The 922,746-nt window shown below is 39.2% G+C and carries 866 protein-coding genes, 13 tRNA genes, 26 pseudogenes, 2 CRISPR repeat arrays, 1 riboswitch and 1 other annotated feature (2 of these 909 cut by a window edge); of the genes and pseudogenes, 355 read left to right on the forward strand and 550 right to left on the reverse strand.

Annotation, left to right across the window (positions count from 1 at the left end; translation table 11 throughout):
- Positions 1-588, forward strand: partial view of a bile acid:sodium symporter family protein gene (locus tag P3L44_RS09890; RefSeq protein WP_112307120.1) — the 3' portion only. The gene continues 390 nt to the left of window position 1, outside the view; the window shows 588 of its 978 coding nt (coding positions 391-978); its start codon lies beyond the left edge, outside the window; the stop codon is at positions 586-588.
- A gap of 157 nt (positions 589-745) precedes the next feature.
- Here the strand turns inward: P3L44_RS09890 and P3L44_RS09895 are convergent.
- A pseudogene (locus P3L44_RS09895) lies at positions 746-1,039 on the reverse strand (Tn3 family transposase); the annotation flags it as partial.
- 145 nt (positions 1,040-1,184) lie between these two features.
- On the opposite strand from P3L44_RS09895, the gene P3L44_RS09900 reads away from it, so the two are divergent.
- From P3L44_RS09900 to P3L44_RS09920, 5 genes and pseudogenes are all read left to right on the forward strand, one after another.
- Positions 1,185-2,411: a DegT/DnrJ/EryC1/StrS family aminotransferase gene (locus P3L44_RS09900; protein WP_410480032.1), complete on the forward strand. Its 1,227-nt coding sequence runs from the start codon at positions 1,185-1,187 to the stop codon at positions 2,409-2,411.
- Positions 2,395-3,228 carry an HAD-IIB family hydrolase gene (locus tag P3L44_RS09905; RefSeq protein ID WP_272662342.1) on the forward strand — a complete coding sequence of 278 codons (834 nt, stop codon included), beginning with the start codon at positions 2,395-2,397 and terminating at the stop codon, positions 3,226-3,228. Before P3L44_RS09900 ends, P3L44_RS09905 begins: the two co-directional genes overlap by 17 nt.
- A pseudogene (locus P3L44_RS09910) lies at positions 3,225-4,241 on the forward strand (Gfo/Idh/MocA family protein). Before P3L44_RS09905 ends, P3L44_RS09910 begins: the two are co-directional and overlap by 4 nt.
- A gap of 1 nt (position 4,242) precedes the next feature.
- The gene (locus P3L44_RS09915) at positions 4,243-4,512 is read left to right on the forward strand and encodes a SemiSWEET transporter (protein WP_080078632.1); all 270 of its coding nucleotides are present in this window, start codon (positions 4,243-4,245) and stop codon (positions 4,510-4,512) included.
- Entirely contained in the window at positions 4,509-6,041 is a 1,533-nt protein-coding gene (locus tag P3L44_RS09920) for a flavin-containing monooxygenase (protein WP_272662346.1), read from the forward strand. The genes P3L44_RS09915 and P3L44_RS09920 overlap by 4 nt, the downstream gene beginning before the upstream one ends.
- A 31-nt stretch (positions 6,042-6,072) precedes the next feature.
- On the opposite strand, the gene P3L44_RS09925 is transcribed toward P3L44_RS09920, so the two are convergent.
- Positions 6,073-6,525 (reverse strand): acyltransferase, encoded by a 453-nt coding sequence (locus tag P3L44_RS09925; protein WP_057393711.1) that lies wholly within the window; start codon positions 6,523-6,525, stop codon positions 6,073-6,075.
- A gap of 48 nt (positions 6,526-6,573) precedes the next feature.
- Here P3L44_RS09925 and P3L44_RS09930 point away from each other — a divergent pair.
- Positions 6,574-6,651: pseudogene (locus P3L44_RS09930) on the forward strand (IS1 family transposase); the annotation flags it as partial.
- Here the strand turns inward: P3L44_RS09930 and P3L44_RS09935 are convergent.
- Positions 6,645-7,217, reverse strand: a complete 573-nt coding sequence (locus P3L44_RS09935) for a recombinase family protein (RefSeq protein ID WP_057393714.1) — start codon at positions 7,215-7,217, stop codon at positions 6,645-6,647. The pseudogene P3L44_RS09930 and the gene P3L44_RS09935 overlap by 7 nt on opposite strands.
- 163 nt (positions 7,218-7,380) lie before the next feature.
- Between P3L44_RS09935 and P3L44_RS09940 the strand changes: the two are divergent.
- Positions 7,381-10,390: pseudogene (locus P3L44_RS09940) on the forward strand (Tn3 family transposase).
- A 169-nt stretch (positions 10,391-10,559) separates the two neighbouring features.
- On the opposite strand, the gene add (P3L44_RS09945) reads toward P3L44_RS09940, so the two are convergent.
- The 3 genes from add (P3L44_RS09945) to manA all read right to left on the reverse strand — a co-directional run bounded on the left by add (P3L44_RS09945) (position 10,560) and on the right by manA (position 14,700).
- Positions 10,560-11,561 carry an adenosine deaminase gene (add, locus tag P3L44_RS09945; RefSeq protein ID WP_140172181.1) on the reverse strand — a complete coding sequence of 334 codons (1,002 nt, stop codon included), beginning with the start codon at positions 11,559-11,561 and terminating at the stop codon, positions 10,560-10,562.
- Between the two features lie 210 nt (positions 11,562-11,771).
- Positions 11,772-13,418: a YdgA family protein gene (locus tag P3L44_RS09950; protein ID WP_227528754.1), complete on the reverse strand. Its 1,647-nt coding sequence runs from the start codon at positions 13,416-13,418 to the stop codon at positions 11,772-11,774.
- Positions 13,419-13,524: 106 nt separating this feature from the next.
- Positions 13,525-14,700, reverse strand: coding sequence for a mannose-6-phosphate isomerase (gene manA / locus P3L44_RS09955; RefSeq protein WP_272662348.1), 1,176 nt, complete (start codon positions 14,698-14,700; stop codon positions 13,525-13,527).
- Between the two features lie 179 nt (positions 14,701-14,879).
- Here manA and fumC point away from each other — a divergent pair, with 179 nt between their 5' ends.
- Positions 14,880-16,277: a class II fumarate hydratase gene (gene fumC / locus P3L44_RS09960; protein WP_036957725.1), complete on the forward strand. Its 1,398-nt coding sequence runs from the start codon at positions 14,880-14,882 to the stop codon at positions 16,275-16,277.
- Positions 16,278-16,335: 58 nt separating this feature from the next.
- Here the strand turns inward: fumC and tus are convergent, their stop codons facing one another.
- The 3 genes from tus to P3L44_RS09975 form a co-directional block, all read right to left on the reverse strand.
- A complete protein-coding gene (tus, locus tag P3L44_RS09965) occupies positions 16,336-17,250 on the reverse strand; it encodes a DNA replication terminus site-binding protein (RefSeq protein WP_272662349.1) in 915 nt (304 codons plus the stop codon).
- Positions 17,251-17,392: 142 nt separating this feature from the next.
- Positions 17,393-17,971: a lytic polysaccharide monooxygenase gene (locus P3L44_RS09970; protein WP_227528755.1), complete on the reverse strand. Its 579-nt coding sequence runs from the start codon at positions 17,969-17,971 to the stop codon at positions 17,393-17,395.
- Between the two features lie 84 nt (positions 17,972-18,055).
- The gene (locus tag P3L44_RS09975) at positions 18,056-19,327 is read right to left on the reverse strand and encodes an MFS transporter (RefSeq protein WP_140172177.1); all 1,272 of its coding nucleotides are present in this window, start codon (positions 19,325-19,327) and stop codon (positions 18,056-18,058) included.
- Positions 19,328-19,452: 125 nt separating this feature from the next.
- Here P3L44_RS09975 and P3L44_RS09980 point away from each other — a divergent pair, with 125 nt between their 5' ends.
- The 3 genes from P3L44_RS09980 to bioD all read left to right on the forward strand — a co-directional run bounded on the left by P3L44_RS09980 (position 19,453) and on the right by bioD (position 22,484).
- A complete protein-coding gene (locus P3L44_RS09980) occupies positions 19,453-20,364 on the forward strand; it encodes a LysR family transcriptional regulator (protein ID WP_272662351.1) in 912 nt (303 codons plus the stop codon).
- A 91-nt stretch (positions 20,365-20,455) separates the two neighbouring features.
- Entirely contained in the window at positions 20,456-21,667 is a 1,212-nt protein-coding gene (locus tag P3L44_RS09985; protein WP_110591740.1) for an ROK family protein, read from the forward strand.
- A 142-nt stretch (positions 21,668-21,809) separates the two neighbouring features.
- On the forward strand, positions 21,810-22,484 hold the full coding sequence (gene bioD / locus P3L44_RS09990) for a dethiobiotin synthase (protein ID WP_004254308.1): 675 nt from the start codon (positions 21,810-21,812) through the stop codon (positions 22,482-22,484).
- A gap of 71 nt (positions 22,485-22,555) precedes the next feature.
- Here bioD and P3L44_RS09995 read toward each other — a convergent pair whose 3' ends face one another.
- The 8 genes from P3L44_RS09995 to P3L44_RS10030 all read right to left on the reverse strand — a co-directional run bounded on the left by P3L44_RS09995 (position 22,556) and on the right by P3L44_RS10030 (position 26,716).
- On the reverse strand, positions 22,556-22,789 hold the full coding sequence (locus P3L44_RS09995; protein WP_036957728.1) for a DUF1161 domain-containing protein: 234 nt from the start codon (positions 22,787-22,789) through the stop codon (positions 22,556-22,558).
- A gap of 45 nt (positions 22,790-22,834) precedes the next feature.
- Complete coding sequence (locus P3L44_RS10000; RefSeq protein ID WP_036957730.1) at positions 22,835-23,206, reverse strand: DUF1283 family protein; 372 nt, start codon at positions 23,204-23,206, stop codon at positions 22,835-22,837.
- 82 nt (positions 23,207-23,288) lie between these two features.
- On the reverse strand, positions 23,289-24,038 hold the full coding sequence (gene ydfG, locus P3L44_RS10005; RefSeq protein WP_140172176.1) for a bifunctional NADP-dependent 3-hydroxy acid dehydrogenase/3-hydroxypropionate dehydrogenase YdfG: 750 nt from the start codon (positions 24,036-24,038) through the stop codon (positions 23,289-23,291).
- A 455-nt stretch (positions 24,039-24,493) separates the two neighbouring features.
- A complete protein-coding gene (locus P3L44_RS10010) occupies positions 24,494-24,700 on the reverse strand; it encodes a hypothetical protein (RefSeq protein WP_140172175.1) in 207 nt (68 codons plus the stop codon).
- A gap of 375 nt (positions 24,701-25,075) precedes the next feature.
- Positions 25,076-25,300 (reverse strand): hypothetical protein, encoded by a 225-nt coding sequence (locus P3L44_RS10015; RefSeq protein WP_316928229.1) that lies wholly within the window; start codon positions 25,298-25,300, stop codon positions 25,076-25,078.
- 441 nt (positions 25,301-25,741) lie between these two features.
- Positions 25,742-26,017, reverse strand: a complete 276-nt coding sequence (locus P3L44_RS10020) for a hypothetical protein (RefSeq protein ID WP_316928230.1) — start codon at positions 26,015-26,017, stop codon at positions 25,742-25,744.
- Between the two features lie 29 nt (positions 26,018-26,046).
- Positions 26,047-26,388, reverse strand: coding sequence for a hypothetical protein (locus P3L44_RS10025; RefSeq protein ID WP_272662354.1), 342 nt, complete (start codon positions 26,386-26,388; stop codon positions 26,047-26,049).
- A gap of 136 nt (positions 26,389-26,524) precedes the next feature.
- A complete protein-coding gene (locus P3L44_RS10030; protein ID WP_272662356.1) occupies positions 26,525-26,716 on the reverse strand; it encodes a hypothetical protein in 192 nt (63 codons plus the stop codon).
- 141 nt (positions 26,717-26,857) lie between these two features.
- On the opposite strand from P3L44_RS10030, the gene P3L44_RS10035 reads away from it, so the two are divergent.
- From P3L44_RS10035 to P3L44_RS10070, 8 genes are all read left to right on the forward strand, one after another.
- A complete protein-coding gene (locus tag P3L44_RS10035) occupies positions 26,858-27,973 on the forward strand; it encodes a phage/plasmid replication protein (protein ID WP_272662358.1) in 1,116 nt (371 codons plus the stop codon).
- A gap of 50 nt (positions 27,974-28,023) precedes the next feature.
- A complete protein-coding gene (locus tag P3L44_RS10040; protein WP_272662359.1) occupies positions 28,024-28,293 on the forward strand; it encodes a single-stranded DNA-binding protein in 270 nt (89 codons plus the stop codon).
- A gap of 249 nt (positions 28,294-28,542) precedes the next feature.
- Complete coding sequence (locus P3L44_RS10045) at positions 28,543-28,773, forward strand: major coat protein (RefSeq protein WP_272662360.1); 231 nt, start codon at positions 28,543-28,545, stop codon at positions 28,771-28,773.
- Between the two features lie 46 nt (positions 28,774-28,819).
- Entirely contained in the window at positions 28,820-30,484 is a 1,665-nt protein-coding gene (locus P3L44_RS10050; protein ID WP_272662361.1) for a hypothetical protein, read from the forward strand.
- A gap of 12 nt (positions 30,485-30,496) precedes the next feature.
- Positions 30,497-30,835 carry a hypothetical protein gene (locus P3L44_RS10055; protein WP_272662363.1) on the forward strand — a complete coding sequence of 113 codons (339 nt, stop codon included), beginning with the start codon at positions 30,497-30,499 and terminating at the stop codon, positions 30,833-30,835.
- A 210-nt stretch (positions 30,836-31,045) separates the two neighbouring features.
- On the forward strand, positions 31,046-32,077 hold the full coding sequence (locus P3L44_RS10060; RefSeq protein ID WP_272662364.1) for a zonular occludens toxin domain-containing protein: 1,032 nt from the start codon (positions 31,046-31,048) through the stop codon (positions 32,075-32,077).
- Positions 32,058-32,366 carry a hypothetical protein gene (locus P3L44_RS10065; RefSeq protein ID WP_316928231.1) on the forward strand — a complete coding sequence of 103 codons (309 nt, stop codon included), beginning with the start codon at positions 32,058-32,060 and terminating at the stop codon, positions 32,364-32,366. Before P3L44_RS10060 ends, P3L44_RS10065 begins: the two co-directional genes overlap by 20 nt.
- Complete coding sequence (locus tag P3L44_RS10070) at positions 32,350-33,381, forward strand: secretin N-terminal domain-containing protein (protein ID WP_316928232.1); 1,032 nt, start codon at positions 32,350-32,352, stop codon at positions 33,379-33,381. The genes P3L44_RS10065 and P3L44_RS10070 overlap by 17 nt, the downstream gene beginning before the upstream one ends.
- A gap of 363 nt (positions 33,382-33,744) precedes the next feature.
- Here P3L44_RS10070 and P3L44_RS10075 read toward each other — a convergent pair whose 3' ends face one another.
- On the reverse strand, positions 33,745-33,978 hold the full coding sequence (locus tag P3L44_RS10075) for a HigA family addiction module antitoxin (protein ID WP_272662366.1): 234 nt from the start codon (positions 33,976-33,978) through the stop codon (positions 33,745-33,747).
- Between the two features lie 43 nt (positions 33,979-34,021).
- Here P3L44_RS10075 and P3L44_RS10080 point away from each other — a divergent pair, with 43 nt between their 5' ends.
- Positions 34,022-34,213 (forward strand): hypothetical protein, encoded by a 192-nt coding sequence (locus tag P3L44_RS10080; RefSeq protein WP_272662367.1) that lies wholly within the window; start codon positions 34,022-34,024, stop codon positions 34,211-34,213.
- Positions 34,214-34,679: 466 nt separating this feature from the next.
- Here P3L44_RS10080 and P3L44_RS10085 read toward each other — a convergent pair whose 3' ends face one another.
- The 3 genes from P3L44_RS10085 to P3L44_RS10095 all read right to left on the reverse strand — a co-directional run bounded on the left by P3L44_RS10085 (position 34,680) and on the right by P3L44_RS10095 (position 35,854).
- Positions 34,680-34,970, reverse strand: a complete 291-nt coding sequence (locus P3L44_RS10085) for a hypothetical protein (protein WP_316928233.1) — start codon at positions 34,968-34,970, stop codon at positions 34,680-34,682.
- A 126-nt stretch (positions 34,971-35,096) separates the two neighbouring features.
- Positions 35,097-35,483, reverse strand: coding sequence for a hypothetical protein (locus P3L44_RS10090; protein ID WP_272662353.1), 387 nt, complete (start codon positions 35,481-35,483; stop codon positions 35,097-35,099).
- 29 nt (positions 35,484-35,512) lie between these two features.
- Positions 35,513-35,854 (reverse strand): hypothetical protein, encoded by a 342-nt coding sequence (locus P3L44_RS10095; protein WP_272662354.1) that lies wholly within the window; start codon positions 35,852-35,854, stop codon positions 35,513-35,515.
- 528 nt (positions 35,855-36,382) lie between these two features.
- Here P3L44_RS10095 and P3L44_RS10100 point away from each other — a divergent pair.
- The 8 genes and pseudogenes from P3L44_RS10100 to P3L44_RS10135 all read left to right on the forward strand — a co-directional run bounded on the left by P3L44_RS10100 (position 36,383) and on the right by P3L44_RS10135 (position 42,820).
- Positions 36,383-37,048, forward strand: coding sequence for a phage/plasmid replication protein (locus tag P3L44_RS10100; RefSeq protein WP_316928281.1), 666 nt, complete (start codon positions 36,383-36,385; stop codon positions 37,046-37,048).
- An 86-nt stretch (positions 37,049-37,134) separates the two neighbouring features.
- Complete coding sequence (locus P3L44_RS10105; protein ID WP_316928234.1) at positions 37,135-37,434, forward strand: phage/plasmid replication protein; 300 nt, start codon at positions 37,135-37,137, stop codon at positions 37,432-37,434.
- Positions 37,435-37,484: 50 nt separating this feature from the next.
- Positions 37,485-37,753, forward strand: a pseudogene (locus tag P3L44_RS10110) (single-stranded DNA-binding protein).
- Between the two features lie 249 nt (positions 37,754-38,002).
- On the forward strand, positions 38,003-38,233 hold the full coding sequence (locus P3L44_RS10115) for a major coat protein (RefSeq protein WP_272662360.1): 231 nt from the start codon (positions 38,003-38,005) through the stop codon (positions 38,231-38,233).
- Positions 38,234-38,481: 248 nt separating this feature from the next.
- Positions 38,482-38,931 (forward strand): hypothetical protein, encoded by a 450-nt coding sequence (locus tag P3L44_RS10120; RefSeq protein ID WP_316928235.1) that lies wholly within the window; start codon positions 38,482-38,484, stop codon positions 38,929-38,931.
- A 1,682-nt stretch (positions 38,932-40,613) separates the two neighbouring features.
- A complete protein-coding gene (locus tag P3L44_RS10125; RefSeq protein ID WP_316928236.1) occupies positions 40,614-40,859 on the forward strand; it encodes a zonular occludens toxin domain-containing protein in 246 nt (81 codons plus the stop codon).
- A gap of 67 nt (positions 40,860-40,926) precedes the next feature.
- On the forward strand, positions 40,927-41,520 hold the full coding sequence (locus tag P3L44_RS10130; protein WP_316928237.1) for a hypothetical protein: 594 nt from the start codon (positions 40,927-40,929) through the stop codon (positions 41,518-41,520).
- On the forward strand, positions 41,501-42,820 hold the full coding sequence (locus P3L44_RS10135; RefSeq protein WP_272662365.1) for a secretin N-terminal domain-containing protein: 1,320 nt from the start codon (positions 41,501-41,503) through the stop codon (positions 42,818-42,820). The genes P3L44_RS10130 and P3L44_RS10135 overlap by 20 nt, the downstream gene beginning before the upstream one ends.
- Positions 42,821-43,181: 361 nt before the next feature.
- Here P3L44_RS10135 and P3L44_RS10140 read toward each other — a convergent pair whose 3' ends face one another.
- Positions 43,182-43,415 (reverse strand): HigA family addiction module antitoxin, encoded by a 234-nt coding sequence (locus tag P3L44_RS10140; protein WP_272662366.1) that lies wholly within the window; start codon positions 43,413-43,415, stop codon positions 43,182-43,184.
- 43 nt (positions 43,416-43,458) lie between these two features.
- On the opposite strand from P3L44_RS10140, the gene P3L44_RS10145 reads away from it, so the two are divergent.
- Positions 43,459-43,650 carry a hypothetical protein gene (locus P3L44_RS10145; RefSeq protein ID WP_272662367.1) on the forward strand — a complete coding sequence of 64 codons (192 nt, stop codon included), beginning with the start codon at positions 43,459-43,461 and terminating at the stop codon, positions 43,648-43,650.
- A 328-nt stretch (positions 43,651-43,978) separates the two neighbouring features.
- On the opposite strand, the gene P3L44_RS10150 is transcribed toward P3L44_RS10145, so the two are convergent.
- From P3L44_RS10150 to P3L44_RS10165, 4 genes are all read right to left on the reverse strand, one after another.
- Positions 43,979-44,410: a hypothetical protein gene (locus P3L44_RS10150; protein WP_272662352.1), complete on the reverse strand. Its 432-nt coding sequence runs from the start codon at positions 44,408-44,410 to the stop codon at positions 43,979-43,981.
- 126 nt (positions 44,411-44,536) lie between these two features.
- A complete protein-coding gene (locus P3L44_RS10155) occupies positions 44,537-44,923 on the reverse strand; it encodes a hypothetical protein (RefSeq protein ID WP_272662353.1) in 387 nt (128 codons plus the stop codon).
- Positions 44,924-44,952: 29 nt separating this feature from the next.
- Positions 44,953-45,294, reverse strand: a complete 342-nt coding sequence (locus P3L44_RS10160; RefSeq protein ID WP_272662354.1) for a hypothetical protein — start codon at positions 45,292-45,294, stop codon at positions 44,953-44,955.
- Positions 45,295-45,381: 87 nt separating this feature from the next.
- Entirely contained in the window at positions 45,382-45,621 is a 240-nt protein-coding gene (locus P3L44_RS10165) for a hypothetical protein (protein WP_316928238.1), read from the reverse strand.
- A 141-nt stretch (positions 45,622-45,762) separates the two neighbouring features.
- Here P3L44_RS10165 and P3L44_RS10170 point away from each other — a divergent pair, with 141 nt between their 5' ends.
- The 7 genes and pseudogenes from P3L44_RS10170 to P3L44_RS10200 all read left to right on the forward strand — a co-directional run bounded on the left by P3L44_RS10170 (position 45,763) and on the right by P3L44_RS10200 (position 52,280).
- Entirely contained in the window at positions 45,763-46,878 is a 1,116-nt protein-coding gene (locus P3L44_RS10170) for a phage/plasmid replication protein (RefSeq protein ID WP_272662358.1), read from the forward strand.
- Between the two features lie 50 nt (positions 46,879-46,928).
- A pseudogene (locus P3L44_RS10175) lies at positions 46,929-47,197 on the forward strand (single-stranded DNA-binding protein).
- Between the two features lie 248 nt (positions 47,198-47,445).
- Positions 47,446-47,676 carry a major coat protein gene (locus P3L44_RS10180; protein WP_272662360.1) on the forward strand — a complete coding sequence of 77 codons (231 nt, stop codon included), beginning with the start codon at positions 47,446-47,448 and terminating at the stop codon, positions 47,674-47,676.
- A gap of 46 nt (positions 47,677-47,722) precedes the next feature.
- Positions 47,723-49,387, forward strand: coding sequence for a hypothetical protein (locus P3L44_RS10185; protein ID WP_272662361.1), 1,665 nt, complete (start codon positions 47,723-47,725; stop codon positions 49,385-49,387).
- 12 nt (positions 49,388-49,399) lie between these two features.
- Positions 49,400-49,738, forward strand: a complete 339-nt coding sequence (locus P3L44_RS10190) for a hypothetical protein (protein WP_272662363.1) — start codon at positions 49,400-49,402, stop codon at positions 49,736-49,738.
- Positions 49,739-49,948: 210 nt separating this feature from the next.
- The gene (locus tag P3L44_RS10195; RefSeq protein WP_272662364.1) at positions 49,949-50,980 is read left to right on the forward strand and encodes a zonular occludens toxin domain-containing protein; all 1,032 of its coding nucleotides are present in this window, start codon (positions 49,949-49,951) and stop codon (positions 50,978-50,980) included.
- Positions 50,961-52,280 carry a secretin N-terminal domain-containing protein gene (locus P3L44_RS10200; protein ID WP_272662365.1) on the forward strand — a complete coding sequence of 440 codons (1,320 nt, stop codon included), beginning with the start codon at positions 50,961-50,963 and terminating at the stop codon, positions 52,278-52,280. The genes P3L44_RS10195 and P3L44_RS10200 overlap by 20 nt, the downstream gene beginning before the upstream one ends.
- 362 nt (positions 52,281-52,642) lie before the next feature.
- Here P3L44_RS10200 and P3L44_RS10205 read toward each other — a convergent pair whose 3' ends face one another.
- The gene (locus P3L44_RS10205; RefSeq protein ID WP_272662366.1) at positions 52,643-52,876 is read right to left on the reverse strand and encodes a HigA family addiction module antitoxin; all 234 of its coding nucleotides are present in this window, start codon (positions 52,874-52,876) and stop codon (positions 52,643-52,645) included.
- A gap of 43 nt (positions 52,877-52,919) precedes the next feature.
- On the opposite strand from P3L44_RS10205, the gene P3L44_RS10210 reads away from it, so the two are divergent.
- Positions 52,920-53,111 carry a hypothetical protein gene (locus P3L44_RS10210; RefSeq protein WP_272662367.1) on the forward strand — a complete coding sequence of 64 codons (192 nt, stop codon included), beginning with the start codon at positions 52,920-52,922 and terminating at the stop codon, positions 53,109-53,111.
- A 286-nt stretch (positions 53,112-53,397) separates the two neighbouring features.
- Here the strand turns inward: P3L44_RS10210 and P3L44_RS10215 are convergent, their stop codons facing one another.
- Positions 53,398-53,661, reverse strand: coding sequence for a DUF3811 domain-containing protein (locus P3L44_RS10215; protein WP_094960556.1), 264 nt, complete (start codon positions 53,659-53,661; stop codon positions 53,398-53,400).
- 156 nt (positions 53,662-53,817) lie between these two features.
- Between P3L44_RS10215 and mnmH the strand changes: the two genes are divergently transcribed.
- Positions 53,818-54,909, forward strand: coding sequence for a tRNA 2-selenouridine(34) synthase MnmH (mnmH, locus tag P3L44_RS10220; RefSeq protein ID WP_272662368.1), 1,092 nt, complete (start codon positions 53,818-53,820; stop codon positions 54,907-54,909).
- A gap of 85 nt (positions 54,910-54,994) precedes the next feature.
- On the opposite strand, the pseudogene P3L44_RS10225 reads toward mnmH, so the two are convergent.
- From P3L44_RS10225 to P3L44_RS10240, 4 genes and pseudogenes are all read right to left on the reverse strand, one after another.
- Positions 54,995-55,648, reverse strand: a pseudogene (locus P3L44_RS10225) (LysE family transporter).
- A gap of 105 nt (positions 55,649-55,753) precedes the next feature.
- Positions 55,754-56,218 carry a YaiI/YqxD family protein gene (locus P3L44_RS10230; protein WP_004254330.1) on the reverse strand — a complete coding sequence of 155 codons (465 nt, stop codon included), beginning with the start codon at positions 56,216-56,218 and terminating at the stop codon, positions 55,754-55,756.
- Positions 56,219-56,296: 78 nt separating this feature from the next.
- Complete coding sequence (locus tag P3L44_RS10235; protein ID WP_272662370.1) at positions 56,297-56,788, reverse strand: GNAT family N-acetyltransferase; 492 nt, start codon at positions 56,786-56,788, stop codon at positions 56,297-56,299.
- A gap of 64 nt (positions 56,789-56,852) precedes the next feature.
- The gene (locus P3L44_RS10240) at positions 56,853-58,070 is read right to left on the reverse strand and encodes an MFS transporter (RefSeq protein ID WP_272662371.1); all 1,218 of its coding nucleotides are present in this window, start codon (positions 58,068-58,070) and stop codon (positions 56,853-56,855) included.
- A gap of 111 nt (positions 58,071-58,181) precedes the next feature.
- Here P3L44_RS10240 and P3L44_RS10245 point away from each other — a divergent pair, with 111 nt between their 5' ends.
- Complete coding sequence (locus P3L44_RS10245; protein ID WP_110591728.1) at positions 58,182-58,769, forward strand: TetR/AcrR family transcriptional regulator; 588 nt, start codon at positions 58,182-58,184, stop codon at positions 58,767-58,769.
- Here P3L44_RS10245 and P3L44_RS10250 read toward each other — a convergent pair.
- The 4 genes from P3L44_RS10250 to P3L44_RS10265 all read right to left on the reverse strand — a co-directional run bounded on the left by P3L44_RS10250 (position 58,766) and on the right by P3L44_RS10265 (position 62,468).
- Positions 58,766-59,521, reverse strand: coding sequence for a DUF4184 family protein (locus tag P3L44_RS10250; RefSeq protein ID WP_272662373.1), 756 nt, complete (start codon positions 59,519-59,521; stop codon positions 58,766-58,768). The genes P3L44_RS10245 and P3L44_RS10250 overlap by 4 nt on opposite strands.
- A 102-nt stretch (positions 59,522-59,623) precedes the next feature.
- Positions 59,624-60,649 (reverse strand): threonine aldolase family protein, encoded by a 1,026-nt coding sequence (locus P3L44_RS10255; RefSeq protein ID WP_140172169.1) that lies wholly within the window; start codon positions 60,647-60,649, stop codon positions 59,624-59,626.
- 194 nt (positions 60,650-60,843) lie between these two features.
- Entirely contained in the window at positions 60,844-61,479 is a 636-nt protein-coding gene (gene alkB / locus P3L44_RS10260) for a DNA oxidative demethylase AlkB (RefSeq protein WP_140172168.1), read from the reverse strand.
- Between the two features lie 116 nt (positions 61,480-61,595).
- A complete protein-coding gene (locus tag P3L44_RS10265) occupies positions 61,596-62,468 on the reverse strand; it encodes an EamA family transporter (RefSeq protein WP_140172167.1) in 873 nt (290 codons plus the stop codon).
- Positions 62,469-62,552: 84 nt separating this feature from the next.
- On the opposite strand from P3L44_RS10265, the gene P3L44_RS10270 reads away from it, so the two are divergent.
- On the forward strand, positions 62,553-63,047 hold the full coding sequence (locus tag P3L44_RS10270) for a MarR family winged helix-turn-helix transcriptional regulator (protein WP_272662375.1): 495 nt from the start codon (positions 62,553-62,555) through the stop codon (positions 63,045-63,047).
- 46 nt (positions 63,048-63,093) lie between these two features.
- Here the strand turns inward: P3L44_RS10270 and P3L44_RS10275 are convergent, their stop codons facing one another.
- The 5 genes from P3L44_RS10275 to P3L44_RS10295 form a co-directional block, all read right to left on the reverse strand.
- Positions 63,094-65,142, reverse strand: coding sequence for an SWIM zinc finger domain-containing protein (locus P3L44_RS10275; protein ID WP_272662377.1), 2,049 nt, complete (start codon positions 65,140-65,142; stop codon positions 63,094-63,096).
- Entirely contained in the window at positions 65,139-66,293 is a 1,155-nt protein-coding gene (locus tag P3L44_RS10280) for a VWA domain-containing protein (RefSeq protein ID WP_272662378.1), read from the reverse strand. Before P3L44_RS10280 ends, P3L44_RS10275 begins: the two co-directional genes overlap by 4 nt.
- The gene (locus P3L44_RS10285) at positions 66,293-68,839 is read right to left on the reverse strand and encodes a DUF5682 family protein (RefSeq protein ID WP_272662379.1); all 2,547 of its coding nucleotides are present in this window, start codon (positions 68,837-68,839) and stop codon (positions 66,293-66,295) included. The genes P3L44_RS10280 and P3L44_RS10285 overlap by 1 nt, the downstream gene beginning before the upstream one ends.
- A 105-nt stretch (positions 68,840-68,944) precedes the next feature.
- Entirely contained in the window at positions 68,945-70,054 is a 1,110-nt protein-coding gene (locus P3L44_RS10290) for an ATP-binding protein (RefSeq protein WP_272662380.1), read from the reverse strand.
- Between the two features lie 24 nt (positions 70,055-70,078).
- Positions 70,079-72,898: a DUF4132 domain-containing protein gene (locus P3L44_RS10295; protein WP_272662382.1), complete on the reverse strand. Its 2,820-nt coding sequence runs from the start codon at positions 72,896-72,898 to the stop codon at positions 70,079-70,081.
- 361 nt (positions 72,899-73,259) lie between these two features.
- Here P3L44_RS10295 and P3L44_RS10300 point away from each other — a divergent pair, with 361 nt between their 5' ends.
- The 3 genes from P3L44_RS10300 to P3L44_RS10310 all read left to right on the forward strand — a co-directional run bounded on the left by P3L44_RS10300 (position 73,260) and on the right by P3L44_RS10310 (position 75,389).
- Positions 73,260-73,649, forward strand: a complete 390-nt coding sequence (locus P3L44_RS10300) for a RidA family protein (RefSeq protein ID WP_180359529.1) — start codon at positions 73,260-73,262, stop codon at positions 73,647-73,649.
- A 26-nt stretch (positions 73,650-73,675) separates the two neighbouring features.
- Positions 73,676-74,641 (forward strand): threo-3-hydroxy-L-aspartate ammonia-lyase, encoded by a 966-nt coding sequence (locus tag P3L44_RS10305; RefSeq protein WP_112307104.1) that lies wholly within the window; start codon positions 73,676-73,678, stop codon positions 74,639-74,641.
- A 118-nt stretch (positions 74,642-74,759) separates the two neighbouring features.
- A complete protein-coding gene (locus tag P3L44_RS10310) occupies positions 74,760-75,389 on the forward strand; it encodes a transcriptional regulator (RefSeq protein ID WP_140172158.1) in 630 nt (209 codons plus the stop codon).
- On the opposite strand, the gene P3L44_RS10315 is transcribed toward P3L44_RS10310, so the two are convergent.
- The gene (locus P3L44_RS10315; RefSeq protein ID WP_140172157.1) at positions 75,386-75,922 is read right to left on the reverse strand and encodes a metallophosphoesterase; all 537 of its coding nucleotides are present in this window, start codon (positions 75,920-75,922) and stop codon (positions 75,386-75,388) included. The genes P3L44_RS10310 and P3L44_RS10315 overlap by 4 nt on opposite strands.
- 242 nt (positions 75,923-76,164) lie before the next feature.
- Between P3L44_RS10315 and P3L44_RS10320 the strand changes: the two genes are divergently transcribed.
- Positions 76,165-77,046, forward strand: a complete 882-nt coding sequence (locus P3L44_RS10320; protein WP_196724914.1) for an alpha/beta fold hydrolase — start codon at positions 76,165-76,167, stop codon at positions 77,044-77,046.
- A 40-nt stretch (positions 77,047-77,086) separates the two neighbouring features.
- On the opposite strand, the gene P3L44_RS10325 is transcribed toward P3L44_RS10320, so the two are convergent.
- From P3L44_RS10325 to P3L44_RS10335, 3 genes are all read right to left on the reverse strand, one after another.
- Positions 77,087-77,971 carry a DUF362 domain-containing protein gene (locus tag P3L44_RS10325; protein WP_140172155.1) on the reverse strand — a complete coding sequence of 295 codons (885 nt, stop codon included), beginning with the start codon at positions 77,969-77,971 and terminating at the stop codon, positions 77,087-77,089.
- Positions 77,972-78,162: 191 nt separating this feature from the next.
- Positions 78,163-80,634 carry a calcium-binding protein gene (locus P3L44_RS10330; protein WP_272662384.1) on the reverse strand — a complete coding sequence of 824 codons (2,472 nt, stop codon included), beginning with the start codon at positions 80,632-80,634 and terminating at the stop codon, positions 78,163-78,165.
- A gap of 279 nt (positions 80,635-80,913) precedes the next feature.
- Positions 80,914-85,482, reverse strand: coding sequence for a C80 family cysteine peptidase (locus tag P3L44_RS10335; RefSeq protein ID WP_272662386.1), 4,569 nt, complete (start codon positions 85,480-85,482; stop codon positions 80,914-80,916).
- Positions 85,483-85,732: 250 nt separating this feature from the next.
- On the opposite strand from P3L44_RS10335, the gene P3L44_RS10340 reads away from it, so the two are divergent.
- Positions 85,733-86,890 (forward strand): iron-containing alcohol dehydrogenase, encoded by a 1,158-nt coding sequence (locus P3L44_RS10340; protein ID WP_272662387.1) that lies wholly within the window; start codon positions 85,733-85,735, stop codon positions 86,888-86,890.
- A 303-nt stretch (positions 86,891-87,193) separates the two neighbouring features.
- Positions 87,194-88,384, forward strand: a complete 1,191-nt coding sequence (gene ydeE, locus P3L44_RS10345; protein WP_140172487.1) for an efflux MFS transporter YdeE — start codon at positions 87,194-87,196, stop codon at positions 88,382-88,384.
- A gap of 48 nt (positions 88,385-88,432) precedes the next feature.
- On the opposite strand, the gene P3L44_RS10350 is transcribed toward ydeE, so the two are convergent.
- A complete protein-coding gene (locus P3L44_RS10350; RefSeq protein WP_140172486.1) occupies positions 88,433-89,584 on the reverse strand; it encodes an MFS transporter in 1,152 nt (383 codons plus the stop codon).
- Positions 89,585-90,111: 527 nt separating this feature from the next.
- Here P3L44_RS10350 and P3L44_RS10355 point away from each other — a divergent pair.
- Positions 90,112-91,359, forward strand: coding sequence for an MFS transporter (locus P3L44_RS10355; protein ID WP_272662388.1), 1,248 nt, complete (start codon positions 90,112-90,114; stop codon positions 91,357-91,359).
- 112 nt (positions 91,360-91,471) lie between these two features.
- Here the strand turns inward: P3L44_RS10355 and ada are convergent, their stop codons facing one another.
- Together ada and P3L44_RS10365 are read right to left on the reverse strand one after the other, a co-directional pair.
- Positions 91,472-92,548, reverse strand: coding sequence for a bifunctional DNA-binding transcriptional regulator/O6-methylguanine-DNA methyltransferase Ada (ada, locus tag P3L44_RS10360; protein WP_200129123.1), 1,077 nt, complete (start codon positions 92,546-92,548; stop codon positions 91,472-91,474).
- A gap of 177 nt (positions 92,549-92,725) precedes the next feature.
- Positions 92,726-93,580: a helix-turn-helix domain-containing protein gene (locus P3L44_RS10365; RefSeq protein ID WP_272662389.1), complete on the reverse strand. Its 855-nt coding sequence runs from the start codon at positions 93,578-93,580 to the stop codon at positions 92,726-92,728.
- 154 nt (positions 93,581-93,734) lie between these two features.
- Here P3L44_RS10365 and P3L44_RS10370 point away from each other — a divergent pair, with 154 nt between their 5' ends.
- The 5 genes and pseudogenes from P3L44_RS10370 (at position 93,735) to P3L44_RS10390 (ending at position 98,432) form a co-directional block, all read left to right on the forward strand.
- The gene (locus tag P3L44_RS10370) at positions 93,735-94,277 is read left to right on the forward strand and encodes a GNAT family N-acetyltransferase (RefSeq protein WP_140172483.1); all 543 of its coding nucleotides are present in this window, start codon (positions 93,735-93,737) and stop codon (positions 94,275-94,277) included.
- 175 nt (positions 94,278-94,452) lie between these two features.
- Positions 94,453-95,880, forward strand: a complete 1,428-nt coding sequence (locus tag P3L44_RS10375; RefSeq protein ID WP_140172482.1) for a Na+/H+ antiporter NhaC family protein — start codon at positions 94,453-94,455, stop codon at positions 95,878-95,880.
- Positions 95,881-95,895: 15 nt separating this feature from the next.
- Positions 95,896-96,885: a D-cysteine desulfhydrase gene (locus tag P3L44_RS10380; protein ID WP_140172481.1), complete on the forward strand. Its 990-nt coding sequence runs from the start codon at positions 95,896-95,898 to the stop codon at positions 96,883-96,885.
- Positions 96,886-97,144: 259 nt separating this feature from the next.
- Positions 97,145-97,537 (forward strand): annotated as a pseudogene (locus P3L44_RS10385) (GNAT family N-acetyltransferase); the annotation flags it as partial.
- Between the two features lie 28 nt (positions 97,538-97,565).
- Positions 97,566-98,432: an SDR family oxidoreductase gene (locus P3L44_RS10390; RefSeq protein WP_272662391.1), complete on the forward strand. Its 867-nt coding sequence runs from the start codon at positions 97,566-97,568 to the stop codon at positions 98,430-98,432.
- A 2-nt stretch (positions 98,433-98,434) separates the two neighbouring features.
- On the opposite strand, the gene P3L44_RS10395 is transcribed toward P3L44_RS10390, so the two are convergent.
- Both P3L44_RS10395 and yqfB read right to left on the reverse strand, forming a co-directional pair.
- Positions 98,435-98,617, reverse strand: a complete 183-nt coding sequence (locus P3L44_RS10395; protein ID WP_094960585.1) for a hypothetical protein — start codon at positions 98,615-98,617, stop codon at positions 98,435-98,437.
- 122 nt (positions 98,618-98,739) lie between these two features.
- Positions 98,740-99,069: a N(4)-acetylcytidine aminohydrolase gene (gene yqfB, locus P3L44_RS10400; RefSeq protein WP_140172480.1), complete on the reverse strand. Its 330-nt coding sequence runs from the start codon at positions 99,067-99,069 to the stop codon at positions 98,740-98,742.
- Positions 99,070-99,253: 184 nt separating this feature from the next.
- Between yqfB and P3L44_RS10405 the strand changes: the two genes are divergently transcribed.
- Entirely contained in the window at positions 99,254-100,036 is a 783-nt protein-coding gene (locus P3L44_RS10405; RefSeq protein WP_140172479.1) for a GNAT family N-acetyltransferase, read from the forward strand.
- Between the two features lie 137 nt (positions 100,037-100,173).
- On the opposite strand, the gene P3L44_RS10410 is transcribed toward P3L44_RS10405, so the two are convergent.
- Positions 100,174-101,094 (reverse strand): alpha/beta hydrolase family protein, encoded by a 921-nt coding sequence (locus P3L44_RS10410; RefSeq protein WP_272662392.1) that lies wholly within the window; start codon positions 101,092-101,094, stop codon positions 100,174-100,176.
- 145 nt (positions 101,095-101,239) lie between these two features.
- Here P3L44_RS10410 and P3L44_RS10415 point away from each other — a divergent pair.
- From P3L44_RS10415 to P3L44_RS10435, 5 genes and pseudogenes are all read left to right on the forward strand, one after another.
- A pseudogene (locus tag P3L44_RS10415) lies at positions 101,240-101,506 on the forward strand (inositol monophosphatase family protein); the annotation flags it as partial.
- 12 nt (positions 101,507-101,518) lie between these two features.
- Positions 101,519-102,679, forward strand: a complete 1,161-nt coding sequence (locus tag P3L44_RS10420; RefSeq protein WP_272662393.1) for an MFS transporter — start codon at positions 101,519-101,521, stop codon at positions 102,677-102,679.
- A 186-nt stretch (positions 102,680-102,865) separates the two neighbouring features.
- Positions 102,866-103,054, forward strand: a complete 189-nt coding sequence (locus P3L44_RS10425; protein WP_109912282.1) for an FAD-binding oxidoreductase — start codon at positions 102,866-102,868, stop codon at positions 103,052-103,054.
- Between the two features lie 3 nt (positions 103,055-103,057).
- Positions 103,058-103,831 carry a GNAT family N-acetyltransferase gene (locus P3L44_RS10430; RefSeq protein WP_112307091.1) on the forward strand — a complete coding sequence of 258 codons (774 nt, stop codon included), beginning with the start codon at positions 103,058-103,060 and terminating at the stop codon, positions 103,829-103,831.
- Between the two features lie 117 nt (positions 103,832-103,948).
- Entirely contained in the window at positions 103,949-104,500 is a 552-nt protein-coding gene (locus P3L44_RS10435) for a hypothetical protein (RefSeq protein WP_004254476.1), read from the forward strand.
- A gap of 47 nt (positions 104,501-104,547) precedes the next feature.
- Here the strand turns inward: P3L44_RS10435 and ddlA are convergent, their stop codons facing one another.
- A complete protein-coding gene (ddlA, locus tag P3L44_RS10440) occupies positions 104,548-105,651 on the reverse strand; it encodes a D-alanine--D-alanine ligase (RefSeq protein WP_036957745.1) in 1,104 nt (367 codons plus the stop codon).
- Between the two features lie 133 nt (positions 105,652-105,784).
- Positions 105,785-106,669 carry a LysR substrate-binding domain-containing protein gene (locus P3L44_RS10445; RefSeq protein WP_140172476.1) on the reverse strand — a complete coding sequence of 295 codons (885 nt, stop codon included), beginning with the start codon at positions 106,667-106,669 and terminating at the stop codon, positions 105,785-105,787.
- 149 nt (positions 106,670-106,818) lie between these two features.
- Here P3L44_RS10445 and P3L44_RS10450 point away from each other — a divergent pair, with 149 nt between their 5' ends.
- A complete protein-coding gene (locus tag P3L44_RS10450; protein ID WP_004254484.1) occupies positions 106,819-107,433 on the forward strand; it encodes a LysE family translocator in 615 nt (204 codons plus the stop codon).
- A gap of 23 nt (positions 107,434-107,456) precedes the next feature.
- On the opposite strand, the gene P3L44_RS10455 is transcribed toward P3L44_RS10450, so the two are convergent.
- Positions 107,457-107,930, reverse strand: coding sequence for an NUDIX hydrolase (locus P3L44_RS10455; RefSeq protein WP_096863737.1), 474 nt, complete (start codon positions 107,928-107,930; stop codon positions 107,457-107,459).
- A 350-nt stretch (positions 107,931-108,280) separates the two neighbouring features.
- Positions 108,281-108,922, reverse strand: a complete 642-nt coding sequence (leuE, locus tag P3L44_RS10460; RefSeq protein ID WP_272662394.1) for a leucine efflux protein LeuE — start codon at positions 108,920-108,922, stop codon at positions 108,281-108,283.
- A gap of 473 nt (positions 108,923-109,395) precedes the next feature.
- Between leuE and P3L44_RS10465 the strand changes: the two genes are divergently transcribed.
- The 5 genes from P3L44_RS10465 to P3L44_RS10485 all read left to right on the forward strand — a co-directional run bounded on the left by P3L44_RS10465 (position 109,396) and on the right by P3L44_RS10485 (position 112,068).
- The gene (locus P3L44_RS10465; RefSeq protein WP_272662395.1) at positions 109,396-110,097 is read left to right on the forward strand and encodes an AzlC family ABC transporter permease; all 702 of its coding nucleotides are present in this window, start codon (positions 109,396-109,398) and stop codon (positions 110,095-110,097) included.
- Complete coding sequence (locus P3L44_RS10470; protein WP_004254498.1) at positions 110,094-110,408, forward strand: AzlD domain-containing protein; 315 nt, start codon at positions 110,094-110,096, stop codon at positions 110,406-110,408. The genes P3L44_RS10465 and P3L44_RS10470 overlap by 4 nt, the downstream gene beginning before the upstream one ends.
- Before the next feature lie 187 nt (positions 110,409-110,595).
- Positions 110,596-111,063: a DUF1456 family protein gene (locus tag P3L44_RS10475; RefSeq protein ID WP_036957750.1), complete on the forward strand. Its 468-nt coding sequence runs from the start codon at positions 110,596-110,598 to the stop codon at positions 111,061-111,063.
- 88 nt (positions 111,064-111,151) lie between these two features.
- Positions 111,152-111,613: an antitoxin Xre-like helix-turn-helix domain-containing protein gene (locus P3L44_RS10480; protein WP_004254502.1), complete on the forward strand. Its 462-nt coding sequence runs from the start codon at positions 111,152-111,154 to the stop codon at positions 111,611-111,613.
- On the forward strand, positions 111,610-112,068 hold the full coding sequence (locus P3L44_RS10485; protein ID WP_140172470.1) for an RES family NAD+ phosphorylase: 459 nt from the start codon (positions 111,610-111,612) through the stop codon (positions 112,066-112,068). The genes P3L44_RS10480 and P3L44_RS10485 overlap by 4 nt, the downstream gene beginning before the upstream one ends.
- Here P3L44_RS10485 and P3L44_RS10490 read toward each other — a convergent pair whose 3' ends face one another.
- From P3L44_RS10490 to P3L44_RS10515, 6 genes are all read right to left on the reverse strand, one after another.
- Positions 112,069-112,959: a LysR family transcriptional regulator gene (locus P3L44_RS10490; protein ID WP_094960598.1), complete on the reverse strand. Its 891-nt coding sequence runs from the start codon at positions 112,957-112,959 to the stop codon at positions 112,069-112,071.
- Positions 112,960-113,004: 45 nt separating this feature from the next.
- Complete coding sequence (gene accA / locus P3L44_RS10495) at positions 113,005-113,964, reverse strand: acetyl-CoA carboxylase carboxyl transferase subunit alpha (protein WP_140172469.1); 960 nt, start codon at positions 113,962-113,964, stop codon at positions 113,005-113,007.
- 105 nt (positions 113,965-114,069) lie between these two features.
- Entirely contained in the window at positions 114,070-114,492 is a 423-nt protein-coding gene (locus tag P3L44_RS10500; protein WP_272662396.1) for a helix-turn-helix domain-containing protein, read from the reverse strand.
- A 30-nt stretch (positions 114,493-114,522) separates the two neighbouring features.
- A complete protein-coding gene (locus tag P3L44_RS10505; protein WP_272662397.1) occupies positions 114,523-115,050 on the reverse strand; it encodes a GNAT family N-acetyltransferase in 528 nt (175 codons plus the stop codon).
- Between the two features lie 16 nt (positions 115,051-115,066).
- Positions 115,067-116,533: an AMP nucleosidase gene (locus tag P3L44_RS10510; protein WP_272662398.1), complete on the reverse strand. Its 1,467-nt coding sequence runs from the start codon at positions 116,531-116,533 to the stop codon at positions 115,067-115,069.
- 98 nt (positions 116,534-116,631) lie between these two features.
- A complete protein-coding gene (locus P3L44_RS10515) occupies positions 116,632-117,540 on the reverse strand; it encodes an AEC family transporter (RefSeq protein WP_094960602.1) in 909 nt (302 codons plus the stop codon).
- A 298-nt stretch (positions 117,541-117,838) separates the two neighbouring features.
- Here P3L44_RS10515 and P3L44_RS10520 point away from each other — a divergent pair, with 298 nt between their 5' ends.
- The 4 genes from P3L44_RS10520 to P3L44_RS10535 all read left to right on the forward strand — a co-directional run bounded on the left by P3L44_RS10520 (position 117,839) and on the right by P3L44_RS10535 (position 120,784).
- Entirely contained in the window at positions 117,839-118,606 is a 768-nt protein-coding gene (locus P3L44_RS10520; RefSeq protein WP_004254527.1) for a basic amino acid ABC transporter substrate-binding protein, read from the forward strand.
- 65 nt (positions 118,607-118,671) lie between these two features.
- Positions 118,672-119,436, forward strand: a complete 765-nt coding sequence (locus P3L44_RS10525) for an amino acid ABC transporter permease (RefSeq protein WP_004254530.1) — start codon at positions 118,672-118,674, stop codon at positions 119,434-119,436.
- Positions 119,423-120,145, forward strand: coding sequence for an amino acid ABC transporter ATP-binding protein (locus P3L44_RS10530; RefSeq protein ID WP_272662399.1), 723 nt, complete (start codon positions 119,423-119,425; stop codon positions 120,143-120,145). The genes P3L44_RS10525 and P3L44_RS10530 overlap by 14 nt, the downstream gene beginning before the upstream one ends.
- 99 nt (positions 120,146-120,244) lie before the next feature.
- On the forward strand, positions 120,245-120,784 hold the full coding sequence (locus P3L44_RS10535) for an NADAR family protein (RefSeq protein WP_172767194.1): 540 nt from the start codon (positions 120,245-120,247) through the stop codon (positions 120,782-120,784).
- A 105-nt stretch (positions 120,785-120,889) separates the two neighbouring features.
- Here P3L44_RS10535 and P3L44_RS10540 read toward each other — a convergent pair whose 3' ends face one another.
- Positions 120,890-121,348, reverse strand: a complete 459-nt coding sequence (locus P3L44_RS10540; protein WP_036957755.1) for a GNAT family N-acetyltransferase — start codon at positions 121,346-121,348, stop codon at positions 120,890-120,892.
- A gap of 103 nt (positions 121,349-121,451) precedes the next feature.
- Here P3L44_RS10540 and P3L44_RS10545 point away from each other — a divergent pair, with 103 nt between their 5' ends.
- Together P3L44_RS10545 and P3L44_RS10550 are read left to right on the forward strand one after the other, a co-directional pair.
- The gene (locus P3L44_RS10545; RefSeq protein ID WP_272662401.1) at positions 121,452-122,939 is read left to right on the forward strand and encodes a PLP-dependent aminotransferase family protein; all 1,488 of its coding nucleotides are present in this window, start codon (positions 121,452-121,454) and stop codon (positions 122,937-122,939) included.
- A gap of 93 nt (positions 122,940-123,032) precedes the next feature.
- On the forward strand, positions 123,033-123,614 hold the full coding sequence (locus P3L44_RS10550) for a YebB family permuted papain-like enzyme (protein ID WP_004910807.1): 582 nt from the start codon (positions 123,033-123,035) through the stop codon (positions 123,612-123,614).
- Between the two features lie 79 nt (positions 123,615-123,693).
- Here the strand turns inward: P3L44_RS10550 and yajD are convergent, their stop codons facing one another.
- From yajD to P3L44_RS10595, 9 genes are all read right to left on the reverse strand, one after another.
- On the reverse strand, positions 123,694-124,041 hold the full coding sequence (gene yajD / locus P3L44_RS10555) for an HNH nuclease YajD (RefSeq protein ID WP_004910806.1): 348 nt from the start codon (positions 124,039-124,041) through the stop codon (positions 123,694-123,696).
- A gap of 171 nt (positions 124,042-124,212) precedes the next feature.
- Positions 124,213-125,244, reverse strand: a complete 1,032-nt coding sequence (locus tag P3L44_RS10560) for a methionine synthase (protein ID WP_004254558.1) — start codon at positions 125,242-125,244, stop codon at positions 124,213-124,215.
- A 29-nt stretch (positions 125,245-125,273) separates the two neighbouring features.
- Positions 125,274-126,251, reverse strand: coding sequence for a DUF1852 domain-containing protein (locus P3L44_RS10565; RefSeq protein WP_004254561.1), 978 nt, complete (start codon positions 126,249-126,251; stop codon positions 125,274-125,276).
- A 503-nt stretch (positions 126,252-126,754) separates the two neighbouring features.
- Positions 126,755-128,329, reverse strand: coding sequence for an alkyl hydroperoxide reductase subunit F (gene ahpF, locus P3L44_RS10570; RefSeq protein WP_096863713.1), 1,575 nt, complete (start codon positions 128,327-128,329; stop codon positions 126,755-126,757).
- A gap of 117 nt (positions 128,330-128,446) precedes the next feature.
- Positions 128,447-129,010 (reverse strand): alkyl hydroperoxide reductase subunit C, encoded by a 564-nt coding sequence (ahpC, locus tag P3L44_RS10575; RefSeq protein ID WP_004254784.1) that lies wholly within the window; start codon positions 129,008-129,010, stop codon positions 128,447-128,449.
- Positions 129,011-129,199: 189 nt separating this feature from the next.
- Positions 129,200-130,324, reverse strand: coding sequence for an ABC transporter permease (locus P3L44_RS10580; protein WP_272662406.1), 1,125 nt, complete (start codon positions 130,322-130,324; stop codon positions 129,200-129,202).
- Positions 130,325-130,329: 5 nt separating this feature from the next.
- A complete protein-coding gene (gene rbbA / locus P3L44_RS10585) occupies positions 130,330-133,086 on the reverse strand; it encodes a ribosome-associated ATPase/putative transporter RbbA (protein ID WP_272662402.1) in 2,757 nt (918 codons plus the stop codon).
- Positions 133,083-134,153: an HlyD family secretion protein gene (locus P3L44_RS10590; protein ID WP_272662403.1), complete on the reverse strand. Its 1,071-nt coding sequence runs from the start codon at positions 134,151-134,153 to the stop codon at positions 133,083-133,085. The genes rbbA and P3L44_RS10590 overlap by 4 nt, the downstream gene beginning before the upstream one ends.
- 370 nt (positions 134,154-134,523) lie before the next feature.
- Entirely contained in the window at positions 134,524-135,000 is a 477-nt protein-coding gene (locus P3L44_RS10595) for a GNAT family N-acetyltransferase (RefSeq protein WP_036957770.1), read from the reverse strand.
- Positions 135,001-135,413: 413 nt separating this feature from the next.
- On the opposite strand from P3L44_RS10595, the gene P3L44_RS10600 reads away from it, so the two are divergent.
- Positions 135,414-137,159, forward strand: coding sequence for an ABC-F family ATP-binding cassette domain-containing protein (locus tag P3L44_RS10600; protein WP_272662404.1), 1,746 nt, complete (start codon positions 135,414-135,416; stop codon positions 137,157-137,159).
- Between the two features lie 207 nt (positions 137,160-137,366).
- On the opposite strand, the gene P3L44_RS10605 is transcribed toward P3L44_RS10600, so the two are convergent.
- The 6 genes from P3L44_RS10605 to P3L44_RS10630 form a co-directional block, all read right to left on the reverse strand.
- Positions 137,367-138,575: an IS256 family transposase gene (locus P3L44_RS10605; RefSeq protein ID WP_193834265.1), complete on the reverse strand. Its 1,209-nt coding sequence runs from the start codon at positions 138,573-138,575 to the stop codon at positions 137,367-137,369.
- 129 nt (positions 138,576-138,704) lie between these two features.
- A complete protein-coding gene (locus P3L44_RS10610; protein WP_004254804.1) occupies positions 138,705-138,908 on the reverse strand; it encodes a hypothetical protein in 204 nt (67 codons plus the stop codon).
- A complete protein-coding gene (locus P3L44_RS10615; RefSeq protein ID WP_004254808.1) occupies positions 138,901-139,452 on the reverse strand; it encodes a PadR family transcriptional regulator in 552 nt (183 codons plus the stop codon). Before P3L44_RS10615 ends, P3L44_RS10610 begins: the two co-directional genes overlap by 8 nt.
- 279 nt (positions 139,453-139,731) lie before the next feature.
- A complete protein-coding gene (tyrP, locus tag P3L44_RS10620) occupies positions 139,732-140,940 on the reverse strand; it encodes a tyrosine transporter TyrP (RefSeq protein WP_140172456.1) in 1,209 nt (402 codons plus the stop codon).
- Between the two features lie 20 nt (positions 140,941-140,960).
- A complete protein-coding gene (locus P3L44_RS10625) occupies positions 140,961-142,901 on the reverse strand; it encodes a pyridoxal phosphate-dependent decarboxylase family protein (protein ID WP_272662335.1) in 1,941 nt (646 codons plus the stop codon).
- Between the two features lie 404 nt (positions 142,902-143,305).
- A complete protein-coding gene (locus tag P3L44_RS10630) occupies positions 143,306-144,316 on the reverse strand; it encodes an NAD(P)H-quinone oxidoreductase (protein WP_140172455.1) in 1,011 nt (336 codons plus the stop codon).
- A 364-nt stretch (positions 144,317-144,680) separates the two neighbouring features.
- On the opposite strand from P3L44_RS10630, the gene P3L44_RS10635 reads away from it, so the two are divergent.
- Both P3L44_RS10635 and uspE read left to right on the forward strand, forming a co-directional pair.
- Positions 144,681-145,436 (forward strand): FNR family transcription factor, encoded by a 756-nt coding sequence (locus P3L44_RS10635; protein WP_004254821.1) that lies wholly within the window; start codon positions 144,681-144,683, stop codon positions 145,434-145,436.
- A gap of 125 nt (positions 145,437-145,561) precedes the next feature.
- On the forward strand, positions 145,562-146,509 hold the full coding sequence (gene uspE, locus P3L44_RS10640) for a universal stress protein UspE (RefSeq protein WP_140172454.1): 948 nt from the start codon (positions 145,562-145,564) through the stop codon (positions 146,507-146,509).
- Between the two features lie 70 nt (positions 146,510-146,579).
- Here the strand turns inward: uspE and P3L44_RS10645 are convergent, their stop codons facing one another.
- Positions 146,580-147,203 carry a TetR/AcrR family transcriptional regulator gene (locus P3L44_RS10645; protein WP_140172453.1) on the reverse strand — a complete coding sequence of 208 codons (624 nt, stop codon included), beginning with the start codon at positions 147,201-147,203 and terminating at the stop codon, positions 146,580-146,582.
- Positions 147,204-147,372: 169 nt separating this feature from the next.
- On the opposite strand from P3L44_RS10645, the gene P3L44_RS10650 reads away from it, so the two are divergent.
- The gene (locus P3L44_RS10650) at positions 147,373-148,569 is read left to right on the forward strand and encodes an MFS transporter (RefSeq protein ID WP_140172452.1); all 1,197 of its coding nucleotides are present in this window, start codon (positions 147,373-147,375) and stop codon (positions 148,567-148,569) included.
- Positions 148,570-148,700: 131 nt separating this feature from the next.
- On the opposite strand, the gene pntB is transcribed toward P3L44_RS10650, so the two are convergent.
- Positions 148,701-150,089 carry a Re/Si-specific NAD(P)(+) transhydrogenase subunit beta gene (gene pntB / locus P3L44_RS10655; RefSeq protein WP_094960629.1) on the reverse strand — a complete coding sequence of 463 codons (1,389 nt, stop codon included), beginning with the start codon at positions 150,087-150,089 and terminating at the stop codon, positions 148,701-148,703.
- Positions 150,090-150,102: 13 nt separating this feature from the next.
- On the reverse strand, positions 150,103-151,632 hold the full coding sequence (pntA, locus tag P3L44_RS10660; RefSeq protein ID WP_200129127.1) for a Re/Si-specific NAD(P)(+) transhydrogenase subunit alpha: 1,530 nt from the start codon (positions 151,630-151,632) through the stop codon (positions 150,103-150,105).
- Between the two features lie 385 nt (positions 151,633-152,017).
- Here pntA and ydgH point away from each other — a divergent pair, with 385 nt between their 5' ends.
- Together ydgH and P3L44_RS10670 are read left to right on the forward strand one after the other, a co-directional pair.
- A complete protein-coding gene (ydgH, locus tag P3L44_RS10665; RefSeq protein ID WP_140172450.1) occupies positions 152,018-152,968 on the forward strand; it encodes a DUF1471 family protein YdgH in 951 nt (316 codons plus the stop codon).
- A 353-nt stretch (positions 152,969-153,321) separates the two neighbouring features.
- A complete protein-coding gene (locus P3L44_RS10670) occupies positions 153,322-154,662 on the forward strand; it encodes a basic amino acid/polyamine antiporter (RefSeq protein ID WP_004254844.1) in 1,341 nt (446 codons plus the stop codon).
- Positions 154,663-154,959: 297 nt separating this feature from the next.
- Here P3L44_RS10670 and hrpA read toward each other — a convergent pair whose 3' ends face one another.
- Positions 154,960-158,859, reverse strand: coding sequence for an ATP-dependent RNA helicase HrpA (gene hrpA / locus P3L44_RS10675; RefSeq protein WP_272662333.1), 3,900 nt, complete (start codon positions 158,857-158,859; stop codon positions 154,960-154,962).
- 215 nt (positions 158,860-159,074) lie between these two features.
- Here hrpA and P3L44_RS10680 point away from each other — a divergent pair, with 215 nt between their 5' ends.
- Complete coding sequence (locus tag P3L44_RS10680; protein ID WP_140172448.1) at positions 159,075-159,674, forward strand: FMN-dependent NADH-azoreductase; 600 nt, start codon at positions 159,075-159,077, stop codon at positions 159,672-159,674.
- 79 nt (positions 159,675-159,753) lie between these two features.
- Here P3L44_RS10680 and P3L44_RS10685 read toward each other — a convergent pair whose 3' ends face one another.
- From P3L44_RS10685 to P3L44_RS10695, 3 genes are read right to left on the reverse strand one after another with little or no spacing between them, the layout of a single operon-like run.
- Positions 159,754-160,083: a YdbL family protein gene (locus tag P3L44_RS10685; protein WP_153673452.1), complete on the reverse strand. Its 330-nt coding sequence runs from the start codon at positions 160,081-160,083 to the stop codon at positions 159,754-159,756.
- A complete protein-coding gene (locus tag P3L44_RS10690; protein WP_050763751.1) occupies positions 160,080-160,292 on the reverse strand; it encodes a YnbE family lipoprotein in 213 nt (70 codons plus the stop codon). The genes P3L44_RS10685 and P3L44_RS10690 overlap by 4 nt, the downstream gene beginning before the upstream one ends.
- A gap of 11 nt (positions 160,293-160,303) precedes the next feature.
- Positions 160,304-162,901, reverse strand: coding sequence for a YdbH family protein (locus P3L44_RS10695; RefSeq protein WP_272662330.1), 2,598 nt, complete (start codon positions 162,899-162,901; stop codon positions 160,304-160,306).
- A 234-nt stretch (positions 162,902-163,135) separates the two neighbouring features.
- Here P3L44_RS10695 and P3L44_RS10700 point away from each other — a divergent pair, with 234 nt between their 5' ends.
- Together P3L44_RS10700 and P3L44_RS10705 are read left to right on the forward strand one after the other, a co-directional pair.
- Positions 163,136-164,134 (forward strand): 2-hydroxyacid dehydrogenase, encoded by a 999-nt coding sequence (locus P3L44_RS10700; protein WP_140172492.1) that lies wholly within the window; start codon positions 163,136-163,138, stop codon positions 164,132-164,134.
- 14 nt (positions 164,135-164,148) lie between these two features.
- Positions 164,149-164,586 (forward strand): META domain-containing protein, encoded by a 438-nt coding sequence (locus P3L44_RS10705; protein WP_140172446.1) that lies wholly within the window; start codon positions 164,149-164,151, stop codon positions 164,584-164,586.
- Between the two features lie 77 nt (positions 164,587-164,663).
- Here the strand turns inward: P3L44_RS10705 and grxB are convergent, their stop codons facing one another.
- On the reverse strand, positions 164,664-165,302 hold the full coding sequence (grxB, locus tag P3L44_RS10710; protein WP_272662328.1) for a glutaredoxin 2: 639 nt from the start codon (positions 165,300-165,302) through the stop codon (positions 164,664-164,666).
- A 200-nt stretch (positions 165,303-165,502) separates the two neighbouring features.
- Here grxB and P3L44_RS10715 point away from each other — a divergent pair, with 200 nt between their 5' ends.
- From P3L44_RS10715 to P3L44_RS10720, 3 genes are all read left to right on the forward strand, one after another.
- A complete protein-coding gene (locus P3L44_RS10715; protein WP_272662326.1) occupies positions 165,503-165,700 on the forward strand; it encodes a hypothetical protein in 198 nt (65 codons plus the stop codon).
- On the forward strand, positions 165,697-166,104 hold the full coding sequence (locus tag P3L44_RS22125; RefSeq protein ID WP_410480057.1) for a DJ-1/PfpI family protein: 408 nt from the start codon (positions 165,697-165,699) through the stop codon (positions 166,102-166,104). The genes P3L44_RS10715 and P3L44_RS22125 overlap by 4 nt, the downstream gene beginning before the upstream one ends.
- A gap of 474 nt (positions 166,105-166,578) precedes the next feature.
- On the forward strand, positions 166,579-166,881 hold the full coding sequence (locus tag P3L44_RS10720; protein ID WP_272662325.1) for a helix-turn-helix domain-containing protein: 303 nt from the start codon (positions 166,579-166,581) through the stop codon (positions 166,879-166,881).
- A gap of 101 nt (positions 166,882-166,982) precedes the next feature.
- Here P3L44_RS10720 and P3L44_RS10725 read toward each other — a convergent pair whose 3' ends face one another.
- The 4 genes from P3L44_RS10725 to P3L44_RS10740 all read right to left on the reverse strand — a co-directional run bounded on the left by P3L44_RS10725 (position 166,983) and on the right by P3L44_RS10740 (position 171,890).
- Positions 166,983-168,014 carry a fimbrial protein gene (locus P3L44_RS10725; protein ID WP_140172443.1) on the reverse strand — a complete coding sequence of 344 codons (1,032 nt, stop codon included), beginning with the start codon at positions 168,012-168,014 and terminating at the stop codon, positions 166,983-166,985.
- Complete coding sequence (locus tag P3L44_RS10730) at positions 168,005-170,485, reverse strand: fimbria/pilus outer membrane usher protein (protein WP_272662323.1); 2,481 nt, start codon at positions 170,483-170,485, stop codon at positions 168,005-168,007. Before P3L44_RS10730 ends, P3L44_RS10725 begins: the two co-directional genes overlap by 10 nt.
- 9 nt (positions 170,486-170,494) lie before the next feature.
- Positions 170,495-171,196: a molecular chaperone gene (locus P3L44_RS10735; RefSeq protein ID WP_102140365.1), complete on the reverse strand. Its 702-nt coding sequence runs from the start codon at positions 171,194-171,196 to the stop codon at positions 170,495-170,497.
- Positions 171,197-171,305: 109 nt separating this feature from the next.
- Positions 171,306-171,890, reverse strand: a complete 585-nt coding sequence (locus tag P3L44_RS10740) for a fimbrial protein (RefSeq protein WP_125894808.1) — start codon at positions 171,888-171,890, stop codon at positions 171,306-171,308.
- 797 nt (positions 171,891-172,687) lie between these two features.
- Here P3L44_RS10740 and P3L44_RS10745 point away from each other — a divergent pair.
- Positions 172,688-172,825 carry a hypothetical protein gene (locus P3L44_RS10745; RefSeq protein WP_164561036.1) on the forward strand — a complete coding sequence of 46 codons (138 nt, stop codon included), beginning with the start codon at positions 172,688-172,690 and terminating at the stop codon, positions 172,823-172,825.
- 670 nt (positions 172,826-173,495) lie between these two features.
- On the opposite strand, the gene P3L44_RS10750 is transcribed toward P3L44_RS10745, so the two are convergent.
- The 6 genes from P3L44_RS10750 to P3L44_RS10775 form a co-directional block, all read right to left on the reverse strand.
- Positions 173,496-173,729 carry a DUF333 domain-containing protein gene (locus P3L44_RS10750; protein ID WP_109913289.1) on the reverse strand — a complete coding sequence of 78 codons (234 nt, stop codon included), beginning with the start codon at positions 173,727-173,729 and terminating at the stop codon, positions 173,496-173,498.
- A gap of 91 nt (positions 173,730-173,820) precedes the next feature.
- Positions 173,821-174,030, reverse strand: coding sequence for a hypothetical protein (locus P3L44_RS10755; protein ID WP_004910742.1), 210 nt, complete (start codon positions 174,028-174,030; stop codon positions 173,821-173,823).
- Positions 174,031-174,487: 457 nt separating this feature from the next.
- Positions 174,488-174,928: a YcgN family cysteine cluster protein gene (locus P3L44_RS10760; protein ID WP_272662321.1), complete on the reverse strand. Its 441-nt coding sequence runs from the start codon at positions 174,926-174,928 to the stop codon at positions 174,488-174,490.
- A gap of 20 nt (positions 174,929-174,948) precedes the next feature.
- A complete protein-coding gene (locus tag P3L44_RS10765; RefSeq protein ID WP_094963081.1) occupies positions 174,949-175,605 on the reverse strand; it encodes a fumarylacetoacetate hydrolase family protein in 657 nt (218 codons plus the stop codon).
- A 19-nt stretch (positions 175,606-175,624) separates the two neighbouring features.
- On the reverse strand, positions 175,625-176,713 hold the full coding sequence (locus tag P3L44_RS10770) for a lytic transglycosylase domain-containing protein (protein ID WP_094963082.1): 1,089 nt from the start codon (positions 176,711-176,713) through the stop codon (positions 175,625-175,627).
- 48 nt (positions 176,714-176,761) lie between these two features.
- Positions 176,762-177,031 carry a YcgL domain-containing protein gene (locus tag P3L44_RS10775; RefSeq protein ID WP_140172439.1) on the reverse strand — a complete coding sequence of 90 codons (270 nt, stop codon included), beginning with the start codon at positions 177,029-177,031 and terminating at the stop codon, positions 176,762-176,764.
- Between the two features lie 129 nt (positions 177,032-177,160).
- Between P3L44_RS10775 and minC the strand changes: the two genes are divergently transcribed.
- The 3 genes from minC to minE are packed head-to-tail and all read left to right on the forward strand — an operon-like array spanning position 177,161 to position 178,989.
- Positions 177,161-177,862, forward strand: coding sequence for a septum site-determining protein MinC (minC, locus tag P3L44_RS10780; RefSeq protein ID WP_272662319.1), 702 nt, complete (start codon positions 177,161-177,163; stop codon positions 177,860-177,862).
- 23 nt (positions 177,863-177,885) lie between these two features.
- On the forward strand, positions 177,886-178,701 hold the full coding sequence (minD, locus tag P3L44_RS10785; protein WP_004254944.1) for a septum site-determining protein MinD: 816 nt from the start codon (positions 177,886-177,888) through the stop codon (positions 178,699-178,701).
- Between the two features lie 3 nt (positions 178,702-178,704).
- A complete protein-coding gene (minE, locus tag P3L44_RS10790; RefSeq protein ID WP_125894820.1) occupies positions 178,705-178,989 on the forward strand; it encodes a cell division topological specificity factor MinE in 285 nt (94 codons plus the stop codon).
- A gap of 87 nt (positions 178,990-179,076) precedes the next feature.
- On the opposite strand, the gene P3L44_RS10795 is transcribed toward minE, so the two are convergent.
- From P3L44_RS10795 to P3L44_RS10835, 9 genes are all read right to left on the reverse strand, one after another.
- Positions 179,077-179,841, reverse strand: a complete 765-nt coding sequence (locus P3L44_RS10795; protein ID WP_140172437.1) for a TonB family protein — start codon at positions 179,839-179,841, stop codon at positions 179,077-179,079.
- A gap of 65 nt (positions 179,842-179,906) precedes the next feature.
- Positions 179,907-182,906, reverse strand: coding sequence for a TonB-dependent receptor domain-containing protein (locus P3L44_RS10800; RefSeq protein ID WP_272662317.1), 3,000 nt, complete (start codon positions 182,904-182,906; stop codon positions 179,907-179,909).
- An 18-nt stretch (positions 182,907-182,924) separates the two neighbouring features.
- Positions 182,925-184,337, reverse strand: coding sequence for a surface lipoprotein assembly modifier (locus P3L44_RS10805; RefSeq protein ID WP_272662315.1), 1,413 nt, complete (start codon positions 184,335-184,337; stop codon positions 182,925-182,927).
- 87 nt (positions 184,338-184,424) lie between these two features.
- Entirely contained in the window at positions 184,425-185,168 is a 744-nt protein-coding gene (locus P3L44_RS10810) for a Slam-dependent surface lipoprotein (protein WP_272662313.1), read from the reverse strand.
- Between the two features lie 427 nt (positions 185,169-185,595).
- Positions 185,596-186,717 (reverse strand): ribonuclease D, encoded by a 1,122-nt coding sequence (gene rnd / locus P3L44_RS10815; RefSeq protein WP_272662311.1) that lies wholly within the window; start codon positions 186,715-186,717, stop codon positions 185,596-185,598.
- Positions 186,718-186,801: 84 nt separating this feature from the next.
- Positions 186,802-188,490, reverse strand: coding sequence for a long-chain-fatty-acid--CoA ligase FadD (gene fadD, locus P3L44_RS10820; protein ID WP_272662309.1), 1,689 nt, complete (start codon positions 188,488-188,490; stop codon positions 186,802-186,804).
- Positions 188,491-188,934: 444 nt separating this feature from the next.
- Positions 188,935-189,537 carry a Slp family lipoprotein gene (locus tag P3L44_RS10825; RefSeq protein ID WP_140172432.1) on the reverse strand — a complete coding sequence of 201 codons (603 nt, stop codon included), beginning with the start codon at positions 189,535-189,537 and terminating at the stop codon, positions 188,935-188,937.
- Between the two features lie 234 nt (positions 189,538-189,771).
- A complete protein-coding gene (tsaB, locus tag P3L44_RS10830) occupies positions 189,772-190,470 on the reverse strand; it encodes a tRNA (adenosine(37)-N6)-threonylcarbamoyltransferase complex dimerization subunit type 1 TsaB (protein WP_272662306.1) in 699 nt (232 codons plus the stop codon).
- A 94-nt stretch (positions 190,471-190,564) separates the two neighbouring features.
- Positions 190,565-192,490 carry an ATP-dependent DNA helicase gene (locus P3L44_RS10835; RefSeq protein ID WP_140172430.1) on the reverse strand — a complete coding sequence of 642 codons (1,926 nt, stop codon included), beginning with the start codon at positions 192,488-192,490 and terminating at the stop codon, positions 190,565-190,567.
- 149 nt (positions 192,491-192,639) lie between these two features.
- Between P3L44_RS10835 and P3L44_RS10840 the strand changes: the two genes are divergently transcribed.
- Complete coding sequence (locus P3L44_RS10840; RefSeq protein ID WP_110591678.1) at positions 192,640-192,987, forward strand: RidA family protein; 348 nt, start codon at positions 192,640-192,642, stop codon at positions 192,985-192,987.
- Positions 192,988-193,396: 409 nt separating this feature from the next.
- Here the strand turns inward: P3L44_RS10840 and mdtI are convergent, their stop codons facing one another.
- Both mdtI and mdtJ read right to left on the reverse strand, forming a co-directional pair.
- Entirely contained in the window at positions 193,397-193,729 is a 333-nt protein-coding gene (gene mdtI / locus P3L44_RS10845) for a multidrug/spermidine efflux SMR transporter subunit MdtI (RefSeq protein ID WP_004254980.1), read from the reverse strand.
- Position 193,730: 1 nt separating this feature from the next.
- The gene (mdtJ, locus tag P3L44_RS10850; protein ID WP_004254982.1) at positions 193,731-194,159 is read right to left on the reverse strand and encodes a multidrug/spermidine efflux SMR transporter subunit MdtJ; all 429 of its coding nucleotides are present in this window, start codon (positions 194,157-194,159) and stop codon (positions 193,731-193,733) included.
- 634 nt (positions 194,160-194,793) lie between these two features.
- On the opposite strand from mdtJ, the gene pdxK reads away from it, so the two are divergent.
- Positions 194,794-195,642 (forward strand): pyridoxine/pyridoxal/pyridoxamine kinase, encoded by an 849-nt coding sequence (gene pdxK / locus P3L44_RS10855; RefSeq protein WP_140172429.1) that lies wholly within the window; start codon positions 194,794-194,796, stop codon positions 195,640-195,642.
- Positions 195,643-195,747: 105 nt separating this feature from the next.
- Here the strand turns inward: pdxK and zwf are convergent, their stop codons facing one another.
- Positions 195,748-197,223 (reverse strand): glucose-6-phosphate dehydrogenase, encoded by a 1,476-nt coding sequence (gene zwf, locus P3L44_RS10860; RefSeq protein ID WP_004254987.1) that lies wholly within the window; start codon positions 197,221-197,223, stop codon positions 195,748-195,750.
- Between the two features lie 472 nt (positions 197,224-197,695).
- Between zwf and P3L44_RS10865 the strand changes: the two genes are divergently transcribed.
- Positions 197,696-198,541 carry a MurR/RpiR family transcriptional regulator gene (locus P3L44_RS10865; RefSeq protein ID WP_140172428.1) on the forward strand — a complete coding sequence of 282 codons (846 nt, stop codon included), beginning with the start codon at positions 197,696-197,698 and terminating at the stop codon, positions 198,539-198,541.
- A 200-nt stretch (positions 198,542-198,741) separates the two neighbouring features.
- The gene (gene pyk, locus P3L44_RS10870) at positions 198,742-200,184 is read left to right on the forward strand and encodes a pyruvate kinase (protein ID WP_094962974.1); all 1,443 of its coding nucleotides are present in this window, start codon (positions 198,742-198,744) and stop codon (positions 200,182-200,184) included.
- A 128-nt stretch (positions 200,185-200,312) separates the two neighbouring features.
- Here pyk and P3L44_RS10875 read toward each other — a convergent pair whose 3' ends face one another.
- The 10 genes and pseudogenes from P3L44_RS10875 to znuA all read right to left on the reverse strand — a co-directional run bounded on the left by P3L44_RS10875 (position 200,313) and on the right by znuA (position 210,641).
- Positions 200,313-201,329: a fimbrial protein gene (locus P3L44_RS10875; protein WP_272662302.1), complete on the reverse strand. Its 1,017-nt coding sequence runs from the start codon at positions 201,327-201,329 to the stop codon at positions 200,313-200,315.
- Positions 201,330-201,337: 8 nt separating this feature from the next.
- Positions 201,338-203,824: a fimbria/pilus outer membrane usher protein gene (locus tag P3L44_RS10880; RefSeq protein ID WP_272662300.1), complete on the reverse strand. Its 2,487-nt coding sequence runs from the start codon at positions 203,822-203,824 to the stop codon at positions 201,338-201,340.
- Position 203,825: 1 nt separating this feature from the next.
- Positions 203,826-204,029, reverse strand: a complete 204-nt coding sequence (locus tag P3L44_RS10885; RefSeq protein WP_272662298.1) for a hypothetical protein — start codon at positions 204,027-204,029, stop codon at positions 203,826-203,828.
- Positions 204,030-204,098: 69 nt separating this feature from the next.
- A pseudogene (locus P3L44_RS10890) lies at positions 204,099-204,428 on the reverse strand (molecular chaperone); the annotation flags it as partial.
- Between the two features lie 126 nt (positions 204,429-204,554).
- Positions 204,555-205,049, reverse strand: coding sequence for a fimbrial protein (locus P3L44_RS10895; protein WP_316928282.1), 495 nt, complete (start codon positions 205,047-205,049; stop codon positions 204,555-204,557).
- 213 nt (positions 205,050-205,262) lie between these two features.
- Positions 205,263-206,120: a LysR family transcriptional regulator gene (locus tag P3L44_RS10900; protein WP_272662297.1), complete on the reverse strand. Its 858-nt coding sequence runs from the start codon at positions 206,118-206,120 to the stop codon at positions 205,263-205,265.
- A gap of 449 nt (positions 206,121-206,569) precedes the next feature.
- On the reverse strand, positions 206,570-207,028 hold the full coding sequence (tnpA, locus tag P3L44_RS10905) for an IS200/IS605 family transposase (protein WP_272574914.1): 459 nt from the start codon (positions 207,026-207,028) through the stop codon (positions 206,570-206,572).
- Positions 207,029-207,228: 200 nt separating this feature from the next.
- Positions 207,229-208,203 carry a lauroyl-Kdo(2)-lipid IV(A) myristoyltransferase gene (lpxM, locus tag P3L44_RS10910; RefSeq protein WP_140172423.1) on the reverse strand — a complete coding sequence of 325 codons (975 nt, stop codon included), beginning with the start codon at positions 208,201-208,203 and terminating at the stop codon, positions 207,229-207,231.
- 117 nt (positions 208,204-208,320) lie between these two features.
- A complete protein-coding gene (mepM, locus tag P3L44_RS10915; RefSeq protein WP_140172422.1) occupies positions 208,321-209,661 on the reverse strand; it encodes a murein DD-endopeptidase MepM in 1,341 nt (446 codons plus the stop codon).
- Positions 209,662-209,681: 20 nt separating this feature from the next.
- Positions 209,682-210,641, reverse strand: a complete 960-nt coding sequence (znuA, locus tag P3L44_RS10920; RefSeq protein WP_140172421.1) for a zinc ABC transporter substrate-binding protein ZnuA — start codon at positions 210,639-210,641, stop codon at positions 209,682-209,684.
- A gap of 76 nt (positions 210,642-210,717) precedes the next feature.
- On the opposite strand from znuA, the gene znuC reads away from it, so the two are divergent.
- Positions 210,718-211,485, forward strand: coding sequence for a zinc ABC transporter ATP-binding protein ZnuC (gene znuC / locus P3L44_RS10925; protein WP_004255015.1), 768 nt, complete (start codon positions 210,718-210,720; stop codon positions 211,483-211,485).
- Entirely contained in the window at positions 211,478-212,263 is a 786-nt protein-coding gene (gene znuB / locus P3L44_RS10930; protein ID WP_140172420.1) for a zinc ABC transporter permease subunit ZnuB, read from the forward strand. The genes znuC and znuB overlap by 8 nt, the downstream gene beginning before the upstream one ends.
- 105 nt (positions 212,264-212,368) lie before the next feature.
- Here the strand turns inward: znuB and ruvB are convergent, their stop codons facing one another.
- The 6 genes from ruvB to aspS form a co-directional block, all read right to left on the reverse strand.
- Positions 212,369-213,379, reverse strand: a complete 1,011-nt coding sequence (gene ruvB, locus P3L44_RS10935; protein ID WP_004255021.1) for a Holliday junction branch migration DNA helicase RuvB — start codon at positions 213,377-213,379, stop codon at positions 212,369-212,371.
- A gap of 16 nt (positions 213,380-213,395) precedes the next feature.
- Positions 213,396-214,013, reverse strand: a complete 618-nt coding sequence (ruvA, locus tag P3L44_RS10940) for a Holliday junction branch migration protein RuvA (protein ID WP_210835616.1) — start codon at positions 214,011-214,013, stop codon at positions 213,396-213,398.
- A 162-nt stretch (positions 214,014-214,175) separates the two neighbouring features.
- Positions 214,176-214,697 carry a crossover junction endodeoxyribonuclease RuvC gene (gene ruvC / locus P3L44_RS10945; protein WP_140172418.1) on the reverse strand — a complete coding sequence of 174 codons (522 nt, stop codon included), beginning with the start codon at positions 214,695-214,697 and terminating at the stop codon, positions 214,176-214,178.
- A 268-nt stretch (positions 214,698-214,965) separates the two neighbouring features.
- Positions 214,966-215,709, reverse strand: coding sequence for a YebC/PmpR family DNA-binding transcriptional regulator (locus P3L44_RS10950; RefSeq protein ID WP_004255032.1), 744 nt, complete (start codon positions 215,707-215,709; stop codon positions 214,966-214,968).
- 30 nt (positions 215,710-215,739) lie between these two features.
- Positions 215,740-216,171: a dihydroneopterin triphosphate diphosphatase gene (gene nudB / locus P3L44_RS10955; RefSeq protein ID WP_140172417.1), complete on the reverse strand. Its 432-nt coding sequence runs from the start codon at positions 216,169-216,171 to the stop codon at positions 215,740-215,742.
- 5 nt (positions 216,172-216,176) lie between these two features.
- Positions 216,177-217,946: an aspartate--tRNA ligase gene (gene aspS, locus P3L44_RS10960; protein WP_004255040.1), complete on the reverse strand. Its 1,770-nt coding sequence runs from the start codon at positions 217,944-217,946 to the stop codon at positions 216,177-216,179.
- Positions 217,947-218,456: 510 nt separating this feature from the next.
- Between aspS and P3L44_RS10965 the strand changes: the two genes are divergently transcribed.
- The 5 genes from P3L44_RS10965 to cmoB all read left to right on the forward strand — a co-directional run bounded on the left by P3L44_RS10965 (position 218,457) and on the right by cmoB (position 221,696).
- On the forward strand, positions 218,457-218,780 hold the full coding sequence (locus tag P3L44_RS10965) for a DUF4377 domain-containing protein (protein ID WP_272662295.1): 324 nt from the start codon (positions 218,457-218,459) through the stop codon (positions 218,778-218,780).
- 107 nt (positions 218,781-218,887) lie between these two features.
- Entirely contained in the window at positions 218,888-219,292 is a 405-nt protein-coding gene (locus P3L44_RS10970; protein WP_004255045.1) for an NUDIX hydrolase, read from the forward strand.
- A gap of 150 nt (positions 219,293-219,442) precedes the next feature.
- Positions 219,443-219,841: an MAPEG family protein gene (locus P3L44_RS10975; RefSeq protein ID WP_140172416.1), complete on the forward strand. Its 399-nt coding sequence runs from the start codon at positions 219,443-219,445 to the stop codon at positions 219,839-219,841.
- A gap of 131 nt (positions 219,842-219,972) precedes the next feature.
- A complete protein-coding gene (cmoA, locus tag P3L44_RS10980; RefSeq protein ID WP_272662294.1) occupies positions 219,973-220,722 on the forward strand; it encodes a carboxy-S-adenosyl-L-methionine synthase CmoA in 750 nt (249 codons plus the stop codon).
- A 2-nt stretch (positions 220,723-220,724) separates the two neighbouring features.
- Positions 220,725-221,696, forward strand: a complete 972-nt coding sequence (gene cmoB / locus P3L44_RS10985; protein ID WP_096864852.1) for a tRNA 5-methoxyuridine(34)/uridine 5-oxyacetic acid(34) synthase CmoB — start codon at positions 220,725-220,727, stop codon at positions 221,694-221,696.
- Between the two features lie 55 nt (positions 221,697-221,751).
- Here the strand turns inward: cmoB and P3L44_RS10990 are convergent, their stop codons facing one another.
- The 5 genes from P3L44_RS10990 to P3L44_RS11010 form a co-directional block, all read right to left on the reverse strand.
- A complete protein-coding gene (locus tag P3L44_RS10990; protein WP_140172415.1) occupies positions 221,752-222,528 on the reverse strand; it encodes a dimethyl sulfoxide reductase anchor subunit family protein in 777 nt (258 codons plus the stop codon).
- A gap of 1 nt (position 222,529) precedes the next feature.
- Positions 222,530-223,147, reverse strand: a complete 618-nt coding sequence (locus P3L44_RS10995; RefSeq protein WP_140172414.1) for a DMSO/selenate family reductase complex B subunit — start codon at positions 223,145-223,147, stop codon at positions 222,530-222,532.
- 10 nt (positions 223,148-223,157) lie between these two features.
- Complete coding sequence (locus tag P3L44_RS11000; RefSeq protein WP_272662293.1) at positions 223,158-225,581, reverse strand: DMSO/selenate family reductase complex A subunit; 2,424 nt, start codon at positions 225,579-225,581, stop codon at positions 223,158-223,160.
- Between the two features lie 313 nt (positions 225,582-225,894).
- Positions 225,895-226,656 carry a copper homeostasis protein CutC gene (cutC, locus tag P3L44_RS11005; protein ID WP_272662292.1) on the reverse strand — a complete coding sequence of 254 codons (762 nt, stop codon included), beginning with the start codon at positions 226,654-226,656 and terminating at the stop codon, positions 225,895-225,897.
- A 181-nt stretch (positions 226,657-226,837) separates the two neighbouring features.
- Positions 226,838-227,392: a VOC family protein gene (locus tag P3L44_RS11010; protein WP_140172412.1), complete on the reverse strand. Its 555-nt coding sequence runs from the start codon at positions 227,390-227,392 to the stop codon at positions 226,838-226,840.
- A gap of 165 nt (positions 227,393-227,557) precedes the next feature.
- On the opposite strand from P3L44_RS11010, the gene argS reads away from it, so the two are divergent.
- Positions 227,558-229,288, forward strand: coding sequence for an arginine--tRNA ligase (gene argS, locus P3L44_RS11015; protein WP_004255076.1), 1,731 nt, complete (start codon positions 227,558-227,560; stop codon positions 229,286-229,288).
- Positions 229,289-229,309: 21 nt separating this feature from the next.
- Here the strand turns inward: argS and P3L44_RS11020 are convergent, their stop codons facing one another.
- From P3L44_RS11020 to rimJ, 4 genes are all read right to left on the reverse strand, one after another.
- The gene (locus P3L44_RS11020) at positions 229,310-229,882 is read right to left on the reverse strand and encodes a helix-turn-helix transcriptional regulator (RefSeq protein WP_004255079.1); all 573 of its coding nucleotides are present in this window, start codon (positions 229,880-229,882) and stop codon (positions 229,310-229,312) included.
- Between the two features lie 43 nt (positions 229,883-229,925).
- Positions 229,926-230,162, reverse strand: coding sequence for a hypothetical protein (locus P3L44_RS11025; protein ID WP_140172409.1), 237 nt, complete (start codon positions 230,160-230,162; stop codon positions 229,926-229,928).
- 360 nt (positions 230,163-230,522) lie between these two features.
- Positions 230,523-232,061, reverse strand: a complete 1,539-nt coding sequence (murJ, locus tag P3L44_RS11030) for a murein biosynthesis integral membrane protein MurJ (RefSeq protein ID WP_140172408.1) — start codon at positions 232,059-232,061, stop codon at positions 230,523-230,525.
- An 83-nt stretch (positions 232,062-232,144) separates the two neighbouring features.
- Positions 232,145-232,732 (reverse strand): ribosomal protein S5-alanine N-acetyltransferase, encoded by a 588-nt coding sequence (rimJ, locus tag P3L44_RS11035; RefSeq protein WP_094962953.1) that lies wholly within the window; start codon positions 232,730-232,732, stop codon positions 232,145-232,147.
- A gap of 829 nt (positions 232,733-233,561) precedes the next feature.
- On the opposite strand from rimJ, the gene mdtH reads away from it, so the two are divergent.
- Positions 233,562-234,767: a multidrug efflux MFS transporter MdtH gene (mdtH, locus tag P3L44_RS11040; RefSeq protein WP_272662291.1), complete on the forward strand. Its 1,206-nt coding sequence runs from the start codon at positions 233,562-233,564 to the stop codon at positions 234,765-234,767.
- A gap of 38 nt (positions 234,768-234,805) precedes the next feature.
- A complete protein-coding gene (locus P3L44_RS11045) occupies positions 234,806-235,366 on the forward strand; it encodes a lipoprotein (RefSeq protein WP_094962528.1) in 561 nt (186 codons plus the stop codon).
- A 154-nt stretch (positions 235,367-235,520) separates the two neighbouring features.
- Here the strand turns inward: P3L44_RS11045 and P3L44_RS11050 are convergent, their stop codons facing one another.
- Both P3L44_RS11050 and ghrA read right to left on the reverse strand, forming a co-directional pair.
- Entirely contained in the window at positions 235,521-236,072 is a 552-nt protein-coding gene (locus tag P3L44_RS11050; protein ID WP_140172406.1) for a molecular chaperone, read from the reverse strand.
- A 137-nt stretch (positions 236,073-236,209) separates the two neighbouring features.
- Positions 236,210-237,151 (reverse strand): glyoxylate/hydroxypyruvate reductase GhrA, encoded by a 942-nt coding sequence (ghrA, locus tag P3L44_RS11055; RefSeq protein ID WP_272662288.1) that lies wholly within the window; start codon positions 237,149-237,151, stop codon positions 236,210-236,212.
- Positions 237,152-237,488: 337 nt separating this feature from the next.
- On the opposite strand from ghrA, the gene P3L44_RS11060 reads away from it, so the two are divergent.
- A tRNA-Ser gene (locus tag P3L44_RS11060) sits at positions 237,489-237,576 on the forward strand.
- Between the two features lie 8 nt (positions 237,577-237,584).
- Here the strand turns inward: P3L44_RS11060 and P3L44_RS11065 are convergent.
- From P3L44_RS11065 to P3L44_RS11085, 5 genes are all read right to left on the reverse strand, one after another.
- Positions 237,585-239,105, reverse strand: coding sequence for an alanine/glycine:cation symporter family protein (locus P3L44_RS11065; protein WP_164560992.1), 1,521 nt, complete (start codon positions 239,103-239,105; stop codon positions 237,585-237,587).
- Between the two features lie 87 nt (positions 239,106-239,192).
- Positions 239,193-240,677, reverse strand: coding sequence for an aldehyde dehydrogenase (locus P3L44_RS11070; protein ID WP_272662285.1), 1,485 nt, complete (start codon positions 240,675-240,677; stop codon positions 239,193-239,195).
- A gap of 8 nt (positions 240,678-240,685) precedes the next feature.
- Entirely contained in the window at positions 240,686-241,552 is an 867-nt protein-coding gene (gene dapA, locus P3L44_RS11075; RefSeq protein WP_140172403.1) for a 4-hydroxy-tetrahydrodipicolinate synthase, read from the reverse strand.
- 17 nt (positions 241,553-241,569) lie between these two features.
- Entirely contained in the window at positions 241,570-242,817 is a 1,248-nt protein-coding gene (locus P3L44_RS11080) for an NAD(P)/FAD-dependent oxidoreductase (protein WP_272662283.1), read from the reverse strand.
- Between the two features lie 9 nt (positions 242,818-242,826).
- Entirely contained in the window at positions 242,827-243,777 is a 951-nt protein-coding gene (locus tag P3L44_RS11085) for a 4-hydroxyproline epimerase (protein ID WP_094962523.1), read from the reverse strand.
- 153 nt (positions 243,778-243,930) lie between these two features.
- On the opposite strand from P3L44_RS11085, the gene P3L44_RS11090 reads away from it, so the two are divergent.
- From P3L44_RS11090 to dauA, 6 genes are all read left to right on the forward strand, one after another.
- On the forward strand, positions 243,931-244,734 hold the full coding sequence (locus P3L44_RS11090; protein WP_140172401.1) for a helix-turn-helix domain-containing protein: 804 nt from the start codon (positions 243,931-243,933) through the stop codon (positions 244,732-244,734).
- A 239-nt stretch (positions 244,735-244,973) separates the two neighbouring features.
- Entirely contained in the window at positions 244,974-245,597 is a 624-nt protein-coding gene (locus P3L44_RS11095; protein WP_140172400.1) for a CDP-alcohol phosphatidyltransferase family protein, read from the forward strand.
- A gap of 9 nt (positions 245,598-245,606) precedes the next feature.
- Positions 245,607-247,373, forward strand: a complete 1,767-nt coding sequence (locus P3L44_RS11100; protein WP_272662281.1) for a bifunctional alpha/beta hydrolase/class I SAM-dependent methyltransferase — start codon at positions 245,607-245,609, stop codon at positions 247,371-247,373.
- A 180-nt stretch (positions 247,374-247,553) separates the two neighbouring features.
- On the forward strand, positions 247,554-248,897 hold the full coding sequence (locus P3L44_RS11105) for a phosphatase PAP2/dual specificity phosphatase family protein (protein WP_272662279.1): 1,344 nt from the start codon (positions 247,554-247,556) through the stop codon (positions 248,895-248,897).
- Between the two features lie 8 nt (positions 248,898-248,905).
- Positions 248,906-249,295, forward strand: coding sequence for a hypothetical protein (locus P3L44_RS11110; RefSeq protein ID WP_272662277.1), 390 nt, complete (start codon positions 248,906-248,908; stop codon positions 249,293-249,295).
- Positions 249,296-249,585: 290 nt separating this feature from the next.
- Positions 249,586-251,319, forward strand: a complete 1,734-nt coding sequence (dauA, locus tag P3L44_RS11115) for a C4-dicarboxylic acid transporter DauA (protein WP_004255130.1) — start codon at positions 249,586-249,588, stop codon at positions 251,317-251,319.
- Positions 251,320-251,369: 50 nt separating this feature from the next.
- Here the strand turns inward: dauA and P3L44_RS11120 are convergent, their stop codons facing one another.
- From P3L44_RS11120 to P3L44_RS11175, 12 genes are all read right to left on the reverse strand, one after another.
- Positions 251,370-252,104, reverse strand: a complete 735-nt coding sequence (locus P3L44_RS11120; RefSeq protein WP_140172396.1) for a tetratricopeptide repeat protein — start codon at positions 252,102-252,104, stop codon at positions 251,370-251,372.
- Between the two features lie 20 nt (positions 252,105-252,124).
- On the reverse strand, positions 252,125-253,027 hold the full coding sequence (locus P3L44_RS11125) for a TIGR01212 family radical SAM protein (RefSeq protein WP_140172395.1): 903 nt from the start codon (positions 253,025-253,027) through the stop codon (positions 252,125-252,127).
- A 12-nt stretch (positions 253,028-253,039) separates the two neighbouring features.
- Complete coding sequence (kdsA, locus tag P3L44_RS11130; RefSeq protein WP_004255137.1) at positions 253,040-253,894, reverse strand: 3-deoxy-8-phosphooctulonate synthase; 855 nt, start codon at positions 253,892-253,894, stop codon at positions 253,040-253,042.
- A gap of 365 nt (positions 253,895-254,259) precedes the next feature.
- Positions 254,260-255,081, reverse strand: a complete 822-nt coding sequence (locus tag P3L44_RS11135; RefSeq protein WP_165880140.1) for a GIY-YIG nuclease family protein — start codon at positions 255,079-255,081, stop codon at positions 254,260-254,262.
- A 94-nt stretch (positions 255,082-255,175) separates the two neighbouring features.
- Positions 255,176-255,382 (reverse strand): hypothetical protein, encoded by a 207-nt coding sequence (locus tag P3L44_RS11140; protein ID WP_154632348.1) that lies wholly within the window; start codon positions 255,380-255,382, stop codon positions 255,176-255,178.
- 28 nt (positions 255,383-255,410) lie between these two features.
- Positions 255,411-255,698, reverse strand: coding sequence for a hypothetical protein (locus P3L44_RS11145; protein WP_196731536.1), 288 nt, complete (start codon positions 255,696-255,698; stop codon positions 255,411-255,413).
- Between the two features lie 621 nt (positions 255,699-256,319).
- Positions 256,320-256,892, reverse strand: coding sequence for a cytochrome b/b6 domain-containing protein (locus P3L44_RS11150; protein WP_187710248.1), 573 nt, complete (start codon positions 256,890-256,892; stop codon positions 256,320-256,322).
- A gap of 345 nt (positions 256,893-257,237) precedes the next feature.
- Positions 257,238-257,426, reverse strand: coding sequence for a hypothetical protein (locus P3L44_RS11155; protein ID WP_036960459.1), 189 nt, complete (start codon positions 257,424-257,426; stop codon positions 257,238-257,240).
- A gap of 203 nt (positions 257,427-257,629) precedes the next feature.
- Positions 257,630-257,905, reverse strand: a complete 276-nt coding sequence (locus P3L44_RS11160) for a hypothetical protein (protein WP_196731537.1) — start codon at positions 257,903-257,905, stop codon at positions 257,630-257,632.
- Complete coding sequence (locus P3L44_RS11165) at positions 257,889-258,110, reverse strand: hypothetical protein (RefSeq protein WP_105880968.1); 222 nt, start codon at positions 258,108-258,110, stop codon at positions 257,889-257,891. The genes P3L44_RS11160 and P3L44_RS11165 overlap by 17 nt, the downstream gene beginning before the upstream one ends.
- Positions 258,097-258,516 (reverse strand): DUF5681 domain-containing protein, encoded by a 420-nt coding sequence (locus P3L44_RS11170; RefSeq protein WP_004266228.1) that lies wholly within the window; start codon positions 258,514-258,516, stop codon positions 258,097-258,099. Before P3L44_RS11170 ends, P3L44_RS11165 begins: the two co-directional genes overlap by 14 nt.
- A 37-nt stretch (positions 258,517-258,553) precedes the next feature.
- A complete protein-coding gene (locus tag P3L44_RS11175) occupies positions 258,554-258,742 on the reverse strand; it encodes a hypothetical protein (protein WP_004266229.1) in 189 nt (62 codons plus the stop codon).
- A 647-nt stretch (positions 258,743-259,389) separates the two neighbouring features.
- Here P3L44_RS11175 and P3L44_RS11180 point away from each other — a divergent pair.
- Positions 259,390-259,821: a hypothetical protein gene (locus P3L44_RS11180; RefSeq protein ID WP_196731538.1), complete on the forward strand. Its 432-nt coding sequence runs from the start codon at positions 259,390-259,392 to the stop codon at positions 259,819-259,821.
- A gap of 105 nt (positions 259,822-259,926) precedes the next feature.
- Positions 259,927-260,442, forward strand: a complete 516-nt coding sequence (locus tag P3L44_RS11185) for a helix-turn-helix domain-containing protein (RefSeq protein WP_196731539.1) — start codon at positions 259,927-259,929, stop codon at positions 260,440-260,442.
- Positions 260,443-260,626: 184 nt separating this feature from the next.
- On the opposite strand, the gene P3L44_RS11190 is transcribed toward P3L44_RS11185, so the two are convergent.
- The 20 genes and pseudogenes from P3L44_RS11190 to P3L44_RS11285 all read right to left on the reverse strand — a co-directional run bounded on the left by P3L44_RS11190 (position 260,627) and on the right by P3L44_RS11285 (position 275,012).
- On the reverse strand, positions 260,627-261,199 hold the full coding sequence (locus P3L44_RS11190; RefSeq protein ID WP_272662270.1) for a hypothetical protein: 573 nt from the start codon (positions 261,197-261,199) through the stop codon (positions 260,627-260,629).
- 311 nt (positions 261,200-261,510) lie between these two features.
- Positions 261,511-261,876: an HK97 gp10 family phage protein gene (locus tag P3L44_RS11195; protein ID WP_166185453.1), complete on the reverse strand. Its 366-nt coding sequence runs from the start codon at positions 261,874-261,876 to the stop codon at positions 261,511-261,513.
- 46 nt (positions 261,877-261,922) lie between these two features.
- Positions 261,923-265,255 (reverse strand): hypothetical protein, encoded by a 3,333-nt coding sequence (locus P3L44_RS11200; RefSeq protein WP_272662268.1) that lies wholly within the window; start codon positions 265,253-265,255, stop codon positions 261,923-261,925.
- Positions 265,256-265,268: 13 nt separating this feature from the next.
- Positions 265,269-265,607, reverse strand: coding sequence for a hypothetical protein (locus tag P3L44_RS11205; protein WP_102139348.1), 339 nt, complete (start codon positions 265,605-265,607; stop codon positions 265,269-265,271).
- Positions 265,607-265,780, reverse strand: coding sequence for a 3-hydroxybutyryl-CoA dehydrogenase (locus P3L44_RS11210; RefSeq protein ID WP_102139349.1), 174 nt, complete (start codon positions 265,778-265,780; stop codon positions 265,607-265,609). The genes P3L44_RS11205 and P3L44_RS11210 overlap by 1 nt, the downstream gene beginning before the upstream one ends.
- 180 nt (positions 265,781-265,960) lie before the next feature.
- Positions 265,961-266,470: a hypothetical protein gene (locus P3L44_RS11215; protein ID WP_102139350.1), complete on the reverse strand. Its 510-nt coding sequence runs from the start codon at positions 266,468-266,470 to the stop codon at positions 265,961-265,963.
- A gap of 74 nt (positions 266,471-266,544) precedes the next feature.
- Positions 266,545-266,943 (reverse strand): ProQ/FINO family protein, encoded by a 399-nt coding sequence (locus P3L44_RS11220; protein WP_272662267.1) that lies wholly within the window; start codon positions 266,941-266,943, stop codon positions 266,545-266,547.
- 460 nt (positions 266,944-267,403) lie between these two features.
- Complete coding sequence (locus P3L44_RS11225; RefSeq protein WP_272662265.1) at positions 267,404-269,806, reverse strand: primase-helicase zinc-binding domain-containing protein; 2,403 nt, start codon at positions 269,804-269,806, stop codon at positions 267,404-267,406.
- Positions 269,793-270,167 (reverse strand): hypothetical protein, encoded by a 375-nt coding sequence (locus tag P3L44_RS11230; protein ID WP_272662263.1) that lies wholly within the window; start codon positions 270,165-270,167, stop codon positions 269,793-269,795. The genes P3L44_RS11225 and P3L44_RS11230 overlap by 14 nt, the downstream gene beginning before the upstream one ends.
- Before the next feature lie 59 nt (positions 270,168-270,226).
- Positions 270,227-270,841: a hypothetical protein gene (locus P3L44_RS11235; RefSeq protein WP_272662261.1), complete on the reverse strand. Its 615-nt coding sequence runs from the start codon at positions 270,839-270,841 to the stop codon at positions 270,227-270,229.
- Positions 270,841-271,026 (reverse strand): hypothetical protein, encoded by a 186-nt coding sequence (locus P3L44_RS11240; protein WP_144140322.1) that lies wholly within the window; start codon positions 271,024-271,026, stop codon positions 270,841-270,843. Before P3L44_RS11240 ends, P3L44_RS11235 begins: the two co-directional genes overlap by 1 nt.
- Entirely contained in the window at positions 271,026-271,199 is a 174-nt protein-coding gene (locus tag P3L44_RS11245) for a hypothetical protein (protein WP_004255426.1), read from the reverse strand. Before P3L44_RS11245 ends, P3L44_RS11240 begins: the two co-directional genes overlap by 1 nt.
- Entirely contained in the window at positions 271,196-271,780 is a 585-nt protein-coding gene (locus P3L44_RS11250) for an ORF6N domain-containing protein (RefSeq protein ID WP_272662259.1), read from the reverse strand. Before P3L44_RS11250 ends, P3L44_RS11245 begins: the two co-directional genes overlap by 4 nt.
- On the reverse strand, positions 271,777-271,986 hold the full coding sequence (locus P3L44_RS11255; protein ID WP_272662258.1) for a hypothetical protein: 210 nt from the start codon (positions 271,984-271,986) through the stop codon (positions 271,777-271,779). The genes P3L44_RS11250 and P3L44_RS11255 overlap by 4 nt, the downstream gene beginning before the upstream one ends.
- Positions 271,983-272,162 carry a hypothetical protein gene (locus tag P3L44_RS11260; RefSeq protein ID WP_004255431.1) on the reverse strand — a complete coding sequence of 60 codons (180 nt, stop codon included), beginning with the start codon at positions 272,160-272,162 and terminating at the stop codon, positions 271,983-271,985. Before P3L44_RS11260 ends, P3L44_RS11255 begins: the two co-directional genes overlap by 4 nt.
- Entirely contained in the window at positions 272,159-272,320 is a 162-nt protein-coding gene (locus P3L44_RS11265) for a hypothetical protein (protein ID WP_004255433.1), read from the reverse strand. The genes P3L44_RS11260 and P3L44_RS11265 overlap by 4 nt, the downstream gene beginning before the upstream one ends.
- Before the next feature lie 245 nt (positions 272,321-272,565).
- Positions 272,566-273,342: an IS21-like element helper ATPase IstB gene (gene istB / locus P3L44_RS11270; protein ID WP_040133147.1), complete on the reverse strand. Its 777-nt coding sequence runs from the start codon at positions 273,340-273,342 to the stop codon at positions 272,566-272,568.
- Positions 273,339-274,366 (reverse strand): annotated as a pseudogene (istA, locus tag P3L44_RS11275) (IS21 family transposase). Before istA ends, istB begins: the two are co-directional and overlap by 4 nt.
- A 111-nt stretch (positions 274,367-274,477) precedes the next feature.
- Positions 274,478-274,651, reverse strand: a complete 174-nt coding sequence (locus tag P3L44_RS11280) for a DUF4222 domain-containing protein (protein ID WP_004265088.1) — start codon at positions 274,649-274,651, stop codon at positions 274,478-274,480.
- Complete coding sequence (locus tag P3L44_RS11285; protein ID WP_316928239.1) at positions 274,644-275,012, reverse strand: host cell division inhibitor Icd-like protein; 369 nt, start codon at positions 275,010-275,012, stop codon at positions 274,644-274,646. Before P3L44_RS11285 ends, P3L44_RS11280 begins: the two co-directional genes overlap by 8 nt.
- Here P3L44_RS11285 and P3L44_RS11290 point away from each other — a divergent pair.
- Positions 275,011-275,202 (forward strand): toxin-antitoxin system HicB family antitoxin, encoded by a 192-nt coding sequence (locus P3L44_RS11290; RefSeq protein WP_196731548.1) that lies wholly within the window; start codon positions 275,011-275,013, stop codon positions 275,200-275,202. The genes P3L44_RS11285 and P3L44_RS11290 overlap by 2 nt on opposite strands.
- A 634-nt stretch (positions 275,203-275,836) precedes the next feature.
- On the opposite strand, the gene P3L44_RS11295 is transcribed toward P3L44_RS11290, so the two are convergent.
- From P3L44_RS11295 to hemA, 9 genes are all read right to left on the reverse strand, one after another.
- Positions 275,837-276,628: an antA/AntB antirepressor family protein gene (locus tag P3L44_RS11295; protein ID WP_196731549.1), complete on the reverse strand. Its 792-nt coding sequence runs from the start codon at positions 276,626-276,628 to the stop codon at positions 275,837-275,839.
- Between the two features lie 15 nt (positions 276,629-276,643).
- Positions 276,644-277,051 (reverse strand): hypothetical protein, encoded by a 408-nt coding sequence (locus P3L44_RS11300; RefSeq protein ID WP_004265094.1) that lies wholly within the window; start codon positions 277,049-277,051, stop codon positions 276,644-276,646.
- Entirely contained in the window at positions 277,051-277,296 is a 246-nt protein-coding gene (locus P3L44_RS11305) for a helix-turn-helix transcriptional regulator (protein WP_140172376.1), read from the reverse strand. Before P3L44_RS11305 ends, P3L44_RS11300 begins: the two co-directional genes overlap by 1 nt.
- 94 nt (positions 277,297-277,390) lie before the next feature.
- Positions 277,391-278,281, reverse strand: coding sequence for a hypothetical protein (locus tag P3L44_RS11310; RefSeq protein WP_196731550.1), 891 nt, complete (start codon positions 278,279-278,281; stop codon positions 277,391-277,393).
- A 93-nt stretch (positions 278,282-278,374) separates the two neighbouring features.
- Positions 278,375-279,634, reverse strand: a complete 1,260-nt coding sequence (locus P3L44_RS11315) for a tyrosine-type recombinase/integrase (protein ID WP_196731551.1) — start codon at positions 279,632-279,634, stop codon at positions 278,375-278,377.
- Positions 279,635-279,901: 267 nt separating this feature from the next.
- Complete coding sequence (gene sirB1, locus P3L44_RS11320; RefSeq protein ID WP_036958727.1) at positions 279,902-280,711, reverse strand: invasion regulator SirB1; 810 nt, start codon at positions 280,709-280,711, stop codon at positions 279,902-279,904.
- Between the two features lie 22 nt (positions 280,712-280,733).
- Positions 280,734-281,567, reverse strand: a complete 834-nt coding sequence (prmC, locus tag P3L44_RS11325; protein WP_094962514.1) for a peptide chain release factor N(5)-glutamine methyltransferase — start codon at positions 281,565-281,567, stop codon at positions 280,734-280,736.
- Complete coding sequence (gene prfA / locus P3L44_RS11330; protein WP_272662757.1) at positions 281,567-282,649, reverse strand: peptide chain release factor 1; 1,083 nt, start codon at positions 282,647-282,649, stop codon at positions 281,567-281,569. The genes prmC and prfA overlap by 1 nt, the downstream gene beginning before the upstream one ends.
- Before the next feature lie 31 nt (positions 282,650-282,680).
- A complete protein-coding gene (gene hemA, locus P3L44_RS11335) occupies positions 282,681-283,943 on the reverse strand; it encodes a glutamyl-tRNA reductase (protein ID WP_272662758.1) in 1,263 nt (420 codons plus the stop codon).
- A 622-nt stretch (positions 283,944-284,565) separates the two neighbouring features.
- Here hemA and lolB point away from each other — a divergent pair.
- From lolB to prs, 3 genes are read left to right on the forward strand one after another with little or no spacing between them, the layout of a single operon-like run.
- A complete protein-coding gene (gene lolB, locus P3L44_RS11340) occupies positions 284,566-285,222 on the forward strand; it encodes a lipoprotein insertase outer membrane protein LolB (RefSeq protein ID WP_004264131.1) in 657 nt (218 codons plus the stop codon).
- A complete protein-coding gene (gene ispE, locus P3L44_RS11345; RefSeq protein WP_140172373.1) occupies positions 285,219-286,094 on the forward strand; it encodes a 4-(cytidine 5'-diphospho)-2-C-methyl-D-erythritol kinase in 876 nt (291 codons plus the stop codon). Before lolB ends, ispE begins: the two co-directional genes overlap by 4 nt.
- A gap of 56 nt (positions 286,095-286,150) precedes the next feature.
- On the forward strand, positions 286,151-287,098 hold the full coding sequence (prs, locus tag P3L44_RS11350) for a ribose-phosphate diphosphokinase (RefSeq protein ID WP_004910604.1): 948 nt from the start codon (positions 286,151-286,153) through the stop codon (positions 287,096-287,098).
- Positions 287,099-287,400: 302 nt separating this feature from the next.
- Here the strand turns inward: prs and ychH are convergent, their stop codons facing one another.
- Complete coding sequence (ychH, locus tag P3L44_RS11355; protein ID WP_004910602.1) at positions 287,401-287,673, reverse strand: stress-induced protein YchH; 273 nt, start codon at positions 287,671-287,673, stop codon at positions 287,401-287,403.
- A 299-nt stretch (positions 287,674-287,972) separates the two neighbouring features.
- Between ychH and pth the strand changes: the two genes are divergently transcribed.
- From pth to P3L44_RS11375, 4 genes are all read left to right on the forward strand, one after another.
- Positions 287,973-288,563 carry an aminoacyl-tRNA hydrolase gene (gene pth / locus P3L44_RS11360; RefSeq protein ID WP_272662759.1) on the forward strand — a complete coding sequence of 197 codons (591 nt, stop codon included), beginning with the start codon at positions 287,973-287,975 and terminating at the stop codon, positions 288,561-288,563.
- Positions 288,564-288,665: 102 nt separating this feature from the next.
- On the forward strand, positions 288,666-289,757 hold the full coding sequence (gene ychF, locus P3L44_RS11365) for a redox-regulated ATPase YchF (RefSeq protein ID WP_094962511.1): 1,092 nt from the start codon (positions 288,666-288,668) through the stop codon (positions 289,755-289,757).
- Positions 289,758-289,972: 215 nt separating this feature from the next.
- Complete coding sequence (locus P3L44_RS11370; protein WP_272662760.1) at positions 289,973-291,163, forward strand: tyrosine-type recombinase/integrase; 1,191 nt, start codon at positions 289,973-289,975, stop codon at positions 291,161-291,163.
- Positions 291,164-291,335: 172 nt separating this feature from the next.
- A complete protein-coding gene (locus tag P3L44_RS11375; RefSeq protein WP_121874807.1) occupies positions 291,336-291,953 on the forward strand; it encodes a Fic/DOC family protein in 618 nt (205 codons plus the stop codon).
- On the opposite strand, the gene P3L44_RS11380 is transcribed toward P3L44_RS11375, so the two are convergent.
- The 6 genes from P3L44_RS11380 to P3L44_RS22130 all read right to left on the reverse strand — a co-directional run bounded on the left by P3L44_RS11380 (position 291,950) and on the right by P3L44_RS22130 (position 302,430).
- The gene (locus P3L44_RS11380) at positions 291,950-292,114 is read right to left on the reverse strand and encodes a hypothetical protein (protein WP_171883385.1); all 165 of its coding nucleotides are present in this window, start codon (positions 292,112-292,114) and stop codon (positions 291,950-291,952) included. The genes P3L44_RS11375 and P3L44_RS11380 overlap by 4 nt on opposite strands.
- A 529-nt stretch (positions 292,115-292,643) precedes the next feature.
- The gene (locus P3L44_RS11385) at positions 292,644-297,761 is read right to left on the reverse strand and encodes a hypothetical protein (RefSeq protein ID WP_272662761.1); all 5,118 of its coding nucleotides are present in this window, start codon (positions 297,759-297,761) and stop codon (positions 292,644-292,646) included.
- A gap of 254 nt (positions 297,762-298,015) precedes the next feature.
- Positions 298,016-298,821, reverse strand: a protein-coding gene (locus P3L44_RS11390; RefSeq protein WP_272662762.1) for an IS5 family transposase whose coding sequence is annotated in 2 segments (ribosomal slippage) — positions 298,016-298,468 and positions 298,471-298,821 — 804 coding nt in all. Because the reading frame shifts where the segments join, the coding sequence is not laid out codon by codon here.
- A 380-nt stretch (positions 298,822-299,201) separates the two neighbouring features.
- Positions 299,202-300,704 (reverse strand): hypothetical protein, encoded by a 1,503-nt coding sequence (locus tag P3L44_RS11395; protein WP_259465991.1) that lies wholly within the window; start codon positions 300,702-300,704, stop codon positions 299,202-299,204.
- A gap of 368 nt (positions 300,705-301,072) precedes the next feature.
- Positions 301,073-302,143, reverse strand: coding sequence for a hypothetical protein (locus P3L44_RS11400; protein ID WP_272662763.1), 1,071 nt, complete (start codon positions 302,141-302,143; stop codon positions 301,073-301,075).
- A 95-nt stretch (positions 302,144-302,238) separates the two neighbouring features.
- Positions 302,239-302,430: a helix-turn-helix transcriptional regulator gene (locus tag P3L44_RS22130; protein ID WP_048607098.1), complete on the reverse strand. Its 192-nt coding sequence runs from the start codon at positions 302,428-302,430 to the stop codon at positions 302,239-302,241.
- A gap of 262 nt (positions 302,431-302,692) precedes the next feature.
- On the opposite strand from P3L44_RS22130, the gene P3L44_RS11405 reads away from it, so the two are divergent.
- Positions 302,693-303,187 carry a hypothetical protein gene (locus P3L44_RS11405; RefSeq protein ID WP_140171330.1) on the forward strand — a complete coding sequence of 165 codons (495 nt, stop codon included), beginning with the start codon at positions 302,693-302,695 and terminating at the stop codon, positions 303,185-303,187.
- 69 nt (positions 303,188-303,256) lie between these two features.
- Here the strand turns inward: P3L44_RS11405 and P3L44_RS11410 are convergent, their stop codons facing one another.
- Both P3L44_RS11410 and P3L44_RS11415 read right to left on the reverse strand, forming a co-directional pair.
- Entirely contained in the window at positions 303,257-303,778 is a 522-nt protein-coding gene (locus P3L44_RS11410) for a hypothetical protein (RefSeq protein ID WP_187710317.1), read from the reverse strand.
- Between the two features lie 70 nt (positions 303,779-303,848).
- Positions 303,849-304,283 carry a DUF2787 family protein gene (locus P3L44_RS11415; protein WP_048608175.1) on the reverse strand — a complete coding sequence of 145 codons (435 nt, stop codon included), beginning with the start codon at positions 304,281-304,283 and terminating at the stop codon, positions 303,849-303,851.
- Between the two features lie 641 nt (positions 304,284-304,924).
- Between P3L44_RS11415 and P3L44_RS11420 the strand changes: the two genes are divergently transcribed.
- Positions 304,925-307,183: an autotransporter outer membrane beta-barrel domain-containing protein gene (locus tag P3L44_RS11420; RefSeq protein WP_272662767.1), complete on the forward strand. Its 2,259-nt coding sequence runs from the start codon at positions 304,925-304,927 to the stop codon at positions 307,181-307,183.
- Between the two features lie 231 nt (positions 307,184-307,414).
- Here the strand turns inward: P3L44_RS11420 and P3L44_RS11425 are convergent, their stop codons facing one another.
- The 3 genes from P3L44_RS11425 to P3L44_RS11435 form a co-directional block, all read right to left on the reverse strand.
- On the reverse strand, positions 307,415-307,726 hold the full coding sequence (locus P3L44_RS11425; protein ID WP_272662768.1) for a hypothetical protein: 312 nt from the start codon (positions 307,724-307,726) through the stop codon (positions 307,415-307,417).
- Between the two features lie 15 nt (positions 307,727-307,741).
- Positions 307,742-308,083, reverse strand: a complete 342-nt coding sequence (locus P3L44_RS11430; RefSeq protein WP_048608177.1) for a hypothetical protein — start codon at positions 308,081-308,083, stop codon at positions 307,742-307,744.
- A 99-nt stretch (positions 308,084-308,182) separates the two neighbouring features.
- Entirely contained in the window at positions 308,183-308,467 is a 285-nt protein-coding gene (locus P3L44_RS11435) for a transcriptional regulator (protein WP_272662769.1), read from the reverse strand.
- A 137-nt stretch (positions 308,468-308,604) separates the two neighbouring features.
- On the opposite strand from P3L44_RS11435, the gene P3L44_RS11440 reads away from it, so the two are divergent.
- The 3 genes from P3L44_RS11440 to P3L44_RS11450 all read left to right on the forward strand — a co-directional run bounded on the left by P3L44_RS11440 (position 308,605) and on the right by P3L44_RS11450 (position 311,723).
- The gene (locus tag P3L44_RS11440; RefSeq protein ID WP_070929666.1) at positions 308,605-309,021 is read left to right on the forward strand and encodes a hypothetical protein; all 417 of its coding nucleotides are present in this window, start codon (positions 308,605-308,607) and stop codon (positions 309,019-309,021) included.
- A gap of 61 nt (positions 309,022-309,082) precedes the next feature.
- The gene (locus tag P3L44_RS11445) at positions 309,083-309,877 is read left to right on the forward strand and encodes a DNA translocase FtsK (protein WP_272662770.1); all 795 of its coding nucleotides are present in this window, start codon (positions 309,083-309,085) and stop codon (positions 309,875-309,877) included.
- Positions 309,878-310,058: 181 nt separating this feature from the next.
- The gene (locus P3L44_RS11450) at positions 310,059-311,723 is read left to right on the forward strand and encodes a hypothetical protein (RefSeq protein WP_272662771.1); all 1,665 of its coding nucleotides are present in this window, start codon (positions 310,059-310,061) and stop codon (positions 311,721-311,723) included.
- Between the two features lie 138 nt (positions 311,724-311,861).
- Here P3L44_RS11450 and P3L44_RS11455 read toward each other — a convergent pair whose 3' ends face one another.
- Together P3L44_RS11455 and P3L44_RS11460 are read right to left on the reverse strand one after the other, a co-directional pair.
- Positions 311,862-313,196: a hypothetical protein gene (locus tag P3L44_RS11455; RefSeq protein ID WP_272662772.1), complete on the reverse strand. Its 1,335-nt coding sequence runs from the start codon at positions 313,194-313,196 to the stop codon at positions 311,862-311,864.
- A gap of 245 nt (positions 313,197-313,441) precedes the next feature.
- A pseudogene (locus P3L44_RS11460) lies at positions 313,442-313,888 on the reverse strand (tyrosine-type recombinase/integrase); the annotation flags it as partial.
- A 1,226-nt stretch (positions 313,889-315,114) separates the two neighbouring features.
- Between P3L44_RS11460 and P3L44_RS11465 the strand changes: the two are divergent.
- From P3L44_RS11465 to P3L44_RS11495, 7 genes are all read left to right on the forward strand, one after another.
- Complete coding sequence (locus P3L44_RS11465; protein WP_272662773.1) at positions 315,115-315,453, forward strand: helix-turn-helix domain-containing protein; 339 nt, start codon at positions 315,115-315,117, stop codon at positions 315,451-315,453.
- An 89-nt stretch (positions 315,454-315,542) separates the two neighbouring features.
- Positions 315,543-316,076 (forward strand): fimbrial protein, encoded by a 534-nt coding sequence (locus P3L44_RS11470; protein WP_272662774.1) that lies wholly within the window; start codon positions 315,543-315,545, stop codon positions 316,074-316,076.
- Between the two features lie 72 nt (positions 316,077-316,148).
- A complete protein-coding gene (locus P3L44_RS11475; RefSeq protein ID WP_136135201.1) occupies positions 316,149-316,679 on the forward strand; it encodes a fimbrial protein in 531 nt (176 codons plus the stop codon).
- A gap of 38 nt (positions 316,680-316,717) precedes the next feature.
- On the forward strand, positions 316,718-319,219 hold the full coding sequence (locus P3L44_RS11480; protein WP_272662775.1) for an outer membrane usher protein: 2,502 nt from the start codon (positions 316,718-316,720) through the stop codon (positions 319,217-319,219).
- Positions 319,220-319,289: 70 nt separating this feature from the next.
- Entirely contained in the window at positions 319,290-320,021 is a 732-nt protein-coding gene (locus tag P3L44_RS11485) for a fimbria/pilus periplasmic chaperone (protein WP_272662776.1), read from the forward strand.
- A gap of 45 nt (positions 320,022-320,066) precedes the next feature.
- Positions 320,067-320,690, forward strand: a complete 624-nt coding sequence (locus tag P3L44_RS11490) for a fimbrial protein (RefSeq protein ID WP_125891037.1) — start codon at positions 320,067-320,069, stop codon at positions 320,688-320,690.
- Positions 320,691-320,740: 50 nt separating this feature from the next.
- On the forward strand, positions 320,741-321,070 hold the full coding sequence (locus P3L44_RS11495) for a hypothetical protein (protein ID WP_316928240.1): 330 nt from the start codon (positions 320,741-320,743) through the stop codon (positions 321,068-321,070).
- Between the two features lie 4 nt (positions 321,071-321,074).
- Here the strand turns inward: P3L44_RS11495 and tnpC are convergent, their stop codons facing one another.
- The 3 genes from tnpC to tnpA (P3L44_RS11510) all read right to left on the reverse strand — a co-directional run bounded on the left by tnpC (position 321,075) and on the right by tnpA (P3L44_RS11510) (position 323,320).
- Complete coding sequence (gene tnpC, locus P3L44_RS11500) at positions 321,075-322,598, reverse strand: IS66 family transposase (protein WP_163762158.1); 1,524 nt, start codon at positions 322,596-322,598, stop codon at positions 321,075-321,077.
- 84 nt (positions 322,599-322,682) lie between these two features.
- Entirely contained in the window at positions 322,683-323,027 is a 345-nt protein-coding gene (gene tnpB / locus P3L44_RS11505; RefSeq protein WP_034167512.1) for an IS66 family insertion sequence element accessory protein TnpB, read from the reverse strand.
- Positions 323,024-323,320, reverse strand: coding sequence for an IS66 family insertion sequence element accessory protein TnpA (tnpA, locus tag P3L44_RS11510; protein WP_094961085.1), 297 nt, complete (start codon positions 323,318-323,320; stop codon positions 323,024-323,026). Before tnpA (P3L44_RS11510) ends, tnpB begins: the two co-directional genes overlap by 4 nt.
- Positions 323,321-323,532: 212 nt before the next feature.
- Between tnpA (P3L44_RS11510) and P3L44_RS11515 the strand changes: the two genes are divergently transcribed.
- Both P3L44_RS11515 and P3L44_RS11520 read left to right on the forward strand, forming a co-directional pair.
- Positions 323,533-323,994 carry a hypothetical protein gene (locus tag P3L44_RS11515; RefSeq protein WP_316928241.1) on the forward strand — a complete coding sequence of 154 codons (462 nt, stop codon included), beginning with the start codon at positions 323,533-323,535 and terminating at the stop codon, positions 323,992-323,994.
- Positions 323,995-324,149: 155 nt separating this feature from the next.
- Positions 324,150-324,587 (forward strand): fimbrial protein, encoded by a 438-nt coding sequence (locus P3L44_RS11520; protein WP_272662540.1) that lies wholly within the window; start codon positions 324,150-324,152, stop codon positions 324,585-324,587.
- 217 nt (positions 324,588-324,804) lie between these two features.
- Here P3L44_RS11520 and P3L44_RS11525 read toward each other — a convergent pair whose 3' ends face one another.
- Positions 324,805-326,418, reverse strand: coding sequence for a GMC family oxidoreductase (locus P3L44_RS11525; RefSeq protein WP_272662539.1), 1,614 nt, complete (start codon positions 326,416-326,418; stop codon positions 324,805-324,807).
- A gap of 266 nt (positions 326,419-326,684) precedes the next feature.
- Positions 326,685-327,581, reverse strand: coding sequence for a LysR family transcriptional regulator (locus P3L44_RS11530; protein ID WP_140170526.1), 897 nt, complete (start codon positions 327,579-327,581; stop codon positions 326,685-326,687).
- A 124-nt stretch (positions 327,582-327,705) separates the two neighbouring features.
- Here P3L44_RS11530 and P3L44_RS11535 point away from each other — a divergent pair, with 124 nt between their 5' ends.
- The gene (locus P3L44_RS11535) at positions 327,706-329,355 is read left to right on the forward strand and encodes an alpha-keto acid decarboxylase family protein (RefSeq protein ID WP_272662546.1); all 1,650 of its coding nucleotides are present in this window, start codon (positions 327,706-327,708) and stop codon (positions 329,353-329,355) included.
- Positions 329,356-329,393: 38 nt separating this feature from the next.
- On the opposite strand, the gene P3L44_RS11540 is transcribed toward P3L44_RS11535, so the two are convergent.
- Positions 329,394-330,374: a Gfo/Idh/MocA family protein gene (locus P3L44_RS11540; protein WP_272662538.1), complete on the reverse strand. Its 981-nt coding sequence runs from the start codon at positions 330,372-330,374 to the stop codon at positions 329,394-329,396.
- A 465-nt stretch (positions 330,375-330,839) separates the two neighbouring features.
- Between P3L44_RS11540 and P3L44_RS11545 the strand changes: the two genes are divergently transcribed.
- Genes P3L44_RS11545 through P3L44_RS11555 form a run of 3 tightly spaced genes read left to right on the forward strand, consistent with a single transcriptional unit; the run spans position 330,840 to position 334,828 of the window.
- A complete protein-coding gene (locus P3L44_RS11545) occupies positions 330,840-331,562 on the forward strand; it encodes an IclR family transcriptional regulator (protein WP_140170528.1) in 723 nt (240 codons plus the stop codon).
- 25 nt (positions 331,563-331,587) lie between these two features.
- Positions 331,588-333,003, forward strand: a complete 1,416-nt coding sequence (locus P3L44_RS11550; protein ID WP_050763789.1) for a YfcC family protein — start codon at positions 331,588-331,590, stop codon at positions 333,001-333,003.
- Positions 333,004-333,007: 4 nt separating this feature from the next.
- On the forward strand, positions 333,008-334,828 hold the full coding sequence (locus P3L44_RS11555; RefSeq protein WP_180359454.1) for a CocE/NonD family hydrolase: 1,821 nt from the start codon (positions 333,008-333,010) through the stop codon (positions 334,826-334,828).
- 75 nt (positions 334,829-334,903) lie between these two features.
- Here P3L44_RS11555 and P3L44_RS11560 read toward each other — a convergent pair whose 3' ends face one another.
- The 8 genes from P3L44_RS11560 to P3L44_RS11595 form a co-directional block, all read right to left on the reverse strand.
- The gene (locus P3L44_RS11560; protein WP_272662545.1) at positions 334,904-336,046 is read right to left on the reverse strand and encodes an ABC transporter substrate-binding protein; all 1,143 of its coding nucleotides are present in this window, start codon (positions 336,044-336,046) and stop codon (positions 334,904-334,906) included.
- A 21-nt stretch (positions 336,047-336,067) separates the two neighbouring features.
- Positions 336,068-338,191 carry a TonB-dependent receptor family protein gene (locus tag P3L44_RS11565; RefSeq protein WP_272662537.1) on the reverse strand — a complete coding sequence of 708 codons (2,124 nt, stop codon included), beginning with the start codon at positions 338,189-338,191 and terminating at the stop codon, positions 336,068-336,070.
- A 233-nt stretch (positions 338,192-338,424) separates the two neighbouring features.
- Positions 338,425-339,279 (reverse strand): dimethyl sulfoxide reductase anchor subunit family protein, encoded by an 855-nt coding sequence (locus P3L44_RS11570; protein WP_140170531.1) that lies wholly within the window; start codon positions 339,277-339,279, stop codon positions 338,425-338,427.
- Between the two features lie 11 nt (positions 339,280-339,290).
- On the reverse strand, positions 339,291-339,833 hold the full coding sequence (locus P3L44_RS11575; protein WP_140170532.1) for a DMSO/selenate family reductase complex B subunit: 543 nt from the start codon (positions 339,831-339,833) through the stop codon (positions 339,291-339,293).
- 13 nt (positions 339,834-339,846) lie between these two features.
- On the reverse strand, positions 339,847-342,429 hold the full coding sequence (locus P3L44_RS11580; protein WP_272662536.1) for a molybdopterin-dependent oxidoreductase: 2,583 nt from the start codon (positions 342,427-342,429) through the stop codon (positions 339,847-339,849).
- Positions 342,430-342,458: 29 nt separating this feature from the next.
- Entirely contained in the window at positions 342,459-343,148 is a 690-nt protein-coding gene (locus P3L44_RS11585; protein WP_125891025.1) for a molecular chaperone, read from the reverse strand.
- Positions 343,138-344,502 (reverse strand): radical SAM protein, encoded by a 1,365-nt coding sequence (locus P3L44_RS11590; RefSeq protein ID WP_272662535.1) that lies wholly within the window; start codon positions 344,500-344,502, stop codon positions 343,138-343,140. Before P3L44_RS11590 ends, P3L44_RS11585 begins: the two co-directional genes overlap by 11 nt.
- Positions 344,503-345,268: 766 nt before the next feature.
- Positions 345,269-345,748 (reverse strand): Lrp/AsnC family transcriptional regulator, encoded by a 480-nt coding sequence (locus P3L44_RS11595; protein ID WP_004264035.1) that lies wholly within the window; start codon positions 345,746-345,748, stop codon positions 345,269-345,271.
- A 155-nt stretch (positions 345,749-345,903) separates the two neighbouring features.
- Between P3L44_RS11595 and P3L44_RS11600 the strand changes: the two genes are divergently transcribed.
- Entirely contained in the window at positions 345,904-346,515 is a 612-nt protein-coding gene (locus P3L44_RS11600) for a LysE family translocator (RefSeq protein WP_140170536.1), read from the forward strand.
- Here the strand turns inward: P3L44_RS11600 and P3L44_RS11605 are convergent.
- Positions 346,512-347,078: a HutD family protein gene (locus P3L44_RS11605; protein ID WP_226616984.1), complete on the reverse strand. Its 567-nt coding sequence runs from the start codon at positions 347,076-347,078 to the stop codon at positions 346,512-346,514. The two genes, P3L44_RS11600 and P3L44_RS11605, sit on opposite strands and share 4 nt — an antisense overlap.
- 95 nt (positions 347,079-347,173) lie before the next feature.
- Positions 347,174-348,598, reverse strand: coding sequence for a PLP-dependent aminotransferase family protein (locus P3L44_RS11610; protein ID WP_004264022.1), 1,425 nt, complete (start codon positions 348,596-348,598; stop codon positions 347,174-347,176).
- 247 nt (positions 348,599-348,845) lie between these two features.
- On the opposite strand from P3L44_RS11610, the gene P3L44_RS11615 reads away from it, so the two are divergent.
- The 5 genes from P3L44_RS11615 (at position 348,846) to zinT (ending at position 353,234) form a co-directional block, all read left to right on the forward strand.
- Positions 348,846-350,183: a cytochrome ubiquinol oxidase subunit I gene (locus P3L44_RS11615; RefSeq protein WP_140170537.1), complete on the forward strand. Its 1,338-nt coding sequence runs from the start codon at positions 348,846-348,848 to the stop codon at positions 350,181-350,183.
- Positions 350,173-351,183, forward strand: a complete 1,011-nt coding sequence (gene cydB / locus P3L44_RS11620; RefSeq protein ID WP_004264011.1) for a cytochrome d ubiquinol oxidase subunit II — start codon at positions 350,173-350,175, stop codon at positions 351,181-351,183. The genes P3L44_RS11615 and cydB overlap by 11 nt, the downstream gene beginning before the upstream one ends.
- Positions 351,140-351,319 carry a DUF2474 domain-containing protein gene (locus P3L44_RS11625; RefSeq protein WP_272662534.1) on the forward strand — a complete coding sequence of 60 codons (180 nt, stop codon included), beginning with the start codon at positions 351,140-351,142 and terminating at the stop codon, positions 351,317-351,319. Before cydB ends, P3L44_RS11625 begins: the two co-directional genes overlap by 44 nt.
- 214 nt (positions 351,320-351,533) lie before the next feature.
- Entirely contained in the window at positions 351,534-352,373 is an 840-nt protein-coding gene (locus P3L44_RS11630) for a siderophore-interacting protein (protein ID WP_094962487.1), read from the forward strand.
- 216 nt (positions 352,374-352,589) lie between these two features.
- On the forward strand, positions 352,590-353,234 hold the full coding sequence (gene zinT / locus P3L44_RS11635; protein ID WP_110592581.1) for a metal-binding protein ZinT: 645 nt from the start codon (positions 352,590-352,592) through the stop codon (positions 353,232-353,234).
- 74 nt (positions 353,235-353,308) lie between these two features.
- Here the strand turns inward: zinT and phoH are convergent, their stop codons facing one another.
- The 4 genes from phoH to P3L44_RS11655 form a co-directional block, all read right to left on the reverse strand.
- A complete protein-coding gene (phoH, locus tag P3L44_RS11640) occupies positions 353,309-354,094 on the reverse strand; it encodes a phosphate starvation-inducible protein PhoH (protein ID WP_094962486.1) in 786 nt (261 codons plus the stop codon).
- 496 nt (positions 354,095-354,590) lie between these two features.
- Positions 354,591-355,544: an endonuclease gene (locus tag P3L44_RS11645; RefSeq protein WP_272662543.1), complete on the reverse strand. Its 954-nt coding sequence runs from the start codon at positions 355,542-355,544 to the stop codon at positions 354,591-354,593.
- A 298-nt stretch (positions 355,545-355,842) separates the two neighbouring features.
- Positions 355,843-356,313 (reverse strand): threonine/serine exporter, encoded by a 471-nt coding sequence (locus P3L44_RS11650; RefSeq protein ID WP_140170541.1) that lies wholly within the window; start codon positions 356,311-356,313, stop codon positions 355,843-355,845.
- Complete coding sequence (locus P3L44_RS11655) at positions 356,304-357,116, reverse strand: threonine/serine exporter ThrE family protein (protein WP_140170542.1); 813 nt, start codon at positions 357,114-357,116, stop codon at positions 356,304-356,306. The genes P3L44_RS11650 and P3L44_RS11655 overlap by 10 nt, the downstream gene beginning before the upstream one ends.
- A gap of 199 nt (positions 357,117-357,315) precedes the next feature.
- On the opposite strand from P3L44_RS11655, the gene P3L44_RS11660 reads away from it, so the two are divergent.
- Positions 357,316-357,957 carry a TetR/AcrR family transcriptional regulator gene (locus P3L44_RS11660; RefSeq protein ID WP_140170543.1) on the forward strand — a complete coding sequence of 214 codons (642 nt, stop codon included), beginning with the start codon at positions 357,316-357,318 and terminating at the stop codon, positions 357,955-357,957.
- Here the strand turns inward: P3L44_RS11660 and P3L44_RS11665 are convergent.
- A complete protein-coding gene (locus P3L44_RS11665; RefSeq protein WP_227528772.1) occupies positions 357,954-358,355 on the reverse strand; it encodes a hypothetical protein in 402 nt (133 codons plus the stop codon). The two genes, P3L44_RS11660 and P3L44_RS11665, sit on opposite strands and share 4 nt — an antisense overlap.
- 243 nt (positions 358,356-358,598) lie before the next feature.
- Here P3L44_RS11665 and P3L44_RS11670 point away from each other — a divergent pair, with 243 nt between their 5' ends.
- Positions 358,599-358,892 (forward strand): DUF5339 family protein, encoded by a 294-nt coding sequence (locus tag P3L44_RS11670; protein WP_036958707.1) that lies wholly within the window; start codon positions 358,599-358,601, stop codon positions 358,890-358,892.
- 53 nt (positions 358,893-358,945) lie between these two features.
- Here the strand turns inward: P3L44_RS11670 and P3L44_RS11675 are convergent, their stop codons facing one another.
- The 8 genes from P3L44_RS11675 to P3L44_RS11710 all read right to left on the reverse strand — a co-directional run bounded on the left by P3L44_RS11675 (position 358,946) and on the right by P3L44_RS11710 (position 364,121).
- The gene (locus tag P3L44_RS11675) at positions 358,946-359,383 is read right to left on the reverse strand and encodes a universal stress protein (RefSeq protein ID WP_004263984.1); all 438 of its coding nucleotides are present in this window, start codon (positions 359,381-359,383) and stop codon (positions 358,946-358,948) included.
- A gap of 168 nt (positions 359,384-359,551) precedes the next feature.
- On the reverse strand, positions 359,552-359,887 hold the full coding sequence (locus P3L44_RS11680; protein WP_004263981.1) for a hypothetical protein: 336 nt from the start codon (positions 359,885-359,887) through the stop codon (positions 359,552-359,554).
- Between the two features lie 125 nt (positions 359,888-360,012).
- Positions 360,013-360,441 (reverse strand): universal stress protein, encoded by a 429-nt coding sequence (locus tag P3L44_RS11685; protein ID WP_004263978.1) that lies wholly within the window; start codon positions 360,439-360,441, stop codon positions 360,013-360,015.
- 114 nt (positions 360,442-360,555) lie between these two features.
- Positions 360,556-360,993 (reverse strand): glyoxalase, encoded by a 438-nt coding sequence (locus P3L44_RS11690; protein ID WP_272662533.1) that lies wholly within the window; start codon positions 360,991-360,993, stop codon positions 360,556-360,558.
- 80 nt (positions 360,994-361,073) lie between these two features.
- Entirely contained in the window at positions 361,074-362,003 is a 930-nt protein-coding gene (locus P3L44_RS11695; protein ID WP_140170545.1) for a Gfo/Idh/MocA family protein, read from the reverse strand.
- 330 nt (positions 362,004-362,333) lie between these two features.
- Positions 362,334-363,113 (reverse strand): YaeF family permuted papain-like enzyme, encoded by a 780-nt coding sequence (locus tag P3L44_RS11700; protein WP_272662531.1) that lies wholly within the window; start codon positions 363,111-363,113, stop codon positions 362,334-362,336.
- 223 nt (positions 363,114-363,336) lie between these two features.
- A complete protein-coding gene (gene sra / locus P3L44_RS11705) occupies positions 363,337-363,525 on the reverse strand; it encodes a stationary-phase-induced ribosome-associated protein (protein WP_004263968.1) in 189 nt (62 codons plus the stop codon).
- A 254-nt stretch (positions 363,526-363,779) separates the two neighbouring features.
- A complete protein-coding gene (locus tag P3L44_RS11710; RefSeq protein ID WP_180359456.1) occupies positions 363,780-364,121 on the reverse strand; it encodes a hypothetical protein in 342 nt (113 codons plus the stop codon).
- Positions 364,122-364,477: 356 nt separating this feature from the next.
- Between P3L44_RS11710 and P3L44_RS11715 the strand changes: the two genes are divergently transcribed.
- The 3 genes from P3L44_RS11715 (at position 364,478) to catA (ending at position 366,572) form a co-directional block, all read left to right on the forward strand.
- Positions 364,478-365,173 (forward strand): aspartate/glutamate racemase family protein, encoded by a 696-nt coding sequence (locus P3L44_RS11715; RefSeq protein WP_272662530.1) that lies wholly within the window; start codon positions 364,478-364,480, stop codon positions 365,171-365,173.
- Positions 365,174-365,497: 324 nt separating this feature from the next.
- Complete coding sequence (locus tag P3L44_RS11720; protein ID WP_140170548.1) at positions 365,498-365,740, forward strand: helix-turn-helix domain-containing protein; 243 nt, start codon at positions 365,498-365,500, stop codon at positions 365,738-365,740.
- Between the two features lie 190 nt (positions 365,741-365,930).
- A complete protein-coding gene (catA, locus tag P3L44_RS11725; protein ID WP_004263956.1) occupies positions 365,931-366,572 on the forward strand; it encodes a type A chloramphenicol O-acetyltransferase in 642 nt (213 codons plus the stop codon).
- A gap of 85 nt (positions 366,573-366,657) precedes the next feature.
- Here the strand turns inward: catA and P3L44_RS11730 are convergent, their stop codons facing one another.
- The 3 genes from P3L44_RS11730 to P3L44_RS11740 all read right to left on the reverse strand — a co-directional run bounded on the left by P3L44_RS11730 (position 366,658) and on the right by P3L44_RS11740 (position 369,020).
- The gene (locus P3L44_RS11730) at positions 366,658-366,798 is read right to left on the reverse strand and encodes a hypothetical protein (RefSeq protein WP_004263953.1); all 141 of its coding nucleotides are present in this window, start codon (positions 366,796-366,798) and stop codon (positions 366,658-366,660) included.
- A gap of 228 nt (positions 366,799-367,026) precedes the next feature.
- On the reverse strand, positions 367,027-367,950 hold the full coding sequence (locus tag P3L44_RS11735) for a nucleoside hydrolase (RefSeq protein WP_004263951.1): 924 nt from the start codon (positions 367,948-367,950) through the stop codon (positions 367,027-367,029).
- 23 nt (positions 367,951-367,973) lie between these two features.
- Positions 367,974-369,020, reverse strand: a complete 1,047-nt coding sequence (locus tag P3L44_RS11740) for a nucleoside transporter C-terminal domain-containing protein (protein ID WP_272662529.1) — start codon at positions 369,018-369,020, stop codon at positions 367,974-367,976.
- Between the two features lie 1,371 nt (positions 369,021-370,391).
- Between P3L44_RS11740 and ttcA the strand changes: the two genes are divergently transcribed.
- Positions 370,392-371,306 carry a tRNA 2-thiocytidine(32) synthetase TtcA gene (gene ttcA, locus P3L44_RS11745; RefSeq protein WP_140170551.1) on the forward strand — a complete coding sequence of 305 codons (915 nt, stop codon included), beginning with the start codon at positions 370,392-370,394 and terminating at the stop codon, positions 371,304-371,306.
- 260 nt (positions 371,307-371,566) lie between these two features.
- Here ttcA and zntB read toward each other — a convergent pair whose 3' ends face one another.
- Together zntB and P3L44_RS11755 are read right to left on the reverse strand one after the other, a co-directional pair.
- Positions 371,567-372,550, reverse strand: coding sequence for a zinc transporter ZntB (gene zntB / locus P3L44_RS11750; RefSeq protein WP_004263941.1), 984 nt, complete (start codon positions 372,548-372,550; stop codon positions 371,567-371,569).
- Positions 372,551-372,896: 346 nt separating this feature from the next.
- Positions 372,897-374,519 carry an ABC transporter substrate-binding protein gene (locus P3L44_RS11755; protein ID WP_272662528.1) on the reverse strand — a complete coding sequence of 541 codons (1,623 nt, stop codon included), beginning with the start codon at positions 374,517-374,519 and terminating at the stop codon, positions 372,897-372,899.
- Between the two features lie 720 nt (positions 374,520-375,239).
- On the opposite strand from P3L44_RS11755, the gene tpx reads away from it, so the two are divergent.
- Positions 375,240-375,743, forward strand: a complete 504-nt coding sequence (gene tpx, locus P3L44_RS11760) for a thiol peroxidase (protein WP_004263934.1) — start codon at positions 375,240-375,242, stop codon at positions 375,741-375,743.
- Between the two features lie 79 nt (positions 375,744-375,822).
- Here the strand turns inward: tpx and P3L44_RS11765 are convergent, their stop codons facing one another.
- The 8 genes from P3L44_RS11765 to pspA form a co-directional block, all read right to left on the reverse strand.
- Positions 375,823-376,197 carry an ATP-binding protein gene (locus P3L44_RS11765; RefSeq protein WP_094961776.1) on the reverse strand — a complete coding sequence of 125 codons (375 nt, stop codon included), beginning with the start codon at positions 376,195-376,197 and terminating at the stop codon, positions 375,823-375,825.
- A gap of 325 nt (positions 376,198-376,522) precedes the next feature.
- Positions 376,523-378,082 carry a transcriptional regulator TyrR gene (gene tyrR, locus P3L44_RS11770; protein WP_272662527.1) on the reverse strand — a complete coding sequence of 520 codons (1,560 nt, stop codon included), beginning with the start codon at positions 378,080-378,082 and terminating at the stop codon, positions 376,523-376,525.
- 238 nt (positions 378,083-378,320) lie between these two features.
- Entirely contained in the window at positions 378,321-379,376 is a 1,056-nt protein-coding gene (locus tag P3L44_RS11775) for a YcjF family protein (protein ID WP_272662526.1), read from the reverse strand.
- Positions 379,373-380,770, reverse strand: a complete 1,398-nt coding sequence (locus P3L44_RS11780) for a YcjX family protein (protein WP_272662525.1) — start codon at positions 380,768-380,770, stop codon at positions 379,373-379,375. Before P3L44_RS11780 ends, P3L44_RS11775 begins: the two co-directional genes overlap by 4 nt.
- A gap of 82 nt (positions 380,771-380,852) precedes the next feature.
- Positions 380,853-381,032 (reverse strand): hypothetical protein, encoded by a 180-nt coding sequence (locus tag P3L44_RS11785; protein WP_115167360.1) that lies wholly within the window; start codon positions 381,030-381,032, stop codon positions 380,853-380,855.
- Between the two features lie 82 nt (positions 381,033-381,114).
- Positions 381,115-381,471 (reverse strand): envelope stress response membrane protein PspC, encoded by a 357-nt coding sequence (gene pspC, locus P3L44_RS11790; RefSeq protein WP_272662524.1) that lies wholly within the window; start codon positions 381,469-381,471, stop codon positions 381,115-381,117.
- On the reverse strand, positions 381,471-381,701 hold the full coding sequence (gene pspB / locus P3L44_RS11795; protein ID WP_004263897.1) for an envelope stress response membrane protein PspB: 231 nt from the start codon (positions 381,699-381,701) through the stop codon (positions 381,471-381,473). The genes pspC and pspB overlap by 1 nt, the downstream gene beginning before the upstream one ends.
- 83 nt (positions 381,702-381,784) lie before the next feature.
- Positions 381,785-382,447, reverse strand: coding sequence for a phage shock protein PspA (gene pspA, locus P3L44_RS11800; protein ID WP_272662523.1), 663 nt, complete (start codon positions 382,445-382,447; stop codon positions 381,785-381,787).
- Between the two features lie 278 nt (positions 382,448-382,725).
- On the opposite strand from pspA, the gene pspF reads away from it, so the two are divergent.
- The 7 genes from pspF (at position 382,726) to sapF (ending at position 390,526) form a co-directional block, all read left to right on the forward strand.
- On the forward strand, positions 382,726-383,742 hold the full coding sequence (gene pspF / locus P3L44_RS11805) for a phage shock protein operon transcriptional activator (protein ID WP_004263890.1): 1,017 nt from the start codon (positions 382,726-382,728) through the stop codon (positions 383,740-383,742).
- Positions 383,743-384,230: 488 nt separating this feature from the next.
- Positions 384,231-384,836, forward strand: a complete 606-nt coding sequence (locus tag P3L44_RS11810; RefSeq protein WP_153673489.1) for a hypothetical protein — start codon at positions 384,231-384,233, stop codon at positions 384,834-384,836.
- A 366-nt stretch (positions 384,837-385,202) separates the two neighbouring features.
- A complete protein-coding gene (gene sapA, locus P3L44_RS11815; RefSeq protein ID WP_094961772.1) occupies positions 385,203-386,888 on the forward strand; it encodes an ABC transporter substrate-binding protein SapA in 1,686 nt (561 codons plus the stop codon).
- On the forward strand, positions 386,885-387,850 hold the full coding sequence (gene sapB / locus P3L44_RS11820; RefSeq protein WP_094961771.1) for a putrescine export ABC transporter permease SapB: 966 nt from the start codon (positions 386,885-386,887) through the stop codon (positions 387,848-387,850). The genes sapA and sapB overlap by 4 nt, the downstream gene beginning before the upstream one ends.
- Positions 387,837-388,727 (forward strand): putrescine export ABC transporter permease SapC, encoded by an 891-nt coding sequence (gene sapC / locus P3L44_RS11825; protein WP_140170558.1) that lies wholly within the window; start codon positions 387,837-387,839, stop codon positions 388,725-388,727. The genes sapB and sapC overlap by 14 nt, the downstream gene beginning before the upstream one ends.
- Positions 388,727-389,722 carry a putrescine export ABC transporter ATP-binding protein SapD gene (gene sapD / locus P3L44_RS11830; protein ID WP_094961769.1) on the forward strand — a complete coding sequence of 332 codons (996 nt, stop codon included), beginning with the start codon at positions 388,727-388,729 and terminating at the stop codon, positions 389,720-389,722. The genes sapC and sapD overlap by 1 nt, the downstream gene beginning before the upstream one ends.
- Positions 389,723-390,526, forward strand: coding sequence for a putrescine export ABC transporter ATP-binding protein SapF (gene sapF, locus P3L44_RS11835; protein WP_004263864.1), 804 nt, complete (start codon positions 389,723-389,725; stop codon positions 390,524-390,526).
- A gap of 155 nt (positions 390,527-390,681) precedes the next feature.
- On the opposite strand, the pseudogene P3L44_RS22135 reads toward sapF, so the two are convergent.
- The 3 genes and pseudogenes from P3L44_RS22135 to iolE all read right to left on the reverse strand — a co-directional run.
- Positions 390,682-390,864, reverse strand: a pseudogene (locus P3L44_RS22135) (KR domain-containing protein); the annotation flags it as partial.
- 102 nt (positions 390,865-390,966) lie between these two features.
- Positions 390,967-392,136: a Gfo/Idh/MocA family protein gene (locus P3L44_RS11840; RefSeq protein WP_125890986.1), complete on the reverse strand. Its 1,170-nt coding sequence runs from the start codon at positions 392,134-392,136 to the stop codon at positions 390,967-390,969.
- A 9-nt stretch (positions 392,137-392,145) separates the two neighbouring features.
- The gene (gene iolE / locus P3L44_RS11845) at positions 392,146-393,066 is read right to left on the reverse strand and encodes a myo-inosose-2 dehydratase (RefSeq protein WP_125890985.1); all 921 of its coding nucleotides are present in this window, start codon (positions 393,064-393,066) and stop codon (positions 392,146-392,148) included.
- Positions 393,067-393,186: 120 nt separating this feature from the next.
- Between iolE and P3L44_RS11850 the strand changes: the two genes are divergently transcribed.
- Positions 393,187-394,212 (forward strand): LacI family DNA-binding transcriptional regulator, encoded by a 1,026-nt coding sequence (locus P3L44_RS11850; RefSeq protein ID WP_140170559.1) that lies wholly within the window; start codon positions 393,187-393,189, stop codon positions 394,210-394,212.
- Here the strand turns inward: P3L44_RS11850 and P3L44_RS11855 are convergent.
- Positions 394,209-395,075 carry a DUF817 domain-containing protein gene (locus tag P3L44_RS11855; protein WP_272662520.1) on the reverse strand — a complete coding sequence of 289 codons (867 nt, stop codon included), beginning with the start codon at positions 395,073-395,075 and terminating at the stop codon, positions 394,209-394,211. The two genes, P3L44_RS11850 and P3L44_RS11855, sit on opposite strands and share 4 nt — an antisense overlap.
- 306 nt (positions 395,076-395,381) lie before the next feature.
- On the opposite strand from P3L44_RS11855, the gene gstA reads away from it, so the two are divergent.
- Entirely contained in the window at positions 395,382-395,987 is a 606-nt protein-coding gene (gene gstA / locus P3L44_RS11860; RefSeq protein ID WP_272662542.1) for a glutathione transferase GstA, read from the forward strand.
- A 54-nt stretch (positions 395,988-396,041) separates the two neighbouring features.
- Here the strand turns inward: gstA and pdxY are convergent, their stop codons facing one another.
- The 4 genes from pdxY to anmK all read right to left on the reverse strand — a co-directional run bounded on the left by pdxY (position 396,042) and on the right by anmK (position 400,370).
- A complete protein-coding gene (gene pdxY / locus P3L44_RS11865) occupies positions 396,042-396,905 on the reverse strand; it encodes a pyridoxal kinase PdxY (protein ID WP_004910455.1) in 864 nt (287 codons plus the stop codon).
- 233 nt (positions 396,906-397,138) lie between these two features.
- Positions 397,139-398,413 (reverse strand): tyrosine--tRNA ligase, encoded by a 1,275-nt coding sequence (tyrS, locus tag P3L44_RS11870; RefSeq protein WP_004910453.1) that lies wholly within the window; start codon positions 398,411-398,413, stop codon positions 397,139-397,141.
- A gap of 161 nt (positions 398,414-398,574) precedes the next feature.
- Positions 398,575-399,228: a pyridoxamine 5'-phosphate oxidase gene (gene pdxH, locus P3L44_RS11875; RefSeq protein WP_036958675.1), complete on the reverse strand. Its 654-nt coding sequence runs from the start codon at positions 399,226-399,228 to the stop codon at positions 398,575-398,577.
- 20 nt (positions 399,229-399,248) lie between these two features.
- Complete coding sequence (gene anmK, locus P3L44_RS11880) at positions 399,249-400,370, reverse strand: anhydro-N-acetylmuramic acid kinase (protein ID WP_272662518.1); 1,122 nt, start codon at positions 400,368-400,370, stop codon at positions 399,249-399,251.
- 530 nt (positions 400,371-400,900) lie between these two features.
- Here anmK and P3L44_RS11885 point away from each other — a divergent pair.
- Positions 400,901-401,368, forward strand: a complete 468-nt coding sequence (locus P3L44_RS11885; RefSeq protein WP_036958672.1) for a glycine zipper 2TM domain-containing protein — start codon at positions 400,901-400,903, stop codon at positions 401,366-401,368.
- A 436-nt stretch (positions 401,369-401,804) separates the two neighbouring features.
- On the opposite strand, the gene slyA is transcribed toward P3L44_RS11885, so the two are convergent.
- Together slyA and P3L44_RS11895 are read right to left on the reverse strand one after the other, a co-directional pair.
- Positions 401,805-402,239 (reverse strand): transcriptional regulator SlyA, encoded by a 435-nt coding sequence (gene slyA / locus P3L44_RS11890; RefSeq protein ID WP_094961765.1) that lies wholly within the window; start codon positions 402,237-402,239, stop codon positions 401,805-401,807.
- 535 nt (positions 402,240-402,774) lie between these two features.
- Positions 402,775-403,014 (reverse strand): DUF1289 domain-containing protein, encoded by a 240-nt coding sequence (locus P3L44_RS11895; RefSeq protein WP_004263835.1) that lies wholly within the window; start codon positions 403,012-403,014, stop codon positions 402,775-402,777.
- A gap of 168 nt (positions 403,015-403,182) precedes the next feature.
- Between P3L44_RS11895 and gloA the strand changes: the two genes are divergently transcribed.
- Positions 403,183-403,590 (forward strand): lactoylglutathione lyase, encoded by a 408-nt coding sequence (gene gloA / locus P3L44_RS11900; RefSeq protein ID WP_036958666.1) that lies wholly within the window; start codon positions 403,183-403,185, stop codon positions 403,588-403,590.
- Positions 403,591-403,734: 144 nt separating this feature from the next.
- A complete protein-coding gene (gene rnt / locus P3L44_RS11905) occupies positions 403,735-404,370 on the forward strand; it encodes a ribonuclease T (protein WP_272662517.1) in 636 nt (211 codons plus the stop codon).
- A gap of 113 nt (positions 404,371-404,483) precedes the next feature.
- Here the strand turns inward: rnt and P3L44_RS11910 are convergent, their stop codons facing one another.
- A complete protein-coding gene (locus P3L44_RS11910; protein WP_004263827.1) occupies positions 404,484-404,831 on the reverse strand; it encodes a Grx4 family monothiol glutaredoxin in 348 nt (115 codons plus the stop codon).
- Positions 404,832-405,311: 480 nt separating this feature from the next.
- Here P3L44_RS11910 and sodB point away from each other — a divergent pair, with 480 nt between their 5' ends.
- Together sodB and purR are read left to right on the forward strand one after the other, a co-directional pair.
- Complete coding sequence (gene sodB / locus P3L44_RS11915; RefSeq protein ID WP_004263823.1) at positions 405,312-405,890, forward strand: superoxide dismutase [Fe]; 579 nt, start codon at positions 405,312-405,314, stop codon at positions 405,888-405,890.
- A gap of 441 nt (positions 405,891-406,331) precedes the next feature.
- Positions 406,332-407,357 (forward strand): HTH-type transcriptional repressor PurR, encoded by a 1,026-nt coding sequence (gene purR / locus P3L44_RS11920; RefSeq protein WP_110591620.1) that lies wholly within the window; start codon positions 406,332-406,334, stop codon positions 407,355-407,357.
- 9 nt (positions 407,358-407,366) lie between these two features.
- On the opposite strand, the gene punR is transcribed toward purR, so the two are convergent.
- On the reverse strand, positions 407,367-408,272 hold the full coding sequence (gene punR, locus P3L44_RS11925) for a DNA-binding transcriptional activator PunR (RefSeq protein ID WP_272662516.1): 906 nt from the start codon (positions 408,270-408,272) through the stop codon (positions 407,367-407,369).
- A 122-nt stretch (positions 408,273-408,394) separates the two neighbouring features.
- Between punR and punC the strand changes: the two genes are divergently transcribed.
- From punC to P3L44_RS11945, 4 genes are all read left to right on the forward strand, one after another.
- Positions 408,395-409,621 carry a purine nucleoside transporter PunC gene (punC, locus tag P3L44_RS11930; RefSeq protein WP_140170563.1) on the forward strand — a complete coding sequence of 409 codons (1,227 nt, stop codon included), beginning with the start codon at positions 408,395-408,397 and terminating at the stop codon, positions 409,619-409,621.
- A 316-nt stretch (positions 409,622-409,937) separates the two neighbouring features.
- Positions 409,938-410,696, forward strand: a complete 759-nt coding sequence (locus tag P3L44_RS11935) for a helix-turn-helix transcriptional regulator (protein ID WP_272662514.1) — start codon at positions 409,938-409,940, stop codon at positions 410,694-410,696.
- A gap of 24 nt (positions 410,697-410,720) precedes the next feature.
- The gene (locus P3L44_RS11940; RefSeq protein WP_004263806.1) at positions 410,721-410,993 is read left to right on the forward strand and encodes a putative quinol monooxygenase; all 273 of its coding nucleotides are present in this window, start codon (positions 410,721-410,723) and stop codon (positions 410,991-410,993) included.
- Positions 410,994-411,309: 316 nt separating this feature from the next.
- Positions 411,310-412,518 carry an IS256 family transposase gene (locus P3L44_RS11945; protein ID WP_193834265.1) on the forward strand — a complete coding sequence of 403 codons (1,209 nt, stop codon included), beginning with the start codon at positions 411,310-411,312 and terminating at the stop codon, positions 412,516-412,518.
- A 24-nt stretch (positions 412,519-412,542) separates the two neighbouring features.
- Here the strand turns inward: P3L44_RS11945 and P3L44_RS11950 are convergent, their stop codons facing one another.
- The gene (locus tag P3L44_RS11950) at positions 412,543-413,193 is read right to left on the reverse strand and encodes a riboflavin synthase subunit alpha (RefSeq protein ID WP_316928242.1); all 651 of its coding nucleotides are present in this window, start codon (positions 413,191-413,193) and stop codon (positions 412,543-412,545) included.
- 274 nt (positions 413,194-413,467) lie between these two features.
- Between P3L44_RS11950 and P3L44_RS11955 the strand changes: the two genes are divergently transcribed.
- The 6 genes from P3L44_RS11955 to P3L44_RS11980 all read left to right on the forward strand — a co-directional run bounded on the left by P3L44_RS11955 (position 413,468) and on the right by P3L44_RS11980 (position 417,839).
- On the forward strand, positions 413,468-414,841 hold the full coding sequence (locus P3L44_RS11955) for an MATE family efflux transporter (protein WP_094961762.1): 1,374 nt from the start codon (positions 413,468-413,470) through the stop codon (positions 414,839-414,841).
- A 158-nt stretch (positions 414,842-414,999) separates the two neighbouring features.
- A tRNA-Val gene (locus P3L44_RS11960) sits at positions 415,000-415,076 on the forward strand.
- A gap of 30 nt (positions 415,077-415,106) precedes the next feature.
- A tRNA-Val gene (locus P3L44_RS11965) sits at positions 415,107-415,183 on the forward strand.
- Between the two features lie 30 nt (positions 415,184-415,213).
- Positions 415,214-415,290, forward strand: a tRNA-Val gene (locus tag P3L44_RS11970).
- Positions 415,291-415,708: 418 nt separating this feature from the next.
- On the forward strand, positions 415,709-417,121 hold the full coding sequence (gene pykF / locus P3L44_RS11975; protein ID WP_140170565.1) for a pyruvate kinase PykF: 1,413 nt from the start codon (positions 415,709-415,711) through the stop codon (positions 417,119-417,121).
- 481 nt (positions 417,122-417,602) lie between these two features.
- The gene (locus P3L44_RS11980) at positions 417,603-417,839 is read left to right on the forward strand and encodes a major outer membrane lipoprotein (RefSeq protein WP_004263789.1); all 237 of its coding nucleotides are present in this window, start codon (positions 417,603-417,605) and stop codon (positions 417,837-417,839) included.
- Between the two features lie 96 nt (positions 417,840-417,935).
- Here P3L44_RS11980 and P3L44_RS11985 read toward each other — a convergent pair whose 3' ends face one another.
- The 9 genes from P3L44_RS11985 to P3L44_RS12025 all read right to left on the reverse strand — a co-directional run bounded on the left by P3L44_RS11985 (position 417,936) and on the right by P3L44_RS12025 (position 428,922).
- Positions 417,936-419,000 (reverse strand): L,D-transpeptidase family protein, encoded by a 1,065-nt coding sequence (locus tag P3L44_RS11985; protein ID WP_004263785.1) that lies wholly within the window; start codon positions 418,998-419,000, stop codon positions 417,936-417,938.
- A gap of 389 nt (positions 419,001-419,389) precedes the next feature.
- A complete protein-coding gene (gene sufE, locus P3L44_RS11990; RefSeq protein ID WP_140170566.1) occupies positions 419,390-419,806 on the reverse strand; it encodes a cysteine desulfuration protein SufE in 417 nt (138 codons plus the stop codon).
- A 33-nt stretch (positions 419,807-419,839) separates the two neighbouring features.
- Positions 419,840-421,078: a cysteine desulfurase SufS gene (sufS, locus tag P3L44_RS11995; RefSeq protein ID WP_140170567.1), complete on the reverse strand. Its 1,239-nt coding sequence runs from the start codon at positions 421,076-421,078 to the stop codon at positions 419,840-419,842.
- A gap of 5 nt (positions 421,079-421,083) precedes the next feature.
- Positions 421,084-422,391 (reverse strand): Fe-S cluster assembly protein SufD, encoded by a 1,308-nt coding sequence (gene sufD, locus P3L44_RS12000; RefSeq protein WP_110591616.1) that lies wholly within the window; start codon positions 422,389-422,391, stop codon positions 421,084-421,086.
- Positions 422,366-423,112 (reverse strand): Fe-S cluster assembly ATPase SufC, encoded by a 747-nt coding sequence (gene sufC, locus P3L44_RS12005; protein ID WP_004263776.1) that lies wholly within the window; start codon positions 423,110-423,112, stop codon positions 422,366-422,368. Before sufC ends, sufD begins: the two co-directional genes overlap by 26 nt.
- A gap of 45 nt (positions 423,113-423,157) precedes the next feature.
- A complete protein-coding gene (gene sufB / locus P3L44_RS12010) occupies positions 423,158-424,657 on the reverse strand; it encodes a Fe-S cluster assembly protein SufB (RefSeq protein ID WP_272661556.1) in 1,500 nt (499 codons plus the stop codon).
- A 16-nt stretch (positions 424,658-424,673) separates the two neighbouring features.
- Positions 424,674-425,042, reverse strand: coding sequence for a Fe-S cluster assembly scaffold SufA (gene sufA, locus P3L44_RS12015; protein ID WP_004263773.1), 369 nt, complete (start codon positions 425,040-425,042; stop codon positions 424,674-424,676).
- Positions 425,043-425,452: 410 nt separating this feature from the next.
- Positions 425,453-425,869 (reverse strand): 1,4-dihydroxy-2-naphthoyl-CoA hydrolase, encoded by a 417-nt coding sequence (gene menI, locus P3L44_RS12020; RefSeq protein WP_272661555.1) that lies wholly within the window; start codon positions 425,867-425,869, stop codon positions 425,453-425,455.
- Entirely contained in the window at positions 425,869-428,922 is a 3,054-nt protein-coding gene (locus P3L44_RS12025; RefSeq protein ID WP_272661554.1) for an FAD-binding and (Fe-S)-binding domain-containing protein, read from the reverse strand. The genes menI and P3L44_RS12025 overlap by 1 nt, the downstream gene beginning before the upstream one ends.
- Positions 428,923-429,178: 256 nt before the next feature.
- Between P3L44_RS12025 and ydiK the strand changes: the two genes are divergently transcribed.
- On the forward strand, positions 429,179-430,294 hold the full coding sequence (ydiK, locus tag P3L44_RS12030) for an AI-2E family transporter YdiK (protein ID WP_004263767.1): 1,116 nt from the start codon (positions 429,179-429,181) through the stop codon (positions 430,292-430,294).
- Positions 430,295-431,001: 707 nt separating this feature from the next.
- Here ydiK and ppsA read toward each other — a convergent pair.
- The gene (gene ppsA, locus P3L44_RS12035; protein WP_140170571.1) at positions 431,002-433,380 is read right to left on the reverse strand and encodes a phosphoenolpyruvate synthase; all 2,379 of its coding nucleotides are present in this window, start codon (positions 433,378-433,380) and stop codon (positions 431,002-431,004) included.
- A gap of 261 nt (positions 433,381-433,641) precedes the next feature.
- Here ppsA and P3L44_RS12040 point away from each other — a divergent pair, with 261 nt between their 5' ends.
- The 5 genes from P3L44_RS12040 to P3L44_RS12060 all read left to right on the forward strand — a co-directional run bounded on the left by P3L44_RS12040 (position 433,642) and on the right by P3L44_RS12060 (position 440,357).
- Positions 433,642-434,505 (forward strand): pyruvate, water dikinase regulatory protein, encoded by an 864-nt coding sequence (locus P3L44_RS12040; protein WP_004263762.1) that lies wholly within the window; start codon positions 433,642-433,644, stop codon positions 434,503-434,505.
- 123 nt (positions 434,506-434,628) lie between these two features.
- Complete coding sequence (locus tag P3L44_RS12045; RefSeq protein WP_004263759.1) at positions 434,629-435,678, forward strand: 3-deoxy-7-phosphoheptulonate synthase; 1,050 nt, start codon at positions 434,629-434,631, stop codon at positions 435,676-435,678.
- A gap of 367 nt (positions 435,679-436,045) precedes the next feature.
- Positions 436,046-438,190, forward strand: coding sequence for a TonB-dependent receptor domain-containing protein (locus P3L44_RS12050; protein ID WP_272661553.1), 2,145 nt, complete (start codon positions 436,046-436,048; stop codon positions 438,188-438,190).
- Positions 438,191-438,305: 115 nt separating this feature from the next.
- A complete protein-coding gene (locus P3L44_RS12055; RefSeq protein WP_096863962.1) occupies positions 438,306-439,355 on the forward strand; it encodes a hemin-degrading factor in 1,050 nt (349 codons plus the stop codon).
- Positions 439,356-439,985: 630 nt separating this feature from the next.
- Positions 439,986-440,357 (forward strand): helix-turn-helix domain-containing protein, encoded by a 372-nt coding sequence (locus P3L44_RS12060; RefSeq protein WP_004910390.1) that lies wholly within the window; start codon positions 439,986-439,988, stop codon positions 440,355-440,357.
- 78 nt (positions 440,358-440,435) lie between these two features.
- Here P3L44_RS12060 and P3L44_RS12065 read toward each other — a convergent pair whose 3' ends face one another.
- The 11 genes from P3L44_RS12065 to btuC form a co-directional block, all read right to left on the reverse strand.
- A complete protein-coding gene (locus P3L44_RS12065; RefSeq protein WP_004263748.1) occupies positions 440,436-441,452 on the reverse strand; it encodes a lipoate--protein ligase A in 1,017 nt (338 codons plus the stop codon).
- 63 nt (positions 441,453-441,515) lie between these two features.
- On the reverse strand, positions 441,516-442,001 hold the full coding sequence (locus P3L44_RS12070; RefSeq protein ID WP_036958662.1) for a C40 family peptidase: 486 nt from the start codon (positions 441,999-442,001) through the stop codon (positions 441,516-441,518).
- A gap of 82 nt (positions 442,002-442,083) precedes the next feature.
- Positions 442,084-442,491, reverse strand: a complete 408-nt coding sequence (gene arnF / locus P3L44_RS12075; protein WP_004263744.1) for a 4-amino-4-deoxy-L-arabinose-phosphoundecaprenol flippase subunit ArnF — start codon at positions 442,489-442,491, stop codon at positions 442,084-442,086.
- Positions 442,488-442,835 carry a 4-amino-4-deoxy-L-arabinose-phosphoundecaprenol flippase subunit ArnE gene (gene arnE / locus P3L44_RS12080; RefSeq protein WP_272661552.1) on the reverse strand — a complete coding sequence of 116 codons (348 nt, stop codon included), beginning with the start codon at positions 442,833-442,835 and terminating at the stop codon, positions 442,488-442,490. Before arnE ends, arnF begins: the two co-directional genes overlap by 4 nt.
- Positions 442,832-444,490 (reverse strand): lipid IV(A) 4-amino-4-deoxy-L-arabinosyltransferase, encoded by a 1,659-nt coding sequence (gene arnT, locus P3L44_RS12085; RefSeq protein WP_140170574.1) that lies wholly within the window; start codon positions 444,488-444,490, stop codon positions 442,832-442,834. The genes arnE and arnT overlap by 4 nt, the downstream gene beginning before the upstream one ends.
- Positions 444,491-444,497: 7 nt before the next feature.
- On the reverse strand, positions 444,498-445,391 hold the full coding sequence (gene arnD, locus P3L44_RS12090) for a 4-deoxy-4-formamido-L-arabinose-phosphoundecaprenol deformylase (protein WP_272661551.1): 894 nt from the start codon (positions 445,389-445,391) through the stop codon (positions 444,498-444,500).
- Positions 445,391-447,376, reverse strand: coding sequence for a bifunctional UDP-4-amino-4-deoxy-L-arabinose formyltransferase/UDP-glucuronic acid oxidase ArnA (gene arnA, locus P3L44_RS12095; protein WP_140170576.1), 1,986 nt, complete (start codon positions 447,374-447,376; stop codon positions 445,391-445,393). Before arnA ends, arnD begins: the two co-directional genes overlap by 1 nt.
- Positions 447,376-448,368, reverse strand: coding sequence for an undecaprenyl-phosphate 4-deoxy-4-formamido-L-arabinose transferase (gene arnC, locus P3L44_RS12100; RefSeq protein ID WP_004263733.1), 993 nt, complete (start codon positions 448,366-448,368; stop codon positions 447,376-447,378). The genes arnA and arnC overlap by 1 nt, the downstream gene beginning before the upstream one ends.
- Positions 448,368-449,513 carry a UDP-4-amino-4-deoxy-L-arabinose aminotransferase gene (arnB, locus tag P3L44_RS12105; protein WP_140170577.1) on the reverse strand — a complete coding sequence of 382 codons (1,146 nt, stop codon included), beginning with the start codon at positions 449,511-449,513 and terminating at the stop codon, positions 448,368-448,370. The genes arnC and arnB overlap by 1 nt, the downstream gene beginning before the upstream one ends.
- A gap of 119 nt (positions 449,514-449,632) precedes the next feature.
- Positions 449,633-450,409, reverse strand: a complete 777-nt coding sequence (locus tag P3L44_RS12110) for an ATP-binding cassette domain-containing protein (RefSeq protein WP_272661550.1) — start codon at positions 450,407-450,409, stop codon at positions 449,633-449,635.
- Positions 450,410-450,411: 2 nt separating this feature from the next.
- Positions 450,412-451,413: a vitamin B12 ABC transporter permease BtuC gene (gene btuC / locus P3L44_RS12115; RefSeq protein WP_272661549.1), complete on the reverse strand. Its 1,002-nt coding sequence runs from the start codon at positions 451,411-451,413 to the stop codon at positions 450,412-450,414.
- Positions 451,414-451,528: 115 nt separating this feature from the next.
- Between btuC and P3L44_RS12120 the strand changes: the two genes are divergently transcribed.
- Entirely contained in the window at positions 451,529-452,467 is a 939-nt protein-coding gene (locus P3L44_RS12120) for a RhoGAP domain-containing protein (RefSeq protein WP_140170580.1), read from the forward strand.
- Between the two features lie 77 nt (positions 452,468-452,544).
- On the opposite strand, the gene ihfA is transcribed toward P3L44_RS12120, so the two are convergent.
- The 13 genes from ihfA to fos all read right to left on the reverse strand — a co-directional run bounded on the left by ihfA (position 452,545) and on the right by fos (position 463,025).
- Positions 452,545-452,841: an integration host factor subunit alpha gene (gene ihfA / locus P3L44_RS12125; protein ID WP_004263721.1), complete on the reverse strand. Its 297-nt coding sequence runs from the start codon at positions 452,839-452,841 to the stop codon at positions 452,545-452,547.
- Positions 452,842-452,845: 4 nt separating this feature from the next.
- On the reverse strand, positions 452,846-455,233 hold the full coding sequence (gene pheT, locus P3L44_RS12130) for a phenylalanine--tRNA ligase subunit beta (protein WP_140170581.1): 2,388 nt from the start codon (positions 455,231-455,233) through the stop codon (positions 452,846-452,848).
- A gap of 14 nt (positions 455,234-455,247) precedes the next feature.
- Positions 455,248-456,231 carry a phenylalanine--tRNA ligase subunit alpha gene (pheS, locus tag P3L44_RS12135; RefSeq protein ID WP_004263717.1) on the reverse strand — a complete coding sequence of 328 codons (984 nt, stop codon included), beginning with the start codon at positions 456,229-456,231 and terminating at the stop codon, positions 455,248-455,250.
- A 123-nt stretch (positions 456,232-456,354) separates the two neighbouring features.
- Positions 456,355-456,484: a sequence feature (Phe leader region), on the reverse strand.
- Positions 456,434-456,478: a pheST operon leader peptide PheM gene (pheM, locus tag P3L44_RS22140; RefSeq protein ID WP_136134757.1), complete on the reverse strand. Its 45-nt coding sequence runs from the start codon at positions 456,476-456,478 to the stop codon at positions 456,434-456,436. (Overlaps the previous feature by 45 nt.)
- Before the next feature lie 89 nt (positions 456,485-456,573).
- The gene (rplT, locus tag P3L44_RS12140) at positions 456,574-456,930 is read right to left on the reverse strand and encodes a 50S ribosomal protein L20 (RefSeq protein ID WP_004263714.1); all 357 of its coding nucleotides are present in this window, start codon (positions 456,928-456,930) and stop codon (positions 456,574-456,576) included.
- A gap of 46 nt (positions 456,931-456,976) precedes the next feature.
- A complete protein-coding gene (gene rpmI / locus P3L44_RS12145; RefSeq protein ID WP_004263702.1) occupies positions 456,977-457,174 on the reverse strand; it encodes a 50S ribosomal protein L35 in 198 nt (65 codons plus the stop codon).
- 95 nt (positions 457,175-457,269) lie between these two features.
- Entirely contained in the window at positions 457,270-457,809 is a 540-nt protein-coding gene (infC, locus tag P3L44_RS12150; RefSeq protein WP_140170582.1) for a translation initiation factor IF-3, read from the reverse strand.
- Positions 457,810-458,155: 346 nt separating this feature from the next.
- Positions 458,156-458,695, reverse strand: a complete 540-nt coding sequence (gene infC, locus P3L44_RS12155) for a translation initiation factor IF-3 (RefSeq protein WP_071524538.1) — start codon at positions 458,693-458,695, stop codon at positions 458,156-458,158.
- Positions 458,696-458,698: 3 nt separating this feature from the next.
- The gene (gene thrS, locus P3L44_RS12160; protein ID WP_272661548.1) at positions 458,699-460,627 is read right to left on the reverse strand and encodes a threonine--tRNA ligase; all 1,929 of its coding nucleotides are present in this window, start codon (positions 460,625-460,627) and stop codon (positions 458,699-458,701) included.
- A gap of 256 nt (positions 460,628-460,883) precedes the next feature.
- Positions 460,884-461,471 (reverse strand): hypothetical protein, encoded by a 588-nt coding sequence (locus P3L44_RS12165; protein ID WP_140170584.1) that lies wholly within the window; start codon positions 461,469-461,471, stop codon positions 460,884-460,886.
- Between the two features lie 85 nt (positions 461,472-461,556).
- On the reverse strand, positions 461,557-462,006 hold the full coding sequence (locus tag P3L44_RS12170) for a methyltransferase family protein (RefSeq protein WP_140170585.1): 450 nt from the start codon (positions 462,004-462,006) through the stop codon (positions 461,557-461,559).
- Positions 462,007-462,109: 103 nt separating this feature from the next.
- The gene (locus P3L44_RS12175; protein WP_094961745.1) at positions 462,110-462,508 is read right to left on the reverse strand and encodes a hypothetical protein; all 399 of its coding nucleotides are present in this window, start codon (positions 462,506-462,508) and stop codon (positions 462,110-462,112) included.
- Between the two features lie 103 nt (positions 462,509-462,611).
- The gene (gene fos / locus P3L44_RS12180) at positions 462,612-463,025 is read right to left on the reverse strand and encodes a fosfomycin resistance glutathione transferase (protein WP_004263671.1); all 414 of its coding nucleotides are present in this window, start codon (positions 463,023-463,025) and stop codon (positions 462,612-462,614) included.
- 467 nt (positions 463,026-463,492) lie between these two features.
- On the opposite strand from fos, the gene P3L44_RS12185 reads away from it, so the two are divergent.
- On the forward strand, positions 463,493-464,197 hold the full coding sequence (locus P3L44_RS12185) for a MarC family NAAT transporter (protein WP_004263665.1): 705 nt from the start codon (positions 463,493-463,495) through the stop codon (positions 464,195-464,197).
- On the opposite strand, the gene P3L44_RS12190 is transcribed toward P3L44_RS12185, so the two are convergent.
- Positions 464,191-464,817 (reverse strand): transglycosylase SLT domain-containing protein, encoded by a 627-nt coding sequence (locus P3L44_RS12190; protein ID WP_233618327.1) that lies wholly within the window; start codon positions 464,815-464,817, stop codon positions 464,191-464,193. The genes P3L44_RS12185 and P3L44_RS12190 overlap by 7 nt on opposite strands.
- A gap of 310 nt (positions 464,818-465,127) precedes the next feature.
- Between P3L44_RS12190 and P3L44_RS12195 the strand changes: the two genes are divergently transcribed.
- From P3L44_RS12195 to P3L44_RS12210, 4 genes are read left to right on the forward strand one after another with little or no spacing between them, the layout of a single operon-like run.
- Complete coding sequence (locus tag P3L44_RS12195) at positions 465,128-466,039, forward strand: metal ABC transporter substrate-binding protein (protein ID WP_036958656.1); 912 nt, start codon at positions 465,128-465,130, stop codon at positions 466,037-466,039.
- Position 466,040: 1 nt separating this feature from the next.
- Positions 466,041-466,931, forward strand: coding sequence for a manganese/iron ABC transporter ATP-binding protein (locus P3L44_RS12200; RefSeq protein WP_109911242.1), 891 nt, complete (start codon positions 466,041-466,043; stop codon positions 466,929-466,931).
- Positions 466,928-467,818, forward strand: coding sequence for a metal ABC transporter permease (locus P3L44_RS12205; RefSeq protein WP_140170589.1), 891 nt, complete (start codon positions 466,928-466,930; stop codon positions 467,816-467,818). Before P3L44_RS12200 ends, P3L44_RS12205 begins: the two co-directional genes overlap by 4 nt.
- The gene (locus P3L44_RS12210) at positions 467,811-468,677 is read left to right on the forward strand and encodes a metal ABC transporter permease (protein WP_140170590.1); all 867 of its coding nucleotides are present in this window, start codon (positions 467,811-467,813) and stop codon (positions 468,675-468,677) included. The genes P3L44_RS12205 and P3L44_RS12210 overlap by 8 nt, the downstream gene beginning before the upstream one ends.
- 103 nt (positions 468,678-468,780) lie before the next feature.
- Here the strand turns inward: P3L44_RS12210 and P3L44_RS12215 are convergent, their stop codons facing one another.
- From P3L44_RS12215 to P3L44_RS12230, 4 genes are read right to left on the reverse strand one after another with little or no spacing between them, the layout of a single operon-like run.
- On the reverse strand, positions 468,781-470,133 hold the full coding sequence (locus P3L44_RS12215; RefSeq protein ID WP_272661547.1) for a hypothetical protein: 1,353 nt from the start codon (positions 470,131-470,133) through the stop codon (positions 468,781-468,783).
- A complete protein-coding gene (locus tag P3L44_RS12220; protein WP_272661546.1) occupies positions 470,130-476,438 on the reverse strand; it encodes a protein kinase domain-containing protein in 6,309 nt (2,102 codons plus the stop codon). Before P3L44_RS12220 ends, P3L44_RS12215 begins: the two co-directional genes overlap by 4 nt.
- Before the next feature lie 16 nt (positions 476,439-476,454).
- Entirely contained in the window at positions 476,455-477,087 is a 633-nt protein-coding gene (locus P3L44_RS12225; protein WP_197701515.1) for a 4Fe-4S single cluster domain-containing protein, read from the reverse strand.
- 1 nt (position 477,088) lies between these two features.
- A complete protein-coding gene (locus P3L44_RS12230) occupies positions 477,089-478,921 on the reverse strand; it encodes an AAA family ATPase (RefSeq protein WP_272661545.1) in 1,833 nt (610 codons plus the stop codon).
- Between the two features lie 277 nt (positions 478,922-479,198).
- Here P3L44_RS12230 and P3L44_RS12235 point away from each other — a divergent pair, with 277 nt between their 5' ends.
- Complete coding sequence (locus P3L44_RS12235) at positions 479,199-480,068, forward strand: fructosamine kinase family protein (protein WP_004263637.1); 870 nt, start codon at positions 479,199-479,201, stop codon at positions 480,066-480,068.
- A gap of 297 nt (positions 480,069-480,365) precedes the next feature.
- Here P3L44_RS12235 and P3L44_RS12240 read toward each other — a convergent pair whose 3' ends face one another.
- Positions 480,366-480,905, reverse strand: coding sequence for a YniB family protein (locus P3L44_RS12240; protein WP_004263634.1), 540 nt, complete (start codon positions 480,903-480,905; stop codon positions 480,366-480,368).
- Positions 480,906-481,200: 295 nt separating this feature from the next.
- Here P3L44_RS12240 and hxpB point away from each other — a divergent pair, with 295 nt between their 5' ends.
- From hxpB to P3L44_RS12260, 4 genes and pseudogenes are all read left to right on the forward strand, one after another.
- Entirely contained in the window at positions 481,201-481,866 is a 666-nt protein-coding gene (gene hxpB, locus P3L44_RS12245; RefSeq protein ID WP_004263628.1) for a hexitol phosphatase HxpB, read from the forward strand.
- Between the two features lie 192 nt (positions 481,867-482,058).
- Positions 482,059-482,634 carry a metal-dependent hydrolase gene (locus P3L44_RS12250; RefSeq protein WP_140170595.1) on the forward strand — a complete coding sequence of 192 codons (576 nt, stop codon included), beginning with the start codon at positions 482,059-482,061 and terminating at the stop codon, positions 482,632-482,634.
- Between the two features lie 181 nt (positions 482,635-482,815).
- Positions 482,816-484,214: pseudogene (locus P3L44_RS12255) on the forward strand (L-cystine transporter).
- Between the two features lie 246 nt (positions 484,215-484,460).
- On the forward strand, positions 484,461-484,850 hold the full coding sequence (locus tag P3L44_RS12260) for a YkgJ family cysteine cluster protein (protein ID WP_094961737.1): 390 nt from the start codon (positions 484,461-484,463) through the stop codon (positions 484,848-484,850).
- A gap of 95 nt (positions 484,851-484,945) precedes the next feature.
- Here P3L44_RS12260 and P3L44_RS12265 read toward each other — a convergent pair whose 3' ends face one another.
- Complete coding sequence (locus P3L44_RS12265) at positions 484,946-485,950, reverse strand: luciferase-like monooxygenase (RefSeq protein ID WP_140170596.1); 1,005 nt, start codon at positions 485,948-485,950, stop codon at positions 484,946-484,948.
- A 178-nt stretch (positions 485,951-486,128) separates the two neighbouring features.
- Here P3L44_RS12265 and P3L44_RS12270 point away from each other — a divergent pair, with 178 nt between their 5' ends.
- Positions 486,129-486,527, forward strand: a complete 399-nt coding sequence (locus P3L44_RS12270; RefSeq protein ID WP_140170597.1) for a hypothetical protein — start codon at positions 486,129-486,131, stop codon at positions 486,525-486,527.
- A 526-nt stretch (positions 486,528-487,053) separates the two neighbouring features.
- Positions 487,054-487,332 (forward strand): DinI-like family protein, encoded by a 279-nt coding sequence (locus tag P3L44_RS12275; protein WP_094961735.1) that lies wholly within the window; start codon positions 487,054-487,056, stop codon positions 487,330-487,332.
- Positions 487,333-487,369: 37 nt separating this feature from the next.
- On the opposite strand, the gene P3L44_RS12280 is transcribed toward P3L44_RS12275, so the two are convergent.
- From P3L44_RS12280 to P3L44_RS12420, 29 genes and pseudogenes are all read right to left on the reverse strand, one after another.
- The gene (locus P3L44_RS12280; protein ID WP_094961734.1) at positions 487,370-487,792 is read right to left on the reverse strand and encodes a hypothetical protein; all 423 of its coding nucleotides are present in this window, start codon (positions 487,790-487,792) and stop codon (positions 487,370-487,372) included.
- Positions 487,793-488,542 carry a hypothetical protein gene (locus P3L44_RS12285; RefSeq protein ID WP_094961733.1) on the reverse strand — a complete coding sequence of 250 codons (750 nt, stop codon included), beginning with the start codon at positions 488,540-488,542 and terminating at the stop codon, positions 487,793-487,795.
- A gap of 144 nt (positions 488,543-488,686) precedes the next feature.
- Entirely contained in the window at positions 488,687-490,171 is a 1,485-nt protein-coding gene (locus P3L44_RS12290; protein ID WP_272661544.1) for a hypothetical protein, read from the reverse strand.
- Between the two features lie 766 nt (positions 490,172-490,937).
- Positions 490,938-495,008 (reverse strand): annotated as a pseudogene (locus tag P3L44_RS12295) (DUF1983 domain-containing protein); the annotation flags it as partial.
- Positions 495,009-495,061: 53 nt separating this feature from the next.
- A complete protein-coding gene (locus tag P3L44_RS12300) occupies positions 495,062-495,670 on the reverse strand; it encodes a tail assembly protein (protein ID WP_272661542.1) in 609 nt (202 codons plus the stop codon).
- Complete coding sequence (locus P3L44_RS12305) at positions 495,667-496,377, reverse strand: C40 family peptidase (RefSeq protein WP_272661541.1); 711 nt, start codon at positions 496,375-496,377, stop codon at positions 495,667-495,669. The genes P3L44_RS12300 and P3L44_RS12305 overlap by 4 nt, the downstream gene beginning before the upstream one ends.
- Complete coding sequence (locus tag P3L44_RS12310) at positions 496,374-497,117, reverse strand: phage minor tail protein L (protein ID WP_272661540.1); 744 nt, start codon at positions 497,115-497,117, stop codon at positions 496,374-496,376. Before P3L44_RS12310 ends, P3L44_RS12305 begins: the two co-directional genes overlap by 4 nt.
- Entirely contained in the window at positions 497,114-497,449 is a 336-nt protein-coding gene (locus P3L44_RS12315) for a phage tail protein (RefSeq protein ID WP_239407360.1), read from the reverse strand. Before P3L44_RS12315 ends, P3L44_RS12310 begins: the two co-directional genes overlap by 4 nt.
- A gap of 5 nt (positions 497,450-497,454) precedes the next feature.
- Complete coding sequence (locus tag P3L44_RS12320; RefSeq protein WP_272661539.1) at positions 497,455-500,766, reverse strand: phage tail tape measure protein; 3,312 nt, start codon at positions 500,764-500,766, stop codon at positions 497,455-497,457.
- Positions 500,767-500,830: 64 nt separating this feature from the next.
- Positions 500,831-501,187 (reverse strand): hypothetical protein, encoded by a 357-nt coding sequence (locus P3L44_RS12325; RefSeq protein WP_272661538.1) that lies wholly within the window; start codon positions 501,185-501,187, stop codon positions 500,831-500,833.
- A 39-nt stretch (positions 501,188-501,226) separates the two neighbouring features.
- The gene (locus tag P3L44_RS12330; protein ID WP_210846978.1) at positions 501,227-501,514 is read right to left on the reverse strand and encodes a DUF4035 domain-containing protein; all 288 of its coding nucleotides are present in this window, start codon (positions 501,512-501,514) and stop codon (positions 501,227-501,229) included.
- 23 nt (positions 501,515-501,537) lie between these two features.
- On the reverse strand, positions 501,538-501,918 hold the full coding sequence (locus P3L44_RS12335) for a phage tail assembly chaperone (RefSeq protein WP_140183005.1): 381 nt from the start codon (positions 501,916-501,918) through the stop codon (positions 501,538-501,540).
- Positions 501,918-502,406 carry a phage tail tube protein gene (locus P3L44_RS12340; protein ID WP_272661537.1) on the reverse strand — a complete coding sequence of 163 codons (489 nt, stop codon included), beginning with the start codon at positions 502,404-502,406 and terminating at the stop codon, positions 501,918-501,920. Before P3L44_RS12340 ends, P3L44_RS12335 begins: the two co-directional genes overlap by 1 nt.
- 60 nt (positions 502,407-502,466) lie before the next feature.
- Complete coding sequence (locus P3L44_RS12345) at positions 502,467-502,802, reverse strand: hypothetical protein (RefSeq protein WP_272661536.1); 336 nt, start codon at positions 502,800-502,802, stop codon at positions 502,467-502,469.
- A complete protein-coding gene (locus P3L44_RS12350) occupies positions 502,799-503,248 on the reverse strand; it encodes an HK97-gp10 family putative phage morphogenesis protein (RefSeq protein WP_272661535.1) in 450 nt (149 codons plus the stop codon). The genes P3L44_RS12345 and P3L44_RS12350 overlap by 4 nt, the downstream gene beginning before the upstream one ends.
- Positions 503,241-503,567, reverse strand: a complete 327-nt coding sequence (locus tag P3L44_RS12355) for a phage head closure protein (RefSeq protein WP_272661534.1) — start codon at positions 503,565-503,567, stop codon at positions 503,241-503,243. Before P3L44_RS12355 ends, P3L44_RS12350 begins: the two co-directional genes overlap by 8 nt.
- A 9-nt stretch (positions 503,568-503,576) precedes the next feature.
- Positions 503,577-503,903 carry a head-tail connector protein gene (locus tag P3L44_RS12360; protein ID WP_272661533.1) on the reverse strand — a complete coding sequence of 109 codons (327 nt, stop codon included), beginning with the start codon at positions 503,901-503,903 and terminating at the stop codon, positions 503,577-503,579.
- On the reverse strand, positions 503,903-504,142 hold the full coding sequence (locus P3L44_RS12365) for a hypothetical protein (RefSeq protein WP_272661532.1): 240 nt from the start codon (positions 504,140-504,142) through the stop codon (positions 503,903-503,905). The genes P3L44_RS12360 and P3L44_RS12365 overlap by 1 nt, the downstream gene beginning before the upstream one ends.
- 46 nt (positions 504,143-504,188) lie before the next feature.
- The gene (locus P3L44_RS12370; RefSeq protein ID WP_272661531.1) at positions 504,189-505,403 is read right to left on the reverse strand and encodes a phage major capsid protein; all 1,215 of its coding nucleotides are present in this window, start codon (positions 505,401-505,403) and stop codon (positions 504,189-504,191) included.
- Between the two features lie 11 nt (positions 505,404-505,414).
- Positions 505,415-506,269 (reverse strand): head maturation protease, ClpP-related, encoded by an 855-nt coding sequence (locus P3L44_RS12375; protein ID WP_272661530.1) that lies wholly within the window; start codon positions 506,267-506,269, stop codon positions 505,415-505,417.
- Positions 506,270-506,274: 5 nt separating this feature from the next.
- Positions 506,275-507,612 (reverse strand): phage portal protein, encoded by a 1,338-nt coding sequence (locus tag P3L44_RS12380; RefSeq protein WP_272661529.1) that lies wholly within the window; start codon positions 507,610-507,612, stop codon positions 506,275-506,277.
- Positions 507,612-509,354, reverse strand: a complete 1,743-nt coding sequence (locus P3L44_RS12385) for a terminase large subunit (protein ID WP_247047111.1) — start codon at positions 509,352-509,354, stop codon at positions 507,612-507,614. Before P3L44_RS12385 ends, P3L44_RS12380 begins: the two co-directional genes overlap by 1 nt.
- A complete protein-coding gene (locus P3L44_RS12390) occupies positions 509,308-509,775 on the reverse strand; it encodes a phage terminase small subunit P27 family (RefSeq protein WP_071548472.1) in 468 nt (155 codons plus the stop codon). Before P3L44_RS12390 ends, P3L44_RS12385 begins: the two co-directional genes overlap by 47 nt.
- A gap of 123 nt (positions 509,776-509,898) precedes the next feature.
- Positions 509,899-510,102: a hypothetical protein gene (locus tag P3L44_RS12395; RefSeq protein ID WP_272661528.1), complete on the reverse strand. Its 204-nt coding sequence runs from the start codon at positions 510,100-510,102 to the stop codon at positions 509,899-509,901.
- Position 510,103: 1 nt separating this feature from the next.
- Complete coding sequence (locus P3L44_RS12400) at positions 510,104-510,442, reverse strand: HNH endonuclease signature motif containing protein (protein ID WP_272661527.1); 339 nt, start codon at positions 510,440-510,442, stop codon at positions 510,104-510,106.
- Positions 510,442-510,609, reverse strand: a complete 168-nt coding sequence (locus P3L44_RS12405; RefSeq protein WP_272661526.1) for a hypothetical protein — start codon at positions 510,607-510,609, stop codon at positions 510,442-510,444. The genes P3L44_RS12400 and P3L44_RS12405 overlap by 1 nt, the downstream gene beginning before the upstream one ends.
- A 347-nt stretch (positions 510,610-510,956) precedes the next feature.
- The gene (locus tag P3L44_RS12410; protein ID WP_272661525.1) at positions 510,957-511,475 is read right to left on the reverse strand and encodes a hypothetical protein; all 519 of its coding nucleotides are present in this window, start codon (positions 511,473-511,475) and stop codon (positions 510,957-510,959) included.
- Between the two features lie 52 nt (positions 511,476-511,527).
- A complete protein-coding gene (locus P3L44_RS12415; protein WP_112308322.1) occupies positions 511,528-512,103 on the reverse strand; it encodes a lysozyme in 576 nt (191 codons plus the stop codon).
- Positions 512,084-512,284, reverse strand: a complete 201-nt coding sequence (locus P3L44_RS12420; RefSeq protein ID WP_109913315.1) for a phage holin family protein — start codon at positions 512,282-512,284, stop codon at positions 512,084-512,086. The genes P3L44_RS12415 and P3L44_RS12420 overlap by 20 nt, the downstream gene beginning before the upstream one ends.
- 165 nt (positions 512,285-512,449) lie before the next feature.
- Between P3L44_RS12420 and P3L44_RS12425 the strand changes: the two genes are divergently transcribed.
- Complete coding sequence (locus tag P3L44_RS12425) at positions 512,450-512,671, forward strand: hypothetical protein (protein ID WP_272661524.1); 222 nt, start codon at positions 512,450-512,452, stop codon at positions 512,669-512,671.
- On the opposite strand, the gene P3L44_RS12430 is transcribed toward P3L44_RS12425, so the two are convergent.
- The 3 genes from P3L44_RS12430 to P3L44_RS12440 all read right to left on the reverse strand — a co-directional run bounded on the left by P3L44_RS12430 (position 512,658) and on the right by P3L44_RS12440 (position 513,388).
- Complete coding sequence (locus P3L44_RS12430; RefSeq protein ID WP_272661523.1) at positions 512,658-512,825, reverse strand: hypothetical protein; 168 nt, start codon at positions 512,823-512,825, stop codon at positions 512,658-512,660. The two genes, P3L44_RS12425 and P3L44_RS12430, sit on opposite strands and share 14 nt — an antisense overlap.
- A 75-nt stretch (positions 512,826-512,900) precedes the next feature.
- Complete coding sequence (locus P3L44_RS12435) at positions 512,901-513,116, reverse strand: hypothetical protein (RefSeq protein ID WP_166685803.1); 216 nt, start codon at positions 513,114-513,116, stop codon at positions 512,901-512,903.
- A 53-nt stretch (positions 513,117-513,169) separates the two neighbouring features.
- On the reverse strand, positions 513,170-513,388 hold the full coding sequence (locus P3L44_RS12440) for a hypothetical protein (protein WP_272661522.1): 219 nt from the start codon (positions 513,386-513,388) through the stop codon (positions 513,170-513,172).
- Positions 513,389-513,671: 283 nt separating this feature from the next.
- Between P3L44_RS12440 and P3L44_RS12445 the strand changes: the two genes are divergently transcribed.
- Positions 513,672-513,935 (forward strand): hypothetical protein, encoded by a 264-nt coding sequence (locus P3L44_RS12445; RefSeq protein WP_222960250.1) that lies wholly within the window; start codon positions 513,672-513,674, stop codon positions 513,933-513,935.
- 123 nt (positions 513,936-514,058) lie between these two features.
- On the opposite strand, the gene P3L44_RS12450 is transcribed toward P3L44_RS12445, so the two are convergent.
- The 14 genes from P3L44_RS12450 to P3L44_RS12515 form a co-directional block, all read right to left on the reverse strand.
- Positions 514,059-514,487 (reverse strand): hypothetical protein, encoded by a 429-nt coding sequence (locus tag P3L44_RS12450; protein ID WP_272661521.1) that lies wholly within the window; start codon positions 514,485-514,487, stop codon positions 514,059-514,061.
- Between the two features lie 169 nt (positions 514,488-514,656).
- A complete protein-coding gene (locus tag P3L44_RS12455) occupies positions 514,657-515,436 on the reverse strand; it encodes an antitermination protein (protein WP_272661520.1) in 780 nt (259 codons plus the stop codon).
- A 14-nt stretch (positions 515,437-515,450) separates the two neighbouring features.
- The gene (locus tag P3L44_RS22145; RefSeq protein ID WP_272661519.1) at positions 515,451-515,990 is read right to left on the reverse strand and encodes a DUF968 domain-containing protein; all 540 of its coding nucleotides are present in this window, start codon (positions 515,988-515,990) and stop codon (positions 515,451-515,453) included.
- The gene (locus P3L44_RS12465; protein ID WP_227528794.1) at positions 515,987-516,814 is read right to left on the reverse strand and encodes a KilA-N domain-containing protein; all 828 of its coding nucleotides are present in this window, start codon (positions 516,812-516,814) and stop codon (positions 515,987-515,989) included. Before P3L44_RS12465 ends, P3L44_RS22145 begins: the two co-directional genes overlap by 4 nt.
- A 171-nt stretch (positions 516,815-516,985) precedes the next feature.
- Positions 516,986-517,351, reverse strand: a complete 366-nt coding sequence (locus tag P3L44_RS12470) for a RusA family crossover junction endodeoxyribonuclease (protein ID WP_272661518.1) — start codon at positions 517,349-517,351, stop codon at positions 516,986-516,988.
- Positions 517,348-517,833, reverse strand: coding sequence for a hypothetical protein (locus P3L44_RS12475; protein ID WP_094961271.1), 486 nt, complete (start codon positions 517,831-517,833; stop codon positions 517,348-517,350). The genes P3L44_RS12470 and P3L44_RS12475 overlap by 4 nt, the downstream gene beginning before the upstream one ends.
- Complete coding sequence (locus P3L44_RS12480) at positions 517,824-518,003, reverse strand: hypothetical protein (protein ID WP_094961270.1); 180 nt, start codon at positions 518,001-518,003, stop codon at positions 517,824-517,826. Before P3L44_RS12480 ends, P3L44_RS12475 begins: the two co-directional genes overlap by 10 nt.
- Positions 518,003-518,347: a hypothetical protein gene (locus P3L44_RS12485; RefSeq protein WP_140170624.1), complete on the reverse strand. Its 345-nt coding sequence runs from the start codon at positions 518,345-518,347 to the stop codon at positions 518,003-518,005. The genes P3L44_RS12480 and P3L44_RS12485 overlap by 1 nt, the downstream gene beginning before the upstream one ends.
- Positions 518,344-518,877, reverse strand: coding sequence for a phage N-6-adenine-methyltransferase (locus P3L44_RS12490; protein WP_272540132.1), 534 nt, complete (start codon positions 518,875-518,877; stop codon positions 518,344-518,346). The genes P3L44_RS12485 and P3L44_RS12490 overlap by 4 nt, the downstream gene beginning before the upstream one ends.
- The gene (locus P3L44_RS12495) at positions 518,877-519,125 is read right to left on the reverse strand and encodes a hypothetical protein (RefSeq protein WP_272661517.1); all 249 of its coding nucleotides are present in this window, start codon (positions 519,123-519,125) and stop codon (positions 518,877-518,879) included. Before P3L44_RS12495 ends, P3L44_RS12490 begins: the two co-directional genes overlap by 1 nt.
- Positions 519,122-520,183 (reverse strand): conserved phage C-terminal domain-containing protein, encoded by a 1,062-nt coding sequence (locus tag P3L44_RS12500; protein ID WP_272661516.1) that lies wholly within the window; start codon positions 520,181-520,183, stop codon positions 519,122-519,124. Before P3L44_RS12500 ends, P3L44_RS12495 begins: the two co-directional genes overlap by 4 nt.
- 9 nt (positions 520,184-520,192) lie before the next feature.
- On the reverse strand, positions 520,193-520,372 hold the full coding sequence (locus tag P3L44_RS12505; protein WP_071548505.1) for a DUF4222 domain-containing protein: 180 nt from the start codon (positions 520,370-520,372) through the stop codon (positions 520,193-520,195).
- A 282-nt stretch (positions 520,373-520,654) separates the two neighbouring features.
- The gene (locus tag P3L44_RS12510; RefSeq protein ID WP_272661515.1) at positions 520,655-521,113 is read right to left on the reverse strand and encodes a YmfL family putative regulatory protein; all 459 of its coding nucleotides are present in this window, start codon (positions 521,111-521,113) and stop codon (positions 520,655-520,657) included.
- A gap of 56 nt (positions 521,114-521,169) precedes the next feature.
- Complete coding sequence (locus P3L44_RS12515) at positions 521,170-521,355, reverse strand: Cro/CI family transcriptional regulator (protein ID WP_071548508.1); 186 nt, start codon at positions 521,353-521,355, stop codon at positions 521,170-521,172.
- 102 nt (positions 521,356-521,457) lie between these two features.
- Here P3L44_RS12515 and P3L44_RS12520 point away from each other — a divergent pair, with 102 nt between their 5' ends.
- From P3L44_RS12520 to P3L44_RS12565, 10 genes are all read left to right on the forward strand, one after another.
- Positions 521,458-522,090, forward strand: coding sequence for a LexA family protein (locus P3L44_RS12520; protein ID WP_272661514.1), 633 nt, complete (start codon positions 521,458-521,460; stop codon positions 522,088-522,090).
- Positions 522,091-522,188: 98 nt separating this feature from the next.
- The gene (locus P3L44_RS12525; RefSeq protein ID WP_094962334.1) at positions 522,189-522,398 is read left to right on the forward strand and encodes a hypothetical protein; all 210 of its coding nucleotides are present in this window, start codon (positions 522,189-522,191) and stop codon (positions 522,396-522,398) included.
- A gap of 34 nt (positions 522,399-522,432) precedes the next feature.
- A complete protein-coding gene (csrA, locus tag P3L44_RS12530) occupies positions 522,433-522,621 on the forward strand; it encodes a carbon storage regulator CsrA (protein ID WP_071548870.1) in 189 nt (62 codons plus the stop codon).
- Positions 522,622-522,767: 146 nt separating this feature from the next.
- Complete coding sequence (rdgC, locus tag P3L44_RS12535) at positions 522,768-523,682, forward strand: recombination-associated protein RdgC (RefSeq protein WP_272661513.1); 915 nt, start codon at positions 522,768-522,770, stop codon at positions 523,680-523,682.
- A gap of 84 nt (positions 523,683-523,766) precedes the next feature.
- Positions 523,767-524,579 (forward strand): hypothetical protein, encoded by an 813-nt coding sequence (locus P3L44_RS12540; protein ID WP_272661512.1) that lies wholly within the window; start codon positions 523,767-523,769, stop codon positions 524,577-524,579.
- A gap of 14 nt (positions 524,580-524,593) precedes the next feature.
- Positions 524,594-525,070 carry a hypothetical protein gene (locus tag P3L44_RS12545; protein WP_272661511.1) on the forward strand — a complete coding sequence of 159 codons (477 nt, stop codon included), beginning with the start codon at positions 524,594-524,596 and terminating at the stop codon, positions 525,068-525,070.
- 591 nt (positions 525,071-525,661) lie between these two features.
- Positions 525,662-525,835: a hypothetical protein gene (locus tag P3L44_RS12550; protein ID WP_232062890.1), complete on the forward strand. Its 174-nt coding sequence runs from the start codon at positions 525,662-525,664 to the stop codon at positions 525,833-525,835.
- 9 nt (positions 525,836-525,844) lie between these two features.
- Positions 525,845-526,045 (forward strand): hypothetical protein, encoded by a 201-nt coding sequence (locus tag P3L44_RS12555; RefSeq protein WP_096864895.1) that lies wholly within the window; start codon positions 525,845-525,847, stop codon positions 526,043-526,045.
- A complete protein-coding gene (locus P3L44_RS12560) occupies positions 526,045-526,413 on the forward strand; it encodes a hypothetical protein (protein WP_096864894.1) in 369 nt (122 codons plus the stop codon). The genes P3L44_RS12555 and P3L44_RS12560 overlap by 1 nt, the downstream gene beginning before the upstream one ends.
- 299 nt (positions 526,414-526,712) lie before the next feature.
- Positions 526,713-526,928: a hypothetical protein gene (locus P3L44_RS12565; RefSeq protein WP_272661510.1), complete on the forward strand. Its 216-nt coding sequence runs from the start codon at positions 526,713-526,715 to the stop codon at positions 526,926-526,928.
- Here the strand turns inward: P3L44_RS12565 and P3L44_RS12570 are convergent.
- Positions 526,897-528,105, reverse strand: a complete 1,209-nt coding sequence (locus P3L44_RS12570) for a tyrosine-type recombinase/integrase (RefSeq protein ID WP_272661509.1) — start codon at positions 528,103-528,105, stop codon at positions 526,897-526,899. The genes P3L44_RS12565 and P3L44_RS12570 overlap by 32 nt on opposite strands.
- Positions 528,106-528,287: 182 nt before the next feature.
- On the opposite strand from P3L44_RS12570, the gene P3L44_RS12575 reads away from it, so the two are divergent.
- On the forward strand, positions 528,288-528,476 hold the full coding sequence (locus tag P3L44_RS12575; RefSeq protein ID WP_094961253.1) for a YegP family protein: 189 nt from the start codon (positions 528,288-528,290) through the stop codon (positions 528,474-528,476).
- A gap of 176 nt (positions 528,477-528,652) precedes the next feature.
- Here the strand turns inward: P3L44_RS12575 and P3L44_RS12580 are convergent, their stop codons facing one another.
- On the reverse strand, positions 528,653-528,970 hold the full coding sequence (locus tag P3L44_RS12580; protein WP_410480058.1) for an AzlD domain-containing protein: 318 nt from the start codon (positions 528,968-528,970) through the stop codon (positions 528,653-528,655).
- Positions 528,971-528,973: 3 nt separating this feature from the next.
- Positions 528,974-529,639, reverse strand: coding sequence for an AzlC family ABC transporter permease (locus P3L44_RS12585; RefSeq protein WP_140170642.1), 666 nt, complete (start codon positions 529,637-529,639; stop codon positions 528,974-528,976).
- Positions 529,640-529,720: 81 nt separating this feature from the next.
- Between P3L44_RS12585 and P3L44_RS12590 the strand changes: the two genes are divergently transcribed.
- Together P3L44_RS12590 and P3L44_RS12595 are read left to right on the forward strand one after the other, a co-directional pair.
- The gene (locus P3L44_RS12590) at positions 529,721-530,281 is read left to right on the forward strand and encodes a helix-turn-helix domain-containing protein (RefSeq protein WP_140170643.1); all 561 of its coding nucleotides are present in this window, start codon (positions 529,721-529,723) and stop codon (positions 530,279-530,281) included.
- A gap of 67 nt (positions 530,282-530,348) precedes the next feature.
- Positions 530,349-530,522: a DUF2526 family protein gene (locus P3L44_RS12595; protein ID WP_125890922.1), complete on the forward strand. Its 174-nt coding sequence runs from the start codon at positions 530,349-530,351 to the stop codon at positions 530,520-530,522.
- Positions 530,523-530,652: 130 nt separating this feature from the next.
- Here the strand turns inward: P3L44_RS12595 and P3L44_RS12600 are convergent, their stop codons facing one another.
- The 6 genes from P3L44_RS12600 to dalD form a co-directional block, all read right to left on the reverse strand.
- The gene (locus tag P3L44_RS12600) at positions 530,653-531,837 is read right to left on the reverse strand and encodes an amidohydrolase (protein ID WP_140170644.1); all 1,185 of its coding nucleotides are present in this window, start codon (positions 531,835-531,837) and stop codon (positions 530,653-530,655) included.
- 52 nt (positions 531,838-531,889) lie between these two features.
- Entirely contained in the window at positions 531,890-533,125 is a 1,236-nt protein-coding gene (locus P3L44_RS12605; RefSeq protein ID WP_140170645.1) for a Zn-dependent hydrolase, read from the reverse strand.
- 6 nt (positions 533,126-533,131) lie between these two features.
- Positions 533,132-534,355, reverse strand: a complete 1,224-nt coding sequence (locus P3L44_RS12610; RefSeq protein WP_140170646.1) for a hypothetical protein — start codon at positions 534,353-534,355, stop codon at positions 533,132-533,134.
- A 640-nt stretch (positions 534,356-534,995) separates the two neighbouring features.
- Positions 534,996-536,285 (reverse strand): MFS transporter, encoded by a 1,290-nt coding sequence (locus P3L44_RS12615; protein WP_272661507.1) that lies wholly within the window; start codon positions 536,283-536,285, stop codon positions 534,996-534,998.
- Between the two features lie 90 nt (positions 536,286-536,375).
- A complete protein-coding gene (gene xylB / locus P3L44_RS12620) occupies positions 536,376-537,845 on the reverse strand; it encodes a xylulokinase (RefSeq protein WP_272661506.1) in 1,470 nt (489 codons plus the stop codon).
- A gap of 11 nt (positions 537,846-537,856) precedes the next feature.
- The gene (dalD, locus tag P3L44_RS12625) at positions 537,857-539,245 is read right to left on the reverse strand and encodes a D-arabinitol 4-dehydrogenase (protein WP_094961246.1); all 1,389 of its coding nucleotides are present in this window, start codon (positions 539,243-539,245) and stop codon (positions 537,857-537,859) included.
- A 177-nt stretch (positions 539,246-539,422) separates the two neighbouring features.
- On the opposite strand from dalD, the gene P3L44_RS12630 reads away from it, so the two are divergent.
- Positions 539,423-540,373, forward strand: a complete 951-nt coding sequence (locus P3L44_RS12630; protein ID WP_094961245.1) for a sugar-binding transcriptional regulator — start codon at positions 539,423-539,425, stop codon at positions 540,371-540,373.
- A 1-nt stretch (position 540,374) separates the two neighbouring features.
- On the opposite strand, the gene crcB is transcribed toward P3L44_RS12630, so the two are convergent.
- The 6 genes from crcB to P3L44_RS12660 form a co-directional block, all read right to left on the reverse strand.
- Positions 540,375-540,755 (reverse strand): fluoride efflux transporter CrcB, encoded by a 381-nt coding sequence (gene crcB, locus P3L44_RS12635; RefSeq protein ID WP_004263566.1) that lies wholly within the window; start codon positions 540,753-540,755, stop codon positions 540,375-540,377.
- A 236-nt stretch (positions 540,756-540,991) separates the two neighbouring features.
- Positions 540,992-541,061, reverse strand: a riboswitch (Fluoride riboswitch).
- A 264-nt stretch (positions 541,062-541,325) separates the two neighbouring features.
- Entirely contained in the window at positions 541,326-542,288 is a 963-nt protein-coding gene (locus P3L44_RS12640; protein WP_004910275.1) for a sugar-binding transcriptional regulator, read from the reverse strand.
- A 159-nt stretch (positions 542,289-542,447) separates the two neighbouring features.
- Positions 542,448-543,101 (reverse strand): dihydroxyacetone kinase subunit DhaL, encoded by a 654-nt coding sequence (gene dhaL / locus P3L44_RS12645; protein ID WP_110591588.1) that lies wholly within the window; start codon positions 543,099-543,101, stop codon positions 542,448-542,450.
- Between the two features lie 10 nt (positions 543,102-543,111).
- Positions 543,112-544,113 carry a dihydroxyacetone kinase subunit DhaK gene (locus tag P3L44_RS12650; protein WP_140170651.1) on the reverse strand — a complete coding sequence of 334 codons (1,002 nt, stop codon included), beginning with the start codon at positions 544,111-544,113 and terminating at the stop codon, positions 543,112-543,114.
- 11 nt (positions 544,114-544,124) lie between these two features.
- Positions 544,125-545,396, reverse strand: a complete 1,272-nt coding sequence (locus P3L44_RS12655; RefSeq protein ID WP_004263544.1) for an MFS transporter — start codon at positions 545,394-545,396, stop codon at positions 544,125-544,127.
- 129 nt (positions 545,397-545,525) lie between these two features.
- Positions 545,526-546,638 (reverse strand): MDR/zinc-dependent alcohol dehydrogenase-like family protein, encoded by a 1,113-nt coding sequence (locus P3L44_RS12660; protein ID WP_004910265.1) that lies wholly within the window; start codon positions 546,636-546,638, stop codon positions 545,526-545,528.
- Between the two features lie 323 nt (positions 546,639-546,961).
- Between P3L44_RS12660 and rpiB the strand changes: the two genes are divergently transcribed.
- Together rpiB and tkt are read left to right on the forward strand one after the other, a co-directional pair.
- Complete coding sequence (gene rpiB, locus P3L44_RS12665; protein ID WP_102139242.1) at positions 546,962-547,414, forward strand: ribose 5-phosphate isomerase B; 453 nt, start codon at positions 546,962-546,964, stop codon at positions 547,412-547,414.
- Positions 547,415-547,450: 36 nt separating this feature from the next.
- Positions 547,451-549,460 carry a transketolase gene (tkt, locus tag P3L44_RS12670; RefSeq protein ID WP_272661505.1) on the forward strand — a complete coding sequence of 670 codons (2,010 nt, stop codon included), beginning with the start codon at positions 547,451-547,453 and terminating at the stop codon, positions 549,458-549,460.
- 153 nt (positions 549,461-549,613) lie between these two features.
- Here the strand turns inward: tkt and P3L44_RS12675 are convergent, their stop codons facing one another.
- Positions 549,614-550,375, reverse strand: a complete 762-nt coding sequence (locus tag P3L44_RS12675; RefSeq protein ID WP_140170653.1) for an SDR family oxidoreductase — start codon at positions 550,373-550,375, stop codon at positions 549,614-549,616.
- A gap of 466 nt (positions 550,376-550,841) precedes the next feature.
- Between P3L44_RS12675 and fetA the strand changes: the two genes are divergently transcribed.
- Positions 550,842-551,495 carry an iron efflux ABC transporter ATP-binding subunit FetA gene (fetA, locus tag P3L44_RS12680; protein WP_140170654.1) on the forward strand — a complete coding sequence of 218 codons (654 nt, stop codon included), beginning with the start codon at positions 550,842-550,844 and terminating at the stop codon, positions 551,493-551,495.
- A gap of 9 nt (positions 551,496-551,504) precedes the next feature.
- Complete coding sequence (gene fetB / locus P3L44_RS12685; RefSeq protein WP_094961238.1) at positions 551,505-552,284, forward strand: iron efflux ABC transporter permease subunit FetB; 780 nt, start codon at positions 551,505-551,507, stop codon at positions 552,282-552,284.
- Positions 552,285-552,332: 48 nt separating this feature from the next.
- Here fetB and P3L44_RS12690 read toward each other — a convergent pair whose 3' ends face one another.
- On the reverse strand, positions 552,333-553,367 hold the full coding sequence (locus P3L44_RS12690) for a substrate-binding domain-containing protein (RefSeq protein ID WP_112307457.1): 1,035 nt from the start codon (positions 553,365-553,367) through the stop codon (positions 552,333-552,335).
- Positions 553,368-553,601: 234 nt separating this feature from the next.
- On the opposite strand from P3L44_RS12690, the gene P3L44_RS12695 reads away from it, so the two are divergent.
- The gene (locus P3L44_RS12695) at positions 553,602-554,330 is read left to right on the forward strand and encodes an SDR family oxidoreductase (RefSeq protein ID WP_014657463.1); all 729 of its coding nucleotides are present in this window, start codon (positions 553,602-553,604) and stop codon (positions 554,328-554,330) included.
- Between the two features lie 44 nt (positions 554,331-554,374).
- Positions 554,375-556,003, forward strand: a complete 1,629-nt coding sequence (locus P3L44_RS12700; protein ID WP_140170656.1) for an FGGY-family carbohydrate kinase — start codon at positions 554,375-554,377, stop codon at positions 556,001-556,003.
- 124 nt (positions 556,004-556,127) lie between these two features.
- Here P3L44_RS12700 and P3L44_RS12705 read toward each other — a convergent pair whose 3' ends face one another.
- Entirely contained in the window at positions 556,128-556,517 is a 390-nt protein-coding gene (locus P3L44_RS12705; RefSeq protein WP_004263505.1) for a hypothetical protein, read from the reverse strand.
- 1,057 nt (positions 556,518-557,574) lie between these two features.
- On the opposite strand from P3L44_RS12705, the gene P3L44_RS12710 reads away from it, so the two are divergent.
- The gene (locus tag P3L44_RS12710) at positions 557,575-557,862 is read left to right on the forward strand and encodes a hypothetical protein (protein ID WP_140170657.1); all 288 of its coding nucleotides are present in this window, start codon (positions 557,575-557,577) and stop codon (positions 557,860-557,862) included.
- Between the two features lie 69 nt (positions 557,863-557,931).
- Here the strand turns inward: P3L44_RS12710 and P3L44_RS12715 are convergent, their stop codons facing one another.
- Together P3L44_RS12715 and P3L44_RS12720 are read right to left on the reverse strand one after the other, a co-directional pair.
- Positions 557,932-558,825 carry an endonuclease/exonuclease/phosphatase family protein gene (locus P3L44_RS12715; protein ID WP_094961234.1) on the reverse strand — a complete coding sequence of 298 codons (894 nt, stop codon included), beginning with the start codon at positions 558,823-558,825 and terminating at the stop codon, positions 557,932-557,934.
- A 260-nt stretch (positions 558,826-559,085) separates the two neighbouring features.
- Complete coding sequence (locus P3L44_RS12720; RefSeq protein ID WP_004263493.1) at positions 559,086-560,120, reverse strand: LacI family DNA-binding transcriptional regulator; 1,035 nt, start codon at positions 560,118-560,120, stop codon at positions 559,086-559,088.
- 371 nt (positions 560,121-560,491) lie between these two features.
- Here P3L44_RS12720 and P3L44_RS12725 point away from each other — a divergent pair, with 371 nt between their 5' ends.
- Genes P3L44_RS12725 through P3L44_RS12735 form a run of 3 tightly spaced genes read left to right on the forward strand, consistent with a single transcriptional unit; the run spans position 560,492 to position 562,516 of the window.
- Positions 560,492-560,938 (forward strand): PTS sugar transporter subunit IIA, encoded by a 447-nt coding sequence (locus P3L44_RS12725; RefSeq protein WP_004263485.1) that lies wholly within the window; start codon positions 560,492-560,494, stop codon positions 560,936-560,938.
- Between the two features lie 22 nt (positions 560,939-560,960).
- Positions 560,961-561,248 carry a PTS sugar transporter subunit IIB gene (locus P3L44_RS12730; protein ID WP_004263481.1) on the forward strand — a complete coding sequence of 96 codons (288 nt, stop codon included), beginning with the start codon at positions 560,961-560,963 and terminating at the stop codon, positions 561,246-561,248.
- 11 nt (positions 561,249-561,259) lie between these two features.
- Positions 561,260-562,516, forward strand: coding sequence for a PTS ascorbate transporter subunit IIC (locus tag P3L44_RS12735; protein ID WP_036958647.1), 1,257 nt, complete (start codon positions 561,260-561,262; stop codon positions 562,514-562,516).
- Between the two features lie 52 nt (positions 562,517-562,568).
- On the opposite strand, the gene P3L44_RS12740 is transcribed toward P3L44_RS12735, so the two are convergent.
- Both P3L44_RS12740 and P3L44_RS12745 read right to left on the reverse strand, forming a co-directional pair.
- Positions 562,569-563,375, reverse strand: coding sequence for a DUF4239 domain-containing protein (locus tag P3L44_RS12740; protein WP_004263474.1), 807 nt, complete (start codon positions 563,373-563,375; stop codon positions 562,569-562,571).
- A gap of 356 nt (positions 563,376-563,731) precedes the next feature.
- A complete protein-coding gene (locus tag P3L44_RS12745) occupies positions 563,732-564,676 on the reverse strand; it encodes an SPFH domain-containing protein (protein ID WP_004263460.1) in 945 nt (314 codons plus the stop codon).
- 428 nt (positions 564,677-565,104) lie between these two features.
- On the opposite strand from P3L44_RS12745, the gene P3L44_RS12750 reads away from it, so the two are divergent.
- The 5 genes from P3L44_RS12750 to P3L44_RS12770 all read left to right on the forward strand — a co-directional run bounded on the left by P3L44_RS12750 (position 565,105) and on the right by P3L44_RS12770 (position 569,633).
- Positions 565,105-566,058, forward strand: coding sequence for a 2-keto-3-deoxygluconate permease 1 (locus P3L44_RS12750; RefSeq protein WP_096863928.1), 954 nt, complete (start codon positions 565,105-565,107; stop codon positions 566,056-566,058).
- A 10-nt stretch (positions 566,059-566,068) separates the two neighbouring features.
- Positions 566,069-567,343 (forward strand): D-threonate kinase, encoded by a 1,275-nt coding sequence (dtnK, locus tag P3L44_RS12755; protein WP_272661504.1) that lies wholly within the window; start codon positions 566,069-566,071, stop codon positions 567,341-567,343.
- Positions 567,344-567,359: 16 nt separating this feature from the next.
- The gene (locus P3L44_RS12760; protein ID WP_410480059.1) at positions 567,360-568,316 is read left to right on the forward strand and encodes a D-threonate 4-phosphate dehydrogenase; all 957 of its coding nucleotides are present in this window, start codon (positions 567,360-567,362) and stop codon (positions 568,314-568,316) included.
- Positions 568,317-568,319: 3 nt separating this feature from the next.
- On the forward strand, positions 568,320-569,096 hold the full coding sequence (locus tag P3L44_RS12765) for a DeoR/GlpR family DNA-binding transcription regulator (protein ID WP_410480033.1): 777 nt from the start codon (positions 568,320-568,322) through the stop codon (positions 569,094-569,096).
- Positions 569,097-569,201: 105 nt separating this feature from the next.
- Positions 569,202-569,633 carry a carboxymuconolactone decarboxylase family protein gene (locus tag P3L44_RS12770; protein WP_272661501.1) on the forward strand — a complete coding sequence of 144 codons (432 nt, stop codon included), beginning with the start codon at positions 569,202-569,204 and terminating at the stop codon, positions 569,631-569,633.
- Between the two features lie 66 nt (positions 569,634-569,699).
- Here P3L44_RS12770 and map read toward each other — a convergent pair whose 3' ends face one another.
- Both map and P3L44_RS12780 read right to left on the reverse strand, forming a co-directional pair.
- A complete protein-coding gene (gene map / locus P3L44_RS12775) occupies positions 569,700-570,470 on the reverse strand; it encodes a type I methionyl aminopeptidase (protein ID WP_004263445.1) in 771 nt (256 codons plus the stop codon).
- Entirely contained in the window at positions 570,463-570,669 is a 207-nt protein-coding gene (locus P3L44_RS12780) for a ParD-like family protein (protein ID WP_036958645.1), read from the reverse strand. The genes map and P3L44_RS12780 overlap by 8 nt, the downstream gene beginning before the upstream one ends.
- 325 nt (positions 570,670-570,994) lie before the next feature.
- Here P3L44_RS12780 and P3L44_RS12785 point away from each other — a divergent pair, with 325 nt between their 5' ends.
- Both P3L44_RS12785 and P3L44_RS12790 read left to right on the forward strand, forming a co-directional pair.
- Positions 570,995-571,420 (forward strand): universal stress protein, encoded by a 426-nt coding sequence (locus P3L44_RS12785; protein WP_096863927.1) that lies wholly within the window; start codon positions 570,995-570,997, stop codon positions 571,418-571,420.
- A gap of 132 nt (positions 571,421-571,552) precedes the next feature.
- Entirely contained in the window at positions 571,553-571,984 is a 432-nt protein-coding gene (locus tag P3L44_RS12790) for a hypothetical protein (RefSeq protein WP_140170662.1), read from the forward strand.
- Positions 571,985-571,989: 5 nt separating this feature from the next.
- Here P3L44_RS12790 and P3L44_RS12795 read toward each other — a convergent pair whose 3' ends face one another.
- Both P3L44_RS12795 and P3L44_RS12800 read right to left on the reverse strand, forming a co-directional pair.
- Positions 571,990-572,763, reverse strand: a complete 774-nt coding sequence (locus P3L44_RS12795; protein WP_272661500.1) for a nucleotidyltransferase domain-containing protein — start codon at positions 572,761-572,763, stop codon at positions 571,990-571,992.
- A 6-nt stretch (positions 572,764-572,769) separates the two neighbouring features.
- Complete coding sequence (locus P3L44_RS12800) at positions 572,770-573,975, reverse strand: nicotinamide mononucleotide deamidase-related protein YfaY (protein ID WP_272661499.1); 1,206 nt, start codon at positions 573,973-573,975, stop codon at positions 572,770-572,772.
- 177 nt (positions 573,976-574,152) lie between these two features.
- Here P3L44_RS12800 and P3L44_RS12805 point away from each other — a divergent pair, with 177 nt between their 5' ends.
- Positions 574,153-574,755, forward strand: coding sequence for a toxin-antitoxin system YwqK family antitoxin (locus tag P3L44_RS12805; RefSeq protein WP_272661498.1), 603 nt, complete (start codon positions 574,153-574,155; stop codon positions 574,753-574,755).
- Positions 574,756-574,861: 106 nt separating this feature from the next.
- Here P3L44_RS12805 and fabV read toward each other — a convergent pair whose 3' ends face one another.
- The 17 genes from fabV to P3L44_RS12890 form a co-directional block, all read right to left on the reverse strand.
- The gene (gene fabV, locus P3L44_RS12810; RefSeq protein ID WP_272661497.1) at positions 574,862-576,061 is read right to left on the reverse strand and encodes an enoyl-ACP reductase FabV; all 1,200 of its coding nucleotides are present in this window, start codon (positions 576,059-576,061) and stop codon (positions 574,862-574,864) included.
- A gap of 319 nt (positions 576,062-576,380) precedes the next feature.
- Positions 576,381-576,941, reverse strand: a complete 561-nt coding sequence (locus P3L44_RS12815; protein WP_140170666.1) for a hypothetical protein — start codon at positions 576,939-576,941, stop codon at positions 576,381-576,383.
- 114 nt (positions 576,942-577,055) lie between these two features.
- Positions 577,056-577,211: an MbeCy gene (locus P3L44_RS12820; protein ID WP_125890884.1), complete on the reverse strand. Its 156-nt coding sequence runs from the start codon at positions 577,209-577,211 to the stop codon at positions 577,056-577,058.
- A 267-nt stretch (positions 577,212-577,478) separates the two neighbouring features.
- A tRNA-Leu gene (locus P3L44_RS12825) sits at positions 577,479-577,565 on the reverse strand.
- 119 nt (positions 577,566-577,684) lie between these two features.
- A tRNA-Leu gene (locus P3L44_RS12830) sits at positions 577,685-577,771 on the reverse strand.
- A gap of 6 nt (positions 577,772-577,777) precedes the next feature.
- Positions 577,778-577,851 (reverse strand) — tRNA-Cys (locus P3L44_RS12835).
- 23 nt (positions 577,852-577,874) lie between these two features.
- Positions 577,875-577,950: transfer RNA gene (locus P3L44_RS12840), tRNA-Gly, on the reverse strand.
- 165 nt (positions 577,951-578,115) lie between these two features.
- Complete coding sequence (gene pgsA / locus P3L44_RS12845; protein ID WP_125890883.1) at positions 578,116-578,664, reverse strand: CDP-diacylglycerol--glycerol-3-phosphate 3-phosphatidyltransferase; 549 nt, start codon at positions 578,662-578,664, stop codon at positions 578,116-578,118.
- Between the two features lie 57 nt (positions 578,665-578,721).
- Positions 578,722-580,554: an excinuclease ABC subunit UvrC gene (gene uvrC / locus P3L44_RS12850; RefSeq protein ID WP_272661496.1), complete on the reverse strand. Its 1,833-nt coding sequence runs from the start codon at positions 580,552-580,554 to the stop codon at positions 578,722-578,724.
- Positions 580,521-581,207, reverse strand: a complete 687-nt coding sequence (locus P3L44_RS12855) for a LuxR C-terminal-related transcriptional regulator (RefSeq protein WP_140170668.1) — start codon at positions 581,205-581,207, stop codon at positions 580,521-580,523. Before P3L44_RS12855 ends, uvrC begins: the two co-directional genes overlap by 34 nt.
- Before the next feature lie 196 nt (positions 581,208-581,403).
- Positions 581,404-582,636, reverse strand: a complete 1,233-nt coding sequence (gene pepT / locus P3L44_RS12860; RefSeq protein ID WP_140170669.1) for a peptidase T — start codon at positions 582,634-582,636, stop codon at positions 581,404-581,406.
- A gap of 63 nt (positions 582,637-582,699) precedes the next feature.
- Positions 582,700-584,253 (reverse strand): AbgT family transporter, encoded by a 1,554-nt coding sequence (locus P3L44_RS12865; RefSeq protein ID WP_004263378.1) that lies wholly within the window; start codon positions 584,251-584,253, stop codon positions 582,700-582,702.
- 294 nt (positions 584,254-584,547) lie between these two features.
- On the reverse strand, positions 584,548-584,955 hold the full coding sequence (gene psiE, locus P3L44_RS12870; protein ID WP_172412229.1) for a phosphate-starvation-inducible protein PsiE: 408 nt from the start codon (positions 584,953-584,955) through the stop codon (positions 584,548-584,550).
- Between the two features lie 183 nt (positions 584,956-585,138).
- On the reverse strand, positions 585,139-585,552 hold the full coding sequence (locus P3L44_RS12875; protein WP_094961219.1) for a GFA family protein: 414 nt from the start codon (positions 585,550-585,552) through the stop codon (positions 585,139-585,141).
- A 74-nt stretch (positions 585,553-585,626) separates the two neighbouring features.
- The gene (locus P3L44_RS12880) at positions 585,627-585,896 is read right to left on the reverse strand and encodes a hypothetical protein (RefSeq protein ID WP_094961218.1); all 270 of its coding nucleotides are present in this window, start codon (positions 585,894-585,896) and stop codon (positions 585,627-585,629) included.
- 167 nt (positions 585,897-586,063) lie between these two features.
- Positions 586,064-587,551, reverse strand: coding sequence for a DUF3999 family protein (locus P3L44_RS12885; RefSeq protein WP_272660596.1), 1,488 nt, complete (start codon positions 587,549-587,551; stop codon positions 586,064-586,066).
- Positions 587,548-590,421 (reverse strand): DUF2339 domain-containing protein, encoded by a 2,874-nt coding sequence (locus tag P3L44_RS12890; RefSeq protein ID WP_272661495.1) that lies wholly within the window; start codon positions 590,419-590,421, stop codon positions 587,548-587,550. The genes P3L44_RS12885 and P3L44_RS12890 overlap by 4 nt, the downstream gene beginning before the upstream one ends.
- Before the next feature lie 591 nt (positions 590,422-591,012).
- Between P3L44_RS12890 and P3L44_RS12895 the strand changes: the two genes are divergently transcribed.
- Both P3L44_RS12895 and glpX read left to right on the forward strand, forming a co-directional pair.
- A complete protein-coding gene (locus P3L44_RS12895; protein ID WP_004910140.1) occupies positions 591,013-591,936 on the forward strand; it encodes an AEC family transporter in 924 nt (307 codons plus the stop codon).
- A 162-nt stretch (positions 591,937-592,098) separates the two neighbouring features.
- Positions 592,099-593,076, forward strand: a complete 978-nt coding sequence (gene glpX, locus P3L44_RS12900) for a class II fructose-bisphosphatase (protein WP_410480060.1) — start codon at positions 592,099-592,101, stop codon at positions 593,074-593,076.
- A gap of 75 nt (positions 593,077-593,151) precedes the next feature.
- Here glpX and dtpA read toward each other — a convergent pair whose 3' ends face one another.
- Positions 593,152-594,618 (reverse strand): dipeptide/tripeptide permease DtpA, encoded by a 1,467-nt coding sequence (gene dtpA / locus P3L44_RS12905; protein ID WP_200129145.1) that lies wholly within the window; start codon positions 594,616-594,618, stop codon positions 593,152-593,154.
- 957 nt (positions 594,619-595,575) lie between these two features.
- Between dtpA and P3L44_RS12910 the strand changes: the two genes are divergently transcribed.
- Positions 595,576-596,604: a tetratricopeptide repeat protein gene (locus P3L44_RS12910; RefSeq protein ID WP_272661493.1), complete on the forward strand. Its 1,029-nt coding sequence runs from the start codon at positions 595,576-595,578 to the stop codon at positions 596,602-596,604.
- A gap of 113 nt (positions 596,605-596,717) precedes the next feature.
- Here P3L44_RS12910 and dpiA read toward each other — a convergent pair whose 3' ends face one another.
- Together dpiA and dpiB are read right to left on the reverse strand one after the other, a co-directional pair.
- Positions 596,718-597,398 carry a two-component response regulator DpiA gene (gene dpiA, locus P3L44_RS12915; RefSeq protein WP_004263346.1) on the reverse strand — a complete coding sequence of 227 codons (681 nt, stop codon included), beginning with the start codon at positions 597,396-597,398 and terminating at the stop codon, positions 596,718-596,720.
- A 1-nt stretch (position 597,399) separates the two neighbouring features.
- The gene (gene dpiB / locus P3L44_RS12920; protein ID WP_272661492.1) at positions 597,400-599,028 is read right to left on the reverse strand and encodes a sensor histidine kinase DpiB; all 1,629 of its coding nucleotides are present in this window, start codon (positions 599,026-599,028) and stop codon (positions 597,400-597,402) included.
- 367 nt (positions 599,029-599,395) lie between these two features.
- On the opposite strand from dpiB, the gene citC reads away from it, so the two are divergent.
- From citC to P3L44_RS12960, 8 genes are all read left to right on the forward strand, one after another.
- Entirely contained in the window at positions 599,396-600,472 is a 1,077-nt protein-coding gene (citC, locus tag P3L44_RS12925) for a [citrate (pro-3S)-lyase] ligase (protein ID WP_272661491.1), read from the forward strand.
- Complete coding sequence (gene citD / locus P3L44_RS12930) at positions 600,469-600,765, forward strand: citrate lyase acyl carrier protein (protein WP_004255457.1); 297 nt, start codon at positions 600,469-600,471, stop codon at positions 600,763-600,765. Before citC ends, citD begins: the two co-directional genes overlap by 4 nt.
- Entirely contained in the window at positions 600,765-601,661 is an 897-nt protein-coding gene (citE, locus tag P3L44_RS12935) for a citrate (pro-3S)-lyase subunit beta (RefSeq protein WP_272661490.1), read from the forward strand. Before citD ends, citE begins: the two co-directional genes overlap by 1 nt.
- A 10-nt stretch (positions 601,662-601,671) precedes the next feature.
- Positions 601,672-603,198, forward strand: a complete 1,527-nt coding sequence (gene citF / locus P3L44_RS12940) for a citrate lyase subunit alpha (protein ID WP_272661489.1) — start codon at positions 601,672-601,674, stop codon at positions 603,196-603,198.
- Positions 603,199-603,201: 3 nt separating this feature from the next.
- Positions 603,202-603,741, forward strand: coding sequence for a citrate lyase holo-[acyl-carrier protein] synthase (gene citX, locus P3L44_RS12945; protein ID WP_140170677.1), 540 nt, complete (start codon positions 603,202-603,204; stop codon positions 603,739-603,741).
- Entirely contained in the window at positions 603,728-604,618 is an 891-nt protein-coding gene (citG, locus tag P3L44_RS12950) for a triphosphoribosyl-dephospho-CoA synthase CitG (protein ID WP_140170678.1), read from the forward strand. The genes citX and citG overlap by 14 nt, the downstream gene beginning before the upstream one ends.
- Before the next feature lie 249 nt (positions 604,619-604,867).
- Positions 604,868-606,301, forward strand: coding sequence for an anion permease (locus P3L44_RS12955; RefSeq protein WP_125890862.1), 1,434 nt, complete (start codon positions 604,868-604,870; stop codon positions 606,299-606,301).
- Between the two features lie 961 nt (positions 606,302-607,262).
- The gene (locus tag P3L44_RS12960; protein WP_140170679.1) at positions 607,263-608,315 is read left to right on the forward strand and encodes a 4-oxalomesaconate tautomerase; all 1,053 of its coding nucleotides are present in this window, start codon (positions 607,263-607,265) and stop codon (positions 608,313-608,315) included.
- 46 nt (positions 608,316-608,361) lie between these two features.
- Here the strand turns inward: P3L44_RS12960 and P3L44_RS12965 are convergent, their stop codons facing one another.
- The gene (locus tag P3L44_RS12965; protein ID WP_140170680.1) at positions 608,362-609,501 is read right to left on the reverse strand and encodes an AAA family ATPase; all 1,140 of its coding nucleotides are present in this window, start codon (positions 609,499-609,501) and stop codon (positions 608,362-608,364) included.
- On the reverse strand, positions 609,498-610,208 hold the full coding sequence (locus tag P3L44_RS12970; RefSeq protein WP_272661488.1) for an RNA ligase family protein: 711 nt from the start codon (positions 610,206-610,208) through the stop codon (positions 609,498-609,500). The genes P3L44_RS12965 and P3L44_RS12970 overlap by 4 nt, the downstream gene beginning before the upstream one ends.
- 347 nt (positions 610,209-610,555) lie before the next feature.
- Between P3L44_RS12970 and P3L44_RS12975 the strand changes: the two genes are divergently transcribed.
- Positions 610,556-611,335, forward strand: coding sequence for an LEM-3-like GIY-YIG domain-containing protein (locus P3L44_RS12975; RefSeq protein WP_272661483.1), 780 nt, complete (start codon positions 610,556-610,558; stop codon positions 611,333-611,335).
- A 100-nt stretch (positions 611,336-611,435) separates the two neighbouring features.
- Here P3L44_RS12975 and P3L44_RS12980 read toward each other — a convergent pair whose 3' ends face one another.
- Complete coding sequence (locus tag P3L44_RS12980; protein ID WP_125890860.1) at positions 611,436-612,752, reverse strand: CitMHS family transporter; 1,317 nt, start codon at positions 612,750-612,752, stop codon at positions 611,436-611,438.
- A 540-nt stretch (positions 612,753-613,292) separates the two neighbouring features.
- On the opposite strand from P3L44_RS12980, the gene P3L44_RS12985 reads away from it, so the two are divergent.
- Positions 613,293-614,384 carry an NADH:flavin oxidoreductase/NADH oxidase gene (locus tag P3L44_RS12985; RefSeq protein WP_140170682.1) on the forward strand — a complete coding sequence of 364 codons (1,092 nt, stop codon included), beginning with the start codon at positions 613,293-613,295 and terminating at the stop codon, positions 614,382-614,384.
- Between the two features lie 58 nt (positions 614,385-614,442).
- On the opposite strand, the gene P3L44_RS12990 is transcribed toward P3L44_RS12985, so the two are convergent.
- The 3 genes from P3L44_RS12990 to P3L44_RS13000 form a co-directional block, all read right to left on the reverse strand.
- Positions 614,443-614,763 carry a hypothetical protein gene (locus P3L44_RS12990; protein ID WP_004910043.1) on the reverse strand — a complete coding sequence of 107 codons (321 nt, stop codon included), beginning with the start codon at positions 614,761-614,763 and terminating at the stop codon, positions 614,443-614,445.
- Positions 614,764-614,993: 230 nt separating this feature from the next.
- Complete coding sequence (locus P3L44_RS12995) at positions 614,994-615,866, reverse strand: DMT family transporter (RefSeq protein WP_272661482.1); 873 nt, start codon at positions 615,864-615,866, stop codon at positions 614,994-614,996.
- Positions 615,867-616,491: 625 nt separating this feature from the next.
- On the reverse strand, positions 616,492-617,964 hold the full coding sequence (locus tag P3L44_RS13000) for an anion permease (RefSeq protein ID WP_036957836.1): 1,473 nt from the start codon (positions 617,962-617,964) through the stop codon (positions 616,492-616,494).
- Between the two features lie 635 nt (positions 617,965-618,599).
- Between P3L44_RS13000 and cutA the strand changes: the two genes are divergently transcribed.
- Complete coding sequence (gene cutA / locus P3L44_RS13005) at positions 618,600-618,947, forward strand: divalent-cation tolerance protein CutA (RefSeq protein WP_094961204.1); 348 nt, start codon at positions 618,600-618,602, stop codon at positions 618,945-618,947.
- Between the two features lie 337 nt (positions 618,948-619,284).
- On the opposite strand, the gene betA is transcribed toward cutA, so the two are convergent.
- From betA to betI, 3 genes are read right to left on the reverse strand one after another with little or no spacing between them, the layout of a single operon-like run.
- Positions 619,285-620,964 (reverse strand): choline dehydrogenase, encoded by a 1,680-nt coding sequence (gene betA / locus P3L44_RS13010; RefSeq protein ID WP_272661481.1) that lies wholly within the window; start codon positions 620,962-620,964, stop codon positions 619,285-619,287.
- Between the two features lie 39 nt (positions 620,965-621,003).
- On the reverse strand, positions 621,004-622,482 hold the full coding sequence (gene betB, locus P3L44_RS13015; protein ID WP_164565350.1) for a betaine-aldehyde dehydrogenase: 1,479 nt from the start codon (positions 622,480-622,482) through the stop codon (positions 621,004-621,006).
- Positions 622,483-622,504: 22 nt separating this feature from the next.
- Entirely contained in the window at positions 622,505-623,107 is a 603-nt protein-coding gene (betI, locus tag P3L44_RS13020) for a transcriptional regulator BetI (RefSeq protein ID WP_272661480.1), read from the reverse strand.
- A gap of 209 nt (positions 623,108-623,316) precedes the next feature.
- On the opposite strand from betI, the gene P3L44_RS13025 reads away from it, so the two are divergent.
- Entirely contained in the window at positions 623,317-625,359 is a 2,043-nt protein-coding gene (locus P3L44_RS13025; protein WP_198633436.1) for a choline transporter, read from the forward strand.
- A 52-nt stretch (positions 625,360-625,411) separates the two neighbouring features.
- Here the strand turns inward: P3L44_RS13025 and P3L44_RS13030 are convergent, their stop codons facing one another.
- Together P3L44_RS13030 and kdgR are read right to left on the reverse strand one after the other, a co-directional pair.
- Positions 625,412-625,771 carry a hypothetical protein gene (locus P3L44_RS13030; protein ID WP_272661479.1) on the reverse strand — a complete coding sequence of 120 codons (360 nt, stop codon included), beginning with the start codon at positions 625,769-625,771 and terminating at the stop codon, positions 625,412-625,414.
- 176 nt (positions 625,772-625,947) lie between these two features.
- Entirely contained in the window at positions 625,948-626,730 is a 783-nt protein-coding gene (gene kdgR / locus P3L44_RS13035) for a DNA-binding transcriptional regulator KdgR (RefSeq protein WP_196725445.1), read from the reverse strand.
- 202 nt (positions 626,731-626,932) lie between these two features.
- Here kdgR and P3L44_RS13040 point away from each other — a divergent pair, with 202 nt between their 5' ends.
- Both P3L44_RS13040 and P3L44_RS13045 read left to right on the forward strand, forming a co-directional pair.
- Positions 626,933-627,892 carry a sugar kinase gene (locus tag P3L44_RS13040; protein ID WP_187710226.1) on the forward strand — a complete coding sequence of 320 codons (960 nt, stop codon included), beginning with the start codon at positions 626,933-626,935 and terminating at the stop codon, positions 627,890-627,892.
- A 12-nt stretch (positions 627,893-627,904) separates the two neighbouring features.
- A complete protein-coding gene (locus P3L44_RS13045) occupies positions 627,905-628,522 on the forward strand; it encodes a bifunctional 4-hydroxy-2-oxoglutarate aldolase/2-dehydro-3-deoxy-phosphogluconate aldolase (RefSeq protein ID WP_272661478.1) in 618 nt (205 codons plus the stop codon).
- Between the two features lie 298 nt (positions 628,523-628,820).
- Here the strand turns inward: P3L44_RS13045 and P3L44_RS13050 are convergent, their stop codons facing one another.
- From P3L44_RS13050 to cbpA, 9 genes are all read right to left on the reverse strand, one after another.
- Positions 628,821-629,324 (reverse strand): contact-dependent growth inhibition system immunity protein, encoded by a 504-nt coding sequence (locus P3L44_RS13050; protein WP_140170690.1) that lies wholly within the window; start codon positions 629,322-629,324, stop codon positions 628,821-628,823.
- Positions 629,325-629,332: 8 nt separating this feature from the next.
- The gene (locus P3L44_RS13055) at positions 629,333-629,767 is read right to left on the reverse strand and encodes a hypothetical protein (RefSeq protein WP_272661477.1); all 435 of its coding nucleotides are present in this window, start codon (positions 629,765-629,767) and stop codon (positions 629,333-629,335) included.
- Positions 629,746-630,255, reverse strand: a complete 510-nt coding sequence (locus tag P3L44_RS13060; RefSeq protein WP_272661476.1) for a contact-dependent growth inhibition system immunity protein — start codon at positions 630,253-630,255, stop codon at positions 629,746-629,748. The genes P3L44_RS13055 and P3L44_RS13060 overlap by 22 nt, the downstream gene beginning before the upstream one ends.
- The gene (locus P3L44_RS13065; RefSeq protein ID WP_272661475.1) at positions 630,256-630,696 is read right to left on the reverse strand and encodes a hypothetical protein; all 441 of its coding nucleotides are present in this window, start codon (positions 630,694-630,696) and stop codon (positions 630,256-630,258) included.
- Positions 630,675-631,181 carry a contact-dependent growth inhibition system immunity protein gene (locus P3L44_RS13070; protein WP_096865237.1) on the reverse strand — a complete coding sequence of 169 codons (507 nt, stop codon included), beginning with the start codon at positions 631,179-631,181 and terminating at the stop codon, positions 630,675-630,677. Before P3L44_RS13070 ends, P3L44_RS13065 begins: the two co-directional genes overlap by 22 nt.
- 10 nt (positions 631,182-631,191) lie before the next feature.
- On the reverse strand, positions 631,192-633,507 hold the full coding sequence (locus P3L44_RS13075; RefSeq protein WP_272661474.1) for a DUF637 domain-containing protein: 2,316 nt from the start codon (positions 633,505-633,507) through the stop codon (positions 631,192-631,194).
- Entirely contained in the window at positions 633,504-636,842 is a 3,339-nt protein-coding gene (locus P3L44_RS13080) for a filamentous hemagglutinin N-terminal domain-containing protein (protein WP_272661473.1), read from the reverse strand. The genes P3L44_RS13075 and P3L44_RS13080 overlap by 4 nt, the downstream gene beginning before the upstream one ends.
- Positions 636,843-637,396: 554 nt before the next feature.
- Complete coding sequence (locus P3L44_RS13085) at positions 637,397-637,690, reverse strand: chaperone modulator CbpM (protein ID WP_272661472.1); 294 nt, start codon at positions 637,688-637,690, stop codon at positions 637,397-637,399.
- Positions 637,690-638,628 carry a curved DNA-binding protein gene (gene cbpA / locus P3L44_RS13090; protein ID WP_272661487.1) on the reverse strand — a complete coding sequence of 313 codons (939 nt, stop codon included), beginning with the start codon at positions 638,626-638,628 and terminating at the stop codon, positions 637,690-637,692. The genes P3L44_RS13085 and cbpA overlap by 1 nt, the downstream gene beginning before the upstream one ends.
- A 209-nt stretch (positions 638,629-638,837) precedes the next feature.
- On the opposite strand from cbpA, the gene P3L44_RS13095 reads away from it, so the two are divergent.
- On the forward strand, positions 638,838-639,287 hold the full coding sequence (locus P3L44_RS13095) for a GNAT family N-acetyltransferase (protein ID WP_140170695.1): 450 nt from the start codon (positions 638,838-638,840) through the stop codon (positions 639,285-639,287).
- A 338-nt stretch (positions 639,288-639,625) separates the two neighbouring features.
- Here P3L44_RS13095 and P3L44_RS13100 read toward each other — a convergent pair whose 3' ends face one another.
- Positions 639,626-640,339, reverse strand: coding sequence for an RNA polymerase sigma factor FliA (locus P3L44_RS13100; RefSeq protein WP_140170696.1), 714 nt, complete (start codon positions 640,337-640,339; stop codon positions 639,626-639,628).
- A 618-nt stretch (positions 640,340-640,957) separates the two neighbouring features.
- On the opposite strand from P3L44_RS13100, the gene P3L44_RS13105 reads away from it, so the two are divergent.
- Positions 640,958-642,136, forward strand: a complete 1,179-nt coding sequence (locus P3L44_RS13105; protein ID WP_272661471.1) for an MFS transporter — start codon at positions 640,958-640,960, stop codon at positions 642,134-642,136.
- 184 nt (positions 642,137-642,320) lie between these two features.
- On the opposite strand, the gene P3L44_RS13110 is transcribed toward P3L44_RS13105, so the two are convergent.
- Positions 642,321-643,490, reverse strand: a complete 1,170-nt coding sequence (locus tag P3L44_RS13110; protein ID WP_140170698.1) for a FliC/FljB family flagellin — start codon at positions 643,488-643,490, stop codon at positions 642,321-642,323.
- 491 nt (positions 643,491-643,981) lie between these two features.
- Between P3L44_RS13110 and fliD the strand changes: the two genes are divergently transcribed.
- Genes fliD through fliT form a run of 3 tightly spaced genes read left to right on the forward strand, consistent with a single transcriptional unit; the run spans position 643,982 to position 646,214 of the window.
- The gene (fliD, locus tag P3L44_RS13115; protein WP_272661470.1) at positions 643,982-645,418 is read left to right on the forward strand and encodes a flagellar filament capping protein FliD; all 1,437 of its coding nucleotides are present in this window, start codon (positions 643,982-643,984) and stop codon (positions 645,416-645,418) included.
- An 18-nt stretch (positions 645,419-645,436) separates the two neighbouring features.
- Positions 645,437-645,835 carry a flagellar export chaperone FliS gene (gene fliS, locus P3L44_RS13120; RefSeq protein ID WP_004909969.1) on the forward strand — a complete coding sequence of 133 codons (399 nt, stop codon included), beginning with the start codon at positions 645,437-645,439 and terminating at the stop codon, positions 645,833-645,835.
- On the forward strand, positions 645,825-646,214 hold the full coding sequence (gene fliT / locus P3L44_RS13125; protein ID WP_094961189.1) for a flagellar protein FliT: 390 nt from the start codon (positions 645,825-645,827) through the stop codon (positions 646,212-646,214). Before fliS ends, fliT begins: the two co-directional genes overlap by 11 nt.
- A 53-nt stretch (positions 646,215-646,267) precedes the next feature.
- Here fliT and def read toward each other — a convergent pair whose 3' ends face one another.
- Positions 646,268-646,777 carry a peptide deformylase gene (gene def / locus P3L44_RS13130; protein WP_272661469.1) on the reverse strand — a complete coding sequence of 170 codons (510 nt, stop codon included), beginning with the start codon at positions 646,775-646,777 and terminating at the stop codon, positions 646,268-646,270.
- A 711-nt stretch (positions 646,778-647,488) separates the two neighbouring features.
- On the opposite strand from def, the gene P3L44_RS13135 reads away from it, so the two are divergent.
- Positions 647,489-648,424, forward strand: a complete 936-nt coding sequence (locus P3L44_RS13135) for a YadA C-terminal domain-containing protein (RefSeq protein WP_272661468.1) — start codon at positions 647,489-647,491, stop codon at positions 648,422-648,424.
- A 135-nt stretch (positions 648,425-648,559) separates the two neighbouring features.
- Here P3L44_RS13135 and P3L44_RS13140 read toward each other — a convergent pair whose 3' ends face one another.
- The gene (locus tag P3L44_RS13140; protein WP_136135513.1) at positions 648,560-649,060 is read right to left on the reverse strand and encodes a hypothetical protein; all 501 of its coding nucleotides are present in this window, start codon (positions 649,058-649,060) and stop codon (positions 648,560-648,562) included.
- A gap of 466 nt (positions 649,061-649,526) precedes the next feature.
- On the opposite strand from P3L44_RS13140, the gene P3L44_RS13145 reads away from it, so the two are divergent.
- From P3L44_RS13145 to aes, 3 genes are all read left to right on the forward strand, one after another.
- Positions 649,527-649,994, forward strand: coding sequence for a DUF1097 domain-containing protein (locus tag P3L44_RS13145; RefSeq protein ID WP_140170700.1), 468 nt, complete (start codon positions 649,527-649,529; stop codon positions 649,992-649,994).
- Between the two features lie 551 nt (positions 649,995-650,545).
- Positions 650,546-650,677, forward strand: a complete 132-nt coding sequence (locus P3L44_RS13150; protein ID WP_140170701.1) for an entericidin A/B family lipoprotein — start codon at positions 650,546-650,548, stop codon at positions 650,675-650,677.
- 219 nt (positions 650,678-650,896) lie between these two features.
- Positions 650,897-651,862, forward strand: a complete 966-nt coding sequence (aes, locus tag P3L44_RS13155; protein ID WP_136135206.1) for an acetyl esterase — start codon at positions 650,897-650,899, stop codon at positions 651,860-651,862.
- A gap of 93 nt (positions 651,863-651,955) precedes the next feature.
- Here the strand turns inward: aes and cspA are convergent, their stop codons facing one another.
- From cspA to fliE, 3 genes are all read right to left on the reverse strand, one after another.
- Positions 651,956-652,168, reverse strand: coding sequence for an RNA chaperone/antiterminator CspA (gene cspA, locus P3L44_RS13160; RefSeq protein ID WP_036957846.1), 213 nt, complete (start codon positions 652,166-652,168; stop codon positions 651,956-651,958).
- A 283-nt stretch (positions 652,169-652,451) separates the two neighbouring features.
- Positions 652,452-652,664: an AAA family ATPase gene (locus tag P3L44_RS13165; RefSeq protein WP_180359460.1), complete on the reverse strand. Its 213-nt coding sequence runs from the start codon at positions 652,662-652,664 to the stop codon at positions 652,452-652,454.
- A 455-nt stretch (positions 652,665-653,119) separates the two neighbouring features.
- Positions 653,120-653,431, reverse strand: a complete 312-nt coding sequence (gene fliE, locus P3L44_RS13170; protein WP_272661467.1) for a flagellar hook-basal body complex protein FliE — start codon at positions 653,429-653,431, stop codon at positions 653,120-653,122.
- A 247-nt stretch (positions 653,432-653,678) separates the two neighbouring features.
- Between fliE and fliF the strand changes: the two genes are divergently transcribed.
- The 13 genes and pseudogenes from fliF (at position 653,679) to fliR (ending at position 664,634) form a co-directional block, all read left to right on the forward strand.
- Positions 653,679-655,364: a flagellar basal-body MS-ring/collar protein FliF gene (gene fliF / locus P3L44_RS13175; protein ID WP_272661466.1), complete on the forward strand. Its 1,686-nt coding sequence runs from the start codon at positions 653,679-653,681 to the stop codon at positions 655,362-655,364.
- Positions 655,361-656,354 (forward strand): annotated as a pseudogene (gene fliG, locus P3L44_RS13180) (flagellar motor switch protein FliG). The gene fliF and the pseudogene fliG overlap by 4 nt, the downstream one beginning before the upstream one ends.
- Complete coding sequence (gene fliH / locus P3L44_RS13185) at positions 656,347-657,075, forward strand: flagellar assembly protein FliH (RefSeq protein ID WP_136135208.1); 729 nt, start codon at positions 656,347-656,349, stop codon at positions 657,073-657,075. Before fliG ends, fliH begins: the two are co-directional and overlap by 8 nt.
- Positions 657,072-658,436: a flagellar protein export ATPase FliI gene (gene fliI / locus P3L44_RS13190; protein WP_272661465.1), complete on the forward strand. Its 1,365-nt coding sequence runs from the start codon at positions 657,072-657,074 to the stop codon at positions 658,434-658,436. The genes fliH and fliI overlap by 4 nt, the downstream gene beginning before the upstream one ends.
- Positions 658,437-658,447: 11 nt before the next feature.
- Positions 658,448-658,891: a flagellar export protein FliJ gene (gene fliJ, locus P3L44_RS13195; protein WP_094961182.1), complete on the forward strand. Its 444-nt coding sequence runs from the start codon at positions 658,448-658,450 to the stop codon at positions 658,889-658,891.
- A complete protein-coding gene (locus P3L44_RS13200; RefSeq protein WP_272661464.1) occupies positions 658,892-660,259 on the forward strand; it encodes a flagellar hook-length control protein FliK in 1,368 nt (455 codons plus the stop codon).
- A gap of 162 nt (positions 660,260-660,421) precedes the next feature.
- Entirely contained in the window at positions 660,422-660,901 is a 480-nt protein-coding gene (gene fliL / locus P3L44_RS13205; protein ID WP_140170707.1) for a flagellar basal body-associated protein FliL, read from the forward strand.
- 5 nt (positions 660,902-660,906) lie between these two features.
- Entirely contained in the window at positions 660,907-661,914 is a 1,008-nt protein-coding gene (gene fliM, locus P3L44_RS13210; RefSeq protein WP_094961179.1) for a flagellar motor switch protein FliM, read from the forward strand.
- Positions 661,907-662,323 carry a flagellar motor switch protein FliN gene (gene fliN / locus P3L44_RS13215; protein WP_004255621.1) on the forward strand — a complete coding sequence of 139 codons (417 nt, stop codon included), beginning with the start codon at positions 661,907-661,909 and terminating at the stop codon, positions 662,321-662,323. The genes fliM and fliN overlap by 8 nt, the downstream gene beginning before the upstream one ends.
- Before the next feature lie 22 nt (positions 662,324-662,345).
- A complete protein-coding gene (gene fliO, locus P3L44_RS13220; protein ID WP_180359461.1) occupies positions 662,346-662,804 on the forward strand; it encodes a flagellar biosynthetic protein FliO in 459 nt (152 codons plus the stop codon).
- A 12-nt stretch (positions 662,805-662,816) separates the two neighbouring features.
- A complete protein-coding gene (gene fliP, locus P3L44_RS13225) occupies positions 662,817-663,560 on the forward strand; it encodes a flagellar type III secretion system pore protein FliP (RefSeq protein WP_094961178.1) in 744 nt (247 codons plus the stop codon).
- Positions 663,561-663,582: 22 nt separating this feature from the next.
- Entirely contained in the window at positions 663,583-663,852 is a 270-nt protein-coding gene (gene fliQ / locus P3L44_RS13230; protein WP_004255630.1) for a flagellar biosynthesis protein FliQ, read from the forward strand.
- Positions 663,853-663,854: 2 nt separating this feature from the next.
- On the forward strand, positions 663,855-664,634 hold the full coding sequence (gene fliR / locus P3L44_RS13235; RefSeq protein ID WP_140170708.1) for a flagellar biosynthetic protein FliR: 780 nt from the start codon (positions 663,855-663,857) through the stop codon (positions 664,632-664,634).
- Positions 664,635-665,060: 426 nt separating this feature from the next.
- On the opposite strand, the gene P3L44_RS13240 is transcribed toward fliR, so the two are convergent.
- From P3L44_RS13240 to flgB, 19 genes are all read right to left on the reverse strand, one after another.
- On the reverse strand, positions 665,061-665,333 hold the full coding sequence (locus P3L44_RS13240) for a helix-turn-helix domain-containing protein (RefSeq protein ID WP_140170709.1): 273 nt from the start codon (positions 665,331-665,333) through the stop codon (positions 665,061-665,063).
- On the reverse strand, positions 665,320-665,646 hold the full coding sequence (locus tag P3L44_RS13245) for a type II toxin-antitoxin system RelE/ParE family toxin (RefSeq protein WP_272661463.1): 327 nt from the start codon (positions 665,644-665,646) through the stop codon (positions 665,320-665,322). Before P3L44_RS13245 ends, P3L44_RS13240 begins: the two co-directional genes overlap by 14 nt.
- 165 nt (positions 665,647-665,811) lie before the next feature.
- Positions 665,812-666,259: a CRISPR direct-repeat array (repeat unit 28 nt; unit sequence TTTCTAAGCCGCCTGTGTGGCGGTGAAC).
- Positions 666,260-666,388: 129 nt separating this feature from the next.
- Positions 666,389-667,024 (reverse strand): type I-F CRISPR-associated endoribonuclease Cas6/Csy4, encoded by a 636-nt coding sequence (gene cas6f, locus P3L44_RS13250; protein ID WP_140170711.1) that lies wholly within the window; start codon positions 667,022-667,024, stop codon positions 666,389-666,391.
- Between the two features lie 8 nt (positions 667,025-667,032).
- A complete protein-coding gene (gene csy3 / locus P3L44_RS13255; RefSeq protein ID WP_272661462.1) occupies positions 667,033-668,055 on the reverse strand; it encodes a type I-F CRISPR-associated protein Csy3 in 1,023 nt (340 codons plus the stop codon).
- A gap of 3 nt (positions 668,056-668,058) precedes the next feature.
- Entirely contained in the window at positions 668,059-669,003 is a 945-nt protein-coding gene (gene csy2 / locus P3L44_RS13260; RefSeq protein ID WP_140170713.1) for a type I-F CRISPR-associated protein Csy2, read from the reverse strand.
- The gene (gene csy1, locus P3L44_RS13265; protein ID WP_153673536.1) at positions 669,000-670,268 is read right to left on the reverse strand and encodes a type I-F CRISPR-associated protein Csy1; all 1,269 of its coding nucleotides are present in this window, start codon (positions 670,266-670,268) and stop codon (positions 669,000-669,002) included. Before csy1 ends, csy2 begins: the two co-directional genes overlap by 4 nt.
- Positions 670,269-670,295: 27 nt before the next feature.
- Positions 670,296-673,760 (reverse strand): type I-F CRISPR-associated helicase Cas3f, encoded by a 3,465-nt coding sequence (gene cas3f / locus P3L44_RS13270; protein WP_272661461.1) that lies wholly within the window; start codon positions 673,758-673,760, stop codon positions 670,296-670,298.
- On the reverse strand, positions 673,757-674,731 hold the full coding sequence (gene cas1f, locus P3L44_RS13275) for a type I-F CRISPR-associated endonuclease Cas1f (RefSeq protein ID WP_196725233.1): 975 nt from the start codon (positions 674,729-674,731) through the stop codon (positions 673,757-673,759). Before cas1f ends, cas3f begins: the two co-directional genes overlap by 4 nt.
- 211 nt (positions 674,732-674,942) lie before the next feature.
- Positions 674,943-677,852: direct repeats of the CRISPR family, unit length 28 nt; unit sequence TTTCTAAGCTGCCTATACGGCAGTGAAC.
- A 284-nt stretch (positions 677,853-678,136) separates the two neighbouring features.
- On the reverse strand, positions 678,137-679,072 hold the full coding sequence (gene flgL / locus P3L44_RS13280) for a flagellar hook-associated protein FlgL (RefSeq protein WP_140170717.1): 936 nt from the start codon (positions 679,070-679,072) through the stop codon (positions 678,137-678,139).
- Between the two features lie 28 nt (positions 679,073-679,100).
- On the reverse strand, positions 679,101-680,744 hold the full coding sequence (gene flgK, locus P3L44_RS13285) for a flagellar hook-associated protein FlgK (RefSeq protein WP_094961176.1): 1,644 nt from the start codon (positions 680,742-680,744) through the stop codon (positions 679,101-679,103).
- 141 nt (positions 680,745-680,885) lie between these two features.
- Complete coding sequence (flgJ, locus tag P3L44_RS13290; RefSeq protein ID WP_272661460.1) at positions 680,886-681,866, reverse strand: flagellar assembly peptidoglycan hydrolase FlgJ; 981 nt, start codon at positions 681,864-681,866, stop codon at positions 680,886-680,888.
- A complete protein-coding gene (locus P3L44_RS13295) occupies positions 681,866-682,969 on the reverse strand; it encodes a flagellar basal body P-ring protein FlgI (protein ID WP_004255651.1) in 1,104 nt (367 codons plus the stop codon). The genes flgJ and P3L44_RS13295 overlap by 1 nt, the downstream gene beginning before the upstream one ends.
- A gap of 35 nt (positions 682,970-683,004) precedes the next feature.
- On the reverse strand, positions 683,005-683,787 hold the full coding sequence (locus tag P3L44_RS13300) for a flagellar basal body L-ring protein FlgH (protein WP_410480061.1): 783 nt from the start codon (positions 683,785-683,787) through the stop codon (positions 683,005-683,007).
- 70 nt (positions 683,788-683,857) lie between these two features.
- Entirely contained in the window at positions 683,858-684,640 is a 783-nt protein-coding gene (flgG, locus tag P3L44_RS13305) for a flagellar basal-body rod protein FlgG (RefSeq protein WP_140170719.1), read from the reverse strand.
- Between the two features lie 18 nt (positions 684,641-684,658).
- Positions 684,659-685,414 carry a flagellar basal body rod protein FlgF gene (locus tag P3L44_RS13310; RefSeq protein ID WP_272661459.1) on the reverse strand — a complete coding sequence of 252 codons (756 nt, stop codon included), beginning with the start codon at positions 685,412-685,414 and terminating at the stop codon, positions 684,659-684,661.
- Between the two features lie 15 nt (positions 685,415-685,429).
- Entirely contained in the window at positions 685,430-686,650 is a 1,221-nt protein-coding gene (flgE, locus tag P3L44_RS13315; RefSeq protein ID WP_272661458.1) for a flagellar hook protein FlgE, read from the reverse strand.
- A gap of 27 nt (positions 686,651-686,677) precedes the next feature.
- Positions 686,678-687,535 carry a flagellar hook assembly protein FlgD gene (locus P3L44_RS13320; protein WP_094961172.1) on the reverse strand — a complete coding sequence of 286 codons (858 nt, stop codon included), beginning with the start codon at positions 687,533-687,535 and terminating at the stop codon, positions 686,678-686,680.
- Between the two features lie 12 nt (positions 687,536-687,547).
- Positions 687,548-687,952 carry a flagellar basal body rod protein FlgC gene (gene flgC / locus P3L44_RS13325; protein WP_004909868.1) on the reverse strand — a complete coding sequence of 135 codons (405 nt, stop codon included), beginning with the start codon at positions 687,950-687,952 and terminating at the stop codon, positions 687,548-687,550.
- A 5-nt stretch (positions 687,953-687,957) separates the two neighbouring features.
- Complete coding sequence (flgB, locus tag P3L44_RS13330; protein ID WP_004255669.1) at positions 687,958-688,371, reverse strand: flagellar basal body rod protein FlgB; 414 nt, start codon at positions 688,369-688,371, stop codon at positions 687,958-687,960.
- A gap of 237 nt (positions 688,372-688,608) precedes the next feature.
- Between flgB and flgA the strand changes: the two genes are divergently transcribed.
- The 4 genes from flgA (at position 688,609) to P3L44_RS13350 (ending at position 691,099) form a co-directional block, all read left to right on the forward strand.
- The gene (gene flgA / locus P3L44_RS13335) at positions 688,609-689,247 is read left to right on the forward strand and encodes a flagellar basal body P-ring formation chaperone FlgA (protein WP_272661486.1); all 639 of its coding nucleotides are present in this window, start codon (positions 688,609-688,611) and stop codon (positions 689,245-689,247) included.
- Positions 689,248-689,728: 481 nt separating this feature from the next.
- Positions 689,729-690,031: a flagellar biosynthesis anti-sigma factor FlgM gene (flgM, locus tag P3L44_RS13340; RefSeq protein WP_110591517.1), complete on the forward strand. Its 303-nt coding sequence runs from the start codon at positions 689,729-689,731 to the stop codon at positions 690,029-690,031.
- Between the two features lie 9 nt (positions 690,032-690,040).
- Positions 690,041-690,481: a flagella synthesis protein FlgN gene (locus tag P3L44_RS13345; RefSeq protein WP_272661457.1), complete on the forward strand. Its 441-nt coding sequence runs from the start codon at positions 690,041-690,043 to the stop codon at positions 690,479-690,481.
- Positions 690,482-690,667: 186 nt separating this feature from the next.
- Positions 690,668-691,099 carry a hypothetical protein gene (locus P3L44_RS13350; protein WP_272661456.1) on the forward strand — a complete coding sequence of 144 codons (432 nt, stop codon included), beginning with the start codon at positions 690,668-690,670 and terminating at the stop codon, positions 691,097-691,099.
- 152 nt (positions 691,100-691,251) lie between these two features.
- Here the strand turns inward: P3L44_RS13350 and flhA are convergent, their stop codons facing one another.
- Positions 691,252-693,351 (reverse strand): flagellar biosynthesis protein FlhA, encoded by a 2,100-nt coding sequence (flhA, locus tag P3L44_RS13355; RefSeq protein WP_004255687.1) that lies wholly within the window; start codon positions 693,349-693,351, stop codon positions 691,252-691,254.
- Positions 693,344-694,495: a flagellar biosynthesis protein FlhB gene (flhB, locus tag P3L44_RS13360; protein WP_272661455.1), complete on the reverse strand. Its 1,152-nt coding sequence runs from the start codon at positions 694,493-694,495 to the stop codon at positions 693,344-693,346. Before flhB ends, flhA begins: the two co-directional genes overlap by 8 nt.
- A 263-nt stretch (positions 694,496-694,758) precedes the next feature.
- Between flhB and P3L44_RS13365 the strand changes: the two genes are divergently transcribed.
- The 3 genes from P3L44_RS13365 to P3L44_RS13375 are packed head-to-tail and all read left to right on the forward strand — an operon-like array spanning position 694,759 to position 695,867.
- Positions 694,759-694,986 carry a type II toxin-antitoxin system CcdA family antitoxin gene (locus P3L44_RS13365; protein WP_140170722.1) on the forward strand — a complete coding sequence of 76 codons (228 nt, stop codon included), beginning with the start codon at positions 694,759-694,761 and terminating at the stop codon, positions 694,984-694,986.
- Positions 694,986-695,294, forward strand: a complete 309-nt coding sequence (locus tag P3L44_RS13370) for a CcdB family protein (protein WP_140170723.1) — start codon at positions 694,986-694,988, stop codon at positions 695,292-695,294. Before P3L44_RS13365 ends, P3L44_RS13370 begins: the two co-directional genes overlap by 1 nt.
- Positions 695,295-695,309: 15 nt before the next feature.
- Complete coding sequence (locus tag P3L44_RS13375) at positions 695,310-695,867, forward strand: hypothetical protein (RefSeq protein ID WP_112308175.1); 558 nt, start codon at positions 695,310-695,312, stop codon at positions 695,865-695,867.
- Between the two features lie 42 nt (positions 695,868-695,909).
- Here the strand turns inward: P3L44_RS13375 and P3L44_RS13380 are convergent, their stop codons facing one another.
- From P3L44_RS13380 to flhD, 13 genes are all read right to left on the reverse strand, one after another.
- Positions 695,910-696,227, reverse strand: coding sequence for a helix-turn-helix transcriptional regulator (locus tag P3L44_RS13380; protein WP_004255698.1), 318 nt, complete (start codon positions 696,225-696,227; stop codon positions 695,910-695,912).
- A gap of 86 nt (positions 696,228-696,313) precedes the next feature.
- Positions 696,314-696,952, reverse strand: a complete 639-nt coding sequence (locus P3L44_RS13385; protein WP_094961165.1) for a protein phosphatase CheZ — start codon at positions 696,950-696,952, stop codon at positions 696,314-696,316.
- A 24-nt stretch (positions 696,953-696,976) separates the two neighbouring features.
- Positions 696,977-697,369 carry a chemotaxis response regulator CheY gene (gene cheY, locus P3L44_RS13390; protein WP_272661454.1) on the reverse strand — a complete coding sequence of 131 codons (393 nt, stop codon included), beginning with the start codon at positions 697,367-697,369 and terminating at the stop codon, positions 696,977-696,979.
- A gap of 41 nt (positions 697,370-697,410) precedes the next feature.
- A complete protein-coding gene (locus tag P3L44_RS13395) occupies positions 697,411-698,478 on the reverse strand; it encodes a chemotaxis response regulator protein-glutamate methylesterase (RefSeq protein ID WP_094961164.1) in 1,068 nt (355 codons plus the stop codon).
- Positions 698,478-699,314: a chemotaxis protein-glutamate O-methyltransferase gene (locus P3L44_RS13400; RefSeq protein ID WP_004255713.1), complete on the reverse strand. Its 837-nt coding sequence runs from the start codon at positions 699,312-699,314 to the stop codon at positions 698,478-698,480. The genes P3L44_RS13395 and P3L44_RS13400 overlap by 1 nt, the downstream gene beginning before the upstream one ends.
- Positions 699,315-699,447: 133 nt before the next feature.
- Positions 699,448-701,016 carry a methyl-accepting chemotaxis protein gene (locus P3L44_RS13405; RefSeq protein WP_094961162.1) on the reverse strand — a complete coding sequence of 523 codons (1,569 nt, stop codon included), beginning with the start codon at positions 701,014-701,016 and terminating at the stop codon, positions 699,448-699,450.
- Between the two features lie 116 nt (positions 701,017-701,132).
- Positions 701,133-702,818: a methyl-accepting chemotaxis protein gene (locus P3L44_RS13410; RefSeq protein WP_140170726.1), complete on the reverse strand. Its 1,686-nt coding sequence runs from the start codon at positions 702,816-702,818 to the stop codon at positions 701,133-701,135.
- Between the two features lie 104 nt (positions 702,819-702,922).
- Positions 702,923-703,420 carry a chemotaxis protein CheW gene (gene cheW / locus P3L44_RS13415; protein WP_004909833.1) on the reverse strand — a complete coding sequence of 166 codons (498 nt, stop codon included), beginning with the start codon at positions 703,418-703,420 and terminating at the stop codon, positions 702,923-702,925.
- Positions 703,421-703,436: 16 nt separating this feature from the next.
- Positions 703,437-705,494 carry a chemotaxis protein CheA gene (gene cheA, locus P3L44_RS13420; protein ID WP_272661453.1) on the reverse strand — a complete coding sequence of 686 codons (2,058 nt, stop codon included), beginning with the start codon at positions 705,492-705,494 and terminating at the stop codon, positions 703,437-703,439.
- Positions 705,495-705,597: 103 nt separating this feature from the next.
- Complete coding sequence (gene motB / locus P3L44_RS13425) at positions 705,598-706,515, reverse strand: flagellar motor protein MotB (RefSeq protein WP_272661452.1); 918 nt, start codon at positions 706,513-706,515, stop codon at positions 705,598-705,600.
- Positions 706,516-706,522: 7 nt separating this feature from the next.
- Entirely contained in the window at positions 706,523-707,410 is an 888-nt protein-coding gene (gene motA, locus P3L44_RS13430) for a flagellar motor stator protein MotA (RefSeq protein WP_036957858.1), read from the reverse strand.
- A gap of 97 nt (positions 707,411-707,507) precedes the next feature.
- Positions 707,508-708,098, reverse strand: coding sequence for a flagellar transcriptional regulator FlhC (flhC, locus tag P3L44_RS13435; protein ID WP_004255732.1), 591 nt, complete (start codon positions 708,096-708,098; stop codon positions 707,508-707,510).
- Positions 708,095-708,445, reverse strand: coding sequence for a flagellar transcriptional regulator FlhD (gene flhD, locus P3L44_RS13440; protein WP_036957860.1), 351 nt, complete (start codon positions 708,443-708,445; stop codon positions 708,095-708,097). The genes flhC and flhD overlap by 4 nt, the downstream gene beginning before the upstream one ends.
- A 1,647-nt stretch (positions 708,446-710,092) precedes the next feature.
- Between flhD and P3L44_RS13445 the strand changes: the two genes are divergently transcribed.
- Both P3L44_RS13445 and P3L44_RS13450 read left to right on the forward strand, forming a co-directional pair.
- The gene (locus tag P3L44_RS13445) at positions 710,093-710,545 is read left to right on the forward strand and encodes a hypothetical protein (RefSeq protein ID WP_094961159.1); all 453 of its coding nucleotides are present in this window, start codon (positions 710,093-710,095) and stop codon (positions 710,543-710,545) included.
- A 536-nt stretch (positions 710,546-711,081) separates the two neighbouring features.
- Complete coding sequence (locus tag P3L44_RS13450; protein WP_272661451.1) at positions 711,082-712,077, forward strand: acetyltransferase; 996 nt, start codon at positions 711,082-711,084, stop codon at positions 712,075-712,077.
- A gap of 198 nt (positions 712,078-712,275) precedes the next feature.
- Here the strand turns inward: P3L44_RS13450 and P3L44_RS13455 are convergent.
- Positions 712,276-712,351 (reverse strand) — tRNA-Lys (locus P3L44_RS13455).
- 255 nt (positions 712,352-712,606) lie between these two features.
- On the opposite strand from P3L44_RS13455, the gene cycA reads away from it, so the two are divergent.
- The gene (gene cycA, locus P3L44_RS13460; protein WP_096864671.1) at positions 712,607-714,007 is read left to right on the forward strand and encodes a D-serine/D-alanine/glycine transporter; all 1,401 of its coding nucleotides are present in this window, start codon (positions 712,607-712,609) and stop codon (positions 714,005-714,007) included.
- Between the two features lie 75 nt (positions 714,008-714,082).
- Here cycA and putP read toward each other — a convergent pair whose 3' ends face one another.
- Entirely contained in the window at positions 714,083-715,567 is a 1,485-nt protein-coding gene (putP, locus tag P3L44_RS13465) for a sodium/proline symporter PutP (RefSeq protein ID WP_094961158.1), read from the reverse strand.
- 499 nt (positions 715,568-716,066) lie between these two features.
- Here putP and putA point away from each other — a divergent pair, with 499 nt between their 5' ends.
- The gene (gene putA / locus P3L44_RS13470) at positions 716,067-720,050 is read left to right on the forward strand and encodes a trifunctional transcriptional regulator/proline dehydrogenase/L-glutamate gamma-semialdehyde dehydrogenase (protein ID WP_272661450.1); all 3,984 of its coding nucleotides are present in this window, start codon (positions 716,067-716,069) and stop codon (positions 720,048-720,050) included.
- A 220-nt stretch (positions 720,051-720,270) separates the two neighbouring features.
- Here the strand turns inward: putA and fliZ are convergent, their stop codons facing one another.
- Positions 720,271-720,789, reverse strand: a complete 519-nt coding sequence (fliZ, locus tag P3L44_RS13475) for a flagella biosynthesis regulatory protein FliZ (RefSeq protein ID WP_004255757.1) — start codon at positions 720,787-720,789, stop codon at positions 720,271-720,273.
- Positions 720,790-721,836: 1,047 nt separating this feature from the next.
- Here fliZ and P3L44_RS13480 point away from each other — a divergent pair.
- Entirely contained in the window at positions 721,837-722,148 is a 312-nt protein-coding gene (locus P3L44_RS13480; protein WP_004255760.1) for a DUF5339 domain-containing protein, read from the forward strand.
- Positions 722,149-722,307: 159 nt separating this feature from the next.
- Here P3L44_RS13480 and mgtA read toward each other — a convergent pair whose 3' ends face one another.
- From mgtA to cspE, 4 genes are all read right to left on the reverse strand, one after another.
- A complete protein-coding gene (mgtA, locus tag P3L44_RS13485) occupies positions 722,308-725,010 on the reverse strand; it encodes a magnesium-translocating P-type ATPase (RefSeq protein WP_272661449.1) in 2,703 nt (900 codons plus the stop codon).
- A gap of 149 nt (positions 725,011-725,159) precedes the next feature.
- Positions 725,160-725,858, reverse strand: coding sequence for an MgtC family protein (locus tag P3L44_RS13490; RefSeq protein WP_004255789.1), 699 nt, complete (start codon positions 725,856-725,858; stop codon positions 725,160-725,162).
- Positions 725,859-726,251: 393 nt separating this feature from the next.
- The gene (dsrB, locus tag P3L44_RS13495) at positions 726,252-726,443 is read right to left on the reverse strand and encodes a protein DsrB (protein ID WP_004255792.1); all 192 of its coding nucleotides are present in this window, start codon (positions 726,441-726,443) and stop codon (positions 726,252-726,254) included.
- Positions 726,444-726,545: 102 nt separating this feature from the next.
- Positions 726,546-726,758 (reverse strand): transcription antiterminator/RNA stability regulator CspE, encoded by a 213-nt coding sequence (cspE, locus tag P3L44_RS13500; RefSeq protein ID WP_004909801.1) that lies wholly within the window; start codon positions 726,756-726,758, stop codon positions 726,546-726,548.
- A gap of 479 nt (positions 726,759-727,237) precedes the next feature.
- Between cspE and P3L44_RS13505 the strand changes: the two genes are divergently transcribed.
- The 9 genes from P3L44_RS13505 to P3L44_RS13545 all read left to right on the forward strand — a co-directional run bounded on the left by P3L44_RS13505 (position 727,238) and on the right by P3L44_RS13545 (position 732,143).
- A complete protein-coding gene (locus P3L44_RS13505; RefSeq protein WP_140170730.1) occupies positions 727,238-727,741 on the forward strand; it encodes a YlaC family protein in 504 nt (167 codons plus the stop codon).
- 135 nt (positions 727,742-727,876) lie between these two features.
- Positions 727,877-727,952, forward strand: a tRNA-Asn gene (locus tag P3L44_RS13510).
- 255 nt (positions 727,953-728,207) lie between these two features.
- Positions 728,208-728,283, forward strand: a tRNA-Asn gene (locus tag P3L44_RS13515).
- A gap of 223 nt (positions 728,284-728,506) precedes the next feature.
- The gene (locus P3L44_RS13520) at positions 728,507-728,794 is read left to right on the forward strand and encodes a transposase (protein ID WP_272661448.1); all 288 of its coding nucleotides are present in this window, start codon (positions 728,507-728,509) and stop codon (positions 728,792-728,794) included.
- A 59-nt stretch (positions 728,795-728,853) separates the two neighbouring features.
- On the forward strand, positions 728,854-729,294 hold the full coding sequence (locus tag P3L44_RS13525; RefSeq protein WP_272661447.1) for an IS3 family transposase: 441 nt from the start codon (positions 728,854-728,856) through the stop codon (positions 729,292-729,294).
- 233 nt (positions 729,295-729,527) lie between these two features.
- Positions 729,528-729,603 (forward strand) — tRNA-Asn (locus P3L44_RS13530).
- Between the two features lie 212 nt (positions 729,604-729,815).
- Complete coding sequence (gene pyrC, locus P3L44_RS13535) at positions 729,816-730,865, forward strand: dihydroorotase (RefSeq protein ID WP_112308178.1); 1,050 nt, start codon at positions 729,816-729,818, stop codon at positions 730,863-730,865.
- Between the two features lie 220 nt (positions 730,866-731,085).
- Positions 731,086-731,340, forward strand: coding sequence for a biofilm formation regulator BssS (bssS, locus tag P3L44_RS13540; RefSeq protein ID WP_004255804.1), 255 nt, complete (start codon positions 731,086-731,088; stop codon positions 731,338-731,340).
- Positions 731,341-731,549: 209 nt separating this feature from the next.
- Entirely contained in the window at positions 731,550-732,143 is a 594-nt protein-coding gene (locus tag P3L44_RS13545) for a LuxR C-terminal-related transcriptional regulator (RefSeq protein WP_153673605.1), read from the forward strand.
- A 147-nt stretch (positions 732,144-732,290) separates the two neighbouring features.
- Here P3L44_RS13545 and P3L44_RS13550 read toward each other — a convergent pair whose 3' ends face one another.
- Together P3L44_RS13550 and P3L44_RS13555 are read right to left on the reverse strand one after the other, a co-directional pair.
- Positions 732,291-732,749, reverse strand: coding sequence for an Hsp20 family protein (locus tag P3L44_RS13550; protein ID WP_036957864.1), 459 nt, complete (start codon positions 732,747-732,749; stop codon positions 732,291-732,293).
- Positions 732,750-733,077: 328 nt separating this feature from the next.
- Positions 733,078-734,124 carry a rhodanese-related sulfurtransferase gene (locus P3L44_RS13555; protein WP_140170731.1) on the reverse strand — a complete coding sequence of 349 codons (1,047 nt, stop codon included), beginning with the start codon at positions 734,122-734,124 and terminating at the stop codon, positions 733,078-733,080.
- 254 nt (positions 734,125-734,378) lie between these two features.
- Between P3L44_RS13555 and P3L44_RS13560 the strand changes: the two genes are divergently transcribed.
- On the forward strand, positions 734,379-735,014 hold the full coding sequence (locus tag P3L44_RS13560; RefSeq protein WP_272661446.1) for a DUF1007 family protein: 636 nt from the start codon (positions 734,379-734,381) through the stop codon (positions 735,012-735,014).
- On the forward strand, positions 735,005-736,012 hold the full coding sequence (locus P3L44_RS13565) for a nickel/cobalt transporter (protein WP_272661445.1): 1,008 nt from the start codon (positions 735,005-735,007) through the stop codon (positions 736,010-736,012). The genes P3L44_RS13560 and P3L44_RS13565 overlap by 10 nt, the downstream gene beginning before the upstream one ends.
- Positions 736,013-736,198: 186 nt before the next feature.
- On the opposite strand, the gene ttrA is transcribed toward P3L44_RS13565, so the two are convergent.
- Genes ttrA through ttrB form a run of 3 tightly spaced genes read right to left on the reverse strand, consistent with a single transcriptional unit; the run spans position 736,199 to position 741,031 of the window.
- On the reverse strand, positions 736,199-739,273 hold the full coding sequence (ttrA, locus tag P3L44_RS13570) for a tetrathionate reductase subunit TtrA (RefSeq protein ID WP_140170733.1): 3,075 nt from the start codon (positions 739,271-739,273) through the stop codon (positions 736,199-736,201).
- Positions 739,266-740,312, reverse strand: a complete 1,047-nt coding sequence (gene ttrC, locus P3L44_RS13575) for a tetrathionate reductase subunit TtrC (RefSeq protein WP_410480034.1) — start codon at positions 740,310-740,312, stop codon at positions 739,266-739,268. The genes ttrA and ttrC overlap by 8 nt, the downstream gene beginning before the upstream one ends.
- Positions 740,294-741,031 (reverse strand): tetrathionate reductase subunit TtrB, encoded by a 738-nt coding sequence (gene ttrB, locus P3L44_RS13580; protein ID WP_036957869.1) that lies wholly within the window; start codon positions 741,029-741,031, stop codon positions 740,294-740,296. Before ttrB ends, ttrC begins: the two co-directional genes overlap by 19 nt.
- A 254-nt stretch (positions 741,032-741,285) precedes the next feature.
- Here ttrB and ttrS point away from each other — a divergent pair, with 254 nt between their 5' ends.
- The 11 genes from ttrS (at position 741,286) to P3L44_RS13635 (ending at position 753,608) form a co-directional block, all read left to right on the forward strand.
- Positions 741,286-743,043, forward strand: a complete 1,758-nt coding sequence (gene ttrS / locus P3L44_RS13585) for a tetrathionate respiration histidine kinase TtrS (RefSeq protein WP_272661444.1) — start codon at positions 741,286-741,288, stop codon at positions 743,041-743,043.
- Between the two features lie 125 nt (positions 743,044-743,168).
- Complete coding sequence (gene ttrR / locus P3L44_RS13590) at positions 743,169-743,765, forward strand: tetrathionate respiration response regulator TtrR (RefSeq protein ID WP_272661443.1); 597 nt, start codon at positions 743,169-743,171, stop codon at positions 743,763-743,765.
- Between the two features lie 58 nt (positions 743,766-743,823).
- A complete protein-coding gene (locus tag P3L44_RS13595) occupies positions 743,824-744,768 on the forward strand; it encodes a Kdo(2)-lipid IV(A) acyltransferase (protein ID WP_096864193.1) in 945 nt (314 codons plus the stop codon).
- Between the two features lie 264 nt (positions 744,769-745,032).
- Positions 745,033-746,259: a multidrug efflux MFS transporter MdtG gene (gene mdtG / locus P3L44_RS13600; RefSeq protein WP_140170737.1), complete on the forward strand. Its 1,227-nt coding sequence runs from the start codon at positions 745,033-745,035 to the stop codon at positions 746,257-746,259.
- 383 nt (positions 746,260-746,642) lie between these two features.
- Complete coding sequence (locus P3L44_RS13605; RefSeq protein ID WP_272661442.1) at positions 746,643-748,172, forward strand: peptide MFS transporter; 1,530 nt, start codon at positions 746,643-746,645, stop codon at positions 748,170-748,172.
- Positions 748,173-748,325: 153 nt separating this feature from the next.
- Positions 748,326-749,114: a PhzF family phenazine biosynthesis protein gene (locus tag P3L44_RS13610; protein ID WP_036957873.1), complete on the forward strand. Its 789-nt coding sequence runs from the start codon at positions 748,326-748,328 to the stop codon at positions 749,112-749,114.
- A 273-nt stretch (positions 749,115-749,387) separates the two neighbouring features.
- Positions 749,388-750,806 carry an NAD(P)/FAD-dependent oxidoreductase gene (locus P3L44_RS13615; RefSeq protein WP_004255876.1) on the forward strand — a complete coding sequence of 473 codons (1,419 nt, stop codon included), beginning with the start codon at positions 749,388-749,390 and terminating at the stop codon, positions 750,804-750,806.
- A gap of 110 nt (positions 750,807-750,916) precedes the next feature.
- On the forward strand, positions 750,917-751,273 hold the full coding sequence (locus P3L44_RS13620; RefSeq protein ID WP_004255879.1) for a hypothetical protein: 357 nt from the start codon (positions 750,917-750,919) through the stop codon (positions 751,271-751,273).
- 207 nt (positions 751,274-751,480) lie between these two features.
- Complete coding sequence (locus tag P3L44_RS13625; protein WP_140170739.1) at positions 751,481-751,888, forward strand: acyl-CoA thioesterase; 408 nt, start codon at positions 751,481-751,483, stop codon at positions 751,886-751,888.
- Positions 751,889-752,402: 514 nt separating this feature from the next.
- Positions 752,403-752,972, forward strand: coding sequence for a tetratricopeptide repeat protein (locus P3L44_RS13630; protein ID WP_004255883.1), 570 nt, complete (start codon positions 752,403-752,405; stop codon positions 752,970-752,972).
- A 198-nt stretch (positions 752,973-753,170) separates the two neighbouring features.
- Positions 753,171-753,608 (forward strand): universal stress protein, encoded by a 438-nt coding sequence (locus P3L44_RS13635; protein ID WP_004255887.1) that lies wholly within the window; start codon positions 753,171-753,173, stop codon positions 753,606-753,608.
- Positions 753,609-753,802: 194 nt separating this feature from the next.
- On the opposite strand, the gene P3L44_RS13640 is transcribed toward P3L44_RS13635, so the two are convergent.
- Positions 753,803-754,297 (reverse strand): GNAT family N-acetyltransferase, encoded by a 495-nt coding sequence (locus P3L44_RS13640; RefSeq protein WP_226617109.1) that lies wholly within the window; start codon positions 754,295-754,297, stop codon positions 753,803-753,805.
- A gap of 90 nt (positions 754,298-754,387) precedes the next feature.
- Positions 754,388-755,641, reverse strand: a complete 1,254-nt coding sequence (gene agp, locus P3L44_RS13645) for a bifunctional glucose-1-phosphatase/inositol phosphatase (RefSeq protein WP_272661441.1) — start codon at positions 755,639-755,641, stop codon at positions 754,388-754,390.
- A gap of 221 nt (positions 755,642-755,862) precedes the next feature.
- On the opposite strand from agp, the gene P3L44_RS13650 reads away from it, so the two are divergent.
- Both P3L44_RS13650 and P3L44_RS13655 read left to right on the forward strand, forming a co-directional pair.
- Positions 755,863-756,309 (forward strand): GNAT family N-acetyltransferase, encoded by a 447-nt coding sequence (locus P3L44_RS13650; protein ID WP_140170740.1) that lies wholly within the window; start codon positions 755,863-755,865, stop codon positions 756,307-756,309.
- Entirely contained in the window at positions 756,306-756,872 is a 567-nt protein-coding gene (locus P3L44_RS13655; protein WP_140170741.1) for a GNAT family N-acetyltransferase, read from the forward strand. The genes P3L44_RS13650 and P3L44_RS13655 overlap by 4 nt, the downstream gene beginning before the upstream one ends.
- Before the next feature lie 79 nt (positions 756,873-756,951).
- On the opposite strand, the gene fdnI is transcribed toward P3L44_RS13655, so the two are convergent.
- The 7 genes from fdnI to add (P3L44_RS13690) all read right to left on the reverse strand — a co-directional run bounded on the left by fdnI (position 756,952) and on the right by add (P3L44_RS13690) (position 764,412).
- Positions 756,952-757,608, reverse strand: coding sequence for a formate dehydrogenase-N subunit gamma (fdnI, locus tag P3L44_RS13660; RefSeq protein ID WP_004255903.1), 657 nt, complete (start codon positions 757,606-757,608; stop codon positions 756,952-756,954).
- Positions 757,601-758,488, reverse strand: coding sequence for a formate dehydrogenase subunit beta (gene fdxH, locus P3L44_RS13665; RefSeq protein WP_004909723.1), 888 nt, complete (start codon positions 758,486-758,488; stop codon positions 757,601-757,603). Before fdxH ends, fdnI begins: the two co-directional genes overlap by 8 nt.
- A 10-nt stretch (positions 758,489-758,498) precedes the next feature.
- Entirely contained in the window at positions 758,499-761,546 is a 3,048-nt protein-coding gene (gene fdnG, locus P3L44_RS13670; RefSeq protein WP_117162065.1) for a formate dehydrogenase-N subunit alpha, read from the reverse strand.
- A 404-nt stretch (positions 761,547-761,950) separates the two neighbouring features.
- Positions 761,951-762,274: a YnfA family protein gene (locus P3L44_RS13675; RefSeq protein ID WP_272661440.1), complete on the reverse strand. Its 324-nt coding sequence runs from the start codon at positions 762,272-762,274 to the stop codon at positions 761,951-761,953.
- 63 nt (positions 762,275-762,337) lie between these two features.
- Positions 762,338-762,604: a DUF2798 domain-containing protein gene (locus P3L44_RS13680; RefSeq protein ID WP_094960756.1), complete on the reverse strand. Its 267-nt coding sequence runs from the start codon at positions 762,602-762,604 to the stop codon at positions 762,338-762,340.
- A 249-nt stretch (positions 762,605-762,853) separates the two neighbouring features.
- On the reverse strand, positions 762,854-763,072 hold the full coding sequence (locus tag P3L44_RS13685) for a putative quinol monooxygenase (RefSeq protein WP_272661439.1): 219 nt from the start codon (positions 763,070-763,072) through the stop codon (positions 762,854-762,856).
- A gap of 311 nt (positions 763,073-763,383) precedes the next feature.
- Positions 763,384-764,412 (reverse strand): adenosine deaminase, encoded by a 1,029-nt coding sequence (gene add / locus P3L44_RS13690; RefSeq protein WP_272661438.1) that lies wholly within the window; start codon positions 764,410-764,412, stop codon positions 763,384-763,386.
- A 135-nt stretch (positions 764,413-764,547) separates the two neighbouring features.
- Between add (P3L44_RS13690) and P3L44_RS13695 the strand changes: the two genes are divergently transcribed.
- Complete coding sequence (locus tag P3L44_RS13695) at positions 764,548-765,216, forward strand: Crp/Fnr family transcriptional regulator (protein WP_140170745.1); 669 nt, start codon at positions 764,548-764,550, stop codon at positions 765,214-765,216.
- Between the two features lie 50 nt (positions 765,217-765,266).
- Here the strand turns inward: P3L44_RS13695 and P3L44_RS13700 are convergent, their stop codons facing one another.
- From P3L44_RS13700 to P3L44_RS13720, 5 genes are all read right to left on the reverse strand, one after another.
- The gene (locus P3L44_RS13700; RefSeq protein WP_004255976.1) at positions 765,267-765,695 is read right to left on the reverse strand and encodes a molybdopterin-binding protein; all 429 of its coding nucleotides are present in this window, start codon (positions 765,693-765,695) and stop codon (positions 765,267-765,269) included.
- A 16-nt stretch (positions 765,696-765,711) separates the two neighbouring features.
- Complete coding sequence (locus P3L44_RS13705) at positions 765,712-766,470, reverse strand: YnfC family lipoprotein (protein WP_272661437.1); 759 nt, start codon at positions 766,468-766,470, stop codon at positions 765,712-765,714.
- Between the two features lie 190 nt (positions 766,471-766,660).
- Complete coding sequence (locus tag P3L44_RS13710) at positions 766,661-767,554, reverse strand: pirin family protein (RefSeq protein ID WP_004255980.1); 894 nt, start codon at positions 767,552-767,554, stop codon at positions 766,661-766,663.
- Positions 767,555-767,581: 27 nt separating this feature from the next.
- A complete protein-coding gene (locus P3L44_RS13715; protein ID WP_272661484.1) occupies positions 767,582-767,857 on the reverse strand; it encodes a GNAT family N-acetyltransferase in 276 nt (91 codons plus the stop codon).
- Positions 767,858-768,064: 207 nt separating this feature from the next.
- Positions 768,065-768,748: a hypothetical protein gene (locus P3L44_RS13720; protein WP_227528817.1), complete on the reverse strand. Its 684-nt coding sequence runs from the start codon at positions 768,746-768,748 to the stop codon at positions 768,065-768,067.
- A 1,045-nt stretch (positions 768,749-769,793) separates the two neighbouring features.
- On the opposite strand from P3L44_RS13720, the gene tssB reads away from it, so the two are divergent.
- From tssB to P3L44_RS13800, 16 genes are read left to right on the forward strand one after another with little or no spacing between them, the layout of a single operon-like run.
- Positions 769,794-770,294: a type VI secretion system contractile sheath small subunit gene (gene tssB, locus P3L44_RS13725; RefSeq protein ID WP_004255987.1), complete on the forward strand. Its 501-nt coding sequence runs from the start codon at positions 769,794-769,796 to the stop codon at positions 770,292-770,294.
- A 20-nt stretch (positions 770,295-770,314) separates the two neighbouring features.
- The gene (gene tssC / locus P3L44_RS13730) at positions 770,315-771,793 is read left to right on the forward strand and encodes a type VI secretion system contractile sheath large subunit (RefSeq protein WP_036957880.1); all 1,479 of its coding nucleotides are present in this window, start codon (positions 770,315-770,317) and stop codon (positions 771,791-771,793) included.
- A 5-nt stretch (positions 771,794-771,798) separates the two neighbouring features.
- Entirely contained in the window at positions 771,799-772,230 is a 432-nt protein-coding gene (tssE, locus tag P3L44_RS13735; RefSeq protein ID WP_272661436.1) for a type VI secretion system baseplate subunit TssE, read from the forward strand.
- 7 nt (positions 772,231-772,237) lie between these two features.
- Positions 772,238-774,013, forward strand: coding sequence for a type VI secretion system baseplate subunit TssF (gene tssF / locus P3L44_RS13740; RefSeq protein ID WP_140170749.1), 1,776 nt, complete (start codon positions 772,238-772,240; stop codon positions 774,011-774,013).
- On the forward strand, positions 773,977-775,014 hold the full coding sequence (tssG, locus tag P3L44_RS13745) for a type VI secretion system baseplate subunit TssG (protein ID WP_140170750.1): 1,038 nt from the start codon (positions 773,977-773,979) through the stop codon (positions 775,012-775,014). Before tssF ends, tssG begins: the two co-directional genes overlap by 37 nt.
- A gap of 5 nt (positions 775,015-775,019) precedes the next feature.
- On the forward strand, positions 775,020-776,285 hold the full coding sequence (gene tagH / locus P3L44_RS13750) for a type VI secretion system-associated FHA domain protein TagH (RefSeq protein ID WP_004908049.1): 1,266 nt from the start codon (positions 775,020-775,022) through the stop codon (positions 776,283-776,285).
- 1 nt (position 776,286) lies between these two features.
- Positions 776,287-776,838 (forward strand): type VI secretion system lipoprotein TssJ, encoded by a 552-nt coding sequence (gene tssJ / locus P3L44_RS13755; protein ID WP_004908047.1) that lies wholly within the window; start codon positions 776,287-776,289, stop codon positions 776,836-776,838.
- A gap of 1 nt (position 776,839) precedes the next feature.
- On the forward strand, positions 776,840-778,198 hold the full coding sequence (tssK, locus tag P3L44_RS13760; protein ID WP_180359464.1) for a type VI secretion system baseplate subunit TssK: 1,359 nt from the start codon (positions 776,840-776,842) through the stop codon (positions 778,196-778,198).
- Positions 778,191-778,946: a type IVB secretion system protein IcmH/DotU gene (icmH, locus tag P3L44_RS13765; RefSeq protein ID WP_272661435.1), complete on the forward strand. Its 756-nt coding sequence runs from the start codon at positions 778,191-778,193 to the stop codon at positions 778,944-778,946. The genes tssK and icmH overlap by 8 nt, the downstream gene beginning before the upstream one ends.
- Before the next feature lie 8 nt (positions 778,947-778,954).
- A complete protein-coding gene (gene tssH, locus P3L44_RS13770; RefSeq protein WP_272661434.1) occupies positions 778,955-781,576 on the forward strand; it encodes a type VI secretion system ATPase TssH in 2,622 nt (873 codons plus the stop codon).
- Positions 781,573-782,361 (forward strand): helix-turn-helix domain-containing protein, encoded by a 789-nt coding sequence (locus tag P3L44_RS13775; protein WP_272661433.1) that lies wholly within the window; start codon positions 781,573-781,575, stop codon positions 782,359-782,361. The genes tssH and P3L44_RS13775 overlap by 4 nt, the downstream gene beginning before the upstream one ends.
- Before the next feature lies 1 nt (position 782,362).
- A complete protein-coding gene (gene vasI / locus P3L44_RS13780) occupies positions 782,363-783,013 on the forward strand; it encodes a type VI secretion system-associated protein VasI (RefSeq protein ID WP_004256010.1) in 651 nt (216 codons plus the stop codon).
- A 5-nt stretch (positions 783,014-783,018) separates the two neighbouring features.
- Positions 783,019-784,467 (forward strand): type VI secretion system protein TssA, encoded by a 1,449-nt coding sequence (gene tssA, locus P3L44_RS13785; protein WP_272661432.1) that lies wholly within the window; start codon positions 783,019-783,021, stop codon positions 784,465-784,467.
- Positions 784,467-788,015 carry a type VI secretion system membrane subunit TssM gene (gene tssM, locus P3L44_RS13790; protein ID WP_272661431.1) on the forward strand — a complete coding sequence of 1,183 codons (3,549 nt, stop codon included), beginning with the start codon at positions 784,467-784,469 and terminating at the stop codon, positions 788,013-788,015. The genes tssA and tssM overlap by 1 nt, the downstream gene beginning before the upstream one ends.
- A 45-nt stretch (positions 788,016-788,060) precedes the next feature.
- Positions 788,061-789,404 (forward strand): VasL domain-containing protein, encoded by a 1,344-nt coding sequence (locus tag P3L44_RS13795; protein WP_272661430.1) that lies wholly within the window; start codon positions 788,061-788,063, stop codon positions 789,402-789,404.
- Positions 789,397-791,133 carry a type VI secretion system baseplate subunit TssF gene (locus tag P3L44_RS13800; RefSeq protein ID WP_272661429.1) on the forward strand — a complete coding sequence of 579 codons (1,737 nt, stop codon included), beginning with the start codon at positions 789,397-789,399 and terminating at the stop codon, positions 791,131-791,133. The genes P3L44_RS13795 and P3L44_RS13800 overlap by 8 nt, the downstream gene beginning before the upstream one ends.
- A 346-nt stretch (positions 791,134-791,479) precedes the next feature.
- On the opposite strand, the gene P3L44_RS13805 is transcribed toward P3L44_RS13800, so the two are convergent.
- The 14 genes from P3L44_RS13805 to P3L44_RS13870 all read right to left on the reverse strand — a co-directional run bounded on the left by P3L44_RS13805 (position 791,480) and on the right by P3L44_RS13870 (position 804,073).
- Positions 791,480-791,812: a GAD-like domain-containing protein gene (locus P3L44_RS13805; protein ID WP_272661428.1), complete on the reverse strand. Its 333-nt coding sequence runs from the start codon at positions 791,810-791,812 to the stop codon at positions 791,480-791,482.
- 18 nt (positions 791,813-791,830) lie between these two features.
- Complete coding sequence (locus tag P3L44_RS13810) at positions 791,831-792,460, reverse strand: GAD-like domain-containing protein (protein ID WP_272661427.1); 630 nt, start codon at positions 792,458-792,460, stop codon at positions 791,831-791,833.
- 94 nt (positions 792,461-792,554) lie between these two features.
- On the reverse strand, positions 792,555-792,947 hold the full coding sequence (locus P3L44_RS13815) for a thioredoxin family protein (RefSeq protein ID WP_094960742.1): 393 nt from the start codon (positions 792,945-792,947) through the stop codon (positions 792,555-792,557).
- A complete protein-coding gene (locus P3L44_RS13820; RefSeq protein WP_272661426.1) occupies positions 792,940-794,229 on the reverse strand; it encodes a HEAT repeat domain-containing protein in 1,290 nt (429 codons plus the stop codon). Before P3L44_RS13820 ends, P3L44_RS13815 begins: the two co-directional genes overlap by 8 nt.
- Positions 794,230-794,254: 25 nt before the next feature.
- Positions 794,255-795,217: a hypothetical protein gene (locus tag P3L44_RS13825; RefSeq protein WP_094960741.1), complete on the reverse strand. Its 963-nt coding sequence runs from the start codon at positions 795,215-795,217 to the stop codon at positions 794,255-794,257.
- Positions 795,217-796,800: a PAAR-like domain-containing protein gene (locus P3L44_RS13830; protein ID WP_272661425.1), complete on the reverse strand. Its 1,584-nt coding sequence runs from the start codon at positions 796,798-796,800 to the stop codon at positions 795,217-795,219. The genes P3L44_RS13825 and P3L44_RS13830 overlap by 1 nt, the downstream gene beginning before the upstream one ends.
- Positions 796,801-797,820 carry a 3-oxoacyl-ACP synthase gene (locus P3L44_RS13835; RefSeq protein ID WP_272661424.1) on the reverse strand — a complete coding sequence of 340 codons (1,020 nt, stop codon included), beginning with the start codon at positions 797,818-797,820 and terminating at the stop codon, positions 796,801-796,803.
- A gap of 1 nt (position 797,821) precedes the next feature.
- Positions 797,822-798,874, reverse strand: a complete 1,053-nt coding sequence (locus tag P3L44_RS13840) for a DUF2169 domain-containing protein (RefSeq protein WP_094960738.1) — start codon at positions 798,872-798,874, stop codon at positions 797,822-797,824.
- Between the two features lie 14 nt (positions 798,875-798,888).
- Positions 798,889-799,419, reverse strand: a complete 531-nt coding sequence (locus P3L44_RS13845; RefSeq protein WP_094960737.1) for a DUF6484 domain-containing protein — start codon at positions 799,417-799,419, stop codon at positions 798,889-798,891.
- Between the two features lie 2 nt (positions 799,420-799,421).
- Positions 799,422-801,611, reverse strand: a complete 2,190-nt coding sequence (locus P3L44_RS13850; RefSeq protein ID WP_140170763.1) for a type VI secretion system Vgr family protein — start codon at positions 801,609-801,611, stop codon at positions 799,422-799,424.
- 84 nt (positions 801,612-801,695) lie between these two features.
- Positions 801,696-802,214 carry an Hcp family type VI secretion system effector gene (locus P3L44_RS13855; protein ID WP_004250011.1) on the reverse strand — a complete coding sequence of 173 codons (519 nt, stop codon included), beginning with the start codon at positions 802,212-802,214 and terminating at the stop codon, positions 801,696-801,698.
- A gap of 614 nt (positions 802,215-802,828) precedes the next feature.
- The gene (locus tag P3L44_RS13860; RefSeq protein WP_227528986.1) at positions 802,829-803,029 is read right to left on the reverse strand and encodes a YcxB family protein; all 201 of its coding nucleotides are present in this window, start codon (positions 803,027-803,029) and stop codon (positions 802,829-802,831) included.
- Positions 802,975-803,403, reverse strand: a complete 429-nt coding sequence (locus P3L44_RS13865; protein WP_227528819.1) for a hypothetical protein — start codon at positions 803,401-803,403, stop codon at positions 802,975-802,977. The genes P3L44_RS13860 and P3L44_RS13865 overlap by 55 nt, the downstream gene beginning before the upstream one ends.
- A gap of 205 nt (positions 803,404-803,608) precedes the next feature.
- A complete protein-coding gene (locus P3L44_RS13870) occupies positions 803,609-804,073 on the reverse strand; it encodes a hypothetical protein (RefSeq protein WP_272661423.1) in 465 nt (154 codons plus the stop codon).
- Positions 804,074-804,372: 299 nt separating this feature from the next.
- Here P3L44_RS13870 and P3L44_RS13875 point away from each other — a divergent pair, with 299 nt between their 5' ends.
- On the forward strand, positions 804,373-804,492 hold the full coding sequence (locus P3L44_RS13875) for a DUF3944 domain-containing protein (RefSeq protein WP_377145485.1): 120 nt from the start codon (positions 804,373-804,375) through the stop codon (positions 804,490-804,492).
- A 76-nt stretch (positions 804,493-804,568) separates the two neighbouring features.
- On the opposite strand, the pseudogene P3L44_RS13880 reads toward P3L44_RS13875, so the two are convergent.
- Positions 804,569-804,745, reverse strand: a pseudogene (locus P3L44_RS13880) (Arm DNA-binding domain-containing protein); the annotation flags it as partial.
- Between the two features lie 358 nt (positions 804,746-805,103).
- On the opposite strand from P3L44_RS13880, the gene P3L44_RS13885 reads away from it, so the two are divergent.
- The gene (locus tag P3L44_RS13885) at positions 805,104-806,297 is read left to right on the forward strand and encodes a tyrosine-type recombinase/integrase (protein ID WP_115113542.1); all 1,194 of its coding nucleotides are present in this window, start codon (positions 805,104-805,106) and stop codon (positions 806,295-806,297) included.
- Positions 806,298-806,599: 302 nt separating this feature from the next.
- Here P3L44_RS13885 and P3L44_RS13890 read toward each other — a convergent pair whose 3' ends face one another.
- Positions 806,600-806,752, reverse strand: a complete 153-nt coding sequence (locus P3L44_RS13890) for a hypothetical protein (protein ID WP_272661422.1) — start codon at positions 806,750-806,752, stop codon at positions 806,600-806,602.
- 4 nt (positions 806,753-806,756) lie between these two features.
- Complete coding sequence (locus P3L44_RS22150) at positions 806,757-806,975, reverse strand: DUF1524 domain-containing protein (RefSeq protein ID WP_410480035.1); 219 nt, start codon at positions 806,973-806,975, stop codon at positions 806,757-806,759.
- A 46-nt stretch (positions 806,976-807,021) separates the two neighbouring features.
- Between P3L44_RS22150 and P3L44_RS13895 the strand changes: the two are divergent.
- A pseudogene (locus P3L44_RS13895) lies at positions 807,022-807,279 on the forward strand (transposase); the annotation flags it as partial.
- 12 nt (positions 807,280-807,291) lie between these two features.
- Here the strand turns inward: P3L44_RS13895 and P3L44_RS13900 are convergent.
- Positions 807,292-808,443, reverse strand: coding sequence for an IS30-like element IS30 family transposase (locus tag P3L44_RS13900; RefSeq protein ID WP_052907081.1), 1,152 nt, complete (start codon positions 808,441-808,443; stop codon positions 807,292-807,294).
- A 61-nt stretch (positions 808,444-808,504) separates the two neighbouring features.
- Here P3L44_RS13900 and P3L44_RS13905 point away from each other — a divergent pair.
- The 3 genes and pseudogenes from P3L44_RS13905 to P3L44_RS13915 form a co-directional block, all read left to right on the forward strand.
- A pseudogene (locus P3L44_RS13905) lies at positions 808,505-809,386 on the forward strand (IS3 family transposase); the annotation flags it as partial.
- A 69-nt stretch (positions 809,387-809,455) separates the two neighbouring features.
- A pseudogene (locus P3L44_RS13910) lies at positions 809,456-809,536 on the forward strand (hypothetical protein); the annotation flags it as partial.
- Positions 809,533-810,684 (forward strand): IS30-like element IS30 family transposase, encoded by a 1,152-nt coding sequence (locus tag P3L44_RS13915; RefSeq protein ID WP_248423987.1) that lies wholly within the window; start codon positions 809,533-809,535, stop codon positions 810,682-810,684. The pseudogene P3L44_RS13910 and the gene P3L44_RS13915, both read left to right, overlap by 4 nt.
- Here P3L44_RS13915 and P3L44_RS13920 read toward each other — a convergent pair.
- Positions 810,604-810,951, reverse strand: a complete 348-nt coding sequence (locus P3L44_RS13920) for a transposase (protein ID WP_272663585.1) — start codon at positions 810,949-810,951, stop codon at positions 810,604-810,606. The two genes, P3L44_RS13915 and P3L44_RS13920, sit on opposite strands and share 81 nt — an antisense overlap.
- 556 nt (positions 810,952-811,507) lie before the next feature.
- On the opposite strand from P3L44_RS13920, the gene P3L44_RS13925 reads away from it, so the two are divergent.
- Positions 811,508-812,155, forward strand: coding sequence for an SLATT domain-containing protein (locus P3L44_RS13925; RefSeq protein WP_272570979.1), 648 nt, complete (start codon positions 811,508-811,510; stop codon positions 812,153-812,155).
- 4 nt (positions 812,156-812,159) lie between these two features.
- Entirely contained in the window at positions 812,160-813,491 is a 1,332-nt protein-coding gene (locus P3L44_RS13930) for a reverse transcriptase domain-containing protein (protein ID WP_154632373.1), read from the forward strand.
- Between the two features lie 465 nt (positions 813,492-813,956).
- Here the strand turns inward: P3L44_RS13930 and P3L44_RS13935 are convergent, their stop codons facing one another.
- The 3 genes from P3L44_RS13935 to P3L44_RS13945 form a co-directional block, all read right to left on the reverse strand.
- Complete coding sequence (locus P3L44_RS13935; RefSeq protein ID WP_272661795.1) at positions 813,957-814,628, reverse strand: inovirus Gp2 family protein; 672 nt, start codon at positions 814,626-814,628, stop codon at positions 813,957-813,959.
- Between the two features lie 304 nt (positions 814,629-814,932).
- A complete protein-coding gene (locus P3L44_RS13940; RefSeq protein ID WP_272661794.1) occupies positions 814,933-816,426 on the reverse strand; it encodes a YfjI family protein in 1,494 nt (497 codons plus the stop codon).
- A gap of 17 nt (positions 816,427-816,443) precedes the next feature.
- On the reverse strand, positions 816,444-816,674 hold the full coding sequence (locus P3L44_RS13945) for a helix-turn-helix transcriptional regulator (protein ID WP_272661793.1): 231 nt from the start codon (positions 816,672-816,674) through the stop codon (positions 816,444-816,446).
- Between the two features lie 98 nt (positions 816,675-816,772).
- Between P3L44_RS13945 and P3L44_RS13950 the strand changes: the two genes are divergently transcribed.
- On the forward strand, positions 816,773-818,785 hold the full coding sequence (locus tag P3L44_RS13950; RefSeq protein WP_272661792.1) for a hypothetical protein: 2,013 nt from the start codon (positions 816,773-816,775) through the stop codon (positions 818,783-818,785).
- A gap of 159 nt (positions 818,786-818,944) precedes the next feature.
- On the opposite strand, the gene P3L44_RS13955 is transcribed toward P3L44_RS13950, so the two are convergent.
- The 7 genes and pseudogenes from P3L44_RS13955 to P3L44_RS13985 all read right to left on the reverse strand — a co-directional run bounded on the left by P3L44_RS13955 (position 818,945) and on the right by P3L44_RS13985 (position 825,417).
- Positions 818,945-819,127 (reverse strand): lysis system i-spanin subunit Rz, encoded by a 183-nt coding sequence (locus P3L44_RS13955; protein WP_316928243.1) that lies wholly within the window; start codon positions 819,125-819,127, stop codon positions 818,945-818,947.
- An 85-nt stretch (positions 819,128-819,212) separates the two neighbouring features.
- Positions 819,213-819,640 (reverse strand): annotated as a pseudogene (locus P3L44_RS13960) (TraI domain-containing protein); the annotation flags it as partial.
- Positions 819,641-819,757: 117 nt separating this feature from the next.
- Complete coding sequence (locus tag P3L44_RS13965) at positions 819,758-821,497, reverse strand: ATP-binding protein (RefSeq protein ID WP_272661791.1); 1,740 nt, start codon at positions 821,495-821,497, stop codon at positions 819,758-819,760.
- 12 nt (positions 821,498-821,509) lie between these two features.
- On the reverse strand, positions 821,510-822,775 hold the full coding sequence (locus P3L44_RS13970) for an SIR2 family protein (RefSeq protein WP_272661790.1): 1,266 nt from the start codon (positions 822,773-822,775) through the stop codon (positions 821,510-821,512).
- Positions 822,776-822,878: 103 nt separating this feature from the next.
- A pseudogene (locus P3L44_RS13975) lies at positions 822,879-823,565 on the reverse strand (type I restriction endonuclease subunit R, EcoR124 family); the annotation flags it as partial.
- A gap of 5 nt (positions 823,566-823,570) precedes the next feature.
- A pseudogene (locus P3L44_RS13980) lies at positions 823,571-824,422 on the reverse strand (type I restriction-modification system subunit M); the annotation flags it as partial.
- Between the two features lie 71 nt (positions 824,423-824,493).
- Positions 824,494-825,417 carry a WYL domain-containing protein gene (locus P3L44_RS13985; RefSeq protein ID WP_272661789.1) on the reverse strand — a complete coding sequence of 308 codons (924 nt, stop codon included), beginning with the start codon at positions 825,415-825,417 and terminating at the stop codon, positions 824,494-824,496.
- Between the two features lie 293 nt (positions 825,418-825,710).
- Here P3L44_RS13985 and P3L44_RS13990 point away from each other — a divergent pair.
- Positions 825,711-826,514, forward strand: a pseudogene (locus P3L44_RS13990) (IS5 family transposase).
- Between the two features lie 133 nt (positions 826,515-826,647).
- On the opposite strand, the gene P3L44_RS13995 reads toward P3L44_RS13990, so the two are convergent.
- The 16 genes and pseudogenes from P3L44_RS13995 to P3L44_RS14075 form a co-directional block, all read right to left on the reverse strand.
- Positions 826,648-827,589: a hypothetical protein gene (locus P3L44_RS13995; RefSeq protein ID WP_272661788.1), complete on the reverse strand. Its 942-nt coding sequence runs from the start codon at positions 827,587-827,589 to the stop codon at positions 826,648-826,650.
- 63 nt (positions 827,590-827,652) lie between these two features.
- Positions 827,653-828,195: a fimbrial protein gene (locus P3L44_RS14000; RefSeq protein ID WP_272661787.1), complete on the reverse strand. Its 543-nt coding sequence runs from the start codon at positions 828,193-828,195 to the stop codon at positions 827,653-827,655.
- Between the two features lie 23 nt (positions 828,196-828,218).
- Positions 828,219-828,677, reverse strand: a complete 459-nt coding sequence (locus P3L44_RS14005; RefSeq protein WP_316928244.1) for a fimbrial protein — start codon at positions 828,675-828,677, stop codon at positions 828,219-828,221.
- A 62-nt stretch (positions 828,678-828,739) separates the two neighbouring features.
- Complete coding sequence (locus P3L44_RS14010; RefSeq protein WP_272661785.1) at positions 828,740-829,237, reverse strand: fimbrial protein; 498 nt, start codon at positions 829,235-829,237, stop codon at positions 828,740-828,742.
- Positions 829,238-829,247: 10 nt separating this feature from the next.
- Positions 829,248-829,745, reverse strand: coding sequence for a fimbrial protein (locus P3L44_RS14015; RefSeq protein ID WP_110592986.1), 498 nt, complete (start codon positions 829,743-829,745; stop codon positions 829,248-829,250).
- A 15-nt stretch (positions 829,746-829,760) separates the two neighbouring features.
- Positions 829,761-830,297: a fimbrial protein gene (locus tag P3L44_RS14020; protein WP_110592985.1), complete on the reverse strand. Its 537-nt coding sequence runs from the start codon at positions 830,295-830,297 to the stop codon at positions 829,761-829,763.
- 9 nt (positions 830,298-830,306) lie between these two features.
- Positions 830,307-830,915 carry a fimbrial protein gene (locus P3L44_RS14025; RefSeq protein WP_014657446.1) on the reverse strand — a complete coding sequence of 203 codons (609 nt, stop codon included), beginning with the start codon at positions 830,913-830,915 and terminating at the stop codon, positions 830,307-830,309.
- A gap of 47 nt (positions 830,916-830,962) precedes the next feature.
- Positions 830,963-831,739, reverse strand: a complete 777-nt coding sequence (locus P3L44_RS14030; RefSeq protein WP_198634036.1) for a fimbria/pilus periplasmic chaperone — start codon at positions 831,737-831,739, stop codon at positions 830,963-830,965.
- Positions 831,740-831,791: 52 nt separating this feature from the next.
- On the reverse strand, positions 831,792-834,461 hold the full coding sequence (locus P3L44_RS14035; RefSeq protein ID WP_272661784.1) for an outer membrane usher protein: 2,670 nt from the start codon (positions 834,459-834,461) through the stop codon (positions 831,792-831,794).
- A gap of 100 nt (positions 834,462-834,561) precedes the next feature.
- Complete coding sequence (locus tag P3L44_RS14040; protein WP_272661783.1) at positions 834,562-835,098, reverse strand: fimbrial protein; 537 nt, start codon at positions 835,096-835,098, stop codon at positions 834,562-834,564.
- Between the two features lie 76 nt (positions 835,099-835,174).
- Complete coding sequence (locus P3L44_RS14045) at positions 835,175-835,708, reverse strand: fimbrial protein (RefSeq protein WP_272661782.1); 534 nt, start codon at positions 835,706-835,708, stop codon at positions 835,175-835,177.
- Between the two features lie 107 nt (positions 835,709-835,815).
- The gene (locus P3L44_RS14050) at positions 835,816-836,157 is read right to left on the reverse strand and encodes a helix-turn-helix domain-containing protein (RefSeq protein ID WP_272661781.1); all 342 of its coding nucleotides are present in this window, start codon (positions 836,155-836,157) and stop codon (positions 835,816-835,818) included.
- A gap of 742 nt (positions 836,158-836,899) precedes the next feature.
- Positions 836,900-837,073: pseudogene (locus P3L44_RS14060) on the reverse strand (integrase core domain-containing protein); the annotation flags it as partial.
- Between the two features lie 17 nt (positions 837,074-837,090).
- Positions 837,091-838,239: pseudogene (locus P3L44_RS14065) on the reverse strand (IS3 family transposase).
- Positions 838,240-838,602: 363 nt separating this feature from the next.
- Positions 838,603-838,812, reverse strand: a complete 210-nt coding sequence (locus P3L44_RS14070) for a helix-turn-helix transcriptional regulator (RefSeq protein ID WP_014657430.1) — start codon at positions 838,810-838,812, stop codon at positions 838,603-838,605.
- Between the two features lie 97 nt (positions 838,813-838,909).
- On the reverse strand, positions 838,910-839,497 hold the full coding sequence (locus P3L44_RS14075) for an inovirus Gp2 family protein (protein WP_272661780.1): 588 nt from the start codon (positions 839,495-839,497) through the stop codon (positions 838,910-838,912).
- A gap of 434 nt (positions 839,498-839,931) precedes the next feature.
- Between P3L44_RS14075 and P3L44_RS14080 the strand changes: the two genes are divergently transcribed.
- The 8 genes from P3L44_RS14080 (at position 839,932) to P3L44_RS14115 (ending at position 846,325) form a co-directional block, all read left to right on the forward strand.
- The gene (locus P3L44_RS14080; RefSeq protein ID WP_272661779.1) at positions 839,932-840,870 is read left to right on the forward strand and encodes a hypothetical protein; all 939 of its coding nucleotides are present in this window, start codon (positions 839,932-839,934) and stop codon (positions 840,868-840,870) included.
- Between the two features lie 56 nt (positions 840,871-840,926).
- Positions 840,927-841,799 (forward strand): GTPase family protein, encoded by an 873-nt coding sequence (locus tag P3L44_RS14085; protein WP_272661778.1) that lies wholly within the window; start codon positions 840,927-840,929, stop codon positions 841,797-841,799.
- A gap of 91 nt (positions 841,800-841,890) precedes the next feature.
- The gene (locus P3L44_RS14090; protein ID WP_272661777.1) at positions 841,891-842,316 is read left to right on the forward strand and encodes an antirestriction protein; all 426 of its coding nucleotides are present in this window, start codon (positions 841,891-841,893) and stop codon (positions 842,314-842,316) included.
- Positions 842,317-842,375: 59 nt separating this feature from the next.
- A complete protein-coding gene (locus tag P3L44_RS14095; RefSeq protein ID WP_272661776.1) occupies positions 842,376-843,212 on the forward strand; it encodes a DUF932 domain-containing protein in 837 nt (278 codons plus the stop codon).
- 627 nt (positions 843,213-843,839) lie between these two features.
- On the forward strand, positions 843,840-844,574 hold the full coding sequence (locus P3L44_RS14100) for an outer membrane protein (RefSeq protein ID WP_272661775.1): 735 nt from the start codon (positions 843,840-843,842) through the stop codon (positions 844,572-844,574).
- A gap of 143 nt (positions 844,575-844,717) precedes the next feature.
- Positions 844,718-845,581, forward strand: coding sequence for a hypothetical protein (locus P3L44_RS14105; protein ID WP_161680411.1), 864 nt, complete (start codon positions 844,718-844,720; stop codon positions 845,579-845,581).
- Positions 845,574-845,966, forward strand: coding sequence for a hypothetical protein (locus P3L44_RS14110; RefSeq protein ID WP_036967295.1), 393 nt, complete (start codon positions 845,574-845,576; stop codon positions 845,964-845,966). Before P3L44_RS14105 ends, P3L44_RS14110 begins: the two co-directional genes overlap by 8 nt.
- Entirely contained in the window at positions 845,963-846,325 is a 363-nt protein-coding gene (locus tag P3L44_RS14115; protein ID WP_272661774.1) for a hypothetical protein, read from the forward strand. Before P3L44_RS14110 ends, P3L44_RS14115 begins: the two co-directional genes overlap by 4 nt.
- 218 nt (positions 846,326-846,543) lie before the next feature.
- Here P3L44_RS14115 and P3L44_RS14120 read toward each other — a convergent pair.
- Positions 846,544-846,631 (reverse strand) — tRNA-Ser (locus tag P3L44_RS14120).
- Between the two features lie 182 nt (positions 846,632-846,813).
- Here P3L44_RS14120 and P3L44_RS14125 point away from each other — a divergent pair.
- Positions 846,814-847,143: a TusE/DsrC/DsvC family sulfur relay protein gene (locus P3L44_RS14125; protein ID WP_004256090.1), complete on the forward strand. Its 330-nt coding sequence runs from the start codon at positions 846,814-846,816 to the stop codon at positions 847,141-847,143.
- Positions 847,144-847,150: 7 nt separating this feature from the next.
- Here P3L44_RS14125 and P3L44_RS14130 read toward each other — a convergent pair whose 3' ends face one another.
- The gene (locus P3L44_RS14130) at positions 847,151-847,429 is read right to left on the reverse strand and encodes an acylphosphatase (RefSeq protein ID WP_004256093.1); all 279 of its coding nucleotides are present in this window, start codon (positions 847,427-847,429) and stop codon (positions 847,151-847,153) included.
- Positions 847,430-847,649: 220 nt separating this feature from the next.
- Here P3L44_RS14130 and hspQ point away from each other — a divergent pair, with 220 nt between their 5' ends.
- Entirely contained in the window at positions 847,650-847,970 is a 321-nt protein-coding gene (gene hspQ, locus P3L44_RS14135; RefSeq protein WP_004256095.1) for a heat shock protein HspQ, read from the forward strand.
- Positions 847,971-848,053: 83 nt separating this feature from the next.
- On the opposite strand, the gene P3L44_RS14140 is transcribed toward hspQ, so the two are convergent.
- The gene (locus tag P3L44_RS14140) at positions 848,054-848,467 is read right to left on the reverse strand and encodes a CoA-binding protein (RefSeq protein WP_140170765.1); all 414 of its coding nucleotides are present in this window, start codon (positions 848,465-848,467) and stop codon (positions 848,054-848,056) included.
- A 114-nt stretch (positions 848,468-848,581) separates the two neighbouring features.
- Between P3L44_RS14140 and P3L44_RS14145 the strand changes: the two genes are divergently transcribed.
- Entirely contained in the window at positions 848,582-849,040 is a 459-nt protein-coding gene (locus tag P3L44_RS14145) for a methylglyoxal synthase (protein ID WP_140170766.1), read from the forward strand.
- Between the two features lie 55 nt (positions 849,041-849,095).
- Here P3L44_RS14145 and helD read toward each other — a convergent pair whose 3' ends face one another.
- On the reverse strand, positions 849,096-851,147 hold the full coding sequence (gene helD / locus P3L44_RS14150) for a DNA helicase IV (protein ID WP_272661773.1): 2,052 nt from the start codon (positions 851,145-851,147) through the stop codon (positions 849,096-849,098).
- Positions 851,148-851,270: 123 nt separating this feature from the next.
- Between helD and yccS the strand changes: the two genes are divergently transcribed.
- On the forward strand, positions 851,271-853,421 hold the full coding sequence (gene yccS, locus P3L44_RS14155) for a YccS family putative transporter (RefSeq protein ID WP_272661772.1): 2,151 nt from the start codon (positions 851,271-851,273) through the stop codon (positions 853,419-853,421).
- Positions 853,422-853,516: 95 nt separating this feature from the next.
- Here the strand turns inward: yccS and P3L44_RS14160 are convergent, their stop codons facing one another.
- On the reverse strand, positions 853,517-854,131 hold the full coding sequence (locus P3L44_RS14160) for a TfoX/Sxy family DNA transformation protein (RefSeq protein ID WP_004256109.1): 615 nt from the start codon (positions 854,129-854,131) through the stop codon (positions 853,517-853,519).
- A gap of 231 nt (positions 854,132-854,362) precedes the next feature.
- Here P3L44_RS14160 and sulA point away from each other — a divergent pair, with 231 nt between their 5' ends.
- On the forward strand, positions 854,363-854,884 hold the full coding sequence (sulA, locus tag P3L44_RS14165) for an SOS-induced cell division inhibitor SulA (protein ID WP_140170770.1): 522 nt from the start codon (positions 854,363-854,365) through the stop codon (positions 854,882-854,884).
- A gap of 355 nt (positions 854,885-855,239) precedes the next feature.
- Positions 855,240-856,310, forward strand: a complete 1,071-nt coding sequence (ompA, locus tag P3L44_RS14170) for a porin OmpA (RefSeq protein WP_140170771.1) — start codon at positions 855,240-855,242, stop codon at positions 856,308-856,310.
- Positions 856,311-856,479: 169 nt separating this feature from the next.
- On the opposite strand, the gene matP is transcribed toward ompA, so the two are convergent.
- On the reverse strand, positions 856,480-856,947 hold the full coding sequence (gene matP, locus P3L44_RS14175; protein WP_140170772.1) for a macrodomain Ter protein MatP: 468 nt from the start codon (positions 856,945-856,947) through the stop codon (positions 856,480-856,482).
- A 173-nt stretch (positions 856,948-857,120) separates the two neighbouring features.
- Here matP and P3L44_RS14180 point away from each other — a divergent pair, with 173 nt between their 5' ends.
- From P3L44_RS14180 to fabA, 3 genes are all read left to right on the forward strand, one after another.
- Complete coding sequence (locus P3L44_RS14180; protein ID WP_071585857.1) at positions 857,121-857,297, forward strand: GhoT/OrtT family toxin; 177 nt, start codon at positions 857,121-857,123, stop codon at positions 857,295-857,297.
- 208 nt (positions 857,298-857,505) lie between these two features.
- A complete protein-coding gene (locus P3L44_RS14185; RefSeq protein WP_140170773.1) occupies positions 857,506-859,242 on the forward strand; it encodes a Lon protease family protein in 1,737 nt (578 codons plus the stop codon).
- A 96-nt stretch (positions 859,243-859,338) separates the two neighbouring features.
- Positions 859,339-859,857: a bifunctional 3-hydroxydecanoyl-ACP dehydratase/trans-2-decenoyl-ACP isomerase gene (fabA, locus tag P3L44_RS14190; RefSeq protein ID WP_004909641.1), complete on the forward strand. Its 519-nt coding sequence runs from the start codon at positions 859,339-859,341 to the stop codon at positions 859,855-859,857.
- A gap of 130 nt (positions 859,858-859,987) precedes the next feature.
- On the opposite strand, the gene rmf is transcribed toward fabA, so the two are convergent.
- The 6 genes from rmf to rlmKL form a co-directional block, all read right to left on the reverse strand.
- A complete protein-coding gene (gene rmf, locus P3L44_RS14195) occupies positions 859,988-860,158 on the reverse strand; it encodes a ribosome modulation factor (RefSeq protein WP_004256131.1) in 171 nt (56 codons plus the stop codon).
- A gap of 356 nt (positions 860,159-860,514) precedes the next feature.
- Positions 860,515-861,069, reverse strand: coding sequence for a membrane integrity-associated transporter subunit PqiC (gene pqiC, locus P3L44_RS14200; RefSeq protein ID WP_272661771.1), 555 nt, complete (start codon positions 861,067-861,069; stop codon positions 860,515-860,517).
- The gene (pqiB, locus tag P3L44_RS14205; RefSeq protein ID WP_125892669.1) at positions 861,069-862,718 is read right to left on the reverse strand and encodes an intermembrane transport protein PqiB; all 1,650 of its coding nucleotides are present in this window, start codon (positions 862,716-862,718) and stop codon (positions 861,069-861,071) included. Before pqiB ends, pqiC begins: the two co-directional genes overlap by 1 nt.
- Positions 862,715-863,989: a membrane integrity-associated transporter subunit PqiA gene (gene pqiA / locus P3L44_RS14210; RefSeq protein WP_272661770.1), complete on the reverse strand. Its 1,275-nt coding sequence runs from the start codon at positions 863,987-863,989 to the stop codon at positions 862,715-862,717. Before pqiA ends, pqiB begins: the two co-directional genes overlap by 4 nt.
- Before the next feature lie 27 nt (positions 863,990-864,016).
- Positions 864,017-865,927 (reverse strand): ABC transporter ATP-binding protein, encoded by a 1,911-nt coding sequence (locus P3L44_RS14215; RefSeq protein WP_140170775.1) that lies wholly within the window; start codon positions 865,925-865,927, stop codon positions 864,017-864,019.
- Between the two features lie 11 nt (positions 865,928-865,938).
- Positions 865,939-868,047 carry a bifunctional 23S rRNA (guanine(2069)-N(7))-methyltransferase RlmK/23S rRNA (guanine(2445)-N(2))-methyltransferase RlmL gene (rlmKL, locus tag P3L44_RS14220; RefSeq protein ID WP_140170776.1) on the reverse strand — a complete coding sequence of 703 codons (2,109 nt, stop codon included), beginning with the start codon at positions 868,045-868,047 and terminating at the stop codon, positions 865,939-865,941.
- Between the two features lie 98 nt (positions 868,048-868,145).
- On the opposite strand from rlmKL, the gene P3L44_RS14225 reads away from it, so the two are divergent.
- Positions 868,146-869,261 (forward strand): YcbX family protein, encoded by a 1,116-nt coding sequence (locus tag P3L44_RS14225; protein WP_272661769.1) that lies wholly within the window; start codon positions 868,146-868,148, stop codon positions 869,259-869,261.
- 129 nt (positions 869,262-869,390) lie between these two features.
- Here the strand turns inward: P3L44_RS14225 and P3L44_RS14230 are convergent, their stop codons facing one another.
- From P3L44_RS14230 to pepN, 3 genes are all read right to left on the reverse strand, one after another.
- On the reverse strand, positions 869,391-869,936 hold the full coding sequence (locus P3L44_RS14230; protein WP_004909622.1) for a cell division protein ZapC: 546 nt from the start codon (positions 869,934-869,936) through the stop codon (positions 869,391-869,393).
- A gap of 269 nt (positions 869,937-870,205) precedes the next feature.
- The gene (gene pyrD / locus P3L44_RS14235; protein ID WP_272661799.1) at positions 870,206-871,216 is read right to left on the reverse strand and encodes a quinone-dependent dihydroorotate dehydrogenase; all 1,011 of its coding nucleotides are present in this window, start codon (positions 871,214-871,216) and stop codon (positions 870,206-870,208) included.
- Positions 871,217-871,541: 325 nt separating this feature from the next.
- A complete protein-coding gene (gene pepN, locus P3L44_RS14240; RefSeq protein ID WP_272661768.1) occupies positions 871,542-874,160 on the reverse strand; it encodes an aminopeptidase N in 2,619 nt (872 codons plus the stop codon).
- 573 nt (positions 874,161-874,733) lie between these two features.
- Here pepN and pncB point away from each other — a divergent pair.
- The 4 genes from pncB (at position 874,734) to P3L44_RS14260 (ending at position 881,123) form a co-directional block, all read left to right on the forward strand.
- A complete protein-coding gene (gene pncB, locus P3L44_RS14245) occupies positions 874,734-875,948 on the forward strand; it encodes a nicotinate phosphoribosyltransferase (RefSeq protein ID WP_272661767.1) in 1,215 nt (404 codons plus the stop codon).
- Between the two features lie 490 nt (positions 875,949-876,438).
- A complete protein-coding gene (gene asnS, locus P3L44_RS14250) occupies positions 876,439-877,839 on the forward strand; it encodes an asparagine--tRNA ligase (protein WP_272661766.1) in 1,401 nt (466 codons plus the stop codon).
- Positions 877,840-878,407: 568 nt separating this feature from the next.
- On the forward strand, positions 878,408-879,523 hold the full coding sequence (locus tag P3L44_RS14255) for a porin (protein ID WP_272661765.1): 1,116 nt from the start codon (positions 878,408-878,410) through the stop codon (positions 879,521-879,523).
- A 409-nt stretch (positions 879,524-879,932) separates the two neighbouring features.
- Positions 879,933-881,123 (forward strand): amino acid aminotransferase, encoded by a 1,191-nt coding sequence (locus P3L44_RS14260; protein WP_272661764.1) that lies wholly within the window; start codon positions 879,933-879,935, stop codon positions 881,121-881,123.
- 101 nt (positions 881,124-881,224) lie between these two features.
- On the opposite strand, the gene P3L44_RS14265 is transcribed toward P3L44_RS14260, so the two are convergent.
- The 8 genes from P3L44_RS14265 to cmoM form a co-directional block, all read right to left on the reverse strand.
- Positions 881,225-888,457, reverse strand: a complete 7,233-nt coding sequence (locus P3L44_RS14265; protein WP_272661763.1) for an anthrax toxin-like adenylyl cyclase domain-containing protein — start codon at positions 888,455-888,457, stop codon at positions 881,225-881,227.
- A 234-nt stretch (positions 888,458-888,691) separates the two neighbouring features.
- Entirely contained in the window at positions 888,692-889,339 is a 648-nt protein-coding gene (locus tag P3L44_RS14270; protein ID WP_272661762.1) for an MBL fold metallo-hydrolase, read from the reverse strand.
- 39 nt (positions 889,340-889,378) lie between these two features.
- A complete protein-coding gene (locus P3L44_RS14275; RefSeq protein ID WP_004256173.1) occupies positions 889,379-889,927 on the reverse strand; it encodes a YcbK family protein in 549 nt (182 codons plus the stop codon).
- Between the two features lie 389 nt (positions 889,928-890,316).
- Positions 890,317-892,059, reverse strand: coding sequence for a L,D-transpeptidase (gene ldtD / locus P3L44_RS14280; protein ID WP_140170783.1), 1,743 nt, complete (start codon positions 892,057-892,059; stop codon positions 890,317-890,319).
- Positions 892,060-892,472: 413 nt separating this feature from the next.
- Positions 892,473-896,915, reverse strand: coding sequence for a chromosome partition protein MukB (gene mukB / locus P3L44_RS14285; protein ID WP_140170784.1), 4,443 nt, complete (start codon positions 896,913-896,915; stop codon positions 892,473-892,475).
- Positions 896,915-897,640 (reverse strand): chromosome partition protein MukE, encoded by a 726-nt coding sequence (gene mukE / locus P3L44_RS14290; RefSeq protein WP_004256187.1) that lies wholly within the window; start codon positions 897,638-897,640, stop codon positions 896,915-896,917. The genes mukB and mukE overlap by 1 nt, the downstream gene beginning before the upstream one ends.
- Positions 897,621-898,946 (reverse strand): chromosome partition protein MukF, encoded by a 1,326-nt coding sequence (gene mukF, locus P3L44_RS14295; protein WP_140170785.1) that lies wholly within the window; start codon positions 898,944-898,946, stop codon positions 897,621-897,623. The genes mukE and mukF overlap by 20 nt, the downstream gene beginning before the upstream one ends.
- Complete coding sequence (gene cmoM, locus P3L44_RS14300; protein ID WP_272661761.1) at positions 898,943-899,731, reverse strand: tRNA uridine 5-oxyacetic acid(34) methyltransferase CmoM; 789 nt, start codon at positions 899,729-899,731, stop codon at positions 898,943-898,945. Before cmoM ends, mukF begins: the two co-directional genes overlap by 4 nt.
- Before the next feature lie 354 nt (positions 899,732-900,085).
- Here cmoM and elyC point away from each other — a divergent pair, with 354 nt between their 5' ends.
- Positions 900,086-900,913, forward strand: coding sequence for an envelope biogenesis factor ElyC (gene elyC / locus P3L44_RS14305; protein WP_272661760.1), 828 nt, complete (start codon positions 900,086-900,088; stop codon positions 900,911-900,913).
- Positions 900,914-901,000: 87 nt separating this feature from the next.
- On the opposite strand, the gene kdsB is transcribed toward elyC, so the two are convergent.
- The 13 genes from kdsB to seqA all read right to left on the reverse strand — a co-directional run bounded on the left by kdsB (position 901,001) and on the right by seqA (position 916,399).
- A complete protein-coding gene (kdsB, locus tag P3L44_RS14310; RefSeq protein ID WP_096864230.1) occupies positions 901,001-901,747 on the reverse strand; it encodes a 3-deoxy-manno-octulosonate cytidylyltransferase in 747 nt (248 codons plus the stop codon).
- Positions 901,748-901,752: 5 nt separating this feature from the next.
- A complete protein-coding gene (locus tag P3L44_RS14315) occupies positions 901,753-901,932 on the reverse strand; it encodes a Trm112 family protein (protein WP_004256203.1) in 180 nt (59 codons plus the stop codon).
- A 139-nt stretch (positions 901,933-902,071) separates the two neighbouring features.
- Complete coding sequence (locus P3L44_RS14320; RefSeq protein ID WP_004256206.1) at positions 902,072-902,287, reverse strand: cold-shock protein; 216 nt, start codon at positions 902,285-902,287, stop codon at positions 902,072-902,074.
- 402 nt (positions 902,288-902,689) lie between these two features.
- Positions 902,690-903,688, reverse strand: a complete 999-nt coding sequence (gene lpxK, locus P3L44_RS14325) for a tetraacyldisaccharide 4'-kinase (protein WP_272661759.1) — start codon at positions 903,686-903,688, stop codon at positions 902,690-902,692.
- Positions 903,685-905,430: a lipid A ABC transporter ATP-binding protein/permease MsbA gene (gene msbA / locus P3L44_RS14330; RefSeq protein WP_272661758.1), complete on the reverse strand. Its 1,746-nt coding sequence runs from the start codon at positions 905,428-905,430 to the stop codon at positions 903,685-903,687. Before msbA ends, lpxK begins: the two co-directional genes overlap by 4 nt.
- A 36-nt stretch (positions 905,431-905,466) precedes the next feature.
- Positions 905,467-907,860, reverse strand: coding sequence for a DNA internalization-related competence protein ComEC/Rec2 (locus P3L44_RS14335; protein WP_272661757.1), 2,394 nt, complete (start codon positions 907,858-907,860; stop codon positions 905,467-905,469).
- A gap of 462 nt (positions 907,861-908,322) precedes the next feature.
- Positions 908,323-908,610: an integration host factor subunit beta gene (gene ihfB, locus P3L44_RS14340; protein ID WP_004256221.1), complete on the reverse strand. Its 288-nt coding sequence runs from the start codon at positions 908,608-908,610 to the stop codon at positions 908,323-908,325.
- Positions 908,611-908,666: 56 nt separating this feature from the next.
- Complete coding sequence (gene rpsA / locus P3L44_RS14345) at positions 908,667-910,340, reverse strand: 30S ribosomal protein S1 (RefSeq protein ID WP_004909559.1); 1,674 nt, start codon at positions 910,338-910,340, stop codon at positions 908,667-908,669.
- 173 nt (positions 910,341-910,513) lie between these two features.
- On the reverse strand, positions 910,514-911,197 hold the full coding sequence (cmk, locus tag P3L44_RS14350; RefSeq protein ID WP_094960688.1) for a (d)CMP kinase: 684 nt from the start codon (positions 911,195-911,197) through the stop codon (positions 910,514-910,516).
- A 187-nt stretch (positions 911,198-911,384) separates the two neighbouring features.
- On the reverse strand, positions 911,385-912,662 hold the full coding sequence (gene aroA, locus P3L44_RS14355) for a 3-phosphoshikimate 1-carboxyvinyltransferase (RefSeq protein WP_140170790.1): 1,278 nt from the start codon (positions 912,660-912,662) through the stop codon (positions 911,385-911,387).
- 121 nt (positions 912,663-912,783) lie between these two features.
- Positions 912,784-913,875: a 3-phosphoserine/phosphohydroxythreonine transaminase gene (gene serC / locus P3L44_RS14360; protein ID WP_272661755.1), complete on the reverse strand. Its 1,092-nt coding sequence runs from the start codon at positions 913,873-913,875 to the stop codon at positions 912,784-912,786.
- A 287-nt stretch (positions 913,876-914,162) separates the two neighbouring features.
- Complete coding sequence (gene pgm / locus P3L44_RS14365; RefSeq protein ID WP_094960685.1) at positions 914,163-915,797, reverse strand: phosphoglucomutase (alpha-D-glucose-1,6-bisphosphate-dependent); 1,635 nt, start codon at positions 915,795-915,797, stop codon at positions 914,163-914,165.
- Positions 915,798-915,853: 56 nt separating this feature from the next.
- Complete coding sequence (gene seqA / locus P3L44_RS14370) at positions 915,854-916,399, reverse strand: replication initiation negative regulator SeqA (protein WP_004256238.1); 546 nt, start codon at positions 916,397-916,399, stop codon at positions 915,854-915,856.
- 325 nt (positions 916,400-916,724) lie between these two features.
- Between seqA and ybfF the strand changes: the two genes are divergently transcribed.
- The 4 genes from ybfF to P3L44_RS14390 form a co-directional block, all read left to right on the forward strand.
- Positions 916,725-917,501, forward strand: coding sequence for an esterase (ybfF, locus tag P3L44_RS14375; RefSeq protein WP_004256243.1), 777 nt, complete (start codon positions 916,725-916,727; stop codon positions 917,499-917,501).
- Positions 917,502-917,743: 242 nt separating this feature from the next.
- A complete protein-coding gene (locus tag P3L44_RS14380) occupies positions 917,744-919,849 on the forward strand; it encodes a peptidase domain-containing ABC transporter (RefSeq protein WP_094960684.1) in 2,106 nt (701 codons plus the stop codon).
- Complete coding sequence (locus P3L44_RS14385; protein ID WP_272661754.1) at positions 919,846-921,174, forward strand: HlyD family type I secretion periplasmic adaptor subunit; 1,329 nt, start codon at positions 919,846-919,848, stop codon at positions 921,172-921,174. The genes P3L44_RS14380 and P3L44_RS14385 overlap by 4 nt, the downstream gene beginning before the upstream one ends.
- A 3-nt stretch (positions 921,175-921,177) precedes the next feature.
- Positions 921,178-922,746: the 5' portion of a type I secretion system permease/ATPase gene (locus P3L44_RS14390; protein ID WP_140170793.1), read on the forward strand. It continues 531 nt past the right edge of the window; only the first 1,569 of its 2,100 coding nucleotides appear in the window; it begins with the start codon at positions 921,178-921,180; its stop codon lies beyond the right edge, outside the window.

A 922,746-nucleotide genomic window follows, 5' to 3' on the forward strand; every position in this document is an offset into this window, starting at 1 on the left:
GCTATTTGTAGTGCATCAGCGTCAAGCATTCTTGGGGTTTTTCTTTCACCAATCTTAGTTGGTTTATTGATGGATGCTGATGGCAGCCAAGCCATGGATACGCTCAATGCAATAGGGTCTATTTTAATGCAATTGATGCTGCCATTTGTTGTGGGGCATTTGTCTCGACCATTGATTGCCAATTGGATAAACCGGAATAGAAAATTAGTTAATATGACTGACCGGTCTTCGATATTATTGGTTGTTTATGTGGCATTTAGTGAAGCGGTTGTCGAGGGGATTTGGCAGAAAATAGACGCATTATCACTCTTTATGATTGTGGTTGTCACTTGCGTTATTTTATTTATTATCATTGTATTCAATACATTGGCTGCACGGTTGCTAGGTTTTAGCAAAGAAGATGAGATTACTATCGTGTTTTGTGGCTCGAAAAAGAGTCTAGCTAACGGAGTCCCAATGGCGAACGTCTTGTTTCCTGCTGCGACAGTAGGGGTCATCTTATTGCCACTGATGATTTTCCATCAAATACAACTTATGGTCAGTGCTGTACTTGCACAGCGTTATGCTAAACGATTATCGACCAAATAAGCACAAATATTGAGGGGATTAGTAACAACCCCTCATGTTTTTTGCTGTTTATTTATAAGGGGACTTATTTAGTTACAACATACAATAGAGCTTTATAATTGATACATTAACAACAGTGTTTATAGGGGTTTGAGGGCCAATGGAACGAAAACGTACGTTAAGGAGATAATTCATTGTTTAAATTGAAATTTAATGTTCTCAGTTCCCCCTTCAAAATATCCTCCGGTAGCGTGAACGTATAATGCCCCAGCATATTGATATGCCCGTGCATCAGTGGGGATAACCGGGTGATATCTTCACCACCGGTTTCTTCTCCATTACTGCGCATCCAGCTCAGGGCTTCCTGCATATAAAGTGTGTTCCACAGTACCACTGCGTTAGTGACCAGGCCCAGAGCACCAAGCTGATCTTCCTGACCTTCACGATAGCGCTTTCTAATCTCCCCACTCTGATACAGTTTCTGCATATTGCTAAGGCGGTAAGTAGCCCCATCAATTATGTAACATAATTGTGATCATCTTCGCTTATTTGTGACTCCGGCGTGAAAATATCGATTTTCTATGTTTTATTTTCTCTGACATTAAATGGAGGTATTTATGGAAGATGTCAGCGTTTTGAATGAAACGATTTTCAGTGTATCAACGGAAAATGAACTGCAGGAACGATTTAAAGATATATACCAAAGTATTAATAATGAAAGTGAATATGATGATTCAGGTTCAGTCTCATTTTTGCCACTTTCAAGGCTGAACTCCCGTTCTGAACGGGCAGAAGCAAAGGACATCATTTCAGTTGTGATTGAAAGCGGATGTTTTACCAGTGGCCCCTATATCGGAGAAGTAGAAGAAACATTAAGAATATTTTATGGTGCTCATACCTGTATTGCCACCAGTAGCGGCACCGATGCGTTAAAAATAGCCCTTAAATCTGTTGGTGTAGGACCCGGTGATGAGGTCATTGTTCCTCTGAACTCCTTTGCTGCTACGGAAAATGCAGTGATGGCCGTGGGGGCCGTTCCGGTCTTCGCTAATATCGACAGTTCTTTCAATATGCTTCCGGATGAAGTGGAGCGCCTCAGAACTACAAGAACTAAGGCTGTGTTACCGGTCTGTCTTTATGGCTCATGCATGTATATTGATGCCATTCACCGAATTGCCCGCAAAGCCGACATTCCTGTTATCGTGGATGCAGCCCAGTGCTTTGGTATCAGGTCACTCATCGGTCACTGTGATCTGCTGACGTTGAGTTTTAATCCGTTCAAGAATATTGGTTCTTTTGGTAAGTCCGGTGCAGTGCTGACCCGCTCTCCTGAGCTGGCACGTCTGGCGAGGCAATATTCCTATCACGGATTTGCTGAAGGTAAAAAGAATATTAAAGCTCAGGACTGGGGATTAAACAGCCGTATGGATAACCTGCAGGCTGCCACGCTTAGTGTCAAACTTCGCCACTTTGAGAATAATGCCAGAAAACGCTGCCTGCTTGCAGCTCGTTACCATCTGTTACTGGCAGACCTGTCACATAAAATGACACTTCCGTCAGATATCCTTCAGAATACATGGCATCTTTTCCCGGTTCTGCTCTGCCAGGGCGAGCGTGATTCTCTCTTCGCCTTTGCGCGTGAAAGGGGTGTGGAGTTAGATATTTATTATCCCGTCCTTTCACATCGCGGAGAACATCCGCTGGCTACCGGATATTCCCGTCGGGAGCAGTTTAGTGCTTCTGAAAGAATACATTCTGCATTATTCCATCTGCCACTGCATAACCATATGTCGTTCCAGGAGCAGAACATTATTACCGGGGTATTGCATGACTATTTTAAATAAAGACTGGCCGGTTGAATTTCCGCTCCCGACAGTAATTCGCACGATAGTGTGCTGTGACCTTGATGAAACTTATATTCCTTCGGACACCGAAAAAAAGGCACTGGGAGGGGTTGAACTGCTGGAGTCCTATATTACATCCCATGCAGAAGAAAAGGGCATTCTCGCTGGCTGGATCACAGGCACAAATCTGGATTCGGCCTGGCGAAAATCCAGGGACTATATTTCGCGAAGCCCTCACTTTATCTGCTGCAGTCTCGGCACCGAATTTTACTGGATCAAAAATGGCAGGCTTAAACCCTCAGAAACCTGGGCAGAGCGGATACGCCGTTCAGGCTACAGCCTTCAGAACGTCAACATCCTGGTCAGGATCCTGATGGGAAAAGGGATGCCACTGCAGAGACAACCGGAGGATTATCAGGGCCCCTTTAAAGTGAGCTATTACTACCCTGAGGGAGCTTCGATGGCCGTCGATTTTGCCACCATCCAGGCTCTGGCTGACGAACGAGGAATTCGTGTCGTTTTTACCCGCTGTAACCCGGCGGCAGGAGATCCCCCTGGCTGTTATGACGTTGAATTTATCCCCCTCTGTTGTGGTAAGGATCAGGCAGTGTCTTTTCTGATGGAGGAAACCGCGCTGCCGAAAGAAGCCATTATTGCCTTTGGTGACAGTGCGAATGATTTTGCCATGTTTGCACAGGCCGGAAGAGGCTATCTGGTGGGGAATGCGGACCCGTTCGCGATCAGACAGTATGGCAGCAGCCTGAACGCTGCTTACTGCCACGGGATACTTAACGTACTTAAGGAGCTACAGGGATGATCATCGGAATTGTAGGCTGTGGGGGGATTGCCCGCGCCCATGTCAGTGCACTTTGTCTGAATCCGCTGGTCACCGGACTGGCCCTGTACGATGTGAGTGCAGATAACGTGCAGCTGCTCAGCGAAATCAGCACCGTGCCGGTGATATGCTGCCAGGATCTGAAGCAGCTTGCCGGAGTCAGTGAGGGTTTCGTTATTTGCACACCAAACCATCTCCACGTCAGCGTGGCAGAGGAAGTACTTCGGTACAAACAGCTCCCTTTTGTGTGTGAAAAGCCCCTCTCAACGGATCTGAACTCAGCATAGTATCTTCAGGAAATTGCCCCACAAGGCAGTATCGTGTCTTTTAACTACCGGTATAACCGTGTGATCGACACGATGATGCGTCTTAGAAATAAGAGGGATTTAGGTGAACTGCATTTCTTCTCAGCAGAGTTTAATAAAAATTCTGCACTGACCCGCCATCACCTGACCTGGCGTGACTCTGCACGGCAGAGCAAAAGCAGCGGAGCACTGGGCGACTTATCCTGTCATCTGCTTGATTTATTTTGTTTTATAGGGGAAAGCCCGGTTGTGGTTGATGGGATCAGGACGGTGAAGGGTACGCGCGTGGGTGCAAAATCAGATGGCCGGGTTGAAGTGGATGATAACGGCTATGTGATGGGCAGCTCAGAGAAAGGGGCTTATTTCAGAATTCATGCCAGTAAATCGGAAACAGGGCAGGATCTGGGGCTGCATATGCAGCTCGTGTTTGAAAAGGGTGAAATCAGATATTCAACTCATCATGAAAACAGTCTGCTCCTGGTCCTGTTTAATGAGACGGACGCGGAAACCGTGGGCTTCGACGGCCAAAAGCGTTTACCCGATCCACCACGGGAGCTTCCGTTCTGGTCTGATTCGTTTATTCACCTTCATGACGACTGGTGTGCCCTTATTAAATATGGCCACGCAGCCCCGAAGCTGGCGGATCTGTCATCCGGCCTTCATATACAGGAAATAATTGAGGCATTCTGATATGGACACCATTCTTTTAACTGGGCTGTTTGCCGCATTTTTCACGACGTTTGCGTTCGCTCCCCAGAGCATCAAAACTCTCCGGACACGCAACACCGAAGGTATCTCCGTTGTTATGTATATCATGTTCCTGACAGGTGTAATTGCATGGATAGCATATGGCATTCTGCGATCTGATTTTGCCGTACTGGCCGCAAATATTGTCACACTGTTTCTGGCTGCACCGGTGCTGGTAATGACACTTCTCAACCGCAGGAAAAAACACGTATGAATATTGCGATCATCGGCGCAGGACCTGCCGGCATCATTTCTGCCCGTAATGCGATTAAGGCGGGGCACTCCGTGGTTCTGTTTGAGAAAAATGCCCATATTGGGGGGATCTGGAACCCCTGGAGTGGTGGAGCTTACCGTAATGCCTGTATGCAAAACTCCCGTTATGCATTCCATTATACTGACTTTCCACCGGGCAATATTGATGAATTTCCGGGTGTGGCGCAGGTCTTCGCATATCTTTCGGCGGTGACCGGAGAGGATGCCCTCCGTGCGTCTACCCGGCTTAATACTGAAGTGGTTGCACTCAGAAAAGACTCCAGGCACTGGGTTATTCGCAGCACCTCTGCAGGAAATGATCGGGAAGAGATTTTTGACCGGGTCATCATTGCAACAGGGGAACTTTGGCAACCTCGCCGGCCTACCCTGCCGGGTGCGGAACACTTCTCCGGCACGCTGATCACATCCAAGGATTATCAGGAGCCGGAGGTATTTAAAGGGAAAAATATCCTCATCATAGGCGGTGGTGTCAGCGGGGCGGATATTGCCTCAGACCTTGTTCCCTTTGCCAGAAGCGTGAGTCTGTCCGTTAAAAAGATGGGGCTGTATCTGCCAAGACAATTCCGGACGGGTCCGAACGACATGATGCATTCCTATCTGGGCCGGTGTCTGCTGAGTCGCTTGAGTTATGCAGATTTTGTCAGTTATCTCGATACCACGATGCCTGACTACATGCAGACCTACCGGGAATCCGGTTTGTTGCCCGACATGGCGAACAATAACGCGGTGCATGTTAACGAAAAAATCATACCGAATGTGGCCTCCGGTCTGATAAAAGTTAAACCCCAGGCAGAGCGTTTCACCGGAGAAGGGGAGATTGAGTTCGTCGACGCAACGCAGGAAAAATATGATGTCATCATTACCTGCACCGGCTATGAAATGCCTGATTATTCGTTCATTCCGGGGTTTGACAGGGCACAGCTGTATGAACACTTTTTCTGGACGGAAGATCCTTCGCTGGCCGTCATAAATCCGCCGGTAGATACTGCCGGTTTCGGGGCCGCGTTCCCCTATTTTGACATCATCAGCCAGTGGGTCATCAACGTATTCTCCCGAGAGTCGCCTCTTCCGGAAAAAGAAGCCATGCGCAAATGGTGCGCTGAGCACATGGCTTCACTTCATGTTAAGCGCTTTTATGACAGCTGGCTGGAAACCATCCGGATTGGACTGCTGGCGGGCCTTCTCCCGGATCCAGCCCGCGACTTTTCCCGATACTGGAACATTATCAGCAGTGTGGTCAAACCTGCCTATCTGGCCAGTCCTCCCGCAGCTCCGGAGCCGGGTATGATGGACAGCCTGTTTGATTTCCGGGCCGCCAGAATACGCATACTGTCAGGACTGGGAAACGATGCACTCGGTTATTTGCTGAAAAAAGGTGATATCACTGACGCTGAATACCAGGCGGCGCTGGAAACCGATCCCCGGCAGTCGCTTTCTGTACATCTGCCGTATTCGCAGACCTACCTCTGATAAAAAGGGCCTTTACCGGCCCTTTTCTTTTTCATAATGATCTAATCAGCCTCGCCGGGTTTCCTGCATAAATACCTTTGATTTCTATCGGTTTAACCACAACAGCACCCGCGCCAATGACGGTCCCGCTGCAGATATATGGTGACAGAATGGTGGCTCCGCTGCCTATAGTAACCGAATCCCCCAGGGAAATGGTGATCCAGTTATCCGGTGACGGGTCCGGCGCTCCAGACCTGAAAAGATCGTTGGCGAACGTCACGTTATGGCCAATGAAACAGTTCTCACCCAGTGTTACGTTTTCACAGATAAACGTGTGCGACTGGATCCGGCTTCCACTGCCAATGAGACAGCCTTTCTGTATCTCAACGAAGGGGCCGACAAACACGTTATCCCGGAGTTCACATTCATAAATGTTGGCCGGTTTGACAATACGGACATTGGTTCCGTAAATCACATCCCGAACAGCACATTCCATAAATTTCATATAAACACTTCCTTCAAATACTGATCACCCATACTGGAATTGTTGTGGTCAGTGTCGTTCTCAAAATCGGTGGAACTGCATGACAAAGCCATTGGGCATTATCTGAACACAAAACATTATCAGTAAGTTGAAGTCACAACCCGATTCTGCTCTTCGAGAATTTTATAGACAGTGGAACGTGCAATGCTGAGTTGATGAGAAATATTAGTTGCACCAATACCTTTCTGATGGAGTTCCAGAACGGCATCCCTGTCTACACTTCGCTTGCGTCCGAATTTGATGCCTTTAAGTTTCGCCTCCTGCCTGCCTTCATTAGTGCGCTCAAGAATTCTTTGGCGTTCGGCCTGTGCTACAGCTGAAAGAATAGTGATCACCATTTGTCCCATTGGTCCGTCGGTGCTAATCCCGTCATCAATGAACCGGACTGCAACGCCTTGAGTATCGAATGCTTTTATCAGGTGAATCATATCAGCAGTGTCGCGGCCAAGACGGTCGAGTTTTTTCACCAATATGACGTCGCCTTCCTCCACCTTCATTCGCAGCATGTCCAGACCGTCTCTGTCGGTAGAGATGCCTGATGCTTTATCTGTAAATATACGATTGGCTTTCACCCCAGCGTCTCTGAGCACCCCGATCTGAATATCGAGAGACTGCTGACTGGTAGAGACCCGCGCATAACCAAAAAGTCGCATATAAATGTACCTTAAATCGAATATCAGACACCTTGTGTCTATTATGTCAAAAATACGATTTAATAGACAGCCCATGCCTTCCGTTTTATGTTGTCTGATAATTTATAATATTTCGGACGGTTGCGGGATTGTTAATAAATGACCGTCAGGCAGGGAGGCCGATATGCCCGTCGATTTTCTGACCACTGAGCAGGAGCTGAATTATGGTCGCTATGTTGCAGAACCTAATGACGTGCAGTTGGCGCGCTATTTTCATCTTGATGAACGGGATCTTGCTTTCATTAACCAGCGGCGGGGAAGGCATAACCGGCTGGGAATAGCGCTTCAGCTTACCAGTGTCCGTTTTCTGGGCACATTTCTGACAGATTTAACACGGGTTCTGCCGGGTGTTCAGCAATTCGTCTCAGTGCAGCTTAATATCCGCCGTCCGGAAGTTCTCTCCCGCTACGCAGAGCGGGATACCACCCTGCGAGAACATACTGCGCTGATTAAGGAATATTACGGTTACCATGAATTTGGCGATTTTCCATGGTCTTTCCGCCTGAAGCGCCTGCTATACACCCGGGCATGGCTCAGTAATGAGCGACCCGGGCTGATGTTCGATTTTGCCACCGCGTGGCTGCTTCAGAATAAGGTTCTGCTGCCCGGCGCAACCACACTTGTACGTCTCGTCAGTGAAATACGCGAACGGGCAAATCAGCGGCTGTGGAAAAAACTAGCCGCGTTGCCGGACAGTTGGCAGACCGCCCGCGTGACGGAACTGCTGGACATTCCTGAGGGGCAGCGAATTTCACCGCTGGAGCAACTGAAAAAGGGACCAGTCACCGTCAGTGGCCCGGCATTTATCGAAGCGCTTGAGCGGTATATCCAGCTGCGAAACCTTGAGTTTTCCCGGCTGAACTTTACCGGCCTGCCCGCGATACAGCTGCGTAATCTGGCGCGTTACGCAGGCATGGCATCGGTAAAATATATCGCACGCATGCCAGAGAAAAGAAAACTGGCCATACTCACCGCATTCGTTAAAGCGCAGGAAATAGCCGCGCTGGATGAGGCTGTTGACGTGCTCGATATGCTGATACTGAACATCAGCCGTGAGGCGAAGAAGACCGGACAGAAAAAACGGCTCAGGACGCTGAAAGATCTTGATCGGGCAGCGCTGTTACTGGCGCGGGCATGTTCGCTGTTGCTGGATGATGATGCAGATGATCCAGACCTGAGGCAGGCCATATTCAGCTGCATACCGAAGAACAGACTGGCAGAATCCGTCAGCAAGGTTAATGAGCTTGCCCGCCCTCAGGACAATAATTTCCATGACGAAATGGTGGAGCAGTATGGTCGGGTTAAACGTTTCCTTCCGGCAATATTGCGTGATCTTCATTTCCGCGCTGTGCCAGCCGGAGAGCATACACTGGCCGCCATTCATTATCTGGCCGAACTGAACGGCTCAAAAAAACGCCTTCTCGATGATGCACCTGAACATATCATCACCGGCCCCTGGAAACGGCTCGTATACGATGCGGATGGCCGCATACAACGCGCCGGTTATTCACTGTGTCTACTGGAGCGCCTTCAGGATGCACTGCGTCGCCGGGATATCTGGATCGAAAACAGCGACCGCTGGGGGGATCCCCGCGAGAAGCTGTTGCAGGGTGAAGAGTGGCAGGCTCAGCGTATTCCCGTCTGTCGTGCACTGGGACATCCCACCGATGGGCATAAAGGCGTGCAACAACTGGCCGTTCAGTTGGATGAGACCTGGAAAGCAGTGGCATCCCGGTTTAACGGGAATGCGGAAGTCCATATCTGCAATGACGGTAAATATCCTTCCCTGACCATCAGTAGTCTGGAGAAACTGGAGGAGCCCCCATCGCTGTTACGCCTCAGCAGCCGGGTCAGACAGTTGCTTCCTCCGGTTGATTTGACGGAATTACTGCTTGAAATAGACGCCAGAACAGGATTCACACGGGAATTTATGCATGTTAGTGAGTCCGGAGCACGAGCGCAGGATCTGCACGTCAGCCTGTGTGCGGTTCTGATGGCTGAAGCCTGCAATATCGGACTTGAACCGCTGATAAAGCACAATATACCGGCACTGACCCGTCACCGGCTCAGTTGGGTGAAACAAAATTACCTTCGTGCAGAAACGCTGGTCAGCGCCAATGCCCGGCTGGTAGATTTTCAGTCCACGCTGGAGCTTGCCGGTCGCTGGGGCGGTGGCGAAGTGGCGTCAGCTGACGGCATGCGCTTTGTCACGTCGGTGAAAACCATCAACTCCGGTCCTAACAGAAAATATTTTGGTTCCGGACGTGGTATCACCTGGTACAACTTCGTCTCAGATCAGTACTCTGGATTTCACGGCATTGTGGTGCCCGGCACATTGCGGGATTCCATTTTTGTGCTGGAAGGCCTTCTGGAGCAGCAGACAGGGCTGAATCCGGTTGAGATCATGACAGACACAGCCGGAACCAGCGACATTATTTTTGGCCTCTTCTGGCTGCTGGGATACCAGTTTTCCCCCCCGGCTTGCCGATGCCGGTGAAGCGGTATTCTGGCGGGTGGATAAATCGGCAAATTACGGTGCACTGGACGAACTGGCACGTGGTTGTGCCGATCTGTCGAAAGCCGAGGATCAGTGGGATGAGATGATGCGAACCGCCGGTTCGCTGAAACTGGGCACCATTCATGCTTCAGAACTCATTCGCTCTTTGCTGAAAAGCTCGCGCCCATCAGGGCTGGCACAGGCGATCATGGAAGTGGGGCGCGTCAACAAGACGCTGTACCTTCTAAATTATATTGATGATGAAGATTATCGTCGGCGGATCCTGACGCAGCTCAACCGGGGAGAAGGCCGCCATGCTGTGGCGAGGGCGATCTGCTACGGGCAGCGCGGTGAGATCAGAAAGCGCTATCGTGAAGGTCAGGAAGATCAGCTTGGTGCTCTGGGCCTGGTCACTAACGCAGTGGTACTGTGGAATACACTTTATATGCAGGAAGCCCTGAGCTGGATGCGCAGTAATGGAGAAGAAACCGGTGGTGAAGATATCACCCGGTTATCCCCACTGATGCACGGGCATATCAATATGCTGGGGCATTATACGTTCACGCTACCGGAGGATATTTTGAAGGGGGAACTGAGAACATTAAATTTCAATTTAAACAATGAATTATCTCCTTAACGTACGTTTTCGTTCCATTGGCCCTCAAACCCCTTATACGTTAAGTATAAAAAAGCTAACTAGAGGGGGAAGTGATTGGTTAATGATGACGGTCTATTGGTGTGTAAAGAGATGTGAAATGTTTGAGAGAGTTATCAGGGTTATAATAAATACCCTGATAACATTTAAATTAACGGGTAGCGGCTTTATGTAAGAGCGCTTTTTTCTCACTTTCAGATAAAAATGCCATACTTAGGCCATTACGTTGCACTTGTTCTATTTCTGCTGAAGTTAAACCTGCTTGCGGGGCTGCAACTTCATACTCATAGCGTAACTCAATACCTTGAACTGCTGGGTCATCTGTATTAATTGAAGCCAATACACCTTGTTGCAAAAAGGTTTTTAATGGGTGTTGAGCAAGGGATGGCACAGTGCTTGTTTGAATATTTGATGTTAAACAGCTTTCCATACCAATTTGATGTTTTACTAAATATTCAATTAAAGCAGGGTCTTCTATTGCCTTTACACCATGGCCAATTCGTTGTGCACCTAATACATTGATAGCATGCCAAATACTGTTCGCTCCAGCCGCTTCACCTGCATGAACAGTGATATTTAACCCCGTATCTCTAGCTTTGATAAAGTGTGACTCAAATAACTCTCCAGGGAAACCTAGTTCATCTCCAGCTAAATCTAAAGCACATAAGTGATGACGATGAGCTAATAGTCCTTGTAATTCAGTTGTACAGGCTTGTTGGCCAAAAGTACGGCTCAAAATTCCAATTAAATTAATTTTAATGTCGAATTGTTGGCACCCAGCACGCACGCCATCAATAATAGCTTCAACGACACCTTCTACAGGTAGCTGGTGTTTCATGGCCATATAGTATGGAGAGAAGCGTAGCTCTGCGTAATCGATACCAGCATTAAAAGCATCTTCGACATTTTCAAATGCCACACGGCGGCATGCTTCTAAATCTGCTAAAACAGCGACTCCCCAATCGAGTTTTGCTAAGAAACCGACTAAATCAGCTTCTTGTCCTATAATTTGGACGTGAGGGCGCAAAGCTTCAAGTTCTGTCGCTGGTAATTGAATGTGATGCTGTTCTGCTAAGGAAAGAATCGTTTCTGGGCGGATATTGCCATCAAGGTGGCGGTGTAAATCGGTTAAAGGTAAATGTGTTTTAATCACGGAATGATCCTTTATCTATTTTCTATCCTCATTTTGGCTTTTATTTTTTCAAATGCAATTACAAATCACGAAAAATGTGAAACGTGATTGATGATTACATTCTAATTGTGATTCATATCACACTTGAGTGGTGTCAAATAAAAAAGCCAGCTATATGGGTTCACTTCATATTAACTGGCTTTTGTGACTAAATTGTATCGATTAGATTAATTAGTTAGCTGGCGCTGCATCTTGTGGTGCTAATTCAGGCTCAACTTCCATTTCTGGTGCTGGTTCTGCATCTGGAGCAGGTACAGCTTCATATTCTAATGCATCTTCTGGGTTAGACATCACTTTCATCTTAGTGAGGAACTCAGCTAAGGTATATTTGTCATTATTGAATGTCAGGTCATTACCTGCAAATTTGATAGTCATAGTTAAATCATTTTCGCTATCAATCATCCAAGGTGATTTTTTCTGTTTAGCTTTTTCAGCACGTTCTTCATCTGTCATAAACATTTCTTCAAATGGAGAAGAGAACATATCTGAAGTCAGCATTTGCTGAACACCTTCAAATTCAGAAGTAACCATACCTTTCATTTCTTTCTTAGTTTCAGCATTAACTGGAACACCTTGATCTAAAATCATTGCTTGAGTCATTGATTCGATCATCATTGGTTTGTTCAGTTTTAAATTGAAATCAAAAGAAGTAATGAGTTGCTTGATAGCTTCATCAACTTTGTTAGACATTGCTAACGCAGTAATTTCATCTTGGTTCCATTTATTAAATGTGATGTTTAGGTCAACTGAACTTTGGCCAGCTTCATTTTTCCAGTAGAAGGGGCTAACAGTGAATACAGGCTTGCTTTTCATTAGCTCTGGCAATGTTGTAGACATCATTTCCATCGCTAAACGCTCTGTTGCTTCAGTTGGGTCACCATTAGCTAAGCCTTGAGCTAATGCTTCATTATATTGTTCAACGAATTTACCTAATGCTTTAGCATCTAATTTTTCAATAGCAACAGTCAGTTCGCCAGAACCTAAGTTTTGCTCTAACGCCTTTAAGTCAGAGATGCTATAAGAAATATTCCCTTTCACATCTTCGCCAGTAATAGAGGTGTCGCTTGAAATTTTGAAATCTTTAAAAGAAAATTTAGTTTCAGGAATGTTGAAATCTGTATCAGCAATAACAAATGACTGGGTTCCAGTGTAGAAGCCATATTGTGATTTTGTTACATTAGAGACTAATTTTAAGCCTTTTAATGTCATAGATTCAGAGTTATCTTTTTTACCAATAACTAAATTATCAGTGACTAAAGTTGCATCAACGGCAGCAAGATCAGAAGTTGTTGATACATCAAACTTAGAACCACTGAAAGATAATGAAACGTCATCTTTCTTATACTCGACAGGGATCAGCTCTAAATTGGTATCAATACTTTTGCTATAGCCAATGACAGCAGAACCATGAATAAATGGTTTACCTTGGGTCGCTTCGAATAATTCTTTTGTCGTCGCGTTGTTAGCTAACTCAATTTGCGTCGCTGCTAATTTTGGTAATAAATTAAACTTAGCGACTTGTGATAATGGGAATGGACCGTGGTCAATATTCGTTTTGAATACAATTGAGTCTTCTGGTGATACTGAATCCGCAGAGGTGATTACGATATCCGCTGTAGATGAAAAAACACCTTTTTCATAATTTTCTACTTTAAAGTTCAAACCTGACTCAGGTACATTTACAGCAAAAAAATCGTTGGTTTTGAGAATTACTTTATCAAGTTCATCTTTTACTTTAGAACCTGTATACCATGAAGCTCCGGTCCATACTGCACCCAGAGCAACAATAACACCAACCGCGACTAATGACTTTTTCATTATAAACATCCATCCTTTCAGTACGTTATTGTCGTACTTATTAATTTAAAAAAGTTTTAAATAACCGTCTTCATACAATGAAAACGGTTAAATACAGAATATGACACTATTTGTTAAACACTCGGGCTAGTTTGCCACTGCCATTAATGGTTATGCTTTTCTCATAAGCAGGTAAGAAAACAGATTCACCTGAATTAATGCATATTTCATCATTTCTTGAATGTAAAACTAACTGGCCTTCAATACAGAACAAAATTGAGGCACTATTGTTAGATAGCGCAACTTCCGAGTGGGTTATAGAATATATATTAAATGCAAAATCTTCTACTGGAATATTATATTTCCAGATATTTCCAGATTTTTCGGGAATACTTAATAAATCCTTTGCAAACGTAGGCTTAAAGTCAATGTTAGCAATCAGCTCTGGGATATCTATGTGCTTATTTGTTAACCCAGCACGCAGTACATTATCTGAGTTTGCCATCACCTCTAACCCAACACCTTCTAGATATGCATGTGGCGTTCTGGCATATAAAAACATCGCTTCACCAGGTTCTAATTCAACGATGTTAAGAAGGAGAGGGGTAAATAGCCCATTATCTTCAGGATATAGGCTAACCATTTGCTTTATTGAGTTCCATGGCTCGCCTTGTCGGCTATTTAAAGCGGCTTTCAATACGCCAAGTGCTAAATCTTTTTGTTCACCTGTTAAATTAAGAATTTGTGCAAATAAACGAGATAACTTTTCTTTTGTTGGGTCTTGAACAAATAATTGGATATCAGGATGTGCAGCTGAAACAAAATCCAGTAATTGCGCGATTTCATTCAGTGGGCGAAACGCGTTCATTGCCTTAAAAGGTGTTAACGCAAAGATTAATTCAGGCTTATGGTTGTCATCTTTATAATTGCGTATTGGGGAATCTAGTGGGATACCAGCCGAATTTTCTTTAGCAAAACCAACTTCAGCATAAGTTTTGTTTGGATGTACTTGAACAGACAACGGTTGAGCAGCACATAACACTTTAAATAAATAAGGTAAACGATGATAAGTTTGTGCGACATGCTGACCTAAGTAGGCTTCAGGATCACTTTCAATTAAGGCGTTAAGTGTAATACTTTGATTTTTTTCCGCATCGAGAACTTCGGAGCTTGCTTTTGGATGAGCACCCATCCAAAGTTCAGCCATAGGTAAGCTATCAGGGTTTGAAATCCCATATAACTTAGTCAGGGCCGTTTTACTGCCCCAGTCATAGTTTTGGACTTTGTTTATCATTTTAAGCATAGCAAAATTCTCTTTTTCATAAAAATCAACTGATTTCCTTTTCACTACAATACAATAAGCTCGACCAAGTCTCATAAATGAAATTCAATTTGTGGCATTATACTGCTCGGTTATTTGCTTACCTGCAAGCAGATGATTCTAAAATCAATTATTCTGTGTATGTACCTAAGGAGATAGTAATGGCAGCCACTCGCATTGAAAAAGACTCAATGGGACCAATTGAAGTACCTGCTGACCAATTGTGGGGCGCGCAAACGCAGCGTTCTTTAGAACATTTCCGTATATCTGTAGAAAAAATGCCTGTTGCGTTAATTCACGCACTCGCTATCACTAAAAAAGCCGCTGCTAGTGTTAATATGGATCTTGGATTATTAGCTAAAGAGCGCGGCGATGCAATCATTGCTGCTGCTGACGAAGTTTTAGCTGGTAAACATCCAACGGAATTTCCTCTAGCTATTTGGCAAACCGGTTCTGGTACGCAAAGTAACATGAACATGAACGAGGTTTTAGCTAACCGTGGTAGCGAAATTCTCGGTGGTCAACGTGGTAATGATCGTCTTATTCACCCTAATGATGATGTGAATAAAAGTCAAAGTTCAAATGATGTTTTCCCAACGGCAATGCACGTTGCTGCGGTCGTCGCAATCCGCGAACATCTTCTCCCTGAACTGAAAATTTTGCATCAAACATTAGATGCAAAAGCGAAAGAATTTAAAGATATTGTAAAAATCGGTCGTACTCACTTGCAAGATGCAACCCCGTTGACGCTAGGCCAAGAAATTTCAGGTTGGGCTGCAATGTTAGCGCATAATGAAAAACACATTGAAAATTCTGTTCCTCATGTGTGTGAATTAGCGCTAGGTGGTACAGCAGTAGGGACTGGTTTAAATACGCATCCTGAATATGCGGTACGTGTTGCGAAAAAAATCGCAGAATTAACTGGCCAACCATTTGTTACGGCACCTAATAAATTTGAAGCATTAGCAACTTGCGATAGCCTTGTACATGCACATGGTGCTTTAAAGGGCTTAGCTGCCTCTTTAATGAAAATTGCCAATGATGTTAGGTGGTTAGCATCTGGTCCTCGCTGCGGTATTGGTGAAATATCTATCCCAGAAAATGAGCCAGGCAGTTCAATCATGCCAGGTAAAGTAAACCCTACACAGTGTGAAGCACTGACTATGTTATGTGCACAAGTTATGGGGAATGATGTTGCTGTTAACATTGGTGGGGCATCCGGTAATTTTGAGCTGAATGTATTCCGCCCAATGCTAATTGATAATTTCTTACAGTCTGTTCGCTTATTAGCTGATGGTATGCGTAGCTTTAATGAGCATTGTGCGATTGGAATTGAACCAAATCGTGAGCGTATTGAAAAATTACTTCATGAATCGCTAATGTTAGTGACAGCTTTAAATACTCACATTGGGTACGATAAAGCCGCAGAAATTGCTAAAAAAGCACACAAAGAAGGGCTGACGCTGAAAGAATCTGCACTGAAACTAAACTATTTAACTGAAGAACAGTTCAATGATTGGGTTCGTCCAGAAGATATGGTTGGCAGCATGAAATCTTAAGCTAGCTTATTAAACTGGCTTTATATAACACCCATACTGTTTGACAGATGGGTGTTTTTTAGCGTTCTATATACAAATTTAAACGTGGTATTAATAGTTCAACTGCTTTTGCTCTGGGCCGATTACGGATTGCAATGTTATTGGCATGGTAATCGGGAAGTTCACCGACTTTAATTTCTGCCACCGTTTTTTCAAGCGCAAAAACAAATAAAGGCGTTGCACAAGCAAACTGGGTTTGTTTCTGTTGTTCTTTATCCCACACACGAGCGATTGGCTGAACTTTGACTGGCCGTTGAGTTTTTAAAACCGCATTGTAAGGTAGGGCGTCAATTAAGCGAATTTCATTTTCCAATTGTAAGCGCCAGTGCTCTTTTGGTAAATGAAGAGGGCAGCGGCCACTTTCTAAGCTTGCTTGTAAGCGGTCTAGCATTGCTTCTTTTGTGACTTTATTGATAACTTTTTTATTCGCCCAGCCAAAATTAATCGTATCGACATCAATCAATGAAGAGAGGGTTCGGTAGGTATTCAATGTTAGTAGGCCATGTAAACTATCACGGATAAATTCGAATCGATGAGGTTCGTCAACTTGTGTGACAATGGCTTTTATATGCATTTTTAACTCATTGATCTTTAAAATTAATGAATTAAAGTTACGATAAGTTTGCAAATTAGTTTGTACACATATAACCCCCGGTAAACGGATAGCTGCTTTGTTGCTGACCTCGTCTGGTTTGTTTTGTAAAAACAATAAATTAACTAACTTTACTGTTTCACGTATCGCATCATGACCAATTAATGTTTGTACTGAGATTTGTTCTATCTCATTATTCTCTTCACCTTTAATTACTGAAGGTAACTGGAAGACATGAGCTGTAAATGGAACTTGTTTTGATTGTTCCAATAACAACAGGCTAAATTGGTTTATTTGTGATTCCAATTCATTGAACGTATTAATTAAATCTTGTTTTTTCATAGTTTAGTTACAACATTCAAATAGGTGATAAACAATAAATAACATAAACTCTCGTGTTTATCTATAAGAAAATCAGAGTCAAAAAGGGCAAGTGGGGGTATTTTAACACTTGCCCCTTTCTTATATAAGCTTTCCTTTGACGTTAATTTATTTCTGTATCAATAACTTGATAAAACGCATTTTGCGTATCATCTATCGTCCAAATGGCTAAAATGACATGGTAACCTTTTTGATTTTTTGGCAATACACACTTGTGCTCAACAGTCTCTTCTGGAAACTCTACGCCTTCAAATTTACAAAATGGCGTTAGTGTAAATTGATTACGAGATAGCAAGGCGTTTGGCTGCCAGTCTGGCTTAGTTATGAAATATTCCCATTTTGTCGTTTTATGTTTTGCCGTGATGCGCCATTTAAACCTAACATCAGGTGAATTTAAGATAACCCGTTGCCATCGATTCGCAGTTTGTATGTCTAAGGGAGAAAAAGCAGCAATACCGGCGCTAGCAATTTTTCCATCAACTGGACCATATTGAGGAAAACCTTTTTGGCCTTCAATAGATTGCGGTTCATATTGCACAGCTCCGCAGTGGGTATTTACCCCTTGCTTGCAGTAATATGAACGACTTTCAGGGGATTCGACATAGCCATGGGACCAAACAAAAGAACTACAGCATAGGAGTAATGGGGCAATTAAAAATGGTTTTATAGAGAATGGTTTCATTGGGTTTCCTCGTAATTAATAGACTTTTTTATCATCTACTAATCACGAGAAGGTATGGTAGTTTAACCTTTATTAGTTTCTAATCTACTGGTTAGAACAAATTGATTTCAAACGGTAAGCAATGACTATGCCGATAAATAATATTCCAGCAATAAATAGCGCAACGCCATTCCAGCCAAAGTGTTGCCAAAATAAGCCACCAACCGTACCTGCAATACTTGATCCAGCGTAATAACTAAATAAATACAGAGAAGACGCTTGTCCACGTGCTCGTTTAGCTCTGCGTCCCACCCAGCTACTCGCTACAGAGTGCGCTGCAAAAAAGCCCGTTGTTAGTATTGTCATTCCTAGCAGCACTAACCAAACATTTGAATATAGTGTGATTAAAATACCAACTAACATCATAGTAATAGACGCTATGAGCACTCGTCCAAGTCCATACTTGTGAATTAAACTTCCCGTTTTAGTCGCACTGTAAGTCCCTGTTAAATAAATAACGGATAACAAGCCAACAGTAGACTGAGAAAAAGAGTAAGGCGCTTCAAGTAAACGATATCCAATGTAGTTGTACATTGTGACAAAACCCCCCATCAAAACAAAGCCTTCAATAAATAGAAAAGGTAAGCCTTTGTCTCTAAAGTGTAGATGCAAATTAACCCATAGATTCTTAGGTTTTAAAGAACTCGCACGAAAATGCTGAGAAGGGGGCAATAAGCGCCAAAAACCAATAGCCGCGATCAAAGCTAACGAACCTAAAATCACAACGGCAACACGCCATGAATAAAAATCAGCAATCACTCCCGTCACCAAACGGCCGCTCATTCCACCCAATGAATTACCACTAATATATAACCCCATGGATAACGCAACATAACTTGGATGGATCTCTTCACTCAAATAAGTCATAGCGACAGCAGCAACGCCACTTAGCGATAAACCGACTAATGCCCTCGCAATTAAGATCCCTTGCCAACTCTGCATGACTGAACTGAGCAGAGTAAATAGTGCAGCACAAGCCAATGCAATAACCATCACATTTTTGCGACCTATTGCATCTGAAATTGGCCCGGTAATCAGTAAACCTAATGCCATCAAGCCAGTACTCAGTGATAATGATAAGCTTGCAGTTGCAGGGGAAATATTAAAATCCTCTGACAGCATAGGTAATATTGGTTGAACAAAATATAGCAAAGCGAATGTGGCAAAGCCCACCGTAAAAAAAGATAAGGTTACACGTAAGTACAGCGCATCATCTCTTTGTATATAATGTTTTTTGGGTGTGGTATTTCCCTGCAAGGGTGTTCTTATTCCTTCATTAGGCCGCTCAGATGTGAGGCTATTTTGTGAGTGTTCCATGTTTATTCCTTGTCATACCAACACGTTTGATTTCGATCAAAGAATAGAAACTTTCTAGTTTTTTGTCTAATATATTAATTATTAATAATAATACTTTAAACATATTAATGGGTATTAACCAAAAGATGAGTATAGAACTTAGACATCTTCGATACTTTATTGCTGTCGCTGAAGAGCTTCATTTTGGCAAGGCAGCTGAACGTCTGCATATTTCACAGCCCCCTTTAAGCCAGCAAATACAAATGCTTGAAGAGAAAGTTAATGCAAAATTGTTAGAAAGGAATAATCGAAACGTTGCGTTAACGCCCGCGGGGGCAATGTTCTTAAAAGAGGCATATCAAATTTTAGCTCAAGTCGATGCGGCTGCGACAAAAGCAGCTCGCATGGAAAAAGGCGAACTTGGGGAGTTATCTATTGGATTTACGTCAACTACACCATTTATGCACAAAGTTACCATGAGTTTACGGCAGTATCGGGAAGCTTACCCTGAAGTTTCTATTCATATGCATCAGATGAATACCAAACAACAGATAGCGCCATTAATTACGGGGCGAATTGATATTGGTATTATGAGAAATACGGTGTTACCAGAACAATTGGATTACCAACTATTATTTAAAGAGCCATTTATGGTTGCCGTCTATGAAGGCCATCCATTATTAGAATTTATTGATGTTGGTGTTGATATTCAACAACTTGCTGATTATCCATTCATTTTCTTTGAACGTGATGTTGGTACCGCACTATATGATGAAATAAATCAATTGTTAACATCTGCGGGAGTGGTACCCACCATTTCTCAAGAAGCGGGGGAAGCCATGACCATTTTAGGATTAGTTTCCGCGGGAATGGGAATTTCTGTGATTACAGAATCATTCACACGAATGAAAATTGATGGTGTAAAATACTTAAAACTCACTAATATTAATGCTTCATCTGAAGTTTGGTTAGTCTACAATACTCGTAGAACGTTACCTGCCGTAGCCAAAAAATTAACAAATCTTTTGATGGCCAACATTGCTGGCAACCAAGAGTGAGCTAGTTCACATTTTCAATGTAAACGAAATCATTCATACACAGATTAAGGCATAATAACTCATTGCTTTATAAAGGAATTGAATTATTACCATGGTGAATCAAACTGGTCACATTGACCAAATCAAACAGTTAAATACGGGTATTGTATATCGTATCATTGATCAACATGGTCCAATTTCGCGTATTGCCTTGTCAAAACAGGCTCAGCTTGCGCCTGCCAGTATCACTAAAATTACACGTGAACTTATGGATGCTCACTTAATCAAAGAGTTAGAGTTTCCAGTGCTTGGTTTACGTGGGCGTCCAGCTGTAGGGCTGGTAATTGAAAGTGAAGGGTGGCAATTTCTAGCGATCCGTATTGAAGGCCAGAAACTGATTATTTCCTTGAAAGAAATTAACGCAGTTACCTTGGCTCAAACAGAATATCCATTCACACCGCTAGGCAATAGTGAATTCATGGATTCGCTTACTGAATTAATCAGTCAATTTTTTGCTAGCCATCAAAAAATATTAGAAAGAGTCACTGCAATTAGCATTCTTATTGATGGTATATTAGATCCTCATACAGGTGTTATTTATCAGCATCCATCTTTTAAAATCCACCAACTGGCCATAGCGGAATCTCTTACCAAGCAAACCGGTTTACCTGTTTATTTACACCCTCCTGTGGATGCTTTAGCGTTAATGGATCATTTCTCTCATCAAGAGAAAAGAAAAGAAAAAAATATTATTTACTTACAGCTACAAGATGTTGTTAATGTCATGGTGCTAAGCCATGGAACAACATTAGATACAAATACCCATCGGCCTATTTTATTCGGCCATACCCAATGTGAACCCTGTAACCATAACTTTTGCTATTGTGGTAGCGATGGTTGCTTAGAAACCCAAACTTCTATTCCTGCAATATTACACCAAGCTGAAAGTTTGCTAATAAACTACCCTGATTCGCATTTACATCAGAAAAATATCTCAATTGATAACATTTGCTCTGGAGCAATATCAAACGATAGCCTTTGTGTTTATCTTATTAATCAGGTTGCTCAACGGTTGGCAAAACCATTAGGATTGATGGTGAATTTATTGGGGAGCGAGCTAATTTTGGTAAACTCCCCATTGAATCAAGATTCTAAGTTATTTTTAGAATGTTTACATAATCATATAAACAAACATACGATCCCTCTATATTCATCTAATTTAGTAATAGAAAAATCCATATTTACCGTTAAGGATAGTGAAACGTCATTAATACAGAGAGCGTTATATGATGGTTCTCTACTACTACAACTATTACAAGGCTAAAACAATTCGATAATATTTATACTATCGTACACAAAATTGAGCTAACGCAAACTTCTCACTTACCCATTCCAATAAACTGAATCCATATCATTTTTGCAGCTTATTGCTGTATAAGTCTGTCACTTCAGGATAGAAAAAGACCATGATCAATCTATTTGTTACCGGGACAGATACAGATGTCGGGAAGACAGTATCGACGCTTGCCATCCTGCAAGCACTAAATAGCCAAGGAATCAAAGCCGTGGGCTATAAACCTATTGCGGATCAATGCATTGATACCCCTGAAGGAATCAGAAATAAAGATGCATTGCTAATCCACAGTGTTTCTCAAGACCTTGTTTCCTATGATGAAGTTAATCCTGTGCGTATCACAGATAATTACAGTCATGAAAATAGCATTGATTTTAATAAAATAAAGCATGGGTTAGACCATTTACATCATCAATGCGATATGGTTGTAATCGAAGGTAATGGGGGATGGCGCTATCTACTTGATGATAATACTTTTTATGCAGACTGGTTAAAAGATCAGCCGGTCGGTGTTATCTTAGTCGTCGGTATTCAACATGGCTGTGTTAATCATGCATTATTAACCGCTGATGCAATTCGAGCCGATGGGTTACCATTAATAGGTTGGATGGCAAACCGCATCAACCCAGGGTTGGCACACTACGCCCAAATAATTGACCGGTTGCAACATCATATTAAGGCTCCATTAATTGGAGAAATTCCATATTTATTGCGCCCTGAAGAAAAAGAGTTAGGGCATTACCTCAATACAGATAAACTGCAAGAACTTATCGCTATTCCTAACTAATTGCTTAATAAGCAATAAAGAAAAAGGGCGCCATCATCAAATAGCGCCCTTGATTCTATCTAAATTGTAACCTAGTGACGAGTATAAATGATTTTATAAGAATCATTTTGGCAGTGCCCGACAACTTGGCCTTTAGACGAGTCAACTTCATCATTAGGCACTGCAACCAAACTAAAGTTATCAGCAGGAACGCCATTATTGATAATCTTTTGTTTGATTTCCTCAATCACACTTTCACATGAAGCTTGGGCAAAAACTGGCACTAGCACCAATGCAAATAAGGGTAACAACAATTTCTTTTTCATCTTCTCTCCTTGATCAACAGCTCCATAAGACAACCTATTATAAGGTTATGGATTATTAATTGGACGGCCATTACTTACATCAAGGCAACGTTTAGTGCTCGGTTCCCAGTAAGCATTTAGATTGAGGCTTTTTTCGCATTTATCTTTTGCATCAAAAGCCTGATCAACTTTATCAAACTCTTTTTCGGTACGAGTATTAACCTTTTTGCGCAACATACGGGTATCATCCCATTGTTCCTTTTCTTGACGCGCTTGCTCTTTATTAAGAGAGTCATCGCCTTTGCCCACAGAAACGCAAGTACTGCCTGCAGTGCATGATGTCGTGGATTGTGCCGCAGAAGACGATGTAGCCCAAAGTAAAGGGAGACATAAACAAATCGCAGTTAAGCCAGTTTTCAACATTTTGTGTGAACTCATGTAAATTCCTTACTAAACAGGACCGATAACCTGAGTATAGCTAAAAAAGTGTCAGTGCGTCTGTATAGAATAGTACTAAAAATTAAATCTGTTTATGTACTGTTAAACCTGCAAAAGTTTGGCAAACAGGCATCAATTCTAATGTATTTACATTCATGTGTGCAGGTAATGTGGCAACCCAGTATACCGTTTCCGCGATATCTTCAGGGGTTAGAGCGTCAGCGCCTTGATAAGTACTAGCCGCTTTATCATCATCTCCTTTAAAGCGAATATTTGAGAATTCTGTTCCACCGACTAGGCCTGGTTCAATATCAGTCACTCGGATTTTTTTCCCCTGTAAATCAGCACGCAAACCAAGTGAAAACTGTTTAACAAAGGCTTTGGTTGCACCGTAAACATTGCCACCTTTGTAAGGCCAGCTCGCCGCCGTAGAGCCAATATTAATAATATGGCCATGATTTTCGGCTACCATGTTTTGCAGCACTTCATAAGTCATATTCACTAAACCTTTAGTATTTGTATTAATCATAACGTCCCAATCATCAGGATTGGCGTCAAATGCAGGTTCTAAACCTAATGCTAAACCTGCATTATTTACTAAAACATCGATTTTTTTGAGATGTGCAGGTAAATTTGCAATCGAATCATGGATGGCTTTTCTATCTTGGATATCTAAAGTTAACGGATAAAATTTATCACCTAACTCTTTATGGAGGGCTTCTAAACGCTCTGTTCTACGTCCTGTACCAATAACAGTGTAATTATGTTTGATAAATCGACGGGCAATTGATTCACCAAAACCAGAAGAAGCACCCGTTACTAAAATAATCATTGAAAACCTCATAGTTGTTATTGTCGTGCTAGCGTGATTTCATTTTAACGCTATCTATTGGGAACCACAAAAATTGTTACAACCCCAATATTTGTTTGTCTTTTGGGTAGCTCAATGTATAACTGAATGAGATTTGCTTTTCTTCATTAGGTTCTAAGGTGATATCCCATGTTATTTCACCGGTGCTTTTGTTGGTGACCGCATTTTATCCTCTATTGCAGACACTTTTATATCGCTATCCTCACTTACTCGTGCTTTTTAGTGAGTAAGGTAGGGCGATTTGGTAATTTAAATTGATACCGTTATTAGACGTTGTAACAAAGTCTGCTATACCTGAATTGATTGTCTTCTTCTTTTCACTAACTTAATTTCGTTTGGAATGCATCTAAAGCCACCTGCAATATAGTCAGAGATTATGTTTTTGTACTTGTCGTACGTTTTCGTACGGTTGGGTTTCAGGCTCCTTTTTTAATGTCATTTTCGATATCTCTATGTAAGACATTTTCAACTGGATAAAGATCAAAGATATAAGTTCTTATTTCTTTAAGCCACGACACGATATCTTCATTTTTAAGATGCTCATTTTTATCAATAACAGACATAAAATTTTCATACTGTTGATAGAGATGTTTATATGTGGATGATGCTTGAGAGTTGTCCATAAAATATCCTTTATTTGATTAACACGATTAACCAGCCAGAACGCTGGATTTCTTCATTTCATACCTAAGTTCGCATAATAGATATGTCGCTATGTTAAAAAGGGTTCTGAGCGATTGCGGTAGAATGGGGTTGGGGTTTACCGCAATCGGGAAGGTTCGTCTTTAGACATAGAGCGCATTATGCGAACCCATTTTATTTCTTATATATTCCCAAATAAGCACATACAATAATTAGTCCGAAAATTAATAAAATTCCTTTACTTAGTTCCATTTTATTTCTCCAATTAATATAAATAATTTATTTCATTGCAAAACCATTAGTTTATGATATAAAAAACCACATTTACATTAAATTAATAGTTCATTACAAAAATGTCATGTTAATTTTTCTTGTAGCGCTTCAATTCTTTCTAATTGGTTTATTTGTTTTGTTATCATGGCAATAGCCAAATTACCAACCTTATTATCTGTTATGTCGTTGATTTCCTTTAATTCACTTGAGTCTACTATTACCCCTAATATTGTTCCAATAACTGGTATGAAACATAATGAATATAATTCATCATCTTTTTTTTCTATATCTAATTCTATAATATCCATAACTCCATCACATATCTCCTCAGTTATATAGGCTTTATTTAGGTCATTAGTGTACTTTACATCCTCTTCACAAGTTATCATATACTCTATTGATATATGATTTTAATTTAAGGTTAAATAGCGCATAGTGCGTTGAATTTTCTGGTATTTTTATCCTTACGTCTTTCAGTATGTTCTTTTCTTTTTTTATTTTTCTATTACTCATTTCTTATCCTTTATATTTTTCATTTCAATAGTTTTAATTTTATGGGTTAATAACCTCTTGTCAGCTTTTATTATTTTGAAATAAAAATTTAAATATTTAATGTAATGATTTTCAGCACACTTATTTTTAAACTAAATTTAAATTGTCTACCATTTTTCCTTTTATCACACCATCCTTTGAAATATAATTTTCAGATACTAACCATTTCTGCAGCTCAATGACGTCTGAAACTAAGTCTAATATATCTTTTCATTTTGAAAAAAATCTATTTCTCTTTGAGTATACATATAAACTAATGCGTCCCAATCATCTGTGGGCATTTCAGTTACACCGTGGTATTTGTATGTTTCATTATCTATTTTTTCTAAGTAAGAATCACTATTGAAATATCTCTTAATGAAGATATTAATTGCATCAATAGCTGAGAAATCAGTTGGGTGTGGCATTTTATCAACATAATATGATTTAATAATTCCGTACACCCTATTAACGTCAAATTCATTATTTTTCATATCTGATTATTTCCATTTTAATCAATTAGTTATGGTTTATATAGTGATGTTGAGTTAACCAATAATTTAGTAGCAACCCCACCTCTAATATAACCTTCCTCGAGTAGCCAATGATTAAAGGCATTACTATCCTCTGCAATTGTGGCTAAAAATTCAGGGTCATTAAAATATGCATTTATCCAGTGGCGTTCTTTTTCTATAAAGACTAACTTTCCATCTTCATCGTGTAATATTCCGCTACATTTTTCGCTACGCAATAAAAAATTCAGAAAAAATATACACTTGTATTCTCTCGCATGCGGGAAGGAATCCATGTAAAAAGCTCGTAGGTGTTCATATAAACCATTAGCACTATAGAATGAATTAAGCATTTTATACTCCTTTTTTGATGTTAATGTATACCGCAAAGCGGTTCGGGGTTCAGTGACACCCGAACTTTAGTATGGTTTCCCGTACTTTTATGTTTTGCTTAGGGTGATTTTTATCTCTACTACTACTTTCAGTTTATCAATTTCTTTTTTTCGCAATTTCATTTTCAATGAAATCTTCTGATAATTCTTTTGAATGATTATCAATTATATATGTTAGAAGCTCCGTCCATGTGACTGTTCTTTCAAGCTTTACACTAGCATTTATTGCCAGCCTTTCTAGCTTGATTTTCCTACTCTCTGTTACGTTATAAGTGGCTCTTTTAGACATGACATGACCTCATTACCTTATTAAGTTTTTCATTATATACCTCATGAACTCATTTCATTAATGAGGTATTGAACTCATGAGTTAAATAGTGTTATATTATTTTCACTGTGTTCATGAGTTCATTAGTTCAAAAGGTGCTTTATGTTCTTTGATTGGTTAACAATAGAGCAAGATTTCGGCATTCAATTGCCGATTCTTAGTGATGTTGCTTATCAAAGAATTCATATTGATAGTGGGGAAGCATCATCTTTGAGCCAACCTACATTTTCACATAAAGGATCTTTTTGTGACCAATTATCGATCTCTATAAGAGGTTCATTATTAAAAGTATCCGGCAACCCATCAAAATGGGGAAGGTTAGATAATTTATTTGGATTAGAAACGATCGATTCTTGCGTTACTGTTTATAATCATGTTCTTACCAGCTTAGGATTACCAGTTTTTACTAAATGTACTCGTCGATTTCACTTGCAAACTAAAGACAATGAAAAGGTTAGAGTTATTTCTGATGGTGCAATAATTAAAGAATTGCATATAACATCAAATCGTTCTGTTGGTGAAGATAATGAAGACCATTATATTTCAGGGTTATCTACTCTTTCTTATCGTAATAGCTTGCCTAGATTACATAGTAATGGAAAGTCAGTAGATTGGCTCTCAAAACAAGGAAATGCACATTTAATTTATCCAACTGTTTACAATAAGGGAAATGAACTAATTCTTCATTCTTTATCTAAGATAAAAAACAAATTTGGTGAAAACTCACAAGAATTAAATTATTTAAATAAAGTTATAGATTATTGTAAAAAAAATGGCGTGGTTAGATTTGAACAAAAGTTGAAATCCCGATTTTTGCAAAAGAAAAAATTAAACTACTGGGGATTAAGTGACTATAGTGTATTAAAAACACTTCATAATGAATTTATTAATTTAGATAATAAACTGTCGGTGACTGCTATGGATTTTGACACTATTAGTGAGCATCTTGTTAATGAAGGGGTTGTAGAAACCACTCGCTCTGCAAATACCACTGCAATGTATGCAATTCAATGGATGCACGGTCATTCATTTGACTTCAATAAATCTCAAGTTAAAACACATAGAGCTAGACTCCGAAAAATTGGAATTGATATTGCACAGCGTTGTGACATTTCAAAATTTAGCCCTGTTTTTGTTAAAAATAGAAGAGAAGTTTTAATATCTGACTGTATCGTTCCTGATTGGTATTATAAGCCAAGATTCCTTTACGCTGCATAATTAGTATGTTGTCAATATAATGTTTTTTTTAAAATTAATAGGATTGTATAATGATAAAAATTGAAATAAAACCTAACCAAGCAATTGTAGATAGCCGCTCTGGAGTATCCAAGCGTGATGGTAAACCATTTACAATAAATGAGCAGTCTGCATATATTTTTCTTGGTGGCGATTATCCACAGTTATTTAAATTCAATTTAGACTCAGGTCAATCACCTTATCCTGCTGGATTATATGAATTACATGAATCTAGTTTATATGTAGGTGATTTTCAAAAAATTAGAGTTGGTAAAATCATATTGATACCTATTAATAAATGATTTCTCTATTTTAAGGAGAGAGTGATGCTTGAACAACAGTTCATTATTGAATTAATAGATTTTATTTACGTTTCACTCTCTTTTGTTCTTTTTTTATTGTCATTTATTGCTGGTCGCTTAACTGCTCCGAGGTAATTATGGTTGAATTAATTTCTTTATGTTCGGTTTTGGTTACTTCAGGTTTTGCTTCTGGTTTTCTATTCGGTTATTTCGACCGATTAACTCGTGAAATTGTATAAGGTAATTTTTATGTTAAAAAAACTGAAGTACTCTTTAATAACTCTTTCTGTTCTTTCATTATCTCCTTCTGTTTTTGCTGCTGATGGTGATTCGGCTATTCCTCAAGCGGCAAAAGATGCAATTACTGGCATCGGTTCAACTGCCACAGAAATGCTTAATCTTCTTTGGCCTGTTATTGCTTTAGTTGCAACTGGTTGGATTGCAGTTAAGTTATTTAAAAAAGGCACATCAAAAGTTTAATTTTTTATTGTGGGGCTCTTGCCCCACTTCTATTTTAGAGGTTTTCATGAAATTTAAATATTTACTTTATTTTCTTTTACTTACCTCTTTTTCTTCTCTTTCGGTTATAAAAGAATATAACGTAACTTGGGGCACAACATCCGAAGCTGTTAATTACTCTGTTTCTCCTTTTGATCCAGATACTGGTTATTGGTCTATGACTATGTCAGTTGATTATCCACAGGAATCTTATAGAGCCTCTCAATGTTATGATGGGACATCTTTTAATAGCATTAGTACTCGCAAGCGTACAGAGGATTTAATTACTTTACCTACTAGGATTCCTGGTTCTATTCCTCCTGCTTTATCTGTTAAATATGACAATAAATTTAAATGTATTGTTGATTGGGTCGAGGATAAGAGTGAATACACTTATAAAGACAAAGTTAATTCAGTTAAATTTATTGTTACTTATCGTGCTTTTTTTTGTCCTCAAGAAAAAGTTTATTCACGTAATAATTTAGATAAAACTTCTGGTTGCCCATCTATAGAGGGCGGTTCTATGGATAAGTACTGTGAAAGCCAGCCGACTCTTTATAATACTTCTGTTGCATTTCCTTCTTTTGATGGTAAAAATTATTTCTTTCAGAATGCTGATAATGGCTGTGAGTATACCGATGTTGGTGATTCAATTTTTAAATTTGAAAATCCTTATCGTGTTTTAGCTGACTGGGCTCCTATCGGTGCTGCTGATTTATCTTCAAGTGATAGTTATATTTATGGTCAAGGTGAGGGAGGTTGTACTGACCCTAATGGCTGTGAAGGCGGCGGTAATGAAGGCGGCGGTAATGAAAGTGGCGGCAATGAAGGTGGCGGCAATGAAGGTGGCGGCAATGAAGGTGGCGGTAACGGTGAGTATTCCGGTGTTTTAAAGAATATTTTATCCGAAAATAAATCTATCAATCAAAATACTAATAATATTTCTAAGAATAGTAATGTTATTAGTAATAATACAACTAATATTTCAAAGAACACTAGCAATATATCTTCTAATACTTATAGTATTTCTTCTGACACTTCTTCTATTAAAGATTCAGCTACATCTATGGATAGAAGATTGCAGAATATTGATGGTAACATTGCGAAAATTGAACGTTATTTGAGACCTGAAGAAAAAACACATCAAGAATGGATTGGTTCTTTTGATTCTATTTTTGGTTCTACTTTTTCTCCTGTATTAGATAATAAGTCTGCTTTTTCTTCTGAAATGGGCTATAGAAATACTCATGAGTATTCGTTATATTCTTCAATAGCATCTTCTTCTGCTAATTCTAATTTTGTTAATTCTTTTTCTAATACATATTCTGAACAGTTATCAGGATTTACTTCTGGTTTGCCATCTGATTTACAGCTTTCTAACATTGCTAACAAAATTGATGGCGGTGTAAATTCATCTGAAATTAATTTTGGTGGTGACTTTAAATCTTATGGTACTTTCACAAGTTTATTCGGTATCGATAGGTTTTCAAATTCTATTTTTGACATTCTTCCTAAATATAAGGTTTGTGAACCTATTTATATATTCGAGGGTTTTCCTTATGAAATGGTCATTGATTGTGTTGTTATTGAAAAAATAAGGATGGTTTTTTATTATGTTTTGTTTTTTTATACGGTTTGGTTTTCTTTTACCAGTACCATTAATGCATTAAAACCAGAACCTTCAAAAAATTAATCGGTAAATATCATGCCTTTACTTTTAGCTTGGATTCCCGCAATTATCACATGGCTTTTTAATGCTTGGCGTATATTTGTTGCTGCTTCATTTCTTTTCAAAATCATAAAATATATTGCTGGTTTTGTTATTACTTATGCTGTTGTCAAATATACTTTTGGTGGTTTTATATCTAATCTTGTTGATTGGATTTATACCTCTATATCTTATATATCACCTTTTATTAATACTTTATCTGTTTTTATCCCTGAGAATTTCGAAACATGTATTTATATTATTGTTTCTAATTACGTTCTTTCACTTGTTCTTTCTTGGAAACATCGTTTAGCTATGGCTTTAGGAGCATTTTAATTATGGTCAGTGAAATTTTTATTAAATTAATCCAATCATCTTTTTTTCTTCTTATTTTATCTATCTTTTTTAAAGGCTTGTCTTTAATCGACTCTGAATTTTCCACAATAGCCGCTGCCGTTTTTAAAGCTGTGATTTTATTATTTATTTTTGTTAGCTCTATTCTTTCTGTTTATTTTTATTTTATGTTTGTTTATTAGTGGGGGGTATATGGCTGTTTATTTTGTGACAGGTAAATTAGGTTCAGGAAAAACTTTATCTGCTGTTTATAAGATAAAAGATTACCTTATGAAAGGTAGAAAGGTTGCTACAAATCTTAATATTTCACTTACTGGCATGTTTGGTTATTATGCTAAAAATGTAAATTTAATTCGTGTTCCTGATAAGCCATCTTCTTTTGATTTAGAATGCATTGGTCGTGGTAATTCTACTTATGATGAATCTTTAAATGGTCTTCTCGTTCTTGATGAGTGTGGAACGTGGTTTAACTCTAGGTCATGGGCTGATAAAAATAGACAGGATTTAATTAATTGGATAGCTCATGCTAGAAAATTAGGATGGGATGTTATTTTTCTTGTTCAAAATCTACATGTTGTTGATAAACAATCTCGTTTGATGTTTGCGGAGCATGTTGTTTATTGCCGTAGGTTGGATAGATTAAGACTTCCCTTTATACATGGCATTCTTAAACTTATTACCTTTGGCGCTTTTTCTTTACCAAAAATACACGTATCGATTGTTAAATATGGTGATTCTCCTACTTCTCTAACTGTTGATAAGTGGATTTATCAGGGGTCTCCTTTGTATGCGGCTTATGATACTAAACAGCAATTTTCTGATTTTTATAATCATGGGGCTTATTCTCTTCTTCCGCCTAGTTATTATTCAGGATCTAAGGTTAAATTTGGATTATCTTTTATTATGAGATTAACAAAAATATATTTTAAGCGTTCAAAAAGGCTTTATCTTATTCTTTTAGGTATTGCTATCTGTTTAGTTTCTCAATATTTTTATAGTAAATACTTTAGTCAAAAAGATACTAATCTTCAAAATAGCTTAAGTAATTTAAAAATAGAATCATATTTTAAACATGGGAATAATTACCGCTATACATTTTCATCTGATAATAAATTATTTTCAAGTTCCGATTTACAAAAATCAGGTATTGAAATCTCGTCTGTCTCGCCATGTAAGGCTAGTTTGATAGAAAAGGGGGTTATTTATGAAATCACTTGCAAATAAAATCATCATCTCTTTTACTTTGTTATTTAGCTCGTTATCTTTATCTCAAACCATTGAGATGAGCAATGCCCCTATTGCAGACTTCGTAAACTGGTATGCTCAATTATCTGGAAAAGGCGTTATTTTACCTGCTAAATTTGATGACCGAATCACAATATATAATTCAGATATCGACGCTTCAAATTTGGACTCCTTTTTTCTTTCAGTAATGGCTTCAAGAGGTTATGAAGTAATCAGTGGTAATCCATTAATAATAAAACCCAATCCATCAATTGATTTATCTAACTAAGCTATCTAACGATTCTGAAATCGTTCAAGATGAATGGAATCAGAATAATCAACATGATGGGTCATCTTTTGATACTTTACTTGATTACCCAATAGCAGCTACACCCAAACTGTTAGAATTAGACACTAAGTTGTTTAAATTTAATAAAATCACAGCAAAATCAGCATTGCCAGTAGTTGATATTTTTTTGAAATCATTACCAACGTCAGGTTCTTCCGTTGTATTGGATACTGCATCAAATTCGCTAATAGTGACATCAGTAAAAGGAAACTTTGATAATATTGAGTCGTTTATTCATGATATTGATGTTAGAAACAGCCAAGTTCTTATCGAGGCGATAATGTTTGAAGTTGGCAAGGGAAGTTCTTTTGATTTTTCATTTGCGGCTGGCAAACGTACTGATTCAAAAATAGCAGGGGGTATAAACACCTCTTCATTAACCGACACGCTAACTTCAAAAGGTGGGGCGTTTGGCATTTTTTCTGGTAATATTCTTTCGCTTGCATTAACTGCCGTTGAAGGTGAGCAAGATTCTAAAATTCTTTCTGTTCCTCGAATTCTTACGTTATCTGGTTCTGAAGGATATATCTCTTCAGGACAGAACGTTCCTATTGTTACAGGTAAGTTGGTAGGACAGGGCGTTGATGCTAAAAATCCTTTTCAAACAATTTCTAGGCGTGATGTTGGCGTTAATTTAAAAGTGACTCCTGTCGTTCTTGGTGATGGCTCAATCATGCTTGATATTTCGTCTAATTCAGGGTCTATTTCAAATATTACATCAGCATCAGATATCATATTGAATGAGAGGACAATAAAAACAACTGTGCAGTTAAAAGATGGAGATACTTTATTAATTGGTGGGTTAATTCAGCATAACGCTATAAATCAAAAAGATTCCACACCTGGAGCTTCTTCTATACCTCTTATTGGTTGGATGTTTGATTCTACCTCTGAATCAGAAACAGAAAATACGATGTATATACTTATTCGCGCCCGAGTGATTTCATCTATTTGAAATATATAAGATTAAAATTATTTATCTTATATTGTTAATTGTCGTTTTAAAGGTGGCGTGCTGTCTGCGTGAGCGGACGGTATGCTACCTTTAAAACGAATTGACCATATTAATACTATATTTCATCTTGAATGTTATCAATTTTGATGCCCTTTAGGGCATGTAAGGCGACACTCATTAGCATCATGTTATGCAATCTTTTATTCGCCGATAAAACGAGGGGACTTATCAAGTAGCTAGGAACCGCGCTTGCGCCTCCTGTTAGACCATTTTTTGATATAACTTTCAACAATAAAATTGTTTGATGGTCGAAGACAAAAGAAAGTTATAGCAACTTATTCAAGCTTCCCCCAAAAGACAGAATTAAAAGTCGTTGTAATTACTTTGAATATTCAACCAAAATTTTGTTGAGCTTCCAAGTATTGATGATAGTTTTTCAGCCAGTTCGATATTAATTTTTATTTGACCATTAACGAGTTGTTGAGTAAAAGACAGTTCAGCATTCAACATGTTGGCAAATGTGGCGAGGTCAATATTAGATTCCATTAAGGCTTCATTGATGAGTTCGCCAACGTGTGGCGGGTTATGCATTTGCATTGTGTAGCTCTCCATTTGATAGGCATAATAACAGGATTGGGAAATGAAAAGAAAACGCATAAAACATAATAAGTTATTTTTATCTACATTGCTGGTTAGTGCAAAGTTAAACGACTTGCCGTTATCTAGGGAGGCAGCGTTAGCGAATCAAAAATCTGAGTTAGATATGATTTTACGTAAAAAAGCACGTCGGAAACCAGACGATAAGCCAACACGATTCCACTCAGTACACTAGAATGCCTCATTTTACGTTTAGGTTCGCATAATAGATATGTCGCTATGTTAAAAAGGGTTCTGAGCGATTGCGGTAGAATGGGGTTGGGGTTTACCGCAATCGGGAAGGTTCGTCTTTAGACATAGAGCGCATTATGCGAACCCATTTTATTTCTTATATATTCCCAAATAAGCACATACAATAATTAGTCCGAAAATTAATAAAATTCCTTTACTTAGTTCCATTTTATTTCTCCAATTAATATAAATAATTTATTTCATTGCAAAACCATTAGTTTATGATAAAAAACCACATTTACATTAAATTAATAGTTCATTACAAAAATGTCATGTTAATTTTTCTTGTAGCGCTTCAATTCTTTCTAATTGGTTTATTTGTTTTGTTATCATGGCAATAGCCAAATTACCAACCTTATTATCTGTTATGTCGTTGATTTCCTTTAATTCACTTGAGTCTACTATTACCCCTAATATTGTTCCAATAACTGGTTGAAACATAATGAATATAATTCATCATCTTTTTTTTCTATATCTAATTCTATAATATCCATAACTCCATCACATATCTCCTCAGTTATATAGGCTTTATTTAGGTCATTAGTGTACTTTACATCCTCTTCACAAGTTATCATATACTCTATTGATATATATGATTTTAATTTAAGGTTAAATAGCGCATAGTGCGTTGAATTTTCTGGTATTTTTATCCTTACGTCTTTCAGTATGTTCTTTTCTTTTTTTATTTTTCTATTACTCATTTCTTATCCTTTATATTTTTCATTTCAATAGTTTTAATTTTATGGGTTAATAACCTCTTGTCAGCTTTTATTATTTTGAAATAAAAATTTAAATATTTAATGTAATGATTTTCAGCACACTTATTTTTAAACTAAATTTAAATTGTCTACCATTTTTCCTTTTATCACACCATCCTTTGAAATATAATTTTCAGATACTAACCATTTCTGCAGCTCAATGACGTCTGAAACTAAGTCTAATATATTCTTTTCATTTTGAAAAAAATCTATTTCTCTTTGAGTATACATATAAACTAATGCGTCCCAATCATCTGTGGGCATTTCAGTTACACCGTGGTATTTGTATGTTTCATTATCTATTTTTTCTAAGTAAGAATCACTATTGAAATATCTCTTAATGAAGATATTAATTGCATCAATAGCTGAGAAATCAGTTGGGTGTGGCATTTTATCAACATAATATGATTTAATAATTCCGTACACCCTATTAACGTCAAATTCATTATTTTTCATATCTGATTATTTCCATTTTAATCAATTAGTTATGGTTTATATAGTGATGTTGAGTTAACCAATAATTTAGTAGCAACCCCACCTCTAATATAACCTTCCTCGAGTAGCCAATGATTAAAGGCATTACTATCCTCTGCAATTGTGGCTAAAAATTCAGGGTCATTAAAATATGCATTTATCCAGTGGCGTTCTTTTTCTATAAAGACTAACTTTCCATCTTCATCGTGTAATATTCCGCTACATTTTTCGCTACGCAATAAAAAATTCAGAAAAAATATACACTTGTATTCTCTCGCATGCGGGAAGGAATCCATGTAAAAAGCTCGTAGGTGTTCATATAAACCATTAGCACTATAGAATGAATTAAGCATTTTATACTCCTTTTTTGATGTTAATGTATACCGCAAAGCGGTTCGGGGTTCAGTGACACCCGAACTTTAGTATGGTTTCCCGTACTTTTATGTTTTGCTTAGGGTGATTTTTATCTCTACTACTACTTTAGTTTATCAATTTCTTTTTTTCGCAATTTCATTTTCAATGAAATCTTCTGATAATTCTTTTGAATGATTATCAATTTATATGTTAGAAGCTCCGTCCATGTGACTGTTCTTTCAAGCTTTACACTAGCATTTATTGCCAGCCTTTCTAGCTTGATTTTCCTACTCTCTGTTACGTTATAAGTGGCTCTTTTAGACATGACATGACCTCATTACCTTATTAAGTTTTTCATTATATACCTCATGAACTCATTTCATTAATGAGGTATTGAACTCATGAGTTAAATAGTGTTATATTATTTTCACTGTGTTCATGAGTTCATTAGTTCAAAAGGTGCTTTATGTTCTTTGATTGGTTAACAATAGAGCAAGATTTCGGCATTCAATTGCCGATTCTTAGTGATGTTGCTTATCAAAGAATTCATTGATAGTGGGGAAGCATCATCTTTGAGCCAACCTACATTTTCACATAAAGGATCTTTTTGTGACCAATTATCGATCTCTATAAGAGGTTCATTATTAAAAGTATCCGGCAACCCATCAAAATGGGGAAGGTTAGATAATTTATTTGGATTAGAAACGATCGATTCTTGCGTTACTGTTTATAATCATGTTCTTACCAGCTTAGGATTACCAGTTTTTACTAAATGTACTCGTCGATTTCACTTGCAAACTAAAGACAATGAAAAGGTTAGAGTTATTTCTGATGGTGCAATAATTAAAGAATTGCATATAACATCAAATCGTTCTGTTGGTGAAGATAATGAAGACCATTATATTTCAGGGTTATCTACTCTTTCTTATCGTAATAGCTTGCCTAGATTACATAGTAATGGAAAGTCAGTAGATTGGCTCTCAAAACAAGGAAATGCACATTTAATTTATCCAACTGTTTACAATAAGGGAAATGAACTAATTCTTCATTCTTTATCTAAGATAAAAAACAAATTTGGTGAAAACTCACAAGAATTAAATTATTTAAATAAAGTTATAGATTATTGTAAAAAAAATGGCGTGGTTAGATTTGAACAAAAGTTGAAATCCCGATTTTTGCAAAAAAAAAATTAAACTACTGGGGATTAAGTGACTATAGTGTATTAAAAACACTTCATAATGAATTTATTAATTTAGATAATAAACTGTCGGTGACTGCTATGGATTTTGACACTATTAGTGAGCATCTTGTTAATGAAGGGGTTGTAGAAACCACTCGCTCTGCAAATACCACTGCAATGTATGCAATTCAATGGATGCACGGTCATTCATTTGACTTCAATAAATCTCAAGTTAAAACACATAGAGCTAGACTCCGAAAAATTGGAATTGATATTGCACAGCGTTGTGACATTTCAAAATTTAGCCCTGTTTTTGTTAAAAATAGAAGAGAAGTTTTAATATCTGACTGTATCGTTCCTGATTGGTATTATAAGCCAAGATTCCTTTACGCTGCATAATTAGTATGTTGTCAATATAATGTTTTTTTTAAAATTAATAGGATTGTATAATGATAAAAATTGAAATAAAACCTAACCAAGCAATTGTAGATAGCCGCTCTGGAGTATCCAAGCGTGATGGTAAACCATTTACAATAAATGAGCAGTCTGCATTATTTTTCTTGGTGGCGATTATCCACAGTTATTTAAATTCAATTTAGACTCAGGTCAATCACCTTATCCTGCTGGATTATATGAATTACATGAATCTAGTTTATATGTAGGTGATTTTCAAAAAATTAGAGTTGGTAAAATCATATTGATACCTATTAATAAATGATTTCTCTATTTTAAGGAGAGAGTGATGCTTGAACAACAGTTCATTATTGAATTAATAGATTTTATTTACGTTTCACTCTCTTTTGTTCTTTTTTTATTGTCATTTATTGCTGGTCGCTTAACTGCTCCGAGGTAATTATGGTTGAATTAATTTCTTTATGTTCGGTTTTGGTTACTTCAGGTTTTGCTTCTGGTTTTCTATTCGGTTATTTCGACCGATTAACTCGTGAAATTGTATAAGGTAATTTTTATGTTAAAAAAACTGAAGTACTCTTTAATAACTCTTTCTGTTCTTTCATTATCTCCTTCTGTTTTTGCTGCTGATGGTGATTCGGCTATTCCTCAAGCGGCAAAAGATGCAATTACTGGCATCGGTTCAACTGCCACAGAAATGCTTAATCTTCTTTGGCCTGTTATTGCTTTAGTTGCAACTGGTTGGATTGCAGTTAAGTTATTTAAAAAAGGCACATCAAAAGTTTAATTTTTTATTGTGGGGCTCTTGCCCCACTTCTATTTTAGAGGTTTTCATGAAATTTAAATATTTACTTTATTTTCTTTTACTTACCTCCTTTTTCTTCTCTTTCGGTTATAAAAGAATATAACGTAACTTGGGGCACAACATCCGAAGCTGTTAATTACTCTGTTTCTCCTTTTGATCCAGATATGGTTATTGGTCTATGACTATGTCAGTTGATTATCCACAGGAATCTTATAGAGCCTCTCAATGTTATGATGGGACTTTTTAATAGCATTAGTACTCGCAAGCGTACAGAGGATTTAATTACTTTACCTACTAGGATTCCTGGTTCTATTCCTCCTGCTTTATCTGTTAAATATGACAATAAATTTAAATGTATTGTTGATTGGGTCGAGGATAAGAGTGAATACACTTATAAAGACAAAGTTAATTCAGTTAAATTTATTGTTACTTATCGTGCTTTTTTTTGTCCTCAAGAAAAAGTTTATTCACGTAATAATTTAGATAAAACTTCTGGTTGCCCCTCTATAGAGGGCGGTTCTATGGATAAGTACTGTGAAAGCCAGCCGACTCTTTATAATACTTCTGCATTTCCTTCTTTTGATGGTAAAATTATTTCTTTCAGAATGCTGATAATGGCTGTGAGTATACCGATGTTGGTGATTCAATTTTTAAATTTGAAAATCCTTATCGTGTTTTAGCTGACTGGGCTCCTATCGGTGCTGCTGATTTATCTTCAAGTGATAGTTATATTTATGGTCAAGGTGGGGAGGTTGTACTGACCCTAATGGCTGTGAAGGCGGCGGTAATGAGGCGGCGGTAATGAAAGTGGCGGCAATGAAGGTGGCGGCAATGAAGGTGGCGGCAATGAAGGTGGCGGTAACGGTGAGTATTCCGGTGTTTAAAGAATATTTTATCCGAAAATAAATCTATCAATCAAAATACTAATAATATTTCTAAGAATAGTAATGTTATTAGTAATAATTACAACTAATATTTCAAAGAACACTAGCAATATATCTTCTAATACTTATAGTATTTCTTCTGACACTTCTTCTATTAAAGATTCAGCTACATCTATGGATAGAAGATTGCAGAATATTGATGGTAACATTGCGAAAATTGAACGTTATTTGAGACCTGAAGAAAAAACACATCAAGAATGGATTGGTTCTTTTGATTCTATTTTGGTTCTACTTTTTCTCCTGTATTAGATAATAAGTCTGCTTTTTCTTCTGAAATGGGCTATAGAAATACTCATGAGTATTCGTTATATCTTCAATAATCTTCTTCTGCTAATTCTAATTTTGTTAATTCTTTTTCTAATACATATTCTGAACAGTTATCAGGATTTACTTCTGGTTTGCCATCTGATTTACGCTTTCTAACATTGCTAACAAAATTGATGGCGGTGTAAATTCATCTGAAATTAATTTTGGTGGTGACTTTAAATCTTATGGTACTTTCACAAGTTTATTCGGTATCGATAGGTTTTCAAATTCTATTTTTGACATTCTTCCTAATATAAGGTTTGTGAACCTATTTATATATTCGAGGGTTTTCCTTATGAAATGGTCATTGATTGTGTTGTTATTGAAAAATAAGGATGGTTTTTTATTATGTTTTTGTTTTTTTTATACGGTTTGGTTTTCTTTTACCAGTACCATTAATGCATTAAAACCAGAACCTTCAAAAAATTAATCGGTAAATATCATGCCTTTACTTTAGCTTGGATTCCCGCAATTATCACATGGCTTTTTAATGCTTGGCGTATATTTGTTGCTGCTTCATTTCTTTTCAAAATCATAAAAATATTGCTGGTTTTTGTTATTACTTATGCTGTTGTCAAATATACTTTTGGTGGTTTTATATCTAATCTTGTTGATTGGATTTATACCTCTATATCTTTATATCCCTTTTATTAATACTTTATCTGTTTTTATCCCTGAGAATTTCGAAACATGTATTTATATTATTGTTTCTAATTACGTTCTTTCACTTGTTCTTTCTTGGAAAACATCGTTTAGCTATGGCTTTAGGAGCATTTTAATTATGGTCAGTGAAATTTTTATTAAATTAATCCAATCATCTTTTTTTCTTCTTTTTTATCTATCTTTTTTAAAGGCTTGTCTTTAATCGACTCTGAATTTTCCACAATAGCCGCTGCCGTTTTTAAAGCTGTGATTTTATTATTTATTTTTGTTAGCTCTATTCTTTCTGTTTATTTTTATTTTATGTTTGTTTATTAGTGGGGGGGTATATGGCTGTTTATTTTGTGACAGGTAAATTAGGTTCAGGAAAACTTTATCTGCTGTTTATAAGATAAAAGATTACTTATGAAAGGTAGAAAGGTTGCTACAAATCTTAATATTCACTTACTGGCATGTTTGGTTATTATGCTAAAAATGTAAATTTAATTCGTGTTCCTGATAAGCCATCTTCTTTTGATTTAGAATGCATTGGTCGTGGTAATTCTACTTATGATGAATCTTTAAATGGTCTTCTCGTTCTTGATGAGTGTGGAACGTGGTTTAACTCTAGGTCATGGGCTGATAAAAATAGACAGGATTTAATTAATTGGATAGCTCATGCTAGAAAATTAGGATGGATGTTTATTTTTCTTGTCTAAATCTACATGTTGTTGATAAACAATCTCGTTTGATGTTTGCGGAGCATGTTGTTTATTGCCGTATAGGTTGGATAGATTAAGACTTCCCTTTATACATGGCATTCTTAAACTTATTACCTTTGGCGCTTTTTCTTTACCAAAAATACACGTATCGATTGTTAAATATGGTGATTCTCCTACTTCTCTAACTGTTGATAAGTGGATTTATCAGGGGTCTCCTTTGTATGCGGCTTATGATACTAAACAGCAATTTTCTGATTTTTATAATCATGGGGCTTATTCTCTTCTTCCGCCTAGTTATTATTCAGGATCTAAGGTTAAATTTGGATTATCTTTTATTATGAGATTAACAAAAATATATTTTAAGCGTTCAAAAAGGCTTTATCTTATTCTTTTAGGTATTGCTATCTGTTTAGTTTCTCAATATTTTTATAGTAAATACTTTAGTCAAAAAGATACTAATCTTCAAAATAGCTTAAGTAATTTAAAAATAGAATCATATTTTAAACATGGGAATAATTACCGCTATACATTTTCATCTGATAATAAATTATTTTCAAGTTCCGATTTACAAAAATCAGGTATTGAAATCTCGTCTGTCTCGCCATGTAAGGCTAGTTTGATAGAAAAGGGGGTTATTTATGAAATCACTTGCAAATAAAATCATCATCTCTTTTACTTTGTTATTTAGCTCGTTATCTTTATCTCAAACCATTGAGATGAGCAATGCCCCTATTGCAGACTTCGTAAACTGGTATGCTCAATTATCTGGAAAAGGCGTTATTTTACCTGCTAAATTTGATGACCGAATCACAATATATAATTCAGATATCGACGCTTCAAATTTGGACTCCTTTTTTCTTTCAGTAATGGCTTCAAGAGGTTATGAAGTAATCAGTGGTAATCCATTAATAATAAAACCCAATCCATCAATTGATTTATCTAAGCTATCTAACGATTCTGAAATCGTTCAAGATGAATGGAATCAGAATAATCAACATGATGGGTCATCTTTTGATACTTTACTTGATTACCCAATAGCAGCTACACCCAAACTGTTAGAATTAGACACTAAGTTGTTTAAATTTAATAAAATCACAGCAAAATCAGCATTGCCAGTAGTTGATATTTTTTTGAAATCATTACCAACGTCAGGTTCTTCCGTTGTATTGGATACTGCATCAAATTCGCTAATAGTGACATCAGTAAAAGGAAACTTTGATAATATTGAGTCGTTTATTCATGATATTGATGTTAGAAACAGCCAAGTTCTTATCGAGGCGATAATGTTTGAAGTTGGCAAGGGAAGTTCTTTTGATTTTTCATTTGCGGCTGGCAAACGTACTGATTCAAAAATAGCAGGGGGTATAAACACCTCTTCATTAACCGACACGCTAACTTCAAAAGGTGGGGCGTTTGGCATTTTTTCTGGTAATATTCTTTCGCTTGCATTAACTGCCGTTGAAGGTGAGCAAGATTCTAAAATTCTTTCTGTTCCTCGAATTCTTACGTTATCTGGTTCTGAAGGATATATCTCTTCAGGACAGAACGTTCCTATTGTTACAGGTAAGTTGGTAGGACAGGGCGTTGATGCTAAAAATCCTTTTCAAACAATTTCTAGGCGTGATGTTGGCGTTAATTTAAAAGTGACTCCTGTCGTTCTTGGTGATGGCTCAATCATGCTTGATATTTCGTCTAATTCAGGGTCTATTTCAAATATTACATCAGCATCAGATATCATATTGAATGAGAGGACAATAAAAACAACTGTGCAGTTAAAAGATGGAGATACTTTATTAATTGGTGGGTTAATTCAGCATAACGCTATAAATCAAAAAGATTCCACACCTGGAGCTTCTTCTATACCTCTTATTGGTTGGATGTTTGATTCTACCTCTGAATCAGAAACAGAAAATACGATGTATATACTTATTCGCGCCCGAGTGATTTCATCTATTTGAAATATATAAGATTAAAATTATTTATCTTATATTGTTAATTGTCGTTTTAAAGGTGGCGTGCTGTCTGCGTGAGCGGACGGTATGCTACCTTTAAAACGAATTGACCATATTAATACTATTTCATCTTGAATGTTATCAATTTTGATGCCCTTTAGGGCATGTAAGGCGACACTCATTAGCATCATGTTATGCAATCTTTTATTCGCCGATAAAACGAGGGGACTTATCAAGTAGCTAGGAACCGCGCTTGCGCCTCCTGTTAGACCATTTTTTGATATAACTTTCAACAATAAAATTGTTTGATGGTCGAAGACAAAAGAAAGTTATAGCAACTTATTCAAGCTTCCCCCAAAAGACAGAATTAAAAGTCGTTGTAATTACTTTGAATATTCAACCAAAATTTTGTTGAGCTTCCAAGTATTGATGATAGTTTTTCAGCCAGTTCGATATTAATTTTTATTTGACCATTAACGAGTTGTTGAGTAAAAGACAGTTCAGCATTCAACATGTTGGCAAATGTGGCGAGGTCAATATTAGATTCCATTAAGGCTTCATTGATGAGTTCGCCAACGTGTGGCGGGTTATGCATTTGCATTGTGTAGCTCTCCATTTGATAGGCATAATAACAGGATTGGGAAATGAAAAGAAAACGCATAAAACATAATAAGTTATTTTTATCTACATTGCTGGTTAGTGCAAAGTTAAACGACTTGCCGTTATCTAGGGAGGCAGCGTTAGCGAATCAAAAATCTGAGTTAGATATGATTTTACGTAAAAAAGCACGTCGGAAACCAGACGATAAGCCAACACGATTCCACTCAGTACACTAGAATGCCTCATTTTACGTTTAGGTTCGCATAATAGATATGTCGCTATGTTAAAAAGGGTTCTGAGCGATTGCGGTAGAATGGGGTTGGGGTTTACCGCAATCGGGAAGGTTCGTCTTTAGACATAGAGCGCATTATGCGAACCCATTTTATTTCTTATATATTCCCAAATAAGCACATACAATAATTAGTCCGAAAATTAATAAAATTCCTTTACTTAGTTCCATTTTATTTCTCCAATTAATATAAATAATTTATTTCATTGCAAAACCATTAGTTTATGATATAAAAAACCACATTTACATTAAATTAATAGTTCATTACAAAAATGTCATGTTAATTTTTCTTGTAGCGCTTCAATTCTTTCTAATTGGTTTATTTGTTTTGTTATCATGGCAATAGCCAAATTACCAACCTTATTATCTGTTATGTCGTTGATTTCCTTTAATTCACTTGAGTCTACTATTACCCCTAATATTGTTCCAATAACTGGTATGAAACATAATGAATATAATTCATCATCTTTTTTTTCTATATCTAATTCTATAATATCCATAACTCCATCACATATCTCCTCAGTTATATAGGCTTTATTTAGGTCATTAGTGTACTTTACATCCTCTTCACAAGTTATCATATACTCTATTGATATATATGATTTTAATTTAAGGTTAAATAGCGCATAGTGCGTTGAATTTTCTGGTATTTTTATCCTTACGTCTTTCAGTATGTTCTTTTCTTTTTTTATTTTTCTATTACTCATTTCTTATCCTTTATATTTTTCATTTCAATAGTTTTAATTTTATGGGTTAATAACCTCTTGTCAGCTTTTATTATTTTGAAATAAAAATTTAAATATTTAATGTAATGATTTTCAGCACACTTATTTTTAAACTAAATTTAAATTGTCTACCATTTTTCCTTTTATCACACCATCCTTTGAAATATAATTTTCAGATACTAACCATTTCTGCAGCTCAATGACGTCTGAAACTAAGTCTAATATATTCTTTTCATTTTGAAAAAAATCTATTTCTCTTTGAGTATACATATAAACTAATGCGTCCCAATCATCTGTGGGCATTTCAGTTACACCGTGGTATTTGTATGTTTCATTATCTATTTTTTCTAAGTAAGAATCACTATTGAAATATCTCTTAATGAAGATATTAATTGCATCAATAGCTGAGAAATCAGTTGGGTGTGGCATTTTATCAACATAATATGATTTAATAATTCCGTACACCCTATTAACGTCAAATTCATTATTTTTCATATCTGATTATTTCCATTTTAATCAATTAGTTATGGTTTATATAGTGATGTTGAGTTAACCAATAATTTAGTAGCAACCCCACCTCTAATATAACCTTCCTCGAGTAGCCAATGATTAAAGGCATTACTATCCTCTGCAATTGTGGCTAAAAATTCAGGGTCATTAAAATATGCATTTATCCAGTGGCGTTCTTTTTCTATAAAGACTAACTTTCCATCTTCATCGTGTAATATTCCGCTACATTTTTCGCTACGCAATAAAAAATTCAGAAAAAATATACACTTGTATTCTCTCGCATGCGGGAAGGAATCCATGTAAAAAGCTCGTAGGTGTTCATATAAACCATTAGCACTATAGAATGAATTAAGCATTTTATACTCCTTTTTTGATGTTAATGTATACCGCAAAGCGGTTCGGGGTTCAGTGACACCCGAACTTTAGTATGGTTTCCCGTACTTTTATGTTTTGCTTAGGGTGATTTTTATCTCTACTACTACTTTCAGTTTATCAATTTCTTTTTTTCGCAATTTCATTTTCAATGAAATCTTCTGATAATTCTTTTGAATGATTATCAATTTATATGTTAGAAGCTCCGTCCATGTGACTGTTCTTTCAAGCTTTACACTAGCATTTATTGCCAGCCTTTCTAGCTTGATTTTCCTACTCTCTGTTACGTTATAAGTGGCTCTTTTAGACATGACATGACCTCATTACCTTATTAAGTTTTTCATTATATACCTCATGAACTCATTTCATTAATGAGGTATTGAACTCATGAGTTAAATAGTGTTATATTATTTTCACTGTGTTCATGAGTTCATTAGTTCAAAAGGTGCTTTATGTTCTTTGATTGGTTAACAATAGAGCAAGATTTCGGCATTCAATTGCCGATTCTTAGTGATGTTGCTTATCAAAGAATTCATATTGATAGTGGGGAAGCATCATCTTTGAGCCAACCTACATTTTCACATAAAGGATCTTTTTGTGACCAATTATCGATCTCTATAAGAGGTTCATTATTAAAAGTATCCGGCAACCCATCAAAATGGGGAAGGTTAGATAATTTATTTGGATTAGAAACGATCGATTCTTGCGTTACTGTTTATAATCATGTTCTTACCAGCTTAGGATTACCAGTTTTTACTAAATGTACTCGTCGATTTCACTTGCAAACTAAAGACAATGAAAAGGTTAGAGTTATTTCTGATGGTGCAATAATTAAAGAATTGCATATAACATCAAATCGTTCTGTTGGTGAAGATAATGAAGACCATTATATTTCAGGGTTATCTACTCTTTCTTATCGTAATAGCTTGCCTAGATTACATAGTAATGGAAAGTCAGTAGATTGGCTCTCAAAACAAGGAAATGCACATTTAATTTATCCAACTGTTTACAATAAGGGAAATGAACTAATTCTTCATTCTTTATCTAAGATAAAAAACAAATTTGGTGAAAACTCACAAGAATTAAATTATTTAAATAAAGTTATAGATTATTGTAAAAAAAATGGCGTGGTTAGATTTGAACAAAAGTTGAAATCCCGATTTTTGCAAAAGAAAAAATTAAACTACTGGGGATTAAGTGACTATAGTGTATTAAAAACACTTCATAATGAATTTATTAATTTAGATAATAAACTGTCGGTGACTGCTATGGATTTTGACACTATTAGTGAGCATCTTGTTAATGAAGGGGTTGTAGAAACCACTCGCTCTGCAAATACCACTGCAATGTATGCAATTCAATGGATGCACGGTCATTCATTTGACTTCAATAAATCTCAAGTTAAAACACATAGAGCTAGACTCCGAAAAATTGGAATTGATATTGCACAGCGTTGTGACATTTCAAAATTTAGCCCTGTTTTTGTTAAAAATAGAAGAGAAGTTTTAATATCTGACTGTATCGTTCCTGATTGGTATTATAAGCCAAGATTCCTTTACGCTGCATAATTAGTATGTTGTCAATATAATGTTTTTTTTAAAATTAATAGGATTGTATAATGATAAAAATTGAAATAAAACCTAACCAAGCAATTGTAGATAGCCGCTCTGGAGTATCCAAGCGTGATGGTAAACCATTTACAATAAATGAGCAGTCTGCATATTTTTTCTTGGTGGCGATTATCCACAGTTATTTAAATTCAATTTAGACTCAGGTCAATCACCTTATCCTGCTGGATTATATGAATTACATGAATCTAGTTTATATGTAGGTGATTTTCAAAAAATTAGAGTTGGTAAAATCATATTGATACCTATTAATAAATGATTTCTCTATTTTAGGAGAGAGTGATGCTTGAACAACAGTTCATTATTGAATTAATAGATTTTATTTACGTTTCACTCTCTTTTGTTCTTTTTTTATTGTCATTTATTGCTGGTCGCTTAACTGCTCCGAGGTAATTATGGTTGAATTAATTTCTTTATGTTCGGTTTTGGTTACTTCAGGTTTTGCTTCTGGTTTTCTATTCGGTTATTTCGACCGATTAACTCGTGAAATTGTATAAGGTAATTTTTATGTTAAAAAAACTGAAGTACTCTTTAATAACTCTTTCTGTTCTTTCATTATCTCCTTCTGTTTTTGCTGCTGATGGTGATTCGGCTATTCCTCAAGCGGCAAAAGATGCAATTACTGGCATCGGTTCAACTGCCACAGAAATGCTTAATCTTCTTTGGCCTGTTATTGCTTTAGTTGCAACTGGTTGGATTGCAGTTAAGTTATTTAAAAAAGGCACATCAAAAGTTTAATTTTTTATTGTGGGGCTCTTGCCCCACTTCTATTTTAGAGGTTTTCATGAAATTTAAATATTTACTTTATTTTCTTTTACTTACCTCTTTTTCTTCTCTTTCGGTTATAAAAGAATATAACGTAACTTGGGGCACAACATCCGAAGCTGTTAATTACTCTGTTTCTCCTTTTGATCCAGATACTGGTTATTGGTCTATGACTATGTCAGTTGATTATCCACAGGAATCTTATAGAGCCTCTCAATGTTATGATGGGACATCTTTTAATAGCATTAGTACTCGCAAGCGTACAGAGGATTTAATTACTTTACCTACTAGGATTCCTGGTTCTATTCCTCCTGCTTTATCTGTTAAATATGACAATAAATTTAAATGTATTGTTGATTGGGTCGAGGATAAGAGTGAATACACTTATAAAGACAAAGTTAATTCAGTTAAATTTATTGTTACTTATCGTGCTTTTTTTTGTCCTCAAGAAAAAGTTTATTCACGTAATAATTTAGATAAAACTTCTGGTTGCCCATCTATAGAGGGCGGTTCTATGGATAAGTACTGTGAAAGCCAGCCGACTCTTTATAATACTTCTGTTGCATTTCCTTCTTTTGATGGTAAAAATTATTTCTTTCAGAATGCTGATAATGGCTGTGAGTATACCGATGTTGGTGATTCAATTTTTAAATTTGAAAATCCTTATCGTGTTTTAGCTGACTGGGCTCCTATCGGTGCTGCTGATTTATCTTCAAGTGATAGTTATATTTATGGTCAAGGTGAGGGAGGTTGTACTGACCCTAATGGCTGTGAAGGCGGCGGTAATGAAGGCGGCGGTAATGAAAGTGGCGGCAATGAAGGTGGCGGCAATGAAGGTGGCGGCAATGAAGGTGGCGGTAACGGTGAGTATTCCGGTGTTTTAAAGAATATTTTATCCGAAAATAAATCTATCAATCAAAATACTAATAATATTTCTAAGAATAGTAATGTTATTAGTAATAATACAACTAATATTTCAAAGAACACTAGCAATATATCTTCTAATACTTATAGTATTTCTTCTGACACTTCTTCTATTAAAGATTCAGCTACATCTATGGATAGAAGATTGCAGAATATTGATGGTAACATTGCGAAAATTGAACGTTATTTGAGACCTGAAGAAAAAACACATCAAGAATGGATTGGTTCTTTTGATTCTATTTTTGGTTCTACTTTTTCTCCTGTATTAGATAATAAGTCTGCTTTTTCTTCTGAAATGGGCTATAGAAATACTCATGAGTATTCGTTATATTCTTCAATAGCATCTTCTTCTGCTAATTCTAATTTTGTTAATTCTTTTTCTAATACATATTCTGAACAGTTATCAGGATTTACTTCTGGTTTGCCATCTGATTTACAGCTTTCTAACATTGCTAACAAAATTGATGGCGGTGTAAATTCATCTGAAATTAATTTTGGTGGTGACTTTAAATCTTATGGTACTTTCACAAGTTTATTCGGTATCGATAGGTTTTCAAATTCTATTTTTGACATTCTTCCTAAATATAAGGTTTGTGAACCTATTTATATATTCGAGGGTTTTCCTTATGAAATGGTCATTGATTGTGTTGTTATTGAAAAAATAAGGATGGTTTTTTATTATGTTTTGTTTTTTTATACGGTTTGGTTTTCTTTTACCAGTACCATTAATGCATTAAAACCAGAACCTTCAAAAAATTAATCGGTAAATATCATGCCTTTACTTTTAGCTTGGATTCCCGCAATTATCACATGGCTTTTTAATGCTTGGCGTATATTTGTTGCTGCTTCATTTCTTTTCAAAATCATAAAATATATTGCTGGTTTTGTTATTACTTATGCTGTTGTCAAATATACTTTTGGTGGTTTTATATCTAATCTTGTTGATTGGATTTATACCTCTATATCTTATATATCACCTTTTATTAATACTTTATCTGTTTTTATCCCTGAGAATTTCGAAACATGTATTTATATTATTGTTTCTAATTACGTTCTTTCACTTGTTCTTTCTTGGAAACATCGTTTAGCTATGGCTTTAGGAGCATTTTAATTATGGTCAGTGAAATTTTTATTAAATTAATCCAATCATCTTTTTTTCTTCTTATTTTATCTATCTTTTTTAAAGGCTTGTCTTTAATCGACTCTGAATTTTCCACAATAGCCGCTGCCGTTTTTAAAGCTGTGATTTTATTATTTATTTTTGTTAGCTCTATTCTTTCTGTTTATTTTTATTTTATGTTTGTTTATTAGTGGGGGGTATATGGCTGTTTATTTTGTGACAGGTAAATTAGGTTCAGGAAAAACTTTATCTGCTGTTTATAAGATAAAAGATTACCTTATGAAAGGTAGAAAGGTTGCTACAAATCTTAATATTTCACTTACTGGCATGTTTGGTTATTATGCTAAAAATGTAAATTTAATTCGTGTTCCTGATAAGCCATCTTCTTTTGATTTAGAATGCATTGGTCGTGGTAATTCTACTTATGATGAATCTTTAAATGGTCTTCTCGTTCTTGATGAGTGTGGAACGTGGTTTAACTCTAGGTCATGGGCTGATAAAAATAGACAGGATTTAATTAATTGGATAGCTCATGCTAGAAAATTAGGATGGGATGTTATTTTTCTTGTTCAAAATCTACATGTTGTTGATAAACAATCTCGTTTGATGTTTGCGGAGCATGTTGTTTATTGCCGTAGGTTGGATAGATTAAGACTTCCCTTTATACATGGCATTCTTAAACTTATTACCTTTGGCGCTTTTTCTTTACCAAAAATACACGTATCGATTGTTAAATATGGTGATTCTCCTACTTCTCTAACTGTTGATAAGTGGATTTATCAGGGGTCTCCTTTGTATGCGGCTTATGATACTAAACAGCAATTTTCTGATTTTTATAATCATGGGGCTTATTCTCTTCTTCCGCCTAGTTATTATTCAGGATCTAAGGTTAAATTTGGATTATCTTTTATTATGAGATTAACAAAAATATATTTTAAGCGTTCAAAAAGGCTTTATCTTATTCTTTTAGGTATTGCTATCTGTTTAGTTTCTCAATATTTTTATAGTAAATACTTTAGTCAAAAAGATACTAATCTTCAAAATAGCTTAAGTAATTTAAAAATAGAATCATATTTTAAACATGGGAATAATTACCGCTATACATTTTCATCTGATAATAAATTATTTTCAAGTTCCGATTTACAAAAATCAGGTATTGAAATCTCGTCTGTCTCGCCATGTAAGGCTAGTTTGATAGAAAAGGGGGTTATTTATGAAATCACTTGCAAATAAAATCATCATCTCTTTTACTTTGTTATTTAGCTCGTTATCTTTATCTCAAACCATTGAGATGAGCAATGCCCCTATTGCAGACTTCGTAAACTGGTATGCTCAATTATCTGGAAAAGGCGTTATTTTACCTGCTAAATTTGATGACCGAATCACAATATATAATTCAGATATCGACGCTTCAAATTTGGACTCCTTTTTTCTTTCAGTAATGGCTTCAAGAGGTTATGAAGTAATCAGTGGTAATCCATTAATAATAAAACCCAATCCATCAATTGATTTATCTAAGCTATCTAACGATTCTGAAATCGTTCAAGATGAATGGAATCAGAATAATCAACATGATGGGTCATCTTTTGATACTTTACTTGATTACCCAATAGCAGCTACACCCAAACTGTTAGAATTAGACACTAAGTTGTTTAAATTTAATAAAATCACAGCAAAATCAGCATTGCCAGTAGTTGATATTTTTTTGAAATCATTACCAACGTCAGGTTCTTCCGTTGTATTGGATACTGCATCAAATTCGCTAATAGTGACATCAGTAAAAGGAAACTTTGATAATATTGAGTCGTTTATTCATGATATTGATGTTAGAAACAGCCAAGTTCTTATCGAGGCGATAATGTTTGAAGTTGGCAAGGGAAGTTCTTTTGATTTTTCATTTGCGGCTGGCAAACGTACTGATTCAAAAATAGCAGGGGGTATAAACACCTCTTCATTAACCGACACGCTAACTTCAAAAGGTGGGGCGTTTGGCATTTTTTCTGGTAATATTCTTTCGCTTGCATTAACTGCCGTTGAAGGTGAGCAAGATTCTAAAATTCTTTCTGTTCCTCGAATTCTTACGTTATCTGGTTCTGAAGGATATATCTCTTCAGGACAGAACGTTCCTATTGTTACAGGTAAGTTGGTAGGACAGGGCGTTGATGCTAAAAATCCTTTTCAAACAATTTCTAGGCGTGATGTTGGCGTTAATTTAAAAGTGACTCCTGTCGTTCTTGGTGATGGCTCAATCATGCTTGATATTTCGTCTAATTCAGGGTCTATTTCAAATATTACATCAGCATCAGATATCATATTGAATGAGAGGACAATAAAAACAACTGTGCAGTTAAAAGATGGAGATACTTTATTAATTGGTGGGTTAATTCAGCATAACGCTATAAATCAAAAAGATTCCACACCTGGAGCTTCTTCTATACCTCTTATTGGTTGGATGTTTGATTCTACCTCTGAATCAGAAACAGAAAATACGATGTATATACTTATTCGCGCCCGAGTGATTTCATCTATTTGAAATAATAAGATTAAAATTATTTATCTTATATTGTTAATTGTCGTTTTAAAGGTGGCGTGCTGTCTGCGTGAGCGGACGGTATGCTACCTTTAAAACGAATTGACCATATTAATACTATATTTCATCTTGAATGTTATCAATTTTGATGCCCTTTAGGGCATGTAAGGCGACACTCATTAGCATCATGTTATGCAATCTTTTATTCGCCGATAAAACGAGGGGACTTATCAAGTAGCTAGGAACCGCGCTTGCGCCTCCTGTTAGACCATTTTTTGATATAACTTTCAACAATAAAATTGTTTGATGGTCGAAGACAAAAGAAAGTTATAGCAACTTATTCAAGCTTCCCCCAAAAGACAGAATTAAAAGTCGTTGTAATTACTTTGAATATTCAACCAAAATTTTGTTGAGCTTCCAAGTATTGATGATAGTTTTTCAGCCAGTTCGATATTAATTTTTATTTGACCATTAACGAGTTGTTGAGTAAAAGACAGTTCAGCATTCAACATGTTGGCAAATGTGGCGAGGTCAATATTAGATTCCATTAAGGCTTCATTGATGAGTTCGCCAACGTGTGGCGGGTTATGCATTTGCATTGTGTAGCTCTCCATTTGATAGGCATAATAACAGGATTGGGAAATGAAAAGAAAACGCATAAAACATAATAAGTTATTTTTATCTACATTGCTGGTTAGTGCAAAGTTAAACGACTTGCCGTTATCTAGGGAGGCAGCGTTAGCGAATCAAAAATCTGAGTTAGATATGATTTTACGTAAAAAAGCACGTCGGAAACCAGACGATAAGCCAACACGATTCCACTCAGTACACTAGAATGCCTCATTTTACGTTTAGGTTCGCATAATGCATATTATGTTAAATAGAATATAGTGACTCAATAAATGCCATAACATGGCTTACTCCAAGTACACATCTTCATCCCTATCGGTCCGATAGCCTATTTTAAAAATTGAATAACTTAATCTTCACAAATGTATCCTTGGCATCTAAAACCTTTCCATCTTTACTGGTAATATCAATCCAATTTCTGAATGCGTCTCCTTATCTACTAATATGGAACGTGGCTTATTAGACTCAAAAATAGATATCTGATTAAAAATTAGCGATACCCTCTTTTATGATTTTGAGAAGACCAACTGTAACTTGTATCGCTGGGAACTAACTTATCTTTTTTCTTTTCTGCGCGTAATTTTTTCGCTTGTTTTTCGACTTCTTGAGATATTTCGGTAATGATTTGTTTTCTTACTTTGCTCTGCTCGGAATTTGTTAATTCACGGCCAAGTTTTTTCCTTTCTTGAGCAAGCCTTGTACGCACTTGGATTTTTTGAGTTTCGGTCATTTCTTGAATCGTTAACATCTTCATTGTATTACCCCTTACTCATATTAAAATACCTAACAACAATATATCATTATTAGGCAATAAAACACTAACCATTGTTTTAAGCCTAACATTAATGCCAAGCAATAGGATTAAGAGTATAGTAACCTCATTGCAACTTTAAAGAATCTCGCTGTTATTATGGAATTAACCTCGTCTTCGCAAAATATTCGCCAAATCTTAACTACTGACACACCACTCATCGATGTCAGAGCTCCTATCGAATTTCAACAAGGGTCGATGCCTAATGCAATTAACCTTCCGTTGATGAATGATGATGAACGTGCTGCCGTTGGTACATGCTATAAACAACAAGGTTCTACTAAAGCCGTTGAGTTAGGCCACCAACTTGTCAGTGGTGATATTAAAATTGCGCGGATCACAGCGTGGAAAGAAGCCTGCCAACAAAATACCCATGGTTATATTTGCTGTGCGCGTGGTGGAATGCGCTCCCATATCGTGCAATCGTGGCTAAAAGAGGTGGGAATTGAATACCCTCTTATTAACGGTGGTTATAAAGCATTGCGACAAACTGCAATTGATGCCGTCAATGAGCTGGTTCAGCGGCCTATCGTTTTAGTGGGCGGCTGTACCGGTAATGGTAAAACCACTTTAGTCCATCAACTCGCGAATGGAATTGATTTAGAAGGTCTCGCACATCACCGAGGTTCTTCTTTTGGCCGTACATTACAACAACAACACTCCCAAGCCACGTTTGAAAATTACTTAGCGGTCGCTTTATTGAAGAAAGCCCAATACTGTCAACATTGGGTACTGGAAGATGAGGGACGTGCCATTGGTGCAAATAGCCTACCTCTTGAACTACGCACACAAATGGAAAAAGCGCCAATCGCTATTATTGAAGACCCCTTTGAGCTACGTCTTGAGCGTTTAAAATATGAATATTTTGATCGTATGACGCAAGATTTTTTAGCAACTTTTGGTTTTGAGCGAGGCTGGCAGGAATATAGTGACTATCTGCACCATGGCCTATTAGCCATTCGCAAACGTTTAGGCTCACAGCGGACAATCGAATTAACCCATTTACTTGATCTTGCTTTAGCAGACCAAAAAACAACCGGTGATACCCAAACACATTTTTCGTGGTTAATTACATTGTTGAATGAATACTATGACCCAATGTATTGCTATCAATTAAGTAAAAAGCAGCATCGCATCATTTTCCGTGGTAATTATAAAGAAGTTGAACATTGGCTAACTAATCAACAATGATGCATTTTCTTTCACCACAAATAGCCTCATCGTATGGAGTCTGAGGCTATTTTATATCGTAATGGCTTGAACATGATCATAAAACCTAGAATGGTGATTTTTTTACTACCAGCTCGCTAACCCCTTGGTAAATCAACCTTGTAGCCAATCCTCCAAGAATTAGCCCGACGCCTTTGCCGACAACTTTATGAACGCGTGAATAAGTTCTACGCACAGAGGTTAAAGAGAATGTTTGGCATAAAATTATCCGCCAAATTAGTGATGCAATAACAATTCCCATCCAAATAACTAACTTAGTCCATAATGGTGTTGATGGGGAAATAGTCGTTGAAAAAATACTCATAAAAAATAAAACGGTTTGTGGGTTTGATAAATCAGAAATCAAACCCCGCCTAAAGTAGACACCTGATGGAAAACTTTCCATGGTATTTTCGGTGGACAGATTGAGTTGTGTTTTGTTATTGAAAACACTCACTGCGTAATAAAGTAAATATAAACCACCCAGAATCTTAATGAGTGAGAATAATGAGCCGAACTCCGCCATTTATGTGACTAAACCAAATAAACCGAGACCTGAATAAATGGCATTGCCTAATACCACGCCATAGCCACAGGTTAACCCCGCTTTTTTACCTGAGCTTAATGTGGTTTGCACCACAATAAACAAATTTGCCCCAGGATTAAAAAAGGTCAGTATAAATAAGAATAGCGTGATGATAATGCTGTGTAATGGATCCATTATTTTTCTTCAAAAATTTAAGGTTAACCATTATAGTCACGGCATAGAGAGTAATTCTGTTTTACTATGCACATTTTCTGAGCTTAAATCAGAAAATGTGCTGGCTTATGATGACGCTAATGATTTTTTACGTTGCAACAACCATTTATCTAATTCATTAGCAAATTGCTGCCTGTCTTTCTGGTTTAAACTTGCAGGCCCACCCGTTTGGATACCACTGGCTCTCATCGTATCCATAAAGTCACGAATATTAAGACGCTCACGAATGGTAGCTTCGCTATAGCGTTCTCCTCGAGGGTTTAATGCATTTGCGCCCTTTTCTATAACCTCTGCGGCCAATGGGATATCTGCGGTGATCACTAAATCATCTTTTTGGGCTCGCAACACAATTTCATTATCAGCTACATCAAACCCTGCAGGTACCTGTAAGGTTTTTAAAAAAGGTGACGGAGGTACCGTTAAACGCTGGTTTGCAACAAATGTTATTTGCACTTTTTCTCTATCTGCTGCACGGTATAAAACCTCTTTAATTACTTTTGGACATGCATCCGCATCTACCCAAATTATCATTATGATTTCCCAAATAGTGATTATATATAATGAGATATGATACCAGACAACAAAATCACAGGCTTAAGAAAATACATTTTACAATTTCATCACCATTTCATGCCACGTCATTCCACCATGATCGGATTCTGACGGTTTAACATATTGGTAGCCAAAATGCTTATACAGGTCAATATGGCGTTCTTTGCACATAAGATGAATTGTTTCTTTACTCTTCTCCTTCATGGAGTTAATAAATGTTTTCATCAGTAAAGACGAATAACCTTTACCTTGATATTTGGGATGCACGACCACTGACATAATAACGACATTCGGTGCTTTTGGGTCATGTCCAATGAGTTCTTTAAATTCCTCATCAGACATCACAACATCCCATGCACAACCCGCATTAATAAAACCAACTACTTCTCCAGCTAATTCCATACATAAAAAACCGTCTGGATATTGTTGGATACGCGTGGCTATTTTTTCTCTTGTCGCCGCTTCATCCCCTTCATAGGATTCGACTTCAATCGCATAACAGGAGTCAACATCACCGAGTGTGACCGCTCGAAATACTGGAGAGTGCATTAGGTTACCTCATTAAATTATTTTTTATGATTTTATCACTACATGGTTTATTTTTTCGTTGTTTTTAATGGCCATTTTCGCATTCAACTGCTACTTTTTGTTGGGTTTTATCGCGTAAGTAACTCAACCATGTTGAAATTAAAACGAAAATACCACCAGATATCGCAACAGCATAACCGGCATAAGGGCCATAAGTATCCACCATTTTACCCGTTAACATCGCGCCAATAGCAACGCCAATATTTAACCCTGCGAGTAACCAGGTCATTCCTTCTGTCAATTTATTTTGTGGAACAATTTTCTCAACTAATGTCATAGCAATGATCATCGTCGGTGCAAAGAACAACCCGGAAATAAACACCACCACAGATAGAGAATAAACCCCGACGACCCACCACATTGGCACAATAGAAAGAAATGTCATCAGGCCACTAAGAAATAATAAGCGTGATAATGGTGTGTTAAAAGTTAGCCCGCCAAAGACGATCCCCATTGCACATGAACCGACTGCGTAGGCCGACAGCACTAAACTGGCCATCGCGGGTTGCTGTTGTAATTGAGCTAAAGTAACACTCAAAATATCCACACTCCCGACAATCACACCTAGAGCAATCATCAACACAGTCAATAACTGCAATCCAACCATTGAAATAATTGATTTATTCGGCATTACAAGATGATCAGATACAACTACTTTAGGCTCAGTGCTGCGTTGTGAAATAAACAATGCCATCCCCACAGCGAGTAGAATCGCTGCAACCAGTAAACCCGCTTGAGGAAATAAAGCAACACTGATCCCGACAGATAACGGTGGGCCAACAATAAAAGTGGTATCATCAAATACGGTTTCTAATGAATACGCCGTTTGTAATATGGGCTGATCTTTATACTGTGCTGTCCACCTTGCCCTTACCATGGCAGACATACTTGGCATTGCTCCCGTTAACAGTGCCCCGATAAATAAGCCGATATCGGGTAATGATAACCACGTAGTGATGATGATAATAAAAACACCGAGTACACTGACAGCAGTTACCACCGGCAAGACGCGAAATTGACCAAATTTATCCACTAAGCGGGAGACTTGCGGAGATAGCAACGCATAAGTTAATACAAAGGTGGCAGAAACAAGCCCTGCCAAGGTATAGCTTCCTTTCAATTGTGCTAACAGGGTAATGATCCCGATCCCCATCATTGGTAACGCTAAACGTGCCAATAACCCTGCTATCACAAAGTGCTGGTTTTCTTTTGCCTGAAATAACTGCTGATAGCGACCTATCATATGAACTCCAAAATGAAATTTAATTATACATACGATACGTATGTATAATTATGATATAATCATACACATTGAATGTAAATAATTATACGCCATGTATGTAAGAGGTTTTTAATGGCAAGAAGAACACAAGCGCAAATGGCGGAAACACGTGCAAATTTGCTAACTACAGCACGAGAGCACTTTAGCCGACTTGGTTATGCAGAAACTTCAATGGATGAAATTGCAGCAAGCGTTAATCTCACACGCGGTGCCCTTTACCACCACTTTGGCGACAAACAAGGCTTATTTACTGCCGTTGTTGAGCAAATCGACTCACAAATGAACGCACGGTTACAAGGAATTACTCGCCATACTGAAGACTTATGGAACAGTTTCTGTCAACGCTGTCATGCTTACTTAGAAATGGCATTAGAGCCCGAATACCAACAAATTATTTTGCGTGACGCGAAAGCTGTATTAGGCGATTTTTTAGCTAAATCAAACTTACAGTGTACCGAACAGATTGAACGCTTACTTTATGATCTTGCCAAAAAAGGCATTATTAAAGATATTGATACCCATGCATTGGCTTTTTTAATTAATGGCGGTCTCGCAGAAGCCGCATATTGGATTTCACAAGGTGATAGTCAACAGCGATTAAAGAAAAGTATCGCTGCCATCGATATTATGCTATCAGGGTTATTACTCACAAAAGGCTAACTTTGCGTGGCCTTTCGCTGGCGCTGATATTTTATCAGTGCAAACAATATACTTGCTGTAAAAAAAACAGGAACTAGCAGTGTTAGCTCTAAATATACAAAGCGATTGAAACTAAGCACATCCCCTTTCATGGCTAATTTATAGGCAAATGGTAAGGAAATACATCCTGAAACAATGGCAATCTTGAGTAATACCATTAACTTTTTCGCATACTCTTGCTGCTGAATTGCAGATTGCCGACGGTAGTACTGCGTGTATTTTATCAACAAGTACAACGCTCCCAATAAAGAGCCAAGGTGTTGCAGTAATTTATAAATAGCAATTTCTTGGCTATCCGTCATGTTAAATACGACAAGCTGCAAAAACTCAGCGTGCCGAACAAAAGCCCCTGACTGATGAGTAAAAGCATCCCAGATAATATGACTTGCCGCACCGATATAAAAGGAAAGCACGACAATACAAAATTGTCGAAATGAACCTACGCTCCTGTTTTTCAAGGGAAATGGCACAGCATAGTGGAGATAAAAAACACTTTTTTGTACAGAAATAGTGATGAGTAAACATAATGGTAAGCCAGTATATAACCAGCCTATCAAGTCATGAGCCGTAGTGGCTGCCGAGTACCACATCATTGAATAAAATAGATCTGGGCTTAGGCTACCTAAAATTAAGGCAGGTAAGCTTAAAAAATGCCCAAATCGACTTTGTTTTATCGGAAAAACGACTGCAGGATGGGAAAAAGTCCAAGGCATGCCAAATTGCTCATTAATGTCATCAATATGCCACCATCATGATAAATAAAACCCAATAAATATAGGCGAAATATCGGAAATATTTATTGGGATGATAATTACCTAAAATAAAGCTTGGAAAGTCTGCTTTAATTTGTCTACATCTTGCTGAGTTGTTGACCATGAGGTACAAAAGCGAATGCAGGTGGTTTCCGGTGTCGGCTGACAAATTAAGCTTAACTGGTAGTGCGTTAATAATTTATTCGCCAATGCATTGGGGAAAATAACAAAAACTTGGTTTGATTCTACGGGCGCAAGAAACTGGAATCCCTTTTCGGCAAAAAATGAAGCTAATTGTGATGCCATCTCATTAAGATGACTTCCCAATTTAAAATACAAATCATCATTAAACAGTGGTTCGAACTGGGCCGCGAGTAGCCAACCTTTTGCTTGTAGCCCTCCTTTTTGCTTAATACTAAAACGGAAATCTGATTGCAATGCAGGGTTTACAATCACTAAGATCTCCCCAGTTAATGCGCCTATTTTCGTTCCACCGATATAAAAAATATCAGTTAACTGCGCAACATCTTCAATGGTTAAATCACTATATTTCGACATTAAACCAGAAGACAAGCGAGCACCATCCATAAATAATAACAAGTTATGGGCATCACAAATCTCGCGTAGCGCAACTAGCTCTTGTTTACGGTAAACAGTGCCAATTTCGGTTGAATTACTGATATAAACAAGCTTAGGCTGGACAGTATGTTCATCACCGTGCTCAGATAACACTTTAGTAATATGTGCGGGGGTTAATTTACCTGATGGAGAATTAATGGTAATGACTTTATGGCCTGTCGCTTCAATTGCCCCCGTTTCGTGGACTGCGATATGGCCACTCTCCACGGTGATCACCGCTTGGTGAGGTCGCAATACATGAGAAATCGTTGTCAGGTTAGTAATTGTACCGCCATTAAAGAAATGAACATCCGCACTAGGTTGGCCAATTCTTAATCTAATTTGAGCCGCGACCCTGCTACAAACCTCATCAGTGCCATAACCTTTAAAACGTTTCCCTGATAAATCATTTAAAGTCTGCATAACTGCAGGGTGAGCTATCTCATTATAATCATTTAAAAAGCTATACATTTACTTACCTACCAATACCTAGTTACATTAATTTATAATCATCATTTATAGGTGTATCCAATTTATTATTCAATGATATTTTTTCTATATAAATACCAAATTTAACGATTAATATTTTTTAATCTACTGAGATGAAATATTAAGTCATTCATGGTCTATTTAATTGATAAGTTGGTATATTGTAAAAGACGAATTTAGGGTTGAGAACGCCTAAACGTCAAGTTGTAGCGGTAAGGCCCTAACAATGGGTGTACACCTGATTTAACACGACGTACTCCATGATAATTTAACCGCGACTGACCTCCCCATACCAAGACATCCCCATGTTCTAAATAAACTGCAATTTTTGGCGCTTCTCGCGTTACCCCACCAAAATCAAACATGGCTGATAATCCTAAAGAAAAAGAGGCAATTGGCTGAGTGAAGTCTGATTCGTTTTTGTCTTGGTGCAATGACATTGCAGCGCCAACTGCATAGCGGTTAATCAAACAGGCATCTGGGATAAAATGGTCAAAGCCAGCAGCGCTCGCTGCGGAAATAGCCAATTGAACAAATGGAATAGGCATAGGTTGCCATAGTTCATTAGTGACAGGGTCACGTTTACTATAGCGATATCCCTTCTCATCGCTTACCCAACCCCACTCACCGCAGTTAGTCATTGCTGCCGACATTTGATAACCATTAGGTGTTGCCATATGCCTTAATGGGTTAGCAGCAATAACGTTGCTTAATAGCTGCAATAATGCATCACTTTGCCCCAGTAAAAAACCTTTGAGTAAAAAAGCCTCTGGTGCAATTTGTACGATATTATCTTCATCAGGAAATAACATATTAGACACTCATTTATAGGCCGCGCGAATGTTCTAATGGATATTAACACAGGAAAAAGTTGTTCATTACATTCAATGAACAACTTACCAGTAATGAGCAGCCTATAGGGTTGACTTTAACGTTTATAAGCTAAAGTCACTTTTCGTGTTTCCGCTCGCTGACTCGCCCACACACTGAGCAAAATGACGACCATGCCAACGAATTGCAAGATACTCAGTTGTTGGTTGAGATAAAGCCACCCTAGAACCACCGCACTGACGGGGCTTAAAAAACCAAGCGAAGCAACGGAACTTGGGCCTAATATGGCAAGTCCACGGAACCATAAGGCATAAGTTAATGCCCCACCAATCAGTGTTAGATACCCTAACCCAATTAAATTCAATGAACTCAATGTTGGTAACGCTGGCTCAAAGATAATGGCAAACGGTAATAATACTAGCCCACCCGCGGTTAATTGCCATGATGTAAAGGTTAATGCACTGACAGGTGGCTGCCACCGGCGACTCAATACGGTTCCTGCAGCCATTGATAATGCACCAGCTAACCCCGCAATAATGCCTAGCGGATCTAAAGCGGCATTCGGTGTTAAGAGTAATATCGCCACCCCGAAGACCCCTGCAATTGATGCCATAATGGATACCGATGATAAACGGTTATTTAACAACCAACGACTTAAAAATAAAACAATTAATGGCTGTACAGCACCAACCGTTGCAGCCACACCACCGGGTAAGCGATATGCAGCAATAAACAATAACCACCAAAACAACGAAAAATTTAAAACTCCCAATATCATCACACGTAACCACCAAATACCTTCAGGAAGCTTTCGTAAAATGAATATCAGTAGCAAGCCTGCTGGTAATGCGCGCAACACCGCCAATGTTAATGGTATCCCTGCGGGTAACATTTCTGTTGTCACTAAGTATGTGCTCCCCCACACGATCGGTGCTAATGCGGTCAGCCCTAAAACCGTTATACGATTCATATTTTTACTCTCTTAATTTATCTTGACATCAAGATATGTGGACTTTACCTTGACGTCAAGATAAATAAGCGCCATTATTTGCCTATGGATAGAATAGATAAAATCACTCAACAGTGGGAAAGAGAACGCCCTGACCTCGATATTAGCCCAATGGGGTTAATTGGTCGGTTGGGTAACATCGCGTTTCACTTAACTCGTGAAATGGAAAAGGTTTTCACACAATTTGGCCTTAACCGCTCAAGCTTTGATGTGCTTGCGACATTGCGCCGAGCAGGGTCCCCTTATACGCTGAGCCCGGGGGAAATGCTATCGACATTGATGGTCACATCGGGGACCATGACTAATCGAATAGACCAATTGGAAAAAGCCGGCTTAGTCATCCGCCATGCCAATCCTGATGATGGTCGCGGTTTTTTGGTTTCGTTAACAACCGAAGGGTTAACATTAATCAACCAACTTATTGAAGTACATACACAAAACCAAGCCCGTCTCGTCGCTAAATTATCGCAACAAGAGCAACAAGCATTAGATCAGTTACTGCGGACATTCTTAGCGTCATTTGAGTCTAATGAGAAATAACACGCTGTTGATGCATAATGAGGGAGTGATCTTACTCCCTCTTATGTTATTGATTAAATTGAAAAGGCAATGGCATTTGCAGCCTCTCAAAACGGTCACATAAATAGACTAACTGTAATAGTACTTGGGGCTGTAAGTCACTGGAGGCAATCAATGGTTTGAATTGATTAGCCAACCAAAGAGCCCCCAAATCCTCAAGTGTTTTAATGACATACGCAATTTCATTTTGTTGATTGTGGGATAAGCACTCTCTTCCTGTACACGCTTGCGTTTCTAATACTGAAAGTATTGGCCGAACAAGTTGGCTCGCCAACGTTAGTTCAGGCACAAAAACTTGGCTTTTTTGCTGTTTTTTTGCCATATATTCGATAATTTTATTAAAAAAGCCTGAACGTTGTTTCTTACGTGGTGTACTTTCAAAGTCTAAGTAGAACAGCTCAACGCCCTGTTCATTTTTTAACCATAGCGTCTTGGGCACCAACTGGATCGCCTCTTGCGAATGACTTACCTGCACCGTCACAGCACAAATTGGCCATTTCTGTTTCGTCATAAACCGCAACTCTTCAATTTTATGGTCATCACTCCCTTGCCAATTTAGACGTAAGAATGCCCGATTTTGTTGTGCGTCAGTCACCGTCCACAAGACACATTGTTCTGTTTCATCCCAATAGAGCGGCTCATAATTAGTAATATGCAATAAAACGGGAGAAAACCGATTGTCCTGTGTGAGTGTAGGTAACTCGTTAGCCACTAACTGCCAATCGGTATAACCGAATTCAGCTTTAATGTTAAGGTAATCATTGGTTGTTATCCTATTTTCTTGACTGCTAACGGCATAGCTTTCGCCACTGGCTGATAATTTCCCCTCCTCTGATACCCGTGGTGAATGCAATTTAAAGGGAGTTTTCATCAAACTCTCGGCGGTATGTTTCCATAACGCCAGTGTTTGCCAAACATTTTGTCGATTAAACGTTGGGTCAAGGCTATTACTACGACCTTGCGTGCATTGAATGATTTTTTTATTTTGTCGATCCCAAAAGCTCAATGTAGCACCAATCGCACCACTTTCGGTTTTCCACCAATTTGCATCGATAGGCAATAAATCAAATTCCATGGGGTGATTGCTATACTGGCGTCTTTGCAACCCTTTGAGCTCAATAAGCTGATGTTCATTTGCTACTGATAATTGATGCAAATAAGCTGATATTTCAGCTATCAACCGTAAAACTTGCCCTTCATCCATTGTAAAGTGCTTATCAGCTAACCGCCTGACTTGCTGGCTAAGGCGTCTCATATAATTGGCTAAGCGAGGCAATCCTTCAGCACGCGCTGACATATTCAGTAATTGCAACTGGCTAGCACTACTTTGGCTAATATGCGACAGCCCTTGCCGTAACATATCCTGAATAAATTGTTCGATTGAATCCATCACCACTTTATCGTCTTGGCTAAGTCCCTGTTGCTGAACTTGACCTGCGGTGAGTTCTTCTGGCCAATGCCAATCTTGGCCATGCTGAAGCTTCAGTTTTGCAATAATAGCGAGGTGAATCGCCTTTTTTTGTTTTTCGGGTAGAGATGAAATCATGCCCTGCAAGCCACTATTACGCATATAAATAATGGGCTCATCATATTCTGGCAGACTTATTTTTAACTGGTTGGATTGCGCGTCATAAACCAGTTCGTTGTCTTGCCACTGTGCGACAAATTTCAACGCTAAACGAAGTTCAGGCTTAGTGGCTTGTGTGATTAGGCTCTCTGGTTGCAGTGCCAATAATTCGCTTAGTACTGTGTCACTTTCACTGGTAATCGACTCTTCGAGATCACTTTCTTCGATTGTATTCGACTGCACCCACAAAACTGCTGCCAAAATGTGTTTACAACACCCTATTGCAGGGCAATCACAAGTGGCCTTTTGAATCCCTTGCGCATCTAAAGAAACGCTCTGCCCATCACTCGTGAATGTGCCAGCTCCTAAGTCTGTTGGAATAACCTTTTGGTTTTCAACATCTTTGCGGGCACGTCTAAGTAACCCCACATTCGCAAATACAGTTAAAGCATCGTCGTCATACTGTAAATAACTGTTTTTCCAACTCATTGCATGACCTCTGCTAACCATTGGGCAAAATGTTCCGGGGTTAATGCAGCAACATGCATCCCTCTATCTGCGAGTTTTTGGGCAATTTCAGGATCATAAACGGGAAGTGCTTCATCATCCAACGCCGCTAGACCCAATAACTTCACTTGTTGGCTATGCAAACGTTGTGTGCAATTGAGTAAATGATTCAGCGCGCCACCCTCTTCAAAATCACTGATTAAGCTAATCACCGTGCGCTTTGGGTTACGTATCAAACTTTCACAATATTGCATCGCTTTAGCGATATCCGTTCCTCCACCCAATTGCACAGTCATTAACACTTCAACAGGGTCGTGTGCAAGGTGGCTTAAATCAACAACTTGAGTATCAAAAACGACCAAAGATACGCGTACAGTCGGTAATGCCGCTAAGATACTCGCGCACACGGCCGCATACATAATAGAGCTCGCCATTGAGCCACTCTGGTCCACACACAGGATCACATCCCACGGTAAGTGTTGTTGTTGACGAGAATTAAAATGAGGCGTTTTTATCACTAACCGTTGATTTTGTTTATCATAATTCTTTAAGTTGGCAGCAATAGTTCCTCGCCAATCAAAATTACGGCTGTTTGGGACCAGTGAGCGTCGAAAACGATTACGCCGCCCTGTTAATGCATGACGAAATTGGTTACGCATTTGACTCAAAATATCATTCACCACTTTGCGTATAATATTTTTGACAGCATCACGGGTTTCTTCGTTCATCTTCCCGCGTAGGCTTAACAACGCTTTTGCGAGAGATTTTGTTGGCTCCATGGCATTTAGCGCTTGTGGGTCCTTTAATAAGCTACTGATCTCATAACGTTCTAATGCTTGGGATTGCATTCGCTCAAAGGTACTATTGGGGAACAATTTACGCGCTTGGTTTAACCAATTAACCGCCGTTAATTGAGAAGCGTCTAAGGAACCATGGCGCCCAGCTTCTTGCTTTAAACCTCGGCGTTGGTATTCCCGACGATATAAAAAGTCCAAAGAGCATTCTATTTTTAACTCTTCAGCACTAAAGACGGCCTGACCAAGTGCATTATCGGCATATTGCCCAAGTATTAAACGCCAGCGCTTAGCCAATTTAAGCTGTTCAGGGGTTAATATGACATTTTTCTGACTCATTATTTGCCTTCCTGAGTGCTAATAAGCCAATTTTGCAACCCCAGTTCAAGCAGCTGGCCTTGTAACTGTTGTTCGAGTTGAATCACTTGCATCATTTGTTGTTCATTAAATTCTGTTTGGTGCGGTGTGAGTTCTTTTGCCTCAATCGCTAAGTCTTGTGCCACATATTGTGCCATTTGTGCATTTTGTTTAGGAGTTAACTGACTAAATGCAAACCGTAAATCAGGTAAAACCTGAATAAAACGCCCTTCATCCCATTCACTAAGTAACTGATTTAACATATCAATGAGTAATGGCATGCGTAAGACTAACTCGGGTGCAGTTCGCATCACACCAATAAAATAGCCAATTGCCATTTCGGGATCACTACCAGCGCTGAACGCGCGCTTAATTTCCTCTATCAGGATGGTTTCATCAATTTTCGCCCCAAGGTAACGCAAAGCATCAACGGCACCTTTTAAAAGAGGCGCATGGTTTAACAGCCCTTCACACCGGTCTAATTCATGATAAAAATCGATGCTATAATCATGATTTTTATTAATTTCAGGCATAAAAGTGATTAATTCTCGGCAAGCAAGTAATGCTGAAAAATGGTGTTCCTGCTGCTGTTCATCCCCTTGTGTAATTTGTGCAAAACAATAAAACGCTTGTTGCAACAGGGCATCTAAACGTGCTTCGATAGCAAAACCATCTTCAATATCAAAGAATTGGCGCCCTCGCCACAGATGAACAAGCTTATGACCACAAGCTATCAAGGATTCAAACTTTGCATCCTGTTGAATATAGCCATCCAACAAAGAAAACAATGCAGGCATTCGTTGATGCAGCCCAATTAATGCAGCTTGCATAAGTAGTGCGACCGCACTTTGGCTTGAACGACTAACGCCTTGCTGTTCTAGGTTTCTTTCCATTTCAAACAAACGGGTTAGCGCGATAGCTTTTAATTGTGTTCCTTGTTCCGATAAAGCAATCAATTCCCCTTCAACATTGGGCGTCCACGCGTATTGCCACTCTTCAAACAATAAATCCATTTGGTTACCAGACAAAAAGTTTGGCCCAGACAGATGCTTAGCAAAATGGATATCAAGAAATGCTAATAAATGTAGGAATCGGCTACGCGCACGATGTTGTTGATTACGATAGACATCTAAGCGACTCACCTTACTTAAGGTGTCATCAAGCTTGAAACGAAAACTTTTTGCTATTTCATAAGTTTCAGTGACCAACGGAGGCGTTGCTGTCCCTTTGGGGATTTTCCCGAGTAAAAAGCCTGAGAAACAGGTTTTTATTTCCTGCAAAAGCTCAATTTGGCTTTCATCTAAGCTACCTTTGATAAAAACACTTTGTAACCCATCTAACAGATCATATCGCCCAGGTCCGGCATGCCCACGAAAGGCAGCAAGACGAATGCTTTGCTCTGCGGCCAGTTTAACCGATAAAAAACCAGGAGCAGCTTCAAATTGCTTTTCACGTAAAACATGCGCAACTTTAGAAAGATAGGCAACACCTAGACGATTTCGATAAGCTTGCGTAGGCTGGTTATCTCCCGCCATCTGCGCTTGGCGTTGTTGTAACAATGACAACCATGATTGTTGGTAAAATGCAGGGGACGGCATTCCTGATGCATAGCCATTTAATGCATCGAGTTTGTCATAGCTATAGCGAATGAACCAAGCCTTGTCTTGTTCACCCAGTTTTTGCTGTTGGATAAACGTTTTTTGTTGTGCCGCAGAAAGCTTAAATTGTTGTTTGTGAGCCACTTCCAACCCTTCAAGAAGAGCAAGGGTATGGAAGCCCCCCGTTACCACCACAATTTTAGCCTGTGGATGTTGGGCTTTAATGGTTTGGATATGTGCTTGCATATATTGCTCACGCTGTATAGAACCTTCTGACTCAAGGACTTGGGGTTCATAATCAAGTCGTGCCAATGCACACCATATAAAGCTGTCCATAAAAAATGCAGGCCAATCTGCCAGTTGTTCAATCGTTCTTAATTCAAAAATTTGTTCCCATAATTCATCATGGTCACGGCAACCACTTTTCTTCGCAAGCTGGCTAATAAATAAGCTATGCACTAAGTAACGCTCTTTCTGCAAACTTTGAGATTGCATATCATTAGCTTCGTCTTCATTAACTTGCGCTGTCCATGGTAAGTCAATAAAACGTAGCTGGGCTTGGTATTGCTGACCTATTTGTAAAGCCTGCCATTCAGGGGAATACTCACAGAATGGGAAATAGGCAGAGCGAGTGACAGCGTCACTTTTATCATCTGTTTGTGTCGGTTTTAATTCTGTTTGTGCCATAATGGCGACGGGTGGCTGGGTATCATGATGTAATAAGCTCGTCAGTAGCTCATTAAAACTATCGGGTCCCTCGATTAAAACATAGTCAGGTTTGATTTGTTCAATCAAAGACAACGTGCTGTATGCACATGCGGGACTATGATGCCGAATAGGTGCAAAGTAGATACCGGCTGATTCAAGTTGTTGCCTGTCGTGTAATGCATTTTCAATGCGTTCTGGTAAAGGTATAGATAGCAAGCTCACCGCTGATTTCCCTAAGGGTTATTCGCCTTGAATGGCCTTTGCTGATTTAATCATCGTGACAATAAGTGGGTAGAACCATAACGGCTCTACCCTTGTTATGAAAACTTATTGCCAAAATGCCCTCGATGCATCAAAAAAAGCTTTCCAGTCTTGGCTATGTTTTGCCCTTTCTCTCGCGACATTATCAATGTAATAACGCATCCGTTTAATATCATCAGGGTTATCTTTTAAAACCACACCGATGAGCTGCCGTGCAACTGCTCCTGCATTGAGCGTACCATCGCCTAAGTAATGAGCTTCAAGCGCGCATGCATAAGCAATATTAACGGCCTCGGCTGTCGACATAACCGCGTCTGGCGTTTTAATATTGCCTCCATCTTTAGTATTTCCTGAGCGCAATTCTTGAAATGTCGTAACCAACAGCTCGATCACGTTGCTTGGGATTGTCACTTGGCCGTTCAGGTCAGCTAACTCTGTGGTTAATTGCTTATTAATCAGTTCAATTTCAAATGCAGGGTCTTGGATTGGCCGCACGGTTTCAAAATTAAATCGGCGTTTTAGTGCTGATGACATCTCATGAACACCGCGATCACGCAAGTTTGCTGTACCAATTAAATTAAAGCCTTGTTTCGCGCTGATCCGTGCATTGTCTTTCATTTCAGGGATCATCATTTGCTTTTCTGACATCAAGCTCACCAGCACATCTTGTATTTCAGGGGGGCAGCGTGTGATCTCTTCAAAACGCACAATTTTACCTTCTTGCATACCTTGGTATAACGGCGAACTAACCAGTGCTTTCTCCGTCGGGCCTTCCGCCAATAGCAATGCATAATTCCATGAGTACTTAATGTGATCTTCTGTTGTGCCCGCGGTTCCTTGAATGGTTAAACCTGAATCACCACTAATTGCAGCAGCTAATAATTCAGATAACATGGATTTTGCCGTCCCGGGTTCCCCTACTAGCATTAGTCCTTGCTTACCTAATAACGTCACAATTGCACGGTCAACCAAAGCATCATCACCGAAAAACTTTGCAGAAATATTGAGTGATTCATCACCTAAAATAAATTGCCTAACGGCACGAGGTGAACGCAGCCACCCTTGTGGTTTCGGGTTTTGTTTATCCGCTTCGGTTAAACGTGCCAATTCATCGGCAAAACGAATTTCTGCGCTTTCACGCAGAACATTCCCTTGTGTTGTTTTATTTTTAGTCATTCCAAAATCCTACGTTAAACCCGCTTACCAAGGTGTTTTCTTTTCCCACTCAGGGTCAAAACCTGCACACGCATCCGCAACTTTTAAATAATCCGCATAGCTTTCAGCTAATAAAATAGGCGGGATATCTTTTAACTCGATATAGCTGCGGTTCCATGAGCTTTGTTGTGATTTTTCAAAGCTTAGTGAAAATAAGACGGCTGGGATATTTTCCTCTGGCACATAGCTACCACTAAACTCGATATAGACATAAAAACCTAAACTAGCGAAATGTTTTGCATAATGGGTAAAGCTTCCACCATCTTCCGCTTGCCCACGTTGGTAACCCATTTTCGTCAAGACGCCACGCAAGGTATAGGTGTCGGTTAACCACCCTTTACGGTCTTCAATTTCAGTTAATTTCAGATCCAGATCAGGGACTTTATGTTCCATTTGTGAAAATAAAAATTTCACTTTGTAATCTGTAAAGTGCGTTATCCACGCTTTTCGCTCATCTTCACTGACCAATGCAGCATGGGCTAATTTGATATAAGAATCAGTGGATAACGTGATTTCATCGTCATCTAAATTTAATAAACTGCCATCGTCTGATGGACGAAATACATTTAGAATGTTGTTGTCTTTCGTTTCTATCCAAACTAATTTTTCGATAAGCCCACGCATCACTGGGTGTGCTTGAATATATTCCTGCCAGTCTGCCGTTGTCCAAAGGCGCTCTGCACACATCGCTTCGTACAAACGTGCAGTTTGTAGTTCAATCACTTGCTTGAGCTCTTTTTTACTCGCAGTAAATAGTTTTTTAGATTCTTTAGCTAATTCTTCATTGTCTGTTTTGCGTGCAGCAGGTAATGCTTTGATTTCTTTACCTTCAGGATTAAACAAAACGAGTTTTTGCTGTGCGTCCAGTTTCGCGGTAAACGTGCGGTCACCGTATTCAAGTGCCAAGATACCTGTTTCATCCATTCCGGCTGTCGGTATCGTTCTATCTGCGAGTTCATCTGCGCTCCAACCATTACGTTCAGCAATTTGAGCAACAAGCCCGCGTGCTTTTTCCTGAACTGACGCGGTACGATAACGACGAGAAAGAGACAATAATAGTTGGATAATCAGTGGGTCATTACTCGTTGCAACCGCATCAATCATGGCTTCAATTTGTGCACGGCGCTGGTAGTGATCACGCATATAGTTACGCAATGTGGTCACGGCAAGATGCCCTTCAATGCCACAGATCAGGGCTAACATTCCTTTATCACTAATAGCGGAACCTAAATAACGGCGCAGAACTTCATTTTTTATCTCATTAAATGTCTGTTCTAAAGTATAGTTTTCATACTGACTATAATATTCAGGCCAGCGTTTCACCCAATCTTGATAATTAGCTAAGCGTTTTGGCGCATCACGTTCTGCTTCCGCCATTGCCATTTCTAATGACGGCCCAGCAATATCTTGGCCGATAAAGCTATTTAAAATAAAACTGCCTAGTTTCTTTTGGCTCTCCACCGAAAGCAAACCAATATAACGTTGTAGCAGCCCATTCCCTGCTGGCATTTTTAATTTAACCGCTAGGATCACCCACCAGCGAATAATATCTGCTTCTACGGGTTTATTATTTTGCCAAGTTAATACCGGCAAAGAATCTAGGTTAAACCATGCCATACTGGCAGGCGCTTTCGCTTTTAGCCCTTTTTGCGCTTCAGCTAATAACACTTTAGGTGCAAGGTAACCAGAAATATCTTCCCCAAATTGTTCCAAAGCGGTTAATAAGGCCGCCCGCACAACTTCCCGTTTTTCTTTCTTTAATAAGGCGTAGAGTGGTTTTAATGAATCTGGATTATTCAAACGTGCCAGCCATTCAATGGCAGTGACACGAATTTCTTGTTTGCCTGATTCTAACCCTTCTGCTGCATTAAGATGAATATTCGGTAATGTCTCTAGTAGTTTCTGCGCACTCAGACGATGGGTTTTATTTTCCCCTAGGGCCAACTCCATAATACGTGGAATAAATCGCGCAGGAATGGTCGGCAACATTGCAAGCACATCAATTCCACTCGCCGCATCATATTCTTGGTAATAGCACTGAGTTTCTTGTTGAGGGATTAAACCCAATGCTTCTGCAATAAAATCTGGATGTTGAATGAAAAACGGCCAAACTTGTGCTGGCTGGTTAAAAATGGCTAACCCATTGGCATATGAGCGTAAGCAAAGGTCTGCAATCAACCGTGTTGCGTTTTTAAAATGACATTGTGTTAACGTTTTTTCTAATTGGCGCAATTCTATTTGCCCAAGAATTCTTGGTGTTTCTTTTGCGATGATTTCCGTTAATAGGTCAAAATGCCAATGTTTTCGATGTTCTAACTTAGTATCTCGCGAATTATCATAGGTTTTTGCAAAAGCATCGCCCATTAAATAACTCATCCATGACGGTAATTCAGGTGTTAATACTTTGATATTGATATCTTGGCATGCCGCCGCTAACACTTTAGCAAAACGGGCTATCTGTGATGCAGTAATGCCATCACCCACTTTTGAATATAATTTATGCCTTGCGTTTGCCCCTTGGCGAATTAATTTATTATATTGGCTCGAGTTAAAGTTATTTCCCCCCCACCACCAATCTACGGTGCCAGGTTTATCGAGTAAAATAACCGCTTTTTCGTTATCTAATTGGCTTAGTTGAACCAATACTTCTGGCGATTTTCCATCTAGCACATACTCTAAAACAGTTTTAGGCAATGCTTCATCTAATACTGACAAAGGCAAAAGCGCTTCTTGTAAATATTGTTCTGCAACAGGTGATTCTTTTTTCCCAAAAATTGAAAGAAGATTAAATGTGAACTTCGCCATGTGATATCCCTAAAAGTATTTATATAACAACTTCTTATCATTTTAATGATATCGTCACAATTTGATTATTCTTAATCATTTTTAATTAAGATATATCGCTCAATCTGCCCTGCCAATTTAAATTCTGCCTATAGGAATATCCCAGTAGATTTACTCTTGATAATTAACTTTTGCCCAGTAAATAATTTAATTAACTGTCTTATATCTCTATTTTTCTTTTTATTATGTTGATGGCAATTTTGATAACAGTTTGTTGTTATTTACATCAAATTTATTTCGCGAAGAAAAGCGTTGACTAAACACATAATCTAATATTAGACTAAAAATCCAATCAAGGTATTTTATGCATAATGAGGTAAATATGAGTCAACGGATTGAGTGTGTGAATGCACCGACACTCATTGCCCCCAAAGGGCATTATTCACACTGTGTTACTGCCAATGGTTTGTTTTTTATCTCAGGACAATTACCCGTTGATAAGCTCGGCAATGCGGTGATTGACGTGTCATTCCAAGAGCAAGCCTTGCTTGTGCTTGATAATTTACAAGCATGTTTAGATGCCGTTAACTGTAGTAAAGCACAGTTGGTTCAAGTCCGAGTTTATATCGCAGATATGGAAAATTGGCCGTTATTTAACCAAGTTTATGCTAATTGGATAGGTGACCATCGCCCAGCCCGTGCTGTCGCAGGTGTTGCTGAACTGCATTTTGGTGCAGCCTTAGAAATTGAAGCCGTTGCAGTGTCTGCTTAATTAATTATTATTCATTGGGGTTATATATGTCAGAATTAATATTACCGACTTATCAAGATGTGGAAGCAGCTGCACGACGCATTGCGGGTTTTGCGCATAAAACCCCTGTTCTCACATCAACCACCGCAAATAAAGAATTTGGGGGTGAACTGTTTTTTAAATGCGAAAACTTCCAGCGTATGGGGGCTTTTAAATTTCGTGGAGCCTTTAATGCCTTGAGCTTGTTAAGTCCCGAGCAGAAAAAAGCAGGCGTTATTGCATTTTCTTCTGGTAACCATGCGCAAGGTATCGCTTTAGCCGCGCAACTTTTGCGCATTCCAGCCACCATTCTGATGCCCAATGATGCACCTGCCGTTAAAGTTGCAGCTACGCAAGGTTACGGGGCCACCGTTATCCGCTTTGATCGTTATAAAGAAGATAGAGAAATACTTTGCCAGCAACTCGCAGCCCAACAGGGGTTAACCATTATTCCACCTTATGATCACCCTGATATCATCTCTGGCCAAGGCACAGCAGCCAAAGAACTGATTGAAGAAGTGGGTGAATTAGATGCCCTATTTGTTTGCTTAGGTGGAGGAGGTTTACTCTCAGGGTGTGCCATTGCAACCAGAGAATTATCGCCTAATTGCCAAATTTATGGGGTTGAACCTTTAGCGGGCAATGATGCACAACAATCATTTCGTCGAGGGGAAATTGTACATATAGACACGCCAAAAACTATCGCAGACGGTGCCCAAACCCAACATCTAGGTAACTACACCTTTGCAGTAATCAAAAATAAGGTTGATGATATTTTCACTGTAACCGATGAACAGCTAATTGACCGCATGAAATTTTATGCAGAGCGCATGAAAATTATCGTTGAGCCGACAGGTTGCTTGTCCTATGCTGCTGCCCTTGCCCACAAAGAACAGTTCCAAGGTAAGCGCGTGGGGATCATTGTCAGCGGTGGCAATGTTGATATTCAGCACTTTGCACAATTAGTTTCATAAGTAGCTAACTAGTTTTATAAAGAATTAGTTTCATAATGATCGCCACCCTTCATCTATTAGCAATACGAAAAATAGGTTAAAATTAGGGATTAACGCTTGATAGATGAAGGGAAATTGCATGTCAGAACAAAAAAATAATTCATTACTGGCTCAAGTTGAAATTATTGCAAAAGGTCTTAGTGAAACATTCGCCCCTTTTTGTGAGGTTGTTGTACACGACCTTAAAAATCCAGAGCACTCAATCCTGTCGATTCATAATAACTTATCTGGTCGCCAAGTTGGTGAGCCGACTACCGAACTCGGCCATGCAAGAATTGAATCTGAAGATTTTCCGAACATCATAGCCAATTATACCAACCAATTTTCCGATGGGCGCCCAGTAAAAAGTACTTCGATTGGTATTAAAGATGAGTCAGGGAAATATATCGCAGCATTATGCTTAAATCTGGATATGACGTTATTTAGAAGTATGCAAAGTATGTTATCGCAATTTATTGACGTGGGAAATAGCCCAATAAAAGAGCATATTGAGCCTAATGGGACCGAAGCGATTCGCATACGTATTGACCAATATGCAGCAGCCTTAGCAGCAACCCCACGCACATTGAAAGCGGACGAAAGAAAAAACTTAATTGAAGTGCTACGCAATGAAGGCCTGTTAGATGTGAAAAAATCCATGGAAACGGTGGCACAGCACTTAGGAATATCAAGGGCTTCAGTTTATTTGTATGCCAAAAAAGAAAGTTAACTATTTGCCTTTCTTAATATCTGTTTAATACTGATAGGGAAAAAATCATTCACATCTACGCCGACATTAATGGCTCGGGGCCCTAATACCGCTAAACGCTTAAACTGCTCAGGGTCTTTACCTGAATTATGAACATGTCCATATAAATGAATCGCATCACGGAAGAAGCCTTGCCATTCTAATATTGGGTAATGGAATAACACTAATTTCTGTTTTTGATATTCCAACTCATAATAGCTTTTAACCCATTCAAACAACGATTGGTCGAATTCAGGGTCGTCTAAAAATTTATCATGATTGCCGCGGATCAAATATTTTTTCCCCGCTAAACGGCGTAATATTTTATTGGCATCCGCACCACTACCCTTGTATAAAAAATCACCTAGTATGTAAATCTCATCATGATCAGTAACATACGCATTCCAGTTATGAATTAATGTATCATTCATGTGACTGGTGCTTTTAAACGGGCGATCACATAGGTTAATAATGTTCGAATGGCAAAAATGGGTATCTGAAATAAAGTAAATCATATAAAACCTAAAAATATATTAATAATTATTCTACTCAAGCAAACGATTTGCTTGCTAGCTATCATATCTCAATGATTTTTAATTGCTTTACAGAATTGACTGAAAAACAGATTTATATTGCATTGCCATGGTATATTTCAATTATATCATAGGTAATCATTGCCATTTTTTATGGCTCGCAATTACAACGAAACTACGGCATATAAATAGTTCTATTTATTAATAACAATTCCGGAAGAAAAATGACCGAAACCAATTCAGTTCCACTTTTTTACGATTCATTTGGTACACCAGATAATCCCACCATTGTTCTGATCCCTGGCTTAGGTGGCCATAACATTAGTTGGACGTCAGACTTTTGTCAGGAGATTGCAGATGCCGGTTTTTATCTCTTACGTATAGATAACCGTGATGCGGGTTTATCTCATCATATCAATGAGTTCCCACCTATTGATTTAGGGGTATTGATTGAAAAAATGCAAAAAGGTGAACCTTTCCCTATTCCTTATACTTTATTCGATACGGCTGAGGATATTATCCACCTCTTGGATACATTATCTATTGATAAAGCCCACGTTATCGGCCGTTCCATGGGCGGAATGATAGCACAAATAGTGGCTGCAAAGTTTCCTGAGCGTACACTCTCTCTTTGCGCGATCATGTCATCAACAGGGAACCCAGCACTGCCACAAAGCGCTCCCGATGTTATGCAAATGCTGATGAGCCCAAGTGCTAACCCAAAAGAAGATTTAGAAGGGTATTTATCAGGACAGCTTGCGTTTTATCGCCGGATCAGCTCAACGTTTGGCCCATTTGATGAAAATTATTATCGTGAATATATACTGCAGTCACTCACACGCAATCATTCACCGGAAGGAACAAAACGCCAAATTGTTGCTGTTGCCGTCACCGGAGATCTGCGTCCTTATATTCAGCAAATCAACGTCCCTGCATTGGTTATTCACGGTTCAATTGATCCGCTCTTTCCTTTAGCTGCAGGAAAAGACATTGCTGACAATATTCCTAATGCAAAATTGGAGATTATTGACGGTATGGGCCATGAAACGCCACCAATGATTAATCCACTAATCGCTAAATTGATAATTAATCACTTAAATCAATAAATTAACATACTAAGGCTCTAAAAATGAGCCTTAGTCATCCTTATAACCAACCTTGTTTCTTATGCTGTGCACAAATTGGACAAATATGGGTATTTTCTTCCCAAGAAGAAAAAGGTAAATGGCAGGTATGACACTGCGCATCATAATAATGGAAGATTTTCGGCACGTTATTTTTAGCTGTATAGCTTTGTACATGAATAGATTTAGGAAAACAAACGACTTGGCAACTCATACAACCAGTACAACGTTTTTCATCTATCAAAAATTGGTTATTTTCAATTTCTATCGCATGCTCATCACACATCTTGGCACAAGCGCCACAAAGAATGCATTTTTCCGTGTCTAGTTCGACCTTAAACCAGCTATCTTCAGGGTAAAATTGTTTTCTTGCATTTAATCCTGTTTTCACCTGCCCCTTATCTAACGGCTTTGAATCCAATTTTTGACGAAATAGCATCATCCGACGACCGCTATCGACTTGTTCAGGCTGAACAATACGTAATTGCCAAATAGGTTCTTGTAATGTTTTGAGTTTTAAATTTAATGCCGCAATCGTTGGCAACCATTTATCAACCCAGGGTTCAGCGATTTGCATACCTCGAATGCCATATTGCCGGTGCCAAACAATCAGTTCGTCCGCATTAGCAATCGGCTCATCATGGTTTACTATCAAAAATTCCCCTTGATAACTACGTTCATGGGGTTTGATATTTTCGATGGCATCGACAGGGCAAGCAAATAAACAATTACCACATTGAAAACATAATTCATTATTAATTTCTGCATCCATATGGCTAAACGATACCGCACCCACAGGACAGCTGGTGGCACAATTATCACAGATGCTATTTTTCAGGCGTTTTCTTACGCACTGACCGTTGATTATGGGTTCAGGAGGCAGCTCTAAACTAATAAAACGTCTCATTGCTCTACACTCTCCCGTTACAACAAAAATAACTTATTTAAAAATTGTTATATTTAATAGTTAAATTCTAGCATTAATTTTTACACTATTTTAGTGCAACACTCTGTAGATAAAGATGATTTGGGCTAAATAATTACTTAAAAACCACAAAACTCTCTGTATTTTGGAGCCTTGTGGTTTACGCATCCTTTCTAACTCGCTTTTTTCATATAATTATCAACAAGGTTGGTGGGCTCCCAATTCTTCTGTAAATATTCAATATCCTGAATACCAATACAGTTTTCTTCGTCTTGTAGGCGTAGTGTCGCTAACGTCTCCACTAAATGATTCAATTTTTGTTGGGTAGAATGCTCATTTTGCCCCTCTAAAGACCGCACATGAACTACTGTGGGAGCTATCGTATTCGGATACTGGAATATTTTCACACTACGTCCCTGCTCTGAAGTATAAATATATCGAGTTGCATTACTTCGGTGGTCAGGCTCTTCTCGAATAACGTCCTTATTAAAATTAATGAGGTAAATCGTGTTTTCACCGCCAAGGCTATATAGTGAATTCCAGCCTACAATTTCGCCATTAATAATAAAACTATTTTTTCCGCTAGCGTCTGTTAACAACCCATTTGAACCATTAGAGATGAAGACATCATTCCCTTCACCACCATATAAATTGGTATCACTTGTTGATGCATAAAGAACATTATTTCCGTAAATACCATCTGGAATTGAAATGGCTCCAGTTACCGCTTGCGCTTTAAATACCCGCCCGACCCCACTTCTATCCCAAACTTTTTGTTCTGGTCCCCTTGTCCGAATAAACAAGCGCCTAAATGGTGTATTTTCACTAATATGTATATTTTTTGTCTTTGTATCAAGAATTGATGAAAAGCTTAACTCGTTAGAAAAATTTTTAAACTCATCCATAGGGTGCCAAATCTGTTCTGGCGCTAATTCTCTTTTATATTGGCGCTGTTCAGCAAGGTAGCGAACTAAATGTGCCATACCATCATTATGAATATGGACTGGCATATGGGAGGGTAACCGCTGATGATGATAAACTTGATTATTGCTATTTTTATTATTTTGGGGCATTTTTACTTTGACTGTGCGCAAATTAGATTGCGATGTGTAAAAATGATAAGTCTCTCCCCGTTCGTCTATGACCTCATACTGTGCTTTAAAATTAAATAAATGAATGTTATTAAATCCAACTTGATCTAATATTTCTGTATTACCGCCCCCTTTACTTCCATCAATTAAATAGTGGTCATCCCCTCCTTGTCCATCAAGTTTGTCATTACCCAAGTCAGATAGAATTAAATCACTATTTTCACCACCATATACATAATCATCACCGTTACCTCCATACAAAACATTCACTCCTCCATTTGAAATAATAATATCATTACCTTCCCCTGAATTTATGATATTTCCTATCATGCTGTTGTCTTCAATTAGGTCATCACCATTGTTTGTATCTAGAATAGGATAACGAAAATTATATCCCTTAGGAATTTTTATGTAATCATCATTTACTGTTGGTAATTCCAAACACTCAATTGGTTCAATGTTATGAGAATCCTGTCCCATTTTTATCCTAAACAAATTCGCATGGCCGTCTTTAATATAAATTTCTTTACTTATTGGATATGATAAATTAATGAAGCTAATTTCAATTTTTTTATTACTGAATTTATCATATAAAAACATTGATGTTCCCAGTGTCTTGATATCAAACCCATTCTCATAAGGTAATAAAATGGTCATATCAAACTCATCTTCCATTTCTGGTTTAATATTTGAAAAATCAAAAATTATTTTACCTTGAAAAATCTGATCTGGGTTAACTTGATAAACATCTCTTCCTTTAGTAACCATGATATGACTGTTTCTACTGACCATTAAAAGGTGGTCATCATTACTCTCTCCTTTATATTCTAACTTACTCGCTAACCCATGAAATTTAAAATCTCCCCATAAAGGTTTATCATATATTTCATTATCAACTGAAATTGTTTTTTCACTCTTATCAATAATCATTGTAGAGCTAGCGCTACCCTGATAAGTAATATTGAAAATATTTTCACTTATAATGTGTGAAGCGCTTGAATCCAAATTATTTAGCTTAGTATTTAATACAAATCCGTCCCTTGTATATAATTGATACCTGTGAAATATTCCCCTACCGTTACTATCGATTCTATACGTGTTTTTTAAAGTAATATTCAGTGTTAAATTTTTCGTTTCTGGCTCGTCCGATTTCATTTCAATAGTTAATATAAGATCATTACCAGAAATACTGACATCCTTTATTTCGCTTAACATATACCCTAAATTTACTCGGCTTTGGCCTTGTGTATTTTCAATAATTACAGCTGATAATTCTAATAAATTATCATTTAATTCATCTTGATTATTGTGCCAATCAACACGACGTAGAAAATAGTTATCATCGCCTTCTCCACCATTGACTATCCCTGATTCAAATATTAAATGGTCATCCCCCTCCATACCTTGAATAAATGCAGTCATTGCCCCTGCATCTAATGTGTTGGATTCTTTATTACCTAATAATTCTGCTGTCGTAGAGATATCTCCAATTAGCATCACATCATTAACATTGCGCAAATGAATCGTCTTAACTTTATGATTAATGAAGGCCACCTCTGACTTTCCCTTGTTCAAATCGATATCTATTTTACTGTTGGATGGAATGTCTTTAATGATTATACTATTATTCCCTCCATTACCATCAAAATAAATTTCGTTAATTTCTTCAATGTTATTATCAAATAATAATGATAAATTTGTAATATCATCTTTTTCGCCGCCTACGAGAAACTTACTCCCTGCATTGATGTTAAATAAATTTTTTGAATTTTTTTTCCCAACGATAATATCTATTCCATTCCCTGGGTTAAAACTAATGTTTTTTTGCTTTGCTTAATTTTCATATCGGTAACCAATATTTTGCATGCCTTCATAAATAACCCTAGGCTTCTCACTTAATAATTCTCTTGCAATATCAATAGGCTGGTTTAAAAATTCATTCCCTAGTCTATTCACTCTGATATCATTATTTATATCAGGGTGAATCGTATTGGTATAATTATTTCTGGCCTGGAATAGCCGTAACTCTGATGCTGATAATGAACTTAGTTGTGTAGCAACCGACTGTTTTTTCTTTATGTTATAAAAAGTAGTTAGTTCATTTTTATGTAAAAATTGTTTTAGTAATAAGCTATCATACTCAGGATTAAGTACAATAATGTCATTGGCAACCTCCTCGCCAATATTTTTATAAGCGATAGGAGCCGTTTTATTCACTAGTCTAAAACGATAATTAAAGTTCAGTTCATTGACCCTTTGTGTTTGAAAGCTTTTTACCCAACGATTATCTTGAGAGTCATAATGATAATTTTCCCGAATAAAATTAATTTGCTCGATGGTATAGTAAGGCCCTATTTCATCACTATCAATATGACTAAGGGGTCCACGGTTATCCACACCAAAAAACTCTGCACTACTAATTATTTTTGAGTTATTTCTATAATAAATATAATGTTTGATATGTTCAACAAGGATCGGTTTACCAACCAATTGTAAGTGTTCATCAAAACCTTGATATAAGAATGACGACTTGAACGTATCTAAGTCTTGTTGCCAATTTATATTTTTGAAGTGTGTTAAATGCTGTTTATAACTAAATCGATTTAATATGTTGTCTGATGGAGGAAAACCAAGTGCAGCACGAATACCTTCTCTGGCTTTTTCATCCCAGTCTAGAGATTCACCGAGCTCATCTTCAATTTTTTCTACTGCGCGAATACCTGTATATACCATCCCTCCAATTAATAAGGAACCTGCAACAATTAAACCAACGACAGGTATTACCGATGAGCCAATGATTATACCAATTATAGTTACACCACCCACAATAATGTTAGCAATTGACAAAGAACCATTCACAATTAAGTCTTGGCGCTCTTTATCATTTGTAACCCTGTCTAGTTGTTCAAATGCTTCACAAGCTTGATAAATATCTAATCCCATTCCAATTAAATTAAATATAATTGTAATACGAGCTATAATTTTTGATGATACATTAAATGACCCGGCTTGTTTGTAAGCCAGCTTAAGTAAAATGGGCTGCAAGACCATGTCCCCATAATTAAAAAATGCATTTGCACAGGCCAAATCAAGGTTTTTCTGTATTTCTCGTCTTTCTTGTTCTGATAGATTCGGATTATCTAATTCATCGATCAACTGGTAAACAGAGTTGATTGTTAGAAATATCCCTGTAGAACCAACTCCTTGTCCAAAATAATTAGCTATTTTGGCATAGGCTGGTAATTTAATACCAATGCGCCGTAAATCCCCCACCGTTTTATCTACACCAGCTTGACTATCAAGTTGTGATCCCTGAATAATTTGCAATTGTTCATGTAGTACTGCCCGTGGTTGGATCTCTGAGTTAACATCAATGCGTCGTGTTATTTGGTCATTTTGCAAACTCTTATTAAGCATTTTAATGAGATTAGTATCTTTTAGATCCTCAGTTAAAAAGGTTAGTTGGAACGCTAATTTATCAGGGTTAAATTTAACATCCCCCTCCCAGTTAGGTACCTGAATATGTTTAAAATCTAGTGGCTCACCATTTATTGTTGCCCCAATATCTCTAAGTTTATTTAATGATGTTACCTGCTCGCCAAAAGTAACTTCCGTATCATCAATCACTGATATTGCTGATGACTTAAAAAAAATATCTAGCTCACTCATTATGCTTTGCCGCATCCTGAGGTATGCTTCACTCTCTGTATTTATGATTTGCACTTCACCAAACAAGGCTTCACCCACTTTGTGCTTAAATCCCGCAATATTTCCTCTGGTTGATACTGAGCCATCCTCTTGCGTTATTTCTTGGTTAATATAATCATTAAAAACATTAGATAAGTGTTTCTTTGCCTGATTAAATTCTGAATGGCCAATAACAAGTTCGACACCTGTCGTATCAGATAAAGTCAAAAAATACTTATCATTACGTGAATAACTTGTAATTGTATATATTTCCTTATCACTTTGAAAAGTGATAATCTGATTATTTTCCATATTATCAAATAATAATATATGAGATTGCTCATTTATTTCATTAGAAACAGCTCCTAATAAATCAAAATTCGATTGATATATTTCATCAAATCTATTGAGCACTTCCTGCTCTTTATTGGTAATATTAGTTAATTCTTTTTTCCGTGTCAGCTTGGTTAAAACTTCAAATTTTCTCTTAATTTGCAAACTTTGTTCGTCAGTTAAATTGCTATGCTGTAAAAGGCGTAAAAAGCAGATATTCTCAAATGAATGTATTTCAACTGGCAATTTATTTACTGTAACATTGAACCCCACTTTATATGATAACTGAGATAATGCTGCATAATTAGATTTTCGTTTCTCATGTAAATCTAAAGTTAATCTAAATTCTTTTTTTAATGACTTTGCGTTTCCAAATGGGGTTTCAATATCTATATAGAGGATTAAAAAATCATCCATATATTGATTATATTCTCTTAATTTCATTGGATCTTGGACTAGTTTTAAAACTTCTGCATGATTAAAGCCTTGCCCACTAGGGAATAGCTCACTCAAACGGTTTATAGACTGCTTACTTAAGTAGTTTATTTTTTCAGGTTGGAGGCTCAAAAACTCTAAAATATTTTTTACTTCAATAGCTTGCTGTTTAATCCTAGTGGTGTCATCATCAATAAATATTGAATTCCACATATGAGAGAAATCATTTTCATTCTCAGCGTCACAAATTTTATTAATTTTTTTACTGATAATGGGGTCATATGCTGCAATATTTAATTTGTTCTTATCGACACTTCCATCTTGGAATGTAAAATACCCTTTTAAATAAAGGTGTTTATTAATATCAATATGCTCTGCTAGTAAATTACCTATACTAATATCTTCAAGTAATGCTTTTATTTTATGTCTTGGTTCAAAATTATTTTCTAAAAAAATTTTAGTATATATCCCATTTATTTTTAGCTTACTCGTCAACTCCTCGCCAAAAATCGCCTTTTCTTCTTTTGTCAAAAGTGCCTTTTTATCGGTTAAATATAGAATAATATTTCCTGGCATTTTAAAAGCATACCTTGTTTTTAATACATTCAATGAGTTAGCATAGTTTTGAATAAAACCAGGTTCAGAATGAAGATTATCTATTAATATCCACTGTTGTTTAGATGCTTTTAGTAAATGTTCTATATCTCCATACTCTGAAAAAAATTCCATCGAATTCGGGTTTACCTGAAACACTAATGTATTATCGGGGGAATATTTTACTAGTTCTTCTGCATATTTTTTGCCTATAGAGCCTCTCCCTGAACGAATAATAATTTTGACAGTATCATTAAATTTCTGTGGATTAGCATTGACATCGTTTTTATTAATCATTAACCATAATGGTGTTTCTAATATTCCAACATTTTCATATTCACGAATTAGTTCACTTCTAAAATCACTATTAAATTGAGTATCTTTCGCATTTAACTTCTGTTTAAAAATAGCGTATGCATCATGATTAAAAGCCGCTTTTTTAATCAAATCAATATCGATTTTATACTCATTATTTGGATCCCTAAAAATATCCATAGTAGTAGAATGGTCATCTTTGATTAATTGCCAAACTTCTAACTCACCACTTCTTAGCTCATCGATAAAATATAAACTGGCATGCTTTCCATTAATATAGCTCTGTTGGTTAGTTTGGTTAACATTAATTTCCAACCTCCAATTCTTAGTAGACTGTTTTTCCCCTGCTAAATTATATGGCCAAGTTATTTTTTTACTGTCACTCGTGACACCGATAGGTCGATTATAACCTACTACTGGAAGATATATTCCATGCTTAGCTAATTCGATACTTGCCCTAAAAACAAAGTTTTCATTTACCCCCCCGCGTCCTAATTGGCAGCCTGCCAAAACAATCTTATTAGGTGGATATACCTTCAGTACATCATTTTTAAGATACTTCAACCCTGTAATAAGTTGGTAAGCTTGGTACCCTTCAAAGTGGCTTTGCTGGTTACGTCCAGTATATTGACCATGGCCAATAACCGCCCAACGTATTTTCCCGTTAACTTGAGTTTGTAAATCACCATGTAGTACTTTCCACTGTTCATTTTTAATATCAAACTGTATAACAAGCGAATTACTAGGAAATTTTGCTAATAATCTCCCCGTTGATTTAGCTGCTGTGTCATCACCTCCTATTTGGATTAAAACATGATAATTATATGTCGAGTCACTTGTAGGCCGACTCATTAAATGATGAAAAATTGTAAGCCTTGTGAATTCATCTATAGGATTAAACCAATTAGATATATTTTTAAGTTCGGAAGACTGCTCCCCTACTAATGGACTGCCATCTATGTGTTCCGTTAAAAATATCAAATCATCATCTTTATTAATTATTTTATCATTAGTTTTCTTATCATTTACATTTATCATCTGAGTTTTCTTTCCATGTCAAATTAAAGCCCACCTTCAACTTAACAAGATTGCCACATCAGTAAAATATATAAAAAAACAATTAAGATTAACTACAATTAACAACGCTCAAGATAATTTCACTATTAAAATATAAACCATCAAATCGATATTATACACAATCATTTTAAGATTATATTATGTTTACTTGTAATTATATTATATGCATGTAATTATTTGGATTCATTTCTACTTTCTACGAAGGCCATATATGAACAATTTCGAATTTTATAACCCCACTCGTATCATGTTTGGTGAAGGTAAAATCAGTGAACTTGACCGAGTTGTCCCTAAAAATGCTAAGGTTCTTATTTTATTTGGCGGTGAAAGTGCAAGAAAAACAGGAACCTTAAATGAAGTTGAGCAAGCTTTAGGATCTCGAACATTCGATCATTTTGGTGGAATTGAGGCCAATCCTCGCTATGAAACATTGATAAAAGCTGTCGATAAAATTGAAAAAGAAGGTTTCGATTTCTTGCTGGCGGTGGGTGGTGGCTCCGTCATTGATGGTGTTAAATTTATCGCAGCCGCGGTAAATTACCCAGGCGATAAATGGGAGGTGGTCACAAATAGAGGCTCGACTATAAAAACTGCGCTGCCCTTCGGTACAGTGTTAACATTACCTGCTACTGGTTCCGAAATGAACAAGGGTTCTGTAATTACTCGTGAAGAACTGCATTCTAAACTTGCTTTTATGAGCGACCATGTATTTCCTCAATTCTCTATTCTTGACCCAGTAAAAACCTATACTTTACCGACTCGCCAAATAAGTAATGGTGTTGTTGACGCTTTCGTTCATGTTATTGAACAATATTTGACTTACCCAGTGAATGCTTACGTACAAGATGCATTCGCAGAAGGCTTATTGAAAACATTAATAGAGATTGGACCTAAAGCGCTTGAGACTCCAAAAGATTATGATATTAGAGCCAATTTAATGTGGACAGCCACCTTGGCTTTAAATGGTTTAATTGGTGTTGGGGTACCACAAGACTGGTCTACTCACATGTTAGGCCATGAAATCACTGTGCTGTATGGTTTGGATCATGCACAAACACTCGCTATTGTTCTACCATCCATGCTGACGGAAAAATTAGCCCAAAAACAGGCCAAATTAGTGCAATATGCAGAACGAGTTTGGGGAATTACGTCAGGTCCTGACCAAGAGAAAGCATTAAAAGCCATTGAGTTAACTCGAGAGTTTTTTGAAAAAATGCAAGTGGGCACTCGTTTTAGTGACTACCAATTGACCCAAGAAATTATTGAACCATTAGTTAATAGTTTAGCTGCACATAATATGGTGAAATTAGGTGAGCACCAAGATATTAGCTTAGATATTAGTCGTCGAGTTTATACGGCCGCTTTATAATCTCCACCTCTCTCGAAAAGGTGCATACATGCACCTTTTTCTTTTTTATCACCCAAAGTCCTTTTCCTTATAACTCATTTAAATTTATCGGTTATTATAACAGCATATAACGTTTAATTGGCTAGATTGTATTTCATATTGCCAGATTTTTAATTGAGAATGGCACATTAGCATCAGCAAAATATTGTTTTCAATTTTGAGCATTAATCACCATATCTCACCACTGTAAATTTAGGTATTTTATAGCTTACAGATAGTCCGAAACAAATATATAACAACAATTAATAAGTTAGGTTGTGAGCCATGTTATCTAGATTTAATATATCAAACAGTGCATTACTTGCATCGTCTCTGCTCTTAACGATTGGGCGTGGTGCAACATTGCCCTTCATGGCTATTTACCTAACCCGTGAATATGAAATGGCTATTGATATTGTCGGTGTTGCAATGTCAATGGCTATGGTGGTTGGTGTTTTATTTAGTATGGGCTTTGGTATGTTAGCAGACCGCGTTGATAAAAAACGCTGTATGCTATTCGCAGTTATCGCCTTTATTTGTGGGTTTATTGCGATACCTATCGTGAATAATGCTATTTTAGTCATTATTTTCTTTTCGTTAATAAATTGCTCTTATTCCGTATTCTCAACGGTACTAAAAGCCTATTTTGCAGATACCCTTACGGTTGCATTAAAAGCAAAAATATTTTCCTTAAATTATACCTTCATTAATATAGGCTGGACTATTGGTCCTCCCATTGGCACCTGGTTATTAATGTATAGTATTAGCTTACCATTCTATTTAGCTGCAATTTCAGCCGCTTTTCCAATCTTTTTTATACAACGGTTTGTACAGAGCATAAAACCGATACCATTAGAAGAAGGCCAGACCCGCAAATGGAACCCTGTCTCTATGCTACGAGACCAAGTGCTGGCATGGTTTATTTTATCAACTTTCTTAGGTTCATTAGTTTTTGGAACTTTTACCACTTGGATATCCCAATATGCCATCACCGTTGCTAACAGTGATTTTGCCCAAGTGGTTATCGGTGTTATTTTGCCCGTAAATGCTATTGTCGTAGTGACGTTACAATATACAGTCGGCAAACGTATCACTCCAGATAACTTAAGAAAATTGATGACATTAGGTAGTCTATTTTTTATTTTAGGGTTGGCAACCTTTATGTATGCCCATGAAAACTTATACCTATGGGCTCTTGGCGCCTTTATTTTCACTTTAGGTGAGTTAATCTACGCCCCTGGCGAATACATGTTAATTGATAGTATTGCTCCAGACGGAATGAAGGCCAGTTATTTTTCGGCTCAATCTTTAGGGCTACTTGGCGGTGCATTTAATCCGATGTTAACAGGAGTTGTATTAACTGAACTTCCCCCCTATTTTATTTTCATTATTCTTATGTTTATTACATTTTTAGCCTGGCTATCAATGCTAAATGGAATGCGTCTAAGAAAAAAACAATTATTAGTTACCCAATAGCATTTTTTTTCCACTGAAAAACATTTTCGGTGGAGAAAAATGACCAATCTACTGCCTTTTTATTCTCTGTCTTATCGGTAAAACTAAACAAATAGCTGAACTCAATAATACAATAGTCATGATTATAGAAACCTTAAGATAATTTTTCGAAATGAGTAAAGAAAATATTGGTAATGCAGATAATAAAATCAAGTTGTTAACACTCTCGGATATAGACAAGACAAAACCTTTATTCTCTGCACTTTGCCTTGCTAACATTGCGGTGCTTATCGGAGAGGCCAATCCTAACATCCCACCAATAGCAGTTAAGCATAATCCATGACCAATTAACGAAAGCCATCCACTAAGAAATAAGATAATCGTTACTATGATTATTAAAATAATGACCACGAGTTTTGTATTATTTGATACTTTAATTTTTTCAATTTTTGCAACTAAGCCATTACCAAATAATAATCCCATCCCAAATAATCCCATTAAGCTACCAACCTCCGCACTTTCTAAGTGGGATCGTTGCCTTAATATTTCACCTGCAAGCAAGAATATACAAACTGATACCCCATTCCATAAACCTTTCGCTAATATGAGTCTGGTAATACCTACATGTTTAATCACTTTAAAAGATAATTTTTTTCCGACAGTTTTTTGAGAGTGCGGCAGTGTAAATAGCCCTATAATGAATACGACTAAGCACCCTATCGCGGTATAAATAAAAGGGGCGTACCAAGCAAAATACTGGACTAATATCCCTGCAATGATTGGCCCCGTAATAATACCGACAGTCATTCCCACCATAATACTCCCCATTGCTGTAGCTTGTTTACTTTCACTAATTACATCAGCAATAAGTGCGAAGATAACGGGAACAAGTGCAGCAGAAGCCAATCCTCCGAAGCCCCTTAAAACAAGTGCAGTCAATAGATTAGGTGAAAAAATAATGACTAAACTATCGAGTGATAATAGCAAAAGAGCCATAAGCACAATTTTTCGTCTATCAATTCTATCTGATAAAAAACCAATAATAGGAGCTGCCAAGGTATAGGCCAACGCATAAGCCGATACCAACCACGTAATTTGGTCAGCTTGAACATGAAATACCGTTGCTAACGGCGATAAAATAGCCGACAACATAAATTCTGCGGTACCAACAAGGTATACCGCTACTGCCGACAAAAGCAGTAAGTAATGAGTAGAAGTCATAGTTTTCTCGTTTTGATATATATTGCATTATCCAATCAGTGCTTATGATTGGTATCGATATGGTTTTATTTAAAAAAAATTAGGGGAGTTTTTTGGCAGTGAGTAGCTAGTTGTAAGTAACGTTTAAATACTGGAAGTATTGAGATGATTAATTAAGGTAACAAACTGAAAGATAAGAGCGAATAGAGGTCTATTAAATCTTAAACTTTAATTAAATTCAAGAGATTCCTGCAAAGTTAAATATATATTAACAAATATTCCATCTTCTTAAATTTAGCAAAAATAATTACTATCTGATTTCCTTGTTCCTATGCATTTAATACGTAATATTACCCATTCAAATACACTAATTCCTGCGATTAATCGACTATTAGCCATTTCTATGTCAAAAAAAACTCTCATTATCTATTTTATAATGTACAAACAATAACATGATAGTTGCTTCCATATTTGGTTATTAAATCAATAGAATAGTTTATTTAATAATCACATTAAAGCATGTTTAGGCTAACGGAAGGTATATAAACATGAATATTATCACTCGGCTTAAATTCGTTTCATTTCTACAATTTTTTATCTGGGGACCATGGCTAGTTACTTTTGCATCTTACCTATTCAATACATTACATTTCAAAGGCGGTGAAATCGGCTTAATTTTTAGTACATTAGGTATCTCAGCCTTATGCTCACCGATTATCATCGGATTTATTGCAGATAAAATTGATAACAGAAAACTTGTATACACTACATCACATATCATTTCTGCTGTATTTCTAATCGTAATGGCTCATAGTGATTCAATAACCCTACTATTTATTGTGACATTAGTTCATCTAATGTTTTATATGCCGACTATTTCTGTTTGTAATAGTATTGTTTTTGAAATGTTGAGCGCTGAAAAGCTCGATTCTGATGTTTATTTTCCTAAAATACGCGTTTACGGTACCTTAGGCTTTATTGTCGCTATGTGGACAATTAGCTTATTAAAATTGGAAATGAGTTTTTATCAATTATATATTGGTGCTATTGCATCGATTGTACTCAGTATTTTTTCTATTTTCTTTATTTCAACACAGAGCTGTAAAATTGAGAGAAAAGAAGAAAAACCCAGTTTTAGTTGTCAAAATATTATTTTTCTCTTTAAAAAAGGACGAGTTGCAGTATTTCTATTCTTTGCCATGTTATTAGGCTCTGTTTTACAAATTACCAATACCTTTGGTGTTCCCTTTTTACAAGATATGGCATTAATGCCTGAAGCTAGAGGCTCGGTTTTTTCTGAATATCCCACAATCTTTTTATCAATATCGCAATTTTCAGAAATTATATTTATTTTGCTTTTACCGCTATTACTCAAAAAATTCAAAATTGAAGCTATCCTATTTATGAGTATGATCGCGTGGATTTTACGATTAGGTTTATTTGCTTACGGTGATTTCACTGTGATTGGTACTATCGCTTTATTTTTATCCATGGTTGTATACGGCTGTGCATTTGATTTCTTTAATATCGCGGGAGCACTATTCTTAGAAAAAGAAATTGCCCCCGAATTTCGTTCAACAGCACAAGGTGTATTCACCACATTAGTGAACGGTTTTGGCACATTTTTAGGCGCTGTATTATGTGGATGGGTTATCGAACTTAATACGGTCAATGGTGTGGTGGATTGGAAAACTTTCTGGATGATATTTACCGGCTACACTGCGAGTTTTACACTTCTCTATGTCATTTACTTGTTCTATCCTAAAAATAGTCAACCGAAAACTGCCATTCAATGACTCGTATTCCCCTTATTCATGAGCCATATATACAGAATAAGGGGGTTATATTATTTCAAATGTGTGATTTTGAAATAGTCATATTAGGGTTACTCTTCATTTTTAGTGCAATTTAATTATTATCTGCCTTATACTTCGCCTCTTTTAGCAATAACGCTTGTTTTCGGTCAATACCCCAACGGTAACCAGAAAGATCACCATTACTCCTAACAACACGGTGGCACGGTATTGCTACCGCTAACATATTTGCACCACAGGCATTAGCTACCGCTCTGACTGCACTAGGCTGGCCAATTTTTTCTGCAATATCACTGTAACTCTTTGTTTCCCCAACTGGGATATTACGTAAAGCTTGCCAGACGCGTTGTTGAAATGCAGTACCTTGAATGTCTAATGGTAAATTTAAACCAATTTCAGGCGCCTCAATAAAACCCACCACTTGAGCGACTAGTTGTTCAAAGTCGTCATTTCCTCCAATGAGCTCTGCGTTCGGGAATTTATCCTGTAAATTATTCAATAACTGCTCAGGGTCATCCCCTAACAAAATGGCGCAAACCCCTATCGGACTTTGTGCAACTAATAATGTTCCCAACGAGCAAACCGCAAGAGCAAAATAAATTTTACTGCCTCTTCCTCCTGATTTCCATTCACTCGGCGTCATGCCTAGTCGTTGAGATGAGGCTTCATAAAAGCGACTATTTGATTGATAACCTGCATCATAAATAGCATCCGTAATTCGTTTTTTTTCTTGAAGCTGTTGCTGCAATGTTTTATGGCGAAATGCATCCGCATATGCCTTTGGTGTTAACCCTGTCTGTGCTTTAAATAAACGATGTAAATGATAGCGACTCATACCAATATAATCAGCTAACTCTGCCAAGCTCACCGTTTGTTCCTGCTGCTCAATATAACGACAAGCCTTTTCAATTTGTTCTTGATAAAATTGGGTTAATTGTGACGTTTCTGTCCGAAAGCGTTTTCCAGCACAGTAGCCTTGTCCAATAGCTTGCTGTTCATTATCGAAAAACTCAACATTATCTCTATTTGGTAAACGCCCCGCCGCAGATGGATGGCAATAAATAGCAGAGGTTCTTACACCGTAAACAAAATGACCATCTGCGGATTTATTCCTTTCAACCACCGCTTGCCACCTCTGTTCTGGCGTTTTCCACAAATTTTTAGTTATCATCATGTCGCCCTTCGCTGGTTAATTACATTAATTATGACAAACTTCAGTCCTAAAAAACTCCGAACATTGCTTTTTAATTCTAGCTTTATCCGTCCAGCACAATGCCATAATTACATGAATTCCAATGTGTTATTGCGTTTATAAAAAGTACTCAACAAAAATTGAACCGCATTAGTATTATTTGTTTTTCAGCTCTTTTTGTGCAATGCATTTTTTAAATCCTGTTAACGTCATTCCTGTATGCCGTTTAAAGTAACGGCATAAATAAGATGTATCTTCAAAATTTAATTCATCAGCAATTTGCTTAATGGATAAATTACCAATTTCTAATAATGCTTTTATTTCTAAAATAACTTGCCTATCTATTAATACTTTTGGTGGGTCATTAAAAAAATTTTGACTAATTTTGGACAAGTAGAATGGTGTAATAGACAATTGTTCAGCATAAAATTTCACTTCTTTATGCTGCTTACAGTGAGTTGTAATTAAGTCCCAAAAACGCCAACAAAGCTGCTCTTGGCGGCTTTTATTTTCTGGTTTTATAGAAATGTGTTGTGCATGATTACTGATTTCTAAAAATAAATTTTGTAAATGGTTTTTTAATTGTAATACCCCATATTTACCCCAATTAGACACTATAGCTAAAAGAATGTAGCTCCAGCTTTCAAACAGTGCAACTTTTTCTAATGGAATTGAAATAACAGGAAAATCATAAAAAAAAGCAAATAATTGATTTGGTAATACATAGGCAATTTCTGTTGCTAGATTTTTATCAATCAACCAATATTCCAAACGAAATTTACGTGATTTGGCTTGCAGCATTGCAAAAGAATCATCGTATAAAATGATAATATCGTTTTTGCGTATCAGATGCCGTTTGAAATTAATATTGAAGACTCCATATCCTTGCTTGCATACACAAACCGCCACATAAGATGTTTTAATCGGTTTAAATTGCATCTCTTCCATATTACTTTCACCAATCCGTATGGCTTCAGGTAAATCAATTTGATAATTTTTTAAATGCTGCATGATTGTTGTGTTTTGATTTGCTTCATATAACGCATATCATAACAAAAAAGTTGTCATAAGTACCCATAATGTACAAGTTATGCCCTTATTTTATTTCCATAAATACCTAAAATAGCTTTCAAGTTAGGAGATGCCATAATGAGGAGATGATAAAATGGTACTTACAACAAATAGGTTAGTATTGCGTCCTTGGCAAGAAACAGATGCCGCTGATTTATATTTCTATGCAAAAGATGAAAGAATTGGCCCAATCGCAGGTTGGCCTGCACACAAAAGCGAAGAAGAGAGTCTTTCTATCATCAAGAATATTTTTATGCGTGATGAAATTTACGCTGTAACGTTAAAAAATGAGAACCAAGCTATTGGCTTGATTGGTTTATCATTCAGCCATGAAAGTAATTTTTCTATTGGTGAAAATGATGCAGAAGTTAGCTATTGGATAGGTGTACCGTTCTGGGGAAAAGGCCTTATACCAGAGTCAATTGACGCCATCATGCACCATGCATTCACTAATTTGAAATTAGATAATTTATGGTGTGGTTACTTTCAAGGTAACGAACAATCTAAAATTGCCCAAGAAAAATGCGGCTTCAAATACTATGCAACTCTTGAACCACAATTTATTGAATTAATTGGTGAAACTAAGACAGAAGATATTAGTAAAATAACGGCTAAAGAGTGGCAAGCTCGACAGTAATATTTGATTCTACCTATACATATGGCCAACATTTATCTGTTTGGCCTTTTTCTTATTAATTTATTGTCACAACCCATTTCAAACTACATAAAATTATTCTACCGTGTTCCTATTAATGCTATGATTTTTCAATAATTATAAAATTCATATTTTCTCTCAGATCACAGGTAAACACATGCAGGACTATGGTATTTGGACCGTTATCACTCCCATTGTGACTATAATATTGGCGATATTAACTCGCCAAGTCATGCTTTCATTAATGTTAGGAATACTCGTTGGTTTTACTGTCATTCATGACCACAACGTATTATTAGGTGTTCAAGGTACCGTTGATGGTATTATTGATACGTTTTCATCTGCAGGGAATACGCGAACAATTGTCTTTATGGTTATGATCGGTGGGATCATGAGGCTTGTTGTGGTTACCGGTGGTGTTCGTGCGTTAGTTCAGTTACTTACCAATAAGACAAAATTAATTAAAAACCGTAAATCTACCCAGTTGCTTGCTATTATCATTACTTCTCTTATTTTTATTGAAAGCTCAATTAACCAATTAGTCGCCGGCGCCTCAACTAAAAATCTAGCACGGCAATATGGTGTTGCCCCTGAAAAAATGTCCTATATTATCCAAACAGCGTGTGTTTCTGTTTGTTCCTCCGCCATCATCAATGGTTGGGGAGCGGTAATAATGGGGTTAATTGGGGTACAAATATCCCAAGGACTGATTCAAGGCGAGCCTTTTGATATTTTAATTACGTCGATTGGCTACAATTTAATGGCATGGCTATCCATTATAACTATCCTATTCTATGTATTTACTAACATTTCATGGGGTCCCATGAAAAAAGCAGAAGATACATACCGACAAAATTTTATTGCTGGGAATATTTCTCAATTACAAAGCCAAGAGAACGAAGACGAGATTATTGATCACCCTAATGCTCATTCTTCATTAAACTTCTTTATACCTATTTTATCTACGGTATTAATGGTCCCTATCGCACTATACATCACAGGTGACGGTGACTTTAGCAAAGGAAGCGGTTCGACCTCCGTATATTGGGGAGTCATGTTTGGTACCGTGGTATCTTTCTGTTGGTTTATCGGTCGACGGCTACTAAATATTGATGCGTTCTTTAAAGAGTTATTTATCGGCTACGCCAATATGCTAAAAATTAGCTCCATTATGATTTTAGCATTCTTAATGGGTAATGTTTCTGCTGAGTTAAACACAGGCGCTTATATTGCTGAAGTCACTCAAGGCGTTATGGCTCCAGGTTTTTCTATTGGTTTTATCTTTATAATTAGCGCCATTATGTCTTTAGCAACAGGTACCTCTTGGGGAACTTTCGCAATAATGATCCCTATCGGAGTTCAATTAGGTTTATCTGTAGGAATGCCTGTGGAATATATGATTGGTGCAGCAATTTCTGGCTCAATATTTGGCGATATGACCTCCCCAATTTCTGCGGATGCTATTGTTGCTTCAATGGCGACAGACTGCGAACATATTGAGCATATTCGTACTCAAATGCCTTATGCGTTAGTAACTGCCAGTATTGTTCTTGCTATTTACCTTTACCTTGGTTTTTCTTATTAATTATTGGGAGTTTAGATGTCTATCCAACAACAACTAACACAGTACGCAAAAATAGATTTACTTAACTCGTCGACTCCACTTAATCGATTGAATAATTTATCGCATAAGTTTGGTCGTGAGATTTATATAAAACGTGATGATATGACTCCCCTTGCTATGGGGGGAAATAAACTGCGTAAACTAGAATTTTTAATGGCTGATGCATTAGCCAAAAAAGCAAAAATTATTGTTACCGCGGGGGCAATTCAATCAAACCATGTCCGCCAAACTGCAGCTGTTGCTGCCATGTATGGGCTTGAATGCGTTGCGTTATTAGAAAATCCAATTAAAAGTGATAACCCTAACTTTCTGCATAATGGTAATAAATTATTAACTGACTTATTTTCCACCCGTTGTGTGATGTGTGATGAATTAACCGACCCACAATCCCAAATGGAAGCGCTAATTAAAACACTTTCTCTTAAAGATGCCTATATTGTCCCTGTGGGTGGGTCAAATACATTAGGTGCTTTAGGCTATGTCCAATGCGCTATTGAGATAGCTCAACAGAAGCCAGAACATATTGAATTTGATAAAATTATTGTTGCTTCAGGAAGTGCTGGAACCCATGCAGGGCTTGCTATTGGTTTACAGGAATTACTACCACAGAGCCAAGTAATTGGCGTGACAGTGTCACGAAAGCAACAAGACCAAGCCCCTAAAGTTGAAAAATTGCAATCCGAACTGGCTCAATGGTTGGGTCTAGCTAAAACACCTGAAGTACAATTATGGGATAACTTTTTTGCTCCCATGTATGGAATGCCAAACCAAAAAGGCCTCGCCGCAATCAACTTATTAGCGCGGCAAGAAGGTATTTTATTAGACCCAGTTTATACCGGTAAAGCCATGGCTGGGTTAATTGACTACTTGGAAAGATCTGAAGAAAAAACTCCCGTTCTGTTTATTCATACGGGTGGAGCCCAAGCATTATTTGCTTACTCAGATATTAGCCAAACAATTAAATAATCATCATCAGATAAAAGGGCTAAATAGTCCTTTTATCTTCTCTCTAATACCAAAAATGCTCTACTTTTCCTCTTCTATAACATTTATCAATTGATTGCTATACACTGATAAAGCACAGGAGAAAACATTTATGAACCAAGTTCCCCATATACTAAGAAAAGCAACGAAACACGACGCGTTATTGCTACATGAAATAGGTACGGAAAGTTATTTGCATCATTTTGCTACATTATGAAATAGCCAAAATGAACTTAACACATATTTAAATCAAGAATACAGCACAACTAAAATCACTGAGGACCTTAATCAACAGCATATTGATTGGTATATTATTGAAAATACGAGCCCAATCGGTTTAGTAAAACTAACCTATCACTCCTGTATACCTGAAACTAATTTAGTTGGTACTTTGTTAAATAAGCTTTACTTTTCTCCTAGCGCTACAGGTAAAGGTTATGGAAAAACCGTATTTAAATTTATTGAAGCGCTCGCAAAACAACAAGATGACTCTTTGCTATGGCTAAATGTTCTCGCAAGTAACACTCGAGCAATGGCATTTTATCAGTCAAACGGTATGCATATTCTAAAAGAAATGTTATTTACAAGCGAAACTCAGCAATCTCTTGAATATATTATGAGCAAAACACTTTAACTGAATATATTGTCACTATAGGATATTCATGAAAAATACAATTCTTATTACTGGTGCGACGGGCCAGGTTGGTCATTACCTTATCCAATCATTACAGAACAAAGGCTATCATGATATTGTTTTAGCGGTTAGAGATCCTGCTAAGTTGAAAAACACACCTTATCGAACTGTTGTTATGGATTATGATAAGCCAGATACTATTGAAACCGCTTTACAGGGTATAGATTCCGTTTTCATGATGACGGGCTATGCCATTGATATGCTTGTACAAAGTAAGATTTTCGTTGATATTGCAAAAAAATCGGCCGTGAAATATATCGTGCACTTAGGTGCCTGTGGGGACGATAGCGCTCAAGTGGCCCATTGGGCATGGCACCAGCTTATTGAACGCTATATTGAATGGTCAGGAATACAATTTACTCACCTTCGCCCCGAATCTTATATGCAAAACTTACTGGGTTATCAAGGGGATGAAAACTTACAAAAAGGAGTCTTGCGCTCTTATTTTGGCAATGCGGTACTCAGTTGGGTAGACTGTGCCGATGTTGCTGAACTAGCGGCTTATTGCTTACTTAATCCGCAACAACATGCAGACCAAATTTATCGTCTTGGTTATGAAAACAAAAACTACACACAAATAGCTGAATTATTAACAGAACAATTGGGGATCCCTTTCAGCTATCAGGCAGAAAATCCCAATCAGTTTTGGCAACATGCCGTTAAAAATAATTTAGAACTCGCTTATATGAAAAGTATCTATGACCATTATGTCGCTTTTACCAATGGGGAATTAGACCGTTCAGGAATAATTTTTGATAATTTTCAAACTATAACGGGTAAAGCGCCAACATCACTAAAAGAATTTATTTTAAAACATCAAGAAAAATTCAAATAAACTTAAAATAGGCCTCTAATTTGGCCTATTTTTATATTATTTTTTATTCGCAATAAGTATTCCCAAAAAATTAATATTCCGCCAATAAAGGTCACTGTACTGAGTTGCTCATTAAGAAATAGAGTTCCCACAATAACCGCACTCAGCGGATTTAGTGCAATAAATACCCCTGCACCCGCAGCCACTAATGGTGAACCCCCTTAGCCCACCAGTTAAGCGTAGTATTGCTTTTGCTGTTATTAACGAGAACCAAGCATCACCGGCAACAAAGGCATTTTTACAAATTACCAAAAAACTATATTCGTGATCAGTCAGTGCTATTCAGCAATTGGTAAGTGATCACGTATAAATATTGCTCGTTTGGGTAAATCTCTTTGATAAGTGCTTTCAACGTCTCTAGACTCATGGCTTCTTGCTTAGCGTGGTATTCAGAAATGTCATCATAAGAAATGGGCTCTACCGACAATATTTTAATATCAGTATAATATTTCCCTGTTTCTAACGCATATACCTTCACAATACTCCCAGGAACATAATCGCTCTCGCTTTTATCACGAATAGTGATAATTTTTTTACCGGAAACCACCAATGGAAGTAAACGCTCAAAAAAGGTTATCGTGTCTGGTGCGTTATTCATAATAATTCTCTTATTTTTATACAATCTCTTTTCTAGGAAGACCTATTTTCTTATAAATCCAATAAATTGCAATAAAATGGTTCTTTTTGTGCTTTCAATTATACGAACACTATAGCGATCATTCCGTTTTATATACAATCAGGCCATAAAAAGATTATCTACGTCTATAAACTGAGTACACATAATGGATAACAATGAAAATTTGTTCTATCAACAAGAATACTATTTTTGGTCTGCAATAAGTGCAAATACGGTGAAAATTAGCAACCAAACTAGTGCTTATTTTTCTGAGCTACCATTGCCTATATTTAATTATATTTACCTCCACCAAGGCGCACTCATTTCAGATTACGAGAAGGCCGAAGCGCTATTCAAACAACAAGCTAAGCCTTATGCACTGGTTGTTCATGACCAAATACTTTCACTATTTGAGTCAGAAATAATAACACGGAGATTAGTCTTTGATGGTGAATCAACCGCAATGATTTTGCCACAAGGGGCTCTGTCTCAATACAATTCACCACCACCGCTTAATACTGATTTTCAGATAATACAGAGTAATGATCGACTCGAAGATTGGGCTCAGCCGTTAATTACAGCATTCCCTGTCGATTCTGATACAGATGAAAGTGACTCAACTGTTACTGACGAGTATATTCGTTATCACCAAAGAGCACTTGATAAACAAACTAATATGGTGCATTTAGTCTTATTTGCTGATCAGCAACCAGTCTCAACCTTAACTATGACATTTAATAATGAAACAGCTCGACTTGATGATATTGGTACTGATATTCAATACCAAGGTAAAGGGCTCGCGACTTCACTTATTAAACATGCGCTATACCTTTGCCATCAACAAGGGATTAAACAGTGTGTATTGGAGTCATCCAGTGAAGGGTTATCTATCTACAAAAAACTGGGTTTTGAACCTATTTTTAATTACTACAGCTATATTTCGGAGTGATTTTATTGAATGCATCTTAATAATCAAGATGCATTTTACTTTACCTAAAAAAATAAGGTTTAATGTAATCACTAATCGCAAAACTACACCTAGTGACACAATCATGGGGATTAATATAATGATAACTCCCAGTATATTTATTTTGTCACCGTTTGGTACCAATGCTGAATATCTGTCACAATTTGTTCAGTGTGCAACTGCCCATCTTTATCTTTGAAATAATGGTCTAAATCTTCATAAGAACGGTAACTAACATGGGTATTACGAACTTGTTTCATCATATTATCTGTACCATGAGCATCCACGTTGGTATCCGCTATCGTTTGTATCACCAAATGTGGGGTTTTAACTGACTGGATAAGTTTTAAATTGTCAATGGTGAGCATCTCATACCACCATTTCGAGCCATGGCCGCTGACAAATTGGTCGTTATTTAATTGCTTTTGTTTTAGCGCTTCTGCAAATTGTTTAAAACCTTCCTTTGAGTTAGCAATTTCTTCTTTAGGTGTATTATTTTCAATACTATATAGAACATCATTAATGAAGTATTGGCCGCCAACATTCAATGCAACGGATGCGGTAATAAAGTTTTCTTGTGCAACAATTAAATTAGTTACCAGCGCACCTTCACTTCCGCCTAATAGCACTATGTGTTGGTAATCATTTTTTAATTGCTTTAATACTGCTACATAATTATTGGCGCGTTCTAATGGCGAGTCTTTCGACATGTAGTCAACAGGACATTCTTCTTCTGAAGCTTCTTCGCCATTAACCCCCACTTGGCTGTTTAATCCTGTTTTTTCAACTAATAAAATATCATTATGAGGAAATACAGCCCCGAAATTTTTCAACATATTGGGGTTATTAATGACGCTTTTACAATCTGAGCCTTGTAATAAAACTAATAAATCCTTTGATTTTTTGGCTTGTTTTTGGATTAAATAATAATTTATATCTTTGCCTGCAAAGTGCATAGTTTGCATACTCACAGGTAAATTCTGTGCAAATACACTTAATGGATAAATTGAAAACAACAAAGGCGTAATTTTTAGTTTCATTGCACACTCATCATGTTCTATAAGGACCTTTCGACGATATTATATTGAGTTTTTTATAACAAATAGCGCCTAAAATGCCCTCGTAAAACAAGATTAAATATAGATATACGGTTTAGACCTGTACAATTTTTTTATGGCGCTTGAGAAACAAGTATTAATGACTCGCTATGGGGGAGAATGCTATGCAATGGCAATGTTAGCAGCGGGTAAAATCGATATTTGTGTCGAATTCGCACTGGAACCTTATGATATTGTTCCATTAATCCCTATTATAGAACGTGCTATTGGCAAAGTGACTACATTAGATGGTTGCTGAGCTGAAATTGGTGGTACGGTTGTAGCAACAGGCTACCCAAACCTTCATGAACAAATTCTGGCTATCTTAATACAGGTAGTTAATTTTATCTTTTAAGAAGTATTATAAATGCAATCTACTCAACAAGTTAATAGTCATGTTTCCTTTATGCCTGCGAAAAAGGAACAAGTTTCTACTCGAATTATTTTTTTTATTGCCGGTTTTGTTACCGCGGCCTGGGCAGCCATTGTTCCTTATGTCAAACTTAACACAGGGGCAAATGATGCCACCCTTGGCATGCTACTATTATGTTTCGGTGGAGGGGCACTTATTGCTATGCCAGTAACTGGTGCATTAGCTGCCAAATTTGGTTGCCGCCGTTTAATGGTGTTTTCTACCATCGCCTTTAGTTTGTTATTCCCCATTTTATCCTCTTTATCGCAAATTAACTTTATTATCATTGCCTTATTATTATTTGGAATTTTCATTGGCTTAACAGATTGTGCGATGAATGTTCAAGCGGTGATTGTTGAAAAATCATCTGATAAGCCAATTATGTCCGGCTTTCATGGTTTTTATAGTGTCGGGGGGATAGCTGGTGCAGGTACCATGAGTTTGATCTTGTTACTTGGTGTTTCCGCGACAATGGCATCAATCATCGTTTCAGTTATTGCCGTAGTTTTATTAGCTATTTGCTATAACGGTTTAATCCCTTACGCTAACGCCCCAACAGGCCCTCTTATCGCTATACCGAAAGGCATTGTTTTGGTTATTGGGGTTGTTTGTTTTGCCGTTTTTCTTGCTGAAGGTGCAGTTCTTGACTGGGGAGCTGTATTTTTAATTGAACACCATGGATTAGAAGAAACTTTAGGCGGCTTAGGGTTTGCTGCTTTTGCCACAACTATGACGATTGGCCGATTACTGGGCGACAAAATTGTTATGCGAGTCGGTTCCTCTCGCGTCGTATTTTTAGGTGCTTTACTCGCTTGCCTCGGTTTTGTTATTGCTGTTTTATCTCCTCATCTTATATTTGCCATCATGGGTTTTGCATTAGTCGGTGCAGGTTCATCTAATATAGTACCGGTGATGTTTTCTGCTGTAGGGAAGCAAAAAACGATGCCAGAGGCTCTTGCCGTACCTGCAATTTCAACTTTAGGCTATTTAGGTATTTTGGCAGGACCTGCAGCTATTGGTTTTGTTGCTTTTCAACTGTCCCTGGCAACTGCATTATTATTAATTTCTGCATTATTAGTTATTATTGCTTTTGTGACTCGTTTTATCCGTGTGTGATTTTTTGAATCTCATAAGGCTGCCCTTGCAGGTTCAGGTAAAATACTCTGCGCTGAAGATTATATTGATGATAAACCTGAACACAACGCGTTAGCTATCGCACAAAACGCCCTTACAACAATTAAAAATTCATTTATAGGTAGTAACACGCTAAATCTTGAAAACGCTTTCACAGGAATGCGACCTATGCCTAAAGATGAGATGCCAATTGTCGGAAAAGTTGCTGATTTCGAAGGTTTATATATTATCAGTATGCACGCTGCGATCACGCTAGCGCCTTTGATATGCCAATTGGCTCAAGATGAAATCTTGCATGGGATAGAACAAGCCGCATTAGGCCCATATCGATTAACTCGTTTTGTATCAGGTAACTGACAAATGAATATTCCGTTGTACTATTTAAGACATTATCAATCGATTGAAAAAACATTTTGGACATCTATTTGTGAACATAGTATCCAGATTGCACAACACACAATTTGCTATTTAACGCCCCTTAATTCGCCAGCGTTTAACTTCATTTATTTGCAGCCTGACTCAACCAGTCACGCCTTTATGCAGGCTCACAACCTGTTTGTTTCACAGAAGAAAAACCATACCTTAGTGATCCCCGAAGAGATGCTCCAGCAGGTGGTAACTGAGGCTGAGTCATTAGGGTACAAACGTGACAGCGTCACGACTGCAATGGCACTGACCTTAGTAAAGCAAAATGAAGTTGAACTGCCTGATAACCAAGTCGATATCGTCTTAGCCAATCACGATTTGTCTTTGTGGGCAAAGCCACTGGTTTCTGCGTTTTACCTGTCTGAAGAGCACGATCAGGTTATTCAGGAATATGTGCGTTATCATGAGGATGCATTACAACAAGGCGCCCCGCAGTTTCACCTTGTGTTACTCGTTAATGGTGAACCAGCGACCTCCATGACGGTGACGATCGAAGGTACGTTAGCGCGTTTTGATGATATTGGTACCGAGCCAAGTCATCAAGGTAATGGTTATGCTTCACAACTTATTGATTATGCGTTAGCATTTTGCCGCCAACAAGGTGTAGAACACTGTTTCCTAGATGCATCTGAAGCGGGATTTGATTTGTATAAAAAATTTGGATTTGAACCTCTCTTTCGCTATATCAATTATGTTTGGTGCAAATAATTTATAACCATAATGTTATTTGTAGAACTATCTGAAGTGGGATCATTGTTCACACGATGGTTCCAAGCTCAGTCATTCCAGATTAATCATAATGACAAAATTATCTAATATTTACATATGAAAATTAATATTATTGGCACTAGTGGTAGCGGTAAAAGTACCCTTTGCCAACAACTTTCGCTGTTGTTAAACGTCCCTTCTATCGAATTGGATAGCTTATATTGGTTAGCGAATTGGCAAGGTTCTTCGGATGATGCGCTTAACCAGAAACTCACCGCTGCATTAGATAAAGCGGTATCTGGATGGGTTCTTGATGGAAACTATACGCGAACCCAACCCATTAAATGGAAAGAGGTTGATATGGTGGTATGGCTGGATTACTCCTTACCAAGAACGCTTTATCAGTCGATTACGCGCACATTGTCGCGCATTCGTTCAGGACAAGAGTTGTGGGCAAATACAGGTAATAAAGAACGTTGGAAAAATGCTTTTTTCAGCCGTGATTCGATAATTCTGTGGCTATTAAAGACTTACTATCCAAATAAGAAAAGAAATCTAAGTCATATGGCAAATATCAACTTACGCCATATTCAGTTTGTTCGACTCACCTCACCAAAAGAAACAAACTTATTTTTACAACAAATGAAAGCTCAAGTTCAGGGTAAATAAACATCTCGGTAGCCATAAAAACTACCGAGATAGTATTTTTTCAGCAATTAAAGCTCATCACATGCCGTTTTCAACATCGCAGTTTGTTGGAATTTTTCAATTCCTAACTCAATCAAGCGGCTGATTAATTGCGGGTATGTCATACCCGCTTGTTGCCACAATTTGGGGTACATACTGATGTTCGTAAAGCCAGGCAATGTGTTGATTTCATTGATGACCACGTCGTTGTTTTCCGTTAAAAAAACATCCACACGGGACATTCCACTGCAATTTAATGCGCGATACGCGGATAAGGCAATCTCGCGTATTTTATCACTCACCGCAGCATCTAACTGTGCAGGAGCCACGACAGAGGCGCCATTTTCATCAATATACTTAGTGTGGTACGCATAGAAACTATCGTGTAATACGATTTCACCACAAGGGCTGGCAAGAGGTTCTTCATTACCCAGTACGGCGCATTCAATCTCACGCCCTTTTACTGCACTTTCAATAAGGACTTTCATATCAAATAAGAAAGCAAAGTCCAGTGCTGCGTAAAATTCTGATTCAGTGCTGACTTTACTGATCCCGACAGATGAACCTTGATTTGCTGGTTTAATAAAAAGTGGTAAACCTAATTGCGCCACGGTCGCTTCATATTCAGTTGTTGCGCGCTCATTTTTGAGCACTGTTATAAACGGAGCAATATTTAAGCCTGCATCTCTAAGTAATCTTTTGGTAACGTCTTTATCCATACAGGCAGAGGAACCTAAAACCCCCGGACCGACAAATGGTAAATTCGCCATGCGCAATAAACCTTGTAACGAGCCGTCTTCACCTAAGTTACCGTGAACAATAGGGAAAATAACATCGATTTGTGGCAATGGCTTAGCATCTTCTAACGAAATAAACTGTTCGCTTGTTTTACCTGGAACAAGTGCGATAGCTCGCTTAGGCGTATTCAACGCAATACGAGAGGGGTCATCACCATGCAATAAAAAATCAGATTCGTTATATTCATGCCATTGCCCTTCTTTATTAATCCCTAAAAGGCATACATCAAATTTATTGCGATCTAACCCATTGATAATATTTTTAGCAGACTGTAGTGAAACTTCATGTTCTGTTGATCGGCCACCAAAAATAACACCGACTCGTATTTTGCTCATTATTTGCTCCGACATAAAACACCAAACCTAGCCGAGAAATATAGCACGCAAAGAAAAGGTTATGGCATAAATTATTTATTTTTCATTAAGATTAGCTGGCTTTATGACCAAACCTTCTTTTTTTGATAGCTAATTATCTTTTATCTATCAGAGTTTCAATACTGATATTCACCTGTTCAATTAGCCACTGCGTAAAAATAGCCGCTGCACTGCCTTGCTCTACAGGTTTAGATGACAATAAATAATATGCTGAATTATCTTCAATAAAGTCATATGGCGCGGTTAATTGTTTCGATTTTACTTCATCTGCAACCATCAAAAATGACGCAAGCGCCGCCCCTTGCCCAGCCAAAGCCGCTTGTATACACAAATAAAAGTGTTCATATGTAATAGTTTTATTATTTTGAAGCGCTATTTCTTTTATATTTTGCCAAGTTTCCCATGCAGTTGGCCTAGATAGAGTTGACAGTAGCGTTATATGACTAAAGTTTTCTTTAAAATCAAGTTCAGGCCGAACCACGACGCCCATACATTCTGAGCACACTTTCACCGCGCAAAGGTTGTCATTCCATTTGAAATCATTACGCCTCAATGCTAAATCAACATTCGTTTTTGTGAAATCGATAACACCACCTGCCGCCACTAAATGCACTGTAATATGGGGATATTGTTGATAAAAATGTGTAAGCCGAGGAATTAACCACTTCATTGCGATTGTAGGTTCACAAGACAAACTAACAACATCAGGAAAGGTATTGTTTTTTATCTTTTCAACCCCCTCCTTAAGCTGTTCAAATATTGCACTAGTTGTTTGTAACAATATTCGTCCATTAGCCGTTAAAAAAACAGCACGGTTCCTTCGTTCGAATAGCTCAACACCAAGGTATTCTTCTAATAAACGAATTTGTCGGCTAATCGCACTATGAGTCACATTCAGCTCTTGAGCCGCTTGCACAAAGCTACCTGCTTTCGCAGCAGTGTCAAAAAAACGTAATGATGTTAACGGTGGTAGTTTCATATATAGGTAATAAAAACTGACAGATTTATGTCAGGATAAATCGCTTTTTAGTTTTATTCAATCTATTGATAATAAAAGCAATAAATGAACAAACAGTTTCAGAATAAATCTGTTTTTAGTCTGTTTTTATTACCTTTTAGGAAATTAATATGAATGAAATTATTGCAGTTGCAACTATTACCATTTTAGCCGTCATTAGTCCGGGGCCAGACTTTGCTATGGTAACTCGTAATAGTTATACCTATGGCATTAAAACAGGCTTACTGTGTGCGCTAGGTATTGCTATTGGTGTGCAGGTTCATGTGTTTTATACCATTTTTGGCATCACTTTGGTCATTATGAGTTCACCCGCATTATTCTTAATCGTTAAACTTATTGGGGTGTTTTACTTGGTATACATCGGATTTAAATCATTGACCAATAAAGTAAAAATATCCTCAGATAAAGCAGTATCAAAGCCATTATCGGCCCTAAACGCGTTTAAAAATGGTTTTCTGACAAATGCATTAAACCCAAAAACCATGTTTTTTGTGGTTTCTGTGTATAGCCAAGTTATCAGTACACAGAACTCAATTTGGCTAAATTTGAGTTATGGCCTATTTATTTCTTTCACTCATTGGCTTTGGTTTAGTCTAATTGCTATTTTCTTTGCAACGCCGGCAGTCAGAAACAAAATTCTTAACTACCAATTTATTATGGACCGAACGATTGGAATCCTACTGATTTTATTGGGATTATCTCTACTATTCTTTAATATAAACTAACCCCACATTCACATTCATGGTAGTTATTTACCCTGCAACCGATAATATTCATTGACCACTTTCGCCAACTCAACAACATCGGTTGGAATATTAAGTTTGGCGAGTTGGTCAAATGGCACCCATTCAAATGGGGCAAAAGGCGGTTGTGATGAGGGCAATAACTCACATAAGTAAATCATATCAATATGCCAATGGTTCCCTTTCTTTTTATCCGCAATAAATTCTTTCAAGATAGCGATGGGCAACGGTAATACTTGTGTATGGGATGAATCCTGCACTTGCGATACAAAGGGGAAACCGCAACTGACCACTTGGCACTCTAATCCAGTTTCTTCAAGAACCTCTCGGAAAACAGCATGTTGTGGTTCTTCGTTTGCTTCAATATGGCCACCTGGCGGTAACCAAAAACCAAGTTTTTGATGTTCGTGTAATAAAAACTCACCATGCTCATTACGGATCATTGCTGTTGCCGTAAAATGTTTAACTTCCTCTCTCATCTCACCACATCCTTTTTTTATTTTGTTATTCTTACATTGAGTTTCTGGTGGTGAACCTAACACCTTGTTGCCTTCCAGTCACGGTAACCATTTCAACTTACATGAGGCATTCAAAGCGCAGTCAGCGGAAAGAAATTATCATATGCTTAGCTGATGGCGATTGATTATTAACTCGGGGTGGTTAAATTGAAAAAAGAATTTGATTTTTATAAGCAACAAGCTATGAACTTTTAGAATGGGAAAAAATAAAAACCCATGAGATTTGTTATTGTTCATCATAAAGATGCGCAATAAATTGAACAAATTAGAGGAATAGCCAGCACATAGACCGGCTATTTCTGATAAAACCATTAAGCTGTTAGTGCCAGTTTTGCTCCAAACATCAAGAATACAGTACCAATACAGCTATTAGAGAACTTCGAAAGCTTTTTATTATGTTTAACCATATTCGTTACGGCAACAGCACCAAAAATCAGCAGTGATAAATAAATCATGCTACAAATTTCTAAAATTAGGCCAAGTATGAAAAATGGCACACCTGCACTTGGGTAAGCTGGGTCAATAAATTGGATAAAAAATGAAACATAGAAAATAATCATCTTAGGATTTAGTAAACTTAAAAAAACGGCTTTTTTATAGGTGCCCTTGGTTTCTAAGATAATTGAATCAACATCACCTGTATTTTCTTTCTTATGCAATACGCTATACAGGGTTTTAATCCCTAAATAAAATAAATAAGCCGCTCCTGCGTATTTTATAACACTAAAAAAGATAGGTGATGTTTTTACTAAAGATGCAACGCCTAAAAATGATAGAAAAATGAGCACAGCATCTCCTGTAAAGACACCTAATGCGGCTTTATAACCATTTTTCACACCATATTTTGCACTGCTAGTTAAAACAAATAAAGAATTAGGGCCTGGTACCAATGTAATAAAAATAACACCGATAAGATAAGTCCATAAGTTTGTAATACCGAGATTTTCAAGCATAGGAAACCCGCTAACTCAATAAAAGTTATAACAAAAAATTCACATCATTTATTTATGACTATATGATACAGGCTTTACATTACTTATAAAAGATATCACCACATAATAATGTCAATATAAAATATAAATCCAAATAATATTGAAACGCTAGATAAACAACAATGAATGAAGATCAAAAAACAGAATAATAACCCAAAACAAGAACCTTAGTTAGAAGCTAACTATAAATAGCCAATCAAGTAGTTGCAAATGCTAGAATAGATAATTAAATTAGCATTTAATTTTACAGAATAAATAAAAGTAGTAGTAGTGATTTGATTAAGGTTTCGCGTTATAACATAAAAGTTCGTGCTATTTAAAAGTAAAATTGGATCAAGCCAGTATAAAACTAAAATAGCCCATTACTAATATTTCATCTCTTTAAAATTAATCAAGTTATATAAGTGTTCAAAATTACAATAAGGTTAGCTTAAATGGTGTCACAACAAAGTAATCAATGGCAAAAAGCAATAATGGCAGGCGCTGTTCATACCGCTCCTCTTAATCTTGCTGTTATTCCTTGGGGAGTTTTAGCAGGTTCAATGGCGGTCGAAACTGGTCTCGATTTCTGGCAAAGCGTAGCGATGTCCGCGATGGTATTTGCAGGTGCGGCACAATTAGTCACTCTTGGGTTGCTTAACTCGGGTGCTGGCTATATCACGATTGTTATTTCTGTTTTTTTTATCACTTCCCAGCATTTACTTTATGGACTGACATTACGCCCCCAAGTTAAAGACTTTACAACTCCTCAGCGCCTTAGTATCGGTTTCTTATTAACAGATGAATTATTTGCGATTAGCGCTGCTAAACGTCAGAGTTTAAGCTTTCCTTATTTGTTTGGTGCGGGGTTTAGTTTTTATCTCGTTTGGTTAATTACTAGTCTTTGTGGGATTGCAATGGCCAATATTGTAGGCGATTTGAGCCGCTTACATCTCGACTTTTCTGTCGTGGCAACTTTGCTTGCAATCGTCGTTCCATTAACAAAAAAAATAAGTACGTTGTGTGGCGTGATCTTTTCACTCGTCGTCGCTATCGTACTTTCAATGTACTCCTTCAGTAGTGCTATTGTTATCGCAGGTGTGGGTGGGATGTTTGTTTCGGTAGCCGTTTCACGTTTATTGAAGGAGGAAAAATGATTTGGCTTTTAATTATTACCTTAACAGCGGTTGTTTTTACTCTACGTTATATTTTTCTAATACCACAGTTGCCAATACGCCTTCCTCTTGTGGTTCGTCAAGCACTAGGGTATTCAGCACCTTGTTTATTAACCGCAATTTGTGCCCCTGTTATCCTATTAGAAAACCATGAATTGCGATCCTTCCCTGATAATCCTTATTTATGGGGGGCGCTATTCTGTGTCATCGTGGCTTCTGTATTAAAAAACATGCTGCTAACTGTCGGCCTTACCTTAGTATTTTTCTATTCTCTTATTTATTTTATCGGTTAACTTATTATTTAAGATAAAGCATCGTTCAGCGCTTTGCTTTATCTTGGTTAATCCCTCATAATATATCCCTCTCAAAATACATTCCTTTTCAATTTCACCCTGTCATTGATTGTCATAGTGAATACTTTATTGGCCTTACTCAATAAATAGCCAATTAACCTTTATAGATAATGGATAATACAATACCATGCTTAATAATTATGTTTTACGCAGCGTTCGCTATATGTTGGACTTAAGCGACGCCCAAATGGTTAAAATCGTAAAACTCGCAGATTTGGCTGTCACAAAAGAAGAAATGGTGGCTTGGTTAAAAAAAGATAATGAACCTGAATATGTTGAATGTAACGATAATGTAATGGGTCATTTTCTAAATGGCTTAATCTATCACCGCCGTGGTAAAGATGAAAACCACCCCGCTCCCGAAGTCGATAGCCGACTTAATAACAATATTATGCTCAAAAAATTACGCGTGGCTTTTGAATTAAAAGATACGGATATGATTGAAATTTATCAGCTTGTTGATTTTCGTGTATCCAAGCCTGAGCTTAACGCAGTTTTCCGTAAACCTGGGCATAAAAACTATCGCGAATGTGGAGACCAATTACTGCGTTACTTCCTAAAAGGCCTGACAATTCGCCTACGTGGTGATAAATAACCGTTATTTTTGTTTGTTTTTTATTCATTAATTTTGCATTCTCCTGACATTTGTCTATAATAGAAGTGACAAATGTCAGGAGGTTCAAATGAGAAACTATATCCCCACAACCCCACTTCAACCGACTGCTTCATCCTTTAAACCATTGTGGCGCCATGTAGGGTTACCCGCAGAACGTGGTATTGAGTTAACTCATTTCTTGCGTCAAGGCCTATCTGTCTCTGTCTTAGACAATATCCAAGAATGGTCAGGAATGAGCAAAACTGAATTATTGCGAATATCCGGCATTAATGAGCGCAATATTGCTCGACGTAAAAATGCTGGCCAGCCCCTTAATGCTGATGAAAGTGAGAGAATTGCTCGTCTAGTGCGGGTATTCGATGCTGCGGTGCGTTTATTTAATGGAGATAAGCACGCGGCAAGTGATTGGCTTAACCACCCAGTTAAAGGGTTAGGACATTTACGCCCTATTGAGCTTATTGCGACAGAAAGCGGAGCCATTGAAGTGATTGATTTGATTGGCCGTATTGAACATGGCGTATTCTCATGATTTTATATCGATTGGTTAAATCCAATTTTGCGCATGATGCATGGTCGGGCCAAGGAGCGATGCTCTACGGCGGGCGTTGGAATCATAAAGGGACTCCTGCTGTTTATACTTCAACGAGTATTTCATTAGCGACCCTTGAAATACTCGTTCACATCAATCAAGACAGACTATTGAGCCAGTTCAGCTTACTATCCATAGATATCAATGATAAGTACGTGATGAAATTGTCGTTAGATCACCTTCCGACAGATTGGCAACAAGACCCCGCACCAACCTCCACCATGGATATTGGCACTATATGGCTTAATAACCAAGATAGTCTAGCATTATTAATTCCCTCTTGTATTGTTCCCTATGAATACAACGCAATTATTAACCCGTTACATCCGCAATTTCAAAAAGTTTTACATACCGTTAAACCACTAGATTTTAGTGTTGACCCGCGCTTAGCATAATTAGATATTTGCTAATAAATACTGTAAAAAAGCATCTATTTTCGGTGATAATGCACTACGGCTCGCATAAACCGCGCGAAGTTCTATAGGCGCTGGCGATACTTCATCGAATGCTATCCGCACTAATTTCTTCTGTTTAATCTGTTCTTCGCATGCATCTAACGCCAAAATAGCATAACCTACCCCATTCACTGCAGCAGCATGAGCCAAAATACCACTATTCACTCGGTAACTGCTGTCAATTATCACTTTTTTCTGTAAGCCAGATGAATCAATAAATATCCACGGTTGCCCCTGTAATGCACTCAAGCTCGAAATGCACGGCATATTGGCTAAGTCAGAGTATGAACACGGTTTTCCTACTTTTTCAATTAATTGGGGTGATGCAACCACAACGCTTTGCCATGATTTGATCAGACGTGAGTGATAGCTACTGTCTTCAAGATGACCACGATGAAAAGTGAGTAACAAATCAATATCATCACTAATAACATCTTGAGGTATTAATTGTGTATCACAGTGAATATTCAATTGTGGGTGAGATAATGCAAACTTCGCTAATAAATCTGCTAATAATAAACTACCGGATTCACTGGGAATAGTTAGCCTTAACGTGCCTGTAATTTGTTGTGGATGACATATTTGCACTACAACTTGCTCTAATTCACTGACTAGTTTTTGGCTTTGTTCAAATAAAATATTTCCTGTTTCCGTTAGCCGCATTTGCCGGGTTGTACGTTCAATTAACTGGCTGTTAAGTTGTTGTTCCAACTGTTTAATATAACGACTCACATTCGATGTTGGCATTGAAAGTAACTTTGCCGCATTGACAAAATTTCCTTGTGTCGCGACGGCAATAAACACTTTCAATAAATTCAGGTCAACAGCCATTTCTAATTCCTATAGTTCACGCGCTATTAACTTGCACTAATAGCATTAGCAGTAACCAAAATCCATTATTTTTTGATACCGCTGTGCCAGTAATACGTCTATGTCTAATTGAGTTAGCTCATTTAAATCAGTGAGTAACTGTTGTTTTAATTGTTGTGCAGCTAACTGATAGTCGCAGTGAGCCCCACCCAAAGGCTCAGAAATAATGGTATCGATAATACCTAACTCTTTTAACCGTGGAGCGGTCATTCCCATTACTTCCGCTGCAATTTGTGCCTTCTGGGAATCTTTCCATAAAATAGAGGCACAACCTTCTGGAGATATCGCCGCATAAGTACTGTATTCCAACATATTAATACGATCCCCCACACCAATCCCTAATGCACCACCAGAACAACCTTCACCTGTAATGACACAAATAATAGGGGCTTTTAAATGAGACATTTCTATAATATTGCGTGCAATAGCTTCTGCTTGCCCGCGCTCTTCAGCACCAACACCGGGGTAAGCCCCAGCAGAATCAATAAATACCATCACTGGTAAGTGGAAACGTTCCGCCATTTTCATTAAACGAAGTGCTTTACGGTAGCCTTCTGGCGATGGCATCCCAAAATTACGCATAACTTTCTCTTTTGTTGTCCGCCCTTTTTGTTGCCCAAGCACCATAACCGGCCTACCATCTAAACGAGCAAGGCCTCCCACCAGCGCTTTGTCATCAGCAAAAGCTCTGTCACCCGCTAATTCCTGAAACTCAGTAAATATTAATGGAATATAATCAAGGGGATAAGGCCTTAATGGGTGTCTCGCTAATTGGACAATCTCCCATGCCCCAAGCGATGCAAATATGGTTTTCGTAAGCGAATGACTCTTTTTTCTCAAGAGCTGGATTTCTTCTTCTAATTTAATCTCTGATGGATGTCCTTTTTGCTTGAAGGCAATAAGCGCTTCAATTTTGTCATTGAGTTCAACGATAGGTTTCTCAAATGCAAGAAAATGATTAGTCATAACGTTCCTAAAATGGTAACAGCAATCTTAGGAGTGTAATCAGAGAATCAATCCCATTCTATGCTTAAAAATAGGATTGATTGTTATCAATAATGGGATAATGTTTTAACGCTGACTTTTCTTTAGCGAATTTGATTTTAAGCTGTTTTCCATAATCTTTTGAAAATTAGGGCATAAAAAGTGATTTTCTTCAGGACAATTCGCAATATGCAAAATACCCTTTTTTAAGGCTAGTAACCCCTGTATGGTTTGCTCAATTTCTTCTGCTTTTTCAAGTAGGCTCGCACGTTCAATATTAGGGCCATCCTTATGGTTGAGCATGCTAGCAATTTCATCGAGTGAAAATTTAGCTTCTTGCCCCAATGCAATTAAAGACAAACGGGTTATTACGTCTTTCCCGTGATAAACCCGTTTTAACCCTTTACGCCCTATCGGCTTAATCAGCCCTCTCTCTTCATAATAACGTAGGGTTGATGCTGCTAAACATGATAATTGGCTAACTTGAGAAATATCTAACTCATCAGACATGAAATACTAACCCGCTATAATACTCGCTAATCAGGCTAATTGTTGGCGCAGTAACACCGTAATCGTGCCATTCATAAAAATTTCACGGTCAACAACGTAACCTAACTTTTCAGCCACACGTAAAGAAGCTAAGTTCCTCGGTTCAATAAAACAAATAGATTGCCGATACTTATTTTCTTTCGTCAACCAAGACAATGCAGCCTGCATAGCCTCTGTTGCATAGCCTTTTCCTTGATATTCAGGTACAATGACCCAACCCGCTTCTGGAATGCCTTTAACATGGGGTTCGACCATACGATGAAAATCTGCGAACCCTAAATCACCAATATATTGACCACTCGCTTTTTCACGGACAGCCCAATAGCCAAAGCCTAATAATGGCCATAACCCACCATAAGCTAATATTCTCATCCATGATTCGCGCTCACTAGAAGGAATCCCCCCAATGTAACGAACCATCGACTCAGTCGCCCATAGCTTCGCAAGTGCAGGGAAATCACTTACTTGGTGTTTATTTAATATCAGTCTATCTGTTTCAAGTTCAGGTATTACAGCCATTGATTGCTTCTCCTTGCTATCTAAATGGGGGTTCATCGAACGTTCTTAATTTCCTTGAATGCAATTTATCCCCTTCTTTCCTCAATAAATCAATAGCACGAATACCTATTTGCAAATGTTCTGAGATTGCACCTTCATAAAAACTGTTTGCTTGACCGGGCAATTTAATTTCACCATGCAGAGGCTTATCAGAAACACATAACAGCGTGCCATAAGGAACCCTGAAGCGATACCCCTGAGCTGCAATTGTGGCACTTTCCATATCCACGGCAACTGCACGGCTTAAACTGAAACGGCGAGCTGTTGCAAAAAAACGTAATTCCCAATTTCTGTCATCTGTTGTAACAACGGTTCCAGTTCGTAGACGTTGTTTTACCAATTCCCCAGGCATATTGCTAACTTGTTTTGTAGCGTCATATAGCGCACGCTGGACTTCCGCAATACTTGGAATAGGAATATCTGGCGGTAATACATCATCAAGAATATGGTCATCACGCAAATAAGCATGGGCCAAAACATAATCGCCAATTTTTTGGCTTTCTCTTAACCCACCACAATGGCCAATCATCAACCAAGCATGTGGTCGTAAAACGGCTAAATGATCGCAAATATTCTTTGCATTTGAAGGCCCAACACCGATATTCACTAAAGTAATTCCTGCTCCATCTCTAGCGATTAGATGATATGCAGGCATTTGAAATTTTTTCCATGTTAAATCAGAAGTCGCAATTTGTGGATCTGCATTCTCAGCGGTTAAATAATTATGCCCAACACAAGATAATGCAATATAACGACTTTCAGGATCACGTACCTGTTCACATGCCCAATTCACAAATTCATCGACATAACGGTTATAATTAGTGAAAAGAATGTACGGTTGAACATGTTCAGGTGGGGTTCCTGTATAATGCTTTAATCGCGCTAATGAAAAATCCACACGTAATGCATCAAAATGAGACAGCGGCATTTCATCCGTAGCAGTGTTCAAACCATCTGTAATATCATCACTGATATGAGATAAATCGGTTATCGGAAAATGTGCAGCTAAATTACTGCTCATACTCCTATCTAATGCTAAATCTGAACCATCAATGACAAAAGGATAAGGAATTTCAATTTTTGAAGGGCGAACGGAAAAAGTGACATCATAATCCTGTTGTAGGATAGATAATTGCTCAACTAAATAAGCACGGAATAGTTCTGGCTGAGTCACCGTAATGGTGTAATCACCTCGTTTAACAAAACGTGCATAAGCACGGGTTTTTTCACAATGATCAACTTTGCCTTCCCATGTAACACACAGTTCGGGATAAGCAAATAACCCATTTTCCCTTTCTGTAATATCGGGTATGCGGTCTTCTTTTACATAAATAGCGATAGCATCTCTTAATGAATCAATCGCATTGCTATATAACAACGAAAGTTTATCTAAAACATCTTCAATAGATAAGTTTTCATATTTCTGGCATTTTTCCAAAGACACACACAACTCCTTATCATCAGATAAAATCATCTCCGATAACATAGAGTATCAATGTGACAGTTGCAAAACATATCGCGATTAACGTACTTATATCACAGTTAATGTACTACAAAGGATAAAACAATTGGTAATGTGAATACCGCAGCCACGGTTTGTAATGTAATTATACCTGCCATTAGTTGGCTGTCCCCATTTAACTGACGCGTTAAAATATAAGCGGTTGGCGCAGTAGGAATAGCAAAAAATAGTACTAATAGAATTGTTTCAAGGTTTGGCAAAGAAAATAAGCCCGCCACTGTTAATGCTAAAATAGGCATAAGAAGTAAACGTAACAATGTTGACGCCATAATAGGCTTAAATTCATTTCTTAGTGTTGAGGTTTGTAATGCGGCTCCAATACAGATTAAGCCTAATGGTAAGCTGGCAGCTGCGAGTAGTTTTAAAAATTGGTCCGAGCCAAAGGGTAATCCCACTGGGGATATATTCAATAACACGCCAACGACACAGGAAATGATCAATGGGTTTTTTATGATTGGTAATAAAATTTGCTTAGCTGAAACCTTTTGTCCTGAAGATAACGAAAGCACAGCAATGACATTACAGCTTGGTACTAAAACAGCCATAATTACCGCAGCAATAGCGATCCCTTCTTTGCCAAATAAATCAGCAACAATAGCCAACCCTAAATAAGTATTAAAACGCGTGATTCCTTGGATATGCGCGCCAAATCTCGGGATAGGTATTTTGAATAAATATTTACAACCTAGAACTAGCACAGAACTAATTGCTAAAACACAAAGGATGGCGCTCGCTAAATAGGGTAATTTAGGGTTGTCCAAAGGTGCAGTTGCGAGACTGTTAATTAATAATGCAGGAAACAAAATAAAATAGTTTAATTTTTCAGCACTCGGCCAAAAATCAGTGGTGAATATTGTCGAGCGACGCAATACAAATCCCATTGCAATCAGAGCAAATAATGGCCACAAAACTAATAGAATCTTATCCATGAGAACGTAATCTGTTTTTATTTGAGCACTAAGTGAGTTTGTTAATCAGTCTATCGTTAAATTTTTGTAGCTGATAGGTAAAAAAAGCGCTATTCCTATGTTTTGCTTTTCTTAGCTTATTTTCGATTAAATCGAGATTGCATCGACTTTCTCTTATTTATATTTAAATAATATATTTTTCCGCCCTTAAAACACAAGCTCCTAAACTTATCTCACTTCGACATATAAAAATCATTTGCTTAGGAGTTCAATATTATGTATTTTTATTCATTATAAATGCATAATTAAAGAGGTTGGTATGTTTAAAAAATTAGTTTTTGCTGGCTGTATGTCATTGGCAGCCTTCGCGGGGAATGTTTACGCAAAAGAAAGCTATACCGTTGGTGCTGGTGGGACTTACCGTCCGTTTGAATATGAAAATAGCCAAAAACAGCTCGAAGGCTTTGATATTGACATCATTAAAGCAATTGCAGAAGCAGAAGGTTTTGACGTTAAACTTGTTAATACCCCTTGGGAAGGGATTTTTGCGACCTTATCGTCTGGTGATAGAGATATTTTAATTTCGGGGATCACAATTACAGATAAACGCAAAAATATGGTTGATTTCTCTAACCCCTATTTCCCGGCTGAGCAAGCGATCGTCATCAGTGAAACATCTGATGTTAAAGACTTAAATAGCTTAAAAGACCTGAATGTAGGTGTTGTGAACTCCAGCACTGGTGATATTGTTGTTTCGGATGTAATAGGTAAAAACAGTACAGCAATCAAACGTTTTGACAATACTCCTCTTTTATTACAAGAACTATTCGAAGATGGCATTGACGCTGCAGTTGGTGATGTCGGCGTAATTAAATATTATATAAAAACGCACCCTGAGAAAAAATTTAAACTGATTTACGATAACCATTTCGAAAAACAATATTTTGGTATTGCTGTCGCTAAAGGGAATAGTGAATTACAGCAAAAAATAAATAATGGCTTAGATAAGATTATTGCAGACGGTACATACAATAAAATTTACCAAAAATGGTTTGATGAAAATGTTCCTCAATTACCAAAACAATAGTTAAATTTAACTTAAAGCCATCTATGGATGGCTTTTTCACGTTTTAAATCAGGGTGAAAATTAAGATGTCTGCGTTTCGTTGGGAAATAATTGAAGAGTATGCTCCATTATTTGCTGAAGGCGCAATGATGACGATAAAAGCAACCATCATTTGCGTTATTTTAGGCTCACTATGGGGATTAACCCTCGGTTTAGGCAGAACGGCCAAAGCTGAACAAGGGATTTGGAAACCTATTTTACACTATTTTGTACAGTGGCCAGTTCGCTTCTATGTCAGTGCTTTTCGTGGTACTCCACTATTTGTTCAAATAATGGTTGTTCACTTTGCCTTAGTGCCACTGTTTATTAACCCTCGTGATGGCTTATTTGTTACATCAGGGTTAATGTCTGTTGATACCGCTAAAATGCTCCGCTCCGATTACGGTGCATTTCTATCTTGCGTCATTGCAATTACTTTAAACTCAGGAGCTTATGTCTCTGAAATATTCCGTGCGGGTATTCAATCCATTGATAAAGGGCAAATGGAAGCTTCGCGTGCGCTTGGTATGAGTTGGGCAAAAACAATGCGCAAGGTGATTCTTCCGCAAGCTTTTCGGCGCATTCTTCCCCCACTGGGAAATAATGCCATCGCAATTGTCAAGGACTCATCCCTCGCTTCCGCAATCGGTTTGGCCGATCTCGCCTATGCTGCAAGAACGGTCTCCGGAGCTTACGCAACTTACTGGGAACCCTACTTAACAATATCTGTGATTTATTGGATGCTGACATTTATACTTGCTCAGTTGGTGCAATATATGGAAAGAAGGTTGGGCAGAAGTGATTTACGTTAATAATTTACAAAAAAAATTTGGTGATGCTCATGTACTTAAAGGTATTTCTTGTGAAGTTAAACCTCAAGAAGTTATTTGTGTCATTGGCCCTTCTGGTTCAGGAAAAAGTACCTTTTTACGCTGTTTGAATGCGCTAGAACGCCCTGACGGGGGAGAAATTCAAGTCAATGGTTTTAACGTTCATGATCCTAAAACTGATTTAAATAAAATGAGAGAAAATGTGGGGATGGTGTTTCAGCGTTTTAACCTATTCCCCCATATGACCGTGTTAGAAAACTTGATGATGGCGCCAACCTTAGTGAAAGGAATAAAAAAGGAATTGGCACTTAAACAAGCAGAACAACTTCTGATCAAGGTAGGGTTGTTAGATAAAATTGATGCATGGCCAGCCAGTTTATCCGGTGGGCAGCAACAACGAGTCGCTATTGCTAGAGCGTTAGCCATGCAACCATCCATTTTGTTATTTGATGAGCCGACATCTGCACTTGACCCCGAATTAGTTGGTGAGGTTCTTTCAGTGATGAAAACCCTTGCAAATGAAGGTATGACAATGGTTATCGTCACCCATGAAATGGGGTTTGCACGTGAAGTTGCCGACCGAGTCTTGTTTATTGACCAAGGTATTATTCAAGAAGAAGGCACGCCAGAACAACTCTTTACTGCACCTAAAAACCCACGGACTGCGGAGTTTCTAAGTAAAGTACTTTAATTTTATAGCCTGCTTAGTATGCTAAGCAGGTTTTTCTGATAGGCAGGTCTTTTTATTATCGATACGCTAAGAATATTCGCTCTTAATAAAGATTAATTTATGGATATCAAAAGCCTCTGCAAACAATACCGCTCAGGGAAAAAATTTAAATATGTTTTCTTCTGGGGCCACCAAACCAAACAAAATCAAATTACAAAAAGCTGCTTCAGCCAATGGTACCCTTCCCCATTTATTGTTAATAACCACCGCTTTGCCAGTGCAGAACATTTCATGATGGCCGAAAAAGCACGCTTATTTGGTGATTTAGAAACATTGGATAAAATCATTCATGCACCAAATCCCGGAGCGGCTAAAGCATTTGGTCGTGAAGTTCGTGGGTTTAAGCAAGATGTTTGGGATGAAAACCGTTTTGCTATTGTTGTCAGCGCTAATATGGCAAAATTCTCTCAACATGAAGAATTAAAACAGTTTTTACTCTCCACAAACGAACGTGTTCTAGTTGAAGCTAGCCCCGTCGATAAAATTTGGGGAATAGGCCTTGCCGAAGATAGTGAAAATATTGAAAACCCATTAACATGGAAAGGGTTAAACCTTCTCGGTTTCGCATTAATGGATGTTAGAAGTCAGCTAGCCAATTAACTCTCTAATTTTTGCTTATTTTCTGATAAAATGAAAAACCCGTTGTTATTAAACAGCGGGCCCGTCATTATTTTATCAAAATATAGAATATACTACTGAGCTTTATTATAAAGGCATTCTGTATTCAATTACCCCTGGCTTTTCTGCCACCCAGTTATACAATTTTTGGCCTCGCAAATTGGTTTCTTGTGTATGCCAATATAGACGGCCACATTGTTTCTCTTGCGCTTGTGCGTGTACAAATTCAATTAATTGTTTTCCTACATGACGTCCTCTCATTTCTGGCGTCACATATAAATCTTCAAGGTAACAAAAATCATTTTCAGCCCATGTTGAGCGGTGAAATAAATAATTCACAAAACCAACAACTTTTCCATTTTCCAACGCAACAGCACAGTACATCGGCTCACTCTCATCAAAAAAGCGCTCCCATGCTTTTAAGGTAATTTCTTCACTTAAATCTACCTTATAAAATTTCTGATACTCTAACCAATACACTAACCACTCTGGGTAATGTTCCGGCGCAACAAATTCCACTGTAACTGGTAATGATGTTTTACTCATAATAACCCTTCCATTTGTAGACATATTACATAATGGCGCTATAGTACCTAGCAATCTGGCTCTATATAAGAGACACTTTTGTTATTTATTTAGGATCCACTTTATGCGACGCCAACAGCATGCCCAATTCCCATTACTATTACTTGAAAAAGGTTACATTAAAGAAAATGTTTATCACACAATACGTAATGCCATCTTAGATGGACGTATTGCTGCTGGAATTAAACTTCCTTCCTCTAGAGCATTAGCAGAAATGATGGCGATCTCACGAAATTCGGTAATTGCTGGGTTTGAACGACTAATTGATGAAGGATACCTTTATTCCCCAAAAGGCTCAGGGACTTATGTTTCCCCCCATATTCCTGATGAATTAATTGGTGCCATAAGTAGCACTAAACAGGGTGACCAATCTGGATATCCTGCATTAAATCTGAATCCTAGAGTTTCCACTTTATCGAATTTATGGGAAAAATCGCGTCCAAATACCAACAAACACCAAATGTTTAATATCGGTATTGGTTGTGTGGACCAATTCCCGCATGAATTATGGGGAAGATTATTGGGTCGAGTTTGGCGTAAGTCCAAACAAATTATTACGCATTTTAATCACCCTGATGGGTATGCACCACTAAAAGATTTATTGGTAGATTACGTCCGTTCGACTCGTGGGGTTCATTGTAAACAGCAACAAATTATTATTGTTAATGGAACACAGCAAGCCATTAATTTAGCGGCAAAAGTCTTATTACAGCAAGGGGATAAAGTATGGTTAGATGACCCTGGCTATGATAGTGCGAGAGCTATTTTAACCGCTGCTGGTGCTGATATTGACGCTATTCCATCAGACAAAGAAGGAATGGATATTATATATGGTGCGAAACACCATAAAACAGCAAAATTAATTTATACCACGCCTTCTCACCAGTTCCCTCTGGGCACAACTCTCAGCTTACCTCGGCGTTTAGCATTATTGGATTGGGCACAACAAAACAACGCATGGATTTTTGAGGATGACTACAATAGTGAATTTCGCTTTTTATCAAAGCCAATTCAAGCATTGCAAGGCTTAGATAATCATCAACGTGTTATTTATGCAGGGACATTTTCTAAAATGATGTACCCCGGCTTTCGTTTAGGTTTTTTAATAGTGCCAGAAATTCTGAGTGAGGCATTCACCATGATGAAATATTATAGTGATAGCCACTGTGGTTATTTAGAACAGGCCGCTTTAGCTCAGTTTATCCAAGAAGGCCACTATGCACGCCATGTCAGAAAAATACGGAAGATATGTTACGAGAGGCAAAATACTTTTATCAATGCCATCAATCACTATCTCCCTCACCTATTTAATGTACAGATGACAGATTCAGGCATTCATACTGTTTGTTGGGTGAAAGACGGTTATGATATTAACGTGATCCTTAACCAATGCCGTCTCTTGGGCTTTGGCGCACAACCGCTATCACGCTACTGTATTCAAAGTACTCACCAAAATGCAATTCTATTTGGCTATGCAGCCCATTGTGAAAACGAGATAATTAGCAATATAAAATTACTCAGTGAACAATTGAGTAATATATACCCTAGTTAAACAAAAATGATTTTCAGCGTTTATCCGATAGCGCGAATTCTTCTAATCTTTATAACTATACCTTAATAGCATTGTTTATATTGAGGTACTTTTATGACAAAAATAAATTATCCCCATGAGTACGAAGTTGGCGATGTTGTCTTTACCAGTATTGGGACCGAATTATTTCGCCAAATAGCCTCAGCATCTTTATGTTGGAGTAACCATGTTGGCATGATTGTCGGCCATAATGGCGAAGACTATTTGATTGCAGAAAGTCGTGTTCCGCTTTCAACAACCACAACCTTATCTCGCTTTATTTCCCGTTCATCTGGTAATCGTTACAGTGTACGTCGATTTGCTCATACACTAACCCATGAACAAAAATCAGCATTAGTCGCTGAAGTTCCTGCTCGCTTAAACAAATTTTACCACACCGGGTTTAATTACAATTCACCTAGGCAGTTTTGCTCTAAGTTTGTTTTTGATATTTACCAATCTGCGTTATCAATCCAAATTGGCGAAATTGAAACCTTTGAAGAATTATTAACTAAAAATCCGAGTGCAAAATTAAATTTCTGGAAACTTTGGTTTATTGGTCATATCCCATGGAAACGCACTACAGTGACGCCCGCAAGCCTATGGAATCACCCTGAACTATCACTCGTATATCGTAGTCATGAGGATATTCATTAATAACCAATATGGATTTAAATACGTAAAAAGCACTCGATAGAGTGCCTTTAAATACAACAGCCTGAGTCTGCAATGATACTTATTTTTTCTTATTCATCATTGATTTTAAATCAGCAAATGGGTTATAGGTTGCTGCTTCAACATCATTTTGCGCATCTTCCCCTGCAACAACATTAGTGCCATACATCTCAGCCTCTGTGTACTTCGAATGCTCATGATCATGGCAAAATAGGCATAATAGTTCCCAATTGCTGCCATCTTCGGGGTTATTAGTATGATCATGGTCGATATGGTGAACGGTTAATTCACGCAAATTTGAATACACAAACTCGCGGGTACAGCGCCCACAAACCCATGGATAAATCTTAAGTGCTTTTTCACGATAGCCACTTTCCAATCGCGCATAGTTTTTAGGGATCAAAGCCATTGCCAATATTCCTATTGAAGATCGTAATTTTGAAATAATACGCCTAATATACCTCAAGTCAGAACAAAAAAAGAAACTCAATGCAACAAAAAACCCAGATATCATGAAGTCCCAATTTTATAGGGCACCTCATCAATTCTGGGTCCTTTTATCCGTTAATTTATACTTAGATTACTTATTCAACAATTCTCTGCGGATAATCTCAGCACCCGCACTTAATGCATTGAGTTTACCGGTTGCGACACGACGAGATAACGGCGCCATCCCACAGTTTGTTGATGGATAAAGTTTATCTGCATCCACAAATTGCAGTGCTTTACGTAGCGTATTGGCGACTTCTTCAGGTGTTTCGATAATATTACTGGCTACATCAATCGCCCCCACCATCACTTTTTTACCGCGAATAAGCTCAATCAAATCCATTGGAACATGGGAGTTATGGCATTCCAAAGAGATAATATCGATATTCGAGGTTTGTAGTTTTGGGAAAGCCTCTTCATATTGTCGCCACTCGGAGCCCAACGTCTTCTTCCAATCAGTATTAGCTTTGATGCCGTATCCATAACAGATATGAACCGCAGTTTCGCATTTCAGCCCTTCAATGGCTCTTTCTAACGCGGCTACGCCCCAATCATTCACTTCATCAAAAAACACATTAAAAGCTGGCTCATCAAACTGAATAATATCAACGCCCGCGGCTTCAAGCTCTTTTGCTTCTTGATTCAATATTTTAGCGAACTCCCATGCCAGTTTTTCACGACTTTTATAATGGTTATCATACAGTGTATCAATCATCGTCATCGGCCCAGGAAGCGCCCATTTAATCGGCTGTTTTGTTAGCTTACGTAAAAATTTAGCATCTTCCACAAAAACAGGTTTTTGGCGTTCAACCGCCCCAACCACCGTCGGCACGCTCGCATCATAACGATCACGAATTTTAACCACTTCACGCTTTGCAAAATCAACACCACTGAGGTGTTCAATAAATGTCGTCACAAAATGCTGGCGTGTTTGCTCGCCATCGCTAACAATATCAATCCCAGCACGTAGTTGATCTTCAAGGGATAAGCGCAATGCGTCTTGTTTTCCCTCGATGAGTTCTTCATTTTGCAACTTCCAAGGAGACCAAAGCGTCTCAGGTTCAGCAAGCCAAGAAGGTTTTGGTAAGCTGCCCGCGGTAGATGTTGGTAATAATGTTTTCATAATAATTGACCTTAAATTTTTATAATTAATCAAAGCGCGTAGTTAGCAGACCATTGCTCTAGAATATGCTTATAGGGTTCAATAAAGTGTTCTTCCGTATATTTCCCTTGCTCAATAGCCAATCGGCTACGTTCTTCGCGGTCATAAACAATTTTTGTTAATGAATAATCTTGGTTCGTCAAACTCGGTTGATAGCATTGCCCCGCAACGGAGTTCGCATTGTAAATCTCTGGCCGATAAATCTTCTGGAATGTTTCCATCGTGCTAATCGTACTAATTAATTCAATATTGCTGTAATCGCTCAGCAGATCTCCCGTAAAATAAAATGCCAGCGGTGCAACACTATTTTGAGGCATGAAATAACGAACCTGTAATCCCATCTTTTTAAAATATTGATCTGTTAATGAAGCCCCATTTTGCTGATATTCAATCCCCAATATAGGATGTTGATTCCCAGTTCTATGGTAGATATCTTTATTTGAGACACTTAGACATATCACTGGCGCCTTACTAAAATGCGCTTTATATTCACTAGAATTTACAAAATATTTAAAGATATTCCCATGCAAGTCACCAAAGTTTTCTGGAATACTAAAGCTTGCTTGGTCCTTATTGTGGTCTAACAATAAAACACTAAAATCATAATCACGCACATAAGATGAAAAGTTATTTCCGACAATACCCTCAGTTCGTTCACCTGTTTTATGATCAATAATATTAGTTTTTAATATTTCAATCACAGGGAACCTATTACTATTTTCCTCAACACTCATCTCGACAGAAATAATTTCCAACTCGATTGAATAACGGTCGCTTTTAGGGTTATCCCAATAGGCTAATGTATTGAAACGGTTGTTCATCATGACAAGCGTGTTACGCAAATTTTCTTGGCGATTTTCCCCTCTGGCTAAATTAGCAAAGTTAGTTGTAATACGTGTATTTTCAGAAGGATTATAATTTTCATCAAAAAGACTACTTTTAATCGTAAATGTAAAATTTTTGTTCATCGTCTCGTCACACCCTAAATTCCAAGATGGAAACTCAATTGACTTCTTGATTTTTTTAGAAGTTTTAGTTGTCCATTCATCAATCTTTATGTTGTAGATAAGTTAATTTTCCTCGTTAGCTAATTTATGCCAGAGCTGTTGATTGAGTGAAAGCGACTTAATTTCATTTCGAACATGAACGATTTTCATGATCATCTATTTCACTTATTTTAATTATGTGACGAAGAACTAAGAAATATTATTTTTCATTATAATTCATGATGTTAAGTATATTATATGGACAATTTCCTAGAGGGGATGAATATTCGACTCGAAGACTTAAACATTGGTTAGTGAAATAAATTTATTTAGTGCATTTAGAAAACACTTAGGTCATACAGTCTAAGTTACTAACTAAAATTAACTACAATAATAAAAGGTGGCACAGTATTATGCACAAAAAAAAGGCACTCGCCCCCGAGTGCCTTTTGACTACAACTCACTGAATATAAAGTAAATTACACCTATTCAGCGGTTCTGGTACTTGTGCGGATTAGGTAATCAAATGCGCTAAGTGCGGCTTTTGCCCCTTCTCCAGCTGAAATAATAATTTGCTTATAAGGGACTGTAGTACAGTCACCGGCAGCAAAAATACCTTTAATACTGGTTTCGTTACGTGCATCGATCTCGATTTCGCCCATACGGTTTCTAGCAACTGTGTCGCCTAGCCAATTAGTATTAGGCAATAAACCTATTTGCACGAATGCTCCCGCCACTTCTAATAAATGTACGCTATCATCAGTACGGTCTTTATATTCGAGACCCGTCATTTTACTGCCATCACCTTTTACTTCTAAGGTTTGTGCATTGACGATAATATCGACATTTTTCAGGCTACGTGCTTTTTGCTGTAATACAGAATCTGCTTTCAGTTCCGGAGCAAACTCCAGTACGGTCACATGCTCAACGACACCGGCTAAGTCAATAGCCGCTTCAATACCTGAGTTACCGCCACCAATAACGGCAACACGTTTACCTTTAAATAACGGACCATCACAGTGTGGGCAGAATGTTACACCCTTAGTACGGTATTCTTGTTCCCCCGGAACACCCATATTTCTCCAGCGAGCACCTGTTGAAATAATAATACTGCGTGATTTTAAGATCCCACCCGATGCAGTTTCGATTTGGTGTAATCCACCTTCTTCTGCCGCAGGGATCAGTTTTGCAACTGATTGGCCATCAATGACATCAACATCATAGCTGTCCACGTGGTTCTTCAATGCACCTGCAAAAATAGCGCCTTCCGTTTTGATAACTGAAATATAGTTTTCAATATCAACCGTATCCATAACTTGGCCACCAAAACGCTCGCCAATTACGCCAGTACGGATCCCTTTACGTGCGGTATAGATTGCCGCTGAAGCCCCTGCTGGGCCACTACCAATAACAAGGACTTCAAAAGGCTCACGCTCTGTGAGTGATTTCGCTGCACGCGCATCTGCGTTGGTATCAACTTTGCTAACAATTTCACTTAACGTCATACGCCCTTGGCCAAACTCTTTTCCATTCAGGAAAACCGCAGGAACGCCCATCACATTACGTTCATCAATCTCATTTTGGAAAAGTGCACCATCAATAGCCGTATGGCTAATATTTGGATTTAAAACTGCCATTAAGTTCAACGCCTGAACAACATCTGGGCAGTTATGGCAAGATAAAGAGTAATAAGTCTCAAAGTGGAATTCGCCTTCAAGGCCTTTAACCTGCTCTAATAACTCTTGCGCTTCTTTAGATGGATGACCACCGATTTGCAATAATGCCAGCACAAGAGAGGTAAATTCATGCCCCAAAGGTGAGCCTGCAAAACGCAAACCACTATCTGTACCTGGGTTAGTAATTAAAAAAGACGGTGTTCTTAGTGCGCTATTGCGCTCTTCACGTACAGTGACTTTATCTGACAGAGATGCAATTTGTTCTAACAGCTGCTTGATTTCATTTGATTTTTCGCTGTCATCTATATTAGCAACTAATTCAACGGGTTTAGTTAAACGTTCTAAGTAGGCTTTCAACTGTGCCTGTAAATTATTGTCGAGCATGTAATCCCCTTTAATTTTTATCATAAAATCGGGTACATATACCCGTCGTGATCCAAGTTGCAGGCCTAAACACCTGCAACCTGAATTATTCAGTATTAATCAATTGAGTTAGATTAATTAGATTTTGCCGACTAAGTCCAAAGATGGAGACAGTGTTGCATCACCTTCTTTCCATTTAGCTGGGCAAACTTCACCTGGGTGGCTTGCAACATATTGTGCTGCTTTAACTTTACGTAACAGGTCAGCTGCATCACGACCGATACCTTCAGCAGTAATTTCGATTGCCTGAATGATACCTTGTGGGTCAACAACGAAAGTGCCGCGGTCTGCTAAGCCTTCGTTTTCACGCATATTTTCAAAGTTACGTGTTAATGCGCCAGTTGGGTCACCGATCATGGCATATTTGATTTTACCGATAGTTTCTGAACTTGCATGCCATGCTTTATGGGTAAAATGTGTGTCAGTAGAAACAGAGAAAATTTCAACACCTAATTTTTGGAATTCTTCATAATGGTCAGCAATATCACCCAGTTCAGTTGGGCAAACAAAGGTAAAGTCAGCTGGATAGAAGAAGAAAACGCTCCATTTACCTGCAACATCTTTTTCAGAAACTTCGATGAACTGGCCATCTTTAAATGCTTGGTTAGTAAATGGTTTGATTTGAGTATTAATTAATGACATATGATGTTCTCCTGTTTGGTTGCCTATTAAGTTACTGTTTTACAGCAGCTTTATCCAATCATTACCCACTATCGATTTGATAGGCGAAACCTAATCATGTACCAATAATTAATAGGTGAAGCATTGGAACGCTTACTGAAAAATTCAGCAAGCGTTTTATGCATTAATGGATGTTTTATGTACAGTAGGTTATGCCATGGTGGCAATCGTTTTGCGAAAACGAATGAGTGCGAGAGAAAAGAATACAGCACCAATAACAACAAGAACCGCAAATTGAGGCCAAACAATTTGGAAGCCAGCTCCGCGATATAAAATCGCTTGAGCAAGGCTAACAAAGTGCGTTGTCGGCATGGTTAACATAATGTCTTGAACAAGCTGAGGCATACTTTCTCGTGCTGTCATTCCGCCAGAAAGCATATTTAATGGCAATAACACTAAGATCATCAACAAACCAAACTGAGGCATGGAGCGTGCAATCGTCCCCATAAAAATACCAATCGACGTTGTCGCAAATAAACTCAAAGCCACCCCACACATAAACAATAAGATAGAGCCTTCGATTGGTACTTGTAGCAATGTTTTTACGACCAAAATTAAGGAAACACCAGATGCAATCAATACCACCATCCCCATTGACCATATTTTCGACATCATAATTTCAAATGGCGTTAGTGGCATGACCATCAAATGTTCGACTGTACCGTGTTCCCGTTCGCGGATTAGTGCAGCGCCCGTTAAAACAATCGATAACATCGTAATATTATTAATGATTGCCATAACAGAACCAAACCATGATTGTGTCAAGTTAGGGTTAAAGCGCATCCTCACTTCCAAATCAACAGGTAAACTTACATTACTACGGTATTTTGCTAAAAATTCATTCACTTCCCCTAAGGTAATATTTTGAATATAACTATTTCCTAAGAAGGCTTGGCTCATCCTTGTTGCATCAATATTTACCTGAATTTCAGGATGCCGTCCTGCAAGCACATCACGTTGAAAATTAGGCGGAATATCTAGCGCAAAAGTATATGAACCACGATTTAACAAACCATCAATTTGATCTGGCGTGATATCCGCGGGTGGTAAGAAATAAGGCGCATAAAAGCTATTGATTATCCGATTTGATAACTGTGACTTATCTTGGTCAGCAATCGCAATGGGCGCATTATGTAAAGAGCCAGGAGTTACCGTTGCGGACGAATAGATCGATACCGTAAAAGCAAAGACAATCAACGCTAGCATTGCTTTATCGCGGCCTAAACTGCGTAACTCTTTGACTCCTAGGTTAAAAATATTCTGAATTTTACGGATCATCGCTATGCCTCCTGCTTTTTCAGGAATAGAACACTTAGCCCAATAACCAAAGGTATGGTGATCAGTAATGGGATAAATGATGACTGTAAATCGAATAAATTTAATCCCTTAGAGAAAGTTCCTCGTGTGATAGTCAAAAAATGTGATGTTGGATAGACCATCCCAACCCAGCGGCCAATACCTTCCAATGATGAGACAGGGTCAATCATTCCTGAAAATTGAGTTGCGGGTATCAATGTAATGATAGAAGTACCAAAAATTGCCGCAATTTGGCTTTTCATAAAGCATGAAATTAATAACCCCATGCCTGTTGCAATACTGATATACAAAAATGCAGCCAACGTTAACGTCAGAAAACTGCCTTTAAATTCAACACCAAATATATATACCGATAATATACAAAGTAGCACAAAGTTAAACATACCCAATAAAATATAAGGGAGCTGTTTTCCAAGTAAAAACTCTAATTTGGTGATCGGAGTAACATAAAGGTTGATAATTGAACCGAGCTCTTTTTCCCGAACAACACTCAACGCGCTCAGCATAGCTGGGATCATCATTAATAATAATGGAATAACCGCGGGAACAATTGCCGGCAAGCTACGAACATCTGGGTTATAACGATATCGAGTCTCAATGTCGATAGCCGGTATCCCTGCAACGCCAGCTGGTTGGCGCGCAGCCATCGTGCTCAGCCATGCTAAATGCATCGCTTGTACATAACCACGCACAGTTTCAGCGCGGTTTGGCATCGCACCATCAATCCACACGCCAATTTTAACGTTATTGCCGCGTGCAACGTCCCTTGCGAAGTTAGGCGGAATTTCAATCGCAACGGTAATCTTACCGCTACGCATACCAGCCTCTAAATCATCATAATCCTTGATTGGAGGCTGTTCGATAAAGTAACGTGAACCTGCTAAGTTCAGCGTATATCCTTGACTTAACCCCGTTTGGTCGCGATCTAGTACGGAAAAACGTAAATTTTCGACATCCATGCTAATACCGTAACCCATGATAAACATAAGAATTACCGTTCCTAATAATGCCAGTGTTGAACGTACAGGGTCACGACGTAACTCCATGCCTTCCCGTATGGAATAGCTAAATAACCGACGCAAACTAAAACGTTTTTTCAATGCTTCAGTCGCTTGTTCTTTTAGTTCAGGGTCAACGTGGAACTCTGGCGCGGTCTCTTGTCCTTGTCCTGCATCCCCCACAGCATCCTGTAAATAGGCGATAAAGGTTTCTTCAAGCGTGCCAAGCCCTCTTTTCTTGGTCAAGTTAACAGGGGTATCACAATCTAAGACTTTACCTGCATGCATGAGTGAAATGCGGTCACAGCGCTCTGCTTCATTCATAAAGTGCGTAGAAATAAAAATTGTGACACCGTCACGTCTTGATAGATCGACCATCAAATTCCAGAACATATCTCTGGCAACGGGGTCTACTCCCGAAGTTGGCTCATCGAGGATTAACATTTCAGGTTCATGAATAACGGCGACAGCTAAAGATAATCTTTGCCGGATCCCCAAAGGTAAATCGTCAGGCATTACGTCTCGCACATCATCAAGTTCAAAACGCTGGCACATTTCGTCAACTCGCTGAGGGATTTTATCCTCAGATATATGAAAAAGCTTGGCATGAAGCACAAGGTTCTGCTCAACACTCAATTCACTATATAGTGAAAATGCTTGTGACATATAGCCGACACGCTTACGTGTTTCGATATCTTTCGGATCTATTTCTTGACCAAATAGCCATGCTTGCCCTTCACTGGCTTGTAATAAACCCGTCAACATTTTCATAGTGGTTGATTTACCACAGCCATTAGACCCTAAGAAACCAAAAATCTCTCCTTTTGGGATCTTAAAATTCACATGGTCAACAGCGACGAAGTTACCAAAACGCATAGTTAGGTCTTGGGCTTCAATAGCAATAATATTGTCTTCTGTGGTATCACGTGGAGGGATCACGACTTTTTTGTGGCCGCTGCGTTTTTCTTCAGGTAGTAATTCAATAAACGCAGCTTCAAGATCATCACATTGAGTTTGGGCTTTTAATTCAGATGCATGACCTGTAGCGAGCACCTTGCCATCATCCATTGCCACTAACCAATCAAAGCGTTCGGCCTCTTCCATATAAGCCGTTGCGACCAAAACGCTCATATTGGTTTGTCGCAAACGAATGCGGTCAATTAAATCCCAAAATTGCGCACGAGATAACGGGTCAACCCCTGTAGTAGGTTCATCCAAAATTAATAAATCGGGATCATGAATTAGCGCACAGCATAACCCAAGCTTTTGTTTCATCCCTCCTGATAACTTGCCTGCTGGACGGTCTTTAAATGGCGCAAGCCCTGTACTTTCAAGCAAATCCTGAATCCGATATTCACGCTCAGCTTTTGATTGGCCAAATAAGCGGCCAAAAAAGTCGACGTTTTCATAAACAGATAACGTATGGTAGAGGTTCTTCCCTAAACCTTGCGGCATGTAGGCGATGCGAGGGCAAACAGCTCTACGATGCTCAATATCACTCATATCACCATCAAGTACCGTTATTTGGCCTTGTTGAATCACTCTTGCCCCTGCAATCAGGGAGATCAGGCTTGATTTTCCTACACCATCAGGGCCAATCAACCCAACCATTTTTCTTGCTGGGATGGAAAGTACAATGTCATCCAACGCACAATTGTCACCATAATGTTGGCTGACATGTTGTATATCGATAATCACATCATCCATCAGTTTATTGGTCATTGTGGTAATCTCACCTCTAATTCAGCAGGCCAAGATTCATTAGGGTCTAAACGCACATAAGCTTTTCCGGGCAGCCCTGTTTTCACATATTCTAGATGTTGCTCTAATAATTCAGGCGAAATTCGTGCACGCACTCTGAACATTAATTTTAGGCGTTCATTTTGTGTTTCTACGGTTTTCGGTGTGAATTGAGCAACACTCGCCACGAAAGTGGTTTTGGCTGGGATCACGATATTTGGTGCAGCGTCAAGTATAATGTGAACATCACTGTCTAAGGCAACTTTTCCTGCATCTTCAGTCGGTAAGAAAAATGTCATATACACATCACTTAAATCGACCATGTTCAAGACTCGTCCGCCAGCGCCAAGTACCTCTCCAGGCTCAGCAACACGATATTGAATACGCCCGTTTCTTGGCGCTTTTAGAATACTGTCATCTAAGTCCGCAATAATACGGCGTTCCGTTGCTGTCGCTGCATCAACACGGTTTTTCGCTTGGACTATACCAGCGCTTGCAGAATCAATGGCTGATGTCGCGGCGGCAACTTGAGCTTTTGACGCTTCCAGTGCTGCACGAGAGCCTTGCATCTGTGCTGTATCATCATCGACTTGTTGCTGAGATACGGCGTTGGTTCTCACCAAAGCTCTAGAACGATTTAACCGTTTTTGCGCTGCGTCTAACTCCGCTTCACGTTGACGAACAACAGCCTGGGCTGCAACTTTTTCGCTTTTACGTTGCGCTAAAGCAGACTCGGCAGTGGTCACTGCACTGATGGCTTGGCGTAATTGTGCCTGTACTTCATGGAGTTGCTCTTGGAGTGCTCGCGTATCCATGCGAGCAAGTTCTTGCCCTTCTTTAACAAAATCCCCTTCTTTTACATTAATCGTTTCAATACGTCCTGCCGTCTTAGTGGCAATATCAATTTCTGTTGCTTCTATACGGCCGTTACTTTGAGCGAATCCAGCGGGTAGACCACCTGAATTAACATTCCAGTAATAGAAACCACCCGCAACAATAATTAATATTAAAATGATGTAAAAAGATACTTTTTGTTTATTTATTTTCATACCATCCCTTTCCATTAAATGAGAAAACAAGGAACAACAATTATTTTGATTATTAACCTGGTGATTATTAATAAAATGACATAACTGTCTCTATACGAAATAAATACCCTTAAAACTAAAAATATTATTTTTATTTAAAACTTGGCCAAGTAAGTGTTAGCACTACCATTAAATTGGCTATCTATTTAATTTAATGGCATTTTATCAACATTTGGTTTAAGTTTAGTTGCCTTATGTCACAAAAAAACAGAATAAACTCACAAAAATCAGGATAAGGCATTAATTGTACATATTTAATTCAAAATAAAAAAATAAAGCCAGTAACTTAATTTACTGGCTTTATTCAACGATGTTTGAATATGAATAAATATTAGCTTGCGAATGCAGCAATCACTTTTTCATCCATTCGGTAACGAACCCATTCATCTTGCGGTTCTGCGCCAATACTTTTATAAAAATCAATTGCTGGCTGGTTCCAATCTAAAACACTCCATTCCAGCCGTTGGCACTTTCGTTCTACGGCTAACACTGCAATATGCTTGAGTAACTTCTTTCCTGCACCCGCGCCACGAAAATCTGGGGAGACATACAAATCTTCTAAATAAATACCATTATTCCCTAACCATGTTGAATAACTCGTAAAAAATACGGCATACCCTGCTGGCTGACCATCCACATAACAGATTAAGGCTTCTGTGCTTGAATTCGCTCCAAATAAGGAATTTTCAATATCAGCTACCGTGGCTTTAACTTCGTGACGTGCTTTTTCATAATCTGCCAATTCAATGATCATATCTAAGATCAAAGCAGCGTCATCACATGTTGCGGGTTTTATTTCTACGTTCATTTGGGGCTCTCTTGTTTTTTGAATCATGATTTTAAACGCTACATAGCAAGAACCCAATTCACAGCAATATTATTCATTTCTTCGCGCATGATATAAGTAACATTTATACCTGTATATGCTTTTTCCCATAATAATCAGAGAGCGCATTTTCGGACCTTGTTGGTTAAATAACATATTAGCTATAATTCTCTCATCGATTAACTAAATGAATATTAAGGAGGCTAATTTATGTTGTTGTGTGATCTTATTGAATATTCACACTTCTTTGGTAATCGCCAGAGCTCAGGCTTTCACAGTTTTATACTGCGATAACCCTGCCTGAGCGAAGCCACTAAAGAAAATCTTCCCTCAGCTTACTGGGTTGTCGTGACGACTATGCCCTGGCATTTTTATGCCTAAAATTTGAGTAAGCTATGAGCACTTTATTAACTGTAAAATCATTAAATTACGATACTTCAACCTCTACCTTATTAAGCGATATTTCTTTTACCATTCAACAAGGTGACCGCATTGGTTTAATTGGCCATAACGGGAGTGGAAAAAGTACATTATTGAAGCTAATAACCCAACAACTGTTTCCTAATAGTGGCAGTATTACCTATGCAAATCATTGTGTTACTGCTTATATTGAACAACATTTACCCGATAAAATCGCTTGTTTGACTCTGATTGATGCACTTGTTCAAAAACTCCCTGAACAAGATAAAGCCACTGAGCGCTGGCGGGCTGAAGTTTTATTATCAGAATTAGGTTTTACACCTGAACAATGGGAACAAAAAGCGAATGCAATCAGTGGAGGACAACATACACGTTTGCTGCTGGGGCGTGCTTTAATTGAACAACCCGATTTACTGTTACTCGATGAACCTAGTAATCATTTAGATTTGCCCACACTTATTTGGTTAGGTAATTTCTTACAGTCATGGAAAGGGAGTTTTGTGCTAATTTCCCATGACCAATCGTTATTAGATAAAGTCAGTAACTGTACTTGGATTTTACGAGATAAATCATTACATTTTTATCGGTTACCTTGCAGTGCAGCACGGCAAGCATTAAGTGAAAAAGACATCACTGATGCACGCCGTAATCAAGCAGAGCAAAAAGAAATTGACCGTATTGCATCAAGTGCCAAGCGTTTAGCGATTTGGGGGCATGTGTATGACAATGAAGCCTTATCACGCAAAGCTAAACAGATGGAAAAACATATTGACCGTCTTAAAGATGCCCAAACTGAGCTAACTGAAGGCTATCAATGGAAGCTTGCTTTAAATGGCAAAGCTATTCCTGCAGATAGAGTTTTAGAGTTGGAAAACACCGTTGTTTCAACACCGAATGGAAATCAGTTATTTAAAACGGCATTTCATCAAGTGAAAAGTGGTGATCGTATCGCTATCATGGGAGCCAATGGCTGTGGTAAATCAACACTATTACGTCTACTTTGGCAACATTATCAACAAAATTTACGCTATAGCTCACAATTGAAGTTTCATCCAGCAATTCGTGCTGGTTATTATGACCAACAATTAGAGCAGTTAAATGATAATGATAGCCTATTAGATGCACTACGTCATTTTTCACCTTTAACCGATGAACAACGAAAAATGGCATTGATTGGAGCGGGGTTTGCCTATAATCGTCACCAACAGAAAGTGGCAACACTGAGCGGTGGTGAACGCTCTAGATTATTGTTTATTGGTTTAAGTTTAGCTCAGTATGAGTTGATTTTATTGGACGAACCTACCAATCACCTTGATCTAGAAGGCAAGGAAGCGCTTTGTGAGCAAATTAGCTTATTTTCTGGGGCATTATTGGTTGTAAGCCATGATAAATGGCTCATTGAAAATAGCTGCCAACGCTTCTGGTTTATCGATGATAATCGGCTAGAGGAATACCTTAATGCTGATGATATTTATCATAAAATCGAGCAGCAATCCCAGCAAGTGTTAACGTCTACGCTTGGGGAAAATGGCCCTTCTAAATCAACGATTGAAATTCTCAGTAAGGAAACTACTTATGAAGATGAGTTGTTAGAAACATTGCTGATATTGGAGCAAAAGCTACTTGCGGATCAAAAACGCAAATTAAGCCACCAAAAACCGCAATTACAGCAGCAGTGGATCAACGAAATAGCCCAAATACACGCTAAATTGGGCTTGTAACCGATACCCCTGGTTACGTTAAGTGATCAGGGGATTTTTTATGAAGTTATATATTGATATAGGATCATAGCTAAAGTTTACAAAATAATTATATGCACCCTAAAATTTACCTTATTGATGGAATAATAGAAGACTGAGTCGCGTTGTTCATCAATAAGAAAATAAATAAGGTTGACCCTGTAAATAATTCTGTGTATTTGCCTTTCATTAAATGTGACCGTCTAGGCGGTCACCAAACTCAATAATAAAACGACTCATCGCCTGTTTCCAGTTTTGAATTGGCATACTCCATTTTTTAGAGGCTGATTCGATGGCGAGATAAACCACTTTTCTGACCGAATCATCAGTTGGGAATACTTTTCGCTTCTTAATGGCATGACGAATAACACTATTGAGTGATTCAATCGCATTTGTCGTGTAAATCGCTTTGCGGATATCATCGGGGTAAGCAAAAAACGTATTTAAATTCTCCCAATGCGCATACCAACTTTTACTGATTTGTGGGTATTTTTCATCCCAAATAAGGGCGAACTTTTCAAGTGCTATCAGGGCGGAGGCCTCTGTGGCGGCACGATACACCGTTTTTAGCCCAGCGGTGACTGCCTTGTAATCCTTCCATGACACATATTTCAGGCTATTTCGTACCATGTGTATGATACATAACTGGATTTGAGTTTGCGGATATACACTATTGATGGCGTCTGGAAAGCCTTTTAAGCCATCAACACACGCAATCAGGATATCTTGAACACCTCGATTTTTCAGCTCCGTTAAAACCGATAACCAAAATTTAGCGCCCTCATTTTCAGCCATCCACATCCCTAAGAGTTCTTTATGTCCTTCGGTGTTGATGGCTAAAGCAAGAAAAACCGATTTATTGATGACGCTGCCATCGTGACGCACCTTAACGACAATACAATCAAGGTAAACAATAGGATAGAGTGATTCTAAGGGCCGATTTTGCCACTCCTGAACTTGCTCTTTAACCGCATCAGTGACTTTTGAAATCAATGTGGGTGAGACATCCGCATCGTACATTTCTTTGAATGTGGCTACGATTTCACGGGTTGTCATGCCCTTGGCGTAAAGAGAGAGGATTTGACTATCCATTTGAGTGATACGTGTTTGATTTTTCTTGATTAGCTGGGGCTCAAAGCTGCCTTCACGGTCGCGTGGTGTGTTTAACTCAAATTCACCATCATCGGTTAACAGTGTTTTAGATGAGTAGCCATTTCGTGAGTTAGAGCCTGATTTAGGCGCATTTTTCTCATGTCCTAAATGCTCAGTTAGCTCCGCATTTAACGCGGTTTCAACGGTGAGTTTAGTGAGCATCCGAGTGAACTGATTGAGATCAGCTTCGGTTTTAATTCCTTTTGCGAACTCAGCCGCAAGTGCTTTAAGTTTTTTCTCGTCCATAATCTGCCTACTTTTTAGTTGGAGTTAACATATCAAAAGTAGGCAAATACACAATTTAAATTACAGTCTCATAAGGTTTATTCTTTATGTCTTTTAAGTGAATAAAGATTTTGTAAACTATCTAATTGGTTATTTTATTTTTTGTTTCTTTGCTCGCTTAAAATATGAAGTTGGCACATTAGGGCATACAACCTCTTTAAATTTAACGTCTTTATTCGTCTTCACAGACGGTTCATTTTCAGATGAAACCGGGGCGTTGCTCTGTGGTATTTTGCTTGTCTCTTTCATATATAAACGCTCTTTTGCTTGTATAATATCATTCGTTTTAGCCATTTGATTTTCCCTCTGCCACTAACACTGCATTGACTTGCTCAATACGTTCCACTGCTCGGTTAATGATCTCAACGACTCTTGTTGTCTCTTCTTTCGTCAACTGTTGTATCACGATTTGGTGTCTCAACAATGACTTAAATTTATCTACAGCGCATTCAATTTCATTAGCGAATTGATTACCTGCTTTTAATTCCTGAGCATATTTTAATTTTAGTTGAACTTCTGCCAATATTTCAGCTTTGAGTAATAAAAAACAGCGACCTTCTGGCGTTATGACATAACACTTACGCCCTTTTCCATTATCTTTACCCGCCGAAATAAACCCTAACTCCTCTAATAACGTCAAAGTTGGATATATCACACCTGGGCTTGGGCAATAAAAACCTGCCGTTTCTTCTGCAATTTTTTTTATTAACTCATAACCGTAATTAATTCCCCCTGTCAGTAAATGTAGGATATAAATCCTTAACTGTTTAGGGTTAAACATACGACTGACACTTTTACCGTTGCACAAACACGGCTCGAGTTGTTGTTCATTTGCCATTAAAATTCTCAGTGGTTATTTATATAAAAACCGATATATCTAATATGATAGTTACTTTTACAGAAAATGCCAGCTTTAGATATATCTATTTTTGTGCATAACGTGCTAATGATAATCATTCTTATATGGATTATACCGACTAAATGTCGACACAACAGTAAAAAATGTGCGGTAAATTGTCTAACTGAGTAAAGTTGGCAATAGATATGAAATTAACCTATTTTTGAAGTGATAAAGCCAGCCGTCGGTATGTTGGCTGGCTATAGAAGCGAAGTGCAATTACCCAATATTAGGTAATATGTTGAAAACAATCCCTAACTGAACACCAATGACTATAATTCCACAAATAAATACTAATGAAAGACCTAATCCACCGCCTAACACTTGATATTTCCGTTGGTTTAATGTTCTTGATTTAAATGCCATAGCACTAGGTAATAATAAAGCCAGTATTGAAAGTGCGATTGCGGCATACCCTAACGCCATCACAAACCCTTTAGGATAAAATAAAGCAAAAACTAGCGGTGGTCCAAAGGTGAGCAAACCTGTTTGTAGACGCCCTGAAGCATTATCTTGACGTTTAAATAAGTCTGCTAAAAAGTCAAATAACCCTAAAGCAACCCCAAGGAAAGATGTCGCTAGAGCCAAGCTCATGAACATTTGTGCAATTAACTCTGTTTTTCCTGATTGAGCCACATCCTTAATTGCATCTAATAGTCCATTAAGCCCTGCGTTTTCAGCCAAAATACCAACGAACGTGGTTGTACCAATACTCCCTAAGGTTGCGATTTGCCATAAAATATAAGCAATCAATGGGATAGCACTTCCGATGATAAAAATAACCCGCAATTTTTTGACATCCCCTCCCATGTATTTAACGATACTTGGGACGCTACCATGAAAACCAAATGAGGTAAAAAATACCGGTATCGCAGATAAAATGAGAATTTTTTCAGTTGGCGCAGCCAATAAATTTTGTTGCTCAACATGCGGTATCATTAATGCCAATATAATGACTAGGAAAACAATTTTTGCAGCAAATAAAATACGGTTGATAAAATCTACGGATGAAGTCCCGAAACATACAACGCCACCGCCAATGACGGTAAATACAACAATTCCCATCCAATCGGCCATTTCAATGGCAAAACTACTTTTTAAATTTGAAGTAATGATTTCCCCTGCACCACTGACATAAGCCGCTGTCAGTGCATACATAAGGAACATCATACTGAAACCCGTAATAAATTTGCCACTAGACCCTAAATACCGCTGCGCAACACTACCAATCCCCGTTTCGTGGGATTCATGTTGATAAACCTCGACCAAAAGCAATGCTGTGTAACACATCAATGCCCATAACACTAATAACATAGCCAAGCTAACTAAAAACCCATTACCCGCAGCCGCGATAGGCATAGCTAACATACCTGCGCCAATCGTAGTACCTGCAACAATAAATACACTACCAAGTGTGCGATTTTTCATATTGAGATCCTAACAATCAATTAAATATTAATTTTATAATTGGAATGATTTGACTTATTTTCTTCATTAATGAGTTGTTGCAGTTTATCTTCAAATATATTTTTTAACTCCGCCCAATAGGTTTCAAAATGTGCCCTATCACGCAAGCAATGCGTCATGATCGCTGCCCGTAGTACATAAATTGACCGCACTTTATGCCATTCGTTATCAGAGAACTGTGCATCTCGACATAAATTCAATGGATTATCACCATATTCGTCATAAGTTAGCGAAGTTGATGAGGTGAGAAAATCATTAGAATAACTCCGACCAGCTGCATAAGAGCATAATTCATATAGCCGCTTATTGAGCTGATTTTGCTTTTCTAAAGAGGTGTTTCCGATTTCACGAAACATAAAGTTAATCATGTGAAAATCAGGCGTAGGCATCGCTATAATTGAAAATTGACGCTCATCAATAATGAAAGGCTCACATTGATTAATTTTGTCAATCATCCAATTAGCGGTGATGATCCCTGCGGCAATCACTTTTCCATACCCTAAAACATTTAATGGGACTAAGCGGTGTGCAGCCCATACCGCTGCGGCGGTTGCGCCCGCTTTTGACCCTTCCATGATGGAAGAGCCAAGTAATACATTTTGCGTTTTTTCTGCTTTACGCTGTTTTTCTTGCACTTCTTCAAATACATAAGCGGCATGGTAAGAAACCAAATCTACAATCCGCTTATCTTTCATACAAATTGCCCCCGCCGCATACGAAATAAACCCCACTTTATGAGGGTCAACGGTAATAGAATCAGCTTGGCTTAATGCTTTAAAACTTTCATACACATCGCGTTTTGGCCACACCATATTTTCAGGGAAAATTCCTTCACTATGATACCGTTGGATTAAATTCTCATACTCCATAAATTGATTTTCTTCATCACGAAACATCGCACAAGCGTATCCCGCATAAGCAGCATCGATATGCACATAAAAAGAAACACCAAAACGTTGCTCACATTCACGTCGTAGCTCAATGACTTCTTTGACATTGTCAATTGCGCCAGTTTCTGTGGTTCCCATAACGGCAACGACTGCTAAAATAGGCTCTTCTTGCTCAATCAATGCAAATACGGTTTCACGCATTTTACACACATCCGTTCGATAACTTGCATCAACGGGTAGTTGCACAATATTCTGTTGGCCTAAACCAAGGATATCCATCGCTTTCATCCATGAATAATGTTTAGACTGGGGAACCAATAACTTACCAAGTTTTCCTTGCTCTACTCCAACTCCACGGCAGGTTAAATCACGAATTTCCTCAAAAATTTGCTGTTTCTTTAATTCGTCAATTAAGTCTAGAACTGTAGATACTGAAAGATTGAGCAACTCTTTTTCGGTTTTCCCCTTTAGCAAGTATTGGGATTTTGGGTGCTGCATAACCGCCAACGGTAGTGTTTTAATATTTCTAGCCACCCATAATCCTTCATAGTTAGCTACTGTCCCACCTGATGTAATATGCCCCCAAGCATGTTGTACGTCATAACCAAACATGGCACATAAATCTAATCCGGCCTCTATTTCTAAAACGGTTGTCGTCGGAGAAGATTCTTGTGCACAATTATTAGGGTTGTACATCATCGCCATAACATAAGCTAAATTAGAAATCATCAGCGTATCTGCATTCATATGGCCCATATAACGTGGAGAGAACCATGGAACTGATGTTGTTTTTAATTTTGAAGAGAGTTGATTAAGAATACCTTCTGTACGATATAACGTATCTCGGTATTCAGGGGCATAGCGGTCAACGGTAGAGATAAGATCAGGGTCTTCTGGATTATAGCTAGAGCGCCAATGCATGTGTTCACTCACTGAATATTCCATCATTTCTTTAAAAAAGACAGCATTTTCAGATTTAGGGCCTAAAAACAATGCATCTACATTCATCTTTGCATTTTTAAAATTATTCATCATTACTACACCTTCAAACTGCAATTAGCAGCCGCTAGTTGCATTTAAGTCACTTAACTTAATATCATTGGAAAGTGCATAACGGGCTGTGTTTATATAAAAAATATCAATATATTAATGATATACATTTAAAAATATCATTTAAGGATTACTTATTGATAAACAAACCGTTAATGGCCAACTTGTTTATAGATATAATCTATTTTTATTAAATTATTAACAAACCAATTGGAATTTCATTCTAATTTGTGGACGAGCACAAAAAATCAAAATTTAGTTAACTGTAAAGAGATATTTACGCTAAAAAGACTTGATTATGTGAATTATTTGTTATAAATAGACTGGTTTTTACTATTATAAATATATCGTAATACAACAATAAAAACCAGATTAAAAAATTATAGTCAATTGTTTATTAGGATAATTTTACCAGTAAGGTCACCTGATTCCATATACTCATGAGCGTCTTTTACTTGGGCTAAAGGGTAGATCTTGTTAACAATAGGTTTAATTTCACCTTTTTGTAACATTCCCCAAACTTGTTCTTTGAGCTCTTGTGCGATCAAAACTTTTTCTTCAATAGTTCGAGAACGCATTGTTGATCCCGTATGAGTTAATCTTTTTACCATTAAAGGCATCATATTTAACTCTTTAGGGTTACCTTTCATCATACCAATTTGAATTATTCGTCCAAATTTAGCAGCAACTTGATAATTTTTCGCAACATAATCACCACCGATAATATCTACGACCATATCAACACCTCGAGAAGAGGTATAATTGAGTGTTGCTTCAACAAAATCATCGTTTCTGTAGTTAATAACACAATTTGCGCCTAACGATTTTGCAACTTGAACTTTGTCTTCTGAACCAACAGTAGTAATCACTGTTGCGCCAAAGGCTTTTGCTAACATAATCGCCACGCTACCAATTCCCGATGTTCCACCGTGAATAAGTACCGTTTCGTCTTTTTTAAGTTTGCCTATTTGAAAAACATTTGCCCAAACAGTGAAAAAGTTTTCAGGTATCGCTGCACCCTCGATAAAAGATAAATTCCCTAACGGTAAGGCTATGTTTTTATGCACTAAACAATATTCTGCATAACCTCCCCCGGCAACCAGTCCACAAACTTTGTCTCCGAGCTGCCATTCCTCTACATCATCCGCCTTGGCAACTATAGTTCCTGCAATTTCAAGCCCCATAATCGGAGAAGCATCTGCCGGTGGAGGATAAGACCCCTTACGCTGAAAAATATCAGGGCGATTAACCCCCGCAGCTTCCACCTTAACGAGCAAATACCCTGCAGAAATTCTAGGTAACGGTATATCAATTAATCGCAGCTTTTCTGGTCCACCAGGTTCTATAATGTCTACAACTGTCATCGAGGTGGGTAAAGACTGTTGGATAAGTGCCATTATATTCTCCTTTTTGAGGTTAATTTGAAAAATTGATATTCCTAAATTTATTTTTGTGTTAAATTAATGCTAATTAGTTTAATATTTCGTGCTTAATTACGACAGTTTAGAGTAGTAACTACTATGATGATGTAAGTCATCTTTTTATCGTTTAGAGGCTAAAATTTAATCTATATCAAATTATATACTTAGTAATCTTCTTTAATTTAGCATGAATATCTAAATTCACTAATTTCTCACATGCCTTCTGATTGGCTTTTTTGTTTATTAAGTCGATTCTGTCATACATTACTACTTACTAGTTGCATTATCTTATGTTAAAATTGACTCATATCAATAATTTTAACTTGATTGAGCCTTAAATATGATCCCAGAAAAAAGAGTTGTTCGTCGCATCCAGTCTGGTGGTTGTGCTATTCATTGCCAGGACTGCAGTATTAGCCAACTTTGCATTCCTTTTACGCTGAATGAACATGAACTGGATCAACTTGATAATATTATCGAACGCAAGAAACCAATTCAAAAAGGCCAAGCTTTATTTAAAGCAGGCGATGAATTGCGTTCATTATATGCCATCCGCTCAGGTACAATAAAAAGCTATACAATAACCGAAGAAGGCGATGAGCAAATTACTGGTTTTCACTTAGCAGGAGACCTTGTTGGCTTTGATGCTATCATTCATACACAGCACCCAAGTTTTGCACAAGCACTTGAAACTTCAATGGTTTGTGAAATACCTTTTGAAACCTTAGACGACTTATCAGGCAAAATGCCTAATTTACGTCAGCAAATTATGCGTTTAATGAGCGGTGAAATTAAAGGTGATCAAGAAATGATCCTTTTATTATCTAAGAAAAATGCGGAAGAGCGTTTAGCTGCATTTATTCTTAACCTCTCTCACCGCTTTGCGGAACGTGGTTTTTCACCAAGAGAATTTAGATTAACCATGACTCGTGGAGATATCGGTAATTATCTTGGCTTAACAGTTGAAACCATTAGTCGCCTTTTAGGACGTTTCCAGAAAAGTGGCATGCTAAGTGTTAAAGGTAAGTACATCACTATCGAGGATATGGCTAAACTGACTGATATCGCTGGTAAAGTTTCAGCAATTACATGCTAATATCCCTAAACGGATCACGTTATCAGTGATCCGTTTTCATTTTTTCCTCCAGATTTCTTGCCTATTTAATCTCAATATCATAGTTTATCTATATGGAAATATCCGTGTATCGAGAGGATTTCAATATGGCAAACTATAAAAACCTGCTAGTTGCAATTGACCCAAATCAGGATGATCAACCTGCATTAAGACGTGCTGTCTACATCGTGCAGCGTAATGGTGGACGGATAAAAGCGTTTTTGCCTATCTACGACCTTTCCTATGACATGACAACATTACTGTCCCCTGAAGAGCGTAATGCCATGCGTAAAGGTGTAATAAGCCAAAAAGCAGCGTGGATCAAACAACAAGCTCATTTCTATCTTGAAGCAGGCATTGATATTGAAATTAAAGTTATTTGGCACAACAAGCCATATGAGGCCATTATTCAGGAGGTTATCAGTGGTGAACATGACTTATTACTGAAAATGGCACATCAAACCGATAATTTCGAGTCAATTATTTTTACCCCGTTAGACTGGCACTTACTCCGAAAATGTCCTGCTCCCGTCTGGATGGTGAAAGATAAAGTATGGCCAGACCACGGTTCAGTGGTTGTTGCCGTTAATTTATCAAATGAGGAATCTTATCACGATGACCTCAATATCAAATTGGTCGAAAAAACAAAAGACTTAGCAACACGCATTATTAAAGAACAGGAAATTCATTTAGTAAGCGCATATCCTGTTGCCCCAATGAATATTGCCATAGAGTTGCCCGATTTCGACCCGAGCTTATATAACAACGCACTACGTGGCCAACATTTAATTGCGATGAAAGAGCTACGGCAAAAATTTGGGATTGATGAAAAGTACACCCATGTCCGTGAAGGTCTACCTGAGAAAATTATTCCTGACATGTGTGAAGAATTACATGCGGGGGTTGTGGTGCTGGGTATTTTAGGCCGTACAGGCATTTCAGCGGCTTTTTTGGGGAATACCGCGGAGCATGTCATCGATAAGCTAAAATGTGATTTATTAGCGATTAAACCTGACGGTTTTGTTTGTCCTATCAACCCTGCTGATGATGATTAACTAATCATCTAAAACCTATTAATCCCCAATAATATTTATGTTATTGGGGCTTAATTTAATCATGGCTAAGTTATTGCTGAACTGAACTTTGACTAAGTATCGGCCAAGCTTGCATCGCATTAAAAATGACTTGATTAAGTCTTTCAAGATCAATTCCATCACAAGCTTGTATGGTAAAACCATCAATTACCGTTATATAAAAATCAACGATAGCTTCAATCGGCGCATCTGGAGCAACATCACCATCATCAATGCCTTTACGCATACGTGCCAGTAGAATTTCCTGATAACTTTTCCGTTTTTCTTGGACGTTTAATTGCACATCTTCGATTTGCTTTGACCCATTCATTGTCGCTGTAATCAGCATACAACCCGCGGGCTTGTTTGGCTGAATTAGCCTTTTAGCGCTTTCATACATCAGTAATTCAATTGCAATTTTCGCTGTTTTAGCTTGCTTTACAATAGACAAAATAGGACAAGCTTCATTCATCAAATAATAATCAATACATTGATTAAACAACGATGCTTTATCACCAAAAGCACAGTAAAGGCTAGGCGCTGTGATACCTAGCTCTTGAGTTAAATCGCTAATTGAGGTTGCAACATAGCCATTTCGCCAAAACAATAGCATGGCTTTAGCTAGTGCTGCTTGTTGGTCAAAGCCTTTAGGCCGCCCGCGTTTTATTTGATTCATATTCTCACTTTACTCGCAGTCAATTCACTATACCACAACTATTTTATAGTGATCATTATAAAAATAATTGACAACGTCTAAATTCACATAAACAATAGCGCCATGATTTTATAGCGGTCACTATAAAATCATTCTTTTTTGTAAACTACTTAATTTTCATGGAAAGCGCATGACAACAACTCATATTTCTTCGCACAATGGTAACTGGCTTTCACTATTATCTGCAACTTTTGCTTGCTTCATTATTGTTACTGGTGAGTTTTTAGCCATTAGTGTGCTAAATAACATCGCTTATGATTTTCAAATATCAACAGGTACCGCAGGGCTTACAGTCACTGTCACATCTATCGCAGGTATGGCATCCTCCCTATTCGTCCCCATTTATGCCAAAAATATCGATAGACGCCAAGTCTTACTTTTCTTAGTTGCTCTCATGATATTAGCTAATGCAATTACGGCTTTCGCGTCTAATTTTAGCTTAGTTTTATTAGGTCGATTCGCATTAGGAATTGCACTAGGGGGTTTTTGGGGAGTTGCAGCAGGCTTAGTGATACGTCTAGCACCTAAAAATATGTCAATTACCACATCCGTAACAATATTCTTTTCAGCTGTCACATTAGTCACCGTGCTCGGAGTACCTCTAGGCGCTTGGTTATCCGATAACTATGGTTGGAGAATGCCTTATATTGCGCTGGTTATTGCAGGTGCTGTCGCGTTTTTAATGCAGTATTTCTCTTTACCATCATTAAAACCTTCTTCGTCTATGCAATGGAAGGAATTGTTATTGATGCCTTCGCACCCTATTGCGCGTAAAGGGTTAATTATATTCACACTGATTTTTTTAGCACATTTCTCTGCGTATAATTATTTTACGGTGTTCTTTAAACAAACTGCAGGTTTTATCGAAGGACAAATTTCAGCATTATTGCTCTTTTTTGGAGTGGCCAGCGTAGTTGGCAATATACTGGCGGGTTATGTTGGAAAATATAATGTTCGTTATAATTTCGCGATTAGTGCACTTTTATTAGCCTTAGCTTTTCTCGCATTATCTGTTTTAGATTTTAATTGGGCGACCAGTATCATATTTGTTTTTTCATGGGGGATCGCTGCGGGTATGGTTCCTGCAACAATCAATATGTGGATGCACGTTCATGTTCCGGAATTAACCGAGAAAGGTTCCGCCCTTATTACCTTTATGTTTTTAATTCTAATTACTATTGGCAGTCTAGTAGGAGGATACGTCATGGACCATTTCAATGGCGGAGTTCTCATGATGAGCATGCTGACTATATCTACATTTGCGTTTTTATTAGTGTTTACTTTTGCTCGAGGGTTAACCAATTGTGCTCGATTTTGCCTCAAATGATGCGTTTATAAGACTGCATCACATACACTGATTTAGCTTTCAAATATCAAGAAGGGGTGACTGGAATTAACCAATCACCCCTTCTTATTTACTTTACTAATTATTTTGAAATGAATTAGTGACTCATTAAATTACAATGCACGTAAGATTGCATCAACGCTATCTTTCGCATCACCAAACAACATCTGTGTATTTTCTTTGAAGAATAATGGGTTTTGTACCCCAGCATAGCCAGTATTCATCGAACGTTTAAATACAATAACATTGCTTGCTTTCCAAACTTCAAGAACTGGCATACCTGCAATTGGGCTGTTTGGATCTTCTTGAGCCGCTGGGTTAACCGTATCGTTAGCACCAATAACAAGAACGGTATCGGTATCAGAGAAATCATCATTAATTTCATCCATTTCCAATACGATATCATAAGGTACTTTAGCTTCGGCTAATAATACGTTCATATGGCCAGGTAAACGCCCAGCTACAGGGTGAATACCAAAACGCACATTAATACCACGTTCACGTAATTTAGTGGTGATATCCGCAACAGGGTATTGTGCTTGTGCTACCGCCATACCATAACCCGGAGTGATAATTACTGATGTTGAGTTTTTCAACATTTCAGCGACTTCCTCTGCGGTGCTTTCGCGATACTCACCCATTTCTTCTTCTGTGCCTGTTGAAGAGCCATCTGTACCGAAGCCTCCTGCAATAACACTGATAAACGAACGGTTCATCGCCTTACACATAATATAGGACAGAATCGCACCTGAAGAACCGACCAATGCCCCTGTGACAATCAGCAAGTCATTACTTAACATAAAACCTGCCGCTGCTGCAGCCCAACCTGAATACGAATTCAGCATTGAAACCACCACTGGCATGTCCGCGCCACCAATTGAAGCGACTAAATGCCAGCCAAAAGCTAAAGCTATGGCGGTCATAATTAGCATCAAGAAAACTTGCAAGCCGACACTTTCTGTTTTAACAAAAATCACTAACAGAATAAATGAAACCACTAACGCCGCTAAATTCAGTTTATGGCGATTAGGTAACATCATCGGTTTTGATGACATTTTCCCTGATAATTTACCATAAGCGACTACTGAACCAGTGAAGGTAACTGCACCAATGAAGATCCCTAAGAAAACTTCAGTTAAGTGAATGTTTTCCATCACAACATCAGCATGCCCTTCACTGGCGATAAAGCTGTTAAAACCAACCAGCACTGCAGCTAAACCGACGAAACTATGTAAAATAGCCACCAGCTCAGGCATTTCTGTCATTTCAACTTTTTTCGCTAAGCGAATACCAATGACAGCACCAATGACCATCGCAACGATCATCCAGCCCACATTAGCACTGTGAGGACCTAAAATAGTGGCTATCAAGGCGATAGCCATCCCGATAATGCCATAAGTATTCCCACGTTGGGAACTTTCATGACGGGATAGCCCCGCAAGGCTGAAAATAAATAGGATAGCAGCAACTATGTAAGCTGCTGTCACAATTCCACTCGACAACATAAGTTACCCCTTACCCTTTACGAAACATTTTTAACATGCGTTGAGTTACAGTGAACCCACCGAAAATATTGATACTCGCGATCAATATGGCGATAAAGGATAAGAAGCTTACCCAGCCACCGCTGCCAATCTGGAGCAAGGCGCCCACGACGATGATCCCTGAAATAGCGTTAGTGACTGACATTAACGGTGTATGCAATGCATGAGTCACATTCCACACCACGTAATAACCAACCACACAAGCTAATGCAAATACCGTAAAGTGCGATAAAAACTCTTTTGGTGCTGAATTAGCAAACCAACCAAACAAGATGATAGCTAATGCCATCAAGCCATATTTTACCGTCGGTGACATCTTTTTCTCAGGCGCTTTAACTTTTTCCACCGCTTTTGGTTTCGCCTGCGGCTGAGCAGATACCTGAATTGGGGGCGCTGGCCAAGTGATTTCACCTTGTTTAATCACAGTGACCCCACGAATTACCAGATCTTCAAAATCAATGTCTATTTCACCATTTTTCTCTTTGCACAATAACTTCATCAAGTTAACGAGGTTTGTTCCATATAACTGTGATGACTGTGTTGGTAAACGGCTTGGTAAGTCGGTATAACCAATGATTTTTACACCATTATCAGTCACAACCAGCTTGTCAGCTTGGGTTAACTCACAGTTCCCTCCGGTTTGCGCCGCTAAGTCTACAATCACACTCCCCGGCTTCATTGATTCAACCATTTCCTTGGTAATCAATTTAGGTGCAGGCTTACCTGGAATCAGTGCCGTAGTTACAATGATATCGACTTCTTTCGCTTGTGCAGCGAACAGTTCCATCTCAGCTTTAATAAATGCTTCTGACATTACTTTGGCGTAGCCATCGCCACTACCAGCCTCTTCTTTGAAATCTAATTCAAGGAATTCAGCACCCATACTCTGAACTTGCTCTTTCACCTCAGGACGAGTGTCAAAGGCACGCACAATGGCACCTAAACTACCAGCAGCGCCAATCGCAGCAAGGCCTGCAACCCCTGCCCCGATGATCATGACTTTCGCTGGAGGAACTTTACCTGCGGCCGTAATTTGCCCCGTAAAGAAACGGCCAAATTCGTGAGCAGCTTCAACAATTGCACGGTAGCCAGCAATATTCGCCATTGAGCTAAGCGCATCAAGTGATTGAGCACGTGAAATGCGTGGTACCGCATCCATCGCCATCACGTTAACTTTCCTAGCTTTTAAAGCTTCCATTAGCTCAGCATTTTGTGCCGGCCAAATGAAACTCACCAGTGTTGCCCCTCCTTTTAACAGAGGAATTTCATCATCCAGTGGCGCGTTGACTTTAAAAACGATATCCGCAGCAAATGCAGTATCACGATCAACGATTTCTGCCCCCGCTTGTTCGTATGCTACATCATCAAAACTGGCTAAATGACCCGCATTTTGTTCTACACAGACAGAAAAACCTAACTTAAGAAGTTGAGTTACTGTAGATGGTGTAGCCGCAACACGCGCTTCATTGGCAAGTCGTTCTCTTGGTATACCAATACGCATAATGTTCCCTTTTTAATGCCTAACGTAATGTTGTTAATAGAGTGTTTGCTAAAATAATGACTGTCATCACAGAGAAAAGTCTTATTTTGTGCTTAAACAGATTTTTAATGTTCTAATAACCTACTGAAAATAAGCTTCTTGATCCATAATTGATCACGATTCTTAGACAGTAAATGGAATTCGCAGTGAAAATCTTAGTTTTAGGTCAATAAAATACTGGATACTTTAAAAAATCTGGTAAATTTAACTAGTCAATAATTATTTATTTCTCATAAAAATAAAATCATGAGACAACAGGTTCCGTTACGTGTAATAATCACGTACATGTGATACAACTAAGATTCAGCATGTTTATAATAAATTGCGCAAGGCGGAAGGATTTTGTATGAAGCTGAAAACTACGGTCATCGCAGCCGCGGTGTTATCATTAACTAGTATAACTGCTACTCAGGCGGCTGTTGAATTGACGCCAAAACAGGCTACTGAATTAAAACCTTATGAGCGTATAACAGTCACCGGGCGCTTTAATGCTATTTATGAAGCATCCGATGCAGTCTCCCGTAGGGCTGATAAAATGGGGGCATATGCCTTTTACATTCAAAGCCTTGATGATGTAGGTGATAGCGGCAACATGCGTGTTGTTGCTGATGTCTACGCAAAAGATGCACCACAAGTTGATACACCAAAACGTCGTGTATTCGGTGGTGTTGAGGAAATGTCAAAAACTGACGCAACAGAATATGAGCCTTTTGATACTGTTACTGTAAGCGGTTTTTACCCTTCTCAACCAGACCTATATGAGGCTATTGCAAAAAAAGCACTTGAGAAAAATGCTGCCTCGTTCTATGTGGTTCGTAATATCGCAATGAATGATGGTGGAAATACATTAGCAACTGCTTATATCTATAAAAAAGATGCACCGAAACGACAAGTTCTTAATGAAGAGGCAGTAGTTCCTGCCGATTCTGACGCTGGTCGTGCTCTGTTAGCAGAAGGCGGTGAAGCGGCTAAAAAGGTTCGCATTCCTGGCGTTGCATCTTCTGAAGAACCAACAACCGCAGTCGGACGCTTCTTTGAAACCTCTAGCAGTCAACCGGGTCGTACTAGTGTGACTCTGCCAAGTGGTTATGTTATCGAAGAGGTCAACAAAACAGCAGCTGCACAAATGGTTCCATTTGACTCTATTACATTCTCTGGATATTACACCAATACGCCTGAAGTACGTTACCAAATAGCAAAACGTGCGGAAGCGAAAGGGGCTAAATATTTTCATATTACAAGAGAATGGCAATCTAATGGTGGCAGTGTCACTATCAGTGCAGACTTGTTTAAATAGTCCTAATTTATGTGATATTAAAACCAGCCTACTCGGCTGGTTTTTTTGTTTTTATACTTTCTCTTTACGTTATTTATTTTCTTTGGCTCTATTCACTTCCATTCTTTTAAAAAAATGCATAAAACATCTTTAAAAATGCATACATTGCCATTGCATATCTGTCATTTCGTTCGTAGAATCCACACCTATGAAAACATGTAGTCATTCTATCTGCTTTTTTAATGGCTACTAGTTAAACTCATTATTGTAATGGCACTTTAACGTCATTTTAACTTTTGATTTCTGAACGTTCAGGATTTACTTTGAAAAATACTTTGAGTCTTACCGCACTAACTGCGCTAGTTCTTAGCTCAATGGTTGGCGCCGGTGTTTTTAGTCTCCCTCAAAATATGGCGGAAGTTGCCAGCCCACTCGCATTAATAATTGGTTGGTCAATTACAGGTGTGGGTATCCTCTTTTTAGCATTTGCCCTATTGTTGCTTTCCCGCATACGTCCTGACCTTGACGGTGGAATATTTACTTACGCAAAAGTCGGCTTCGGGGAATTAATTGGTTTTTGCTCGGCGTGGGGTTATTGGCTATGTGCGGTAGTTGCCAATGTGTCTTATCTTGTTATCGTATTCGCAGCAATCAGTTTTTTTACTGATACTCCTGACAACATTATTTTTGGTGATGGAAATACATGGCAAGCCCTAGTCGGAGAATCAATACTCCTTTGGTTTGTTCACTATTTAGTTCTTCGTGGAGTACAAACAGCCGCTGGAATTAATAAACTTGCTACAATGGCCAAACTGGTTCCTCTTGGCTTATTTATTGTATTGGCTTTTTTTGCGTTTAAACTTGATATTTTCAATGCAGATTTTAGTGGTATCGAATTTGGTGTTCCAGTTTGGGAACAAGTCAAAGATACCATGCTGATTACACTATGGGTATTTATTGGTATCGAAGGTGCCGTTGTCGTCTCTGCACGAGCGAAAAACCGCCGCGATGTTGGCTTAGCAACTATTTTCGCTGTGAGTTCTGCTTTAATTATCTATATTCTAGTAACCTTACTTTCTTTAGGTATTATGCCTAGAGCTGAACTTGCAGAAATAAAAAATCCATCCATGGCCCCACTCATGATAAGTTTAATTGGTTCAAGTGGTGATATTATTATTGCAGCGGGCCTAATTATTTCTGTTTGTGGGGCATATCTAAGTTGGACGATTATGGCCGCTGAAGTACCTTATATTGCAGCCCAATACCAATCATTTCCTAAAATATTTAATAAATTAAATAAGAATGATGCTCCATCATCTTCTTTATGGCTCACTAATGGTGCAGTACAGCTATCTTTGGTTCTTATTTGGCTTAGTGGGAGTAATTACAATACATTGCTTACCATTGCCTCTGAAATGATTTTAGTCCCCTATTTCCTTGTTGGTGCATTTTTAGTAAAAGTAGCTTTTGAACGTCATAATAAAGCATTACTTGCCGTTGGAGCTATTGCCAGCCTTTATGGTCTATGGTTGCTTTATGCATCAGGGTTAATCAATTTACTATTATCCGTCGTTTTATATGCCCCTGGTATTTTGGTATTTTTCTATGCTCGCCAGCAGCAAACCAACCAAATGCCATTAAAAGCGATTGAAAAAATCATGGCATATGCCATTGCTATCGGCGCTATCCCAGCGCTCTATTATTTGGTTGCCTAGTTTTAGAAACGAGGGCTTAATTTTAACCCATAAATTTAAGCCTTCATTTACTGCAACATCCTGTTTTTTTGATTACTAAATCACTCCATAATTTTCTAGTCGTAATTTCCTTCACAATTTTCGCCCTCCTTTACAATTTCCCCTCTCCTTTGCTGGTTAAAATTTCTGTTGTATGAGCTTCGATGCTTATATTTTTATCATTCATTAGTATGTTGTAACTAAATGATTAAGGCCAACTAAAAATGAAAAGCGCTTCACATACAGAATACGTGAAGCGCTAATTAGTCAAAATAAGGCTTACAGTTGTTGAGATAACTGTTCCATCGCCTGCATAATTCGCTTATCCGAAATTGGATATGGCGTTCCAAGCTGCTGGGCAAACAGACTGACTCTCAGTTCTTCAATCATCCAGCGAATTTCTTGGACTTCTGGCATATTTCTCTGAACTGGAGATAATTTTACTAACCATTGCTGCCACATATTCTGAACATGCTCTACTTTACTCAGTTGTGCACGATCTCGGTTAGGATCAATAGCTAGTTTTTCTAATCGCCGCTCTATTCCATTTAAATAACGAAGAATATCAGGTAAGCGTTTCCAACCATGAGTAGTCACAAAACCTTTAAACACTAAGTTCGACATTTGTGTTTTTATATCCGATAACGCTATTGCCATCGAAAAATCAACCCGCCCTTTTAGACGTTTATTGATTGCAAACACCGCCGTTAATATTTGTTCAACTTGCTTAGCAATATTAACAACCACATCATTTAATTCTGCCCGTGCAAGCTCTTTCAGTTTTTCAAACTGTTCTTCATTCCATACCGCGCCACCAAAATCAGAGATTATTTGGTCGACACCACAAGCAATACAATCATCTATTAACTCCAATACCTTGCCATAGGGGTTAAAGTACAAACCCAATTTTGATTTATTGGGTAGTTTTTCATGTAAATACTTAATTGGCGATGGAATATTTAACAGTAATAATCGACGCACCCCAGCCCACATTGCTTGCTGCTGTTCTAATTCTGTTTCAAACACCTTGATACCAACACTATTTCTTTCATCGACTAATGCAGGATAAGCTTTAACGGAATATCCGCCTCTCTTTTGCTCATAGCGTTGAGGTAATTCACCAAAACTCCAAATATGTAACCCATGTTGCTCAATACCGTCATCTACAACTTCAGACAACGTTTCTTGCACTTTTTCTTTTAGGCTATTTTTTAGCTCATCAAGATTTTGCCCTTCCGCAACGGTTTTATTTTTGTCGCCTACAACACGATATGTCATTTTTAAATGAGCGGGAAGTTGCTCTAATTGCCATGATTCACGTTCAACAGTGACACCTGTCATACGGCGTAATTCACGTTCAAGTTTATCCAATACACTCCCCTCAGGCTCAGGGACTCGTTCTAAAAATGCAGAAGCATAGTTAGGTGCAGGAACAAAATTTCGCCTAATTGGTTTAGGTAATGATTTAATTAAAGCAACGATTAACTCATGACGCAGTCCCGGAACTTGCCAATCAAAGCCAATATTCTGAACCTGATTCAATATCGCAAGTGGTACATGGACAGTCACTCCATCTGCATCAGTTCCTGGCTCAAATTGATAACTCAACCGAAATTTCAAATCCCCTTGATACCAATAGTTTGGGTAATCAAGAGCCGAAACATTACTCGCATCCTCCTTGATCAGCATACTTTTTTCAAAGCTTAACAAGTCAGATTGTTGCTTAGATGCCTTTTTCCACCAATTATCAAAATGACGAGAGGAAATCACATCATTCGGGATCCGTTGGTCATAAAATGCAAATAACGTTTCATCATCAACTAAAATGTCACGCCGACGTGATTTATGCTCCAAATCTTCGACTTCAGATAATAATTTCAGATTTTCTTTAAAGAATGCGTGGCGTGTGACCCAATCCCCTTCAACCAATGCATGACGAATAAATAATTCACGGCATAATAACGGGTCAATATTCCCATAATTAACCTGCCTTGATGCAACAATGGGTAGCCCATATAAAGTCACTTTTTCTGACGCCATTACCGCGCCTTCAGATTTAGACCAATGAGGCTCACTATAACTATGTTTAGTTAAATGTTCTGCTAAGGGTTCAACCCACTCAACATCGATTGATGCGGCAATTCTTCCCCATAATTTCGACGTTTCAACAAGTTCCGCAACCATTGCCCATTTCGGTGGTTTTTTAAATAAACCCGACCCAGGAAAAATAGTAAAACGTGCATTTCTAGCCCCAGTAAACTCGTGTTTATCTGCATCTTTTTGTCCAATATGTGAAAGCAGCCCAGCCAATAACGAAACGTGAATGCTCCGAAAATCAGCCTCCGCACTATTAATGGCAAAACCTTGCTCTTTTACCACTTGCCTCAATTGGGTATACAAATCTTGCCATTCCCGAATACGCAAATAATTAAGAAAATCTTGGCGACACATTTTTCTAAATTGAGCGTTAGAAAGCTGTGTTTGTTGTTCTTTTAAGTAATCCCAAAGATTTAAAAAAGCTAAGAAATCTGATTGCTTATCATGGAAACGACGATGTTTTTCATCGGCAGCTTGCTGTTTGTCTAACGGTCTCTCCCTAGGGTCTTGAATTGATAATGCAGAAACAATCACCATTGTTTCACGTACTGCCCCGTGTTTACGTGCTTCAATCACCATACGAGCAAGTCTTGGGTCAACAGGAAGCTGGGCTAACTGCCTGCCTATATCCGTTAGTTGATACCCTTTATCCGCCTGTTTATGGGACTTAATGGCACCTAGCTCCTCCAGTAATTTCACACCATCTTGGATATTACGTTTATCTGGAGCCTCCACAAATGGAAATGCAGAAATATCACCAAGACCAATAGAAGTCATTTGTAATATAACTGACGCTAAATTCGTCCGTAAAATTTCAGGGTCCGTGAACTCTGGGCGTGATAAGAAGTCATCTTCTGAGTATAAACGAATACAAATCCCGTCAGAAACACGGCCACAGCGCCCCTTACGTTGGTTAGCTGAAGCTTGAGAAATGGCTTCAACAGGAAGACGTTGTACTTTGGTACGGTAACTATAACGACTGATTCGTGCATAACCGGTATCAATGACATATTTGATACCAGGTACAGTTAATGATGTTTCTGCTACGTTTGTTGCAAGAATGATCCGACGTCCTCCATGAGGATGAAAGATGCGATTTTGCTCACTATTAGAAAGCCTTGCGAATAATGGTAAGATTTCAGTATGACGTAAAGAAAGTTTTGATAACGCATCTGCGGTATCACGAATTTCCCGCTCACCACTCATAAAAATCAATATATCGCCATTACCTTCAACAGATAGCTCATTTACTGCATCTATAATCCCATCTATTTGGTCACGGTCGCTATCGTTCTGATCTCCCATAATAGGACGATAACGGACTTCAACCGGATAGGTACGGCCAGACACTTCAACAATCGGAGCATGATTAAAGTGTTTCGAAAAACGTTCTGGGTCAATAGTTGCTGATGTAATAATAACTTTTAAATCAGGGCGTCTTGGTAATAATTGACGTAAATAACCTAAAATAAAGTCGATATTGAGGCTTCTTTCGTGAGCCTCATCGATAATAATTGTGTCATATTGCAGCAGCAGTTTGTCATTTTGTAGTTCTGCAAGCAAGATACCATCAGTCATCAATTTGACTTGCGTTGTTTCACTCACTTGGTCACTAAAGCGTACTTTATAACCAACATTTGTACCTAATTCACATTCAAGTTCTTGAGCTAAGCGTGACGCAACTGAGCGCGCGGCTAAACGTCTTGGTTGAGTGTGACCAATAAATCCTAGAACCCCTCTGCCAAGTTCAAGGCAAATTTTGGGGATTTGCGTTGTTTTACCTGACCCAGTTTCACCAGCAATAATAACAACTTGATGTTTTTTAATGGCATCTAAAATGACATCTTTCTTCTGGCTAACCGGTAAATTATCCGGATACACAATTTTAGGCACATTTAATCTTTTAATTTCAACCTTTTGCTTTGCCTTTTCAATATCTATTTTGATAGCATCAAGTACCGCAGAGCGCGATTTTTCGTTCTGGATCTTTGCAATACCTTGCACTCTTTTTTTCAGTAACCATTGGTCACGTAATGAAGTTTGTCCAATATCAGCGGTTAATGCTGTCAGTATGGATTTCACCTGTTGAATCCTTATCTTTAATAAATTTCAATACACGATAGCCAATCAGCTTCGCAATTTGTGAGGGCTAAATTTCGCTTTTATTTTTAATTGTTGTTATCACATAAAAATACCATCAATTTTTTTGAAGAAAGCTATCTAATATTTTTCCTATCAATCAGTTACACATCACGTATTATTACCAATAAAGTTTTACCTAAAAAATAGAGGAACACATGAGTAAAGTATTACTATTGAAATCAAGTATTCTGGCTGACTATTCACAAAGCAATAAAATGGCAGATTACTTTATTCAACAATGGCAGGAAAAACACTCAGCAGATACAGTAACTGTACGAGATTTAGTCAAAGAGCCAATTCCAGCGATTGACGGTGAAATTTTAGCAGCTTTTGGTCCAAGTGACACGAAAACAGAACAACAACAAGCACATTTGGACCTGTCAAATGCATTGATTGAGGAAATTAAAGCTCACGATGTGATTGTTATTGCAGCTCCGATGTATAACTTTACGATTTCTTCTCATTTAAAACACTATTTCGACTTTATCGCTCGCTCAGGGCACACGTTTAAATATACAGAACAAGGTTCTGTTGGCTTATTAAAAGACAAGCGTGCCTATGTATTAACGAGTCGAGGCGGTATTTATAAAGACACACCAACAGATACCATGGTGCCTTATTTAACACTATTTCTAAATTTCATTGGTATTACCGACGTTGAGTTCGTTTTTGCTGAAGGCACGTCGTTAGGCCAAGAGTCAGTCGAACGAGCACATCAACAAGCACAAAGCCATATAAATACCATTATTGCTTAAAATATATCCTTTTAAGCATGGTATTGTTAAAACCCAAAGCTACCATTGCTATATCTTGCGCACTTTCTGAGTGCGCTTTTTATTTCTTTTGTAACCATTGACCATTAATTCCGCGCACAAACTCCCCAGGATTAGCCCGTTCTACAAGTTTTTGTCCTGCTATCCTTGCGACATCATTTGTTTTTAGATTATTTTTTGCAGCAATTTCGCTGTACCTTTTTTCCCGTTCTTGGTTAATTTGTGCCGCTAGTTTAGTAGCCTCTGGATTACTCGTATTAATTGGAGCTAAATACCCCGATAACGTTTCCCCTAATAGACCTGTTTCTTTGGCCTCATCAACCGTTATTGCTATAGCCTGAAAGGTAGTCAATAACGAACACAGGGCAAATACTTTGATTATTCGATTCATTTTGGGTTTACCTCACCGAACAAATCACTATTTTCTTTCAATAATTCTTCTACTTGCCTATCCGCTTTTATTTGGATTTCATGTTCAATTTTTACATTCATATTAATATTGATGGGTTTATCCGGTGTTGCGACCTCAACTCGCAAACAAGCTGATAACAACAACACAATCGATATAGCTGTAGTGAATTTTAATATTTTCACGTTCATTCTTATGCTCATTATAAATTTTTTTCCAACCACTCTTCTAAAGAGCTACCAAATCGTAAACTACGCCATAATTGAAAGATATTTTCTTCATGTTGATAATGCAAATGAACTTCACGTTTTTTCTTTTCTTGCGTGTTATACCCTTCAAGGATTGTTGTCATCTTTAACATCCCTAAATTTGTAACATTAACATCTGTACGGCTGCGTTTTATTTCCAAATATTGTAACCACCCCATTGCGGAACCTGCAGATATATTATCTTCTCGGATAGAATCAACAAATTGGGGATCTAATCGTAATGTTAATGGCCCACTATTTTCTAACCATCCATCTTTAACTATCCATTCTGGGTTATTTAAATAAAAAGGTAATTCACCATTAACTTTACCGGAAACAGCAAATTGCGACACTCTTAGTATGGTAAATAACTGGCTAAGTTCAATCTGCCTTAATTTTATCGTAGCGGCTTGAGTTTGTGGCCAACGCAGTAAATCCATCGATATTTCACCCCCTAATGTTTTAAAGCCTACATTAGTCAGTTTTAATGGCGAATTTTCCGTTGGCGGATAAGAACCAGAGAGATCTGCTTTAATATCAGTTAATTCGAATAAATTATTGAGCTGCTTAATACGCAACTCAACAGGTGCTTTAGCGCCCAAAGTCCAAGTACTTTGTTTTAAACGCCACGGTAAAACAAAATCTAATCCTGATAATTCGCCATCTTTTAACCAAAGACTAGTATTCTCTACGCGCCAGTGTCCTCCTGCAATAAAACCATCTTCCGGCGTTATTGAAAAAGCGGCTTGAGAAAATAATTTTCCTTGTTTTAATTCAATACCAAGGTCAGCAGGAATTAACGTTTGAAAAGCCGTGACCGACTGTTCAGGCCAACGAGCTTCCCCTCTTAATCTTTCACCGTCCCAGCGCCCAAAAATGACTATTGGCCCCACATCTTTAGTACTTAAATCGCCTTTAAGTTGAAATTCAGCAGGAGATTTTCCACTAAGATCTGCGTTTAATGTGATCCTTGGCAGATAACTTTCAGTACCGAATTGCATCCGTTCACTGGTAAGCTGTAATTTTCCATTAAAATTGGCTTTATTCTGATCACGTTGCCAAACCAATGACTTACTTAGCTGTAAGCGTGGAGCCCTCATCGATAAAAGCCCATATTGTATTTGGTCAAACCCTGTATTTAAGCTATTTAATGTGATTAAAGTGTCCTGCCAACTCCCATTACCCTTAATATCCCAATTAGCTGATAATGAAGGCAAATTGGCATTTCCCCAATAATTCCAAAACCATTTTCCCTTATCTAAAGCAAACTTATTGGCTTTACCATCCAAATGAATATCAAAACTCCCCCAATATTGCTCTTTAATTTTTAGAATAGCTTGTAAACGTCCTGAAATACCCTCTTCACCTAACGATGTTCCTGCAAGTGGTAATCTAGCTTCATTAAGAACCAGTGTTTCCGAAAGACGGCCATAAGCTCTTAATAATGAACTGGATAAAAAAGAAATTTTGGGGGCAGCTAACTGGCCTGAAACCTTTGCAGGCAAATTAATATCCAGCACCATATCATCATATTTAACTTGGCCATGTAACCTAAAATTAATATCAGCATTGAGTAAATTTATCTGAGTAGATGGCACAGCTAAGACAATATTGGCTTTCCCTTTCTTTGCTTGTGTGAGCATATTAATACGCCCAGAAAATACCATTTCACTTAATGTATTATCCCAGTTATCAACTTGAAAGCTGATACCGCCTTGTAAAGGGATATCTGCTTCTTTCCATTGCCACTTACCTTGCGCTATTTGTATTCGAGAAGGCGATAGTGACCATGGTAAATAAAGCAATTCTTCCTTTGTGCCTGTATCCATGACGCTAAAGACACCTTGGTCATTCAACCAACTGAATTTAGCTTGTAAGAATTTTTCTGGGTTGATTAACTTAAAATAAGCATTCAACTCCCCTTTTTCTGGAAGCTGATTTGCCATTAAGGGGAGCTGCACATCACCAAATAATTCTATTGTTTGCTTTTGTTCTGGTAGAAATGCTAAAAAATTTTGAATGACTAATTGGTGTTCCGTATTAATTAAAGATGACAACCTTAAATTGTCGCCCCTAAAATCAAACTCTAGAGGGTTAACCTGATTTTTACGCAACCAAATACTGCCTTGGTAATCACTCCATGGCTGTATGTTGGTATTATTGATAACTAATGAAAAAACCGGAATATTATCGATAAGTTCTGCAATATTAATCGGCTCATTATCCATTTCATTCGTTGGCTCAAGAGCACTCAAACATTCAGTTTTAACATCAAGGTCATCCACAATAGCGTGTAAGGGAAAGATAGAAAGTCTTGTGCTATTCAACTGAACTAATGTGCAATTATTTGCTGTTATACTGATATTTGCTATATCCAACTGGCCATGACTAATTCTTGGTTCTGAAAACGACAGTTTAAATGGCTTAGGAAGATAGTGTGATGCAACAACTGGAGCCCAATGGGATATCGTTATCCATAAAAGTATTAAGAGAGCAATGCTTCCACCCAAAAAGCAGAGTAATATTCTGAATGCTCTTTTCATTAACTGCATTACTACATCCCTTGTTTGAATTGTTCTATAGCGCAAGTGATAAATTTCAACAAAATTTCCTCATTAAACACGATACTAACAAAGATAAACCATATTCAATCGTAAACAGATACCTATTTTCTTAATTTATAGGTGATTTACAAACTTAATTGTCTTATTCTGAGTTTATATTTTGTAGGTACACCTTTTTACCTACTCTTTTCTAATTGGTTCCTAAAAATTGGAGTCTTCATGATGAAAATTGTTTCTTATAGTACCAAACAGTATGACCGCAAGCACATGGAACAAGTTAATCAAAATTCTGGATTTAATTTTAGTATTGAATATTTTGATTTTCCATTGACCGTTCAGACAGCTAAAAATGCTGTTGGTGCAGATGCTATCTGTATTTTTGTTAACGATGAAGCTAATCGTGCTGTTTTAGAAGAACTTGCCGCACTCAATATTCGAATTTTAGCTTTACGTTGCGCTGGTTTTAACAATGTTGATTTACAAGCTGCTAAAGAATTAGGTATTCAAGTTGTCCGTGTTCCTGCTTATTCTCCTGAAGCCGTTGCCGAACATACTGTTGGTATGATGCTCTGCCTTAACCGTAGGATCCACCGAGCATACCAACGTACTCGAGATGCAAATTTTTCTCTCGAAGGGTTAACAGGTTTTAATATGCATAACCGCACTGCTGGAATTATTGGTACCGGAAAAATTGGCCAAGCGACGCTACGTATTTTAAAGGGATTTGGAATGCGCCTACTCGCACACGACCCATACCCGAACCAAGCTGTTTTAGATATGGGCGCTGAATACGTTGACTTGGATACTTTATATGAACAATCAGATATTATTTCCCTTCATTGCCCATTAACACCTGAGAATCATCACCTACTCGATGAAAATGCATTCAAAAAGATGAAAAATGGGGTCATGATCATCAATACAAGCCGAGGCGCGTTAGTCGATTCTGTTGCAGCAATCAATGCACTAAAATTACAGAAAATTGGCGCTTTAGGTATGGATGTATATGAAAATGAACGTGATTTATTTTTCGAAGATAAATCTAATGATGTAATTCAAGATGATGTTTTTCGTCGTCTTTCTTCTTGTCACAATGTGTTATTTACCGGGCATCAAGCGTTTTTAACGGAAGAAGCATTAACAAGTATCAGTCAAACTACGCTTAATAATATCCGTCAAATTAGTCATGGGGAAATTTGCCCTAATATTGTTAACGCATAGTTGGATCGGGAACTATGAAACGCCTAATTCCACTTACTATTTTGGGTTTATTGCTAGCAGCATGCCAAACTCATCAAGTCAATGCGCGTAATGATGACCAAGCACTTGAAAATAAGTTGATGCATCATCGTTTTATTTTAACTGAAGTGAATGGTAAGACGATTAGTAGCAAGCAAACTGTACCTTCCCTTGCTTTTGGCGAGAAAATGTTTGTTTCTGCATCAATGTGTAATGATTTTAACGGATTTGGCAATATCAAAAACGCAAAAATTACCGTAAAAAACTTAAGTAAAACTGAACTCGAATGTGTTGATGAAGATTTATCTAAATGGGATTCAATAATAAATCGAGTACTGTCTGATGGCGCAGTTATTTCATTAAACAACAACCAGCTAGTATTAATTCAAGGTCATTACAAATTAGTTTATACACTACGTGACTACGTCCATTAATGAATTATCCTGTACAACCGCCTCTTTTAGAGGCGGTATACGTTTGCCATAACCCACTGAACTGGCAGCCAAATAGGCTATTTCGCCTGATCAAATAGCAAATTAATATTCGAGTTTTTTGCAATTCGCTCCATATAATTCCGAATATTTGTGCTAAACGATAAGTGCTCAACTATGCTCAAACTACGTAAGGTTGGAAAAATAATAAAATCATTAATATCAATGTCTTCACCACGTGTTTCTAACCACGCATCTAATAAAGACAATTGGGGCTCTAATTCAACTAGCAACGTATGAGTTTCTTTTTTAAACTCGTTTAAGTCACCATAAGATTTTGATGTTCTAGCGATATATGCCGCCCTCGCTTCTGCTGTACTAATTTCAGGGAAATCAGTTTGTGTAAAACGTGGTGTCACAAGCTTATATACCACAGCAGAAACCGCTTTAGACCAAGCCTCTACTTCAGGGGTTATGTTTCCTCCTGCATATTTAGGTTCATTAATGCTATCTACATAATGAACAATATCTAAGCTTTCAGGTAAATAACTTCCATCGTCTTTTTGTAAGATAGGTAACATTTTTCGACCTATCATTTTTGTTGGCGTTTCTATGTCATCATCGAATAAAACGATTTGCTCTACTGCTAACTTTTTTAAACCAAAAATCATTCTAGCTCTAACACAAAATGGGCAGTGGTCATAAATATACAATTTCATTGTGGACCTCACTAATTTGGTAATGAAAGTGCCAATAGGTTTTATACAGTATACTTCAGTGCCCATATTTATGCTTTATCACGCTTATGAAATTTTGTTTATCACTAAGTAATATAAGTATATTAGAGTGCACAAAATCCCAATCATAAAATATATAACGTGGCACAATATACTCAACAATGACAACATCTGAGAAAAATATGTCGCTAAATTCTATCGCAATTATCCTTTTTGATAATTTTGAAACCCTTGATGTCATGGGGCCTGTTGAAGTATTTGGTAGCTTAAAAGATTGCCAAATTGTATTTATCTCACCTTCAGGAGAGCCCATGGCAGTTCTCAGGGAGTTACACTTAATACCTTACCTATTCAGACCCCTTGCTATCAATGTATTTTGATACCTGGAGGGCAAGGTACTCGCTCATTATCGAAAAATGATCAGTATATTCAGTGGGTAAAAAAACAAGCCGAGTTTGCAGAGACTGTCATTTCCGTTTGTACTGGCTCCGCACTTCTTGCTCAAACGTCTCTTTTAAATGGCTTTAAAGTTACGACAAATAAGCTATCTTATCAGTGGGTAACTTCTCTTAATAACCAAGTGTTATGGCAACCGAAAGCTAGATGGTTCATGATAATAAGTTTTATACTTCATCAGGCATTAGTGCAGGTATTGATATGTCATTACAGATTATTTGCGATTTTTATGACCAAAGTATTGCAAGTAATATCGCACTTAAAATGGAATACATATGGAATCAAAATGCTAAACATGATCCATTCTCTAAGTAATCATTTAAGATGATTTAAGGTTGTATTTAATATCAATTAAATTGGTATATGATTAATATTATTGATCTGTACCTTTATTTTTAAAAAACGATTATTTAGATTAAATCGGCCAAAACAAAAAATTAACATTTTAAAACGATTCATTAACTTTACCACTATAACACCAGAGTTATAATAGAAATTATAACTAGCTGATTTTAAATCAAAAATTTAACAAAATTGAGAGGCAGAAATAAGATATTAAAAATTAAATTTAAAGACCTCACCGTGGGGAATAATAAATATAGATATTTTTACTTATGTAATTATAATAACCACACCATAAATAATGTTATTATACTGCAAATGAACAAGTTATAAATAGAGATTTTCATCATAATTATGTTCATAAAAACTTTTAAATTCATTTGTTTTTTAATATACTATCGAGCGTAATTTAAATTAAGTGCATTGAATAATAATCTTTCCTATAAATTGAGGATGTCATATGGACATTTATACTATAATTGGTATTAAAATAAAAAACCGGAGAAAAGAACTCGGTCTATCAGGCGCTAATTTAGCTGAGAAATTAAATTTAAGCCAACAACAAATATCACGTTATGAAAATGGTATTAACAAAATTCCAATTAATCATTTAGTTGATATCGCTGAAGCATTAAATTGCCCGATTGAATGGTTTTTTCAAGGTTATACAAGCGGACTAAAAATTGAAAAAAATGATGAATTTGAACAATCAAATAAAGAGCGACAGTATACTGCAGAAAGCATAATCGTTGATTTAAAATGATTTTCCTATAATAATTACGTATTATCATTTTGAATGACAGAATAAAGGTTGAGTCTAAATATGAAATCAACCTTTATTATTGAATAAGATATTTTTAATAATTAATCATATGTAATATCAAAGCGCATTTGAGCATAAACCTCTCCCGGTGTAGTTCTATCTTCATATTGAAAATAACGAGCAGTAAGTTCTATATCGATATCTTTAGTATCATTATTATTTAATGATGCTACATGATATGGACGGCCAAAATTGATTGGGCTTTTATCTTTTCGCTGTATAACTTGAACACCAATTCCTTTTGCTGGGCTATATGTGCTTTGGTTTGCTAAAACACCATTGACTTGAGTACCCGTTGCTTTAATTCCGCTAAAAGTCACATCAATATTAGTTTTTCCTGTAAAACTAGTACCACCACTACATTTCAATTTTATTGTAAAATCTTTTTCACCTGCAGGTTGGTCTCGCGCTGTTAATTGAACTCGTTTTATAGGGTCTAACATTACATTTTGATTTTCACCACTTGTCACTTGGCAGGATGGCGAAACGATAGTAATAGCATTTGCATCTAAATAACTAACTAAGATTGGACTGTTATTAGGTTTATATCCATAAGTAGTATAGATACCACTTGCGAGTGTTCCGGTTCCTGTATATTTAGCCGTTTTTATTATACTTAACGTAAAAGTAGAATCATTTAATAACATTGGGGTACTATAATATCCCACATCTATAGGAAAAGTACTTGGGTAAGTCATAGAATGCTGCCGACCCGATGAGCGGTGGAATTTTAAACCAATACCTTCAACATTCGTTTGATACACTTTTCCACCAATATCACGTAGGTCAGGCATCACGACTTCAGCCTCAATATTCACCTTTCCACGGCACCAGAGGTAAGTTTGATTGGTATTCATTGTATAATCTTGCGTTTTAATTACACTACCAACCGGAAGGTTAGGATCAACAACTATTTTTCCTAGCCTCATATCTACTCTATATGCAGGCTGGTTCGTTCTTTCGCAGCTATGCCTATTGACACGTTCTGTCCACCAATTATTTGCAGATACTCCATTTGCGGTAAATAGTAACCCTACCCCAATATACCAAAACCATTGATTTTTTATTGACATAGAACTTCCTTACTATTTCCTGCAGCTAATGAGAATGTACATTGACCTTTATCCCACGTAATAATGGCATTAGTTGCAATTTCACTGCTAATGAACACCATACCACCTTGCCCAACAATACCGATTGACTCACCTTTTTGGTCTGTCACATTAGCGCCAAATGGTAGGGGTTTGTTATTAGGTCTTTTAACGTTATAAACCACATTTTTTTCAATCTTAGTACCAAATTTAACCTTAACAACACTCCCTTCATAAGGAACTATTTGTGATGACATATTTTCAAAAACAATATCTTCAGAACTGCCTTTCGGGTCAATTTCGATTTTATTAGTGCGATAAGCCCTTACATAAGGTGCAATAGCGTAACCATGACTATCAATTGTCGTCCCCATCGCCCCTACCACTGATGCACCTTCTGCGCCTTTCGCCTCAATCAATGCAATTGTGGTTGCATTATTCGGCGTTAGCGTTATTCCACCAGAGTGCAAAACTAATGACCCATTTGCGCCTACACCATATTGGCGATAACCTTCACCTTGGCTGTAATTCGCATTTGTATTGGCTGACGATGTACGGTAACTAGTATTAAGACCGATATTTTTCGCACCACCATTTGCAACTGAGGTATTGATACCGTATGTCCAATTGTTATCACGGTCAAACGTACCACTGGTTCCTATTTGGCTACTTCCGAACTTTTCATTATTAAATGTAGTATTTGACGTTAAGGTAGATACCTGATTTTCTCCCCAATAAAGAGGAATACTCAAGTTCACACCGATCCTGTCATCTTTTTTATCATGACTATTTTGTGTATACACCCTCATAAATGACAAACCATATGAAAGGCGATTGATGCTATTGTTGTAACTTAGTTGATATTGTTTTTCTGTTCCTGACTTATCCCAATAACTTGAAATACGCCCCATGAAATAAATTCCACCATAACCTTCAGGTAAATTTTGGTTAATAGTGTAACTGAAACCATTTTTTTCACGCCCTAATGTATCGACAACGCCACGTTTATCGTTATCAATGGCATAAAGTGCATTATTAATATTGTAATAATCTTTCGTAGAATATCGATATGCTGCTAACACAAGGTTTGTGTCTGTTTCAGTGAATAACTTATTAAATGTAAAACGATAACTTTGCCCATAATCTGTACGATGATTAAATACAATACGAGATTGCGTTACATCAATTGCAACCGCACCAATCCCAGTATTAATACCGCTTCCTAACAAATAAGCTTGGTAATCATCAAAAGCAGTGACCCCACCATAAAGAGTAAATGTATTATTAATCCCATGCTGAAGAGTCGCTTGCATAACAAAAGGACGATTTCTTAAATTTTCAGAATCAGATTTACCACCCGCTATTTGGTAACGCGTAAACCCTGGACGTAATAATTGTGCTAACGAAGAATATGGCACACTAAAATTAGTCTCACTACCATCAGCCTCTTTTACTGTAACATTCAAATCATTACCATAGCCGGATGGATAAACATCATTCAAACTAAATGGCCCAGGAGACACGGTTGTTTGATAAATAATATTGCCATTTTGCCGAATCGTCACCAAGGCATTACTTTGAGCGATCCCTCGAATTTCGGGCGCATAAGTTGTCATCCCATCTGGATACATATTGTCATCAGTTGTTAGCTTTACACCTCTCAAGCCAAAACTATCAAATAGGTTACCATCCGTATAAAACTGCCCAACCGTCGCTTTTGATTTTAATGCAGCAATGGGTCGCTGAAGATAGGTTTGATTACTGTTCCAGTCCGACCCCGCAGAGCGCTGCCAACTCAAATTTCCTATATGTTTCAGTAGCCAACCATCATAGCTCAAGCCAGCATTAACGCCTAAATAAGCGCTAGAGCTGTCTGAGCCTTGGTTTCCACTGATATGGCTATCATAGTAATTAGCCATATAACCAATATTTAACGCAGGAATTCCTGTTTCCCAAAATTGGGGAGAGACATAACCACGAGAAATTTTTTGTTCATATATTTGCGGTACAGAAATATCTAAACGAAGTGTCGACGTATGAAATATATCTTTAACTTCTTTGTCACTGTTCCACTCATCCAATGGCAGGCAAGTGTCACTATTTGTATCAATTGATGAATTAAATTTTTCAGTATCAATACCTAAGTTTGAAAGTAACTCTGGGGTGTAACAAACCCCTAATTGTTTATTTTTTTGTTCTTCAAAATTAAGTTCGTAACGCCCTTTCCAATCATTATTCGTGTATACATCAACTGAATACTTTCCTGGGCTAATCCCTGTGGCATTAAAGCGATCTAAGTCAACATTGTCTTTACTTCCCATGATAAAGCCACTGTTGAATTCATAGGTTTCCTCTTCCGCTGATGCATAGAATATGGGAACAATCCATGACGTAATAAAGCAGACTACAGAGAGTGTATTGCTATATTTATTGTTTAACTCTCGCTGTTTCATTATATATTCCTATTTTGCAGTTAGAGTCACCGCAACATCTGAACCATAGTCATTAATATTGTTAACAACAACCTTACTACCTGACTTAATTGCCTGCTTTAATTCAACTAATGTCTGATTTTTGGGTTCTATCAAAACAGTCTTATCTGTGAGGCCTACTTTCCCATCGGTGGATATTTTTGTAACCGTAATATAAAAAGGTGTTGGATTTTCAATAACAATATTCTTACCATTTGTTTTGATAACTAACTGTTCAGGTGCTAATTCTCTGCTACCTAGCCCAACAGGTCGGTAAAAGAACTTAAAACGAGAGCGAATTGCTAGTTGTAAAACATTCTGCATTTCTCCATCTTTGCCTTTTACGGTAGGCGGAATATCGAGAATATTAAGCCACCATAAGCTTTCCCTATCTTGAGGAATTTGCCCTTTATCCATCAACTTTATGCGTAAATTTTGACCGCCCTTTGCTTCTACTCGAGAAACAGGAGGGGTAATTTGAAATGGGGTTTTTATCGTATCAGGTGTTTCTGATGCATTACCTGTATCAAGCCAAGCTTGAGCAACCGCTGGACGTTCTGCCGTATTTGAAAGTTGTACTGTGATCTCTTTCTCATCTCCAGGGTAAATAAACCTCGTACCATTAACAATTATATTGTTAGCAAACGAATTAATACTGAAGATAAAGCAACATGCTAATACGATAGCTTTCATTTAAACCTCAAAACATAAAAGCGGCAGTGTTCTACCGCTTATTGCAATAATATCGATTAGTGTTTCACTACAACGTTAATAACACTAATTTAAAACAACCAACTTATTCTTATTGGTAAGTGATTTCGTAAGTTGCGTAGCTTTTTACTTCACCCGCAGTAACTTCTGTTGGCTTGTCAGTGATGTAACCTACGTAATATTGGAAACGCGAACCTTGGTCAATTTTAGTAATAAGCTCGGATGGCTGTTGCTCACCGGCCGCAGTACCTGGAACGATGAATTTTTTCGCATCATCAGCAGATAGAACGAATTGAATGTTTTTTGCACCATTAATATCAGTATTTGCTAAATAACCTGATTTTTCACTACCACTTAATAAATTACCGCCAGTCCACACCACACCAATCGTTTTAGCGTTGCTGCCAACTGAAGTTGCAGAACAGTTAGTCACATCAATTGCAAATGTTTTTGGTTTTAATAATGTACCTTTACCACCTGCTTGAACTTCTTCTAATGAAATTGGTGCTAAGTATACGCTTGCATCGCTACCTTGACCGTCAACAGAAACAGTACAAGAAACATCAGTTACTTTACCGTTAAAGTTAACTTGGCCACCGCCAACTTTATTTGCTGCATTAGCTGTTGATAAGCCGATGATTGTTGTAGCAACAGCGGTCAGTAGTACTTTCTTCATTTTCATTTCCTAATATGAGATTTTTATTCTTACATTTAAAGAACTTATTAAGTTTTTATTTAATTTATTGGTAAATAAAGAAAAATAAAAACTCCACCGCATATTGAATACAGTTAGTCATTTATGTTTCATTTTTAAACCATTTTTACTAATGCAAATAAATATCTTTCTTAATTAGTCCTATTTAGAATTTATAATCATATGCTCTATATGATTTCGAAGAGTGGATACATAATAACTTAAGTTTTATCAAATCGTTTTTTCCATCACTTATTTATTTTTTGATAGGTACAAGCTATCAAAAGCGATCTATTGATTGAGTTGCCTGATGTTTAGATTTAACTAACTTACTCGCATTAAGATTAATATTTAGATTTTAATGTATTGAAATTGGCCATTGCATAACATTAAAAACTAACAAAATAGAAATTATAGATTATTAGAAATAACAAAAATCATTATATTTACATTGAATATATAATTTCATTCATACTTTGATACTTTTTGTTGCAGAATGACCATGAAATTCATCAATTACTGAACATCAACTCAAGAGACTAACATTAATTAAATTAATGATTTATTCTTAATAAGAGTATGACATATCTAAAAATGACAAATATTGAATTCCGAATTATTATGCTTGAACATCAATTTCACTCATTATGAGTGTATAGATATTCTTTTATATCAACAATCAACTTTAGTCATTATTATAATTTTAAAATATGTTTTTAAGCGAGGTAAATATCGATTTTAATCTAAATTAAAAAATAAATGGAGTGATGGGAATAAATATGAAAGAAGAAATAGTAATAAAATCGCAATATAATCCTTTATTCATTCAACTTCTTATTGAAGTAAAAAATAGAATGTCAAATCATTTAGTCGAACCTATGTTAAAAAAAATTATCATTATTTTTGATATAGAATAAGAAAACATGATTAACTGTACAAACTATAGCCTGTGTTATGTCAATTTTCTCATTTTCTAACCATATGAAAATAAGAGTGTTTTCTTAAAACGAACACCCCATGGAAATGTGATCTATGCATCAATTTTTAACATTAAGAATATTCCTAAATAACTCATTGCGTGTGTTAAAGTGTGATCAAATCCAAAAAGCCATCGCTAAAAGATGATGTTTTACTCTATTACTTATCCACTAGCAGACAGTTTAACGTCTTTTTGGTAAATCAATCACTCTAATAAGACTAATTTATTTAGCAATTACATAACATAAGGTAGCTGTTTCTATTTTAGTACAACAAATTACCGGTTATGAGACATTAGTGGATAAAAATATTTTATATCAATAATTTGCCATAAACAGATGAGGTCATCCTTACTAAATCTATATGAAGCTATCAAAATATTGCCTCCCCCCTTATGATGAGCTTAATAAGTATTAGTCCTGTTATTACATCGCTATTTAGTTGATCAAATGACAAAAATACGCTGACAACTAGTAGTAATATCGGCTAATTTCAAGAAATAATTAATGCAAAATAGAAATATTATTGGATTGGAACTGTTAGATTGGAACTACAGCAAAATCTTCACTAAGTTTTCGCTGTAGCAGTAATCAAGAAGTGAATAATTGGTTAATGTTCGTTCTGACGGTATAGAGCCCACTCTTCTATTTTCTCACCTGAGGGCAAGATACAGTACCCGAGTTGCCCTTGCTCTGTTCTCTTAATTTCTAATTTCCCACCAATTTGTTCACAATACACCGAAGCAGGGTTGGCCATGCCTACCGCTTTTGACTCAATTGCGGTTGTATTGGAAACACATCCGGAAATAGCAGCAAAACTCACTAACATAAGTGTTTTCTTCATAAGAAATATTCTTTAGTTAATTTGGAACGTTCATTTATTATTATGGAATGAGACGAATATAAACTGATTTTATTAATAAATAAAAGCCATTTTACTTACGCCTTTTGTTGTCAAAAAGGACAATCAAAATGCCAAAAAAGGCAATTAGCAAACTGCCAATAATATAATTCTGCCTATCAAATGCCAGCCCTGAATCCTTCACACTCTCACCATAAACGATAGGAATACTTACATCCATATTGTAAGAAATAATCGCGGTAATGAGACCTATAATTGTGAGTACCACACCAAATGTTTTCATTTCCATCCTCCATGTTACTCTTACAAGAAATAGATTAGCTAAGTATCTTGAGAAAAGCAAAATGAGAGGTCACAAATCATCATTTTTCCTCAAATAAAAATATTATGGTTTTAAGATATAACATAAAAAATTGTGAGAGGTTGGTTTTAAAGATAGATTTTCATGCAGTTAAAATTTTAAGACTGATAAGGCTAATAACTAGAAGGCAATATTGAATATTTATTGAAAACTTCTATAACTAATAGAATAAATAATCACACCTTGTAGTAGTGTGATTATTATTTAACACACTATAATGCACCAATTAAAATGAATAAATCATCATCGATGCAACTTGGCTAAATTTTTCAAAAAAAGAAATTATTGCCGGTAAAATAGCAATATTTAGAATGGCAAATAAGCCTACAGTTGAAAGTGATATTTCCATAATAACTTACTGTATCATAGAGGGTTACTACTACCCCCTACCCATCGGCCTATTCATAATGTGTTCTTCCCAATCCACCACATCAATTTCTCTGACCGCGATATGGCGAACAGACACGCCTTCATTATGCATTGCCGCTTTGGACCCTGTTTTTAATGGATGCCAAGCTGGGAGAGTTTTCCCTTCTAATAACAAACGGTAAGCACAAGTACTTGGCAACCATCCAAACGTTTCTAAGTTATAGCGATTAAGCTTTATGCAATCCGCTTCATAACTGAAGCGATCTTCATAATGCTTACACTGGCAAGTTTTTAGATTTAGCTGATTACAAGCGACATTAGTGAAATAGATTTCATCAGTATCTTCATCCATTAACTTGTGCAAACAGCACTGCCCACAACCATCACAAAGAGATTCCCACTCTTCATCTGTCATTTCATCTAAAGTTTTAACTTGCCAGAACTGCGACATAATACTTATTAATCCTATACTTAAATAACCCGAGTAGTCAGCGAGTGATCATTAATTGATAATTTTAGCATATCACCAGAAGCTAATGGGCCAACACCTTCAGGTGTTCCCGTTAAAATAACGTCCCCTGCACGCAATGTGAAAAAACGGGACATATAGCTAATCAGTGGTAAAATTGGGGTGATCATATCACGCGTCGAGCCCTCTTGGCGAACTTCACCATTAATTTCTAAAGAAAGCTGAACATTTTGTAAATCATTCGGGCTACTGACAGGAATAAAACCCGAAATTGGGCATGACCCGTCAAATGATTTGCTTTTTTCCCATGGCTGACCAGCTTTCTTAAATTTAGCTTGTAAATCACGTAAGGTTAAATCCAATGCAACTGCATAACCTGCGATAGAGCGTGATACACGGTCTTCATCCGCATTTTTTAATGGCATACCAATTAAAATTGCCATCTCAATTTCATGATGAACAGAACCAAAGTCTTTTGGAATAACAATTGATTGAGTAATGTCACACAAAGCAGTTTCTGGTTTAATAAAAATAACGGGCTCTTCCGGTGTAGCAGACCCCATTTCTTTTATATGCTTTGCATAATTACTACCAACACAAACAACTTTATTTGCAGGAAAATCAAGTAACGCACCTTGCCAGTCACGATGTTGATACATAATAGTACTCCTATTATCGTTATTTTATTTTATTAGCGATACCATCTGCCATCATGCATACGCTCAATGCAAAATAATATGAGCGGTTCCAATGCATAATGGTACGGAAATTTTCAGTCACTAAAAATGCCCTGCCTTCAGGGTCATCAGGGATAACCACCCACGTTTTTACGTCTGAAGGTAACTGAGCAAATGCAGGTAATGCCACGCCTAGTTCCTGCCATTCACTGACAGATTTCCCTTGTTCCGCTTTTACGCCTTCCAACGTTTTATTAAAATCTGCAGGTAAATTAACTTGGTAACCCCATGGCAATTGTGCTTGCCAACCTTCTGTTGACAAATAATTAGCGATGGATGCAAATACATCAGATTTATTATTCCAGATGTCCATTTTTCCATCACCATCACCGTCCGCTGCGTAGGACAAATAGGAGGTTGGCATAAATTGACTTTGGCCCATAGCACCAGCCCATGAACCTTTAAGTTGTTGATCTTCTGGAATATAGCCTTTATCCATTATCTCAAGCGCAGCTAAAAGTTGTTTGCTAAAAAGCGCTTCTCTTCGCCCCTCAAAAGATAATGTCGCAAGTGCTGAAACCACATCCTCTTTACCCTGTGAACGTCCAAAACCACTTTCTAATCCCCATAACGAAACAATGAACTGAGGTGGAACGCCATATTTATCACTGATAGCATCTAGAATGGATTTGTTTTCTAAATATTTGTCATAGCCCGCATTGATACGTGATTGTGGGAGTACATTTTTTAAATAGCTTGCTAATGTAACCGTCGCCCTTTTCTCTGGTTGGCCTTTATCTGCTTTCACAACACGCTCAATAAAATGAACATTAGCAAAAGCACGTTCAATGGTGTCTGGCTTAATCCCCTGAGTAATAGCATGTTCTTTCAGTAATTCCACATAAGCAGGAAACTGTGACGGCTCACGTTGTTCAATAGGGAATGCTTTGTCTAAAGCAACGACTTCTTGGGCTATAGCCGCATTTTGTTCTACTGTAATCGGTTGAGTAACAACTGATTCGTTCTGCGTTGCAGAACAACTTGTTAAAAACAAACCAGCGACTAATGTATATAATAACGTTGGTTTCATTCGTCTCCTCCAGAGTGTTATTGCTTTTCAGGATTTTCTTAATTTGCTCTAGTTATTCAGTTCTTTGTGTTCTGAAAGCAAATTTTCCACCGGAGGTGGGAATTGTAGGTAATAACCAACCTCTATGAGATCAGATTTAACCTTTGCCAAGTCAGCATTGGCAAGCTTTTCACGCTTATCTAATGAGACGAGCATAGCAAATTGAGGTGTTCCAAATTGGACTAATAATTCCTCAGGAACACGTGAAAAATCATCTTTCTTCTCAATATAAAGATAAGTTTGGTCACGCTTAGGGCTTCTATAAATTGCACAAATCATTATATTTAACTCTTTTTCTTAGTTCATTAGCTTGCTTGAAGTATGCAGTAACTATAACATGCTATTGTTTTACAGAATATCTTCACCCGAGGATTGTTTCGGAAATTTTAATTTGCTGAGTCTGGATAGATGCCACAATCGCCAATAGAACTTAAAGGCAGCAGTTTTACTCTTTCAGTTATTCACTTATACAGTGAAGAGCCTAAACTCATCAAAAAATCGCTGCAAGATAAAGTAAATCAGGCTCCTGATTTCTTTAAAAATGCTCCTGTCGTGATTAACATCGCTGAATTATCCCCAAATGCAGATTTACAGAGTATTCATAAATCTGTTATTTCTGCGGGATTACGTATTGTTGGTATCAGTGGGTGCACTGACCCACAAATGCGACAAAAAGCAAACGATGCGGGTTTACCAATATTAAGCGAAGGTAAAAGCCAAAAACCTGTTGAAATTCAGCCTGAACCCCCGGTTGCTGTAGTTCAAGCTGAACCTTTATATCGTAAAACTCGTATTATCAATGCCCCTGTTCGTTCTGGACAACGTATTTATGCACCAAATAGTGATCTGATCGTCACAAGCAATGTTAGTGCAGGTGCAGAACTATTAGCAGATGGTAATATCCATATTTATGGCGTGATGCGAGGCCGTGCTTTAGCTGGAGCCTCTGGTGATATTGAAAGTCAGATTTATTGTACTCATTTGCAAGCTGAGCTGGTTTCAATTGCAGGTGAATATTGGCTGAGCGATCAAATCCCTGCTGAATTTCTCGCCAAAGCAGCTAAACTTTGTTTAGTTGATAACAAACTTAACATCGAATATTTAAATTAGACCTTATTTACAAGGAATTATTCATGGCACGCATAATTGTAGTGACTTCAGGTAAAGGTGGCGTTGGTAAAACCACTTCAAGCGCGGCCATAGCTACTGGCCTGGCACAAAAAGGGAACAAAACTGTAGTGATCGATTTTGATATCGGCCTACGTAACCTTGACCTTATCATGGGGTGTGAACGTCGAGTAGTCTATGACTTCGTAAACGTTATCCAAGGTGATGCAACCCTTAATCAGGCTTTAATCAAAGATAAGCGCACCGAGAATTTATTTATTTTACCTGCTTCGCAAACACGCGATAAAGACGCATTAACTCGTGAAGGCGTTGGCAAAATTCTTGACGAATTAAGTGACGATCTTGGTTTTGATTTTATTGTTTGTGATTCCCCCGCAGGTATTGAAAGTGGCGCCTTAATGGCACTCTATTTTGCTGACGAAGCTATTATTACTACCAACCCAGAAGTTTCTTCTGTTCGCGACTCAGACCGTATTTTGGGTATTTTAGCGTCAAAATCACGCCGCGCAGAAAAAGGCGAAGCACCAATTAAAGAACACCTATTGCTAACACGCTATAACCCAGGCCGTGTAACGCGTGGTGATATGCTAAGCATGGAAGATGTTCTGGAAATTCTGCGTATTCCTTTGATCGGTGTTATTCCTGAAGACCAATCTGTACTGCGCTCTTCCAACCAAGGCGAACCCGTTATTCTGGATACAGAGTCTGATGCAGGCCAAGCCTATGATGATTGTGTTGCACGTATTTTAGGTGAAGATCGCCCTATCCGTTTCATTGAAGAAGAGAAAAAAGGTTTCTTAAAACGCCTATTTGGGGGGTAAATAATGGCTTTATTGGATTTCTTTCTGTCGAGAAAAAAAACGACAGCGAATATCGCAAAAGAGCGATTACAGATCATCGTTGCAGAACGTCGCCGTGGTGATAGTGAGCCCCCATATCTTGCTGATATGAAACGCGATATTTTGCAAGTTATCTGTAAATATGTACAAATTGACCCTGAAATGTTGTCATTGCAATTTGAACAAAAAGACGATGATATTTCTGTTTTGGAATTAAATGTCACACTTCCTGAAGGTGATGAAATTAAAACCACGACAGCAGAAAAATAATTCGCAAAGAAGCCGCTATACATTATGGCGGCTTGCTTTTTACTACGTAATTTACCCTGATTAATCAGAGTTATGTTTTTAATCTCTTTATAGCTCAAATTTAATTTCCAACGTGTGCTGTTTTCTTAGACCTTCCGGTGGCACTCCCACAGAGCGGCTCTTTAGTGTTGCAGCTAACGCGGCTTCGTCCAGTTGAACATGCATAGAAGACTTTGCAATACTCACCTTTGTGATCTCCCCCAATGGCGTAAGCGTAAAATTCACCAGAACCGTTCCTTGAACATTGGTATTTCTCGCTTTTCTTGGGTAACGTTTATGTCGTTCAATTTCACTACGTAATTTGTCAATATAACTTTGGTAGTTTGAATCTGTTGCGTTTCCTACCGAGGCCGTTCTTTGTGCTCCCGCTTGGCCTGCTGCATAAGATTGGCTATCGTTTTTACCTACACGCTGTTCTTGTTTTACATCATCACTTTTTTGTTCCTGTTCTTTCTGCTTAATCACTTTTTTATTTGGTTGTTTTTGTTCTTTTTTCTCGATAATTTTTTTTTGTTTTTCTGACACTTTATTTTCATCACTACGCGTATTTTTTTTATTAGCAACTTTAATTACAGCATTTTCATTTTGTTGTGACTCTGCAAGTAAGCCTCCCGCTAGCTTATTATCTAATATGACGTCATTTGTTTGTTTTTCAATTACATTTTGTGTCAATGCAACAGAGACGATAGCCGCATATATTGGTGTGTAAATTTGTGCAGAACGTGTTTTCTCTATATTTAAACAATAAAAAACGATGCCGAAATGAAATAATAAAGAAACCATCACAGCAAGATTAAAACGTAGAGTAATCATTTTAATATCCCTAACAACCCTTCGCCAATACCGAAATACAGCGGCATCAGCGAAGGGGATCCCTTTTAGAAGCGACTTGTTACATTGAAACGTATAGTCCTACCCGGTGCAGGCATCATACTGCGGGTTAATGGGTCTATATAATATTCATCAAATAAATTGGTGGCTAATAATTCAAATGATAGGTCTTTATTAAACTGATAATTAACATAAGCATCACCGGTAAACACGGCATTCCAACTCATCGGGTCATTGTTTAATGGCGCATACTGGTACGGGTATTTGTCCATCATTTCCGCCTCATCTTCATTTTTTGCCTTGCTGTGATAACGCAAACGACTCCCCACTTCTAAACGTTCATCTAAGAAGCGCAAACCTAGGTTGGCATGGATGCTGTACTTAGGTTGCAATTGAGTCCGCAAATAGCCGCCAGGGAAGCCTGCTGTTGTACACTCTGAGCCACCAAATTTGTTATAGGGATCCATTACCATCAATGACACTTCATCACAAACTTCATTTTTTAAACGGTAATCTACCCCTAAGTCACCAAATACCCAGCCATTATCATAACGTGCCAATAGCTCCAAACCGGCCGTGTTATGTTTATCAACCTGCGTAAAGACTAACCTATCGTTCCTATCAAAGGCATTTGTGACTACTGTGTTGTAGTAATTTATGCGTAAGTCAGCATGATTTTCTGCCGCAACGAGATCTTGGAAATTACGCACATATCCCAGTTCTATCGTGTGGCTGCGTTCTGGCAAATAAACCGGTGGTGTGTAATTCGGCTCTCTTCCCCCCGAAAAACCAATAGTGTCTTCAAAGATACTTGGCATCCTAACGGTTTCTAAATAACGCCCAAATATTCGATCGTTCTCTGTTAAATAAATTGTTGCCCCTAATGCCGGAGCCCAAGCTGATTCTTCATTTCTTTTCGGTGCTTTAAATTTTTGTTTATTGGAATACTTCACTTCATCTTGACTGTTATTAATATCGCGGTCAACGAGATATTTTTTGGCTTTTAAACCGGTGACGGGGTCTATTTTTTCTTCTTTTAAATCAACCTCCCCATTATAAAATGGGTTATTTTTAGCTACAAATCGGTTATTTTCATCCACTTTCCATTTCACTACATGGTTAACTTCTGTGATTCTAAATTCTAATTTTTTCCCTATTAATCCAACATCACATAACGAATTCTTTTTCATGTTTAATGCTTGCTCGATAAAAATTCTTCTCTCATAACTTTTTCCTTTTATATCATTATATGTATTCCCTTTATCATCAATATACTGTTTTATTGTTTGGTATTCTTCCGCACTTAATAAACGGGATAATAGGAAATTTCTCGCCGTTATATGGCTATAAGGTGCATAATTTATATCTTTAGCCGCAATGCGTCTCTCTTTTAATAAATCCCTTGACCAGTAGCTAATATATTGAGCCCCCGCATTCAGACTTAACCATTCGGTAGGCTGCCAATCAAAGCGAATAGTCCCATTATATTCCCGACGTTTACCTTCCCTAGGGATAGCTCGGAACATGTTACCCTTTGGGGTCGAATCCGAATTAAAGATATCTTCACGACTACCAATGGTTTCATCAATTAAGCTTCCCATTAAAGTCACTTTAAATTCAGGTGTAATTTGAAATTTATTGGATAATGAAACACCATAGCGATCGTTAAGTTGGTTTAATTTAATCCCATCAACTAAGGTGCCATTGATAGCAGGATTTTTAGCTACATTTTTATCTCGACCAAATTCATAATTCCAATCCCTTTCCACTGGTTCCCTAGGTTGGCCACCTGCGGTATTTGAGTTTAAATTAGTTTTTGTCAACCAATAGCCTAATCGAAAGTCAATCCAACCAATGGATTCGGGTTTGAACGAATAATTGGCGTAAAAAGTATTTAACGCCAAGTTAGCTAAAGGCCATTGTGGAATTTTTCCCTCTAAATCATGATAACGAATTTGCGATGGCATGATTTCGCCATAATGACTTGATGTATGCATATAACCAAGGGATAAGTCCTGTGAATTAGGTAGCATTAAATTTAATTTAGCTAACCATGTCGACATTTCATTTGATGTATTCGCCACCTCTTTATTTGGCCCATAAATCCTAGCTACGAAGGGCATATATGGGTCTATCGCTTTATTTGAGTTATTAGGGTCATAAGTAATGATGTCGTCATAAAATTTACCCGCCCCTCGGCGCCCAGCAAAATAATTACCTTGGTTGCGATAGCTGTATGCTAGCATCAAATCAAACTTTTCTTGCCGTGTCCCAACGGCAATACGCGCTGCGTTATCTTGCAGATTAAAGAAATTAGCGTTACCTTTACTGCGAGGATCAACAAGCATTTCGTGATCTTTAAAATAAATCCCACGAAACTTCTGCATGTCTAACGTATTCAATAGCCGCTTATCATCACGGTAATCTATACCGTGGCTTAATTGATTAACCCTCGGTTTTGTCGAGTTACTCGATGTTTCTAATTTAATATCAAAACCAAACTTGTCGTATTTATCCACAACGTCATCAATGCCTAGCGTTGTTATAGCAACTCCTCCCCCCGTCGATGTACGCACATTGCGGTCTAGCGTTGCACTTTTCATTACCTTAATGCTACTAATCATATTCGGGTCGATATAGTTACGATTATTCGCCCCATTATAACCACGCCAAACAGTGATAGCTTGCTCTGTACCGTCTACAGTCACCGGGACACGCCCTTGCCCCTGTATACCCCGAACATTGGGGTCTATTGCCCCGCTATTACGGGCATCTCCACTATATACCCCTACCGCATGGTTAATAGTGTCTGCGGGGTTAGTACCTTTATAACGATCAATTTCTTCTTTACTAATGTAAATATTTGATTCGTCTTTATCATATTGGTCATCCGCCCCTTTTCTATCACGCTCTTTGATTGTGGCCGCTTTATCATTTACCACAATAGAACCGATGTTTTCACTTTGTTGTGCATAGACTAAGTTTGTAATATTGCCAATAGATAACCCTGTTGCGATATTAATGGCTATCACTGTTTTGATTTTCATTATCTGTTCCGGTGAAAATTAAAATTTCTTGGTGAAATTGACACCGACTTCACTTTGCTTAAAAGAATAAATAATATCTGCCGTACTCTTATTCACTTGGCTATTAAAATAAATAGAAGGTGTAAAAGTTAATATTTTATTTTTATCAAACGTTAATTGGCTATTTAAATACCCATTATCATCTTTTCTTTTTACATTCAAAAATGCATCAAACCGTTTAAAGTTTGTTTGCTTATAACCTATTGCAATAAGTAGGTCACACAGTTCGGTTACTTTTAAAAAACCAGCTCTAACCCCATACTGTACATAGCTATCACTATCGTATTGTTTTTTCCTGTTGGCTCCATAAAAACTGCCAAAAACCATTAATCGAGGGTTTATTAAATAGGTACCAGTAACTGAATAAACCCATTTATCGCCGTTATTAAAACTATACTTATAAGGGTAAGTTTTATTTTTATATTCAATATTACCTAACAAGGTTACCCGATGATTTAACGTGTATTCTGTCGCTATTTTTCCTCCTAGGCTTAAATTATAGTATAGGTTATCGTGCCACTTAGCCTCAAGGGTGGGCTGTATATGGAACGTTGTATTCGCATTATCGAATTGATACCCCCCAGTAACATATATATTTGTTTTTCTGACCGTGACTGTTTTCATTGGCTCCACCCCAACCATACCTAACGACAGTACTGCTGAGTGGTTTCCTACTAGAGGAAAACGCTTTGATAAGCTAGTATAATAATGCCACTTTCCACCAGCGATAGACTGGTTACTACTATTCATACATTTACTTCGAAAACAGTACATCTCACGGTTATTTGATGCTTCATTTAAATTAAAATCATAACTTGAACCTAGCTTAATTGTACCTTGCCAATGATTTTTATTTTCTAAATCTATTATTTTACTTTTAATAAATTCAGTTAATCGAATTGATATTCTTCCTTTATATCTTGTTTTTATACTTTGATATATTGACAATGCTGATTCATAATGCTTAACATAAATCAGTGCTTGTGCAAGTTTTAACTCAACCAACAACATATTAGGCTTGTGAATCAAAATTTCATTATATAGGCTAATTGCTAAATCATACTGTTTATTTAACATTGCCTTCTCAGAATGAATGTATTTAACCAATCCTTTATCGTGGTCTTTATGGTCAACGTAATTACCAATAATTTCATTTATTTTGTCAAAATCTTGTCTCTGAATGAGATCATAAAGAATAAAACCAAGTTCGTCGATATTTTTTTCACTATATTTAACATTATTTATTTCTGATTGATGTTTTTTGTTACTATAATCTTTTAAATTACCGATAACTCCTCCTTTTAGCTCTTGAGCTGACAATACCGAAGGGAGAGAAAAAAGTAATAATAAACTCAAATATATTAAATGTGTTTTTTTATTAAAAAATAACATGATTAGGCTACCATTTTAATGACAAAAATAAAAAAGTAGACAAAATCACTTTTGCCTACTTTTTTTAGCTAATTATATGTTCAGTAATTATTCGTCTTTCTGGCCACCAAATGCCGTGTCTAACTCACGGTTATTCTCATAAGAGAGAATACCTGCCACTTGTTCTGCATTATCACCAAAGAGTTGCCCCATACTATCACCTTGGTGTATTCCATTGGCAATGGCAGTACCACTAAATTTACCGTCTTCTTCAATAGCCCCTGCCATGGAGTGGCTATTCGTTCCTTCTAATGAACCTGTATATGATTTATCTGTAAAATCAGCATTAAACCAACCCGTCTGTTTTGCTTCACCTGCAAATTGGTTAATACCCGCTATAGTATAAGTCGCTTGGCCACTGGTTGGCACTTCTGTCGTTGCATTCTCACCGGAGAAATAAACCGTGTGCATTGCGTCATCGGCTTCCCCAGTTTGTGACCAATCACCGAAATATACCTCGGCATCTGCAACCTGACTAAATTGGAACTTACCCATTCCGCCGTGCGGGCTACCGCCACTTTCCAAAACATACACGTTGTCAGGCTTTTGCGTGACTAAGTTTTTTAAACCAGAGAACGAAATTGTCTTTCCATTTCTCATAAAGCGAGAACCGATACCCGGTGCGCCAATACTACCACCGTGTGGCCCCATGGTTGATTGGGTTTTACCAACAATAATGTTTGTTAGGCCAAGATCATATTTTAAGCTTTGCGCTGATTCCGTTTCTGCCATAACACCAACAGAAAATATAGACAAAGATACTGCGACTGTAATTAGTGATAATTTTTTCATTTATTCATCCTCTTAAATAGAAGTTTGAATTAGGTTGGTTTATTAAAGAAACACATTAAATAAAAGATTATTCTTTCCTTTAATGTTCGATATTGAGTATATGCAAATGATTTTTATTTACAAATGAGAGAAATATAATTCAATTTTTTATTATTAGACCATAAAAATAAAATAACCTTTTATTTTTTAATTGGTTAATTAAAAACCCTGTAATAAGTGATTTTATTTATTACTTTTTATATTAAGAATTAGTTTAATTTTTAAGACTAATTACAGCTTTTAATTAAAAACAAATAAACATATTTAAAAACAAATAAGATATATATTTTTATAAGTTTATTGAATGAATAATGGAGATAAAGATAAATAAAATAGACTCAGGTATTTAAATTAGGTACAAGAAGCACTCTTCTTGTACCTGAATACATTATATGCTCGCTAATAACTTTGTGATGGGCTCTGCAAGTAACCGCCCTCTCCAGCCCGCCAATAGCTCAGGTGGCGTTGTAGACGATTTTAGCCCCCAATGAATAGACAATAACTGATTGATTTGCCGCCTAGAAGCCAATAGTTCTGCATTAAATTTTTCATTTTCAGCAATATCTTTGACCACCGCTTTAATTTCTTTAAATAAGCTTTTGTATTGGCTCTGTTCCGTAATATTCGCTACAGGTGTTGGGTATTCACTTTCTTCAAGTTGCTTTGCTTGCTCGACAATGGCTAACAAGCGCTTGCCATGGCAACGAATTTCCTGCCCAGTTAAGCCAAGTGCATCAAGTTCACCCAGAGAGCTCGGTAAATAACGAGCCACTTTCCATAGATGCTCTTCTTTTACTACAAAGTTAACTGCCATATCGCGGGCTTTAGCTTGGTTTAAACGCCATTCGGCTAATAATTGCAAACAAGCGAGCTGTTCATCACGTAGCTGCCATGCATTATGGATATTCATGTAGGCTTTTTCTGGCTTTAAGGCTTTTTGCCGACGAGCCACAACACGTTGACACTCATCTTTGGCATCTTCCAAGTAGCCCGCTTCAGTCACTTTTTCCATTAGAATTTCAGCTAATGGCAGCAAATACAGCACATCTGCGGCTGCATAATCGCATTGTTTTTCGCTCAGAGGACGCGCAAGCCAGTCTGTCCGTGATTCACTTTTGTCGAGCTCAATACCTAAATGTTCAGCAACCAATGATGCAAAACCACAAGAAATTGGATAACCTAAAAATGCCGCCACAACTTGTGTGTCGATCATCGGCTCAGGGACACAATCAAAATCATGCATAAACACTTCTAAGTCTTCACTACCTGCATGTAAAAATTTAAGTTGCTCAGGATTCGTTAAAAGTGCTTTGAACGGGCTAAAATCCGTCATTAATAATGGGTCAATTAACGAAACTTGCTTTCCATCATATAGCTGTAGCAACCCTAGTTGTGGGTAATATGTTCGGGTACGAACAAACTCGGTATCCAAAGCGAGCCATGGTGCATTACTCGCCTCTTGGCATACTTGGGCTAATTCGCTATCTGTAGTTACTAAACGATAATTCAAAACAAGTTTCTCTTTGTTATTTTCATCACAATGACGCCGGCTAAAACCGGCGTCATCTATTTATAATTTACGACTAAACCACAATCATACTTGTGATTTTTCTCTTTGCAATTTTTCTTCATCACGTAGGTCTTTACGTAAAATTTTACCCACGTTAGATTTTGGTAATTCATCACGAAATTCAAATATCTTAGGGACTTTATACGCGGTTAATGAACGGCGGCAAAAGGTTTTTAACTCATCACCGGTTAAATTCGCATTTTTCGTTACAACAAAGACTTTAACAGCTTCGCCGGTACTTTCACTTGGTACGCCAATTGCAGCACACTCTATAACATCAGGATGTGCAGAAATAACATCTTCGATTTCATTGGGATAGACGTTAAAGCCCGAAACGATAATCATATCTTTTTTACGATCAACAATGCGGATATACCCTTCGCTATCTATTTCAGCGATATCCCCTGTCGCTAACCAACCATCCACTATCGTATCAGCGGTGGAATCAGGCCGGTTCCAATACCCTTTCATGACTTGAGGGCCCTTGACCCACATTTCACCGGGCTCACCAATAGCGACTTCGTTGCCTTCATCATCAAGAAATTTAACATCTGTAGACGGAACAGGTAAACCAATGCTTCCACTATAACTGGTTAAAGTATAAGGATTACCTGTTACTAGTGGTGCACATTCCGTTAACCCATACCCTTCGAGTAAATGTTTCCCAGTGAGCTTCTGCCATTTTTCTGCAACGGCTTTTTGCACAGGCATACCGCCGCCAACGGAAAGGCGTAAACGTGAAAAATCCAGTTTTTTAAACTCTTCGTTGTGCAACCATGCATTAAATAAGGTATTAACCCCGGTAATTGACGTAACCGGATAACGTCCTAATTGTTTTACGGTGTCCGGTACATCTCCAGGGTTAGTAATCAATAAGTTAACGCCCCCTACAGTGATAAACAGTAAGCAGTTTACTGTCAATGCAAAAACATGGTACAGCGGTAAAGCGGTGACAACAAATTCAGCACCAAATTTCAGTACAGGCCCGTAAGCTGCCCTTGCCTGCTCAATATTTGCTAACATATTGCGATGAGTTAACATCGCCCCTTTAGCAACACCGGTGGTTCCACCTGTATATTGCAAAAAGGCCAAGTCATCACCAGCAATGTTAGGTTTAATATATTGCATACGATAGCCATAATGCATGGCACGGCGAAAGGAGATGGCGTCTGGTAAGTTATATTTAGGGACTAAACGTTTTACATATTTGACAACAAAATCAACAATCGTGGCTTTAGGACGTGAAAGCTGGTCACCCATACGAGTTAAAATGACGTGTTTCACTTTGGTATTGAAAACAATTTTTTCCAGTGTATGTGCAAAATTCGACACAATTACAATTGCGGTTGCACCGCTATCATTCAATTGGTGCTCTAGTTCTCTCGGGGTATAAAGTGGGTTGACGTTGACTACCACCATACCTGCTCGCAATATCCCAAACAGGGCAATCGGATACTGTAATAGGTTTGGCATCATTAATGCGACACGATCCCCTTTTTTAAGACCAAGTCCATTTTGTAAGTAGGCGGCAAAAGCGCGACTTCTCTCTTCAAGTTTCCGATAAGTCATCACTGCTCCCATATTAATGAATGCAGGTTGGTCGGCAAATTGAGAGACCGCATCTTCAAGTAACTCTGCTAGAGAAGCGAAGCTATCAGGATTGATTTCTTCCGGCACATCAGCAGGGTAATTTTTTAGCCAGATTTTTTCCAAAATGTTACTCCTGAATTTAGTGAAGTTATTATACTCAACATCTCTTTTAACAAATTATTAACTCAGCGTACCAGTTTGAAAAACAGACAATGTCAAGGTTGAGAGGTCTATCACTAAATAAATTTTGTTCCTTCAAGAAAAAACTAGGCGGACTAAGCCGCCTAGTTTGTCTTAAATTCGTTAAACAGATGTAAATCTGTACAAGATTGCCTGATTATACATGATTTTACGCTATTTTTGGAAAGGTTATCTCGCACTTAAGAAGGGATTTAATCTATTACATTAACCGAAGTCACTTTTGCTGGGATTAAATTTTAGCTAATACTTTTATTAAACACTCTTATTTATTAGCTCTTATTTATTAGCTCTTATTTAGATAATCTTTTTATGGAAAACAAAAAGGCCCCGCAATAATCGGGGCCTTTAAATAAAGAAAAATAATCGTTATTCTGTTAGATAAGTTTGTACGGGTACTGGGCCTCCTGGATAACCGTACCCATAACCATAACCCCATGGGTGGTTATAAAAATACGGGTCGCCATAATAACCATAACCCCAAGGGCCAGACGGCGGGATCATAACACTTTGTGCGACATTCCAGCGTTGGAAACCTGTTACATCTAACGTGACATACTTATAAGGAACTTGCCCTACTTTCCCTTGCTGCTCCCCCGTGATTTTCCCCACCACAGTGATATAACGGTTAGTAAAATCACTTGGCTCACGAAAACCATTTAAGTACGCATAAATGCGGCCAATTGAAGGGGAATTAAGCTCTGGTGCTGCATCATATTTATTCAATGCCATCACCGCAATTTCTAAACGTGTTCTTGTAGTTTCATTTTCAACGGCAAGGACTTTCCCACCAAAACGCGCTTCCTGACCTATATACATTTCAGGTGCATTTTGTACAGATGCTAAGTTGTCTGTTGGGTTTGGAACCGAACCTTGAATTGAAGCTGGTATAGAAACACACCCTGTTAGTGCTAATACGCTTGCAACAAAAAGGCCTTTAAGTGCATTACGGCAGTTTAATTCAATATTCATAGACCACCTCCGATTAGCTATATTATAAATTCAGGTAATACAGATTTAAATAACATTTAGCAAACAAAAACACGATATGTTAAAAATCGCCATAATAGTTCTATTACTACCTAATAATACCTGAAATTATTAAATGATTCGATTTGTATTTTTATTAATCAATATTTGATGAGTTTAATATGAATTATTGGTTATATCACATGATATAACCAATTCAACTTCACTTTCTGTGTTTTATTCACGGCCAGGCAATTTTTTCCATGTCACCTCATTACGTAAATAAGTCGGTTCGACATTTTCAACGGCAACCACTTTTCCCAGCTTCCACAATTGGGCAGCAATAGGTAACATATCTTGTGCATCTGGCAGCGTAATATGACTGTTAGCTAATGTAATTGATGCATTCAACAATGAGGGATATGCCTCCCACCCAGTACCTGCATAACCCCACAGCCCTGAAAGCCCTGTCACTTTGCTCTTAAAATCGTCGGGAAGTAGAACTGCTTCAGTTTCTTCACCTAACCATTGGCCTGCGGATGTTCGCTGATATTGGGCACAATAGATTTCTGACATCCGTGCATCAATAGCCACTAATACCTGATGATGCCCCATTATCCGAAAGGCGCCTTCAGCAAGTGTCATTAAAGAGGAAACGCCAATCATGGGCAAATTAGCCCCTAGTGCTAACCCTTGTGCAATACCAACACCAATACGAACCCCCGTAAAACTACCAGGACCACGCCCGAAAGCCAATGCATCTAACTGGTTCAACCCCATCCCAGCTTCTGCAAGAACTTCCTCAACCATCGGTAAAATTTTTTGTGTGTGCTCTCGAGGAGAAATCGCGAAACGCGAAATAATGTCACCTTCACACCAAAGTGCGACTGAACAGGCTTCTGTTGCTGTATCAACAGCAAGAATACGACTCGACATGCCTAAACTCCGGCAAATTAATAGTTTCTGATTAAAAGATGCCGATTATATTAACATAAACGGCCGTAGGAATAGCAGAAAAACAAGATGGGATTTACCTCACTCTATTAACTTCTTGCCTTTTCTCTTCAAGAAATGCAATTGCTTTTTGTATACTTCTTGTTCGTGGTGATGGCGGAAGGCTACGTAAAAAAACCTCACCATAAGGGCGAGTTACTAAACGGTTATCACAAATAACGATGACACCATAATCACTAGTGTCTCGAATTAGCCGCCCTACACCTTGCTTTAAAGTAATAACTGCATCTGGTAATTGGACATCCGAGAATGGATCTCCACCCCGTAATTCACAATCTTCGATGCGCGCTCTTAATAGCGGGTCATCAGGGGCAGTAAATGGGAGTTTATCGATAATGACACAAGTTAATTCATCACCTCGCACATCAACCCCCTCCCAAAAGCTACTAGTGGCAACTAAAACAGCATTCCCCGCAGCAATAAACTGAGATAACAGTTTGTTTTTACTGCTTTCCCCTTGCATTAGAACTGGTAATGTCAATGAAGATTTAAATTCCTCGGCCAATTCACGCATCATCAGGTGTGATGTACATAAAAAGAAGCAACGTCCCTGATTTTTTTCAATCATAGGTCGTAGCATTGTTGCCAATTTTTGTGCTAAACCTCGTTGATTGGGTTCGGGTAAAAAACGGGGAACGCATAATAAAGTTTGGCTTTGATAATCAAATGGACTGGCTAATAATAACGTTTTTGCAGTAACTAAACCTAAACGGTCAGTGAAATGGCTTAGTTTCTCATTTACTGACAACGTCGCTGATGTAAATACCCAACTGGCCGGCGTACTTGCAATCATTTCACTGAATTTATCTGCAACCGTTAAGGGGGTTAGTGCCAATAAAAAATGGCGACCATAACTTTCAAACCAATAGCTGTAACCCGCAATTGTCACATCTTTTAAACGGTTTAAACGATTTCGGTATATTGTGACGCGCTCAAAAATAGAGTCTAAGCTCTGTGAGCGACCTAACGTGGTTTTGATCACTTCGTAACAAAGTTCAAGAGAATCATCAAGGAGCGTCAACGCCCTTTGTACTTCAGGACGTTTCAGTAAGTCACGTAGATTGCCACGAAAACTGTTTTCACCCAAATTGAGCCGAAAGTCTAACGTGCTTTGCGTGAGTCTATCAGCACTTTTTTGCAGCTGAACTTGGTCTTTTAGCTCTGTTCGATAGGTCATAATCATATCGCGCGCTAGATCCAACAATTGGCGACTACTCAGTTGCTGGCCAAAATATTGGCTGGCTATATCCGGGATTTGGTGCGCTTCATCAAAAATCATGACTTCTGCTTGGGGGATTAGCTCACCAAAACCCGTATCTTTCACCACTCTATCAGCCATAAATAAATGGTGATTTACAACAACAATATCCGCTTCTAAAGCTTTGCGTCGTGCTTTTAAAACAAAACAATCTTGATAACGCGGGCAATCACTGCCAAGACAATTGTCATTGGTGCTAGTTACCAACGGCCAAACCGGGCTATCTTCAGCGATATCATGGCAAGTACTTGTATCACCTAGCTCAGATTCAATGGACCAACTGCGTAGCCTCACAACCGCTGACAATATCTCAGGTTCAAGACTACCACCACCGAGGGATTGTTGGTCTAATCGCTCTAAACATAAATAATTCGAACGCCCTTTTAGTAACGCGGTCCGTCCAGTGTAATTCATCGCATCAATAATTGTCGGTAAGTCTCGGTGATACAGTTGATCTTGTAAGGCTTTTGATCCCGTTGAAACAATGACTTTTTTTCCACTACGCAATGCAGGAACTAAATAAGCATATGTTTTTCCTGTTCCAGTACCCGCTTCCGCCACCAGCACATGCTGCTGCTCAATCGACTCGGTTACTGCATTCGACATCGTAACTTGTGCTTCTCGAGGCTGAAAACCAGGAATTGTTCTGGCTAAAAAGCCATCCGCAGAAAAATCGTCGTGCACTACATGACCTATTTATTAGGAATAATGAGGGCACACTTTACCATGAGTTTCTTAACCCTGCTTAGGTAATTATTACTTCGTTGAACAACTGATTTTCATCCAGCCTGCAAACTGTTATTCTTGAGCCACATGTATAATAAGGAATAATTATGACTATCAAACGTATTGACCCTGATAATCGTTGGTCTGAAGCTGTTATTCACAATAATGTCATTTACTACACCAGTGTGCCTGAAAACCTTGACGCTGATATTGTTGCTCAAACAGCAAACACGCTCGCGGCAATTGATGTGATGCTTGAACGTGTTGGTTCAGACAAAAGTAAAATTCTTGATGCCACCATTTTTCTTGCTGATAAAGCCGATTTTGCTGGTATGAACCAAGCATGGGATGCATGGGTTGTTGCTGGAAGTGCGCCTGTCCGTTGTACTGTCCAAGCATTACTGATGAAACCTGAATATAAAGTTGAAATTAAGGTTGTTGCTGCAATTGATTAACTAGGCACATTTTAACTTAATGAAAATGGGCGCCAGTTATGAGCGCCCATTTTATTTTGAATAGCTATAATTTGAGAATATAACCAATTACATAAATATGTGACTAGGGTTAACAAATGCAGCCAACAACGCGACAGTGCAAAATAGGTTTCCCATTCATGCTCTAAATAGTTTGCAATGTCGCTAGGCGGCAAGTGAGTTAATCCCTTGGAGCATACACTAGTATGTGACTAGGGTTAACGAATGCAGCCAACAACGCGACAGTGCAAAATAGGTTTCCCATTCATGCTCTAAATAGTTTGCAATGTCGCTAGGCGGCAAGTGAGTTAATCCCTTGGAGCATACACTAGTATGTGACTAGGGTTAACGAATGCAGCCAACAACGCGACAGTGCAAAATATGACGAGCATTACGACATCTTGATGAGAACCATGCCTAGTAGCAATAACACAATTCCTCCCCAACCTTTATAATTTAACCGTTGATTAAAAAGTATCCAACCTGCTGCTACTGTCGCGATAATCCCGAATGCTCCCCATAATGCATAGGCAATTGAAAGTTCGATTCCTTTTACTGCTTGCGCTAATGCACTGAAAGCTCCGAGTACCGCAATTAGAGAAAGAATACCTATCCAGTATCGTTTAAACCCATTCGACATTTTTAACAAAATGTTGGCTGCGATTTCTAATATGACTGCTAGGATCAAAAACGCAGCATGCCACCATTCAAAATGACTGGCCATATTACGCCTCCGACTTAGCTTCGCGTCCAACTAAAGCATTTGTTTTGGCTGCATTGACCGCGTTTTGTGTAACTTGTTTTACTTTTTGTGCAGATTGACGAACGGTGGTTTTCTTGGTGCCTGATTTAATCAGTCCAATACCGGTGATAAGTAATACTAACCCCCCAATTTTCATCGGTGATAGCGTTTCTCCAAACCACATGACACTAAATGTTGTGATAAAAAGGATACCGATACCTTCCCATAGTGCATAGGCGACACCTAATGCCACTTTTTTAACTGCAACAGCAAGTAAAATGTATGATGTTGCTATCATCACATACATCACGACCATACCAGTAAAATCACCACTGACGCTGGCATGTTTCATTGATAGTGTACCGATAACTTCAGTTACGATAGCTAATACTAAAAATATCCAGTAAATCATTATAATATCTCTCTATATACAGCCACGTAATAGCCTATTTTTTGTACAGATAAAAAATACAGATTACTATTGCGTAGTTGTTGAAAATTCAAATAAATAACAACGTGTTGCTGAGTTTATTCAGCGAAATGAATAATCGAGAGAGACGCTATAATGCACCACACCAGTAGTGTTCACTGGAAAGGATAGCTGAAAGGAAAAGCCTGTGTGTCGTTCTTTTTTGGGACTTGCTGATCTTGCCGCTAGTTGAGCTAAGCATGATATCTTATTCTTTTCATCAGGTAGACATCTACCCAATTTACTCCGAACCCTCATGTTGATAGTTAATTTCAGTTCACTTTTAACATGCCAAATTTATTAAGTCAATGAATATAAACATTTTTTGTATTGAATAAAAATATGCATAACTATTCATTAATATGCTAATCAACCCTTGAGCTATCAACTATTGCGCGAATAAACAAGCGATGATGATAAATTTTTCACTGGAATTATTTTATAAAAAAATCTCTTTTTTCCACTTTTTATACTCTCATCACGCCTTAATTAAGCTATTCGATTTTTAGCATTGACAACCTGATTGAACAAGCTTCTTATAGTAGCTATATGATTGTAATATGCCGAAGAGAGAGCCATGAACGCCTTTAGCCTTACCTCCAATAGTTTCCAAAATTCCACTGATGCAACACCATTACCTTATGATGTTGTTTCAATTCAGTCGCAAGTTATTTATGGCAGTGTTGGAAATAGTATTGCCGTTCCAGCCCTGACAAAACAAGGTTTACGTGTTGCGGCAGTACCTACTGTAGTACTCAGTAATACGCCTCATTATACAACTTGCTATGGTGGTGAGTTGCCTGGTGAGTGGTTTCGTGGTTATTTAAACGGTTTTGTTGAGCGGGGTAGCTTAAATTCTGTAAGAGCTATTTTGACTGGTTATCTAGGTTCCCCAGAAAAAGCCCAAGACTTAGCAAACTGGTTAACTCTAGTTCGTAAAGAAAGAACGGCACTACCGGTTATTGTTGACCCAGTCATGGGAGATGAAGACAGCGGTTTTTATATTCCACCCGAAATTGCCGAGGTATACCGCAATAAAGTCATTCCTTTAGCTACAGGTATTATTCCAAACAAATTCGAGCTCATGACGTTAAGTGGCAAACAAGTCCATAACTTGGATGATGCTACGGCTGCAGCCCGTAGCTTATTAAAGGGAAATACACAGTGGGTAATCATCACAAGTGCTTTCCAGCCTGATGACGACAACATTGAAGTCGTTTGTGTTACCCAAGATAACGTGGCCGTAATCCGCCACAAACGTTACCCTGTCACACCAAAAGGAACGGGGGATTTATTTGGCGCTGAACTCACCGCTCAGTTATTAGCGGGACTATCCGTTCCTGATGCCGCTAAAATGGCATGTTTACGCATCGAGCAAGCGATTATTCATATGGCAGCGACAGGACGTAGCGAATTAATCCTTTAATATCCTATGTAGCCATACCTAACAACATGATAAACATAGATAAATGGCGGGATCACCCCGCCATTTTAGTCAATATACCACCTAATATTTCAAATATTGATAATATTATTCAAACTCATTCCATGAACGGCCATCGCGTGCGATCATCGCAACAGATGCAATCGGCCCCCAAGTCCCTGCTTGATATGGCTTAGGCGCTTCATTGTCCATTGCCCATGCATCTATAATAGAATCAACAAATTTCCATGCTTCTTCTACTTCATCACGGCGAACAAACAGTGCTTGAATGCCGCGCATTGCTTCAAGCAATAAACGTTCATAGGCGTCAGCAAGGTGAGTTTGGTTGAAAGTTTCGGAGAAACTTAAATCCAATTTAGTGGTTTGTAAACGGTGTTTATGATCAAGGCCTGGTGCCTTATTCATAATTTCAATATCAATCCCTTCGTCTGGCTGCAAACGGATAGTTAATTTATTCTGAGGTAGATCTTGATAACTTTCCGAGAAAATATTTAACGCGGGCTTTTTAAAATAAACCACAACTTCTGAACATTTAGCCGGTAGGCGTTTCCCTGTACGTAAATAGAAAGGCACGCCCGCCCAACGCCAGTCATCAATATCAACACGCAAAGCAACGAATGACTCAGTCATACTTTGCTTATTCGCCCCCTCTTCCTCTAGATATCCAGGGACTTTTTTGCCCTGAACAAAACCAGAGGTATATTGCCCACGTACAGCCTTTTCACGCACATTTGTATGGTCGATACGACGTAAAGAACGTAAGACTTTCACTTTTTCATCACGAATACGGTCAGTGGTTAAATCTGCCGGTGGTGACATGGCAATCATCGTTAAGATTTGCAATAAGTGGTTTTGTACCATATCACGCATTTGGCCTGCTTGGTCGAAATATCCCCAACGACCTTCGATTCCTACTTCTTCTGCAACCGTGATTTGGACATGATCAATAGTGCGGTTGTCCCAGTTATTGATAAATAACGAGTTTGCAAAACGCAATGCGAGTAAGTTTAAAACGGTTTCTTTACCAAGATAGTGGTCAATACGATAGACTTGGCTTTCATCAAAATACTTAGCCACTTCATTATTAATTTCTTGTGACGACGCTAAATCCGTTCCCAGTGGTTTTTCCATGACAACGCGATTTGGCTTTTTATTTAATTTAGCATGACCCAACCCTTGACACATAGCACCAAAAGTACTCGGTGGCATAGCAAAGTAATGGATAGCGGGTTGTGCATCTTGTTTTAACATTTCAGCTAAACGCACAAAACTTTCAGTCTGGTTAACGTCTAAGTTACAAAAATCCAAGCGAGCGCTTAGTTTTTCCCACAATGCTGAATCGAGATCTTCTTTTAAGAACTTATCTAACGCTTCTTTGACAAAGTGGACATAATCATCTTGACTCCATTCAGCACGACCAACACCTATAATGCGCGTGTCTGGATGAATGTAACCTGCTTTTTCTAACTGATAAAGCGATGGCAGCAGCTTACGACGAGCGAGGTCTCCCTTGGTGCCAAAAATAATTAAGTCACAAGCTTGAGCAGCATTATGTACCGCCATATTGGTTCTCCTCAATTTGCGGAATGTAAGACCTAACTAGGATAGGCCTTATTGTAATTTTGTTAAAATTAGCCCTAATTCCGCTAATGTACCCTGTTGCTAGTGCCCAGTAAATGTTCATGATACCGATCACAGTTTTTATGATGAAAAAAACAACATATTGTCTGTTTAATCTTATGTTACACACTGAATAATTTTTAGTGTATTAAAAAGATGCGATTTAACTGAATGGAGACAGCTTTCGTAAAAAAATAACAAAATAAGTAGGATGTTTACTAATCTGAAAATTAGATACGGGTCAAAGTTTCACAAAAAGCTGCTAGTTATCACCTGCATTCAGATAGCTTACATATCTTACATAGTATATTTTCACTCTCTATTACAGCATCACGACAAGAAATTAAAAATCAACAATAGGATAACGTGATGACTCACAAATTTCTCCTTTCGATGAAATAGGCGCTTTTGCTATATGAATATTTTAGAACAAATGAAGACAAGTCTCGATTTTTTAAGTAAATCAGAAAAAAAGGTGGCTGAGGTTATTCTAGGTATGCCACAAAATGCCATTCATCTCAGTATCGCCACACTCGCGCAATTAGCTGATGTTAGCGAGCCAACAGTAAACCGATTTTGTCGAAAAATGGATACGAAAGGATTCCCTGATTTTAAATTACGATTAGCACAAAACTTAGCCAACGGCACCCCCTATATTAACCGCCATATAGAAGAAACCGATACAGTAAATACCTATACTCATAAGATTTTTGAATCTGCTATGGCTGGATTAGATAATGTAAAACACACATTAGATATCAGTGCAATTAATCGTGCTGTTGATTTATTAACTCAAGCTCGGAAAATCAGTTTTTTTGGCTTTGGCGCCTCTGCAGCTGTCGCGCACGACGCAATGAATAAGTTTTTCCGCTTTAATATTCCTGTCATATACTTCGATGATATTGTCATGCAACGTATGAGCTGTATCAATAGTAATGAAGGAGATGTTATTGTGCTCATTTCCCATACAGGAAGAACCAAAGCATTAGTTGATATGGCACGTTTAGCACGGGAAAACGATGCCACCGTCATAGCAATTACCTCAGAAAACTCTCCGCTATCCCAAGCCGCTACCCTACCTATCATTATTGATGTGCCTGAAGATACAGATATCTACATGCCGATGGTATCAAGAATGGCTCAGCTCGCAGTCATTGACGTATTAACAACGGGTTTTACGTTAAGAAGAGGTGAAAAATTTAGAGATAACTTGAAGCGCGTCAAAGAAGCATTACGTGATTCGCGGTTTGATAGCATCTAAAGGCAATAAATTGGCTGTATAAATGCTTTTCTTTGCTTTTCAGGCTTTAATAGTTTTACAGACCTGATAGCATTAAGAAATTGGCTGTATATAATAGCTGTGCTCGTGTCAGCATCCCTATTTGCAGTAAACAGGTTTCGAAATGGAGTGAAATGGTTTCACTCTTTTATCAACACCATTACAGGTCAACGGAGTAATACATGTCTAGACGGCTTAGAAGAACTAAAATTGTTACAACTCTTGGTCCAGCTACAGATCGCGATAATAACCTTGAAAAAATTATCAACGCTGGCGCCAACGTTGTTCGCCTTAACTTCTCCCACGGAACTCCAGAAGACCATCTATTACGTGCGAACAAAGTACGTGAGATTGCCGCTCGTTTAGGACGTCACGTTGCGATCCTCGGTGATTTGCAAGGTCCTAAAATTCGTGTTTCCACTTTTAAAGATGGTAAAGTTTTCCTAAATATTGGCGATAAATTCATTCTTGATGCCAATTTAGGTAAAGGTGAAGGCTGCCAAGAGAAAGTAGGTATCGACTATAAAGGCTTACCTGCCGATGTCGTTCCAGGTGATATTTTGCTTCTTGATGATGGTCGAGTACAATTGAAAGTCCTTGAAGTCAAAGGGTTACAGGTATTTACAGAAGTTACTGTTGGTGGCCAACTATCTAACAATAAAGGTATTAATAAACTCGGTGGCGGTCTTTCAGCTGAAGCATTAACAGAAAAAGACAAAGAAGATATAAAAACTGCTGCAAAAATTAATGTTGATTACTTAGCTGTTTCATTCCCTCGCTCAGGTGAAGATTTAGATTATGCACGCCGATTAGCTCGTGATGCGGGCTGTGAATGCCAAATTGTTGCTAAAGTAGAACGTGCAGAAGCCGTTGCCAATGATGAAGTGATGGATGAAGTTATTCTCGCTTCTGATGTCGTTATGGTTGCTCGTGGTGACCTCGGAGTGGAAATTGGCGACCCTGAATTAGTCGCTGTCCAGAAAAAATTGATCCGCCGCTCTCGCCAATTAAACCGTGTTGTTATAACCGCAACACAAATGATGGAATCGATGATCACTAACCCTATGCCAACGCGAGCCGAAGTCATGGACGTTGCGAATGCGGTGTTGGATGGTACTGATGCCGTTATGCTTTCTGCTGAAACTGCTGCAGGCCAGTACCCAGCAGAAACGGTAGCCGCGATGGCGCAGGTTTGTTTTGGCGCAGAAAAAATGCCGGGCCTAAATGTGTCTAAACACCGTTTAGATGCGGAGTTTAATAGCCCTGAAGAAGCAATTGCAATGTCAACAATGTATGCTGCTAACCATCTTAAAGGGGTTAAAGCTATCATAGCAATGACTGAGTCTGGCCGTACTGCTCGTATGATGTCTCGGATCAGCTCTGGTTTACCTATTTTTGCCATGTCTCGTCATGAAAAAACCCTTAATCAATGTTCTCTCTATCGTGGTGTTACACCTGTTTTCTGTAGCACCCATACAGATGGTATTGCGGCTGCCAATGAAGCTGTCACGCGTTTACGTGATAACGGCTATTTAATGAGTGGTGACGTGGTTCTTGTCACCCAAGGTGACTTAATGGGCACTGTAGGTAGCACGAATACTTGTCGTATTCTAGAAGTTGAATAATCTTTTAGCCCTCGCCTATGGGTGGGGGCTTTCCTTTATATTGAAACGCTATCTAACTTAAAAAAGAATTAACACAAGAAAGTATAGCTCTGCATCACTTGCGTAAAATAATAAAGAGAAAATAGCATTTAATGATATTGTAGGTTAAATTGTAGCGTACCATTCGCTTTCCCAGCTGTCGTTGCAGATTGAGTTTGGATATACGCGGCTTCCAACGGAATGTTGTATTGCCCTATGTCATTTTTATTGGCGAGCGGTATTAATTGATTAAGCTTAATGGGTATACCGTTGTGCTTTACTTGGATGGCATAACCTTTCGCTGTATTTTCATCGGCTAAATTATTAAGTGCGATTGCCCCTGGTGTTTGACTTGAATCTTGAGTTCCAATAAACGTAATTTTTATCGGAGATATAGGGTCACAATCTAATTCAATTTGAAAATTTTGCTTGCTCTCAGAACTCGTTGAACCAACACCTGTAAAGGACAATTTACTAACGTTACCGAATGGTACGTCTATTGATTTATTTTTGACTTCACAACCACTCGAAATAACATTGATTGGCCCCATATTTACTTTGGGTTCGAACCTCCCATATAAATCTGTAGTAATGAAACCATTGTGGAATAAAATCAACATCGCAGCATTAGATATTGGTAAAGTTTGGCTTTTAACATTATTACCAACTTTATAAAAATCTGCCCTTAATTTTACAGTATACGTTGCTGAAGATGCATTAGAGCCACATATAAATCTATTATTATTATTTCCATCTTTCGTATTTACCCCATCAACATATGCAAAACCAGAGCAAGGGCTCATTACTGTACCATGCAAAGTATAACCAACGCCTGAACTATTAATTTCTCTAACATAACCTATACTCGGAATATACCTTGAATTTCCTGGTTCGATTGGTATATAAATTCCAACTTCTGTATTACCCGTCACATTCCACCACGTCCATGGAGAGTGGGTTCCTAAATCAATAGAACCAATAAAAGTACCTACTGGTAAAGTTCGTGATACATAAAGTGTTTTATTCGGATTAACTAATTGGCTGGTAAATTCAGCCCTAAATTCAGCAGCCCCGAATTGTGAATATAAAAGGAACGAAATACCTATTTTTAGACCTAAATTTTTCATGATAACTCCTATTCACAAACTCGTTCTATAAACTGAATTTTTTCATTCTCTAATGATAATAAAAGTGGAACTGTACATTGTTGATTATTACCGTTGCCCCATTTCACTATTATCTTGCTTTGCTCTGGAACGCCACTTAAATAAACTTCCCCATCATTTGCAACAATACCGCCTGTAACTTGTTCCTCACTTTCCATAACAGAAACTTGTGTACCAAATGCAATTGCTTTTCCCGCATACTTGAGTTTTAATAAAACTCTAGCACCCCGTTTTGCTTGGAAATTAGCTAATACAATCGCACCTTGAGTAGGAACGACTGTCGTTGTATTAATCGCAACATCATTATTGCCACTTAATGTTGCAGTATCGACACTAATTTTATTTCGTTCATAACGAGTCACTGTGGGAATTACTGCATAACCTGACGAATTAGTGTAAAGTGATTGCGCGTTATTTACTTTTAAATTGTCTATATCTTCTGCTTTAACGAGCACTGCAGAATCATAGATAGTACGAGAGGTCGTTAACCCGCCAGAATGCAATAATAGTGCTCCCGTTGCACTGAAATCGATAGCATGATATTTAGGGTCATAGTTATAACCCAAACTGTATTCTCCTGATGAAACTATATAGTTTGCACTAACGGAACTGCTAAATTCATTACGGCTATGGTTATGTCTTTGCGTAAGGTTATACTGCAAATTATTATCTACTAATTGCATACCATTAAAACTTAATGAGCTAATCGAATCTCCATTTTTGCTGGTACTATAGCTATAGTTAGCCCAATTATTTTTTCGACCCAAATCAAAAGGAATACTCAAATTGAATGACAGCATTTGGTCATTTGTTTTTGAATAGTCTTGTTTAATATAAGAATAAGCAACGCTGTAATTCAATGAATTATAATTAGAGCTAAAACTCATTGTTAAACTTTTATCAGAACCACTTTTGTCCCAATAATATTGCTGGTAACCATTCACCGATAAATAACCGATTTCGTCAAGTGACTGAGAGACTGATGCTTGAAACTGTTGTTTTTTTCGCCCCATATTATAAAGATAATTATTCAAATCAGAAAAATCATAATAGTTTTTTGTTGAGTAACGATATGACGCCAAAGAAAAAGAAGTGCCTGTATTTGGAATGTATTTCGAATATTGAATTCGATACGCTTGCCCTTTCGCACTCTTTTTATCAATCAATTGTACCGATGCTTCTGTAATATCTGTTGATATCGCGCCAATATTGCCTAAATTTACTCCAGCACCTATTGTGTAGGCTTGATAGTCTTGAGAAACTAAGAAACCTCCATAAACGGATAAGTTATATGGCAAGCCGTAAATTGCTGATGCTTGCGCAAAATTAGGTTTACGTCGTGCACCATCAACATTATATTTACCAATATCTACGCTATATTTTAATGTGCCGGCTCTTTGCATCATTGGCACTGCAGAGAAAGGCTGAACAAAAGACCTTACCGTGCCATTAGCTTCTTCAATTGTGACCTCAAGATCACCACTATATGACGTTGGATACAAATCATTAATCGCAAACCTACCCGGCGGCACGGTGGTTTGATAAATCACGTTGCCATTTTGGCTGATAGTAACAATCGCGTTTGATTGTACAAGACCAGTCACTGTAGGTGCAAAACCCCTTTCACTTTGAGGTAACATACTTTCATCAGATACTAGCTTCACTCCAAGATAAGGGGTGCTCTCTATTACGCCATTATCAGAGGATATTTCACCAATCGTTAAGCGGCTTTTTAAGCTACGAATATCACGTTCTACATAAGTTTGTAGATTATTCCAATTCGTTTCATATGTCGTTTTACTGTAGGTACTATGATTACGGAAACGCCAAGCGCCCATATTAATACCACTTCTTAAACCTAAGAACGAATTATCGCTATTATTCTTATTTTGGTACCAATGTTTATTAAACCGAACTGTGTAGTTAACAAATGTAGCGGTGATTCCATCGTCCCATTCCTTTGGTTCAATATAGCCTCTACTCGTATTTTCTAATCCAATTTGTGGGATACTAATTTGTAATTGTTGGGTTTCAAATCTGTATTGATAATTAGCACCAGGAATAATTTTACTAATGTCATTCAAATATTCGTCCTCTCCACTTGCTGAAAACTTTTCACTTGCTGAGTTTTTCACACCCCAGTTTAGCAGCATTTTTTTTGTTATTTCAGGAGATAATTTTTTAGCTTTATCATCAAATAAAAACCTTATATTCTTGTTATCAACCAATTTATCATTTATATAGATATCAACAAAATAATCTCCTGGCAATTGCCCTCCCGCAGATGATAGGTAGCCTAAACTATTTATATCTGCGACTTGGTTTTCCATTCCGGAATTAATTGCATTAATATCAAAAATATCTTTAGCAATTGTATTATTGATATAAAATATTAAGCTAATCGCAGTAAAAACATTAGAATACATAAGCGTATTTTTTTTACAAAAAACTGGCATCTTAGAGACTCTTATTTGGTTTTTTCTCTATAATAGCGCCATAGTCATTGATAAATTGAACAACTATTGAGTCACCATTATTTATTTTTTTCTTAATGATATAGTCATTTTTGAATGGATATATTAAACTAGCACCGTCAATAACCCTGCCATTTTCAAGGATATTTTTGATTGATAAGTGATATGGAGTTTGGTTATCAATCATAATCCCATCTGGTTTCTCAACTAAAAAAATTTTTTTAAAGTCGAATGGCTCTATATCTTTCGACCTTAAAAATAATTTAAACTGTGAATTTATGATTATCTGTAGTTCATTCTCAATACTATTATTTTTTGGTGGTATTGATTTGATATTAAGCAAATAAATTTGTTCAGTATTTGAACCGATAGACTCACCTATATAAGAAATTCTAGCTGAACCATTTGTATCTGGCTCAATACGAAATAATGGTGGTATGGCAATAAATGGTGCTTTCCCCTCTCCGCCAAATGGTGATACCCAGCTTTGAATTAAAAAAGGTTTTTCTTTATCACTATTGAAAATAGGAATATCAATTTCACGTTTATTTTCTTCATAGACAAAACGTGTTCCACCTACACTAATCCCTTAGGCTTGAGAGGTGCTAGTTATAGAAAAAAAACATATACAGATTGAAAAAAATATTTTTTTCATAAAACAACCATTATATTGAAATAAGAAGGAGAGTAACCATTGTCACTCTCCAATTAGTTAATGATATTGAATACTGTATACTGCACTGCTATTAGCAGGCCCTGCAGTTACTACACCAGTCGCTTTATAACGAGCAACATAGTCTAAGTCTACTGTTGTACCATCGAATTCAATTTGTTTTGAATCTTCAAACAACTTAATTTGCGTTATTGCATCTTTTTCAAATAAAGCAACACCGACATTATTTGCAACGCCTACAGCTTGGTTAATTGCAAGAATATCGTTGTCTGCGGTATCACGTGTGCCACCGAAGCGCACAGTTACTTTGGAGTTTGTTGGACAATCAACAAGTTTAATAGTAAAGTTTTTTAAACCCGCCACTTCTCCTTGTACGGCTAAACTTTTAGCTGATACCTTTCCAAGGTCAACATTTAAATTTTTTGAGTTGCTATCAACTGTACAAGCTATATCAGTTATTTCCCCAGTAAAGTTAATTGTACCTGAAGCAAAAACAGTTGGCGTAGATGTTACAGCTAAAGTAACCCCTATTATAGTTAGGGATTTTTTTTAAAATACTCATAATAGTTCCTATAATATAGATTTTTAATTATTAATTACTACATAAACAAATAAATCACTCATATTTGTAGTTCAGAAGAAATATATCATCTACCTTTAGTTAAGTTAACCAATGGATACATTGAATTTTTTAAAATTGCATCTAAAATATTAATGCTTTTTTTTATCATTTATGAACTGGCTATTTTATTTAGATTTTTTATTAGCAATCAGATAGTTTTTTAAAATTTCATTTGCCATTGAGATTTTATTAATATACATATAAAAATTATAGAACGACTTTTTATTTACTATTTCAAGCTCTTTTAATGAATTATTATTTAATTCTTTCTGGATTAAATTTTTCGGCAACCATAAATAACCAACCGAATTTTCGGCTAATTTAATTGCTAATTCCACATTAGAAATATGGATAGTTTGGATGCTTTTGATCCCATTCATACCTGTAAGCTTCAAAGAAATTGAGGCTGTTTTTTCCATTATTTTCAGTATATTGTCAACTGAACAATGTTGCAGCTTATGATTTGGGTTGGTTACAAGCACCGCTTCAACCTGTTCAAGAAATATGGGATTTAACGACTCAATGTAATGATGAGTAATTAGTAAATCATAATTTTTAATTGTAAAAACATCTGATTTTCTTAGTGAAATCTTCTTAAGATCAATATCATAATCCTTTCTAGAGCAGCTTAGCTCTCCAATTTTTTTAAGTATTTCATCACTTTGATATAGCGAATCTATAACTATATTAATTTTATTATTTCCCTCATAATTTAATGATTTGGCAACCTCTTCTAATGAAATCGCTTTACTTGTTACTTCTCTTGATAACGCTAATAACTGTTCCCCTTGTTTAGTTAATACTGCACGACGTTTTTCTAAAGAAAATATTTCAATTTCTAACGTTTGCTCTAATTTACTGATAGTATAACTAATTGATGATTGTGTTCTATGCAAGATTTCAGCTGCTTGAGCAAAACCACCGTAGTCAACCACCGCTTGTAGGGTTATCCATTGGTCTAACGTAGTTCGGGTTTTAACCATAGAGTCTCCAAATTATTAACCTGGGAGATATATTTTATTTATCGTTAATAAATACTTTTACATACCATTCCTTATTTACTCATATATTTAAAAATTTTTAAGTTATTTATTTTGATATATCGATAATCATTTTTAATAGGGGATATTTTTTATGTAAAGCTATCAGTTCTCTTATACTCTCGAAAAGATCAATACAAGTAACTAAAAACAGCCTAATAATAAAACCAAGAAATATAAAAATAAATTAAATAACTATACACCATTAATAATGGTACCCAGCTTTTCAAAATTATGAGGATTAAGTGTATATTTCTATGATGAGCACACTTTTAGACAAAAAAATAAATATCCTCCGGCATAGCCGGAGGTTTTTAATATGCGCCTATAAGGCTTTGTTACCAGCCGCGCCCTAACAGGCGCATAACGGCCCTGACATTTGCATCTATGGATTACTTACGGCCCGTAAACGGGCTGCCCGGATAGGGGATCGACAATTGCTCTCCCAATTTATCCTGTTCTAACTGATGTTTTATACATTCTTGTATTCGTTTCGTATTCTTTCCTACCGTATCAACATAGTACCCTCTGCACCAAAACTCTCTATTTCGATATTTAAACTTTAAATCCCCAAATTGCTCATAAAGCATTAGGCTACTTTTTCCTTTTAAATACCCCATAAAGCTCGAAACACTCATCTTGGGTGGGATTTCTAGAAGCATGTGTATGTGGTCAACACAACATTCTGCCTCCACTATCCTGACATTTTTCCACTCACACAATTTCCTTAAAATACTACCTATCGCCCTACGTTTTTCACCGTAGAAAACTTGCCTTCTATACTTTGGGGCAAAAACAATGTGATATTTACAATTCCATCGTGTATGCGCTAAGCTCTTTTCGTCCCCCATTGGGACCCCCCTTTTGATTTTTTGTTTGACTCTTGCAGTTGCCAGACCGCAAGGTGTTTTAACAAATCAAAAGGGGTTTTAATATCTTATTCAAAGCTGAAAGCTTTACGGAACCCCCAGCCTAGCTGGGGGTTTTCTATGCACAAAAAAGCCATTACTCAAAAGGTAATGGCTTAAAAATTATTCTGTACATCTGGACACTAACGGTAAAGATCTTTTCGCTGATAAGGTTCTATTTCTCCCTCTTTTCGCGTTTTTAATAGCTTTAGTATCCATGTGTATTGTTCTAAGTTCGGGGAAACCAGATATTCCAGCTCCTCATTCATTCTTCGTGCAATATACTTATCGTCCTTACCATCGATATCATCCATTGGTTCACGGATAAAAATATGCAATTGATGCGTTTTATGGTCATAAACGGGAAATAGTGGCACAACTTTCGCTTTACAAACTTTCATTAACCTACCGATTGCAGGTAATGTTGCCTTATATGTACCAAAAAAATCAACAAATTCGCTATGCTCCTCACCATGATCTTGGTCTGGAAGATAAAACCCCCAATATCCTTGTCTAACAGAAGCAATAAAAGGCTTAATACCCGCTTCTCTTGAATGCAAGCGCCCCCCGAAATGGTATCTCGCTTTATTCCATAAATAATCTGCAACTGGGTTCTTTTGGTGATGAAACATTGCAGCCATTTTCTGGCCTTTTGCTGCTAATAACATCGCTGGTGCATCAACGGCCCAGCCATGAGGAACCATAAAAATAACATTGCTTTGCTGCTGTTTTAAGCGCTCTATAATTTCTTGATTATGCCAATGCGTTCTAGCTAGCGTTTTACTTGCACCACGAAGACATAGCTCTGCCAACATAACAAAAGACTGTGGTGCGGTTTCAAACATACGATCAACTAATTCTTCTCGTTGTTGTTCTGTCAATTTAGGAAAACAATAAAGTAAGTTAATTTTGGCACGACGACGGCCACTTTTAGCCAATCGCCCAACCCATTTTCCTATTTTAGCGAGTAAAGGGTCACGGATTTTAACCGGAATGAAAGCCAATCCTGCCAAAATACCCGCTCCTAACCATACCCCCCAATATTTAGGTAATAGATAAGAACGGTGAAAAGTTGGCATATAGCCTTTTTTACTATCAGTGTCTTGATCTCTATTCATGCTGTACTCAAGTGAATATTAGCTATCTCTCTATAGCTTATAATAATAGTTTGCGGGAGCATTACAAAGAAAACTGGCAGATACAAGTACCTGCCAGCGATAAAATAGAAACTTACGTTACTGTAGTTTAAGTTGTGGTTTCGTTTCTTTTACTAGCGCTAAATATTCTTTACGTTCTTTTCCTGTTAAGCCACCAGAACTTGGTAATTTCGCAGTAAGTGGATTTACTGCTTGTTGATTCACCCACATTTCAAAATGTAGATGAGGCCCGGTCGAACGCCCAGTATTACCTGATAGCGCAATTCTATCACCACGCTTAACTTTTTGCCCAGGCTTAACTAACAATTGGCGTAAGTGCATGTAACGAGTGGTGTATTGACGCCCATGACGGATAGCAATAAAGTTGCCTGCAGCGCCGCTGTATTTTGAAACAATCACTTCACCATCACCAACAGCAAGTACTGGCGTGCCAACAGGCATTGCGAAATCCACACCTTTATGCGGTGCTACACGCCCAGTAACTGGGTTAACTCGCCGAGGATTGAATTGTGAAGACACTCTAAACTGTTTAGCGGTTGGAAAACGTAAGAAACCGCGTTCTAAGCCATTCCCTTCGCTATCATAATAGCGCCCATCTTCAGCACGAAAAGCATAATAGCTTTTTCCATTAGTTTGCAGACGAACACCAATGAGTTGGCTCTGCTCACTGCGCCCGTTAAGCATTTCTCTGCTCATTAACACACTGAATTTATCGCCTTTTTTCAATTTTTTGAAATCAACCTGCCATTGTAAAGCTTTAATCACCTCACGGCCTTCATTACGTGTTAAGCCCGCTTTGCTTGTACTTTGTGCAAACGAACCGTCAACCGTACCTTTTAAAACACTGTTAGTCCATTCACCTTCGCGAATTTGCTTAGTTTCTTCAAATTTATTTGTCGTTCCTACGCGGGTAAAAATACGGGTCTCACGGCGAGAAACATCCCAAGTCAATGATTCTAACTCACCCTGTTCTGTTAAAGACCAATTTAAGGATTGGCCTATTTTAAGGTTTCTCAATGACTTATGTTGGTTAGATAGCGTTGCAACATCCCCAGCTTCAATACCGAATTGAGTTAAAATAGTCGTTAAGTTATCACCACTTGCAACAACATATTCATGGGGGAGAGGCGCAGCTTCTCCCCCTGTCTCTATTGCTTCAGCTTCGGTATCAGCAAGGCCTTCATCAGGTAGCTGTTCACTACTGTCTTGAATTATATCGTCGGTAGCATCACTTGCAGGTAATAATGAGAGCGGTATGATGGTATCCGGTGTGCCATCATTTTCAGTTGTCGTTGGTACATGAACTGGCCGCCAAATTGCGACGGCCATAGTCGCTACAGTGAGCGTACTTAATACAATCTTATGTGTTCTAGACAGGCTACCATATACCTGAACCAGACTCTTGGCCATTTGCTGCACTTAAACAATTCCTTCTATTTTTAATCCAGGCAGCTGGCGTATTGCTCTGATAATTGAGTCAAAAACTTCATGTAGCTATCCGGCCCTATAGCCAGCCCAATCCCTAATGGGTCGAGAGTTCCCATTTTCACCCCCGTATTACGTGCTACACTTTCAATCACAGCAGGCCTGAATTGTGGCTCAGCAAAAACACATTGCGCTTTATGCTCAACCAATTGTGTTCGTATTTGATGTAATTTTTGCGCGCCTGGCTGTATTTCTGGGTTTATCGTAAAATGCCCTAAAGGAGCGAGTTGATAGTGTTTTTCAAAGTAGCCATAAGCATCGTGAAAAACGAAATAACCCTTGTTTCTAGCTGGCTGCAAAATCTTAGCAATTTTCTGATCATTTTGCGCCATATTTTCTTTGAATTTACGAAGGTTTACGTCTAGCTTATCTTTTTGGTCAGGATAAAGCTCTACTAAGCGTCCATAAATGTCTTGCGCAGCAAAATTTGCGATCTCTGGTGATAACCAAACGTGCATATTATACTCACCATGATGATGATGTTCGTGATCCCTGTCATGGTTAGCTTCATCTCCATGTTCATGGTCGTGTTCATCTTCATGTGACTCCGCCATAAGTAGTGGCTTAATGTTTTTCTGCTCAGCCAATGCTAGGCGTTTATTCTGTGGTAATGTATTGATTGGCTTCTGTAAAAACATTTCCATATCAGGTCCAACCCATACGAATAGATCAGCCTGTTTAATTTTTTTCAAATCAGAGGGTTTAAGTGCATAATCATGAGGTGAAGCACCATCTGGTAATAAAACTTGTGTCTCAGTGACACCGTCTGCAATCCCTGCGGCAATAAAGGCCAGAGGGCGAATTGACGTTACAACATCAGCATTAGCAGTTGATACCATAGTTGCACTTAATATGGAGGTCGCCACCGCCCCGAAAAGAAATTTGCAGGCAATGTTTTTCGATTTATGTATCATAGCAGTCTTTTTCCGTGATTTTGATTTTGAAATGTTATAATATAACACAAAATGAATTCTGCAAGATGTTTTTCATATGCAACCATTACTGACTTTAAATAAAATTTCTGTTTCATTTGGTGAAAAACAGGTCCTTAACGATGTTACCTTTGAACTGAATAAAGGTGATATCGTAACCCTTTTAGGCCCAAATGGCGCTGGAAAATCAACTATTGTACGTGTTGTACTCGGGTTACTTGCCCCTACATCAGGTACCATTACGCGTCCCTCTTCTCTTGCTATTGGCTATGTTCCACAAAAACTTCATCTGGATACCACGCTACCTCTTACTGTTAAACGTTTTATGTTATTAAAGCTCGGTGCTCGTAAAGAGCATTTGTTACCTGCACTCGAAAGAGTCAAAGCAACGCATTTACTCGAGCAACCGATGCAAAAATTATCAGGCGGTGAAACTCAACGTGTTTTACTGGCTCGCGCCCTACTCAATAAACCTGACCTGTTAGTGCTCGATGAACCCGCTCAAGGTGTTGATATTACAGGCCAAGTTGCACTATATGATTTAATTAATCAATTAAGAACTGAGCTTAATTGTGCTGTATTAATGGTTTCCCATGACTTACATCTCGTGATGGCAAAAACAGATAAAGTACTTTGCATTAACGGCCATATTTGCTGTTCTGGCGCGCCAGACGTTGTTTCAAACCACCCTGAGTTTGTGGCAATGTTTGGTTATCGGGGTGCTCAACAACTCGGTGTATACCGTCATCAACATAATCATCAACATGATTTAGAAGGCAATATTATTGTTGGTCACCAACACAGCAAGGACTGCAAACATGATTGAGTTACTATTACCCGGCTGGGTAGCAGGCATGCTACTTGCCATTGCGGCAGGTCCTTTAGGCTCTTTTGTTGTGTGGCGCCGAATGTCCTATTTTGGCGATACACTAGCTCATGCTTCATTGCTAGGCGTCGCATTTGGGCTTCTATTAAATATCAACCCATTCTATGCTGTTATTGCTGTCACTTTGTTATTGGCCTTAATTTTAGTTTGGCTAGAAAAGCGGCCACAACTTGCTGTTGATACTCTACTGGGTATTATGGCGCACAGTTCACTGTCTTTAGGTTTAGTCGTTGTTAGCTTGATGGCTAATGTCCGTGTTGACCTAATGGCTTACTTATTTGGTGACTTACTCTCAGTAAGCTATGAAGATATTATAACGATTTTTATTGGTGTTATTGTCGTTTGCGGGTTGCTTTTTTATCGTTGGCGGGCACTTTTGTCGATAACAGTTAGCCCTGAACTTGCTTTTGTTGATGGGATTAATATTCAAAGACTGCGTTTATTACTAATGTTAGTTACCGCACTAACAATTGGTATCGCTATGAAATTTGTTGGGGCGTTAATTATTACGTCTTTATTGATTATACCTGCAGCAACGGCTCGGCGTTTTGCTCGAACACCTGAGCAAATGGCTTTCATCGCTGTCTTAATTGGTATGATTGCTGTAACCGGGGGGCTAACTTTCTCTGCTTTCTACGATACTCCTGCTGGGCCGTCAGTTGTGTTGGTGTCGGCTATACTATTTGTACTTAGCTTAGTAATAAAAGCGAAAAATTAATTTAAGCTTTAAGCTACATAATTTCAGTCATTACATACTATTTTTAATGTAAATGACCCCAACATTGAAAACAATGTTGGGGCCATATTTATTCATTTAATATAATTAAATTTCTTTAGGCGTTAAGCCAAAGTGGTTATACGCATGAACCGTCGCCATTCGACCTCTAGGGGTACGCTGAATAAAACCTTGCTGGATAAGATAAGGCTCTAAAACATCCTCTATGGTTTCACGCTCCTCCCCAATGGCTGCTGCGAGGTTATCAACACCAACAGGACCACCCATAAATTTATCAATGATAGCAACTAGAAGCTTTCTATCTAAATAATCAAAACCTGCAGCATCGACATTTAACATGTCCAAAGCTTGGTTAGCAATTAGCCCATCAATCGAACCATCACCTTTCACCTGAGCAAAATCCCGCACACGACGTAACAAACGGTTAGTGATACGTGGAGTTCCCCTTGAACGCATCGCAACTTGTAGCGCACCTTCTTCGGTGATATCTAACCCCATATATTGGGCACTACGTTTGACAATATGTTGTAAATCATCAACTTGATAAAATTCTAGCCGTTGCACAATACCAAAGCGATCACGTAATGGTGATGTGAGCGACCCTGCCCGAGTCGTTGCACCAATTAATGTGAAAGGCGGGAGATCAATTTTAATCGAGCGCGCTGCAGGCCCTTCACCTATCATGATATCGAGTTGGTAATCTTCCATTGCGGGATAAAGTATTTCCTCAACAACTGGGGATAATCGATGGATTTCATCAATAAATAGGACATCATGGGGCTCTAAATTAGTTAGCATGGCAGCTAAATCGCCTGCTTTTTCTAATACGGGCCCTGAAGTTGTACGCAGATTAACACCGAGTTCATTTGCAACAATCCCTGCTAGAGTTGTTTTTCCTAACCCTGGAGGGCCAAAGATGAGCAGGTGGTCAAGCGCATCGCCTCGCATTTTCGCTGCTTGAATAAATATTTCCATTTGGTCTTTAACCTGAGGCTGACCAATATACTCATTCAATAGCTTTGGCCTGATCGCACGGTCAATAGCTTCTTCATCTGACTGTAATACTTCAGCAGTTATTAGGCGATCAGCTTCAATCATATTAAAATTCTCTCAATCAAAGTGCGGCACGAAGGGCATCACGGATCAATGTTTCAGAATCGCTATCCGGTTTTGCAACTTTACTCACCATTCGACTTGCTTCTTGTGGTTTATACCCTAAAGCAATCAATGCGGCGGCAGCTTCTGCTTCGATATCCGCCATATTGGGAACTTTACTGTTTACATTTGGCAGATTAATGTCGCTATTTGGATTAAATAAATCCCCATTGAGGCCTTTGAAGCGGTCTTTCATTTCGACCACTAAACGTTCTGCGGTTTTCTTACCAATTCCAGGTAATTTAACCAGTGATGCAATAGCTTCTTGTTCGATAGCGGAAACAAATTGTTGAGCAGACATACCGGATAAAATCGCGAGGGCTAATTTGGGGCCAACACCATTTACTTTGATCAGCTCTTTAAATAATGCCCTTTCTTGCTTATCATTAAACCCATATAGTAATTGAGCATCTTCACGAACAACAAAGTGAGTGAACACAATCGCTTCTTGACCAATTTCGGGCAACTCATAGAAACAAGTCATTGGCATATGGACTTCATAACCAACACCTTGTAGTTCTAATAATACGATTGGAGGTTGCTTTTCTAAAACAATACCACGTAAACGACCTATCACATTGAAGCCCTCTATTGCTATCTAAACCCTGAACATACTATCTAAACCCTGAACAGGTTGATTTATTATCATTAATACTGTTGTTTATACCATAAAAAATGCTGGATGCATATCCAGCTACGAGCTATTTATTAATAAGCAATTCTGTTTAAGATAAACTCGCTATCTTAAACGACCTCGAGTTAAAACTAACCGTGGGTCGCCAACTTTTAAAAGGTTTTGATTGAAATGGCAATGTGTTATCGCAATTGCCAAAGCATCTGCCGCATCAGATTGTGGACTCGCTGACAACTTCAGAATCGATTTAACCATATGTTGTACTTGGCTTTTTTCTGCGGCTCCTGTGCCTACAACTGTTTGTTTAACCTGACGAGCCGCATATTCAAATACGGGTATATTCATGTTTGCAGCGGCGACAATCGCAACCCCCCGAGCTTGCCCAAGTTTTAATGCTGAATCCGCATTCTTCGCCATAAAAACTTGTTCAATGGATAATACATCCGGTTGATATTGAGTGATAATTTCCGAGACGCCCGCGTAAATTCGTTGCAGACGGCTTGGTAAATCATCAACTTGTGTACGAATACACCCACTACCTAAATACAGTAGTTGCCGGCCTTGTTGGCGAATAACACCGTACCCCGTAATACGAGAGCCAGGATCAATACCTAAAATAATCGCCATATAAATTTACTTATGCCTCTTTATATTAATCATGTTGTTCTAATAAGCTTCATAATACTATCAATTTCAATCAAATAGCTATTTGAATATCAAATCCAACATTCAGAATAGTGATAATAAAGGCGAGTTATGGCACTGATACTTAGCCAAGTATAGCGAATAAAAGGAAGGAAAGCATCGAAGGCGTTAGAGAAAACAGGCTGCATCAGCCCGCTTTCTCTACGCGGATTATGCTAAATGACTAGGCCGCCATTTAGTGCCTCACAACTTACAGTGTGGCAGCGACTTCGTCAGAAATATCACCATTGTGGTAAACTTCCTGAACGTCGTCTGAATCTTCTAACATATCGATAAGACGTAACAATTTAGGCGCTGTTTCTGCATCTAACTCGGCTTTAGTTGATGGGATCATTGAGACTTCTGCAGCTTCACTGGTGAAACCCGCAGCATCTAATGCATCTTTCACTTCACCAAAAGTTTCTGGCGTTGTGTAAACATCGATTGCGCCATCATCATAAGTTTCAACATCATCAGCACCCGCTTCTAATGCCGCTTCCATGATCGCATCTTCATCAACACCAGGCGCATAGGTGATTACGCCGCGTTTAGTAAATAAGTAAGAAACAGAGCCGTCTGTCCCCAAGTTACCACCCGTTTTAGTAAATGCATGACGCACTTCAGAAACAGTACGGTTACGGTTATCACTTAAACATTCAACCATAACAGCCGTTCCGCCTGGGCCATAACCTTCATAAATGATGGTTTCCATATTATCGTTATCATCATTACCAACACCACGAGCGATAGCACGGTTTAAGGTGTCACGAGTCATGTTGTTAGATAATGCTTTATCTACCGCTGCACGTAAACGTGGGTTTGTTGCGGGATCACCACCACCTAAACGCGCTGCAGTCACTAATTCACGGATAATTTTAGTGAAAATTTTACCGCGCTTAGCATCTTGTGCCGCTTTACGGTGTTTGGTGTTGGCCCATTTACTATGACCTGCCATGAAATATCTCCAAAAAACGTCAATAAATAATTAAACAGCAAATTCTAAAATAGCCTGACTGTTGCTCCAGGATTTCGTTAAGCTCGCCGCTTCATCTGGTGCTAGCCAACGATATTCGCTGTGTTCCGTCAGTAATGGCATTTTTTCTTCACTTTGCACCATTTTAAACCAATGTTCTTTGCAATGCGTAACATCGGGTGCATAACGATGCCTGAAATGTGGGAAAATTTCAAAGATGATACTGTGCGACAAATCTTGCAGCTGGTTTTGTTCAACCTCAAAACCTGTTTCTTCTTTAATTTCACGACACGCCGTTTCATACGGTTTTTCATCAGGCTCCAAACTTCCGGTCACTGATTGCCAAAAGCCTGGGTCGTCTTTACGTCGTAACATAAGCACCCGTCCACTATTTTGAGCCACAATAATGACTAATACTGATTCTGGGTGCTTATATTTTTTCATTGAACTTACTCTTCGTCTTTCGCAACCACAGCGATAGCAAGTTCCGTTAATGCATCCGGGTTAGCATGGCTCGGTGCATTCGTCATTAGACACGCGGCCGCTGTTGTTTTCGGGAAAGCAATAACATCACGAATATTATCCGTTCCTGTTAACAGCATCACTAAACGGTCAAGACCAAATGCTAAGCCTGCATGTGGTGGTGTACCATATTTCAATGCATCTAATAAGAAACCGAATTTTTCGCGTTGGTCTTCTTCATTAATACCTAAAATACTAAATACCGTTTGTTGCATTTCGTTGCGGTGAATACGGACTGAACCACCGCCAACTTCGTAACCATTGATGACCATATCATACGCATTAGCAACGGCCTCTTCAGGTTTACTCGCCAGTTCTTCAGGTGAGAAATCTTTAGGAGACGTAAATGGATGGTGCATCGCAGTTAACCCGCCTTCACCATTATCTTCAAACATTGGGAAATCAATCACCCACAGTGGCTGCCAGCTATTTAAATCGGTTAATTCAAAGTCACGACCGACTTTCAAGCGTAGCGCACCCATTGAATCGGTCACCACATTTTTCGCGCCCGCGCCGAATAACAAGATATCGCCATCAACGGCACCAGTACGGTCTAATAACTGGTTAATCACGTCTTCACTCAAGAATTTTGCAACTGGACTTTGAATACCGTCAAGGCCTTTAGCTCGCTCGTTGACTTTCATCCAAGCCAAGCCTTTCGCACCATAAATACCAACGAATTGACCATATTCGTCGATTTGTTTACGGGTCATAGCTGCGCCACCGGGGACTTTCAGGGCCGCAACACGACCTTTCGGGTCGTTTGCTGGGCCTGAGAACACCGCAAATTCAACATCTTTTACGATATCCGCAACATCCACCAGCTCCATTGGGTTACGTAAGTCTGGTTTATCTGAACCATAACGACGCATAGCTTCCGCAAAAGTCATGATTGGGAAGTTGCCTAAATCAACCCCTTTTACCTCTAACCATAAATTACGGATCATACGTTCCATAATTTCACGCACTTGCTCTGCGGTCATGAACGAGGTTTCAACATCGATTTGGGTGAATTCAGGTTGACGGTCCGCACGTAGGTCTTCATCACGGAAGCATTTTACGATTTGATAATAACGGTCAAAACCTGACATCATCAGCAATTGTTTAAATAATTGTGGTGATTGCGGTAATGCGTAAAATTTACCTTTATGAACACGGCTTGGTACTAAATAGTCACGAGCACCTTCTGGCGTTGCTTTGGTTAGCATTGGCGTTTCAACGTCCAAGAACCCTTCTTTATCCATAAAGTTACGAACAAAGCTGGTGATTTTAGCACGCGTACGCAGACGGTCAGACATCTCTGGGCGACGTAAATCTAAATAACGATATTTTAAACGACGCTCTTCTGTATTTGTTTGGTTGCTATCTAACGGCAGTGGCTCTGACTTATTAAAAACATTCAGTTCTTCAGCAAAAACTTCAATTTCGCCCGTTGCCATGTCTTTATTTTTTTGGCTATCTGGACGTGCGCGTACTGTCCCTGTGATTTGGATACAGAACTCATTACGCAGCTCTGACGCTTTTTCAAATATGTCTTTACGATCGGGATCGAAGAAAACTTGCACGATACCTTCACGGTCACGCATATCGATAAAAATCAAACCACCTAAATCGCGGCGGCGGTTTACCCATCCACTAAGAGTGACCTTTTGGCCTTCGTGAGCGATGTTTAACTGCCCACAATAATTAGTACGCATACAATATCCTTTTACTCAGCTGTTGTGCTTTTGCTTGCTGCGGGATTTTGGCATTTTGCTGAACCCTATTTATTTGCGAAACACGGGCTGAAAATTCAGAATGTCAAAAAGGCAGACATTATACAGGAAATTCTGTTAGACAAATAGTTACGTATTCTACATAACGCGTAAACCATTTTGTTTTTAATCATATTTTCATCAATTATTGTTTTACTAATCAACAATAATAAAATTGAATAGCGAGATAGACGTCTATCACGATGATCCTATCGATTTTAAGGGACTATCCGCACCATGTACATATTGCAGCAAAGGTTTATTTCATCAGCTCGAAGCCTTTTTGAGCAAAAAATCATCACTTAATGCATTCCAATTCAATTATTGATTAATAAATACCTCTTTAATCATTAATCTTTCTATTTCAGAATCGTTACCTTTTTCAGTTTGCTATAATCAAAATATATAGATATAACGCTGAATTAATCATCATCTGCAGTTTAAGGATTGCCCATGAAAAAATTTTTACTTGCCACTTCCATGTTCGTACTACTCGCTGGATGCCAAAACATGAAACCCGCAGAGACTGATAATACAAAAACTTTTTATATTGATTCTTCACTTGCTGATTGTATGGGCGTTGCCCCAATGAAGTGTATGAAAGTGAAAGAAAACCCTAGTGATGACTGGCAACTTTTTTATAGCTCAATTCAAGGCTTCGAATATCAACCAGGCTTCACTTATACTGTACAAGTGAAGCAATTCGATGTACCTAACCCACCGGCTGATGCCCCAAGTATTCGTTATGAATTGATAAAAATCGTTGAAAAGAAATAGCATTTAAAAATTTAATTTAAGTCATTAAGTAATTTTATCAGTTTACTTAATGACTCACTTATAACCATAATTATTTTATCATCAGTAAATAATAGAGTGACCCTATTATGAGTGTTAAAATCATCGATAAGCTTGGGTTAATCACCCTATCAGATCACAAAATTGCGATGGTGCGTTCCCATAATAAAAGTTTGTTTTATATACCCGGTGGAAAACGCGAACAAGGTGAGACGGATGTACAAGCACTCTGCCGTGAGATTGCCGAAGAATTAAAACTCGACTTAGTTATCAGTTCTATCCGGTTTTATGGCGAGTTTATTGGCCCTGCTGATGGAAAATCAGATGGAACGCAAGTCCGTATTCGTTGCTACTTTGCGGACTATAGAGGCGAACCCCATCCTGCTGCTGAGATTGCCGAATTGGATTGGTTTAGCATTAACGATTTACCTCGCTGCTCAAGTACTGCGGTGACCATTCTGTCACAATTAAAAAAAGACGGATTAATTCAATAAAGCCTATGTGATTACTTAAAAAAGTTGTGATTTCATTTGTCGAACGGCTTTTTAGGATTTACAATTCACCAAATATTGTTAATACCCATTACTATAACTTATATTTTTAGGTGTTTTCATAGTTTGATTCGTTTTATGGTGGAGTAAAAAATGGTCAGCTCTTTGTACGCTGTACTGGGTGCCTTACTGCTTCTTAGATTATCCTTAAATGTTGTGAAGCTGCGTAATCAATACCGTATAGCTTATGGTGATGGCGGTTTTTATGAGTTGCAAACCGCAATCCGCGTTCATGGTAATGCCATCGAATACATTCCCATCTCTTTAATTTTATTGCTTTTAATGGAAATGAATGGCGCACAAGTGTGGATGATTCATATTTGTGGCTTGATCTTAATTGCAGGGCGAATACTGCACTCTTATGGTTTAAAAAATCACGATTACTCATATCGCCGTTCAGGCATGGCAGCAACTTACCTTGCTATGGCGCTGATGGTTATCGCCAATACTTATTACCTACCTTGGCTACAAATCGTTTCATTTAATCTTTAGTTTTTATTCTCTGTAACGGCACGAATTATTAATGTGCCGCTCATTATTTCATTGCTTATGGATTGATTTTCAGTAGACTGCCTTTCTGATACAATCCTTCCCTACTTTTGTTTTTGATTAATACAGAACTTATGTCAAACTCGGATCCAACCTCAAAAGACCGCCTTTTCTCTGCGCCTATCGCTAACCTTGGTGACTGGCAATTCGATGAAAAAGTGGCTGAAGTATTCCCTGATATGATCCAACGCTCCGTGCCAGGGTACTCTAATATTATTACGATGATTGGCATGCTAGCGGATCGCTTTGTCAAACCCAACAGCCATGTTTACGATTTAGGCTGCTCTTTAGGTGCAGCAACCTTATCGATAAGGCGTAATATTACAGTAGAAAAAAGCAAAATTATTGCTGTTGATAACTCCCCTGCAATGGTTGAACGTTGCCGCCGCCATATTGATGCCTATCGTGCTGACACACCGGTTGAAGTTATAGAAGGTGATATTCGTGATGTAAATATTGAAAACGCCTCTATGGTTGTGCTCAATTTTACTTTGCAGTTTCTCAACCCAGAAGATCGCCAATTATTACTCAGTAAAATTTATCAAGGGCTACAACCCGGCGGTATTTTAGTCCTTTCTGAGAAATTTAACTTCGAAGATAATGAAATCGGTGAGTTATTATTCAATATGCATCACGACTTCAAACGGGCGAATGGCTATAGCGAATTAGAAATCAGCCAAAAACGTAGCATGTTAGAAAACGTGATGCTCACAGATTCTGTTGAAGCACATAAAGCGCGTTTAAAAAATGCAGGTTTTACTCACTGTGAAGTTTGGTTCCAGTGTTTTAATTTTGGTTCACTGTTAGCGGTTAAAGAGGCCTAAGCATGATTGATTTTGGTCGTTTTTACCAACAAATTGCGGTTGGCCCCCTAAGTCATTGGCTTGAAACGCTTCCGGCACAACTTTCAGCATGGAAAAAACAAGGGTTACACGGTGGTTTTTCTTCATGGGAAAAAATGCTAGATAACCTGCCAGTAATGGTCCCTACTGATTTGGATTTACGCAACAGCGTGACTGCTACACGTGAACCCGAGCTCACAGCCGGTGAAACTCGGCGCCTGAATAATATTCTTGAACAATTAATGCCATGGCGTAAAGGCCCTTTTTCTCTCTATGGTGTGAATATTGATACCGAATGGCGCTCTGACTGGAAATGGGATCGCGTATTACCCCATATTTCATCACTAAAGGACCGTTATGTCTTAGATGTCGGTTGCGGCAGTGGCTATCACATGTGGCGTATGTTAGGGCAAGATGCCAAATTTGTTGTCGGTATCGACCCAACTGAATTATTTTTATGCCAATTTGAGGCGGTGAGAAAATTATTGGGCGATGACCAACGTGCGCACTTATTGCCTTTAGGTATCGAACAACTGCCAGAGTTAAAGGCATTTGATACTGTGTTTTCAATGGGTGTACTTTATCACCGCCGTTCACCTCTTGACCATTTGTGGCAACTTAAGAACCAATTAGTGAGCGAAGGTGAATTGGTTTTAGAGAGTCTAGTTATTGAGGGGGATGAATTTCAGTGTTTGATCCCCGGTGACCGTTATGCTCAAATGCGTAATGTCTATTTTATTCCCTCCGCTAAAATGCTCAAAGTTTGGTTAGAAAAATGTGGTTTTGTTGATGTCCGGATTGTTGACCAAGAAGTGACCTCTTTGGAAGAGCAACGCCGCACACAATGGATGAAAACAGATTCATTGGCTGAATTTTTAGACCCTAATGATAAAACCAAAACTATCGAGGGCTACCCTGCACCATTACGCGCTATTTTAGTTGCTCGTAAACCATAAAAAAATGCCTATGGCAATTACGTCGTAGGCATTTTATTTCTTTTTTATCAAGATATTACATTGTTATTTGCCATAAATTATAGAAGGCAATTCGGCCAACTAACTCCGCTAAAATAACGGCTAGCGCACATAAGCCTAATATTACAGATGAGTTTCTTCCGCGATATAATAGAGCCGGATAAACGAACAGCATCACCGCTAATACGACTAACTGGAAGCTCCAAAAACCAGCTTGTTCAGCGCTAATCTCTGGTCCTGTTTCGCCTAAAAATGACACATAAGCGGCACGAGTGGCAAAAATAATAATTGAACCAATCAAAAATGCCATCGCCCCTAACCGCTGAGCACCGAATAGAATAGCCAATGCGCCACCAGCAACTAACAGAGTCATCCACATTTGTACGGTTGTGAAAACAGTAAACCAATTGGCTACCGTCGCAATATTATACACTTGAGGAATTGACCAGACGAATGCCAAACCAAAAATAACCGTGGCAACATTGCACAGTTCACTTAGCGCTTTATTTTTAATAAACAAGGTGAATAATAAAGTTGCAGCCCCAAAAGCAACAAAAATACCACTAAGCAAAGCTTCATTACTCATTGGTGAACGGCCTACACCTAAAAGCATATTAAAGAAGCGCAGAGGCTGCCCAACGTGTAGCCCACCGATGGCTAGCGCAATGATCATAATGACAAATGCCGCTATATTGGCATGACGCAATTGGGTTTCGCCCAACATGCCCAGTTTTCGGCTCGCATATACCAATAAATATAAACCTGCTGCCGACTGCCCCAATACGGTGAAAAAAACGAGTGGAAGTTCGTGCATGTTATACCTCTGCTGGGTTTTGTAATTTACCGCTCTTGTCACCGCAAGGTTTAGCATCCTTGTGCGGCTTAATGACAATATTAGGATTAGTAAGAGCTGGGTTTGGCATGGGGGCAATCCCACTAATATTGCCATGGCGCTCGCGAAGAATGTTGATATCGTCAAAGTCCAATGCGCGTTGTGGACAAGATTCAACACAAACAGGATTCATCCCTTTTTCGACCCGCTCATAGCACCCATCGCATTTACTCATCAATTTTTTCTTTTCGTCATACTGTGGTGCGCCGTATGGACAACGTAGTTCGCAGTAACGGCACCCGACACAAATGGTTTGGTCTACTACTACTAACCCATCTTGTTCACGTTTATGCATTGCACCGGTTGGGCAACCTGCAACACAGGTAGGGTTAGAACAATGATTACAAGAAATTGATAGATAGTAACTATAAACATTCTGTTGCCATATCCCCTCTTGCTGTTGCCAACTTCCACCACCAAACTCGTATACCCGACGGAATTTAGGCCCTAAATCAAGGTCCTTTTCATCCTTACAACTCACCTGACACGTTTTACAACCTGTGCATTTTGTTGAGTCAAAATAAAAACCATACTGTTTCATTCGTCACTCCTTATGCACGTTTCACGTCAACTAAGTTAGTATGTTGCGGATTTCCTTTAACGAGAGCGGAAGGCTGCTGTGTGGTGAGTGTATTAATACAGCCACCAATATCGACCCCCTCTTCATTGACTTCTCGCCAAGCACCTTGCGGAACTGCAATCACACCGGGTAATACGCGTTCTGTCACTTTTGCTTTAATATGCATACATCCACGGTCATTGAAAATTTCAGTCACATCACCATCTTGAATACCACGAGCAGACGCATCAATTGGGTTAATCCAATACTGGTGCGGAACGGCTTCGCGTAGCATCGCAATATTAAAATATGAAGAATGCGCATGGCCTTTATCGTGATAGCCAGTCATTTGCAGCGGGTATTTTTGTTTAGCTTGCTTATTTTCAACGCCTTCAGTATTCACACAATATTCAGGCACAGCAGGTATTCGCTGGTCAGCAGGGTAATCCCACTCTTTCGCTATCTTAGCGAGCCTTTCTGAATAAATTTCAATTTTACCCGATGGTGTTGGTAATGGTGAGGTTTCAGGTGAATCTCTGAATGGTTTTAAAGCAATATAATCTGCACTATTCGCCAATTTTCTATCAACAATTCCCATGTCATTCGTTTCTTCGAACGTTGGCAAATGTGGATTTTTTTCTCGCATCAAGTTATAGCAATGTTCTATCCACTGCTCATGTGTACGGCCTTCGGTAAATTGGTCTTTAATACCCAGTTTTTCAGCGATATCAGTTAAAACATCATAAGATTGGCGACATTCCCATAATGGCGTAATCGCATTTTGTAGGCGGATAGCATAATGGTAAGCACCACTGGCATACGAGTTATTAATTAAATCATTCGATTCAACACTGGTCACATCAGGTAAAATTAAATCCGCATATTTAGTCGATGGCGTCATATGCGTATCCCAAACCAAAATAAATTCACATAGGGACTCATCCGTTAGAATTTTGTGGGTTTTATTTAAGTCAGAATGTTGGTTACCCGTGACATTACTCGCATAGTGCCATAAAAATTTCACATTGGTTTCAAGTCGTTCTTTACCGAGCAGTGTCGAGTTTGTCGCGGTCATTTCGGTACCGCGCGCTATCGCATCTGTCCACATAAAACACGGAATTTTGGTTTTAACTGGGTTTGGAATAGCAAAACCTGGCACAGAATACGCTACGTTTCCTCCCCATCCTCCCGCATTCGTTCCTGGGCGTCCAATATGCCCCGTAACAATGGGTAACATCATCACAGCCCGTGCAGCTTGTTCACCTGATGCCGTTCTTTGTAACCCCCAACCTTGAGAAATCCACGCGGCTTTTGCATTACCCAGCTCACGAGCCAGTTGAATAATACGAGCTGGTGAGACGCCTGTAATTTGGCTAGCCCACTGCGGCGTTTTTTCAATACCATCATCACTGAGCCCTAAAATATAATCCTTATAGGAACCATTTTTTGGTGCAGACTCAGGGAGTGTCTGACTATCCCAACCCACACAGTATTGAGCTAAAAAGGCTTCATCCGTTAATTGTTCTTTAATTAATGTATGGATAATCGCAGCGACAAGCGCACCGTCAGTGCCCGGATAAATCGGGATCCATTCAGCACCTAGTGTTGTCACGCTATCAGTACGACGTGGGTCAATAATAATGACTTTAGCTTGGCTTTTTTCCAACGCTTTTAAGGTTTCGTAGAATTGCCCACCACCGGACATCCGTGTTTCCGCGATATTATGGCCAAACATGACGACTAAATCGCTATTGGCTATTTCAGATAACAGCGAATCATCCAACTTGCCATAAACATACGGAATAACACCGTTTATTTGTGCGGTTGAGTAGGTTCCATGTTGGTCAAGAAACCCACCTAATTGGCTTAATAACCGCTTGCAAGCATTACGTCCTTGTAAATTAGCACCGGTAGATCCTGAACCATACTGATAGTAAATCGCTTCATTGCCATATGTATCAATAGTTGAGCGCAATTTTTGTGCCACTATCGTCGTCGCTTCATCCCAACTGATCCGTTTAAACTTGCCTTCTCCCCGTTTACCTGTACGTAATAATGGGTCTTTCAAGCGGTCTGGGTTATAGGTTTTCCAGCGAACAGAGCGCCCTCTCAAACAAGGACGTATTTGATGTAAACCAAACTGAGTGTCGTCATACATGGTTTCATTCGATATACGAGTAATGACGTCATCTTTCACATGTACTTTAAGTGGGCAACGACTGCCACAATTAACTAAGCATGCGCTGTATTTGATTTTTTCACTGACTTCATCTGGTTGAATTGTGATGGTTGGTGTTGCTTGAGCGGAAAAAGGTAGTGAGATGGAGCTGGCGATAGCCGTTGTTGTAGCGATAGAGGCAGAAGTTTGGATAAACTGTCGCCTACTCAGCGCTTTTTCCCTGATTTTATTGATCATTACATTGCTACCTTATTAATTATTATAAATTGAATTACCTTAGTATTCTTATAGTAATTAGATAGTAGCCTTATAAAAAAAGTGGTTAATTGACATGCATCAACACAAGCAATAATTAAGCTATTAATGATAAATAAATCATATTATTAGTATTTCTATCGACTATTTTAGCAATAATTAACTGCATGGTAGCTAATAAACACTAAGAAAAACCAACTAATTGATTTTCCTTAGTGAATAACAATCTATTTAAAATTTCCATATCAAAGCCGTGCAGGTAAATAGTAAAGCTGCGTATTATGGCTAGCGGCAATTAAACGGAAACTTTTTCTGTAATAGAAATAAAGTCCTTCATCGCTTCTACTGTAGGGCCGTCCACACAATAGTGAGTAAATTCATCGGTTTCGCTATTAGAAGCCATTGTAACGCCTACTTTGCGGTAACTCATTGTTGATGGTACCGTTTTCCCTGCGGAACTGTGTACCTCAGATAAACCGATTTCCATGAATTTACTGAGGTTAGCTAAACGTACGCCCGCACCCGCCATAATTTGTGGGCCATTGATTTGCTGGCTTTTTTCATGTAACTCTTTCAAGAGAGGTAAGCCCAACTCCGCGCTTTGTTGCTGCCCAGAAGTTAAAATGCGAGCCACGCCGAGTTCCTTTAATTGTTCTAAAGCTAACGATGGGTTAATACACATATCAAATGCGCGGTGGAAAGTAATATTCATCCCTTGAGCTATTTCCATCAACGTTTGCATCCTGTTGATATCAATACGCCCTTCGCTATCCAATATACCGACAACGGCGCCTGAAAAGCCCATTTCCTTAATCATGATTAAATCTTCACGGATCACATCAAACTCACTGATGTTATAGCAAAAATCGCCACCACGAGGACGAATAATAGGATGAACTGGAATATGTAGTTTCTCTTTCGCTAATTTCAGGTAACCATAACTGGGTGTCAGACCACCATCAGCGGCGCCAGAGCACAGTTCGATACGATCTGCACCATATTCTTGAGCCACTTGGGCACATTCAATTCCGAAACAACAGATTTCCAGTTTTGCCATGACAACCTCCGAAATAGAGCAATAAAACACTGGCTTTATGTGCCCAAAAAATAATGAAAGATTTAATGTTAAACGTTAACAATTCGCCTAATAATGCCATTTATCAAAAAATGTTATCGGATAGATATCACACCGCCAAAAGTTAACAGGTACTATTGATCAATAACGTTAATTACATCACTTATTTTTCACTTTCAATTATCTTTTTTAGCGGGAATGGATGGTATTTAACTGTTATCTCACCATTTGATACTGCTAATGTTGGATTTGGCAACCTTTCTTGCTGCCCTTTGGGTTGGCTCATTTTAATGCTATACCCTTGGGGTAAAGGTTCAGGTAATAACTGCAATGCCGCGGTTTCTAGCTGATTCGGCTCAACATCTATTACCATTTCGATGTGTTCCCAACTTTCTTTCGAGTAAATTTTGTCCTTTGGAAAAGGCAACTCAATGATAAATACATCTTGACCCGCGATATTTAATGGCTCACTTAGCTCATATAAACGAATCGGTCGGCCATTAATTATATTATCAGATAAAAGTTGGGCACATTGTATTAACCCTTGGTGCCAACGTTCTGCAGTTGCAATATGATGACAACGCACTGAAATATGGTCAATCGGAAAGGATGACAATAATACGTTTATCTCTTGCGCCATCTGTTGTAATTTACCTATGAATATAGGTAGGTCATCCCATAAATCTTGTAATTGCGAAATTTTGCTAAACTGTGGCACTTAACGCCCTCTTTACAAAAACTTATCTGCTAAACAGTGGCGCAGACTGTAGCATGAGAGCCCCAAAATGTGGTATAAAACCTGCCGATTTTTCTCTTCCACCTTTTAGTTATGCGCATGTGATGGCACAATGCGGTAACTATGTTCGTAATTTAAGGTAATTCGGTGAATATTCAGGCGATTCTTTCAGATAAAATTAGTGCTGCGATGTTAGCAGCGGGTGCTCCAGAAGACAGTGATGCACTTGTGCGTCAATCCGCTAAAGCTCAGTTTGGTGATTACCAAGCCAATGGAGTGATGGGCGCTGCTAAAAAGATGGGGATAGCTCCGCGACAACTGGCTGAACAGCTTGTTAATCACTTAGATTTGGAAGGGATTGCCAGCAAAGTTGAAATTGCAGGCCCCGGCTTTATTAATATTTTCCTTGAGCCAGCTTGGGTTGAAAAGCATGTTGAAGAGGCATTGGCTTCCCAGCGCTTAGGCATCGCGCCCGTCAAGCCTGAAACGATTGTCATTGACTATTCTGCGCCTAATGTCGCGAAACAAATGCACGTAGGCCACTTACGCTCCACCATTATTGGTGATGCTGCGGCACGCACTCAAGAATTTATTGGTCATAAAGTCATCCGTGCCAACCACGTCGGTGATTGGGGTACGCAATTTGGTATGTTAATTGCCTATCTTGAGAAAGTTCAAAATGAAGATGCCACCGATATGGCACTTGCCGACCTCGAAGAATTTTATCGCGAAGCCAAAAAACACTACGACGAAGATGAAGAATTCGCAGTCCGCGCTCGTGGCTACGTTGTGAAACTGCAATCCGGTGATGAATATTGTCGTCAAATGTGGCGCAAATTAGTGGATATCACTATGCAGCAAAACCAAGAAACCTATCGCCGTTTAAATGTCACTTTAACCGAAGATGACGTGATGGGCGAAAGCTTATATAACAGTATGCTACCCGGTATTGTTGCAGACTTAAAAGCCAAAGGTTTAGCTGTCGAGAGTGAAGGCGCGACGGTTGTTTTTCTCGACGAATTTAAAAATAAAGAAGGCGAACCAATGGGCGTGATCGTCCAGAAAAAAGATGGTGGCTTCTTGTACACAACAACTGATATTGCCTGTGCGAAATACCGTTATGAAACCCTTCATGCTGACCGCTCACTTTACTATATTGACTCTCGCCAACATCAACATTTAATGCAAGCATGGACCATCGTCCGTAAAGCAGGTTATATCCCTGAATCAATGGCACTTGAGCACCACATGTTCGGTATGATGCTAGGTAAAGATGGCAAACCATTTAAGACTCGTACAGGTGGTACCGTTCGTTTATCAGACTTACTGGATGAAGCGGTTGAACGTGCTCAAGCGCTGATCCGTGAGAAAAACCCAGATATGCCTGAAGATGAATTGCTCAATGTCGCAAATGTTGTCGGTATTGGCGCCGTTAAATACGCTGACTTGTCCAAAAACAGAACGACAGATTATATTTTCGATTGGGACAACATGTTAGCTTTCGAAGGAAATACCGCTCCGTATATGCAGTATGCGTATACTCGAGTGGCTTCTATTTTCAAGAAAGCCAATTTAACCCATGCAGACTTAACTCTGCCTATTTCATTACAAGACCCACGTGAAATTGCGCTTGCGACACGTTTGTTACAGTTTGAAGAAACCATTCTAACTGTCGCTCGTGATGGTACACCTCATGTGATGTGTGCTTATTTATATGAACTAGCTGGTTTATTCTCAGGCTTTTATGAGCACTGCCCTATCTTGTCAGCCGATGACGAAGCCCAGCGCCAAAGCCGCTTGAAATTGGCTGCATTAACTCAAAAAACTCTAAAAACGGGCTTAGATACTCTGGGCATTGAAACCGTTGAAAGAATGTAATTCAAATCAATAAATAGTCTATTAACGGTTCACTTTGGTGAGCCGTTTTTGTTTGCGCTGTTTCGCTAACTTTGTTGTTCGTTTTTGTAATTCATCGATATATTCATTTGCGCAATTACGGAGTACTAAGTTCCATTTACAAAGTATTTTTGCTTGTTCATAAAGTTCAGGGTTATTCGACAAACGGTTATTCTGTTGTAGCCAATCAGCAACACTCGCCCAGTCCCATAACGGGGATGTCCCTTTCAAACGTTGTACGGGTGTAGGGAAATGGCCTTTACCTCGAGCCCCATCTTTCAGCAAAGCCACTGCTTGACGGGTTAGCCCTGTCAATTCTGCAATATCACTTAACCCAACCAAAGCGGAATCAATAGATTCCACTTTTATATTCAGCGATGTACTTTCAACATCTGTAATCGCAGTTTCAATTGCAAGATCAAAAGATTCCGCTTCCCTATCAAATTCTAAATAAACCGATTTACCATAAAAGCACACCAATGCATCGCAACAGCCTGCGGCGAATAAGGTATCAACTAAGCCTTCCGTATCAGCAGTCACACCCGATAGTGTTAATGTGAAAGTAAATAGCGCCATAATTTCCCCATCTTACATAAATAAGCGGCCTAAACCGCTTGGATTAACCTAAAAGAGCAATGCAGTGATTCACTTTACGTATTATCTGTTTAGCATGCACTTCCATAACTTTTGGCGTTGACCAGACTCTCATCATATGTGTTTTGTGTTCACCCACTGCGTTACCACAGCGTAACTTGCAGAAAGTATGTGATGAGTTTCCTGCTGTAACCCAGACCCAGCCATTTTCTATCGCATATTCAATAGCTGCCTGAACATGCTTATTTGGGTGTTTTTTCATCGACCTCCTTGATACATAACATAGCCATTCCGTTGACATCGGTCAACAAATAATATTCAATAAATTGAATACTCCCCTGAAATTAATTGCTGTCACAACAACCCAGTAAATATACCCCAGAAATAGAGCTGGATATTATTTTTATCAATTAAAACAATTAATTGAAATTTCATGAAATAATTTTGAAATTAATAATTCAGTTATAAAGAGAATAAATTTGAGTAGATAATTAGAAATTGAAGGGAAAGAATTTATGCCTGTTGGCACCTTAACTACGTAGATTACATAGATAAAAAAGCCCAATTTTATGAGCTCTCCTCATTAACATTGGGCTTTTAAGGTCATTGACATACTTATTAATTAGGCAATACTGCGTTTCATAAAATCACGAGGGCGGAACCCGAGCACGTATAAAGCAACAAAATAACTTCCCGCACCAACAATCACGACGCCTATCAAACGTAGCATACGCATCAGCATATTACCTTCTTGCCAAGACGGCATAAAATGTAAGACACCAAATAGCACGGCACCCATTACAATTAACGCTATCAATAGTTTAACGATAAACCCTTTCCAGCCCGCTAAAGGCTGAAAAATATCTTGCTTGCGCAATTGCCAATAGAGAACTCCCGCATTAAAACAGGCAGCTAACCCAATGGATAAAGCTAAACCTGCATGTTGTAATGGCCCAATAAAGGCTAAATTCATCAGTTGCGTTAAGATTAACGTGACAATCGCAATTTTCACTGGGGTACGAATATCTTGGCGTGAATAAAAACCTGGTGCCAAAATTTTCACCAAAATCATCCCAGTTAACCCGACACAATAGGCAATTAAGGCATATTGTGTCATAAGTGAGTCATGCGCCGTAAAATTACCGTATTGGAATAAAGATACGGTTAATGCTTCAGAGAGTATCGCCAACCCTAACGCACAAGGTAGTGCCAGTAGCAGACAAAGGCGTAACCCCCAATCCATCAAGTGACGATATTCGTTTTGGTTGCCACTCGTAAAGCTTTTCGCAAGTGATGGCAATAAAATCGTTCCAAGAGCTACTCCAAGTACCCCTGATGGTAACTCCATTAGCCTATCGGCGTAGTACATCCATGATACTGAACCAGATTGTAAAAAAGAGGCAAATATCGTATTGATAATCAAAGAAATTTGCGCGACAGAAACCCCGATAATAGCGGGACCCATCATTTTCATTACACGCCAAACCCCACTATCACGAAATGATAAGCGCGGTAGCACTAACATGCCCACCTTTTTAAGGTGTGGTAGCTGATAGACCAGTTGCAAAACACCGCCAACCAGCACTGCCCATGCTAATGACATTATGGGTGGGTTAAAGTATGGGGCTGCAAAAGCAGCAAAAATGATCATACTGACATTGAGCAATGTTGGCGCGAATGCAGGGACTGAGAAACGGTTCCAAGTATTCAGGATAGCCCCAGCGAGAGAGGCCAGAGAGATCAGAAAAATATAAGGGAATGTGACTCGTAAAAGATCTGTCGTCAGCGCAAATTTGTCAGCATCGTCAGTAAATCCAGGTGCAGTAACATAAATGATCCAAGGGGCGGTAATCATACCAAGGATAGTTACGATCGCTAAAGCGAGGGTTAGCATCCCAGCAATATAAGCGACGAATGTACGAGTGGCCTCTTCTCCCTGCTGATTTTTGTATTCCGCCAGTATTGGGACAAAAGCTTGTGAAAATGCACCTTCGGCAAAAATTCGACGTAAAAGATTCGGTAGCTTAAATGCGACAAAAAAGGCGTCCGCCGCGGCTCCTGCACCAAAAACTCGAGCGATAATGGCGTCGCGAATAAACCCAAGCACACGAGACATCATGGTCATGGAGCTTACTGCCGCCAACGATTTTAATAAATTCATGATTGATAGACTAAAAGAATACAATCGCATCAGTTTAACAGCGAGCGCTGCAACTGACTACGATTGAAAAGTAAATTAGGAATTTAGGCTTTATTCAGCGCCCAAGTGTTATCTGTCAATGCCGTCAATACATGGTCACGCCACTCACCATTAATTTGTAAGTATTGCTTTGCATAGCCTTCACGTTCAAAGCCAAGCTTAGTCAATAAATGACCACTACGCATATTATGAGGCATATAATTTGCCATAATTCGGTGCATTTTTTGGTGTTGTTGCATATAACGAATCGCTTGGGTTAGCGCTTCATACATTAGACCTTGTCCTTGCCATTTTTCACCTAGTGAATAACCTAAATAACAGGCATAAAATGAGCCGCGCAATACATTACTAAAGTTCGCTACCCCCATAACTTCGTTTTCTTCTTTATCTAATAGTAAGAAATGGAAAGCACTTCCTTCTCGATGCATTTCATTCATGACTTGTAACCGATTATGCCAGCCAGCGGGCTGGTAATGAGAGTTGTCCCTGATGGGTTCCCACGGAATTAAAAAGTCTTTGTTCAGACTGTAATAATCAGCTAGTCGATAATTATCACGTTCGTAAGTCAAACGAATAACCATTCTATCAGTGACAAGACGCACTTTCGGTACATTTGAACGATAACCAAACATCGTTAACCCTTAATTAATAAAAAGCCAGATATTTTCTTTAGTTCCAAGCCAATAACTTAGAACGTTAAAGTGTAGCTTACAATTCATTCACGAAAAATATGTTACGTAAATTAAAATATGAATACATCACTAGATGCCTTCATTGTGAAGCATACTCAAGTATGTGACCCAAGGAGCCGAACGCAGTCAACACCGTCACAGAGTGAAGTATGGCCCTATCAATATTCTAAATAATTCGCTCTGTGACTAGGCGACCAGAGAGGATAGCTTGGGGAGCATACACTAGTATGTGACCCAAGGAGCCGAACGCAGTCAACACCATCACAGAGTGAAGTATGGCCCTATCAATATTCTAAATAATTCGCTCTGTGACTAGGCGACCAGAGAGGATAGCTTGGGGAGCATACACTAGTATGTGACCCAAGGAGCCGAACGCAGCCAACACCGTCACAGAGTGAAGTATGGCCCTATCAATATTCTAAATAATTCGCTCTGTGACTAGGCGACCAGAGAGGATAGCTTGGGGAGCATACACTAGTATGTGACCCAAGGAGCCGAACGCAGTCAACACCGTCACCGAGTGAAGTATGGCCCTATCAATATTCTAAATAATTCGCTCTGTGACTAGGCGACCAGAGAGGATAGCTTGGGGAGCATACACTAGTATGTGACCCAAGGAGCCGAACGCAGTCAACACCATCACAGAGTGAAGTATGACGAATATTTATCGATAAAAAAATATCATCTATTGAACCCTATTATACTGATATTATTGGTAACTGATTTTAAGAAACTTTCCCCCTTTGCTATTTTTCTAATGGTGTCTCTCATGGCGCAAGTGTCACGGGCAAGAAGCCTTGGCAAGTATTTCCTTTTGTTTGACAACATGTTGGTTGTCCTAGGCTTTTTTGTCGTTTTTCCGCTTATTTCTATTCGTTTTGTTGATCAACTGGGCTGGGCCGCCGTGGTGGTTGGTTTTGCCTTAGGGCTTCGTCAGTTTGTTCAACAAGGTTTAGGTATCTTTGGCGGTGCTATCGCTGACCGGTTTGGCGCGAAGCCCATGATTGTCATTGGAATGCTATTACGTGCCAGTGGTTTTGCAGTCATGGCGGTGGCCCATGACCCTTGGGTTTTATGGCTATCTTGCGTACTTTCTGCTCTGGGTGGAACCTTGTTTGATCCCCCACGAACCGCATTAGTTATTAAATTAACTCGCCCATATGAACGTGGCCGTTTTTATTCTTTGCTGTTAATGCAGGACAGTGCTGGTGCAGTTATCGGTGCTTTGATTGGTAGTTGGCTACTACAGTATGACTTCCATTATGTCTGCTGGGTTGGCGCTGCTGTGTTTATTATTGCTGCTATCTGCAATGCTTGGTTATTACCTGCTTATCGAATCTCAACTGTCAGAACCCCCATTAAAGAAGGCATGGGACGCGTACTGAAAGATAAACGCTTTGTAACTTATGTGGTCACATTGGCAGGCTATTTTATGTTGTCAGTACAAGTGATGCTTATGTTTCCTATTGTTGTCAATGAGTTAGCAGGGACGCCAACTGCCGTCAAATGGATGTATGCGATTGAAGCAGCGATATCCTTAACATTGCTTTACCCTATTGCTCGTTGGAGCGAAAAACATTTTCGCCTTGAGCAACGGCTCATGGCCGGGCTATTTTTAATGAGTCTCAGCATGTTTCCAATTGGCATGACAACCTCACTCAACACGCTATTTGCCCTTATTTGCCTATTTTATTTAGGTACTGTGACTGCCGACCCCGCTAGAGAAACACTAAGCGCATCACTTGCTGACCCAAGAGCCAGAGGGAGCTATATGGGCTTTAGCCGCTTAGGCCTTGCTTTAGGCGGAGCTGTCGGTTACACCGGTGGCGGCTGGATGTACGATATTGGCCACCAATGGAATATGCCACAATTACCTTGGTTCTTATTAGGGATCATCGGTTTTATCACTTTATGGGCACTGCATAAGCAATTTAACCGTAAAAAAATTGAAACCGTCATGTTGAGTGGGCAGTAATGCGCTAAACTAGCGGTATTACTGTAAAAGGAGTCTTTATGAAGAAGTTTATAATCGCCGCTATGGTGGGCTTTCTCACTCTCTTATCGGGTTGTAGTCAATTATCTGAGTTTAGTATTAGTGAATCACAAATTAATGATTATCTTGCTAATAAAGTAAAATATGACCACAAGGTCGGCATTACTGGCTTTGCTGATGCGGATATTCAACTCGCTAATTTAAAATCAGAAATCGGCCGCAGTGAGCCTGGAAAAGTCGCGTTGACAGGGGATGCAAGCGTTAAATTAGACTCGCTGATTGGTAAAGCAGAAGCACAAATTAACCTGACCCTCACTGCTCGTCCTTATTTTGACGCCAAAACCGGCTCAATTTACTTAAAAGAGTTAAATATTAGCAGTTACAAGGTAACACCCGAAAATATGGATACGGCTATGTCAGCTGTTATTCCTTACTTAAATAGTTCCCTTGAAACTTTCTTTGAAACTCAGCCTGTTTATGTGTTAAATCCAGATAATGGTGCTGCTGAAGCAACCGCAAAGAAATTGGCTAAAGGGCTTGAAATCAAACCGGGCAAACTTGTCATTCCATTAGTTGATTAATTTTAACCATAAATTATTTCGATTGATAAAAGCATGAAAGGCAACAAAAAATCTGTTGCCTTTCTGACTTATTCAATCCTCAAACAAAATTATTAATCAATACCGCTGACTAAAACATAAGTAACATCATCATAAAAAAGTGACGGCGTCACAACTATTCGGTTTCTGAGTCAAGCTCATCACGCAGAGCAATAACTGCATCACGCGTAATTTGGGCTAAAGTACGATAAAACGTGGTTGTAGCATGCGCTTCAACTTTACCTAAAAAGCTGCCATACCAGCTAAGAATATAGCTATCAAATAATTCTTCTTGGGCGGCTGTTTCATCTTCTGCCGCTTGGTCTTCCAACCAAGAAGCCGCGAGTAGTAACGCACCAAAAGCATCCGCAGGTGCATTCGTCAGGGACATTCCTCTCACAGTTAAAAATTCGCGAACTTCTGCTTCTGTAATTTCAGAATCGTAATCATTCGCTAGCATTGAAACTGCTGGGGATTCACCTACAAACAGGGCTTGGTAATCCGCATTAACCGCATTGATATCGAGATCTTTTGCCATGCGCAACCATAATTCATCTTGCTCCAATGGCCATGATGCTTTTAATTTATCTTGAGCAATCATATCAATAAGCGGCTTTACGAGGCTATCAGAGGGACTACGTTGAAATAGTGTCCCCAAAATACGGCAGACGATTGAAAATTCGTTCATATATTATCCTATTTTTCAGATTCAGTAGTCACACCTCGTGACCGAAGCAGTTATTTTCAGTATATCGAAAAAATAGGAAAGATATTAGGGGTGATGATTGCGAGTGTTCATAAAGACCACTCGCAACAAAGAAGTGACTAATAACCGCGTTGCATATCAACCACACCAATAGGAGCTTGGCCAGCTTCGATGCGCTGGATATTACTGACAATCATATCCATGGCTTCTTTCGGTTTTGTAAAGGCGGCAACATGGGGCGTGATAGCGATGCGTGGATGCGTCCAGAACGGGTGCATTTGCGATAACGGTTCACTCGCAAAAACATCAAGCGCAGCACCTGCAACTTGCCCTGATTCAAGCGCTAAAAGCAAATCTTGCTCAATCAGATGAGCACCACGTGCAAGGTTGATAACATATGCCCCTTGATCTAATTGGCTAAATAGTTGCTGGTTTAAAATTCCCACCGTTTCTGGCGTGCTTGGCAGAAGATTAATAATCACACGGGTTCCAGAAAGAAAGCTAGCTAATTGGTCATTACCAAAATAGCTTTTTACGTTATCAAGTTGTTTTTCAGAGCGACTCCATGTTCTTACATGAAAACCAAAGCTGACTAAGCGTTTTGCAACCGCTTGCCCTAATGCCCCTGCTCCCATAACACCAATGACAAAATCTTCGTGTTGGTAGGCTGGTAATTGCTTCCATTGTCGCTGTGATTGTAATTGGCGGTACTCATCCATACGACGAAAGTAGCTTAACACTTTTGCACAAGCGTATTCTTCCATTTGAATCGCCATTCCAGTGTCTTCCAAACGCATTACAGGAACGCCTGCCGGTAAGGTCCCAGGTTTGTCTTGCTCTTGCTTTAAAATAGCATCCACACCCGCACCTAACGCGAAAATACCTTTTAAATCACTGCGACCAGCGAGACATTCATAAGGCGGTAACCAAACCATAGCGTAATCTGCACTTTGGTTATCCCCTTTTTCCCATTGGCGAATATTCACTTGGGGTAATCGCGCTTTCATGCCCTCAATCCACTGTTTTGAATCAAAAAATGGATGGTAAAATAAAATATTCATGGCAACTCCTCTTTAGTTTCTAACAGAGTGTGCCGAATGGCATTTCTTTTCAAGTTAATCAAGCCGATACACTGTATTCAATCAGAATTTTGTTAACTAGCTAACGCTTTTTATCTTCACGACTTGCCGTTTCAAATTAACATTAAACGTATTATTTACCTTAGCTGATAACATTTAAGATTAGATAATAATCAAATTGTTTTTTATTTAGCTAAACAGCAACAAAAGTCGGAAAAAGGATAAATAGGGAGTTGACGTTAGACGCTATTTTCCCTATAGTAGCGCCCCGTTGCAGAGCAGGTTTTTATTCCCTACTCCACAACAGATTTAGAAAAACGGTGAGGTGTCCGAGAGGCTGAAGGAGCACGCCTGGAAAGTGTGTATACGGCAACGTATCGAGGGTTCGAATCCCTCCCTCACCGCCATTTTTCTTCTAGTTTTTCCTCTCTTCTTCTTGATATGCCATCCCTTGATTTTTTTTCTCTTTCGGTTCTATACCAATTCCTTGTTCGTGATATTCGCGGCTTATATCTTCCCAGAGTTCTGCATTTTCTATCCCAGCGACTTTCGGGTCAAACACCGGATCAACGCCTAGTTTTTCCTGCCGCTCAAAGTCACGCAGTGCTCGTAATGCAGGTTTTGACAGGAAAACGATGGCAATAAGATTAAGGTAACTCATACTACCGAACCCAATATCGCCAAGGCTCCACATTAAGCTAACTGACTGGACGCTTCCCATAAAAACAATAATCAGAAATACAAACTTAAGTATCAATTTCAAAATGGGGTAACGCAATTTTCTATCGAGATAAACAATCGTGGTTTCTGCAATATAGTAATAGGCCATCAAGGTTGTGAAAGCGAATAAAAATACGGCGATTGAGACAAATCCCGACCCTGCAGAAGTAAAGACTGTTGATACCGCCATTTGTGTCCATGCGGTCCCCGCGGCAACCCCGGGAACATATTCGACTAAGGCAGTCGCCGAACCATCTGGAAAAACGTTATACATATTGGTGACAAGGATCATCAAACCTGATGCTGTACACACAACGACAGTATCGATATAAATAGAAAACGCTTGAATTAACCCTTGTTTTACAGGGTGGCTTACCTCGGCCGCCGCAGAACTAAATGTGGCTTCACCCGCCCCTGCCACGTTGGAAAAAACGGCACGGCGCACACCCCATGAGACAGCCGTACCAACAATACCACCGAATACAGCGTCCATTCCCATCGCACTACGGAAAATTAAACTGAACATACCCGGCACTTGTTCGTAATGGCTACCCAAGATGATCACCATCATGACGATATATGCCAATGCCATAATTGGCACGATCTTGTCTGCTGCACTCGCAATACGTTTTACACCACCAAAGATTAACCATGCCATCAGCACTGTCACAATGCCGCCTGTCGCAATTGGGGGTAAGTTAAATGCAGTTTGAAAGGAATCAGCAATGGTATTGGCTTGAATACCCGGAACCAGTACTCCATAAGAAAGGCAAATAACCGCAGCCACTATAATAGCAAATGGCTTCAGTTTTAACCCTTTCTCGATATAGTAAGGGGAACCACCGCGATATTGGCCATCAGAGCGTTGCTTGTATATTTGCGCGAGTGTGGATTCGATAAATGCACTAGCTCCCCCCAATAGCCCCATGACAACCATCCAGAAGATTGCACCGGGGCCGCCTGCGGCAATGGCTGTCGCCACACCCGCAATATTACCTACCCCGACACGCCCTGACAATGCTAAACAGAATGCTTGGAAGGAGGAAATTCCTTCTTTTGACGCTTTATTTTCCTTTAACAAACATACCATTTTAATGAGATAGCGAAACTGTACACCGCGAGTCGCTAATGTAAAATAGAGCCCAACACCTAGCGATAACACCACTAATGCATTACCCCAGATGTAACCAACGATTGTATTAACGATGGCTTCCATTTTGTACTCCTTCGTTATTGTAATTGTTTATTTGTATTTGCAGGGTAAAAAAAAACCTGAGTCCACTAGGGGGCTCAGGCCAACGTTTTACTGATGGATAAACCAGATAACCTTCGTTTGAGTATATTGTTCAAATGCCTCTAACCCGTTGTCTTTACCGCCAAAACCTGATTGACGAAAACCACCAAACGGCGTTGTAATATTGCCCTCACTAAAGCCATTGACTGAAACAGTACCCGCATTAATACGCTGTGCAATTTGCATGGCTCGGTGAATATTTTGGCTATAAAATGAAGCCGCTAAGCCATATTGAGTGTCATTAGCTAAAGCAACAGCTTCATCATCAGTTTTAAACGATGTGACGGCTAAAATAGGGCCAAAAACTTCATGCTTAAATAGCGACATTTCAGGCGTGACTTCATCAAAAATTGTCGGTTCGATATACCATCCCGCCCCCAATTCATGATGAATTTTTCCACCCGCAACTAATTTTCCTCCCTCTTTTAACGTGATATCTAAAAAGGATTTTACTTTCTCAAAATGAGCCTGTTCGACCATTGGCCCAATTGAAATATCCTCATGCCTTGGGTCGCCGACTTGCCATTCTTTAACGGCGGCGGCAAGCTTCTCTAATAGTGTTTTTTTGATGCTTTCGTGCACAATTAAGCGAGAGCCACAGCTACAGTTTTCACTCATATTCCAAAAGGCAGCCGCCATAATATGCGGAATTGCCGCCTCAATATTGGCATCTTCAAACACCACTTGAGGGCTTTTTCCCCCACATTCGAGTACAATTTCTTTTAAGTTACTTTCTGCTGAATATTTTAAGAATAAACGCCCTACCTCTGTTGAACCGGTGAATGACACAACATCCACATCATGATGGCGGCCAAGAGCTTCCCCGACTTTTTCACCTAACCCACAAACTAAACTTAATGCGCCTTTAGGGACCCCTGCCTCATAGGCCAGTTCCACCATACGATAAGCACTTAATGAGGTTAATTCAGCAGGTTTCACAATCACCGAGTTGCCTACCGCGAGAGCAGGTGCCACTTTCCATGCAAACATCTGAGCAGGGAAATTCCACGGCAACACTGCACCAACCACGCCAATAGGCTCATGCACTATCAACCCCAATTCTTGATGGCTTGTTGGTGCAATTTTACCAAACAGTTTGTCAATCGCTTCGGCATACCAATAAAAGGTGTCAATCGTTGCGGGTAAATCCGTATTTAAGCATTCAGTGATAGGCTTACCTGCATCAATACAATCTAGCGCTGCAAGTTCTTCACTGTGTTTTTCAATGAGATTAGCCCATTTAAGCATGATAACTTTACGTTCTTGAGGCGATAATCCGCGCCATTCACCTTGATTAAATGTGTTACGCGCTACCTGTACCGCGGCATTAATATCGTTCGCATCACCGTCAGCAATAAAACCAATAACGCTATTATCGATTGGGGTACGGTTTTCTAATTTATTTTGCTGTTCTGGGTGCCCTGCAATTAAATTGCCCGCCCACAGTTTCCCTTGTTTTGCACATTCAAACACCTGCTGTTGGGTCATCGTCATATTTCCCCCTAGCGTTTAATTAATTTAATAAATTCATCACGTTCTTGAGACGCTAGATTTGACAGAGGCAAACGAACCGGGCCAACATTGAACGTTCCATTCAAGCAACCCGCCTTGGCTTTTTGGTTATAGTTCCCTGACTCCATTGAGTAAATTGCAGGATAGATTTCAGTCATAATTTGCTTCGCTTGTTGCCAGTCACCCGCCTGCGCTGCATTAAAAATAGCAACTTGCTCTGCGGGGAATACGTTCCCCGCACCCGCTATCCAACTTTTCGAACCCCAAAAGAAGAAATCCACAGGTTGGTCATCACAGCCACAAATAACCTCGAAATTTTTGAATGGTGTTTGTAATAGATGCAATGCTCGGCTAAAGCTACCGCTGCTTTCTTTGATGGCGACAATATTGTCAATTTCAGCTAACTTAATGACCGTTTCAATGTCGATTTCAATACCAATCCGAGCGGGAAAATTGTACATAATAATGGGTAATGGTGTTGATTTTGCGACTTTTTCATAGTGGGCATACACCCCTTGCTGGTCCGGCAGACTATACGGCGGAGGCGATAACATTAACCCTTCATAACCGAGCTCTTGAGCTTGTTTCGCGCGTGCGATTGCCCCCTCGGTTGATAAGTCGTTAATGCCCGCAATTAATGTCACTCGCCCTTTTGCAATCTTGCAAACGGTAGATAACACGGTTTTACGTTCATCTTCATTTAATGCGTAATATTCCCCTGTTGTCCCACAAACCACTAAACCGGTAACACCTCGCTCAATAAGTTTTTCAGTTAATTCAGCAAGTGCACTGATATTTAGTGTTAAATCATCATGAAACGGGGTCACTAAAGGAACAAGAATGCCATGGAAATTCATTTGAATTCTCCTCAAAATTAAAGAAATCGTTCAATGGAAAAAGGGGTACAGTCGATGCTTGTCGGCTGCTGATGAATAAAACTATTCACAATATCTGCGGTGATCGCCGCTTGGGTTAACCCCAAGTGTTGGTGACCAAATGCAAAAATATAGGGACCTTTGTGGTCTAAAACTGGCAATGAGTCTGATGTGGATGGGCGAAACCCCATCCATGATGTCGATTGTTGGCTGTTTAATGTTTCCTTGAGCATTGGTTGTGCTAACGGAAGAAAATGTTGAGCACGCTGCATATTTGCGGGGCGCTTTAGCCCTGCGTATTCCACGGTTCCTGCAAGGCGTAACCCTTGAGACATTGGCGTCATAATAAAACGCCTATCCATACTTGATACTGGTATTGATAAACGGCCTAATTCATTCGGCAACATCAAGTGATAACCACGCTCTGTTTCAAGTGGCACTTTGATGCGGCTGACCATTTTGACTAACGATTTAGAGAATGCGCCACCCGCAATAACAATTTTTTGTCCTGTGAACTGCCCTTGGGTCGTTGTCAATACTACTTGTTGATTCGATGTTGATGTAATTTCTGTTACTTCACAGTGGGTTAATACTTGCCCACCCGCTTGTAAAAACGCCTCGGTCAACTTTTGGTGTAATGCACATAAATCCACAACATGGCCTGTATCTGGATAAAAAATGCCCCCGATTTGGCTTTCAGATAAAGCAGGTTCGCGTGTGAGTAGCGCATTTTGACCAATCAATTGATTTGTCACACCAATACTTTGTAGGTACTCACTGTGATGACTTAACTTATCGAGAGTTTCTTTTTTCTCAGCCACCAACAGTGACCCCTTCATTTTGACAAGGTCACTTAATTGCCATTTTTGAATAAATGCTTGCCATGAATCAAAAGCGGCACTATTTAATGTCGTCAAAGTGTGATGAATATGGGTAAAAGGCTTATGGCGCATATTACCCAATAATTTTATTAACCAAGGGGTTAAGGGTAATAGATAACGCCAATCCAAGCGCAAAGGCCCTAATGGGTCAAGTAGCATTTTTGGAAGTGATTTTAAGACACTCGGGTCAGCAATCGGAAAAACTTGTTCTGTCGCAATATGCCCTGCGTTGCCAAATGAGGCGCCTTGGCCAATTTCATGTTTATCAAGCAACAATACGTTTGACCCATTAGCTTGAACTGTCAGCGCAATACTCAGGCCAATAATACCGCCACCCACTACAATCACTGGATATTTGCGTTCCATTTCATTCCCCTATGCCACCGAAATTCCAAACCTAAATGGGTCTTGTTCATCTATCAATAAGGTATTTTTCCCACTGATATAGGCATGTCCGCGAATAGTAGGAATAATGCCGTTTTCATCTGCCTGCTGAAAACTGGCTTGAAATTGGCTACCAATAACACTGGCTTGATGCCAAATTTCACCAGCTGCCAGCTTTTTATCTGCCGCTAAGCAGGCAAGTTTGGCGCTAGTCCCTGTTCCACAAGGCGAGCGGTCATAAGCGCCACCAGGGCACAAAACAAAACTTTGGCTATTAGCATTGGGGTGTGAACCGAATAATTCGATATGGTCAATTTCTTGGTCATCTTTACCGTAGATACCTTGATCAGCTAAGGCTTGTTTAATCTTTAAGCTGACTTCTGTCAGTAATTTAATATTTTGGTAATCAATGGCGACTGGTGACTGTTCAACAAGAAAAAACCAATTTCCGCCCCAAGCAATATCCCCAGTAATGGGGCCGAGGTCTGGAACATTAACTTGTACCGCTTTGCGATAACGATATGAATAAACATTCTGAATGCTCACGCTACCATCTTGGTGTAGTTGCGCCGTCACATCTCCTACCGGAGTTTCAATAAGATGTTTGCCATAAGTGATATGACCGAGAAAATGCAACGAAGCCACTAAACCGATAGTGCCGTGGCCACACATTCCCAGATAACCTTGATTGTTAAAAAAAATCACACCTGCTGTTGCCGCTGGGTTTTGTGGTTTGCAGAGTAATGCGCCAACAAGAATGTCATTGCCACGTGGCTCTAAAATGGTGGTTTTACGCCATACATCATGTTGCTTGCGTAATTGCTCCAATCTCGATGCCATGCTTTGTTGCCCTAAATCAGGGAATCCATCAATGACTAGCCGAGTTGGCTCGCCTGCGGTATGGGAATCGATAACTTCAATTTTGGTATATTGAGATTGCATCAGCTAGCATCCTATTTATTATCATTGTTAATAGAATGCTTGATTTTTGTTAACAACTCTTGATATCTTTCTAACAAACTTATGCGGTTTTCTGCACAATCTCAAAATATTTAACAGAATTAGTAAGATTAATTTAATATTTCGGAGCGCAGCATGATCAATCTAAATAAATTGCTATTGATTAGTCAGGAAAATATGCTGTTTCCCGTTGATAATATTGACGTTTTATTAAATCATTTAGGTTTAATTATGCCTCTAATTAATACCTTGCCTAATGTGACTTTTTTTATAAAAGACCATAATGCAAAGTATTTATTGGCTAATGATAATCTAGCTACTCGTTGTAAAATCGACAGTGTTAATCATCTCGTTGGTAAAGGCGCTGAGGATATTTTTCATTCGGAACTCGGCCAAACTTATAGTTCTCAGGACTATTTAGTGATGGAAAAGAAAATTAGCGTCATTAATAAACTAGAGCTTCACCTGTATAAAGCGGGTTTGTTGGGATGGTGCTTAACGACTAAGGTTCCTATTTTTAATACACGTAACCAGGTTATTGGGGTTGCAGGAATTTCAGTGGATTTACAAGATGTAAAATCTGTCAGTCCTAAGCTGAACAACCAGCTTAGCCGTGTTGAACGCCATATTAGTGAACATTTTGATACCGCTATAAAAATGACAACTCTTGCTGAAATATCTGGCCTCTCCCTTTCCCAATTAAACCGCCAGTTTAAAGCTATTTTTTTGATAACCCCTCAGCAATATATTCAAAAAATGCGGCTTGAACATGCTATTGAACTGCTCGAAGATGATTTTTCAATCACTGAGATTTCCAGTAAATGTGCCTACGCTGATCACAGCGCTTTTTGCCGTAAATTCAAAGAAATGACCACAATGACACCCAGCCAATTTAAACGAATGCGTTCAAGAATCGATAAACAAAAGATATTGACGTGATCGGGTATCATATTGCTAATCTGTTTTCCTCAACGTGAATAAATCCATTCCATTTAATTTCATTAAATGTTTTTAGTTAATTATTCAAATTGTTAGAATAATTTTTTTACTAAAATAACACGGCTATATTCCTTGGTTATTTTCTAACTTAAGATAGCTCTTATTGCAGACATCAATCAATCGGGTATTGATATATCCCAAAGCTGCATCATTGTGCAGTGACGAGAAAGGAACACTCAATGACCATTTACGATCTGAAACCTAAATTTCAAGATCTGCTTCGTCCAATTGTTCATAAGTTATTTAGTGTGGGAGTTACCGCCAACCAAGTCACCTTGGCGGCTTTACTTTTATCCGTGATCAGCGGAATGCTATTACTGTTCATTCCAAATCCGCACCTGTTTATTTTATTACCTTTCGTTCTGTTTATTCGTATGGCACTCAATGCGATTGATGGCATGTTAGCAAGAGAACACAACCAGAAAAGCCATCTGGGTGCAATATTAAATGAGCTTGGTGATGTCATTTCAGATGTCGCACTCTACTCACCATTTGCCGTTATTTTCCCTCAAGCATTTTGGCTTATTTTATTAATTCTATTTCTTGCGCTACTCACTGAGTTTATTGGCGTTATCGCTCAATCAATTGGTGCATCTCGGCGCTATGACGGCCCTATTGGTAAAAGTGATCGAGCCTTTATTTTTGGTACGCTAGGACTGCTCGTTAGCATTTTTCCACAGATTATCTTTTCTAGTTGGGTAAATTATCTGTTTATCCTTTTAACTTTGTTGCTGTTTTATACTTGCTATAACCGTATTCGCCGTGCTCTTTGTGAATTATCTACATCGGCGAATAATAATTAAGGAAGAATTATGAACGTTCAGACAGATTATCTGACGCAACGTCCCGTTATTGAGTCCCAATTTACCACCAGTGACCATACTTCTCTTTTTTATCGACATTGGCCAACAGAAACGCCGACCAACAAAGCGATTATTTTATTTCATCGAGGCCATGAACATTCCGGCCGAGTCGCCCATTTAGTCGATGAACTCAATTTACCTGACTATGCTATGTTTGCATGGGATGCCCGTGGCCATGGTAGAAATGATGGCCCTCGAGGTTATAGCCCTTCACTAAGCACATCCATCAATGATGTCGATGAGTTTGTGCGTTACATTTCCGCTGAATATAATATTCCGTTAGAAAATATCATTGTCATTGGGCAAAGTGTTGGTGCCGTTCTTGTCTCCGCTTGGGTTCATGACTACGCCCCCAAAATTCGAGGGATGGTACTCGCCTCCCCTGCATTTAAAGTTAAATTGTATGTTCCATTTGCCCGAACAGGGCTTGCTTTAATGCAAAAGGCTCGAGGCTTGTTCTATGTAAATTCGTATGTTAAAGCTAAATTTCTCACTCACGATGCACAACGAATTGATTCGTTTAATCGCGACCCATTGATCACTCGCCCTATTGCCGTCAATATTTTACTTGAGCTGTATAAAACGGCTGATCGCATCGTTGCTGATGCGGGTGCAATTACTTTGCCCACTCAACTATTTATTTCGGGTAGCGACCACGTTGTTCACCACCAGCCTCAACATCAGTTTTTTGAAAAATTAAACACCCCAATAAAAGAAAAGCATATATTACCCGGTTTTTATCATGACACTTTAGGTGAAAAAGAACGCCATATCCCACTTGAGAAAATCCGTGAGTTTATTGGCAAATTATTCGCCTTACCGTGCTACCAACATAATTATCAATATGAAGATACGTGGAGTGTCAGCGCTGAAAAATATCGTTCACTCATGACACCATTACCTAAATGGTGTCCCAAAAATCTTGCTTATAAAATTATGAGCAAATCAATGAGCACACTTGGCAAAGCTTCTGAAGGTATTCGTATTGGTTATGATAAAGGGTTTGATTCAGGTTCGACCCTTGATTACGTATACCGCGATAAAGCGCAGGGGAAAGGCTTGTTTGGCCGTGTGATTGATAGGCAATATCTCAACAGTATTGGCTGGCAAGGAATACGCCAACGCAAAGTGAATATTGAAAATATTATTCGGCAGGCTATTCGTGACCTAACAGAGAAAGGGACGCCCGTGCGAATTATGGATATTGCCGCAGGCCAAGCTCGTTATATTTTTGATGCGATTAATGACTATGGAAAAGTCGAGTCCGTCCTGCTAAGAGACTATAGCCCTATCAATGTTGAGCAAGGGCGATTACATATAAAAGAACGTTACCTTGAAGACAAAATCCAATTTACTGAAGGTAATGCTTTTGATGCCGATGATCTAGCTGCGGTTTCACCATCACCAACAATTGGCATCGTCAGTGGTTTGTATGAGCTGTTCCCCAATAATGAAATGATAAAGGCTTCATTAAATGGGCTTTCTCGGGCAATTCCATCTGGCGGGCTATTAATTTATACCTGTCAACCATGGCACCCTCAAGTTGAAATGATTGCCCGGGTACTCCCAAGCCACCAAGGTGGGCAAGCATGGGTTATGCGTTGCCGTAGCCAAGGCGAAATGGATGCTTTAGTTGAAGAAGCGGGCTTTGAAAAACTAAACCAATCAATTGATAACTGGGGCATATTCAGCGTATCTATAGCTAGACGGCGTTAATCTAGTTATCCTCCAGAGTGATTGGTGACACATTATTGCCATCAATCACTTACTTCAACTTTAGATGATAGCCGTTGTTTATTGTTAGCAAAGCACCTATGCTGCTTAGCGTTATTTGTTTTCCCAATCATTTACTAATATCACCACCAGTTCGTTGACATTTAAGGAATAGGATAAAGGATGATAACTGCAACCCGCGAACCTCAACAGGTTGTACCTCGACGCAAAATAATACTTTCTGGTTTGCTATGGTTAGTTTTTCTAGCACCTTTTTTCTTCTTAACTTATGGCCAAGTCAATACCTATACCGCAACGTTAGACCAGGTTCCCTCTCTCGTTTTTTCTTGGGAAACACATATCCCATTTCTTCCTTGGACTATCATTCCCTATTGGAGCATTGACTTATTCTATGGGTTATCATTATTTATTTGCACGACCCGTAAAGAACAAACCATTCACGGCTTACGGCTGATCACGGCTTCTCTTGTTGCTTGTATTGGTTTTTTGCTATTTCCACTAAAGTTTAGTTTCCCTCGACCAAGCACTGATGGCCTATTTGGCTGGATGTTTAACAACCTAGAGCTATTTGATCTCCCCTTTAACCAAGCCCCTTCATTACATATTATTTTATTGTGGATCCTATGGTTACGTTTTCGAGCACATACACCAACAAAATGGCGCTGGTTGCTTCATAGTTGGTCTGTTTTAATTTTAATTTCAGTTCTAACCACATGGCAACACCACTTTATTGATGTCATCACTGGCTTTGTCGTTGGCCTATTAATTAGCTATTTACTTCCTATACAAACCCATTGGCAATGGCATTACACAGGTTCTCCTCGCAGTTTTAAAATGAGTAAAAACTATGGAACCAGTTCTCTTGCTTGTTTAATTCTTGCTTTTACCTTCCAAGGGTTCGCTTGGTTACTATTATGGCCTGCTATTGCCCTCTTTTTTATTACCCTTGGCTACTTAGGAGCCGGAGCCAGCGTTTTCCAAAAAACACCGGAAGGTAATATTTCCCCTTCAGCTGCTATTTTATTACTGCCATACCGGCTGATTGCTTGGGGAACCTATCATTACTTCGCTAAGCACTGCGCACAACCCAGTATTGTCAGTAAACATATTGTTTTGGGAGGGCGCCCGCTTTACGCTTTGCAAACTCAAGCTGTTCTAGATATGACTTGCGAATGGCCTCGCAATTCTTACAGTAAAGGGCTGAAATATTGTAGCCAACCGCAAATTGATTTGTTACCTCTAAGCGCGGAAGATATCGAAAAGTCAATCCATACTATGGATGAGTTGGTAAAACACGGTGCGGTATATATTCATTGCAAATTAGGTTACTCACGAAGTGCGACTGTGGCTGTTGCATGGCTGGTACATCATGGTGATGCTAAAAATATAGAAAGGGCCGTAGTATTAGTTGAGCAAACTCGCCCACAAGTGATTTTAAATACAGCAACGATAGAGCAGCTGAATTATTGGTATACCCATTACCACCTAAACCGAGTGAAAAAATGAATACATTGATGAATAAACAACAAGGTGAAGTCATCACTATTTTGACTCATAGTTGGCGTTATTTCGCTGTAGGGTCTGTATTAGCATTATTTTGCCAATTAAGTTTATTTTTGGATTCTAATTACCCTAAATATATTTTATTCGTCAATGTAATTATATATATAATTTGCCAATATTATATATATCGCCTATGGCTAGATAACCATTTCTTTAAAATTATCTACACACATAATGAAACAGAACATTTTGATAACGCTTTAAATTTTTTATTTCCAAGCAAAATCAAACATCATACGATGCAGCAAAGGTGGTCTGGGACTAAACGTCTTTTCATACGTGCTATTGGGCTAGTACTACTGCAATGGATAGGATTATTGGTAGCAATCATAACAATTTAGCCATTATACGTGTTGACTAATTATTTATTTATAATGATTTATAATTACTACTTAAAAAATAAAATTACGCTTACATCATTCACATATATAGTCTAAAAAAGAAAAATAGCCATATAAAATGTACTCTAACTATTTTTCTTTATAATATAACGGTTTTTTACTTTTGTTACTGAAAACGTTATGATAATTGCAGATTCATTGATACATAACAGATTTTTTTTAGATTGCTAAGCGTATCCTTATAGGTACATCTTTCGTTTATTTTTCACCCTGTTATTTGGTAGGGTATAATGAGTACAAAAAAAATTAATAGGTTGCGCCCTTTTAGTGCGCTAATAGATTCTTGTTGGAAAGAAAAATATACGGCTACCCGCTTTATTAAGGATTTAATCGCGGGTATTACCGTGGGTATTATCGCTATCCCCCTCGCAATGGCTTTGGCTATCGCTAGCGGTGTTCCGCCTCAATATGGGCTTTATACTGCCGCGATTGCTGGGATCGTCATCGCGGTAACTGGTGGGTCACGCTATAGCGTTTCAGGCCCCACAGCGGCTTTTGTGGTGATCCTCTATCCTGTCTCTCAACAATTTGGGTTAAGTGGGTTATTAGTCGCCACATTGATGTCAGGTGTTATACTTCTTGCGATGGGGTTTGCTCGCTTTGGTAAGTTTATTGAATACATACCCGTTTCTGTCACCTTAGGCTTTACTTCGGGAATTGCTATCACCATTGCTACCATGCAAATTAAAGATTTCTTTGGCTTGCAAATGGCGCATGTCCCAGAAAACTATGTTGATAAGCTCATTGCTATTGGCAATACCTTCCCCACTTTTCAGTACAGTGACACACTAATTGGTCTTTCAACCCTTTTGGTGCTTATCTTCTGGCCTAAACTAAAATTAAAACTTCCCGGCCATTTGCCAGCCCTTATTGTCGGGACTTTCGTCATGTGGGTACTTTCATTATTTGGTATGGAAGTCGCGACTATCGGTTCTGAATTTAGCTATTTATTGCCTGATGGTACTGAAGGTAATGGTATTCCCCCTATCCTACCGCAGTTTATTTTGCCATGGGAACTCCCCGGAAGTGCGCCAATCAACTGGGCGATGATCACCGCATTAATGCCTGCAGCATTTTCTATGGCGGTACTTGGCGCAATTGAGTCACTGTTATGTGCTGTAGTATTGGACAACATGACAGGAACCAAGCACCATTCCAATAGTGAACTTATTGGCCAAGGTGTGGGGAACATTGCGGCGCCTTTTTTTGGTGGGATCACAGCAACCGCTGCAATAGCACGCTCTGCAGCTAACGTCCGTGCAGGTGCTACATCCCCCATTTCTGCGATTATTCACTCAATACTGGTGATACTTACATTATTAGTTCTTGCACCAATGCTCTCTTATCTGCCATTAGCCGCAATGTCTGCATTACTATTGATTGTGGCTTGGAACATGAGTGCTGCGGGCAAAGTCGTTTACCTGATTAAACGTGCGCCAAAAGATGACATTATTGTATTAGTACTATGTATGTCTCTAACTGTTCTATTTGATATGGTTATTGCTATCACTGTCGGGATTGTTCTCGCGTCGTTATTGTTCATGCGGCGTATTGCCAATATGACCCGTTCAACACAACTCGCGGAAACAGACGAAGAGCGAAGCCGCTTAGTCGTAAGAATAAATGGCCCATTATTTTTCGCAGCTGCTGAACGTATTTTTGATGAATTGCGCGTCAAAAGCGCAGGTTATGAAACCATTATTATGCAATGGGACGCAGTGCCGGTTTTAGATGCAGGTGGTTTAGAAGCTTTCGAAAAATTCATAGATGCCGTACGCAAAGATACCCATGTCTTAGTTTGTGACATTCCGTTCCAGCCATTAAAAACTTTGGCAAGAGCGAAAGTGACACCTATTGAAGGCGTATTGAGCTTTTATAATTCAATGGATCATGCACTTGAAGCCGTTAAAGCTATCGAACAGGCAGGTTCTATCGACACAGAAAAACCAACAACAACGCCTTAACTTAGGTATCAAAGCAAACCGCCATGCTATTTCACATGGCGGTTTAGCTATCACTCACTAAAACAAAACATCTCATTCCCTGTATTTTTTCCTTTTTCGCAGGCTATTTCCCTTAATTTTTTTGCTTTAACTTGGTCGATGGTCACCGTTCCTGTGTTATCTTCAGAAAATCTAAACGCAGCCATCCACTCTGCATAGCCTGGATAAGTCATCTCATTTGCTTTATCAAACCATTGCTGTGCTTGCTTTTCGTCTTTTGCAACGCCTTTGCCATCTAAATAAATAACACCAAGCAAAATTGGAGCAATAAAATAATCCGGGTTATTTAACGCATTAACTTCATTAAGAAGTTCTATAGATTGTTGATAATCCGTTTTGCCTGCAATTGGGTTTATCAATGACTCTGCCAAACTGATTTTTCCTCGCGTACTGCCCATTTCAACCGCTTTTGTCGCGTATTTACGGGCATCAGCCAATTCCTGCGAAAAGTAACTATCACTTAATAGATTGATATCCGCCAATAATGCATAACCATCCGCATTACCGTTTTTTGCCGCTTCATTTGCCCATAAACGCGCACTATTAAAATTTTGTAGGACACCTAAACCGGAAAAATACATTTGAGCAAGTTGGTACTGAGCAAGGGCATCTTTCTTGACTGCTTTTTGGTGAGTTTGTACAAATTTTTGTTTATCTCCAGGAGTAATATCAAGTTGAGCGGCAGCTTGAAAAGAAAACGTAATTAAAGATGAAACGATAATAGCTTTATAAAAATTTGATTTCATAGTTGTTCTCATTAAAGAAGTCAAAGCGCGGAGCCTTGCCCTCCCCATTTTAAGAAATATTGATATAAATTATTCATTCCCACCCAATGATTTTCACACCAGTTCGGGGCGAGCAAAGTTGGCTTTCTTGCACTTGCACTGATACGGTGGTAGACAATGTCAGTTGGAGTATGGCGTACCATTTCACCAGCAGTTTGGGTATATTCATCAAGAGAAAGCGTTGCCAAGCGCCCTGTTCGCCAACTTTTGGCCATCACACTGCCTTCAACAATATGTAACGGATGTAATTTGATACCATCCGTTCCGCATTCAAGCACTTTATCAAGTGTTTCCATGTTCATTTGGCCATTTTCCCCGGGTAATCCACAAATCAAATGCGTACAAACTTTTAATCCAAGGCTACGGGCTTTTTGCGTTGTCTGTCGGTATGCATCAAAACCATGTCCACGATTAATACGATGTAGCGTTTTATCATGAGCACTTTGTAAACCTAGCTCAAGCCATATTTCATAGCCTTTCTGTTGATACTGGCCTAACAAAGACAAAACGGATTCAGGGGCACAGTCAGGGCGAGTTCCTACGCATAAACCAACAATATCGGCTTGCAGTAAGGCTTCTTCATAAAGTTGTTTTAATAGGCTCACTTCGGCATAAGTGCTGGTATAGGCTTGAAAATAAGCTAAATAACGTTTTGCGCGGGAAATTCGGGTGATCTGTTGGTGAATTTGTTCACTAATAGTTTGAGATGACTGACTTTCATCAGCAAAAGAGGCCACATTACAAAAAGTGCAGCCTCCTCGCCCAAGGGTGCCATCACGGTTCGGGCAATTAAAGCCACCATGTAAGGTGATTTTATAGATTTTTTCACCATATCGGCGCTGTAAATCAGCGCCGAACATAGAAACGACTTCAGTGAGTTGCATAAACCGCCTAACTTAGCGACTTGTATCTAACTCTGGGAAGCTTTTTACAACTTCGTCAATTGCTTTCATTTGTTTCAGGAATGGCTCCAGCTTATCTAATGGCAGTGCTGATGGGCCATCGCAACGTGCGTTGTCTGGGTCTGGATGCGCTTCAAGGAATAAACCTGCTATTCCAACCGCCATTCCAGCTCTTGCCAACTCAGCAACTTGGCCACGACGGCCACCAGATGCTGCACCGAACGGGTCGCGGCATTGCAGTGCATGGGTTACGTCGAAAATGACAGGACAGCCTTTTGATGCTTGGACCATGACATTAAAGCCAAGCATATCAACCACTAGATTGTCATAACCAAAGTTCGCACCGCGGTCGCAAAGAATAATTTTATCATTACCGCCTTCGATAAATTTCTCGACGATATTCCCCATTTGCCCTGGGCTGATAAACTGTGGTTTTTTAATATTAATTACTGCATCTGTTTTAGCCATTGCCGCAACTAAATCTGTTTGGCGTGCTAAGAACGCAGGTAATTGGATAACATCAACGACTTCAGCAACAGGGGCGGCCTGTGCTGGCTCATGAACATCAGTAATGATTTTTACGCCAAATGTTTGTTTCAACTCTTGGAATATTTTCATTCCTTCTTCAAGACCAGGGCCACGATAAGAGTGGATTGATGAGCGATTTGCTTTATCAAATGACGCTTTAAAAACATAAGGAATTCCCAGCTTTTGTGTCACCGTGACATAATGCTCACACACTTTCATCGCCATATCGCGGGATTCTAATACATTCATTCCACCAAATAACACAAACGGCAAGTCGTTCGCGACATTGATATCACCAATATTGACTACTTTCTGTTGCATACTCTTACCTTAAATATGTAATTATATCTTAAGTCATTGTTTTAAATGAACTGCAATCATAACACTTTTAAATTAGGTACAATTTAGGTACAAGAAAAACGAAACCGTTAAAATCGATGTTTCTATTCTAAGCCGTGCATGCCAAGTTAGTACATTGCTATATTTGGGATGGTAAGTCCAATCATTGCAGATAATGAAACACCAACCAGAAATAACCCTGCCCGTCTTTTCAGGACTCCGTTTCAAACGGATCAATAGCAACCGAAAAATATTTTTATAGGTTGCTATCTTTAAGGTATGTGGTTAATTAGAGAACAGAGATAAATATACGCCAACAAATGAGAATTGCTTATTTTTAATACTATCTAGTTCAGATTATATCCAGTAATACGAGAAGCTAATATTTCTTTCCAATATGATTCCCTTTCATATACATCTTCTTCACTAGAATTAATATCTAGAACTTCAAGTATTGCAAATTTTATATCATTTAATCTTTCTTCATTTGTAATGTTAAACTCTTCTTTCAGCCCCTTATTGCCTCCATGACCATTATCATAATATTGACACCAGCGCCCCCAAATTCCACTTTGCCCATCAGCTTTACCAACATACAAACGCCCCGTCTTGGTATCAGTTAAGACATAAATACCTTTCACAGATTTTAAAGCAAATTTCCAAGAACTTAAGTCATTTTCAATTATCTTACCTAGTTCGTTTCGCGTTAGGTTGATTGTCTTATAACTTTGAAATTTCTTAAATCCTATTTTTTGCGGTGTTATCTCATGTATGGCTAAATCTTCTGATAATGTTTTTGCTTCAGGATAAGAATTTCTAGCCTTGTATGCCGAATAAACATATAAACGCCCTTCATACTCACTTGTGGAGCTGACTTTCACCAAGTTATATTTATACTTTGTTTTTCCATTCTTTTCGTACGAATTACATCCATCGCTAATATACAAACCAGCAAAAAGCCACCTTCCAGAACGTCCTGCTTGTATAAGAGATATAACAAATTTACGTTCAAAATTTTTTCTCGTTTGGTATGACTGCCATTCGTCAAACTTAGATTCTATATATTGATCTAAAGGGTTATCTTTGCCATTCCATCTAGCTAAATGAACCTTTGTTTTACTTACTTCAAATTCAGGGTATAGCAGTTTTACATACTGAAATAATTGCATATTATAACCTTATGTCTAGTTACGAAATTAGCAACTTACTTTATACAAGAAAGTGATTTGTTAATATTTATAAAACGCAATATCTAGTATTGTTCTATAATTTAGACCAAACATCCCATTGATAATGCTCTATATCAATATTGCTGTCTTTTGTAGCTACTCCATTTTGCATCAGTGGGGGATTTTCTTTAATGCTTTTTAATGACTCTCCTTTATCTAGCCTTTCCCATATCTGAAATCTCGCCGATTTTCTTACCGTAGGGGATTTAATGCTCCCTCTAATCACTCCAGTTTTAAACATATTTTCTCCAAAAGTAACCAGTACAAACCTAATAATTAACTATCTGCGCCCCTGTTAGCTGATAACCATTAAACCATTCATAGCGACCTGTCGCGGTTACTTTATTTCCTTTCTGGCAGGTCATTAGCTCCAGCGCGTTAATATCGAATGCTACTATCTTTAATGGGTACGAGCTACGCTTGTCGCTCTCGGCCTGAATAGTCATTGTGGCCATAACTTTACCTGTGGCTGTTTTAACTCGCTCAGGGGCTTTGATTACCATTCCTGACGTGGTGATCCTGATTGATTTTGCTTTTCTCATTTCTGGTTTATTCATCTTGATACCATCACAATATAAGCTAGTGGTTAAAATATAATGCTAGTAGGACTCTGGAAGATCGGATAATAATTCTAATTTCTAGGGGTGATCTAAACGTTAATTTATCCATGATGATACGGGATTATCCCGTATGTATCTATAAGCTATTGATTATGCTTAATTCCGTTAAATCGACGGAATCAAAATATAACTGATTGATAACGTTTAATTCTGTCACAAAACCAGATTAACGCTCATTGGTCATCGTTTCAGTGACCAATGGTAAGAGGTGGCAACGCATTGTTTGCATTACGAGAGGTCACAGCGACCACTTGAAACATTAGGGTAACATCAGGGTTAACACCTCACCGTAATCTCACCGTTATTGGCTTAATCCTCCCCGTAACATCCCCGTTTAACCTTGCCGTAATCTTGCCGTTCAATCGCGTTATACGGACCGTAATAGGACCGTTATTTTAGCTTTAGTCATTCATGTTCAGAGTAGATAAACTATTGATTTACTAAGTAACACATATTTGCGTCACGGTAACTTATTAGCATCTACAGATTGCAACAAAATATCATTTAATGAATATGGGCGACTAATCACCCATATTGCCAATGAGGTATCAAGTAAACCTATTTATTTTTACTTTTTTTCCAAATTATAAAATGAATAATCCCTAAACCACCGTGACCATAAATATAAATCTCAATTAAAATTGTGAGTGATTTATGAATACTTCTAGCCTCTAAAGCAAGTGGAGACTGCTGTAACCATAGAACAAACCATGCAATACCAGACAAAATAACAATTGATAAAGCACCTAACCCTAACCCTTGAACTGTAGCGGCAAGCCCTTTCGGTGAGCTGTCTGGTAGCTTTTTAGCTAAAAGAGAGTTTATATCTTCTTTGATTTGCTTAAAATCCCCCCAAAGATAGGGATAAAAATATCTAAACCCTCTCTGGTGAAAACATAACACGACTAAAAAGAACGTTAAGAAAAAAAGCACAAAGCCTGAAACGATATGAATCCAAGTGAATAAATAAGTCTCTTCAAAAAACGGAATAACTACTGACTTAGTACCCGTCATCCAATTACTCACAATGATTTGCGATATCACTAAAAGTAGAATTAACACATGTAAAATTCTTATTTTTTTAGTCTGATAAAGCCCAAAAAAATCCCAAATCGATTTTAATATGCTCACAATGCTTCACCTTTTTTATAATATTTCTCACAGACACAATTTAATAGCTTATAACACTCTTGTTTATGGCTTTAAGTCCTAAGCGTAGAATATTTTATATGAAATATAGTTCACATCTACCAATTAATTACGACCGTCCTTTTAAGATGAATACATTTATCGTTATGAGATGTTTTTATTATCAGTATGAAATTAATATTCAAAGGACAAAATTGTCCTGTGGGTATCGCAATGCTTATTTGCATTGTGGTTACTTTTATCTCATGGCCATGATTAGAATATTGCCAGCCAGTGACGAGCCTCCAATTTCAGATCCTCATGTCTCCTTGATTTTAAGGCAACCTATTATCGTTTCGGTGCTGGCTTAGTCCATTGGTAGGTAGGTGCTGTCATTCTCCGTCTGTGACGCTCTTTAGCCTGTATCGTCTGCGCTACACCTGTTCTAATGGCTAACCTATCGCGTCCGTTGAGTGATTGTCCTTGCTGGTGGGCTAACTCCATCATAACGGCTTCTATTGCTTCACGTTGTAACATGGCTATACATCAAAGGTGTTGTGATTATCGCTATACCTTGATTGTGCTGAATTGGAATAACCCAAAGTGACAGTCTCGACAAAATCAAATAGTTACCGATACGAATAATATCATTTCGCTGCGTACCTACTGCGTACCATTTAATTTTTTACGGGGTTTAGAAATTTATTCGACGTGATGTCAGGTTTTGTCAGGTTCTAATGTCAACTTTTGACAATAATTTCGGCTGTATTATCGCCCTGTTCTTTCGTGCTATCAGGACGCGATGAAAAGAGTTGCTTTAGTTCTTCGCTTGCTGGGAAAGTATAGCCAGTGCGCTTATGTAGTTGCTCCGCTATTTTATCGGCTGTACCATCTGGTTTAGTTCCAGCTATCTCATCCATAATCGCCTTAATCACCATAGAATCGGCATTTTCGCCCGTAACGCCATATTGCTTAATCATCGTTTTAATCTGTTTAATTCTAACCTTTGTGCTCATAAGTTCGCCTCTCGTCATTATCTGAGTATATTTCTGTTACTGATTCCCTTGTTTTAATGTCATAAAGCGTATGGCCTGAATAGAACAACTCTCCCGTATCTTGATTTTTTTCAACCGCCATTAGCTTAATTGCTGTAATTCTATCGTCAGGCTTAATAACTGATATTTGCTCTCGAATCTGCTTTAACGTATTACGAATTGTCATTTTTGATTTCTTCCATAGCTTCTTTCAATGCCTCAACTTCACGCTGTAAGCTCTCAACCTCGATAATCTTAGAAGCATCAGCAATACCTTTTAAAATCACGGTTCCCACATCTGGCGGGACTAGCCCCTGACTGATAGCCGATACAACGCTCAAAGCTGCGCTTGATAAGTCTGTAGTGTCACAAAGGAATTCGACAGGCTGAATAGTGGATTTTGAAACGGGGTCGCAACGGTCAGCCCATATCTTTAGGCAAGTAGCATCACCGCTTTCAATGCCAGCAAGAATTGATTTAATCGCTTGCGGGGTCATATCCATGAGGTTACGCCTTATTTCTGCGCCTTTGCCCGGTCTACCTGATGGATTGCCAGATTGTCCTTTTTGCCACCTTGTAGGGTGCTTACTCATTTACTTACCTCTTACGATAAGCCATCCAGAAAGTAACTCACCGAACGGCATTAACTTGTTTTTCCATTTGATTGAGTGCGGTATCTACTAAACTTCTGGCGATCGCGTTAATTGTTGGGGCTAGATTCAGTGGTGACTTATCTTTCTCGGCATCCTGAATAGCTCGGATTCTCTCCATCTGCGCCATCGTTAACATTACAGGTTTAAAGTTAGGGTTATAGGCCATAAAGATTACCTCTCATTTAATATTTCAGTATTTGCAATAATTATATTTATTATCCCTATTATAGCAACACAATGAGAAGTAAACGTTTGAGGGTTGTTCTCTCTTTAGATATATCACCGTGGTTTATGTTAGTACCATTTCGGTACGTTATTACCGCGATTCTTTTTGATATCAAAATAACTACACCGTGTTTTTGAGTGGTTAGCTGTACTGGCTAATATTTAGCTACTTTGGCTAAAGGCACTAATTTGTGGTTTTGATATGAGAGCTTCATTTCAAGCCGTCCTCAGTATCAAGGGTAGAATTTCAACTGTCACCCTTTCCGACTATGGCCATAATCACAATCGTTAACCCTCCTCAATTTCGAGGGCACTGTTTTTATTGATAAATACAGGCTCAAAAATGAGCCGATTGATTCTATTGGTAAAATTAGGCTGTGCTCAAATTTGAGCTTTGCCATATATTCAGTTAGTTACAAGGCGCAATAATACGCTTTGCTTGTTTTACAGTAAATTACCCTGACTTTGTTATATTAAGTTATACAATTACTCGTTAAATCCACCAGCAATTTTACATTTCCTAATCTGTATAACATCGTTATACGCTGATATAATAAGCACTCATTGAGCTAATAACGGACTATTATCATGAGTAAATCTAATCTTATTGCCTTTCGTCTACCTGCTGAACTTCAAGCCTTGTTTAATGATGCTGTATCGAACTCTGGTACCGATAAAACAGCGTGGATAGTCTCCGCTATCAAAGAGAAGCTAAACCGCCCAGACAGTAATCCTGATGCTCGTATACTGTCGCTGGTGGAACGCCTAGAATCGTCTGTGGCGTCTTTGATTGCTGGTAAGGCTGATATTCCACCGTATACCTATAATGAGTCTGCTGTCGTTTCTGTTGTTAATTTGGTGCTATCAGAGGGTATAGATAACGGGCGTATTATCGCTGAACGAATTAACGAGGCTGGCTATCAAACTAAAGGCGGTAAAGCGTGGGATAAGGATATTTATTCAGCGTGGAAGCGTCACAAGGATATTATTGGTAAAATTAATTCTAATCTTAATGTTTAAAATACCTATCGCTGCGAACTCGGCCTAATACAACAATCTCCTTGCAAGACACAAGATTTCCTGAGATTATACATGTAGGAAATTTAATTGCCCGAGGAAATAAAGATGATAAATGAATCTCCAAAACAAACTAATTTTACAACTATTTTGCTCCTACCCACAAAGGAGTTAAGGCTTGAAAGAGGCATTCACCAAGCTCAATTAGCTGAACGTATTGGAAAAAGCCCAAGCTCCTTAGCGAAAATCGAGGCTGGGAAGAGCCCGTTAACAATGGATGTTTTTCTTGCTTACTGTGGAGCGTTAATGGTTTCTCCATCGGCAGTCATGGCTACAGCAGAACGCTACGCAGCATTATTAAGCAGTAAAGGTTGGTGTATATTGCAATCGTCTTTAGAAGATAAAGATGACGACCTACTAAAAGCATCTCAAGAATATTACTCATCACCCGGTTATAAACGTAGGGTTAATATGAATAATATAATGCCGTCTGCATTAAATGGGCCAATTTTTTATCAAAATGGAAATGTTGATGGCTTAACTGTTTTTATGTTTGCTCTGTTTCCTAAATGCAAGCAGCAGCAGCTTGAGGTCATTGATCAGTTTCCATTTCAAATCAATTAGCTAGTTTCAGATAATCTTAAAACCAAATACGCTTAATTAATGTGTAATAGAGCAGAGTTAACAGGTTGCTATCCTATTATCTTTGCTCTACCCAATAGCTCTAGCTATAAATCCTTTCCCCACCTAAACCTTTAACGTTAGGATTAATGCGTGAGGTTTCGTGAGGTGGTACTGCGTGAAAATATTAGGTTATCGTTATCTTAATACCTGACGTTAATTTATCGACAAATGGTATAAATGCCTGCCAGTAATATTCTTCCAATCTTGCCTGTTCTGCTACTAACTTATCGAATGTAGCCCACCTCATGCCTTTGGGTTTTCTAAAGTTATAAACATATTTAGTTAAATCGCTAACATTTGAACTATAGCCCCAAATAGCAAAGCGACCTACTCGCACCTTGCGCCTTAATCGGTCAAGCTTGTTTTCACTCTGGCTGGCATAGTGGAAATTCCAACACGCTCTACAGGCTAAATCTTTACGACTAAAATAAAGCTCTGCTCTACGTTTACGGCAATAGGGGCATGAATACCAATAGCGAACGCCATAACCTGCTTGAGTAGTGACTAGTGATAGAGAGAATCGCTTATCGCCTATAACAACCAAGTAATTATCACCATTTTTACCAATGATTAATTTACCTGCGCTAGTATCCCACTGTAGCCCTTCACCATTATTTTTAAACTTTCTGATAGCAGCTATAGTGCCATGCCCGATAGTTGGTAATGCGTCCGTATAGTGCCTTGATTGTGGTCTCATAATGCCTCGCCATTTTCAATCCGAAATAATATAAGTTTTTTATAAATTGTCATTCTCATTACTTCGTTAATCCCTGTGATACCAATAGATACAAGCCTATTTCAAGGTGAGATTAATATTCTCTTTTTATAGACTCCGAAAACTCTTGCTACGATGTCCGAAAACTAGCCGCTAACGTGTCCGATAATTCTGTTTAGCGTGTGTAAAAACTCCCGTTCTACGATGTGTAAAAACTCTCTAACTACCATCCGCAACGTGCCCGAAAAGTCATATTTCCCCCTCGCGCGCGTACTGGTCACGAAAGTACCAAGTTAACGCTTCAATTCTTCCTGAATATACTTAGCTAAATTGGGTAATGTTTCCTCAACACCTTTTTTCAGGAACTCTTTTTTAGCCGTTGGGCGTTTAAACTTCTGCTTAACTTTCGGGTCATGCACATACGCGGCATAGCTGGCGGAATAACCAATACGCCCCGTTACTCGTGTGCCGTTAACTGTAACTGTACGAAATTGGCTATTAATCAAAGTTGAAGTATCGATAGGCGTATAGACTGCGGCTTGTGCTCCAGCGTCGATAAGAAACCGCTGCATAGCTAAAGACACTCTTTGCTGAACATGGCTAACATAGCGGTCAAAGCTACCATTTCCTTTTTTACTGACAACTTTTACTTTTATCATTGCTGTACTCCAATAAAACTAAAGGGCAGAAATCTGCCCATACTTATTATATTTTGGGGCCTGCTGTTGTGTTGTTGATTACTGAACGGTGTATGGGCCCTTTCTCATTCATATCAGTGATAATGATCCTTGCCACATCTTCACCAGTAAGCCCTTTTTCCATTCTTGGTTCGATGGCGGCATTTGCCACATGGTTTTCAATTACCACACTGAAATTAACACTACTGCCACGTCCGCCCTGTAAATCTTTGTTTGATATAACTCGCCCATTGTCACCAGGGATCATGTATTGCTTGCCCGTACTCGCTTGGAATATCTCAGGCTTACCATTTTCACCGACACGATAATATTTACTCGCATCAACTACCCCGCCATTCTTACGCCCTCCGCCAAAGCCAATCATTGACATCGATGTAGCTTTCCCTGCGGCCTGTGCGGTTGTATACGCTGATAATCCCGTTCCTGATGCCGCCCCACCTGTTGCGATAGATGCCGCGATTGCCGCTGGTGTCCAAGCCGCTAATGCTGCCGCGCCTCCTGCTGTTGCTGCCGCTGCGTTCGCTGCCTGTGAAGCAACGCCAATTGTTTTGGTCAGGATGAAGTTTTTAAGCATCTCCACGCCAACCTGAGCAATGGAATTTACAACACTGTTTAGCATCGTATTACCTAACGAACGCAACGCCTCGGACGCATCCATTGAGCCAGTGATTAACCCTGTCATGACGTTTGAAACATTACCCGCCAGAGAATCAACCGCCGAGGCTAACATCTCATAGCCTAGGTTCTGCTGTCTCATTAACTCCCATTGTGCCGCTAACTGCTGCTGTTGATACTCTTTCTCTGCTGCGGTTCTGAGTAGCTGGTATTGCGCATCGGTTGCCGCTTTGGATGCGGTGAACTGATCATGGCTAATTTGTTGTTTTGCATAGGCTTCATTGAGTATTTGTAACTCTTGCGCCTTGTATTCTTTCATCATGGCCAACTTCTGAGTATGCTCATTAGCCAATGCCTGAATTGGGTCAAATTTAGCGCGGTTCTCCTCAATATAATTGACTGAGGCGTTGATTTTGATATCGGTCATTCCCTGATTAAATGACACCATCGCCTCACGCCCCATGCGCTCAAAATCTTCCTTGTTGATGAATCCCTCATCTAACAAACGCTTGAGGGTTTTCACTTCCTCACCAAAGGTATGCGCCAGTTTTAATTCTGGGGTGATTTCCTGAGCCGCAATGAAATCATTCACGCGCTGATTGAGGTCAAACAGTTCCGCAGCCTCTTTTGAGATAGCCGCTTTTTGTTTCTCTGTTGCCTGTGCTCCAAGTCGCTGAACAGCTTCATAGATTGCCATTTCGCGGTTAACATCGGCTGCGCCACTTTCCAGTAATCTATAGCGTTTTTTCAGTGTGGCCAATTGCTCACTCTGACGTTTTATCGCTTCATTCGCTTGGTTGGCGGCTTTAGCTGACTTGTTGCCTTTTGATTTACTGCTTAGTGCGGCTTCTTGGGCTTCACGTAACTTACGTATGGCTTCAATGGCTTTCGGGAGTTCGGTATTGTAGGCCGCTGAACCTTGTTGTAATCCCATTTGCATAAGGAGCAACGAGGCGTTGTATTCATCCAGTGCCGGCTTACCGTCTTTCATGCCAATAGTGAGGGCTTGGGTGCGCTGCTCAATCTCAGTAAGCGAGTTAGCAAGGTTCAAGCTGACCGTTTTATCAAACTCATCCGTTAATTCTTGGATTTTCTGTTTAAATATTTCAGAGTCTTTAACAAAGCCGTCAGCAATTAACGCCTTTTCTAGCTCTTTGATAGCCTGCTCTTTCTTAACTGCTGCCTCGCTGCCTAATTCCAGTGATCGGGCTACTTGTTGATTAGCATCAATCACGCCTTTAGCTTGGCGTTGATAAATTAAATCGGCTCTGGTCAGTTCATCCGTTTGTTGCGCTCTAACCTTAGCAATATCAGCGGCTTTGCCTTGTGATACCGTCCAGCGACGAATATTTTGCTCGCCTTCTGAAATAAGTAGCTCATATTGCTGCTGTTTCTTGGTGAGTTTTTCAATTTCCTTAACGAAATCATCTAACGAGTATGATGGGCTAACTTCTCCATCTTGCTTTTTAAGATCCTGAATTCCTTTTTCAATTCTGCCAAGTTCTTCTCTATGATTTCGTAGCTTTTCGTTTACGGCTTCAAGACTTTTTTTCTGTCCATCTAGCTCTGTGGTTGTTTCCGCTATCTTCTCGCCTAAGCGGTTAGCGACAACACGCGCCTGTTTTGCCGACAGTTCGTCAATTTTATCAATCCACTGATCTACCCTGTCATTAAACTCTTTAGTGGCGGTGTCATCGTTCATGGCGTTATACAATGCGTAAACACCTGCGGCAGCTAAAAAGAATACGCCAGTAGGACCACCTAATAACCCAACCGCGCCCCGTAACCCTTGCATAGCCATAGACTGAGTTTTAGCGGCTTGGGCTGCGCGGTTATTGGCTGCGGTCATTGCGTCCGTTGTGGTCGCTAGTGTGGTTTTCGCTTTTTGCTCTAATGCTAATGCCACATTTAATTTATGGGTTGCGTTGGCTTCAACTTCTTTCGCTTTAGCGACTTGAGCCTCAACACGCGCAATTTCTTTCCCTGTTGTGGCTAAATGCGTTTTGATTTTGGTTTCTGTGGCATGTAGGGCGTTGCTGGCTTTGGTGACGCGTTGTAGATTTTCCTCACTCGCTGCCATTTGGTAGGTTATTTCGGCATCCTTGAGCTGTGCCGCCTGTCGTGCTCTCAGTGACTCTAAATCACGTTGCTTGGCATCGTTAGCCGCTTCTAGTGAATAAACGTGCTCTAACGCTGCCTGAGCCGCTTTTAACTCGGCTTGTGCTGATACCGTCAGATTTCTAGCGTTAATGACTTCTTGGGAGGCCGCGGCTTGTAATGCCTGTGCTTTCATTTGAATAGCGCGAGTATGTGAAACCTCGGCTTGTGTGGCGTTAATTGCCCCTTGAGTGTGCTGTAAGAGTGAGGAGGTCGCACTACCAATATTAGAAATATACCCCGCACCTAATAACCCAGAGACATTACTAATTATCCCTGTAAAACGCGCATTCGCGTTAGTTGCTCTATCTGTTGCGGCTGACGCTGCGCCAATTTGCCCCGTTAACTCGCTCATTTGACGTGATAATCGGTTAATTTCAGGCATTTTTAACGCACTGGAAACCGCGATTGCTGTTTTATCAAATCGGTAAAAGGCTTTTGACGTATCATCGGCCTGTTTACCCATTTCAGCCATTTTCCGTTTTGTTTCTCTAACCGCTTTCCCCGCCTCAAGAACGCCCTCGGTATCAGCTTTAATGATGATTTCAACCCCATCAATCTCAAACATAATGACCTCTCTTTTAATGTTTCGCTGATAACCCGCTGACATTACCGTCACGTAATGCAAAGCGTGTCATTTCGCCAATCACATAAATACACTGATCTGTGATGGAATATGGCTTAGTGAATACATTCAAATACGGACGCAATAAATCACAGGCCTTACTCTCAACGTCGAACGACTCACCGCGAGACTTAACAATTGATACCGCATTATCAAATAGCCCTGCCGCCAGCAATTCAGGGATCACCTCGCCTGTAATGCCGTTATAAGTCACTAATGTTGTTCCAGTTTCCGCTTTTAGCCCATCAACATAAATCTGAGCTATGGTACTTGCTAACTGCTGTAACTTTTCCATTAGAACCCCTCACGCTGTAAGGCATCACTTAATAGCCCTTGAATCAATTGGCTAATAGGCGCTCGTTGAATGAAAACATCTTTTTCACCCTGTTTTTCTTTAAATTTTTTAACGCGATCTACTATGTCGCTTTCAATTGACACTGCTTTGAAGGTTCTTTTTGGCTTATCCATGATTATTTATCCACCCTGTTGTTATATACACTACAATTATAATCCAGAGCAAAAAATAAACAATAATATATTGCTATAAATAATTATGAATGTAGAAATATTTTCTACTTATTTTGACTTTTATGAAATTAAGACAACAAAAAACCGACTCAAGGTCGGCTTTTCTTATAGGTAAGAGTTCTAGTTTTTGGGTTTTAGATAATTGGTAAGAATAGCTAATTTTTTATCTTTATTTCTTATCCCAACAGATACAGATGCTTTATAACCGTTATTATCATATTCTGCAGATATATCACTACATCCAATTTTATCTAAACAATCAAAGAAATTATTTTCATCATCAACTCTGGCTGTCTCAGCAGTAGGCTCACCATATATCAACTTTAAGTTATTAGTGACTTTAGTAAACTTATCAATCACATCTTTTTTATCGGTTCTTTCCAGTTCCTCAGAATGTAAGATTTGCACCAGTCCAGCATCAGGTGCAAATATTAAAAATGTAATTCCATCAGTGTTATCTGGCGTATTTTCTAACGTACAAGTAGCTAAACTACATCCTTCACCATCTAAGTTTAACTTTTGGATATCCTCCACCGATTGCCCCCACTTAAAGCCGTAGGGTGCTGGTGGACTGTTATCACATCCCGATAGAAACAAAGCCAATAAAGCCGTTATCATGATTTTTTTCATTTGGTTATCCTTTTAGTTGATAAGGCCAATTATACATAACCGCCTCGGCTTATGCTTTGGCGGTTGTTACCTTGCTATTTTTTAGCCCATTCCGCCAGCGTTTTCTCTGCTATGGCTTGCTGTTCGGGTGTGATTTCTCCGTTAGGTTGCCCGTACATATCAAACCGATTGCCGCCCAGAGTAAGAGCTTTCAAATATGCCTTGCGGCTGATGTATGACCGTAACCCCTGTTTAATGTGGCTCTCTGGGATATCCAGCCCTTTATCTTTAACCTCAGCAATCATAGCTTCCTTGATACCAATCATTAGCGGCTTGGCTTCTGGTTCACTGAATAGAGTCCAGTGCTTCGCTATACGGTCGATACGGTGTTGTTTCTTCTTCGCGTGAACATCTGCCTTGTTTTTCTTCTTCGGTTGCTGTGGGGCTTCCTGTGTCGTTTTACGCTTTAGCGTTAATGTTGCTCTCTGATCCATGATTACAGCCTCTCTGATACTGTCGATTCTAAGCGTTCTAGTTCAGTGGCTACACTTCGCAGCTCTCGAATAAGCAAAAAAGCGATTGCCTCCTCGCTGCTGAGGCCTTCGGCTTTCAAGCCAGCCAGTGAAGTAATGTAATTTTGTTTCGCTATTTCCGATTGATTTGTCATTTTTTATGCTCTTAATTATTTTTCGTTGCAAGGTGTGAAAAGTTTTATGAGCTAACTGTTCATGTGTTCATAAAAAGTTATTTCCCATATATAACAATTAATTAAATATGAACACTTCAATGAACACCTATGAAGACTTATGCAGAGTCTACATATCAACAATGAACACTCATGAACACTTAATGAATACTTAAATTTCAAGTGTTCATAAATTACTTATTGATATTTATACCTATTTTTCACTTATGAACACTATGAACAGTTTTACTTAAAACTTTACTTTTACGTTATTTTGTCGGTACTCGTGGTAGCCAGTCCTCGGCTTCCAATTCGTTTAATTCGAGGTTTGTTCTGACCCCCTGAGTAAAGCGATCTTTAATGTATTTTTTTCCTAACTCTTTGAGCGCACCGTCGATAGAACGCCCAAAGGTTGTGAGTGTTAATGGGTTCCTGTTGCCGTTCCCTTGCATATAGGCCATATAAGCATGATAAAGGTACTTTCTCGGTGCGGGTGGTGAGATATTGGCATTCCCCATAAACATACCCTCAACCCTTTCGAGTGCGACAAGGTAGGCACAAAAATCGATTAATGAGTCAGTTTCACGCTTCACATCAACCGCTTCACCAGAGCCTCTTTGTTCAATCAGTAATTTGTTGGCCGTCTCAGGGTTTGGAAACTCGCGCAGCAAGTCACGGATAATGACAGGAATTTCAGCCTGTATCTTTTCTGGCAGGTTCTTATCTTTTTTATCCTCGCTCACCGTTTCATTGAAATGAAAAATAACCCGTCGACGCCCAACGCCATTACTACGCTCAGTAAATTGCATAGGTCTATTGCCCGTCATGAATACAACGGATTTCATCACCATAGAAAATTGCTTTTCGTATTTGGGGTCAATACCAACTGGATCACCGCCCGTAATCGCCTTTAACCCTGCGCCATCACCAACATATTTAGGTTGGTCAGGGAGTAAAATCAGTTTTTTACCCACAAATTGCGCTCTGCCTCTCGCGTCGTCCAAGGCCTTTAAATCACCGCTTGATGTGTTGTGTTTCCCTGCTAACAACTCAGCGATATGTGCGAATACGCTTTTACCACTGCCGCCTACGCCTGTTGCCTCGATAAACAATTGCCAGTCATGACGATTAGCAAACACCATATACAATCCAGCCTTGATACGTCTTGCTTTTGCCTCATCTCCTCCCGATACATGAGATAACCATGCGGTAAAGTTTGGCGCGTTATCTTTCAGGTTTTCACCTGCTGCGGGTTCGGTATAGGTGATCCCATTTTGATGTAATAACCAATCGTTAGCGTTGTGAGGTCTAAATTCATGGGTTTTCGTATTCAATACGCCATTAGTGAAACCGATTAAATCAATGTCAGACTCGCCCATGGGTTCAGCAATGACTTTCAATACATCAATGACACCAGTGATCCGCCTCATACTAAAGTGGGTTTCATTCTCAATAAAAAAGTCAGCCATTTCGCGAGAAAGCTCACTATCTTTAATTGGCTCCCACATCACCCCGCTATAGGTGTATACCGTCAATGACTCTGTATTAACGGCTAATTGTCCGTATCGCTCAATCAGCAACATAGCCAATTGATTCGGGGCTAATTTGGCAATATCGGTATCAGTATCAATACCGCGCTTTTTCTTTTTCGCCTTAGTGGTATTAATGATAACTGTGTTTGCTTCCTGCATGGTGTTAATCCCCTCATTAAATGCCTGTATTGCTGCCTCAATGCCGTGTGATAGGCGGTAATCATCCCAATCAGCTTTATCCTCGGTAGGCGGTAAAACCGTAATACCATTGACTGCCTTAGCTGCCTTTTCTGCCGCCAGCTTTCCTGTGTTTGATTGGTCGGGTTTAATATCGTTGTCACCTGCAATGATAATCTGGCTCTCTGGGTACTTCGTCCGTATCACCTTAGCCACATGAATTAAGTTACCCGCATCAATTGCCGCTACTGTGTGCGCTTCTGGTTGGATTAACTGGCACGTCATGGCGGTTGCCAATCCCTCGGCGATAATCACCGTAGACACGTTTACAGGCTCATTGATAGGGTAATAGCTGCCATTCTTCGCACTATCGAGTAATAGCCGTTTATCGCCATTAGGTTTAATGGTTTGTGCTGCTGTGATTGTGCCGTCAGTGTCTATCAATGGAATAATCAGCGAACCATCGGCTAACAGGGTCACGGTGGTACTATCAAATCCTTTCGCCTTGAGGTAATCGGACTCGCCCTGTTTAGCATTGGCAATAGTGCGGTTGTATCGCGCTGTAAAACGTTTATGCTTCTCTATCTGCTCGTTAGCTTGGCTCTGGTCTTGCTGCGCTTTCAATACGTCCTGTTGCGCTTTTACCTCATGGCTATGGTAGGCTGGTGGATTATCTGAACGGGTATCAATTCCAATCATGCCAGCCACCTCATAAGCGGCTTCTGTCACGCTACCACCCAGAACACGCTGAACTAAGTCCAACCCATCGCCCGAGCCGCACTGGCTACAAATAAATGTGCCGTTGCCGTCTTTGTCGTCAAATCTAAAACGGTCTTTACCACCACAATGAGGACAAGCCGTGTGAGTGTTTAGGGGCACTTCTGCCCCGAGGTTAGATAATATATTTTGCCATTGGCCATTCGCTTTCAGCTTCACCTCACGGATAACATCAATCGGTTTCATCCTCTGCGCCTCCTGCTGGTTCAGCCATTTCATGCGACACACTTAAAATAGACTGATATAACGCTTCACCCTCCAGAGTGAGACGCCCACAATCTACCGCTTTGGTTAATGCTTCCAGTGCGGCCGTTTCGTATTCTTCAAACTGGTCTATTAACGGCTCAATAAAACAAACCTCAGTTAAGAAACAAAGGTACTCAATCGGTGAAATTTGTTGCTTGTTAGTACGGCCTTGGCATGTTTCCGTGTAGGTGTAACATTCCTCAAAGTCATTAGGGCGGCTTTTAAATACAGCAAAGGCAAAGGCTTTTAGCGCATCATCAAGCGAGTTCGCTTGGGTTTTGAATGGAATAATGTTGCTCATTGAAATGCTCCTTTGTTCGCCAGTAAATGGTTTAAATTGTTAATCATGATCCCCCCCTATCAGTGAAACACTGGCATAGTGCAAACTTCACTAGAACGAGCGATTTTCATAAGGCCATCATGCAAAATGGTTAGCCCCTTTCGCCCTTTTTCAGAGAGACGATTTCCCACTTCTGGCTGCATATTGATAAAGTCCATGTAAGCCCTGATAACTAACTGCCGCCCCATTTCCTGCCCGTATTGCTCACAAACAAAGTCCTCCATATGCGTAGTTAACAACGCTCGTTCGCCCGATGGATAAACCGATATCCCCGAACCGTTATCGCTGTAATACAGCGTGGCAATGTCTTTGCCGCCTAGCTCATTGTCGAGTTCAATAACGCCATGTTTATCTCTTAACTCTTGAACAAATGACGCTGCTACTACCCAACGGCATAAAATCAACGTTTGCTCTAATGTTGGGTTAAACAAGCGTTCTCGTTCACCTTTTGAGATTGCCAATACAAGCTCAAACCCCATAAGCAAATCCGTGTCAAAATCACCAGCATCAAGGGATTTAAGCGCATCGTCGTAGCTAATTACCTCGTTAAGCTGACCATTCTCACGATAAACAACCAATACACCTGTGGCACCATAACCAAAGCTGGCAACGTTACGTTTGATAAACAAGCTCATTATTTGCCCTCCATAGCAGAATCAATAGCCTTAACAGCATCACTCACCATAGAGAAAACAACATCTATCATGTGGGCGGTCTCCTCGTCCTGATTCGCCTCTTGCCAAACGCTTAACAGTGTCAACACTCGGTTTACTTTCATGCGTGGCACTTCCAGTGATAAAACCATCTCTTTGTTAGCCATCACTTCACCTCACGCACATAGTTAATTCGTATATCGGTTAAACCGTCACGTTGGGCTTCTCGCATCACTTGCGATTGAGCGTCTTTCTGGGTGGCTGATATCACACGTTTGCTAATACCTAGCGTTAACCCTTTCGGAGTCGTGCCATACCCTGCAATTTGAAACGTTCTCATGAGCGATAATCCCCCATATCCTGAATGTGTAGCTGTGAGGCTTGTTCAATAGCCATTACCATTGGTTTTAGTGCTTTCTTCTCCTTACGACGTAAGTTCATGGCATAACTGCCGCGCCTGCCGTGACCTTGATAAGAGTCAGCTTCTAAACTGCTAATCAAGTTCTGAGCCTCACCAATTGGCATGGCTTCAAGTTCCGCCAGCGTGGGGATTTGAATATGTTTAATTTCGGGAAATTCAGACAAACGAAAGTAGCTGTTAACCATTGAGCGTTGAACCTGCCACGACAAATCATCAGTAAATGGCTTGGCAACCATCAAATAACCCGACTCAGTGATAAGCATTAGCTCTTTTGCTTTTCCGCCTATTTCCAGTTCGGGCAACTCGGTACGTATTACGTACTTAGTGATCAAAAAGTAATCTACCCCATCAATGAAGTGTTTTTTGTGCGTGTTAAATGTGCGCTTTGCTGTACCTTTCGGGCGTTGGTGTACCTCGTCAATCATGGCAAAGGTAACTACTCGCTTACCTTGATACATAAATGGGCTTAGGCTGGTGGCATTGATAGTGACCTGTCTCATTTAATCACCTCTTCAAACCGTGCTATTTCTCGCCATTGCTCATGTATAAGGCGCTTTAACGCTCTTGCCATGTAATAAGTGTCGGTTTCTGCTTCATTCTCAACCGCTGTAATTAATGGAAATAAAATTGATTGGATTTCGTTATTAATATCTTTCACAGCATCGAACGCCGCCACATCACCAGATTTCAACTTAATCGTTTTCATTTGGTCGCCTCCTCGAGGGATTCGCATATTTCTGCGTTGAAGTCATACGCAATAGAAACGAGGTCGATTAACTCACGCGAACAATCGCTACTTACTTGCTCCAAGATAACGGCAAGCAATGAATTGTTTTGTTGCGCCTTATATGCGGCTCTGTCTAATGGAATTGGCTTGCTCATGCTTCCCCCTCAGATACGGCTTCTTCTGCTGTTTTGCTGATAATTTCAATTAACTGAATTTTGAGTTCTGCTTCATCACGTTGATTTGATAAAGACAAAGCGGCTTCTGCTAGGCGTTGGATTTTGTTCAATGCGTCAGATAGGCGTGAAATACTCATGCTTTCGCCTCCTGTGCCACAATTTCCTCTTGAAGAAATACACAAACATCACCTGATAACTTCGCCATAAGAGAAGCCAAAGTGGATATTTCACTGTCTTGTAACTGGTGAGGGTGTGATTCAATGAGTAGGTTAATTAACTCAACCTGATGCGCCTTTTCAGCCGCTTGATGAATGTTGTCAATGGCAGTTTAATTTTGACCCCTTTAAGGCTCCAGTTGGCAATTTACAATTGACCCCATTGACTACACTTCAGACACGATTGGCGCAATGCCTATTTTACGCTTATCCTTTAAACGATAACTTTCACCGCTAATTTGAATCACATGACAGTGATGCAATAATCTATCTAACATCGCAGCTGTCAATGTTGTATCATGGGCAAATGCGCTTGCCCATTGACTGAAGGGCAAATTACTAGTTAATAACGTACTTCCTTTTTCGTACCGCTTGGCTATTACGTTGAAAAAGAGATTCGCTTCTTCTCGCCCAAAAGGTAAATAACCAATTTCATCAATAATTAGGAGCTTGGGACTTATCACAACCCGTTGTAAGTAGGATTTTAATTTACCTTGATTATGTGCGGTTCCCAGTTGTAACATTAAATCTGCTGCGGTAATAAATCGCGTTTTTATATTCGACATAATCGCTTTATAGCCGAGAGCTATCGCTAAATGGGTTTTTCCAACACCGCTCGGACCCAGCATAACAACGTTCTCATGACGTTCAATAAAACTGAGACCTGATAATTCAATTAGTTGGGATTTAGGAACACCGCTAGCAAAGTTAAAGTCATATTCCTCAAGCGTTTTGATGTTAGGTAACCCTGCAAACTGCAAGAGTGTCGCCTTAGTACGCTGCATCTTAGCATTGATTTCCTCAATCAGAAGTTTTTCAATAAAGTCAGCATACGACCCTTCTTGTTCAAGGTGTTTTTCAGCAATCCTAGGCCAGCTTTCAGGTAATGCGTAGAGTCCTAGTTGGCGACAAGCATCAGCAATACGTTCAGATTGTAAATTCATAATGTTCCCTGCAACAGTTGATCATAGACGCTAAGCGGATGCTGTAGGCTTTCAAATGGCATCGGTGTCATCTTTATCTTCTGATAGCTATCAATATTGCCAAACTTTATCGGCAATGGCAGTAAGGCATTCTGCTCTGTGATTAAGCGTTGGTTCGGTATTTCACCTGTCGTACCGTGGACTCTTGCATTGGCAACTTGAGTTAACCAGTAACCGACATAACCATTTGCAGTTTGGACATCCAGTTGTAACTCTGACATCCTTAATGTTGCTTGTAATGGCACAACAAAGCTTGATTTTAGGTAACGGTTAAAACGTTAACTTCAACTTTCCCCTTTGTTTTGGCTCGATAAGGGCGACAAACGGTCAGGTTAAAACCATAATCCTGAGCAAGAGATAAAAGCTTAGGATTCCAACGATGCTCTCCTACTCGGTAAGCATCACGCTCAAGGATGATCGCCTTTGCGTTATCAAAAAGAATCTCATGAGGAACACCGCCAAAAAAATCGAAGCTACGGACTAATCCATCAACCCATGCATCGGTTCGTTCATTGTCATAAAAATGAACATAACTGGCTCGAGAGTAACCTAGCGTTGCAACAAACGCCTTTAATGCCTGTTTACCTCGCCGAATAATGGTAAAATCAACTTGCAACTGCTTTCCTGGCTTTGTTTCAAATCGTACAAGAGGTTCTGGCAATGCTTTAGGTTTTAAAGTCGCTAGATATCCACTTAATATTCGACGTTTTCCTTGATATCCCAAAGCAAGAATTTCTTCATAAAGAACGGATGCCGGTATCCAATCAGGATGAGCCGCATCAATCCGAGACTGAATATAGTCTTTAAATGGTTCTAGTTTGCTTGGACGATGAGTTTTACGCTGATAAACAGGTTTAGTATCAGTACGTTGCAAATACTTTTTAATCGTATTACGCGCTAGACCTGTTTCACGAGCAATCCTTTTGATCGACTTCCCCTGTTGTTTGAGAACTTTTATTGTCACAACCTTCTCCTGAGTTAACATTGAAAAGCGGCCTCACAAGTAAAACCGCAATATTACGTCAGGGGTCAAAATTCAATTGCCAATATGGGGTCATTTTTACACTGCCAGTAACAATGTTGATATCTGCCATAATTAAGCCCTCCCTGCATAGGTGTATTCGTTGCTGAACTGGCTTAATGGAACAATGACAGGACTATCAAAGCCGTCTCGCTGAAAAGTCACACGATTGAATTGAACCGATAAAACTTTGACGGTTTCACCATTATTTTTGTGAGTGTAGAAATCATTAGGTTGAGGGTTACGCATGATGTTTACCTCCAATAGCAGGTAAGCGACCAGCGAATATCAGCATGTAATCACGTACAAGCATCAGTCTTGCACTGTTCTCGTTCGATGCTGTAACAACAATACGGCAAGGTTTAGCGGTGTAATCGCTACGGTTTAACGCGAGGAATAACCATCTGTACGATTGGTTAGGGGTGAGACTAGTCCGCCCTGTGACGGGTGTGTTAATATCTTGCATAGCTACCTCGATAGTATCAGTATCGTTGGTGGTCAGCCCTTGAGTGATACTGGTAATATCATTCGAGGGCGTTTTATTTTGCACACACTTCATGTTAGAGTACGTACATAACAAATAACATACTAAGGGATTACATACGTACATGTCAACGCCAAAAAGAGACAAAACAGAAAAAGGAAAGGGATTATCTCCAACATTCCAAATCAGGATCACGCCAGAACTTAAGGCGCAATTTGAATCTGCGGCATCTGAAGCTGGAATGAGTTTAGGTAACTGGCTTAAAACTCTTGGGCGAAAAGAGTTAGAGCGATTAGGCGTTGAGCCTAAAAACTGATATTTGCCATACCAGAGAAGTAAGCTAATATTAATATTCTCACTTGCTCGGTATTTAATATCGACGTTTCCAAGGGTAGCCGATTGGCTGCCCTTTTTTATGGACTGTAAAAACTCAATTCTGCCTTGTGTAGTGACCCCGATTAAACCTTGCCAATGAGGATAATTAGCCTCTTTAGAAAGATGAGAAAAGTCACCTTTCGCAAATGGTGTAAATTCTCCACGTTTTAGGTTCTCGCTGTTATCCCATCCTCCAACGGTGGTTAGGATTAATTGATTGGCAAAATGTTTTGCTGATTGACCTGAGAAATATTCCCCAGATTGATTTCCCGTAAATTTGGGTGATTGATTGGCGTAAATTTTCGCTGATACATCGGCTAAAGTTTTAGCCAGTTGCTGAGCCAAAATATTGACCGAGTAACCAGACGAAAGTTTGTCTGATTGATTGCCAGTAATACCGTAGTTTAAAGCTACAGTATTATTAAGGGTGTAAGTTGAACTTACGTTATTACCTGCCAGTAGGGAATCATTCACTTGGTAGGCAATATTCCCCAACTCTGGGGATAATTGATTAATATTTGAACTTTGATACACCGCTTTGGGTGTACTAACCATTTGTAAGTTAATAGCCGTCATTAGTTAGCCTCCAAACGCTGAACTAACCAACGTTGCGCCAACTCAGTTAATTGCGCCTTTCTCTGCGCTGTAGGTGTATCTAAGTCAAGGAAAGCACAATTACGAGCCTCTAAGTAGGCCAATAGTTTTAACTGCTCTGTGCTCATGTTATCCCTGACTTCTTTAGATTTGATCCCTTTGTTTTTAGCCCACTTTATCGGGTCAATGCCTAACACCAGCTTATTGATAAAGCGCGATTCATTGCTATATGCAAAGCCTTTCTGGCTATCACCTGTGCGCTCAATATAGCCTTTCATAGCCTCAGCCATGCTTTTATGGTCTTCACAAGCTGCGACGCGGTTTTTACGCCAGTTCTGTATAGCGGCTTTATGTTCTTCAGGGGCGATCCTGCGTAATCGTTCCTCGCATTCAATGAAATAATGACGGGCTAACTTTCCTTGGTCATTGCGCTCAACCATTGATAACTCTTTACCCATGTTGAGGCTGACAATGTAATCATGTTCAAGTTGCTGTCTAAATTTTGCGCTCCCCCGTTTTGGTGAGCTCAAATTTTCTACAACGATATAATCAATATTCTCAACAAAGCCATATTGTTTAATTCGTCCTTTAATCCAACTCGTATAATCACGGCCAACTTTCAGGAATGAGTGTAATTTACGGCTACTTACTGTTTGAATTTCTTTACCGTTAATATTGTTATTAATAACAGGAATTAAATTATCAAAAGTATTAGCCACTTGGTTTTCAGGGTGAGCGAATCCCTGACCCATTACGGTCATTTTATTTTTCATATTGTTATTTCCTTATTATTCGGTAGGGTACTGCGACAAAATTAATTCAGATTGTGATTTCGATATACCTTCATATCCGCCAGCATTGGCGCGTTGGTTGATGAGGTTAATTACCTTCTGTGCGTCTTTCTGACTGCGAATACGATAACGGTAATGTGATCCAATACCGTCTGGGTTCGGTTCGTCGATACGTTCTAAGTTAATATTTAATTTGCGCTCCAGTTCTGAGCAGTAATTACGGAATGAAGATAAGCGACAATATTTCAGGCCGTCATTTTCTGTAATTCCGTTTGCACCAGAACCAACAATATAAATAAATCCACGCTGTTTTTTTGGTGTGCGTTTGGTTATAATGGCGGGGCAATTTCCAATATCATTACTGATATCAAAGCCGCCTCCGCAAGGGCGGTTTTTCTTTTCCATTATGCTACCCCGCTTTGTGATTTCTTAGCTTCAGCCCATGCGCGAATTTCTTTCGCATCATAGACAAAAAAGCCTTTCTCAATCTCAAATGACTTAGGTAATTTACCGTCACGCTCCCAGCGATAACGAGTAGCATCAGAAATGCCTAGAAAGTCGGCTGTATGACGTAGACGGGCGTAACCGTCCATAGGGTATGGTGTACTGATTTTAGCGCGAGGCTTGCGCTTAGGTGATTTCTTTTCCATGTGTATGACTCCTTGTGAATGTCATACACATTAAAGATAAATTATGATTTTATTGTTAGTCAGTTATGAAAAACTTATTGAAGTTATAGATAACTTATTTTAAATATAGCTGTTCAATTTCTCTTGCTCTGGATAGCCACTCTTTCATCGTATTTTCAGAAATAATTGGCATTTCTATCCCAGCATCAATAGCCTTTTTGCTAATCGAGCTTATTAATGTTTGTGGTGATTGTTTTAATTCTGAATCATTAAATCCATTCAATAATAGTAAAAACTTTATATACGTTGCTTGGTTTGCTGTTGTCCTGAATTTAGATATGTACTCCGCAATATCATCTTCATAAATTGCCGATGCGCTACTAATATCTTGCCTTGCAGTAAATTTCTTTTCATAGATGGCGTTTATATCATTTTTTGTGATGTATAGGCTGCTTTCTTTAATATTTGGATTGTTTTCTTGAGAAGTGATTGGTAAGCAAAATACTGGCGTTATCGACTCATCACCACCGCCTAACGGTATATCAATGAAAGATTTCACCATCAAAAAACCATATTCACCTTTGAATTCATATAAAGATTCATTGAAAAAACCAACATTGTCAAAGGTTGGAATTAGTCTCCACAGACCATTAATATATGCGTGTAAATAAAAATCAGAATCTGCAGCTTTATCACTATCCTTGAAATCTATCTCTGCGATATTGCCCAGCTTTATCTTTTTTCTTTTACGTAGAGGGGAGTCAACTGGCGTTGCTGGCGGATAATTTGAACTGTCAGTAAGAATATTCGTAGCTGATGCTGGAACCATACTCATTACTTTAATTTTAGGCAACCTGACACCAATAGAAATCAAATCTTGCTCAGCGAGTGTATAGATATCTTCTTTTGAGCATTTAAGTAATTCGGCTGCTCTTTCTATTCGGCAATATTCTAGCTCTGGAATACCATTAGAGTCCCATACGTTTTTAAATCGTTTGCTGCTCATCACGTCACCTTTAACGTGCCTTAAAGAATACCGTATCAGATAGGTAAGGTTTCCCACTTTTCGCCCCGTCGAGCTAGATACGGTTTAAACTCGTTATGCTTTCTTGCTCATTGGTACAACATTATAGTCGGATCCACTTTCTAATGCTGTAAGCAAATCAGCCCATTGTGATAATGCGGCTTTTCGTTCATCAAAGTAATCATGGCGGTTATACACTCCTTCAATACCCTTTACCCTGTGATTTAAGCACCTTTCTGCTATCTGTGGCTCAATACCTAATGCTGATAGGTGAGTTCGCATTGTCCTTCGTAGGTCATGGATGCTGAACGCAGTAAATGATTCAGGTAGTAACTCTCGTATTACTGTAAGGCCATAATTCAAAGTGCCATTACTAATATGTGGCAATCGATTAGAACCTCTACCCCTAGCAGGTAAAACATACTCACTTCCGCAAGCCATTTCTTTAAGTTGAGCAAGCCAATTAGTGACAGGGTCACTTAGTGGGATATCTACAGCATCACCTGTTTTGCTTCTTTCGGCTGGAAAATGCCATACCGCATTATCTAGGTCTATTTCATTCCACTTAGCCGCGCATAGTTCCATCTTACGCAATCCCGTTGCTAGAATAAGTTTAAAGGTAATTTTATTTTGTGCTGGGAGGTCAGATTTGTTCAGGGCGTGAAAGAATACTAATAATTCGTCACGAGACAGCCATCTATCACGTTTATTTTCTCGTCCGCCAGCATCACTTATATTAAATGCTGAGGCTGGATTACTTTCTATTAACTGCCTACGAACAGCATAATCAAATATTCGCTTTAAGTTACGCAAGGCATCATTGGCTACGGTAGGTGCGCCCCTATCAGTAATTGACTGAATAAGGCTATCAATATCTTTCGGTTTTACTTCTTCTATTTTTTTATGGCCAAGAATTGGGATTATATTGGTATCAATGGCCCATTTTATTTTTTCTGGGTTCTTACGTTTTGGTTTTATCTGTCTTTCATAGAATTCATCAATTAAAGCCTTAACTCTAATCGCGCTTTCTTCTTGCTGTATTAACTCCAACGCTTCAGCTTTCTTCCGCTTTATCTCCCCTGCCACGTCATAGCCAAGCGTTACCTTTGCAGATAGTTCTCTAGCAACTTCACGAGCTTTCATTAGGGTAATGTTAGGGTAGCTACCAATAGAGACAATTCTAGCCTTTTTATTGAAGCTGTATCTAAATCGCCAACTTGGATTTTTATCATTCTTTGAATATCGAAGATATAAACCGTTGCCATCGGCCTTACCTTCAAATCGTTCATTTGAATTTATCCAAGCTCTAATTTGTTTATCGTTGAGCTTTGCCATTTTGTGCAATTTCCAATCACTGAATAACCCTATCAAGCTATTGAAGTCCGCAACCTAAATAGCCGTATATTTTATAATCTTTTTTAGGTACAAGCTCAGGTACAAGCAAAACATGACGTAAAGTGATTGCTTGTGATTTGCTGTGAACTTGTAACTTATTGTTTATAAAAGAATTATCTTTTTTATTGCACGGTTGTGAATGACTCTGAAACGCAATTAGATCTTCTTACCTTAAATATTAAAACAGGGGATAGGCCTGTATGTTAATTAATGTAATACGACCGGATGGTTATCCAGCGAATAAATTTGTATTTTAATCATTTCAGAAACAGGGTCTTCTGGGCAATGCTCAATAAAATAATTGAGATCGCTCAATGCCACATGATTACAGTCTAAATGTGCCAGAATTAACCCTCGGTCACGAATTTCGTAAGGGTCTTCAGGGTCAAGAGTCAGAAGCGTTTCACAAACCCGCAACGCTAATTCCATCTTTTTCTCTTCCATTAATGACGCTTTTAATGTGTCAAAAATTTTACGAATGACAACGCTGTTTTCTGCTACATCCAGTTGGTCATGGTAAAATTCAGAAAAAGGATCAACTGTTCCTTTGAGCCATAAATTTAATGTGTGTAATGATAAAGATTCGCCATTAACAGGGTTAATTACCCATTGGCTACCATCATTTCTTTCACTGATAAATAATAATTGCGTAGGAAAAATAGCGGGATAAATCGCAATACCAAGGCGTTCGGCAACATACAAGAAGATAGCACCGAGTGTCACTGGCGTACCTTGCTTAGATGACAATACTTTATCTAACCACAGCATATCCGATAACAAATAAATTCCTTCAGCTGGACCAAACGACCATTCTTGGTAGAAAAGTGAAGTCAATTGCTGAATTTTTGTTTCATTATCAGCAGTTAAATCGATACAAGACTTGGCTGATGATACTAAGCTATCTAACTGAGCTTGCACTTTCATCAGCGGGAAATCATGACGGATACATTGTGACACAGTCATGATCCCTTCACTTAAAGGGAGTTGATTAAACTCTATATTCGCTATGGTTTTCATTACATTCCCACTGCTACGCCACTTAACCATTCCATTGACCGAGTGAAATTCGCTCTCTTCCACCATAATCAAGACAAGTCTCAATTTTGGTGTACCCATGTACTTTAAATAAATCACGCACCGCAAGACCTTGTGTCCAGCCATGCTCAAGAAGCAACCACCCTTGATTTTTAAGATACTTTTTAGATTCTTTAATGATATGCATTAAATCAGCTAAGCCTTCATCCTTCGCCACAAGAGCGGTTAACGGCTCAAATCGCACATCACCTTCACTGAGGTGCATATCATTTTCATCAATATAGGGTGGATTACTGATAATCATATCAAATTGTTGAATTGATAGTGAAGAAAACCAATTACTTTGTATAAATTTGACATTTGAAATATTCAAACGCTGCTGATTTCGTTGTGCTAAAGCAACTGCATCAGGGTTAAAATCAACACCAATAACCTGACTTTGTTGCATCTCTGACGCCAAAGCCAATGCAATCGCCCCTGTCCCAGTGCCTAAATCTAAAATTTGATTTTTTTGCTCTGTTAGCCTAGATAATGCTTGTTCAATAATGCATTCAGTATCTGGCCTAGGTATTAGTGTTGCAGGAGAGACATAAAGAGGAAGAGACCAGAACTCACGTTCACCGATAATATAGGCGATAGGCTCACCTTTCTCACGGCGTTGTAAAAGTAATTCAGCTTGTTGGAATTCTTCGGCTTTGAGTTCTGTTTCACCAAAAGCAAAAAGATAGGTACGACTGCGGCCTGTGACATGTTCCAGTAAAATTTCAGCGTCTCGCTTTGCACTGTCACTTGCAGACAGCCGATTCGCTGCCTGCTTGACCCATTCGATATATTGCATTATTCCTGCTCAGACAACGCAGAAAGTTGGTCTGCCTGGTATTCATTGATGATAGGTTGGATAAGTGAATCCAGTTTTCCTTCCATCACTTCATCCAAACGGTATAACGTTAAGTTGATACGGTGGTCAGTCACTCGGCCTTGAGGGAAATTATAGGTACGAATACGGTCAGAACGGTCACCAGAACCCAACAGGTTACGACGTTCAGAAGCTTCCGCGGCTTGGCGTTTATCCATTTCTGCTTGGCGAATACGTGCACCTAACACAGACATCGCTTTCGCTTTGTTTTTATGTTGTGAACGTTCATCTTGGCACTCAACAACGATACCTGTTGGAATATGGGTAATACGAATTGCAGAATCTGTGGTGTTAACGTGCTGACCACCCGCTCCTGATGAACGGAAGGTATCAATACGTAAGTCCGCAGGGCTGATTTCAGGTAACTCAGCTTCTGGCAGTTCAGGTAAAATAGCCACAGTACAAGCAGAAGTGTGGATACGGCCTTGAGATTCAGTTTCAGGGACACGTTGAACACGATGACCGCCTGACTCAAACTTTAAGCGACCATAAACGCTATCACCGGAAATTTTCGCGATAACTTCTTTAAAACCGCCATGTTCACCATCACTCGTGCTCATTAATTCAACGCGCCAGCGGTTGTTTTCTGCATAGCGGCTATACATACGGAATAAATCACCCGCAAAAATTGCCGCTTCGTCTCCCCCTGCTCCCGCACGGATTTCAACGAAGCAGTTATATTCATCATCAGGATCTTTCGGAAGCAATAACAATTGTAATTGCTGTTCGAGCTCTTCATTGCGCGCTTTGGCTTCTTTAAGCTCTTCTTGAGCCATTTCTTTCATTTCAGGATCGTCTAACAACATTTCAGCTGTTTCGATGTCATCCTGTACTGTGCACCATGCGCTAAAGCATTTAGCGACATCAGACAATTGAGCATATTCTTTTGATAAAGCACGAAAACGGTCTTGATCGGCAATTACACCTGCATCAGCAAGGTGCGCTTCAATTTCTTCGTAGCGTTCTTGTAATGCTTCTAGTTTTGCGACAATAGAAGGCTTCATTCGTTATATAAGACCTATGATTAAAATGTGGTTATTGATGGTCCAGCCCTAAGCTGTCCCTAAGTAGATTTAGACGCTCTACATCCCCATTTCCTGCAGCTTGCTGCAAAGATTTGGTTGGAGCGTGAATAAGGCGGTTGGTTAATTGTTGCGATAATTGCATGATCACTTGCTCAGGGTCTTCACCTTGACGGATAGCCGTCAACGCTTTTTCAGTCATATTTGCCCGAATGGCCTCAGCTTGTTCTCTGTAATCGCGAATTGTAGACACTGCCGCTTGTGAGCGCAACCAATCCATAAAGTGGCTACTTTCTTGCTCAACAATGTATTCAGCTTCAACGGCTGCGGCTTTTCGCTGAGCAAGGTTCTGTGCAATGATAGATTCCAAATCATCCACAGTATAGAGATAAACATCTCTTAATTTTTCAACATCTTGTTCGATATCACGAGGAACGGCAATATCAATTAATAACATCGGCTTACTACGACGTATTTTCATAGCACGCTCGACCATCCCTTTCCCTATAATGGGTAAAGGACTCGCCGTTGAACTAATGACAATATCCGCTTCAGCTAAACGGTTATCAATATCCGATAACGAAATAACTTGTGCATTCACCTCATTGGCCAATAGCTCCGCACGTTCACGTGTTCGGTTAGCTATCATCATTTTTTGTACGCCGTGTTCGCGCAAATGACGAGCCACAAGTTCAATAGTTTCCCCTGCGCCAACTAACAAAATATTTAAATGCTTAAGTGATTCAAATATTTGACGAGCAAGTGTACAAGCAGCAAATGCCACAGAAACTGCATTCGCTCCAATATCGGTTTCTGTACGCACACGTTTTGCAACAGAAAATGATTTTTGGAAAAGACGCTCAAGTTCGCTTGATAACGAATGGTTACCTTGCGAAAGTGCAAACGCCTTTTTTACTTGCCCTAATATTTGTGGCTCTCCCAAAACTAATGAATCCAAGCCACTCGCCACACGCATTAGGTGGCTCACCGCTCGGTCGTCTTGGTGCCAATATAAACTTGGCTGTAAATCTTTTTGGGTTATACCATGAAAATCACACAACCATTTTACTAGCTGTTCTTGAGCTCGTTCTTGTGATTCAAGGCTCAAGTAAAGCTCAGTTCTATTACAGGTAGACAGCACAACGCCACCATTCACTTGAGGCTGTTTGAGAAGTTCCTCAAGTGCATGGTCAATTTTTTCAGGACCAAATGTCACCCGCTCACGCAGGGCTACTGGTGCTGTTTTATGGTTGATGCCTAAGGCTAATAAGGTCATTGTGCTTTACGACTTACTCACATTGCTTACAGTGCTAATTATTTTCAGTAATGCTCGATGGGTATTCCCCACCAATTTAGCAATACTGTTATTTATATTGTTCTATTGTAGATGATCCGCGTCTCTCTTTCTACGGTTTACATAAGCCTATCCTTCAGAAAGATGACCCACGCCAAAAAATAAACCGAAAAAACAGACGTAATGGTTATTTTACCAATCACAACTGATCGTAATTTTATCGTTTATTTATGCTATATGAAACTGATTATCAGCCATATCATTATTTACAATGATAAATTAACTACAATAAGATGCATAGAGAATGCAATTATTTCGCACAGAAAGCAAATGGTGACTGGTGAGGTTTATCCTGATAACTTAACGCCACATGAACCCAAACTGGATTGGCCTAATAACATTTTTAAGGAACCATTTTCCCTGCCAATACACTATGTTATTTGTATACAAACGGTAAATCACTTACAGGTTTTTATCCGCAAGGTATATCATCTAGTGTAATAGATGACTCTGATGGCCTTAACGCGCTAAACTGAACTTCTTTAAATGCAAGTAACTCAATTAGAGACTGCTATCAGCGCCCAATACAACTTTGAGATTTGATATGCAATTAACTCAAACTTTGCCCTTTATGCACATAAATAAGCATTTTTTTCGCCTATTGCCACTTTCATGCGTCTTGCTAACCGCATGCGTGACAACGTCACAAACGACCACAAAAGGAACCAGCTCCGCATCCGATGCGAAATGGAAAGCACATCAACAGGAATTAAGTCAGTTACGTGACTACCAAACCCGTGGATCATTTGCCTATAACGGCGGAGAAACAAAAACGTATGCTAAGTTTTTCTGGCAACAATATACACCTGAAAAGTACCGTTTGTTGCTGACCAACCCATTAGGTAGCCGCGAACTTGAGCTTACCGTTGAACCTGATTTAGCTCGGTTAACCACTAAAGATGGCCAAACCCATATGAGTGACGTTCCAAGCGAGCTTATCTATCAACTTACTGGTATGGAAATTCCAATTGATGACCTAACTGCATGGTTAACAGGCTCACCGGGACGTGCAACAGACTTTACCTTAGATGAAAACCACCTGCTGAAAAGTGTCACGTTTAAAAGCAATGGTGAAACTTGGCAGCTCAACTACATTTCGTATGACAGCAAAACGGTACCTATGCTGCCAAACTACCTAGAGCTACGCCAAGGGGACAGGCTTATCAAATTAAAAATGGATAGTTGGACACTGAAGAAATGACGTTAACATGGCCATCTCCGGCAAAATTAAATCTTTTTTTGTACATCACAGGCCAACGCTCTGATGGCTACCATGAATTACAAACTCTATTTCAATTTGTTGATTATGGCGATGAAATCACCATTACAGCACGTGATGACGACCAACTGAATTTATTGACTGACATGCAAGGGGTTCCCCCCGAAAAAAACCTAATTTTACGGGCAGCTAAATTATTACAATCCTATTGCCGCGATACCTTACAGCACTATGGCCCATTAGGGGCTGATATTTGTATTCATAAAGTATTGCCCATGGGCGGTGGTATTGGTGGGGGCTCATCAAACGCAGCAACAACCTTAATTGCGCTTAACGAACATTGGAAAACACAGGTTTCTGATGAAGTCCTTGCAGAATTAGGTGCATCATTAGGTGCTGATGTTCCAGTGTTTGTTCGTGGACATGCCGCTTTCGCTGAAGGGATTGGTGATATTTTAACCAAAGCTTCCCCTGAAGAGAAATGGTATCTCGTCGCTCATCCTGGAATTGAAATATCAACCCCGATGATCTTCACAGATCCACAATTAAATCGAAATTCTCCAAAACGCTCCCTAGCCGCATTATTACTGGCTCCGTACGCAAATGACTGTGAACCAATCGCAAGAAAACGTTTTCGTGAGGTTGAACAGCTTGTTTCTTGGCTGTTAGAATATGCTCCGTCTCGCCTTACAGGAACAGGCGCATGTGTTTTTTCTGAATTTGAAACACAAGCGGATGCCCTGCAGGTGTTAAATAAAGCCCCATCGTGGGTGCAAGGGTTCGTCGCTCAAGGCGTTAACGTTTCCCCACTGCACAAGTTCCGCGCTGGGATAACCCGTGTATTGCACCAATAAGCCTTGTCGCTATTGGTCAACAATATCTCTCTGGACGCAAGCCTGAGGTTTTTCTCGTGCCCGATATGAAGCTTTTTGCTGGTAACGCTACACCGGAACTAGCACAACGTGTTGCTAACCGCCTTTACACTAATCTTGGAGACGCGGCTGTTGGTCGTTTTAGCGACGGCGAAGTCAGTGTTCAAATTAATGAAAATGTTCGCGGTGGTGATATTTTTATCATCCAGTCAACTTGTGCACCAACCAATGATAACCTGATGGAACTGGTTGTTATGGTCGATGCGCTACGCCGTGCATCTGCTGGTCGTATTACCGCTGTTATCCCTTACTTCGGTTATGCAAGACAGGATCGTCGCGTACGTTCTGCCCGTGTACCAATCACCGCTAAAGTTGTTGCCGATTTTCTGTCAAGTGTAGGTGTAGACCGTGTGCTCACTGTCGATTTACACGCAGAGCAGATCCAGGGCTTCTTTGATGTTCCTGTGGATAATGTATTTGGTAGCCCTATTCTTCTGGAAGATATGTTACAGAAGAATTTGGAAAACCCAATCGTTGTATCTCCAGACATCGGCGGCGTGGTACGTGCTAGAGCTATCGCAAAACTCCTGAATGACACTGATATGGCCATTATTGACAAACGCCGCCCACGTGCGAACGTTTCTCAAGTTATGCATATCATTGGTGATGTTTCAGGTCGTGATTGCATCTTAGTGGACGATATGATTGATACCGGTGGTACTCTGTGTAAAGCAGCTGAAGCACTGAAAGAACGTGGTGCTAAACGTGTATTTGCATACGCAACACACCCGATTTTCTCAGGTAATGCTGTAGACAACATCAAAAATTCAGTCATTGATGAAGTCATTGTTTGTGACACTATACCTCTTTCTCCTGAAATCAAGGCGCTGAGCAATGTTCGCACCTTAACGCTTTCAGGTATGTTAGCTGAAGCTATCCGTCGTATCAGCAACGAAGAGTCAATTTCAGCAATGTTTGAGCACTAATTCTCCAATATTGGGTTTTAGCGTTCAACCATAATGAAAAAGTCACAATAAAAAATATAAGCCCCTGCAATGTAATTTGCAGGGGCTTTATGATTTTGCAGGAAAGAAACCATCGATGCCTATGTTTATATTCTATCGCCAATCATAGTGGTGATTTCACGTAATAAAACGATAAAAATAGACATCTAAAATAACTCACAATCTTCACGACAAAAGAGCAAAATTCTTTGGAATTTCACTCTTCTTAATGCCTAATTATCAAACTTATTCACCATTATCAGCAATTAATTGCTCTAGGCTATTTATGGATAGCGGTGATTATCTCTGCGTGAATGATATTGTTGTTTTAACTGCCAGTAACGGTCTGCAACTTTTTCACGGCCGCCGATCCTTGCACCGACTAACCATACCATCGCACCGATAAAAATGCCGAATAAGGAACCATTGGTAATAAGTTCTGAAAGGCCTAAGTTAACAATATGAGAGAATAAGTTGACACCAATACTCCCGATCATCAACACCATTCCGATTCCCATGAAGACATTACCAAGAAGATGAGCGCTTTTCCGTTTCATATATACCTCCAGTACCAGTAAACTGATAAGCAAGCATGTGTAAATAAATTCGGTCATACTTTATATTTATGTAATGATTATAGTGCATTAAGTAAAATTTTTTGCGATAGACATCACAAGGAAGGAAGTTAGCAAGAATATCTGTACAAAAAGTGCTTTTTATCAAAAACCCAGAAAATCCGAATAGTTTATTCGCAATTATAATCATAGTGACTTTTATCTATCACAATTTTGTACATCCTGTATTTCACAAGGTAAACTAAGGCATTATTTTCATAACTGATAGTGAAATCATCGCCGTGAGCAAAATTAAGTTAATTGTTGGACTTGCCAATCCAGGTGCTGAATATGCACAAACGCGCCATAATGCAGGTGCATGGTATGTTGATTTACTGGCTGAGCGCCATAATCAGCCATTGAAAGAAGAAGCTAAATTTTTTGGTTATACCGCTCGCATTAATATGAACGGTAACGATATCCGTCTGCTGGTTCCAACCACATTTATGAATCTAAGTGGTAAATCTGTTGCCGCTATAGCTAATTTTTATCGCATCAATCTCGATGAGATCTTAGTCGCCCATGATGAGCTCGATTTACCACCAGGTGTGGCTAAAATGAAGTTAGGAGGCAGTAATGGCGGGCACAATGGGTTGAAAGATATTCAAAGCAAATTCGCCAATAACCCGAATTTTTATCGTTTACGCATTGGTATTGGTCATCCGGGTGATAAAAATAAAGTTGTTGGTTTTGTTTTGGGCAAACCGCCTTTACCTGAACAAAAGCTCATTGATGATGCGATTGATGAAGCAGCTAGGTGCACAGATATTCTCCTGGCTGATGGGATGGACAAAGCCATCAATCGTTTACATGGTTTTAAAGCAACCGCATAAGAGTTCATTTCATCCGAATCAACTTTTTGTGTATAATCAGCGCCAATTTCTAAACATCGGGTGCAGCGTGAGGCTGCCCCTTGCTATTAAGGTGAGAAACATATGGGTTTTAAATGCGGTATCGTTGGTCTGCCTAACGTGGGTAAATCCACCCTATTTAATGCATTGACCAAAGCCGGCATCGAAGCAGCCAACTTCCCTTTCTGTACAATTGAACCAAACACGGGTGTTGTGCCAATGCCAGACCCACGTCTTGATCAATTAGCTGAAATTGTGAAGCCACAGCGTATATTACCAACGACTATGGAATTCGTTGATATCGCGGGCTTAGTGAAAGGTGCATCCAAAGGTGAAGGCCTAGGTAACCAATTTTTAACGAATATCCGTGAAACCGAAGCCATTGGCCATGTTGTTCGTTGTTTTGAAAACGACAATATCATTCACGTTGCAGGCCAAGTTGACCCTGCCGCAGATATTGAAGTCATTAATACTGAATTAGCACTTGCTGACCTTGATACTTGTGAGCGCGCTATTCACCGTGTCCAAAAACGTGCAAAAGGCGGCGATAAAGACGCAAAAGCGGAATTAGAAGCATTAGAGAAATGTTTGCCGCACTTAGAGCAAGCAGGCATGTTACGCACATTAGATTTATCTAATGAAGATAAAGCGGCTATCCGCTACTTGAGCTTTTTAACATTAAAGCCAACCATGTACATTGCTAACGTTAATGAAGATGGTTTTGAAAATAACCCGTTCTTAGATGTGGTGTATAAAATCGCAGAAGCCGAAGGCTCTGTAGTTGTTCCTGTCTGCGCAGCGATTGAGTCTGATATCGCAGAACTTGAAGACGAAGAACGCGATGAATTTATGGCGGATTTAGGTATTGAAGAGCCGGGTCTTAACCGTGTTATTCGTGCTGGATATCAGTTATTAAACCTGCAAACCTATTTTACTGCCGGTGTTAAAGAAGTGCGTGCGTGGACTATCCCTGTTGGTGCAACTGCGCCACAAGCTGCGGGTAAAATCCATACTGACTTCGAAAAAGGTTTTATTCGCGCGCAAACTATCGCATTTGATGACTTTATCCAATACCGTGGCGAGCAAGGTGCTAAAGAAGCAGGTAAAATGCGCGCAGAAGGAAAAGATTACATCGTGAAAGACGGCGATGTACTCAACTTTTTGTTTAATGTGTAAACTTACACTTTAGTCTCACACTGTTTCATAAAGTATCACTTAATAAGAAAATAGCATAAAATTCATGATATTAACTGGGTTTTATGCTTTTTTATGTCTCATTAAGTTTCATAAAAGCTCGCGATTAAATGAGTACGTAACTGAGTACAATTTATTTATCTTCCCTTTTTAAGTGAGTATAATAATATCAACTTACATAACTCGTTGAACTCATTATGCTTACTGATACAAAATGCCGAACTGCAAAACCTAAAGAAAAACTTTATCGTATCAATGACTTCAACGGTTTGTACCTTGAAGTGAAACCTAATGGTAAAAAAGCATGGCGATTCCGTTTTCAAATAAATGGAAAATCAAGCATGCTTGCATTGGGCAACTACCCATTGGTAACACTAGCTGAAGCCAGATCTAAATGTGATGATGCCAGAAAACTCGTTTCAGAAGGAATTAATCCAACACAAGCTAAGCAACTAGATAAGATTAGAAAAGCGAACGAATCTGCAAATACATTTCAAATCATCGCAAAAGAATGGTTGCAAATGAAAGATTGGGCTGATGTGACCAAATACCGTCGCCTTGATATGTTGGAGCGCATTGTATTTCCTTCTATCGGCACATTACCAATAAGAGAAATTACATCTCACCATATTCTCAAAATATTGCAACGTGAGGTTCAAAGAGGTGCTCCAACAGTTGCTGCTGAAGCTAAACGGACTATATCCTCGATTTTTGAATTTGCTGTTGCCACATTAAGAGCTGATAGTGATCCAGTATGGGCAATAAGAAAAGCTCTCCCAGCAAACAAAACACAACATAAAAAAGCCCTCACTACGGATCAAATAGGTCAACTACTCAATAACTTTGATAATAGCCGTGGCACCTTTCAACTGAACTATTGTATGTGGTTAATGTGGTGGACGCTTTCTCGTCCATCTGAAGTCGCTGAGGCTGAATGGTCTGAATTCGATCTTGATAATGCACTTTGGACTATCCCAGCTGAGCGTATGAAAGCACGAAGAGAACATATTGTTCCTCTGCCTACACAAGCTATTACGATTCTAAGATCTCTTTATGGTTTTACTGGTAACCGCAAACATTTATTTCCCGGTCGTGATTCTTGCCATAAACCAATGTCTACTAACTCGCTAAGGCAATTTCTTAAAACGAGAGGTTGGAGTGGTATATATAGCCCTCATGCGACACGTACAACAGGCAGCACACGATTAAATGAGTTAGGATATCGACCTGATGCTATCGAAGCACAATTAGCCCATATGGACTCAAATAGCGTTAGACGTTCATATAATCATGCAACTTATCTTGAAGAGCGCAAAATCATGATGCAAGATTGGGCTGATAAACTTGATATTTGGGTAAAACAGGTCAACCTAGAATCAAAATCATGATGCATGGGTGTGTTAGTATTGATATATAACGATATTTATTAATTTTTCAGCAAAACCTATAATTTAACCTACACTTAATTAATCCGTTGATTTATAGGTAGTTATTATTTATTTGATGTTTTTAGCATTATAACGTACAAAATTCATACCCACACCACAAGAACACGCTTATATGAATAAATACGATGTGTTTAGCAGCGAAGGAAAATTTGCTGACGGATCTGATGAAGAGGTACTGGCTAACAAGCTGGGGCTTTCAAACGTTGATGATATCAATGATGCTGAGCTTGTCCTGTTAGAAAAACTGTATCAAGTCATTTTTGAAGAACAATTTCCCACTGAGCAAATTACCGTATCACTTATTCAGCGTTGGCACCGCCAATGGTTAGGGAATGTTTACGAGTGGGCTGGTCAGTTACGTACGGTGAATATTAGCAAAGGTTGCTTTATGTTTGCCCCTGCGGGTCGAGTTGCAAGGTTACTTGCTCAATTTGAAAAAGAGTTTCTAGCGAAGTACACACCCTGCACCAATATGAGCCGAGAACAAGTCATAGAAGCTATAGCAACAGTACATGTGGAATTAATTCTGATACATCCATTTAGGGAAGGAAATGGGCGCTTATCGCGTTTACTCGCAGATGTGATGGCAGTACAAGCTGGTTTCCAGCCACTAGACTATGAAAGTTGGACTCAACACCCTGAGCAGTACATCGCAGCAATCCACGCAGGGTTAAACCTTAACTATGAACCCATGAAATATTGGGTTAACGAAGCCTTGAAAGCGAACTAAATCGCAAGTTTCAAATGTCCAAACTTCTCACGTTTCGCTTTCATTTCTTCTTCAAGGCGACGGGACTCCTGCCCTGTTTCAATCGCCGTAGAGGTTGCTACCGAACGAATAAGTTGAGTACGAGTTGGTCTTGTTGCTTGAATTAATTCACTCTTTTTCATGGTAGTCTCACTTCAAACTGACAATAGTGTATTTTATCAGCTTTGTTTTATATGACAATATAGATCACTGTTCTAGTTAAAAATTTTACAGCACAATGTCACTTCATTTCCATCTGCTTTGAGCGAAGAGCGGACATTCATGATTGGCAGCCTAGAGATTTACTAGTATGAATATTTGTGAATCATTTGGGAGCAGGTCACCTGAGCTTGGTAGTAAGAGGTTCGGTTACACATTCTTTTTCTATGCCACCTTCGATTTCCTGAACTGTCTGGTGCGAAAAAAACAGCCTCCCCCCTTTGCTGAATGGTGGAAATTTGGTCGAGCTCTCTTAAAGCACATAGGTTTGCAGACGCTTGTTGCATTATCTCCTGATTATGAGTCCGAAACACATCAATATGTAAACTTATAAATCAATCACTTACATCGCTTGCCTGTGTATTTATCAATTGAAACCAATGTAACTAAAGCATATTTTATTAATGTCATGACACAAATGTGTCACACTATAAAAGAAATATGAACCATACTTTAAGCAGTAATTTTCCTAGAACGAACCAGATGTTCTCGAAGGTAATAGGCTCGTGCAGAACCCGTTTCTACGAGACCATCTAAGAGAACAAGACAAATCTTATACATTCTACGACTCAACATTCCTCGATTTTCTACTTGCAAATATCTTGCTATAGACATTTCTAAATAGAATGCAGTGTTAACCTGCTTTGCTATCAGAGCAGAGTCATTGGTAAATTTTTCAGCTAGAATTTGAATACCCTTGTCAAAAAACAAATCATAAAAATGATATATCAGCGAAGATAAAGCCATGAAAACATGACTGTTATTTGCAGATTGCTTAGCAAACCCAAGTAAATGCTCAACACCTTTTTCCATACATTTTCTATCACTTTCATGCCCTTGCCATGAAGTATCTGCATAAAGCTCTCCGCGTAGCAATTTATTTAAGTCACTCTGTAGGCCTTGATAAGGATCATTAACATCATTTAGAGCGATCTTATGTAATTCAGGCTCTATAACTTTCCATAGTGACCATATAGCATCAAAATCATTATCTTTCCCTGCAGCAACGTCAAATGATAATTTCACTGAATAAATAAAACTTGGTGCCCGTAAACACCCAGAAATTATTAGCTCTTTATAAGGCATAAAATTGTAATTCTTTGAATAGATAACATGTTCAACAAAAGTATCTTGAATATACTTTTTGATATCATGATTTATATTTTCATCATCATTTGACTTATAATTTTTGTATTCAGAGTCAAAAACAAAATTTACAATTTTTTTGATCAGATTAATTTGTTGAAGCTCTGTAGATCCAAGCGGAATCATTAACATAGGTAAATGAATAAACCATGATGAATGGCTTTCCAAGGAAATATCATCGACACTAAATTTAAAATCTCCCGCAATTAATTTGAGACGAAAATTTACTATCTGAGTTTTTTTATTTTCAAGGGCAACGTTTAATTTCTCTCCTTGTAAATAATAAAGCGCATGACTATCCGTTTCCTCTTTTCTAAACTTAGCATATTCAACAACTCCACTTAGACAATCAGATGCTAATTTACTGTCAATTGGCCAAAGAAACTCTCTCACACCTTTGGCTGCCGAGGCACAAACATTAACATTTGGATGTGTTAAAGCTGTCGCTAAAGCAAGTTTTAAATTATCTATTCGCTCTGCATCTAGAGGTAATGCTAATAACTTTGGCAAAACAAAAGCGCATGCACTTGAACCGTAATGATCTGTTAGATCATACTGAGATGAACCTTCTGTAATATCCGCATGCATAAAGACTGCTTCCATAATTATACTTAAGCACCACTCTATATTTTCACTACTTAAACTTTCTATATCATCACGAATGCAAACAGCCACCACAGTTGTTATTGTTTCAACTGCCATTTCTGAAAAATCATGAATTTTTCGATTTTTAAGATCGACTAATAATTGCTTTGCGGCTTCTAATCCCTCCTTATATGAAGCAAAATACTCTGACTTAAATTGTTTTTCTTTAAATAATATACTTGCCCATAAATTCAAACTAATTATTGAACTATTTGCACTATGCTTTTCCGTAACCTGCTTCTGATCTTGTTTTAAATCTTCAGGGAGTTCAGAGGAAGTTTTAAACACAATTCGATTATTTTCTTCATCATTAATAACATCCCAAGTTCTTGAATCTACTCTATGGACTAAATATCTAATATTTTTTTCATTCCTACCAGAAGCTTCAACTTTAAGCTGATCTATGATTTTTAATGCATCTTCTCGCAACTCAGAGTCTAATTGTAGTCTCATTAATAAGTTCTCTAATGACTCTCCTCTCCAAGGTCTAAGAGCTGCTTCTTTTCTCTCCTCTGCATAGACTTCACTCATTACATCATTTGGAAAATATCCAAACCAATTAAGCGTATTTTTGCCTCTTTCCTGTATCATTCGAGCCAAATCTAAAGAGTACACATCTGGATTGTATAGGATTGGAAATGCTGCTTTTCCAATCTTAGCTGGAAATCCAACAGCTACTGACGATAAAACAGAAGTAGTCATTACAGAGTTACTATTTTTTAATATATGATTATAAATCCACTCAATTTGATTTTCCTCACCACAATTACTAACATAGCCTATCAACCAATTTTCCAAAGCCATGAGAGCGCACTGTAGTATATTAGGTAAGGTCGATTGTCCTCGATAACCTTTCCATAAGTGAGGAGATGCATACTGTTTTATAAGCATTTCATCGTTCAGTTTTAACTCAATTTGTTTGACTGTCACTTCACCTACATATAAATGTTCTGCTGAAGGATTTGCAAATTCAGATTGAGCATAAGTTTCTGCACTTAGATTGCATAATTCAAGAATAAAATCTAAACCTTTTCTAGGATGATATTTCAATAAATATATAAATGGTCCTTTTAAACCACTAGATGGAGAGAAATCTCTTTCTTTATCGAGCCCAAAAGATTCATCTATCTCTATTCTGTTGTATCGTGACCACTCATCACTTTCTTTTTCTTGTAGTAACCATTCATGCATTGCTAGCTTAATAATAAAATCAGGCCGGTTCTTACATAACATTGGTACATGTATTCCAACTAAAGCTAAACTTGTTAATTGTTCTACATAACTCAATCTTCTAGGATTAACTTTAGAAACAAAAACATCTTGTACCATTAACTGATCAAATTCTGCTTCTATTGATGGAGAGACTTTAAGTAAAACAGTAATGATTTTTTTTCTACCAATTTTATTTTGGTAATCATCCTTTAAAGGCTCTAATAACCAAAGAGCTATTAAACCAACGATTCTAGATTCTGTCGGAAGATCATCGTTAATGTTTATAACACCATACCATTCATTAATTAACTCAATAATTTGATTATGGATAGATTTACTTAATTCATTTCTAACCTCGTAGATAAAATTAAATAGGGCTCCCCACCCTTTACCGTAAGGTACTAAAAATAACGTCCGGAGTATTCCAGATTTCTTATCTAATGAGAGTGAATCAGTAAAATGAGAATTTGGTTTTTGACAAGTAATTCTCAAAATAAAACAAAAACGAATCAATAAAGCACAATCATTATTAAGAAGATTATCTTTCATAGACTGTAAAAATATATTTGGAGAATTATGCTGTAAAATTGCCGCAATAGTTTCATCTTTCCAGAAACTTTCAATATTATTATTGGTTAATATATCACCAACAAAATCATAAGTAGATTCATCAAATTGCAATCGACGGTATAACCACAATCTAAAAGCTCTACTTATAGCAGGCTCATTACCTATAGCAGATAAAAATTCATCCAAATTATCTATGTTATGTTTATATTTATCTTCAATAAATTCCTCTAATGCCCAATCCTCTAGTACATCATGGGGGAGGCTGATAGTTGAATTTTTTGAATCTCGATAAATTAAGTTATCCTCTTCAAGTTTAGATATTACTACTGGATCAAATTGATCTGCTGCAATACCAAACACCATTTTTTTTGCTCGCTGTGTAGCAATTTCAATAAATGTTTTTCTACGTTTTATTGGCATACCAGATTTTCGGTCTTGCTCTTTAGCAATAACTGAAGACCAAACATTCTTTCTAAAATCAATTTCAGTATCACCTGTTTGAAATTGTGCGCCGTTACTTATCGCACGAACAGCAATATCAATAAAAAATGGTATCCGAAGAATATCTACTAATGCATCATTTGATATTAATGTTTTAAGCTCAGGAATATGTTCACAAACTAGTTGTACTTGTGCTTCAGAAAAACCTTCAATGTTTACACTGGTAAAATTGATCTGATTCTGTTGCAAAAAGTTAAAACAAAGCAGTTGAAACGCGTAATCACGTCCTGTCGCAATGATGGTCCATCCTTCCTGTTGACGGATAAACTGAAGTAAATCAATAAATGCTTCTTGATGGTCAAGTTCTAAAATTTTTTCAATAGACTCAATAACTAGAATTTTCTTAGGAAGTAAAGAAAAATATCCTTCAATTTGACCTAAGGTTGAACTCATACCGATAGATGAGAAAACATCATTAAGATGAGTTCGGTCTAAGTCTTCAGCTCTCAGATAAAAAACTGGTACATCCTTACCTTTGCTTGAAATAAAATCTTTTACTATGCCTGATTTTCCAGAACCTCTCGATCCTGTTACAAATACGAAATCACTTGTATCAAAAGCTTCTGAAATTTCTAGTAAATAATCATCTCTACTAACATGAAAGCCTTGGATTTTGTTTGAAATACCATCATAAATGTGACGTCCACGCTCTTGGAGTTTAAGAAAATCCATTTCAAAATTAACTTTACTATTAACTTGAAATAAATCTCTAACCTCTTGAGGAATATTTTCAAGCGTTAGTGTTCCTGCATTCTGGTTATATTCCTGAACACACGTAATGACTTTAGATAATATAAGTTCCGGTGATTCATTAGAATGACATTGAATAAGTGAACATAATAAGTGGGCAACTACCGAATGTTTAGCATCTAAATCAAAAGAAATTAGATAAAAAACTCGAAGAAATTCCCAAAACTGTTCGTCAGTTATTGCCAGACCACCATTAGCATGATCTAACTGCTTTCTTAAAGCCTCTAACTTTTTTAGCTTTGCTGCACTAGTAAATCCTTTAGTATTTGATTTTTTAATAAAGTCTGATGCACTTGATGAATACCTAGCCCATTCTAAGAGTGGAAGCATATTGGCTATATCCAGCTTAGGAAGTGGTCCTGTGATTAAAACAATCGCATCATTTTTTTTATCAAAAGAATCCTTCTGGAAATCTTCCCATGCACTCTTTATAACATCTGAAAAAATAGAACTATTTTCATCACTTCCAATCGATCCACTTATTGTTATTTCATGTTTTATTTGAGCATATAATTTACTTTTATTACCCAATTTATCTGATGCGACTAAAACAAAATCATCAGTATTCGAACCATCATATTTATTTTGGAATTTTAGTTCTTGAGGCCTCATATTTTGAGACAAACATGGAACACAAGATTGAGTAAGTAGTGCGATAGCAAATGATGCTTGAACTCTAGTTTCAAAATTTACACCACCTCCACCTGTTGAAAACGGATTGCTTTGCTTTTTTGAGTCCACGCTCATTCTGATCTTCCTTCAATAAATATATAACGCTATAAATTCATGATTATCATAGCTAATTAAGATAATTGAAACATGTTATAAAAGTTAAAGGCTTTTTCTCCTTTTATCATTTTTATAATGATTTTTTTCAAGCTCAATCCATATTTTTGCTTCCATATAAATATCTTCAATAAATAACGGCACTTGAGTGTCTTCCTGCTCATTATCAAGTAGTAAATGGAATCTAGCTGTAAATTCACCCCAACTCTTAGAACCTATCCCAATAGGGTTTTATTCCAGACAATGATACCGCAGGCAAAATGCAGCATCGCCTCATAATTCTCGACCTTCTTCTCCCAACGAGTCAAGACACGACGGTAGCGATTCACCCAACTGTGTGTTCTCTCTACAACCCAGCGGTGAGCCTTAAAATCCGTGTTTTTGATGGCTTCTGATTCATCCTTCCTTGACTGGATATGAGGTTCATAGCGACGACTTTTCAGATACGATCCCAACCATTCCGCTTCATACCCTTTGTCCATGCATAACCGGAGCCTCTTGCCCGGTCTGCCCGTCTGGAGGGCATCGAGCGTATCCGCAACCAGCTTTATGTCGTGCGTATTTGCTCCGGCAACAACCAGTGCAAGAGGAAGCCCGTTCCCGTCAGTCATCAGACTGCGCTTTACGCCCCGTTTCCCCCGGTCTGTTGGGTTCCTGCCTGTTTTTTTGAGCCTGCCAGCGGTGATTTGGTCATACAACACTCCATCGACAGCCACGACCAGTCAATAGCGTCCAACTGTTCGCAAGCAAGAAACCCGTTTTGCCAGAAGCGTTCAAATACGCCAGCATCCCGCCACTCCTGAAATCGGCGATGAGCAGAGCTTGACGAGCATATACCGGTGGCATTTAGCGCATTCCACTGGCAACCCGTCCTGAGTACGAAGAAAATGGCGTTCATTGCAGCGCGATTATCAACCCGCTTGCGGTGCGTACCCAGCGGGTGTTGAGTTCTATGCTCCGGGATGAGAGGAGCCATTTTCTCCCAGAGTTCATCACTGATTTGCCACTTGTTGCCCACCATGCTTCGCCCTCAGAAATTATCATTATGTATTATCTGACAATTCCTTTTGGGATAGGTTCTTAATGTTATTTTATTCTCACAGAACTGCGCCGGTTACGTTATCAATGGCACTCGCCATCAGTATAGAAGTAAAAGTTACTTTTATAGTATTTATTTTTGAATAAGTCAGCGATGTGCTCATTCACTATTTATAACTGAACTCTGCCTGTGCAGGTCAATCTAAAGCGTGCCACGCACATCTTTTGACCTACCCCCGTTAATCAATACAGAATGTTGTTAGCCGCTTCCGCTTCTGGCACAGAACTGCCACTTAATTAAGCATGATTCTGTGCCACAGAGAAAGCGCAAACTAATTCCAAGAAATTAATTTTAATTCACTACTAACAACCATGTTTCAACACAATCTCCAAATACTCGTGTTTCCAATCACCATCAGACAGCTCATGCAAACTCACAAATCCATCGTGTTCTAGTGCACAGACACCGTTGTGCGACCTTACATAATCATAGACTGCACGGCTTTCTAGTCCTTGAATCATGTGGGCGAGTAGCTTACGTCTCATCACATCACGACGCCACGCCTTCCACTCCTCGTTTTTTGTTTTTCGCTTTGTCGTATTGAATGGCTGCCCAGCCGCATTCACGACAGAAAGCCCATGCCTATTTTTCTTTCCTATTTTTAGATACTCGTCAATGAGTTGATTTATGCTTTCGCGTAGCTCTGTTGTCTCTAATTTCCAATGTTCCAGTATTTCTGATACATAATCGTCGGAATAGAGCTTTCGTAGCTTTTTCACCATACTTCCCTTCGCTGACAAACTAACAGAGCCAGCATTAAATATAGTACCGTAGCGGATAGTTTTAACGAGATTATCATCTACACCTAGCGTATCTTTGATAAAGTCAGTTTCTAGTACAGATAGTGAATCAGTGCTAATCCCATATTTCTTGAATTCTTGCTCTAAGATAGCTAACTGGCAGCCTTTAATATCATAATTGTACCCGTTGGCTAAACATGCCCATTTCATCTTGCTGGGTAAATATTGAAAACCTGTACCTACCTCAAAAGAACGGCTACCCACTTTGGCGGTTTTATACGCTTGTCGATACTCAACGATTAGCGGTGTTTCACTCATCACCTTGACACCTACCTCCATCAAATGAGAGATAAAATTAAAATAAAAGCTCTTATTTTTTGCAGTAGGATGGTCATTACAATATTCTTGTAGTTTATCAAGGTTGATCGGTAATGCTTCGAGTTGTTGATACACACCGATAATACGCTGTCTAAAATTGGCATTTTCGATGGCTCGTTTCGATGTTTTATGCTTAGGAGGCTTTACATTATAATAGCTTTTTAACATCAATTCATACAGTGTTTCGGGTTTCTTACGCTTATCAAAAATATTCGTCAAATAGGTATAGCGATCGGTGCGTTTAAGATAATCCTTTCGTTTACCGGGAAATAAGGCTTTAAGGACACTTTTAGATAAAGCAAATTCACGACATTTATGGATCCCAAAGCTATGTGGAATAATCTTAATAATATTAGCTTGTTCTAAGCACTCTAAACCGCGCTCTAATCCTAAATCACGACTTTGCTTAAAAATCATAGGGAATTTCTCTTTCCCCAGTTCAGCGGAAAATGGCACAGAGTACGTCCATTTTTTATTTCCTTTAAACCTCGCTTTTTTCTTCGTATTTTTGCTAACCGTCGCACTACAGATAATATGCTGTAAGAACAAGCCAATTTCACTGTAATATTGAGGTTTTTGACGTTGATCGACGGTATTATCAAAGGGAACGCTCAGAACAATCGCTTTATAGGCTTCTACTGTAGCTTCTGTAACAAGAATGTTATCTTTGGTGATATATGCTGTCATTTCAATTTACCATGTTGTTAATAGTAAATTGAATTACGCAAATGCATTTTTAATGGGGTTAATCCCTAACCCCATTTTTTAGTGGGTAATTAGAAAAACCGAGAAAGCGTCAAATACCCGTGCCAGCTACTCAAAGCGATCAGTTAAGACCAACAACTCGCGGTCTAGACGAAAATAGCTAATCCCAATATCCCCACACTATAGGCATTATATATATACGTTATTATTCATAGCCATTATGCTTATGATGCTTGCTAAACTTGATGTTATGCTGGTAACCAGCATTGATATATATATACATATATTATTATGTTGAGTCGCCACACAATACTGCCGCAGCGACCCTACACCATTACCCGTGATACAGGCTATTGATAACCGTGTTTAAGAGCCCATTTTTCACGTAAATTCTTCTGCCAAAGAGCATCATTGCCAAGAATGGCAAGGTCGTATTTCAGTATGTAAAGCTGATCCCACACCTTTTGGTGATCAATCAACTCCACATGATGTTTTTTTAACAAACGATCAAGCTTCTTCACTACTTTTTTCGGGTATTTCTCTTTAATGTATGCCCTTATTTCTGGTAATGTCCGCACTTTATAGTCAGAAACTAACACGGCTAGTTCAGATGTCACCTTAGTGTCAATGAAGATCACTTTTTCAAGTAAATTAGGCATATTATTCATCTTACGTAATAACAGTTTTTGTTTTTGTGGCTGGTAACGTAATTCAATGCGTAAAAATTTCGGATACTGTTCTACATCAACCAAAACATTACCGAGTTCATCAACTTCCTCTACAACATCCGATATATCCTTTCCTACATCGCATTTAGGATAGACAGAAGCATAAATTTCAGAGTTACGACTGCCCAATTTAATACCAACCCCACCATCTGATGAATTCTTATTGACCTTACCTTTGCTTGCACTCTTTAGGTGGATAAAGTAATCATCGATGTTAAGTCCATAAGTATCAAGTGCATAATCTATACGTGTCACCCACGCTGATTTTAAGAGCTGAAATAAATATTCGCCTAATAACGGTTCGCTACCTAACCACATAAAGAGAGCATTAAGCTCTTTTTTACGAAAGTGTTGAGGACTGAATTCAAAGCGAAATTCTCCCCTCTTCCCCTTTCCGGTTGGATGAAAATTGATTAACAAATACTGGTTACGGTTGCGCTTACTTCGAATGAACACTTCTGAGCGGTAGTACTTGCCCATATCGCCAGTCGAAGAACGACGTTCTACAGTATATTTAGCTGTACCGTCTATTTTCTCAATTCTTTCATCTATCAACTTCGAAATATTAGACCCGCAGGTAGAGACAATAGATAACTTATCAAATCTCGCTTTTATTAATTGTCCCATTACATTTCGACCCACTTCGCAGGAATAAGTGAGATCATCAATCCGCTTTGCCGACATACTATTCATAGATACTTCCCCATAAATATATAAATTATCAATCAGATACTGGTATATGGTCATGCCATATCATCATCATTTGTCCATATAAGACGCTTAAAGAGTCATTCATTAATCTTCCTTTTCTCCAACCAATCATGAAGATCGCTAGCTAACCAACGTGCGGTTCTTCCAGACGGTACGAGTTGACATTGCGCAGGAAATTCCCCTGCTTTCACCCAGCGATAAATGGTCGCTTTAGATACCTTACAGCGCTCCACTACATCGCTAATCTTGAGTAGTTGATCTTTATGCATATACCCTCGTCATCTTTCATGCTTCGATGGGAATAGCTTAAACCATGGTTTTTTGAGGGTTCTGACACGCAATTGAAAGGAAAAGGTCAACGTTTATGACGCAACCGATTGCGGATTAAACGAGGAGAAATTTGACTAATGATTTATTCTATGCAGTATAGGGAAAATAATTGAAAATAGTTTACCAGCTCTCTTGCAAGCTAATATCGAGAATTTTTTGATCTAAAATCAGATTTTTATATTAAGGATACTCATAATGCTAATGGATAAAGATATTCTAAACCAAATATACCCTTACATTGGAAGTGATTCACTAAAAAAGCTATTATTGATACTAAAAAAAACCAATCCTAAATTTAATAATCGTGATATTAAAAGCGGTGATGCTTTGAGCTTAACACTTAGCTACTGCATAGAGATTGCCTATAACGAGTTATTTAATTCATTCGATGATAATAGCCCCTCACCTCTTCCACCGCCCAAGACACCCAAATCGCAACTACTTTATGGAATTTTTCAGTTGGTGACATCTTTACGCGCTAAAAACCTAAGTAACAAAAAAATCATCAACTACTTGAATAAAAAGCAGATACCTACGCCAGATCATGTCATGAACAAATATAGCTTAGCCCTAATTCAACAACATACCCCTAGATGGGGACTGGCTGATTTAACCAGTATCCTTACAGAACAAAACAAAGCTGAAGTGTTACTTTATGAATACCTAGAAGAATTGAATCATCGGGCACAAAAATAGTCATACAACAATATTGTATCCCTCTACTCACTTTATTGCTTTAAGTGTCTAGATTGAGAGTAAATCAATTTATGGAGGAGATATCTCCACAAAATAAATAGATTCACTATACAACCGCCGTACCTTGTTACCTCGTAATCCATAACGGGTGCGGCTTACTCGCTCTTGCTGGTGGCTATCAAAGAAATAGAGATAGTCACTATCCATACGCTCCACCAGCGACCAATGCCACTGATCACCCAGAAGAATAAGCCGACGTGACGTTGTATGTGCGTCTAAGAACGCCTGACAAGTAGACAGTATTTTTTGTGTGGTAAGTCCATCTTTGTAACGAAATGGCGTGGTGACGTGTAGAGAGGCTTGTGATGGGTATTTTGAGGTTAGGCGCTTAATCAAGTAATCCATTTCAGGAATATCAATACCTTGGGTTAAACACTTGTACAGTGACCAGTATTCGCTGTATTCACGCAAAAGATAATTAAATAACGGGCGGGGCTTAATGCGGTCGCCATAGAACCATGTACTCATATTCACCAGACTGTAAATCCCACAGAGGCAATCTAAATCCCCTTGCTTGGACGGTATCAACATCAACTCAAACCTTCTATTGATTGTACTGTACTTAATGGAATCACCAGCGCTGGTATTATTTTTTACTTAATTAGTGGGTTTCCCACTGAATACTGACTTCATAACATTTCATTTTGTGGTATTGAATAAAATTGCGTTGCCACAGTTCAAACAGTGCTCCGCCCTCTTCTTCATCAATATCCCCCATCATAAAATGATAAACATAACCCTGCGACCAACAAATATCGAGTTCCTTTTCAAGCTCAGGATAATAGCTCCCCATGTATGAAAAATCTGTCACATAATCAAACTGCCATTGCTCATGCAGCCGTAACAAGCGTATTTCGACAGGATGGAAACCGCCTGTTTCAGAACTATACAATGGGTCTCGAAAATTTAAGGTAACCGCCCTAACAGTGGTTAAATCAATCGCTGAGTTAATCACTGAATTATCCAGTTCATGTAATAACAATTGGCTAAATACTTGTGCGATAGGCAAGCGTAGCCCTGACTGATGAATAGTCATATAAAGTTGCCTTTAAATAAAAAAGTAAAAATAAACTGTTAAGCAAAACCCAATCATATTTTGGGTATAGTGCCATGCTAATATTTTACCATAACCACTAGCAAAGTAAAGCATTTTATTATTTATAATCAGGTAGTTACGTGTATTTAGCCATCATTGCTATTTGGATGTGCGTACTGTGATTTTTATTGAAATAAAGACATTATCAACGTTTACATTAGCCCAAAACGTAAAATTTCCGTATATCAGATTTATTGATTCTGAATCACGCCATTTACCCAAAGGATCCCTCCCTATCACCTCTTGTCCTCGCGTTATACCCAAATAATTAGACTGCCTCCCTTAAATTTTCACTCACATTAGAATCTCAGCAACCCATGACCGATCGTTTTTAACGATCGATAAATCATTATTGATAGGCGTAATTGATTCTAACAATCGTTTTGATCATATTGATAGATAAAACAGATCATATTTTGTAAGCTTGTGTTTGATAGGTTCACACGTTGTAGCCCTTTTTAATTAAAATTTTTGTTATTTTGTTCTACAAAAGGTTATCAAGTGAACCTAATAATCGATGTAACCGCCTATTTTAACGGGCGCTTATCCATTTTTTTTCATCAATTAATAAAGATGTCATTATGAAAAAACAATTAAATACAAACTATCGTCTTGTCTGGAGCGCTGTCCAAAACGCGTTGATTGCCGTCTCTGAACTAACCCATGCAAAAGGTAAGAAAACAGCGGGTATCATCGCACTTTCAGCATTATCATCACTGGCTTCAATACCTGCCTTTGCCGATGATAGCCGTTGTGTCAATGGCACAACAGTGACCGATAATTGCACCGTTGAGGCTGGGGAAACAGTGTCAAATATGACCGTTAAGGAAAATGGCAATTTACGAGTAAACGGTGAATCAAATAATACCGTTTTAACAGGACAGAAAAATCCAACCGGTTCAGGGGCGTCATTTGATGATGGAAGTCGGTATGATTCAGCGACAGAATGGGTTTATGGCACGGCGACGGGCACCATCATCAATGCAGGTGGGATCCAAAAGGTCGACGGTGGTACAGCCGACCAATCAAAAGTCAATTATCACGGTGTATTAGAAGTTAACAACGGGGGCGCAATCACTAATTCAACAGTAGGCTCTAATGATGCCGTTGATGGGTTAAAAACCGATGAAGCCTATATTTCTGTTATCGGTAATGGTAGTTCAGCTAAGAACACCCATATTAACAATGGTGGCGTTCTGAGTGCGTCAGAAGGAGCTATCGTCACGGATACAACTATCAATGCCGGAGGGCGTCTAGAACTTTCAGTGGATAACGACCTCGATAACAACGAGTTTAGGACGAATGCAGGCATAACTACAGCTAATGGTGTAACAATTAATAAAGATGGCATACTGGCGCTTGATAAGGATACAAAAGCAACCGATGTGGCCGTCAATGAAGGCGGCACCCTATGGGCTGAAAATGGCGCTATTCTTGAAAATATAACGACCGTTGGAGGAGAAACTAAAGTTCAAAATGCCACACTCACTGGTAGCAACGTCTTTAATCAGCAAGGAACATTGACCGTCTCAGGGGATGTATCTGCGGAAATCATTGAGTTGTATGATGCCAATATTCAATTTGAGGGGGCGTCTGTTTCACAAGCCTCTTATCGCCGTAACACACCAGAGTTCAATGCGGGGCATCTTACCGTGAAAGAACTGAAAGGTGAAGGTGACAATAACAACATTACTCTGCGTATAGATGCCACATCGGGAGAGCATGACACATTACAAGTGACTGACGCTATTGACGGGCATTTTAATGTCAATATTAACAGTCAAGGTAAAGAAATAAACACATCGGCGTTAGATTCAAGTTTCATTGAAGCAAAAGGCAGTGATGCTCATACGTTCTCTGGTGATACTGATATTGGCGCTTACAACTATTCGCTTTACCAAGATGGCGATGACTGGCGGCTCCAACGCAGCGGCAATTTATCGGCATCTTCGAGCAATGCCATGATGCTCGCAAACGTCACACCAACAATTTGGGCGAGCGAATTATCCGTCTTACGCAACCGCCTAGGCGAACTCCACGCAGATTCTGAACAAAATGGTGTGTGGCTGAAATACATAACTGCCCGTAACCGCGTTAATAATAACCAGACAAGCTACAAACAGGACATGAACGGGTTTGTCCTCGGCGGCGATCGACAGCTTGATGTAACTAATGGAAAACTGTTCCTCGGCAGTCAGTTCGGTTATTCCTACTCATCTCTTGATGCAGCAAGCAGCGACGGACAAGTCAAAAGTTACAGTTTAGGCCTCTATGCGACATGGTTACACAATAGCGGCTACTACGTCGATGGCGTACTCAAAGGAAATCGATTCTTTAGTGAGAATAATGCACGCTTCAATCAAGGTACATCGAAAGCCAATGATGCGACCAATGGAATTGGATTCTCTCTTGAAGGAGGGAAACATATTAATATCAATACGTACCAAATTGAACCTTATGTTCAACTCGCTGGATTCCAAGGACAAAAAACACACTACACGTTTGATAATGATCTTCATGTTAATGCGAATGCAACCCGCTCTTTAAAAGCTGAGATAGGTACAACATTGGGTAAAGAATTTACACTACCTAATGGCGGTAATGCAAAACCTTATATTCGTCTGGCGGCAAGCCAAGAGTTTATCAAAAATAATGATGTCACTATCAATAATACCGAACGCTTTACCAATGATATGTCTGGCTTAACGGGGAAATATGGTATTGGTATGAATACAAACATTGTTAAAGATCTGGACATGTATGGTGAATTTAATTATGCCAAAGGCAACAAGCTTGAAACACCGTACAGTGGCACTGTGGGGATAAGATACAGTTTCTAACCTTTTCACTTAGCCCTCGACTATCAGTTTGAGGGCTTATTTAAACCACTTCCACCATGCGATATTAAAAATCAGTCTTTAGATGACTTTTTATCTCAATTGTTCCCTTTGGCGTGATTAAACAACGTTGATGATTTTTTTATGGCGGGGGAATATTGATGTGGAAAGTGAATGAAATAATAGAAACGTCAAATGGTAAAATGCCAACCTAATAATAGGCTGGCATAGTAATTAACCGTTGAGTAACGTAACAACAAAACTTTTTTTATCATCCGTGAGCTGCACGGAATAAATTACCGTGACAGAGCCTGCTTCTCCCGTTGCTTCGGCAGCACAGAGATAAACGCCTCGTTGTGTATTTTGACGTTGCGTTCGCACATTCTCAAGCTGCTCATACATTGCCCAACCGACATGTTGATTGACCACTTGTAACGCTAATGCTTTTGCACCATCACTATTACAATTAACGGTACTCTCATTGCATCCCGTTAAACCAACCATCGCAGTTAATATGCTTGATTTCATCCATTGGCTAAGTTTCATTTTTACATTGTCACCTTATAGCAGAAAATTCACGGTTATTCCTGCTAATATATCGAGTGCAATCACAACCAACGCCACGTAATACCAAGCACGGCGATTCGGTATTTTCACGATAAAGTAAAAACAGCAAACATCCCAAATGAGAATCAATGCTTCCACTTTATTCAATGTCACCTTTTTAGTAATAAAAAATTCAACGATATTTAAGAATAAAATCGGTAAAAACCAAAATAGCCAAAAGGTTTTAGCTAATCCAAAGCCACCGTTGAGCAAACGCTGTTTAAATAAAGCCGGATCATTTAATCCTTTTACTTCGTTTTCTTCTCGGATTTTTTGCAATTTATTTTTGATAGACATGACTGTTCCTTCAATTAAATGAATTAAGTTTTTTTTTCCATGATGTTGGCGCCAGAATGGGTGCAATGCCTTACCGATAGGCAAGGGTAAATATTTAGGCTATTTCAATGACCGTCCATGATTATTAGAGGGTGGCTTGTTGATGTAACGACTCGGCCATATTGTTTCAGGAGCCGTGCCAATCACATCCGCAATGATCTGTTCAGCTCTTGGGTACGCTCGCTCTAGCGCATTATTTAACGTCCGAGAAGAAAGACCATGCTCACGAGATAATTGCGCTAGTGTGACCCCTTTTTTATGCAAAGCCGCCACAATATCCGCACGGTGCCAATCCGCAACGCTTCCTTTTCGGGGCTTTTTTTGAGATGCTACAGGGTTAGACATAGTAATAACTCCACTGTTTAATTCCTCGTCTATTAAAAACCAATTAAAGGGAATTATCAATAGATATCTTTATGATTTTAACATCTTTCTAGTGCGGTTATTTTATCCTTTTGATATATATGGGATTTATAAAAATCATGACTGATAAAAAACAATTAACTGAAATGGATAATGCGCCCAAGCTCTGGTTTACCAGTGGGGAGCTAGCTGCTATAGGAAAAGAAAAAGCTGACGATCCAACACGTTACCCTGAATATAAAGAGATGGATATCCCTACCACCGCGAAAGGCGTTAGAGTCCGTCTAGAGTCAATCACAGCTCTTCATCCCCACTTTCGCAAGAAAAACCCTAATAAGCGCGGCGACCTCTATCATATTGATGCATTTAAGGTGATCCTAAACACGGATGAAAAAGAGCTCATCAAGCAAAACACACTATCTTCTGAAAGTGCAGATCTTAACCTTTTACTTGAAATCTACAAATCACTGTCAGTTGAGAAAAGAAAAGCGTTATTAAAAAATGCACTCACAATGAAACAGGAAGAATTAGATTAGTATCTTTTAATACCTTTTGTTATTTTAATAACTGTATTTTCGTCACTGACTCAGAGGCACTATGCAGTTATCTCACCACAACACGCTAGACAGCAGCTATGACCCATTGACAGTTAAAGCTATTGATTATGTCATTCTCATTAACAGAGCCTCACCGAGACGTTTACAGCGCCATTTTCGGATAGGATTTCACCGTGCTGAGCGCATTATTTATCAACTTGAATATTTGGGTGTGGTTACGCCTTTGAATCAGTATGATTATCGTGAAGTGCAGGGATACCCAACTCACTACCAATCTTTTGATGCATCAGCCTTTGCAGCACCTATTGAGACAGCACAGACACCGTTATTCATTGATTCACCACTAGATACGCAATCCCTAGAATACCGTTGCTTAATTCAAGCTATCGTCTGGCAGCGTATTGTGGTCTGGGTCGAAGAAATCGAGATTGAGGGCGGTACAGCCAATATCTTGAAATCTGTTTCACCGTTTGAATACCTAATTGATACGCACAGCGATGACATTTATCAGGATACTCTTCGCAACAACGCCAGTTCTTACCGTTTTCTTGCCACACTTCGTCCTGAAACCCCATTGGATGTACTACGGCAGCATGGGCGCATTAGTTATCAACCCTGCTGGAAGCTGCCTCGAATAGCGCAAGAAGAATGGCAAGGTTTATGGGTGCCAAATGAAGCAGGATGGGAAAGCCTATGTGAGGAAAATATTCATCAGCCAAGAGGGATTGGCGAGTGGCCTGATTTACCCCATAGAAGCATGAAACCGTTTGTACATGGGCTGCAAGAGGATGGTGGGGATTATTTACGGTATTTGATTTATTGGAAGAGTCATTAGTTATTATATAAGTGTAATATTTTTACAAATATGGACATACTAGAATATCCAGCCAGTGGGATATCTTAATCGAACAAGAATACCGTAAGACTCTTCCCAATGAAAAGAAGATTTTATGTTGTATAATATATAAACATGAAATACCATTAATGTATTAATGATATAAAAGAAAGGAACTGAAATGGATAATTTATTGGAATCAAATGATATTTATAAAAATTATTCGACCAACGAAGAGAGCAACACTTATAATAATGCATTAGGAACTTATAATACAGAGGATTTTACTATAAGGTTAGCTTATTTTATTCATGATAAACTAGAAAATTTAGAAACAGGAAATCTTAGTTTTTCAAACATAGATGTAGATACATTACGTGCATATTCGACTTATTTTCATGAAACAATACATTGGCGACAACATATAGGTTCAACATCAGGGTTCATTTTAAGCCTGATAATGCCCTTTCAGTACACAGCTATCGAACAATCCCTTAAAATAGTTTTAAAAGAGATCGGTCCAATAAAATCATTAAAGCAATATTATTATAATAATGTGAAGACCAACACCCCAACAGATGAATTATTCATTAATTTGAATAATGTTTTCAATAATTTCTATGACATGCTTCATTATAAAAATCTAGTAATAAATCCAAAAATAATAACTCAGGAAATGCATGAAGAATTCTATTTAAGTTACGGTCATGCAACAGCGTATACTTATATAAACTTACTAGACCAGCTATCTTATTTTTTCGATGATAAAGATAAATTTAAAATTAATAATAAGATTGAAAGTTTAAAAAAACTAATATCCAGCCAACAAGGATCCCCTTATGTTGAATTCAATGCATTTAAAGAAAATAATAAAGTAATCCCTCCTTTAGGGGTAAAGCAAATTTATGAAGGTCAAGCTAGATTTCTTCAGCTTCAATTATTATATTTTTCAAATAAAAACTTATTCAATATAGAATATTTTAAAGATAAAGATTTGCTATCTGGAATATATGGAGATGCATTTGAGCTTTATCTAAAAATAATTGAGCATGACTTCCCAGAAGATTTCGGTGATTCAATCATAGCCATTTTTTTGATTGTATGTGACCTAGCAATTAACCCCTCCACCGCATTTCCATTAGAAATAGAGCATGATGATTCGTTTTTTTTTGATGCTATCCCTGGTATTAGATTTTATGATTTATGTAATGAAGTAAAAAATCTCATTAATTCAAATGAAAATATAAGTATTAAAGATTATTCGAAAGATGAATATGATAGAATAACCTCACTACTATGCGAGAATCTATGCTATCCAAAACCTAACTTTTTCCTCAACAAAATAATTAACTGGAAGAATGAGAATAAAAAAATATCTGAAATAATAGATGAGGAAATTGATTATTCTTTTAAAGATGAATTTTACCAAGTTAGATTTTTATTTTCAAAATTCATTACATTTAGTCAGGATAAGCTAAATAGCCCTGAATTTTTTTGTTGGACTGGAGCTTGTAGTGCAGGAAAAAATGTAAATGATGAATATAGAAAATTAACAGAAAAATACAAAGCACCATTTATAAATCAAAAAGATTTAGATGTTTATGCTGCATCAATAGACAATATCAATGAGAATAATTTAGAAAAAATGAAAGATAGTTTTACTCTAATGAATATTATCTCAAATTTAACTCGCCAATGGATAAATAATGACGGTGATTTCAAGATTGATTTCATTAAAGAGATTAATGGTAAATACTCATATGATGAATTGTATCAATCATACAGCCTAATATTTAAAAATCACTTTGGTGTTGATTTTGAGCAATTCAAATCCCCTAATGAATAGCACCAATAAATTCATTTTTCATTACAAAAAATAAAAAAATGACCGTTTAGTCGGTCATTAAATAAAACGCTATTTCATATAACGATTTATTTATATTTTTTAAACTTAACCCTAACAATTTAAATTTACAATCGATAACTAAATAATATTAGCCTCTTCAGCTGAATCTAGCATCACTTTAATTAATGAAACTGCTCTCTGACCATGAAATAATACCCTTAAAAAAAAACCATCCATTATTGCAAACTCTGCTTTAGCATTACCAATGAAAATTACTTCTCCTTTATATTTAAAAGGCTTGTTACTTGTATTATCTAGACGTCCCCTTTCTTTTTTAGTTGCAAATCTTACCTGTAATCCTTCTTTTCTACACTCGTTGATTAGTCCATCAATAGATATCCCCATACAGACATGCTTTCGGCCAAATAAAATATCAAATTTATATTTGTCCGGTATGCAACGACTAAATATAGGTAAAGCAAGTGGTATTTTCATACAATCTAATAAACTAACCCTAGGACAATCTGATGAGCCACCGCAACCGTCAAACCAAAGATTAAATGCTATATGCCCCCCCTTCCGCATATGCTCGGATGAGTAGATCCCCAAAAATAAACAATTATCTATTACATCAATAACGTAACTTTCTTCATCTGATTTTTCTAATGCGCTTTCAAGCCGATCATCCCATGTGGTTATCTCAAAGAATTGTTCTGGTATATATATTTTATCTTGAGTATCTGGATCTACACCTATACCTGTTGAAAGAACTTTAGAAACATGTGACATTCTACTTGCTTGTCTAAACATTCTTTGAAGCTGCTTCAGAGCGTTAGTACCTTCTTTTTTAGTGAAGTAAAATAAAGATCTGTCGCAACGTGAGCTAATATAAAAGTTCATGAATTCTCCTATTTTAGAATTCATTTCTCCTTCTTTAACTTCACATAACCTGATACCTTTCTCAGGCTCAAACATTAATAAATCGCCAACTTGAATGAATGATGTTAGATCTGATATTAATGGTACTAAATCAGGTTTATCTTTACGCAGCTCTTTCACAGCAAAAACAACAGAATCAAAATTGCAATTATATAGATCAGGCTGCTTTACAGCCTTAAAAAATCTTCTTCCATAACATAGTTGTTGACCTAATAACTGCCAAGCAATTGCGTCAGCAATCCCTCGGAGCAAAAGCTCTTGTGGGTAATCAATCTTATCACTACCTTGAATAATGGAAATAATACAATCTTGTGCTTCGTTCATGCCTTTATTAGCTGAAGCATAGAAATCTTTTTTTAACTGCAAATCATGAATTAAATCATCGACATTTGTGATTTTATCCCAAAGCTGACTAGACCCCCTACAAGCTTTATCATACAAATCCTGTATTAACTCCTCATATTCTAACGGAAATATTTGTTGCTTTAATGTTTCAACTACATCATATTTAGATTTGTATCTTTTCTTACCCATCAAATTTCCCTTCCTATCAATAACCAACAATTATTCCTTTATGTAGGATAAAGGAACAAGGTGCTTTTAACCATAACCTAAATTAACGTTCTTATTTTCACTGTCTTATTATTATAGTTATATGTTTAGTTGTACGTTTTAAACGTGTCCACTTAATACAGGTAGGATCAATAGAATTATACTTAGCACTTGTATTTAAATGGGTACTCCGGTAATCCCCCCATATGATCCGCCCACCTCTGCAATCACACCTTGCATTCACTCTCATAACCACATAAATCATACGTTCCTTCGATACCACTACGTGAATGCCCAAGTATCGCCTCCCCCACTTCATTAGGGCAACCTAATTTAGCCAACCCAGTACGTACTGTTCGACGTAAATCATGAGGTGACCAATCAGGGATATCTAGCATCTTGCCTTCTTTGCGTAAACGTCACGCACATTCTGTTAGATATTTTTGTTGAATCGGCAACTTGGTTACTTGAGATGGGAAAAGATATTTATCGGAGTTCATGCGCATTGATTTCAAGTAGGTGACTGCTTGCTCGGGTAATTGCACATATCGTTCAATTCCTGTCTTGGTTTCTTTCAAATGAATAGTTCCTTTTTCAAGATCCACATCATCCCAAGCCATTGCGCACACTTCACCAGTTCGGCAGCTTGTCCAAAGCGTCAGACGAAAAGCATTGACTGGTAATATCCGTATCAATAGATAGCAAGCTAATCAAGTTAACTTTACCTATAACGCTCTTTAGCATATTATCAAAAAAGGAAAATATAACTTTATGCCACTTTATAATAGTCATTGCGAAGTAAATTTATTGTATGGAATTGTTTAATTTTAACAATAATACGCTATTTTATCAGACACCTTGTTCTAAATGAGTACACCGCTGAGTACAAAATCAATAACACAAAATTAAATCAATAAAAATCAAATAAATACACCCTAAGTTAGTGCTTAATGTGTAAGCCTATATTTTAGATTTGCACCCAACTAAAAAGTATCATTAATCAAAAAACAGCATAATATTTAATTTATAAATATAATACTATGCTGTTTTCCCTCCTGTTATATCATAAAAACTCACTATTGGTTCTCCTTCTCTTTCTAAATAAATAGAATCTAGCTTACTTTCATAACAATTTGAATTTACAGGCTAACAAAGCCAAGTTAAAAAATATCAGACTAATGACCGCCCTAAGTCATATCTTAAAATAAAACATTATGGTAAAAACGACACATATCCGTACTTGTTTACTACTCTGCAGTAACTCTCTTACTAGATATAAAGTAAGCTAGAAGAGCCCGTAACAAAAAATTTAAGCAGATAGAACCCTATAGTGTCTCGGCTATGAAGGTATAAATACTTAGATAAGTAAGGCTATTGATGTAATGATAAGAAGCCACACATCATCTCTGCTAGCTACTATAATGATTTAATTGTATTTTTTTGTAGATTTTTACTCCAAATAAGAGTATTAATTAATCAATTGATTTTATTGCCTTTTTTCTAAATTCTTTCGTTTTTCAAATTACACAATCACTCCTTATGTGTGTGTTTTTGATTGAAATTGAGTTATTTTGTTACAATTTAAGAGGATTTATTAAAATTTGTTAATTTCAGATAAAAATACTTTTTTTCACGTCAAACCAAGCCTAATAAACTAACAAGCTAACTTCTAAATTTGATTTTAAAAAAATTGTTAAAAACTTTAAATGTTTATAACTTATTGTTAGATAAGAAAAACAACTGAATTGTAAAAAGTGTAAATATAGCCAGTTAAATAGACTCTATTCTTTTTCGTGGTTTGGTTTAAAAAATGCTACTCATTACAATTGTAAGAACTTAAAGGGAATATATAAGAGCACAACAAATTATAAATTATTAAACTGAGACCTTGTTATTAATTATGAGTAAAGTTAATAGAGTCATATCCAAATATGAAACACAAGATAATCTATTTTCTATTTACTGTGGATTAGTTATAAGAAAAATACGTAAAGAGAATGGTATTTCTGCTTGTGAACTAGCAAAACAAGTAAATGTTTCACAGCAACAAATGTCACGTTATGAACGTGGAATAAATAAAATTAGTATTGATATGTTATTTAATTTAAGCGTAGCACTCGATTGTCCATTTGAAAGAGTCATTAAGCTTATTATTGCTGAAGTTCAAAAATCCCCTTCGGATGATGTAATTTCTTTAAGAAATAAGATATCAGCCTCTGATACAATTTATTTTTATTAGTCCATTTAAATATATTTTATTTAAATATTTTATCTAAAAATGCATATAAATATTTATATGTATATCTATACTTATCGTTTGAGGAAAAAATGAAAAAAATTATTTTAGCAACCATGATTTCTGGTTTAATGAGTACATCTGTTTTAGCTGTTGATGCAGGGAGTGGTACGGTAACATTTTCTGGTTCTATTATTGACGCGCCATGCTCTATTGCACCCGGTGAAGAAAATCAAGAGGTCCCATTAGGCCAAGTATCTAATGTAACTTTAGATAATGGTGGTGAATCCTCTGCACAACCGTTCCAGATTAAATTGGAAGGTTGTAACCTGAAAGGTGATAATCAAGTTGCTGTCACTTTCAAGGGAACTGAGGCAGGGAAAGATACTGGTTATTTACAGATTACAGGTGATGCTACAGGTGCCGCAGTGAAGATCATGAATTCATCAGGCGCTCAAATTAAAGTTAACTCTAGCGCAAAGCAAAATTATGTTGAAGGGAATAACACATTAAAATTCCAAGCATCATTAATTGGACTTCAGCTAGTTGATGCGCAAAGCAAAGTTATTCCAGTAACACCAGGGAAATTCCAAGCAGTTACTAATTTTACATTAGCATATAATTAAATAAATTTTTATAAGATGCTATCTCACCACGGGGTTGATAGACCTCGTGGTGTATATTTTAATGGTTATAATATGATAACAAAGAAAAAAGAAGTTATTTTATCATTGTGTTTTTTTTTACTATTACCTTTTTTAAAAAGTGCTTCTGCAAATAACTCAATGGATCTGATAATGCAAGGTAGCATTATGGATACGGCATGTAGTATTGATACTGGTTCTTATGAACAATCCATTGACATGGGAATTTTACCACTATCATTAATACAGCAAAAAGGACAAGGACAAGCACATGATTTTTTTATTACATTAATTGGTTGCAAACTAACATCTTATACAGGTGAACCATGGAAAACATTTGAAGTTTCATTTGATGGGCCTGTTAATGGGGATTTTTTTTCAGTATCGGGGTCAGCACAAGGTATAGCACTATTATTAACTGATTCGAAAGGAGTACATATTTACCCAGGAAAAAAAACACTACCGAACGATATAAAAGCTGGGAAATATATTTTGAATTATCAGTTAAAAGTTATTTCAGATAAAACACCGTTACGTGCTGGGCAGTATCAAACATCACTGCGTTTTAAACTAGATTATTACTAAATAATAAATAAATTATTGTTAGATTTTAGGAATGTTTTATGTCTTCGTTACCTATTTATACACCAAAATTAAAATGGTTAAGTATTCTTATTGGGTTAACAGTCAGTTGTGTGACTTTAACTATCAATGCAGATAATCATATTGAATTCAATACTGATGTTTTAGATTTAGAAGACAAAAATAACATTGATTTAAACCAATTCTCTCGTGCGGGTTATATTATGCCCGGAGTTTATAACTTTACGCTAAAAATCAATAACGAACAAATATCTGACATTAGCATCCCCTATTATTCTGGTGAGTATGATCCTGATAATAGTCAGCCTTGTTTATCTCCAGAAATAGTTAAGCTACTCGGGCTTACTTCTGAGTCGCAAAAAAAATTAACATGGTGGCATGAAGGGCAATGCCTTAATGAAAACAGCTTGCCAGGATTATTGCTGCGCGGTGATTTAGCTACGTCATCTCTATATGTCAGTATTCCACAAGCGTACCTAGAGTACACATCAGAAAACTGGGATCCCCCTTCTCGCTGGGACAATGGAATATCAGCATTACTTATTGATTATAATGTGAATGCTAATGCCACTAATTCCTATAATGGAGGAGCAAATTCATCCTCAGTAAATAGTAATGGTGTAGCTGGTATCAATTTAGGTGCTTGGCGATTTAGAGCTGATTGGCAAAGTCAATATAACCATACGACAGGAAGTCAAGGCCGTCACCAATCTGATTTCACATGGAATCGTTTTTACGCCTACCGAGCTCTATCTGAATTAAAGGCTAAACTCGTACTGGGTGAGGATTATTTGGCCTCAAATATTTTTGATGGTTTTAGATTTATTGGCGCTAGCTTACAATCTGAGTTAAGCATGATACCACCGAACTTACGTGGATATGCCCCAGAAATAACAGGAATAGCACAAAGTAATGCTACAGTCACTGTTATGCAACAAGGACGGATATTGTATGAAACTCAAGTTGCGCCGGGTCCTTTTCGTATCCAAAATTTAAGTGACGCCATAACTGGAACGCTCAATGTTGCCATAAAAGAGCAAGATGGTTCTATTCAAGAATTTCAAGTTGATACTGCAAATTTGCCTTATCTAACAAGACCTGGACAAGTTCAATATAAATTTGCACTAGGCCAGCCAACGAATATTGATCGCCAAAGTGAAGGGGAAAATTTCATTACAGGTGAATTTTCTTGGGGCATAAGCAATGGTTGGTCTTTAATTGGTGGTAGTTTAAATAGCCAAAATTATAATGCATTATCAATGGGATTTGGGCGAGATTTGCTCGCACTCGGTGCTCTTTCATTTGATGTTACTCAGTCTATTGCCCGTTTACCCGGTGAAGGAACATTAAGTGGCAGCTCATACCGAATAAACTATTCTAAACGATTTGAAGAATTCGATAGCCAAATACAATTCGCAGGTTATCGCTTTTCAGAACGAAGTTATATGAGTATGAGTGAATTCTTAAATACTCAAAAAACAGGACTACGTAATTATGGAAGTAAAGAGCTATACACCATATCAGTCAATAAAAACTTTCAGGATATAGGATTATCATTATATTTAAATTATAACCATCAGACGTATTGGGATAAAAAAGATAATGATTATTACAGTTTAATGCTATCCAAATATATGGATATTGGCCCAATAAAAAATATGAGTATTAGCTTATCTGCAAATCGTAGTTTTTATAATGGTGTAACCGATGATAGCGCTTATGTATCATTATCTTTCCCACTAAGCAACGGAGCGAATGTGGGTTATTCGATGAATACAAGCCGCTATGATACGACTAATCGTGTTTCTTATTATGACAGATTAGATGATAGAACAAATTATCAGGTCAGTGCAGGTGCAAATCGAAAAGGTGGAACTGCAAGTGCTTTTATTTCGCACCAAGGAGATAGCGCTCGCTGGTCAGTTAATGCAAACCATATAAATAACCAATATAGTGCTTTTGGCCTTTCCACTTCAGGTGGCTTAACTTTAACAGGAAAAGGTACGGTTACACATAGAATAAATAATCTCGGGGGAGCTCGTATATTAGTTGATACTGATGATGTTCCAAATATTACGATTCGTGGTATTGGAGTTCCTGTTGAATCAAACCGATTTGGGAAAGCAGTTATTTCGGATGTCAGTAGCTACTATCGAAATAAGGCGCAAATTGATTTAAATAAACTACCTGATGATATTGACGCCCAACAATCCGTTATTCAAGCAACACTAACTGAAGGTGCGGTTGGATATCGTTCATTTTCGGTTATTTCAGGTCAGAAAATTATGGCTGTTATCGCACTTACTGATGGTTCTCATCCACCATTAGGTGCTCAAGTAACAAACAATAAAAAGCAAAACGTTGGGATTGTAGGTGATTTGGGTAATACTTATATAAGTGGAGTTCATCCTTCAGAAACAATGAATGTAACATGGGGTAAAAATATGTCATGTGAAATAACCTTCCCTTCTGAATTAATGAATCGAGAAATCCAAGATAATTTATTACTTCCTTGTAACTAGGTAGTAAAAACAATGGACAAGTAATTATTTATTTTAAATAGATAAAAGTAATATAAAAGGTAATAACAAAATGAGTATCAAAAAAATATTAATGAGTATTCTTTTAGGACCTTTAACCCTAAGTGGTTTTTCAGAGGCTGCGGTATCATTAGATAGAACACGAATTATCTTTGATGGGGAGAACAAGTCTATCTCTTTAAATATTAACAATAACAATAAGCAACTTCCTTATCTTGCTCAAGGCTGGATTGAAAATGAAGAAAGTAAAAAAATAACATCGCCATTAATTGTATTACCACCCGTTCAGCGATTAGAACCAGGAAAATCCAGTCAAATGAAAATTGAAGCTCTACCTGATATAAAAAATTTACCTCAGGACAGAGAGTCTTTATTCTATTTTAATATGCGTGAGATCCCACCTAAGAGTGATAAACCAAACACTTTACAGATTGCATTACAAACAAAAATAAAGTTATTTTATCGCCCTGAAGCAATTGCACCTCAGCAAAATAGTGCACCTTGGCAAGAAAAATTGCTACTTGAAAAAAAAGGGAACCTAGTTTTTATTAAAAACCCAACACCTTATTATGTCACAATAATTAATGCCGGGGCTCACGAAAATACAAATGCAAAAGAATTTAATCCAATTATGATTGCTCCTTTTAGTGAAAACAATATTGGAATGACGAAAGAGCAACTAGGTAATACCCCCGTAATTACTTATATTAATGATTATGGTGGTCGACCAAAATTAACCTTTGATTGTAAAAATACAATCTGTACTGTTATTAACAAAAATTAATTAAGTTAACAGTAAAAGAATGTAAAGCTAAATGAGGACATATTTATGAGTTCAAAGATATACCACTGGATACGTTCCAAACATATAGTTATTTCACTTTGCTTAACTACAATATTGCCGGCAACCGCTGGCAATAATAATCTGTTTAGGCCTACAGATGGTTGGGAAGTTGATGGTCAGCACGGGGTCGTCCATGTTTCAGGCTCGTTGACTGAAAACCCATGCGAATTAGCGATGAAATCTAGTAATCAATCAATTTCATTAGGAAATATATCATTCAGTGAATTAAATTCCTCTGAGCAAGTGATGCAGCCTATTCCATTCCAAATTGAGTTGTTAAATTGCCTGCAAGTTCAAACCGAACTTCAAAACTTCCAAACTGGAAAAACGGTATGGAGTAGCACACAGCCTGCTGTCAAAATAAAGTTTTTAGCGGTAAGTGAACCTGAGCATTCCAATATTATTCGAGTCAACGGGGCATACGGCTTTGGGTTGCAAATAGCAAATTCAACAGGGAAAATATTACCAATAGGTAAAGAAAGCAACCCTACGTTAATCGCATCGGGCCAAAATAGCCTAATTTATTATGTCTCAGCGATAAGAACGTCCGGGCCACTCATACCTGGTGCTTTTTCTGCTTTAATTGCTTTTGAAATGCTATATGATTAACGTCATAGCATCGCAATAATAATTTATAAAAATTGATAGGTAATAGCGTAATGCTAAAAAATAAAAACATTTATCTTATAAAAATATTGATGCTAGCTTTACTATTCATAATTAATAGTAAAGCTAATGCAAGCCCATTAAATCCTAATAGTATATATACAACAAGTATAAAGCATCCTCTAATTAGTAATGCATATTATACTATACCAAGAACGTTAGGCCCCTATTTTTTATATATTCCAGATGATATCAAAAACAGCACAAATACTGAGTGTAATATTACAGTTATTGCGACCGGTCGCTCATCAACAGGCTCTATACGCATGATGTCAACACCAGATATTTCTCTACTATCTGGTAAGCGCTTAATGAACCAGTAAAGCTTTACTCAACCTCACTGATTTCTACGTTCCATGGCATGAGATCCGACACATCATCTTTCGGACTTCGTTTTGGTAACTCGGTAAACAGGTGTTGGAAGTAATAATAAGGGTTCATGTCATTAGCGCGGCAAGTCATCACGAGGCTATACAAGTTTGCACTCGCCTTTGCTCCGCCTACCGACGTTGAGAACATCCAATTTTTGCGACCTGTCGTGAACGGCCTTATATCTCGTTCGGTCACATTGTTGTCGATACTTATATCGCCGTCTTCAAGGTAGGTAAGCAGCTTAGGCCACTGGTTTTGCGTATAAGTGATGGCTTTGCCAAGTAATCCTTTAGGGAGAACGTTTTGACTGTCAAGCCATTGCTTGAACTCATCTAAAATAGGTTTGGCTTCTTCTTGTCGTAGTTGGTGTCGAGATTTTGCGTCAAGCCCTTTGGCTTTCTTTTCAATACCGTATAGTTTGCTAATAAAGTTCAGTGCTTTTTCTGGCTTGCCCGCTTTTTTTGATGGTGAAGCTTTTTGAGCATCAGTGAACTTTCTGCGTACATGCGCCATGCAAGCAGCTTGAGTCACGTCCTCAAGTTTGTCGTATGCACTGTAGCCATCCGATAGCAAGTAACCAGAGTAACTACCTAAAAAGTCTTGTACGCACTCTGCTCTGCGGCTGGCTTGATAGTCGTAGATAACCACTGGGTTATTGACGAACTCACCGCTACGATAGACCCACATATATGACTTAGATTGTGCTTTCTTATCTTCTTCACGTAATACTTGAACAGTGGTTTCGTCCGCGCAGATGAGCTTTTCTTTCAATAACTCACTTTTCATTGCATCAATAATGACTTGCACTTTGCTTCCTAACTGAACGCACCAGTTGGCCAGTGTAGCGCGGCTAATATCTATACCAGAGCGATTGAGAATATCCACTTGGCGATAGAGTGGCAGAGCATCAACGTATTTTGCTGTGACTACAGCGGCGAATGCATCTGCACTCCCTAGGCTTTTAGGGATCATACTTGCGGGTTTTGGGGCTGTGATAATCTTTGTTTCAGTCTGTGTTTTTTCACACTGCCGGCAAGCGTACTTGGTTCGCTCGTGACGTATAACACTAACCTTCTGTGGGATGATTTTCAGCTCTTCAGAAGTTTCAACACCACATTGATGTAAAGGCTCGTCGCAGCAGTCGCAATAAGGGGCATTGAGTTCATGTTTATGAACTTCACGCTCGAGCTCTTTTGGAAAAGGCTTACGGCCTGTTTTTTTCTTGTCGTCGTCGGATTTAGCCGTACTCTTTTGTTGCTCCGCTTCGTTAAACGTACCTTTGGGTATTTTTTCACTTTGTGATGAGAAGCGCTTTGACTTACTTAAATTGAGCTGTTCAATCAACAACTCAATTTTGGTTTTGAGCTCGGCAACCTCCTCTTGCTTTGCCGCAAGGAGTTTATCTTTTGCTTCGTTCTGTTGGTGAAGCTCAAGCAGCATAGCTTTTAGCTGGTCGATATCATCAGGGAGGTCGGTCATGTCTGGGCTCTGGTCATCTCAATGACTTAAGTATGACAGCAAAAAAGGATCGTTCAAGCCCAACGTGACGATCAGTATCAGCGGTCACACTTCTAGATTATGAAGTGGACGATGAGCTTTGGCATGTTCGAGCGTTAACCCCGAAAGAAGCCAACCCAGTTGTTGCTTAGTAATATGAATGGCTCCGTCCTCACTGGGTCTTGGCCACTTGAAGGTCCCTTTTTCTAAGCGACGATAGTACAGCCAGAAGCCATTAGTATCCCAAAACAAGATTTTCAATTTATCTCGGGTACGATTGCAGAAAATGAACCAAGACTCACTAAACGGATCCATCTCAAGAGTCTCCGCGACAATCAACGATAGTCCATCAATGGACTTACGCATGTCCGTGACTCCAGAGATGAGGAAAACCTTACCTGTTGGTATCATTGTAGCGCTTCAAACCAAGTCTTAATTTGTTGCGAGCTAAGCGTTGCCGGCAGTTCTGCTCGAATGCCATTATTGAGAATTAACACAACACAACTTGTGCTCACGGTAGGCTCTGTCACCACGATAGGTTGAACCCTGGTTTCAGGCTCGGATTGCGTGAGCTTTTTCGACCAATAGTGAAAAGTCTGATAGCTTATGTTTTGCTCCGAGCAAAACTGCTTAATGCCTAAATTACTTTGTCGTTGCTGCTCTAGAATTGCAGTCCAGTATTCTCGTTTACTTTGTTGTTCCATAGTCCCTCCAATGAAAAAGCTACTATGGCAAATGACGAGTTTGTTTAGTATGTGTGGTTCATTAACCGCTTACACTATCTGGATTTAGTAGTATATATAATTTAGGTGTAGTTAAATACTATTCAGTTACACGAAACACACCTAAACACTGTAACGAAGTACTCCCTGACTTTGGCGTTAAGTTTGGACAGTTTAATGTTAGATATATAAACATGTTTGATGACCATGCATCTGCAACAGGTTATGCAGATATCTGTATACAAATAATTGTGAATGACAAAACTGTAGGAACAACCTGTTCAGTTAATGTCCCTGAAATCCCAGTATTGCCTTCTTGCAATGTATCTGTGCCATTGACAATATCTCATGGTAATGTCAATTCAAATAATATAAATGGAAATATAGCAAAAATTGACGGAAATATATCGTGCACTGGTGATATGAGTGCCACATTCCAATTTTTACCTGAAAATAAAATTGATTTATTAGATGGTGTAAAAAGTCAACTAGATGTATGTGTATCAGGAAAATGTATGTCAAATAATTTAGTTCAAGCCGATATTAAAAAAAATATAAATTTAACTTTTTCCGTTAGTTCAACGTTATCTTCATTAGGAAATCCTGAGCCTGGTTCGAGGGTAGGAAATGCTATTTTGTCTGTTATAATTAATTAAGAAAATTAAATTTAAGTACTTAAGATAGTTTATTTGATTTATCAACTGGAGTATAAATCATTATGATATTTTTAACTAAAATAATAAAAAAAAGATTGCTTTTACTCGTTGTAGTTCCCAGTAATATACTAATTTTTTTATTTAGTGGCTTTTGCATGGCAGAAACCTATACATTAACAATTAAAGTAAATGTTATTGAAAGCACTTGTGATGTATATGGTGAGAATGGCCCTGGGCAACCTATTGAAGTCTCATTTGGTGAAATAAATCTAAATAGGTTTACCAGTGAACGCTATACAAAAAATATTGACTATCGGTTAGATTGCGGAAGTAAATCATCCAGCAACCCAAATCTTAAATTAAAGTTTGAAAGCTCTAGTGCAGGCTTTAATACTGATTTAGTTGAAACATCCAACCCTAATTTAGGTCTAAAAATTCAAGCAGATAATACACTTTTATTACCTAATGAATACCGTAATTTCACTTATCAAACACAACCAGTATTAACTGCAACCCCAGTATTTCATGAAGGAAAAGAAATTGAACTCGGTTTATTTACCGCTTCTGGAATATTGAAAGTGGAATATCAATAGCTTTATTTATTTTCAAGTAATTAGTACGATCGAACTTTTATCGTGAAAATAAGGCTATTCTACATTATAAATCAATAAAATAAAAATAGTGGTTTAATGTGCATACCACAACTTAACATTAGCTTGGTCTAAGTACCGTAAGATTATTGAAACAGCATAAAACTCAGGCGCTTGTCTTGGTTTTATGCTGTTTTTCCTATGTTGACCCATTACAAGGCTACTTTGCGTTTCTATCTTCTATAATCATCGCTGCTGCGCGTTCTGCAATCATGATCGTTGGCGCATTGGTGTTTCCACTTGGAATTTCAGGCATCACAGAACAGTCCACGACACGTAAGTTTTCAATACCATGTACACGTAACCGCAAATCAGTCACTGATGTTGTGGTATCCGTTCCCATACGGCAAGTTCCCACAGGATGGTAAACCGTTTTACAAAAATTTCGGACAAACTCTTCAAGTTGAGCTTCATCATAGCGCACCGACGCTGGCGGCATTAGAACTTCTTTGCTTAATACTTGTAATGAAGGGCAATCCAATACTTCCAGTCCAAATTTAACTGCACGTTTGCAACCTTCCATATCTTCAGGTGACGCAAGATAATTAGCATGTATCTTTAGTGGTGCTTGTGGGTCTGCGCTGCGCAATAAAACTTCACCACGGGACTTAGGTTGCAGGTACCCTACCTTTAAAGAAAAGCCGTGGGCAGCGGGTAGAGGTTCGCCAGGAACATCATCCCAACTATCTAAAATAGGTAAAAAATGAATTTGTACATCAGGACGACCTTGGCTGCAACTGTCTTTAAATGCAGCGCCTTCTAAAACGTTAGAGGTGAGCAGTCCACTGCGAAATGCTATCCACTCTACCCCGTGTTTAATCGCATTTAGACCTTGGTCTGCGCCGAATAAGCTAATTGGTTGCTTAGTCGTGACGTTAATTGACATATGTAGGTGGTCATGAAAATTTTTGCCAACAGGCAGATTCACATGAGTATCAATCCCCAACGAAGATAGGTGTTCCTCTGGCCCGATCCCTGACAGCATCAATAATTTTGCAGAGCCCATCGCACCAGAACAAACCAATACTTCGCAACTAGCGAATGCCTCAACTTCATGGCCATTTTTCCCTTGATAAGCAACACCAATCGCGCGGCCATCGCGAATTATAATACGGTTCACTTGAGTGCCAAGCTTTAATGTCAACTTATCATTCTTTTCCACTGATTTTAAATAGGTTCTTGATGTACTGGCTCTTTCTCCATTATGCGTTGTCGTCTGGTAAAAGCTTGCTCCTTGCTGGCTTTCTCCATTAAGATCATTGAGATAAGGAAGACCATGCTCTTGTGCTGCACGAATAAATGCCATTGATAATGGGTGCCGATATCTATTTTCACTGACAGGAAGTGGGCCTTCTGTTCCATGATATTCCCCTGTCAAGCTTTCATTGTTCTCTGCTTTTTTAAACCATGGCAATACATCCGCATATCCCCAACCTTCACAACCATAGTTTAGAGCCCAATTATCATAATCTTGTTTTTGGCCTCGGATATAGATCATTCCATTGACAGAGCTGCTTCCCCCCAGCACTTTCCCTTGGGCTATTTGCATTTTACGGTTATTAGCGTGAGGCTCTGGCTCAGTTTCATAAGGCCAGCTTTTTTGGGCGATAATTTTAGCAACGCCCGCAGGCATACGAATAAACAAATGGTTATCGCTATCGCCCGCTTCGATAAGTAATACTCTAGATTGCGTTTCTTGGATCAACCGAGCAGCAAGAACACAACCGGCAGAACCCGCACCTACAATAATATAATCATATTTTACTGCGCTCATTTGTCACCCCGCCAAATAAAATAAACAATTTATTTTCATTTGCTTAACAATAGCGCCTTTAATTCATTAATGTATGAACAATATTCCGCATATGTGATTTAAATCAAAAATAATTTCTTATGTAATTATTTTATAATCTCAATAGATTCTGTTTATTAAAGAAAATTTTTAATTAAGATAAATATTTAAACCTTAGCAATATTCATTAATAAATGAATATTTTTGGGCTGTTTAATGCAAGACTTAGCAATACAGGACTAACTGCCTCATCTTGCCCTATTGGCCTTTAATATAGTTAACGCCAAATCATGCCATGCTTTGGCACGACGGCTTTGGTGGTGGTTTTTTACTGTCGCTAAAGCAATGTCGTAAGCCAATATTGGCTCAATAACTGGAATAACGGATAATCCCACTGAACTGGTATTCTGCCACATACTATCTGGTAGTAGCGTTACCCCTACCCCGGCTCTTACCATGGCAGTTACCAAATCTAAATGGCTACTGCGTCCGGAAACAGTGGGCTTTTTGCCATAAACACCGCAAGCACTGACAACCAGTTCATTAATTAGAAAGTCATCAGAAAAGAAAATAAAAGGCTCATCGACTATTTCACTAAATTTAACAAATTCACGGATCGCGAGTGGATGTTGTTTGCTGACTAATAGCATTAATCGGTCCGTTGAAAAGGGGTGTACTTCAAAGCGGTCATCAGCAAAAGGTAACATCACAGCGGCAGTTTCAACTTCACCATTTAACATTGCCTCACGCATTTTTCGGGTACCTAACTCAAGAATTTTCAGTTCCACCTGTGGGTAACGTTGGCTAAAAGCCATAATAATGTCAGCAAAATAGGTCGATGCTATCACGGGGGGTAGCCCAACAGGTAGCACACCAGATATAGGACCCGACCTTTCCTGTAACGCTTTCTTCATACAGCTAAACTGTGAAAGAATTTGCTTCGCATGAGCCAATAAAATGTCCCCTTCCTCCGTTAATTTAACGCCATCGACTTCCCTAATCAGCAATGTATATCCAAGCTCATCTTCTAATTTTTTAATACTGCGGCTAATCGCCGGTTGCGTTACAAATAAACTGTCTGCCGCACGACTAAAACCATTGAGCTGTACGACTTCAACAAAATAACGTAATGAACGAATGTCCATTCCCCCCCCTATGATTTTTAGTTATAGATAGAATGAGTTTAAGTGATTTCCTTTAAAGCACAATAAACGATAAAAATAATTCAATTTAGAATTATTAGCTAAGCAATTAATGGAGATCAGCATGATGAATAAGACGGTTATCGAATACGTATTGGACAGACTTTACCAAATCGGTATTCACGATATTTTGGGTGTTGCTGGTGACTACGCATTCCCTATTGAAGATGCAATATGTGAAAGTGAAAATATGCGCTGGATTGGCAACTGCAATGAACTTAATGCCTCATATGCTGCGGATGGCTACGCCCGCGTGAAAGGTGCAGCAGCATTATCGACAACGTTTGGTGTCGGCGAACTCAGTGCTTTAAATGGTATTGCAGGCGCTTATGCTGAACATCTTCCCATTTTTCACCTTGTTGGTATGCCAGCAAGTGGGGTACAAAAAAACCACCGCTTAGTTCACCACACTCTTGGAAATGGTGATTTCGATGTGTTTTATCAAATGAGCCAACACTTAAGCTGTGCTCACGCTATTTTAACGCCTGAAAACTGTATTGCCGAAACAGAACGTTTAATTACAACCGCTTTACAAGAATCTAGACCCGTTTATTTAGGTTTCCCTTCTGACTACGCTGTTATGCCAATTAAAGCAGATAAAACATCTGAAACTATCACTATAAATAAAAGTCATAGCGAGTCATTATCAGCTGCCGTTACAGCTATTGTCGAAAAGCTCACATCGAGTACAAAAGCCTGCATTATTCCTGGAATTTTAACAGCACGTTTCGGCTTAACGACTGATGTTGAGGTTATTATTCAGAAAACTGGCCTACCCTATGCCACTATGTTTATGGATAAAGGGGTCTTAAGCGAATCTAACTCTCGATATATGGGTATTTATAACGGAAAACTAATGAATCCTGAAGTGAGAGAATTTGTCGAGAGTTGTGACTGTGTTATGGGGATCGGGGCAGTATTAACGGACTTCAACTCCGGCAGCTTCACGGCAGCTATTGCCCCTGAAAGCTGTATTAACATTCTTTCTGACCACGTGAAAGTGGGCTCTGCTATCTATCCAAATGTATTGATGAAAGATGTGTTACATAAATTAAAAGAACTTGTGCCCTCACTGAACCATGTTGGGATCAAAGCCCAAGATTTAGGATCTCCACAACAAGGTGAAAATGGCCAAATTACTGCCTCATATTTGTACCCTCGCCTAGAAAAAATGTTCCGTAAGGACGATATTATTATTGCAGAAACAGGAACTGCATCCATGGGGTTAGGTTTTGCTTTATTACCTGAAAATGCACAGTTTCATAACCAAACCTTGTGGGGCTCTATCGGTTGGGCCACTCCTGCTGCATTTGGTGCAGCAATAGCTGAGCCACACAAACGGGTGATTTTAGTAACAGGAGAAGGTTCTCACCAACTCACTGCCCAAGAGATTAGCCAGTTTGCCCGTTTTGGCTTAAAACCCATTATTTTTGTCCTAAATAATGACGGCTATTTAATTGAGCGGCTTTTGTGTAAAAACCCTGAAGCCTATTACAACGACTTACCCCAGTGGAATTATGCACAGCTTCCCGCGGCATTAGGCTGTAAAGATTGGTATTGTCAGCGTGTTACCAACTGTATTGAATTAGACAATGCGATTAAACAAGCCGAGCTATCGAACCATGCGGCCTATATCGAAGTGATCATGGATAGATATGCGGCATCTGAGCTTGCTGAAAAGCTTGGTAAATCAGTAGCATCTTTATATTCATTTTAAATTGACAAATTATGGCAGCCATAGCGCTGCCAATGTATTTATGATTCAAATACCAGCCCTACATCGTCCCGTGATTGATGCAATATTTTTGAAACAATTAATGCTAATTCAAGCAATTCATTACATTTAGCATGGCTTTTAGTGCCAATTTGCTCACGAAAGAATGCAAACTCATAGACCATATGATTGATTGTTGTATCCCGAGATACGCTGGATATTTCCCCGTCAATGCAAACCTCGACTGACTGGCAAAGACTTGGAGCCCCCTTGATACAAATATACCCTTTGGTACCTTGAATAATAAAGTAACCAGGGCTCGCCGAATCTTTCGCTCCCACGCACGATGCAACTGAACGCCCAAAATGGGCGGTTAATATCCCTGATGTATCAATTCCATTAAACCCTTTATTACAAATATAATGGCTACTATCGGGTGCTCCTATCAAAGCCGATAACAAATAAATGTTATATAGATTAATATCATAGAGCGCACCGCCTGCTTGCTGAGGGTCAAAAGCGGCATGAATACGGCCTTGCAAATAATCATTGTATCGACTTGAATATTGGGAGTAATTACCGTGAATCACTTTGATTTCACCAATTTTATCAATATGTTGTTTGATAAAATGAAATTCAGGAGTATGAATAGACGTAATGGCTTCAAACAAAAAAAGCCCTCTAGTCTGTGAAATGGAAATTAACACCTGCAATTGTTGCCAATTTGGTGTAAACGGTTTTTCGCATACCACATGTTTGTCGGCCATCAATGCATCAAAGGTATACTGAAAGTGCAAATGATTTGGCAAACCTATGTATATCACCTCAACATCAGGGTCTTGCAGGAGTTCTTGATAATCAGTATACAACTTTGCTATACCAAATTGTTGGCAAATAACCTGCCCCTTTTCAATACTTTCCGCCCGAACACACAGTGCAACTAGCTCTATCCCCTGCACCTGTATTAAGGCATCAAGAGCCGACATGATTATTTTTCCAGAACCGACCAGCGCGAGTTTCATCTCTGTTATCCATTAAAGAAAGTGAATTTCATTCTGCCATAAGGCTCATTATTTAAGAAATACCTTCGATGCTTTTTTGATAACCTCTGCCATTTCCGAATTTTCCCCTTAAAAATTCAATAAAAACGACGATTTTTTTCGCTGTAGGTTCTTTTATTTATTGCTGGTGTACGAATCAATTTCACTAGGTGAACCAAATAACCGCCATAAATGACGATTAGCTTCCCATTTACAATCATTTCTATTCACGTTGCCATCAAAACTTTCTCGTTTTACGTTTTATATAGCCAATTGTTTTATCTTATAAATATTTTATTACTCTTTTTTTTACTGACATAAACCTTTTTAAAACCCTAACTCACATCACAATTTATTAACAACTCTCTTGAATCATTTTTTATTATTCTCCATGCTAATTTTATTAAATAAACCAATGGTTTACTGTATAAACCAGTCGAGGTTAAGATGAAAGAGAATATTGTCACTGCCGTTGATGATGCTTTATTGTTATTGATGCTATTAGGTGAAAAAAACAATCTTGGGTTAAGTGAACTTGCACGCTTATCTGGCATGAATAAATCCAAGGTATACCGCTTATTATGCACATTGGAAAATCGCCATTTCGTACAAAAAAATGAAAATCCGGTTACCTATCATTTAGGCCATCAATTATTAAGCTTGGGGAATTGCGCTCGCCAACAAATTAACTATATCCACGTCGCAGAGGTTGAAGCAGAGCAACTACGTCAACGTTTTGATGAAAATATTCAAATGCGTATACGTGACAACGATGAAATTTTACAAGTTCTTCATAAGCCATCAGGACAATCACTTCAAGTGCGCAGTGAAGCTGGTAATCGCCGACCGTTAGGATCTGGGGCTTCAGGCAGAGTGCTATTGGCTTACTCACCTAAAGATGTTCAAGCACATTTTATTGAAAAGAACCCCTCTATTGAAAAATCTATTGTAACCATACGCTCACAAGGTTTTGCAATTACCCGAGGTGAATTAACCGCAGGTATTGGTGCGATCGCCGCACCTATCTTTTCACAACATGGGGAATGCATTGCTTCACTGAGTATTAGCTTACCTCTAAGCCGTTTTTCTGATGAAAAAGAACAAGATATGACTGAACAACTGCTTCTGTCTGCTTTACGTATATCGAGGCAGCTCGGTTACGACTCATAATTAATACAATAAAAGAGACAACATCATGCAACCAACAAACAGCACAATACAAAGCCCATCTTCACCACCAGGCTGGCAAATGAACCCGGTTTTAGTAATGTTAACTATAGTTATCATTGCCTTTTTAATGACTTATTTTGTTAATTCAGGCCAATATGAGCGTGATGGCAAGAAAGTTATTCCTGATTCTTACCAAACTATCACTAAAGACATTACGTTAGAGCAATTATTAGGCACTGAGAAATCGGAGGAAGGTACTGCCGCTCCAGTCAGTTTGCCTCAACTATTTAAAGCGATCCCCGAAGGAATTGTTAAGCAATCGCCACTTATATATATGGTGCTATTCATCGGAGGAATGTTTGGTATTCTCAATAAAACAGGAGCTATAGAATCAGGGCTAGAGCGATTGCTCCATGTTACCCGAGGCAATATCTACTTGTTAATCCCTTTCTTAATGATTGTATTTTCTATGGGAAGTACCTTTATGGGGTTAGCCAAAGAGTATCTTTTGGTTATTCCCATGGTTATAGCCTTAGTGAAACGCGTTGGGTTGAATGAACTTATTGGGCTTGCCATTGTAGCTATTGCGGTTAAGGTAGGATACCTCGCCTCCATCACCAACCCATATGCACTTTCTATCGCACAACCGCTTGTTGGTTTACCCGTGTTTAGTGGTTTAAGTATGCGAATTGCGGCGTACCTTATTTTTATTACACTCGGTATTTTATTCGTGTTCTATAGCATTCGTAAAACGACGCTCACAAACTATGTGGTTGAAGAACATAATCAAACCACACAATTAACCCATCGCCATAAACTTATGTTAATTGTCTTAGCTATCGGTGTTGCATTTTTAGTCTATGCCTCTAATCGCTGGCATTGGAAAAATAATGATTTATCTGCTTACTATTTATTCTTAAGTGTTATTTTAACTTGTTGTAGTGGTTTGACCGCAAGTGCCGCCGCTAATGCATTTGTCAGTGGAATGAAAAAAGTCCTCATCGCAGGGGTGTTAATTGGGTTAGCGACTGCTGTCGAAATTATTCTTTCTCAAGGTAAAATTCTTGATACCATTATTCATCAATTAGTTGGGCTTGTCGGTAATCACGGTCCTTATGTTTCATCATATAGCATGTTTATTTCCCAACTATTATTAGACATTGCTATTCCATCTACTTCTGGGCAAGCAGCTGTCACAATGCCAATTTTAGGCCCCGTTGGTGAAATTTCTGGTGTTTCCCCTCAAACAACGGTTTTTGCATTTTTAATGGGTAATGGGCTAACCAATATGATCACACCAACATCTAGTGGGTTATTGATCTTTTTAGCTACAGCCGGTGTCAGTTGGACCACCTGGGCAAAATACATTTTACCGCTTTTTATCATTTTTATGGCAATCAGCATTGGTTTACTGAGCGTCGCCGTTACCATAGGGTATTAGTAAGATGGATATGAAGAATTACCGAATAAAAATGCGTGATGGAATAATGCTATCAACCGATATTTACTTTCCACAAACTCAATCAACTGCATCTTTTCCCGTTATTATAGAGCGAACCCCCTATGATAAAACCGCACCTTCTCGTTCGGAAAAAACGGTATCAGGCCAGCAAATAACACGCCAAGAAATGGCGAAATACTTCAATAAACATGGTTTTATTGTCGTGTATCAGGATTGCCGCGGGCGTTATGAGTCCGAAGGAAAGTTCACAAAATATATTAATGAAGCTGAAGATGGTTTTGATACATTACAATGGATTATGGAACAACCCTGGTGTAATGGCAAAATAGGCTCAATGGGTCTCTCTTATGCCGCTCATACACAATTAGCAATGGCGTGTTTAAATCCACCAGGTTTACAGACGATGGTGCTGGATTCTGGCGGTTTTGCCAACGCCTACCAATGCGGGATCCGTCAAGGGGGGGCTTTTGAACTCAAACAAGCCACTTGGGCGTTTAAGCAAGCTAAACTAAGCCCACTCGCCCAGCAATCTCCCGAAATTTTAGCCGCACTCGAACAAGAAAATATCCATGAATGGTTTACGACAATGCCATGGCATCAAGGGCAAACATTGCTTAAACATGTTCCTGAATATGAATCGTATTTATTTGAGCAATGGGAAGAAGAGTGTTTTTCCGATTATTGGCAGAAAATAGGCATTTATGCCGAAGGCTATTATGACCAAATACCGGATATCCCAGTGTTATTTATGTCTAGTTGGTACGATGCCTATGTCAGTTCAACATTAGATAACTACTATGCATTTGTTACCAAAAAACAATCATCGCAAAAATTGATCATGGGGCCTTGGCTACATGGTGACCGTAATATCACGCATAGTGGCGACGCAGAGTTTGGTGATATCGCAGCATTTGACCACAATGTTAGTGAAAGTTGGTTATCTTGCCGTTTAAACTGGTTTGAAACTCACTTAAAGGATGAGAGCGCCAAAAACCATCGTGACGAAGTAACAATATTCATGATGGGTGGTGGAAGTGGTAAACGCAACCAACAAGGACGTATAGAGCATGGGGGAAAATGGCTTAGCCACCATCAGTGGCCTTTGCCAAATACTGAGAAAACTGCGTATTATCTGTGGCCAGATAACAAATTACATCATCAGCCCTACACTAAAACAACCACAATATCCTATTGTTATGACCCTAAGCACCCAGTGCCTACCATTGGCGGTGCCTTAACCTCAGGTCAGCCTATATTTTGGGGTGGGGCTTTCAATCAATGTGAATTACCAAAGTTTTTTGGTAGTAAACAAAATAACTTACCCCTTTCTGCCCGCTGTGATGTATTAGTATTCGAAACCGAAGAATTACAAGCAGATGTCTGTTTAGCAGGTGAAATTGAAGTGTCGCTTTGGATAAGCAGTGATGCATTAGATACAGATTTCACTGCAAAACTTATTGATGTTTACCCTCCCAGTGCCGATTACCCTCAAGGCTATGCCATGAATATTACTGATGGCATCATCCGTTGTCGTTTTCGGCATGGTTATGAACGGAAGGAATTATTAACCCCAAATGAAATTGTCGAAGTAAAAATTAAGCCGTTTGCCTGTGCAAACCGTTTCGCAAAAGGACATCGTATCCGATTAGATATTTCTAGTAGCAATTTCCCTAAATATGACTTCAATACAAATACAGGTAAAACTATCGCGGGTGATAGAACCTGGAAAATAGCTTGTAATAGCCTACATATTTCTAGCGAATACCCGTCAAAAATCATTTTGCCCGTGCTCAACGAAACTTAAAAATAATATAATTAACCAATAAATTTGCCCGCTTTAACTGCCAACACCACTAAAGCGGGCTATATGAGAAGATAATTATTCCGCTTGAACCCAAAACACACCATCCCCCTCTAGGGCAGTAAATGTCTGGTGTAAATAATCGCTATCTGCCTGTGGGTCAAGGTCTGCAAACAACTCTGGGTGGATAAATTTTGCAATCGCTTCCACCGCAATAATGTTAAATGGCGTATCGTAGTATTGCTGGTATAACGCTAATACTTGCTTGTTTTTGTAAGCAGATAATGAACGAAACTTAGGGCGATCCATTAGCTTACTCAAGCGAGCTAAAGACTTTTGTTTATCCCCCGTATAACCTAACGGCACAGAAGCACTACCTTTACGGGTACTATCCCAATCAGCTGCGGTCATTAAATAATAATCAGGGTTGCTGTGAATCAATTGTTCTTCACTGATTTCCCCACCCATTCCAATACTAAACCATTGTGAACCAAGGTTATTCCCGCCTGCCGTTTCAACAAATTCGCCAAAATTACCATTACCGAACGTTTTACAGCAATAATCTTCCCCTTGGATACCAGCAGCTCGTTCAATGAATACGCTTGGACGCTGCTCTTTGCTAAGTTTAGCCACTCTTGAACGGATTAAGTCTAACTTTTGTTGATAAAACTGATTAAATGCTTGTGCTTGTTGTTCCTCACCGAATACTTGGCCAAGTAATGCCATACTCGGCATGGTATTTTTTAATGGATATTGCCTAAAGTCGATAAAAATAACGGGTAAACCACTTCTTTCCAATAACGATAAGGTGCCACTTTCAGCAAGCTTACTTTTTAAGCCAATATCAAAAATTAACAAATCAGGTTGAGCTACTAAGGCCTTTTCAACACTAAAATCTGTCGTGTAAGGGTTGGGAAAAACAGGTATTTGACTGAGTTGTGGAAATTTTTTGCTGTACGCAACACTCAAATCAAGCGCTTTTTTAATTAACGCATCATCCCAAGCAATAATCCCTTTTAATGGGTCTTGCGGATGTAATATATTTAACGCAACTAAAACACGGCTGTCCGCCAGCATCACTCGAGATACAGGGGCATTAACCGTCACATCCCTACCCGCAATATCCGTCACAGTGATAGGTGCCGCCAAACTATTAGTTGAAAATAGTAGGCTAACAGCACTAAGAATCAGCACGAATGCATTGATAAGTTTTCTCATCATCATTGTTCTGCCTTATTTTTATTAAAATTTTACGGATGCTTGAACATAGTAAGTTCTTGGCTGCCCCACATAGATACCATAATTGTTATCCGTAGAACGTGTAAAATAAGTTTGGTCAAAAAGATTTTTAATACCAGCAGATAGCGTTAAATCAGACAAACTTTTTCCAAAATGGTACTCGCCTCGTGCGTCCCACACCATATAACCGGGGATTGTTCCGTATCGGCCATCAGCACTTGGTTTTGTTACATAATGGCTTGATGTTCCTGGCGATTCTTGGGTAGATTGTGCATAAGTATTTAAGTTCCATACCCAATTACCAGTTTCATAACGGCTACCTGCGGTAAAGACTTGCCGTGAATAAAACGGTAAATCCTTATGAGCGAAATCCCCTTTTTTACTTACCGCTTTAGTGTAGGTATAAGTACTATACATACTTATACCATCCAATTTATCGCTCAGCTCAGACAGGTTATACCTTGCCGCCAATTCCACACCTTGATGAGTTGTGGCTCCCAAATTTGTCCAACCCGTTGTATTTTCAACGTAAAGTAATTGGTCATCGAAATCGATATAAAATAATGTCGCTTCAAGAGATAGCGCAGTATTATCGTATTTAGTCCCCACTTCATAGTTATGTGCTTTTTCTGCACTTAACCCATTTGCGGGTGAATTCCCTACCCCTTTCGTATTCAACTGAAAATACTGCAAACTGCCAAATGACGTACTCGCATTGGCAAATAGTTTCCATTCATCATCAATGTGATAGATCACCGCCAGCGCAGGAAGCGGTTCGCTATATCGCTTACTTCTGTTTTGGTTTTTAAAACTGTCATTTAAATGAATATTAATGTTCTCATAGCGGATCCCTGGGATCACCGTCCAATTACCAACATCAATGGTGTCATCAAGGTAAATAGCATGGGCTTCTGTTCCACCTGATGTGTGTTGGTAATAATCATTAGTACTCGGCCGCGAACTTTGAGTGCCGGCTTGGTACCAATTTGAACGGTAAGCTTTTTCGTCTGCGGTTTCATTTAAATAACGGTATCCCACCGTCACTTCATGTGAAATATCATTAAAACGGAATAATTGTGAATAACTCGGTTCAATTGCATACGCGGTATAGTGACGAGGGTAAGAAACTAACCGTCTTTCATTCGCTTTATCTTTATGGTCACTTTCTATATAACTCCCCCGATAACTTTTACTAAACCATGTCATTAACTCAAATTGTTTATCATCTTCTTCATGTTTATATTTCAATGACATGTCTTGTCGATTTCCTTCAAAACGGTCATAAGGCCGTGTTGATTGGAATGGGTCAGCGTTATATTGCGCTTGAGTTAGCCCACCTGGCATACCTGACATTGCATGATAATAATGAAAATTAGCCAGTAACTCGTCGTTATCGGTTATGGCATAACGTGTTTTTAAAATCAGGTCATCAATATCTGTATTATCATTGCTTTTACGGTAGCCCTGCCCATGTAACCCTGAATACAGCAATAGCGCTCCCGCAGAGTCATCGGCTTTTGAGCCCCCCACGGACGCATCGACTAGGGTTTTGAGCCCTCCTGTTTTAGCCCCTTGGGTTTGTAACGAAACACCACCAGAAAAGTCTTTCGGGATAGGTTTTGTCACAAAGTTAATGACGCCACCCACATTTTGTGGCCCATAACGTACGGAAGCTCCTCCGCGGATCACATCAATAGATTCAATACTCCCTAGTGATAATGGCGACATCGACAGCTGAGGTTGGCCATAAGGCGCGGCCGCTAGTGGCATACCATCGAGTAAAATCGTTGAGCGGGGTGAAAGGCGTGAGGTTAACCCACGAACCCCAACATTCAAGGAAACATCGCTCCCACCTGTCCCGTTACTTTCGCGCACCTGCACACCCGGTATTCCTTTCAATGCATCGGCAATAGTTTCACTGCCAGATTCTTTGATTTGCTGTTGATTTCTTACTGTCCGAGCACCTGGGTGATTAAATACCACCTCACTATCTTCCGTATTTTCAAGCCAGTTGCCTGTAACTGTAATCTGATCATTTTTTGAATTATCAGCAGCAAATACATGATAAGGCGCTAATGCCGCTGAAATTGCTAATGAAATGAGTAGCTTGCTAGTTTTTAAATTCATAAGAATAAACAGTAAAGGAGATTAAGAGGGATAATGATAATTATAATCATTACAAGCAATCAACTTAATTTACTATTTATTTTGAAATTACATTCGCTTAATCCCTTATCATATAAAGGGTTATTGATTTATTGAGAGTATAGAAAACTAAAAAACCGAGGGAGATCCCTCGGTTCACATTATTGGTAAACATTATATAATTAGAGGCAAATATCATTTTGTCTCTAAAGGAATTAACCGCCTAGAGAGAAAAATACCACTCGGCCAACACCTTCACCCACAAAAATACAGAGCGTTGCAAGTGACATGACGAATGTTGCATTTACAGTGTGTCCCTTTTTTTGGCACAGTAAACGACCCGCAAATACGATACCTAATGCAACAAGTATGACCCTAACAATACTTAAGTTCACTAAACCATCTGGAAGTTCACGCGGCGTCATTCCCATATAAACAGGCTCTCCTATGTTTCCGAGAAGAGATAACGCGCCCAATAGCATCAGTAAGATCCCAATAACGCCGATACCTAATGCAATTTTAACCACTCGTTTTAATTGCTCTTCTTTACCATCGCGGCGCAAAGAACCTACAAGTAATAATGCGGCTACCACACCACCCAGTAATAATACTGCACCAAAGAAACTGGCGTAGGTAAATAAACCATTCCATAGGTTAAACAAGGTATTAGCATATAAGGCTGACATTGCATACATATAGATGATACCGGCTAACGCACTAAGCAACAATAGCAGCGCATTCGCTTTTTGCTTAAGCAATAACAGAGCAACACTGAAAAATAGTAGCCCCATGTAAATTGCCGTTGCCCACACTTCACGGCTCATCCATGAAGTAGACACATGCAGCATGGTATAAAACATGTGTAACGGGTTACCCATATGAAATAATGAACCTAGCAACCCAACACAACCCAACACAAAACTTGCTAAAATAGGCAGTTTGATAAACTGGACGCTTTGTTGGTTATTTCCGCCTTCAAGCACACGAAAATAGCAGACTAATGAGACGAGCAAGCACCCCACAGAAGCTTGCATAAATAAGGTGAAAATCACCAATGGAAATTCATGCATGATAATTCTCCTTATCCTTTTGTACCGACAACTAGGTTCGGTTTGGTAATACTTGAGCTAGGTAGCCCGGCAATATCTGCATTCGAGCCATATTTTTTACGTAATTCGCTAATAAGGCCGAACTCAATCGCACGCATAGGGCAAGAATCAACACACATTGGATTTCCGCCTTTTTCACGTAGGTCAATGCAAGTGTCACACTTGGTCATCATACCAATACTGGCATCGAACTGAGGCGCCTCGTATGGACAAGCCCATGTGCAATAACGACAACCAACACATTTATCATGGTCGACTAATACAACTCCATCTTCTTCTCGCTTGTGCATTGCAGTAGTAGGACAATGGCTGACACATTGCGGGTCATCACAATGGTTACAGGCAATAGACAAGTGCCAAGTCCGAGGACGTGGATACTCCCCCACTTCAATATCATACACACGACGAAAGTTGCGTCCGACCTCAAGGTCATTTTTGTCTTTACATGCAACAACACAGGTTTTACAACCAATGCAAGTGGCAACATTAATATAAAATCCGACTTGTTTATCCATTTCTCATTGCCCCCTAAAATATAATACGCTGTGGAATTGCAGCATCTGGAACTAACTGGTCACCATGCCATTTTTCGATATTACATAGCATCGTATTCCACCCTGATGTACCCAGCCCTGTCGGGACTTGAATGGTTAGCGTATTGTCGGCTCCCGCCATATCTATCCCTGTTTTTTCATCAACATTTGTCCAACTACCGTGTGGTAACGCCACAACACCAGGTTTCATCGTCTGTGTCACCAACGCAGGACGTACAATCTTCCCTTGTGGGCTCGTGATCAGAACAGTTTCACCGTGCTTAATACCTAAACGTTTTGCATCGGAGGCATTGATATAAATTGGGCTTGGCCATTGTTCACGTAGCCAAGGCACATTATCAAGCGTACTGTGAGAGCGGCGTAAGTAGTGTGGATTATAGATTTGGAATGGATAATCCCCTTTTTCCTTCTTCGAGAAATCACTAAAACTTGCCTCATAACCGCTTGCAGACGGAATATATTCAGGAATTGGTGGTAATTTCGTCCAGCCACATTCATCCGCTTTTTCGACTAATGTTTGGCAGTAAATTTCAAATTTTCCACTTGGTGTTGGTCGTGGATTGGCCTGAGGGTCACGAATAAAATCTTCATAGGCAATATAACCATAGTTATCATCAGAGGAGCGCTCTACTTGGTATTTCCCAACAGTAAGGAATTCATTGAGGGTGATCCTGCCTTGCTGCGGCTTACCTGTTACTTGCCATTCATCAATATCCGCTTGGGTAATTGTTATTAGTGGTTCAGTTGTCTTACCATCTTCACCAATAATTGTTGCACCATTAAGTTTATTGAAGAATTGTTGCTTTTCTGAAATAGGAAAAACTTCATCGACATTAATACCAAGACGTTTACCTATTTCTTTGGCGATCCACTGGTCACTTTTTGCTTCATAAAGTGGTGGTGTTACATTCACCGCAGCTATAATAACTTCGCGGTTACTTGGATTTAATATGGTTCCTTCACGTTCCCACTCCGTAGTTACGGGTAAGACGATATCCGAATATTTCGCACAAGTATGTGGAACATAGGCCGCAGTCACAACCAACTCTATATCTTTACGATAAGCTTCAACGCTTTGCGAAATATTGGCTCGTGTTTGTAACGTGGCATTGAATGGATGAATGATCATTTGGATATTTGCATCGACATCTCCCACACCACGTTGGCGGAATTTTTTCTCTAATAATGCACGGTTAAGCTCATTGTGATTGATTTTTAAACTGACTGGGTTTGGTACTGAAGGTAGCCCACTTGCTCCCGCCATAACGAGCCGCGTGCCATTATTTCCAGCAGCGAAATGGCAACTAACCCCTGTCATCCGGCCAGGCCTTCCCATATGGCCAGTCATAAAGCCTAAGGTTGAGAATGCTTGCACCCACCCTTCGCCATTATGAATTCGAGCAGGCGCCCAACCAGTAAGCAATGCAACTCGATTGGTACCACCGATTTCACGCGCTAATGTGCGAATGTCGCTAGCTGACAAGCCGCAAATATTAGAGGCCCACTCTGGCGTTTTTGGCTCTCCCGTATAAGTACCTAACAAATAATCTTTGAAGTTCCCTTTTGGATCTGCACCTGCTGGCATATTACTTTCATCAAAACCAACTGTGCAACGGCGTAAAAAATCCCAGTCAATCAACGGACTGTCAGGGCTATCCATTTCTAATAGTGCGTACATAATACCCAGTGCTAATGCATGGTCAGTACCCGGATTGATGGGGTACCAATCTGCATCCATTAACTCTGCCGTCGTCGTATAACTTGGGTCAATGCTAATGAAGCGAGCCCCCGCTTTTTTCGCTTGATAGTAATTATAGGTTGGGCTGCCTGGGCTACTCCATGCAGGGTTTGCTCCCCACATCACAATTAACTGGGAGTTACGCATATCAAAACGGTCATTGGTACCAAAGGTATAAAACCCTTCAAGTAATCCTAAATGAGCTGGTGTTTCAAACCATGCGCCCCATGAGGTTGTTCCCCAATCGCCAACAAATCCCCCTGCTTTTGCATAAACGCTTTGGATTTCAACACCGTTACCGCCGGTGATCCAAATAGATTCTTGACCATATTTTTCTTTAATACGTTTCGATTCTGATGCCACAATATCTAATGCTTCATCCCAACTGATGCGCACCCATTGGTCTCGTCCTCGTAAGCTTTTATCCCCACCACCGGGAGCCCAGCCTTTACGCTTCATTGGATATTTCAACCGATCCGCGCCAAAGACTTGTTTACGTTGTGAACGTCCACGCAAACAACCTCGTTGTTGTGGGAAATCAGGGGAGTCTGCAACCACATCATCGGTTTTTTGCCTAACAACGACGCCATCAACCACCAATGCTTTATTAACACAGCGACCACCACAGTTGTGCCAACAGGCCACGGGCTTCCATTTTCCTTGAGTGACTGCGTCAGTGGCTTGCACAACCGCTTTTTCTTCCTCTGGTGTTGCCGCATATAATTGCTTACTCAGCGGTAACGTAGCCATCACTGATGCCGCTGATGTCCATGCTATAAATGAACGGCGACTTAAGGCTATTTTCTGTCTTTCTGACATTGCTTCTACCTCTTCATTTTGTTTTATTATTATAAATTGACTAATTCATTGATTTTTTTAATATCATTACGTAAAAAAAGCTCAAGTAATGAACTTAATTGACGATAAAATACGGTTTCTGCGTGGTTATGCATTGAACGGCAAAATGGCGTTATAAAAGCCAATAAATGGGTATTCAAGAATGTTGCAGACCCGAGTAATAACGCGTTCACTTTGGGCCAATCAACAGGGCCTGTTTCGCTGTCAATAAGCTCAGTAATGCGCAGACTTAAATGCCACATAAAATCTAACTCATAGCCAATATGGTCAGCGGCTTCCATATCACCTTCTGGCAAATAAACGTCATACTGTTCATAAAAAGACTTTACTGCTAACGTACTTTCTTGAAATAGTAGTTTGTCACGAGACACATAAGTCGATTCCCATGGCGATGCTGGCGGGGCTTCTGGGCCTATAAACAAGCGAGTAAAGTCCCAATGCAAATTTTCGAAATCATCGTTGTTAGCTTGTAACTGCCTCGTATTTAAGTCTTTATGCATGTCATTTATCGCGTTTTTCATCGCGGGTAATGCATCATCACAGGGAAATAACAGTAACCCCGAGTCTCTCAAATAATTTAATAGCTCAGGCGTTGGTTCTTCCATAAACAAACGTCGTAGTACGTCATAAGCAAATTGACGTGCATACAGAAAATCTACAATTTGGTCATCATTCGTCATAAATATTTCCCTGCAGGTCTGTCAGTAAAAATTCAGTGGGTGTTGTAAGCTCAATTCGGATTTCTTTAATTAAAGGATTTCCCTGTTCATCGGGTTCAATAATGTGGGAGGTCACTGCGATAAGTAGTTTGCCTAGCGGGGTTAATAAGCCTATTGCCTCAGGATTAAACTGCAAAAATCCATGCAGCAATTCTTGATGATAAGAAACACCAGCGTTTTTCAGTAAAACTGCCACCTTTTCACAATCATCACCAAAGACTTTGGCACTTTTAAAAAAATAATCCCGAGAAGAGAAAAAATAATGCTTTCCTATTATGTGTTCATTGTTTTCAAAAAAAGCATTGCTTTGGTACACCTGCCCAGTATGTTTATTTTCTAAAGAGCAGTAATGCACCCCGAGAGACAATTGATTTTCTAGTGCGAATTTGAGAACTCGAAGGCAAGCTAACTCACTCTGTGCAACAGCTAATCCACCTGCATACCAATAGTTGTAATACACCTCATAAGGTGGATTTTTAAGTTTGAATCCTCGAGATTGATAGGCTTCACTATTTGTTAACGGGAAACAAAACTCTAATAAATTGATACCATCAACTCCAATATCATCAAGCTGAGTAAGCAACTGATACATTTGCTGCTCTGTTCCTGGGATAACAGGCATCTCCACCATGACTGAGGGAAAAATTTCACGCGCTAATGCGATACGGTGTAAAACTTTGGTGATCCGTTCTGTAGGATCATCAATTTTGATACTAAAGCGGATTTCTTGTAGACCTGCTTTCGCTAAAGCTAATGCGGTATTACGGTCTAATGGGTCACCGGCTGTATATAACCGGCTATGAGCCTGAGGTAATTTTTGTTGGACTGCTTGGAAAAATGCGATACTTTCTTGGCGAAAAAGTAGAGGCTCTCCCCCGGTTAGTGCGATATGGGTGAGTGGGTAACCTTGCTCTGCGATTGCGTCAACTTCACCAACAGCATCACGCATTTCCTGTTGAAATTCCTGATAATTCTCTTGGTTTGGGTTAAAACAAAAGTAACAATCACGATGGCATTTCAAGGATAAAAATGTGGTGTGGCTCCCTTCCCCTGTGCGGCATTGCACACAAGCACTTGATAACCAATTACAATGTATACTCTTTCCACTATTCGAAAAAATTGCGCCTTTACTTTTTATATCTAGTTTGAGTTGTTCAATCTCATGTTGCTGTGCAAAAGGGTCTTCAAAATTAAGTCCATATTCGATAATTGCCTGCTGTGTTTGCTGTTCAATATCCAAATAGCGAATAGCATAACGCTTAAACTTTTGGTTATTTACTGTAGATATTGTTCTATCAGTAATAGGATAAATCATAAATTTACCTTCAATTTATGAGCAAATAGTTTCTATTATTCGTTGAATTTTCAATTGGACTCAGATCGCAAATAATCAATTAATAGACGGGTATGACAATACCTGTGACAATTAGAAAAATGCTTATAAAGACTCACATCATTACCGATTAAATTGAAAATATTTTTTAAATAAGAAATATTCGCATTATTTTATTTTGATTTAGTATTAATGGCAGTATAAGTTAGTGGCATTATATGATGTTGCGCAAGATCAAAAAAACTTTCCTTTCATTATTTATATATCAACCAATTAGCTGATACTGCCAGCATAGCCAAATTATTACTCAGCAACGTTCTCATTATATGAGAATAATCTCATCAAATAAGTCGCTATATAAAAACTAAATAGCCAATTAGACAATACTCAAAAATAAAATAAAACTAACCTGTTAACATTAAAATAATCATAATAATATTTCAATTTGTAAAATTAAAATTCAAAAAATGTTCATCCGTTCATTTTTGTATTATTATTTATTTTTATCTTATAAAAATAAATCTCTCCAACAAATAAAGCATAGTGACTATTTATCATTTTTATCATTTTTATCATTTTTATCATTTTTATCATTTTTATCATTTTTATCATTTTTATCATTTTTATCATTTTTATCATTTTTATCATTTTTATCATATTTATCATATTTATCATATTTAATTTATATAATTAAAATTAATCGTTAAGCATTTTCAATTTGTCACTATCGCTCTATTAGCTATTATCATCAAAGTGGTAAAGCATAAGTAACCTTAACCGTTTCCATTGGTACCTCCGTCTTAATACTTTGAATACTACTAATTTGTGTTAAATGATCCGCATGGAAACGACGATATGAAGCTAAGTCTTCCGTCACAATACGGATCAGTGCATCACATTCCCCAGCCATTAGATGGCATTCGACGACTTCAGGCATCTGTTTAATGTCTTCAACGAATTGGTTGATGGTTTTAGCATCCTGTGTTTTAAACCAAATACGAGCAAATAAAGAAAGGCCAGCTCCAATTTTACTGCCATCCAACACCGCTACATAACGTTTGATAACCCCAGCCTCTTCAAGTAATTTCACACGACGTAGGCAAGGTGACGGGGAAAGCCCCACTTCTTTAGCTAATTCAATATTCTGAATTTTTCCATCTCTTTGTAATACTTGTAAGATATGCCTATCAATGGCATCCAGTTTTAGTCTACTTTCCTTCATTGGCATTCCCCCTCAATTTTATATTAATTAATGATATTAAATACCAATTTTTGTTTATTTTAAAGCAATAAAAAAACCCAATATCATTGGATTATCGCTATAATTTTATCGCTACTGGCCAGTTGCGTGAAAATAACAATGAACAATAATGAGGAATTGAAATGGAGTTACAGAACTTACTCTTATTTAGCGCAACCGTGATCCCTTTAGTCTGCACACCAGGCCCAGACATTCTATTTATTTCCGCACAAGGATTATCGGGAGGAACCTCAGCGGCCTTGAAAGCGAATTTGGGTATTATATTGGGTTATGTGGCACATGCGATTCTGGCTGCACTTGGTTTAGCGGCGATTGTTGCAGCTTCACCCATGATTTTCCACACCATTAAATGGGTTGGGGTCGCTTATGTCACTTACCTTGCTGTTCGTATGATGTTATCTGCGATGAAAGCCGGTGAGCTAAGAATCCAAGCTGTGTCAACAAAAGCGGTAATAGGTAAAGCCTTTCTAACTAGCTTCCTTAATCCTAAAGGGTTACTGGTGTATTTCGCTATTTTACCAAACTTCATTAAACTGACAGAAAGTGTCGCTGTTCAATCCTTGATACTTTCAGCCACTTTTATACTTTCGTGTGTCGTGATCTACGGCGTGATAGGTGCATTATTTGCATCCATGCATAATAAACAAGCTTATAATGATAAAAAACGTCGTATAACCGAAGGTGTTGCAGGTGGAATGCTAACGCTAGCCGCTATCGGTTTAGCAACCAGTTAGCGGGGTAATAACTCAATCCAGATTAACTTGCTATCGGTGCTAAGTGGTTTTATATCTCCTTCACCGATATCAGGTAACCACCACGCTCCTTGTCCTTGCGCCATATGATGGCAATTTGCCCCTGAAATTTCCCATTCGCCATTGAGCACGTAGACTAACCCCGCTTGGTTGGCGGGTAATCTACAATCTTCAGTGATGAAATAGTTTATAGCCACCCACCTATCATCTCGAAAAATAAAATTCATTAACTTAACTGATGGCTCTGAGACTTTTACCGCGCAAAATTGCTGAGCTGAAAATTGGGCGTGATCACCTGCGCGCTCTAGGCGATGCTCAAACGCTTTGGTATCGGTTAAAAGAAGCGGCTGGTCATTCAACAATACCACCAGCCTTTCCCCTTCTGCATAGCGCTTTAAATAGCTATCTTGGTTAATGGTTGCAATGCTTGCGCGTAATGAATAATCCGATGCAACCGGCCAGCAAAACACTTCTTGGCTGGCCCCCGCACCATCATTCCAATCAAGGATAGGTAATTCCATTATGTCAAAACATTTTATTTTCACATTACCTCCCGTCTGTTGCTGCTAACACATTTAGATTTATACCTAGATTGGCAAAGTTAATCTTTCAGGGCAATGAATTAACGATGATAATGTGACTAATCACGCCTCTCATTGATTAAAAAGTGACATAAACGACCTAAAGTTTTCATTGCTTCCTCCACCCTCTCATTCCATGTAAACGATGCATTAAGACGAAATGCATGATTAAACTGGTCACTTGTGGAAAACATGCTCCCCGGCGCGATACTGATACCTTCTTTTAGTGCGAGTTGATACAACCGAATTGCATTAAACGGCGGTTCAAACTCTAGCCATAAAAAATACCCACCTTTTGGTGTATTAACTTTTACTGACTGAGGCATGTATTTTGCTATTGCACTCAACATTTGGTGCTGACGCTGTTCCATCGTTAAACGCAGTTTACGAAGGTGGCTGTCATATCCCCCTAATGATAAGTACTCCGCAATAGCTAATTGCGTGGGAACGCTGGCAGAAACGGTACTCATCATTTGTAAATGTTGAATTTTTGTCGCATGTTGGCCTGCTGCGACCCAACCAACTCGGTACCCCGGCGCTAAACATTTCGAAAATGAAGAGCAATGAAAGAAATTACCTTTAGTATCAAGTGCCTTTGCGGGTATTGGCTGTTTGCTACCAAAATAAAGTTCCCCATAAACATCGTCCTCAATTAAAGTAATTTGATGCTTATTAAGGATATCGACCAGACGTCTTTTGTTTGTTTGCGGCATCGTTCCGCCTAATGGATTTTGATAATGCGTCATTAGCCAACAGGCTTTAATTGGATATTTGCTCGCAATATCCTCTAATGCGTCAAGATCAATACCAAATAACGGGTCTGTTTTAATGGCAATGGCCTTAAGTTTTAACCGCTCAATTGCCTGAAGTGAACCATAGAATGCAGGAGATTCGATAACGACCCAATCCCCGGGCTGAGTCACCGATTGTAAACTCAAAACTAAAGATTCCATTGCCCCTGCTGTAATCACGATTTCATCCGGAGCGACATGGATCCCTTGGGTTGCATAACGCTGAGCAATGTTACGACGCAGTTGTTCATTACCAGGAGGCAAATTAGCCGGGGTATTAAATTTCGATAAGCGCCTAGCAACAGACGCAAGAGACTTCGCGAGTTTTGGATCATCCAATAAGGCGGGTTCTGGAAATGCAGAACCAAATGGGATAATATTCGGGTCCTTACAAGCTTGTAGGACACCAAAAATAGAGGCATTAATCTCTACATTTTCATTCAAATGTAGCCCTTTTCCTCCTTTTGCGGCAGCAAATGCGTTATTGCGGTTTGCCACGTAATACCCTGATTGCGGCCGAGCAACGACCCATCCTTGGCTTTCAAGTAACTGATATGCTTGCACAACAGTCATTAAACTTAAACCAGACTGTTTAACACTTTCCCTCAATGAAGGTAATCTGTCGCCCACTTGCCAGATATTGTCTTCAATTTGCTGACGAATTTGCGCTGCTAATTGTTCGTATCTCGTCATAGCCGCCTCAACTGTTATAGTTAATATCCCAATAATTGTTACTATTATAGTTTATCGTCTCATGTTCTACTTATCCACACATTCACCTGACTTTTTTTTAACTATAAGCACAAAAAATTTTTCGTTGAATTGCGGTTATTTTGCATTCAGGTGTGAGCAATTCCTTTTGCTAGGGATTAGCACCTCAATTGCTCTCATCAAAACGTTAAATATTGCGTGCCATTAACATATCCACTCAGGGGTCAATATGTTTGGACTAACTGCGCTGGAACTTGCCCGTATACAATTTGCTTTTACGGTCTCGTTTCATATCATTTTCCCAGCCATTACTATTGGGCTAGCAAGTTACCTTGCGGTGCTACAAGGTCTATGGCTTAAAACTCGTGACGAGGACTATATAAAACTGTTCCATTTTTGGTCGAAAGTTTTTGCGGTTAATTTCGGAATGGGCGTTGTTTCTGGATTGGTGATGGCATACCAATTTGGTACCAACTGGAGTTTCTTTTCAGATTTTGCAGGTGGAATTACCGGTCCATTGCTCACGTATGAGGTATTAACCGCGTTCTTTCTTGAAGCCGGTTTCCTTGGTGTCATGCTGTTTGGCATGAACCGAGTGGGTGAAAAACTGCACTTTTTTGCCACCTGCATGGTTGCATTAGGTACCATCATTTCCACTTTCTGGATTTTGGCATCTAACAGTTTTATGCAAACACCGCAAGGTTTCGAAATCATCGATGGTCGTATCGTCCCCGTTGATTGGTTGGCCGTCATTTTCAACCCATCGTTTCCATACCGTTTATTGCACATGACCACGGCTGCTTTCCTTGCTGCGGCATTCTTTATTGGTGCTTCTGCGGCATGGCATTTACTCAAAGGCAATAAATCCAGTGCCATGAAAAAAATGTTTTCCATGTCCTTGTGGTTGATTTTGGTCTTAGCCCCTGTTCAAGCTTTAATTGGGGATGCTCATGGCCTAAATACACTTAAACATCAACCAGTTAAAGTTGCCGCAATGGAAGGTCACTGGGAAAACAAACCCGGAGAAGCCACCCCGCTAATCTTGTTTGGTATTCCAAACCAAGAGAAAGAAAAAACCGAATATGCCATCGAAATTCCGTATCTTGCGAGCCTGATATTAACCCATAGTATTGATAAACAAGTGCCTGCATTAAAAGAATACGCGCCAGAAGACAGGCCGAACGTGTTTATGGTGTTCTGGTCGTTCCGTGTAATGGTCGGGCTGGGCTTATTAATGATAGCGGCTGGAGTCTGGGGTTTATGGCTGCGTTATCGTAAAAATCTGTATGAATCCAAAACCTTCCTGCGCTTTATGTTCGTCATGGCACCTTCTGGGCTGATAGCCATCCTTGCAGGTTGGTTTACAACAGAAATTGGCCGCCAGCCATGGGTTGTTTATGGGCTACAACGAACCTCTGATGCGGTCAGTGCACATGGTGAAATGCACATGAGCATCAGTTTAATCGCCTTTTTTGTCGTTTATGGCGGTGTTTTCGGGATTGGCTATATGTACATGATGAAATTAATTCGTAAAGGTATCGCGGAGGACGCAGCTCATGGGCATTGATTTACCTCTCATTTGGTTTGTCATCATCGTATTTAGTATGTTGATGTATATTGTTATGGATGGTTTCGATTTGGGGATCGGTATTCTCTATCCAGCCCTAAAAGATAGCCAAGACCGTGATCTGATGATGAATAGCGTTGCCCCTGTGTGGGATGGCAATGAAACTTGGTTGGTTTTAGGTGGGGCCGCTTTATTTGGCGCCTTTCCTCTCGCTTATGCGATTGTCCTTGATGCCCTGTCAATTCCGTTAACTTTCATGTTATTGGCCTTGATTTTCCGTGGCGTCGCCTTTGAGTTTCGCTTTAGAGCGGACGAATCACACCGCCGCCATTGGGATCACGCCTTTATTTGGGGTTCAATTTTTGCCACCTTTGTTCAAGGTGTGGTAGTTGGTGCCTTTATCCAAGGCTTCCATGTGGAAAACCGTGTTTACATGGGGGGTTACTTCGATTGGTTCGCACCTTTCCCACTATTTTGCGGATTTGGCCTCGTGGTCGCTTATGCACTACTAGCTTGTGGCTGGTTAATCATGAAAACTGAAGGCCACTTACGTAGCACAATGTATCGCGTTCTAAAACCATTAACATTACTGATGTTAGCGGTCATTGCGGTAATCAGCTTCTGGACCCCAATGTTAAATGAGGCAATCTTTGAGCGTTGGTTCTCACTGCCGAACCTGTTCTTCTTTTTACCTGTTCCGTTACTGGTATTAGCCTGTACTTGGTTGATCCTAAAAAACGCTAAGCGCCAACAACATGACAGCGTGCCATTCTTAGCGGCTTTAATGTTAATTTTTCTTGGGTTTACTGGTCTAGGTATCAGCATCTGGCCAACGCTCATTCCACCTGCAATAAGTTTCCGTGATGCCGCAGGCCCATCCGAAAGTTTAGGCTTTATGTTAGTGGGTGCGTTATTCATTATTCCTGTTATTTTGGTTTATACTTATTGGAGTTACTATGTCTTCAGAGGAAAAATTACCCCAGAACAAGGCTACCACTGATAACGTGGCAGTCTCCCCTTGGTGGAAAAAACTCGGTTGGATGGCCATTATCTGGTTCGGAAGTGTACTTGCTTTATTTGCATTTTCGTCAGTGTTTAAATTGATGATGACCGCCGCTGGAATGAAAGTGAAGTAATTTACCGTTCGATATGCCGTATGCTAAAAATCATACGGCATTTTTATTAAAATTAACGATTCATCACCGTGAATTGCCCTCTCTACTGCTGAAAATCTCTCTTCACAAATATCCGTTCCCAATCATTCGCTAGCGGTTGCAACTTGCAAGTTTATTCATGATAATGATAATAATTACCATATAATAAAATTATCATTAATAAAGGAGATCGTCCGTGGCCACTGAACAACCTGTTGAAAAAAACATCTACCGCCCGGCTCCACCACAGCTCATTCAAGTCAAATCCATAACCGATATCAGCCCATCTATTCGTAGTATTACTTTCACCGGTGAAAGACTCAATACATACCCAACAGATTGTGAAGGTGGGCACCTGAAAATATTTTTAGCCCCTGATTTAATCAGCCAGCCCGCACTCCCTATCCTAAGTAAAGAAGGCCGTAGCTGGCCAGAAGACAAACCTCGCCCATTTGTTCGTACCTATACCGTCAGAGCCATCCGTCCAGAAGTTAGCGAGATAGATATTGAATTTGCAATGCATGATGGCGCAACTGGCCCTGCATATCTATTTGCTCGGGATGCAAAACCAGGAAATTGGATGGGAATTACCAATCCAGGTGGCCCAGACCCATTATTACCTGCCAGACAACATTACTTCATGGCTGGTGATTCAAGTTCCCTACCCGCTATCGCCGCATTATTAGAAAAAATGCCAGCGAATGCCCAAGGCAAAGTTGTACTACGGTTAGATAACCCAAAAGACGTAAGAGAACTAAAAAAACCTGAACAAGTTGAGGTGATTTGGGTTTGTGGTGATATCACCAAAACCGCTGAATTAATTAGCACATTTAAGTCTTGGGACATCCCAAGCAGCGACTGTGCTTTCTGGATTGCAGGTGAAGACCAAATTATTCGTGATTTGCGTCGTTATATTCGTCGTGAAAAAGGTTTTGGTCGTGATGATATCTATGCGATCCCTTACTGGCGATATGGCTATGATGAGGAAGGTTACCATCATGAGCGCCATGCTGTAATGGATAATCCTGACGATTAACTTCACTTCAAATATTTAGTTCGCTTATTGGTTTATAAATTCTAATAAGCGAACTCATTTCCTGATCTTGCCTGTCTTCATCAAGTTGTTAGCCATTATATTCCTCAACAATAAACGCCCTAAAATACTTTTCATACCCATCAATGTTATGTTATAACATAATGGTTTTATGGTCGTTATATTCACTACAAAAATAGGAAAACCACTGTGTACAAAATGGCAATTTTAAAAACTAGTCTTTATATTGCATTAGCTCTCACTAGCTATACTGCTGTTGCTCATGGCTCACATAGTCACTCCCATCCACAATCAGAGAAAGCGCTACAAGCTTCAAAAGGGATTTTTGAAGATACTGACGTCAAAGATAGATCTCTTAGTGACTGGCAAGGCATCTGGGAATCTGTTAATCCATTACTATTAAATGGAAAACTTGATGAAGTTCTAGAAAGTAAAGCGAAGAAAAATAAAGACAAAACTGTTGAAGAGTATCGTGAATATTATAAAAAAGGTTATGCCACTGATGTTGACAGTATTGGTATTGAAAACGATGTTATTGAGTTTACTCAAAATGGTACTGTAAGTAGCTGTAAATATGACTACGCCGGTTACAAAATTCTTCATTATACTTCAGGAAAAAAAGGCGTTCGTTACTTATTTGAATGCAAAGATGCAAACTCAAAAGCGCCTAAATTTATCCAGTTTAGTGACCATATTATTGAACCACAAGCCTCGGGGCATTTTCACCTATATATGGGAAATGAATCTCAGGAAAAATTATTAAGTCAGCTAGAAAATTGGCCAACTTATTACCCATATACCCTCACAGATGAGCAAATCGTACATGAGATGCTCTATCACTAATCGGCTTCCTATATAGGAGTCTAACCTATGCCCCGTGGGTAAATCGCGGGGCATATAGTTAATAACAATGCTAATTAGTGGTTATAAGCCAATAATGCCTTATGGCATAATTGTGATCTCACACAATCCTCTATAGTAAAATTCACCATTGAAACCATTTCATCACTACTAAAACGTTGTAATGCATCAGCTAACCCTGAGGACACTCCTTCTGGTAAATCACACTGGGTCACATCACCATTGACTATCACCGTCACATTTTCACCAAGCCGAGTTAAAAACATTTTCATTTGAGTGACTGTGACATTCTGAGCCTCATCTAATATCACGACGGCATTTTCAAATGTTCGGCCTCGCATATAAGCAAATGGGGCTATTTCCACTTTAGCAATTTCGGGACGCAAACAATATTGCAAAAAAGATGCGCCGAGCCTTTTCACCAAGACGTCATAGACTGGGCGAAAGTAAGGCGCAAACTTTTCTGACATATCACCCGGTAAAAAACCGAGATCTTCCTCCGCTTGAAGAACGGGCCTTGTCACAATAATCTTATTGATATCTTTATGAATTAACGCATCAGCTGCAAGTGCAGTGCTGATATAGGTTTTACCACATCCCGCTTCGCCATTCGCAAAAATTAATTGCTTATGTTTAATGGAATTAATATAGAGTTTTTGAGCTTCATTTCTGGGCAATATAGGGGATTCATCACGACGTTCTTTTGCCATACCGATAGCTTCAATGCCAGTAAATTCAGCAAATGATGCGACGTTATTGATATCAAAACGACCTGAGCGATCTTTGCGTGATGAACGTTTCATTTCACGACGTGCCTTTGTTGCAGCTTTCTGTCTACTCATAGTATTAACCCTTCCAGGTATCAGTGATGTCAATTCAAATGACGGACTATTCAAAACAGAGGTGAGCTCCCTTCAAGCTCAAAGTTAATATCAAACATCTATTATGTGGCTGTAACTCCATGCAATAACTCGGCTAATAAAAAAACCGGTTACCAATCTCACCATGGAAATTTCATGATGGAGTGGTAACCGGTTTTGTACTCGCGTGTATAAACACTTATTTCCCATTAGTTTCTCCTGTAACAGCGATACTTTTAAACTAATGAATCTATATGACAGTAATATGACGAACTGCAATATTTTTAGTGCCTCAATGAGTCCATGTTTTTATTGCAGTTTTCATCTGCTTTAAATATAGCGTCATTTTTTTTGATAAAGCAACATTTTTCTAACAAAATTTTGGGCGTTTATTAAAATTTTTCGTTATCACACATAAAAACAAAAAAAGTAAAACCACAATAATCAGTTAGTTAACTATTGTGGTTTGAAAGGATAATTAGCGTATTTTACAATTTCCCGCTAACTCAAAACCTGCGGCTTTAGCCGATTGTTCGTCAGTGAAGATGACGGCATTTTTATCAGCGATGGTATTGAAGCTAGCGCAATGTGAAAAATGATATTTTTTAGAATTACGATTACCTTTAATTTCAACCGTATTTGGTACAATAGATTTATTTTCTATTACTTGATGCTGATTTAAAGGTGAGACTGGTGAAATATTAACACCCTCTGCGCTATTTTTATGATTTAAACTCCATTTTTTCTCCCCTGTCACAAATGGGTTATGATGGCCCATCACCTTAGCGACTCGATTATCACGATTGATTTCCCAAGAGGTTGGAGGATATTTATTATCCCAAGCCATCAATAACTGTTGTTGTTGACGTGACATAGACAAGTTATAGCGGTCATGCATATAAAAATATACTCGGGCTACCTGCCCTTTGGCTTCATCTCTTGGCTCAAAGACTTTTTGTTTAAAATCAACTCGGCTACGGCACATTCCGTATGGATACGGTGTATTAGTGGATAATTGCCCAAAACTAAAATTGCTTCTATCACCATTCACTTCACCAATAGAAGGCGCTAAATTATGCATATCTGCTTCCATTCGGCCAAAAATAGGGTCACTAGACACACAGTTTTTCCGCCCCCCTTTTTGCCAGCATTGCCTTTGATGACCAAACACCCATGCTGGAACAATATGCTCCCATTCAATACGCTCAGCTCGGTTCTGTTGTTTACGCACTTGGTAGCCACAAGAGGCTAAGTCAACCTTTCCCCCGCTTTTTCCTACCCATTCCCACTGGCAACCACAATATATTGTTCCCTCTCCTTGATGATTTTGATCTGCATAAACCTGCGTTTTACTTAGCACTTTAGCTTCTGTAAACGAATTTGGTGCGGAAAATGAAAATGCAGAGAAAAGAAATAATAGAATCGAAAAAATGAATTGATAATATTTGGACAAGCTAAATTGTTTCAAAATAACACCATTAATAAGAATATATGCGAAGAATTAATATAAATGCATTAGTTTTTCCTCTAACACATTAATGCATAAGAAGAAATATCACATATTCTAATCAAATAGTAGCATAAATGATATCAGCGATGACCCAATTTTATGGCTCACCATCCATATCGGAATTTATGCAGCTTTAATAGGATATCTAAGTCTTATTAGTAAAAAGTAAAGTATGACTTACTCACATAACGAGAATGCCAGTAAGCCACACCATTAAAAATTACACGCTTGGTCTTTTGCGATATAACCATAAACCAGGTAAAGAAATACCAATAGACAAGGCTCCAACAATGAAAGAGGCTTTTAAAAAATTAGTCACTAAAATCTCAACTAATTCAGGGTCATAGCCAAATTGCGATATTTTCACGACTGAAATCATTGCAATATAGGCACTAATACCTGGGAACATCGGGATCACGGCAGCAACAGTAAACACTTTAGGATGAGCTAACCACCAACGCGACCACTGAATACCGATAATACCGATTAAAATTGCAGCAAGAAAACTTGCCCACTCAATTTGCAATCCTAATGTCATCAGTATCATTCTAAAGCCATAGCCAATAGCACCCAATAAGGCACAATATTTCAATGCCCTTACAGGCACATTAAATACCATAGCAAACCCTGCTGCCGGTATAGCGGCTAATAGCATTTTCTCACATAAAGAGAATAGAAATTCTATGCCCATTCTTTTAAACCCCAGATTGTCATTGCTAACACAACCCCAATACAGGTAGCCAAAGTGAGAAGGCTCGCCATTGTCCAACGCGCTAATCCTGTATTAACATGCCCTTTAAACATATCAGCGACTGCATTAATTAATGGAAAGCCGGGAACTAAAAGCAATACACTGGCAGCCATCGAAATTGTTTCAGTCACAGCCAAATACGGTATTTTCAATAATAAACCTGAGACCGTGGTAGCAACAAAGGCAGTAATACAAAAATTAATTAACGGATTCATTTGATGAGAAGTTAACACTTGCCGCACATACATTGCACAACCGCTGGCTAAAAATGTAATTAACGCACTCTCCCATCCACCTCCATTCAACCTACTAAAACAAGCACAAGATAGTGCCACCATCAGCACCATTAACCATCGAGGATAACGCAACGGTTTAATTGATAATAATTTCTTTTTTAATTGTTTTCGGTCTAACAAATGATGTTCGACTAGGATGACTGCATGCTGAACTTCAGTAACAACATGCATATTTATACCGCGGTCAATAATGCGTCGTGTTGACGTTAAGCAGCGACCATCAATTATAGTGGTTAAAACTAATGAATTAGATGAAATAGCACTATCGACTTGGCTTGCTCCAAGTGCAATACCCAAACGGGTCGTCAATTGTTCAACGAGCATACTTTCAGCGCCATGTTGCAATAACAATAAACCACACTCAATACATAGCCGAGTTACCTCACGTTGCTGATTAACAGGATCATCTTGGTCTGTTTTTTGCTCATTTAATACATGCTCTATCATCTTGCCCCCAACATTGTGACAACCATTCAGATATCTACCTAAACATGTTAATCTTTATAAATATCATAAAGACAAATATCAGCTTAAATGATGATCTCTTTCAGGTAAATCTGTGATTGAGGTAACGTGATTTAAACTATTTGGTAAAATTTGTTATGTTATTTTCTTATTTGAAGACAAAGAGTAGGATTAGCCATTCATGAGTAGCACGCTTACAGCTAAAACCCCAAAAGGCCAACGTCGGCATCAGGCGTTGATCACTGCAGCAACTGAAATTTTTCTGCAATATGGGTTTGAAGGCGCAACTCTGGATATGATTATTGAACGTGCTGGGGGCTCTCGCTCAACCTTATATAAAAATTTTGGTGATAAAGGAGGGTTATTTGCTGCGGTTATTGCATCAATGATTGATGATATTTTTCAAGAGCCCGACGAAAAAACACCACCACTGGATACGATTGAGTCGATACTTTCTTTTTATGGTTCTCGATTTTTATTGAATGTGCTTAAGCCTGAATCCATTGGGTTATACCGGTTAATTTTAGGTGAATACAACCGTTTCCCAGAAATAACTCACGCATTTTTTGAGCAAGGTCCAGTAAAAAGCTATCGTCTGTTGACACAAAAATTGGCTTTGCTTCCTGACGTTAAAGTGGATGAAAAAACATTGTTAAGCATTTCTTCACGCTACCTAGAAATGCTAAAAGCGGATGTGTTTATCACCACTTTCTGTATTGCTGATTTCAAGCCCAGCGATGAATTTATTCAACAGCAAATTGCTATGTCTGTCGATATCATCGCCAGTTATATCCGTAAAATCAGTAAAACCACAGCCGACTAAGCTAGAACTGATTGGGCTTGTTCTTTGGCTGCCATGGAATTATTTGCGATTAAAACTTGAGGGCCGTACAACGCAGACAGCATGGGTGCCATTCGTTCCATTTCTTCTTGATCTCGCCCGTCAGGTTGTAGGGTAACAATCAGAGCACGACAATGTTGCTCCATCGCTTCTTTTGCATCTTTCAACCAACGACGTATATATTTCATGCTTTCCATATCTTCTAAGGATGGTTTTTCTTTTTTAACCACCGGAGGATATATCAATACAAACTCATTTCTTCTTGCCAATAGCATATCCATTTCCTCTAACCATAAACGGGTTTCATCCATCGTTGAAGGAAACACATTCATCTCACAGATTGGCCAGCTTTCTGTTTCTATCATCTTTTTGTTCATCATAATCATCTCTTTTGTCATCATTATTCAAAGTGTACTCAAATGTACAATTTTACATTACACTCAGTCAAGAATGATTATCATTTGTGTTTTGCAAATTATGCTATTACCGCGAGTTACTAACAGGAATACTCTCAATATGCAGTAAAAATTTATCAATTAAAAACATTCACGTGTTCGAGTGATGCGTTTTTGAATATGGGATGTTATTCTGACGATATTATGAATTTTAAAAGCGAAAATATGATGAAAAAAACTCTTCCAATTGCATTTAGCCTTTTAATGGCTTTCACTGCATTTAATGCAAATGCAGGTGCTACCTGTGATACTTATTTCAAAGAAATGAACGACCTGGTTAAGCAAGCTGAAGAACAATATAAAGATGAAGCCAATGCAGGTGAACAAATTGCATTAATGAAGTCACAATTAGAGGAAGCGAAAAAAGCCCTTGCTAGCTACCCAGATGATGCACAAGAGCAAGCTTGCAGCCAAGCACTTAAAGCAATTGAGCAAGCCAAAGAAGCGGTAAAAACACCCTAGAATTGTTCGCTTTTAATAGACAAAAAAATAGCCTGCTGAGCAGGCTATTTTATTTACCGAACCACGAGAACCGAGATCTTCGCATAGGAAACAATCCCAGAAGCATTTGAACCTAATAAATGGGTTGAAATACTTGGATTGCGTGAGCCGATAACAATAAGGTCAGCATCAATAGCCTCAGCTTCTGATAAAACTTTATCTCTTGGTGAACCAAACTCAACCTTATAAGAGATTTTGTCTGACGGATAATCAATTTTTTCAATAATTTCTTTTAACTGTTCTTCTGAGCGTTCAAGTGCTTTTTTAGCAAATGAGGACAATAAATCATAATGATAACTGTAGCTCATTGAAAATCTTGAAACATCCGGAACTGAGTGAAATAAGTGAATTTTCGCATCTGAAATTTTTGCTAAATAAATAGCATGTTTTAATGCATTATCTGTTAGTACATCTTCAGATATATCCACAGGAACCAAAATTGTTTTATACATATGATGCCCCTTATTAGTTATGTTTACATTTTTATTCAAGCTGTATTATTGTGTATTTTTACAACTTGGTTATTAGGCGTAGCGGGTGAATATTGTCCTTTTACTCTTCTAAGTATAGTCTTACTACACTAAAAAAAGCTGTGAAGCTCCTTACTATTACAACAAAAATTATTCTTCTAAATGCCATTTATGCAAAACGCGATGAATAAAAGGAGTTACGATTAATCCAATACTGATAATAAAAACGCTTTGTAAAAATAGACCATAAATAGCAATAAAGAAACGACCTCCTCGTGTAATAGGAGCCGGCTCAATAGCTTGTCCACTCAACATAGACAACGCATTAAGCATTGACTCAACAACTGAGTGACCTTCAATAAAATAAAAACCAACTATACCGGGTAATAAACCAAGAAAAAAAATCAAAAGTGCGAGTAAATAAAAACGCAAAACTCTCAGAACAAAGTGTTCAACACGCAGTAATTCTTGCGAAAACTTTTCCATATTGACTCAAACTCACCTTGTTATAAGTAAGATCAATTAACTTGAGTACTAAAATTAATTAAATTGGCAATATAAATAATCAAATAACAAAGAACCCACCCGATGAGCAGGTTCTTCTCTAATTATTAACGTACAACCAGTACTGATGTTTCCGCGTAGCGCACTATTCCCGCGGCTGTTGACCCTAAAAGATGAGTTGTAATATTTGGACGACGAGAACCAATAACAATAATATCTGCATTAATGTCTTTTGCTGTATTAATCACTTCATCTCGCGGGGAACCAAACGTTATAGTATAACTAACATCATCATGAGGTAAATCAATTGAATCCATTAACATTTTCATGTCTTCTTCCGCTTTCACCGTCGCACGGTCTTTGATTTCCATGTAACCTAAGGCGTACGCATTAATAATTGCTGAAGAAATGGGTAAAACATGAATAAGATGAATTTTAGCACCTGATTGCTTTGCAAGATTAACCGCGTGACGGACTGCTTTACTGGTTAATTCATCTTCTGTTAAGTCGATAGGGACCAGAATCGTTTTATACATAACCCCTCCTAAAATAGTTAAAATGAAGTTCTACAACAAAATTATAAACAATTACTAATAAATGTCTCTTATCCACAAAGATAAATGAGATCTCTAACTACAAATAAAAACAAGCTATTCCCTTAGCCATGGCGTTACAGTTAAACCAACTAACATACCTTCAGGACTTAATAACCTTGTGACTGTTTGCCCCCAAGGTTCCATTCGGTTATTAACTAATAAGACATAACCTTCTTTAAGGAAAATTTTTGTAATTTTTTCAATGTCTGAGACCTCAAACTCCATCCAGCTTTGCGGGGTAGGTATGTTTTTAGGCCATTCACCTTGACCAAAACACGATTGAGCGGCTTGCTCTATAGGCCAAAGTGCAAAATGTTTGACACCTTCTAGCCCTTCTTGCTCACAAGTTAAATATTGGCTCCCTTCTTCAATTGGTTTTAAAGGTAGCTTTAACAACTCAAGATAAAAAGAGTGACTTTTTTTATAATCTGTAACTATTGGTCCAAATCCTGCAACAAACAATACATCAGAGCTATCTTGTAAATGTATCATCTCGCGTTCCTATAAAGTAATGAGATACTAAAAATTTACTGCTTAATAAAATAGATAATGACTTTTAACATAGAAGATAATTAATCACTGATTGTATTCGCTGTAGATATCATCTTTTCAACCATTCTTTGAGCCTTCAAGCCCTCTTCGCCACTGACCAACGGTTGAGTTTGATTTGAAACAGAATCAATAAAATGGCGAATTGCACCATCAAAGCCGCGTTGAACTAAAATCGAATCCCAATTAGCCGGTTTTCTCTCGCTAATCCCAATGGCATTTTCGTTCCACCAATGGTTCATATTGGTTATTTGGTGAATACTGTCTTCAGCCACCACAATAAGTTGCTCTTGTTGGCTTCCTGCTTTGCGATGCATCGATGTTGTTAGCCAACTCTGGCCAGCTTGCATATGGTGCTCTGCATAAAATAGCTCACCAGCATTTGTGTTATGAATACTACCACTGATTAATTCTACATTTTTTTGCGCTATCCACATTACAGTATCAACAACATGCAAATAATCATCTAATAACGTAAATCTAGCGTCATTCGGCCCTACGCTGTTCATACGATGCTTATCCATACGAATAGACGTGATATTTTTAATATCCTGTTTAACTGCCAAATAAAATGGCGAGAAGCGGCGGTTAAACCCAACCATTAACATTTTCTGGCGTCGCGCTGCAAACTCAATTAATTGCTCAGATTGTTCAATTAATTCAGTCAATGGCTTATCAACATAGATATGGACGTTTGCCTCTAATAGCCGCTTGATTACTTCAAAATGGCTTTTCGTCGCACTATGAACAAAAATAGCATCACATTGCTGTGCTAGTGCGTCAATATTGCTAAACAGGGGGATTCGATAACTATCACAAACTAATTTTGCCTTTGATTGATTAGGAGAAAAAGCGCCAACTAACTCCCAATTTTCTTCTTTCGTTAAAACCGGTAAATACGCTTTTTGTGCAATAGAACCTAAGCCAACTACACCTAACTTTAATTTTCGCATCGTAAACACGCCTATTAATGATTAATCTGAGCAAGAATAATCTCATTAATATCAATTAAAAAATTTTTTTTGGGGTAATAACGTAATTTTAATTAGAAATAAACATACAACATTTTGTTTTTTATAAATAAAAAACAAAATCAAGTGAAGAATGAGAATGAGTAACTACATAAAAAAAAGGGTTGATTTCTTAAATGAGAATGGTTATCTTTTACCTCGTGAATACTTGAGTAAATCACTCAGGTTTATCACAAACGACATTGCTCACATTGCTTCCAGTTTAGCAGGCCAACTTTATATGTTGGCCTTTTTTTTGTTCAAAATTACACACTATTTTCTGCGTATTGCACTACTAAAACTCCATGATTTCAAATGCCCAACATACGCTAGACGCTGGGTTGGCATGAAAGTTGGTACATCACCTGTACGCATATGTAATATATCCGCAGGTGTTATCCACGATGAGTTACCTTCAAATAAGGGAATACCTGCATATTTATAAGCATCAAGGACAAACTGTGAACAAAAGAAACCATTAGCTTGGTCTATATCATCGCCTAATTGAACTTTAGCTAAAGTTTTTAAGCAAAAATTACGTATCGTTTCACCAATTAATGGAAGCTCACATACCCTTTTTGTGATCATCCAAGGCGCTATCATCACAATACCTTTATAATTATATTTATTTCCATTATTTTGAACTGAAAACTCGCGTAATTTTTCTGCATGCAATGATGTTAAGCCTGTTTGCCTCAGCACTACCATGTTGTTAGAGTCTCTCACTGCTTGGTCTAATGTAATGATCCTAACGCCACTTCCAACAGACTCAGCTACTTCCCCCAACCCCAAGTAAATAGATGCGTGACTTACCCCACTAATACTAAATAACCGAATTCCCCATGAATTTAACCCTGTAGCAGAAGATAAAATAATATCGCCTGGCAACATGTCAGAAACCGCCAACGGCTCAACAGAATCCTTGATAGGAATCGTGTTTGCGTGTTGAATATTAAAATTTAAGCGATTAGTTTCTTCATCTGATTTGAATTGAGTTGAACACCCTGAAAGAGAAAAACAAAATAAAAATAGCAGGAAACAATAAAATTTCATTCAATAACACCCGATAGTCATCTTTCTTTTTAGTTTTTAATTAATGAAGATAATATCGCTTAATCTATTTTATGACTACTGTTTATTTCTATAATAGAAGAGTTAGAATATTACTCATATGAGTGGTGCATATTGAAATGAGCTAACGTAATCTAATGAAAAATTAGTTTTAACAACTTAAATTTAACCCTCTAGTAAACACTAGAGGGTTACATACATTCAATTAACTAATAACATATTCTGGGTAAAAAACGGTTACTGAATGATATGTCTTCTTTTCTGTCGCTTTATTCTTTTGTACTGCAACTGTAGTATTATCTTTAGAACCAAGCGAAACACGTATGTTTTTTTTAGAGCGACTTAATTTATAAGGCATACCTAATAAACGACGTGCATTATTATTACTAACCATTATCGACTCCTTAAACTACTAAATTAAAATTCATTAAAAAATGAACATCAAAAAATATAGTCATCGTTGACCACAAAGGCTTTTTGTTTCATAAAATGACAAAACAAAATGTAACTCTTTTAGTATAACACTAAATCACCAATATATAATCCAGTTTTATTTATTAATTTCTATCAGTTATCATTTTGATGGTTACAGCTCTTCATAAAATAATCAAATTATAGTGCGTTAAAAATATTAGCATACGTCGTTCCCTACTCAAGTGGTGAGGCAGGACTTGAGCATTTATCTTTCCAAATTTGGTTAACCTGTTCAGGCAATAATATTTCATGTCCTCCATCAATAAATGGAATTGAAATATCCATGCGACCTTCATCATTAGTATAAGCTTTAACAATAAAACGCTTAAATCCGTCAGGCTTATCATTTTTATATCGATAAACCTCTCCACAAACATAACCTACCTTACCTTTATCCGCAGTGTAACGAGAAAAATGATATTCAATATTTCTAAACTTTGCTGCTTGTGGGTACGCTAGAACGTCATAAACATTCTTTTTCACTTGCTCAACTAAACTTAATTGAGTTGGTTTCATATATAGTGCTCCTAACAAAAATGCAGCACCAAAAATGAGTATCGCAATGATTACTTTGAAAAAATTCATTTTTATTCTCGCCATATATGACCAACTTTATAGAAATAATATTTTTTACGATGATAACCAGATATCAATTAAAATCCATCTTTAAAACGTAAATGTTCTTATATTTATCCTTTTTTAACTTAAAATATGTTAAATATAAAAACCCTTCAAAAAGTAATGTTAAGTTGTGTTTAATATTACAACTGTTTTTTACTTTTAATCATCTAGAAAATTTTTCTCATACTATTGTGTTCTTTTAGAAACTATCAGTATAGTAAGGAAAACATTACAATAATAGGAACTAACAAATGAAAACAATAGGCCTTATTGGCGGCATGAGTTGGGAATCAACGTTACTTTACTATCAACAGCTTAACGAAGGTATCAAACAACAACTAGGTGGCCTGCATTCGGCTAAAATTGTTTTATATAGCGTTGATTTTTCTGAAATAGAACAATATCAATCTAGCGGGCGATGGGATTTAGCCGGCCAGTGTTTAGCTGATGCAGGAGAGAGTTTAAAGCTTGCAGGTGCTGATTTCCTTGTTCTTTGCACAAATACCATGCATAAAGTTGCACCACAAATTGAATCTCAAACAGGTCTTCCTTTATTACATATTGCTGATGCGACGGGTGAACGCATTATACAATCAGGTATAAAAAAAATTGGACTCCTAGGTACCGCTTTTACTATGGAACAACCCTTCTATAGGCAAAGATTAATTGAAAAATTTAACGTGGATGTACTAATACCTAACCAGCAAGATAGGAAAATAGTTCATGATATTATCTATAATGAACTATGTTTAGGGATAATAAATGACAAATCTAAAAAAGAATATCAGCGTATAATGGCATCCCTTGTAGAAAACGGGGCTGAAGGTATTATTTTAGGCTGTACCGAGATAACATTACTAGTTAATCAGAATGATACGACCGTAGGAATATTTGATACTACTGCCATTCATGCTCAAAAAACAGTAGAAGTCGCACTATCTGTTTAACCAACATTAAATCCTTTCTTTAGTAACTATTGTTAAATATAGTCATTGTTAAAGAATAGTATCAAAATTAACATATTATCTAGTGCAAAATTTCATTTAATACTATTAAAAAGAATTTTGCACCCATTAAACTTCATCTTTAGATCATAATGTATAATAATATCTTTCTCTGTTGTTAATTATAACTGAGCTAATCTTATAAATATCATTTATACTTATTCACCTTAGTTCATCTATCTTAAATTTACAGATTATTACCCATTGAATATTAATTTTCTTCTAAGATAATAAAAAAATTTATTATCGAATTGACAATGGATCACTATGAATAAAAATAATGTTGGTAATGCCGTGTTGGGCAAATTTATTAAACAAAAACGTATAGAGCATCAAATTACGACAAAAAAAATGGCAGAATTAATATCTATCACTGAAAAGTCATACATAAAATATGAAGATGGGAGCCTTTCCATATTCATTGAACATCTTATGGTAATATCTAACACATTGAATGTAGATGTTAAAACATTATTTGATACCTACGTCAACGCACAACCATGTACATAAGTATATTTCACTATCGTGCAAATTGTGCTTTACATTGAAAGAGTAAGGTATAGGCCTCGACAAGCAAAAATAAGCTAGATAACATACAAACATAACTTCAACACGAGATAAGAAATCACTATGAGCCAATCAAAAGCGGAGAAACCTCCCTTCTAATATCAGTAACATTAACTTATTAGAAGGGAAAATTATGAATTATACTAAATTTAATATAGAGACATGGTTACGTAGAGAACATTACAATATTTACGAAAAAACCATAAATTGTGGGTTTAGTTTAACAACTAAGATAGATATCACAAACCTAAAAAGATATATAGATTCAAATGGTTATGAATTTTACCCATCAGTGATTTATTTATTATCACGGGTAGTTAATACCTATAAAGAATTTAGGTTTGCAAAAAAAAATGATGAACTAATTTTATGGGATGAAGTGCACCCTAGTTTTACTATCTTCCACAAAGATACCGAAACTTTTTCTTCATTATGGTGCAAGTATTCTTCAGAAATAACAACATTTATGGAGAACTACCACCAGCAATTAACGTTGCATAAAGATAATCTCGATTTGCACCCTCAACCACAGCAAGTTGAAAATGTCTTCTATGTGTCATCTTTGCCTTGGGTTTCATTCGACAGTTTTAATCTAAATATTGCAGATATTACTAATGTTTTTACCCCGATTTTCACTTTGGGAAAATACTATAGTGAGAATAATAAAATGTGGCTTCCTCTAGCTGTACAAGTGCATCATGCAGTTTGTGATGGCTTCCATGTAGGTCAGTTTTTAACTACTTTACAAAAGCTATGTGACGAATTAACCCATTAGCCTAGATTACTCTCAGTCATGAAGGAAGCTAGCCTTCCTTCATTTATAGGAAATTAACCTCGTTAAATGGATACTCTCATCATCTTTAATTCAAAAATAATAAGCTTATGTAAATGGCATCCCCAATAGCGTCACTTTGAATAAGATATTCCGTTGGAGTAATCACCATTTTAATGGTGTTGGCGAGTAAAGAAAAAATCAATTCAATAGGATCAGTTGCAGGCATGTTTCCTCCATATTTTTCTATACATTAAGTTCTCATTGGCGCTTATACAATAAGATAAAGGCTATAGCGAAGACACTATCCCCTAACAGATTTTCATCTTTTGATAAATCTCACTGATTAAAATTTAAGCATAGAATAATCATAACTTAAAAAACTGGGCCATTACCTATGGTAAGCTCCATTATATTAAGTAATTATCAACCGAGGCTCTAGTTGGTACTCTTTACCTCAAAGATTTATAATACGTTCTGTAATTAAAGATATTAATTTCGATGTATCAACGTCAGTAATAATCTTGCATTTAGCTTCATTATACTTAGCTTTTGGGTCATGATTAATGGAGGTAGATGTGTAAGCAAAACTATGACCGAATAATTTATTAGACTCATATTCGATAGTAATTGAACCGTCAATACCTGAAAAAATTTCAGGTTTAATGAGGTATGCAATAACGCAGGGATCATGGAGAAATGGGTCAAACTCTGCATATCTTCGACACATTTCTGCAACAGTCTGAGCGATAAGGCCACCTTTTTCCAAAGGACTACACAAACCAGCCCTTATATCAGCCTTACTTGTTACATCCAAACCAAGCATAGTAATATGGCGTGCACTATCAAAAACGATATGAGCAGCATGAGGATCCACATAAAAATTAAACTCAGCAGCTGGCGTTATATTCCCCTGTGTAAATGCAGCTCCGCCCATGACTACAATGTCTTTTACATTATCAACTAATTTTGGTTCTTTGATGATAGCGACTGCGATATTAGTAAGAGATGCTATTGTGCATAATGTTATTTCACCTGGATTTGACATTACCGTATCAATAATAAAATCTACGGCGTGACCAGAATAATTTGGATAATCTGATGCGGGAAGCAATACTCCAGCTAGACCATCAGTACCATGAACATGAGTTTTACTCCCACTTTTGGACATTAGTGGACGCTCACAACCTTTCGCTAGAGGAATATCCTGCCTATTTGCTAACGCAAGTAATTGTCGTGCATTATTGTGAACCTTTTCTAATTCTACATTACCTGCAACTGTGGTTATGCCTATTAATTCTATTTCTGGAGAAGCTAAGGCTAAAAAAATAGCCACAGCATCATCTACACCAGGGTCACAATCAATTATTATTTTGTTCATTCTATTACTCCTTGATTTATATGTTATACAAAAATACCAACAATAGTCGCTGATAAACAACTGACTAAAGTTGAGCCAACAATCAATCTAAAACTATTTGATGCAATCATTTTTCCATGTTCTCGGCTTATACTTGTAACGCAACCGATAATCATTCCGATAGAGCCAAAATTTGCAAATGATATTAAAAATACGGACATAATTGCATCCGTTCGTGGTGTAATGCTTGTTAATTTCATATAGTCAATCATAGCAACAAACTCATTCGATAAAATTTTAGTTGCAATAATTGTTCCAAAAGTAACACTTTCATCCCATGAACTACCCAAAATGAAAGCTAAAGGTGAAAAAATATAACCAAGAATTCCTTGAAAACTAATTCCTAAAATATTTAAAAAAACATCATTCAGCATACTAATTAAGGCGACAAAACCGATAATTATGGGAACAATTGCAAGAATAAGCTTAAAGGCATCCTGCATGTGATCTGTCAACACCTCAAAAAATGAGCCCCTTTCACCTTTATTTGCCCCCAAAGGACAAGTTGTGATATTTGTGGGTTCACTTGGATTAATAATAGAAACAATAATAAAAGTACTAAAAAAATTGAGACTAACACCAATAAAAACATAGCGTGGCTCAACCATTTGTGTATATGCGCCTAGCAATGCAATATCTACTGTTGAGATAGTACATGCAGCAATAGTATACATCTGTGCTTTAGATAGCCTTGGAATGTAATCTTTAATTGATACATAAGCAGGCATCATTCCGACTATCACAGCGCTAATAGCGGCAAAAGACTCTAATTTTCCAACTTTAGATATTTTGTTAATTAGAAAGCCTATAGTATTAATAATTAAATCTAGCGCACCGATATATTTAAATATTCCAATTATAGAGCAAATAAAAATCAAAGGTAAAAGAGCTACAACAACAAAAACCATAGAAGTTTTACTGCTTATATCTCCAAAAACAAAATCAATCCCCTTATTAGCATAATTAATTATATAATGAATACCTGATGCTATACCGTCAAGAGTAGTAAGCCCAATGGTAGTATTTAGCATGGTAAACGCGACAATAATCTCCAATGTTAACAATGTTAGTATCGATGGAAGTTTATGTTTTATGTTTTTTTACTAAAACTAAGCAAATATGCTATAAGAAAAACAAAAATTAGACTAAAAAAGAATATAAGGTATTTCATAAATATCACCATGTTAATAGATTTTAATTATGATTAGTTGATTTAATGTCTCCTTAACCCACTAATTAAAAGCAAAAAAATAATTTTTAATTTCAATATATATGACCTTGCTTAAAAGGTACGATTTTAAGCATTTACATTCAATTTATAATTATATTTATAGTTCAAGCGCCAAACACCCAGGAACATAATAATTCAAATAAACTCTATTAGTTTGTATTTTTAAACATATAATTCTTAAAATGTGAATCATGTCGCACTTGTAAGCCATACTTAAAATAAAGCTTTTTCTTTTCACAAATAACTCAGAGCATTAGTTACCTTATAGTTTTTTTCAATATCTTATTGTTATTAAGCGTTAATTTCTAATGGTCCTGCAATTATACATTCACTCTATCTCTCTCTCTTTACCACTGCACTGGAAAACTTGCTAAGTTTAAATAGAAGAATATGTTCTATCTAAATATTATAAACATAGGTTTTATAATGCCCATATAATTCTTACCGTGATTAACAATTTATTAAGTTACTAAAATTTCTAGTGACTACTAAAAATATAAAATAGCCAGTGGGATAGATATTTATTACTTATTTACCCTGCTTATACTAAATAAGAATAAGAAAGACTCAATACAGCTGTATTATTTTAGCTCAAAAATATATACTTTAGCCCCTAAAAAATGGAAAGTAATAATTGAAAAATTTATTGGTTCTGTATCTAGGCATAAAAACAATAGTATTGTTAACTCACATCTGAATAAGGCAGCTATAATTAGATTTTCTGACCTAAAACTTGCAGATGTCATGATGAAAAAGCTCAAATACTCAAGGGACATTGGGTTTCATGCACGAAAATTTATATTGCAGTAAATACGTTAAAACACTCAATATTATTAATGAAGAAACACACGAATGCTTAGTGATTTTGGTTGATACATCATTGCAGGCTAAAATATCATCAGAGCACTTGAAAGTTTAAATCAGCTTCCACCGGAGGCATATCGTCAACAGTTAGAAAACTCTATGTTTGTGTATCTCTATTAAAGTGGGGTGGACACCAATTTTCACCTATTTTACCGAACTGGTATCACTCTTCCCTCATGTTCTGCTATCATGAGCCTCTTTTTATAACTCTCGCTGATTAGGCTTTAAGCATAAAACAATAATAATTTAAAAACCAAATGTACAATTATCCATCAGCAACATAAACCCCAGTAGCAGAACGTATAGAATGACGACCAATAAAGAACAGTACAACTTAAATAAGTTGCAAAAAAGAATTCGCCGCGATGTTGGCCAAGCAATCGCTGACTTTAATATGATTGAAGACGGTGACCGGATAATGGTTTGCTTATCTGGAGGTAAAGATAGTTACACACTACTTTCCATCCTGCAAAGCTTGCAAAAAAGCGCCCCAATCCAGTTCTCATTAATTGCGGTTAATTTAGATCAAAAGCAACCCGGTTTCCCTGAGCATATCTTACCTGCATACCTTGATAAACTTGGTGTAGAGTACAAAATTGTTGAAGAAAATACCTATGGGATCGTAAAAGAAAAAATTCCTGAAGGGAAAACAACCTGTTCACTGTGCTCGCGTTTACGTCGTGGAATTTTGTATCGTACGGCTACTGAATTAGGAGCAACTAAAATTGCTCTTGGTCACCACCGTGATGATATTTTACAGACTATGTTCTTGAATATGTTTTACGGTGGTAAGTTAAAAGGTATGCCTCCTAAATTGATGAGTGATGACGGAAAACACATTGTCATTCGCCCGCTCGCTTACTGTCGAGAAAAAGATATAGAGCGCTTTGCGCAGGCTAAAGAGTTTCCAATTATTCCATGTAACCTATGTGGTTCTCAGCCAAACCTGCAACGTCAAGTTATTAAAGAGATGCTACGTGATTGGGATAAGCGCTATCCCGGCCGTATCGAAACAATGTTCCGTGCTACTCAAAATATTGTACCGTCTCATTTATGTGATACCGAATTATTTGACTTCAAAAATATTTCTCATGGAGATGAAGTTATCAATGGCGGAGATCTTGCGTTTGACAAAGAGGAGCTACCGCTTCAACCTTTTATAGATGAAGATGATAAGCCCGACTTTACAGTAGAACGCCTTGATATTATTGAAGTTAAATAAACATTTATTAATAACCTCCTCGTATGGAGGTTATTTTTGCTCGGATTAGATGCAAAAAAAAGCCGATGTAAAATACATCGGCATTACAGTGGTCAATTATTCTGTATAAGAACTCAATATGAGAAAAACTACAATTATGGAGCACAACGTTCATCGCTCAACGTTGCATTCACCTGCAGGACTAATACTGCACTAAAACCTCAGTAGTTTTATTGATTTATCTCAAACTAGGTCCGGTTATCGCAAATAAGTCATCAATATTAGAGCCATCGGCTTTTTCTTAACCACCACAAAACGGTTCCAATTAAAACGGCTAATAAAACACAAAATACACTAAAGGCAAAACGGAACTCATTACCAGGGATCCCGCCTAAATTCACACCAAACAGCCCCGTTAAAAAAGTTGTTGGTAGGAATATCATGGCCATTAATGACATTGTATAAATGCGCCGATTCATCATTTCAGTCATCATATTCGTTATCTCGTCAGAAATAATCGCTGTACGTGCAATAAAACCATCGAGATCTTCAATACAACGTCCTAATCGGTCAGAAATCTCTTGAATTCGACGACGATTGGTTTCATCTAACCAAAGCAATTTTTCTGTTGTTAAACGGGAAAACATATCTCGCTGTGGAGCCATATAACGGCGTATCACAATAATTTGTTTACGAAGTAATGCTAATTCCCCTCTCTCAGGAATTTGGCTATTTAATATGAAATCTTCCATATCAATTAAACGCTCATGCAAAGAATCCGTAAAATCACTTATTTCATCTGTAATAGAATCAGCAACCTCAACTAACCAGTCACCTGTACTTTGGGCCCCGACTCCCTGCTTTAAATCATCAATAATAGAATCTAAGGAATTTACTTTTCGATGACGACTAGAAATAATTATCCGATTATTAATAAATACCCTAAACGCAACTAATTGCTCAGGCCGCTGGCCAGCATTGGTATTTAATGTTTGCAATGTTAATAAAATACCATCGCCAACACGAATCAATCGCCAACGTCCTGAATGCCCAGATAAAGCAGACTTAACTTGGTCATTAAAGAGATCTGATTGCTGAATCCAATTAAAACTTTGTGGGTCCTTATAATCATAATGAAGCCAAAACGGTGATTGCTGGTTTGCGCTAGCATTCACGTCGATAGGAAGTAACCCACCGTCTCCATTTAACTGAAATGCATGTACAGGATTTGAATTTTGGAATAAAGAACCATAAATCAGTCCCATGCAATATCTCCCTTTTATAATCAATACGGTATTTTTAGTCGAATAGTGACATATTTGTCATTATTTCAAGAATCGTTCTCACGATACATAAAATAACAAAAAAAAGATTGAGATTAATATCTCATAAAAACAGACAATTTCCCATAAATCACAAAATATCGCCATTTTTGCTAAATAACACTACATAATTGACACAAACGAGCAATAAAGTTCATGATGATTTTTTTATTATGAAAAGGTAGTGTTTATTCCTTTTTTGGTCCTCCTTCCCATTCTCCAGAGGAAGGAGCTTTTTTTCTTTCCTTTAGAAAAAGCAGCCCGTACCTTGCACAGGCTGTATCCTATTTTAATGTTTAATGATATAAAAACTGTGGCTATAAGCGACATCTTCGGGGTTGTTTATCGGGTACCCCTTCAGCCAAGGCTTAATTAAGCGTGCATTGGTATATTGGTAAATAGGCGCGATTGGAGCTTCTTTTGCAATGATTGCTTCCGCATTATTATAATAACGGTTGCGTAATTGTGCATTCGTTTCAATACTCGCCGACTCAATAACGCTATCATATGCAGGGTTATTAAATTTTGGTATATTGCCAGTATGTTGAGATGTAAGCAGAGACAAGAATGTTGAAGGCTCATTAAAATCACCTATCCATGATGCACGTATAACATCAAAATTTCCTGTATTGCGGCTATCTATATAAGTTTTCCATTCTTGATTAACTAATTTGACTTCAGCGCCTAATTTTTTCTTCCACATAGAAGCAATTGCAATCGCAATTTTCTGATGATTTTCTGAACTGTTGTACAACAATGTTAATTCTAATGGGTGATTTGGACCAAAACCTGCTTGCTGTAATAACACTTTTGCTTGCTGGTCTAACTCTTTTTGTGAGTATCTATTGTAAAGCCCTTTTTCAGGTTTAAAGCCATCGGTGACATCGGGAGTAAAATAATTTGCAGGTTTTTCCCCTGTACCTAATACTTTATTAGCAATTAATTGGCGGTCAATCGCCATGGATAAGGCTTTTCTAACACGAACGTCATCCGTCGGTGCGCGTTGGGTATTAAATGCATAGTAATAGGTCCCTAATTGGTCTGGTGTAAAGACTTCATTAGGAATATCTTTCAATAATTTTTGATAGCGTTGTTTTGGAAATGATTCGGTAATATCCAAGTCTCCCGCTAAATAACGATTAGTTGCATGAGACTCTTGGTTAATCGGGACAAAAGTGACTTTAGTTATCACTGTATTTCGATGATCCCAATAATTTTTGTTTGGGACTAAAACAATTTTTTCATTAACCACTCTGTCAGATAAAACAAAGGCGCCATTCCCGACTAGATTTCCTACTTTTATCCAGTCATTGCCAAATTTTTCAACCGTTCCTTGATGCACAGGAAATAAACTAAAATTAGCCGCCAATGATGGGAAATAAGGTACTGGCTTATTTAAAGTCACCTTTAATGTGCGTGCATCTACCGCTTCAACACCTAACTGCTCAACGGGTAATTTTCCATCAATAATCTCTTGTGCGTTGTTAATGCCAGCTAATGCCGCAAACCATGCAAAAGGTGATGATGTTCCCGGTGAAACAAGTCGTTGCCAACTATACACAAAGTCTTGAGCCGTGACAGGGTCACCGTTTGACCAACGAGCATCAAGTCTCAGTGTAAATGTCCAAATACGATTATCTGCCGTAGTCCAACTTTGGGCTACCCCTGAAATTGGCTTGCCATGGTCATCTTGGTTAACTAGCCCTTCAAATAAGTCACGCATGACTTGCGCTTCCGTTAACCCCACGGATTTTACCGGATCCAAAGACGCTGGTTCATCCTTTAAATGACGTGTAACCTCTTGGTTTTCAGCTAAAACTGTGCCCGTCGGTATCACTGCACTCATAGCGGGTGTAGTAAATAAAATTGAAGAAATCAAAACCGTTAAAGATGTAACTGAACGTTTATGCATTGTATTTTCTATCTTGTTAATATAAATAAAGTTAACTAAAAGCTGAGTTAAGTGATTTCACGTGAAGATGCTATTATTAACAACATGACTGCATTGACTGATTAAATTTCATTTAGGTAAATTATTATTTGAACCAAATACTCATATCGCGATAAAAAACATAAAGTTATAGGATAAAAACACCCTTAACTTAGTGAGAATCAAACAACAATACAACTGAATTATTCTGTAGTTTATCTTAATTAATCATAGGCTTTCATATTTTAAAAATCTACATTCCTCCTGTAATTAGTTGATTTTTTGGCCTAAATATACATAAACTAACACTTATATTATAGAATAATAAACTAGTATATCCTTACCACTTTTCCGGTAGCTAAATAATGGCTCAAGAAACCAATACAGACAGATTTCCTTTTGTTACACTCCATAAGGCAATTTAAAAAGGTGCATAACAGAAAACGCAAGCATTGAAAAAGCTTAGCTGTTATATAATGATAATGCACCATACCCTAATAAAAAGTATGTAATATTACCTTACTTTGCCCCATGTAGAACTCAAAGTAAGTGATAAGGTTTCTGTATAAAATTTGGTCATTAGTAGAATGTAAAACTCAGCACTGTATAACTACTCATTAAAAAACCTTTAATCACAAAGATTTTTTATTAGAAGTTAGATTAAGTTAACAGTGAATCACTTTATGAACGGGAGAAAAATTCATGTCGCAAACAGTTAAATTAAAAGGTAATGACATCACAGTTAATGGTGTTTTTTTACAAGCGGGTTCAAAAGCTAAGCCCCTTACCCTTGTCACCAAAGATCTCAGCGAAGCAACGCTGGAAACTTATGAAGGTAAAAGAAAAGTTTTAAATATTTTTCCAAGTGTAGACACTGGCGTATGCGCGGCATCAGTTCGCAAATTTAATAAGCTCGCAAACGAGTTGGACAACACGGTTGTGTTATGCATTTCTGCTGACCTGCCTTTCGCACAAGCACGTTTTTGTGGTGCAGAAGGTTTAGATAATGTCGTTATGCTATCTTCTTTCCGTAGTGATTCATTTGCTAATGACTATGGTGTTGCTATCGCTAGTGGTCCATTAAAAGGCTTAAATGCACGTTCCGTTGTTGTCTTAGATGAAAATAATAACGTTATTTATAGCCAATTAGTTTCTGAAACTACTGAAGAACCTGATTACGACAGTGCATTAAACAGCCTTAAATAAACTTTTTATATCATTTAACTCACTGTAATTAGTAATGGAGCGGGAATTTCCCGCTTCATTACTCAATATAAAAACCACACTAATCTACGTGAGCCCAGTACAATGGCTGGTGGTTCTTCGCATTAACAACATTCGCAAATAACTTATTGTCACTCATTATAGAGATCAAAGTATGAGAAAGCGTACTCAATACTTTTAAGGCTTGATCCTGAGTGACAGGGCAACAAGATGTCAAAATATCAATAATAAGGTCTCGAGGCTTATGGCCATTTTTCACCAATGCCTCCCACGTGAAACGATTTTTCTTCGTTAAATATTTTACTGCGGCTTTATTCATCAGATAAAGTTCAGCAGCTGATGCAGCAGACTCAAACATATCATTTTTATAATGACTCTGGCTCATGTATTCGCGTAGCTTACGATTTACAATGAAATTAATAGTGAATTGGTCCATGGCAACTCCTTGTAGGCTGAAACCCATCAGATGAGATTACGATACCCTAAAACAGTAGCTGTCTTTGTTATATAGCAGGAAAATTCACCAATTAGCAATAGTATTAGTAAGGTTTTGCCATACTAAACACGAGCTAAAAAAGGTACGTCTTTAAAATAACATTGAATTAGTGCCCTATTCTCATAGATTTTACCGACTGTTCGTACTACAACATCTCGGCAATACTTATTCAAACCGTGGGTCGGTATTGTCGTTGCAATGCCAGAACCACTAAAAAACAAACCTATTGCTGTTAACACATAGGTTATTGTTTTGTTCATTTAAATTAGTTTTGCTCTTTTTTCGTATTGAGACCATATTCTCTCAATTTATTGGCAATTGCCGTATGAGAAATATCCAAGCGTTTAGCTAATTTACGGGTGCTCGGGTAATCACGATACAAGCGCGCTAATACTGACGCTTCATAGCGTTTAGTAATTTCATCTAGCGAACCATTGAGCGAATCTAAAGCCAGTGCGGGAGGATTTACTACATCAGGTAATTGGATATTCTCTGCTTCCAATATATTGCCATTAAGTTGAGTTAACCCTTGATAAAGGGCATTTCTCAGTTGCCTTACATTACCCGGCCAATAATAACTGCTTAAAAATTCGATTAGCGAAGGCGCCAATTTAGGCTCTGCAATATGAAGCTCTTTGGAAAAACTGGCTACAAATGTCTTGGTTAGCGGTAGAATATCTTCTTTACGTTCACGTAATGGAGGGATGGTTAATGTGAGTACATTTAAACGATAATAAAGATCCTCTCTGAATTTTTTTTCTGCCACCAATTCAGGTAGATTTTTCTGTGTTGCACAAATTACACGGACATTAACCTTAACTTCTCGTTCCTCGCCAACACGCCTAAATGTTCCATCATTTAAAAAACGTAATAACTTAATTTGCATTTGAGGTGACATTTCAGCAATTTCATCAAGCAATACTGTTCCGCCATTTGCTTGTTCAAAAAAACCTTTTTTACCTTCAACTGCATTTGGATACGCCCCTGCTGCATAACCAAATAATTCACTTTCTACGACATCATCCGGCATCGAAGCACAATTTAAACCTAAAAACGGTTCTTTTCCTCGCGCACTATGCAAATGACAAGCTTTCGCTAAGATATCCTTCCCAGTCCCTGTTTCACCAACGAGTAATAATGGCTCATCCAGCATCGCAACACGTTTAGCCCGTTCAACTACATTTGCCATGACAGGGCTAACAGCAATAATTTGTTCAAAACCACTGCCATCTGCCTCAATAACTTGTTTACGTTGCTTATCTAAAATTTCAGCCGATTTCAACAGCAACACAGCTCCTGTACAATGGAGTTTACCATGTTCATCTGCCAAAATAATAGGAGTCACTTGCATCAAATAGTCTTGGCCTTTAATGACGACTTTCTCTGTATAAGCTTCTGGTGACTCTCGTTCAAACCAACGCACCAGCCCTTGGCTACTGACTAACTGAGAAAAGGTTTTTTCTCGAATTTTTGCCTCATCATAACCAAATAATTGCAATGTCATTGGGTTAACCAACTCAATATTTAGCTTATTATCAATGGACAAAACAGGTTCTGGAAATGAGTTTAATAGCGCCCAAACAGCTTTATGCTCTCTTTCTGAAGGCATAAAATAAATTCGGCGCACATCAATAACACCATTGATACGCCGTATTTCTGCCATCAATGTGCTGAATACCTGAAAATCTACAGGTGTAAAATTTAGGTAAATCCTACGTTGAGGAGATATTTCAATACCTTTTAAATCAATATTTTGTAGGACTAAAAGATCAAGTAATTCACGCGTTAAACCGATACGGTCTTGGCAGGTCACTTCGAGGCGCATGGATAGGAACCTTCATCAAAAAAGCCGAGAGAATAAAGGTATTTTAGCCTTAAACATTAAGGGAATACAGTGTTTGTGTCACAAATTGTTGACAGCTTGTAAGCTTCATAGGTATTAACAAATAAAATCACTGCTTTCCTTAATTTTTAAGGCTTGAAATAACAATAAGTATATTAATCAACAAATGATGCTGCTGAGTGAGTGAAAACTGTCAACTCACTCTGCCAGCGATATTTCTTTACGCTTTATCTTTTTTACTGGGAATAACATTCTTTAATTGGCCAATTAGCTGATGACGAAAATCGGCTAAACGAGGCTTGTTTTCAATCCAAGGTAGTGGTCGGCATAATTCCATCGCCTTAATACCTAAACGTGCAGTTAACAAACCCGCACCAATACCTTGTGCTGCACGTGTTGATAACCGTGCGGTAATGTCTTGAGATAACCAATCCATCCCCACTTCACGAATTAATTCAGATGCACCTGCAAAGGCAATATTAATGAGCACCATACGAAATAGCCGAATTCGGCTGTAATAACCGAGTTCAATACCATAGATTGCCGCGATCCGATTAATTAGACGAATATTTCGCCAAGCAATAAATGCCATATCCACCAGTGCTAACGGGCTCACTGCAATCATAATGGCCGATTCAGCGGAACAACGACTAATTTCTTTACGAGCTTGTTCATCAAGAATGGGCTGAACCATTCGACTATATAATTCAACAACTTCTCTATCATTATGAGAATCATGGAGAGTGGCTTGCCAATTAACAATCGCAGGATGTTGCATTGATAACGCAGATTGTTTTGCCAATTTTTCACAAAAAACCTTTCCTTGCCCCATTCCATGACTGTGCAATAATTCGCGAGCAAAGTCTCGTTCCTCTGCTCGTTCTCTTAAGCGATACAACCGCCGCCATTCACCAACGACTGACCCTACACCCGCCACAACGATTAAACCACCCGCAGCAGCAACACCTAACGCAGTCCAATCTTGTGTTACCCATGATTGGTGGATCCAAACACCCAGTTGAGCAACGACACTGACCCCAAAAATTCCCGCAGCCGTGCCAACTAATTTTCTCCAAAAACTCCGTTTTGGTTTTAACGCTTCGTTAATCAGGCTTTCAACCTCACCCTCTTGGCTATCTTGTTCTGCTTCCAAAGAAACTGGAGTGAATTTTTCGAATTCTCGTTCATCAAAAACTTGGGCTTTTTTCAGCGACTCTTTCGTATCATTCTCACTACTTTCAGCGAAATCTAAACGCTGTTTTAAAGGTTCATTCATTTCAGTTTATCTCCCAACAAAAATTCAAGCGCACTGTCCATACGAATATGTGGCAATGGTTGATCCATTGGCGTTGGCCTTGGTCTGAAATCTTCAAATTGAAAACCTTGAGTTTGCCAGAATTGCTCATTTGGCAACCGTTTTGGGACTTCACCAGGATAAAACATTAGCGGTTGTCCATCACTTAACCGATTCCCTTTTAACGCAGGTAATTTTTCACCTTTATAATCCACAAGGCCACTTTCGGTTGCTTGTATTGATGCTAAACCAACACAATCCATGCTGATCCCTTCAAATGCAGCATGCTGCCATGCCTCTTGCACTAATTGTTGCAATAAAGCCACTAAATTTGCATGCTGGTCTGGTGTTACATGGTCTGACTTGCTCGCCGCAAAGAGTAATTTATCAATACAAGGTGAAAATAAACGCCTCAATAATGTGCGTTTACCATAATGAAAACTACGCATTAATTGAGTTAACGCCATTCTCATATCATTAAATGCATCAACACCACTATTTAACGGTTGCAAACAATCAACTAAAACAATTTGTCGGTCAAAACGTTGGAAATAATCACGATAAAAACCCTTTACAACATGCTCACAATAATATTGATAGCGTTGCTGTAATGCGCCAATATTGGTGTTTTTTCCTGCCTGTGCGAGCTTTTTATCACCATATTGGGCTACATTCGGCCATGGAAAAAATTGGAGTGCGGGTGCTCCTGCTAATTCAGCCGGTAAAACGAAACGACCTGGTTGAATAAAATGTTGCCCTTGGGCCTTGCATTCAATTAAATACTGGGTGTAGGCAGCAGCAATTTCAGCCAGCAAATTTTCGTCAACAGGCGCTAAAGGGTCACATTTATCACACAATGTCAGCCATGGTTGGGCTAAATGTGCACGCTCTCCCTTTATTAAGGTGTTCATTTGTTCAGACCATGCTAGATAATTTAAATCTAGCATGGGTAAATCCAACAACCATTCGCCGGGATAATCCACAATCTCTAAATATAATGATGAGTTATCGACAAAATGGCGCAAAAAAGAGTCTTCTGAACGGTAATGCAATTTAAGGCGTATTTCACTGACCCCCCGTGTTGGTGTTGGCCATTGCGGTGGTTCCCCATAAAGGGATGCAATACCTTCATCATACGCAAAGCGTGGTACTGACAAATCACGGTGAGGTATCCGTTTCACCCCTAACAACCGCTTATCACGCGCGGCAGAAAATAAAGGGAGCCGTGCGCCCGCATTCACATTCAATAATTGGTTCACCAGTGAAGTAATAAATGCGGTTTTTCCACTACGGCTAAGCCCTGTTACTGCGAGCCTAACATGACGATCAACACTTCTATTCATCAAATCAGTTAATTCACTGTGCAGTCGTTTCATGCTCCTCCCAAGACTCATCCTTTCAATTTAAACTCATTTTACGTCATATTGCGTTCTATAATTTAGCATAAAACAAATTGTATTAGGTTAACCGTTTAATTAGTACATTGAGCAACCATTTACTTGTCAATAATTTAATGATTTTACCTACGACACCGGCTGGGCCATATGTCATAAGTAATACCGCGGCGATTCGAATACCTTTTTGTAGAATAAGTTTCTTTGCAAATTTTTTAATTCGATAACGAACGTTGTTTGCCATATTTCACTCACTTTTTTATCAAAAACAAAAGGGATTTGGTTTTGAAACCTAATCCCTTATCATGTGATGGCGATACGATTTATTATAGATTTCGAAATTTACTGTTCACTGTATAAGTATCTGACGTAACGTATCTTTCAATCTGGCGTAGCTTCATTTCACCTGATTTTAATTGTGTATCGATTTGGTTAATAAGACTACTGACTTCTGGGCCAATATCTTGCTGTGAACGGTAGCCATTTGGTGCCGTTTCTACGACAAAGCACATCACGATATACAAAATCAAAGTAATACCAAAACTGACAAATAGAGCCAATACGGCTAATGCTCTAACCAAAGCAACTGGAAGTTCTAAATACTCAGCAATACCCGAACACACACCACCGAACACACGTCTATCCGTTAAACGGTAAAGTTTGCGGTTGCGAAATTGAGTCATTATTTTTGCCTCCAATTTGGGTGTTCTGCATCCAAAATATCTTCAAGCGTTTTAATGCGTTGCTGCATCTGTGATGCTTGTTCTGCTAATTGCATCAAACGTTGTACTTCATTTTCAGTTAGCTGACTCCCCTGCCCACTGTTTTTTTTGCTGTAATGTAACCACAGCCAAATAGGCAGAATAAAAATGAGAAAAATGATTAATACGAGAGACAGAAAAACGTAGCCCATCACATATCCTTATACATATGGTTAACCTATCTATGGCACTGATACGATATTACTAACGTACCAGTGCATCAAAATAACTGTTACTAATCTTTATTGATTTTAGCTTTAAGTGCCGCTAATTGCGCACTTATTTCGTCGTCTGCTTTTAACTCTGCAAACTGTTGATCCAGTGATTTTTGTTTCCCAATACCATAACTTTGGGCTTCACCTTCCATATGGTCTATACGGCGCTCAAACTGTTCAAAACGCGCCATTGCTTCATCCAGTTTGCCGCTATCCAGCTGACGACGTACATTACGACTAGATTGTGCAGCTTCCATACGAACAACCATTGATTGCTGTTTCGCACGAGTTTCTTGCAGTTTGTTTTCTAATTCAGTGATTTCACCTTTCAAGCGAGTCAAGGTTTCATCAACAATAATCAGCTCGTGTTTTAAGGTATCGACCATTGCACTCACTTTTTGCTTTTCAATCAGTGCCGCACGCGCTAAATCTTCTTTATCTTTCACCAGCGCTAATTCTGCTTTTTCTTGCCAATCAGCAACTTGTTTTTCGCCCATCTCAATGCGACGTTCTAAACCTTTCTTTTCTGCTAAAGTACGTGCTGATGTTGACCGGATTTCAACTAACATATCTTCCATTTCTTGAATCATCAGACGGATCATTTTTTGCGGATCTTCTGCTTTGTCTAACAAAGAAGCGATGTTTGCATTAATGATATCGGCAAAACGTGAAAAAATACCCATTGTTTATATCCCCTTGATGGATTTAATCATTCTGTAGCGCCTCGACCTGATTTGGCTTCCAACCCATACCTGACGCTCCGTAAGTCTAACAACAATTCGCATGTTGCTGTATTTAGCTACTGCTGTTACATATTTTAAATAGCAATTGGCGTGCCAACTTTTAAATTAATTCATATTGATATGATTTTAAAGAGAATAATTATAAGCTTCCCCTGAAAATCATTTTAGTCTATAGTTCAAATACAGGCATTTTAAACCAACTATTGGCGAAAAAAACCATGAAAGAAACCAATGAACCTATTCTTGGCGTTTCAAGTAATTTTCTCGATGTACTCGAACAAGCCTCTGAACTCGCACAACTCAATAAACCTGTTTTAGTTATCGGTGAACGCGGCACGGGTAAAGAGCTTATCGCAGATAGACTCCATTACCTTTCCCCTCGCTGGCAAGAAGCTTTTATCTCTCTCAATTGCAGCGGACTCAATGAGAATTTGCTGGATTCTGAATTATTTGGACATGAAGCGGGGTCTTTTACGGGAGCCCAAAAACGCCATCAAGGGCGCTTTGAACGAGCTGACAAAGGTTCTCTTTTTCTTGACGAACTCGCGACTGCACCTATGTCAGTTCAAGAGAAACTCCTGCGTGTCATTGAATATGGCGAGCTTGAACGTGTCGGTGGAAGCCAAGCTTTACACGTAGATGTGCGTTTAATCTGTGCCACAAATGCCAATTTACCCGAACTCGCCAAACAAGGTCGTTTTCGAGCCGACCTCTTAGATAGACTGGCTTTTGATGTCATTCGCCTTCCCCCATTACGTGAACGGCAACCTGATATATTATTATTAGCAGAGCATTTTGCTATTTTAATGTGTGGTGAATTAAAACGTTCGCACTTTACAGGTTTTACACGACATGCCCAACAAGCCCTGCAAAACTACCCATGGCCAGGTAATGTACGCGAATTAAAAAATGTCATTGAGCGTTCAATATACCGCCATGGAAATCATGCTGAACCCGTTGATAATATTATTTTCAATCCATTTGGTGAAAAACTTGCTGAGCTGCATGAATCACCAAGCCCCCAACCCATACAGCCTTCCCAACAAGCAAATACCATTTTACCTTCACTACCTTGTGACTTACGTCAGTGGCAGCAGCAATCTGAAAAAGCACTATTAGAACAAGCGCTAGCAGATTGTCATTTTAATCAGCGTAAAGCAGCACAACGGTTATCTCTAAGTTATGACCAACTGCGTGGTTTAATTAAAAAACATCAAATAAATATTGAAATTTAATAGTCATTAGTTCAAACAATCCAAATTTATTGTTTGAACTAATGCAATATACTTAGAGATAAAAAGTTTAAATTTGAAAATCGTGGGCTTTATTATTACTAAATGTTTCCAATTTCACATTGCACTTTTAAATATTACTTATCACTTAATTACTAACAGCATCAGTAAAAAACCAAATAAAATAAAAACAATAAATAACAATTAGTTAAAAGATAACTTCATCATAAAAAATTAAGCCAAATTACACTAAAAACCATTTTGACCCCCACAAAAAAAGTGATAATTAGTAATTTCCACTAGCTATTATATAAAAAATATAATTTTCTTTAGCACGTTTAGTTAATTATATATAGATAGATAATTCTATTTTAATATGATTAATGCTGTTTTATTATTTGTATTTACACCTTGTCATATTTAACTACTGTGCGAAATATATTTATATGATATCTCTATTAATATAATTCTTATTATATGAGGAGCCTATTATGAAAAATATAAATGTACTAGCGATCACCTTTTTTCTTCTAGGGTTATCTCCTACGGTTAATGCGCAATCATTGATGAAAACATTTTCTTACTGTGATGCCGCTTTCTTCAAGAAAATAAAAGATGACCCTGTTTTAAACGATATTTCTAATGCATTGAAACATAACCAATTAGGCACCAATGAACACGTTTCTGTTAATCTCAATTTTTCACCAACCGGTATTGTGACTTTTAACCGTTTTTTTGTTAGTCATAGTAATTTTGATAAATATGATGGCTTCGCCTATTTAGGCTTGCGTGGCCAATACTATTTTTGGGGATTTGAAACAACACAAAGCCTTGAAGAGGTTGTCCGCTATACGTCATCAAGAATTGCGATTATAAAGGTAGGAAATACTTATATCTACTCACCGATGATCCGCCATAATTTGCAAAGTAAATGGGTATTTAACGAACACGCAACGCAAGATTACAACTTGGAACCAAATGCTGCTGAAAAAATGCTGATTATTGAAAAAGATGAGCAAAGAGGTGTTGTTCGTTTCTTATGTACCCTTCAAGGCAACGTAACCGATGAAGACTTACACTATGTGGGTTTAAAATAATAGCTAGAAATTAAGCTAAACAAACTCATCTATTTCTCCATAAAAAAAAAGCCAGCACCCAAGCTGGCTATCAAATAAAACACTGGAAGCAATGTGAGCAATGTCATGCCTTGTCTACATAAGCACTCGGCTTAAGTGACAAAGCGAATGATAATCGTTATCAGTGTCATTTGTAAAGCTTTTTAATGAGATTTTTTCTCATTAAGACATACTTCAATGATTAATATAATAATTTAAGTTGATTATTATATTAACATCATCCCTTTTAGCTTAATTTTCATACGTTATGAGGCTAAATTTTGCTTATACCCTGTATCCCCATTTTTACGCTACAATAGGTCAATTCTCGTTAACGATGTCAGTGGTATGCGCCTATTAACTGTTTGGTTTTTATTTATCATTTCTGTGTCTGCACAAGCGCTTAATAACCAAGAGCGCTTTACCGATATTGTGGCTAACGAGGTCCCTGCAGATATACGCCAAAAAGGCTTTATTTACTGTGTAAATGGGGTCGTTACCACGTTTAACCCACAATTAGTTAGTAGTGGGCTAATTGTCGACCCTCTCGGTGCTCAAATTTATGATCGGCTATTAGATGTTGATCCGTTCACTTATCGCTTGGTTCCTGAACTGGCTGCTAGATGGGAAGTTTTAGATAACGGTGCAACTTACCGTTTATACTTGCGCAAAGATGTAAAATTCCAAAATACAACTTGGTTTACACCTACGCGCAATATGAATGCTGATGATGTTGTGTTCAGCTTTTCCCGCATGTTTGAGGTGAATCACCCTTATCACTACATCAATGGGGGGCATTACCCTTATTTCGATAGCTTACAGTTCGCCAACAGCGTGCAAAGCATACGTAAAATTAATAACCATACAGTGGAGTTTCGTTTGAACTCTCCTGATGCGTCTTTTTTATGGCATTTGGCGACACATTATGCTCCTATTCTTTCATCCGAATATGCCGATTTCCTTTCAAGCATAAATCGCCAAGAGCTGATCGATTGGCGACCAATTGGTACGGGGCCATTTCATTTAGATGACTACCAAGCAGGGCAATTCGTTAGACTTCTTAGAAATGACAATTATTGGAAGGGCTTGCCTCGTATGGAAGAAGTGGTTGTTGACATGGGAGCAGGTGGAACTGGCCGTATTTCAAAATTACTCACTGGGGAATGTGACGTTTTAGCTTACCCTGCCGCAAGCCAGTTAAAGGTATTACGCGATGACCCGCGTTTACGAATTTCTATGCGTTCTGGGATGAATATTGCCTACCTCGCATTTAACACCAGCAAGCCGCCATTAGATAAGCTAAAAGTACGCCAAGCAATTGCGTATGCAATTAATAATGAACGTCTAATGCAATCAATTTATTACGGCACGGCAGAAACAGCTGCATCTATTTTACCAAGAGCATCATGGGCTTATGACAATCAAGCAAAGATCACCGATTATAATCCCGAACTTTCTAAGCAAATGCTCAAAGAGATGGGATTAGAAAATCTAAAACTAGATTTATGGGTACCAATCGCCTCCCAATCATATAACCCAAGCCCACTTAAGATGGCAGAGCTTATCCAAGCTGATTTAGCGCAGGTCGGTATTGTGATGAATATCCGTTCTGTCGAAGGCCGTTTCCAAGAAAACCAATTAATGGATAGAAGCCATGATATGACATTAGCGGGTTGGACAACTGACAGTAATGACCCAGACAGTTTTTTCCGTCCGCTACTGAGTTGTGCAGCAATTGGTTCCCAAACCAATTTAAGCCATTGGTGTAACCCTGCCTTTGATGAAATCTTACATAAGGCACTATTGACACAGCAATTAGCCGCACGTATAGATTATTACCACCAAGCACAGCAAATTTTAGGAGAAGATTTACCCGTCTTACCCCTCGCCTATTCTTTACGTTTACAGGCCTACCGCTATGATATAAAAGGCCTAATGATCAGTGCGTTTGGTAATACCTCATTTGCTGGCGTGTATCGTGAAATGGAGCAGCCTGAAAAAGTTTCTCCGAAAAAACAGAGGCAGAAACCATGATTATTTATTCACTGCGTCGTTTTTTACTTTTATTAGTCACGGTGTTCTTCTTATCGCTAGTCAGCTTTAGTTTAAGCTATTTTACGCCTAATGCACCTCTGAGCGGCGCATCACTTATCGATGCCTATATTTTTTATTTTGAAGGCTTACTCCATTTTGATTTTGGTGTTTCAAGTATCAACGGGGAACCCATAACCGAACAATTAAGGGACACATTCCCTGCAACCATGGAGTTATGCATTTTAGCGTTTATTTTTGCTTTAACGACAGGTATACCACTCGGCATCATTGCTGCATTTTGGCGTAACAAGCCTGCAGATATTGCTATCAGTGTCTTTGCTTTATTAGGATTTTCTGTCCCTGTATTTGTACTTGCACTGGTTTTAACTCTCTTTTTCTCATTACATCTAGGATGGCTTCCTGTATCTGGCCGAATTGACCTATTATATAATTTAAAAACGGTGACTGGCTTTGCCTTGGTTGATGCATGGCTTTCTGACTCCCCCTATCGTAAAGATATGATTATCAATGTACTTGAGCACATGGTGTTACCTGTCCTCACTTTAGCACTCGCACCAACAACCGAGGTTATTCGGTTAGTACGTAATAGCACCGAAGAAATCGCCAGTGAAAATTATATCAAAGCAGCCGCTATTCGAGGGCTTTCACGGATTAAAATCATTCGCCGCCATATTTTTCATAATGCTATTCCACCGATTATTCCTAAGCTTGGCTTACAGTTTTCTACGATGTTAACACTGACCATGGTCACTGAACTCGTTTTTAACTGGCCGGGGCTTGGTCGTTGGTTGGTTACAGCAATCCGCCAAGAAGACTACTCTGCGATTTCTGCTGGGGTGATGCTAATTGGTGCGCTCGTGATTACTGTAAATGTGCTGTCTGATATTTTAGGTGCCATGATGGACCCATTAAAACATAAGGATTGGTATGTCCTCAGATAATTTTTATCGTGAACAAAAAATGCCATCCCCAACTCGAGTGGTATGGAATATCTTCTCATCAGATGTAACCTCTATGGTGGGGTTTGTTGGTGTGTTGGTTTTATTAATTTTATGTTTTGTTGGCTCTTATCTGGCACCTTATGCACTAGATCAACAGTTTCTAGGTTACCAATTAACGCCGCCGTCTTGGTCTCATTATGGCGAAGTGGCATTCTTCTTTGGTACAGACGATCTGGGCCGTGATATTCTAAGTCGGCTATTGATTGGTACTAAATCGACATTTGGTGCCGCTATTTTAGTCACACTGATTGCGACACTTATTGGATTAGTTCTCGGCTGCTTAGCTGGGATGACTCGCGGGTTAAAATCTGCAATTTTTAACCATATACTCGATACGTTACTGTCAATTCCTTCCTTATTACTGGCAATTATTGTTGTCGCCTTTATGGGCGCTAGCCTACAAAATGCAATGCTAGCTATTTGCCTTGCATTAATTCCACGAATGGTAAGAACTATCTATGTCGCTGTACATGATGAGTTAGATAAAGAATACATCGTTGCCGCACGCCTTGATGGCGCTTCAAACATTTTTATTTTATGGTATACCGTACTTCCTAACATTACCCCTATTCTCGTCACTGAACTGGCTCGAGCACTTTCTATCGCTATTTTAGATATTGCTGCTTTAGGTTTTCTTGATTTAGGTGCACAACTTCCCTCTTCTGAATGGGGTGCTATGCTAGGTGATACTTTAGAGCTTATCTATGTGGCTCCTTGGACGGTTATCTTGCCAGGTGCTGCCATCATGATAAGCGTGCTTTTTGTTAACCTTTTAGGTGACGGGTTACATCGTGCCATCAACGCGGGGGTTGAATAATGCCACTTCTAGACATCCGCAATTTAACTATCGAATTTATGACTGCAAATGGCCCCGTCAAAGCGGTTGACCGCGTTTCAATGACGCTATCTGAGGGGGAAATAAGAGGTTTAGTTGGCGAGTCAGGTTCTGGAAAAAGCCTTATTGCAAAAGCTATCTGTGGCGTGACTAAAGATAATATTCGAGTAAAAGCTGACCGTTTTCGCTTTCAAGACATTGACTTACTAAAACTCAGCCCACGTAAACGCCGCAAACTAATTGGCCATAATATCTCGATGATATTTCAAGAGCCACAATCTTGTCTCGACCCAGCTGCTGATATTGGTAAACAGCTTATCCAAGCTATCCCAGGGTGGACTTATAAAGGCCGCTGGTGGCAACGTTTTAATTGGCGTAAACGTCGTGCGATAGAGCTATTGCACCGTGTGGGGATAAAAGATCATAAAGATATCATGCGCAGTTATCCTTATGAATTAACCGATGGTGAATGTCAAAAAGTCATGATAGCGATTGCCATCGCTAACCAACCCCGGTTATTAATCGCTGATGAACCTACCAATGCTATGGAGTCAACTACTCAGGCTCAAATTTTCCGGTTATTGGATAAATTAAACCAAAACAATAATATGGGAATTTTACTCATTAGCCATGATATGGAAATGATGTCGAAACTTGTTGATCGCATCAATGTACTCTATTGCGGGCAAACAGTGGAAAGCGCAACTCCTGAGGATATTCTACAACGGCCACGCCACCCCTATACTCAAGCACTAATCCGCTCAATCCCTGATTTTGAAAGCCCTCTTCCCCATAAAGGGCGGTTAAATACGCTACCTGGTGCAATTCCTTCACTTGAACATTTGCCCATTGGTTGTCGCCTTGGACCTCGTTGCCCCTATGCACAACGAACTTGCATCAACGCGCCACAATTACGCAATATTAAAGGCCATCTCGTTGCTTGCCATTACCCGCTAAACACCGAGGAACAACCCTAAATGGAAACCTTACTTGAAGTCCGTAATCTCACAAAAACTTTCCGTTTTCGTGAAGGGTTATTTCATCGACACGAATTACAAGCCGTCAAACCCGTTAGCTTTAACTTACAGGCAGGCCAAACATTAGCTATTATTGGCGCCAATGGCTCAGGAAAATCAACCCTTGCGCGAATGTTATCAGGCGTTGTAGAACCCACCAGCGGCGATATTTTCATTCGTGGACAACGCCTGAATTTTGGCGATTATAGCTACCGTTGCCAGCGTATTCGCATGATTTTCCAAGATCCAAGTACATCCCTAAACCCAAGGCAGCGTATTGGTCAAACCCTTGAGCTCCCTTTAAAATTAAACACTGACTTAACTGGCATAGAACGTGAAAGGCGTATTATTCAAACGCTTCGCCAAGTCGGGTTACTCGCCGACCACGCTGAATATTATCCACACATGTTAGCATCTGGGCAAAAACAACGTATTGCATTGGCAAGAGCACTTATTCTACAACCCGAAATTATTATTGCTGATGAAGCGTTAGCTTCGTTAGACATGTCCATGCGCTCGCAAATCATCAACTTAATGTTAGATTTACAAGCAAAACAAGATATTGCATTTATCTATGTTACCCAGCACTTGGGGATGATGAAACACGTCAGCGATAAAATGCTTGTCATGGATAAAGGCGAAGTTGTTGAGCGTGGTAATACCGCAGAAGTTTTAGCCGCCCCTCTCCACGACGTTACCCGCCGGTTAATTGAAAGTCACTTCGGTGAACCCTTGTCGATTGATGCTTGGCGGCAAGACTTGTAATGCATAGCAAGAATTAAAAGCATCCAGAACGTAAAGAGGAGCAGCGTATCAATCTGCCCTCTCTATTTTTTATCTAGCGACCAACTTATTCTGGATAAGCCCCTGTTATATTTTGATCGTAATCCACTAAACTCCCCGTCATCACACCCGCGTCATCACTTAGCATATATATCGACTAATGCCAGACATTCATCAGCACACTGTAAGTCAATTGAGATAAACAAAGTTTCACAGTCCAAAGCATGTAACTCTTCCACCGCCTTCTCACCCTTTTGCGAGTCGCGACCAGCGAGAATGATACGCCGACAGCCCTCATGAACTAACTGTTTAGCAATGGAAAACCCTACACCTTATGCCCCACCGGTTATCAACGCCACGCTTTCATTATGTCTATATGATAATACAGACATATCATTCTCCTTATCCTATCAACATGATGATTATTTAATCGAAACCACACCCCCACGGTTCGATGAGTGGATCATCGCATCAATGATTTTTTGATTTTCATAGCCAAAGGTAAAATCAGGGAAACAAGGCTGATTACTCACCAATCCTTTAATTAAGTCATAAATTTCAATAACTTTAATGTCAAAATAGCCTAATCCCCCCCCCGCAAAGTCAAAACCAAAGAACCCAGCGAACGAATCAACCTGTGAACCTGCATAAATAGTTTTGAAACCACGATCATGATTAGAGTCACTATAACGGGCAATTTTTAGCTCATTAAATCGTTCACCATCCATAATAATGGTGCCTTCAGTTCCAGATACCTCCCAAGCAATACCAAATACTTTACCCGCAGAGATACGAGATGATTCAATCACTCCCGCCGCTTGATTCGTAAAACGGACTAATGCTTGAAACTGGTCATCATTTTCAACCCGTTTTTTCACTGACTGACTGCTAGCGGTGGCACCATAACCTGAGCCTTGCCCGGCTTCTGGCCGCTCGCTAATAAATGTTTGCTCCTGCCCTATTACACTCGCGACAGGCCCCATCAAATATTGGGCAACACTTACCACGTGAGAGCCTAAATCACCTAATGAACCAGAACCTGCCAACTCTCGTGAACAACGCCAGCTCCAAGGCAAATTGGGATCATTGAAAAAACCTTGGTCAAACCAACCACGAAACCGGGTCAGCTCACCAATCTCACCGCGTTCAATCATTTGTTTTGCTAATTGCGCGGCTGGTGTTTTGATATTGTTGAAGGCCATGATCGTCTTCACATTTGCCTTACGTGCTTCTTCTACTAAAATATGTGCTTCTTCAAGGCTAACAGTGAGTGGTTTTTCACAGTACACATGTTTACCTGCATGAATAGCAGCTAGAGCCATATCAAAGTGCATGTTATTTGGTGTTGTAATGTCAACAATATCAATCTCTGGATGGTGCACCATTTCACGCCAATCTGCGGTCCAATGAGCAAATCCAAAACGTTTTGCGGCTTGTTCTGCTATCGATGCTGTTGCGTCAGCCAAAGTATGTAGTACAGGTTTTAAGGGTAAGTCTGCATATAACAAGCCTGCACGGCGCCATGCATCTGCATGTGCTTGCCCCATAAACCCTGAACCAATTAACCCTACATTGAGTGTTTTCGTCGCCATAATCATTCCTTAATTTCGAGTTAAAATGTGTTGAGTCACGTATTGATAAGCACGCGCTACCGTTTCATAAGGCGGTGCCATTTGTGGGTTTTGTTCTGCTTCAACTACAATCCAGCCTTGGTAACCGGATCCGTGTAAAAATGTCGCTAAAGGCTGGTAGTCAATACAACCATCTCCCGGGATAGTAAACATGCCTCTACGCACACCATCATTGAAACCTTGTTGGTCAGTTTGTACTTTCTGTAAGACTTCCTTACGCACATCTTTCAAGTGGATATGGCAAATCCGAGAAGCAAACTCATTGATAAGATATTGATAATTAAAACCGGCAGCGGCAGCATGACCCGTATCTAACAATAAGCCGACCTCTTCGCCACATTGGCTAATAATGCTGTGGATCTCATCAAAACTTTCGGCGACCATCATTAAATGGTGGTGATAAGCAAGGTATAAGCCATAGCGTTGATACAGTTGCTGGGAAAATGAAGTGAGTTTCTGCGCATAGCTTTTACGCTGTTCAACAGGTAACAGACGTCTATTAGAAAATGGAATATCGAGAGCATTATCTGCCATCCAGCCACACTCACCATAAACCATGACCTGACAACCGCACGCCTGTAACAGCTTTGCGTGTGCCTCCACGGCATTCAATTCATCTTCAACGCTCCTTTCAGTCAAAAAGCCATCGAACCAACCAGAAATTAAACTGAGTTGATATCTCTGCAATAGTTGCGTTAACTGAGCGGGTCCACGCGGAAAAATTCGGCTCATTTCAACTCCCTGATAACCTGCCTGCCTCGCTTGTGACAAACATTGTTCTGCAGATACTCCCATGCCAAACTCAGGTAAAACCTCATTAACCCACGATAATGGGCTTACCCCTATCTGTAGCTGAGCTTGACCTGTCGCGTAAAATTGTTTGTGATTCATCACCCATTCCTCCCCATCAATGATTGCTTAATAAGTTAATTGATGGTGTTTTGTTAATCGAATGGATAATTGAAGGTTTTCCTTCAAATTTTGAAGCTTTCACATCAACAGGAGAGATAGATGAGTAGGAAAACAACTTTACAACAGGTCGCGGAGGCAGCTGGTGTAAGTTTAAGTACTGTTGACCGTGTATTAAACCAACGCGGTGGCGTTAATCCCAAAAAACAAGCAAAAGTATTAGAATGGGCACATCGACTCAATATTGACCGAACGTTGTTTCGTAGCTACATGCCGATTTTACGTGTTGCGGTGCTAATGCAATCGCCTAAAAACCCTTTTTATAAAGGTTTACGCGATGCTTTTACCGATGCCAGCACTCAGCTACCTGAAAGGCGAATACATTTTTTCTTGCATTATTTAGATGTCAACGATACGGCTAAAACCGTTGAACAGGTGATGCAAATTCCCAAGTCTTATGATGCGCTCGTGGTTATTAGTCCACAATATGACGCGCTTGTTCATGTCTTACGTAAAATTGCCAATTTGATCCCTATTTTAACGCTAGCAACAGATATACCAAATTGTGGACGAATAGCCTATATTGGTCCTGATAACCGCCAAATGGGACGCACCGCAGGGGAGTTAATGGGGCGCTTCATGGGTTCACAAGGGGGTGACGTTGTGATTGTGTTAGGCCTAAATGAGTTTATTGGCCAAGGCGAACGAGAGATTGGTTTTCGCAACGTATTACGTGAACGTTTCCCTCAATGCTCCGTAACTCGCTGCTTAGAAAGCGAAGAAAACAGTATTAAGGCGGGTGAAATGGTACGCGATGTGCTACGAAAAGAACCCTCTATTCGAGGGATTTATAATGTCACATCTGGAAATTCACAAATTGCCAGTGCATTACAAATTATGGGATTACATAATGTAGTGACATTGATCACTCATGAGTTATCAGATAGACGCATACAAATGTTACGTGAAGGCGTCATCGATGCTATTTTAGATCAAAACCCTCAACTGGAAGTTCGCCGCGTAATGGATATCCTAAGTGATCATTTTAAACGCGACAAAATACAAATACCTATCGATGGCTTTACCCGTTTTGATATTTACATTCGCGAAAACTGCCCCCAATATTAACGTGCTATCGTCACATTGGCTTTAATATGTTTAAGGTGAACGACTATCGTAAATGTGACAATCACCAACAGTGACCATGCTCCCCACTTACCTGCATGTACCATTGACCAAGCACCAATTTGGTTTGGATACTGCCAAACACCAAAAAATGTCCCAAAATTCTCAGCTAGCCAAATAAAAAAACCAATTAGCATAAATGCAAGTAATAATGGCATTTTTCGCTCTTTATCTAGCGGAGTGTAAAAAACCATACTGCGCGCATACAACCCCATAATAAACGTCGCTAAATACCAACGATAGTCATCAATATAATGGTGGCTAAAAAAATTAATATAAATAGCCAGTGCGACCAGTGTCGCCATCCAATAAGGTGGATAGTGTTCAATTCTGACTTTAAAAAATCGCCAAGATTGAATGATATAGCTCCCTACGGCGGCATACATAAAACCAGTAAATAGAGGAACTCCCCAAAGCTTCGTATAGGCCTCATCGGGATATTGCCAAGAACCTATCGTTGCTGAAGTTTTAAATAGCTCCATCATAAAACCGACTAAATGGAAAACACAAATAGCCTTTAATTCATCCCAAGTTTCTAACTTTGACCACACTAACAAAGCTTGAAAAGCAACGGCAAAAATTAGTAACAGGTCATAGCGAGGAATACCTATTAATCCTTTAGCTGGGACTAAGAATAGTGCCAAAAAGAAAAAACCAGCTAATAAACAAGAACGAGCATTAATTAAACCGAAAAACCAAAACTCTAATAGAAAGCGTTTAATTCCATGGCTATTATTCGGCTGGTGAGCCATTAAAATTTGGTCTAACTTTCCTAAAAAATTCAATTTCTGACACAAACTGGTCATCTATTCACTCACCTATTCTTTTATTATTCGGTTTGTTTTCTTTCCGAAGATTAGGCGAGGAGTTTAGCAAAATCGAATTACTCTACATAAGGTAACTATCTTAAATTTATGCATTTTTATTATTTATAGCTTTAATCACTAGATTTACACTACCTATTAATATTGACGATACTTTCCATCCAATTATGGGTTTTATTGTTTAACTCGCACCTGATGGCAATTCGTTAATAGAAAGTAATGATATACTTAAGCAATATGTGTTTATTTGCTATATGAATGCCAATCCAACAATTTAGGAGTTTTATGATGAAATTATATTACGCTCCCGGTGCTTGCTCACTTTCTCCCCACATCATTCTGCGTGAAACTGGTTTAGATTTCAGTATTGAGCGAGTGAATATAAAAGAAAAAAAGACTGAGAAAGGTGAAGACTTTTTAGCAATAAACCCAAAAGGACAGGTACCAACCTTAGTGCTAGATAATGGCGAACAACTCACTGAAGGTGCTGTTATTGTTCAATATATTGCGGATCAAAAACCGGATCGTAACCTGATCGCACTTCCAGGTTCGATGAAGCGTTATCACCAACTAGAAGCCTTGAATTTTATTTCAACAGAGCTACATAAAACGTTCTCACCTTTATTCACTCCAGGAACACCAGAAGAGTATAAAGATACTGTCCGTAATGTATTGTTTAATAAGTTTGCGTATGTTGATAACGTGCTCGCTAAACAGGCTTTCTTTGCTGGAGATACTTTTAGTGTCGCAGATGCCTATTTATTCACTGTGAGTAATTGGGCAAAACACGTTGGGCTTGATTTGACTAGCTTAAACCACCTGCAAGATTACAGTGCTAAAATAGCTAAACGCCCTAATGTTCAAGACGCATTAAAAGCGGAAGGCCTAATCTAATCTGTAAAATAGCGCTCTTTCAGTAGAGCGCTATCTTTGATAATACAAATCAATTTAATCTAATTGTGTTGCACAGAAATTATGTTTTGGGTTAACCATTTTGTCTTGAGCAGCAACGAGTTGTAATTCGTATTCCTCCATTTCTTTGGTTTTTATCATCACTTCATATACCGCAGCTGCGACGTGCTCTAATCCCTTATCTAAAGGCTCACCTTTCAATAAGTTAACCAACATTAAACCACTGGTCAAATCACCAACACCAACAGGTTGTTTTTCACCAAAATCAACTAATGGACGACTAACATGCCAGCTATGTTCCGCAGTAACCAAAATCATCTCAAAACGATCAGCACGATATCCCGCACGATTTAAATGCTTAACAAGCACTATTTTAGGGCCTTTGTGGCACAATTCACGGGCAGCTTGCGCGGCCTCGTCGACATTTTTAATGGTTCTACCCGTTAAGGTTTCTAGTTCTAGTAAATTTGGTGCGATGACATCACTAGCAGCCAGTGCGCGCTCACAAAGGAATTCAGCAACCCCAGGAGCAACAATACAACCCTTCTCAGGATGCCCCATGACTGGATCACAAAAATACAGGGCTTGGGGGTTTGCTGCTTTTACTCTTTGCACGATAGCAAGAATATCATTCCCTTGCTCTGCAGACCCAATATAGCCACTTAATACAGCATCACAAATTTCTAATTTATGGATTTTAGCTAAACCATCAACGATATCGGTTAAGTGCTGCGCTGGAAAGACACTTCCAGTCCATTGTGAGTACTGTGTATGATTCGAAAATTGTACGGTATTGAGTGGCCACACATCTACGCCCATTCGGCACATAGGAAATGCAGCAGCACTGTTTCCTGCATGGCCGAAAACAACATGGGATTGAATTGATAATACGCTTTTCATTGAGAACCCAAAAAATTGTTATGTCGAATGAAGAGAAATCAGTGATTACCCATTGCAAATATGAATACACTCCAAATAATCCAAGTCATATATAGGTGACATAAGAAAATAAGCCGAGGACATACATCAGTATGCAATTCAGAGAGCCTAGCGCAGTCAACACCAATACAGTTTGAATTATGACGAGTATAGCCCGGAAGATTCCGGGCTGATATTACAAAGGTTAGTCAGAGCTATTTCCAATTAATTAAACAGTCGTTTTTCTTACCGCGACGGATCAATGTATAACGCCCAAACAGGCGGTCTGCATCAGAGAAGACATACATTGGCTCAGTTTGTTTCTGGCCATTAATAGATACAGCGTTAGAACTAATTGCCGTTCTTGCTTGCCCACGAGAAGGCGTTAACTCTGAATCTACTAAAGCTTGCTGTAAATCAGCACCTGCTTCTAAGGTAATACAAGGAATACCATCTTGAGCTAATTGTTCAAAATCAGCTTCAGTTAAATCAGATACTGCACCAGAGAATAAGCTTTCAGTAATACGTTTTGCAGCAGCAAGCCCTTCTTCACCATGTACCAGTTTAGTGACTAATTCTGCCAATACATATTGAGCCCGAGGCGCTTTTCCGCTGTTTTTATCTTCTTCTTCCAGTGCATTGATTTCATCTATTTCCATAAATGTGAAGAATTTTAAGAAGCGATAAACATCGGCATCTGCAGTGTTGATCCAGAACTGGTAAAATTTATATTGACTAGTTTTCTTGGAGTCTAACCAAACTGCACCACCCTCAGTTTTACCGAATTTAGTGCCGTCTGCTTTGGTAATCAGAGGTACCGTCATGCCAAATACTTGGTTTTGGTGTAGACGGCGAGTTAAATCGATACCAGAAGTGATGTTACCCCATTGGTCAGAACCACCAATTTGCAGTTCCACACCCATCTCTTTGTTCAAATTTGCAAAGTCATAACCTTGTAAAAGGTTATAAGCAAACTCAGTAAAAGAGATACCAACGTCATCACGATTTAAGCGTTGCTTAACAGACTCACGGTTAATCATTTGGTTAACAGAAAAGTGCTTACCAATATCACGCAAGAAAGTCAGTACATCCATTTTGCCAAACCAATCATAGTTGTTAGCAAGGCGTGCACTGTTATCACCGCAATCAAAGCTTAAAAACGGTGAAACTTGGTTACGAATTTTATCTACCCACTCTTGAACGGTTTCTGTGGTGTTTAATTTACGTTCAGTAGCTTTAAAGCTCGGATCTCCAATAAGGCCCGTTGCGCCACCGACCAACGCCACAGGCTTGTGCCCGGCTAGTTGGAATCGTTTTAAACACAGCAAAGGAACCAGATGTCCCAAATGCAAGCTATCAGCGGTAGGATCGAAGCCACAATAGAGAGAGATAGGGCCCTGCGCCAGTCTCTCTGCTAACGCATCCTCATCCGTTACCTGGGCAACGAGGCCCCGCTCTTGCAATTGTTTAATCAGGTTATTGCTAGACATCAATGACTCCATCAGTTGTATTTTGTCTATCTATTTTGGTTTGAATGACCAGTAAGTTTGAGAGGCTTATCAAAAACTCACCAGTGTAATTTGTCAATTTACTTAAATGAGGCTATAGCATAAAGCGCATATCAATTAAGTGCCAGCTAAAAAACATGATCCTAAGGGGCTAATCTATCAATTTTCCAGCCATCACCTTCTCGCTGGTATAAAAAACGGTCGTGCAAACGGTGTGCACCGCCTTGCCAAAATTCAACACTATTAAATACCACTCGATATCCTCCCCAAAAACTCGGTAATGGGACGTCACCGTTCTTAAATTTTTGTTTTAGTTCTAAAAATTTTCCTTCTAAAATACCACGCGCTGAAATTTTAGAAGACTGTGCTGATGCCCATGCTGCAATTTGGCTATCTTTCGGCCTACTATGAAAATATTTTACAACTTCAATAGGGTTCAAACGCTCAGCAACCCCAGTGAAATTGACTTGGCGCTCTAATGGGTACCATGGGAAATGTAGACTAATTTTATTATTTTTTTCTAAATGCTGTGCTTTTCGGCTACCTAAATTGGTATAAAATACAAGGCCTTTATCATCAAAATGTTTTAAAAGTACAATACGCTGGTAGGGTTGCCCGGTTTCATCCACAGTAGCAACACACATTGCTGTTGGGTCACTCAAGCGAGCTTCACACGCCTGCTTCATCCAAAGTTCGAAAAGCGTCAGTGGGTTTGGCGTTAAGTCATTACGTCTTAACCCACCTTTTGTGTATTCACGACGTACCGATGCAAGATCTATTTCACCTAGCTCGTTCATTTTTATGTCCTTTACCACAGTTATTTTTTATCGGTATTTTTAGGGTATATTGCCCCAAGCACAGTCTCTTTACTTGCCCCAGTAACAGAGGCTAAATTTCCAGGAAGACCAGATACCGTTCTAGCAGCTAGCCATGCAAATGCTAAAGCTTCCATATCATCCCCACTTAAACCAAATTTATCACTTGGTGCCACTTCAATTCCCGGAAGCAAGGCTGCCATCCGTTGCATTAGAAAAGTATTCTTTGCCCCTCCACCACATACTATTAAGCGCTCACAACCGCCACACAGTAATACTTGTTCTGCGATAGAAGCTGCGGTTAATTCGCACAGAGTGGCTTGAACATCGTCAGCTGAAATTGATGGAAAATGAACTAAATGCTGCTCTAACCATTGTGTGTTGAAATACTCACGCCCCGTACTTTTCGGTGATGAACGTCTAAAGTATGGGTCACTTAGCATCGCTTTTAGTAATGCATGATCAACTTGACCTCGACTTGCCCATTCACCGTCTTTATCATATGCCTGTTGCTTTATACGCCAGCTCCACGTATCCATTAACATATTTCCCGGCCCTGTGTCATAACCCTTAACATAGGCATCAGGTAATAAAGCTGTGACATTAGCTATTCCACCAATATTTAGTACAATTCGTTTTTCTGTAGGGTGACCTAAAACAGCTAAGTGAAATGCAGGAACTAAAGGTGCTCCCTGTCCCCCATAAGCCATATCTCTTCGGCGAAAATCACCTACCGTCGCGATCCCTGTTAAAGCGGCAATACGGTTGTTGTCACCTAACTGCATAGTAAAAGGCTGTTCGCCATCGGGCTCATGCCAAACAGTTTGCCCATGGCAACCGATAGCAATGATATCTTCAGATGTTAAACCAGTTTGAATAAGAAGTTGGTTTACCGCATCTGCATATAAAGAGCCTAACTCTCGATCAATTTTACCAACCTCTGATAGCGTTGTTGTTTGCCCTTGGCATATATCTAAAATTCTTTTTTTTAATTCAATGGGAAATGCAACACTCAAACTGGATTGCTCTGCGACAAATTTGTCACTAATTGCGGCAAGAACGACATCAACACCATCTAGGCTAGTTCCTGACATAACCCCTATGTAACGACCTGATTTCATCATTATTCTTGTTCCTTCAGAGTGCACATTAACTTTACAACGCTCAGCTACAAAAGATTGTGCTTTGATGACAAATTTTGTCAACAATTCGATGCAATTTCTCGGAGCGCTTCGCAGGAATAATAAATAAATGCTCTAAAACTATAAATTGCTAGACAACCCAACTAAAAAGACGTTTTGTAATATCTGAAACTTTCATTTTCAATATAATGATACATAATACATTTATCAGCTTAGCAATACTGTTTAGTATTTCAGCTAAAGTTTTAACGACTATTCTTTTAGCAACTGGTGCGAAATGATGCTCATAAGCTGACTACCCTATATGAATATTTAACAAAGAGTGCCTTATTGAATGAAATCATCTCGAATTTGAGATATTTTACCTAGTGTTTACACTCTATTTAAATCAAAATCGGTAATCTAACCATCGCTTTTTAATATCATTATTTTGATACTTGTTGTGTTTATGGTGAAAACAAATATACGATGCTATGTTAGTGCCACAGACAGCAAATCTCATAGGAGTTCTTATGCTTAAGAAAGTTTTTGTAGGTGTTGTAGCAGTTGCAGCTTTATCAGGCTGTGTCAATACCAGTACGCTTTCTGGTGATACTATTTCAGCCAAGGATGCGAAACAGGTACAGACTGTGACTTATGGTACTGTTCTGAATGCTCGCCCTGTGACTATTCAAGCTGGTGAAGACGGTAACGTGATTGGTGCAATTGGTGGTGCTGTTCTTGGTGGGTTATTAGGTAACACCATCGGTGGTGGTACAGGTAACACATTAGCAACTGCCGCAGGTGCTATTGCAGGTGGTTTAGCTGGTCAGGAAGCTCAAGGCGCATTAAATAGAAGCCAAGGTGTTCAATTAGAAATCCGCCTCGATAGCGGTAAAAACATTGTTGTTGTTCAAAAACAAGACCCAAGCACCTTCCGTAATGGCCAACGTGTTATGATTGCGAATAGCGGAAATACTGTTACTGTGTCTCCTCGGTAATCATACAGTACTAAATTAGGCATGCTCACCGGCCATGGCCGGTGAGCATTACTTACAAATAGTATTGCTGAATGATATCGTTACTTTATGGTAGATAATCATATTTTTTATTTATTGTGCATGGCTTTTGAATGACACAATTTCTTGTTTACATATAAATGCCTTGCATTCAAATCAATAAATTTATTTTAGCCTATCTCCTTTAATAAAGTATTTATTAGTATCTACCGATAAATTAGCTAGCTAACAATTAAAAATGAAGGTATCACAGCGAAAAAATAATTAATAGCCTTAACTATATTTCATAATAATAATGATTTAATGAAAATTATAACCAAGTGTAATTACTATTTCATTAAAAAATCATATACTAAATTACTTTAAACACAAATTTAATAATTAATATGTCATTCATTAGCTAGGCATATTTTTTACATCAAGAGTCATTTTGTAGCCTCAAGATATTTTTTTCAAGTTTCATAAGTAACTGTGATAGTTGGTAAAGCTCATCTTTACTAATGTTGTTCAGTATTTCTATACGCGTATTATTTATGACTTGGTCTACCGTTTTAATAAAGGGTTCAGACTCTTCCGTTAATTTTATTCTTTTAGCTCTCCTATCATTTGTACAAGTATGTCTAGAAATCAATTTTTTTTCCTCTAATTGATCTAGAGTCCTTACTAATGAAGGCTGTTCAATACCAATCGCTTTCGCTAACTGTATTTGAGATTGCTCAGGTGGTAGTTGACTTATATTATGCAATGTAACCCAATGTGTCTGTGTAAGCTTAAGAGGCTTCAAACGATAGTCGATTAATGCTCTCCACATGCGAACAACACGTGATAACTCTGTCCCAATTTGTGATTCCAATTTACCCTCCTTTATATAATTATAATGTCTAAAAAATATACCGTCCTCATATTATTTTTTGAATTATATATTAATTTCCTTTTATATTTACAGCTTTTTATTTATACATTAGCTATTAAATACCTATTCCTAGTTATAGTAGCTGTTTTATTATGCGATATATCTCTAATTAATACATCACTGATTCATCCATTATCTCAATCTAGGATTAATCAGATAACCTATCAATTATCTTATTAATAAGAATAGCCGCACTCTCCTTTTTGATCTATCTATTTTAGCTCTTATAGTAGCCATGAATAACAATAAAAAAAGTAACGCCAAATAACTCTTTAAAAAACAAATAAATATAGTTAATCTTAAAATCATGTTAATTACAGTCATTTTGATTCAACCTATACCTATTTTGAATAAATAAAATTTTATTGAAATATAAACCAAGAAATAAATATTTTGCTAACAATTCAACCTGAATTAGTTTACATTAGAAATAAAACATTTGATTTATTTTTATGATTATATTTAAAACTGTGAACTAAAAGAGTTGTTGTTGTGTATCTATGATTTTTTCTTGTTCTGTTTTTTTATTTAATATTCTTAAATAACGTTGACGACATAAACGAAGTACATTTCGTTTTTCAGTATCAGAGAATTTTAGCCAATTAAAACGCTCATCACGAGTGCGATAGCAACCTCGACAATAGCCTTGTTCATTACTTTGGCAAATACCACGGCAAGGGCTGGGGATCTCAAAAAATTCAAGTTGTTCCGCCATAAGTTTCCCCTTCAAAAGAAAAAATCACTGATAAATGTATGATATACTCCTGAAAATGAGTATTACCATTATTTGTTCAAAAAACAAACTGTAATCATTGTATTTATTAATTTAAGCACGTTATATTAATAAGTAAATCGATTCAGGCTGATTCTAAGAGGTTTAAAAATGCGCTTACTCCATACTATGTTACGTGTTACTGATATGCAGCGTTCTATTGATTTTTACACGAAAGTGTTAGGCATGCGTTTATTAAGAACTAGTGAAAATACAGAGTATAAATATTCTCTCGCATTTGTTGGCTACAGCGATGAAAGTGAAGGCGCTGTAATCGAGTTGACCTATAACTGGGGGGTTGACCAATACGATATGGGTAACGCATATGGTCATATCGCCTTGGGCGTCGATGATGTTGCAAAAACATGCGATGATATACGTAGTGCAGGAGGTAACGTAACACGTGAAGCCGGCCCTGTTAAAGGTGGAACAACAGTGATTGCTTTTGTTGAAGACCCTGATGGCTATAAGATTGAGTTGATCGAAAACAAAAGCGCAAGTAAAGGGTTAGGCCATTAATTAACTATATAATTTAAAAGTACTATATAGTTTAAAGTTTAGGTGCCAAATCTAGCGCCTAAACTTTTATCACTGTTTACCTGCAAATTTTTACTGGTTTTGGCATAATGTTACCTAACCAGAAAACTAAAATTGAAAGTCCTAATGTCTGAAAAAAACAATCCAAATGCCCTAGTGAACCGTTTCAGGGGATACTATCCTGTCGTTATTGATGTTGAAACAGGCGGGTTCAATGCTAAAACTGACGGCCTGTTAGAGATTGCTGCCATCACCTTAAAAATGGATAAAGACGGCTGGCTCTCCATGGATGAAACATTACATTTTCATGTAGAACCTTTTGAAGGTGCTAATCTTGAGCCATCTGCTCTTGCCTTCACAGGGATTGATCCAACAAACCCTCTACGCGGTGCTGTTAGTGAATATGAGGCTCTTCATGCGATATTCAAAGTCATTCGCAAAGGAATGAAAAATACAGATTGCAATCGTGCAATTATTGTCGCTCATAATGCAAATTTTGATCACAGTTTTGTGATGAATGCAGCCGAACGAGCAGGTTTAAAACGTAATCCTTTCCATCCATTTGCAACCTTCGATACTGCGGCACTGAGCGGCTTAGTATTCGGTCAAACAATTCTAGCAAAAGCTTGTGTTTCCGCAGGTATTCCATTTGATGGTAAACAAGCTCATGGCGCACTGTATGACACCAATCGAACGGCTCTGCTATTTTGTGAGATCGTTAATAAATGGAAAAAGCTGGGTGGTTGGCCAATTATTGAATAACCCCAATAATTTTTTAATTAATCGCTATTACATAAAAAAACCGTGTTTGATAAAAAGTAATAAGTGCTTTCATCAAATACGGTTTTTACGTTTTTATTTATTTATGGCTTAATTTAGTCTGTGCTAGCTTCATCTGCTGGACGATACTTATCAGCAGTTTCTTTAATTAGAGATTGGAGCTCACCACGCTGGAACATTTCCATGATGATATCACAGCCACCGACCAGCTCACCGTCAACCCATAGTTGAGGAAACGTTGGCCAATTTGCGTATTTTGGCAATTCAGCGCGGATATCTGGGTTTTGTAAGATATCGACATATGCAAAACGCTCACCACAAGAAGACAGAGCTTGTACTGCTTGAGCAGAAAAACCACAGCTCGGAAGTTTAGGAGAGCCTTTCATATATAATAAAATTGGGTTTTCTTTAATTTGGCGCTCAATTCTTTCAATAGTTGTCATTTTTAACTTCCTTAAAACAAAGATGCAGGTTTTGCAGTCAGCCGGTAACTGAGAGTCTACCGCAACTTAACAGAATACATTGACTGATATAATAGGAAACTGAATTGTTTCATACAATATGCCAGTTTTATAGGGGCATTACTATAGCATTCCAAAAAACAAAAAGGCACCTTTTCTATCTTCTCTCTACTTAAGTCAAACAAGTAGCTATTTCTAGATAAAAACCGAAACTTAATATCTTTAGATTTTTCGATTACAATATCTATATGATTTTTATGTGTAATATCTCCATTTATTTGTTAACATCTTAGTAACACTATTACCTTTATCTTTGTATGGTTTATCGTGTTATCATTAATGTATTAAGTATCATATCGCCAATAGGCGAAACTGTAATGATAAGCTGTCACATATTATTTCGCTCATTTTAAGAGCAAACACCCTAAGTATATTGATATAAAAGCAATCAAGGAGTACGCAATGTCATTTGAACTACCCGCTTTACCGTATGCAAAAGATGCTTTAGAACCTTATATCTCTGCTGAAACCTTAGAATATCACTATGGTAAGCACCACAACACTTACGTTGTTAACTTGAACAACCTCATCAAAGGCACTAACTTTGAAGGAAAATCTTTAGAAGAAATCATTAAAACTTCTGAAGCAGGCGTTTTTAACAACGCGGCACAAGTTTGGAATCACACTTTCTATTGGAATTGCTTAGCACCAAACGCTGGTGGCGAGCCAACAGGTAAAGTCGCTGAAGCTATCAATAAGGCATTCGGTTCTTTTGCTGAATTTAAAGCTCAATTTACTGATGCAGCAACCAAAAACTTCGGTGCGGGCTGGACTTGGTTAGTGAAAAAAGCAGATGGTAACCTTGCTATTGTAAATACATCCAATGCTGCAACACCTATTTCTGGTGATGATAAGCCTGTGTTAACTGTCGATATTTGGGAACATGCTTATTATATCGATTACCGTAACGCTCGCCCTAAATATTTAGAAAATTTCTGGGCGCTAGTTAACTGGAAATTTGTGGAAGAAAATTTAGCATAACAATTTCTGCTTATTGCTAGGTATAGATACAATAAGGGCGAGATATTCTCGCCCTTATTAAATTCACCCTATTCGAGGCTGAAATAAAATCAGAAAATATGTGCAGCAAGAAATATAATCAATGCTAATGAGCCCAACGCAGCAAGCAAACCATATTTAACATCTGTATCCATGAGTTCCTCTCATCCAAACGTAGTTAAACAACCAAATAACCGTACAAAAATCAATGTTATTCAGTATACATATCTAAAAAAGTAAAACTAGTGTCTATATCACATGTTATAACATCAATTATTTCTTTCGTTTTTGCGCTAGATCAGACAAAATCGACAACAAATCGCTAAATTATTGCCAGCAAAGGATCAATGCATCAATATGCAGGTAATTTTTTAACAAGAATTCTTATAGAGACCGGTTATTGGTCAGGAGTTTTTTTCCCCCATGGCAACGATTAAAGATGTGGCGAAACGCGCTGGCGTATCTACCACAACCGTATCCCATGTTATTAATAAAACGCGCTTTGTAGCTGATGACACTAAAGCTGCGGTTTGGGCTGCAATTAAAGAGCTCAATTATTCGCCAAGTGCGGTTGCCCGTAGTCTCAAAGTTAACAACACAAAGTCGATTGGTTTGTTGGCAACCTCATGTGAAGCTCCTTACTTCGCAGAGGTAATTGAATCAGTTGAAAATAGCTGTTATGAAAAAGGTTATACGCTAATCCTTTGTAATTCTCATAATAATTTGGGAAAACAAAAAGCGTATTTGCAGATGCTGGCACAAAAGCGTGTTGATGGTTTACTTGTAATGTGCTCCGAATATCCTGCCCCCTTAATCAGTATGCTGGAAGATTACCGCAATATCCCAATGGTAGTGATGGACTGGGGAACTTCCCGTGGCGATTTTACCGATAGTATTATTGATAACTCATTCCACGGTGGCTATCTTGCAGGACGTTATTTGATTGATAGAGGGCATCGTGACATCGGAGCCATCCCTGGCTCTCTTGAAAGAAATACGGGTATTGGTCGATTAACTGGCTTTAAAAAGGCGATGGAAGAGGCCAAAATCACCATAAAAGATGAATGGATTGTTCAAGGGGACTTCGAGCCAGAATCTGGCTATAAGGCAATGATGCAAATTTTAAGCCATAAGCAACGCCCTACTGCCGTTTTCTGTGGCGGTGATATTATGGCAATGGGGGCAATTTGCGCCGCTGATGAGATGGGATTGCGTGTCCCACAAGACATTTCAATCATTGGCTATGATAACGTGCGAAATGCGCGCTATTTTACCCCGGCATTGACCACAATTCACCAACCAAAAGAGCGTTTAGGCCAAATGGCTTTCACAATGCTGCTCGATCGTATTGTAAATAAGCGCGAAGATGCTCAAACAATTGAAGTCCACCCTCGCCTTGTAGAACGCCGTTCCGTTGCTGACGGCCCATTTATCGATTATCGTCGATAATACGCATAATTAGTTTGAAAGCCACTCGGCATTGAGCGTTTCGTTATCGCCAAGGTAATCCAATAACCAATTCAACGCTGGTGATGTATTATTTTCCACCCAAGTTAGACAACAAGGACTGGGTGGAAATGGCTGTGCTAATGCTAGTTCAACTAATAAGCCTTTTTCGCAAAACGAAGCCGCACGATGCTCTGGCACCATTCCGACACACAACCCGTTAACCAAACAAGCTAGACCATTTTCCCAAGAAGGTACGACAAGACGACGTTGATTATCAAGAGCCCAAGTATCACGTTTGGGTAGGTTACGTGAAGTATCTTCAAGGCACAAACTAGGGTACTCTCTCATTTGATCATCGGTCAGTTTTTCACCTATTCTGGCTAATGGGTGCTCTGGGCTTGCAACACACATCCACGACATAAAACCCATATCACGGAAACTATACCTTTCACCAATTGGAGATGCTCGAGTCGCACCAATCGCAACATCTACACGCCCATCAGCAAGTGCATCCCAAACACCATTAAATACCTCAGGATGAATGAAAAGTTCAATATCTGGAAAGTGACGATAAAAATCCAGTATCAATTGCTCTGCTCTCTGTGGTTTTACAATGCAATCAACAGCAATACTAAATTGCCCCCGCCAACCATTAGCAACCTGCTGGCATTGATGCCTTGTATCTGTCATTTTTTTGATAACAGAACGACTTTCCTTAATAAATATCGTTCCAGCCTCTGTAAGAACAACATCGCGATGTCGACGCTCAAATAGGGGAACCGCAAGCCATTCTTCAACTTGCTTGACGGTATAACTGATTGCAGAAGGTACACGGTGTAACTCTTCAGCAGCACCACTAAAGCTCCCAGTTCGGGCAACAGCATCAATCACTTCGAGTGCATGCGCAGACCACATAACCTCTCCTTTCAAAAATTTTGATAGCAAGATCCAAATATTACCGTTTCACAACCTAAAAAAATAGCCTATACAATGGCATCACCATTAACATTTTTTTAAATATCAGATAAGTAATAATTATGTCGAATACTGTGAAAAAAAATTCCCCTGGATTTATGGTTTACCTTGCAGGACTTAGCATGCTGGGGTTTTTAGCTATTGATATGTATTTACCTGCATTCGGTGCTATGCAAGACACCCTGCATACATCAGAAGGCGCTATCAGTGCTTCTCTCAGTATATTTTTAGCCGGTTTTGCCTTCGCTCAATTGTTATGGGGGCCATTGTCAGACAAACTTGGCCGTAAGCCTGTGCTCATTGTGGGCTTAACTATTTTCATTATCAGTAGCTTAGCTATTTATTGGGTGGAAACCGCAACACAGTTATTAACACTACGATTTTTACAGGCTGTTGGTGTCTGCTCCGCTGCAGTTTTATGGCAAGCTCTTGTTATCGACCGCTATGATGAAGCAAATACCCAAAAAGTTTTTGCTTCTATTATGCCGTTAGTTGCGCTATCCCCTGCTTTAGCACCATTATTAGGAGCATGGGTACTAGAACACCAAACATGGGAAGCAATTTTCCTGATCCTAATGGCTGTGGGTATATTACTTTTATTGCCAACACTCTTTTTGAAAAATGTTTCAGTTAAAACAATAATTGATGACAGCCAACCACAAGCTAAGATTTCTTTCTCAAACTTACTCAGTTCGCCAGTTTTCAGCGGTAATGTGCTCGTTTACGCTTCATGCAGTGCGGGTTTTTTCGCTTGGCTAACCGGCTCGCCTTTTATCTTACGTAATATGGGTTTCAACCCTGCGGATATCGGTTTGAGTTATATTCCACAAACTTTAGCCTTTATTGTTGGTGGGTATGGCTGCCGTATTTTATTAGCAAAAGTCCGAGCAGAAACAATATTTCCATTGTTACTTGTTGGTTATGCGGTAAGCATGTCTATTTTATTCATCATGGCTATTTATACCACACCATCATTAACTATGATCTTGATCCCATTCTGCTTTATGGCAGCTATGAACGGAGCCTCTTACCCAATTGCAGTATCCAAAGCACTAAATGCATTTCCTAGCGCAAGTGGTAAAGCTGCCGCATTACAAAATGCCTTACAACTAGGTTTATGTTTTTTAGCCAGCCTACTTGTTTCTGCTCTTACTTTCGACCCATTGTTAGCAACAACTGGGGTGATGGCAGTAACGATCATTCCAATGGCCATTGGCTATTTTATGCAACGCTGTGCAAGCAAAAATAACCAAACTATTAATCAGGTTGATTGCCAAACGAATTCATAAAGTATAGCTTACCGACTCAATCATGCCGAATCTTATCGGCATGATTTTTATTTTAGCAAATTCATAAAAATTTCCTTCAGTGTATAGCACTAGTGACCATACGGTAATATATGTTCAGTATTTTACTATATAACCAATAGCCGATTATTCTTGGCTGGTAAAACCTTACCTTTCTCATCAATTTTCTTAATTCAAAGCGGATTTCACTAAAAATTAAAGTTTTAATTTTGTCATCTACTAAGATATAGATATTTCATGGTTAATTTTCTTGTTAAAAAACGTTATCATTGCGACATTAAATAATGAGTGCTCAAGAATGATGTTAAAACAGTACTATCCACCAGATGAATTAAAATCCTTTGTTAGTTCTATTTTGATAATCAAAGAGTTTACAGAAGCAATTAAAATTTTCCCTGGAACAGGTGCTGAAATCTGGGTTTCATCAGATGCATTTCGCATGACAACTGATAGCGATTCAATAACAGACCCTTACCAGCTGATTATTCCTAGGGTTAATACATTTACTGCTAGCCCTAATCATTCAAAAGTCATGGTATTACGTATTCGTCATGATGCCTTACGTTTTCTACTGCCTCAAAGAACATTAAACTATACTGACACCCCAATCGCACTAAATGAGATATGGAAAGACCGCTGGTTTGAAGCTTTAGCTAATTCTTCATTTAAAGAGTTGTTAGATTGCTTTAATAGGACTAAAGCTAAGAAAAAGCCTCACTTAATTGATGAAGTTTTAGAATTACTGTATCGAAATCCAACCAAAAAAATCACAGAAATTGCTGGAGAGACAGGATTACACGTCCGAGTCATTCAAAAAGAGTTTTTGAAAGAATACGGCATTACACCAAAAAGGTACCAGATCAATTGCCGCTTAGAACATGTTTTAAAAAGTATGGTAGTAGAACAAGACACCTACCGTTGGTTTGAAACAGGGTATTATGATCAATCCCACTTTTACCGTGATTTTAAAAGATACTTTACTATGACGCCGTCGGCATTTTTAAAATCGAGTTATTCGCTTTTTTACAATACAAAAACTAAGTACCCATTAAGATAGTTCTTAATACATAAGGAGAACGGAATGAGTATTGTTGTGTATGCCCAAATTACAACAGAAAGGACAGATGGGTATTTAACGAAAGAAATCGTTCGCGACTTAGCAAAACTAAGCCGCCGAGAGAAAGGATGCATTCAATATGATCTTATGGCTAAAGAAAATGGTTATATTGTTTTTGAGGAATGGGAAGACACTCAAGCATTAGAGATGCATAAAAATAGTCCGCATTTCAGGCGATTAGTTGAAGCAATTGAACGTGATAACGCCAGCTTCTCTGTCAACTTCAGTGAAAAATGATCTATTAATATTGAAAACTTGAACTAGTCATATTTTTTGATAATGTTAATTTTCATTATTTAATAGAACTTCATGACAGACATTCAATAAACAAAGACTAACCATATTTTATTTAGGCTATAGCATAAATCATTATAGCTATAGCCTACTTGGCTGTTTCTTCTGCTATTTTTCTTTAAAGTAAATAACGCGGTTATCACCTTTTACGTCTGTTTACTCTGTTTTCGCTATGTCCGCCATCTCTTCGAGACTGTAATTTAAATTGTGTATTTGCCTACTTTTGATATGTTAACTCCAACTAAAAAGTAGGCAGATTATGGACGAGAAAAAACTTAAAGCACTTGCGGCTGAGTTCGCAAAAGGAATTAAAACCGAAGCTGATCTCAATCAGTTCACTCGGATGCTCACTAAACTCACCGTTGAAACCGCGTTAAATGCGGAGCTAACTGAGCATTTAGGACATGAGAAAAATGCGCCTAAATCAGGCTCTAACTCACGAAATGGCTACTCATCTAAAACACTGTTAACCGATGATGGTGAATTTGAGTTAAACACACCACGCGACCGTGAAGGCAGCTTTGAGCCCCAGCTAATCAAGAAAAATCAAACACGTATCACTCAAATGGATAGTCAAATCCTCTCTCTTTACGCCAAGGGCATGACAACCCGTGAAATCGTAGCCACATTCAAAGAAATGTACGATGCGGATGTCTCACCCACATTGATTTCAAAAGTCACTGATGCGGTTAAAGAGCAAGTTCAGGAGTGGCAAAATCGGCCCTTAGAATCACTCTATCCTATTGTTTACCTTGATTGTATTGTCGTTAAGGTGCGTCACGATGGCAGCGTCATCAATAAATCGGTTTTTCTTGCTTTAGCCATCAACACCGAAGGACATAAAGAACTCTTAGGGATGTGGATGGCTGAAAATGAGGGCGCTAAATTTTGGTTATCGGTTTTAACGGAGCTGAAAAATCGAGGTGTTCAAGATATCCTGATTGCGTGTGTTGATGGCTTAAAAGGCTTTCCAGACGCCATCAATAGTGTATATCCGCAAACTCAAATCCAGTTATGTATCATACACATGGTACGAAATAGCCTGAAATATGTGTCATGGAAGGATTACAAGGCAGTCACCGCTGGGCTAAAAACGGTGTATCGTGCCGCCACAGAGGCCTCCGCCCTGATAGCACTTGAAAAGTTCGCCCTTATTTGGGATGAAAAATACCCACAAATCAGTAAAAGTTGGTATGCGCATTGGGAGAATTTAAATACGTTTTTTGCTTACCCCGATGATATCCGCAAAGCGATTTACACGACAAATGCGATTGAATCACTCAATAGTGTTATTCGTCATGCCATTAAGAAGCGAAAAGTATTCCCAACTGATGATTCGGTCAGAAAAGTGGTTTATCTCGCCATCGAATCAGCCTCTAAAAAATGGAGTATGCCAATTCAAAACTGGAAACAGGCGATGAGTCGTTTTATTATTGAGTTTGGTGACCGCCTAGACGGTCACATTTAATGAAAGGCAAATACACAGAATTATTTACAGGGTCATCTCTTCTGCTTGCTGTAGTAATTTTTCTTGTTCTTTTTGATTTAAAACACGCTCAACGGTATCAACAATAGCCTGAGTTTGAGGGTCTATCTCAATATTTATTTTATCACCCAACCGTTTTTTACCTAATGTTGTTCTCTCTAATGTTTCAGGGATGAGATGTACGCAGAACCGATTGTTGATTACATCTCCGACCGTTAAACTTATACCGTCAATCGCGACAAAGCCTTTATGCAAAATATATTTCATCAAAGATTTATCACGAATTGATAACCAAATCTGGTGGTTATCTTCAGATGTGAAGATCTTACTAATTTCAGCTGTTGTCATAATATGACCTGAAACAACATGGCCACCGATTTCGTCGCCATATTTTGCAGCCCGTTCGATATTAACAACATCACCTTCTTGTAATTCCCCCAAGTTAGTTAATCTCAGGGTTTCTTTAATTAGATCAAAACTAACTCTTTCACCATCAATCTTTGTTACCGTCAAACAACAACCATTATGTGCAACGGAAGCCCCTGTTTCTAAACCTATAAGTAATTCTGGGGTAAATTTCATTACATGAGTTCGAAAGTTGGCCTTTTCTGTAATTTCAACAATAGGAGCAGTCGCTTGAACAATGCCTGTAAACATAATGATTCTCAGTGTAGTGGATTAATAGGCTCAGTTTACATCAGAATTGTTAGAGATCTATCCTATTTGAGTGATAAACAAAACGATAATAAACCTAGTATGTAGCAATATATTAGGTTCTAAAATGCTCTTTTATAGTTTGTTACCATATCATTATTGGAATCCATTTAGAAACGGGATAGAATAAGCGGTTTTTAGCAATCGATGTGTTTTTAGTAACTCATTTATTTTTCTAGTTTTTTCTCTTACTTGCTTTTATTACAAAGGTGTATGCGTGCAGAAATATTTTACAGAAGCGCGTAGCTTGTTGGCACTTGGTATTCCTATCGTTTTAGCTCAATTTTCACAAACTGCAATGGGGTTTGTGGATACGGTTATGGCTGGAAGTGTTAGTGAAATTGAGATGTCCGCAGTTGCAGTTGGGTTTTCCATCTGGCTGCCAGCTATTCTTTTTGGCCAAGGAATTTTGATGGCATTAACCCCAATCGTTGCACAAATGAATGGGTCAGGCCGTCGCAACCTAATAGGCGACCAAATTCAACAAGGTCTATGGTTAGCGCTACTTTTAGCCTTAGGCATTATGTGCCTTCTTTATAACAGTCAGCTTATTATTAGCAATATGCCCCATATTGATAAAGAATTGGCAGATAAATCTGTCCGTTTTTTACATGCCATTATGTGGGGAGCTCCAGGCTACTTATTTTACCAAGTATATCGTAGCCAATGTGAAGGGCTTTCAAAAACCAAGCCGGGGATGGTGATTGGTTTTCTTGGCCTAATGATTAATATTCCTATTAACTATATCTTTATTTATGGTCACTTTGGTGCACCTGCTTTAGGTGGTGTGGGTTGTGGTGTCGCCACTGCATCAGTGTATTGGGCTATGTGTCTGATGATGAGATGGTATGTGAAACGTGCTACTGCGCAGCGTGATATTCGCCCTACACTCTCTTTCACATCGCCAAATCCATTAATCTTAAAGCGAATTATCGTGTTAGGTACGCCTATTGGTCTGGCACTTTTCTTTGAAGTCACTTTATTTGCTGTCGTTGCACTGCTAGTCGCCCCATTAGGGGTTGTTGCAGTAGCTGGTCACCAAGTTGCGTTGAATTTCAGTTCTGTGATGTTTATGTTCCCATTATCATTAGGAATAGCAGCAACCATTCGCGTAGGTTATAACTTAGGACAGAAATCGACTGAAGCTGCTAAAGTTTCATCTTATACTGGTATTACTGTTGGCTTAATGGTCGCTTGTTTTACTGCAGTTCTCACCGCCGTTTTCCGTGAGCCGATTGCAATGATGTATAATAAAAACCCAGAGGTCGTTGTTTTAGCAAGCAGCTTAATGTTATACGCAGCTATTTATCAGCTGTCAGATTCTGTGCAAGTTATAGGTGCCGGAATTTTACGTGGTTATAAAGATACGCGTTCCATTTTCTTTATTACCTTCACCGCATATTGGTTACTTGGCTTGCCTTCTGGTTATATTTTAGCGTTAACTGATTTCATCGCACCGGCTATGGGGCCTAAAGGCTTCTGGATTGGCTTCATTATTGGTTTAAGTGCTGCTGCAATAGGAATGGCTACACGAATTATATGGATCCATAAGCAGACAGAAGATGTTGTTTTACTTCGCTCAGCTCGCTAATTGACGGTTTTTTAAGCTTTTTATTATGGGAGAAGATGTATTTCGCGCCAGATAGTTTTAAATACGAACAAACTATCGCGAAAATACATTTTCCCCTTGCCAGATGAACTTCATAACGTTAATATTCATCCCCGTTGTCACCTAGATATCTTTTAGATGCGTCCGTAGCTCAGTTGGTTAGAGCACCACCTTGACATGGTGGGGGTCGGTAGTTCGAGTCTACTCGGACGCACCATTTCTAGTGAACACAATGTTAATTTTCAGCGCGTCCGTAGCTCAGTTGGTTAGAGCACCACCTTGACATGGTGGGGGTCGGTAGTTCGAGTCTACTCGGACGCACCATTTCAAATTAACACAATCAAATTTTCCAGTGCGTCCGTAGCTCAGTTGGTTAGAGCACCACCTTGACATGGTGGGGGTCGGTAGTTCGAGTCTACTCGGACGCACCATTTTATTTATCTCCCTGCTACCTAAAATTTCTCTTGATTGTCTATTATTATTCCCTTAATTTGTTGCGCAACAAATTAACTTCCTTAATTTTAAATGAATTTTTGATCTGAATGGTCTCTTCTTTCAATTTAGTAAAATTTGATTTGTCTCACAGTTTTTTGTTGTCTATAATACTCACACTGGCTGAAAGGTTTCACCAGTAGTAAATCAATACGTTAGCTTTAATTGAATTTGTCATCTACACTATAATAAGAAACAAAATGTGACAAATTTAAGTGTAAAAATGCATTAAACACCAGACTGTCGCCTATTCTTATAAATGAGTTGCGCAACAAAATTTACCATGCGTACGATTTATAAAATGTACTAAGCATCGGCGACAATACCGATTTCCTTTATAACATTAGATAGACTGCCATGAAAAAAACCAAAATTGTTTGTACTATCGGTCCAAAAACCGAATCAGAAGAAAAACTGACCCAACTTATTGATGCTGGCATGAATGTCATGCGCCTCAACTTTTCTCACGGTGACTATGAAGAACATGGTCAACGAATCAAAAACCTTCGTTCTGTTTGTGCCAAAACCGGCAAACAAGCAGCTATTCTGCTAGATACCAAAGGCCCTGAAATTCGCACCATGAAATTGGAAGGTGGTAACGATGTTTCTCTCGTTGCGGGTCAAACTTTTACATTTACTACCGATACCTCTGTTGTAGGCAATAAAGATAAAGTTGCCGTGACCTATGCAGGCTTAACTTCAGATTTAAAAGTTGGCAATACCGTATTAGTTGATGATGGCTTAATTGGCATGAAAGTGACTAATGTCACTGCAACTGAAGTCGTTTGTGAAGTTTTAAATAACGGTGACCTCGGAGAGAAAAAAGGGGTTAACCTGCCAGGCGTTTCTATTGGCTTACCTGCATTAGCAGAGAAAGATAAAGAAGATTTAGTTTTTGGTTGCCAACAAGGTGTTGATTTTGTTGCTGCTTCATTTATTCGTAAACGCTCAGATGTCGAAGAAATTCGAGCTCACCTGAAAAAACATGGTGGTGAGAACATCCAAATCATTTCTAAAATTGAAAACCAAGAAGGTTTGAATAATTTTGATGAGATTTTAGAAGCCTCTGACGGCATCATGGTTGCTCGCGGTGACTTAGGGGTCGAAATCCCGGTTGAAGAAGTTATTTTCGCCCAAAAAATGATGATTGAAAAATGTGTTGCTGCGCGTAAAGTCGTGATTACTGCTACACAAATGTTAGATTCAATGATCAAAAACCCACGTCCTACTCGTGCAGAAGCGGGTGACGTAGCCAATGCTATTTTGGATGGTACTGATGCAGTTATGCTTTCAGGTGAAAGTGCGAAAGGTAAATACCCTGTAGAAGCCGTAACTATTATGGCGACTATCTGTGAGCGTACTGACCGCATCATGCAAACTCGTATCGATAATCAAAAACCAAGCCAACGCCTACGTGTCACTGAGGCTGTATGTCGTGGTGCAGTGGAAATGTCTGAAAAATTAGATGTTCCACTAATCGTTGTAGCAACCTACGGCGGTAAGTCTGCTAAGTCTGTTCGTAAATATTTCCCTACTGCACCAATCCTCGCGTTAACGACTAATGAAGAAACTGCACGTCAGTTATTGTTAGTAAAAGGTGTGATCCCAATGATAGTTGGTGGATTTACATCTACAGATGACTTTTATCGTGAAGGTAAACGCGCAGCTCTAGAAAGTGGATTAGCGGTTCCTGGTGATGCTGTTGTGATGGTTTCCGGTGCGTTAGTACAAAGCGGTACAACCAATACCTCTTCAGTTCACGTGCTGTAATTAAATTTTATTTGTCTTTTAAAAGGCCGATAGAGATCACTTGAAGTGAACCCATAAAGTTGGACACTTTTAGTTAAGCGGCTTGTAAGGCCTGATTTCGATATTCAATCGGAGTCAGGCCTTTTAATTTGAATTTAACATATAGTGCTGCCCTGATGTAACTATTCATTTATTTCATTTTCTCTAGTAAATATCTTATTGCTATTTAAGCGTAATATCATAAAACGCACTCAAATTGGTCAAATAACAACCTTCATTGATCTTAATTTAAATTTTTCTTCTTTTTCCTAGTACTAAATATAAAGTATTTCTAGCAAAACTTTATATTTAGTACTAGCATAAGACATAGTAAGTGCCATACCCTAATTTTCATTAGGTTGTTTTAAAGGGATATAGCAAGCTGTAAATAACAGTCTTAGCTCTATTGTTTGGTGACTTGCTTTTTATATTTTCAAGATAAATCAATCTAGAGGGTAAAATAATGATTCGTACTAAAATTGTACTGGGCTCTATCGTATTAGCTTCAGCATTACTAGCGGGTTGTTCTAACAGCACTGAAGTGCAAAAACTCTCTTCAGACGTACAAACTCTGAATGGTAAAGTTGATCAACTGAGCAACGACGTTCAGTCTCTGCGTTCTGACGTACAGACAGCTCAAGAAGAAGCAGCACGTGCTAACCAACGTTTAGACAACCAAGTTCGTACTTACAAAAAATAAGTTAGATTTGGTCGTTGTCTAGTTGAAACGGCGCTTCTTTGAAGCTAATAGTATTTATGAGGGCCTATGAAAATAGGCCCTTATTATTTGGAGTAGTTATTCAACTACAGAGGAAGAGCGATATTTAGTAGGAAGCACTGCGCTGACTTTATGGTCATAGATAGGCTGTGGCTGTGAAATAGTAAAAGGTTCAATAGGCACTAACCCTTCGTGCTGCGTTTCAGAGTCTGAAGAACTATTACCCTGATCATTATTCACACGCACAGGCATCCCAGAACGCCTTGCTAGCTCTTTTTCTACTAAAGCCTTATCAACCCCTTCATTTTCCAGAAAACGCTTGAAATCGTCAGTCAGTTTGATTGGCATTGTTTGTGGGTCATCATTACTTGTCCGAGATAATGGCTGATGCACCTCAATGTAATAACTGCCATCAGTTTCTTTGGAGTATTTTACAGGCTGATCAATAACTTGGACACGAGTTCCTTTTGGTACTGTCTTGAATAACGCTTCGATATCATCAGGACGTAAACGAATACAACCGGAGCTCACTCGCATACCAATACCAAAATCCGCATTAGTGCCGTGTATCAGATATTCACCACGCCCATACGCTAGGCGTAATGCATACAAGCCCATTGGATTTTCAGGCCCTGCTGGAACGACGGCTGGAAGAGTTATACCTTCTTTAGCGTAATTTTTACGGATATTCGCCGTTGGTGTCCATGTAGGATCTTTAATTGACTGACTTACTGAAGTCACCATTTCAGGTGTGTCGCGACCTAACTGGCCGATACCGATAGGATAAACAATCACTTCCTCACTGTTCGCAGGGTAATAATATAAACGCAGCTCCGCCAGGTTAATCACAATTCCCGTTCTTGGTGTTGATGGTAACAACATTTGTGCTGGAATGATGAGTTCTTTACCCGCTTCAGGAAGGTACGGGTCTGTTCCTGGGTTTGCTTCAAGCATACCGAGTAGACCGATTTGGTGCTCACTTGCAATGGCCTCCAATGGTCGCCCATCATTGGGGACGATATACGTGTAATTTTCCCCGATAAGACGAGTGTTACTGTCAGGTAATGGATATTCTTTTGCTTGAGCTGGAGCCAATAAGGCGCTCATGACAAATAAACTTGCCACCGTCAAAACTCTTTTCATACCTACTCCAAGGAAAATAGTGTTCTTACAATAATTCAATGATTATTGTTCATAATAGCAACTATCCTTCATATCTTTAATACTAATTAAATATTTTTATTAAGTATTAATAAGGTAGTAGTCTTTTTATGATAGCCAAATACAATCACTTTAATGGACTGGTCGAATAAAAATAATAACCAAGAAGTAAAATAAGTAAGGGAGCATAAAGCTCCCTGCAGACTTGCTGCCAAACATATTATGTTTGGCAGCAAGTCTAATAGGTTATTGAAAATAAATTAGGAAAATCAATTTATTGATTTTCGGCTGATAACACAAAGCGGGAAAAACCACGCTTTTATCCCGCTTTGTCAACAACCTCAAGGGAGCATAACGCTCCCTCGGTAGGATCATACTAATTGTGCCGCACGCGATAAAATTGTACGGATCATCGCATTTAAACCTTGAGTTCGCGAAGGTGTTAAATGTTGCTCCAATGCAAGTTGTTCAAAAAATGACTTCACATCGAGTGCGAGTATTTGTTGCGCCGTTTTGCCTTGAAAAAGGATAATCACAATAGCAACTAACCCTTTAACGATTGCAGCATCGCTATCACCTGCAAACGTAATTGTCCCGTCTGCTTGTTTTTGCATATCAATCCACACTTGGCTTTGGCACCCTGCGATTAAATTATTATCGCTTCTTTGTACCTCTGAGAGTCCAGGTAAACGTCCCCCTAGCTCTATCATATAGAGATAGCGTTCCTCCCAGTCCTGACAACGGGAGAAATTACGTAATAACTTATTTTCATCGGGTAATGCGGGCATGCTCAGTTCCTTTACCATATATTTCTTATGTGCTTAGCCTAACAATTTTTTAATGCGCTGTAACGCATTGTATAAAGAATCGATTTCTTCTTTCGTGGTGTATATCCCCACAGAAGCACGGCACATAGCAGGAACGTGATAATGTTCCATTAATGGTAAAGCACAATGATGCCCAGTACGGATTGCAATGCCATACCTGTCAAGGAAAGACCCAACATCATAAGCATGGTGCTTGCCTAAATTGAAAGCCAGAACACCTTCCCGTTGGTCATTGCCATATAATATAACTGAAGGTATTTCTTGCAATTTTTTAGAAGCATAAGCCATCACTTCAGCTTCATGAGCAAATACATCAGATAAATTTAGTGCATTTAAATAATCAAATGCCGCCCCTAAACCAATAATTGCGCTTACATTCGGTGTTCCCGCTTCAAAGCGCCAAGGTGCGTCAGCAAAAGTGATCCCTTTGGTCAGGCTGACTTGGCGGATCATCGCCCCACCACCTTCCCATGGTGGCATCATATCCAAAATAGCTTTTTTACCATAAAGGATACCAATACCCGTCGGGCCATATAGCTTGTGACCTGAAAACACATAGAAATCACAGTCTAAGGCTTGTACATCAACCTGCTGATGCATTGCACCTTGCGCACCATCAACCAATACCGTGATTTCACCGCCTTTTGAGGCAGCAATTGCTCGTGCTTGCTTGATTATCTCCTGTACGGGATTAACTGTTCCCAATACATTAGAGATATGTGTAAAGCTCAATAATCGCGTACGTGAATCAATGACATCATTTAATACCTCTAACTGTAGCCTACCATCATCAGAAATTGGGATAACTCGGATTTCAAAACCAATTTCTTCAGCTAACATATACCAAGGTACAATATTCGCATGATGTTCCATTTCAGTGATGACAATATTGTCCCCTTCATGGAAATACTTTCGACCAAAACTATTTGCAACAAGGTTAATACCTTCCGTTGTGCCTTTAACAAACACGATTTCTTCATTTGAAGCTGCGTGAATGAAAGCGGCGGCTTTTTGACGAACCTCCTCCATCATTGTCGTGGCATTTGCACTGAGAGTATGTATACCACGGTGAACCGCGGCATACTGATGTAACGTAAACTCACTTTCTTTTTCAATAACTTGCAAAGGCTTTTGTGCACTTGCGGCGCTATCTAAATAAACCAGCGGATGATTATTGACTGACTGTGATAAGGCAGGAAAATCCTGCCTGACTGAAGCGACATTGAATAGCATGGATATTAAACCTCCGCTAAGCGCTGGCGGATGTTTGCCATCACAGCGTGTTTTAACTCTTCCGATTCAATAGATTCTGTAAGTTCTGCAGCAAATGCGATGATAATCATATGTTTTGCTGCTTTACCCTCAATGCCTCTTGAACGCAGATAAAACAGTTGTTCGTCATCAATACGACCGACCGTTGCACCGTGACCACACTTTACGTCGTCCGCATAAATCTCAAGCTGAGGTTTAGTATCAATTTCAGCTTTTTCACCTAACAACAACGTATTGTTAGTCATCTGACCATCTGTTTTTAATGCATTCGGCGCTACTTTAATCATGCCATTAAAGACAGCTTTACTGCTATCCATCGCAATGACTTTATGTAGTTGGCGGCTATTACAGTAACCCTTATTGTGCTCCAAATACGTACGAGTATCTGCAATTTCATTGCCTTTAGGCAGCAATAAACTGTTAAGTTCAAATTCTGTATTTTCACCATCAAGGCGAGCACTGGTATGGTTTCGCGTTAATAATGCGCCAAGTAAAAAGCTCGTACTTTTCACCCGACTATCACGCCCAATAACAATATCATTGTGAGCAAAATGCTGAGCCTGACCATTTTCAATATTTAACTTAAAGTGACTAAAATCTGCATTATCACCGACTTCAACCGTTAAACGGCTGCCCGTCATGTGCATTTGGTCATTCAAACTGACATAATGCTCAATCACTTGAGCTTTGCTGTTCGCATCTAACGTTAAATGGTAGCGATACTGGCTAATATTCGTAGCCTGTTTATCGCTGCTACCCGTTGAAATATTCAGCAGATACAATGGTTTCTCTGCTATTTTATTTGCAGCAAGATGAACAACTAACGGTTGTACCGCCAAGCTTTCTGTTAAATGCAAGAAAATCTCGCTATTTACAGGCGAAGGAAGCAAGTCTTGGTTATCAAGCAAAGACACTTGGAATGGCCCCATATCAATGGAGCTTAGTGCTGAACTATAGCGCCCATCAATTAAAACAAGGCGATAGGCGTCAATCGGCAGAGCCAATGCTTCACAGTCTTTTGCTTCAACATCGCTATCACTAAAACGATATTGAGCCTCAAGTACCGTATTTAATGGTGTATAGTGCCAATCTTCATGGCGAAACGCAGGCAAGCCAACTTGTTTTGCCATTTCCCAATGGGTTTTAGCATGTTGAGAATTCACACCGTGTCGTTGCTCAAACAATTCAGAAAAACGTGACATTGCTTGCTCATTGAGCTTTGCAACTTCAGCACGTTTTTGTGCTCTTTCACTGTTGGTCAATAAGCCAGCCATAACCCTGCTCCTCCAGTTTTTTCGCTAAACTGAAATCACCTGATTTGATGATTTTCCCTTGATATAACACGTGGACAAAGTCAGGCTTTACATAATCCAAAATACGTTGATAGTGGGTTACGATAATAAATGAACGTTCAGGCGAACGTAATGAATTCACACCGTTAGCCACAATTTTCAGCGCATCAATATCTAAACCGGAGTCAGTTTCATCAAGAATACACAATTGAGGCTCTAGAGCTGCCATCTGCAGGATATCGTTACGTTTTTTCTCACCACCGGAAAAACCCACGTTAACAGAACGAGCAAGTAAATCTTCTGGCATTTCTAATAATTTGATTTTATCTTCAATAAAATCTTGGAAATCAAAACGATCTAATGCTTCTTGCTGGCGATATTCTCTGACCGCATTAACGGCGGTTTGTAAGAAAAATTGGTTACTGACCCCTGGAATTTCAACAGGGTATTGGAATGCGAGGAAAACGCCTTCCCCTGCACGCTCTTCGGGATCTAACTCAAACAGGTCTTTACCTTTAAACGTCACTTCACCGCTATCAATTTCATACTCTTCGCGGCCAGCAAGTGTGGCTGATAATGTACTTTTACCAGAGCCATTTGGGCCCATGATGGCGTGAACTTCCCCTGGTTTTACTTCCAGAGATAACCCTTTTAAAATCTCATTACCTTCTACACTCACGTGTAAATCTTTAACACTTAACATATTTACATGCCTTTAGCGCCTTAGCGCAAATAAACTCGATTAGGATCAACCAACACTGTGCTCTAAGCTGATTGCCAGTAATTTTTGTGCTTCTACGGCAAATTCTAATGGAAGCTCCGAGAACACATCTTTACAGAAACCATTTACAATCATTGATATCGCATCGTCTTCGCTGATACCACGTTGTAAACAGTAAAATAACTGGTCTTCTCCAATACGTGAGGTTGTCGCTTCATGTTCGAGCTGTGCCGTATTATTTTTAACTTCCACATACGGGAAAGTATGTGCACCGCACTGTGTACCAATTAACATAGAGTCACATTGGGTAAAGTTACGAGCATTATGTGCACTTGGTAAAATTTTCACTAAACCGCGATAACTGTTTTGGCTTTTACCTGCTGAAATACCTTTAGAAATAATCGTTGAACGGGTGTTTTTCCCGATATGGATCATTTTCGTTCCGGTATCTGCTTGCTGATTACCATTTGTTAATGCAACAGAGAAAAACTCACCGACAGAGTTATCCCCTTTAAGGATAACGCTTGGGTATTTCCATGTGATGGCAGAGCCAGTTTCTGACTGCGTCCATGACATTTTTGAATTTTCACCTTCACACAATGCACGCTTAGTCACAAAGTTCAGGATCCCACCGGCTTCGCTATCTCCACCGGAGAACCAGTTTTGGACAGTCGAATATTTAACTTCGGCATCTTTATGAATAATCACTTCAACAACCGCCGCATGGAGCTGATAGCTATCACGAACAGGCGCAGAACACCCTTCGATATAACTGACATAGCTACCTTCATCGGCAATTAAAATCGTACGCTCAAACTGGCCTGTTTTGGCTGCGTTGATCCTAAAATAAGTTGATAGCTCCATTGGGCAATGTACGCCTTTTGGTACATACACAAACGTACCATCTGAAGCTACCGCCGCATTTAATGCCGCAAAAAAGTTATCATGGCTCGAAACAACTGAGCCGAGATATTTCTGTACCAGTTCAGGGTACTCTTGAATAGCTTCACTGAACGAACAAAAAATAACCCCATGTTTGGCTAAGTCATCACGGTAAGTTGTAGATACCGAGACCGAGTCAAAAATGGCGTCAACCGCAACAGCCTTCCCTTCACGTACAGGAACACCCAATTGGTTAAAAGCTTCTTCAACTTCAGCCGTTAAATAATTATTGGTTTCCGCTACACCTGTGCCTTGGGTTGCACCAGATTGCGAACCACAGGTATCATCACATGAGCCACAAGATGGCGCAGAATAATAGCTATAGTCTTGATAATCGAGATTTGGGTAATTCGCTTTAAGCCAATGAGGCTCTTCCATGCCTTTCCAGTGATTAAAGGCTTCAAGACGGAATTGGAGCATCCACTCAGGCTCATTACGTTTTGCTGAAATTGCGCGGATCACATCTTCGTTGATGCCTTTCGCCATTTCATCAGTCGCGACTTCGGTAAAGAAGCCTTCTTTATAACGCTGGTCATCAAGCCAGCTTTGAACATCATCGCCAACTTCTACATTGCTCTGTGACATAATCTGACTTCACATGTTAAACGCCGAAGCTTTCACCACACCCACAGGCATGTTGGGCTTTCGGGTTATTGAATTTGAAAATTTGATTCAGCCCTTCTTGGACAAAATCAACGACTGTGCCATCAATAAATGGCATTGCTTCTTTTGGCACATAAAGATGTGCGCCATCGAGTTCAAATAACAGGTGTTGCTCTGTTGGGTTTTCGATCATTTCAAATACATAACCAAAACCCGCGCAGCCGGACTGTTTTACGCCAAGTGAAAGCCCTTTAGTGTTTGGGTTTTGCACCATCAATTTTTTGATTTGTTTTGCAGCGCTTTGTGTCAGGCTAACTCCCTGCCAATTGTTTTCATCAAATGAAAATGTCTCTACACCGTCAGTCATATTGACCCCACATTTCTTATGGCTTTTCAGCCTGTTATCAGGAGATTAACTCTGCCTACCCTATGGTAATGATTAGCTAATTGACTTCAACCATTTGTTTTAAGAGGTTATAGCTATTTTAGCTCTTTTCTTGCTCACTATCAGGTAAAAAAACAAACACCCCCCTAGCAAAATAAGATTAACCCATTGATAAATAATGAATAAGTAGAGTTGTGTTTTTTATTCAAATTTGTACTAAATAATACATTTAAATGACACAAATTAATAAAGATGCATTTATTATACAACTTAATTAACTTGATAAAAAATGAATTTATAGAAAGAATGGCCATATAACCATATAAAAATAAGGGTTTTATAGGGTGTTCTGGCATTTAATTAGCCAAAAAACCCTATATATAGAATGGTTATTATTCAAATAATACCGCAGTTGTCAGGCGAGAAGTACAACACAATTTGCCTTGTTCATTGAAAATTTCAATATTCCACACTTGCTGGCGACGTCCTATATGAATAGGCTTACAAATACCTTTCACAACCCCTGAGCGAGCAGCACGAACATGATTTGCATTGATTTCCAACCCGACCACCTTTTGTTCCCCTTCCGAGCACATATAACCCGCAATTGAACCCAAGGATTCGGCTAACACAACAGAAGCACCGCCATGCAATAACCCAAAAGGCTGTTTGGTACGATGATCGACAGGCATTATTCCCTCTAAATAATCATCTCCAATTGCCGTGATTTCAATGCCAAGATGCCCTAACATGCAGGTTTTTGACATTTCAGCGAGTTGTTGCAAATTAAATTGACGTTTCCAAATCATTAAACTATCTCCAACAGTGCTTGAATCGGATGTTTTATCGATACATTTTCCATTCGCTTAACTTGGCTACGGCAAGAATAACCTGAACTTAAACAGCGATCTTTTGGCAAAGAAGACATCGCGCCTTTCCACGATAAATCATAAATTCCTTTTGAATTTTGAAGATTGGCCACTTCGTGCCCATAAGTCCCTGCCATGCCACAACAGCCAACACTAACATTATTTAATGTTTGCCCAAAGCGAGCAAATAACGCTGCCCATTGATTCGCACTATTAGGTAAAGCCGTTGATTCCGTACAATGACCGAAAAAATACCATGGTTGTGTCGAAGCCACTTGCACATTGTGTGGTTCAGGCAATGTCATTAACCACTCATGCGCCAACATCACCGTAAATTGGCACTGTTCTTTACCTAAAATTTCATGGTATTCATCGCGATAACAAAGTACCAGTGCAGGGTCAACACCGACCATTGGTAACTGTAATTTTGCCACTCGATTTAAAAAGTCCGCTGTCTTGCGAGCTGTTTTAGCAAATTTCGCTAAAAAACCTTTGATGTGTTGCGCTTTTCCATTCGGTGAAAACGGTAACAATACAGGTTTAAGACCTAACTTTTCAATTAAGCGGACAAAATCTGCCACCACTTTGGCATCGTAATAGCTAGTGAAAGGGTCTTGAACCACCAGCACATATTTTTCACGCTGTGAATCCGCCATACTTTCAAGTTGTTCAAGCGTAACAGAAACCGCGGCATGGCCTGAAAGTTCTTGTTTTAATGTGGGTTGAGAAAATAACGGTAAATCCACCATACCAATGGTGTGTTGGCTCAGTTTTTGCACCACCGGTTGACGTAAAAAGAAATTAAATACGCTAGGTACCTTGGAAAGTATTGGTGCACTCGCTTCGACGTTTGCAACAATATGGTCCCGAATAGGTCGCAAATAACGCCCATGATACAATGCTAAAAATTTAGCTCTAAATGATGGCACATCAATTTTAATCGGGCATTGTGTTGAGCAGGCTTTACAGGCGAGGCACCCAGCCATTGAAGCTTTCACTTCATGAGAAAAATCATAATCCCCTTGCTTCGCACGCCAAGTATTACGGGTTTTCTCGATTAAGCCTCTTAATGAAGACTGGTTGTGCGTAATTCCTTTTTCAAGGTGTTCTGGTGTAACGCCTTGTTCCGCTAGCAACCTTAACCATTCACGAACAAGTGTTGCACGGCCTTTCGGAGAATGGACTCGTTGACCACTCACCTTCATCGATGGGCACATTGGGCTCTTTACATCAAAATTGAAACACAGCCCATTGCCATTACACTCCATAGCACCACGGAACTCTTGGCGCATTTGGACTGGAATTTGCCGGTCATACGTTCCTCGCTTGATGTCATCAACCTGCTTCATCGGTGCATCCAACCCCGCAGGTGGGCAAATTTTACCTGGGTTCAAACGGTTATCGGGGTCAAATGCCGCTTTAATATTCCGAAGCTCACCGTATAATACATCGCCAAAAAATTCAGGACTATATTGCGCACGGAAACCTTTCCCATGTTCCCCCCACAAAAGCCCACCATATTTAGCGGTTAATGCCACAATTTCATCAGAAATTTGTTTCATCAATACTTCTTGCTGCGGATCACACATATCAAGCGCAGGACGGACATGTAATACCCCTGCGTCCACGTGGCCAAACATGCCATAATTCAAGTTGTGGCTGTCTAATAATGCACGGAATTCCACTATATAATCAGCAAGATGCTCAGGAGGAACACAAGTATCCTCAACAAACGGAATTGGCTTTGCAGCACCCTTGCTGTTCCCTAACAGCCCAACTGCTTTTTTACGCATGTTATAAATGCGCGTAATATCTTCAAGGTCATGACAGGTTTGATAACCAATCACGCCGGCTTGGTTATTCGCCATTAACTCATCAAGCCGCTGACAAAGGCTTTCAGTTAATTGGTTAATTTCCGCTTCATCATCACCACTAAACTCAACAATATTCAGCCCCAACATTTCCTTATTTGGAATGTCAGTAATCAATGCTTTAACTGAGTGCCAAACAATATCTTCACGCGCTAAATTCAATACTTTCGAGTCAACTGTTTCAACAGACAAGGCTTTTGCATCAACCATAAAAGGTGCATTACGCAATGCGGACTCAAAAGAGTCATATTTGACGTTTACTAAGCGGCGTACTTTTGGCAAAGGTGTGATATCAAGCGTCGCCTCGGTAATAAAGGCTAAAGACCCTTCAGACCCAGTCAAGATACGGGTAAGGTCAAATTCTGTTAGTTCATCATTAAATACATGACGTAAATCATACCCTGTCAGGAAACGATTTAACTTGGGAAATTTTTCTTCAATTAATGGACGTTGCTCTAAACAGCGTTCTAATACTGTTTTATATATACGCCCCACTGTTGAATCTTCTGACGCAATCGTTTGGGCGAGTTCGATAGGCATAGCACGTGTATCTAGGCATTCTCCACCTAACACCATGGCTTTAACGCCTAACACGTGATCAGAGGTTTTACCATATACTAATGAGCCTTGACCAGATGCGTCAGTGTTGATCATTCCACCTAATGTTGCTCGGTTGCTGGTAGATAGCTCCGGCGAAAAGAAATAACCGTAAGGTTTGAGGTATTGATTTAATTGGTCTTTGATGACCCCAGCCTCAACTTTAACCCAACCTTGCTCTGGGTTTATTTCTAAAATCCTATTCATATAACGGGACATATCCACAACAATCCCTTCAGTTAAGGATTGCCCATTAGTTCCCGTCCCACCACCCCGAGGTGTAAAGCTGAGCTCACGAAATTTCGCTTGCCCCGCAAGCCGAGTGATAATTTGTACATCTGCACTCGAACGCGGAAATACAACCGCTTGGGGTAATAGTTGGTAAATACTATTATCTGTTGCCATGGATAAACGTTCAGCATAGCTGGTGCCGTTATCCCCAGTAAAACCCTGTTCTTGTAGCTCATGCAAGAACTCAATAACTAGATGACTAAGATGAGGAGCTTCTGATATACGCGGGATCATTATTAACGATGACTCTTGTTGTTTAGTGTTCGCATTACTCGTTATGTACTATCTTTATTTTAAGTTGCACAATAGTGTCTTAGGTCTATGATGGGTTACCTTCACAGCCTGTAAAGACAGCACAGCCGCTGATGACATTGTCATTATGAACCATATCACAATATTGTTTTTTTTAACCGTGAAAAAAAATTACGTTATTTTCGCCTAAAAATTTGCCACAGACACAGAATTTTCATTTGTAAAGGACCAGTCATTAATGGAAAAATCGCAAAAACGCTTGGATCTTCCCAAACTTATTTTCGGCCTATTATCCATCGTTTTAATGATAGCAGCCTGCTTTTGGGTACTTAATCCATTTATTCTTGGCTTTGTATGGGCTGGAATGATGGTAATTGCTACTTGGCCACTATTATTAAGACTGGAAGCTCGCTTATGGCATAAGCGCTGGTTAGCTACATTGGTGATGGTTCTTCTTATATTACTGCTGTTCGTTATTCCATTGGGTATTCTAATTGGCAGTATCATTGAAAATAGCACACCACTTATTGATTTAGCGAAATCGCCGTCAAGCTTAACATTGCCTGATTTAGAATGGCTCAATACCATTCCAATGGTGGGTGAGAAAATTTACTATGCATGGCATAGCTTAGTCGCCAGTGGGGGGAATGCTTTACTTGCTAAAATTCAACCCTATTTTGGCCAAGCTGCTGGCTGGTTTGCTACACAGGCCATTAGCGCAGGAAGATTTGTTTTTCACTTGATGCTAATGCTGCTATTTAGTGGATTGCTCTACCTTAAAGGCGAATCTGTCATGGTTAGCATCCGTCACTTTGCGGTCCGTCTCGCAGGGATCCGTGGGGATGCTGCCGTCGTGTTAGCGGCACAATCTATTCGAGCTGTTGCCCTTGGTGTCGTCGTCACCGCGCTAATTCAAGCCATCGTCGGAGGAATTGGACTTGCCTTGTCGGGTATTGGTTATGCGGCCATCTTAACTGTCTTGTTGTTTATATGCTGTGTGGCGCAATTGGGGCCTCTACTCATTATGGTGCCATCCGTCATTTGGCTATTTTGGACAGGTGATACGACATGGGGAATTATTCTTGCTATATGGGCCGCCGTTGTTGCCACTATGGATGGCGTTCTTCGCCCATGGCTCATCAAAATGGGGGCTGACTTACCAATGGTTCTGATCCTTGTTGGTGTTATTGGTGGAATTTTATCATTTGGCATGATTGGTTTGTTTATTGGCCCTGTTGTATTAGCCGTTTCATATAGCTTATTAAAAGCTTGGATGAATGAGGTTGCAGTTCCAAGTGAAGACTTAACAGAAACTGAAAAATTTCTAGAAGAAGAGTTTTCGATTAAAAAGTAGTACGTAGTTGATTAGTAGCAGGCATGTTCAAGCAAGACATGCCTGCTAACTTAATAAGTATTGCTCCATTAATATTTAGAAACAATATTTAACATTCTAACGTTAGTATTTAGTCTAATTTATGTTAACATAAATCTATTGAATTAATTCTCTTTAAGTAACAATGAGTAATATTAATATTGAGAGTGTTCTTAATGATTGTATAATATGAATAGTTTAATATTCTATTATTGAATCATATGGATATAAAAAGCTATGCCCCTCCCTTTTTAGGCGTCGCTTTATTTAACTGAATTGCTGTGTGTAGTCTTTGCCTGTCAGCCCATGATAGGCTTTTTTTTTATCTTCATTTAATATGAATATTATTCATATCGTAATCAGAACATCACTTTATAATTATTGATTAATATCAATTTTTGACATAACTAGCAGTTTTCATACTCCTTTAGCGTTATATAATTAAATAAATTCCGTTATTTCTATTTAAGGTATATTTTCTGCCCAAACTAAATACACAAAATAAGAGTAATTATATTCTTTTTTTATTTATACCTAAAAAGTATTATATGAATATTTATTTAGAACTGTTTGCTATCAACCTATTAATAATAGTATTAATCAATTTCTGTAATAGGTAATTTTAATCAAATAAATGCGAAGGCTGAATGTTATTCACATTCAGCCTTGATGATTAAAAAACGAGATAACTATTGATTCTCAGCTATCGTCAGCCATGTTTGTACCACGGTATCTGGATTCAAAGATAAACTATCAATACCTTCATCTACCAGCCATTGAGCAAAATCTTGATGGTCGGATGGCCCTTGACCACAAATACCTACATATTTGTTTTGTCGTTTTGCAGCCTGTATAGCCATAGATAACATGGCTTTTACCGCATCGTTTCGTTCATCAAATAACTCAGAAACAACACCAGAATCCCTATCAAGACCTAATGTTAACTGAGTCATATCATTCGAACCGATAGAGAAACCGTCGAAATGTTCGAGGAATTGATCTGCCAGTAAAGCATTTGATGGAATTTCGCACATCATAATGACTTTTAGACCGTTTTCACCACGTTTCAAATCATGTTTAGCCAGCTCAGCAACTACAGACTCAGCTTGTGCAACTGTCCGCACAAATGGGATCATAACTTCAACATTCGTTAACCCCATAGTGTTGCGAACACGTTTAACCGCTTCGCATTCCAATGCAAAACAGGCACGGAAGCTGTCAGATACATAGCGCCCTGCACCACGGAAACCTAACATTGGATTTTCTTCTTCAGGTTCATAAATATCCCCACCGACTAAGTTGGCATATTCATTAGACTTGAAGTCAGATAAACGGACAATAACGCGTTTTGGCCAGAAAGCAGCGGCTAGAGTAGAAATCCCTTCAGTTAATTTACCGACATAAAATTCAATCGGGTCATCATAGCCCGCCATCATTTGGTGAATTTCTGCTTGTAACTCAGGAGATTGCTGATCAAATTCCAGTAATGCCCTTGGGTGAACACCAATCATACGATTGATGATAAACTCAAGTCTAGCTAGACCCACGCCTTCATTAGGTAAGCAAGCAAAATCAAATGCACGGTCAGGGTTACCGACATTCATCATGATTTTGACATCTAGATTTGGCATATCACTCACTTCAGAACTGTGAATTTCAAACGCCAGTTTACCTTCGTATACAAAGCCCGTATCACCTTCTGAACAAGAAACTGTCACTTCTTGGCCTTCTTGCAAACGGTCAGTCGCATCACCACAACCCACAACCGCAGGAATGCCTAATTCACGCGCGATAATCGCAGCATGGCATGTACGTCCACCACGATTCGTAACAATCGCAGCGGCTTTTTTCATGATAGGCTCCCAATCAGGGTCTGTCATATCGGTAACAAGTACATCACCCACCTGAATTCTATCCATTTCACTCAAGTTATGTATGACTTTAACAGCCCCAGAGCCAATACGATGACCGATTGCACGTCCTTCAACTAAAACTTGTCCTTGTTGTTTTAATTGATAACGCTCCATCACTTGTTGATTAGAGCGAACGGTTTCTGGCCTTGCTTGGACAATATACAAACGCCCATTATGACCATCTTTTGCCCACTCAATATCCATTGGGCGACCGTAGTGCTTTTCAATCTGTATAGCTTGGCGTGCAAGCTCTTCCACTTCGAGATCAGTTAAAGAGAAACGATTGCGTAGTGCTTCTGGCACATCTTCAATTTGTACTTGTTTACCGTGCTCTTTACTGTTGGCATACACCATTTGTAATTTTTTAGAGCCTAGGGTACGGCGCACAATTGCAGGACGGTTATTGGCTAACGTTGGTTTATGGACATAAAACTCGTCTGGATTCACGGCGCCTTGCACCACCATCTCACCTAAACCATACGCAGAGGTAATAAATACGACTTGGTCGAAGCCCGATTCAGTATCAATCGTAAACATAACACCCGATGAGGCTAAATCTGAACGTACCATGCGTTGAACGCCCGCGGACAGTGCTACACCGCGGTGATCATAACCTTGGTGAACACGATATGAAATCGCACGGTCATTAAACAATGAAGCAAAAACGTGTTTAATCGCAACTAATACAGCGTCAATTCCTTGAACGTTAAGGAATGTTTCCTGTTGCCCTGCAAACGAAGCGTCAGGCATGTCCTCAGCAGTTGCCGATGAGCGGACAGCAAATGAAGCTTCCGCTTCACCTTCTGACAGTTGTGCGAAAGCATCACGAATATCTTGTTCCAACTCCTTCGTCAATGGTGTATCAATCACCCATTGACGGATCTGAGCACCTGCTACAGCCAGTTGGTTCACATCATCAATATCCGTTTCATCTAGCAGGTTATAAATGCGTTGATTTACACCGCTCTGCTCCAGAAAATCATTAAACGCCTGTGCGGTTGTCGCGAAACCGTTAGGTACGGATACTCCCAGATCAGATAAGTTAGTGATCATTTCACCGAGAGAAGCATTTTTGCCCCCGACACGGTCAACATCATTCATCCCTAATTGGTTATACCAAAGTACATTACACGGAGTGAGGCCATTTGTGGACATTGAAAGCGATCCTTTTATAGCAATTTAGTGACAGAGTACAAATCGTAAAAAATCTCGTTGGCGAAATTTCGCCTCGTGAAATAGACTAGCACAGACGCTAAGAGAAGATGGACTGGTGAATCGTTCCATCACTGAAGAAAACTTTTTTGTTCTAAAAATCGTTCAAAAAATGGCTATAGTTTCCCCTATAAACTAATTTTTAAACTTTAAACAAAGATAATATTTCCCAATATCCAGTGATAAATACAATAGAGACGAATAATGATGAGCGAATTAGGAGCAATGAATAATATGGTAAGCCAAGTTCAACGTACTGTTTTTTTTATTTCTGATGGAACAGCGATAACCGCTGAAACTTTGGGACATGCCGTACTTTCTCAATTTCCTCTGTCATTTATTTCTTATACTCTGCCGTTTGTAACAAGCGAAGCTCGTGCACATGAAATTAAGCAAAAAATAGATATTATCTTCGAAGAAACCCAGTTGCGTCCTTTAGTGTTCTATTCGATTATCTCCCCTGAAGTTAAGCAAATCATTACCCAGAGTGCAGGTTTTTGCCAAGATATCGTCCAAAGTCTAGTCGCCCCAATTCAGAAGGAAGTCGGCCTAGAACCTGAGCCAAAACTCAACCGAACCCATGGCCTATCTATGCAAAATATGAATCAATATGATGCACGTATAGCTGCTATTGAATACACACTGGCTCACGACGATGGGATTTCTTTACGAAATTTAGACCAAGCTCAAGTGATACTAATTGGTGTTTCACGTTGTGGCAAAACGCCAACAAGCCTCTACTTAGCGATGCAATTTGGTATCCAAGCGGCAAATTACCCATTTACGGCTGATGATATGGATAATTTACAATTACCTGCAGCATTACGCCCATATACACATAAATTGTTTGGTTTAACTATTAGCCCTGAACGGCTAGCAGCTATCCGCGAAGAGCGCCGTGAAAATAGCCGTTATGCATCCATAAGGCAATGTCGTATTGAGATAGCTGAAGTGGAAGCTTTATTTAGACAAAATAAAATCAACTACTTAAATACAACTAACTATTCTGTTGAAGAAATTTCAGCAAAAGTGATTGATACCATGGGCTTACAAAGACGAATCTTTTAATGAATACAAATAAAAAAAATATTCATTCCTGCTAAGTTGGAGGTTGAAATTAAGCCATATTCGTTTATTGTGATCTTAATCACTTATAGGGCATATGCCTATTAAAGTTCTTTGAGAAAGAAAATGCACAAAACTGATGAATTACGTACTGCGAGAGTGGACAGCTTAATTACCCCACAAACTCTTGCTGATGAGTTTCCTATTTCCCAAAAAGTCGCTGAAAACGTGACAGCGTCACGAAAACGCATAGAACAGATATTATCCGGCCAAGACCCACGTTTACTGGTTATTGTTGGCCCTTGTTCGATTCATGACATCGATGCGGCTATTGAATACGCTAAAAAATTAAATGTGTTAAGAGAGCGTCATCAAGACCGTTTAGAAATTGTCATGCGAACTTACTTTGAGAAACCACGAACTGTCGTTGGTTGGAAAGGGTTAATTTCTGATCCTAACCTCGATAATTCTTGCCAAGTCAACACCGGTATCCGGTTAGCTCGTAAATTATTGATTGAAGTTAACCAGTTAGGGTTAGCCACGGCAACCGAATTCCTTGATATGGTCACGGGCCAATATATTGCCGATCTCATTAGTTGGGGAGCAATTGGCGCTCGCACAACAGAAAGCCAAATCCACCGTGAAATGGCATCCGCATTGTCCTGTCCTGTAGGTTTCAAAAATGGCACCGACGGCAATATTAATATTGCTATTGATGCGATAAGAGCTGCAAAGGCGCAGCATATGTTTTTATCGCCGGATAAGAATGGCCAAATGACCATTTACCAAACCAGTGGTAACCCGCATGGCCATATCATTATGCGTGGCGGTAAACAGCCTAATTACACGGCTGGTGATTTAGCAGCAGCCTGTGACAAACTGCGTAAATTCGAATTACCAGAGCATTTAGTGGTCGATTTCAGCCATGGTAATTGCCAAAAAATTCATCGTCGCCAACTCGAAGTTGCACGAGATATTGCGGAGCAAATAAAAGATGGCTCGACCGCTATCAGTGGAGTGATGGCAGAAAGCTTCTTAGTTGAAGGCACACAAAAAGTGGTTTCTGACCAACCGTTAGTTTATGGCCAATCTATTACCGACCCATGTCTTGGCTGGGAAGATACCGAACAACTTATTGAAATTCTTGCTCAAGCTGTTGAGTCACGCTTTAAATAAGCCAAATCATTCCAATTTTTTTATTATGAGCCCTTTAGTGAACATAGAAACTAAAGGGCTTTTATATTTACAAAAAAAATAATTATCATTTAATGCACAATTAAATAATATAATAATCTAATTAATAAAATAAATACAGAATTTTAATCCAAAAAATCCTTGACCCACCTCGCGCCAACGATAATAATTCTCACTACAAACTAATTTATCCGTTAGAACTTCTGTAGCCTAGCCCATTATTCGCTACGACATTACAGGGCTAAATAGTTCTAATAAATAAATGAGTTACATAAATATTTATTGCATGCCACCCAGATTATTTATCCAGGCAGCCAGCAAATTCTGAAACCAAAGGAAAGGATTTCCAATGCTGTTTAAATCGATGCCTGCATCAATCCATCAAGATCATAAAATATCACTCTCAGCTATTGCTGCCACCGTTGTAATGACCGGGTTTAGCAACACCGCTTTAGGTGAAAACTTATCGACTCCAAAAGCGAATACCAGCGACATTATTCACGTTTCGACCTCACCTCTTAGTTTAGAAAATATCGCTGTAGCAGAACAAGTCGATGTAATTGATGCAAAAGCGCCTGAATATCAATCTGCGACATCCGCCTTAGATTTACTAAAAGGCCAAGCTGGAGTATTTGTTTCTGGTTCTAATAGCACTTATGGCCAGGGCATTCAAATGCGGGGTTATGATTCACGAGGTGTTAAAGTCACCGTTGATAATATCACCCAAGACTTTTATTCCGGCTTATATGAAGCTACATTTATTGACCCCACCTTAGTAAAAAAAGTCTACGTCCATAAAGGCGCATCATCTGTACATCATGGCGGCGGCGCGTTAGCCGGAGTCGTATCATTCAAAACAATAAATGCAGCTGACATATTAAAACCAGGGCAAAAAATCGGTGGTCAGGTCTTTAGCGGTATTAACCGTAATGATCACGGTTACTATGCAGGTGCAACGCTATTAGGCAGAACTGAATCAACAGATACTCTGTTTACCTATAGTCAACGTAAAAAGCACCTACTCGGCTCACCCGAGTTTGAAGAGGTTGATAATACTGAACAGCTAAGCAACTGGATGCTCAAAAGCAGCTGGCTTGCCCACCCTTCATATAACTTGACGTTACAATTAAAAGAATACCGCAACAACAGTTTAGGGGTAAAACAACCCGCTAAACCTTCAGAAAAAAATAGATATCCAAATACACCGCATGAAAGACAAAGCCATCAGCGAGATGTTGCCATTAGCCAATTTTTTACACCCAAAAATGAGGTAAATTGGCAAGCCCAGTGGGATATTTATTATACAGATTTATATTTAGATCAAACTGATACAGTTAAGGTCAAGAGCAAACCAAAAGAGTATGGCTCTGAAACGCGAAATCAATATACCTATGGGACTAAATTTACTAATAGCTTCACTTTACCTATGTATAACTGGGTAAATCATCATATTCAAAGTGGTTTCGAATATTATCAGCAAAAGCAAACGTCAAATCAGTATGCAATAAGTTATCCACCAGCAGAACTTGATAACCTGTCTGGCTGGTTAGTCAATGACATGACATTGCATCAATTACCGTTAACTTTATCAATTGGAACACGCTTTACACAATACCGTGCATCGAGGAATAATTTCCCTGAAAATAAACATATCAACTTGTCATCCCGTATGGCTGTTAGTATTACTCCAACCCATTGGCTCAATCTTTACTCATCATACGCTGAAGCATACCGTACTCCACGTATGTCCGAGCTTTATAACAATTCAAACCATTTCACTATACCCTTTTTTGGCACTCCCTCGAACTTTCGTCCATCGCCTGATTTACGTCCAGAAACGAATAGAACTCTCGAAACAGGTATAAAAATCAGTTTTGATGGAGTATTTATTGATAATAGCGACCTTCAATTCGGTTCAACCTACTTTAAGACCAAAGCTAAAAACCATATTGCCCTTGAAGGTCTTTATACGCCAAGGTATGGCCAATGGTTCCCAGATGAGCTTTATTATATCAATATCCCCAGCGCATCCATTTATGGCATTGATAGCTTTATAAGCTACAGAACACGGTGGTTTGAATTAAATATCAATCACAATAAAACCACAGGTAGAGAAGACGGCTCACATTATTCTCTTTCGTCTATACGCCCTGAAACACTAACGGCTCGATTCAATGTACCGGTTGCTAGTACTGGCTTTACTCTAGGTTGGATAGGGGAATTCTCTGCAAGAACGCAACTTCAAGGTAACGATAAATATAAAAAGTGGCATCACAGATCTGATAAAGGCTTAGACCGCTATCATAAAGAAGTCATTCAATATGCGGGCTATAGCATTCATGATTTCTATGTGAATTACCAAGCAGATCAATTCATAAAAGGGTTAAGTTCGACTCTCACAATGAAAAATGCATTTGATAAGCCATATCTATCTTCCACTGGTGTACCCCAAGAAGGTCGGAACTTTTATCTCAACATGAATTACAACTGGTAGTTAAGTAGTAAAAAACCATGTTATCAACTGATTTTATTAAATTTATCAGCAGTATAAAAAATAAATCAGTTGATAACTTTTCACTATGTCTTTTAATTTTATTAAGGAAAAATTTGTGAATTCAAACCTCTATAATGATTACCTGCAAGCTAAGAAAACGCACTCTGATAAGCACTCCCAAGAAATAGCGGCCTTACTTGGCGTATCGGAGGCCCAACTAATTCATTGTCGTGTCGGTAAAGATAATGTTCAACGATTGGTCAGTAAACCTATTGATATCTTGCAAGATTTAACCACAATAGGCAAAGCTATAGGGATCACTCGTAATCAGTACGCTGTTAGTATTCAAACGGGTGCATACAATAACCCAAAATTTAGTAACCACGGTGGGCTATTTCTAAACCCTAAAGCATTAGACTTACGCATGTTCTTTGCGCAGTGGAGCTCAGTTTTTGCACTCACTGAAAAAATGCCAGAGGGAACTCGCCACAGTATTCAATTTTTCGATAAATATGGTGATTCGTTACACAAGGTCTTTTCCACCGACAACTCTGATATAGCTGCTTGGCAAGCCATGATAGAGCGCTACAGCACATCAGAGAATCCGCCTATCGAACCTAAAACAATTTCGCCATTTTCAGAACAAAAAATTAGCGAAGAACTCGCCTCTCAATTAGAGCAACAATGGCGTGAGATGACCAATGTTCATCAGTTTTTTGGTATATTAAAGAAACACAATCTAAGTCGTCAGCAAGTTTTTCGTGTCGTTAGCCAAGAATTAGCATGGCAAGTCCCTACTACGGCTTTATCTGAATTACTCTCTCTTGCATACCATGCAAAAAATGAAGTTATGCTCTTTGTAGGAAACCGTGGGTGTGTGCAAATATTTACAGGAAAAATAAATGAACTATCATCACTCTCTGTTGAAAGTTCTCAAACTGATTGGTTAAATGTTTCAAGTACAAACTTTAAACTTCATATCATTGAAAATGGCATTTCTGAGTGCTGGGTCACACGTAAGCCAACTAAAGATGGCTTTGTGACAAGTCTTGAGGTCTTTGATACCCAAGGTAACCAAATTATTCAAATGTATGGCCAGCGTATTGAAGGCACTCCCGAACAAATAGAATGGAGCAAGCAAATTCTTTCAATATCTCGCATATAATAAAAGAATAATAAGAAAGTAGATAATCTGTCATGGTAATTTTCTAAATACTTTTCAATCATAAATTGTGGTTTGAATTAGACATGAAAATTGCCATAGACCCTTTACCTCATTAATTCACAACAACGATACAAGCCACTTTTTGATATAGAAATAGAATAATCATCCATCTCTCGCACAAAGTATTTAACTTACCGCATATATTAGTTATTCATACTACTAAAACTGTAGTTATAAGCACTTTCAATCATAACAATTACCTCGGAATTTCCTGTTTATTGTTATAGAAATACGATTATAAATGAAGCAATAATATTTCAATTATTTACTTGGTTAATAATTTCGAATAGCTTGAACAATTTTTTTGAATATAATGAAAACTTTCTCTTTTTCTTACCTACAAAAATGACGTGATAACATAGGCGCTTGAATTAAAAGAATTTTAAACATACAATATTGAATGTTTAAAATGTTAATTTTTTCAATATCTATTGTACTGATAGTTATTATCATTAAAAAACCGCACGTTTAGCCTATCGATATATCGGAAAAACAGGAAGAATAGACCCTAATTTCGTGAGTTATTATTAGTTATTAATGAACAATAGCCTACTTGAGTAGGAGGTAAATATGTCAGAAAGTGTAGTCAACGATATTGTTAAATGGCTTGAAAGTCAGTTGCAGCGCAATGAAGGCATCAAAATCGACACAATTGCCGATAAAAGCGGCTATTCAAAATGGCATTTACAGCGTGTTTTCAAAGAAATGAAAGGCTGCACGCTTGGTGAATACGTCCGTAAACGTCGTTTATTAGAAGCAGCTAAATCATTACGTGAAGGCAACTTACCTATTCTTGATATCGCATTGCAATATGGCTTTAGTTCACAGGCGACATTTACCCGCATCTTTAAAAAGCACTTTGATACAACGCCTGCAAAATTTCGCCAATCAGGTGAATTACCTGAATGCAAAAACTTTATGACTTGTAGCTGTCATAACTGATTATTTTAGAACATCCCTTCCTATTAGTTATTTGCAATTTTGAAGTCTATGTCTGAGCCGACTATGTCGGCTCTTTTTTTAACTTAATTCATGGACTAGCCAGTTTTCCAAATCAGCTAACTGCTCCTGCAATTGAGGCCATTTTACGGCCATTTGTTTACCTAAAGAACGTATTGTTTCTGTCTGATATGTTTTACCCGTCAATTGCTCACTTAACCACTCCAAAGGAGATGGGTCTAAGCTATCTGTAAAAAACTGACAGCGATTTATCACGCCTTTTTCGATATCAAAATGAAACTCAATTCCTCCCCAAGAAAAACGTGTATCTGAATAGTGAGTAAACGCTGGTGCTTGCCCAAAATTCCATTCCCAACTACTTTGCTTAGCAAAAGTTTCTGGAAAATTTGGCAAATCAGGTAATTTTTCAGGGGAGATATACTCCGCTTCGACCGTTTCACCGAAGTAATTAAAAAAACTTTTAATTATTCCCTCACAAACAATTTCATGAGAAATATTAGGAACAAGCTCAGACAAGTTAGCCACACGAGAACGCACTGACGTAATCCCTTTTGCCTGTAATTTTTTAGGATCTGGATTCAGGTAATTAGCTAAACGACTTAAATCTGCATTAATCAGCAAGGTTCCATGGTGAAAACCTCTATCTTTCGTTTCTCGGTATGCAGAACCGGATATTTTTCGCGGACCACTTTCTGTATCTAAAACCAAATCATTGCGACCTGAAATTTGTGCGTTAATACCGACCTGTGCTAATCCATCAACAATGATTTGTGTAGAAACTGTTTTATCATATTCTGGCTTTCCCGCCATAAATGTGAAACAAGTGTTACCTAGATCATGAAAGACAGCACCACCGCCACTACTACGCCGAGCTAAACGAACATTATCTTCTTCCATCCGCCGTGTATTACATTCTTTCCACGGATTTTGAGCACGCCCTATAACCACGGTATCCGCATTTCTCCAAAGAAACATAACACGTTGGTCGGTTGGCATTTGTCGGAAAATAGTTTCTTCAACCGCAAGGTTAAACCAAGGGTCGTAGGATTCTGAGATGAGTAAACGTACTGTTGACATTGAGCTATCCTTAAAACAAAACTTGCCCTTAAGATAGCATAATCACTGAATAAAATAGTGAATTTAGATACGTCTTGCTTGCCAAAACACTTTTCGCCAATAAACATTATCCATTGATGAACGAATTACCCCTTTACTCGTTGATGCGTGAATGAATGTATTATCGGTATCGTAAATCCCCACATGCAATCCATTCTCCCCTGAACCTGTTTTAAAGAACACCAAATCCCCTGGCATCAAATCAGATTTATCAATCCGTGTGCCTAATTGAGTTTGATCTACTGTTGTTCGAGGTAACTGAATGGCAAAACGGTCGTTAAATGTGCGATAGACAAAACCGGAACAATCCACACCATTTTGATTCATTCCACCATAATGATAAGGCGTACCATACCACTGCTCTAGCTGGTCTTTTAATTGCGCTATCGTCATGATTGGGTCTGATAATTGTGTTTTTAATGGCGGCGGCGTTCTTTTAACGGATGTCGATGAACAACCAATTAAAACTAAACACAATAATAGTGGTAGGTGTTGTATTTTGATAACCATAAAGCACCTTATTTATCTATCTTATTGCGATAACTTGCTTATATTATAGTGCGTGAAGACTATAATATAAGCAACTAAGAAATTATTCCGTTCTATCACTTGGTGATTTATTGGGCCGGCTAATTAGCCATACCCCTAATAAAATAAAGCCAATTCCAATGGCCTTTAGTCCTGTCGCAGGTTCATTAAACCAAGGTAAGAAAACTGCTAATAAATAAACGAAAACATAGCTTAAGCTAATAAGCGGATAAGCTTTATTCAATGCTATGTGTTTTAAAGCTAATAGCCAACATAACATCGATAACGCATAACAAACTAACCCTAAAAAAATAATTCCTAAGCTAGTAATATTTGCGAGTAACCACTCTAATTGTAGCCAATGCCAGCCAAGTGTGAATGAGGGTAGTTCAACTACCCCGGCTTTTAAGCTCAGTTGAGCGACTGTGACTAATAAAGCACTGCTAATCACCCACAAATAACCCTTGTTCATACGCCGATACTCATTAGCAAAATACCAAACATAATGGCAGCAACCCCTAACCAGTGGTTAAGCCCAGTTTGCTCTTTATAAACAAACTGGCCAATTAAAGTAATTAATACAAAATTAATACTTAACATTGGATAAGCGATACTCAGCGGCATGGTTTCCAATAATTTCAACCAAAACAACATGCCAAGGCCTAGCATAAAAACCGCCAGCACCAGCCACCGAAAGGCTGATGCTGTTTTATTGGTTTTATTACTCTGCCAATTGATGACGGCTTGCTTTTGAGCCACTTGCCCAACGCAGGTCAAAACGCTAACCAGCAATAACAGCAGTAGTTGTGCAATCATTGTTGATGGTAAACCACAATCGCCATACGTGAATTTTTAATGACTTCATCTGGCTTAGGAATATCCGGTAACCCTTCTTTACGGCCTAATAAAAAGACAACAGTTACCTGCCCTTCTTTACGTGCTTTTGTCAGCCATTGTGCAAACTGGTCCGGTTTTATTAAGCGATGTTGGCTATCTGGATATTCCAACCCATAACTTAACTCTCCACTACTATTGTATAAATAGATATTGGAATTTTGAGTTTCCCAAGCAAGACCGGCTGCGACCCCAACATTACTTGCCATCAGATATTTGCTATTCATCAGTAAATCATGATTTTGATGAATAAAGTTTTGAGGCAATTTAGAATCGATGGTGTTGTTCGGCAGAGCACTGCCAATACACAAACTCACGGCCAAAGAGCACGATGCGGCCCATAACCAATATTTCGCATTTAATACCGTACATAGGTAACCGATAATCGCCCAAATAGAAAAGGCAACGACACCTAACACCATTTTTGACCATTCATCAGGTTCGTATAACGGCTTTTTGATCACTGTGCTCACGACAATTACCGCTATAACCGCAGCGATCCCTAATACAACATTAATAATCCCATTGGCTTTCAATGCTTTCATTTTACCACTACGAACGCAGTCAACCCCATACTTTGCCATAAGCAATGCCAATGGCGCCATAAACGGCAACATATACGTTGGTAACTTACCGCGGGAAATACTGAAAAAGATGACGGGAACAACAAACCAGCACAGTAAGAAAAACATATCGGGGCTAGATTTACGTTCTTTCCAACCTTTCATGATAGCACCGGGTAACAGCCCTGCCCATGGAATAGCGCCAAGAATAATAATCGGAATATAATACCAAAACGGTGCGATATGCTGAGCATCATCTGCCGTGAACCGCTTAATGTGCTCAATCCAAAAGAAATAATGCCAATAATCAGGCTCTTGTTTTGCAACCGCCAAAGCCCATGGCAAACTGATAATAACCGCCGAAATTATTGCAAGCGGCCCGTACTTAAGTAACTCAAGGAACCGCTTTTGATAGATTGTGACAGGAAGCATGACTATCACGGGGATCGCAAGGGCTAAAAAGCCTTTAGTCATAAATGCCATGCCACAAGCCAGCCCAAGACAAAGCCATGCCGCTAGTTTAGATTTTACTTCTCTCGATTTCATTGCCCACAAACAACAGAACATGCTTGCTGCTATCCATAAAGACAACATTGGGTCGAGTACACTGTAAGTTCCGATGGAGAATACCAAGAACATTGAGATATAAATGAGGCTAGCAACATAAGCAACGTGGTTATTGCGCCACATCATTTTTGCCATACGGTAGACAAGTAATGCACTGAGGAAAATACAAAAAACCGAACCAAAGCGAACAGCAAAATTAGTTTCACCAAAAATCATTTGGCTAATATTGTTTATCCAGTAACCTGCTACTGGTTTTTCAAAATAACGTACATCCAGCATGTAAGGAACAATCCAATCCCCACGCTGTAACATTTCACGGCTAATTTCCGCATATCGTGTTTCATCTGGTTGCCAAAGTAAACGGCTATCCAACGGCAATAAATAGGTTAAGATAAAAAAAAGAGCCAGCAGAGAGGCTCCTACTTTGCTCGCTCGGTTATTCAACATAGGTTGCTTATTCCTCTTCTTGGCAGCCTAGCCAGCCTTCACGCCCAGGGAATGGTGCCCTCACCACACGCCCTTTTGGCAATGAATTCAAATCGTCTGGCAGTAATTCACTCAATGTACAGAATTGGATATCTTCTTGTGTAATTCGTTCCAATAATTGTGAAAATTGTTCCGATTTAGACATCCCTTCCACTTCAGTGTGAATAGTATAAACTGGAATGCCTTGATCTTCTTTAATTGCTTGAAGAATAAAATCATTAAATGCCTCATCACTCACGACTGTTCCCACAACTTCATCGTAAGTCGGCAGTGTTACAGGAATTTGAACTGTCCCTAATGAGCCATCCGCTAAAATTGGCCTAAATGGATATTTACCACGGCAATCACTGTTGTAGTCAAAGTTAAACGTTTGTTTAACTTCCAATACGCGCTCATCGCCTCGCCAACCAGCGACGGCTGAACAAGTCACACGATGCCCAATAGCTTGCTCCAATGCATCAACACCTAGCTTAACCTGCTCTGTCAGTTGCGGTTTGCTCCATTTCACAACCTTAGCCTGCCAGCCTTGATGATCCCATGCATGTAAGCCAACTTCATGGCCAGCATCCAAGGTTTGTTTCATCAAGTAACCTAAATCCTTAGCAATTTTTTTACCCGGCCATGCTGTGCCCGCTAATAAGATATCTAACCCATAAAGGGATGCTGCATTAGACCTAAGCATTTTCCACAGAAATTTAGGACGCAAAAGGCGCCATAAATGGCGCCCCATGTTATCGGGTCCTACGCTGAAGAAAAAGCTGGCCTGAATATTATACTCTTTGAGCACTTTGAGTAACTGTGGAACCCCTTTTAATGTACCTTGGTAAGTATCCACATCAATTCTCAAGCCAACTTTTTTCATTAGTCTTTATTACCTAACTCTTCAACAGCACCTTGTAAGAAGAAATCTAATGTTTCTTCAATGGTATCTTTCATATCGATAGTTGGAACCCAGTCCAGTAAACGACGTGCGTTTTCAACACTTGGTTTACGGTGTTCAACGTCTTGATACCCTTGGCCATAATAGCTGCTGCTTTCGATTTCACGGAAACCTGCAAATGGAGGGAATTTTCCACGTTGTGGGTGTTTTTCGAAGCTTTCCAGCAACATTTCCGCTAATTCACGAATACTGGCTTCATTCGTTGGGTTACCGATATTGATGATTTGGCCGTCACACTTACCATCTTTATTTTCGATAATACGGAACAGTGCTTCAATACCGTCTTTAATATCTGTAAAACAGCGTTTTTGTGCACCACCATCAACCAGTTTAATCGGAGAACCTTCAACCAAGTTCAAGATCAACTGTGTAATTGCACGAGAACTACCAATACGCGCAGAGTTCAAGCTATCTAAACGTGGTCCCATCCAGTTAAATGGACGGAATAAGGTGAACTTCAGACCTTCTTTTGCACCGTATGCCCAAATCACTCGGTCAAGTAATTGTTTAGATACTGAGTAAATCCAACGTTGTTTATTGATTGGACCTACGATCAGGCGTGATTCATCTTCATCAAACTCTTTATCATCACACATACCATAAACTTCAGAAGTTGATGGGAAAATGATGCGTTTGTTGTATTTCACACAGTAACGTACAACTTTTAAGTTTTCTTCGAAGTCTAACTCGAAAACACGCAGTGGGTTACGGGTATATTCGATTGGCGTCGCGATCGCAACCAAAGGCAAAATAACGTCACATTTTTTGATGTGATATTCAATCCATTCTGTATGGATGCTCACATCACCTTCGATAAAGTGGAAACGTGGGTTACCAATAAAACGTTCAATTGCAGAAGAACCGATATCCATACCATAGATATCGTAATTACCGTCTTTTAACAGGCGCTCAGTCAAGTGGTTACCGATAAAGCCGTTAACACCAAGGATCAGAACACGTGTACGACGTTTTACTTGTGCCGTTGGTTTTGCACCAACACGAACATCTGTCACGATACCCATTTCGTTAGCAAGGCGGCTACCTTGCATATATAAACCCGTCTCACTTTGGCCGCTAATCACTTCGATAGCACCTTGACCACAAGCGATACGCAGTGGGTCACTCGAAAGTACCGTACCTGCTGGTTTACCTTGGTTATCATCTAAAACGCGTGCGCGCCAAATAACCATTTTGCGTGCACCTAAATAGGTAAACGCACCTGGGTAAGGTTCAGTCACTGCACGAATCAAACAATTAACGTCTTTTGCACTGTCGTTCCAATTAATCAAACCATCTTCAGCGGTACGACGACCAAAGTACGTTGCTTGACTTTCGTCTTGTGCAACCGCTTTGTAGCTACCAGCTTCGATTAATGGCAGTGTTTTATCCAGCAAAACTTCCGCCGCTTCACGGACTTTTGCATGTAAAGTTAGGCTAGTGTCTGTATCGGTAATAACCACTTTTTCTTGAGCAATGATATCGCCAGCGTCGGCTTTAGCTACCATTTTATGTAAGGTTACACCTGTTTCGCTTTCGCCTTTTAATAATGCCCAATTAATAGGCGCACGACCGCGATATTTAGGGAGTAATGAACCATGTAGATTAAACGCACCTTTAGGCGCGATAGCTAACAGCTCTTCACTCAACATATCACGATAGTAGAAGGAGAAAATCACATCAGGTTTCATTTCGCGAATACGTTCAATCCACAATGGGTGATTAACGTTTTCAGGCGCAAAAACAGGAAGCTCCATGTCAGCACTTAAACGCGCAACAGAGGAGTAAAAGTGGTTTTCATTTGGGTCATCAGTGTGGGTAAACACTGCTTGGATATCAAAACCTGCTTTTTCAAGCGCTTTTAGCCCTACGCAGCCAATATCATGATAGGCAAAAACAATAGCTTTCATTAGTCTTCTTCCTGATTTTTGTCGGATTTCGCATCTGCTCCAACGACTTTTTGAATAAAATAACGAGGTCTCGCGCGTACATCATTGTAGATCCTACCAATGTATTCGCCCAATAAACCCATGGCAACAAACTGTGCACCAATAAACATAAAGAGTACTGCAAACAGCGTGAATACGCCATCTGCGGCCCACTCTGCGCCAAAAATTAAACGCAATGCAATTAACAATACCGCTAATAAAAAACCGCCAGCGGCGATAATACTACCGACAACACTCAATAAACGCAGTGGTGCCGTAGTCAGGCATGTTAATAAGTCATACATTAAATTAATCAGCTTCATAAAGCTGTATTTAGAATCACCAAACTCGCGTTCTGCATGCGCTACATCAATTTCAATGGTTCTACGTGCAAATGTATTTGCTAAAATAGGAATAAATGTACTTCTTTCATGACATTGCAACATAGCTTGAATAATATGACGGCGATACGCACGTAACATACAGCCATAGTCACCCATAGAGCGGCCTGTTGCTTTGGTGATCATCGCATTAATCATTTTAGACGCTGTTTTGCGAAACCAAGAATCTTGGCGATTCGCACGGCGTGTACCAACTACATCATAACCTTGCATCGCTGTTTGCACTAAACGAGGGATTTCCTCTGGCGGATTTTGCAAATCCGCATCCAAGGTAATTACTAAATCGCCATCCGCTTGGTTAAAACCTGCCATAATAGCAGAATGCTGCCCATAATTACGGTTTAAAATAATTGCAATAACGTGGTTTTCTGGATTTTCCGCTGCTTCTGTAAGCATTTGTGCTGAACGATCGCTACTACCATCATCAACTAGAATTAATTCATAGGATTGAGTTAATTGTTTACATGACTTGATAGTACGTTCTAGTAATTGCGGTAAGCTCTGCTCTTCATTATAGACAGGGATTACCACTGAGACTTTTTTAATCTCATCAAATTCATCTGCGTGTGACACTATTTTGACTCCAAAAGAACTGCTTCTACAGCTTTAACGACCCGTTCAACATCTGCATCAGTCATATCGGGAAATAAAGGTAACGAACACAATGTGGCGCTATTCCATGTTGATTCAGGTAAAACTAACTCAGGGTATTTTTCGCGATAATATTTTTGTGTATGCGCGGCACGAAAGTGCAACCCTGTTCCAATATCATGCTCTTTCAATTTTTCCATGAATGTATCGCGATCAATACCGCATGCTGCTTTATCGACACGTACCATAAATAAATGATTTGCATGTAAATGTGAGTAACTAGGGACACTCAACATTTGTAAAGGAGAATTTTTCAGCAACTCACGATAACGAGCTGTAAGTTCCGCACGACGCTGATTTAATTGCTCAACTCGTGATAACTGCACCACTGCAATCGCGGCGTGAATGTCCGATAAATTATATTTAAAACCGGGCTCAACAACCTCGGCTTGCGGCTTACGGCCTTGCATTTGTCTATCAAACGCATCAACCCCTAGACCGTGAAACTTGAGTGTACGTACACGCTGAGCAAGTTCATCGTCATCTGTTGCGACTAATCCCCCTTCCGCACAGGTGACATTTTTGATGGCATGAAAAGAAAAAATAGACGTTCCCTTTTCGCCAATCCACTCATCTTTATAACGAGTACCCACTGCATGTGCTGCATCTTCGATTAAAGCTACACCGGCTTTTTGAGCAATCAAACGCAATGCGTCAAGATCACAAGGAGCCCCCGCATAATGAACTGGGATAATGGCCTTTGTTTTTTCTGTTAACGCTTTTTCTACGGCATCGGGTTGGATCATTAATGTGTCACGATCAACATCAATCATCACAGGGGTTGCACCAAGCAATTCAATCATGTTAATCGTAGAAACCCATGTTTGTGATGGTGTAATAATTTCATCACCAGGGCCAATACCTAATGCCATTAAGACAACATGCATCCCCGCTGTTGCAGAAGAAAGTGCAATCGCATGCTTACAGCCATAACGCTTACAAAAATCTTCTTCTAATTGATGATTCTGTGGGCCTGTAGTTATCCAGCCTGAACGCAGAACTTTTTCAACTGCCTTGACCTCTTCATCACCGATTGCCGGTTTTGAAAATGGTAAGAAATTGCTCATATTGTTTATAGCCTAGTTTTCATTGTGAATAGAATATTCTAGTTAATTATACTTTAACCGAACCTCAACACCTGCAAACATTGCGGGATTATCATGTAAAAATAAGTGATAAAAACACCTTATTGCTTATCCGTTAAATTTATAACCTGCCACACCCGGTGAGATGCACTGTGGCTTAACTTAATTTCAGACATAAATATGTCAGATAAATTTTTTTCTGTCATTATACATTCTGGTTTCCCTACTGCGACTAACTGTCCTTGTTTTATCATCCAAATACAAGATGCATTTTTATACGAATGGCTAAGATCATGACCACTCATTATAACGGTTCCTAAGCAATCACAAAAATATTTAATCCATTTATCAAGCATTGCTTGCTGAATAATATCTAAATTATTGGTCGGCTCATCCAATAGTATAAATTTCCCCTCGCATTGCTGTTTATCCCAGACCTGCAAAAATGCTGCTACAATTCGGACTCTTTGCCATTCACCACCCGAGAGTTGGTTAATAGGTTTACTTAATAATGATGTTAGTTGAAAATCGCTACATAAACGCTCAAAAACACCAGCAGAAAACACTATGTTAGGTGAAAACAGGCCAACATATTGAAAAACTTTGAGTATTGGAATGTAACTAACTAATTGTGAAAGATAAGCACGTTGTTGGCTCAATTGAGCAATACGATATTGCCGTATACTTTGCCCACCAATTAAAATATCGCCGCCTACAGGTAAATAACCGCTTATCGCAGCTAATAATGTACTTTTCCCCGCCCCATTCGCACCCAATAGATGAATTTGTTCTCCAGCCCGCACTTGAGCTGAAACATTGACCAAGCGTGTATCGATAGTAATGTTTTTAATATCAATAATTAATTTATTTTCCATCATTTTTACCGCCATTGTTGGTGACGAATTAACAAGAAAATAAATACCGGAGCCCCTAAGGTTGCCGTAATAACACCAATGGGAACTTCCGCATTGGCGATTAATAACCGAGACAGAATATCTGCTGTTAATAACCCTAATGCCCCTGCCACTGCAGAACCAACCAATAATACGCGGTTATCTGTTAAACCACTTAATCTCAATATATGAGGAATAACTAAGCCAATAAAGCTAATCGCCCCCGCAATAGCAACGCTGAGGCCAATTAATACACCGCTAATAATAATCAATATAACGCGCCATTTATAAATTGAGATACCTAATTGATAGGCTTGTACCGTTCCTAATGAAAGATAATTCAGTATATTTCCTTGGAAAAGCACCCAAATTAAAAATGGCAAGCAACCAATAACAAGACCAAATTGTCGCCAATCAACCCCACTAAAACTCCCCATCATCCAATAGAGTAACTGTCGCAAATCAAGGTTGTTGCTCATGTACACCATCCATGTCATACAGGCACCACTAATCACGCCTAGAGCAACACCAACAAGCAATAAACTTGAATTATTCAAGTTTTTACGGCGAGCAAAATAGAGCAATATGGAGGTAAAAAATAGTGCTCCCATAATTGCGCTAATACTTAATAGCCAATAGTGCGTCACGCCTGATGATAATAATACAGTCAGCACCACCGCGACACCCGCACCATTACTAACCCCTAATAAGCCTGGTTCTGCTAAAGGGTTTTCAAATAAAGCTTGCATTATAGCCCCTGTGACTGCAAGAGCTGCGCCAATGACAATGACCGCTAGTGTGCGGGGAAAGCGAATTTGCCAGACAAACAACTGCGCGGGATCATCCATCCATTGGCTAGGCCAATACCAAATCTCCCCAGCACTGAGCGACAATATTGCAATGATAAAAAGAGAGAAAAACAAAAATACGATTAAACGTATGTCTGATTTATTTTGTTGTTTTTGTAATCCAAGCAAAGAATAAGTCATATATATATTTACTTATTTATTATTGAGTTAGAAAATTACCGTTTTTTATGCAAGATATATTATCACCATAGATTTAAATTAATTTTTAATTTTAACATAATCTCTATGGAAACCTATGAAAGCTAGAAACAATGCACTCAAATCATCACTGATAACAAATCCTCACGAAAATATGCGCCCCTCTAGTGAGAAGAAGAAAGGATTTATAAATTCAATTAGAAAAATTAATGTTCTGTCTAGTATAAAAAACTATATCTTACGCAAGTTTCAATCAAATACGGTCAAACACTATCCCACCTTCTCTACTGAAATGCCCCCAACCTCACCAATTTGTGAAAAAGACAAATTAGCTGCGAAAAAGATAGAGCAAGAAAACATAAAGGCTATCGATTACTGTAAAGAACTCACTGGCGATGAAAAAATGAATTATCTTCAGCTTAATAAACTGGGTAGCGCCATTTTAACTCACCCAAATTACAGGGAAACAATTGGTCTTTTTCGCACATCAGCAAATGCGCTTGAGCGTGATAAATTAGTCTCACACCTACTCGCAGGCAAGCCACTTAAAGAATATCTTTTAAACAAAGATATTGTTGATATTAAAATTCTTACTTCAGCTTACAAAAAGATTGCTGCTAATCTAATAGAAAAAAATATTCATTCATTAGAAACCTCTCCAAAATCCATTCATAAATTAGCCGATGTAGTACAACAAAAATCTGCGTTATTAAAGGAAATTTTCGCTCAAAACTCAATCAATCAAGACAAAAGAGAGCTACTGAAAGAACTAGATAAAAATGCTCAACATGCATTTTTATCTCTTGAAAAAACACCGTTAACACTACAATTAGTCATTCCTCTATTCGCTGAAATCACAAAAAATCAGCAAACAAATAAAATGGATGCTTACAACTTAGCAACTTGCTTTGCACCAAGTTTAGTCACTAGCTCAGGCCTACCTTTTGCTTCTCAGATTAAATTAAATAGTGACGCACAAATTTACATAGAAGCTCTAATTAATCACGATTTAAAATTGCAATCCTATGATGTCTAATCAACTCTCAACTACTATCACAGTTTCCAAAAACAAAAGACCGCCTAGGCGGTCTTTTTTCATATCAAACGATATAATTACTCTTTCGGCGTTGCTTTTTCTACACGGCTTTTTAATTTTTGGCCTGGGCGGAAGGTAACAACACGGCGGGCAGTAATTGGAATATCTTCCCCAGTTTTTGGGTTACGTCCGGGACGTTGATTTTTATCACGTAAATCAAAGTTACCGAATCCAGATAATTTTACTTGCTCACCATTTTCTAAGGAAAGGCGAACCTCTTCAAAGAAAGTTTCGACAAGGTCTTTAGCATCACGTTTGCTAACACCCAGTTTTTCAAACAAATTTTCTGACATTTCAGCTTTAGTAAGCGCCATAGGTTTAGTCCCTCAAGGAGGCTTGGAATCGCTGTTTTAACGCAGCAATACACAGATCAACGGTAGCAGTGATCTCTTCTTCTTCCATAGTACGCTGGGTATCTTGGAAGACAAGACTGATAGCAAGGCTCTTATAGCCATCCGCTATTCCTTCACCACAGTACACATCAAATAAGTTTATGCCAACTATATGATTTATGCCAACTTTTTTACACTCTGCTAAAACTTCAGCAGCAGCCACATCTTCTGGCACGACAACAGCGATGTCACGGCGGTTCGATGGATAGCGCGAAATCGCCTTAGCTTCAGGGATGACACGTTGTGCTATCGCATCACTACGAACCTCAAACACCACCGTACGACCATTTAAATCGAGTTTGCGTTCTAATTCTGGGTGAACTACACCAATAAAGCCAATGTGTTCATTTTCCAGATAAATCCCAGCACTTTGACCTGGATGCAATGCAGGATGTGCCTCAGATTTAAATGTAATTTGATTTAGTTTCCCAGTCAATTCAAAAACAGCTTCAAGATCACCTTTTAAGTCAAAGAAGTCAACAACTTGTTTATCTAATGACCAATGTTCTTCAAATCTGTTACCTGTAATCACCCCTGCCAACATAGGTTCTTGGCGAATTCCATATTCTGCTTGATTATCAGGAATAAAGCGCAGACCTGTCTCAAATAAACGAATTCTATTTTGTTGACGATTTTGATTATAGACAACCGTTCCTAATAAACCAGTCAGTAACGATAAACGCATCGCTGACATATCAACAGAAATCGGGTTAGGTAAAAGCAACGCATCTTGTTGTGGATGCAGTAAAGCTTGAACTTTAGGGTCAACAAAACTATAAGTGATTGCTTCTTGATAACCACGGTCAACTAACATTGCTTTAATACGTTTTAAAGGTAGGTTAGCTTCTTTGTGATTAGTCATGGTCAAATCAGCACGTAATGGCACATCAGGGATGCTGTTATAACCATAAACACGAGCGACTTCTTCCACTAAGTCTTCTTCGATTTGCATATCGAAGCGCCAACTTGGAGCGACAACATCCCATGTATTAGCAGAAGCCGTGACTTTGCATCCTAAACGCGTCAAAATATCCGTAACTAACTCATCTTCAATAAAATGACCAATCAAACGGTCTAATTTATTGCGTGTCAGTTTAATATTTGCGGCTTTTGGTAAATGTTGCTCACTGGTTACATCAATAATTTCACCGACTTCACCACCACAAATCTCAACAATTAGCGCAGTAGCACGTTCAATCGCTTTAAACTGTAATTGAGGGTCAACACCACGCTCAAAACGGTGAGATGCATCAGTGTGCAAACCGTAATTACGTGCACGACCTGTGATCGATAATGGGTCGAAGAATGCACACTCTAATAAAATATTTTTGGTTTCCGTATTAACACCTGAGTGTTCACCGCCAAAAATACCTGCAATCCCCAGTGCTTTTGATTCATCAGCAATCACTAATGTGTCTGATTTTAACGTTGCTTCACTGCCATCAAGGAGAACTAGTTTCTCCCCTTCTTTTGCCATGCGAGCAACAATAGCACCATCTAAACGGTCTAGATCATAAGCGTGTTGAGGCTGACCCAATTCTAATAAGACGTAGTTGGTAATATCCACAACCGCGTCAATAGAACGGACGCCACCACGACGCAACTTTTCTTTCATCCACATTGGCGTTGGCGCTGACACATCAATATTTTTGATCACACGACCTAAGAAACGTGGGCAGGCATTAGGTGCTTCTACTCGAATTGGGAAAGTATCTTTTATGGTCACAGATACTGTATTAATAGCAGGTTCATTTAGCGCTAATTTATTAATAACAGCGACATCACGTGCAACCCCAAGAATACTTAAGCAATCTGCACGGTTAGGTGTAATACTGATTTCAATTGCATTATCATCAAGTTTTAGATATTCACGAATATCGGTACCGATAGTGGCATCCTGCGGCAATTCAATAATTCCGCTGTGGTCATCAGAAATACCCAGTTCAGAATAAGAACACAGCATACCTTCAGAAGGCTCGCCACGTAATTTTGCCGCTTTAATTTTAAAATCACCCGGTAATACCGCACCAACCGTTGCAACAGCAACTTTTAGGCCTTGACGGCAGTTTGGTGCACCACAGACGATATCTAATAAACGCTCACCGCCTACGTTAACTTTTGTAACGCGCAGTTTGTCTGCATTTGGGTGTTGACCACACTCAACCACTTCACCAACAACAACGCCGTGAAATTGGCCAGCAACTGCATCTACACCATCAACTTCCAAACCCGCCATCGTGATTTGGTCAGATAATGCTTCACTACTAATCGCCGGATTTACCCATTCGCGTAACCATAGTTCACTGAATTTCATGAGATAACCCCGCCTTATTTAAACTGTTTGAGGAAACGAAGATCATTTTCGAAGAATGCACGTAGGTCAGAAACACCGTAGCGTAGCATTGTTAAGCGCTCCATCCCCATACCAAAGGCAAATCCAGAGTAGACTTCAGGGTCAATACCTACATTGCGCAATACATTTGGATGCACCATTCCGCAGCCTAATACTTCTAACCATTTACCATTTTTACCCATAACATCAACTTCCGCTGAAGGTTCGGTGAATGGGAAATATGATGGTCTGAAACGTACTTGAACTTCCTCTTCAAAGAAGTTATTCAAGAAATCATGCAATGTGCCTTTTAGATTGGTAAAACTGATATCTTTATCAACAATCAGGCCTTCTGTTTGATGGAACATTGGTGTATGCGTTTGGTCGTAATCATTACGATATACACGACCAGGAGCAATGATACGAATCGGTGGTTGTTGGCCATTCATTGTACGGATTTGTACACCCGATGTTTGCGTACGCAGTAAGCGTTTTGCATCAAACCAAAAAGTATCATGGTCAGCACGCGCGGGATGGTGAGCTGGTATATTTAACGCATCAAAGTTATGATAGTCATCTTCGATTTCTGGACCAGTTTCAACAGAGAAACCTAATTCGCCAAAAAACTCTTCAATTCGCTGAATTGTACGGGTCACTGGGTGTAACCCACCATTTTCCATACGACGCCCAGGTAATGACACATCAATTTTTTCTGATACTAGACGTGCATTAAGAATTTCAGCTTGCATCGCGTCCTTACGGGCGTTCAGTGCATCTTGAACCTGTACTTTAGCTTCATTTATCACAGCCCCTGCTGCTGGACGTTCCTCAGCAGGCAGATCACGCAACGTTTTCATCTGTAGTGTGAAATGGCCGCTCTTGCCTAAATATTCAACACGCACTGATTCCAACGTAGCAACATCTTGGGCCTGTTCAATGGCTGCTTTTGCCTGTGCAACCAACTCAGCGAGATGTGGCATTGTTTCCCCTTTATGACCACTTGGTCTTTTTGCTAGTTATTCACTATATATATTAAGCTTCACATTCTATTTGGTAATGAATGAATACTTAACTGATTTTACTGTACTTAATCTAAAACTAGAAATGAAAAAGCCTCCCTAAGGAGGCTTTAGCGTAACTTTTCATTTCTTTTTTCTATTTACGCGAAAAAGCCCCCGGAATTCAGGTGCTAAAGTAAAAAAAGAAACGAAAAATCACAGAATGCATGTAGTAAACTCTCAATAACTAACTGTATCTAAAGTATTAACACAAATAGCTATAAATGAAAAGAGGAAGTTTCCTTCCTCTTTCCAAGCAAACAATTAAGCTAAAGCGCCTTTCGCTTTTTCAACTAAAGCAGTGAATGCTGCTTTATCGAAAACTGCGATGTCTGCTAAGATCTTACGGTCGATTTCAATTGAAGCTTTTTTCAAGCCATTGATGAAGCGGCTGTAAGACAGACCGTTCTGACGAGCCGCAGCGTTGATACGTGCGATCCACAGTTGACGGAACTGACGTTTACGTTGACGGCGGTCACGGTAAGCGTATTGACCAGCTTTGATTACCGCTTGAAATGCTACGCGGTAAACACGTGAACGTGCACCATAGTAACCTTTCGCTTGCTTCAGAATTTTTTTGTGACGTGCACGGGCGATTACACCACGTTTTGCGCGAGCCATAAGCTATCTCCTATCGTCTTTATCTTATATTAACTAAATTGTTTACTTATGCGTAAGGCAGGCAAGCAACTACCAGACCCAGATCGCCCTTAGATACCATTCCTTTCGGACGTAAATGGCGTTTACGCTTAGTTGACTTTTTAGTCAGGATGTGACGAAGGTTTGCATGCTTACGCTTAAAGCCACCGCCTGCAGTTTTTTTAAAGCGCTTTGCTGCGCCACGTACAGTTTTAATCTTTGGCATTTCTTTTATTTCCAACTTCGCATTGTGATTAACTACGAATTAATTAGGCGAATAACATCTATATTGCTATAAACGAGTATTACTTGCAGGCCTAATTATTTCTTCTTCGGTGCCAGCACCATGATCATCTGACGCCCTTCAATTCTTGAAGGGAAAGACTCCACGGATGCTAGTTCTTCCAGATCAGCTTTGATACGGTTAAGCATTTCCAGACCGATCTGCTGGTGAGCCATTTCACGACCGCGAAAGCGCAGTGTAACTTTAGCTTTATCACCATCTTCCAGAAAGCGAGTCAGGTTGCGTAGTTTGACCTGATAATCACCTTCATCTGTAGCAGGGCGGAATTTAATTTCCTTCACCTGAACAACTTTTTGTTTCTTTTTTTGCTCTTTTTGAGATTTGCTCTTCTCATAAAGGAATTTGCCGTAATCCATGATACGACAAACTGGCGGTTCAGCATTTGGGCTGATTTCCACTAGGTCTACACCTGCTTCTTCAGCTTTTTCAAGCGCTTCGCGTGCGCTCATGATGCCTAACTGTTCACCGTCTAAACCCGTTAAACGGACCTCTGGAACACGAATTTCATCATTGATACGATTTGGACGTGTTGTTGGGATTCTTTTTCCGCCTTTAATACTTCATTCCTCCAATTGGATAAAGAGATTTGCTTCTCTCAAGCAAATACACTCGTCACTCAATAGTTACTACTTGACGCGTGTACGATATTCTTTGTTTGTCTTTATGCGCTATGCGCCGACAAAGTGATTCGACCGCGGATTTTAATGCTTCTTGCCGGATTACTCAAGTAAATCTTGCAATAAATCACACTGAACTGTTTGAAAACTTGGATTTTGAGGGAAATTTGTAGCATTGAAGCAATTATTTTTACTCATTAGATAAGACAAACAAAATAGAGAAGCAGCGCCCAAATGAGCGCTGCTAGACTCTAGCAATTACTTCGCTATAACCATACTGGCTTAATTATTTTTTCTTTGGTGCCAATACCATGATCATCTGGCGTCCTTCAATCCTTGATGGGAATGATTCTACTGATGCCAGTTCATCCAGATCGGTTTTGATGCGGTTAAGCACTTCTAAGCCAATCTGTTGGTGAGCCATTTCGCGACCACGAAAACGCAGTGTCACCTTAGCTTTGTCACCATCTTCCAAAAAGCGAATTAAACTACGTAGTTTAACTTGGTAGTCGCCTTCGTCAGTTCCCGGACGGAATTTAATTTCCTTCACTTGAACAACTTTTTGTTTTTTCTTTTGTTCTTTTTGAGATTTGCTTTTCTCATAAAGATATTTACCGTAGTCCATGATACGACAAACTGGTGGCTCAGCATTTGGGCTGATTTCGACTAAGTCGACACCTGCTTCTTCTGCTTTAAAGAGGGCTTCACGCACACTCATTACACCAAGTTGCTCACCGTCTAAACCAGTGACACGGATTTCTGTTGCGCGAATTTCATCGTTAATACGATTTGGGCGCGCCGTTGGGAGTTTTTTTCCGCCTTTAATACCTTATTCCTCCATCTGATTGAGTTGACGACTGCGGATCTCTTCAAGCAGTTTTGTCATGAATTCGTTGACATCAAGGCTGCCTAAGTCTTTACCACGACGGGTACGTACAGCAACTTTACCTGATTCAACTTCTTTATCACCACATACTAACATGTAAGGGACGCGACGCAGCGTGTGTTCACGGATCTTAAAGCCGATTTTCTCGTTACGTAAGTCCGCTTTCGCACGAATGCCAACACTTTGCAGCTTGCTTACTAATTCTTGAACATAATCTGCTTGGCTATCAGTAATGTTCATTACAACCACTTGCTGTGGTGCTAACCATGTTGGGAAAAAGCCTGCATACTCTTCTGTTAAGATACCAATGAAGCGTTCTAGTGAACCTAACACTGCACGGTGGATCATAACAGGAACGATACGTTCGTTATTTTCACCTACATAGGAAGCTGTTAAACGGCCCGGTAAGAAGAAGTCTAACTGGACAGTACCACATTGCCATGCACGGTCAAGGCAGTCGTACAGTGTAAACTCGATTTTCGGACCATAAAATGCGCCTTCACCTGGTTGGTATTCAAACTCAATACCTTTTGATTTCAGTGCATTCGCTAAGTCATCTTCCGCCCGATCCCACATCTCGTCAGTACCGATACGTTTTTCAGGACGGGTTGATAGTTTTACGACAATCTTTTCGAAACCGAAAGTTGCGTAAACATCATAAATCATTTCAATACAGCTAGTTACTTCGCTTAAGATTTGCTCTTCAGTACAGAAGATATGTGCATCATCTTGAGTAAAGCCACGCACACGCATTAAGCCGTGCAGTGCACCTGATGGCTCATTACGGTGACAGCTACCAAACTCTGCCATACGTAATGGTAAGTCACGGTATGATTTCAAACCTTGGTTGAAAATCTGTACGTGACCTGGGCAGTTCATTGGTTTCACACAATATTCACGGTTTTCAGAAGAAGTCGTAAACATCGCGTCTTTATAGTTATCCCAGTGACCTGTTTTTTCCCACAGCACACGATCCATCATGAATGGGCCTTTAACTTCTTGATAGTTATAAGCTTTCAGTTTAGTGCGTACAAAGGTTTCCAGCTCACGGAAAATTGTCCAACCGTCATTATGCCAGAATGCCATACCCGGCGCTTCTTCTTGCATATGGTATAAATCTAATTGTTTACCAATTTTACGGTGGTCACGCTTAGCTGCTTCTTCTAAACGTAATAAATAGGCCGCTAATTGTTTTTTATCGGCCCATGCGGTGCCGTAAATACGTTGCAGCATTTTGTTATCGCTGTTACCACGCCAGTATGCGCCAGCCACTTTCTGTAATTTAAAATGGTGGCAAAAACGCATATTCGGTACGTGTGGACCACGACACATATCAACATATTCTTCATGATGATATAAACCAGGGCGGTCATCTTGGCTAATATTTTGATCTAAAATTTCAACTTTATAGTCTTCGCCACGGGTAACGAAAGTTTCACGAGCTTCGCTCCAAGAAACACGTTTTTTCACCACATCATAATCTGTTTTGGCAAGCTCAAGCATACGCTTTTCAAGCTTTTCCAAGTCTTCCTGCGTCAGCATATGGTCTAAATCGACATCATAGTAAAAACCATTATCGATAGTAGGGCCAATCGCCATTTTCGTGTTTGGCCATAGTTGTTTAATTGCATGACCTAACAGGTGAGCACAAGAGTGACGAATAATTTCGAGTCCGTCTTCATCTTTACTCGTAATAATGGATACGTTTGCATCATGTTCAATTATTTCACATGCATCGACACGTTCGCCATTAATTCGACCCGCAATACAGGCTTTAGCTAAACCTGCACCGATATCACGAGCAACATCCATCACAGAAACGGGGTGGTCAAACTGACGCTGACTTCCATCAGGAAGAGTAATAACAGGCATTAAAAAATCCTTATCAGCAGTGGTGACCCACACGAAAGATCACTTGCTTGATTATTCCAAAGTTATAAATCAATACGTTACTAACGATTTCTCACTTCACAATGCAAGACATGTACACAAATATGGGCAATTTAAGTGCCCTATTTCGTTACATCGTGAGTAACTCAACTACTAATGATAACACAGACCTATTTTATGGTGATAGCGTAATGCCGCTAATTGTTCTTCTTCATATGAAAAATCAATACCTTCCCGATTAAATGGTGAATAAGTTATCCAATGCAGGAAATAGTTTCTCTTTTTGCTTGAAAAACACACGATACCAACGGGATCCACTAGGTGCGATTAACTCTTCACTGATTATCTTATTTTGTTGAAGAATAATAACCGATTGAATTGATTTCCATAAAGAGTAAATGATGTAGAAAGTAGCTATTAACGAGAGTAATAGTACATAAATATTATCTAATTTCTCTATTTGCCAAAATAAATAAATACAAAAGATAATTTGAATTAACGCCCGAATAATAAAGGCAATACTAAAGAATGACTTCGCATGCTGTATCGTTGCAAAACAGGGATTGAAGAGAGTTTGTCTTCTTTCTTGGACTGGAATACCATTCACATATACTATCCAATCAGAAGTATCGCTATTTTTTAAGACTATTCCTTTTTCCTTCATTCCATGAATTTTAAATGAAACAACAACAGCCCAAACAACCCCGATGGTAAATAAATAAAGTATAAAACCACTTACTGAAAAAAAAGCAAAAAATACACTGAACATTATAAAACATGCGAGTTTACTGGAGTATATCCAAAATGGCGCCACCTGATAGTTCATGATTATCCTTAATATGTTTTGCGTAAATTCTAAATTTGAAGTGTACAAAACAGATTAAATGATAAAGCGTCTCATTTCCATAAATCTATAACCAACGTCTCGTTTGCTTGCTATATTTTTCCCACTCATTCTTAAATGATGCAGATAAAAAACGTTCTTCCTGTGGGATCGTATATAAATCAGTAATCAGCCAAAATACTAACCCTGCGACCAAAAAATAAGGAGAATGTGAAAAGAAAGCTAAAGCCAAGCTCATTGATGTAAAAGCTAAATACATTGGATTACGTGAAAATCGGTAAGGCCCGTTAGTCACTAAATGCGTTGCCTTAACCGTAGGATTTGGTGATGTTTTATGTTTATAAAAGTAGTAAAGGCTTGTCGCGACCCAACTCACACTCTCCAGTGCAATTAATATACCTAAAATTCCCATCCAACCAGAAAACGTCCAGTCTAAAAGATCTTGCTTGGAAAGAAAATATACAGCGACCCCATTAGCGACTAACCAATTCAATAATGGCAATTTAAATATATTCATTGCGTTACCTGTAAGCCAAAATGATGCTATTAGCATACCATAAATGAATATATAAATTTGAGTGGAGGAACATATAGAGTAGTGATATTAACTACAAAAATAATTAGTTATTGGGAGTTAAGGAAAACACACTCTTTAAACCTTCTAATTTACTATATTCTTGCTGGCAAACTAAATTTCGTACATCACTGGGCATAGAATCAATTCTGGTTTGAATATTGGCAAGTTGTTCATCTAAACTATTCATTCCCTTTACATCAACAATGTCCTGATTCACTTTAAGATAATCAGTAAAACTTTGCAGGTTATCCTCTAGACTATTACAAATATCATTACTGGCTAAACTCTGCGGTAAAATAGCACTGAGCGATGTTGGTAAGACTTGGGATATATTCGGATAAATGCTTTGCTTCCACTGCTGAGGAAAAACGATTAGTAACATGGCGGCAGCCAAAACTAATAGCATCGACGCCCCGGCTAATGTCGCTATAAGTTTTTTCATTCTTTTTCCTATTACTCAAAATTAACTGAAAATAGGATAACCAACTCTGCGTAAAGCTATTTTTAAAACTAAAAATCCTTTGTAAAGAAATCCATAACTCTTTTTAATAAAATTTCATTTCTTCATACGGTTTTTCTTGGCAGCTCTTTAAGCGCTGTAATAAGCCGCCTACATGCAATTCTAATTTGTGGCCATCTGGATCAAGAAAGTAAAAAGAATCTCCTTCACTTTTATTTTCTTTCCAGACAATGACATTTGCTTGCATTAGCCTATCAACAACGATAAGAAAGTCTTTCGCATCAACGTTAAAGGCATAGTGTGTGTAATCCGTTTTTTCTGGGGACGAAAATTGGCGAGTTATATCTAATGATAAACATAACCATAAATCGCCACAGGAAATATAGGCGCCCTTTTTCCAACTCGCATGTAACTTCATACCAAGTAGTGATTGATAAAAACCAATACTTTTTTCTAAATCAGTTACAGCTAAAGTTAAATGGTTGATTCCGTTTAACATATTTTTTTACCCTTTACTTGTCTGTCACAGTGAATTCTTTTAATGAATTTACATAAATTATCAGTAAATAACATTGCAGCAGATATACTGTATCCCATATCAACTTAAAGACAACCTGTTACGAAATGCCCTTAACCTTTTTATCCCCCATAAAAAGGTTTTTTTTTTGCCTTTAAAAATTGAATACTTTTACCACAATCACTCATCTTGCTGTTATTTAACAAATAAAATAAGTTATTCACAGATGAAAGCCATTGTTATCCACAATTAATGTGAACAACTCTTATTATCTACAAACTAATAAATGATAGTTAATATTAACTCTTACTCATCAGTATGCTAACCACCTCCTACCATAAAATATCTCACTAGATATAAATGCTAACCTACAGATCTATAAGAAATTTTGCTATCATTTGAGATAAGGTGTTTTATTCACATTAATCAGGAGCTTGAATCTAACTTCCATGACAAATTTTCTTGAGCTATTTCAAGCCGTTGGTATTGGTCTAGTACTGTTACTTCCTCTCGCCAACCCTTTAACTGCAATTGCAGTCATGTTAAGCATCTCTGCTAATATGACAAAAGAGCAGCGTGACCATCAATCGTTATTGGCCTCTATTTATGTATTCGCAATCATGACAATCGCTTTTTATGCAGGCCAATTAGTCATGAACACATTTGGAATATCAATACCAGGACTGCGAATTGCAGGCGGGCTAATTGTGGCATTTATTGGATTTGGCATGCTGTTTCCTAGCAGTGATGTTGGGGAAGACCCAACCGCCAATGCCCTTGATGATCCAAATGTCCCTAAAAAACGCCAAGAATCACCTAGCATTGCCTTTGTTCCTCTTGCTATGCCAAGTACCGCAGGCCCTGGTACTATTGCTATGATCATCAGCTCCACTGCATCATTACAAGGTAATGTTAGTTTTGCCCCATGGGTTTTAAAAGTCGCCCCCGTAATTACCTTTTTTATTGCAAGTCTCATCGTTTGGATTGGTTTAAGAGGCGCAACTTCTATTATGAGGTGGCTAGGAAATAGCGGTATTGATGCAATCGCACGGGTGATGGGATTTTTATTAATCTGTATGGGAGTGCAATTTGTAATCAACGGAATTGTTGAAATTGTCGCGCAACTCCCACACTTAATGCGTGAATATCAATAAGACATAGCTAATGCATTGTAAGCATTTTTAACTTTCCACAAATACCGTGGGGCTTGCGGTGCAGGATGTTTTGTTTGTACATGTTGATAAAATTCTTCCGGCGATAAGCTGTTAATCATTGCAATCGCCCTACCCTTATCATTATCAAATGTTCTTAATAACGCTCCAGCCCCGTTCACATAAGCGACAACAGTTGCATAATATAACGTCTGAGGGTGGCTTATTCCAGCAAGGTGCTGTTCCCTTAAAATACGAATATAGGCTGTGCCAATATCAATATTTTTTTGTGGATCTTTTAGGTCACGAGTACTCGGCTCCCCTGACTTCCCTTGGTAACGGTATGCGTCACGCCCCGCTGTCGAAGCTTTAATCTGCATCAAACCTATTGCGTTGGATTTACTGACAACTTCAGGCCTAAAATTGGATTCGACCTCAATAATAGCCCTAATTAAAGCTTCATCAACACTATAACGAACCGCAGAGTCACGAATAAATTCATCAAAAGGCGTTCTTGGAAATGTCGTATTTTGTGTGGCTATTGGCCCTGTAGGCTCTAACATTCGCTGTTTTGTTACAGGCCTATCTGGCTCACTTGAACAACCTGCTAGTAGCAGTAGCATAAAAGTACCGCCAATTATTTTTCTCACTGTCGAATCCTCTACGATGGAAGCCGATGGCAGAATAACTAATCCTAAGAAAAATAAAATAATTTTTACTTAACTTTTACTTCAGGACGTGTTTTAGTCATACAAATAGCCATGGGACTTAGAAGCCTATAATGACGAATAATGCTATTCCACACTTTTTGTATTTATTTTTCACAATTGATATTGATAATCATTATCAATTAGGATATAAAATATAATTGTTATAAACCTTAACAACTGTATGTTAAAAAACGCTAAACCAATAATGTCAGGGTCAACTTTTATGAAGAAGAACGTATCTCGATTATCTGCACCTTTACTAACCAGTATGTTTGCTTTGGTAGCAGTCATCTTTTTTAGCCAACCTGCTTTTGCTAAAAAGTTTAAAGTCGTAACCACTTTTACCATTATTCAAGATATCGCTCAAAATGTAGCTGGAGATGCAGCAATTGTCGAGTCTATAACGAAGCCTGGTGCGGAAATTCACGGTTATCAACCGACTCCTAAAGATATTATGAAAGCCTATGATGCAGATTTAATCTTATGGAATGGGATGAATTTGGAAGTTTGGTTCCAACGTTTCTTTGAAAATTTTAAAAATGTTCCTGCTGTCGTAGTCACTGAGGGCATTGAGCCAATGCCAATCCGTGAAGGTGAATATAAAGATAACCCAAATCCACATGCATGGATGTCTCCTGCCAATGCTAAAATTTATATTGAAAATATTCGTCAAGCTCTGGTCAAATATGATCCTGAAAATGCAGAAACATATAATGCCAATGCCAAAAAATATGCGCAGCAAATTGCTGAACTTGATGCCCCTTTACGTGAACGTTTAAATCGCATTCCAGAAAATGAACGTTGGTTAGTCTCAAGTGAAGGCGCATTTAGCTATTTAACGAAAGATTACGGCTTTAAAGAGGTGTATTTGTGGCCAATCAATGCGGAAGAGCAAGGCTCTCCTCAACAAGTGAAAAAAGTGATTGATACTGTCCGTAAGTACAACATCCCCGTGGTATTCAGTGAAAGTACCATTTCTGATAAACCTGCTCGCCAAGTCAGTAAAGAAACCGGGGCAAAATACGGTGGCGTGTTATATGTTGACTCATTATCAACTGCCGATGGCCCAGTACCAACATATATAGACCTTTTAAATACGACTGTAGACACGATAGCGAAAGGATTTTCACAGTAATATGAACCACTCAAGTCAATTCGAACACCCGAATCTTATCGTCGATGATGCGACTGTGACATATAATAACGGTCACACCGCTATCTATGACGCAAGCTTTACTATCTCAGGTGGCTCTATTTGTGCCTTAGTTGGCGTAAATGGTAGTGGCAAGTCAACGTTATTTAAAACCATTATGGGGCTTGTCACCCCATCTTCTGGCAGTGTGACATTAAATGATCAGCCGATAAAAACCGCGCTTAAAGAAAATGTGATTGCATACGTCCCACAAACAGAAGAAGTTGACTGGAATTTCCCCGTTCTCGTTTCTGATGTTGTGATGATGGGCCGTTACGGCAAAATGGGGTTTTTCCGCATCCCTAAACAAGCCGATAAAGATGCTGTCAAAATGGCATTAGAACGGGTTGACCTTGCAGGGCTTGAACATCGCCAAATAGGCGAGCTTTCAGGTGGTCAGAAAAAACGGGTTTTTTTAGCGCGAGCGCTCGCACAAGAAGGTAAAGTTTTACTCCTTGATGAACCCTTTACTGGGGTTGATGTTAAAACTGAAAATGCCATTATTGACTTACTGCGTAGTTTGCGTGACGAAGGCCATCTAATCCTCGTTTCAACTCATAACTTGGGTAGTGTGCCTGAGTTTTGCGACCACGTTATCTTAATCAATCGCACTGTTTTAGCGAGTGGACCTACAGAAACAACATTTACGCAACGAAACCTGCAGCAAGCTTTCGGCGGCGTATTGCGTCATATTAACCTGTCAGGTCAAGAGCTTCATGACGATGATGACCCTCGCTCTGTCACCGTCATTACCGATGATGAAAGAGCGGCTGTATTCTATGGTCATGACCATGATGCCCCCGTTCGAAAAAACCAAGCTAAGGGTTCCGAATGATTGAGATGTTATTACAGCCCTTTGAATATGATTTTATGATAAAAGCCATTTGGGTCAGCGCCATTGTTGGTGCTGTCTGTGCGTTTTTATCGGCGTATTTGATGTTGAAAGGCTGGTCATTAATGGGAGATGCGCTCTCCCACTCTGTTGTTCCTGGGGTAGCTGGTGCTTATGCTTTAGGTTTACCCTATGCGGCTGGCGCCTTTTTTACTGGGATCCTCGCGGCACTAGCCATGACATTAATAAAGCATCTAACTCGTTTACGTGAAGATGCTGTCATTGGCTTTATTTTCTCTACTTTTTTTGCTGCTGGTTTGTTGATTGTTTCATTGAACCCAACATCTGTGAATGTACAAAGTATTATTTTCGGTAATATTTTAGGTATTGCGGATTCTGACGTATTACAAGTAGAAATTATTATTGGCGTTTCATTCATTGTACTGCTGTGCTTATGGAAAGATTTATTAGCCGTTTTTTTCGATGAAAGCCACGCTCGTTCAATTGGCTTGAACCCATTACGCCTAAAAATTATTTTCTTTACATTATTAAGTGCTTGTACTGTTGCTGCCTTACAAACAGTTGGCGCAATCCTTGTTATCGCAATGGTCGTCACTCCGGGGGCAACCGCTTATTTATTGACCGACCAATTTAAGCGTTTACTCATTATTTCAGTCACAATTGGCACCGTAACCAGTGCTGTTGGTGCGTATATCAGTTATTTCCTCAACGGTGCTACAGGTGGGTTAATTGTTACACTACAAACTATTATTTTCCTGTTGGCATTTTTCTTTGCACCTAAGCACGGTATTTTGGCCTCAAAACGTAATGCAAAAAAGGAAGTAGCTCGGCTGCATCAGTCACACCGACAAGGAGCATCTCATGAGTGATTTCATTGACTTATTGATGGCTCCGTTTGCATTTCCTTTTATGCAAAAAGCATTGATTACCGCAATTGTCAGTGGGACGGTATGCGCTATCCTTTCTTGCTTTTTAGTATTGAAAGGTTGGTCATTGATGGGCGATGCAATCTCCCATGCCGTTCTACCGGGGATCATTATTGCTTCTTTACTCGGTATCCCATTAGCGATAGGGGCTTTCGCATCTGGCTTATTCTGCGCTGTCGCAACAGGGTATTTAAAAGAAAATAGTCGGATAAAAGAAGATACCGTCATGGGAATTGTATTTTCTGGGATGTTTGCTATCGGTTTAGTGATGTTCGCTAAAATCGATACAGAGCAACACCTAACACATATTCTTTTCGGTGATATATTAGGGATAACCGATAGCGAATTTAAACAGATTTTACTGTTTGCTGGAATCACTATCGCAATTATTTTACTGAAACGTAAAGATTTTATGCTCTATTGTTTTGACCCAAACCAAGCCCGTGTGATTGGCCTCCCCGTCAAGCTGATACATTATGGTTTACTGTCTTTACTTGCATTAACCATTGTCGCTTCACTGCAAGCGGTTGGGATCATTTTAGTTATTGCCATGCTGATCTCCCCGGGAATTATTGCATTTGTCCTATGCCGGAGCTTCGGCAAAATGCTCGTCGTCGCTATCATCGCTTCTGTAACATCAAGTGTTATTGGAACCATCTTGAGTTTTCACATTAATGCGACGACTGGGCCAACCATTGTTGTTACGCAGGCAGTTTATTTTGTGATAGCCCTGCTCTATAGCAAGCTAGTACTAGCACGCAAAAGAAGTCAAACTAACCCACAAAGTATACATACCGCATAATAAATGGCAGATATAACAAAAAAGCTGAATTCACGCATAATGAATTCAGCTTTTTTATTTTAAATAATGCCCTAATATGTGACTAAATCTTCTTTAGTGATACCTATTTACTGCGTGTTTTGAGGTGGTTTACAGCAATATTATGACGTTGATCTTCAGATTGAGTTTCATACACCTTCATTTCCCCTCTTCCCGCTGGTAACGCCTGCTCAACAACAAGTTCCGCATCTGTCTGAGCAATAATATCTTGTAATTGTTGATGTTGATTACACCAAATTGCATCAACATCCTGGTCTCGTGAATTATCCCGCCTTGCAGAAAAAGCCACTGTACGCGCTTGAAAACGCGCTTGTTTTCCACCTAATTCTAGTCCATACCCCGGCGTTGCAGGGTGTGTGACGACCACTTTGCCATCATCCAGCCATGCTTTAACATCAGTATCTTGAACTTGATAACCGAGTTTTCCTAACCCTTCTAATACCGTTTTCCTTTGTGCAGTGGCAACAACCTGTCGTTCTGCAGTACTTACGGCATTATTCAGCTTATCTATCCATGCAGTTAACACTTCTATCGAGCTTGATTGTATACTCGCTAGCGCATTCGAAATCATGGCTTCATTTTCATTACTCGCAAAAATAGCCAATTCATCACAAAGTTGTTCAATTTTATCGATAAGTTCAATTCGTTGCTGACTTAACTTCAATTGTTCTGCCAATGTCATGATCAATGAATCGGCACGTAAATGGCGCTGTGTGCCTTCTTTAAATTCTTGAAGCTCAACCAGTTGTTGTTCCGCACGCTGAGCTTCATTAGAAGAAGCGATTAATTTCAGTTTTTCAATCATCAATAGTAGCTGTTCACGTTGCTTGGCAAACGGCGTTTGAGGTAAGCCTGATTGCCAAAATTGCTTCACGCCTTCAGATTGTGCTTTTAGCTGGCTCAATAATGCCGCTGCCGATGGTGTTAGTGAAGTTGATTGTGAACTCAATAAAGCTAATACTTTAAAAATTAATTTATTAGATTGGTTTTCATCCAGTTCACTAGCCGAAATTAATTGCGTAAGAAGTTCGGTCTCATTTGGCAGTTTTTCATGTACCAGTGCGATTAATTCAGCCAAATTATGTTCTCTGTACTTTTTTGTTCGGGCTAATAACGCTTGTTTTTCAATTTGTTGCTCACGAACTTCCTGTACTTCGTTATTCAGTGTCCCAGTAAACTCAACCAATTGGTTATTTAATAAACTTAAATTGCGTGCTGACAATGTGGCAACCTGTGCCTCATTTTCCATTAACTGCTGGTATGCTTGTTTGATTTGTGCAATACGCGGCTGATGATATTGGCTGCGGTTTGCCAATGCATTCCACTGTTTAAATCGACGTTTAACTACCGCAAGCTGACGCCGACACTGAATTTCATTCATTTCCCTAACAGTTATACGATGAACCGATGAACTCATAACGCACCTTCTTGCGGATTTTGACTCTCTATTTGAGAGAGGGATGAGGTTAATAAAGCCTGAGAAATGGCATCATGTAGTTGTTGCTGTGCCAAATCGCGATTTTGATACCATTCGATAATAGAAACCCGGTAACGCGCTGGTATCACTCGTGCCAGAACAGCACTGCGCCATAGCTCTCTAGAACGAGCTGTTTTCAATAGTGGGTGTGATGGTATGTCGCATTCAATACCGATGAGCAAACGGCCACTGGTTCGGTCCTCAACAATGCCATCAAAATGGAATACCCCATTTTGGCTTGCTGTGGTCACCTGCCAGCCACTTTGTCGAATAAAACTCATTACCGAATCGACAAAGGCATTTTGCGGGAGCGTTTCGTTATCAACCGCTGACTGTGTATGACACATGCGACTAAGTAATTTTTTATTTTCTTTTTGCATTAATGGGTTACACGCATTTAGCGCATAAGCCAGATAACCTTGTAAATAATCTCTTGGAATTTCCGGTTTGCGGTAAGTGGCTAATAAATCAGAAATTTCATCTATTGGCATTGATGACATTATTACGACTTGCTGACGAGCACGAGTGATGGCGACATTTAAACGCCGTTCACCACCGGTTTGCCCTAATACCCCGAAGTTACGCCTGAATGTCCCCTGTGCATTGCGACCAAATGTGGTAGAAAATAAAATCACATCGCGTTCATCGCCTTGCACATTTTCCACATTTTTCACAAAAAATGACATATCTTCGTCATTGTGAGTGCGTTGGTTTTCCTGCGTATACGCCTGAAGAAAATCTTCATCCTGTGCTGCACGTAATTGAATTATTTGATTAATTAATGTTGCTTGCTTTTGGTTAAACGTGACTACCCCCACAGAGGGTCGTTGTTCGAAAGGCCGTTGCCACATTGAAGCTAAATGATCCACGATAGCGACTGCTTCAGCTTCATTGCTTTGGTTAACATATGTACCATTGACTTGAATAAGCTGTAATGGCTTAATTTTACTGACCATTTTAGAAGAAAACTGCGCTGGAATATTAAGCCTATTTTCATAGAAAGCAAAATTGGAGAAATTAATCAGCTCTCGATAAGCAGAACGGTAATGAATATCCAATGTATGAATAGGCAATACTGTACGTGCTAAATGTAATAAATCAGGGCAATCACTAATTTGCCGGTAATCCCATTGCTCTCCTGCCAATTCTTGTTGGTCATCGTCTTCTTCATCAATATCGTCTTCAATTTGCTTGCCTGTGAAAAATTTTGAAGGTGGCATTTGCTTTTCATCGCCACTAACAATGGCCTGTTTGGCTCTAAATAAAGTCGATAAGGCAAATTCAATCGGCATCTGTGAAGCTTCATCATAAATCACACTGTCAAACATGGCACCTTCAAGAGGGAGCACCTGGCTCGCTACATCGGGTGTCATCAACCAAACCGGCCGTAGTTGCATTAACCCAATATCTCGACCTTCTTGTATAAATTCCCTTAAACGTCGCGCTCTTGGCCCTGCTAAACGAGTAATTTCTTCCCATTCTCGGCGGTTCCCTAACGTTTTGATATCTATATTGGCCGTCAATGCCAGTTTATTGAATTGTTGTAATTGTTTTTGAGCATTTTCTAATTCAGCTAGGTCTGACATCAGCTGGCCGTGATTAGTACTTAATGCAGGCAATGTTGCCAGCAATTGAGCTTTAGTAAACAGACAGAAATAATAGTTAATTGTTTGAATTAATTGATCTCTCCATTGCGTTGTGCCCCCTTCAGTTGCGATAAGTTGTCCAATAGCCGGTTTTAATAGCGTTAAGATCCCCCAATGCTGCTCGGTAAAATGTTGTGTTTCTTCCCGAAACGATTGGTAACGCTGTAAATTTTCTTTCTGTTGCGCTATCAGCACCAGTTCAGTCGTATATGACTCACCGTTTACGATGGCCATCTTAAACCGTTCAACGGTTTCTGATGAAAATACGCTATCTAGCCGACTTAATTGGTTTAAGCTTTCCGTTTTTGCACGTAACTTAGCTATTGCCGCCCTGACTTCATGACATTGATGGATAAACCCGGCTTTTTGTTGCTGAGTAATCGCGTCTATAAAATGCAAAGGTTCAGGGTACTGAGTGAGAAGCTCAGCCATATCTGCCACTCGTTTTAATTGCATGACCAACGGTTGCAATGTGCTACGCCACTGGTGGTTTGGCTGAAGCTCAAGACCAAGCTGTTGATATAATGGTTGTAATTCCCTTTCAAGTAAACGCCATTGTTGTTCAACGGCAATGGTATTAAGCACTGACGTCTGTTTTTCAGTCTTAGGAGCTAAGCCACTAGCCGCCATAAATGACTGCAATTGGTTTTGCCGACGGTAGTAATACGGGTTCAAGAAACGTAACCATGACCTTTGCATTGTTTCCATCAATGCTCGCGATAATTGGGCAAGATGGTCATTATCAATCCCCCTAAACACAGGGAATAATAACGAGTCGATATTTTCTTCATTAATCGATAATAAACGCTGATACAACAGCTCAAGTTGGTTAATAACTAAATTTCCCGTTTCACTGCTAAATAGCGTTAACCAACGGGAGAAATCCTGCCATTGTTCAGCCGTTAATTGGTTAAATTGTGCTTCATGCTGTGATAACCATTGCTCATGAGTCGATAATTGAGTCAACGTAATTTGCTGATATGGCGTTTTATAAGCTTCATCACGTAGCTTTTCAGTATCGATCAATCCCATAATAGATTGATTAAACAATAAGTATTGAGGGTCATTCACCGTAAACTGCGATAAGGCTTTTAGTGCATTATTTTCATAATCCAATTGCCACCAAGTATACGCATGTGACTTCAAATCATCCGTTAGTTGCTCAATCGTATGGCTATCAAATTGTGCTAATAAAGGCTTAATGTGCTGTTCATCAATATCAAAATGAGGAAGCTTTTCAAGTTCAATCAATTGGCTTAATACTTGTTTATAAGAAACTTGAAACTTTTCGTCGATATTATTGAGCGAGTGAAAATACCTATCTATTTTTTGTTCAAATAGCTGAACGCGATTTACAAGATGAATTCTCTCTCCCTGCCAATCAAGCTCAACGAACTGGCTTTTTTCTTGTCCCCAAAGTTGCTCAATTTGTTCTCTCACCGCCAAAATAATCTCACGGCCTTTTTGGCTTTGGCTGATATATAGTGCTCTATCCCCTAATCCATTAGCAATCAAACGCTTATAGACTACTTCTAGTGCAGCAGGTTTTTGACACACCACTAAAACGGTTTGCTGACGCCCTATCGCATCTGCAATCAAACTCACGATGGTTTGGCTTTTCCCTGTTCCTGGCGGCCCCTCAATCAGCAGCCCCGTGTTAGCTTGTGCAGCTTGAACAACTTGTTCTTGTGATGGGTCTGCCAATGACAATGCATACTGATTAAGTAAATTATCTGGCTGTGTTTCACTCGTGCTATTGAGCGGTGAGACTTTTAGCATTGTCGCTAAGGCTGTTTGGGAAATAGGTAGCCCAGCAATTTGCTGTAAATCGCTACTCATCGCCTGTCCAATAAACGAGGTATGGAAGAGTACCGCTGAACAACAGATTTGTGCACTATTCTCTGCAATTGGAGTAGTGATCGACGGAAGTGGCGCGAGTTCTGTACCTTGTATCGGTAATAAAGACGTAAGTGTCTCCATCATATCTTCAATGGTTAAACCTGCTTTAGATAATAAATTATCTAATATTGTTTGCCACTCACTCACCGGAGGTATACCCGCAAAGCTTGCCAGTGCTGGATTTAAGCGTATTGCCGCCCTCTCATGATCAAAACTAAACTGTATAGGGCTGTTTTGAGCTAAAGAAGTCCGTAATGAAACGGGCCATAAAAATAAAGGTGCAATTCGTGGTTTAATTTGATTCGGCTGTGTGTGCAATAATAAGAATGGGAAACCAAGGTACATGCCATCAATACCTGTATCCCGTTGATATAACTGCGTATCTGATTGTAGGATCCGTAATCGGCCATTGACGCCTTTATGCTGTAATAGCAAATCACTATCAATGGTAACCGTGCTTTTTTTGCGGTTCAATAAATGTTCAAGTAATGCACTTGCAGGGCGAACGGGACTATCGCATTCCATTAAATCGACTCGCCCAGTATTTTGCGTTAAACGCATACGTACCAGGTTTCCACGTTGTGTCACTGACGTGAGCTTTTGTGTAAAAAACCTTAGAACTTCAAGAACATATTTTTGTGATTCGGGTACTTGCCAGTGTTCGAATGGAATAGCCAGCAATACGAGGATTTTGACTAACGGCAAGCGACGCATTAATAAAAAGTCATCAACCCAACCATCTAATTCAGGGATCCCTATACGTTTGAAATCACTGACTCGGTGGCTAATGAGCTGGTATAGTTCCCCTCTTGGTAACAAAAGTTGGTTTTTGGCTATTTCGCTATCAAAATTGTGGATATCATTGTGTTTTGCTAATTCAAAAGATTGCTCGACTAATGTAGTCAGTGAAACAAATTGCCCAATATCGGCACTTAGCAATAAAAGATAATCAATTTCTTGCAGATTTTGTCTATCTAATAAGGTTTGTAGGCTTTCATTATGTGAGTCAGGAAATTGGCTATGCAGTAATTCCCAACGCGCAGCGAGCTGGCTTATTGACGTGATTAACAAATACAGTTTCAAGCTTTCTTCATTGAGTAATATATTCAACTGTTCAGCACGTTGACGTACTAAACATTGGCGGTGGTAGAGCTGCACTAACCAATGTTGTGGGTCGATATTCTGAATATGTTGAGTTAATGGCTCACTAATTAATGCGTAAGCAAGAATAGGCTGTTCTAATAACCAAGCTGGTGTGATGATTTCACCACGGTAAATAAATGGCATATTCGGGTTTAGGATTTTTAAAGCTAAAGTGAGTTTAATATCTTGATTAATTTCACTTTGCAAGGCTCCACCTAGCGTTTTTGGACTATCTAAAAAAGCCTGAAGTTGTTTGAGTTGTTCCTGACTATTATCAAACTTTGCTAACCACGATGTTAATTCCCCGCGTAGCAAAAATTGGACTGCACCATCCCAATGAGCTTGTTCACCAGCAACCATGGCAAAAGTATCTGGCTGAGAAAATTGCTGACCTGCAAACTGGACTTGATGGTATTGAGTTGGCGAGCCTGCTATCGCACTTTTCGGTGCTTGGACCGCTTTCCCCTCTAGCCATGCTGACACCTGCGGCCATTGCCAACGTAAAAAACGATCCCGGCACAATAACCCGCGCAATAATAGTTGTAAGTTGGGGTCTAAATCATCAGGAAAATCAACGCCATTAGTCATGACTTGGATTAAGAACGCATTATCATGAACTTGAGCAAAACACTGCCCTTGGGTCAGTTGTTCTAATAAAATAACCCCAAGACTCCACCAGTCTGATGCGGCGCTCACACCGCCTGCTAAGGTTTCTGGTGCGCTATAACGGGAAATATCTAAGGGTGTTACGATATCAAGGTCAAATTCAGACAAACTCGCAGAGCCATATTCAATTACCACAATATCTAAAGGCTCACGGCTGCGGATCAATAAATTAGCGGGACATAGATTGCGATGACGTAAGCCATGCTCAGTAAATGCCGCTATCGCTTGCCCCATTTCTTCAACCAATTTGGGAATTTCATGTAACTGCCAAAATTCCCCTTGCTGAATAAATTGGCTCAATGAGCCACCTTCCAAGAATTCAGTCACATGCCAAGCGCGGTTTTCCCAGCGTCCCGTTTCATAAAACTCAGGCACATGGTCTGTTGGGATCAATTGAAGTACTTGATAAATCGTAGGGTCAGGTTCTTCACCTTTTTGATATAAGGTAAGCACACCATTTTTGTCGTTTTCAATATGTGTGACTAAATAACGTTCACGTGGGCTATCGTTTTGGTTAATACGTCGTTCAAGCCGCCAATTGCCAATCAGTCGTTGAGATTGCTCCTCAATATTGCTTAGTTCAAGAGCTGCATCCGCCCCACACTCAAGGCAGATAAAATCCCCCTCATCCATGGAATGCCCATTCACACAAACTCTTTGTTCAATAATTTGGTTATTTTGATTATTCTCATCAATACTGAGTTTTGGGCTCTCAATCGAGGTATTGTGCTCATCAATGGGACGCCAACCCGTTTCATGAATAGCTTCAAGGGTTAAATCCCAACCACAAAACTGATTATCTCCTTGTGGTGTTTTAATTTGCCCAGCACAAAAAATTTCAGTTAACGGTCGCTCTGTTTGGCAATGTGGGCAAAAACGTATCATGGTCATCCATTCATCCAATTAATTATTTTTTTAGTTGTCGCAAGGATTGATCTTGCTGTTCAATCAAGGTCCGCAAACGCAACATATCGTTACGTTCAGGAACCCCCGCCAAAAATAGCCGCCCTGTTTCATCAAACGCTAAATCCAGTACTTTATCTTCTGGTGTTATCGAGCGCTGATATGCCATAAATCGCGCTTTTCCTAATGGCGTTAACATATGCAATTGCTGATTATCACTGCCTTTGAGCATCTGGGTTTGCGGAAGATCCACAATAAATGGCTCACTAATTAAGGCATCAATATTGGGAGCCATTTGTAAAACACGCTCTTCAATGTGTTCCCATTGATAACCGCTATAGACTAAAATATCCGCATCTGTTAGCTGTTTAATCCCTTTCACTAATGCGGATAAGGCTTCAGGCTGTTCAAACGGTTCTCCCCCTGAAATCGTGATGCCATCTGCGAATGGTAACCACTCCGTTATCTGGTCCAGTAATTGTTTCACCGTGATGCTATTGTCTTTCACTTGCCATGTATCAGGAGAAAGACAGCCTTTACAACGTAATGAGCATCCCTGAAACCAGATACCAATACGCTTTCCGGGGCCTAGAGCCGTAATGGGAAAATGAACTCGTGAAATATTAACATTCACCACATCAATTACTCATCGCTGCTAACGTGATTTGCGTTGTTTCACCTGTGGCAATTTCGATAATTTGATAAGCCGAATTAGGTTGTAAATCTTGGTCGAAAACAGCGCGAGATAATGGGTTAATTAAATAGCTTTCTAATTGGTTACGTATACCTCGACCGCCATTAGATAAATCAGCTAAGCAATGTTGTTTTAACGTTTCTTTGGCTTGTGGTGAAATTGAAATAGTCAGTGATTGCTTTTCCAAACCAGAAAGAATATTTCCCACCATTTGTTCGAATATTTGTTGTGCCACATCGGGGCGAATAAAATCAAAAACAATAATGTTTTCCCCAATTCGGTTGAGCAGCTCTGGTCTATTTAACACTAATTTAAAGTGACGTTCGATTTCACTTTTCACATTACGCGTCACCGTTTCGAAAGGCTCACTCGGCTGGACATTCGCTACCCGCTCACCATTTGCATCCAAACGATAAATGCCAAGATTTGACGTAAAAATAATCAACGACTCTGAAAAATAAACGCGATCACCACGTCCTGAGGTCAATACACCATCATCAATAATTTGTAGAAATTTATCCATTAAATGAGGGTGTGCTTTTTCTATCTCATCAAACAACACCACACTAAACGGCTTTTCACGAATGGCATTCGTCAATTCACCACCAGAATCATAACCGACATAGCCAGGAGGAGCGCCAATTAAACGTTGGTCTGCATGTTCTGCACTAAATTCAGACATATCAAAGCGAATATACGCACTTTCATCACCAAATAGCAATTGAGTGACCGTTTTCGCCAGTTCCGTTTTCCCGACACCCGTTGGCCCCGCTAGAAACAAAACGCCTCGAGGTCGCCCACCTTTATGCCCCCCCACTCCGGTCATTGCACGTTTAATAATGTCCAATAAATGAGTGACGGCATGTTGTTGTCCTTTAACTCGGCGAGAAATAATCTCTGGTGCGTTATGTATTTTCTGCTTATCAATTTTTTTCCAAGGGTCTTCCGTTATGCCTACTTTATAACGTCGTACCGCATCACTAATACGTGTCACAGGGACATTTTCAATCCGTGCGAGCTGCACTATCGCCGTTAAGTCCAGTAACAAGAGCCCTTCTGTTTCATCAATAAAGTCATTAAATAAGCTGTCTTTATCCGCTTGTTCTATGCTATTAACATCAGATAATGAAGCTAACAACATTGGCGTAAGAACCCGACGAACTTGGCTGTCAGGCTTCGCAACAGGAATGGCTCTCACTCGTGGGTTATTAACTAAAAACCAATCAGGTAAATCGGTTTCTTTCTCCACAATCCAAAAAATAGAATTGTAGAACGGCTGGTTATTTTCCCCTGCTGGTCGCGTTTTTGCTTGGTGAGAAACCACCAGAGCCCGAGTAAATAAGCTGTGCTCAGCGGGAGTCAGGTTATCGCGATGGGAAATCAAGCAAGAGGCGAAATCAATACATAATGCAATTGGCTGCTGCTTATAGTTAATAAATTTTTCCAGCAAATGATTCAACATATCAATACCACCAGCGGCTTTATCATCAGCCATATGCAAACCTAAGTTTTGCATCAATGTAGCACTCGCTTGCGAGTTTTCTGTGGGGCTCGCCACGCATTGAAAACCAATCAGTGGTGTATAGGTAATAACATAGGCATACCCTGCCTGAAACAAGTTATTAAAGAGTGCTTGGTTAAACGGCAGTGGTGTCACTACCCTAGGCGCAATTTCGCTGGCTTGTAGGTCTCGAACATTGCCAAATAGAACAAACTGACTTTTCAGTGGAATAAATCGCAGTAAGTCTCTTAACCAGCGCGGTTTTTGAAAATCCATGTTCATAGCACCCCTTGAGTATGAAAGTATTCTTTGCAGTTTACCTGAAATCACTAGCAAATGGCGTCAAGATCTTGAACTCATACCGTATTATCTGAACATTCTCATTTAGATAGAAATAGGCTAAATTTAAAGCAGAACAGGTTTGTGTTTATTGTCTGATAATTGTTCAATAATTTCGTGATAGCTTCTTCTTTTTAAACAATTATCACTGTTAATTCCTAAACTGTCGCTATAGTATTGTATTAATGAAGACCAAAGCAGAGCGAGGTGAGTCATGTGGCAAGCAATGTGTCGTTTATTAAGTGAACACTTAGGTGAGGCGGAGCTACGTAACAAAGTCATTCTGTCTGGTGGTGATATTCACCATACGTTAAGAATTGACTATGGCGAACACACCGTGTTCATTAAACAAAATCGGCGTGAGTTTTTGCCTTTATTTAAACAAGAGGCTGAGCAACTTGAAATGCTCGCTAAAAGCCAAACGATAACCGTTCCTAAGGTTTACGGTGTTGGTAGTAATAAGCACCACAGTTTCCTTCTGCTCGAATACTTCCCTCTTAAGCCTTTCGACAACACCAATGCATGGCATTTTGGCCAACAATTAGCACGTTTACATCAATGGGAAGAGCAGCCTAGCTACGGGTTTGATTTTGATACTATGCTAAGCACAATTGTGCAACCTAATGGCTGGGAAAAGCGTTGGAATTCATTTTTTGCAGAAAAGCGTATTGGCTTGCAATTACAACTCGCTTCCGAAAAAGGAATGGTATTTGCTGATATTCAGCAAATTGTCGATATTGTTAAAGAGAAACTTGCTGGGCATCAGCCACAACCCTCTTTATTACATGGTGACTTATGGCCAGCTAACTGTGCTATCACTCAAAATCTTGAAGGTGTGCTATATGACCCCGCATGTTATTGGGGTGATAGGGAGTGTGATATTGCGATGTTGCCATTATATCAAGATCTTCCGATCCAAATTATTGATGGCTACCAAAGTGTTTGGCCGCTCCCCAATGGCTTTTTAGATAGACAACCAATATACCAACTTTACTATTTACTTAACCAAGCCCATATCTTTGGTAACGAACAAAGCTACCAGCAAGCACGCACGATTATTGATAATCTACTCAACGAAAAATAAGCTCCTGTTTTTTAGCATTTAGCACGACAAATAATTAATTTTCTAAATAATTCGAACTGTGGCAAGGCGGCGATTGAGGATAGTTTGGGGAGCATACACAAGTATGTGACCCAAATAGCCGAAAGAAGCCAACACCGCTACAGTTCGAAGTATGACGAAAATTTAATTTTCTAAATAATTCGAGCTGTAGCAAGGCGGCAATTGAGGATAGTTTGGGGAGAATACACAAGTATGTGCCCCAAATAGCCGAAAGAAGCCAACACCGCTACAGCTCGAAGTATGACGAAAATTCGAAAATTACCAATTAAGGAAACGCAGAAGAAAATACAACGCTAGCCCCAATACAATTGGCCAAAAATAAAGAAGAAAAAATTGAGTGAATATCGTATGACGAGGAATAGTCACCTTAGCTTCAAGCTCTTCTTTTGAGATGTCTATCCCTTTTGCTTTTTCTATGATTACGTGATCTTCTAGGCTTTCACGAATAAACTTAATTTGCCGGTACATGCGCAAACCTGATGCACTTAACGCGAGCCCAACAAAAATAAAAATAAAGATGATGATAAAGCTGATATTACTGCCGGAAAACCCATTAGCGACTTGAGGTACTGGTGAGTTATTCCAAAAGAAATTTAGGAATGGTGTACTTTGACGGGTCATTTCCGCCATTAATTTAATAAAATCATTAGCGACTGCATTAATCCCTTCTCCTGCGAGCCCCTTCATGCCTGCCAGTTTAATTAAAGACGCCAATGTCGAAATTAATGCTAACAGAAAAACAACCCAACCCAGAATACGTTTGCCGATTGCGACATAATTGGCATTATGGTAATTCATTACTGCTTTTCCTCAGCGTTATGATTTTTGATAAATTTTTACAATGATTATTCAACGCTAATCATAGCTGAAAATATTCATTGCCTCCAAATTTCAATTCACGATTAATAATAATATATAGACTTTCAGACTAATCAAAATAGTGAGGCTATTCATTACCATTATACTTTTACTTCATACTGTCCGAATATTCCTCAATATTAGACTAATACTGATTTCAAGTAATACGCTTAAAGTCAGTTTACTGGTATCATGACTTCTTCGTTAATAAATACGACATGAATGGAGTTTTGACATGTACCATAATCTTCCCATCCAATCGGTCATTTTTGATATGGATGGTTTACTGATCGACTCGGAACCTTTTTGGGCACAGGCTGAACTTGAGATTTTTTCACAATTGGGTGTTGACGTTTCAATTGCGGATACCCTGCCTGATACCTTGGGTTTACGTATTGACCATGTGGTGGAGCTTTGGTACCACGCTTCCCCTTGGCAAGGATGCAGCCAAGAAGAAGCCACACAACGCATTATTGACCGTGTTGTTGGCTTAGTTGAAGAAACTCGTCCTATTCTACCGGGTGTACAACATGCGATGGAACTTTGCCGTTCAATGGATTTAAAAATTGCGCTGGCTTCAGCCTCTCCTTTGTACATGTTGGAAAAAGTATTAAACCTTCTCGATATTCGTGATTATTTCTCCGCGGTTATTTCCGCATCTGATTTACCCTTGAGTAAACCTCATCCTGAAGTTTATCTTAAAGCAGCAGCTGAGTTATCGACTAAACCCGTCAATTGCGTTTCATTAGAAGATTCATTTAACGGTATGATTTCTGCAAAAGCCGCCAGAATGCGTTCAATTGTGGTGCCTGACAGCAAGCATTTTAATGACCCGCGCTTTGGTTTAGCGGATATCAAATTAGCCTCACTGAATGACTTAAAGGCTGAACATTTACGTTAAGAATACCTTGAGTGTCTAATAAGTGTTCTCCCCTATCTAATTTAGGTAGGGGTATTGTGTTAAATTATAAAATACTTCCCTTATTTGCTAATAAATAAGAGTTTTTTTATCTTTCTACCACTATCATATTCTTTTCAAACACTTTATACTGCCAATCAACTGTATAGATAAACAGATGGTATTTTATCCACCATGACAGCTGAAGGGCATCTGCTTTTTTCCGTCGCCTCTTTAATAATGGCTAATAAACTTCAAATCACCCCAGAGATTGCTCATGGTGATTGGTTGCACATGGTTCCAGGGGTCTTGTTAGGCGCATTATTGCCCGATATTGACCACCCATCTTCAATTCCTGGTCGACTACTACGGATTTTTTCATTACCCATTTCCAAATTGTGTGGGCACCGGGGGTTTACTCATAGCCTAGTTGCATGGTTACTTTTGATGATTTCTTGTTATCAATGGATACCAACCGAATGGGCAATTCCAAATGATATTATTCAAGCTTTTTTATTAGGTTATATCAGTCATCTAGTCGCTGACATGCTCACCCCTTCAGGAGTACCATTCCTATGGCCACTCCCTCAACGCTTTTGTTTTCCCATGATCCGCGGTAAAAATAGCCAACGAGGGGAACGCTTTATTGCCATTATTTTGACTGTTTGTGCCTGTTTTTTACCTGCCGGTTACCAATTCGATTTTTATAACCACATTGATATGATTATAAAATATATTCATAATCAAATAGATACACACATTCCCACATAAATTATAGTTTTGTAATATAATGTAAGTATGAATAATACTATATTATTACTTTTTGATATAAGAAATGTATTTTATCAACTGATAACATATAACCAGTTGTTTGAAGCAACTAAATCCTTATAACCAATAAGGACTAAAGGGCAAGTAACATACCTTATAAAAATATGATTTGGAGTTCGGAATGAATATTCCTCTAATTATTAATGTGCTCGGCTTTGTAGCACTACTAATACTGTTGGCAAAACTAGGGGCTAAAGGCTGGAGCCTATCTAAAAAAGTGTTAGTCGGTCTGGTTTTCGGTGTTGCTTACGGGGTAGTACTGCACCTCGTGTATGGTAGTGGCCACCAAACGGTAAAAGACTCCATTCTGTGGTTTAATATTGTCGGAAATGGTTATGTGCAGCTATTACAAATGGTGATTATGCCATTGGTATTTGCTTCAATACTAAGTGCAGTGGCAAGGCTACATAAAGCTTCTTCGCTAGGTAAAATTAGCTTTTTAACAATTGGCACCTTGTTATTTACCACAGCTATTGCGTATTGCGGCGTTAGTTGGTATTTTAATTGCCAATTTATTCGGCCTGACTGCCGAAGGTTTAGTGCAAGGTCAATCCGAAACAGCACGTTTATCAGCAATAGAAAGCAACTATATTGGGAAAGTTTCTGACTTAACCGTGCCTCAGCTAATCTTATCGTTTATTCCAAAAAATCCATTTGCAGATTTAACTGGTGCAAACCCAACGTCAATTATTAGTGTCGTTATTTTTGCTGCTTTCTTAGGTGTTGCCGCACTGCAACTGTTTAAAGATGATAAAGAGCGTGGTGAAAAAGCCTTAGCAGCGATTGATGTTATGCAAGCTTGGGCAATGAAATTAGTTCGCTTGGTCATGCGTTTAACGCCATATGGTGTGATGGCGCTGATGATTAAAGTCGTAGCAAGTTCAAACTTGCATGACATCATCAACCTAGGCACTTTTGTTATTGCGTCCTATGTTGCGTTAGGCATTATGTTTGTTGTACATGGTATTTTAGTGGCGACGACTGGCTTAAACCCCATTAAATTCTTTAAGAAAGCGGGCCCTGTTTTAACCTTTGCATTCACTAGCCGTTCAAGTGCTGCAAGTATTCCACTAAATATTGAAACACAAACACGTCGTTTCGGTATTCCTGAATCGATTGCTAGCTTCTCTGCATCGTTCGGAGCAACAATTGGGCAAAATGGTTGTGCGGGTATTTACCCTGCAATGTTAGCCGTGATGGTCGCACCGACAATGGGTATTAATCCATTCGACCCGCTGTGGATTGCGACATTAGTCGGTATCGTGACAATTAGTTCCGCAGGTGTCGCGGGTGTTGGTGGCGGTGCAACTTTCGCCGCGTTAATTGTACTACCAGCGATGGGCTTACCAGTTACATTAGTTGCTCTGTTAATTTCAGTGGAGCCATTAATTGATATGGGTCGTACTGCATTGAATGTCAGTGGTTCAATGACAGCAGGCACAGTGACTAGCCAGTTGATGGGTGAAACAGATAAAGCGATATTCAATCAAAATGATGACGCAGATTTAAAACACGTTTAACTTATCATTATGATTCAAACGAAACCTGCCTTCTGGCAGGTTTTTTTATGATTATGATAAGTATGTGAAATTTATTTACCTTGGGGAATATCAAAAAAATCAGTTTTTTGTGCTGAATAATATTGCAATAAACTGGAATAACGTAAGATAATAAAGCCTGAGCAACGTTTTCTTGAGCTTCCTGCTTGTGTTGCGTCAACCCATTTTCTATGGGTATTTTATCAACATCATTTATGTTTTTTTAATATGACTAATAATGTCCATATCCTAAAAACTGATCCTTCAGATAACCCTTGTGTAAGCTGCGGTGCATGTTGTGCCTATTTTCGTGTCTCTTTTTATTGGGCTGAGGCTGAAAGTGGGGGTGGTGTTGTACCACAACATTTAACTGAGCAAATAACCCCATTTATGAGTTGTATGCAGGGAACAAACCAAAAACATAATACGCGTTGTAGCGCTTTAGAGGGCACCATTGGAGAATGCGTGTCTTGTTCGATATACACACAAAGGCCTACACCTTGCCGCGAGTTTGAACAATCTTGGCAAGATGGTATTTACAATGAGGCGTGCGATAGAGCACGTGCTGCTCATGGTTTACCCCCTTTAGAGCCTCATCAACCACAAATAGCGTGCTAGCCGTCAATGACCCAGATTTTTCTGGGTTATCTCTTTTTTGAGCCAAATCTGAAAAATGCGTCCTTGCACACGTGTCAATCATCCAGCTATTTAAATTACATGATTTCGTTCATTACCTGCATCGCCAACTCAAAAGAGTATAAACGAGCTTGATGATCAAAAATTTGGCCATTTACCATAATTTCATCCGCTTGAGTTTGCCGTAATATCGTATCCAACCCATGACGTACCTTGGTTTTATCCCCTACCAATGACATGCCTAATGCTTGTTGAACACCAAATTTTTCAGCGGGTGACCAAATATTTTCCATACTCTCAACAGGTGCAGGCAATTGAGAAGGTTGACCACGACGTAACATAACAAAGGCTTGCTGCATCGACGTAAATAAAAACTCTGCTTCACTTTGAGTATCCGCGGCAATGATATTGATACAAACCATCGCATACGGCTTAGAGAGTCTCTGAGATGGCTGGAAATTAGCACGATAAACTTCCAATGCCTGTAATAATAAATCAGGGGCAAAATGAGAAGCAAAAGCAAAAGGAAGCCCCATTTGCGCGGCTAACCTTGCACTGTATAAACTCGATCCTAACAACCAAACCGGAATTTTTTCGCCAAAGCCTGGCACTGGGCGCACTGCTGGGTCTGGGTTTATAGCATCAAACCAATTAATAATTTGCGCAACATCTTGCGGGAAATTATCGATATCCGTATTCATATGGCGGCGTAAAGCTTGCATCGTTCGCTGATCACTTCCAGGAGCACGCCCTATGCCTAAATCAATGCGTTCAGGGTAAAGTGTGTTTAGTGTGCCAAATTGCTCTGCTATCACCAAAGGGGAATGATTCGGCAACATGACGCCACCAGAACCTAAACGTAAATTGTGAGTATTTGCTGCAAGATAGCCTATTAACACCGAGGTCGCCGCGCTGGCAATCCCAGTCATATTATGGTGTTCCGCAAGCCAATAGCGGTGGTAACCGAGTTTTTCTGCTAACTGAGCAATATCAAGGGAATGAGCAAAGGCCTCTTTCGCCGTCGAACCCTGAATGATTGGCGCAAGATCGAGTAAAGAAAGGGGGATTTTTTTATCTGACATACACACTCACTTTGTAAGAGTTTTACGGAACCTAACTTATCATCCTAGACGATCCTTCTTGATGTCTCCAGAACTGAAATTTGAATTAGCACAAGCGGTCTAAAAATGTAAACTACCGTCTACTAACCTACTGTTTTATAAAACTATGGAACAAACTTGAATAAAAAGTGCAGTAATTATGGAGCTTCCGTCAGGGGAGGTAAAAGCGATTGCGAGACAATATGAATTGGTGAATGATTTGCCCATCACCAATACAGAGGATACTGAAATGAAAAAATTAAATACCGGTTTATTAGCTTTAGCATTATTAACCGTCGGCTTTACCGCAGCAGCAAATGGCGTTAACCACAAAATGCCTCGTCAGCACATGGGTAATCATCACAATATGGTATATAGCGTTGCGGAACAAACGATGACACCAAATGAAACTGCAAAAAAGCTGGCCAATAATGCGCCCAAAATTGAAGATGGCAAACGCTATGTTGTCAAAGTTACAGTGATGGAAGTCCCTGAATATAAACCAATGAATGCTATGCCAACACCGAAACCAATTAGCGCGCCAGCAGCAAATCAATAGTTAATATTAATGAATATTAATTAAGTTATCGGCAAAACCTTTTATATCGATAAGTACAACCAGATAGCTGTAGAGAGTAAAAACCGATATTTTAGTTAAATAATAAAGAGTTCTATATATCCTACGATTGCCTCTGTATCACAGGGGCTTTTTTTTAGAAAAAAGTTTATCTGAATTGAACCCTTTCCCCTAGTAATAACACCTAATAGCGACTAATCTTAATTCAAGCAGATTGTTAATAACTGCGACTTATTAACACTTTGTTTGACATCCCTTAAATAGAAAATCAGGAGCTTATCATGGGGTATTTTGAATTATAACATAACATATAATATTAAAACTCAAAATATTCATACAGATAAAACCATTAATTTGACCAAAATTAATTATTATGTACACATGTATGTACACATTAATTATGACAACAAGTGATTATTTCTGACTGTACTCCTTGCCAAAAATATAAATACTGGCTATAAATACACTGTATATAAACCCAGTCAATTAACCTGCGAAGGAGTGTTTTATGGTTACCATCAAGATCCGCTTTAACCGAAATAAAAAAGGTCAGTTACCTACAGGTACTTTTGAAGCATTAAGAAGTGAAATCACCAAAAGATTAAGCGCCAAATATCCCGATCTCAATATCGATATAAACTGGAGCACTCAAGATAATGTGTCTATTGACGGTCTTGGGAAGAATGAGAAGAAAACATATATTGAAGAAACACTAGAAGAGATATTTATCGATGGTGATTGGCTTCCTGAAACCCAAGAAGCCGAAGTGGAATATTTTGATAAGTGAACTAAATAGGCCGTTATTTATATAGCGGCCGCACTATTTAAAGGTGATGTTTGCCTGTGGTGTTTTCACGCTGCAATGAGCTTATAAGGTCTACCAATTTTGTTGATTCGGTAATGACTTGAGATGCCTTCATCTCCGTATGCTTCATAGCTAAGTTATAATCTGAATCATGACGCTTCGATTTCAAAATATTCAATCTATTACCAATGCTTGCCGCCAGTTTTTTCGGAACATAATCATAGCAGCCCTGATGTCTTATGAGCGACTCAATAAGCTTCTTATGCTCACCAAACGGCATCGATTTCCATTCATCACTATCTCTAAAGCTTGATGTGATTAAGCTATTTGAATGATAAAAGCTTGAATAGTACGCACGGCTTATCGCTGTTCTAATAGCCACCTCTGATTTGTCATCAGCTATAATTTTTTTTGCGTACTCAAGAAAATCGCTCAATTCCATTTAATACAACCCTTCGGATTCAATATAGATACAGCAATCACTTGTTAGCAGATTTTTATCATACAAAAGCTCGAATAATTGCTCGTTTAAATCAGCAACTTGATCGCAATTCAGATTAGCTCTAAAAACATAGGTCATTGTTCCGTCAATATCTTTTTTCAAAAAAGATGATATTGAACCTTTATATTGATGATCGACTACATCAAAAAGACAATCAACCATAGGCCGGAATTGATTGATAAGTGAGGAGTTTTCCCACATTAACATCGCCGTCCTCCTATCTTCGTCATTTATGCCCACATCATCTATAGAAAGGTTCATTTTCTCTAAATTAAGTATAACATCGTTAATTAGATCAGCTCTTAATGAGAATATACCCATCATAAACAATTCATAACCAATTAATTTAGGATGGCAGATTAGTTTACTTGAGGACATTTCTATGAATTCATTATGCTTTTTAAATAAACCCGCACTTCTCAATGTTACAACATAATTATTCCAGTAAAGTGAGTCAGTTGGATTTAGCATTATAGCTCTTTCACATAATGAAATCCCTTCATCAACATCATTCCCAGAAAGAATAGTCATAATGCCTTTTAGGTGTAGCCTAAGCACAGGATCATCAAGCTTATCTATTTCTCGCTTTGTACGCGCAATATCAATAGGGAACAGTTTCATTTCACCCGCTAGCATTGAGCTGGTTAGGGTGTCTAAGATTTCGTTACCTTTCGATTCAGGGCGTAGCATTAGCTTGCATCCTTGCATTTCACTAGATTAATTGGGGTTGGATGGATAAATACCTTTCGCTTATATTAGACTAACGACTCACTGAGTTCAACAAACTTCACTGGGTTAGTAAGGCGCCAACTACTCGAGCTGGCGCATTAGTTTTTATTGCTGCTCTGTTTGTGCCTCAGCTTCCTGCTCAGCCCTTTCAGCTTCCTCTGCCTCACGTTTAGCCTCTTCTTCAGCTTGCTTCTCTGCGGCTTCTTTTGCTAATCGCTCTGCTTCTGCTTGCTTGAGATTGTAGATAGAGTTAGGTGGCATTTCGACACGCATGTCTATCCAGCGCGATTCCGGTACGTCACAAGGTTCGTAGTTTTCGAAGTAAACAGGCACACCTTCTTCATCAAAGTGCTTAATGCGCTTGTTCTGGAAACGTTCTGGCATATCTGCGTTCTGTTGGTGGAAAACAAAAACTTCAATATCACCATCAGGTCTCACCTCGTAATCAATGAGAACCATGTTTTTCCCGTTGTGATCCTGCGGAATAACAAAGCCGTTATTGATACCCCATGCACCATCTGCATTAAAACCGACAACGCCTTTGATAAGGTAATGACCAACACCAAGGTGCTCCATTTCAACGCCTTCAGATTCTTCGTTTAACTCAATGTTATCAGCGAAGAGTTTTACCACCGGGGACGCGGCTTTTAAATTGCCGTTGGAATCTTTCGTTGTGTTTGCTGTTGAGTAAACTGTATTGATGCTGGCTAAGACTGCACCATTTTTCCCTGTAGAACATGTCTTAAGTGTTTTAGAACTCGGGTCATAATGTAATACGCAACCATACGCATCCTCTGCAATATGCACCCCCACCCCCCACGGTAAACTATTGGCAACACCTGGCTCCCCAGGAGTTGCTACAAAGCGAGTGCTCCAGTCTTTTGCGATATCCTCTGTTTTTATTGCGGGAATGGCAATTCCGATACCATACTCACCCACTGTCATTGCCGTACCTGACTTTCTCGGGATGATAAAGGTATTCAGTCGTTTGTTTTCAGTATCTCGATAAGAAATATCTAATAACGTTTCTGTAGTATTTGACGCTTCAATTCTAACTTCTTCGCCATTTTTCTTCCTAATCGAAAGTCCCGGCCAATCATCTGTCCCTATAATTCTTATTGTTGATGAGTTAACTGTTACCCTGCCATTGATATCCCCTCCGGCTTTATCAAACTTCCCATCTAGCTGCTTATCCATTTCTTTTGTTGTGCGCAGCTGCTGTGTTGTTTGGTCTGGCAATGTAACAGTAATAATGCCCTGCTCTGTCATCCAGCGCGTTAATATGTCGCTGAACTGAACGTTCGAGACGTTCATTGACACTATTTTATTCATCGCATCTGAAACAGAATGAACCATTGTCGTGAGAATGACGTACTTCGCCCCTGTTGCTGCGATTGGTAATGGGAAATTTAATGTGAGTTCAGTATCTGATTGAATCGAATGAATACTGTTATTGTAAACAGTGTTATCGATTTGAATCTGTATTGCTTGCTCTGCTGAAACACGGTTAATGTTATTGAGCCATTTGGTATTGGTACCGACTAATTTAGTGCTATTTGCTGTTGTTGTGACTGTGCCTGTGTTGTACATAGGATTCTCCGAAATTTGGACGTAAAAAAGCCGCAGTTAAGCGGCTTATTTGTGATTTTGTGGTTTAAATAGTTAACGCTTTGACAGTTGATGTGCCAACTTTGAAAACCTCCACTCTCTTAAGATTTGAGTAGCTTAAAACAACTCTTGCTGTTGCGTTTGTGTTTGGGTTGTTTTCTGTGGATACTGCACGAATATAGATATAACTCTTGCCGCCTCGTGGGGCGATAGGCAATTGAATAGGGCCTGCATTGACAGTTAAATTAAGCCCATTATTTCCTAAATATTTTCCTGTTTCACTGTATGCAAGCGCAACTCCTCCACTCCCATCATCAACGCCAACCTGAACTCTAATATATGCAGAATATTGCCAACCCCCATCTACTCTGTCCATTTTCAAGCTACATGCCAAATCAGCATCAAATACTCGGCTAAAAATTTCAGAGTTGATTTCAACTGCTTTTATCCAGCCTGTGTTTAGTGTTCCAACATGCAGCGTTGCATCATGAACTGTACCTGTAATTTTCGTTGCTGTTGAATAATACACGTCCCCCAAGATTTCTTTTGCATCAACGGTGCCACTAAAATAACCATCAGCACCCTCAATCCGACCTCTGAAAACCGCATTATTGAACTCGGCATCACCTTCTTTATCAATCTTCCAGCCACTCTTACCCGCCTTGTAACCATTAGCTTGAATGACATTACCGATTTTGGCATTAGTAATAGAGCCGTCCTCGATATAGGTTGAGCCTAAAAACACTTGATTATTTTTTATTGCAAATGGGGTAACAAGTTGGCCATTAGCGTTATTAAAAATAGCAAATGTGTCTGCACTGAAGCCAATTAGCGTCTCAACCTCTCCGTTTTTAACGCTAGCTCCCATCATAAACTTAGCGTCATAGTATTGGCCGTTCCAATTAATGCCCGTTTTGATTGTGTAGATAGCAGAACCATTCCCTTTATGGTCGAAAACAGTTTGTCCACGCAATTCAATTGCCGCCTTGTTATCGCCGATTTCTGATTTAATGAGTTCGTTAACCTCCGCTTGTGATTTCTCATTATCAGATACCGTTTTCTTGAGTGTTGTTATACTCGCATTAACATCATCAAACTGTGTTTCTAACTTTTCTATCGACTGTGCAAACGCATGATTGTTATCAGCAACAACTTTATCAATACGAGTGATTGACGCTTTAGCGCGTAAGATTTCCGTGCCTTGCACGTTCTGCTGAGCTGTTAACTGTCCGATAGTTTCAACTTGTGAGCCCTCAGTGTTTGCCATCGTTTGTTCGATATGATTGATTGATGCCTCATTATCGTCAAAACGTGCTTTTGACTGTTCTTTTGCCTCCGTTAATGCTTTATCAGTATTTGCAGTCGTTTCAGTTAACTTACCAATACTTGCTTGAGTCTCTTCGTGCTGACTCTGTTGCGTCTGTTTAATCTGAGTTGTCGTTTCATCTAATGTCGCAATAGACTCTGTGTGCTGAGTCACTACAGCATTGATGTTAGATAACTCTTCTTTGTTAGCATTGATATCTTTACCAAGCTCTGCACGCACTTGCTCTGTGCGCTCAGATTGGGCCTTATCTTTCTCAGCAATCGATTTGCGCACATCAACAAATTCAGCTTCTGATTGCTCACGCTGCGCTTTTACACTCTCAGCTAATTCGGCTGTCGCTTGCTCATTTGTTGCTGTTGCCGTTGCAAGTCGGGTGACTTCTGCTTTTGTTTTCAATAACTCTGAATTAGTTTCGTTCACTTGTGCATTGGTTTGCATCAGAGCTTCAGAGAAAGAAAACTCAAGATTAGTGATAGTTTGATTGATATTCGTGATATAGCCGGTCATTTCACCGAACTGGGCTGTCGTCGATTGTTCAAACTTCGCTTGCGCTTGTTTTAAATCAGCTGTTGTCGTTTCGACAGTAGTGACACGGCCTTTGATGTTGCCGACTTCTTTGTTTGTCTCTCCTAAATCCGCTTTAACTTGACTGATTTGCTGCGCTGTCGCTTTCTCATAAGTCGCCTGTGCATCTTTAATATTCAGAATTTCAGATGCGTTGAAGTCAACTTTTGCGGTGATTTGCTCTTGCCAGCGTGCAGCAGCTTCTCTGTCAGTAACCTGCACTTGCTCAATGCGGAATATCTCAGCTCTGCGGTCTGCAACTTCTTCTTTTAAGCTAAAGTGAACTTCAGTCGTAAACTTGGTGTTCATCATTACAGCTTCGTTAACAGCTTCTATCTCGTGATCAATACTGATAACTTTTTGCTTGAAGTCGTCATTATCGATTTGTAAGTCGGATAGATTGTCTTTGTTGAAGTCGATTTGCTCCTGTAGTTTCTGGCCAGCTTCGGTGGTGAGGAATTTATCGCCAACCGCATCCAGAATCCCCTCAACATCAGTTGATGATTCACCTAAAACGAGACTTGTCCATTCCGATTGATTACCACTTTTATCCACCAGCCTCGCACGAAAATAGAAACGAACTCCCGCTTTAAGACCAGACATACGATAAGATTTCAGGGGATAAGGTACGTCCGCCAGCAACTGCATAGAATCAGCGGTATTTTCAGGTGAATACTGCAGTTCTGTTTGAAGTGAATCACTGGTGTTTTCATCAAAGCCCCAGTCCAATGTGATACCCCAAACCTCTGAGGTCGCACGTAAGTTAAGCGGCTTCGGTGGGTTGCCTTCTTTGCCGTTAAGTTGCGTTTCTTCCGTACTTGTCCATACGCTCGAAATTTCAGACGCATTAATTGCACGAACGCGAACTTGATAACGACCCGCATAAATGCCATTGACCTCAAAACCCAGCGTTGATGTACGTGGGGCATTTATCCAATTGCCATTGTCTCGGCGCCATTCAGCCTCATAAGCGATAGCACTTTCAGCGGCTTCCCAATCAACCCTTAGCGTTGTAAATGCAATACCTTGGTCTACTTGAGAATAGGAGGAGATACGCACGTTTTTAGGTGCTGGTTGCACATTAGGTGGGATAACCGTAATTGGCCGTTCATCAATACGCGCCCCTGAATCAATGTGATCATAATTGTCAGGGTTATGAATGGTACCGTTAATGGTGTAGGTATTATCACCATTATCGCTAATGTTAATAACCCGATACAACTGAACGGCTAAGTCGTCAGAGTCCACCACCCACACGGCTTCTTTTTGGGGTACTTGTGAATACTCAACAGAAACCGTCACCACCTTTTTATTTACGGCTGTAACTGTTCGCCCCTCAGAGCCACCACTCGGTAAATTCACGATTAAGCGATCACCGGCTTTAATTGACGTGGTTCTATCGAGGGTAATTTTACGCCCCTCTACGGATGAAATACGGCCACCCGTATTGCGACCCGCAAGGGATGAATCAGCCACAGCAATAATATGACCAGGAGAAGGTATTGCTCCCTCCAACCCGGTAGCAAAAGAAATCATGCGATCATTGGCATTGGTTAATAATGCCCAGCGCCCACGACGATTGGCTTCAGTTCGACGAGTACACCCGATTGCCGATAACTCCAATTTGCGAACACCATAGCGCCGCTGAAGCTTTAAGTCTGCAATAGGCTCTACATCATCATTGCTGTGGTTATCAATATTCGTAAAAGAGACTAAGGCTTGAGTGTAGCGATTCTGAATACTGCCACCGGAATATGATGGCTTACCCCCCACGATATTGGCATTGGTGAACGTACGAAAAATCGTGGACGGCATATCAGCGATAGCATTCACTTTATTATCCGACCAGTAGGTCATACCACGGAAAATAGCCGCAATATCCCGTAATACGGTATACGCTGCCTCTTGTGATTGGATATACACATCACACAAGAAACGGGGCTCCTTGCCGTCACCTCCTCGTCCGTCAGGGACTAACTCGTCACAATATTGTGCAATCTTATATAAGTCCCACTTTTCAACCTGTGAGGCTTTAATGCGATCGCCGCAACCGTACCGGTTATTTAATACTAAATCATAAAATACCCATGCTGGATTATTCGTTGCAGCTAACTTAAAGGTCCCATCCCATACCCCTGAATAGGTTCGGTTAATTGGATCGTAATTCGTTGGCACCTTGACCAGTATTCCCCCTTTGGGGCGTACGCTGATTTTAGGGATACGGTTATTAAATTGACGGGCGTTAAAGGTAATAAATAATAGAGCGGTGTTTGGGTACCGTAATTTTGCATCAATGACCTCTGCAACTGCAGCAATATTAATCCGATCCGCAATACGTGCGTTATTCTGATTTTTCGTTAAACGACGAACGCGAACTTGCCAGCCCGTATTTGCTTTGGGTAAATCAACACGATGAGTGCGTTGATATTCGCTGGTTGTTTTGCCATCAAATGCAGACTTAACAACCTCTTTATACCCTGCGCCATCCGTAGAAAGCTCAATCACATAATCAACACGGTACCCGGTTGTGTCACCATTATCATGCTGCTGCATAAATTGCGGAATAGCTAAACGAATACGTAGCGCTGATAATTGCAAGTTGTTGATAGTTCTAACGTACGGCTGGTCATCTTTAAGTTCCATTCCGACGCTGAACTCATTATCAACCGAAGGGATACCTTGAATATACTCCTGGTGCTCAGTGCCGGCACGAAACTCCCACGTCACCCCTTCGAAATTTTTAGAACCATCGGCATTCGCTATCGGGGTGTCATCAAGAAAAATACGTGTATCGTCAAGCCCACCTGCGATTTCACCCTCTGATAATGCTAACAATATTTTTGCAGTAGATTCTGATAGCAGGCTGTCTTTTTGCTCTACGGGTGTCCGAGGTTTGGAACTCCCCCCTTTAGCGCCTTGAATTCTCATATTTCACCCATAAAAAAAGCGGCAATTAAGCCGCTATAGAAAGTTGAAGTGATTTATTGCTGATCTTCGGTGTATATCCCTGCTGAAATAATGGCACCCCCGATCTCGCGTCGGTCTAGCCCATAAAATAACGGTACCGGATTGCCTTGCGCAGTTGTATTAACCGCCCCACCGAATGCATATGAGGGTTTATTTTCTGCGTCCTGCCGCATGGAAAGACCAGGAGGTTGAGGGGATAATAATTGTATGACACCGCCTAGCGCGACTGCAGCTCCACCAAGAGCCAGACCACCACCCCAAACACCTCCCGCGCCAAATGCCGCCCACCCTGCAGGACCTATCATCATTGCGGCACCAATCATGGCCACACCTAAAATAGTCTGGAAAAATCCGCCTCGTTTACTCCCTTTAATCACTGGTACGATACGAATATCTTCACAAGTATCAAGATGTAGCTCGTCCTCGGTAATATTGCGCTGACCTTTAAATACGGCAAATTCCAGACCCTTAAGGTGTGCATTCGCGAGGAATTGCTCAAAACCTTCATAGAGCACAGATAATGCTTTTATGGCTTCACGAGGAGAATCAATCGCTAATTTATGTTCTCGCCCAAACAAAGTACCGAGTTGACCATAAAGGCGTACCGTTTTAAGTTCAGTCATACTAACTCTTTCCTCCGAACCACTTTAATAGTCCGATCCCGCCAATAATCGCTGTAGGGGACAGACCGACTCAGTTGACCATACAAGTGATGAAGTAACATACCCTCGGCTATTACCCCCGCATGGTTGGGAACATCGGCTTGCACTTGCATGATAACCATGTCGCCTTCTTTAGGATCGCCAGTAACATCAACAAAACCCGCTGTCTGGTAATTATCCATATACAAGTTTTCACCTTCCTCCCACCAATGCCTATCGACGCTGTAGTTATGTAGATCAATACCGTGTTTTTGTCGGTAGTAGTCCATAATTAAGGACCAACAATCCGCATGACCCAGCACAAAGGGACGCCCTTCTAGTTCTCGCTCTGCTCGAGGCTGTATGAGTCGAATATCGCCCTCTGGCCACGATGCAATAACCCACGGCAATCCCGTTGCATCACACTGTAATTTATCGATTTCGCTTGGTTGAGTCGTAGCGCCATCCCCGCAATGGCTGTGCACAATTGCAATAGGCTCCCCCCAATCTTCAGCAATGGCATAGTCTTCGGGTGAAAGTTCAAAATGTTCGTCGGGATTATCGGAAAGATTACTGCAGGGGAAGTATTTTTTGACTCGGCTTTTTTGGCAAATAACACCACAGGCCTCTTTGGGATATTCCAACTTAACATGCTGAAATATCGCCTCGGTTAATTTCTTTGTGATCATCGTATTAATCCTGCTGCTGGGAACCCTCCGAAGTCCAAAGGTTCATTTTCGCCAAAACGTTTTTTACAATCACTGATAAGCCCACCACATTTATCTAGTGATGGATCATCGACAGGCTCACCCCGTTCATTGAAGTACTTGTTGCCCGAATAAGAACACCCATTACCACTGCGATAATCACCTTTCATACACCAATAACACAGATTATGTATCTGGCGAACGGGTATCATAATTCCCTGTAAATCAAACGGGCTAGATAGCTCAAACTCAATAGCTTCGCCAGCCACTTCACTTGTCTTTTGGTCGATGTAATAAACTTGAGAGAAAAATTCACTCGGGTTGGCGATTGGATTGCCTTCAGTGAAATTTTTTGCATCAAGATAATGGCTGAATGTCTGATAAACAGTGACTTTGGCTTTTGCCATATCATCAAACTGTAAGCACAATGATGAAATAACACTATCCACATTTGAGACCTGCAATTTAGGTCGTGACTGAGCACCGTCCCCACTTTTAGCCATACCTTCTATTTTGTATGGCCATGCACCATATTCATTGCCCTGCCACCAAATCGACTTGGGTTTTAATTCATCCTCTGCCGATTCAATTTCAATCGGGGTATGTCGTAGGTTATAGCCATGAAAACGCAATACAGGTCCGTCGAACTCGCTAGCATCAACTTCAATGAGTTGAATTTTATTACCCGCTTCGAGCTTTTGAACGTCAGATGTAATATTCATGTGCTGAAAGCCTCAATAAATGTTGCTGATACCGAATAAACACCGGCACCTAATGCCGATGTTTTGTATGCCTCACAACGGAATAACCCTTTTTCGCGTAATGGCGGGGTGAAGATAAATGCCTTATGTCCCTCGTGGCGATCAAAAAAGGCAACAATCTGTTTGATTATTGCCTCTTCGCCTACGAACTCAAATGATGGCGTATCGGAACGTGGATTAATCCCATCACCTGCCGTTTGTGTATACCCATCCCCGAACTGTGCTTTTTTGGTTCTGAATGTCGTATCAATTTGGGCGTTAACACGAGGGCACCATGTGAACGTTTCAATCATACAGATCACCTTCTTCTGTTAATTAACAACCAAAGTGGCGTGCCTTCTCTTGATGCCTGTTCATTGACAGTGCTCACAATTTCATTTTTGAGTTGCTGCCTAGCGCCACTCACGTCACCCACTGGCTGTTGCTGCTCCTTGGTTCCATCGCTAATCAGGTTAATATCACCAACATCGATATTGATAGCATTATTGGAAGTGATAGATGTAGACCCATTTTGAACATTTTCTAAGCCAAGAACACGCACACCTAATGAACCATCAGAACCCCGAGTCAGTGGCATAATCGCTTCTGGTCCCGCTTCCCCCATCAAGCCTGCACCTTTAGCAAAGGCAAACAAAGTCGGAGAGCTAACAATTTGTCCGCTATACGAGCTTAAGCCTGGTGAATCATAAACACCACCTTTGGCATTTGGCACAATGGAGCTGATAAAGCTACCGAAACCACCACCAAAATAGCCACCAGCCGCTTTCATTGACTGAACAAGGGCCATGTTCGTGAGTACTTTCTGTACGCTTTTCAGTACATCTACTGACCAGCTTTTCCAATCAGCTTTGTTACCGATTAGCATATTAGAAATGTTATCGACCATGCCGCCCATAGCAGATTGAGTTGCACTTGCTGCCTGACCTGCATAATTGGACGCATCATCCACCCAATTTTCTAAACCTGCCGTTACTCCTGCACGCCAATCCGCCTCGGATAATACAGCCTCTTTATACTTCTGATTCAGTGCATCGAGTGCATTCTGCCTTGCTTTTAACGCTTCGGTACCACCATCCGTTTTACTGAATACGCGCTCAACCTGTTGTTTTTCTTCCTCAAGGCCTCGACGACGATCTCCCATACCGACAGTGCTTCGAGCTAATGCTGCGTCATCCTGATATTTACGGGTTGCATCATTCAGCTCTTTTAATGCATCCGTCATTTCACGCTGTTTACGTACAGCTTCATCGGCTTTTTGTGTCCATTCCGCCAGCTGAACAGAAGCTGATTGAATTGATTTTCGCTGCTCATCCGTCCATTTAGCGCCTGTTTCATGACCTGCCGCATAGAGTGCCGCCGCTTTTTCCCCTTGCAGGGCTCGAATACGCTGAACTTCTGTAGCTACGCTGAGGTCAGCCATTTTATCTTTATAGCGTTCAGTGACTCGTTCCGCTTCTTTCATTAAAGACGTGCCAGATTTAAGCGAATTATTCATTTTTTCGCGATCATCGTAGGCTTTTAATTTGTCGTTAACATACTGCTTCTTATGATCATCATTAGTAAATGTACTTTCTGCCTCCCAAAGGGCTCGCTGCTCAACTTGATCACGCTGCTTCATACCAGCAAGAATACGCTCTTGCTCAGCACTCCATAGCATCTGCCTTTGTTTATCATTTAATTCAGGGCGATTACCCACTAGCATTGGTGTTTGGGTTAATAACTGACGACTAGAAAGCAAGTTATTACCAAGTGAAAGCAATCTATTAAACTCTGACTCCTGAGCAAGCTCTTGAGCCATAAACGCAATTTTATTACGTTTATTTTCGTTTTCTTTCTGAATTAGGTCATTTGAATGATCTATCAGAGCGTTGTGAGCGTCCGTGGTTTTTTGAAGCTCGCTTTCTTTTTGTATTAATCGTTCTTCTTCAACTGCAAGTAATTTAACGGCAGATAAATAATTTTTTAATGCCCCTTCTTTTGCAATCGACGGCAAATCAGGGAAATTCTGCGAGGCGCTACTCTCACTAGCTTTAACATCGGATCTTATTTTTTGCACTAACCTTAATTGCTGCTCATATTCTTTTCTTTGTGCCTCTAGTGTTTTCTCAACTTTCTTCGCCTCATCGGAAGACTCTGTTAGTGTCATGGCTTTAGTGCGTTTAACAATTTCGTCTAAAGCGCTAGCATACTCAAGTGCAGACTGATGAGCAGCTTCCTGTTGCTGCTTAACAGCGTACCATGCTCCTGCCCCCAGCATGATTGCACCGGGCAAGCCGCCAACCAAAGAAAGTACACTTGATAGCCCACGACCTATTGTAGATGTTACTGACGTCATGCTATTCAGTGCCCTGCGAGATGCAGCAAGCTTTGTATTGGCGGCTACTTCTTGATTACTAAGGGCCACTAGTGCTTTGGTGTTTTTTTCTAGTTGCTTATCAAGGATTAATCTCTCTTTGTCCGTTGCTGCCACCATTTTTTTAGCGGCTAACATATTTCGGGTATCGATAAGTAACTGTCGTTCATCCTTTATTCGCATTTGGGTCACTTCGAGACTGCGAATTTGCTCCTTTGTATGATTGACTTGAGATAGATAACTGCTGACTGTTTCTTTTGCTAGATTTTTGGTGTTTAAAGTTAAATTACCTAAATATCTAGCCAAACCGATACCGATAATAGCCCCACCAGCAATGGCGACTTTATCAAAATTATCGCCAAGATAAGCCAAAGCCGCAGACATTGTACGGGTGGCACCCATACCACTATTTAGCTCACCAAAATAGGCTTTCGCTGAGTTTGCTATTCTAGTAAACCCATCAGCAACAGTGTTGTCCATTGAGTCAGCCAAGGCATTATTTGCATCCTTTGCATTTATCATGGCATCCGCAAATAACTTAAAGGATATTTTACCCTCCGCAGCCAGTGTTTTAACTTGGCTCTCAGTAACCTTCATCCCTCCGTTAGTGCGCTCTAATTCTTTAGCGATATCCACCAGCACCGAAGGAGTGGCATTCATGATCGCTTTCCAGTTTTCACCTGCAACCTTACCTTCAATAGTAGCTTTATTTATGGCATTAAGGGCTGATTCTGTCTTTTGAGCACTGGTTGCATTGGCTGTAAATGCAGAAGACATTGACTCAATATAATCAACCGTTTGGGTTGTATTGTAATTGAGTTCCTTCATTGCTGAAGCAGTCCCAATATACAGCTCTTGGGTTGTCTCTATAGCCTTGCCGTTTCGGTTACTGATAGTTAAAAATCGTTGCTGTATTTCATCGTATCTATGTGCTGAGCCTTCCACGGATTTTAGGGCCATAGTGATACGAGCGGATACTTGCCCCCACTCATCAACTGTTGAGATTGCTGCTGATGCTGAGAAAAACCCTACTAAAGCACCCGCACTAGCTTTAGCTGTCATAGCAACGCTAGATAATTGACTATTAATTTCTGAAAGTGCTTTTTTTTGCTGAACTAGCTCTTGACGCAATTGGCGGCTACCACCAGAAGCACTTTTATAAAAATCACTGCTAATTCTGGAGGCTTTGCTAATTTCAGCCTGAAAACCTGATGAATTAGCAGTAATTTTTAAAATTAACTCTCGCAGTTTAGACATTAAACTATCTCCCATAAAAAAAGACCGCTTAAGCAGTCTTTACCATATGTCAAAAATTGATTTATTATCTTTCGCATAGTGACTTAATCATAGTTGGCCCAACATCAAATTTAACATCTTTTAAAAGCAAGACATTGTCACCGCTTGTTAAAATTAATGCATAATAGTTGTCATAACGCTCATTTTTGTCATCATCATACAATTTTCTTTTAACTTTTCCACAGACAATCCCATGCCCCTTCTTATATCCAGTATTAGTAAAATATGAATCCTTGAATTCAAAAGTCGATGTACTAAATTTCGCCTTAATCAAACTTTCAGTTTCCTCGACAAACTGATTACTATAATTTTTAGCAAGAAAGAAGATGGAAACAATGGCAACAATAACTATAAATACAACACTTGATATTAACTTTTGCATTTTCTTGACCCATTAATGAATAATGGGCCTACTATATAACTATTCAGACATACTGCTCAACCATGCTTCAAGCGGCTCTTGATTATTACTATCACTAGTAGGTTCGTTAGCTGCATCCTGATCCCAAACTGGAATCATATCCCGTAGAGAGACTTTTGCACCTGCCGCATTCATGACTGCAGAGGTGATCATTGCTGTTTGAATATCGCCACGACCATCCCCAATAGGACTGATTTTGTCGTATGCCATCCACATTCTTAATTCGCTGGCGTCCAGATCATGAATTAACGCTTTAAGCGTTTTTCCTAACCTGAGCGCCAGTGTCATTAAAAAAAATGTTTCCGGTTCTTTTACTTTTTTTCAGCTTCTAACACTGAAATAGTTAGCGCAAACGCTTCAGATAATAAACGCGCATGAACTGGACCGTATGTTTTCAATAAGGCAGGGATATCTTCTTCAGTGAAGACGGGCGTTCCATCCTCTTCAAGAAGAATGTTAATAAATAAAGCAACATCACCTTCAATATTGCGTAAGGATTTTTGGGTAGATGTTAATTCTTCGCCCTCTTTTACTTCAACCAATTCACTGCACTTAATACGCGCCTGAAGGGATGGTTCGCGAATGGTTACTTCTAAGTTATCCCATTCAGGGACAACCACCTTTTTAGTCCGAAATGATTGTGAAGCACTAAGAGCTAAGGTACGTAAATTAGACTTTTTTACTTTAGCCATTACTTACCGCCTCCTGTTGGTAGTGATTGCGTTACTGGAGCCGCTACTTTTCCTTTAACTAATGGCGTTGGCTTACCTTTCAGACGAAGAGTAAATGATGCACTCACAACACCGTTTGTAGCCGCTGACCAGCTGTTTTGGCGAACTTCAGCAAGGAACGCGAAGCCCGAACCTGACGGAAATACAACTTTAAAGGCATGAACTGCATCACTATCATAAGCCTGACGCAATACATCTTGACCTTCATCAACTGCAAAGTTGCCCCCAATAGTGACCTCCGCTGGAGCTGCGAGACCGTTTATATTTTCCTGTTCATTTGAGCAGAATGTTGTGACGTCAATATCCGCTTTTTGACCACCCGTGAAGCTAATTTCTTTTGTTGTGCAATCAATTGGCAACGAATCTGTTTCGACTGCAGCAATATCTGTTGCCGCCAATTTAGAAACGCTGATTTTGGTACCTTGCGTTTTTTCATGTTTACTCGTCATATCAGTTTCCTATAGACATAAAAAAACCACCCGTAGGTGGCTGATGGTGTGAGTTGAAATTTAATTCCAGACTTGGAATTCTAACGTTTTACGATACAAAGCCGTGTCGGATTCATAATCCGATTTTCGGGAGACATTTGTAGGTGCTAATACCTTTATGGCCATAAATGCTTTATCCCGTATTTCGCTAGCTTTATCAGGGCTTTTCGCATAAATATCAATTTGAATATTAGTCATTGTTTCAGCCTGTCCAGCGAACACATCCTCGTCAACTTCATAGAATGAAAATATTAACCATGGCGGACCGATAGCGGGCGCATCTTGCGGAACAACAAGCGGAAAAACTTTATCAGGCAATACAGGATCTAAGAGTTTGAACAAGTCGGCATCATTCATTTATTGAGCACTCCATCAATAGCTTGATTCAGCTTTTCGATTGCAGCACTAGCGGCTTCATCGGCTTTGCTATCAAACGCAGGTCGAAAAAAAGGCACAGGTGGCATCTTTGAAGTGCCTTCTTCCAAAAATCGCCAGTAATAAGCGTTTCTTGGGTCTTTGGCTTTCATTGAATTATCGCTATTAGTGCCCTCTTTATTACTACCCCGAACATAAACACCCGCCGAAACTTCGCCATTTTTGCGACTGCGTTGGCTGCTGGCCATAATATTTCGGGCTAGCTTTCCAGTACGCCTTGGCGCTTTTGCTCTCACTTCATCACGCAAAACAGCAGCACCCGCATAAGTCGCTTGTCGCAATACCCTGGTACTCTCAGCTTTGCTGAGTTCCTCAAGCTCTTTACTCACCTCAAGAAAGCCGCTGAAATCAATATTAAAATCATCCATCCGCCTTAACTCCCTGTTTACACAGCAATTCAAGCCGAGTATTTTTCACATCAGGAATAACGGACTGTATATCATAGTTGAGTCCATTAAATACCATCCGGCATGTTGAGTTAATATCAGGTCGAAATCGCATCCAAACGCGAATTGTTATTTCTGACATTTCGGCACCTGACGCAAGAAGCTCACGACCTGAGATAGGTTTAACTTCTGCGCGTGTCGTAGCTACATCAACCCACTGATTTTCACGAGCACCCGAGGGTAATTTAACCAGTTCCTTACGCTGGAAAGTCACCTTGTGACGTAATCGCCCTGCTTGCATAAATTCCCCTTACACCCCATAAATACGGTAAGGTTGAAGCAATGCCTCTGTTGCAAACGGCAATGCTGAGGTGATATTACCAATATTGGTAGCTTCGCGGTTTTCATACCACTGCCCTATCAATAACAGCATGGCATTTTTGACATCATCACTTAGCAACAACGGCTCAGGATCGTCCTGATAACCGTCTGATGATTCGTTTTCATACAACGTCCTGCGTGTATAGTGTTCGACATATTTCACCGCAGAGCCTGTATAGATCGTCAGCAACTTATCATCATCGGTAAAATCAGCATCGATATTGCAATGTTGTTTAACTAATTCAAGAGAAAGCATTATTTCTCCTTTTTAGCCTTGGATTGCTTTGGTTCCTGCTGTTCCTGCTGTTCCTGCTGTTCCTGCTGTTCCTGCTGTTCCTGCTGTTCCTGCTGTTCAGCAGCATGATTGATAACTACTTCAGATGCATAGCCTTTTTGAATAAGCTCGCGCCCATGCAGTTCCAGCGTTTCAATTTCGTCACCTTCCGTGACCACCTTACCGCCAAAGTAAATCGCACGTAATATCAAGAGCTTCATATTTCACCCCAAAAGAAAAAGCGGCCTTATCGACCGCCTAGATTGATTATTCGCCCGATGTAGGAGCTGTGAAGTCACCGTAAACAAAGGCTTCTGGACGTTTTAACGCTAACGCCAGACGCTCTTCACAACGAATCGAGATCATGTTTTTCTCAAAGTCGTCGGCGTTTTCGGTAGAAATCACTACATTGGTTTCTTCGCGGTCAAACAGCTGCGCACCCGCATTGAAGGCCCCAGTCAAGAACTTGCCTTTGAATGCTGCAGTTTCAGTGACAACAATCGGTAAGCCCCATAACGTTGGACCTGTTAATGCAGACGGATTCGCCAGAATGTAACGACCCAGTGAATCTTTCAGCAGTTCAATCTTCGCCCAATCGATGAAGTGCAGAACGTGCCCCGTTGCTGGGAAACGCGCTAACTGTGCTTGCAGCATAGCCAAACGCAAATCATCAATGCCGTTTTGTTTATCGACTTCGAACTCCGCCTTGAATTTAGACGCTTGCGGGATGATACCGTGCAAATGAGCGCCAGAGCCGTCGCCGAACAAAATTTCTTGCTCTTCGACAAACTTCAAGCCGTAACGCATTTCAGCGTCAATCAATGATTGCAGTTGTGCGAAGTCATCTAAAATCTGTTTAGAGGCCTTGAACATATGTGCAATGGTGGTAACTGGCGTGATTTTTGTTGCAAACTGGATGTTGCTGTACGGCTTGGTGGTATTTTCTGGTGCCACGGCAGCAGCGTTGGTAAATCCGGTTTGCTGTACCCAGAAAATAGCCGGTGAGGTCGTTTTCCCGGGTGCAATTAAATCACGGATGAACAAACGTTGTTTCGGTGCAACATCAATCCCCGGTAAGCGATGGGGTTCGACCACGCCCTCAGCCACATCAACAGAGGTTAGCGCAGCCTGAACGGGAACCGAAATGCGCTTGCTACCCTGAATGCTGGAATTAATATCTTTCAACACGTCGGCTGAAATGACTTGCTGACCGATACTTTTTGCAGCCTGAACCGCGTTACCTAGCGGCATTTGAGCGACATGTTGCTCCAACTCACCTAAGGAAGCTTTCAGTGTTTTTTCAGACTCACGTAGTGCGTTGAGCTCTGTCATCATTTTATCGACAGAGGCTTTCGTTTCATCACTTAAGCCCCCTACTCTTTGGGCTTCTTTTAATGCTTCTTCGGCTTTCGCATTAAACTCACCGGTAGCTTTTTCAATTTTAGCCGACAGGTTTTTTAACAATTCATTTGCTTCAGACATAATGTCTCCAATTATTTTGATAGGTTAGCGAAGGCATCGATAGCCTTCTCCAGTTCCGAAAGGGATTCAGGGTTAATATTTTGGGCAGCGCTTGGCGTACCATCAGGTTCAGAAGTAGCGCTCGGCATACTTCGCGTTAAAGCACTAATGAGTTTTCGGCGCTCAGAGCGCGGGGTTTTAGATTTAGCCAACAATGCATCTAATTTACGAATAGCGGCTTGTGGGCTTTCGTCACCATCGTCAACGGCATCGACCGCCAGCAAACTATCTGCAAAGCCTTTTTCAATCGCATCACTGGCACCAATGTACGTTTCGTTATCCATCATCTGGCTAATGGTTTCATCAGATTGGCCGCTTCGAGCAACGTAGATATCCAACATCGATTTATCAAAAGGAGCGAGGTCATTCGCCAGTTTTGCGAAATCATGGCGATTACCAATGCCAATGGCCCAGCAGTTGTGGATCATCAAAAAGGCACCACGCCCCATCTGAATTTCGTCACCCGCCATCGCGATAATGGAGGCCGCTGAAGCTGCGATCCCTAAAATGTTAACGGTGACTTTGCCACTGTGAGCACGAAGCAAGTTATAAATAGCCAGCCCCTCAAACATGTCACCACCCGGGCTATTGATATTGACAACAACATCATTATTCCCAATGGCTCGGAGTGCAGCAGAAATACGCTTGGCGGTGACGCCCTCACCCCAAAAATCTTCACCAATCACGTCTAATACAGAAATGGTATTGTCCGAACTGGCGGCACGAATACCACTATTCCACTTATCCAGCGCTTTAGGCTTGAGTTCATAGCTAATCGATGCGCAAGGGCGATCCTCCAGCGCAACTGGCAAATGACTTTTTTTCATTCAATTTACTCCTCGGAATGAGGTTTGTTAGATTCTGGGGAAGGGTTGTTAGCTTGAGCTGATGGATTGCCTTCAGGGAATAACCAGCTACTCAATTGCGCCTTCAGCTTCTCGGCTTCATTGCCCGCGCTATCTTTACCAAGTTGGTCAATCGGCGTGAGGTTGAGTTGAACGGTGTAAATATCGCCCCCGTCAATTGGCGGCAGGTTCTCAAGTCGCCTCACATCATTACGACTCATCCAGCCGTTTTGCAGCGCGGTAGTGTAATAAGCTGAACGCCCCGCACTGTCGGCACGCAATAAGCCTTCAACCGAAAACTCCGCATAATATTCATCATCGCTGTCGAGTAGGCAGCGACTGATTTCTTGCTCAATATTGACCAGGAGCGGGCGCAGTGTGTTGGTCAGAAACTGCATATTCATGCCTTCCACACTCGACGCCCAACTGCTCTGTTTATCCGCATGCCCCACCATAAAGGGCGGCACACGAAACCAGCGGCAAATTTCCTCAATACTCCATGATCTGCTTTGTAACAACTGCGCATCTTCGGGGTTCATGGAAATGCCGTTATAGCTCAGGTCATTTTCCAAGATCATCAACTTGCCCGCATTTTCAGAACTGATAAACGCATTCAAGTAGCCGCGCAGCTTTTCACGTTGCTCTTTTGTCAGTGCTGTTTTTGAGGATAAGAAGCCTGATGCCAGCAAGCCATTGCGGAAAATCTTGGCGGCGGTTTCATCGGTGGCAATCGCCGAGCCTAAAATATTACGCCCCATCTGAATGGGCGTGAGTCCAACCACACCATCTAGCCCAAACCCACGAATGTGCATCATATTTTTAACGGGGATTGGTCGATTTTTACCGCCTTGCCCCACGTATTGATAGTCCAATAGCCCATTATCGAGCCGTTTTACTGTCACTGATTGCGGCAATAACGGCTGCAGGGAAACCAACTTTGAGCCGATATACTGCTTTTCAACATAAGCGTTTCCTTGCAAACAAATACTGGCAACCACCATCAACATAAATCGTGACGGGGTCATTTCTGCATTGGGCCGTCGACACAGCACGCGATAAGCGGGATGATCTTTCGCTATCACTCGAGAGCCGTCAGTCTGGTACTGGTAAATCTTTAAGGGTAGCGTTGAAATAGATTCGCTCAACAGACGAATGCATGACCATACAGCAGAGAGCTGTAGTGCCTTGTCTGTTGATACGGATTTTCCACTGCTGCTTAACCCGCCCAGCGCTTTCAATAAATCTTGAGTCTCAATCCCTGCAGGGGGATTTTGCTGACTAGCATTCAACCGCTGCGCTTTGCGTTGTGATTTCCGTCTGGCCATTAGAACCCCACCATAATTGGATTATCAAAGAAACCTTCAATATCTCCATCATTTTCATATTCTTCTTCAGATGCACCAATTGCCATTGCTGAAGCAACAACACCATCAATGCGCCCTGTACTTTTCCTTTTCGCAAATATGCGGTTTTCCTTTTGATCCGCCTCTGTCACTGCTGATGCCGCATTCCACCGTAAACAGGGATTAGCATGGATAATGATGGTCTGGTCATCAATTAACCCTTCAAATAGTTCAATTGAGTGAGGCATCCATAAGCCAGAATCTTTCGCCTTGTAATAACCTTGTCCGTGAGGAACTAAGGGTACCGTGACTGCAGCCTCATCTAATTTAGGCTCTAAGTATTTGATCCTGTATTGGTCAAATGCAATGGCGACTAAATTCACATGTGTTGTTATTTCAGCAATCCGCTCAGCAACAAACTCATATTTAACTGCATTACCAGGAGGGGTATGGATAAAGCCTTTTCTAGCCCATGCATCATAAGGAACGCGGTCAGTTTTAGCTCTATCTAGCAAGGTGTCTTTCGGTGTCCAGAATTCGACATAAAGATGTTTGATTCGTGGAAAATAAAGTGCTAACGCGGTTAAATCTCGTGTTCCTGACAAATCCAGCCCGCCATAACATTCCTCGCCTTGCAAGTCCTCTAATCTGAACGCTTTCTCACAACTCATCCATGTATCACCATTTATCCATGGATTATCAGCATCGACCCACTGACAAAAGTTAAGCCGACGAACAATGCTTTCTTTTGCGGGCATACCTTGAGCTTGTGTAACTTGCTCCCGTAAATAACGGTCAGTAAAGGTATAACCTAAAGAGGGGTTGGCTTTTCCCCAGCACGATTCATCTTTAAAGGGGTCATCCCCCTCATCAAGTGAACAGATATAAGAAAAGAAACTGTCATCTTCAATCGAACCTTCAGCAACTTTTCGACCATATTCATGGTAGTCATAACACACGCTGGTTTTATCATGGCCACTGTTAGTGATCATAAATATCAATGCTTGCCGTCGACCTTTAGTCCCAGCACGCATCATTTCAACAACGTTATTATTTTTATGCTCATGAATTTCATCAATTAATGCGCAATGAGGGCGTGGGCCTGACTGCCCATCGTCAGCACTAATCGGTCGGAAAAATGACCCTGTTTTTAAAAATGCTAAGTTCCATTCTTTACCTGTACCGCCTGATTTGGTGATCCGCTGGCTCAATGCAGGTGATTGGTCAACCATTGCAACTGCATCACGGAACAAAATCATAGCCTGGTCTTTCTTCGTTGCTGCGGCATAAACTTCAGCGCGCGGCTCACTGTCAGCCGTTAAGCAATAAAGACCTACTCCACCTGCTAAGGGTGATTTACCCGAGCCCTTCCCTGACTCAACATACACCATGCGAAAGCGACGAGTGCCATCTTCCATTTGCCAACCAAAAATCGAACCAACCACGAAACATTGCCATGGCAGCAAAATAAAAGGCTTCCCCTCGTGCTCACCACCATTAAGTTTTAGTACCTTTGCAAAGAAACCAATTGCACGCTGAACTGCATCAATATCCCACACTAAACCTCGTTGTTTAGCTTCTTTTAGGTCTTTAAGGTGTCTAGCACAAGCATTTCGAATGTCGGGGCCAGCAAGAATTTTACCGTCATGAACGTCTTGGGCATATTGCGTTGCAGGGTCAACCGAAGTACGCGTTGAGCGGGTCTTCCTCTTCTTCTCCACCATCGATTTTCACCTTTGAGCGAGCAGCCGGAGTCAAACCGAACTCGACTAAATAACTTTTAAAACGGCGATCCGCATCAGCCAACATTGCTACTGCTGGGTGCGCTTTAATCAGAAAATCACCCAATTGGGTTTTTGTTGTATAAGTGCGACCTTCAATCGCTATCGTGTCGCGTAGCTGAAGAATATCAGCGTAGATATCACAAAGCCTTTCCAAAGCCAAAGCGTCTGCAATGGTTAAAACGCCCATACCATCAAGTAGCAAGGTTAATTTTGCCCATGCGATTTTTCCCCAATCCGTTAAGTGCTCGGGTGGGCTTGGAATTTCACGCCGAGGTTTGGGCTCTTTGTCGTTAAGTTTTCGTTTCCCCGGATTACCCGTTACCAATTTCAAGTTGGTCGGTTTCGGGCGTCTTCCTGCCATCGGAACCTCCCAGAAAAAAACTTTTCATTTCGCGGTTGTGCACACGAATGACTACGGTCGGTAATTAAAGGGAAAGTTTTTGAACTTTTTACCCTCCCCTACCGTTATGATTTCATACCGAAACTATTTCAAATGAATATCAGGTGCGTCTGTGACCATTGATTCATGCCACACGAATTCAACATCAACTGAAGCATCTAATGGGTATGTGTTAATGCTTACTTGCTTTTGATTAGACAACATTTGACCATCAACGGTGAGGCAGTAGCCAATCTGTTTACCATGTTTGAACAACTTAGAAATTTTTACTTGCTTAGTTTCTGCCATGTTATTTATTCCAATGTGAATTAGGGTCAAGCGGTATACCATTTTCACTGCAGCCGACGACGACACCACTCTTCTCCATGCGTTGCTTGGTTGAGTTATGGTGGGGATCGCATAAGCTTTGGAAGTTCTTTTTATCCCAGAAGAGCTTTTGGGCTTTAGCTATCCATTCAGCGTCACCAGATGCTAGCGCATCTCGTAATCGGTGCGGGGTTATATGGTCAACGACTGTCGCTGCAGTAATCCGCCCTTGCTCTTTGCACATGACACATAGAGGATTTTCATTGAGAAAGCTAAGCCTGACCTTCGCCCATCTGCCACCGTAGACATTAGGCCGTTTCATTACAACCACCCAGACTTAGCCGATTGCACATCTTGTGATAGTCGATCTATCTGTGCTTGCATGTTTGAAACTTTCAATTCCAGATCTTTGAGCCGCTTTTGTTCCTCAGTTTCTGTTTTGATAGTTTCAGCCTCAACGACAAGACCACTTTTAATTGAATCTGTCATGACTGTCTCCATAAATAAAAAAGCCACCAGCGGCTAACTGATGGCTATTTAGAATATTATCCTAGATGAATTTATATAACTCCGTGGTAGCGAGTGACCACCAGCATTTAAAACATATATAAAATTCTATCAATGCTACTCAACGAATAGCATTTGTAGAATTAAATAAAATTATGTCTCTCCATAAGTCACGCCGCTTCTTCTCCGGTTGCTGACGTTTCAACCTAATGAGTCTACCCAAACTTGGATTCGTTGTTTTTGATTCTCAGTGTGCGCTATCAAGTGAGAGGTTGGTCACAGCTAACACATGAGACAGCGACAACGCCGCGCTTACTTGCCCTATGGAATTACTTTAATTGACCTTTTCTTATTTGCTCTAACGCATCAAGCTGGATGTTTGCCTGTTTAAGATCGGCTAATAAATGGGGTATCCATTCAACCGCCTGACAATATGTTAATTGTCGGGTGGGAGTGAAACCAACACCTGCTGTGTTAATTCGCTTGGGATCGTTGGACAAGGCGCTGGCTCGTAAACTGTATGCGTCATCGAGCACCCCATCAGTAAAATACTGAGGAACAATAAGATCACAAGTTGGCTCTTTTTTAAGAATCGTTCTGTATTCAATGATTTTCTCCTGTGACTCTGCTTTAGACACAATGCCGTTTCGATAAGCGGTACCCGTTATTTGATTAATACGATTGAATTCGAAGGACTGATCAGCAATCAACTTACTTTTTTTGTCATTATCAACTTGAAGCCTATCGTTATCTTTTTTTACCGAAACGTTGCTGTCATAAAGCGTTGTAGCCCACCATCCTAGACCGACAGCCATAAGAAATAACCAGAATGAATTATCTATTTTCATAAGTTCACCTGCTTACCTCGATAGTGATCTAGGGCTTTTTGGCACCGCTTTTCTAAACTGACCTTGTCAGTACTGCAGGTATCGTCTCTGAGTACATATACGCCAGCTGCCAAGTAGATGGGGAATCCGATAATGAAAGCGGATATACATAAGCGAACTCGCCAAGGCATACGGCTTTTTCTACTTCTCGTCTTGTCATTAACCCTTTCCATTTGACGCCCCCAGCATATATCCAGCGTTTAAGTTCATTACATGCGCCAGCTTGGTCACCAGCATTGAGTTTTTTTAGTAGCGTAGAGCGCGAAAAAGCCCCTGTTCCTACGTTATATGTAAATGAGTAGAGTGCCGCCCTAGTGTAATCAGGGATACTAACCTTAATTAAAGGGTTCACAGCCTTAGCGACAATTGCCAAGTCTTTTTCTAACAGCGCTTCACACTCGGCTTTCGTATAAGTTTTTGTGGGGATAATGTCGGAGCCCGTGTGCCCATAACATACGGTAAGAACTCCCACTACATCACGGTAAGGTTTGGACTCATACCCTTCAAACTCTGCAACCATCGCAACAGTTAAGGTCATCAGCCCACCAGCTGCAGCGGCCATTTTTATCTTATTTGGTATTTTTGCCACTGTTAGCCTCTCTTAATTTGAATTCTTTCCGTTTGTAGTACCAATTCACTAAGAAGGTAGCGACAGTACAAATAATCCCGATGAGCACCGCCCATTGGTCTAAAGATAACGCCCCTGCCGCAGTGGTTATTACTCCTAATGCATAAGAAAAGGGGCTTGAGTATTTTTCGTGCATACGCATATCCACCCCCTGCGGAGTGTTCCGATGTTTAGTTAATAGAAAGCCACCAGCAATAGCAGCTAGATTTAGATTAATGAATTTAATCAGTATTTGAGATAAGTTAGAGATTCAGCCCTATGTGACTTACCGAAGGGATGGCTGATTAACTTCGGTGTGAGGAAATTTATGCAATATAGTAATAATTTAGATACTAGCGCGAGATTGTATGCTATTGAATCTGCCCTTGCTTATACAATCACGGCTATATCCCACAAGACCCCATCAGTTAAAAACAATATAATTAATGCGTTGAGATTTGATTCAGATAATAATAATAATTCAGCTACTAAAGAAGCTCTTTTAGCCCTTGCCGCACTCATTGAGTCATTTGAAGTTACACAGAGTTAGCTTCAATAGTACCTCTGACGTTCATGGCACAGCTCGCTTTCGCTTGCATGTCAGTGAGCTGTTTTTCTAATGCTGTTACTCGTTCTTCTAAACTGCGATCCGCTTTTACCTTAGAAATACGGGTAATTCGTGCATTCTTGATGTTTCGACTCATAACTACCTCTCTTAAATAGAAAAAGGCCACCTAAGTGACCTGATATTTTTAAATTAAGCTATTTGAGCATTTTATCTAGTAAGCAATACTCCAAATAAAATCATCGCTCTGTAGTTTATGAGATCCATAATGCACCTCATAGTCCGCACCTAATAACTCAACTTGTTGGTTAGCCTGTTCTTCAGTTGCATAAACACCACTTAAATGCCATGGTGCATACCTGACCACTCCCCAGCCCAAAACCCATCCTTTGTTATCTGGATCTGGTGCTAAATCACTATCTACAAACATTTCTATCTCCTTTTGTTGGGTACCCAGAGATAGATTATTGTATTTATTGTTGATTAGCCAATAGCTTTAACTGAAATTTTCACGTTTTCACTATCTCTATGGGTAGTGGTAATCAAGAGCTCGTCAGAGGTGCAGTTTACATTATATTTTTTATGAAATTCAGCGTTTGACTTACCATAGAGAGTGTCTTTTATAAGCAAGTTACCACCTTGATGCACTTCAAAAGAGACGGAGCCATTAAGCTGCGTCACCGTAACTTGGATTGTTTTCATTTGGTGACCTCTTAAATAGAAAAAGGCCACGCAATGCGCAGCCCTTGGAATAATTTTTGGAATATTTTGTTGTTCGAAATCGCGTTGTGGAGGCATACGCTGAGAGTGTATGCGTTCAGGTTCCCCATGGTGTGTGTGCTTCTATCCTGATAAGTACAGATACCCCATGTAGATTGCTATTTTACTATGATACTCATCAATACTAATTGACATTCAAAGACATCAAGATCTCAAACTATGTTAAAGTGGTAAGCACCAAAGCCTAATGCAACAAGGAGAGATAGTGTATCAATTTTTGATGAATTTTATGTTTAAACATTTCACTGCAAGTAGAGAGATAAAAAAATTAGATAAACAAGAAAAAGCCTTACTTATTTACTTCCTACACGCAAAGTATAAAAAAAGAAAAATCCGCCTATACAAAGATGCCGCTAAGAGATTAATCGAGAAAGAGATTCTGATTGTCGTTGAATCTGAAATAAAGCCTAATACAAAACTAGTAAAAATATCAGATAAATATCTGCCTGCTTTAAAAAAATATTTGTAATCCTTTGTAGCTACCTACGTACTACCAAATAGCGTTCGATATAGGAATCGGTATTCACAATGAAAACCCTACTCGCTTTAATGCCGCTATGAGAAAGATAGAAGCTAGCAAATAGAGTTTTCATCATGGATTGTCATTATTATGACAAAACATCATCCAAATACTGTCTATTTTTTCAGATAGTAGTGCGTCCTCCCCGCCTTCTATAATCGGAAAAGAAAGCAAAGTTAAGCCTTCTGGAGGAGTGTATACTTTAACTATAAAACGCTTAAACCCATCTGGTAAGTTATCCTTGTTAAAGGTAAATACCTCTCCACATATATACCCCAGAACACCACCATTTGAAGTCTTTTTGTTATAAAAATATTCCATGTTTTTAAATTCAGCAGCTTCTGGATAAGCCAATAAATTTGAAACATTGATTTTTGATTGTTCAATGGGGTCAAAGTCAATTGTTTTGGTAATCGAAGCGCCGAATATAAAAGAGATTGCCATTAAAAATAAAGCAATGATACAAACTCCAACCCATGATTTACCTAGATTGATTTTCATACTTAACTACCCTAGTCCAAACATAATTAATATATCCAGAATAGCAAAAAACCCCGCGATTGCGAGGCCTTGAATTGGGTTTAATGCGACTAGGTATAGAATGTCCATTATTAGAAGATAATAAGCCAATTTCGGACAAAATTCAAGTTTTACTATTTATTCGAACAACTCACTTAATCACTCTACTAAATGCTTGTTCCGCCATGCTTTCTTCAATAAAGCACTTACTTGTTAATTTTTCATAGAACGGCTTCCAGTTTCTGCGCCATGTTCTTTCGTTAAGGTCGGGTACTAAATGCTTTATTGCATTATATGCCACAGACGACGGTACACGGTTGAACCCCTTACCAGCACAACGAGGACAATCTTTAAATACGGGCACGCCCTGCTGCTTAGTCTGAATGTCATCTAATACCTTACCCCTCCCTTTACAGCGGCAACGGTGTGCTAGTTGCCCCTTACCGTTACACTCTTGGCACAATTCACCCACTTCTTCATTTTTCGTCCACGGCTCAATAATTACAGTTCCGTCTAGTCTAGTTATACCAGGATGTTTGACTACGTCCTTTCTCTTATAAATAAGACCTTTACCGCTACATGCTGAACATGGAAAAACTGAACCGGCTGAACGGGCATAATCTTCAAATGCCATCTTGGCCAGAATAATTAGACAGTAACCCAACTTTTTACCTGCAGCTTTAGCCACCAGCCTAGGTGTGGTTTTTTTAGCATATTGGGTCAAGGCTTCTACCGTAGAGAACTTATCCTCTTCGCTGATATCATTTTTCGCCAAAAAAGCCGCCATACCGAATTCAGCTTGTGATTCAGTCATGCCTACAGCCGCCATAATATCGGTACCTGTTAAACGGTCTGGGGATGTGCAGCCAGCTAGATTGCCGAATGTCGGTGACTTAGGATGAAAGTTTTTAAGTACATTTTCTAATTTCATGATATCCGCCTCTATCAACCAAAAACACCCAGACCGATAGACCGATCTAGAAATTTAAATAACAAAATGATTTGGCTTCCGTGCTCCCGCTCCCACCCATTTGGATCTTTATGTAACTCGCTGTGGTGAATACGACACAATGGAATAGTGAACAAGTCATGAGCCTTAGTACCCATTCCGCCCTGACCATGACCGATTAGGTGATGTGCATCGTCCGATGTGGCGCCACAAACACAACATGGCTGTGATTTAACCCACTGCAGGTAGTTATCATTAGTCCAGCGCTGTAATTTTGGCTTTAGCATTAGGCTAGCTGGTGGCTCGGGATCGATGGTTAAATTTAACACAGGTTTCGATACCCGTTCATCACCAACTACGCCGCTGAGGTATTGGTCAGAAAGAGAGATAAGGCCTGATGGTTTATGCTTTAGCTCCTCAGGTAAAGTCATGAGCAACATTCTTCCACTGAATGTATTTAAATGTGCTCCTGGTCTAAATACCACGGCGCTAAGCTCAGGAACTGGGATCGGAGTTAATATCCATTGATGGCTCATGCGGCTTGCCCCACTACCATTAATTTGACGAGGTCAGCGCTTTTACTTTCATAGAAGTGCGGTTGAGTTTCTCTTGGGTTATTAGGGCTAGTGATATTTTTACCATAAATTAAGCCTTTAGCAGTGATTGACCAGAATTGCTTGGTTTTATTTGCTCCCTTAGTGCTTGGACGTGATTTTCTTTCAACTAACCCTAATTCAGCCAAACGTTTAAAAGCTGCTTGCGCGGAGATGTTAAGGCCATTCTTGCGGATAAATTCAGTTAATGAATGGGTAGGCCTACTGGAGCCATCCACAGCATCGCTGGGAGCATCAATAGCATATGACGGCATGATGTTTGGTAGTCCAGCAAATTGTTGTAACTTTTGATAGGCGCTCAATTTTGAGCTATTTGATAAATTTAAGGTTTTTGTGGCTGACTCAAGGATTATTATAGCCGCCTTAATTCTTTCGCTTTCTGTATCTATTACTTGCTGCTGCATCACAATGGAGTCGAAAGTACGGATAACTTTTAAGTTAAATGCTGGGCTTATCCACATTGCATAAGAGTAAACCAACTCCTTGCAAACAAAAGTTCCACCGTTGCGCCCCGGAACAGTAATAACAGGCTCGGACATACTACGGGAATTTCCCGTAGTTTCTTTTTTAATCAAATCGATGAGTTGTTGAGTTTCTGGTCTGCGCATAAACTCATGTACTTCAAGGGTTCTGCTTGAGCGTGTTTCACCATCTGCTAGCATTGCTGCCCTCTGAAGGTCGTTCAAACAAAAAAAAGATTCTGAAAATTGGCGTACGCTGACGCCATCAATTACCAATTGGTTCATGATGTATACTCCACAAGTTGTTTTAATTCATCAACCCAGCTTCCGCATATCACTGGATTAACGTACAGGTTATTAGAATACATAGTTTGAGCTATTTTGCACCAATAATTGGATTTTCGTTGTTAAAGTCCGAAACGCTTTTATCTACGGAGCATTCCCGTAGCTGTATTATCAAGGCTTAGGGATGATCGTTATTTCAAATCGACCACCCTTTACTACTTCACACCAAGTGATATCAGCATGCTTTACTTGGTCGTCGTCTTTCCAAATATTTGCATGTGTTAATGCATCAAATGGTGCTTTCAAATAGTTATCAATATCTCTCCTATGGTTGGTTGGTGGGTACATCTTCACGATGACTGACACGTGCTCCGTAATAGCTTTCGGTCTTTTGCGGAGTTGTTCATAAACTGCCGCTATAGCACTTGCTCGAAACCGACGACCTTTCTCACTAATAAGCATCTTGCCGTTGACTGTTCGCCAGCAAGCATTAACACTTGGTGGAAACGGCAAAATTAGCGATATTGTGTTACTCATTCCGATGGGTACCCCTCGTAAATTTCATGCAAATAGCCACGGATTTGTAGCCTGCGAAGGGCTCCATATAAATGATTGCACTCTGCTTGCTTATTCGAATTGAAAGGCTTTTCTGTGTACCATTCGCAATTGCCCGGCCATCCGTGAATTTTAAATACCCGATTGCCTTTTACGTGCAACAAGCCCCACCCAGCGGGAAGGTCTTCAATTTTGATAATATCTGGCGGTGAAATATAAAAACGCCAATCGCCCATCCCAAGATCAGGATTTGCTCTGAATTTCTTTTTCTTATCTGCTAAAAAATCAGAACGACTTACTTTTGCTTCGATTAAGCAACTTGACCCATTTCTGAAGCCAATCGCATCCGGCTGCTCACCTGTGCTGTTAACAGTTTGAAATCTGTCACCGAACGCAACTTTAAAGCCATTTTTATTTAGAAACTTAACAGCTATCTCGCATAATTCAGCATGTGTCATTTTGATACCACCTCATTCCAGATTGCCACCGCTGATGGCTTATCATTTACTGCAGGGCCTTTCGCACCGCAACTATGACAATAAACATAGAACCATGTGCGATATTCGAGAGTTTGAATGTGCAAATCTTCGCTACCGCATTTGCATTGGTGAATTTCTGGCATTTTGTTTTTCACTATCTAACCCCCGCCAGCAATGCATTGAATTTTAATATCAATGGGTTATGCGTTTTCATTAACTCTTTAACATCACACTTAACATGCCGATTTGTTTTTGCTCTATATCTCTTGCTTTTATTATCTAGTTCGACTGTTTTCTCATAAGCATCTTGCTGAAGCACATAAATACTAAAAGCTCCTTCTTTTCTTCCTGTTTTCTTTATCGCTTTAGCTCTGAGCAAAAAATCTATCGTGATTTTTGTATGACTGTTAGATGATGCATATATGCTTCTGATTTTCTTAGTTGTTATTTCGTTACCCGCTTTGAATTCGCTCGCGATTCTTAAATACAAAGGAGTCATACCGCCTCCCCTAAGATTGCTTTGCCTATCTCCATTAAGCGATTTTTTGAGGCATGCGTACCAATTGCTTTTGGCTCTACAAATGGACGCCAGATAAGAAGAATTGAGCCTTTACTATTGCCCTTTTTCTCTTTTCCCGTATTGGGATCAACAAAATTAATACGGCCATCGATAATAGTTCGAACTTCATCAACGCTTTTTAGCGCCAATGAGTACCAGGATGTTGATTTATCCGCTGGCAATAACATCACTATTGGTTGGTTTTGCTTTGTGCATTGTTCCGCAGCTTTAGCGATCCACGGTTTTATCTTACTGTAAGGCGGGTTACACCATATGGCGCCACGACTTACCCAATCACTTTGTAATGCATTCTGTTCTATGGTTAAGAAATATGGACACAAGGCATTTTGCTCATTTGCGGCAGCATCTAACCAAAAACCAAACTCAAGCGTTAAAGCTTCAAATAACCATTGAGGCGTTTGCCAGCAATCCTTATCTTCTGGTGCGGTATTACTTGAATAAACAGCCATTAGATAACGCCTCGCTGCTGGTGGGATTTAACATACTCGCGCATATGCTTATAACGCTGCTGAACTTGAAAATGGTCAGCATGATGGTTTAAGTGGCGAAACTTCCTGCAGGTCACTAAGTCACGACGAGATTGATTCCATCTGTTACGAAGCTTGCGAATAGTGCTCCATTTACGTAGCTGTTTGAACATGGCAATCATGCCTAGCACGTCAACGCCATAGATTGTTTTAGTTTCACTACGCATCATGCTGTCACCTCTTTCGCTGCTAGCTCTGCTGCCTGTTGCCAAATACCTAACCATGCCTTGCGACCTACAAAATCCGACATGTTACGAACACCCTGTTTACCCGCTAATTCAGCTGCGATTTCTTCCGTCCGATTTTTAGGGGTTAACCTAGAACCAATGATCCGTGTGTAAGCATTGTCACGTTCTACCGGATCGATACTTACAGCAACTTCACCAGGCTTGAGCCATTTGCCGTTAACACAGACGGGGCGACCAGCCTCACTCCATTTCTGAGCTTTTTCAAAGTACTCCATGCAGTTTTCAGGGCTAAATAATGTTTTCGGGCGTAGGTAATCACTCATTCTTGAGTCATTTAGCCACTTGGCTGTGATGTAGTCAGTCACCAGAATTAAATCATCTGAGGTGTAATTTTCAGCTAGACGGGCTCTGATATGGCCCATAGTTGTTTTACCATCGCGATAACTTGAGTTAGTGACCTTGTTGAAATGATCTAAAACAGCTTGCGCATGGTCGGGCTCAGCATGAGCCTGACAAAAAGAGTTACTCTCTGTTGTAATCTCTTGTGTATTCTCTGTAGTACTCTCTGTAAGATCAGGGCAATTTGCCCCGTTCGATGAGGTCATTTTGGTACTGTTCGAACGTTTCATTTTGCGCTTATCGATGGGTTCATTTTGACCTGTTCGAGAGGCTTCGGCTGAACTGTTCGATGGGTTCAATTTGACCTCATCGGATAACAACGCATGTTCATAATTTATAGAGTAATAATTTGTGCGGTCATGGGTGCGTTTATTGATTTGCTCAATATTTAATACACCCAATTTTTTTAAATTGTTAAATGCACGCTTAATTGTGGATTCGGAAAAATACGGGAATTGTTCACGCCATTCTTCAATAGTGTTATAAACCCAGCGCCTACCGTCATGATCAACACCTGACGAGGTTTCAGATAGCCAGTATTGAACTTGCTGAAGTAATAAAGCCTCATTCAAGCCCAAGCGAACCGCCAGCTCAGGTATAACAATTTGTGGGCGGGTTTTAAGGAGTAATAAGCTACTCATACAGCCACCTTACTTAACTTCTGTGTAATATTTTTTGAATTGTTCGAGGGGCTCGAAACAGGGGTGCTCATAGTCATCGAGCATGAAAACAACCCGTTGCCTTGGTTTGTCCCACTCAACAACATGGACAATACGACCTCGCTTATCTCGGAAGTAACGATTAAGGTTTTTATGCTTTTCATTGCTCACTAACCTCTCTCCCACTGCGGAAATAGTATTTAGCCCAGCTATCTCTTAGGGCTTTGCTATCTACCAATTGTTGTTCGGTCTGGTAGTTGCCCGACTCGTCAGCTGAGGTTATGATTTCTACATATTGAAACGGACCACATTTCGATACAGGTAAGCATCTAAATTGCTTTTTTGATTGAAATTGGTTTACACTGCTCATGCTAGTTACTCCACACAAGTTGTTATTAGCACCCGACGCCTCGGACCGCATATCTGGGGCGTCAACCTTTCTAGCTATGCTCATCATCGTTTAATCCCATAAACCGTTTTTAATGACTCAATAAACCCTGCAGCGTACCCAAAAACCTTTGCCAACTTGCGTTCTATTGCCTTAATTTCCTCGTCAGTAAGAACGCCATCAGAAATGCTATTTTGAATCAGTACAGATAACGCACCTTGCATAGCGCCAAGATTCATGCGTATTTCAAAAAGTTCGACTGTATCTAAATTCTCAGGCTCGACTTTAGTTGCAGGAACCATTGAGTGACGATCCATGTGATACTCCACCAGCAACTTAGTGCCTGATAACTCTTCCATAGCTTCAAGCTCATCATTTTCAAAGAAACGACAGCCGTTTTTCTCATATAGCTTGTTATTGAAAGTAGTTTCAGAAATACCCAAAGCACCCGCCATCGCTGAACGACCACCAGGGAATGCCTTGCACATTTCTTTCACGACTTCTTTTAATGTTTGTTTGCACATATCTACAATTCCGTTGTTTTGTTGGTAGTTAACTCAGTTAGTTGGTTTTGGTATTTTTAATAGAGCGCCGGATTAAACTTAAGCCCACCTTTAGTTCTGTAATCAGCTTCGATAGCTCTACCTTTGGGTATCAATTGGTTAGGCCTTTTTTTCCATTGATAAAAAGCTTCTGGGCTAATACCGAAAAAATCGGCAGCTTTAGTCCCGCTCCCGAAATATTGTTCAACTTGATTTGTTGTCATAAGACCCCCTTACACTAAGAATACTTAGATAATAAAGCCGAATTTTATGTTGGTCAATAAAAAATAAGATAACTTAGGTTTTTAATGACTAATGGAGAGCTAATGGAAACGGTAGGAGAAAGAATTAAAAAAATGAGAAAAGCATCCAAAACATCCCAGAAAGATTTAGGGAAGTTTTGTGGTGTCTCTGACGTAGCTGTTGGTTACTGGGAAAGAGATCTTAACTTACCCAATGGAGAAGCATTAATTAAGCTGGCAAAATATTTCAATACATCAGAAGCTTACATCCTATATGGTATACCAACTAGAGATGCTGATGCTGTAGTTACTACAATCCAAAGAATACCTGTGCTGTCTTACGTTCAGGCTGGGATGTTTACTGATTACCCACCAGAAGAAATATTTAATGACGACCTAGAATATATTGAAACTAGCATAAAGGTATCGCCTATGGCGTTTTCGTTAATAGTAAAGGGTGATTCGATGACCAACCCATTGGGGATGCCATCAATACCGGAGGGAGCGCATATTATTGTTGACCCGAACGTAGAGCCTATTAGTGGAAAGTTTGTTGTTGCAAGATTATCAGGCTCTAATGAAGTAACCGTTAAAAAATTAGTAATAGATGGTCCGAGTAGATTTTTACTTCCTTTAAACCCCAGATATCCAAGTATCCCTATCAATGGAAACTGTGAAATAGTAGGTGTCGTCAGAAGTGTTCAGTTTGAACTCTAACCCTCCCAAGCAAAAAACCTAAGATTATTTAGATTTTTTATTGACACAACCCCTAAGCTGGATTAGATTTATACCAAAGACAACTTAGGGGGTGCTCAATGCAAACCAATTCAAATGAACCAATCGTTACTTTTAGTGTGCCAATGTCGCAGGATGATGTGCGCGAGTGGATACTAGAAAAAGCCAAACAAATTAATAACCTGCAAAAACTACGCAACGAGCGTGATGAGCTGCAATCTAAACTCGAAAAGCTCGACGAAGAAATTGCAGAGTGCATGGATATGTGTGCAGTTACTGTTAGTGCTTAACTGAATTCAATTGTGTGGAGTACTTAGTATGGGAATGCTTATTTTAACTCGTCGAGTCGGTGAAACTTTAATGATTGGTGATGATATTAAAGTGACTGTTTTGGGTCTGAACGGTAACCAAGTGCGGATTGGTATTGAAGCCCCAAAAGATGTTGCTGTACATCGTGAAGAAATTTATCAGCGTATCTTAGCTGAAAATAGTATTGCCACTGCTAGTGATTGACCCTTGTAGTTTTTGGCGGTGTTGTGCCGCCCTTTTTCATAATACATAAGGCCACTGATATTCAGTGTTCATACTAGGTAAATATATTCATTATTTGTCAGTGTTCTTATTTATTGTGTGGAGTTAATTATATTTGAGGATATCTCATGAGTGTTTTTAATGTTAAAAACCTAATTATTTATCGGATAACCCGCGATATTGATTTTAATAATATCGAAGAGCAGTTATCAAATTTAAAATATGAGCCTTGTGGTTCACTTGATATGCAACGTTTTGGTTTTATTCCACCGCTTGGCATTGGTAATTCTGATTGTTTGACTCATAAAGTTAATGACCAGATGCTTATTTCTCTTTTTAAAGAAGAGAAAGTGATACCAACTCCTGTTATCAATAATGAGTTAAATAAAAAGATTGAGAAGCTAGAAGCGGATCAGGGCAGAAAATTAAAGAAAACTGAACGCCAAACCATTACAGATGAAGTTATTCAGGAGCTCCTACCTCGTGCATTCTCTAAGTATGCCCGTTTCGATGTGTGGGTTAATCTTACTGATGGATTTATTGCTGCGTTAGTACCGTCACACCGACGTGCTGAAGAGTGTTTTGCGATGATTCGCAAAGCTATAGGCTCCCTACCAGTAGTACCAGTAACAATGAAAGACCCTATTGAATTAACGCTAACAGAATGGGTTAGAAACGGGCAGTTATCAAAAGGCTTTGTATTTGGTGAGCAATCCGAAATGAAGGCCATACTTGAAGAAGGTGGAATTGCCAAATATACAAAACAAGACTTAAATTCTGATGAAATTCAAACGAATATTGAAGCGGGTAAATTAGTCACTAAATTATCCTTAGTTTATGAAGATAGAGTTACATTCTGTATTGATGATAGTTTTGTTTTATCTAAGCTTAAATTTGACTCTGCGTTTTTAGAATCTAATGATGATATCGAACGAGAAGATTATAACCAACGCTTTGATGCTGATTTCTTCTTAATTATTTCGGAATTAAATATTTTAATAAAAGCATTAATTGATTCACTTGGCGGCGAAGCCAAGCTTTAAATAATTTAATCAACACCAAGGAATTTAATTCTCTTTATTAAGAGACGAACTCTTATTATCTAAATATTGCGTGGAGTATTAATTATGCCGAAAGGAAAAAATATTATTGCTGATAGCTTGGCAAATGATATCGCTAAACATTGTTCTGAGTTTGAAAAATCCCCCGAGTATGCAGAAATGATCCGTACTCATGTTAAAAGTCTTTATGAAAAAGCAATTAAAGATACTTTTAGCTGGGGAGATTTTCCTGACCGAGTTAAAAAAGCCCTTGAATCAGCACTTCCTGAAAATATTAGTGAAGTAGTCGACCTACCTAAATATAACCTATTAATGGCTAAAGAGCTTTCTAGCCAATGGGAAATGAATGGTGTCAGCGAGCAAATGGTTAACGGCATGAAAGATTTGGTATTGAAATTTATCAAATCACATGAAATTCCAAAATATATCAAAGCATCTGACCTTTGGAAGGCATACGTAGATCAATATCAAGAAGAAGCGGCTCATGAGGGCTGGGGAAGACCACTAGTGGTTATTTCCGAGGGAGAATATACATGGGAAAAAGGATTTTTTCATATCGGCTTGGAGAAAGAGCCAGCTAGCGACTCTTCATACAGCCATAGAAGCAAAGAAAAATATCATCAGTGCGATACCTACCTTAGCTTCCATCAAAAAACCACTAGAGAAATGCGTGAAGACGTAGCAGTTATGCATGATGGGTATCCAGTTTACAGCCTATACGCTGGTGAGCTTGAATACCATGACACGCTTGGTAAGCAAGTTGTTCAGTTCCGTTCTGAGTTTGAGCGCCTTGTTGGTGCGCTTTATTACGGCGGTAGCCTGTTAGTTTTAGATGAATCTGACGCTGATGAGATTTATTACAACAACGATTATTCATAACCAGGGTGTTAATTATGCAACTTAGCCAAATTAATTTAATTTCCGCTATTTCTACTGAAATAGAAAAACAAATACCCGGCATACCTGCTGAACCTCGTTATATGAATGCCATTATTAAAGCTGCAACATTGGTTTGTGAAGAATTCAAAAAGCCGCTTGTTAAAGCTTCTGAAGGTATGGGGCTTGCTGCGTGGCTTGCTAGTGATGATGTAGGGGCGAGTTCAAAATATATGGCTTCCGTTCTTTCTGGTCAATTTAGCGCTCAACATCATTACCCTTGGGATGGTGCTGATTTAGGCCGCTGTATTCGATTACTAGAAGCCGTACCTGAACTAGCAAGCCAATTACATGAAATGAAAGCATGTTCACCTCAGTGGTCTGCTGTTATCGATAATTGGGTTAAATGGAAAGAGCTTTACGATGCTGGTGAAGGTACAAAACTTTATCAAGAAATGAAATTAACTTACAAATCATTAAGGGGCTTGCCATGAAAACTCTACATGGACGCTGCATTCGTCGCTGTAAATTACAATTCAATCGGTTATTTGCCAAAATGAATTAAAAAAATACCGCCATGACGGAGGCGGTAAGGGAATCTTGATGAGTGATCTAATTGTAATAATAGGTATCAGCTTTTTAACATAGTTAATGAACATAAATCAATATCGAATGTTTAATAAACCAGACCTGGTAATAAAAAAATTGCCGACACGGATTGGGCGGCAAATTGTGTAGGGATATTTATAGTTTCTCTGTGTAAGCAATTTAAGCATAGTTAAGGCATGGAATTTAGCAAGGAAGCTAGATAAAAAAATGCCGACACAGGGAGGTCGGCGAAAATTGCACAGCTTGTTACTACTCTTTCGGGGTTAAGTGTAGAAGGTAAATAAGTGTTTGCCATGAAACGTTTTAATCCTAGCGATTAAATAGATGAAATGAATAAAAAAATGCCGACACAGGAAGCATCGGCGAGGACTACAAAAATAATTAGAAAGTTCAAATTAACTATAGGTTATAAATTAAAAACAATGATGAATTATTTTAATCATATCGATTAAATAGATGCAATAAGAGGAATGAATATGAGTAAGCAAATGGTTTTAGTTGCAAGGACAAATAAGATTGGCTCTGACTCTGAATGTGGGCTGGGTATTACTGAGGACGAATGGGATAAATTAACCGAAGAAGAGCAATCAGGATATATCAATACTGCAATTGATAATCTTGTTGATTGGTATGTGAAGACAGAAGATTAAGGTGGAGTGATGAAATTAACAGAATTTCAAGAAGGGATTATTTATGCAGTGGTTTTACTACAAAAATTACATGATCAACCGACAGCAGGAGCAGATATTTTAAAAGAGTCAGGTTTAGATAATATCGACTGTTCTAATTTTGACGACTATGACAAAGAAGCATTGAGAGTTATTAATGATAACTACGGCATGAGCCTAAAGGGGTTGTGATGGATAAATCAAGACAGCAATTTGAAGCGGAAATAAAGTCACTTAGCGACCCGTCAGAATTTGAATTAAAACTTAAACGTGCAAATAACGGATCAAATTACGCTGACCAATATGTAGATTTAATGTGGATTAGTTGGCAAGCATCACGAGAGAGTTTAATTAATAGCTTACCAGAAAGCATTAATTGCCCTACCGCACCAGAATTAATATGGCTACAGGTTGACCCTGAACCAGAGGAGATAAATAAACCTGTATATCCAGTTAATTTATATAGCGGCGATGTAACTTGGAGTTCGAGCAGGGAGTTCCCAACTGACACCTTATATGTTCGGGCTGATTTTTTACTTCAATCCGTAAAACAGTGCTAAGAGCACCAAAACAGAAAGCATGATTATAGCCACGGCGCCAATGAGACAGCTAATACCCCTAAATAGACAAGATGCCACATCAACCCAGGTTGTTTTCTCTCTATTACGTCTCATTTAAGCCTCCTTGGCACAAGTTACTAAATCAAATAACTGAAATTTTAATATACACCCCGTAGATAAGGACTAACAATGAAATATAAACACTTAATGGTGAGCATTATCCACCAGCATTTAATTAAACCAGTTAACGACGATATTTAATTTTTAAATCTGTATGCGGCAGATATGTGGAGGTAATTATGATAAGTGAAGACAAGAGTACTAAAAAAGAACATGTTTATATAAAAACAGATGAGCTAGCTAGTAGATACGGATTAACCCCTCATTCCATTCGTTTATGGGCAGGAAATGGGAAGCAAAGGCGTGAAGGCTTCCCGAAACCAAGGTTTAGAGCCGGCCAGTTAAGCTGGTTAATGCAGGATATTATTGATTGGGAGAATGGTAAACAATTTTAAGTACCTTATCCCACCACTTTTCATATGCCTCATGTTGCTGTTTTAAATATGTGAATTTATCATAGGTTTGCCAAACACCCGGTAATTTATGGCCAACCATTATCTCAGCAACATGAGGATCTGTAAGTTCTGATATCCCAGTTCTCATTGTCCTGCGTAGGTCATGGATTGACCATGTTTTATAATTATCAATGCACTTTGACATTCTTACATTCATAACCTCAACGATTCGCCCATGCCCCCCATCTTTCATTTTTCTTCCGGTGGATATAGTAAACAAATACTCTCCTCTACTTATATCCATAGCTCTTTCAATTAATTCTTTAGCTGCCGGTATAATAGCTCTAATTAAAGGTCGACCTGAGCGTCTGCCACGCTTGTGGTTTTCAGGTGGGACGGTCCATATATTGTTTTCCAAATCAAAGTCAGTTTTTTTAGCCTTTAATAGTTCACCTACACGGTTTCCAAATAATAAGCATAGTTTTAATAAAATTTCATTTCTTGGGTTATAGTTTTTTTGATCAATAAATTTAAATAATAGGATTAACTCTTCATCTGTTAAAGTACGCTCACCTATACTTTGCTTTACTCCCAAAGATGAAGAAGTCATGCCATCAAGAGGTCTATTTTTGATTACTCCTCTGCTATACCCCCAAAAATGAGCCTTTTTGGCATTATTCAAAATAACTACAGCAATTGAGGGGGTTTTTTCCGTTATATCCTCAAGCAAGCTAAGCCATGTTTGTAAGTTTACTTCGTCATGTGGTAAGTCACCAATTTTGGGGTATACATGTAATTCAAATGAACGGTGAATTTCATCAGCTTTTATCTGTGCCGATTTAAGAAACTTTTCGTACCAAAGAGAAATAATTGATCTCACTGTGTGAGCGGTTATTGCATCGCTTTTTTTTATTGCTTTAACTACTCTTGGGTTTCTATTTTGTTCAAGCTCCCCTTTATAAATTAACGCAGACTCTCTTGCGTCTTTTAGCGATGTGGCCGGATAACTTCCTATATCAATCCTCTGCCCTTTCCCGTCCCATCGATAGCGAAACTGGAAGATAATTTTACCTTTTGGCGTTACTCTTACTGATAGCCCGTCACGATCAGATTTTGTCATCATTTTTTCTTGTGGCTTCCCGTTTGTCGATCTGAGCCATGAATCTGTTAGCGCCATTATATTTCCTTAAATGTAATACCCCACAAATTATGTACACGATTATGTACATAATATTTATGATTGCAAGTGACTACTTATGACAGTCGCTGATATGAAAACACAAGAAATCAGAAATAACATAATGATTATTAAAGATAAAAACATCAACCAGTGACTAAGAGTGATACTTAGTGACTACTATGTATTATTATGAATTAAAAAAATCCACTAAAGACGTTGCTCAGCCTTACTATTTCGTTTTAAAAGCAGCAAATCACGAAGTGATTGCTAAAAGTGAAATGTATGCATCGAAGCAATCTGCGCTTAAAGGGATTGCCTCTGTCCAAAAAAATGGCTCTTCTGAAACAATAAAAGATCTAACTGAGTAAATTTCAGTGGCCCCACTCCTTTCAAGTCGGGGCTACTTTTTTTATCTGTTGGCTATTTTATCTGTTGGTTATAAAGCTTACATAAATCAGCACGATTCAAATTAGCGGCGGTTCAGTCCATTGTTCATAGTAACCTCTCTTCAGGTTAAATAGCTCAGATTAACCTCAAGTTAGTCTCAAATTAACCTAAGTAACGCAGTCACAATCGCAGCTGACAAGACAATGATAATAAATGGCTTTTTAAACCACGTCAGTATCCCTGCCACTAGCACCCCTACAATTTTAGGCCAATCAGAAACTTCATCACCGGAAAATAACGTAGATGTGGCCGCAACCGAGAATAAAATAACAATAGCTGCTGCTGAAAATAATACTTTGCTATTCTCCGAAAGGACTACTCGACCGCGCAGCAAAGCCCCTGATGCTCGCATTAAATAAGTACCAACCGCCAGCAGTAAGATACCGCTAATAATTAACCATGGGTTATTTGTCATCATTTATTTCCTTATATAAATAACCAAGCTCAATAGTGCGAGTAATACAGGGATCCCTGCAGGCAATATCGGTGTAGTTGCAACCGCGATGACCGCACCAATTATTGCAGTTAACCGCACGCGTTTATCTGAGAGTGCAGGCAAGGAAAGCGCTAAAATAATCGCAGGAAACATCGCATCCATCCCATATATATGTGTATCACTGATAAAGCTACCCAATACCTCACCTATTACGACACCTATTGGCCAACACAGTAAAATACCTATTCCACACAACCAAAAAGCCGCACGTTTTTCTGATTCAGTTTCTTGAGCTAAACCAAATACAACGCTCTCATCATTCATGATGTGAAAGCCCAGTAATGACTTTGCTCCCTTACCCGTTAAATCACTGGTCGCAAAGCTAAAAGGAATATGTCGTGAATTCACTAATAACCCTGCAAGTGCAGCAGAAAGCGGGCTACCTCCTGCAAAAATAACACCGATAAACAAAAACTCAGACGCCCCTGCGAGCACTAAAATAGATAAAGTGAGTGGTACCCACCAGTCAAATCCTTGTGAAAGCGCCAATGCGCCATAAGAAATGCCGACAATTAAGTCAGCAAAACAGACAAGAGCTATGTTTTTCACTGTGCTATGATTTAATGTTGAGCTTATTGACGTTAGCATTCCTAGACCGTTCGATATATAATACATTCGTTCATTATGTCGATATGTAGTGTAAAGTGCAATCTAAATAGGAAATGAAAATTGAATCTACCTTCTCCTCCCATTGAGTTGATTTCGAAAGCCCTTGTTCGTGAAAGACAAAAAAGCGGGCTATCCCTATCAGAACTATCTCGCAAAGCAGGTATCGCTAAATCGACACTTTCTCAATTGGAATCGGGTAGTGGTAATCCAAGTATTGAAACCTTATGGGCACTTTGTGTGGCGTTAGATATTCCTTTCGCACGATTAATTGAAGATAAACAAGAAACTATCACAGTGATCCGCCATGGGGAGGCAATACCTGTTAGTGCTGAGCACGCAAATTATTTGGCCTTTTTGCTCTCGTCTGCCCCTGCTGATTCGCGACGCGATATTTACACTGTGGTGGCCCAGCCCGGGCGAGACCGTATTTCAGAGCCTCATATGCGTGGCGTTAGCGAGCACATCATTATTATGTCTGGCAGAGCGTTAGTCGGCCCATTGGATAACCCTGTTGAATTACAAGTCGGTGACTATATTCACTACCCCGGAGATGAGCCCCATATAATGCGAGCCTTAGAACCGAATACGATGGCGGTTATGGTGATCGATAAACAGAATTAACCACCTATCTACCCCAATAGATTTTGCGTTATGATAGCTGTAGTGAATATTAATTGGAGCCTGTGTGATGTCCTACTATGATGAAATTGTTGAAAAAGTAAATCGATTGATTGATGAAAACTCAGTTCATAATATGAATGAAATGCTAATGCAGCTATCCCATGATCCGCAAATCAACCAAGAACAACGATTTGAACAACAACAACGTTTAAGAGACGCTATTTTTATTCATCATAATTAATAGCGGCCACACAACTCGCCGCTATTCGCGCTCTTAACTTATCTTAATAACCAAAATAAATCGGCAGTAGGGTTAGTGGTAATCCTGGTATTGGTAAAACAACTAACCCTAATAGCATTAACAGGCTCAATTAAAACTCCTGTTGCTGTAAATAGCTCCATGCATACTGAGCATGAAGCTCAGCACCTGTCGCCATCGTGTCTTCATCAATATTAAAGCAGCCATGATGATGTGCCCATTGAGTGTCCTTTTCGGCATTTCCTGTGCCTAGTAAAGCAAAGCATCCTGGGATATTTTCAATGTAGAAGCTGAAATCTTCACCGCCCGGTGTCGGTCTTTCATTAATCAGCGCTTGCTCACCAAAAGCTTGTGAAATGACTGATTGAGCCAGTAACGCGCTCCGCTCTTCATTGATAACTGGTAATGTCCCATAGATATAATCAACGTGTGCCGTCGCCCCATAAATAGCCGCCGTATGGTCCGCATAACGACGGATAGCCGCTTCGATGCGGTTACGAGTTTCAATATCAAAACAACGTACCGTGCCATCTAACACCGCATTTTCAGCGATGACATTAAAGCGAGTCCCGACATCCATTTTACCTATCGTGACCACCGCTGAGTCTAAAGAAGACGTTTCTCGGGAAACTATCGCTTGTAAATTCATAACAAATGCAGACGCAACAACCGCAGCGTCAATGGTGGCCTCTGGCATTGAACCATGGCCACCCCGTCCTTTAAAAGTGACTTTCAGTAAGTCCGCAGATGCGAAAGACCCGCCCACATTGCAAGACACTTTTCCAGATGGTGTGGTTGTCCAAATATGCATGCCAAAAACGTTATCGACATTTTCGATTGCACCTTGCTTGATCATAGCTAATGCGCCTTGAGCAATCTCTTCAGCAGGTTGGAAAATTAAACGTACATTACCCGCTAATTCTTCACGCACCTCATATAGCGCTTTGGCTGCGGTTAATAGCATTGCGGTGTGAGCATCATGGCCACAAGCATGCATTTTTCCTTCAATTGTTGATTTATATTCTAATGAATCATTTAACTCTAAAACGGGTAAAGCATCGATATCTGCACGTAGAGCAACCGTTTTACCTGGCTTACCGCCTTTAATTTCAGCAATGACACCTGTAGGCTCAGTTAATCGATACTCTATTCCAATTTTGTCTAATTCTTCAGCAATACGTTTTGTCGTGCGTATTTCTTCAAACGGTAGTTCAGGGTGAGCGTGTAGATCACGACGAAAAGCAATCATTTCAGGTGTATGTTTTTTGATTGCAGCTGCAATTGTTTTGTTGATCATTTTTCTACCTTTTACCCTATTACACAGCCAGATACTTTATCTAGCTAATTTATTAACATTCTATTAATGATTTAACAGTAGCAAACATCACATCTGCCCCGCGTGCAATTTGTGCATAATCCGTCCATTCATCTGGGTGATGGCTTAACCCATTACGACTTGGCACAAATATCAGTCCCGTTTGAGTTATACCTGCAAAAATCATAGTGTCATGCCCCGCGCCACTGACCATTGAACGAAAACGTAAGTTTTGGTCGCTGGCATGTTGTTGCATTAGTTGATGAATATCACTATTGAGCTCCGTTGGCTGAACATATAACGGCTGAACAATATCGCTTGAAATCGCTAACGAATTGCTAACCTGTTCTGTTAATTCGATTATTTGTTCAATCACTTTACGTAACGCAACGTCATTTTTAGAGCGAATATCGACGCTAAAAGTGACCTCGCTTGGGATGACATTCGCCCCATTAGGTAATACTGATAACCGGCCTACAGTCGCAACCGTATTATCCCCTGCCGCCTTTGCTAGTTCAGGAATATGACTAATAATTTGGCTTGCACACACTAATGCATCGGCTCGCATATTCATCGGCGTAGTACCTGCATGGCCTGCTTTACCTGTCAGTTTAATCTCTAACTGACTGATACCTACGATAGTTTCTACGATCCCTACATCTTCACTTGCCTGTTCTAACACCGGACCTTGTTCGATGTGTAATTCTAAAAATGCTTTGACCTTTTTAGGGTCGAGCACAGCTTGTGATGCATGATCAGCATTAAACCCTGCCTCTGCCATACGCTGCGCCGCACTTACACCCTGCCTATCTTTGAGTTGGTATAATTCTTTTGTACCAATCAAACCCGTTATCACACTTGAAGCCATCAAGCCCCGGCCAAAACTGGTCCCTTCCTCTTCAACCAAGGCAATGACTTCTAAGGGATATTTCGGAGTTAAGTTTTGTTCACTAATACGCGCTACGACATCCAAACCTGTAACAATCCCTGCCGGGCCATCAAATGCCCCGCCATGAGGAACAGAGTCAAAATGAGAACCCACAATCACCACAGGCAAATCAGCTTGCAGGCCTTCTAAACGCCCATAGATATTGCCAATCGCATCTTCACGGACTTGCAAGCCTAGCGCAGCCATTTCTTGTTTGAGATAAGCACGAGCTTGTTTATCTTGTTCGCTGTAGCTCATCCGCGTAGTACCCTGACCCGGAGTCGCGGTGTATTCTGCCAACTGTTCTAAATGGCGCTGAATTCTTGAAGTACTTGTTTCCATTATTTTTTACCCTGCAATTGGAACAATATAAGCCACCATGATACCGGCTAGCACGACAGACACCATGGTCACAGAAATAAAGCCACCAACTAGCATCGGCCCTAACATATGGCTAGTTAATACTTGGCGTTCTTTTTCGTCTTTCGTTAATGCATTTATTGCTTCATTCGTAATAATGTAATCTGCTGGGAAACCATATAATGCCGTTAGCGCAACGGCAAACGCCATTTCTTTGGTAACACCTAATATTTTACCAACGACCCATGATGCAAGGTACATCCCAATAACCGCAGCACAAATTAACACCACCATCGGATAAACTAGGCGTAATAACATATCCGGGGTCGCATGGTTTAATGTATCAAAGATAAACAACATTAAAGCCATAATTGCGAACCCAAAGCCATTGGCTTTTTGTAGCGGCTGTCTTTCTAAGAAACCTAATGAAGAGGCAATAACACCAAATAATAAACACAATACAAATGGGCTAATACTCACATAAGGAGCAGCAAAGGACGACGCCAAATAAGCCAAATACCCTACCGCCGCTAAGCGCAAGAATTTAAAATAGCTGGTGTTATAGTGATTAGGAATTTTTTTAAACATACGTGGCATTTCATCTTCAGATACCACCGTTTTCACTTCAACCTCTTTGGCGCCTTCAACTGATAAAGTTTCCTGCCATTGGCCACTTCGATATTTCTCTAGAACCCGGCGTCCTTCTTTTTTTAACATTATGGCTGTTAATGGATAGCCCGCAAATCCCTGCATAACGTAAATTAAGATTGCGAAAACCGAAAGGTCAACCAAACCTGCCTCAGCTGCACCTTTTGACATAATTAACGAAGAAACAATACCGCCAACTAGCGGAGGAACTGCAACTAATACCGTGTTTAAATCAAATAAGGCAACCCCAATAATAAAGGTTAAGAAAATGATACCTAAAATCCCAGCTAAGGAGATAAGAATGGTTTTCCATTGGCGCAACAATTCTTTTAGCGATAATAAGGTTCCCATATTTGTAATTAACAAATACATCAAGGTCACCGCAACTACTTGAGGAATACCGGCAATACTCACAATATCTTTCGGGAAAATAGTCCAATAACCTAAAAGAAAGAGCACTGCGCATACAAATACAGAGGGGATCCAAGCCTTAGTCCTAACGGCTATCGCATCCCCTATATATAATATCCCAACTATCAGAAACAGAGCTAACATCTGTGACATAACTTTTTCCCCGCATTTATCTTTTTTTATTAGATTATTTTTTAATATTATAAACTGTTAATTTTAATTAAGATTGAATTATAAATTTTAATTGGTACAACAAAACACCAATATAGAGAGTATTTCGCTGCAAACATACAAAATTGCAACAAAATTCATCATAACACCGAAAATTCAGATGTATAGAGAGTTAAACCGGATTTAAACAGCTTGGAATAAAGCTATGCAGTGAACTAAATAGTCAGATATAACATTGAAAGAGGCCAAGCCCCTTAATATTCTCTAAATGCAGGTTTAGAAGTTAATATTTTATGTCATTTAAGTTATTTTTTATAAACAAATCAACTGTAGTTGATTTTTTAATCTATGAAATTATATTCTATTGTCCATGGCTGTATTTTCAATAATTATCGCAATATGACGAAAAATCGCCTTATAAAGATGACCAATATTTCTATTTATAGAAAATATTCTACTTTATTTTATTTTTAAACCGTTTCTCTTTATATTGCCGTTGAAAAGGATGATACCCCTTCCTCTCCAATTTAGTTTGTTTTGGCAATAAAGTTTATTTAAATAAAGAAAAACCCCATAGATAATTAACTACCTACGGGGCGTAATGAGTAATAGATAAAATAATTTAATGACTCGTTTGTTGTTCAGTCGCTACCTTGGCTGGTTTTATTTTGCGATTATTTTCAAACCCAGGTTGTGGCACTTTAATAAAGAATGTCAGTATTCCTGCAAAGATATACAAACCTGTATATGCCCAAACAACGCCCACAATATCAAAGAAAGGTAATACTAAACTGGCTATTGCGGGTGCGGCAAAATTACTTAATCCCGCGGAAAGGTTATAAATTGAGACGGCAGCACCTTTATGGTGAGGTTCAATACTTGGGAAAACGGCTGTCATCGGCACGAAAGCCGCCACAAAGATCCCCAATAAAATCGCAGGTATTAACGCAATCGCAAAATTATGGCCAAAATAAACCGGTAAGTAATAGAACATCAGGCTAGATACTGCCATACCTAGGCAACCAAACCATCTAACTTGGCGAACCCAACCAATGTGTTCACCAACAATTCCCCAAAAAATATTCGTAAAAATAGTGACAAAGAAGAAAACAGCCCAAATCTGTAACCATTCAGAGATGGTGAATCCTAAGCGGTCAACAAAGAGTAATGGCATGATGATTGCAAAACCAAACAACGAAATAGTGTTGATAATGCGGATTAAACTTGCCATAAAGATGTCTTTGTTGGTAAATAAAATGGTGGCAGCCCGCGATAATTCAGCCATTTTATCTTTCATGGGTAAATTAACTTTAGAGCGATCAACTGGAATGTTACGTAGGCTAAAATAAGCAATTGCGCCACCAATAGCGACCCAACCGATGGCCATCCATAATGTTCCTGTTTCACCCATCATTGGGATTGAAAAACTAGGCAGATAACTGCCGATAACACCAATGCCTACCGAGTACATCGCCCAGAACCAACCCGTAGCCGCAGCAAGATGTGCTCGAGGGATGACTTGCACCAGCATCATCATAAATGAATAAATAAACAATGGATAAGCCAGTCCACGAATACCATAGAATAACAGCATCAAGGTATAGCTTTTCATACCGAGACCAAATGCCATAAATAAGGCATGCATGACAATCCAGAGAATAAACCCGATCATCATGGCTTTTAGGGGGGTGATAATTTCAGCCACAACACCAGATGCCCACGCCGCAACGGCTGCCATTAAACCATAGACAGTAAATACCATCGCGGATTGCGCCGGTGTAAACCCTAAATCAGTAATATGTTTTGATAAAAAAGCCATTTCAAAGCCATCACCACTCATAAAGATAGCGATGGCAATAAAACCCCAGAACAAATGCTTAGGTAGACCAAGCCAATACTGCTTCTGTTCCATTGCAGTTTCCTCATTGTAATTTTGTTATTTTAATCAATCGCGAAGAGATAACCGTGGCGGTGATATGTAGGGAAACACCGCCACACTCGCCTACTGCGGCAATAATTCCCTTGCTTGTTTTTGCTGTTGGTATAATAAACGGAAAACATCAAGCCGTTGATTTAACCAAGTTTGGCACTGTTTTTGTGGTAAATAGGTACTCAGCACTTCTGGTTTTTGGCACACGGTTTCTGTATTACCGCCGTCCGCCAGCCATGCCAAACGAGCCGCACCTAAAGCCCCCGACGAACTCGCCGGGTGAGTCACAATCGGTATATCGATAACATCAGCAATAAGCTGCGCCCAAACAGGACTACGTGCTCCTCCCCCCGTTAAGCTACACCGGCTAATTTGTGTTCCCGTTTGCGTTAAAACCTGCATGCCATCCGCCAGAGCGAAGGTCACTCCTTCAATCACCGCATAACCAAGCTGAGCACGCGTTGTTTCATTTCTTAACGCAAAGAATGAGCCCATTGCGTAAGGGTCATTATGGGGTGTTCTTTCCCCTGATAGGTAAGGCAAAAATACTGGCGCTTGCTTCTTCTCGTCATCGGTCAATTGCCCCACTTCCTCCATTAGCTGGTTTTCCGTTGTGGAAAGAAGCTGGCAAAGCCAACGCAAACAGTTGGCAGCACTTAACATTACACTCATTTGGTGCCAACGATTTGGCAATGCATGAGCAAATGCATGGACGCCTTGGTGTGGTGCTGCTTGTAGCTGATTATTAACCACAAAAATGACGCCAGAGGTGCCCAAAGAAATTAGAGCATCACCGTCATTAACCGCACCAACACCAACAGCAGAAGCCGCATTATCACCGCCTCCACCAGCGATAATTACATCGGCGCTAAGCCCCCATTGGGAAGCTAAATCCGCCCGTAACACACCGCTTTTTTCAGCGCCTTCAACTAAAGAAGGCATTTGTTCACGAGTTAAATTAGTTGCAGCCAATAGTTCATCAGACCAATCACGCTTAGCCACATCTAGCCATAATGTGCCCGATGCATCAGACATATCACTGGTAAATTGACCAGTCATTTTCCAACGTAAATAATCTTTAGGAAGCAATACCTTAGCAACTTGTTTGAATATTTCTGGTTCATGGCGTGCGACCCACAATAACTTGGGCGCCGTGAAACCTGGCATCACTAAATTAGCACCAATCGTTAGAAACTCAGGGTGATTTGCCATTAACCATTCACATTCCTTCGCACTGCGGGTGTCATTCCATAAGATACAGTCACGAAGTACTTGGTGTTCGCTGTTTAATAATACTGCGCCGTGCATTTGGCCCGATAAACCAATCGCTTTCACCGCTGCCCATGCTTCTGGGGCTTTTTGGCGCAAGGTAGCCGCAACCGCGTTAGTGGCTTCCCACCAACTATCTGGTGATTGTTCTGCCCACTGAGAATGTGGCCTTTGTACTGTTAATGCCATGTGACTTGAGGCAACAATTTCGCCCTGAGCATTAATTAATACGGCCTTAAGTTCTGAAGTGCCTAGGTCAATTCCGAGGTACATCGCCTTTCTCCTTACAGAGGTTGTTGAGGTGACTTGAGCCAATTTTCAACTTTTTCAACCGTGTTGCTCATCAATTCGTGGAATTCAGTAGAATGAGCGAGTGAGCCGAACAACATTTCACTTGAGACAAATTGCGACAATGCGTCACTGCTATTCATCATTTTTTGATATAGTGCCACATCCAACACACCATCCTGATATTCATAAGGTAATTCACCACGAGCCCAGCGCTGTAAAAATACGAAAAATAAAGCGGGCAGCACAGCCGTCGCAGCCGGAGTCTGCTGACGCTGATAGCATTCTTGGAGTGTTGGCGTAATAAAACCAGGTATTTTTGATAAGCCATCTGCGGCTACACGTTGGTTAGTATCCTGAATATAAGGATTACTAAAGCGTGCGAGTACCACATCACGGTATTGTTCTAAATCGAGAGGACTCGGCGATAATGACGGGATCACATCTTGTGTCACATAATTCCATGCCATTTGTTTGATAGCAGATTGGCGGGTGCTTTCATCAATAAAGCTCAAACCGATTAAGGTGCCTGCCCAAGCAATGCAACTGTGGCTTGCATTCAGAATACGAATCTTCGCTTCTTCCCAAGGTAAAACGGACTCAACCATTTCTACATCGACATTTTCTAATGCAGGACGTCCATTAATAAAGTCATCTTCAATCACCCACTGAATGAATGCCTCTCCCATAACAGGTGCTTTATCATCCCAACCAGTATGCTGTTTTACACGTTCAGCCACATCTGGGGTTGGGCGAGGCGTGATCCTATCAACCATGGTATTCGGCGAACGCGTATTTTCTTTCACCCATTGGTACAGCTCAGTTTCACCTTTTAATTGTAAAAACGATAAAAAGCCGTGTCTAAAGCGTTCGCCATTGTGGCGCAAATTATCACAATTTAACAAGGTCACAGGTTCACCATGAGCCGCTAAACGTGCACGTAAAATTTGTGTTAATGCACCATATATCGTGCTCATTTTGCCCGTTAAATCCGCTTTAATGTCTGGCTGTTCTGCATCTAACTCATGCTGTGGGGTTAAATAATAGCCCGCTTCTGTGACTGTAAAAGCAATAACACGTGTTGCTTTATCACAACCTTGTTCCACTAACTGGCTTAAATTCTCATCCCAATGCAATACTTTGCGCACTGAAGTAATTTTTTCATAATGACGCTCACCTTCAGGTGAAACTGTTTCAAGGGTATATTCCCCATTTTGCTTGGTTAAGTTATCAAGCAATGCATTCGCATCATTGCGAATATTCCCTAAGGCAATTGACCAACTATCATCCCCTTGTTGACACAAGCGGTGCAAATACCACGCTTGGTGAGCACGATGAAATGACCCAGCACCGATGTGCATCCACACTGATTTCTGCTTTAGCATTGTGACTCCTTACCCTAAAATTAAATAATTGCTATTTTTTTGGGCATATGCCCGTTTGTTATATTTTAGTTTCAATCTGATCACAATTACTGCGATAATGCTCACAGTATTGACTTTTGCCCTTTTAATAAACAATTGCCCAGAATTACAATAAGCGAAACCAGCAGGAGAATGCCCATGCAGAAAGAATTAAAAAAAATGGAACAAGCTGCACGTGCGGCATGGCTATATTTTGTGGCAGGCAAAACACAACAGGAAATTGCGCATGAACTTGGGCTATCAAGACAAGTCGCCCAACGCCTTATTTCATTAGCAAAAGAACAAGGTATGGTTCAGGTGCAAATCACGCACCCGATTACGGAGTGTTTAAGACTCGCTAATGAAATCCAGCAAAAGTATCACCTAACACATTGCTTTGTCGTCCCGTCAGGGCAACTAGATACAGAAGCGACACTCGACATGATTTCAGTGGCAGGTGCTGAGCTCATGGAGCAATTAATCGAACCCGATAAACCTCAAGTTATTGGTATCGGTTCAGGCAGAACATTACGCAGTATTATTGATGCCCTTCCTTACCTAGAAACCTCCCAGCACCAATGTGTTTCATTAATAGGTGCTATTGCCCGTGATAGCTCAGCAACACGCTATGATATTCCATTACGTTTTGCAGAAAAATTACAATGCCGACACTATATTCTACCTGCACCACTTTATGCTGATAGCCCAGAAGATAAAGCAATGTGGTGCCAACATCGCGTGTATAAGGAAGTCACGGAAAAAGCCCTGAATGCAGATATTACCTTTATTGGTATTGGCGAAGTCGGCAAAGGATGCCCACTCAATTCTGAAGGTTTCGTCACGGATGAACAATTGGAAATGTTGTTAGAAAAAGGTGTCGCCGCAGAGCTATTGGGGCATTTTATTCAAGCTAACGGTGAGCGACTTTCTACGGCTTTGGATGACACACACACCAGTGTCCCACTGTTCCCTTCCCCAAATAAACCTGTGATCGCATTTGCGGGTGGTGTGCACAAAACAAAAGCCATTCAAGCCGTTATGAATGGCGGTTGGGTAACAGGTTTAGTGACCGATGAAGCCACTGCGCATCATTTATTAGCGAATAAATAAATTATCCCTGTGTCAGCCAATGATGGCATAACATACCAAGCAAGGTAAATATTAAGGCACCAATTACGTGGATAGCAATGGTGCTAATAGCGAAACCCAATTTACCTTCTTGGATTAGCACCAACACTTCTAGTGAAAAGGTCGAAAAGGTGGTAAATGCGCCGCAGAAGCCAGTCACAATGAATAATTTATAGGCAGGGCTAATATTTGCATTGGCAAAGTACGAAATGGCAAAACCAATGACAAAGCCGCCAACCAAATTGACCGCAACGGTACCTAGGGGAATATTTGGGTAAAGGTGATTGAGTCTTAGGCTAACAAACCATCTTAGCCATCCGCCAAGCACTGAACCAATCGCAATTGCAAATAATGAGGCATACATAGAAACTTCCTTTAATGTCTGGCGGGATAAATGAAAGGAAAGTCTCCCAGTTATACTCTAAATAATTCGAGTTACATGAAGGCGACAAACGAAGATAGTCCGATGAGCATACACAAGTATGTAATTCGGCTAGCGCAATGCAGTCAACACCCATGTAACTTGAAGTATGACGAGTATAGATCATTTATGCCCTAAATTAGGGCACATAATACCTACGTACCCCATCAAATGAAAAGGTTAACGTAGGCATCATCAGCCCTCTACGGGCGGTTTTATATAAGGAGGAATGCCATCTCCCAAAGGTTTACATAAAAATAATAAGGCAACTAATTAGGTGATGCAAACCTATTTTATAATAGATACCCTAAATAGTTAGGGGTCATAACTAAGCAGAAAACGAATAAGTGAGTATCGTCAACAACGCTACAGCTTGAAGTATGACAAATAATAGCTCTAAATAATTCAAGTTGTCGCTAGGCGACAAGTAAATGAGTCATTAGGAGCATACACAAGTATGTGACTAATGCGAATGAACGTAGTCAACAACGCTACAGCTTGGAGTATGACGAGCTATTGGGACATCTTCAAAATCGTCCGCACATTACTCGCACTCGTTGCGATAATATCAATCGCTCCCGTACGCAGTGCCCCCATAATGGCCATAGCCTTAGAGGATTCGGAAGCAATCGCTATTACACAAGGGATTTTCTTGAGTTCATCTATGCTTAGGCCAATTACTCTGTCATTCATCACTGTATCAACATGCTGCCCTTGCGCATTAAAAAAATCATAACCGGCAATATCGCCAATTACCCCTTGATTTAAACTCGCATCAACAATTTCACGCGGTGTAAACCAACCTAGTTTGACCATATAGCTGTCTTCATTCATATCGCCAATACCAATTAGGGCTATATCCGCTTTACGGGCGCGATCGAGCGTTTCCTTAATGGTGCCATTTTTCATAAATGATTGTTTTAATTCATTATTTTCAACATAGGCAGGCGCGTATAAAGTTTCACTGGTTCCACCAAATTTCTTCGCTAAGCGGCGGCTGATATGGTCCGCATTGATGGAATCTCCCGGCCGGTGGGTTCCGCCAATTCCGCAAATAAAACGGCAATCTTTTTCAGGAACTGCCCCACCGCTATCAGCCACTACCGCAACATTGCGGCCTTGGCCGACCGTGACTATCATGTTGTCTCGTAATGTTGTTGATAAATAATTAGCGACTAATGTGCCAACTTGGTAGCGTTGTTCTTCTTCATCGGGATGGTCGAGGGCAATCAACGCACGGGAAATCGGGAAGCGAGAAAGTAGCTGTTGCTCTAGCTGAGTGCTAAAAATAGGGTGATAGCGAACATTGATCTCAACAATCCCTTCTTCTTTTGCTCGCTTAAGTAAGCGCCCCACCTTAATTCGCGATATACCAAACTTATTGGCGATCTCTTCCTGAGTAATTTCATCGCGATAATAAGCTATCGCAATTTCAGTCAGTAGCTCGATTTCGGAAGATGTTTGTGATCTATCCATAAGATAGTGGTTTCCTCTTTATTGGTGTTAATCGCAACAAGGATGATAAGGTTTTAGTATAGCGTTTCTAGTGGCAATTAATAAGTGAGTTATAAAAGAGAATGGATATATAGCAATGGTTTTTGACTATATATCCACGAAAAGAGTTATATAAAACAATTATGCATTGGTTAATGCGCTCTGTTTTTCAACACTTTGCGCTAATTGGCATAATAATAAGCAACAAGAAGTCGCGCCTGCATCTAATACGCCTCTTGAACGCTCACCAAGGCGGCTTGCACGGCCAATTTTAGCCACTAAATCTACCGTGGAATCACGACCTGCAACTGCAGCGGCCTGCATCACATCAAGCGCTTGTTTAAAGTTTTTTCCTGCTTTTGTTGCCTCTTCAAAGGCATTAACCGCAGGGATCAATGTATCCATTAGGCACTTGTCACCCACTGTTGCACTACTGATGTCTTGCAGTTCGGATAGCCCATTTTTCAACATAGCAAGAAAATCTTGTTGCGATAACTCATTTTTCCCTGAAATGCTGTCTGACATTCCCATAAAGAAACTGCCATAAAGTGGCCCCATTGAACCGCCAATACCTTCCATCAAGGCATCAGAAATCTCTTCAAAGCCTTCACTGAGTGATAATTCACGGTCTGCAATTGCTTTCGCACATAAATTGAAGCCTTTCGCCATATTGATGCCATGGTCTCCATCCCCTATTGCACCATCAATTTCGCTTAGATATTCACGGTTAGAAACAATAATGTTCACTAAATCAAGGGTAATTTCCTTACCGTTGCCCGTTGAAATAACTTGCATAGTTGTCTCCTTATTTGACCTGTGTTAAACCCAATGAATACGCAGGAACATCCATCAATGTTTTCAATTCATCATCCACTTTCATTAATGTCAGTGTTACTCCCATCATTTCTAATGACGTAAAATAGTTACCAACATAGTTACGAACAATACGCACGCCTTTTTCGCTGAGTTGTTTTTCAACCTCTGCATAATAGATATACAATTCCATTACGGGTGTGGCACCTAATCCTGAAACCAATACGACGACTTCATCACCTTGTTTTGCCTGCATATCATCTAAGATTGGCGTTAACATAGTTTGTGCCATTTGCGCTGCAGACTGGATTGGCATGATTTCAATGCCTGGCTCACCATGGTGGCCAATACCGAGCTCCATCATCCCGTCTTCAATATGAAAATTTGGATGACCCACCGCTGGGATGGTACAAGACGTTAGCCCAACACCAATAGAATGGCAGTTATTAATCGCTTTTTGTGCCGCATTAATCACGCCGTCTAAATCATAGCCTTTACTTGCTGCGGCAGAACCCACTTTCCACATGAGTATTTCACCCGCGACACCACGGCGCTTTTCTTTCTCGCTCGCAGGGGCTGAAGCGACGTCATCGGTAGCAACCACGGTTTTAACTTTCATACCCGCTTTTTCAGCTTTTTTCATCGCCATTTTGACGTTCATGTTATCGCCTGCATAATTACCATATAAACAAGCAACGCCCGCCCCACTGTCTGCGGCTTTGAACGCATCTAAAAATGCCCCAGCGGTTGGCGAGGAGAAAATTTCACCAATTGCCACCGCATCTAACATGTTTTCGCCCACATAGCCTAAAAATGCAGGTTCATGGCCGGAGCCACCACCAGTAACAATGCCCACTTTCCCTTGTATTGGTGCTTTTGGGTATTTTAATACGCGTGCATTATCAGTCTGCGCAAAATATTCAGGGTGCGCTTTCAAATAGCCTTGAATGGCATCTTCAACAACAAGATCAGGTTCATTAATGATTCTGTTCATAATTCCCTCATTTACTTATTTTCTGGTGTTAGCTGCATCTCTGCCGACTTTTCAAGTAATTCCGCCGGCACAGTAATAAATTTCATCAATATCGCACTAAATAAATAGAGCCCCGAGAAAATCCAAATCACGCCAAAAGCACCTACACTACTAATAAAGAGCCCAACTAATGCAGGACCGACAAAAGTACTTAACCCTGCCCCTAAATTAAGGACTGACATTGCTGCACCTTTATTTTCAGGCGCTAAACTCGGCATGATGGCTGAAAGTGGTACGTATCCAGCGAGGCATGCACCAAATAAGCCAGCGGCTATCATCATCAGGGTATAATTGTGCCCAAAATAATAAGGCACGTAATAAAACATTAAGGTACAAACCATACAGCCGACACAACCAAACCAAATCACAATATTGCGCCAACCGATACGGTCACTGACAACACCAAAGATCAGGTTAAAAGCGATGTTTACTGTCCAAAGTGCTGCGTAGATATGTAACCATTCTGTGCGGGAAAAACCAAAGTCGGCAAGAAACATTGGCATGAAGATCACAAAACCATACGCTGCAGAGGTATTAATAGTACGAACAATGCCACCTAAACCAATTTTTGGGTTTTCAAACGCAATCGTGATCCCTTTAAACACATAGCTAAGTGAAACTTTTTCTTTCGGTGAGTCCGGTGTATCTCCCGCTTTGTTGCGGTTAAGCGCGATAGCAATAAATGCCCCGATAGTGACAAAAATTAGTCCACTCCATAACGTTGCCATTTCACCTAAAATTGGCAGCGCATAACTCGAATACATCACCCCTAAAACACCGAGTCCGCCACTATAAACAAACCAGAAGATCCCGACAGCAGAGCCCAATTTTTTAATTGGCGCCTCATAGGCCACCCAAACTAAGAAGCCGTAGGCAAACATTGGATAACCAAAACCACGCAACGCATAGGTTGGGATCATGATAGACAGGCTGTTACTCGGTAAACCAACAGATAAGAAAATAACCGAGCCAATCACAAACATCACAAAACCAAAAATCATCACACGACGAGCAGTATAAATTTCAGCCAACACACCGGATAACCACGCGGCGACAGCAGCAAAAAAACCATACACACTAAACAGTAATGAAGACTCTTCAATACTCATTCCACGGCTAATAATAAAAGGCGACAACCAGCCTTGTTCAAGCCCTTCCCCCATCATAAAGATCAGGACGCCAAAATAGCCAAGTAGTAACTTTGGTGAAAACCCCGTTACTTTAGACAGTTTATTGATTATCATATTGTTGACCTCAGTGCTTGTTCGCTGGGTTAGGACCTGAATAACAAGCCTTGGTAGGGTGACATTTATTCAGGTCCAATTTTTATCGTTATATTTTTAATTTCGTCTTTTTTTCAACCCACTACAGCACTACAGGTTTGGGTCGAGAACCACTTTAATGTGCGGGTCACCTTTCGCCATCATCGAAAAACCTTCCGCAAATTTATCTAAAGGTAAGATATCCGTCACCACCCCTTTAGTTGGGAAATCACCATTACCAATGCCTTCAATCACTAACGGGTAGCAATATGGGCCAAGGTGAGAACCTAATAAATCCAGTTCTTTGCGGTCACTGATAATGCTCCAATCCACGGTCACAGGGTCTTTAAATACAGAAAACTCAACAAAAGTACCTAATTTACGGATCATCTTAAGACCTTGCTCTACCGATTTAGGGGCCCCAGTCGCTTCAATGTAAATGTCACAGCCATAACCTTCAGTCATCTCTTTGACAATTTTGTCGACATCATCACGTTTAGGGTTTAATACGATATCAGCACCAAATTCTTTTGCTAATTCAAGACGTTTATCAAATAAATCCAGAACGACTAACTTGCCTGCACCGGATTTTTTAATTGCTCCAATCATGCCTAGGCCTAATGTTCCCGCCCCCGAAAGCACGACGACATCACCCAATTTGACATTGGCACGCTGCACCGCATGTAAAGAACAGGCGTAAGGTTCAATTAAAATAGCGTCTTCAATTGGCATCTCAACAGGCACATGGTAGTTGATGGCTTCTTTGGTGAACTTCATATATTGCGCCATACCGCCATTCACATTGTTTTGGAAGCCATACAAGTCATGTTTTTCACACATCCAGTATTCACCGCGTTTACAAAAGCGGCATTCCCAACAAGGTACGATTTGCTCAGAAATAACACGGTCACCTAATGCAAAACCTTCAACTTTTGAGCCAAAGCCTACAACATGGCCAATAAATTCATGCCCTGGGATCATTGGCGCTTTGATATAAGCGGGCTGTTCTGCATCACCCCAAAAACTAGGGGCACCTTCAAAAGCCTTCACATCACCCGCGCAGATACCACAAGCTTCTACGCGAACCAAAATTTCTTCTTCACTAATTTTAGGGACATCGACAGTTTCTAAACGGTAGTCTTTTGGTGCATAAGCAACCACGGCTTTCATTTTTTCTGGAATGCCTGCGCTCATCGTTGCTTTTGAATCACAGTGTTCACACATAGTTCTATCCTCGGCGGTTTGTAAAATGAACATAAGTTCAATGAAGATACAAATTAACCATACCCTCTTTTCTTCCTCCTTGCCCATAGTGAGAGTGTCAAAGTGTGATTCAGTGCAAAAATTCTCATGAAATCGTCTTGAAACGCCTATTTTTTACATTTTTGGCAAAAAAAATTAAATTTGAAGCTGTAGATCACAGAATTCATCATCACAAAAATAAAAACATATGTTCGCCTATTGATTATTTGTTCATAAGATCCTATTTTCTAAGTAGTACATTTGATTGACTAATGAACTTTTGTTCAACGATAAGGATCTCTATCATGCTATCTATTGCTATTGGCGCAGATGACGCTGCATTTGAAATGAAAGATTTGATTAAGGCTCACTTAGCAGCATTAAACATTGAAGTGACTGATTACTGCTTAAATACAGGGGTTGCAGATGAAATGTATCCTGATGTTGCCCATGCGGTTGCAACTGCAATCGTACAAGGTAAGCACCAGCGCGGTATTCTAATTTGTGGTACCGGAATTGGTATGTCCATTGTTGCCAATAAAGTTACAGGGATCCGTGCAGCACTGTGCCATGACACATACTCCGCTGAGCGAGCTCAGAAAAGTAATGACGCGCAAATTATTACCTTTGGGGCACGAGTGATTGGCCCTGAACTGGCTAAAACCATTGTCGACACATGGCTGGCTTCCCATTATGAAGGGGGACGGTCAGCGCCGAAAGTGGCTCGAATCAGTGAGTATGAAAATGGGGAACGTTAGTTTTACTTTAGGCGCTTTTACTTTGGGAGCTTTGTAATGTCCACTCAACCACAAAATAAATTAGCCAATGCCATTCGATTTCTTTCAATAGATGCCGTACAACAAGCTAATTCAGGCCACCCCGGAGCCCCAATGGGAATGGCTGATATTGCTGAAGTTCTTTGGCGAGATTATTTACAGCACAACCCCGCGGACCCGCATTGGCCCAACCGTGACCGCTTTGTATTGTCAAACGGACATGCCTCAATGCTGCTCTATAGTTTGCTTCATTTAACAGGCTATGAGTTATCCATTGATGATTTAAAACAGTTCCGACAACTCCATTCCAAAACACCGGGTCACCCCGAATTAGGTTATACACCCGGTGTTGAAACCACGACTGGCCCGCTGGGGCAAGGCATTGCCAATGCGGTTGGTATGGCAATCGCAGAAAAAACCCTAGCGGCTACGTTTAATCGCTCGGGGTTCCCCGTTGTTGACCACTATACCTATACATTTTTAGGTGATGGCTGTTTAATGGAAGGGATCTCCCATGAAGTGTGTTCATTAGCAGGAACATTAAAACTCAATAAACTCATTGCGTTTTATGATGACAACCGCATTTCTATTGATGGAAATGTGGAAGGCTGGTTTACCGATAATACCGCAAAGCGTTTTGAAGCCTATGGCTGGCATGTTATTCGCCAAGTCGATGGACATTCTCGGCCTGCAATCAAAGCGGCCATTGAACAAGCTCGCCAACAAACCTCGAAACCAACCCTCATTATTTGCAGAACCACTATTGGTTATGGGTCTCCCAATAAAGCCGGGACAGCCGATTCTCATGGTGCTCCATTAGGGCAAGACGAAATAGCGCTGACTCGCCAACAACTCGGTTGGGAGTACCCTCCTTTTGTGATCCCTGATGACATATATGAACCTTGGAATGCCCTAGAACGTGGTGCTGAGCAACAATTACGTTGGGAACAAGCATTACGAGAATACACAAAACAATACCCAGAACTCGCTGAGCAGCTAACTCAACGATTATCTAATCAACTCCCTGAAAAATTTACAGATATCATTGATAATTTTATTCAAAAATTAAATGATAACCCTGCAACGATAGCTACACGTAAAGCATCACAAAATACCTTAAATATTATTGGCCCTATTTTACCTGAGTTAATCGGGGGTTCCGCAGACTTAGCCCCAAGCAACCTTACCTATTGGTCTGGTTCACTGCCGATTAATAAACAACCTGCTGGCAACTATATTCATTATGGTGTCAGAGAATTCGGTATGACCGCCATCGCAAATGGGATTGCATTACACGGCGGTTTCCGCCCTTACACGGCAACCTTTTTGATGTTCTCGGAATATGCACAAAATGCCGTGAGAATGGCCTCATTAATGAAATTACCGCAAGTGCTTATTTATACCCATGATTCAATTGGCTTAGGTGAAGATGGCCCAACACATCAACCTGTTGAGCAACTTGTGTCACTACGTGCAACACCTAATTTGTCAGTATGGCGCCCTTGTTGCCAAGTAGAAACCGCCGTGGCTTGGAAGCAGGCTATCATTCATCAACAGAACCCAACAGCACTTGTGTTATCCCGTCAAAACCTAGTACAGCATTCGCGAACACCGGAACAGCTCGCCAATATCGCACGTGGTGGATATATTTTGCGCAGTAGTAGTGAAACCCCTGAATTACTCTTAATTGCCACTGGCTCTGAAATCACATTAGCGGTTGAAGCATGGAAGCAACTGACTGAACAAGGTTTTCATGTGAATGTCATTTCGATGCCATCAACAGATACCTTTGACCAACAACCTTTAGAGTACCAGCAGCGCGTGTTACCAAATCACATTCGCCATCGTATTGCTATCGAAGCCAGTATTAGTGATTACTGGCGTAAATATGTAGGAATTGATGGATTAGTTATGGGAATGAATAGCTTTGGGGAGTCAGCCCCTGCAAATGAATTATTTGAGCATTTTGGTTTCACCGTAGAAAAGCTTATTACTATGTCACATTCATTATTAAAACCTAATGGTTAATTGACCTAGCAATAATTAATATCTGTTATCCTACTTTGTAATTTTCTATTACAAGCCAAATAGTGTCTATGTTATTTGGCTTATTTTTATTTAAAATAAAAATAAAGCAAATAGCCTCTCATATTCGCTTTATTTATTATTAATTTAATATCCTTATTGAATACTATAACCACCATCAATCACTAAATTATGCCCTGTGATCATGTCAGATGCGTCACTGGCCAAAAATAACGCACAGGCGGCAATTTCAGATGGTTCCGCAAAACGCCTAGCAGGAATTTTTCCTTTCATTTCATCACCTTTTTTACCTTCCCACGCTTTTTTACCGAGTTCAGTCATAACAATCGTTGGTGAAATAGCGTTGGTTTGTATGCCTTTCGGGCTCCACTCCAGTGCTAATACTTGGGTTAAACCAATAATTGCCGCTTTACTCGCACAATAGGCCGCATGCTGGTCTAAGGCAATCACCCCCGCTTGAGATGCCATATTAATAATTTTTCCTTTTTCATTATTAATCATAACATTACCCGCAGCTTGGCAAACCAAAAAAGTCCCTTTTAAGTTCACGTTCATGGTTAAGTCCCAATCGGATTCACTTAAATTTTCAGCGGGAGCCAGTGCTACAATTCCAGCACTATTGACGACAATATCTAGCCGACCATAATGCTCAATGACATGTTCTACCATCTGAGAAACCGCCGTAGAATTTGTGATATCACATTGAATACCAATTGAATTGCCTAATTTCTCTGCAGTCGTTATTACGTTATCTGACTTATCGATTAGGGCAACTTTAGCCCCTTTTTCAACATACAGTTGAGCAATCGCCAACCCAATGCCTGCAGCTCCCCCTGTAATTAAAGCGACCTTGCCATCAAGTGAAAAGTTGGTGTTATAGCCACTAAATTTTTTCATTTTAATTCCTTAATGTCATGATGTGATATTTAATATATAGATGAAATAAATATAGTGTTGCCTTAGAGAGACAACAAAATATTAAGTGCAGATTAGATTACTTGGTATTATTAATATAATATCATCACTAGTTAAACTCTATATTATTTATGTAAAAAAAAGAGATATCTCTCAAATTAAATACCATCCTAAATTCTGAATACACATATGTTCAAAATAATAATTTGAATGATTATTTGTGCTTTATTTTCAACTGTACAAATCTTTCCTAGAACTCATCTACGTTGTCCTACTTCATTAGAAGTGTATTTTTTCTTCCCCTATAATTTTTCAATTAATTGGCGCATAATATTAGTTATATCTAAATTGATATTGAACAATATCAGCGCTGTATTATTGAGTAAGATATTGAATGAATATCATTTACACTAAATGCTGCGCACTTAATTTATAGGTCATTGATAATATGGAACAAAGCAACTTGCTATTACAACTTAATAACATTGGCTATAGCATTGAGCAAAAAACAATTCTTGATAATGTGCAGATTAACTTACAGGCAGGCGACTTTAAACTGATTACGGGTCCTTCCGGCTGCGGTAAAAGTACCTTATTAAAAATAGTGGCCTCGTTAATTTCACCTACTCAAGGAACGATTAAGTTTCAAGGGAAAGATATCAATACCATCCTCCCAGAAACTTATCGTCAGCAGGTTTCTTACTGTACTCAAACGCCCACTTTATTTGGGCAAACTGTGTATGACAACCTCGTTTTTCCCTATCAAATTCGAAAGTTGCCATTTAATAAAGACAAAGTCATCAGTGATTTACACCAATTTTCTCTACATGAATCTATTTTGGATAAAGGGATCAATGAACTCTCTGGAGGAGAAAAACAGCGTATTTCTCTTATTAGAAACTTACAATTTCTTCCGCAAGTCTTGCTATTAGATGAAATCACCAGTGCCCTTGATGAAGAAAACAAAATTATAGTGAATGAATTTATCCATCATTTAACGAGTGACAAAAAAATAGGCGTGCTATGGGTAACTCATGACCAAGATGAAATCGCTCATACCAATGAAGTTATCACCCTTCCTGTTCATCACAACGAATCATAGGATATCACTGTGCATCAACCAACTATTTCCAATGAATCCTTAACCTTTTCAATCCTGTTAGTCCTAGTAGCTATTTTTATTAGCCATAAAGAAAAACTATCCCTTGAAAAAGATATTATCTGGAGTACTTGCCGAGCGATTATTCAACTATTGATCGCTGGCTACATTCTAAAATATATTTTTAATGTTGATCACGAATTGCTCACGATTGCATTGGTGATGTTTATTTGTGTCAATGCTGCGTGGAACGCTAAGAAAAGAAGCAAATATATTGATAAAATTTATGTTACTGCATTAATTGCCATTACCTCTGGCACATTTCTTACATTGTTAATTCTGATATTAACCAATGCCATTGCATTTACGCCTATGCAGGTAATTCCTATTACTGGAATGATTGCGGGTAACGCCATGATTGCGGTAGGGTTATGCTTTAATAACCTTGGTCAACGGTTTTCAAGCCAGCAACAACAAATTCAAGAAATGCTTAGTTTAGGGGCAACGCCCAAAGTTGCTTCCGCTGCTATTATTCGTGACAGTATCCGAGCATCATTGATCCCAACGGTAGATTCTGCCAAAACAGTGGGAATTGTCAGCTTACCGGGCATGATGTCTGGGTTGATTTTCGCTGGAGTTGACCCATTACAAGCTGTTAAATACCAGATTATGGTGACTTTTATGTTGTTAGGTACAGCAAGCCTTTCAACCATACTGGCTGGGTATATGACCTATACAAAATTCTATAACCAACGCCACCAATTATTGGTTACAACTCTGAATAAACAATAACCTTCCGCCGCTTATTGGTCATCAACGATAAGTGGCACTTTCTTAATATCACTCTTTAACCACCCCCACAGGTAACACTTCAATTAATTGTGCTTTGCTATTTTCATTATCTATCAACTTAAAAATATGATTTAACATCGTTGGCACATCCTGTTTAACCATTTCGATGTCATTACCTAAAAGTGCAACAAAAGGATCCCAGTCAAAACAGCCTAAGTGGGGTTGCTGTGAGCCGATATAGCCCTGTTTACCTAACCAATCAATAACCCCTTCTAATGAAATAGTTGAATTAATAAACAAACCGCATTTCACTATTTTCTGTGGATCATCATTATTCTGTTCAAAAAACTGTGAGAGTGCTCTTTCAGCTTTTTCGGGGGCATAACCACAAGCCAAAATATTTTCTTGTGGAACCGTGATACCTTTTTCATTATGCGCATCAATAAACCCACGAATACGTTCACGTGTATTGTGGTCATGTTCACGACCACCAATAAAAATTAAAGCTTCGTTTATTGATGTTTGAGACTTATTTTTGCTTAAAATACGTTGGGTTAAATTTTTTGCACCAAGATAATTATTTGAAATAACCGAAGGCGCCAACGAGCCCGGTAAGTCTAAATTTAAGGTCGAAACCCCCGAAGCTTGGCAAATTTCAGTAATTTTATCCGGGTTCGTTGCCCCTGTTGAAATCAACCAATCAACCTGATAAGAAATCATTGCGCGTGCAGCTTCTATTTCTAACTTTGGGTCACGCCGCGTACAAGTAATAATAGGAAACAGCCCCCTTTCACGCGCCATTTCTTCAAAATGCTCGACAATCGAACCAAAATAGCGGTTGTCATACTTCGGAACCAACATACCAATTATTTTGGATTTATTACTGCGCAATAAGCTGGCTTGCTTGTTAACTGCATAATTTTGTTCTTCGGCGATGCGGATCACTTTTTCCGCAAGTTGTGCGCTAATTCGCCTTTTTTGCCAATTACCGTTGAGTATTGCACTCACTGCACTTGCTGAAACCCCAGCTAATTCGGCAAGGTCATAGATCGTTGTTTTCTTATTTTGTCTGATCTTTGTCACAGATTCTTATCTCCATTTTTTACTAGCTTGACACCAAAGTCGAAAAGTCGCAATACTACTACATCGATTGAGCAAAATTGAAATTGATGATGCATGAGTTGATAAACTGCAAAATAAATACTATCAATCCATCGCATGTAGCCACCTATCCATTGTTGTGACTCATTGCTGTTTCATTAATTTCAGACGCTTTTCATTCTTACATTTCGCTAAAATATCCGATTGGAGTAAATTATGGCTATTTCTATTGAGAACAAAGTCGCAGCAATTACCGGAGCTGCCTCAGGTATCGGGCTTGAATGCGCACGTACACTGATCAAGGCGGGTGCAAAAGTCGTTCTAATTGACCGTGCTGAAGAGCGATTAAACCAACTTGTTGAGGAACTAGGTGAAAATGCGATTCCATTAGTAGTCGATTTAATGAAGCCAGAACAAGTTGATGGAATGCTAGATGCCATCTTACAAAAAGCAGGCGGCTTAGATATTTTCCATGCTAATGCCGGTGCTTATATTGGCGGCCCTGTTGCTGAGGGTGACCCAGATGTATGGGATAAAGTTTTAAACTTAAACATTAATGCGGCCTTCCGTTGTGTTCGCGCAGTGCTACCTCATTTTATTGCCCAAAAATCAGGTGATGTATTATTCACCAGCTCAATTGCAGGTGTAGTCCCAGTGATCTGGGAGCCAATTTACACTGCATCAAAATTTGCTGTCCAAGCCTTCGTCCATTCAACTCGCCGCCAAGTTTCTGAACATGGTGTCCGTGTTGGTGCGGTATTACCTGGCCCTGTAGTGACAGCCTTACTCGATGATTGGCCGAAAGAAAAAATGGAAGAAGCTCTGGCAAATGGTAGCTTAATGCAACCGATTGAAGTCGCTGAAGCCGTATTATTTATGCTAACTCGCCCACGCAATGTCACTATTCGTGACCTTGTTATTGTGCCAAACAGTGTTGATCTCTAACTTGTCACCTCGCAATTCATTGCAGTTAGCACCTTGGAGGGAAAATGAATAATTCACATGCACGATTAAAAGATAACGATAAAGTCGTTATTGGTATCGATGTTGGCACAGGCAGTGCACGCGCCGGGGTCTTTGATATGTCCGGCAATATGTTAGCATCTGCCAAACGCGATATTACGCTCTTCCGTGATAACGCCAATTTCGCTGAGCAATCAAGTAACGAAATTTGGGAAGCGGTTTGTTATTGTGTCAAGCAAGCGATAGCATCATCAACAGTAAAACCACAACAAGTTGCAGGTATTGGCTTTGATGCAACCTGCTCACTGGTTGTCATTGGTTCAGATAAACATCCTATTACGGTTAGCCCATCGAATGACCCTGAGCGCAATATTATTGTTTGGATGGATCACCGTGCAACAGAACAAGCTGAGCGCATTAATCAATTAAAGCACCCTGTTCTAAACTATGTTGGCGGTAAGATTTCGCCCGAAATGGAAACGCCTAAGATTTTATGGCTAAAAGAAAATTTACGTCAATCCTATGATAACGCATGGCAATTTTTTGATTTAGCCGATTTTTTAACTTGGAAATCAACTAGCTCCTTAGCTCGCTCAACCTGTACTGTCACCTGTAAGTGGACATATCTTGCCCATGAAAAACGTTGGGATGCAGGCTACTTTCAACAGATTGGTCTATCTGAACTTGCCGATGAAAACTTCGCACGTATTGGTCAACTTATTGTAGAACCAGGAACGCCTTGTGGTGAAGGCTTAACGGAAACCGCAGCCCAACAAATGGGATTACTAGCAGGGACACCTGTCGCTGCAGGCATGATAGATGCTCATGCAGGCGGTATTGGTACCGTTGGCGTAAATGGTGATGCAACCGCTAATATGGCATACGTATTTGGCACATCTTCATGCACGATGACAACCACTAAAGAACCCGTATTTATACCGGGTGTATGGGGTCCGTATTTCAGTGCAATGGTTCCGGGCATGTGGCTAAATGAAGGAGGCCAAAGTGCGGCTGGTGCTGCAATTGACCAGTTACTTTCCTTACATCCCGCTTCAGTACAAGCAAAACTTACGGCAAAAGAGCAAGGTAAACCCTTGCCTGTGATGTTAGCGGATTTAGTATTAGAAAAATCATCTTCACCATCACAGTCTGTTGAGCTAGCTGAAAAAATACATGTGGTTCCTGAATTTTTAGGGAATCGAGCACCTTTTGCTGACCCTCATGCCAGAGCTGTCATTGCTGGATTAACCATGGATAACAGCATGGAAAATTTACTTTCTTTCTATGTTGCTGGTCTGTGTGGAATTGGCTATGGATTACGACAAATCATTGAAGCACAAGCAAAATCTGGTGCTGCTATTGAAAATATTGTTGTTAGTGGCGGTGCAGGACAGCACCCGTTGATCCGCCAGCTACTTGCTGATGCTTGTGGCGTTCCTGTGATTTCAACACAAGCCAGTGAACCAGTATTGCTAGGTTCTGCTATCCTTGGTGCCGTTGCAGGGAAAATCTGTGAAGATGTCTCGCAAGCTATGGACCAATTTAGTGCTATCGACTTAACCTACCAAACCAATGAAGCATATAAAAACCGCCATGATACAAGATTCGCCTCTTTCTTGCATTTGCAACAATGTGCTAGAGAATTAAAAGGTTAATCACGTTGATATGACACTCAAGTAATATTTGGGCTAAAGAAAGCCGTAAACCGGCTTTCTTTAATAGAATTCATTTTGCTTATCGAGCTTAATTTAATAGAAAAACCTGCGCTATAGCTCACTTTTAGAAGCAATATCTTGTCCATAACGAATCGACCATTTCCTTTGGTACCAAATCGTAATCTCCCTCGACCATTGGAATAGACAAGGAGACCTTCCCTTGTTTATCACTGTAAGCTTTCACAATGAATTTTTTATAGCCTTCTAGCCTTGCATTCTTAACTCGAAACACTTCGCCACATACATAACCTAAATCCCCTTTATCCGCAGTTTGGCGAATAAAATTATATTTCACATTTTTAAATGAAGCAGATTCTGGATAAGATAAATAGTCTTCAACGCTACTCTTAGCCATTTTCACAAGATCAGGTGTAGGGGTATAGTTCAATGTCACACCTAAGATAAAAGAGCCCCCAGTTAACAATAAAATTGTGAGCAACTTTATGATATTCATATTACTAAGCTCTCATTTATTCAATAACAAGCCAATTGACCAAAATGACCTAATAATTTCGCCCCAAAATATACTTAAGCAGTTATCTTCAGCCAATTGTAAATAAATAATAATTATTTTAATAACAACCAACCTTATCTATATAAGAATACCTTATTAGATAACTTGTTTTTCTAATTATTACCCCAGATAACTGCTACCAACAAAGCGAATAAGTACAATTAGATTGATATGGGCTATTCGTATTTATACTTTATTTTACACACCTAATGAGTAAGTATACCAGTATTAAACTAAGAATATAAATAGTACTCGAAACATTAACTGTTTCAATTTGTATTTTTTTAACTAAAATAGTTTCAATTACCCAAAAACAGAAACAATAATAAGCCTTAACTGTTTATCATAACTTAACAAAAATAAACAAAAATATGTAATAAAACAATTCAATTCAATAATAGTCATGTCTAAATGTTAATTAACCCACTTAATGAGTATTTTCACTCAATATAAGCGTAAAATAGAATTAATTAATAATAAATCCGTTATTTTCAATTAAAATTCATCTAGCTTATTTAGATATTATAAAAACAAAAAATACCTAAAATTCAATTCACTACGAAATAACATATTAATTTGCATCATCTCTTAGCTTAATTTTTAGCATATCGTTAACGAGTATCTTTATTTCAGGCTAAATTAGCAATTTTATAGTACCCGTTAAAATGCAACGCAACCTAATCAATTGATTAATAAAACAAAAATAACAAATAAATTGATTAAAACGACGTTAACCATATGATAAAAAATAGTTAAAACCATCAATCCACCTTAAGAAACATAAGAATATTTAACTATATGCATATTGTAATTTACCATTGAATGCCTCTATATATCTTCTTTTACACAATTTTTGATATATCTGACCAATCAAAATTACAGAATATTCCTAGGATAATTGATGCATTTAACCAATACATAAAATTATCCGGCTAAATTTGACAAAATATTTTTTTTATCTCATGTAGCATTGCTTTCCAAAGAAAAAGGGTTAACCATGACAAATACTCAATTACTATTACTTGCAACTAATAACATCAGAAATAACGTAGATCTAAGCCACACTCAGGAATCTTATGTATACCAGTTTTACTATGCTAACGTCGTAGGTCACTTCGACAGCATTCAAAATTTTCTTACTGTATTTAAACAGCAGACGAGCGCAATATTAGATGCATCACAACAATTAGCAGAACAGCGGCAGCAGATATACTCAACAGTTGAGTATTATTTAGAAATAGCTGAAAAACGCTATATTGAAAGGAAAAAAATACTAGGCAATTAACTTAGCATTACAGTTGGAAAGGCCTACAAACCAAATAAGGCCTTTTATCGAAAATTTCTCTGTAAGTGTTTATTGCTCTTGTAGCTCTAATTCAGCAATTATAGGTAGGTGGTCGCTAACACTTGACCATTGAAACTCTTTACTATCCGTTGGAATTTCCATTTTTTTCACATCCCAAACTTGCCCTTTAAATGTAAAAATATGGTCGATGTCTATGGCTGGGTTTACCGCTGGCCAACTACGATAATCAACACCTTTAAACTCAACTGGGTTCCACATATAACGAATTTCTTGGATAGGCTGTTCATTAGCTGTTGAATTGAAATCTCCCGCTAATATTTTTATTGAGGCCGCAATATTATCAAACCCCGTATCTGTATCCCCAATACTCGCATCTAAAATATGGCGCACTTGCCCAATGCGAATGGTTGGATCTTTCTGCCAATCCAGATGTGTTCCCATCACAATAATTGGTGCATCAAAACCTGGCTTTGATATTTGAGATATTAATACAACCCGTTGTTCTGCATCACCAGAAGGTAAATTAATTACTTTAGATTTATCAATTTTATATTTTGATAAAATTCCTACACCGTACTCTCCACCATCAAAATCTAATGCCTTACCAAAAGCAAAATCCATCTTATTGGCTTTAGCTATTTCTTCTAGCTGGTGAACTTTTTTACTACGAGCGGTTTTATTATCAATTTCAGTTAAAACAATCACATCAGCATCTATTTTCGCAATCGCCTTATTTAGCTCATCAAGATTACTGACATCTGGTGACAACTCATTTTTACCAATGTTATACGTTGCGACTTTAATGGTCGGCTTGTTCGAAGTGTAAACTTTATTCGGAGTTCCTCCATCCTGTACTTTCAGAATTTCGGAACCCGACATTGTTGCCATCGCACCACAAGAAACTAGAATTGTGGTGGAAATAACTGTTTTTAGTAATTTCATTGTTTTCCCCTGTTAATGACTAATACAACAGAATAGTGCAAGTATTTAATAAAATTCTCGCGGAGCTAACCCCCGTTAACTTGCAGTTTTCATACATTAACAGAGAATAAAAAAGATATAGTGACCCAGTCTACAATCTTATTTCGAGAGAAAAAAAAACATCTTTTTGACCGTCAAAATAGAGAGCTATCGCACTCCTATTCACTTAAGGATAAGCAAGAAATTCAAGAAAACGTGATCAACATACGATAAATTATATTTCACGCACTTTGTCTTGCTTCAAATTTATATGGGAAAACAACCCCTTCTTTACGTTCAACAAAGTCACAATCGACATCTGCAAGCCATTTTTGTAGCCTTTTCGCTGTTTCTCGTGCCATTTTACTGTAATCAATTCGCACAGATGTCAGTGACGGATGGATATGATCACAATTTGAAGTACCTTCAACACAAGCAATTGCTAACATTTTTGGTATCTGAATTAAACGTCTTTGGCACTCAAAAATGACACCAAGTGCAATCATTTCATGACTGCAAATCACAGCTTCAAGCTCAGGTTGGCGGGTCAACATCTCACTAATTGCCTGACGACCAAAATCCATCGTTGCGACATACGGAGTTGTAATACTTTGATCTGCACTTTGGTTATACGCCAGCATCGCTCGGTTCCAGCCACTTAATTGCTGACTTTGCATTTTACTGTCCATTTGAGCACCAATATAACCTATCTTCTTATACCCTTTTTGTAACATATAGTTGGTTAAAAAATTAACCGCATCTCCAACGTTACTTTTTATGTTCAACGTGACTGGATGATTAGATTCCCCCGCAACACTGACTACAGGGATATCTAAATTCTTCAAATAATTCGAAACGCTTTCTGAGTTTATCGCCCCAAAAACAATCAAAGCTGCGGGGTTACTCTGCAATAATGTCGATAAAACCTCAGACTCTTTTTTTTGCTGGTAATCATGGCTACCAATAACAACTTGATAACTATTTTTGTTCAGTGCTTCTTGTAAAGATTGCAGAAAAACTGAACTGGCATTATCACGCAAAGACGGAATTAAAACAGCAACGGTACGGCTTTGGCCTGACGCTAAAATACCTGCTGCGGAATTAGGTATATAACCAAGTTCTTCAACAGCAGCATTAATTTTTTCACGTAACTTATCAGACACTAATTCGGGTGTACGCAAAGCCCTAGATACCGTCATGGACCCAACGCCTGCGAATTTTGCGACGTCCTGCAACGTGACTCGCCCTGTATTTTTTCTTTTTCGTATTTTTTGCATGTAATACTTTTACTTAGCCTAAACTGATTATTAACCCTAAGGTTATTGATCTTTGATGGTCAATTTTCATTCGAATCAAGCATGTTTTTTGCTTTTTCTCATGTTCTAGATTAAATGCGCTAAAAATAGCCAATATGGTTCTATTAAATCTAAAGAAACAGTCAATATCACCAGTCCTAGTTAACTTACCACAGGTTGAATTTGTTAATCAGCAGAGAAGTGTGTTCATTTCATATTTGCTCGCTATATTTTTTTAAAATGATAGCGCTATCACGAAAATGAAAGATTCAACTAGATAGCGCTACCATAGAACACTACTATTCATTCAACCATTACAAAGATAATAATTTCACTCTACCAGGAGCAACCCGATGCTAACGACATTACTGACCCCTAACGTCATTCAAGTCGTCGACAGTGCCAATAATTGGCAAGAAGCGATAAAAATCGCCTGTAATCCATTAATTAATAATAAGTTCATCGAACCAAGATATATTGATGCAATAATTCAATCACACGAAAAAATCGGCCCTTACTATGTATTAGGCCCAGGTATTGCCATGCCACATGCACGTCCAGAAGACGGAGTAAACCAATTATCTCTTGGGTTAACCGTTATCAAACAAGGTGTTGAATTTGGCTCCGATGGCAATGACCCAATCAAATTATTAATTGTACTAGCAGCCACTGATAGCAATAGCCATATTGGTGCTATCGCGAAACTCGCAGAACTATTTGATAATCAAGACGATGTAGATAACATCATGCAATCAGAAAACGTAGATGACATTCTAAAAATCATCGCTAAATACGAATAAGCTAAATATTAAGGTAAATATTATGAAAATTACTGTTGTTTGTGGAAATGGTTTAGGTACTAGTTTGATGATGGAAATGAGCATCAAAAATATCTTAAAAGATTTGCAAGTTAATGCAGATGTTGACCATGTTGATCTAGGCTCAGCAAAAGGCACTGTGAGTGATATCTTTGTTGGTACAAGCGATATTGCTGAACAATTAGTCGCTCAACAAGTTGGTGGCGAAATCGTTGCTCTCGAAAATATGATTGATAAAGTTGCAATGAAAGAACGTCTCACCATTGCTTTACAAAAACTCGGCGCGATGTAAGCGGAGGCACTATGTCATTTTTTCGTTTTCTGATGCAGGATGTTTTATCTGAACCAGCCATTCTTGTTGGTCTAATCGCACTTATTGGTTTGATCGCGCAGAAAAAACCCGTCACTGAATGCATTAAAGGCACCATTAAAACCATAATGGGTTTTGTGATCTTAGGCGCTGGTGCTGGCTTAGTTGTCAGCTCTTTAGGTGATTTTTCCGCTATTTTCCAACATGCTTTTGGTATTAATGGTGTGGTACCAAATAACGAAGCTATTGTTTCTATTGCACAAAAAAGCTTCGGTCGTGAAATGGCAATGATTATGTTCTTTGCGATGCTAATCAATATCTTGATTGCTCGCTTAACACCATGGAAATTTATATTCCTCACTGGGCACCATACGTTATTCATGTCCATGATGATAGCAGTTATCTTAGCTACCGCTGGAATGGAAGGAACTCTATTAGTCACTGTTGGCTCACTGATTGTTGGCTTTTGTATGGTATTTTTCCCAGCAATTGCCCACCCTTACATGAAAAAAGTGACAGGCTCAGATGATGTTGCGATTGGGCATTTTTCAACGATTTCTTATGTCCTAGCTGGGTTCATTGGAAGCAAATTCGGTAATAAAGAACATTCAACAGAAGACATGAATGTCCCGAAAAGCTTACTATTTTTAAGAGATACACCTGTCGCTATCTCTTTCACCATGTTCATTATTTTTATCATTACATGCTTATTCGCAGGCGGTGATTTCGTTCGCGAAGTCAGTGGTGGTAAGAATTGGTTCATGTTCTCATTAATGCAATCCATTACATTTGCTGCAGGCGTATACATTATTCTGCAAGGTGTACGTATGGTTATTGCAGAAATCGTCCCTGCGTTTAAAGGTATCTCAGACAAATTAGTCCCTAATGCGAAGCCTGCTTTAGACTGCCCAGTGGTATTCCCATATGCACCAAACGCCGTATTAGTCGGATTTTTAAGTAGTTTCGCTGCCGGTGTTTTGGGAATGTTCGTTCTGTATGCATTAAATATGACGGTTATTATTCCAGGCGTTGTACCGCATTTCTTCGTAGGTGCTGCTGCCGGTGTTTTTGGTAATGCAACAGGCGGTCGTCGTGGAGCTATCTTGGGTGCATTTGCTCAAGGGCTGCTTATTACCTTCCTACCAGTATTCCTATTACCTGTTCTTGGGGATATTGGTATTGCTAATACTACATTCAGTGACGCTGACTTTGGCGCAATCGGAATTTTATTAGGCATTATCGTCCGCTAAAACAGAACTCCCCATGGCAAATTTGCTAGTGGGGAGTTTTTTTACAACGCCCCTACTTTCCCAACCAAGCACCATCCCTAAATAAGAATTCCTGTAATAAAATTAAATCATCAGGTGTTACGTGGATCATACCTTCACCAGGAACATCAATTTCTGCAATCATAAATAGAGCCAACGTGGTTAATGACGGCAATATGAGTATCAACCAATTTTTCCCTTTTGTCCCGCGTATATTGTAACCAATAAGAATATTTGAACAGATAGCAAAAAAGATCAGTAAAAACCAAGTTGCATTTGGAATTTGGTGTCGCCAACTTGCCATCGTTTTTTGTTGAGAAAGATAAAGGTCGCTAAATGCACTGAGTACAGAAGCCACAATAGGGTTTGGTGTTTGACTTGCTTCTTTTACCGCGATTTCCCATAATTGACTCTGCTTTTCCAAAGAAGTCATCCGCCATTGGTTATTTTCGTCACTGATACCTGACTTAAAAAACTCAATCCGAGCTTCCAAGTATTGTTGAATAAGCTGAGAGGCTTTTCCTCTATCATCAGTGCTCAATAACTGTGCTCTCTGATATGCCGTACCAATAGCAATAGCTTCATTTTCTTCTGTTTGCTGACGGTTGTTATAGCCATTAATCGAAATTGATAAAACAAACCCTATCAATAAACCCAATAAAGATAAAATCGCCCCTAAAATAATTTTAGCTTCATCATCCGTCGCTTCTTCGTGGGCTGATTTACGCTTAAAAATATATTTACCAACGTAGGCAGAAATAACTAACAAGATAAATGTGATAACAAATAAAAGAATGGAATCGATTGGAGAATCATTGATCAACTCAGAAATATTAAACATCGTATAAACTCATGAAATTTATTTCCTGATGATATAACACAACTGCAATACAATTATCTAGACAGTACTATTTTTTTGCTAAATTTCAGATAATAACAACAATCAGGTATCATAATACGACATCCAATTAGCTAACAATAAAGCACAACCCCCCTAATACAGAATTGACTCACTATATTTACCTTAAATTGACCACCACAGTATATTTTCATCACGATATTTCAAGGTAACGGTTAATTTTTATGACCAAACCAGATGAGTTTTTGTCTAATATATCAATATGGTGCACATAAAAATAAAAACCCATGCTAACTTAATAGAATAGGTTTTAACTGCGGTAATTCTTTTAATTAATATTACTGGCTATTACGCATATCCATAATCATTTTACCATCGTAATCTGCACCAACAACAATATTAGGTACCTCACCTTTATATTTATGAGCTTTAATCTGCTCAATCTCTAACTGTTTCCAATTGATCATTTCACGGGTAATAGTACGTTGTAATATCGCATTCGCTTCAGCTTCTTTCTGAGCAGCATACAATTTTGCATCTGCTTCTTGGCGCATCGCAAATGAACTTGCTTGTGCGTTACGTTCTCTGGCGATGGCTTGTTGTTCAGCAGACTCTCTTTCCGCTTCAGCAATAACAACCTTTTTCTGAGCTAATTCACGCTCTTTTTCTGCCTCTGCTTTTGCTTGGTTGATTTGCTCTTGGCGCATTTTGGTATTAACCACTTGCTCTTGTACAACCTCAGGCAAAGTAATATCTTGGATCATGATTTCTTTTATTGTATAGCCATAAGGGGAAGCATACCCTTGAATAGCATCACGAATAGATTCTTGTAATTTTCTTTGTGTATCTGCAGTATAAAGATCTTGTGCATTAGCAACATCTTTACCAAATTCTAAAATCGTTGAAATCAGCTTTTGGCGTACATATTTATCTAAAGCTTCGCTTTCTGTACCACCATTAATACGTAATACAGGAGCTTTCGCACCATCAAATTGAAGCATTACCGTAATATCAACAATAGATTTTAATTTATCTTGCGAAGGTACTCTTAGCTCTTTTAGTGATACTCGAATATCTTTTGTTGAGTACGTATCAAATGTTGTAAACGGATTAATTGGAAAATGTAAACCTGCATCATAAGCAACTGGGTCGACTTTTCCTAAAAATGTCCCCACCTTAACCGAGCCATCTTGTACAATAGTATATGAATTGATCCCTACGAGACCAATAACTAGAAGTAATGCAGCACCGACAACCAATTTAATCATTGATTTAAATTGCATGAGTTAATCCCTATCAAATTAATAATTATAATAAAGCGCCTTATTGTCACCACTTATTTTCTAACTACAAGTCTAATAATCCTAAATTTAAAAGCACTAAATCTGCTGTTTCTATCTTGGTAAAAATGAATCGCTGAGCCATTACAGATAATTTTGTTATAAACCTAGTTTTATCTGTTTAAATTATTAATGCTTAATTTCAATCACAAAACACATGTGTGATTATTTATAATCACTCTCTCGTTCAGTTTAAATGACATCCATCCCATTAAAAGCCAAATTATAATTATTTTAAGCCAAGTTAATGGTGGATATTAGAGTATAGTTTCAATTGATGGTAAAGGGAATTATTGCGATCTTGATCACTGTTGTTTTTAATTGATTAAATATAATCATTATGACTAAAATAAATCATGGCGGAGAAAACCATGCAAATAAAAAAATCGATTGAACGTATACCTGGTGGCATGATGGTTGTGCCATTAGTACTCGGTGCCCTAATCAACACCTTTGCTCCTCAAGCCCTCGAAATCGGTGGCTTTACAACATCACTGTTTAAAAATGGTGCCCCTGCTCTTATTGGTGCATTCTTGCTTTGTATGGGTGCAGGAATTAGTTTTAAAGCGGCGCCACAAGCTTTATTACAAGGAGGTACAATTACCTTAACAAAACTAGTCGTTGCGATTGCTCTTGGTCTAGGTGTCGATTATCTCTTTGGAATGGAAGGGATTTTTGGTTTAACTGGTGTTGCAATTATTGCAGCAATGAGCAATTCAAATGGTGGCTTATATGCCGCTTTAGTTGGGGAGTTTGGTAATAAACGAGACGTTGGTGCTATCTCAATTTTATCTCTTAATGATGGGCCTTTCTTTACCATGATTGCGCTAGGCGCAGCTGGTATGGCAAATATCCCTTTAATGGCATTAGTTGCGGTTCTTGTTCCGTTAATTGTTGGCATGATCTTAGGAAATCTAGACCCACATATGCGCGATTTTCTAACAAAAGGTGGGCCAATATTAATTCCTTTCTTCGCTTTTGCACTAGGCGCAGGGATCAACTTAGAAATGCTATTACAAGGTGGACTCGCAGGTATCTTGCTCGGTGTGCTGACTACGTTTGTTGGCGGCTGGTTTAATATTCGAGCAGACCGTCTAGTAGGAGGTTCAGGTATCGCAGGCGCTGCAGCCTCAAGTACCGCAGGAAATGCAGTGGCAACACCACTCGCTATCGCACAAGCCGACCCATCCTTAGAGGCTATTGCGCTTTCTGCGGCTCCTTTGATTGCTGCATCCGTGATCACCACCGCTATTCTAACCCCTATCCTGACCTCTTGGGTTGCTAAACGCCAACAAGCAAGACATCCCCAACAAACTGAAGAGTAAGGAGTTATTTATGAAACTCTTAGTTATTGCGGATGACTTTACAGGGGCAAATGATACCGGTGTTCAATTTGCTAAAAAGCATGCGCGCACAGAGATACTTCTTGATAATACACAAAAACATTCTTGGTTTGCTGATGTCGTTGTGCTTAATACAGAAAGTCGCGCATTAAATGCACAGGTTGCTTCAGAAAACCTACGAAATAGCCTGAAACCTTTTTTATCTCAGAAGGATAAACCTGTCATTTATAAAAAAATTGACTCAACATTTCGCGGTAATATTGGGGCAGAAATAGAGACAATTATGTCAGAAACAGGCTTAAAACTTGCTATTGTTGCCGCAGCTATTCCTGCGGCAGGACGTGTAACGTTAAATGGTGAATGTCTCGTTCATGGAAAAGCACTTATTGAAACTGAATTTGCTTCTGACCCTAAAACACCAATAGTTTCATCACGTATCCAAACTATTCTCCATCAGCAGACTACCCTGCCCGTTATTGAAGTGAATCTAGACCAAATACGTTCAGGGCGATTCGCAACATGGTTACAAGCACAAGAGCCAACGCAAGGCAGTATCATCGTCACGGACGCTGAAAATGATGAAGATTTAGCACTAATTGCTGAAGCCGTATTTTCAATAGTTCAACCTTGCCTACTCGTTGGAGCTGCGGGCTTTGCAAATGCATTGCCTGAGAATATTTTCATGAATAAAAAGCAAGGGCTACCGTTATTTATTGTCGCTGGCTCAATGAGCAGCGCAACAATTGAACAGGTAAACTATGCACAAACACATTGTGATGCCAGTGTCATTGATGTTGATGTCACACAAGTACTTGCAGCCACTACACAAGATAACTACATGGCTGCGCTCATCAAAGAAATTAGTCAAACATTAAACCAACAAAAACACACCATCATACGAACCAGCCGAGATGTGCAAGATAGGCATCATATTGATGACCTATGCAATACCTACGATATGACTCGTAATGAATTGGGGAAAAATATCAGCGACTTTATTAGTTTGCTGACCTTAAATACGCTGTCTGTTGCCAGCATCGGGGGACTTTTTTTAACAGGTGGAGATATTGCGATTGCGGTTGCCAATACTTTGGGAGCAAAAGGTTATCGAATTCAATCTGAGGTACTGCCATGTATACCTTGCGGCACTTTTATTGACAGTGAAATTGATGACTTACCCGTGATCACCAAAGCGGGAGGGTTTGGTCAAATAACCACTTTATGCGAAGCCATCAAATATATTGAGGAAATTTATTGTGAAAAATAATGTTGTTGCTATTACCATGGGAGATCCTGCAGGTATTGGCCCAGAAATTATCGTCAAATCCCTTGCAGAAGGTGAACTGGCAGGAGCCTCTGCCGTTGTTATCGGTTGTGCATCAACAATGCAGCGATTAATTAAATCAGGGGTAGTTCCTCAGATAAAAATCAATGTGATACAAAATATCAAAGAAGCTCAATTTTCAGCGGATACCATCAATATTATTGATGAACCCCTAGCCGACCCTAGCGCACTTATTGCGGGGAAGGTCCAAGCTCAAGCTGGTGACTTAGCATTTCGTTGTATTAAACGTGCGACTGAACTAGCTCTCGCAGGTGAAGTGAAAGCGATTGCCACTGCACCTTTAAATAAAAAAGCATTGCACCTTGCCGGGCACAACTACCCAGGTCACACTGAACTACTTGCCCAGCTAACCAATACCAAAGATTATGCCATGGTGCTTTATACCGAAAAATTAAAAGTCATCCATGTCACAACACATATTGCATTGCGTAAATTTTTAGATACATTAAATAGCGAGCGTATCATAACCGTGTCTCGTATCGCATCAGACTTTTTAAAACGCGTTGGCTATGAAAAACCACGTATTGCGATCGCTGGCGTTAATCCTCATGCTGGGGAAAATGGTTTATTTGGTGATGAAGAAATCGTATATTTACAACCAGCTATAGAACAGGTAAGGTCTGAAGGTATTAATATTTATGGCCCTTGTCCTCCAGATACTGTATTTTTACAAGCCTATCAAGGGCAATATGATATGGTTGTTGCCATGTATCACGACCAGGGTCATATTCCTTTGAAATTATTAGGTTTTTATGATGGTGTTAATATCACTGCGGGCCTCCCGTTCTTGCGCACTTCAGCCGATCACGGAACCGCATTTGATATTGCTTGGACGGGTAAAGCAAATCCTGAAAGTATGGCCATCTCACTTAAACTTGCGATGAATGTAGTATAACTAATGAGCACAATGGATAGATTAGATTTAATACTTGAGTATCTTAAACAGCATAACCTCGTCACTGTTGAAGAACTAGTACAAGCATTATCCGTGTCAGCGGCCACTATCCGGCGTGATCTCATTAAACTTGATGAAACTGGGGTTATCTCTCGCACGCATGGCGGTGTAACCCTAAACCGTTTCATTCCTGTTCAGCCCACTACGTCCGAAAAAAACCAGCGTAATCTAAGAGAGAAACGGGCTATTGCGAAAGCGGCAGCCCGTTTAATTGAACCAGGTAGCACGGTTCTACTTGATGCAGGGACAACCATGCTTGAGCTAGCGCGAGAGCTCACTCATATGCCCCTGCGTGTTATCACCTCTGACCTCCATATTGCCCTTTTTCTTTCTGAATTCAAACAAATTGAAGTCACAATTGTTGGTGGAAGAATTGACGATAGTAGCCAATCTTGTATTGGTGAGCATGGGCGTGTTTTATTACGTAGCATTTATCCTGATATCGCATTCATTAGTTGTAACTCTTGGAGTTTAGAAAAAGGAATTACAACACCAACAGAAGAAAAGGCAGGTCTAAAACGTGACCTAATAACAAATGCTACACGCTCTGTTATGCTTGCTGATAGTAGTAAATACGGTAAATGGTCATTATTTCGTGTCGCTCAAATAGACGAATTGACAGATATTATTATAGATAACCAACTTCCACTTGATATTCAGCAAAAATTTATAGATTCTTGTCGTACTAATCTAATATTGGTTTCCACAAATGCCACTTAATGCTATTGAACTTGATTTCTTTATAAAATAAAGTAGCTCAACCTTCCAACCAAACCGCACCAAACATTACATTTCATCTGACAACAAAATATGTAAGGAACCCCCATGAGCGAACTGAGATTAGCTTATAACAATTTATCACCTGAAGCGTATAAAGGGCTTATTGAATGCAAAAATGCATTGGATAAAAGCGGGTTAGGTAAAGAACTAATAGAGCTTGTTTATTTAAGAGTTTCACAAATCAATGGCTGTGCATTTTGCCTAGATATGCATGCAAGCTCATTACATTCAAATGGTGTCAGTAACAAAAAAATAGACACACTCGCTGGCTGGCAGGTTAGTCATCATTTTAATTCATTAGAGCGCGCTGCATTAGCTTGGACCGAAGCTGTCGTTAATATAGCTACCAGTGGTACATCAGATGCTCTCTTTAATGAATTAAAACACCATTTTTCTGATGAACAAATTTCTGATTTAACTATCGCTATTGGTTTAATGAGTGCCTTTAACCGTATAGCAATAGCACTGAGACAATAGTAAAAATTTGTATAAAAAAAGCTTGCTACCTTTATGGCAGCAAGCTTGTAAATTCTACTTTTAACACTATTTTTCTTCATCACGTAATGTTAAAACTTCATACCCATCTTTAGTGACTAATACCGTATGTTCAGATTGAGCAGATAATTTTTTATCTCTTGTTACGACCGTCCAACCATCTTTCTTTGTTTTAATTTTCATCCCACCCTGGTTAATCATTGGCTCTATCGTAAATGTCATTCCTTCTTTTAATTCAACCCCTTTCCCTCGTACGCCGTAATGAAGAACTTGCGGATCTTCATGCATTTCACGGCCAATACCATGCCCACAATATTCGCGTACGACACTGTAACCTTTAGATTCCGCATAATGTTGAATAGCGGAACCAATATCACCCAATGTCGCACCCGGTTTAACTTGTTTTATTCCTTCCCACATAGCAGCATAAGTATCTTTAACTAATTTACGTGCTAGTGGTGAAGCTTCTGGCATTACATACATTTTACTTGAATCAGCGATAAAGCCATTTTTCTCTAGCGTAATATCAACGTTAATGATGTCTTTTGCTTTTAAAATTTCATCTGTTTTTGGAACACCATGACAAACGACTTCATTCAACGATGTATTCAAAACATATTGGTAGCCATATTGCCCTTTACTAGCAGGCCTTGCTTGTAATTCATTAACGATATAGCTTTCAACTTTATCATTAATCTCCATTGTGGAAATACCCGGTACAATAAATGAATCCAACATCTTAAAAACGCTAGCCAAAAGTCGTCCAGACTCACGCATCAGTTCAATTTCTTCTGCTGTTTTAATTGTAATATTATTCATGAACTTTTCCTTTTAATTCAATTGACTCTTTTTCTAACATTTCATTGACTAACATAGTAAATGTCTTATTCGGGTTTAGTTCAGCTTGCATACCAATTTTAATCCAAAACTCTGCCTGTGAATTAATCGAACGGGACATAACCTGGCTCGCATGGCGCAGATAATCATGCAATTCATCTGAAATTTTTACGATACCCAAAGCAACCTCAACAATATGATATGTATACAAATCATGTATAGATCATATAACAGGAAGATGATGATTCAAAGCATTCACGTTTTGTATAGCACAAAGCGCATGAAAAACAGCCCATAAATACTACTTTAAGTTGATTAAGTTGATTCCGCCGTCAAAGTATTTGAATCGTTGATCCGCTATCATAAATTCCGAAGAATGTAATGATTATACGTAAATTAGCATTATTTTGATTAACTCGGCCATGTGCTGGTTTAACTTCCGTACTATTAATAAACTAATGATCCGATTACAACATGAACTCAATAAATAAAAGCTGGAGAAAAACATGTATAATAAAATTTTAGTTCCTATTGATATAACAGAAAAAAGCTTAGCACATTTAGTTATGTCTCATATTCAATACCTTGCTGAATATGAAAAAGCACATATTCATTTTTTGGCAATTATTCCTACTGTTCCTTTCTATACCACAATGGGATTTGGTTTTGCTGAAAAAGCAGATAGTGAACAAGAAAACGTCACGAAGCAGCTCGCTGAAATAATTAAAGAATTTAATATTCCAAATGATAAATACAGTGCTCAAGTTTTAATGGGAACACCAAGAGATGAAATCTTACGTGTTGCAGAGGAAATTTCTGCTGATTTAATCGTTATTGGGTCAAGGCGCCCAGGTATGTCCACATACTTTTTAGGTTCAACAGCATCAATGGTTATTCAAAATTCAAAAATTTCTGTTTTGACTGTCCGATAGCCGCTATTAATTATAGTAATCTAGGTAGCCTATTATTGGGTTACCTTGTTTTTTCGTGTTAATCTTACATACATGGATTATTCACTCGACTAAGCTATCTATTGCAGATTTATTTTTCACTCAAGGAATGTAATGAAAAAACACTTACTCTGGATCAGTATTAGTATCAATATAATTTTAGCTATCGCTTTAATTACAGTTATCTACTCGTTTTTAAATATGAAAAATCAGGTGATGACTATAATTGAGCAAGCAAAGTCAGGAAAGTATATCGAGCAAGTACAACAGCATACGAAACAACTTATTCCAAATTCTCTTAATGAACTAAAAATCTTAGAAACGGGTGGCAACTCGTGTGACCAGTTTTATCAAAAAGTCGATGTAGTTATTGAATACTTACATAATAATCCAGAGATTATTGGAGCACAAACCTACACCGAACAATTATCTTCAGTAAAAATGGCCATTGATAAAACGCCGACTGTTTTAAAAGACAAAGCCTGCAAGAAAGGGGTTTCAAGTATTAATTACATCATTAATGCACTACAACCGGATGAGCCATAATTGTCTCATTTATTAATAATATTAGAATGTTCAACATCCAACCAGCAGATAAACTGGACTAAATGTTCCAAGAATTGCTCATCAACAAAAGGCTGTAAACTTTGACATAAAAAATAATTTATTTCATTTTGTCGTTCTGGATAACGTTGAACGAATTTTTGTGCATATTCAGATAATGTTTCTGGCCAGTCATTATCATTTTTCCAACGTAAAATATCAGTCGAACGAATGAGCTTTCTCGATGCCGCCCGATATAATAACGTTAACTCAGCATCATCATTACAATTATTGATTTGGTCGATATAAGCATTAAGCACATCAACAAAATCACCATTAACGGCTTCGGCTATTGCTCGTGAAGGGGTAAATTGGTTAAAACATGTTGCTAAATCATCCCCATAAATGCAACGGCAGTGATGCTTAATCCAATATCCCCAACTATATAGATTAGCCTCACTCATCACATCCGTAAGAATACCAATATCAAAATCAATTTTGCTGACCTCAATATAATTAACTGTTAATTGAACTTGTATTTCATTCAATCTGGTTGTTTCTAATTGAGTAAGGGCACCACATAATATAATGCATAGATCTAAATCCGATTGCTGTGGCTTCGCACAGCCTTTTGCAACACTACCATACACATACATGCTATGGAGCTTGTCTTTTAATATGCAACTCAGCCAATAAATAGATTCTGTTATTATTGACTGAAATTCTGGTTGAAACGGCCTCTCTTCAGGAACAGGAATATACTTATAATCTTTTAACTTCATAACCACCTAACTCTCAAAAATAAGTGTTTCTGTTTGTACTAACCATTCATAGTAGCCAATAACCTCGCGACCATTTAACCAACGAGACAACATATCTAATATTAACATTACACTGACTTCTTGTTTTTCTTTCTGTGAATGATTATTTGGTAAATAATGAATTCTCTGCGCATAACACATATCTGGTGTTGATAGAGCAACGTTTAAATATTGCTCATTATATTCGCCAACCACTAAACCAATAGATAAAGGATGATTAATTGCTATATTTTGAGCTCTTTGCGCTAAAATTTTCAATGTTTGTTCCACGTCAGATGGCAAAATTTGACTGGAAGAAATAGCGATCCCCGCTGAATCTAATGTCCAACTTAACAGCCCTGCGCTAAATTGTTCACTGACTATTATTTGTAATTTCCTTTCTCTTAGGGATTTGCCAATTTTTTGTGCTAAACCTTCTGTCCCTTCAAATATCAAGTTGTCCCCTACTCCTTGCTTCACTAATTGCCAATCTCTTTCCATCAATTCTTTTTGTGACGCAGGTCCCGTTAGCTTTAATTCAATAATAGACATTGAAGAACGATAGCCTAAAACACAGTTTTCAGGTAAAGGTAAGCTATCAAATTGCTTCGCAAGACTACTTTCACTACGGCCAAAACTGGTTAGGCGTAAACAAACTGGTGGCTCTGGCAATGTAAAATGTGCTCGTAACCTTGGCAAAATTTGCTCATTCACCATAACCTTAAATTCAGAAGGAACACCAGGAGTAAAAAAAATCAGACAATCATTCAAGACTAAAGAAAAGCCACAAGCCGTTCCTACAGGGTTATCAATTAATTCAGCATTTTCAGGGAGTAGTGCTTGTTTACGATTCGTTTCAGGCATAACCCGCCCTCTGGCAATAAAATAACGCTCCATGGCTTCAACCCACTGAGAATGTTCAACTAATGGAACTCCCGCAGCTTTAGCCGCCGCCAAGGCGCTTAAATCATCACTTGTTGGCCCAAGCCCGCCGTTAACAATGAGAATATCTGCAGATAAACTACGCTCAAGGAAAGTAGCGACTAAGCAATCTAAATTATCACCAACCGTTGTTCTGCTACTCAAAGGGAGACCTTGTTGAAAAAAACAGTCTGCCAACCAAGCGGCATTTGTATCAATTATTTGTCCGTGTAAAACCTCATCGCCGGTACTCAACATTTCAACAACTAACATCTATGACTCCCTGATTATATAAATCACATTAACTGACTAAATTACCTTATTATCAAGATGACTAACATCAATTTTTATTCACCTGAGTTCCCCTTTTAAAATATCCAGAACTCATTAAAAATAAATGGTTTAGGATAATTCTCACCCTATGTGGTCATAAAAAGGCTATAGTTTTATATGCAATTGAATCCATTATTTTTTCACAGCAATAATAGAGGCTACATGTTCAAACTAAAACCAATTAAATCTGTTGCATTATTTTCTTTAGTTTTATTAGTTTCTGGGTGCCAACTTGGAGGATCTCCAAATTCTAATTCAAACTCAGATTCGAAATTTGGGGAGTTAAGTGAATTAAAAAAGATAGAGTTTCCGACCATAGAGGCTCCAAAAGGCCTTTCTGAAGGAGCATTTGAGACTGAGTTCGATAATGGTCAGCCAAAATTTAAAACATGGGTATCTAAAGGATGCTTTGATAAATACATCAAAACCTACTATGAAAATGGCAAGCCTGGATCCCATATTGAACTCAAAGACTGCAAGGTACATGGAACTGTCCGCACTTACCATGAGAGTGGCCGTAACGATATCGAAGTCAACACACTGCAAGGTAAATTATCAGGGCCATTTATAATTTATCACGACACACCTAGTAATAAACCCAATATTACGGGCACATTTAAAAATGAAAAACTCGTTGGAATAGTGACCGAATTTGATGAAAATGGAACGGTTATTTCTAAAGCTCTTATCCGCGATGGTGAAATTACCGTATTGCAATAATTCAACTAACAAGATAAAACAGATGCGTATGATTTACAAAGATAGCTAAAAATAGAAACCCGCAAGTAGCGGGTTTCTAATAAATTGAAAATGAAGACGAATATAACTAAATTAGCTCTTTCACTTCAAAATTCACTTCACCGCTGAGATCAGCATCATAATCAACACCATTTAGGCCAAAGCCAAACAGACGGAGAAATTCAGCTTTATAGCCTTGGTAATCCGTTAATTCATTGATGTTGTTATCATTAAGCTGCTGCCAAATTTCACGGCATGTGTTTTGTACGTCATCACGCAATTCCCAATCATCTAAACGTAGACGATGTTTTTCATCGGTCTCTGGCACTGCGTCATTGAATAACTTAGTGGCAAATAAGCGTTGAATTTGTTCAATACAGCCTTCATGGATCCCTTTTTCTTTCATAATCTTAAAGACAATAGAGATATATAACGGCATGACAGGAATTGCAGAGGAGGCCTGTGTTACAACAGATTTTAATACAGCAACATACGCTGCCCCACCCTTGGCTTTCAATTTTTGATTGATTGCATGAGCCGCACGGTCCAAATCTTCTTTTGCTTTACCTAAGGTACCATGCCAATAAATTGGCCATGTTAAATCCGTACCAATATAAGAATAAGCCACAGATTGTGCGTTATCGGCTAAAACACCCGCTTCATCTAACGCATTCATCCACAGTTCCCAGTCTTGGCCACCCATGACTTTTACTGTATCTGCGATTTCTTGTTCGTTTGCGGGTTCAACAACAGCTTCAATCAGCACATCTTTGTTGGTATCCAACGCAACAGATTTATACGGCTCGCCAATAGGTTTCAAGGCCGAGCGTACAATTTCGCCCGTTTCAGGCATTTTACGCACTGGAGAGGCCAGTGAATAAACAACTAAATCAATTTGGCCTAAATCTTGTTTAATTAAATCAATAACGGTTTGACGACATTCATCAGAAAAAGCATCACCATTAATGCTTTTTGCATACAGGCCTTCTTCTTTTGCTGCCTTGTCAAAACCTGCAGAATTGTACCAACCCGCAGAGCCTGTTTTACCTTCACTGCCTGGCTTTTCAAAAAATACACCGATGGTAGCCGCACCACTGCCAAATGCAGCATTGATACGAGAGGCAAGACCGTAACCGGTGGATGCACCAATAACTAAAACTTTCTTAGGGCCATTTTTCAGTTCGCCACGTGATTTCACGTAGGCAATTTGCTCACGCACATTGGCTTCACAGCCTGCTGGGTGAGCTGTAGTGCAGATAAAACCACGAATTTTAGGTTTGATAATCATAGTATTTTTTTCTTGGTAGCTAACAATCAGGCTCTAATATACCTGATATTATCCATTTACTTAAGACAGTGTGACAATAAATAAGGAGAACAGACCAGTTTATTGATGATTTTCCCATTAATTGCTCATTTAAAATCATTAATAGCTTCAATAACACGTCGTCATGAATCTAATTATCGATTCAAGTTAATTATTTTTCCTCTGGGCTGATTGCCTAACAAAGCCAAGAGCGCATCTAGAGACAAAACAATAGATGAAAACGCATTGCCAAATGAAAGAACAAATAGCATTAACGAGTGTAAAGCAGCTTAATAGCTGCTTATTGTGGTTTAGTTGGTATTAAATTATGGATAACCATCACTGAGTAAACAATGTCTTTTCTATCGTGAATTTTGCGAAAATGGGCATTACTAACAATACCGACCATAATCTGCATGCCATCTTTTTCATAGACTCGCTTAAATGGCGTTGTTTCGTCATCCGATATCTTATCTAAGAAATAAACATCCCGTTTATAGCGTTCGATTGTTTGCTTTGGTAAACCATAAACTTCAAACATTTTCTGGTTAATTGCATCATACTCAGCCAAAATGACTGATTGGTCTCGACTCACTTTTCCTTGGGAAGAAACTAGCATTAACGTATTTTTCTCCCGGGAAAACATCAATAAAAACAGCTTATTTGCTATTTGAGGGGAGTCCGTTGATGAGCATAATGCACCTCCCTCTTGGAATTCAGTACATTGTAATTCTTTTAAATGCAATTTACGTATCTGTTCGGGGGTTTGCCCCCACCTAAAACCATAAGGGGCATCCAGTTTTTTCGTTGTACAACCAGACACAAGTACGAGTATTAACGTAAACAAAAGTCCTTTTATCATCACTTCTCAAATTCCAATTAAGTCATCTAATTTGATACTATCAAAAACGAATAATTAATCAAAAAATTAACTTTTCTATAATCACATTAAATGACTCGATTGATTTCTGCATAATTAACTACTCTTTTTATTTTCCTGTTGCTTAACCTCTGCCATAGCAATTTCCTTCAACCAGTCAGCCAATAAAGGTTTTGTTTTTACTGTATCTAATAATGCTCGTTCATGTTTAGTTAATCGTACAACTACAACTTCAGTTTTCATGTTAGACATAGCCCGCTCCTCTTCAAGAACCAGAATAGTGACATAAAACACTAACGGAACGGTCTGACTTACGGTTTTTTACACGAATTACGCGTTAATTGACACAATAAAAAAACGTTTTGTTTTTTAATAAGCCATTGAATAAAAATAAGAAATACTACTAGGAATTGATATTAATTGAGCGGATACAAAACACTTTAAGGAAATTAGATACAAAAAAACCACCTAAAGGTGGTTAATTGTTAATTTCAAATCATAGCTGATTGGAAATTTATATGGTGCCCAGGGCGGGACTTGAACCCGCACAGCCTAAAGGCCGAGGGATTTTAAATCCCTTGTGTCTACCGATTTCACCACCTGGGCTAAATTGTCTTTCTCTAAAATTTGGGCAATTATTAACTTACCCAACTAACCCATGCATTCTATAAAATACACTGTGATTAGCAAACTTAAACACTTAATAGCGTTTAATTACTTTAAATTGGTGCCCAGGGCGGGACTTGAACCCGCACAGCCTAAAGGCCGAGGGATTTTAAATCCCTTGTGTCTACCGATTTCACCACCTGGGCTAAATTTGGAGGCGCGTCCCGGAGTCGAACCGAGCTACACGGATTTGCAATCCGGTGCATAACCGCTTTGCTAACGCGCCTTGTCCGAATTTCTTTCGAAATTTGGAGCGGGAAACGAGACTCGAACTCGCGACCCCGACCTTGGCAAGGTCGTGCTCTACCAACTGAGCTATTCCCGCATTAAGCTTCACTTTTCAGCTTATGCTTTCAAACTGGCTGATTTACTTATTTATTTTTGTAAACCATGTTGCCGTTCGATGCGTTGCATTCTACTGATTTCACCTATCGAGTCAATACAAATATTGAAATAATTGGATCGTTCGCTGTTTTTTCAATCATTTCGATCACGCTTCGCTCAAATCGCCCCATGCTGCCTTTAAATATTGGAACATTGACCAAAATGTTAAGATAGCCGCAACATACATTAGTGCAATTGAAAGGTTTTCAATTAATGGTGTTGGACGCCACAATAAACCGACTAATGACATCATTTGAGCCGTTGTTTTAAATTTACCAATCCAAGAAACTGCCACACTGCTGCGTTTACCTATCTCTGCCATCCATTCACGTAAAGACGAAATAATGATTTCACGTGCAATCATAGTTGCTGCAGGTAACGTTACATACCAAACATCATAACTTTCTGTGACTAACACTAGCGCTGTTGCGACCATAACTTTATCAGCAACAGGATCTAAAAAAGCACCAAACTTTGTAGTTTGCTTCCACAACCTTGCTAAAAAACCATCAAACCAATCAGTTACCGCTGCAATAACAAAAATAAGCGCACATGCAAACGGCCCCCAAGCGGTAGGGAGATAAAAGGCTAATACAAAAAACGGTATTAGGATGACGCGAAATAATGTCAACCACGTTGGTATGTTTAATTTCATCACGCTCACTAACTTTTTGACCAAGTTGGATATTATGAATATGTTGCCCTAAGACACTCACTGTTTCAATGCATTATAAATCTTTTCTGCAAGGGCGTATGAGATCGAGGGCACCTTTGCGATTTCTTCTATACTTGCATTACGTAAAGGTTGTAACCCGCCCATATATTTTAGCAACATCTGCCGACGTTTCGGGCCAACCCCCTCAATTGACTCTAATGCACTCGTACTTTTGACTTTTGCTCGTCGTTGTCGATGTCCCGTAATCGCATGATTATGCGACTCATCTCGGATGTGCTGTATTACATGCAAAGCTGGCGAATCAGGTGGCAATGAAAAACCTTCTCCTTCAGGCTTTAAAAATAACGTTTCAAGCCCCGCTTTCCGGTCACTACCTTTAGCAACACCAATTAACAATGGGTGTTTTTTATCCCAATCAACGTCAAGTGAATTAAATACATCCGTTGCCTGCCCTAATTGGCCTTTTCCTCCATCGATAAAGATAATGTCAGGAACTTTGCTTTCATCAATATGTTTACCATATCGACGCGTTAAAACTTGGTGCATAGCCGCGTAATCATCACCAGGAGTGATACCAGTAATGTTATAACGACGATATTCAGATTTAACTGGACCCGATTTATCAAATACAACACAAGAAGCGACGGTTTGCTCCCCCATCGTATGTGAAATATCAAAACACTCCATACGGTTGATATTTTCTAAATGAACCACTTTAGCAAGTGCTTCCATGCGCTGTTGTACTGTCGAGTGTTGTGCTAATTTAGTTGAAAGTGCAATTGATGCATTCGTTCTCGCTAATTTTAAGTAACGAGCTCTCACACCACGAGGCTGACTTTGAATATTAATTTTACGCCCAGCGACCTCAGAAAGAGACTCAGCTAATAATTCTTTTTCTGTTAATGCAAAATCTAATAATATTTCGCCAGGTAACGTCCTATTTTCACTTCCTTGCAAATAAAACTGACCTAAAAAGGTTTGAACCACTTCCTCAAGCTGTGTATCTGTTGGAATTTTGGGGAAATAACTGCGACTTCCAAGTACTTTTCCTTGGCGAATGAAAAGTACATGCACACAAGCAAGGCCCGATTCAAAAGAAACACCAATAACGTCCAGATCATCGCTATCACCCGATACATATTGCTCCTCGGTAACTGCCCTGACTGCTTGAATTTGATCTCTAAAGCGGGCTGCATCTTCAAAACGTAGCTCTAAACTCGCCTTTTCCATACGTTCAACTAAACCAGCTAAAACTTGTTTGTCTTTTCCAGTTAAAAATAAACGAACATATTCAACTTGTTGATTATAGTCTTCATCAGAAACTAAACCGTTAACACAGGGGCCTAAGCAACGGCCAATTTGATATTGTAAACAAGGCCTTGAGCGATTTCGATACATGCTATCTTCACATTGACGTATCGGAAATAACTTCTGCATTAATGCTAATGTTTCCCTCACCGCATAAGAGCTTGGGAAGGGGCCAAAGTACTCACCTTTCGCATGTTTAGCCCCTCGATGCATCGAAATTCTAGGGTGTGCTTCACTGCTTAAAAATAGATAAGGATACGATTTATCGTCGCGTAACAATACGTTATAACGTGGTTGGTACAACTTAATATAGTTGTGTTCAAGTAATAGCGCTTCTGTTTCAGTATGAGTCACCGTCACATCAATAGAGGCGATTTGCTTAACCAACTGCTCTGTTTTGCGGCTCCCCACATTTTCGCGAAAATAACTTGATAAGCGCTTTTTGAGATCCTTTGCTTTTCCTACATAAATAACCGTTTCCCCAGCGTCATACATGCGGTATACACCAGGTTGATTAGTCACTATTTTTAAGAAAGCTTTTGGTTCGAACTGTTCTGACACGCGAATAAACCCTGTTTTGCTGTAATTAAACCATAACTGATGGCTATATGAGTTAATTCTACATCACTACAGATATTAAGTTTACTAAACATTCGATATCGATAGGTATTGACTGTTTTAGGGCTTAAGGAAAGTGACTCTGCCACCTGTTTGATAGGCATTCCCTGAGTGATCATCAACATAATTTCTAACTCACGTCCCGATAATAAATCATATAAATCTTGTTGATTACTACAAGTTAACCGCTGAAGAGCAAGATCTTGGGCAATATCTGGAGATATTATCCGCCGCTTAGCACTCACTATTTGGATAGCTTCAATGATGTCCTCTTCTGTCACATTGATGCTAAGTAAACCGAAAATACCGATATCTAACGCTTTTAAAAAAAACGAAGGATTATTTCTGACATTATAAATAATGATCCCGACATCCGGCTGAGTTCGGCGAAGTGTTTGTATGGTTTTTAGTGAGTCATAACGAAAACTATCACTACTGATTAAAATCATATTTGCTTTTTGGCATCGATTCCATGTAACCACATGCTCTACTGATGGAAAAGAAGCAACAACTTTATAGCGTATGTGACGTGAAAAAAATGCCTCAAAACCACGAATTGCAATTTTATTATCATCAATTATTATTATATTAATCAATTAATTCACCTATTGGACTTTAAAATTAATTGCAAAAATAATAAATGAATAAATAAAAAATTTATATACACTTTTTTATTTATCTTTGTTTTATTAAAAATAACATTGAATTATAATTTAAAAGAATGATTCATGGTTATTAATAATTAAAGACCACCTTATTGGATGGTCTTTATATTAAAAATAAAATGATAGGTTATTTTTTTCCAACTAAACGACAAATGGTTTCTGATACTAAGTAGCTTTTCTCAAAAGAGCTGATTGGTAAAAACTCAAAACATGAGTGGAAATTAAGTGCACCAGTAAAATAATTTGGGGTTAAGATACCTCTTGCTGATAAAGCAGAGCCATCCGTACCACCGCGCATTGGGATCACCTTAGGTTCAACCTCTTGAATTTTCAATGCATCAAAAATTAAATCAATCGCTGTACGGTCATCTCCTAATGAGTCGCTAATATTGCTATACACATCTACAATGTTGCACTCAATTTTTGCACGCGGATGACGCGCTTTTATTAATTCAATCGCTTGTTTTATAAAGTGTTTTCGAGCTGAAAAACTATGACGGTCAAAATCACGGATCGCCATTTTAATTTTAGCGTTATCTGGGTTTGCGATTAAATCTGTCACATAAAAGTAGCCTTCGCGATGCTCTGTATGTTCTGGAGTATCAAAACGATCAAAGCACCCAATAAAATCATGAGCTACACGAATAGGATTCAACAATACATTCTTAGCTGACATAGGATGTGCGGTAATACCTTTAATTGAAACTTCAATAGAAGCAGCATTAAACGTTTCATACACAACTTCACCAAGTGCACAGCAATCAATCGTATAAGCAAAATCAACGTTAAAGCGGGATAAATCCATAATTTTAGAGCCGCGCAGGCCAATTTCTTCATCCGGTACAAACGCAACGTAGATATCGCCACAATCAAAATCGGCATATTGCAGCTTATTCATTAATTCCATAACAACCGTTACAGCGGCTTTATTATCAGCGCCCAGTACGCTAGTACCATCACTAAAAATAATATCGTCACCCACATAAGGTGCGGCTTCTGGATGCTCTGCTGCCTTAAACCAAATATTTTCTTTTTCATTTAAACATAAGTCATTACCTTCGTACTTCAAGGTTTGAGGCTTAATGATGGGAGATAAACCAACATCGACCGTATCTAGATGAGTGACAAAACCTATTTTGGGTGCAGAAGGTTTATTTCCTGGTCGCATTGCATATAAGATGGCATGGTCATCAATATAAACATCCTTAAGACCATAGCTTTCAAGCTCTTGCGCTAATAATTTTGCCAGCTCACGTTGCCCTTCTGTGCTTGGAACAACCGTGCTTGCTGCGTCACTTTGGCTTTCAATAGCGAGATAGCGATAAAAACGCTGCTCTAATTGCTTACCTAATTCGTTCATTTTATATTCCTTGCATTAACTATATTTACCCTACCTATTTAATAGGTAGGGTATTGGCCCTACTTATGGTGCAGGATGCCATGTGTAACCACTGTCGAAACCAATTGGGATATCAAAAGCCCAGAATAAATATAATGTTGAAGTTAAAATAATTAATAGCCCAACGGTGAATGGGATCATCATTGAGCACAATGTTCCTATTCCTGCATTTTTATAGTATTTCTGGCAATACATCAGGATTAACGGATAAAACGGAAACATCGGTGTGCTCACATTCATTGCAGAGTCGCTGACACGAAATGCCGCTTGGGTTAATTCAGGTGAAATTCCGACTGCCATTAGCATAGGCACTAATACTGGCGCCATAATTGCCCATTTTGATGTCGCAGAAGTAATCATAATATTTAAGATAGCCGTTAATAGAATAACGCCAAAAACGGTCATTCCAGATGGCATATCAAGTGTACGTAATAACTCTGCCCCTGAAAGCGCTAATAATGTGCCTAAATTAGAATGTTGGAATGAATATAAAAATTGGGCAGCAAAAAAAGCAAAAACAATAAATGGGATAAGTGACTTAGTAATATTTTCCATTGCCTTGACAACATCTTTTGTTGATGTAAAAGATTTCGTCATATAACCATAAACAATGCCTGGCAAAGCAAAGAAAATAAATAATAAAGGCACAACAATTTGCATGATAGGTGCTTTAGGGCTAGTTAAGCTACCATCAGGTCCACGTAATGGAGAGTTCTCTGGCCATAATAGTGCAAATAATCCGATACCTAAAGCAATTAGTACTAAACCAGAAATACGAAAAGCACGATTCTCAGCAGCAGTAATTTTACCTAAATTTTTTTCAGAATCAGTATCAACTTCGTTTGAACTGATTGGGCAGTTTTTATTTAGCCATGGTTCAACAATCTTCTCAGTGATAAACCAACAGGTAAAAATAACCCCGAATGTACCACCCAAACTAAAGAAATAGTTACATAAAACATTTACGCTATAACCCGGCGCTAGCATTTGTGCAGCATCTTGCGTAAAACTTTGCATTATTGGGTCAATAATTGATGGCGTATAGCTTGCAGTAAATCCCCCCGCTAAGCCTGCAAATGCAGCAGCAATCCCAGCTAATGGATGACGACCACTCGCATAAAACATCATTGCTGCAACTGGCATTAAAATGACATAGGCAGAATCTGAAGCAATATGAGAAACAATCCCCACAAACACCACTGTAGGCGTTAACATTCTTGGTGAAATAAACGACAACATTTTTTTCAATGCGGTATTAATGAAACCACTGCTTTCAGCAATACCAATACCTAATGTTGCCACTATCGTGATACCAAGAGGAGGGAAATTAATGAAGTTTTTAACTGCCGCAGTGATAAATAATATGATTTCCTCATACTGAAACATATTAACTATAGCAATTTTTTCTTTTGAAATAGGATGGTAATAACTAAAATCTACGAAAGAAAGCAGATAAGATAAAAACCAACATATAATCAGGGCGTACACAAACAGCATAGTCACATCAGGCATAACATTACCGATGCGCTCGACACGGTTTAAGAACCCTTTTTTCTTGGGAAGTGTTTTTGTTGTCATATTTACAAGCTACTTATGTTATTAGAATAGAAACTTTATAACAGTAAATAACCTATATATAAAAGTAAAATATTTTTGTGATTAGTTTTTACAGGATAAACCAGTTACAAAATAAAATATTAGAATTATTTATATTAATTTTAATTACCAAAAATTACATATCTTAAATTTTATTAACTTATAGATTTAAATGCAGGGTATATCACTTAAGTATTTGACTTCGAGTCTGCGCATACAAAAAAAGGAATAATAATTACACTTTTTTTGTATGCAAGTAAATTACACTAATGTATGTTATTCACGCTTTAATTTTTCAGTATTTGCAATATAAAGTGCAACGACTAGTACCAAAATCGCCCCTGCATGCAACAAAGTTGTCATAGGGTCACTATGATCAACGATAATTAAACGAATAATCGCAGTAATACCAATATAGATAAAATACCTTAACGGGAAATGATAGCCCGACATAAAATATTTTATTATCAAGGCAATAAACTCAAAGTATAAAAAATAAATGACAATGCCTTCTAACAACTCATAGGCCGTCGCCCCTTTTGAGCTACCAAACATTAATGAGGCCATTGTCACCGTTTCTTTAGCTAAAAAGAATACAAGTACGGCAGCGAGTGAGATCAAGCCAATATTTAATATCCATTGTAGTACCCACGCGATATTACTCGCATGACGCATTCCTTTCATACTATTCATTTGTTATTCCTCTGAACAACTTCTAAACCTAGTCATTACCTTAATTGTAAAACAAATTTAAGTCGACCGCATGACAAATAAGAGGTCAATTTAACGAATAGAATCAAAAAATATAGTCTGATCGACTGCCACTGTATTCCTTATTACTTACTATTAAATCTATAGCCACAGAGTTTAATCCGATGATGGGGACATCATTTCCATAATATCTTTCTCTGTCAACATGGGTGTTCTTTCAACAAAGTTATAATATTTGGGCTTACTATCTATGTAAATTTGCATACTCATTTGCGCATCTTTACTCTCTTTAAATAAAGCTGCTGATGCATAATATGTTGAAGGTGTGAGTAAATGATAAAAAAGGTGTGAACCACAATTCTTACAAAATGCACGTTCTCCCCATTGAGATGATGCAAAAATTGACACAGACTCTTGCCCCTCTACCATTAAATCGTTACCACAATCAACACTAAAGCCAGGGCCGCCATTCCATTTTTGACACATTCCACAATGGCATACACTGACATGACTAATATCTTTTGCTGTTGTGATTTTTACAGAACCACACAAACATTGGCCTTGATGCATAGAATTTCCTTTATGTAGGTCGTAGATTTATTACTCAATATACGCATGTTTACAGCAAAAAATTCAGATATGACTTACTTTTCATGTATTCTGAATTGTCGGCCAGTAAAACGTTTATCGTTAACAATATTACGCAACTGAGAACTATCAAGTTCTTTCGCTTCCCGTTCAAACTCTATATCTGCTTCATTTTGATCTGTATTTTGTAACACATACTCATACGCTACTTTATTGTGCGCTATAATTTCTGTTAATACTGTATTATTCGCAGCTTGAGCCGCTATTGAAAAGCCAGTCAAAATAACGATCATAATAAATATACGAGCTAGTAATGTTTTTTTCATCATTATCTCCTATTCCGTTATGACTGTTTTAGCGCAAATCCCTGTCAGAAAAAACAGGCTATAAGTAAGTGTTCTCATGATTAAGTAAAGAGACGTCAGAACTGTCAATGACGTAAATCGAAACCAAATAGGGTACTATTCCCTATTTGGTTAATACCAATATCTAGTTATAATTCTTCATGATTCGCCTTATCTGTAGAATTGACTTCTCTTAACAAATACCAGCAGAAATATATTAATACTAATATTCCAACAAATAACAATACCCATAAGGTAATCGTCAACCAGTTAAAACTACCGTCAACCACTTCCGTTATAGTTAGCCTATCTACACCACCCAACTCAATGATTGTATTATCAAGAAATAGCTGAGGATAATTTGTCATTAACTCATCAACGCTATCTGTTTTCCCTACAAGCTGGCTTGTGGTCAATTCATCAAAACTAGCTTGTTTATTCCCCCAAACAAGTAAATACGGAGCGGGACCTTGCAAATTAAAAATAAGGTTATAAGCATCTCGTTTTCCCGTTAGCCTTGGTGGCTGATCTTCCCAACTCCCTTTGAGGGCTGAAATTCTTACTTTCCCCACCATTTCACCATAGAGCGCTGTGCTCGGATTGCTAATTAAATCACCATCTATTGTTTGATTATATGCAACAATGTTAGTGAGTAATTTCCAGCTTTCACCTCTATCAGATGAATACTCTATTTTTAGTGGGATCACGCGGTTTGATTGTTGCAATTGTATTTGTAATTCACTCAGTGGCTGTGCTCTTGGTAATTGATAGATTATATGATCTTTTGAAACACCATCATTCGTCATCTCAAAATGAAATAGTTCTTGACGATAAGTTGAATTAAGCACGCTAGAGGTCGCATTGACCTTTAATAAGTCAGGTATAACAATATCTGGACCACTTACTATTACAGCCATAAGATAAGGTGCATTCAATGCCTTTGAGTTGCCATTTAATAACTCAATATTATTGCTTGCAATAGTTTCTGAATTTAACTTCAAATTCATAATCGGCTGATTTGTTGCTATATTTAGCCAATTTTCTTTGTCGTCACTGGCAAAAACAAATACCTTTGCCTGCCATTCTTTCTCGCTTTTAGCCCAGTCTAATACTAGGTTTTTAATTGGCGTATCTTTAGTTTGACTTTGATTTTTCGTTAATAAATAAGCCTGATAAGCCACGTTGTCTTTAACTTGCATACTAGGCAACTCAATTCTATTCACTTTGCCAGGGATAGATTCTACTAATAGATGTTGCTTTTCTCTACGCACATCATCATGGGAGTTAACGCTATCAACCTGAGTGACCAAACGCTGTGGTGTAAAAATGATCTTTTCATTTGAAACGGATTTTTCCGTATCTGAAAATAATACTGAAGGTATTTCATTACCAGTACCATTAAAGACTCGAACATCTTGCAACGTTTTGGGGTACGCTGAGTTCATATACGCATTTACGGGAAGCTCTAACCAGTAAAAAGGAGCCGATGAATCAAGCACATTTATTTCTGAGCCTTGATAAAAACTATAAGGAGTAACCTCTTCTACTGCCTCTGCATTCAAATGACTTGAAAACAATAATGACAATGAGAAGACTGCAATGAGCCTTACTAGTCCTGTATTTTTAATTAAACTCATGGTTGTATCTCCTTATCAACTTTCCCTTTTGTATCTTTTGGTGGTAATGGCGAAAAATACCCAACAATTAAAATTAATAATGCAACACCAATAAAAGAAATTGCACGAGAAATACCACCTTGCCCGTATATATCAATTAAGAATAACTTGACAATAACACAAGCAAAAATACCAGCCCCCATAAACCACCAAATTCGATTTTTCTTAATAGAGGCAATAATAATACAGACTAAGGCAGCCAGTGCCCAACTGATAGAAAGTACAGTTTGCACTAAGCGTGAATCATAAAGTGTGTCATAGTTCCAATTTAGCTCAGCAAAATCTGCTATTGCACGAATTAAAATACCGTTAAACCAATAAGCAGAAAGTGCAATTGTGACTACTAACAAACTACGTAAAACCCAAAAGTTAACCGCTGTTACTTTACGTATTTTTTGAGAAAGCCCTTTACGTATTAAAACTAACGTAGCGATACTAAATAACCCAGCTTCATCTAATGGATTGATTAGCGGTATATAATTCCAAAATGTCAATTTACCATCTTCTAAATTAGCATAGCCAGACAATATAATTAGCCCGATAGCAACAGGAGTCATCGAATACCAATAAATCAGTCCATTACGTTTCATCGGTGGCATTCTATTTTGTTGTAGCCAATAGAGAACAATAACAGTTAGCGTTATGGCCATGACATAAATAAAATATCCCATTTCGTGCATGCCCCAAGGTAAAATGGAGACGAACCAATTCACTTGAGTGGCAATAAACGCAAGAATTAGCCATAAATTGGCGCTATGGAGTATTCTTTGCATCCAACGATCACGAAGCTTATATGCATGAATAACAAATAAAATAGAACTACCTAAAACAACTGGCCATATGAGAGAACCTTCACCACGCCCCATTGGGTTTTGGTCGTTTAAGAAATCTAAACCAAGATAATAATAACCTGCAATCCATAAAATAGACTGGCAAAGTAGCAAAGGAACCCAATTAATATAGATAGCATATAAACGCCAGAACCAAACTGAAATAACAACCAAAACTAGAATAATAAAGCCTTCAGACTCACGACTCCATGATAAAATATCAGTAAATAACGGTAACCAGCACAACCAAGTCACCAAACCAATAATTAAGAAACCATAACTAAATAAAGTAAAGTTACTGTCTTCTTTACGACGAATATGGAAAAGCCCACCAGCCATAAAGCAGGCTATTAATAGCACTGGAACCATATAAGTACTACTACGGCTCCAATATAAATAAGGATAATCACTTAACAAAGTGATTGCGCTAATAACAATTAATAACGAGCCGATAGCCGCCATTTTTTTCTGGTTTTGCTGTAAACCGAACCAGAGGATTAACAACCCTTCTAATGACCAAATAATCGAGGTCCACTCAAATGTTAGCGCTAATGGAATAGCTAAAGTGATAAACCCAGCACCGATAATAATATTTGCTAGCGCCATATTCTTGCCTGCGGATTTATAGCGTTTATGCACTTGTAAACCAGTAATCAGATATAACAAACCTACTATCAGTGAAATAAAGGCTGGCAGCAAACCTTCCCCTTCTGAAATAAAGAATTGAAGTGCAATACTGATAAAAGGAGGGACAAATAGAAGTGTATTATCAACAACCAATTGCTTACTGTGTTCAAAGCGTAGTGAGAATAGCTGTGTTAAGGCATTAAATACCACTAAATTAGCGATAATAAAAAGTTGGCAAGATAAATAATAGTCTGACTGGTAATTATCTAGCCCCCATAAAATGGCAACACCATAAGTCATCACCATACCAACTAAATTTAAAGGTCGCCAAGCTTGCCACACACTAATAACTAAGATACCAATTGATAACATCAAATAATAAGAAAATAAAATAACATGGCTTCCACCGCCAGTCGAAAGCAATATAGGTGCTAAATACCCACCTATCGATGCAAGAATAGCTAAACTAATTGTACGTTGCAATAATGCCAAAGCAATACTTGCCGCGCAAATAAGTAACATAAAGGCAAATGCCATCCCATAAGGCATCATCGTATACAGTTTAAAGGCAGCAAAAATAGTGATATACAAGCAACCAATTGCCCCCCCTTGTAAAATCAACCCAAATAATGCCTTTTTATTCCGTAGCCACCAGCCAGTACCTAATAAAGCTAAGCACCCTACTGCGCTGAAGATTAAACGCATTTGAGGTGAAATAATTTCATTTTGCACACTGTAATTCAGCAAATATGCGACACCTAGGAATAACAGTAGGATACCAATTTTAGCAACCGGGTTTCCTTTCATTAACCAACTAAAGAAATGATTGAATATTGATTTATCATCACTGGCAGTATTTTGCTTTGTCTCAGGTTGATTTTGATTAAACCGATTTGCGTCTACTCGCTGTGCTTGCGTGTTATCAAACCTATTCGGATTGATACTTTCATTACTTAAAGGATGATTAAGGGAATTTTCATGGGTAGTTTGTTCCCTAATGAGAGGCGAGTTTTCTGTATCCGATAAATCATGCTCTTTTTCAACTGGCAGATAAGTCACATGGCTCATTGAGGAAATTTCTTGCTGTCTGTCTTGTTTAGCATCAACACCCGAAAGAGATTCGCTCCCCTCTTGCTCTATGTGCGTATTTTGTATTTCATCTAAACCTGATTGGGAAGACGTCACACTATCGACAGATATACTTGGCGTATATTTAGCGTTTAAAAGCTGGGCTTCTAATGAAGAAACCTTCTGATTTAACATCGAAATTTGGTACTGCATCCGACCTGTTCGATTGATGGCAATGATAGCAAGTATCGGAGCTAGCACTAGCAGGAAAACGAATACAAGTCCTATTAGTATCCAAGTGTCCACAAATAGGTTTCCTCATAAAAAAATTCACAATTTAGAATCTGGAAAATAAAGGCTGTGATTACTGCTAGTGTAGATAGCATTGATCCCCTTGCCAACCAAATGTAATAAACTGTTACAAAATAATTCATTACATGCTGCTTTTAGGTATACCTTAGACAAAAAAGAAGCGATACTTCCCTTCTTTTATGTATGACTTATTAATACTCCCATTAGTTATTTTAGTAACTAAGAAACCCCTTAATCATCATTTAATGATAATTTCATTCATAAAGAATAGGTAACTGATATAACTATCTATTCTTAATGTTCCTTTTTAGATGCTCAAAAAATTAGTCATTAAAATTTTATTAGTACAATTTTTTTTATTATGTTATCTATATAATAGCTTTATCTGCAAACATTACTCTAATACTTATTATCCTTAAATGACTAAAGTCATTTATAATTATGTTAATTAGTTTCTTAATTAAGCACTGATAAAAACATAAATGTTTTAATTTAAATAAAGTTAACACACGGGAAAATGTTAACTGTCATTCCACAGATTTTTTATTCGACAAAGCCTATCGCATAATATCGGGAGAATTTTTAATGTTAACTCACATTATACTTGCTGCTTTAGGGCCCATTGTTCTTGGATTAGCCGTCGGTTGGCTATCGGGTAAATATGGGTTTATCAAAAGAGAGTATTCCCAAGCCTTTGCTGACTTTGTAGTTAAAATAGCATTACCATTTGCATTATTTCTAGCTGCTGCACAGGCTCCACCCTCGGTATTGCTCAATATTGACTACTTATTAGCATTAGCCGTAGGACTAATTGCAACATACGTGATTGGTTTTATTTTTGGTAAGTTTATTTTTCGTCACAATAAGAAAGATGCTGCAATGCAAGCATTGTCGGTGTCTTTTCCTGATATGGCCTACTGTGGGCCACCTGTCTTGCTCGCAACTGTCGGGTCATCAGGCTTAATCGCTATGGTATTAGGCAACCTTATTTATACTGTCATTATTATCCCATTTACTCTCTTAATGATCAGTGGCTCACAACAAGGGCATAGTGTCTTTAAATCTGTTGGAAAAGCCATTGCCCAGCCCTTAGTTTTTCTTCCTATTCTAGGGGCATTATTGGCTATTTTTGGTGTTAAATTACCTGAAATATTACAAAACTCAGTTAATGAATTAGGTAAAACAGCAGGCGGAGTCGCTTTATTCTTCCTTGGATTGCTCCTTTCAGGAATCAAACTGACAATAAGTAAGGAAATTATATTTAACGTCTTTATCAAAAACTTTGTTCAAGCCGCTCTTATTTTAGGGACTGGGCTCGCTTTAGGATTACAAGATGATTTACTTAAAGCCGCGTTTATCATTGGTGTATTACCCACCGCGACCGCTGTTCCTGCATTAGCAATTAGTAATCAGGCCTATACGGAAACCTCTGCTGGAACCGTGTTATTAAGTACACTTGCTGCCTTAATTTCGATTATTGGCGGTATCACTATCGTCGAAATGCTTTAGCTTTCAAATTAATGGTAGCCTAAACATAGGCTGCCATTTCATTACGGCACTAAATTCTCTGTTGCTTTTATCACCTATAATTTGCCAGACAGATCACAAAAAACGTATCATAGAGATAAGTACTTTTCTTTTATACACCTAGGATACGAACAAAAAATGAAAATTAGTGATGAGTTAGCTTCCGCTATCGCTTCCGTTACCGAAGTCGCTGCTGTAGCTGCCTTCGATTGGGTAGGTAAACAAGATAAAAATGCCGCAGATAAAGCCGCTGTTGAAGCAATGAGAAATCGCCTAAATGAAATTGATTTTCATGGCAAAATTGTCATTGGTGAAGGTGAAATCGACGATGCTCCCATGCTATATATTGGCGAGCAAGTTGGCAAACAATCCGGGTCTGTTGGGTTAGATATCGCAGTAGATCCTATTGATGGAACACGTATGGTGGCTTGTAATGAAAAAAATGCCATTGCCGTACTTGCTGCCGCGCCAACGGGAACACTGCTTCAAGCACCTGATATATATATGGAAAAACTTGTTGTTGGTGCCGCAGCGAAAGGAGCTGTTCACCTAGCAAATCCCCTAGAAAAAAATTTAGAATTTCTTTCCTCCGCACTGAATAAACCCATTTCAAATCTTTCAATCGCAGTGCTTGATAAACCTCGCCATCAACATATTATTAAAACTATCCGTAATTTTGGTGCGAATGTGATTACCATCCCTGATGGTGATGTACTCGCCTCATTACTTACCATTCTTCCGGAGCATCCCATTGATATGATGTATGGGACTGGTGGTGCTCCTGAAGGCATTATCAGTGCAGCCATCGCACGCGCTTTAGGCGGTGATATGCAAGCAAGGCTAATTTCTCGAGATAAAGCCAAAGGTGATAGCGAAGAAAACAAACAACTCGCGGCACAAGAAATATTGCGCTGTCAACAAATGGGGTTAGAAATTGGTGAAGTGCTATCTTTAGACCAGATGGTGAGTACTTCTGATGTCATATTTGCCGCCACAGCTATCACACCAACCATCTTGATGGATGGTGTATCAATAGATGCGTACAGCCGTATTTCAAATACCATTTTGGTTAATGGTAGTGACCGCTCGCTAAAACTGATTAATAATCGCTATTTTAATTAATACGTCTATTACCGTATGTCACATATATCAAAAGGGCTTTTTAGCCCTTTTGATTACTGCGATTTAAGATGAAAATTAACGCTCAAGAGTCATACGATTTAACATCGGAGCGGTTAAAACCATCAAAATTGCAATCACACCAGTCACTAAACCAATCTTCAAGAATACGTCACTGTACACAGCCAAAGATTCGACTTTGCTGGTAAGTTCACCTTCTGGTGCTGCTGCCATTGAAGCAACGTACCCTGCAATAAATGCGGCCGCTGAGTTTGTTAAGAACCATGCGCCCATAATAAAGCCCATTAAACGCTGTGGAACTAACTGAGCTACCATCGCAAGGCCAAGACCTGAGATCATCAGCTCACCAATACTTTGGAAGCCATAGCAGATAACTAGCCATTGAACAGAAACAATCCCAGCTTCATTTGCAAATTTCGCACCTAATGGCAAAACTAAGAATGCCGCGGAACATAGCAACATACCAATAGCAAATTTATGTGGCATCGGTAAGTTGTCGCCCATTTTATTATAAATTGCAGCTAAAATTGGGCTTCCAATCATGATCCATAATGGGTTCAGAGCTTGGTATTGTGCAGGTTCAATAGAAAAACCAAAAACTTCATGCTCTACGTTATGTAATGCAAAGAAGTTTAGCGATGTAGGCATTTGGCTATAAAGAACAAAGAATACAATCGCTTCAAGCATTAGAATCAATGCAACAATCATGCGGCGACGCGCCGTACCTTTCAGTGCTAATGTTTCTTTGATAAAGATAACTAAAATACCCAAAGAAATAATCGCTAATGCTGTACGAGCAATACCGAGGTTATGCAATAGCCATGTAGAAATCGCGATTAATGCAATAACCCCTGCTACTGTAGCAACTAATCTTGAAAGAACAACAGGAGCAAAGTCAGGTTTTGAGCCATGTTGAGAAACCCATTTTTTACACATATAGAAGTTAATCAATGTGATAATCAGGCCCACAACACTAAGAGAGAACGCGACATCCCAACCATAATGTTTTGCTAACCATGGTGTTGCAATCATTGAGAAGAATGAACCAATATTAACGGACATATAATACATGGTAAATGCGCCGTCTAACCGTGGGTCATCTTTTTCATAGCAGGTCGATAAGAGTGATGATGGATTCGCTTTAAATAAACCATTACCAACTGCAATGGTTGCTAAACCAACATAGACCATCGATACATCATGCCCTGAGAAAGCAACAAATGCATACCCTGCAATCAGAGTGATTGTTCCAAGGACAATGACACGTTTTGTTCCAAGGACTTTATCCCCTAACCAACCGCCAACTGCAACAAAGCCATAAACTAATGCTGCAAACGCTGAGAAAAGTGTAATTGATTCTGTTTCTGACATACCCAGCACTTGGCTTAGGTATATTGGAAGGATCCCTTGAAGACCGTAGTAACCAAAACGTTCCCAGAGCTCGATAGAAAAAATAAGATAGAATGAGCGAGGTTGCTTAAACGCGTTAAGACTAACTTCCTCTTTGTTATTTGTTGTGGACACAAGTTACCTCTAGTACAACCTGTACATATGCAAAAAAACCACGGAACGCTCTATGCGCTCTCGCATTGTTATGATCTCAAGAATTCAAAGTTGAAAAGATTCACTTTTGGTAGGAGGAGTATCATTCCCTGACCTCAAAACAAACAATACTGTGTGTAGACTTGTTTATGGATCTCAAACATAAATTCAATGAGTTAAAGCACATTTGATTATTTATTCAACATTAATTGGCAGATAACCCGCCCAGAACCCAATAATCAATTAAGCCATATACGTTATTTATGCACCAAAATTAAAGAATTAGCTAGTATTAATTACTGCTTGAATTGAATTTAATCGTGATTTACTTCAATTTTTTACAAAATCACCAAATTATTATCGATTACTAATTAGTCATTTGTTTATTAAATGTTAAGAACATTATTCTATAGTGAAACTATAACACCCTGTTTATAACTCTATGATTTATTGCTTTAAACGTTATGGGAAACTAAAAATATCCATAACAAATGAACACTTTTTTCTTTTATGATCTTTTATGATAAGAAAGGATTTAGAGAGTCGCAGCTAAAGAGACATTCAAACTGGAATTTTGGATAAAAAAAAGCCCAGTTAAAAACTGGGCATAATGCATTCTACTCAAGGATCTTTTTGCTAAATTCAAACTATCACTACGTAGGTGCATTATTACATTACTTCGTGTAAAGAAATGAATGATGAGGGTAAATATATGAATGTTTACGCAAGCAAACAGTATATAGATACTACTAAGACACAGTATCACTGAAAAAAGTTCATCTTTTTTTAAATTATTTATGTATTTTTTGCTCTATGCGCTAATAGCAACAATTAACCATCTGATTTAGTAGAATTAATATAAAATATCTTTCATATCATTGCAGGAACTTATCTAACAAGATAACGTAGCCATTAAGAGCTTAGTCCAAAGGATGTCATGTGAAAAAAATATTTTTATTGTGTTTTGTCTTTATTAACGTATTTTTCCTCCCTGCTTTTGCAGAAGAAACAACGCCACTAATAAATGAAAAAACGCTAATTGCACTTGCGGAACAAGGCCAAGCCGAAGCGCAATTTAACTTAGGAATGTTTTATCAGTCTCATCAACAGTTTGACCAAGCTTTACACTGGTACCTTCTTTCTGCCAATCAAGGCTTTACAAAAGCACAAATTAACCTTGGCCTGATGTACCAGCAAGGAACTGGGGTAGAGCTAGATGAAAAACAAATGCTGCATTGGATGAAAATAGCAGCCGAAAGTGGTGACCCTATTGGCCAGATGAATATGGCCGAATATACCTTGTATGGCATCAATGATTTATTAGAGAAAAACCCAGAAGAAGCTGAACGGTGGCTAAAAAAAGCGGCTGAACAGCATTTTCAACCTGCGATGCTCACCCTCGCCTATTGGTATGAAGAGGGAAAAGCTATCACAAAAGACCCGCAAAAAGCCCAAAAAATATATCTTGCTCTTGCTGAAGAAAACCATCCACAAGCGCTGTATTTATTAGGCTACCAAGCAGCAGTAGGTATGTATGATAAGGTAAACTACCCTCTCGCGTTTCAATACTTTACCCGTGCCGCAGAATTAGGTTTTTCCCCCGCCCAAAACAGTTTAGGTATGTTGTACTTAACTGGACAAGGTACCAAAAAAGATATCCAATCAGCTATAAAGTGGCTAACCCTAGCAGCTGAACAAGGTGAAGCTTCAGCTCAATTTAATGTTGCGCTTATCTATGCGCGCGGTGATGGTATCAAAGCTGATCAAGCAAAAGCCTGTCACTGGTTTATCAAAGCCGCTCAGCAAAATAGTGCCGATGCGCAATATGCAGCAGGAGCTTGCTACCAATATGGTATGGGTGTTGAAGCCGATGATAAAAAAGCCCTACGCTGGTATCAACTCGCAGCCGCTAAAGGCAATGAGCGGGCTGAAAAGAAAGTGTTAATTTTAAAAAACCAGCAACAATAAACTCTATTTTTTCAACTTACTGCTGTGCCACTGATATAAGTAAGATAAAGAAAATCTGCATTGTTTATAACCAATGCAGAACTTCTATCTATATATACTATTAATTCAAACACTCACAACTTGGCACGGTAAATCCGTTGCGGTCGGCCAACTTTGCCATACTCAATTTCAGCTTCAATTTTATCTTTCGCTAAACAATACTCCAAATAACGTCTTGCTGTAGTACGACTAAGTTTGATGGTTTCAGCAATACTTTCTGCCGTATATTGCACATCAGGTTCAGTAAATAACGCAAGTATTTTTTCAAGTGTAATGATATCAATACCTGTTGGAAGTTCTTCCTTTGATTCCCCTCTCGCATAGGTATTAAACATATCGTCAATTTTACTTTGATTGGTTTTGCTATTTTCTTGTACAACAGATTTACGTTGAATATACCTATCCAATGTTTGGCCTAAACGTTCATAAGCAATTGGCTTCACTAAATAGTCAAAAACGCCTAAACGAATAGCTTCAGAGACTGTGTCCATATCACTTGCGGCCGTCGTAAATACAATATCTGCATTATTTCTTTCTTGTATTAACTCATGAACTAGGTCAATGCCTTTTCCATCAGGTAAATAGTTGTCTAACAAGATAAGATCTGGCTTCATGTATTCAATCATTTTTCTCGCTTCCGCAAGATTACCTGCAAGCCAAACTTTGTCACATGCAGGATAGGCTTTTATATATTCGCTGTGCATTTCGGCAAGCAGCAACTCATCTTCCACTATGAGGATTTTTATCTTGATCATTTTATATCTTCACTTTCGGAATAAAAATTGAAAATACTGTACCATGCGGTTGATTTTCTTCAATAATCACTGCACCATTACAGCGTTTAACATAAGATGCAACGAGATATAACCCGATACCATGGCTATCTGCTATATCTGTTTTCGTTGTGACACCACGCTCAAACCATTTGTCTTGAATTTCTGACGGAAAACCACATCCCTGATCAGCGACTTCAATGACAATCTCCTTTCCTTCATCTGAAAGGTATAACTCAACTTGCTTATTACCCTGATTATTTTTCAAACTTGCTTCAAACGCATTATCGAGTAGATTACCCAAAATGGCACAAAATTCAGTACTATTTAATGAATCAGGTAATTCATGTAACTGACTACCCGCAGTAAATTTTAATTGTAAGCCTAATTCTTTGGCTCGGTGGTGTTTACCAAATAATAAACCAGCAACTTGCTTATCAAAAAACTGCCCACGGAGTGTATCAATTAATTGTTGCTGAGATTCTGACTCCCCTTTAATTAGCGCCAACGCTTGGTCATATTCTTTCATTTGCAATAAACCGCTTAATGTTGACATCCAATTAAGGTGCTCGTGCCGTAACGTACGTAAACTTTCTATATATTGGCGAACTTGAGTCAACTGAGAGTTTAGCGATTCAATATCATTTTGGCTACGAAAGCTAATAACCGCCCCCACAAGATGTTCCCCATCACGAATGGCCACCCGGTTTGCAATCACGTTTAGGCCATTAAATTCGCAAATCACATCATGCTTAGTCGTTTCAATATCGGTAATAAAAAAGTCGGCTGGCGAGATATGCTCCGACACAAAAGTCCCTGTTAACTGCCCTAGCGGCTTGCTTAGAGATAACATTTTCCGGGCATTAGAGTTAATATTAATAATCTGCCCTTGTATATTCACTGCGATAACACCTTCAAAAACAGCTTCAAATATCCCTTTTTGTACTAAGACTAATTGGGTTATTTCCTCAGGTTCCATACCCAACATTTGTTTTTGAATTAAACGTGAAAATGCCCATGATAAGAAGAGCAATATAATCAGTATCCCTAAAAAAGTGGCTCCTGTTTGTACAAATAACTCACTGAGTGATGTTTCTATTTTGTTGGATAGATAGCCAATAGAAACAACACCGATCACTTTACCTTGCTCATCAAAAATGGGGGTTTTTGCTCTAACAGCATTCCCCATTGAACCTTCGCCATTGATAAAATAGCTTTCCCCTTTCTCTAAGGCTCCTGGTTTGTTCCACTGCATTTCAAAACCAATTTTTTGGCTATTTGGGTGATATAACCGAATTGATTTTTCATCACCGATAACTACATAATCATAGTTGGAATCTTGGTTTAGTTTGTCAGCAATAACCTTCAGTCTCGGAATATCTCTATTCTTTACTGATTGCACCACACCATCAATAGAAGCAATCAGCTTTGCTTGGCTCATTGCTAACGATTGAATGTTCGCAATCAATCGATTTTCAGCTGTGTCCGTAAAATATTTCCCCAACCCGAGAGTTAAAAAAACAGAAACTATTAATAACAGAAAAAATACTCGTACTGAAAATGAAACTGAATTTACTTTTTTCAATGAGGAGAACGTATATTCTTTTTTCATGTTATATCTCGTTACTGGCTGAAAAGTAAAAATTTTGTTAACTCAGAAATGGTAGGATAACCGATAAATCGGATTCAAGCCAAAGGTATAATACACATATTAATAATTAAACACATTAAAACCAAGCAATAAAAAACATATCCAATAATTAAAAACTTTAAAACCATTAAACAAATACAATCTCATTTAAGAAACATGAAATAGGTCAAATATATTAAATACAGTATCTTTAATATAAATATCAGAGAGGATAATTAAATAAGAATTTATATTTACTTTTATAAGAATAACCAAAAATATTTATTTAATTAACTTTAACATTAGCAACATTTTAAAAACATCTCTAAATGAGATGCAGGATACTATTATGTTCGAAAACATAACGTTTAACCAAGTAAAACGTCATGAGAACAGGAAACTTGCTGAAATAACTCAGTTTTTAAAGGAAAACGACTTAGAACTTGATTCAAGCATTGACGTTTTTATTACGATTTCTCGCAATGAAAAATTAATTGCGTGTGGTGGTTTAGCAAAAAACGTTATTAAATGCGTTGCTATCAGTGATGATGCTCGAGGTGAAGGGCTTGCATTAAAATTAGCAACAGAACTGGTTAATCTTGCTTACGAAAATAATACAACGCATTTATTTATTTATACCAAATTCCAAAATGAAAGCTTATTTCAACAATGTGGTTTTCATACCATTGCCACCGTTCCTGATATTATGGTGTTGATGGAGAACAGTTGTTGTTATCTAAAGCGTTATATCGAAAGTTTAAAAGCACAACGTAAAGAAGGCAAAAAGATTGGTGCAATCGTCATGAATGCCAATCCCTTCACCCTTGGCCATCGCTATTTAATCGAGCAAGCTGCGAAGGCCTGTGATTGGCTACATCTATTCGTTGTCAAAGAAGATACCTCACGTTTTCCTTATAAAGTTAGATTAAATTTAATTGAAGCAGGAACCAAAGGAATAGAAAATCTTACTATTCATAAAGGTTCGGAATATATTATTTCTCGAGCGACTTTTCCTTGTTACTTTATTAAAGATAAAACAGTTGCTAATAACTGTTATACCGAAATCGATATTAAGATTTTTCGTCAATATATTGCCCCTGCTTTAGGGATAACCCATCGATTCGTAGGCTCGGAACCTTTTTGCCAAGTCACCAACCAATATAACCAAGACATGCGCTTTTGGTTAAAAACCGATGCTATGAATTTTCCACCTATAGAACTCATTGAATTTCCGCGAACAATCATCAATGGAACGGCTGTTTCTGCCTCACAAGTTAGACGATTGCTCGCTAAAAAAGATCTTGCGGCGATTAAGCCGATTGTGCCTGAGGCAACCTATCAATATTTACAAGAGATGGTCGCCAATCAAGTCGCATCTGCTCAAAGCCACACCGAAAGTTCTGAATTAGCCATAGGTGAAATATGAAGATAAAGCACGCAGCAGTAGCTGGCACACTTGAATCAAGTGATGTCATGGTTCGCATAGAGCCACTAGAAGACACTCAAGAGGTCTCAATACAAATTACCAGTAGTGTTGAAAAACAGTTTGGGGATGCTATCGCAAAAATCGTACAAGAAGTTATCCAGCAACATGATATTCAAGGGGCACAAATCATTGTAGATGATAAAGGTGCACTAGAATGCGTACTCAAAGCCCGCTTAGAAGCCTTATTAGCTCGCGCTTGTGATATCGACTATCTGCCTTGGGAGGACAAGTAATGACTCCAGAACAAAAATCACGCACACGCAGAAGTATGCTGTTTGTTCCCGGCTCCAATGCAGCTATGTTGAGCAATTCCTTTATTTATAAAGCGGATGCTTTAATGTTCGACCTTGAGGACTCCGTCACTTTGCGCGAAAAAGATACGGCTCGTCGCTTGGTTTACCATGCATTGCAGCACCCGCTTTATCAAGATATTGAAACCATTGTACGGGTCAATGCATTAGATTCCGCTTTTGGTGTTGCTGACCTTGAAGCCGTTGTTCGCGGTGGTGCGGATATAATCCGCCTTCCTAAAACGGATACGGCACAAGATGTTATTGATATTGAAAGTGAAATCTTGCGTATAGAAAAAAACTGTGGCCGCGAAGAAGGCAGCACAGGTTTGCTAGCCGCTATTGAATCACCAATGGGCATCACTCAAGCTGTGAATATTGCTCATTCATCACCAAGACTTATAGGCATCGCATTAGGTGCCGAGGACTATGTCCGCAATTTGCGCACCGAGCGGTCTCCAGACGGCGTAGAACTCCTCTATGCTCGGTGCGCTATTTTACAAGCCGCTCGTTCAGCAGGTATTCAAGCGTTTGATACCGTTTATTCTGATGCGAATAATGAAGAAGGTTTCCTACGCGAAGCCGCTCACATTAAACAGCTCGGCTTTGATGGCAAATCATTAATTAACCCAAGACAAATTGAGTTACTTCATAATTTATATGCACCAACTCAAAAAGAAGTCGACCATGCACAGCGTGTTGTTGAAGCCGCTGATGCCGCAGCCCTTGAAGGTAAAGGTGTGGTTTCATTGAACGGAAAAATGGTCGATGGCCCAGTTATTGACAGAGCTCGCCTCGTATTATCACGAGCAGCATTATCAGGAATTCGGGAAGAGTGAGGCAATAAAAATGACAAATAATACTCAGCGCCAGGCTCGCGTATCAGCCTACTTACAACCAAATACTGACGATGTACTACGTGAATTTAAAGATATTAGTAAAGTACAACAGCAGGTACAAAAGCCGAGAAATCGCAAATTGTGTGATGACTTGCAAGTCGCTATTCGCCGTTCTGGTCTTAAAGACGGTATGACCATTTCTTTCCATCACGCCTTTCGTGGTGGAGACCTTACGGTCAATATGGTGATGCAAGTCATTGCAGAGATGGGCTTTCGCAACTTAACACTTGCATCCAGTTCATTAAGTGCTTGCCATTCACCACTTGTTGAACATATTCGTCATGGGGTTATTCGTAAAATTTATACCTCTGGTATCCGAGGCCCGCTCGCTGAAGCCATTTCACGTGGTGAGTTAGAAGAACCCGTACAAATCCATTCACATGGTGGAAGAGCCAATCTAATTCATAGCGGTGAACTAGTTATTGATGTGGCATTTATTGGCGTGCCATCATGTGATGAATACGGTAATGCAAACGGATATACCGGAACGGCTTGCTGTGGCTCTTTAGGTTATGCCAAAATTGACGCTGAAACTGCGAAAAAAGTGGTGATGTTAACGGAAGAGATACTCGATTACCCCCATAACCCATCCAGTATTAAACAAGATGAAGTCGATTATATCGTCAAAGTTAAACGCGTGGGTGATGCGGATAAAATCGGGGCAGATGCAACTCGTATGACATCGAACCCTCGTGAACTTCTGATCGCACGTACTGCCGCTGATGTGATCGAAAAGTCGGGCTACTTCAAAGAGGGTTTTTCACTACAAACCGGCACGGGTGGTGCTTCTCTTGCCGTGACTCGTTTCCTTGAAGATAAAATGAGACGCCATAATATTACTGCGGGATTTGCTTTAGGTGGCATTACATCAACCATTGTCGACTTGCATGAAAAAGGCTTAATTCGCAAATTATTAGACGTTCAAAGCTTCGATAAAGCAGCGGCTGAGTCGCTCGCTCGCAACCCAAATCACATTGAAATCAGTGCAAATCAATATGCGTGCTTTGACTCAAAAGGTGCCTCTGTTGATATGCTTGATGTGGTTGTGCTGAGTGCGCTAGAAATCGATACACGCTTTAATGTCAATGTGTTAACGGGTTCTGATGGGGTTATTCGTGGTGCTTCTGGTGGCCATAGCGATACTGCCGTTGCCTCTAAACTGTCTATCATTGTTGCTCCTCTGGTGCGTGGACGCATTCCAACTTTAGTGGACGAGGTGATCACTTGTGTAACGCCGGGGTCAAGTGTAGATATTTTGGTCACTGACCATGGGATCACCGTTAACCCTGCTCGTCCTGAATTAAAACAGCAACTTGAAAACCAAGGTATCAAAACCGTTTCAATGAGCTGGTTAAGAGAACGAGCACAATTACTCACTGGAACGCCTAACCCAATTGAATTTACAGATAAAGTCGTTGCTGTTGTGCGTTATCGTGATGGCTCAGTCATTGATGTTGTTCATCAAGTGAAGGAGTAAACTATGTTTTGCCCACTGCCTGATACTCAAGAGCAATTTGAAATTTCTTTACCTGAACTGTTGGATAGCCGAGATGCCCGTCTGGCTCGTCAACAAGCATGGATTGGTCTCCATCAGGTAACCTTGATTTCATTTACTGTCGTTTTTCCTGGAGCTGTCAAAGACAACTCTCTTGTTAGACATGTGTTTAATCAGGGCCTAAATGCGCTTAAGCAAATTGCTTCATGCGGGCAGTGGGTGTTTTTATCACAACAATCGTGGGCGTTAAAAACTGGACCAGAATGTTTGGTCGCTGTTGATGGCGATGCTATCGAGATTAAAAAAGCGTTAATTTACCTAGAAGAGTCGTCTCCTGCTGGTCGATTATGGGATTTTGATGTATTTGATGCGAATGGGCAGCAATATTCGCGCTCCCAGTTAAATTTACCACCAAGGCAGTGCTTACTTTGTGAAAATGAAGCGAAAATTTGTGCTCGTCAGCGAACACATTCATTGGTTGAGATACTTAATCGTATTGAGGCGCTAGCGAATGCAACCTACTAAACAGCTCAGCCATATAAATGAGAAATTAGCTAGCTATTACAGCCAATTAGCATGGCATGCGATGTTAGCCGAAGTGAATTTGACTCCTAAGCCTGGGTTAGTCGACAGACACAATACTGGTGCCCATAAAGATATGGCCCTTACTGACTTTCATTTAAGTGCCAATGCCATCGCAATACATTTTCCTCGGTTTTTACAGGCAGGTGCTCAATATAAAGATTGTCCTATCGAACAACTATTACCCCTCATTCGCCCTATCGGCATAGATTGCGAAAAGTCGATGTTCCGTGCGACTAAAGGGGTTAATACCCATAAAGGCAGTATCTTTTCCTTGGGTTTAGTTTTAACCGTAATAGGCCGTTTGATTGCACAACAACAATTTGTTTCACCTGAAAGTGTGAGCTTGTTGGTTGCCAGTATGTGTAAGGGAATTACCAATGAACTTAAACAAAAAACCGAAAACCCTACCGCAGGCCGCCGCTTATATCAGGAACATGGGTTAACAGGCGCAAGAGGTGAAGCGGAAGGCGGTTATTCGTTAGTAATCAAACATTCACTTCCCTATTATTTGCAGCAACTCACCAAGGGCAAACTCGCGGATATCGCCCTACTTGATACTTTAATTCTCCTCATGAGCCTGAATGACGATACAAACATTGTCAATCGCGGTGGCGTCAAAGGATTAACATGGGTAAAGCAACGCGCAAAACAGCTATTAATCTCAGGTATTAATACCGATGATGATTTAGTTAAGGTTAAACAATTCGACAGTGAATGTATTCAACTAAACATGAGTCCAGGAGGAAGTGCGGATTTATTAATTTTGACTTGGTTTTTTGCCCGATTACCCAACCAGTCTTTAATTAACATAAAGTAACTATTTTAATATTAATTAACACAGGGATAATTTAAAAAATTAAAACGAATTAACCAAATAAAAACCAATTAATTATTTAAATAAATTATATACCTTAGAGTGAATGAGTAATGAAAATAAGATTCATTATATTCATTCAAGATACAGCCATATTAAAAACATTGTCACTTTAACAAATTCCTAATATTAAAGTTCATTCAATTTAATATTAAATAAATTTAATATTGATTTAATCAAGGAAATTGGCTTATGCAAAAAGAAAAAATATGGAAGCTATTAGTTTTAATAGCCATTCCAATTATTATTGCTTTAATACCAACACCTGCGGGGCTACCACATATTGCATGGTTGCTATTTGGTCTTTACCTTGCCGCTATTGTTGGATTGGTACTTAAACCCTATTCAGAGCCTGTTATTCTATTAGCCACTATTGCTGCGAGTGCGGTAATTATTGGGGTAACAGGGACTAAAGATGTCAAAGCAAGTGAAGTTTTAAGCGGATATGCATCCGGTACGACATGGCTTGTATTTGCTGCATTTACTCTGAGTGCTGCCTTTGTTATTACTGGTTTAGGTAAACGTCTTTCTTATATTTTGATTGGCAAGTTAGGCGGTACAACATTAGGGCTCGGTTATGTGACCGCAATCCTTGATTTAATTATCGCGCCTGCAACCCCATCGAATACCGCGCGTGCTGGGGGAATTGTTTTCCCAATCATCAATAGTGTGGCCGTTGCTTTAGGATCTGATCCAGAAAAAAGCCCACGTAAAGCAGGCCACTACCTCCTCGTCAACGTCTATATGGTGACCAAAACCACCAGCTATATGTTCTTAACTGCAATGGCGCCGAATGCACTCGCCCTTGCCATGATGAGTGACATTATGGGCATCCATTTAAGTTGGGGCGGATGGGCACTTGCCGCCTCTGTACCGGGTTTAATCATGCTGATTTTGACGCCGTTAATGATCTACAAACTGTATCCGCCTGAGTTGAAAAAGGTGAATAACAAAGAGATCGCAGCTAAAGGTCTTGAAGATTTAGGCCCAATGACTATGCGTGAAAAATTGCTGGGGATTGTCTTTGTTATCGCGCTGTGCGGCTGGATTTTCTCTGACCTTATCGGTGTTAGCGCGTCTAGCGTCGCGATTGCGGTCATGGCATTAACCCTGATCCTCGGTGTTGTAACTTGGGATGACGTACTGAAGAATAAAGGCGGCTGGAATACCCTGATTTGGTACGGTGGTATTATCAGTATGTCAGGCGTACTCACAAAAGCAGGCTTCTTCAAGTGGCTCGCAGATACCATGAGCCAATACCTTTCTTTCGGTGACCAAGCGATGCTGGCGTTCTTTGTCATCATGTTCATCAGTGTTGCCATTCGCTACTTATTCGCCTCTGGTGGTGCCTACGTTGCAGCCATGGTGCCGGTATTTGCCACTGTAGGTATGGTTGCAGGGGCACCTCCGATGTTGCTCGCTCTGGGCTTACTGTTCTCGAATGCTTATGGCGGAAGCGTAACGCACTATGGCGGTGCAGCAGCACCTATCGTATTCGGTGCAGGTTATAACGATATCCGTTCTTGGTGGATCATCGGCGGGTTAGTGGCCTTCATTAGTTTATTCGTTCACATGACTATCGGTTTAGGTTGGTGGGAAATTTTAATTAGTACTGGATTAATTTAATTCTTCGTCAATAAACCGACACGACGGGCACAATCATGATTGTGCCCTATTTAACAACAAAATTATTAATTTCTCGCTGTTCCAGAGTTATTTGCAGTCTTGGCGCTATAACGTGAACTTTATTGGAGCAACCTTAACTCAGACTTAAGTTTACCCTAATAATATGAGTTAGGTTTACCGTAATAATACTTGACGGGTTTAACCTAATCGAATTCATAGGGTTACTTAATAATATTAAGCCAGTTTATCCTAAATAGTTCGCGTTGTAGCAAGGCGGCAAAACGAAGGTATCCCAAGGAGCATACATCAGTATGTGACTTGGGGGGCTGAGTGCAGCCAACACAGCTACAGCGTAATACTTAACAGGTATTCCTAGATATATCTAGCGGGTTTACCCTAAATAGTTCGCGTTGTAGCAAGGCGGCAAAACGAAGGTATCCCAAGAGCATACATCAGTATGTGACTTGGGGGGCTGAGTGCAGCCAACACAGCTACAGCGTAATACTTAACAGGTATTCCTAGATATATCTAGCGGGTTTACCCTAAATAGTTCGCGTTGTAGCAAGGCGGCAAAACGAAGGTATCCCAAGGAGCATACATCAGTATGTGACTTGGGGGGCTGAGTGCAGCCAACACAGCTACAGCGTAATACTTAACAGGTATTCCTAGATATATCTAGCGGGTTTACCCTAAATAGTTCGCGTTGTAGCAAGGCGGCAAAACGAAGGTATCCCAAGGAGCATACATCAGTATGTGACTTGGGGGGCTGAGTGCAGCCAACACAGCTACAGCGTAATACTTAACAGGTATTCCTAGATATATCTAGCGGGTTTACCCTAAATAGTTCGCGTTGTAGCAAGGCGGCAAAACGAAGGTATCCCAAGGAGCATACATCAGTATGTGACTTGGGGGGCTGAGTGCAGCCAACACAGCTACAGCGTGAAATATGACGGGTAAACAGATGAAAAAAATTCCTTGTACACTTATGCGTGGCGGCACCTCGAAAGGCGTATTCCTTTTAGCGGACTCTCTCCCTAAAGACACTCAACAACGGGATGAACTGATCCTTGCTATTATGGGTTCTGGTCATGCTTTGCAAATTGATGGTATTGGTGGGGGTAGCCCACAAACCAGCAAAGTCGCTATTATTAGCTCTTCAACTCATCCTGATGCTGATATTGATTATTTATTCGCTCAGGTTTCTATTACTGAACGTATTGTTGATACCGCACCAAATTGCGGAAATATTCTTTGTGCCGTGGGTTCCTTTGCGATTGAAAAGGGGTTAGTTCCTATTACTGGTAAAACAACCACTGTCAGGGTCCGTAATGTCAATACGAACACTTTCGTCAACTCTACGGTGCAAACGCCTGATGGCCATGTGGATTATGATGGTGATACCGAAATTGCTAATGTACCCGGCCATGCCGCGCCTGTTGCCCTGACATTTTTAAATGCGAGTGGAACAAAAACAGGAAAATTGCTTCCTACTGGTCATGCTATTGATACCATTGAAGGCATTGATGTCAGTTGTATTGATATGGCAATGCCTGTGGTATTAATTGATGCTCCTCAGCTCAATAAAACTGGTTATGAAACTGCGGAGCAACTTGAATCCGATACCGAATTTATGCAAAAGCTGGAAACTATTCGTATAAAAGCCGGGGCAGCGATGGGGCTTGGTGATGTGAGCAAAAAAGTTATTCCTAAACCCATATTGATTTCACCCGCCATTCACGGTGGAACCATTAATGTCCGCTATTTTATGCCGCATAAATGCCATGGCGCTCTTGCCGTGACGGGTGCTATTGCCATTGCCACAAGTACTATTGTTCCTAATAGTATTACCCAGCAATATGTTCACTCTGTTGATATGAAAAACATTGCTATTGAGCATTTAAGTGGCAAATTTGACGTGTCGTTAAACCAACAAGGCAACTCACCGGAAGAGCTTCAAGCTTCAATTATTCGAACTGCAAGAAAACTGTTTGAAGGCGATGTCTACGTTCCTTAAAACTAATATCTTGGCCTGCCTCTTATCTAGAGGCAGGTGATTAATTTTATTTTTCTGCAAATAATGGTTCAAAATTGCCATCAATATAATAGGAAACTTGATGTGCCTCATCTGGCGTTGGCAACTCCAACTTCCCTGCCATTTTTTCCATAACTTGCTCCGGCACTGCATACTTACGTTGTTGATTTTGTTGCCGCCACTGTTTAAATGGCACTTCCAAGTAAACTAAATGGATTTTGGCTTGATAACGTTCAAATAAGCTGATCATGGTTCCCCGTAAAGAGGCACTTAATGATGTCGCATTCCAAATAAAATGCGTTTTAGTGCGTAACAATCGTTTTGCTTGCTCTTTAGCTTGCTGAGCCACCCACCCTTGTGCATTTTTATCTGCTGGGTTGATTTTATGTTCTCGGCGAATATCATCTAAACACACGACTGCCGTTTGTGGGTAAAACTGTTTGATAAAATGGTCTTTTCCCATCCCCGGCAAACCACATAGCATAATCACTTCGCTCCCTATCTCTTCAAAAGGTTGGTAATCCGTAGTGCCCTTTTGATGATGAAAATAATGGAAGCGCCCAGCTGGTGAAGCGAATGATTTAGGTTTGTCCCAACAGCCCTGCTCACGACAAAATAATTCAAATAGCTCGATTCTAACTAATAATTCCGCTTTATCTTCACATGTACGCCCTATCGCATCGGCTTTCGCTAACATGCACAATAAAGGCATTTCAACACGCAATGACGCCGCAAATAAGGTACGTTCAGGATCTGGCTTTTCCATTAACCAAAGCGGTAGGCCATGAAATCGAACTAAAGCCGCAATCTGTTCACGAATAGCAAAAGGTGTTTCTATTTGTCCAAATAATATATTCCGTACAGATAACTCACCTTTTTTAGCATGTCCAGGCGAATGAATCCGCCCCTCTTCATCTTCTTTTGTCGTACTGCGTTTTTCAACATCATGCAGCAACGCTGCCGCCCAAACGATTTGTTGTTTAAGAGCTGGAAGCTGTTGATATTCAGGCAAACCTTCCAAAGCCGCTAATACCATTTGAGTGTGAATGGCCACATTACCTTCCGCATGGTGCAAACGGTCTTGCGGCACATATTGCATATCACGCACAAAATCGAACTGTTTTTCAAGCTGCGCCCAATCACGACATTGGGTTAATTGCCAACTCATGGCTGTTCTCCTTGTAATTCAAAGGCCAGCTTAGCTCTCTGCCAATGCCGCTTCCAGTGGATATCCGTTTTAACATGGTTTTTACGCACATATTTGAAAACATGCGCCATAAAATCATCCACATGAAAACCTTGGCTATCGCGGCTCACAATACCTTCCATGCTACAGGCTTTCCCTGTATGAGTATCACACGCAATAAATTGGCTATCTAATGATGCAGCAGTAATTAATGAACTTGCATATTCTTGCTTGTTCATGTGTTTACTGAGTGATAAATCTAATTGAGGGACGGTTGGAAAATCAAATAGAGCTGCATAAAATTGCACCTCTTCCCAACTGAGCCAATACTCCCCCTGCCTCACCGCAAATACATAGAAGTAATCTTCAATATGTTGATATTCAATGGAATGTATTGCGTAAAGATTCTCACCGAATAGTTCAATATCCCCTAAATCATCTTTAATCAGCTGCCAACGTTGGCGAATTTGCTGGCTCCATGCTGATTGGGTTGGTGCTCCATGAGAGCGAGCAAAAACCCCGTGACGGTTTAAACAATTATTTTCACCATCCAGTTTTTCTGTATGAACCAGTTTGTCTATATTTTGGATGTGCGACCACCAATCGCTATTGATGCGATCATCACTCGTCGTACCTGGGGAGAACGGATAGTGATACGTTCTACCATACTTTCTTGATTGCATATTCATCATGCTTTCTCTAAAGAAATAGAAATAACTACAAATCTTTTTGCTAGATTTGCGTCTTTAATTGTTGAGAAATCAAGTGTAGGTATTACATATCTATTCCGAGTAACGGCCTCATTTTTACTTAGCTAAGGGTCAAAATTAGCGAAATTGAAGGAAAACAGTTGAATTTTAGTCTAATTGTCAAGAAGAAGACTATCAATTTATTCCTAATTTAGCTCTACACACAAAAATCACCTACTCCCTATTAATCTAGAAGCCCAAATAAGCCTATTTATTTAGTTTATCAGTGAATTGAAACCACTTGTTAACCTGTATAACGTGGTTTTCAAAAATATTGGAGTAACTTAATGACTGATTTTGATAAATATAAAACAACCTTGAAAAAGTTAAAATACTACGTATACGCATTATGCGAGCTAACAGATGAAAAGCGTCGCCCTTTTTATATAGGAAAAGGAGTTAATGATCGTTGCTTACAACACATATACCAAGCTATTGATATAAACTCAAAAGAAATAGATAAATACCTAGTTGAAGAATTAAATGAGAAAAAAGAAAAAATAGAGAAATTACACAAGCAAAATAAACTAGGCATTGATATTTTACGACATGGCATGGATGAAGATACCGCATTTGTTGTGGAAGCTACTTGTATCGATCTACTGGGTGTCGATAGCTTAACAAATAAAGTGAGAGGCAAAACAACTAAACTAGGACGATTGAGTTTAAACGAGATACATGATCTACATACTGAACAACAAGTTGACATTAAAAAAGAACATTCCGGTTTAGCCTTTCTTTTGAACAAACTCTATAAATCAGGTATGGATGAACTTTCTTTATTTGAAGTAACCCGTGGGGTTTGGGCTAATATCCCAAGAAATGACAGTAATATCAAATACGCCTATGCAACTTATAACAATATCATTAAAGAAGTTTATGAAGTACATGGATGGGTAAAAGCAGGTACACAGCAATATTTTACTCGAGACAATATTAAACGTGATAGTGATAGGTGGGAATTTATCGGACGTAAAGCTGAAGACTCAGTGCGTAAACTTTATGTAGGAAAGGTAATCAATAGAGATAGGAGCTACGGAACACCTTTCGTTAAGGTTGGATATTAATCTATCATAAATAGTTATAAAGATGAAAAAATAATAATCATCTTTGGATAATACTTGAGAACATCTTTCAATGTTCTCAAGTATTTAAAAACAGAAAAACCTAGTAAAGACCGATAACTGAACCAACTGCTAACAAAAAGAAACTAAACAACCAAATCCAACCAAACGAATAACGTAAGTGGCGCCCCATATCAATTCCAGCTAATCCCATTGCTAACCATGCTGCTGGAGAGAATGGGCTCACGAAAGTCCCTGCGTTGTTACCTATCGCCATCGCATAAACAACGGAAGATGGGTCAACACCAACTGTGGCGGCAATTTGTTGAATTATTGGTAGTAAGGCAAAATAGTAAGCATCGGTACTGGTAAAAATATCCATCGGCACGCCTAAAATACCGACAAAAATATGGACTTTAGAAACCCATTCTGTTGGTAAAATAGCGGTTAAGTCTGTTGCAATTGACTCAAGCATGCCACCTTCAGATAAAATACCTAAAAATGCTCCTGCCGCTAAGATAATGGCAACCATTCCCAATGCTTGTGGCGCATGGGCTGCCAAAATTTTCATTTGGTCCCTAGGGTTAGGGAAGTTAACCATCAAGGCAATGGAAAGTGCGATCATAAAAACATAAGGTGCAGATAATAAACCAAATGCTAAACAGACAACAGAGGCGACAATTAACCCACCATTGATAAGTGGTTTCTTAGGTTTTTGTACCGTTTCGGTTATATCGGCAGTATCATCACTAACAGGTAACAAAGAATCCATTTCATATGGTGTTGTTCCTTTCAAACTCGCTGCGGCAATGCGTCTTTTCTCACGAAATCCCATTAACGTAGCAAATACCACTGCTCCCCCCATACCAATGAGTTGTACTGGGATCAAATGTTGCCATAAGGTCGAAGCATCAATGCCAGTGACAGCCGAAGCACGGCCTAACGGCCCGCCCCAAGGCACCATATTCATGACCCCCATGCTGGCACACATCAGCAGCAACATGAGATATGGGCTCATCCCCAACTGACGGTATAAAGGTAATAATGCAGGAATGATAATTAAAAATGTCGCAGCGCCTGAACCATCTAAATGGACAACTCCTGCAATTAACGTTGTCATAATACAAACAACAATAATATTCCCACGCGTCATTTTAACCATTAAACGGATCAATGGATCAAAGATATGCAGGTCTTTCATTAAGCTAAAAAATAAAATCGCAAATAAAAACATCGCTGCGACTTTTGAAACTTTATTAATTCCACTTTCAAAGAATACTGAAATTTCAGCAACCGAATAACCAGCAAATAAAGCACCAATAAAGGGAATACAAGACATTGCGATAATTGGGCTAACTTTCCCCATCATCAATAATGTTACTATCGATATAATGATTAAAATACCAATAATTGTCAGCACATCAACTTCCTTCTTAGAATTATATTTTTCAGGTGAACACAAATTTCAGCTTGGCTCGCATTAGCTTAATAAGCATATTTCTTATATAAACCATTTAATATAACCGCAAGGAATATTTTATATTTTTGCTTCACAAACAACGTATTAATCATTATTTAAATTATCATTTAAAATAAAAAAATAGTTTTATTCTCTATTAGAACCATTAAAACCATAAGCAGACATTAACACCACTCTGGCGTGGGAGTTATTATTTTATTTATAAGTTACAGAATTATAACAATCAAAAAATAATAGTTATTATTATATTTTATTTTTTATCTCATTTTTTTATATTTTTTCCCTCTTTTTGCATCATATTGCTAGGGAAATATACTTTTTATGGTATTGATCAAATCTGCAAAAATTTACTTGATTTTCCTTCAATAATTCGCTGTAAAACAAATTTTCCCCCTTAATACCACACCATCTCACAAAAAAATTTTGGCTAACTGGGTATAATATTAAAATAATTTAAGTTTGCTAATAAGGAAAGTTCCAATGAGCCACCTTTTTTCACCCGCATCAATAGGCCAAGTTTCGCTGAAAAATCGTATTATTGTTCCCCCAATGTGCCAATATTCTGCAGAAAATGGTATGCCAACAGCATGGCATAAAGCCCACTACATGAACCTTGCTTTATCAGGTGCCTCTTTAGTTATTGTAGAAGCCAGTGCTGTTGTTCCTGAAGGTCGTATTACCTACAAAGACCTAGGCTTATGGAATGAAGAGCAAATGACAGCAATGCAACAAATGCTCAGCGATATCCGGCAATATTCAGATGCACGCTTAGGAGTACAAATCGCTCACGCTGGTAGGAAAGCATCAACAGATTTACCTTGGTTAGGAGGTAATAGTATTCAGTCCACACAACCTAATGGCTGGCAGACTGTAGCACCATCAGCACTGGCTTTTGGTAATAATGCAATTCCACATGCATTAACTATTGAAGAAATTTCTCAGCTCAAACAGCAATTTATTGAGGCAGCAATTCGGGCAGAAAAAGCAGGTTTTGACGTTATTGAGATCCATGCTGCTCATGGATATATACTGCATGAATTCCTATCGCCAGTTTCAAACTCACGACAAGATGAATATGGTGGATGCTTTAAGAATCGTACTCGCTTACTGATTAATATTTTCCATGAGATGAGAGAAGCCATTAACCCTAATGTTGCAATTGGTGTACGGATCTCCGCAACAGATTGGCTTGAATCGGGTTGGAGCGTACCTGAATCAATTGAGCTAACAGAATTATTAGAAGATTTAGGTTGTGACTATATCCACGTCTCATCTGGCGGGTTATCAACTGAACAACAGATACCATTGAGCCCAAATTACCAAGTCCCTTTAGCACAAGCTATTCATGAGAATACTATGATGCCTGTCATTGCTGTCGGTCTTATCACTGAACCTTTGCAAGCAGAAGCCATTGTGGCAACTCACCAAGCAGATTTTGTGGCAATCGGTAGAGGTATATTATTTGAACCACGCTGGCCTTGGCGAGCAGCGAGCGAATTGAATGAACAGATAGATGTTGCGCCACAATACTTGCGCAGTGCTCCACATCAATTTAAACATTTATTTAAATAAAAATAATAAACTCGCAGCTATTGTTGATTGATAATAAATAGCTGCGAGTAATAAACAATTAACGCGCGTTAGTCGAACACTGTTGAACAAATTCAATCATGGTTTTTTGGAATTCAGGTTCTGCAGTACCTGATTTTTCTAATTCCGCATCCATACGTTTAAACTCAGCTAAACCATATTTTTCAATTGTTTTATCGTAGGCACAACCACAAATTGCACTGACCGCATTTGCCGTTTCACCTTGCGGGTTTCCTGATGCAACAACACAGGTATTCACAAAATTCTCTTTGTACTCCGCAATTTCTGATTTTTCATCAGAACATGCAGACAACACAACCATCGCTCCCGCCATACCTAATATTAATGCTAATTTTTTCATTTTATGCCCATTTCCTATTCAGCTTTAACTAAGGTGATAATAATAAACCGCTATTATTCCTAGTTCACGCTATTTTGGATATATCGTTTATATTTTCAATACCATTAATCTTAATACGCAAAATAAGACGCTCTTATTAAGATTAATATCCCTATCACTGACTATTCATAACAATCATAGCTGTTTTCTGGTAAAAAAGCTGTATTAACCCATTTTTTATTATGTATATTCTACCTTGGCAATGAATTAGAACAGCGCCATCGATAGTAGAATAATGACGATAAAATTAGCACACAACCCACAATTTGGATAAAAGGCATTCTTTCATGGTACCAAATCGCCGCGACAAAAACGGTCATCACGGGTTCAAGGATCATAATAATTGCCGCATTTCCTGCTGTGGTATTTTTTTGACCAATAAGCTGTAACACAAAGCGCAAACTCGTTGCTATCACCACACTAGCAATAAACCACATCATGGTAGGCGTTGTCATGCTGCTCGGCCATTCTTCTAAAAAGAATGACAAGACTAGCCCTGTCATTCCTGTACAAGCAAGTTGAATGGCCGTTAACGGTAAAAGAGGAATTGTTCGGGTATATAAACTGGTATAACAAAAATAGATAGCTTGGACAATTGCCGCGCCAAGAAACCACAGTTGACTTGCTTTAAATTCAAGTTGAGCCTTAAATAGGGTTAAGCATGCCAGCCCTAATACCGCAACAGGGAGTGCTTCCCAGAAATAACGAACAGGTTTATTTTTTAAAATAAACCATGCAACTAACGGAACAAATAACATAGCGAGGCTCATAATAAAAGCCCCTTCGCCAATTGAGTCTGTTATTGCCACCGCGTGGATCCAGAGCGCCATATTTAATGACATCCAACCGCCTGTCATTAATATTTTTGGTAATTGCTTCACCGTTATTCTATTTTTTTTCCCTCGACAAAAAGGGGCTAAAATGATGGCTGCAAATAAAAAACGGCTACCAAGAAAGGCAAAAATAGGCATTCCCTGCACTGATTCTCGGGAAAATACCCACCCCCAAGCCGCGATTATCGTGGTAAGCACCAAGAAAAATTCTGCCTTTCTTTGTGAATACATGTGTTCCTCTGGATAAATTAACTGACTCGCAGATACATCATACTGGCTTTTGTATGTAAACCAATCACATTTATGGCCTTTCTCTCCGACTCCCCTAAATAAAAAATATCTCGCCAAAGAACGATAAATATGACCTTAAATTAAGAGCCATTTCCTCTTAATAAAGATAATTTTACTTCTTGGCTGCTTTTTTCTTATTAACTAGACTAAGTCTGATTTTAAACGCGATAAATGGGGAAGTTTGCATAGAATCTCATCAATTTATCTTCTTACATAGCCTGAGATAATCAAGGGTAGACAAACAATGCACAACTTGATGAAAGGTTATATCATGGTTATTCAAAAAACATTACTGATAGATAATGATAAAATCAAAAAAATTAAGACTGCGATCAATAAGAGAAAATATGCACATGCCGATGAAATAAGTTTGTTATGGCAGCACGCTTTAAAATCATCGTCAGTCTTCAGTTGGGGAAAAGTGATGCTAATTTCTATCATTAGTGGTCTTGTTATCACAATAACCACTTATTTGTAGGATGAGCTTTTAAAAAGAAGAAATCGAGCCTATCGCCCGATTTCTATTAACTTTCTTTGATATAGCTAAAATAGCTAATTCAACTAATTACCAGTAACCTAAGAATTTCCACCAAACGCTACCAATAAAGAACCAAATGGCTAAGTTAACTACGCTCATCACGAAACCTGTTTTCCACCATTCCGCAAGGGTTGCATAACCCGAACCAAAAATGATAGGTGCAGTACCCGTACCATAGTGTGTCAATGACATCATTAGTGACGATGAGAATGCTAATGTTAAAGCTAATAACATTGGTGGAGCGCCAAGAGCTAAACCTGCCGAGAAAAATGCTGCATACATCGCCGTAATATGCGCGGTTGTACTCGCAAAAAAATAGTGAGAATACACATAAATTAAAACAAGAATTAGCATTCCCCATACCCAGCTAATGCCTAATCCATCAATAGTTGCACCGACGGTTAATGACATCCACTTTATGAGACCGAGCTTACCTAAAAAACTCGCCATCATGACTAAGGCAGAGAACCAAACGACAGTATCCCATGCCCCTTTGTTTTTCAGAACATCATCCCAATTAATAACCCCTGTCGCTAATAGAACACTCAACCCAATAAACGCCGCGGTGGTTGCATTAACACTATATGCAGGCCCAAAAATCATGGCAGGAACACCAGCCCACAACAAAAGTAACAACCCAAAAACACCGAGAGTTATTTTTTCAGGTAATGAAACTGGGCCTAATTGTTGTAAACGTTCTTTGGCAAAATTTGGCGCATCCGGTGTTGAAGTAATTTCCGGCTTATACATCAAATAGATCACCAAAGGCATTAATATTAATGACACGATGGCAGGAACAAACGCCGCAATCGCCCACATACCCCAAGTTAATTCATTTTCTTGGCTTGTTTCACTAATAATCAAACTGACAATTAATGGGTTTGGCGCTGTCGCCGTAATAAACATTGCAGAAGTGATTGGGTTAATATTGTAGTTAACGAGCGATAAATAACGCCCTATCTTACCTGCGGTTCCATCTTCAGCCTTTGACCCAAAACTATCCGAGATCGAACGCATAATTGGGTGAATAATTCCCCCACCTCGAGCCGTGTTACTTGGTGTCACAGGCGCCAATATTGTTTCTGCTATTGCCAATGAATAAGCAATACCCAATGTTTTTTTACCGAATAAAGAAATGACATAATAACCTATCCTTGCCCCCAGGCCTGTTTTATTCAAGCTCATGGAAACCATGATAGAAATACCAATTAGCCAAATTAGATCATTAGAAAAGCCACTTAAAGCATCCGCAATTGCCCCTTTAGTTGATTCAGGGTTAGTGACCCCGGTTACTGCAACTAATGAAATAGCGACAATAGATACACCTCCTATTGGTAAAGCTTTACCAATAATAGCAGCGATAGTACCTACAAATAATGCTAAAAGATGCCACGCATTTGGATTAACACCTTCGGGAACAGGAATTAAGAACCAAATAATTAATGTTATTGCAACTGCGATTAGAGTTGGTACAGGTTTTAAAGGTGTTAGTTTATTCATAAGGTTATCCATACACGTATAAAGATGGAAATACAGAGTAATTTCAGTTATATATTCTAATTTTATCTTTAGATTAACAATATATAGCTCAAAAACCTTGATATTTATCAGTACGTGAATTCTTTTATGATAAATTTTAAGCCAGTTTGTAACGATGTGTAATATATTATTTCAGATATCAATCGTTCCATATTTCTTGCACAAAAAGATAAGCCTACACTTACATTAATAAGAGTAAGAATAAAACTGGGATTATTATTTGCTCTGTTACTAGGTTAACAACACACAATCACATTTGTCACATGATCAAATTGGTTAGTAATATACTAAAATTTCAATTTTTTTTATAGTTCATCCTCAATTTATGATTGCTGAATCGAATTAATAAAATAAAACCAAGGAATATTCAAAATTATATTGAATATATAAAAAATTATAACAATGACAACATTGATTAAAAAACACGCATATTACTATTAAATTAATACCTCTGCTTAATTAACATTAGTTATTATCTAATCTGATAATTTAAAAAAACACTTATAGTGATTATGCTCTGTTCTCAATACCATTTTTATCTCTAATCTAAATGTGAGTAATCAAACTTATCAAAATACGACTAATAAGGAAACGAAATGCCCACCGATAACATTTACATCACAAACTCTCAACAACCATGTATTGTATTATGTACAACCAATAGCCATGAAAGTGCAATTAAAATTACCCAACACTTACTCGCTAATCGCTTAGCAGCATGTGTTTCCCTACTGCCTGAAATAACATCTGTTTATCTATGGCATGGTAATATCACGCAAGATAAGGAAGTTTTACTCTTGATCAAAACGACCCAAGGAAACCAACTTAATCTATTTAATGCAATAAAAGAAATACACCCATATGAAACTCCAGAACTCATTCGCTTAGACCCAAGCCAAGTTGAAGACAATTATCTGCAATGGCTGATTAACTCTGTCAAATAATAGGTATTAATCTGAATTTAATAACTATAGCGTTATAAATTGTGAGCTAATATCATTTTTGTATAAATTAATTCAACTGGTCGGCTATGGTTTACCGTAAATTAGTGCTATATAAATAAGCTCGCTTTATATTTATTTTCCCTCCTTAATATTTGGAGGTTTTTTTTGTCTAAAATTGACTAGCGTATATTCCTTCAACCTGCTAAAAGTCCGATTTATTCGCCCCTTTGGCATTACATGGTTAGACAGCTGTTATTATTATCGGTATTCTCCTTAAAGAAAAAAGCGACTGATATTAATACCAATCGCTTTGTGTATAAAAAATAGCCTGAATAAGCTAGTCTCGTAATGGCGGGTTTCTCACTTGCCTATCACCTGCTACATAATAATCTGCATTGCTTGTGGGTAACGGAGGACGGTTTCGAATTTTATCGGCAATTTTCTCTGCAATCATGATGGTCGTTGCATTTAAATTCCCTGTAATGATCAACGGCATAATCGATGCATCGATAACCCGTAGATTTTCAATACCGTGAACTCGCCCTGCACCATCCACGACAGCCATATCATCGTAACCCATTTTACAGGTTCCACACGGATGAAAAGCAGTTTCTGCTCTCTCGCGCACAAATGCATCTAGCTCTTCATCAGTGCTAATCTGTTTGCCAGGGCTTATTTCATCCCCACGATATGGGTCAAGTGCTGGCTGAGCCATAATTTCACGAGTAATACGAATAGCGGCACGAAACTCTTCCCAATCTTGCTCCGATGACATGTAATTAAACAAAATACTTGGATGCTGGTTTGGGTCTAGGGATTTCAAGCGAACACGCCCTCGACTAGGCGATCGCATTGAGCCTACATGGGCTTGAAAACCATGCTGATTGACTGCATTACTACCATTATAGTTAATCGCCACAGGCAAAAAGTGGAATTGAATATTTGGCCATGCGAATTTTTCGCTAGTGCGGATAAACCCACCTGCTTCAAATTGGTTGCTTGCGCCAATTCCAGTCCCTTTAAATAGCCATTCAGCGCCTATTTTAGGTTGGTTTATCCATTTTAAGGCTGGATATAATGAAACTGGTTGTTTGCATTCATATTGCAAATACATTTCAAGATGATCTTGCAAGTTTTGCCCAACACCAGGTAAAACGTGCACAGCTGGAATATTGAAATCAGCCAAAACATCCTCAGGCCCAACTCCAGAACGCTGCAAAATTTGCGGTGAGGCGATCGCACCTGCACATAAAAGAACCTCTTTACTCGCCTTCACCACCGTAGGCGTAGTGCTATTACCTTGATAATATTTAACACCAACCGCTTTTTTCCCTTCAAACTCAATGGTATCTGTCGTGGCATGGGTAAGAATAGTCAGGTTATTACGCTTTTTCGCTTGGTCCAAATACCCTCTTGCTGTACTTGCTCGTCGCCCTTGCGGTGTGACTGTACGGTCCATTGGGCCAAAACCCTCTTGTTGAACCCCATTTAAATCATCTGTTTGCGGGTATCCTGCTTGTACGCCAGCTTCCACCATCGCATGAAATAGCACATTATTGCCATTTTTCGGTGTTGCCACACTAACGGGGCCATCTCCGCCGTGATAATCATTCGGGCCAATATCACGTGTTTCCGCTTTTCTAAAATAAGGTAAACAATCAAGGTAACACCAGTCTTCTAACCCAGGCGTTTTCGCCCAACCATCAAAGTCTAGAGCATTCCCTCGGATGTAACACATCCCATTAATTAATGATGAGCCACCAAGCCCCTTTCCACGACCACACTCCATACGGCGGTGGTTCATATGCGGTTCAGGGTCAGTTTCATAAGCCCAATTATAACGTCGCCCTTGTAATGGGTACGCTAATGCCGCTGGCATTTGTGTGCGAAAGTCGAACCGGTAATCCGGTCCTCCTGCTTCAAGGAGCAGCACAGTAACATCAGGATCTTCTGTCAGGCGGGTAGCAAGAACGTTACCGGCTGAACCAGCACCGATAATAATATAGTCATAGACCATTGTTATCTCCTCTGTTTCAGTCAAATTAAAATGATGTGATTAAAAAACGGATGCAAATTCCCCCAGTTCCACTTGAATGGATTTCACTTGTGTATAATTTTGCAGTGTCATAACGCCATTTTCGCGGCCAACGCCGGAATGCTTATATCCGCCCACAGGCATTTGTGCTGGTGATTCACCCCATGTATTAATCCAACAAATCCCAGCCTCTAATTGATGAATAACACGGTGTGCACGTGTTAAATCTTGTGTCACCAATCCTGCTGCTAACCCGTACACACTATTGTTCGCACGAGCAATCACTTCGTCTTCCGATTGATAACTCAAAATACTCATAACAGGGCCAAAAATTTCTTCCTGTGTGATTTGCATTTCATCGTGGCAATCGGTGAATACGGTTGGTGCAACATAAGCTCCCTGTGCAAAATCGCCATCCATTAAGCGTTCACCACCGCACAATAACCTCGCGCCTTGTTGTTTGCCTAACTCAATATAACGCAACACGTTTTCCATATGAGCAAAACTGACTAATGGCCCAAAGTTGGTGTTTTCGTCAACGGGTGAACCTATTTTAATGCGAGCCACACGTTCAGTGATCTTGTCCTCAAACTGTGATTTAAGCGATTCAGGCACAAAAACCCGTGTTCCATTGGTACACACTTGGCCTGAACTATAAAAATTCGCCATCATGGCAATATCCGCGGCTTTATCTAAGTCTGCATCATCAAAAATAATTAGAGGCGATTTACCGCCTAGTTCCATCGTCACCTCTTTTAAAGAAGAAGCTGATGCATTCGCCATCACTTTTTTACCGGTTGCGATCCCCCCTGTGAATGAAACTTTGGCAATATCAGGGTGCTCTGTTAACCATTGCCCCACTTCACCGCCTTGGCCTGTCACTACGTTAAATACCCCTGCTGGCACGCCCGCTTCAGTGTATATTTCAGCCAACTTTAACGCTGTTAACGAAGTAACTTCACTGGGTTTGAACACCATAGCATTACCTGCTGCTAGTGCAGGAGCTGATTTCCATAACGCAATTTGGATAGGATAATTCCATGCACCAATACCTGCCACAACCCCAAGAGGTTCACGACGAGTATAAGCAAACGAGCTATCACGCAAAGGGATTTGCTGCCCCTCCAGCATCGGAATTAAACCTGCATAGTATTCAAGAACATCCGCTCCTGTAACGATATCCACATAACGAGTTTCAGAAAGCGGTTTGCCCGTATCAAGGGTTTCGAGGTAAGCCAATTCGTCGTTACGTTCTCGTAAAATATCCACCGCACGGCGTAAAATACGTGAGCGTTCCATCGCAGTCATTGCCGCCCAGACTTTCTGGCCTTGTTTAGCGCTTTCTACTGCCCATTGTATATCTTCAAGGGTCGCAGATTGCAGATCCGCGATAGTTTCCCCATTGGCAGGGTTGATTGCAGGAAATCGCCCGCATTCAGGTTGTGAACTGTCGACATAACCACCATGAATATAAAGCTTATGTATCGGTGGATGTTGCATATTATCTCCTCTGAATTGGTTATTAGGTTCCTAAAACCTCAGCACGTTGTAGTTGCATATCGATGTATTCGTTAGTGATTTTGAGTGCATCCTTAACAGGAAATTGTTCATTACTCAAAGCACTACGTAGCCATAGGCCATCAATTAAAGCAGCCAGCCCCTTCGCTGCCATCCGCGCATCTGCCTTGTTTAATACCCGCCCAAACTCATAGCTTAAGTTTGAATACAAACGCCGGTCATTAACCTGTTGTAAGCGGTTTAAATTCGGTTGATGCATACTGCTAGCCCAAAAGGCTAGCCACGTTTTCATCGCGGCCTCACTGGTTTGCGTTGGGTCGAAGTTGCCTTCAACAATTGCCTGAATTCGTCGTTTTGGCTCCGCTCCGGTTAACATCCGCAAACGTATTGCCACCGCAAACCCTAGTTGGTATTGAATATGGCGCATAGCGGCTTCAAGCAAGCCATTTTTATCACGAAAATAATGACTAATAATTCCTGTAGAAACCCCGGCTTTACGGGCAATTAACACAAAACTGGCATCCTGCATTCCAACTTCATTAATCACGGCCAATGTGGCTTGAATTAACTGTTGTTTACGTATCGACTGCATTCCTATCTTCGGCATGGCGTTTGAACCTAAAAAATACATTGATCCCTTGTATTAAACGTTTTTTTGATTGAATGTTCAATCAATATTAACTATTGTTTACAACAATCCATTCACAATCAATATAAGAGAGAAGATAACAAAAACCAAATCTTGGCTGATAAATCAATAGATTAGCTTGGAAAGTAATTTTAATCTGTTAAATAAATAAAAATGTGGAATGTCCAATGACAACTCAAAATAGCCAAAAAAATAAGCAGAAGGATAAATTGAATTCTGTGGTTTTTTTTACTTCCGCCGGTCTTATTCTGGCGTTTTCTTTTTTCACCATCTTGATGACTGAAACAGCAAATCAGTGGATCGTTGCCGCGCTTGGGTGGGTATCTAAAACCTTTGGTTGGTATTACCTGCTAGCAGCAACGCTTTATATTGTTTTTGTCATTTTCGTTGCTACCTCACGCTTTGGTAATATCAAACTCGGCCCTGAACAATCTAAACCTGAATTTAGCGTGCTCAGCTGGTCTGCGATGCTATTCGCGGCAGGAATTGGTATCGATTTAATGTTTTTCTCCGTCGCTGAGCCGGTCACCCAATATATGCTGCCGCCAACGGGCGAAGGCGAAACCTTAGAAGCAGCTCGTCAGGCGATGGTGTGGACACTGTTCCACTATGGCCTAACGGGCTGGTCTATGTATGCCTTAATGGGGATTGCACTGGGTTACTTCAGTTATCGTTATAACTTACCGCTAACCATTCGCTCCGCACTCTATCCTATTTTTGGTAAACGGATTGACGGCCCAATTGGCCATACAGTAGATATTGCGGCAGTACTAGGGACGATTTTCGGTATTGCAACAACTCTTGGGATCGGGGTTGTTCAGCTGAATTATGGCCTCAAAGTATTATTCGACTTACCTCAAGGGCTCCCCGTGCAAAGTGGGTTAATTCTGCTATCAGTGATTATGGCCGTGATTTCTGCCACATCTGGGGTAAATAAAGGTATTCGGGTGTTATCCGAGCTCAATGTGCTTTTGGCATTTGGCTTGATTTTATTTATCTTATTTGTCGGCGATACCGAGTTCTTACTCAATGCCTTAGTACTGAATGTGGGGGATTATATCAACCGCTTTATGGGTATGACCCTCAATAGCTTTGCCTTTGACCGCCCAACGGATTGGATGAATAGCTGGACGCTGTTTTTCTGGGCGTGGTGGGTAGCATGGTCGCCATTTGTTGGGTTATTCCTCGCTCGTATTTCTCGTGGTCGGACCATTAGACAATTTGTGATCGGTACTTTAATTATTCCGTTTGTTTTCACACTATTGTGGTTATCTATTTTTGGTAATAGTGCATTGTATGAAATCATTCACGGCAATAGCGAACTTGCCAAAACCGTCCTCGACGCCCCCGAAAAAGGTTTCTATTCACTACTTGAGCTTTACCCCGGCTTTGGCCTAACCGCTTCTGTTGCAACCATTACTGGGCTGTTGTTCTATGTCACCTCTGCTGACTCCGGTTCATTAGTATTAGGCAATTTCACCTCAAAACTCAGTGATATTAACAACGATGCTCCTAATTGGTTGCGAATTTTCTGGTCTGTCGCAATTGGCTTACTTACCTTAGGGATGTTAATGACGGATGGCGTCGCTGCGTTACAAAATACGACGGTGATCATGGGCTTGCCCTTTAGTTTTGTTATCTTCTTTATTATGGCTGGGCTATATAAGTCATTAAAAGTTGAGGACTTTAGACGCGTTAGTTCGCTAAATACCAATGCCCCTGCACCACTATATGGCAACGGAACACTCAATTGGAAACAGCGTTTGGGACGAGTGATGAATTTCCCGGGAACGACTTATACCCAGCGGATGCTTGATTTGGTCTGTATTCCTGCCATGCAAGAAGTGGCAAAAGAGCTCAGTTTAAGGGGAGCAAAAGTGGAATTTAACACCTTGCCACCCATTGCTGATGAGCGATTAGACCATTTAGAATTAACGGTCGACCTAGGCGAAGAACAAAGCTTTATTTACCAAGTGTGGCCACAGCGCTATTCAGTTCCCGGTTTTACCTATCGCGCACGTTCAGGGAAATCCCATTATTACCGCTTAGAAACCTTCTTATGGGAAGGCTCACAAGGGAATGATTTAATGGATTACACCAAAGAACAAGTGATTAGCGATATTCTAGACCAATATGAAAAACATATGAATTTCATTCATTTAAGCCGTGAAGCCCCCGGGGCAACCTTAACATTCCCTGAATCTGTCTAGCTTGAACTCTAAGGGAGCGATGCTCCCTTAGAGTCAACAAATGAACAACTTATCAATAAGGGCGGCCCGCTTGCTCTAGCATTTTCTTCATTTTCTGGCGGTCATTCATCCAGGCCATTGAATTAGGGCACCCTGCTCCCGTCGGGTTAACATCACACACATTAAAATGTTTTGAAAACGCATTTTCATCTGCATTTCGCTGCTCTAACAAAGCTTGATAACTTTGTTCTTCTTGTGGAAGTTTCTTTTTGGGATCAAAGACAAACTTTTGTTGTGTCTGTAATTTTTTAATTCCTTGGTAGTCTTGATTAAACTCGCGATCAGCGGGTGACTTTTCTTTAAATGTAAAGTCGCTGGCAAAGCCATAAGAAGTAAAACAAAGAAAAATAGCAATAATAACCTTTTTAAACATATCAATTTCCTGCTGTATCCATAAGTAAATATTATATGTCAGCAGAAACACATGGTGTTGAATAATAATAAGTGAAATTTATAAAATCCTTAATATTCAAATAAATAATTTACATAGGTTATTAAATCAATTGATTGATACATCATTGAAATTGGCTTAGTCTTGTTATATCAATCCTATGATGGATATTGGTGATAGCCCATTTTCTCTGAAATATTACGCCCCGCCGTTTTCAGTAATTGGACATAGTCATCAATACGCTGCTCATCAAAACGAATCGTTGGGAACGAAATCGATAGCCCTGCAACCACATGACCTAAGCGGTCATACACTGGCACAGCAATACAGCGCAGGCCTAACTCTTGCTCTTCTCTGTCTTGTGCATAATGGCATTCACGAACGGTGGCTAATTCCGCCAGCAGGTCTTCTATCGTTAAAATTGTTGTTGCCGTTTTTTGACTAAAAGTTTCATCTTTCAATGCCAAACGAATGGATTCTTCATCTTGCCAAGCGAGTAAAATCTTACCGATTGCGGTGCAATACAATGGGTTACGACGCCCAACCCGTGAATACATGCGTAAATTATAACTCGAGTCGATTTTATGGATATAAATAATGGCATCTTCATCTAATGCACCCAAATGCACCGCTTCATGGGTTAATTGGCCAATAGGGCGCATTTCTTTATCTGCAATTTCTATCAGGTCAACATACTCGAGGGATTTTGCCCCTAATTCGAAGAGTTTTAAGGTCAGTGAATACTTATCTGCTTCACCTTCTTGATCCACATATCCTAACTGTTTCATCGTTTGCAGAAAACGAAATGTCGTGGCTTTTGACATCAATAAACGCTGTGAAAGCTCAGACACACCAATCTCTTTTTGCTCACCAAGGGCGCTAAGAATGCTAAATACCTTAACCACTGCTGAAACAGCATCCGTTTGAGTCGTTTTATCCATTATTTTCCCATCATCCTATAAATTGATATCGACATTACACCCTAACTAATAGCATAAGTGGCTATCATGATAAAAACAAGAACGGCGATTCGATATTTTTAAAACGGCGTTTCATTTTTATTGAAGTTCTATTTAAAATGGGTTTTAATAGCATCATTAAGTAGCAATAGTTTACTAAGTCGTAATCGCGCAGGTGGTGAAAATGAATACACATCCGCAAGTTGCCGTTATTGGCGAATGCATGGTTGAGTTGCAAAAATCGGGTGAACTTTATAGACAAACATTTGGTGGGGATACACTCAATACCGCGCTATACCTGTCTCGTTTAACTAAAGATCACGGTGTGACAACCCGTTACATCACCGGTTTAGGTCAGGACCCATTCAGCCAGCAAATGCTAAGCAGTTGGCAACAAGAAGGCATCAATACTGAAGAGGTCTTTATTTCGGACAAACATTTACCTGGGATGTATTTAATCGAAACTTCTGCTGATGGCGAACGCCGCTTTTTCTATTGGCGAGATAATGCCGCGGCAAAATTTTGGCTTGATGCCGTTTGTCTTGACCACAACAGCAAAGCCCACACACAGCAAATTCTAAATTCACAACAATTTATCTATTTAAGTGGCATCAGCCTAGCCATTTTACCTAGCGCTTCGCGCCAGTTGTTATTTGAAATGTTACAGCAAGCTAAACAGCATGGTGCCCAAATTGTGTTTGATAATAACTATCGCCCCGCACTTTGGTCTTCCAAACAAGCGGCACAACAGGCTTATCAGCAAATTTTAAGCTTAACCGATATCGCTTTTCTGACCTTTGATGACGAACAACTGCTTTACGATGATATTGATGAAACTGATGCAATTGCACGTACCCAACAATATGGTGTGAACGAAATAGTGATCAAGCGCGGTGCTGATGCCTGCTTTGTGATTATCGATAACGAACGTATTGAAGTCCCTGCGAATAAAATCAACCACGTGGTTGATACCACTGCAGCAGGGGATTCTTTCAGTGCCGGCTACCTTGCTTGCCGTATTTTAGGTGGCAACCCATGCGAAGCGGCAAAAACAGGTCATTTACTGGCTGGAACCGTCATCCAACACCGGGGAGCGATTATTCCATCCGAAGCCATGCCAACCACTGCTTTAGAAACATGTTAAGAGGCTTTAACCATGAATCAATTACTTGAAAAAATTAAGAAACTCAATGTTGTTCCTGTTATCACCATTAATAATGCAGAGCATGGTGCACCATTAGCAAAAGCTTTAGTGGAAAATGGCCTGCCATGTGCAGAGGTCACCTTCCGCACCCCTGCCGCGGTACAAGCGATTAAAAATATGCGTGCTGCTTACCCTGAATTACTGATTGCCGCAGGTACGGTATTAACCACAGAGCAAGTTGACCAAGCCATTGAAGCGGGTGTAGATTTTATCGTCAGCCCGGGTTTTAACCCAAAAATTGTGGCTTATTGCCAACAAAAGAACGTGATTATTATTCCTGGGGTGAATAACCCAAGCTTAGTGGAGCAAGCCCTTGAATTTAATCTCACCACGTTGAAATTCTTCCCAGCCGAAGCCTCTGGCGGGGTTGCCATGCTCAAAGCACTCAGCGCCGTTTACCCGGTTAAATTTATGCCAACTGGCGGTATTGGTATGAAAAATATAAAAGAATACACCGCATTACCGTCTGTATTAGTATGCGGCGGTTCATGGATGGTACCGAATGAATTAATTGACAGTGAAAACTGGCAAGAGCTAGGCAAACTCATTGCCGAAGCCGCAACTATTTAATTAACAATAAAAATCTCGTTGTTGTTATTGTGCCCTTACTGGATGGTAAGGGCTTTTTTGTTGTTCGTGTTCATTAAAATATTGTTTAATTATTAGCTTTATCAAATTAGTCAAAGAATATAATACAATTTACTAATAATTTAGATTATAGATTTACTTAAATAATTTACAAATAAATAAGAGTTGAATGAAACTGCATACATTTTATTTTCGCAGAAGAAAACCAATAAAGTTTATTTTATTAATACTACTTATATCCCCCATTAAAAATCTTATTAACTATCTAATAATATAAATTTCAAATAACACTTCGGCAACGAGATATAGCTTCCTTTATGGCTTCACCGAGTTCTTCATCAGAAACACTATCCGGCAAAACAATATAGTCATCCTCAGTAAACCCATCCCCCGTCCATGCTTCTAGTTTTTTATGGAGTGTTGGCCTTAATGTTAAAAAACCATTTTTCTCTCTAATATTGCATAACATCATTGATTGATAAAAAATTTTTTTATTTTTGAAACCAAGAGAAGGTAAGTTTTCACTGAGCCATTTTTTTTCACACTCTGCAAGGCGATCTCTATTAAAAAAAAAGTTATCTACATGAGGATCTATAACTCTACATTTTTTTAGAGCAACTTTAGATAATTTACCTAGCTCACTATTTGTGACTTTTTTATTAACTGATACTATAGGAACCGTATCATCTACTACAAATAAATGATACCCTGACAAAACTATAATAAAATAAAACAAATCATTTACTCGAATGGATATATTATTTCCAGAGTCATAGTTTTCCATCTCCCCCCCTATTTTACTATTGTAATTTTCATATTAATATTATTCTCTATAGAATAAGCTATGGATTTATTAATTTCCACCCATTGATCTGAAGTTGTTTTACTTGGGATTGCTATTTCTATAGTCCTTAGTTTGATATCTGAATTTAACAGTGTGAGCCTTGATTGGTCTATCCCTTTAAAATTAACCACATCATTTATATATCCGTTTATTTTTGAACTGTTCTTAACTGGGTTTTGATATATTTTAGCTCTCGTATCTAATGTTTTTACACTTATCGCTTCTTTATTTTTTGTAAAATAGTCAAATGTTTCCGTCCCCGCAGGTAACCTTTCACTATCCGCTAGTTTTCTAGATTTACCAATATAATCTTCAAATGGATAGCCTTGCTTGCCAACACCTTCACTACAGCCTAGACATTTTACTTGACCACACTTCGGCAACGAGAAAATACTTCCTTTATGGCTTCACCGAGTTCTTCATCAGAAACACTATCCGGCAAAACAATATAGTCATCCTCAGTAAACCCATCCCCCGTCCATGTTTCTAGTTTTTTATGGAGTGTTGGCGTAATTATTATATGATCACCCTCTCGACAAATGTGGCATAACATCATTTTTAATAAAAAACTTTTACGGTTTTTCGACTTGCATATTTTTTTCCCATCATCAATCCATTTTTGATAGGCCAAAGATACACCATCACGACTAAAAATATCCTCGGGCGTATTTATATCAATTATTCTACTATTATCCAGCGCTAAAAATATTGTTTTGCCTAACTCCCGCGTATCAACCTCTTTCGAAAGATGATAAATAGGCATTTTATAGTCCAAAACACGGAGATTATAACGCGAAATGGTATGTATAAAATAATACGCCTCATTAAAGTAAATGCTTACCCAAGACTCTTTAGTAGAAGAATTACTCATCTATCCTCCTTGCTTTACAATTATTACTCTAAGACTTATATTCTTTTCTGCTGCATATATTATTGACTGATTGATTTCCAGCCATTGTGATGCTGTTGTTTTATCTGGAACTCCTAGCTCTATTGTTTTAGTTTTTATATCTGAGCTTTTCAATTCAACGCCGGACTTACTAGCACCTTTAAAATCATTTACTTTATTAATGTAACTGTTAAGTACTCGATTTATTTCATTCTGCTTTTGGTGTGTCTTTGCACTGGTATTTAAGGTTTTCACACTTACAACTTCTCCCTTTGAAAAATAATCGAAAGTTTCAAACCCATATGGCATTCTTTCTGCTTTCTTAAAATTTCTATGTACACCAATATAATCTTCAAATGGATAGCCTTGCTTGTAAACGCCTTCACTACAGCCTAAACATTTTACTTGACCACACTTCGGCAACGAGAAAGCACTTCCTTTATGGCTTTACCTAATTCTGCGTTTGTTACTGTATCCGGTAAAATAATATCATCATCATCACTATATCCATCTCTCGTCCAATCTTTTAGTTTTTTATGCAAACTAGGTTGCAATATAATGTTACCATTAATTCGTTTAATACTGCATGACATCATATTTAAAAAAAGTGATTTTATACTTTTAAACTTACATTTAATTAACACATCACCAACCCACTCTTTATAGTCTTCATCAATCCTCTTTCTATCAAAAAAATCAGAATTTTCATACGGATCTATAATTCGACACTGACTTAATGCTAACTTTAACATTTCACCTAACTTTTCTTCAGCAGTATCTTTTTCCAAACAATAAACGGGCGTCTCATTATCTCTAACAAAAAAATGATATCCCGAAAGAACAAATATAAAATAAAATCGTTCGTTAACTCGGATTGATACATTATCCCCAGAATCATAATCAAGCATATATTGTTCCTTACTTAACAACCGTTATATTAAGTTTTATGTTTTTATCATTAGCGTAAATTATTGATTTATTAATTTCAATCCATTGTGCTGGAGTAGTTTTACACGGTATAGCTAACTCTATCGTTTTATTTTTTACACTTGACTTTTCAAGCTTAAATTTAATGCTGTTTATTCCTTTGAAATTAACCACATCATTTATATATCCGTTTATTTTTGAACTGATCTTAACTGGGTTTTGATATGTTTTAGCTCCCGTATCTAATGTTTTTACACTTATCGCTTCTTTATTTTTTGTAAAATAGTCAAATGTTTCCGTCCCCGCAGGTAACCTTTCACTATCCGCTAGTTTTCTAGATTTACCAATATAATCTTCAAATGGATAGCCTTGCTTGTAAACGCCTTCTCCAAAAGCCATATAGGTTTTTCTACCGTCCGGCTCAATTCTATATATTTCTTTGATATCTATAATAGGCCAAGATTTTTTACCATTCAATAGCGCATCAACATATCGGCCTGAATTCGCTGATATGCTAGCAGCACTTTTAACAGTAACAATATATCCTGCTACCTTAGTAAATAGTTGACCAGTTTCTAAACCCGCATTAAACGCACCATCAGCTCCAGCTTTCTGATATTCGATTTCAATTTTATTAATTCGATTTAGAATATCTTGTTTTTCACCCTCAGCTATATCACTGAACATTGTTTCACTTGTTAATAAAGCACGTATCCCATCCCATGTTTCTTCATAATTTATTGTTCCATTTACAACATCTTTTAATGTATCCCATAACTCTGCAGGAACTCCCGCAACGAAACCGGCAGCAAAAATACCATCCTGATGACTACTGGCTAATCCCCATTTGATATGGATCCCAGCACGCTTAAAAAGATTAGGCTCAGCAGCTAGCTCTTTTTCCATTAACTCACGTTGCTTGTGAGATAAATAGTTATAACGAAAAGTATTCTCAGCACTATTTGCTGCGCTATAAACCCCTCCGGGTTCGCCAGTAAATATCGCACCTGCAAATCCGCCAAAAGCTTTCGCCATTTGAGCTTTTTGTTCTGCTTTCTTTTTCCATTCATGCGCCTGAATTAAATTATCATCTAGAGCAATCGCTGCAAATTCCGCAGCGAGAGCACCAACAACAGCACCTTTTGTATTGTTACCTGAAAGCTCAGCAGCAAGCCCGCTCACAGCAGCGTGACTGAGCATTTTCCCTGATTGACCTAAAATTTGCCCATTATCGCCAATTAGCCTAGCACCCTCTGCATTCAGTTGATTAGCGACATTACCTAAAAATGCATTTTTTAAATTTTGAGTAAAACTGCCACCTTGAATTGATGTATTAATGCTTGAACTAACAACAGATTGTGCCGCAACACGTTGTGCCACATTACTCCAATCACCATCACTCAATAAAGGTAGCTTCGCTTCAGCCCCAGTTCCTGCTCCCCACTCCATATGAACATCTAAACCACTGAGTGCGCCGGAAACAGCCATCTGGGTAATAATCGATTTAACCGTTTCGCTCCGGCCTAATGCATTAAATGTTTTTGTTAAATCTCCTTTATTTTCAACCAATGCATTAGCTGTTTGAGCTGATAAAGCCATCACGCCACTATAAGCCGCTCCGGATATTGCACCTCCTGTCACACCACTAGATCCGGATGATGCCCAAGCTGCAAACTCGGTTGCCGTTCCGTGAGTCATTGCTGCAATTGAAATCATAATCAATGCTGACACTACAGGGTTTAAATGCTGACTTTCATAATCCCATTGCTCATAAGCATCTTTAACAATATCCCATTGGATATCTTTACGATCTTTTAAACTGGCTAGCCATTTAGTTTCATCCCTTTTCCCTAATTCATTAAGGACGCTTTCTAAATTTTGAGCATTTTTAGCTTTAACATCTGCACTCACACCATTCGCGGCACCAACAGTCAACGCACCACCAATATGTAATGAGGGTAATACCCATGAGTCCTCTTTATATCCCTTATCCCGGTGAGTAATATAAAAGCCAGTTGAATTAGAAATGACTTGCTCAAACTTACTATTTTTAACTGCTTTAAAATTCACCTTACCAGTCTGGCTAGTTATCTTTGCATTATGTCTGGTGTTGAGTTTTGTAGCTTCTAATGTGATATCGTCTTTGGCAAATAAGTTGATATCTTTATTTGCGACAAATTCAGAGACTTTATTCGTAGCAGATTGAAAGTTTTTTATTTCATGGGTCGAACCCCAGAAGCATGATTTTATACCTAAAAAACGATTGCAATATTTGCGCTCTTCCTCCCACTTAGTCGTTTCAATCATAGATTGTGCGTAAAGGATCCCCCCTTAGCTGCAATATCAATAAAGCCTTTCGCTGCAAGTTTTGTTGCTTGAAATAATGTACTACCATTTGACAATAAAGTGATATTTTTCCCGCTATGAATTTCTGATCTACGTTGTTCCCTTTTATCTGTATTATTTTTTCGACTTTCCTCTGTTAATGCTTCAAACTTGATATTGTTATCACTTGTAATTGTGATATTTTTACCTGCTTCTAACTTAGCGCCTCGACTAACAAAATCTCCAGCAGAACTTAAAACAATATCTTTACCACTCTCTATTGAAGTGACTAAATTTTTCCTTTCATAAAAATTCCTAGTTGGGAAGTCAGTCAAGGAATATGATGTAGAATCAAGAGTAAGTTGTTTGCCCTCTGATAGTGTGATGTTTCCCCCACTCGAAAGGTTAGCTGAAATAATCCCCATATCTTCACCACTCATCATAGTGAGATCTTTTTTAGCGGAAATGGGAGCAATTAGTTTCTGTATTTGTGAATGAGATAATACTCGCGTTAATTCATTCGCTTTTTCTGGTAAAAAATATGCATCTAGTGTGTCCGTAAGAACAGCATCATATTCACCAGACGAGAATCGAGGTCTAATTGAAAGCTCAGAGCCATTTATAAAATTAATGTTATTATTAGAATAAAAACCATAACCTGATGAAAATAAATTACCACCCGCTTGAAGCAATAAGTCTTTATTTGTTTGTATTTTCCCTCTATTGTTAAGAAAGTTATTAAAATTAGTTTTATATTTTTCACTATCCCATAACTCTTTAACTCGTATCTTAGGGGTATTTATATCGTTTTCCAAAAACAATATATTTTCACCTGCATTTACAGAGAAATTATTTAGAGGTTTTATCACTGAATCGAGGAAAATTACATTTCCTTTTGCTTGCACTAAGATATCATTTTTAACTGAAATATTTCCTTCATATGCTTTCCCATTTTTATTGTAATATCTTTCAGGCGTGTCATTTGAAATCAACACACTGCCTTGTAAAGATTTTATAAACGCATTATTTGCATTTACTTGACTATTTTTCCTTACTTCTATATTTTTATCAGCTGAAAGAATAAAATCATGCTTTGTATCTATTTCTGCATTTTCTAAATCAATATTTGTATTAGAAAATATGTATACATCCTGTTCGGATTTTAACCCATGATTAATTTTAACATTTCCCCCCTTGATAAAAACATTTTTAGCAGTAACAATATTAGGTACATCCTGAATGATTTCTTTATCTTTTGGTAGAACGATGAAAGGTTTATCATCATAATAATCAAGGTGAGAATAGCGATTAGATGGATATAGCTTACTTGCTTTTGAGTTGCCATAATCAGGTTTATTAATAATGCCTTTAACAAAGCCATTACCTAGTGATATTCTATCATTGGATGTATATCTAAAATCCACATCCTCTAAGAAATCACTCATAAAATTATTACCTGCGAAAATACTGGCAGGAGCATAAATAGGGTAGTCTATTTGGCGTAATGCAAAAGTCTCATCAGGTAGTCTATACCCAGTAATACTATAATCTATAAATTGATTGCTAATGGCAGGGCTATCTGTGAATGTTAATTCATTCCGCATGGCATTTGGTGTAAACCTATAATAACGCTCATGTTCGTTTTGAACTAATAAACTACTATTTATGAAGCTCCTCCCTGTCAATATCATATTTTCTTTTGATTTTATATTACTACCATAGTTTAATAATTCATTAGCGGATATATATAAGTTCTTACCAGCCAAGATATCACCTGTTTTACCAATGGTTTTATAGGCATATTTATAATTTCCTAGATTAATAACAGGTAGGGAAGAAATGGGAACTGTACCACCAAGCAATCTATTTAAAAACTCCAAGTTTCTTTTTGGGTCACTAATCCCAGAATTGACAAAATAACTATTTTGCCAGTCTCTAAAATCATAGGCGGGCACATCATAATTATGTGTCAGAAAATAAAGAACTCCATCATCTGTTATTCCTTCTTTTATCGGGTTTAAAATAATGGGATTTTTAAATTCCTTACCCACTGCATCATTGGAAAAAACAGATTTTTTATCATCACTACCTTGAGCGGTAAAATATAGTCCCTCTAAGCTTCGGTTATTTGCAACCTCTTTCGCTCTAACAACCAAGTCTCCCTTTTCTGTTTTAATCGTTGCGGACTTGTTTACGATAGATTGACTTAAATCTCCAATTGCATTTTTCTGTATCCACAAATTTTCTTTCGCTTGAACAAGTGCTTTTTCACCCGTATTTTTAATTGTATTAGAAAAAATACGCATGTCCTTACCTGCTATAATCTCGCCTTTATTGATTAAAGAATTTGTCGCAAGGGTAATATCATTTTCCGCATTTAATTTTGCATTTTTCTTAATATAGAGTTCTTTACCACTAACATTAATTTCATTTTTTGATTGAATATTACCATTTGTTGTAATTTTCCCATCAGCAGTTAGTATTAAGCTCCCTTGAGTGGTGTAAATGTTATTTAAATTGACTCCTATACCTGATGCTGTACTCGTTAATTTTATTTGGCCAGCATACATGCCTCCAAGTGCTTTTGTATCAATAGCAATAATAGGGCTTTGTATTTCGCCATTAATTGATGTTACAGTTCCTTTTTGGAAATCAATACGATTATTCCCATGCATCAATGAGACATTTTTCCCTTTAATTTGTCCATTAAGAACCATTGCTTGGCTAATAATATCCGTATAATTTGGGGTTTCGGCATTCATTCCTTTATTGCCAATGGTGATCGTCCCTTTTTTTACTTCAATAGCAGATAATTGACCGTCGCTACCAAGAAATGGTTTTCCTGTTGTTAGGGTGAGCGCGGGAACATTGATAAAGCTACATCCATTGCACGTTATTCCATTTGGGTTTGCTATAATCACATTCGCAGATTTTCCCGCCACTTCCAATTTTCCAAGTAACTGGGACTGACTATTTCCTACAACTTCATTAATAATCAGTTCTGCATTAATTTCTCTTAACCTATTGTTTCCATTTATGTCCCCTGCGAGTTGAGTTTTTACTGTATTCTTTGAATTATTTAATATAATACCTTTTTCAAGGATATTAAATTGTTGGTATTTATTATGCGAAATACCATTTTCATTTGGAGTAGCTATATTAACAATAGTGGTGCTGTTTTTTTGATAAACTGAAGAGTCATTCCCTGAAATTAAAACATTACTACCCCAAGATGGATTAATCGGAAATAATATAAATAAACACATCAGATAGTAGATAATAAAACGCTTCAAACGTGGTATTTTATGTTCAACCATAAACTTCTCCTACATAGATTATGAGTTAACTTGAATATTCCAATGTAATGACCAATTATTTACCTTTAATTTCGATGGATAATACAAGGGAGTGCTAGAATTCTTTGTGTTCTAACTTCATTAACTAAAACATATGATGAGTTTAATTCCATTTTTTAATACTATTTTCATTTCTTCCTTCTTTTTTAACGGCTGGTTTTATAATTCTTTTCTTTGATTTAATTCTGATATCAATCTTGGATTTTTATCTTGAGCATGGATATCCCTGAAAATTGATAGTGACGTCAAAAAAAAAATAAGCATATTTATTAAAAGTGAATATCAAGCTTATTATTTTCATAAAAATGATAATAGTATTTTTCATGTATATGTCCCTATATGACCTAGCATAAAAAATAACGATGATAAATATATCAAGCAAGCATCAAATTTATTATATGTTTTATAAAAATTAAAAACATGATTAGTTTAAAAAACAAATAGCAACTATAACCACCACAAACCTAATTTACTTATTAAGGCTTGTGGTGGTGAATAATTAAATTATTGGCTAACTAACCAATAAAACGTTTTAACTGTAAACGCAACATTTCATTTTCGCGTCGGAGTATTTCATTTTGATCCATTAGGCTCATCGCCATTGCGATGCCCGGCCAGTCAATTTCTAATTCATGGTAAAGACGCACGGCTCTTCTCATAATGACCACCGCTTGGTCATCAAACAACCACTCATTAGTCGTTTCAATGGGTTGAATTATCCCAAGGCCGACGATTTCCTGTAATTCATCTTCAGCAATGCCAGTATGAACGCAAAAATCAATAACAGTTAATGATGTGAACTGTTCCATTATTTTCCTCCCCAATTTTTACGCGGGTCAAAGTGCGTATGGCTCTCAGCCAACTTCTGCCATAGCGCATCCGACTCTGCATTACTGCTATTCGGCATCACGATTTTTATAATCGCATACAGATCCCCAGCTGTGCCTTTATGTTTCAGCCCTTTACCTTTAAGGCGTAATTTTTGGCCAGCTTGGCTATTAGCAGGAACGGTGATCACAATCGGGTCTTTTAATGTTGGAATGGTGACTTTAGTTCCGAGGGCTGCTTCCCATGGCGCAAGCGGCACGACCACTTCTAAATCATGGCCTTTGATATCAAATAATGGATGTGGTGCAATGCGGATGGTTATCCATAGATCGCCATTTTCACCGCCATTTTCCCCCGCTGTGCCTTGCCCTTTTAAGCGAATACGTTGCCCATCAATCACCCCTGCCGGGATAGTCACATTAAGTGTTTTGGGAACTTCATTTTCGATAAAACCAAAAGCGTTATAGACGGGTAAGTTATAGCTAATGGTACGTTTATGTGGTTCTTGGGTTTCTTCAAGGAAAACAGCCAGTTCAACTTCTAAGTCCTGCCCGCGGTGACTGCGTGCTTGCCTTGTGCTACCACGTGTACGTTGGGAAAACATCGATGAAAAAATGTCATCAAAACCACCCGCATCAAACCCTTGCTGAGAATATGTGTGGCTTTGTTGGCCTTGGTTAGCTTGGTTAAAATAGGGGTCATTTCTGTGCTCCCACATTTCATCGTATTCCGCGCGTTTTTCTTTGTCACTGAGTACCGCCCACGCCTCTGCAATTTCTTTAAATCGCGCTTCTGCATTTGGCTCTTTACTGACATCGGGGTGATATTTTCGCGCTAAACGGCGATACGCGGTCTTAATGGTTTTTAAATCATCGGTGCGCTTAACACCCATGATGCTGTAATAATCCTTTAGTTCCATAGTCATATCTCGTTCACTTATCTGTTGAATAGAATTCTTATGGTATTTACCCAATTGGGTTAAACATCACAACGACCTTGAATTTAACTTAGGACATTTACGCAGTAATTGGAATAGCTAGGCCATGATAAAATTCCACAAAAAACAGGAAATTTACGCTATTTCAGGCTAAACCTATAAGAGTGCCGTTTGATTAATAGGGGAACTCTATGGATGCTCTTGCCAATCGCCTGAACTATAAAGTCAATTTTGCTATCTCTATTGAGGATTTTATTCGATTAATTCGCCAGTCACCATTTAAAGAAATGGTGCCAACCGATAATCTTACTCAATTAGATGCAATGCTGAATAACGCGGATTTATTGGTTAGTGCATGGGATGACGAACAGGTGGTCGGTTTTGTCCGCACGGTGACGGATTTTAGTTCTTGCTGTTATATCTGCGAACTGGCCGTTGATATGCATTATCAAAAACACGGTATCGACCGCCAATTAATGCGCCTCGTCGCTGAAGAACTCCCCGCCGACTGCCAGATTTTATTTTTCTCCACCGACAGCAACCTCACCGAATACTTAAAACTGGGGTTCACCCAATCCCCAAGAGCATGGCACACCACGGCAGAGAATTTTTTGGTTAGATCGGCAGAGCTGGATGAATAATAGAAAGTAACATCGTTAAAAGCGTAGAAATATAGTAGAAAAAACAAATTTAAATGAGATTTAAAATACCCCTATGCGTATGCTCTAAATAATTCGTGCTACAGCTAGGCGGCAAGCTAGTTTAGCCCTAATAGCATACATCAGTATGAAAAACACTGGAAATATCTAAAAAACAGTTTCGATTTAGGTTTTATTAAAAATCCCTCGATGCTGATGCTCTAAATAATTCGTATTGTGGGTAGAAGACCAGAGAGGATATCTCGGGGAGCATACATAAGTATGTGACCCGAGTAGCCGAGCGCAGTCGACACCCCCACAATGCGAAGTATGACGAGCATCTATCTGAGGCGGCCGCGGAGACGCTTAATAGCCTGACTATGCAGCTGACTCACCCTTGACTCCCCCACCTCCAGCACCGCGCCAATCTCCTTCAGATTCAGCTCTTCTTGGTAATACAGTGTCAGCACCATTTTTTCGCGTTCTGGTAATTGATTAATCGCCGCCGCGATTTGGTCACGCAAGCTGGAATCTAGCAACAGACTCAACGGGTTACCGCCGTCATCTTCATCCATTTGCGGCTCACAGCTTTCCCCATGAACCTCATGCCATTCATCATAGGAAAACAGTTGGCTGTTATTGGTGTCTAGCAGCGCTTGGCGATACTCAGCAAGGTCAATATCCAGCGCTTTGGCGATTTCCGGCTCGGTGGCACTGCGCCCTAATGATTGCTCCAGCGCACCAATGGCTTTGGTCATTTCACGCGCTTGGCGGCGTACACTACGCGGCACCCAGTCACGGCTGCGCAATTCATCTAGCATTGAGCCACGAATACGCTGCACCGCATAGGTAGCGAACGATGCCCCTTGAGTCACATCGAAACGTTCCAATGCATGCAGTAAGCCTATGCCCCCCGCTTGAATTAAGTCGTCAATGTCAACACTAGCGGGTAGTCTAACTTGCAGTTTTAGGGCTTCATGGCGTATTAGAGGGTAATAACGCTCCCATAGGCTATTTTTATTAATCACACCTTCGGCAGTATACAAATCACTCACAACCTGAATCACCCTTCAAGCTCTATAAAAGTTATTCATTATCTGTGTTGGTTTTGAATTCAATCCGTAGAGTAAGGCACTAAATATGGCTTTATTTGCCTTATCCTAAATAGGTAAAATTTGAATGATTGCAATGTTAACGATTGTTTTAACACAATTTTTAGGGAATTTTACTGGTAATACAAGAGGGAGTGGTTGTTTTATTGAGAAGTGATTTTGTCATTAAATTGCAGATTTGGACTTTAGACTTTGTTATTGACTAAATTAGCCTTCTTAAAGCAAGTAAAGTTATCGGTAAGCAGCAAGCTAGCTTAACACTAAGCATGAGAACCAAAGTAAACATAGCACTAGATATGGAAAATAATGACAAAGAAAATAATCAGATTAATGGATTATATATAAATAATATCATTATTAAATACAATTAATATTAATTAAAAATTAAGTTAATTCGGACTAACAAGGTAAACAACTTATTATTTGACAGATTTAACTTATATAATGTATTTTTACATTCACTAATGTAATAGCATATTAGTTTAATTAAAAAGTAAAATAACATATAGATATTTTGAGGTTATTATCTTTTAATTTAAACTTAAATAATTAAGAAGAAAAATGATATACAAAATATATTTCTTTTATTTTTTCTATCTTTTCCCAATGTGGATATCCAAAACATTGCAGCCTATCTACTGGGAACAGCAGGCGCAATTAACGTTATTTTCAATTTCGTACGTAATGATGGCAATTGCGGGGGCCTGCTCACTACTTTATGCCAAAGGACTGTCCCAAATTGGCACTAAGCATGGGTTAATGGTGGGCTTTTTTCTATATGGAGGCGGCCTTGTTCTTAGAGCCTATCCCACAGGCATGGCTATCGCTGTCACGTCAGGTTTGATGGCAGGGATGGGTGCGAATATTATCGCTATTGCACTTAAATCACTGATTTTTAATATTGATAAACAGGAACAAAATAAAGTCCTGCTACACACCGATAATTTAAGCACAATTGCACAAAGCCTTGGGGCTTTTATTGCAGGAGGGCTAGTGACGATTTTATCAATTATCGATCAAACTCCATATCGTTCCGCCTTATTGATTAGCGGGGTCATGGTATTAATCGCCATTGTAGCCATTCCTTCATTAAAAATACCAAAAACTGAGAAACCATTAGTAAAAAAAGGCTCCCAAAAAGGCTCTTCATTTTTTCATTTTCTCAATAAAGCAGATTTAGTTTTATTTATTGCATTTATTCTCAGTGGCACCAGTTGGGCGTTGATCTTACCCATTATCCCAGTGTATTTAAAAAACATGCATTTTTCAGATGCGAATGTTGGCCTTGTGATGTCATTAGGCATTATTTCTGGGCTAGTACTCAAAAACCTTTTTATGTTTATTTTTTCTGACAAAGATAAACCTATCTCATTACTTGTTTTTTCTGTTTTATGCATGCTGATGCTCTATGGCATGTTCTGGTCAATAAAATATGGTTCTCCGGTTATTTTCGCCATCTCGATTATTACCATGTATATGTTTAGAACAGTTTGCTCACTATTAATCAATTTGGTTGAGATGGAGATCGCCCGCAAAGGGAATGCCGAACATATTTTTGGTTTAATACAAACCGCATTTTTGACAGGGGATATCTTTGGCGGAATTTCCCTACCCTATGTTTATGAGTCTGGTTTTCTGGTTAACACCCCTCTGGTTATTATTATTTTTATTCTGTTATCAAATATATTAATTTACAGCTGTGCCAAAACCAGCGCTAAAAGCCATACAGAACTTGTCTGAAAATGCTTAAGCGAGCCCTAAATAATTCGTGGTGCGGCTAGGCGACGAAGGAGATTATCCCGATGAGCGTACATAGGTACGTGATTCGGGTGAGCGACTGAAGTCAACAACGCTGCGGCGCGAAGTATGACGGGCAAAGAAAAGGCCAGCATTGCTGGCCTTTAATCAGGAATACAAGTCTAAATTAACGTAACAGACTTAAAACACCTTGTGGAACTTGGTTAGCTTGTGCTAACACAGCAGTACCTGCTTGTTGCAGGATCTGACCACGGCTCATGTTAGAAACTTCTGTTGCGAAATCAGCGTCTTGAATACGGCTACGTGCTGCGCTCAGGTTGTTAACAGAGTTGTTCAGGTTATTGATAGTAGACTGCATACGGTTTTGGATAGCACCTAAATCTGAACGTAAGCTATCAACAGTTGCTAATGCTTTGTCTAAAGTACCCAGAGGGCCTTTAGCATCCAGTGCTTCTTGCTCAGCTTCAGTTAAAGTGGTAGCTGCGGCAAATGTTAATTCTGGTTCAACTTCATCACCAGCACCAGCACTAGTTTCTTTCTTCCCAGCAGTTACTGTAGGTGCAGCCATTTTAGCTGTGACTTCTTCACCTGCTGCATTTTTACCAACAATAAACATTTGTGCGGTATTATCTGTGCCATCGGCGTTGGTTGCATAATATACTTTAGCACCAGTAAGTTTAGCACCGTCAACCTTAATATCATCAAAACCTTTCTTAGCCGCTGCTGTTGCAGATACATTATCATCAAGGTCACCTTGTAACTTCTTAACATAACTATCAGCAGTGACTTCTGAACCGAATTTGCTTGAGCTTGCATCAAAACCAGTCAAACCTAACTCTTTGCTATCAATTTTTTTCAAGTTGATAGCGATAGTTTCTGAATCGTTAGTACCAACCTGAATCTTCATTGAAGTATCTTGGCTTAATACTTTCACGCCGTTAAACTGAGTTTGTTCAGAAATACGGTTGATCTCGTCCATACGAGCCTTAACTTCTTTATTGATAGACTCGATGTCGCTCTTAGAGTTAGTACCGTTTTGTGCTTGAACAGTCAGTTCACGAACGCGTTGTAAGTTATCGTTGATTTCGTTAACTGCGCCTTCAGCAGTTTGTGCGATAGAGATACCGTCGTTCGCGTTACGTGCTGCTTGGGTTAAACCTTTCACGTTTGCAGTGAAACGGTTAGCAATCGCTTGGCCTGCCGCATCGTCTTTTGCGCTGTTGATACGTGAACCAGAAGATAAACGCTCAATCGCAGTACCCAGTACGCCTTGTGAACGGTTTAAATTGTTCTGAGTGGTCAGAGACAGAATGTTAGTATTGATAACTTGTGCCATGATGTGATCCTTATTATTCAAATTAATGCGTTAAGCCAAAATGCTTAACTTGATGAATTTCGTCAGCAACTAGGTTATCGGCTACAAAAAAGTCCCCTTTAGTCTTTTTCGTGAAAATTTTTATCTGTCAGGTTGGAAATGGCTTTACAGCCCGCTTTTAATGCCATTAATTTTTAACACTTTCATTTATTTTTATTAATTTTCTTATTATTTAATTTCAATAAGGATAATTACCTACTTTTCTCTTGTTAGCTCTCACCATTACTCTTTTTCAGAATAGTCTAAAATTTTGCTCCGTTTTGCCGATAAGACTCTAAATAGATTTTATTTCAGAGTTAATGACACAGGCATAGACTCTAAATCATTCGGGTTGCAGGTAGGCGACAAGTGAAGATAGACCGATGAGCATACACAAGTATGTGATTCGGCTAGCTGAACGAAGTCAACACCCCTGCAGCTTGAAGGATGACGAGAATAGCGTAGGAGAAAACATGGCAGGCATATCCACACTCGGTATCGGGGCAAACTTAGATTTAAACGTGCAAATGGACCAATTAGAAGCGATAGAACGCCGTCGTTTAGAGCCATTAACCACCCAAAAAGCCAGTTATGATGCCCAAATTAGCGCCTTTGGTAAAATGCAGTCGTCCTTAGAAAAACTGAAAAAAGCCGCTGAAGATTTAAAAAAATATGGCGATATCAGCACCACCAAAGTGAATGGCGAATATAAAGCCTTTGACGTGAAAACCGATGGTAAAGCCGTTGCAGGTGTACATGATGTGTTAGTTACACGGTTGGCAAAAGCGCAAACTATTGCCACTCAAGGGCAAACTGATAATAAAAAATTATTAGGCAGTGATGCCAGTGAACGCACCATTACCATCACTCAACCTTCACAAAAAGAAGCTAAAGACAAAATCGTTATCAAACTTGATAAAGAGAGTACCTCTTTAATCGAGATTGCAGATGCAATTAATAAAACTGATAAAGGTGTCACTGCCTCCGTCATTAAAGATAAAAATAACGAATATCACCTCGTCGTGACGTCCAAAAAAGAAGGTACAGAAAACCGTATTAGCATTAAAGTCGACGGTTATGATGAACTTGCTAAAATACTCAATGTTGAGTCGGTGATGGATGATAAAGGTGTCGTTACCTTAAATACTGATAAAGACAGTGGTATGGTGCAAAAAGTTGCCCCACAAACGGCTTTACTGGAAATTGACGGTTTTGAGTTGGAATCACAAACCAATGAAGCCAAAGATCTCTTCCCTGGTTTAACCCTCACACTGAAAAAAGAAAGCGAAAATAATAAAGCTGACCATTTAATCGTTTCTGAAGATATCGAGCCCGCTAAAGTTAAAATTAAAGCGTGGGTGGATGCCTATAATGAATTTCAAACTCTTGCTAGTGAACTCACCAAATATACCCCAACAGAAAAAGGGACTGCACCAGATAAAAGCAATGGCCCACTGATTGGTGATTCAACCTTACGGGGTATTCAAAGCACGCTGCGCTCCCAAGTGCGTACCGCACAAGATAGCGGAGAGATGAATTTACTCAATAAAATGGGTATCAAGCAAAAACTGGACGGTACCTTAGAGATTGATAATAAAGTGCTGGATAAAGCGCTAAAAGAAAATCCAACCAGCGTTAAAGTATTTTTTGCGGGTGACGGTGAAAAAACAGGCTTTGGTACGCAAAATTTTAACTTTTTAAAAGACACCTTAGACAGTAAAGAAGGCACCCTGCACAACGCCACCGATGGTATCCAAAAGAAAAAGAAAAGCTTAGACAAACGTATTGAGCAGACCAATAAACAGATCGAAAACACCATGGATTTACACCGCCGTCAGTTCCAAAACTTGGACAAAATGATGACGTCACTGAACAGCACCAGTAATTCATTAGGCCGATTATTAGGCTAATACTTTTAGGTTAAAAACATGTATCAACGACACGCACAGCAAGCCTATCAGCAGGTCGACTTGGAGAGTGAAATCACCAACGCGACCCCATACCAACTGATCCAAATCCTGTTTAAAGGGGCGCTAAGTGCCCTAAAACGCGGGGAAATTTTTATGCAACAGGGTAAGGTGGCGGAAAAAGGTAAAGAAATCTCAAAAGCTATCGACATCATTGACACTGGGTTAAAGCAGTCGTTAAATTATGAAGCTGGCGGCGAACTTGCAGAAAACTTGGCAAGTTTGTATGAGTACATGACAATGCAGTTACTTCGCGCCAACCTCGAAAACAACGTGGCTTATGTCCAAGAAGTTTACCAGTTACTCTCCGATATCGCCTCTGCGTGGCAACAAATCGGTGCAAATGTGGATGAAAGATAATCAGGTGGACAATAAAAATCCTATCGATTTACAAGAAATATACCGTAATGTCTTAGTATTAAGTGAAAATTTAGTTGCCTTAGCGCAATCCGGGGAATGGGAGACGTTAGTCTCCCGAGAGACAGAATATGTCCTTGCGGTGGAAAACCTCACCAAGTTAACGCAAGCGTTCGAAAAACAGCAGCCAATAACTGAAGAGTTTATTCAGTTATTGCATAAAATTATTGAAAATGAACGCGTTACTAAAGAATATTTACAACAGCATTTAAACTTTTTAAGCAAAGAAATTAAGCAATTAGACCAAAAACGGGTACTCAATAATAGCTATGGCCAATTTGATGAGCCAGACACCCCGTTAGTCGTTCGCCCCATGGAATGAATTTAAGTGTCAGGCCAACAAGCCTGACACCCTCTTCCCTTCGGGATTACAGCCTATTGTTGCTGCTTTAGACGTTGCTGCTTTTTCAGTTTTTTCAACAGCATATTGCGTTTTAACGGTGACAAGTGGTCAAGAAACACTTTACCGTGTAAGTGGTCAATTTCATGTTGCATGACAATTGCTAAAAACTCGTCACTATCCACTTCAAACGCTTTACCGTGCCTATCGTACGCTTTCACTTTAACGCGCAGGAAACGGTCTACATCCGCATAGATTTCCGGCACAGACAAGCACCCTTCTTGATAACTGGTTTCCCCTTCACTTTCGACGATTTCAGGGTTAATAAATACCATCGGTTCATCACGGTTTTCTGAAATATCAATCACCATAATGGATTTAGTTTCCGCAATTTGCGTGGCAGCGAGACCAATGCCGTTATCGGTGCTGTACATGGTATCTAACAAATCGTCGATTAAGGTTTGTACTGCAGCGAAATCTGTCACTGGGCTGCATTTAATACGCAGTCGTTCATCTGGAATTTCAATAATTTCTCTTACTGCCATAATTTAAACCCTATAAATTCGATTGCTTTTATTCAAATATCAATAATTCAAAATACTTTAAACTACAGTGATGACATGCAATAACCACGGTTTTAACGGCGTTAACTGCCGTCACTGCCCTGCCAGTGAAGTATGGCAAACAGACAAAATATTATCGTCTTTCTATTTCATCAACAACATGCAAAAAATGGCATTGTTAATCAGAAAGAAAATTTCACTTTAAACATCAATAAATTATCACTAAGCTGTTTAGTTTAAACCTTTATGCCACACAAGGTACATAAAATTTCACAGAAAAATAACACGTTATTTTAAAAAAAACATCTAAAATAGAAAAATGGTGCTCCTTTGTAGGTTTCCAACTGTTTCTGTTTTATCGGCTAGTCACAGTTATTTTCCTATGGATATTTAATTTTATGTTTTTTCATCATAAAAATACAGTTGGGCCACATTCAAATTATGTTCAAATTAATATACAACAAATAATAAGCAGAGTATCTTATAATTTAATTAATTTAAAAATTCAGATATATTTATAATAAAAATTTCACCGTCTTTATTCCAATCAAACACGAATATCCCGAATAATTATAATTTAAAAAATCGATTTTACCCGCCAGAAAAATGACCCTATTATAAATAAGTTGAGAAAAACAAATCCCCTCTTCATTCTTCTTTAGATAATATTTCAAATAATACGGAAATTAACACATGGAAAAGAAAACATTAGCTCGTTATTTAGCTGTTATATTACTCAGCGGTTTGTCTTTCACTGCAGTAGCCAACACTACACATTCAAATCCCGCACCAATATTAAGTGATATCAATGCACAAAGGATTAATAATAATACTAAAGGTGTTAATAATAACACTATAAGAATCATTCATATCAATGAAAAAATCGATGAGATAGATAGCGAAATTAACCAGATGAACTCAAATTTCAGTAGTGATATTGATAAATTAAATATAAGGCATCTTAATCTTAAATTAGAAACTAGGGATATACGAAATGAGTTAGTGGAGTTACAAAGTACCGTAGACAGCTCTATACTCACTTCTTACAACATAAACGCCGAAAAAATACAAAACAACACTGATTTAATTAATGACCAAATCACATCAATACAAAAAGATAATGAAACAGAACACCATGCACTTGACTCAAAATTAAAAGAAGTCGAATTATATGTACAGGATGCATTAATTGGTGTAAATGCGGTGGACCAAGTCACCGAACAATTAAATACCAATATTCAGAATCTTGATAAAAAAGTTATTGGAAACACCTCGTCAATAAAAACCCTAAAAAGTGACGCGGCCAAAACGCAAAAAGGAAACGAAGTTAAATTCACAAAGTTAGAAAATAAATTTGACCATGAGGTCAGCCAGCTTGATAGCAAAATAGATAAACGTGCCCAAGAAGCCAATGCGGGTATTGCCTCCGTTGCTGCAATGAGCAATATCCCTTATGCAATAAATACCCGCTTTAGTGCCGGGGTTGGCGTAGGTAATTACAAAAATGGTTCTGCGATCGCTGCTGGAGCTCAATATCAATTAAAAGAAAATATTAACTTACGCAGTTCTGTTTCTTGGAACAATTCTGATGCTGCCGTTATCGGAGCGGGTGTCGCCTTCGGTTGGTAACTCTCTAACTCCTATTTTTCATATAACCTTTATAAATTATTTATAAGCATTAACCAATAGTACCAATGATACATTGGTACTATTTTTAATCGACCTAATCGGCCAATATCTAAATTAACTAGCTCTGAGTTGTAATTAATCTTGGTGATAAGTCACAATCGCAATTGGTGTTGGGTTAATGGTAACCCAAAGATTAGACATACCAACATGAGTTGGCGATGACTCACTTACTTTATTACAACTGGTTTCAGATTGGCATTTCGAGAGAAACCCACTGGCAACTTGCGGACTAAGCCCTTGCTTTGTCAAATAACCCATTTCATTTTCTAACTTTTGTTGGAAGTCTGTAAAATCTGGTTTTGGCGAGGTATAATCTTCAACCCCAACAAGTGTAGTGGCAACTTGAATGAGTCCGCCATCATCAAAAGTGAGTTGATTTTCATAGCTCCAATCATTAAAAGGTTTTTGCTGCCCAAAAGTACAAACTGTTTTACTGCCATTTGCTTGGCATTTCCCCGCCTTAATAAAACTGATGCTATCCATACTTTGCCCCCAGTTTAAGCCAAATGGTGCGGTCGATGTGGTATCACACCCTACTAATAGCAACGCAGCAACCCCAGCTATCATCCATTTCATACTCTCACCTCACTAATCAATTTATCTCATGCTACAGGGTGAGGAGGCTAAATTGAAGTAAAAAAGTCATCAGCTATTAACTCAATCAACATTAATATTTATATTTTAAGCTATTTATTTAACACTAAATTTACATACAATTAATTATTATCAAAAAGATAAAGTTAATACAGATAAACCATCGTATACAGATTGCCAGATTTACTTTGGGTCTATACAATGCTCTGCTTTACACGATCCCAGTACCACTGCAATACAGATAACTATCATATTATTAGTCAGTTACCCCTCTAGCAATACTTGAAACTCTCTAGATGGTTCTTGAATAACAAGATAGCTGAATCGTTACAACTTAGCTTTATAATTAATTGCTTTTGTAACGAGTGGATTTTGTAACTAACTGGTGGACTAACAGGCATTCACCAATCTCATTGTTAACAAATAACCATAACGTAAAGTACAAATTGTGAAATTATTATTCTCTCTTTCTTTAACAACCGCCATTCTCTCTGGTATATGGGCTTGGGTTGCAGATAGCTTAGGGTTAATCGGTTGGGCCGGATTTTTAGGCTGTACCGCATATTTTGCTTACCCCAAAGATGGGCTTAAAGGACTAGGTATTACTGCACTAACCGTCAGTAGCGGCGTGGTTTGGGGGTTGGTGATCCTGCATAGCGGTGACTACCTGCAACACTTACCTCATTTTGTTGGGTACTTCCTGACGGGTATTGTTGCCTTTTTGATGTGTATGCAAGCCAAAAAGCAGTGGCTTTCTTATATACCGGGCACTTTTGTCGGCACCTGTACTATTTTTGCGACTGAAGGTGCTTGGTTGGTAACGATGCAATCACTACTCATCGGTGTGCTATTTGGTTTTGCAATGAAAAAAAGTGGACTTTGGTTATTTGAAAAGTACTTATCGGATAAAAACTAAAAAAAACCGCCAATATGGCGGTTTAAATAAATCAATGAAACTAAGGGAATTTCAAACAGATTCGATATTACATTAAAATTGTCTAACAGCAATATATAACATTTTGATTTAACTAGTAATTAATCAAACATTAAACTAAGTACCCTTACTTATACCCACAAATATAATAATGATAAGTTTGTTAATAAAATGATAAAATTCGGACTTGAAATTCCAATTTAGATTAATAAAGCTTATACAACTGGTCAAACATCAGTCGAATTAATTCTTTTTAATATAATCATATAGTGAAATTCAGATTTTTCTGCATCCTTATATTATCAATAAAAAGGTAAAACCTTTTCTAAGCACCAATATGTTTTTCTTTTATTAATTTATAACTTAGAATATTACACCAATAAAAAGTGAAATAAAAGCGTAATAAACCAATTAAATTTATATGGCTAGAACGTAAAATCAGAATCATTTGAAAAACGCACTTTCATTCCTCTGCTATACTTGAATAAGAATATCTTAAGACCTATAACTGAATGTAACGAAAGGAAGAAGATATGATTAAAAAAATTTGCTTTTTAGCCTGTTCATTAGCTGTCGTATTCTCTTTAGGCGCATGCAACACCACCAAAGGTGTTGGTGAAGATATAGAAGCAGGTGGCGAAGCCATACAAAGAGCTGCTAAATGATGGCTAACAACCATCATCCTTAAATATTAGCTACCTCGACTAGAACTGACATATATACCAAACGGTGACAGTTTCGCCGTTTGGTATATAAATTAAAGAGCCTATAAATTCCTAAACCTTACTCTATTGAAATACAGAACATTTTAATATTGGCTAACAGGATCACAATTTAATTATGCCTCTCTTTTACAATGGAAGCCATCCAGCTAGGAGAGCATAATGAACCCGAAAAATAAAATTAATGTGTTAGACCACATTTCACCTGAAATGCAATCTGTAATGCAATTTTATGCAGAAAACCCATCCCCTTCCCCTATTGACACCAGCTATTACGGAATGCGACAAGCGTATATTGAAGATAGAAAATATTGGAATGCAGAAGCGCCAATGATGCACAATATTTACGATATTCAAGTACCAACTCAATATGGCAATATTTTGACTCGTCTATTTCACCCCCTGAAGTCACCACCAGCAACTTTATTTTATATTCACGGAGGCGGGTTTATTTTAGGTAATTTACAAACTCATGACCGCATAATGCGATTACTAGCCTGTTATTCAGGCTGTACCGTTATTGGAATAGATTATTCGTTATCCCCTGAAGCTCGCTACCCCCAAGCCATTGAAGAAATATCCACCGTTTACCAGTATTATCAACAAAATGCCGCAGAGCATAATATCAATATGCAACAAACTGGCTTTGCAGGTGACTCAGCTGGCGCAATGTTATCTCTTGCTTCTATACTTTGGTTGCGTGATAACACTATAGAAAGTGCCAATATTAAATCCGTTTTATTGTGGTATGGGCTTTATGGCTTACAGGATTCAATCAGTCGGCGGCTATATGGTGGGGAATGGGATGGGTTACAAAAAGAAGACTTAGAAAATTATGATAATGCCTATCTCGGGGAAAATGGTGATAGAGAAGCCCCTTATTACTGCTTATTCAATAATGACTTAACCTATGATATTCCACCTTGCTTTATTGCTAGTGCAGAATTTGACCCTCTATTAGATGATAACTTGGCTTTATTCCGAACACTCGACGCTAACAATATACCTTGTGAATATAAAATGTACCCAGGAACTTTGCATGCTTTCTTACATTACTCTCGCATGATGCCAATATCAGATGAAGCAATTCGTGATGGTGCGAATTATTTTATCAAACAACTTTTATAATATTAACTCTATATTTATTGAAGATAACAGACGATAAAACGAAAAAACCTCGCATTTAGCGAGGTTTTTGAATGCTTAGCGATTCGTTTATCGTTATTTAGCGATAACGTTAGCTGCTGCAGGGCCTTTAGCACCATTTTCAATGGTGAATGAAACTTGTTGGCCTTCTGCTAATGATTTGAAGTTATCACTTTGAATTGCAGAAAAGTGAACAAATACATCTTTGCTGCCGTCTGCAGGAGTGATAAAACCAAAACCTTTATCATCGTTAAACCATTTTACTGTACCAGTCATTGTATTAGACATAGAATTTCCTTTAATTTTTTAAAATTGCCATAAGGCATGTTGCGGTTTGTTCTTGTGGTACTTATGGGAATTAATTAGAAGGAATTCGCAATGAAGTGGTATCTGAGATAACGCTTAATGGTGAACATCTTAAAACTGACTAACATAAATAGGCCTGTACTTCCAAACCAGTGAGCATATTAAGCCACACTTATAACCAAATGGCAAATTTTATTTTCACATCAATTCAAGAAACAAATAGTTTGCTATTTATCCGAACCTAAAAGAAAGCACATCTTCAGGTTTAGTACCTATCAAAAACACCATAATCAGGTCTTTCTCCCCTCATCACCGCTCGCTGTTGCTCATGTACCGCTTCTCTATCGACTCTTTTTTGTTCGGATGAACGGGCGTCTTTATGCGGCTTTGGCCATGTTGGTTTATCAGGCTCGAAAGAAGGCGTAAATGTACAACCCGTAATTAAAAATAGACAAAATAGCGAAGAGATTACTTTCATAATGGCTTTTATTTTTCCAATACAGTGATTAAGTAAAAACACTTAATCATGATACCGATGTTTATCATTTATCTAAATCATTATTTGGATACTACATTAGTAAAATGACCATTGATAATTCACAATAACAATATATAAAGTAGGATTTAAGATAACAAAAAAGCCGCATCACGCAGCTTTTAAAGCTTGTAATCCATTACAGTTATGATTGACTACTTTTTTCAGTTGGGTCAAACGCAAGCCCACCAGCAAATACAAATGATAACCCAACAATAACGAACGAAACCATAACAAAACACTTATCAATAAATCGTTTCATACTGTTATTCCTATGCTTGATCATCGAATTAAAATATGCAAACCGATTATTATTGGCAATAAAAAATTACCCCATTACTTTCCCAACAGAGTACTGAAAAATCAATTAATTTATTACATTCGAATAGATAGTAAAATCACACTGGCATAGACATAATTTCTTGATACGCCGCCACGAGCTTATTACGTACTTGAATTCCCATTTGTAAACTTAAACTTGCTTTTTGCATATCAACCATCACGTCATTTAAGGAAATATCTTGCATTCCTAACGTAAAGTTTTCAACTTGCTTAGCTGAATCATTACGTGTTTTATTAATTTGATTTACGGAAGCAACTAGGTGATCAGCAAATCCAACTGGCTCTATTACGGGTTTAATTGGGTTAGTGGCTTGGGTTGCCACGACATTTAATTGTGAAATAACCCCTTCAATCGCTTGAACTGTCATTCGATTCTCTTCTTATTAAATTAATGTGAATTTATCAATAACCTATATTGGCTAGCTTAGCCTACCACACCCTTTTTAACTTGAAGCCGATAAATAACACCAATTTTATAGGCTGATTCCGTCATTAGAACCCCTTAAAACAAGAAATAATAGCAAAGTGAAAAAGTGACGTTACGAAGAGGGAAATAACATTGTTTCACCAAAAGTATTTTCATCCGTCTAGTAGTCTGCCAAGCAGGGAATATTTATGAGTGCCGCATCTAAAGACACAGGGGAGGCCAAAAAGGGTTTTGCCTCTATAGTTGAAAGGATTAAAGCTGATCCTAAAATACCGTTAATGATTGCGGCGGCTGCGGCTGTTTCAATTATTGTCGCCCTTCTCCTCTGGCTACGCAGCCCTGATTACCGTGTACTTCTTAGCAATTTAAGTGCTAAAGATGGTGGCGATATTGTTGGCCAGCTAACTCAGATGAATGTGCCATATCAAATTGCTGATAATGGCAGCGCTATTTTAGTTCCTGCAGATAAAGTGCATGAATTACGTTTAAAACTCGCTCAATCAGGTTTACCTAAAGGTGGCAATACTGGTTTTGAATTATTAGATAAAGAACAATTCGGTATCAGCCAATTTAGTGAGCAAATCAATTACCAACGTGCATTAGAGGGTGAACTCTCTCGTACTATTGAATCCCTAAGCCCAGTACAAAGTGCTCGGGTGCATTTAGCAATTCCTAAACCCACCTTATTTGTGCGTGAGCAAAAGCTACCAACGGCCTCTGTGACGGTCGGTTTACTACCGGGAAGAATGCTTGATGAAGGGCAAATCAGCGCTATTGTCCATATGGTATCAAGTAGCGTAACAGGCCTAACCTCTAGTAATGTCATTATTGTTGACCAAGCGGGTCGCTTACTCACCAATAACGATAATAGCCAGCAATCGGCGAACAGCGCACAAATCAAAATGACTAAAGAGATGGAATCCCATCTCAAACAGCGCATTGAAGATATTCTGTCACCGTTAGTGGGTCGTGCCAATATTCATGCCCAAGTCACCGCACAAATGGATTTCTCGAAAGTCGAACAAACTTCAGAGGAATATAAGCCTAACCAAACGCCAGATAGTGCGGCCATTCGTTCCCGCCAAAACAGCCAAAGTATGCAAAATAACAATGGCGGAACCGGTGGAGTGCCAGGTGCGCTTTCAAATCAACCCGTTAGTGCACCAAGTGCACCTATTGAAACCAATAAAGACAATAAAGATGGCGCTCAAACGGCGAATAACCGTAATAGTGTCTCGAACTCGCAAAGCGATGAAACCACAAATTACGAAGTAGATCGCAAAATTAGTCACACTCAACGGCAAATTGGTGTCGTCGATAGGCTCTCGGTCGCAGTTATTGTCAATTACCATTCACAAGATGGTGAAAATGGCCCAGAAATGAAGCCATTGCCACCAGAGATGCTGCAACAAATTGAAGCATTGACACGCGAAGCAATGGGCTTTTCCACTGCACGTGGGGATTCTCTCAACATTACTAATTCATTGTTTACCAATGAGGCTCCGGTTGAAGAAGCACCTTCGTTGCTTGAAAGCCCACAATTTATTGCTCAGTTACTGGATTACGGAAAAATACTGCTTATTGCCATTATTGCTTGGTTTATGTGGCGTTTCGGTATCAAACCTCAATGGGTTAAATACCGAAAAGCACAACAAGCCCAAGCTGAAGCCGAGGTTTTTGTTGCCACACAACTGAAAACACCGCTCGTGGTTGATGAAGCGATTGATGAAGAAATGGATGAGCAAACACGCCGTCGCCTGACTCGTCAACGTGTTAGTGCTGAGATCCAAAGCCAACGTATCCGTGAAATGGCAGAAAAAGACCCACAAATCGTGGCAATGGTTATCCGTCAGTGGTTAGAAAAATCCCAATGAGTTTAAGTGGAACAGAAAAAAGTGCCGTGATGTTAATGACGCTCGGTGAAGACCAGGCTGCGGAAGTATTTAAGCACCTGAATCCTAAAGAAGTTCAGCAATTGAGTATGGCAGTGTCAAACATGCGCCAAATCTCAAATAATGAATTGGCAGAAGTATTAACTGAATTTGAAGAGTCAGCGATTCAATTCGCAGCTCTCAATATCAACACGAATGACTATCTGCGTTCTGTATTGGTGAAAGCACTTGGCGAAGAACGCGCCGCAAGCTTACTTGAGGACATCTTTGAAAAACAAGAAACCACGTCAGGGATCGAAAGCCTCAACTATATGGAACCCCAAACCGTTGCCGATATTATCCGTGATGAACATCCGCAAATTATCGCGACTATTTTGGTTCACTTAAAACGCAATCTTGCAGCGGATGTCCTCGAATTATTCGAAGAGCGCCAACGCAACGATATTATGCTACGTATCGCCACCTTTGGTGGTGTCCAACCTTGCTGCATTGGCGGAATTGACCGAAGTATTGAACAACTTACTGGATGGCCAAAACCTCAAACGCAGCAAAATGGGTGGTGTGAGAACTGCGGCAGAAATCATCAACCTGATGAAAAGCCAGCAAGAAGAAAGCGTTATCGATGCAATGCGTGATTACGATGGTGAGCTTGCTCAACGTATTATTGACGAAATGTTCCTATTCGAAAACCTTATCGAGGTGGACAACCGCAGCATTCAACGTATTTTGCAGGATGTTTCGACAGACTCGCTGGTTATTGCCCTCAAAGGTAGCAACCAAGCACTACGCGACCACTTCCTCAACAATATGGCCGCTCGCGCTGCAGAAATCGTGCGCGACGATTTGGAATCACGTTCTCCTGTGCGTATGTCTCAAGTGGAAAACGAACAAAAAGCCATTTTGCTTATCGTTCGTCGTTTAGTCGAAAAAGGCGAAATCGCGATAGGTGGTGGAGACGACGTCTATGTCTAAGTCAACAATTCCAAATGACCAATGGCAGCCTTGGCAGCTTCGTGAGCTTAATCAATGGGATCTCAACTCAGGCATTCCTGCATTAAGTGATGTTCCTGAGCCTGACGCGCCAAAAGTCCCGTGCCTTGAACCAAAAGAAGTGTTAGAGCAAATTAATTTGCTCGATAACATCAAGGAAGATGCACAGCGGACGGGTTACCAACAAGGGCATGAAAAAGGCCAGCAAGAAGGTTACCAAGCTGGTTTTGAGCAAGGCTTACGAGCTGGAGAAGAACAAGGGCGTGAGCAGGCACTTGCTTTGCAACAACCTGTGATTGAAACATGGCAAAAACTGCTGTCTGAATTCAATTATTCTCTCGATACCTTTGATACGGTGGTGACCACTAAACTGTTGCAGATAGCGTTGACTGCGGCTAAGCAAGTTTTAGGTCAATCCACCGTTTGTGATGGCACCGCATTGTTGGAGGAAATCAGCCAGTTACTCCAACAAAAACCGATTTTTGCTGGGCGGCCTGAACTACACGTCAACCCAAATCATTTTGAATTGATTGAACAGCATCTCGGTTCCCTACTCAACTTGAACGGCTGGCGCTTAGTCGCTGATCCTAAACTGCATATCGGTGGCTGCCGAGTCGTCGCAGAAGACGGTGAAATCGATATGACTGTGGCAACACGTTGGCAAGAATTGTGCCGTTTATATGCACCGGAGAGCTTTTCATGACGGCACGATTGGGACGCTGGATTGCTTCGTTGGACGATTTAGAATCGCGGATGAAAGGGATCCCGATGGTGCGTCGTTATGGCCGCCTCACAAAAATCACTGGCTTAGTGATGGAAGCCGAAGGCATTAAAATGCCTTTGGGGGCAACCTGCTTTATTGAACGCTCAATTAATGGCGGCTCAGATGAAGTGGTGTGTGAAGTCGTCGGTTTTAACGGCCCAAGAATGTTATTGATGCCATTAGCCGACCTCGAGGGGATCGCCCCGGGTGCCCGTGTTTATGCACAATCAACCGGTGATGACGGACAAACTAGCCGCTTACTCCCTATTGGTAATGAATTATTAGGCAGAGTACTTGATGCCCAAGGTAATCCATTAGATGGAAAAGGCCCCTTAGAGGTAAAAACACGCGCGCCATTAATTACCCCACCAATTAACCCATTAGAACGAACGCCTATTAGTAATGTATTGGATGTCGGTGTTCGTGCAATCAATGCATTATTAACCGTCGGTCGCGGCCAACGTATGGGGCTATTTGCTGGCTCTGGTGTGGGTAAAAGCGTATTACTTGGCATGATGGCACGCTTTACACAAGCCGATATTATCGTAGTCGGGTTGATTGGTGAACGTGGTCGTGAAGTCAAAGATTTCATTGAAAATATCTTAGGGGCTGATGGCTTAAAACGTGCCGTTGTCGTTGCAGCGCCAGCCGATGTGTCTCCTCTATTGCGCATGCAAGGCGCCTCTTATGCCACTCGTATCGCTGAGTATTTTCGCGATAAAGGTTTAAATGTGCTGTTGATTATGGACTCACTCACTCGCTACAGCATGGCACAACGGGAAATTGCGTTAGCCGTGGGTGAACCACCAGCAACGAAAGGCTATCCACCTTCTGTATTTGCCAAATTACCAGCATTAGTTGAGCGTGCAGGGAATGGGAAAAATGGTGGGTCAATTACCGCTTTCTATACCGTTTTAACGGAAGGGGATGACCAACAAGACCCAATTGCTGACTCGGCTCGCGCCATTTTGGATGGCCATATTGTACTTTCACGTTCACTGGCAGAGTCAGGGCACTACCCTGCAATAGATATCGAGGCATCTATCAGCCGAGCAATGACGGAGCTCATTCCTAAAGAGCATTACCGAAAAATTCAACGTTTCAAGCAGTTAACGTCTAGTTATCAACGCAACCGAGATTTAATTAACGTCGGTGCGTACGCCATGGGCAGTGACCCCATGTTGGATACAGCAATTCAATATTACCCACGGATGTCGAAGTTCTTGCAGCAAGATATTGATGAGCGATGTGATTATCAAACCGCATGCGAACAGTTGACACAAGTGGTTCCCAACGAATAACGAGGGGATAAATGGCCAAAAATAATGCCTTAACAACATTACTCACCTTAGCTGTTGAAGCCTCGGAAGAAGCAGCGAAAGTGTTAGCTCAAGTACGCCAAACCCACACCCAAATGGCGCAGCAACTAAATATGTTGGAAAACTACCAATCCGAATATCGTCAAAAACTCAACCAAACCTTGCATACGGGGATGGAATCGGATAAGTGGCAGAATTATCAGCAATTTTTGGTCACATTGGAACTGACCATTGAGCAACAGCAACAGCAGCTAAATTTATGGGAGCAACGCGTTAACGAAGCTAACCGCCATTGGCAAGAAAAACAACAGCGTGTCAATGCGTTCGATACGTTAATTCAACGTGCTGAACATACTGAATACCAACGTCAAAACCGCTTAGAACAAAAGCAAATGGATGAATTTGCTCAACGAGCGACTTTACGGAGACCTCAATAAATGGACATCAACGCCCTGAATGTGCCAACCGCATCATCGACTAAAAATGGCAATATACAACAAAATGAATCGCGCGCTGATGAAAATCTAGCCCCTGCACTCCCCTTTCAAGCCATGCTTGATAACCAGCAACCAATTGAAAAACAAAACGTTACTAATCAACCTGTTAATGAAGAAGCTCTTAATAAAGACATTGTCGACAACAAATTGGCAATAGCGGGTAAAGAAACGATAGAGCAAACCCAAGCTGGACAAAAAACGGCTGAAAGTGCCATTGAGCAACTGAACTTTAGCCGTAACTTGCGTGCTGATAGCGTGCAAACTGCACTTAACACTGAGCTACTAACAGGCAAAGATGCCAACGAGCAAGCGTGGTTAAATAGCCTAAAACAGTCATTAACTGGCCAAGTACAAGCAACGGCAAATACAACTATTAAAACAGAAGCACACCCGGTTTTAGGCGCATTTACCCAAAAAATGCAGCACCTAACGGATAATGCAGATGGCATCATTAATGAAGATGATGGCAAACATCTGGAAGGTTCACAGCAACAAATCGCAGGCGAAGAAGATGGCCCAGAACTTGGGGTATTTATTAAGAATGAAAAAGAAGAACGTCGTGACCAGCCTCTTTTTCCCTTTGATAACCCACGAGATATACGCAGTAAAAATTTAACTGCTGATTTCATGCCATTGAATAAAAAAGTGAGTGATAAAGACCCAGTATTAAACCTACAAAATGTTTCAAGTGAAGCCCTGAACCAAACCGCAAAAGGCGCATTTACACTACAAACTGAGACTGGTGCTTTTACCACCACATCCTCACAGCATACAACGACCGCGCCAGTTAGCATGATGCCAACGACATCAACAGCCCAAGCGGCAACCATAAATGCGCCAACGGCTGCTCCAACCATGCATTTAGCCAGCCAATTAGGTAGCGAAGCGTGGCAGCAGCAATTAAGCCAACATATGTTATTTTTCTCTCGCCAAGGAATATCTCAGGCACAAATTCGCTTGCACCCTGAAGAGTTAGGATCACTAAATGTGCATTTACGCATCGAAGATAACCAAGCAGTAATGCATTTTGTCTCTCCACATAGTCATGTACGTGCAGCCATGGAATCCATGATGCCAGTGCTACGCAGTGCGCTACAAGAAAGTGGTATTCATCTTGCTCAAGGCTCTGTTGGCCAAGATAACTTGAACCAGCAATCCGATAGCTCTCAGCAAAATGCGCACCAAAACGATGGCCAAATTCAAGCGACACATCCATCCGTTGGTGCTGTTGGTATCAGCGAAACAAATTCGACAGTTTCACCTAAAACAGTGGCATCAAGACAGGGTGGCATTAACACTTTTGCATAAAAAACAAACGAATCGCGGTAATTTCCTAGCTAAAGCGCCGAGTTACCGCCTTTTTGTTTCGTTTTTCACTCCTTTAACTCTTGGCAACCAAGCCATAATGCTAGAGATCATAACGTAAAAACCCATTTGGGTTTAGCATCCAAGAAACAGGAATTCAGCTAAATGTCGTCGAGCAAAAAATCAAAAAGTTCCAACAAAGGGTTGCTTATTCTATTTGCCCTTCTTGCCCTTGCTGGCGCAGGGTTTGGGGGTTATACCTGGTGGACGACACAACAAGGCACGCAAACGGCGAGTGAGGAAGAAAAGCGCCCGAACATGCCACAACCCATTTTTATGGAGTTAGAGCCATTTACCGTCAATTTGGCAGGTGCAGCCGATGCACCTGATCGTGTGCTTTATATCCATGTGACTTTGCGACTTGCGAACGAAAAATCGCGCAAACAACTTCATGAATACCTCCCTGAAGTGCGTAGCCGTTTGTTACTGCTACTTTCAGAGCAAAAAGTAAAAAATATTGAGACGCATGAAGGTAAGTTGCAGTTAATGAAAGATATCAAGCAAACACTCACCCCTACCCTGATCCCAGGTGATACCGATCAGGATATTTCTGATGTGTTATTTACTACTTTTATTCTGCGGTAATATTCATGAGCGATAATATTTTATCTCAGGCCGAAATTGATGCGCTGCTTAATGATGATGCACCATCAAGCAGTACGCCTGTGCCAGAGACTCAAGGGAAAGATAATGTTCGCCCTTACGACCCGAATACTCAACGTCGAGTTATTCGGGAGCGAATGCAGTCTCTCGAAATCATTAATGAACGTTTTGCTCGCCAGTTCCGTATGGGTTTGTTCAATATGTTACGTCGCAGCCCAGATATTACGGTGGGCGGTATTAAAATTGAACCTTACCATGAGTTTGCGCGTAATTTACCCGTACCGACTAACTTAAACTTAATCCATATGCCGCCTTTACGAGGCACGGCACTGTTTACCTTTGAGCCCGCATTAGTTTACATCGCTGTCGACAATCTATTTGGTGGAGACGGCCGCTTTCCTGTACGGCAAGAAGGTAAAGAGTTTACCAATACTGAACAACGCATTATCAATCGCATGCTCAAGTTAGCTTTAGGGGCTTATCGCGATGCTTGGAAGCCAATCGCTGATATTGAAGTGGAATATGTACGTTCTGAAATCCAAGTCAAATTCACTAATATCACCACCTCCCCTAATGACATTGTCGTTACCACACCGTTTTTAGTGGAGATAGGCAATACCGTTGGTGAATTCAGTATTTGTATTCCGATCGCCATGATTGAGCCATTACGTGAACGTTTAATAAACCCACCAATGGAACAAGGCCACCAAGAAAATGAAACTTGGGTCACCAACCTTGTCACCCAAGTGAAACGTTCTGAACTTGAATTGGTTGCCAACTTTGTTGACATTCCAATGCGAATTTCTCGCTTACTGCAACTGCAAAAAGGGGATGTGATCCCAATTGAGAAACCTGACCGCCTCATCGTTAATGTTGATGGCGTTCCCGTATTAACCAGTCAATACGGTACTCAAAATGGTCAGTATGCATTGCGTGTAGAACATTTGATTAACCCTGTATTAAACACTCTAGATGAGGAAAGTACCAATGAGTGAGGCGAAGAACTCTCCTGATGCATCAACCAATCACGACAGTGAAGACCTGTGGGCTGAAGCGCTGGAACAGCAAAAAAAAGCGGAATCCGCCTCAGCTGGTGCACAGGCTTTCGACAACTTTGATGGACAAAACCCGCTAAATCAACTGTCTGATATCGATATGATCATGGACATTCCTGTCCGTCTTTCAGTTGAATTGGGTCGCACTAAAATGACCATTAAAAAACTACTGAGCTTATCCCAAGGTTCTGTAGTTTCTCTGGATGGCTTAGCGGGTGAGCCACTGGATATTCTGATCAATGGCTATTTAATTGCGCAGGGAGAAGTGGTCGTGGTTTCAGATAATTACGGTATTCGTATTACTGACATCATTACGCCTTCCGAACGTATGCGCCGTTTAAGTCGTTAATTAACCACGTGAGTCGCTGATAATGGCAATACCCAATCAAACTGAGCAGGCACCGATATCTGTGCCTTTTTTATCAACAACCGTTTCCTCCGGTGAACCTAATACTCCTGCTATTGACCACAATGATAGCTTAACGCAGATATCAGGGGCTTTAGGGGGGATCATTTTATTGATACTAGCAGGTGCTTGGTTGGTGAAAAAATTAGGATTTGCTCCCCAAAAAATGGGCAAGGAGCAAATCGTAAAAGTCAAAAGCCGTTGCTCATTAGGTAATAAAGAACGCGTTGTGGTTGTTGAGGTGAATAATGAGTGTTTGGTATTAGGTGTTACCACACAAAATATCAGCCTCTTACACCAATACCCGGCTGCACCTGAAGTCGTTGAGACATTGCCAACTGAACCGCTCACCTTTCAGTCTTTATTAAAGAAAAAACAAGAGGCTGCAAAATGTGCGGCTTCAGTTACACTTATGCATAAGTAATCGGAAGGGCTCATGTTACCTCTAAAATCTTTACTCACGATTACTACCCTCTTGTTTTTATTGCCAAACTCCGCTTCTGCGGCACTACCAGCCATTATTAGCCATTCAATGGCTGATGGCGGACAAACTTGGTCTTTACCTGTTCAAACGCTTTTATTTTTGACCTTATTAGGCTTTATTCCCGCCTTATTATTAATGATGACCAGTTTTACCCGCATCATTATTGTTTTAGGTTTATTGCGTAACGCACTCGGAACGCCCTCCGCTCCACCGAACCAAGTCTTATTGGGTTTAGCACTGTTTTTGACCTTTTTTGTGATGTCACCCGTTGCCGACCAAGTGTATCGTGAAGCCTACCAGCCTTTTAGCGAAGACAAAATTAGCCTCGAAACCGCTTTAGAGAAAGGGACAGCACCCTTAAGAACCTTTATGTTAGGGCAAACACGCGAATCCGACTTAGCCCTATTCGCAAGAATAGCTAAGGTAGGTGAAATTCAAGAAGCGAAAGATGTTCCATTACGTATTTTAGTCCCAGCCTTTATTACCAGCGAACTAAAAACCGCATTCCAAATTGGTTTTACTATTTTTATTCCATTTTTAATCATCGACTTAGTCGTTGCCAGTGTCTTAATGGCATTAGGGATGATGATGGTTCCCCCCGCAACAGTTTCCTTGCCATTCAAATTAATGTTGTTTGTATTAGTTGATGGTTGGCAACTATTGCTTGGCTCATTATCGCAAAGCTTTTTTAATTAGGATTATTTTACTCGGAGTAGTTATGACACCTGAATCAGTAATGGCGATGGGAACTGAAGCGATGAAAATTGCGCTGATGCTAGCTGCCCCTTTGTTATTAGCCGCTTTGGCGGCGGGTTTAATTATCAGCTTACTGCAAGCCGCCACGCAAGTGAATGAAATGACACTGTCTTTTATTCCTAAAATTTTGTCGGTTATTTCTGTGATTATTATTGCAGGGCCTTGGATGCTGAATTTGCTTACCGATTATATGCGCTCGTTGTTGAGCAATTTACCGTTTATTATTGGCTAACAATGCTAACCATTACCAGCGAAACACTCACATTGTGGCTAAGCCAAGGTTTTTACCCTTTCATACGCCTTTTGGCGCTGCTTGGTACAGCGCCCTTTTTTAATGAAAAACAGGCGATTACCAAAGTTCGCGTTGCATTGGCTTTTTTTGTTGTGTTGATTGTTTCCCCACAACTTCCTGTCGTGAATATTCCTCTATTTTCTGCTATGGGGTTATGGGTCATCGTGCAGCAAATGGTGATTGGTATTGCGATGGGACTCACAATGCAAATGGCATTTGCTGCCGTGCGCCATGCGGGGGAAGTGATTGGTTTGCAAATGGGGTTATCTTTCGCCACCTTTTTTGACCCAACTGGCGGGCCCAATATGCCAATTTTAGGTCGCATATTTAACGTAATTACTATTTTATTGTTTCTCGCTTTCGATGGGCACTTGTGGCTTATTTATATTGTAGTCAATTCATTTGAACTGCTCCCAATTCAAACCGCACCATTAAATCGCGATGGTTTTTGGGTATTTGTCCAATTTGCTAACACCATATTTATTAATGGGTTAATGTTGGCTTTACCGTTTATCACCTTATTTTTAATTCTAAACCTTGCTTTGGGTATTCTAAACCGCATGACCCCGCAGCTATCGGTGTTTGTGGTCGGTTTTCCTTTAACGCTTACCATTGGAATTAGTATGTTAGGGCTGATTATTTCTATCCTCCCGCGCTATACCGAGCGTTTGGTCCACCAAGCTTTCGAGCAGTTATCGTTGATGTTTAATTTGTTTGTTTGAGTATCGATACTTAATCAATTAATTAGTTAGTAAAACCATTTGGTAACTCTAATTATTAAGGTAAATCTATAAAAGCTTATTTCTAATTCAAAATTCATTGTTTACTCCTAATTTTAAGTACTAATACCCATTATTTTTTTCAGGCGATAAATTAAAGAAAGAGAGCCGCCTATATGGCGGTAACGATACCCATTATTTATTTCATTTCTAAGCTATCAAAACAAGTGATAGTTACGAATACATCTAACACTAAATTTAACTTAGGTAAAAGATGGTAAAATCACGTAAAAACGACCTTGAGGTCATATTTTTTCAATTTAATCATGTAAAAACGCCCCGTGTAGTAGAGCCCCTTCACTGCTATTTATGTTATTTAACCAAATTTCTAAGCTGGCAGTGCAGTAATTACGACAAAAATAAATAATCTTAAAGGGCAATTATTGGGTTTTTAATTCCACATGCAGCAGCATACTTTACAATGCTTTTAATGCTCGCATTATTCACATTACTCTCCAACCTTGTGATAGTTGATGGATTAACTCCTATAATTTCAGCTATTTGAATTTTCGTTAACCCAGCAGACTCTCTCCACTCCTTAAGCATAGCCTGCAATTTTTCAGTTCTTATTTCTTCTTCATAAGCAGCTTGGTATTCTGGATCTTTCATCCATTCATCATGTAGCTCTTTATGTGTTTTCATCGTTTAATAGCTCCAATAAACGTTTTCTCGCTAAATAAAACTCAGACTTTGGGGTTCTTTGTGACTTTTTGATAAAGATCCTGAGCATAAAAATTGTTTTATCTTTGTGGTAAACCCATAACCCCCTAGCTATTTCACTTCCCATAGTTCTTATCTCAAACAATCCATAGCCCAATGATTTAGTATCTGGTTCTCTTAAATAATTAGCTGATAACTCTAATTTTTTAATGAGGCGGTCATATTTCACCTTGATTTTTAAAGGCAGTGCATTTGCTTCTTTTTCAGCCTCAGAATGATATTTTACAGTATACATATACCCTCATCATAATTTGCACTGTAATGCAAATTGCTTTTTAGTGCAAATCACATTCCATTGTATCGTCTGTACTACATACCGACTGCAGTAAATAGATCAGTTTCTCTGTGCTGCCTGTACGGCAGTGAACCAACAGATGCGCTAGGGGCTAACAGTTTAACATTTCTAAGCCGCCTGTGTGGCGGTGAACTCTCCGTATTCAATCTTTCCATCTTTCAATCTTTTCTAAGCCGCCTGTGTGGCGGTGAACCGTGTGTTCTTGCCGCCATATTATTTCCTAAATTTCTAAGCCGCCTGTGTGGCGGTGAACGGGTCAGTTGCAATTAGGTCAATACAATTATCTTTCTAAGCCGCCTGTGTGGCGGTGAACTGTATTGCCACATCTCCGGCTGACCATAATCATTTCTAAGCCGCCTGTGTGGCGGTGAACGTTTCTCTGCTTTATCATAGTAAAGAAAGTCATTTCTAAGCCGCCTGTGTGGCGGTGAACATCGCTCAATACCGCTAAATAATATGCAGTATTTTCTAAGCCGCCTGTGTGGCGGTGAACTTGCGATAGCAGGTGCCGCGATTGGGGGTATTTTTCTAAGCCGCCTGTGTGGCGGTGAACGATGCACTTTAAAATAAAAATAAGTGATAACAATCAATTAAGGGTATTTATTGGAAAATACCCTTTTATTTACTGGTAGTTATAACCTACTGATTTACTGACTAATTTTAAAAGAGCAAAAAGCAAAGGTCAAAAATGGGGAACCGTTGCTAAACAAACTGAGCCACTAGTTGCTTGACTAAGACCATAACAACTAAACACCCCAATTTGCTTTTGTGTAGCTTCTATCCTTTCTATAAACAAAGGAAAAGGCCGGCTTTCGACTTGCTTATCTCTGGCATGTAAACTTTCAACCCAAATAAATGGCAAACGATTGTTCGCTTTTGGCTTACTCTCAGACAATGTTTTCAAACACTGTTCCAATGGTTGCCCTGATTTTTCAGACCATAACCGTGCTTTTTGCTGCATATCGGCTTCAATTCGGCTCAGCCCTTTTACATGCTTTCGAATATAACTGACTTGAACATGCTGCTCTGGTATTGCCTGAATCGATTTAATATGAGCATAATCCATTAACCGTGCTAACCACTTTTGCAAATTTAACTGCTCAAGTTCACTTTGTGTTGTCGCATGCAAACGAATTTTTCTACCTAAGCGAAAGCCAACGCTGCCGTATTCAGGAAAGGCAACCGCAATCGCACTGTGCCCCTGAGACGTTTTATTATCCGCCAGCGCTATATGAATTTGCTGGTAAACCTTTTGCCAAAGAAAATCCAATGGGACGGTTGAGTCCGGCAATAAAGTGACCTCCTGATAATAATTCATAGCCCACCTTATTTGTCACTTTCGCCAAATACACCGCCGCGAACTAAAACCGCCATCACATAGTGTTCATCTTCAATACGCGATAGCTTTTCACCTCGCGCCCATTTATCAAAATGGGTATAAAAATCTTGTTTATCTTTTGGTGTACGATAGGCTGTTCCGAGGTTAGTGACCGCACCATAAGGCTCAATCGCGATAGCGCCTGCACCGCCTTCAGTACCATACGCAGGGTACCATGTATCAATAGAACGCAAAGCATTACCAATTTTTTGCGAATGCATCGCGGCGTGCCCATTCACATGGTACAAAATTTTGCTTTTATCTCCTTTGCCTTTATCCATCACCAGTTCTTCACTTGGATACACTTCTTGAGCTTTACCTAGTTGTGAATATGTAGTGATTTCCAGTAATAATGCGCCTTGAGGCTGCGCTAAAGCCGCCGCAATTTTTTCAGCCAATTGGTTGATTTTTTCATCTTTAGCATCAAATTGATGAATGCTATATTGTGTGGCATCAAACACCCATTCCAGTGGCTGCCCTTTGTTGAGTACTTTGACAACTACCTCGATTTGTTCAGCCCCCACACGGTTGCGCCATAAAAAACGCCCATTCGCGATATTTTGGGCGTAACGGCGAGCTAACTCCTGAAAACCTTGTTGTTCGATATATTCTTTTGCCGCTTGGGTATAACTTTGCTTGAATAATGCATTATTACAAGCCGATGGCGTTTCCACACCGCCAAGAATTTTCAAGGTAAATTGATGCACTAAGGTGTCTTGTTCAGTCCCTAACGCACAAGCATCTACTGTTTGTAAATTAGCTTTTTCCACCTCGGAGTTTAATTTTAACGGGTCATTTTTTACAGCGCCTTTTAAGCGATTTGAGATAGTGCCTCTTACCGATTTTTCTTGTAACGATAATGGCGCAAATTGCGATTTATTATCCCAGCAAGTGCCATAGAAATAACCGACCGATGGAACCAGTTTTTTTTCAAATGCTAAAACCGATGCAACATCATTATTCTTCGCCATTAGTTACTCTCCACTCGAAATAAAGTTAGCTGCCACTTGTTGGCATAAATACAGGTTTTGGGACTCAACAAAATTAAATTCCCATAAAATTTCATGAATGTTATTCACGCGATTTACTAATACAAACTCCCCTAACGTGACCACGCTTTCGGCAAACCGATGTGGCACTTCTGAGTCTCGCTGGTTTTTTGCTTGCCCTAACGGGGAAATACCTTGATATCCAGTTGCTACTGGAACAATCCAGCCTGCCGTTTTACGTTGCGCTTGCCATTCAAATGACGCCTTGTTCCCATTTTCCTTTCCCACTTCAACGCAGTTATTTTCTACGACCAGATACCCCAGCAGGGCATCTATAGCATCTTGTCCTTCTTCCATGGCTTCAATCATCAGGTCACGACGCTCAATCAATACGTAGCCAGGCATCACACTATTCAATAAGCCTTGCCTATATTTCCCATCCGCATCTTCCGATGGCAGAATATATGCAGCGGGTTTACCTAATGACAGAATATCGCCACCAGCCAATTTCATTGTCATTACTAAATCATGGATAATATCTAGTAAGGGGGAATGTTCAGGTAGCCCTTCAATCACATCATTGTTTTTAATGCCATATTTAATCAATAAAGAAACGTCTAAATGGCAACGAGCCTCTTCGATAAATGCGGAGCGCGAGCCATCACTATTTAATGGATTGCCTGTTCCCACAATGGAACTAACATAATCATTAGCTCCACGATAGGTTTGTAAGTCACAGTCATGACTGACCATTGCGATAGAGTCGAGAACAATATCTAGTTCACTCACAACTCGGAGTTTCCGCTCTAGAGCATGCATAAAACCTAACCAGGCCGTCATAGCTGGAAAACCAATGGTATAAGGACTAGAGAGTGCATTCGCATTATGAATGTTTAAATGAGGCAATTTAAGTATATAAGTGGAACTCATCGTAATAGCTCCTTATTGATGGCAATAACGTCCGCAATAGCCGCCAACTCATCATCACCTAGACTAATCGCTTTTTTCCCCAGTACTTTTTTATAATGCCGCATAAATTGCTGGGCAATAAGGAGGATCACCCCCTCTAACCATTCATCTGAGTTATTACGCCCCTGTTGGTCTGGAAATAACCAAACTTGTTGCACTTTGGCGAGTTGGGTCGGTAATTGAGCGCCATTTCGTTCAAACTCACGCCGGATCTCCCACATGGTTAACATAATGTAATCCAGATACTCTTGAATGCGCCTGTCACGATATTCAATAAAACGACTACCACGCTGTTCTTTCGGTAATGAAATTAAGCTATGAAATGCCTCTAACGTATCTTTTACCTGCCAAGGGTTTAGCGTATTTGAGAAGAAATCATGAGTAGGTAAACGCAGTTTTCGTTGAGTAATTTTTGGGGGAAGTGAGGGTAATAAATGGGCTTTACCTGCATTTTGATTATTGAGTACGGAAATATTTTGTGGCTTAGTCCCCCCGTAACCAATGGTAGTAAGACCATAAATTTCTTGATAGCCAATGTCGCTAAATTCCCCTTTACGTTTTAAATCTCGCAGTGCTTTAGTCTGTTCAGAAAATCGAATCGCATCAATGCGTTCGCGTAGTTCAAAAACCAAACCAGAGGGGGTTAATGGGGATAATAAGTGATATTCGCAATCCTCTAACCAAACAGGAAAATAAACTTGTTTGATTTTAGAACTTGTCACTACCGTATTGTCTGTCACAACCATAGCGAGAAAACCATCCCGCATAACGTGATAGCTTTCATCCCCTTGGTTAAGTAACTCTTTTGCTAATGGAGTTTCATCCTTAATATGAGTCAATAATGTTTGGCCATCTTGTAATTCAAGTGTGAGGAATTTATATACATCAAGGGCTGCCGCATTACCTAATGCATCCGTTTCCACAACAACGTTTCCGGTTCGTAAAAAACCATCATTTTCTTGTTCACAACTAGCAAGTATCGCAGTGACATAACCATTTTTGTTCTTTCGGGAACTTGGGTGGCTAAAGGTGCAAGGGTGAGTAGATAATGATATTTGCCCTGCCCGTTTTGCCGCATTCGGCAACCACTGTGACAATGAAAAAACGACATCACATTCCTGTTGCAATTGCAGCATCTCATCGTCACCCATCGATGCCTTTGCATTTTTTTTAAGCCATCCCTCTTTGCGCTCAGCAAAAAAGGCCTCTATTGCTGGATCTAACATAGTAAATGGTCCTTGTGACTGAAATTTTTACTCGGAAACATTAAATGTGCTGAGTCCCATTTGGTCGTTATAATAAAAATGAATCCCACTTTTTTCATGTGGTGAAAAACTAATTTCGCCATAACGCCGAGAAAGTTGTTCAACTGACTGGTATTCATTTTCACGGCCTTCTAATGATTGCTGATAATCACGTACTAGCCATAACCTCTCTTTTAATTGTTCTGCAAGTGGCTGAAAACCTATCCCATATTCATTATTTTTATTTACCCAACCATTGTCATTATCATATTCACAGAAATAAGATTCATTTTTTGCTGATAAAATCAGCGACAAACGTATTGTTGGCTCGCTTTTTCTAAATGAAAAAAACTGCTGAGAAAGCGCAGTTAATCCCCAAGCACCGCAGGTATATCCCCAAAGCGTGGTCGGCCTATTTAACGGAGTCTCTACTGTTTGAGAGAACAGACGTGAACGAGTGGCCGTTTTTGGTTTAAGATCGGTAGTATCGCCCATCAATCGTTCGATTGATGCATGTTCTAGACAAACTAAATTGGTGGTTTGCTGCTTTTTCCAGTCTGGAATAGGTTGAATTCTAGGGATCGCATCAACGGATTTCAGCAGTTGTTCTTCATCCACCAAGTCACATAAATTATGAGTAGATAGGCGTAAGTTTAAATTGCCATTTTCATAACCAGGCTTACAAAAAACATCCTGAGGTTTTTCTTCGATAAAGCCCTTCCAGTTATATTGCAATAACGCAATATTGGGATGGATAATTTCGCCCTCTCGGTGCCGACGTACTCGCCCTGCCATTTGAATTATAGAGCGATAGGATGACGGTTCGATCACCGCCCAATCAAAATCGTGGTCTCGCCCCACTTCCTCCACAGGCGTTGCCACTAAAATAAAAATAAGGTGTTTAGCTTTATCTTGCAGGTGAACCTGATCGATATGCTTTCGAATTATGGAGTTTTGGAAAGCTTCAGGTTGTTCCCCTGCTTTTTCTTTACGTTTCAATACCGCATCAAGGTGTTTTTCTTGCTCATGACGTAACAACAATACTTGCTGACTATGGTAAGCCATAGCACGAATTTCTATTTCTTCAGGCCATTCATTAGCTAATAAATAATGGGTTAGTGCAACACAAACTGAAATATTGGCAACACGTACTACCCCAAAAGAGACTTGCAATTGAGTTTGCATCTCAGTGCAAGAATGGGCTTGGTGCAACCCGAGAATTCCTTGCTGAATAGATGAAAAATATTGCGTTTGTCGGTCACCTCCCTGCCCTTTTTGCATCGGCAAAATAAATGCTTTTCGACGTGCGACCAATGATTGTAAAACTTTAATACGTTTTTCAATAAATGCATGATGATATTGACGGTAATGTTCAAGCGTTGCAGCGTCATCTCTCGCTGTGATGGTGGCAATTTGGCATGAATGAACACATTTATCTTTTTTCTCGTCATATCGCCCCTCATCCACCCAAATGCAGCCCACTTTCAGTGACTTTTGCTGACTCAGTGCATAAATTCGCCAACCTAATTGGTAAGCTTTGAAATAGAAAAGTGCCAACGTTGGCGGGATAGTTGCAGAAGAGATCATGACCTTTCGACCCAAAGCCCCCGCTAAATAGACTAAACGCCCAATCGCTTTGGGATCATCCCCCGTGAAGTCATCAATCTCATCAATGATTAAGTCAGATGACATTAACCGTAAATAGGAAAGGATATAGCGTCCACCACGGATGGTTTCTGTCGCTCCCATCATGTGGTCAATAGTGCAAGCTAAGATCGGAGCATAGAGCAAAGCTCTATCTTTTGGCCTCGTCAATACCGTTGAAAGTTCTTCCTCCGGTAAACTGCCTTGCCAGTTTAATTCTAGTCCTTCATCATCAAAAAGGCTCTCTTGGGACTCAGAACCCGATCCCGCTAATTGATGCTCTTCTTTGATTGATTTTTGTTCTTCAAGAGGCTCTTGATGCAACTCTAATACCGCTTTGGAGCCAATCAATACGGCAAGGTTGTCATCTTTGACGCCTAACCGGTCACGATATTCATCCCCTGTTTGTAACGTCAATGTACGAAGCCCTAACGCTAGAATAAATCGCAAACTTTGTTTATCTTCCGCTAGCGCTTGCATAATTTTAGCATTGGCGACTGTTTTACCACAGCCAGTACTCGCCATATTAACAACAAAATACCCTTGAACTTTATCTTGCTGTTCTTCTCGATATTGGTAAATGGTGCTAACTGTATCTTCCTGCCAGCTAAATTTACCGGCAGCATTTTTATTGTGCTTAAGTTTGTTAATATCACTTGCCACAGGCGGTTCTGTTGCGAAAAATGGTAAATATTCTGTGACATTTGCCGCAACACTAGCCACATTCACCAAGTGTTCATCGAGCCGTTGCTTGTATTCGGTTTGCCCATGTAAACGCTGCGTATTGGCATATAATGGAATACCTGACTCCCATGTTGAATCAGCTTCTTTTGAGGAATAATTGTGATCCCCTAACATCAAACATAAGCGTGCCTGTTCCACGACTAACCGCCAACAGCCATTCTCTATCGCTTCATTTAACAAAGGGAGCTGGTGTTTAAGGTGCTCTGCCGCCTGACTTAATGTTTGTCGCCATACTTTTGACTCACTCAATAAGCCATATGGGAATTCAAAGCATTGATTAATGCGTTGTGAATATTCATCTTCATTATAGTAATTTTGGTAGCCCCACTGTTTATCCACTGTCTCTAACAGTTTTGCTAACGAATCACAGGCTTTATCTGCATAGAATAAACGTTCTTTATCATTCGCTAAAAACGGTAATCTATGATGAGAAACAATCAACCAAACCAATAACGAGGCCGCATCAGGTAACCCAGATAATGGTAATGCCGCTTGTTGATTTTGTTTAGCCCACTGTTGTAACTGCACTTCATCCCATTGCTGTGTGACTAGCGCATCAAGCCAGCTTTCATCCCGTTGCGGCTCTACTTGGCTTTTTACCAGCGCACTAAATAATAATGATGAAACCCATTCGTGGCGCAGCGGATCCCCTTTAAAAGGGGTTTTAACATGTGGGTTTAATTTATCTTGAAACAGTTGTGAGGCTTTTCCCCAGTCATGGAGCAATGCAGCTAAACGCGTTAATGCATTGATTAACGGCAGATACTTCCAATTATTTTCACGCTCACTACCCAACAACGATTTTTCTGTGCGATTAACCGGGACGTGCCCTTCTGAATTAAATTTATTTCTGTTCCCAACAACCCAAAGTAATTGGCTGCGCGAACGAGAGCGTATCCAGTGGCAACTTACCGCAGTATTACGACTGGCACTACGACGCAACAACTTCTGAACCATTTGCAAACCTTCTTGGGTGATCAAGGTTTGCCATGTGTTATCACCAATTCGGTTAGCAAAAGCATCTAATACTCGTCGAGTTCGTTTTAACGCGTGCTTTTCACATTGGGAAACAAAAGTAACCATCATAGCGGTGTTACCTGTTGCGGGTTTTCCACTGGCGGTAATGCCAATGATTTTACGATATCGAACATAAAATCAAGGGACTGATGGTCAACAAAGGACTGTAATATTTGCTGGCGGAATTCTTGATCGCTGGCACCTTCTTTACCACAAATAAATGCCCATGGTAAAACGATAGCATCTTTAATTAAGTCAGCAATATCAAATACTAAAGCGCCTCTCCGTGTTTTACCGTGCATTACCGCAAAGCCATGGGGGATCCCTAATACCCATAAGCAACTTGCAGCTAATCCATAGGCCAAATAATTGCCATGATTTAAAAAGTCATTCGCTTTGACAGCCGATTGGTGCTGACGAGTAAAATTTTTTTGCCCTGTATTATTCGCAGCATACTTATATAAGGTTTTAGTCAGTTGAGCTTCCGTAAGCAGTAGCTCTTGCGTGTTTTTGGCAGCATCTGTGCGCTGGTGAAAAGTGTTTAACGCCGATTGAATAGTACTGTCGTTATAAATAAACCCTTCATTTTGTAACTCACGAGAACTTTGCCATACTTGTTGTAAGTATTTGATGCGTGACTGTTGTAATTCTTTAGCAGCCGCTAAACGTTTTTCATCATCAAACCAAAAGGATAACCACCCTTGCAGGTATTCCGTTGGTCGATACTCCCCTTGTGGCGTTAACCATTCTACTTCGGTAGACATATACAGCGGTGTACCGCCGCCGCCACAAAAGCCAACTAATACCCCTGCTTGAGATAACATTCTCATTGCTGCTTGAGTAATAGAGGTTCCAGTGCCCAGAAGTAAGACCGTGGTATTTGCGATTGGAATATTAAAATAGAGGTTTTCGTTTTTAGCTTCAGTGAAATAAAGAACACGGCCGTCTTTTTGCATAACTCGGCAATGTTCCAAGTAATACATATTGGCGCGTTTCGAATGTAAAATAGTTTTTAATTCACTTGGTGAAAAATCGTCCATAATAGTTGGATTCTGTCCTTAAATAATAAGATTTTTGAATCAATCTATTAGAATAAGCTTTATCCCACGAAACAAGTCCTTGTTTTCAACCAAAGCCAAATTTGCGAAGGGTTTCACAGAATGACCAGTAAAAAAATACTCACTGATGCTCTTTTTATACCATCCTTGTGACCATAAACCTGATTATCTTTATACATAAAATCGATAGCGCTTTCTAAGCTGCCTATACGGCAGTGAACATTTTGATGCACAGTCATCATCAACTACGTCATTTCTAAGCTGCCTATACGGCAGTGAACGCTTTTTCATTTGTAAGTTCCGTTGTGTGTTTTTTCTAAGCTGCCTATACGGCAGTGAACATCAGATAGAAAAAACAGATCGTGTTGTTGGTTTTCTAAGCTGCCTATACGGCAGTGAACGGCTTAATAATTTCAGTGCGTATTTCTCTGGGTTTCTAAGCTGCCTATACGGCAGTGAACGATGCACTCATCATGGCGTCATTCATTTCAATTTTCTAAGCTGCCTATACGGCAGTGAACGGACACGGAAGAAAATCTCGCTACTGCAATCTTTTCTAAGCTGCCTATACGGCAGTGAACAGTTTTATTGCTGCATCACCCATTAACTCATCTTTCTAAGCTGCCTATACGGCAGTGAACTATCTGCCGATACATAATCAGTGCCGATTTTATTTCTAAGCTGCCTATACGGCAGTGAACATTTCCATTGCAGACTGAAGGTATTCTGACTTTTTCTAAGCTGCCTATACGGCAGTGAACATATATAACTTGCCGCTTTTCAGCTCTTCTTTTTTCTAAGCTGCCTATACGGCAGTGAACACTTAACCAGAGCGATGCTGAGTTAGTAGCTCTTTCTAAGCTGCCTATACGGCAGTGAACGCCACCACGTAAACCCGCTACGCTGAACGCTTTTTCTAAGCTGCCTATACGGCAGTGAACGCTAACAAAGAAGAGTTATCTAACATCAATGCTTTCTAAGCTGCCTATACGGCAGTGAACTTATAGCATTTTCAGATGCACTAACAAATATATTTCTAAGCTGCCTATACGGCAGTGAACAATCTAAACAAGGAGAAGTTATGACTCAGCAATTTCTAAGCTGCCTATACGGCAGTGAACGGCCAGTTTGATGGCGGTTGCTTTATCATCAATTTCTAAGCTGCCTATACGGCAGTGAACCGTCCAACCTGTTAAACCATTAGCCCCTAACTTTTCTAAGCTGCCTATACGGCAGTGAACCATATCATGCGGAACGTTTCAATCTGCTCAGTTTTCTAAGCTGCCTATACGGCAGTGAACAGCACAGCAGCATCTGGATTTGGTCTTCCAGTTTTTCTAAGCTGCCTATACGGCAGTGAACGTGTAGGTGTTATTGGCGACTCGATTACTGACTTTCTAAGCTGCCTATACGGCAGTGAACGTTTAATGGATAAAGACGCCCTAACTCAACGATTTCTAAGCTGCCTATACGGCAGTGAACCTCACTATTAATAGCGATATGAATGATTAAGTTTTCTAAGCTGCCTATACGGCAGTGAACAGCATTAAATCATTGGGTTATGCGGTTAAACATTTCTAAGCTGCCTATACGGCAGTGAACGTGGCAACGCTGAAATCTCTTACAAAATTTAATTTCTAAGCTGCCTATACGGCAGTGAACATTGGAGTGAAAACGAAGGGAAAAGGATTATTTTTCTAAGCTGCCTATACGGCAGTGAACTTTTAATCCACTGACGAAAAAATGGTCAGAGTTTTCTAAGCTGCCTATACGGCAGTGAACAAAGTACCAATGCGAAAATTAATCGCTTTAGCTTTCTAAGCTGCCTATACGGCAGTGAACGCTCAAGAAGATGCTGCAAAGCAAGACTGGGCTTTCTAAGCTGCCTATACGGCAGTGAACCCAATCTCACCATTTGACCCGTCATTCTGAATTTTCTAAGCTGCCTATACGGCAGTGAACGAAGCTTTGTCTGTTCATATGGATAGATTAATTTTCTAAGCTGCCTATACGGCAGTGAACGCTCAACGAGACCGCGGACTTATTCCCCTAAATTTCTAAGCTGCCTATACGGCAGTGAACTGTATAATACTCCTGGTCTAAGTGCTTATAGTGTTTCTAAGCTGCCTATACGGCAGTGAACGTTGTAGCTGCAAGCGGTCCAACGGGCGGTGATTTCTAAGCTGCCTATACGGCAGTGAACACATACTTATCAACAAACTCAACTTTCGGAGCTTTCTAAGCTGCCTATACGGCAGTGAACCCCGTATGAAGCATCAGCCGCTAAAAAAGAGTTTTCTAAGCTGCCTATACGGCAGTGAACCTTCGCGATTGCCAAATGGGCGCGGGTCGTCGTTTCTAAGCTGCCTATACGGCAGTGAACTATTTCAACACATCAAGATCTGATGTTGTTAATTTCTAAGCTGCCTATACGGCAGTGAACAGAAACGGGCAGAAACTTCTGTAGATCAGCAATTTCTAAGCTGCCTATACGGCAGTGAACCGGATGAATATGGATGGTTACGCATACAGACCTTTCTAAGCTGCCTATACGGCAGTGAACATCGTGCCGAAGTTCGTTCTATCAATGCCGCTTTTCTAAGCTGCCTATACGGCAGTGAACGAAATCGGACATGATAGGTGATGGTCTGGCATTTTCTAAGCTGCCTATACGGCAGTGAACGAGGCGTATCGCAACAATGACCTAATCAGTCATTTCTAAGCTGCCTATACGGCAGTGAACTTGGCCAGATTTGGCTGAACGATGATCTGATTTTTCTAAGCTGCCTATACGGCAGTGAACTGGTTACTGCATCATTCACACTACGCCTTAAATTTCTAAGCTGCCTATACGGCAGTGAACACTTTTAAGTTGTTTGTACTCTAATTCTATTGTTTCTAAGCTGCCTATACGGCAGTGAACTGGCACACTGCATAACCCTAGCATTCTAGATATTTCTAAGCTGCCTATACGGCAGTGAACGGAACGGCTGTGAAGTTAAAACCATGGCAGATTTTCTAAGCTGCCTATACGGCAGTGAACAATATCTACTTAGCGAAGCTGCACATTCGCTATTTCTAAGCTGCCTATACGGCAGTGAACTATAACAAAAATAGATTAAAACAAATAAAAACAACTGACTAGCTTTAAAATACAAAAAATACCTTTGTTTTTAGTGAATCCTATAACTAATTGTTAAATCAGCGGATTTTTAAAGAGCAAAAATGAAAGGTCAAATAAGGGTAAAACAAAAGCAAATTTATGCAATATAAAAAAGACACAATAATAAACTCAAATCCCCTTTTTGTGGTGACTAAAAACCCCCCAAACAAAAAACCGCGCTTGAATGGCTCCAAAGCGCGGTGAGTAAAAAGAATATTAAATAATTAACGGCTGCCGAAAAGTGACATGCTATTTAAGTCTTTGAAAATACTTTGTGAAGCTTCAAACATCGCTTTTTCTTTATAATAATCTGTGGTGGTGCCAGTCCAATTTGTTTCTAACAACTCACTTTTACGGGCTGCGTTTTGAATCGAGCGCGTGTCAGCTAAAAAATTCAATTTATCAATTTCTTGTAATTGTAAACCTTGCTTAGCTTCAATATTGGAAATTTGATCTAATGCGGATTTAATGGCACGGTTCGCTTCACCCAACTCAGATTGCGCTTGGTCTAAATCTGCTTGTGGTGCGCCTTGCAGTGGTTTTTTCAGTGACTCAATACCCGTATTCAGTGATTTGAAAATATTCACAACACCTTTACTGTCCGTATCAAACACTTGCGCGCCGGTGAAATAAGTCGTCATCTCACGGTCACTCGCCACATTCTGCATAATCGCTTTGTCGCCACCGTGATAAAGCACTTCGCCGTTAGCATCAATTTCAAATGGCGGTTTATCTGATTTAAAACCTGCGAAAATATATCGACCATTCCCATCAGTCGAATTACCTAACGCCACTAATTGTTCTTTCAAACCCGTGAGTTGCTCAGCCAAAGTATTACGGTCTTTATCGCTTAAAGCACCTTGGTTTGATGCCTGAATAATGGTGGTATCAATTTGCGTCGTCACATCTGTCATCTGAGTCAAAATACTCATCTGCAATGTCATTCCCGTTTTCGCAAATCCACGGCTTGCTACATATTGTTGGTTACGGTTTTCTGACTGGTTAATCCGCACCGCTTGCGAAGACGCTTGCGGGTCATCAGAAGGCTTGCTTACACGCTTACCAGAAGCTAATTGACTTCCTGCATCCATCCAACGCGCTTGAGCACTGTTCATGTCTTGTAAGCGTTGGTGATAAATCATGTTGGTACTTAAACGCATCGCTAAATCCTTATCCTATCGCTAATATTTAGAATGCACGCATTAATGCGTTAAATAAATCGTCCACCGTTTTTAATACTTGTGCATTGGCATTGAAAAACTGTTGGATTTTCTGCATCTGAATACTTTCTTCATTCATATTCACGCCCGAGATAGCTTGCTCTTGCTCATAGAAGCTCTCGGTCATTTTGTTCTGTGTTTCAGAATCAATTTGCGCTTGTTTAGTTTTACTGCCCACATCATTAACTAACGTCGCATAGAAATCAGAGAACGTAGAACTACCATCAATCAGTTTTTCGTCTTGCAGTTTAACCAGTTGTTTAATGTTTTCATTATCACCTGGGCCACTGTCTTTACTTCCAGCCGCCGCAAAATCGGATGCATTGCTGACCAAGGTCTGCATACCGTTGATTACACCACTTACTGGTTTTACCAAGAATGAGTCACCTTTTGACATACCCGTACTGTTGCTGATTTTGATCTCTAAACCATCAAACTTCAGTGTACCTGCCGTATTTGAATCCACAGGAACATTAATACCTTCTGGCAAACGTGTGACATTCCATTCATTGCCGTCAAAGCGCATTTCGTAGTTATTACCTGTGACTTTAGACACATCGCTATAACTGAGATCAAAGTCTGCTTTACCACTATTATGAGTGTTGCTAACAACAGAGCCTTTACCAATTTCAAAGAAGTCTTTACCGGTGTTGCCGTTGGCATCGTACCCCTTGCTGTGCACTTCATTGAATTTGGTCGCAAAAACCAATGCTAATTTATTGAGTTTTTGATAAGCCGGGTCCATAACTTCTTGACGAGAACGCAAGATACCGCTGAGTTCCCCACCACGGAATGACTCATCAGGAATTTCCCGTGCTTGGCCATTCGCGCCCACAAAGCCAATGCTAAAACGGCTATCATCTTTAGAAGAAGGGACGGCTTCTAAGCGATTCGCTTTTTCACCCGTGACTAACGGTAAGCCATTGGCAAACGTCACGTTATAGTTTCCGTTTTGCTCAATAACCTTCACACCAACCAATGAGTTAACTTCATTGACCAAACGGTCACGCACATCTAATAAGTCGTTAGGCTCAGAACCACTCACAGAACGGATCCGAGAAATTTGTTGGTTTAAACCCGCAATTTTTTCAGCGTAAATATTGATATCTTTCACTTTATTTTCTATCTGGTGATTAATATCCCGTTCCATTTCCTGCAAACGACGATCCGCTTCTTTAAACTGGCCTAATAATGCATTTGAGTTTCCTAAGAAAACGTCAATCAAGGTTTTGTCACTTGCATCGCTGGAGGCAGCGTCTAACGCGGTGAAGAAGCTACCGATATTACTTGAAATATCTTCAATATCATTAGTAAGCAAATCATCAACTTTATTGCAGTTCTTAACGTATGCCTCATAGTCACCGCTACGTGCGCGGGATTGGCTGTACTGCGCATTGATAAATTCATCAAACTCACGGCGAACATGGCTGAAATAAGTGCCGTTACCAAAATAGCCATTAGGTGTCATCGTACCGGGATTCTCCCCGAAAACAGCACTTTGGCGATGATAGTAACCCACACCAGCGTTGGCTAAGTTGTTAGAAATAACACTTAACCCGCCTTGTGCAGCGTTCACACCACTGAGCGCATTATTCATTACATTGTTCAGCATAAGCTTTTCCTGTTCTGGATGCTTATCGCCATCATTGGCTGACACAATGAGAGCGATAGCAACGCAAATTATTTAGTGCATATTTGGTTATCGGAAATTCAGCGTAATTATTTAGTCCAAACGCGCAATAATTCCGGATTTTTAGAAAATATCGTTTAAGTCTATGGTATATGCCTGAACCGCCCTTGATGCAGAGGTATTCGCTGCGGGTTGATGACCCCGTATCTGGTTAATCAAGGTGATCAGTTTGTCCGAATAACCTGGGTCTGTGGCATACCCGGCTTGATGTAAACGGCGCGCAGCAATCTCTGGTGTCGGCGCTTTTTTGACGTCTTTGTAACGCGGGTTTTCCGTCAATAAATTGATATAATCGGCAATCGCCTCTTCATAAGAGCCATAAACGCGAAAATCATCACGCATTTTGATGGTTTTGCCGTTAATCACTTCTGTTGTCATAATATTCGTGACAGGCCCTTGCCAGTTTTTCCCCGCTTTTATCCCAAATAGGTTATGGCTGGTTTTTCCATCTGATTTCAGAATTTCGCGCTGGCCCCATCCACTTTCTAATGCCGCCTGTGCCAATACCAGAAAATGTGAAATACCACTGTTTTGGCTTGCCGCTTTTGCAGGTTCAATTAATCGGCTAATAAAATTACTGCTATTTAGCGATAACGCTTTGATTTTTTGGAATGGTGCCGATAGTGCATCGCCCATTGGGGCAAAGTGCCGCATCATTTGTTCCATATTAAATGGCGGTAATGATTGCGCTGTTTTTTCATCTAACGGTAGCAGACTATTGGGTATTGGCTCACTTGAAGTGTGCTGGTCTCGCGTAAGCTGCTGGTACATCATTTCCCCAAAACCTAAGCCTTTTTGCGACAGATCTTGGGCGATTTGCTGGTCATACATACTGGTGAGCATGCGTGTTTGGTCGCTGGAAAATAAGCCATCTTGTGGGAGTGCGTCACGCATACTTTTTAACATCAATTGAACAAATGTTGCCTCAAGTTGCTGCGTGACATGGCGCAGCCCTTGCGCCGAATTCTTATTCAGTTCACCTTTTAACTGTCCCAGTGACTGTAAATCAAATGCGGCACCTTGCAATAGCTGCATGTCACTCATTAGATGATCTCCAGTTTTGCACGTAAACAACCCGCACTTTCCATCGCTTGCAGTATCGACATCAAGTCGTTTGGCGTTGCACCGAGTGTATTTAGGGCTTGAATAACTTGGTTTAATTGCACACTTGCGTTGACTTTTTGGAGTGCCCCACCCTGATCACGTACCCCAACATTCGTATTACGAGTGACTACGGTTTGCCCACCTGCAAATGGGGTGTCCGGTTGGCTCACTTGAGTTTGTCTTTCGACTGTGACCGCTAAACTGCCATGTGCAACAGCACAGCTGTCTAGTGTTACACTGCGGTTAATCACCACAGAACCGGTGCGTGAATTGAGGATCACTTTCGCTTCGGCCACTGGCGCACGTACATTAAGCTCCTGTACCCGTGCTAAAAAGCGCACTTGGTCGCGATTATTGGCAGGAACCAGTAATTGCACTGTCCGAGAATCTAACGCAGACGCCGTCCCCATACCGCCCATACGGTTAATTGCATCCGCAATATCTTGTGCCAATGTGAAGCTATCTTCGTTTAATTGCAGGTTAATTGCCCCGTTTTGCCCGAAACTGCTCGGTAATTCGCGTTCAATAGTTGCTCCACCGGTAATACGGCCGCCATTGAGTTGATTAACCTTAATACTACTGCCGCCACCACTGGCACCCGCACCACCCACTAAGATGTTACCCTGAGCCATTGCATAAATTTGCCCATCTACCCCTTTTAGAGGGGTCATCAGCAGCGTACCACCACGTAAGCTTTTCGCGTTACCCATTGAGGAAACAACAATATCTACGGACTGCCCAGTACGTGCAAAAGGCGGCAATTTCGCGGTGACCATGACCGCTGCCACATTCTTTAATTGCATATTGGTACCCGGCGGAACCGTAATCCCCATTTGTGACAGCATGTTATTCAAGCTTTGTGTGGTAAACGGCGTTTGCATGGTTTGGTCACCTGTCCCATCGAGACCCACAACTAAACCATAGCCAATCAAGGCGTTATCTCGCACACCTTGAACGGTGGTTAAATCTTTAATACGCTCACTGTATGCTGAATAAGTGAAGCAAAAAAATAGTGATAGCAAAATTAATACTTTGTTTTTCATTGAATTATCTCGGCTGTTTTCTCGCTAATGTTTAATTAATAAGGCGAAACATTTAAGAAAAAGCGTTGTAGCCATCCCATGTTTTGCGATTCGTTAATATAGCCGTCACCCACATATTCAATACGTGCATCAGCGACTTGTGTCGAACTCACATGATTGTCTGAACCAATTGTGCGTGGGTTAACCACCCCAGAGAAACGAATCGACTCAGTACCTTGGTTTATCGCGATGCGTTTCTCACCAACCACATGTAAATTACCGTTCGCCAATAATTGGTCGACTGTGACAGTGATGGTGCCTTTAAAGGTGTTGTTGGCATTGGCACCGCCTTTGCCGCTAAAGTCACTGTTACCTTTAATATCTAATTCTGTGTTTTTACCGCCAATCCACCCTTGCATGAAACCCGGTAATATCGCAGCTAAGAAACCTGTTTTCCCACTACGATTCGCATTCGCAGAGGAATTTTTGCTCGCACTTACGTTTTCTTGCAAATTAATGGTTAAAATATCGCCAACATTACGAGGGCGCCGGTCTTCAAACAACGGTTGATAACCATAATAAGCGGGTTGCGCGCTTTGAAATATCGAGCCATTGGGTGCTGGTGCTGTCGGTGCTGTTGGGATTGCCGTGGTTTGTGTGTCCACTAATGGACGCGATTTGATTTGTGCACAACCGCTGGTAACTAAGACCAAAATGGCAAGTAACCCTGCCTGTTTAGGTGTTATGAAACGTGTTAGCAACGCTGCTTTTTGCTGTTGAGAAATCGTGCCGCTTTCAATCATCATGTTACTCTTTTGCTTCTGTGTACGTTTTATCATCACGAAGAGGTCCCTCTCATTAATAACTCATCACTAGCGCAATGAGTTATTTTTACGTATTTTTTACCAATTACAATTGCGTTAAGCGCTGTAACATTTGGTCAGAAGCGGATACCGCCTTACTGTTGATTTCATAAGCACGCTGAGTTTGGATCATGTTGACCAACTCCTCTGCCACATTGACGTTAGAGGTTTCTAACATGTTTTGATAAAGTAAACCGGCGCCATTGGTCCCCGGTGCGCTCTCATTTGGTGCACCAGAACTGGCCGTTTCCATATACAGGTTTTCACCCATACTTTCCAAACCGGCGTCATTGATGAAGGTGGTTAATGTAATTTGGCCAATTTGCTGTGGTTGGTTATCGCCATAGACGGTAATCGTCACGGTGCCATCGCGCGCAATCGACAAGCTATTCGCGTTATCGGGGATCATAATCGCAGGAACGATTTGATAACCACTTGAGGTCACTAACTGGCCATCTTGGTTTGGCTGCAATGCGCCATCACGGGTGTAAGCATCCGTACCATCAGGCATTTGCACATGTAAAAAACCTTGGCCTCGGATAGCGATATCGTTGGTATTTCCTGTTTTATTTAATGCGCCTTGCGCATGAATACGCATGGTGGCAACAGGGCGCGAACCCGTTCCCATTTGTAAGCCGGATGGTAATGAAGTTTGTTCTGAACTCATTGAGCCCGGCTGGCGAATATTTTGGTACATTAAATCTTCAAAAACAGCGCGTTGGCGTTTGAAACCATTGGTACTAACGTTGGCTAAGTTATTAGAAATAACATCAAGGTTAGTTTGTTGAGCATCAAGCCCTGTTTTGGCAATCCATAATGAGCGGATCATAATAATTCCTTTGTGAAATTAGCTAACAGCGAGCAATTGATTGGCGCGTTGTGCATTTTCATCAGCACTGCGGACAACTTTCATTTGCATTTCAAAGTGCCTTGCATTGGCAATCATCGAAACCATGCCTTCTGCGGCATTGACATTACTGCCCTCAATCACCCCAGCAGTGACAATGCCTCGTTCGCTTTGTGGCAAAGCATTGCCATTTGCCGCTTGCCCTTGTGGTGATAAATGAAACAAACCGTCTTCGCCACGGATCAAGTCTTGCGGCTGTGCTTCAACCACTTTCAAGCGCCCAATTTGCCCTAACATAGTCGGGGGGTCAGTCGCCAAAAGCGCAGTAACGGTACCGTCAGCGCCAATAGTTAACTCCGCATTTGGCGGAACGTTAATCGGCCCGCCATCACCTTGTAAGCGGCGCTCACCAATAACAAGCTCACCTTCACTAGACACTTGAATGTTACCGTTACGGGTATAAGCTTCTGTGCCATCCGCTAATTCAACAGCCAAAAAATGCTTATCATTTAACGCAACATCGGTTTGCTTACCCGTATAATTGAGTGGCCCTTGGCTCATATCAGCGCCGGGAGTAGATGCCACCACCAGCGTTCTGGTTTGCTCGCTGTCACCATGTATCGGCACGGCACGCATTGCGGACAATTGCGCTTTAAAGCCTGCGGTTGACACATTGGCAATGTTATTTGAAACAATCGCTTGGTTTTCCAGCGCATGACGCGCTCCTCCCATCGCGGTATAAATGACGTGATCCATGGCCACCCTCTTGTTTTATCGTAAGTTAACCAGCGTCTGTAACATCTGATCTTGTGTCTTGATGGTTTGCGCGTTTGATTGGTAATTACGCTGCATCACAATCATGCTAATTAACTCTTGGCTCATATCCACGTTAGAAGACTCCAACGCACCGCTGGTTAATTTACCGAACTGACCGACACCCGGAACGCCGTCCATCGGGTTACCTGACGCATTAGAAGAGGCCCAAACGTTGCCACCTTGGGATACCAGACCATTTGGATTTGCGAAAGCAGATAATGCCACTTGACCAACCACACGTTTTTGTTGGTTAGAATAGTTAGCGGTAATTAAGCCGTTATCTTCAATTTTGAAGGTGGTGTATTCACCGGCTGGATAACCGTCAACATCAATTGCACTAACAGAAGACTCGCTGACCTTTTGTTGACGAGTCTTACTTAAATCAACGTTTAATATTCCATTATCAGCGCCATTTAACCCGTTATACGCGAAAGCAAATGTGGCTTTATCTGCGTCTTTTAACTTACCATTACCATCAAACTCTAGTTCACCCAGTTTTTTAGCTTCAGTTTCGTTAGCGTCTTTCGCATAAGCGGTCCATTTGTTATCTGACTCTTTAACAAAGTACACTGAAATTTCATGGGTATTACCTTGACTATCGAAAGCGGTCATTGTGGTGCTAAAGTTATACGTTGCTGAATCATCAGGCTTTGTGATGTCAAATTTCTTATCTTTAACTTTATCTTCAGAATTAAGGTTTATCGTCAGTTTCGCTAACTCAGATTTTTTCGCATCCATCATATCCGTTGGGATATTCAAGCCTTCAGGTACACCACCACTTTGGATGGTAACATTGCCTTTTTCATCAACACTCGCGGGGTAACCTGTAACTACCATCCCTTGGTTATTGACTAAATTACCGCTTTTATCGCGTAATAATTGACCATCTCGGCTGTAATAAGTATCACCGTTTTGGTCTTGTACACGGAAAAAGCCATTTCCGGAGATGGCAACGTCTGTCGCTCTATCCGTACGCGTGATTGGACCATCTTTAAAATTTTGTGTCACCGCGGCCACATTAACGCCTAGGCCAACACCTGAACCTGCAAACATATCTGCAAATGAGGTCGTCGCCCCTTTAAAACCATTTGTTGCGGAGTTGGCAATATTATTACCAATTGAATCAAGCCCCGCTGAGGCTGCATTTAAGCCACTGACTGCTTGTGAAAAAGACATATTTTCTCCATGAGTATTGGGGGTAAATTAAGAAGATGGATAAACTTTGAAAATGCTGCTCAGCGGGACGCTTTGCCCAATGCCAACATCAAGTAATGGTGCGTCAGCTCCAGGAGTCACACCGTTAACACGGGTATACCCCAGTTTGGTCACTTCGATTTCAGCTCCTGAACTAACAGCTTTCACATCAAAGTAATATTTTCCTGTTGTATCGGTGACTAAGTTCCCGTTGTTATCACGGCCATCCCATGCCATATCATAGATATCGGGTTTAACTTCCGTATCATAGGTAATGGTTCGCACAACCATTCGGTTTTTATCGCGAATGGTAATTTCAACGTTGTCCGCCAATTTCGGCAAAAAGAAGCCAAACGGCGAGGAAATATATTCAGATTGCGGCTCTTCAGTGCCCTCTTCACCTTCAATGGCATCTTTGTTACTTAATCCAAACATTGAAGGGCTATTTGGGCTGATGCCTTCATCAGGAAGCGGGTTTGATGGCTTAATCACATTGCTGTCTTCACCTGTGCTCGCTTTTTTGAGCGGCGCTAAGATGATTTCATTGCGCGGAATAAGCACACCTTTACCTACCAACTGAGTGGCTTGCAATGACTGACCTGAACCAATTTGTTGGGAAATACCACTCACGCTATCACTGAGTTTATTCATACTCTCAAGTGTCGCTATTTGCGCCAATTGGCTGGTTAAATCCGTATTTTCCATTGGTTTTGTTGGGTCTTGGTTTTGCATTTGCGTGACAATCATTTTTAAAAAAGTGTCACGCATATCGTCACTTTGACTTTTCTTTGGCACATTACTCGCAGCTGGCTGAGGGCCAGCTGTCGTATTATCCAAAGAGTCGTACATTGTGGCTGCAACTCCCATGAAAATGCTCCCTTACTGGCCTATAGTCAGTGTCTTTTGCAGCAATGTTTTTGCTGTATTCATCACTTCTAAGTTAGCTTGATAGCTACGAGAGGCTGAAATGGTATTGATCATTTCACCAACCATGTCGACATTTGGCATTTGCACATAGCCTTTTTCATTCGCTGACGGGTGACCGGGCTTATATTCCATACGGGGTGGCGTAGGGTCTTCTATCAGCTCACTCACACGCACGCCTCCCACTTCGTGACGCCCTTGCGGTGCCATTTGAAAAACAACTTGTTTTGCGCGATATGGTTGGCCATCTGGTCCCGCGATACTTTCCGCGTTGGCCATATTGCTCGCACTGACATTTAAACGTTGAGATTGCGCAGTCAATGCCGATGCAGAGATATCAAAAATACTTAGTAAAGCCATGGCAATTACCCTTGCTGTAAGACAGCCAACATACTTTTGACGCGGCTATTGATGAATGTAAGGTCGGCCTGATATTTCAGGGTGTTATCTGCGAATTGGCTGCGTTCAATGTCCATATCTACCGTATTACCATCCATTGAGGTTTGGTAAGGAACACGATATTTCAGGTCAATATTTGGCGCTTTGCCCCCTCGGCCTTCAATATGCCCTTTCGAAGTGACAGCAAGAGTCACACCTTTTCCCCCTACCACACCTTTATCCATGGCTTGTTGAAGTTGACGATTAAAGTCAATATCACGTGCTTGGTAGCCGGGAGTGTCGGCATTAGCAATGTTTGAAGCTAATACAGTCTGCCTTGCTTCGCGTATTGACAAAGCCTGTTGCTGGAAAGCAAACGTGGCGTTTAATTTATCAATCATAGTGGTCCTCAATGGAGATAACGCGATCCCTGAATTTGAACGTTCGCGAGTAAAAATTAAAATTCGACCCGCATATCTTAGCGGACTACTAAAAAATCTAATGGCGGGATAAAGGCAAAATAATTGACCTATTTGGCTCATTCATTATTACGCAGCTGCGTAAACTGCAATTGTGAAAAAATTTGCTTACTGGGGGGATAAAACGGGATGTATTACACTAAAAAATTGCCTTTATATATGGTAATCAGTTTGTTAGGTCTTACTCCAACGCTTTCTCAAGCGTCATTACCCCAAGATATTAACCATTATTTTCGCCAAATTCATGGCAAGAAAACCCAAGTTTCAATCGAAATCAAAACACCAATTGAACGTTGGCCTATTTGCGAGAAGCCACAAATCAACCCACCTATTGGCGGGCGTAATATGGGAAATGTGTCCCTTCCTGTGCAATGTGGTAAAAAAAAGCAATTTATTCAGCTAACAGTGAATGTGACAGGCCAGTATTACGTGGCAACACGCAATATAAATAGAGGTGAACCCATACAATTTGTTGATATCGGAACCAAAAAAGGCTTATTGCATAAACTCCCCGCAGGTGCAAGTACAGACAAAATCGCACTTCGCGGAGCAGTAGCCCTGCGTAATATTCCAGCAGGTCAAACATTCACAAAATCAATGATAAGGCAGCCTTGGGCAATAAAAGCAGGGCAAACCGTATTTGTATTCGCCAGTGGTGATAATTTTTCAGTGAAATACGAAGGAAGAGCAATAAATAATGCTACTGCCGGCCAAAATACCCGCGTACGATTGTTAAATGGGCAAGTTGTAAATGGGGAAGCGCTAGAAAATGGCAGCGTTCAAGTGGCATTAAAATAAAGCGCCCCCCGCTTGTACTCTAAATAATTCGAGTGGCAGCTAGGCAACAAGTGAAGAGAGGCCGATGAGCATACATAAGTATGTGATTCGGCGAGCTGAGCGCAGTCAACAACGCTGCAACTTGAAGCATCACGAGTATATACTCTAAATAATTCGAGTGGCAGCTAGGCGACAAGTGAAGAGAGACCGATGAGCATACATGAGTATGTGATTCGGCGAGCTGAGCGCAGTCAACAACGCTGCAACTTGAAGCATCACGAGTATATACTCTAAATAATTCGAGTGGCAGCTAGGCGACAAGTGAAGAGAGGCCGATGAGCATACATGAGTATGTGATTCGGCGAGCTGAGCGCAGTCAACAACGCTGCAACTTGAAGTATGACGAGTAGTGCAATATTTTGTAACACTATATACACTAAAGATTCATAAACATAAGCCGATAACTGACATATGAAAAAAATCGGAAATAGGAAAATACATTATGGCTATTGAGCAAACATCTGCAATTTCTGCACTGGCTCAGGTGACAAACCGCGACCCACAAGATGCGGCTGCCCCGATGCGGGACAAAAAAGTGTCCACTAATGAAGTCGTTAAAGAAAGTTCTTTTGCTCCTAGTGAGCTACAAAAAAAATTATTGCAACCTCAAGCAAGTGATATTAATAGTGCTAAAGTTGAACAAATTAAACAAGCAATCAAAGATGGCACCCTAACAATGGATGCTGAAAAAATTGCTGATGGCATTTTGCGCGATGCTCATGAATGCATGTTATCAATGAAATAAATAACCACTATGACTGACGAATTACTGATATTACTTGAGCAACAACTCGCTCATTTGCATTCATTACAAATAGTGATGAGAAATGAAGAGCTATTATTAGGTTATCACCGTGTGCCGCCTTCGCCTTTTCAAGAAACCACTGAGCAAAAACGGTTTTTGGTTGCTGCTATCGGCCACGGTGAAACAAACCGCCTAGCGTTAGAAGCACAATCTGAGATCAGTGCACCTTATGAAGGCAATGATGCACTAGCAGGTGTATGGGAAGCCATTAAAAGCTTAACAACTGAACTAAAAGAGCTGAATTATCGTAATCACCAAATGCTGCAACTGCATATTGAGCTGAATGCTCAGCGCCTAAACTTTGTGAAAAAACATAATAACCAATCCACTTATGGTGCTGATGGTTTAGAGTCAAAGCGCCCTGCATTAGGTAAGAAAATTTCAATTTAAGGTGTGTTTTGTCTAGTTCACAACCCTCTTCTTTCATACTGAGGCTCGTCAGGCAGCTCGCTCAATAGAATTACTAAAATACAGACAAAGTTGCTGCTGCAATCTCTTTTTTTCATATTCCTCTTGATGGTAGATTAGGTAAATTTCATCGCCTTAACTAAAATAAATTTATCAAAGGGATAGGATATGTTTAGGCCACCACCTATAAATATAAGCTCACATATTTTGGACATTAGCATTGAACGTTTTTTTAACTACCGAACCATATTCAAAACTACAGATCTAAATGAATTTGATAGTTCAATAATTAAGAGTGCCCCTAATGATATAGCTTCAACATTAAGTCGACTAAAGTTAGAATATCGCCATTTAATTGACTTACTTGGCTGGCTATCTAGCGATATGCAATCCTATTACCTAAATAGCTTTACTCATAAAGATCTAGTTCAGCTTATCCACATAGATGGATTAACCGCATTTAAACTCGCATCAAGTACAAAAAAGATAGCTTTGAGTAAAATTGGACGAAAGCACAATTTGAAAAAAGTCCTGCGTGATGGGCAATCTGTCTTACTAACGGATAAAGGCAGAATTGTAGGGCGTTTTTTAGTCAGTTAAATACAAAGAGGCCGCTCTTAAAAGAGCGGCCTCTTCATACTTTCTTTGCGCTTTGACGAGCATTCAAATACACACCTTAGGTATAAGAACAATTTAGCTTCAAAGCGACTACATATTTATCCTACACAACCATATAACTAAAAGCAAGATGATTAACTACCACTAATCATCGACGTCATTCTTATCTTACGGTGGTCCGTCATTTCTAAATTCGACATGACCACCAGCTGCGGCAGACTGCGCCGCAAGAAACGCGATAAAATCAAGCGTAATCCATGGTTAACTAACAGCACTGTAGGCGCGCCCATCGCTTCTTGGTGAGCGACAGCTTGCTCCGCTTGAGTTTGAATAAACTGCGCCAAGTTCGGCTCTAACCCACCGCCGTTCTTCGCGGCTTGCAGCAAAATCTGCTCAAGGCTAGCCTCTAAACCAATCACTTGAATTTCTTCTGCATTACCAAACCACTGCTGTGTAATTGCTCGCCCTAATGCAATGCGCACTTGGGATGTTAAGTAATCAGTATCTTTGTTTTCCCCATTTTCTCCTGCCATTTCAGCCAAGGTTTCAATGATGGTACGCATATCGCGGATCACCACATCTTCCATTAATAAGTTTTGTAAAACGCGGTGCAAAATCGTTAATGAAATCGTATCTGGGATCAGGTCATCTGCCAATTTTGGCATCTCTTTTTTCACGCGGTCATACAACATTTGGGCTTCTTGACGGCCAAATAAGGTACTGGAGTTTTGCAGTAAAATTTGATTAAAGTGAGTTGCCACCGCGGTACTCGCGGATACCACGGTATACCCTTGGATTTGTGCTTGCTCACGCAAATCATCATCAATCCAAATGGCGGGTAAACCAAATGCTGGCTCTTTAGTGACATCCCCTTGTAACGACCCAGCCGCATTACCTGGGTCAATAGCCAGACTACGCCCTGGCTGTGCTTCTCCCCGCCCAACTTCCGCGCCTTTAATTAGAATTCGGTATTCACAAGGGGAAAGCGCTAAGTTATCGCAGATATGCACCACGGGTGGCAAATACCCCACTTCTTGAGCAAATTTCTTACGTAAACCACGTAGTCGCCCTAATAATTCACCTTGCTGGTCATTATCGACTAATGGGATCAACCGATACCCCACTTCCATCGCCAACAAGTCTTCTAATTGAACGTCATCCCACGTGGCTTCAACCACTTTATTGGCTTCTTGAAAATGCTGAGATTGGCTATTATCCCCCGCACTACTTTCGGGTTGTTGGGATTTGCGGACTAAATACCAACCAAGGGCAGCCAGTGCCGCGGTAAACAGTAAAAATACAAAGTTAGGCATACCCGGTATTAAACCGATTAAACCTAGAACCCCAGCGCTCAACCACATCACTCTTGGGTTATTGAATAATTGAGTGACCATTTGTTCACCCACATCTTCATCTGTTGCCACACGAGTGACAATAACCCCAGCAGCGGTGGAAATAATCAAAGCTGGAATTTGCGCGACAAGCCCATCACCAATAGTCAGCAAGGTATAGGCACTGGTGGCATCTCCCAAAGACATATTGTGCTGGCCTACACCAACGATTAACCCGCCAACCACGTTGATCACCATAATCATGATCCCCGCGATAGCATCTCCTCGCACGAATTTACTCGCACCATCCATCGAACCATAGAAATCCGCTTCTTGCGTAACCTCCGCGCGGCGTTTTTTCGCTTCATCATCATTAATGATACCCGCGTTCAAGTCGGCATCGATGGCCATTTGCTTACCTGGCATGCCATCTAACACAAAGCGAGCGCCCACTTCCGCGATACGCCCTGCCCCCTTAGTGATAACCATAAAGTTAATCAGCACAAGAATAATGAATACCACAATACCGATGGCGAAGTTGCCGCCCACCAAAAAGTGACCAAAGGCTTCGACAACTCGCCCAGCAGCATCTGGCCCGGTATGGCCATCTAACAGGATAATTCGCGTCGAGGCGATATTCAAAGAGAGGCGCAATAAAGTTGCAAATAGCAAAATGGTAGGAAATGCCGCAAAATCTAATGTGCGTTTTGTGAACATCGCCACTAATAACACCATAATGGAAAGTGCAATATTAAAGGTAAACAGTAAATCTAATAAAAAAGCCGGTAATGGCAATACCATCATCGACAGGATCATTAATATCAGAACCGGGCCGGCCAGTATTTGCCACTGCGTTCCTTGTAAATTTTTCGGCAATTTTAATAATGAAGCCAAATTAGCCATCTCGATTGTTATCTCCAGCAAAGTCCAGCGTCGGTGGCACTGGTAAATTTTTCGGTTTTTTGGGTCTGAGCCCACCTTCTCGGCGCCAGCGGCGCAATTGGTAAACCCATGCTAAAACTTCTGCAACCGCGGCATATAATGCAACAGGAATGCTTTGTCCTATCTCCGCATGGCGGTATAGCGCACGAGCAAGAGGCGGTGCTTCTAACTGTAATATTCGGTGCTCTTCACCAATTTCTTTGATGCGCTGAGCTAATACACCTGCTCCTTTCGCTAATACTTTTGGTGCCCCCATTTTTTTGTCGTCATATTTAAGGGCGACCGCATAATGTGTTGGGTTAGTGACGATAACATCTGCATTCGGAACATCTGCCATCATTCGGTTACGCGCAATCGCACGCTGCTGTTGGCGAATTTTGGCTTTAATCTGCGGGTCACCCTCTTGCTGCTTGAATTCATCTTTAATTTCCTGACGGCTCATGCGTAATTTTTTCAAATGAGAACGAAACTGATAGAAAACATCAAAAGCCACCATTGGGATCAGCAAGAAAACAATCAAATAACCAGCAAAAATCACTTTTTGCAGTGCATTACTTAGCGCCGTAACGGGTGATTCCATCACTAAATGCAGTAACGATGGCCAACTTTGCCAAAGAAAAATAAATGCGCCCAAACCAACAAATAAGGATTTCAAAATCGCTTTAAATAACTCAGATAAGGCATTCATCGAAAAAATACGTTTTAGCCCTTTGATTAGATTTAACTTTTTCAAATCAAATTTAATCAACTTGCTATTAAAAACGAGCCCACCGACTAATGATGATGCAGAAATGCCAACCAAAGCTAACCCGCCAATGACTGGTAATAAGGCAAATAACGCCTCACTGACCACACGCCCTAAGTAACTGATCATCAAGCCTGTATTTTGTAAATAGTGGCCATCAAAAATAAAACCCTGACGAGTAATTTGCCGCAATTGTGCCGCGAGGTGTCCACCACTTAGCCATAGCAAGCTCACGCCTGCTAACATCATCATTAGCGAGCTAAGTTCTTTTGAACGAACGATTTGCCCATCATCTTTGGCTTTTTGCTTTTTATGGGGCGTGGGCTCTTCGGTTTTTTCTACATCACTCTCGTCGGACACCGCGGTTCCAAAATGTAATGAAAATACGAGTTATCGCTATAGCATGACAGAGTGTAAAAAAATCAATGGTGGAAAATAGACGCAGTTCAAGGGGGTTATTTGGCTATTGAACAATAAGGCGGCAACTTTGCGAAGGGTTTCGCAAATAATCGCAATAAATTAAAGATACTCTGATAATGGCAATATTTGTTGATAAAATCCCTATCGTGATCGATGAGCTGTGCTAAAGTACACGTGTCATAACACGTGTATAAGGGGCATCTATGAATAGAACAAAAAAAACCGTCAGTGTCACTGTCGCGCCTGAACTCTACGAACAAGCAAGGCGGGCTAAACTTAACTTATCAGCAATACTGGCTTGTGCCTTACAAGCTGAATTAAAACGCCTCGAAGCGCAAAAATGGAAAAATGACAATGCCGAAGGCTTTAATGAGTTAAACAGGATAAATGAAGAATATGGATTACTCTCAGATAAATACAAGGATTTTTAATGCAATATCGCCTCTATCAAAACCGAGATGATGCTATCAAATACCCATATTTACTGGATATTCAAAGTAATATTATTGATTTATTGAATACTCGCTTAGTCATCCCGTTATTCGATAGCAGGCTAGTTAAAAAGCCATTACCCGCTCGCTTAAACCCCCAATTAGTTATCAACGGGCAGGTTTTTATTTTAATGACTCACCAAATGGCTTGCGTCCCTCATTCATTATTAGGGAAAGAAATCGTTGACTTAAGTAGCCAACGAGACACCATTAAACACGCAATTGACTTACTGATTGATGGCTTTTAACAATGAAGGGTTATTATGGATACTTGCCACCTTGTTGCCCCTGATATCACTTTAGAAGATGCCCCAAAAGAAGCCTTACGTATGCTTAATTGGCTAAAACATCAAGGTATTATCGACCCTGACTTTCAAAGTATCGAGTATGGTGAAGTGATTTATCGTCCTACCCCCACTCACAAAGAACCCATTTTGTACGTAATTAATGATGAAATCGTCCCAACTCAACTTCCTGAAGATACGCTAAAAAACTACCTGTCTATCGTGACAGAACGAACAGTTTTTCATGCAGGGGGAAATGGTCTCGGTATTTACTGCCCACAATGTGCAAATGAACAAAGCGAACAGAGTCACGCATGGGGTGATGCGGTATCCGACTGGTATGAAGGAAAACCAGAAAATCTCGCTTGTTTTTATTGCGATTTTCATGGCTCACTTAATAAATGGCAATTTGACCCTCAATGGGCATTCGGCAATTTAGGTTTTAGTTTTCATAATTGGGATATACGCGATAATTTTATCGAGGAATTTGAGCAAATACTTGGTAGTAAAATCATTGCTGTTTATCAACATGATTAGCAATTAAATTGTTCAGCTGAATACTCATAGGCTCTATATAATTCAAGGTTTAGAGGAAAAATCCAAGGTAATCCGCATCCCCACCGCTTCTGCATATTTTAATAATGTGCCTAATTTTGGGTCGAACTGCGCTTTTTCCAAACGGGACACGTTCTGCTTCTGAGTTTGCATTTTTTCCGCAATTTGAATTTGGGTTAAATTATTGGCTAAACGTGCTTTTTTGAGTTGATTAATTAACGCCTGTCTCATCTGTAATTCAGTAGAGCACTCATTAATATCTCCATCATTTTCTTGAACTATTTCTTTTGGTTCTTTTTTTTCTTTAATCACAAAAGTAGAAATTAAATCGTTATTTATCATTGCAATCCTCTCCTTGTAACGCAAATACAATAAAACTACCCTAACCCTATGTAATTAGAGTAGTTGAATTAAAAACTTGTCGGCGATTAGAAGCCCAGTTCATCAAGCAAATCATCAACTTGAGACTGTGATGCCATCACATTTACGCCTTCTTTATTGATTTGTGGGCCATTGAGCAAACTTTCGTTTTGCGTTTTCGCACGCATTTCAGGTGGTGTATTTTCCATTAACAGTGCGAGCAGTTGCTTTTCAGCTTCTTCAACCACTTCCATCATTTTTTTGATGACTTGCCCTGTTAAATCTTGGAAATCTTGCGCCATCATGATTTCTAACAGCTCTGCTTTGGTGGTTTCGCTGTCTTGGATCACTTGCCCTAAAAAAGCTTCTGTTGACTCACGCAATTGTGCAGGAACCCCATCTCCAGCGGTTTCTTGCCACTGCTGTTGCAATACCTGCGCATTTTTATTCATTTCCACTTGCAGTGGTTTGATGACATCAATACCATTTAAGGTTTTTTCTGCCGCTTGCGCCGTCATTTGGGCGATATAACGCAGCCTATCTTTTCCGTCTGGAATACTCGCCACTGCCTGTTGAACGCTTTTTTCTAGCCCCAATTCGCGCATACTTTCACGCAGCGTTCTCATTAGCGTACCAATGCGCGTAATGACTTGTTTTAAATCATCATTACCATTGCGAATACCTTCCATACCCACTTGCTCAGTCATGAAAACCTCCTTTGGCACGCACTGTTATTGCAGCCCCATTTTTTCAAATACTTTATTCAGTTTTTCTTCTAAGATAGCGGCAGTGAACGGCTTAACGACATAACCACTCGCCCCCGCTTGTGCAGCGGCAATAATATTTTCTTTTTTCGCTTCTGCTGTCACCATTAATACGGGGATATGCTTCAAAGCATCATCACTACGAATGGTTTTAAGCAGCTCAAGGCCATCCATGTTTGGCATATTCCAGTCAGCAACAACAAAATCGATGCTACCTGTACGGATTTTTTCTAATGCATCAACACCGTCTTCTGCTTCTTCTATTTTGTTAAATCCGAGCTCTTTTAATAAGTTACGGACGATACGTCGCATTGTAGAAAAATCATCGACAACCAAAAAACTGAGATCTTTAGCGGCCATAACCACTCCTTCAAAATACAATTGTGAATTCCTGTCACGGTTTAAACCGTGACAGAAGAAAGTCTTGCTAAAACACTTGGGGCAATCTTGAGAATATCTTGCACCTCATCCGCAGCCCCCAATTCAATCGCCGCGCGAGGCATACCAAACACCACGCAACTACTTTCGTTTTGTGCGTAAGTGATAGCCCCTTGCTTACGTAAATTTAATAGCCCTTTCGCGCCATCCATCCCCATCCCTGTCAATAAAATGCCAATACATTTTCGCCCAACACATTGAGCGACTGAATCAAACAACACATCAACAGAAGGACGATGCCGGTTAACAGGTTCGCTTTGCTGCAAAATAACTTGAAATCCCTTGCCTTTATCCGCAATCAACATGTGCGAATCGCCTGGTGCAATATATGCATGGCCTTTTTGTAATAGCTCGTTGTGTTCAGCTTCTTTTACGGTCAATACACAGAGCTTATTTAAGCGATCAGCAAAAGAACGCGTAAAACCCGCTGGCATATGTTGAGTGATCACTACCGGAGGGCATTCATGAGGTAACATTTCCAAAAATTGCCGTATTGCCTCCGTTCCTCCGGTCGATGCGCCAACCGCAATCACACGGCTATTGCAAACATAGGGAGAGAGTGCTTTCGCTTGAGAAACTGGCTCATTAACCTTTTTGTCAGGGCGGGCAAAGCGGCTGCGCTGAGTAATTTTAGACATGGCTGCTGCGCGAATTTTCTCACCAATAATATCTCGATAACTCATCATGGTTTCACGAATACCAATTTGTGGTTTCGTGACAAAATCCACAGCACCTAATTCCAGCGCTTTTAACGTCACTTCCGAACCTTTCGACGTCAATGTTGAAACCATTACCACAGGCATTGGATGCAAGCGCATTAGTTTTTCTAAGAAATCAATACCATCCATTCGCGGCATTTCCACGTCTAACGTGATCACGTCCGGTTCATGTTGTTTGATTAAGTCACGTGCAACATAAGGGTCTGGTGCAGTATCAACCACAATCATGTCTTCGTGACTATTAATAATTTCGCGCATTAATTGGCGCATCAGTGCTGAGTCATCCACACATAGCACTTTAATCTTTTTCATTACCCCCTCCTCGCCGCTTGCAAGCTGTAGACGGTTTGCCCTTTAATAACGAAACTTTGTGATAACTGCGATAAATTTTCGGAATGCCCGATAAACAGTAATCCGTCAGGCTTAAGCAATGGAACAAAGCGCTCTAGCATTTTTATCTGCATCTCTTTATCGAAATAAATCATGACATTACGACAAAAAATCGCATCAAACCGATGTTGCATCTGCCAGTCATGGTCACTCAAGTTTAAGTAACGAAATTCAATCATTTGGCGCAATGCAGGTTTGACTCGTGCATAACCGTCAAATTCACCAACCCCTTTCATGAAATAACGTTGTCGCTGTAATGCCGTCAATGATTTCAGCTCTTCTACGCGATACACGCCTTGTTTCGCTTTTTCTAGCACTTCCGTGTCAATGTCACTGGCAATCACTTTGGCATTGATGGCATTCGGCCCAAGTACATCACTTAATGTCATTGCTATCGAATACGGCTCTTCTCCCGTTGAAGATGCGGCACACCAAATATTAATGGCGCTATTTTTACGCGTACGAACAAAGTCCGCTAACGTCACAAAATGGTGTGGTTCACGAAAAAATGCAGTTAAATTTGTCGTCAAAGCATTCACGAAAGCTTGCCATTCTGCATGGTGAGGCTCACGCTCTAACATCCGCAAATAATCGGAAAAATTGTCGATATTACAATCACGTAACCGCTTTAACAGCCGGTTATAGACCATATTTTTTTTATTCATGGTGAGGACAATGCCTGATTTTTTATGAATAAATCGACAAACCCGACCAAACTCATCATCAGTCAGTGGTTCTACCTGTGGTACAAAAAGCATCGTACTTGTCGTCCTATTCAATAAAAACCCAGAGGCAGCCAGTTATTTGGCTGCCTTTTAGGATGGATAACCTAAGGAAAAATAACCTGTTACGGTTATCCACCGAAAATTCAGAAACGAATTTTCACAACACTTAACGCCGATTACGATTTAAATGACTTTCGGGTAATTCAAAGAATGCAACCGTATCAACTAAGTTGTTTGCTTGGTCTTCTAACGCCGCCGTCGCACTGGTCGATTGTTCCACTAATGCCGCATTTTGTTGTGTCACTAAATCCATTTGGCTTACCGCTGTGGCGACTTGCTCAATACCACGGCTTTGTTCATTGGAAGCAGAAGCAATGTTGCCCATTAATTCAGTAACTTGGTTAACAGCTGCAACTAACTCACTCATAGTTTCTCCCGCTTCATTAACAAGCTGAGAACCTTGGCTCACTCTACCGACAGACTCATCAATCAAGGTTTTAATTTCTTTTGCCGCTTCCGCACTGCGCTGAGCTAGCGCTCTAACTTCACCAGCAACCACAGAAAATCCGCGCCCCTGTTCACCTGCTCGAGCGGCTTCAACGGCAGCATTCAATGCTAAGATATTGGTTTGGAAAGCAATCCCATCAATCACACTAATAATGGCACTGATTTTTTGTGAGCTATTAGAAATGGAAGTCATGGTGTCAATCACGTCTTCGGTGATCTCTCCACCTTTCGTTGCGGTTTTCGATGCACTAACAGCAAGTTCACTGGCTTGACGTGCGTTATCCGCATTTTGCTTAACGGTTGCTGTCAACTCTTCCATACTAGCCGCAGTTTCTTCGAGTGATGCCGCTTGCTGCTCAGTACGTGAAGATAAGTTATTATTACCTAAAGCAATTTCACGAATACCGGTATACATTTGGTCAGTATTTGAACGCAAGGCGGTCACTGAAGTCACTAAAGACTCCTGCATATCCTTTAGCTTGCCAAATACCTCACCGATTTCATCACGGGTCGTCACTTCAATTTTCTGATTGAGTTTGCCATCAGCCACTAATGCAAAGTGCTCTCCCATACTCTTCAGTGGGTTAATTACTTTACGTTTCATCCAATAATGAGCAAATGCAATAACCGCGATGATAATGACGATCACTGAGCAAAATGAACTCCAAGCGAAGGTGTTATACATTCTTGCTACCGCAAGAGATTCGTCGCTTTCAGCATTCAGTAATTCAAGGTATTCCTCAACAACTTGCTCCAACTGATCCTGGTTTTCTTGAGCAGGAAGTTCAATATAAGCTGCAATATCGTTATTATCTAAATGTGTTTTTAATGCTTTGAGTGTTAAGACAAATGCTTGATACCGAGCCTCTAAAGCCGCAAGATTTTCTTTCTCACTTAAAAGAGGCTGGTTTTTAAACATAGTGTAGTCTTTCTCAGCTTCTGCGAGTAATTTGTCAAAAGTCACTCTTGTTTCTTCAATCAATGGTTCATTACCACCGACTTTATGCAGCAATGCAATTTGCGTTAGGCTATTGCGTGCTTGCATTAGGTGTTTATTGGTTTCTTCAAGCATCGAACGCTTATCAGACCCCAAATCAATGCGCTCTAAGGATTTTAATTCGCTTACAACAATCCCAACAGAAACCCCGCTAGACACAATCTGCATCCCACAAAATAAAATGAGAAGAAGATATAAACTCACCGAAATCCGGATATTTTTACCAAACATAGAAATCCCCACTTGTGCCAGCTAAGAGAACTGAACCTCTGAAACATTGCCTTGTTTTCTAATGCGCAGGAACGCTGCAAAACCGTAGCTTTGCAGCGCGAAACTGAGCTTAACCCTTAGAAAGTTTCCCAATTGTCATCATCTTTATGTTCTTTCGATGATAGTTTTGTCAGATCCGGTGTTTTAACGATATTTGAAACCGTTCTTGCTGCCGGCTGAATATTGCGTATTTCACTTTGTTTTAATGGTGGTAAACGGAAGATAGAAATCAGTTGCGACAGTTTTGCCACTTGCTCTTCCAATACATTGGCTGCAACCGCGGATTGCTCAACCAGCGACGCATTTTGCTGCGTAACTTTGTCCATTTCAGCGACAGCAATACTGACTTGTGCAATTCCTTTGCTTTGCTCGTCTGATGCGGTCGCAATATGCGTCATAATGTCAGTAACACGTGTAACAGATTCAACAATCTTGGTCATTGTTTCGCCTGCATCCTCAGCTTGGCGAGCGCCTGTCCCAGTTCTTGACACCGAATCTTCAATTAACGTTTTAATCTCTTTAGCGGCATCTGCACTGCGTTGTGCCAAATTACGCACTTCATCAGCAACAACGGCAAAACCACGACCATGCTCACCTGCCCTTGCCGCTTCAACTGCCGCATTAAGCGCTAAGATGTTAGTTTGAAAAGCGATGCTATCGATAACTGCAGTAATATCAGAGATTTTCTGTGAGCTATCCGCAATATTCAGCATGGTGCTAACGACATTGGATACCACTTTGCCGCCTTCTTTTGCTATCACTGAAGCTTGGTTTGCAAATTCACTCGCTTGGTGGGCGTATTCGGTATTTTGTTTAACAGTGGCAGTCAGTTCACTCATACTGGCTGAAGTTTCTTCTAAGCAAGCGACTTGTTGCTCCGTTCGTGCTGACAAGTCATTGTTACCTGCTGCAATTTCGGTTGTACCTTGGTAAATAGTTTCGCTACCATCTAGCACACCACGAACCGTATTAATCAGCTCTTGTTGCATGTGTTGAACACCATTGGCCAATTCACCAATTTCATTTTTGGCAATTGTTGTCACATTCGGTGTTAAATTCCCTGAAGCAAAGACTTTAATACGTTCAATTAAGATACCGAGTGGCTCGATAATACCTTTACGAACATAGCGATAACTGAAGAAACCAATCAAAGCGAGTAAGATAGATAGCGTCACCAACATGTATAATGATTGGCGATAGTTATTATCTGCATTGACAACTTCGGCCTGGAAATCTGCTGAAATATCCGCAAAATAAGCGTTAAATTGCTCTTCAAATTTCACTTGGTGCCCTGAGGTTCTGTGTGCATAAAAACCTTCAAGGTCACCTTTTTCAGCGAATTCACTTAGCTTGATTAACGCATCACGATAGGTTTCATAGGTACTAAACAGCTTTTCAAATTTGGCTTTATCATAATCTGAACTTTGCATCAGCTTGTTATAACGTGCGTAAGCGTCATCCGCTGATTTAAAGTTACGTTTAGCGGCTTTAATCAAGTCTTCTGTCGTTGCATCGTCTTGAATTTTACGACCTTCGAGCAAATAGGCATTGATAGAGCGGTTTAAGTTCGCCCGGGCTTGTAACAAATTAACCCAACTTTCTGTTAATACTTGTCTTTGGCGTTGTAAGGAATTCAAATAACTAATGCTGTCGCTGTTATCGCCCAGTTTGGTAAACATCAACCCACTGGATACCAGTTGCAGCAAAATAAAGATAAAAATGACGGACAAAAGTCCCGATACGATTTTAATTCGACTGTACATGACGTTTTACTAACATAATTTTGTTGTATTTTGGATATCGGTCATCCAACCAAAAACTTTAGTTAATGACTTATTATTATTTGAACAATTATTGGGGCTGAGAATTACTCAGCCATGCTGTCAATCAGCGCCATTTCATCGCTAGTTAATAATTTTTCGATATCGACTAAAATCAACATACGGTCATTTAATGTTCCGAGCCCTGTCAGATATTGGGTCGATAATGTCACCGCAAAATCAGGTGGTGGCGCAATTTGCTCTTCATTCAAGACCAGCACATCCGAAACCCCATCGACGACAATACCGACAACGCGATCTTTTAAATTCACCACAATAACGACCGTGTTATCGTTATACACCACGTTTTCATGGGAAAACTTCACCCGTAAATCAATAATTGGAATGATGACTCCACGTAAATTAGTCACACCTTTGATAAAATCAGGGGTATTCGCGATACGAGTCACTTGTTCATAGCCACGAATTTCCTGCACTTTTAAGATTTCAATGCCATACTCTTCTTCACCCAAGGTAAAAATGAGGTAGCCTTCGCCGTTTTTTTCTTCTTCGTGTTTATTTAAATCATCATCTAACATAGACATGGTGTATGGCCTCTATTTAGTGCACGACAGGTTGAGAAACCTGCTGTTTCTTTTTAATCAAAATGCTGTTATTCATTTTTTGCAGCTCAGCCACATCTAAAATCAATGCAACAGAGCCATCGCCCATAATCGTTGCTGCGGAAATACCAGGGATTTTGCGATAATTACTTTCAATGTTTTTCACCACCACTTGCTGTTGCCCGACGAGCTTGTCAACTAACAACGCAAAACGGTGGCCTGCATTTTGAATAATCAGCACAATACTGTTACCTAAATTTCGCTCGGCTTCTTCGATGGAAAATACTTGGTGTAATTCAACAAGTGGCAAATATTCCCCTCGCACAAGCAGCATTTTTTCTTCTCCCGCTAAGCGATAAATATCCTCTTGCCGAGGCTGCAAGGTACTGATAATGGCACTCAATGGAACGATAAAAACATCTTTCGCTACTTTCACAGACATACCATCCAAAATGGCTAAAGTGAGCGGTAATAAAATGCGGATAATGGTACCTTTACCTTCGGTAAAACCGATTTGAATACGACCGCCCATGTCTTGGATATTTCTTTTCACCACATCCATTCCAACACCGCGTCCCGAAACGTCTGTCACTACCTCTGCGGTTGAAAATCCTGGAGCCATAATCAGCATCGCAACTTCATCATTGCTCATACCATCATGCACGTTCATGCCTTGTGACTTCGCTTTTGCCAAAATACGTTCACGGTTTAGCCCTGCGCCATCATCACGAACTTCAATGCAAATATTGCCACTTTGATGTGCTGCCACTAAGGTCAATGTGCCAGCTTCTGGCTTACCATTTGCCACGCGAACTTCTGGCTTTTCAATCCCATGGTCGAGGCTATTACGAACAAGGTGATTCAGGGGATCGACGATGCGCTCAATCAAGCTTTTATCGAGTTCAGTTGAACTTCCTTCCACTTTCAGCTCGATTTTTTTACCTAATTTCGATGCTATATCCCGTACCATGCGTGGGAAACGACTAAATACGTAATCCATTGGCATCATGCGAATTGACATAACGGATTCTTGCAAAGCGCGGGAATTACGCTCCAACTGTACGATTGAGCTTAACAAATCACTGTATTCGTTCTGATCGACATGTTGACTATGTTGGGTCAACATTGATTGAATAATCACCAGCTCACCCACTAAGTTAATCAGCTGGTCAACTTTCTCTACAGCCACACGAATACTGCTCGAATCCCCTTTCGGTTTAGCGATTGCCGTTTTTTTAGCCGTGGTGGGTGCAGCAGGTTTTGCCGAGCTTTGCGGAGTATCTACTTGAGGCTCTGTGACTTCATTCGCTGCAACTTTATCATCATTTAATAACGTTTCTTCCTTTGAAAAAGCGAGGCAATCGGCAAATGAAATTACTTCATGGCTAATTTGCGATTCATCCACCACAAAACATAGCACCCCACTAATATCATCAATATCCGTATTAGTTCCTACCCATGCTTGTAAACTATTTGCTGTTTTTTCAGTATGATATAAATGCCCAAATAAACTGAGCTCATCCGCCAATAAATCAACTTCATTTTCTTTGAGCTGATTTAACGAGATCATAAAGTAGTGTGAATATTCACCTTGCTTCGCGGGTGTGTCTTCAACAATCGCATCTTCAACTTTAGTTTCAGATATCGCAGTACCTGTCTCAGCGACCTCTTCCGCTCTATTTTCAACCCGGCTAAGCACCTCACAAATACGCTTAAAGGTATCTTCATCCGGCAAAGAATCATTTTTATAGGCATCTAACTGTGATGCCATGACATCCTTAGCATCAAGAAAAACATCTATTATGTCAGGCGTGAGGGTTAACTCATCATGACGCGCCTTATCTAAAAGGTTTTCCAATGTATGAGTTGTATTCTGCAACTGAGTGAAACCAAAGGTTGCAGCCCCTCCTTTGATTGAGTGGGCACTGCGGAAGATGGCATTTAGCTGCTCGCTATCCGGGTCAAAAGGATCAAGCTCAAGTAAATGTTGTTCCATATCCCTGAGCAACTCATCAGCCTCATCGAAAAATGTTTGATAAAACTCGGTAATATCCATGGTTTTTATCCAATTTCGCTTAAGTTTCACTTAACGCTGACTGCCGGAACCCCCGGCAGACAACTAAACAAGTTATGTAATAAATTCAAATAACAGCAATTCATCACGGTATTTTCACCGCAGCGACAACACCCACAGCCGTTTCTTGCATGGGTTTTTGCGGTTTATTCAGCACATCATTGATCGGCTTGGTGCCATCGTATTCGCGGAGAATTTGTTTGGTTTCTTCATCATTTAACACAATGATACTTATCCGGCGGTTGATCGGGGCAAAACCATCTTTTTTGTCTAAATGAATGGCTGAAGCCATCCCAACCACGCGTAATACTTTATTTTCATCCATTCCACCGCGAATCAATTCACGGCGCGAAGCATTTGCACGATCTGATGAAAGCTCCCAGTTGCTGTAATTGGCGCCGTTGGCATAAGCGAGATCATCAGTATGACCGGAGATACTAATTCGATTAGGAACATCATTAAGAAGTGGTGCTATTGCACGCAAAATATCGCGCATATACGGTTCAACCGTTGCCGAACCGACTTTAAACATTGGGCGATTTTCACTATCAACAATTTGAATGCGTAGCCCATCATTAATCATATCAATCAATAAATGTGGCTTTAATTCATTCAAACGGGGGTCTTTTAAAATGGCCTGCTCAAGGGACTCTTTTAATTTTTCAAAACGATAGTTTGCATTTCCATCAATAATATTATTGGGTTCCGGCATCACATCCCCATCACGGAAAATCGGGTCTTTACCCCCACCAGGAATAGGGTTTGTAGCATCACCACTTTTACTTCCCGGGTTGATAGCTGTACTCAAGGGAGTACGAAAATACTCAGCAATTTGTGTTAATTCTTGAGGACTTGAAATTGAGATCAGCCACATCACTAAAAAAAACGCCATCATCGCCGTCATAAAATCGGCATAAGCAATTTTCCATGAACCGCCGTGTCCGTTTTGATGATGTGAACTGCGCTTTTTAACCCGAATAACATGAGGTGTATTGGCTGCCATGCGTTTGTTACTCCTCAGTTGTTTCTTGTGAGCGAGCACCTACTTTCACTTCTCGAACTTTATCTTCAAGTTCAACAAATGAAGGTCTATCTGCGCTGAATAACACCTTGCGGCCAAATTCAACCGCAATTTGAGGAGCATACCCTTGCAATGCAGAGAGGAAAGTCACTTTAATACACTCCATCATTTTCAATTGCTCACTACTGCGCAACCTAATCAGAGCAGCTAAAGGCAAAATAAAGCCATAAGCCACTAAAATACCTAGAAATGTACCAACCATTGCATGAGCAATTAAAGCACCAAGTTCACCTGCGGGACGGTCTGCTGAGCCCAAGGCATTCACGACACCCAAAACGGCCGCAACAATCCCAAATGCAGGCATAGAGTCACCGACCATGTTTAGCCCCGAAGCAGGTACTTCATTTTCTTGACGAAAAGTTTCTAATTCTTCATCCATTAATGCTTCAATTTCATGACTTTGTAAGTTACTACTCACCATCAGACGTAAATAGTCCACAATGAACATCATGGTGGACTCATCTTTTAAAATACGGGGATATTGGGAGAAAATTTCACTTTCACTTGGATTGTCAATATCTTTCTCAAGTGCAAGTAACCCTTGTTGGCGCGATTTATTAAGTAATTGAAATAACAATGCCATTAAATCCATTGACATTGTTTTATTGTAAGAGGAACGACGAAAGAGTTTTGGTAATACTTTGCACAAGGCGACGATGGATTTGCCACTGTTACCAACAACAAAAGCACCTAAACCTGCCCCTAAAATAATGACAAATTCAGCGGGTTGATAAAGCGCACCTAAATGGCCGCCGACCATTATATATCCGCCAATAACCGCAACTGTAACAATGATATACCCGATGAGTATTAACACAATATTCCCTTTCACTCCGTTGGTTAACAGATGGCAGTCAAAGGGAATATTAGGAGTGACAGGCAAAAAATTTTGCCTGCTAACCAAATCAATCCAATTACATTACCGCTTTAGTAATGCCATCCTGTCGATATACCGTAATATCGGCTAGATGTTCGGAAAGTTTACGTTTTTTTATTGCGCGTGATGGCGGTTGGCATAAACTACAAGTGAAGCTATTTTCAGGAATATGTGCGTAAGTAATAAAAGAGCCATGGCAACAACTACATTGTGAACTTTGTAACATGCCACTTTCCACAAAACGGACTAGCGTCCAAGCACGTGTTAAAGCCAACAAAGGTTCTTCGCCGGGTTCTGGAATACACTGTTCAAGGTATAACCTATAGGCTTTTAATATAGCGTCAACACCACGACATTGGCCGCTTTTCAGTAAAAATTGATAAGCATTATAGAACATGGATGAATGAATATTCTGTTCCCATGTCATAAACCAATCTGTAGAAAAAGGTAACATTCCTTTCGGTGGAGGGCTACCTCTTAGCTCTTTGTATAAACGAACTAAACGACCGCGACTGATTTGCGTTTCACTTTCTAACATTTGAAGGCGAGCGCCCAAAGAGATCAATTCCATGGCTAGTCGAATGTCATTCGCTTCTTGGACTATACTTTTTTCAGCTGCGGTACTCATCTTTTTCTCGCTATTTCAGTGTCGCCCTCATTATGCGTTTGCAATAATCGGGTCGAAAGTAAGATACCTGTATGAATTTGTTGTAATTCATCAACTCTTGAATCACGAGTTAGTTTTTCAATTGTTTCACTATTATCAAATCTAAACTGGCAGATTAGCTGGTTTGTCTCTGCTAATTTGACTAATTGAGGGAGTGTAAGGTCTGCTAAAGTAGTTGCCATTGCATCAGAGATACCTAGACGAAACATCGCAGAGGCTTTCTCTTGAGAGATGAGTTTTTGGGCTAATAGCAAATATGAGAGGTTAATATCGTATATATGCTTCAGAAAATCTGTCGTCGAGCTCATTTTTTTTCCTTTCCGAATATTATCAACATCTGTGCGATCTGTGTGCAAAAAGAACAAATATGAATTTAAAAGTATTGTGTATTCAAATTATTAAATTAAAAAATTAATTAAATTGGGTAAATGTAATTCCATTAATTTCCCCATGTTATCCATTAAAAATACCCAATTTGGAGTACAAATACACAAGCTTCCAAACTTAAATTAAATATATTTCCTGAATACCTACAACAATAAAGAATGACTAAAAAATTAGCGGTTTCCATAAAAATCAGAAATTGCTGATGTCATTATTAGTCGCCAATTATTATGCACCACTAAATTAACTATTCAAGGTACTTATGTTTCTTTTTGTATCAATAGGGTGATTACCCATTAATTCATTAAATAATCTTCATTATTTCTTTATCTTCTATTACCTTATCCTAAATATCCGCAACATTTTGAGTCAACCTAAGCAAAATGCCAGGATTTTAATCAAACCAATCACTCTTTACATGTGATTATTAAGCCTAATAAACCAAGCATAACATCAAAAACAACATATTGATCCAAATCAATTTTTAGTATTAAGAAACTGAGTTATACATTACTGTATTAAGGCGTTATCGGCATTATTGGAATAAAATTTAATCATTAATTTTCAATAAGTTTGATATATATTACAGCCATCGTTCAAAATTATTCAATCGCAGTTATCATATAAACAACCATTATATTGTCATACATATTAAGTATTCACTTCCACTTTCATTAGAATCATTAAACTATAAAATAAGTATCATCACCCTATAATATTAATAAAACTAATAAAATTTACGTCGATTACCAGTAATGAAAGTTTATTCAGCTTAAATATTTTTGTAAGATATTTTTGCATATTTATTATTTCAAGTGATCATTTTGTTATTAATTCATTAAAGTAGTTTTTTTGGGTTAATTAATATTTATTTTTTATGTAAAATGGCAAAAAATTCATTTTTTTTAATAAAAAGATCAACCTACGCTAACCTATCACTTTTGTGTTAAGAGCAAAAAATGTAGGTTTCAATTAAGAACATTCTATTTTCCAAATATTTTTTATATCATTTTTAAAATATTCAGTTAGTGCTCAAAATAAAAAGCACTAAAGGTATTATTAATTGTCTTCGTACTTATCATTTTTAGCCATTTTCACGTAACCATAATAATTTTAATAACTCAGTGTTATAATAACAAATGATTACTATATACTTTTATTTTAACAAAACCCCCTAGCCATCAAGTTATCTTAAGTAGAATTGCTTAATCAGATAATGAAAGATTAAAAAATAAATAACTTTTAGTTAAAATAATTCAGTGAGACATTTGCTTATAAAAGAAGCTAATTTATTAGGATTTTTATGGAAAAAAATATTTCTCAATTTGAGACAAACTTCACACTTGTTTTCTTTGTTTCTCAATAATTTCCGAATAAAGCGATTCTCACATTGCTGAATTTATGTTAGGAAAATCACATTAATTGTACTAACAACCCCCTCATAACAACATGTAGGATCAATAGATACAAAAATGAAGAAAGAAATGACCACATAAGTTAGTTGATAAACTTGTTTTCCTCATGCTCCAGTGCAACACTGAGCACTCTGAAATATAATTTGAAGGAAAAATATGTTCAATTATCAGGCAACAATAGAATTTATTGAGGAAGAAAACGTATATGAAATCAATTTTAGTGATTTTCCTGACCTTCAAGGAGTTAGCTATTGTAGAGAAGATGTTGAATTAGAAGCCCAAGAAATTTTGCTAGCCTCTTTTGCAGAACATATCGAACTCAGAAAACCAATTCCATTAGCAACACAACAAAAAAATGGTGAAGCATTTACGGTTTATTTACCCATAATCTGTTGCTTAAAAATTGCCTTGCATAACGCCATTCTCAACTCTGCAATGCAACGCGTCGATCTCGCTCGCAGATTGAATATCAATGCACAACAGATAGAACGCTTACTGGATATTCATTACACATCTAAAATTGACCTTTTAGAACAAGCCTTATACATATTGGGCGTCGAGCCTTCAATTACAGTGACTCAAAAAATATTTGATAACAATATAAGCTAATCATCATCCAAGGACTATATAATAAAGTTATCACTGAAATAGCCCTAAAATTCTTGATTTACTTCTTACTGATACTAAAAAGTATCATTAGCTGCTTATGTAATAGCAGAGACTTGAGTTAAATTTAGCTCCCTATTCTCATCCTCTGCTATTCAATCGTTTTCCCTGTACATTTCACGTGCTAAAAAACAACTGCGTTCTATTTCAAACATCCCTCCCCTAACTGGTTGAATTTCAATCAAATCATACTTTACCCAATCAAAAATAACTCTGCTTTCAGTTACCTCTCATTTTTTAGTTCTTAGACCTAAAAGTTTGTGATTTTTATCTAGCCATTAAGTGATACAAAATTGTGCAATAAACTTATATTCAATTCCTAAATCATGTTCCCTCTTACAATAAGAATAAAATATTAACAGAAAAAGACTAATCAATATTAGACTTATTATCTCTCATTTCGTAATTACTAAAATAATTTCTTTTAAATTATAACCCCAATGAGGTACAATAAATTAATTTTTATATAGGGCATATATATGAAAAAAAATCACTTAATCTTGAATATAAAAAGCGTTGGCCAACCATATTGGCCAACACTAAAATTAATATTAAGTTCATTAATTGTTTTTAATTTTTATTTAAATTTAGTTGATAAAAGCAAATATTCGTTGCTTATTACTGTTTTTGACTTAACATTAATTCCTATGTTTGTATTTATAGTCGCATTTATAACAAAAAATACAACATGGAAAGAGTTAAAATCTCACCTTCTTCCTGCCCTTATAATTTATTTTACGTTTCAAACAATCGACATGGCTCCACTTTACTTCACCGGTGAGTTAACTTTAAAAAAATATTTGTTTTCTCCTCAGTACGGGGTTTGGTTCTTTTTAGCAACACCTATATGGCAAGCTGTTTTTTTATTATTACCAGAGAGCTTTAAATCAAACAAATTTAACCTATCTGCAACCTTAATTACATCACTAATAATATCATTTATAACAAAGACTTACCTAATGCCGATTTCTAGCTTTTTTTCAATTATTTTATATTTCCCATTTTTTGTTATTGCTTATTTTATTCATAATCAAAATATATTTTCGTTAAGGAAAAAGCCTATTATCACTATTTTTTGTATAGCATTTTTAGCGATTACCTTTCTTAATTATCGAAACGATTTTTATGAGATAATTTTCGGTGCAATCAAGACTAATTTAATTCTCAACTCATTCATTATCTATATTTTCGATTTTGTAATAAGCCTAATACTAGGTTCGATTATTATTTACTTTGCTTTATCAACTCAAAAATATGCAAAAATATCAAATAATGCTTTAGGTGTTTATTTAATCCATCCAATTATTTGTTTTGTAATATTACAAATATCAAGTTTTTTAGATATAGAACTAAATTTATTATTAATAATAGCATTTACTCTATCTACAATTACAATTGCACTTTTACTAGCATCAAACTCAATTATTCATTGGTTTATTGAACCAGTATTGAGATCTAATAAATTGAAAGAATAGCTTTATGAAGGATATGATAGCATAGCCTCTAAATATCAAATATATTATTGATATAAACAATGAGAACGGATGTAAAGTATCAAATTTAATGACCGAACATGCCAAACAAATTGATACTGTTTTCAATGGGTGCGTCCCAAATACGTCCCATACAGTCAGTATAGGTTCCGCAGCATGCTCATAACTCATTGAAAATATTGGTGGGTTGTGTGGGGATCGAACCCACGACCGAGTGATTAAGAGTCACCTACTCTGCCAACTGAGCTAACAACCCGATACAAAATATTTAACGCCTAACAATTGCTACAGTCAATATGATTCTGCTATTTTTATTACCTAAGTTAATTTTAAGTTGCGAATGTAAAATTTAAGAAAACTAATGCTTGAATAAACATCACTTCGCTCCTAACAAGATAACTTTTCCTTACTCTAATTGAGATTTGTGTCACAATATTTCACGCAAACATAACCACAAAATTAAAAAAAAGACTGTGGCTAATTATCACAAACCACTACGGACATCTTTAGTATGGAAGAAAATGCGAATTCACTATCAACACAACCCAATGCTGATCGTAATCAGCTAAAACGCAGCCTTAGTAACCGCCATATACAACTTATTGCGATTGGTGGAGCAATTGGAACAGGCTTATTTATGGGGTCTGGCAAAACCATTTCACTCGCAGGCCCATCGATTATCTTTGTGTATATGATAATTGGTTTTGTGCTATTTTTTGTGATGCGCGCAATGGGTGAACTGCTACTTTCTAATCTGAACTACAAATCATTCAGTGATTTTTCTGCTGACCTTATCGGTCCATGGGCAGGTTTTTTTGTCGGTTGGACGTACTGGTTCTGCTGGGTTATCACCGGTATTGCCGATATCATTGCCATTACATCCTATGTGAGCTTTTGGGTGCCTGATTTTCCTGAATGGGTAACCTCATTTATTTGCGTGGTCACCTTATTAACGCTTAACCTAGTTTCTGTCAGGCTTTTCGGTGAGCTCGAATTTTGGTTCGCTATGATAAAAATTGTTGCCATTGTGGCTCTCATTGCAGTAGGTGGCACATTAATTGCCATGAATTTCCAATCCCCTACGGGTCACACGGCATCTTTAAGTAACATTTGGAATGATGGCGGAATGTTCCCTATGGGGATCAGTGGTTTCTTTGCTGGCTTTCAAATTGCTATTTTTGCGTTTGTGGGAATTGAATTGGTGGGTACGGCAGCAGCAGAAACACGCGATCCAGAAAAATCTTTGCCAAAAGCTATCAACGCGATCCCTATCCGGATTATTGCATTTTATGTCTTATCTTTAATTGTCATTATGGCTGTTACACCTTGGCGAACCATATTGGCCGATAAAAGCCCATTTGTAGAGATGTTTGTCTTGATAAGCCTACCCGCAGCGGCAAGCATTGTTAACTTTGTGGTGCTAACTTCCGCAGCCTCTTCCGCAAATAGTGGTGTATTTTCCACCAGCCGAATGCTTTTTGGGCTTTCAAAAGAAGGGGATGCACCAAAGCAGTTCAGCCAATTATCAAAAAAAGCCGTGCCGGCTACTGGGCTAATTTTTACTTGTATCTGCCTCAGCTTTGGTATTGTTCTGATCTATTTTATTCCTGATATCATGCATGCATTCACGCTAGTCACCACCGTGTCTGCTATTCTCTTTATGTTTATTTGGAGCATGATTTTATATAGCTATTTAAATTTCCGTAAAAAACGCCCTGAAATGCACAAAGCATCTCATTACAAAATGCCTGCTGGAATTGTGATGTCATGGCTAAGCCTCGCTTTTTTCGCTTTTATGGTCGTGCTATTGGCATTCCAGCACGATACAAGACAAGCCTTAATTGCCACACCAGTTTGGTTTATTTTACTATTCATTGGTTACCAGTTCGCTAAGCGCAGAAAGAACCAATAATGATGAATAATAAATAGCAAAAAGGCCGAATAACAGTATCGTTACTCGGCCTTTTTCGTTTATAAACTTGCTCGATTAGCTTGCTTTATATTCTGCCTCAGCCTCATCAAAACGAGCTTGAACTGCTGCACTTGGTGCTTTAGTCATTAAACTCACAACAACAATAGCGATTGTTGCTAATAAGAAACCTGGGATGATTTCATACAAATCAAACCATTTGTATTTTATCCAAACTAATACTGTCACAGCACCGACTATCATTCCTGCAAGTGCACCTGTACGCGTCATTCGTTTCCACATTACAGAAATTAAAACAACAGGGCCAAATGCAGCGCCAAAGCCCGCCCATGCATTACTCACTAAAGCCAAAACTTTATTATTTGGGTCACGAGCAATGTAAATGGCAATCGCAGCGACTAATAACACCATAAAACGCCCTACCCAAACTAACTCTTTTTGGCTGGCACTTTTACGGATAAAAGGCTTATATAAATCTTCCGTTAGCGCACTCGCACAAACTAGTAATTGGCAACTTAGCGTACTCATTACCGCTGCTAATATAGCTGACAATAAAATACCGGCGATCCATGGGTTAAACAAAATTCCCGTTAGTTCCATGAATATACGCTCATTATTTTGCATAACCGAACCCGCTAAAGCCGGGTTATTTTCAAAATAAGCGATACCAAAGAAACCGACCGCAATCGTTCCGCCTAAACATAACACCATCCATGTCATACTAATACGTCGAGCAGAACGAATAGTACGAGCAGAGTCCGCCGCCATAAAACGCGCTAAGATATGGGGTTGACCAAAATAGCCTAATCCCCAACCTAATAATGACAGAATTGCGATGATATTCATGTCTTTAAACATATCAAGATATTCAGGATTCTTAGCTTTGATCACTTCAATAGAGGTATCTATTCCCCCTAAAGAAAGGATTACAACAATAGGTGTAAGAATCAATGCGAAGATCATTAATGAAGCTTGAACAGTATCGGTCCAACTTACGGCTAAAAAGCCACCTAAAAAAGTGTAAGCAATTGTCGCTAATGCCCCTAACCACATCGCTTTCTCATAACTCATATTAAATGTGCTTTCAAATAACAAACCACCAGCGACCACACCTGATGCACAATAAATCGTAAAGAAAACTAAAATCACAACAGCAGAAATTATACGTAAAATCTTACTGTTATCTTCAAAACGGCTAGTAAAGTAGTCTGGCAATGTTAACGCATTATTATTTTTTTCTGTTTGGACACGTAAACGCCCAGCAACAAATAACCAGTTAAGATATGCACCGAGACTCAAACCGATAGCAATCCAACTTTCAGAAATCCCGGCCAAGAAAATCGCACCTGGCAACCCCATGAGTAACCAACCGCTCATATCTGAAGCACCAGCAGACAATGCAGTTACAACACTGCCTAAACTTCTTCCACCCAGAATATAATCGTCAAAGTTTTTCGTTGAGCGATAGGCCATATAGCCAATTAATAACATGCCAGTAATGTATACGACGAACATAATGATCATCGGAGTGCTTACAGTCATCCTGTTTTCTCCATTGAGTAGCTTTAAAATTGTTAGTTATCTTTATAAGTTTCCGTTGATAACTTGTAACTTCATAGTGTTGCACTTTATTGCACATATTTAATTTATCTGTGCGAACACCAAATAGGTTGTGATTGTTTGTGTTGCACTAACTTAATATCTTAGCTGCCCCATCCTAGACAGAGTCGTATTAAATTAACAAGAAATTAACTATTTTTTATTGCATAAATAGAATCCATATCACAAATGTTAAAATTTAAACTTAAATTCACAATCGAATGTTTAACTATTCCACCTAAAACAAAATAAACATAACTACATGTAAAATATAATAAATAAATCAAAAGTGTTTTACTTTAAAATATTAAAACTTAAAAAAACCGATATGTTTCACATTTTCTTCAGAAATCACGCTTAACAATGTTGCACAAAGTTGCAACATTAAGATAATGTGGTGTAACTTTTTGATTAAAATGACTCGTGACCTAGAGGAATTAAGATGAGTAGCACAACAACTATGGGTGTGAGACTTGATGAAGCAACTCGTGAACGCATTAAAAATGCCGCTCAGCGTCTTGACCGCACATCACACTGGCTTATCAAACAAGCTATTTATAATTACCTAGAACAACTCGATAATGGCCAAGCCTTTCCAGAGCTCGCACCGGGTATCGATGTAAAAGAAAATCAAACTTCTGATGAAGACACCACCGTTGAATCTAACTATCAACCATTCTTAGATTTCGCAGAGCACATTTTACCACAATCTGTAAAACGCTCTGCAATTACTTCTGCTTACCGAATTCCTGAAACACAAGCCGTACCAATGTTGTTACAACAAGCACAGCTCCCTACAGAACAAGCTGAAGCTGCTCATAAATTAGCTTATTCAATCGCTGAAAAACTGCGTAATCAAAAAAATGGTATCGGCCGGTCAGGTTTGGTTCAAGGCTTACTTCAAGAGTTTTCACTTTCATCTCAGGAAGGTGTCGCATTAATGTGTCTCGCAGAGGCCTTATTACGTATTCCTGATAAAGCAACTCGTGATGCACTTATCCGTGACAAAATCAGCAATGGAAACTGGCAATCACACCTCGGCCAAAGTAGCTCAATGTTTGTTAATGCTGCAACTTGGGGTCTGCTATTTACGGGGAAATTAGTTTCTACGCATAATGAAGCTAAACTCTCAACCTCACTTAATCGCATCATTAGTAAAAGTGGTGAACCACTGGTACGTAAAGGTGTTGATATGGCGATGCGCCTTATGGGAGAGCAATTTGTTACTGGCGAAACTATCTCCCAAGCACTCGCTAACGCGCGAAAGCTCGAAGATAAAGGCTTCCGCTATTCCTACGACATGTTGGGCGAAGCCGCATTAACGGAAAAAGATGCACAAGATTACATGGTGTCTTACCAACAAGCTATCCACGCGATTGGTAAAGCATCAAATGGCCGCGGCATTTATGAAGGCCCTGGTATTTCAATTAAGCTATCTGCATTACATCCACGTTATAGTCGCGCACAATACTCTCGCGTGATGGAAGAACTTTATCCACGCCTATTATCCCTCGTATTACAAGCGCACCAATACGATGTAGGGATTAATATTGACGCAGAAGAAGCCGACCGCTTAGAAATCTCTTTAGATTTGCTAGAAAAACTCTGTTTTGAGCCACAACTCGCGGGTTGGAATGGGATTGGCTTTGTAATTCAGGCCTATCAAAAACGCTGCCCATTTGTGATTGACTCAATCATAAATTTAGCTGAACGCAGCCAACGTCGCTTAATGATCCGCCTAGTAAAAGGTGCTTATTGGGACAGTGAAATCAAGCGCGCACAAATAGATGGGCTAGAAGGTTATCCAGTTTATACGCGTAAGGTGTATACTGACGTTTCTTATATTGCTTGTGCACGAAAACTGTTGTCGGTTCCCAATTTAATTTACCCGCAGTTTGCAACACATAATGCACATACTCTCTCTGCTATCTACCAAATTGCAGGTAAAAACTACTACCCTGGTCAATACGAATTCCAATGCCTACATGGAATGGGTGAGCCACTTTATGAACAAGTGGTTGGTAAGGTTGCTGATGGCAAACTAAACCGCCCTTGCCGTATTTATGCACCAGTCGGTACTCACGAGACGCTACTTGCCTACTTGGTTCGTCGATTGTTAGAAAATGGCGCAAATACTTCATTTGTAAACCGTATCGCTGATACCACTATTCCTCTAGATGAATTAGTTGCCGACCCAGTTAAAGATGTTTTAGAACTGTCTAAAACTGAAGGACAAATTGGCTTACCGCATCCAAAAATTCCGTTACCACGTGATTTATATGGGCAAGAGCGTGTGAATTCGATGGGGCTTGACCTATCAAACGAGCATCGACTGGCTTCGCTATCAAGTGCCCTACTGAGTGCGGCTATGCAGCAAAAAATGGCAGAACCACTGTTAGGGGGCGACTTCCAAGCTTCGCAAACATTGCCCGATGCGACACCAATTATTAACCCTGCCTGCCACAAAGATATTGTCGGCCACGTTCGTGAAACAACAGAACAAGAAGCTGAACATGCATTAAATACCGCTAACAATGCAGGTACTATCTGGTTCGCAACGCCTCCTTCTGAACGAGCGGCCATCTTATTACGAGCCGCTGACCTCATGGAGCAACAGTTACAACCGCTGTTAGATATTTTAGTACGTGAAGCCGGTAAAACCTACAACAATGCGATTGCGGAAGTTAGGGAAGCGGTAGATTTTCTTAATTACTATGCAACCCAAGTCAAGAATGATTTTGATAACAACACACACCGTCCTTTAGGGCCTGTGGTCTGTATTAGTCCGTGGAACTTCCCGTTAGCAATATTTTCAGGCCAAATTGCTGCGGCTCTCGCAGCAGGTAACACCGTACTCGCGAAACCAGCTGAACAAACACCATTAATCGGCGCTATCGCGGTATCTATTTTGCATCAAGCGGGCATTCCTCGCGATGTACTGCAATTTTTACCGGGTAAAGGTGAAACCATTGGCGCTCAACTCGTTGGTGATACTCGTGTTCGCGGGGTCATGTTTACAGGGTCAACAGAAGTCGCAGGGTTACTTCAACGTAATATTGCAGGGCGCTTAGATGCACAAGGACGGCCTACCCCGCTGATTGCAGAAACCGGCGGATTAAATGCAATGATAGTTGATTCTTCTGCACTCACAGAACAGGTTGTCACTGATGTCGTCGCATCTGCTTTTGATAGCGCGGGCCAACGTTGTTCGGCACTGCGCATTTTATGTATCCAAGAGGATGTCGCAGATAGAACGATTCGTATGTTAAAAGGCGCAATGGAAGAGTGCCGTATGGGGAACCCTGAGCATTTATCAACCGATATAGGCCCTGTGATTGACCATGAAGCAAAAGAGAATATCGATCAACATATTCAAAAAATGCGCAGCAAAGGGAAATCGGTCTTCCAAGCAGCATTTGAGAACCATGATGATCAGCAAGAGCAACAGGAAGGAACCTATGTTAAGCCAACATTAATAGAACTTGATGATGTTAGTGAGCTGAAAAAAGAGATCTTTGGTCCTGTTCTGCACGTTGTACGTTTTAAACGAGATGAGTTAGAAGCACTTGTTGAACAAATTAATGCAGCCGGTTATGGACTGACACTTGGTGTTCACACTCGTATCGATGAAACTATCAACCAAGTTGTTTCAAAAGCTAAAGTTGGCAATCTGTACGTAAACCGCAATATGGTTGGCGCCGTTGTTGGGGTGCAACCTTTTGGTGGTGAAGGTTTATCTGGAACTGGGCCTAAAGCAGGTGGGCCATTATACCTTTACCGTTTATTAAGCGAACGTCCAGATAACGCAGTTTCAAATACCTTAGAGCGACAAGATAGCCATTTACCCATGGATGCCAGTGCTAAAACTGTTTTACTTGAACCATTTGAAGCACTTACACAATGGTCTGAAAAACAAAACTCGGTTATTTCGCCTTCCGTGATTGAGCTATTTACACGCCATAGTCAAACAGGAACCACCCGTGTATTACCGGGCCCAACAGGAGAAAGAAATACCTATACCTTGCGCCCGCGTGGTTTGATTTTATGCCTTAGCGATAATGAACAAGATTGCTTAACCCAGCTAACAGCTGTACTTTCTGCGGGTTGTCAGGTGTTATGGTCAGATAGTGAGCTCCATCAGAAACTGTTTAAGTCACTACCTGAAAAAGTGAGAAAAACCATATCGATAACCAAAAACTGGATAGAATCGAAAGAGCCAATCGAAGGGGTTATTTATCATGGTGACAGCGATCAGTTAAAAGAAGTTTGCGCGGTGGTTGCACAACGTAAAGGGCCAATTATTTCAGTTCAAGGCTTTGAACGTGGTGAAACTAACCTGATGACTGAACGCCTACTTCATGAACGTTCATTGAGTGTCAATACCGCTGCAGCAGGTGGTAATGCTAGCTTAATGACGATTGGGTAATAAGTAAAAGGCCTGGCTTCGTTATCTACGAAGGCCAGGCCATACATGATTACATATTTATTTAAAAATACACTTATCTCATAAGAATAACTGTCGTGCTTCCTATCAGATAAGTGCTATCCCAAAGAGCTGTCAGCTAAAAACATAAAAGGTGTCCACGAGGACACCATTACTTAAAAACAACAAAGAAAATAGCAATGCTTATTTTCAATATGTCATTCTAATTATTGCACTTTTCTGATTCCCAGAATAAATATTGTTCATATTTACGTAATGCAATATTGTAATTACTAAATGCAGAATCTGTCATTTTTTCACTCAACTCTTCTTGAACTTTACTCGCAGTAAATTCTTTCATAGAAAAATTAGAGGAAGATAACAATTCATCTAAACGGCGTAAGCGAACAACATATTCACGAACCGTACTATGGCTCATCTCAGTCTGTAAGAATAAATACTGTTTAAATGACATAATATCAAAATAATCAGTATTACTATTGCAATAAATTTCACTACAAAAACGACAAAGTGCAGTAAATTTATCTTGCAGCTCCCCCCAAGTGCCTTCATCAACCAATTCAGTCATGTCAGCGATAGCTTCTTTATTTAAGATGTCATCGTTGAAAACTAAAGAGATGCGATCAAGGGTTTTGTGACAGTGTGCACAATGAGTTTGGCTGTGTTTAAAATCTTTGATGTAACGACTCAGAGGCCGTTTCTTTACAATAGAAGCAGACATAATGGTAAAGCCCTGTGTGTAAGTCTAAATATAAAATTGTAACCAGATAAGTCAGGCTACATACATTGTATGCCCATAGCATTAATATAATATCTGCTATGTTGCATTGCGATATGGTGAACCCATATCATATATCCTTACTTTACCTTTAGAGAACTCATCATTCTAAAAATGTACAGTAAGAAAAGTTATCGCCCTTTGTTAAAAACATTCTAACCCGTCTCTCGCTCTTTGGCGAATTTCTACGGTGAGTCAATTTTGGTATGAATTTGAGTTAGCGTCAACAAAATTAACTTAATTGTCGTTAACCCTGTACACTTATCATTAACCATAAGTTAAGCGATATTTCTTCATTAGTTCGCTTAAAAACAAAGACTCTACCTGATAATTTCATCTTCGTACAAAGAAAATTTAATTTAAAAATCAAACTGGTACCTATACAAAGGTTTTATTCTTAAATTTGTGAACTAGCTCACCTTTCACATCTATAATTGCATCTTAAATGAACAGCCATTAATTCTATAAATATTTCATAGTGAAAACTTATCATTCGACCGTAAACATTTTGTTACAAATAAACGATTTTTTAATATATTTAATCGCATATAAAAAAACGTTATAACGATATTAAAAAGGCTTATATAGGCATTTTTATAGGTAAATACACGTATGACGTATTATTCTATCTTGGTAGCTAAAACATAATTTTCGTCAAAAAATATATTTATTAAATTAACTAACCATTATCCCCTTACCCTAATAGCCCTCATACTTCTTTTATCTGCTTTCCATTTTTCTTCCACTTACCAATTACTCTAGACAAACATAGAATAGTTAAAGACAACCTATAACATAATGATAAAAAACAACTTATTTGTCCCCGTGAATTTATGTAACGGAAATGAGCTAAAACAAAATACGATAGCCCAATTAAATTGAAATTTAATTAATTAACCGATGTATTATTTTAGGATTTGTCACGTTTGATATTAAAAACATCTCTTATATACTCAATTCGCTATATAAATAATTTTAATAAGGTTGATTATGAAAAAGTTGATTTTAGCTTGTGGTATGGGTTTATTGGCACTGACAATCACTGCTTGTTCAGAAGAAGAGAAAAAAGGTGAAGTTGCTGGCGCAACTGAAACTTGTAACGCTTACTTCGCTGAAGTTGATAGCTTAATTGCTAAAGCTTCAGAAAACCCGCAAGCAAAAGCTCAGTTAGACGCAATGAAAGGTCAACTGGAAGAGGGTAAAAAACAGGTTGCTGCACTACCTAAAGACCAGCAAGATAAAGCTTGCCAACAGGGTATTGATGCAATGAAACAGATGAAAACTGCTTTAGGCCTGCAATAAGCCCTATTCTTTTTATTCTGTAATCAAAAAGAGCCATTATTATTATGGCTCTTTTTATTTTATGAATATTAATGAGTTACAATAAATATCAAATAACCCATACGATATAGCTACCCAAAGGTGCAAGCCCCCCTTGGCCTCACACCTTTTAACATTATTTTATAACCACGTTCCAAAACGTTTAATATAAAATTGCTTCATTAGTTGAGCTACAACACAATAACTGACTAATGTGAGAGCGAGCCATGGGAAATATTCTATTGGCAACGGTTGTAACCCTATCATTTCACCAAATGAAGAAAATGGAATATATAAACCAAGAGCCATAATTAACCCTGTTGTTAACATAACAGGTAATGCGGCAGTGCTTTGTATAAACGGTATTTTTTGTGTTCTTAACATATGAACAACCAACGTCTGTGAAAGTAATCCTTCAACAAACCAACCTGATTGGAACAGCGCTTCATGAGCGACACTATTCGCTTGGAATACATACCACATTAACGCAAAAGTTGTGATATCAAAGATAGATGAGGTTGGTCCAATCCAAATCATAAAGCGGCCAATATTTTTCGCATCCCACTTGCGAGGACGTTTTAAAAACTCTTTATCCATTTTATCCCAGGGTAATGCAAGCTGGGAAATATCATACAGTAAGTTTTGAACGAGCAAATGAATGGCTAGCATCGGTAAGAAGGGAATAAATGCACTGGCAATCAATACAGAAAATACGTTACCGAAGTTAGAGCTCGCTGTCATATTTAAGTATTTAATAATATTGCCGAAAGTTTCACGTCCTTTAATCACCCCCTGCTCTAATACCATTAAATCTTTTTCAAGTAAGATAATATCCGCAGATTCCTTAGCAATGTCCGTCCCTGTATCAACTGAAATTCCCACATCAGCATCACGTAATGCCGGTGCATCGTTAATCCCATCACCAAGAAAGCCAACTGTATGCCCATTTGCTTGTAACCGCTTTAAAATACGGGATTTTTGCAAAGGTGTTAATTTACAAAAAACTGAAACCTGCTCAACTTTCTGACCGAGCTCTTCGTCCGTCAAAGCCTCAATTTCCAGACCAGTCATGATTTCACTGATATTTAGACCAACATCACGACAAATTTTTTCGGTAATAATCGCATTATCACCCGTCAACACCTTCACCGTAACACCATTTTCACGTAGCGCTGTAATGGCTGAAATTGCGCTTTCTTTTGCTGGGTCAAGAAAAGTTAAAATGCCTTGTAGTTCTAACTGATGCTCAGCTTGAGTTGAAAGCGGTAAGCGGGCTTCAGCATCATTCAAACGACGAGTTGCAAGTAACAATACACGAAATCCTTGTCTGTTATAATCACTCACTAGCTCAGTAATTTTTACCCTTGCTTGGTCGTCAAGTAAATGCAGTTCACCATCTTGTTGGTAACTTTGGCAGACAGCTAACATTTCCTCCGCGGCACCTTTACAAATAAGTAGAGCTTCGCCTTTCGGTGTTCGTACTGTCACTGACAATTTGCGTCGAATAAAATCAAAGGGTAACTCATCAATTTTTTGGAATACTTTTAGCTGCTCAACTTCACTGTTCCCTCTACCACGACGAATAATTGCCTGATCCATCATATTTTTAGCCCCACTTTGGTGGAAGCTGTTTAGCCAAGCTAGTTGCAAAATTTTACTATTTTTTTGCCCATTGCTGTCCAAATAATGTTCTAAAATAATACGATCTTGCGTCAATGTTCCCGTTTTATCCGTACACAGCACATCCATTGCGCCAAAGTTTTGGATAGCATTTAACCTTTTAACAATCACCTTGTGCTTTGACATGGCAATTGCACCTTTGGCTAAATTCGAGCTAACAATCATCGGTAACATTTCCGGTGTTAAACCCACGGCAACCGCCAGTGAAAATAGTGTTGCTTCGAACCAATCTCCTTTTGTAAACCCATTGATAAGTAAGACGATTGGTACCATGACTAACATAAAGCGAATCAATAACCAGCTTACGCTATTCACACCACGGTCAAACGAAGTTTGCGCACGACTCCCCACAATAGATTTGGCCAGCGAGCCTAGATAGGTTTTCCCACCCGTTGCCACCACAATTCCACGCGCCGTCCCGCTGGTAACATTGGTTCCCATTAAACAAATATTTGAAATTTCTAACAGTTCATTTTCAGTTGGCGATACGGGATCTAAATTTTTGGCTGAAACGTCACCTAATGTGTCGTATTTTTCTACAGGTATTGATTCCCCTGTTAGAATGGCTTGGCTGATAAACAAGTCCCTTGATTCGACTAGCTTTAAATCAGCAGGAACCATATCTCCAGCGGATAGCAACACAATATCCCCAGGTACTAAGCATTTGATCGGTACCTCTTTTCTAACAGAACGCCCCGTTTTATTATCACGACGAAATACAGTAGCCGTCGTACGAACTAAAGATTTCAATGCTTCCGCAGCCTTATTGGTACGATACTCTTGCCAAAAACGTAAAAAAACACTCAATAAAACCATTGTGACAATAATAATCACGCCGGTTAAATCTGTTTCTTCGCCTTGGCGTTCAGGAATAACATAATCCGTAAAAAAGCTAACAACAGCTAATACAATCAGTACGAATATAAATGGATTTTTAAAAGAAGTGAGTAGTTGCTTCCATGCTGGAGGGGCTTTTTCATGAGCAACTTCATTTTCACCTTCAGTCACAAGACGGTCCATCGCCTCATTCTCTGATAAGCCTAATAGATTTGTTTGATATTCATTGAGCACTTGCTCAATATTTTTACTCGCTTGTTCGCCAACAATAAATTTTTGGCGTGCAGCGGCTTTGACGCTTTTGCGCGGTTGTCTTATTTCAGTCATAACGTTGTCTCGAATACAACACTCGTGATTTTAACGCTATCCAACTGAAATAAAATTAGTTTATTATCAGTTAGATAGTTCCAATTTACTACTCCATGACGGAGGGTGGTCGCCCATTTCAGCTCCTATAGTGAGTTAATTTAAAGTCATCAGGCCGGTAGCTCTGATGCCACTTTCCAATTGATAGCACTAACACTTTGCTCAAGGCTTATTCTGCATACCAATGCTTCAATTTCTTTTTGCTCGGCAGGTGTCGCAAGAAATTCAGCACACACTTCTAGCTGCTCAGGCTTTAGTGTGTCTGCACTACTTAACGATTGCAGCCGAATATGCAGTCCATTAATTGCTTGTAAAATAAGAGTTCTTACTAAAATTTCATCCGTTTGATGGCACATCACGCGAATTTTATAACGTTGCTCTACATCGAGTGCTTGCTGTTGTGGTTGTTTATTAATTCGTGAAGCGGCTTCTCTTAATAAAATATTGGCGCATAAAATTAATAACGTTGCCATCAAGGCCAAAGAATACTGGCCTAATCCACATAAAACACCGATCCCCGCGGAACACCAAAGCGTTGCCGCAGTATTTAGGCCTCGGATGTTCATGCCTTCACGCATAATCACTCCCGCACCGAGAAAACCAATTCCTGACACCACTTGGGCAGCAATACGACCAGGACTATCAGGTGATGTTGTTACAGAACTTAAAATAAATACCGCCGCTCCGGTTGCAACCAGTGCATTAGTTCTCAAGCCCGCCATTCGTTGACGCCACTGGCGCTCAGCACCAATTAATGCACCAAAACACATAGCAGACAGCAAATTTAAAATATCAGGGGAAAAAAGCATGATAATCCCTCCAAAAATAACTTGGATAATGATTTATATGCTTAATAAAAAGCATATAGCCATATTTTGAGTAAAATAATTACTCAAAAACCATTAGCTATTGCCTGGAGGAAATAAAGAATAAATATAGACCAACATAATACACACTCAATACAGCTATAATACGCTATCTAATGAAATACAATTATAAGGGAGTAGTATGATGAGAAAACATCAGACACCGCCCGCCGTTGTGGCAAGCAGTGAAAAGAAAAGACGATTACTGGCTTGCCATTAAATTAAGTTTTTATTCCAACTCTGACTGTCCAAGTAATAATCTCCTAAGTAAAAGATGGAAGGAGTATAAGTGGGGAAAATTATTAAGTAAAGGACAAAGTGCCCATTAAATTGAACTTATCTTTCAATTGGCGTAACAAAAATCCCTTCATCGCCTTCTTTTTCATTAAAGAACCAAATACCTTCAGGGTAATCAGGTAATGCAATTAAATACATTACCCCTTCATTGAAGGGTTCAATAAGTAAAATAGTTCCTTCTCGACGCTCTTCTCCGTCTGTTTTTACATAAACACGGTCATTAATATTCATAACATTCTTTTCCAACAAAATATATTAACCATAAATGTAGCGCATACGAAAAAGCCCGTCATTAAAAATGACGGGCTTTAGAAAATCAGTTAAGCAATTAGCTTAGATAGCAGTTACGTTAGCAGCTGCTGGGCCTTTTGCACCGTTTTCAATGGTGAATTCAACTTGCTGACCTTCAGCCAGAGTTTTGAAACCATTGCCCTGAATGGCAGAGAAGTGGACGAAAACGTCTTTGCTACCATCAGCTGGAGTGATGAAACCGAAGCCTTTAGACTCGTTGAACCACTTAACTTGACCTTTCATTTTGTCGGACATTTGACTTTTCCTATATAACATCAAAAAAACTTGCCTTTTGGCATATACGGGCCAGAGTCAACTATTTAATCAGGGAAACACCAAGATGAAGCGTCACGGTCAAAGGCTATCTGTGATAACTTTCTTCTTTAGAACACACTAACTCAGTAATCATACATCAAATAGGACTGCTAAACAGGCCGACACTCATTAACTCATGACTTAAAGATAATAGCAACTATTTTATACGAGCAAACCTCAAAAATATGCTGTTTTTTCGATTGCGTCACTTTTATCGGCTATAACGTTAACAAAAACGCTGCATTTAGTTGATAGTTTAAAGAAAACTTTAATTTAAAAAGCCAACAACCTAATAAATGTCAGTAAGAATTATCCGATACGATGACAATCTGTGTAAATATTTTTTTTAACTGATATATAACAATCTCAACGGCTCGTGATACCCTCCTAGTATAGATATCTGACAGAGAGTTATACACATGGATATTATCAAACAAATACTCGTCGAAGATTTGGATACCATCAATAAACGTGAAAACCGTGATGGGAAACCTTATTTTAATAGCCAATTTCTCGCCAACCACCCTTATTTATGTATTGGTATGGTTGCGGCTTATGTCCCCCTAGCCATTATTCTTTGGTACGCCCCTTATTTTGGTCCTTATTGGGCTCTGGGTATCACCATTCTTTTTATTGTATTAGCAAGTGTACTACTTTTTGACATCAAACCTGTTTATCACTTTGAAGATATTGGCGTCTTAGATTTACGTGTCTGTTATAACGGGGAATGGTTTGTTACTGAACCAGTTTCTGATAATGCGATAAGCAAAATCATTGATTCACAAGATGTTAGCTCTGCTATAAAACAAGAAATATCGCGTTTAATTGCATTAAAAGGAATGATTTCCTTTTATGATATCTATCATGTCGCTTATCCTGAAGTTTCTACGCAATTACCTGGTACACTTGCAACTCAAAATTAATTCAATATCAATTAACTAGAGTAAAACTTCGTCATAATGTGCATTGAATGAGCAGTTGGATATTTTTTCTGTTTTTATGATTGACAGCCTGAGATGATATCGTTAATATGCGCCTCGTTCTCAGGAACAAGCAATTCCTCCATAGTTCAGTCGGTAGAACGGCGGACTGTTAATCCGTATGTCGCTGGTTCAAGTCCAGCTGGAGGAGCCAAATTTAAAAAGCCCGCTTAATGCGGGCTTTTTGCTATCTGCTAAATATATATCACCATTATATCATTCATCTCTACTATCAATGATCTCCTAGCACCTCTCATAATCCATCTGGTATGCATTACGCATCATATATTAGGATAGATAACCACCAAATCGATTACTTAACGCCCACTTGGCTATTTTTTTCATTTTTATACTTTACAACAGTGAACAGGATGGGTAATATGCGCCTCGTTCTCAGGAACAAAGCAATTCCTCCATAGTTCAGTCGGTAGAACGGCGGACTGTTAATCCGTATGTCGCTGGTTCAAGTCCAGCTGGAGGAGCCAAATTTAAAAAGCCCGCTTAATGCGGGCTTTTTGCTATCTACCTAAAAATCACTCTTCTTAGCATTACTTTACTTACGGCAAATACAAGAGTTCCCACCATAAAATAAATACTTATTCTTTCTCTAGAAAAAATTGTTTAATCGTCTGGCGTAACCTGTTGTGCTTTAATAAAAATGGACACTTTGATAAAGGAATATATTCACTTTAAATATAAGATGTCGAAATGAAACGAAAATCACCAAAGCAATATACTGATGACTTTAAGAAAGAAGCGATTAATTTAGTCGTTGAACAAGGCTACACCGTTTCGCAAGCGGCTAGCGCTCTCGGAATAACAACTAAACTTCTCTATGCTTGGCGAAAACATCATGACACTGAAAATAAACCCAATGCATTAACTTTTCTTGAACGACAGGAATTACTCGCTTTACGTAAAGAAGTTAAGCAATTGAAAATGGAGAAAGAAATCCTAAAAAAGGCGAGTGCCTTCTTTGCGAAAGAGTTGCTATAAGGTGTTGGTTCGTTCAAGAGCATAAAGCGCAATATCCCATTAAGCACTTGTGCCGAGTAATGAAGCTGAGTCGTTCAACGTTTTATGCTTGGCGAAAACGGCCAGTTAAACCGCTTGATGAATACACGCTTAAACTGCACCAAAAAGCCAGTGACATCTTCAGCGAAAGCCGAGAAAGCTTAGGTTACCGGATGTTAGCGGCACAATTACGCCAAGAAGGTTATGTTATCAGTGATTATCGAACACGAAAGTTGATGAAGCACCTTGGGTTAGTGGTTAAGCAAAGAAAACGGTTTCGTGGTCAATCAAAAGGTAAAGCGATAGCCACCGCCGATAATTTATTGAATCAAAATTTTAATCCGGTTGCGGTCAATGAAATCTGGGCAGGGGATGTCACCTATTTAAAAACGCCGGAAGGTTGGCTCTATCTGGCTATCGTGATGGATTCTTCAGTATCACTTTCCGCGATAAAAATTAAACTACTTTATATCCATCCATGACTTAGTAGTGATTAACTACGATTAACCTCTAAACTTGAAATAATATACCGCTCATCAACTCAGATTTGTCTCAGTCTTTTCGTTAGTGTATGGCCTTGATTAATCACCACTACTCTATTTTCGATCAAACTTCCGACAGTTCGCACAGATAACAGGCAAACAAACAATTTTTTCGATATTCTCCTTTGACAATGCGGTGAGAGAAAGCTAATATCCTCTGCGTACCAAGGAGTTCCTCCATAGTTCAGTCGGTAGAACGGCGGACTGTTAATCCGTATGTCGCTGGTTCGAGTCCAGCTGGAGGAGCCAAAATTTAGAAAAACCTGCTTAAGGAAACTTAAGCAGGTTTTTTGCTATTGAACGAACTAAATAAGCCACCTATTTACGTTATTTGCGCGATCTATCCCTGAAATAAGCTATAATCGTGATTTCTCATAGCTATTTTTTTACTTTACCTTTATCATTCTATTCCGGCTTGAGCACTCGCTCATCATTCACTCTTCCCCTATGGAGCCGGTTTAATGTCAACTGTAACTACCCTAACGATCCGCCGCCCTGATGATTGGCATGTTCATTTTCGCGATGATGATATGTTAAAAACGGTCGTTCCCTATACCAGTGAATTTTTTGGCCGTGCAATTGTCATGCCGAATTTAGTGCCACCAGTCACAACGATTGAAGCCGCAAAAGCTTATCGTGAACGCATCCTAAAAGCGGTTCCAGAAGGGCATCAATTTACCCCTTTAATGACCTGCTACCTTACTGATAGCACAGATCCTGTTGAAGTGGTTCGTGGCTTTAACGAAGGGGTATTTACTGCCTGTAAACTCTACCCGGCTAATGCAACAACAAACTCTAGTCATGGCGTATCTGATATTAAAAAAATTTATCCCGTATTAGCTGCGATGGAACAAGCAGGAATGCCATTGCTGGTCCATGGTGAAGTCACCGCAAGCCATATCGATATTTTTGACCGCGAAGCGTTGTTTATTGAGCAAGTTATGTCGCCATTACGGGCACAGTTTCCAAAACTCAAAGTCGTTTTTGAACATATAACCACCAAAGAAGCGGCTCAATATGTCCAAGAAGCAAATGAATTCACCGCAGCAACTTTAACACCTCAACATTTGATGTTTAACCGTAACCATATGTTAGTTGGTGGTATAAGGCCGCACTTATTTTGCTTGCCTATTTTGAAACGTAATGTACACCAAGAAGCATTACGTGCAGCCGTTGCTTCAGGTTGTGACCGTTTCTTCCTTGGTACCGACACCGCACCACATATACAATCACGTAAAGAGTCTTCCTGTGGTTGTGCTGGGGTCTTTAATGCTCCCACTGCATTAGCGGCTTACGCGACTGTTTTTGAAGAGCTTGGTGCTTTGGTACATTTCGAAGCTTTTTGTTCACTAAATGGTCCTAAATTCTATAACTTACCCGTAAATGAAGGAACCATTACGCTAACTAAAGAACAAAATATTACTTGCGAATCGATTGATTGCTGTAATGATAAACTAGTTCCTTTCTTAGCAGGGGAAGATGCTCGCTGGAGTGTCGCTCTGGGTCAGTAGTTTATACACCAATGGGAAGTTCAAAATGCTTCCCATTCTATTTTTACAATCCTTATTATCTGTTTTATGCATTTTCTGCTATATAAACAAAAAAAATGTTTTATTTGCTTTCTTATTAGCGAAATCTCCTTATACTAAAAGTGGACTCATCACGAGGTCATTGCTCTTAGTCAGTTATAGATATTTATTATTTATCACGATGTTTGATTAGGAGGTTTATATGAATAAAAAAAATGATGTCATTCAAACCCACCCAGTAGTTGGCTGGGACATCAGCACAGTCGATGATTACGACGCTATGATGTTGCGTTTGCACTACCTCCCCGAGCAAGATAAACACACAGGTGATGCTATTGTGGATAAAACCATGTGGCTAACGACTGATGTGGCTAAACAACTTATTCATATTCTCCAAGCAGGCGTAGACAAGATAGAATCAGGGGAATATGTTGAGTTTGATTTTAAAACACACTAGGAAAATAAATGGATATTAGTGCCACTAATATCCATTTAATTTATTCATCTATATAGATAACTATATGTCTTTATATAATTACCTTATTAATTAATTACTAATTAGCAATTTCAAATAAGAACACTATTTATTGTTTTTATTAATCCTTGGTTGACTTCTCTATCAATTCCAATTTATTGTAAGCCATCTTCTTGAACAAGGATGTTCCAATGCGAATATTAGTTATTGATGAATGTTATTATACACGTCTTGGCATTACAGAATATTTATCTAAAAATAAAAAACTCGAATTTATTAGTACAGGATGTATAAAAGAAGCCATTGGTTTTATGAACACAAACCTACCAAGCATTATACTGGTGAATCTAACCTACTATTGTAATTACTCTGATTACTGTCCTACTCTACAGCAGTTATTAAGTAATACTAATAATGCACGCTTTTATATTTATATTAATGCTCCTTATCCGCAAACAAACAACCCATTATTATTAAAGGATAATTACTTTATTCTATCAAAAAGCATTATTATTCAAACGCTTGATAAAGTTATTCGTGACCATGAACAAATAGAAAAAATCACCAAACTTGCTAATAATATTGAGTCATCTATTTTCACGATTAAAGAACAAAATATTATTAATAACTGGATGAATGAGACACCCAATCATATTATTTCTCGAAAACTAGGAATTAGCAATAGTACTGTCTATTCACAGAAAAGACATATCGCATCTAAAGTTTTCGTCAAAAATAGAATTGAGTTATTTTTTATATATAATGTATTTAAATATTTATATTAAAAATGTTTTAATTTAAATCGACTAAAACAAAACTAAAAGGCCTGACTCCGTTTGAATAACGAAATCAGGCCTTACAAACCGGTCAGCAAAAGTGTCCAATATTATAAAGTCACTCTAACTGCTGCTGACGAGTCATAAATTTTAGTTCTATGATTTTATATCTTTATTTTCAATAGCGATAACTCGAGGTTTTTCTTCATCCGGGATTTCATATTCAATATCCAGAGTTAGTAAACCACTAGATAACTCAGCACTTTCTATCTTCACATTTTTACCGAGATTAAATTCAAGGGAAAACTTATTTTGTGTTATTCCTTGATGGATCCATTTCTCAGAATCATTAACTAATTCTGCTGATTGCTCACCTTGAACATACAATTTCCCGCCTTTTAGGGATACGCTTAAGTCCTCTTCCTTATAACCTGGAACACTAACCGTTAATTGATAGCTTGTTTCATTTATTTGTTTTAAATTATACGGATGCTCTGAAGTTAAAGGCCTATTACCTGTTAGCTGGCTAAACAAACGATCCATTTGGTCAAATCTGTTAGAAAGTAAGCTATCGGATAATGTTGGGAATAATGAAAAAGATCTAATGTTAGACATAATTTCTCCTTCAATATTTTTATATCAAACTAAACACATACGACTATGCACCATTACCTGTGTACCTAGTATGGGATAATGCTCTTTCTTGGTGCAATTCTTATATAGTGCCAGTTACGCGTATTTCAAGTCTTAAATTACACTTCTTTACAAAATAGCGTTACCTGCTGTAAACCATAAACAAATACCCCATGAATTTCATACGAAATGTATGGGGTATAAGCAACGTAATGACATCGAATGAAATAAATTTTTTATTTCAATTAATTTTATCTTGCTCTAATCAGCCCTAATTACAGGGCTTTCTTATTATAGAGAACATCAATAATTAGTTATCTTTATTTAATAATCCATCGGATAAACGGTGACGTGACTTATTAAAGATTTTATTACTGACTTCGCGACCTGCACGGCGTGCGCGTTGTTCTTGCTCTGGAAGTTTCATTTCTTCAGTGCAAGACGAACTGCAGCAACCTTCGTACTTTTCTGCACAGCTAGGGCATTGGATAAACAGCAAGTGACAGCCATCGTTACGGCAATTGGTGTGTGTATCACAAGGTGCACCACATTGGTGGCATTGTGCTAATGTGTCTTCTGTAATACGCTCTCCCATTCGGTTGTCAAAAACAAAGTTTTTCCCTTTAAACCTCAAAGGCAACCCTTGTTCCTTCGCCTTACGTGCGTATTCAATAATCCCACCTTCAACATGGTAAACATTTTTAAAGCCATTATGCAGCATATAAGCACTGGCTTTTTCACAACGGATCCCACCAGTACAATACATTACGACATTTTTGTCTTTTTGCTCTTGCAGCATTTCCACCGCCATTGGCAGTTGCTCTCTAAATGTATCTGAAGGTATTTCAATCGCGTTATCAAAACGCCCTACTTCGTACTCATAATGATTTCGCATATCGACGAAAACAGTATTTGGGTCATCAATCATCTCATTCACTTCATGAGCTTTTAGATATTGCCCCGTATTTGCAGGGTTAAATGTTTCGTCATCAATACCGTCAGCCACCACACGTTCACGGACCTTCATGCGCAGCACCCAGAACGATTTACCGTCATCATCAATGGCAATATTTAAACGTAGGTTTTCTAATGCGGGATCTGTTGCATAGATAAGTTCGCGCAATGCGTCCACATTAGATTCAGGCACACTGATTTGCGCGTTAATACCCTCTTTCGCAATATAAACACGTCCAAAAACGCTTAATGCTTTAAATTGTTGATACCATTGATTACGAAATGCGTTTGGGTCTTGAATATTAAAATACTTATAAAAAGAGATTGTGGTACGGGGCTCCGTTTCAGCCAACATACGCTCTTTTAAAATTTTATTTGAAACTTGGTTGTGTAACACTGGCATGGTGTTCTTAATCCTATTTAACTCATTGATAATATTTTAATTTAAATAAATTCAGGCGAGCTGCCACCCTATTTAAATCTTGGTGAGTATTATCCCTCTTATTATGTTAATAAAAAACCCTTTATTTGTAGGGTTATCGTGATAAAAATATTAACCAATCGTTTTAGGTTGAATTTTAAATCACTACGAGATATTTTAGTTTGCATTTCGTTATGTTATAACATTTTTTTTGATAAACCAATTTAGCTGACTGAATGATGCGATTTTTTCCTTTCTATTTTCTATTTCTGTTTATCGTTGCTCCACACGCAGCGGCACACCCTCATAGTTTTATTGAGATGCAAATTTCCCTTGAAAGTAAACAAGATAAATACTCAGGGATTAGCTATGTTTGGAAAATGGATCCAATGACATCAGCGGATATCGCGTATGAATTAAAAGGCATTAAACCGGATGACCCGCGTTGGAAACAGCAAGAAGCTATTATTATGGCGAATGTATTGATGCAGGATTATTTCACTGACTTTTATTATCAAGGAAAGAAAGTCAGCTTTAAACGTATTCCTGATAGCTATCATTTAGAAAAAGAAGGCTTTTCTTTAGTTTTTTTCTTTAGCGCTTCCTTTATGCAGCCCTTGCCTATTGCAGGTTCCCATGTAGAAATTCAAACTTACGACCCAACGTTCTACGTCAGCATGACTTACCCAAATAAACAGCAAATTCACCTGCCTTTGGATATTGCCGCAAATTGCCAGATGGAACTACAAGAAGCAAATGTCACCGACTCAATGCGCGCCTCCGCTTTCTCTTTAGACAAAAGTGATAGCCCAGAAGAAGATTTGGCACTTGGCAAACAATTTGCACAACGGGTTGATATTCAATGTCCATAATGCCTTTACGTACGCAAAGACTAATAATTACTGCGCTGTTTATGGGGCTTATTACCTATGCCGCTTGGCAGCTATACACCCACTGGGGATCATGGTTACAACTTAGCCTAGCTTGGCAAAAACAGTTAAACCAAGGGCTATCTTACCTATTACAAGAAACCACCTCTCGCCCATGGTATTCAGGCGGGTTACTGGTGGTTGCTAGTTTTGCGTATGGTTTTTTACATGCACTTGGCCCGGGACATGGCAAATTAATTATCACTACTTATATTGCCACCCAAGCGACTCATTTAAAACAGAGTGTTATCATTAGCTTATTAGCTTCGCTCTTACAAGGACTTGTTGCGATCACTTTAGTTTCCTTAGTCTTGATCCTATTCCAACTCTCTACTAAGCATCTCAACCAAGCCAGTTTATATGCAGAGCAAACGAGTTATCTATTTGTCATTTTGCTGGGTAGCTATTTATGCATCAGCGCATTGCGTCGTGGCTGGTCAATCCGCAAATCAAGACACTTGGCACCACTCAAGATAAAAAGCATTCAACCACTGAATTCAGCAAGTAAGGCAATAATTAAAACTCAGCCCCATAATGTCTCGCACAACTGTGACTGTGGTCATCAGCACGTTATCCAATCCCATCAATTACAATCTAGTTTTAAAAGCAAGTTATTGATTATCCTATCGATGGGGATCCGTCCTTGCTCTGGAGCAATTCTTGTCTTGCTGTTTTCTTATGTCATTGAAGTATATGCATGGGGAGTTATCGCAGCCTTAGCGATGGCAATGGGGACAGCATTAACTATTTGTTTAATTGCTCTTTTTGTTCATTTAATGCGTGATAATGCGGTTCGCGTATCACGCTTAAAAGGAAAGTCACTTTCCCCTTATTGGGCAATCACACTAAAAATTTTGGCGGGTATTTTATTCGTTTTGATGGGGGTTCTGATGCTACAAAGCATCGGCTTAGAACAGTCGGTTTCGCCACTCTTGCGATAAACCATTAAAAAAGGGAGGGCTCCCCCTCCCAGGCATTTGCCGAAGTCACGGTGCAGTAACACACCGTTTTATGCGCAATGTCAACTGCTTACTACTTATTACAACATCCAATTTTATTGCCAACTACCAGATGGCTAATGGTGAAGCTATGCAGGTCCCCACCACTAGCCATCCTTACTACTTCATTTAACCAATTAACTCAATGCGAGCTGGTAAGCCTTGGCGTACCGATGCCCCCGAAACCCAATCTAACCACGTGTTTGCAACTTCACGTGTCGGGTCAGCGAACCCAAGGTCGTTTAAGTTAATTCCTGAGCCATTTGCCGCATTCATTGGCATTGGCTGGCCATCAAGGTAATGCTGCTTCGCCCCCATTTCGGTGTGACCATAGCCATGCTCAATTGCTAGCACACCCGGCATTACGCCATCAAGCACGCTCACTTGGGCTTCAGCATGGCCACCCGGTGTGGTGATGCGGATCCAATCTCCATGTTTTACCCCCATTCTCGCTGCATCATCAGGGTGGATAGCAACTAGATTGGTCGGTTTCACATGGCGTAAACGTTCAATAACAGTCGTTGAGCTGCTCATGACGTGGGATTTAAATGACATCAGTTTCAGCGGCCACTCTTTTTCTGGGAATACCGCATTCACATCATCCCCATTCGCCATACGAGGCGGGTAATACGTCGGGCAACCGCTATAACGTTCACCGGTTATGGCATGGCGATTAACGGCCACCGTTGGGTTCCATATTTGTAGGCCTTTTTTCCATTGAGGACCTGTTGCATCGCCATCCCACGCTTTTTCATAAGGCGCAAAACGGCCACCTCGTGTGAAAATATAGGCAACACGGCGAACTTCCTCTGGTTTTAAAGTCCGTGTAATAGCCGGTAAAATGCGCTCCACGCCACTGATTTGGATATCTTCTGTTGCGGCTTCAGGGACTGGTTTTTCCCCTAACCATGCCATATTGGCAGCCACTCTTAAGTAATAGTCTTCCGCTGTATTGAGTGAATGCATGTTGCCATCCATGTCCTCAATCACGTTATCGCCAAAGCCGGGTAAATTAAGTTCTTTCGCTACAGCGATACAGAAACTTTCCATCGAAACTGGCTGGCCATCCGCAGTTTTCGCAGTACGTGACTCAACAATCGGCCAACGTGCTGTGCTGGCTTTGACCTGCACGCCAGACCATGGTGCACTAAACCCCCAACTTTCGAAGTTATGGGTATCTGGAACAATGTAATCTGCCAATGCCGTGGTTTCATTCATAAAGGCATCAATACCAATAATCAGCGGCAGGTGTTTAGGGTCTTTCAGTTTTTCTTCCATCACCTGACGAATACCTGCAATACCGTATACAGGGTTAGTCATATTGGTGATCCACGCTTTCAGTGCGTAGGGGTATCCCATCAAGGCAGATGCTAGTTGCTCGGTCAGTTGACCTTTAGCAAACGGGTACCAAGGGGCTTTTGCTGGGTATGGGTTTTCACCCGCTGCCTGACGTGCTTTGAACTCATCTGATTTTTCATACACTTCATTACTGCGCGACAGCACCACACCTTTAGGTTTCACTTTGCCTTTATAGCTGGCAATTTTATAACGCGGCCCATCGTTTTCCCCATTGAATTTACCACCACCAACAGAGACTCCGCCTTTCAAGTTCAAGTTACCGATCAATGCGTTAAGCATGATAACTGACCATGCAGTGTAGAAACCATTACCGCCCATCATACCGCCATGAGAGATGACAGCGGCTTTTCTATCATAAGAAGTTAATGCTTTACCCAGCGATTCAATCGTTTTCACTGGAACATGGCAACGCTGACTGTATTCTTCCAAAGTCATACGATTTGCCGCTTCTTTTAAACACTGGAAGCTAGATTTAACGATCACTTCACTGCCATCGTGCAAGGTGACTTGGCGTGTCACAAAGAGCTCGGCTGTAGGCGTTTCATCAGCCAGTTTTAATTCACCCGCAGCATCTTGCACTAAATAAGCTTTCTCATTGTCACCTTCCCCTGTGATATAAGAAGAAATTAACAATTTACCTGCTAATGGGTGGTTATCATCCGTGATCACTAAATGTGTTGAGTTAGTCCAGCTTTTCTCCCCCACGGCTTCCATGGATTTCTCACTTGGCACACTGAGGTATTTTGCGTTGTAACGGTTATTTTCAATGATCCAGCGGATCATCCCCATCACCAGTGCCGCATCCGTACCCGGTTGCACAGGAACCCAATGACCGTGGTCATTCGCTAAAGTGGTTGTTAATGGTAATGCAGGTGATACCACCACATAGTTAAATGAATCACGTAAACGCGCTGTGGCTAACTGGCGGCCTTGGCGCTTAAATGGGTTACCTGATTGTGCAGGTGATGTCCCTAGGAATAGCGCGAAACGGACATTATCCCAATCGGGTTTAACGTGGGCATTTTTGTCCAAATCATCCATTAATGCACCGGAACCCGCACGGTAAGCCAGTCCACAATAAGAACCGTGAGCACCGAAGTTTTTACTGCCAAAGGCATTTTGTGCAAAGCGACGGATAAAGCCATCACGGCCGTCATCACCTGCGTTGGTCACTAATAATTGGTTAGCTTTTGGCCCCAGTTTAGGTTGAGATGGGTCTAAAGGCGTTTCTAAGTCACGAATCGCCCGTAAGCCATCCACATGCCCCTCACCAAATAAATCGCCCCCTTCAACCACTTCTTTAATCAGTTGTTCAAAACTAATGCGCTCCCATTTACCTTCGCCGCGTTTACCCACACGTTTCATCGGTTCAAGGATACGCAATGGGCTCGTTAAACCTTCCATTAACGTCGCACCACGAGCACAGGCTGTCGAACGGTGTTCAAGGCCTGATTCTCCACTCATTTTATTAAATGCCGTTTTCAGTGGCATTCCATAAGGAAAGTGCTCTTCATGGGAAAGTGGATGATAAGGGTTCCCCGCGATACGCAATACTTCATTTTTTGCTGTATCGACGCGAGCACGGATACCACACTGGGTCCAACAACCAAAACACTGGGTCATCGCAACTACTTGTTCTGGGTTTTCTTGCCAGCCTTTAAGTGCCTGTCCTTCAGGGCGTAAAGAGTTACCATTAAGCCTATCAAGAGTGACTTTACCTGACGTACCATTAACCAGACCATCGACTGCACGTTTGGCAACATCACGGTAGCTTGCACCAAATAATGCGATACCACCGAAAACCAAACCACCTTTAAGCCATTGACGTCTTGAGAATTTAGCCATGTTGCACTCTCCTCGCAAACCAGCGAACACCTTCACGAACAATAATTGTTAACGCAATCCATAAACCGAATGTACCGACGATAGCCAATAATCCATCTGTTCCCAGTGGGAAATGGTATGGGTTCGCGATAATGTTATATTTTGGAACCGCTTGAACTTCCATCAGGAAAATCCAACGTAATGACCAAGCAAAAGCCATTGAAATTAAAGCTAGAATAGTAATATATGGAACAGAACGGGTCGCTTTTAAATTACTGACGGACATTGCAAAAGTGATTAACCACAGTGCACAAACCCCCATTAGCATCCACCAGCCTGGGCTTGCAGTATCTAACTGTTGGCGTACTGCAATACCTGAAGTGGTGTCACCTGATAACCACAACACAAAGCACACCGCAAACAATAATAATGTCACAACTTGAAAACGCGCTAAGCGGTTTTGATATTGAGGTTCACGGCGAGCGCCTAAACCAACCAGTGCTGGTAATGCTTGCAGAGCACTAAGGAACATCAATACCGGTATCCACCAGCTATACCAAATTGGACGTGCGTTTAACACTGAGGCTTCACGGCCGGTATATAACAATAAACCGATAGCTGAAAGTGCGGCCAACAAGGCAACCCAACGCGTTGCTTTGAATTCTTTTTTCCAAATCAGCTTCACCACTAATGCGACAAAATATAAACCAATAAATGTGGTAAATAATGGTAGTAATACAGAGCCCCACCACATCCAAGACCATATTGTTGGATGAGCGTAAAAATGCCATACCCTTGCGGTTTGGTGTAAATCTGCGGTTAGTGCTAACGGCGCGGTGATCCCCATCGTGATAGCAATAAATACAGCGATCATTTCTAAGCGGCTGTTTTCAGGTTTGTTTCTCCAATGAAGATAGCACGCGTACAGAACTGCACAAGACGCAATCCCAATGAAGAAGAAATATTGTACCGCCCAAGGAAGCCAAAAGAATTCTTGTGGCTGAGCCATTATTTCTGAAATATAAGTCACTTGGCCATTCATCAGAACACCTCCTGCCATAATGCGGGCTGCCCTTTGCCTTGCAGCGGCTGCACGAATGCGTCATCTAAACCTATATAGAAAACTTGTGGTAATGTGCCACTTTCCGGTTTAAGTACTTTGATTTCAGCCTCGTGCTCTGTCAGCATTTTACGAATAGTACTGTTCGGGTCTTTTAAATCCCCAATAATGCGCGCACCACCGACACAGGATTCAACACAAGCAGGTAATAAACCCACTTCTAAGCGATGAGCGCAGAATGTGCATTTATCTGCAGTTTGCGTAGAGTGGTTGATAAAGCGAGCATCGTATGGGCAGGCTTGCACACAATAAGCACACCCAACACAGCGTTCGTTATCAACGACAACAATGCCGTCTTCACGTTGGAAAGTCGCTTGAACTGGACATACAGGTACACAAGGAGGGTTATCACAGTGGTTACATAAACGGGGTAACAGTACGTTGGTGAACCCTTCTTCACCTTTCACTGCGACTTGATATTGATTCACTGTCGTTCTAAATTGACCTTGTGGGGTTTGGTTTTCAACCGAGCAGCTTACCGTGCAAGATTGGCAACCGATACAACGGCGCAAATCAATCAACATTCCATAGCGTTTTTCTGGATTGCCTTCTCGACGTGTCGGGGAAAAATTGAGCCCTGCTTCTGCAATGGGAATCAACGATGCCCCCGCAGTTACGGCTCCAATTTGTTGTAGAAATTTTCGTTTACTCAGATCCATAATTGGCTCCAGTATTGACATTGCTAATGCGAAAATAAAAGTTATTAATCAATATGTTATTTGTATTACATGCGTTATTGACAATGGGTACAGTCTCGTTAAGATAACCACTGAAATTGTTATTTCTCTTTAAACCCGATGGGTTATCTTGATAAAGCTTGTAGTGCCATTGTAAGAAGAGTGGAGCCACTGCCCTATTGTGGTTTACCACATACCCGTAGCTAAATTGATCTAACGCAACGAATAACTCAAATATGTTAAAAAAATCGTCTAGACCGTTGTATCACATACTGTTAATCATGCTACTGACGTGGTCTTTGCCAGCAATTTCGGTCCAGTGGACTATCGGGGTATTGGCCTTACGTGGCCCCAGTTCAACCCAATCTCATTGGCAGCCTTTGATTGATACACTCAATGAGTCGATTCCTGGGGAGCGTTTTACGTTACAACCTCTCAATTTAGATGAGATGAAAGAGGTGATTTCCAATCGCAAGATAGATTTTTTGTTGACGAATCCTGCCCAATTTATTCAGTTAGATAACCGCTATCATTTACGTTGGTTGCTCTCCCTTCGCTCAGACGTGGAGCCCAACAGCACAACGCGTAATGTTATTGGCAGCTTGATATTAGTTCGAAAAGACAGTGATATTTCAGAAGTTAAAAACCTAATAGGCAAGAAAGTCGGAGCAATTTCACCAGATGCTTTTGGTGGCTATTTGTTAGGTTACAAAGTGTTGAGGGATATGGGCTACGACGCTGCCAAAGACTTTAAGATGCAATTTTTAGGCTTTCCTGCTGATGCATTATTATATGCACTGCGTGATGATTCATTATCTGCGGCAATTGTTCCTGTCTGTTTATTAGAAAATATGCATAGCAAAGGGCTGATTGATAAAACACAATTTCGTCCACTAATTCAACATCCAAGCTCTCTCTCTTGTTTAACTAGCACAGAACTGTATCCAAATTGGTCTTTTGCCGCCTTAAGTGAAGTGCCGGACAATTTAGTCGACAAAGTCACCAAGACATTATTATCAACAGATAAAGCCGCTATGCGTTGGGGAGCTCCCGCGTCGGTGACTCAAGTCGAAACCTTACTCAGAGACGTTAACCAACATCCGCAACAGCGTCAAATCTGGCAGGATATCGTCAGTTGGACCATTCAAAACCAAATCACTATCAGCCTTGTCGCTTTATTTTTTGTATTACTTGGGATAAATCATGTTTGGATTGCCTTTTTGGTGAGACGTCGCAGCCGCCAATTAGAAGAAGCGCATAATCGCTTGCGAGAGCAAGAAGCCAATTTACAAAAGGCACAACGGTTAAATATTTTGGGGGAAATGGCATCTGGGTTTGCCCATGAATTGAACCAACCGCTGTCTGCAATCCGCCATTATGCCCAAGGGTGTATTCTACGCCTGACTAAAGAGTCTGAAAGCCACCCATTAATTAGCGCATTAACTAAAATCGACGACCAAGCTCAACGTGGAGCCGATATCATTCGCAATTTGCGTCTCTGGGCGGGTAAACCAAGCCATGACCCCGCAATCACATTGAGCCAGCAATCGGTTAAACAGGCTATTAATCATATTTGGCAATTATTGCGTGCAGACCAGCACTACCCAAATTCGAGGTTAATTTTACCTGAAACCCCTGACGTCTCCCTGATGTTGCCAGACACGTTACTAGAACAATTACTTTCTAATTTAATCAGTAACAGTTTGCAAGCAGGGGCAACCCTACTGCGTTTCGAGTTTCATTTTTCGCAGCAACATTTTTTACTTGTTTTACAGGACAATGCTGGAGGGATGCCTGCGGGTCAATTAGAGCAAGGTATCACGCCATTTGCGACAACTAAAAAAGAAGGTTTAGGATTAGGTTTAGTGATCTGCCAGCGTTTGATACAAAGCCAAGGCGGAGACATTCGTATCGAAAATAACCTAAGTGATGATGGGTTACATGGCTTAATGGTCACTCTTATTTTCAATTATCACAATAAAATCGTAGATTAAGCATGTTTTGCCACGTAATTGATAACATTCACATTAACTATATGTGACAATGGCTTTATTGCGATAATCAATGCTCATTATATAAAGCACCTTATTTGTCACCCTCTACACGACGAGGTATATGTATGCCAGTAATCCATCTCGTGGATGATGACCCCGATGTGACGGATGCCTGCCAATTCTTACTAGAAACATTGGGCTATAGCGTTACCGTTTGGAATGACAGTGAAACATTTATCCAAAATGCGGCATTACACCAAGAAGGTGTGGTGTTATTGGATATGCGCATGCCTAAATTAGATGGACGACAAGTTCACCAATACCTTAGGGAACAACACAGTACATTGGCTGTGATATTTTTGTCTGGCCATGGCGATATCCCGATGGCGGTGGAACAAGTGAAACTTGGCGCTGTTGATTTTCTACAAAAACCCATTGATAGCCAACAACTTGCTAAGACCTTAGAACAAGCTCAATCACAAACCACCAAAGCCACTGAAGGGAATTTAATTAAGCAGCGTTATGAAACGCTCACCCCTCGTGAAAAAGATATCTGTGGTTATGTGTTGCAAGGCTTAATTAACCGTGAAATTGCTGAGGCAACCTGTGTTTCTGTACGCACCGTTGAGGTTCATCGCTCTCGCGTCATGGAGAAAATGGCGGTTCGTAACTTAGCTGAGTTAATGAGCACCATGCAGGCAATTAACGCTTTAAACGAATAATTTGATATAGTTTAATCATGCCTTTTTATTAATTTGTGACTAATATATTCGGATAACAATGATACTAGCTCCAAAATTTCAAAAACGGTTTCTCCACCCTCGTTACTGGCTAACTTGGCTAGGCATTGGCGTGTTATATCTTCTTGTATTATTGCCTTATCCTCTCATTTATTGGATGGGAACGCGTTTAGGGTTATTTTCTAAACGCTTTTTGAAAAAGCGGGTGAAAGTCGCAGAGCGAAATTTGCAATTATGTTTTCCAGACATGAGTGAGCAAGAACGGCAACGCTGTGTTGACAAAAACTTTGAATCTGTCGGCATGGGCTTATTTGAAACTGGCATGGCTTGGTTTTGGCCTGATTGGCGCGTTCGTCGCTGGGTCAAAGTCATTGGGGAAGAAAATGCTGTTGCTGCCCGCCAAACAGGTAGAGGCATTATCGCGCTTGGTGTTCATTTTTTAACCTTGGAAATGGGTGCGCGTGCCTTTGGCATGTTAAATCCGGGCATTGGTGTATATCGCGCCAATGATAATGACCTCCTCGATTGGCTACAAACCCGTGGGCGGTTACGTTCCAACAAATATATGTTGGATCGCAAAGATATGAAAGGCATGGTTCGTGACTTAAAAAATGGGGAAATTTTATGGTATGCCCCCGACCATGATTACGGCCCTCGCAATAGTACATTTGCGCCTTTGTTCGCCGTAAAAGATGCAGCGACAACCAATGGCTCGCAAATTATTTTACGTCTGGCTTCCCCTTTAGTGGTGCCTTTTACACCAAGACGTTTACCTGCAGGTAAAGGTTATGAATTAATCATTCAACCTGCCATTGATGATTTCCCAATTGAAGATAATGTGGCTACCGCAACCATGATGAACCAAATTATTGAAAAAGAAATCCTCAGAGCACCAGAACAATATATGTGGCTACATCGCCGTTTTAAAACGCGTCCTGAAGGGGAGCCTTCGTTATACGGAGATTTAGATAAAATCCATCATTAATAATTAGTGTAAGCAGATAAATTATGGCGTGGTTTTTCAACTGTTTTTTATGATGCTTTTCTTACTGTTTTTTTATACTGTTTTCTCTAAATATATGGCGTGATTTTTCAACTGTTTTTTATGATGCTTTTCTTGCTGTTTTTCATACTGTTTTTCCTAAATAGTCGGGTCTACAGCTAGGCGGGAAAATGAAGACATCCCAAAGAGCGTACATTAGGCAAATGAAGCCAACAACGCTGTAGAACTGAATATAACGGGAAAATTATGACGGGAAAAACAGAGTATTGGAAACGTAACCTATACGTCGTGTGGTTCGGCTGTTTTTTAACAGGTGCCGCCTTTAGCCTGATCATGCCTTTTCTCCCCCTCTATATTGAAGAACTAGGCGTTAAAGACCATGCCTCTTTGAACCTATGGACAGGGGCAGTTTTTAGTATCACCTTCTTATTTTCCGCGATTGCTGCGCCATTTTGGGGTCGATTATCCGATCGTAAAGGCCGTAAACTCATGCTGCTGCGTTCAGCACTAGGGATGGCTATCGTGATGGTGCTTATTGGTTTTGCACAAAATATTTGGCAGCTCTTAGCCTTAAGAGCCATATTAGGTTTATTGGGTGGTTTTGTTCCCAATGCTAACGCGCTGATTGCAACTCAAGTTCCCGTGAAAAAAAGTGGTTGGGCTATGGGGGTCCTCGCTACTGGTGCAGTAAGTGGCGCACTTATTGGCCCACTCATTGGCGGTTTTCTTGCTGACCAGTATGGCTTACGTCCCGTCTTTTTTATTACCGCAACGGTGCTGTTTATCTGCTTTTTTGTCACGCTTTTTTATGTCAGAGAACGCTTCACGCCTGTTTCTCGCAAAGATGCATTAACGAGCAAACAAGTTTTTGCCTCTTTACGTAATAAAAACTTAGTTATCAGCCTCTTTTTTACCACCATGATTATTCAAGCTGCTATGGGCTCAATCAACCCTGTCATCACGCTTTATGTACGTGACTTATCTGATTCCCTTGAAAACTTGGCCTTTGTCAGTGGTGTGATAGCTTCCATTCCTGGTGTTGCGGCTTTAATCAGTGCGCCCATGTTAGGTAAACTCAGTGACCGAATAGGCCCTGAAAAAGTTTTACTCGCCGTGCTGGGCGCATCTATTTTTGTATTATTCCCAATGGGGCTGGTAAGTAGTTATTGGGAGCTAGGCTTTCTCCGATTTATGCTTGGGGCTCTGAATGCTGCGCTATTACCCGCAGTACAAACGTTAATTATCTATAATATTTCCCATCAAGTAACGGGACGTATTTTCAGCTATAACCAAGCATTGCGAGATGTTGGGAATGTGACAGGGCCATTGATGGGGTCGTTTGTCGCTGCAACTTACGGTTTCAGAGCCGTATTCTTTTTCACCGCTGCGTTAGTTCTCTTCAACTTAATTTATTCATGGTTAGTCATCAGGCGCCAACCCGATGGCCTGCGAGCCTCCCCTACCGACCAATAAGCCTCTTGCTATTTTTTGTACAAAAACCTGATGATTTATAAGCTTTATTGCCTTACTTTCCTTAAAATCAAATTTTAGTACATATAACCACTTGATTTTAAATAATTTAATCGATTCAAAATTCTTTCTTTTATTGTCAACTAAAATCCTGTATCTTCCCCTAGCTTATCGTGAGAAATGAGAGTTATATCGACTTTTCACCTTAAAAACACACCTTTTACAATAAATTCATTCTGTATATAGGTGATTCTATAATAATGTATGTTAAAAATATGTTTCATATATTCATGTTAACATATCAATAACAATTGGCACTCAGGCGCACGGCTTGGTGTTTTATATCATGCACAACCTCTCAAGAGAGTATTTATGGGAGTTCACAGATGAATAATTCTGCGACTAAAACAAAAACTTTTTTTGGGCATCCATACCCATTGAGTTCGCTTTTCCTCACAGAAATGTGGGAACGCTTCTCTTTTTACGGAGTTAGACCGTTACTTATCTTATTTATGAGTGCGGCATTATTACAAGGCGGAATGGAATTACCTATTGAACAAGCTTCGGCTATCGTCGGTATTTTCGCTGGAGGGGTTTATATCACCTCGTTACCGGGTGGTTGGTTAGCCGATAACTGGTTAGGCCAACGCCGCGCCGTTTGGTACGGCTCATTAATCATTGCGTTTGGCCATTTATCCATCGCAATGTCTGCGTTTTTATCAAATACTTTCTTTTTCGTCGGCTTATTGCTCATCGTATTAGGTACAGGGTTATTTAAAACCTGTATTACCGTGATGGTAGGAACCCTGTATAAGAAAGAAGATACACGCCGTGATGGCGGTTTCTCCCTGTTCTATATGGGTATCAATATGGGGTCCTTTATTGCCCCGTTAATTATTGGCCCACTTCATGAAAAATATGGGTGGCATTTAGGTTTTGGCCTTGGTGGTTTAGGAATGTTAATTGCCCTGTTAATTTTCCGCTTTTACGCCATTCCTCAAATGCGCCGTTATGATAAAGAAGTTGGCCTTGATTCCACTTGGAACCGTCCAACGGTTGAGCGCAAAAACGTGGGGAAATGGGTTACCTTTGCCATGGTGCTATTAGCCATACTGGTTATCTTGATTGATAATGGTACGATCCCATTTAATGCCTCAATAATTGCGAAAAGTTCTGCTTATGTTATCTCGACCTGTGTGGGCATCTATTTCTTATTTATGTTCTTCCTTGGCGGTTTAAACAGCAGCGAACGTTCTCGTTTACTGGCATGCTTGATTTTACTGATTGCAGCCGCATTCTTCTGGTCAGTCTTTGAGCAAAAACCCACTTCATTTAATATCTTTGCTCGGGACTATACTGACCGCCAAATGGGGAGTTTTGAAATTCCAACCATTTGGTTCCAATCAATCAATGCCTTGTTCATTATATTGTTAGCCCCAGTATTTAGCTGGTTCTGGCCTTCGTTGGCTAAACGCAATATGAACCCAAGCAGTATGACCAAGTTCGTGATTGGTATCTTATTTGCTGCGGGCGGCTTTGCTATCATGATGGTGGCAGCAAACCAAGTACTCGCAACCCAAAGTGGCGTTTCACCTTTCTGGTTAGTTGGCAGTATCTTATTGCTGACGTTAGGAGAACTGTGCTTAAGCCCTATCGGGTTAGCAACCATGACCTTGCTCGCACCACAAAAAATGCGCGGCCAAGTGATGGGGTTATGGTTCTGTGCTAGCGCATTGGGTAACCTTGCAGCTGGTATCATGGGGGGTAACATTCGCAAAGACCAATTAGATTCGATGCCTGAGCTATTCTCCCACGTCTCTATTGCACTGGTGATCTGTGCGGTCGTATTAGCAGCGTTGATTATCCCTGTTAGAAAAATGCTTAAAAATGCAGACAAAAATGAAGCTAATGCTTAATAGCGCTGATTAATTGTCTTCTATCCGGTAGCAGCCCACACGCTACCGGATCCTCCGCATCATTCCCCACTTAATAGTTTGCTTATTATTTCTGATAAAATAGGCGCTATACTGCTCTCTCATCATCCCATAATGACTTTAGGAAATCATACAATGAGCCTTTCCGCCCCTATTTACTATGTTGATGCTTTTACAGATACCCTTTTTCGCGGTAACCCAGCAGCGATTGTATTACTCGATAACTGGTTACCAGATGAACAGCTCATTGCCATTGCCGCAGAGGTTAACTTGTCAGAAACCGCATTTTTAGTCGGCCATCATATTCGCTGGTTCACCCCTAAAGTTGAAGTAACACTCTGTGGCCATGCAACACTTGCCGCTGCTTTTGTGTTAAATCAAGTACTCGAGCAAGACATTCATCCTTTAACATTTAATTCTCTGTCGGGTGACCTCGTTGTGACACAGAATGCACAAGGATTTACACTTGATTTTCCAATTCTTGAATCCGAACAAAGCCATCCAAACCATTACCCACACCTCGTCGATATCCTTGGTGTCAAAATCAAAGATCTTTGGATAGCAAAAGACCGTTATCTGTGTTTTCTTGAAAGTGCAGAGCACGTTCAAAACTGTCAGCCAGACATGTTAAAACTTTCGCAGCTTTCTCTACCTGGGTTAGCAATTACAGCAGAAAGTGCTAATAGCGATTGTGACTTTGTTTCTCGTTACTTTGCTCCCGCCAAAGGGGTTGACGAAGACCCTGTAACAGGCACCTCACATTGTGCCATTGCCCCAATATGGGCCAAACAGCTGAATAAATCGCAGTTAATAGGCCAACAGATTTCATCGCGCGGAGGGGTAGTTCAATGTGAGCTAACCTCTGACCGAGTAAAATTAACAGGTAAAGCCGTTTTATTTTTAACAGGCCAAATTCACATTTAAATCTTATAAATCAAATGGATGGGTGCAAAACTATTTATTTCCCTATCTGTTTCTCTATCCGAATTCTACCAGCGCCATTATTTTTCTCGAAATATTGGCGTCCATTCCTTATCTAAAAATAAATTTTTTAACATTTAAACAAATCTTTTAATTTCAACTCAACTTGGTTTACAATTATAATTATTATTAAAGATATAATTACAATTATAAACATTTCTAATTGAAGCTTTGGTCAATTGTTAAAAACTCATTCGATATAAGGAACTTAATAAGATGGCTATAACGAGAAGAAAATTTTTGATTGGTGGTGGTGTTGTTGCCGTTGCTGCAGGGGCTGGAATTTTAACTCCAATGTTAACGCGTGAAGGTCGATTTGTTCCTGGTAAGCCACGACATGGCTTTGTTGCAGGAACTGAAGGCCCTCTACCACAGCAAGCTGACGTCGTTGTTATTGGTGCTGGAATTTTGGGGATCATGACCGCAATTGAGCTGGTTGGACGTGGTTTAGATGTTGTTATTGTTGAAAAAGGTAACATCGCAGGCGAGCAATCATCCCGCTTCTACGGCCAAGTTATCACTTATAAAATGCCAGATGAAACCTTCTTACTCCACCACTTAGGCAAACAACGTTGGAGAGAGATGAACGCGAAAGTCGGTGCAGATACAAGCTATCGTACTCAAGGCCGCGTTGAAGTGCCATTCGATGAAGAAGATCTTGTCAATGTTAGAGAGTGGATTGATACTCGCAGTAAAAATGTCGGTTCAGATATTCCATTCAAAACACGCATTATCGAAGGTGCTGAACTCAACCAACGTTTAAACGGTGCACAGTCTAAATGGACAATCGCAGGTTTTGAAGAAGACTCTGGTAGCTTAGATGCTGAAATTGCAACCTTCGTCATGGCTGATTACGCGAAAAAATTAGGAATAAAAATTTATACTAACTGTGCAGCAAGAGGTTTAGAAACTCAAGCAGGCGTAATTTCTGATGTCGTCACCGAGAAAGGGCCTATCAAGACCTCACGTGTTGTTGTGGCAGGTGGCGTCTGGTCAAGGCTGTTTATGCAAAACTTAGGTGTGGATGTCCCAACATTACCGGCTTATCAATCTCAACAACTGATCACCGGTTCACCAACTGCACCGGGGGGTAACGTTGCTTTACCGGGTAATATTTTCTTCCGTGAACAAGCAGATGGTACCTATGCAACATCCCCTCGTGTGATTGTTGCACCGGTTGTTAAAGACTCCTTCGTCTATGGCTATAAATACATTCCACTGCTATCTATGCCTGATTTCCCTGTGCATATTTCATTAAATGAACAATTAATTAATTCATTTACTGAGCCAACAAGCTGGAAACTGGATGAAGTTTCACCATTTGAAAAACACAGAAATATGACGGCATTACCTGATTTACCAGAGCTGAATGCATCATTTGAGAAATTAAAAACAGAATTCCCTGCATTTAAGGATTCTAAACTGATTGACCAATGGAGTGGTGCTATGGCCATCGCACCAGATGAGCATCCAATCATTTCTCAAGTCAATGAATATCCTGGTCTAGTTATCAATACTGCCACAGGCTGGGGGATGACCGAAAGCCCAGTTTCTTCCGAGCTCACAGCTGACTTGCTATTAGGCAAAGAACCCTCACTGAATGTGAAACCATTTAGTCTGTACAGATTTAGTTAATACATGTTTGTAAAATTTGCTCACAAAAACCCTTCTATATGAAGGGTTTTTTTATTGCCTATTGTGGCTCTATTGCTTAGTATTCGAAACTTAAATCAAATGGAGTGATTATGAATAAATTACTATTAGCAATAACGATTTCACTATTAAGCGCCACTGCTTTCGCTGAAAAAACGTATACCGTAGAGCAATTAGAGGACATGATTGCTGACAACAATAAACCACAAATTGCCGTGCCAGTTTTAAATGGCTCAATAGCAAAAGACGACTTTCCAACGTGTAAATCAGGGTTAATCGAGTGGCTTGAAGGCGTTGAAAAATACCCTGTTACCATTGAAAAAGATATTGATGGCGAAGATTTTTCTGCCACTATTTGGGCTGAATCTAATGCGTTTTTAGTTTCTTGCGTTAAAAATGGCAGCAATGCAAAAGCAGTTCGCATGAGCGCCGAATATTTAGATAATTAACCTCCATCTTTTTTCAGCAATTTAAAGGCTCATTGTCTAGTTTTGAGTCTTTAATATTTCCCCCTATTTTTCCTAAATACGAAAATATGAAAAAACTTTTCAACTGGAACGATTCACTTCACATTTATTGCTGAATTAAATTGAGAGGAGTATTACACTTGGTCTTTAACATTTCTAATACACCCAGTAACAATTGTAAGGCAGACCATGAGCTCCATCGCTGACGATGTCATCGCACAAAAAATTGAGCAATCCATTTCTCGCGTCTCTAAAGTCGTATTTCCAACAACGACTAACCACCACAGTACTTTGTTTGGTGGTACCGCCCTAGCTTGGATGGATGAAGTTTCTTTTATTACCGCAACACGGTTTAGCCGTAAACGCCTCGTTACGGTATCAACTGAGAAAATTAACTTTACCCACCCAATCCCTTCAGGGACCATTGTTGAGTTAGTAGGTAAAGTTATTCGAGTCGGAAGAACCAGTTTAACGGTCAACGTATCGATTTTTCTAGAAGATATGTATTCAGATGGTCGTGAAGAAGTAATACATGGCCAGTTTAATTTTGTTGCAATTGATAACAACGGGAAACCCACGCCATTATTTGAGTCATAAGCTTTCTTAAGCCGTTAAAGTAAAAATTTTTCGCATATTGCTGAAGGTGTGAATTCTGTAAATTTCGATTCACACCTTTCTTATAGCACATACTATTTAATTTATTTTTTCACTTTTTATGTGTTTTATATTGAGATTTTATTAGCATAAGATATTTTTCTAAAATAATCGCCCAAAGCTTACTTATATTACCACCTGATTTATATGATTTTTCAACCACTTTCTTTATTAAGATCTTGTTACAATAAACACATAAAATGACTAAGAAACATTAAACTTCATACTTCAATATATTGTAATTTTTATTACATATTGATATTTTTCAATTAAAATCGTAGAGTATAGAAGTAATCAATTATCCTAAAAATGCGTAAAAAGATGAGCGTGTAGCTTATTTTACATTACGTATTTTGATGTAAATTCTCTTTGTATAATACACTTTGTTGACAGTAAATCTCATCGAGACATTTTATTAAAAAATAGAAATAAACAACGCTAATATAAGACATCAATCATGCTTAGAATTCTCTCATTTATTATTTTATGTGCTTTTTCAATTAACCTAAGTGTTGCTGCAGTTCCCAAAGAAACCATCAAACGTATCGAACAGGAGGCACAAAAAGGGGATATAAAAGCGCAAGTCATGTTGGGAATTGGCTATTACCTTGGGAATGAGCTTAAACAGGACTATGGTAAAGCAAAAAAATGGCTAACGATGGCATCAAATAAAGGTAATTCTGATGCTCAGTTATTTTTAGGTGATATGTATTTAAACGGTAATGGTGTTGAAGCCAACCTCGAAACTGCCATGGATCTGTTTGAGAAATCAGCCAATAAAGGCAATGTTGAAGCTCAGAATTATATGGGCCAATTTTACTATCAAGGTATTGGTGTAAAACAAAACTATATTACGGCTTTTGAATGGTTCAAAAAATCTGCTGATAAAAAATTCCCACCAGCGCAATATCAAGTAGGTAAAATGCTAGAAAGTGGTGAAGGAATTGAAATAAACGAAAAATCTGCAGCTGAATATCTAGCTCAAGCCTGTAAAGCTGGTTTAAAAGAAGCCTGCGTAAAAAAATAAATCTGACTTAGTATTTCCCGCCATTTGCCTGATGTCGCTCATTATAATGACATCGGGCACTTCTATTTTTTGATAAAAAATCTTATTACGGCTACTTGCTCACACCCTTTCACCAATAAATTCATTACTATTAATAATCAAATTCACAATGTATGATATTGGTCTAAGCTTATAATATAAAAGAAAAAGGGAGATATTATGTACAATACAATTTTAGTACCGATCGATGTAACCGAAGATGCTCTCACTAATTTATTAGTTCCTCATGTTAACTCACTACAAAAATTGAACGATGCAACAGTACACTTTCTTGCCGTAACCGCACCAATTTCAAATTATTTGCGCTACGGTGGCACAATCTTACCAGGGGACTTCCCTGATGATGAAAAACAAGCTGAAATCATTCTTAGCGAGTTAAAAGAAAAAATTAAATTATTTGATATCCCTGCAGATAAAGTAAAGGCAAAAGCAACCGTCGGTTCTGTTAAAGACGAAATTTTGGCAACAGCAGAAGATATTAACGCCGATATAATTTTATTAGGTTCGCGCCGCCCGAGTATGTCAACCTATTTGCTCGGTTCTAATGCCGCATCAGTAGTTCGCTATGCGAAAACTAGCGTATTAGTCGTTCGATAATAAAGGCTAAAGTGCTATTTGCTGCCAAATAAACGCATTTTACAAATAAAAGGTTTAGCCTTAATGATTGTTACAAAAAACAGCAAAGACACACACTTTATGAGGCTATTTATGCACTCATTTAGGGTAAATTAAAGACTCATAAACATTTTCGTGACTTTCACGCCCTGCTTTTTTAGCAGGGTTTTTTTATGCTATAAAACTGATGAATGTTTTAATCTAAAACGCTTAAAAGGAATACCGTCAAAATCAACGATGGCTTCCTCAATAAAACCATAACGCAAAATTGCTGATACTTTCTTACGTGTTAACGGTAAGTGTATCGTGACTGACTCAACCTTCAATGATGTAAATGCCTTATTAATTATATTATTAACAATATATTTTCCCTTTCCCCAAAACTTAGGATGTAAAACTAAAGCTAAATCCGCATCGCCCGCTTCATTTTGTAGCCCTCCCCAACCAGCAAACTGGCCATCAACTATAATGGCCCATACGCCATAGCCATATTGCTCCCAATGCTGCTCTTTTCCTATGACCCACTGACGGCAGGCCTGTTCATCGAATTGATTACTCCCTAAAGGCATATGTTCGAGTACGGCTGGATGAGTATTTAATGCGATAAGATCTGCAATACTAATTTGATTTAGCTGTAAAAACTGAATAGGCATCGTGACTGTTTTGTCCACATAAGAGATTCATAAACCGAAAATATAATTTAGCTATCATCCCAAAAAATAATGCCCCACTCAAGTTAGCGGGGCACTTAGGCTTTGTTATTACTGCTCTAGGGCTGTCGCCATGACTTTTTGGAAATCCTCCCAAGAACAATAGCCGCTTTTATCAATTGGACACCCTTTTAGCTCTAATGTGATATGTTTAGGAGGGGTCTGTAATGATAAATAGGTGTTATCCCTCAGCTGATCTGCTGTTTGATAAACATATTCTACTTTCATAAAATCTTTATTAGCTTGCTTATCCGTCCAGCGTTGGAATACTAATTTCCCCCCAATCGGGGTATGCTCATACTGCTCTGGTAATTGATATGGCTTAAAATCCATTGCTGACATCAATGACGCAATATTCGAATCATGACCGACTAAGAATATAAATTTTGCAGTTTCTCCTTTATCGGCCGAAACAAAACCTTTATCGATATAATTTAATATTGGATGTGCGACATTTTTGGCAATAATTTTTGGTGTAAATAACGTTTCTTGGTAAGCATTTTTTAACGTATTCAGTTTTTTCCATTTTTCAGGGGTATTCACAAGCCCCCAAGCGACTTCATTTGCAGGAAAACCTTCATAGTATTGAAGGTCTATTGCATCCACCGCTGAATTTGCAATTTTTAATGGACCACTGACGCCCGGTTCTTTTTCTGCTTCAATAATAAAACTGTTTTTTTGACTATTTAAATTACATAACTTATCTGTTTTACATTTTTGAGAATCTTTAATGTTCAATACACTATCTAATTCTTCATAACCCGCAGTTAGTGATAAACCTTTAAAATATTTCTCCATCTCAGCGAGTGCCTGTTGCTTAAATTCAGGAGAGGCATTCGTAATAATTGGGTTAAAAACAGGGTCCATCTTACCAATTTCAGGCTGATGATGAATATTTACCTTGCATCCAGGAAAGGCTCCTGCTGCAAAAAATTGGGCAGTTGCTATCGTCCTTTGTAGACTATTTGTATAAAGGTATATATCTTCGTTACTCGTTGGACACAGTTCATCTGCAAGTAATTTATTTTGGTCTATCCATTCCCTAAAATAATGCCCCATATAGACTTCAAGTGCGCCACCTTTCGTTGTGAGATATCCACTTTGTGCATCCCAAGCAGGCCATTTTTTATCAGTTACTTCAGTAAGAATACCGGTATTTACAATAGGTGTACGTAAATTATGGCGACTAAGGACTAAAACTTGATCCAAAACCATATCTGCTTTGGTCACTGTATTCGCCAATGCAGGTACAATAGGTGTTAATAATGCCGCGGATAAACAGAGAGTTAGTAATTTATATTTCATTAAGATACCCCTACGATTAAATCAACAAAGAAAAATACGTTTATCGCTATATAAAAAATTTGGCGAGAAAATTACGCCGTAACTTATCTAATAATGACGAAGTTGACTTTTTTTTCTGCGATAAATATCTCAAAAACAACCTTAAGGTAAATTTAAAACCAGCGGTTGACATAAGAAAAGCAAAAGTTAATATTTTCCAGTCAATATACGGAGACAATATAATGATAGTCCAAAGCGCTACACGTGCACACGATGATGATATTATTCGTGTTTGGGAGTCTTCAGTGAGGGCAACTCACCATTTTTTAACTGAAGAAAAAATTGCTGAACTAAAAATTGCTATCAAAGATATTTATTTACCACATTTAGCTGTTTTTGTGACATTCGATAGCGCAGGCAATATGACCGGTTTTCTAGGGTGCGATAAACACCGTCTTGAAATGTTATTTATTTCTCAAGAAAATAGAGGCCAAGGCACAGGGAAGAAACTTCTTCAATATGCTATTGATACCTTAGGTATTACTGAGTTGGACGTTAACGAACAAAACCCTCAAGCTATCGGGTTTTATCAGAATATGGGTTTTAAACAATACGCACGTTCTGAATTAGATGGTGAAGGCAATCCATTCCCTATTCTGCACATGCGCCTTAATAAAGAGTCGGCATGAAAATCACTGGATTAGAAACTGTACGTTTGCGGTTACGTGGCTGGCAAGAAGAAGATAAGCAACCACTTTACCAAATGAATAGCCACCCCGATGTCATGCGCTATTTTCCTTCAGTACTAAATGAGCAGCAAAATGCACAATTTATGGAAACCATCATAGATAAATTTGCTCAACAAGGAGGGTGGGGACTATGGGCTGTTGAATTGAAATCCAACAAACAATTTATTGGGTTTATTGGTTTAAATATTCCTGCTGCTAATCTGCCCTTTTCCCCTTGTGTTGAAATTGGCTGGCGTTTACTTCCCGAGTATTGGCGTCACGGCTATGCGACTGAAGGGGCTCACGCCGCGATCAAATTTGCATTTGAACAACTAAAACTAGAAGAGCTCGTTGCGTTCACCGCAGTGGTCAATTTACCATCAGAATCCGTAATGCAAAGACTTGGAATGATAAAACACCCAAATAATTTTTATCACCCTGCACTTCCTGATGGCCATTGGTTACAAGAACATGTGCTGTATCGCATCAAGGCAAGTGACTATTTAAAATCGTCTCATCAATAAAAACTAAACTCGCAAAAACCCCCACAAAAAAGCCATCACAATGTGATGGCTTTAAGTTATTTAGCGTCTGCTGCGTAAATTATTTTTTACTTTCAGCTTCCGCTTTAGCTTCTTTCGCTTCGACATCACGGTACCAACGAGGGTGATGTTTTCTCGCCCAACGGCGGCTAACTTTCCCTTCGATCATTCCGTTGATTGAACCTTTAACCCAAAATGCCATGTACATATGAATTAAAATGGCATGGATCAAGACAATCGCAGCAACAGCATGGATCAACAGCCCCCAACGCACCATCCACATTGGGAATAAATGTGCGAAATAAGGGCGCCAAATAATAATACCGGTGACCAAGAGCACAAAAATCAGGCTCATGATACTCCAGAACATCATTTTTTGGCCGGCGTTATATTTACCGACATCAGCCACTTCATGTTCATTGCCCTTCAATACTTCGACAATATTTTTGATCCAAGGTAAGTCTTGCTTATCTGGAATATTGTGCTTCACAAAGCGAACAAACATAAACATCAGCACGACGAAAATGAGTACGCCAAAGAAAGGGTGTAAAATCCGCCCCATTTGTGGTGTACCAAAGGTTTCCGTCAACCATTTCAGTGTTGGGAAAAATAACGCGATCCCCGACAAAGCAACCAAGAAGAAGCTGATGACAACCGTCCAGTGACACGCGCGGTCAATAAACTTAGTCCGCACAATCATTTTGCTTTTCTTACTCATGGTCATCTTTCTCCTCTTCATCACTCACTTCTTTGTTCGGACCAATTCCCACATAGTGGAAAATCAACCCTGCAAAGGTCGCGATAAATCCAACGACAGAAAGTGGTTTCAAGATGCCCTGCCACAGATTGATTGGCGTATCAATTTGTGGGTCTTTAGGCAGGCCATGATACAGTTCAGGTTTATCAGCATGGTGAAGTACATAAACAACATGCGTACCACCAACGCCTTCAGGATCATAAATTCCCGCTTGCGCATAACCCCGATTTTGCAATTTCGTTACGCGCTCTGCACCGTATTCCAACATTTCTTTTTTCGTACCGAAACGGATAGCACCCGTTGGACAGGTTTTCACACATGCTGGCTCTTGGCCTACACTCACCCTATCAACACACAAGGTACACTTGTACACTCGATTGTCTTTCGGATTTAATCGAGGAATGTTGAATGGGCAACCTGCGATACAATAACCACAACCAATACAGTGCTCTGATTGGAAATCCACAATACCATTTGCGTACTGAATGATTGCTCCTGCTGATGGGCAAGATTTCAAGCATCCAGGGTCGGTACAGTGCATACAGCCATCTTTACGGATCAACCATTCTAACTTACCCATTTCGGTGGTTTCGCTAAAACGCATTACCGTCCACGATTTTGCACTTAAATCCGTTGGGTTATCATAAACCCCAACACAGTGGCCAACTTCGTCACGGATATCATTCCACTCAGAACATGCCACCTGACAAGCTTTACAGCCGATACAAGATGACACATCAATGAGCTTACAGACTTCAAGTTTATCATCACGCGCTTGTGGCGGAGGCGTAATGCTATTGGTCGCGGAACGTTTAATAATGTCTTGAGATTGCATGGACATGTTCCCTCCCTTACGCCTTCTCAATGTTAACTAAGAATGCCTTATACTCAGGTGTCTGAGAGTTAGCATCGCCGACAGACGGCGTTAACGTATTGGTGATAAACCCTTTTTGAGTCGCGCCTTCAAAGCCCCAGTGAATCGGTAGCCCAACAGTTTCAATTGGTTTTCCATCCACCATCAGCGTTTGTAATCGAGGAGTGACAACCGCAACTGCCTTGATAAAACCACGTTTACTGCTGACTTTGACCTTATCGCCTAACGCAATTCCTTTGGCTTTCGCTAGTGTTTCGCTGATTTCAACAAATTGCTCTGGCTGAGCAATCGCGTTCAAGCGAGCATGCTTGGTCCATGTGTGGAAATGCTCTGTTAGACGGTATGTGGTACCTACATAAGGGAAATCTTTGTGGTCGCCAAGACGTTTTTTGTCTTCATCAAAAATTCGCGCCGCTGGGTTAGAAACCACATTCGGGTGCAACGGGTTAGTGCCAAGTGGTGTTTCAAATGGCTCATAATGCTCAGGGAATGGCCCTTCTGCCATCTTATCGATAGCAAATAAACGACCTAAACCTTCTGGTTGCATGATGAATGGCCCTGTTCCCACTTCAGGTGCAGAAGCATTGAAGTCAGGGATATCATTACCGACCCATTTTTTACCATTCCACTCGATAAGCACGCGGTCTTTATTCCACGGTTTACCTTGGGTGTCACAAGAAGCACGGTTATAAATCACACGGCGGTTCAAAGGCCATGCCCATGCCCAACCTAATGTGTTACCGATACCGGATGGGTCGCTGTTATCACGATTAGCCATCTGGTTGCCTTTCTCGGTCCAGCTACCAGTGTAAATCCAGCAAGAAGATGCTGTTGAACCATCCGCACGTAATAAGGCAAATGAGCTGAGCAGCTCGCCTTTTTTCGCTTGTAAGTTACCGTCTGCATCATAGAGATCAACCAGTGCAACACCGTTGTTTTCTTTCGCCACTTCTTCTGATTCAGGATGGAATTGTTGTTTATAATTCCATTTCATTTGCATCAGAGGATCTTGGCCTTGGCCACCTTCTTTCTCATACAATTCCCGGATCTTATACAGAATACCGGTTAAGATTTGGCCATCGTTACGCGCTTCGCCTGGGGCATCTGCGGCTTGCCAGTGCCATTGTAACCAACGGCCTGAGTTGGCTATCGAACCATCTTCTTCTGCAAAACAAGTTGATGGTAAACGGAACACTTCGGTTTGAATCGAAGCCGTATCAACGTCATTCATCTCACCATGATTTTGCCAGAAGTTCGCTGTTTCAGTGACTAATGGGTCAACGACAATCAGGTATTTCAATTTACTGAGGCAGCTAACCACTTTATTCTTATCAGGGAATGAAGCCACAGGGTTAAACCCTTGACAGATATAACCCGTCACTTGGTCCTTGCTCATCATGTCAAAATACTTCATCACATCATAAGCTTGGTCCCATTTAGGCAACCAATCATAACCCCATTGGTTTTCTGCTTGTGCTGAATCCCCATAGAAAGACTTCATCAAACTCACGAAGAATTTAGGATAATTACTCCAAAAATTCACCTGATTTGGCAAGGTCGCTTTCGGTGTATTCGCAGTCAGGTAGCTATCAATGTTCTGATGCTTTTCAGAAGGTAATGTCAGGTAACCCGGTAAACTAGTTGATAGTAACCCTAAATCGGTTAAGCCCTGAATGTTCGAGTGCCCGCGTAACGCGTTCACTCCGCCGCCAGCAACCCCCATGTTACCTAGCAGTAACTGGATCATCGCCATAGTGCGAATATTTTGTGCGCCAACAGTATGTTGTGTCCAACCTAATGCATACAGGAAAGTCCCAGCTTTATCTGCTGCACTTGTTGTTGCTAAAATTTCACAGACTTTCAAGAAATCGGCTTTTGGCGTTCCACAAATTTGCTCAACGATATCAGGCGTATAGCGTGATACATGTTTGTGAAGTAAATTCCACACACAACGCGGATCTTGTAATGTGTCATCGCGTAATGCGTGACCATTTTCATCAAACTTATAGTTCCAGCTGGTTTTGTCATAACTACGCTTATCAGCGTCATAACCACTAAATAAGCCATCGTTAAAGTCAAAATCATCTCTAACAATCAATGACGCATTGGTATAGTTCTGAACATACTCAGCATTGATTTTTTGGTTTTCAATCAGGTACAGCAAAACGCCCGATAAAAAGGTAATATCGGTTCCTGAACGGATTGGCACATAATGGTCAGCAACTGATGCAGTACGCGTAAAACGCGGGTCTATGACAATCAGTGTGGCATCATTATTATTTTTCGCTTCAATTGCCCAGCGGAACCCAACAGGGTGTGCTTCCGCAGCATTACCGCCCATTACGACGACAACATCGGCATTTTTGATATCAACCCAGTGGTTGGTCATCGCACCGCGACCAAATGTTGGAGCAAGACTTGCTACCGTTGGTCCGTGTCAGACACGCGCTTGGTTATCAACTGCTAGCATTCCTAGCGATCTAGCGAATTTTTGCGTCAACATTCCCGTTTCGTTACTGGCAGCTGATGCACAAAGCATCCCTGTTGATAACCAACGGTTTACGGTTGTTCCTTCCGCATTTTTTTCAATGAAATTTGCATCGCGGTCATCTTTCATTAAGCGTGCAATGCGAGTGAAAGCATCATCCCAACTAATGCGTTCCCATTTATCAGAGCCTGGTGCTCTATATTCAGGATAACGTAAACGATTTTCGCTTTGGATATAATCGAGTAGGCCAGCCCCTTTAGGGCATAAAGCACCACGGTTTACCGGGTGGTCTGAGTCACCTTCGACATGGAATATCGCGGACTTAGCATTCATGGCGCCATCGCCCATGCTATATATTAGTAATCCACAACCGACAGAACAGTAAGTACAGGTATTACGCGTCTCTTTAGAACGAAGTAATTTATATTCACGTACATTAGCTATTGCCATTCCAGGCATAAAACCTAACGCAGCTACAGTTGTACCTGCCATCCCGCCAGCGCAGATTTTAAAAAACTTTCTGCGACTAACGTTCATTGCTACCTCTTTATATTTTTTGTATAAATCGGTGAGAGAATAGCAGCCTAATATGATTAGATATTGCCTAAAATCAATGAAAGTGAAAATAAAAGTTTAATTAATATTAACTGAGTAGTTAAACATCAATTAAAATTACTACCAATAGAGTATTTATTGTTAAATTGATTTAGATCAAATGTTACATTTAAACTATTTTAGTTAAATTCCATTTCAATTAACATTTCGTAAAAGAGAATACGTCTATTTTTTAGAAAAAATAAATTTTAAATTTAATTTAAATATAGATTTAGTATTTATCTGATGAAATAAACATAAAGGAATCATTTTGTGATCGCCTTAAATGCACGTCATCTTAAAATAAACAAATATTTTTTTTCAAGGTGACGTGATAACACTATCGTCTATTTCCAACCACTAATTATAATCCCTGCTCCAAGGAGCACAACTAGAGCACCTACCCAGTCAGTCACGGTAAGAGACACACCATCAACCACTTTCAGCCAAACTAATGCGGTTGCAATATATATCCCGCCATAAGTCGCATAAATTCGTCCGCTTGCCTCTGGGTGTAATGTGAGTAACCAGACAAATAGCATTAAACTTAAAGCTGCCGGGATCAATAGCCAAGCCCCACCTTGCTTTTTCATCCAAAGATAAGGAAAGTAACAGCCTGCAATTTCAGCCAACGCAGTGATAAAGAACAAACCAATAATTTTTATCGACATAGCAACCCATTCAAAATAATACCCATAAATTCACTATTATATTAGCAACTTTTATCAACACGGTTATGTGGTTTTCACTAACATCAATGAAATACGTCTTGCGATTGGTAAAACAAAAAATACGGTTGGGAAAGCTATCATCCAAGAAAGCATCCACGAGCTCAACCAGGGTGAAAACACGTCACTCGTGAAGCCCAAGGCTCTTATGGTACTAATCAGCGAAACAATTCCACTCATGACAAGGGATAAAAAGAAAGGAACAAGAAAAATCATCGCTCGAGCAGGTAACTTTGGGATACCTAAAATATAATTACGGTCTCGATGTGGCATAAAAAAACTCCAAGGTTAACAGACACACAAAGCACATAACCTATGTGTGGCCAAAAGTTATATGCGTTGGCTAACGTAAACGCTTACGAGTCCTATGACCAATTCCTTCTTATTCTATAATTTGTAAGATTTTTGTCAAAATTTAACAAAATAGAAGCATTAAAAGTTCTTTTAAGAAAAGCGATAGATCAGACTCCAATATGATTAGGTTAAAAGCCTAATAAAACTCCATCTTTTAAAACTTTTAGTTTAAATTTTAATGCCTATCTTTGTTATTATAATAAACACCTTTTCTATCACCTTATTGGCTAACAAAATCATTATGAGAGCAACATCTTGATGTAATTCATATTGAAGACAACCTTCATCCCTATTACTTGGCTCAACGATTGATTTAGTTGCTGCTTTCACAAATTCGACTTCATTATCTTTTGCAATTACTGTCGCAACAATTCTTATTTCTGGCATAAGCTCATCCTGTTATAAATAGATAACTTCAACTCATCTATTTATAACATAATTCTAAGTTAGAATTTAATCTTTATTATTCTATAAATTAGAAAATATTTTTCTAATTTCAATTATATCACCATATTGCAAAAACAGTGTGAAATCAAAATATAATATGATTGGTTTTTAATTACATTATATTTTATCCTAAAAATGAGCATAGGGTAAATCTCAGTCAATCGTAATGTGGCAAATTTTAATTTATGCTCATTATTATCTGATACTAATCGGAGAAGGAAGATAAAGCCCTCCTTCTCTTTCATTCTACCCTATTGATTTAATACCTTTTTAATCAATAGGGCTTTTTTTCCTTCCTCAATAAAGCTTGCCTGTAATGCATTTATATTACACTCAGTAAAATCAGCAATACCCCAACCAAATATATCATGCAATAATTGGTATTCTTTATTTAATGTTACATTCGCCACTGTTCGCGCATCAGTATTTATATTTAATTTAACGCCCTGCTTCTTCAACTCATTAATAGGATGGTTTTCAATACTGTCAAAGACATTGCACACTAAATTGCAACTTGGACAAACTTCAAGTAATACATTTAACGCTTTGAGCTTTTTAATCGTATTTGAATTTTCAATACTTCTTACCCCATGTCCAATACGTGACACTTTTAATATATCCAATGTTTCAATCACACTTTCATAGCCTAAAGCCTCACCAGCATGTGCGATAACATTCCCTCCATGTTCCCTGACATACTTAAATGCCATTTCATGATTACCTAGTGAAAAACGGGCCTCATCTGCTGCTAAATCTAGTGCTACAACACCACGATATTGATACTCCACAACTAACTTTGCCGTTTCAAGACTTTGAGAGGCAGTAAAATGCCTCAAGGTACACAAAATCAAGCCCGCTTCTATTTCATACTTTTTAACTGCTGAATTAATCGCATCTAATGTTATATCAACAACTTCTCGGCTTGAAAGGCCTTGCTGAGTATGTAATAAAGGAGCAAACCGAATTTCGGCATAAATCACATTATCCATTTTGAATTGCTCAAACAAATCATCAACAGCCAGCACAATTGCAGATTTTGTCTGTAATATATTAAGTTGCGGTTCAATACAACGTAGAAAATCGCCAAGATCCTCGCATCTCGTTGGCGCAATGAAACCTTGTTTGAATTCATTAAACGTGAGTGTCGGAATAGCTTGTTTAACATAAGAAAAACTTAAACACGTATCTAAATGCACATGTAGTTCCACTTTTGGCATAGCATTAATTGCTGTTTTTATACTTTGAGTAAATCCGCTTAAAGGTTTTAAAGACGCTTTCATGTTAGTATCCTGCGAGTTATTTTTGAATAAGCTTGCAGGATTATTGCCATTTTAAAAAGGACATATGTCCTTTATTGCACACACCAATTTATGTCATACTGTTATCCGAAAAGACCCATACTAAGAGAATAAATAGTGAAAAAAATTACCTCTTCTGAAAAAATTGAAGAATATTTTACTCTCTATCAGCTTGATAAAATTCTATCTGAGGAAACAATAAAGTCTGCAAAACTGCTTAAAATAGATACGTCTGAATACTTAATATCACAAAATGACAAAATTAATTTTATTTACTTTCTTGTTGCGGGAAAACTACAGGTTGAACGTTATGAAATAAACGGTGAACATGTTATTTTTTCATTTGAAAATGCCTTTTCAGTTATTGGTGATTTAGAGTTATTTCAGAATAATGACAGTAAAAAAAACCGTATCTATAGTACAATACAGGCAATTACTGAGTGTTATTTACTGGCATTTCCGTTACAGGTTATTCAGAAAAAAGAGCTTAACTCCCCTATTTTTTTACAGTTTATCTGTCAACATCTTAGCAAAAAGCTTTTTAATGCATCACAGCTACACTCTTCCTCTTCATTCTCTGCTGAATATAAATTGAGGCGCTATTTAATTTTTGCCGAAAGCCAGTATGGTTCTGAATTTAAATTGGAAAATCGCGATTCATTAGCTGCTATGCTTGGTATATCTGTCAGGCAATTAAACCGTATACTAGTGAAATTAATTGAAAGAAAGCTTATTGAACTTAAAGGTAAACACATTAAAATTATTGACCTAGAAAGCGCGTCATGATTACAAACGAATTACAAAAGGCTGCCATGACAGCCCTTCAATATTTTGCACTACTTCTTAGTTGCTAAAATAACACTAGAAGCTTTGATAATCGCAGTCACTTTACTTTTAACATTTAACCCCAACTCTACGGTACTATTATTTGTCACCACCGCAGATAACAAAGTTCCTGCAGTGGTTTTTAAATTTACCACAGAATTAACGCTTCCTTTTTCAATGGATTCAATTACACCATTAAATTGATTACGAGCAGAGAAATTATACTCCTCAGCGTTAGATACTAATACAACCCAAGGCGCTTTTATTACTGCTGTCGCCAGTTTACCTTTTTCTAAACCGAGTTGTTTAGTACTATTTTTGGTAATCACTGCCGCAATGCTTTCACCATGACCTAAATCGAGTATAACTTCATCATTTACCGCTCCCATTACAATTGAATCAACAACACCTGACAATTGGTTTCTTGCAGAAATAGCCATTGAATATCTCCTCTACTTAATAAAAGTCGACTTCAGTAGTACTGTTTTTTAGTAGTTTAATCTCATTGCCATTCGAATTAAGACTTAAAATAAAGTCACATTTATAGGCAATATTCTTAGCGTTATAATCACACTTAGAATTGACGAGTAATATTGTTTGCCCCAACGCGCGTATGTCCATCATGTGATCAAACGGCTTACTCATATCCTTCCCATAAGTTACTATAGCCTCTGATATGATTGCATTATCTTTAAAATATTTTATCGTTGTTGGAAGTTTAAATTCATTATAATCATTTTTGCTATATTGTTTTTTCGTGTCAGCAAGCAGTGAACCAGCAATAATGCCATCTTGGTTATATTGGTAGATTAATTCACCATTCGAATCTTTTTTAGATATTATTTGACAGTTATCACCTATCACCATTTCGACTGGCCCACTAACATCTCGACCAATCAATTTATTTTTAACTCGCTTTACAAAAAGATAGTTATGAGCACCATTTAAATACTCATCTTTCTTTTGATCAAAAGTAAAACTTTCCACACAACCATCATGACCAATTTTTAACATTGATTCATAATTAATTGACTTATCCTCATTATAAATAACTGATTTTATTTGCTTAACAGTACCTCTAACAGGATTGAAATCATAAAGCTGAGCCAGATTAAACACCACTGGGTTATATTGCTGTTCTTGAAACGCTAATGATGCAAAAGAAACAGGGAATAAACTTAAATAAATGATTCCCAATAGGTATTTTTTACTCATTTTTATCGTCTACCTCTAACGGCTACGGCTTGTTTTGACTTAAAAATAGCCTTTTGTATACATATTATCAGTTTTTCGATAAAAGTCAGGTTATGAGCTCATAAACTTAGTACTAAAAACGAGCCTTAGATTAAATTTAAAACCATTCTCGGTTTGCTTAAAATAATAACAAGGAAGTTACTTAAATTGATTATGGCATAATTGGAGCCGGTGTAGGGTTGCGTTCATCATTAAAAACACGGCCAAAACGTGGGTTTCCTTGGTTCCATTCCTCAACAGCAGCATGAATATCCGCTTTAGTTCGACCAATAAAATTCCACCACATTAGTACAGATTCATTTAAAGGCTCACCACCGAGCAATAAAATATGGCTATCTGAAACTAGCTCTACAGAAATTTCAGTGATACTTTTGCCTAAATAAATTAATTCATTACTATTCACTTGCTGCCCTTCAATAACGGCACTTCCATTTATGACAAAAATACCGTATTCAAATTCAGAGCATAACGTTAAAACTTGTCGAGCGGTTTTCTTCGCAATAATATCGAGCCCAACCAAAGGGGAAAATGTCAGTGTTGGTGCTTTATAAGTACCATATTCCCCAACTAATAAGTTGAAATGCACTTCTCCTTCAGCCCATCGAGGTAGCGTAGGATAATGGTCAAAACGTGGAGAAATATCTTTAACTGCTTCCGGTAAAGCAATCCACAGTTGTACAGCATGTAATTGGCGACTTTCTCCGTAGGTATCTTCGGAATGGCTGATCCCATAACCTGCCGTCATTAAATTGACCTGTCCTGGCCGAATAACCTGTTCATAACCAAGACTATCTCGATGTAATACTTCACCTTCAATCATCCAAGTGAATGTTTGTAAAGCGGTATGAGGGTGAGGTGATACCTTCATTCCCTCTGAATCCCCTTTAAAAACCGTAGGTCCAGCATGGTCAAGAAAGCACCAAGCACCTATTAGTCTACGTTCTCTTGTCGGTAAAACTCGTGCAACAGGAAGCCCACCAACATCTTTCGAGCGTGCTGTAATCAACTGTAAATTAAGTATTTTATCATTATTTTGAATACTCATGCTGACCTCATCAGTAATTAGCAAATATTATTGGCGGATATCATTGTATTCAGGTGTTCTATCGAATATTGCTTTTGCAAAAGGGCATAACGGAATAATTTTTCGTCCCTCCTCTCTTATTCGCTCAACAACCTTAGCAACTAGTAACTTTGCAATGCCTTGTCCTTTTAAGCTTTCATCAACCACCGTATGGTCAATAATCACCAGATCATCGCCAGTATAAACAAAGGTTATCTCAGCAATGCGAGTTTGCTTGTCATCAGATAAAATAAAAAAGCTATGGTGATCAGATTGGATATTCATCATAAATAACGCCCTCTAAATTAAATCAATTTAACTTAGAGTATGTGACGTATGCTAAAAAGACAATATTCTACAATTGTCGATGTGATCCAAATATTTTGAAGTTAGAATGTGGATAAAAGGAGAAAAAATGTTGCGACAGCGCTTAACTAGAGATTAAATTTAGTTTAACGCTGTTTTTCAATTGATTAATTAATGTTCAGCACATTAATTTTCAGAAAAATTACTTATCACTGTATAGGTTAATGAGTTTTCTGAACTATCGATAACTTTTAATTTTACATTTCGATAAGAAATAATATCGCTATTCTTGAGGTTATACTGAATAGTATCGCCAAACCCTTGATTCTCAATATTCGAACCTATTTTCTGATAACTAACATCAACAACATGGCCATCTATCCCATTGAAAATTAAGGCTTCTTCAAATGAGTTACCATCAGTATTATTTAGTTTTACTTGTTCGATTTGTGCTTTATCACTACAAACAGCAACATTAACATCTGTTACGATACAAATCTCATTAGGAGTAGAGTCTTTTTTAATTAAAAGTGAATTCCAAGGCTGCCCTAAAACCTCAACAACGACCGAACCAGAGTCAACTATTTGGTCTGGCATATAAAAATCGCCTTTATCACTTGACCCCACTTTTTTGAATACACCTGGAATAATTTTGTAAGCCAAATCTATCTGCACAGGGTTTAATATTTTAATTCCGTCTATTTCGCTAATGTTGCCTTCTCTTACTAAGGGTTGCCCTACTGTAATATGGTTCACCTGACCTATTCGGGGTTCACTAATTTTCTGTGATTCAGGAACATAGTTATACTCAGTCACTGCACATCCAGATAAAGAAACAATACAAAAAACTGGAACTAATAATTTATTCATCTTGATAAAATCCATGGCATTAAGATATTAAATATTATCTTTATAAAACAATTTCAACAAGTTACTACTTATGTTCCTGCCAGCTAATAGATAGGAAACCTTCGGCTTATCATTCACTTTGAAATTTTTCCATTTTAATGAAGCCAACAACTACAATAATAGAACTGATACATTGCCCACAAATGATTATGATAATCATTTGTGATAATAAATTTACCTTAAGGCGTTAAAAGAAAAAGAGTTATTGAATTTATAGTCTAGGCTCTTCCGTTGGCTGAATAGGGTTTGTTACAAATAATAAAATATTTATTTTTATAACTTGTTGAAATTTTTCTTTTACCTCATAGAGTTTCCCTATTATCCTAATTTATGTGATTTACAATTTCATTTCTTACTCAATCAAGAGGTAATTATGACTTCATCATGTCAACATTAATACTTCCGTTCATTTTCAAACTTTTCATATAAAAACATAAGATGATCCCCCTATAAATTTCATATTAATTTTGTAAAAAAATAAATCTCATTTCTCTTTAATAAAATTAAATAGATAATCAAATTAAATTATGTAAGAAAAATATATGAATATGTTACATGCTGTAAAAAATTGATTTACATCACAGACTTTTCATACTTAATTTTCTTGAACAAGATTTATCTAGCGTGCAAAAATACTTATACTTGTCATTATTCTGATAAAAAAATCGCCATATACACTATGAATACGCATTATTAGATTATGAGTAAAATTTTCAACTAAAATACCCCATGAAAATAGAATACATTTCAAACTAAATATCACGAAATTATATTCAAATAACAATTTACATGTTGATCCTAAGTTAAATTTGTATATTATTAACAAACTAAAAAATACAACATAAAAATTTGATAGTTTAAACACCTTTCTGGGAAAAAAATTCTTAACATAGAATCTGTTCTGTGTAGGGAACTGTATGCTCTAAATTTATTATTAATTTTTAATTTAGGCATTTGAATTTATGGAATGAAGTTATCGTATACTCATACAAGGAGATTCACTTAAATGAGTAAGAAAAATCTCGGTAGTGTTGCCCCTAAAGAAAGAATTAATATCAAATATACACCTAATACAGGTGGAGCTCAGGCTGAAGTTGAACTTCCTTTAAATATGCTGATTGTGGGTGATATGACAGGTAAAACTGAAGATACCCCAATAGAAGAACGAAAAGCAATTTCAATTAATCAAAACAATTTCAATTCAGTTATGGAAAGTGCAGGTATTAATTTAAATATCAACGTCCGTAATACACTTGAAAACACCAATGATTCTGAGCTTAATGTCAATCTAGATGTAAAATCTCTGCAAGATTTTTCACCCGATAATATTGCTCGCCAAGTTCCTGAGTTAAACAAACTTCTTGAATTACGAGAAGCTTTAGTTGCATTAAAAGGTCCTCTAGGCAATGTCCCTGCTTTTAGAAAGCGTCTTCAAGAATTACTTGAAAATAAAGAAACACGCGAACAACTTCTAAAAGAACTCGATATTGCCGCTAATCAAAAATAATGTTTATAGAGGATTATTTCATGTCACTAAATACAGAAGCTCTAGGCCAACAAGCCCCAGCATCTAACGGCTCTCTTTTAGATGAAATCATGGCTCAGTCACGTATGTCACCTGAGACTGAAGCGTATGATATTGCAAAGCAAGGCGTTGCAGCTTTCATTAGTAATCTTTTCGCAAATGAATCAGAAGACCAACAAATCAATAGATTATTAATTGATAAAATGCTGGTTGAGCTTGATAACAAACTAAGCGCCCAAGTTGATGAAATTATTCACGCGCCTAAATTTCAAGAAATTGAAGCATCATGGCGCTCCCTGAAATTACTCGTTGACCGTACTGATTTTAGAGAAAATATCAAAATCAATATTCTTCATGCAACAAAAGAAGAGTTATTAGAAGATTTTGAATTTTCTCCTGAAATTGTTCAGTCTGGTTTTTATCAGCACGTTTATTCTTCAGGTTATGGACAATTTGGCGGCGAGCCAGTTGCAGCAATTGTTGGGAACTATGCATTTAACAACACAGCGCCTGATATGAAGTTAATGCAATATGTCAGCACTGTCGGAGCGATGGCACATGCGCCATTCTTATCATCTGTTTCCCCTAATTTCTTCGGCATTAATAGTTATGCTGAATTACCTGCGATTAAAGATCTTAAATCTGTCTTCGAAGGCCCTGCACATACGAAGTGGCGCTCTCTGAGAGAAGCAGAGGATTCGCGTTACTTAGGATTAACGGCACCACGTTTCTTATTACGCTTACCATACTCCCCAACAGAAAACCCAGTGAAAATGTTTAACTATTCCGAAAATGTTAAACAAGACCATGAGCACTACTTATGGGGTAATACCGCATTCTTACTCGCAAGCTGTATCAATGATAGTTTTGCACAATACCGTTGGTGCCCAAATATTATTGGCCCACAAAGTGGCGGTACCGTCAATGACCTCCCTGTACACATGTTCGAAGCGATGGGTGAATTACAAACTAAAATACCAACTGAAGTTTTAGTTACTGATCGTAGAGAATTTGAACTGGCAGAAGAAGGCTTTATTACCCTAACAATGCGTAAAGGTAGTGATAACGCGGCATTCTTCTCTGCAAACTCAGTTCAAAAAGCCAAAACCTTCCCAAATACCCCAGAGGGTAAAATGGCAGAAACTAACTATAAGTTAGGAACACAACTGCCATACATGTTTATTATCAACCGATTAGCTCATTACATTAAAGTGCTACAACGTGAGCAAATTGGCTCTTGGAAAGAGCGCCAAGACCTTGAGCGTGAACTGAATATCTGGCTTAAACAATATGTTGCGGACCAAGAAAACCCGCCAGCAGATGTTCGTAGTAAACGCCCTCTTCGTTCAGCTGAAATTAAAGTGCTTGATGTTGAAGGTGATCCAGGTTGGTATCAAGTCGCAATTCAAGTTCGTCCACACTTCAAATATATGGGCGCAAACTTTGAATTATCACTTGTTGGTCGCCTTGATAAAGAGTAACAGTGATGTCATTCAATCATGGCTGGTCCCCTAACAGCGGAGCCAGCTTATTCGATCGAATTAAGAGGAAAAATGCGAGTTTTTCCTCTCGTTCACGCACAAATACACTCATTGAATCAATTAAACAAAATTTAAATTATGTCCTGAATAGTCGGCCGAATGATTGCCAAGGCTCACCATGTCTAGGGATACCTGATTTAAATGATGCGACTCAATCTGCGGTTGATTTTAAAACCGAATTAGAGAATAGCATTGCAAGTTGCATCCTCACTTATGAACCTAGGATCACAAGTGTTGATGTGCAATTCATTGAAAATGATGCAGATAGTTTATCTTTACAATTCAGTATTAATGCTTGTATTGACTTAGATAATCAACAGCAACTCATTGAGTTTAATATGTATTTGGATAGTAATCGTAGATATCAGTTAAAGTAGCACTCTTATGTCATCAAAAAACTATTTTACGAATGAATCAGAATACTTAAAGGATTTGGCAGAACAAGTTGCGCAAGAAAAACCGCAGCTTGTTAATCTGTTATCCAATAAAATTCAAGATCCTGATAGTGCCCGTATTATCGACGGATTATCATATTTATCGGGTAATTTACGGCAGCAAATCGATAGGCAATTCCCTGAATTAACCAATAGCTTAGCAAATATGCTATGGCCAAATTACGCACGTCCTGTGCCTAGTATGACAATTGTTGAATACCAGCCTAATTATTCTGAATGCCACCACGCGATAAAAATTTCAGCAGGCCAACTCTTTAATGCAACACCTATTTATGTACAAAATGAAAATACCAACCAAGAAACTTTATTTCAATGTCGATTTAGCCAAAGTCGTGATCTCTGGTTAATACCAGCGAAAATTACGCAAACTTTACAAAGAACAACCGCCATTGAAATAACATTTGAATTGGATGGAATACAACCTCTCGCAAACATTGGTTTAAATAAATTATGTTTTTATTTAAATGGTTCTCCATTTACAACAAATCAGCTTTATTTTTTATTAAGTCAGCATATACAGAATGCCTCACTAGTCACAGATGAGCATGTATTGCCACTTAACCAGTTTGCAGTGAAACCTGTCGGTTTTCAAAAACAGGATGCATTACTCCCTTACCCAAAAAATAGTTATGATGGCTACCGCATCTTACAAGAGTTTTTCTGTTTTCCTGAAGCCTTTCTATTTTTGGATATTCAAGGAATGGATGATATTCCCTTAGCTATCCAAACCAAGCAATTCAAACTTGTTATTAATTTTGATAAAGAAATCCCCGATGGGGTTATTCTTCATAACGATAGTATTAAACTGAATTGCACTCCCATAGTAAATTTATTCCGTGCTGACAGTGAAGCAATCAATCTCACAGGAAAAGACGAGGAATATGTATTAAGCCCTAATTACCAATACGCCCACTGTTTTGATATTTTTTCCGTTAATGAAGTTTATGGATTACGCTATCCATCTGAAGCTAAAGCTTACCCGGTCACCTATACCGCATTTGAAAGTTTTTATCATCAAAACCATCACGAGCAAAATGATGGATATTATCGTTTAAAAATAACTCAAAAAGAGCGTACCTATGGTTACGCCCATCGGCTTTCTTTTGTTCGTCAACACGAACACCAATTACAACAATGCGAAGAAACGGTTTCGATTTCGCTCAATTGTACTAATCGCTATATCGCATCCCAGTTATCTACACGCTCAATTGATTTAGACCGTTCATTTATGCCTTATGGGCCTTTATCAGCTAAAAATTTATTCAAACCAACAGTTCCCTTATACCCACTGCTCGATAAAACGTTGTATTGGTCAGAACTAACTAATTTATCCCTAAATTATCAATCTTTACTGAACCTAGATTCATTAAAAAAAATATTACAACTTTATGATTTACCTTCAGTTTATGGCAAGCAGACCGCAAGGCAATCCCAAAAGCGTTTAGATGCATTAGTTGATTTACATTCAGAGCATATCGAACGTATCTACAAAGGGCTGCCAGTTCGTGGTTTAAAAACAACCTTGGTAGTACGTCAGAACGCTTTTCTTTCTGAGGGAAGCTTGTTCTTGTTTTGCACTGTTATTGCTCAATTTTTTACCTTGTATACCAGCATTAATATGTTCCATGAGTTAGAGGTTCTCAACCTTGATAATAAGGAAATTTATCAGTGGCCAGCACAAATCAACCAGCACATACTGAAATAATCGATCGCTGGCTGGAACAAGCTGGCCCATCGGTTACAGAGTATAATTTTTATCAACTTGTTGAATTATTAAATAAAATGATTCATCAAGACATGGATATCACTCGTGATAGTAGCGATATTATTCGCTTTAAATCACACTCTAATGTTGCGTTCCCAACGAGAGATGTCGTGTCTTTTGAAAAAAATGCCACTCATCAATATGAGCTAGAAGTTGCTTTTCTCGGGCTACAAGGAAGCCAGTCACCACTTCCTGGTTATTACCTTGATGAATTTGCTTGGGAAGATGCACAGCAAATCCCAGGGATTTCTGATTTTTTAAATATCTTTAATCATCGATTGATCTCATTGCTCTATCGTATCTGGCGGAAATATCGCTACTACATCTGTTTTGAGAATAAAGGCCAAGATTCCTTCTCACAATATATGTTTTCTCTTGTTGGTTTAGGAAATGGAGTTAATCGCGGACGGATTAAAATCAATCACAGCAAAATGCTCGCTTATGCAGGGCTTTTAGCGAGTCCGAGCCGTTCAGCAGATGTCATTAGCAGTCTAATATCCCATTGTTTTGACTTAGAAAATGTATCGGTTATTGGTTGGGAAACGCGCCGTGTTCCTATCCCAGAATCACAACAAAATAAGTTAGGTATTATTTCTCATCAACCCGGACAAAAATCTCGCCCTCGAATGTTATTAGGTGAAAATTTTAGTCTTGGATCTCACATACATGATTGCAACGGAAAATGCACTATAGAAATTAGTGAGTTAACTATAGAGCGTTATATGCGTTTTTTACCTAACGGTAGTGATTTCGCTCCTCTCGTCGCCTTCGTTTCTTACATTTTTCATGAGCAATTAGCTTGGGATTTACGTCTTAGTATTGCCGAAGATCAAGCTGAAGGTTTCTGTTTAGGTAAAAAAAATCATAACCAATTAGGTTGGCAAAGCTTTTTAGGGAAACCGGCTAAAAAGCCAAGTGTCACCATTACGGTATTGGAATAAAAGACATGGATAAACATCAGCCAACAATTTCATTTAGCATAACGAATAGTGAACAACTAGAAAGTGGTTACCTACCGAGTGCAACATTGACCCAACATGGCGGCTTAATTGGTAGTGGCAATCAATGTGACTGGAAAATTCAAGACGGTGATGGAGCTATCTCTGCCAGCCAGTTTACTGTTTTCTGGAAAGATCAGCATTTTTGTTTAAAAGTAAACTCAGGCTCTGTTTACATTAATCACGCGATTATACCGTTACATCTTGATGCGGTGAAGCTTGCCCAAGGAGATCAAATTAGAGTGGGCAAACTGGTTATTACAACCAATATTAGTTTAACTGGGCAGCCTGTACAAAATATGATGGCAGCGACACCGCAATCTATTGTTGCAAAAGATCATAATCCTTTAGATTCATTATTTGATATTGATACAGTAAATAATGAAAACAAAGAGTCCCCATTTGTTCCAACTGTTCAAGGTGCTCTCACTACAGATCCCTTACAAGCGCTAGAAAATGAAAATCTCAGTTTAATTTCTAAGAGTCAATCCGTCGTCTCAGAACCTTCTTTATTGAGTGACCCACTCTCTTATTCACCTGCCCTTGCGATATCAGATAATCAAGAGAATACCATGGTACAAGAATTTATTGATTTACCCAAAATTACACCTTTCGAAGATGAACACATGACCGATATTGATCATGTTGCAATTAACCCTCTCATGAATGGTTTAGGTATCCATCTTAATTTAGCGAGCTCTCAACAAGCTAATGACTTTCTCATAGAACTCGGTAAAACAATGAAAGCTGCTGTTGAAGGTTTACTCGCTTTGCAGCAACAGCAGGAGAGTTTACAGGATAAGCAACTTCGCCCTATTGAAGATAACCCGCTACGTCTAAACAGTAGTTATGAAGATACGATGAAATTGATGTTTACAGATGAACGTAGCCCTGTTCACCTTTCAGCACCTTCCGCCGTCACTGAAAGTCTGCACAATATGCAGTTACATTACCATGCAAATCAAGAAGCGATATCGACAGCTTTAGCAACAATGCTTGCGGCTTTTTCTCCAGAACATTTATTAAACCGTTTTTCCCAATACCGACGTGCTTCAGATAACACGCCAATGACTGATGGCTGGGCATGGGAAATGTACAGTAACTATTACAAAGAGCTTTCTTCATCGCGGCAGCAGGGTTTTGAAAAATTATTCTATGAAGTTTATTCCCATGCTTATGACCGAGCATTAAGAAAAGGCCTAGAGGAAGCTTAAAATGCAGCTTAGAACTTTCTCAGTGTTACTGTTATTTGCCTCATTTTTCATTTTGAGTGGGTGCAGTAAAACGTTACAGACAGCGTCAAAAGTGGGGCAAATTCTATTGGACCCGTCGATTCCCGTTGGCTATCCAAAAGATCAGCCATCCACTGTTGATTTAACCATCCTCGCTGAACCCTATATTAATCCTAATCAGGAAGATGAAGCTGCACCGATAAATATCCAAATTGTTTATCTTAATGAAGATTCTTTATTTGGCTCTTTAGATCATGACCAGATAGAAGCTAAAGATGGGGACTTAGAGAAAGTTCTGAAGAAAAATTATATAGACCACCAAGATTACACTATCTTGCCGGGCCAATATAAGCCCTTCCCGACGATGACACTACAGGCATCTAATCGTTATATCGGCATTATTGCCTATTATTCAGACCCTGATAATGCGGAATGGAAAAAAATAGTTAAAGCCCGAGGAAAAGGACGACACTACTTTATTTTAGCTCACATTAGAGAAAACGAAATCGAATTTAGACAAGAAGAGGATGATTAATATGTCGACTAAAAATAGAGTAATTTGGCGTGAAGGGCTATTTATCAAACCTCAACATTTTCAGCAACAGCAACGTCATCAAGATTACGTTACTGAAAGTATTTTAAAGAGCTTTATCTCTCATTTTTGGGGATTCAGTACGTTATCGTTAAGTAACGATTTATATTCGTTAGGTCGTATTGGTATTCAAGAAGCTTCTGGCGTTATGCCAGACGGCACAATTTTCTCTATTCCAAACCAAGATTTATCACCACAACCAATTGATATAAAAAACATTACTGATAGTGATAGTAATGTCATCTACCTTGCCTTTCCTTTAGCTAATGGGAACGTTGGTGAAATCTCAAATGAGCATAATGGGAGCCGTTTACTTTCACGTTATAGTGAAAGTACAGAAAATGTTCGTGATTTACATACTGAAAATGGTGATTTAAGTACTATCCACGTTGCACGATTAAACCCTATCCTCAAGCAAGGTAAAAGTGGCTTAGACGCTTACGTGACATTGCCCATATGCCGTATTAGAGAACGTAATGCCAACGGAAGCTTAACGCTTGATAACGATTATATTCCAAGCCTCCTGAATATTCGGGCATCGCTATTACTCAATGAATTTCTTACTGAGATTGAAGGCACTTTGTATGAACGAGGTAAACAAATAGCCTCCCGAATTGGTGCCCCTGGCCAGCAAGGTGTTGCGGATGTCGCTGAATTTATGATGCTACAAGTACTCAACCGTACCTATCCACTTTATTCACATTATGCGCAAGAGCCAGTCATTCACCCTGAAAAGCTTTTTCGGGATTTATTGGAACTTTGTGGCGAGCTGCAAACATTCACGAATTCGTCTCGCTTACCCGATACCATTGCAAAATATAAGCACTTTGATTTAACAGATAGCTTTCTCCCATTAATAAAAAGTATCCGTGAAGCATTAAGTGTTGTCTTGACGCCGCGTGCAATTCCTATTCCGTTACAAATCCAAGAACACGGTATTCGAGTGGCGACTATTCATGACAAACAACTGCTCCAAAAAGCGGAATTTATTATTGCAGTTAAGTCACAGATGCCACAGGAACAACTACGCCGGCAGTTCCCACAGCAAACTAAAGTGACCACGGTAAATAATATTCGTAGCTTGGTCAGTGTTCAAATACCGGGGGTCCCTTTATCCCCTCTTTCAACTGCTCCACGGCAATTACCTTATCATTCTGGGTATAACTACTTCCATTTTGATCAACAAGGTAATGAATGGAAGGGGATCCAGCAGGATGGCAATATCGCCTTCCACGTTTCTGGCAATTTCCCTGATTTAGATATTCAGTTATGGGCAATAAGAGATGGAGCACTCTATGACTGATAATATTTTGCTTAATCACGATGTTGATAGCGGTATTTCACAGAAGAATTACCAAATCCCACTTAGGGGTAACAACATTAACCCAATGATCGATGCTGCAACGCCACTTTTCGGTATGGTTTTACGAATGAAAGCGATGTCTGAAACGCCACTTTCAGAGAAACTTTACCAGCAAGTGGTCATGGACATCACGTCTATTGAACAGCAACTGCAAATACAAGGTTACGAGCCTGGGGCCATTGTTTCGTTTCGTTATGTCTTGTGCACTTTCATTGATGAAACAGCGCTTGGATTGGGCTGGGATCAAGAAAATGGCTGGGTAAAACAGTCATTACTTGTCCACTTTCATAATGAGTCATGGGGTGGCGAAAAGGTCTTTATCTTAATTGAAAGATTATTAGGTGAGCCCAAACGTTACCTCGACCTCATTGAGTTTATCTACCTTTGCCTCTGTCTTGGATACCGAGGTCGTTACAAAGTATCTGCGGGGCAAAATGATGAATTCAACCATTTGCTTAGACGCTTACAAAAACAAATACAACAACTTAAAGGCGATGCAAAACCGATTATCCTGTTTGAAAAAGGGGATAACAAGCAGAGCCGCTACCGTTTAGGTAAGCGGTTAGGCGTACGTTACATCATCATTGGTGCGGCAATATTAGCATTTATTATTTATCAGATTTACTCATCCCAACTGAATTACCAAACACTCAGAATTGTGGAACAACTTAATACTTTACTCGGCTAGGACGCATTATGATCCAAATTGATCTCTCAACACTTGTTAACCGATTACACCCGATTGCTAAGCATGCGTTAGAAAGCGCAGCAGCTTACTGTGTAAGCCATCAACAACCTGAAATTACGATTGCTCAGTTTCTTCAGAAACTCATTGAAACGCCATTAACTGACATTCGCCTAATCAGCCAGAAGAGCACTTTGGATATTAATAAGCTGTCAGAATTATTAGATATTCAAATTCCACCTCATCAAGCCATTACACAGAGCTATCCGAGCTTCTCTCCTTTATTGGTAGAGTGGATGAAAGACAGCTGGTTACTTGCATCGACAGAATTCAACCACAGTGAACTTCGCTCAGGTGTTCTCTTTCTCACATTATTACAAATGCCGTTGCGTTACCTCCCAAAACCGGTTGCAGACATGCTTTCACAAGTTAATCGAGAGCAATTAAAACTCAGTTTTGATAAGTGGACAGAAGGGTCTGCTGAATCGCCTTTTGACGAACAAGCACCTCAAAATAACGGCAAAATCGCGTCGGACTCATTGTTAGCAAAATTTACGCAAAACATGACCGAACAAGCTCGAAATAATGAGCTCGACCCTGTTTTATGTCGCGATCATGAAATCGACCTTATGATTGATATCCTTTGCCGCCGTCGGAAAAATAACCCTGTCGTCGTTGGGGAACCAGGCGTTGGGAAAAGCGCGCTTATTGAAGGCCTCGCATTGCGTATTATCGCCGGTGAAATCCCTGAAAAATTAAGAGGATGTGAACTTCTAACCTTAGATTTAGGTGCATTGCAAGCTGGTGCAGCGGTTAAAGGTGAATTTGAGAAACGCTTTAAAGGCATCATGCAAGAAGTTTCTCAATCTCCTCACCCCATAATTCTATTCATTGATGAAGCGCACACATTGATTGGTGCAGGTAATCAACAGGGTGGCCTAGATGTTTCCAATTTATTGAAACCTGCATTAGCGCGCGGTGAATTGAGAACAATCGCCGCAACCACCTGGAGTGAGTATAAAAAATACTTCGAAAAAGATGCTGCACTAGCCCGCCGTTTTCAATTAGTTCAAGTTAAAGAACCCACATCTGCGGACGCAATTATCATTATGCGTGGTTTACGCGCTATTTATGAAAAAGCACATAATGTTTTTATCGATGATGAAGCACTTCGAGCCAGTGCTGAACTCAGTGAACGTTATATTTCAGGACGTCAATTACCTGATAAAGCCATTGACGTATTAGACACTGCATGTGCAAGGACAGCGATCAATTTATCTTCGCCGCCAAAAATGCTCTCTTCATTAAAAACAGATCTCCAGCAAATAGAGATGGAGACAGCGATATTAAAAAGAGAACATCATCTTGGCTTGGATAATCACTCAGAACGCCTTGAGGAATTAGCATCAAAAGCAAATGAGATTGAGCAAAAAGCTTCCGATATACAACAAGCATGGGAACAACAACAAGCGCTTGTTTCACAAATTATAACTTTGCGCTCAACATTATTAGACAATGAAAATACCGAGCTCCAGTCCGAAGATGCTCGTCATTCAGATGAACTGAAACAGGAATTGCAAACATTAGACCAGCAACTTGCTCAACTCCATGAAACACACTTACTCGTTTCGCCACACGTCGATAAAAAGCAAATTGCAGCTGTCATCGCAGAATGGACTGGTGTGCCACTAAATCGATTATCACAAGATGCTTTATCTATTGTTACCGATCTTCCCACCTACTTAGAAGAAAGTATTAAAGGGCAATCATTAGCAATACAGTGCTTACACAAACATTTGTTAACGGCACGCGCTGATTTACGCCGCCCAGGTCGCCCTCTTGGTGCATTTTTATTGGCAGGGCCAAGTGGTGTCGGTAAAACAGAAACTGTGATCCAAATTGCACAATTAATGTTTGGTGGAACTCAATACCTAACGACCATTAATATGTCTGAGTTTCAAGAAAAGCATACGGTATCTCGTCTCATCGGTTCGCCACCGGGTTATGTCGGCTATGGTGAGGGGGGGATATTAACAGAAGCTATTCGTCAGAAGCCTTATTCTGTTGTACTACTTGATGAAGTCGAAAAAGCCCATCCAGACGTTCTAAATTTGTTCTATCAAGCATTTGATAAAGGCGAGATAGCCGATGGTGAAGGACGAGTCATTGATTGTAAAAATATCGTATTCTTCCTAACGTCTAATTTAGGTGACCATGTGATTACCGCGTATGCGGACAAGCCTGATGAGCTGCAAGATGCACTTTATCCTGAGCTCACCACATTTTTTAAACCCGCCCTACTGGCCCGCATGGAAATTGTTCCTTATTTACCTCTTTCGGCTGATATTTTACGGCAAATTGTTGATAGTAAGCTGACGCGTCTTATGATCTTATTGAAACAACGTTTTAATGCAAAAATCCAGTTAGAAGATAGCGTCCCTAATGAAATTTTACGTCGAGCTTCTCGCGCTGAAAATGGTGCTCGTATCTTAGAATCAATTATTGACGGTGCCTTATTACCGCCTCTTTCTTTGTTGCTCCTTCAATTCAGTGCCCGTAATGAAACCATCTCCCATATTCGTTTAACAACGGAAAATGATGAATTTATTGCGGAGGTTAACAAAGAAAAATGAAAGCAAGACTAAAAAATGCACTTGCTCTTCTTGAGTGCCGTGACGTAGAAGCGCTAGCCGTTCAATTTTTGACATATAGTTTTTCGCGTAGCGTATTCAGCGGGCTAATTATTTCATTGGTCAATAAAACCGAAAATAGATTAGAAAGCTGGAACATTGACCACTCACTCCAAGTTCAAAGCCATTTTTTAGACACTGATATTACTGATGCCGATCACCCTTTAATTCAACTTGTATTAAAGGGTGAACCCACATTTTGGAAGAATTTACAGCAAGGTAGCTACATTAATAACGCGTCATTACGTGATTTTATTTCGCAGCTTCCTGTTAATACTGGGCTGTATAGCTTACCACTGCATGATCTGAACCATAAACCATGCGGTGCCATTATTCTTTTAGGGCAGGCCAAAGAGTTAGAAAATTTCGAACAAGGCATTTTCCCTATTTATTGCGAGCTCTTTCATCAGCAATTAAAACGCATTCTTGAATTGGCAAATACGCAACAAAAAATTTCGCACTTGCAATATCTCAATCAGTTGCATAAAGAAAAGGAAGTAAGCCTCAATGAGGCCTTAAACATATTAACGGCATCAATCACAAGTATGGAACCAATAACAAATAACCCAAAAGATATTAATGATTTAGAGGCTGCTGTAGAGAGCTATGAAAAAGAAATTTTATTAAACAAGCGGCGTGAGCTAAAGGGAGATATCAACGCAATGGCAGAACACCTCAACATATCTAAGCGTGCGCTGATATATAAATTGAAGAAGTACGGAGTATAAAATGAAAATACTGAAACTCTTTTTTTGCTCTTTGATGCTAGTTTTCTTCGCTTTGTCTGGAAAAGCTGAAAGCAATATTAGCCAGAAGATCGCTGAAGAACTCACCCAGTGTCGTCTAGAATCTTCTCAGCTTATTCGCTTAGATTGCTATGACAAAATAGCGCTGTCCTCGACGCCTGCAGCAAATACTTCACCTAATATTGCTCAAATGGGGAAAACTTGGCGCCAAGCTTATGAACACGAAATGAAACGTGTCGAAAATAGTGCGGGTTTCTTAGTCTCAGTACCTGAAAATGGTGATTACCCCGTCATTATGACTATCCCAGCCATTGGTTTTCAACCTCCGCGCCCTGTTCTCATGTTGAGCTGCATCGACAACATTACCCGTATGCAAATTATTTTACCCAATAAACAAGATGCAGGCAGTGTGATGGTCTCGACTGATAGAACGCAATTCACTGCAGAATGGTTTTTACGCGAAAATGGCTATGTATTGGAATCAAGCCGTGGTTTACCTGGCATAGATGAAATCAAGCGTTTATTAAATGGCGAAAAATTGACTTTAAAATTAACTAATAACGAAAAACTAACGTTCAATATTTCAGGGATGTCCCAAGAAATTAAACCATTAAGAGCCGCTTGCCACTGGTAAAAATAATGACAAACAATACCCCTTATTCTTGGAAAGAACAGTTACTTGCCCATCTTGATGAACAGCTGGTGTGTAGTGCTGTGAACGATAGTGACCCCGACTGGGAGTATATCGATAGTGAAATGATAAAATTCGGCTCTCTCAGTCACAGCCAATTAGATGTTAAAGAAATTCAACGTCGGTGTTTGCGGTTGCTTGAAACACAGACAAAGGATTTCCGCTTAATCGTGCACTTATTACGTACCTTACAGCATGCAGGTGAACCTAAAGAATTAGTTTTAGCAGCGCAGATCCTTTCTGATTTTACGCGCCAGTATTGGCATGTCTGCTATCCAACGAATATTAAGCTCAAGCTACGCTTAGCGAACCAAATTATAAAACGCTTCGAGTCAGTAAACGATATTTTTTGCCGTTCTGCTAATAGCAAAATGCGTGATGATATTCTGGGCTCTTTTGCCTATTTAGCGCAATCTTGGCATGAACAGAGCCCCGAACTTTCTGAACAAATTGATGCATTGAGTCGAGGTTATCAGCGAATTGAAGAAAGCGAACAGCCCATAGTGTTAGCTTCAGCGCCAAAAGAAGCCGCAATGCCTATTACTGAAACTGTACAACCACCAGCAAATAGCTTTGTCATGCCAGCAATCAATATAAATCAGCATGACGAAAGACAATGGAAGCAAACGCTACTCCAAGTTTCAGAAGTTATTTGTTTACAAATGCCTGAAAGTTCAGTTGGTTATCGCTTACGACGTTATGCTATCTGGCATTCCATTACAATGTTGCCCCAAGCCGATCGTCAAGGTAAAACCCCATTAGCGCCGGTTTCGATGGATCGCATAATGGATTACAGAGCCCAACTTTCTCAACCATCAAACTCCCTATTAAATAATATAGAGCAAAGCTTATCACTATCGCCTTATTGGCTAGAAGGCCACATGCTCGCAGCACAAGCAGCAGCTAAACTGGGTTATTCAGAAGTCGCGGATGGTATCGCAGAAGAGTTACGTCTTTTTTTAGCTCGCCTTCCAAACCTCGTCAACTTGCATTTTTCTGATATGAGCCCTTTCGTCCCCGACAGCGTGAAAGAATGGTTAGAAGATTGTCGCAAAACAGAGAGTGGCCAATTATTTCATTCAAATACCACATTATTACAGCAAGACGTTTTACTGTGCTATGAACAACAAGGGCTTGAAGCCGCATTGAAGCTCATTGAATCAAGCCTTGTAGCTGCAATAGAGCCTAGAGATAAATTTTATGGGCAATTATTGTCAGCGCAACTATTCGAGCTCTCAGGAATGGGCTATATGGCGGCCCACTTATATCAGCAACTTTATACCGCTACTTTACACTTTTCACTCAAGGATTGGGAACCCAGCCTCGTAAGACAACTCGTTCAAAAAACAGACAAAACACCAGAAACAACAATGACTATGGATAGGGATCTACAATAATGAAATTACCGTTTTTCTCCATTTCAAACATAACCAATTCGGTAAAAAAACTGTTTTTTGCTGATAGGCCAAAAATTGTCTCCTTTTTCCTATTTTTATTAGCGTTACTCCCTGCGCTCGTCATTGTGTGGATTTGGTTGTGGGGGCCGACATTCACTTATCAAGACTCAATGCCATTTAGTACACTCACCTCACGCTGGCTTGCTACGCTAATTATTATTTTGCTTGTCGTCAGTTGGATAGGTTTAGTTACATGGCGTCGAGTAAAAAAACTTGAAGCGTTAAAACTCGATGTTGAGTTAACCGTTGTTGACCCCGTTAGGCAGGATATTGACTTCCAAAATCGTTATTTAGACTATTGGAAATCTCAATTTACTCGTCACTTAAATGGCCATTCTAAGGCTGTTTATTTGCGCCCTTGGTATTTTATTTTAGGTGCAAACCAAAGCGGAAAACATAGCTTATTGAAAAATACGCTGAATCCATTGGATATCGCGCCAAGTGACAATATCGTTAATGAACAAAAGCTGCCTTTAAATATTGAGTGCTTGTTGACGGATAGTGCCGTTCTTTTTGTTCCTAACGGCAAGCTATTGACTCAACCAAATGAACATAATGAGAAACCTCAACTCTATCATCGGTTGTGGGAAGAGTTACTTAATTGGATAAAGACTAATCGCTCAAGACAACCCATGAACGGGATTATTTTAACGGTAGATACCTTATCCCTACTCACCAATACGAAAGAGCAAAATAGCCAATTGATTGCCGACCTGCAAATGCGTATTGAAGAAATTAGAATGACTTTTAATAGTCAACTACCATTATATATCGTATTAACGAAGCTCGATTTACTACGTGGTTTCGATTCAATGTACCAGTCATTGGATGCGCAACAACGTAACCAAGTATTGGGTGTTTCTTTCGACCTTAAATCTCAAAAAGATTGGAAGACGGGTTTAACGCACTTCTGGTTACAGTGGGTTAACCAAATGAATAGCGCACTACCTGAAATGATGCTACAACGAGCAGAAGGTAATCAACGTAGTGATTTATTCAGCTTTGTACGTCAAATAGAAGGGTTACAGAGCCACGTTATAACATTAATTAATGCACTGTTGATTAATAACGAACAACATAACATTTGTTTAAGGGGTGTTTATCTCACCTCTGCATTACAGATTGGCCAAATAGACGATGTCTTTAGCCAAACGGCATCCGTGCAATACCATTTACCGACAGCCCCACTAACAACTTGGCCAATCAATGATAGCCCCCCTTACTTTACACATAATTTATTTGACCAAGTCCTTTTCAGTGAGCCCAATTTAGCAGCTGAAAATCAATATTGGGTCAAAAAACACCGTTCTCGTCTCTTAGTCACAACACTGGCCAGTTTTGCCGGTTTAATTGCGCTTTGGAGTGGTTGGAATCACTATTATGATAAAAACTACCGCGCCGGTGAGAGTGTGCTTAATGAGGTTAAAGCCTTTAGAACGATAGATAATAACGTCCAAAAAGATACTGATGGTAGCTTACAACTTCCCGTCCTCAACCCATTGCGTGAAGCGACACTTGCCTATGGGAACCACCGCGATAAAAATGCGCTGTTTTCTGATATGGGGCTGTATCAAGGCCAAAAAGTCGGCCCACAAGTTGAGCAAGTTTATCTGCAATTACTGACCGAACGTTTCTTACCCGCAATTATGTCAGGGCTTTTAATTGAACTTAATAATGCAGATAAGGGCAGTGAAGATAAACTCGAAATTTTACGCATTATGCGCATGTTAGAAGATAAAACAGGGCGCAATAATGGCATGGTTGAAGACTTTATGGCGAATTATTGGAGCCATCTCTTCACTGGGCAACGTGAAAAACAAATGCTATTAAAAGCACACTTACGTTATGCGCTTGAACACACGGATTGGAAAGCGGAACGAGACAACGGTCTGATGACTGCGATTAAGGCCTTCACGCCTTTTGCGACCCCCATTAAAAATGCCCAGAAAGAACTCAGTGTGTTATCGCTTTATCAACGTGTGTACCAGGCATTACGGCTAAAAGCCAACCAAGAACTTTCAGCGCCTTTAAATTTGCAATATCAGATAGGCCCAAGTTTTAATACTGTTTTTACCGCTATTGATGAGGATAAATTAGAAATCCCACAGTTTTTAACACGTTCAGGATTATTAAACTATTTTATTCGCCAAAATGACAAATTAGTTGAACTCACGTTGCTTGATGCTTGGGTGCTCAATCTCACATCAAATACCCAATATAGTGAGAATGACCGTAAAGAAATTCAACGTCAAATCAGTGAGCAATATATCAGTGATTATATCGCTCAATGGCGTAACGGAATGAGTAATTTAGAAATTCGTGAATTTGACTCAATCCAAGATGAAATCATCGCTCTTGAACAAATCATCAGCGGAGAGCAGCCTTTGCGTCGTGCCTTACAAGTTTTGCGTGATAATACGGTCATTCCATCCATTGATGAAAACTTACCTATTGAGAAACAAAAAGCCTTGATGGCAGAACCTTCTTACCGTTTATTAACACGTTTAGATAGAGAATTCACACCCCAAACAGAAATACTGGTCAGTAATCAAGGAGAAAACTTACAGAATCTCAATCAAAAATTGAATGATTTGCATCGATATTTGTTGGGAATACAAAACTCTCCAGTACCGGGCAAAGCGGCACTTAAAGCAGTTTCCATGCGACTCAATGATAATAATAAAGATGCCATATTTGAACTATCACAAATGGCTAAAACATTGCCTGAACCGCTCAATCGTTGGGTAGATGAACTTGCAGAACAAGCCTGGAATGTTGTCCAGAAAGAAGCTATTCGACATATGGAAGTTGAATGGAATGAAAATGTTGTAAAACAATATAATACCTATATTGCTGGTCGCTATCCGTTTAATCCAAACTCAAAACAAGATGTTCCATTAAGTGAGTTCGAACGCTTCTTTAAACCTAATGGCACACTCGATAGCTTCTATCAACAGAACTTACGTTTATTTGTTGAAAATAACTTAGTCGATAATAGGGATAGTCAATCACTGATCCGCTCTGATGTTTTAGCGCAAATAGAAACTGCAAATCGCATAAGAGAAACCTTCTTTAATGCACAAGGTAATTTAGAAGCACAATTTGCAGTTGAACCCCTTTCATTAAGTGGCAATAAACGCCGTAGTATCTTAAATCTTGACGGTCAGCTTATTGATTATGCCCATAGCCGCAGCCATGTCACGCATCTCGTTTGGCCAAACTCGATGCGTTCAAATATTGAAAGTAAACTGACTCTAGTTCCGCTTTCCGGCGATAAATCGCCTCGTTCAATTAGTTTCTCAGGACCGTGGGCACAAATGCGCTTAGTCGACAGTGCGAAGTTAATGAATATCAAATCCAATTCATTCGATATTCGTTTCACGATTGATAGTGGGGATATGACTTATCGAGTTCTGGTTGATGAGTCTAATAATCCTTTCTTCGGAGGATTATTCACAAAGTTCCGTTTACCTGAAACCCTTTATTAATGTGATTGCCTCCACTTTATGTGGGGGCATAGGATATTCAACGAGATGAAATCAGAACATTTAGTCATTAAAATCGGGAGCTCCCCTTTAGATACTCCTGAATTTATTGCTCTTAAAACAGAATTTAACAAGTTAAGTCATCCTGCACGTCCGGAGGTCAGTTGGACGCTTATTGAATCACTTTGTTTGTCTCTTTTTAAAAATCATGGTATTGACCTACAAAGCGGTGCTTATTACACAATTGCACGACTACAACGCCATGGACTCAGTGGCTTTACTGAAGGCTGCGAATTATTAGCGAGTGTTATTGTTACTCATTGGGATGCGTTATGGCCTGAAAAACCGAATCAACGAACAGAAGCACTCAACTGGTTTAATACAAAGGCTAGCGCCCTGCTACGCCAGCAAACTTATGAAACAAAAGACCTCCGTTTGGTTTACCGCTCAGAACGCGCGCTACAATTAATCATTGATAAACTGGCTAAAACAACGTGGGAAAAACTGCCTAAAATTGAAAACTTGTTATGGTTCTTTCAAAATTTAGCCAAACAACTTGAAAAACAGGAAGAATATGCAAAACAGACTACATCCGAATCTGTCACGCTCCCGCCTTTAGTGTATATCCAACAACCTGCTAAACAGGTAGAGCAACCATCACCAACATTTATTTTTGAACCCCCAGAGCCCGCATCAACATTAACAGTAACAACTAAAAAAATGAGCGCTACCCGTGGTTTTATATGGGGTTGTGTGCTCAGTAGTGCACTCTTTTTAGTCAGTGGATTTAGCGCCTATGTTTATTTTAAACATGAGATGGAGGCTATAACGTCCATTCCTGAAGGTGCTGTTGCCAAATGGTTATTTAAACCCGAAATAAATACCTATGAATATCATTTAGCTTTGCTCGAAAAGCGTTCCCCTCTCGCTAACTTGAAACTGATCGAGAACATGCAAGAAAAAGCAAAATCTTATTGGCCTGCGGATGCTGATCAGGCTTACTTCAGCCGAAATTGGCAAAACCAATATGAGGTGCGTTTAGAAAATATGCCTATTAATGATAGTTGGTCTGAAACAGCAATGTTGTTACAGCAACTTTCAAATAAAATTATTCAACAAGAAAAAAACCGAGGTAGTTTTACATTATCCTATTTAAAAACTGCCATCTATGACATTCAAAAACAGCACAATAAAGTGGAGCCTATTGAAGAAAAGCTCCGTCAATTATCGCTACAAATTAAAAATGGGCAGCCGGTTCCCCCTGCCACTCTCATCAATATTGATAATAAAATTAATGGATTATTAGCTCGTTACTATGAATTACAAAAACAAGCAGAGCAAAAAGGTTTAAAACCCAGCTCATATTCATCTTTTGGATTAAGTCATGAGTGAAATAAAATATATTAAAGAAAAGCAATACTTACAAAAGCTATACAGTGAATATGCAGATAAAAAGCCACATTTAGCTGATGTATTAGATCCTCAAGATCCGCAGACAAGCTACCTATTAGAAGGGTTTGCTTTTTTATCTGCGCGTTTACAGGATAAAATTGACGATGCATTTCCTGAAATTACATTGCCCCTACTGCAACGACTAGACTCCCAAGCTATAAAAGGGCTTCCAGCAACGACTATTGTACAAATTGACCAAAGTGAATTGCTTTCTTTTCCAGTAGAGATAAATAAAGACCATCTTGTCTTAGGTAATAATGGGGCTCGCTTTAGTTTTTGTCATGAATTCGTCGTAGTACCCTATAGCCTTCTCGCTAGAAAAGTGATTCAGCACCCAAATCGTTCTTGTATTTCACTTGAATTACAGTATCGAGGTGAAACTAAATTTCATTCAACAAGTTCACTTGATGTTTTTTTAGGAGCCAATAAAAAAACATCAGAAACCTTACTACTCGCATTTAGCCAGTATTTTGAAAAAATTGAAGTCGTCCATAATCATATTCGCTATGAGGGAGATCCACTTAACTACGCTTTCGAGCCCAAAATCGGAAAACCCTATAAAATATTCCCACAAGAAAATGCATCACTCAGCGCTCCACAGCAATTATTGGAAGGCCTTTATTTACCTCATGTTCATCATTTTGTTGAGCTCAATATTCCCCAAGTTGTCACTGAGTTAGATTGGGAGCAAGAAAGGCGTTTTACAGTTAACATCTATTTCAATCAACAGCTTCCTTTGACACAAGAGGAATGTGAAAATAGCTTTTATTTAAACTGTGCTCCGGCAATGGATACCGAAGCACAACACACCCTGCTAATTGATTTTAAAGAAAATAAATCAAGTTATTTACTTCCTATCCCTAGCCATCACTACTTGGCTGACCTCTTTGAAATCCAACTTTCACTTGAGCCACATGAACAAGAGAGAGGCATATATTGTCATTTTTATCCTACGACAGAATTAACGGCATCTTCACGCCTTATGCCTCAATACCATAAAACCCTTTTTTACTCCTTAACGATGGAGAAAAATATCACGGGGCATACTCTTTATTATTTAAACTTTTTTGATAATAAAGGCGCCCCTATGGTAACACCGCCCAGCTTACATTTTTCATGTGTTTATATAGGCTTTGAACGTAACCAAAAAAACGAAATTGGCTTATTAAGCCAACACAGTGAAAAAATGCCTGACGGAATTAAAACAGGAAATATCACATTATTGTCACCTTGCTATCCTCCCATCGTTAATAACCACCATTTTTGGCAATTATTATCCCATTACAGTGCTAATGCCTCAATGCTAATGTCATTAGAAAGCGTAAAACACTTAATTGCTGATTATATTCTCTATCGAGATACTGATAGGCAAGTGACACGAAGATGTGAGCGATTATTATCTGGGCTCATTGAGCTGAAAACACATTTATATGACCATATCTTAAAAGGTAAACCCTACCGGTGTTTATCTTTATCTCTACTACTTGATAACGCCCAATATGAAAGCGAAGGTGAGGCCTTTGTATTTACCACTCATCTCTATCACTTTTTTCCATTTTGCCTATCTGAAAATATGTTATTAGAGATGTCTGTGACACTGAATGATGAGAAAAAAACAATGTGGCATTTATCCCCATCCCCCCTAAAAGGACATAAGTCAATGATTTAATTATCTCTCTTAATGAGTAACTAATTAAAGTATCCCAAAGACTATCTCAATATAGTAAAGGGGAGCATAGAAAGTGTGGCGCAAAAACGCTTCAATTGCATCCCCGCCCTATGAACTTATAAGGCAACGCTGCCTGCTTTTAAAGTTTCAAGGTTGCAGTGATTCGCTGTTGTAAAGGGCTAATAATCCTATCTCTGTTTAATGGTTAGAATTCATAAAACCCGCCTCACTGCGGCTAAGGTATTCTTGCCCAAACTCATTATTCAGCTCACAATCACAAGAACTCAGTCTATTATTTAATTTATATTATTTCAGTAAATATATCATAGAAAATAAGAATGATATTTTAGATAAACTTGATTACAGCTGTAATTATTTTCCTTAATTCTAATAAATAATCAATAGCATTTACTTTGTTAGATGCATTAAAATTTAATGTTTCTAGTTTTTGGATAATGGGATCAAAGCAATAAATTTCATTTTCATTTAATCCCCCATATTTTTCAACTAAAGAAAAAAGACCATATTGATAACGACTCCAGCCTTCATTTACCCAACAATTAAGTAAGTTATCGGGTAAAATAGTTTTCCATCTCACAATATATTCAGGTGAAACATAACGAGAAGTTGTTGCTTCACCAAGACTATCGATTATTGATGCGAAGTAAAGATCTCTCATTATATTTTCTCTTTGAATCTAAATATTAATTTCATTAATTTCTGGTTCAGCCAATTGGGCTAAAATAGACAAATGAATACGTGCATCGACTTTTTGGATATGTTTAATATCAAGTTCCCCACCTAAAATAATCGCAAGTTCAAAACCAAATATTTCATTATCACCAAGAGGCCCAAGTTTTTTTACCGCTTTTTCAAAAAGACCTTCTTTACTATGTCTATCTATCTTAGAAAATGCAAATAGAGTCTCTATACTAATGTTTAAACTTTTTTCAGTATGCTGTTTTTTCAATTCTTTAGTTTGTACAAATAGAGTATTAAATGCCGTATTAATAACTACACACTGGCCAGTTCTTTCACCGCATAAATAGATATTCCCAAATCCATTAATGGCAATCGCATGAAAACTATCAATTTCCTCTAAATAAGTGTTTTCCAACCACTCATCGACAATATCCTCATAGTCATCAGGATCTACAATTGTAAATAATCCATTATAATAACTACTCCATCCTTCATTGTGCCAATAAGTTAAGAGTAATTCAGGTAACTTTCCTCGCCACTTATCGATTTCTTCCTCAGAAACAAAACGAGATATAGTGGCTTCTCCAAATTTTTCAACAAATAATTCAAAAGCTTCATCGCGCATCTTATTTTCCTTTTCCTCGGCAGACTTCTAATTCTATCGTTACTTTTATTAAATTGTTTGATTTACAGTAAGGCAAGGTATCCTGATAACCATATTAATACGGTGTTCTCTGTTGGAAATCAGGTGCACTTAAATACTCTCTTACGCCAGGATCAAACTCAACATCCATCACTTTATCTGAGTTTAAGATACTTATGATGGCGTCTAGTCCTGGCCTAATGGGACCTAAAAAATGAATATTTTGTTTCTTTTGTATCAGTACCACCGGAATTACATCTAGATCAATTTCACTCACTAATTCAGGATATTCATCGATATCAATCCAAATAAAACAATCATCAACAAATCTTTCAGACAAAAGTGTGAAAGTGTCTTTCCATGATTCACAATTATGGCACCAAGAAGCACAAAAGCTTATCACCAGTTTTTTTCCAAAGGCTGATTGATAACGAATATTATCTTTATTTAAATCTGGATAATTAATCACCTCTACTCCTTATATTTATTCGATTAAAGTAACAAATATTATTGTATTTAATTTTATTACTCAGATGAAATAAGTGCCAATTTGCTATATGTCTTTCAAGCTGACAACCATTTTGAATAACCGCCTCACAATGAGAAATAGAAATAGTTTTACCTAAAAGTACTTTCCCTTTAAAATTCAGTGATAGTACTGTCCTTTTTACTGCTTCTTGATTAACTTGATTAACACTTGATGAAAGAAAACGAACTCGGCTATCAACCGCTAATTCGGCCTGTTCTACAGAGGCAAATGTCAATTCAGGTGAATTCACATCAATGCCTGTAATCAAACAAATACCTTTAAATGCTAAGCGCGATAATTCAGGGACATCAAGATAACCAATAAGATTTTGAAGATAAGCGGTATTACCGGAATTAGCATAATAAACAATCTTTAAGTAATCAGGCAGTAATTGTATTTGTTCTGATAATACAACTCCATCAAGCATAGAAGATGTATAACCCATCAATCTAGCGATATTCTCTATTATTTGTGAATGAATTAAACCTTTACTTCCTTTTAAGCTATTTTCATTTAAATACAACTGAATGTGTTGAATTAATGCGGAATAAATACGATTATAGTCATCTGAAAGCCAACTAATTGCCTCTATAGCGGCATATTTTATTGTAAGGTCTGTTTCATGATTAAAGAGCTGCCATAGGTCTTCAGATACGCTATTTAGTCCCATATTTTTCGTATAGTCACATAGCGCTATTTTGACCTCTTTTGATGGGGAACTTAAATACTGTAAAAACGTTTCGTATTGAATAACCTCAGCATCATATGCTTTTATTTTCAATAGCGCGATATAAAACATAAATAAATCAATATCTTTAAGTATTGCTAATTGCGCATTTCTAGATGTGATTTCCACCCGAACTAGAGCATCTATAGCACCAATAAATGCATCAAAGCCTAATGTTTTTATCGTTCGCCAAAAATTATCAACGTCTTTCTCATTATCTAACTCATTAAAAAGCGAAGCATAAATAAAGGCATCCTCATAACCTTTCCAACGTTTTAATGCGGACAATGCTTCATGTAAACCAAGCTGCCCGGCATGATATAAACCGTCAAGGTTCGCGTTTAATAGTGCATTAAAGTGATTAAATCGCTCTACATTAATTAATGAAGAATAACGGCTTTCATGTAGCGTTTTATAATAAAACGTCGCATTATTCAGATGCTGCCGAATAATCGGAGTTGGATTTAGAAAATCAATAGAGATTACTGTTGACATATTTTTATCTACTAAACATGTTTTATTAACTATAAGGCCTAACAATCTTATGCCATACCGTTCCATCATACAGGTCTACACTATAATCACCCGCTACCACTAAAATGCCGTCACGCACATCCATATGGCCAGACAGAAGAACAGATTCATCACCATCCATCGGGCGTACCATTTCATTGCCGTCCCAACACTGTAAACGATAGTCATCACAAGCCCAGACTTTATCTTCAAACCAGCGCAGTTGATTCAGTAAAATCGTCGAGCCCCCGTGGTACAATTTTTCCCATTGGAATTGACGGCCACGCCATAGGCTGCCGCCTTCACCACCGATATACACATAACCATCTGGGGCGCACAGCACTGCGCTTAATTGTTCATTGGAGGGAAAGCCACAGGGGATCCATTGTTCACCATCATAGTGCCAGACATCCCCTTCACCGCCAACGGCATACATATCTTGCTCTGAAAAACCATCAAGATCCGTGAATCCCATATCGGTATCTGTTTCTCCACCTGGAATACCTTTTTGAAGTCGCACCCATTTTCCAATGTCGACACGTTTATAAATTTCACGTGCAGAGCCGACATAATAGGCATAACCTTCAATGCATTTGATATTTTTAGGATTTGCAAAATCACCTTCCATGACCTTTTCTAAGGGAAACTTAGAACCACTACCCATAGATTTTACAAACCCATCATCCCCTCTAGAAGCAAGCATCCCTTGTTCTTTTGGTTTGAAACAAACTCCCACTTTAGGACTATCAAACCCCTCAAATCTAATATAATCAATCGGGTCATCTGGTGTATCTAAATAAATACATAACAACTGTGAAGGTATTTCACTATTCCAGAGATTTCTGGCTTTTTCATAGGGAACATCTTTGCGTAAGCAAAAATACACGATATTTTTATCTCGGATTGCACATCCAGTAAAAATATACCCTTTGATATATTTAGCCCAATGTTCTTTAGTAACATAACTCATTATCTTTCTCTCTCTTTTTCAACTGTTATTGGATTACCTCGAGAGTCTTTGGCAGGCAATCGTGCATTCTTACACATCGGCAAGTAGTAGCCCTTAAGTTGTTCTCTTATGCAATGATTAGAACAGTTGGCATATGGAAATGTTTTTTTGTGGGAACGTACCGCCGCATCAATCGCCTGATCCATACTCAGTGTATTATTATCTAATTTATTATTTTTAACTAAGCGGCTAAGTTCATCATCCATCGCCGTATGAATACGCCCATGGCTTCCACCATGCCAAGAAGTTCCTTCGACACAAACAGTTGGGGCAATTGACGCATCATAATTTGGACAGGCGTCTTTTATCATATTGGAATAAATTAAATGATGCCCCGTTTGCCCTTTGCAACACCCGCCGTTGTTGGCCGGCTCCGTTTTACTCCCTCTAGCCCCCTTAATGGCATTTTTTACAGAATAGGGCACTAAATTGCATTTTCTTGCCCGTGCGCATGCATTTAATGAGGCTAATATTTCTTGCGTGTCTTCGGCTAACTTTTGGGCTCTTTTTATTTGTTCTTCAGGTGACAGATTTTTATAACTCTCCGCTTCTTTCATCAATTTCTTGATGTCTTCGGCTTTTTCGGATAACACTTTGATTTGCTCAAGCCCTTCTTCAGCCGCTGATTTAATAGAACTAATCTCAAAGCCAGAATAAGCAAGGTCGCCCAATGTCCAAATGGCCATTGCCGCATTTCCCCACGCTGGAACAGCACTACCCACAGCTTGTTTTGCAACTGCTTTCGCCCCTACTTTCCCCAAGGCTTTCATTGCTGCATTTTCAGCCATGTCCGTTAGCTTACTTTTTAATGCATTAACGTAATCCAACTCACTCTTTAATGTCTGTATCGACTCAGACATATCATCCATGTATTCTTTCGCCATTTCCTGCATTTCTTCAGGGGTATTTCCTGATACTTTTATTTCAAGCCCAGCACAATGGTCATCCGTCCAATGCCATTTTTTGCTGTTCTTTTTATTTTGTCGTTGCTTTTTTTTTGCTAAAGCTTTTCTGAGCTTGCTCTCTTTTTTGAGCGTTTGCTGTGCCTCTGAATTATCTTTATCCGGCTCACAACGTTTTTCAACTTGCGTATTTTCTTTATCACACGCTTTTAATCCCCCAAAAACACCGCGGGAAACATAAGGAAAAGTCGGTGTATTAGACGGAAAAGAACCATGGTTGTGTGTCATTAAATCTTGATGGCGGGCAACGCCATATCCTTCAAATTTCACATTCAATGACCATGAACGGAAATAAGCCTTACCTTTGATTACTCCCGTCATCACCCCTTTAGCTAACCCATAAGTGGCAGGTTCATCGCCAGTACTAGTAGAAAAAAATGAACGATCTTCCTGGGCTACCATGGTATTTTGAATAAACACCGTTGCGGTGCCATTTGATAACGCATCCGCTTTTGACGTATTTGGATAAGGAACTACACTTGGCCCTGGAGACCAGCAAGGGTCTGGAAATGCGGCCGTTGATACGCCATCAGATGCCTTAGAGCATGCTTCTCGATCATTAACATAGACACGTGTATCCATCTATTTAACCTCTTGATATTGTAAAATAATCGCCGTTCTTTCCCCGCTATCTGCGCTAGATATCACCAATCCGCTATCTCCGGGTCCTTCTGGATGTTTCATCCATTCAAACAAGGTTGCCAACATCATCACACTGCTTGCTGCTCCTGTTTCACCTAGGCTTTTAGCAATTAAATAATGAGGATAATGTGCAACTTTTTCTTTTAACGTACGAGTTGTTGCCAACGATATTTCTTTAAAATAAAAAGATTCGCCATTAGCGTCGCTAATGTGAAATTGAGTATCACTTAATGAAAGATATGAGCCTTGGCAAGCATGCTCAATTGCCTCTGATAAACTTTTTACTCTTAAGGGTAATTTAGTTTGAAGAATATGTGCCGCTTCTAGCTGAGTATCAAAACCAAGAATATTTACATGACTGTGCCTATTGTCTGCTAATGTCAAGGCGACTGAGGCTGCACCTTCCCCAGGAATAAAACCATCTCTGTTTTCTGAGTGTAATAACCGATGTGTGTCCATATAATGGCGAATAGTTTCTGCGTTAAAATAGCTATCGCACCCAATTAGTAATGCCACGTCAGCTGTTTGAGTTGACAATATTTCCTGTACAAAAGGCAGGGCTTCACCGATCCCGGCTTTACCTCGGTTAAATGCTATCGAGTTAGTATGAAAAGGATGTAAGACTGTCTCTGAAATCATCTTAAGCCATTGAGGGAACATTCCTGGCCTATCTTCTTCCGGTAATAATAAACACACTACAATGTGTTCTTTATCTACCGTGATGGTTTTTAGTGATTGCTCAATGACATCGTTAATTAAAGCAATAAATCGTGCAGGTCCCCATATTTGGCAGTCATATAACAGAGAGCCAATGATTGGGTGATTTAGTGTGTATCGAAAATGAGTTTCCCGGAAATGGTCTAGCCCCGCTCGAATAGCCGCGGTAGCAGAAAATAGGTCCGTTCCCACAGGGGTACATAGTCCAGCAGAAATAATTGACAAATATGGTTTATCTTTCATCTTACCCCCGACATGTCGACACTGGTGCTTGGCGAGATACGTAACTATCTAATAATGGCCCTACAAGCACTTGTTCAACATCTTGAATAGTACGGATCTGATGATGACAACGCCAAATAACAGAGAAATAATTCTTTTCGGGTTCAAAATAGAGGGTATCTACCTTAGGTGTTAGCAATACTACCTCGCCATCACGCTGATATAATCGTACGGGGACATTATTTAACCTTGGAAGCTTGAAATGAATTTCTGGACGAGTCGGATGTATATTGGTTAACGTAATCACTTCATTACCGACAGGAAAATCAATCTGTTGGTCATCTGGTACAGATTGGAAATAACATTCATCAAAATCATCCGGTAGAAACGGTGCCGTTTCATTACGCCATTTATCATCGAAAGTTCCCGCGTATTTCACACGCTCCCCGTAATGGCGGGGTAATACTGAGAGGGCAATAGGCTTAACATCATTATCAGGTGCATCGACTAGTTCTTTTGGGTTTTCTAATTGGGGCATCATCATCTCCCCATTCGGTTTTTCTAAAGAAAAATAACCTCTTCCTAATGGATTAATAGAGTGAGAGATCATCTCATCTTGGAAATGATACTGCCCACCAAAAGCAAAACCATAATGTAAAGGAACGGTTGTAAACGGAGTCACATCACCTGCCGTATAATGTTCAGTTCCCTGTTGCCACTGTCGGTAACCAATGACAGAGAGACTTTTTTTCATTTCACCGACCTGTACCGATACCATTAAATGCTGAGTCGGTTCGGCATTCGGTGCAAACGCGTTAGCATTAAAGATCACATCACACTTATGCTTTCTTAAGACAAAGTCAGCATCATAAAGAGGAACAGAAGTTCCCACTTCACCAGTATATGTATCCGTATAAGCCAGTGCTTTAGGAGGAATAATTGGACGTGCAAGTTGATTATCATCAGGTAAATGGTAGCTAGCTTTCATCACCACAACCAGATATTCAAATCCCGCTTTATCAATCATCACTGTCGCTTTAGCCGTCGTATGTTTAGCGTTATTTATCAACTCCATACTCCTAGTCCCCTTCAATTAACTTGCACTGAACCGCCCTTAATACGGTTCGTTGCTGAAGCATAGTTATCAATATAAAGCGCTTTTATTTGCACAAAACCATCCGCAGTAAGAGTTAAACTCGACTCACCACACTGTAATGTAATAGATTCACTTGCTTGAATATGTAACTGCCCATGCTCTGGAGACGAAAACATCATGTTATTTAACGGAGTTTCTGGCAATATCATCGAATGATTGTTTTGTTGGATCAGCCCCATGATTAGTGGGTTCTGCTTATTACCATTGATAAATTGAATTGCACAAATTTTACCTATGTCTGACTCCACTATCGGCGCTAAACTCAACGCTAAAATAGGTGTATCAATCTCATTTAATGCAATAAATACACTTTTCTCACTGTAGCTAACAAGCCGAGCTAATTGAATCGATGGAAGTCTTGCTTGCTCTTCAGCCAAAGAAAGAGGTTCTGTTTGTTCAATGATTTCATCTAGAAGTGATGGATCATTTGGTCGTATTTCATTGGTTATGGATAATTTTGTCATGACTAATTACCTAAAATAGTTTTAGCTTTAAATGTAATATCGCCATTAGCTTTAAGGAACTGATCACCTGACGTTTCAATAATAACTTCATGACCCTGAATACGAATATATCCGTCTTTATCCATTCGCAATATCGATTTTCCACACACTATTTCAAATGAATCGCCCGCAACATATTGGATATTTTCCTTGACTATCGACGTCTTATTCGCACCAACCCTTTGTTGATAATTTTCATTGACGTGCAATTTTTTACTTTCACCCACTTCTTCATCTTGGTTTAGGGTCACTTTGACCATTTGATTTTTTTCAACCACCTCTAAATGATCAGCCAACACATGCGTAGTCCGGTCATTCAACACTTTAGTATTCATGTCCTTCTGGGCATGAATAAACACTTCCTGTTTGCCGTTTTCATCCTCAAAGCGCAGCTCGTTAAACCCGTCCCCTTTATGGGTTTTCGTCCGAAATGTGGTACGGGTTTTATTTTCAGGAAAACTGATTGGGGTCGCATTGCGACCATCATAAGTACAGCCCGTGATAATCGGCCTATCAATATCTCCATTGAGGTAACTAATCTGAACGACCGTTCCGATGCGTGGCACCGCAGAGAAACCATAGCCGCCGCCGCTCCAGCCCATTGCAACACGCACCCAGCACGAGGCACTGTGGTCAGGCTCTCCACGTCTGTCCCAGTGAAAATGGACTTTCACCGCACCATGTTCATTGACATAGATTTCTTCACCCGGAGGGCCCACGACAGTCGCAACTTCATCACCATCCGCGGTTGGTTTATAACGATAAGGTGGCCGCCACTCTTGCGTGCCAGGGATAAAAGAAACACTGTTCGACAACTGAGTACCTTCTCCGCCACCATTGTCTGCCAGAGGTTGAACACCATGATGGCTCACGCTAATGACTTGCCAGCTGTCATTCATCGGGAGGTGTGGATGATTTGATAAGGTAAAGATTTTACCCGGCATCAAGGCAAAGCAGTTTGTTGTGGCACTACCCACCTTGCTCCCATTACGTAACTGTTCAAAACGAATTTGGGTGAGTGGTTTGCCCTCTTCATCCAATTGAAAACGGCCGTAACTTTCAAAGATGCTGTGCTGCCCACCCTTTTCCAATTTATTTTCATGTTGAAGTGGGTAGGAAGGGCGAATGAAATTATTGTCTTTATGAATGGTTTCATCCACACACAAGTATTCACCGTACTGCCATGTCATGGCGGTACTGTCGCTGATATCCGTATCCGCTTGCGGGTTATACATCAGGTTAATTCCCGCCGTCATCCCCATGTGTTCGTCACTGTAAAACAATTGGTTTTCTTCAAACCAAAAGTTAATCCCTTCCTCAAAGGCGAGACGACACCAAAAATCAAAGGCGGATTCTCGCTTTTGGGTGGTGTAAATACGTTTGGGATGTAAGTCATCACGGTAAAACTTGCAGTCCGACTTCACATGCGCTTCATCCAGCAAGGTTTTTAATATGGTCGGTACGTTTTGATTTTGAAAAATACGACTATCTTGATTCAGGGTCATCACCCACATTTCTGGACGAATATCAAAGTGATACCACGTTTTTACGCCATCCGTATTCCCTTGAACCGCCCCTGCTAAAATGCCATTCACTTTACGGACTTGGGCACCATCACGCTTGACTGTTAAAGAAGAGGCGACGCCAAGGTGTTTCTGAAAATCAATAAACGGTAAGGCACTAACAGCACTAATTGAAAGGGAAAATAACGAAGACAACCCTTCCGTTAAATTAAATTCGGTAACTTGAAAAGTTTCATCGGGTAGCCCAGCAATTGAGCATGTAAACACCAAGCCACTTTCCAGACTTCCCATGCCTAGTGCATCTAACAATGCCCCGTGAGCGGCTTGTAATGCCTGACTTTCTGAAAAAGTTTGCCCACCACCAAGTTTTAATCCACCACCAAATCCACCGCCATGGATAAGCGGGTTATTGGCTACACTGTTCAATTGGGATGTCGCCTGAGTTGCCATAGATGCCGCTGTTGATACCAAAGCCCCTCCTTGCTGGGCTAATGCTGCCGCTTTTTGCACTTTACTGGACACCAACTCATTGACTTTAGATTGCACTTTATTTTTAACTTGATTTACCGCTTCATCTTTGACAATAGAAACGGGGTCAATGGTGGTTTTTTTGGGGTCTTTGCTAAACATCACTAGTCTCCATGACAAAATGGATAAGAAGCGGGGAACGAAATAAAAGCGATGACGAGCCCAAAAGAGCCCGTCAAAAAGGTATTACGCTTCGAGCGGTGCGCGCCAGTCATCAGCACCCGAAGTGCCTGCAACCGTGTGCTCCCAGTCCACTTTGCGGTAAGACAGAGAGACTTCGATTAACTGCGTGAAATCGGCTTTCGCAGGGTCTTGGCAGTGAGGCATTTGGCAGTCAATATTGACGATGGTTGCATCGGTCAGTGTGGTGGTGAAGAAATGCTCTTGTTTACCTTCCACTGAGGTGCGGTACCATTTCAGTTCCACTTTCGGCAGCATTTCGCCCGACGCTAACGCGTTATACAGCAGCGGAACGGCTTTATTTAACGCCACGGTAAAACGGAACGGCTTGTGTGCACGCTGACCTGAAGGTTGGCCGGATTGTGGGTCTGTCGGCACAGTCACAACGTGAGAAAATTCTTGCACTAACATTTGGTCTTCATGACCTTGTACATAGATGTTACCCACAGAATCAGCAGTAAATGCACCGGCAGTGATGTTGCCTTGGGTTTTTCCTTCAATGGAAATATAGCATGGAGTTGGCATAGCGATATCCTTTATCAAGAATGACAAATTGAGTTAAATAAATATAATTAATTGTTAATTTCCGTCATCTCAGCCAGTGCGCACGGTAAGATTTGAGTTAAGGATAATAAAAGCTTATGGATAGACTGTAAACCTAGCGGCCTTTTTGTATCTCCCTAGGATAAGTGACTTAGCGTAAACGGGTTGAAATATCGCTATATAATTTCAGAAAAACACTAAAAATGAATCATAACCGAATTATCATCGAACAAAAAATAGACCAAACTGCGATAAGCCCAGTAAGTTCTAATGTACATAGAAATAAACTATGTAACCAAATATTTCAATCGAAAAAGTAATTACAACAAATTGATTTTATTAAAATAGTTCCACAATCACCATACAAGTCTTGTAAGTTTAATTTTTCCTCCTTATTTTAATAGTGTATTAATCTGCACATATCTATTTTCTTGGTGGATAAATTCATATGAAATCAAACTAATTTCATTTAGCTCTGATAGAATCATTTTTTCATAGCGATAATAATTACATCATCTGTATCGTGTACGTATATTAGTTACGGTCAAGGCGTACAAGTCCAATAATAAATAACTAGACTGTACTTTGAGTATCTATCATGGTTTATGGTTATCAATCTGTTCCATAACAAACTGATATAATTTATCAAACTCGCCATCAGCTAAAACCCTCGCAGGGATAACAGAGCCTTCACCATCAGAAGCAAAAATAAACAGATACTCTTCCCTGATATAACATTCTTCTATATTTTGCCAAAAAACCTGACTAAGGTGCCCCTCGTCATATTGTCTATGTATTTCCTGTTAATTTTAACTTTGACTAGAGAATCAGGATCGCTATGTTCTTTTTCTTCATTTCTATATAAGTAATGCATTTCTATTCGAAAGGTTATATACAAGCATGCTAACGAGCTGACTAAGCCACAAAAAGAAAAAAGACCTAAGTTTTTTAAGCCAGAAAAACCATCTACAACTGAATAAGCCTTATACCCAATCATCAATAAGGCGATCCCCGATACAATCGATGCTATAGCTAATAAATTCCATAGATTAGTAAATAATCTGTATGGCATTTTTTCCTTATCTACAGTAACAGGCATTTGAATGAGTTTTCGTATTTTCTCTGCTTCCAATCTTGATGGTGAAAATTGAATTTGATAACGGCTTTTCATCAACTTTAATTCCTTAATTTATCATGAAGAATGAATACCAGAGTTGACTATACCTCTCTTCATATTCATGCATTAGCTATGGTCAAGGTATTCCGTTAATCGGTAAGTCCGGTGGCTGTCTTTCTGAAACCGAAGAAGCCGAAGTGGAATATTTTGATAGGTGATCAAAATGAGCCAACTACTCAAGTTGGCGCATTTGTTTTTATTACTTTGCTGATACTGACTGAAAATAATCTTTAACTCTAGAGGATTTAAAAAGAATATAAGTCAAGAAAATCATTATGATTGGTAATAATAATGCACCTATAACACCGCCTGTTTTCTCTGCCATGCTTGAAAACCCATTTCCTTCGAGTGCGTTATTAATCCCTTTAAATGCAGAAAAAATTGACATTAGCGTTATGATTGACCATAGAATTTTCAATAAAGCTGCTCCAATTTTTTTCTTCATTAAAACTAAAACCACAGTTAAAACTTCTACTGTCGGTAATACAAGTTGATACAATGTCAACCCAATAATTAAGAACGCCCCATCAGAGCTACTCCAGACATCAACTGATGAACTTAATCTCAACATGCTAGAAACGTAAAAAAAAGCGCCAGTTATATGTATAAGCATGAAAAGGGAAAAAACAATTAATATAACCCATAGAGAAGCGGGCATTTTCATAACGACCTCCTGTGTCAAAGGTCGTTATGTTAATTTAACTTAAGTCAAGTGTCATTATTTTGTTCAATGTCGCTTCTTGCGTATTTTTATGCCTATTGATACTCAACGATTTTTCAAATATATATCACTGACACGAAACCCAATAATTAAATTAATATCAATCAGTTAAATTAAATCCATGACACCCCCTGTCATTTCCCTTCATTTTTCTCTCGAAAAAAAGCCAAATAGCCGGACATAACCTGCCTGGTGAGGTTGTTATCGTGGTGTTCTCTTTTTCAAGCTAGGGAATAACACTGATGGCAACTTACCGATTAGATACCGATTTAGCGTTTTTACGTGAATGCAGTAATGAAAAACTGGGCTTGCTTGTGTCTGTACTGACTCATGACAGTATTGATTCACCGTTCATTGTCTAACATACGCCATCAGAGCAGCGTCCCCCGCTGTTCGGGGCTTTTATGTCATCACACAAACTATTGTGAAACGGCGTTTAACGGTTGGATAAATTCCAATAGCTAAAAGTTTCTCTTTACCATCGATTCGGTATATTAACCGCCAATATTTTCCGTCATTAGTTTGAACCGATAGATACAGCCCACCACCATCAGATAGTTTTTAGTCTTTTTCTTTAGGCTTACTGGAATCAATTTGCTTAACGGTTAGCTTCATTTGGGGGTACTCAAATCATGGGGTATAAATGTACCCCATATGTACCACCTGAAGGGGGGTAGTTTTCAATAGACGATAGTAGACGTTGGAATAATGGGATTTAGTTGGAATGCTTGTTTGCTTGTTTGCTTGTATAACTTCAGGGAATTGGAAGACTTTAGAAAATGTTGCTAGAAGTGAAGATGGCGGAGGAGGAGTCCGCTTAATATAAATCCAACCCCATTCAGAGCTATTCAATTAGTAACGTAATATCAATAGATTATTTAAATTCAAATCCAAACATGTATAATATTCTCCATACAAAGCCTAACAACAATGGCATACCAGATGGCATACTCAACCTTAGGATAAATTCACCATGGCTTTATTAACCAATACCAAAGCTAAGAATATACAACCTGGGGATAAACCATTACCTCATGGCGGTATCACGGGCCTCACTCTACATCCATCATCAACAAAAGGAAGAGGAAAGTGGGTACTTCGCTATATGAGCCCAGTAACACAAAAACGCCGAAATGCGGGTTTAGGTAGTTACCCAGAAATCACAATTTCAGAAGTGTCAAATATTGCTTCAATAATGAGAGAGCAAATAATCAAAGGTATTGATCCCCTTGAGTTCAAAAAATCAATTTCCGAGAAGCCATCAATCCCTTCTTTTGAAGATGCTGCTCGTAAACTTCATACTGAATTACTTCCTGGCTGGAAAAATGAAAAACACGGTAAACAATGGATCACTACACTGGAACAATATGTATTTCCATTTATCGGCTCAATGACATTAGATACCATTGCCCCCGCTGATATAGCTGACACATTACGCCCTATCTGGTTAACTCGCTCCGAAACTGCCTCTCGCGTCAAACAACGTATCCATGCGGTTATGCAATGGGCATGGGCACATAGTTATTGTTCTGCTAACCCTGTCGATGTGGTCGCCCATTTATTACCACAACAAATCAGCGTGAGTATCCGTACCGAACATCAACCTGCAATGCCATGGAAATCACTCCCTCTTTATATTGCAACCTATGTATCCACAGATGAACGATACAATGTCACTCGTGCCTTACTCTTATTTGTCATACTCACCGCCTCACGTTCTGGAGAGGCTAGAGCCATGCGATGGGGAGAAATTGATTTTAAACAACGAGTTTGGACTATCCCAGCCGAAAGAATGAAAGCTGGCATGCAGCATCGAGTTCCCTTATCGGATCAAGCTATGTCGCTACTCCATAGCTTAAAAGGGCTACATGATGAATTGGTTTTTCCTTCCCCCAGAAAACAAGTTGTCCTTTCCGACATGGTGCTCACTGCATTCTTACGGCGTACGAAAGCCCCAAGCGATAATCCTAATCGCGTTGCAACAGCACATGGCTTTCGTTCAACTTTCCGGGATTGGTGCTCTGAGCATGGCTATTCTCGGGATTTAGCTGAAAGAGCACTCGCTCATACAGTCAAAAATAAAGTGGAAGCAGCTTATCACCGAACGGACCTATTAGATCAGCGACGCCCTATGATGCAAGCGTGGGCTGATTATCTCTTGCCTTAAACTAAAGAGCTAGCCAATATGGCTAGCTCTTTTATCTCTTATTAACAATAGAAGGCATGGGCTGTAGAAAACTTATGTCACTACAGGCAAATCCACACCAAATCTGACCGATTTTAACCATCTAGACTTTATTAATAGGAGTTTAATCTACTATCGATTTTTGCAAATAATTAGGTACAAAATCACAGGGTAAATATCTGAAAATCAGTTGGCTTGTACTTCTTCATAACTTTGCGACATATATGAACCGCCTGTTGCCACTATCCAGCCTCAATAGATTCTGGATAATGGCTGGTTACCCTTTACCGAAATGACCACTCAGTGATCGCAAAGTCTACGATTTTGTTATGCCGTTTATCTATTGCTTCACAATCCCACACTGGGTTCTCGCTATCTTTAACGAAAGAAGCAATCTCAGCCTGTTGGTTAAGAATGGGGGTCTTTCTGTAAGACATTAACTTATCGGCAAATGGTTTGTTTCCGATGGACGCATTGTGCGACCCCTGATATGAGCATCAGGTTGCCAAGACAATTGAGGTATTCAGAGCTAAAGTCCTCGGAATATTCACCCTGCTCATTGAGTTCATATCCTGTTTCGAGAGGACTTCCATCAGTAGGCGTGCGCGGTGCTATATGTTCAATTTGTTGGTTGTGTAGTGGTTTAATAAATTTGGCCACCTGAACAGAGGTGATATGCTCACCTCAGAACAACACAGGTGCCTTAATGAAAAAACGAAATTTCAGTGCAGAATTCAGACGTGAATCAGCCCAGCTGGTTGTGGATCAGAACTATACAGTTGCAGATGCCGCGAAAGCCATGAATGTCGGGCTTTCCACCTTGACGCGGTGGGTAAAGCAATTACGGGACGAACGGGCAGGCAAAACACCGAAAGCATCCCCTATCACGCCGGAACAAATTGAGATACGTAAGCTGAAGAAAAAAATTCAACGTATTGAAATGGAAAACGAAATATTAAAAAAGGCTACTGTAGATTCAATCTGTCAATGCAACACCCCTTTCAATTATCTCTTTCGGTATTTTGAACTTCAGTGTCTTTCTCGGTCTGTTGTTTAGCTGAGCAGCAACCAGATCTAGTTCATGTTGAGTATATTGGGCAAGACATGTCTTTTTAGGAAAGTACTGCCGAATTAGCCCATTTGTGTTCTCATTTGTTCCCCGCTGCCAAGGACTCTGAGGATCGCAGAAGTAAACTTTAACGCCGGTGCTGACAGTAAATTCTAGATGTCTGGCCAGTTCCATTCCTCTGTCCCATGTCAGTGATTTTCTGAGTTCTGACGGTAAACTCAGGAATTTGTCGGTAAGAGCCTGATTTACTGAGACAGAATCTTTGCCCCTGAGTCTAAGGATGATCGTATAACGTGATTTTCGGTCTACAAGTGTGGCTATATGAGAGTTTTTTGTACCTGAGACTAAATCGCCCTCCCAATGCCCCAGAGAGCGTCTGTTATCGATATTTCGGGAACGTTCGTGAATTGGTGTTCCGTTCACTATGTTAATCGTACCTCTTTCGCCTTTGCGGGTATGACGCCTGCCATGGCGAAGGCTATGCGACCGTCGCAGATGCTGTATATTCAGGTGGTGTAGCGCTTCACGGCTACGAAAGTACAGCGTTTTATAAATTGTCTCAGGTGATATTCGCAGCGTTTTTTGACGTGGTTTTGTTCGCCTTAACCATCCTGATATTTGCTCTGGAGACCATTTCATCTCCAGCTTTTCCAGAACAAGCTTTCGCAATGGTAAATTTTGATCCAGTAAGCACGGTTTTGGCCTTTTCGCCATTCTGTTGGCTCGGTTATTAGCATCAACAGCTTTGTAATAGCGTCTGCCCCGATTACGCTGAACTTCACGTGAGATCGTCGAAGGACTACGATTCAGCGCAGTAGCTATCGCACGAATGCTCATTTTGGCTGACAAACCAGCTCGTATCTCCTCGCGCTCAGACAGTGTCAGGTGAGCTACAGCCCGCTTACGCTCATGGGGTTTTATGCCGCCAGTATCCCTTAACATAGTGAAGATCGTTCCGGGTTTTGAACCCAGGATATTCGCTATTTCACTGAAGCCTGTTCCGTTCTTCCATAGTTCAAAAACAGAGGCTTTTTCCTCTGCTGTAAATGTTCGTCTCATTCAAAAAACCTCCGCAACTCCATGTTTTCACATAACTGTTGCGTTGACCAATTGAATCTACAAGCGCCTTCTTTGCGAAAGAGTTGCTATAAGGTGTTGGTTTGTTCAAGAGCATAAAACACAATATCCCATTAAGCATTTATGTCGAATGATGAAGCTCAGCCGTTCAACGTTTTATACTTGGCAAAAGCGCCCCGTTAAGCCACTTGATGATGACACGATTGAATTGCATCAAAAAACTTGCTCCCTCTTTAGGGAAAGCCGGCAAAGCTTAGGTTATCGCATGTTAGCGGCTCAATTACGCAAAGAAGGTTATGCTATCAGTGATTATCGAGCTCGAAAATTAATGAAGCAGTTAGGGTTAGTGGTTAAACAAAGAAAACCCTATCGAGTTACCACGAAAAATAAAGCGACTGCGGATAATTTATTAAATCAAAATTTTAATCCGGTAGCCGCGAATGAAATCTGGGCTGGCGATATCACTTATTTAAAGACACCGGAAGGTTGGCTTTATCTGGCTATTGTGATGGATTTATATTCTCGGCGTATTGTGGGTTGGCATATGTCATCCAAAATAGATACCGCCTTGATAAGCAAAGCGTTAATGATGGCCTATAACTTACGTTCGCCCTCAAAGGGTTGTGTGTTTCATAGTGACCGAGGAAGCCAATACACAAGTGGGCAATATCAAGCGTTACTGAAAAGTTATGATATGCGCTCAAGCCAAGGTGATATAGGGGTTTGCTGGGATAATGCGGTAGTTGAACGATTTTTTGGAAGTTTAAAGCATGATTGGTTATTTAAAAGACCCCATGCAAATCGGTCAGAAATGAAACAAGACGTGCTGGATTATCTGCGTTATTACAATTTAACGCGATTACACACGGCAAATAATTATTTATCGCCTGTGGAGTATGAAAACTCCTTCAGAAAAGTGTCCTAATTTTGTTGTGCAGAACAGGATAATGCGCTCTGAGTTTCCCGATCACCGAGACCTGTTCAGGGAGTCTGACATCAAGAGCGCGGTTGTAGATTCAATTGGTCAACGCAACAGTTATGTGAAAACATGGAGTTGCGGAGGTTTTTTGAATGAGACGAACATTTACAGCAGAGGAAAAAGCCTCTGTTTTTGAACTATGGAAGAACGGAACAGGCTTCAGTGAAATAGCGAATATCCTGGGTTCAAAACCCGGAACGATCTTCACTATGTTAAGGGATACTGGCGGCATAAAACCCCATGAGCGTAAGCGGGCTGTAGCTCACCTGACACTGTCTGAGCGCGAGGAGATACGAGCTGGTTTGTCAGCCAAAATTAGCATTCGTGCGATAGCTACTGCGCTGAATCGTAGTCCTTCGACGATCTCACGTGAAGTTCAGCGTAATCGGGGCAGACGCTATTACAAAGCTGTTGATGCTAATAACCGAGCCAACAGAATGGCGAAAAGGCCAAAACCGTGCTTACTGGATCAAAATTTACCATTGCGAAAGCTTGTTCTGGAAAAGCTGGAGATGAAATGGTCTCCAGAGCAAATATCAGGATGGTTAAGGCGAACAAAACCACGTCAAAAAACGCTGCGAATATCACCTGAGACAATTTATAAAACGCTGTACTTTCGTAGCCGTGAAGCGCTACACCACCTGAATATACAGCATCTGCGACGGTCGCATAGCCTTCGCCATGGCAGGCGTCATACCCGCAAAGGCGAAAGAGGTACGATTAACATAGTGAACGGAACACCAATTCACGAACGTTCCCGAAATATCGATAACAGACGCTCTCTGGGGCATTGGGAGGGCGATTTAGTCTCAGGTACAAAAAACTCTCATATAGCCACACTTGTAGACCGAAAATCACGTTATACGATCATCCTTAGACTCAGGGGCAAAGATTCTGTCTCAGTAAATCAGGCTCTTACCGACAAATTCCTGAGTTTACCGTCAGAACTCAGAAAATCACTGACATGGGACAGAGGAATGGAACTGGCCAGACATCTAGAATTTACTGTCAGCACCGGCGTTAAAGTTTACTTCTGCGATCCTCAGAGTCCTTGGCAGCGGGGAACAAATGAGAACACAAATGGGCTAATTCGGCAGTACTTTCCTAAAAAGACATGTCTTGCCCAATATACTCAACATGAACTAGATCTGGTTGCTGCTCAGCTAAACAACAGACCGAGAAAGACACTGAAGTTCAAAACACCGAAAGAGATAATTGAAAGGGGTGTTGCATTGACAGATTGAATCTACACTCGCCTTTTTTAGGATTTCTTTCTCCATTTTCAGTTGCTTAACTTCTTTGCGTAAAGCGAGTAGCTCTTGTCGCTCAAAGGGGGTTAATGCGTTAGGCTTATTTTCGGCTTCATGGCGCTTTCGCCAAGCATAGAGTAGTTTAGTGGTAATTCCGAGCGCATTAGCTGCTTGTTGAACTGTATAGCCTTGTTCCAGTATTAAATTAATCGCTTCTTTTTTAAAACGTTCAGTATATTGCTTAGGTGATTTTCGTTTCATATCGACATCTTATTTTAAAGGTGAATAGATTCCTTTATCAAAGTGTCCACATTTATTAAAGCACAACAAATTGCATGGTGTGGTCTTTCAACTGCCTGGTGTCGGAAGACAATAATGTTTGAAACTTTTTTGCCTTCGCAGTCCGTTCTTTCGTGTCAATAGAAGGTATGTATGACAATAAAGATCAATACTTAGATTCAATCAACGTGCCTATCCAAAGAAAAATTGTGACAACAAAGATTGAAACTCACTTTTGGACAGAAGTGAGCCAGTGATTTTGCTAAATTATTGATTCTTTAATTACCTAAAGTATGGAAACTAGCTTAACGGTGACAAAAAATTATTGAGCTTCGAACTCCGAAAATGTAACATACACACTGTGTTTCATAGTGGTGACAGGTCTTAGTAACTGTCCACTCTTAGCAATAAGAGTGAAACTAATTTCGAAGGGTTCGCCCTTAGTGTATCTCGTATATGCTTACTCCAGTAGGAGTGTTAACTTATTGTAAACTAAACTACCTCTATGAAGCACCCCCCCCAACATTAGGAGAAGAAGGTGGCTTTAGCAGACAATATTTGGTGGACAAGAAAAGCTCGAATCCAAACAGAGAAACGACTTTTATCTAACGCTTTTCACTCACAAGTAATACTACTCTGGTATTCATTCTTCTCTGTCGCCGTATCCGTTTATTATCTAAATAACCCACAAAATGGAATCGAAGCAATCTCTTGGGTTGTATATTCTGTCCTCGTACTTTGCATTTCAGGTTTCATCAATGGGCTTTCATTTAAGGAAAGAGCAAACCTAATCAAAGAATGTTATGAAAGTTTGAATAGCATTATGCATCAAGCCTCCAAGCCAAATCCTGATTTGGACACTTTATCAACAGCCTACGAATCTAAGCTAAATGCTTGTGAAAACCACACTGACAAAGATTTTGCCATCGCACTATGCCAAGAGTATTGGGCAAGTACTAGCAGCGTAAGACAAGTAAGCAAAGATTTCCATTCAGACACCTCGGAAAACAAACAACAGCCCAAACAAGCTCTTACTAGAATACCAACATCACATCACTGGTTTTTAACGGTATCTTATTTTGTTGTTAGATTGTTAACTCTTGTGTTTTTCTATGTCTTGCCAGTACTGATATTGCTTGCATTAAACTCGTCTTTATTCTTATCCACTCCAACTTGTACTGGTTGATAAAATGCGTGTACAAGACCAATTTAATAAAGAGTTTAGGCACGAGAATCTAAAAGAAATCTTTTCCAATTATGTTGTATATTCTGGTGCGACTGGCATAGACAATATGAATCAGTATTCTTTTAGAAAACAGTTAGACCCACAAATTGAAATCATTTCTCGTAAAATGATTGAAGGTTCGTATACGTTTTCCAAGTACAAGCTAAAGTTGCTGACTAAAGGGAGAAATAAAGCCCCTCGTGAAATCTCTATCCCGACAGTGAGAGATAGAATTGCATTACGTGCAATGTGTAACTTTCTACAAGACAGATTTGCAGAATCAGTGAAGTTCACGCTTCCTCAAGATGTCATTAAAGATGTCAAGGCTCACACTTTATCTGGTGACTTTGATAGCTATATTAAGTTAGATGTTTCGAATTTTTATCCATCGATAAGACATAAAAACCTACGCTCTCAATTGAGAAAGCGCATTAGGCAAGATCACATACTAGACATGATCTTTTCGGCTGTCACTGCCCCTTCAGTTCTAGTTTCGAGAAAGGATGATAAGCCAAGTGAAGTAGGCGTACCTCAAGGGTTGGCTGTTTCCAACATCCTTGCTGCCATCTACCTCCAAAACATTGACAAATTTTTATCTGAATTGCCTAACGTAAAATGCTACCGCTACGTTGATGATGTATTAGTTCTTTGTTCTGCTGATCAAGCACGTGATCTAGCACAAATCATTATCAAGAAGTTTCGCAATATTGGTTTAAAAATACACAGCCCTGAGAACGCGCCAGAGAAGTCAAAAATTGACTCACTTGCTAACGGTTTTGATTATCTTGGGTATCAATTTACCAATGAGCATATCTCTGCAAGAAACGGTTCGATTGAAAAGTTAAAGGCTTCTCTTGCAGGAATTTTTACAAGCTATAAGCACTCTAAAAATAAGAGCTTAAAAATTTTAGAATGGCGATTGAACCTACGAATCACTGGCTGTGTGTTTGAGAAGAAATGTAAGGGTTGGCAATTTTTCTTCGCTGAGATCAATGATGAAAAACTACTCCACAGACTAGATCATTATGTCCTGCGCTTATGTAAGCGTTTTGAGGTAGAAATCAAACCTAAAAAGTTTGTTCGTACTTTCAAAGAAATTAGCCACAACAAATATAACACCAGTTATGTACCAAACTTCGACCAGTATGACGTACCTGAGATGAAAGAGGTGTTAGTTCAATATTTTAGTTTTGATTTGACCAATATACCTGATGAAGAAATTCGTTACCACTTCCATAAAAAAATAGGTTCTCAAGTCAGAGAGCTAGAAGTTGATGTGAAAGACTTTGGTTACTAGGTTACGTGTCCGGTTAAACAAGGGGAGATGTTTCCTCGATCCTATAGATGCCAGACAGGCATTACTGGCATTAGGTAAAATAGACCAAATAATGATTCAAAGACGTGAGGCTTAAACTGTAACTAACTTGCTTTGGGGCAAAAGCTTGTTAGAACAAAAGGCAGACTGCGACAAATAGCATCGAAAAGTTTCGGACTTTATTGTCATGGTTTCAGTATTCATTGTCGAGTTTCAAGCTTTAATGTCCTCTGACACCTGGACCCTCTCAAGTAACGATACTGCCTCAACAACAATAAAAGTTGCCGAGTTGACGATGGCTGAATTGGAACAGTGAGTGGGATATCGACAATAAGGGTAGTGGACAGTTTACTGTACGTCCGCACTTCGCTCAGACCAGCCGGTCAGGCTTAGTTATGTTCTACCCAACGAAACCTGTTAGTTCAAGTCTGAGCTAATGCCTCTCAATTAAACCTGACTGGTTCCAAAGTTTCTAAAGTCAGTCATGAGCTCCTTGGTATTCATTTTAGCCAGATACGTCATGCGTAATAGGAAATCAAAATAATTAGAATGACGGGCCAGAGCATCTCGTCTATCAAATCGAAATACGGGATTCTCTGGAAAGTTAACTAATGGTGCATAGTCTGGGTACGCTAAGCCAATGGCGCTACACCATGCCCGTTGTATTCTAGTCGCCATATTATTGGCATCATCTTGTAAATAGTTGCCTAAATAGCCGTATATATCTCGATTAAATAACAAAACTAAATGGTAGTGAGGGTATTCACTTTCATTACGTTCTCTTACCCAAGCATAATAAGGGAGTGCTGGTGTACCTGAACGCCCCGTACGATGATGTGCAGCTCTCAGTTGGCTTTTTAGTGACTCGATAAAACGGGTAATGGCTCGCTCATCCGTGCGTTGAAAACATATAGGCATATCCGGGGCATCAGGACTACTATCCTGAGCGAATCGTAAATCAACTCGGATTGCAAATACTCGGTTATGGTGTTCTAGTGTATTCTCAACCACTGCCAGTAATCGACGAAGGATATAATACGATATCGAGGAATCATAGCGATCACTCGCGATAGTTATCAGTTGATCCAATTCTGTTTTAGTTAATGCATAATCTGACATTTTTATTACCTTACTATCATAGAAATAGCGATATCTGTATTCGTGTTTAAGTACCTATCGCATCCATAACACAGTGAGTTATAGACACAATAGGTACGGTGATTAAATAAACATTGCTTTGTTGATTGATAGGTGTTATTGTTATAAATTAGTATTGTATTTAGTAAGATGTTATATATTACCTATACCGACATCATTCCATTTAATAAAAGACAGACTCCCCCCTCCCCAAAGCCGCCATAAACCTCGCTTGGTGATATAAAATTACTCGTTGGTTTTATTAAAAATAACTCTGAAGTTATCCTTATCTTGGTGAGTTATTGAGTATGAATACTCCTCTGCTACTCAACGGAATATTCAATCGTTCGGCTAGCTCTTCAGGTGTCATTCTTGCCCCCGTAAACTTGACATAGTTAATCCCATTTTTTTCGAATAATTGAACTTTAGCTTCCTGCTGTAGTTTTTCTAATGCAGGCCGCAAACGGTCAGAACGTCTCAGTGAATAGGGGCCATTTTTAATGATGTCATTTCGCCTAAAATCATAAGATTTATTACTGACAAGATGCTCCTCCAACCATAACAGGAGTTTTTCAGCATCACTGACTTCCTTAAAATTATCTATTTTTTTGATAAAATGATTAAGATGCCACTGAGTAATATAGACTGCCGACTCCAGCGTTTCCAACGTAACAACAGTGGAATCGGGTGTCATAAACATTTGCATCACCCCAGCAATTCGTGAAGCATGCTCCATAAAGCGCGATGCGTAATCATCATAAACATGTAATTCCCCACCGGGCTCCATCATCTTTTTAACAGCTTGATAATAGCCATTCCACGCCCCTTGGGCATCATGTGCTAAAGTAATACAATGGCGTTCTTCATCATTCTCACGACGTTTTATTCCTTTTTGTAAATGGTTTATCAACGTAGCCGATAAATCTGCTAAACTTAATTCAGTTGAATGTGAAACATTTTTTATCTCACATAATTGCTGAATTTGATCTAGATCCACTAATAAGCTGCGAGCTAAAAAACCTGAACTCTTTGCTTTCTTTCCTTTTTTATCCATAAAGCTGTCAAATAACGCTGGCTGGACCATAAGTAACAGACTAAAACGGCAATCTTTGATGACATAGTTATCTCTAGATGCTCGGCTTACCGATTTCCCCTCTGCGCACCAAAGCGAATTTAGTAATGGTGTTTTTCGCAATAAACTACTTTCAAACAATTCACCCGCCTCATCTGACATCAGCGATAATACGGGATATCCATCCCCCAACTCCTGAGCCAGACCTTCACTTGTTGAATCATTGATTACTAAACGTTTTTTTATTGGTGCTACTGGTTTTTGAACAAGGCACTCTTCTAAATTCAATAAAGCTTCATTCACTTTTATTCCCTGATTCAGCGCTTTTTGATAGCATTTATTCAATGCGCTAAATTTTACATTCCATAGCACCAGACTCCGCTCATAATTATCTCTTTCAATATAAAAATCCTGTTCGAGTTGTTGCTCAAATTCTGAAATTGCTTTTGTGAGCAGTTTATAAACAGTAGATTTTCGGCACCCCGACCTCGCCAAAACAACATGATAAAGTGACAGTGGATATTTTCGTCCACTTATCGGTTCAATATCAAAGCTATCCTGACACGACAGGGACATCACACTTAACAGAGTAGGCAAAATAATTTCAGCCGCCGCTCCTGTTTTTATATGTACTTGCTCAATCATGCGTTGAAAATAATCTGGTAATTTCTCTATGTTTAAATATAACTCTTCATTTTTTTGTGACATTTCATCCGCCTTATTGATTAAACCATTCTTGAAGTTAACCATTTTTCAACTGAAGTGTATTGCCAGCCAACTGATGATGCACCAAGTTTGATCGGTTTAGGAAAATCTGGATCGTAGTACTTAGAGCGAGGGTTCAATTTTTCATAAATGCTCGATCTGGATATCCCTAGCATTACCGTTAACTCTGTCATACGTAAAATACGTATAGGCAAATTATTCTGATTCATATTTTCGTTTAGATGATGCATTTGATTCTCCATTGATTCACGTTCTTAAGAGATATTCATTTTCCACATCATCTGGCAATATGTCCTCGTAGAAAATTGGAAACCAACTGGAGAATGTCATGTACACCCATATTTTTGCTAATATCATGTTAACAGCCTACGATATAACAGTTTTAAATAAGGAAAGAATAGAAAAAACCAACACAAAAGAAAGAAAAAATAAAAATAAAAATAAAAAATATAAAACGCTAAATCTAGCTAACCAGAGAAAAATTGAAAATTTTTCATTACATCAAGATTTTTTTGCAAAAACAGGTAATCTGAAAACGCAGGAATATGGTGATGACAACATCAATACTAAAGAAACTTATCAAAAATTGATTAATATCATCGATAGCAAAGCAGTCTTTACTCAGACAGAAAGACAGATGTTTTTCTATAAATATGAGCAACTGTATAACGCATTGATTGCTCAATACGTTGTGTCTAATTTAGAAAAAAAAGAAATATTAAGAAAATATACAAAAGCCACCATACCCGCCATTGTGGCATTAGATATGTATAAAACGCTGAGTCTTTCTGTCGATAAAGAACAATTACATTTTTACAGTCATATCCATCATTTTATACTGAGTGAATACTACGACAATCATCACAATAATCTCGAATCCCTCTGTAAGGGGGTGAGAGCCTATCTCAAATACTACATCAAGACATTAGCGTTCAACCCCATTGTTAATCTTTTTGAAATTACAACCTCAATTAACAATATAAGAACCTCATCATTCACAACAATTTGTAACATCGATACGATTATTGATGCTTGCAAAAAAGAAGCGAGCGAGATAGGTAAACCACACGATACCCAATTTGAGCAATTGAGAGTCGCTTATACTTCTCTTAGTGTCCTGCTCGCCTTTCAAAAAATCACTCACCTACTGACGCCACTTGTATCAAATTATAAAAAATTACTTGAAGATAAACTTGAAGCGCCAGATCCTCTCTTCTATTTAGAACGGTATCTTTACCAAAATGTTGAAAATGATCCTATTTTTTTGGGGGAAAATGCACTGTATGAGTATATCGAGGTGTTAATTTCTCACGAGAAAATAGATATCTCTAGTTGTGAAGATGACTATGATTGCGGCCAAGGCCCTGAATGTGAGTGTCAATGTATCCCTAGTTATTGTTACGGTATTCTTACTATTTTAGAAAACTTTATATTTGAAAATAAATCTCATCTGCCTTTACCTACTCTTGTGCCTTCCATAAAATTATCTAAGTTTTCCCCCCCAAAAAAAATAAGCATTTTTGAATTATCATCACACTTAGATGAGCTCTGTGACGAAGTGCCATCTCTTAAATTATACAAAGAAATCCCTTATATTCTTAAGCTACTTTACGCTAACAAGTTAGATAACATAAGAGAGGTTATTAACGAAATCTCATTTGAAGAATTCCCATTAGGTTTTTTTACATCTACACTCGCTATTATCAATCTCGCATTAAAGATAAAGTTTGAACCAAAATCGATTCGATACGGATCATTACTCTCCTATATCAACCCTATTTTAACAAATCAAGGTGTATATACTGAATATATCATTGTTACACACGACATTAAAAATCCTACTCAGTCAGTTTCTGATATAGAAGAAAACCCTGTAATTAATGATCCCAACAACCAAACAGTTCTGCATTCAATCATGATATATAATAGAATGATAAAAAAAATGATTATTTATGATAATGATCACTCCGAACTAATTCCTTCACAATCCGTTTATGGGCTTCTCGATTCGGTTGAGCTCGCCCTTAAAAAATTAAGGGAAGCTTTTTTTCAGGAGAAAATGTTGCTTACAGATAAAGAACTGGCAAGCCTTATCATTCAAAATAAAGTATTAACGAAACATGAAACCAATGATAATCTGATAGGTATACTCAATGAGGCTACATTATATAATTGCCTTGGTTGCCTTTCTTATTTATATAAAAATCTAGCGGGTTATGGTGAATCACTTCCAAACATATTATCATTCACAGGAATATCAAAATATGAACATGAAGAAAGAGAAACATTACGTCGCGCATTACTCATCGTGAAAGAAAAACTGACTAATAAAGATAACTAAACACCTTCACTCTTATTCATGTCAATCAATGCACCTGCAACAGCTGCTACATGTAGCAGCTGTTGCAGGGTATACCTTCTATTTTTACATTTTATTGGCTAGTGGGCGGCCCGTTAACTTGTTATTAATTCGTTTTATGATTTTTAAGTTGGGCAATACCTACTTGATGGCAGAGAGGAATATTATAGAGCAAAAAAATATCATCGGGTTACGCAACTTATCAATTTGAATTTTTGCATTAGCTAATTCCTGAGTATGTTTTGTATCGAGTTGATGGAGGGATTGGACGCGTTCTTGATAATCTGCATTGATTTTGACTTGTTCGGTCAGCTCAACAAGCAATTTGGCATTCTTAGTGTTTAGCTCACCTATCCTTTCGTGTTATTTCCACATTCCCCATATGGCTAGGCTATAGTCAGTACTAGAAGCTGCTTAGGCAGGTAGTGGGCGCTATCTGCCTTTTAAAAGGGTTCCACTGATAGCCGCAATCCTCGTCTGTTAGGGAATAGTCTGATACGAGCTTACCAATATCATGGAACAAAACGCCGAAGGCCACTGCAACACGCCACCTTGGTTCAAGCTCTTTTATCTCAACAGGTGTGCCACTGGTGTCAATGATCTTCAAAAAATCCACCACAATGATCAATGCAAGGCTGAATGAGCCTTTGGAAATCAAGCAGATTAAAACCAAGTATCTGGGAGCAGTTTGGCAATTTGCTCGTCTTGTGTGGACTGCAAATCCTTGGATGACTCAATTGATACCCTATTCAAGAATGGCGAATAGAGTCGAATTTCTGTACCTAATTGCGATGACACTTCTGATAGTGCTTTGGTTAAAAATAGGTTTTTGAACATATTGAACCTCCGACACAGCCGTGCAAAAATTTGTAAACTCACCGTCGTTGACTTAGATGAAAAAGAACCATACCTATTTAACTAGGTCCTACCGAAGTAAACTATTCTTAATTGAAACTAATTTTGCAAAGGTTTCCAACTTTTAGAAAAGCTAGCACTTTTCGAAGTTGGTGCATTTATAGGATGTTTCATTTTCACTGTCATAGGGAATGGGAAATCGACTCCTAACAACAGCGCTTCTCCTTGTCCCAATACAGGCAGAAAAGAGGCTGAGCGTTGATCAATAGCACCAACGGCTTTTTTTACAATTTCTTGGTCCAGCTGATTAGTCAACCTATGTACTATCAGTGTACCTATTTGACTTAAAACATCTTCAGGAATATCTCGAGGGCGCTGGGTAGCAATGATAGTATTCAAACCATACTTTCTACCTTCTTTAGCTATATTCCCAAAGGCATCCAACTCAAATCTATTCGTTTCTTCACCGATACGCTTATTAAGAAATTGATGAGCTTCATCAATAAATACTAATAGAGGTGCACCATGATTTATTGCGCCTTGCCTCGCTACAGATAACAACTTTCTACCTATGGCATTAACAAGTATTTCTCTTGAGTTTGCTTCAAATGGAACTTCAGAAAGATCTAATCTCAACACATTATTGTTACTTATTGGTGAACAAAACTCATCAATAAGGTTAGGTAAGGTTTTTAATTTATCATCTGCGTCAATCATCCATTTTAAATTGGGATTGTTTGAATAGGCTTTAATTCGAGCTATCAGGTTTAAACAGTGGCCGACATCATTATCAGCTCTACCGCCCCAAATAGTGGGGTTAGGATTATTACCAGTACCTCCATTAGGCCACACACACTCGTTTACAATCTGATCGGCAATGTTTTTAAACAACCATGGAGCTGTTTGAATAGAGCTATTCATAGATAACAGAGCGGCTTCGTAAGATGCCTTTGCTTGGCCTGATTTGTTCAAAAGATAATTTGCAGTAATATCAAGTCCATGATTGTGTTGCTGCCCAAATTGCCACACTATTTTTTGACTCTCAATAGCCGCCTCTAATTTAGGCGCTTGGCTTTGCGCTGAAGGCCTTAAAAATGCTCTAATATCTGAGTCTGTAAACTGCCAATGTGGAAAAGTTAACTGATTCAACGGTGTTGCATTTGTATGATTACCAACATAATAACTATCACAGCCCAGTGACTCATATTCCCCCGTCGGGTCGATAATAATTGCTTTGCCTCCAGCTTTAATCACTTGCTCAATGATGTTTGTCATTGAGTAACTTTTCCCGCCACCAGTTGCCCCTAAAATAGCGCAATGGCGTGAAAATAATTTTTCTGGAGTAATATGAACAGTTACGGATTCATCATGCGGAAGTGAGGCTAATGGTAAATGGATTTGGCCAGGCTTCTCATCTTGTTTACCTTCAGCGATTATTGATACCAGATACGGGTGAGCTGAATATATTTGGCTACCTAATCTCGGATGTTGCTTAATTCCTTTGTAGTTACGACCATTAGCTGGATTCAGACTCACCAATAATTGAACCAGTCCAATAGGGTGATTTTCGGATGGTTTATCAGCCAAACCGTCAACACTTAATCTCTCTCCTCCCTCAATCCACACTTTCACTAAGCGCCCAAGTATCGCTGTTTCACCTATATCGATGAATACAAATTCATTTACTTCTCCAGCTGCTATTCGATTTCCGAATGACCAACTGGGCTCACCAGATCCCGCTTTAGATAAGTTAATGATTAACTCGGTTGCAGATACACTAATGACGCTACCAATCCGTCTTGTTGGATCAGACGGGGAAAACCACTTTTTCCGCTCCATGAATAGTAACTCCTATTTAATGTTCGCTGTGATCTTTTCAAATGCTTCGAAGAGTTCATCCTCAGGAGTTTTTGATCTTCGCTCAGGTAGCAGATAAGAAAATTGTTTAAACGTTGAATCCATTATCGCAATTCTACCATCCCCATGGTCAATAGCAGCCATTAGCAGATTCCTAATTTCATTATTAAATGAACCCGTTACACTAAATGGATCTTTCGTTGCCACCATTAGCATAAACTCAGGATTAGTCCTAAGCGCCATAGTTAATGCATTATTTATATGCTTGTCATTAAAACCAAAGCCTAGACACAATACAGCCGTTTTGGGTTGTTTAACTACTTCCAAAAAAGAAGTCATCATATCTAAATAAGGAGAATCATAAGAAGTCTGATATTTGCTACTGCTTGGATAGATAAAAACAGGTTCACCAATTTTACTATCAGCACCTAGCTTTCTAACTCTGCCGTTAAATTTTCTCCAGTCTACAGAGCCATGCATCTTATATAGCTGAACCACATTGGAGATGTATGCGCCCTCACTGCTCTTGGACTGCCCACGGTTCACTATGTCATACTTGAACCACATAGGATTAAAAAAAGAAGGGTTAGAAAACTCAAAACCATCAATAACAACAAAACCAGTATTTGATGCAGCGTACTCAAAAGCCAAGTCATAATTAGTCGTGAAAAGTTTAAGTCGTTGTTGCTGAGCACTCCTTCTACCTACTGCACGCATAAATTTATCATGACTAACCCAATCTGATTCTGGGATCGATTCAGTAAAGCTAGTTTTAGCTAAAATGATGCTTTTGGCTTGCTCAAGGAACTTACTTACTTGATTAGTTCTTTGATTTGAAAGGTTCCCAACGGCTAAAGAGGAATCGCAAAGAGACAATAATAGTTCAATATCGGGCTTTGCATCTCCGTTTGCTTCACGATGTTTTTGAAGGACATCATAATTTGTCGCCTTCAAAACCAATTGAAAAAGATTCTCATCTTCTTTTTTACAATAATCCCAAAGGTGCCACATACTTGGAGCGATAGGTGATTGGTTCTGCTGAGAAGACCTATTACTATTAAATGTTAAAGATGTGCCTGAACCAGCCAGTATGACTAAGTTATCAGTATCCAACACTTTATTGATAAAACGAAAAAATGTGGCTAGCTCGTCATCTGAGTCATCATTAGAAAGATCAATTTCGATTGGCTCTCTCTTCGAAGACGTGAAGTCCCTTTTTAGATCTGATGACAAAAACCTTATAATGTTTTCATTTTCCATTTCTTTGACTCACCTTCCACGTAATAAACAATTAGCCTAACAATCAATAAAACTTAGACACTTTCGCTATTTAACTTGCATTCTGCTCAGTACTTAATGACACTTATATCTGCCCACCCACACCTTTGAATTTTTCAACAAAAGCAGCGATTTTCTGAAAAACTGTTTGCTTCTGCGTTCGGTACTGTGGATTCAAAGGGCTAAGTTTGGGCAGCGCCTCATTCAGTGCAGTGCCATTTTCAGAGGCATACTCTCGCTTGAGTGATGAGGCCATATAGCGTTTGGCTGCTTCTTCATTGAGCTTTTCAGAGACAATAATGGCATCGGCTTCGCGCTTCTGTTCCGCCTGAGCGAACTTAAAGAAGGCATCAATAATGCTAGCTTTGTCATTGAACTCATCTAGATTTGTCTGATGAATAAAATCAACCACTAAGCTCTCTTTCGCTCTATTGCCCAGGCTACCGCGGATCATACGGCGGACTTCTTCAATCAAACCTTCTTTACTCTTGTTCTTCTTATTATGATCAAAAATCAGTTCAAGAATGTAATCGAGATTGATTTCTTGAGATTTAAGCAAATCAACTTCAAAGACGACATCGCCCCAGTCTACTGTTGACTTATCTTTGTCCTGCCCTTCTTTATCACGGCGTAGCCAGTCGCGGGTATCGTTGTAGGTTGAGCGATAATCTTGTATCGCACGCTCGCTAGGCATGTCGATGGTTTGCATTACCTCAATATCCGCATCGTCCAAATAGTACTTTGACTTGAACTCTTCGACAGCTTGTTCATCACGGGTAAGGTATCACCCAGCTGAATATTAAACTTGTCGTAGTTAATGTTGTGTAAAAACATATTCATACGCGCCAAGTTATAAGTGGTGTGATTCAGTTCTTGACCAAAGAAACCCTCCTCAATGATATGCGCATCAAAGTGCTTCTTGGCTTGCAAAAGTAACGAGCCCGAACCCGCCGCAGGGTCATAGATTTTATTCACACTGGTCTGTCCGTGCATGGCCAGCTGCGCGATGAGTTTTGAAACGTGCTGAGGGGTGAAAAATTCGCCACCGGATTTACCCGCATTGGCGGCATAGTTAGAAATCAGAAACTCGTAAGCATCACCAAATAAATCAATTTGGTTGTCTTCAAAATTGCCGAAGGTTAAACCTGCTACGCCTTTTAACACCGCTGCCAGACGTTTGTTTTTTGCCTCTACTGTATTGCCCAGACGATTACTGGTGGTATCAAAATCCGCAAACAAGCCTTTGATGTCTTTTTCTGAATCATAGCCATTGGCTGAGTTTTCAATGGCAGCAAAAATAGCCGCCAAATCCGTATTTAAATTTTCGTTCTTATGTGCATTGGCTGCCACATTGCTAAACAACTGACTAGGGTAAAGAAAATAGCCTTTGGTTTTAATGGCATCTTCTTTAGCTAACTTGATATTTTCGTCATCGTCAGACATGGCAGCATAATTAACGCTCTCATCACCGCCTGTGATGTAGTTAACAAAGTTCTCACTGATAAAGCGGTAAAACAGCGTACCCAGTACATACTGCTTAAAATCCCAGCCATCCACTGAGCCTCGCACATCGTTGGCAATCGCCCATATTTGGCGTTGAAGTTCGGCACGTTGTTGTAAACTTGTCATCTGTTAATTCCTGCTTTTCATTCGTTATAATTCGTTTATGGGTTGCGCAGTGTTCCACTGTCGTTGAAACATCATCCGTCAAACCCTGGGGCTAAATTCAAATTGGCTACCCCATAAAGTGTCGGGGTATTCTTTAACCAAAGCTGATATTCAGGACCTTGAAGGCTATGTGCTTTGGTACAATCTACATGCCATTGGCGAAGCAAATAACCAGCGGTAGCCGCTCTAATCTCAACTTTCATCACGCCCCCCGTCATGCCATAGTCTAGCTCAATCGCTTCGCTGTGCTCAATACGAGGATGCGGCACTAACTCTAGCTCTACAAATCGGTTCCATTGCCGGTCTTGGGGTTCGAGCTCCGTTTCAGACAGCGTGGAATCGTCAAGCACAATAGCTGCTTTAATTCGGGTCAGTACAAAGTCACGGAACTCACTATGCTCGCGGTCAAAACCACGAACGTGCCAACGCAAACCATTGTCCACCAGCGTATGCGGCACAATTTCACGCATAGTTTCACCACTCGATAACGACACATAGGTGATACGCAAGGCTTTGCCTTTATGGATGGCCTCGGTAACTTTCGCCACTATCGATAAACTCGGTTTGTTAAGGTGATAAGGCGCTTCACACGCAAAAGGCGGTTTTACCTTGCCAGTAAAGCCATCGCCGAACCCTTGGCTAATTGTCGCCAATGTTCGAACGACGTCGTAGTCGAACAAGGGTTCAAATGCTTCACCTCGCTTATGCAGCTTGAGCTTTTGGTCATACTCAATGTTACCTGGTGCAAGCACTCTGTATAGCGCGAAGTCTTTCGTTGCTTGTGTAGCCGCTATGCTGAAGCGATCGACTAAATCTGCCCGTACCGCTTCCCCCTTAAACAATAAGGTGAAATCGATGTGAGCAATGCGATCCCGGATTGCTTGTGGCAACTGCGCTATCTCCGAAAGCCTATATGACTTCGCCCCTACCGTTTGTTTCAGACCATCATTTATCATGCGTCTTGTTTATCCCATTCAAGCAATGTCTTAATACTCTGTTTATCAAGTCATGACTGGCATCGCATCATCACATTAAACTGATCCGCTCAATGCGGTTATTCATCCACACTGACTCAATCATCTCTACGGGTTGAAGCTGGACTGATGGATATAAAACACGGAATAGGCTCCAACCTAATTAATTTTATTAGGCCTTATCCTATCATAAATTATTTTGTAAGGAAGACTAAAAACCTACCGCAGAAGGGATTGTCTGAATGTCGTAACGAGCAATTTCTGAAGGTAAAAATATGACAGGTAGCAGATTACGGATCAGCGATGAACTCTGAAAAAAATAGCACTGCTTAGTCCTGAGCACAAAACTAATCATCCGCTCGGCACTCACCGTAAACGTGTTTAAACCGTGCTCCCATGAATGCCATATTCTTTGTGCTCAGGACTGGCGGCTAGTGGAACGCCCTGAATGCCACGGGATATGTTCTTCGAGTTCTACACATCGGCGCTTTCAGGAATGGCGTGATACCAGTGTCTTTGAACGCTTTTGGCAGAACGGTTTGCTTGCATGTAAACAGCTGGACGGTATTGACTGGTCATGGTTGTCAATGGACGGCTGCATGACCAAATCACCACTGTCTGGAACAAAAAAACAGGCCCGCAATCCAACCGACAGAGGAAAACAAGGCGTAAAATGTAGCCTGCTTACGGATGCCAACGGGCTTCCTCTGTCGCTGGTTGTTGCAGCAGCAAACACGCATGATATCAAACTGGTTGCAGATACACTCGATGCCCTTCAGACGGGGCGTCCGGGACAAAAACTGAGACTCTGTCTGGACAAAGGTTACGATGCAGGCTGGCTGAAAACCTATCTACAGAACCGCGGTTACGAGCTGTATATCCAGTCCCGTAAAGAAGAGTCTGACGCCAGTAAAAACACGGACTTCAAAGCCCATCATTGGGTCGTCGAAAGAACGCACAGTTGGATGAATCGCTTTCGTCGTATCCTGACCCAATGGGAAAAGAAGAAAGAAAATTACGAGGCCATGTTGCATTTTTACTGTAGTCTCATCGTCTGGAATAAAACCCTATTGAGATAGGCTCTTAGAAGCAAAATAAATTTTATGTCTATTTTAAAATTTAACACCCCTTCTCATCATTAAGTATATGCATTAATAAAAAATCAATAAAATTAATTGGTTAGTTAATACAACAATACAGTTTAATACCTCTCTATAACGCTTCTAATACTAATATTCCTGTCGCTTTACTAACACCAGATACTGATGCATTACCCATCAATGTAGCACTTACCGGAATAGTTTGACTTACTAATTTATTTAATTGAATTCCTTGACCATTTGCTTGTACTTGGCTCCCATTTAAAGAGACTTGAGCAGAAACTCCATTTCCAAAATTAAGACGCCCAGATACTACATTACTTCCGGTTAATTTTAATTGGTAATCTTGGGCAACACCTGTAGTACATGAGACATTTAAACTTGTACTTTTTGTAATGCCTCCAACATTCAAGCTTGTTGATGAATAATTTAAATTTAAATTTTGGCTATTTAGGTTACATACAGAACCAGTCAACTCAGGTATAGGAGGAGGTGCGCCATTATCCTCGCCACAAACTGTATATGGGTCAAAATAAATGCTCAAGATATCGACAGGAGAAGGGGCTTTAACATCAGGATATTGTAAATAACTTCGCATACAGAAATTAGGACTAGAGAGCAGATATGTCGGTTCATTTACTGGAATCACTATCGTTCCTTCAGTGCCAACTATACGATTCATACAAATGTTAATATCCCCTTGATCTGCACTAGTACAGCCTACTACAGGAAAAGGTGTCCTAAAATAACAACCACCATATCCAGCATCATTTGATATACAAGGCGTTACCGTAAGAGGAGAGCCCTGAGCTGACAAATTGTATGTGGTAGCAGCTGATCCGCTATAAAACGGAGCACGTACTAGACGAACTCGTATTTCTAAATTTCCTATAAATCTGCCATTAGTTATCTGATAATCTAACCATTTTGAGGCGACTACTCTACCCGTAGTCGCCTCACTACTTCCTGGAGTAAGGGTAACATTTTTTGCAATACTTTGCTCACTGACTATTAGAATTAGAAAAGCCATTATTATATTAAGTTTATTTTTCATTTATATTTCCTAATATTTAAAATTAATTTTTGATAATTTATTCATATATAAAAATTCAAATAATTATTCATACTCTAATATAAAGGTTGTAGTCGCTTCAAATGCCCCGCGTCCAATAGTTTTAGTTAATAATGGAGTGGGTTCACCCTGTACATACGCTTTCAGATTAAGGTTATTACCATTCCCCATATGTAATTGTTGAATATGGTTTTTTGCTTTATTCAATAAAATTGGTGTGCCATTTTCAGTCTCTAATCCAATAGCGATCCCACTCGCTTGACTCCCAGTATTTAGCGCTAACAATCCCGGTAATGCCAAGCTTTCAGTTCCCATAAAGGTAACTTGAACTTCTTTCCCCAACACTAAATCACAATTAATTAACCGAATTGTAAATGGCTGACTGTGTGTTCGAGTATTCAAATACAAATATTTATCTACAATAGTGCCAAAATCTAATTCGATATTTTCATCGCCAGGATATACTTCGCAAGCGTCCTCAACCAACGTTCCATCAAATTGTACTGTTTCCGACTGCGCGCAAAGCGGCACAGCCAATAAACTCAATGACAAGACTAAAGGCCATAATTGATGTAATGGTATTTGCATTTTTTTCATTTCCTTTTATCGTGTCATTGAAAATCGATGGTCAATGTCCCGGTCGCAGAAAAATTATCACCAACCAGTTCCGTTCCAGCACGCTTAACCGGAACCGCCGATAATCTCGGTGGATTTGAACTATCAATGGCAAACGGCTTATTCAGCTCTAACGGTATCCCGTCCTTTTGAATTTGAATGCCTAATTTTCCGTTATTCATCGGGCTACTTGTTCGTAATGTCGCATTATCAAATCCCGTACCCGCCAGAGTTCCACTGAACGTCAATGTCACATTCCATGGTTGATTTAAGTCACCTTGACAATTCAATTGATACGGAATGTCTTGTTTAAATAGATTCCCATCCACTTTACGCACCCCCACCTTTCCAAAAGAAACGCGTATAGGATTTGTTTGTCCTAATTCACAGGCGGGGGGCAGTACTAGCGTACCATCAAAAACCCAATTGGCTTCCACCACTGAGGACATCATCATGAATAGCCCCCCTAAACTGCATAAATAACAATAACGTTGACTTGTGCTTATCAGTAATTTTTTCATTGATAGTTCACCTTTAATGTTGCCAACGCAGTAAAACTACCACCATCTGTATCATTAAAGCCCGCCGTCATATTTTTAATCGGCGCGGCTTTTAAAGAAGGCAAAGAGGTATAATTAATATTCACCGGCTGATTAATTGCTTGCCGGATATTATTAATATAAAAAATAACGCCTAATTTATCATTGCTTGTTTTTAATGCGCCATTGCTATTAAACAATGTAGGGTCGCCTTCTAAGGTCAATGTCAGATTATTTTTTGCTAATCCTGTACACGATAGACTCAATGGCAATGTTTGTAAGTAGTTATTACCGTCAATACGCGTTAATAAAATATCACCAAAATGAATCGCCGCTTGATTATTGTTATTTAGAATACATTCAGGTGGCGTCACGATTAAATTACCATAAAGATTTGCCCCTAACCCCCATGCAAATGGAGAGCTTATTACACAAAAAAAGCCGAGGGCCACTTGTTGTCGGTGAATAAATTTCATCTTGTTCTCCTTAACGGTAATCCACCACAAAAGTTAATGTCCCATTAAAATTCCCGCCATCAGTTAATACCGTTCCCGAGGGTTTTACTGGCACCGCATAAAGCGCAGGCTGATTGCTACCATAAGTGAAATTCACAACATCACCATTACTTAATCGAGTCGAATCCTGATAAACCGCTATCCCCAGATTCGTCCGACCAGTACGAATGACATTTTGTCCATTGAGCGTAATCGGGCTCCAACTGACCGTCATTTTTAATGCATTGCTATAGACATTCGTACAATTTAAGGTGTAATCAATACGTGTGCGTTTATAACTGCTATTGTCAATTAGTGTTTCATGGATATCGCCAAAATTGACATCTGCCACCGTACCACTATTCACGGTACATTCTGGCGGCGTGACAACCAGCGTTCCTGTAAAATAGACATCCAATCCTCGTGATAATACCGGACTCAATAAACAAAGTAGGCCGATAAAATACCTAACAAAGAGAGTATTATTCATGAAATAGTCCCGCGTTTATTGATAATTTAACGTCACGGTCATTGTGCCAGTGAAAGATCCCGCATCACTGAGCATCATACCGCTAGGTTTTATCGGTACCGCATACAAGTTCGGCGGATTACCGTAAGTAAAGTTAATTGACGCTCCGTTACTTAAGCGAGTCGAATCCCGATAAATGGCAATACCCAAATTTGTTCGGTTTGTGCTGATAGCAGAAACACCATTAAAGGTTACTGGATCCCATGACAACGCCATATTCAACGCATTTTTTTCTAATGCACTGCAAGATAATCCGGTATCAATGGGGGTTCGCTTATAACTCACCCCATCAATTAATCCTTGTTGTACCTCTTCAAAACGCACAATTTGTATTGAACTGCCACTACTAAACGTGCACTGTGGGGGCATCGTAATGGTCAACGTTAAATTCAGATTTGCGGTATCGGCATGTACGACATAGAATAAACTTCCAAACAATAGCGTGCTAAAAAAAAGAACGCTGAACACAATAAGGCCTTTAATTCCTACGGTCACATGCTGTATCAATAACATCGTTGACTCCTAATCATAACTTACCTGAAAGCGAATAATTGCCTGATAAGCTCCCGAACTTAAACCTGCTGTAGTGCGGATCGGGGTAACATAATAAGTCAATTGATTCTGTCCCGGAGAAACAAGCTCAGGAGTACTGTATTGCCCTATTGCAAGAGGATGATAAGAAGCATTACTCAATTGTAATGCAATTCCTTTCGCCCCCGTAACGGCCGCTAATTGTGGGTTTTGATTGTCTGCCGCAGCCAAAAAACGAATTTTCATCGCAGGCATATCAGGACTCCACAATAAGTTGCCGAGTTTATTACGATTACGACTTTCACCACTTAAACAATCTTCTAAACGCAGTTGTACCGCGACAGGGGTACCTGTTTGACCGACTTTCTGTAATTGCCCCGTGCCTAATGTCCCGAGTTCAATCGTTTGATATGCGGAGGACATCGCTAATCGGCAAGCACTTTCCGTTAAAGCCCCATGTACATACAATGTGCCATTAGCCCCATCGACATCCCAGTTATCCACTTTGTCAAGTTCAGTACTGAGGGCTGTGCTACTGAATAAGCACAATCCTAAACCGTACGCCATCATATAATGAGGTATCTTATTGGCTTCTTTCATGATGCTCTCCTGCGTTGAAATCTGCTTTAACGTCATCTTGTTTGAAGTTACTGTTTATCTGATACCACATGACAGCGATTATCTTGACAAGTAAACGTCAACGTTGGTCGCCCACCGTAGTCATTGATATAAGTAAGCACAGGCTGACTTCCTAAGGCTTTTGCACTCCCCCCCATCAGCAAACTGCTTTTAGGTGCAACCATCAACGGTTCAAATCCCGAGACCGTTTTTCCGTCTTTCACTGAAGCGGCATCAACAAGCGTTACAAAATATGGCGTTGGATTCTCTACACTGTATTGATCACCTTGACGAGTAAGTGTGATTTTTTCTTGCCATGGATTTTCCATCTGTTGGCGAGTTGGAATAATCGCTTTTGGGCGATAAAACAACTTAATTCGCGTTTGTAACGCCAACTGAAGTGTGTTGGGTTTATCACTCTTAGGTGGGATTTCACGTAAATTGAAATAATAAACGGACTCCCTGTCTTGCGGCAGTGACGCTACACTCGGCAGTGCTTGAATTTTTACTTGGCTTTTAGCGCCAGGCTCAACACGCTGAACGGGAGGTAATACCGTAAAGGGCTCCGTGATTTTTTCACCTTGGGCATTTTCAATCCAACCTTGTGCTAAATAAGGTAATTGCTTATTTTCATTACTGATATTTAAGCTAATGGATTTATCTTCACCCGTCATAATTGCACGAGTGCGATCTAAAGCGACTGCAGCTTGTGCGGAAGACAGTGTCGTAGATATCAACATCGCTCCAACCAAAAAAGTGGCAATAGGATGATGATTTCTTTTATTGATTTTATTGCTCTGTAACATATTCTTTTACCTTAGTATGAAGAAGAGATAAACCTCTTCAATCATGTCATTTTTATTTTCTTAACCAGCTCTTTGAGCTGACCAAATCTGGCTTATTCGATGCCCCAGAAGTTAATGAATGAGGCGTAGAGAATGACGGTAAACTTACCGCATCCGATTCAACAACCGTCTCAGTCTGCTTAAGAGGTAAGATGTCAGTCGCATGGCACGGTAATAACCAATTCGTTAACAATGTGTCGCTCTTCGGCAATATTTTAGGTAAGGTGATTTCACATTGTGCTTTATCATCCCAACGAACTTGTAACTTATCGTTAGGGTTGAGCCCCGTTAAATACGTACTCCCATCATCCCCTACCATTCCCACTTGTTGGCCTTTCATATTGAAAACTTGTGCCCCAAATGGGGGAACACTATTATCAGATAAACGCAATAAGGCCATTGCACTGTGCCCAGCCACAACATCGAACTGGCGGTAGCCAATAGCACCTTCTGTTAAAGTACCTTGCTTAATCGATTGTGATACCTGAGCATCTTCAGGTAATGTATTTAAATCGACACTGACTTGATTACGGTAATAACTGTTCACGTCTGTTAATACAGCCTGACCAAAATAGTTTGTTCGTATGGTTGAGCCATAACCTCGTAATGGAATATCAGGAACACCATCCGTATCAACAAAAATTCGAGTCCCCCCAAGCTGATTACCACGATGCATCACCACACCTTGCTTAATCGCCGTAAAACCACCTTGAAGTGATAAGCCAGCAGAACGATATCTATCTTGCTGATAAGTGGCATTTGCATTTATTTGAGCCAAATCAGCTTGATGCGTGTAATAACCACTCACTAACCCACCAGAACGAGACCATCCGGTACTTAATTGGTAATTAGTCCGTTCATCTAATCGGTCGTAATAACTAACTCGTTGAGAATTATCACGCTCATCCCAACTGCTGTTCATGCTAAGCGAACCACTCTCCCCCCAAGGCAATGAAAGGGAAAGGTAGGCGCCATCATCATTAGTCTGCCGATACCGATTTCGATAAGCCGTCAAGTTAACACTTAAATTTTTCCATTTACCGATATCAAAATAGCGCGCTAAAGACAGACTATAACGGTCATTATCAGGCTGATCCCAGTAGGTTTGATGGTAATAATTTATATAAGCACTGAGCCCCAACTCCGGAAATTGTTGGTTATAGGAAACCGTATACATTTCCTTACTGCTATACTGGCGGACACCCGTAGACTGTGCATTTAAGTACTCAGACATACTCATAAAACCTTGTTCAGCAAAGCGATATCCCGCAAATGTCACTTGGCTATTGTAGGCATCAAATCGTTTTGAATAGCTCAAACGATATGAATTACCGTGATACGTTTTATCACCGACTTCACTTAACCCTTTTAACCGTGAACGCGCATGGGTGATATCAAAAGACAGCGCGCCAAACATCATTAAATCTCGACCGATACCGACCGCTGCAGAAGCGTAATTCTCTGCAGCAACACCGCCACCATACAATGACCAGCCGTTATTGACTCCCCACGAAAACTCGCCGCTCGCAAATGTTTCACCACTCACTTGGTGGCGCCAATCAGTTGGGCGTCCAGCGGCAAGCTTATAACGCAATTGCCCAGGGCGAGTGAGGTAAGGAACACTGGCTGTATTCACTGTAAACGTTTGAATAGTTCCATCTTGTTCTTTAACTTCAACATTAATCTCACCGGATAGCGCATCATTTAAGTCTTGAATACGAAAAGGACCTGCAGCAACTTGCGTTTGATAAATAATACGGCCTTGCTGACTCACGATAACAGTAGCATTACTTTTGGCTACCCCCGTTATTTCGGGAGCATATCCCCGTAGATTTGGCGGTAACATATTGATGTCAGTGATCAAACTCAGCCCCGTAAATCGAAAGCTGTCAAAAATATCGGAAGCTAAATAATCTTCACCTAAGGTGAGTTTTGCTCCGAGAGATTTAATTGCACGATAGGCATAATACCGCGTCCAATCTAATGAACGGGAAGTACCTTGACCTTGCTGCTTGTCTAAACGTAGTTGCCAATCCGCACGCATACGCCACACACCTAAATTCACACCCGCAACACCATTGCCGCTAACATTAGCATTTGTTCGTTGTCCGCCCCGAGTTTGCTGACCAACCTGAGCATTGAGGTTATAATCAAAAAGGGCGCCGGGTAATCCATCCTCCCAGCGAGCAGGCGGATCCCAGTTTTCGGCTGTATACTCCAAATAGGCTTGGGGTAAACTGATATACAAAGCAGAAGCGGCTAAATCCCCTTTAACTTCCGTACCCGGTAAGCTATCGAGTGATAAACACTGACCATCATGCCACCATTTTAATGTTGGCAATAAATCAGGTTTAAGCGCTAGTTGCTCAACTAACACAGGGCTTAAACAGGCAACGCTCTCATCTGGCTGGCCGTCGGGGACGTAATAAAATACGGTTTGTTCCGGTAATTGATGTTTATTTATAAAAATAGAAAAACGATATTCACCCGGCATTAAAAAGCCCGGACGCGAAAACTGGGCTAAATCAATATTTGCGCGGTCATTAACATCCAAAATATCCGTATTAAATTCAATCTGCTCAGCATAGCTGTTACAACTTAAGGACACAGCAACAAGCATTGCTGTCAACCGAGGACGGCTTATCCGTAACAACGGCATATGAATATAACCTAGGGCCATCATCTCGACCTTCTTATTTCTTTTTTTATTAATAAAATCATTTAGCTTTTAATTTTGATGCAAAACCAAGTGTGGATTTTTGCATCTAAAATCAATTAATGGATTATTCATAATCCAATTTAAAGCGTAATTGGCTGTAATACTGTCCTGAAACTAATGGAGCATGATTAGCCACTAATCTTAATTCGTAAGCTAAATCATGGGAGCCCTGTGTCAATGTTTGAGCAGACAGAGCCTGCCCTGGAACAATAATTGCTCCGTCGTCATTGCGCTGAATTTGCAATCCGACACCTTTGGCTTGTCCATTCACACTAAATAATCCACGTTGATGTGAACCATCAAAGGTGACTCGAAAATATTGCCAATTGGGTTTATTTGGATTTTGACGTTCAAGAACACAATTAACTAACTTAATAACAAACGGATGTACTGGTCCTTGCCCATCTCGACGGATATCACTCAGAGAGAGGCTGCCCATATTAATAGTCTGATCACGACTCCCTACATCAATAGCGCAGGCCGTTTCAATGATACTGCCACTCATCTTTACTGAGCCTAACGCATTGGCAGGGGAAATATCGATGAGGGCACAGATACTGAGACTCAATGAAAGCAGTTTACTGAACGTTAAATATTTCATTGCTTCCTCTTCTACGCAGGCTTCCCTTTGAAATAAACCAGCAAAATGTCCTTTTTTGCTGGCTACTAAACAACAATTATTCGTATGACAGTGTAAAGTCAGCTACAGAGCTAAATTCACCTGCGGTAATAGTTTTAATATCACCACCATTACCTTTTAAATACGCTGAAAAACGCAGGGTATTATTACCATCTTGAATTTGTTGGAATGGCACTGCTTTACCTAAAGTAATGACATTCCCGCTACCATTCGTAATTTGTACACCGGCTCCTGCACCAGTACCAACGATGCCTAATGTTTGCTTTGTATTATCAAATGAAGCCGCTGCACCAGAAAATGTTAATTTAACGCCTTCTTTTAAGCCAGTTACATCGCAGTTTTCTAAAGCAATATCAAAACTACGTGGGCTAGATTTACCGCCATCCACTAACGCCATATTTGATATTTGACCCAGCTCAACAGTTTGATCAATTGAATCTGGTGAAATAGAACATGGCGCATCAATAATAGAACCTTTAAAATTCACTTTTCCGTGTCCCATATCTTTTGTAGCAAATACAGATGTACTCATAGCACTAGAAACTAATGCTAATAAAAATAATTTTTTCATATATTCCTCAATGAATTATAAATAAACAACTTAATTTATTTCTATTACTATAAAATATTTCTTCTACTATAATTAATAAAAGTAGACAAATATTTCTTCTACTATAATTAATAAAAGTAGACAGTATCAGAAGCCGCTATTAATTTTTTCAACATTAATGCGTCATCAGAATTTGATTTTTCTATCTCAAGTAAAACTTTTTTAATTAACTTCTCAAATGGAACATTTAATGCTATTGATAAATTAAACAACATATCTACTGAGATTTTATTAATACCTCGTTCATATCGAGACATCTGTTGCTGTGAAACATTTAATTTCTTTGCCAGTTCAGCGCCAGTCATTCCACACTCTCTTCTAATCTGTTTAATAATAGCACCAAAGTAAGTAGAAATTTGATTATCGTGATTGTCGCACTGACTATTAGTTCTATTTTCTTCAAAATTCATATTAGTAATCTTTCCAATAAATGAAAATAATTACCAATTTAAAATTAGTAATTAAATATAATATCCGAAACGGACTTAGCTGAACGGGTACAATTATAAAGAGTAAGCTTTTAAAAGCAAACCCCCTCTCCTCGAACATTTACTTAAATATTTAAATGTTACAGTTTTTAATAATTAATAAATTCACTTAAATATCATGCAATTAAAAAAGAAAACTCATTTGCTTAAATTTTAACCAATCACAATTTGATAACATGATCATAGTGTTATAATTCAATACATAAACAAAAAACAAAATTTTAACCTGAAATTAATATTTATTAATACTTTATATTAATATGTAATAAATAAATGAAAAATAATCATGATTTACGCCTTTTAAGTGTTGGCAAAAAAGCAAAAATCTGAAAAAATGAAAAATAACTATTAATTATCAACATTTTATTACAAACCCACCAAGCGAGTAAAAATGAAATATTATCTAACATATTTTATATGTGATTTTTTTATCTTACACTCACCAATTTTTACATCATAAAATGACCATATATCATACTATTAGATACTATCCTAAAAGAAATTATCGTATGATATAAAGAATTACGATAATTTCTTGGGGTGACGTATGGAAGGTAGCAAATAGCAGATTAGCGGTGAACTCTGGGATAAAATGGCTCCGCTAATTCCAGAGCATAAAACTCACCATCCTCAGGGGATGCATCACAGACGCGTCTATAACTGAGCCGCATTGCCTCTGCTGAGGTGTTACATACTTTATGCCACTGTGTTTATACTCATTGTTATACCAATCAACAAAATTACCAATCCAACACCGATCGTCTTCAATGGAAGAAAACCCATCCATTGACCATGAAGGACAATACTTTATTGTTTTGAACAACGACTCAGAGTATGGTGTTCTGCACAACTAAATCAGGACATTTTTCTTAAAGAATTTTGTTCATACTCAATGGGGGTCGATCACCGTTGGCAGTATGAAGCCTTTCTTGGTTGTAATAGCGCATATACGCGGTAACATCTTCTTTCATCTGTTTCCGAGTCGGCTGTGGGATTTTCAGTACCCAATCGTGCTTTAAGCTACCAAAAAATCGTTCAACAACGGCGTTATCCCAACAGGCTCCTACATCGCCTATGCTTGCCCTAATACCATAGCTTGTCAGTAAGTTACGATAGTTCTTACTTGTATATTGAGAGCCTCTATCACTATGAAGACTAGGCCTTTTTCTGGCTGGCGTAAGTTATACGCTTTCATCAAGGCTTTACTGACTAAATCTGCCGTCATTCGTTTATCGATGTGCCAACCCACAATACGGCGTGAGTATAAGTCCATCACGATGGCTAAATACATCCAGCCTTCCCCTGTTTTTAAATAGGTCACATCACCCGCCCACACTTCGTTAGGTGCGTGAGGATTAAAATTTTGATTGAGCAAATTATCGGCTACGGCATCACTGTGTTTGCGTTTTGTGGTGACTTTGTAAGCAATGCGCTGAGTGACAACTAGGCCAAGCTGAGCCATTAGCTTCTGAACGCTATAAGCACTTACGCTAAAGCCCTCTTTGCATAACCGTTTACGTAACGTTCTGTAACCTAAGCTATTTCGACTCTGTTCAAAGATGGCTTTGGTTCTACGGTACAGACTAAGTTGTTCAGCGGTGATCAATTTTGCTGGGCGTTTAAGCCACGCATAGTAGGCAGAACGACTTATTTTCATTAACTTGCAGAGCTTCAGCACGGGAAACTGTGAAGATAATTGCTTAATCGTTTTAAACACTACTTGGTTTCCTTTAGCAGGAGGGCGCTGGCTTTTTTTAAGATCTCTTTCTCCATCCTAAGTTCTTTATTTTCCTTTCGAAGTCTTAATAGCTCAGCTCTCTCATCGGAATTCAAGCTGCTACCAGATTGCTCAGCGTCGAATTTTGCTTTCCAGTTATAAAGTAATTTATCGGTGATCCCTAAAGAAGCTGCCGCTTTTGGCACGCTATAACCTTGCTCGGTGACTAATGCGACCGCTTCTTGCTTAAACTCAGTGGTATAAAATCTATTTGTTCGTTTTTTCATTTAACACCTCAATAATTGGGTTATATTCCATTATTAAAGTGTCCTGTTTGATTAAAGCAGATCAGTTTGTCAGGGTAGGCGTTACCATACACCAGTCGATAGAGACGAGCAGGAATAACCGCCACCTGGCAGGCTTCATGACTCGAAAAACGAATGTACGACACCATCAAATAGTGACTGTTTTGAATGAGTGAATGACACATCCCCTAGCAAATGGACAACTTCGTATACCCATTTAACCAACATTGATAATAACTCAATAACTCTTCATAACGAGCGGGCAGCTTTTTCATACTCTCGGTACTCCATAAATTAATTCATACAACAAATTGGGTTAAATTGAATACGTTGACTTCGAAAGGATTAACCCCGAGAAGCCACAAGACGCGCTTGCAGCCATTGCTCTACTTCACTCTTTAACCAGCGAGAGCTACGCCCCAGTTTGATGGGTTTGGGAAACTCCCCCTCTTGGATTAATTTGTAAAACCATTTATCCGTCAAGCCGGTTAGGCGAGTTATAAATTTCATATCAACGAATTGGTCATCTAGTAAGGGAATAGCTTGAGTAGTCATTATTGAACTCCTGTCTTTAAAGTTAAAAGGCAGAAGGGATATCGATAAGTGTTTAGGGATATCTCTCTTCCAAAAGATATCCCCCTCATGTTTTTTATTAGCGACTACATCCAAAAGAACGCTCACCATCACCATAATATTTTGTATGTTCTTTGGCTAAGTAACGACAGCGCTGGTTTAATTCGAATATCGTGCTTTCAATATTGGGTTTATTATTATCTAGCCACGTTATGGCGTTATCTGGAATATGAATTAAATAACGCTCCGCAGGGTAGTTCACACCAATAGCACTACACCATGCTTGCTGTATTAATGCATAGAGCGTTCCTTCAATTTTGATGAAATCACCTAGGTTCCAATAAACATCTTTATTTAACAGCAAAAGAACATGATAGTGCTTTTTGTTATTTATCTCACCGAACTCTCTAACCCAGACATAAGATAACGGGCATATGTGGTTACGCTTCCATATTTTATTTTTACGTTTTAGGTCAGCATTTATTTTGGCTTTTAACGATTCAAAGAATCGAGTGATGACCCTCGAATCGTTAAAGTGAAATATATTTTCAGATGGGAAGCGCAAGTCAACCCGAACAGCCGTCACACGATTGTGAATTAAAAGTGCTTTACGGATAGTGTGGTTTATCTTTTGAATGTAATGCTTATTGTAGGTGTAACTAGACATGATTAATACCTGTGGTTGGTTTTATTTCATATCTAGAAGGGATGTTGTTAAAAATAGGCATTCATCATTTAACCAAGATGATGAATATATGGATAGGTGAGTCAGTGACAGGGTAATGTTTAATCTTTTAGGTGTGGTTATGATGCTGGTTATCTTTATTAAAATAATACTATTCCAACACGATAAAGCCTTTCTTTATCTTATCATCAATGCCCGTGACAGCGCGTTTTCGAACCACAATAAGCAGCTTCTTTTTGAGGAGAGTCAACTCTGATATTAACTTATCTAAAGATTAGCCTTCACTCTAATAATAATTAGTGCAGTTATCGTGAGTTTTAGCACATAAATAGGGGTTTTCATGTAGTACAATGACACCTTAAACACTACGTAAAATACTATGTAAACATATGCAAAAAATACTACGTGGAGAATAAATGATAAATATAAATGTCAATGATAATTATTTGGAGTGCAGACAATATTATGCTGTTCTGTTCTATATGTTTTCAGAAAAAACACTGCCGCCTAATGAGCTTTATAAAATGATATCTGAGGCAAAGAATAAGAATGTGTGTACATTACTTAGTGAGTTAAATCAGCATGTCGGGAGTAGATTTAAAAATGTTGATTATTATCTCAGAACGATAGAGCAAAAGATTATCCCAATAGAACAATTATCTTTTTTAACGGATGAAAGAATATCATTTGTTATCTTAAACTTTCTCATGAAGTCGTATAATAAACACCTTATAGAAAATGATTATCCATCAATTATGACTGGCGTGTATAATTACTCTCCCTTGAACTTGAACCCTATCATGGGCAGGAATATCCCTTTTCATTATATTGTTTGTTTTTTGGACTTTTTAGTTTTGTTTATAAACCCTAAAGATTTTAATGAGACAGTCTTTTACATGAAAGATAAAGCTTCGTCTATTTTTAAAGAATACCCCGATCCTTTTTTATTTTTACCCAGAAAGAATGAAGCATTAAAATGGATAGCCGAGAGGATGATCCGCGCAAATATTGCTGTTGATGATGATGTTAATGTTCTTATTCAAAATGAAAAATGGAAATTGATTATTTCCTGTTTTGATTATTGGGCTATTATTTCAAGTGTAGAAGCGGTCAAGCTTTTTCTATCTCAAACAAGAAAAGCTTGGAGCCAAAAAAAATATCGTGATGGTGTTAAAGATAAGGCTGTACTGAATACGTATATTTCCAAATCATCAATGGTAAAATTAAAAAAAATAGCCAAAAATCATAATAAAAATATTAACGAAATTATCGAGGCGATGATTGATCAAATTGTTCTACCACGGGATTCCATTGAAGAACTCATACTGCTAGTTAAAAAGAAAAATTTAAAATAATTTCAAATATATATTATCACCTTGAATAATGATAATTTTATTTTCAAGGAGTTTGTATGAATCAACATATTGAACTGGAGAAGGCTCTCGCAGCCTTTCCCTTTTCATTTAAAACATCATTTTTTAACCAACTCAGTCAGCTCATCAATTACTCCCCCACCATCGGTTTGATGGGTAAAACGGGAGCGGGAAAATCCAGTCTTATCAACGCACTATTCCAATCGTCATTATCACCTGTGAGTGATGTTTCAGGCTGCACACGCCAAGCCCAACGCTTCAGCATGACGATGAACAACCATACTCTCACTTTTGTAGATTTACCCGGCGTGGGGGAAAGCCTTGAGCGGGATAAAGAGTACCACCAGCTCTATCGCAACTTATTACCAGAATTCGATTTAATCATTTGGGTACTCAAGGCCGATGACCGAGCCTGGTCTTCTGATGAACAGTGTTATCGCTTTCTCACGAAGAAATGCGGTTACCAACCTAATCAATTTCTATTTGTCTTGAACCAAGCCGATAAAATAGAGCCTTGTCGCCAGTGGAATGAACACAACCACAAGCCATCCTCAGAGCAGGCCTATAACTTAAAATTAAAGCAACAAGCCGTAGTAACAGCTTTTAAGCCGTACCATCCTGTGATGGTTGTATCTGCAATCGAAAACTATCAACTGACTGAATTAGCAGAGCAGCTCATACAGGCGTTACCGGCGCAAGCCAGTAGCGGAGTAGCTAGGCAACTGAACACCCCTTACCGGACGCAATCGGTGGAGAACGCCGCACGTAACGATTTTGGTCAATGTGTCAGTGATATTGTGGATACCTTAATCAATATCATTCCCTTGCCGCCATTGATAAGAAGTACGGTTAGCACCGTTAAAAACAGTATCGTCTCCGTCGCTAAATCCCTGTGGAGCCTGTTCTTTTAACCTCTTACATTACCCCATTAATTATCACTCTCAGCGTCAGTCCTTAACAGGATTGGCGCTTTTTTATTTCTTTTTCTTGGAGTATCAACTGATGAATAATACAACTGAATCCGCTATTGCAATGACACTCGTCCCCAATGAACAACGACTTGATTTTTGGCTCAACCACTTCGGGAGCGTGAAAGGCTGGACCACCTTTGAAGTGGTCATCTTTACCACTATGGGGCAGTTTTGTGATGACTATCAGGGTGGATATTGGGAATATTGCACCTTATCCAATGGTGGCACTTTTATTTATCCCGATTTACCTCAAGAGACACTGACGCTGTTCAACCCACATAACGGTAACGAAGCCAACGTCAGTTGCGAAGCGGCAGGCATTGCCGTGTGTTTGATGATGTACAGTTTATGGTCATTTCAAACGGAAAGTGACATCCTCGTCGATCGCTTTTATCAATTGCGTGATTATGCGGCGCAACACCCAGAACGTTCCGCCATTTTCCATCTAATCGATTAACCACGTCCTTATTTACGCCTTCGTATTACCTATCCAATTCATTTTAAAGGAAATTCATTATGACTCGCTTAGCATCCCGCTTTGGTGCGGCGAATAGCATTCGCCGTGACCACCCGTTAACTCTCGAAGAGTTATTTCGCACCGTACCCAGTGTGTTCTCTGAAGAAAAGCATGAATCTCGTAGCGAAAAGTATACTTATATTCCTACGATTACCTTATTGGATAGCCTGCAAAAAGAAGGCTTTTATCCGTTCTTTGCATGCCAAACTCGTGTGCGAGATGACAGCCGTCGTGATCATACTAAGCATCTGTTACGGCTCCGACGTCATGACCAAATTACGGGTAGCCAAGTGCCTGAAATCATCTTACTTAATAGCCATGATGGTTCAAGCAGTTATCAAATGTTACCGGGCTTTTTTCGCTATGTTTGTCAAAATGGGCTGGTTTGTGGCGATACCTTTGGGGAGGTCAGAGTTCCCCATAAAGGTAATGTCGTCGATAAAGTGATTGAAGGGGCTTACGAAGTGTTAGATACGTTTGATGCTATCGCTGAAAAACGTGAGCAAATGCAGTCCTTACTATTACCGCCACCAGCACAACAGGCTTTGGCGCATGCGGCTTTAACCTATCGCTTTGGTGAGGAACATCAACCAATAACTGAAGCTCAAGTCTTACAACCTCGCCGTTTTGAGGATAAGAAAGACGATTTGTGGACCGTCTACCAACGTTTGCAGGAAAATTTAATCAAGGGAGGATTATCAGGCAGGAATGCCAAAGGTAAACGCGCTCGCACGCGTTCAGTGAATGGAATTGATGGGGATATTAAGCTCAATAAAGCGTTGTGGGTACTGACAGAACAAATGCATGCGCACTTTTCTGGACGCGAACAACTATAGCCACAGTATACGTTAAATAATTGGATCTTACGGTGAACGCGATGAAATTATCAGAACGGCAACTAAAAACCTTGAGTAATGTGAAACTCAATTATGGCTCACTCTGCAACAAAAGGACACTCAATTCGCTGGAGAAAAAAGGAATGATTCAATGGAATACATCAAACGATTGGGTCTTAACGGAGTTCGGTTTTCATATCTATAACATGAGTAAACGGCGTTGCTTATAAAGCGTTAGCGCTAACATAAAGACTTATCCCGTATTTTGGTGCTTGATAATATCGAGCATACCAACCTATTCAAGAAAGGAGAGCATTCTTTAAACATCATTTTATTCCTGTCCATTTTGACTAACTCCGTCATCGACTCTTTTTCTTATTTAAGCGACAAAACAGCACTTGATCGATTACGCCGATCGATAACCGTTTATTGATAGATATGATCGATATTACCGATCGTATTTTAATTATTGATAGGTAAAACAGATCGATTAGGTTAAACTATCTCACGCTAAATTATCTTTATGTCAGTGATATTAAGGTGATTGAGTCAAATCTTTCATGCCTTCCACTGACATAACGCGATTCAACCATACTTAATGTGATATTGATTAAAAGGAAATCAATCATGAAAAAAGCGTTTATTGTTTCCGCCCTAATGGGGTGCATTTCATTACCGGCATTCGCTAGCACGGATGACAGTAAAACGGGGCTTTATGTTACGGGAAAAATGGGCGCATCTATTGTGCAAATGTCCGGCCAGCAGTTTGTCTACAGCGGCTATGCTGATGCCGGTGATAATGGTACAAAAAATGGAGATAGCCATCGTACGGGTGTATTTGGCGGTGGACTTGCGTTAGGTTATGACTTTTCCAATCAGTTTGATATCCCTGTTCGCGCTGAATTGGAATTTATGGCGCGTGATAAAGCAAATTCAACCTACAACATCCGCGACCGTGTGCGTAATGGCGTACATCAAACTCGTGATATTAAAAACCAAATCAAACTCAATACGTTGATGGTCAATGGGTACTACGACATTAAAAATAGCTCAAATTTCACGCCGTATATCTCTGTCGGGCTAGGCTATGCGGCCGTGGATTTTAAAACCACCCGCGCTGATGCTTATACTCCAGGACTCTCTCTGCATGATACTCACACGCATACCGCCAATAACTTTGCCTGGAGTGTCGGTGCGGGGGTGAACTATGCCATCAATGACGATTGGGATATGGGTCTAAGTTATCGCTATTTAGATGCTGGAAAAGCCGACATCACGACAGCGGTAGGCGATGGGGAAAACACCTCAAAAATCAAAGTGAAGGCCAACGATATCATGCTTGGTTTAAATTACCGATTCTAATCTCTGGCATTCAGCCTTAAAGATTACCCTCAACTTACCTAGCCAACATGCCTTTTTGATGTTGGCTATTTTATTGATTAAACAAAAAAAATAACCACGGTTAAATTTTAACCACAAAAAAATTGTAATAAAAAGAGGTAAAAATGAATTCAATAAATCATATTCGTTTAGGTGTTGAACGAATTTTTTTCATCATTAGCTTAGTGCTAGTATTCGGTTTTACAGTCATCATCGCCAATCACTATAAGGTCGACTTATTTATTGGTAAGCCCTTAATGTATCTACTGTATTACCTTATCGCGATGTTAGCTCCACTCTTGATTTCTCAAATATTGTTGTGGGTCATTTATGGGTTTAAGGGTATCCCTTTCCGTTTAATGCTAACGCGAAAAATTTTGGCATTCGTCTTCGCTTTCATCGCTTCTTTATGTGTTATCTACTTATTGCTCATCGGGATTATTCCTTTTATGGTTTTTGACCATGCTTTAATTTTTATACTTTATGAATACTTTTTTATTTTCCTCCTTTTCGCCTGCCTTATCGGACTGAGCGCTGGCGTTATTGTCTATATCCATACCGTTAAAAATGTATCCCATCCATTTCAATACCCGCATCCTATTTTCCGTTTAATGACATTCTTAGCGCTATACCTTGTCATTATGAATGCCTTAGCGATAGGCATTGGCAACCAAATCAATCTCAATATCATGGTGATTCTAGCGGGTACTATCGCAGGTTATGTGGGGTATTGGGGATATGGCTTCCTACAACAATACACGGCAACGCGTTCTCGGAAACTCAGGATAACCCTGTCAACAATCATTTCCCTTGTTATCTTAGCGCTACTGGCACTCCTTAACGTTCTATTGCCTAACCGATTAAATATGTTCGGATTATTCCTGCTATTTTTTATCGAACTGGCTATTGCAATCACATTAGGTCGACTCACCTATCAGAAAAACAATCATCAGAAAGACGGTTCAACAATGAGGATAAATCATGACTAAATACGTATTTATTTTCATGGTGTTTTGCCTCAATTTTACCGCGAGCGCCTTTAACACGAATGTATTTGATACCGCCATCGATAAAAGTGGTTTTACACCAATGTGTAATAACCAAGCGATTGCCGATAAGGATTGTCGTGTTGATGATTACCTCGAGGGACGTTATGTCGTCACGAGCACAGTGAATCTGGGCGCTAAATGCGCCTTCGTGATTGCCGAAGTGATTGATAGTCAAACCAACCAACTATTTAGTACATCAACTGGCGATTGTGAAGACGGCCCTCTCGATACCTATTACCGCTTATCCCGTATTAACAAAAAAGTGTGGCTGGATGCTTACAGTCAAGGAAAACACATTGACCATGTGGAGGTTATCTTTCAATGAAAAATCGCACATTAAATAGCCTTCCTTTTGTGGGAATTATCGCAGTCGTCATATTGGGGATTTATTTCGGCAAACAACCTAAGCCAACCTATCGAGATTGTGTTGAGTTCAGCCCATCTCCTGCCAGTACGCTTCAGGTTTATGATCAACCCGATAGAGCTTCCAAGTCTATCAACTATCAGCCCACATCAGGAAAAGAACAATTCTGGGTCGCTAAACGAACAGCTGATGAACAATGGGTACAACTCTACCATGCCATAACACTTTTTGATGATTTACCTGAATCAGCTAAACTCGGATGGGTTAGTACCACGAATATAAACACATTGGGGATATTTGAGTGCATGACTAAGAATTAGCACTCATGATAAAATAATAATTGAAGGTGGGTATTGTTACCATTACTTCACCTTTATTATTTTACTAGTCTCAATTCAAACTCGTTATATCCAAATTGAGTCCAATACTAGCCAATACAATCGGAGGGAAGCCAAAATAAAATGGCATACTGGATGGCATACTCATAAAACCTAAAAAACAAAAACGCCATGCTAATCAATAGCATGGCGTTGAATTTTGGCGGAGGAGGAGAGATTCGAACTCTCGGATGGTTTCCCATCGGCGGTTTTCAAGACCGCTGCCTTCAGCCGCTCGGCCACCCCTCCGCAATGACGTGCACTATAAACATCCTCTCATTGGATGTAAACCCCTAATTTGATCATTCGCTTTAAAAATATACGCCTTTCATACTGTTGGGTGAAAATATCGACATTCTAACGACTTTACTTGGGTTATATCTCGATTTTTGCTAAATTTACGTTCTAATTTTATTTGAGTTGAAAAGAGTATGTTGGTTTTTAATAATCAAGAGATAGAAACAGACGCGCAAGGTTACCTGCTTGATAGCCAACAATGGAGCGAAGAATTAATTCCTTTGCTAGCGCAGCAAGAAGATATTGAAATTACCAATGAACACCTAGAGATTATCCGTTTCGTCAGGAACTTCTATTTGGAATTTAATACCTCACCTGCTATTCGCATGTTGGTTAAAGCAGTTTCTCAACAATTTGGCGAAGAAAAAGGCAATAGCCGCTATCTATACCGGCTATTTCCAAAAGGGCCAGCTAAGCAAGCCACTAAACTTGCTGGCCTGCCAAAACCGGTGAAATGTATTTAATTTTTCACTAATAGCGGACACTAAAGTCCGCTATTGGCTCGGTCTTCCAGTTTTCTGTGAAAAAATGGTCTACTTTTGCTCCCGGTGGTCCCCCAGCTTTTAGCCACTCATCAACAAATTCAATATCTTGCTCTGTTCCGTAAACGGCTAGCTTAACACTGCCATCATCTCGGTTACACACAAAACCTTTTATGCCGTTCTGATTAGCCCAATGATAGGTTTGGTAACGAAACCCAACCCCTTGAACACGACCATAAATATAAAAATATCGACCTGATGCAGTCATGTGAGCCTCCGTTGTCAGAGCATAATGTATTGATACCTTCTTTTTAACAGTTGTTTTTTATTCATTGAACAGATAATCTGCTAAATGAGGCACTGCTTTTCATAGTTGCGTATAAAGACAGTGTATTGCGTTATTAATAATTGTCCATATATTAGCTTGAAAACGCGTAGCACTGCCCATATATAGTTTGAAGTATAAGCAAGGCTTTTAGGAGGTCGCTATGATGATCACCAGTAAATATGGAATCGGGCAACAAGTTAGGCACAAACTTCTCGGCTACTTAGGCGTCGTTGTAGATGTTGACGCTGAGTATTCGCTCGAACAACCACATGATGATGATATTGCCGCTAACAGCACACTACGCGATCTACCTTGGTATCATGTTGTTATGGAAGATGACAATGGGGATGCTGTTCATACTTATTTGGCTGAAGCTCAAATTACTTATGAAACCGTAGAAGACCATCCAGAACAACCATCAATGGATGAACTAGCGGAATCCATAAGGTCTCAGTTGCAAGCTCCTCGCCTTCGCAACTAACCTTCAAATATCTATATTGTTATTTATGAACGCAACCGTAAAGCAGCTCACTAGCTGCTTTACTTTTTAACGCTAGAAATACTTTATTTTTCAAGACCTAAAGCAGGTATTTCTTGTTTTGGGCATTTATCCATAACAAACTGTAAACCAGCCTGAAAAGCGATTTGCTGTGCTTCTTCGCTAATCACTCCTTTTTGTAACCACAAAACTTTAGCTTTAATTTCCACGGCTTCTCTGGCCACTCCTACTGCAGCTTCTGCATTACGAAATACATCGACCATATCAATAGGCCCAGGTATATCACTAAGCTTTTCGTATACTAGCTGCCCTAACAAGGTTTGACCTGCCAATTTAGGGCTCACAGGAATAACGGTATAGCCTTGATGTAAAAGATATTCCATGACTTCATAACTCGGCCTATTTGCCTTATCACTCGCTCCCACTAAAGCGATTGTCCGGACACGCTTTAAAATTTCAGCAATTTCTTGATCTCTCATCAAAATATCTCCCAAAACCTATAAACTATTCATTAGCATTATGATATATGTTGTATATCTTTGCTCATTCAATTTTTAAAGATGTCTATCTCGCATCTTATTTAAGGGAACATCATGGAATCAACTACCCGTAAAATTACAGCCTCAAAAAATATTGCTTTGGTTGCCCATGACCACTGTAAACCTTCATTATTATCTTGGACTAAGAAAAATAATGAACGGCTTCAAGCTCACAATTTATACGCAACAGGAACTACAGGCAATTTAATCCAGCAGCATACTGGCTTGCCTGTTACGAGTATGCTAAGTGGCCCAATGGGGGGAGACCAACAAATAGGCTCAATGATTGCGGAGCAAAAAATTGACCTATTAATTTTCTTCTGGGACCCTCTTAATGCCGTGCCTCATGACCCAGATGTTAAAGCACTACTACGTTTAGCCACCGTTTGGAATATTCCTGTCGCAACCAACTCTGCAACCGCTGATTTTTTAATCACCTCACCCTATTTTGATAATACGATAGACGTCGTTATTCCTGATTACGAAAGCTATTTAACCAAACGAACTAACTAATTCTATCTATATTAAGCGCCAGAGTATTCTGGCACTTAATAGATCATAATATACTTTAAGGTTTCTTTTGTTTTGGAACGCCCAATTGCTTGAGTTCATCGACAAATTCTGACGGTTTTTCTGGGTGATAAAGCAACCAAACTTGCTGCTTAGCCCGTGTTAATGCGACATATAGCAAACGCCTTTCTTCTGCATGACCAAAATCTTCGGGCTTAGGCAATAATGCTTGCTCAATAACTGATTCGCGCGCAGGAGCAGGGAAACCATCCTTTCCGCTATTCAGACCACAAATTATCACATGATCTGCTTGCTGCCCTTTTGAGGCATGAATAGTCATAAACTGAATATTTAATTTTGGCCAACGAGTTTTGGCTTTATCTAAAATATTAGGTTTTAAATAATGGTAGCGGGCTAGTACTAATATCGTTTCATCATCAAGGACATAACCACTCATTTTATCCAATAAGCGTTCCAAGGCATCTTCATAAAGAAGAATAACAGATTTTTTATTCCCTTTAGTTAAACTATTCAATGGCTTATCTAACTGCATAGGGTTTTGTAAAATAAACTGATTTGCAACCTCACCAATGCGTTGGTTAAAACGATAAGTCGTGTCTAAAGCGCAAAGTTCCCCAATACCAAAGTTATGTTCAAACGATGTCGTTAAGTCTAATTCTGCACCACTAAACCGGTAAATGGCTTGCCAATCATCTCCAACCGCAAATAATGTGGTTTGCTTATTCTGCTGACGTAGTGCTTGCAGTAACCTCGCCCTGAGAGGTGAAATATCTTGAAACTCATCAACTAAAATATGTTTCCATGGGCTAATAAAACGTCCTTTTTCTAAAATATTAATGGCTTGATGAATTAATCCAGAAAAATCAATTGCACCTTCATCTTTCAAAGCGCTTTTCCACACTTTTAATAGCGGCGCCATTAAACGAATACGTTTTTGAAAAAGATCTCTTATTTCTTCCGACGTATTATCAATCATGTCCTTCTGGCTACCGCCATTCATACGCATTAAGCTTAGCCAACGGTCTAAACGGGCAGTGACTTTAGTGCTAATTTTTTCGTCTTTCCAGAATTCACCGTCTGGAATTTCCCATTGCAACTCTTCAGAAAGCCATTCTCGCCATCCTTTTGCCTGCGCTTTCTTTGCTGAACATTGTTCTCGCCATTCGTTTAATAACAGTGTTTGTCGTTTTTGAGTGTCTGTTTCTAACTCGCTAATCACCGGCGATTTTTTGCTACCTTCACGAATGATATGTAGAGCAAGCGCATGGAAAGTTTTAGCTTCAATATCTTGTTGTAAACGTAAATGAATACGCTCATTCATTTCATCTGCAGCTTTACGGCCAAAAGCCAACAAAAGAATTTGTTCTGGTTTTGCCAAACCTCGCAAGATTAGCCAACCCGCTCTTGCAACTAGGACTGATGTTTTACCACTTCCAGCCCCCGCCAGTACTAATACATTATCCTCACCATTAATCACAGATAAGGACTGTGAATAATTGAGTGGTGATGTTTCTACTTGCTGGAAAAAATCGTGATAACGAACTAATACAGACTCACACCAGTGATCATTAATTTGTTTTCGGCATTCTTGACCGCTATTCAGCCAATTCAGACATTCGTGATATTGTGCTGCACAATTTTCATATAATGAAATGCGCGCCAAAGGCATAGGCAGAGACGAAAAGTTTTGTGATATTTTATCTTTTATTTCAGCCAATTGGCGTAAAGTTAGCCAACTGTCTTGTTGTGTCAATTGTTCAATCGAATTCACTAATTCAGTCAATACACTAGCACTGATTTGACTCATTTCAGTGCTCCATTGTTGCCATTTTTCATTCAAATAATGGTAAAAGCGCTGAGTTTGCTTCCATTCAGTACCATGTAAACGAACAACTTGTTCATTCACAATTTCAAATTCTAACTCCCCCCAAACAATCCCTCTCTTACAACGAAGATCGATAAGTTCATTAAATGGGATAAGATATTGGTGGTTTTCACCACTGACTTCAATACCTGCGTTGAGTAAGCGAACCCGATTGTAGGGATGCTGAGCCAGACGCTGTCCAATCTGTGTTGATTTCAGTTCCATACGTCCTGCACCTGAGAAAATCAATGACAAAAATACGGTTGGCTTGATTCCAAACGGTTTTTTATTCCTTGCAAACAAGCTATCCTATATAGATTAAGGCTTGTCTTACCTTTGAGGTACTTTGTGTTAACACTGCTTACCAGTTATCGTCGTGTGCTATATAACAGCCATATTTTATATTATATCCGAATATTTATAGCCCTGACAGGCGCAACCTTAGTGCCATGGTTGTTAGGTCAAGAGCCTAAAATCACCATCCCACTCACATTGGGTGTGGTTGCTGCAGCACTAACTGACTTAGATGATAGGCTAACTGGTAGAATAAAAAATTTAATTATTACACTTTTTTGTTTTTTTATTGCATCCGTTTCTATTGAACTCCTTTTTCCCTATCCTTTATTTTTCTTTTTTGGCCTCGCATTTTCTACGTGTGGCTTTATTCTTCTTGGTGCTTTAGGACAGCGATACGCTACCATCGCATTTGGTGCACTATTAATTGCCATTTATACCATGCTCGGCGTACCCATTTTTGATACTTGGTACCAACAACCCGCATTATTACTGACAGGGGCAATTTGGTATAATATTTTAACCTTGATTGGGCATATTTTATTTCCTGTAAGGCCATTGCAAGATGCAATAACCCAATGCTATCAGCAACTTTCAGCTTATTTAGACGCAAAAGCTAACTTATTTGATCCTGATTTAGAAGATGACTACCAACGCTCTGTTTATGATTTAGCATTAGTAAACAGCCACTTGGTTAGCACCATGAACCAAGCAAAAATTGCATTATTGAGTCGATTAAAAGGGGATCGGGGACAAAAAGGTACACGAAATTCGCTACAATATTATTTTGTTGCTCAAGACATTCACGAACGAGCAAGTTCATCCCACATACAATATCAACAGCTTAGCCGCACTTTACGTCACTGTGATATTTTATTTCGTTTCCAACGCCTATTAACCATGCAAGCGAGAGCCTGCCAACAAGTTGCTCAATCTGTTTTATGGCGTAAACAATACCAACATAATCCTCGTTTTGAACGTACCTTCGCTTACATTGAAAAATCGCTACAGCTACTAAAACAGCAATCGCCTGAGCTTCATGAAATTAAGGCCCTATATAACTTACTTAAAAACTTAAAAGGAATTGACGTCCAACTGAAAGGCCTAAGCCTTGAGCAGAGTTCATGGCAGCAAAATAATAAGCAAATAGAACAGTTATCTGACGAATCGTTATCCGGTATTAGTGATATTATTTCGCGAGTTAAGCACCATTTAACACCAAAATCCTCTTTATTTCGCCATGCAGTAAGAATGTCAATTCTCCTTTGTACTGGCTATATCATCATCCAACTATTTGATATGGAAAGAGGATATTGGATATTACTCACGAGTTTATTTGTATGCCAACCAAACTACAGTGCCACTAAACGGCGCTTAGCCCTTCGCATAATAGGAACTATCGTTGGTATTCTTATTGGCTTACCTTTGCTGAATTTAATCCCCTCAATGGAAGGGCAACTTACGCTAATCGTTATTTCTGGTTTACTGTTTTTTATGTTTCGCAGTAGTCAATATGCTCAAGCAACATTATTTATCACACTTCTCGTTTTGTTTTGTTTTAACCTACTGGGCGAGGGGTTTGATGTTGCACTTCCACGGATCATTGACACATTAATTGGTTGTTTTATTGCATTACTTGCAGTGAGTTTTATTTGGCCAGACTGGAAGTTCCGCCAACTTCCCCAAGTCATTCAAAAAACTATGGATAGCAACTGCCGCTATTTAGATGCTATTTTACAACAATACTACCAAGGTAAAGACAACCGCCTTGAGTACCGAATTGCACGTAGAGATGCACATAATAATGATGCAGAGTTCGCTTCTATTGTGTCCAATATGGCTTCTGACCCTAAGTCTTATCGAATCACCCAAGAACAAGCTTTTCGCCTACTCTGCTTAAACCATACCTTACTCAGTTATATTTCTGCATTAGGCGCACATCGTGAAAAAATGCAAAATGAAGGTAACCTTTCATTACTCAACGACGCAATTTGCTATGTTGAATCGTCGTTACAAATCACCACCATTGACCCACTCGTTATTGATAAAAAATCAGATGAGCTTCGCCATAGTTTATTAAACCGAATAGATAATATTTCAACTAGTGATGACGAAAAAACGTTACTTATCATGGAACAAACTAAGTTATTACTCGAATTAATCCCTGAGATAAAACAGATAATTCGAACCATTAGTGCGTCATAAATATACCGATGAGCGGGTATTAAAATCCTAAATACCCACCCATTTCATATCGCGTAATGTAATATTAATTATAATAACAGTCGCTTTCCGCAGGTTTAGGCTGATGTCAACTCAAAACTATTATACCAAGCAATTAACTCTTGTTTGATATCCTTGGGTAAAACAGCACTATGACACCCTTCTATTGCAGCGGCTAAGCCAATGAGTAACTTAATACTTGGGTTATTCCTACCATGTTTTTTTAGCTTCATAAAACAAGCCTTTGCCCCCATCATACGCAGCTCATCAACATGCGATACTCCGATTTTCCCTAGTGCGCGCTCAACCGACATATTCATATTAGGCAAATCTTTTATGCGCATAGTCATTGATTGCTTTTGTTTTAATTCCTCGATAGCTGAACGGTACGCCAACTCAATATATTGGAGAAACAAGGGCTCGTCATGCCAAACTTGTTCCGAAAGTAGATAGTAGCGCATTTCCAATGGAATGCCTTTTTTACTATAAACTAACCGATTGAACCCTGACGCTTCAAAGTGACTTCTTGCCACTAAGCAGCCACGCAAATAAAAACAACCGTCGAGTACCAATCCTACAATGGCATCATCGACTAATAGACAAAATCCACCAAAATGATTTTTGCGTTTTAGCTCGCCAAACTGACTTAACAAACGAGATAAATAAAAAATTTTTTCTTCTTCTAACAACATTACCAAACTCCTTTTTGGGTATGCTCAATTTTCATCCTTGAGAAAAATAATTTTATAACTTCTTTTTTTACAGATAATTACGCATAACTAATTTTGAGAGCTTCCATAAAAAATGCCAAGAAGAATGCAGAAAAAAACAACAAAGTTGCGAAGCGCTTTGAAAAAATAGTCTTGATATTGGATGGATATACAGTTACTGTATGTTCATACAGCATTGTAACGAGGTAAATTATGAGCATCTATTCTTGGAACAACTCAACAGAACATTCTCTTAATAATTACGCACAATCAATCCCTGCTACAGGGCTTACTAACAGCTCTATACAACAAGGTATGGTGAGCGAACTTGTTTACGATGAAAAACACCCTATTATGGATTACATTTTGTTGCCAATGCTTCGCCAGTTTGGGGTTCAATCACGCTGGTTGCTCTGGTTAAGCCCTAATAAGAAACTCAGTAAGCACTGGTTAGAACAATCAGGAATACCAACTCATAAAGTTATGCAATTAAATCATATGGAAGATATCACCACGATTGATGCCATGGAAAAAGCCTTAAGAAGTGGGAATTATAGCGTGGTTCTAGGGTGGCTACCGGAAATAAGCGAGCAAGATTTTATTCGCTTGCAATACGCAGCTCAAGAAGGCCGTTCTATCGGTTTAATTATGCGCCCACAGAAAACGTTTAATATGATTAATACACTAGCAGGACAGCCAAACCACTTAAAAATTCATTCAAATCATTACCACTAGCTAAGATTAAGAATTTTCTTACTAAATTTAACCTTTAGGCATATTTGTCTCTAAAGTTAAATTAAAAGTATTGTAGATCAATCAGATAGATTAAATATAATCATTACAGAAAATATACATATCTCTCTGATTTATACACTAAAAAAATACTTTTTTTAACGATTATTGCTCACTCTACTTGTATCTTTTTAAGTTCGTTGTAGACTTTAGCTTGTTCGGCTTATGGCATTATTTTTTTACTTTTATTATTTTTTTGTAGATAATGTCTGCGAAACCTAGCAAGTAAATTAAACCAATGGCATATAATAAGGCTCAGCGAAGCCAAGCCAATATTGGATGATAACGAGGCGTAAAAATGAAAAAAACAGCTATCGCAGTAGCAGTGGCAGTAGCAGCTTTTGCAACCGTTGCACAAGCAGCTCCAAAAGATAACACTTGGTATACCGGTGCTAAATTAGGTTGGTCTCACTATGAAGACACTAAATTCACTTCACCTGAAACTAATCTTCACGTAGGTAACACTACTGACCGTGATACTCTCGGTGCTGGTGCATTCGCTGGTTACCAATATAACCAATACATGGGCTTCGAGCTTGGTTACGATTGGTTCGGTAAAATGAAATACAAAGGCGCTGGTAACAGCGGTGACCTGAAATCTATGGGTGTTTCATTAACTACTAAATTAAGCTATCCAATCATGGATGACTTAGACGTTTACACTCGTTTAGGTGGTATGGTTTACCGTACAGAAGCTAAAGCTAACCAAACTCAAGGTCGTTTCAAAGAAACTGACACTGGCGTTGCACCTGTATACGCACTGGGTCTTGAGTACGCAATCACTCCAGAGTGGGCTACTCGTTTAGACTACCAATGGGTTAGCAACTTAGGTGATAAAGACAACATCGGTACTCGTCCAGACAACGGCATGCTGAGCGTTGGTGTTGCTTACCGTTTCGGTCAAGCTGATGCTCCAGTTGTTGCGCCAGCTCCAGTTGTTGCTCCAGCTCCAGTTGTTGAAAACAAACGCTTTACTCTGCGTTCAGACGTTCTGTTTAACTTCAACAAAGCAAGCCTGAAACCAGAAGGTCAAGAAGCTCTGAATGAGCTGTACAACGAACTTAGCAGCATCGACCCAACTCAAGGTCGCGTACTGGTAGTTGGTTTCACTGACCGTATCGGTTCACAAAACTACAACTTACCACTGTCACAAAAACGTGCTCAGTCTGTAGTTGACTACTTAGTTGCTAAAGGCGTTCCAGCTAGCGCAATCGCTGCAGAAGGCCGTGGTAAAGAAGATCCAGTAACTGGTAACAAATGTGACAACGTTAAAGGTCGTGCAGCTCTGATCGAGTGTTTAGCGCCAGACCGTCGCGTTGAAATCGAAATCCAAGGTACAACTGAAGTTGTAACTCAGCCAGGTGCTTAATTCTTAGCCCTAGTTTGAATTTCGAACTGAAATACAAAAACCCCAATTAATATTGGGGTTTTTTATTACTGAAAATAATAGGCTCGATACAAAAATTAACTTTTAAAATTAAACTTCCCGCAATCATCATATAGCTTGAATTGCCAGCACGGATCCTCACAGATCTTCTTTAATTATCTTTTTCCTTTGATGTTCCAAGGATCGCTTGCAAATCTTGTTTTAATGAGCTCATTTGGCTTTCATATTTATCTTTGTGTTCCGCATCTTCAATCAACTGAATAATAGTTTCAGACAACGTTTTATTACGCTTCACGGCAAGATTAGACAAACGCTGCCATACTGAAAAATTTAAATCTATTGATTTCTTACGTGTATGTGGATGCTCGGCATTGAAATGACGCTTACGCCTCGCCCGAATACTCTGTTTCATTCGGTTATCAAGCTCTGGGTTCATATGCTGAGTGATCCACTTTAGTACATCAACCGGTCTATTTTCCATTTTTAGCAGCAAGTCTATGGCTTCTTTTTCTGCGCTTCTTTCTATATAGCGGGTAATTGCTTCGCCACCTCTTGCTTTATTGACGAGGTATTCCCATTTCCAGCCACATTCAAGATTTTCAAGCTGCTGATATTTCATAATTTTTCCTGAAGAAAATTGAACCTATTTTTATATTAGCAAGATTATAAACAAAATACTCATGCAGATATTCGATTTAGTGGAATATTCACTTTTTCAATAAAGAAGGTAAGCCTACCTTGTAAAAATAGTGTACAATCCGCCCCTATCTGTTAACAAATTAATAAAACTGCATGTCCACATTTGAATACATACTCGTCATCTATGGGATTGGCGGTGTATGCGCAATGCTATTTACCCTACTCGTAACAAAAGATCCAAACTTTTTTATGCGCCTACTGAGCGCCATACTTATTGGCTTAACTTGGCCAATGACACTACCCATTGTATTTATGTTTTCGTTATTCTAGTCGATAATTCAACAATTATTGCTGCAAGATTGCCTATCAAAGGCTAATATAACAAGCTTGCCCATTGGGTAATGAATTAGCCTGAAATTTGTTTATAAAACAAACAATGCTATTTAGCAAATTTATTCAATAAACCTTTTTCAGGCATATACGCCCAGCTTACTGGCAGGCATTTTATTTATAACTCTATTAATAGCAGATAATTATAGTGATCAGTCAAGAACTAACATGGCAAGGCCTAATTCCTAACTTATCGTCATTTCAGACGAAATTTGTATCTTCAGAAACGTTGACCCCTGCAATTTTATCAGACATTCAGCCTAGGCTATCTGATGGCATACAACATTTCGTTGATGAATTTGCCCAAACACGCTTCATGTTTATCAAGTCTGATGACAGTGAGGCGTATCTTAGCCTTTATGCTAATGCAATTACCCCTTTACTGGCAGAGATAAATACCATTGATGGTGATTATCAATTATCTGAAGATAGCCGTCTTTTTCAATGGAAAAGTGGTGTTAAAAGCCGTTTCTCTTCCCATGAAAAAATTGCTTACCGTAGTTGGATAGAACCCGAACAATTATTTGGCTATGTCACCCCTTCATTGAATTTAGTGCCAGGATTACTTCACCAAATTAATGGCGGGATCTTAGTTATCGCAGCTAGCGCATTAATTAGCCAACCTTTAATGTGGGCTCGCCTAAAAAATATGGTTAACCGTCAACAACTTGAATGGTTACCTTATTCTGAGAATCAGCCTTTACCGATTGAAATTGAACCACAACCTTTAGAACTTAAAGTCATTATTGTTGGTGACCGATTAGCTTTAGAAGAGTTTGAATTTACATCACCGGAACTATTTAGCTGCGCAATTTATGGCGAATATGAGCCTATTATGTTCTTCGAAGATGAAGAACAATTGAGCTTATGGATGCGTTATGTCAAATCCATTATTGAATCCAATAAATTACCACATATTTCTGCTGATGGCTGGGTCCCTTTCATCCAACAAGCTGTTCGTTACTGTGAAGATAAATTTAATCTTCCTCTTGATATTCTTTGGTTAGTTCGCTCTCTTGTTGATGCCAGCCACTACCATGTTAACCATTTGCTGACTCAAGAGTCATTTAAGCAAGCAAATGAAAACCGCCAATGGCGCCACAGTTTTCTTGCTGAACGTACTCAGGACGATATTTTGCAAGAACAAATCTTCGTTAAAACTGAAGGCGAAGTTATCGGCCAAGTTAATGGCTTGTCTGTCTTACAATATCCAGGGCACCCTGACGCTATTGGTGAGCCATCCCGTATTACCTGTGTCGCACATTTAGGTGACGGTGAATTCACGGATGTAGAACGTAAAGCAGAGCTGGGTGGGAATATCCACGCCAAAGGCATGATGATCATGCAAGCCTATTTAAATTACGAGCTGAAATTAGAGCAGCCTCAGCCTTTCTCCGCCTCTATCGTCTTTGAGCAGTCCTATGGTGAAGTTGATGGTGATAGCGCATCACTCGCAGAGCTGTGCGCTTTAATTAGCGCATTATCACTGCAACCTATTGACCAGCAAGTTGCTATCACGGGTGCAGTTGACCAATTTGGCTATGTCCAACCTATTGGCGGGGTGAATGAGAAAATTGAAGGTTTCTTTGATATCTGTGAAAAACGTGGGTTAACTGGCAACCAAGGTGTCATCATCCCGATGGCAAATGTTCGCCATTTATGCACCAAGTCTGCTGTCGTTGAAGCCGTAAAAGAAGGTCAATTCCACATTTGGCCTGTTGAACATGTCGCCCAAGCCATTACTATATTGACTAAGCAACCTTACTTTGAACAACAAGCTGAAGAAGAAAATGTACACCTGTTAGCTTTAATTCAAGAACGGATTAATCAAGCAAACTCACCTGATAAAGCCCGACTTCCTTGGTTCTTAAAATGGATAAGTTAAGTAAAGATTGCGTAAAAAATAGCAGATCGGAGTTGTTCAGCGTACAAGTGTAAGCTATCCTGTAGACCTACACTTAATAAAGGCTATCTTAAGAACATGGTTGAGAAACGCGGATCCTACACAAAAGATGATTTAATTGCTTCTGGTAAAGGTGAGTTATTTGGAGAAAATGGTCCTCCATTGCCATCTGGAAATATGTTGATGATGGATCGTATCGTCAGTATGACTGAAGATGGCGGTACATTTAACAAAGGTTATGTGGAAGCTGAATTGGATATTAATCCAGACCTTTGGTTCTTTGGCTGTCACTTTACAAACGACCCTGTCATGCCTGGTTGTTTAGGCCTCGATGCAATGTGGCAGCTAGTTGGCTTCTACCTTGGCTGGCTCGGCGGTGAAGGTAAAGGGCGCGCTTTAGGTGTTGGCGAAGTTAAATTTACTGGCCAAGTTCTCCCTACCGCGAAAAAAGTTACTTACCGCATCAGCTTTAAACGCGTGATCAACCGTAAACTGATCATGGGGTTAGCAGACGGTGAAGTCTTAGTTGATGGTAAATTAATTTATACTGCAACAGACTTAAAAGTGGGTCTTTTTAAAGACACCAGCGCATTCTAAATATTTGAAATGCAAACCTCCGCAATGGCGGAGGTTTTTAAATGAATGAATACCTTCAGCTTAAAAACCCAAAAATATGCAAGAAAACGAGCTCAGGCTATTTAAGCTAAACGTTCAAAGAATATTGGGGTTACACCACCGCTATGGTTCGATCCTCCATCGCCTTTCGCCAACCACCTAGCCAATGCGACCGAGCATCTACTGCTTGATATGGGCACAACTCTTTAGAGCGCCCTGCTAAACCTGCTTGATAACCTCTTGATAAAGCTCTTTCTAAACGGTCTCGCTTCTGTCTTTTCATGCCTTACTTCCCTCATCATTTAAATGGAAAAGAAAACAGTACCTACTATTTTTAATAGGTACACTATAGAAATAGCGCCCGTTGAAAAAAAAATCAAGTAAAGATTTTCATATATTTGTCATAAATGGCATAAATGTGACTTGTATATGACAATTAACACAACCTATTGATTTGATTTAAAAATAAAAACATTCTTTTATTTATCATAATATTAGCGAACAAAATCAATTATTATTCACTAATATATAAATAAAAAGAATATCTATATTTAATGAAATTAAAAATGCACTTTGAATATATAAACCACATATATTCAAGGTGCATTTAATATAAATTACTTAAGTAATAACCAATGATTAGTATTTATCTATCTCTTTCGCAATACTCTCAGCGACTTGCTGCCACCCCATTGATAACGTGCGAACTAGCTCAGGGTAGCCATCTTCATTTTGGTCTAGCTGTACATCAAAATTAAGACGGATCACGTTTTTATCATGAGTGTAAGTCCAAAAGCCTTGGATTAATACTTTACCATCATACCGCCCATTAAAGGCCGTCAAAGTAATATCAAGTGTATCCGGTGAGTTTTGTAATGGCTGCAAAGACACGAGTTTTTCAGGTAACGCTGCAGATAATTCACTCACCATCGACTGACCAAGCTGTTGTTCTAAAGGACTCGCCCATAGATGCGTACTTGCATTGGTATAACTGACATCTGTCGTTTGGTAAGTAATCCCATTTGATGTCAGCACATCTGATAACATGATGCGTTGTAACCACACTTGGCCTTTATTCATCACCTCTGCAGATTGTGTCTGAGGAGTTTTCATTGGCAGTTGGTAGTACTTTTTCTCTGGGGTACTGCTACAAGCTGCCAATAATAAAACAAATATTGATAGTAAATATCTCATTATTTTTTCACTCCTTTAGGCTCAACATCCTTCGTTGGCTCAGCTTCGAAAACTAACGCATTACTCTTATTATTCAAAGTACGTAGAAGCGGCTGAACTTCTCTTAATACTTGGTCTAAACGCTGCATGTTATCCACCATTTTATTATAAGCTGGAGAACCAGGTTGGAAACCTTGCATTGCACGGTTCATTTCTTGCAGTGTTTTTTGCAAGTCATGAGGTAAATTTTGGAACTCTTTACTCGCCATAACTTTGTTGAGTTGAGCCAACATCGCATTAGCTTCTTTAACAACTTTCTGCCCTTCAGCCAATGTTTGTGTCGTTTGGTTAAGCATCGGTTCAATTGGCATATTGTTAATTTTATCCAACACCGCAATGACTTTTTGTTGAATTTGCGCTAAACCTGCACTGGTTGTTGGGATAATTTTATAGCCGGCAACCACGGTTGGGCCTTTATAAGGCTCTGCATTTTGCACAAAATCCAGATCAACAAATAACGCGCCCGTTAATAAATTCCCTGATTTTAGTGATGCCCTTAAGCCATCTTTCAAAGCTAAATTTAATTCATTTTTTAAATTAAAGTTCTTACCGACATCCTTAGAAAAACGTTCTGGTTCAATGTGGATCAAAACAGGAATTCTAAAGTCATTATCCAGTGATTGGTCTAAACCTTCGGTATAAAAAGGCACTTGTGCAACAGTACCTAAACGAATACCACGGAACTCTACCGGCGCACCCGGTTGTAGGCCTCGCACTGAGTCTGAGAAGAATAAGACAAAATCTTGATACTGTGTATACAAGGAATTTTGAATGCTGCTTTGGTTGTCAAACAGTTGGAATTCAGCATTTTCCTTCACATTAGCACCAGGAACCCACCCGGTTGGAACATCAAAACTCACACCACCGGTCAATAATGTCGCGATTGAGCCCATTTCAACATGCACGCCTTGGGATGACATATCAAAAGCTATACCGCTATCTTTCCAAAAACGTACATTTGAACTAATCAATTTGTCATAAGGCGCATTGATAAATAATTGATAACGCATATCGCGTTTATCCATATCAAAGTCGCTCGTTTCAACAGAACCGACCCGGTAACCACGGAATAACACTGGATCACCTGGATTTAATTGTCCTGCCTTATCGCTCACCAATACAACACGAATTCCCTTAGCATCAGGTGATGCAAGAGGTGGGGTATCCAATAAGGTAAACTCGAAATGCTCTTTTGCCGCTAAGCCCGGTTGAAGCTCAATGTAAGCACCTGAAAGTAATGTACCTAGCCCAGTAACGCCATCACGCCCAATTGTTGGTTTTACAATCCAAAACGCAGAATCAGTACGCAGTAATTCTTTCATTTCATTGTTCAAACGCGCTTTAATGACCACTCGACTAAAATTGTCATCAAGTGTCACACTTTCCACAACGCCAATATCGACGCTACGGCTTTTAATTTTGGTTTTACCTGCTTCTATTCCTTCAGCATTGTAAGTGATTAATGTCACTTCAGGGCCTTGGTTGCTAAAATGGTAAAATAAGACCCAAGCGCCAAGCAAGACTGTCACTATTGGGATCACCCATACAGGCGACCAACTTTTTAACTTACTAATTTTGGCATTGGCCTGTGGTGTTTCTTTATCAGTCACCCGATGACTCCTTCTTGTTCAACAGTATTTACTGCATTTTTTCTTTCACAGCGATCCCAAGTTAATCTGGGGTCAAAGGTCATCGCTGCAAACATTGTGAGAATAACAACCACACCAAAGAAAATAATCCCCATCGCAGGGACAATATTCATCAATTGCCCCATTTGAACCAAAGAGGCTAAAATGGTGATAACAAACACATCTATCATTGACCAACGGCCAACATACTCCACCAGCTCATAAATAAAATGCATACGATGCGGGTCCCGATTACCATACCCTTTGGAATCTAGACAAAGCCATGCAATTCCTATCATTTTCAATGTAGGCACCATAATACTGGCAACAAAAATCACCATAGCAACAGGATATGACCCGTCTTCCCACAGTAAAATGACGCCATCAATAATGGTCGAATTTAATGCTGTACCTAACGTATTTGTGGTCATCATCGGCAACACATTCGCAGGGATATACAACATAATTGATGTCATTAAAAGAGCCAAAGTCCATTGTAAACTTTGTTTTTTACGTACACTACCATGGGAGTGGCAGCGTGGGCATTTTGATTGTCCAGCCGGTAAAATTGCCGTACACACAAGACATAAGCGTACATCTTGTTTAATACCCGTCTGGCCCACGATTAACGGCTTATCTAATTTCGGAGCCGCTTCAATTCGGTTCCATAGCCAGTGACGATCTAAGCATTGAAAAGCCCTTACTTGCAGCATGCAGTACGCGCAATAAGGTAAAAAACTTAACCCGATGCCAATATCGCCGTAAGCTATCAATTTAACAAAACTGACTAAGACCCCCGCTAGAAAAATCTCAGCCATACACCACGCTTTCATTTGGAACAAAATACGGGTGATCACCACTTTAATATTTTTAGGAATATGAACCTGCACCCCTAAAAGGATGATTGTGACCATACAAAATGCAGGAATAACCAATGAAAAAAACAGAAAAAATAGCGCCAAACCGCTATAGCGCGTGGTAGCTATAATTTCAATTATTTGGAATAACGATATTTCATTTTCAATCCCTGCGGCGCCCATCTTAACAAAGGGGAATAAGCAGGCAATAAATAGCATAATTAATGCACTAAATGCATATGCTGCTGGCTGCTTATACGGATATCGCCACTTTGAGACCAATGTGGTTTCGCAGCGTGGACACGTTGCTTTGCTCCCTTGTTCCAATTCAGGAACTGCAACCAACATGTCACACTGAGGACAAAGCACATGTTCATGAGACTCATGGTTGCACAAAGTGTATTTGCTCCTTTAATTAAAGCGTCATTCGCCGTTTTTCAGTAATTCAAGCTCTTGCCAACGGTCAAACGCTTGCTCTAATTCAGCTTCTTTTGCAGATAGCTGAGTCAGCGTTTTTTCTGTTACATCATGCGGTTGGTTGAAAAAATCTGCATCGCCAACTTGAGCTTGTAGTGCTTCAATATCACTTTCAAGTTGTTCCAATTTTGCTGGCAACTGTTCCAATTCACGTAATAAATTATAACTGAGCTTATTTGACCGCTTTACCGCTTCTTTCGGTTTCGTTGGTTTATCTTGGCCAGCCACTTTACCTGTTTGTTCTGCTTTCAAACTCACGGTTTGTGCTTTTTGTTGTTGAGCATCATAATACCCACCAGCAAAACGGTTAATGACCCCATTACCTTCGAAGATCCAACATTCTGTCACACTGTTATCAACAAACTCTCGGTCATGGCTAACCAACAAAACCGTTCCTTGGTAACCATCAACTAGCTCTTCGAGTAACTCTAAAGTTTCGACATCAAGGTCGTTAGTCGGTTCATCGAGGATCAATAAGTTACTTGGTTTTAGGAATAAACGCGCAAGCAACAAGCGGTTACGCTCACCACCAGAAAGCGCCCTAACCGGTGTCATTGCACGTTTTGGCGGGAACATAAAGTCTTGCAAATAGCCGAGAACATGGCGTGGCTTACCATTCACCATGACTTCTTGTTTACCTTCCGCTAAATTATCCATCACGGTTTTATCTGGGTCCAATGCTGCGCGGTGCTGGTCGAAATAAGCAACTTCCAACTTAGTCCCACAATGCACTCGTCCGCTATCTGCTTGCAAATCCCCCAACATCAAACGCAATAATGTTGTTTTACCACAACCGTTTGGCCCAACTAGCGCGATTTTATCGCCACGTAATACTTGAGCTGAAAAATCTTTTACCAGTACTTTATTATCAATCTGGTAATTCACATTTTCCATTTCGAACACAATTTTGCCAGAACGGGCTGCTTCACCCACTTGCATTTTCGCTGTGCCCATCACTTCACGACGCTCTGAACGCTCTACGCGTAGCGCTTTCAGCGCACGAACACGACCTTCGTTACGAGTACGTCGCGCTTTAATACCTTGGCGGATCCACGTCTCTTCTTGGGCTAATTTGCGGTCAAATTCCGCATTTTGCATCTCTTCAACACGCAAAGCTTCTTCTTTATTCACCAAGTAGTCATCATAATTACCCGGCCAAGATGCTAATTTCCCACGGTCTAAATCAATAATACGGGTTGCCATATTACGGATAAATGAACGGTCATGGGAAATAAATACGATGCTGCCTTGGAAATCTTTTAGGAAATTTTCCAGCCAAAGAATTGTTTCTATATCTAAGTGGTTGGTTGGCTCATCTAAAAAGAGTACTCGCGGGTTACTCACTAACGCACGACCCAAAGCCGCTTTACGTAGCCAACCACCTGATAATGAAGACAGTTCTGCATCTGCAGGTAAACCGAGTTTTTTCAGCACATCACTGATACGAGAATCTAATAACCATAAATTACGGTTATCTAACACCTCTTGCAATTCAGCTAATTTATTTAGATTTTTTTCACTCGGGTCGGTTTCGACCTCTTTCGCAACATGGTGATAATCTTTGAGGTACTGAGCTTGTTCTGCAACACCTTCAGCCACAAAATCAAAAATAGTGCCTTCAATATTACGCGGAGGGTCTTGCTGCAAGCGTGCAACAACTAAATCTTGCTCATAAACCAATTGGCCATCATCTAACGGCTGTTCTTTCGTTAACACACGCATTAACGTTGATTTACCTGCACCATTGCGGCCAACCAAACATACACGTTCGTTATCTTCGATATGAATTTCGGTATTATCCAGTAATGGGGCATCACTAAACGAAAGGTATGCACCCGACAAATTAATTAAAGCCATTGATTCTATCCTTACTCTGCGTGGCTAATTAGCCAGCAGTTATGTATTTGACGGTTACGAGCAAAATCTTCTGACAGTGTTTTCGCTGTGATTTCTTGCGCTTGTAAACCTAATTCTTTAATTGCTTCAAGATCCATTTTGAAACCACGTTTGTTATTAGAAAACATTACGGTTCCACCACGGCGTAATAACCGCTTTAGGTGGGTAATCAATTGGATATGATCCCGTTGCACATCAAACGTACCATCCATGCGTTTTGAATTTGAGAATGTTGGGGGATCAATAAAGATCAAATCAAATTGTTCCCGGCTATTCGCCAGCCAACTCAAGCAATCCGCTTGAATTAAACGATGTTGGCGACCTGTTAGCCCATTCGCTTGTAGGTTTTTCTCAGCCCACTCAAGATAAGTGCGTGACATATCTACGGAAGTGGTGCTTTTCGCGCCGCCAAGCCCTGCATGCACAGTGGCAGTGCCGGTGTAACAGAACAAATTTAAGAAATCGGCATCTTTACTCATCTGGCCTAACATTTTACGGGCAATACGATGGTCAAGAAATAACCCTGTATCCAGATAGTCCGTCAAATTCACCAACATTTTCGCATTGTATTCTTGCACTAAAAAGAAATCGTCTTTTTGCGCTAATTTCTCATACTGCTGCTTGCCTTTTTGGCGCTGGCGCGTTTTTAACACTAGCTGATTCGATGTCAGTTCTAGCACATTCATTGTTGCAGTGATCACATCAAATAGGCGTTGACGAGCTTTGCGTTCATCAACGGTTTTCGGTGGCGCGTATTCTTGGATCACCACTTTATCGCCATAAATATCAACCGCAACATTGTATTCAGGTAAATCAGCATCATAAACACGGTAACTATCAATGCCTTGTTGTTTTGCCCATTTACTTAATTTCTTGATATTTTTACGTAAGCGATTTGCAAAATCAGGTGAAATTTCCGCTATCGTTTCTGATGGCGTAGCCGCTAGCTGGTAGTTTTTCTGGACACAATCTAAAGGACCATTCTTAGCTTTAAACTCACGCTCTGAACGCAGTTGCAAGCAGCTGAGTAACTCAGGAGAAGCACTAAAAATCGATAAACGCCAACCAGGGAAGCGGGCCTTCACGATCCGCCCTAACTGACTATGTAGCGCAATTAAAGCAGGCTCACTTTCTAAACGCTCACCATACGGGGGATTGCTAATAATTGTGCCTAACGTATCGACCTTAACTGGGTTTTCCAATGCAGCGGCATCACCTTGCTTAAAGGTGATTAAATCTTGTAACCCTGCCCGGCGTGCGTTCGCACGAGCCATTTCAAGTACACGCTTATCGATATCAAAACCATAAAAGCGCGATGTCGTCTCTTTCAAACCTTGGCGGAAACGCACTTGCGCTTCCGTGGTTAATTCACGCCAAAGTTCCGCGTTAAATTTAGACCATGCATAAAACCCCCAATGAGTACGGTGTAAGCCGGGGGCTTTATCCGTTGCCATCATTGCGGCTTCAATTAACAATGTTCCTGAACCACACATCGGGTCGACCAAGGGAGTTCCTTGCTGCCAACCTGAACGGTTAATAATTGCTGCTGCCAGTGTCTCTTTTAAGGGGGCTTGGCCTGCCAAATCGCGGTAGCCACGAATATGTAATGAATCACCACTCAAATCGAGAGCCACACTGGCTTTCTCTTTATTCAGATAGACGTTAATACGAATATCCGCTTGCTGGCGAGCCACATCAGGCCGCTGGTCAAGCTTGCGTACAAAGCTGTCTACGATAGCATCTTTCACTTTCAATGCGCCGTATTGGCTATTGCGAATTTCTTCGTTAGTCCCCGTAAAATGAACAACAAAGGTATCATTGACTGAAAAAATCTCACTCCAGTCGATAGCTTGTACACCGAGGTACAAATCTAGGTCACTGTAGACATCAAAATCATTCAGTGGCAATAAAATACGCGATGCCAGCCGACTCCACAGTAGGCTTTGGTACATAACACGTTCGTCGGCCTGAAAATAGACACCCCCTTGGGCCACTTTGCATTGGCTAGCGCCAAGCGATTCTAATTCCGTTTTCAGTAGTTCTTCAAGGCCGCGAGCTGTGCTGGCAAACAGAGAATTCATAGTATTTATTACCAATTTGGATGAAAAATTGTTGCGCATTATAGCTAATCTTATGCAGTTGTCATAAAGTTGCTACGCACAATTATAAGGATTAAAAAATGATAACGCTTTCGCGCCTTTACACACACCCAGTTAAATCTATGCGAGGAGTTCGTTTATCCCACGCCTTCGCTGATATTAGCGGTTTGACTTTTGATCGTAATTTTATGGTAACCACGCTGGAAGGTAAGTTTATTACGGCGAGAAAATATCCACAAATGTTACTTTTTACACCGGTAATGCTCAATAATGGTCTTCACTTGCGAGCACCAAATGGCGAAAGTGCAACGGTATTGTATCAGGACTTTAACGAGAAGCAGAGCCCTACTGAAGTTTGGGGTAATCATTTTCATGCACTTATTGCACCTGAAGCAATAAATCGCTGGTTAAGTACCTTTTTTGATGAGCCCGTACAACTACGCTGGCTGAGCCCACAGCTTTCTCGCCGTGTCAAAGAACACCAAGATGTGCCGATGTCTTTTGCTGATGGCTACCCTTTCTTACTGATCAACGAAGCTTCAGTCCAAGAACTACAGCGCCGTTGCCCTGCGAGTATTAAATTAGAGCAGTTTCGTGGCAATTTAATCATTACAGGTGCCAAGCCTTTTGAAGAAGACACATGGAAAACCATTCAAATTGGTGATGTCGTTTTTACATTAGATAGGCCATGTAGCCGGTGCATTTTAACGACCGTTAGCCCAGAAAAAGGAATTAAACATCCCCACAGTGAGCCACTTGCGACACTGCAAACCTTCCGTTCAGATGAAACTGGTGATGTCGATTTCGGACAAAATGTGATTATTAAAAATACGGGGGTTATTCGTGTTGGTGATACCCTGACGGTACTAGAAACTAAACCAGCAAAACAATATTTAGTTCAAGAACGTGAAAGTGACCTAGCAGCTAATAGCTTGAAGACCCAAGCCAATAATGTCAGTTTAGTTTTTGAAGAAACAGAATATGAAGGTGATAACCAAAATGTGATCCTTGAGCAATTAGAATCCAATGGTTTAACTATCCCTTATTCATGTCGTGCTGGTATCTGCGGCCGCTGTAAAATTAAACTGATTTCAGGAGAAGTCACCCCATTAAAACAAAGCGCCATTAAAGAAAACGGTTATATACTCGCCTGTAGTTGTATCCCGAAAACATCTGTTAAATTAGCGTTTAACTAAGCACTGGTTTTATTTTTAACACCATCAAGGGTTCAATTCTATGATGGTGTTAAACACGCAAACTGGGATTCATTAAATTAGCAAAAAGCCTATTTATTTAGTTATTCTTTTTTGATCTCTAGCGATCATTTAAATAGCATTACCGTATAATTGACGCTTCACTTTAGATGAATATTCAAGCATGCGATCATTCATGATCTTAATTGGATCGCAAAATCGTAAAGTTCGATCGGGTAATTCTAAGATTGGTTCTGCTAATAAACATAAACTCGCAGATGGGCCAGCTTCAGCAATAATAAATGTGAAGTACTGGTTTGTATTTTCTAAACACACTTGGATTATTTGCCCCTGTTTAGGTTCATTAATATAGTGAAATGAAGAAAAATACCAACTCTTTGGCATCTGTGGTTTTAAAAAACGAAAAGCAACTAAGCTATTTAAGACTAATTCAGCTCTTTCTTCTTGAGTAATATTTAATCTTTTAGCCTGCTCATCGAATAAATAATATTCACCTGCATCTTCGATACTAAATGGCATCTCATTACGAGCAAAAACCGTTAGCATCTTAGCAGGAAAACATGAACGAAATATCATGCCGTTGGCGAGATCTAACATCACCCTATTATGGTCATGATCAAAATACCAACGCCAATGATCATCAGGTTTAATATTCATAAACGACCCTTTAGCGATTTACCGGTAAATATAGCAGAAATGATCTTTATAGTGATCCTTTCTAAATTTACTCTAGGGCTTATTTTTATATGCTAAAAATTGGATCTACTAAATAAGATACGTTAGAAATATCCGGATAATATTGTTATCTAAATAGCAAATCTACTGAAAATTGCGTTCAATTTGATACAAAAATAGCCACTATTAGCAATATAGTTTAAAAGGGGGAATAAATAAACCCCCTTGATACGTAAATTTACAATTTATTACTAGATATGGTTAACAATATCTTTAATTAATTTTGGCCCATGGTAAATAAAACCAGAATAAATTTGAATTAAAGAGGCACCCGCTTCCATTTTTTCACGCGCCGCGGTAAGGGAATCAATTCCACCGACTCCAATTATTGGCAGCTTTCCATTTAACTCACGTGAAATAAGTTTAATAACTTGCGTACTTTTTAATTGCACAGGACGACCACTTAATCCCCCCGTTTCATTACAATGACTAATCCCTTGAACCAAAGAGCGGTCTAACGTGGTATTCGTCGCAATAACGCCATCGATATTATGTCTAACTAGGCTATCTGAAACTTGGATAATTTCCTCTTCAGATAAATCAGGCGCAACTTTTACAGCAATAGGCACATATTTTTGGTGCTGTAATTGTAATTCCAGTTGCTTTGCTTTTATGCTACTTAATAAATCATCCAGTGCTTCGCCATATTGTAATGTACGCAAGCCTGGCGTATTTGGTGAGGAAATATTAATAGCAATATAACCTGCATGAGCATAGACCTTATCCATGCAAATTAAATAGTCATCTTTACCTTGTTCAACAGGCGTATCTTTATTTTTACCAATATTGATACCAATGATCCCGCCATAATTCGATTTTTTAACATTCTCTACAAGGTTATCGACACCTTTATTATTAAACCCCATCCGGTTAATTAAACCTTCAGCTTCTACAAGTCGAAATAACCGCGGTTTGTCATTACCTGACTGAGGACGAGGGGTTACCGTACCAATTTCTATAAACCCAAACCCCATGGCACCAAATGCATCAATACATTCACCATCTTTATCTAAACCCGCGGCGAGCCCTAGTGGGTTTTTAAAGGAAAGCCCCATGCATTGAACGGGTTTAGTGGCAACAGATTGGCGAATAAGACATTGGAAAGGGGAATGGTTCAAACGTTGAAGCTGGCGAAAAGTCAATTCATGAGCTTTTTCAGGATCGAGCTGGAACAGTGCCTTGCGGGCAAGATGATATAACATATCCAATAACCTATTTTTACTAGTACGTTTCAATAGAGTAGACATCATATCGCACGCTAAAACCTCGCCAAATACAATTTGCCGAGCTTTCATTCATACATGCGGTTTTTTCGTCGGATAAAACGCGCTATAGATTACCCTATCTCACCATCCTTTTACTATGAAAAAATCAATAAAAATTCATTTGCCTGGTTTTTTGGGGGAAAACAACCACTTTATGACAGTTATCTCTCATTTAATATTCCATTATTGTCATAAACAAATAAGCCGCTAAATTAAATTTTAGCGGCTTATTAAAACCAATAATTGGTTAGCTATATATAAATCAGCTTTCTAACGCTTTGGTAATTTTTTCAAATAGATCACCAGAAAGGTTATCGAGCGCTTTTAATTGCTCAAGCACTTTACGCATCTGTGCTTGGCGCTGTTCATCATAACGTTTTAAACGGATCAACGGCTCAATCAATCTTGAAGCCACTTGCGGGTTGCGCGTATTGAGATCAACTAAAATTTCATACAAAAATTGGTAACCACTGCTATCTTCTGCATGGAAATTAACAGGATTCCCCGCAGTGAAAGCACCAACAAGTGAGCGAACACGGTTAGGGTTACCCATGCTAAATGAGCGGTGATCCAATAATTCACGTACATTAGCAAGCGCTTCTTTTGCAGGGTTCGCCCCTTGTAATGTAAACCACTTATCCATGACTAACCCGTCATGGTGCCAACGCTCATCAAAGTCTGCCATTAACTGTGCTTTACAAGGTAACAGTGATTCGTTAGCTGCGGTCAATGCGGCCAATGAATCCGTCATGTTATCGGCAGATTGGTATTGTTCCAACACTAATTTGTTCGCCAGCTCGCTATCATCACCCGCGGCTAAGTATTGCAGGCAAATATTACGCAATGAGCGTTTAGCGATATCTTGGTGATCAACACGATAGCCATCAATATTAATGGAGCGATAAACCGAGAGAAGTTCATCATGCATTTCTACTGCTAAATGATGATGAATAAAGTTTATAACTTCGTGGATCGCAACAGGGTCGATAACCGTAAATAATTCTGCCAGCTCATTTTCAGAAGGTAACGTTAAGATCAAGGCGACTAACGCAGGGTCAATCGAATCACTTAATAATACACCGCGAAAAGCATCAACCACAGGCTCAGGTAAAACTAAAGTCTCGCCATTTTGATAGTGAGCCACGTTAATTTTTACATAATTATTAATGAGTTGCTGAGCAGCATCCCAACGAGCAAATTCATTGCTTGCATGCTGCATCAAGAAAGCTAATTGCTCATCTGTGTAGTTGTAATCTAATTTTACAGGGGCTGAAAACTCACGCAATAAGGAGGGAACTGGGCGACTTGTCACCTCATCAAAAACAAACGTTTGAGTTTCTTGCGTAATGTTTAGCACTGAATTTACCACACTACCATCACGTTTTAGCGTAATAATTCCACCTTGCTCATCATAGAGCTCGATATCCAATGGGATATGTAATGGTCGTTTTTCAGCTTGATCCGCCGTAGGTGGCGTCATTTGGCTAACATGTAGCGTATATTGTTGTTTTTCTGGTGAATATTCATCACGCACAGTTAAAACTGGCGTCCCTGATTGGCTATACCAACGACGAAATAGTGATAAATCAACATTTGACGCATCTTCCATCGCCTGCACAAAATCGTCACAGGTTGCCGCACTGCCATCATGGCGATGAACATAAAGTTGTATTCCCGCTTGGAACATTTCCTCACCGAGCAGCGTATGGATCATGCGAATGACTTCAGACCCTTTTTCATACACTGTTAAAGTATAGAAATTGTTCATTTCAATGACTTTGTCAGGGCGGATCGGGTGCGCCATTGGGCTTGCATCTTCAGCAAACTGGGCTGAACGCATCACTTTAACATTGTTGATACGGTTAACAGAGCGAGAGCCTAAATCAGAGCTAAATTCTTGATCGCGGAAAACAGTTAACCCTTCTTTTAAGCTCAATTGGAACCAGTCACGACAAGTAATGCGGTTTCCTGTCCAATTATGGAAATACTCGTGGCCAATCACGGATTCGATATTCAGATAGTCTTTATCTGTCGCGGTTTCGCTTTTGGCTAAAACATATTTCGAGTTAAAGACATTCAACCCTTTATTTTCCATTGCTCCCATGTTGAAGAAATCAACAGCAACAATCATATAGATATCAAGGTCATATTCTAAACCAAAGCGTTCTTCATCCCATTTCATGGCATTTTTAAGGGACTGCATTGCCCAAGGAGCACGGTCTAAATTGCCTTTATCAACAAAGAGCTCTAACGCAACTTCACGACCACTGCGAGTGACAAATATGTCTTTTAAAACGTCAAAATCGCCTGCAACTAAGGCAAATAAATAACTTGGTTTTGGGAATGGGTCTTCCCATTTCACCCAATGGCGGCCGTCTTCTAACTCACCTTCTGCGATACGGTTACCATTTGATAATAAATAAGGATAACGTGATTTATCTGCTGTAATTGTAGTGGTATAACGAGCCAGCACATCTGGTCGGTCTTGGTAATAGGTAATATGGCGAAAACCTTCCGCTTCACATTGTGTGCATAGCGCCTCACCTGAAACATATAGCCCTTCTAACGCTGTATTTTTTTCAGGGCTAATTTCATTCACAATCCGCAGTGTAAAAGATTCTGGTAATGATTCAATAATCAATTTACCTTCAGATTCTTTATAGTTTTTCCACGCTTTGCCATCGACTTCAATACTGACTAGTGATAAATCTTCGCCATTGAGTTCAAGCGTTGAAGATTGCGGATTAAGGCGTTTTACCTTGCTTATTGCGGTAACGACTGTCTTCACTGGATCAAGATTAAAATCGAGGTCAATTTCTGTAATTGTGTAATCAGGTGCTTGATAATCCTGACGATATTTCGCTTGTCTTAGCTGGGTCATAAGTAACCTTTTAATTCGTTATATTCAATATCGTACTGCTTTATTACTTATACAATACTATAAGCCACAATAATGTGAATGGATTTGAGAAACATTTTCATCAAAAAATGTTATCTATTTTTATGGTTATGTTAATTTTATATGGCTCACCGTACTTAATTTTGTTAAAAACTCGTTTGCTTGTTGGTGCTATAGCACTATTAAATATTCTATGGCGTGTTAGTATCTTTTGGTGATTAATGCTTTTGTCTGTTTCTATGGGACGCAATTTATGAGACACAATACGAATGAAGCGTATTTATTTGATTTCATAGTAATACAGAAAATAGTTATACAGAAAAGCAATGCGCGAATTTAGATTGCCGTGCTCCTTGAAAGCAAGAGGTGGAATAACACTTCTATCTTTTGCTAAAGTGGGTATACTTTTGCAACTTTAACGATTTAGCTAACAACTATTGCCGCTTTTATCTCATTGTGACTTTTGAAAATCAAACAGGTTTCTTCAAGGGAAACAAGAGTAAAAATTAACAGCATTAGTGGTAAAGATAAGCTCCGCGAGGATGTCTGCGTGCCATGAATTTAGACGCTACACCAATTATTACATCACTGCTTGATACCGATGCTTACAAGCTTCATATGCAGCAGGCCGTTTTCCACCGTTACTATCAGGTACCGGTTGTCGCTGAATTCCGTTGTCGTAGCAGTGAGATCTTAGGTGCTTACGCCAATGAAATCAGGCAACAAATTCAGTTGATGGCTAAGTTATCACTTTCTGATGATGAACTGAATTTTCTCCGCTGTTTACCTTTCTTCCAAGAAGACTATCTTATGTGGTTAAAGTCATTTCGCTTTAACCCTGAACAAGTCGTTGTCAGTACCACCGACGAAGGCCAATTGGCTATTCGCATTAGTGGGCCTTGGCGTGAAGTGATCATGTGGGAGGTACCACTCCTTGCATTGGTCAGTGAAATCATCCAAAAAGATAGGCACCCAAACATTCATCCTGATGATGCAGTTCAGCAACTTAAAAAGCTGTTAAATGTTTTTTATCAACAAGCTGATAAGCACCAGCTTGATTTGTCTCATTTTAAGCTCATGGACTTCGGGACACGCCGCCGTTTTTCCTACGATGTGCAATCCGCCATTGTTTCGATGCTTAAACAAGAATTTCCTTATCTTGTGGGGACGAGTAATTACAAACTTGCTCACGAGTTAGACCTAGCCCCTGTTGGCACACAAGCCCATGAGTGGTTCCAAGCCCACCAGCAAATCAGCCCTGAATTGGCAAATAGCCAACGCGAAGCATTGCAGAGCTGGCTAGATGAATACCCTAATCACTTAGGTGTCGCATTAACTGACTGTATCACCATGAATGCCTTTTTGCGTGATTTTGATGCTAACTTTGCGAACCGCTACCAAGGGTTGCGTCATGATTCAGGGGACCCGATCGAATGGGGTGAAAAAGCCATCGCTCATTACCAAAAATTGGGTATCGACCCTATGAGCAAAACACTGGTGTTCTCTGACAGCTTAGACTTACAAAAAGCACTTGAATTATATCGTTATTTCCACCAACGGATTAACCTTGTTTTTGGTATCGGCACTCGTCTAACCTGCAATATTCCCAATGTTACACCGCTAAATATTGTGATCAAATTGGTAGAGTGCAATGGTAAGCCTGTCGCTAAGCTCTCAGATAGCCCTGGAAAAACCATTTGTGAAGATGATGAGTTCGTCAATCAACTCAGAAAAGCGTTCGACCTACCTAAAATGGAAAAAGCCAGCTAATTAAGTCACTTTTCCCTAGCTCTGAGTAAGAATTTGCACTTTTCTTGCCCAGAGCTTCAAAACCCCCTTTTTCTTTTATTCACTTACTATTACTATAGCTTTTAAGCTCAATAACCACGCTTCGCTTCAACAGAAATGTTTTATCGCGATTTTTTACTTGTTTCCTAATAAATGGCAAGTAACATAGAGCTTTGGCCCCTGAAAAATGGGATTTCGTTAATATCCCTACTTTAACTATTTTAATCGCCATAAACCGATGACATTTTTTGAATAATATTCATAGATATAAGCGGTCGAATGGATTTAAAACAATTTGAATTACATCCTAAATAATTCGGGTTGTAGGAAGGCGGCAAACAAAGTGAGCCCTAGGAGCATACATAAGTATGTGACTAGGGTCGGTTTGTGAAGCCAACGCATCTACGGCTCGAAGTATGACGGATTGAGATAGTCGAAGTAGATATCGTTAAATATGAAGAGAGTGAATTATATGATAGTAGCGCCTGTAGTCGACGTACTGCAAGGCCGAGTGGCGGTAGGCACAGAAGTCACCGTTCAAGGCTGGGTACGTACAAGGAGAGATTCAAATGCTGGTTTTTCTTTCCTCGCCGTTTATGACGGTTCTTGCTTTAATCCGTTACAGGCTATCATTAATAATAATTTACCGAATTATAATGACGAAGTCCTGCACCTAACAACGGGTTGTTCTGTTGAAGTTACGGGTACCGTAAAAGAATCCCCAGGCCAAGGTCAATCATTTGAGCTTGAAGCCACTGCTGTAAAAGTTGTTGGTTGGGTTGAAGACCCTGACACCTACCCAATGGCAGCAAAACGCCACAGTGTTGAGTTTTTACGTGAAGCCGCACACTTGCGCCCACGCACTAACTTAATTGGTGCCGTTGCACGTGTGCGCCACACTTTAGCGCAAGCTATCCACCGTTTCTTTGATGAGCAAGGCTACTTCTGGGTTTCAACTCCAGTTATCACTGCGTCAGACACCGAAGGCGCGGGGGAAATGTTCCGTGTTTCTACATTGGATTACAATAACCTGCCACGCGATGACAAAGGTGAAGTCGATTTCAGCGAAGATTTCTTTGGTCGCGAAGCTTTCTTAACTGTTTCAGGCCAACTAAACGGTGAAGCCTACGCTACAGCAATTAGCAAAGTCTACACTTTCGGCCCAACCTTCCGTGCGGAAAACTCGAATACCAGCCGTCACTTAGCTGAGTTCTGGATGGTCGAACCTGAAGTGGCTTTTGCTTCTTTAGATGATGTCGCAGGCCTTGCAGAGAAAATGCTGAAATTCGCCTTCAAAGCCGCCCTTGAAGAACGTCGTGATGACTTAGAATTCTTTGCACAACGTGTCGATAAAGACGTTATCAACCGCTTAGAAAACTTTGTTAACTCAGACTTTGCACAAGTTGATTATACGGATGCCATTAAAATCCTAGAAACTTGTGGTCAAAAATTCGAAAACCCAGTTTATTGGGGCGTCGATATGTCGTCTGAGCATGAGCGTTACCTTGCTGAGCAACACTTTAAAGCCCCTGTGGTTGTGAAAAACTACCCGAAAGACATCAAAGCGTTCTATATGCGCCTCAATGAAGATGGCAAAACCGTTGCTGCGATGGATGTATTAGCACCGGGTATTGGCGAAATCATCGGTGGCTCACAGCGTGAAGAACGTCTTGATATGCTCGATGCCCGCCTTGAAGAAATGGGCATGAATAAAGAAGATTACTGGTGGTACCGTGATCTGCGTCGTTATGGCACCGTTCCTCACTCAGGTTTCGGCCTTGGTTTTGAGCGTTTAGTGGCTTATGTCACTGGTGTGGGTAACGTACGTGAAGTGATTCCATTCCCACGTACCCCAAGAAATGCAGCGTTCTAATAACTCCTTTTCTGTATTAATACCCTAAGTTACGGGCCAACTAATGTTGGCCCGTAACTTTTCAGCTCTAATATACTTTCACTATACAACTATCTCATCTTGTTACATCAAATTACAGCCACATGATAACTCGATCACAATTTTTACGTTATCACCTTATTATTCTCCGCAAACAGCCAGCAATCTGCTACCACTAAGAATAATCTGCTTTTTAATCTCACTATTCTCTTTTTACTAGTGATAAATAACCGCTTTGTATTCGCTAAACTGCTCAAAAAAAACTCAATTTACCTTTTGAAAAAGTTCCCTAATTTTTGTAATATTTTTTAAACTGGTACGATGAGTGGTTATTTATTGTTCTATTTTTTACATTTTGAAACATCTAGTTACCATTTGTTTCAGAATCTTTGATTTTGTAGCACTTTGAGGGTAGATAATTTTATTTAGCAATGGAACACTGGTCGCCGACATAGACGACACTAATCTCTCATAAATAGTTCCAATTATTTTTTGCGAATTATTTTTGGCAGTGGCAGGTGTCCGAATAACACCAATGAGGGTAATAATAATGATGAAACGCAATATTCTTGCAATGGTTATCCCAGCTCTGTTAGCTGCTGGTGCAGCAAACGCAGCTGAAGTATACAACAAAGACGGTAACAAATTAGACGTTTACGGTAAAGTTGACGTTCGTCACTACTTTGCTGATGCTCGCGTTAAAGCTGGTGACAATGCAAAAAGCCAAGACGGTGATGATTCACGTGTTCGTTTAGGCCTGAAAGGTGATACTCAAATCACTGACCAACTGACTGGTTTTGGTCGTTTCGAGTGGGAAACTAAGACTAATAAAACTGAAGGCAATAACGACAATAAAAACCGTTTAGCTTACGCGGGTCTGAAATTTGCTGATTTCGGTTCAATCGATTACGGCCGTAACTACGGTGTTATCTATGACACGAACGCATGGACCGACGTTATGCCTTTATGGGGCGGCGACACTATGGCCCAAGCTGATACCTTCATGACTAGCCGTAACCGCAACCTGTTAACTTACCGTAACAACAATGCATTTGGTTATGTTGATGGCCTGAGCTTCGCGCTGCAATATCAAGGTAAAAATGGTGACCAAAATAAATCTGGTACTAAAAACGCTTGGGAAAACAACGGAGACGGTTACGGTTTCTCAACTGCTTATGACTTAGGTTGGGGTGTAACACTGGGTGGTGGTTACTCAAATTCTTCCCGTACTCCAAACCAAAACAGTAAAGCAACTGGCGCAACTGGCGACCGTGCTCAAGCATGGAACGTTGGTGGTAAATTCGACGCTAACAATGTTTACTTAGCAGCTATGTACGGTCAAACTTTGAATACTACTCACTACGGTAGCGCCGACCTGATCGCTAACAAAACTGAAAACGTTGAGTTAGTAGCTCAGTACCTGTTTGATTTCGGTTTAAAACCATCTATCGGTTATAACCAATCTAAAGGTAAGAGCCTGAGCAACAGCGCTAAGAATGAAGATTTAGTTAAATATATTTCTGTAGGTTCTTACTACTACTTCAACAAAAACATGTCTGCAGTTGTTGATTATAAAATCAACCTGTTAGATAAAAATGACTTCACTAAATCAGCAGGTATCAGCACTGACAACGTTCTGGGCTTAGGTTTAGTTTACCAATTCTAATTATCAGTTAACTGATAAACTAGAAAACGGTAACATGTTTTTGTAAGCAGCGCTTCGGCGCTGCTTTTTTATTTCGCTCTCCCCGCCTCAAACTGCGCCCCCTAAAAGCACCTAAATTATCGGTAAGACAGACTGATTCACCTCCTTTATAGATATTTATGGTTAGATTACATGCAATTCCTACCTAGCTCACAAGATCTCGCCAATTTTTGGTAAAACGGTTGGCAAAAAGCCTTTATCACGTTACCCTGAGAACTCGACTCGTTCGACTAAACCCGTTTTCAGCTACACCCGCGAGTTTCGTTTGGTATGGGCAGATTACAAGCAAGGATAGCCAACTGCATTCTCACTTATGCCTCATACCTTAGGAACTGTGTGGGTACCACTACAGAGCTTTGGAATCGACAACATGTTTGAAAAAATTACTTCTGCCCCTGCTGACCCAATCTTAGGTCTTGCTGATAGTTTCCGTGCTGATCCCCGCGATAATAAAATCAACTTAGGTATTGGCGTCTATAAAGACGAATCAGGGAAAACCCCTGTGCTTGATACCGTTAAAAAAGCAGAAAAATTCCTGCTGGATAACGAAAACACCAAAAACTATCTTGCGATTAGCGGAATGCCAGAGTTCGGCCGTGTAACACAAGAACTGTTATTCGGTGCACAACATGAAATTGTCACCTCAAAACGTGCACGTACAGCGCAAGCACCCGGCGGTACTGGTGCCCTGCGTATCGCAGCTGATTTTATTGCGAAGCAAACTAATGCAAAACGCGTTTGGATCAGCAACCCAACTTGGCCTAATCACAAAAATATTTTTGAAGCGGCTGGCTTAGAAGTGCTGAGCTACAATTACTATGATGCAGCCAACCACGGTATGGATTTCGACGGTATGCTTAACAGCCTGTCATCCGCTGTTGCTGGCGATGTAATTGTTCTACACGGCTGCTGTCATAACCCAACGGGTATTGACCCAACTTCTGAGCAATGGACAAAGCTGGCGGCATTATGTGCGGAAAAAGGTTTATTGCCAGTTTTTGACTTTGCTTACCAAGGTTTCGCAAAAGGCTTAGATGAAGATGCCGAAGGCCTGCGTATTTTCACCAAAAACAACCCTGAAATGATTGTTGCGAGCTCATTCTCTAAAAACTTCGGTCTATACAATGAGCGTGTCGGTGCTTGTACCATCATAGCCAAAGACAGCGATAACGCCGAGCGTGCATTTAGTCAAGCGAAAGCGGTTATTCGCGCAAACTACTCAAACCCACCAGCACACGGCGCCGCAGTGGTAACAACCATCCTTTCTGATGACGTGTTAAAAGCTGAGTGGGTCCAAGAATTAACCGCAATGCGTGAGCGTATTAAACGCATGCGCCAATTGTTAGTGAAAACATTGGAAGAAAAAGGCGCTAAACAGGACTTTAGCTTCATTATCAACCAAAACGGTATGTTCTCCTTCAGTGGCCTAACAAAAGAGCAGGTAGAGCGTCTACGTAGCGAATTTGGTATCTATGCCGTAAGCTCTGGCCGTATTAACGTGGCAGGCTTAACATTAGAGAACATGGTTCCATTATGTGATGCCATCGTTAAAGTGCTGTAATTGTTCGGATGCGTTAAAAATTAAGCATTGAAAATGTTAAAGCAGCGTATTTAATATCATGCCAGTCAGTCGCGTTACTGACTGGCATTTTTTATAAAAAACTATTTAAGGTGGCTAAAGAAGCGCTCCGTTATTTGTACCGCTCCCCAATTCTTCCGGTAATTATCATTAGGGATGCTAAGGTCGAGATTTCGTTCATAATCAATGCGCTCTTCAACGAGTAGCTGAACCAAACGGTCAATAGTTTTCTCTATATGTTGTTCCGATAATTGCTGGTAACTATTGAGATGACGCACCTGCATGACATGATTCTTTGACCCAATATGGTTGTTATGAATCAGCGTTACTTCCCTTCCACTCTTTGAGCGATATGTTGTTTCAGCAATTTTAGTTGATAATTGTTTATAATTAGTTTCCTCTAAATCAATTAACACCACTTGATTGCGCCCCTCAACATCCGTGATCTTCACATCACCTTTTCCATGACCGCTGACAATATAGAGGTCATCACCTTGAGTTCCCGCTAATTGGTCTTTTCCATCTAAAGAGATTAGTACATCTTGATGCATCCCTTGTGCCAATAAAATATCATCACCTTGCCCGCCATACAGCACATTTTCACCTCCTTGGGTAATCAGCTTATCGTGACCACTCCCCCCCTTAATAATGCGCCCTTGTTTAGACATATCCATGACATGATCATTGCCACCTAAGGTATCAATAAGCCAATTATTTCTTGTACAATCCTGCTGTAATAGAATGCCATCATCTCTCAACGTTAGTTTTAAAGGCCTTGCTACACCATCAACTACCACGCCATTTAATGTGCTTGCAAGCTCATCAACGGGTTTCCAAGTGGTGAACGCCCCTGACTGTTTGGCTTTATGGAGTTTTTCAGAGAGATAATTAACGAGCGGAGTCATCCCGTGTCTCGTGGAGGAGTTAAATTTTTCGTCCAGCCGCTCATAATGGTGAATATTGAAGTTCCCCTCACCATCATCGTTAGAAGCCTTAATTTTTACCAGTTTACCGGCGGGTGAAGCATAAAATTGGTATATTGAGTCACTTTCTTCAATTGGTTGACGTTTAAAATTGACCAAATGAATATGGTTATTGCCAATCTGGTCTTCAATATAAACGACACCTGCCTGATGACCATCAATTAAATAGTGATCATCACCAGCCTCGCCCATTAACGTATCGTTTCCTAGACTGGATAACAGCAAATCATCCCCCGAGCCACCACTAATAAAGTTGTCCCCAGCACCACCATATAAGAGATTATTTCCACCGCTGGCTTTAATATTATCATCACCATCCCCTCCCAAGAGGACATAGCTTTCTAAGCCTTTATTGATAATAGTATCATCGCCATTTTGAGCATCAATGACATGTTTTTCAGATTGATAGCCCATTGGCAATATAATTTGATCGTCACCCGCACTACTTTCTTTAACTGGGTTTACTGGTGTTAAGCGGTTTTCCTGTAAGTTGACTTTAAATAAATTGCTATGCTTGTCTTGAATTAAAACAACATCACAGAGCTTATTGCCTACATTAGTAAACTTAATACTCAATTGTTTTTGCCCGAATTTATCTAAACGGTATAGCTGCCCATCATCCATATACAGCGAATAACCATTTTCTGTAGACAACAATAAGCACAGGCTGTCCTTATCCGTAAAACTGTCATTGACTTTAGAAAAATCAAATTCGACCTCACCATATTCCTCTTTATTTTGTACAATTTGGTAGGTATCGATTCCATGGCTAACTTCAATATAACTACCTAATTTTATTAGGGGTAATATATTATTTTGACTATTTCCACGGTAGGTTAAGTGTTCAGCACGTCCTATGGGCGTAAACCATCCCCAATTAGGCTCCTTATAATGACGTGATTGGTTTATCGTTATGGTACCCATTGACTCATCTATTTTGACAGATTTTCCGTCTATAGATGATAATTGATCCCCTTCTTGTATATAGCTTAAACTAAAATACTTGTTAGGATATTTTTCATCTATTACCGTTGTTATCATCCAACCATCAAGGGTTTGTAATCGATAGACATGATGTGGCACCTTCGAATCTGCATCTTGAATATTTTCGAGGACAATATTGACTTCACTTTCTACATTTTGAAAAAAGTGGCCATCAATACTATTTTTGGGTTGTCTGATTGTTAAAACCAAGTGGTTGCCGTCCAGCTGAACTTGCTTTATTTCATCTAGAAAATACTCTAAAGCGACTCTGCTTTGTTGGTAATTAGATTCTTTAATAACCACTTTCGCCTGAAACTTGTGGTTATTTTGTATATAAATAGGGTTTAGGTATTTTCGCGTTTTAACTGATTTTTCTTTTCTATCAAAATAGCGCTCTGTTAGGTACAAATCGTCAGCATGGTCAAGCCACTCATAACGGCGAATATGATAACTATCATTACCGTCACCACCAGCTGCAATACCTTGAGTTAAAATGAGTTTATCATCCCCCCCTTTTCCTTCTACGATGTCTTTTCCTAACCCGCCATCCAATATATTCGCCGTATCATTTCCCCGTAAATGATCATTGCTATTCCCTCTTATCATCACATTTTCCATACTTTGCAAATGGGCAACGGGAATAAAAGAATGATTTCGCTCTCGCTGATAAAGCACCGTATTTTTGTTTAAGTTTACATATACACGGTGGCTATCTGGTAGATTATCAATAATAATTGTGTCCTGCCCGTCTTGGCCATCTAGATACTTAGTCGGCTTCTTTCCCCCTAGTGAAGTTAACGATGCTAAACAGCTATCTCGAATAAAAAATAGATCGTCTTTATCTCCCCCTGCAAAATACTTTTCACCTGATAATACTTGAAAGGCATTCTTCTGTGATTTTTTACCGATTACAACGTCATTACCATTAGCCGTATTCCAGCTAGTCCCTTCACTATTGGTATTTTCAATATATAACGCTGTCCGTTGTCTGTTATTCACTAAATGTTCACTGAAAACACGTTCATTTTCCCTTAGCATTTGTTGCCCTAATACACCAAATTCCGTTTTTTTCGAATAAAAACTAATTTGTTCCGGGTTAGAATTTATTAACTGGTCTTGAAGAGGCTGTGATAATTCATCATCTAAAATTTGGTGTCGTACTTTAAATTCATCTAATAACGAGTTCTTATAGGTAGAATTTAAAGAATAACGCTCATGAGTCGCTATGCTACCGGTATTTTTAAGGTCAAATATCTCTTTCTCTTTTGCTTTCAGACGAAAGCCATGCTGAATAGACCATCCCATATTTTCATAAAGGTGTTTTAAATTTTTAAACCACGCCGTCGTTCTGGCAATTTTATTTTGTAAAAGAAACTTAACTTCATCAGCAGTAAACGAAGGTGCCTCTTTACGTAAAAAACGCACCGTCGTATTTCCCGCCCCTAGATATAGATTTCCCAACTTACCGTAAAAATAATTATCATAGTTATCAACTAAATAATATCGAGGCTCATTTTCATAGGTCGGCTTTTCAATGACACTAAGATGGTGAGCAAATCCTGCCTGCATAATATTATTTTCAAATAAAACGAGAGCCATATTCCAATCTTGCTCTTTAAACGCATTAATATAATGTTGTATATTCATTTCTTGCTGGCTACGTATGGTTGGGTCTAAACCTAAAGCACCGCGGATCCCCTCTTCTAATTCACGATCCCAGTCAATATCAATAACTTCTTTGATGTTTTGAACCGCACGAACACCGCTATAAGCCCAGCCCCCAACCAGCAGTATACCTCCAATAACTAACCCAGCGACGGGGATAACGGAAGAGCCCACTAAGATGCCAATAACAGTGACCCCATTGATCACAGCATTAGCAATAGAGAAAGATGCATTTACGATAAGATCTTGGCGTTGTTTCGGGTCTGTGACATTGTCTAATTTAGATAAGCTGTCGTAGGCTTGGTAAACATCAATTCCCATCCCTACCAAATTGAAAATCACCACCGTCCCCGAAGCAATCCTCGCACGGACTAACGAAGTTGCTCCCTTACTGGATGCAATATTTAATAGCATCGGTTGCACTATCATATCGCCGTAATTAAACAAGGCTGACGCAGCAAGTAAATAAAACTGTTTTTCTAACTCTTTAATTTCCTCATCACTAATATCGGGGTTATCTAGTTTATCCAAAATTGCATAAGCACTAATCAAACTTTGAGTAGCTCCGGCTGCCCCCATTGCTTGCCCAGAACGATTTGCCAAACGTTGAAATTGAGGAAGTCTCTTACCTGCTTGACGAGTCTTAAGTAAGACTGGGGATGGGATGCTATTTTTCTGAACATCAATACTATCCGCTAAATATTTAAACTGTTTTTTTAGCACTCCCGACTCAGCAAAGCTAGCTTGGTAATCAACTAATTGGTGGATATCCGCTGACTTTAATTGTTCATGGAATACTTTAATGAAAGAGAGATCTTCTTTCCCACCTTCCATCAACGTAAAATACATTGTTAGTTTATCTGCGGAAAAACGAATTTTATTATGTAGATCAGCCGTATTGATATCACCTAAAGAAATAGGTTTTCCATCAATAGTGGCACCTAATTGTTGTAATTTGGCAAAGGCAATTTTTTCACCGTTAATAGTGATCCAACCGTTTTTTGGTAACGTAAATTCAATTTGTTCAATAATTGATTGTCGCTGGCTACGTAAAGAAGACAATGCGCTTTTAAAGCCAGCTGAGTCTAAGTCAATACGCTGAAAGTCTGCTCTAAATTCCCCTTCAGAAAGTTGGTTATTTTCACTAAAGTAATGCTTAATTTGCTGTTGAAATTGCTGTAGAGCTTGTTGAGAAGAGCTATTTTTCACATTAAGTTGGAGCCCATGGGGATCAAATAAGCTGATTTCATAACCGCCATTACGTTGTACATAAGTTACGGTATAAGTGACCGATTTCCCCTTTAAGAAGATTATTGCGTTATCCACTTCGCCAAGTGTTGCGAATAGACTACCAAGTGATTGATCCGCTATTGAAATCCCATTTTTGTGGAGTTCAGTATTAATATCTTGGCTGTACTGCTCCATCTTTATCAGCAGTGAGTTTTCTGCTGATGTCGATGCATTTTTCACTGTGGCTTGCTCTATTTGCCCTTTACGTTCAATAAAATCTCGTGCTGAATAGCTTTCCCCTAAATACAGTTCAACCGCGTATATTCCCCCCAAAGTTTGATCCATTTCTCGGCTTTGAGCGCCTGAACGAATAACTCCATGATCTACTAACTCAACTTTATTACCATCAATTAATTGTTGGTTAAATTTAGCTAATCGCTGTGCTTGGTTATCTTCATAAAGGCTAAATGCATCTGCAAAAAAGTATTGTTTCAAAGGTGCATTTTTCCCAATAAAATTGGCTGAGGCTAATTCACTAAATTCTATTAATTTATTACTAAATAAAATATATTCATGATTATCCGTAACTAACGCTAAAATTTTGCCTTTATCGATTCCACTACCAGCAGGAAATAATTTCATTAATAACTTTTGTGAACGTTCACTTAAGTGATTTAGTATCGAGATGTCATTTCTTATCGCAGACAATAATATCTGGATATCACTCGCTTGTTGTTGATAAGAACTTGATATTTCTAGTTCTAAAAATGGCTCTAGTAATAGTGAATTAGCTTCAAATTTTTGACTTAACGTTGCATTTAATTTTCGATTTACTAACGGATCAGAGACTGCAATTTTTAGTTTTTTAACATCAATATTGCCATTTCCATCAGAAAAATACTTCAATAAATAGGTGTGTTCAGTCTTATTAATATCTTGAATAGAAATTTCTTTTAGTGCTATTTTTTCTAATGTATTAATAATAGAATGATGTGAATTTTCAACTGTTTCCAGTTCTTTTATTTTTTTGTTTTCATTCAAAGCGTTATCAAAGAGATCGGCATTCTTAATTTCTGTTCCGTGCTCTTCGGCAAGAATAGTTTTACGCTTATTGTTATCTAGATGAATATCTTTAAATTCATCGTCAGTATCTAGCATAACGTTCTCATTAGATTGCTGCTTGTTTTCTTTATTTTCAGCATTGTCGTTAAGGCTTTTTTTTCGACTAATTTCTGCTAGTCCTTTTAAATAGGTATCTGATATTTTTCTTTTGGATTCAAATAATTCTCCATTATCACCTTCACTCCATTTTTTATTTAACGGAGCACGATACCCCTGATTAATTAATAATTGCTGGAAATTAGATAGTTGTTCTACATTATCAATAATAATAGAACCATTAGAATTCATTGGAAAATACGTCTCAATTGATTCCGTTGACCCTCTAAGTTTATTTTTCCCCTTCAGGTTTTCAGGTAAGAAAAAAGTTATCGGAAAATTTTCACTCATCACACTGGCAGGGTTGGCATCATCAGCACCGTGGTGAACCAGTTCAAACCCATTTTCACGGCCTAGCTGGCGGTTCATCTTATCTTTGAGTTGTTTTATTTTCTTATTGCTAACACCGTTATCCTGCCCCTCATAACGATCATATTCCGCTTTATTATTAAATAGTTTTTTTTCCTTTGCTGATAATTCATCATAATTGACACTTGCTTTCCATGTTTCCCAAGATGGCATTTCTCTCACATTGATATAATGCTCTAAATCTGACATTGGAAATATAATGCTAAATAAATCATAATCTGCCGTGACAGGCTTGCCTGTTTTAGTATCCCCAATAACCAAGAAATCAGTCAATTGTTCATTTTCCAGATAGTAAACTTTCCAGTTATCTAATGTGCTATCAGCACTTTTTTTCAGGAAAAAGACTTTCTCACTGCCATCAACAATGGATGTAGTACGATAATAGCCCTCATCATTAATAAGTTCTAATGGTGAGATAGCACTAAATTGACGTAATTCATCTATTCGCTGAGTGCTAATCTCTAAATGGACACTCATTGCCTTACCGGATTGAAATAGCTCTTGAAGCTGGAGATTAAGTTTATCACTGTTAGTTCGGCCTGATTTTTTAGCAAATTCCTGTTGTACCGGAATAAAACTACTATGAGGCCCCCAATCTGCACTTTTACCTTTAATGGCTAATCCCTTACTACTGTACTTCCCCGATTCAATTAAACTCGTTGATTTAGCATCTATTGGCCGTATACCAATAATAATATTTTCTTCACTAGCTATTTTCGTAAAAATGCGTTGATGGCTAGCTGGAATACCCGTTTTAACCTGCGGGCTCGTTTCTGCCAACGGTTTAAGTTGTAAATTGATACTCGAATAATCTCGCCCTGTTTTACCATTACTTTGAGTTATAGCGTTAACATCCTTATCATTCATGTTCTTATTTCCCTGAAAATTACAAATTCACTAATTATTTCAATTAATTATTTGTTTATTATTAAAACAAGCAATTATTTGTTCGATAGGAAAATAGCAAAATTCGAGGTGTTCCCAAACTAAGTTGGGAACAATTAGGACATAGTGTTAACTATTATTTTTTTTATGACATGATTAATATCGAGCTATAAAAAAACCCCCTGTAATTAAGGGGGGTTAAGTTAGATTAGATAATTACCAGACTGGTTGTTCATCTTGTAAGAAAGGGTTTGTTTTTCGTTCAAAACCGAGATTAGACATCGGCCCATGACCAGGAATAAATTGATAATCATCGCCAAGCGGTAATACTTTGTTTTTAATTGATGAAATTAAATCTTGCTGATTACCTCGTGGGAAGTCACTACGACCAACACCACCTTTGAATAATACATCACCCATGGAAATTAATTTATCAGCATGGTTCACAAAAATAATATGACCGGGCGTATGGCCAGGACAATGCAGTACATCAAATGTAATATTACCACAAGTCACTTTGTCCCCTTCTTCTAACCAGTAATCTGGTGTGAAGTCAGGGCATTCGCCTATATAAAACATTGCATTTTGCTCTGCGAGGTTTTCAATCCAAAAAGCGTCTTCTTTTTGTGGACCATAAATAGGCACTGAAAAGTGCTTAGAGAGGGTAGCCGATGCACCGATATGATCAGAGTGACCATGCGTTAACAGAATTTTAGTTAACTTCAGCCCAAGGTTTTCAATAGCAGAAATTAACTTCTCTGCTTCTCCACCGGGGTCAACAACAACTGCATCTAACGTATTTTCATCCCAAATAACTTGGCAGTTTTGCATAAACGGTGTTACTGGGATAATAGTATATTTCATCGAGCAATTACTCCATAATCTGTGTCACCTATGCACAGATTACCACGTTCTTGCAGGCCCTGTATCAATATGTATAAAATTGCTTCGTGGATAATAACCAACACCACCTGCTTTCATTTTCAGCGCAGCTTTACGGATATTACTCAATTGTAACCCTTCAATATGGAAATCCATCGCCTGCCCGCGTGTGTGGTAGCTTTTCTTTGCTACGCCAGAGCTTTTACTGCGTAATTTATTGTTAGTCTCTAAAGAACGATAACCAGAGATCAGTTGGACAGGTTTGTTTGTTCCCATCATCATTTGTAATAAATAGATTTGGTCAAACAGTTTTGGGTCAATAGTTTTTACTTTGTCGCAACGGTAATCACGGAAAAAATGATTTAAACGCGCTAATTCAGACTTATTATAACGGCGCCCGTCAAAAAACTCAGTTTTTAGCGATTCGCCTGTATTAATGTTTTGAAAACGCAAAATTCGTGGTCGAGGGGTCGTCATTGCAGCAAAGACATGGCTTGGTAATAAACTAAGGCCAATCGTTGCAGCCCCAATACCTAACCACTTTCTGCGGGATTGATCAATTATATCCATAGGTAATAGCTCAGACTCTAATAAATTCAGTATTAATCGATAAAATTTTGGCAATCTATTGAGTCTAGCAAATCATGCTTAGCTTTAATGTATAATTATGTAAAGATATGCATACTTAACAGGAATTTTATTGCAGTTTTCGTCAGTAATAGAGTTTTGTCACTCAAACTGCTCGAAACATGCAATCTTAGACACAAAATATGCTGCCTTTATCAAAGTAAGTAAAATAGCCATAGCTGAATAACTATAAAATAATGGAATAAACAGGATAAAAACAGAGAATAGAGGAAACGTCACGGAATGAAAATTTACGAAGAACTATGTTCAGGCCGTTAATACGTAAAATAATTAAGGGGAGAAAACTCCCCCTTACAAATTAAAACCCACAATTAGTGTAAAATCTTTTTCAATATTGGCAAATATTTATCTGCATTATTAATAGAATTATCATACTGATAAATATCGGCTCGATATTGTGGTTGCTGGTCTTTATCTACCCAAGCAGTTTGATAATACAGAAAAACTGGGATCCTATCGGGTATATTCACATACCGTGTTGCGCCTTCTTTCAATGCACCATCAATTCGTTTTTGTTCCCAACCAGCATCACCTAACAAAATACTGGCTAATTCGCTTGCTTTATTCACTCGCACACATCCAGAGCTTATTGCACGTGCATTACGATTAAATAAACTATGGTTTGGTGTATCGTGTAAATAAATCGCATCTGAACTCGGCATATTAAACTTGTAGCGCCCTAATGAATTGGTAGGGCCAGGGGCTTGTCGAATGCGATATGGGAAATTCGCTGGGGTGATATTTTCCCAATCTATCGCATAAGGATCAATTTCGTACGAATCGGAGCCCCAACCTGAATACACTGTATACCCTTTACGGCTAAAATAACTTGGATCTTGCTTTCCTTTTGGTGCGATATCTTTACGAGCCATACTGGTTGGCACGCTCCAAGGCGGATTAATAACCACGTTATTTAGTGCACTACTCATGATTGGTGTTTTGCGATCAGCACGACCAACAATCACTTTTGAATCTAAAATCACTTCATCATTTAAATAGAAATCTAAAGAATAGCCAGGAATATTGACTAAAATTCCGGTACCACTACTTGCAGGAATAATACGCAAGCGCTGAATATTAAGTGCCATTAAACCCGCTTTCTGCTTAGGCTGCATATTTAGCCAAACACGCGTACCTTTTCCAACCACACCATCTGCTTCTAAACCATATTGTAATTGGAATTTTTTTACAGCCTCGACGAGTTCTTGGTCATAGACTTTCGACACAGCGCTCGCTGGTGTTTCTGATGGTTCGACTGTTTGTTCAACCGCCTGTTCTGCGACTTGAGCCATTGTCTCAGGAGGTTCAATTTCTTCGGTTACACTTCCACCTTCAAGTAACCCTTCACGTTGTAAGATTTGACGTAACATAACCACATCATCGCTAGACTGCCCTGGCTTTAATGTTTTCGTTCCCACAATTTCCAAATTATCTTCAGGCATCGCCAATAATTTCAACATTTCCTTGCGCATTGGCAAATACATTGGATGATTCGGTGCCTGTGATCTTACCCAACTACTTAGGTTATTAGATTCAACGGCGTCTATCCATGGTTTCATTTGAGCCGTTGTTGGAGCAATAATTTTATATGGCCGATTAGTATATAGCCAGTACTGCCCGCTCGCCTCTATTGATGACAAATACTGTAAATAGCCAAGCATGGCATCAGATAAAATAACGTCGCGGCCCAGTTCATTTAACTGGTTATTTTCCAGTATTGCCAACCATTCCCCAAATTGAGGCTGAACCCCAGCAAGGGATAATTCTGCCAATTGTTGTTGAAATTGGCTAATTGCCGTTTCATCTTGCCACAATAGCTGCATTTGCCTATCAGCATATAGTTTTGCTAATTGCGTAGAAAAAATAGGTTTCACATCCGTAGGAAGTGATTGTGTTATTTTTACTAAACTTTCTGTTGGTGTAACTGGAGCTACCGCTTGAACTTCAGAAACACTTTGCTGCGTATTTTCTTCATTTGAAAATGCAGGAAACTGTAACGCCATCAACCCGCATATTACTGAGACTTGCAGAGCTCGCACTCTTCTCTTTGCCATACATCCACCTTAATTAACTACATGGATAACAATATTTTTTATTATAATTACAATTTTATTGTATTTAATTTTAGCAGTAATGTTATAGGAATAGACTAATTTTCCTTTTTTCGGATTATAGACAGATAAGCACTTAATGAGAAAAAGAATTATTTTCATTATTAGTGGGTATTTATTGGTGCTTTAAACATAGATGAATTTTATTTTAATTAAAAGCTTTAGCTAACGCTTTCTTTCTCACTTAATTTCCATATAGAAAAAGAGGTTTTCATCATGAAAAAATATGTTTTAAACATCGGGTTTTATTCAAATTAATTAATAATCTTGTTAAATTGCATTTGCACTATTTGTTAAATACAAGAAAACCGATATTTATTCCTAAATACCGGCTTTCATTTCATTCACAAAAACTATTACTGCAATGTTGGTGCTTGTACGTTCGGGGTTTCTTGCCCGAAGCCTTTTAAGCCAACCACATGCACATGCTCATGATTACCAACCACTTTACGAACTAGCTTATAGGTTGTGCCCTTCTCAGGGCTAATATTCTCAGGCGCCGCAATAATTAGCTGCATTTCTAACCTGTCACACAGTTCAAATAAGGTTGCAATTGATTTAGCATCTAATCGCGCAGCTTCATCTAAGAATAATAACCGGCAAGGAATAATATCTTTAGCACGCAGACGGCGAGACTCTTCTTCCCAGCTTTGTACTACCATCACTAAGATGGACATACCCGTACCAATAGCCTCACCGGTGGATAACGCACCACTTTCTGCTTTTAGCCAGCCATCTGAACCTCTATTAACCTCAACTTCTAATTCTAAGTAGTTGCGGTAATCGAGTAATTCTTCACCGATGGTTTGTGGCAACCGCTGCCCAACATCCACTTGAGGGTTAAGGCGTTGGTATAATTTCGCCATCGCTTCAGAGAAAGTTAACCGTTGGCTGGTAAACAAGTCTTGATGCATTTCACTTTCTTCAGAAAGGACACTGAGTAACAGCGCATGGCTTTCTCGAATATTCACATTGAGGCGAACACCTTTAACCTGACCAAATGCCACGGCTTGCAGCCCTTGGTTTAGCATACGAATTCGATTCTGTTCGCGCTGAATGGTTTTGCGAATAATATTCGCCACACTTTTTGAACTGATCGCCAATTTTTGCTCACGCGCCGTTAGCTCTTCCGTTAAGCGCGCCAGCTCAATTTCCATTTGCTCGATTGCATCAATCGGGTCATCTGTACGAATGATGTCTTGGCGAATACGTTCACGTAGGTGTTGATATACCGCGATAAAGAATTTGATCTTCCGCTCAGGGTGTTTTGGATCTTCGGACAAACGCAGTACATCACGTAAATGTTCGTTATCCGCAACCGCTAAACGCAACGCACCTAAGGCTTTATCCGACATGGAACGTAAGCTGTCACCGTCAGTATAGGCCAGCTCACGGCGATGTAAACGACGCTCGACACCATTGTCTTTCACCAAGCGCATTACCGCACACCAACCTGCTTTTGCCGTCACTACCTGCTCACGCAGCATATAGTAGTCTTTTTCTAACTTACGAAGGCGCTTCTGTAAGTTATCCATTTCAGCTTCACATAATGTCAGCTGTTTTTCTAACTGGTTAATACGGCTACGATTTTCCATGACGCGCTGGTGCAGCTCATCACGTCGAATACGAGCGCGCTCTTGAGCATCAGGATCAGCTTTTACGCCGATCTCTTGCATCTCAACCTCGAGCTCTTTCAACATTTCTTGTTTGGTATCGAAAGAACTGCGTAACGAGGCAAAAACTTGATGGAACTGTGCACTTTGTGCTTGGTGCTGGCGTAATTGTTCACGAGCACGTGTACGCTCGGTTTCTGCCTGTTCTAAACGCTGACGTAATTTTTCATTCAAGTCCGCGTTTTCATTCACCATTCCTGTTGAATCACTGTAACTAAAGTGAGCACGACGCTGAACAACCTCAACTAATGCAAAGGCTTGCTGTTTTGCATTTTGTTGGCTGTGTTTTGCTGACTCATAATCTTTGCGTAATTGTTCATGTTGTTCAGGATCACTGAGTAACACTGTCACAATCGGTTCTAACTTTTCTAACGCATGACCATGTTTATTCAGGAAATGTGCCGCTTCTTCTGCTTCCGTTAGTTCTTCGTTTATCTCTTCGACTCTGTCCGCCAATGTTTCATCGAGTAATAACCCCATTTGAGGTAATAAACGATTAAGAGCCGCAAGGCTTTCTTTGCCTTGTGCAAATTGTTGGCGTTGCTGCTGAGTTTGCTCTTCAAATTGTGCCAAAGCACGTTCAATTTCCGTGCGTTTCTGGTTAAGCGAACGAATTTCAGCTTCAGGATCATCTTCAAAGGCCACGGAAATATGTTGGCCTATAAACCGACTGAATGCTTGGTGCGAACGCTGAATTTTCTGCACATCAAATGACAGATTCGCATAACGCTCAGCAAGCTCATCACGTTCAGCAGTTAATGACTCTAAATGACTTTCACGAGCAGCACGACCAAACAAAGGCAATTCAGGATAACGAGAGTAACGCCATTGACGCTCAGACGAACGGACTAATACCGCATTTTCAAATTCCTGCGCATCAAAAACGCTGTCATCGAACGATTGAGGATCCCCCTCGATAAAATAAACATCGTCAGGGCAATCTTGTAATGTTTCGAGCTGGCTACGGACCACAGATAAGTCTTGAACCACAATACCATGACGAGCTGGGCCATATAACGCAGAAAAATAAGCCGCATCTTCGATGGTAATGTCATCATAAATTTCTGATAACAAAACACCATTAAAACGCTCAGCCAACGCTAACATGCGGCCATCTTCCGCACCACTTGGCTGACTTAACCGCTCAATTTGCTTTTCGAGATCTTTACGTTGCGCAGCAACTTCATCTCGTTCAACCGTTATTTCCCTTTCTTGTTCAAGGAGTTGCTGCATAAACTCAGTCACAGCAGTACTTGACTCAAACGTTTCATGGGATTGCTCATTAAGCTGTGTTAGCGCTTCTTGGGCCATAATCCATGCAGGGGCTTTAGATGAAAGTTGGCTAATCCGCTGGCGAATTTGTTCCAGTTCTTGGCGCATTTGCATTCGTCTTTCGCCACTCTCATTCACACCAATACTGAGCTCTTCTTGTTGCGCTTCCAGCTCAGCCATCAGTGCATCAAGCTCATCTGGCTCATAGCTTTGGCCATGACGTTTACAGAATTCCGCCAATAAGCGTTCTGCATTTTGCTGGCTATTCAGACGTTGTTGCAATTCAGATAGCTGCATTCGTAATGGTTGTACACGATCCGCTAAATGTTGTTGTGATGACCAATCACGTAATAATGCACGCGCTTGTTGGTATGCATCACTGCGGCTAACTTCCCCTACCATATTTCTAACCAATTGATAGGCTTGCTCAAATTGGCTATGTGCGGCATCAGCCACACTCATTTTTTGCTCAAGCGCTAATAACGCTTGGGTAGCTTGTTGCTCACGCGCTTCGAAGGTATCTAACCATTCATCTGCGTTATCAATGGATAATTCAGGAAGCTGGCACAATTCACGAGCACGCGTTAAGGCATGCAAGGCTTGCTGGTACTGAATGGCACGAGTTTGTTGTACATCCAGTGCTTGTTGGTAGTCAGCTAATTGATTTTTTAATTCATCAACTTCAATTTCAGCAGCTTCAGCTCGTGCTTCATATTCTTCTTGAGTTTCAGTCGCTTCAGCAACAACTTCACTTTGTTCTTCAAGACGATAAGTCAGTTCTTCGATATCTGCTTGATAGCGATCGATTTTTTCTTGTTGACGCAGCGCGGCTTGCACTAAATTTAAATGGTCACTGGCAGCTTGGTAGTCAGCTTCTAATTCTGTAGATGCCCCATTTTGCTCATTCAATTCACGCGCCATTTCGACGCTACGAACTTGTTCAACACGTAATTGTTTACGGCTAGCTAATAGCTCATTGCGCGCAGCCAGTGCTGCATCAAGGTGAATGCGTCTTTCATTGGAATGGCGCATGTAATCCGCAGAAACATAATCAGTCGCCTGGCTAATCAAATGTTTGAATAAGTCGCGGTCTGATTGAGTGACACGAATGGCTTCTAATGTTAAACGGTTTTCACGCAGAGCCGCTTCCATATCTTGGAATGCTTTACGTACCCCACTGTTTTCTGGCAACAAATAATCACGTAATGAGCGAGTAATGGCACTAGAAATACCGCCATATAGTGACGCTTCAATCAGTCGATAATATTTGCTTCGGTCACTCGCAGAACGTAAGCGTTTCGGTAACACGCCTAATTCAAACAGTGTCGAGTGGTAATCGGTAATTGAGCTAAACTGCTTAAACAAAACGCCTTCCTGTTCTTCAAGACATTCTTTTAGCTCATTGAGTGGGATCACTTTTGCTTGGCGGCCATCGATAACTTCCGTCAATATTTCCGTTGGAACTGTCGCTAATGGAATGCCTTGTACCATAAATGGCTTAATATCGACTTTTTTATCGCGCCCTGCGACTTGCTGTAAACGCACCCCCACCATGACTCGCTGATGCTTCGAATTTAACACATCCAAAATAGCGTAACAGACACCAGGACGTAACTTACCATGCAAGCCTTTATCACGAGAACCTGAGGTCGCGCCGGCTTCCGTTGTGTTACGGAAGTGAAGTAAGGTTAAATCTGGGATCATCGCGGTAATAAATGCCGCCATGGTTGTTGATTTACCTGCACCATTACCACCCGATAACGTGGTCACTAATTCATCAAGGTCAAAAGTTCGGGCAAAAAAACCGTTCCAATTCACCAGCGTCAGTGAGCGAAATTTTCCGCGTTCAATCATTATTCTTCATCCTCATCACTTTCTGCCGGTTCTTGACTCTCTTCGCCATCCTCTTCATCACTATCTTTTAGTGATAATTCACCGTCAAGAGAGATAGCTTCACCATCACGGATCATCCGTAACTGTGCATCTTGTGGGTTATCGCCACTGCGCACATCGGCGCCAAAACGGAATACAGATTCACTAATAATAAATTTACTCGAATCATTTTGCAGAAAATGCACCATTCCCAAGCGACGTAAACGATTGAGTGATGTTCTTAATTTTTCCTGCAATTTTTGTTTATCTAGGTCAGAGCCTGTCGAACGTTGATTAACAAATTTAAGTAGTTTGCTTTCATCCGCTAATGATAATAATTCTTCAAATAACTCTTGTGAGGTAAAAATACCTTGGTTACTCAAGCGTTCAGGGCTGAGATAGAGATAACAAAGAATTTTCCCAACCATCATATCTAATTCAGATAACACAGAGCGAGGTATTAAGGTTGTTGATCGCGGACGTAAATAGAAGAACCCCTCAGGGGCACGAATTAATTCTACGTTATATCGTGCATAAAATTGTTCTAATGCTTCCTGAAAATCCATTAAAAATGCGTGGTTATCAAGGTCATCAACACTAATATGGCGACCTGAACGCAATTGGCTGTCTAGCTCTGGAAAAATCGGGTTAGCTAATGCTTGAGCCAGTTTAACTGGCATAAATTGTTCAATATTTGTCGATGACATGTGCCTGTACCTTGGCTCCGTGATCATTAATAGCTTGCCATTCTGCCGGTAATCCCGCCAAATCAGCCTCTGCGATACCTAATTTAACAGCTTGGTCGATAATAATTCGAGCAACATCAAAATGACGTTTTTGTGGATATTGCAGTAAGTACTCATGCAACACACGGCCAATATCGAGCGGCCGTTGCTCTGCTTTATAAATAGCTAACTCAACTTCCATTAGCTCAGCAAGCTTGTCATTTAATTCACTAAACTCTTCAAACTCAAGCTCTGGTGGTAATTCACCCATGACCTCTTCATCATGCAACGCGAGCTCTTCATCACGCATATCGAATAACCGATCCGCATTAGCGTAAGTGAGTGCCCAAGGGCTATCAAGGTAATGCTGAACGGATTGACGTAACCGCTGAGAAAATATTCTATTTTTATCCATATCGATAGCTGTACGGATAAACTTATGAACATGACGATCATAACCAATCCATAAATCGATAGATTGTTGACCCCAGCTAACAATACGGTCTAGTTTATTTTGCAGGTCAAAAACCAACCTATCCACTAAATCAGAGAACGCTGGCGCATTCATATTGGCTTCTTGAATACGTAATAAATTCGCTTGCAGTTTATCCCCTGCGGCTTCCAATGTGTCTTGCAACTCACGCAATGTACCTGATGTTTCTGATAATAATTGCTCACAGTTAGCAATAGCTGCCTGCCAGTCTTGATTTAATAATGCGGCAATATCTTCTTTTACTGAATTTTGCTGTTCATCCATAATACGTTGGGATAAATCAATACTGTCAAAAATTTCAGCAACTGAATATTTTAGTGGGGCAAACACGTAACGATGCCAATAAAATTCATCACCACCTTCCTCTGCGGCTTCAGCGGCACGTTGCAGCTCTCCTGCAACAATAGAAAGTTGCATGGAAAGTCTTAATGTTGAGAACTCTCTCTGACGAATATAATAATCGCTGATGCCAATCCCCAAAGGGGTTAACCGGTAAATTGCATTACCTTCAACAATGTCACTGGCAAAACGGTTAAAAATCTTCTGGCGAACCATATCATTGATGGCATTATTGGCCCTTACTGACAATGATTCAGTTGTCTGCTCAAACCCTTTGCAAACTTCACGAAAGGCATCAACCAGTTCCCCTTCACTCATTTCACCATTGACTCTTTCACTATTTAATACCGCCACCGCAAGCAAAAATGCTAAACGCTCTGCGGGAAGTGAAATCGAAAAATCATTTTTTCGTGCCCAAGACACAAGTTCAGGGACGGTCTGGGAAAAATCACTCATAAATCGTCCTTTTGTATTTGTTTGCGTGCCATGACATGAATATAACGCCCCATGCTAATATAGGGTTCTTCACGGCAATACTGCTGTTCTAATGCCAACAATGCCGGAAAATCTTTTTGTTGTAACTGCCGACTTTGTAAATAGTCATGGAATACCCTGACACCACTTTTACCGATGATTTGCATATTACACTCGCCCAACCAAGCATCAACCTGATGAGGAAAAAGCGGGTTTTGTGGTGATAACGAGCGTTTACGACGACGTTGAATATGTGGCGTTGCAAGATGAAAATTTCCCAAAATTGCATTACGCATCACCAGACCATTTGCATTATAGAACATGACAGAAAATACGCCTTCTGGTCTAATTATATCTACCAGTTGTTCAATTGCATATTTTTGATCGCTAATCCATTCAAGTACCGCATGAAATAAAACAAGGTCAACAGATTCATTAATATATTGTGCGATATCTTGCACTGCACAATGAACAAAACGCATGTTATCGCTAATACCTTGTTCCTTGGCAAGCTCACTGCCTCGTTCCAACATCTCTTCAGATAAATCGCAAAGTATCACCTGATGCCCCATTTCGGCGAGTTTGCGTGAAAAGTGTCCTTCACCACCACCTGCATCAAGTATTTTTAGAGTTTTACCCTCAAATTGGCTGCTTAATAATTGAGTTAAATCTTGCCAAACTACCGCTTCTCGTATTTTTCCTTTTGTCGTTCCGTAGATATTTTTTGCAAATTTATCGACAATATCATCAAAGTTGCGGTCTGCCATGTGCTATCCGGTTGCCTATCATCTATTATTTAAAGCGGTTTATGAGCCAATTTGTCGCGAAAAAACGTAAAATGGTTGATTACATCCTGATATTGAGAAAATTAACTCTAACCAGAAATATTCTCACATTGCAGCGTATATATCACATACAATGCGAGGCGACTGTTAAAACAGGAATTATAACAGATAATAGCTATATTTTTGCATAGTACTTCATTATGCTCAGCAAATTTCAGTTTGCTACTATTAAACACTATTCTGTTATTTTCCCTCTAATTTCGCTGCGTTATTGCATATTTTTCCGTAGATACTGCCACAATGATTAATCGATAACCCTTAAGAATAGGCTTAGTTATGTTATTTATCTTAAAAAAATATATTGGTTCTCTATTGATGCCATTACCATTATTACTCATCATCGGGTTTATCGGATTGCTTTTGCTTTGGTTTACACGCTGGCAGCGTTGTGGAAAGGCGTTTACTACCCTAAGTTTAGTTTTAATAACTCTGTTGGGGTTACAACCTGTTTCAGATACTTTACTTGCCCCAGCAGAAAAACAATTCAATAAGCGCTATGAATTAATTACTGAGAATCCACCTCAAGATGTACGTTATATTGTTGTTCTCGGTGGCGGTTTTACGTATAACCCTGATTGGAGTCCAAGTTCCAATCTGTTGAATAATAGCCTACCTAGAGTGACTGAAGGTGTTCGTCTTTACCTTAAACACCCTGGTAGTAAACTAATTTTCACTGGCGGTAAAGCGAGTAGTCCTATCAGCAGTGCCGAAGTTGCTGCACAAGTTGCTCAATCCTTGGGGGTCCCCGCACAAGATATAATTCCCCTCACTGAACCCAAAGATACACAAGAGGAAGCTTATGAAGTTGAAAAAATCATTGGGAAATCTCCTTTTTTATTAGTAACTTCTGCTAACCATCTACCTCGAGCGATGACTATGTTTACTCAACGAGGAATGAACCCTTTCCCTGCCCCCGCAAATCAGTTGGTTATCACGAGTGAAATTAATCCATGGGAGAAATATATCCCTTCCTCTTATTACTTTGGCCATAGTGAACGTGCTTGGTATGAATTTCTTGGTACGCTTTGGTGGCATTTAAAACCCAATAATACACAGGCGTTAGAAGAGCAACTTGCTACGCCTGAGTCAGTTACCGCTGAATAGTAGCAAAAAAGGTGTAATCTATTGAGATTACACCTTTTGTTTAGCTAAATCGCATATTGGCTATTTGAGCTATTAGGAAAATGTGGGCTACTGAATAAATTGACTTCTAACGAGTTCAAGATCTTCAGGGGTATCAACACCAGCACCTGGCGTAGTTTTCGCGACATCCACATGAATTTTCTCGCCATACCAAAGCACCCTAAGTTGCTCCAGCATTTCGATTTTCTCTAATGGGCTTGCTTCCCACTTAATATAACGACGAATAAACCCTGCTCGATAAGCGTATATACCAATGTGACGCAAAAAGGTATCCCCTATTACATCATGGCTTTTCGCAAAGTTGTCTCTATCCCAAGGAATAGTTGCCCGAGAAAAATACAATGCATAACCTTCGTGATCAGTAACAACCTTGACAGTATTTGGATTAAACGCTTCATGAGCATCATTAATAGGTACAGCTAGCGTCCCCATTTCAGCTTTACTCCCCTGAAGATTACGAGCAACTTGGCTGATAATCTCAGGTGGAATTAAAGGTTCATCACCTTGCACATTCACAATGATTTCATCGTCAGAAAAAGCATAGGTATCAATAACTTCAGCTAGTCTTTCTGTCCCAGACTGATGATTTGGGTTAGTCATACAAGCTTCACCACCTGCTTCAATCACCGCTTTAGCAACATCAGAGTGATCTGTCGCAACTATCACTCGGCTAGCCCCCGATTTAACAGCTTGCTCCATTACTCGAACAACCATTGGCTTGCCATGGATATCAGCCAAAGGTTTACCTGGTAAGCGTGTTGAGGCATAACGAGCAGGAATAATAACCGTAAACATGAGGATTACTGACCTTCATCTAATGAAACGGGGCGCGCTTCATTTTCTAGTAATACAGGGATGCCATCACGAATGGGATAGGCTAAATGATCAAACTTACAGATAAGTTCGAGGTTTTCTTTGTTATAACTTAATTTGCCGTGACATACAGGACAGGCAACGATTTCAAGTAAACGGTGATCCATGTTTTCTCCCGAATGGATTTTAACTCACTTGGAGTCAGGATATCACATGCAGATATCACCGTTAACTTTAATCTTCCTGAATAAGATCTCCTGCGAGAGATGAGAGGATAAAAGCAGAAGAAATTGTTCTGTTTATTATCTAATAAGCAATAACGTCAGCTGCCGTTATGCCATCCGAATTACGAGTAACAGAGAACTCAACGTTTTGACCTTCGAATAATGATTTGATTTTTTTATTAGCAATTGACTTTGTTGTCACAAATACATCATCACCACCATTGAATGGTGAAATAAAACCGTAACCTTCTTTTGCGTCAAACCATTTAACTCGACCCATATGTAATTGAAAATTCATATTAAAACTCCTTTTGTTCTGAGAACAATATTTTTTTTATCTTTGTATCATTACTCTTTCTTGCTTCCCATTTATAAAATGCCGATCTATTAATACATCAAAGAGTAATTAAACTTTACCAATTCATGCGCACAAATCATTGCGCATATTTTATAACGCCCATATATATAGATTTCAGACACCGCTAATCTACTGCGAAGTTAACAGTCTATTTTGACATTATGATGACAAAACGCAGTGACAGCGACTTAACAATGTAGATTACGCGAGGATATGAAGACTAACTAAAGAACGGGGCGTGAAATTTAAGCTAGTATAAAATCCAATTATCAATGTATTGTATCTAGATACATAATAAGTAGATCTATATCACATTGGAGATATTATTATCACAGAGGAACGTTATAGACAAGTTTTTTTGTTATTTGTGATAAGTTTTCTTATTCCGCTTAAGATTTTTTCAGCGTCAATCGGCTGCAATTGTGCTTGTACTGGCAGGAACCACCAATTTGGTTGTGCAAAAGCACGGCATTTCACCGCGTCTTTTTCGGTCATTAATAAGTTTTGCTCATTTTTAACTAACGGTGAAAGCTGTTTTAATTCGTACGATTGGTGATCAGCAAAAGCATGAGTGTTAATAACTTCGACCCCTTTGTTTTCTAATGAGGTAAAAAAACGAGGAGGATGACCAATACCTGCCATTGCGACAACCGCAGGTAACTGTGTAACTGCACGTTTTTCACTGGTCACCAAGTTATAAGCAACATCGCCTTCAAGGGCCATTACGGCTTCATTTTCTTGAGCTTCACCGCCGTTAACAATGACAGCATTAACACGCTTTAAACGCCCAGCCCTTTCACGCATAGGCCCTGCGGGTAGCCACCAACCATTACCAAAACGACGCTGGCCATCAATAACGACAATCTCGTAGTCACGTTGCAATGCATAGTGCTGCAACCCATCATCAGTAATAATCACATCTAATGGAAATTTCTCTAATAAGGCTTTAACTGCATCACTACGCTTGGGGGCAACCGCTACAGGAGATTTAGTACGATGAAAAATTAATACGGGCTCATCTCCTGCAACTTCAGTTGTCGTTGTTTTATCGAGTATCAGCGGGTACTTTTCAGATTTACCACCATAACCTCGAGAAACAACCCCTACACGGTAGCCTTCTTTAGTAAGTGATTCCACTAACCAGATAACAACAGGGGTTTTACCATTTCCCCCCGCTGTCAGGTTTCCAACCACTACTACTGGAATTGGGGCTTTCCATGAACGTTTTAGCCCGATTTTATAAACCATATCTCTAATTACCGTTACTAACCCATAAAGGAAAGATAACGGCAGTAATAAGAGATACAGCCATGATTTACCAGACCAAATACGTTCTATCATTGTTTAAATTGAATACTATGTAATTGTGAATATGCACCATCTTGAGCTAATAGCGATGCATGGTTACCACGTTCAATGATTCGTCCATCTTGTACAACTAATATTTCATCCGCATTTTCTATCGTCGATAACCTGTGGGCAATGACCAAAGATGTTCTATTTTTCTGTAACTCATCAAGAGCAGCTTGAATAGCACGTTCAGACTCTGTATCTAGCGCGGATGTCGCCTCATCAAGAATAAGAATTGGGGCATCACGTAGCAGTGCTCGAGCAATCGCGATCCTTTGACGTTGCCCTCCAGAAAGCATAACACCATTTTCACCAATAACGGTATCTAGACCTTTTTCAAGTTTAGCAATGAAATCCATTGCATAGGCCATTTCTGCAGCTTTCTCTATTTGCTCACGGCTGTAGCTGCCGTCTGTTGCATAAGCAATATTATTCGCTATCGTATCGTTAAATAGATAAACATGCTGAGAAACTAACGCGACTTGGCTACGTAATGAAGATAACGTGTATTCACGAATGTCATGCCCATCAATTTGAATAGACCCCTCGTCGATGTCATAAAAACGTGTAATCAAATTTGCAATTGTGGACTTACCTGAACCTGATCGCCCAACCAGAGCAACTGATTTCCCTGCTGGCAAAGTAAACGAAACATCGTCTAACGCAGGATGCTCTTTGGTTGCATAGGTAAAGGTAACATGTTCAAATTTAATATCACCTTTAACTTCTTTAAGTACTTTGGTTCCGTTATCTTTCTCTTGTTCAGAATCTAAGATAGCAAATAAAGTTTGGCAAGCCGCCATACCACGTTGGAATTGAGAGTTAACGTTAGTTAATGATTTTAAAGGACGCATCAGTGCAAACATTGATGAGAAAACAACTGCAATTGTACCCGATGTTAATTCATCACGAATTTCAGGAAAGCTCGCTGCATAAAGGACAAATGCTAGTGCAAATGATGCAATTAACTGAACAATAGGATCTGAAATTGCTGAAGCGGTTACCATTTTCATATTTTGGCGGCGCATGTTGTTACTGACTTTATTAAAGCGTTCAGTCTCAACTTTCTGTCCCCCAAAAATTAAAACTTCTTTATGGCCTTTTAACATCTGTTCAGCACTTGCCGTCACATGCCCCATTCCGGTTTGCATGTTTTTACTAATCTTACGAAAACGTTTAGAGACGATACGAATAGTGACTGATACAATCGGGGCAATTACGATTAAAATAAGAGAAAGTTGCCAGCTATAATAAAACATCATCGCAAACAACCCGATGATATAAGCACTTTCACGAATAATTGTAATTAATGCTCCAGAAGAAGAAGATGCAACTTGTTCTGAATCATAGGTAATTCTAGATAATAGTGTTCCTGTCGATTGCTGGTCAAAAAAACTAACAGGCATTCCCATCATATGACCAAATAATTTACGCCGCATGTTCATCACGACTTTACCTGCAACCCAGGAAACACAATAGGTTGAAACAAAGCTAGACCCACCTCGAACAACCATTAAACCTAACACCGCAAGCGGAAGCCATTTTAAAACGTCATTATCTGCTTTATCAAAGCCCTCATCCAATAAAGGTTTTAATAAAGAAATCATAAACGCGTCACCCGCTGCGTTTATGATAAGTGCTATTGCTGCAACGATTAAACCCGCTTTAAAAGGCGCAATTATCGGCCACAAGCGACGAAAAGTTTGTTTTGTCGAAAGGTCTTTATCATTCATACTTTTAATTACCAGACTTAATGTAAGCGCACTATTCTACTCGGGAAATAGCGGTAAGCCAAACCACAGATGATACCAGCGGGGCTGAATTTCATAGCGATAACGTGAAATTTTAATTTTTTCCTTTTTAAACCATATAGTTAACTGGCCATCTTCCGCTGTATTTAACCATTTAATATTATTATTTTTATACCGAAAATAGACTTTTGGCGATGGAATTTTCCATGCACTATACCTTGCTGATGAGACTACCACCATTGAAGGTTGAACATTTCTTAATAATAAATCAGTTGATGACGTGCTGCTTCCATGATGAGGAGCGAAAAGAAGAGTCGAACGTAACCGATTCTTGTACATTGCGACCAGTGATTTTTCCCCTTGTTTTTCGATATCTCCTGTTAATAAAATTTTATGAAACCCATCCGTTAATTGAATAACACAAGAATCATCATTATGTGATATTGGCGCTAGCTTTTCAGGCCATAATACTTCAAAAGTTAATATCCCCCACTGCCATTTTTGGCCTTTAAAACACGGAAGGTGTTCCATACTTTTTAGATTATTAGTTTTTTCCCTATTTACCGACGTTTTTTGTGGACCAAAGCTACTTCTTACACTTAGCCATGGGTATTGCTGGATTAAATAATTTGTGCCACCAGTATGGTCTAAATGATTATGGCTTAAAATTACCCCAATTGGGGTTATATCGTGATATTTAAGGAAAGGAATAATTTGACGCTGTGCATTGCTATCCCCTTTCCATACATTACCTGTATCATAGAGTAACGCTAAATTGTTTTGTTCTATCACAACCGCTAACCCGTGGCCGATATCTAATACCGTAATTTTCCAGCCTTCTTTGAATTGCTTACCACTTCCCCTTTCTAAGAAAATTGAAATAACCACACAACCAATAAGCCCAAAATAACGTTTGTACCACTTAAATAAGGCAACAATGATGCTTAACCAACATATTAAAAATAAATAATAGGGAACATTGATAAATTCTGACCAAAAGGTACTTAAATAAGGTAATGGTTTTAGCCCTATATCTATAACCCTATCTATCGTATATAAAATAGGTTGCTGAACCACTTTTATTGGTACTAAAAACAAGAGCAAAATAGCAGGAACAACACACCAAGAAACTAACGGGACAAACCAGATATTTGCCACTAACCCCATTACATTAATACCATTAAATAAACTAAGTTGCATTGGGATCAGTAAGACTAGTAAGCCAATTTGTAAATGGGTTAACCCTATAATTTTCCCCTTTACACCTTTAGATAAATAATATGGTAGTGGAAATATGGTTAACCAATAAAGAATGGCTAGCACAGCGAAACTAGATAACCAAAAACTATCTGACAAAATAGCTAATGGGTCTAATAATAATATTCCTGCGATACTCCACAGTGCCCATTGCCAAGCAAAATACCTTGCAGGCTTATTTCTGATATATACCCATAATAGTAGGGCAAATAATGCTCGAGTCGCAGGGATAGCAAAGCCAGAGATCCATGCATAAAAAATTGCTAACCCTATACCAATTACTACTGGTAGTGTTTCATTGACATACTTTATTGGTAAAAAATATTGAATCCCTCGAGTGATAAGAAAGCCAAACAAGTAAGCTAACCCAATATGCAAGCCTGATATAGCCATTAAATGTGTTAAACCTGTTCTCTGTAGTAAATATGTTTGTTCTACTGCCAACAAACTTCTATCTCCAAACATTAGTCCATAAATAATCCCTTTATTAGATAATGAATTAATTAGCTCCATATAATTATGGATAACTTTTTGTCTTACAGAACAATCCTTTTTTAATAATTCTATTTTCTTACTTTTCAAAACTCCAATGATTCTATTAGCCAAATAATAACGTTGTAGGTTAAATCCTCCTTCATTTAGTGAGCTGTGTAGTGGCTTTACAGTGCCATTGATTCGCCACAACTGCCCAGCGCAAACTGTTTCCTTTGTTTTCCACGTAGCATATAAAGGAGGGAAAACAATGCGGTTGTTAATTTTATCAATACGTACTTTGATTTTTTGTTCTTTGTCACTTAATGAAATACCAACAATAACTATATTAATATCGTTATTTTTTGTAGATAGATAATTGATATGGTTAATGATATTAATTCCATGCCAATTAGCCCATAAGAAAAACATAATAGTTAATGCAAGGAACTTTCCTAACTTACCCAATAGAAAGAGCATTATTAACAGCACCATAAATAACACGATAAGGAATAATTCACTCAACATTATAATTTCAGGTATAAATAAAAGTGGTAACGTACCTAAAATCAAAGCAATAGAAGCCAGCGTCATCGAAACAGGTGAGTTTTTATTAAAGATTAAATTATATTTTTTGAGTGGATTATTTAACCATCTCATTATGTAGATGATATTTTTTATCAATTTTAGTATCCCTACATAGATTTATTAGCTCTAGTTTAATTATTCATACTAAATTTTTTAAGTTTCTATCATCTCTTTTATGTAGCCCTTCCCGAAATATTTTTTCTTTATAAAAAGGTACATATTAGTTTGCGAAGCGCTTCGCAAAACATGTATATATCTCTAAAAGTAGTTTTGAATTTGTTTTATTACATTAAGAGTTTAGAAATATATTGGTGTTGGTGTTGGTGTTGGTGTTGGTGTTGGTGTTGGTGTTGGTGTTGGTGTTGGTGTTGGGGTTGGTGTTGGTGTTGGGGTTGGTGTTGGGGTTGGTGTTGGTGTTGGTGTTGGGGTTGGTGTTGGGGTTGGTGTTGGGGTTGGTGTTGGGGTTGGTGTTGGGGTTGGTGTTGATCAGAAATAAAAAACAGTGCCGTATAAAATACAAGCACTGTTTTGATGTAATAATTAAGATTTACAGCCCGATTATTGGCCGTAAATATTTACACGATCACGTAATTCTTTACCTGGTTTAAAGTGAGGAACATATTTACCTTCTAGTTCCACTTTATCACCAGTTTTTGGGTTACGGCCAACGCGTGGAGCACGGTAGTGAAGAGAAAAACTGCCGAAACCACGGACTTCAATACGCTCACCGTTAGCTAACGTATCCGCCATATGCTCAAGAATTTCCTTTACAGCTTCCTCAACGGTTTTTGCTGAAAGATGAGACTGCTGGCTAGCCAGTCTTTCAATTAATTCAGACTTGGTCATAGTACCTCCCTAAACTACCGTTACAAAGGGGCAACGCTACTGTTGCCCCCACTTAATTATTCGCCTTTAGCTGCTTTGAAAGCTTCAGCCATAGCATTGTTGCCGAATGCTGTATCTTCTTGTTTGTTCACAGCTGCGACAGCGTCTTTCTCATCAGCTTCGTCTTTAGCGCGAACAGACAGGTTGATTACACGGTTTTTACGATCAACACCAGTGTATTTAGCTTCAACATCATCACCAACGTTCAGAACCAGTGTTGCATCTTCAACACGGTCACGTGAAGCTTCTGATGCACGCAGGTAACCTTCAACGCCCAGTGTCAGCTCAACAGTTGCACCTTTAGCATCAACTGCGATTACTTTACCAGTTACGATTGCGCCTTTCTTAGTTGCTGCTAAATAGTTATTGAATGGATCTTCAGCTAACTGTTTAACACCTAAAGAAATACGTTCACGCTCTGCGTCGACTTGCAGAACAACAGCTGCGATTTCATCACCTTTTTTGTATTCACGAACTGCTTCTTCGCCTGCAACGTTCCAGGAGATGTCAGACAGGTGAACCAGGCCATCGATGCCGCCGTCCAGACCGATGAAGATACCGAAGTCAGTGATAGACTTGATTTTACCTTCAACGCGGTCGCCTTTGTTGTGAGTTTCTGCAAATTGCTGCCATGGGTTAGATTTGCACTGTTTCAGGCCCAGTGAGATACGACGACGTTCTTCATCGATATCCAGAACCATAACTTCAACAACATCACCAACGTTAACAACTTTAGATGGGTGGATGTTTTTGTTAGTCCAATCCATTTCTGAAACGTGAACCAGACCTTCAACGCCTTCTTCGATTTCTACGAAGCAACCATAGTCAGTCAGGTTAGTAACGCGACCAGTCAGTTTAGTACCTTCTGGGTAACGTTTAGCGATTGCGACCCAAGGATCTTCGCCCAGTTGTTTCAGACCCAGAGAAACACGAGTGCGCTCACGGTCGAATTTCAGAACTTTAACATTGATTTCATCACCAACGTTGACGATTTCGCTTGGGTGTTTAACACGTTTCCAAGCCATGTCAGTGATATGCAGCAGGCCGTCAACACCGCCCAGATCAACGAATGCACCGTAGTCAGTAAGGTTCTTAACGATACCTTTAACTTCCATGCCTTCTTGCAGATTTTCCAGCAGTTGATCGCGCTCAGCGCTGCTTTCAGATTCAATTACAGCACGACGAGAAACAACAACGTTGTTGCGTTTCTGATCCAGCTTGATTACTTTGAACTCAAGCTCTTTGCCTTCCAAGTGAGTAGTATCACGAACTGGACGTACATCAACCAGTGAACCTGGTAAGAACGCACGAATACCGTTCAGCTCAACAGTGAAACCACCTTTAACTTTACCGTTGATAACACCAGTTACAGTTTCAGCTTCTTCGTAAGCTTTTTCCAACATCAGCCATGCTTCATGACGTTTAGCTTTCTCACGAGACAGGATAGTTTCACCGAAACCATCTTCTACTGCATCCAGAGCTACATCGATTTCGTCGCCAACTTGGATTTCTAGCTCACCCTGAGCATTTTTGAACTGTTCTACTGGGATAGCAGATTCTGATTTAAGACCTGCGTCAACAAGGACTACGTCTTTATCGATGGCAACAACAGTACCACGGACGATAGAACCAGGACGAGTTTCAATATTCTGCAGGGATTCTTCAAAGAGTTGAGCAAAAGATTCAGTCATATTAATGATCTTCAAGAGTTTTAAATTAACGTCCACTTAGCTTCCCGCCAAATGGGGTTGTTTCACATACCCCACAACATTCCATGTCGCAAGGTTGATGCTATGCTAATAATATAATCACATAGCGGTAACTGCGTATATTATCTAATTATAAGCTAAAATAAAGCCTATTATCACGATAATTGTAGAATTTTTTTTGCATAGGTGTGTGCTTTTTCAATAACTTCCTCAATAGACATACTTGTGGAATCCAGCACTAATGCGTCTTTCGCGGCAATAAGAGGTGCAACAGAGCGATTACGATCACGAAAATCCCGCTCTTCAATTTCGCTTAAAAGACGTTCAAAATTAACATCAAAACCTTTTTCTTGCAACTGCTTCATCCGCCGATGAGCCCGTTCTTCCGCGGAGGCATCAAGAAAAATTTTTACCGGTGCATCGGGAAAAACCACCGTTCCCATATCACGGCCATCAGCAATTAGCCCAGGATGGGTTCTAAATGCACGTTGGCGTCGGAGTAAAGCTTCACGTACGCGAGGAAAAGTGGCTGTTTGGGATGCAGTGTTTCCTACTGTTTCGGTTCTAATTTGATTCGAAACATCTTCCCCTTCCAGAATGACTTTCAGTACATTATCTTCAGGAACAAATTTCACATCTAAATTTGCAGCCAAAGGAACTAACGCATCTTCGGATTGGATATCAACATGGTGATGTAACGCAGCTAACGCTAATACACGATAAATCGCGCCAGAGTCTAAAAGTTGCCACCCAAACTCGTTTGCTAATGCTTGGCAAAGCGTACCTTTACCTGCTCCGCTTGGTCCATCAACGGTGATTACAGGGGCTATCGCCACCATAAAAAATCTCCTTTTCTGCAAATAGCCTAGCTACCCGCAATTAAAATCTGTGAAGGTATTATACCAATTCAGTAGATTTGTGAAATAAGCAGGTTCTGATGATTGCTAAAAAATAAGAAAAAGTTGATATTTGAATCGTAAAAATCAGGTTGATATCAAAGAAAATAATATCAACCCAATCAATAGATTAATGACTTAGACGTGCCAACTGTTCGAAGTAATCAGGAAAAGTTTTTGCAGTGCAGCCCGGATCCAAAATTGTTACTGGTGTATCTGATAATGCAACTAACGAAAAACACATTGCAATACGATGGTCGTTATAGGTTTCAATTTCAGCATGTTGTAATTTTTTCGGTGGAACAACACGAATATAATCATGCCCCTCTTCCACTTCAGCGCCAACTTTTCGTAACTCTGTCGCCATCGCATATAACCGGTCGGTCTCTTTTACCCGCCAGTTATAGATATTACGAATAACCGTTTCGCCTTCAGTAAACAGGGCAACCGTTCCAATGGTCATTGCCGCATCAGGGATCGCGTTCATGTCCATATCAATACCTGTCAACGTTCCGCGTTCACATTCAACGTAGTCATCACCCCAACGAATAGTCGCGCCCATTTTTTCTAATACGTTGGCAAATTTAGTGTCCCCTTGCAAACTATTGCGCCCAATTCCTGTTACACGCACTACGCCCCCCTTAATGGCGGCCGCAGCGAGGAAATAAGACGCTGATGAAGCATCACCTTCCACTAAATATTCGCCTGGTGATTGGTATTGTTGCTGCCCTTTGATAACGAAATATTCATATTGATGATTTTCGATATTAACACCGAACGTTTTCATTAATGCTAATGTGATATCAATGTAAGGTTTGGAGACTAACTCGCCAATAATTGTAATTGTTGTGTCTTGCTCTGCACGCGGTGCCGCCATTAACAGCGCAGTTAAAAACTGGCTGGAAACAGACCCATCAACTGAAATTTGGCCACCGATAAAACCACCTTTTAAACGTAATGGTGGGTAATTCTCTTGTTCCAAATATTCAATCTCTGCACCGCCTTCCCTCAGCGCATCAACCAAATGCCCAATTGGGCGCTCTTTCATGCGAGGCTCACCCGTTAAAATAATATTATTACGGCTTAGTGATAGTGCTGCGGTCAGTGGGCGCATTGCAGTTCCCGCATTGCCTAAAAAGATTTCTGTTTCATCTGGATGAGATAAATTTCCACCTAAACCTTCCACACGACAACGTGTTTTATCTTCAGACAATTGGTAGTTAACACCTAGCTGGCTTAATGCATTCAGCATATAGCGAATATCATCACTGTCCAATAAGTTAGTGAGTGTGGTCGTTCCTTTAGCCATCGCTGCTAATAATAGTGCGCGGTTTGAGACACTTTTTGACCCTGGCAAATTAATTGTGCCGTTGATTGAAGAAATAGGTTGTAATGTCAGGGATTGCATAAAAAGCAGTTTCTCCAGTGAAGTTTTGCAAGTAAATAAAATCTGGCTCTATTTTCTTTTAAGTCAAATAAGAAGAGCACAGATAACCGACTGAACATCCTATTTCAGTCGGCAAATCTCATTATTGAGCGTTATGGCGTTCGAAATCAGCCATAAAATCAACCAAAGCCTGTACACCAGCTAATGGCATCGCATTATAGATTGACGCACGCATACCACCAGCCACTTTATGGCCTTTTAGAGAAAGTAAGCCTTGCTCTTTGGCTTCTTCAATAAATTTCGCATCAAGTGCCGGGTTTTGCATTTGGAACGGTACGTTCATCCAAGAACGGTTCTCAACCGCAACACGGTTAATATAGAACTGGCTATCATCAATTGCATTGTAGAGTAATTGTGATTTTTCATAATTACGCTTAGCCATTTCTTGCAAACCACCTTGCTCTTTTAACCATTTGAAGACCATCCCCGCGAGATACCAAGCAAAGGTCGGTGGAGTATTAAACATTGAATCGTGTTTTGCTAATACCGTGTAATCAAATACAGATGGAGTCTGAGGCGAAGCTTTACCGAGCAAGTCTTCTCGAATAATAACGATAGTTAATCCAGCTGGCCCAATATTTTTTTGAGCTCCCGCATAAATTACGCCATAACGGCTTACATCAATCGGTTTAGATAAGATAGAAGAGGAATAGTCAGCAACAATAATTTTACCTTCAGGGAAGTCAGGTTCCTCATGAATAGCTAAACCGCCTATGGTTTCATTTGGGCAATAGTGAACATAAGCGGCATCATCACTTAATGGCCACTCTTTCATAGGTTTTAAACTAACAATGCCATCTTTTTCTTCAGTAATTTGAATTACATTAGGTGTACAGTATTTTTCAGCTTCTTTTGCTGCTGACTCTGACCAATAGCCGCTTACAATGTAGTCTGCGGTCGTTTTATCACCTAGTAAATTCATTGGTAACGTTGCAAAATGGGCTCGAGCTCCACCGTGACAAAATAAAACTTTATAGTTATCAGGGATGTTTAATAAATCACGTAAATTTTGCTCTGCTTCTGTTGCCACTTCGATAAAGTCTTTTCCGCGATGGCTAACTTCCATGACAGAAACGCCTAAACCCTTCCAATTACAAAACTCTTGTTCAGCACGACGCATGACTTCAACAGGTAGCATAGCTGGACCTGCACTGAAATTATAAACCTGACTCATTGACCTCACCCTATCCATCTTCAATTATGGTTAATAAAATTCACTCAGATAATTAAAGTTGTACCACTCCAAGCCTTTAGCTGCAACGGTTATTGTCAGCAATCCCAAAAATGAAAGGGGGGTTATTTTTTGATAATGGGGAAAAGAATTTTGTTAATCTTGTCACACTCTCGACAAGCACCATTTTATGGAGAAATTAACAATAAATAAGCGATAATATCCCGAATTACATCATTGCGCTGTGTTTCGGGATATTCATTGAAATGTCTTTTATTGAAGATTAAAAATTAGCGAATAACTTTGCTTACGATCTCAATCGCTTCTTTTTCTATTTGGCGTAAATGCTCTTCTCCACGGAAGCTTTCACAATAAATTTTATACGCTTCTTCCGTGCCTGATGGCCTTGCTGCAAACCAGCCATAATCAGTCATGATTTTTAAACCACCAATTGGCGCATTATTACCGGGGGCTGCGGTTAAACGCTGTGTAATTTTATCTCCTGCCAATGTATCTGCTGCAACCATTTCCGGTGATAATTTACTCAGCTTCGCTTTTTCTTCGTGAGTAGCTTTCGCTTGAATACGGTTGTAAATCGGTGCCCCAAATTTTTTGGCAAGGTTATTATAACGCTGCTGCGGGTTTTCACCGGTAACCGCCGTAATTTCCGCAGCTAGTAAGCAAAGAATGATACCATCTTTGTCTGTTGACCAAGGTGTGCCATCGAATTTTAAGAATGATGCCCCAGCACTTTCCTCACCGCCAAAACCTAGTTGTCCACTGAATAACCCATCAACGAACCATTTGAACCCTACAGGCACTTCAACTAATTCACGACCGATATCATTAACAACACGGTCAATCATCGCACTTGAGACAAGTGTTTTCCCTACCGCAACATTTTTTCCCCACTGAGGGCGGTGTTGGAATAGGTAGTCGATTGCCACAGCAAGATAGTGATTTGGATTCATTAAACCATCGGGGGTAACAATGCCATGACGGTCATAGTCAGGGTCATTAGCGAAAGCTAAATCAAATTTTTCTTTCATCCCAAGCAAACCCGCCATTGCCCAACTTGATGAGCAATCCATACGGATAACACCATCATGATCCAAAGGCATAAAACGGAACGTTTGGTCTAATTGGTCATTTACGATTTCAATATCTAATTGATAATATTCAGCAATTTTTTTCCAGTATTCAATACCGGAACCGCCTAGTGGGTCAACACCAATTTTCAAACCAGACTTAGCAATCGCTTGCATATCAACAACTTCGCCTAATGCAGAGACATAAGGCATAACCAAATCTTGCTGAATAACGTATTCACTCGCCATCGCTGTATCAAAATTGACTCTTTTAACCCCTTCCAGGTTATTGACTAGCAATTGGTTTGCATTTTTTTCAATAACAGAAGTTAAATCGGTATCAGCCGGCCCGCCATTCGCAGGGTTGTATTTAATACCGCCATCTTCAGGTGGGTTATGTGAAGGCGTAATCACAATGCCATCCGCAACATCTTGGTGTGATTGGTTATAACTTAAAATAGCGTGAGAGATAGCTGGAGTTGGCGTAAAACCATTATTTTCCTGAACAATTACATGAACTTGATTTGCCGCTAACACTTCAACCACTGTAATAAACGCTGCTTCTGATAACGCATGGGTATCTTTCCCTACAAAACAAGGACCTGTTACACCTTGCTTTTTGCGTAAATCGGCAATTGCTTGTGCAATGGCTAATATGTGGTTTTCATTAAAATTTTTACGCAACGAACTACCACGATGCCCTGATGTGCCAAACTTAACAGCTTGAGATGTATTATCGGGTTGTGGTTGCTGCGTATAATATTGAGCGGTTAATTGAGCGACATTGATCAAGTCACTTTGAAACGGAAGCTGCCCTGCACGTTCATGTATTGTCACTTGTTTTCTCCCAAAGCACTGATGCTTTGTTATCAACATCAGTGGCCTTTCAGTTTTTAAATAGTATTACAAACTTTTTCAATCACATTGGTTGGAAATTGCATTTCCTGCATGATCGCATCAACCATGCTACGTTTACGATTCGTATTCGTATTCGTGATCACCCAATAGGGTGTTCCTGGTATATGACGCGGCTTAGATTGCTTACCAGCTGCAAGTAATGTTTGTTCATCACCAGCAAAATAAATACGAGTTCGGCCATGCATTAACTCTGTTGCACTCGCAAAACGATTCGCATCTAAACTATATAAAGTAGATAAAATCAACATAAAGCGGTCAATCGCTTTACTTTTTTCTGCATAAGCGTCAGATAACAGAAGCTCTCTAATGACTCTAACAGGGTTTAATGCAACAGCAGGTGTACTCATCGCAGGTTCAGCCTTAATAACAGCATGTTCCTGACTAATTTCTTTTGCTTGTACTGGCTGCCCGGATTTGAAATTTAACATACGGCGCAAAATATCCGATGCACTTTCACCGATATGCTGTGTATGGCTCGCAATATAGCGGTAAAGCTCTTCATCAACTTCTATCGTTTTCATTTTTTCCCAGTACTTTTTTAACTAAAATTTGCGGTGTGATTATAAGACAGATTTAAAAAAAACAAAACAATTAAAATTTCAATAACTTAAAGTAAACAGTATTCTAAGTTCAAAGATAATTCAGTGGGTTATCATGCCATGACTTCCAGTATTTTGTCTCAGTGATCAACTTCAATTTTCTGAAATTCATTGGCTAAGGATATTTTGATTATCGACTCATTGACTTACCTCAGCCAAAATCGCAGCTTATTTGACCATTTGGATTTTATTCATAGCCGTGACATGATAAGACCACATGTACCGCTGACGAATTGATCAAACAAATATGACTGTGTTACTTAACCATACTATCCATAAACCTGAAAATCCAATCTCAAATAGTCCTATTGTACTCATACATGGGTTATTTGGTGACCTCAATAACTTAGGTGTTTTAGGACGTAATCTACAACAATATTTCGATACGATTCAAATTGATGTTCGTAATCATGGTGACTCATTTCGTGATGAGCAAATGAGTTACCAACAAATGGCCCAAGATGTTATTACTCTAATAAAGTCTTTAGGTTACGAAAATGCTATTTTAATTGGTCACTCTATGGGTGGCAAAATCGCCATGGCGGCAACAGCAATAGCCCCTAATTTTATTAATAGTATCGTTGCTATTGATATGGCGCCTGTCGCTTACCAAGTCCGTCGTCATGATAAAATATTCGCGGCGCTTGATGCCGTCACAGCAAAAAATGCAAAAACTCGCCAAGAAGCTACTGTGATTATGCGTGATTACATTAATGAGGATGGTGTTATCCAATTTCTGCTTAAATCCTTTAAACAGGGTGAGTGGAAATTTAATTTACCTGCCCTAAAAGCTAATTATGAAAGTATTATTGGTTGGGAAATAGTACCCGCCTGGAATAAACCCGTGCTGTTAATCCCAGGAGGAAATTCCCCTTATGTACAAGCTGAATATAAAGAACAAATCGCACAACAATTTCCGCAAGCCAAAGCGTGGGTTGTTGCTGATACAGGGCACTGGGTTCATGCAGAAAAACCAGACCATGTTTTAAGAGCCATTCATCGTTTTTTATCTATCCCTGAATAATTGTTCACATTTAAATATAGATATTGAAAAGATATATAACTTTTCAATATCTTTAAATATATTTGTAGTTAAATATAATTACTTTATTAATTACATAATAAGACTAACTTCAATACACAGCGAATTACAAACCCTGTATTATCCAAATTCTACTCCACCTTATTACTATCTAGTGCATATTTTATCAATGCAAATTTGGAATTAAAAATTCAAATAACTTAAGGAATTTATTAATATAGAAAATGGATAGTCTCAAATCAAAATCAACATTATACTTCATTAGTGTTATTGCTAAGTTATCAGGGCAAGTAAATCCTAAAGAACTAGAACAAACACTCAATCAATCTATTGGTTATAATGAAAAACTTAACATTATTAAATCGAAACATGCCATTCGCTGTAGGAATAAATATCAGAAGAATAAAAATGTAACTAAAATCGTATGCCCTGCTATTTTATATAATACCAAAGGAGAAGCCATTCTATTAGCTAACTGCAATCAAGAACAAGTACTCATTCAGCAATTTGGGAATACCCCGCCAGAGATATGGAGTATTGATGAGCTGAATCAACAATGGAATGGTCATTGGTTAGAAGTAAACCTTAAGCAGGGTCAATTTGACATTACCTGGTTCCAAGTTGAATTTATGAAATACAAACCTATTATTTTGTGGGTTTTATTCTTTTCATTTATATTACAAATACTCGCATTAGTTTCCCCTATTGTTATGCAAGTTATTATGGATAAAGTGCTCGTTCATAATAGCTTAGTCACATTGGACGTTTTAATTTTTGGGTTAATTATTGCGGCGTTAATAGAAGTGACATTGAAAGGGTTACGTGAGTATATTTATCATCACACTGTTAACCGCATTGATATGACACTTGGCTTGAAGCTGGTGAATCATTTACTGAGACTACCTATTCCCTTTTTTAAAAGCAGGCAAATAGGCGCAATTGTCACCCGAGTAAAAGAGCTCGAAACTATTCGTGAATTTTTAACCAGCAGCTTTTTTACTCTATGTGTCGATGTGCTATTTTTATTTGTATTTATTTTTGTGATGAATTTGATCTCCACAACACTCACAATAATATTTTTGTGTTCTATTCCTTTTTATCTTTTATTAGCTTGGTGGTTAACGCCTAAAATTGAATCTGCTGCACAACAACAGTTCACCAATATTGCCATCAACACCTCTTTTTTGACCGAAAGTATCAATGGGATCGAAACAGCCAAAAGCTTATCCGTCGAACCAAATTTCACTCGTCGCTGGGACGGCCAAACCGCTGATATGAGCCAAACTAACTTTGTATCAGGGCAAATAAGCTCCCGCTCTGAACATCTAGTGATGGCTATTGAAAAAATCACCAGTGCTATTGTTTTGTGGGTTGGTGCTTCTGAAGTTTTAGCATTGCAGATGACGATTGGCCAGCTTATTGCCTTTTACATGATGGTTAGCCACGCTAACCAGCCCCTCATCAAACTAACTAAACTATGGGGGGACTACATTCGAACCAGTGTCGCTATCGAAAAACTCTCCCAAATTATTAACTTACCTACCGAACAATCACAGCAAGAAAATAAGTTATCTCTTCAAGGGCATTTAAATCTAAAAAATATCTCGTTCCGCTACCAACCTAACATGCCATTTGTTCTAAAAAACTTTAATTTAAATATTAAAGCGGGAGAAACTATTGGTATTGTTGGGACATCAGGGTCAGGTAAGAGCACCCTCGCTAAATTATTACTACGGCTTTATACCCCTGAAAGTGGTGCTATTTTTGTGGATGGAACCCCCATGTCTGCGATTAACTTGCACTCCCTTAGACAACAAATTGGTATTGTTTTACAGGAAAATTTCTTATTCAGCCAATCTGTTTTTCACAATATCGCTCAAACCTCACCGGATGCCTCCATGGACGAAGTCGTTCATGCCGCCAAAATGGCGGGAGCACACGATTTTATTTTGAAATTACCAAAAGGTTACGACACCGTTCTTGCCGAGGGGGGAACATCACTTTCTGGCGGCCAACGCCAACGTATTGCTATTGCTAGAACACTGCTTTCCAACCCTAAAGTGATTATTTTTGATGAGGCAACTAGCGCTTTAGATGACGAATCCCAAGCCGTTATTCAAGAAAATATGCATATTATTGCAAAAGGAAGGACCATCATCACAATTGCTCACCGCCTATCAACTATTCGCCATCACCAGCGGATCATTGTGATGCAAAATGGTGAAATTATCGAGCAAGGTAGCCATCAGCAACTTATTGAACAAGGTAATTTTTATAAACATTTGTGGACTCTACAACAGTCTCTGAAATCAGACATGGACGTAAAATGAAACATCGATTAGACAAAAACCGTTATAACAGCTTTTTGCCTTCACACTTGGCGATATTAAAAACACCACCGTCTTACTTGGCACTATACGTCGCTATTTCTATTAGTGTAGGCGTTTTTCTTGCTGTGACTTGGTCATTTTTTGGTAAGTTGGATATTCAAGCAACCACGCAAGGTAAACTTATTGTTTCAGGACGAACACAGTTAATTCAAGCGTTTGAATTAAGTCGTTTAGAACATATTCATGTCACTGATGGGCAAGTAGTAAAACAAGGGGATCCTTTAATAACTGTCAATGTATTAGGTGTTGACCAAGATATCCTGAGTTTAAATTACCAACATAACTTCCATGTAGCCGAAATATTAATTTATCAAGCATTGATTTCACAACAGCCTATTGAGCAATTACCTTTATTTGACCAATTAACTGAACTAGAACAAAACAATACACGGGCTAGCTATCAAACACAAAAAATAGAATTTGATTCATTAATTAATGAACTTAATAATGAAATTCAATTAAATACTGTCAATCAGCAAGCTAGAAAAGACGAATTACTCACTATCAATTCCCTCATCGTAAACATCAAAAAGCGTCTCGATGCACACCATTCGTTAACTAAAAAGCAGTTGATCAGCCAGAAGGAATTTTTAGAACAAGAGCGAGAACTATTAATCGCTAAAAAAGAAAAAGTCACCAAATTATCTGAGCTTTCCATTCTGAAAAGCCAGTATCAAGCCTTAAATGAAAAGGTAGACAGAATTAAAGCCCAAAAAAACCAAGAGTGGGATGAAAAATACAAACAAGCTGACTTTAAGCGGGCTTCCCTTGAGCAAGAACTATTAAAAAATAAAGAAAGAAACCAATTAGAAATCATACGGGCTCCCGTTGATGGCACGATACAACAACTTGCTACACACACTATAGGTGCAGTGTTACAACCCGCACAGCAGTTAATGGCTATAGTACCTAATAATCATGTTCAACTAGCTGAAATTAAAATCTTAAATAAAGATATTGGTTTCATCCATGAAGGGTTAAGAGCAGAGGTGAAAATAGATGCTTTCCCTTACACTCGTTATGGCACAGTTGAAGGGGAAGTGATTTCCGTCTCTCGTGACAGTACTCTCGATGAAAATCTTGGATTAGTGTTCTTAGGGCAAATCGGTCTTAAGCAAAAAGAACTAGTAGTTGATGGTGAGTCTATTGAACTGACACCCGGTTTATCCATTGTGGCAGAAATAAAAACAGATAAACGCCGTATTATTGATTACTTACTTAGCCCAATCAATGAATACACCTCAAACGCGATGAGAGAAAAATAATCGATGGAACAGTTAAATAATCATGGTTTGGATGCCTTAGTTTGGGTGGCTAAATATTATCAAAACAATGTTTCATCTGACCAACTAAGACATGCTATTGGTATGCAAACTTTATCCCCTACTGAGTGGGAAATTAGAGAATGCGCACAAATATTGGGGTATGAAACCGAGCTTATTGCAGCACAATATAAGCAATTAAGAACACTACCTTTGCCCGCTTTAATCTATATAGATGGTTTCTGGCAAGTAATTAGCCAAGAAAATGAATTGGTACTCATTAACCCGACTAATGATGAACGAAAACCTATTTATAATTCGATTGGGCATCAACAAGCTGAATTTGACATAGTACTCATTAAGGAGCAATTAGAACCGGAGCAAAAAAAGGCCTTTGGTTTTAGCTGGTTTATTCCCTCTATTTTGCGACAACATGTTAAATTACGAAATATTTTTATTCTCTCTGCCATTATTCAGCTTTTCGCCTTAATTAGCCCACTGTTGTTTCAAAATTTAATCGACAAAGTGTTAGTTGGCCGCAGTCTCTCAAATTTACACGTTATTGCATTGGCGATTTTTGCCATTGCTGTTGCAGAGCCGATATATGGTTTTATTCGTAATAAGATTTTTAGTCATAGTAGTAGCCAGATAAGCGCTGAATTATCAGGAAAAATTTATCGCCATTTAATGGCCTTACCTTTAAATTATTTTAAGCTAAGGCCAACAGGGAAAATTATCGCAAGGATCCGTGAATTAGCTCATATAAGGCAGTTTTTAACGGGCTCGACACTGATGCTATTCATTGACTTTATCTTTGTTATCCTTTTTGTCGCGGTTTTATTTTCCTACAGTAGTTTGATGGCTTGGATTTTATTGGGCTCTATGGGGGTATTTTTTGTTTTATGGATGATTTTAGGCCCAATCATTCGCCAACAAACTCAAAAATCTTACCAAGCCGATGAAAATGGTCTCACTTTTCTCACCGAAAGTATTACTGGGATTGAAACCATAAAAACGACAGCAACAGAAAAATACTTTAATCAACGCTGGAAAAAAATATTTAGCAAGCAGCTAACTCAAAGCTTTAAAGTATCAATGCGCAGTGAAGTTGCCTCTCAGTTAATGACACTTGTGAGTAAAATAACTACCGCAATTCTTTTGTGGGTTGGTGTCAAGGAGGTATTAAACGGTGGGATTTCTCCTGGCGAATTAGTGGCATTTAATATGCTAAGCGCGCATGTTACACAACCTGTATTGCGATTTGCTCAAGTTTGGCAAGATTTCCAACATACCATCATTTCATTGCGTCGGGTGGGAGATATTCTTGATGAACCTGTAGAAAATGAACGTAAAGGGATTGCAAACACTTCAAATATTCACGGAAAAATAGAGTTTCAAAACATCCGATTTCGTTATCAACCTGATACGCCTGAAGTTATCAATAATTTGTCATTAATGGTTAATTCTGGTGAATTTATTGGGATTACTGGCCCTTCTGGTTCTGGAAAAAGCACCTTAACGAAATTATTACAACGACTTTATGTACCACAACATGGGCAAGTTATTGTTGATGGC

Source organism: Providencia sp. PROV175, from assembly GCF_032707045.1.
GTDB classification, from domain to species: Bacteria; Pseudomonadota; Gammaproteobacteria; order Enterobacterales; family Enterobacteriaceae; genus Providencia; species Providencia hangzhouensis.

Excerpts from the sequence above, each read along its gene's own strand:
- P3L44_RS10730 (WP_272662323.1), bottom strand. The coding sequence starts at position 170,485 with ATGAAACAGCGAGAGTTAAACAATAAATATAGCAATACACTCTCTGTA.
- P3L44_RS12630 (WP_094961245.1), top strand. The coding sequence starts at position 539,423 with ATGCAGAAAGAATTAAAAAAAATGGAACAAGCTGCACGTGCGGCATGG.
- P3L44_RS11935 (WP_272662514.1), top strand. The coding sequence starts at position 409,938 with ATGATGTTAAAACAGTACTATCCACCAGATGAATTAAAATCCTTTGTT.
- iolE (WP_125890985.1), bottom strand. The coding sequence starts at position 393,066 with ATGAATCACAAACAATTTTACGCGACAGGTCAAGCTCAGCTACAGATA.
- P3L44_RS12660 (WP_004910265.1), bottom strand. The coding sequence starts at position 546,638 with ATGTGTGAACACTGTGATTCAAAAGCAACGATGAGCGCAGGCATTCCA.
- pqiC (WP_272661771.1), bottom strand. The coding sequence starts at position 861,069 with ATGAGATATTTACTATCAATATTTGTTTTATTATTGGCAGCTTGTAGC.
- P3L44_RS12120 (WP_140170580.1), top strand. The coding sequence starts at position 451,529 with ATGAAAGCTAGAAACAATGCACTCAAATCATCACTGATAACAAATCCT.
- def (WP_272661469.1), bottom strand. The coding sequence starts at position 646,777 with ATGGCAGTAAGAGAAATTATTGAAATTCCAGATGAACGACTGCGTATT.
- P3L44_RS14180 (WP_071585857.1), top strand. The coding sequence starts at position 857,121 with ATGTCCACATTTGAATACATACTCGTCATCTATGGGATTGGCGGTGTA.
- P3L44_RS10610 (WP_004254804.1), bottom strand. The coding sequence starts at position 138,908 with ATGGCTAAAACGAATGATATTATACAAGCAAAAGAGCGTTTATATATG.
- P3L44_RS14105 (WP_161680411.1), top strand. The coding sequence starts at position 844,718 with ATGAATTCAATAAATCATATTCGTTTAGGTGTTGAACGAATTTTTTTC.
- tnpB (WP_034167512.1), bottom strand. The coding sequence starts at position 323,027 with ATGATACCAACAGGTAAGGTTTTCCTCATCTCTGGAGTCACGGACATG.
- P3L44_RS14040 (WP_272661783.1), bottom strand. The coding sequence starts at position 835,098 with ATGAAATATTTAACGTTCAGTAAACTGCTTTCATTGAGTCTCAGTATC.
- flhA (WP_004255687.1), bottom strand. The coding sequence starts at position 693,351 with ATGGCTAATTTGGCTTCATTATTAAAATTGCCGAAAAATTTACAAGGA.
- pykF (WP_140170565.1), top strand. The coding sequence starts at position 415,709 with ATGAAAAAAACCAAAATTGTTTGTACTATCGGTCCAAAAACCGAATCA.
- P3L44_RS14125 (WP_004256090.1), top strand. The coding sequence starts at position 846,814 with ATGTTGGTTTTTAATAATCAAGAGATAGAAACAGACGCGCAAGGTTAC.
- cas6f (WP_140170711.1), bottom strand. The coding sequence starts at position 667,024 with ATGAATTATTATCAGGAGGTCACTTTATTGCCGGACTCAACCGTCCCA.
- P3L44_RS13685 (WP_272661439.1), bottom strand. The coding sequence starts at position 763,072 with ATGCCAGAAATAAGAATTGTTGCGACAGTAATTGCAAAAGATAATGAA.
- P3L44_RS10825 (WP_140172432.1), bottom strand. The coding sequence starts at position 189,537 with ATGAATATTGAATTAAACTGCCGTAATGCACTTAAAGGCCTTTTTGTT.
- P3L44_RS10450 (WP_004254484.1), top strand. The coding sequence starts at position 106,819 with ATGAATGAAATTATTGCAGTTGCAACTATTACCATTTTAGCCGTCATT.
- P3L44_RS11480 (WP_272662775.1), top strand. The coding sequence starts at position 316,718 with ATGTCTTCGTTACCTATTTATACACCAAAATTAAAATGGTTAAGTATT.
- P3L44_RS10190 (WP_272662363.1), top strand. The coding sequence starts at position 49,400 with ATGCCTTTACTTTTAGCTTGGATTCCCGCAATTATCACATGGCTTTTT.
- sapA (WP_094961772.1), top strand. The coding sequence starts at position 385,203 with ATGCGCCTATTAACTGTTTGGTTTTTATTTATCATTTCTGTGTCTGCA.
- P3L44_RS13395 (WP_094961164.1), bottom strand. The coding sequence starts at position 698,478 with ATGAAAAAGATTAAAGTGCTATGTGTGGATGACTCAGCACTGATGCGC.
- minC (WP_272662319.1), top strand. The coding sequence starts at position 177,161 with ATGCCACAATCGCCAATAGAACTTAAAGGCAGCAGTTTTACTCTTTCA.
- P3L44_RS10250 (WP_272662373.1), bottom strand. The coding sequence starts at position 59,521 with ATGCCTTGGACTTTTTCCCATCCTGCAGTCGTTTTTCCGATAAAACAA.
- P3L44_RS12465 (WP_227528794.1), bottom strand. The coding sequence starts at position 516,814 with ATGAACCAATTGGTAATTGATGGCGTCAGCGTACGCCAATTTTCAGAA.
- P3L44_RS12340 (WP_272661537.1), bottom strand. The coding sequence starts at position 502,406 with ATGACGAGTAAACATGAAAAAACGCAAGGTACCAAAATCAGCGTTTCT.
- P3L44_RS22145 (WP_272661519.1), bottom strand. The coding sequence starts at position 515,990 with ATGAGCCATCAATGGATATTAACTCCGATCCCAGTTCCTGAGCTTAGC.
- P3L44_RS12375 (WP_272661530.1), bottom strand. The coding sequence starts at position 506,269 with ATGAAAAAAAGTCATTTGCCAGTTGCGCTGGAGGATCGCCCTTGCGCA.
- P3L44_RS10105 (WP_316928234.1), top strand. The coding sequence starts at position 37,135 with ATGGATTTTGACACTATTAGTGAGCATCTTGTTAATGAAGGGGTTGTA.
- P3L44_RS12260 (WP_094961737.1), top strand. The coding sequence starts at position 484,461 with ATGACTAATAATGTCCATATCCTAAAAACTGATCCTTCAGATAACCCT.
- aspS (WP_004255040.1), bottom strand. The coding sequence starts at position 217,946 with ATGCGTACTAATTATTGTGGGCAGTTAAACATCGCTCACGAAGGCCAA.
- P3L44_RS10165 (WP_316928238.1), bottom strand. The coding sequence starts at position 45,621 with ATGTCTAAAAGAGCCACTTATAACGTAACAGAGAGTAGGAAAATCAAG.
- znuC (WP_004255015.1), top strand. The coding sequence starts at position 210,718 with ATGCAACCATTACTGACTTTAAATAAAATTTCTGTTTCATTTGGTGAA.
- P3L44_RS10715 (WP_272662326.1), top strand. The coding sequence starts at position 165,503 with ATGTCGCTAAATTCTATCGCAATTATCCTTTTTGATAATTTTGAAACC.
- P3L44_RS13075 (WP_272661474.1), bottom strand. The coding sequence starts at position 633,507 with ATGATTGAAACGACTAAGTGGGAGGAAGAGCGCAAATATTGCAATCGT.
- arnT (WP_140170574.1), bottom strand. The coding sequence starts at position 444,490 with ATGTTGAATAACCGAGCGAGCAAAGTAGGAGCCTCTCTGCTGGCTCTT.
- P3L44_RS12350 (WP_272661535.1), bottom strand. The coding sequence starts at position 503,248 with ATGGATGATTTTAATATTGATTTCAGCGGCTTTCTTGAGGTGAGTAAA.
- P3L44_RS14070 (WP_014657430.1), bottom strand. The coding sequence starts at position 838,812 with ATGACTACTCAAGCTATTCCCTTACTAGATGACCAATTCGTTGATATG.
- istB (WP_040133147.1), bottom strand. The coding sequence starts at position 273,342 with ATGAATTTACAATCTGAACGTATTGCTGATGCTTGTCGCCAACTAGGA.
- P3L44_RS12045 (WP_004263759.1), top strand. The coding sequence starts at position 434,629 with ATGCACAAAACTGATGAATTACGTACTGCGAGAGTGGACAGCTTAATT.
- P3L44_RS12025 (WP_272661554.1), bottom strand. The coding sequence starts at position 428,922 with ATGATCCCGCGTATATCAGAAGCTCCTCATCTTAGTCATCTAGTTATT.
- P3L44_RS13365 (WP_140170722.1), top strand. The coding sequence starts at position 694,759 with ATGAATAGAACAAAAAAAACCGTCAGTGTCACTGTCGCGCCTGAACTC.
- P3L44_RS10515 (WP_094960602.1), bottom strand. The coding sequence starts at position 117,540 with ATGGATAAGATTCTATTAGTTTTGTGGCCATTATTTGCTCTGATTGCA.
- pspB (WP_004263897.1), bottom strand. The coding sequence starts at position 381,701 with ATGGGCTACGTTTTTCTGTCTCTCGTATTAATCATTTTTCTCATTTTT.
- ttcA (WP_140170551.1), top strand. The coding sequence starts at position 370,392 with ATGACGACCAATAAAGAACAGTACAACTTAAATAAGTTGCAAAAAAGA.
- P3L44_RS11000 (WP_272662293.1), bottom strand. The coding sequence starts at position 225,581 with ATGATCAATAAAATCAGGGAAAAAGCGCTGAGTAGGCGACAGTTTATC.
- P3L44_RS11950 (WP_316928242.1), bottom strand. The coding sequence starts at position 413,193 with ATGTTTACAGGCATTGTTCAAGCGACTGCTCCTATTGTTGAAATTACA.
- P3L44_RS13000 (WP_036957836.1), bottom strand. The coding sequence starts at position 617,964 with ATGAATAAACTAACACCTTTAAAACCTGTACCAACTCTAATCGCAGTT.
- P3L44_RS11410 (WP_187710317.1), bottom strand. The coding sequence starts at position 303,778 with ATGTTGATACCGTCCAAGCAAGGGGATTTAGATTGCCTCTGTGGGATT.
- P3L44_RS12305 (WP_272661541.1), bottom strand. The coding sequence starts at position 496,377 with ATGATCACAAAGAAATTAACCGAGGCGATATTTCAGCATGTTAAGTTG.
- P3L44_RS12610 (WP_140170646.1), bottom strand. The coding sequence starts at position 534,355 with ATGTCACAGATGTTAGCTCTGTTTCTGATAGTTGGGATATTATATATA.
- P3L44_RS11185 (WP_196731539.1), top strand. The coding sequence starts at position 259,927 with ATGATAAATGAATCTCCAAAACAAACTAATTTTACAACTATTTTGCTC.
- P3L44_RS11070 (WP_272662285.1), bottom strand. The coding sequence starts at position 240,677 with ATGACGATGACCCAACAGCAGGTGTTTGAATGTGCAAAACAAGGGAAA.
- pncB (WP_272661767.1), top strand. The coding sequence starts at position 874,734 with ATGAATTTAGACGCTACACCAATTATTACATCACTGCTTGATACCGAT.
- citE (WP_272661490.1), top strand. The coding sequence starts at position 600,765 with ATGACTCCAGAACAAAAATCACGCACACGCAGAAGTATGCTGTTTGTT.
- P3L44_RS12250 (WP_140170595.1), top strand. The coding sequence starts at position 482,059 with ATGACAGCTGAAGGGCATCTGCTTTTTTCCGTCGCCTCTTTAATAATG.
- P3L44_RS11405 (WP_140171330.1), top strand. The coding sequence starts at position 302,693 with ATGGATAAAGATATTCTAAACCAAATATACCCTTACATTGGAAGTGAT.
- P3L44_RS10645 (WP_140172453.1), bottom strand. The coding sequence starts at position 147,203 with ATGAATCAAATAAAACGCGGGCGGCCTAAAGGCTTTGACCAACAAGCA.
- P3L44_RS11305 (WP_140172376.1), bottom strand. The coding sequence starts at position 277,296 with ATGGAAAAGAAATCACCTAAGCGCAAGCCTCGCGCTAAAATCAGTACA.
- mdtI (WP_004254980.1), bottom strand. The coding sequence starts at position 193,729 with ATGGCCAGTCATTTTGAATGGTGGCATGCTGCGTTTTTGATCCTAGCA.
- P3L44_RS11940 (WP_004263806.1), top strand. The coding sequence starts at position 410,721 with ATGAGTATTGTTGTGTATGCCCAAATTACAACAGAAAGGACAGATGGG.
- ttrS (WP_272661444.1), top strand. The coding sequence starts at position 741,286 with ATGTTAAAAAAATCGTCTAGACCGTTGTATCACATACTGTTAATCATG.
- P3L44_RS11090 (WP_140172401.1), top strand. The coding sequence starts at position 243,931 with ATGATCAATCTAAATAAATTGCTATTGATTAGTCAGGAAAATATGCTG.
- P3L44_RS09980 (WP_272662351.1), top strand. The coding sequence starts at position 19,453 with ATGAGTATAGAACTTAGACATCTTCGATACTTTATTGCTGTCGCTGAA.
- fliE (WP_272661467.1), bottom strand. The coding sequence starts at position 653,431 with ATGACAGTTCAAGCGATTGAAGGGGTTATTTCACAATTAAATGTCGTG.
- P3L44_RS12500 (WP_272661516.1), bottom strand. The coding sequence starts at position 520,183 with ATGAGTAGCTTATTACTCCTTAAAACCCGCCCACAAATTGTTATACCT.
- P3L44_RS11095 (WP_140172400.1), top strand. The coding sequence starts at position 244,974 with ATGACCATTTACGATCTGAAACCTAAATTTCAAGATCTGCTTCGTCCA.
- P3L44_RS10805 (WP_272662315.1), bottom strand. The coding sequence starts at position 184,337 with ATGTTATTTTTTAATAAAAAAACACATTTAATATATTTGAGTTTATTA.
- P3L44_RS13900 (WP_052907081.1), bottom strand. The coding sequence starts at position 808,443 with ATGAGACGAACATTTACAGCAGAGGAAAAAGCCTCTGTTTTTGAACTA.
- P3L44_RS14015 (WP_110592986.1), bottom strand. The coding sequence starts at position 829,745 with ATGAATAATACTCTCTTTGTTAGGTATTTTATCGGCCTACTTTGTTTA.
- citC (WP_272661491.1), top strand. The coding sequence starts at position 599,396 with ATGTTCGAAAACATAACGTTTAACCAAGTAAAACGTCATGAGAACAGG.
- P3L44_RS11135 (WP_165880140.1), bottom strand. The coding sequence starts at position 255,081 with ATGCAATTATTTCAGTATGTAAAACTGCTATACCCTGAATTTGAAGTA.
- P3L44_RS13810 (WP_272661427.1), bottom strand. The coding sequence starts at position 792,460 with ATGCGCGATGAAGCTTTTGAATTATTTGTTGAAAAATTTGGAGAAGCC.
- P3L44_RS10065 (WP_316928231.1), top strand. The coding sequence starts at position 32,058 with ATGAAATCACTTGCAAATAAAATCATCATCTCTTTTACTTTGTTATTT.
- mdtJ (WP_004254982.1), bottom strand. The coding sequence starts at position 194,159 with ATGATTTACTGGATATTTTTAGTATTAGCTATCGTAACTGAAGTTATC.
- fliR (WP_140170708.1), top strand. The coding sequence starts at position 663,855 with ATGCTAACCATTACCAGCGAAACACTCACATTGTGGCTAAGCCAAGGT.
- sulA (WP_140170770.1), top strand. The coding sequence starts at position 854,363 with ATGAGCATCTATTCTTGGAACAACTCAACAGAACATTCTCTTAATAAT.
- flgG (WP_140170719.1), bottom strand. The coding sequence starts at position 684,640 with ATGATCCGCTCATTATGGATTGCCAAAACAGGGCTTGATGCTCAACAA.
- P3L44_RS11530 (WP_140170526.1), bottom strand. The coding sequence starts at position 327,581 with ATGGACATTCGTTCATTACGTTATTTTGTTGAAGTCGTACAGCTCAAT.
- P3L44_RS11765 (WP_094961776.1), bottom strand. The coding sequence starts at position 376,197 with ATGGACCAATTCACTATTAATTTCATTGTAAATCGTAAGCTACGCGAA.
- P3L44_RS11285 (WP_316928239.1), bottom strand. The coding sequence starts at position 275,012 with ATGTACGTATGTAATCCCTTAGTATGTTATTTGTTATGTACGTACTCT.
- P3L44_RS11295 (WP_196731549.1), bottom strand. The coding sequence starts at position 276,628 with ATGAAAAATAAAATGACCGTAATGGGTCAGGGATTCGCTCACCCTGAA.
- tssA (WP_272661432.1), top strand. The coding sequence starts at position 783,019 with ATGACAAACAATACCCCTTATTCTTGGAAAGAACAGTTACTTGCCCAT.
- P3L44_RS11545 (WP_140170528.1), top strand. The coding sequence starts at position 330,840 with ATGAAAGAGAATATTGTCACTGCCGTTGATGATGCTTTATTGTTATTG.
- P3L44_RS10810 (WP_272662313.1), bottom strand. The coding sequence starts at position 185,168 with ATGAAAAAATTATCACTAATTACAGTCGCAGTATCTTTGTCTATATTT.
- P3L44_RS11910 (WP_004263827.1), bottom strand. The coding sequence starts at position 404,831 with ATGACAACTATTGAAAGAATTGAGCGCCAAATTAAAGAAAACCCAATT.
- nudB (WP_140172417.1), bottom strand. The coding sequence starts at position 216,171 with ATGAAAAAATATAAGCACCCAGAATCAGTATTAGTCATTATTGTGGCT.
- P3L44_RS10755 (WP_004910742.1), bottom strand. The coding sequence starts at position 174,030 with ATGAAAACATTTGGTGTGGTACTCACAATTATAGGTCTCATTACCGCG.
- P3L44_RS14020 (WP_110592985.1), bottom strand. The coding sequence starts at position 830,297 with ATGTTATTGATACAGCATGTGACCGTAGGAATTAAAGGCCTTATTGTG.
- P3L44_RS12705 (WP_004263505.1), bottom strand. The coding sequence starts at position 556,517 with ATGAATATCATAAAGTTGCTCACAATTTTATTGTTAACTGGGGGCTCT.
- P3L44_RS13705 (WP_272661437.1), bottom strand. The coding sequence starts at position 766,470 with ATGAGTAAAAAATACCTATTGGGAATCATTTATTTAAGTTTATTCCCT.
- hxpB (WP_004263628.1), top strand. The coding sequence starts at position 481,201 with ATGTACCATAATCTTCCCATCCAATCGGTCATTTTTGATATGGATGGT.
- P3L44_RS11110 (WP_272662277.1), top strand. The coding sequence starts at position 248,906 with ATGAATAAACAACAAGGTGAAGTCATCACTATTTTGACTCATAGTTGG.
- pheS (WP_004263717.1), bottom strand. The coding sequence starts at position 456,231 with ATGCCACATCTCGCTGAGTTGGTTGCACAGGCAAAAGCAGCCATTGAA.
- P3L44_RS12240 (WP_004263634.1), bottom strand. The coding sequence starts at position 480,905 with ATGAATTACCATAATGCCAATTATGTCGCAATCGGCAAACGTATTCTG.
- cas1f (WP_196725233.1), bottom strand. The coding sequence starts at position 674,731 with ATGGACGATTTTTCACCAAGTGAATTAAAAACTATTTTACATTCGAAA.
- dpiB (WP_272661492.1), bottom strand. The coding sequence starts at position 599,028 with ATGAAAAAAGAATATACGTTCTCCTCATTGAAAAAAGTAAATTCAGTT.
- P3L44_RS13650 (WP_140170740.1), top strand. The coding sequence starts at position 755,863 with ATGATAGTCCAAAGCGCTACACGTGCACACGATGATGATATTATTCGT.
- P3L44_RS10230 (WP_004254330.1), bottom strand. The coding sequence starts at position 56,218 with ATGATAATTTGGGTAGATGCGGATGCATGTCCAAAAGTAATTAAAGAG.
- P3L44_RS10340 (WP_272662387.1), top strand. The coding sequence starts at position 85,733 with ATGAACAATTTCGAATTTTATAACCCCACTCGTATCATGTTTGGTGAA.
- P3L44_RS13940 (WP_272661794.1), bottom strand. The coding sequence starts at position 816,426 with ATGTCACAAAAAAATGAAGAGTTATATTTAAACATAGAGAAATTACCA.
- mukF (WP_140170785.1), bottom strand. The coding sequence starts at position 898,946 with ATGAGTGATTTTTCCCAGACCGTCCCTGAACTTGTGTCTTGGGCACGA.
- P3L44_RS13870 (WP_272661423.1), bottom strand. The coding sequence starts at position 804,073 with ATGAAAATGCCCGCTTCTCTATGGGTTATATTAATTGTTTTTTCCCTT.
- P3L44_RS12390 (WP_071548472.1), bottom strand. The coding sequence starts at position 509,775 with ATGGCAGGAAGACGCCCGAAACCGACCAACTTGAAATTGGTAACGGGT.
- P3L44_RS13520 (WP_272661448.1), top strand. The coding sequence starts at position 728,507 with ATGAAACGAAAATCACCAAAGCAATATACTGATGACTTTAAGAAAGAA.
- P3L44_RS11065 (WP_164560992.1), bottom strand. The coding sequence starts at position 239,105 with ATGGAAGCCATCGTTAATACAATCGTTGGTTACATCTGGGGTAATGCA.
- P3L44_RS14010 (WP_272661785.1), bottom strand. The coding sequence starts at position 829,237 with ATGAAATTTATTCACCGACAACAAGTGGCCCTCGGCTTTTTTTGTGTA.
- P3L44_RS12710 (WP_140170657.1), top strand. The coding sequence starts at position 557,575 with ATGACAAATACTCAATTACTATTACTTGCAACTAATAACATCAGAAAT.
- flhD (WP_036957860.1), bottom strand. The coding sequence starts at position 708,445 with ATGAGCTCGACGACAGATTTTCTGAAGCATATATACGATATTAACCTC.
- P3L44_RS11435 (WP_272662769.1), bottom strand. The coding sequence starts at position 308,467 with ATGTCTAACCCTGTAGCATCTCAAAAAAAGCCCCGAAAAGGAAGCGTT.
- prmC (WP_094962514.1), bottom strand. The coding sequence starts at position 281,567 with ATGCAATATATCGAATGGGTCAAGCAGGCAGCGAATCGGCTGTCTGCA.
- P3L44_RS09920 (WP_272662346.1), top strand. The coding sequence starts at position 4,509 with ATGAATATTGCGATCATCGGCGCAGGACCTGCCGGCATCATTTCTGCC.
- tnpA (WP_272574914.1), bottom strand. The coding sequence starts at position 207,028 with ATGGGGGACGAAAAGAGCTTAGCGCATACACGATGGAATTGTAAATAT.
- P3L44_RS14050 (WP_272661781.1), bottom strand. The coding sequence starts at position 836,157 with ATGAATTTTGAAGAAAATAGAACTAATAGTCAGTGCGACAATCACGAT.
- P3L44_RS12580 (WP_410480058.1), bottom strand. The coding sequence starts at position 528,970 with ATGACAAATAACCCATGGTTAATTATTAGCGGTATCTTACTGCTGGCG.
- P3L44_RS10425 (WP_109912282.1), top strand. The coding sequence starts at position 102,866 with ATGCCTAAAGATGAGATGCCAATTGTCGGAAAAGTTGCTGATTTCGAA.
- P3L44_RS13550 (WP_036957864.1), bottom strand. The coding sequence starts at position 732,749 with ATGTCTAACATTAGATCTTTTTCATTATTCCCAACATTATCCGATAGC.
- P3L44_RS11375 (WP_121874807.1), top strand. The coding sequence starts at position 291,336 with ATGAATAAATACGATGTGTTTAGCAGCGAAGGAAAATTTGCTGACGGA.
- tssM (WP_272661431.1), top strand. The coding sequence starts at position 784,467 with ATGAAATTACCGTTTTTCTCCATTTCAAACATAACCAATTCGGTAAAA.
- P3L44_RS12230 (WP_272661545.1), bottom strand. The coding sequence starts at position 478,921 with ATGGATTTTCAAAAACCGCGCTGGTTAAGAGACTTACTGCGATTTATT.
- P3L44_RS10685 (WP_153673452.1), bottom strand. The coding sequence starts at position 160,083 with ATGAATCGAATAATCAAAGTATTTGCCCTGTGTTCGTTATTGACTACC.
- P3L44_RS10885 (WP_272662298.1), bottom strand. The coding sequence starts at position 204,029 with ATGATTGATAACCAAACTCCATATCACTTATCAATCAAAAATATCCTT.
- P3L44_RS12970 (WP_272661488.1), bottom strand. The coding sequence starts at position 610,208 with ATGAATATGCAATCAAGAAAGTATGGTAGAACGTATCACTATCCGTTC.
- P3L44_RS13380 (WP_004255698.1), bottom strand. The coding sequence starts at position 696,227 with ATGATAAATAACGATTTAATTTCTACTTTTGTGATTAAAGAAAAAAAA.
- P3L44_RS13805 (WP_272661428.1), bottom strand. The coding sequence starts at position 791,812 with ATGAGAGATCTTTACTTCGCATCAATAATCGATAGTCTTGGTGAAGCA.
- P3L44_RS11680 (WP_004263981.1), bottom strand. The coding sequence starts at position 359,887 with ATGGAAAAGTTTTCGCAAGAATTACTGCGTGTTGAACACTTTGTTCTG.
- P3L44_RS12380 (WP_272661529.1), bottom strand. The coding sequence starts at position 507,612 with ATGGCCAGACGGAAATCACAACGCAAAGCGCAGCGGTTGAATGCTAGT.
- P3L44_RS12865 (WP_004263378.1), bottom strand. The coding sequence starts at position 584,253 with ATGACAACAAAAACACTTCCCAAGAAAAAAGGGTTCTTAAACCGTGTC.
- P3L44_RS12770 (WP_272661501.1), top strand. The coding sequence starts at position 569,202 with ATGAGCGAACTGAGATTAGCTTATAACAATTTATCACCTGAAGCGTAT.
- ttrB (WP_036957869.1), bottom strand. The coding sequence starts at position 741,031 with ATGGATCTGAGTAAACGAAAATTTCTACAACAAATTGGAGCCGTAACT.
- P3L44_RS12495 (WP_272661517.1), bottom strand. The coding sequence starts at position 519,125 with ATGATGCGTAGTGAAACTAAAACAATCTATGGCGTTGACGTGCTAGGC.
- P3L44_RS14145 (WP_140170766.1), top strand. The coding sequence starts at position 848,582 with ATGGAATCAACTACCCGTAAAATTACAGCCTCAAAAAATATTGCTTTG.
- P3L44_RS13135 (WP_272661468.1), top strand. The coding sequence starts at position 647,489 with ATGGAAAAGAAAACATTAGCTCGTTATTTAGCTGTTATATTACTCAGC.
- P3L44_RS10970 (WP_004255045.1), top strand. The coding sequence starts at position 218,888 with ATGAGTGTTAAAATCATCGATAAGCTTGGGTTAATCACCCTATCAGAT.
- P3L44_RS12430 (WP_272661523.1), bottom strand. The coding sequence starts at position 512,825 with ATGAGTCGAAACATCAAGAATGCACGAATTACCCGTATTTCTAAGGTA.
- P3L44_RS11490 (WP_125891037.1), top strand. The coding sequence starts at position 320,067 with ATGAGTTCAAAGATATACCACTGGATACGTTCCAAACATATAGTTATT.
- thrS (WP_272661548.1), bottom strand. The coding sequence starts at position 460,627 with ATGCCTGTTATTACTCTTCCTGATGGAAGTCAGCGTCAGTTTGACCAC.
- P3L44_RS11985 (WP_004263785.1), bottom strand. The coding sequence starts at position 419,000 with ATGAAAAGAGTTTTGACGGTGGCAAGTTTATTTGTCATGAGCGCCTTA.
- manA (WP_272662348.1), bottom strand. The coding sequence starts at position 14,700 with ATGCTTAAAATGATAAACAAAGTCCAAAACTATGACTGGGGCAGTAAA.
- P3L44_RS10150 (WP_272662352.1), bottom strand. The coding sequence starts at position 44,410 with ATGAGTAATAGAAAAATAAAAAAAGAAAAGAACATACTGAAAGACGTA.
- P3L44_RS12385 (WP_247047111.1), bottom strand. The coding sequence starts at position 509,354 with ATGGTGGAGAAGAAGAGGAAGACCCGCTCAACGCGTACTTCGGTTGAC.
- P3L44_RS14260 (WP_272661764.1), top strand. The coding sequence starts at position 879,933 with ATGTTTGAAAAAATTACTTCTGCCCCTGCTGACCCAATCTTAGGTCTT.
- P3L44_RS13320 (WP_094961172.1), bottom strand. The coding sequence starts at position 687,535 with ATGGGAGTTGCAGCCACAATGTACGACTCTTTGGATAATACGACAGCT.
- fliF (WP_272661466.1), top strand. The coding sequence starts at position 653,679 with ATGAGTGCCGCATCTAAAGACACAGGGGAGGCCAAAAAGGGTTTTGCC.
- P3L44_RS11690 (WP_272662533.1), bottom strand. The coding sequence starts at position 360,993 with ATGATACATTTACAAGATAGCTCTGATGTATTGTTTGTTGCAGGATTT.
- P3L44_RS13850 (WP_140170763.1), bottom strand. The coding sequence starts at position 801,611 with ATGTTTAGCAAAGACCCCAAAAAAACCACCATTGACCCCGTTTCTATT.
- P3L44_RS10630 (WP_140172455.1), bottom strand. The coding sequence starts at position 144,316 with ATGGCACTTATCCAACAGTCTTTACCCACCTCGATGACAGTTGTAGAC.
- P3L44_RS11120 (WP_140172396.1), bottom strand. The coding sequence starts at position 252,104 with ATGAAATCAAATTTTTATAAAGCTATTATCGTTTCATCTTTAATTACG.
- P3L44_RS10200 (WP_272662365.1), top strand. The coding sequence starts at position 50,961 with ATGAAATCACTTGCAAATAAAATCATCATCTCTTTTACTTTGTTATTT.
- P3L44_RS14000 (WP_272661787.1), bottom strand. The coding sequence starts at position 828,195 with ATGCAAATACCATTACATCAATTATGGCCTTTAGTCTTGTCATTGAGT.
- sodB (WP_004263823.1), top strand. The coding sequence starts at position 405,312 with ATGTCATTTGAACTACCCGCTTTACCGTATGCAAAAGATGCTTTAGAA.
- rbbA (WP_272662402.1), bottom strand. The coding sequence starts at position 133,086 with ATGACCAATAAACTGATGGATGATGTGATTATCGATATACAACATGTC.
- P3L44_RS10840 (WP_110591678.1), top strand. The coding sequence starts at position 192,640 with ATGACTATCAAACGTATTGACCCTGATAATCGTTGGTCTGAAGCTGTT.
- citF (WP_272661489.1), top strand. The coding sequence starts at position 601,672 with ATGACAAATAATACTCAGCGCCAGGCTCGCGTATCAGCCTACTTACAA.
- add (WP_272661438.1), bottom strand. The coding sequence starts at position 764,412 with ATGAAAGCGTCTTTAAAACCTTTAAGCGGATTTACTCAAAGTATAAAA.
- putA (WP_272661450.1), top strand. The coding sequence starts at position 716,067 with ATGAGTAGCACAACAACTATGGGTGTGAGACTTGATGAAGCAACTCGT.
- P3L44_RS13565 (WP_272661445.1), top strand. The coding sequence starts at position 735,005 with ATGTCCATAATGCCTTTACGTACGCAAAGACTAATAATTACTGCGCTG.
- P3L44_RS13830 (WP_272661425.1), bottom strand. The coding sequence starts at position 796,800 with ATGGATACACGTGTCTATGTTAATGATCGAGAAGCATGCTCTAAGGCA.
- tssC (WP_036957880.1), top strand. The coding sequence starts at position 770,315 with ATGTCACTAAATACAGAAGCTCTAGGCCAACAAGCCCCAGCATCTAAC.
- P3L44_RS12450 (WP_272661521.1), bottom strand. The coding sequence starts at position 514,487 with ATGAAAATCAATCTAGGTAAATCATGGGTTGGAGTTTGTATCATTGCT.
- fliZ (WP_004255757.1), bottom strand. The coding sequence starts at position 720,789 with ATGTCTGCTTCTATTGTAAAGAAACGGCCTCTGAGTCGTTACATCAAA.
- ttrC (WP_410480034.1), bottom strand. The coding sequence starts at position 740,312 with ATGGCAGGAGGTGTTCTGATGAATGGCCAAGTGACTTATATTTCAGAA.
- P3L44_RS13370 (WP_140170723.1), top strand. The coding sequence starts at position 694,986 with ATGCAATATCGCCTCTATCAAAACCGAGATGATGCTATCAAATACCCA.
- P3L44_RS11160 (WP_196731537.1), bottom strand. The coding sequence starts at position 257,905 with ATGAGCACAAAGGTTAGAATTAAACAGATTAAAACGATGATTAAGCAA.
- P3L44_RS11380 (WP_171883385.1), bottom strand. The coding sequence starts at position 292,114 with ATGAAAAAGAGTGAATTAATTCAAGCAACAAGACCAACTCGTACTCAA.
- P3L44_RS10680 (WP_140172448.1), top strand. The coding sequence starts at position 159,075 with ATGAGTAAAGTATTACTATTGAAATCAAGTATTCTGGCTGACTATTCA.
- P3L44_RS12210 (WP_140170590.1), top strand. The coding sequence starts at position 467,811 with ATGAGTGATTTCATTGACTTATTGATGGCTCCGTTTGCATTTCCTTTT.
- P3L44_RS12875 (WP_094961219.1), bottom strand. The coding sequence starts at position 585,552 with ATGCATCAAGGCCAATGTTTGTGTGGTTCTGTAAAAATCACAACAGCA.
- P3L44_RS11755 (WP_272662528.1), bottom strand. The coding sequence starts at position 374,519 with ATGCATAAACGTTCAGTTACATCTTTAACGGTTTTGATTTCTTCAATT.
- alkB (WP_140172168.1), bottom strand. The coding sequence starts at position 61,479 with ATGTTATTTCCTGATGAAGATAATATCGTACAAATTGCACCAGAGGCT.
- P3L44_RS11415 (WP_048608175.1), bottom strand. The coding sequence starts at position 304,283 with ATGACTATTCATCAGTCAGGGCTACGCTTGCCTATCGCACAAGTATTT.
- P3L44_RS11615 (WP_140170537.1), top strand. The coding sequence starts at position 348,846 with ATGTTTGGACTAACTGCGCTGGAACTTGCCCGTATACAATTTGCTTTT.
- P3L44_RS10045 (WP_272662360.1), top strand. The coding sequence starts at position 28,543 with ATGTTAAAAAAACTGAAGTACTCTTTAATAACTCTTTCTGTTCTTTCA.
- P3L44_RS12170 (WP_140170585.1), bottom strand. The coding sequence starts at position 462,006 with ATGAATATATTTAAATTGCCATTATTGAATTGGTTAGTCGCTAATGGG.
- flgK (WP_094961176.1), bottom strand. The coding sequence starts at position 680,744 with ATGCTGAACAATGTAATGAATAATGCGCTCAGTGGTGTGAACGCTGCA.
- P3L44_RS10560 (WP_004254558.1), bottom strand. The coding sequence starts at position 125,244 with ATGAAAACATTATTACCAACATCTACCGCGGGCAGCTTACCAAAACCT.
- P3L44_RS13920 (WP_272663585.1), bottom strand. The coding sequence starts at position 810,951 with ATGAAACGAAAATCACCTAAGCAATATACTGAACGTTTTAAAAAAGAA.
- P3L44_RS12740 (WP_004263474.1), bottom strand. The coding sequence starts at position 563,375 with ATGTTTAATATTTCTGAGTTGATCAATGATTCTCCAATCGATTCCATT.
- cheW (WP_004909833.1), bottom strand. The coding sequence starts at position 703,420 with ATGTCTATGTTAGATGATGATTTAAATAAACACGAAGAAGAAAAAAAC.
- P3L44_RS10950 (WP_004255032.1), bottom strand. The coding sequence starts at position 215,709 with ATGGCAGGTCATAGTAAATGGGCCAACACCAAACACCGTAAAGCGGCA.
- P3L44_RS12265 (WP_140170596.1), bottom strand. The coding sequence starts at position 485,950 with ATGTCAGATAAAAAAATCCCCCTTTCTTTACTCGATCTTGCGCCAATC.
- ompA (WP_140170771.1), top strand. The coding sequence starts at position 855,240 with ATGAAAAAAACAGCTATCGCAGTAGCAGTGGCAGTAGCAGCTTTTGCA.
- P3L44_RS10500 (WP_272662396.1), bottom strand. The coding sequence starts at position 114,492 with ATGTCTGATGAGTTAGATATTTCTCAAGTTAGCCAATTATCATGTTTA.
- P3L44_RS10595 (WP_036957770.1), bottom strand. The coding sequence starts at position 135,000 with ATGAACGTAGAAATAAAACCCGCAACATGTGATGACGCTGCTTTGATC.
- P3L44_RS13350 (WP_272661456.1), top strand. The coding sequence starts at position 690,668 with ATGTTTAGGCCACCACCTATAAATATAAGCTCACATATTTTGGACATT.
- asnS (WP_272661766.1), top strand. The coding sequence starts at position 876,439 with ATGATAGTAGCGCCTGTAGTCGACGTACTGCAAGGCCGAGTGGCGGTA.
- fliT (WP_094961189.1), top strand. The coding sequence starts at position 645,825 with ATGAAAGATAATCAGGTGGACAATAAAAATCCTATCGATTTACAAGAA.
- sufC (WP_004263776.1), bottom strand. The coding sequence starts at position 423,112 with ATGTTAAGTGTTAAAGATTTACACGTGAGTGTAGAAGGTAATGAGATT.
- P3L44_RS11240 (WP_144140322.1), bottom strand. The coding sequence starts at position 271,026 with ATGGCTAACAAAGAGATGGTTTTATCACTGGAAGTGCCACGCATGAAA.
- P3L44_RS11260 (WP_004255431.1), bottom strand. The coding sequence starts at position 272,162 with ATGAGCAAGCCAATTCCATTAGACAGAGCCGCATATAAGGCGCAACAA.
- cheA (WP_272661453.1), bottom strand. The coding sequence starts at position 705,494 with ATGGATATTACCGAGTTTTATCAAACATTTTTCGATGAGGCTGATGAG.
- P3L44_RS12735 (WP_036958647.1), top strand. The coding sequence starts at position 561,260 with ATGTCATTTTTTCGTTTTCTGATGCAGGATGTTTTATCTGAACCAGCC.
- P3L44_RS14265 (WP_272661763.1), bottom strand. The coding sequence starts at position 888,457 with ATGAATGATAAGGATGTTAACGCTATAACTCAAAGTAATGGTAAAACA.
- P3L44_RS14320 (WP_004256206.1), bottom strand. The coding sequence starts at position 902,287 with ATGAATTTTCAATTACATATGGGTCGAGTTAAATGGTTTGACGCAAAA.
- P3L44_RS12655 (WP_004263544.1), bottom strand. The coding sequence starts at position 545,396 with ATGATAATCAATAAACTGTCTAAAGTAACGGGGTTTTCACCAAAGTTA.
- P3L44_RS13375 (WP_112308175.1), top strand. The coding sequence starts at position 695,310 with ATGGATACTTGCCACCTTGTTGCCCCTGATATCACTTTAGAAGATGCC.
- cmoA (WP_272662294.1), top strand. The coding sequence starts at position 219,973 with ATGTCAAACTCGGATCCAACCTCAAAAGACCGCCTTTTCTCTGCGCCT.
- P3L44_RS12270 (WP_140170597.1), top strand. The coding sequence starts at position 486,129 with ATGGAGCTTCCGTCAGGGGAGGTAAAAGCGATTGCGAGACAATATGAA.
- P3L44_RS11215 (WP_102139350.1), bottom strand. The coding sequence starts at position 266,470 with ATGAAAAAAATCATGATAACGGCTTTATTGGCTTTGTTTCTATCGGGA.
- rmf (WP_004256131.1), bottom strand. The coding sequence starts at position 860,158 with ATGAAAAGACAGAAGCGAGACCGTTTAGAAAGAGCTTTATCAAGAGGT.
- P3L44_RS12425 (WP_272661524.1), top strand. The coding sequence starts at position 512,450 with ATGCAATATAGTAATAATTTAGATACTAGCGCGAGATTGTATGCTATT.
- tnpC (WP_163762158.1), bottom strand. The coding sequence starts at position 322,598 with ATGACCGACCTCCCTGATGATATCGACCAGCTAAAAGCTATGCTGCTT.
- fliO (WP_180359461.1), top strand. The coding sequence starts at position 662,346 with ATGGCAATACCCAATCAAACTGAGCAGGCACCGATATCTGTGCCTTTT.
- P3L44_RS10100 (WP_316928281.1), top strand. The coding sequence starts at position 36,383 with ATGTTGCTTATCAAAGAATTCATTGATAGTGGGGAAGCATCATCTTTG.
- P3L44_RS11310 (WP_196731550.1), bottom strand. The coding sequence starts at position 278,281 with ATGAGCAGCAAACGATTTAAAAACGTATGGGACTCTAATGGTATTCCA.
- P3L44_RS12300 (WP_272661542.1), bottom strand. The coding sequence starts at position 495,670 with ATGACTGAACTTAAAACGGTACGCCTTTATGGTCAACTCGGTACTTTG.
- P3L44_RS11290 (WP_196731548.1), top strand. The coding sequence starts at position 275,011 with ATGTCAACGCCAAAAAGAGACAAAACAGAAAAAGGAAAGGGATTATCT.
- P3L44_RS13630 (WP_004255883.1), top strand. The coding sequence starts at position 752,403 with ATGCTTAGAATTCTCTCATTTATTATTTTATGTGCTTTTTCAATTAAC.
- P3L44_RS13240 (WP_140170709.1), bottom strand. The coding sequence starts at position 665,333 with ATGAAAACACATAAAGAGCTACATGATGAATGGATGAAAGATCCAGAA.
- fabV (WP_272661497.1), bottom strand. The coding sequence starts at position 576,061 with ATGATTATCAAACCTAAAATTCGTGGTTTTATCTGCACTACAGCTCAC.
- P3L44_RS09970 (WP_227528755.1), bottom strand. The coding sequence starts at position 17,971 with ATGAAACCATTCTCTATAAAACCATTTTTAATTGCCCCATTACTCCTA.
- agp (WP_272661441.1), bottom strand. The coding sequence starts at position 755,641 with ATGAAATATAAATTACTAACTCTCTGTTTATCCGCGGCATTATTAACA.
- P3L44_RS10350 (WP_140172486.1), bottom strand. The coding sequence starts at position 89,584 with ATGACTTCTACTCATTACTTACTGCTTTTGTCGGCAGTAGCGGTATAC.
- P3L44_RS11885 (WP_036958672.1), top strand. The coding sequence starts at position 400,901 with ATGCTTAAGAAAGTTTTTGTAGGTGTTGTAGCAGTTGCAGCTTTATCA.
- fumC (WP_036957725.1), top strand. The coding sequence starts at position 14,880 with ATGGCAGCCACTCGCATTGAAAAAGACTCAATGGGACCAATTGAAGTA.
- flgA (WP_272661486.1), top strand. The coding sequence starts at position 688,609 with ATGGTAATCAGTTTGTTAGGTCTTACTCCAACGCTTTCTCAAGCGTCA.
- P3L44_RS10635 (WP_004254821.1), top strand. The coding sequence starts at position 144,681 with ATGATCCCAGAAAAAAGAGTTGTTCGTCGCATCCAGTCTGGTGGTTGT.
- P3L44_RS11570 (WP_140170531.1), bottom strand. The coding sequence starts at position 339,279 with ATGCATGAATTTCCATTGGTGATTTTCACCTTATTTATGCAAGCTTCT.
- arnB (WP_140170577.1), bottom strand. The coding sequence starts at position 449,513 with ATGAGCAATTTCTTACCATTTTCAAAACCGGCAATCGGTGATGAAGAG.
- P3L44_RS12555 (WP_096864895.1), top strand. The coding sequence starts at position 525,845 with ATGAAATTAACAGAATTTCAAGAAGGGATTATTTATGCAGTGGTTTTA.
- P3L44_RS11235 (WP_272662261.1), bottom strand. The coding sequence starts at position 270,841 with ATGAGCTTGTTTATCAAACGTAACGTTGCCAGCTTTGGTTATGGTGCC.
- P3L44_RS10030 (WP_272662356.1), bottom strand. The coding sequence starts at position 26,716 with ATGTCTAAAAGAGCCACTTATAACGTAACAGAGAGTAGGAAAATCAAG.
- P3L44_RS11565 (WP_272662537.1), bottom strand. The coding sequence starts at position 338,191 with ATGAATTTAAAAACTAGCAAGCTACTCATTTCATTAGCAATTTCAGCG.
- P3L44_RS12435 (WP_166685803.1), bottom strand. The coding sequence starts at position 513,116 with ATGTTTGTAGATAGTGATTTAGCACCAGATCCAGATAACAAAGGATGG.
- P3L44_RS11425 (WP_272662768.1), bottom strand. The coding sequence starts at position 307,726 with ATGAAACTTAGCCAATGGATGAAATCAAGCATATTAACTGCGATGGTT.
- P3L44_RS11495 (WP_316928240.1), top strand. The coding sequence starts at position 320,741 with ATGCTAAAAAATAAAAACATTTATCTTATAAAAATATTGATGCTAGCT.
- P3L44_RS13715 (WP_272661484.1), bottom strand. The coding sequence starts at position 767,857 with ATGAATATCCAATCTGATCACCATAGCTTTTTTATTTTATCTGATGAC.
- ispE (WP_140172373.1), top strand. The coding sequence starts at position 285,219 with ATGACGTTAACATGGCCATCTCCGGCAAAATTAAATCTTTTTTTGTAC.
- tssE (WP_272661436.1), top strand. The coding sequence starts at position 771,799 with ATGTCATTCAATCATGGCTGGTCCCCTAACAGCGGAGCCAGCTTATTC.
- P3L44_RS12895 (WP_004910140.1), top strand. The coding sequence starts at position 591,013 with ATGTTAACTCACATTATACTTGCTGCTTTAGGGCCCATTGTTCTTGGA.
- P3L44_RS13700 (WP_004255976.1), bottom strand. The coding sequence starts at position 765,695 with ATGGCTATTTCTGCAAGAAACCAATTGTCAGGTGTTGTTGATTCAATT.
- P3L44_RS10745 (WP_164561036.1), top strand. The coding sequence starts at position 172,688 with ATGAAAGAAGAAATAGTAATAAAATCGCAATATAATCCTTTATTCATT.
- P3L44_RS11475 (WP_136135201.1), top strand. The coding sequence starts at position 316,149 with ATGATAACAAAGAAAAAAGAAGTTATTTTATCATTGTGTTTTTTTTTA.
- seqA (WP_004256238.1), bottom strand. The coding sequence starts at position 916,399 with ATGAAAACGATAGAAGTTGATGAAGAGCTTTACCGCTATATTGCGAGC.
- P3L44_RS11555 (WP_180359454.1), top strand. The coding sequence starts at position 333,008 with ATGGATATGAAGAATTACCGAATAAAAATGCGTGATGGAATAATGCTA.
- P3L44_RS11045 (WP_094962528.1), top strand. The coding sequence starts at position 234,806 with ATGAAGAAGTTTATAATCGCCGCTATGGTGGGCTTTCTCACTCTCTTA.
- arnD (WP_272661551.1), bottom strand. The coding sequence starts at position 445,391 with ATGAAAAAAGTTGGCTTGAGAATTGATGTGGATACTTACCAAGGTACA.
- csy2 (WP_140170713.1), bottom strand. The coding sequence starts at position 669,003 with ATGAGTTCCACTTATATACTTAAATTGCCTCATTTAAACATTCATAAT.
- P3L44_RS11385 (WP_272662761.1), bottom strand. The coding sequence starts at position 297,761 with ATGAGCGTGGACTCAAAAAAGCAAAGCAATCCGTTTTCAACAGGTGGA.
- P3L44_RS14025 (WP_014657446.1), bottom strand. The coding sequence starts at position 830,915 with ATGAAAGAAGCCAATAAGATACCTCATTATATGATGGCGTACGGTTTA.
- P3L44_RS11200 (WP_272662268.1), bottom strand. The coding sequence starts at position 265,255 with ATGTTTGAGATTGATGGGGTTGAAATCATCATTAAAGCTGATACCGAG.
- P3L44_RS10550 (WP_004910807.1), top strand. The coding sequence starts at position 123,033 with ATGACAAAAATAAATTATCCCCATGAGTACGAAGTTGGCGATGTTGTC.
- tkt (WP_272661505.1), top strand. The coding sequence starts at position 547,451 with ATGTCCACTCAACCACAAAATAAATTAGCCAATGCCATTCGATTTCTT.
- sapD (WP_094961769.1), top strand. The coding sequence starts at position 388,727 with ATGCCACTTCTAGACATCCGCAATTTAACTATCGAATTTATGACTGCA.
- msbA (WP_272661758.1), bottom strand. The coding sequence starts at position 905,430 with ATGAATGATAAAGACCTTTCGACAAAACAAACTTTTCGTCGCTTGTGG.
- P3L44_RS11465 (WP_272662773.1), top strand. The coding sequence starts at position 315,115 with ATGAGTAAAGTTAATAGAGTCATATCCAAATATGAAACACAAGATAAT.
- P3L44_RS11225 (WP_272662265.1), bottom strand. The coding sequence starts at position 269,806 with ATGAAACCGATTGATGTTATCCGTGAGGTGAAGCTGAAAGCGAATGGC.
- P3L44_RS10390 (WP_272662391.1), top strand. The coding sequence starts at position 97,566 with ATGAAAAATACAATTCTTATTACTGGTGCGACGGGCCAGGTTGGTCAT.
- P3L44_RS11050 (WP_140172406.1), bottom strand. The coding sequence starts at position 236,072 with ATGAACGAATTTTCAATCGTCTGCCGTATTTTGGGGACACTATTTCAA.
- P3L44_RS10600 (WP_272662404.1), top strand. The coding sequence starts at position 135,414 with ATGAGCACTTTATTAACTGTAAAATCATTAAATTACGATACTTCAACC.
- P3L44_RS12560 (WP_096864894.1), top strand. The coding sequence starts at position 526,045 with ATGGATAAATCAAGACAGCAATTTGAAGCGGAAATAAAGTCACTTAGC.
- P3L44_RS12370 (WP_272661531.1), bottom strand. The coding sequence starts at position 505,403 with ATGTCTGAAGCAAATGAATTGTTAAAAAACCTGTCGGCTAAAATTGAA.
- P3L44_RS10325 (WP_140172155.1), bottom strand. The coding sequence starts at position 77,971 with ATGAGACGTTTTATTAGTTTAGAGCTGCCTCCTGAACCCATAATCAAC.
- P3L44_RS10650 (WP_140172452.1), top strand. The coding sequence starts at position 147,373 with ATGACAACAACTCATATTTCTTCGCACAATGGTAACTGGCTTTCACTA.
- P3L44_RS14140 (WP_140170765.1), bottom strand. The coding sequence starts at position 848,467 with ATGAGAGATCAAGAAATTGCTGAAATTTTAAAGCGTGTCCGGACAATC.
- P3L44_RS11560 (WP_272662545.1), bottom strand. The coding sequence starts at position 336,046 with ATGATGAGAAAACTTATCAATGCATTCGTGCTGATTCTTAGTGCTGTT.
- P3L44_RS11695 (WP_140170545.1), bottom strand. The coding sequence starts at position 362,003 with ATGCGAAAATTAAAGTTAGGTGTAGTTGGCTTAGGTTCTATTGCACAA.
- P3L44_RS10185 (WP_272662361.1), top strand. The coding sequence starts at position 47,723 with ATGAAATTTAAATATTTACTTTATTTTCTTTTACTTACCTCTTTTTCT.
- P3L44_RS10295 (WP_272662382.1), bottom strand. The coding sequence starts at position 72,898 with ATGGCGAAGTTCACATTTAATCTTCTTTCAATTTTTGGGAAAAAAGAA.
- leuE (WP_272662394.1), bottom strand. The coding sequence starts at position 108,922 with ATGCTTGAAAATCTCGGTATTACAAACTTATGGACTTATCTTATCGGT.
- flgE (WP_272661458.1), bottom strand. The coding sequence starts at position 686,650 with ATGTCTTTTTCACAAGCAGTCAGTGGCTTAAATGCAGCCTCAGCGGGG.
- P3L44_RS10565 (WP_004254561.1), bottom strand. The coding sequence starts at position 126,251 with ATGAACAAAAATTTTACATTTACGATTAAAAGTAGTCTTTTTGATGAA.
- P3L44_RS12395 (WP_272661528.1), bottom strand. The coding sequence starts at position 510,102 with ATGGCAGAAACTAAGCAAGTAAAAATTTCTAAGTTGTTCAAACATGGT.
- flgJ (WP_272661460.1), bottom strand. The coding sequence starts at position 681,866 with ATGAGTGACATGCAGCTATTGCAAGGTGCCGCATTTGATTTACAGTCA.
- P3L44_RS11520 (WP_272662540.1), top strand. The coding sequence starts at position 324,150 with ATGGCAGAAACCTATACATTAACAATTAAAGTAAATGTTATTGAAAGC.
- P3L44_RS12320 (WP_272661539.1), bottom strand. The coding sequence starts at position 500,766 with ATGTCTAAACTGCGAGAGTTAATTTTAAAAATTACTGCTAATTCATCA.
- sapC (WP_140170558.1), top strand. The coding sequence starts at position 387,837 with ATGTCCTCAGATAATTTTTATCGTGAACAAAAAATGCCATCCCCAACT.
- pheT (WP_140170581.1), bottom strand. The coding sequence starts at position 455,233 with ATGAAATTCAGTGAACTATGGTTACGCGAATGGGTAAATCCGGCGATT.
- dtnK (WP_272661504.1), top strand. The coding sequence starts at position 566,069 with ATGAAACTCTTAGTTATTGCGGATGACTTTACAGGGGCAAATGATACC.
- P3L44_RS12640 (WP_004910275.1), bottom strand. The coding sequence starts at position 542,288 with ATGGATAGATCACAAACATCTTCCGAAATCGAGCTACTGACTGAAATT.
- P3L44_RS13545 (WP_153673605.1), top strand. The coding sequence starts at position 731,550 with ATGCGAATATTAGTTATTGATGAATGTTATTATACACGTCTTGGCATT.
- P3L44_RS11085 (WP_094962523.1), bottom strand. The coding sequence starts at position 243,777 with ATGCAATCTCAATATACCAAAATTGAAGTTATCGATTCCCATACCGCA.
- fetA (WP_140170654.1), top strand. The coding sequence starts at position 550,842 with ATGGAACAAAGCAACTTGCTATTACAACTTAATAACATTGGCTATAGC.
- punC (WP_140170563.1), top strand. The coding sequence starts at position 408,395 with ATGTCGAATACTGTGAAAAAAAATTCCCCTGGATTTATGGTTTACCTT.
- P3L44_RS12365 (WP_272661532.1), bottom strand. The coding sequence starts at position 504,142 with ATGAAGCTCTTGATATTACGTGCGATTTACTTTGGCGGTAAGGTGGTC.
- P3L44_RS10430 (WP_112307091.1), top strand. The coding sequence starts at position 103,058 with ATGAATATTCCGTTGTACTATTTAAGACATTATCAATCGATTGAAAAA.
- P3L44_RS12235 (WP_004263637.1), top strand. The coding sequence starts at position 479,199 with ATGTGGCAAGCAATGTGTCGTTTATTAAGTGAACACTTAGGTGAGGCG.
- xylB (WP_272661506.1), bottom strand. The coding sequence starts at position 537,845 with ATGTACCTCGGAATTGACCTAGGCACTTCAGAACTTAAGGCCGTATTA.
- fdxH (WP_004909723.1), bottom strand. The coding sequence starts at position 758,488 with ATGTCCATGCAATCTCAAGACATTATTAAACGTTCCGCGACCAATAGC.
- P3L44_RS12185 (WP_004263665.1), top strand. The coding sequence starts at position 463,493 with ATGACAAATTTTCTTGAGCTATTTCAAGCCGTTGGTATTGGTCTAGTA.
- P3L44_RS11020 (WP_004255079.1), bottom strand. The coding sequence starts at position 229,882 with ATGGCGCTATTTACTTTCACATTAACACTATCGGGTGTGACTGCTGAT.
- P3L44_RS09900 (WP_410480032.1), top strand. The coding sequence starts at position 1,185 with ATGGAAGATGTCAGCGTTTTGAATGAAACGATTTTCAGTGTATCAACG.
- flgM (WP_110591517.1), top strand. The coding sequence starts at position 689,729 with ATGGCTATTGAGCAAACATCTGCAATTTCTGCACTGGCTCAGGTGACA.
- P3L44_RS13110 (WP_140170698.1), bottom strand. The coding sequence starts at position 643,490 with ATGGCACAAGTTATCAATACTAACATTCTGTCTCTGACCACTCAGAAC.
- P3L44_RS12360 (WP_272661533.1), bottom strand. The coding sequence starts at position 503,903 with ATGCTTTCTCTTGAATTAGTTAAACAACATTGCAATATCGATGCTGAT.
- P3L44_RS13845 (WP_094960737.1), bottom strand. The coding sequence starts at position 799,419 with ATGACAAAATTATCCATAACCAATGAAATACGACCAAATGATCCATCA.
- P3L44_RS12515 (WP_071548508.1), bottom strand. The coding sequence starts at position 521,355 with ATGACAACAAATCAAGTTGAACAATATTTCGGGAGCGGGACTAAAGCT.
- citG (WP_140170678.1), top strand. The coding sequence starts at position 603,728 with ATGCAACCTACTAAACAGCTCAGCCATATAAATGAGAAATTAGCTAGC.
- P3L44_RS12175 (WP_094961745.1), bottom strand. The coding sequence starts at position 462,508 with ATGAAAAAACTTATAGCGACATTAGCCGGGGCGTCGATGCTATTAGTT.
- P3L44_RS09975 (WP_140172177.1), bottom strand. The coding sequence starts at position 19,327 with ATGGAACACTCACAAAATAGCCTCACATCTGAGCGGCCTAATGAAGGA.
- P3L44_RS10690 (WP_050763751.1), bottom strand. The coding sequence starts at position 160,292 with ATGAACGTGAAAATATTAAAATTCACTACAGCTATATCGATTGTGTTG.
- P3L44_RS13915 (WP_248423987.1), top strand. The coding sequence starts at position 809,533 with ATGAGACGAACATTTACAGCAGAGGAAAAAGCCTCTGTTTTTGAACTA.
- P3L44_RS13050 (WP_140170690.1), bottom strand. The coding sequence starts at position 629,324 with ATGGAAAACTATGACTCTGGAAATAATATATCCATTCGAGTAAATGAT.
- znuB (WP_140172420.1), top strand. The coding sequence starts at position 211,478 with ATGATTGAGTTACTATTACCCGGCTGGGTAGCAGGCATGCTACTTGCC.
- pyrD (WP_272661799.1), bottom strand. The coding sequence starts at position 871,216 with ATGTTATATCATCTTGCCCGCAAGGCACTGTTCCAGCTCGATCCTGAA.
- P3L44_RS12960 (WP_140170679.1), top strand. The coding sequence starts at position 607,263 with ATGAAAAAAATTCCTTGTACACTTATGCGTGGCGGCACCTCGAAAGGC.
- P3L44_RS11445 (WP_272662770.1), top strand. The coding sequence starts at position 309,083 with ATGCAGTTATCTCACCACAACACGCTAGACAGCAGCTATGACCCATTG.
- P3L44_RS11250 (WP_272662259.1), bottom strand. The coding sequence starts at position 271,780 with ATGAGACAGGTCACTATCAATGCCACCAGCCTAAGCCCATTTATGTAT.
- P3L44_RS14035 (WP_272661784.1), bottom strand. The coding sequence starts at position 834,461 with ATGATGGCCCTAGGTTATATTCATATGCCGTTGTTACGGATAAGCCGT.
- P3L44_RS13445 (WP_094961159.1), top strand. The coding sequence starts at position 710,093 with ATGTTCAATTATCAGGCAACAATAGAATTTATTGAGGAAGAAAACGTA.
- P3L44_RS11655 (WP_140170542.1), bottom strand. The coding sequence starts at position 357,116 with ATGATAGAGCATGTATTAAATGAGCAAAAAACAGACCAAGATGATCCT.
- flgB (WP_004255669.1), bottom strand. The coding sequence starts at position 688,371 with ATGATTGATAAATTAAACGCCACGTTTGCTTTCCAGCAACAGGCTTTG.
- rdgC (WP_272661513.1), top strand. The coding sequence starts at position 522,768 with ATGAGTGTTTTTAATGTTAAAAACCTAATTATTTATCGGATAACCCGC.
- P3L44_RS10035 (WP_272662358.1), top strand. The coding sequence starts at position 26,858 with ATGTTCTTTGATTGGTTAACAATAGAGCAAGATTTCGGCATTCAATTG.
- ada (WP_200129123.1), bottom strand. The coding sequence starts at position 92,548 with ATGATAACTAAAAATTTGTGGAAAACGCCAGAACAGAGGTGGCAAGCG.
- P3L44_RS14215 (WP_140170775.1), bottom strand. The coding sequence starts at position 865,927 with ATGGCTTTAATTAATTTGTCGGGTGCATACCTTTCGTTTAGTGATGCC.
- cutC (WP_272662292.1), bottom strand. The coding sequence starts at position 226,656 with ATGGCAAAACTGGAAATCTGTTGTTTCGGAATTGAATGTGCCCAAGTG.
- P3L44_RS12490 (WP_272540132.1), bottom strand. The coding sequence starts at position 518,877 with ATGGCTGTTTATTCAAGTAATACCGCACCAGAAGATAAGGATTGCTGG.
- P3L44_RS12570 (WP_272661509.1), bottom strand. The coding sequence starts at position 528,105 with ATGGCGCTAACAGATTCATGGCTCAGATCGACAAACGGGAAGCCACAA.
- prfA (WP_272662757.1), bottom strand. The coding sequence starts at position 282,649 with ATGAAGCCTTCTATTGTCGCAAAACTAGAAGCATTACAAGAACGCTAC.
- P3L44_RS12470 (WP_272661518.1), bottom strand. The coding sequence starts at position 517,351 with ATGAGTAACACAATATCGCTAATTTTGCCGTTTCCACCAAGTGTTAAT.
- dhaL (WP_110591588.1), bottom strand. The coding sequence starts at position 543,101 with ATGCAAGTTATTTCAACGGGCAACGGTAAGGAAATTACCCTTGATTTA.
- P3L44_RS13615 (WP_004255876.1), top strand. The coding sequence starts at position 749,388 with ATGGCTATAACGAGAAGAAAATTTTTGATTGGTGGTGGTGTTGTTGCC.
- P3L44_RS10145 (WP_272662367.1), top strand. The coding sequence starts at position 43,459 with ATGAAAAGAAAACGCATAAAACATAATAAGTTATTTTTATCTACATTG.
- mukB (WP_140170784.1), bottom strand. The coding sequence starts at position 896,915 with ATGATTGAACGCGGAAAATTTCGCTCACTGACGCTGGTGAATTGGAAC.
- P3L44_RS10800 (WP_272662317.1), bottom strand. The coding sequence starts at position 182,906 with ATGAAAATCAAAACAGTGATAGCCATTAATATCGCAACAGGGTTATCT.
- ydfG (WP_140172176.1), bottom strand. The coding sequence starts at position 24,038 with ATGATTATTTTAGTAACGGGTGCTTCTTCTGGTTTTGGTGAATCAATT.
- P3L44_RS10140 (WP_272662366.1), bottom strand. The coding sequence starts at position 43,415 with ATGCAAATGCATAACCCGCCACACGTTGGCGAACTCATCAATGAAGCC.
- mgtA (WP_272661449.1), bottom strand. The coding sequence starts at position 725,010 with ATGACTGAAATAAGACAACCGCGCAAAAGCGTCAAAGCCGCTGCACGC.
- P3L44_RS10670 (WP_004254844.1), top strand. The coding sequence starts at position 153,322 with ATGGTTGGCGCCGGTGTTTTTAGTCTCCCTCAAAATATGGCGGAAGTT.
- ihfA (WP_004263721.1), bottom strand. The coding sequence starts at position 452,841 with ATGGCGCTTACTAAAGCTGAAATGTCAGAAAATTTGTTTGAAAAACTG.
- P3L44_RS12455 (WP_272661520.1), bottom strand. The coding sequence starts at position 515,436 with ATGAAATTAGAAAATGTACTTAAAAACTTTCATCCTAAGTCACCGACA.
- P3L44_RS11165 (WP_105880968.1), bottom strand. The coding sequence starts at position 258,110 with ATGACAATTCGTAATACGTTAAAGCAGATTCGAGAGCAAATATCAGTT.
- P3L44_RS11720 (WP_140170548.1), top strand. The coding sequence starts at position 365,498 with ATGAATAAAAATAATGTTGGTAATGCCGTGTTGGGCAAATTTATTAAA.
- P3L44_RS12040 (WP_004263762.1), top strand. The coding sequence starts at position 433,642 with ATGATGAGCGAATTAGGAGCAATGAATAATATGGTAAGCCAAGTTCAA.
- tyrR (WP_272662527.1), bottom strand. The coding sequence starts at position 378,082 with ATGCGCCTCGAAGTGACCTGCCAAGACCGTATCGGTTTAACGCGTGAA.
- P3L44_RS10900 (WP_272662297.1), bottom strand. The coding sequence starts at position 206,120 with ATGGTTAAAACCCGAACTACGTTAGACCAATGGATAACCCTACAAGCG.
- P3L44_RS12795 (WP_272661500.1), bottom strand. The coding sequence starts at position 572,763 with ATGAAGTTAAAAGATTATAAGTATATTCCTGTTCCTGAAGAGAGGCCG.
- bioD (WP_004254308.1), top strand. The coding sequence starts at position 21,810 with ATGATCAATCTATTTGTTACCGGGACAGATACAGATGTCGGGAAGACA.
- P3L44_RS11730 (WP_004263953.1), bottom strand. The coding sequence starts at position 366,798 with ATGCCTGCAACTGATCCTATTGAATTGATTTTTTCTTTACTCGCCAAC.
- tssF (WP_140170749.1), top strand. The coding sequence starts at position 772,238 with ATGTCATCAAAAAACTATTTTACGAATGAATCAGAATACTTAAAGGAT.
- pspA (WP_272662523.1), bottom strand. The coding sequence starts at position 382,447 with ATGGGTATTTTTTCACGTTTTGCCGATATCATTAATGCAAACATCGCT.
- motB (WP_272661452.1), bottom strand. The coding sequence starts at position 706,515 with ATGGCAGCCAATACACCTCATGTTATTCGGGTTAAAAAGCGCAGTTCA.
- P3L44_RS12345 (WP_272661536.1), bottom strand. The coding sequence starts at position 502,802 with ATGAATGATGCCGACTTGTTCAAACTCTTAGATCCTGTATTGCCTGAT.
- P3L44_RS11105 (WP_272662279.1), top strand. The coding sequence starts at position 247,554 with ATGATAACTGCAACCCGCGAACCTCAACAGGTTGTACCTCGACGCAAA.
- tssB (WP_004255987.1), top strand. The coding sequence starts at position 769,794 with ATGAGTAAGAAAAATCTCGGTAGTGTTGCCCCTAAAGAAAGAATTAAT.
- P3L44_RS11155 (WP_036960459.1), bottom strand. The coding sequence starts at position 257,426 with ATGTTACAACGTGAAGCAATAGAAGCCGTTATGATGGAGTTAGCCCAC.
- flgC (WP_004909868.1), bottom strand. The coding sequence starts at position 687,952 with ATGGCTTTACTAAGTATTTTTGATATCTCTGCATCGGCATTGACTGCG.
- P3L44_RS13085 (WP_272661472.1), bottom strand. The coding sequence starts at position 637,690 with ATGGAACAGTTCACATCATTAACTGTTATTGATTTTTGCGTTCATACT.
- P3L44_RS13165 (WP_180359460.1), bottom strand. The coding sequence starts at position 652,664 with ATGAAAGTAATCTCTTCGCTATTTTGTCTATTTTTAATTACGGGTTGT.
- fliH (WP_136135208.1), top strand. The coding sequence starts at position 656,347 with ATGTCTAAGTCAACAATTCCAAATGACCAATGGCAGCCTTGGCAGCTT.
- P3L44_RS13150 (WP_140170701.1), top strand. The coding sequence starts at position 650,546 with ATGATTAAAAAAATTTGCTTTTTAGCCTGTTCATTAGCTGTCGTATTC.
- vasI (WP_004256010.1), top strand. The coding sequence starts at position 782,363 with ATGAAAATACTGAAACTCTTTTTTTGCTCTTTGATGCTAGTTTTCTTC.
- lpxM (WP_140172423.1), bottom strand. The coding sequence starts at position 208,203 with ATGAATAGAGATCAAGACACTGATAGTAAAAAAGGCTATATGCCAACT.
- P3L44_RS10795 (WP_140172437.1), bottom strand. The coding sequence starts at position 179,841 with ATGATTACTCTACGTTTTAATCTTGCTGTGATGGTTTCTTTATTATTT.
- fliL (WP_140170707.1), top strand. The coding sequence starts at position 660,422 with ATGTCGTCGAGCAAAAAATCAAAAAGTTCCAACAAAGGGTTGCTTATT.
- P3L44_RS13080 (WP_272661473.1), bottom strand. The coding sequence starts at position 636,842 with ATGGTTGAACATAAAATACCACGTTTGAAGCGTTTTATTATCTACTAT.
- P3L44_RS11780 (WP_272662525.1), bottom strand. The coding sequence starts at position 380,770 with ATGAAACGACTGCACAGTGAATTAACTGATTTGATGAATAGAAGTGTT.
- ttrA (WP_140170733.1), bottom strand. The coding sequence starts at position 739,273 with ATGGCTAAATTCTCAAGACGTCAATGGCTTAAAGGTGGTTTGGTTTTC.
- P3L44_RS13345 (WP_272661457.1), top strand. The coding sequence starts at position 690,041 with ATGACTGACGAATTACTGATATTACTTGAGCAACAACTCGCTCATTTG.
- elyC (WP_272661760.1), top strand. The coding sequence starts at position 900,086 with ATGTTATTTATCTTAAAAAAATATATTGGTTCTCTATTGATGCCATTA.
- P3L44_RS14090 (WP_272661777.1), top strand. The coding sequence starts at position 841,891 with ATGAATAATACAACTGAATCCGCTATTGCAATGACACTCGTCCCCAAT.
- matP (WP_140170772.1), bottom strand. The coding sequence starts at position 856,947 with ATGAAATATCAGCAGCTTGAAAATCTTGAATGTGGCTGGAAATGGGAA.
- pepN (WP_272661768.1), bottom strand. The coding sequence starts at position 874,160 with ATGACCCAGCTAAGACAAGCGAAATATCGTCAGGATTATCAAGCACCT.
- P3L44_RS11265 (WP_004255433.1), bottom strand. The coding sequence starts at position 272,320 with ATGAGTATTTCACGCCTATCTGACGCATTGAACAAAATCCAACGCCTA.
- P3L44_RS10760 (WP_272662321.1), bottom strand. The coding sequence starts at position 174,928 with ATGTCGCAGTTCTGGCAAGTTAAAACTTTAGATGAAATGACAGATGAA.
- P3L44_RS12800 (WP_272661499.1), bottom strand. The coding sequence starts at position 573,975 with ATGTTAGTTGTTGAAATGTTGAGTACCGGCGATGAGGTTTTACACGGA.
- aes (WP_136135206.1), top strand. The coding sequence starts at position 650,897 with ATGAACCCGAAAAATAAAATTAATGTGTTAGACCACATTTCACCTGAA.
- tagH (WP_004908049.1), top strand. The coding sequence starts at position 775,020 with ATGGATAAACATCAGCCAACAATTTCATTTAGCATAACGAATAGTGAA.
- fliN (WP_004255621.1), top strand. The coding sequence starts at position 661,907 with ATGAGTGAGGCGAAGAACTCTCCTGATGCATCAACCAATCACGACAGT.
- P3L44_RS12485 (WP_140170624.1), bottom strand. The coding sequence starts at position 518,347 with ATGACTCCTTTGTATTTAAGAATCGCGAGCGAATTCAAAGCGGGTAAC.
- csrA (WP_071548870.1), top strand. The coding sequence starts at position 522,433 with ATGCTTATTTTAACTCGTCGAGTCGGTGAAACTTTAATGATTGGTGAT.
- ydeE (WP_140172487.1), top strand. The coding sequence starts at position 87,194 with ATGTTATCTAGATTTAATATATCAAACAGTGCATTACTTGCATCGTCT.
- P3L44_RS10015 (WP_316928229.1), bottom strand. The coding sequence starts at position 25,300 with ATGGATATTATAGAATTAGATATAGAAAAAAAAGATGATGAATTATAT.
- P3L44_RS10085 (WP_316928233.1), bottom strand. The coding sequence starts at position 34,970 with ATGAGTAATAGAAAAATAAAAAAAGAAAAGAACATACTGAAAGACGTA.
- P3L44_RS12220 (WP_272661546.1), bottom strand. The coding sequence starts at position 476,438 with ATGACCATGATACGTTTTTGCCCACATTGCCAAACAGAGCGACCGTTA.
- P3L44_RS10080 (WP_272662367.1), top strand. The coding sequence starts at position 34,022 with ATGAAAAGAAAACGCATAAAACATAATAAGTTATTTTTATCTACATTG.
- ychH (WP_004910602.1), bottom strand. The coding sequence starts at position 287,673 with ATGAAACGGAAAAGCGCTCATCTTCTTGGTAATGTCTTCATGGGAATC.
- cmoB (WP_096864852.1), top strand. The coding sequence starts at position 220,725 with ATGATTGATTTTGGTCGTTTTTACCAACAAATTGCGGTTGGCCCCCTA.
- icmH (WP_272661435.1), top strand. The coding sequence starts at position 778,191 with ATGACTGATAATATTTTGCTTAATCACGATGTTGATAGCGGTATTTCA.
- citD (WP_004255457.1), top strand. The coding sequence starts at position 600,469 with ATGAAGATAAAGCACGCAGCAGTAGCTGGCACACTTGAATCAAGTGAT.
- P3L44_RS11140 (WP_154632348.1), bottom strand. The coding sequence starts at position 255,382 with ATGTTTAAAACTGGAGTGATTAGAGGGAGCATTAAATCCCCTACGGTA.
- kdgR (WP_196725445.1), bottom strand. The coding sequence starts at position 626,730 with ATGGATAAAACGACTCAAACGGATGCTGTTTCAGCAGTGGTTAAGGTA.
- P3L44_RS11665 (WP_227528772.1), bottom strand. The coding sequence starts at position 358,355 with ATGATGAACAAAAAGATGATAGAAACAGAAAGCTGGCCAATCTGTGAG.
- P3L44_RS13945 (WP_272661793.1), bottom strand. The coding sequence starts at position 816,674 with ATGCATCATCTAAACGAAAATATGAATCAGAATAATTTGCCTATACGT.
- P3L44_RS11600 (WP_140170536.1), top strand. The coding sequence starts at position 345,904 with ATGGAGTTACAGAACTTACTCTTATTTAGCGCAACCGTGATCCCTTTA.
- P3L44_RS12605 (WP_140170645.1), bottom strand. The coding sequence starts at position 533,125 with ATGGAAACAAGTACTTCAAGAATTCAGCGCCATTTAGAACAGTTGGCA.
- P3L44_RS12595 (WP_125890922.1), top strand. The coding sequence starts at position 530,349 with ATGTCCTACTATGATGAAATTGTTGAAAAAGTAAATCGATTGATTGAT.
- yqfB (WP_140172480.1), bottom strand. The coding sequence starts at position 99,069 with ATGAATAACGCACCAGACACGATAACCTTTTTTGAGCGTTTACTTCCA.
- P3L44_RS10125 (WP_316928236.1), top strand. The coding sequence starts at position 40,614 with ATGTTTGGTTATTATGCTAAAAATGTAAATTTAATTCGTGTTCCTGAT.
- P3L44_RS13885 (WP_115113542.1), top strand. The coding sequence starts at position 805,104 with ATGGCTTTATTAACCAATACCAAAGCTAAGAATATACAACCTGGGGAT.
- putP (WP_094961158.1), bottom strand. The coding sequence starts at position 715,567 with ATGACTGTAAGCACTCCGATGATCATTATGTTCGTCGTATACATTACT.
- P3L44_RS10605 (WP_193834265.1), bottom strand. The coding sequence starts at position 138,575 with ATGGACGAGAAAAAACTTAAAGCACTTGCGGCTGAGTTCGCAAAAGGA.
- P3L44_RS10300 (WP_180359529.1), top strand. The coding sequence starts at position 73,260 with ATGAGTCAACGGATTGAGTGTGTGAATGCACCGACACTCATTGCCCCC.
- P3L44_RS12615 (WP_272661507.1), bottom strand. The coding sequence starts at position 536,285 with ATGGAACAGAAGCAGTATTGGCTTGGTCTACCTAAGCATTTGTTCTGG.
- ppsA (WP_140170571.1), bottom strand. The coding sequence starts at position 433,380 with ATGTCCACAAATGGCCTCACTCCGTGTAATGTACTTTGGTATAACCAA.
- ghrA (WP_272662288.1), bottom strand. The coding sequence starts at position 237,151 with ATGAATATTTTATTTTACCATCCATTTTTTGATTCAAAACAGTGGATT.
- sra (WP_004263968.1), bottom strand. The coding sequence starts at position 363,525 with ATGGTTAGTAATAATAATGCACGTCGTTTATTAGGTATGCCTTATAAA.
- P3L44_RS10420 (WP_272662393.1), top strand. The coding sequence starts at position 101,519 with ATGCAATCTACTCAACAAGTTAATAGTCATGTTTCCTTTATGCCTGCG.
- minD (WP_004254944.1), top strand. The coding sequence starts at position 177,886 with ATGGCACGCATAATTGTAGTGACTTCAGGTAAAGGTGGCGTTGGTAAA.
- P3L44_RS14230 (WP_004909622.1), bottom strand. The coding sequence starts at position 869,936 with ATGAATATTAAACCTGATGATCATTGGCGTTGGTATTTTGATCATGAC.
- P3L44_RS13840 (WP_094960738.1), bottom strand. The coding sequence starts at position 798,874 with ATGGAGTTGATAAATAACGCTAAACATACGACGGCTAAAGCGACAGTG.
- P3L44_RS11980 (WP_004263789.1), top strand. The coding sequence starts at position 417,603 with ATGATTCGTACTAAAATTGTACTGGGCTCTATCGTATTAGCTTCAGCA.
- fliP (WP_094961178.1), top strand. The coding sequence starts at position 662,817 with ATGTTACCTCTAAAATCTTTACTCACGATTACTACCCTCTTGTTTTTA.
- P3L44_RS13820 (WP_272661426.1), bottom strand. The coding sequence starts at position 794,229 with ATGTCAACAGTAATCTCTATTGATTTTCTAAATCCAACTCCGATTATT.
- P3L44_RS13030 (WP_272661479.1), bottom strand. The coding sequence starts at position 625,771 with ATGTTTAAAAAGGTTATTATTGCTATTTTTCTTTGTTTTACTTCTTAT.
- P3L44_RS12440 (WP_272661522.1), bottom strand. The coding sequence starts at position 513,388 with ATGAAAACAATCCAAGTTACGGTGACGCAGCTTAATGGCTCCGTCTCT.
- rimJ (WP_094962953.1), bottom strand. The coding sequence starts at position 232,732 with ATGTTTGGTTATCGTTCAAATGTACCGAAAGTGCGTCTTGTCACTGAT.
- P3L44_RS10320 (WP_196724914.1), top strand. The coding sequence starts at position 76,165 with ATGACCGAAACCAATTCAGTTCCACTTTTTTACGATTCATTTGGTACA.
- dalD (WP_094961246.1), bottom strand. The coding sequence starts at position 539,245 with ATGCTAAAGCAGAAATCAGTGTGGATGCACATCGGTGCTGGGTCATTT.
- P3L44_RS12805 (WP_272661498.1), top strand. The coding sequence starts at position 574,153 with ATGCAATTGAATCCATTATTTTTTCACAGCAATAATAGAGGCTACATG.
- P3L44_RS10995 (WP_140172414.1), bottom strand. The coding sequence starts at position 223,147 with ATGAAACAGTATGGTTTTTATTTTGACTCAACAAAATGCACAGGTTGT.
- zntB (WP_004263941.1), bottom strand. The coding sequence starts at position 372,550 with ATGGGACTGATTTATGGTTCTTTATTCCAAAATTCAAATCCTGTACAT.
- P3L44_RS10020 (WP_316928230.1), bottom strand. The coding sequence starts at position 26,017 with ATGAAAAATAATGAATTTGACGTTAATAGGGTGTACGGAATTATTAAA.
- P3L44_RS22130 (WP_048607098.1), bottom strand. The coding sequence starts at position 302,430 with ATGCATAAAGATCAACTACTCAAGATTAGCGATGTAGTGGAGCGCTGT.
- ahpC (WP_004254784.1), bottom strand. The coding sequence starts at position 129,010 with ATGTCATTAATTAATACTCAAATCAAACCATTTACTAACCAAGCATTT.
- ruvC (WP_140172418.1), bottom strand. The coding sequence starts at position 214,697 with ATGGCGATTATTTTAGGTATTGATCCTGGCTCTCGTATTACGGGGTAC.
- P3L44_RS10335 (WP_272662386.1), bottom strand. The coding sequence starts at position 85,482 with ATGATAAATGTAAATGATAAGAAAACTAATGATAAAATAATTAATAAA.
- cutA (WP_094961204.1), top strand. The coding sequence starts at position 618,600 with ATGCCCACCGATAACATTTACATCACAAACTCTCAACAACCATGTATT.
- P3L44_RS12965 (WP_140170680.1), bottom strand. The coding sequence starts at position 609,501 with ATGAGTTGGCAATTAACCCAATGTCGTGATTGGGCGCAGCTTGAAAAA.
- P3L44_RS14270 (WP_272661762.1), bottom strand. The coding sequence starts at position 889,339 with ATGAAATATACTATTATCCCAGTAACACCGTTTATGCAAAACTGCCAA.
- P3L44_RS13655 (WP_140170741.1), top strand. The coding sequence starts at position 756,306 with ATGAAAATCACTGGATTAGAAACTGTACGTTTGCGGTTACGTGGCTGG.
- P3L44_RS13140 (WP_136135513.1), bottom strand. The coding sequence starts at position 649,060 with ATGAAATGGATGATAGCTGGGGTTGCTGCGTTGCTATTAGTAGGGTGT.
- gstA (WP_272662542.1), top strand. The coding sequence starts at position 395,382 with ATGAAATTATATTACGCTCCCGGTGCTTGCTCACTTTCTCCCCACATC.
- P3L44_RS12995 (WP_272661482.1), bottom strand. The coding sequence starts at position 615,866 with ATGTATTCACAAAGAAAGGCAGAATTTTTCTTGGTGCTTACCACGATA.
- P3L44_RS12550 (WP_232062890.1), top strand. The coding sequence starts at position 525,662 with ATGAGTAAGCAAATGGTTTTAGTTGCAAGGACAAATAAGATTGGCTCT.
- P3L44_RS11025 (WP_140172409.1), bottom strand. The coding sequence starts at position 230,162 with ATGAAAAAACACCCAAATAAGCATGTTCAGGCAGCTATTGAATATGCG.
- P3L44_RS10535 (WP_172767194.1), top strand. The coding sequence starts at position 120,245 with ATGGATATCAAAAGCCTCTGCAAACAATACCGCTCAGGGAAAAAATTT.
- P3L44_RS10050 (WP_272662361.1), top strand. The coding sequence starts at position 28,820 with ATGAAATTTAAATATTTACTTTATTTTCTTTTACTTACCTCTTTTTCT.
- P3L44_RS12745 (WP_004263460.1), bottom strand. The coding sequence starts at position 564,676 with ATGCAATTTAAATCAATGATTAAATTGGTTGTCGGTGCTGCATTACTT.
- P3L44_RS13605 (WP_272661442.1), top strand. The coding sequence starts at position 746,643 with ATGAATAATTCTGCGACTAAAACAAAAACTTTTTTTGGGCATCCATAC.
- P3L44_RS14080 (WP_272661779.1), top strand. The coding sequence starts at position 839,932 with ATGATAAATATAAATGTCAATGATAATTATTTGGAGTGCAGACAATAT.
- flgL (WP_140170717.1), bottom strand. The coding sequence starts at position 679,072 with ATGCGTTTAAGTACCAACATGATTTATCACCAACGCTTACAAGACATG.
- pepT (WP_140170669.1), bottom strand. The coding sequence starts at position 582,636 with ATGAACGAATTAGGTAAGCAATTAGAGCAGCGTTTTTATCGCTATCTC.
- P3L44_RS11370 (WP_272662760.1), top strand. The coding sequence starts at position 289,973 with ATGCTTACTGATACAAAATGCCGAACTGCAAAACCTAAAGAAAAACTT.
- dapA (WP_140172403.1), bottom strand. The coding sequence starts at position 241,552 with ATGAATTTCCATGGCATTCTTGTTCCTTTAGTGACCCCGTTTCATGAT.
- P3L44_RS12335 (WP_140183005.1), bottom strand. The coding sequence starts at position 501,918 with ATGGCTAAAGTAAAAAAGTCTAATTTACGTACCTTAGCTCTTAGTGCT.
- P3L44_RS11700 (WP_272662531.1), bottom strand. The coding sequence starts at position 363,113 with ATGAAATTTTATTGTTTCCTGCTATTTTTATTTTGTTTTTCTCTTTCA.
- P3L44_RS10410 (WP_272662392.1), bottom strand. The coding sequence starts at position 101,094 with ATGAAACTAAAAATTACGCCTTTGTTGTTTTCAATTTATCCATTAAGT.
- map (WP_004263445.1), bottom strand. The coding sequence starts at position 570,470 with ATGAATAATATTACAATTAAAACAGCAGAAGAAATTGAACTGATGCGT.
- P3L44_RS11190 (WP_272662270.1), bottom strand. The coding sequence starts at position 261,199 with ATGAGACCACAATCAAGGCACTATACGGACGCATTACCAACTATCGGG.
- ttrR (WP_272661443.1), top strand. The coding sequence starts at position 743,169 with ATGCCAGTAATCCATCTCGTGGATGATGACCCCGATGTGACGGATGCC.
- P3L44_RS11205 (WP_102139348.1), bottom strand. The coding sequence starts at position 265,607 with ATGGAAAAGTTACAGCAGTTAGCAAGTACCATAGCTCAGATTTATGTT.
- P3L44_RS12410 (WP_272661525.1), bottom strand. The coding sequence starts at position 511,475 with ATGAAAATAGATAATTCATTCTGGTTATTTCTTATGGCTGTCGGTCTA.
- P3L44_RS11710 (WP_180359456.1), bottom strand. The coding sequence starts at position 364,121 with ATGAAACCAACTCAATTAAGTTTAGTTGAGCAAGTGAAAAAGAATGTT.
- hspQ (WP_004256095.1), top strand. The coding sequence starts at position 847,650 with ATGATGATCACCAGTAAATATGGAATCGGGCAACAAGTTAGGCACAAA.
- P3L44_RS12205 (WP_140170589.1), top strand. The coding sequence starts at position 466,928 with ATGATTGAGATGTTATTACAGCCCTTTGAATATGATTTTATGATAAAA.
- P3L44_RS12990 (WP_004910043.1), bottom strand. The coding sequence starts at position 614,763 with ATGAAAAAATTAGCATTAATATTAGGTATGGCGGGAGCGATGGTTGTG.
- P3L44_RS13480 (WP_004255760.1), top strand. The coding sequence starts at position 721,837 with ATGAAAAAGTTGATTTTAGCTTGTGGTATGGGTTTATTGGCACTGACA.
- cmk (WP_094960688.1), bottom strand. The coding sequence starts at position 911,197 with ATGGTGGCGATAGCCCCTGTAATCACCGTTGATGGACCAAGCGGAGCA.
- P3L44_RS12750 (WP_096863928.1), top strand. The coding sequence starts at position 565,105 with ATGCAAATAAAAAAATCGATTGAACGTATACCTGGTGGCATGATGGTT.
- P3L44_RS10305 (WP_112307104.1), top strand. The coding sequence starts at position 73,676 with ATGTCAGAATTAATATTACCGACTTATCAAGATGTGGAAGCAGCTGCA.
- ahpF (WP_096863713.1), bottom strand. The coding sequence starts at position 128,329 with ATGCTCGACAATAATTTACAGGCACAGTTGAAAGCCTACTTAGAACGT.
- P3L44_RS11245 (WP_004255426.1), bottom strand. The coding sequence starts at position 271,199 with ATGAGAACGTTTCAAATTGCAGGGTATGGCACGACTCCGAAAGGGTTA.
- cbpA (WP_272661487.1), bottom strand. The coding sequence starts at position 638,628 with ATGGAACTAAAGGATTATTACAGCATCATGGGTGTTAAGCGCACCGAT.
- P3L44_RS10205 (WP_272662366.1), bottom strand. The coding sequence starts at position 52,876 with ATGCAAATGCATAACCCGCCACACGTTGGCGAACTCATCAATGAAGCC.
- mukE (WP_004256187.1), bottom strand. The coding sequence starts at position 897,640 with ATGTCATCGACAAATATTGAACAATTTATGCCAGTTAAACTGGCTCAA.
- P3L44_RS11715 (WP_272662530.1), top strand. The coding sequence starts at position 364,478 with ATGAAAACAATAGGCCTTATTGGCGGCATGAGTTGGGAATCAACGTTA.
- ychF (WP_094962511.1), top strand. The coding sequence starts at position 288,666 with ATGGGTTTTAAATGCGGTATCGTTGGTCTGCCTAACGTGGGTAAATCC.
- P3L44_RS11735 (WP_004263951.1), bottom strand. The coding sequence starts at position 367,950 with ATGAACAAAATAATAATTGATTGTGACCCTGGTGTAGATGATGCTGTG.
- helD (WP_272661773.1), bottom strand. The coding sequence starts at position 851,147 with ATGGAACTGAAATCAACACAGATTGGACAGCGTCTGGCTCAGCATCCC.
- P3L44_RS11430 (WP_048608177.1), bottom strand. The coding sequence starts at position 308,083 with ATGTCTATCAAAAATAAATTGCAAAAAATCCGAGAAGAAAACGAAGTA.
- P3L44_RS12565 (WP_272661510.1), top strand. The coding sequence starts at position 526,713 with ATGATAAGTGAAGACAAGAGTACTAAAAAAGAACATGTTTATATAAAA.
- P3L44_RS13935 (WP_272661795.1), bottom strand. The coding sequence starts at position 814,628 with ATGTCAGATTATGCATTAACTAAAACAGAATTGGATCAACTGATAACT.
- P3L44_RS10775 (WP_140172439.1), bottom strand. The coding sequence starts at position 177,031 with ATGATTTGTGCAATTTATAGAAGCCCTAAGCGTGACCAAACTTATCTT.
- cas3f (WP_272661461.1), bottom strand. The coding sequence starts at position 673,760 with ATGATGGTTACTTTTGTTTCCCAATGTGAAAAGCACGCGTTAAAACGA.
- rnt (WP_272662517.1), top strand. The coding sequence starts at position 403,735 with ATGTCTGAAAAAAACAATCCAAATGCCCTAGTGAACCGTTTCAGGGGA.
- P3L44_RS09915 (WP_080078632.1), top strand. The coding sequence starts at position 4,243 with ATGGACACCATTCTTTTAACTGGGCTGTTTGCCGCATTTTTCACGACG.
- znuA (WP_140172421.1), bottom strand. The coding sequence starts at position 210,641 with ATGATACATAAATCGAAAAACATTGCCTGCAAATTTCTTTTCGGGGCG.
- P3L44_RS10525 (WP_004254530.1), top strand. The coding sequence starts at position 118,672 with ATGTCTGCGTTTCGTTGGGAAATAATTGAAGAGTATGCTCCATTATTT.
- P3L44_RS10255 (WP_140172169.1), bottom strand. The coding sequence starts at position 60,649 with ATGTATAGCTTTTTAAATGATTATAATGAGATAGCTCACCCTGCAGTT.
- P3L44_RS10480 (WP_004254502.1), top strand. The coding sequence starts at position 111,152 with ATGAGAAACTATATCCCCACAACCCCACTTCAACCGACTGCTTCATCC.
- P3L44_RS13995 (WP_272661788.1), bottom strand. The coding sequence starts at position 827,589 with ATGAAAAATAAACTTAATATAATAATGGCTTTTCTAATTCTAATAGTC.
- P3L44_RS13620 (WP_004255879.1), top strand. The coding sequence starts at position 750,917 with ATGAATAAATTACTATTAGCAATAACGATTTCACTATTAAGCGCCACT.
- P3L44_RS10120 (WP_316928235.1), top strand. The coding sequence starts at position 38,482 with ATGATGGGACTTTTTAATAGCATTAGTACTCGCAAGCGTACAGAGGAT.
- P3L44_RS13625 (WP_140170739.1), top strand. The coding sequence starts at position 751,481 with ATGAGCTCCATCGCTGACGATGTCATCGCACAAAAAATTGAGCAATCC.
- rpsA (WP_004909559.1), bottom strand. The coding sequence starts at position 910,340 with ATGACTGAATCTTTTGCTCAACTCTTTGAAGAATCCCTGCAGAATATT.
- P3L44_RS11230 (WP_272662263.1), bottom strand. The coding sequence starts at position 270,167 with ATGAGCAACATTATTCCATTCAAAACCCAAGCGAACTCGCTTGATGAT.
- P3L44_RS10195 (WP_272662364.1), top strand. The coding sequence starts at position 49,949 with ATGGCTGTTTATTTTGTGACAGGTAAATTAGGTTCAGGAAAAACTTTA.
- P3L44_RS10290 (WP_272662380.1), bottom strand. The coding sequence starts at position 70,054 with ATGACTAAAAATAAAACAACACAAGGGAATGTTCTGCGTGAAAGCGCA.
- P3L44_RS11895 (WP_004263835.1), bottom strand. The coding sequence starts at position 403,014 with ATGGCGGAACAACTTGAATTTTTTGAGATCCCCAGCCCTTGCCGTGGT.
- P3L44_RS12355 (WP_272661534.1), bottom strand. The coding sequence starts at position 503,567 with ATGCAAGCAGGGCGATTACGTCACAAGGTGACTTTCCAGCGTAAGGAA.
- P3L44_RS10750 (WP_109913289.1), bottom strand. The coding sequence starts at position 173,729 with ATGAAGAAAACACTTATGTTAGTGAGTTTTGCTGCTATTTCCGGATGT.
- P3L44_RS11535 (WP_272662546.1), top strand. The coding sequence starts at position 327,706 with ATGAATAAGACGGTTATCGAATACGTATTGGACAGACTTTACCAAATC.
- P3L44_RS14160 (WP_004256109.1), bottom strand. The coding sequence starts at position 854,131 with ATGTTGTTAGAAGAAGAAAAAATTTTTTATTTATCTCGTTTGTTAAGT.
- fdnI (WP_004255903.1), bottom strand. The coding sequence starts at position 757,608 with ATGAGTAAGAAAAGCAAAATGATTGTGCGGACTAAGTTTATTGACCGC.
- cmoM (WP_272661761.1), bottom strand. The coding sequence starts at position 899,731 with ATGGCAGACCGCAACTTTGATGATATTGTCGATAAATTTGCAAAAAAT.
- P3L44_RS13300 (WP_410480061.1), bottom strand. The coding sequence starts at position 683,787 with ATGATAAAACGTACACAGAAGCAAAAGAGTAACATGATGATTGAAAGC.
- pyk (WP_094962974.1), top strand. The coding sequence starts at position 198,742 with ATGTCTAGACGGCTTAGAAGAACTAAAATTGTTACAACTCTTGGTCCA.
- rlmKL (WP_140170776.1), bottom strand. The coding sequence starts at position 868,047 with ATGAATTCTCTGTTTGCCAGCACAGCTCGCGGCCTTGAAGAACTACTG.
- csy3 (WP_272661462.1), bottom strand. The coding sequence starts at position 668,055 with ATGGCGAAGAATAATGATGTTGCATCGGTTTTAGCATTTGAAAAAAAA.
- menI (WP_272661555.1), bottom strand. The coding sequence starts at position 425,869 with ATGATTTGGAAACGTCAATTTAATTTGCAACAACTCGCTGAAATGTCA.
- P3L44_RS12280 (WP_094961734.1), bottom strand. The coding sequence starts at position 487,792 with ATGGAATTGAGCGATTTTCTTGAGTACGCAAAAAAAATTATAGCTGAT.
- P3L44_RS11625 (WP_272662534.1), top strand. The coding sequence starts at position 351,140 with ATGTCTTCAGAGGAAAAATTACCCCAGAACAAGGCTACCACTGATAAC.
- P3L44_RS10405 (WP_140172479.1), top strand. The coding sequence starts at position 99,254 with ATGGATAACAATGAAAATTTGTTCTATCAACAAGAATACTATTTTTGG.
- P3L44_RS12545 (WP_272661511.1), top strand. The coding sequence starts at position 524,594 with ATGCAACTTAGCCAAATTAATTTAATTTCCGCTATTTCTACTGAAATA.
- P3L44_RS12330 (WP_210846978.1), bottom strand. The coding sequence starts at position 501,514 with ATGACACTGGCGCTCAGGTTAGGAAAAACGCTTAAAGCGTTAATTCAT.
- ldtD (WP_140170783.1), bottom strand. The coding sequence starts at position 892,059 with ATGGCAAAGAGAAGAGTGCGAGCTCTGCAAGTCTCAGTAATATGCGGG.
- P3L44_RS14315 (WP_004256203.1), bottom strand. The coding sequence starts at position 901,932 with ATGGATCACCGTTTACTTGAAATCGTTGCCTGTCCTGTATGTCACGGC.
- ddlA (WP_036957745.1), bottom strand. The coding sequence starts at position 105,651 with ATGAGCAAAATACGAGTCGGTGTTATTTTTGGTGGCCGATCAACAGAA.
- P3L44_RS11420 (WP_272662767.1), top strand. The coding sequence starts at position 304,925 with ATGAAAAAACAATTAAATACAAACTATCGTCTTGTCTGGAGCGCTGTC.
- P3L44_RS10135 (WP_272662365.1), top strand. The coding sequence starts at position 41,501 with ATGAAATCACTTGCAAATAAAATCATCATCTCTTTTACTTTGTTATTT.
- P3L44_RS09935 (WP_057393714.1), bottom strand. The coding sequence starts at position 7,217 with ATGCGACTTTTTGGTTATGCGCGGGTCTCTACCAGTCAGCAGTCTCTC.
- P3L44_RS10590 (WP_272662403.1), bottom strand. The coding sequence starts at position 134,153 with ATGAAAATAAATAAACAAAAAGTATCTTTTTACATCATTTTAATATTA.
- P3L44_RS11450 (WP_272662771.1), top strand. The coding sequence starts at position 310,059 with ATGGATAATTTATTGGAATCAAATGATATTTATAAAAATTATTCGACC.
- kdsA (WP_004255137.1), bottom strand. The coding sequence starts at position 253,894 with ATGCAACAGAAAGTAGTCAATATTGGTGATATCAATGTCGCGAACGAC.
- P3L44_RS14045 (WP_272661782.1), bottom strand. The coding sequence starts at position 835,708 with ATGAAAAAATTATTTTTATTAGCATTAGTTTCTAGTGCTATGAGTACA.
- ydiK (WP_004263767.1), top strand. The coding sequence starts at position 429,179 with ATGGAAAAATCGCAAAAACGCTTGGATCTTCCCAAACTTATTTTCGGC.
- sapF (WP_004263864.1), top strand. The coding sequence starts at position 389,723 with ATGGAAACCTTACTTGAAGTCCGTAATCTCACAAAAACTTTCCGTTTT.
- accA (WP_140172469.1), bottom strand. The coding sequence starts at position 113,964 with ATGACTAATCATTTTCTTGCATTTGAGAAACCTATCGTTGAACTCAAT.
- anmK (WP_272662518.1), bottom strand. The coding sequence starts at position 400,370 with ATGATGAAATCAGGTCGTTACATAGGGGTTATGTCAGGAACTAGCCTA.
- sirB1 (WP_036958727.1), bottom strand. The coding sequence starts at position 280,711 with ATGAAAACCATAGCGAATATAGAGTTTAATCAACTCCCTTTAAGTGAA.
- P3L44_RS13610 (WP_036957873.1), top strand. The coding sequence starts at position 748,326 with ATGAGCCTTTCCGCCCCTATTTACTATGTTGATGCTTTTACAGATACC.
- P3L44_RS12050 (WP_272661553.1), top strand. The coding sequence starts at position 436,046 with ATGCTGTTTAAATCGATGCCTGCATCAATCCATCAAGATCATAAAATA.
- P3L44_RS14095 (WP_272661776.1), top strand. The coding sequence starts at position 842,376 with ATGACTCGCTTAGCATCCCGCTTTGGTGCGGCGAATAGCATTCGCCGT.
- P3L44_RS10765 (WP_094963081.1), bottom strand. The coding sequence starts at position 175,605 with ATGTATCAACATCGTGACTGGCAAGGTGCGTTACTTGATTTTCCTGCA.
- P3L44_RS12675 (WP_140170653.1), bottom strand. The coding sequence starts at position 550,375 with ATGAAAAAATTTAGTGGCTATAACACCAACTTTTCACTTGATGGCAAG.
- tsaB (WP_272662306.1), bottom strand. The coding sequence starts at position 190,470 with ATGTCGAGTCGTATTCTTGCTGTTGATACAGCAACAGAAGCCTGTTCA.
- P3L44_RS12065 (WP_004263748.1), bottom strand. The coding sequence starts at position 441,452 with ATGTCAACAGTACGTTTACTCATCTCAGAATCCTACGACCCTTGGTTT.
- punR (WP_272662516.1), bottom strand. The coding sequence starts at position 408,272 with ATGTGGTCTGCGCATGCACTCGAAGTGATTGATGCTGTTGCCCGAACT.
- P3L44_RS11580 (WP_272662536.1), bottom strand. The coding sequence starts at position 342,429 with ATGTCAGAAAGACAGAAAATAGCCTTAAGTCGCCGTTCATTTATAGCA.
- P3L44_RS12275 (WP_094961735.1), top strand. The coding sequence starts at position 487,054 with ATGGTTACCATCAAGATCCGCTTTAACCGAAATAAAAAAGGTCAGTTA.
- P3L44_RS12315 (WP_239407360.1), bottom strand. The coding sequence starts at position 497,449 with ATGATTGAAACGTTCACATGGTGCCCTCGTGTTAACGCCCAAATTGAT.
- sufD (WP_110591616.1), bottom strand. The coding sequence starts at position 422,391 with ATGGCTGGCTTATTGACCAACAGTGAAAGAGCACAAAAACGTGCTGAA.
- P3L44_RS10170 (WP_272662358.1), top strand. The coding sequence starts at position 45,763 with ATGTTCTTTGATTGGTTAACAATAGAGCAAGATTTCGGCATTCAATTG.
- P3L44_RS10475 (WP_036957750.1), top strand. The coding sequence starts at position 110,596 with ATGCTTAATAATTATGTTTTACGCAGCGTTCGCTATATGTTGGACTTA.
- P3L44_RS10445 (WP_140172476.1), bottom strand. The coding sequence starts at position 106,669 with ATGAAACTACCACCGTTAACATCATTACGTTTTTTTGACACTGCTGCG.
- P3L44_RS13965 (WP_272661791.1), bottom strand. The coding sequence starts at position 821,497 with ATGGAGCGGAAAAAGTGGTTTTCCCCGTCTGATCCAACAAGACGGATT.
- P3L44_RS12885 (WP_272660596.1), bottom strand. The coding sequence starts at position 587,551 with ATGAGTTTAATTAAAAATACAGGACTAGTAAGGCTCATTGCAGTCTTC.
- P3L44_RS12815 (WP_140170666.1), bottom strand. The coding sequence starts at position 576,941 with ATGATAAAAGGACTTTTGTTTACGTTAATACTCGTACTTGTGTCTGGT.
- fliS (WP_004909969.1), top strand. The coding sequence starts at position 645,437 with ATGTATCAACGACACGCACAGCAAGCCTATCAGCAGGTCGACTTGGAG.
- P3L44_RS09985 (WP_110591740.1), top strand. The coding sequence starts at position 20,456 with ATGGTGAATCAAACTGGTCACATTGACCAAATCAAACAGTTAAATACG.
- P3L44_RS10485 (WP_140172470.1), top strand. The coding sequence starts at position 111,610 with ATGATTTTATATCGATTGGTTAAATCCAATTTTGCGCATGATGCATGG.
- P3L44_RS10280 (WP_272662378.1), bottom strand. The coding sequence starts at position 66,293 with ATGAGTCAGAAAAATGTCATATTAACCCCTGAACAGCTTAAATTGGCT.
- P3L44_RS13710 (WP_004255980.1), bottom strand. The coding sequence starts at position 767,554 with ATGAGTATTCAAAATAATGATAAAATACTTAATTTACAGTTGATTACA.
- P3L44_RS11675 (WP_004263984.1), bottom strand. The coding sequence starts at position 359,383 with ATGTATAAAACAATTTTGGTTCCTGTGGATATATCTGAAGATGTACTA.
- P3L44_RS12790 (WP_140170662.1), top strand. The coding sequence starts at position 571,553 with ATGAAAAAACACTTACTCTGGATCAGTATTAGTATCAATATAATTTTA.
- P3L44_RS11945 (WP_193834265.1), top strand. The coding sequence starts at position 411,310 with ATGGACGAGAAAAAACTTAAAGCACTTGCGGCTGAGTTCGCAAAAGGA.
- P3L44_RS11080 (WP_272662283.1), bottom strand. The coding sequence starts at position 242,817 with ATGGAACGCAAATATCCAGTGATTGTAGTGGGTGGCGGTATTATTGGC.
- dsrB (WP_004255792.1), bottom strand. The coding sequence starts at position 726,443 with ATGAATATTAATGACCGTGTTTATGTAAAAACAGACGGAGAAGAGCGT.
- P3L44_RS14385 (WP_272661754.1), top strand. The coding sequence starts at position 919,846 with ATGAAACATCGATTAGACAAAAACCGTTATAACAGCTTTTTGCCTTCA.
- P3L44_RS12060 (WP_004910390.1), top strand. The coding sequence starts at position 439,986 with ATGTCAGAAAGTGTAGTCAACGATATTGTTAAATGGCTTGAAAGTCAG.
- P3L44_RS10115 (WP_272662360.1), top strand. The coding sequence starts at position 38,003 with ATGTTAAAAAAACTGAAGTACTCTTTAATAACTCTTTCTGTTCTTTCA.
- P3L44_RS13825 (WP_094960741.1), bottom strand. The coding sequence starts at position 795,217 with ATGAGTTATGTTACTAAAGAACATTGGGCTAAATATATCAAAGGGTAT.
- P3L44_RS14100 (WP_272661775.1), top strand. The coding sequence starts at position 843,840 with ATGAAAAAAGCGTTTATTGTTTCCGCCCTAATGGGGTGCATTTCATTA.
- P3L44_RS10975 (WP_140172416.1), top strand. The coding sequence starts at position 219,443 with ATGGTCAGCTCTTTGTACGCTGTACTGGGTGCCTTACTGCTTCTTAGA.
- P3L44_RS13675 (WP_272661440.1), bottom strand. The coding sequence starts at position 762,274 with ATGTCGATAAAAATTATTGGTTTGTTCTTTATCACTGCGTTGGCTGAA.
- P3L44_RS10215 (WP_094960556.1), bottom strand. The coding sequence starts at position 53,661 with ATGAAGATGTTAACGATTCAAGAAATGACCGAAACTCAAAAAATCCAA.
- P3L44_RS11775 (WP_272662526.1), bottom strand. The coding sequence starts at position 379,376 with ATGAATGAACCTTTAAAACAGCGTTTAGATTTCGCTGAAAGTAGTGAG.
- P3L44_RS13875 (WP_377145485.1), top strand. The coding sequence starts at position 804,373 with ATGGCAACTTACCGATTAGATACCGATTTAGCGTTTTTACGTGAATGC.
- P3L44_RS10465 (WP_272662395.1), top strand. The coding sequence starts at position 109,396 with ATGGTGTCACAACAAAGTAATCAATGGCAAAAAGCAATAATGGCAGGC.
- fliJ (WP_094961182.1), top strand. The coding sequence starts at position 658,448 with ATGGCCAAAAATAATGCCTTAACAACATTACTCACCTTAGCTGTTGAA.
- P3L44_RS12785 (WP_096863927.1), top strand. The coding sequence starts at position 570,995 with ATGTATAATAAAATTTTAGTTCCTATTGATATAACAGAAAAAAGCTTA.
- fliI (WP_272661465.1), top strand. The coding sequence starts at position 657,072 with ATGACGGCACGATTGGGACGCTGGATTGCTTCGTTGGACGATTTAGAA.
- P3L44_RS09950 (WP_227528754.1), bottom strand. The coding sequence starts at position 13,418 with ATGAAAAAGTCATTAGTCGCGGTTGGTGTTATTGTTGCTCTGGGTGCA.
- tnpA (WP_094961085.1), bottom strand. The coding sequence starts at position 323,320 with ATGGAACAACAAAGTAAACGAGAATACTGGACTGCAATTCTAGAGCAG.
- P3L44_RS11550 (WP_050763789.1), top strand. The coding sequence starts at position 331,588 with ATGCAACCAACAAACAGCACAATACAAAGCCCATCTTCACCACCAGGC.
- fos (WP_004263671.1), bottom strand. The coding sequence starts at position 463,025 with ATGTTAAACGGAATCAACCATTTAACTTTAGCTGTAACTGATTTAGAA.
- P3L44_RS13720 (WP_227528817.1), bottom strand. The coding sequence starts at position 768,748 with ATGAATAAATTATTAGTTCCAGTTTTTTGTATTGTTTCTTTATCTGGA.
- P3L44_RS11525 (WP_272662539.1), bottom strand. The coding sequence starts at position 326,418 with ATGAGCGCAGTAAAATATGATTATATTATTGTAGGTGCGGGTTCTGCC.
- P3L44_RS10355 (WP_272662388.1), top strand. The coding sequence starts at position 90,112 with ATGAATATTATCACTCGGCTTAAATTCGTTTCATTTCTACAATTTTTT.
- P3L44_RS12720 (WP_004263493.1), bottom strand. The coding sequence starts at position 560,120 with ATGCAAAAAATACGAAAAAGAAAAAATACAGGGCGAGTCACGTTGCAG.
- P3L44_RS10965 (WP_272662295.1), top strand. The coding sequence starts at position 218,457 with ATGAAAAAATTTTTACTTGCCACTTCCATGTTCGTACTACTCGCTGGA.
- P3L44_RS11685 (WP_004263978.1), bottom strand. The coding sequence starts at position 360,441 with ATGTATAAAACGATTCTGGTCCCTATCGACTTAACAGAAGATGAATTA.
- pdxK (WP_140172429.1), top strand. The coding sequence starts at position 194,794 with ATGAACGCCTTTAGCCTTACCTCCAATAGTTTCCAAAATTCCACTGAT.
- tssH (WP_272661434.1), top strand. The coding sequence starts at position 778,955 with ATGATCCAAATTGATCTCTCAACACTTGTTAACCGATTACACCCGATT.
- P3L44_RS12310 (WP_272661540.1), bottom strand. The coding sequence starts at position 497,117 with ATGAATATTACATCTGACGTTCAAAAGCTCGAAGCGGGTAATAAAATT.
- P3L44_RS12510 (WP_272661515.1), bottom strand. The coding sequence starts at position 521,113 with ATGTGCAAACAAACATTAAAAGAAGTCGTGAAAGAAATGTGCAAGGCA.
- P3L44_RS13385 (WP_094961165.1), bottom strand. The coding sequence starts at position 696,952 with ATGACTGAGCAAGTGGGTATGGAAGGTATTCGCAATGGTAATGATGAT.
- mnmH (WP_272662368.1), top strand. The coding sequence starts at position 53,818 with ATGGAATTAACCTCGTCTTCGCAAAATATTCGCCAAATCTTAACTACT.
- P3L44_RS12695 (WP_014657463.1), top strand. The coding sequence starts at position 553,602 with ATGGCTATTTCTATTGAGAACAAAGTCGCAGCAATTACCGGAGCTGCC.
- dpiA (WP_004263346.1), bottom strand. The coding sequence starts at position 597,398 with ATGATCAAGATAAAAATCCTCATAGTGGAAGATGAGTTGCTGCTTGCC.
- P3L44_RS10370 (WP_140172483.1), top strand. The coding sequence starts at position 93,735 with ATGGTACTTACAACAAATAGGTTAGTATTGCGTCCTTGGCAAGAAACA.
- kdsB (WP_096864230.1), bottom strand. The coding sequence starts at position 901,747 with ATGTTTACGGTTATTATTCCTGCTCGTTATGCCTCAACACGCTTACCA.
- P3L44_RS12585 (WP_140170642.1), bottom strand. The coding sequence starts at position 529,639 with ATGCTAACGTCAATAAGCTCAACATTAAATCATAGCACAGTGAAAAAC.
- tssJ (WP_004908047.1), top strand. The coding sequence starts at position 776,287 with ATGCAGCTTAGAACTTTCTCAGTGTTACTGTTATTTGCCTCATTTTTC.
- P3L44_RS12405 (WP_272661526.1), bottom strand. The coding sequence starts at position 510,609 with ATGACAGATTCAATTAAAAGTGGTCTTGTCGTTGAGGCTGAAACTATC.
- pspC (WP_272662524.1), bottom strand. The coding sequence starts at position 381,471 with ATGACTCAATTTCGCAACCGCAAACTTTACCGTTTAACGGATAGACGT.
- P3L44_RS14005 (WP_316928244.1), bottom strand. The coding sequence starts at position 828,677 with ATGATGATGTCCTCAGTGGTGGAAGCCAATTGGGTTTTTGATGGTACG.
- P3L44_RS13865 (WP_227528819.1), bottom strand. The coding sequence starts at position 803,403 with ATGAAAAGCCGTTATCAAATTCAATTTTCACCATCAAGATTGGAAGCA.
- P3L44_RS10275 (WP_272662377.1), bottom strand. The coding sequence starts at position 65,142 with ATGAGTTGGAAAAACAGTTATTTACAGTATGACGACGATGCTTTAACT.
- P3L44_RS10705 (WP_140172446.1), top strand. The coding sequence starts at position 164,149 with ATGAAACGCCTAATTCCACTTACTATTTTGGGTTTATTGCTAGCAGCA.
- arnE (WP_272661552.1), bottom strand. The coding sequence starts at position 442,835 with ATGATTGCACAACTACTGCTGTTATTGCTGGTTAGCGTTTTGACCTGC.
- P3L44_RS11590 (WP_272662535.1), bottom strand. The coding sequence starts at position 344,502 with ATGATTTATCCTATTACTGATAGAACAATATCTACAGTAAATAACCAA.
- gloA (WP_036958666.1), top strand. The coding sequence starts at position 403,183 with ATGCGCTTACTCCATACTATGTTACGTGTTACTGATATGCAGCGTTCT.
- P3L44_RS12290 (WP_272661544.1), bottom strand. The coding sequence starts at position 490,171 with ATGTACAACACAGGCACAGTCACAACAACAGCAAATAGCACTAAATTA.
- P3L44_RS12730 (WP_004263481.1), top strand. The coding sequence starts at position 560,961 with ATGAAAATTACTGTTGTTTGTGGAAATGGTTTAGGTACTAGTTTGATG.
- P3L44_RS13295 (WP_004255651.1), bottom strand. The coding sequence starts at position 682,969 with ATGAAAAACAAAGTATTAATTTTGCTATCACTATTTTTTTGCTTCACT.
- P3L44_RS13070 (WP_096865237.1), bottom strand. The coding sequence starts at position 631,181 with ATGCTTGATTATGATTCTGGGGATAATGTATCAATCCGAGTTAACGAA.
- betI (WP_272661480.1), bottom strand. The coding sequence starts at position 623,107 with ATGCCGAAGATAGGAATGCAGTCGATACGTAAACAACAGTTAATTCAA.
- P3L44_RS13890 (WP_272661422.1), bottom strand. The coding sequence starts at position 806,752 with ATGTCTTACAGAAAGACCCCCATTCTTAACCAACAGGCTGAGATTGCT.
- P3L44_RS10505 (WP_272662397.1), bottom strand. The coding sequence starts at position 115,050 with ATGGCTGTAATACCTGAACTTGAAACAGATAGACTGATATTAAATAAA.
- P3L44_RS13400 (WP_004255713.1), bottom strand. The coding sequence starts at position 699,314 with ATGCTTTTTGTACCACAGGTAGAACCACTGACTGATGATGAGTTTGGT.
- bssS (WP_004255804.1), top strand. The coding sequence starts at position 731,086 with ATGAATAAAAAAAATGATGTCATTCAAACCCACCCAGTAGTTGGCTGG.
- sufB (WP_272661556.1), bottom strand. The coding sequence starts at position 424,657 with ATGTCACAGAGCAATGTAGAAGTTGGCGATGATGTTCAAAGCTGGCTT.
- P3L44_RS13095 (WP_140170695.1), top strand. The coding sequence starts at position 638,838 with ATGGATGCTCTTGCCAATCGCCTGAACTATAAAGTCAATTTTGCTATC.
- arnA (WP_140170576.1), bottom strand. The coding sequence starts at position 447,376 with ATGAAAGCTATTGTTTTTGCCTATCATGATATTGGCTGCGTAGGGCTA.
- P3L44_RS11840 (WP_125890986.1), bottom strand. The coding sequence starts at position 392,136 with ATGGCGACGAAAACACTCAATGTAGGGTTAATTGGTTCAGGGTTTATG.
- tus (WP_272662349.1), bottom strand. The coding sequence starts at position 17,250 with ATGAAAAAACAAGATTTAATTAATACGTTCAATGAATTGGAATCACAA.
- P3L44_RS13105 (WP_272661471.1), top strand. The coding sequence starts at position 640,958 with ATGATATACAAAATATATTTCTTTTATTTTTTCTATCTTTTCCCAATG.
- P3L44_RS13200 (WP_272661464.1), top strand. The coding sequence starts at position 658,892 with ATGGACATCAACGCCCTGAATGTGCCAACCGCATCATCGACTAAAAAT.
- P3L44_RS10770 (WP_094963082.1), bottom strand. The coding sequence starts at position 176,713 with ATGAAACCAACGTTATTATATACATTAGTCGCTGGTTTGTTTTTAACA.
- catA (WP_004263956.1), top strand. The coding sequence starts at position 365,931 with ATGAATTATACTAAATTTAATATAGAGACATGGTTACGTAGAGAACAT.
- P3L44_RS10615 (WP_004254808.1), bottom strand. The coding sequence starts at position 139,452 with ATGGCAAATGAACAACAACTCGAGCCGTGTTTGTGCAACGGTAAAAGT.
- grxB (WP_272662328.1), bottom strand. The coding sequence starts at position 165,302 with ATGAAATTGTATATTTATGACCACTGCCCATTTTGTGTTAGAGCTAGA.
- P3L44_RS10695 (WP_272662330.1), bottom strand. The coding sequence starts at position 162,901 with ATGCAGTTAATGAAAAGAGCATTCAGAATATTACTCTGCTTTTTGGGT.
- P3L44_RS10025 (WP_272662354.1), bottom strand. The coding sequence starts at position 26,388 with ATGCTTAATTCATTCTATAGTGCTAATGGTTTATATGAACACCTACGA.
- lpxK (WP_272661759.1), bottom strand. The coding sequence starts at position 903,688 with ATGATAGAACGTATTTGGTCTGGTAAATCATGGCTGTATCTCTTATTA.
- P3L44_RS11850 (WP_140170559.1), top strand. The coding sequence starts at position 393,187 with ATGAGTAGGAAAACAACTTTACAACAGGTCGCGGAGGCAGCTGGTGTA.
- P3L44_RS12725 (WP_004263485.1), top strand. The coding sequence starts at position 560,492 with ATGCTAACGACATTACTGACCCCTAACGTCATTCAAGTCGTCGACAGT.
- P3L44_RS11195 (WP_166185453.1), bottom strand. The coding sequence starts at position 261,876 with ATGATAAAAGTAAAAGTTGTCAGTAAAAAAGGAAATGGTAGCTTTGAC.
- murJ (WP_140172408.1), bottom strand. The coding sequence starts at position 232,061 with ATGAATTTATTAAAATCGTTGGCGGCAGTAAGCTCCATGACCATGATG.
- P3L44_RS10040 (WP_272662359.1), top strand. The coding sequence starts at position 28,024 with ATGATAAAAATTGAAATAAAACCTAACCAAGCAATTGTAGATAGCCGC.
- cydB (WP_004264011.1), top strand. The coding sequence starts at position 350,173 with ATGGGCATTGATTTACCTCTCATTTGGTTTGTCATCATCGTATTTAGT.
- P3L44_RS12715 (WP_094961234.1), bottom strand. The coding sequence starts at position 558,825 with ATGAAATTACTAAAAACAGTTATTTCCACCACAATTCTAGTTTCTTGT.
- sufA (WP_004263773.1), bottom strand. The coding sequence starts at position 425,042 with ATGACTGACGGTGTAGAGACATTTTCATTTGATGAAAACAATTGGCAG.
- P3L44_RS13950 (WP_272661792.1), top strand. The coding sequence starts at position 816,773 with ATGTACACCCATATTTTTGCTAATATCATGTTAACAGCCTACGATATA.
- cycA (WP_096864671.1), top strand. The coding sequence starts at position 712,607 with ATGGAAGAAAATGCGAATTCACTATCAACACAACCCAATGCTGATCGT.
- P3L44_RS10075 (WP_272662366.1), bottom strand. The coding sequence starts at position 33,978 with ATGCAAATGCATAACCCGCCACACGTTGGCGAACTCATCAATGAAGCC.
- P3L44_RS10315 (WP_140172157.1), bottom strand. The coding sequence starts at position 75,922 with ATGATTTACTTTATTTCAGATACCCATTTTTGCCATTCGAACATTATT.
- P3L44_RS13930 (WP_154632373.1), top strand. The coding sequence starts at position 812,160 with ATGCGTGTACAAGACCAATTTAATAAAGAGTTTAGGCACGAGAATCTA.
- P3L44_RS10625 (WP_272662335.1), bottom strand. The coding sequence starts at position 142,901 with ATGAATAATTTTAAAAATGCAAAGATGAATGTAGATGCATTGTTTTTA.
- P3L44_RS11785 (WP_115167360.1), bottom strand. The coding sequence starts at position 381,032 with ATGGCAAACAACGTTCGTTATCGAATTAAAAAATTTGCAAAGAAACTT.
- P3L44_RS12760 (WP_410480059.1), top strand. The coding sequence starts at position 567,360 with ATGGGAGATCCTGCAGGTATTGGCCCAGAAATTATCGTCAAATCCCTT.
- P3L44_RS14075 (WP_272661780.1), bottom strand. The coding sequence starts at position 839,497 with ATGTCTAGTTACACCTACAATAAGCATTACATTCAAAAGATAAACCAC.
- arnF (WP_004263744.1), bottom strand. The coding sequence starts at position 442,491 with ATGAACAAGGGTTATTTGTGGGTGATTAGCAGTGCTTTATTAGTCACA.
- crcB (WP_004263566.1), bottom strand. The coding sequence starts at position 540,755 with ATGTATGCCTCATTATTTGCAATTGCGATTGGTTCAGTGCTTGGCGGA.
- P3L44_RS13555 (WP_140170731.1), bottom strand. The coding sequence starts at position 734,124 with ATGCCAGTGTTACACAACCAAGTTTCAAATAAAATTTTAAAAGAGCGT.
- P3L44_RS10265 (WP_140172167.1), bottom strand. The coding sequence starts at position 62,468 with ATGAATCGTATAACGGTTTTAGGGCTGACCGCATTAGCACCGATCGTG.
- fliM (WP_094961179.1), top strand. The coding sequence starts at position 660,907 with ATGAGCGATAATATTTTATCTCAGGCCGAAATTGATGCGCTGCTTAAT.
- P3L44_RS12165 (WP_140170584.1), bottom strand. The coding sequence starts at position 461,471 with ATGAACTATCAGGTGGCGCCATTTTGGATATACTCCAGTAAACTCGCA.
- P3L44_RS11810 (WP_153673489.1), top strand. The coding sequence starts at position 384,231 with ATGAAAAATATAAATGTACTAGCGATCACCTTTTTTCTTCTAGGGTTA.
- P3L44_RS10060 (WP_272662364.1), top strand. The coding sequence starts at position 31,046 with ATGGCTGTTTATTTTGTGACAGGTAAATTAGGTTCAGGAAAAACTTTA.
- pgsA (WP_125890883.1), bottom strand. The coding sequence starts at position 578,664 with ATGAAATTAAACATACCAACGTGGTTGACATTATTTCGCGTCATCCTA.
- sapB (WP_094961771.1), top strand. The coding sequence starts at position 386,885 with ATGATTATTTATTCACTGCGTCGTTTTTTACTTTTATTAGTCACGGTG.
- P3L44_RS12325 (WP_272661538.1), bottom strand. The coding sequence starts at position 501,187 with ATGCAAAAGTTAATATCAAGTGTTGTATTTATAGTTATTGTTGCCATT.
- pdxH (WP_036958675.1), bottom strand. The coding sequence starts at position 399,228 with ATGAACGAGCTAGGTGAAATAGATCTTGCATCGGTACGTCGTGAATAC.
- P3L44_RS11400 (WP_272662763.1), bottom strand. The coding sequence starts at position 302,143 with ATGAATAGTATGTCGGCAAAGCGGATTGATGATCTCACTTATTCCTGC.
- P3L44_RS11315 (WP_196731551.1), bottom strand. The coding sequence starts at position 279,634 with ATGGCAAAGCTCAACGATAAACAAATTAGAGCTTGGATAAATTCAAAT.
- P3L44_RS11125 (WP_140172395.1), bottom strand. The coding sequence starts at position 253,027 with ATGCAACTCACTGAAGTCGTTTCTATGTTCGGCGCTGATTTACAGCGC.
- P3L44_RS09905 (WP_272662342.1), top strand. The coding sequence starts at position 2,395 with ATGACTATTTTAAATAAAGACTGGCCGGTTGAATTTCCGCTCCCGACA.
- mdtG (WP_140170737.1), top strand. The coding sequence starts at position 745,033 with ATGACGGGAAAAACAGAGTATTGGAAACGTAACCTATACGTCGTGTGG.
- P3L44_RS12400 (WP_272661527.1), bottom strand. The coding sequence starts at position 510,442 with ATGAAACGGCCTAATGTCTACGGTGGCAGATGGGCGAAGGTCAGGCTT.
- P3L44_RS13025 (WP_198633436.1), top strand. The coding sequence starts at position 623,317 with ATGACAACTCAAAATAGCCAAAAAAATAAGCAGAAGGATAAATTGAAT.
- P3L44_RS13835 (WP_272661424.1), bottom strand. The coding sequence starts at position 797,820 with ATGAAAGATAAACCATATTTGTCAATTATTTCTGCTGGACTATGTACC.
- sufS (WP_140170567.1), bottom strand. The coding sequence starts at position 421,078 with ATGCTATTCAATGTCGCTTCAGTCAGGCAGGATTTTCCTGCCTTATCA.
- P3L44_RS13060 (WP_272661476.1), bottom strand. The coding sequence starts at position 630,255 with ATGAGTAATTCTTCTACTAAAGAGTCTTGGGTAAGCATTTACTTTAAT.
- citX (WP_140170677.1), top strand. The coding sequence starts at position 603,202 with ATGTTTTGCCCACTGCCTGATACTCAAGAGCAATTTGAAATTTCTTTA.
- tssK (WP_180359464.1), top strand. The coding sequence starts at position 776,840 with ATGTCGACTAAAAATAGAGTAATTTGGCGTGAAGGGCTATTTATCAAA.
- P3L44_RS11175 (WP_004266229.1), bottom strand. The coding sequence starts at position 258,742 with ATGGCCTATAACCCTAACTTTAAACCTGTAATGTTAACGATGGCGCAG.
- P3L44_RS12200 (WP_109911242.1), top strand. The coding sequence starts at position 466,041 with ATGAACCACTCAAGTCAATTCGAACACCCGAATCTTATCGTCGATGAT.
- pntA (WP_200129127.1), bottom strand. The coding sequence starts at position 151,632 with ATGCGTATTGGTATACCAAGAGAACGACTTGCCAATGAAGCGCGTGTT.
- ydgH (WP_140172450.1), top strand. The coding sequence starts at position 152,018 with ATGAAGCTGAAAACTACGGTCATCGCAGCCGCGGTGTTATCATTAACT.
- P3L44_RS11280 (WP_004265088.1), bottom strand. The coding sequence starts at position 274,651 with ATGCGTAACCCTCAACCTAATGATTTCTACACTCACAAAAATAATGGT.
- P3L44_RS10880 (WP_272662300.1), bottom strand. The coding sequence starts at position 203,824 with ATGCCAGTTTTTTGTAAAAAAAATACGCTTATGTATTCTAATGTTTTT.
- P3L44_RS13505 (WP_140170730.1), top strand. The coding sequence starts at position 727,238 with ATGGATATTATCAAACAAATACTCGTCGAAGATTTGGATACCATCAAT.
- P3L44_RS12110 (WP_272661550.1), bottom strand. The coding sequence starts at position 450,409 with ATGATGGAAAATAAATTAATTATTGATATTAAAAACATTACTATCGAT.
- P3L44_RS12985 (WP_140170682.1), top strand. The coding sequence starts at position 613,293 with ATGAGCCACCTTTTTTCACCCGCATCAATAGGCCAAGTTTCGCTGAAA.
- P3L44_RS09995 (WP_036957728.1), bottom strand. The coding sequence starts at position 22,789 with ATGAAAAAGAAATTGTTGTTACCCTTATTTGCATTGGTGCTAGTGCCA.
- P3L44_RS11650 (WP_140170541.1), bottom strand. The coding sequence starts at position 356,313 with ATGGGCATAGAATTTCTATTCTCTTTATGTGAGAAAATGCTATTAGCC.
- P3L44_RS12955 (WP_125890862.1), top strand. The coding sequence starts at position 604,868 with ATGCAAAAAGAAAAAATATGGAAGCTATTAGTTTTAATAGCCATTCCA.
- P3L44_RS13560 (WP_272661446.1), top strand. The coding sequence starts at position 734,379 with ATGATGCGATTTTTTCCTTTCTATTTTCTATTTCTGTTTATCGTTGCT.
- P3L44_RS13310 (WP_272661459.1), bottom strand. The coding sequence starts at position 685,414 with ATGGATCACGTCATTTATACCGCGATGGGAGGAGCGCGTCATGCGCTG.
- btuC (WP_272661549.1), bottom strand. The coding sequence starts at position 451,413 with ATGACTTATTCTTTGCTTGGATTACAAAAACAACAAAATAAATCAGAC.
- pyrC (WP_112308178.1), top strand. The coding sequence starts at position 729,816 with ATGTCAACTGTAACTACCCTAACGATCCGCCGCCCTGATGATTGGCAT.
- cspE (WP_004909801.1), bottom strand. The coding sequence starts at position 726,758 with ATGTCCGACAAAATGAAAGGTCAAGTTAAGTGGTTCAACGAGTCTAAA.
- P3L44_RS11440 (WP_070929666.1), top strand. The coding sequence starts at position 308,605 with ATGACTGATAAAAAACAATTAACTGAAATGGATAATGCGCCCAAGCTC.
- tyrS (WP_004910453.1), bottom strand. The coding sequence starts at position 398,413 with ATGTCTAGCAATAACCTGATTAAACAATTGCAAGAGCGGGGCCTCGTT.
- P3L44_RS13450 (WP_272661451.1), top strand. The coding sequence starts at position 711,082 with ATGAAAAAAAATCACTTAATCTTGAATATAAAAAGCGTTGGCCAACCA.
- P3L44_RS14115 (WP_272661774.1), top strand. The coding sequence starts at position 845,963 with ATGAAAAATCGCACATTAAATAGCCTTCCTTTTGTGGGAATTATCGCA.
- P3L44_RS12650 (WP_140170651.1), bottom strand. The coding sequence starts at position 544,113 with ATGAACAGAATCATTAATGAACCTGATCTTGTTGTTGAAGATGCCATT.
- P3L44_RS11145 (WP_196731536.1), bottom strand. The coding sequence starts at position 255,698 with ATGAATAAACCAGAAATGAGAAAAGCAAAATCAATCAGGATCACCACG.
- P3L44_RS12420 (WP_109913315.1), bottom strand. The coding sequence starts at position 512,284 with ATGCGTATGCACGAAAAATACTCAAGCCCCTTTTCTTATGCATTAGGA.
- cheY (WP_272661454.1), bottom strand. The coding sequence starts at position 697,369 with ATGGCCGCTAAAGATCTCAGTTTTTTGGTTGTCGATGATTTTTCTACA.
- P3L44_RS13595 (WP_096864193.1), top strand. The coding sequence starts at position 743,824 with ATGATACTAGCTCCAAAATTTCAAAAACGGTTTCTCCACCCTCGTTAC.
- flhC (WP_004255732.1), bottom strand. The coding sequence starts at position 708,098 with ATGAGTACCGCAGCTGAAAAAAGTATAGTCCAAGAAGCGAATGACATT.
- zinT (WP_110592581.1), top strand. The coding sequence starts at position 352,590 with ATGGCAATTTTAAAAACTAGTCTTTATATTGCATTAGCTCTCACTAGC.
- hemA (WP_272662758.1), bottom strand. The coding sequence starts at position 283,943 with ATGACCTTATTAGCCTTAGGCATCAACCATAAAACAGCACCAGTAGCC.
- phoH (WP_094962486.1), bottom strand. The coding sequence starts at position 354,094 with ATGAGTAGACAGAAAGCTGCAACAAAGGCACGTCGTGAAATGAAACGT.
- fabA (WP_004909641.1), top strand. The coding sequence starts at position 859,339 with ATGGTTGAGAAACGCGGATCCTACACAAAAGATGATTTAATTGCTTCT.
- P3L44_RS10740 (WP_125894808.1), bottom strand. The coding sequence starts at position 171,890 with ATGAAGAAAGTACTACTGACCGCTGTTGCTACAACAATCATCGGCTTA.
- P3L44_RS13405 (WP_094961162.1), bottom strand. The coding sequence starts at position 701,016 with ATGTTTGGTAAAAATATCCGGATTTCGGTGAGTTTATATCTTCTTCTC.
- P3L44_RS12575 (WP_094961253.1), top strand. The coding sequence starts at position 528,288 with ATGTATTATTATGAATTAAAAAAATCCACTAAAGACGTTGCTCAGCCT.
- P3L44_RS13680 (WP_094960756.1), bottom strand. The coding sequence starts at position 762,604 with ATGCCACATCGAGACCGTAATTATATTTTAGGTATCCCAAAGTTACCT.
- P3L44_RS12190 (WP_233618327.1), bottom strand. The coding sequence starts at position 464,817 with ATGCTACTGCTACTAGCAGGTTGTTCAAGTGAGCCAGATAGGCCTGTA.
- P3L44_RS10435 (WP_004254476.1), top strand. The coding sequence starts at position 103,949 with ATGAAAATTAATATTATTGGCACTAGTGGTAGCGGTAAAAGTACCCTT.
- minE (WP_125894820.1), top strand. The coding sequence starts at position 178,705 with ATGGCTTTATTGGATTTCTTTCTGTCGAGAAAAAAAACGACAGCGAAT.
- P3L44_RS12070 (WP_036958662.1), bottom strand. The coding sequence starts at position 442,001 with ATGGTTATCAAAATACAACACCTACCACTATTATTGTGTTTAGTTTTA.
- P3L44_RS13985 (WP_272661789.1), bottom strand. The coding sequence starts at position 825,417 with ATGATAAATGATGGTCTGAAACAAACGGTAGGGGCGAAGTCATATAGG.
- P3L44_RS14085 (WP_272661778.1), top strand. The coding sequence starts at position 840,927 with ATGAATCAACATATTGAACTGGAGAAGGCTCTCGCAGCCTTTCCCTTT.
- P3L44_RS10700 (WP_140172492.1), top strand. The coding sequence starts at position 163,136 with ATGAAAATTGTTTCTTATAGTACCAAACAGTATGACCGCAAGCACATG.
- P3L44_RS11485 (WP_272662776.1), top strand. The coding sequence starts at position 319,290 with ATGAGTATCAAAAAAATATTAATGAGTATTCTTTTAGGACCTTTAACC.
- P3L44_RS13040 (WP_187710226.1), top strand. The coding sequence starts at position 626,933 with ATGAATACACATCCGCAAGTTGCCGTTATTGGCGAATGCATGGTTGAG.
- sufE (WP_140170566.1), bottom strand. The coding sequence starts at position 419,806 with ATGCCCGCATTACCCGATGAAAATAAGTTATTACGTAATTTCTCCCGT.
- P3L44_RS10490 (WP_094960598.1), bottom strand. The coding sequence starts at position 112,959 with ATGGCTGTTGACCTGAATTTATTGAAAGTGTTTATTGCCGTCGCGACA.
- P3L44_RS10095 (WP_272662354.1), bottom strand. The coding sequence starts at position 35,854 with ATGCTTAATTCATTCTATAGTGCTAATGGTTTATATGAACACCTACGA.
- P3L44_RS12975 (WP_272661483.1), top strand. The coding sequence starts at position 610,556 with ATGACTGATTTTGATAAATATAAAACAACCTTGAAAAAGTTAAAATAC.
- P3L44_RS14255 (WP_272661765.1), top strand. The coding sequence starts at position 878,408 with ATGATGAAACGCAATATTCTTGCAATGGTTATCCCAGCTCTGTTAGCT.
- P3L44_RS10990 (WP_140172415.1), bottom strand. The coding sequence starts at position 222,528 with ATGCACGAACTTCCACTCGTTTTTTTCACCGTATTGGGGCAGTCGGCA.
- betB (WP_164565350.1), bottom strand. The coding sequence starts at position 622,482 with ATGCAACATCCACCGATACATAAGCTTTATATTCATGGTGGTTATGTC.
- P3L44_RS11395 (WP_259465991.1), bottom strand. The coding sequence starts at position 300,704 with ATGACAGCATATATCACCAAAGATAACATTCTTGTTACAGAAGCTACA.
- zwf (WP_004254987.1), bottom strand. The coding sequence starts at position 197,223 with ATGGCGGTACATAATGCTGCTCAAGCTTGTGACTTAATTATTTTTGGC.
- P3L44_RS10545 (WP_272662401.1), top strand. The coding sequence starts at position 121,452 with ATGCGACGCCAACAGCATGCCCAATTCCCATTACTATTACTTGAAAAA.
- P3L44_RS12765 (WP_410480033.1), top strand. The coding sequence starts at position 568,320 with ATGAGCACAATGGATAGATTAGATTTAATACTTGAGTATCTTAAACAG.
- P3L44_RS12520 (WP_272661514.1), top strand. The coding sequence starts at position 521,458 with ATGGAAACGGTAGGAGAAAGAATTAAAAAAATGAGAAAAGCATCCAAA.
- fliQ (WP_004255630.1), top strand. The coding sequence starts at position 663,583 with ATGACACCTGAATCAGTAATGGCGATGGGAACTGAAGCGATGAAAATT.
- serC (WP_272661755.1), bottom strand. The coding sequence starts at position 913,875 with ATGAGTCAGGTTTATAATTTCAGTGCAGGTCCAGCTATGCTACCTGTT.
- P3L44_RS12195 (WP_036958656.1), top strand. The coding sequence starts at position 465,128 with ATGAAGAAGAACGTATCTCGATTATCTGCACCTTTACTAACCAGTATG.
- P3L44_RS10520 (WP_004254527.1), top strand. The coding sequence starts at position 117,839 with ATGTTTAAAAAATTAGTTTTTGCTGGCTGTATGTCATTGGCAGCCTTC.
- P3L44_RS10375 (WP_140172482.1), top strand. The coding sequence starts at position 94,453 with ATGCAGGACTATGGTATTTGGACCGTTATCACTCCCATTGTGACTATA.
- P3L44_RS10235 (WP_272662370.1), bottom strand. The coding sequence starts at position 56,788 with ATGCACTCTCCAGTATTTCGAGCGGTCACACTCGGTGATGTTGACTCC.
- mdtH (WP_272662291.1), top strand. The coding sequence starts at position 233,562 with ATGGCGCAAGTGTCACGGGCAAGAAGCCTTGGCAAGTATTTCCTTTTG.
- P3L44_RS10380 (WP_140172481.1), top strand. The coding sequence starts at position 95,896 with ATGTCTATCCAACAACAACTAACACAGTACGCAAAAATAGATTTACTT.
- P3L44_RS10055 (WP_272662363.1), top strand. The coding sequence starts at position 30,497 with ATGCCTTTACTTTTAGCTTGGATTCCCGCAATTATCACATGGCTTTTT.
- ruvB (WP_004255021.1), bottom strand. The coding sequence starts at position 213,379 with ATGATTGAAGCTGATCGCCTAATAACTGCTGAAGTATTACAGTCAGAT.
- betA (WP_272661481.1), bottom strand. The coding sequence starts at position 620,964 with ATGGTCTATGACTATATTATTATCGGTGCTGGTTCAGCCGGTAACGTT.
- P3L44_RS13410 (WP_140170726.1), bottom strand. The coding sequence starts at position 702,818 with ATGTACAGTCGAATTAAAATCGTATCGGGACTTTTGTCCGTCATTTTT.
- P3L44_RS13525 (WP_272661447.1), top strand. The coding sequence starts at position 728,854 with ATGAAGCTGAGTCGTTCAACGTTTTATGCTTGGCGAAAACGGCCAGTT.
- purR (WP_110591620.1), top strand. The coding sequence starts at position 406,332 with ATGGCAACGATTAAAGATGTGGCGAAACGCGCTGGCGTATCTACCACA.
- P3L44_RS11255 (WP_272662258.1), bottom strand. The coding sequence starts at position 271,986 with ATGAAAACGATTAAGTTGAAATCTGGTGATGTGGCGGCGTTCGATGCT.
- rpiB (WP_102139242.1), top strand. The coding sequence starts at position 546,962 with ATGCTATCTATTGCTATTGGCGCAGATGACGCTGCATTTGAAATGAAA.
- P3L44_RS10000 (WP_036957730.1), bottom strand. The coding sequence starts at position 23,206 with ATGAGTTCACACAAAATGTTGAAAACTGGCTTAACTGCGATTTGTTTA.
- ihfB (WP_004256221.1), bottom strand. The coding sequence starts at position 908,610 with ATGACCAAGTCTGAATTAATTGAAAGACTGGCTAGCCAGCAGTCTCAT.
- P3L44_RS10010 (WP_140172175.1), bottom strand. The coding sequence starts at position 24,700 with ATGGACAACTCTCAAGCATCATCCACATATAAACATCTCTATCAACAG.
- P3L44_RS11540 (WP_272662538.1), bottom strand. The coding sequence starts at position 330,374 with ATGAAACTCGCGCTGGTCGGTTCTGGAAAAATAATCATGTCGGCTCTT.
- tyrP (WP_140172456.1), bottom strand. The coding sequence starts at position 140,940 with ATGAAAAATCGCACACTTGGTAGTGTATTTATTGTTGCAGGTACTACG.
- P3L44_RS14110 (WP_036967295.1), top strand. The coding sequence starts at position 845,574 with ATGACTAAATACGTATTTATTTTCATGGTGTTTTGCCTCAATTTTACC.
- P3L44_RS14275 (WP_004256173.1), bottom strand. The coding sequence starts at position 889,927 with ATGGATATAATTGATCAATCCCGCAGAAAGTGGTTAGGTATTGGGGCT.
- P3L44_RS10270 (WP_272662375.1), top strand. The coding sequence starts at position 62,553 with ATGGATAGAATAGATAAAATCACTCAACAGTGGGAAAGAGAACGCCCT.
- P3L44_RS11740 (WP_272662529.1), bottom strand. The coding sequence starts at position 369,020 with ATGCTAAATACTACCATTGGGCTTACTACTCTTGACGGTATAGCATCA.
- P3L44_RS09925 (WP_057393711.1), bottom strand. The coding sequence starts at position 6,525 with ATGAAATTTATGGAATGTGCTGTTCGGGATGTGATTTACGGAACCAAT.
- P3L44_RS11455 (WP_272662772.1), bottom strand. The coding sequence starts at position 313,196 with ATGGGTAAGAAAAGATACAAATCTAAATATGATGTAGTTGAAACATTA.
- P3L44_RS10240 (WP_272662371.1), bottom strand. The coding sequence starts at position 58,070 with ATGATAGGTCGCTATCAGCAGTTATTTCAGGCAAAAGAAAACCAGCAC.
- dauA (WP_004255130.1), top strand. The coding sequence starts at position 249,586 with ATGAGTACAAAAAAAATTAATAGGTTGCGCCCTTTTAGTGCGCTAATA.
- aroA (WP_140170790.1), bottom strand. The coding sequence starts at position 912,662 with ATGCAATCCCTGACATTACAACCTATTTCTTCAATCAACGGCACAATT.
- P3L44_RS11855 (WP_272662520.1), bottom strand. The coding sequence starts at position 395,075 with ATGACCAGTTTGTGTCAGAAATTGAATTTTTTAGGAAAGTTAGACCAA.
- cspA (WP_036957846.1), bottom strand. The coding sequence starts at position 652,168 with ATGTCTAATACAATGACTGGTACAGTAAAATGGTTTAACGATGATAAA.
- P3L44_RS10155 (WP_272662353.1), bottom strand. The coding sequence starts at position 44,923 with ATGAAAAATAATGAATTTGACGTTAATAGGGTGTACGGAATTATTAAA.
- lolB (WP_004264131.1), top strand. The coding sequence starts at position 284,566 with ATGCAATTAACTCAAACTTTGCCCTTTATGCACATAAATAAGCATTTT.
- P3L44_RS12215 (WP_272661547.1), bottom strand. The coding sequence starts at position 470,133 with ATGAGTTCATCGGTTCATCGTATAACTGTTAGGGAAATGAATGAAATT.
- csy1 (WP_153673536.1), bottom strand. The coding sequence starts at position 670,268 with ATGTTAGATCCAGCAATAGAGGCCTTTTTTGCTGAGCGCAAAGAGGGA.
- tpx (WP_004263934.1), top strand. The coding sequence starts at position 375,240 with ATGTCGCAAACAGTTAAATTAAAAGGTAATGACATCACAGTTAATGGT.
- P3L44_RS10875 (WP_272662302.1), bottom strand. The coding sequence starts at position 201,329 with ATGAAAAATTTAGGTCTAAAAATAGGTATTTCGTTCCTTTTATATTCA.
- P3L44_RS10725 (WP_140172443.1), bottom strand. The coding sequence starts at position 168,014 with ATGTCAATAAAAAATCAATGGTTTTGGTATATTGGGGTAGGGTTACTA.
- P3L44_RS12700 (WP_140170656.1), top strand. The coding sequence starts at position 554,375 with ATGAATAATTCACATGCACGATTAAAAGATAACGATAAAGTCGTTATT.
- P3L44_RS10310 (WP_140172158.1), top strand. The coding sequence starts at position 74,760 with ATGTCAGAACAAAAAAATAATTCATTACTGGCTCAAGTTGAAATTATT.
- P3L44_RS11300 (WP_004265094.1), bottom strand. The coding sequence starts at position 277,051 with ATGGAAAAGAAAAACCGCCCTTGCGGAGGCGGCTTTGATATCAGTAAT.
- P3L44_RS11595 (WP_004264035.1), bottom strand. The coding sequence starts at position 345,748 with ATGCCAATGAAGGAAAGTAGACTAAAACTGGATGCCATTGATAGGCAT.
- P3L44_RS13245 (WP_272661463.1), bottom strand. The coding sequence starts at position 665,646 with ATGTATACTGTAAAATATCATTCTGAGGCTGAAAAAGAAGCAAATGCA.
- ybfF (WP_004256243.1), top strand. The coding sequence starts at position 916,725 with ATGACTGTGTTACTTAACCATACTATCCATAAACCTGAAAATCCAATC.
- P3L44_RS11180 (WP_196731538.1), top strand. The coding sequence starts at position 259,390 with ATGAGTAAATCTAATCTTATTGCCTTTCGTCTACCTGCTGAACTTCAA.
- P3L44_RS11610 (WP_004264022.1), bottom strand. The coding sequence starts at position 348,598 with ATGACGAGATACGAACAATTAGCAGCGCAAATTCGTCAGCAAATTGAA.
- P3L44_RS10720 (WP_272662325.1), top strand. The coding sequence starts at position 166,579 with ATGGACATTTATACTATAATTGGTATTAAAATAAAAAACCGGAGAAAA.
- P3L44_RS11100 (WP_272662281.1), top strand. The coding sequence starts at position 245,607 with ATGAACGTTCAGACAGATTATCTGACGCAACGTCCCGTTATTGAGTCC.
- P3L44_RS13490 (WP_004255789.1), bottom strand. The coding sequence starts at position 725,858 with ATGCTTTTTTCCCCTGATATTTTAAATTTGCTGTCTGCTATGTGTTTT.
- fliD (WP_272661470.1), top strand. The coding sequence starts at position 643,982 with ATGGCAGGCATATCCACACTCGGTATCGGGGCAAACTTAGATTTAAAC.
- P3L44_RS14380 (WP_094960684.1), top strand. The coding sequence starts at position 917,744 with ATGGATAGTCTCAAATCAAAATCAACATTATACTTCATTAGTGTTATT.
- P3L44_RS10470 (WP_004254498.1), top strand. The coding sequence starts at position 110,094 with ATGATTTGGCTTTTAATTATTACCTTAACAGCGGTTGTTTTTACTCTA.
- yajD (WP_004910806.1), bottom strand. The coding sequence starts at position 124,041 with ATGGCTTTGATCCCTAAAAACTATGCGCGATTGGAAAGTGGCTATCGT.
- P3L44_RS12820 (WP_125890884.1), bottom strand. The coding sequence starts at position 577,211 with ATGTCTAACATGAAAACTGAAGTTGTAGTTGTACGATTAACTAAACAT.
- rplT (WP_004263714.1), bottom strand. The coding sequence starts at position 456,930 with ATGGCTCGCGCAAAACGTGGTGTAATCGCCCGTGCACGTCACAAAAAA.
- P3L44_RS10090 (WP_272662353.1), bottom strand. The coding sequence starts at position 35,483 with ATGAAAAATAATGAATTTGACGTTAATAGGGTGTACGGAATTATTAAA.
- P3L44_RS11470 (WP_272662774.1), top strand. The coding sequence starts at position 315,543 with ATGAAAAAAATTATTTTAGCAACCATGATTTCTGGTTTAATGAGTACA.
- P3L44_RS14225 (WP_272661769.1), top strand. The coding sequence starts at position 868,146 with ATGATAACGCTTTCGCGCCTTTACACACACCCAGTTAAATCTATGCGA.
- P3L44_RS10865 (WP_140172428.1), top strand. The coding sequence starts at position 197,696 with ATGAATATTTTAGAACAAATGAAGACAAGTCTCGATTTTTTAAGTAAA.
- P3L44_RS14030 (WP_198634036.1), bottom strand. The coding sequence starts at position 831,739 with ATGTTACAGAGCAATAAAATCAATAAAAGAAATCATCATCCTATTGCC.
- P3L44_RS12525 (WP_094962334.1), top strand. The coding sequence starts at position 522,189 with ATGCAAACCAATTCAAATGAACCAATCGTTACTTTTAGTGTGCCAATG.
- P3L44_RS11670 (WP_036958707.1), top strand. The coding sequence starts at position 358,599 with ATGAAAAAAACTCTTCCAATTGCATTTAGCCTTTTAATGGCTTTCACT.
- P3L44_RS13775 (WP_272661433.1), top strand. The coding sequence starts at position 781,573 with ATGAAAGCAAGACTAAAAAATGCACTTGCTCTTCTTGAGTGCCGTGAC.
- P3L44_RS10245 (WP_110591728.1), top strand. The coding sequence starts at position 58,182 with ATGGCAAGAAGAACACAAGCGCAAATGGCGGAAACACGTGCAAATTTG.
- rpmI (WP_004263702.1), bottom strand. The coding sequence starts at position 457,174 with ATGCCAAAGATTAAAACTGTACGTGGCGCAGCAAAGCGCTTTAAAAAA.
- P3L44_RS12600 (WP_140170644.1), bottom strand. The coding sequence starts at position 531,837 with ATGATCAACAAAACAATTGCAGCTGCAATCAAAAAACATACACCTGAA.
- P3L44_RS13855 (WP_004250011.1), bottom strand. The coding sequence starts at position 802,214 with ATGCCAACTCCATGCTATATTTCCATTGAAGGAAAAACCCAAGGCAAC.
- P3L44_RS12880 (WP_094961218.1), bottom strand. The coding sequence starts at position 585,896 with ATGAAAAAAACATTACTAGCTCGTATATTTATTATGATCGTTATTTTG.
- P3L44_RS13635 (WP_004255887.1), top strand. The coding sequence starts at position 753,171 with ATGTACAATACAATTTTAGTACCGATCGATGTAACCGAAGATGCTCTC.
- P3L44_RS11575 (WP_140170532.1), bottom strand. The coding sequence starts at position 339,833 with ATGGATAAACAAGTCGGATTTTATATTAATGTTGCCACTTGCATTGGT.
- pspF (WP_004263890.1), top strand. The coding sequence starts at position 382,726 with ATGAAAGAAACCAATGAACCTATTCTTGGCGTTTCAAGTAATTTTCTC.
- uspE (WP_140172454.1), top strand. The coding sequence starts at position 145,562 with ATGGCAAACTATAAAAACCTGCTAGTTGCAATTGACCCAAATCAGGAT.
- P3L44_RS10455 (WP_096863737.1), bottom strand. The coding sequence starts at position 107,930 with ATGAGAGAGGAAGTTAAACATTTTACGGCAACAGCAATGATCCGTAAT.
- P3L44_RS13795 (WP_272661430.1), top strand. The coding sequence starts at position 788,061 with ATGAAATCAGAACATTTAGTCATTAAAATCGGGAGCTCCCCTTTAGAT.
- P3L44_RS11220 (WP_272662267.1), bottom strand. The coding sequence starts at position 266,943 with ATGGATCAGAGAGCAACATTAACGCTAAAGCGTAAAACGACACAGGAA.
- P3L44_RS10540 (WP_036957755.1), bottom strand. The coding sequence starts at position 121,348 with ATGAGTAAAACATCATTACCAGTTACAGTGGAATTTGTTGCGCCGGAA.
- pdxY (WP_004910455.1), bottom strand. The coding sequence starts at position 396,905 with ATGAAAAGCGTATTATCAATTCAATCCCATGTTGTTTTCGGCCATGCA.
- psiE (WP_172412229.1), bottom strand. The coding sequence starts at position 584,955 with ATGAAAGGAATGCGTCATGCGAGTAATATCGCGTGGGTACTACAATGG.
- P3L44_RS10735 (WP_102140365.1), bottom strand. The coding sequence starts at position 171,196 with ATGAAAGCTATCGTATTAGCATGTTGCTTTATCTTCAGTATTAATTCG.
- P3L44_RS11210 (WP_102139349.1), bottom strand. The coding sequence starts at position 265,780 with ATGGATAAGCCAAAAAGAACCTTCAAAGCAGTGTCAATTGAAAGCGAC.
- P3L44_RS12285 (WP_094961733.1), bottom strand. The coding sequence starts at position 488,542 with ATGCTACGCCCTGAATCGAAAGGTAACGAAATCTTAGACACCCTAACC.
- P3L44_RS12540 (WP_272661512.1), top strand. The coding sequence starts at position 523,767 with ATGCCGAAAGGAAAAAATATTATTGCTGATAGCTTGGCAAATGATATC.
- P3L44_RS10365 (WP_272662389.1), bottom strand. The coding sequence starts at position 93,580 with ATGCAGCATTTAAAAAATTATCAAATTGATTTACCTGAAGCCATACGG.
- P3L44_RS11170 (WP_004266228.1), bottom strand. The coding sequence starts at position 258,516 with ATGAGTAAGCACCCTACAAGGTGGCAAAAAGGACAATCTGGCAATCCA.
- P3L44_RS13045 (WP_272661478.1), top strand. The coding sequence starts at position 627,905 with ATGAATCAATTACTTGAAAAAATTAAGAAACTCAATGTTGTTCCTGTT.
- P3L44_RS13800 (WP_272661429.1), top strand. The coding sequence starts at position 789,397 with ATGAGTGAAATAAAATATATTAAAGAAAAGCAATACTTACAAAAGCTA.
- P3L44_RS10180 (WP_272662360.1), top strand. The coding sequence starts at position 47,446 with ATGTTAAAAAAACTGAAGTACTCTTTAATAACTCTTTCTGTTCTTTCA.
- P3L44_RS14130 (WP_004256093.1), bottom strand. The coding sequence starts at position 847,429 with ATGACTGCATCAGGTCGATATTTTTATATTTATGGTCGTGTTCAAGGG.
- P3L44_RS10160 (WP_272662354.1), bottom strand. The coding sequence starts at position 45,294 with ATGCTTAATTCATTCTATAGTGCTAATGGTTTATATGAACACCTACGA.
- P3L44_RS11515 (WP_316928241.1), top strand. The coding sequence starts at position 323,533 with ATGTTTGATGACCATGCATCTGCAACAGGTTATGCAGATATCTGTATA.
- P3L44_RS10210 (WP_272662367.1), top strand. The coding sequence starts at position 52,920 with ATGAAAAGAAAACGCATAAAACATAATAAGTTATTTTTATCTACATTG.
- P3L44_RS11660 (WP_140170543.1), top strand. The coding sequence starts at position 357,316 with ATGAGTAGCACGCTTACAGCTAAAACCCCAAAAGGCCAACGTCGGCAT.
- P3L44_RS11585 (WP_125891025.1), bottom strand. The coding sequence starts at position 343,148 with ATGACGAATGATGACCAAATTGTAGATTTTCTGTATGCACGTCAATTT.
- P3L44_RS13970 (WP_272661790.1), bottom strand. The coding sequence starts at position 822,775 with ATGGAAAATGAAAACATTATAAGGTTTTTGTCATCAGATCTAAAAAGG.